This window comes from Dickeya fangzhongdai, from assembly GCF_002812485.1.
GTDB lineage: Bacteria > Pseudomonadota > Gammaproteobacteria > Enterobacterales > Enterobacteriaceae > Dickeya > Dickeya fangzhongdai.
The window spans coordinates 2072856-2995601 of sequence record NZ_CP025003.1 but is presented as its reverse complement, the minus strand read 5'-3'; the positions used below and the strand labels follow the sequence as shown (position 1 = coordinate 2995601).

Below are 922746 nucleotides of genomic sequence, written 5' to 3'. Positions count from 1 at the left end.
TGGCCCGCGCAGATGCGCAGGGTGATTTGCGTCTGGTGGCGTATGTCGTGCTCAGCGCGCAAGCGCAGGCCGACGGCCTGAGCATCTCTGACCAGATCGCGCAGTGGCGCAGCAGCCTGGCGGCGCAGTTGCCGGAATACATGGTGCCTGCGGCATTCGTCAAACTGGATCAACTGCCGCTGACGGCCAATGGCAAGCTGGATCGCAAAGCGTTGCCGCAGCCCGATGATTCGTCGTTCTCTCGTCGTGCCTATGAAGCGCCGCAAGGCGATGTTGAAATCGCGATGGCGGAGCTGTGGCAGGAGTTGCTGGGCGTTGAACGTATCGGACGTCACGACAATTTCTTCGAACTGGGCGGTCATTCGCTGTTGGCGGTGCAATTAATGGAGCACCTGCGCCAGCGCGATTTGAGTACGGAGATCCGCGCCTTATTCGATAGCCCGACGTTGGCCGAGCTGTCCGCTCGCACCATTGAACTCGACGAGATGAGATTATGATCGATTTTGATGACCTTTTGCAGACACTGGATGAGGCCAACATCGCCCTATCGCTTGATGGTGAGGCGCTGGTCATCAAGGCAGCAAAGGGGTCGCTGACCCCTGATATCAAGGCGGCGTTGCGGGAGCACAAACCGGCTCTCGTTGACGCCCTGCGCCAGGGAAGAACGTTGTCCTCGCAAGGCGGGAATCAGGGTTCAAACGCGCCGGTGAATCGGATTACGCCGGCGACCACCCACCTGACGCCAGATATGCTGCCGCTGATTGATCTGACTCAGGCCGATATCGCGCATATTGTCGCCAATGTGCCGGGCGGTGTGGCGAATGTGCAGGATATCTACGCATTGACGCCGTTGCAGGAAGGGATCCTCTTTTTGCACCAGTTAAGCGACAAGGGCGACCCTTACCTGCAGTTTGCTAGGATCTCGCTGGCGAACCGCGAGGTGATGACGCAATACGTGCAGGCGGTTCAGCAAACCGTAAATCGGCACGACATTCTGCGCACGGCGTTTTTTTCGCGCGGGTTGTCGCGCTCGGCACAGGTGGTGCTGCGTCAGGCACGCGTGCAGCTCACTGAAATTGAACTGGATCCGGCCAAGGGTCCGATTATGGCGCAATTGGTCGAACGCTATCATCCATCGCATTACCGTATTGACCTGACTCAGGCGCCGCTGCTGAGTTTGTATACCGCGCAGGACCCGCAAAGCGGGCGCTTTGACATGCTGATGTTGCTGCATCATCTGATCGATGACATCGCGTCATTGCAGATCATGATTCAGGACATTACCGCGTTTCTGCTGGGCCGTGGTCAGCAATTGCCCGCGCCGCAACCCTTCCGCCGCCTGATCGCCAGCGTGCGTAACGGAACGACGGAGGCGGAGCACGAGCAATTTTTCCGTCAGATGCTGGGTGACATTGATGCCCCGACCCTTGCACTCGGCATGTCGACGGGAACGGCAAACAACGCCAGCGTGGTGGAACTGCGCCAGAATGTCGAACCGGCTGTTGTCGCGCGTTTGCGCGCGCATGCGCGTCGCCTCGGCGTCAGTATGGGAAGCCTGTGTCATCTGGTGTGGGGGCAGGTGATGGCGCGCGCCAGCGACAGCGATACGGTGGTGTTCGGCACCATCCTGCTGGGCCGTTTGCAGGCCGGGGAGGGAGCCGATCAGATCATGGGGCCGTTCATTAATACGCTACCGCTCCGCCTTGATCTGGGGAATGTGGGCGTGGAAGCGAGTGTGCGCTTAACGCACAAGCGGCTGGCGGCATTACTGAGTCATGAACACGCTTCACTCAGTCTGGCCCAGCGTTGCAGCGGGATTGCACCGCCAACGGCATTGTTCAATGTGCTGTTCAACTACCGCCACAACCAGCAGGCTGAAGACGAAAGCGTGGATGTGTCCGGTGAACGTGATGACGTTGAATGGCACGGCTTTGAAGAGCGTACCGATTACCCGCTGACCGTGTCGGTGGATGACTTTGGTGAGACGTTGCGTTTGAACGTGCTCGCAGCGGCGCCGTTATCAGCGCAGCGGATTATTGGCTATCTCCAGCAGACCATGACAAGCCTGGCCGAGGCGCTGGACAGCAATCCCGCGACACCGATGCATGAACTGGAGATTCTCCCGGTCAGCGAACGCACCCAACTGCTGGTTGACTGGAACGCGACGGCGGCGTCTTATCCCGCGCAGGAACCCGTCCACCGCGTGTTCGAACAGCAGGTGTTACGTACACCGCAAGCGGTGGCGGTGATTGAGGGTGAAGAGCAGATTAGCTATTGCAGCCTGAATCAGCGTGCCAACCGTCTGGCGCAGACGCTGATTGCCCGTGGCGTTCGGCCGGGGGACGCGGTGGCGCTGCTGCTGCCGCGTAGCGGCGCATTGCTGGCGGCGACGCTGGCGATACTCAAGGCGGGCGCGGCTTACGTGCCGCTGGACCCGCTGGCGCCGCCAGAGCGCTTAACGTGGATTATTGAGGATTGCTCTGCTCGCTTTCTGATAAGCGATGCCCACCAAGAGCCGGCGGCGGCCATCAACCTGCCGGTGATTGATGTCAATAGCCCCGAGGCGGCGCAGGCGAGCGACGGCGCGGTAAGTGACGGCGCGGTAAGTGACGACAAGGTAGAGGTGCGGGTTTCCGCCAGCGCGCCGGCCTATATCATCTACACCTCCGGTTCGACCGGCGTACCGAAAGGCGTCGTGGTGCCGCATTACGCCATTAACCGATTGGTGATAAACAGCGGCGTCGGTGTTTTTGCGCCCGGCGATCGCATGGCGCTGGCGGCCAACACCGCCTTTGACGCCAGCACGTTGGAAATTTGGGCGCCGTTGCTCAATGGCGGCAGCTGCGTGGTGATTGATCAGGAGACCTTGCTCACGCCGGCACGGCTGGTGCGCACTCTGCAGCATCAGCGCGTGAACCAGATGTGGCTGACTGTGGGCTTGTTCAATCAGCTTTATAACGAGCTGACCCCGGTTCTCGCCCAGTTCACGTCGCTGTTTATCGGCGGTGATGCGCTCGATCCGAACATTATTGCTCAGGTGCTGCGCACGGTGCCGTCGGCGAAGCTGGTGAATGGCTACGGCCCCACTGAAACCACCACCTTTGCCACCACCTATCCGATCCATGACGTGGCGACCCATGCCGCCGGCATTCCTATCGGGCGCCCCATCGGTAATACCCAGCTCTACGTGCTGGATAAGCATCGGCATCCGGTGCCATTAGGCGCCATTGGCGAGCTGTATATCGGCGGGGACGGCGTCGCGCTGGGTTATCTGAATCGTGATGACCTGACTGCCGAGCGTTTCGTGACCAATCCGTTTGTGGCCGACTCGCCCGCCCGCCTGTATCGCACCGGCGATCTGGTGCGCTATCAGGACGATGGCAACCTGATCTTTGTGGGGCGTAACGATCAACAGGTCAAGCTGCGCGGTTTTCGTATCGAGCTGGGCGAGATTGAGGCGCGTCTGACCGAACATCCACAGGTCGATAACGCGCTGGTGCTGGCGGTGGATAACGGCAGCGGCAAGCGTCTGGCGGCCTACGTCGTCGGCGCGGACTTGCAGGCTTCTGCGCCGGCATTCGCTGAGGAGATATCCCTTGAGGAAATGCTGCGGGATTACCTCAGCGAGCGCTTGCCTGACTACATGGTGCCCGCGCGTATCGTCGTGCTGGCGCAATTCCCGCTTACCGCTAACGGCAAAGTGGATCGCAAGGCGCTGCCAGCGGTTGAGTTCAGTGATGCCTCCACCTATCGGGCGCCACGCAATGCGCGCGAAGCGGTGCTTTGCGAGCTGTATGCCGAATTACTTCAGCAGCCGCAAGTCGGCATTGACGATGACTTCTTTGCGCTGGGCGGACACTCGATTCTGGCTACCGGATTGATCGGGCGTATTCGCGCCAGGCTGGGTATTGAACTTCCGGTGCGCGTGCTATTTGAAAACCCGACGGTGGCGAGCCTGGCGAAACAGCTTGATGATCACGCCAACGTGCGCCCGCCGTTAAGGAAAGTTGAGCCGCGTCCAGAACCGGTGCCGGTGTCCTACGGCCAGCAGTTGATGTGGGTTGGGCAGAATACGCGTGGTGATAACTCATCGCTCAATACGCCGATTGTCGTCTCGCTTGAAGGCGAGTTGGATCAGGCGGCGTTAACCGCCGCGCTGTACGATCTGGTGGAACGCCATGAGCCACTGCGCACCCGTTTTGCCGTGGTGGACGGGCAACCGGTGCAGGTGATCGAGCCCTTTGCCGCCGTACATTTGGATATCCCGTATACGGAAGTGAGCGCAGAACAGACTCAACAGGCGGTGTTTGCGGCGATTACCTCGGTGTTCGATCTGTCGGTTGATCTGCCGTTTCGCCCTGCAATACTCCGGGTGGGGCCGCAGACGCACATTCTGGTGATGCTATTCCACCATATTGCCTGTGATGCGTTTTCACTGGCGCCGCTGACTCGGGATCTCACGCAGGCTTATCAGGCGCGTCTCGCCGGTCACGCGCCACAGTTCACCCCGCTGCCCGTTCAGTATGCCGACTACGCGGTGTGGCACCGTGAACTGCTCGGTTCTCCTGATGACCCGAACAGCGTATTTGCCGAGCAATTGGCGTACTGGAAGGCAACGCTCGCGGGCTTACCCGCGACGCTGGCGTTGCCGGAAGATTACCCGCGGCCGGAAAAACCCAGCTATCGCGGTGAGATGCTGCCTTTGCAGATCACTGCCCGTTTGCACCAGCGGCTGAGTACCCTGGCGCGTGAGCGCAACATGACGCTGTCGATGGTATTGCAGGCGGCGCTCGGCATCTATTACACCCAGATTGGCGCAGGCGAGGATATCCCGCTGGGGGCCGTTTCAGCAGGGCGCAGCGACGAAGCGTTGAACGATCTGGTGGGATGCTTCCTGACGCAGTGGGTGATGCGTGTTGATACCTCTGGAACGCCCCGGGTTAATGAGGTGCTCGAACGGGTACGCACGCAGGCGTTAAGTTCGTATGGTCATCAGGATATTCCTTACCTGAAACTGGTCGGTGAGTTATTGCCGGTGCGCTCGCCGTCGCATTATCCGCTGTTCCAGACCATGATGATCCTGCAAAACGCCCCATCGGAAACCTTTGCGGTCCCCGGTCTGGCGGCGCAGGTCTACCCCGCCCACAGCGGGAATGCCAAGTGGGATCTCTATGTCATGCTGTATGAAAAATATAGCGAGGAAGGGGAGCCGCTGGGGATGGAGGGCATTCTGGAATATGCCGTCGATCTGTTTCGCCGGGAAACGGCCGAGCGCATGGCGGCCGGCTACCTCGCAACGCTTGAAGCGATGGTCGCCAACCCTGATGCGCCGATAAACCAGCTCAACGCGCTCACTCACTCGATAGACGCCGGTGAGCCGCAACGCCCGGCAGCAGGTCAGACTTTCGCCGCGACGGCTGATTTCAAGCCGCTCATTACGTTGCAAAAAGGTACCGCCGATAGCACACCGCTGTTTTGTGTGCCTGGAGCCGGCGCGAGCGTCACGGACTTCCTGCCGTTCGTGCAGGCGTTGCCCGGCGGGCAGCCGGTTTATGGTCTGCTGCCGAAAGGGATCGACGGGGTTGGCGAACCGGATCCGTCGGTTGAGGCGGCGGCGATACGTAACCTTGCGGCGATGCGTCAGGCGGGTATCGGCGAGAAGACGCCCGTTCACCTGCTTGGTCACTCTTTTGGCGGGCAGGTGGCCTTCGAGATGGCGAGCCGATTGGCGGCTCAAGGCTACCGGGTGGCGTCGTTGACGCTGATCGATTCCGAAGCCCCGTCTGGCGGCAAGGAGGCGGCCGTCACGCCGAGCCTGGCTGAGTGCATGCGCGAGTACGTTGAGAGCATCGGCTTCACCTTAGAGATGGCGCTGGAGATGGATGAATCCCTTTACGCCGGTCACGACATTGAAACGATGCTGTCGGCTGTGCACCGGCATCTTCATCGCGTGGGGAAAATACCGGCCCATTCCTCTTCACGGTTACTGCAAGGTCCGTGGCAAACCTTTTATGCCGCGAGACAAACGCATTATCTACCGGCGGCGCACTACCACGGACAGGTCAACCTGATACAGGTGCGCGATCCGTGGATGAATACCGAAGCGGATCTTCAGCGCCGACATGACGATGCGGCGGCATGGGCCCGCTGGGCCAACGAGCTTGAAACCATCGCGGGGCCAGGGCAGCACTTTACGGTGTTGAAAGCCCCCCATGTGACCGAGCTGGTGCGATGGTGGCGTCAGTATGTTCATGCAGGTGCGGATCAATAAAGGTTTGCGCTTGCGTACCAGGGAAGGTGCCGGGGCAGGGTTCGCCAGGTGGCTCCTTCTGCAGTTACGTGCTGTAGCGCTATCGAGGCACGCTATCGGCAGTGCTATAGCACATTCTCTAGAAACACAATGAGTGGATGAAAATGACGAAACAATTACAGGATGTTGTTGAGGATGTTAATGCTATCCCGTTAGAGAAAATTAACCCTGCGCGTCGGGATCGGTTTGTGAATGCGACTGAATTGCCGGTGTTTGAGCGTCTCAGACGTGAAGACCCGGTGCATTTCACGCCGGAAAGTGAGTTTGGGCCTTACTGGTCAGTAACATTGTGGGACGATATTCGCACGGTTGGCAATAATTACCACGATTTCACCTCCACCCAGAATATCGATCTGAAATCGCTTGAAGAGAAGGAGAAACTCGAAGCGGCGATGCAGGCTCTGGGTCATGAGCGGCGGAAAAATGTGGGTTTCATTACCATGGATCCCCCCGAGCATACTAAACACCGCAAGGCGGCGGCACCGTCGGTGGCTCCCTCCAACCTGGCTCAAATGGCGCCGATAATGCGTGAACGTGCGGGCATTATTCTCGACGGTTTGCCGATTGGCGAACCCTTTGACTGGGTGGATCGAGTCTCCAAGGAGATGACGGCGACGGTGCTGGCAACGCTGCTCGATTTTCCTTTTGAAGAGCGCCGTAAGCTGACGTATTGGTCTGACCTACTGATGTTTGAGCCGGGACATGGTCTGGTGAAAAGCTGGGAGCAAAAGGCGGAAGAAACCGTTAAATGCTATCAAGTTTTTGAGGAAATGTGGGAAAAACGCCGTAATGCGCCGCCAAGCTATGACCTTATCTCAATGTTGGCCCAGCACCCCGACACGCGCGATATGACGTTAGAGCAGTACCGTGGCACCATTGTTCTGCTGATTATCGGTGGGAACGACACGACGCGTAACACGATTTCAGGCAGCCTTTACTTGCTGGATAAATATCCCGCCGAGTTTGCCAAGCTCAAGGCCAATCCTAAGCTGGTGATGCCAATGATATCGGAAACGCTGCGTTTTCACCCGCCAGTCAATTTTATGAGCCGTGTTGCCACCCGCGATGTTGAAATTCGTGGCAAAAACATCCAGAAAGGCGACCGTGTCGTGATGTGGTATGCGTCTGGCAACCGCGATGCCTCGGCGATTGAAGAACCTGATACCTTCAGCATCGACCGTGAGCGCGCCCGTCGGCATCTCTCCTTTGGTGTGGGTATACACGCCTGTATTGGCAGTCGGCTGGCTGAAATGCAACTGACGATTATCTGGGAAGAAATTCTCAAGCGTTTTTCCAGAATAGAGGTATTGGAAGAGCCTGAGCGTAATTACTCTAATTTTTTACATGGTTTTGAAAATCTGAAAGTCATTATTCATAAAGAGTAACTTTCTTCTCCGGAGTCTGGTGACAACACCAGTGGAATATAGTCTGGAGTACAGTTTAAATAACCAGAAATGGGACGGCGATATCCGTACATCCTTATCGGTATCGCCGTAATTGGAATTATTCATTATTTTAAAATTTTCGTATGTGGCGAGAGCGGGATAATACCGACTGGATTGTTTTTGTATAGAGGTTTTATATCTTTAATTCTAACCAATGGTTGCGTATGGAAAACACAGTTGATTGGAATGCTTAACTGTTGGCATCCGGCGGATCTGTTCATGTTGGTAAGGGAGACTCGTGGATATGCGAGATGAAAGTTATTTAAACGGCTATGTGAATAGTGCTAACGAGTACTTTATCGGAAGCGACGTAAGGGATGAAAGACCACCAAAGCTGTATTTTGATGATCTTAAAGTCGGTCAGGTTTTTCATAGTTCCGAGTATTATGTCAGTGCGGAAGAAATAGCTGAGTTTTCGATAAAATATGACCCGCAGCCCTTTCATATAGACGATGACCTGGCAAAGGATTCCATCTTCAGAGGCCTGGCGGCGAGCGGCTGGCACACCGTAAGTATTACCATGAATCTACTGGTTAAAAGCTTGCCTCTGGCACATGGCATCATTGGTAAAGGGGTGGAGAAGATCAACTGGCTTCGCCCTACGCGGCCCGGTGATATATTACGAATAAGGGCAAAAATTACTGAAATAGATATCTCCCCAGCCAAACCGGATAGAGCGTTGATGACGATTCATATTTCTACCATCGGCCAGGATAATAAAATCCGTCAGGAGCTGCTTGGTAAGCTTCTTATATTTCAGGGGAGTGGTACGGCCAAGACGCCTTAACCATGACCCTGTAATGAGGCTGCATGGTGTGAATGAATTTTTCATGCTTGCTGTTTGTTTATAACGGTAAGTTTTCCATAACGATTGACATTAAGGGATTAATTATTGTCTTCTGAACTCATTGATGAAAAACCAAACGCCTTATTGCAAGGTTCAATATTACGCTCACTGATAAAAATAGGCGTCCCTGTTATTTTGGCTAATCTTTTACAGTCAGGATACATCATGATTGATGCGTTCTGGGTAGGGCGTTTGGGTGATAAATCCGTGGCGGCGATATCGGTAAGTCAGCCCATCATTTTTCTTGCTTTTGCTTTGGGTATTGGCTTGAGTGTAGCGGGCACTACGCTGGTCGCACAGTGCATCGGCGCCCGTTTGCATCAGGATGCAAACGATATTGCGGCGCAGGTATTCATGCTGTCGTTGCTGTTTGCAATACCTATCTCGGCGGCAGGGTATTTTCTTGCCCCCTGGATGTTGCATTCGCTCGGCACTCAGGAAGAGGTCTTTCCGTTCGCACTCAGCTTTTTGCGCGTTATCATCAGTGGCTTAATATTTACCTTTGGTTTTGCCATGCTGCAATCCTTGATGAGGGGCTCAGGCGAAGTCCGTATCCCATTATTGATTACGCTGGGTACACTGATTCTTAACGCCATCATGTGCCCGCTATTTATCTTTGGTTATGGGATTATTCCCGCATTTGGCGTAACGGGGGCAGGCATTGCCACTCTCATTAATCAAGGCATTGCGATGACGGCTGGATTGCTGGTGTTACGGTTTGGTCATACTGGCCTTAAGATCTATTTTCGTGCGATGAAACCCAGATGGGATATGGTTAAATCCGTCGTTCGGCTGGGAATGCCATCGTCAATTGAACTGTGTGCTCATGCATTGGGCGCGAGTGGGATGATGTCTCTGGTAACAGGGCTGGGAACGGCGGTTACGGCGGCTTACGGTGTCGTTAATAATATTAATGCACTGGTTATTGTACCCGCCATTGGTATGTCAATTGCTACAGCAACGCTTGTTGGACAAAATGTTGGCGCTGGACAATTTAAGCGTGCGCATGCCATTGGCCGTTTGAGCGCAACGATCTCATTTCTCACCCTGACCACTATTGGCCTGATAGGGTTCGTTTTTGCACCTTACATTATTGGGCAATTCGCCCCCGATCAGATCCAGGTTATTTATTACGGGACGAATTTCTTTCATATTATCGCGCCATGTTATGGATTAATTGGGCTACAGATGGCGCTAAATGGCGCCTTTCGCGCCACCGGGCGCACCATGACGACCATGACACTGGCGTTGGTGTCTCAATGGCTGATTCAGATCCCGCTGGCATGGGGATTATCCCACTATACCTCGCTAGGTATCTCTGGCCTGTGGTGGGCATTTCCGATGACTAACCTATTAATGGCGGCGATGACGATTATTTTGTTTGAACGGATTGATTGGGAACGCTCAAGGCTGAGCCATTCAATGACATCATCTGCTCAGTAACAAGCTGGAATCGAATTCATCCGTATTCAGGATGGACTTGAACCTGTACTTAAAATCATTGGGTACGGAAGAACTGCGATAGGTATTACTGGAAGGGGAGAAGATGAAAACTTTCTTTTTTTCAAGGTACTATAGACATCAGTGCACGTCTATAGAACATGAAATGGTGCGACCGAGTGGACTCGAACCACCGACCCCCACCATGTCAAGGTGGTGCTCTAACCAACTGAGCTACGGTCGCAAATTGAAGCGTTCATTTATCGGTATTTGAGGTAAGTACATGATAAATCATGCTGTTTCCTTTCCCGTTTTGAACGGGCGCTATTATGGCCTTGCACTGATGCAATGACAAGTATTTTGTTGCCATCCCCGTATCGAGTGCTGAATGTTTGGCCGGATTGAAAATCATTGCCGAAAGTGAGCAGGACAATCGCCGGTATGTGCTTGTCCTGCTTGCTTAGGGTGCGTTCAGCGACGGCTTACAACAGCATGTCGTTGCCGTTAATAGAACACAGAGTCATTGTGTGCAGCGGGCACCGCTGCAAGGCTTGAGTCGGCTAGCGGCGGGATAGCCAGGCGCTGGCCGGACGTTCAACAAATCGATAGAGCAACCATCCGCCCAAAATGCTCATTATACCGCCTAACACAATCAGGAGTGTGGCGTGAACGAGGTCGTGGCTGGCTGTTCCCATTGTCCGTTTCAGCAATAGCAGAATCGCATAGTGGATCATGTAAAATCCAAACGAAATAGTGCCAAGCCATTGCATCAAGGCTGAACTCAAGAAATTAGGTTGGTTATTAATATCCCCCACGACCAGTGAACCCAGAAATAATACGAACGGTATCAACGTCACCAGATTAAAACTAAACTGAAAAGGCATGAAGAGATCGACCATATAGGCCAAAATGCTTAGTGCCACGCACGTTGTAATTGAAATTCGAATCCATTTTCCCTCCTGAATAATTCGCGCTGTGACCATGCCGATGAGGAACTCGTAAAGCCGCAATAGCGGAAAGGTATAGGCAAGGCACATCTGAGTATTGCCGATTGGCACGGGCCATCCAGGAACGGGGAGGCCGGATGAGGTGAGTTCATATACCACTACCTGGCTGATAATCATACCCGCGTAACAAATCCAGATGGTCGGCCAAAGAAATGTCACCGGTATGCGTTTTACCAATTTAATTAACCAGGGGAAGGTCAAATAAAAAAATATGATGGCACTCAGGAACCAACTGGGTGTATTTGCACCAAAAAAAATATCAATATCAGGAATCCATGCCTGTATCAGTAACAGATTGGGTAGCCATATATCAGGTCGGTTAAAGCTGACGGCGCCGCATGCCATCAAAATAAGCAAGGTGACGACATGGCTGGGGTATATTTTCGCCAGTCTTTTCTTGTAAAAGCGAATCGGATCGTCAATGGGGCGTGCCGACCAGGTCATGACGAACCCACTGAGTATAAAGAAAAAAGAGACGCCTACCCATCCTGACTTGCTGAAGAAAAAGGCGTAACTATCGCTAATCTCAGCATCGGAGAATGGATTCCACATTCTTGGTATCGATACGTGAAATAAATAAACACCGATGGCAAGAATAAAGCGAATACCATTCAATGAAGGGAGTGTAGACGCAGTGCTTTTAACCTTTCTGTTTTCATGGGTAATAGCGTGCGAAAATGTAGACGAGCTATGACTATAATCAACCATATTATTTACCACCTCCGTGAAGATTTATGAAAATAAAAAACGACCTGCCAGCCTGTTGGCCGGATAGGTTTTTGCTATAAAATCAAAACATTGCTTTTTGCAGGGTTTGGTTCTACTGGGTTCGATATCGTTGTCGATTGACGTGACAATATTTAAATTAAGGCCGTCTTATTGTGTAATGAGTAGGGTGTCTTGTTCTGTTATCAATAAATTCACATCTCATAAACAATAATTTAAACTTCGATGGCAATATAGGCAAGCGGTGAGATGGATTTATTTCATCATCAATGTGGAATGCAATGAATTTATTGGGAAATTAGTGAGAAATTAATTAATGAGGCTATGCGGGCACGAGGCCATTGGATAATATATTTTAGCTTGTTTATTATTTCTCTAATGTCTGGTTTTTATTTATGACGCATGACTATTCGGTATAAATAAATTAGTTAATGAATCGAGGCGTGTTTAATTTTTCTTTACGGATAACATAAGCCATCAAACCATGTCGCATGGCAATATTATCTGGATATGCCACCGTCAAGCCACACAAGCCATATCCATATAAAGCCATATGTGGAATGCCTTATTTTTCCGTAAACTCGGTATCTTCGGCCCGAATGCCACCTCGGAACTCAACCGCTTCGTCGTGTATCTTGCGCTTCCCACACTGCTTTTCGACATTATTGCGCATGCGCGCTGGTCTGATGTAGGGCAGCCCGGTTTCATCATGGCGTTTGGTCTTGGCGCGGTGCTGGTATTCGCGGTTACCCTCATTTTCCAAATTTCCCGTTCGCGACATCTGGCCGATGCCGCGCTGGACGCATTGAATTCAAGCTATGCGAACACGGGGTTTATGGGGTTCCCGCTGGCGCTGGCGTTTCTGGGACCGACGGCGATGGCGCCGACCCTAATCGCGACGATTATCACGGTCTGCGTGCTCTTTGCGTTTGCGATCGTGATTGTTGAAACGGGGATCCAGACCGAGAGGCGGCGTGCGCAACTGGTGGCGAAAGTCGTCGGGGCGTTGGTGCGCAATCCGCTACCATACCGCCGTTCTGTTGGCTGCGCTGCCGACGGGAACTGGGCCTTTCATGTTGGCGGAGTTTTACCGCCGGGAAGCGCGCATTACTTCGCGAACCGTACTGTTTTCCACCATTATCTCGATTCTGACGATAACGCTTTATCTTTCCTGGATTCATCCGGAAGCCTGACTGGCGAAGGTATTTATCAACGGTCGGCATATTAACTTGCTTCATTTTTCAAGACTGGCGAGCATGAAGCGCAGCGATTAGGTTTTTCGACAGTCGGGTTGTTGGGAACGCGCGTCACGATGGCAGCGGATTTTTTCAAAAAACCGTTCCGTGAGGCGGGTATTAACGTGGCCATTCCCGACCGTGAAGCGATAACGTTTATTGCGGAAAAAATCCTGACGGAACTGGAACGGGGGATCGTCAGGCCGCAAACACAGGCGGTGTTTCTGAATATTATGCAGCGCATGAAAGATGAACAGGGCATCGACGCGGTTATTCTGGGCTGTACCGAACTGCCGCTGTTGTTCAATGGGGTGACATTACCTGTGGCAAGCCTGGACACCATGCAAACTCATATCAATGCCTTACTTGACGTGATGCTGGCGGACAGGTCGATAGACTGATGGGGAAACCGTGCTGTGCCGGTTTTGTCGTCACGCCCGCATTTACACGCGGGCGTGCAACCGGCTATTACGGCGTACTAAATTAATAATTAATACGTACTAAATTAATACGTACTGAATTAATGCGTACTGAATTTCAGGCCGATAATTCCCGCTACAATCAGTGTCAAACTGATAATGCGCGGTGGGCTGACGGATTCGCCAAACAGGATAATCCCTGCCAGCGCAGTACCCACGGCGCCGATTCCCGTCCAGATGGCGTAAGCCGTACCGGTCGGTAAATTTTTTAGCGCTAAGGAAAGTAGCCCGATACTGGTGAACAGCGCGACAACGGTAATGACGCTGGGGACCAGACGGCTAAAGCCGTGGGTATATTTCAGGCCGATAGCCCAGACGACTTCTAATAATCCGGCAAGAAAAAGAATTAACCAGGACATGTTCACTCCATTATGAATAATGGGGTCGTCCCCACCGCAAAAAAAAGCGCTTGCAGGTCGTCCAGCAAGGCGGAAAAGCCGAATGGCTTTTCTGACAGGATTAACGCTTACGGTTTATCCGGCGTGGTATTTTATTGCGCTGAGGTTTATTCCCGGCAGTCAGAATCGACAAGGGTCATCTCAATGCTGACCCCAGGCATCATGCGTTGCAGACCATCGCTCAGCCGTTCACCCGCGTCATATAATGCCGTCAACGGCATCACCGGCAAGCTTTCCAGAATAAACCACATTTGGCGGGTTTCTGAATTCAGCCGCGTTCTGACTCCCTGACGCCAGTTCCAGCGACGACAGGTTGCGCCTTCATCATCCCGCCAGATAACTTCTCCCGGTTCGGGGGACTCCTGAGCCGGCAGCCCGTCCTTCATGGTGTCGAACCGCTCGGTGCCATCTGCCATCGTCAGCCTGGGCGCACCGACATAGGCCGCGAGGTTTTCGCCACCCACGGGGATTGCATATTGAAGGCTAACGGCGTTGTAGAGATCCACCACCGGATCAATGCCCGGCATGCTGCCATCGCGCAGCACACGTTTACGCAGCGCCTCGGCTGAGCACGGGGTACGTTGCGGTTTAGCGCCGAACTTCCTGAAAACATCAGCCCAGGCGGCAAGGTGCGCATCAGCCCAGCGTGCTTCTCCCGCAATCACCGATTTGCAGGCAGCGGCCAGCGCTTTATCAGCGATGTCAGGATCAGTGATCGGCGTTGCTGCCGCGGTGATGCTCAGCGCCCGGAAACCCGGTGCCAGTATAGCAACGCTGGCGTCGATTGACGGTAAAACGGAAAGCATTAGATAATCCTAAAATGACTAATTTATTTCACATTATCGACCGATGACCAAAAAAGTCAATATATCGACCGAGTCGGGCGCGGATATCCAGACGGTGAGCGAAGCCGTTTCCCGCAGAATCAAAGCGCACCGGAAAAAGCAGAAACTCTCGCTGGATGAGCTTTCACGACGCGCTGGCGTCAGCAAAGGTATGCTGGTGGAGATAGAGAAATGCACGGCCAATCCCAGCATCGCCATGTTGTGTAAGATCGCGGCGGCGCTTGGTTTGTCCGTTGCCGATATCGTCAACGTGACGGACGCTCCGGCGGTATACCTGATCGAACAGGGAAATATTCCAACGTTATGGAACGGCCCTCACGGCGGTACGGCGCGTCTGCTGGCGGGGACCAGCGGCCCCAACATGATAGAACTGTGGCGCTGGGAGATGTTCCCCGGTGAAGTATTTGAGTCGTCAGGCCACCCCCAGGGGACGCTTGAGCTGTTCCATGTTGAGACCGGGGTGTTGAGCATGAAGGTGGATAACACCGAGCTCATCATTCCTGCCGGGTGTTCAGCAGTGGCAAGAACCGATGTGCCGCATCGTTACGCAAACGTAGACGACGGCAAACTTATTTTTACGATGACGGTGGCTGAACTGCATCAATAGCCGGGGATAGTGGCGTCACCGGGTTTCCCGCTGGCGCTGGTTTGCTGTGATCATCAGGAAGAAAACAAACCGGAAAGCGGTAGCGCCAATGACTTGTGGGAAAGCGTATCGGTAAAAAAGGGGAGTCAGAGCTTTTACGTCGTTATAAACACGGGCTGAATGTTTATATTTGAAGGAATGGTGCGTTCAATTGGACTCGAACCAACGACCCCCACCATGTCAAGGTGGTGCTCTAACCAACTGAGCTATGAACGCATCGTGTTACTGAAACTGTCAGGGCGACAGCGGGGACGAATATTAACGGGCTATAGGGGCGCTGGCAAGGGAAAAAACGCAAAATTCCCGTTAGATCACACTGAGTGACGAGCTTGTAAGCAGAGCGCCGTTTTTTTCGGCGCTCTGCCGCCATCAACGAATCAACGTGCCGCCCGCGCCAGAATACGCGCCGGCGATTGGCGTTGCACCCAACGGATCCGCAGCACCATCATGGTGGCGGAGGAGGTCAGGCCGATGATGAACCCCCACCAGAACCCGGCCGGCCCCATCCGCGGCACCAGTATGTCGGTCAGCGCCAGCGTATAGCCGCTGGGCAGCCCCAGTATCCAGTAGGCGATGAAGGTGATAAAGAAAATGGAGCGGGTATCCTTGTAACCGCGCAGCACGCCGCTGCCAATGGTCTGCACCGCGTCGGAAATCTGATAGACCGCCGCCAGCAGCATCAGATGCGAGGCCATCGCCACCACATCCGGGTTTTTGTTGTAAAGCATGGCGATGGGTTCACGCAGCGTGATGGTGAAGATAGCCGTGCACATCGCCAGCAACACGCCGGTAGCGATACCGGTACGCGCCGCTACCCGGGCAGCCTCCGCCGAACCTTCGCCCAGCCGGTGGCCGACGCGAATGGTGGCGGCGACGCCGACAGACAGCGGCAGCACGAACATCAGCGAACTGAAGTTGAGCGCGATCTGGTGGCCCGCTACATCAACCACCCCGAGCGGCAATACCAGCAGCGCGACAATCGCAAACAACGTCACTTCGAACAGCAACGCCAGCGCGATGGGCAGCCCCATGCCGGACATCCGCTTGAGTACGGCCCAATCCGGCTTCAACTGGGTTTTGAACTGACGAATGTCTTTCAGCCAATAGGCGTGGCGGGAATAGGCCGCTATCATCAACATCATCATCCAGTATACCGAGGCGGTCGCCACCCCGCAGCCGACGCCGCCCAACTCCGGCATGCCCAGCTTACCGTGGATGAAAACGTAGTTGATGGGAATGTTGATCAGCAGGCCGATAAATCCGATCACCATCCCCGGCTTGGTCTTGGACAAACCTTCGCACTGGCTGCGAAATACCTGATAGAACAGGTAACCGGGCGCGCCCCACAACAAGGCATGCAGGTATTTCACCGCTTTGTCGGCCAGTTCCGGCGCGCCGTCATGCATCAGGTTAATGGCGTATTTTCCCTGATAGAGCACGAACATGGTCAGGATGGAGATAGCCGCGGCCAGCAAAAACGCCTGCTGAGTCTGATGAGCGATACGATCCCGGCGTCCGGAGCCGTTAAGGTTGGCCACGACCGGCGTCAGCGCCATCAGCAAACCGTGACCGAACAGGATGACCGGCAGCCAGATGGAGGTGCCCACCGCCACCGCCGCCATATCGGTGGCGCTATAGGAGCCCGCCATGATGGTATCCACCACACCCATTGAGGTTTGCGAGACTTGCGCGATGATGACCGGAATAGCCAACGCCAGCAAATGACGGGCTTCTGATAAGTACTTCTGCACGAAAACACCTTCCTAAAGCAGGATGGAGAGAGATCTCTAATGGGGAGAGAAAGGCAATCATCCTTTATTTATAAAAAAAGATGAAGCATTGTAACGATTTGCCAACAGTAAACCAATGACTGACTGAACGGGAGTGATCCCGTTTGGTTTTCCTGAGGATATGGTGCAAACTGCCAGACATTAGTGAACGTTGTCTCTCCCGAGCGCAGGCTCGCCGCGCCATATCACTGTAGCGTCGCGTTCACGCTTATTACTGACCAGGAGGCAAGACCAGCACCATGTTTACCGGTATTGTTCAGGGCACGGCGACCGTCGTGTCGATTGATGAAAAACCCAATTTCCGCACTCATGTCGTTCAACTGCCCCCCGAACTGCTGCCGGGGCTGGAAACCGGGGCTTCCGTAGCGCACAACGGTTGTTGCCTGACCGTCACCAAAATCGATGGCGATCGGATCAGTTTCGACCTGATCAAAGAGACGCTGCGGCTGACCAACCTGGGCGAAGTCAAAGCCGGCGATCGGGTTAATGTGGAGCGCGCCGCCAAATATGGCGACGAAATCGGCGGGCATGTGATGTCCGGCCATATTATGTGTACGGCGGAGATCGTGAAAATCCTGACGTCGGAAAATAATCACCAGATCTGGTTCCGGTTGGCTGATGAATCGCAGATGAAATATGTGCTGCACAAAGGATTTATCGGCATTGACGGTATCAGCCTGACGGTAGGGGAAGTGACCCGCAGCCGTTTCTGCGTGCATCTGATTCCGGAAACGCTCCAGCGCACGACGCTGGGTCAGAAACGACTGGGCGACCGCATCAATATCGAAATCGACCCGCAAACCCAGGCCATCATCGACACGGTCGAACGCGTCCTGGCTCGTCAGGCGCAGCAGCAACAGGAGCAGGCCGCGGCGCAGGCGGAGCAGGGCGAATAAGCCATTCCTTCCCTGACGCTTTCTCCCCTATGAAAACCGGCAGCCTGGCTGCCGGTTTTTTGCTATTTAGGTACGATTCGCCGGATGGCGGTGATTATCTGGGGACTCGCAAGCCGCCTTCCACGCCGTCCACGCTGAACAACACCTGCCAGAGTTGAATGTTGCGGGCGCGGAATGAACCCGCGAAGCTGTTGAGATAATAGGTGAACATGCGCTGGAAACGTTCGGAGTAACGCTCGGACAATGCTGGCCAGTGCTGCTGGAAGCGGTGATACCAGGCCATCAACGTGCTGTCGTAGTCAGCACCGAAGTTATGCCAGTCTTCCATCACCAGATACGGCTCGCTGGTTACGGCGATTTGCTCTATCGACGGCAGGCTGCCGTTGGGGAAGATGTACTTGCTGGTCCACTTATCTCCCGTTGGCGTGGGGGTGTGAGTGCCGATCGTGTGCAGCAGGAACAGCCCATCAGGTTTAAGATTGCGCTTTACTATCTGGAAGTAGGTATCGTAGTTCTTGGCACCGACATGCTCGAACATGCCGACGGAAACGATACGGTCAAACTGCCGGTTCAGGTCGCGGTAGTCCTGCAGCAGGATGTTCACGTCCAGATCATGGCAGCGCTGTTGCGCCAGTTTCTGTTGCTCGCGGGAGATGGTCACGCCGGTGACGGAAACGCCGTAGTGACGCGCGGCGAATTCTGCCAGCCCGCCCCAGCCGCAGCCGATATCCAGCAGGGTCATGCCGCGGCGCAGCTGCAGTTTTTCGCAGATCAAGCGCAGCTTGTCCTGCTGTGCCTGCTCCAGGGTTTCGGCCTGTTTCCAGTAGCCACAGGAGTACTGCATATAAGGGTCAAGCATCAGGGTGAAAAGATCATTACCGAGGTCGTAATGCTCCTTGCCCACGATCCAGGCCCGACGGCGGGACTGCAGGTTGGTCAGCCGCGCCATCAGGATCCGCAGCGTATCGCGCCAGCGGTGAGGGAGCTGGTTTTCCAACCCGGCGCGCAGCACGCGGTGGAAAAACATGTCCAGCCGCTCACACTCCCACCAGCCATCCATATAACTTTCGCCCAATCCCAACGAGCCTTCGCGCAGCACGCGCTTATACATGTCGGGATTTTTTACCTGAATATCAAACGGGCGTGAACCGTTAATGACGATGTCGGCGGCCGACAGCATTTCATTAACAATCTGGAACCAGGATAGGTTAGGGGTACCCAGTTCCTCCACATAAGATGAACTCATAACTTCTCCCTACCTTGCCGGAAAAATGCCTTTGCAAGGAAAAACATTAGACAAATGTACCCACGGAGGGCATTCGGTGGACCCAATCCATCGTCTACCCCTGAACGTCTCAGAGGAAAATAAGAGAAAAGCCGGTACGAAAGGCGTCTATCCCTGGCCGTAACAAAAAGGTGCAGCGGTCAACAGGCAGGATAGAAAAAGTAAGGCGATGCATGAGGCCAAAAGCATCGTCTGATCATGATTATTGTCGTCAACGACAGTGACAAGTGTATGACTGCTTTAACCCGACGACAAGATTCATTGGGTTAAAGCAGCACGTTAAGTCATGAGCTCAACAGCGATAGCATGCGCCGGCACCATGTGTGGTGCGGCCTGCCGCTTGATTGAATAGCCAGACAGAGATAACGGAATCGTCTGAATTTTAACGACGGTAATCGAGGAACGGGCCGTCGGCGACGGAGCGGCGTTCGATCAGCGTCGGATGCACTTCAATGGTCTGGGCTTCCTCGCGTTTGCTGGTAATGCGGTCGAGCAACATCGAGAAGGCCGCCTGTCCCAGTCGCTCCTTGGGCTGGTGGATGGTGGTCAGCGCCGGGGTAAAATACCGGGAGTGACGAACATTGTCATAACCGATCACCGAAATATCCTGCGGTACGCGCAGCCCCAGTTCGTCGGCGGCGCAAATGGCGCCCATCGCCATGATATCGCCGCCGCAGAACACCGCGGTCGGACGCTGTTTCTGGGCCAGAATCTGGTGCATCGCCTTGTAGCCGGATTCCGGCTCGAAGTCGCCCTGAACCACCCATTCTTCCCGTAGCGGAATGTCGGCCTCTTTCAGCGCTTTCAGGAAACCCAGATAACGCCCACTGCCGGTATTGCGCCCGAGAGAACCGGGAATGGCGCCGATGTCGCGGTGGCCGCGCTCAATCAGGTAACGTCCGGCCATGTAGCCGCCGGCAAACGCGTTATCGATAATGGTATCGGTAAAATCGCTGTGGGCTTCGCCCCAGTCCATCACCACCATCGGGATATGGCGGTAATCCGCCAGCATCGATAGCAGTTCCGGCGGGTACTCGGCGCACATCACCAGCAGGCCGTCGACCCGTTTTTGCGCCAGCATGGACAGGTAGGCGCGCTGTTTGTCCTGATTATTATGGGAGTTGCACAGGATCAGCGTATAGCCTCTGGCGTAGCAGCTGTTTTCCACCGCCTCGATGATTTCGGCGAAATAGGGCGCCTCGCTGGATGTCGCCAGCAGGCCGATGGATTTGGTGTGGTTGACTTTCAGGCTGCGGGCCACCGCACTCGGCGAATAATGCAATTCATCGATGGCCGCACGCACCGCAGCCTTGGTCTCTTCGGCGACGAAACGTGTTTTATTGATCACGTGTGATACGGTTGTGGTCGAAACGCCCGCGCGTTTTGCCACATCTTTGATCGTTGCCATCTAAAGTGACTCCTGAACTCATCTGTTACAGTAGCTTGTCTGTTACAGCAGTAAATATGTTGTTAATCGTTTGCCTGCGTGAATTCTTCTCCTGCCAGACAACAAGGCAACATTTCAGGAGGAGACATGCCGAGGTGTGTAGCTTGAAGGGAGGGCTGACGCTTCGACCAACGCAGTGTATACAGTAAACTGCGGATTTTGGCCGATTTAGAGCAAAAGTGGAAGAGGCAATTCGTTTTATCTCTGTGACGCAGAAACCGGTTTTTTGACGCTCGCCGGGTGATAATAGACCTATGCTTTATAATGTTTCCCCCGTCTGCCGGATAGGGGATTGATTCAGACATGACAGGATGACGGCGATCATCAGTCACATACAGGAGAATACTATGGATACCAACTTGAAAATGTCGCTGTTCACCACTGTGGCTTCACTGGCGATGATCATCATCTTTAGTCTGAGCGCGGTATTGAACTGACGGCGTGGCGCTAGCGGCGCCTGGAACGTCAGCGGCGCATCGTTGCCGTTAAAGACAGGAAAACAAAAAAGGGGCGTGATGCCCCTTTTGTCGTATTGAGAACGGCCATTCCAGCGGAAGTTGTTTAGCGAATGGTTTTCGGCGTGACCACGCGACGGGCGCCGACGTAGTGATCCTGCCAGTAGTCCTCGCTCAGTTTGCTGATTTTAATGTCAGAGCCGGAACGCGGCGACTGAATGAAACGACCATTGCCGAGGTAGACGCCGACATGGTCGGCGGCGCCGCGGTTGGTTATCCGAAAGAACACCAGGTCGCCGCTTTCCAGCTCGCTTTTCTTGATAGGCGCGGCGTCACGTAAGTGGTACATCTCATTGGCGGTTCGCGGAATCGGGATTTTCACCACATCTTTATACGCGTAATACACCAGTCCGCTGCAATCGAAACCGGAGTAGGGGGTCGCGCCGCCCCAGTGGTAGGGCTTGCCGATTTGGCTCATCAGCTTGTTCATGGCGGTCAGTTTGGCATGCTGGTAGCGCTTTTGGTGAGCGGCGCTGATGGTCAGAGCGGCTTTATCCTGCCGGCCTTTTTTACTCTTGCCGTGTGGTGATGCGCTGGCGCTTTCTTCTCCGACGACGGCAGACTTGCTTTTTTTGCTTGCCGTTTTAGCAATCACGGTTTCGTGCGCCTTATGACTGCTTTTCGCCGGTGCCGGGGTGTCTTTTTTCGCGGTTTTGCCGGCGGGCGCTTTAGCCTGAACGCTTTTTTCCCGCTTCTGCGGCTTGCTGGTTGTGTGGGCTGCGGCCGCAGTGGTCACCGGTTTTTTATCATTGTGCGGTTTGACGTTTTTATCGTGAGCGGCGGTCGTTTTGGCAGGCGCGGTTTTGGTGGTTTTTTCCGGTTTTTTGTCATGAGTGGGCGCCGCACCCTTTTTGGTATTTTTGGCAACCTTGCTTTTTTTGGATTCCTCAATAGCTTTATTCGCCGTTTCTACGCCGGTTTTGCGCGGTAATACCGCAGCGCTATGTGGATTAGCCTGTGCCAGGTTTAAAAACAGATTACTGAAAAATAATACGAAAAGCGTAATAAATAAACGCATGATAATTCTGACCGAATGTTGTCCTCAATCGTTCAATCTTTACAGTATTCCCGAAAATGACCTGATAAAAAAGTGGGGAATAAGGCATTGTTACTACAAAATAGTGAGAAAACGTTAACAACGGAGCTCGCTGCTTAATTATCAGTCGATTCGGCGTTGTTTTGTGCTGGCGCGCGACCAGTCAGACAAAACCCTACAAAAGATAGCGTTTTTTTGTGGCCGTCGCTATCGTTAGAATACAAAACAACAGAAGCGGCACGGCACGGTATGCCGCGAGTCACATGAACAGCCGTTGATGGGCTGGTCATCACGCCCTTGAGGAAGCAATAGAATGACGACAACGACACTTGAAAAGATTCAGCGTCAGATCGCTGAAAACCCGATTCTGCTGTATATGAAAGGTTCTCCCAAACTGCCGAGCTGTGGTTTTTCTGCCCAGGCGGTACAGGCGTTGTCGGCGTGCGGCGAGCGTTTTGCCTATGTGGATATTCTGCAGAACCCGGATATCCGCGCTGAATTGCCCAAATACGCTAACTGGCCGACGTTCCCGCAGCTGTGGGTGGATGGTGAATTGGTTGGCGGCTGCGACATCGTGATTGAGATGTATCAGCGCGGCGAATTGCAGCAACTGATTAAGGAAACCGCCGACAAGTACCGATCCCAGCAGGCGGATCAGCAGTAATCCCCTTCTGTATCAGGCAGCCCGGCGCTGCCTGATGTCGTTTTACTCGTTACGATTATGGTGCTTTGATCGCGCAAGGTGTTTGCACGGACACACGCGTCCGCGCAGCCTTACTCTTCACTGCCGACAGCCAACGACGCTTCGGTATCGGTTCCCGATGCTAGCGGCCAGCCGCCCATACGCTTCCAGCGATTGACCAGTTCACAAAACAGTTGCGCTGTCCGTTCGGTGTCATAGAGCGCCGAGTGCGCCTGGCTGGCGTCGAATGGGATCTCCGCCGCAATGCAGGCTTTAGCCAGCACCGTCTGCCCCAGCACCAGCCCGCTGAGCGCGGCGGTGTCAAAGGTGGCGAAAGGGTGGAATGGGTTGCGCTTCAGGCCGCAGCGTTCTGCCGCCGCCATCAGAAAGCTGTGATCGAAGGTCGCGTTATGAGCCACGATGATGCCGCGATTACAGTTCTGATCTTTGATTCCCTTACGCACGGCCTTGAAGATTTCATGCAGCGCTTCATATTCGCTCACCGCGCCACGCAATGGGTTGGCAGGGTCGATGCCGTTGAAGGCCAGCGCTTCGGGCCGCAGGATAGCGCCTTCAAACGGTTCGATGTGAAAATGCAAGGTTTCGTCCGGCTGTAACCAACCGCTTTCATCCATTTTCAGCGTTACGGCTGCAATTTCCAGCAGCGCATCGGTTTTCGCGTTGAACCCGGCGGTTTCCACATCGATAACAACAGGGTAAAAGCCACGAAAACGCGCGTTCAGGGCGTTCAGGTTATTTTTCTCAGCCATTCGTTTCTTATTTCTTCAGTAACATGCAGTGCGCATTATGGCAAATTCCGGCGGGGGATGCAGCAGCCGTGCATGACGGCGAATAACCGTTCCCCCGAAAGACAGGCGCCTGTCGGCACCTGGACAGCAAAGGCGGGATGATCAGTTGCCCAGTCCCTGACCGGCCTGTGAACGTTCGATCAGCTCGATCTTGTAACCGTCGGGGTCTTCAACGAAGGCGATAACAGTGGTGCCGCCTTTGACCGGGCCTGCTTCACGGGTAACTTTGCCGCCGGCCTGACGGATACGTTCGCAGGCGCCTGCTACGTCATCCACGCCCAAGGCAATGTGACCGAAGGCGGTGCCCAGGTCATAGCTTTCCACGCCCCAGTTGTAGGTCAGTTCGATCACTGCGCCTTCGCTTTCCTCGGTATAGCCGACAAATGCCAGAGAATATTTGTATTCCGGATTGTCGCTGGTGCGCAGCAGGCGCATGCCCAGTACCTTGGTGTAAAAATCGATAGCGCGCTGCAGGTCGCCAACGCGTAGCATGGTATGAAGTAAACGCATAATGACCCCTATTTTGATCAGTGGGTTAACCGTCATGGGCGATATCGGTTGTGTTCCGTTACCGCCTGAAATAACAGGGCCTGAGTATAACGTCGTTGCCGGGGGGAGTCCAAACCTGTGGCCGGGCGCCGCTTTTCAGGCGCGGTTGCTGAAAAAAAGACGTGATAAGCGGGAAAATAGTAGTTAATTGCGCGCTAACGTTACGGAAAGCTTGCCAGTGACGGCAATCAAGGTTTCAATAAAGACGTCAGATGAGGAGGTCCTGTGGCTGAGCAGCTCGAACTTTTTCCTGTTCCCAACCCTTGCCGGGGTATCTGCCAGGCGGATGACCGGGGCTTCTGTCGTGGTTGTTTTCGAAGCCGCAGCGAGCGCTTTAATTGGGGAACGATGAGCGATGCGCAAAAACAGGATGTGCTGCGTTTGTGTCGGCAAAGGATGAAACGTTCGCAGCGAAGTGAAAAAAATTCAGCGCCCTCCGAGCCGGATCAGCCAGCCTTGTTTTAACCGGTATGGTGATATTTAATGATATAAATTAAGTTCAAGATCATTTTTAATTAATTATTATTTGCTAGAATAGATTGATAACAATAAGACATTTTTTATTAGACTTTCGTTTTAAATCAGAGTTGATTGCAATCCAGGGAAGTTGCTTAGTATGCTAACTATAAGGAGAAGTGATGGAATTGCCGTTAGGTTCTGATTTAGCCCGGTTGGTTCGTGTATGGCGCGCTTTGATTGATCATCGATTAAAGCCTCTGGAACTCACGCAGACGCACTGGGTCACGCTGCATAATATTCACCAACTGCCTCCGGGGCAGTCCCAAATTCAGCTAGCCAAAGCGATAGGAATAGAACAGCCTTCGCTGGTGCGTACGTTGGATCAGCTTGAAGACAAGGGGTTAATTACCCGGCACATTTGTGCCCACGACCGACGCGCCAAGCGTATTCTGCTAACAGATATGGCGGATCCTATCATTCAGGCTGTTAATGACGTTATTGATCAGACACGCAGCGAAATATTAAATGGTATTACCCCGGAAGAAGTGGATGAGTTGGCCACTATTATCTCCCGGCTGGAAAAAAACATTTTGGCATTACATGAGAGTCAGTCTTAATTAATAGAAAAAGTAAATGTTTTGGCGGGCGAATTCGAATTCCAGGCAACATATACTTTAAATAATTCGCATTGCAGGATAAAACGCTCTCGTTTTGAACAATACAAAGCGTTGGCCCTTCAGGGTAAGGCACATTATGAGCCTTGCAACGCGGCGATCAGTCAAATTCTCAGGAACTTGCATAAGTAAATGACTGGGATGAACGGCAACGTCGCCGGAAGCAGGGTTGAATGTGGCTTGTCGCGGCCCCTAAGGGCGAGGCCCACGGATGGGCTGAGTAATAAAGTCAGCGTACCTGCAACTCGAAATATGACAAGTATATGGCGTGAATGATGGTTATCTGGATATATCGAGCCGAATTGATGACATTAGACAATCACCACCCGGCGGGTGGTGATTGATAATCGAATCTTAGCGCGGAGAGACGGTGATGGAACGGCCGTTGCTGGCCATTGCCACACGTTGTCCAGCGTGGAATTTGGTATCGCCCTGTTTTTGCACCACCATGATGGTGCTGCCGTCGTCTTTACGGATTTCCAGCTCTACACCCTGAACGCGGTTGACCGCGCCTTCAATGCTGTTACCGGCAACGCCACCGGCAACCGCGCCTGCGGCTGTCGCCAGATTACGGCCAGTACCGCGACCGACGGTATTACCGACCAGCCCGCCCAGTACGGCGCCGCCGAGGGTGCCGATGACGTTACTGTCTTCACCGGCCTGAATCTGTACCGGACGAGTGGAGACAACGGTGCCGTAGGTTACAGTCTGAACCTGCTTGGCTTCGGATGCACTGTAAACGTCTCCTGACAGGGTGCTGGTATTGGCGCAGCCAGCCAGTGTGATACCTGCTAAAGTGATCACGAGAAAACGTTTCATCATAGAAAGACTCCTGTTATAGCTGTGTCTGTGTCGGGGGCGCAGCCTAAGCCGACGAATTATCTATTGTCACATCATGGTGTGGTCGAACGCACCATTCTACTGTTTCAATTGATGTTAAGGATAGAATAGCGCGCCTAAATTGATAATAAACGCGCTATAAAGTTCCCTGTGAATCCCGCTTTTTCTGAAAAACCGTGTCAAATGGCGATTTTTTACCTACGCTGGCATCAGTCTGACAAAAAAGACAAAATCTAAAGCCAATATACCGACAACGCGCCTGAATCGCCTGGTCATTTGAGGCCATTTCGTGACAGACGGTCATTTTACAAAACAAAGGTAATCCGATGAGGTCTGGAAGATATATTGGTGTGATGTCCGGCACCAGTCTGGATGGTGTCGACGTGGTGCTGGCCGCCATCGATGAGCACACCGTCGCACAGCAAGCCAGTTATTGCCACCCGATTCCGCCGGCGATTCGCCAGACGATACTGAGCATGAACCAGGGGCAGGCCGTGACGCTCTCCGAATTAGGGCGACTGGATACCCGGCTCGGGGCGTTGTTTGCCGAAGCAGTACAGGCGCTGCTGCGCCAGACCGGGTTGAGCGCGAGCGAGATTACCGCGATTGGCTGTCATGGACAGACGGTCTGGCATGAGCCGGACGGCGACGCGCCTTGCACCATGCAAATTGGCGATTGCAACCGTATCGCCGCGGTGACCGGCATCACTACGGTCGGCGATTTTCGCCGCCGCGACATGGCGTTGGGCGGGCAGGGTGCACCGCTGGTGCCGGTGTTCCATCGCGCGCTGTTGCAGCATCCGGTGGAGCGGCGAATTGTGCTGAATATCGGCGGGATCGCCAATATTTCGGTGCTGGTGCCGGGGCGCCCGGTAAAAGGCTATGACACCGGACCGGGCAATATGCTGCTGGATGCCTGGGTGTGGCGCAACCGGGCGCAGCCGTACGATAAAGACGCCGCCTGGGCGTTAACCGGCCAGGTGGATAACGCGTTGCTGAGCCACATGCTGTCCGATCCCTATTTCGGCTTACCGGCGCCCAAGAGCACCGGACGCGAGTATTTCAATCTGACGTGGCTGGAAAGACAACTGGCGGCTTTTCCTCGTCTGCGGTCGGAAGATGTGCAGGCCACGCTGGTGGCGCTGAGCGCGGAAACCATCGCCGGGCAAGTGTTGCTGACCGGCGGCTGCGAACGTGTGCTGGTATGCGGCGGCGGAGCGCGCAATCCGCTGCTGATGAGTCAGCTGTCGGCGCGTCTGCCGGGCATTGAGGTCAGCGCGACCGACAATTTCGGCATTCGTGGCGATGATATGGAGGCGCTGGCGTTCGCCTGGCTGGCGTTCCGCACCCTGTCGGGGTTGCCGGGCAACTTGCCGTCCGTGACCGGCGCCAGCCGAGAAACCGTACTGGGCGCCATTTATCCGGCGATGATCGTGTAATCGGATTTTGCCGAGAGGTCCGTCAGCGGTCTGTTGATAGACTGCTCCGTTATTGGATTTATCTGGATGGGATGCCGGGATCCGCTAATAACAGGAGAAAAATAGAATGAAACCACTGCTGATTGCCGGTGTAGTGCTGTTAAGCGGCTGCGCTTACTTAATGCCGGCCGCGAAGCCGCAGACCTTGCACTACCAGTGCGGCACCATGCCGCTCACCGTCACCCTGAACCCCGGCCCGCAGAGCGACAGCGTGACTTTCCTGCTGGATGGCGAATCTCACACGCTGCCTCAGGTGCCCGCCGCGTCGGGCACGCGTTACAGCGATGACCGATACGCTTTCTGGAGTAAGGGAAATCAGGCGTTTATCGTGCGGGGCGATAGAATCATCGTCAATGATTGTGTGTTGAAGTAATCCGTGTCCATGCCGTTGCGGGCGTTGAGATTTTGGCGACGCGAGCGCAGAATGAGTCCTCTCTATTTCTCGCCCGGTTAGGCAACGGCAGGACCTCATGACCACAGAACACGATGACGCGCACACCCCTGACACCCGAAACCGCGTTGCGATCGCGCCCGGTGAAAATATTGCTTCCGGTGAAAATATTGCTTCCGGTGAAAACATTACTTCCGGTGAAAACATCGCCGCTATCGATATCGCCGATTTACGGCGCGAGTACACCCGTGGCGGGCTACGTCGCCACGATCTGACCGACAACCCGCTCGACCTGTTTGAACGCTGGCTAAAGCAGGCTTGCGAAGCGCAACTGGCGGATCCTACCGCGATGTGTGTGGCGACGGTCGACGAGCAGGGCCAGCCTTATCAGCGTATCGTGCTGCTGAAACACTATGATGAAAAAGGCATGGTGTTCTATACCAATATGGGCAGCCGCAAGGCGCAGCAACTGGCGGTGAATTCCCGTATCAGCCTGCTGTTTCCCTGGCACATGCTGGAGCGTCAGGTCATCGTGCTGGGCAAGGCGGAAAAACTGCCGATGCTGGACGTGATGAAGTATTTCCACAGCCGGCCGCGCGACAGCCAGATCGGCGCCTGGGTTTCAAAACAGTCAAGCCGCATTTCCGCCCGCAGCATGCTGGAAAGCAAGTTCTTCGAGATGAAGCAAAAGTTCCAGCAGGGCGAGATTCCGCTGCCGAGTTTCTGGGGCGGATTCCGCGTCACTATCGAGTCGATGGAATTCTGGCAGGGCGGCGAGCACCGCCTGCACGATCGTTTTCTGTACCAGCGCGAGAGCGATGGCTGGACAATCGACCGGCTGGCGCCCTAAATCACCGGAATTTGTTGCGCTAAGCGCTGGCACTCCCGGTGTCGGCGCTTTATTCTATGTCACCCTGAATTTTTCTTTCGCCAAAGAGGCGAAAAGTCGTGTACCGGCAAAGGTGCAGTCGTTTATACATGGAGACTTTGATGGCAAGCAATCTGATTCAACAATTGCAAGAGCGGGGCCTGGTGGCCCAGGTAACGGACGAGGGCGCGTTAGCAGAGCGACTGGCGCAGGGGCCAATTGCACTGTATTGCGGCTTTGATCCGACTGCCGACAGCTTGCATTTGGGACATCTGGTGCCACTGCTGTGCCTGAAACGCTTTCAGATGGCCGGTCACAAACCGGTGGCGCTGGTGGGCGGCGCGACGGGGCTTATCGGCGATCCGAGTTTCAAAGCCGCCGAGCGTAAGCTGAATACCGAAGATACGGTGCAGGAGTGGGTGGAAAAGATCCGCCGTCAGGCGGCGCCGTTCCTGGATTTCGACTGCGGCGACAACAGCGCCGTGGCGGCCAACAACTATGACTGGTTCGGCTCCATGAACGTGCTGACGTTTCTGCGCGATATCGGCAAGCACTTCTCCGTCAACCAGATGATCAACAAAGAAGCGGTCAAACAGCGCCTGAACCGGGACGATGTGGGTATTTCGTTCACCGAATTCTCCTACAACCTGCTGCAGGGCTATGACTTCGCCTCGCTGAACGCGCTGCACGGCGTGGAGTTGCAGATTGGCGGTTCCGACCAGTGGGGCAACATCACCTCCGGGATCGACCTGACCCGCCGTCTGCATCAGAAACAGGTATTCGGCCTGACCGTTCCGTTGATCACCAAGTCTGACGGCACCAAGTTCGGCAAAACCGAAAGCGGCGCGGTATGGCTGGATCCGAAGAAAACCAGCCCGTACAAATTCTACCAGTTCTGGATTAACACCGCTGACGCTGACGTATACCGGTTCCTGAAATTCTTCACCTTCCTCGACATTGAAACGATTAATGCGCTGGAAGAGGAAGACAAGAACAGCGGCGTGGCGCCGCGCGCTCAGTATGTGCTGGCGGAAGAAGTGACCCGTCTGGTGCACGGCGAAGAGGGATTGACCGCGGCCAAGCGCATCACCCAGAGTCTGTTTAATGGCAACCTGAGCGACCTGACCGAAGCGGATTTCGCGCAGCTGGCGCAGGACGGCGTGCCGATGGTTGAGCTGGCGACAGGCGCTGACCTGCAGCAGGCGCTGGTGGATTCCGAATTGCAGCCTTCCCGTGGACAGGCGCGCAAGACCATCGCTTCCAACGCCATTACTATCAACGGCGAGAAGCAGTCAGATCCGGAATACGCTTTCACGGGCGCCGACCGTCTGTTCGGCCGTTACACCCTGCTGCGCCGGGGCAAGAAAAACTATTGTCTGGTCTGCTGGAAAGACTGATTGATCCATCAAAGGGAGCGAAATGCTCCCTTTGTTTTTAGGCGCGTTCCCCACCATGATGGGCGACGGGCCGACAACACCGGATAGTGCCGTATCGGTTACGCGCCGAGCGGCGCAACAAAAGCAACACGCGGTTTTATAGCAAGCTGCTTTATAAAAACAAGCACATCGCATTTGAGCAGGCAAGGGTAGTCACTTTCATGAAAAACATACTGTCGATTCAGTCTCACGTGGTTTTCGGTCATGCCGGCAACAGCGCGGCGGAGTTTCCCATGCGCCGGATGGGCGTGAATGTCTGGCCGTTGAATACCGTGCAATTTTCCAACCATACCCAATATGGTCAGTGGACCGGTTGCGTGATGCCGGCCGATCATCTGACCGAGATTGCTCAGGGCATCAGTAATATCGATCATCTGAAGGACTGCGATGCAGTATTGAGCGGGTATATCGGTTCGCCGGAGCAGGGCGGGCATATTCTGGAAGTGGTACGCCGGGTGAAAGCCGCCAATCCGCGCGCCATCTACTTCTGCGACCCGGTAATGGGGACGCCGGAAAAAGGTTGTATCGTACCGGCGGGCGTGACCGATTTTCATTGTAATCAGTCACTGCTGGCGAGCGATATGATTGCCCCCAACCTGCCGGAGCTGGAACTGCTGAGCGGCCGCAGCGTGCATACGGTGGATGAGGCGGTGCAGGCCAGCCGCGAGCTGTGCCGGCGCGGGCCGAAGCTGGTGCTGGTCAAGCATTTGAGCCGCGCTGCCGCCAGCAAGGACAGCTTTGAGATGCTGCTGGTGACGCCGGAAGATGCCTGGCATATCCAGCGTCCGCTGGTGGATTTCGGGCCGCGCCAGCCGGTTGGCGTGGGCGACCTGACCAGCGGTCTGCTGCTGGTGAATCTGCTGAAAGGCGTTGCGCCGGAAAAAGCGCTGGAACATACCACCGCGGCGGTCTATGAAGTGATGCTGGTGACGAAAGAAATGGAGCAGTACGAACTGCAACTGGTGGCGGCACAGGATGGCATTGTGCAGCCACGCCATCATTTCCAGGCCGTTCGTCTCTAAACGACCATCAGCTCAACAACGGGGCGTGGCGTCCCGTTGTGTTCCTCTGTCTTGTACCCTGCTATCAGGGGGCGTCAGTATTTGACGTCAAGCCCTTCCGCCGTCAGCGCTTTTTCCACCGCCGGCCGCCCGGATACTCGTTCCAGATAAGCCGTCAGCGCCGGGAACTGAATCAGGTCGAATTTCAGATCGTGCGCCCAGCGACAGATGGTGAACAAGTAGGCGTCGGCGACGCCAAAGCGGTTGCCTACCAGATAGTCGTGTTCGCTCAATACCTGGTTCAGATAGCGGAAACGTTGCTCCAGATAGCTTTTCAGCAAATCTTTGTACAGCTCCGGCGTGCCGGGGCGGAACAGCGGCGTGAAGGACTTGTGCAGTTCAGTGGAGATGTAGGCCAGCCACTCGATGGCGCGATAATGATGAATCGTGCTGGACGGCGCGATCAGATTGTATTGCGGTGCTTTGTCCGCCAGATACAGGGCGATGGCAATGGTTTCCGTCAGAATGGTGCCGTCATCCAACGCCAGCGCCGGCACCAGGCCTTTCGGGTTGATCAGCAGGTAATCATCTCCCTGCTCGGTTTTTTTGGTGCGCAGGTCGACTTTCACCAGCGTGAACTTGGTCCGGGTCTCGTGCAGAATAATGTGAGGAAACAGTGAGCAACTTCCCGGTTTGTAATAGAGTTTCATTCGCCATTCCTTCAGTAAACGTCTTTGCGGTGAGTCGCAGTGTCAGGTAAAGGTGTTAACAACGGTAAACGTTTTCACACGATCGTGTAAATCATATTGCAATAAATCAGTAGGGCTGGCTGTGCGCGGCATCGCAAGATAAGAGTGCTGTGAAATCAACGTACTGCCGGGCCATCGCTTTCTCCCGACATCCTTGTCCAGGGATAAACTGTCTCCTTTCTGTTGTTATCGGTTGCATCGCGGGAATATTCACTCTCGCGTGTGGCTTATCTTGCTATCCAATATGTTGCAAATGCGTTAATCACAGTTTGTGTTATCTTTAAATAAGCGATACCTATCGCCGTAAGGCGATGCAACACCGATGGTTTTTAGCCATCTGATCATTTTGCAGCCATATCTGTGTGGCGTTCGCTGACGTGTGTCCGCCGTGCAGGTTGCCTGTCGGGGAGAAATCATGTCATCTCAATCTTATCGTGATGCTTGTCTCGCTACCCTTACGGTCCACAAGCAAACTTACCAATACTGGCGTTTACCGCTGGCGGCGCAACGGCTGGGGAACCTTGATCGGCTACCCAAGTCGTTGAAGATTCTGCTGGAGAATCTGCTGCGCCATCTGGACGGCGACACGGTGCAGGAAGCCGATCTGCAGGCGCTGGCGGACTGGCAGCGCGACGGTCATGCGGACCGCGAAATCACCTTTCATCCCGCCAGAGTGCTGATGCAGGATTTTACCGGCGTGCCGGCGGTGGTGGATCTGGCGGCGATGCGCGACGCGGTGCAGCGGCTGGGCGGGCAGGTCAGCCGGGTGAATCCGTTGACGCCGGTGGATCTGGTCATCGACCATTCGGTCACGGTGGATCATTTCGGCGATGAACACGCGCTGGTGGAAAACACTCGTCTGGAGATGACCCGCAACCACGAGCGTTACGCTTTTCTGCGCTGGGGACAAAAAGCCTTTCGGCATTTTCGCGTAGTACCGCCGGGCACCGGTATCTGCCATCAGGTCAATCTGGAGTATCTGGCGAAGGCGGTCTGGAGTCGGCAGCAGGACGATGTGCTGCTGGCTTACCCGGATACGCTGGTCGGCACCGATTCGCACACCACCATGATCAATGGGCTTGGCGTGCTGGGCTGGGGCGTCGGCGGTATCGAGGCGGAAGCGGCGATGCTGGGTCAGCCGGTTTCGATGCTGATCCCCGATGTGGTCGGGGTGCGGTTGAGCGGCAAATTGCGCGAAGGCATCACCGCCACCGATTTAGTGCTGACGGTGACCCAGATGCTGCGCCAGCACGGCGTGGTGGGGAAATTTGTCGAATTTTTCGGTGACGGTCTGGACCATCTGCCGCTGGCGGATCGCGCCACGCTGGCTAACATGGCGCCGGAGTACGGCGCTACCTGCGGTTTTTTTCCGATCGACGACATCACGCTGGATTACCTGCGGCTGACCAACCGCGGCGACGAGCAGGTCGCGCTGGTGGAGGCGTATTGCCGCGAGCAGGGCTTATGGCGTCATCCGGGCGATGAGCCGCGTTTCAGCAGTGTGCTGGAACTGGACATGGCGAGCGTTGAAACCAGCCTGGCCGGCCCCAAACGGCCACAGGACCGGGTGACGCTGGCCGAGGCGCCGGGTGCGTTCAACGCCAGTCGGGAACTGGAGTTAACGACGGAAAACCGGGCGACCGCCGCATCGGCAGCGCAGGAAAAGGACAAGCCAGCGCGGCTGGCGCACGGCGCGGTGGTGATCGCCGCCATCACCTCCTGTACCAATACTTCGAACCCCAGCGTGTTGATTGCGGCGGGATTGCTGGCGCGGAATGCCGTCGCGCGCGGGCTGAAGGTTAAACCCTGGGTGAAAACCTCGCTGGCGCCCGGCTCCCGGGTGGTGTCAGACTATCTGGAACTGGCCAGGTTGACCGAACCGCTGGCGCAATTGGGTTTTCATCTGGTGGGATATGGTTGTACCACCTGCATCGGCAATTCCGGGCCGTTGCCGGAAGCCATCGAAAGCGCCATTCGTGAGGATGACCTGACCGTGGCGGCGGTGTTGTCCGGTAACCGTAACTTTGAAGGGCGCATTCATCCGCTGGTGAAAACTAACTGGCTGGCCTCGCCGCCGTTGGTGGTGGCCTACGCGCTGGCCGGGAACATGTCCCTGGACCTGACCCGCGATCCGCTGGGTGAGGACGCGCAGGGGCAGCCGGTTTATCTGCGCGATATCTGGCCGTCTGCCGATGCGGTGGCGGATACGGTACAGACGGTCAGCGCCGGGCTGTTCAGCAAAGCCTATGCGTCGGTGTTTGATGGCACGCCCGAATGGCAGGCAATTGAGGTGGGCGAGGAGCAGACCTACCACTGGCCGGTGGACTCTACCTACATTCGGCGTACGCCGTTCTTCGACGATATGCAGAAAACACCCGCGCCGGTGCAGGATATTCGCGGCGCGCACATTCTGGCGATGCTGGGCGATTCGGTCACCACCGATCATATCTCGCCCGCAGGCAGCATCCGGCCTGACAGCCCGGCCGGGCGTTATCTGCAAGATCAGGGCGTCGCGCCGCCGGCGTTTAACGCTTACGGCGCGCGGCGCGGCAACCATGAGGTGATGATGCGCGGCACCTTTGCCAATGTGCGCATCCGCAACGATATGGTGCCAGGCAAAGAGGGCGGTTTCACCCGGCATGTGCCGTCGCAGGAGGTGACAACGATCTATGACGCGGCGGTACGCTACCGCGAGCAGCACATACCACTGGCGGTGATCGCCGGGAAGGAGTATGGCTCGGGTTCCAGCCGCGACTGGGCAGCCAAAGGCCCGCGCCTGCTGGGCGTACGGGTGGTGATTGCCGAGTCATTTGAGCGTATTCACCGTTCTAACCTGATTGGGATGGGGATTTTACCGCTGGAGTTTCTGAATGGCGAAAGCCGCAAAACGCTACACCTGACCGGCGACGAGCGGATTGAGGTCCTTGATCTGTCAGACCTGACGCCGGGGGCGACGGTTGCGGTGACGATCACCCGACCGGATGGCGAGTCGCGGATTATTCAGACCCGCTGTCGTATCGATATCGCCACCGAACTAACCTATTTCCGCCATGACGGCATTTTGCACTACGTTATTCGCCGTATGCTTGGTGATTCGCCGCATGCCTGACGCCTGAACGGCCCCCTGTCTTCTGTCTACCATCAGCCTCCATCCGGGGGCTGATTTTTTGCCATTGTGGCGGTGCCACGGGAATTGTGCATTGTGCACTTGTACTGACCGTCCGGATGCAGTATTAGTGTTTCATGGCTTAATGCCATGATTCATAACATAAAATTATCACACCCCAAATAGTTCGAGTTGTAGGATAAAACGCTCGCGTTTTGAGCAGCATATGCGTTGGTCCTTCAGGGCAAGGCGCATTACAAGCTTTGTAACGCGGCGACGCAGCGAATCCCCCGTGAGTTGGCGACAGACGTGAGTGGGGGAAGCAGCGTTGAACGCGGACCTGAGAAGGCGAGTCACCAAGCCAACGCACCTGTAACCTGAAGTATGGCGGGATAGAGGAGCAAGGAATGACGATAGACAAGGGTTGGCTGGCATCAATACTGGGTGTATTGAGCCTTACTGCGGTTTCGGTACAGGCGGCTGTGGTGCCTGCCGGCGTACAACTGGCGGATAAACAGGAACTGGTGCGCGCCAACGGTTCTGAACCCGCGTCGCTGGACCCGCATAAAGTGGAAAGCGACGTAGAAGGTAACCTGATCCACGATTTTTTCGAAAAACTGGTGTCGGTGCGCGATGACGGCTCCGTGATGCCGGGCCTGGCGGATCGCTGGGAAAATAAAGATAACCAGGTCTGGACTTTCCATCTGCGCCCGGGGTTGAAATGGTCGGACGGCAGCCCGATCACCGCCGATGACGTGGTGTTCAGCTGGCAGCGTCTGGTGGATCCCAAAACATTGTCGCCGTACCAAACATATGTCAGCAGTATGCATGTGCTGAACGCCGCCGACATCATCGACGGCAAAAAGAGCCCGCAGGAACTGGGCATCAAGGCGCTGGACAAACAGACCGTACAGGTAACGCTGGATCAGCCGCTGTCCTATTTTCTGCCGATGGTGGATCACTATGTGATGATCACCGTCCCTAAAGCGGCGATTGAGAAATTCGGCGACAAGTGGACCCAGACCGCCAATTTTGTCGGCAGCGGCCCGTTTATTCCCTCCGAGTGGGTGGTTAACGAGCGCATCACCGCCAAGCGTAACCCCAACTATTGGGATAATGCCCACACCGTGCTGAACAAGGTGACGTATCTGGTAATTGTCTCCAACACCGCCGAAGTGAACCGCTATAAAGCCGGGGAAGTGGACGCGACTTACACTATGCCCAATCAGTTGTTTAAATCGCTGAAAGAAGAATTGCCGAATGAAGTGAAAGTCACGCCTTATCTCTCAACTTACCTCTACCGCTTCAATACTCAGAAACCGCCGTTTAATGACGCACGAGTCAGACGCGCGCTGGATCTGGCGCTGGATAAGAGCGTGATTGCCGACAAGGTGCTGGGGCAAGGCCAGGTGCCGGCTTATAACTATGTGCCGCGCGGTATGGCCGGCTATACCAGCAACCAGCCGGAATGGGCCGCTTGGACGCAGCAGCAGCGCAATGCAGAAGCGAAAAAATTGCTGAAGGAAGCGGGCTACGACGACAGCCATCCGCTGAAATTCCAGTTGCTGTACAACACCTCCGAATCGCACCAGAAGATCGCCATCGCCGCCGCGTCAATGTGGAAGCAGAATCTCGGCGCGGAAGCCACCTTGTTGAATCAGGAATGGAAAACGCTGCTGGATACCTCTCGTACCGGCAACTTCGAGGTGGTGAGAAGCTCCTGGGGCGCCGACTATAACGAGCCGACGACCTATTTCGATACCCTGCGCACCAACGACAGCAACAACACCGGCAAATTCAATGATAAAGCCTATGACGAGGTGCTGGATAAAGCGGTGAAAGCGTCGTCGCTGGATGACCGCAGCAAACTCTATCATCAGGCGGAGGCTATCCTGCAACAGCAGATGCCGCTGATCCCGATTTACTACTACGTGCGCAGCCAGATGGTGAAGCCGTATGTGGGCGGGTTCCAACCCGATTTGAAAGGGGATTACTACAGTAAGGATATTTACATTATCAAGCATTGATGATGACACGCCAGGCGGGCGACCGCCTGGCGAGATGGCACGTATTTGGTGATGATACTTATTCGGTGTCCAGCAGGTGGCCCATCTTGGCCGCTTTGGTCGCCAGATAATGCTCGTTTTTCGGGTTGCGGCCGACAATCAGCGGCACGCGTTCCACGATGTTGATGCCCGCTTCGCTCAGGATCGCCACCTTTTTCGGGTTGTTGGTGAGCAGACGTACCGCTTCCACGTTCAACAGTTTGAACATGTCGGCGCACAGCGTGAAGTCACGCTCGTCAGCGGCAAAGCCCAGTTGATGGTTGGCTTCCACCGTGTCGGCGCCCTGATCCTGCAAGGCATAAGCCCGGATCTTGTTCAACAGCCCGATGTTGCGCCCTTCCTGACGGTGATACAGCAGTACGCCGCGTCCTTCTTCGGCAATGTGATTCAGGGCAGCTTCCAGTTGAAAACCGCAATCACAACGCAGGCTAAACAGTGCATCACCGGTCAAACATTCAGAGTGTACTCTGGCCAGTACTGGTTCGGGACTGGAAATATCGCCATAAACCAACGCCAGGTGATCGCGCCCGGTCGCCGTTTCCTCGAATCCTACCATCAGGAAATCGCCCCACGGGGTGGGTAGTTTGGCTTCCGCCACCCGTTTTAGCTGCATGTTAATCTCCAACGCATAAATGATGAATTCCCGTTCCTCACAGGAAGAGAATTACGTATCGACGTCACCGGGCTATAACCCCGGCAGCGGGGTGGTCAGCCGTTCGCTGACCGGTGGCTGAATGATTCGGGATAATCGTGGTGTCGTTGACATAACTGACAAGTATTTTACGTCATACTGACAACTGATGTCCCCTTTTTTGATAAAATTGTGAAAATTTTGTTCTAATATCCTGCTGAATTATAGGGAGAAATAATGCACGACCTGGTCAGCCGCATTCTGATTGGCACAATATCATTGATGGTGTTGCCCGTGTTGGTCTGGACGACGGGATGGCAGTGGCAGCCGACCGTGTCGGGGTGGTGGCTTAAGCCCTTGTTCTGGATGACGGAAACCGTGTCGGCGCCCTGGGGAATACTGACCAGCGTGGTGTTGTCGGCCTGGTTTTTATGGTTGCTGCGGGTGCGTATTCGCCCGGCGTTGGTGTTGGTAGCGATACTGCTCGCCTGCGTGGCGCTGGGGCAGGGCGTTAAATCGGTCATGAAAAACTGGACGCAGGAAGCCCGGCCGTTCGTAGTCTGGCTGGAACAGGCGCACCAGGTGGATGACCGCTATTTTTATTCACTGCCGGCCAGCGCGCGCGCCAGCCTGTTGGAACAGCAACTGCAGCAGGAATCACAACTGCCGCCGTGGCAGCGTCAGCATTGGCAGGAACAGGCTGATTATTCTTTCCCGTCCGGTCATGCCATGTTTGCCGCCACCTGGGCGTTGCTGGCGGTAGGATTGCTGTGGACCCGACGTCATTATGTGACGGTATTGTTAACTATCTTGTGGGCGAACAGTGTTATCGGCAGCCGACTGGCGCTGGGGATGCACTGGCCGCAGGATTTGGCGACCGCCACCCTGATTAGCGCCGGGTTGGCGGTGGTTGCCGTGTGGCTGGCGCAGCGTTGGTGTGGTCCGTTGTTCGCCGCCGCTGTGCCGCAGGCCGCAACCTATCACAAGCCTGCACGCCCGGACGCCTGAGCGGTCACGTTCGTCGAACAGAAGGATGCCGGCGTTGGTCCGACATCCTTCTGCACATCGCTCGCTGTGCGCCGTCATCCGTTTTTCCCTCCGCTATTCCCGTTAGCGTTTCCCCTCCGATGAGGAAATGTTAAGTTAATAGGGTTCACTGCCGAAATTTGGCATAATTCATCCGTTTAAGGCGATATCACAGGAAGCGAACGTGAAATATATGCTGATTTTTTTTCTGGTGCTGGCGGTATTCATCGTATCGATCACGCTGGGAGCGCATAACGATCAGGTTATTACCTTCAACTATCTGCTGGCGCAGGGGGAATACCGGTTGTCGACGTTGCTGGCGACGCTATTTGCCGCCGGTTTTGCGCTCGGCTGGGTGATCTGCGGCCTGTTTTATCTGCGTCTGCGCATTGCGCTGGGGCGCGAACAACGTAAAATCAAACGTCTTGAGCAGCAACTGCCTGCCCCGGAGAACGCCAGCAGCGCCCCCTCCGCTGAGTCAGCTACCCACTAAGGATCGCTTCCATGCTAGAACTGCTGTTTCTGTTGCTGCCGGTTGCCGCCGCCTATGGCTGGTATATGGGGCGCAGGAGTGCACAGCAGGACAAACAGGACGAAACCAACCGCCTGTCGCGCGAATACGTCACCGGGGTTAACTTTCTGTTGTCCAACCAGCAGGATAAGGCCGTCGAGCTGTTCCTCGACATGCTCAAGGATGACAGCAACACCTTCGAAGCTCACCTGACCCTCGGCAATCTGTTCCGCTCGCGCGGCGAGGTGGATCGCGCCATCCGCATTCATCAGGCGCTGACCGAAAGCGCTTCCCTCAGTTTTGAACAGCGACTGCTGGCGGTGCAGCAACTGGGGCGCGATTACATGGTTGCCGGGCTGTACGACCGCGCCGAAGAAATCTTCAAACAACTGGTAGACGAAGAAGACTTTCGCGTCAGTGCGTTACAGCAACTGCTGCAGATTCACCAGTCCACCAGCGACTGGCCGAACGCCATCGATACCGCCGAAAAACTGGTCAAACTGGGCAAAACGCAGTTGCGCAGCGAAATCGCCCATTTCTATTGCGAGCAGTCGCTACAGGCGATGGGCAGCGATGATCTCGACAAGGCGATGGCGATGCTGAAAAAGGCCTCCGCTGCGGATAACCAGTGCGCCCGCGTGTCTATCATGCTGGGGCGTATCTATATGGCGCAGCAAAATTATGCCCAGGCTGTCGCCGTGCTGCAGCAGGTTCTGGAGCAGGATACGGAGTTGGTCAGTGAAACGCTGCCAATGCTGCAGGAGTGCTATCGTCACTTACAGCAGCCGGAAAACTGGGCGGCGTTTCTGCGTCGCTGCGTTGAAGAGAAAAGCGGTTCCACCGCGGACCTGATGATGGCTGATGTGCTCGAACAGTACGAAAGTAGCGAATCGGCCCAGACTTACGTCACCCGCCAGTTGCAGCGTCATCCCACCATGCGGGTGTTCCATCGGTTGATCGATTACCACCAGCGTGAAGCGGAAGATGGCCGCGCTAAGGAAAGCCTGCTGGTGCTGCGCAACATGGTTGGCGAGCAGATTCAGTCCAAACCGCGCTATCGCTGTCACAAATGCGGCTTCACGTCGCAGTCGCTCTACTGGCATTGCCCTTCCTGTCGCACCTGGGCCAGCGTGAAACCTATCCGGGGGCTGGACGGGGAATAGACTCCCCGTCGTGCGTCGTGGTTTGTCGTCCGGCTTGTTAGTTACAACATACTAATGAGCCTGCCGCCCGGCGCGTCGGTCAGGCTATCGCGCGGTTTGGCATTTACCGGCAGGGGCGGGTAGAATGCGCGGCGGAAATGATTTAACTCACTCATGCTTAACGACGGGATCATACCAGTGAACGGCTCAAACACCTCTTCGAATACCACGGTTACAGGTTCTCCGATTATTGTTGCGCTGGATTATGCCGATCAGCGTGCGGCCTATGACTTTGTCGATCGCATCGACCCGAAAGACTGCCGGTTGAAGGTCGGCAAAGAGATGTTCACGCTGTTTGGGCCGCAGTTGGTCAAGGACCTGCAACAACGCGGCTTTGAGGTGTTTCTCGATCTCAAGTTTCACGATATTCCCAATACCACGGCCAGAGCCGTAGCCGCCGCTGCGGAGCTGGGAGTGTGGATGGTCAATGTGCACGCCAGCGGCGGCGCACGTATGATGACGGCGGCGCGTGAAGCGCTGACGCCGTTTGGCAGCGATGCGCCGCTGCTGATTGCGGTGACGGTGCTGACCAGCATGGATGACGCGGATCTGCAGGGGCTGGGGATTACCCTGTCACCCGCGGAGCAGGCGGAGAAACTGGCGCGGCTGACGCAACAATGCGGTCTGGATGGCGTGGTGTGTTCCGCCCATGAGGCCGTGCGGTTGAAGCAGGCCTGCGGCGCGGATTTCCGACTGGTGACGCCGGGGATTCGCCCGGCGGGCAGCGATGCGGGCGATCAGCGCCGCATTATGACGCCGCAGCAGGCGCAGCAGGCCGGGGTGGATTACATGGTGATTGGTCGTCCGATTACGCAGTCTGCCGAGCCAGCCCAGACGCTGAAAACTATTCTGGCTTCGCTGGGAGGCCAATAATGCGTGACGACAACAGCCGTCTGGTGTATTCCACCGCAACCGGGCGTATTGATGAGCCCGCAGCAAAAGCGGCCCGTCCGAAAGGGGACGGTATTGTTCGGATTCAGCGTCAGACCAGCGGACGCAAGGGTAAGGGCGTGTGCCTGATTACCGGTATCGATCTGGATGACGCGGCGCTGGAAACGTTGGCGGCGGAATTGAAAAAGAAGTGTGGCTGCGGCGGCGCGCTGAAGGATGGCGTGATCGAAATCCAGGGCGACAAGCGCGATCAACTCAAACTGCTGCTAGAAGCCAAAGGCATGAAGGTCAAGCTGGCCGGGGGTTAAGTCATGCTGCGCCGCGATATGCTGGCTGAAGAGTGAAAACAGTACAGGCTCCCGCGGGAGCCTGTTTGATTTTGTGGCGCGAGTTATTTGGTGGTCTGGTGACCGATGACGCCGCCCACCGCTGCGCCGCCAACGGTGCCGAGCGCGCTGCCGTTGGTCAGCACCGCGCCGCCGAGTGCGCCGATGCCGGCGCCGATGGCGGTATTACGCTGACGCTTGTTCATGCCCGCGCAGCCCGCCAGCGTGCTGACTATCACCATAGCCAGTACGGCTGCTGTAAATTTTTTATTGATTTGCATGGTTATTCTCCTGTTGTTCTCGTTCCATGATCTGCATAACCGCAGGCATGGAAAATCTTGTCGTAACCCGAAGTCAGCTTATGACATCGCGGTTACCTGCTGTGTGTTACCTGGCTGCCAGTATAATTACCGGCTGGGGCCGTAACAGGTGAAAAACTCTTAATTCACAGTGCCCTGACGGCGTTTGCCCATCTTTTGTCAAAAGCCCGTGTCGGCTCGATCCCTTTCCTGTGGTCCCAGCAGAACGCAGCCTGCTTTTCAGCCATTCAGCCCATACCTGCGCCGGTAGCCGGAAGTGAGAATAAAGCAAATCACACAGGAGGGCGGATGATGTTGGAAGAACTGAAAATTCAGGTGCTTGAAGCCAATCTGGCTTTGCCCCGGCATCAGTTGGTGACCTTCACCTGGGGGAATGTCAGCGCGGTGGACCGCGAGCGTGGTCTGATGGTGATCAAGCCCTCGGGCGTGGAGTACGACGTCATGACTGCGCAGGATATGGTGGTGGTGGAGCTGGAAACCGGCCGGGTGGTGGAAGGCCAGCGCAAACCCTCGTCCGATACCGACACCCACCGCGTGTTGTATCTGGCTTTTGCATCGCTGGGCGGTATTGTCCATACCCATTCCCGGCATGCCACCATCTGGGCGCAGGCCGGGAAAGATTTGCCGCCGTGGGGCACCACCCACGCCGATTATTTTTACGGCCCGATTCCCTGTACCCGGTTGATGACCGAAGCGGAAATCAACGGTCGCTACGAATGGGAAACCGGACAGGTCATTGTAGACACTTTCCGCGAGCGCGGCCTGTCGCCGCAGGATATCCCGGCGGTGCTGGTCAATGCGCACGGTCCGTTCGCCTGGGGAACCGACGCGCATAACGCGGTGCATAACGCGGTGGTGCTGGAAGAGATCGCTTATATGGGCATTTTCTCGCGCCAGTTAACCCCGGCGCTGGAGCCGATGCAGGCGGCGTTGCTGGATAAACACTATCTGCGCAAGCACGGCAAAAACGCGTACTACGGGCAGTGAGAATCTGAGCGTTCGTCGGTGCGTGGCGTGGCTGACGAACGTAACGATATTTTCACCTCGTTTGATGAGGTTTGGTCTATTTCGTCCTCTTCACTGTGACATAAATGAAATAATGATCTGTAAAAATAGAAACGTTGTTTTATTTATTTGCAGGCGATCACTTTTATCCCCTGACTAAACGACTACCTTCAGCAGTGAGAAGTGTATGGGCTGTGTCCCCCAGGAGTCGTTTTCTTCGTCGTCGCGCTGACGATGCATGTGCATGGATGTGGCGCAGCCCGGCCTTCGGGTGGGCTGAACGGGCGGTATCCGTCATGATGAGGATCATGACGGGTGGCGTCTGTATTGCTCATGGTTTCTGTCCCTTTCTCAGGCAATGAATCCTATGCATATCAAGCGTTCTATCGAAAAGATTCCGGGTGGCATGATGCTGGTGCCGTTGTTCCTCGGCGCGCTGTGCCATACCTTTGCGCCGGGGGCCGGCAAGTATTTCGGGTCCTTTACCAACGGGTTGATCAGCGGTACGGTGCCGATTCTGGCGGTGTGGTTCTTCTGTATGGGGGCGTCGATTCGACTGAGCGCCACCGGCACGGTGCTGCGTAAATCCGGCACGCTGGTCGTAACGAAAATTGCCGTGGCCTGGGTCGTCGCGGCGGTAGCTTCGCGCATTCTGCCGGAACACGGGGTGGAAGCGGGATTTTTCGCCGGGTTGTCCACGCTGGCGTTGGTGGCGGCGATGGACATGACCAACGGCGGGTTGTACGCCTCGATCATGCAGCAGTACGGCACCAAAGAGGAGTCGGGCGCGTTCGTGCTGATGTCGCTGGAGTCCGGCCCGCTGATGACGATGGTGATCCTGGGCACCGCCGGCATTGCTTCGTTTGAACCGCATGTGTTTGTCGGCGCGGTGCTGCCGTTTCTGGTGGGGTTTGCGCTGGGGAATCTGGATCCGGAATTACGTGACTTTTTCAGCCGTGCGGTACAGACATTGATCCCGTTCTTTGCCTTCGCGCTCGGTAATACCATCGATCTGAGCGTCATTGCTCAAACCGGGCTGCTGGGGGTATTGCTGGGAATTTCGGTGATTATTATCACCGGCATTCCGCTGATAGTGGCGGACAAAGTGCTGGGCGGCGGTGACGGTACCGCGGGCATTGCCGCATCCAGCTCGGCGGGCGCGGCGGTGGCGACGCCGGTGCTGATTGCAGAAATGGTTCCGGCGTTTAAGCCGGTGGCGCCGGCCGCCACCACGCTGGTGGCGACGTCGGTGATTGTCACCTCCGTTCTGGTGCCGATCATCACCGCGATGTGGTCAAAACGCGTTAAAGGCGGCGATGGCACGGTGCCGCAGGAAGACGCAGCGGAAGAGAAGGCGGAGCAACAGCAGGCGGCGCATCGTTAAATGCCGGTCACGCCTCCTCCGTAAAAGAGGAGGCGTGCTCCGCCAGCGGAAACGCCCGGTGGGCATCAACGTTGGCGGGTACGGCTATCAGCCGTTATGCGCTTCCTCACGCCATGCCGCCGTTGTTTCGTGCGTTGTGGGTTTGTCGCTGCGCAGCGCCCGACGGATGGCGAAGAACGCGGCGACCAGCATGGTGACGGCGACCAGCATGAAGAAACCGCACAGGACGGCGTTAATCTGGTTGCTGAACACAATGGTTGCCATATCCTGCATGTTTTTCGCCGGGGCGATCAGCGTGCCGGATTCGATGCCGGTGGAGAAACGTTTGGCCTGCGCCAGAAAACCGATGCTGGGTTTTTCGTGGAAAATCTTCTGCCAGCCGGCGGTCATCGACGTGATGAACAGCCAGGCGGTAGGCAGCATCGTCACCCAGGCGTAGCGCTGTTTCTTCATTTTAAACAGCACCACGGTGCCGAGGATCAGCGCCATGGAGGCCAGCATCTGGTTACCGATGCCGAACAGCGGCCACAGCGTGTTGATGCCGCCCAGCGGGTCGATCACGCCCTGATAGACGAAGAATCCCCAGCCGGCCACCGCCACGGTGGTCCCGGACATATTGCCCAGCCAGGAGTGGCTCTTGCCCATATTCGGCACCACCAACCCGGCCAAATCCTGCACCATGAACCGGCAGGCGCGGGTACCGGCGTCCACGGCGGTAAGAATAAACAGCGCTTCGAACAGAATGGCAAAGTGGTACCAAAACGCCATCATGGCCCGGCTGTTGAAGATCTCCGTGATGATATGCGCCATGCCGACGGCAAAGGTCGGCGCGCCGCCGGCGCGGGACAGAATCGACGCTTCGCCCACGTCTTTGGCGATGTTGGTCAAATCATTCGGCGTGATGACGAAACCCCACCCGCTGATCACCTGCGCGGCGTTTTCCACGGTGGTGCCAATCAGCGCAGCCGGCGCATTCATGGCGAAGTAGACGCCGGGGTCGATCACTGAGGCGCAAATCAGCGCCATGATCGCCACGAAAGATTCCATCAGCATGGCGCCGTAACCGATAAAACGAATATGGCTTTCACGCTCAACCAGCTTGGGCGTGGTGCCGCTGGAGACCAGCGCATGGAAGCCGGAGATGGCGCCGCAGGCGATGGTGATGAACAGGAACGGGAACAGGCTGCCGGAGAACACCGGTCCGCTGCCGTCGATAAAGCGCGAAACCGCAGGCATTTTCAGCTCCGGCATCGCAAACAGAATGCCAATCGCCAGCCCGACGATCACGCCGATCTTCAGGAATGTGGACAGATAGTCACGCGGCGCCAGCAGCAGCCACACCGGCAGTACCGACGCGACAAACCCGTAAATCACCAGCACCCAGGTCAGCGTCGTGCCTTTGAGGGTGAAGAACGGTCCCCAATAGGGATGCGCGGCGATGTCGCCGCCGTAGACAATCGCCATCATCATCAGCACAAAGCCGATCAGCGACACTTCGGCAATCTTGCCCGGCCGCAGGAATCGCATATAGACGCCCATGAACAGCGCAATCGGGATGGTGGCGGCGATCGTGAACATCCCCCACGGGCTGTTGGCCAACGCTTTGACCACTACCAGCGCCAGCGCCGACAGGATGATGATCATGACGCCCAGCGCGCCCAGCATGGTGACTACCCCAGCGAAGGAGCCCAGTTCCTGACGCGCCATTTCACCCAATGAGCGGCCGTCGCGCCGGGTGGAGATAAACAACACCAGAAAATCCTGCACCGCGCCGGCCAGCATGACGCCAATCAAAATCCACAACGTCCCCGGCAGAAAGCCCATCTGTGCGGCCAGAATCGGCCCCACCAGCGGGCCGGCGCCGGCGATGGCGGCAAAATGGTGGCCGAACAACACCCATTTGTTGGTCGGGACATAATCCAGCCCGTCGTTGCGGCGCTCGGCCGGGGTCAGACGGCGGTCATCCAGTTCAAACACCCGGCGCGCAATAAACAGACTGTAGAAGCGGTAAGCAATGCTGTAACAGGCGACAGCCGCAATCACCAGCCAGACGGCGTTCACATGCTCACCCCGGTTCAAGGCCAGCATGGCGAACGCCACGGCGCCCGCTATGGCTACGGCAATCCAGATCGATATGTTTTTAATGGTTTTCATCTCACTGACTCCTGACTGGTTGTCATTCCCGGCCGCCGGCAATGTCTGACGGCCTGTCAAGGCGTCGCCTTACGGCGAAACGGATAACGCGAGACATCATAAACACCGGGTCATCGCAGACGCCGGGATATCGATAAACACAGTGATATCAATAAATACCGTGTATCAATAAATAACATAGTGCAGCAGTTAGCCGGCGTAGCCAGAACAAGACAAAAATGTGAACAAAGCTATATTTTTGTTATGAAAACGGTTTTTCGCCGGTTTCCACAGCAGGAAGGGCAGTCGGTGCGCGGTGATGAAATGTGATGTCGGTACAGGCTGAATAACCTGCTGTCAGGGCAAAAGCGCGTAAGCGCGTGGGGATGATACGCCCGGCGAGCGCCGGGCGGAGATTTCAGGGCAGTTTGTTGCCGGCGGCACGGTAGATTTCGTACCACTCCTCGCGGCTGATGCGCAGTTCGGAAGCGGTGGCGATATCTTGCAGACGATGCGGGTCCATACTGCCGACAATCACCTGCATGCTGGCCGGATGGCGCAGAATCCAGGCCGCGGCGAGGGCGGTGGTGGACACGCCGTGCTGCCCGGCGATGTGGCTCAGGGCGGCGTTCAGTTGCGGAAACTTATCATTATCTACGAACACGCCGTCAAAAAAGCCGTACTGGAACGGCGACCACGCCTGAATCGTCATCCCCTGCAACCGGCTGTATTCCAGCACCATGCCGTCGTGGTGGAGTGACGGCGCATGGGTCATATTGACGTTGAGGCCGGCGTCGATCATCGGCGTGTGCATAATGCTGAGCTGCAACTGGTTGGCAATCAGCGGCTGGCGCACCGCGGTTTTCAGCAATTCAACCTGCAACGGATGCTGGTTGCTAACGCCAAAATGGCGCACCTTGCCGCTGGCTTCCAGTTCGTCAAACGCGGCGGCGACTTCGTCCGGCTCGCACAGCGTGTCCGGGCGGTGCAGCAGTAAGGCATCAAGGTAATCGGTATTCAGGCGTTTCAGGCTGCCTTCGACGGCGGCGATGATGTGCGCTTTGGAGAAATCAAAAAAGCCGGGGCGGATACCGCATTTGCTTTGTATCAGCAGTTGGTCGCGGGCGATGCCGGCCTGACGCACTGCGGCGGCGAACACCTCTTCGGAACGCCCGCCGCCGTAGATATCGGCATGGTCAAAGAAATTGATCCCGGCGTCGAGCGCCGTCTGCAACAACGTCACCGCGTCCTGCTGCGTCTTGCCCGCCAGCCGCATGCAGCCCAGCGCAATGTTCGGGACCGACAGGGTACTTTTTCCCAGTGTGATGCTTTTCATGTTCACATCTCCGTTATGTCGCTATGTCTTGTAGGGGGAGGGCGGCGGTCGATCCGACGATAAAAAAAACGCCACCCGAATGGATGGCGTAGGACTGGCGCGAATCAGGCCGCCGGTTTGGCGATGATGCTGCGGGTTTCGAGCCGCACCTCGGTCAGCATCACCGTCAGGGTGTCGCTCTGACGGTAGACCGGTTCGCCTTTCACCGTGACGATGCCGGTGTCCTGACTGCACACCAGTTCGTCGCGCACCGCGTGAATGAACGAGGCCGGAATAAAGGCGGTGGCGCCATTGTCCAGCAACCGCACGCGCAGACCGCCGCGATTCACGTCGATAATCTCGGCGCTAAAACGAGCGTCGGTGCCGGCTTTGCCTTTCAGGAAACGGGCGTACAGCCAGTCGCTGACGTCGCGTTCCGCCATCCGGTTGAGACGGCGGCGCTCGGCCAGTTGCAGCGTCACTTCATCCTGCGGTTTTTCCGCCGGAGTATGCGTGATGATCGCTTTCAGCAACCGGTGGTTGACCATATCGCCGTATTTACGGATCGGCGAGGTCCAGGTGGCGTAAGCCTCCAGCCCCAGACCGAAGTGCGGGCCGGGCGCGGTGCTGATTTCCGCAAATGTCTGGAAGCGGCGAATACGGCTGTCGAGGAACTGGGTCGGCTGGGCGTCCAGTTCGCGGCGTAAAATGCAGAAGCCGTCCAGCGTCAGCAGTTGCTGAGCATCGGCCTGAATACCGTTGCTTTCCAGTACCGCTACCGCCTGATCGATGCTGACCGGGTCGAAACCGTTGTGGACGTTGTAGATGCCAAAGCCCAGTTCGTCGCGCAATACCTGTGCCGCGCAGACGTTGGCGGCGATCATCGCTTCTTCCACGATGCGGTTGGCGATACGACGCGGTTCGGTGACGATATCCAGCACCTCGCCGTTTTCACCCAGCAGGAAACGGTAGTCCGGACGGTCGCGGAAAACCAGCGCGTGGGTGGTGCGCCAGGCGCTCCGGGCCTGACACACGCGATGCAGCAGGCGGATCTGGCCGGCAATATTATCGCTTTCCGGCTGCCAGTCGCCCTGTTGCTCCAGCCAGTCGGACACCTCGTCGTACACCAGTTTGGCGCGCGACTCGATCCAGGCGGCAAAGAAGCGAATCTGGCTCAGCGCGCCGTCGGCGGCGATCGTCATACGGCAGGCCAGCACCGGACGACGTTCGTTCGGGCGCAGCGAGCAGATGTCGTCCGACAGGTGACGCGGCAGCATCGGAATATTGAAGCCGGGCAGGTAGTTGGTGAACGCGCGCTGACGGGCGATGGCGTCCAGCTCGCTGTCGGCGCGCACGTAGGCGGTCGGATCGGCGATTGCCACGGTCATGTCCAGCGTGCCGTCGCCGTTGTCCTGCACATACAGCGCGTCATCCATATCTTCGGTACTGGCGCTGTCGATGGTGACGAAGTCCAGCCTGGTCAGGTCTTCACGTTCAAGCTGGCCGTCGTCGAGATCGGCCGCGTCTGCGTCCGGCGCAACGCGTTCCAGATTATGGCGCGACAGCGTCACCCACCAGGGCGCCAGCGGGTCGTCGCCGGTGGTAATGTACTGCGTCAGATCGGCAAAAAATCCACGGTCGCCTTTCAGCGGATGGCGGCGCATTTCCGCTACCGCCCAGTCGCCTTCTTTAAAGTCCTGCTCAACCCCGCGCGCAGGGCGGCAGGGAATGGCGTCTTTCAGCAGCGGATGGTCCGGCACGATGGACAGACGGTCGTCTTTTTTCTGCACCCGACCGACAAAACGGGTCAGGAACGGTTCCACCAGCGTTTCCGGCTCGGCGATTTCACGTTCTTTCTCGGTATGCAGCGTGGCGATGATACGGTCGCCGTGCATCACTTTCTTCATGTGCGGCGGCGGGATGAAATAGCTCTTCTGCGCGTCGGCTTCAAGAAAACCGAATCCTTTGTCGGTGGCTTTGACGATGCCTTCCGCTCGTGGCGTCTGAGAGTGGAGTTGCTGTTTAAGCTGCGCAAGCAGCGGATTGTCTTGAAACATAGCGTCCAGAATTGCGGTTAATAGTGGCTTTAGCGGCAGACAGTTTTACGCGAATCGGCCGCTGGCGGCAAGCGTTGCTGCACATGAATAGCCTGCGCAAGGCAGGTATGGTCGGGCCAAGTCTTGGGGTGTGCTGGTGGGTTACTCGCTGTTATTGGAAGGACGATATCTTCCAATAACAAACACTGAAGCCAGTCCGATTAAATCAAGGGTGATTAACGTCCCGGCAAATACCATTTCGCCCTTCCAGGCAAAAAGAGTTGCGATCACCAAGATAGTCATAGTAATGGCAAACGCCATCCATTGACCACGTTTGTCTCTGCTCATCTCACCGTCAAGACTCTTTTCAGTAATACGATGGCGATGAGCTTGCTCCCGCTCGCTTTTTGCCATGATCCTTTCAGCACCGTCTGGTACGATGTCGTTGTATTCCCTCAACATTTCTGGAGGGGGAAGAGGCCCACGGAAGAATGTGGAAGAAACCATGGCCTTGATCTGCGGCCGATCAAGCAGACGTTCAAGAAATATCGGGTTTTCAATCAGAGTGGACTCGACTTTTTCGGCAAGTGCTCGGGCTTCTTCATTTTCCCTATTATGCGTATCAGCGCTTTGCAATGCCTGATTCGATTCCTTTTTTTCTTCCGTATGCATTCATTGCTACTCTGAGGTCGTCGCCTATGGCCTGAAAATCACTGGCCATTCTTTCAGCATCGTTTTTCTTACCGATGTCTGCCAAATAGTCTGTCGCTGGCATCAGATCTAAAATGCTGCCGGCGGCGCGAAGATACCTGCGGGTTGCCTTCAACATGTTTTATCTCCTTGGGACCACAATTATTAAACCCTTCTTTTTAATCTTACTTGAGTATGGCGTGGTTGCAAATAACGACGAAACAATCCGTTGTCGTTGGTTGCTGGCAACCAGTCATGGATGGGGGATGTATCAGCCGGGTATGAAAGAAACCACCCGGCCCGATGCATCAGGCAATGCGTTGCAGCGCTACGGCCTCACTGGGCGTAATGCGTACCGGCACCGATTTGGAGGTCGGCGTAAAGGTGTCTTCGCCGTAGCTGGACAGCGGCACCAGCGGATTGGTTTCCGGGTAGTAGGCCGCCAGATTACCGCGCGGGATATCGTAGCTGACCAGCCGGAAACCGAGGACTTTGCGTTCGACATGGTCATGCCACAGGGTTTCGATATCCACCCGGTCGCCGTCCTGCAACCCAAGCGCGGCAATATCCTCCGGGTGCATGAACAGCACGTCGCGCTGGCCGTACACGCCGCGGTAACGGTCGTCCAGTCCATAAATGGTGGTGTTGTACTGGTCGTGGGAGCGCAAGGTTTGCAGCGTGAACGGCGCGGGCGCGTCGCCGGAAACGGGCACCACGCTGTCCGGCAGCGGCGCCGCGCCGAAACGGGCGTTGCCGGTGGCGGTGTTGAAACGGTATGCCGCCGCCGCGTTGCCGAGCCAGAAGCCGCCCGGTTCGGCGCAGCGTTGATTGAAGTCGGCGAAACCCGGCAGGGTGGCGGCGATGTGATCGCGGATCAGGTTATAGTCGGCGGCCAGCGCCGGCCAGTCGAGCCGGTCACGCCCCAAAACCGCGTGGGCGATGCCGGCGACGATGGCGGTTTCCGAGCGCTGCTGATCCGACAGCGGCGGGCTGATGCCTTCCGAGGCATGCACCATGCTGAACGAGTCTTCGACGGTAACAAACTGCGGGCCGCTGGCCTGCATGTCCCGTTCGGTGCGGCCCAGCGTCGGCAGAATCAGCGTATCCTGCCGCGCGGTAATCAGGTGGCTGCGGTTGAGCTTGGTGCTGATGTGCACCGTCAGGCCGCAACGGCTTAGCGCCTGTGCGGTGCGGTCGGTATCCGGCGCGGCGGCGGCCAGGTTGCCGCCCAGCGCGATCAGGACCCGAATCTCATCACGCAGCATCGCTTCCAGCGCCTGTACGGTGTTGTGGCCGTGGCCGCGCGGCGGGGTAAAGTTGAAATGACGCGCCAGACTGTCGAGCAGCACATCAGCGGGTTTTTCATCGATCCCCATCGTGCGGTTGCCCTGTACGTTGCTGTGACCACGCACCGGGCACAAGCCGGCGCCCGGCTTGCCGAGCTGGCCGAACAACAGTTGCAGATTGACGATTTCCCGCACCGTCGCTACCGAATGCCGGTGCTGGGTGATGCCCATCGCCCAGGTGCAGATCACCCGTTCAGACTGCTGATAAATGCCGGCGACGTAGCGGATCTGCGCTTCGCTCAACCCGGACTGCTGTACGATTTTGTCCCACGAGGTGGCGTCCACCTGTTGCAGATACGCCGCCACGCCGTCGGTGTGCTGGTCGATAAAGGCCTGATCGAACAGTCCCGCTTCGCCCGCGGCCAGCCGCTGGCGGTGGGTTTCCAGCAGCGCTTTCACCATGCCGCGTACCGCCGCCATGTCGCCGCCCAGATGGGGTTGCAGATAGGTTTCGCTGATGGTGCCGGACAACGGCGTCAGCAGTTCCAGTGGGTTCTGCGGGTTGGCGAAACGTTCCAGACCGCGCTCGCGCAAGGTGTTAAACGCCACGATATGTGCGCCGCGATCGGCGGCGTGACGCAGGCTGTGCAGCATACGCGGGTGGTTGGTGCCGGGGTTCTGGCCGAAGACGAAAATGGCGTCGGCGTGTTCGAAATCCTGTAGTCGCACCGTGCCCTTACCGACGCCGATGCTCTGTTTCAGCCCGGTGCCGCTGGCTTCATGGCACATGTTGGAGCAGTCGGGGAAATTGTTGGTGCCGACCATACGGCCGAACAACTGATACAGATAAGAGGCTTCATTACTGGCGCGGCCGGAGGTATAGAGTTCCATCTGGTCCGGGTGGTCCAGTTCACGGATATGGCGGGCGATCAGCGCGAACGCGTCACCCCAGTCGATCGGCACGTAGTGGTCGTGTTCACGGTCATAGCGCAGCGGATGGGTCAACCGGCCCTGATATTCAAGAAAATAGTCGCTCTGGCGGCGCAACGTGCTGACGCTGTGTTCGGCGAAGAACTCTGGCCCGGCGGCTTTGCGGGTGGCTTCCCAACTGACCGCTTTAGCGCCGTTTTCACAGAAGCTAAAGGTGCTGCTGTTGTCGTCGCCCCAGGCACAGCCGGGACAGTCGAATCCTTTGCTTTTATTGACCCGCATCAAATTGCGGATATTTTTCAGGGCCTGTTTGCTGTCCAGGACAAAACGGGTGGTGGCTTCGAGAGAGCCCCAGCCGCCCGCGGCGGCGCGGTATGGCTTGATGGAGGATTTGAATTTCATGATTCGCTACGCAGGTGATGATGTTTTAAGTATGTAAAAAAATCTTTAAATCTTTGCTTGCTAACCAAGAGTGTAGGCGGCGGTCGGTATGGCGTCTAATCAAAGGGAGTGATAGTGGGATAGAGGCGGTTTATCGCGGCGTCGGCCCCTGACGCAGATGGCGCGGTGGTATACTGACCCGGCCCGCAATGTTGGAGAACCTGATGGACATCAAGCAACTTATCTACTTGTGCAATCTGGAAAAAGAGCGCCATTTTGGTCGTGCGGCCGAAGCCAGCTTCGTCAGCCAGCCGACGCTGTCGATGCGGTTGAAGAATCTGGAACGGGAACTGGGGCTGTCGCTCATCAATCGGGGCAACAATTTCGAGGGGTTTACCGCCGAAGGCGAGCGGGTATTGGCCTGGGCGCGGGAAATGGTGTCGGTGTATCAGGGGCTGCGGCTGGAGGTGGCGTCGCTCACGCGCGGCACCAGCGGGTTGCTGCGTATTGGCGCGGTGCCGCAATGCAGCATGGCGCTGCCCGAATTGCTGGCGGCGGTCAGCCGTGCCTACCCGGAGATGGACTATCAGGTATCGCTGTTCAGCGCCGATCGGTTGCTGGAGGCGCTGACCGCCCACACGGTGGATGTCGGGATCGGTTTTTTCGAATTGACCACGCTGCGCGAGCTGCATTTTCAGGCGTCGTCGCTGGCGGAGCAGGGCGCGTCGCTGCTGTATCATCCGCGCCATTTTCCTGAGCTGCACAGCGACAGTCCGCTGACGCTGTCGGATCTCGCCAATGTTCCGCTGTGTCTGGCTGAACCCAGCCGTTATTTCCGTCGCTATCTGGACAGTCAGTTCCGTGAAGCGGCAATCACGCCGCGGGTACGGGTGGAAAGCGCGTCGGTGCTGCAATTGATTCAAAGCGTGTTTGTCGGGTTGGGGTGCGGCATTGTGCCCAATGGCAGCCTGTTGCCGGCGATGACGCCGGCGCTGGCCTGGCGACCGTTGACGCTGGCGCCGATGCCGCGTCATGGCGCGGTGGTGATCGCCGAAGCCGGGCGCGCCACTATGCTGGCGCAGCATTTCTTTGCGGCAGCGCAGCAATGGCTGCTGGACCGCTAACGTAACGGCGGCGATTGGCGATTTTACTGAGAAAGAAAAGACGAGAAACAGCGGAGAGTACAGCAAACCGACAGAGAGCCGCGGAACTCACCACGCGGCAATCCTGTGCCGGACCGCTGTCCGGCACAGGGCGACGAGATTAATCGTTCAGTTCCAGCTCGTTCATCGCGGCGATGCTGAAGCCGCCGTCAACGTGCAGAACTTCGCCGGAGATACCGGCGGCCAGGTCGGAGCACATGAAAGCCGCGGCGTTGCCCACGTCTTCAATGGTGACCACGCGACGGATCGGGGTGACCGCTTCGCAGTGAGACAGCATTTTCTTGAAGTTCTTGATGCCGGACGCCGCCAGCGTGCGGATCGGACCGGCGGAAACCGCATTGACGCGCACGCCGTCGCGGCCCATGGCGTTGGCCATGTAGCGCACATTGGCTTCCAGCGACGCTTTCGCCAGGCCCATCACGTTGTAGTTCGGAATGGCGCGCTCGGCACCCAGGTAGGACAGGGTCATCAGCGCGGAATTCGGGTTCAGCATGCTGCGGCAGGCTTTCGCCATCGCCACAAAGCTGTAAGCGCTGATGTCGTGAGCGACAGCGAAACCTTCGCGGGTGACGGCGTTCACGTAGTCGCCGTCCAACTGGTCGCCCGGTGCATAGGCGATGGAGTGCACGAAGCCGTCAAATTTCGGCCAGACTTTCGCCAGTTCGGCAAACAGGGCGTCAATGCTGGCATCTTCCGCAACATCACACGGTAAAACGATGCTCGAACCAAACTCTTTGGCAAACTCTTCCACACGCGGTTTCAGCTTGTCGTTCTGGTAGGTGAACGCCAGTTCGGCGCCTTCGCGGTGCATCGCCTGGGCGATACCGTATGCAATGGAGCGGTTGCTGGCAACGCCTGTTACCAGAATGCGCTTACCGTTAAGAAAACCCATGGCAGTATCCTTTGTGATCATTGTTGCTGCGATCATCGTCAATAAAAATAATTATTTACCATGATCGGTGTGAATAAACCGGGCGATTCTAGCATGTGTGTCGGCTAAAGAAGTACTCCAACCACTTATCCTGCTGTCTCCGCCCGGCTAGTCAGACGTGGCTGCTGTCGCGGCGCCAGGCGTCGGCGCTTAGTGCTTCGCCAAAGTGACTGGTGATCAAACGCTTGGTCAGGTCGTGCAGCGGCGAGGCCAGCACATCGGCGGTGCTGCCGCGCTCTACCACTTCGCCGGCCTGCATCACCAGAATCTGGTCGCTGATGTGTTTCATCATGCCCAGATGCTGGGTGACATAAATATAGGAAATGCCGTGTTTTTCCTGCAGCTCCAGCATCAGGTTGATGATCTGGGAACGCACCGACATATCCAGCGACGCCAGCACTTCATCCGCCACGATGACCTTGGGCTGCAGGATCAATGCCCGCGCCAGCCCGATACGTTGTTTCTGACCGGGCGCCAGCGCGTGCGGGTAATAGGTCGCGTGATCGGCGCGCAGGCCGACCTGTCGCAGCGCCAGGTTAATGGCTTTTTCACGCTCCTGCGGCGTCAGGTCGGTATTGAGCCGCAGCGGCAATTCCAGTAACTGGCCGATGCGCTGACGCGGGTTGAGCGAGTTGGCCGAATCCTGAAAGATCATGCGAATACGCTGGCTACGATAGTTATAGTCGCCGTATTGCAGCGGATGATCGTCGATCACCAATTCGCCGGAGGTCGGCGGGATCACGCCGGTCAGCATCTTGGCCAGCGTAGATTTACCCGAGCCGTTTTCGCCGATGATCGCCAGCGTTTGCCGCTCCCGCAGCGTAAAACTCACCGATTTCACCGCTTCGACGTGCTGACGCCGGAACCAGCCGGTACGGTAGCGGAAGGTCTTGGTGAGGTTACGGGCTTCCAGCAGGGTTTCCACCATCAGGATTCCTCCATGTTGAGCGGGAAGTGGCAGGCGTACCAGTGAGTTTTCACCGGGATGAGCGGCGGCGCCGTCATGCACTCTTTTTGTGAATAAGGGCAGCGCGGCCCCAGACGGCAACCCACCGGCAGGTGCGCCAGCGATGGGATCGCCCCCGGCAGCGCGTTAAGGCGGCTTTTGTGCGGCAGCGAGCAGCCGAAGTCCGGCATGGCGCGAATCAGCGCCTGGGTGTAGGGATGATGCGGCGCGCTGATCAGCTCATCGCTGACCGCGCTTTCCACCGTTTGGCCGCAGTACAACACGTTGATGCGGTCCGCCCATTTGCTCATGGTCTGCAAATCGTGACTGATCAGCAAAATGGTGGTGTTGTTGTTCTGATTGAGCCGGGCGAGCAGGCGGAAAATCTGCGCCTGCGTGGTGGCTTCCATCGCGTTGGTCGGTTCGTCGGCGATCAGCAATCTGGGCTGATTGGCGAGCGCGATGGCGATCATCACCTTCTGGCATTCCCCTTCGGTCAGTTCGTAGGGGAAGCTGCGCATGATGTCTTTGTGATCCTTGATGCCGACGCGGTGCAGCAGCTCGATAGCGCGGCGCTTGCGCCAGTTGAAACGCTGCCACCAGCGGCCTTTGTAAGTCCAGCCGGGGATCGATTGAATCAGCTGACGGCCGACGCGGGCGGAAGGATCCAGACAGGACTGCGGCTCCTGAAAGATCATCGACATGTTGTGCCGCACCAGTTTGCGTCGCTGATGGGGCGTGAGTTGCAGCATGTCCACGTCATCGAAACGAAAACGGTCGGCGGTGATACGCCAGTTTTCCTTGTTGATGCCGCAGATAGCCTTGGCGATCAGGCTCTTGCCGGAGCCGGATTCGCCCACCAGTCCGCGAATTTCTCCCTCGTTGAGGCTGATGCTGACGCGATCCACCGCTTTCACCGGGCCGTCCGGCGTGAGGAATTCAATGGTCAGATTACGAATTTCCAGTAATGCCATGGTGTTGTTCCGTCACTATTCGGTTTGAGCAAGCAGGGCGCGGCGAATGCCATCCCCCAGCAGGTTGACGATCAGCACGCTGAGCGTGATGGCCGCGCCGGGCAGCATCACCGTCCAGGGCGCGGCGTAGACCAGTTCCAGCGAATTACCCAGCAAGACGCCCCATTCGGTGGTGGGTAACTGCGCGCCCAGATTGAGAAATCCGAGCGCGGCGATATCCAGAATGGCGATGGAAAGCGCGCGGGTCACTTCGCTGACCAGCAGCGGTAGGATATTGGGCAGCACCGCGTACCAGATAATGTAGCGCGTGGAGGCGCCGTCCAGCCGGGCGGCGGTCACATACTCTTTTTCCAGTTCGTCATGCACCGCGGTATAAATCGTGCGCACCATACGCGGCAGCAGCGCCATCCACACCGCCAGCATGGCGTGCGTTAACTGCGGGCCGATAAAGGCGATCACTATCATCGCCAGCAGCAGCGAAGGAATCGACAACAACGGGTCGAGAATGTGGTTCAGCACCGCGGAACGCAGGCCGTGGGTCACCCCGGCCAGCAGGCCGATCAGAATGCCGGCCAGCATCGCGGCCAGCGTGACCAGCAATGCCGAACCAAAGGTCGGCGCCGTGCCGCTCAACAGTCGGCTCAGCAGGTCGCGCCCCAGATCGTCGGTGCCGAGAAAAAACGACACTTCGCCATAGCGCGACCAGGAGGGCGGCAGCAACTGGTAACCGAGAAACTGCTGATCCAGCGCGTAGGGCGCCAGCGTATCGCCGAACAGGCACAGCCCCAGCAGCAACAGAAACCCGTAGAAACCGACCATCGCCATCCGGTCCTGGCGGAACACAGTCCAGGTGTCGCGCCAGCGGCTGGGAAGCTCTTTCTCGCCGTAGATGTTATCGGAGTGCATACCATTCCTTATGTTTCAGCGGGTTTGTCATGGCGCCCCAGATATCGGACAGCACGTTGATGGTGATCACCAGCGCGCCGACCACCATCACCCCGGCGGCGATCGCCGCAAAGTCCTGCTGGCGGATGGCGTTGACCAGCCAGCGGCCGATGCCCGGCCAGTTAAAGACCACTTCGGTGATCATCTCCAGCGTCAGCATGGTGGAGAATTGCAAACCCAGTTGCGGAATGATCGGCGGCAGCGCGTTGTGCAGCAGGTGGCGGCGAATCACGGTGGAACGCGGCAGCCCGCGGATAACCGCCGCCTTGATGTAATTCTGGGTGCCGACGTCGGTGGTGCTGATGCGCATCAGTCGGATGACTTCGGTGGTGGGGCCGACCGACAGCACCAGCACCGGCAGAATCAGGTGTTGTATGGCGCTGGCGATCATCTCTTCCCGGTAGGGCGAATCGGACAGCCAGGCGTCGATCAGCGCGAAGCCGGTCACCTGCGGCACTGGGTAAAGCAGGTCGAAACGGCCGGATACCGGCAGCCAGCCCAGATGCAGCGAAAAGAACAACGTCATCAGCAGCGCCAGCCAGAACACCGGCAGCGAAAAGCCCAGCAACGCCAGCGCGCTGATAATCCGATCGGCGGCCTTGTGCTGCAGTACGCCGGTGGTGATGCCAAGCGGAATCCCCACCAGCAGCGACAGCGAAAACGCCAGCAGACAGAGCTCGATGGTGGCGGGCAGCACATCGCGCAGCTGTTCGCTAATCGGCTGTCCGTTGGTGCTGGAGACGCCGAAATCCCCCTGTAGCAGGCTGGCGAAATAAAAGCGGTAGGCGTCGAGCAGCGCCGCGCCGTTGAGCGGCGCATGCGGGGTGTAATACATCAGGCTGAAGCCGATCAGCGACAGCAGAAATAGCGTGACCAGCAACAACAACAGGCGACGAAGCGTAAAGATAATCACGGTTGTTCTCCCTGGATCGGCGCGCTGGAGGAGGGATCCACGGCAGAGCTATCCGGTTTTTCCTCATTTTTTCCCTCACTGCCGTCATCGCGATAGACGCCAGCGAAGGAGGCGTTGCCGAACGGGCTGAGCACCAATCCTTTCATGTCGTAACGATAGGCCTGCATCCGCAACGACGACGCCAGCGGCAGCACCGGCAATTGCTCGGCCAAAATGTGGTGCGCCACCCGATAGTACTCCATGCGCCGGGATAGTTGCTGGGAAGAGAGCGCGTCCTGCAGCACCTGATCAAAACCGGGATCGCACCAGTGGGCGTAATTGGTCTGGGAGCGGATGGCGGCGCAGCTCAGCAGCGGCCGGAATACGCTGTCCGGGTCGTTGCTGTCGGTGGCCCAGCCCGCCAGCGTCAGGTCATGGTTCATCTCCATCAGGCGCGCTTCCTGAAAACGCCCTTCCACCGGAATGATGGTCACCCGGATTCCCACCTGCGCCAGATCGGCCTGAATCAGTTCGGCGGTTTTCACCGGACTGGGGTTGTAGGACTGCGAGGCGCTCGGCACCCACAGTTGCAGTTGCAGGTTGGCGATCCCCAGATCTTTCAACTGCTGGCGCGCTTTCTCCGGATTGTATTCGGTGACCTGCGCTTCGTTATCGTAAGCCCAGGAGGCGCGCGGCAGGATCGAGGCGGCGGTTTCCGCGGTGCCGTAGTAGATCGATTGCATCAAACGGTCGTTGTTGATCGCCAGCGCGATGGCGTGGCGCACGCGGGAATCGTCCAGCGGTGGTTTACGCACGTTGAACGCCAGATAAGCGACGTTCATCCCCGGTCGCAGCGACAGCCGCAGGCGCGGGTCGTTGCGCAGAATGGTCAGCTGGCTGGCGGCCGGGTAGGCCAGCACGTCGCACTCGCCGGTCAACAGTTTGGACAGGCGGCCGGTACCGCCGGAGCCGAGGTCGACCAGCACTTGTTCCATACGCGGCAGGCCGCGCCAGTAATCGTCGTTGCGTTTTAGCCGCACGTACTGCCCGTAACGGTACTCATCCAGCCGGTAAGGGCCGGTGCCCACCGGCTGACGGTCAAGCAGTTCGCGCCGGTCCTGCTGGGTTAACTGTTGGGCGTACTCCGCCGACAGGATGGGCGCATAGTGGGTAGCCAGATGCCACAGGAACGAGGCATCGGGGCTGTGCAGACGGATCTCGATGCTGTAATCGCCCAGCTTGCGGATGCTCTGTACGTTGTCCGCCAGTTGCAGACTGTCGAAATAGGGGTAGTCGCCACCGTTGACGTCGTGGAACGGGTGTTTTTTGTCCAGCATGCGCTGGAAGCTAAACAACACGTCATCGGCGTTCATCGTGCGGCTGGGGGTAAACCAACTGGTGCGCTGGAACGGGACATCGCGGCGCAGGGTGAACCGGTAAGTGGAGCCATTGTCGGTGACGTCCCAGTGCTGCGCCAGTTCCGGCATCAGCCGGTAGGTGTACGGATCGACGCCCAGCAGGCGGTCATAGAGCTGGGCGGCCAGCGTATCCACCATCAGCCCGCTGCGGGCCATCTGGGGGTTGAACGTGCTGAGCACGTCATTGACGCAATAAACAAAACCGCTGTGGCGGATGGCTTGCGCCGGCGTCGGAGCGGCGGGCGGCGTTTGTGCCAGAACCGGCAGCGCCAGCCAGGCCAGCGCCAGTGCGAGAGTGTGTTTTCCGGACATACGGTGTTTTTTCAGGCAATCGGCAATATACAGAGTGTACCGCACTCTGCCATTCCGCCCAATTTCTTACGTTTATCTGCCGGTTTTTTCAGCAAACTGATGGGGTTGTCAGCAGGATTGACAACGATTCACTCACGGCACGTATTCGCTCACGGCGCGGTCGGCTTCGTGAATGCTGTAATTGTTATGTTATAACATATCAATTATGATAATGTGCGTGCCCGAGTAGCGGTCATCCCGTTTCGGGCCGTAGATCAATCATTTCTGAGCAGGAGCACGCGTATGCAACCTTTACCCGTCACGGTATTGTCCGGTTTTCTTGGCGCCGGCAAGACCACGGTGCTGAATCATATTCTGAATAATCGCCAGGGGCGTCGGGTGGCGGTGATCGTCAATGACATGAGCGAAGTGAATATCGATGCCGATTTGGTCAGCCAGGAAGTGACGCTCGATCACCGCCAGGAAAAACTGGTGTCGATGAGCAACGGCTGCATTTGCTGTACCCTGCGGGAAGATTTGCTGGTGGCGGTGCGCGAACTGGCCCGCACCGGCCGTTACGATTATCTGCTGATCGAGTCCAGCGGTATTTCCGAACCGTTGCCGGTGGCGGAGACATTTACCTTTGAAGACGAGCAGGGGCAGTGCCTGTCGGATTTCGCCCGGCTGGATACGATGGTGACGGTGGTGGATGGCGCCGGTTTCCTGTCGCAGTATCAGGCGGCGGAAAGTCTGCAATCGGTGGGACAGAGCCTCGGCGAGGATGATATCCGCAGCGTGACCGACCTGCTGATTGAACAGATTGAGTTTTGCGATGTGCTGCTGGTGAGCAAAACCGATGAAATGACCGATAGCCAGCATGATGAAGTGGTGGCGATTCTGCATACCCTGAATCCGTCGGCGCGTATTCTGCCGATCGCGCACGGCCAGGTGCCGCTGGACGAGGTGCTCAATACCGGGCGTTTCGATATGCAAACCGCGGCCACGGCGCCGGGCTGGCTGCAGGAGTTGCGCGGCACCCATACGCCGGAAACCGAACATTACGGCATCGGCAACTTTGTGTATCAGGCGCGGCGGCCGTTTCATCCGCAGCGTTTCCATGACTTCCTGAGCAAGGATGAATGGGGGCCGGGCCGTCTGCTGCGTTCCAAAGGGTTCTTCTGGCTGGCGACCCGCCCGTTTCAGGCCGGTTCCTGGCATCAGGCCGGGGGCATTTTGCGCTACGGGCTGGCGGGCATGTTCTGGAAGGCGATTGCGCCGGAACGCTGGCCGCAGGATGAAGAAACGCGAGCGGCTATCAGGAATAAGTGGCAGGAACCGTTTGGCGATATGCGTCAGGAGATTGTGTTTATCGGTCAGCATCTGGATCAGACATGGATCGCCGCGCAGTTGGATGGCTGTCTGCTAACGGATGATGAATTGCTGGACGGCGTAGACAGCTGGCTGGAATTAGACGATCCGTTTGAGGCGTGGTGACCGCGCGGCGTTGTCCTGCCGAGCGCGATTATCGCAGGCGTCTGACCGTGCGCGCCTGCGATCAGACAGGTTTGGCTTACGGGCTATTTCTGTGGTCGGTTGCCAGGGGCGCCGATAAGCGGAAGCGCCGCCAGCATGTTTTTCATCGCCAGCGCATCCCACGGCAAATGCTCCGTAATGCCAAGCCCGACGATGTCGGCTATTTGCGCCACCTCGCCAAGCAGGCGAACAACCTGTTCGATGGTCATTGCGCCCTGCGAGACGCCGTCAAACGTCCCGGCGGGTGTGTCGGGATTGGCAAACAGCAGGGCGCGAAACACCGCGGGGTCCAGCACGTCAAGGTCCAGGTGGACGGCAAGATGTTTTGCGCCGGTGGCGGCGAACCAGTCCATAACGGGCTGGCTGCTCTCCGCCAGCTGTGCCGGACCGGCATGTTTTAGCCCCAAACGCGCGATAAACGCCGTTTCCACATCCAGCGTTGGCTGAAGACCGGCGAACATGACGTTTTCAGGTTTAAGCGGCCGCTTAACCGCGTGGACAAAATCCTTGTCGCCTTCACCGAGCAGGTTGCCGAGCACCATGGCGTGGGCGTGTTCGAACGCTTTCGGGGTCATGACATCAGGGTGCGCGTCAAGCCACAGCACCGCCAGATTGCCGTCATAGCGTTCGTTGAGATAGGCGAATGGCGCCAGATCCACCAGACAATCGCCGCCCAACACCACGATGCGATCGGGACGGTGTTGGTCGATGGTTTTCCTCGCCCGGCGCAGTTGCTCAAGCAATATGCCGCGCCCGCGGATGCCGTCTTCCAGCGCCAGCGGGGTATCATGCGGTGGCGCGACGTCTACTGTTTCAACCGGTCCCGTAGGATTAGGCGCCAGCCATGACAGCAACTGCGCGCCGAAATAATAAGGTGGATTGTTGCCGCCCTGCCATTGGGGGAAGAGTAAGCGAAGCGTATTTGCATGGTTGATAGGCATGGCGTGGTTGACAGACAGGGTGTAGTTGACAGACAAGGTGTGGTGACTCCGATTAGCACGCCAGTATTGAACGGCGTGGGAGAAGGGAGCGGTGGCATTGACGCATGCCCGCCGCGGTTGATGGCGCTGATTATCGCCATCGATCACGTCCGGCGCTTTGCTGTGCCGGCCAAACGCTGTGCCGGGGGCGTCAGATTGTCCGCATCCGGCGCGGTTTATGTCCGCTTAAGCACGTCCTGCGCGGACACGCCGAAAGCGCGCCGGAAGGCGCGGCTGAAGTGGGACAGATTGCTAAAGCCAAAACTCAGGGCGGCATCGCTGACGGTACGGAATTGACGGTGCCGGAGGGCGTCATGGCAGGCGGCGAGCCGTTGTTGCCACAGCCAGCGCATCACCGTGGTGCCTTCTTTGGCGAAAAGGCGGTTCAGCGTACGCGGCGAGACGTGCACCGCCTGCGCGATAACCTCGGGCGTGAGTGCGCGATTATCGAGATTGGCCAGCAAAAACGTCTGCGCCCGCCTCAACAGCTCGGTTTGATGCGAGTCGTGCGGTTCCCTGCCGCGGCCGTGCGCGGCTTCGAACGCGGTGTCCAGCACATCCAGTATGGAACCGATGAGCCTATCGCCGATCACGCCGGACAAGGGCGCCGCCTGCCAGGCTTCTTTGACCAGCGAACCGGCGAGCTTTCCCAGCGGCGAGTGGCCGTCCAGCGTCATGTTCAGCAGTCGATCCGGGTTCTGAATATGCGATAGCACCAATCCGCGGGGAAGGGAAAAGACGATCTGGTCATCACCCTGAGGATACTGGCAGACATACGGTCTGGCGCCGTCGAACAGCACGATATCTCCGGGGCGCTGCCGTGATTGCCTCGCATGTTGGGTCACGTAGGCTTCAGCACACAATGAAAAGGCGATAAAAAAATCGTCGGTGTTTTCCTTTCCCCGCTTTCCCTCGTACGCAATCGGCTGGGAACAGATTCGGGTGACCGCTGCGCCGCCCAGCGGTTTGACGCCGAGCCGGCCGTCAAAACTCGCGTTGGTCAACTGCTGATTGCAGGTGGGGCCAAACACCGAAGACGTCACTTCCCGCCAATAGGCAAAGCGATCCTTCTCTTGCAGGTGGTGTGTAGAAAATAGCCTTTCCATGTCATTCACTGTCATTGATGGCATGTTTCTTTAACAAGCCGCGAAACTGGTGGTAGGTCACCCCCAATAGTTCGGCCGCTTTGCGCTGGTTAAAGCGAGCCTGCGCCAGCGCCTGCTGCACCAGTTGCCGTTCCTGATCATGCTGCCAGCCGCGCAGGTCCAGCGGCAGCGCGGGGAGCGACGCCGATGCGGCGGTTTCCTTTTCGGGTATGAATGCCGCCAGCGGCTTGAACGGGTTGAGGATGATGCGATCCACCGGATCGCGGCTGTCGCCGTGCCGGTACAGCGAGCGCTCCACCACATTTTTCAGCTCGCGGATGTTGCCCGGCCAGGCGTAATCCAGCAGCGCGCGCTCCGCCTGCGGGCTGAAACCCGGAAACAGCGGCAGCCCCAATTCCCGGCACATCTGTACCGCGAAATGCTGCGCCAGCAGCATGATGTCCTGCTGGCGCTGGCGCAGCGGCGGCAGATGAACCACGTCGAACGCCAGCCGGTCCAGCAGGTCGGCGCGGAATTTCCCCTGTGCGGCCAGCGCGGGCAGGTCTTCGTTGGTGGCGCACACCAGCCGCACGTCCACCTGCAGCGACTGTCCGCCGCCCACGCGCTCCAGCACGCCGTATTCGATCACCCGCAACAGCTTTTCCTGCACCAGCATCGGCGCGGTGGCCAGTTCATCCAGAAACAGCGTGCCGCCGTCGGCGCGCTCAAAACGGCCCAGATGTCGCTTTTGCGCGCCGGTAAAGGCGCCGGCTTCATGGCCGAACAGTTCGGAGTCCAGCAGGTTTTCGTTCAGCGCCGCGCAGTTGAGCGAAATGAACGGCCCCTGCCAGCGGGGCGACAGGTAATGCAGGCGGCTGGCGATCAGTTCCTTACCGGTCCCCCGTTCGCCAATCACCAGCACCGGTTTGCTGAGCTGCGCCAGTTGCGACACCTGCTCCAGCACTTCCAGAAAACTGTTGGCTTCGCCCAGTAACGACTCTTGCTCATGCGCCATGACATTGCCTTGTATTTTTCACCACTTGTTAGTTAATTTGACCATAGCAAAGATAGCGCACGCTGTATACGCCGGTCGTTAATACGTTATTTATCAATGAATTATTTGATAAAGAAAAGTTGGCACGGCATTTGATTATGTCAGTGTGTCATCAGGCAACGGCTGATGGAGATAACGAACCGGGCGTCGCAGACGCCGGAAATCACTGAGGAGTAGAGTATGGGTATTTTTTCCCGTTTTGCCGACATCGTGAACGCCAATATCAATGCCTTGCTGGATAAAGCCGAGGACCCGCAGAAGCTGGTGCGGCTGATGATTCAGGAAATGGAAGATACACTGGTTGAAGTGCGTTCCACCTCCGCCCGGGCGCTGGCGGAAAAGAAACAGCTGGCCCGCCGCATTGAGCAGGCTCGTGGTCAGCAGGACGAGTGGCAGGAAAAAGCGGAACTGGCGCTGCGCCGCGAGCGTGAGGAACTGGCGCGCGCCGCGCTGGTGGAAAAACAGAAATTGACGGAACTGGTAGCGGTACTGGAACAGGAAGCGGCGGCGGTGGACGAAACGCTGGAACGCCTGAAACGGGAAATCGGCGAGCTGGAGAATAAGCTGACCGAAACCCGCGCTCGCCAGCAGGCGCTAACGCTGCGTCATCAGGCCGCCAGTTCATCCCGCGATATCCGCCGCCAGCTCGACAGCGGTAAACTGGATGAAGCGATGGCGCGCTTTGAACAGTTCGAACGCCGTATCGATACGCTGGAAGCCGAAGCGGAAAGCGTGGGTCTGGGCAAACAGAAATCGCTGGATCAGCAGTTTGCCGATTTGAAGGCCAGCGATGAGATCGATGCGCAACTGGCGGCGCTGAAAGCCAAGGTAAAACCGGCGGAGTAATCGCCACCGGCTGCCGCTGCGGCGGCAGCCTTGCCGCATTACCATAATAATTAAGGAGAAAAAATGGGTGCTCTGGTAATGACAATGATTCCGCTGACGGTGTTTCTGCTGTTTGTGGCGCCGCTGTGGCTGTGGCTGCACTACAGCCAGCGCCGCAACCGTGCGCCGCAATGGGATCCGGCTGAACAGCAGCGGCTGACCCGGTTAACGGAAGATGCACAGCGTATGCGCGAGCGGATTGACGCGCTGGAACAGATTCTGGATGCGGAGCATCCCAACTGGAGGCAATCCTGATGAACACCCGTTTTGAGCGAAAACTCTATCGTTTGCCGGAAGAGGGCATGATCAAAGGCGTATGCGCCGGGCTGGCGCGTTATTTTGATGTGCCGGTAAAGCTGGTGCGCCTCATCGCCGTGCTGTCGATTTTCTTCGGTCTGTTTCTGATTACCGTGGTGGCCTACATTATTCTCAGCTTCGTGCTGGACCCGGCGCCGCCGGAGGAATATCAGCCCGCCGACGCCGGCGTTTCGCCGAACGCGCTGCTGGATCAGGCGGATGCGATACTGAGCGCCAGCGAGCAGCGGTTGCGTAGCATTGAACGCTATATCACATCGGACACGTACGGCCTGCGCAGCAAGTTCCGTCAGCTATAATCACCACGCCGGCCGACGGCTGGCCTGATCTCTTCTGCGGGATTCGGCGCCCATCGAATCCCGTACATTATATGTTGTCGTTTTTCATGTTGTCGTTTTTCGTTTTTTTGCGGCGGTCGCACCATAATGCGGTTATCGTCGGGCAGGACAATGAACAGGAGCGTCATGGCTTATTCCCTTCCTTTCAACCGGTTACAGAACGAATTCAACGCGCTGGTCAATCGCAGCGCCGATCGCCATCTGCGGCTGGCGGTCACCGGCCTGAGCCGCAGCGGCAAAACGGCGTTTATTACGTCGTTGGTCAATCAATTGCTCAATGCTCAGCACGGCGCACGGCTGCCGCTGTTTTCGGTAGCGCGCGAAAACCGGCTGCTGGGCGCCAGGCGCATTCCACAGCGGGACCTGGGCATTCCCCGCTTTGCCTATGACGAAGGCATGGCGTCGCTGTACGGCGTGCCGCCCGCCTGGCCGACGCCGACCCGCGGCGTCAGCGAAATCAGGCTGGCGCTGCGTTACCGTTCCCACGACAGCCTGCTGCGCCACTTCCGCGATACCGCCACGCTCTATCTGGAAATCGTCGATTATCCCGGCGAATGGCTGCTGGATCTGCCGCTGCTGGAGCAGAGTTACGCCGACTGGTCGCGCCAGATGTCCACTATGTTGCAGGGCGATCGGCTCAATTGGGCGCAACCCTGGCTGGCGATGTGCGAAGGGCTCGACCCGCTGGCGCCGGCGGATGAGAACCGACTGGCGGCGATCGCCCGGGCATACACCGACTACCTGCTGCGCTGCAAACAGGAAGGTCTGCATTTCATTCAGCCGGGGCGCTTTGTGCTGCCGGGCGATCTGGCCGGCGCGCCGGTATTGCAGTTCTTTCCCTGGCCGTGGCCTGACGACCGGCTGGATGCCGCGCTGACGCAGGCGGGCGATCACACCCTGATCGGCATGCTGCGTCAGCGGTTTGATTACTACTGCCAGCATGTGGTGCGCGAATTCTACCGCCAGCACTTTGTGCGCTTCGACCGGCAAATCGTGCTGGTGGACTGCCTGCAACCGCTCAACCACGGCGTACAGTCGTTTAACGATATGCGGCTGGCGCTGACCCAACTGATGCAGAGCTTTCACTACGGCAAGCGCACGTTATTGCGTCGGCTGTTTTCGCCCTGCATCGACCGGCTGATGTTCGCCGCCAGCCAGTCCGACCATATCACCGCCGATCAGCACGCCAATCTGGTGTCGTTGCTACAGCAACTGGTGCAGGAAGCCTGGCGTAATGCGGCGTTCGAGGGGATTGAGATCGACTGTGCGGGGATTGCTTCGGTGCAGGCGACGCAAAGCGGCGTGGTGTCGCATCAGGGGCAGTCGTTGCCGGCTCTGCGCGGCAACCGGCTGGCGGACGGCGAGCCGGTCACCGTGTATCCCGGCGATGTACCGTCACGGCTGCCGGAACCGTCCTTCTGGCGCGAGCAGGGATTTCACTTTGAACCGTTTCGGCCGCTGGAAATGCAGACGGACGCGCCGTTGCCGCATATCCGCCTGGATACGGTGATGGAATTTTTACTGGGAGACAAATTGCGATGAATGAGCCGTTGAAACCCCGCATCACCTTCGACAATACGCCGGTGGCGCCGGCCGATGGGCCGCTGCGGCCGTCGGTTGCCTTTGCCGACAGCGAGGCGCAACGTTTTATTCCGGCGGCAACGGCCGACGACGACGAACCGGATGACGGCGAGAGCGCCGAGCAGGTGGTCAGCGACGCGTTGCGCCCGCGCCGAAGCCTGTGGCGGAGGATGCTGGGTCTGGGCGTGGCGCTGTTTGGCCTTAGCGCGCTGGCGCAGGGCGGGCGTTCGCTGTATCAGGCCTGGATGAGTCAGGACTGGATTGCGCTCGGCGGCGTGGCGGCGGGCACCCTGATTGTCGGCGCCGGCGTCGGCGCGCTGGCGGTCGAGTGGCGCCGGTTGTATCGGTTGCGCCAGCGGGCGGAAACGCGCGATCGGGCGCGGGAATTGCTCAACAGCCACGGTACGGGCAGCGCCCGCGTCTTTTGTGAGAATCTGGCCCGTCAGGCCGGGTTGGATGTCGGACATCCGGCGCTGCAACGCTGGCAGGCGTCGCTGCACGATACTCACAACGATCGTGAAGTCACCGAGTTGTACGCTCATATGGTGCAACCGGTGCTGGACGCCCGGGCGCGCCGCGAGATCAGCCGCTCCGCCGCCGAGTCGGCGCTGATGATTGCCGTCAGCCCGCTGGCGCTGGTAGACATGGCGTTCATCGCCTGGCGCAATCTGCGGCTGGTCAATCGCATTGCGCGGTTGTACGGCATCGAACTGGGCTATTTCAGCCGTATTCGCCTGTTCCGGCTGGTGCTGCTGAATGTGGCGTTTGCCGGCGCCAGCGAGCTGGTGCGGGAAATCGGTATGGACTGGATGTCTCAGGATTTGGCGGCGCGGCTGTCGGCGCGCGCGGCGCAAGGGCTGGGCGCCGGTCTACTGACCGCGCGGCTGGGGATTCGCGCTATGGAACTGTGTCGCCCGCTGCCGTGGCTGGATGACAAGCCCCGGCTGGGGGATTTCCGGCGTGAGCTGATTGGCCGGATTCGGGTGAAAACGCCGTCATCGTCGTCTGGGGAGTAATGCCCGGCGCTTGGCATAAAAGCACCTCCACAGGTTGTGCGTTATGTAACCAGTCATATCGCCCGTCGATCGCCATCACACTGCGGATGGCGATAACATCTGGATAACATTCGTAAAGCCCCGATGCAGGATATTGCCGCCCGGTTGCACTTTAATATCCTGCAAATAATGTTATCGACAAACAATAACAAATGATAATTATTGCCGCTATGGTTTGCCAGAACGTTTACCAACGACAACCGACCATCAATCAGGGGCAATACCATGGACTCGACTTTCAGTGCGCGCAACGCGCCGACGGTTTACGACGTCAATCATCCTCTTCCTCTTCACTCGCTGGCGACGCGTATTGATGCCTTACCCTCATCGTGGGGATTGTGGCGTTTCATCATCCTGCTGTCGCTGGGCGGCTTCTTTGAACTTTACGACCTGTTTCAGACGGCTTACATCAGCACCGGGCTGATTGGGGAGAAGATTTTCCACACCGGAAAGGAGGGATTGTTCGGCGTGTCGGATCAGGCTACGTTTGCGTCCGCCACCTTTTTCGGCCTGTTTATCGGCGCCAGCCTGCTAGCGCCGCAGGCGGATCGACTCGGGCGTCGCGCCGCTTTCATGTTTGCGCTGGCGTGGTATGGCGCGTTCTCGCTGTTGATGGCGTTCCAGACGCAGGCGGAATGGGTGATCCTCTGCCGCTTTCTGGTGGGGATTGGTTTGGGGGTAGAGCTGGTGACCATCGATACCTATCTATCCGAATGGGCGCCGACCCACCTGCGTAGCCAGGCGTTTGCGCTGGCGTTCTTCATGCAGTTCCTGTCGGTGCCGACGGTGGCGCTGATGTCCTGGTGGCTGGTGCCGCAGACGTTCTGGGGGCTATCCGGCTGGCGTTATGTGGTGATCATCGGCGCGGTGTGCTCGCTGGTGGTGTGGCTGCTGCGCCGTAATCTGGTGGAGTCGGCGCGTTGGCTGGCATCGCGTGGACGCTACCGGGAAGCGGAAAAGGTGATGACCGCGATGGAGCACCGCTGCGGCGTACCGCCGGGTAAGGCGCTGGAGCCGCAGACGAAGATTACGCTGCCGTCGCGCGGTCGATTTCTTGATATCTGGTCAGTGCGCTATCGCCGCCGCACCCTGATGCTGGTGGTCATGAATATCTTTCAGGCTATCGGGTTCTTCGGTTTTGGCAACTGGCTGCCGGCGCTGCTGGCGGGACGGGGCGCGACCGTGACCCACAGCCTGCTGTACGCGTTTTTCATTACGCTGGCCTACCCGCTGGGGTCGCTGCTGTGCAGTTGGTACGCCGGCAAACTCGAAAACAAGTGGCAAATTGTGTTGTCGTCGCTGATGACGGTGGTGTGCGGCACGCTGTTTGCCTTTCAGACGCAACCGCTGTGGTTGATTGTCTGTGGTTTTCTGATCACCTATTCCAACGCCTGGCTGACCATCAGCTATCACGCCTATCAGACCGAGGTTTTCCCCACGGCGATCCGCGCCCGCGGTGTGGGTTTCTGTTACTCCTTCAGCCGCCTGTCCACGGCGCTCAGCAGTATCGTCATCGGTTTGATTCTGCAACATTACGATACCAGCGGTGTGCTGGCGTTCATCATCATCAGCATGTTGACCGTAGTGGTGACGGTCGGCGTGTTCGGTCCGCGGACCCGCGGCGTCCGGCTGGAAAATATCTGATATCGTGGGAAAATGCTGTTCCTGCAGCCATAAAATGAATGGGTTGCGGCTTAAAAACAGCGGGGGTTTTGATATAGCCCGCATTCCGCTGCCACGAAGCATGCTTATCTATAAGTAGGGATAAAACCTAAGCAGGGATAAACCTAAGCAGGGATAAACCTAAGCAGGGATAACCCGGTGGGTGAATCGCGGCCAGATCGCTCAGGCGATGACCGATACTGCCGATAACCAGAAGATGGATGTTCTTTTTTTTCCTCTGGCTGGAAGGATACTTATGATGCTTCGTGGCAACAAACTCCTGTTGGCTGGCGCGCTCGGTGCGCTGGTGACGGCAGGTTCCGCTCAGGCGCAGTGGATCATGACGCCGACTGACGCCCAGCGCTTCGCTCAGGCCAGCTTTCCTGAATACCTCGACGGCTTGACGCTCAGCAACGACACCGACGTGGCGGCGGATATTCAGCGCAACCTCAACTGGCTGGACAAGGCTTTTCAGAAGCGGGGATTTACCACCCAGCAACTGGCCAATGGCGCGCACCCGATGCTGTATGCCGAGCTGGGGCCGATGCAACCCAACCGCCCGACCGTGCTGTTCCTGATGCACTTTGATGGTCAGTCGGCCAGCGCGTCCGAATGGAGTACCGACCCCTGGAAACCGACGCTGAAAATCAAGGATTCACGCGGTATCTGGGTGCCGCAACCCAACGAACGGCTGATGCAGCCGGGGCTGGATCCGGAATGGCGCGTGTTCGGGCGCTCGGCCTCGGACGGCAAAGGGGTCATCTCCCTGTTCCTGACCGCGGTGGATGCGCTGAAAAGCGCCAATACCGCCACCACGGTGAATATCAAGGTGCTGCTCGATTCGGAAGAGGAGCGCGGTTCGCCGCACCTGGCCGCGGTGGTCAATCAGAACGCCGCCCGGCTGAAAAATGACGGCGTGGTGATTTTTAACGGCGCAGTGAACACCAATAATGTGCCGGTGCTCACGTTTGGCTATCGCGGGTCGATACAGGTGGACATGACGGTGTTCGGTCCCGACCCGGCGGCCCACAGCGGCGCGTTCGGCAATGTGATCGTCAATCCGGTGCAACAGCTGGCGAGCCTGCTGGCTGGAATCAAAGACGCCAACGGTCGGGTGACGTTGCCGGGGTTTTATGACCGGGTCAAAATCTCCGATGACGAACGCAAACAGCTGGCTGCGCAGGCGCCGCAGCCGGGCACCATCGAAAGCCGTTATGGGGTGACCCAACTGGAAAAAATGGCGCCCAACCCGGTGGAAGCGGTGCAGTATCCGTCGCTGGACGTCATCGGTCTGAAGGCGGGCGATACCGGCCGCAAAGCCATCTACGCCATTCCGTCGACCGCGACAGCCAGCATCAACATTCGTACGGTGCCGGAAACCTCGCCCGATTACCTGTATGACCTGCTGAAAAGGTATGTAACCGCCAACGGTTTCTATATCGTGCGTTCCGACTCGCCCTCGCTGCAGGAGCGTAATCACAACCCCAAACTGATTTCGATGAGCATGATGACGTCGTCCGGTAGTTCGTTTGCCGTGCGTACGCAACTGGCGTCGCCGTTGGCGAAATGGGCGCAGGCCGGCGTGAAAGCGCCGCTTAAAGGCGATCCGGAGAAGAATCGTATGCTGGGGGTGTCGCCGCCGATCAACGGTGCGCTGGCCGCGCTGAAAAGCGCCTTTGCCGTGGTGTCGCTGGTGAATGCGGATAATAACGCCTACAGCAGCGACGAAAATATGCGCATCGGCAACTACATCGACGGTATCCGCATTATGGTGTCGATGATGACCACGCCGTTCCCGGAAGAGGAAAAAACCAAGTAAATTCGCTTTTCGGTTGCCGGGGTGTCAACTTTTGCTGACACCCCACTTCATCCGGTGGCGGTGAAAGGGTATGATGCAGCTCTCGTCCCTGCCGCACCTGATGAAGAAGGTTTTATTGATGCGTCTGGAAGTATTTTGTGAAGACCGGATTGGTCTGACTCGTGAGCTGCTCGATCTGCTGGTGCTGCGACATATCGACCTGCGCGGTATCGAAATTGATCCGACGGGTCGGATCTACCTCAATTTTACCACCCTCGGTTTTGATGCGTTCCGCGAGCTGATGACGGAGATTCGCCGCATTCCGGGCGTCAGCGATGTACGCACCGTGGCGTTTATGCCGTCCGAGCGGGAGCATCGGGCGCTGAACGCGCTGCTGGAATCGATGCCGGAGCCGGTGTTGTCGTTCGATCTCAAAGGCAAAGTGGAATTGGTCAACGCCGCCGCGCTCAGCCTGTTTGAGCTGACGCAGGAAAAAGCCCGCGCCCTTAACGTCAGCCAGTTGCTGAACGATTACCACTTTTCCCGCTGGCAGGAGCAGGGCGGCCAGCCGGAAACCACCCGTGTGGTGATCCGCGGGCAGGATTTTCTGCAGGAAGTGACGCCGGTTCATCTGGAAGACGATAAAGGCAAATCTACCGTCGCCGGCGCGCTGGTGACATTGAAGTCGGCAGCGCGCATGGGCCGTCAGTTACAGGACACGCCAGTCAACGACGAACGGGAATTCGACCATATTGTGGCGGTCAGTCCGCGTATGCGTCAGGTGGTGGAGCAGGCGCGCAAGCTGGCGATGCTGGACGCGCCGTTGCTGCTGGTGGGGGAAACCGGCACCGGCAAGGACATGCTGGCCCGCGCCTGTCATTTGCGCAGCCGCCGCGGCAAGCAGCCGTTTCTGGCGCTCAACTGCGCCGCACTGCCGGATGACGTGATGGAAAGCGAGCTTTACGGCCACGCGCCGGGCGCCTATCCCAACGCGCTGGAAGGCAAGAAAGGCTTTTTCGAGCAGGCTAACGGCGGTTCGGTGCTGTTGGACGAAGTCGGCGAAATGTCGCCGCAGATGCAAACCAAACTGCTGCGTTTTCTCAATGACGGCACGTTCCGCCGGGTGGGTGAAGAACACGAGGTGCACGTGGATGTGCGCGTGATCTGTGCCACGCAGAAAAACATGCAGGATCTGGTGCAGCGCGGTCTGTTTCGGGAAGATCTCTATTACCGCCTGAACGTGCTGACGTTGCAACTGCCGCCGCTGCGCGAGTGCCCGGCGGATGTCATGCCGCTGGTGGAGCTGTTCGTGGCCCGTTTTGCCGATGAGCAGGGGATCGCGCGTCCCCACATCGCGCAGGAAGTGCGTAACCTGTTGCCCCAATACGGCTGGCCGGGCAACGTGCGTCAGCTGAAAAACACCATCTATCGGGCGCTGGCGCAGCTGGAAGGGGACGAACTACGCCTGCGCGATATCGACCTGCCTGCCTTCCAGCCGGAAATCGTCCACAACGACGATTTGCTGGAAGGGTCGCTGGATGACATCAGCAAACGGTTTGAACGCTCAGTATTGACCCGCCTTTATCAGACCTACCCCAGCACCCGCAAGCTGGCCAAACGGCTCGGCGTGTCTCATACCGCCATCGCCAATAAATTGCGGGAATATGGCCTGAGCAGCCGCAAAGGTGGGGATGAGGACGAGTAATCCTGGTGGCCCGATGAAAGTAAAAAGCGGATGATGGTGCTATCCGCTTTGAAAAAAACGTGTCGTTTTATTCTCTACAGTACTCGCCTATTGCTGACATTCAGCCTGCACAACAGGCTTTATGCCATCATGTGAACGACAGCCAGGACACCAGGATTGCAGAATATAACGACCGTCTCCCATATATCTCATGCCAAAATCTTCACAGCGATAGAAAATATGATGTCCTGCTAATGCTGAACAATGAGGGCAACTTTTTAAATCCCTGGATTCAATAAAAATTGAATCATTAAGTGATCCGTCACAGGATGAACAATTACTCATTATTTATCCTCTGATTGTCAAAAATAGAACTCCTCAATTTTAATCCATGAGGCTCATCTAATATATTTTATAAATACCTAGGTTATATTGTGATTTATTCTAATGGATATCCGTGAATAATATTTCAAAGAATATTAGCCTTGTTCTGGTTATGAGGATAATAATATTCTTGCTATCCTATAATTTGAAATTTAGCGTTGTACATAGATGATGTGCATCATGGGGCGGAATCATCCGACGCTTATTATCTCCGATGCCAATAAAAATAAGCACCTGGGATGCGCTAAAAAACTAGTGAATAAGTTTGTCCCCCGGAATCAGCGAATACAAGGCCGCCGTTACCGGCTGGTCGCGAATAATAATCCGGTTGCGCAGCAATCCTTCGAAATGCGCGCCCACTTTTTCCGCCACCCGGCGGCTGGCGTGGTTTTCTTCCGCCGCGACGATTTCCAGCCGGGTCAGCCCCAGCGTGCCGAAACCGAACGGCACGATTTCCCGCACTGCTTCGGGGATCAATCCTTGTCCCTGCGCCGACTGGCGTACCCAGTAGCCGACATTACCGAGGCGATAGGCTTTGTTGATGCTGTTGATGGCGATGGTGCCGAGCAGGCGCCCGGCGGTGCGGTCTATGATAACCAGATCAAACGCCTCGCCCTCGTGGCGTTGCTGTTCACAACAGGCTATCCAGTCCTGCGCCATCGGCAGATCGTAATCGGACATGCACCAGGGCAGCCAGCGCCCTACGGTTTCCTGCGATTCATGTATGGCGTCAAGCAGCGCGGCGGCATCGGAGGGGACAAACGGGCGCAGGCACAGGCGGGCGGTCAGTAACGGAAACATATCTCCTCCAAAAGCGACAATGGCAGATACAGGATGATACAAATGATAATGCAACAGTTTTCCGCCTCACGCTATTGTCATGATGGCTCGCCTGAATAACGAGGGAGGACAGGGTGGTGCGTTTGAACAACTGGCTACGGATAACGGTTGGCGGGCTGGCGCTGTGCGCCGTACTGGCGGCGGCGATCGCCATCGCCGTGTGGATGCTGTTGCGCCAGAGTTTGCCCCAGTTGGATGGCGAGCTGGGCGTGCCGGGGCTACATACGCCGGTGACGGTGGAGCGAGACGACGCCGGCGTGCCGATCATCCGGGCTGGCGACCGTCTGTCCGCCGCGTTCGCGCTAGGGTTTGTCCATGCGCAGGATCGCTTTTTCCAGATGGATTTGCTCCGGCGCAGCGCGTCAGGGGAACTGGCGGCGTTAGTCGGCGCGGCGGCGTTGCCGATGGACCGCCAGCGCCGGTTGTTTTTGCTGCGCCGACAGGTTTCCGGACGCTGGCAACAACTGCCCGTCGACCAGCAGCAGATCCTGCGTAGCTATGCCGACGGCGTGAATGCCGGGTTGCATAGCCTGAAAACACGGCCGTTCGAATACTGGCTGCTGCGTGTTGAACCGCAAGTCTGGCTGCCGGAAGACACCCTGCTGACGATTGCCGCGATGTATTTTGATCTGCAGGATAATCAGTTCGGCCGCGAATACGCCCGCGGCTGGATTGCCAGCCAGAGCACGCCGGAGCAGGCCGACTTTCTGTTGCCGGACGCCAGCGTGTGGGATGCGCCGTTGGTGGGGCAGTTGCCGCCAGCGCCGGCGTTGCCTGCCGCGCCGCCTGAGTGGTGGGGGCAGCAGAACAGTGCGGCGTTTGCTCCCGGCGGTGCCGACGAACAAGCTAAAGGCAGCAACGGTTGGCTGGTGCGTACGCCGGAGCGAGCGATACTGGCGAACGACATGCATCTTGGGTTGCGTTTGCCAACGGTGTGGTATCGCGCACAGCTTATCTATCCGACGGAAGACGGAACGCTGCGCCTGACCGGGCTCTCTCTGCCCGGCGCGCCCGCCATCGTCAGCGGCAGCAATGAGCATATCGCCTGGGGTTTTACCAATAGTTACGCCGATACCTTCGACTGGGTGAAACTGAATCGCGCCGAGGGCAATCCGCATCTGGTGCAGGAAACGCTGGCGGTCAGTCATGGCGAGTCGCAGTCAATGACGGTGCAAACCAGCGACTGGGGACCGATTGTCGATACCGGGCAAGGGCGCATGGCGATGCACTGGGTGTTGCAGTTGCCGGGCTCGCTGGATCTGTCGCTGATGGCGCTGGCGGAAACCCGCACGGTGCCGGAGGCGCTGACTACCGGACAACGAACCGGCCTGCCGGTGCAAAATCTGCTGGTGGCCGACAGTCACGGGCACATCGGCTGGACGCTGGCCGGAATGCTGCCGGACCGGCTGATGCCCGGCGTACAGAACAGTTTTCCGCTGACGAGCGTGCTGCAGGCGCGCTGGCGTGACACGGCGCTGCCGCCCGCATCCCATCCTCAACTGGTCGACCCGCCGCAAGGGGTGATTGTGACCGCCAACAACCGCTTGCTGTTTGATGAGCAAGGGGACATCGTCGGGGATGGCGGCGCCGACCCTGGCGTACGCGCGTCGGCGATTCATCAGGCGCTGGGCGACGTCAGGCAGCCGGATATCGCCGCGATGCATCGCATCCAGTTGGACAACCGTGCGCTGCTGGCGGCGAGCTGGCGCGACCGGCTGCTCGATTGCCTGAATGCCTCCGGCCCGGACGTTATCGCGGGTCAGTCGACAATCAACCTGTTATTGCAACAATGGAACGGGCAGGCGGCGGCCGACTCAACGGCTTATCTGTTGCTGAGCCGCTGGCGCGAGACGCTGTACCAGCGGTTGTTCGGCACGCTGGATCAGCAACTGGCGCAGGCGTGGCCGGAGGCCAGCTACCGTGCCGCTAATCCACGCTGGGATGTGACGGTGCAACAACTGATGCATGATGAAGCACGCCAGTGGGTGCCCGCGCCCGCTAAAGACTGGTGCCAGTTCTCGTTGCAACAGCTGGCGACGGTATGGCGGGAGAACGGGGAAGGCAGCCGTAAATGGGGGGACGTTAACCAGAGCCGCATCGCTCACCCGCTGGCCTCGTCGCTGCCGTTGCTGGGCCATCTGCTGCGGGTACCGGCGGAACCGCTCTCCGGAGACAATCATGTACCGCATGTTAATCGCCCAACGTTCGGCGCTTCGGAACGGCTGGTGATTTCGCCGGGCGATGAAGCCAACGCGACCCTAAGCCTGCCGGGCGGGCAGAGCGGTAATCCGCTCAGTCGCTGGTGGCTGGATGGGTATCGCCGCTGGATGAGCGAGGCGCTGACGCCGCTGCTGCCGGGCGTCGGCTCCAGCCGGCTGGAACTAAAACCGGCCTCCGCCCAGCCTTAAGGCGGCATCATAAGAGCCTATCCCATACGGCTATTTCACTTGCCATTTTGGCTCTGGGCAGTGCTCGAAATCCTCACGTACTACGTGTACGCTCCGGGTTCTGCGCGCTGCCAGTGTCTAAACTGGCTGCGCCAATAACGCCTACTGGGATAGGCTCTAAATCGCGGGGCGCAATCTGGCTTGTCTGAGGCTGTTCGCCGGGCGGCGGCAACTGCGCGAGTTGCGCCAGCCGCGCATTGTCCTGCTCGCTGGCAGGCATGTAAACCAGCATCCGGTCACCGTTGCGGGATGCGCTCCACCAGTTGATCTGACGCAGGGTGAAAATACCCAGCGTTGGATGACGAAAGCGCTTGATCTTGTCATCCACGCCTTGAATCTCGTAGCGCTGGTACCACAACTGGCGAAACTCTTCAGACGCGCTCAGGTAGCGCTGCAATTGTGCCTCCCACAGCGGTTCGTCCGCGTGTTCCGTCATCTGCGCCCGAAACATCGCCACCAGATTGGGTAACAGCTCGTGCTGATCCACCAGCCGTTCCCGCCAGTTCGGGTGGGTGAGCGCCAGCCAGATACAGTTGCGATCTTCCGGCGCCATCTGATGCAGGTCGATATCCAGCAACCGACACCAGGCGAGGTTAAACCCCAGAACGGTAAAGCGGGCGTTGACGATCACCGCCGGAAACGGGTTGAGCTGATCGAGGATACGCTGGCTATCGGCGCTGATTTTCTCGCAACTGGCCTGTGCGGCCGGGGAGAACGGCAGCCCCGCCAGCATAAACAGATGCCGGGTTTCCGCTTCGTTGAACTGCAGGGCTTTGGCAATGGCGGTCAGCGTTTTGGCGGAGGCGCGGATTTCCCGCCCTTGTTCCAGCCAGGTGTACCAGGTAATGCCCACGTCCGCCAGCAGCGCCACATCTTCGCGGCGTAGCCCCGGCGTACGCCGTTTACGAGGTAGCGACAGGCCCAGACGCAGTGGATCGAGGCTTTCACGTCGTGCGCGCAAAAACGCGCCCAGCCGTTTGCGGTTATCCGGTTGCAACGGTGTAACACGGGTGTCGGCCTGTGGGGTGGGTATCGTCATGACCATAGCGCGAGCCTCCGGATAACGCGGTGAATCGTTACAGACAGGTAGTTTTTATACCAGGATAAACAGGAACTGGTACCCGTTTAAATTATCGATAATGCTAACTGCCTCACAGAATTAGCACAATGGGTACATCGATGAAACAGGTTTCACTTTCACAGGGGCTCACCGGCATCGGCCTGATGGTGTTGCTGACCGGCCAACTGCTGCCGATGATCGATTTTTCGATCGTTAACGTGGCGCTGGAAGCGATCGCCCATTCACTTTCCGCCAGCCCGGCTGAACTGGAACTGGTGGTGTCGGTTTATGGCGTGGCATTTGCCGTATCGCTGGCGATGGGCGGCCGGCTGGGCGATAACCTGGGTCGCCGCCAGGTGTTCATTGCCGGCGTGGCGCTGTTCGGCGTGGCTTCACTGTTGTGCGGCATCGCTCAGGCGGTATGGGTGTTGCTGGCGGCTCGAGCGTTGCAGGGGATTGGCGCCGCGCTGGTGGTGCCGCAGATTCTGGCGACCATTCATGTCTGCCTGCGCGGGCGCGAGCATGCCCGGGCGCTGGGTTTTTATAGCGCCATCGGCGGACTGGCCTTCGTGGTCGGGCAGGTACTGGGCGGCTTTCTGATTCAGTTGGACATCGCTGGTTATGGCTGGCGCAGTGTGTTTCTGGTCAATCTGCCGGTCTGCCTGCTGGTGCTGCTGTTGGCGCCGTCGCGTCTGCCGGACACCCGCGGCGAAAAACCGGTGGCGCTGGATATGCCCGGTACGGTGCTGCTGTCGCTAATGCTGGCTAGCCTGCTGTTCCCGCTGGCCTTGGGTCCAATCTGGCACTGGCCGTGGTTCTGCGTTGCGGTACTGCTGAGCAGTCTGGTGTGGTTTGCGCTGCTGTGGCGGGTGGAGCGTCGTCAGCCGGCGCCGTTGCTGCCGCCTGCGCTGTTTCGGCTGCCGGGGATCCGCTTCGGTTTGTTGCTGGCGCTGCTGTTTTTCTCCAGTTGGAGCGGCTTTATGTTTGCCGTTGCCTACACCCTGCAATCCGGCGCCGGTTTTACCCCGCTGCAGTCGGGCAACAGCTTTATCGGACTGGGGCTGTCCTATTTTGTTGCGTCGCTGTTCAGCGGCCGTCTCACCACCCGCATTGGCAATATAGGGGCGTTGCTGACCGGATGCGCCATCCAGATGAGCGGACTGGCGCTGCTGATGGCGTCGCTGGCGTGGCGCTGGCCGGTGTCGGTGCTGCAATTGCTGCCCGCGACCATGATGATTGGCTTTGGTCAGGCGTTTATCGTCAGCAGCTTTTATCGCATTGGGCTGTCTGATGTGCAGACGCATCAGGCCGGCGCGGGCAGCGCGCTGCTTTCCACCATGCAACAGGCGTCGCTGGGGCTGGGGCCCATTGTGCTGGGTACGGTGCTGGTGCAGATGCTGCATACCAGCGGCGGAAATTTTGCCAGTGCGCTGATTGCTACGCTGATGGCGGAATGGGGACTGATGCTGGTATTGGTGTTGTGCGCGTTACGCAACCGGCTGACGCTGGCGCACCCACGATCAGTAGCCTGAGGGAGATAACGGCGGCAAGGCGGTTTAGATAAAAAAATGCCAGTCGGTCGACTGGCATGGTTAACGCGGATATTGAGGACCGAACTTATTTCAGTACGGCGATAGCTGCGTCGTAGTCCGGTTCGGTGGTGATTTCGTTCACCAGTTCGCTGTGCAGCACGTTGTCGTTTTCGTCCAGCACCACGACGGCGCGTGCAGTCAGGCCTTTCAGCGCGCCTTCGGCAATCGCCACACCGTAGTTTTCCTTGAATTCGGCGCCGCGCAGGGTGGACAGCACCACCACATTGTTCAGGCCTTCAGCGCCGCAGAAGCGGGACTGGGCGAACGGCAGGTCGGCGGAGATGCAAAGTACAACGGTATTATCCAGGCTGGATGCCAGCTGATTGAATTTACGCACGGACGCGGCGCACACGCCGGTATCGATGCTCGGGAAAATGTTCAGGACTTTGCGCTTGCCTGCGTAGTGGCTCAGCGCCACGTCAGAGAGGTCTTTGGCAACCAGTGAAAACGCCGGTGCTTTACCGCCGGCCGCCGGGAAAGATCCTGCTACCGGCACCGGGTTACCCTGGAAATGTACATTTGTTGACATGCTTACGTCCTTCATTACAGGTGATTAACATGTCGATCAGTGTAGGGCAACATGATCAACATTGGTATAAAAAATTATGGGTCAGCAGCCGGGTCAAGGCGGTCAGATAGCGGTGATTGGCGCTGTCGGCGGCAATCACCGGCAACTCGGCGGTGATGCAGTGCAAGTGGCGCTCGGCACACCAACTGCCAAATGAACCCGGCGTTGGGTATCCCACGCTGTCGACCAGCGGCAGCGCGAATTCACGCGCCAGCCAGCCGCCCAGCTCGGAACGTTGGGGATCGTCGATGCAGGCCAGCGGTTCATGAAAGGACACCACCCACGGCGGCGCCAACTGGTCGATCAGGCGGCACAACGCCTGGGTTTCCGGTTCGGAGCCGGGGCTATCGCCGGTGGAGAGCTGTACGTCGCGCACCGGGGTGTCTTCGCTCCAGCGATAGAGGGTGCCGTTCGGCTGCCAGTTGGTCGCCGGGAAATTACGGTTGAGATCAACGCCGCCGGCATTGGCGCGCAGGCCCAACTGACAGCCATCCGGGTTGACCGCCAGCACCACATGATGAGCCCGGCTGCCCGGCGGTAGCGTACGCAACGCGCAGGAGAGCGCCACCACCGATGCAGTTTCGTCGCCGTGCGTGCCGGCGAGGATCAAGCCGCTGTGTTTCCCTTCCACTTCCGCCGGGAACCACAGCAGTGGCGCCCCCAGTCGTGAACGGCCATATTCCCGGCCCGGCGCAGCGAAGAACCCGCGTTCGGTACGGGGGCGATGAAGAAACTCGGCGTCTGTCATGGCGGTATCCTGAACAATAGTCGGCAGTGTTTTGCCTGATGATAACAAAAAATCCATGCTGGCCGCGGGAGCATGCCCGAAATCGCGGGACGCTCCGCAAACCGGTACCGCGCCACTGGCTGGAAGGGCAGGTTTGAGACTATGATAACTTCCAGCCTGATAACGATTTTTTCAGTAGATATGCCCTAAATGCTCTGGGGCGCCGGGCAGCTTGCGCGCCCGCAACCTGAAGTATACCGGGTATAGACGGATTCTTTTTTGGACCGGTGATGATCGCGTACCGCTTTCCGGGCGCAGAGATGACTCCCGGTCGTTCCTGAATCCCTCCCGCAGCGTCGATTTGATGCGGCGGGCTGGCGAAGGCAGGGCCTCTTTGGTTTAAGGACACAACATGCAATTTCGTTATTCCGCAGTTTCCGTGGGCGTGGTTTCCGCCGTGCTGATGATAGCCTTGATAATCCCGGCGGGCGCGGCGCAGGTTCCTCCCGGCGCCGTTCTGGCGGACCGACAGGAGATCGTCCGTCATATCAAGGATGAACCGGCTTCGCTGGACCCGATTAAAGCGGTTGGTTTGCCGGAGATTCAGGTGATTCGCGACCTGTTCGAAGGGCTGGTGAATCAGGACGCGCAGGGTAACCCGATTCCCGGCGTCGCCCAGCGCTGGCAGACTAACGATAACCGCACCTTCATTTTTACTCTGCGCCCTGATGCGCGCTGGTCGAACGGCGATCCGGTCACCGCTAAAGATTTTGTCTACAGCTGGCGGCGACTGGCGACGCCGCAAAATACCTCGCCGTTTAGCTGGTTTATCCGGCTGGCGGGGATCGTCAATGCTGATGATATCCTGGCCGGCAAGCTGCCCGCCGACAAGCTGGGCGTCATTGCGGTTGACGATCACACGTTAAAGGTGCAACTGAGTAAGCCGGTGCCTTATTTCATCAGTCTGATGGCTAATTTCAGCCTTTATCCGGTGCATCAGGCCACGGTGGAAAAATACGGCAATGAGTGGATCAAACCGGGCAATCTGGTGGGTAACGGCGCATTCGTGCTCAAAGATCGGGTGGTCAATGAAAAACTGGTGCTGGTGCCGAATAGCCATTACTGGGATCACGCCAATACCCGGCTGACGCAGGTCACCTTTGTGCCGATCAATCAGGAATCCAACGCCACCAAGCGCTATCAGGCCGGTGATATCGACATCACCGAGTCGTTTCCCAAGAATCAGTACCAGAAACTGCTGAAGGATCTGCCGGGGCAGATCTTTACCCCGGACCAGCTCGGTACTTACTACTATGCGTTCAACACGCAGCGCGCGCCGACCAACGACGTGCGGGTACGCAAGGCGCTGTCTTATGCCATCGACCGTAAGATTATCGCCGGGAAAGTGTTGGGAACCGGCGAGAAACCGGCCTATCGCTTTACGCCGGATGTCACCGCCGGGTTCAAACCGCAGCCGGGGCAACTGCAGCAGTATTCGCAGGCCGAACTGGATATGCAGGCCAAAGCGTTGATGGCGGCGGCCGGGTATGGTCCGTCCAAACCGCTGAAACTGACGCTGCTGTACAATACGCAGGAAGTGCATCAAAAAATCGCCATCGCCGTCGCGTCGATGTGGAAAACCAAGCTCGGCGTAGACGTGAAACTGGTGAATCAGGAATGGAAAACCTACATCGACAGCCGCAATACGGGGAATTTTGATGTCATACGCGCCTCCTGGGTCGGCGATTACAACGAGCCGTCTACCTTCCTGTCGCTGCTGACCGCCAGTCATAGCGGCAATATCGCCCGTTTCAACAACGCCGATTATGATCGACTGATGGCGGATACCGCCGGGCAGACTGACCGAAAGATACTGACCGAGGATTACAACCGCGCCGAGCAGATTTTGGCGGAGCAGGCGCCAATTGCGCCGATTTACCAGTACACCAACGGGCGGTTGATTAAACCCTGGGTGAAAGGGTATCCCATCACTAACCCTGAGGATGTTGCCTACAGCCAGACGCTCTATATTTTGAAACACTGACTGGCGGGCTTTCATACCGTTTGTTGCACACGGTGTTGCGCCTGCCACTCCGCCCAGGCACGGTGCAGCGGAGGATGCATCCCTTTCCGATTGCAGTCATTGATGCAGACAGTAAGATGGACGCCGTGTGCATAGAGGGAGATAACGTGTGGAAGTGACTGAAAATAAAGCTATCCGACACACCGGCGCCGTCTTTACCTGTCAGTTGGACGGCAAGGGAGGCATTCTGCCGCTGGTGGAGAGCGCTCTGGGCGAGGAAGCGGAGCTGCCTGCCTGGCTGCATCTTGACTCGACGCAACCGGCCAGTGTGCGCTGGCTGCATGAAACCACCCTGTTGCCGGATAGCGTACGTAACGCGCTGGCGGGGGAGAGTGCGCGTCCTCGTGTAGTACGGCTTGGCGAAGGCACGCTGGTGACCCTGCGCAGCATCAATTACAACCCTAACGCCCGGCCGGATGAGCTGGTGGCGATTCGGGTGTTTATCTCCGACCGCCTGATTGTCTCCACCCGGCGCCGTAAAGTGGCGGCGATTGATGAGGTGATGAGCGATCTGAAAGAGGGCAACGGCCCTGCCAACAGCGGCGACTGGATAGTGTCTATCGCCGAGGCGTTAACGGATCACACCAGTGAGTTCATTGATGAGCTGCACGAAAAAATCATCGATCTGGAAGATGCGTTGCTGGAACAGCGCATTCCGCCGCGCGGCGAACTGGCGCTGATTCGCAAACAACTGATTGTGTTACGTCGCTATATGACGCCGCAGCGTGATATTTTCTCGCGCTTATCCGGCGAGAAGTTTGGCTGGATGCAGGATGACGACCGCCGCCGCATGCAGGAGATTGCCGAACGTCTCGGCCGCGGTCTGGAAGATCTGGACGCCAGTATCGCCCGTACGACAGTGATTGCCGATGAAATCACCACGCTGATGACCGACGCCATGAACCGGCGCACGTATACCATGTCGTTGCTGGCGATGGTTTTCCTGCCTACTACTTTTTTGACCGGGTTGTTTGGCGTCAATCTGGGCGGGATTCCGGGAGCCAACAGCGGCATCGGATTTGGCGTATTCTGCCTGATGTTGGTGTTGTTGGTCAGCGGCGTTGCCTGGTGGTTAAAACGCAGTAAATGGTTGTGAGTGGCATGGCGAAATTATTGCGTGGGATATCACACAACCGCCGGCGGCGATAAAAACCATTGTTAATATTGCGCAATATCAACATTTTTGGTCTATGTCTGCGGCACTATCCTTCTCGCAGGTGAATGCAACGTCAAGCGATGGGCGTTGCGCTCCATATTGTCTTACTTCCTTTTTTGAATTACTGCATAGCACAATTAATTCACACCATGCCGACGTTTTGTCGGCTTTTTTTTTGCCCGCGATTCCGACACGCGCCATGCTTGAACGAGTGCCTATGCGAGTCTGTGAATGCAAGAGTCTCGTCTGAACAGCCGTTTTTATCAGGAAAGACAGCATGACGGAGAGAGGGGACGTTGGCGGCCGTGAAGCCGCCGGTGAATTAACGAATCTCCAGTACGTTCAGTCGCTCCAGCGGGCGGGCGTTGTCTTCTTCATCCTCATCCGGCTGCCAGCCTACCGGCTGTGATGGCATGTCTTCACGGTCGAACGCCAGATCGCCGCCGTCCACCACCTCGCTGCCCTGACGAATCGATTTGAAATCGAACAGGTTGGTGTCGCACAGATGCGACGGCACCGCATTCTGCATGGCGCTGAACATGGTTTCGATTCGGCCGGGATAGCGTTTGTCCCAGTCACGCAGCATGTCCTTGATCACCTGGCGTTGCAGGTTGGGCTGCGAGCCGCACAGATTACACGGGATGATCGGGAACTGGCGCGCGTCGGCAAAACGTTCAATGTCTTTTTCACGGCAGTACGCCAGCGGGCGGATCACCACATGTTTACCGTCGTCGCTCACCAGTTTCGGCGGCATGCCTTTCAGTTTGCCGCCGTAGAACATATTCAGAAACAGCGTTTGCAGGATATCGTCACGGTGGTGGCCGAGCGCAATCTTGGTGGCGCCCAGTTCGGTGGCGGTGCGGTACAGAATGCCGCGGCGCAGGCGCGAGCAAAGCGAACAGGTGGTCTTGCCTTCCGGAATCTTCTCTTTGACGATGCCGTAGGTATTCTCTTCCACAATCTTGTACTCAACGCCGATGCTGTCCAGATACTGCGGCAGCACATGCTCCGGGAACCCCGGCTGCTTCTGGTCCAGATTCACCGCCACCAGCGAGAAATTCACCGGCGCGCTTTGCTGCAGATTGCGCAGGATCTCCAGCATGGTATAGCTGTCTTTGCCGCCGGACAGGCACACCATGATCCGATCGCCGTCTTCGATCATATTGAAATCGGCGATCGCTTCACCTACGTTGCGACGCAGGCGCTTTTGCAATTTGTTGAGGTTGTACTGCTGCTTGGGTGTAACGGATTGATTTTCTGACATTTAACGGTAACTCGTGTTCATGGGGCCGGTGCTCCAGCATTGCTGGGGGCTAAGTGTACCATTAAGTGCGCGCCAGGGGAGTCTGGCGGCACATAAACACGAGGGTGACAAAAATGGCTTACGGCATTCCAGGTTCGCTGTCTAGCGTTTCTATCCGACGATAGTTTTCTGCCGCCTGACAGGTAGCCAGCCAATCATAGTATACTCTGCTTTCTGGAATGACGTGTAGGCCACGAAAACGGCATCGTGTCGCCCGGTATTTTTCCCATTCTGCCTGTTCTTCTGCCAGCAATGCGAGACGTTTGGTATCTCCTGCGGTTTTCAGGGCGTTATTTAATAGGTCCAGTTGTTGTTTAAGTTTTTGCTCCGAGTCTTCTTGTAACCGGTATGAGCATTGTGTCATTTCAAGATAAATGCCGTGTTCATAAAGGTCTTTGCATAATCCTTGTTCAGCTTGATCGCTTAACGCATTGTAGGGATTCATTTCCTGAGCGTCATTCGCTATGACTGTCAGCGGGAGCAGGAGAAGTAAAAGAAGAGCGCTGTTTCGTTTCATTGTATTTGTCCTTTTGTCGCAAAGTGAATAAGGCGGCAATATTAATTCATCACGAGGTCAGGGCCGGTCAGGTTCATCAATCAGCACTTCTATCCTGCGGTAACTTTCTACGGCCTGACACAAGAATGTTTCAGATATATATTGTGGAGAGTCTTGTTCTAAATTTGCCACCCGCAATTTGCAACGCTTATTGCGGTAACGCTCCCATTGCAACTGATCTTCCTTGAAGGATTTTATAAACTCTTTATCATCATCATCGCTTAACTGACTGAGTTCCTGGTTAATCTCGTTGATACGTGCGGTGAGTTTTGCGTCGGCATCTTTTTTCATTAATGTCGCACACTGATAGATTCCCATCTCGCTGTCTTTGTTGGTGAGATTGTTGCAAACATTGCCTACCATTTTGGCATAATACTGCTGATAGATATCGGAGTGATTTTTATCAATGGCGGCTGTCATTCCCGTCAGTGGGAATAAGAGTAGTAATAGTGAGACTTTTTTCTTCATTAAAGATCCTCCTTGGTTTAAAGAGGATAATAACTTTTTTATTAAGTGGTGTAAATTGTTTCGCAATGGTGGATTGCTTGTTAATTATATGTAGCGTATGAATATGCCCACCAATTAAATGATGGGCATGTCGAATGTTAGTTATTTTGATTTCTGCTGATGCGATTTTTTTCCTTCTGAAGATAGGCGACCCTATGTCGGCCTTTTTCATACTGCTGATATTTTTCGTTATTATTTAGGAAGGTTATGAACTGGTCAATGTTATTCTGTGATGCAGCTGGCATTGCTTGCTTACCTTGAAATCCTTGATAAACAATATCTACTAAAATATCTCGAATGGCGGGGTTAAGGTCTTCCCACTTTGTTACATTCCTCATGCCTTTGGTTTTTTCTTTATAACGCAACTGAGCTCTACTTTCATAAGCGGGATAGATATTATTGAATAGCTTAATTTGTTGTTCTGTAGTAATCTCTCCGATATCTTTATTATTATTAACAAATATTTTTGCGTTTATTCCTTTTTTACCCGCGGCAGCAGATATCCTTGATGCCTGAGAGGCTGGGATTCCTGCCGCTATTAAGTCATTATAAACTTGTGCCTGCGTTCTTTCCCCCATATCATATCCTCGACCGATTGTAACACCGGTCTTTGCTGCAACACTGGGGTCCTTTGATTCAGGATAGTGAATCTGTCGACTAAAATACTGCCCTCTCTCTTCACGTCCTTCAGCATCATATGTCACCTTCCCTTTGAGTACAGTAGGTATCTGGCGACTATTTCCCTGTGCTGAGACACTTTCTGTCGGTTCGGACTGAGAATTGCTCCCACCCGATGCCGTGGGCAGCGATTCGGCGATCGCAGGGCGCGATGCCGGTACAGATGGCCGTACTGCCTGCGGCGCGGGGCGCGATGCCGGTACCGATGGTTGTACTACTTGCGGTGCAGGGCGCGATGCTGGCACAGATGGTTGTACTGCCTGCGGCGCAGGGCGCGATGCTAGCGCAGATGGTCGCACTGCTTGCGGCGCAGGGCGAGATACCGGTACAGATGGCTGGGCCGGGCGCGTTGCCGGTACAGAAGGCATTGCTACCGGTGTTTGGGGTGCCGACTCGCCGCTCTGAGAAGCGTTGATGGCATTAATCTGAGCCTGCGTGGCAACCATTCGGTAAATGGTGTAGCCGGGCAGTGCCTTTCGGTAATCATCGCCGGGATAGAATCCGGGTTGATGGAAGTCGGAAATCCATTTGCTGCCGTCGTACATGGCGGCATGACCATAAGGATGGTCTTTTTTGATCCCTTTACGCTCGTCTTGATTAAAACCTTCTAATACAACTACATCTCCAGGCAAGAGGTTGCTGCGGTCGTATTCGCTGGATGGTCTTGGCATGGAAAATATGTCGGTAAAACCTGCGGCAATTAGTTTTGGACCGAGATCCTTTGCGTTAGCACCTTCGATTCGTGTTCCGCCTGCTCTAATTGCATCTACAACGGCTCTTGCACAATATTTTGTGGATGCATTACCTGCATTGCGCCGTAGTGAACTTATTGTAGTCGCAGGATTCCAGGTTACCGTTGCGATAGGTTTGGGTGACGATGCTGTTGAATTACCGGCTAATGGCATGGCAGCAGGCGTTGATGCAGCAGACGAAGAAGCCGGTGTAACCGCGTTGACTTTAACATCAACCTCGATCGGCTTAACCTCAATGGGCTTGGCTTCCGCGGTGTTAACTGTTGGCGCTGTGGCTTTGGATTCAACCGGAGTCGGCTTGGATGTGGCTACGCTTGGCTTGTCTTTGGCTGCCTGCGCTATGGATTTAGACGCGGAAGAGAGCAATCCTGGAACTGTGCCCGCCAGCCGCGACAACGGCGCTGCCATTCCGGACATCAGCTTGCTCAGCTGATTTCCAACTGCTGCATATTCAGGAGCAAACGGTGGGATGGTCGGTTCCTGTGCAGCCTCAGGTTCCGCGGTAGAAGCGGCGGCAACAGGCGCTGGCGCCGGAGACGGCAGGCTGGGTTGCGGCGCACTGGCGGTTGATGGCTGTGCCGGTGGTGCGGACGGCGCTGCGGCCGCTTCAGCGTGCGGCTTGTTAAATTTGGGCAGCGGCGGAACGGTTGCCGCCGGCGGTGCGGCTGGAGGCGTAGGCTGGCTGGCGGCAGGAACTGGAGCGCCCGACAAGCCGGCTTGCGGTGCGGGCAAGCGAATATTGTCCAATCCGGCTGACGGAGCGTTGGGATAGCTCGATGCCGTGCCGCTGGTCGTAGCGGTATTTTGCCGGGAATGGGTCGTTATTTCTGTTTTCTTCGCAAAAGAGCGCGTTTTTTTTATCACGACGAAGAGTTGTTTCCGGGTGGTGTTATTTTTTTTCATAGGCGTTTAATAACAATATTATTTGACGTCAATCATGAAAATTAACGCCAATTGGATAAATGGGAGGCCGCTTCAGCGTTATTACGATCTGAAGTCGGGTATATTTCAGCGTCATGCAGAAGAACGATGGCGTTATATTATCGTTTGTGAGCGATTAAACTATTCAGGCGTGTTGGCTGGCGGCTCAGCAAACAGGTTGATGGATTTCAGGCGCAGGCTGGTGGTTGTCGATACGGATAAATATCCCCCGACTTGCCCCTTTTTCACTCCATCAACCCGCAGAATCACTGCTATTCTATGGGCGCAACTCGTTGCCTGCGTGTGTGTTGTCTGGCAGGTCATGACAGAAAAACTGGCCCGGCCCCTGTTCGGGGTGAAACTGTTGGCAAAAAGAGAAAAATACCCATGAAGAGACTGTTCCTGGCCGTGGCGGCCACGGTGATGCTGTCAGGATGTTCTATATTCAGTACGAAAACAACGAGCCTGAACAGTACGTTTATCTCGCCGTATTACTTTTCCTACACCACCGCCCATGTGCTGCAGGACAATACCAACTGGGTAGATTCCGTTTACCTGACGGGTAACCCGGCGCGTTGGGATGAGATCCGCGGCACCTATAAGGCGGCGTTGCCGAAAATTACCCTCAACTATCGGGTTGAGTCGTCCGGCGGCGATTATCGGATTACCTATAACGGCATGGTGAATTATCTGCTGTCGGCGCGGCATGGCGTTGAAAACGGCAAGGATATGATTGAGGGTGAGAGTGTACGCCAGTTCATCATTCCGCAGCGTACTGCGGTGGTAAGCCGGGATAAGAAGGCGATGCTGACCCTGACGGATGACATTAAGGTTGACGTGTCGCTGACGGAGAAAGTCGAGACGCATTCGATCGAGGATCGCTAACCGGGCAACCGCGGCAATGGCATAAAGTCCGTGGCGATTTACCAGGCTTCTTGTCAGAAAACCGGCATCCCTGCCGGTTTTTTTACTGCTGATGACAGCGGAAGGTTGTTCAGAAGCTTTCCCAGTCCTGCTGGCTCTGGCGGTTTTTACCGTTGAGGGCTAGCCTGGCCTGGCTCAAGGCGGGAGCAGGGGGGCGACTGGCGGGCAGCGCCGTGTGCCGGGGTAATAACGGTTGATTATCCTGCGCCAACCGGAAATGACTCACCAGCGCCTCCAGTTGTATCGACTGCTCTTCCAGCGAACTGGCGGACGACGCGGACGCCGTCACCAGCGACGCGTTTTGCTGGGTGGTGGAGTCCAGTTCGCCGACTGCGCTGGCGATCTGCTCGATGCCGCGGCGCTGTTCATCGGACGCCGAGGCGATTTCACCGATGATGTCGTTGACGCGGGAGACCGAGAGCAGGATTTTTTGCATGGCGTCGCCGGCTTCCGCCGCCAGCATCGAGCCGGTATCAATGCGGGTCACGGATTCGGCGATCAGACTGGCGATTTCACGGGCGGCCTGAGCGCTGCGCTGCGCCAGATTGCGCACCTCGCCGGCGACCACCGCGAAACCACGCCCTTGTTCGCCGGCGCGGGCCGCTTCCACCGCGGCATTAAGCGCCAGGATGTTGGTCTGAAAGGCGATGCTGTTGATGACGTCAGTGATATCGGAGATTTTTTTCGAACTGACGGCGATGTCATTCATGGTATTGACCACATTTTGCACCACGCCGCCGCCCGTGTGCGCGTCTCTGGATGCCTCCGCCGCGATTTGGCTGGCATGGCGGGCGTTGTCGGCGTTGTTTTTCACCGTTGAGGTTAGCTGTTCCATACTGGCGGCGGTCTGCACGACGGCGGCGGATTGCTGTTCGGTGCGGGACGACAGCTCGTGGTTACCGTGGGCGATTTGCGCCGCGGATGCCGCCACGCTGCCCACGCTGTCGCGGATATTGCCGATCATCTGACGCAACCGTTCGTTCATACCCGCCATCGCTGCGGTTAACTGGCCCAGTTCATCGTGACGGTCGGTTTCGATGTTGGCGGTCAGGTCGCCGCTGGCGATGCGTTCCGCCAACGCCAGATTGTGGGACACCGGCGCTGTAATCTGGCGGGTGATATAGCGCGATATCAGCAGGCCGAACAGCAGCGCCAGCAAGGCGAATGCGGAGGCGCCGGTGATGGCGTCGCTGGTGAGCGTGGTGTTGATCTCGCTCAGGCGGCTGATGACCTCTTTGGCGATATTGCTGACATTATCGCCGTCGGTCTTCACCGCCGCTTCTGCGCCCGACAACGCCTGGTAAGCGTTCAGGTAGCCTTCTGCGCCTGTCTTCAGGTTGACGATGTTGCCCCAGAATTCATCCAGCGCCGTTTTTTGATCGGCCGGGAGCTGCGCGGACAGGTCGCGGTAACTTTTCTCGATATCGCTGAAACGGCTTTGCAGGGTGCTAAGCGCGGCGGGAGTGCGCTCAATCACCACGGCATCGGCTGTCGCTTTATAAGACGCCAGCGCCAGAGCAAGTGCGGTCGCTTTTTCCCGGTCGCTGTCGGATGCAAAAGCGGTGGTCGCCAGGCTGCTGCGAAAGCGGGAGATAGCGCCGTCGACCGGAATGCGGCTGAACCGGGCGCCGGCGTCGGTCAGCGCCTGTTTGGCGCGGGCCATTTCGCTGATGGATTGCTGTAGTGCGGCCTGGTGTTTCTGCATGCGGGCCAGCGGATCCCTGAATTCGCTTTCGGTATATAACTGGCTGCCTTGCGCCAGATTTTTAGCCAGGTCATTGCTGTAGCTGAGCATGGTGTCGTAAGGCTCATTGTCATTGCTGGCGAAATATTTTGTTCTGGCGATTTTGACCTGAAAAATATCCATGATGACGGTGTGCATCAGGTCGGTCTTGCCGTAGTACGCCTTGATGGTCGAAAAACGGTGGATGCTCAGTGCTGAGGAAAGAACCACTAAAAACAAAATCATTGCAAAACCCAGGTACAGCTTGGTTGCGACATGCATGTCAAAAAAACGTTTTCTTGCAGGTGCCATTATCTACTCCCGTTGGCGATGGCGCTGATTGCTTATCAGCCTAACCATTAATCGACCAACGATCTGCTGCCTTTAGTGGCTGAAAAATAAGATCATATAATTTATCCCCCTGAAAATAATTGTATTTGTTACTTACCGTGAGTAAAAACATGAGAGGTGAAAACCGGTGTCGAACCGTTGCTGCTCACACCACAAAAATGTGGTAAAGAAGTGGGGCAAAGAAGTAGGGTAAATAGGATTAGGCCGAGTTCTGCTGCGTGGCGGCAAAATTGGCTGATTACCTTTCATATTTACGACATTTCATATTCACGACACAGGAATCGACAAAACATGACTATGCCGCAATGGCTGGTGGCGGGCGCCACCCTGATGCTGGTGGCTTGCAGTGGCGGACAAACGGAATCGGCGCAGGTGCCGGAATCGGTAGCGCCGCAGCGCGCGATGTGGCAGGGGCAGGGCACGCCGGCGGAGGTGAACTGTACGCTGGCGGGCGGGCGCATGGGGGTTTCGCGTCAACTGAGCGGAGCGAGCATCGGCACCTGTCTGCTGGCTAATGGCAAGCGCTGCGACGAAGCGGCGTTGATGAACGGTAGCTGTCCGGCGGGGTAAACCGCGTTAGCTGATAACCGGCGGCATGGCGCCACCGGTTGAACGATCAGGGATTGACCAGATTCGGGCAGGTTGTGCCTTCGTTAAGCTGCTTGATGTTGTGCAACGTGGTTTCGGAGATGCTGGTCAGCGCCTCTTCCGTCAAAAAGGCCTGATGGCCGGTGAACAACACGTTATGGCAGGCGGAGAGCCGGCGGAACACATCGTCCTGAATCACGTCGTTGGATTTGTCGGCAAAGAACAGATCGCGTTCGTTTTCATAAACGTCCATGCCCAGCGAACCGATTTTCTGCTGTTTCAGCGCGTCGATCGCCGCCTGAGAGTCAATCAGCCCGCCGCGGCTGGTGTTGATGATCATCACCCCGTTTTTCATGCGCGCAAACGCATCGCGGTCGAGCAGGTGGTGATTCTCCGGCGTCAGCGGGCAGTGCAGCGAAATGACGTCCGACCGGGCGTACAGGGTATCGAGATCGACATACTCCGCGCCCAGTTCCAGCGCCTGTGGATTCGGGTAAGGGTCGTGCGCCAGCAGCGTCATGCCGAACCCTTTGAGGATGCGCAGGGTGGCGATGCCGATTTTGCCGGTGCCTATCACCCCGGCGGTACGCTGATACATGTTGAAGCCAATCAGCCCTTCCAGCGAGAAATTGGCGTCGCGGGTGCGCTGATAGGCGCGGTGAATGCGGCGGTTCAGGCTCATCATCATGCCTACCGCGTGTTCCGCCACCGCCTCCGGCGAGTAGGCCGGCACGCGCACTACCTGGATCCCCAGCTCGCGGGCGGCGTCCAGATCGACATTGTTAAAACCGGCGCAGCGCAATGCCAGTATTTTGATGCCGGTGTTCGCCAGTTCCGTCAGCACCTCGCGTCCGGCTTCGTCGTTGACGAAGATGCAGACGGCATCGCAGCCGGCGGCCATTTTGACGGTGCGCGGACTAAGCATGAAATCGAAAAACTCCAGCTCATACCCGAACTGCTGATTCACCTGCTCAAGGTATTTGCGGTCATACCGTTTGGTACTGTAAATCGCCAGCTTCATGATTGTTTCTCCACAGGGTATTGTCAGCCGCGCCGTCATACGTGGTGACGGAGGCAGCCAGAGTAAGCTAGCAGAAAACCATGAACAGACAAACTGTTACCCTTGTCATGATAACAACTTGAAAAGGTTGTGACGGGTGAGCCTGCGGGAGCAATGCGGGAGAAATAAAGGAGGAGGAGTCCCCCTCCTGAATGGATGACGTCGCTTATTTTGACGCGCCGAATACCGAAACCGCCTGCGCCATGCTGGCGATTTGCTGCTGTAGGTGCCCGGTGGCGGAGTTGGACTGGCTGGCCAGCGCCGTATTCTGATGGGTCAGTTCATCGATACGGTTGACCGCGTCGTTGATCTGCTGCAATCCCTGCGACTGTTCCTTGGTGGCCTGGCTGATATCGTTCATCAGATGGGTGACGTCCTGCACTTTGACCAGAATGTTGTTCATCGAGCGGTTGGTATGCGCAACCTGCTGGTCGCCGGCGCGGATGCTGGACAAGGTGTTGTCGATAAGCGCGGCGATGTCTTTGGCGGAAGCGGCGCTGCGCTGCGCCAGCGAGCGTACTTCGCTGGCTACCACCGCGAAGCTCTTGCCCTGTTCTCCGGCATGAGCGGCTTCCACCGCGGCGTTGACCGCCAGAATGTTGGTCTGGAACGCCAGATTGTCCAGCACGCTGATGATATCGGTGATACGTTCGCTGGCGCTGGTGATTGCCTCCATGGTATTGGCGACCTCCGATACCGCCTGTTCGCCCACATTCACCACCTGATTGACGTCTTCCGCGTACTGCGATGCACGCAGCGAGGCGTCGGCATTGCTCTTGATCGTGGCGGTTAACTGCTCCACCGACGCGGCGGTTTGCTGCAGGCTTTCTTCGGTTTTTTCGCAACACTCCGCCAGAATGTGATTGCCCTGCGCGATTTCGCTGCAGGCGATTTTTAGCTCCTGCAGGTTGGCGTTGACGTCATCGACAAAGGTGCGGAAGTTCATGCCGGATTGGTTGACGGCGCGCATCAGCATACCGATTTCATCGGCGCGATTGAGTTGGGCCAGGCTATTGGCCTGGCCGGCCGCGGAGCGCATCGCCTGTTCCAGAATCTGTTCCACCGGCCTGGCGACGTGTTGTACCAGCAGTTCGCAGAACAGGCAGGCGAACGCAATTAATGCCGGAAACAGCCCCCAGACCAGCGCCGTTTTGGGCAGCAGCGCGAACGCGACGGCCAGCGGCAGCAGCCCCAGCAAGCCAAAGTAGCTGCGGATGCGCCAGCGCAGCGGCATGGTTTTGAACAGGCTCAGCCATTTCAGCGGGCCGGTGTAAACCAGCAGGCCGTGATGGAAGGCACGGTTTTTCAACATGCCCTGATTTACCTGGGCGTAGAGCGCTTCGGCCTGGCTGATTTCCTCCGCCGTCGCCGCGGTGCGTACCGACATGTAGCCCATCAGCTTGCCGTCTCGTTTCAGGGGCGTTGTGCTGGAGCGTACCCAGTAGTGGTCACCGTTCTTGCGACGGTTCTTGACCACGCCGGTCCAGATTTTTCCGGCTTTTAGGGTATTCCACATGTCCGCGAAGGCGGAAGGTGGCATATCAGGATGGCGGATAATATTATGCGGCTGATTCATCAGTTCTTCCGGCTCGTAGCCGCTGACTTTGATGAAATCGGCGTTGGCGTAGGTAATGTGGCTATCAGGGGTGGTCACCGACATCAGTTTGATCTTGGCATCCAGCGGATACTGACGTTGACTGACTGGATAATTTTTACGCATGGAGCATCCCTTTTTGCGATATTGAAGGGTAAAGCAGGTCCGTATTGTTTTAATAAGCAACAATATTGATGAATGTATAATCCGGGCAGGATTGACGCTCGCGCCACGGCGTCACAGAGCCTGTAACCGGCGCGTGGTGTAGTCAGATACTGCGCTTATGTAAAAATTTTATCACAATCAGGTAATTGACATGTACGGATTTTGCGGGGGAATGTGAACTGAATGGTGACTTTTAGTTCATAAACCGTAACTATTCGCACTGAATGACAAAGTGATGACGACCGGAATAAACCTGAAACATAACCCATGCTGAAGTTAATGCGCTATGCAGGCTGGCTGGTTGCGCTGGCGTTCGTGCTGGCGCTGGGCGTAGCGACCGCCTGCTGGACCATGCCGCGCTGGCTGCCGGTATTGCTGCGGCCCTATTTGCCCGTCGGGGTCAGCCTCGCGCTGCACGCGTCGCCGGGTTGGCGGCAAGGCGGATTCTGGCTGCCTGAGGTGCAACTGCGTCTGGCGCAGTGCCAGCCGGCCACGCTGTCGGGCCTGCTGGTTCGCTATCGGGAAGGACGCTGGCGGCTGGAGGCGGAGTCGCTGACGTTGGATGCCTCCTGTCTGCAACAATGGCCGATTTCTTCCGGCATGACTACCCCACTGTTGGCCCAGTGGCAACAGCGGCTGCCGGAAGCCGAGCTTATACTACATCGTTTCGCCATTACCCCCTGGCTGGCGCAGGCCGGCAGCCTGCAACTCTCTACTGACGCATTGCGTCAGCAACTCCGCATTCAAAGCGACCAGTTCCAGGTGCAGGCTGAACTGCACGGCACCGAGCTGACGCTGCAACAAGGTCAGATGCGCGCCACGACGGAACACCCGCCGTTGCAGATCAACGGCGCGATGCAACTGGCGCCGGCGCTCAACCGCCTGCCGGAACAGGGCGAAGTACGGGGGCAGCAACTGCCGCTGTGGTTACCGGAACCGGCCAGCGCCACGCTGCGCTGGCATGGCAATCAGGGCGAGCTGACGGTCAGCGTGGCGTCGATGACGGAACCCTTGCTGACGCTGCCGTGGCAGGTGACCGACGGCAACCTTCGCATTCACGACGGTCGTTGGCGCTGGCCGTACGCCAGCCAGCCGCTGACAGGCGGCATCGCGTTGACGTTGTATGACGTGCTGAATTTGCACGATCCGTTACGGCTGGAGGCGCGGCTTAATGTTCTGACGCAAGGGCACAACGGTCGCGCCAACGCGGTGTTGTCGCTGGGGCCCGGCAATCTGGGCCTGACCGACAGCGATATCCGCTTTCAGCTGACCGGGCAGGCTAATCTGCCCGATCTATCGATTTTCGCGTCGTTGCCGGGAACGGTGAAAGGCGCCGTGCTGGATCCAACCGTAGCGCTGTTGCCCGGGTCGTTATTACGGGCCTGGGGTTCGCCGCGCCCGACGGTAACGCTGGAAGAAGCGCGCTGGCCGCTGGCCGGCATCCAGCTCACCCGGCAGGGCGTCAGCGGCCGGTTGCAGGCGATTGTGAAAGTGCGCGATAGCTATTGGGGGCGTTTCCGGCTGCATCTGGATGGCAAGGCGCAACAGTTCTGGCCCGATAGCGGCGACTGGCGCTGGCGTTACTGGGGCGAAGGAGATTTGCCGCCGTTGCAGGGGCGCTGGGACATCGCCGGGCATGGCCGCTGGCAGGATGAACTGATAGAGATAGCGTCCTTATCCAGCGGTCTTAACCAGCTACGTTACGGCGTGGTGACGGTTGACCAGCCGCGGCTGACGCTGACCGAGCCGTTGCGCTGGCGACGCGACCCGGCGGCGGCCTCGCTGCAAGGGGCATTGCGACTGGCGGCGGAACAGGTGACTTTTCAGGGCGCCGGCATGCTGCCCGCCACCGAACTGACCGTTGATATCCGCGGGCGCAATCCGCAAGACTTCCAGTGGCGCGGTCAGTTGCAGGCGGATCCGGTCGGCCCGATCCAACTCAACGGCCGCTGGGACGGAAAACGCCTGCGCGGCAACGGTTGGTGGGCGCCTCAGCCGTTACGGGTGTTCCAGACGTTACTGCCGCCGAGCTGGGAACTGGCGATGCGTACCGGTCAGTTTTACGCGCAGACCGCGTTTTCCGCTGCTCGCGGCCAGGGATTTCGCGCCGGCGGCCATTGGGTGGTGAAAAATGGCGGCGCCTGGCTACAGGATGGCGAGGTTAGCGGCGTCAATTTTGTGCTGCCGTACCGGTTTGAAAACCACCGCTGGCAACTGGGAATTTCCCGGCCGGTGACATTGCGCATCAACCGGTTGGATAGCGTGTTCCCGATACGGAATATCGGCGTGCAGGTGTACGGCGCCTATCCCTACAGCGAACGCCGCCCGCTGACGCTGGCGCAGTTGGATATGGACGTGCTGGACGGTCATCTGTCGTTGTCGCCGCTGCGTCTGCCCGCGCGTGACGTCGCGGTGTTGCGGCTGCAGGGTATCGATCTCGGCGAACTGGTTACCGGGCTGCGGGCGAAAAAATTGTCGATGTCCGGCCGGGTAAGCGGGGTGTTGCCATTGAATTTTAATCATCCTTCGATGCTGGTGCAGGACGGTAAACTCACTAATGACACCCCGCTGACCGTAAAACTGGACCCGCAACTGGCGGACAAGCTGGCGCAAAACAGCGTAGCCAACGCTGCGGCGGTGGCCTGGCTGCGCTATATGGAAATCGGGCGTTCCTGGGTAACGCTGGATCTTAGCCAGCGCGGCGAATTGACGCTGGTGTCGCGTATTAGCGGCCACAGCGTGATGGATGACCAGTCGCGGCGCGACATTGTGCTGAATTACCGCCAGCAGGAGAACATTTTCCAGCTGTGGCACAGCCTGCGCTTTGGCGATAACCTGAAGGCATCGCTGGAACAGCAGGCCGCCGAGTAACTAACGATGCGTCGGAATAACTCACTATGCCGCAAAGTAATTAACGATGAGGAAGGGGGATGAGATGAAAACAGCCTGTGCCGCGATGGCCGCCGTGTTGCTGGCCGGCTGCACCCCGCGCATTGAGGTGGCGGCGCCGAAAGAACCGATCACCATCAACATGAATGTACACATTGAGCACGACATTCGCATCCGCACGGATAAAGAGACGGTGCAACTGCTGGAGAAGTCGGATAACCGACTTGGCGATCAAATAAAGAAAAGCGCGCCGACAGACGCGCAAGACAAAGCCAGAATGCAAGATAAAAAACAGGAAGATTGAAATCCGCCGTGTACCGCGACACGGGGAGTTGCTGTCAAGGCAACACGGCGGCGAGTATGAGGGGAGTTAACGCGTAACTGTTACGCGGACGCCAGCTGGGACAGCTCTTCTTTAGCACCCTGCAGCGCTTTCTGCGCCATATCCGGGCCGTAACCGAAACCTTCCGCAAACACGAATTCCACGTCGCTGATGCCGATGAAGCCCAGGAACAGACGCAGGTACGGGGTCAGCAGATCGCTCGGCGCGTCTTTGTGGATGCCGCCGCGGCTGGTCAGCACCAGTGCGCGTTTACCTTTCACCAGACCTTCCGGACCCTGCTCGGTGTAGCGGAATGTCACGCCGGCGCGGGCGATAAAGTCGAAATAGTTCTTCAACTGGGTCGGGATGTTGAAGTTGTACATTGGAGCGGCCAGCACGATGACATCGTGCGCCTGCAGTTCGGCAATCAGCTCGTCGGACAGGGCCAGCGCGTCCTGCTGACGCGGCGTCAGCGGTTTGTCGGAAGGACGCAGCGCGCCAACCAGTTCGCCATCCAACACCGGTACCGGTTTAGCAGCCAGGTCGCGCACGGTGATGGTGTCGGCGGGGTGGGCTGCCTGCCAGGAGGCGGTAAAGTGATCGGCCAGCTGGTTAGACTGGGAGAAGTCAGCCAGAATACTTGATTTCAGAACGAGTACTTTGCTCATTGCCAATTCCTTGTTATGTGTGCCAGGGCGACAACCGTCGCCGAATGAATGCATCATAGGCGCGTTGCCGGCAGTGGGATAGCGTAATATTTCGAGACCTTTGTTCGATTTTATTGAACGATGCCCCCGAAACCGCGATGCGGTGCGGCGGAATCCCGCCTGATGGCGTATAGCCTGCGCGGTCAATGTGATACCATGCCCGCCGCACTATTTATGCCTGCAATACAATCAGGTTATGCCCGCAGTACCAGCAGGGCGCCGGAGCGTTGAGCGACCTTGTTCAACCGTACCCGGAATCAGACAGTAAGGAATTGCACCGTGACATCACCTCTCCATGCGTTAGAACCTCAGCTTAATGCGCTAATGCTGCGCGACCGGCAACGCCTGCGCCGCCGTTTGCAAGGCGCGATGAAAGTGGGAAATCCGCAGGCACAGGTTTCGATTGCGCAGGACATCAGCCAGGAAATCGATGCCGCGCGGCTGCGGGTGGAGCAGCGCAGGGCGTCGTTGCCGGCGATACGTTACCCGGAAGCCTTGCCGGTTAGCCAGAAGCGCGAGGCGATCCTCAGCGCTATCCGCGACCATCAGGTGGTGATCGTCGCCGGGGAAACCGGTTCCGGCAAAACCACCCAGTTGCCGAAGATGTGTCTGGAGTTGGGACGCGGCGTCACCGGGCTGATCGGTCATACTCAGCCGCGCCGGCTGGCGGCCCGCAGCGTGGCGGACCGCATCGCGGCGGAGCTGGAGACGCCGCTTGGCAGCACGGTGGGCTACAAGGTGCGATTCAACGATCAGGTCGGCGACAACACGCTGGTCAAACTGATGACGGACGGTATCCTGCTGGCGGAGATTCAGCAGGATCGGCTGCTGATGCAGTACGACACGCTGATCATCGATGAAGCGCACGAACGCAGCCTCAACATTGACTTTATTCTCGGTTACCTCAAGCAACTGCTGCCCAGACGGCCGGACCTCAAGGTGATCATCACCTCCGCCACCATCGATCCGCAGCGTTTTTCACGTCACTTCGGCAATGCGCCGATTATTGAGGTGTCCGGAAGGACGTATCCGGTGGATGTCCGCTATCGGCCGGTGGTGGAAGAGGCGCAGGACAGCGATCGCGACCAGTTGCAGGCGATTCTGGATGCAGTGGATGAACTGTGTCGTGAAGGGCCGGGCGATATTCTGGTGTTCATGAGCGGCGAGCGGGAAATCCGCGATACCGCCGACGCGCTGAGCAAGCAGGACCTGCCGCATACCGAGATTTTGCCGCTGTACGCGCGGCTTTCCAATCAGGAACAGAACCGGGTGTTCCAGTCTCACCACGGACGGCGCATTGTGCTGGCGACCAACGTGGCGGAAACCTCGCTGACGGTGCCGGGCATTCGTTACGTGATAGACCCCGGCACCGCACGCATCAGCCGCTACAGCTATCGCACCAAAGTGCAACGGCTGCCGATCGAGCCGGTGTCGCAGGCTTCCGCCAACCAGCGTAAAGGACGTTGCGGCCGTGTGGCGGCGGGCATCTGTATCCGGCTCTATTCCGAGCAGGATTTTCTCTCCCGGCCAGCGTTTACCGACCCGGAGATTTTGCGCACCAACCTGGCGTCGGTCATTTTGCAGATGACGGCGTTGGGGCTGGGCGATATCGCGGCGTTTCCATTTGTCGAAGCGCCGGATAAGCGCAACATTCAGGATGGGGTGCGGCTGCTGGAAGAACTGAGCGCGCTTCAGAGCAGCGACGACGGTCATTACCGCTTGACGCCGCAGGGGCGCCAGCTGGCGCAGTTGCCTATCGACCCGCGACTGGCGCGCATGGTGCTGGAAGCGCGCCAGACCAGCTGCGTGCGCGAGGTGATGATCATCACCGCCGCGTTGTCGATTCAGGACCCGCGCGAGCGTCCGATAGAGAAAAAGCAGGCGGCGGAGGAGAAACACCGTCGTTTCGCCGACAAAGAGTCCGATTTTCTGGCCTTCGTCAAACTGTGGGATTACCTGCAAGAGCAGCAGAAAGCGCTGTCGTCCAGCCAGTTTCGCAAACTGTGCCGCAGCGATTACCTCAACTACCTGCGGGTGCGGGAATGGCAGGATATCTACACCCAATTGCGTCAGGTGGTAAAAGAACTGGGCTTCCCGGTCAACAGCGAACCGGCGGATTACCGTAGCCTGCACGGCGCGTTGCTGACCGGGCTGCTGTCCCACATCGGACAAAAAGACGTTGAAAAGCAGGAGTTCAGCGGCGCGCGCAACACCCGTTTCGCCATTTTCCCCGGTTCCGGTCTGTTCAAAAAGCCGCCGAAGTGGACCATCGTGGCGGAACTGGTGGAAACCAGCCGCCTGTGGGGGCGCATCGCCGCGCGGATCGAACCGGAATGGGTTGAACCGCTGGCGCAGCACCTGATCAAACGCAGCTACAGCGAGCCGCACTGGGAGAAAGCGCAGGGCGCGGTGATGGCGCAGGAAAAGGTCACGCTGTACGGTCTGCCGCTGGTGGCGGCCCGCAAGGTCAATTACGGCGCCATCGACCCGGTGGTGTCGCGCGAGCTGTTCATTCGCCATGCGCTGGTGGAAGGCGACTGGCAGACCCAGCATGCGTTTTTCCGCGCCAATCAGAAACTGCGTTTGGAAGTGGAAGAACTGGAGAACAAGTCCCGCCGCCGCGACATTCTGGTGGATGACGAGACGCTGTTTGCGTTCTACGACCAGCGCCTTCCTCATGACGTGGTGTCGAGCCGTCATTTCGACAACTGGTGGAAGCAGGCGTCGAAAACCGACCCGGATCAGCTGAATTTCGAGAAGGCTATGCTGATCAAAGACGGGGCGGAGCGCGTCAGCGCGCTGGACTACCCTAACCACTGGCAGCAGGGCGAGCTGCGTTTGCGGCTCACCTATCAGTTCGAGCCGGGAGCGGACGCCGACGGCGTCACCGTGCATATCCCGCTGCCGGTACTGAATCAGGTCAAAGAGGACGGATTCGAATGGCAGATCCCGGGGCTGCGCCGTGACGTGGTGGTGGCGCTGATCAAATCGCTGCCAAAACCGATACGGCGTAACTTCGTGCCGGCGCCCAACTATGCCGAAGCATTTCTGGCGCGGGTGACGCCGCTGGAGAAAGGGCTGCTGGAGGCGCTGGAGCGCGAGCTGCGGCTGATGACCGGCGTGACGGTCGATCGTGAGGCCTGGCAGTGGGATCAGGTGGACGAACACCTGAAAATGACCTTCCGGGTGATAGACGAGAAAAGCCGAACGCTGCGGGAAGGCAAGAATCTGCGTGCGCTGAAAGATCAGTTGCAGGAGAAGGTGCAGCAAACGCTGTCGGCGGTGGCGGATGACGGCATCGAACAGCGCGATCTGCATATCTGGAGTTTTGGCGATTTGCCGGAGCGTTACGAGCAGAAACGCGGCGGCTACGCGGTAAAAGCCTATCCGGCGCTGGTGGACGAGAAAGACAGCGTGGCGATTCGTCTGTTTGATTCGCCGCACCAGCAGCAACAGATGATGTGGCGCGGTCAGCGCCGCCTGCTGTTGCTCAACATTCCTTCTCCCATCAAGTATCTGCATGAAAAGCTGCCTAACAAGGCCAAGCTGGGGCTGTATTTCAACCCGTACGGCAAGGTACTGGAGCTGATCGACGACTGCATCGCCTGCGGCGTGGACAAGTTGATGGCGGTAGCGGGCGGCCCGGTGTGGCAGGAAGACGCGTTCCACCAGTTGCATGAGCGGGTACGTGCGGAACTGAATGACACGGTGGTGGATATCGCCCAACAGGTGGAGCAGATTCTGACCACGGTCTTCTCGATCAACAAACGGCTCAAAGGCCGGGTGGATATGGCGCTGGCGCTGGCCTTGAGCGACATCAAGACGCAGATGAGCGGGCTGGTGTTCCGCGGCTTCGTCACTGACAACGGCTGGAAGCGGCTGCCGGATGTGCTGCGGTATCTGCAGGCCATCGAGCGTCGGTTGGATAAACTGGCGCAGGACGTACACCGCGACCGCGCGCAAATGCTAAAAGTGGAGCAGGTGCAGCAGGCCTGGCAGCAGTGGCTGAACAAGCTGCCGCCGGAACGGCGTGAAGATGACGACGTGAAAGCCATTCGCTGGATGATCGAAGAACTGCGCGTCAGCTACTTCGCTCAGCAACTGGGCACGCCTTATCCTGTTTCCGATAAACGCATTTTGCAGGCGATGGGGCAGATTGAGGGGTAAATCGCCAACGGTAGGCGGTGCTTGCGAACGTGGCGGCACCGCCTGTGCTGCGGTGGTTTATCCTGAAGAGAGAGCGTTATCGGTGGATCGTTATCGGTGGATAGTTATTGGTGGATAGTTATTGGTGGATAGTTATCGGCGTCCAATCAAAGGACAAAGGAATCGGTTTGAAACCGGTAGCGCCATGCTTATCTGTCGCTGATGTTAATGGCGGGAAGGATCAGGCGCTGAATAGCCGGTATTTCAGGCAGAAATACCGGCGAAGGCGGATTAACGATCTTTTTTGGACAACGCTTCCAACTGCTGGCGGATGGCGGTGACCGCCACGGCGCGGTTATCGGCAAGTTGGCGGTTGCTGGCGTCCGGCGCGGAGCTTTGAATACCCATCAGCACCCAACTGCCGGCGGTTTTCAGCATCAGCGGCGAGCCGCTGTCGCCCGGTAGCGTATCGCAACGGTGCGCCATCACCGCTTTATGGACCCAACCGGTAATCAGACAGTCCTGATGGCGGTACAGCGTATCCTGATGGTCTTCCGGGTAACCGGCCTGGGTGACCTTCTGTTGCGCGGCTTCCAGCGCCGCTTTCAACTCTTCCTGCGTTCCCTGCCAGATCGGCAACGGGCGGATGCCCGGCGGCGTCTGTTTGAGCCTAATCAGCGCGAAATCCCACGGTGCGGCGGAAGGCGGGACGATCCAGCCGTCGCCGTCTGCTTTCAGCATCCTGGCCAGTTTTTTATTGGTCAGCGCTTCAATTTTATCGGTTTCATAACGCCAGCCGTTTTCTGTTGCCAGAAAACGCAACGCCACCGGTTTGTCCGGCACGCCGGGCGGCGCCACCACGCAGTGGCCGGCGGTCAGCGCCAGATGCGGCGAGATCAGGGTCGCGGTGCAGAGGTTGCCGCTGGCGGTTTCCAGTTGACCAATGGCCTGCCACGGCCATTGGGCGGTATCCGGCACTTTGTCTCGGTCATCATGATTAAAGAACAGAGTCTGTTTTTGTTGTTCCGTCGTGGCTGACGGCTCGTTATCGGCCCACGCAGAAGCGGCGAGCACGCTCAATGAACATAACAACCAGGCTGATATGCGCATGTAATGGATGGCCTTTAAAGATGAAATTCAGCGAATTAACCGTCATCAATCCACTATAAACGTAGCATGCCGGAATCAGGCAGGAAACGACAGATTGGTTGGTCAGGCGAATCGGATGACCCGGTTTGGGCGCTCAGGCGAGGATGAAATCGGGTTATAAGAAGAACACCACGATAACCAGCGCGCAGATAAGCAGGAAGGACAGCACGATTTCAAATGAGTAGCGTCGCAGCATTATCCGGTCCCCATGAAACAAACACCCGGCGAACCGGGTGTTTGATAACGCTATTGTCATGTCGGTAGTGGGGGAGCGTACTCCTGACTACCGGTGCTCATGACCATCAACAGTCACTTTGGTGAATTAAGCAGCCGGAGCGGTTTTTGCTTTTTTCACTTTTTTGTGTTTTTTAGCAGCCTGAGCTTTCTGGGCAGCGGGTTTTTTCTTAGCTACTTTTTTAGCAGCCTGAGCTTTCTGGGCAGCCGGTTTTTTCTTAGCTACTTTTTTAGCAGCCTGAGCTTTCTGGGCAGCCGGTTTTTTCTTAGCTACTTTTTTAGCAGCCTGAGCCTTCTGGGCAGCCGGTTTTTTCTTGGCTACTTTTTTAGCAGCCTGAGCTTTCTGGGCAGCCGGTTTTTTCTTGGCTACTTTTTTAGCAGCCTGAGCCTTCTGGGCAGCCGGTTTTTTCTTAGCTACTTTTTTGGCAGCCTGAGCTTTCTGGGCAGCCGGTTTTTTGGCTTTTTTGTGTTTTTTAGCGGCCTGAGCTTTCTGAGCAGCCGGGGCTTTTTTCTTCGCTACTTTTTTGTGCTTTTTAGCAGCCTGTGCTTTCTGATCGGTTTTTTTCTTCTCAGCTTTTTTCACCGGTTTTTTGGTGGTGTCAGCTTTAGCAGCAGTAGTAGCAGTAGTAGCAGTAGTAGTGGCCGGAGCAGCCGCCGGAGCAGTGGTACCTGCTGCGAAAGCTACAGAGGACAGACCCAGAGCCGCACCTGCGATCATCACTAAAAATTTATTCATCGTAAATTCCTCATTATCCAGTTCACGTTTCGAACCCCAGGGTGGGCCGATGACTGAAGAATAGGGGAACATAAGCTAGCGATCTGTGAGTGTTTGGTTTCCGCGTGTAACGGATTGTACAAGGTTTGCAGACGAAGAATTTGACGAGGATTTGTGCTCGATAATCGGCCAGCGGAACAGGAAGCGCGCGCCGCCCAGCGGGCTGCTGTCTACCTCGATCGTGCCGTTGTAAGCGCGCACGATGGCGTGAACAATCGCCAGCCCCAGACCACAGCCGCCGCTGCTGTTTTCGATACCGGCTTCCAACCGGATGAAGGGTTCGAAGATATGTGCGCGGTCTTCCGGCGCGATGCCCGGCCCGTCATCCTCCACCTGCAGGTAGGCGGTATGCTGGTCCAGCGTTAGCCCGACCCGCAGGCGATGCTGACAGAAACGCAAGCCGTTATTGACCAGATTGTTCAACACCCGTTCCATCAGGCGCAGGTCCACATAGCCGAAGTTGTTATCGCCGGTTACGTCCAGCTCAATCTGTTTATCGTCATGCACCAGCCGGAAATCGTCGATTCGCTTGTGCAGCCATTGCGACAGGTCGATCTCTTCGAGATGCAGCGTCACCTGCGGCCGGTCGAGGCGGGCGTAGGTCAGCAGTTCATCGATTAACGCCTCCAACTGGCCGACATCGCGGTTGATGGCTTCCTGTTCTTCGTCGGTCAGGTTGTCGCTCATCGCCAGTCGGTAGCGCAACCGGACCAGCGGCGTGCGCAGCTCATGAGCGATATTGTCGATCAGCTGTTTTTTACTGGTAATCAACTGGTTGAGGTTGTCGGCCATGCGGTTGAACGCCACGCCGAGGCGGAACAGGCTGGAGGTGTTATCAAAGTGGGTTCGCTCTTCCAGATGACCGTCTCCCAGCCGCTGCGCGGCGCTTTCCAGTTGCAGCATCGCCTTCCAGTGCGGGCGTATCCACAGGAACACCGGCAGCGCCAGCGACAGGCCGATCAGCGCCAGAAACAGCAGGTTGACCAGCCGGATTTCGTGCAGGAAGAACAGATAGGGAATCGGGCCGACCGCCAGCACGTAGTGACTGCGCGGAATACGCTGGATAAACGTGTACTCGTCGTCCAGCGCGACGATTTCCCCCTGAATCAGCCGCTGCTGCGCCTGCGTGCTAAGCCGGTACTTGCTGATCGGCTCAATGTGCAACTTGAACGACAGGTTAAGGTCCATCTGGTTGATGGTCTTGTGCCACTCTCGTGGCGGAATGGAGCGCAGCTCGTTGCGGATCAGATACAGCGAGCTTTTCATCAGGTCATCCATCGACTGGCGTCCGGCCCGTTCCGCCGTGACTTTGTACACCAGCCCCACCAGCAGGGTCATCACCAAAAAGCTGGCGAACAGCAGCAGAAAGAACTGAATAAACAGTTTTTTCATGGCGTGAGGGTCTCCCAGGCATTGGGGGCGAACAGATAGCCTTTGTTGCGGATGGTTTTGATGCGCACCGGTTCCAGCGCGTTGTCGTACAGTTTTTTGCGCAGGCGGGAAATGGCGACGTCGATACTGCGATCCATCCCGTCGTAACTGACGCCGCGCAGCGCCTTAAGCAGCGCTTCGCGGTCCATGATCTGTCCGGCGTGGGTGGCCAGCAGCCACAGCAGGTCGAAATCCGACGTGGAGAGGGCGATATTCTCGTCCGCCAGCGTGACGTCGCGGTTAACCGGATCGATGCACAACAGGCCGAAGTGCAGCGATTTATGCACCTGAACCTGCGTTTTCACCGGCGCGCTTTTTTCCACCGCCGGCTGCGGCGCGGCGGCGTATTGACGGAAATGCAACCGCAAACGCGCCAGCAGCACCGCCGGCGGCGTGGTTTTCAGAATATAGTCATCGGCCCCCATTTCCAGCGACAGAATGTGGTTCATGTCGCTGTCGAGCGAGGTGAGCAATACGATGGGGCCGGTAAAGAGAGGGCGCAGTTCCCGGCAAATCGTCATACCGTCTTTGCCGGGCAGCATGATGTCCAGCAACACCAGGTCGGGCTGTTGTTCTTCGATGAAGGCCAGCGCGTTATCGCCGCGCGGCTCAATGCGTACATCAATATCATGTTTACCCAGATAGGCTGCGATCAGTTTGCCGACTTCCGGATCATCTTCAACAAAAACAACTTTATACATGACATCCCACTCACAACAGAACGCGTGTTATGGCTCATGCCGGCGCCGTCTGACGGCATGAGCGGCTACGACGCAAGCGTAGGGTGCGCTGGATCGCATTGCCAGCAGAAAAGTCCCTGCTTTTGTCTAATAGCTCTACAATTATTAGAGATACTATACCTTATTAATCCTTTTTACGTTGTAATGGTTAACGTGAAATGGCGTGATGCCAACGGTCGGTTGACGGAAAGGAGAAAAAGGATGGAAGAGGCTCATTCCGGGCCTGCGGGCTCCTCTGAAAGTGAACGGATGTGCATTGATTATACCGCGTACCTTGGCGCGCTGTGCCGCAAGCGCTGGCGCTTTATCGACGCGTTGTACGGCGTGATGCCGATTTTCGGCATGGTGACCAAGTCACCCGTGGTAGCCGGGAGCGCCGGCAAGGATAAACTGCTGGAACTGGCGATGCAGGTACTGTCCACTCAGGCCAGCGATGAAACCAATCTTTCCCGTCTGATTACACTGGCGCGCCAGCAAGGGGTAACGGAGCTGGACATCCGGTTGCCTTATGCGCTGTCCGGCGAGCAGTTGCAGGCGATAGGGCAGGCCTGCCGCGATCATGAACTGGCGCTGAGCCAGCATGCGGAGTGCCTGACGGTGCGTTCCGCCACATCGACGGCGCCGTCAGGGCTGCTCTGCTGAATATTTGAGGCGTACTGAATCGGACCCCGCATAAAGCGGGATCCGGTGAACGATCAGGAAGCCGGCTCGTCGGGAACGGGGGTGGTTTCCGCCAGCGCCTGTTCCAGCGTGGCGTAGAAACCCAGCCGGTTGGCGATCGGCGTAACGTTAGCCCGGGCCAGTGTTTTGAGCGGCTGGAACGGGATATCGGTAATGATCAGCTGTTTTTCCGGCGGCAGCAATTCCACAAAGTGGCGGAAAGCGTTAAGGCCGCCGGCATCCAGCACCGACACGGCATCCCACTGCAGAACAATCGTCGGGTAAGGCTGGGCGCGTTCCATCAGTTCATTAAACAGGCGCTCCGCCGCGGCGAAAAACAGCGGTCCGTTAATGCGCAGCACCAGCCGCTGGCCCGCGATGGTGCCCGGCAGTTCGCTCAGCCGCGTCATGCGCGCCACATTGCCCATGAACAGCAACGACGCCAACACAATCCCCACCGTAATGGCAATCACCATATCGAACAGTACGGTTAACGCCATGCACAGCACCAATACCAGAATGTCGTCCCGCGGCGCCCGGCGCAGCAGGTAGACAACTTTGTGCGCCTCGCTCATGTTCCACGCCACCAACAACAGCAGTGAGGCCATCGCCGACAGCGGCAGATAAGAGAGCCAGGGCGCCAGCACCAGCAGGGACAACAGCACCAGACCGGCGTGGATCACCGCCGCGATGGGCGAAGTCGCGCCTGCACGCACGTTGGCGGCGGAGCGGGCGATGGCGGCGGTGGCGGTAATGCCGCCGAAGAACGGCGCCACCATGTTGCCGATGCCCTGGCCGATCAATTCGTTACTGGGATGGTGTTTGCGCCCGGTCATGCCGTCCAGCACCACCGCGCACAGCAGTGACTCAATGGCGCCGAGCATCGCCATGGAAAACGCCGCCGGCAGCAGCTCGGACAGGCTTTTCCAGCTCAGCGTCATGGTGTGACCGTCCGGCGCGGGAATGTTCCACGGCAGTAAAAACTGCGGCAGAATCGCCGGGATCCCCTGACCGTGACTGCCGTCGGCCAGCAGGTAGCTGAAACGCGAGCCGATGGTCGCCACGTCAAGGTGAAACTGCGATAACACGCCCATCACGGCGGTGCCTGCCAACAGCGCGGGGAGGTGACCCGGCAGGCGAATGCCCAGCTTCGGCCAGACGATCAGCACCAGCAGCGTCGTCGAGCCAACCAGCGTATCGCCGATGTTCAGCGTCGGTAGCGCCTGTACCAGTGCCGCCACTTTTTCGGCATAGTGCTCCGGCACCGTGGTCATGGTCAGGCCGAAAAAGTCTTTTACCTGCATGGTGGCGATGGTGATGGCGATACCGGAGGTAAACCCGAGCGTCACCGGCAAAGGAATGTATTCAATCAATCGCCCCAGCCGGCACAGGCCCATCAACAGCAAAAACACGCCGGAGAGTAGGGTGGCGACCAGCAGGCCGGAGATGCCGAACTGCTGGGATACGGGATGAAGAATAACCACAAATGCGGCGGTGGGACCGGAGACGCTGTAGCGGGAGCCGCCGCACAGCGCGATCACCAACCCGGCGATCGCCGACGTATAAAGTCCATACTGCGGGGGCACGCCGCTGGCGATAGCCAGCGCCATCGCCAGCGGGATAGCGATGATCCCGACGGTGATCCCGGCAATAACATCATGAGTAAAACGCGACAGCGTGTAGGTTTCTCGCCAGCAGGCTTCAATCAGCGCGCTGAACGGTCTGATACCGTTAATTCGGTGTGATTTCATGGAAAACAAGAACCAAACAATGAAAAACAGGCGGGTCGACAGCGGCCCGTCACGGCCAGGGCGTGTGCCGCCTGCGGTGGTTGCTGGAGAAGTGGAAACAAAAAGCGCAGCCGCCGCGGTAGGACACAGTCCAAAGCCGATACCATACGCCTGTTTTTTGACGCAGATCCAGCGGTAAATCAATGGAAAGGATTTTTTCGGGCAAGAAGAGAATATTGTCGTATAAATCGCTGCGTTGCCGATACGCGGCAGGAAGTTGCGGGCAGAAAAGCGTAGACCGGGAAGCGTAGGGAAGACGGCAAGATAACCGGGATGAGATAACCGGTAATGAATAGTACGATGCCGGTATCGCTGGGCGGCGATACCGGCGGGGCGCTTACAGCATGATGGTCATCAGATAAGCGGCGAACAGCGCCAGGTGCGCGCTGCCGTTGAGGACGTTGGTGCGGCCGGTGGAAAAGGAAATATGGCACAGCACCAGCACCGACAGCATCACCACAATATGCGGCAGGTCGAGCGAAAACTGCAGGGTGCGGCCGGTGAGAGTGGCGATCAGCGTTACGGCGGGTACCGTCAGCGAAATGGTGGCCAGCACCGACCCGAAGAACAGGTTCATGGCGCGCTGTACCTGATTACGCAGTACGGCGGTGATGGCGCCCAGCCCTTCCGGCGACAGGATCAGCAGCGCTACCAGGAAACCGGTAAATTGGGCTGGCGCGTTCATCGCCTCCAGCAACCCTTCCAACTGCGGCGAGTCCATCTTGGTGACGCCAATCACCGCCACCAGATGCACCAGCAGCCAGATAGCGTGCCAGGCGGAGCTGTGTACCGACGGTTTGCCGTGGTGCGGGTTGTCATCATCGCTTTCATCTTCGTGCTCGTAGACAAACAGGCTCTGATGCGTGCGGGTCTGAATTAGCAGGAATACGCCGTACATCATGGCGGAAATCAGCGCGATGATGATGGATTGCGCCACGGAGAAATTGCCTTCCGGCAACGCGGCGGGAAACACCAGCACCAGTATCGCCAGCGGGAAGATTGCCATCAGATATTGCTTGATGCCGGCCAGATTGACGTACTGGGTGGCGAATTTGCGGCCGCCCAGCAACAGGGCGAAGCCGACCAGACCGCCGCTGACGATCATGATGATAGAATAAAGGGTGTCGCGCATCAGCGTCGGGCCGGCATCGCCGGTCGCCATCAGCGCCGAAATCAGGCTGACTTCCAGAATCACGACCGACAGACTGAGGATCAACGAGCCATAAGGTTCCCCCAGACGATGCGCCAGCACATCGGCGTGGCGCACCACGCTGAACGCGCTGGCGAGGATCCCCACCAGCGCCAGCAGGTTGATGCCGACCATAGCCGGCAGGCTGCGGGCATCGCCCCATAATGTCAGGGCCAGCAGCGCCAGCAACGGAAAAATCAGGGTGTATTCGTGGTGACGGGTTTTCACCGCGTCGGAGGATGTTGGCATGGTCGGGTCTCCTTATACCGTCTAAAGATAAGCGTTTTTTTATTGCATCCGGGCGTTGATTGACGCATTGGGCGATGCTGCGTTTTTGCCCGGATGATTTTTCCCTGCCTCTCCGACACCATCGGAGCCAAAAGTATTGTTACTTAAAACCCGGTGTAACCTGATTTAGCGGGTTTTTACGGGGTGTTTTCATTCTTTATGTTTTATCTGATTAATAGTAAAAGATTTTGTACTTTTTGTTTACTGTTTTTATCAAATGATAACGTATTTTATCTTTTTATAGGTTGTCATTTTTAAGCTAAACGACGCATAAATAAGATGGGATTGTCATTTTCTCATGAATGCGAAGGATGGGCGCGGTCTGACATCATTGTGAAACCGTTCATGAACGTCTGCCGCGCTATTGCATCGGGCGTTTAGCAAAATTCTGGTAAAGGTTAACGATATTTTGCCGTAGAAATAAGCAATACCTGCGTTGATTACAGGGTTGATGATCGGCCAGAATAGACGAGGCGATGCCGCCGCGCAGTAAGAAACGTTTTAGTGAGGGCAGTGGGTAGTGTTGACGCGTGATTTTTTGCAGAAAGCAGATTGTAAAACCTCGTTTGGCAATATTGATGAATCCTTGTTGCTGACCCCTCAGCAGCGTGCGGCGTCTCTGGCGTGTACGCTGGCATCCCGCCCTGACCAAAGCCCGGTCTGGGTGTTCGGTTACGGCTCCCTGATGTGGAATCCGGTATTCGATGCCGAAGAGGTTTGCGTGGCTACGCTCAACGGCTGGCATCGCACCTTTTGTCTGCGCCTCACCGCCGGCCGCGGCACCCATAGCCAGCCCGGCCGTATGCTGGGGCTGAAACCCGGCGGCGAAACCACCGGACTGGCCTACCGGTTGCCTGAAACTACCCTGCGCGAAGAGCTGGAACTGCTGTGGAAGCGTGAAATGCTGACCGGTTGTTACCGGCCGCTATGGTGCGAACTGCGCTGCCAAAGCGGCGAGCCGATCACCGCGCTAGTGTTTGTCACCGACCCCGAACATCCGCTGCTGGAAGCCGATACCTGCATACAGAGTATTGCGCCGCTGATTGCCTGCGCCAGCGGGCCGCTCGGCACCAACGCCCAGTATCTGTTCGCGCTGGAACAGGAACTGAAGCATTACGGCATGGCGGACGAAAGCCTGAGCGCGCTGGCGCAGCGGGTGCGGGAACTGCAGCAGGGTCCTTCCGCCGGTCAGGCGTAGCGTTAACCCTGCGCGGCGCGGGCCTGACGAGGGCGTGAACTGAGACGGAGGTTGTCTATACCAGTCCGGCGGCAGTGATGATACCATGCTGGCAACGTGTCACGACCTGGGGTTGCCTTCCCAGCAACAAGGCCTCCGTCAATGAGTCCATTTTATCAACAGATATGGGGAACTGCGGCGCGTCCCGGTAAAGTGCTGGGTAGTTTCCTTTCATTGTGCCTGACGCTGTTGGGTCTGTTGTTTTTTACCTTCCTGTTAACCCATCTGGCGCCGATCGATCAGGCTTTGCCCGTGACGGGTGAACATGCCAGCGACGCTACCTACAGCCAGGTGCGTCAGCAACTGGGGCTGGACCAGCCGATGTGGCTGCAATTCTGGCACTATCTCTCCGCGCTATTGCAAGGCGATTTCGGCGTATCACGCACCACCGCGCAGCCGGTGCTGCAGGATTTGCTGCGTACCTTTCCGGCGACCTTTGAACTGGCGACCTGCGCGATTGTGATTGGGTTTGGCGGCGGCGTCACGCTGGCGCTGCTGTCGGCGTTGAAGCCCGGCGGGGTGCTGGATTATCTGGTGCGCGGCGTTACGCTGCTGGGCTATTCGGTACCGGTGTTCTGGATCGGTCTGTTGAGTCTGTTGCTGTTTTATGCCGTGCTGCACTGGTCCGCGGGGCCGGGGCGCTTCGATGATATTTATCAGTACTCGGCGGAATTGCCGACCGGGTTTGTACTGCTGGGCGGCTGGAACAGCGATCTGGCGATGTTTCGCAACGCGCTGGCGCATTTGTGGCTGCCTGCCTGCGTGCTGGGCTTTGTGTCGATGGCCAGCATCGCCCGCATGTTGCGCACCGCTATTTTGGAAGAATGCGGCAAAGAGTACGTGACGCTGGCCCGCGCGATGGGCGCCAGTCCGCTGCGCATCCTGTTTTTTCATATCCTGCCGAATATTCAGACGGTGATGGTAACGGTGCTGATGCTGTCTTACGCCAGCCTGCTGGAAGGCGCGATCCTGGTGGAAACCGTATTCTCCTGGCCGGGCGTGGGGCGCTATCTGACCACCGCGCTGTTTGCCGCCGATATCCCGGCGGTGCTGGGGGCGACGCTGCTGATTGGCGTCTGTTTCATTCTGCTCAACGCGCTGGCGGATGCATTGATCTTTTTGCTGGACCCCCGAACACGATGAGGCGGCGACATGCATTCTATACCGACCGCCAGCCGCGCCGGCCAACGCGCCGCACGTCGATGCTGAACAGCCTCAATGTCTGCATTGTGATGTTGAGCCTGCTGACGCTGCTCGCGTTGTTCGCTCCCTGGCTGGCGCCGTTCGACCCCTATAGTCAAAATGTGATGCATCGCCTGCAGCCGCCCGGCCCGGACCACTGGCTGGGGACCGACGGCTTCGGCCGCGACCTGCTCTCAAGGGTGATTTATGGCACTCGCCCGGCGCTGATAATGGTGGCGCTGATTCTGGTGATCACCATTCCCATCGGGCTGCTGATCGGGGTAGGCGCCGGTTATCTCGGCGGCTGGGTCGATCGGCTGCTGATGCGGCTGACCGACATCATGCTGGCATTACCCGGGCTGGTGATTGCGCTGGCGCTGGTGGCGGTGTTGGGCACAGGGTTGCTGCACGGCGCACTGGCGTTGGCGTTGACCGCCTGGCCGCAGTTTGCCCGTCAGGCGCGGGCTGAAACCATGTCGCTACGCAACAGCGAGTTTCTGGCTGCCGCCCGTATGCAAGGTATCGACGGATGGCGGCTGATGTACGGCCATGTGCTGCCGTTGTGCCTGCCCGGCGCGCTGACGCGGGCGGCCATGACGCCGGGCAACATGATTCTGGCGGCGGCCGGGCTCGGGTTTCTCGGCGTGGGCGCGCCGCCGCCGATGGCGGAGTGGGGCGCAATGGTGGCGGAAGGCAGTAGCGTGATGCTTGAGCAGTGGTGGGTCGCCACCATGCCGGGGCTGGCTATTTTCCTCACCAGCCTGACTTTTAATATGCTCGGCAACGCATTGCGCGACAGACTGGATCCCCGTTATGACAAACGCTGAATCCTGGCTGCTTGAGGTCGAAAATCTGTCGATTCGGCGCCATAACGGCGACTCGCAAACGCTGGTGCAACCGCTGTCATTCAGCATGCGGCGCGAACGGGTGGCGCTGGTGGGGGAGTCTGGCGCGGGCAAATCGCTGCTGGCCTGGGCGCTGATGGGGTTGCTGCCGCCCGAATGTCGAATGCAGGCCGAGCGGCTTGAACTGGCCGGGCAGGATTTGCTGAAGCTCAGCCCGCGGCAATGGCGGCAGTGGCGCGGTCGGCGCATGGCGATGGTGATGCAGGGGCCGAAACACGCGCTCAACCCGATGCGCACCATCGGCTGGCAAATGGCGGAGCCGCTGCGGCTGCACACAAGCCTGTCGCGTTCTGAACGGCGCGACCGGGTGCTGGAAAGCCTTAATGCGGTCGGTCTGGCGGAACCCAGCGGGGTACTGACGTGCTATCCCCACCAGATTTCCGGCGGCATGGCGCAGCGGGTCATGCTGGCGATGGCGATGATCACCCAGCCGGATCTATTGATTATCGATGAACGTACTTTTGCGCTGGACCGGGAAACCCGCGTGCAGGTGCTGTCGTTGCTCGATCACCTGCTGGCCGAACATCACATGGGCCTTTTATTGATTAGCCATGATTTGCCGCTGGTAGTGCATCATTGCGCCCGGATACTGGTGATGCGTCAGGGGAAACTGGTGGATGAACTGGCCGCCTCGCGCTTGCCGGATGCGACGCATCCTTACACCCGAACGTTGTGGCAAGCCCGACCGGGCAAGCATACCCACGGGCAGGCGCTACCGACAGCAGCGGACGAGCCGGAGGAGCCGCGTGATGCATGAGCCTATGGCGGTGATGCTGCAGCAGGTCAGCGTGGCCCACTGGCAGGGTTACCAGCGCCATGAGGTGGTGCATGACGCCAGTTTCAACGTGGCGCAAGGGGCGTGTTTTGGGCTGGCAGGGCCGTCCGGCAGCGGGAAATCCTCGTTATTATGGACGCTGGCGGGGCTTAACCCTCACTGGTCTGGCAGCATGACGCTGCTCGATCAGTCGGTACACCCCGGCCGATCGTTCGATGCGGTTCTGCGGCGTCAGGTACAGATGGTGTTTCAGGACCCTTACGCGTCGTTGCACCCGCGACACAGTCTGCGTAAAACCCTGAGCGACCCTTTGCGGTTGATGGGCGTGACGGATATCGATGCGCGGCTCGCGCAGGGCGCCGATCAGGTCGGCCTATCGTGCCGCTTACTGGATAACTATCCCCATCAACTGTCCGGCGGGCAACGTCAGCAAATGGCATTGTTGCGTGCGCTGTTGCTGCGTCCGCAACTGCTGTTGCTGGACGAGGCGACGTCGGCCTTGGACACGGTCGGGCAGGCGCGTATTCTCAATTTGCTCAATCGCTGGCGGGAAACGGAGGAGATGACCATTATTATGGTCAGCCATGACTGCAATGTGATGGAGCATATGTGTGACCGCATGGTGTGGATACAGGAAGGGCGGCTGCATCCCCGCTGAATGGAATTTTTACGCGTTGCCGTCTGGCGGCGCAGACGAATTTCTAGTAAACAGATCCTCGCGCTGATGCAGTGATACCGAGGAATAAAAACGATGAAGGCATGGTTTGCCATTCTGCTGACGCTGACCCTGATGGCCAGCCCGCCGGTGAAGGCATTGACGCCGGATAATACGCTGGTGGTGGCTATCTCTCTGAATGGCATCATCAGTTTTGATCCGGCTGAAAGTTTCGAAACCGTCAGCAACAGCTGCCTTGCCTCGCTTTACCAGGGGCTGGTGGCGAGCGATCGTAATCAACCCACCCAACTGAACCCCGATCTGGCGCTTGCCTGGCGCGAAGGCCACGACGGGCGCAGCCTGATTTTTACCCTTGACCCCAACGCCGTATTCGCCTCCGGTAATCCGGTGCTGGCCGATGACGTCATCTATTCGCTGACCCGGGCGGTAAAACTCAACAAAACCCCGGTGTTCATTCTGAATGAACTGGGGTGGATGTCGGCGAATATTGACGGGCAGTTCCGGAAAATCGACGATCATCAGTTGGAGATCCGCTGGACCAGCGATATCGGCAGCGAACTGGTATTACGCCTGTTATCGGCCAGCGTGGCGTTGATTGTCGACAGCAAGCTGGTAGAGAAACACAGCGACAGCGGTGATTTTGGCAATCAGTGGCTGAGAAGCCGCTCGGCGGGCAGCGGCAGCTATCAGATTCGCCATTATCTGCCGCAGCAGGCATTGTTGCTGGAGAGTAACCCGTATGCGCGCCGCCAGCCCGCGCTGGCGCAGGTGATTCTGAAAGACGTGGCGGACCCGAGCGTGCGCCGTTTGTTGCTGCTGCAGGGCGACGTCGACGTCGCCTTCGATCTGGGCGCGGACCAATTCAGCGCGCTGGAAAATCAGCCGGGCATCAACGTGAATCTGGCGTCGGGGGCGAAAATTTACTATCTGGGTTTCAACACCCGCAGTAGCACGGCGCCGTTTCTGGGGCAGCCCGCTTTCTGGCAGGCGGCGCGCTGGCTGGTCGACTATCAGGGCATCGCCAATCGCTTGCTGAAAAGGCAATTCCGGGTGCATCAGAATTTCCTGCCGCTGGGATTTGACGGCGCGGCAATGGAGAAACCGTTCCGGCTTGATGTGGATAAGGCCCGGAGCATATTGCACGACGGCGGGATCGCGCCGGGCAGCCGGTTTACGCTGCTGGTAGCCAACCAGCCGCCCTATGTCGAGGTGGCGCAGGCGTTGCAGGACAGTTTCGCCCGCGCCGATATCTATATCGACGTGCAGACGGTGGTGGAGAGCGAACTCTGGACGCGCATGCGCCGCGGGCGTTTTCAGGCGGTATTCACCTACTGGGGGCCGGACTATATTGACTCCAGCAGCAATGCCAGCGCGTTCGCCCTCAACCAGCCGGATACCCCAGGTACGCTGGCGGCCCGTTTGGGCTGGGTAATTCCGGAGTTGAGCCGGTTGACCAACGCTGCCGCCGCCCAGCGCGATCCACAAACGCGACGCGACATCTACCTGCAATTGCAGCAGGCGGTCAGGGAAAACTCGCCGTTCGTGGTGATGCTGCAGGGCAACCGGCTGGTGGCGGTGCGCAATACGATATTGAATGTCCGGCAGAGCATCGCCAATTCGATGCTCTATTTTGATGAGATTATCAAGGTGAAGGCTGAGATGCCCGCATCGCCGTGAGGCGCGCCAACCTGCCGCCGGCTTGATGGGAAACGAGCAGCGAATGAGGGCCGTCAGGACGGCGACGTCACTTTTTCAATCAGCATGTTGGTGCTGACCGCACCGGCGATACACAGCGCCATCGGTACGAAGAAGTCGTTGTTGATACGGGTAAATTCCATGATCAACACCAGACTGGTGACCGGCATTCTCATCGAGGTCGCCAGAAACGCCGCCGCGCCAATCACCGCGTAGGCGCCCGGCTGGTTGTGCGGGAAGAACCACGACCAGACGCCGCCCAACGCCACCGCCAGCAGCGCGCCGTTGGCCAGACCGGGCGTCAGCAGGCCGCCCTGCGCGCCGGCGCGCAAACTGCTCCATTGCACCAGTACCTTACAGCCCAACAGCAGCAATGCCAGCAGTATCGGCAACTGGCTGGTGAAGCTCAGTTCCGCCGGGCCTTTGCCGTTGCCCGCCAGTTGCGGCAGGATGATCACCAGCAATCCCAGCAGGGTGAAGTTGAGCAGGTTGGTGATGATAAGGCGGGCGTTCCGCGGCGAATGTTGCCGGGCGTGACGGGTGAGGCGAACAAACAGCCAGGCGGCCACCCCGAATACCGGCCCGGTGAGCAACGCCCAGACGGTTAAATCGCCGGACACGTTGAGCGGCAGATTGAGGTGGTACTGATACTCGTCGCCCAGACCGACGCGCGCCACCAGCGCCGCCAGCGAGCAGGTCAGCAGCGCCGCCAGGCTGGTTTTTACCTGAACGCGCGCCAGCAATACTTCGACCACAAACAGCGCGCCGCCCAGCGGCACGTTATACACCGCCGCCAGGCCGCCGCCGGCGCCGCAGGCGATCAGCAAACGGGTATCATCCGGGGTCATGCGCAGCGCACGGCTGAGATGATTGGCGGCCAGCGCTCCCAGTTCCCGCGGCGCCACTTCCCGCCCCAGCGGCGAACCCAGCGCCACGGTAACAATCTGCAGCAACGCGTGAATGAGGGTTTCTTTTACCGGCATATCGTTTACCGGCATATCCGGTTTTTCCGCCTGCAATGCCGAGGCGATGCTCACCAGCCGACGGCCGTAGCGGTATAGCGCATACCAGCCCAGACCGGCCACCACGCCGCCGATCAGCAAAGCCATAAAGCGCCGGGCGGGCTCCGCCGCCGAAACGCCCTGTAAAAAACTTTCTTCGCTGATGATATGGTCCAGACTGTAACCATAGGCCAGATGCTGAATGGCATGAAGCAGCAGCGCCAGCAGCATGCCGCCGAGGCCGGCCAGCACGCCGGTTAACGTTAGCGCGATGACAAAACGAATACGCAGGGAAATAGTCTCGGACATACAGGCTCACATCAGGTCTGGAAAACAGCATTGCCGCATTATACTGACTGTACCTCAACAGCGGGTCACAGTGCAGCACTGCGGCGACGGAGGGCGGCATCATGACGAGCGAACGACAACCGTCGGCCTATCAACGCATTACCGGCGCCGACTGGCGTCATATCTTTGTGGTGGGCGATGTACACGGTTGTTACCGGCAACTGATGACGACGCTGGAGCAGGCCGGGTTTGATACCGGGCGCGACCTGCTGGTGTCGGTGGGGGACCTGATCGACCGCGGGTCGCAGAGTCTCGCCTGTCTTGATCTGTTGCAGCAGCGCTGGTTTCGCGCGGTGCGCGGCAATCACGAGCAGATGGCGCTGGACGCGCTGGACGATACCGCACGGATTCCGCTGTGGCGAGCCAACGGCGGCGACTGGTTTTTCCGGCTGGATGACGAGCGTCAGACGCTGGCCCGCCGGCTGCTGGCGCTGGCGGCGCAGTTACCGTATGTCATCGAGGTTGAGACCGCCGGCCGGCGCACGGTGGTGGCGCATGCGGATTACCCGGCGGAATGCTATCAATTTGACCAGCCGCTGCCCTGGATACAGGTGTTATGGAACCGGCAGCGGATCAGCCAGGCGCTGGCCGGCGTCGGCGGGCCGATTAGCGGCGCGGACCTTTTCCTGTTCGGGCATACGCCGTTACGACAGGTGCTGACATGCTGGAATCTGCAGTATATCGATACCGGCGCCGTGTTCGGCGGTGAACTGACGTTACGCTGTATTCAGAGCGGCGCTAGCGAATAAGCGCGCAGCGTAAAGACGGACGAAGAATGAAAAACAGGCGTCAGGGAAAATAAACCAACAGGGCTATTTATCCCCGGCTGATTAAATAAAGCGGTCTATTATTAATACTTCGGATTTTCAATTCGAATCGATGCGTGAGCAATAAATAAGAACCGTTGTATACCCGCCATACGTCAGATTGCAGGCGCCCTGACGCGCCCGCTCCAGACAGACTTTGCGCTGAAGGGCCAACGCGGCGTGTTGTCCTGCAACCCGAATTATTGGGGGTATCTGCATTTTCCCAGGCGAGGATAGGGTCGTGAAAAAATATCTTTTCCAATTATTCTGCATGTCATGTTTTTTATTCGCCGCCACGGCGGACGCGAAAAATACCCGTTTGAGCGATAATCAGATCAGACAAATTATTATTGAAGAGTCGATTGCCGATTATTCGGGGAGTTGCGCCTGCCCGTACAGCTCGGCCAGAAACGGCAGCCGTTGCGGCGGACGCAGCGCCTGGAGCCGCAAAGGGGGCGCGGCGCCACTCTGTTATAAAGAAGAGGTCACGAAAGAGAGGGTGGCGCGCTGGCGCGCAGAAAACGGCGAACGCGCGCAGTAACGCATGACAACGCCAATGGTACGCGCCCTGAGGTCATCATCAGGGCGCGTTGCCGGGAACGGTTTATCGGAATACGTGCAATGCCTGTTCCAGCCGGTGTGCCTGTAGATTGAGTTGGTCTGATGCCTGCGCGCAGGCATTCACCCGCGAGGCGTTTTGTTGGGTAATCTGTTCCAGTTCCTCCACCGCCCGGCCGATTTCAGACAGCCCGACCGTTTGCTCTTTGGTTGAATCGGCAATGTGCGAAATCAACTGGCTGACGCTGTTTACTCTTGCCACGATGTTCTGTGTGCTGTCGCCGGCGTCCCTGACATGGGTGGAACCGTAACGAACCTGCGCGACGCTGGATTCGATCAGCTGTTTGATCTCATTGGCGGCGCTGGCGCTGCGTTGCGCCAGATTACGCACTTCACCGGCCACGACGGCAAACCCTTTGCCTTGCTCGCCGGCGCGGGCCGCTTCCACCGCCGCGTTCAGGGCCAGGATGTTGGTCTGAAACGCGATGTTATCAATGATGGAGGTGATACCGGCGATTTTCTCCGAACTGGCGACAATGCTGTCCATGGTCTTTTCCATTTCGCCGATCACCCGACCGCCGCTGATAGCCGCATCGCAGGCGGTTGCGGCCTGCTGACTGGCTTCGCTGGTGGTAGTGGTATTGGTCTGCACGGTGGTGTTGATCTCGTTCATGGCGGCGGCGGTCTGTTGCACGTTAGCGGCGGTGCGTTCGGCATGGCTGTTCATCTCTTCGCTGCCGCTGGCCAGTTCGTCGCTGGCGGAGCGAATATTCAACACCTGCGTGCTGATGTCGTCCACCAGCCAGCGGAACATCAGCCCCAGTTGCCCGATGGCGCGTTGAATCGTACCGATCTCATCGGCGCGGTTTTCATAATCAATGGTGTTGGCGTTGCCGGTAGCGATATTCAGCGCCTGCTGCTTAACCATTTCGATCGGTTTGATCAACTGCCATTCAAGTAAGGCATCCAGCAGCAGCATCATGCCCGTCATAAACGAGCTGGAAATATAAAAGTCAGAGTCAAACTCGCCATGAATCATCCAGAAAGCGACGTAACTGATCAGCGCCGTCAGCATGATCAACCCGCGTAGCCGCCAGCGCATGGAGATCAGCTTCAGGCGCGAAAACAGCCCTGTCAGGCCGGTGCGAAACAGTACCCCTCGGTGCAGCTTCAGGTTGTTACCTTCGGTGCGCATCGTCTGATACAGCTTTTCCGCCGCGTCCACCTCCTGACGAGAAGGTTGGGTGCGTACGGACATATAACCGGTCGTACGACCCTGACGCACAATCGGCACTGCATTGGCCCGCACCCAGTAGTGATCGCCATTTTTGCGCCGGTTCTTGACTAACGCGGTCCAGGGCTCCTGATGTTTCAGTGTTTGCCACATGTCCCGGAAAGCCTCGACCGGCATATCCGGATGGCGTACAAAATTATGCGGCTGACCATCGATTTCGTCGGGTTCGAAGCCACTCACCTGAATAAAGGCATCGTTAGCATAAACAATATGGCTGTTCACGTCGGTGACCGACATGAGTGTGGCATCCTTATCGAAAACGTATTCCCGCTGTGTGACTGGCTGATTGTTGCGCATTTCAGGTCCTCTTGAGGATTATTTTTAATCTGGACTTCAAGGTATGTCGCATTGAAAAGGCATATATCCGTCATACTTCATGTTGCAGGCGCGTTGGCTTTATTACTCAACTTCTCCACGGGACTCGCCGCGGCAAACCACGTTCAGCCTTCCTGCAACTCGCATTATTTGGGGCATAACAATTTATTGGCTGATAACTATTTATTGGCTGATAACTATTTTCTCGACAAAGACGTGAATGAAAGGTAAAGCGTGTTTTTAATGAAAACCGTTTTTATTTACATGGCGGTCAACTCCCTGTTTGTAAAAATGATCATGCAGAACAATGAATTGTGTTTTTTCCCTTCACGCACCGGTAGGTCCCCGCCAAAAGGCCGGCGATATATACCTACTATCCCGCGGTGAAAAGTCGGCAGTCGCGTCAGTTAACGCTTTTGCAACTTAATGATAACGGAGATATACGGGCTATCTGATCCGATATCATTTTAAATTTAGCATTTGTCCGGAGAATTTCATTTTCCGCAGAAAATAATCATGCGCTATCGCATGTGGCGATGAAAATAAAACGAGGTAACGGCTATCGGTGGAGTTTTTGATAGCAAAGAAAGGCAAAACGGAATCATGTTGCTCTGGTCTATGGCTTATTTAAGGCGGCCAATAAGCGCTGGCAGCTGTGGCGCAATGGTATGCCCCCACTGCGTCGTCATGAATTATTAAAGGATATCGCACCAGAATATGCTCTATGATGGCTGGCCGCGCCTGACTGCAAGGTGATGCGAGCGTGCCGTCAAGCCAATCGTCGACGCGCGCCGTGCGCCGCTGGTCTATGGGCGGCTGTTGCGCCGCAGAGCGGGCTAGTCGGGCGGCTTACCCGGCGCAGACTCTATTACTCAGCAAATCAGAAGGATCTCACCATGCTGTTTATCTCCATACGTGTTTTATGGCGTTCACTGTATCGCCGGGGGGATCGGATAAACCGGTCTCTCCGTTGTCTGCTGACGTTGTCGCTGCTGGTCTCGGCCGTTGCGCCGGCACTGCGCTGGAAGCTGAGCGGCAATGTCGCCTATGCCGACAAGGCGGTGGAAATCCTTAATGCCTGGTCGTCCACGTTGAAAGATATTCGCGGCACCAGCGACCGCTATCTGGCCGCCGGAATTTACGGCTATGAACTGGCCAATGCGGCTGAACTGGTGCGTGATTACCGCGGCTGGAAACAGGCTGATTTCAACCGGTTCAGTACCATGATGCTGAAAGTGTTCTATCCGCTCTGCCATGATTTTCTGGTCCGCCATAACAACGCCCGCATCGATCACTACTGGTCGAACTGGGATCTGGCGCAGATGAACACCATTCTGGCTATCGGGGTACTGACCGACAACCGCGATATCTACAACGAAGCCATCGGTTATTTCAAAACCGGCAGCGGCAACGGCGCCATCAACAATCTGGTCTGGAAGCTGTATCCGGAGGCCAATGTGGGGCAGATGCAGGAGAGCGGTCGCGATCAGGGGCACGCCACGCTGGCGGTGGGGTTGGTCGGTTCGCTGGCGCAAATGGCCTGGAGTCAGGGGGATGACCTGTTCGGTTACGCCGACAATCGTATTTTGAAAGGCGCGGAATACGTGGCGGCTTACAACCTCGGCAAAGACGTGCCCTATACGACTTACAGCAATAGCGACGGCATCGTGCAGACGGTAATTTCCCCCACCGGGCGCGGTACTCTGCGCCCGACCTGGGAAATGCTTTACAACCACTACGTGGTACTGAAAAAACTGAATGCGCCGAATATCAAGGCGTTCGCTGAAAAAGTACGGGTGGAAGGCGGCGGCGGTGATTACGGCCCGAATAGCGGCGGATTTGATCACCTTGGCTACGGCACCCTGATGTATACGCTGGTGCAATAACCGTCAGCGTGTATGGCGTGAGGATACGGCCCGCGTACCGGCAAGATAGCCGGTACGCGGGCCGTTTTGCTATGTCGCGTTTGTCGGCGGCCGCGGGTTAGAACGTTTCCCAGTGGCTGGCGGTATTGTAGGCGCCAGCGGCCGCCACGCTGCGGCTGGCGGGCAACTGCGGCGGTGCTAACGGCGTGATGGCGGCCGGTGCGGTTCTGGCGGCGGCGGGCGATGCGGCGGTATGGAGCCGGAACAGCGACACCGCGCGGTTGAGATGGTCGCTTTGCTCTTCCAGCGACATCGCCGCATTGGCGGACTGTTCCACCAGCACCGCGTTCTGCTGTGTCACGCGATCCATCTCGCTGACGGCCTGACTGACCTGATCGATGCCGCGGCTTTGTTCTTCCGACGCGGAGGAGATTTCGCCCATGATGTCGGTGACGCGCGTAACGGCTTTCACCAAATCGCCCATGGTTTCCCCGGCGGAGCCGACCAGGACCGACCCTTCGCGCACCCGGCTGACCGAATCCTCGATCAGTCCCTTGATTTCGCGCGCGGCGTCGGCGCTGCGCTGGGCCAGACTCCGCACCTCGCCGGCCACCACCGCAAAGCCGCGGCCCTGTTCGCCGGCGCGCGCCGCTTCCACCGCGGCGTTCAGCGCCAGAATATTGGTCTGAAAGGCGATGCTGTCGATAAGCCCGGTGATGTCGCTGATTTTCTGCGAACTGCCGCTGATTTGTCCCATCGTGCTGACTACGTCATCGACCACCTGCAGCCCTTTGTGGGCGGTATCCGACGCGTCGCGCGCCAGCTGGGATGCGTGACGGGCGTTGTCGGCGTTCTGTTTTACGGTGGCGGTCAGCTGTTCCATGCTGGCGGCGGTTTGCACCAGCGAGGCGGACTGTTGCTCGGTACGGGAGGACAGATCGCTGTTGCCGCCGGCGATTTCGCTGGCGCTGCGATAAATTTCATGCGCGCTCACCCGCACTTTATCCACGGTATCGGTCAGCGAGTGCTGCATGTGACGAACGCTGTCCGCCAACTGGCCGATTTCGTTTTTCGCCTGAATCTGCAGCGACTGCGTCAGGTCGCCCGTGGAAATATGGTGCAAATGGGTAATGACCCGATTTAACGGTTGCAACAGAACCCGACGAATATATACCCAGGCGCTGGTGGTAGCGAAAAACAGGATCAACACGCACACGGCAATGACGATAATACTGTAATGGTAATTCTGACCGCTGTCGCTGACCGCGCTGTCATTCAGCGCGTCGTTCTGGCGGAAATACGCATCAAAGGATTGCTGAAATGCGTCCTGCATTTTCTGGGTCGGCAGGGCCTGAATCGTTTTGACATCCTGTGTTTTGATCAGATCGACAATGCGTTGCAGCACGCTGCGTAATGCCTGGTAATTCTCGTTAATATTTTTTGCCAGCGCGGCGTCCTGTACCGGCAGGGGCAGAATCTGGCTGTAAGCGGCGAAATGTTTATCCGCCTCTGCCAGCGATTGATTGGCGACATCGATCAGATCGGCGGACTTCCCGGCGCTGGGAATATTGTTGGTTTCCATGATCATCCGAGCGATGGCGCGGTTCATGGTATTGCGCGTCTGGATCAGCGCAATCCAGGAGGCGTTCAGTTCCCCGCTTTGCTTGCGTAGCGTTTGCGCGACGACAAAGTTATTCCTGTCACTTTTCATGGCGCCGAAGAAAAAACCGTAACTGACCAGCTGCAGCAGACTTAAGGCCAGCAGTAATGAAAATAGCCCGGTGACAATTTTTATATTCCTGAACATGGCTCGCTCTCGATAAATGAATAATGACGTCGGTAAAAAAGCCATCGGCAATAAAAAGTGAGAACTTTAAAAAAAACGTGATTTTCATCACAGGAAATACTTATAGGATAATGGTCAGGCGGATTAACGCGTTGAGGAGAAATAAACGGAATGATTCACCGGAAGTAATTCTTTTTATAGTTTTTCATTATTCTCATTCCGGCAAATCGGCTTACTGTTTATGGCAAATTAAAAGTCATTATCCGGTCGAATCAGGATGGGGAAACGTGGCGACGTTTGGCCTGGTACATGGCGGTGTCCGCCTGACGAATCAGCTCGTTGGCGTTAAGCGGCGCCCCCTGAGGCAAAATCGCGCGCCCCACGCTGGCCGATAGCGTGATGGTCTGCTGGCGAATGGTGATCGGTTTTTCAATCTTCGCTTTCAGTTTTTGGGTGATGGCGCGGATTTCGGTGGCCAGATTGCGCTGCTCATGAATCACCATCAGGAATTCGTCGCCCGCCAGACGACCGATAAAGTCGTAGGAACGGGTATTCTGACGCAGTAGGCGGGCGAAGGTTTTGATGACCCGATCGCCAAAATCGTGGCCGAAGCAGTCGTTATAGTATTTGAAGTTGTTGATATCAAAAAACAGCAGCGCCAGCGCGCCGCGCCGCTTTTTCCCCGCCTGCCGGTTCAGGTAGCTGATGACCGCCCGCCGGTTGGGCAGGCCGGTCAGGTGATCGTGATTGGCTTCGAACGCCAGCTGGTCGCGCAATACCGTAAGGTGGGTGATGTCGGTAGAGAGAATGTAGGTGCCGAGCTCCGGCGATTCGGCGGGCACCAGTTCGGTGTGAAACGTGGTGAGTTGCCCATCAGGCATATCCAGCACATGTTCAAATGATAGAGAAAGCTGTTTTTGCCGCGACTCTTCCAGTTTAGGCAGAAACAGTGCCAGTTCCTGGGGGCGGAAGATCTCGCCGATATCACGTTGGTACAGGGTGTCATGCTCATGACCCATCAGTTTGCGCAGGTGGCGATTGGCGAAAACCAGTACGTTGTTCGGGTTAATGCAGGAGATCATCGCCGGAATATGATCGGTGATGTCCTGAATAAACTGGTGACTCTGGCGCAGTTCGGCGGTGCGTTGTTCCACCCGGTGCTCCAGTTCCAGACTCAGGCTGCGCAACGCCTGTTCGGACGCTTTCTGATCGCTAAGATCGGTCAGCGCCAGCAACAGGCCGAATTTTCCGCCATCCGGATTGTAGAGCACCGAAATGGAGACCTGCGCCCACAATTCGCTGCCGTCGGCGCGGATATAGCGGCGTTGCTGGGTGCTCTCCAGCAGATTACTGCCCATCAGCAGATCATGATCGCTGATGAGTTGGGGCATGTCGTCCGGGTGTACTACTTTATCCACCGGCAGCGTCAGCAGCGTTTCCTCGTCGTAGCCAAGCATATCGCAGAACGCGTGATTGAATTTTAGCGGCCGTTTGTCCGGGGCTATCAGCGCCAGGCCGATGGCGGCGCGGGAGAAAATCTGCTGACTGATGTAATCCGACTGATACAGCCTTTCCCGGGCGATCGCTTCGCGCGCCTGCATCTCCACCTTATGCAACACGGTTTCTACGATAAACGCCAGATCGCTGAGTTGCTGCATTTCTTCATCGCTGAAGGCGCGCGGCTGGGGGTGATACAGGCACAGCGCGCCAAGTGGTGTGCCGAGCGAGGAACGCAGCGGGTAGCCGGCGTGAAAACGAATCGGGTCATTGCCAGTGACCATCGGATTGGCCGCGAAGCGCTCGTCCAGCAGGGTATCGGGAATGACCAGCGGCGCGTTGGCGTTCACGGTATGCACGCAGAAGGAAAACTCGATGTCCGGTTCCTTACGGGGAAAATTGGCCTTCGACAGAAACCATTGCCGTTCATTGTTTACCAGTGAGATCACCACGCTTTTTACCTGAAAAAAGGTGCGGGTAATACGCGTCAGGCGAGGGAGCTCTTCGGCGGGCTGTGTGTCAAAGATATTCAGCATGCGCGCGAGGATGTCTTGCTGTTCTTCGCTACAACGATGGCATGGGGAAGTCATGACGAAACCTTATGGTACCTGGTGATGATTGCTGCACGCTCTGCAAGGAGCAGAGCCCAGATGATGTCGCCATCCCGCCGTTGGCCTGAGCGCTTGTCCGATATTATTCAAGGACAGTTATCGGTAAGCGACATATCGCAGCGCGATTTTTTTGGGCGAAATGTGCAATAGATCACTTTCTGGTGAAAACGCTGGTGTGTTTTATCTCCGCCATGCCGGACTGAATGCGATACCGCCGCGGCGTGCGGCCCGTAGCGGTACCCTTAAATCAGTCGGAGGGCGGGAAAGCCGACTCACTTGTCATCTGGCGTTTGACGGGTATAGACGCATTCGCCATGTACATAAGTAGCGCTGATGTTTCGGTCGTCGCCTTGCATCATCAGGGCGAACAGCCGATCGTCCAGCGAGGTAGACTGCTGTTGGCGCAACTGTTGCAGCGGGGTGGCGGCCCAGTCCAGTACCACGAAATCGGCGTCTTTGCCCGGCAGAAAGTTACCCAACCGATCGTCCAGCGACAAGGCGGCGGCGCTGCCCAGCGTGGCCTGGTACAGCCCTTCGCGCGCCGAGAGTTTTTCTCCCTGCAACTGCTGCACTTTATAGCCGTCGCTGAGGGTTTGCAGCAGCGACAGGCTGGTGCCGGCGCCGACGTCGGTGCCCATCCCGATGCGGATCCCCGCCGCTTTTAGCGGGTGCAACCGGAACAGGCCGCTGCCCAGAAACAGATTGGAACAGGGGCAAAACGCCACGGCGGACTGGCTTTGCGCCAGCGTGCGGACTTCGTCAGGCTGCAGATGGATGGCATGGGCAAACACCGAACGGCGTCCGGTCAGACCGTGGTGATGGTAGACATCCAAATAATGCCGATGCTCGGGAAACAGCGATTTGACCCAGGCGATTTCATCCGGGTTTTCGCTGAGGTGGGTATGCAGATACACATCCGGGTATTCCCGCAACAAGCGACCCGCCAGCGCCAGCTGCTCCGGGGTGGAAGTGGGCGCAAAACGCGGCGTGACCGCATAGCGCAACCGTCCGCGGTGGTGCCATTTTTCAATCAGCGCCTTGCTCTCGTCATAGCTTCGCTGCGCGGTATCGCACAGATAGTCCGGCGCATGACGGTCCATCATGACTTTGCCGGCGATGAGGCACATGTTTTTGGCTTCGGCGGCGCTGAACAGCGCGTCAACCGACTGCGGGTGCACGGTGGCGAAGACCAGCGCGCTGGTGGTGCCGTGCCGCAGCAGTTCCTGAATGAAAAACGCGGCCCGTTCCCGGGCGTAATTCTCGTCGGCGAACTTGCGCTCGGTGGGAAAGGTGTAGGTATTGAGCCAGGACAGCAGCTGCTCGCCGTAACAGGCGATCATTTCCGTCTGCGGAAAATGGATGTGGGTATCGATAAATCCCGGCATCAGCAGCCGGCCGCGATAGTCGATCACCGTCATGGACCGGCGTTCGGCCTCGGTGAGGCTGTCATACGGCACGGCATCCTGAATACGCCCATCGCGCACCCGTAGCAGGCCGTCTTCGATAAAGCGAGTGGCCTGCGGGTCATGCAACGGGTCGGCGACAAAGTGCAACAAACTGGCGCGGTAAGCGCGGATGGATTCCGTCATCGGTGTTCTCCCTGCTGAGGACAGGAAAACAGGGGTTATACCCATCATTCTTTTCCTGAACCCGTGTTAATCAAAGCGGTGTCTGCGTCTGATTTTTGATGGTGAAGGGGGGAAGGGCACCATCGTCACGGCAGGATTCATCCCTTGCGGCGTTAACAACCGTAAGACGGGCATCGACGCGGCAATTGACTGAAAATCAGCAAAAGCAGTTTGATACTAAAAGCCGACGGCGGTCAGCGTCAATAATACGTTTTTCCGACACGAGGCGTACGGGAGTGGTTAAAACACGTTTTGTGTATTTATGGCGGGGATAAAAAACCCCGCCGGGCGGCGGGGAAAGACGGTCAGGAAAAGTAAGGAAACACGGAGGGAGAGAAACGTGGCGAATTACTTACGTTCGCCGTCAACCGGCTCGGTTTTGCCCGGCACCATGATGGAGCGGGTGATGGCTTCCATGGTGACGAAGGTGTGACCGCAGTTCACGTTGGTGCACTGGTGGTAACGCTCCTTGGTATTTTCAGACAGGTAGCGGCTGGAACGGGCATGAGCGGAATGACGACAAAGAGGACAATGCATCATTTTGAAATCACCTTATGTGTACGGGTTAGTGAAACATCTTACACACATGGTACTGCAATTAATTCGAATTTGCAAATTTATAATTCGAAAAGTGAGTCATGATGCTGAGGTTGCGTTGCCGATAACGCTGTAGCTGGTGTCGTATTCGACATCCAGCATCGACACTTCCAGTTCGATAGCGGTGATAAAACCACTGCCCGCAATCGTGTGGGTCAGCCGCTTGATGGTCCACTGGCGCTCATCCATCACCTGTTTGAAGCCTTTAAGCCGAACCAGCGCGCCGGGCTTCAGGTTTTCCATGCCTTTTGCCAGCGTGAGCGAGAATGTCACCGTGCCGCGCTGGGTTTCACGCCATTTGCTCAACGCCGCCTGGGTCGCGTCGTCCTGGGTGGAATAGGTGGTCTGTAACGTTTGCTGGCTTTCTTCTTCCCCAGCCAGGTAGTTGTCCGTCGACGGTGTTGATGACTGGGCGGACGATTTGGCGTTAGGGTGGGTTGCTACCGTATCCGGTTGGCTCTGACGCTTGCGGCTGATCTTCACAGTATGTGTTTTTGCGTCGTTGCTGTCGTGCCAGTTGGCGGTGACGGACGTATTGGCGATGCGGTCGGCGATCGTAAAACTGTGCGAGTCGCCGTCGCTGCGTTCGATCAGGTAGGTCGATACGTTTTTGCCGTCTGCAGCGGTGCCGGTACCGGCGACGAAAAGTCGCAGCGTGTCGCTTTTGATCGCCACGGTACCGCTGTATCGTCTGGCCAGGCGGCAAAGAAACGACAAGTCGGATTCTTTGGACTGGTTTTCATGAGCAATCGCGGTACCGGCCAGCGAGTTTTCGATCGACGCCATCAGACTGTAGCGTTCCGCAATCGTCCGGGCGATGTCGCCCAGGGTGGTAGCATCGTATGAGCCATCACGCGGCGTGTTTAAATCGCCACGAAAGTTCACGCTGCGTGCGCTGAGGGTGATCCTGTCCGGTGCGCCGGTATGGCTGACCTGATCGACGATAAAGGTGCCCTTGTCGGCCAGCGCCTTGCCTTTCCAGCCGATCCTGAGGCTAATTTTCTCACCGCGTTTGGGCATTTGCACCTTGCCGTCGCTGTCGTCGATATCCAGCGATAGCTGGTCGGATTCGAAACCCATCACGTCGTGCAGCGACAGTGAAATGAGCCGCTGGCTGAGATTGCGGGTCGTTTTAGCGTCGCCTGACGCTTCCGATAGCGTTATCTGATAATCCGGGGCGAGTTGATCGGCAATGCCGATGCGATTATTCACTATCACGACAGGATTCCCCCGATGGCGGTTCTGGCGGATGAAATGGCCGGCGCGATCTGCTGGCTGTACAGATCGGAAGCCTGCTGGCTGAGGTCGCCGAACATCGCAATCAGCGATTCGTCAACGCGCGTCAGGTTCACAGAGAATTCAATGCGTTTGGCGCTGCCGTCGGAAAAGAACTCGGTGTTGGTGTGCTGCAGGCTTTCAATCACGTACATGCCGTAAATGGTGCCGCTGCCTTCGATCAGCGGCCAGGCGCGCCCCATTCCCGCCATGAGTTCGAGCGCCGACAGCGAGAGCTTGCTGAACTTGCCGTTAACTTCCGGACACAGCACGCCATTAAGGCTGATGGATTCATTTCCCTGTCCCAAAAACTGCTGTGCAGGGCGCAGGCCTATACGGCCGTTGTTGGCCCAGCGGTAATTGACATGGCGGCTGAGGGTGCTGTAAGGCAGCGTTTGCAATTGAAATACAAATAAACCAAGCGCAAGCATCATGGTATTTATCCTCATGAAATGAGATTAGAGGTCATGGAGTTGTAGGAATACGCGCTGCTATTCGGGGTGTATTTTCTCAGTGCCTCGTCGATGTATTGTTTAATCACGTCGAGGTTACTGTTCTCCGGCACGTTGATCGTGATGTTATTCACCACGCGCTGGTCAAAATAACTTTGCTTTGCTGCCGGGGAGAGGGCGCTGTAATTGCCGTTAATCATGTCAGACAGCGGGTTTGACGGGTTTTCCGCGCTGTTCTGACCGGTCAACGCTGACTGACTGAGCAGTTGCATGGCCGGATTGGAAATAGCTTGCAGCGCGTCAATCCCACCGGCCGCGGCGTTGCCGCCGTCGCCGTCATCCAGATCCGCATTGCTTAATGCAGACATCATCAGGCTGGTTTCTTCTACGCCGACAAACGATTCCTGCGCGGTTCCGGCGAGCGTGTTCAGCCCCTCCGCACCCATCTGCGAAGCGACGTCAGGGCCGACGGTCGGCAGCAGGTTCGTCGGCAGGTTGAGGTTTTGCTGCGCCTTCAGCAACGACGCTACGTTGCCCGGCAGCGACGGCGCGGTGATTCCGGAAGACCACTGCGCCGAAGGCACCAGACCGGCGATGCGCTGTTGCGCCTGCATGGCCGCCGTTGCGGATAAATAGATGCTGTTGACGCCGTCGCTGGCCTGAGCGATGAGCGATTGGGTTGCGCCGGCGTCGGGATACTGTCCGTTGCGGGAGAGCGCCGCATTATCCGCAGATGAGCGGTCATGCGCGGTTTTCAGGGCGGAATAGGCCGGCGCCAGGATGGCGGTCAGCGCGTCGAACCGTCTGGCGAGGTTTCCCAGGGTTCCCAGCTGCGCCGCGGCAGCGAGTCTGCCGCCTTTTTTTCCGCCCGTCGCGTTTTTTTTCGGCGACCCGGCGGCGTTGAACGCCGTCGTACCGTGGGTGATTTGGCCGGCCTTAGCCAAAAAATCCTGCAGTACGCTGCTGATTTTATTCAGATAAACATTATCCCCAAGCGGCGAGAAGATGCTGTTATCCCCGGCGCTGCTGCTTCGTCCGTTGGCGCCGGTTGTCGTCGAACCGCCATTCGGGGTGGTTGATTGCTTAGGCATAGTCGTTTGCTTAGGCATAGTCTTTTGCTTAGGCATAGTCCTGTCCACTTCGTTGTAGCGCCTTGGCACGCCAGTTAATCAGCTCGGCCAGGCTCATGGGGAAAAGTGCGGATGGCGGCCAGTGGAACACCACGGCGATATCCGCCATCAGGTCGTCAACCGTGAGGCTCGGCGGCAGCGTCAGCGTACCGAGCCCGGCGATAAAAAACCGATCACCTTGCCGGCGAATTCAAGCAGGTCAGGCAGTTCCAGCCCCATGACGTCGGCTTCGGTCAGGGCAGGGTAAGTGATGCGCGGCAGCAATTTGATCAGCGCTTCCACATCGGCGCTCGCCAGCGCCGCCAGACCGATGCCGCGCAGCGTGCCCGCAGTCGGTGTGAGCAGCGTGATGGCGTCAATCAGGGTTTCGCCGCGTTTGATGGGGGCGTTCAGGATGATGACGCTGTTTTGTGTGGTTGTTTCAACCGTCATGATAAAAACTCCAGTGCTATCAATAAGAATGGCCAGCCGTAGCTGGCCATGAAGCGGTCGTTACAGACCGATATTGCGGCGGTGTTGTTCCAGACGGTCAACGCCGTTCACTTTCTCGATCATGTTGATGGTGTCGATTTCGATCATGTCGACGCCGTCAATGATCAGTTTGTAGTAAGTGCACTGGGTAGAGACGCGTACGTCAGTCTCTTCACCCTGTTTGGATTCGCCACTGTCAATCGACTTGTGGCGGCCGCGCAGCACGATTTCGACGGCGGTGATGTCGCCGGTGTCGTCACGCTGGTAAGAACCGGCGAAACGCAGCGGAACCGCATCGGCGCCCGGCAACGCGTACTGGCTCCAGAAGGCGCTGTCCGGCAGGCCGCCCATGTTCCATTCCATCACCAGCGCGTCGTTGTCCAGCCCAAAATCCACCGGCGCCGCGCCTTGCATACCGCCGCCGCGGTAGTTTTCCAGTTTGCGGGTCAGTTTCGGCAGGGTGACGGAGTGCACCTGGCCCATGTAGCTCATACCGTCGTTGAACAGGTTGAGATATTTAAGTTTACGTGGCAGTGCCATGAGTCTGTCGCTCCTTAGCTGTTAACGGATGCGGCCAGGTTCACCAGATACTTGTCGGTGATACGCTGACGCAGCGTGAGGTTTTCCAGTGGCGGCACCGGGGTGTACTCGTAGTCGATGTACAGCTTGCCTGCCTTCAGCGTTTCCTTATCGTTGGCGCTTTCATCGAACCAGCAGTCGGCGTCGATGATGTAGCCGTTGGATTTCAGCTCGCGGAATTTGGCCTTGATGCCCTCGATGATGTCGCGGATCAGGGTGGCGGTAACCGGTTTGTCGACGGCCCACATGTGCGCTTCAGCCATGGTGTCGGCCAGCACTTGCGCGGTGCGGGTGTAGTTTTCAAACAGGAAAAGCGGATCGTCGGAACAGGTGCGGTTACCCCAGAAGCGGAAACCGTCCTTACGCACCAGCGTGGTCACGCCGGCTTCGTTCAGCAGGTCGGCGTCGCTGCCGATGGTCTGCAGGTCCCAGTACACGCTGGCGGAGATACCGGTCACGCCGTTGACGCCGACGTTGGACAGGGTTTTGTGCCAGCCGGTTTCCTGGTCGATCTTGGCGCGCAGGCCCAGTGCACGCGCGGTAGCGTAGGCGGTGGCGCTGGCGTTGGTAGCGGTGTTCCAGGCGATAAAGTCCGGCCAGATCACCATCAGTTCGCGCTGGCTGAAGTTGCCGCGGTATTTGATGGCGTCGGACAGGGTTTTACAACCATAGGCGCTCACGTAACCGAAGGCGCGCAGCGACTGACAGATGGCGGCCAGCGCGGTGGCGACAGGCTGGGAATCCAGCCCCGGAACGCCGAGGATACGCGGCTTCACGCCAGTGACTGCCTGGGCGTCCAGCAGGGCTTTCATACCGGTGTATTTGCCGTTGGCATCGGCGCCGCCGATGATGTTGGACACCGTTTCAGCCTCGTTGGCGCCTTCAGCCACGCGAACGACTACCGTCACCGGTTTGGTCTGATCGCCGATGGCCTGCAGCGCGGCAGCCAGGGTACCGGTTTTACCGGCCTTGCCCGCGGCGGTCAGCACATCGGTAATCAGCACCGGTGTATTCAGTGGGAAAGTGGCGGCGTCAGCATCCGGTCCGGTACAGACCATACCGACGATCGCGGTTGATACAGTTGAAATGACGCGGGTACCGTCGTTGATTTCGACGACCTGCGTACCGTGATGAAAATCACTCATCAAGAATGTCTCCTGTTGTGGGGTGCGAGTAATAGTGCCTTGCCGGAAAACAGAAGGCATCCGAATAGGGTTTGGTATGGAATGGCACAACAGGGTGAAGCCGATAATGTTTTTATAATGATTAAAAACAATGGGTTAATTGAAATAAAAAACAGATGCCGTTGGGGTGACAACGGCATCTGTGGGGTTTTGGCGCATCAGTTTACGCCACCGGGAAAGGTGAATCAGGCGGGCATGGCCGGCCAGTCGATAGCGGGCGCAGACGAAACGTCCACCCGGCTTAATTGCACCATATAGGTTTTCCAGCTTTTCAGCGCCTGGGTTTCCTGTTCGGTCGCCATCTCCAGTTCCACCGCATACTGCAGCACGGTCAGCCGTTTTTCCGCCTGAGCGAGATAGCTGGCCATCTGCTGTTGCGCCGCGCTGACCTGTGCGGTCTGCTGCGCTTTGGCATCCGTCACCCAGCCGTCGTTTTGCCAGACATCGTAAGCGGTGGCCGGCGGCAACAGCGTCAGGGTGTCGGAAAGGTCGCCAAGCTGGATTATCAGGCTGGATTGTCGCGTCTGCTTATCGTAGGCCGTCTGCCCGCGATAATCGGCAACGCTTCCCCAGGTCGCTCCATCCTGACTGCGCACGATAGCCTGACCGGATTGAGCGGCCGGAGGCGTATCAATAAAACTGTGCGCCGGAATGCCGACGCCTTCCATCAGATATTCACGGGTATTGCCGATATATTCCCGAGTTTGCGGATCAATATGGTAAACCTGAATATATCCACTGCCGGTGCTCAGCCCCTGTTCATTCAGCTGAATCATATTTTCATTTTGTGTAGCCATGATTAACCTGCCTTAACGATGTAGCTGAAGGCGATATTACGCGGGCGAGTGGCACCCCAGAATTTTTCACTGGCTTGTTTTTCCGACTTGCTTGTATCTAACCAGTACAGAGTACGAGCAGTGCCATCTGGTTTATCTGCATTACATTCGGATAAGTTACCAATGCCGTTAAGTGTTGGATAGGTTCCATCGTCTCCAAGAATATGGGTACCTGCTTGAGCTGACATCAGTTTCCTGTCTGTATCCACTCCCCGGCCGTCATCCCAGCCACGGATAAATTCGCCACGCAGATCCGGCAAGGTGCCATCGGGATATAATTTTGCCAGCTGCGGGTATTTGGCGGTATCAAACGTCTGGCCGTTACATTTCAGCCAGCCTTCCGGCGCATCCGCCAGCGGCCAGGGTTGCGGAATACCCACCAGCTCTTTCAAGGCAGCGGTGGATGTATCTTGCTGTTCGCCACAGGCTTTCTGGCAGCATTGAAGAGAAATATTTTCAATATAGACATGATTATTTTTGTACAGGTTTTCTTTACCAAAACCAAAATCAAAGGCATGAGGGTGACAATGTTTTTCCATCTGTTTTATCTCAGCGTGAGTGAATGAATAATGCGTCATGATTTCTACGCGCTGATATTATCGTCGGGAATGACAGGCTATTCATTGTAAGGCTGTTGTATCATTAATGGGTAAGCAGTGAGTTTTTAAAATTAGAAATAAAATAATGCAATGTGATGTATTTTTTTTCGGTTGTTATCTTGTTTTTATTTTCGTCGGTGTTGCCGGGAAGTATTTATAAATGGTTTTTTCCGACACGCCGATAATATTGGCTATTTGCCAGCGGGTTGCCCCATTACCCAACAGTGTTCTGGCATGCTCAATCGCATCAGGCGTCATAATGCGCCGACGGCCGCCAATGCGACCCGCCGCCCGGGCGGCCGCCAGTCCGGCGCGGGTTCGTTCGACGATCAGTTCTCGCTCCATCTCGGCCAGCGCACTCATCACGTGGAAAAAGAAACGGCCGGCCGGCGTTGAGGTATCAATCGCATCGGTCAGGCTGCGAAAGTGAATGCCACGACCCTGCAGGTCCGACACCATGGTAATCAGGTCCCGTACGCTGCGGCCCAGCCGGTCCAGTTTCCAGACGATCAGGGTGTCGCCGCGTTTGAGTTTGCGCAATGCCCGTTTCAACCCCGGTCGCCTGGCGTTTTTGCCGCTGGCCTGATCTTCAAAAATCAGTTCACAATTTGCGCCGACCAGCGCGTTTTTCTGTAATTCGGTATTTTGATCGCTGGTGGATACCCGGGCATAGCCAATAAGCATAACGTAACTTCCTGAAAAGGCTGATTGTATTTATCTTCTCACTTTCTCGCAAACCTGGGTTTAAGCGACGTACTGAAAACCGCCGACCTGGCGGGCATACCGCTGCCCTGGCCGCAGGCGACACCGCCCGCCGGCTGGCTGAAATGCAACGGTCAGGCGTTCGACAAAAACGCCTTTCCCAAACTGGCGCTGGCGTACCCCGGCGGCGTCCTGCCGGATCTGCGCGGCGAATTTATTCGTGGCTGGGATGATGGGCGCGGGGCGGATGCGGGGCGAGGATTGTTATCACGGCAGGCACCATCCCTCATTACTGCTAACATCGGTCCTGATGCAGCACAATTATTAGTTGTTGAAGGCTCCACGGCTAACACAGCGACAATTGCTGAATTTAATCAATCAATGCAAACCGATACGATCGTAGATGCTGATTATGGACCAGCGTTGAAAGGGTATGCTTTTGCTATAAATGAATATGCTTATACAGGAAATAGTAATAAGAGAACCATCGATACGAATGCTAATCGGCCGTTAAACAACAATCCCTATTTTATTGCTGGCGGTACCCGCCCGCGCAACATCGCGTTTAGCTACATCGTGAGGGCCGCCTGAAGACTGGAGAACTTAGTTGGTGAAACTGAGCTGGGTAGGTGTCGCGGCGTCGTAGCCGGATAAACCCGGAGCATAACACCGGTAAACCACTGCGCGGTGAGGGGACTCACCGCGTTTTTACTCTGTGACCGGCAAGGTGATATTTCACCGTACTCTCGTTATAGTAGGCAGGTGGTTTGGATCAACGCGAGTGACATGATGGATACTGATGAAAAAACGCTGTTTCTGAATGCCATGGACGATGTCAAACCGCTAAAGCCGTCCGCCACTGTCGTTCATCTTAAACCCGCCCCGTCGAAAGCTGTGCCTTCTCGCCTGGAAGAGCCGGATCTGGATAATTTTCTGATCACCGGTTTTCTCGACCTGTTTCCATGCGAGGTGCCGCTGGAATTTACAAGAGAAGGTATCCAGCAGGGGGTTGTGGATAAACTGCGTCAGGGAAAGTATCCGCTGGATGCCAGCCTCAACCTGCTGCGTCAGCCGGTCGAAACCTGTCGGCAGAACCTGTTTGCGTTCATGTTGCAGGCGCAACGGGACAATTTGCGTAATTTGCTGATTATTCATGGTAAAGGCCGTCATGAAAAATCACACGCCAATGTCGTGCGCAATTACCTGTTCCGCTGGCTGCAGCAGTTTGATTCCGTGCAAGCCTTCTGTACCGCACAGCCGTTTCACGGCGGTGCCGGCGCCTGTTATGTGTCGCTTAGAAAATCCGATCAGGCCCGTCAGGATAACCGTGAGAGACACGCCAAACGTAGCCGTTGATCTTTCCTTCGAAGCAAAAGAAAACGCCCGGTTAACCGGGTGTTGGCGTATTAGTAACTGAGTTCTGCAACGACGGGCCGGCTATAGCCGAACTGTCCTTTGGCGAGAATCATCAACGACGTCAACAGGGCAGGAATCGCCAAAATAGTAAACATGGTCGTCAGCCCCCATCCCATGCTGACCACCTGTGCGCCGGCAAACGCACTCATGATGGCGCCCATTCGGCCAACGCCATGCATCCAGCCTGAGCCGGTGGCGCGGGCTTCCGTCGGGTAGTAACGGGCGGAAAGCGCATTCATGCCGGTGTTGGCGCCGTTAAGGCAAAATCCGCTGCTGAACGCCACCACCGCCAGAATCACAAAATAAGCGTGGGTGACGCCAATCATCGCGGTAGCTACGCCGCCGGCGGCGTAAATCATGCCAAGCGCCAGATGCGGGTTAACGCGGTCCATCAGCCAGCCGGCAAACAGCGAACCGAACGTGCCGCCGGCCTGATACAAGGCGGTAATCATGGTGGCTTCGGTCACGCTCATGCCGGCTTCCTTGATGACGGTCGGCAGCCAACTGCCCAACAGATACACCATGAACAGGCCGAAGAAATAGCCGCCCCACAGCATGACGCTGCCAAAACGGTAAGAGCGGGACAGCACCAGCTGAACGGCAAACGCCGGCGTTTTTTCCGCCACAGGCATGGCGAAGTGGCTGTCGGCCTGGCAGATGCCGGGAGCGATTTTGTCCACGATTTGATGAATCTGACGCGAGTCCGCCCGCTTGCTGACCAGAAACCGTACCGACTCCGGCAGCTTCATCAGCAGGAACGGCACCAGCAGCAGCGGCAAAATGCCGCCCATCAGCAGCACGGAATGCCAGCCCCACTGCGGGATCATCCAGGAGGCGGCAAACCCGCCGCTGGCGGCGCCGAAACTGAAACCGCAGAAGACCACGGTAATGATGAAGGAGCGTTTTTTCTCCGGCGCAAACTCCGAAACCAGCGTACCGACATTCGGCATCGCCGCCCCCAGACCTAAACCGGTCAGAAAGCGGAAAATCACCATATGCTGCAGCGTCTGAGAAAATGCGGTTAACAAGGTCCACAGGCCGAACAAAAATACGCTGGCGATGATGATCGTTTTACGGCCGCGCCAGTCCGCCAGCGGCCCGGAAACCATCGCTCCCACCGCCAGGCCGATCAGCGCCGCGCTGATAACCACGGCCAGTTCCGCGTTGCCGATTCCCCAGGCTGCTTTCAACGATGGCGCAATAAAGCCCATGATGGCGATGTCCATACCATCAAGCGCAATAATACAAAAGCAAAGAAAAACAATCAGTTTCTGGTAAGCGCCAAGAGGACGCTGATTAATCAGCTGGCGTACGTCAATCGCGGTGGAACCTGTCACGCTTTTTCTCCAACAATACCGCACAAATGTTCACAATGGCTTACACTGTAAACAATTATTTCCGATAGGGAAATATAATGGCGGGAAAAAATTTCAGGGACCGGGTAAATAAAAGCGGCGCACCGTAAACGGAGCGCCGCCGGGTAATAAATGCGAAGCGGACTAGTAAAGCGGCTGGGGCAGATGGATAACCCATAACTGGCTGGTTGCCTTATCCTTCGGCAGCGGTTCCAGCTCCAGTCGGGTATCGACGGGTTTGCCATCCAGCAGCAGCGTGCCATCAGGGCCTGCCTGATATTTACCGATCTTCTTTACATCTTTGGCGGGATTGACCAGCACGGACTGTAAACCAAAATCGTTGTCGTTGGTGACCGCCAGCGTGCGGGCATCGATTAACGCTAGCCCTTCTGCCTTCTCGGGTTTCCAGCCCAACTGGCGCAAGTCGACCAGTTGCTGCTTTTTCGCCAGCACGACGCCGCGTTTCGCCAGCGTTTCGGCATCATTCCACTCAGCCGGCTGTTGCGCATCCAACGCGCTCAGATCGCTGGCCAGGCTCAGGTCAACACGGTAAATCAGGTTATGCATCACCTTGTTTTTATCCGCGCCTTGCTCAATCACCAGCACTTCATGGTCGTTGAGCGCAACCATATCGCCGATTTTGGCGTCGCCGGTTTTTTTCCACTGATCCGCATCCAGCGGATAGCCGTACATGGCGGTTTTGCCCGTAGCCGGATCAAAGCTGACCAGGCGAGTAAATAACGCCTTGTTTTGGGTTTTCCCTTCGATATCCAGCGTACTTTGCACCGCGGCCAGAATGCGGCCGTCCGGCATGCGGGTGATGCCTTCAAAGCCGCGGTTAGGCTGGCGCCATTTAAGAATATTGGGTAAGCCGCTGGCTACGCCTTGTTCGCCGTTGAGCGGCGTCGGGCCGACTTTCTTCAGGATTTTTCCCTGCGCATCCACCTGAATCAGGAACGGACCGTACTCATCCGATAGCCAAAATCCCCCCTGACCATCCGGGGTAATGCCTTCGGTGTCCAGCCCACGGCGGTCATCCGTTAATTTTTGCAGTGCATCGCTGAGCGCCACTTCATTGGTGGCGCCGACCAGCGAGCCGGGTAGTGGCAAGCCGCTGATAGGGCCGGCTTCATCATGCAATTTGCGCAGCGCCGTGGCCTGCGCGCTTTTGGCATCTACGGTAATGGTCATGATGGCGGGGGTAAAATCAGGCGCGGCGAAGATCTTCGCATCTTTACCCTGATATTCCGGCGCATCGGCATTCGGGCCGCGATCGGTAACGGTAACGAACGTCAGTTTGTCGCCATCCCGCCCGATAAATGACAACCCGGAACCGACCCCCATTGGAAAACCGTTGGGGAAACGCGTCTGCCATTTACCGTGGTAACTGACCCGATCGTTATCAGGAAAGGTAATCTGGTACTGTTCGGTTTGAATATCCGCAGCCTGAACTATCTGGGCCAGCAGAAGCAAGGGGAAAAAGGATAAATGAAGGCGCATGGTCGAACCCCGTAAAAGAAATCGGCGACATTACACTAGAACTGTAATACGACGCTTTTATGACAACGCATAGTATAAAACGCAACGCATAAAAACGCGGTGAGTCCCCTCACCGCGCAGTGGTTTACCGGTTATATTCCGTATTGATCCGGGAGGCCGCCGGCGTCGCGGCGACATCCCCGGTTCAGTTGCGCCAGAGATCAGGCGGCCCTCACGATGTAGCTAAACGCGATGTTGCGCGGACGAGTTTCGACTCCCCCCGTGTTCTGCATAAAAATGTATGTATGCGCGCGTGCTCCGGATGAGAGATTGACTTCAATCTTTTCATTATTCTCATCGCTAAACGCAATGATCCCTTCTGTCGGTGTACCATATTCGTTAACGAAACGGTGTTTGTGAGAGCGGAGCTCATCCGTTTGCGCCGACACCAGCGTTCGCCCCGCATCCACCCCCCTTCCATCATCCCAGCCACGAATAAATTCGCCGCGCAGATCCGGCAGGACACCGCCGGGGTACGCCAGCGTCAGTTTGGGAAAGGCGTTTTTGTCGAACGCCTGACCGTTGCATTTCAGCCAGCCGGCGGGCGGTGTCGCCTGCGGCCAGGGCAGCGGTATGCCCGCCAGGTCGGCGGTTTTCAGTACGTCGCTTAAACCCAGGTTTGCGAGAAAAGCTGATTTGTCTGCGATGTCGGCGCCGTTCTGCTCTTTTTGCAGGGCGACGTTTTTGACAAACGCAGTGGTGGCCAACTGTGTGGAGTTTGCGCTTTTCTGCGCCGTTGGCGCGGTGGGCGCGCCGGTCAGCGCCGGACTATTGAGCGGAGCGTACTGCGGGTGAGGGTTGGCGGCGGCAATATGGGCGCCGAGTTGGGTGTCGGCGTAAGCCTTGGCCTTAATGGCGCTATCATCGACGTATTGACGAGTAGCCAGCACCACCGCCGGGTCAATCTTCAGGGTAATGGCTTCGGTCGTGCTGACAATCAGGATCATGCGCACGGTTTGCACCCGGCCTGATCCTTCCTGCAACTGTGGTTTATAGGTTTCGGCGCAGTTTGCGACCGCGATCAGATCGCCGTCGCTGTCGTACAAGCCGATTTCCCGGATCCACCAGCCGCCTTCATTCTCAGGAATAACCTGCTCGGCAATGATCTGGTTGGTGTTTTGCGCGTCGATGCTTAGCGCGTTGAGAGCGGCGCGGCGTTTCTCATTGACCAGTTTGGTTTGAGCGGGCGTCGGCGTCGGCAGGCTGCCGCCGCCATCGCCCACCGCCATTTGCGTGATAGCCAGGTGGCTACCCAGCGCGGTGGCGTTAGCCAGCTTCGCCGCGCCGGTGTTCGTCAGTAAAGCAAAGTATTTTGTACTCATGCAGATTACTCATACGGTTAACAGAATAGGATGCCGCAGGGCGACATCGGAGAAGCCGGGCTGGCCGACAGGTGATGACCACCGGTATGCCCGGCTGTGGGTAGGCGGTGTCCCGGCGCGCGTTGCGGACGCAGACCCCAAAGGCGTTATCGGGTTATAGAACGATGAGCTGGGGTACGCGCGCCCGCTTTGGTCGTGAAGAGCTTTACCCGGGGACACTGCCTGGGTAGAGGTAGTATGCGAAGTCAGCGCCGCCAGCGCATCCAGCGGGCGTTGTTCGCAGAGGGAGACAACATGTGAAGACCACATTCGGCGGCAATGCAGCCATAAAAAAAGCCAGCTCAGGCTGGCTTGGAACGAGTGGGGAAATCAACCGCCGACACGTATGTCATCAATCAGGTGGATAGCCGCGCCATTGATCTCGTCGCCAGAAACGCTGATGGTTTCCGGGAAGTAAGGGTAGATGGTGAGTTCGTCGCCGCTATAGGAACTGGCGCCCATTGACAGCGGACCCGAACTGTCCAGATTGATGTTTAACCCCAGCATCTGGCGGCTCACCGGTTTGGCGTCGGCAATCAGGCGCTCCAGTTCCTGAAAGGACTCTTCCGTGATCCCTGACTCCTGGACACCGATATCCAGCCGGAAGGTGCCGGGGGCGTCGCCGGTTTGCCACCATTCCTTGATGCGAATCAGATATCCCAGCGGTTCAACGACCCGGCGCAGCGCGCCGATCGTGCCCTTGTGGCGGTGGATAAAAAACGCATCTTTGATGACTTTGCGTTTGACGGCTTCCGACCAGCTTTCATCCCAACGATCGACCGATAGCGTCCAGGCCAGATAGGGCAGCAGTTCGACCGGACAGGTATCCGGATTCCAGATCTGACGCAGCGGAATCGGCACCTGCTCCAGCCCGGCGCCGGTGAGGGCAACGGCATGTTCCAGCGGCGATGAACCGGGTGGCAGTAGGGGGCTTTTATTCATCCGTTCCCCCCAGCGTTAGGGTATAGCCGGTACAGTGCGACGCCTGAGTATCGTCCAGCACGATATCCGCCGCTGGGCTGGTCAATTCCACCCGCTGTACCCCTTCCACATGCAATGCGGCGTAGATGGCGGAGCGGCGGATATCGCGGCCCAGCCGGTGCTGGCTGCTGACGTAACTCTGCAGTTTCTTCTCGGCGGCGGCGCGAATCGGCTCGACTTCCGGGCCGGGATACAGGTAAAGCGTGGCATTGATATCGTAAGGAACGATCACCGCCGATTTGACGGTAACCCGGTCAGCCACCGGCCGGACGTCTTCGGCGTTCAGCGCCGCATTGACGGTGGCGAGCAGCGTATCGCTGGCGGTGCCGTCGTTTTCCCGCGACAGAACCGACACCAGCACCTGAGCGGGGCCGGGGCTGATGACCGAAATATCCGCCACCTGGCCGCTGGCGCTGCGCCCGTGGAACTGGTAGGCGCCGATGGAACCTGCCACGCTCAGGCCCTCATAAGCCTGCTGAATGCGCAGACGAAAATCGGTATCGGACTCCATCACGGCGGCGGTCGGGGGAACGGTGGAGGTGTCGGCCGGGGTGATTAGCAGTCGGGAGACGTTGACGTTGGCGCCCAACTGGTCCAGATCGTTGCCCTGAGCAAACGCCAGCATCCCGGCCTGAGCGGCCTCATTGATGCGCTGGCGCAGCAGTAGCTCGCGGTAGGCGTTTTCCTGCAGCAGTTTCACCATCGGCTCCGATTCCAGCGTCAGGGCGCGCGCGATGGCTTCACGCTCGTCGGCGCTGTAGAGCGACAGCAGGGTTTCTTTGCGTGTGGCGTACAGGGTTTCATAATCCAGCGTTTCGACCACGCTGGGGGCGGGTAACTGACTTAAATCGATAAGAGGCATGATCTCAGCTCACGGGAATGGTTAACGAAAGGGATGTGCCGTTGCCGGCCAGGGTGCCGGAAATATCCACAATCAACTGGCCGTCGTAGTGGCTTTCCATTGAGATGGAGGTCAGCGTCAGCCGCGGCTCCCACTTCAGCAACGCGACATAGCAGGCCGCCTGCACCTGTAGTTTCAGCGCGGGCGTTTGCGGTTGGTCGATCAGGGTGGAAAGCAGCGAACCGTAATCGCGCCGCATGACCCGGCTGCCTTGCGGAGTGGTCAGAATATCGCGCACGCTCTGGCGCAGATGTTCCAGATCGCTGAGGCTGCCGCCGGTGCTGCGATTCATGCCGGTGTATGACGTGCTGGTCATAAAGGTCCTCCTGTTGTGCCGCCGCCATTCTGTACGCCGCTGTGCTGATGGGTATGCACCACCACGCCATTGGAGGAGAAACTTCCCCCCGAGTGGGTGACGCTGCCGGTGATGCTGCCGCCTTGCTGAACGTCGATGGTCTGGGTGATTAATTTGTGCGTACAGACGACTTCCGGGGTGTCCAGCGTGATGCGCTGGCTGGCGTTGACGGTGACGTTTTTCGTGGTGACGGTCACCGATTCCGATGCGACGACCGTCGCGCTCTTGATGCCGGTGACGGTCAGCGCGCCGTTGGCCGGTTCGTATTCCATCACCGCGCCATCAGGGAAACGGATGTGGCAGGCATCCGCAGAGGCCGATGGGGCCGGATGGTGTTCGCTGTAAATACCCGGTAAAACAAATGCCGTATTGAGTTCGCCTCCTATTGCAAGCAATAACACCTGTTCACCCACCGACGGCGCCCACCATTCGCGGGAACTCCCCGCACGACGGGACAGCCAGTGGAGCCATCCGGTGACCATGCCACCGGTCTGCACGCGGCAGCGTGCCTGTTGGGTATCGACTTCGGTAATGACGCCGATACGAATCAGGTTACGCAGCGCGCGCTGGATTTCGGAGAGATATTCGTATGTATTCATGGTGGGAAGCATGCGTCTTCCCGCGGAATGAGACAATTTGCCGTGGTTGTGTGGCGGATGACCCCACCGATCTTTGCGCCACGACTTTTACGTTACGACTTTTGCCTCACGGTAAACCACCGTGGCGCGGCCAGACAGGCGTAAGGGATTCAGTGTCGCGCCGGGTCCGGTTTATTGACGAACATGTGCGTCAGATAAGGCGAGTCCTGTCGGAAGAACGGGGTGAATGGCACGCAGGTGTGGGTACTGCGACGGTTGTCGATAATGAGCAGATCGCCCCGCTTCAGATTGAGCCATTGCATGCTGTTTTTCAGCAGCGGGTCGAGCTTCAGCAGCGCATGTCTGGCGGGCGAAGTCAGGGGATACGCCAGGTCAGGCGTACAGGTCAGAAATGGATCGTGGTCGGCGCTGAGGAGACTGAACGGCGTTTTTTCCTGGCTGACGGCGCCGGGGCGCAGCGCATACTGCGGCAGGCATAATTCGGTGCGGGTGTGCTGATCCACATGCCGAATGACATGGCGAAGACTGGCGATGCCGACCAGTATTTTGAAGACGGACGTTTCACACAGGCAATACAGCAGCAGAAAGTCGGGCTGGGTAAACACCGGCGTTGGCGAGCCCGCGGCGGACTTCAGCAATCCGTAGGAAGAAAAAATGCTGGCGAGCTGCGGTGACGCACCGGGAACGGCAGTTTGGCTGCAATACGGGTCGCCTAAATGACAGCCGAACAGATTGAGCAACTTTCTGGATTTTTCACGATTGCCGTTGCAATAGGGGGGCGTGTTTTCAGGAAGGGAAGGACGGATATCTTCCATGATTTTCGGGTAATAAAGAAATCCTTCATTGTTACCGAAATGTTTAAAGTGGAATAATTCCTTTCGTATATTACGTGGCAAACTTCGGCTTTTATCCAATTGTGTTTCCCTTCAGTTATTCAATCCAAAAGAGAGTAGGCGAGGTAATAACATCAGCCGGTTTTCGCTGACGAAACATGGAAGGTAATAGGGTATTACTGATTAATCCCGGGCGATAACAGTAGAAAACGATTTCTGAAATAATTTGCGATGAAGAAAATGAGGGGAAGCGTGTCAGATAGATTGTGGTGATAATCTTTTATTATGAAAATTACGAGCTGGAAATAAATATACCCGTCATACTTCACGTTGCAGGTGCGTTGGCTTTATTACTCGGCCCATCCCTGGGCCTCGCCCCTGCGGGGCCGCGGTAAACCGCGTTCAACGCTGCTCCCGGCAGCGTTGTCGCTCATCCCAGTCACTTACTTACTTATGTAAGCTCCTGGGGATTCACTCGGTTGCCGCGTTACAAGGCTCTTATGAGCCTTGCCCTAAAGGGCCAACGCGTAGCGTTGTTCAACACGCCAGCGTGTTGTCCTGCAACTCGAATTATTTAGGGTATAGGACAAGTATTTTAAATCATAAAATAATCATGATTTATCGTTTCCTGTGAAGAAAACAGGCCGTATTCGCAACGGCCCTCACGGAAGAAATGATATCTGAAGGGATCAGTTCCCTTTCCACTGGCTGACCAGCTCGCCGGCGATATACAGCGCAGTGGGTCGACTCACCGGCTCAGGCGGTGTTGGTTCCGGTTCATAATGCACCTGCAGGCTTTGATTCTGTTCATTGACACGGTTGCGCTCCGTCAGATTGAGCCGAACGGATAGTGTGCTGGTGTTGTCCGCATTGTTGTCGATCGTAAAACTGATGCCTTTATTGCGAATGCCTTCGCGCGTTAACAAATCCGGCTGGTTCTGGCGCACCCAGAGCAGCAGGGTGACAAAAAGGGTGTCGGGATTGTCAGAGAAATTATTCAGCGTCAGCAGCAACTGATAGCGGTATTCAAACGACAGGGACGGCTCCTGCAACGCGGCGATTTCCCCCTCCTGGATCCGAAACTGTAACGCATTACCCAGCGCGGGTAATGCGGTGGTCAGTGCAAGTCTGAGGCTTTGTGGTTTTTGCATGATAAGGTTCCTGGTGTGGCGGCGATCTCCATGTGTTATTTGCCGAAGGCGAGCATGGAGCCGGATAGTCCGGAATTATTCCCAGATATTGACGCTTTCCTGCGAGCCGGAAGCATTCATGTCGGGCAGCGTGACGGCGGTGCCGTGCGGCAGAATCGGACCAAGATCCGCAAGCCCCGGATTGGATTGCATAACCGTCTCCACCACATCTTGCGTGCGGCCGTAATAGCGGTAGCAGAGCGCATCCAGGGTGTCGTCCTGATGGGCGTAAACTTTCATGTGATACCTTTAAGTTCGGATAAAATAAGGTCGAATAAAACAGGTTATTTCTGGTCCTTTATCCTCCAGAGGATCGGTACTGGTCGCAATGCCGGAAAGGTGTCGGACGGATGGCACAACAACGGGCGGGAAATACGGGAAATAATGTTGGGGGTTTATTGATTGTGTCTGCTCCTTATTGTCACTCTACCTATTTTGACCCCTGCCAATCTTTGCTGGCAGGGGGTATTGCGCATTAAAGGTACTGGGAAAGCCGGGGTAATGTCGCTAACAAATTTTCTTACATGGGATTACCCTAATTCCGTACTACGGTGTTAAAGAAAAAACGTCACCAACGAACAGGTTCGCACTGAGTCGAAATTAAAATTAATGCCAAAATGTATATACCGGCTTTGGCCGGTCAGACCGTTTTATGGAATGGTCTGGATACGAAAAAATTTTTGCTGCGTATTAGTCTGGCGTGTTAGCCACAGAGAAAATCCATTAATTTGCACGTGCCTCTGGCGATCGGCCAGGGAATTTCACGTCGGTCATTATTATCCATCGAAATCCCTTACAACATTTGTTGTTCGAACCATGCTTTAAGCTGCTGTCCATCACTGCTGTTCTTCAGAAACTGTTGATAATCACTCTCCGGGAGCTCGCCGTGAGATAAGTCGGCGATCAACGACATGGCGATTTTCATTTCTTCAGGATCGCATTGTGATATCAATGACATATCGGCAATTAATCGAATCCTTGACAAGGTCAGCTCTCTGTTTTCAGTCTGTTCCACGGTACCTCTTCCATTGTGAGACTGTATTTATATACAGTACTTTATTCAGTAGTATTCGTCAACTCATAAGTGCAGGCGCTGTGCGCTCATGATGCACTTTTCATCAACGGCGGATATCGCGTTATTCCTAAATTCATCAATCAGTTGGCCGTCAATTTTCACGCTGGCGCCGCGTACCAGCGCCTCCCGCTCCCAGCGTGAGATTTCGATACCCTGCTGGCTAAGACGGGGGCGCAACGACGCCAGCCGATCGCGCTGAAAATAGGTTAGCCGCGCTGAAGGAACGCGGGGAATATCGCGAAATGGGTAAGGGAGCGCGCCGGGTGAAAACGCGCCCCCACAGTTATTGACAGAACTCCAAGGCAGAGCCGGCCGGCGGCGATCGGCGATATCGACAGCGGCGTGGTTTTTGGCCACGATTTGCCATTCATCCGGGCGGGTGGTGAATACACGTTCACGGCCGCGCTGGGCGGAAAAAATACCGACGGTACGCACGATAGTTTCATCGTAGGCGTTCAGCCGTTCGCTGGCGGCTCTGGCGACACGAACCGACTGATGTTGCCGGGCGACATTCGCGCCGCCCTGCGCCTCGATATAGGCGGCGAAGTCGCCGCGATCCGCCGCGTTCCTCACCGTTTCTGCCTGTTCGCCCAGCGCATCCTGTAATGACCGGCTGCGAATGCGTCGGCATTCGCGGTAGGCGCCAATCGTGGGCAGCCCGATGAAATGGAATTGAGGAATGCGCCAGAGCGAGGCCCAGGCCGAGGCCGAGGCGGCCATGTCTTTCAGCGGCTTGCCGGTTTCGTGGTCGGATTCGCCGTCCAGCGCATAGCCATCGATATTTTTGGCGATGTACTTGGCGACGTACGCCGCCGCGCCGCCCTTGTTGATATGCTTGCAGTCAAACCGGCGGCGGTGCGCCACGGCGCGGTCGCTTTCATTTGACTGGGCGTAACGGCGCAGGATATCGACGATCGCCTGACGCTGCGCGCGCTCGCAATACAGCATCATGTGCCAGTGCGGCGTGCCGTCGTGATGGGGTTCAACGACCCGCAATCCGTAGATTTGCAGTTTACGGTCTTTGAGCGCAGTGCGGATTTTTCCCCATAGCCGGACCAGATAATGCTGGGTCATTTTGGGCGAAGGACAGTCCGGCATCCACCCTGTGTTGACCAATACCCGGTCGTGACCGCGAGTACGGGTGGGATGGTAGTGGCCGGGAGCGGTGAGCGTCACCAGCATGCCGATGTGATGGTGTGCGGTAGCGTAACGCTCAATACCCGCCAGCATGGTCATCAGTTCCATACGGCGAATATCCGGATTGGCGATACTGCCCATGACTTTATCGATCAAATCGACCCGCTCGCCGTTGCGGGTATTTTCCAGCTCGCGACTTTTCAGAAAATCCAGCGTTGCCAGACGGCGGTAGCGGATATCCTGCAGCGCCTGACGGCTGAGAAAGGGGGATGCGGCCCGGCTCACCTCGCCGCTGGCAATCCACAATGCTTCACGCCAGCGGGTTCGCTGAATTTTCAACTGACGTTCCCACCAGCGGGGGGTGACCAGCCGCATAATGCCGGCGCATGCCTGTTCCAGCGTGAGCGTCCCGTTTTGATGACGCTGCCAGTGGGCGGGCGCCACGTTTAGGGCTTGCGCCAGCGTCGCTAACTGACCATAGATGCGCGCTTGTGTTTCATCGCTGAATAAATTCGCCTGACTATCGCCGGGGCATTCCTGCAGGTAGCGTTCGCAGTGAGCATGGTAGGCATCGTTCATGTGGGCGGCGATACGGCTGGCAAACGCCCGCAGAACCTTGTCCGGCATATCCGGCAACTGATGATACTGCTCCGCTTCGCTGATGAAGCGTGAAGAGCAGGCGGTATTCATCCGATAGCGGGCGTTGACGGCGTCGATTCGGGGCCAGAGCCGACGCTGAACCACCGATAACAGGTAGTTGAACGCGGCGCCCAGTCCCTGATGCTGCTTCAAATAATCGAAACGGCGGCGGAAATGGCCGGCCAGAAAACGCGGCAGCAACGCCAGCCGATACAGTACCGCCTGTCCCTGCTGCAGGGTATCCGCGGACAATGCGCTGGATTCGGGCAGAATGGCGGAACGGGGCGCATTCCACGGGTATGCCCAGCGGTTGCCCCGGTTGTCGGCGTTTTTTTTAGCTTCGTCAGACGTCATAACCAGCCAGCGTTTACCTGCTCGATGAGTGTTTGCCGGGTTGTCGGCGGGAATAAATAGCCGCAGATCGACCCTGGCTTGTCTGTCAGTGACCGCACGTTTAGGACGGTGAGCGGTAGTGACGTTGCTTCTGTTCGCGAATTTCCTGACACGCTACGCAGCACGTCACGCCGGGGATCGCCTGACGACGGGCCTCGGGAATCGGCGCATCGCAGTCCTCGCAAACGTGGGCGGTGTGAGCGGCTGGGGCTTTGCGGGCATGGGCGATTTGCGCATCCAGCAGCATGGCCTGCTGCTCCTGGGAAATGTCCATACTGTCTGCCATTAGTGCGCCTCCCAAATCTGGTGACGGATGTTTTCGGCTTCCTGTTGCAGCAAGGCCACCAGTTCCTGAGCGGATAGCTGCTCCTGCCGGGCGTGTTGCGCCAGCTGGTCCAGATGTTCGCTATAGCGATGAGCAAGGTCTGTACGCCAGACGTCATTCGGGATTTGCCGCCTTGCGACAGACTGAGTCTTGTGATTGGTTGGTGTGTTTTTCATACAATTTCCTGATGTTAAGCAGCAACAATGCGGACCTGCCTGAGCGGCGGCCTATGTGCTGGCGGTTGAGTTAACGAGGGTCGTTTTTTCTGGCGAGATCTGTCGTCAGCGAAACTGTCGTCAACGAGAATGGTGTTCGGGTCTGAAATAGTGTTCGGGTCTGATGCTGGTCAGAATGTCGGGTGCTCCGGTAAACATACTGTGCAGCTCGCCGAGGGCGCGGCTAAGCGCTGTCGACCACTGGCAATCCGACTCGTCAATGCGTCGCAAGGGTTGATCGAATTCCCGGGTCGTGAGTCCGGCATGGAAAAACAGCGTGCGGCGCTCGCTGAGGGTGAGGACCCGAACCGCGTGCAGCAACTGATCGTGCTCCTGTTTTTCCGGCAAGCCGAATGCGCTACGCAGTTCATTCAGCGCGCTGACAATTCTTTCGCGCGCCATTTCATCCATCTCTTCCAGTTGATAGACGCACCAGCGGTGATGCAGTGCGGCATGAAAACACAGCGTACGGCGATAGCGTTCGGAGAGACGCCGGTAAAAAACGCACGTCTGCGCCCAGCGCGAATCCGCGAAGTGTTTTCCGATCAGCGCCCGCAAATTGGGCGGCAGGGTCTGCAGATGGTCGGCGGTAAAGGCATAATGGGGCTTCATGATTACGCTCGGTTGCCATCGCTGCCGCCTGTTTTCGGCAGCAGGCGCAGAATATAACCGAAATTCGAATTTCCGAATTCGATGTTAAAATCATTGCCGCCATTCACAACGGTTGAACCGCCATACCGTACTGATAGCGCACAGGCAGCAATGAGGCTGGAAAATAGGGCTGCCGTCATGGCGGTGATGAATGCTGTTTTTGCATTTGCAAAATCATGCTGAAGCGCGGTGCGGGTAAACCGGAACCGCTGCTTCCTTGTATGGCGCGTTGCGCGCCACGCCACGGATATCGGCGCTGCGGCGTAGGCTGCGTTACGCAAGCCGGTGAAAGAAAACAGCGCCCGAACAGGGATAGCATGGGGCTGTCGGCTGACGTCCGAAAAGCCGGTTTCTGTCACCGCGGATGGACTCGCTGTGGTAGGATTTTCCTCAGAAATGTGCGTTAGAATTGAAATCTCGTCCGACATAAAGCAATATCTCCCCCAGGCCAGGGTGTTCTATGGTGTTACATGTGCTGTGTAGACACTATAAAACACGTAACGTGTATATGTAAATACTCGTGAGGTGTTTTTGAATACAAATAGTAATGCCGTGTCTGCGGCCTTCGTGCTTGAACGCATCATGTCAAGTTACGGAGTAAAGACTCAGAAGGAACTGAGCGAGGTCACTGAGATACCTACCAATACAATCAGTAACTGGGTTCAGCGAGGGAATGTGCCGGGTAATATTATTTTGAAGTGTGCGCTTGATACCGGAGCCGATGCCGGATGGCTGGTCACCGGAGAGTTCGCAAATGCGAATGTTTTTACGCATAAATCGCCGCTGAAAGGCAAAGCGCTTTATGAGCAGATCCTGTCATCGGGCGGCAAGGCGGTACTGCGTCGAATGCTTGATGCCTATGGCTTCAGTACGCAAAAAGAGTTGGGCGACTTGCTGGGCATCGCGCCCGGTACGATCAGTACCTGGATTCGCCGTGATTTCTTTCCTGGGGATGTGGTGGTCACCTGCGCGCTGGATACCGGCGTGTCGCTGGCGTGGCTGGCAACCGGTAAAGGCTCGCCGCAGCAGGATGACGCGCCCGTCAGCCGTCAGGATGACAGCGGTATCTGCCTGATCCCGCGCAATCTGCTGAAAACCGGAAAACTGCAGGACGCGGGGGAGTGGAAGGCGGATCCGCAGTTTATTCCGGCAGGGTTGCATGCGCCTTTGCTGGTGGAGGGGAGTTCATCTTCCTGGCTGGTGGATACTGGAATTACCAGTATCAGCAATGGTCGCTGGTTGCTGGATATCGACGGCAAGAGCGATATCTACGATGTGGCGCTGTTGCCGGGGCGTAAAATGCAGGTTGAAGGCGGCGGCTCACAATTCCAGTGCGGGGTGGATGAAGTTACCCCGCGCGGTGTGGTGGTGCTGACGCTAACCCCCAGCTTCTGAGATCCGAATACCCGGTGCGCGCAGGCTGCGCCGGGTATTTCCATCTGCAGAGAAACCGTCGCCGTTGCGAAAGGTCGACCGCGTCAAGAGTTGCGCGCCCCATCGCGCCATCACAGGTTGAGTACGTCATAAAGGTTTAGTTCGTCTAAAGGACGGATTTGTCATAAAGAGAAGGCCACGCCTGAGTATCATCCCGAGGTATATGCTGTTTTCCCGCTGTTGTTAACGAGCTATTTATTTTCACTGAAATATCCAGTCATGATAGATCTGCGGGGGTTCTTATACCCTTGTATTATATGTCTTTCTATTATGGGAAGGATGATATATAGATTATGAGGGATTAAACGGTTAACGGAAATTCTGATAATCAACGTAAATCGTTTTTCTTTCACCATTCTTAACGGCGCCCGGTTAATTCACAATAGCATGATTTATTGGCTATTTTAATCATGCGAGACGGTATGAAACATTCCGGTGTCCATTATTTTTTACTGAATTTGGCTTTATACCAAAAATAATTCGAGTTGCAGGACAACACGCTGGCGTGTTGAACAACGCAACGCGTTGGCCCTTTAGGGCAAGGCTCAGAATGAGCCTTGTAACGCGGCGACGCAGCGAATCCCCACGAGCTTACTCAAGTAAGTGACTGGGGTGATCGACAACGCTGCCGGGAGCAGCGTTGAACGCGGTTTACCGCGGCCCCAAAGGGGCGAGGCCCAGGGATGGGCCGAGTAATAAAGCCAACGCACCTGCAACGTGAAGTATGACGGGTATATACGTATCAATCGATTTTTGACGGCAGGATGGCAGTAAAAAATGGACGTTGATTATCTTCGTAATTATTAAATGACGATATTTAATTTTTCATGGCATGTCATTGATATACATGGAATGACAATCACATCATGAGAGCCATAAATGGTGATTCTATGACTATTTTGGGTGGAAAATACGAAAACCTTAAGCTGGGAACCAAACTGTCATTAGGCTTTGGTTCGGTTTTGTTATTGTCGCTGGTGGTGTTGATCGCCGGCGTTATTGGATTTCGCAGTGTGGCGGATAATAACGATAAGGCGCTGGCGACTAATCAACTTAACGCCACATTGGCGCAGGCCCGCATTCTGCGCACACAATTTCAATTCACGCATGATTACAGCTTTATCGATAAAAATGGCGAGCTGATTAATAAAATGGACGATATTCTCCGGCAGGCGAGGGCGCTGAGTTGGGATAAGGATACGATTGACGATGTAAACCGAATTGAGCAGGACCTGAAAGCGTATCGGGTCGTGCGGGACGCGTTCATCGCCGCCAGCAAAAAGCGGGATACGGCCGGTCTGGCTATCGGTCAGGATGAAAGCGGCAGTGTGCTGGAAGCATTCCATAATAAATGGCAGCAGGTTGCGAGCGTGCCGTCAGACATTCAGGTGCTGTTGTACCAATTGGGCGAGTACATGGCGGACATTCGCGACCTGGCGCATGACCTGCTGCTGACGCCCTCGGATAATACGCTGGGCGCGACCATGAAAAGCATTGATGTCGCCGAAACCGCCATCAGGGAAAAAGCCGGGCGGTTGTCTGCGGAACAACAGGCATGGCTGAACACCGCCTGGGAGTATTTCGCGGGCTACCGCCGTTCTGCGCCGGCTTATCTGGCCGCCTTTCAGGATGAAACCCGCGCCAGTCAGGCGATGAGTGAAGCGGCGGAAAAACTGAATGCGGATGTCGGCGGCCTGTTCAATCAACAACTGGCGAATTCCAACCAAACTACTCAGTCGTCGGAATTCAATATGGTGGTGACCGGCCTGCTGGTGATCCTGCTGGGTATCGTCATGGCGTGGCGTATCTCGGTACAGCTGATTACCCCGCTTAAACTGAGCCTGTCGGTCGCGGAACGGATTGCCAGCGGCGACCTGTCGTCCGTCGTCAGCACAACGCGTCGCGACGAGCTGGGGCAGTTGCTCACCGCGATGGGCAACATGAATGACAAGCTGCGCACCATGATCCGGGATATCCGCGAAGGGGTGGGGCATGTCGAATCCGCATCGGCGGAAATCGCGGCGGGCAATACCGATCTCTCGTCCCGCACCGAACAGCAATCGGCGGCGGTGGTGGAAACGGCCGCCAGCATGGAGCAGTTGACCTCGACGGTGAAACAGAACTCTGAAAACGCCCACCATGCGTCGCAACTGGCGTCTGAAGCGTCGCGGAACGCGGTCAAGGGCGGTGAAATCGTCAATAACGTGGTGAAGACCATGGACGACATTTCCAGCAGCTCCAAACGTATTTCTGATATTACGACGGTGATCAACAGCATCGCCTTTCAGACCAATATCCTGGCGCTGAATGCGGCGGTTGAGGCGGCGAGAGCCGGCGAGCAAGGACGAGGGTTCGCGGTAGTCGCCAGCGAGGTGCGCAATCTGGCGCAGCGCAGCGCCCAGGCTGCAAAGGAAATCGAGGGGTTGATTCATGAATCGGTATCGCGGGTCAATACCGGTTCAGCGCTGGTTGGGGAAGCGGGAAAAACCATGCAGGATATTGTCAGCTCGGTAGCTCATGTATTTGACATCATGGGGGAAATCGCGTCGGCTTCGGATGAGCAAAGCCGGGGAATATCCCAGATCGCGCAGGCGGTATCGGAACTTGACACCACGACCCAGCAAAACGCGGCGCTGGTGGAGGAATCGTCATCGGCGGCCAATTCGCTTGAGGAACAGTCGCGGATGCTGGCGCAGGCGGTATCGGCGTTTCATTTGGGCGACGATGGGCATCCTCACCATGTCAGTTCACCAGCAAGTCATCAGACATTACTGCTGAATAAACCGGGCCAGAACGGCCGAAAACCGGCGCAGAAGAAAGATACTCACCGCAAGGCTACTGAATCGGCGAAACATCATCCCGCCGAAGATGAGTGGGTGAAATTCTGACCGTTATGAAATTCCAATAATAACAGGCAATAACCATCACACCTGTTTGGGCAACGCCGTCACAGCTGCGGCGTTGCTTTTTTTTTGCGGTGCCATCAGCATCAGCGGTCACGATACTCGTGAGCCGGTTTCCAGTACCCGCTGCGAAAATCATCAACCGGAAAACAGCCGCCGTTACGGATTTGCTGTTCCTCCATGGCACCCAGACATTGTGGTTCATTGATATAGGTTCCCGCGACCAGACTCTCGCAGTTACCTCCCAGGTAACAGACAAAGATCACCAGTGCGAACATAGATTCCTCAACAGGTTGCCACGCCCTGCTTGTGAGTGTAGATGAAAAAAACGCACTGGGGACGCCGCGTACGGCGGCCCGGTCAAAGATTATCCGATGGCGGAGACAAGGTTGGCGCCATCGCGAACCAGATCACGAGGCAGGTTGTTTTTCAGGCGTTGGCTGACACGTTTGGTCAATCCCAGCGTGGTCTGCTGCCAGGTCAACAACACCTCGTCGTGGCTGACGGGCGAGGGCGGATAAATGTCTTTGCCGCGGAACCAGTCGACGACCTGCTCCGCGCTGAGCGCGTAGGTGTTTGGGCTGTCGGGGTTGCCCAGCGCCACAACGGCTTCATGCTGCCAGCGATACCCTTTGGCAAAGCGCTCCGCCAGCTTGACGCCCATGCGGGAGAAACGCATTTTGCCCAACATCGGCTGCAATGCCGCCGGAAATAACCAGATCTCATCGTCCCGTTGCCACAGCTGTAATTGCTGTTCTGACCACCGCAGGCCCAACCGTTGCGCGCTTTGGCGAATCAACTGCGCATCCTTGGGGTTGATGGGGGTAAACGGCAGCTTGCCGAGTTTGTAATCCGGCGCCGCCAGCGGCGTTACGCTGGCGGTTTTACGCAAGCGCGCCACAAAAAAGCCTTCGCTGTCGTAAATCTGCGGGAAGACGTGCAAAAAGCCGTCTTCGGTGATAGCACGGTGCGCTTGCGGGAACAACGCCTCCAGCGATTCGATCTCGCAGGCGTCGGGGAACTGCTGCATCAGCCAGCGGCAAACATGCTGGTTTTCTTGATGGTTCAGGGTACAGGTGGAATAAATCAGCACGCCGCCCGGCTTCAGGGCATGGAAGGCGCTTAGGATCAGTTCGCGCTGGGTCGCGGCGATATCGGCGATGCTCTCCAGCGACCAGTGACTCATGGCGGCGGGATCTTTTCTGACTACGCCTTCCCCGGAGCAGGGCGCGTCCAGCAGGATGGCGTCAAACGTCTCCGGTAAGGCGTTGCCGAATACCCGGCCGTCAAAATGCGTCAGGGCGGTATTGCTGACGCCGCAGCGGTGCAGGTTGGCGTGCAATACCTTGACCCGGCTGGCGGAATATTCGTTGGCGACAATCAATCCCTGATTGTTGAGCCGGGCGGCGATCTGGGTGGTTTTGGAGCCGGGGGCGGCCGCCATGTCCAGCACCCGCTCCGGGGCGTCATCCCCCATGAACAGCGCGCTGACCGGCAACATCGAACTGGCTTCCTGAATGTAGAACAGGCCGGCCAGGTGCTCCAGCGCGTTGCCCAGCCGCATGGCTTCCTCATCGGCGTTCAGCAGCCAGAATCCTTCATCGCACCAGGGCACCGCCTCCAACTCCCAGCCGTAGGGCGCGACCAGCGCGAGAAAATCGGGCACGCTGATTTTCAGGGTGTTAACGCGGAGGCTGCGTCGCAGCGGTCGCTGGCAGGCGTCGATGAACGTGTCCATGCTCAGGTGCGCAGGCATGATCGCCTGCATGGCGGTCAGAAAGTCGGGAGTGAGAGACGCGGGAATAGGTTTGGCCACAGAAATGGTTCCGTTACAGCTACAATCAGGACGCGAATCTTACCATATCTCTTCCGCTGGAAGGGATGACGACTCACCGCTATAAGCCGGTGAGTCGCAGACATGACGCCTATCGTTCCGGCAGCGCGGTTCCCCAGTCGCGCCAGCCGCCGGGCTCTTCGCCGTGCAGCAGGAAGTGTTTGCCCGCCTGTGCCGCAGGCGCCAGCGGGGTGGCCGGCGGGGTGGCGAAGGCGATGCCGCCGCGAATAAATTGCTGGAAGGTGCCGCTTTTGATCACGCCGCCGGTCAGGCCAAACTGCAGGTTGTAGCCGGAGGCCAGCCAGAACACCGAATTGTCGCGCACCAGATGTGCATGGCGTTTGCTAATGCGCAGCGCCACCGATACCCGGTCGGACAGCGAACCAAGCGACAGGCCGGTCACCGTGCCGACCTCAATCCCGCGGAACAACACCGGAGTACCGATTTGCAGCGACCCGGCTTCGGCGGTATCAACACTGATGTTCAGCCCGTCCTGATAGCGGGAGTCGGAAATGGTGGCTTTTTGTAGTTCAAAGCTGCGGGTAAACGCGCCGCTGCCCGGCTCGACGTTGATATAGGGCTGGATCAGGGTTTCCAGGTGGTTGACGCCGGCGGCGGAAATCTCCGGCGTCACCACCGAGAAGCGGGTGCCGGCGCGGGCGAAGTTGCGGACATATTCCGGATAGAGCACCGCCTGCACCAATACTTCATCCCGCTGCTCCGCCAGTTTCAGCGACTCCAACTGGCCGATATCGATGCCGAGATAACGAATCGGCATCCCGGCGGAGAGTTTGCTGGCGTCGTAGGTCCGTAACGTAATGCGGCTGCCAATCGCCCGGGCGGCGGTTTCGTTACTGTATAACGGGCGTTTGCCGCCCTGTACGTCGGCGGCGCCGTCCACGTTGTCGAAGCTAATGGCGCCTTTCAGCGCCCGGCTGAGCGGAGACGCCTGCACGGTCAGTCCGGCGCCGCTAAGTTGCACGCGCGCGCCGCCTTCCGCCCAGAAGACACTGTTGTCGGTCAATAGGTTGCGGTATTCCGGCCGGACATAAACATCGATTTCGAAGGTGTCGGCTTTCGGGCGAATGCGGGTGATTTCACCCACCTGAAACTTGCGGTACAGCACGACCGAACCTTCCTGAATATCCGGCAGGCTGTCGGTCAGTAGCGTCAACGTGGTGGGCGGGGTAGCGCCCTGAATCCCGGCGCCGGCTTTTTCCCGATCGCTGTAGAGCGGATAACGCGGCTGGGCGTCGCCGGTGCGTCCCGGCAGCACCGTCACGCCGCCGCTCAACCATTCCTGGGCGCTGGCGCCCAGCACCTGAACGCCATCCAGCCCCATTTTGACGTTGACCCGGCTACTGGCGATGAACTGGCTGTCTTTGTGCAACAAATGACGGTACTGATGGTCGATAACGGCGGTAAAGCTGACGCCGTTATCGGTTAAGGCGCGCTGAACAATCCGGCCGATTTGTACGCCGTGCAGGATAACCGGCTGACCGCTGTCGATGCCGTAACTCTGGCTGGCGGTCAATTCAATGGTGAGCGCGCCGGGCTGCTGTAGCTGCTGTTGGGTGGCGTCGGGCACGGTGAAGCGCTGCTTCGGCTCGCCATCGCCGGGGATCAACGTCAGGGTCGTGCCGCCCAGCAGGCTGGGCAGATTGAGGTCGTTCAGCGACAGACGCGGCGCGGCCAGTTCGATACGGGTGTTTTCCCGCATTAGCGGCACCACGGACGGGTCGACAATCAGCTCCCCGGTGACGCGCTGATCCGCTTCCAGTGCGATGCGTTGCAGCGTGCCTACTTCCAGCCCCTGATACAACAGCGGTGTATGTCCGGCCCGCAGTTTATCGCCGGAGGGCAGATCCAGCGTGATCAGCACGCCGCGCTGGCTGCGCGCCAGATCCGGGTACAGGGTGTAATTCTGGTCTGCGGCCGCCGCTTCCCCTTGCTCGGGGGAGTCGAACGCGATGGCGCCATTGACCAGCGCGGACAGATTCTGCATTTCGACGGTCGCGCCGCTGAGACTGACGTCGGCTTTCAAACCGGACACGTTCCAGAAACGGCTGTCCTTTTTTACCAGCCCGGTAAAACGGCGGTCGATCAACACATCGATCATCACGCCGTTGTGATCGGGGTTGATGCTGTAATCGTAGACTTTCCCTACCGGCATTTTACGAAAATAGACCAGCGAGCCGGCGTTCAGCGAACCCAGATCGTCGGCGCGCAGATGTATCAGCAATTCGCCGCTGTTAACGCGGTATTTGGGCTGAGTGTCCTGGGCGGTGAAGTGACTGACGGGATCGCCGCCGCCGGGCAGCATGCCGATGTAGTTGCCGCCGACCAGCGCATCCAGACCGGACACGCCGGCCAGCGATGCTTTGGGGGTAACCAGCCAGAACTGGGTGCCGCTGCGCAACGCGTCTTTCATGTCGTTGCGAATGCTGGCGATGACCTGGATGGTGCGCAAATCGTCGCTGAGCTTAATGTTGCGCACGGTGCCGATCTCGACGCCCTGATAGCGTACCGGCGTGCGACCGGGGACGATGCCGTCCGCCGACACGAAATCGATGGTCACCGTCGCGCCGCGTTCCTGCTGGTTGGTGTACAGCAGCCAGCCGGCGATCAGCAGGGCGATAAAAGGAAGCAGCCAGAATGGCGACAGGCGGCGCCGGGTTTTGACGTTGGCTTCAGTTGGTGTCATCGGCGTTTGGTTCTGCATTGTTATCCTACGATTATTAATCGTTATCCCACATCAGTCGGCTATCCAGCCACTCGACAGACAATATTGTCAGAATAACGGCGGCGCCAAAATAGAACGCCGCCGGTCCCATGGTAAAAGCAAGCAATTGGTCGCGGTTAACCAGCGACATGGTCAGGGCGATCACGAACAGATCGAGCATCGACCAGCGCCCGATCCAGGTCATCAGGCGCAGCAGCCGCATGCGCGTCATTAGGCTGTGTTTGACCCGAAAATGAATACTCAGCAGCAAAGTTGAGGTAATGAGCACCTTGCTGAACGGCACCAGAATACTGGCGATAAAAACCACCAGCGCCACGGGGACATTCCCGGCGGCCAGCGACATAATTCCTGAAAAAATCGTGTCTTCCCGGCGAACGCCGTTGACGTAAATCACCGATATCGGCAGCAGATTGGCGGGAAACAGCAGGATCACGGAGGTAATCAGCGCGGCCCAGGATTTCTGCAGGCTATAGGGGCGGCGCAGTGTCAGCGGAATATGACAGCGGCGGCAGCGGCCCCGGTGGTCCGGCGCGCCGGTGAAGCGGCAGGACAGGCAGACCAGCGCCTGCGGCGAGGCCGGAGCGGCGCGCTGCGGATAGAAGCGTTGCCAGAGTTGTTCGGGATTAAGATGAATCAGGGTCAGCAGACTGAGCGCCATTAGCGCCAGAAACGCCAGCAGGCCGTTGCCGGGCAGCACCTCGGAAAACTCGCGCACCTTAATCGAGGCGACCGCCAGACCGACCAGATACACATCCAGCATGACCCACTCTTTCAGGCGCTCAAACAGCAACAGCACCGGGCGCAGGTTCATGCCGACCCGCGGGGCGAAAAACAGATACAGCAGGGCGAATACCAGCGTCACCGGCGCGCCGATGATACAAAGCGCCACCATGCTGGCGGTGACCGGGTGGCCCTGACGGGTCATTTGCCAGATGCCTTCCAGCAGGCTGGCGTTAATCGACACCCCCAGCAGCCGGATATTGATCAACGGCTCGGTATAGGCGAAGGGCATTAGCACCAGCATGGCGAGCGCCATCGCCACCAGTCGAACAATCGGCCAGTCGCGGCCGCTGGCGATATGCGCCGCGCAGCGCGGGCAGTGGCCGTGCTGATGGCGTTTGAGCCGGGGCAGCGTGAACAGCAGGTCGCATTGCGGGCAACGTTGAAGCCGCCGCGGCGCGGCAGGCGGGGAATCAGCCGGCCCGGCGGACGGGGCGGCGTTATAAATTTTCATATTTCCTGCGGGCAGGTTAACAGGACAGGTATTATCATAGTGTAACTGAATGATGGACGACACAAAATCACTGCTACCCTTGTCAGTTGACATTGATGGCGTCACCAGGCGGTAGCCCGTACGGCAACGACAGGATGCCAGGCGGAAAGGTATAACCCGCTGTCCTGTGACGGCGCCGTGCGGTGAAGGTTGGGCTAACAAGAGAAATCCTGTAGCATCCTGATCCGAAACTTTATTAATGTGCTGCGGGCGTCAGCCGTCAGGCGGTCCGTAAAGACAATTTCTGCCTATTGCAAGCTATGAAAAAAGAACAATTCTACGATGAGCTGGTGCGTGATCTGACGGCGCTGATTGCCGGTGAAGATCGCTTCATCACGATATTATCAAACAGCAGCGCGTTACTGTTTGAACGACTGGATGGTGTGAATTGGGCCGGCTTTTACCTGCTGGACGGCGATACGTTGTTTCTGGGGCCGTTTCAGGGGCGCCCGGCCTGCGTGCGTATTCCGGCGGGAAAAGGGGTCTGTGGTCGGGCGGTTGCGGAAAACCGCGTGCAGCGGGTCGGCGATGTGCATGAATTTCCCGGTCATATCGCCTGCGATGCCGCCAGCAATGCCGAAATTGTGTTACCGCTGACGGTCGACGGGCAGTTGATTGGCGTACTGGATATCGACAGCACCATTCATCACCGTTTTGATGCCGTGGACGAAGACGGGCTGAATGCTGTGACGGCCGCGCTATGCCGCCAGTTGTCACAGAGCGACGTGCTGGCTTTCATCAATTCTCTTACGTTGCGACAAGGATAACGTAGCAATTGCCGATGGCGTCATTATAATGACGCCTGTTCATGCCTGCGCTGGTTGGCAAACCCGTTGTAATCAGGAAATTTCATGGAAAATCAACCTAAGTTGAACAGTAGTAAAGAAGTGATCGCCTATCTGGCAGAGCGTTTTCCGCTCTGTTTCACACTTGAAGGCGAAGCGCGTCCGTTAAAGATTGGTATTTTTCAGGATCTGGTCGAACGCGTGTCCGAATCTGAACACGTCAGCAAGACGCAGCTGCGTTCCGCACTCCGTCTTTACACGTCAAGCTGGCGCTATCTGTATGGCGTCAAACTGGGCGCCCAGCGCGTCGATCTTGATGGCAATTCGTGCGGCGAGCTTGAGCAGCAGCATGTAGAACATGCGCGCAAGCAGCTGGAAGAGGCCAAAGCCCGCGTTCAGGCCCAGCGGGCGGAGCAGCAGGCGAAGAAACGCGAGTCCGGCGAAGCCGAACCGTCCCGTCCGCGTCCGGCTGGCGGCAGAAATGCCCCGCGTCGTGAGCGTGATGCCGCCGGCGCCGCGCCGCGCAAGCCGCGTTCTTCCTCTTCCCGTTCCGCACAGACTGCTTCTCCGTCATCCGAAAAATCCCAACCCCGTCAGCCTAAAGCGGCCCGAGCGGTGCAACCGGAACGGCAGGCGGTGACGGATATTTCCAGCCTGCAAATCGGCCAGGAAATCAAAGTCAGGGCTGGCAAAAACGCCATGGATGCCACTGTGCTTGAGATCGCCAAAGATGGAGTCAGGGTACAGCTGGCTTCCGGACTGGCGATGATCGTACGCGCAGAACATTTGCAGTTCTGATACGGAGGCCAACCTGGGCATGAACAAATTTGTCAAAGCAGCGGCTTTAATCTGGCTTTTGCTGTCTGGATGCAGTTTTGCCAGTGAGAATATCACCCGCGCGGATCAAATCCCCCAATTGCAGCCGGAAGCGCAGCATTCCACCGTTAGCGAACGCGTCGCGTCGCGTTTCCTGCGTTCCCACTATCGCCAGTTCATGTTGGATGCGCAGTTTTCCGGCAAGATTTTTGATCGTTACCTCAACATGCTGGATTACAGCCATAACGTGCTGCTGGCTTCCGACGTGGCGCAATTTTCCGGTCAGAAAGGCGAGTTGGGCGACGATCTGAAAAGCGGCAAACTCAGCCTGCCGTACGCCATGTACAATCTGGCCCAGAAGCGCCGTTTCGAACGTTACCAGTACGCGCTGATGCTGCTGGAAAAACCGATCAGCCTGAACGGCAACGATGCTATCGATCTCGATCGCGCCAAGGCGCCCTGGCCGCAAAGCGTGGATGAGCTTAACGCGTTGTGGGACGCCAAGGTCAAATATGACTGGCTGAGCCTGAAGTTGACCGGCAAGGCCGATGCGGAAATCAAGGAAACGCTGACCAAACGTTATCAGTTTGCGATTCGCCGTCTGGTGCAGACCAACAGCGAAGACGTGTTTCAGCTGATCATGAACGCCTTCGCGCGGGAAATCGATCCGCACACCAGTTATCTGTCGCCGCGCAATACCGAGCAGTTCAATACCGAGATGAGCCTGTCGCTGGAAGGCATCGGCGCGGTGCTGCAGATGGATGAAGATTACACCGTGATCAACTCCATGGTGCCGGGCGGCCCGGCGGCGAAAAGCAAACGCATCAGCGTTGGCGATCGCATCGTGGGCGTCGGTCAGGCCGGCAAGCCGATGGTAGATGTGATCGGCTGGCGTCTGGATGACGTGGTGGCGTTGATCAAAGGGCCGAAAGGCAGCAAGGTGCGTCTGGAAGTGCTGCCGGCCGGCAAAGGCACCAAAACGCAAACCATTACCCTGACTCGTGAACGTATCCGGCTGGAAGATCGCGCGGTGAAAATGTCGATCAAGGATGCGGGCAAAGACAAGGTTGGCGTACTGGATATTCCCGGTTTCTACGTCGGGTTGACGGATGATGTGAAAGTGCAGCTGCAGAAGCTTGAGAAAGAGCATGTCAGCAGCATCATCATTGACCTGCGCGGCAACGGCGGCGGCGCGCTGACGGAAGCGGTCAGTCTGTCTGGGCTGTTCATTCCCACCGGGCCGGTAGTGCAAGTACGCGACAACAACGGCAAAGTGCGTGAAGATAGCGACACCGACGACACTATCTATTACAAAGGTCCGTTGGTGGTGCTGGTCGATCGCTTTAGCGCCTCGGCGTCGGAAATTTTCGCGGCGGCGATGCAGGACTACGGCCGTGCGCTGATTGTCGGCGAGCCGACCTTCGGTAAGGGTACGGTGCAACAATACCGTTCGCTCAACCGCATTTACGATCAGATGCTGCGCCCGGAATGGCCGGCGCTGGGTTCGGTGCAATACACCATCCAGAAGTTTTATCGTATCAATGGCGGCAGCACCCAGCGTAAAGGGGTCACGCCTGATATCGTGATGCCGACCGGCAACGAGATGGTGGATACCGGCGAGAAGTTTGAAGACAACGCCTTGCCGTGGGACAGCATCAAACCGGCCAGCTATACGGTGATGGGCGACATGAAACCGCTGTTGCCGGGGCTGCTCGATCAGCATAACGCGCGTATCGCCAAGGATCCGGAGTTCCAGTACATCCAGCAGGATGTGGCCCGGTATCAGGAGCTGAAAGAGAAGCGCAACCACGTGTCGTTGAATCTGGCTCAACGCCAGAAAGAAAACAACGAAGACGAGGCTACGCGTCTGCAGCGCATCAACGATAGACTGAAGCGTCAGGGTAAACCGCCGTTGAAAACGCTGGATGATTTGCCGAAGGATTATCAGGATCCGGACGCTTACCTGAATGAAACCGTCCAGATTGCGGAAGACCTGTCTAAACAGGAACCGAAGCCGCAGTAAAGGCGAGCGGTAGCACTAAAGAAAAGCCCGGTGAGAAAACCGGGCTTTTTTATGGGTGATGATCCGTCCTGAATAGCGTTGACACGTTCCTGACTTAAATCTGGAGAACGTGATGATGACTGAGTTCAAACGTACCCAACGTGATTATCCTCTATCCTTTAAATAGCCGTCGTTGAGCAAGTCGAAAAAGGTGAAATGACCTACAAACAGGCTCAGCAACGATACGGTATTCAGGGGCGCTCCACTGTCCTTGTCTGGCTGCGTAAATATGGCCGGCTTGACTGGAGCCCCGGACTTCCGAATTTGGTGAAGAGGAAATTGCTTGTGGCTCAGACAAATACCCCACTCACCCCCGAGCAAAGAATCAAAGAGCTTGAAGAACAGCTTGAGCTGGCGAACCAGAAGGCTGAGTTTTTTGAGTCGGTTATCAATGTCCTGAAAAATGATTACGGGGTGAGTGTCGTAAAAAAGCGGCCCGGCAAGTCCTTGCTCAAGGTCAGACCTCAAAAATAACCGTTACGCGCGCCTGCCAATTTCTGGGTCACAGCAGACAGGCATGGTATCAGTACAATGCCCGCTGCAATCAACGACATGCACACCATAGTAAGGTTCTGGATGTTATTGCCCGGATCCGGTGCCGCCAGCCGAGGATCGGCACACGTAAACTGCACCATCTATTGAACAGTCACCCGGACAAGACACTGAAGGCACGGTTTATCTGAGTCTGGTCACTGATGCCTGCTCAAGAAAAATCATGGGTTATCATGTGGATGAAAACCTGCACACTGAAAATGTAGTAAAAGCGTTCAAACAGGCACTGCGGCAAAGGCAAACAGAAGGCCCTCTGATACATCACTCAGACAGGGGGATACAATACTGTTCAGCACTTTATCAGTCAGTGCATAAAGAATACGGAATAACCTGTTCGATGACAGATGGTTACGACTGCTACCAGAATGCACTGGCGGAACGAATAAACGGGATCCTGAAGAGTGAATTTTTACTCTCACGCCCGGCCGATCCGGCACAGGCAAGGAAAATGGTGAAAGAGTCTGTAGCAATTTATAACCATGAACGGCCACATCTGGCCCTGAAATACAAAACGCCTGATGAAGTTCATCAGGCGTTTTGCGGGCAAACAACTGTCAACCTATATCAGGACTAGTCACAACCCGCGCGGCTGCTTCATGTTTACAGGTCACCCGTCCTGACGCAGGATCTCGATCAACTCCCGCAGGCCCGGCGGAACCTGACGGTGGCCGGGATAGTAGATGTGGAATGCCGGTTCTACCGGTGACCAATCCGGCAGCACCACCTGCAATTCGCCGCGCCGCAAGTGTTCGCGGACACGATCTTCCAGGCAGTACATGATCCCTCCGCTGGCAACCGCAATGTCGATACCCAATGTCGTTTCGTTCACGCAGAGCTGGCCCGGCACGTCAATGGCTCGGTGTTCGCCATCCTTCTCGAAGTCCCATCGGTAGATGACTCCTTGGCCGGTACGGATCTGGATGCAGTTGTGCACCTTCAGGTCTTCGGGGACGAGCAGCGGTGCGCTGCGATGAAGGTAGCGCGGTGACGCTACTGCGACCCACTTGAGCGGCGGGCCGATCCTGACCGCAACGCAGTCTTCCGGCACCGTACCGCCGAAACGGATGCCGGCATCGAAGCCTGCGGCCACGATATCGACCATATGGTCATCTACCGCGACCTCGACTTCGACGTCGGGATAGCTATGCAGGAACTTCGGCAGGTGCGTGACCAGCAAGAGTCGGGCACCGTCTTGCAGCGCGTTCAGCCGCAGCCTGCCTACTGGCCGGTCGCGATGGCGATTCACGTCCGCCAAAGCCCCGCCAATTTCAAGGAAGCCGATTTCCAGCCGTTTCGCCAAGTTGTCGCCCGCCTCGGTTGGCGACACCGTGCGACTGGTGCGGTTGAGTAGGCGCACGCCCAGCCGGGCTTCCAGGTTGCGCATGGCATGGCTCAGTGCCGAGGTGGTGATACCCAGTTCGACAGCGGCCTGGGTGAAGCTGCGCAAGCGGTGGACGACCAGGAAAGAGTTCAGGTCGGCCAGGTCGGCTCTCGACAAGCGCGCGGTGGGGCGAACACTCATGGCAAAACCTATCGATGAATTCAATTTCACAAATCATTGAATATAACTCAATTGTTTATGGATTTTATAGGTTTATTATACAAAAAATCTCAACAATAAGGCGGTTCTTAGCCCGTGTTTCACTTTGTCCTGTTTGTCCTCTACCTCTATGTGGTGTGCCGCTTCGTGTTCCCGCTCCCCTGGTGCACGAGATGCCGTGTGTTGCTGGCCGCCGTGCTGCTGCTGACGTCCAAGTACCATCTGATCCAGCAATGGGTCTTCGGGACGATGTTTTCCCCGGAGATGCCGCGTGCATTGGTGGTGCTGTTTGGTGGGTTGTTCTGCGTCTTCGTACTGTTATTTTCCCTCACGGCAATATTCGACGTGCTGCTGGGAGTGGCCTGGCTGGTGCGGCGCGGTAGGGCTGTTGATGAGCCGTTCCGCACACGGGCCCGCTATACCGTGGGAATCGCGGCTATTGTTCTCTCAGTTATCGGTGTGCATCAGGCCATGCAAGTGTCGGATGTACGACGCGTCGAGCTGACATTGCACGATCTGCCCCCGACCTTGGATGGCTTTCGCCTGGTGCAGCTTACCGACCTGCACATCAGCCGACTGCTGAACGGCCCGTGGGCACGGCAGGTGGTCGAGCGCACCAACGCCCTGAATCCCGATCTGATTGTCGTCACCGGCGACTTGATCGACGGCACAATATCGGCCCGGCGCGACGATGTAAAACCGCTGGGGGATCTACGCGCCAAACATGGCATCGTTACGATCCTGGGCAACCACGAGTACTATTTCAACGCCGACCAGTGGACAGACGTGTTCGAACAATTGGGTATGCGCGTGCTGGTTAATGAGCATCTGCGCATCTCGGTGGATGGCGTCGGGCTTGTCGTGGTGGGTTTGGCTGACCAGGCTGCCCTTGAACACGGGCAGCCTGGCCCCGATGCTGCGCATGCCTTGCAAGACGTGCCTCATGAAGCTGCAACGGTATTGCTGACCCACCGCCCGGTGGACATCGCGATGCATGCGCAGTCCGGCATCGATCTTCAACTGGCGGGACACACCCACGGCGGAATGATTCGGGGCTTCGATGCCCTGGTGGTCGCGCCGCTCAATGATGGCTTCGCCTCTGGCTACTACTCCGTTGGTGACATGCACCTGTATGTCAGCAATGGCACGGGGCTCTGGAATGGATTCCCGATCCGTCTCGGCGTACCCGCCGAGATCTCGGAAATCACACTCAGGTCGCCTGATCGTTAACACTTCATTTTGGGAGAGAACAACGATGCATCCAGCAATTCGTAGAAACGGCGTCGCAGTCATTACAGGCGGTGCAATGGGCATTGGTTACGCCATCGCCCATAGACTCGCCCAGGAAGGTATGCAGCTTGTGCTGCTGGACAGGAATGCAACGGCCCTGATGGCAGCGACTGACCGCCTGCAGGCGGCTTTCCCGACGCTGATCCAACGTGGCGTGGTCGGGGACGTGACCGACCACGCCACCGTCGAGCAGTTGTATCAGGAAGCGGTCGCGCTCGGCGAGATCGCGCTGTTGGTCAACAACGCCGCGATCATCAAAGGCGCTGGTCCCTGGGAGGACGCCGAGCAATGGCACCGGGTCATGGATATCAACTTCTGGGCTATCTTGGCATTACAGCAGCGTTTCGTGCCCACCCTGATCGAGCAGGCTTCGGCCAGTGCCATCGTCAATCTGGGTTCCAAGGAGGGCATCACCACGCCACCGGGCAATGCGGCCTACAGCGTGTCCAAGGCAGCCGTGCGTGTTCTGACGGAACAACTCGCGCATGAGCTGTGTGAGCGTGTGCAAGATCGCGTGACGGCACACCTGCTGATTCCGGGCTGGACGTTCACCCCGATGAACTTCCCCGACGTGTCGGCGGATGCCCCCCAGCCGACGGGGACCTGGAGCGCCGATCAGGTCGTGGATCGGATGTTCGAGAGCCTGAGTGCCGGTGACTTCTACATATTCTGCCAGGACAACGACGTTACCCGTGAAATGGATCAGCGTCGGATGCAGTGGTCGGCTGATGACATGATCCAGAACCGGCCAGCGTTGTCGCGCTGGCATCCCGACTGGCGCGAGAAGTTCGCCGAGTTCATGAAGGGCGCATGACGGCTCGAACTATGAACCTGGATGTGAACGTCGCGCGCCTGACCACCAACGGTAGATACTCCACCTGCGCCGCCGTCAACAAGGATGTTGTCATTCGAATCCCGAAGGACTACGAGGTGGGCTCAGTGATGTGCGATGCGGCCACTGTGTACTCGCTCAAGCGCACCCGTTATCGCTATGTCATGGGCATCAAGTCTATGTAGATACGTTGTGTTCGGATGATGCGTTGCACTCGCGCAGAGGTAAGTGCAACACATCGTCTGGCACATCCTCAATCAATCAGGAATTTCAAGCTGGAGAAAGACAATGACCAAGCCATTTGCACTCGTCACCGGCGGCTCAGCCGGAATTGGGCTGGAGATCGCACGCCTTCTGGCAAAGGACGGTAACGACCTCATCATCACGGGGCGAGAAAAACGCGTCCTCCAGGCGGCAGAGGAGCTGCGCAAGTTTGGCGTCGAGGTGCTCCCGGTTCAATCCGATTTATCCACCGAAGCCGGCAATGCCGCTGTTCTCGACGCTCTGGCATCTACGGGGCGGCCTTTGGGGATCGCAGTCCTCAATGCCGGTATCGCCATTGGCGGAGCGTTCATCGACATCCCCCTGGATCGGCATCTGCAGCTCATCGCCTTGAACGTCATCTCACCAGTGCGGCTGGCCCATGCGGTGATCCCAGGCATGGTGGCAAACGGTGGCGGCAAACTCCTGTTGGTCAGTTCCCTGTCTGCCACCACGCCCACGCCCTACGAGAGCGTATACGGCCCATCCAAGGCATTCCTGTCATCGTTCGGACATAGCATCCGCGAGGAGCTGTCGGGCACTGGTGTACAGGTGACGATCCTTCATCCGGGCGCGACGGCGACCAACTTCCACGCCCGTGCCGGCATGGGCAATACCGGTTTCGGCGACAACAGTTGGAAGAACGATCCGGCCCTGGTGGCGCGGCAAGGTTATGACGCCCTTATGCGCGGAGAAACCAGTTTGATCGGTGGTGATGAAGCCACCCAAGAAGCGGGTCGCGAGCACAAGTGTCTGTCGGAAGAGGAAAAGGCTCGGCGGCACGCTAAGATGGCGCGCCCGAAACGTTGAGCACGTGAGCACGGTTGAACCTGGAGGTTCATGCTGATGGCCGCATCGCCACTGACGAGACAGCGCTACAATCTTCGTAAAACAGCACATCACTACATGGCGGGATATCGGGGATTCAGGAAGGGTGGCACAAGCAAGACCGCGCTCTCAGGGCGGAACACCGGGTGAGTCAGGGAAACGGTTCCTGCGGCAATCGCAGGAACCGGGCCGGAAATTACCAGCCGACGCCCAGACCCAGCGAGTACAGGGTATCGTTGACGTTGCCCTGAACGCTTTCGGTACGGTTGCGGGATACCTTCATGCTGACGGATGACCAGTCGGTAACCTTGAGGCGCAGACCGGCGCCAGCTTTGAAGTAGAGCGGGGTGGTGCTGTCAAACGAGCGACCCACTTCGCCATCGGTGAACAATTCGGTGCGCTTGCTGAACAGGAAACGATCATAGTTCCACTTCAGGCCGCCGGAGTAGAAATTGTCTTCGCTGTTGTTCTGATAAGTAAAGGTCTGGGAGTTCACCAGCGTGGTGACGGAGAAGGAACCCAGATCGTTATCCCAGAACTGGTAACCCGGACCGGTACCGACGGAGCGGTTGATCTTGATGTTTTCCACCCAGTCGCGTTTGTATTCATAACGGCCCTGCCAGAACCAGTGCTCGTCGATGAATTTATCCAGCGCGTATTCGCCAGCGGCGTTTTTGGTGCTCTCCACATTGTCTTCTTTGGTCATGTGGTAGCTGGCATCCAGATTGTGACGCCAGGTGCCGTGACGCAGGCGGGTGTTCAATGTGACATCGCGGTTGTCGGTTTCGGTGGAGCTTTTCTTGTGGGCCAGGCTGACATCAACGTTGCCTTTCCAGGAGAAATCTTCCACCCAGCGGCGCGGCACCACCATTGAGTTGATGTCAGACAGTGGCAGGGTTTCCTGACCGGCGCTGACCTGCTGGCCATCTACGCTTGCCGGCTGGGCAACGATGGCGCGTGAACTGTCGGATGCCTTGATGGACGGGTAGAGCACGCCTTTTTCGTAGCGTTGTCCCTGAATTACCATCCCGTGGTCGGTCTGGAAGGTTTTGACTTTGTCCCAGGTGACCGACACGGTGTCGGCATAGTCGGTTTTGATGAATAATTTACCGCTGTCCAGCAGCGTAATCTGGCCGCTGATCTTGTCACCGTTGGTTAACCAGACGGTGTCCGCATGGCTGGTGGAAATGCCTGCGGCGCTGAGGGCGATAAACAGACTCAGCGACGAAAGTGCGTGTTTGGAATGTGTCATGATGTCAGATAAAACAGTGGGTGACTAAAAGTGAAAGACGCCGTTCAGACGGTCTGCCGATGCATCGATGTACCGGTTTTTTCCGGCGAGGCAAACATTAACAGGAATCGCGCTGCGCCTCTAGGTATAAGTGTCCCATAATTAGAATGGAAATTGTTATAAACCGTGCGATTAATGATTTACGGCTATAACGGTGATGACGATCACATCACCGATATAGCCGTTATCATCAGGCTGCGCTGCGGGAGGGTTGGAAACGGCGGCCCAGGAAACGTTCGGTCAAGGCCTGTTTCATGCGGATGACCACCTGTTCCTGAAACACCACGCACAGTGCGACAGTGGTCAGCAGGAACACGCCATAACCGGTCATGGACAGTTCGACTCGTCCGGCTGCGTCGATACAGGCCGTCCAGTCGGTGAAGCACTGCAACGGGTCGCCGCGCAACAGCTGTTCCAGCGTGCGGAACAGATTGAACAGCGGTACATGCAGGGCGAAGATCGACAGCGATGCCGCACCGAGGCGGGTGGCCCAGATTTTCAGCGTGTCGCTGTCCGGCTCGCGGAAGTGAGCGCACAGGCACACCAGCGCCACCTGCGCCGGTAACAACAGACCGTTGTGCAACAGGAAATACCAGTAGCGGTCGCCATGGGTAAACAGCCAGGTGGCGACGATAAAACTCAGGCTGATAAAGACGCCCAGCGCTTTACGCTGCATACGGCTCAGCGCCGGCAGCGTGCCGTCGCGGTATTGACGGAAAATGGCGTAGCCCAGCACCCCGGCCAGAAATTCCGGCAGACGCAGCAGGGGGCTGCGTTGCAGCAGACCGGTGTAAGGCGCGCCATATAATTGATGCCAGACAACCCATATCGGCGGCAGCAGGTACAGCACAAACATCGCGATCAGCCACAGGCGCGGGTAACGGCTGCCTAAAAGCCGCGGCGCCAGCAGCGGGAACAGTAGATAAAAGAAGAACAGCGTCGAAACCGACCACAACGGCGCGTTGAACGTCAGAAAATAAGGGTTCCACGCCTGCAGCATCAGTAATTGCAGCAAGCCGTTAAAAGCCAGTTGAGCATTGTCCATGTAATGACGCAATGTCTCCGGCGCGACGCTGGGGTCGTTGCTGTCGTAAATGACGAAGCGGGCGCTGGCGACCTGGCCTTCCGGCGGAATCGCCAGCCAGTGCATCAGGCTGACCACCACGATGGATGACACCAGCCCGATGATATGGATCGGGTAAAGGTTAAAGAACCGTTTGGCCAAAAAGTGTCGGGCCGGTTCCCGCAACTGGCCGTCACGCAGATAAACGTGCGTCAGCAGAAAGCCGGATAACACAAAAAAAGTACTGGTGGCGAAGAACCCCATACTGGTCAGTTCGTTCATAAAGAGGATCTTTTCGCGCTGTGGATAGATATGTACGGTGTGGTAGACCATGACATAACATCCAAGTAGAAACCGGAGCCATTCCAGTCCAATAAATCGTTCTCTGACTTTCATTCTCTTTTTCCTCCGGTTAAGCCTGGCGAAAGCGCAATGAAACGCCGAACAAGGTGAGTCTAGGAAAGGAATATGGGGAAATATCTAGGAAAATGGCGATAAAGTACTAAAAACCATGATCAGGTGTTACTTTATCACCCCCAGTGCAAACAAATGTATAGAAGTGTAGGCGAGGGTATTTTACTGTAATTTCTGACATTAAAAGGTAAGGGCGACATCGCTGGCGTTATTTCGGCTGGCGGCGTCCGGCCGCCAGCGGTTAAAAAATCTTCTCCTGTACCACCCAGACAGCGGCTTCTACCCGGGAGCGCAATTTCATTTTTTTCAGCAGATGTTTGACGTGTACTTTCACCGTGCTTTCGGTGATCGTTAGCTTGCGGGCGATGACCTTGTTGGGCAGGCCCTGGGCGATCAGCTTCAGGATATCCTTTTCCCGCGGGGTCAGTTGCTGGATATCCCGCGTGTCGCTGCTGCGCGTTTCCCGCAGGCTGGCCGCCAGAACCGGCGTCAGGGCATCGCTGAGCACCATTTTGCCGGCGGCGGCCTGATGCAGCGCCACCAGCAGGTCTTCCGGCTCCATGTCTTTGAGCAGATAACCGTCGGCGCCGTTTTTAAATGCGCTGATGACATCTTCTTCGTGGTTGGAAACGGTGAACACCACGATACGCCCGGACAGTGGCGTTTCCCGCAACCGGGCCAGCGTTTCCAGCCCATTCATGCCGGGCATGTTCAGGTCCAGCAGAATCAGATCCGGATCCAGCTGTTCCGCCAGCGTAACGCCCTGCTCGCCGTGGCTGGCTTCGCCGACTACGCGCAGGTCGGGCGCCATGCTAAGCAACTGCTTGACGCCGTTGCGCAGCATCGGATGGTCGTCAATTAGCAGCACGGTGGCGGCGTCGTTAGTCATGGTGTTCTCCTGGTAATACGGGGGGCTGGCGGTAGTCTGCCAGAAAGCTGACGCAGACTTCTGTGCCGCCGGACGCAAGACGTTGAATAGTACAGTCGCCGTGCAGGCTTCGGGCGCGGTCGCGCATGATGATCAAACCGTAATGATTCGCGCGGCCGATGTCATCGCTGATGCCGATGCCGTTATCGCGCACGCGCAGCTCAATATACCGCTGCTGCTGACGCAGGGTGATGCCGACGGCTGTAGCCTGAGCATGTTTGTAAATATTGCTCAATGCCTCACGCACGATCTGCAGCAGATGAATGCCCTGATGAGCGGAAACCGCCTGTAGCGGCAGCTGGTAGTCCAGCGCGATATCGTAGCCGAGGCGCTGGCTGAATTCGTCCGCCGTGGCCCGCAACGCCGCCAGCAGACCGGACTCCGACAGTTTGAGCCGGAAGGTGGTCAGCAACTCGCGTAACTGACGGTAGGCGGTATTGGTTTCATCGCGCATCGCGTCCAGTTGCTGTTGTATCTCCGGCGTCAGCGCGGTGTGCTGCATTTGCAGGCAACTGATCTGAATCTTCAGACAGGAGAGCGACTGGGCGATGGAATCATGTAATTCGCGGGCGATGGTGGCGCGTTCTTCCATCAGCATCAGCTGCTGCTGATGGCTGGACTGCCGCTCCAGCGCCAGCGTGCTGGTCAGTTGCTCCAGCAGGGTATTGAACAACTGGTGTTGGTCGGGCGTCAGTTGCTGGTGGTCGGGCAGCCGCGCCAGCACCACGCCGTAATGGCCGAGTTTGTCGTGCAGATCCCAGCTTACCGGTTTGCCTTCGGTCGCCATGCGGGGCGGGGCAAGGCGATCGCAGCGTTGGCAGTGACTGTCCGGGCAGGCGTCGGGGTCGGGAATGTGCGTCAGGCTGGAGGGCGTCACATGCGCCTGATGATTGTCTTCATAGAGCTGTAAGCGGATATCGGACAGCGGCATCAGCGCGCTCAGCTCGTCCAGCACCGGCAGCAGTCGGCTGCAGAGCGGCGCGCTGGTATGCAGCCGGCGGCTGGCGCGATAGAGAAACGCCAGCGTGTCGTTCTTCTGTTGCAGGTCAGCGGTCTTTTCCGCCACCCGCCGTTCCAGATCGCGGTACATCGCCGACAGCTCATCCGACATATTGTTCAGCGCCTGCGCCAGCGTGCTCATTTCATCCTGACCGCGCAGCGTCACCCGCTGATGGAATTCGCCCTGACCGATGGCCTGCGCCATCGACACCAACTTACGCCAGGGGGCCAGCAAGCGGTGGCGCAAATAGAAAAAGGTGATCAGCAATAGCGACAGCATGATGCCGATAAAAACGCGCTGCACCAGCGTCACCAGCCGCAGGTGCGCCTCGGTTTTCTGGTCGATGGCCAGCACCAGCGTATCCAGATGGTGGACAAAATCGGCCACCGCGGCGGCGGCGTCTGTCGGGCGTTCGGCCTGGCGCAGGCGCGGTTTAAGCTGCTCCGCCCAGTAATGGCGCAGGGTGCTGAATTGGTCGCTCAGCCCCTCGCGCACCACCGCCTGACGCAGGTCGTCGTCGTTTTCATCCTGCTCCAGCTCCTGCAAATAGCGCTCGCCGCCGGCGTCGAGCGGCACCATCGACAGCAGCCGGTAGCTCTGCATGCGCAGAGAGCCGGCGGTATTGATGGCGTGCGCATTGCCCTGAATGCTTTGCGACATCCAACTGGAAACCGCCATGCCCGCAATCCCCAACAGACCCTGCAGCAACATCAGCAACGCCACCTGATTGACCAGCGAGAGTGGAAGCCGAAAGCGTCTGAACATCGGGAAACCGCCTGTGACGAAAGTGGAAACGCGTTTGTGTGATAAAACTGTACTGCGGGTATGGTGTTACGCGTTGATGGAGATCGACAAAAAACCGAACCCTGCTGCCTGCCGTGAGAACAGCCTCACGCATCACAAGGTCATTTTTTCTTATTTTCAGGGGTAACCCTATACCCCTAAAGAGGTACCTCCCAATTTCCACAAGGGGGAGGCGGTGAGTACAGTGACAAAATAAATGACTATAACAGTATGAAACTATGACATTAACTTGTCATTATCGCTTACCTATTTGGGAGGGGGCGCAAAAGAGACGCATTTTTTTACCCAACAACCTGTTGATGTATATCAACTTTGCCCCGGTCATACCTTCTAATGTGGCGCGTAGTGTTATAGGCATTTTTACTGACCGAGGCTTTTTATGACGCAGTCAACCATTACGCCAGGCGCTTCACGGCAGACTGTTATCCGGGAATGGCGCCCGGAAGACGTTCAGTTCTGGCAAACACAGGGGCGCGGTATCGCCCAGCGCAACCTGTGGATTTCAATTCCTTGTCTGTTGCTGGCTTTCTGTGTCTGGATGTTGTTCAGCACCGTGGCCGTCAACCTGAACAAGGTTGGGTTCCATTTCACCACCGACCAGCTGTTTATGCTGACCGCCTTGCCGTCGGTATCCGGCGCGCTGCTGCGGGTGCCGTATTCGTTCATTATTCCACTGGCGGGCGGGCGCCGCTGGACCACCTTCAGTACGCTGATTCTTATCATCCCGTGCGTGTGGCTGGGGTTCGTGGTGCAGGATCCGCAGACGCCCTACGGCGTATTCATCATTATCTCGTTGCTGTGCGGGTTCGCCGGCGCCAATTTTGCCTCCAGCATGGCTAACATCAGCTTCTTTTTTCCCAAGGCGCAGCAGGGCAGCGCGCTGGGCCTGAATGGCGGCTTTGGTAATCTGGGCGTTAGCGTGATGCAGTTACTGGTGCCGGTGGTGATTTTTCTGCCGGTGCTGAGTTTTACCGGCAATGGCGTGGCGCAGCCGGACGGCGGTCAGGTCTGGTTGCAGAATGCGCCCTGGGTGTGGGTGCCGCTGCTGCTTATCGCGTCGGCGGCGGCCTGGTTCGGCATGAACGATCTGTCCACCGCCAAAGCGTCGCTCCGCCAGCAGTTGCCGGTGCTCAAACGGGCGCACTTGTGGATCCTCAGCGTACTGTATCTGTCGGCGTTCGGCTCTTTTATCGGTTTTTCCGCCGGTTTCGCCATGCTGTCGAAAACCCAGTTCCCGGATGTGATTATCCTGCATTACGCCTTTTGCGGTCCGTTGTTGGGGGCGCTGGCGCGTCCGGTGGGCGGCATGCTGTCGGACCGCTTCGGCGGCGTGCGGGTGACGCTGATCAATTTCGTGCTGATGGCGATCCTGTCCGTGCTGTTGTTCACCGCGTTGCCGGGTGACAATCATCCCGGTTCCTTCCTGCTGTTCTTCGGTATCTTCATGCTGTTGTTTTTAACGGCCGGGCTGGGAAGCGGGTCGACCTTCCAGATGATCGCGGTGATTTTCCGCGGGCTGACAGTGGCGAGGGTGACCGCAGCAGGCGGCGGCGAAGATGAAGCGCAGCGCAGCGCGGTGACCGATACCGCCGCGGCGCTGGGATTTATTTCCGCCATCGGCGCTATCGGCGGCTTTTTTATCCCGAAAGCGTTCGGCACCTCGCTGGCGTTGACCGGCTCGCCCGCCGGCGCCATGAAGATCTTCGTGGTGTTTTACGTGGCCTGCGTGGTTATCACCTGGCTGTGTTACGGACGTAAAGCCCGCGCCTGATCGCCGAACAATGCTATTTATCGCCGAGCAATGCTATTTATCGGCAAACAATGCTTTTGATCGTTGAATAATTGTTCGATGAACAATCCTACCGCGTTGAGGCCGTGAAACCTCAACGCGGTAGCGTTTCCGCACGCTTTCATCCCATCCACCCATCCACCCATCCACGCCATAATCCTACATGCTCGTTCTTGGGCTGCTTTTGTGCCCGATTACCGATCTTAAATCTTCCTGCCATCTGTAGCGGCGTTTACACCTGCTACGGCCTTACTCTGCCGCAGAATTGACCGGCTTACATTTACCACCCACTTATGGCTGCGCTCATTCAGGCTAAAGCGTCGGGGTGAAAAACCGGTTTTGGTCGCCTGATACGACCTACTACCTCCAAATAGTCACCGGGGGTGAGTATCCTCTCCCCTGATCATTGCAAATCAATAAATTCCATTAATTATCAGTCTATTGGGTTGTTTTTTTCGCGTAATCCTTTGGTGGTATCTCCGCTGTTCCCCGCGTAAACCGGCCCGGGCTGGCTTGATCGCTGTCAATTCTGGCACTTATCCGGCTGGCTACCCTACGCCTCAGTGAGCAAAACCCACGTGTACTTCATAACGACAGGAACCGTCAGGTTCCGCAGCAGGAGAGTCCGGATGAGCAAATTTCTTGACCGGTTACGTTATTTCAAACAGGTGGCCGAGCCGTTTTCCGGCGATCACGGCCAGACGCTGAATACCAATCGTGACTGGGAGGACGGCTATCGCAGCCGCTGGCAACATGACAAGGTGGTGCGTTCGACGCATGGCGTCAACTGTACCGGTTCATGCAGCTGGAAGATTTACGTTAAAAACGGGCTGGTCACCTGGGAGACACAGCAAACCGATTACCCCCGCACCCGGCCGGACCTGCCGAATCATGAGCCGCGCGGCTGCCCGCGCGGCGCCAGCTATTCCTGGTATCTCTACAGCGCTAACCGGCTGAAATACCCGATGGTGCGCAAACGCCTGATGAAGCTGTGGCGTGAGGCGCGTCAGCATCATGCCGACCCGGTGGACGCCTGGGCGTCAATCGTCGGCGACGCGGGCAAAACGCGGGAATATAAGCAGGTGCGCGGGCGCGGCGGTTTTGTGCGCGCCGACTGGCAGGAGGTGAATGAACTGATCGCCGCCGCCAACGTGTATACCGCCAAAACCTTCGGCCCGGACCGGGTGATTGGCTTTTCGCCGATCCCGGCGATGTCGATGGTGTCCTACGCTGCCGGCGCCCGTTACCTGTCGCTGCTGGGCGGGGTATGCCTGAGTTTTTACGACTGGTATTGCGACCTGCCGCCGGCCTCGCCGCAAACCTGGGGCGAACAGACCGACGTGCCGGAATCGGCCGACTGGTATAACGCATCGTACATCATCGCCTGGGGTTCCAACGTACCGCAGACCCGTACCCCCGATGCACACTTTTTTGCGGAAGTTCGCTATAAAGGCACCAAAACCGTTGCCATCACCCCGGATTATGCGGAAATCGCCAAGCTGTGCGATCAGTGGCTGAATCCGAAACAGGGCACCGACAGCGCGCTGGCGCTGGCGATGGGTCACGTGATCCTCAACGAATTTCATCTCAAACAGCCGCGCCAGTACTTCACCGATTACGTGCGCCGCTATACCGACATGCCGATGCTGGTGCTGCTGGAGGCGCGTGCGGATGGTAGCTACGCCGCCGGGCGTTTGCTGCGCGCCGCCGATCTGGTGGGCAACCTGGGGCAGGAGAACAACCCGGAGTGGAAAACCGTCGCCATTGACGAACCCACCGGCGAACTGGTCGCGCCGCAGGGCTCCATCGGTTATCGCTGGGGTGAGCAGGGCAAATGGAATCTGGAACAGCGCGAAGGCAGCGCCCAGCGTGATGTCAATCTGCAACTGAGCCTGTTGGGCAAGCACGACGACGTGGTGTCCGTCGGTTTCCCCTATTTTGGCGGCGCATCCAGTGAAAACTTCGCCAGCGTTGCGCTGGACGAGGTGCTGCTGCATCAACTGCCGGTCAAACGCCTGACGCTGGCTGATGGTCAGCAGGCGCTGGTCACCAGCGTTTATGACCTGACGCTCGCCAACTACGGCGTGGATCGCGGTCTGGACGACGCGCAGTGCGCGACCGGCGATGATCAGGTAACGGATTATGATCAGGTAAAAGCCTACACCCCGGCATGGGCGGAGCAGATCACCGGCGTGTCGCGCCAGAACATTATCCGCATCGCCCGTGAGTTCGCCGATAACGCCGACAAAACCCACGGCCGTTCGATGATTATCGTCGGCGCGGGTATGAACCACTGGTATCACCTCGACATGAACTACCGCGGGCTGATCAATATGCTGATCTTCTGCGGCTGCGTCGGGCAGAGCGGCGGCGGCTGGGCGCATTATGTCGGTCAGGAGAAACTGCGTCCGCAAACCGGCTGGCTGCCGCTGGCATTCGGTCTGGACTGGCAGCGCCCGCCGCGTCATATGAACAGCACCTCGTTCTTCTATAACCACTCCAGCCAGTGGCGTTACGAAACCATCGCGCCGCAGGAGCTGCTGTCGCCGCTGGCGGACCGCTCCCGTTTCAGCGGCAGCCTGATCGATTTCAACGTGCGCGCCGAGCGCATGGGCTGGTTGCCGTCGGCGCCGCAGCTGGGCGCAAACCCGCTGCGTATCGCCGGGCAGGCCGCGGCCGCCGGCATGTCGCCGCAGGATTACACCGTAGCGGAACTGAAAGCCGGCCGCCTGCGTTTTGCCGCCGAGCAGCCGGATAACCCGCAAAACTTCCCGCGCAACCTGTTTATCTGGCGTTCCAACTTGCTGGGTTCATCCGGTAAGGGGCATGAGTACATGCTCAAGTACCTGCTGGGCACCGAACACGGTATTCAGGGGCAGGATTTGGGCCAGCAGGGCGGCGTGACGCCGGAAGAGGTGGAATGGCGCGAGCAGGGCGGCGAAGGCAAGCTGGATCTGGTGGTAACGCTCGATTTCCGCATGTCCAGCACCTGTCTCTATTCCGACATCGTGTTGCCGACCGCCACCTGGTATGAAAAGGACGACATGAACACCTCGGACATGCATCCGTTCATCCACCCGCTGTCGGCGGCGGTTGACCCGGCCTGGGAGTCGAAAACCGACTGGGAAATCTATAAAGGGCTGGCGAAAACCTTCTCTCGCGTCTGTCAGGGGCATCTGGGGGTGGAAACCGATGTAGTGACGCTGCCGATCCAGCATGATTCGGCGGCCGAAATGGCGCAGCCGCTGGGGGTGCAAGACTGGAAAAAAGGCGAATGCGACCTGATTCCGGGCAAAACCGCGCCGCACATCATGACGGTAGAGCGCGACTACCCGAACCTGTATACCCGCTTTACCTCGCTCGGTCCGTTGCTGGATAAGCTGGGCAACGGCGGTAAAGGCATCAGCTGGAATACCCAGAATGAAGTCGATTTCCTCAAGCGTCTGAACCGGGTGCAGGAAGACGGCCCGGCCGCCGGCCGCCCGAGAATCGACACGGCGATAGACGCCGCCGAGGTGATTCTGTCGCTGGCGCCGGAAACCAACGGCCAGGTGGCGGTAAAAGCCTGGGCGGCGCTGAGCAAGGTTACCGGGCGCGATCACACCCATCTGGCGCACCCGAAAGAGGAAGAAAAAATCCGCTTCCGGGATATTCAGGCGCAGCCGCGCAAAATCATTTCCAGCCCGACCTGGTCCGGTCTGGAAGACGAGCATGTGTCTTACAACGCCTGTTACACCAACGTGCATGAACTGATTCCGTGGCGCACGATTTCCGGTCGCCAGCAACTGTATCAGGATCACGAGTGGATGCGCGCCTTCGGCGAAAGCCTGCTGGTGTATCGCCCGCCGGTAGATACCCGCGCGGCGCAGCCGTTGCTGAATAAAAAGCCCAACGGTAACCCGGAAAAGGCGCTCAACTTCCTGACGCCGCATCAGAAGTGGGGGATTCACTCCACCTACAGCGAAAACCTGTTGATGCTGACGCTGGGGCGCGGCGGGCCAATTGTCTGGCTGAGCGAGGATGATGCCCGCGAGCTGACCATCGCCGACAACGACTGGGTGGAAGTGTTTAACGCCAACGGCGCGCTGACCGCCCGTGCGGTGGTGAGTCAGCGTATTCCGTCCGGCATGACCATGATGTACCACGCTCAGGAGCGGCTGGTGAACCTGCCCGGCTCGGAAGTCACCGGCCAGCGCGGCGGCATTCATAACTCGGTCACGCGCGTTTGCCCGAAACCGACCCACATGATCGGCGGCTACGCTCAACTGGCGTATGGCTTTAACTACTATGGCACCGTCGGTTCCAACCGCGATGAATTCGTGGTGGTCCGCAAGATGAACCGTATCGACTGGCTGGATGAGGACAGCCATGACGACCTGTCTTCCCATGTGCAACCTCATCTGCAGGAGAAAGCCTGATGAAAATTCGTTCACAAGTCGGCATGGTGCTGAATCTGGATAAATGCATTGGCTGCCATACCTGTTCGGTGACCTGCAAGAACGTCTGGACCAGCCGCGAAGGGATGGAGTACGCCTGGTTCAATAACGTGGAAACCAAACCCGGCACCGGTTATCCGCACGCCTGGGAAGATCAGGAAAAATGGAAAGGCGGCTGGATTCGTAAAATCAACGGGCGGCTTGAGCCGCGCATGGGCAATCGCGTCGGGGTGCTGTCGAAGATTTTCGCCAACCCGGACGTCCCGACGCTGGACGATTATTACGAGCCGTTCGACTACGACTACGCCCATCTGCAACGCGCCGGTGAAAGCCGGCACCAGCCGGTGGCGCGCCCGCGTTCGCTGGTAACCGGCCAGCGCATGGAGAAGATCGAAAACGGCCCGAACTGGGAAGACGATCTGGGCGGCGAGTTCAGCAAACGTTCGCAGGACAAGAACTTCGACGACATGCAGAAAGCCATGTACGGGCAGTTCGAGAACACTTTCATGATGTACCTGCCGAGACTGTGCGAGCACTGCCTGAACCCGGCCTGTGTCGCTACCTGTCCGAGCGGCGCCATCTACAAACGGGCGGAAGACGGCATTGTGCTGATCGACCAGGATAAATGCCGCGGCTGGCGCATGTGCCTGACCGGCTGCCCGTACAAGAAAATCTATTTCAACTGGAAGAGCGGCAAGTCGGAAAAATGCATTTTCTGCTATCCGCGCATCGAATCCGGCATGCCGACGCTGTGCTCGGAAACCTGCGTCGGGCGTATCCGCTATCTGGGGGTGCTGCTGTACGATGCCGATCGTATCGAGCAGGCGGCATCGGTAGAAAGCGAAACCGATCTGTACGGTCGCCAACTGGATATTTTCCTCGACCCGCATGACCCCGAAGTGATCGCGCAGGCGCAGCGCGACGGCATTCCGCTCAGCGTGATTGACGCGGCGCAGCAGTCGCCGGTGTACAAGCTGGCGGTGGAATGGCAACTGGCGCTACCGCTGCACCCGGAATACCGCACGCTGCCGATGGTGTGGTACGTGCCGCCGTTGTCGCCGATCCAGTCCGCCGCCGATGCGGGCAATCTGGCGCACAGCGGCGTACTGCCGGATGTGGAAAGCCTGCGTATCCCGGTGCAGTATCTGGCGAATCTGCTGACCGCGGGCGATACCCGCCCGGTACTGCGCGCGCTGCGGCGTATGCTGGCGATGCGCCATTACAAGCGGGCGCAGACGGTGGAACAGGTCACCGATGTCAGCGCGCTGGAGCAGGTGGGGCTGACGCAGGCGCAGGCCGAGGAAATGTACCGCTATCTGGCGATCGCCAACTATGAGGATCGCTTTGTGGTGCCGTCCAGCCATCGGGAACTGGCGCGGGACGCGTTTCCGGAAACCCGCGGCTGCGGCTTCAGCTTTGGCGATGGCTGCCACGGCAGCGACTCGTCGTTCAACCTGTTCAACAGCCGACGTATCGACGCTATCGACGTTACCAGCAAAACCCAGACCATGAGCAACCGGCGGATGCAGGAGAACAAGTCATGATCAGTCTTCGCGTTATCGCCCGACTGCTGGAGTATCCGGATGCGGAACTGTGGCAGCAGCGTCAGGCCATGCTGGAGGCGCTGGAACAGGCCGACGAACTGCCGCTGCGCCAAAGCGCGCAACTGCTGCAGTTCATCGCCGACTTTTATCAGGGCGACCTGCTCGACCGGCAGGCGCGCTACAGCGAACTGTTTGACCGCGGTCGCGCGTTGTCGCTGCTGCTGTTCGAACATGTGCATGGCGAGTCGCGCGACCGCGGTCAGGCGATGGTGGATTTGCTGGCGCAGTACCGTGAGGTCGGGCTGGAACTGGATTGCCGCGAACTGCCGGATTTCCTGCCGCTCTATCTGGAGTACCTGACGTTGCGCGATCCGCAGACCGTGCGCGATGGGCTGCGCGATATTGCGCCGATCCTGACGCTGTTGGCGGAGCGGTTACGCCAGCGCGACAGCGAGTATGCCCTGCTGCCGGATCTGCTGTTGGCGCTGGCGGCGATCGAGCCCTCGCGTGAATCCGTAGCGGCGAAAGTGGCGGAAGAGGCGCGCGACGACACGCCGCAGGCGCTGGATGCCGTGTGGGAAGAGGAGCAGGTCCGCTTTCTGGCCGATGCGGGCTGCGCCCCGGCGCAACAGACTGGTCACCAGCGTCGTTTCGTCGACGCGGTGGCGCCGCACTACCTGAACCTTGACGCATCACGCGCCAAAGGAGACTGCTGATGCATTATCTCAATCTGTTTTTGTTTGATATCTACCCCTACATCGCCGGCGCGGTTTTTCTGATCGGCAGTTGGTTGCGCTACGACTACGGTCAGTACAGCTGGCGCGCCGGCTCCAGCCAGATGCTGGATAAGAAAGGCATGCGGCTGGCGTCGAACCTGTTCCATCTCGGCATTCTGGGCGTGTTGGGCGGTCATTTTCTGGGCATGATGACGCCGCACTGGATGTACGAGTCGTTTTTGCCGCTGGAGATAAAACAGAAGATGGCGATGATCGGCGGCGGAACCTGCGGCGTGCTGACGCTGGTGGGCGGCGTGCTGTTGCTGAAGCGTCGGCTGACGAATCCGCGGGTGCGCGCTACCTCAACCACCGGCGATATTTTGATCCTGTCGCTGCTGGTGATTCAGGCGGCGTTGGGGCTGCTGACCATTCCGTTTTCCGCGCAACACATGGACGGCAGCGAGATGATGAAACTGGTGAACTGGGCGCAGGCGGTGGTGACGTTTCGCGGCGGCGCCTCGGCGCATCTGGATGGCGTAGCGCTGATTTTCCGCCTGCATCTGGTGCTGGGAATGACGCTGTTCCTGCTGTTCCCGTTCTGCCGGCTGGTGCATATCTGGAGCGCGCCGGTTGAGTATCTGACCCGTCGTTACCAACTGGTCAGAAACCGGCGCTAACGCCGTCTGTCATTCGGCATGGTGAACGCGATACGCTCCGGCGTATCGCGTTGTCATTTGGGGAAGAGAGAATCAGTGCGTATCGCGCCAGAGCAGGTTCAGGGCGCGCATGACATAGGGCACAACCGGCAGATGCGCGATTTGCTCGCGGGTGAAGAACGCAAACCCGGAACCTTCCTGCAGCACGATATCGCCCGGCGTCAGCGCCGTTGTCAGCGAGAAGATATAAATCCGGGCGTTTTTGCTGTCATCCGACAGCGTGACGATCAGCGGCGTTAACTCCCGGTCGTCAAGGGTGATGCCGATCTCTTCATTTAATTCACGCACCGCCGCCTGGGCGGGCGTCTCTTCAGCTTCAAGTCCGCCGCCGAACAGCGACCAGTAACCGGGGTAGGGTATGTCTTTATCCGAATCCCGCAATTGCAGCAGGATTTTTCCGTACGGATCGACGAGTACAACCAGCGCCGCGCTACAGGCGCTGGCCGTGCTGATATCGCCGATCACCTTAAATGTGATCTCATTCGTCATGGGTATTGTCGACATTAAAAGCCCCGAGTAGTCATGATACGACAGCCTGTCTTTGTGCACTAATACTGATACGGTTTGGTCTGGCGCGATACGCCGATGTAGCACCTTTTCAGGCCGTAATCTATGTAATAACGGCAGATTGACCCGCTTGTTTACGATGAAAATACCACCCGCCCCGTTACGCCGGTTCTATGCGCAACCTGGAAGTAAAATAATTGTTTATTTGTGCGGCGCAGTTTTTTCATTCATACATGATATTCCTCAGAAAAAACGGTTCAGCATTTTAGCGAAGAGTGGATGAAATTTGTTTTTGGTCAATTTTACCGATAAATGTCAATGCTAGGATGGCTGTAAGTTAAGACTCTGTAATAAATGGATGGTGATCTATGAGCAGCGCATTTTATATTCCGGCTTTAAACCTGATGGGTGAGGGTGCGTTAGAGGAAGCGGCCAGGCAGATTCAGTTGCAGGGTTTCAAACATGCCTTGATCGTGACTGACGGCGTGCTGAACAAAATCGGCGTCGCAGCCTCCGTGCAGCAATTGCTGAAAAAATACCAGATCGATAGCGCCATTTATGATGGCGTGCAGCCGAACCCGACCGTTGCCAACGTGGATGCGGGCCTGAAAATTCTTAAAGCAAACCACAGCGATTGCGTGGTGTCGTTGGGCGGCGGTTCTTCCCACGACTGCGCTAAAGGTATCGCTCTGCTGGCGACCAACGGCGGCGAAATCGCCGACTACGAAGGCGTGGATGTTTCCGCCAAACCGCAGTTGCCGCTGATCGGCATCAACACCACGGCGGGCACCGCGTCTGAAATGACCCGCTTCTGCATCATTACCGATGAAGTGCGTCATGTGAAAATGGCGATCGTGGATAAAAACGTGACTCCGGTGATGTCCGTCAACGACCCGGTCCTGATGGTCGGAATGCCGGCATCGCTGACCGCTGCTACCGGGATGGACGCCTTGACCCACGCCATCGAAGCTTATGTGTCGACCGCCGCTAACCCGATTACCGATGCGGTGGCGATCAAAGCGATTGAACTGATCCGCGACCATCTGCGTGATGCGGTCAAAGACGGTAAAAACATGGTGGCGCGTGAACAGATGGCTTACGCCCAGTTTATGGCCGGCATGGCGTTCAACAATGCATCGTTGGGGTATGTGCATGCGATGGCGCACCAGTTGGGCGGCTTCTATAACCTGCCGCACGGGGTGTGCAATGCGGTGCTGCTGCCGCACGTAGAGCGTTACAACGCCACCGTCGCCGCAGGGCGTCTGAAAGACGTTGCGGTCGCGCTGGGCGTCGACGTTGCCGGGCTGAGCGATCAACAGGCTGCTGACGCGGCGATCGCGGCGATCAGCCAGATGGCGCGCGATGTCGGTATCCCGGCCGGATTGAAAGATCTGGGCGTGAAAGAAGAAGACTTCAACATTCTGGCGGACAACGCGCTGAAAGACGCCTGCGGGTTGACCAACCCGAAACAGGCGACCCACGCGGAAATCGTCGAGATTTTTGCCGCCGCGTTCTAACTGTCATCTGAATATTATCGACGAGCCCCCGGACTTTCATGGCCGGGGGCTTTTTTATAACTGTCTCCTGTCTATAGTCAGGATGATGGGCTGTTTTATTAATCGGGTGTATTTTACTGGCTTGTAATTAATTTCAATTTGGCATTATTTTTGGTGTAATTATTTCTGCTGGTCAGTTAAATGCCGGTAGCGGACATTACGCACATCACGGTTTATTAATTAATGGGAACAGACCATAGTGCTATGCACAAACTCCATGCATAAGAGAGGAGGCCGCACAAAAGGTGCGGCCGTCAGTGTCAGGCTGCTAGTTCAGGCATCTGCTCCATCACGAACTTTAAAACTTTCTCCGCGTCGAGTGATGCATAGAGTAGACTTTCAATAATCGCAATTGAACGAGAGTCTCCGACAATCTCTCTAATCTCTGTGAGTTTGTACTGAATGTGCGGCGCAATGAGAAAACCGTCGAAAACGGAAGCTACGCTGGCGAAATTATCCAGACCCACAGCACTAATGATCAGATGGTAGCCCTTCCTTTCTGCCACTAACTGCATCTTTTTGGCGAGAGAGTTTGCTGTATTCCCGAACAAACAACATATCAGAAGCTTTTTCATGGTATTTCCTCCTGAGAGCTATTCACAGAATATGACTCGCTAAGGTAATAAAATGAGCGCTACCTCTTATTTGCATGACAAATCAATAGCTGAGTTGACTGTACCACCCCGGGAAGACGAACCTGCCGTATAGTTGAACCGCCACTGAGCATTCACACCTTTTCGAGTAGCAGCTCTTGTATAAGCAATTCGCTATTTGGGTCTTAAGTCTGCTTCACGCTTATAGCTGCCCAGTGACGTTTCCGCAGACGGCTTCGTGCCAGAAACGGACAATACGAAGCATGACGAGCTTGTGCCGATCATCATGGTGGTAATCGAACCAGCCCGGTCTGACGATGGTGTAGAAATGACCGTATCAATATTCTCGCCACGCCAGCCAATGTCTTAAGCATTGAAACGTCACCGTAGAAAACGTCGACCTCATGGGGAAACTGTTTTACTTTGCGCCGATTTCTGACTAATGCTTTGGGTTGGCGGCCCATTTCCATTGCGGTCTTCACGACATGCAGACCAAAACTTCCCGTCGCCCCGACAACGAGTATTTTCATGAGAAACCGTCTGTTAATTCAGACATATTTTCAATACAGACAGAATATCAATTATCATTATTGCCAGTAGCGGGACTAAAATGATGGCGTCTATGGACACCCTTCATAAGTTCTCTTTGAGGGGGGATAGGAATAAGGAAATGGCCGATGCTTAAAGAAAACTTCAATGAGTTGCAGATCTTTCTTGTTGTGGCAAGAGAGCGAAGTTTTACCAAAGCCGCCGGTAAGCTTGGCGTTTCGCAGTCGGCGCTGAGCCATGCAATGAAAGCGCTGGAAGAGCGCTTAAACATCCGTCTTTTGACCCGAACCACCAGAAGCGTAGCCCCCACAGAGGCTGGCGAGAGAATTATTGCCTGCCTTGAGCCACGAATTGCCGATCTTGAGCAGGAACTGGAGGCGCTGATTCAACGGGATGGTACTGCTTCAGGTAACATCCGCTTATCAGCCGGGGAGCATGCCGCACGTAGCTTGGTGTGGCCGAAGTTGAAACCCTTTCTCAGGGAATATCCAGAAATCAATGTCGAAATGGTGGTTGATAATGGTTTTGTCGATATTGTCGAAGGACGTTTTGATGCCGGGATTCGCCTTGGCGAAAGTGTTGATAAGGATATGATCGCCGTAAGAATTGGGCCGGATATGCGAATGGCCCTGGTCGGCGCGCCGGCATATTTTGCCGCAAACCCTGTTCCTGATTCGCCGCATGAGCTACAAAATCATCGATGTATCAATATGCGCCTGCCTACCGCCGGTGGCCTGTATCATTGGGAGTTTGAAAGGGAGGGGAAACCCCTGCGCGTCAGAGTCGAAGGGCAACTGACGTTTAACCTGTTGTCGGAAAGAATCGATGCGGCGTTATCCGGGTTTGGTATCGCCTGTGTGCCAGAGGATACGGTTCAGGCTTTTATAACATCAGGCGAACTTATCCATATTTTGCAGGATTGGTGTCCCTCTTTCCCTGGATACTATCTTTACTACCCCAGCCGTAAACAGCACCCTCCAGCCTTTGCGTTAATGATAGATGCGCTGCGGTACTCGGAATAACCGGGCCGTAGCCGTGGCTGAGCCCCATGCAACCCAGCCCCAGAGCCGACACTTCAAGCCCGGATGTTCCGAGATAACGTTTTTGCATCAAGAGGTGCTTCTTCTGCCGTGGCTTAAACGTCGAGCTTACGGCCGGTCAGCCATTCCACCATCGCCGGGTCACGATGCGAGAAGAATGCGCTGGTTGCGGTATCGAGAGCGGCAATCTGCAGCATATCGTCAGAGCTTAACTCGAAGTCGAGGATGTTGATATTCTCTTCCATTCGCGCTTTTCGTACAGATTTTGCCAGCGAAACGATGCCACGCTGGAAGATCCAACGCAGGACAACCTGACCCACGCTTTTGCCATACTTCTCACCAATCGCCGTTAATACCGGATGCTGGAACAGACCGTTTTTCCCTTCTGCAAAAGGCGCCCAGGCTTCAGGCTGAATTGCGCGGCTTTTCATCCACGGCACGGCATGCAGTTGCTGGTTAAAGGGGTTTACTTCAATCTGGTTTACGGCAGGGACGACTTTGTTGAAGGCGATAAGATCGGCAAGTCTGTCGGGATGGAAGTTGCTTACGCCAATCGCGCGAATTTTTCCTGCCTGATGCAGTTCTTCCATCGCGCGCCAGGCCCCATGAACATCGCCATAGGGTTGGTGAATCAGGTACAGGTCGACATAATCCAGCTGCAGCCGATTCAGTGAGCGTTCGAACTGTGCTTTAGCACCTGCGTAATTGGTATCCTGCAGCCAAAGTTTAGTGGTAATAAAAAGTTCGTTACGTGCGATGCCGCTTTGTTTCAGCGCGTTCCCGACCTGAGTCTCATTTTGATAGGACGCTGCGGTATCAATCAGACGATATCCTGTTTCGATGGCATCAAGAACGGCGCTCTCACACTCGGCGGCATCCGTCACCTGAAATACACCAAAGCCCAGCAGGGGCATTTTAATACCGTTGTTCAGTGTTACTGTTTGCATGACGTTATCCTTCAGCTTGTTATGTATGAAAAGCATACCGCAAGGTGATTTATTCGATTAGAGGGTGAAATTCGCTAGGGTTAATTAGTAGAGTTCATTAATACTCTTTGAGCCTTGCTTGCGGCTCTTTTACTACGGCAGGTTTTTTCTTGCAGGAACCGGCTAACCAGATCAGCGATCTGAACATTATTCAGATCGGAGAACGGGAAGTGGAATGTCTTTTATCCCCCCCTCCGGCAGGTGCGTAACGGTCACATCACCTCCGGATTTGTTAACCACGTCTCGCCATTCCCGGGCCATTGCCAGGCGTACCCGACAGCTGTCTTGTGCTGCCGGAGCAAGGCCGGCAAGAATACGTCGCTGTCACCTTTGCCGTAACCGCCGTGAGTAATAGGGCCCCTTTATTTTGCGCCAGCCAGTGCCTGTTGCCGCGCATGTTCAGCCCGTATTGCGGCATCATTTTCGCCATGTTCACGCAGTGCCTGTACCAGCTGGCGCAGTTGTCCTGCCGTCAGGCCGACCCGCATGCTTGCACGCGTATGCGATAGCAACTGAGCTTCAACGCCCGGTGTGGCCGCTAATGCGCCGACCGTTGCCAGTTCGCGGCTTTGCCAGTCGAGGTTATCGCGGGCAAAAATGTCACCGAACAGATGTGTTTGCAGGAACTGATTAATGACCGGAGCGAAATCAAACAATGGGCCCTGAACCGGGGCGCCTGAGATTCTGGTCTGGTTTGCGGTGCCAATACGGCGGAGTTCATCGCCGACGGGAACAGGGTTGACAGGTTCTTTACCCTCAACATCGCTGATGCCGCGTTGTTTACGTGCTTCAACGACCTTCATGAGTTCATTTAACGCATTCAGGCTGCGAGGGAAGCCGGTATAGGCATAGAGCTGAACGAGAATTTCTTTGGCTTCGTTTATGGTGAGTCCGGCGTCCAGGCCCTGATTAAGCGCAGCATTAAGCTTTTCCATCTGGCTGCTTGCCATATACGCCGCAATCAAAGGGATAGCCTGCTGGCGTGCGGACAATGTATCTGCAACGGTTTGCTCCTGATTCATTGCGGTGATTCCTTGCGTTACTGTCGCCGCATTTGCCGTGAGGCTGTAACCAACGATCAGCAATGCTGCTACCGTGAATGCCTTAATGGGCGTGGTATTGTTCATCAGTCACTTTCTCCATCCAGTTAACGCTTTTCCCATCCACGATCCCGGTTATCGCCAGGGGCGTCATGGCGCAGCCGGAGGCTGCACCATGCCAGTGTTTGACACCAGGGGGGCATGACACGACATCACCAGAACGAATTATCTGTACCGGCTGGCCTTCCTGCTGCGTCAGCCCTACGCCGGAGGTCACAATAAGCCGCTGACCTGCTGGGTGCGTATGCCAGGCGGAGCGAGCACCTGGCTCAAAAGTGACGTAAGCCCCCGAAACACGCATGTCCTTATCAGGCTTGAACAGCGGATCTACCCAGACGCGTCCGGTAAAATTCTCCGCTGGCCCATATACCGCGTTCTGACTTCCGGCGGGGGTAATATGAACGGGGACATTTTGCTCCACCGCCCAGGATGAAAAAGTGAAGAGGGGTAGTAACAGCCCGAAGTAACGTATTTTTCCGGTCATACAAAGCCTCCTTTTCGTCGATGAAGGGAATAGCCTGCAATGATTCTAATCAGGGTGACATGTCGTCAGGCTGACGACCCCCTGACAATTTTGTCAGTTGGGCCGGAAATTGGCAGGGCCAGGGAGGCCCCTCGGTGGCAAATACCATTGCTATAACTCTGGCTTTTAAAGCAGCCGTTCTAACCATTCAGCAAACACGCGTACTTTGCGTGAGAGGTGACGGTGCGGATAAAGCAGCGACAATTTGCGATCCGGAGCGGGATAGTCTGGTAAAACTTCCACCAGACTGCCACTGTCGAGATAAGGCTGTAAAAAGAAGGTCATCCCCTGCAGAAGCCCCAGCCCGGCAAGACCCGCGGCGGTATAGGCTTCTGTGTTGTCCAGTACCAGCTTGCCGGGCAGTTGTATTTCCTCTGTTCCCGATGCGGTCTGAAATATCCACGGCATAATCCGGCGATTGCTGCTGTTAATCCAGTTTACGGCCTGATGCTGTTTCAGCGATTCCAGCGTGTCGGGCTTACCATAAGCGGCAAGATAAGCCGGGCTTGCGCAGGTCGTCATTTTTATATTGCCCATCGGCCGGGCGATATACTCTCCATCTTCCAGTTCCCCCACGCGCAGCACACAATCCAGGCCATCATGCAGCATATCCCGGCGGAGGTCAGAACAGCTCAGAATGATCTCGATACCGGGGTTTTCGCGGTAAAAATCAGGCAGGTTGGGTACGATCAGTAACGTTGCGAAAGCGATTGGCATATCTACACGCAGTTGCCCGTGCAGTGCGCGTTCTGGGGCGAATGACTCCAGTAGGTCATCCGCCTGCACCAGTAAGGGTTTGCTGCGGCGATAAAATTCTTCGCCATCAGGCGTCAGGTAAATTCGGCGAGTGGTTCGCTGCATTAAACGAACGCCGCTGTGTTGCTCCAACTGCTGCAACGCTTTGGTCACGGCAGGACGGTGGAGCTGCAAGTTTTCTGCCGCTTGGGTAAGGCTGCCGGATTCGATAATTTCGATAAAAATCTTAATTGATTCAAAAAGATTAATTTGCATAGCGGGCTTCTTTTACAGGGGAAGAAAAGCGGCTCAGAAGAAATCGGATAGCTTTATTGTTACTCATTTTATAATAGTGATGAACTATATCTGCTATTTTTCCAAATAATCTTGCGTCCTACACTCTCCGCATTCCGAAGCTGAGCTGCCCCGCAGCATCATTTCGAAACGTAAAAGCACTATGAAACGTAAAAGCAATATTAAGACGGCCATCATCCGATGGTCTGAGTCTCTGTTAAGGAAATTCCGCGATGCAAAATCAAAAGAACCGTATCTGCCAGATTTTGGGCATTGAAAAACCCGTCATCCAGGGGCCATTATCCTGGCTTACCGACGCCCGTTTGGTCGCCGCTGTCAGCAATGCCGGGGGCTTGGGCGTTCTGGGACCAAACGCAGGTCTAACGGCTGAAACCGCCGTATCCACACCGGAAGAAACCGCTGAAAAAATGCGCGAAGAAATTCGTAAAACCAAAGCACTTACCGAAAAACCTTTTGGTGTTAACCTGATCCCAATGCCGGAGAATGACGTATGGACCCTGCCAATATTGCAGGTGATTAAGGAAGAAGGGGTGAGGGTGGTTGTTTATACCGGCTATAGCGAAGGCTCGATAATCCCCGGGCTGTTTGACGAACTGAAAGACGCGGGCATCAGCATCATCTATCGCGACATCAATCCCTCCCCCGAAAACACCCGCCTCGCCGAAGCCGCAGGGGCGGATATTATTGTCGCCACCGGTTTTGACGAAGGCGGAACGTTACCAGGAAAGGCCCTGGGCACGTTTTCCATCGTCCCGCTGATCGCCGATGCTGTTCAACATGTTCCTGTGCTGGCGGCGGGGGGGATCTCCGATAGCCGTACCGCCAGAGCGGCCCATGCCTTAGGGGCAAGCGGGGTCTTCGCAGGTTCCGTATTCATCAGCACGGAAGAAAGCCGCGTACCCCAGTCGGTAAAAGACAAGATCGTCGATTCCGACGGACTGGATATGCTGCTTTTCCGCACGCAGCCCGCCTACTATCGCTCGCTGCCCGGCAAGCTGGCAGAGAAACTGGTGCAGATGGACAAAGCGGGCGCCAGTAACGAAGAGCTTGGCAAAACGATGGGCGGTCTACGCGGTTTGCGGATCGGTATGCTCGAAGGAAATACCGACGAAGGCTATATCTCACTGGGCACCGGCATCGGCGCTATCCGGGGCGTAAAAAGCGTCGCTGACGTGGTTAATGAATTAGCTCCGTGATATCGCAAAGGTCAGCCCAAATGTATTGATACCGTCCTCACTACGCGCAAAGACGTCTCCCCGGTGCATAATGGCGACGGCGCGTACGATCGATAACCCCAGACCATGATGGGTGTCGCTCCTGGCCCGGGAGGAGTCAACCCGATAAAAACGTTCAAAAAGCCGGTTTACATGCTCCAGAGCAATGGGATTGCCTGGGTTCGAAACCTCAACGCAGGCGTGATTATTTTTTTCGCTCAACCGAACGGTAATCGTACTTTGGGGGGGCGAATGCCTTGCACTGTTTTCCAGTAAATTGGCGAGGGAGCGGTGGAATAACCGTCGATCAATATGGGCTGTCACATCGCCTTCAACGTCCAGGGTAAGCTGTTTTTCAGCAAAGGAGGGCTCAACATATTCCGCCGTTTTAAGCGTTTCTTCACGCAGGGAGACCAGCATAAGCTGGGAGGCATATTCACCGGCGTGAGCATGGGACAGGAAAAGCATATCGTTAACGATTGATGTCATCCGCTCAAGCTCTTCGAGGTTTGAACCCAGTAACTCTTCCAGCTCATCGTACGAACGTCGGCGTGATAGCCCCAACTGCGTTTGACCAATCAGGTTGGTGAGAGGAGTGCGAAGTTCGTGGGCTACATCAGCATTAAAGCTTTCGAGCTGCCGCCAGGCGATCTCCTGACGCGTCAGCACACCGTTAAATGATGAAGCGAGCTGCTGTAATTCTTCGGGTAATGCCGTGGTATCAAGGCGTTGTCCATGATCTCCCGGGGCGAGATGTTGCGCCTGTTTACTGAGCGCCACCACCGGACGCAGACCGATTCTTGAGACTAGATATCCCAGCAGCGCTACGATAAACACACCCAGCGCGGCAATAACCAGCAGGGTACGCGTGAACGCATCCAGTGTCCCCATGTACGGCGTGGAGTCGATGGCAACCACATAGCGCACCTCAGGCCTTTCGCCGTTTGCGGGGATCGTTTTCACCAGCAGAAAAAGTGAGCATGCGCCGTCCGATGCGCCGGGCATTTTGTTAAAACCTTCCTGCAAAGAAGACCACTGAACACCCACAGGCGGCGTTCCGCCCACACTGAAACGTGGGTTATCGCTCACTATCCAGTAGCGAACGCGCTCACCTTCAGAATTGGCTAATACGGTAAATTTATTCGCCAGCGTAGACCAGCCCTCAGCCGAGGTTCGCGCTGCAATCCACGAGCTCATTAATGATTCCCGAAATAACAGCTCGTTGTGCATCTGTTTTTGCAGCGAGTCATGCAATGAGCTTCTGAGCAGAATACCGATGACGGAAACAATCAGAAGCGCGGATAACGCAAACATCAGTGCCAGATGGACCGAAATGGCGCGCTTAAGCATGCTTATCCCTTTTATTTATTCGCACCTGACTTCGAGGACGTACCCCATACCGCGTACGGTATGCAGCAATTTAACATCGAACGGAGTATCAACTTTGGCCCGCAGGCGTTTAATGGCGACTTCAACCACGTTGGCGTCGCTGTCGAAATTCATGTCCCATACCTGCTCGGCGATCATCATCTTTGACAGAATTTCCCCCTGATGACGGGCCAGAAGGCTCAGTAGAGAAAACTCTTTCGCCGTCAGTTCCAGTCGCGTTCCGGCACGAAATACCCGACGAGCCAGCAGATCAAGATGGAGATCGTTAATTTGCAGTTGTGTGATATCCGCTCCATCGGTTGAGCGGCGACGCACCAGCGCCTGAATGCGCGCCACCAGCTCAATGAGCGAGAAAGGTTTAGGGAGATAATCATCAGCGCCAAGCCGAAGCCCTTTGACGCGCTCGTCGACCGATCCCCGTGCAGATAACATCAATACAGGGGTCTGTTTACTGGCTCGTACGCCTTCCAGTACCCGATAACCATCCATTCCCGGTAACATTACATCGAGGATTATCGCGTCGTAGTCGAATTCCAGTGCGTAATGAAGACCTTCGGCCCCATCCGCTGAAACATCTACTGTAAACCCGGATTCACCCAGCGCACGGCTGAGATAGGTTGATGTTTTTTCCTCATCCTCGACTAGCAACAGCCGCATAACGTGACATCCTCATTAACTTTTCAACGGAGCGTCTACATCTGAATAAACCTGTACCGCATCCGGCAACCGTTGACCCTGAATAGTGATGGCATCCAGTGAACGGGTGAGTTCGGTCATTTCGCTAGACGTCAGTGAGATCCGTGCGGCGGCCGTGTTTTGCAGCATATGATCTTTGTTTGTGGTGCCCGGGATCGGGACAATCCAGGGTTTGCGAGCCAGTAACCATGCCAGCGCAATCTGGCCCGGTGCGGCATTTTTTCTTACCGCCCAGGTTTTCAGTAATGCCACTAACTGTAAGTTGTGCTGGCGGTTGTCAGGCGAGAAGCGAGTTTCTGTCGCGCGGAAATCACCGGCAGCGAATCGGGTATTCTCATCAATCCAGCCCGTTAAAAACTGCACGCCCAATGGGCTCCATGGCACAAACCCTATCCCCAGCTCTTCGCATGTCGAAAGCACATGCTTTTCCGGACCCCGCCAGAGCATGGAATATTCACTTTGTACGGCTGTGACGGGTAATACCGCATGAGCTCGTCTTAACGTATTAATCCCCATTTCTGACAGACCCCAGTGCAGGACTTTTCCCTGATCCATTAAATCCTTAATCACACCGGCGACATCTTCGATCGGAACCTGAGGATCCACCCGGTGCTGATACAGCAAATCGATGCGATCGGTACGCAGGCGTTTGAGCATATTTTCGACGACCAGTCTGATATGCTCCGGTCGGCTATTGAGGCCCGGCAGGCGCTTACCCGTCTGCTGATCGATGTTCCAGCCAAATTTAGTGGCGATAACTATTTTGTCCCGAAAAGGGGCGACGCCTTCACCCAGGATCTTCTCCACCTCAAAGGGACCATAAGCTTCAGCCGCATCAAAAAACGTCACGCCCTCATCAAATGCCCGACGGATAATGCTCACCATTTCGGGACGCCACGGGACAGACGTGTCGTATTTACGGCTCATGTTCTGGACACCCAGACCCACGGCAGAAACGTCAAGGCTGCCTAGTTTACGTTTACCCGGTGAGGCTGAGCGTTGGCTGCCTTGTCTGGAGGCCTCACCCTGAGAGGATTTCCCCGTTGCTGAAGCATGAGGAATCAGTGATGCTGCGGCGATACCCGCCCCGGCAACTAATAACTTACGTCGCTCGGGCATCGCCGGGTTGTGTTGACTTTTCATGGATCATTCCTTTTCTCAGTAAATTGAACATGAACCTCATTTAATCTGAGCGCATTCTGCCCCTTGATTGCCAACATAAAGCTGACGGTTACCTGACAGCGTTGTCAGAAACCATGGCCTGCCGCACAGTGGCTTCCTGACAAAAATGTTATTCGCCTGTCACGAGGCTGACAGCCCTCACTCCCTAATCTGAGCCTGCATATTCGATATCACGAGCCTGCATGGACAGGCCGTCACTCATCGGGAGAGATCATGAAATTCACGCTGTTAAGTGCAATGTTGCTTACGGCAATGGCCGGAGTTACCTCGGTTAATGCTGCTGACTATAAAAAGAATCCATTTACCCTCGTCTACGACGGTGCCATCACCGAGAACGTCAAAGGCAAGGTCAACATTCATCCGGTGAAATACGATCTGCATGGCATCCAGATTGCCGCGAATGTCTACACGCCAGCCAACTACGACCCCGCGAAAAAATACCCTGCGGTTGTGGTTGCGCATCCGAATGGCGGCGTAAAAGAGCAGGTCGCCGGGTTATATGCCCAGCGTCTGGCCGAGCACGGATATATCACTATTACCGCAGATGCGGCTTATCAGGGGGCCAGTGGCGGCATGCCTCGTAGCGTTGATAAGCCTGCCAATCGCATTGAGGATATTCACGGTATGGCTGACTACATCAGCCAGTACCCAGGGGTTGATACCGCCCGCATCGGCTTGCTGGGCATCTGCGGCGGCGGTGGCTATTCATTAAAAGCCGCCCAGACGGATAAGCGCTTTAAAGCGCTGGCGACGCTGAGCATGTTTGACTCCGGGCTCGTGCGCCGCAATGGTTATCAGGACTCGCAGATTTCCACTATTCAGGAGCGTTTGAAACAGGCAAGTGATGCGCGCGCCAAAGAAGTCACCACCGGTGAGGTCAGCTATTCCGGAGACGCCAACCTGACAGATGAACAAATCGCGAAACTTCCGTACGATTTGTACCGTCAGGGTTACGAGTATTACTGGAAAACGCATGCTCACCCGAACTCAACGTTCCGCTACACCACAAGCAGCCTGCTTGATTTGATGAACTTTGATGCGCAAAGCAATATTGATCTCATCAATCAGCCGCTGCTAATGATGGCCGGTACTAAAGCTGACTCGCTTTACATGACCGAAAGCGCATTCAAAAAGGCCACCGGTACGAAGAATAAACAACTGTTCCTGATTGATGGCGCAACGCATATCGAAACCTACTGGGTACCTCGTTACGTTGATCAGGCGATGAAAAAATTAGATACATTCTTCGATCAAAATATTTAATCCGTTCTACCGATACCCTGGCCAGCCTTGCAAGCTGGCCGTTATATGGTCCCGCCGCGACTATCCACTTACCGGCTTAATATTCGTTGCGCCTGGTAACGTGATGTGCCCAGATTAACGAAGTTGGGGGGAAAGATAATTACGCCCATTAACTAGGCGCTATGAATGAAATTCATAGACCCAGTCCGGAAACTCCGAATAAATTCAGCCTGGGTCATGTCATTTAATAGGTCTGGATTACGGTTATTGTTGCCATATGTCTGCTTCACGCTCATGACAGCCCGGGTTATGCACCTCCCGAAGGCAGCCCTGTGCCATAAAAGCATAAGCTCACGAATGCGACGCAACCATGTCAGTGCTCTGTTGCCAGTAGCAAGAAGATATTAGGTTGGTGTATTGTTTTTAAACGATTAATCACGCGGAAGGACATTCGAAGTATGCTTAAAATACTTGGCAAAACGACGTCAATAAATGTGCGCAAAGTGCTCTGGACCTGCGAGGAAGTGGGGCTGGATTATGTTCAGGAAGATTACGGTAGCGGGTTTGCCTCAACGGAAACCGATGCATTTCGCGCTATGAACCCAAACGCCATGGTGCCCGTGTTGATTGACGATGAATTCGTGCTGTGGGAATCGAATTCGATTTGCCGCTATCTGGCGCGCAAAGCCGGGCGCGATGACTTGCTCCCCAACGAAGCGCAGGCGTGCGCTAACGTCGAGCACTGGATGGACTGGCAGGCGACCGAGTTTAACAACGCCTGGCGTTATGTCTTCCCGGCCCTGGCGCGTAAGAACCCGGCCTATAACGATCAAAACGCGATTGCCGCAGGCATTAAAGAGTGGAATCACTGTATTGGTATTCTTGAACAACAACTCCAGCGCACCGGCGCATGGGCGGCAGGTGAGACGTTTACGCTGGCCGATGTGGTGCTCGGACTGTCGGTGAATCGCTGGAAAATGACACCGTTTCCCCACCCTGAAGTCCCTGCCATTGATGCGTGGTTTACGCGCTTGAATCAGCGACCGGCATTCTTGCGTCATGGGAATAATGGTATGGTCTAAAAGCCGGATTGGCGGCGATGTGTCAGCACGCTATATCACGCTTTACGACAGTCAAAGGGCGGCCCGGTTTACTCCGCCGGCCGCCGGTGGTTTTGTTTCGCTACTGGTTCACGGCATCATATAAGTTAGCCGTTCTTCATCAGTAATTGCGCAATGTTCGGTATTGCTCAGTCCGGTTGGTGGTTCAGGTTATTTGGCGATTGATCAGATCGCCTGACACGGACTGAGTTTTTTAGTGATCGACAATGCCGTGGTGTTATTGAGCAGAGAGCTCTCTGCGGATGATGTCTGCGCCTGCACTTAACGCATTGAGTTTGCCTGTGGCTACCCGACGAGATAAGGGGGCCATACCGCAGTTGGTCGAAGGATAGAGCTTGTCGGCATCGACAAACTGAAGTGCTTTTCGTAGCGTATTGGCGACTTCCTCTGGTGTCTCTATCGTATTGGTTGCCACATCAATGGCCCCTACCATGACTTTTTTACCGCGAATCAGCTCAAGCAGATCCATTGGAACACGCGAGTTATGGCATTCCAGTGAGATGATATCGATAGCCGATGTTTGCAGTTTGGGAAATGCTTCTTCATATTGCCGCCACTCTGACCCCAGCGTCTTTTTCCAATCGGTATTGGCCTTGATGCCATAGCCATAGCAAATATGTACAGCCGTTTCACATTTCAGCCCTTCAATGGCTTTTTCTAACGCGGCGATCCCCCAGTCATTCACTTCATCAAAGAAAACATTAAATGCGGGCTCATCAAACTGGATGATATCGACACCTGCAGCCTCTAATTCTTTCGCTTCCTGATTGAGTATTTTTGCGAATTCCCAGGCGAGCTTTTCGCGGCTTTTATAGTGGTTATCATAGAGCGTATCAATCATCGTCATCGGCCCTGGCAAGGCCCATTTAATGGGTTGCTTGGTGAGTTGACGTAAGAATTTGGCATCTTCAACAAACACGGGTTTTTGACGCGCCACCGCACCGACCACTGTCGGTACGCTCGCGTCATAGCGATTACGAATTTTAACCACTTCACGTTTCTCAAAATCCACGCCGCTAAGGTGTTCAATAAACGTGGTGACAAAGTGTTGGCGTGTTTGTTCGCCATCGCTGACAATATCAATACCTGCACGCAGTTGATCAAACAGCGACAAGCTTAAGGCATCTTTTTTCCCCTCAATCAACTCGTCGTTTTGTAATTTCCAGGGGGACCACAGTTTCTCCGGCTCGGCGAGCCAGGAAGGCTTGGGTAAACTGCCAGCAGTCGAGGTAGGTAGCAATGTTTTCATAGCAGGTGACCTTATATTTTTGGTGAATTAGCGCGCGTAATGAGCCGACCATTGCTCAAGAATATTTTTGTACGGTTTGATGAAGTGCTCTTCAGTAAACTTCCCTTGCTTAATGGCCAACTGGCTGCGCTCTTCCCGATCATAAACAATTTTTGTTAATGAATGATCATGATGATTCAGGTTGGGGCAATAGTATTGCCCGGCAGCGGAGTTCGCATTGTAAATCTCAGGGCGGTAGATTTTTTGGAACGTCTCCATTGTGCTGATGGTACTGATAAGCTCAAGATCTGTGTAATCACTCAGTAAATCACCAAAGAAATAAAAAGCCAAAGGCGCCACACTATTTTGTGGCATAAAGTAGCGAACCTGTAGCCCCATTTTTTCGAAATACTGTTCGGTTAAAGAAGAACCATTTGGCTGGTACTCGATGCCCAATACAGGATGCTGGTTTCTCGTTCTATGATAGGTTTCTTTGCTGGAAACACTTAAGCATATTACCGGCAATTTGCTAAATTTGTCTTTGTATTCCTGCGAATTGACGAAATATTTAAATATATTTCCATGCAAATCGCCAAAGTTATCGGGAATGCTAAATTCGGATTGACTATTATTATGCTCTAACAACAACACACTAAAATCATAATCACGCACGTAAGACGAGAAGTTATTGCCTACAATACCTTCAATCCGTTGGTTTGTTTTTTTATCAATGATGTTTGTTTTCAAAATTTCAATTGCCGGGAAGGTGGCGTTATTGTCGGCAATGTGCATATCAACAGAAATGATTTCAAGTTCGACGGAATAACGGTCACCTTTGGGGTTATCCCAATACGCCAATGTATTGAAGCGATTGTCAATCATCACTAATGTATTGCGTAAGTTCTCCTGGCGGCTCGTTCCTCTGGCCAAATTCGCAAAGTTGGTAGTAATACGCGTATTTTCGGAGGGGTTATAGTTCTCATCGAAGCAACTGTTTTTAATCGTAAATGTAAAATTTTTAGTCATCGCGTTCTTTTTTCCTGATGCTTGATATGAAAACCCGGTTAAAGTGTTGATGTTAAATGACTTTATTTTGTCATTTGGTGGTCTTCATGTTGCTGGCAAGTTAATTTAGCATATTTTATGCCAGAGTTAATGGGCGAGGGAAAGCGACTTAATTTCATTACAACATGAGCCATATTCATGGTCGGGTATACGGTCAGGTCAGGGATGGTTGCAGACGTCGCTCAACGTCTTATCTTGGCACGGTGATAGCGTTGTTTTCTCGCCGCATTGTTTGGTTGATGGGCAGCCGAATAACCAAAGAACGCGTGTTAGATGCACGATTAATCGCCGTGACAAGACTGATCATGAGCCTTGTCATAAAGGGCCAACTCAACATTAACGTGTTGGCCTGCAACTCGAATTATTTTGGGTATACACAGGGTAATGAAAGCCGTTCAGCACCGCTGTCGGTAAGGCAATATCAGCCTGTTGTCACCGACGTGCATGCGGGCGTTGGCGTTACAGCGTATATCCCGGCTTTTTGGTGAGATTAGCCAGTTCCGGCCCGATTTCGATATCGTAAACCGCGTCTTTCCAGCGCTCCGGCACGATTTCCGTCAGGGCAACCGAGATCGACTTGTCTTCCGCGTTCAGGTACTTCTTGAGCAATTCGCTGATTTCGTTTGCCAAATCCTGTTTGACGGTTTCCGGCAGATTGCGGGGGAAATACTTGATGGCAACATGTGGCATAGATAAGGCTCCGTGTATTGCGTCCGGTATATGGCGGACAGCGGTTAAACCTAACGCCGACGGCCATCCGCGCAGTGTCTGCGCCGGCATGGCCTCGGGCGGCAAGCGTTAGTGCTTTATTATTGACGTCGGCTTAACCGGTGGCAACGTTTGTCGCCATCATCAGTGCGTCGTGACTGCATCCAGCGCGCGCAGGTGTTCCGGCTGCCAGGACAGATTGATTTCGCTGCCGATTTGCCAGTCCGGGTTAACGTCGCTGGCCGGCAGTTTCACCATAAACTGCGATTGACCGGCAACCTCGGTCATCATGCGCACATGATCGCCGAGATAGATAAATTGCTGGATACGGGCTCTGACCTGTTGTGCGCCGTCCGGCAGTACGCTGGCGTTGACCCGTACCCGCTCCGGGCGAATACACAAATGGATTTTCCTACCCGGCGAGCTGGGGCGGACTTTCAGCGCGCGTAATTCGGTGCCGTCATCCAACTGAGCCTGATAGTAGTCGCCGTCGCCGCCGGACTGGGTGCCAATCAGCGTGTTGTTTTCGCCGATAAACTGCGCCACGAAGGCATTCTGCGGGCGTTCGTAAATGTCGCTGGGGCTGTCCATCTGCTGAATAATCCCGTCGTTGAAGACCGCGACCCGGTCCGACATGGTCATGGCTTCGCTCTGATCGTGGGTGACGTACACCACGGTGAGTTCCAGCGCCCGGTGTAGCTCCTTGATTTCCAACTGCATGTGCTCGCGCAACTGCTTGTCCAGCGCGCCCAGCGGTTCATCCATCAGTACCAGACGCGGCTCGAACACCAGCGCTCTGGCCAGCGCCACGCGCTGTTGCTGACCGCCGGACATCTGCGCCGGGTAACGATCGGCCAGATTGGTCAGTTTGACGCGGTCCAGCACCCGATCCACTTTGTCTTTGATATCGCTGCGGTTCATGCGACGAATGGAGAGCGGAAACGCCAGGTTTTCCGCCACCGTCATGTGCGGGAACAGCGCATAGTTCTGAAACACCATGCCGATACCGCGCTGGTGCGGCGGCAGGTTGTGCAGCGGCGTGTCACGCAGCAGAATTTCGCCCTGTGTCGGCGTTTCAAACCCGGCCAGCATCATCAGGCTGGTGGTTTTGCCGGAGCCGGACGGGCCCAGCATGGTCAGAAACTCGCCTTCCTGAATATCCAGATTCAGATTTTTGACCACCAGACGATCGCCATCGTAGGTTTTTTGAATATTTTTGAAGCTAACGTAGGTTTTCATTCTTCCCTTCTCTCACGTGTCGTAGCGCGGTGCTGATGACTGATGTATGCATAAGTCATGCCTGATAGTTAATTAAGAAATTATTCTTATAAATTGAGCATGAAAAAAGATCAATTCAGGGGTTTGACTCGGCGGAAAATCACAGCAAAAAATCAGGCTGAAGCTCGGCCGTTAAGATCAGAGTATTGTGCATGTTGCACAATAGTAAAATCGCAAGAGTTAGCAGCAGCAGTGAACAATAAGGTGCACGATAATCCGCCTTTGCCTCAAAATGGTGAGCGCGTGTTAAATAAAGGCACTGATATTGTGCGTGACGGCAAGGCGAAAAACCGGGGCGGATAGGGTGTCTGCCGGGCCGGTTTTTCTGCGGCGAGCGGGGCGCTCAAACCGCGTGTGGGGGATTCAGGCGCGTGCGTTTTCCAGCGTGCGTAAACAGGAAAGAATGACGTCAAACGCCCGCACCATCTCGGCGTCGTCCACGCTGGCGTAACCGAGCAGCAGCCCGCGCTGGTGCGTCGGCCGCAGATAGTAACTGGACAGCGGTTTGACCATCACGCCGTGTTGCAGGATACGGGCGCTCAGCACCACATCGTCGATGCGGTCGGGTAACCGCAAAATCAGGTGCAGACCGGCATTACTGTTGTAGCCAAGGTACGCTTCGCCCAGATGCTGCACGATCAACTCGCTCAGCAGGGCGCGGCGGCGTGCATACAGCAGGCGCATGCGGCGGATGTGGGCGGCGTAGTGGCCTTCGCTGATGAACTGACTCAGCGTCAGTTGCGTCAACAGGTGGCCGCCCCGGTATAGCTCGGCGTGCGCCGTTTTCAGCTCACGCGCCAGATGCGGCGGCAGCACCATGTAACTGACGCGCAATCCCGGATAGAGGGTTTTACTGCAGGTGCCGATGTAAATCACCGGCGGCTGGGTTTGCAGCCCCTGTAATGCCGGGATGGGGCTGCCGGAAAAACGGAACTCGCTGTCGTAATCGTCTTCGATGACCCAACTGCTGTGTTCCTGCGCCAGCGCCAGCAGACGCTGGCGGCGCGCCAGGCTCATCACCGCGCCCAGCGGGTACTGGTGCGACGGGGTGACGCAAATCAGCCGCGGCACCGATTGGGGCGAGACGTCGTCCGGCGGCACCATCCCTTGCTCATCCACCTCGATGGGCGCGACGCGCAACCCGTTGATGGTCAAAACATTGCGCATTCCCCAGTAGCAGGGGTCTTCAATCCACGCCAGATCGCCGGGGTTGCACAGCATTTTGGCCAGCAGGTCCATCGCCTGATGGGTGCCTTCGGTAATCAGGATTTGCTCCGGGGTACAGGTGACCGAGCGCGCCACCCGCAGGTAGTCCACCAGCGCCTGTTGCAGTTCCGGGCAGCCGCCGATCGGCGAGTAGGAGAGTTGTTCCGGTTTCAGGCGGCGAGACAGTCGGGTTTGCAGCCGCCGCCACAGGTCATGCGGAAAGCTGGCGATATCCGGGATGCCCGGCATAAACGCGCCCCACTGGCGCGCCGACGCGCCGGCGTAGCCCAGCAGATGCATGCCGCGCCGGGAAATTTCCTGCACCACCGGGCGCAACGGCGACTGGGTATCGTCGCGGACATCCGGCGGGCGGGTGTCCGGCAACTGCTCGGTGACGTAACTGCCGCTGCCGGTGCGGGTTTCGATATAGCCTTCCGCCAGCAGCTGTTCGAAGGCGGCGATCACCGTATTGCGCGACAGCGACAGCTGCTGCGCCAGGTCGCGGGACGAGGGCAGCCGCCGTCCCGGCGTGATGTCGCCAGTCAGAATCGCCAGCCGGATAGTGTCGTACAGCCGCTTGTTAAGCGTGCCTTCCTGCTGTTGTTCCAGCCCCTGTAGTAGCAAATCGGTCAGTAGCGAGCGCAAAGTGGATCCTTTAAATATTAAAAACTGGCTCTGGATTATAGGGCCATGCAGGGGATAAATAGCAACATCAGAACGTTAATCGTCAGCCCCCGTCGGGCGGTGTGTTCATCGAATCGGAGCAGAATAATGAGTAACAGCGAATTGAATCAACGTCGTTTGGCCGCCACGCCGCGTGGCGTGGGCGTCATGTGCGATTTCTTTGCCGACAAGGCCGAAAACGCCACCCTGTGGGATGTTGAAGGGCGCGAGTATATTGATTTTGCTGCCGGGATTGCGGTGCTGAACACCGGCCACCGTCACCCGAAACTGGTGGCGGCGGTGCGCGAACAACTGGAGAAATTCACCCATACCGCGTATCAAATCGTCCCCTACGGCAGCTATGTGACGCTGGCGGAACGCCTGAACGCGCTGGCGCCGATCGCCGGCCCGGCCAAGACCGCTTTCTTCACCACGGGCGCCGAAGCGGTTGAAAATGCGGTGAAAATCGCCCGCGCTTATACCAAACGTCCGGGCGTGATCGCGTTTGGCGCGGCGTTCCACGGCCGTACGCTGCTGACCCTGACGCTGACCGGTAAAGTGGCGCCGTATTCCACCGGCTTCGGCCCGTTCCCTGGGTCCATTTTCCACGCGCTGTACCCGAATGCCCAGCATGGCATCACCGTGGAACAGGCGCTGGAGAGCATTGACCGCCTGCTGCACACCGATATCGCCGCCGATCAGGTCGCGGCCATTCTGCTGGAGCCGATACAGGGCGAGGGCGGCTTCAACGTCGCGCCGCCGGAATTCATCAGCGGCGTGCGCCAGCTGTGCGACAAGTACGGCATGCTGCTGATTGCCGATGAAGTGCAGACCGGTTTTGCCCGTACCGGCAAAGTGTTCGCTATGGAATATTACGACGATAAAGCGGACCTGATCACCATGGCGAAAAGCCTGGGCGGCGGTTTCCCGATTTCCGGCGTGGTGGGTCGCGCCGAGGTGATGGACGCGCCGGGCCCCGGCGGGCTGGGCGGTACTTATGCCGGTAACCCGCTGGCGGTGGCGTCGGCGCTGGCGGTGCTGGATGTGATTGAAGAAGAACAGTTGTGTCAGCGCGCCCAGCGCCTGGGCGCTACACTGGTAGAAGCGCTGGAGCGGGCGAAAGCCGGCAATGCGGCGATCGTCGATATTCGCGCCCGCGGCTCAATGGTGGCGGTGGAGTTTAACGATCCGCAGACCGGCAAACCGAGCGCGGAGATCACCAAAAAATACCAGCAGGCGGCGCTGGAACAGGGACTGCTGCTGTTGACCTGCGGCACGCACGGCAACGTGATTCGTTTCCTGTATCCACTGACCATTCCGGATACCCAGTTTAGCAAGGCGCTGTCGATTCTGAGCAGCGTTCTGGCGAAGTGAGACGTGAGTGAAAGGGTAGTTATGCAACTGAAAAATAAAACGTTATTCCGTCAACAATGTCTGATCGGCGGCGAATGGCAGGATAGCAGCAACGGGGCGCGTCTGAGCGTGACCAATCCTGCGACCGGCGCCGAGCTGGGCAGCATTCCGCTGGTGACGGCGGAACAGACCCAGCAGGCGATTAGCGCCGCCGAACAGGCGCTGAGCGCGTGGCGCCAGCGCACCGGCAAAGAGCGTGCTGCGCTGATGCAGGCATGGGCGCAGTTGATTCGCGCGAATCAGGACGATCTGGCGGCCATTCTGACCGCCGAGCAGGGCAAATCGCTGGCGGAAGCCAGCGGTGAAATCGCTTACGCCACCTCGTTTATCGACTGGTTTGCCGAAGAAGCCAAGCGGGTGGAAGGCAGCGTGCTGCAGTCGCCGCAGGCCAGCCAGCGCTTGCTGGTGATCAAACAGGGTATCGGCGTGTGCGCCGCGATCACGCCGTGGAACTTCCCGGCGGCGATGATCACCCGCAAAGCCGCACCGGCGCTGGCGGCCGGCTGCGCCATGATCGTCAAACCGGCGGAGCAGACGCCGTTTACCGCATTGGCGCTGGCGGAACTGGCGCAACAGGCCGGTATTCCCGCCGGCGTGTTGCAGGTGGTGACCGGCGAAGCGCCGTCGGTGGGTAAAATCCTGTGCGACAGCCCGGTGGTACGCAAGTTGAGTTTTACCGGCTCTACCGAAGTTGGCCGTATTTTGATGGCGCAATGTGCGCCGACGGTGAAAAAGCTGTCGCTGGAACTGGGCGGCAATGCGCCGTTTATCGTGTTTGACGATGCTGATCTGGAGCAGGCGATAAAAGGCATTCTGGCATCCAAATTCCGCAACAGCGGCCAGACCTGCGTCTGCGCCAACCGCATTTATGTCCAGCGCGGCATCTATCCGGCGCTGGCGGCCCGGCTGGTGGCAGAGGTGGAAAAGCTGAAAGTGGGCGACGGCACCCAACCCGGCGTGATGCAAGGCCCGCTGATCGACCAGGATGCGGTCGACAAAGTCGAGCAACATATTGACGATGCGCTGTCAAAAGGGGCGGAACTGCTGACCGGCGGCTCACGCCACGCGCTCGGCGGCACCTTCTTCACCCCGACGGTGATTGGCGGCGTGACGCGCGAGATGCGTTTTGCCCGCGAAGAAACGTTCGGCCCGGTGGCGCCGCTGTTTCCGTTTGACGATGAAGCGCAGGCGGTGGCGATGGCCAACGATACCGAATTCGGCCTGGCCGCCTACGTCTACACCCGCGACGCCGTCCGTCAGTGGCGGGTGCCGGAAGCGCTCGAATACGGCATGGTGGGGATCAACACCGGCCTCATTTCCAACGAAGTGGCCCCCTTTGGCGGGGTGAAACAATCCGGATTGGGACGCGAAGGCTCACGCTTTGGCATCGAGGAATACCTGGAGATGAAATATCTCTGCGTTGACCTCACCCCCTCAGCCTGACGGCGGATGAACAGGGATGTTCATCCCGCGTACTGGCGAGCCAGAGTGGTGCAATTGTCTTGTTCTATTGCACCACAATAAGGCGAATTCGGCAGGGCTTGCTCATCACGCGCCACGCAATGTATCAGGCAGAAAACAAGTCACCAGGTAAAAAAACAAGCCATCACGCGAAAAACAGCATAGGCACTGTGCACATTGCACAGTGCGGTTTCTCCACGGCGCCGTTCAGCGGTTTTTCAACACAGACAACAGAAACTGGCACGAAAACTGCTTTATAAAATGATGCCTATGCATCAAAAAAATTTAAGGGTTTCGCCCTCGTGGGCATACGTTGACTACTCTCTTCAGGAGCCAGACCATGTTGAAAAAATTTGCATTATCCGCTCTGCTCGTTGCCATGGCTTCCCAGAGCTGGGCCGAGAACCTGACCGTGATTTCCTTTGGCGGCACCAACAAGGACGCGCAGGATAAAGCGTTTTACAAACCGTTCCAGGCGGCAGGCAAGGGCGCGATTGAAGCCGGCGAATACAACGGTGAAATGGCTCGCATCCGCGCTATGGTGCAGACCGGCCAGGTCGGTTGGGACGTGGTGGAAGTGGAAGGTCCGGAACTGCTGCGCGGTTGCAACGAAGGGTTGTTTGAAACGCTGGACTGGAAAAAGCTGGGCGATCAGGCTGATTTCGTAAAAGGTTCGGTGTCCGAGTGCGGCGCCGGGATCTTTGTCTGGTCCACCGTGCTGACCTATAACGCCAACAAACTGCAACAGGCGCCGAAAAGCTGGGCCGATTTCTGGGATGTGAAAAATTTCCCCGGCAAGCGCGCGCTGCGTAAAAGCGCCAAGTTCACGCTGGAAATCGCCTTGCTGGCGGACGGCGTGAAACGTGAAGAGGTCTACAAAGTGCTGGCGACCCCGGCCGGCGTCGATCGCGCGTTTAAGAAACTCGATCAGATCAAATCCAATATCCAGTGGTGGGAATCCGGCGCGCAGCCGTTGCAGTGGCTGGTAGCGGGCGACGTGGTGATGACGTCCGCCTACAACGGCCGCGTGGCGGTGGCGCAGAAAGAGAAACCGGGCATCAATATCGTCTGGAACGACGGCCTGTACGATCTGGATAGCTGGGCCATCGTGAAAGGCACCAAACACAAAGCGTTGGCCGAGCAGTTCATCGCGTTCGCCAACCAGCCGGAAAACCAGAAAGTGTTCGCGGAAAACATCGCCTACGGCCCGACCAACGCGAAAACCACCGCCTTGCTGGACCCGGCCGTCAGTAAAAACCTGCCGACCGCGCCGGATAACCTGGCTCAGTCGGTGCAGGTAGATACCGAGTTCTGGATCGATCACGGCGAAGAGCTGGAGCAGCGTTTCAACGCCTGGGCCGCCCAGAAGTAATCCCGAACCGGTATTGATCACAAGGAGAGAGCGCTTATGTCCCAGAACGAGATGTTGAAGGCAGAGCCGCCTGCCGGCGGCGAGGGAAACCGTACCAGTCTGAAACAGCAGTTACATCAGGCGCAGGCCCGCTATCAGAAACGGTCGCTGCTGCTGATCGCGCCGTTGTTCCTGTTCATTCTGGTCAGTTTTCTGTTCCCGATACTGTCGATTCTGGGCAAAAGCGTGTCCAACCCGGACCTGCGCGTCAGCATGCCGACCACTATCGAGGCGATGCGGCAATGGTCCGGCAAGAATGTGCCGGATGAGAGCGTGTTCCGGGCGCTGGTGAGCGATCTGCGCAATGCCCGCAGCACCGGGCAGGTCGCCACCATCACCAAACGGTTGGGTTATGAAGATGGTCAGTACCGCCAGCTTATCACCCGCACGCTGCGCAAGCTGCCGTCAGATGAGCAGCAAGGGCTGCGCGAACAGTTGATTGCCGACCAACCGATGTGGGGCGAACTGACCACCTGGAAAACCATCGACCGCGCGTCACGGCCTTTCACCAGCTACTATCTGTTGGCGGTATTCGACCACAAGGTGGACCCGCAGACCGACAACGTGGTGGCGCAACCGGCGGATCAGGCGCTGTACGTCGATGTGCTGCTGCGCACGTTGCTGATGGCGGGCGTGGTCACGTTGCTGTGCGTGGCGCTGGGTTACCCGCTGGCTTACTGGCTGGCGAAACAGCCGGATAATCGCGCCAACCTGCTGATGATTCTGGTGTTGCTGCCGTTCTGGACCTCACTGATTGTGCGTACCGCCAGTTGGATCGTGTTGTTGCAATCCGGCGGGTTGATCAACCGCTCGCTGATGGGGCTGGGCATCATTGATGAGCCGCTGGTGCTGGTGTTTAACCGTATCGGCGTCTACATCTCCATGACCCACATTCTGTTGCCGTTCTTCGTGTTGCCGCTGTATGCGGTGATGAAAGGCATTTCGCCCAACTATGTGCGGGCGGCGATTTCGCTGGGCGCGCATCCGTTTCTGGCGTTCTGGCGGGTGTATGTGCCGCAGACCTACGCCGGGGTGACCGCCGGCGCGTTGCTGGTGTTCATGATGGCGATTGGCTACTACATTACGCCGGCGCTGCTGGGCGGGCCGGGCGACCAGATGCTCAGCTATTTTGTGGCGTTTTTCACCAACACCACCATGAACTGGGGGATGGCGGCGGCGCTGGGGACACAACTGCTGGTGATCGTGGTGCTGCTGTATGTGGTGTATATCCGTGTCACCCGCACCGACGCCGACGCGGCGGCGCGTTAACCGAAGGAGCAAGCGATGAAACCGATGAAGGAAATGAGACAACAGGGTTCGCAGCTGCTGCGGGTGTGGAATGGCTTCTTCAATTTTTACGGCGCGGCGATGCTGCTGTTTCTGATCGTGCCGGTGTTGGTGATTGTGCCGCTGTCGTTCAACGCCGGGTCGTTCCTCAGCTACCCGCTGGCGGGCTTTTCCCTGCGCTGGTACCGGGAGTTCTTCCACTCCAGCGAATGGCTTAGCGCGCTCGGTAACAGCCTGTTGATTGCGCCGCTGGCGACGGTGCTGGCAACCGTACTGGGCGTGCTGGCGTCGGTGGGGCTGGTGCGCGGCGAGTTTCGCGGCAAGTCGCTGGTGATGGCGGTGTTGATTTCGCCGATGATTGCGCCGGTGGTGATCGTGGCGGTAGGGATGTTCTTCTTTTTCGCCAAGCTGTCATTGCTGAACAGCTATATTGGTCTGGTGCTGGCCCATGCGGTACTGGGCGTGCCGTTTGTGGTGATCACCGTGACCGCGGTGCTGAAAAATTACGATCAGAACCTGACCCGCGCCGCCGCCAGTCTGGGCGCGCCGCCGTTGCTGGCGTTTCGTAAGGTGACGCTGCCGTTGATCGCCCCCGGCGTATTCTCCGGCGCATTGTTCGCGTTCGCCACCTCGTTTGATGAAGTGATCGTCACGCTGTTTCTCGCCAGCCCGCGCCAGCGCACGCTGCCGTTGCAGATGTTCGCCGGGATCCGCGAAAACCTCGATCCGACCATCGCCGCCGCCGCGACCATGATGGTGGCTGCCGCGCTGGTGTTGCTGGTGGTGATGGAGGTGCTACGTCGTCGTGCGGAGAAACTGCGCGGCGGGCGTTGATTCCGACGGTGGGTTGATGTCAGTAGCAATATCTATGAAGCGCCCTTGCCGGAATTGGCAGGGGCGTTGTTGCTTGTTATAGCGGCGGTGCGATTGCATTAATCTACCGGCGTTGTTTCTGATTCAATGCGGCGTAAATAATCCATCCGGTAATTTTCCCTCTGTTGAATATTTATCCTTTTGGATATTAATCCTGCTGTTATTGAAAATAATAACAATAAAAATCATGCAATTAATGTTTTTAACGCAATTGTGAATGCAGGCAGCTTGCATTGTTGATTTATTACGTCATTCTTAAAGAACTCTCTGTGTTTTCCATAATTTTATAATGCGCCATGGTGGCGATATTTTTTGTGCTTTATTTTTCATTCCTTGAAAAACGGATTTGTTGTTTTTATAAAACCAATCATGTCTGGGCGAGGGGTAATATGAAAAAGTACATTATCGTATCAATGATGGTGCTGTCGGGCTGTGCAGTAAAACCGGAAGTGTCGTATCAAATCATTAAGGGGGACAAGCCTGCAGGCGAAAAACTGCTGGATAAAAAGATATCCGATAGCTTTTATCTGGCATCATCTTCTGTGATTTTTGAGCCTGAATATGAAAAAAAATCCAATGGCGAAAATGGTGCTTTAAAATATAAGATCACTGTATTAAATCATGATTACAAGAAATTCAAAGTGGGTATTTCTCCTAAAGAAAGTCTGTTCACCAAAACAAACATTAGTATGTCCAAAATTGAAAATACAGACAGAGTGAAAGACATTGGAGTTGATACAGAGGATAACAGAGAAAAGGCTGTTAAAGAGTTTGGTGCATTGGCGATTGCAGTGACTAAATTTATACCAACACCTCTCTCTTCTACGAATAATAATAAAACCGTTCAGACTAAAATAGTCGAAACTAAAATAGTCGAAACCAAAACAGTAGACATTGACGACAAGATATTAAATGAGAATGGAAAATCCATTGATTTATCTGATGGTTATAGTGCGGAAATAGCATTGGGGAGTGTGCCCGTCGATGCCATTTCTGCCGACTGGGTTGTGCCATCATTGCCGGAGAATCTGGATAAAATTAAGCACCACTTTATCTATGCTTCCTGCAGAGATGGTGTCATTAAGGTAAAAAAGGCAGGGGCAGTTGAAGAGACTGTTTATGTCAGAGTGAATGACCCAAGATATTTGCAGGCGGTGGCTTTACCGGTGAAAGGGAAAGTGACCACCCATTCTCAGTGTGGCGTGTCGGTTGTTACCGAAAAGAATAGCCAGTCAACGGATACCGCCGTCTTAACCGCGTTGCTGAATGAAATGAAAAACGTTAAAGACGCAGTGGCGAAAAAGTAATGCCATTACCTGCCGGGTTGCTGCCTGATATGACGCATGGTTGAAAGGTATTGGCATAGGATAGTCGCGGCCTGGGCCGCGACTATCACTGAAATGCCGCCTAATCAGAACCGGAACGTGGCGGTCGCGGTAACGCGACGTTCGCTGCCCCAGTAGCAGGCGTAATCGGTATAACAGCTGGCCACGTACTGGCGATTCAGCAGGTTATCGACATTGACGGCCAGGCTGGAGCCGGGCATACCGAACGCCGCCAGATCGTATTTCACCATCGCATCCAGCAATCCGTAAGGCGCCACCTTAAAGGTATTGTTCGCATCGCCGTAGGAACTGCCGACGTAGCGCACACCGGAACCGATGGTCAGCCCGCTGAGCGTGGAATGGTTAAAGGTGTAATCCGCCCACAGCGAGGCCTGATTGTTGGGAATCTGATACGGGCGTTTACCTTGCAGATCGGTGTCGTGGGTATATTTGGCATTAACATGCGAATACGCCGCCGTCACGTTGATGTTCTGCGTCAGCGCGCTCTTGGCTTCCAGCTCCAGCCCGCGCACCGTGATTTCACCGCTCTGGACACTGAAGTTGGTGTTGTCGGGATCGGTAGTCAGGTTGTTGCTCTTGGTCAGCGAATAGACCGCCGCCGTCAGCACCAGCGGGCGATCCTTCGGTACGTATTTCACCCCGGCTTCATACTGCTTGCCGAGCGACGGTTTGAAGGTCTGGCCGCTGGCGCTGGCGCCCGATGTCGGTTCAAAGGATTCGCTGTAACTGAAATACGGCGTGATGCCGTTGTCAAACAGGTAGTTCACCCCGCCTCGCCAGGTAAATTGCCCCTGACTGTTCGAGTCGGTAGTCCCGGCGGTGCGATTCTGCGCCGAGGTTTTCGCCCGGTCGTAACGCCCGCCCAGCGTCACCAGCCACTGATTCCACTGTGCCTGATCCTGCACATAAACCCCGGTCTGCTCCTGACGATTCAGGTAGTTCCAGGGCGACAGCGAATCCGCTGGAATGCTATCGTCGCCGTAAGCCGGATTCAGCAGGTTTAGCGATGATGCCGAGCCAAAGTACTCGTCGATATCGTTACGCATCCGCATGTAATCCACGCCAAACAGCATCGTATGACTGACATCGGCGGTTGAAAACGTCGCCTGCGCCTGATTATCGACAGTAAGGCTGTTCAGACGCTCGTGAGAGATAACGGATGCGCGATCCATGACATACGGCAGCGAGGCGGAAATGCCCGAACCATAGATGCCGCGGTACTGCGTTTCCAACTGCATATAACGCAGGTTCTGCCGCACGGTCCAGGTGTCGTTAAACGCATGTTCGGCGCTGTATCCCACCATCTTTTGGTTACGCGCCATCTTGTTGCTGGCTTCGCCATCGTTAAACGATGTGGAGAGCTTATGCGGATTGCCGTTGCTGTCGAGGAACGGGTTAACCGTGCCCTGACGCGGCAGCCAGCCGTAGAAACCGGCATACGGGTCGTTCTGGAAATGGGTCAGCAGCGTAAAGCGGGTATTTTCATCCGGCTGCCAGCTAAATGATGGAGCGATGGCATAACGTTTCTCTTTAGCGAAATCCTGCTGGGTATCGCTGCTTTTCGCCACGCCGGTCAGGCGGTAGGTATACACGCCTTGATCATCGATCGCGCCGCCGAAATCGAAACCGGTCTGGAACAGGTTATCGGTTCCCATCTTGAACTGGACTTCGCGGATGGTTTCAGCCGTCGGCCGCTTGCTGACCAGCGCCACCAGGCCGCCCGGGCTGCTTTTGCCGTACAACACCGACACCGGTCCGCGCAGTACTTCCACCCGTTCCAGCATGTAAGGATCCAGCGACGCTTCCGAATAGTTGTCGCCCTGCAATTTCAGACCGTCGAGGTACTGGTTGGTGTTGACCGCGGTGAAACCACGCAGGTTAACCACGTCATAGGTGTTTGAGCTGCCGCGGTTGCCGGCAAAAACCCCCGGCGTATAGTTCAGCGCGTCTTTGACGCTGACCACCTGACGCGTTTGCATCTCCTCACTGGTCACGACGGACACCGACTGCGGATTTTTTTCAATCGAGGTGTCGGTTTTGGTGCCGGTGGCGCTGCGTTTGGCGGCAATCGTCGGTGCGGCGCCCCACGCATTTTCCGGCGCGGCCGCCGTTGAGGCGTCAACGTTGATGGTGTCGTCCGCATAGGCCGTTACCGATGCCGTACCCGCCAGAGCGGCGGAAATCAGCAGCGCCAGCGCGCGTTTGTGGGCATGCGAAGGGGAGACCTGGCCGAAGCCTGCGCCTTGTATTGTTATCATTACGATTTCCCTGACTATTTTTAATTAAAAACAAAAGAAAATGACAATGATTATCATAATCAATAACGATAATGCTGTCAGAGAAAGAATTCGTAACCTGATGTGTACGAATGTAGAGATAAGGTAAAGCGAAGAGGCTTACGTGAAACAGACGGTGTCACAGGCTGGGATGGCGAGGTGGTTAACCCCGCGTTACCCGCCCGCGCGCCGGAGCGGGTAACACATGCGGCATAAGGGCTGATTTATTGCGCCTCGGCAAAACGGATCGGCAGTTGCTTGTCGATAAAAGGCGCGAGTTTATCCGCCGGGATCGCCGGTTCCACCACCAGGGTGGTGATATCTTCGCAGGGGATGACATGGTAGCGGGCGATAGCCGGGAGCTTGTCCGACGTCATCGCCACCACGATCTCGTTGCTCTTGCGCGCCGCCGCCTGCTTGAATTCCGCGTCTTCGTAGTCAAACACGGTCAGCCCTTCGGCGGCGTCCAGCGCGCAGCCGCCCAGAAAACAGAGGTCGAAATAGATATTCTCCAGCTGTTTTTGCGGTGTGATGCCAAGCGCGCCGCCGGTGCGCGGTTGTACTCGTCCGCCGAGCATGATCACCTCCGCATGGGATGATTTCATCATTTCCAGCGCGATAGCGGGGGAGTTGGTCACCACGGTCACGGATAACGAGGCCGGAATCGCCCGGGCGATAGCCAGATTGGTGGATCCGGAATCGATAAACACGCACTGACCCGCCTGAACCAGCGCCGCGCAGGACTGACCCAGCCGATCTTTGGCCTCGCTGTCGGCAGCGGCGCGGGTGATGAAATGGCCGTCAGCGGGAGCCAGGCTGACGGCGCCGCCATAGACCCGTTTACACACGCCTTCGCGCGCCAGTTCCTGCAGGTCGCGCCGTATGGTGTGTTCCGATACCCGCAATTCCTGCGACAACAATGTACATACCACCCGACCTTCATTGCGCAGACGATCCCGGATCAGGGATTGTCGTTGCTCAGGAAAAGATGCATAATCGAGCATAATCAATCCTTATGTATAAAAAAATCGATCACAACGAGCAGAATCAAGCATCATGATACGATTTGTCAATCCAATATTGTTGATGCGCATTCTATCGCAAGAGGTGAATACCATGAGTCAGCCACTGCCGGATATGGCGTTTTTTCATACGTTGGCCGACGCGGCCAGCCAGCAAACCCTGCCACGTTTTCGCTCACACCAGAATCTGCATGTCGGCAGCAAACCCAAAGAGGGATTTCGCTTCGATCCGGTGACGGATGCCGATCGGGAAGCGGAACGGGCGATTCGGGCATTGATTACCGAACACTATCCGGAACACGCGATTTTGGGCGAGGAATTCGGCGCGACCGGCAGCGGCGACATTCAGTGGATTCTGGACCCGGTCGACGGCACCCGGCCGTTTTTGTGCGGACTGCCGGTATGGGGCACGCTGATCGGGTTGTTATATCAGGGTCGCGCCGTGATGGGCATGATGAGCCAGCCGTTCACCGGCGAGGCGTTTTGGGCCGATGGGCGGCATGCCTGGTATCGCGGTCCACAGGGGGACGAACGCCGGCTTGCGACACGCAAGAATGTCCCGCTCGGTCAGGCCATTCTGCATACCACCTCGCCGGAACCGATTGAACGTCATCCACAGATTCGCTTCGCCGAACTGACCGGGCGCACGCTGATGACCCGTTACGGCGGCGAATGCTACGCGATGGCGATGCTGGCCGCCGGGCACATCGATATCTGCCTGGAGTATGCGCTGCAACCTTATGACATTGCGGCTTTTATCCCGATTGTGGAGCAGGCGGGCGGCGTGGTGACCACGCTACAGGGCGAACGGCCGGAAGCCGGCGGGCAAATTCTGGCGACGGGGTGCCCGCGGCTGCATGAAGACGTGCTGCAAGTCCTTAATGGATAGTTTACTGAATAGCCTAATGGATAGTTGATATGCGGCGCGCGCCGCGGCGGTTATTGGTCAATACCTTTCTATTGGTCAATACCTTTCACACGAGACAGTATCGTTTATGCCACAGTTAACGGATTCCCTGAAAAATTCCCCTTTGTCGGGCCGCGTCATCGACGAACCCGGACGGCGCGAACAACGGGCGACGCGCGTCATGTTTTTTCTGGCCGGGTTCGCCACCGCCGTTTGGGCGGCGCTGGTGCCCTTTGCCAAGCTGAATACCGCTGTCGATGACGGTACGCTCGGCCTGCTGTTGCTGTGTCTGGGCGGCGGCGCGCTGGTGGCGATGCCGGTCACGGGGATGCTGACCACTCGCTTTGGCTGCCGTAAGGTTATCGCGCTGGCGGTGTTGCTGTTTAGCCTGACGCTGCCGTGGCTGGCGGTGATTCCGGATACTCTGTGGCTGGCGATCGCGCTGCTGGTATTCGGCGTCGGGGTCGGCACCACCGACTGCGCCATGAACGTGCAGGCGATTCTGGTGGAAAAGGCGTCGGGCAAAGCCATGATGTCGGGGTTTCACGGGTTTTACAGCATTGGCGGCATCGTTGGCGCCGGGGCGATGAGCGGCATGATGTCGCTGGGGCTGTCGCCGCTGGCGGCCAGCCTGCTTAGCGTACTGGCGGCGCTCTTGTTATTGCTGACGCATCTGTCCGGCCTGCTGACGTACGCCAATCCGCCGGAAGGCCCGGCGTTCGCCATTCCCCGCGGCGCGGTGCTGGTGCTGGGCCTCATCTGTTTTGCCGTGTTCCTGGCCGAAGGCACGGTGTTGGACTGGAGCGCGGTCTTTCTGACCGAGCATCGCGGGATGCCGGACGCGCAAGGGGCGCTCGGTTTTGCGTGTTTTGCCGCCGCCATGACGCTCGGTCGCCTGACCGGGGACCGGGTGGTGACGAAACTGGGGCCGCAACCCGTGGTGATGCTGGGGGCGTCGATGGCGGTCGCCGGTCTGATGCTGGCGGTGTGGGTGCCGTTCTGGCCGCTGGCGCTGCTGGGGTATGCGCTGATCGGGCTGGGGTGCTCCAATATCGTGCCGATCATGTTCTCCGCCATTGGCCGTCAGACCAGCATGCCGCAGGCGGCCGCGGTGCCGGCGGTGACGACGCTGGGCTATCTCGGGGTATTGGCCGGACCGGCGAGTATCGGGTTTATCGCCCATCACAGCAGCCTGTCGGCCGCGTTTCTGGTGGTGGCGGCGTTGCTGGCGCTGGTTGGGCTGAGCGCCAAAGCAGTGAAGGTCTAATCGAGTAAAGGTCTAATCGAGTGAAGGTCTAATCGTTCGGACACATGACGGAGAAAAGTGATGATTAAGCTGATTATTACCGATCTGGACGGCACGTTTCTCAACCGCCACGGCGAGTTCAATCAGGCGTTGTTTGCCGAGGTCAGGGCGCTAATGCAACGCAAGCAGGTACAGTTTGCGCCCTGTACCGGCAAGCAGTGCGACCGGGTTGAAGAACTGTTCGGCGCGCCGGCGGCGGATTTCTGGATTCTGGGCGACAGCGCCACCCGTATCCGGCACCGGGGCGAGTACGTCTATCAGTCGCTGATCGACAATGCGCTCGGCCGGCAGATGATCGCCACGCTGGACGCGGTGAATCAGGAACATGTGATCATCGCCTGTACCCCCGATGGCGCGGTGCTGAAAGATTCGCTGGCGCCGGCGATGATCGAGAAAGTGAAAAAATCCTACGCTACCGTCCGGCTGGTGGCGGATTTCAACGCTGTGCGGGATGATTTTGTCAAAATCTCCCTGTTCGATGAAAAAGGGCGTTGCCATCAGACCCGCACCCATCTGGCGCCCTATGACGATCGCGCTTATATCGTGGTGTCCGAAGCGGCCTGGATTGATATCGCCGATGTCGGGGTACACAAAGGCAGCACGGTAGCCCGATTGCAGGACATGTTGCAGGTAACGCCGGAAGAAACCGCGGTCTTCGGCGACGGGTTAAACGACATTGAGCTGATGCGTTGCGGCGACTACAGTTTCGCCATGCGCAATGCGTTTGAGGAAACCAAGGCCGCCGCCCGCTTTATTACCGGTTCCAACGACGACGACGCGGTGATGCACACCATCATCCGGCTGCTGAATTTGCAGCCGGACAGAGCATAAATCCGGCGTAGTGGTCGGGACGCAGCGGTCGGGCGGGCGGTGGTGTGCGTTAACAACCCGCGTTGTTAGCTTTCAATAAATTCCCGATACCACTGCCTGAGCCGATCGGTGATTGTGCGATTCGCCGGATCAAATTCCCGTCCATCCAGCTTACGCACCGGGGTGATGCCCGCCAGCGTGCCGGTGACGAAGGCTTCATCGGCGGTCAGCGCCTCCGCCAGCGTGAAATCATCCACCCGTACCGTCAGGCCGTGGGCGCGCGCCAGATCGATCACCGTCTGGCGGGTGATGCCGTTGAAGCAGTAGCGGCCGCTGGAGGTCCAGAGTTCGCCGCGTCGCACGATAAAAAAGTTGGTGGAGTTGCAACTGGCGACGAAACCGTGCGGGTCCAGCATCAGCGCTTCGTCAGCGCCGGCCTCGATCGCCTGCAGCAGCGCCTGAATCAGATTCAGGCGGCTGTGGGAATTGAGCCGCAGGTCGAACACGTCCGGCGTGCTGGTGCGGTAGCTGGAGGTGAACAGCGCCAGTCCGCGTTGTTTGGCCGCTTCATCCACCACTTTGTATTCCGCCACGCACACCACCGTCGCGCCGCCAAGGATAAAGCGCGGATCCTGATTAGGCGTGCTCTTGCGCCCGCGGGTGATCATCAGCCGCAGGTGCGCGCCGTCGGTCATGCCATTGATAGCCAGCGTGCGCAGCAAAATGTCGAACAGTTCAGCACGGCTGTGGCCGATATCCAGCCGGATGGCGGCCGCGCCGGCCAACAGCCTGTCCAGATGGGCGTCGAGGGAAATCAGACGGCCGTTGACCAGCCGCAGGCCTTCCCAGACGCCGTCGCCGCAGACGTAACCCGAATCAAACACCGATACCACCGCCTGTGAGCGATGCACGAATTCACCGTTGACGTACACCTGCACGTCGTCGTTGCGGGGATCCTGCCGGTAAGCCTGGCTGCTGACGGCGGAAGGGGATGAAGCGTTCATGACGACTCCTTAAAACGCGCGTTCGGCGAAGCGGGCCAGAAACGCCTGCGTGCGGGGTTGTTGGGGATGACGCAGCACCTGTTCGGCGCTGCCCATTTCGTGAATAACGCCGTCGGCGATGAAGATCACCCGGTCGGCGAAGTGCCAGGCGAAGCCCAGTTCATGGGTCACCAGCAGCAGGGTGCGCCCGTCGTCCGCCAGCGCGCGAATGGTGTGCAGCACTTCGCCCACCAGTTCCGGGTCAAGCGACGAAGTGGGCTCGTCGAACAGCATGATTTCCGGCTCCATCGCCAGCGCGCGGGCAATCGCCACCCGCTGTTGCTGGCCGCCGGACAGGTTGCCGGGGCGGGCGTGGAGTTTGTCCGCCAGCCCGACTTTCTCCAGTTGCCGGCGGGCAATGACCGCGGCGTCGGCGCGCGGCAGCTTTTTCACCGACAGCAGCGCCTCCTGCACGTTTTGCAGCACCGTCAGGTGCGGAAACAGGTTGAACTGCTGGAACACCATGCCGACGCGCTGACGTACCGCGCACAATTGCTTTTCCGCATAGCGCCGCGCGCCGTCCGGCAACGGTTGACCCAGCACCTCGCCGTCCAGCTCGATGGTGCCGCCGCTCGGCACCTCCATGAAATTCAGGCAGCGCAGCAGGGTGCTCTTGCCGGAACCGCTGCCGCCGATAATGGCGATTTTCTCCCCGCGCCGCACATCAAGGTCGATGCCTTTCAGCACCGGCTGATCGTGAAATGCTTTGGTCAGTCCGCGCAGCCGTAAAACGATATCCTGCGAATCAGTCATAAAGGGTTTCCGGGTTGATAAAAGGTTATCGGGTTGATAAAGGCGAGCGCCAGCGCCGCTCCAGCCGCGCGGCCAGATAGCTGCCGGGCCAGATCAGCACGAAATAGAACAACGCCACCACGGTGAGGATTTCCAGCGGCCGATAGGTATCGCTGCTTAGCAGCCGGCCCTGATACATCAGTTCATTGACCGCCAGCATCGACGCCAGCGAGGTGACTTTGGCCAGTTCGATCAGGCGGTTGGTCAGCGCGGGCAACATGCGTTGCAACACCTGCGGCAGGATCACCCGCCGCAACGCCAGCGGGTAAGACATGCCGAGCGCTTTGGCGCCTTCCCACTGGCCTTGCTCCATCGATTGCAGACCGGCACGGAAGATTTCGGTGCTGTAGGCGGCGGTGTAGAGCGTCAGCGCCAGCGTCGCCGCGCCAAAGGTGCTGAACTGGATGCCCGCCAGCACCGGCAGAGCGTAGTAAAACCAGGTCAGTTGGATCAGTACCGGCGTATTGCGAAACAGCTCGACGAACGCCATCACCGGCAGACGGACGGCGCGGCGACGCGCGGTGCGGGCGATGCCCAGCGCCAGCCCAAGCAGGGTGCCGCCGATACCCGCCAGCAGCCACAGCTCCAGCGTGACGCCCAGCCCGCGCAGCAGGACGGGCAACTGTTGCCAGATAAAGCCAAAGTTCCATTGATAGTGCATCGGCGACCTCACTGTACACGGGCGTAAGACAGCCGCCGCTCGACGTACTGGCTCAGCAGGCTAAGGACAAACAGCAGCGTGAAATAGAGCAGCGCCGCCAGGCTGTAGACTTCCAGCGGACGGAAGCTCTGGCTGTTGATCTGCATCGCCTGATACAACAGCTCGCCGTAGGCCAGCGACGACGCCAGCGAAGTGGATTTAATCAGCTCGAACGAGCGTTCAATCAACGGCGGAATCATGCGTCGCAGCGCCTGCGGCAGGATCACGCGGCGCAACGCCAGCGGGCGCGACATGCCGAGCGCTTTGGCGCCTTCCCACTGCCCATCGGCAATCGACAGGATGCCGCCGCGGTAGACTTCGGCGTAAAACGCGGCCGACTGCGCCGACAGGGCCGTTACTGCGGCCGCGAACGGCGACAGGGTCAGCGGGCTGACGACCGGCAGCGCGTAGTAAATCCAGAAAAAATGCACGATGGCGGGCGTGTTGCGGTAAAAGCCGATGAACAGGTGAGCGGGCAGGCGCAACAGCCGGGTGGACGACAGTTTCATGGCGGCCAGCAGCGCGCCGACCAGCATCCCGATCAGAATGCTGGTAAACCCGATGCGGACCGTTCCCCATAACCCGTCCAGCAGCAACGGCCACCAGTGCGGCAGGGCGGAAAAATCCCATTGATAACGCATGTGTTTTTCCCTGATAACGCCAATGGCGTACGAATTGTTATATCGATAATGTTTTTTATATCCACCGCATCTTAGCAGCCGAAAAATGTGATAAGTAAATGCTAAAAAAGCGGATTGATAGCCGATTTTTGGCTAAGGAAAGCGGGAAATTCGCTGAGTCGCGGGTAGAAAATCGGGCTTTCGCCGCGTCCGTGCGGCTCACCCGGCGAAGTCGCCTGCCTCAGCACAGTTTTTGACGCCGGAAAAACCCCTCACCCTTGTACTTAAGGGGTTTGTCAGTCATCTGGGGCTGTCGACGACAGCCCTGATAAGCGGGATTACGCCGTCTGGCCGGTTAACGCCTGCCGGATATCGGCGATCAAGTCTTCCACGTTTTCGATGCCGACCGACAGACGCAGCAACTGCGGCGTGATGCCGAGGCGCAGGCGCTGTTCCAGCGGCAAGGAAGCGTGGGTCATGTTGAAGGGCTGGCTGATCAGGCTTTCGACTCCGCCCAGACTTTCCGCCAGCGTAAACAGCCGGGTGCGCTTAATCACCGCGCCGGCGTAGTCGGCGTCGCCGTGCAGCCTGACGCTTATCATGCCGCCGAACGCGCTCATTTGCCGACGCGCCAGCGCATGCTGCGGGTGAGACGGCAGGCCGGGATAGTACACCTGCTCCACCTGCGGTTGCTGCTCCAGCCAGCGCGCCAGCGTCAGCGCGTTGTCGCTATGGCGGGCAAGGCGCAGCGCCAGCGTGCGAATACCGCGCAGCGTCAGGAAGCTGCTGAACGGATCGAGTACCCCGCCCACCGCATTCTGCAAAAACGCCAGTTGCGCCGCCAGCTCCTGGCCCCGCCCGACTACCGCCAGCCCGGCGACCACATCCGAGTGGCCGTTCAGATACTTGGTGGCCGAGTGCACCACGATATCGAAGCCCAGATCCAGCGGCCGCTGCAAGGCCGGGGAGGCGAAGGTGTTGTCCGCCACGCTGATCACGCCACGGCGCTGGGCCAGTTCGGCGATGGCGCGCAGGTCGGCCAGTTTCAGCAGCGGATTGGTGGGCGTTTCTACCCAGATCATGCGGGTTTGCGGGGTGATAGCCTGCTCCAGCGTGGTCAGGTCGGCCGGGTCGACGTAGGTGACGCTCAGTCCGGCGGTACGCTTGCGCACCCGGTCCAGCAATCGCCAGGTGCCGCCGTAAATATCATCCACCGCGACGATGTGGCTGCCCTGATCGAGCAGTTCCAGTACCGTGGCGCTGGCCGCCAGCCCGGAGGCGAAGGCAAAGCCCTGAATGCCGCCTTCCAGCGCGGCGATATTGGCTTCCAGCGCGTGGCGGGTCGGGTTGCCGCTGCGTGAGTACTCGTAGCCGGTGTGCTGGCCGGGCGCCGGCTGGGCGAAGGTGGAGGTGGCGTAAATGGCGGGCATCACCGCGCCGGTGCTGTCCGGCGTGTAGCCGGCGTGAACGGTCAGGGTATCGAAATGGCTCATGGTTAATCCTTGTGGTAAACGGTAGAAAGGTCAGCGCACCAGATGCCGCCAGTGATTGAGCACATCGGTGCGGGTGATCAGGCCGAGGAAACGCTGGCCGTCCAGAATCACCGCCACATGCCCGCGATCAAAGGTGGTCAGCAGTTGATCGAACGACGCATCTTTCTGCAAAGTGTTGACCTGATCGGTCATCGCGTCGCGGGCGGTCAGCGAGAAATGGCGCGGGTTAGTCTTGAGATTGTTGAGCAGGTCCCACTCGTCGATCACCCCGACCACCCGGTCGTGTTCCAGCACCGGCAACTGGGAAATGTCGTACAGCCGCATCCGGGCATGAACAATCGCCAGCGAGTCAGCGGGGGAGACCGACACGGTAGCGCCTTCGTTATGGCGATAGGTGATCAGATCGCGCAGGTCGCCCAGCGGCGGGCGTTGGATTAACCCTTGCTCAATCATCCAGTAGACGTTGAACATCTTCGACAGGTACTTGTTGCCGCTGTCGCACACCAGCGTTACCACCCGGCGCGGTTCGGTCTGGGCGCGGCAGTAGCGCAGCGCCGCCGCCAGCAACGTGCCGCTGGAGGAGCCGGCCAGCACGCCTTCTTTGAGCAACAGCGCGCGGGCGGCCTGAAACGATTCCCGATCGCTGATGGCGTAGGCGTGTTTCACCTGGCTGAAATTCGCCAGCGCCGGCAGGAAATCCTCGCCGATGCCCTCCACCAGCCAGCTTCCCGCTTCGCCCGTGGTGCCTTGCCGCACGTAATCGGTCAGGATCGACCCGGCCGGGTCCGCCAGCACCAGCTCGGTTTTCGGCGAGACCTCGGCGAAGTAGCGGCTCAGTCCGCCCAGTGTTCCGCCGGAGCCGACGCCGACCACGATAGCATCGATGTCGTTCTCCATCTGCCGCCACAGTTCCGGCGCGGTGGTAAGGTAGTGGGCCAGCGGGTTGGCCGGGTTATTGAACTGGTCGATGTAGAACGCGCCGGGGATCTCGTCCGCCAGTCGTTGCGCGTAGTCCTGATAGTAGTCCGGGTGGCCTTTAGCCACATCGGAACGGGTCAGGCGCACGTCGACGCCCAGCGCGCGCAGGTGGAAGATTTTCTCCCGGCTCATCTTGTCCGGCACCACCAGAATCAGGCGGTAGCCTTTGAGCGCCGCCACTAATGCCAGCCCAAGCCCGGTATTGCCGGCGGTGGCTTCGATCAGCGTGCCGCCGGGCTGCAGTTTTCCCTGCTGCTCTGCCGCCTCGATCATTGATAGCGCGACGCGATCTTTGATCGAGCCGCCGGGATTCTGGTTTTCCAGCTTGGCGAATAACCGGCAGGGGCCGGTATCGAACTGCGTCAGCTCCAGCAACGGGGTGTTGCCGATCAGGCCGAGTACCGACGTAGGTACGGATGTAGGAATAGGCATAGTCATCACCTCGGTTAATAACGAGGTGGACATGGTAAAACTCAGGCGTAATACCATAAAAATAATATAACTAACCATCTATATGCGATTTTTAGAAATAAAATGCTGTTTGGCGGTAAAGCCATACAGCCTGATAGCCGTGCGGGTAGATAGACATGTGGGATGATAGACATATGGGGTGATAGCCATGCAGCGGTATATCCATCCGCTACCGGAACGACGGGTTATGTCGTTTGGTTGCAACCGGTAGCGAAAATGGCATAAAGCAGCCGGAAAACGGAGTGTTATCATCGATATATTTGATATGCCGTCCCTGACGCCGACAGGAATCTAAACCGATGACTTCCCTGAACCACGCCGCTCCGATAACCCTGACGCTGGCCCGCTTTGCCTGCCGGCTAACCCCGGCGGCGATCCCGGCGGTCTGGCGGCGAAAAATTCTGCTGCATTTGTTGGATACGCTGGGGTGCGGCATCGCCGGGCTGGATAGCGAGGTGTTTCAGCAGGCGCAGCGCATGGCGCGCCATCAGTATGCCGCCGGGACATCGCCGGTGCTGGGACGCCGGGACGGGCTGTCGGCGCTGGGGGCGGCGTTCGTCAATTCGGCGGCGATGAACGCGCTGGATTATGACGACGGCTTTGAGCGGGATGGTCGCGGCATGGGTCACCCCGGCGCCACGCTGGTGGCGGCGGCGCTGGCGGCACTGGGCGAGCGGCAGGTATCCGGCGCGCAATTGCTGTGCGCGCTGGCGGCGGCCTGGGAAATCAACGGGCGCGTGATTCTCGCTCAGCAACCCAGTCCGGAGCGTTTTCGGCAGGTGTACGGCGTGTGCCAGCACCAGTCGCTGGGCGCGGCGGTCGTGTTCGGTTTGCTGAGCGGCTGCGATGCCGCCGGGCTGGAAAACGCCATCGGTCTGGCGGCGTCGCTGACCCCGCTGCCGGGGCTGCACAAGTACAACTGGCGGCAGCGGCCGCTGGTGGCGTTCAAGGATTATAACGCGCCGGCGACGGAGGCCGGGGTGCGCGGGGTGTTGCTGCACAGGGAAGGCATTATCGGGCCGCGCGACGTACTGGACGGAGAGCACGGGTTCTGGCGCATGATCGGTTCCGACCGCTGTGATGCGTCGCTACTGGTCGACGGGCTGGGGGATGCGTGGCGGCTGCGCCATGCCAGTTTCAAACGCTACCCGGTTTGCCGCTGGATGCACACCGCGCTGGCGGCGTTTGAGCAATTGCTGACGCAGCAGGCGCTGACGCCGGATCGGATCGCGCGGATTCAGGTCATCGGCAGCCAGACGCTGGTGCAGCAATTCGCCGATACCCAGCTGTTGAGCGAAACCGATGCCCAGTTCAGCGTGCCGCTGGCGTTGGCCTGCCTGGCCTACGGCCTTCCCCGGCAGGGCTGGAGCAACGCGGCGGCGCGGCAGGATGCGACGCTGCTGGCGTTTGCCCGGCGGGTCGAGTTAGTGGTGGATGACGAGCTGGATCGGTTGATGGCGGTGCAGCGGCGGCCGGTTAATCGGGTGAGGGTGGTCGTTGACGGGCAGTGGCTGAACGCGCCGGCAGTGGATTATCCGCCAGGGTGCGAAGAGAACCCGATGGCGGAAGCGGAGATTGTGCGCAAGTGCCGCGACAATCTGTCGCGGCGGCTGGGCGATAACGAGGTCGATCGCTTTATTGATACGCTGCTTGAACTGGAACGCCAGCCGGATGCGGTGCTGGCGCTGGCGCCGCTGTTCGCGGGCTGACGTTCCTCGCTCGCCGGTTATTTCCACGCTTCGCGGATCACCGGCGGCACCTTGCTGATGTCCACGCCACGGGCTTTCAGCGCCTGCTCGTAGAACTGCTGAATCTGACCGGACTGATAGAGCTTGCCGAATTCGTCGTTGAGGAACTGCTGGAAGGTCTGGTCGCTTTCCTTGCGGATAGCGCCGCTGGTGCTGACCGCCACAATGGGTTTCGGCAGGATCAGGTTGCCTTTGCCGACTTTAGCCTGTTGCAGCGCCAGCGCCGGATGGAAGTAGGACAACGCATCCACCCGCCCGGCATAAAACGCCGCCACGCCTTCATCCATGTTGGGGAAACGCACCAACTGCGCTTTCGGCAGATTTTTGGTCAGCAGCAGGTCCGGGCTGGACCCGAGCGTGACGCCGATTTTGACATCCGGCCGGTTGAGGTCTTCCCAGTTGGTGACGCTGATGCCGTCGCGCACCAGTACGCCCTGGGCATACCAGAAGAACGGTTGTTCAGGAAAATCGACCGCTTTCTTGCGCTCGTCGGTGGGGTCAAGCACCAGCATGGTGTCGATCTGGCCGGTTTGCAGCGCGGCGACCGCGTTGCCCCAGGTGGTTTCCACCGTCACCAGCTTAACCCCAAGGTCTGTCGCCAGCACCTTACCGACCTGATAGCCGATACCGTCCCATTCGCCGGTCGCCGCGTTCTTGAAATACCAGGGTTCGCCCTGCGCCACGCCGATGCGCAGTTCGCCGGTCTGTTTGACGTGTTGCCAGGTGGAGGCGGGCGCTTCGGCCCGAGCCAGCCAGGGCGCGGCGACCAGCGCCAGCGCGGCAATCATGGTACGAAAAGATAAATGCATAATGTCCCCGTGTGTGAATGGTTAAGCGCCTGTCTCCGTGGGGATGTTACATGCCAGTGTGAGCCTGGTTACGCCGGTCATCCCCCGATAAAAATAGGCGTTGAATTAATCAATAAATAAAAGGCGAGCACCACGCGCGGTATCGGCTTATTGCATAAATAATGCTTAAATATCATTAACATGATGACGGCGCGCTCAGGCAGTATTGCAGGAAATCACCGCGACATTAAATGCGAAGAGTGACTGAGCTTATGCGCTGGGTGGTAAAACGAGGAAAGTGATAAAACATGGCGGGCGACGCCCGCCATGATGAGGCTGGATTAACGGGTTAGAACGACTCCCACTCGTCGTTGCCGGAGCGGGTGCCTGCTCCGGCGCTGGCCAGCATCAGCGGTTTTTTAGCGCTGACGGCGCCGGGTTTGTGCGCGGTGCGGGCAAAGCGATGGCTGTCGTCATTATCGAGGCGGAATATCGAGACGGCCTGTTCCAGCGCTTGCGCCTGCTCTTCCAGTGAATTGGCCGCGGCGGAAGACTCTTCCACCAGCGCGGCGTTTTGCTGGGTGGTGGCGTCCATTTCGGCTACCGCGTTGGAGATCTGATTGATGCCGCGGCTCTGCTCGTCGGAAGCTGAGGCGATTTCCCCCATAATGTCATGCACATGGGCGATGGAACGGATAATGTCGTCCATGGTTTTTCCGGCGCTTTCCACCAGTGAGGAGCCGGTATTCACCCGGATGACCGACTCGCCGATCAGGGTTTCAATCTCTTTGGCGGCCTGGGCGCTGCGCTGGGCCAGGCTGCGTACCTCACCGGCCACCACCGCGAAGCCGCGGCCCTGTTCGCCGGCGCGCGCCGCTTCCACCGCAGCATTGAGCGCCAGAATGTTGGTCTGGAAGGCGATACCGTTGATGACGGTGGTGATTTCGGAAATGCGCCGGGAACTGACGGCGATTTCGTTCATGGTGCTCACTACGTTGGTGACGATCTCGCCGCCTTTGGTGGCGTTGCCTGACGCATCGGCCGCCAGTTGCGAGGCGTGATGCGCATTGTCGGCGTTCTGTTTCACCGTTGAGGTCAACTGCTCCATGCTGGCGGCGGTTTCCACTACCGCGGCCGACTGCTGCTCGGTGCGGGAGGAGAGATCGGTGTTGCCGGCGGCGATTTCCGACGCGGCGGACGCTACATTGCTCACCCCCTCGCGAATGGTGCCGATCATCTCGCGCAGTTTGTGGTTCATCGCATTCATCGCCGTCATCAACTGACCCAATTCATCCTTACGGGTGACGGTGATGGAGGCGGTCAGGTCGCCCTGGGCGATCCGCTCAGCCAGCGACAGGCTCTGACGCAACGGGCGGGTAAGTTGCAGGGTGATGCGCCAGGCCATCAGTACGCCGATGGCGATAATCGCCAGCCCGATGATCCACTGCTGGTATTGCGACTGGCGGGTAATGTTATCCACCTTATCCAACTGGGTTTGATAAAGCTGGGTCGCAGACTGGTTAAGAACCAGCGCGATATCCGCCATGCGCTGAGACGCCGCGTTCTCTTCCTGATAGGCCGCCATGTAAAGGGTGATATCCCCACTGTAGGTGGCGAAAGGCAGCCAGGTCTGATTCAGCCAGGCCTGCTGCTCCGTGCTGAATTTCGGCAGCGCCTGCGTGATGGCGCGTTGTGCGGTGTCCAGCGTCTTGCGAAGCGCCGTTTCAGTTTCGGCGGACGGCATCAACGTCAGTTCATGGGCGGTGTCTTTGATATCAGACAGCCCCTCGTTGATATACATAAATTCCAGCCGTAATTCCGCCGGCAGCGTGGCGGCATCAAATTTCCCGCGCAGGGTATCAATGATTTTACCGATGGTATCCTGAGATAGTTTCTGACCGATAGCGTCCCGCTTCTGACTGGCGCTGATCAGGTTTTCCCGCGCGACATTATATTCCTTGCCGGACTGGATAATCCTGTCCAGTATAATACGGGTGTCCGCATCCCATTTCATTGTTTGGGCGACATTCAGCGATTGCGTCATTTTATTTAGCAATTCGCCGTTTTTATTAATCGCCGCATAATCATGGGTATATTGGAAGCGCAGACGCTCCCGCCGGGCCTCTTCCAGATAACTGTTAATATTATTGCTGATAATGGATTTCTGGGAATACGCATCAATATTACGAAAGCCATTGATCCCTGACAGCATGATTATCGCCGCCATTAATAATATCAGTCCGAATCCCATCGCCAGCTTCACACCGACTCTGAAATTGTTATAAGCGCCAAAAACAGTATTCATTGGGCCTTCCTTTTTCTTGATTTACCAGGGTAGTGACGGGGAAAAAACCGAATTGAACATATCAACGTGTTATCGCTTCAGAGGCGTGAACGCTGAAGCTATTTCTTACTGTTATGGTTATAGGATAGTCGACGGTGATGCTGCCGTTTTATAAACAGGCTGTTACTGTCGCGGATATCATAACCTCATCCCAGGAACAGGGAAAGATAATGTAAAAATTATGTTTCATTTTCGTAAAATTCTACAGTGATATTATCAATCAGCTTATTGAAAGAAAGTATAGCCACGGTTAACGCCTCATTTGTTTTTTTTAATTTTTTAAGTGACGGACATAAAAACGTAATAAAGGCTGAGTTCAGGAGTAATTTCGGGCGCGGGTTTGGCTGGAAAGACAAGTGATGAATGGCAGGATAACGCTGCGGGAAAGGGAAGGGAGCGGCCTTGAAATGAATAAAATAAACACAGCATGGCGTTTATCGCCATGCTGTGTTGCCGGTGGTTAAAACCGGTTAGAACGATTCCCAGTCATCTTTGCCGCTGACCGAAGGGCGGCTCACGACAGTGGTTTTGGCGACGGTGGTTGCTTTAGCGGCGGATGTCGTCAGCTTCAGCGGCTTACTGACGCTAAGGCTGGCGCGTTGCGCCGGGCGCGTCGAAACGTCGTCATTACCGAGGCGGAACACCGATACCGCATGTTCCAGCGTTTGCGCCTGCTCTTCCAGCGAATTGGCCGCGGCGGAAGACTCTTCCACCAGCGCGGCGTTCTGCTGGGTGGTGGCGTCCATTTCGGCTACCGCGGTGGAGATCTGGTTGATGCCGCGACTTTGCTCGTCAGAGGCCGAGGCGATCTCGTCCATGATGTCATGCACATGGGAGATGGAGCGGATAATCTCGTCCATGGTTTTGCCGGCGCTTTCCACCAGCGTGGAGCCGGTATTCACCCGGGTGACCGACTCGCCGATCAGGGTTTCGATCTCTTTGGCGGCCTGAGCGCTGCGCTGGGCCAGATTGCGCACCTCGCCCGCCACCACCGCGAAGCCGCGGCCCTGTTCGCCGGCGCGCGCGGCTTCCACCGCGGCGTTAAGCGCCAGAATGTTGGTCTGGAAGGCAATGCCGTTGATGACCGAGGTGATTTCGGAAATGCGCCGGGAACTGACGGCGATTTCGTTCATGGTGCTCACCACGTTGGTGACGATCTCGCCGCCTTTGGTGGCGTTGCCTGACGCATCGGCCGCCAACTGCGAGGCGTGGTGCGCGTTGTCGGCGTTCTGTTTCACCGTTGAGGTCAACTGCTCCATGCTGGCGGCGGTTTCCACGACGGCGGCCGACTGCTGCTCGGTGCGGGAGGAGAGATCGGTGTTGCCGGCGGCGATTTCCGACGCGGCGGACGCCACATTGCTCACCCCTTCACGAATTTCGCCGATCATCTCGCGCAGTTTGTGGTTCATGGACGCCATGGCGGACATCAGCATCCCCAGTTCGTCGCGGCGAACGACGTTGATGGAGGCGGTCAGGTCGCCCTGAGCGATCCGTTCAGCCAGCGACAGGCTCTGATGCAGCGGACGGGTAATCTGCAGGGTGATGCGCCAGGCCATCAGTACCCCGATAGCGATAATCACCAGACCGGTAAACAATAACTGCCATTGCGAACTGGTGGTGGTGGCGCTGACCAGCGACAGCTGGCTTGCATACAAATCGGTGGAGGCGCTATCCAAAATGACTGCTGCGTCCGTCATGGTGGTGGTGGCGGAGCTTTCGGCCGAAAAAGCGCTCATGTAATCATCAAGATAGCCGTTGTAAGCGGAGAAAAATTGCCAGGCCTGATTCAGCCAGCCTTGTTGCTCCGCGCTGAATTTGGGCAGGGTTTGATTGAACGCGGTCAGGGTGTTGCCAAGGGCTTTGCGCAGGCTGGATTCGGCCTGGGTGGACGGCTGCAGTAACAACCCATGCGTCAGGTCGCGGATTTCCGAAAGTTGTTCGAACAGCGTGGTAAATTCCAGCCGTAATTCCGGCGTCAGGGTGCTGCCGTTGAACTGGGCGCGCAGCGTATCGAGCGTTTTGGCGCTGCTGTCCTGATTCAGTTTCTGCGCGATGGCGTCACGCTGCTGGCTGGCTTTGATCAGCGCTTCCCGTCCCGGCAGGTATTTTTTGTAGGCGTCATTGAGTTGAATCAGTAATTTTTGTGCATCAGGGGTCCAGGTTAACTGGTTGGCCTGATTCAGTGACTGGCCCACTTTCACCATCAGGTCGCCGACTTTATTAATGGCGGTGTAGTCATGGGTATACTGAAAACTGAGTCGGGCGCGTCTGGCATCATTCAGGTTGTTATTAATGTCGTTACTGATAATGGATTTATTGACGTAGGTGTCAATATTACGAAAACCATTAACTCCCGACAGCATGATGAAGGCGGACATGATTAAAATCAGGCCAAACCCAATCGCCAGCTTAATACCAACCTTCAGATTGTTATAGGTATGTAGAATTGTATTCATTATGGCTTCCTATGGGGCTAAGTGCGTTGACAATGTAAGATCAACAGAGGCTAACCATCTGTTAACATCCATGTTTTTCTTCAAAATTAAGAGATGGGTTTTTTCAGCACAGAGAAAAAACGTGTGAATGTTATCACATTTTTTAAAAATATAAACGACTGGTAACATAATGAAATAACACGATGTTTACGTTTTTTATTCCAGATTCGTTTTTACGTATTTTTATTCTGTTCATCGTCTGTTAAATGATTTCATGTACTAGTTAATTGGGGCGATAAAATTGCCATTTCGTAGCACTTATTCAAAAAATTATTTTTAGATGCCGGCACTAAGTCATATTTTTTCATTTCACATACCGCCGAAAAAATAATGCTCGGCTTGCTGTATATTCGTCGGAAAGTCGGGGCGTATCCCCAGATAATTCGAGCGACAGGAAAAATGCGCATGACGGTCATAACGAGATCATAGTCTGTCGCATGATGGCGTCGCCGATCGACGGCGTCTGTCTGAATCCGCCGGCGCCGGGATGATGGCGTGATGTTGCAGGGTTCCGCGCTGCCGCTCGGCAGCGCGGAAAGGGGCTCACCTATCAGGCGCCGGAAGTTATATCCGCGGCGTCGCTGGTCATCGGCACGTCCTGAATTACCGACTCGAAACTGCGCAGACGTTTATAAATCGACATCAGTTCCACGATGGTGGTCCAGGAGTTGATCAGGTACTGGAACGAACCGCGTACCTGATCGAACACGTTGGTGATCTGGGTCATCAGGCCGAGCGTCAGGCTGCCCGCCACGATCGACGGCAGCAGCATAATGATGCCGAACACGTTGTCGCTTTGCAGATAGAGCACCCGCGCGATATTGAAATAGGTGTAATGGAAGTAGAGACGGAAATAGTTTTTCCGCACATTGCCGAACAGCTGTTTTACCGTAGGCGGCGTGGCGCGGCTGGCGTCATCCTCGCCATACACCAGTTCTTTACGGTAGGCGGCTTCCACCCGCTGGTTGTTGAATTCCAGCCCCGGCAGTTTGATACCGATTAATGCCAGCACGCCGGTGCCCGCCAGCGACCAGATGATGGCGGCGATCACCAGGCCGTAAGGAATTTCGCCGATCAGCGGCAGCGATTTGACGTGAGACGAGAGGCTGACCAGCACCGGCAAAAAGGCGATCAACGTCATCAGCGATTTCACCAGATCCACCCCCAGGCTTTCCACCGTGGAAGCGAAACGCATGGTGTCTTCCTGAATACGCTGCGCCGCCCCTTCAATGTGACGCAACGCTTGCCAGTGCGAGGTGTAGTAGTCGTTCATGGCGGTACGCCAGCGGAAGACGTAATGGCTGACGAAAAACAGGTTCAGCACGCCGACGGTCACCGCGGTCAGCGCGATACCGAGGAAAATCAGCAACTGCTGGTAAAACGCCTGAATAGTCACCGCGTTCGGCGCGCTCAGCGCTTTCTGGATCAGATCGTAAAACGGGACGTACCAGTCGTTGACCGCCACGCCGACTTCGACCGAAAAGTAGGTCACGAAAATGATCAGCGAGGAGCCGAGAATCGACCAGCGTTGCCAGGGATGCGGGTTTAACAGCGCCCAGGCGCCGGCGAATATGGCTACGCACAGCAGGTAGTAACCGTAGAACCACAGAAAGGCGGGCGACAGGAACCGTATCGCGCCTTGCGGCAGCGGTTGGGTGATGTGCAGCAGGCTATCGCCCAGCGGTCGCCCCCAGCTATACCAGATGATGACGGCTACCAGCGACCAGAGCAGCGCGGAGGAGAAAAACAGTTTGGGGTTGGGAAAAAACGATTTGAACATAAACGCACTTCTATCCGTAAAAGGAGAATAACTGCCGTGATAGCAAATATTTAACGCAGACGCAGGATTATATTGAAACGATTTTTGACTGGATAACGATTTTCTTTACGCAGCAATAAGCAAGGCGACGCAGAAATAAGCAGGACGCAAAAAATACAGAGCGGCGGCGACAGAGGTACAGATATCGCCGCCGTGGTGTTACTGGCAAGGCGAGGGCGCGTCGACCACGATGTCCGGCTGGTGGGTGACGGTAAAATTGACCGAACGGGCGATAAAGCACATCTCGTGAGCCTGATGATGTAACGCGAGAGCGGTCTGCGCGTCGCTGTCGGCGCTGATCACCACGCGCGGACGCAGCGTGACCGACAGAAACTGCCCGGCGCCGCCAGCCTCTTCCACCATTTCCCCTTCCGCCCGATCGTCGTAGGCCAGCACCGTGACGCCGGCTCCCGCGCACAGCCCGAGATACCACAGCTTGTGGCAGGCGGACAGCGACGCGACCAGCAGCTCTTCCGGATTCCAGCGCGTTGGGTCGCCGCGGAAACTCGGGTCGGATGAGCCGGGCAGCGTCGGTTTGCCCGGCGCGCAGATATCATGGTCGCGGCTGTAGCCGCGATAACTCTTGGTGCCGGTGCCCTGGTTGCCGGTCCAGCTAACCTGGACCTGATAGCGATGAATTTTGTCTGCCATGTCGCCCTCGTATTCCGATTAAAAAAATATTCGGCTGTAGTTTAACAGGCAATGGCGTCGATGCCATGACGGCAGCAAACGGCGACGCGACGCGCCCCTTAGCCCATCTCGATCACATCCTGAGGCGGCAGGTCTTTCTCCAGCTGTCGTAACACCCGGTAAACCTGCGCCACCGGTTGCAGGGTATCACGCGGAATGTAGTGACCTTCCGGTATCCGGTACAGGGTGCGCGCCAGCCAGATAAAACGGATTACCGGCACCCCGGCCTGATGGGCGCGGGCGATCAACGCTTTGGCCTGATCGTCTTCACCTTTGAGCAGGATGCGCGGCAGCGGTGTTTTGCCGGGGCGGTAGAACAGCGCCACCGCGTAGTGGGTTGGGTTGACCAGCAGCAGATCGGCGTCCTCCACTTTGGGTTTGGCGCGCGGGCTGGCGGGCTCGTTGAGGATTTCCTGCGCCACCGATTTACGATGGCCTTTCATGTGCGGGTCGCCTTCCGAGTTTTTAAACTCGTTGCGGATATCTTCATGACTCATGCGCTGCTGTTTGAGGAAGTAGTATTTTTGCAGGCCGAAGTCGAGTAACCCCAGCGCCAGCAGTGCGGAAAGGGTGGTGCGCGCCACGCTTTTCAGCACGCCCTCCACCCCTTTCCAGAACGCGGTCAGATCGCCGTAAGCCAGCTCCACCAGCCACTCCAGCTGCGGCATCACCACCAGCCAGAACACCAGCCCGATGGTCACCGCCTTCAGGATGTTGGTCAGCATGTCGGTGAGTTTGCGCATGGTGAACATTTGTTTGATCTGGTTGATCGGGTTGAGGCGGTTGAAGTCAATTTTCAGCGCTTCGACGGCAAACAGTGGACCGTACTGGATCCAGCCGCCCACGACGCGCATCAGCAACGCCACGCTGATGGTCAGCAGGCAGAAGGTCGCCAGCAGCGACAGCGCTTCACTGAAAATTTCATCCGCCGCGTGGCCGAACGGGTCGGTGATGCGGCTCACCGGTAACTGCATCAGCGCCTGTAACTTGCTCATGCCGTTGTCGGTCAGCGCCAGAATCATCTCCAGCAGCGCGAAGCTGATCAGCAGCTTGGGTACGTCCTGACTCTGTCCCACTTCCCCTTTTTTGCGGGCGTCCTGCAATTTTTTGGGGGTGGGTTTTTCGGTTTTTTCACTCATCGCAGTACCTCGTGGTTACTAACCGTATCTCGCGTTTTGCCATTTCAGGGCGACGCCTGAAAAAATAGCGGGAACAGGTGTTTCAGGTCGGTGAGCGCCTTGAGCCGGCCTTCGCCGAGAAACTGCAGCACCGGCATGTAGAGCACGAAAAACGCCATGCCGGCCAGACACTTGGCCGGGGTGGACAGCACGTAAACCTGCAACTGCGGGCTGTAGAGACTGAGAATGGCGATACTGAATTCCAGCAACAGCAACAGCGCCACCAGCGGCCCGGCGTACACCACCATGTGCTGAAAGGTGTCTTTAAGCAGGTCGAGATAGGTGTGAAACCCCTGTTCCGACAACGGCGGCAGGAAGTCTAACGCCGGCCACAGCCGGTAGCTGTCCCACAGTAACTGGGTAAAACCGGGAAAACCGATGGTGATGATCAGCAGCATGATGAACAGCTCTTTCATCATGTGACCGAGCGGGGTAGCGTCGCTGCCCAGCGCCGGGTTGAGCTGGCCGCCAGTGAGCGCGCCGCGCTGGTTATCAAACAGCGCGCCGACCGACTCGAACAGCCAGAACGGCATCGCCAGCACCACTCCGAGCAGCAGCCCGATCACCAGCTCTTTGAGCAGCAGGCCGGGCAACATCGGCCAGGTGAGCGTGGTGGTCAGCATCTGTTGCTGGATGGCGCCGGCCGGCACCAGCGCCAGCGCGATCGCCACCGCATTGCGCAGCATGCCTTTGATGATGGTGAACGAGAACAGCGGCACCAGGAACAGGCACGGATACAGCCGGGCCACGCCGAGCGTCAGCGCGTAAATAAAATCGTAGATATTCTGGATTGTGGCGATGGAGAACATGGCCGCCTCACGCCCGGGTTTGTTCGATCATGTTGAAAGCCATCATCGCCAGTTGGATCAGCTCTACGCCGATCCAACGGCCGGTCATGGCCAACACCAGTCCTACCGCCACCAGCTTGACGGCAAAGGGCAGGGTTTGATCCTGCAACTGCATTACCGCCTGCAACAGCGAAATCAGCACGCCGACCACCACCGCCACCAGCAGCGGCGGCGCCGACAGCATCACCACCAGCACCATCGCCTGTCTAAACAGATTGAGCGTTTCCATGGTCGCCTCACAGGTAGCTGTAGAACAGGCCGTCGAGCAGGCGCGTCCAGCCGTTGACCAGCACGAACAGCAGCAGCTTGAGCGGCAGCGAAAGGGTGGTGGGCGCCACCATTTGCATCCCCAGCGCCAGCAGCACGTTGGAGACGATCAGGTCGATAACGATGAACGGGATATAAATCAGAAAACCGATCTTAAACCCGGCCTGCAGTTCCGACAGCACATAGGCCGGCAGCACCAGCAGGATGCTTTGGGTGGTGATTTTTTCGGCCATCGCCGCCGGCCACATGCGCAGGCTGTTTTCATGCAGGTGGGTAAGAATGTCCGGGTCGGTGTTGCGCGACATGAATTTCTGCAACGGTTCGATACCTCGGGTCACGCTGCTTTCCAGCGCGTCGAGACTGCTGAAATCCACCGGCGCGTCCTGAAAACGCTGTTTGATGTCGCTGAATACCGGCGCCATCACGAACAGCGTGGCGGCGAGGGCGATGCCGTACAACGCCATGTTGGGCGGCACCTGCTGCACCCCGATGGCGTTGCGGGTAATCATCAGCACCATGGAAACCTTGAGAAAGCAGGTGCAGACGATCATCATCAGCGGAATCAACGACAACGTGCCCAGAAACAGGGCAAACATCACCGGGTCGAAGCTGCCCGAGGTCATAACGATGGCTCCGGGGCGATGTCTCCATCCACGCCAAGACGGCGGGTGATTTGCAGCCCCAGCCGGCCTTCCACGTCCACCAATTCGCCCAGCGCCAGCGGTTGCTCGCCGTGGTACAGGGTCGCTTCGCCGGGCGTCGCCTGCTGCAGGGTCAACACCGTGCCGGGGGCGAGCTGCTGCAAATCCTGCAACGTCAGCGTCAGGTAGCCGCAGCGCACGGTCAGCGCCAGCGTCAGCGGCGGCAGCGCGTAGCCCGACGGCGCGCCGGTGTGATTATCGCTATCCGGGGCGTACTGCGACGTCTCGGGGACGGCGTAGGTCTCAAAAGGGGTTGCGTCGTCAAAGGGTGTTGTCACGGGACATTCCTCCAGTTCTGTCACGGTAAACCAGTAAGGGGCGAGCGCATCCATCCTGAGCTGCCCGGTCAGCCGCCGGTCGGCCAGCGTGATGCAGCCGTTGCCCTGCGGTGAAAAGTACTGTTTGAGTGGACAGATCAGGTCGCCCGGTTCCAGCGTCGCCAATTGTTCGTGTGACAATGTCACGTCTGCCAGCGTCAACGGCACGCGCATCGCCAGATGACCGGGCAGCGGGTAGCGGGGCGCGTACCACCCCGGCTGGCTTTGCCACTGCTGCAAGGTCCGGGTCGATGTCCGCAACCGGCTGCGAACCCGGAAATCCCCGCGGATAACCTCCAGCCACAGCGTCAGGTCGCCCTGCGCTTCGCTGTCCGGCTGCGGCGATGACGCCGGCTGAATCTCGCCGAACAGCTCGCGCAGCGCCGGGCTGAGATGGTGGTTATACTGCGTCCAGTACCAGTCGGCGGTTTCCGCGGCGGCGTCGGGGCCGGGCGTGAGCGCCGGGCAGGCGGAAAGCAGCGACAACAACGGCGCGGCGTTGTCGTCCAGCCACAGCGTGCCGGCATGGCAGCGCCAGCGGCTTTCCTGCCCGCCGGGCGGCGCGTCGTCCGCCAGTTGCAGGCGTAATTCGCCGGGCTGACCGTCCAGCATGAAGGCAAAGCGGTGCGCCGACGCCAGCTGGCGGGAGAGCGCGGCTCGCGCCTGGCTGACCGGGCGCAGCGTCCGGGCGAGCAGGATCATTCCTCGTCCTCCCGGCTTTCAAACTGCAGGCGCACCGGCGCGCACAGCGTATCCGCCAGCGAACGGCGGCAGGCGTCGCGCTGGCTTTTCAACTGCTCGTAGGCGGATTTGCCGAAGCGCAGCGAAACGTCCCAGCCGCTGGCGGGCAGCGTCACCATCCGAACATCCACGCTGCCCAACTGCGGCAGTTGCAGACTGAACGACAGCGGTTCCCCGCGGCGCAATAGCGGCATGTCGGTCAGCGACGACTCCAGCGCCGGCCAGTACGCCGGTGTGACCGGTTCCGCCTGCGACGGGGCATCGGCGAAGGCATCCAGATTCAGCGACGGATTCAGCGCCAGCGGCGGACCAAACGGCAGCCAACTGGCGTCGGGAAAGCGCATTTCCGGCTCGGACAGTTCGCCGAACGGTTCCCAGAAGGCACCGTCGTCGTAACCGTAGCCGGGGAAATCCTGTTCCTGACCGTGCGGCAACGGGCGCAGGGCAGGCAGAGAAACATCTTGTGTTGCGGGCAGATGAGGGGTCATATCGCCTCCTGATAGGTGGTTAACAGAAACTCCAGTTTTTCAACGGCTTTCTGGCAGAGCCGGGCCGCTTCCCGGGCCTGGCCGACCTGCTGCTGCCGGTTCAGATACTGTTGCTGCCAGTCGGTACACAGCAGCACCTGCGCCTGAATCTGACGAATATGCTTTTGCTCCTGCTCCAGCTGGTTTTTCAGCGACTCCAGCGTCTGGGTTTTACCCAGCGCCTCGCGCAGGAAGATATCGCGCTGTTGCTGCCAGTCGGCCTGGAGCTGTTCCAGTTGTGCCTGTTGCGTGCGTAGCGCCGCTTCGGTTTGCCTGAGCGCTTGTTCGGACAGACGTAACTGGCGTTCGGCGCGACTGAGGCGCTGCCGGCGGATCGGCAGCAACTGGTTAAACACGGCGCCCAGCTCCTGCGCGCTGCTGTCCGGCTGCTCTTCTTCCATCGCACTGACGGGTTTCATGGCGTTAGAGATTGGCATATTGGCTCACCTCTTCGAGTTGCGACTGAATGTGGTCGAAGCCCTGCGGCTCGCGCATCGCCTGTTGCAGAAAACGGTTGATGTCGTCGTTGGCGCTGACGGCGGCATCGGTAAAGGCGTCGTGTCCCGGCTGGTATTCACCGAGGCGGATCAACATTTCCACCTGCTTGTAGGCGGCCATCAGCCGCCGCACCGCGTTGGCGTGGCGGGTGTGTTCCCGCTCGACCACGTTGCTCATGGTGCGGCTCAGGCTCATCAATACGTCGATCGCCGGGTAGTGGTTGCGTTCGGCCAGCCGGCGCGACAGCACAATGTGGCCGTCGATCAGCGACCGTACTTCGTCGGCCACCGGGTCGTTCATCGAGTCCTGTTCGATCAGCACCGAATAGAGCGCGGTAATCGCGCCCTGACGGGTTTGCCCGGCGCGTTCCACTAGCCGGGGCAACAGGGTGTAGACCGAGGGCGGCAACCCGCCGCGCCCCTGCGGCTCGCCCAGCGCCAGGCCGATTTCACGCTGGGCGCGGGCAAAGCGGGTCAGCGAGTCGATAATCAACAGCACCTGTTTGCCCGCTGCGCGAAAGGCTTCGGCGATGGCGGTGGCGGTAAAGGCGGCGCGGGCGCGTTCCATACTGCTGCGATCGGAGGTGGAGCAGACCAGCACGGTGCGGCTGCGCAGCTGCTCGTCCAGCTCGTGATCGAGGAATTCGCGCAGTTCGCGGCCGCGTTCGCCGATCAGCCCAAACACGATGGCGTCGCACGGCGTGTTGCGCGCCAGTTCCGCCAGCAGGGTGGTTTTGCCGCAGCCGGCGCCGGCGAATATCCCGACGCGCTGGCCGCAGCCGATAGTCAGCAGGCCGTCGATGGCGCGCATACCGGTGGGCAGCGGGTCGGCGATGCGTGGGCGCTCGGTTGGCGGCGGCGCGTCGCCGATCACCGGGATGGGGTTGGCGTTGAGTGAGCCCGGCTCGACAAACGCGCTGTGGCCGCCGTCTTCCAGCGGACGGCCGAAGCCGTCCAGCACGCTGCCGAACAGCGCGTCGGACACCTGCACGCAATGCGGCTGGTACAGCGGCGTGACCACCGCGCCCTGCGCGATGCCGTCCAGCGCGCCCAGCGCCGATAAAAAGGTGTTCTCCGGGCTGAAGCCGACAATTTCCGCCAGCACCTGCGAGCTGTCGTCACGCGCCACCAGACACAGATCGCCGATGCGGGCGTTCGGCAGGCTGGACTCCAGCAGAATGCCGCTGATGCCGATGATCTGCCCCTGTCGCGTCACCGGCGAATACGCCGCCAGCTGGCGTTGTTGCTGTTGCAGCCACTGGCTCAGTCGGGGATAGCGGGTATCGATTGCGTTCTGCGCGTTCATCACCAGTTCACCTTGATCTGTTGTTTGCCGCGAAATTCGATCTGGCTGTCGTTGATGCTGACCAGCCGCAGGTTGTCCACTTCGTCGCCGACGAAGATGCGCCGCCCGTCAGAGGTCACCACGTTGGCTTTCGGGCCGCTGGTGACCTGCACGATCTGAAACGGCAACTGGTCGTCCTTCACGGTGGTGTGGTTTTCAATCTGCAAGGCGGTGACGTAACGCTGGTGGAATTGCGCCAGCATGCGCGCCAGCCGGGTGTGCTGCGCGGGCGGCAGCGCGCCGCTCAGCACGATGCGGTTGTTATCCTGACTGGTCGAAACCAATCGCTCCAGTTCGCGGTCGGTCAGCATGGTTTGCAGGGTGCTGTTCAACTGCGGTAAGGTGCCGATCGGTAAACGGTTATCCTGCGGCGGCGGCGCGGACGGCATCGCCGCCGTTTCCTGCAACATCCAGCTACCGACGATCATGAACAGCAGCACCGCCAGCAGCAGGTAGCTGAATTTGGCCCACAGCGGCAGGCGCGGCTTTTCCCGGCGCGTCACCGTCGGTTCCGGCGTCGGTGCGGGGGGCGTGTGCGAGGCGGCGGCGTCAGGCGGGGCGTCTTGCGTGCCGGTGACGGCGTCGTCGGCGGCCTGGTCGTCATCCGGCGGCGTTTCTTCCGCCTCATCCTGCCAGGGGGTGTCGGCGCTCACCACGCACAGCCAGATGCCGCCGGCGGCGAACGGCGTGCCGGGCGGCAGCCAGAGCGATTGCGCTGCCGCGTGGCCTTCGCTGTTGCTGACCGGGCCGTCCAGTACGGATACCAGCCAGCCGTCGGGTTGTTTTTCCAGCAGGCAATGCTGCTCGCGGATGCCGGGATCGTAGAGCACCATATCCGCCTCATCGGCGGAACCGATACGCCATGAGGTTCCGCTCAGCGGCAGCGCGGCCCCACGGTGCAATCCGGTCAGAACACGGAGTTCAAACATTTTGCGTTATCCTATGCGTTAAAGGGGTCAACCCGGTCCTGCAGGTCGATACGGCCCGCTACGTTGATCGACAGGTGCGATTCCAATTCGGTGAACGACAGCACCGGGACATGATGGAATTCGTCCTGCAACAGAATGCGCAGCGGACTGCGCAGGTCCTGCGCCACCAGAATCAGCGCCGACGGCGGCGTCATCGGCGGGAACGCCCGCCGCAGCTGACCGAGCAGGACGGCGGCGTATTCCTGGGTCAGCGCGAAGAAGGTTTCGTTTTGCGTCTGGCGCAACGCGTCGCGCAGCAACTCTTCGGTTTCCGGCGTCAGCAGCCAGACGGTGAGGCTGTCGTCCTGACTGTACTGGTGGCAAATCTGGGCTTTCAGCTCCAGCCGTACGTAGTCGGTGAGGGCGTTGATGTCACGCTCGTGCTGACCGACTTCGATCAGCGCTTCGGCAATCGGCCGCACCGAGCGCAGCGGCACTCGCTCCGACGCCAGCCGTTGCAGTACGCTGGCGAAGCGCGATAACGGCATGATGCGCTGCAGTTCCTGCGCCAGCTCCGGCTGTTCGGCTTCCAGCCAGGCGAGGATCGATTTGGTTTCCTGCAGGCCGATAAACTGCGCGCCGCTGCGATGAATCGCGTTCTCCATGCGGCTGAGGATCAGCGCGTCCGGGCTCCAGGGGCTCAGTTCCGGCTGCTGCAATAGCGGATGTTCCGGCGTCAGCCACAGCAGGTGGTGTTCGTCGCGGGCGGACAGGCCGGGCATCATGCCGTCGTCCAGCGTCTCTTCCGGCAGTTGTCCGCGCGGCACCGCCAGCAGCGGCACGCCGAAGCTGGCCCGCAACTGCGGGATTTCATACACGCAGAAGCGGAACTCATCTTCCGGCACGTTGGGGTTAAACTCGATGTCGAACGACGGCAGCGTAAAGCCGAAGTGATACACCAGCCGGTTGCGCAGGCGACGGATGTCCTGTACCAGCACCGCGGCGGCGGCGGCGCCTTGCCACACGGTATGGAACTGCAACAGGTAGGCGCGGGTCGGGTTGAAGCGCCGCAAATCCTGATAGCCGTTCTGCTCGGCGGGCATGCTGTCGTCCGCCAGCAGCGCATCCTGCAGGCCGCTCTGTTTGACGCGCCACAGCTGAAATAACCCGCTGCCGAGCGACAGCAGGCTGATGATGAGAAACACCAGCGTCGGCATCCCGGGCAGCAGCGCAAACCCCAGCATGCCCACCGACGAGATGATCCACGCCTTGGGCTGGCTGGTCAGCTGCTCGGCGATCTCGCGGCCGATATTGTTGTCCATTTTCTGGCCGTCGGCGGAGACGCGGGTGATGATCATCCCGGCGGTCAGCGAAATCAGCAGCGCTGGAATCTGGGCAATCAGGCCGTCGCCGATGGTCAGCACCGAGTAAATGTGCATGGCGTCGCCGGCGGCCATGCCGTTTTGCAGCACGCCGATGGCGAAGCCGCCAATCATGTTGATGAACACGATCACCAGACTGGCGATGGCGTCCCCTTTGACGAACTTCATCGCCCCGTCCATAGCGCCGAACAACTGACTCTCCTTGGCCAGGTTTTCCCGTCGCTGGCGAGCCTGCTGGGAATCGATCAACCCGGCGCGCAGGTCGCTGTCGATGGACATCTGTTTGCCGGGCATGGCGTCGAGGGTGAAACGCGCCGCCACTTCCGCCACGCGCTCCGACCCTTTGGTGATCACCAGAAAGTTCACCACCGTCAGAATCATGAAGATCACCAGGCCGACCGCCAGATTGCCGCCTACCACGAAGTTGCCGAATGCCTCCACCACGTGACCCGCATCCTGTTGCAGCAGGATCTGCCGGGTGGTGGAGATGGACAGCGCCAGCCGGAACATGGTGGTCAGCAGCAGCACCGCCGGGAAGGTGGAGAACGCCAGCGGTTTGGGCAGGTACATCGCCAGCACAATCAGCAGTGATGAAATACAGATGTTGAACGCAATCAGCACGTCGATCAGGCCGGTCGGCAGCGGGATGATCATCATGAACACAATCGCCATGACGATCACGGCGCCCACCACCTCGGAGCGCTGCATGGCGCTCATGGCAAAACGGTTAAGCCAGGCGATCAGCACAGCCATCGGTTACCCCTTGTTCCGAGATCGGTCGTTCATCGATTGGGTTTCATCCTGCTGCTGCTTTTCGTATTGGGCGAAATCGCCGATCAGGCTACGAATCAGCTGCAGGGCGGTGAGGCGGTTTTTGGCGTCGCGCCACAGCGGGTGCGGCAGGTCGTTAACCAGCGGCAGCAGGCCGTTGAAAAACAGCAGCTGGCGCTGGGCGTCCTGCCCGGCGACTTCACGGCCCAGGTTGTGCAGGTCGCGGGCGTAGGCGCCGTTGGCGCTCAGGCCGATCAACCGCCGGGTCAGTTCCACCGCGCCCAGCGTGCATTCCGGCATGCGCGACGCCAGTCGGGCGAGCAACGATTGGCTGGCCGACAGCGTATGGCTGAGCTGACGCGAGTCGTTCAGGCTGCTGAGCATTTTGCTGAGCGCATTCTTCGAGATGGACGGCGCCAGCGAGGCGATATCCGCCGCCAGCGCCCGTTGCAGCGTACGCAGCCCGGCGGCGAAGTGCTGGGCGTCAAAACGCTCCAGCAGCGCGTCGAGCAGGGCGCTGGGCGACTGTTGATGGACGATGCGCTGGTAGTAGAGGTCGCGCAGCGCCTGTTTCTGGTTCGGGTCGGTGCTGAACAGGGAAATGGCGGCGGCGGTGTTCAACCCCGCCCGGACTTCCGGCCCTTTTTCCTGATGCAACTGGTCCAGGCTCTGGCTGGTCGACTGCGCGAGTGAGGCGTCCTGCTGCTGTTGCGCCTGGCTCAGCACATGGCGCAGCACGATATCGCTGCGTGCGGCGTCGCCGCCTGCCGCCTGCATGATGGCCTCGACCGATGGCGGCGATGACTGGCGCAGCAGCGCCTGCATCTGCCGGATCTGCTGGTCCAGCGTCGGGTGCTTCGGATTTTCCAGTAGCTGGAACAGTTCGGTCAGTTTTTCGATGCGTTCGATGTTGGCCAGCATGCGGCTTTGCGGCTGGCTGATTTGCCGCCGGTTCAGCGCCTTGCTTTTGCGTTCGACCTGCTCGCCGAAGCTGGCCGCGACTTCTTCCATCGAGTCATGAAGGGTTTTGTCGTGCGACGGTCTGGCTTCGCTGGTTTTGACCGGCGTGCCGACCGGCTCCTGATCGTCAATATCATTGGCGCTGGCCGCGCTGCTGGTATTGAGCACGGAAGAAACGTTGTTGAGTGAAATCATGGTCCGGTCCTGCCTGAAGCAGCCTCTGCTTTAACGGTGTGCTGTTATGTGGCCGGACCGGGAAGCGGGTTCCCATTGAATGATGTAAGTCAACGAAAATAAGTAACCTGCTGTTATTATAATCTTGATTACTATTTGGTTGGTTGGTTCTGCAAAAGCTTGCAATTCAGGCCGGATTTTACCGGCAAAAAATGGCATGAAAAGCCAGTGCGATAAAAAATAAAACAATATATAACAATAAGTTAATTCGTTTTCATTGGCTGGCACGCGCCTTGCTCTCCCAGATGCGCCAATTAGGGCATAACGATGGAGAGTTAATGAAATGGAAACGATTGCACTGAAACAAATGGACGCGTGTCAGCTTCATACCCCTGCCAATACCGTGGACTGGGAGCAGGTTTTTCGCCTGCATGGCAAGCGACTGCAAAACTTCATTCGCAAGCGCGTATCGAACCGTGAAGATGTGGAAGATTTACAGCAGATGACCTATCTGGAAGTGCTGAAAAACCGCGAAAAGTTCGCCGGCGCCTCGCGCCCGGAAACCTGGGTATTCGGCATTGCCCTGAATCTGGTGCGAAACCACTTCAAACAGGCGCGTTATCGTGCCGTCGATATCAGCGACGATGCGTTGGAAGCGATGGAAATTCTGTCGACGGATATCGATCCCAGCCGCATTACGGAGTGCGATCATTCGCTGAACCGCGCGCTGACGGCCAGTGCGCACCTGCCGGAGGAAACGCGTAAGATGTTGATGATGCTGCTGGATGCCGATGTCAGCTATCAGGATATCGCCGAGCAGCTCAACATTCCTATTGGCACTGTACGTTCGCGTCTTTCCCGCGCCAGGGGATATCTCCGCCAGGCCGTTGATGCATAAGTTGAATCCCCCGTGCGGCAGCCTGGCGCGGGGGCTCGCTTATATTGCCATGCCCCGGGAGGGCATCTCCCTTGAGTCAGGGGAGGAGAAGGAACCTGTCAGTATCAGGCTGTGTACCCGCACGTCGTGCGGTGAACAGCCTAACAGGGCCGCAGGCCACCTTCCCCGGGGGCGATTTCTGCGGCTTTCCTTTCTGCTGTCGGCGCCCGGTTTACGGGGGCCGGCAGGCTTAGCGATAGCAAGGAGATGGCAATGTTATATACCCCGACTTCCCCACAACCCCACCATCCGGATGACGTACCGCCGCTTGAACTGGTGGATTTCGCCTTTAGTCGTATCAAAGATGCTATTTATATTGTCAACGACATGGAGCAGTTTTGTTACGCCAATGATGAAGCCTGCCGCATGCTGGGCTACAGTCGCCGCGAGTTTCGTCGCATGCGGATACAGGACATCGACCTTGGCTGGACAAAGGAAGAGACCAACCGCCACTGGAGCGATCCCCGCTGCTGGAAGCGCGGGCTGACGTTTGAAACCCGGCATAAAACCCGCTTTGGCATGGTGCTGCCGGTCGAGGTCAGCGTGAATCATTTTCTACATAAAGGACGAAAGTACAGTATGTGCGTAGTAAGGGATATTCGTGAACGCAAGCATATCGAACAGTTGGCTTACGCCCGTGAGCAGGAGTTCCGGGCGCTGGTGGAGAATACGCCGGATCTGATCACGCGCTTTGATCCGCAGCTCAACTGCCAGTACGCCAATCCCGCCACACTGGCCCACCTGCGTTTTACCGCCGAGCAGCTGCGCGGGCGGCGGCTGACCGATCTGCTGCCGAACGCCCGCTGCGCCCAGCGCATTCTGCAACTGGTGCAGATGGTGGTGGATTCGGAAAGCAGCGTCGAAGGCGAGCTGGAGGAAGACATCGGCGCGACGGAAACGCGCCACCGGGTGATTCACCATATCCGCTGTGTGCCGGAGTTCGATCAAAGCGGTAAGCTGACGTCGATCCTGACCGTCGGGCGCGATATCACCGCCATCCGCTATGCCGAAAAAAAGCTGGAGGATTCCCACATGCAGCTGCGGCTGCTGGCGCGCCAGCGGGAAATCTCCCGCGAAGAAGAACGCAAGCACATCGCCAGGGAGATCCACGATGAGCTGGGGCAGCATCTGACATCAATGCGCATGAGCCTGTCGCTGATGCGTATGCAGTTCGCCCGCGATAACCCGCATATGCTGACGCAGCTACAGAATTTGATGGCGCTATCCGATAAAACCATTCAGGTGGTGCGACATGTCGCGACCCGGTTACGTCCCAACGTGCTGGATATGGGGCTGACCCCCGCGCTGGAGTGGCTGCGTGATGATTTTATCCGCCAGTATCGCTGCCCTTGTCTGTTGCGGGCGCCGGAGCCGGAAGTGGTGCTGAATGACGAATGCGCCACCGCGGCGTTCCGGGTGGTGCAGGAGTCGCTGACCAATATCGCCCGTTACGCCGAGGCGACGCAGGTGGTGATTGCGCTGGAAAACCGCGAAGGATTGATCGTGCTGAGCGTGCGCGACAACGGCAAAGGGTTTGACGCTCAGGCCCGTAAACCTCACGCCTTCGGCCTGATGAGCATGAAAGAGCGCGGCCGGATGCTGGGGGGAGAAGTGGTAATAGAAAGTCAGCCTGGCGTAGGTACGCTGGTTCGGCTGACGTTTCCGCAGGATACCGCGTAGAATAGATTTTCTCTGGAGAGGACGAAACGCGAATGGATAGACTCATAAAGCTGATGATCGCTGACGATCACGTAATTATGCGTGAAGGATTAAAGCAGATCTTTGCATTAGACGAGAATCTGGAAGTGGTGGCGGAAGCGGGGACCGGGTCGCAGGTGCTGGCGCAACTGCGGGAGAGCCAGATCGATTTACTGCTGCTGGACATGAGCATGCCGGGCATTTGCGGCGAAGAACTGATTATCCGCATTGTGGCGCAGTATCCGCGTCTGCCGATTCTGGTGTTGAGCATGTACAGTGAACCGCAGATCGCCCGGCGGGTACTGAAAAGCGGGGCGCTCGGCTATATCACCAAAGACAAAGACCCGGAAGCGCTGCTGTCGGCTATTCGTCGGGTGGCGCAGGGCGCGCGCTATATCGACCACAGTATCGCCGAGCAGATTGTGTTTGCGGATTGCCAGACCCGCGGCGACGGGCGCCATGAACTGCTGACCTCGCGGGAGCATCAGATCATGGTGATGCTGGCTCAGGGACAGGGGGTTAACGCCATCGCCGAAACGCTGGCCATCAGCAACAAAACCGTCAGCACCCATAAATCGCGGTTAATGGAAAAAATGCAGTTCACCACCAACGCGGACATTGTGAAATATGCATTGAGCCAGCGTTTAATCGCCTGACAGTAACCTATTGTCCTCCCTTCGCTGATGACCTTGCTGTAAGACAATGCCATGACGAAGGGGGGAACCACGCCTTCAGTACCCGGAACGCCGCCAGCGTCATTGTCTCCGGGGTCAGATTATTCCTACTTTTCGCTCTGAAATTCCTACCACAACTTCAGCGGTTGGCTGATGGTTTGTTTTGCCGTTGGCGGTAATGCTTACACACACCATGAATAATTTGTTAATACTCGCAGGTTATCGATTGTTAAGTGTTAAGGAATTGTCAGGACGACAATGGGGCTATTGGAACTTAAAACCGTGCCAGCGTTCAGGATTAGGGTGTATCCCGTAATGATGCAATGACAGCTACTGATGGCGATGTTGCGGCGGGAGACAGTCTGGAACGGGATAGATTCGACAGTTTGATAATGGAATACAGAAAAAGGTACAGGAGTTGTCATGACGATAAGGAATAGCAATGAATCCGTGCAGTCACTTCATTGTGTCTCCCATGAGTCCTCGTTAACGCATCCGTCGGAAGATATACATGGATCGCTATCTTCTCTCATCCACACTATTGCGCCCCTTAACGTTGATATCGTACTGGAAGGTGAAACCGGCACCGGCAAAGACACGCTGGCGCGTCGTATTCATCAGCTTTCCGGTTGCGCCGGCCCGTTGGTGGCGGTGAACTGCGCCGCCGTGCCGGAAACGCTGGCGGAAAGCGAGTTGTTCGGGGTGGTGTCCGGGGCTTACACCGGCGCCAGCCGGTCCCGCGCCGGGTACCTTGAAACCGCGGACAAAGGCATTCTGTTTCTGGATGAGATCGACAGTATGCCGCTGACGCTGCAGGCCAAAATGTTACGGGTGCTGGAAAGCCGCGGCATCGAACGGCTGGGCAGCACGCAGTTCAAACCGGTGGATATGCGGGTGATCGTCGCCACGCAGACGCCGCTACAGAAGCTGGTGGACGAAGGGCGTTTTCGGCGCGACCTCTACTTCCGGCTGGATACGGTAAAAATCCAGCTGCCGACGCTGCGTTCGCGCACGGAAGTCATTTTGCCGTTATTCCAGCGCTTTTTGCGCGAAGCGTCGGCGCGGCTGAAACGGCCGGCGCCGGGTCTGTCGGCCATCATTCAGGAACAACTGCTGATGCACGGCTGGCCCGGCAACATTCGTGAACTGAAAGCAGCGGCCGAACGCTGGGTGCTGGGGCTGTCGCCGGTGCCGATAGCCGCTGACGGCGACGGGCAGGGAATGGGGGCGGATACGCCGCTGACCTCGCTGAAAGTGCGCCTGCGCCGTATTGAGCGGTTCCTGATTCAGGAGGCGTTGCAGCGCAACGACCACTGTATCGATACGGTGGTTAATGAGCTGGGCATTCCTAAACGCACGCTCTATCACCGCATCAAGCTGCTGAATGTGGCGGCGCGCGGACTGTAATTTATCGGCTGTATCCTGTTATCACCACCAGGGGAAAAAAAGTGAATATCTTTCGGAACCACCTCTCGCTATCTCCTACTTAACTTATGAACACGATGACTGTGTAAGTCGCAAAGTTCATTAGCGAAATCACTTTATCAATCAACTATTAACTGGAGATATCTATCATGATGGGACTTTCTAACGCAGCAGCATTGGCAGGCATGCAGACTCTGGACAAAACCATGGCTTCTACCACGGCGATGACCACGGCCGCCCAGGCGCAAAAAATGAAAACCGATGCTATCAGCTCAATCACCGACGGTCAGATGGACTCCGCCACCAAAGCCATGAACTCCGGGCAGAAAGCGGCAAAAGCCATCCAGTTCTGATGTTGTGTAGGTAGTCGACTACCGGGGGGAAGTTCCCCCGGTTTTTTGTCACATTAACATCCATCAAAGAGGAACGGATTCATGATGAAAATCACCCGCGTCAATGAGCTTCAGGGACTGATCGGTGACGGTGAGCCGCGCAGCGTTGATATTCCTGCGCAATCGGATGTGACCTGGTTTAGCGCCGCGATGGAACCCGCCGCGCCGGCAACGCCGACAGCGGACAACAAGGCCTGGCTGGGCGCGCTGGCGGAGAAATCCGATAACCTGGAAAACCTGTTGCAGAAAGCAGAACGTCAGGTAGGCAAAAGCATCAACAGCAATAACCCAAAGGATGTGATGGATGCCACCCGGACGCTGTCCTCGTTTTATCTGGAAAGTTTGCTCAATGCCAAAGTGGTGGCTAAAAGCGTCCAGAGCCTGGAAAAACTGACCAACCTGCAATAGCCAGGATCAAACCTGTAATCAACACGATCGTGATGAGTTAACACTGTCGTGATTAGTCAACGCCATCGTGACTAATCCAATCATGATCGAATCATGAACAACTCACAATAATGGCACCATGATGAGTAAATCCGTCCTGCACCGATTCCTGACCCTGCTGCTGGCGTTGCTGATCGCTGGCTGCGGCGATCGCGTGGAACTCCATCGCGGTCTTTCCGAAAACGATGCCAACGAAGTGATCGCCGCGCTGGGGGGATATCACATCGGGGCGGAAAAGCGCACGGAGAAAGCCGGCGTCAGTATTCTGATTGATGTCAAAGACATGGAACGGGCGGTCAATATTCTCAACGCCGCGGGATTGCCCCGTCAGGCCCGCACCAATCTGGGCCAGGTGTTTCAGAAAACCGGTGTGATCTCGACGCCGTTGGAAGAACGCGCCCGTTACATTTATGCCTTGTCTCAGGAAGTGGAATCCACACTCACGCAAATTGACGGCGTGCTGGTGGCTCGGGTTCATGTCGTGCTGCCTGAGCGTATTGCACCGGGGGAACCCATTCAACCGGCGTCCGCCGCGGTATTCATCAAATACCGGCCGGAGCTGGAGCCGGACAGTATCGAACCGCGTATCCGCCGCATGGTGGCCAGCAGTATTCCGGGGCTGGCCGGCAAGAGCGATAAAGATCTGGCCATCGTGTTTGTTCCGGCGGAACCGTACAAAGATCATATTCCAACCGTGTCGCTGGGGCCGTTTCAGTTGACGCCGCAGACCATGACGCAGCTGCAATGGTTGGCCGGGTTGTTGGCGCTGGGGCTGGCCGGCGTGCTGGGCTGGCGTTTCGGCAAGCCCTGGTGGGAACAACAGCAGGCGCGCAGGAAACAGGCGCAACCGGACGCAGGGGCTTAAGCATGATAAGCGTGGCCGATAACAACGACGCCCTGCGCTGGAGCCGATGGTGGTGCTATGACTGCCTGCGGCAGGCGGACCCCAGCTGGCGGGACGCGACGGTTTTCAGCGAGAGCGAGATGGCGCTGGCGCCAGTGCACCATGCCACGATGCGCCGTTGTCTCGGTGTGGTCGAGGCGTTTCCCCCTGCGCCGGAGAGCACGTTGCTGCAACTCGGGCAACTGGAGGTGGGGCGGCGGCGTCAGGTGTTGCAACTGATGGCGGCGGTATGCCGCGAAACGCCGGGCGACCTGCCGGAGACGCTGGCCGTCTGGTGCCGGCGACTGGCGAAAGCGCTACGCCCCGGCCTGTGGCTGCCGCCGTCGCTGGCGTTTGACCAGCACCGGGAGCGTGATGCGCTGATTGTTCTGCGCTGTCGTTTCCCGCCGGCCTGTTGGTCGCGGCTGCAGCTGTTGTACCCGCGCGACTGGCGCGACGGCGCCGGTCGGCCGCTGGGCGAGGCGTTGCCCGCCAGCCGTATCGCCAGCCTGTGCGATGCCATCATCTGGAAAGCGGCGGATGGCAACCCGGCGGCGCATGAGGGCGGTTTAGTGTAAAATAATTTACCAACTAAACTATATTGAAGGTAAATTATCAATCGTAAGCATCATCGACATCAGGGAGGGAGAGTATGTTGACCAGGCGGTGTTTAAAACTGGTGGCCGGCACGGATGTGCAGGAAGCAGAACTGATCCGGGTTGAACAATTGCAGCAGCATCAGCGCGGGCTGGCGGTGATGGCCGAAGCGCGGCAACAGGCGGATGCGCTGCTGGACGAGGCGCGCCAGCAGGCGCACGAGGCGATCGCCATCGCTACCGGTCAGGCGGAACAGCAATTCTGGCAGCAGGCGGATGAGATACTGCGCGGCTGGCAGCAGGAACGCGAGCAGATGGAAAACTGGCTGCTGGCGCGGTGCGGTCAGTTGCTGAGCGACGCGATGACCCAAATTCTCAAAGCGGTGCCCGACGCTGAACGCTACCCGGCGCTGTTGCGTCAACTGCTGCGCACGCAGGGCGGAGAAGGGCGCGGCACGCTGTACTGTCACCCCGACCGTCAGGCCGATGTCGCCGCCTGGCTGAGCGAACACAGCCATCTGGGCTGGAAACTGAGCCATGACGACGCGCTGGCGCAGGATACCCTGAAATTGATCACCGCGCAGGGCGTCATGACCCTGAGCTGGCAACGGGCGGTCGAACAGCTGTTGCCGCAGGCGGAGGTGCTATCGTTAAACTGAGTGCGACGGCGAGAGCTGGAGAGCAGGAGACAAGGCCGCAATACGCCGTTACGAAAACAGAGGGAATACTACGGATAAACTCTGTCAGTGACACTTATGTCAGCGGTGGTCTGTATATTCCCGCCGGTTGCTGCACTATTACTGTCAGAGATGTTGCACGATTCCGGCGGCGTCCGACGACGATGTTCCGGCAACCCTGATCGGGCCGATGATGTTACGGACCTGCTTTTGGCCTGTTTCCATACCCTAAATAATCCAAGTTACGGTATGACGGGTATATCTCTTATGGAATAGTCAAATGGTCAATAACAGAACACAGGCATCAGCAATGATGTCGATGGCAAAGGTGATGGTGTTGCTGATCGGTACCGGGGTGCTGAGTTCATGCGCCCACACCCATTACCCCTCACGTGAATGCCGGGATATTGAGGGCTTGCTGAAATCGCACGGCGTCACTGACACGCCAGCGGGGTTGCCGACGCCAGACGAAAGTTTTGAACAGTGGAAAGCCGTGCTGCGTCAGGAGGTCCTTTCTCAGGGCATTACAGCCGGCACCTTTGATAACGCGTTTGCTGGTTTGACGCCGGACAGCGACGTGGTGGCGGCCACGCAAAAACAGCCTGAGCTGGTCACGCCGGTGTGGACCTATATTGAACAACGGGTGACGCCGGAGAACATTGCGCAGGGGAAAACACTGCTTAAGCAATACGCCGGGGCGGCGGCTCGTATCGAGCATCGTTATCAGGTTGAACCGCCGCTGCTGTTCGCGTTTCTCTCCATTGAAAGCCATTATGGCGCCAATACCGGTGATAAAGCGGTCATTCGCTCGCTGGCTACGCTGGATTACTACAATTATCGTCGGGCGTTTAACCGGCAGAATCTGATTGCGGCGTTACGCATGATTCAAAACGGCGATGCGCGGCCAGAACAGATAAAAGGGTCCTGGGCCGGGGCGATGGGGATGCCGCAGTTTATACCGACTTCTTACCTGCAATACGCCGTGGATTTTGATGGCGACCATCACCCCGATATCTGGACCTCATTCCCGGACACGCTGGCGTCGTTGGCGAACTATATGCAGCAGGCCAAATGGAAAGCGGGCGTCCCCTGGGGATTTGAAGTGACGCTGCCCGCCGGTTTTGACTATTCCCTTTCCGGTCTGGATAACCAGAAAAGCGTTGCCGACTGGCAGGCGCTCGGGGTGAAAACCGCGGTGCCCGGAGATCTGGCCGCGCTGTCTTCGGAGCAAGCCTCGATATTGCTGCCGGTCGGGAAGAATGGCCCGGCGTTTCTGGTGACGGCGAATTTCCGCGCCATTCTTCGTTATAACAATGACATTTCCTATGCGCTGACCGTCGGCTTGCTGGCGGATAACTACCAGCGCGAGACGCCGGTGCTCAAGCCCTGGCCGCGTCAGGAGACGCCGTTAACCCGTAAAGAGCGCGAGGCGCTGCAAATTCTGCTGCAGGAAAAGCAGCTTTATCAGGGTGCTATCGACGGCAACATTGGCCGTGCCACGACGCGGGCGATCCGCGCCTATCAGCAGCAGGAAGGGTTGCCGGCGGATGGGTATCCTGACCATGCGCTGCTTGAGAGACTGCGCTGTCGTTAAACGCCGGCGTTTAGCGCGCCGTCACGATATCGTGCGCCGTCCGCACCAGCAGTTCGGCGCACGATTCCGTCATCGGCCCCAGCAGACCATGCAGGCCGAGGGTATGCCCGACATCCGGCAGCAGGGTGATATCGATATGCGGAAAGCGGTGTTTTACACCCTCGAACCATGCCGCTTCGGCGGCGGCGTTCACCTGGGTATCCATCATGCCGAAATAGCAGACCACCCGGTTTTGACACCGTACCAACTGCTCAATTTCCGGCTGATCATTCTGATACCACTGTTTCCACCAGGCGTAGGATGACTGGGTGAACGGCGCGTCGGCCGGCCAGGGTTCCCGATCGTCGTGGCTTAAAACCATGTTGCGCTGCGTATCGAAACTGGCCTGCAGCCTGGCGGTCATGCTGTCGAAGTCCGCTTCATCCCAGTATCCCTTGTAGGGCAACAGGCTGCTGATGGGTTGTAAAAAAGCCAGCGGACTGCGGCCGAATCCGTTTTTCAGATCCTCCAGCGTGAGCCGGTCGCCGGTGTGTGGGATCGCCTTGAGCCAGGCGATGGTCCGGTGGATGAGCTGCCATTCCAGCACGTGTTTCATGGACGAAAAAACCGGCGACACCAGCATCAGGGCTTTGGCGGCGACCGGATAGCGCGCCACCATGCGCCCGATGTTGATGGCGCCTTCGGAGTGACCGAGCAGGATAAGATTGTGACGGTCAATATGCGGCAGTTCGCTGGCATACCGGTACAACGTATACAGGTCTTCATACTGGCTTTGCGGGGTCACCGTCTGGCGGACGGCGGCGTCGATAAACATCTGCCGGTAAGCCAGTTCGCGGTTGAACAGGTATTCCGGGCTATCCAGCGTGTTGTCGCGCAGGTTGCCTTTGACGCCGCGGCAGTCAAACCGTAGCACCGCCAGCCCGGCGGCCAGAAGATCCTGCGCCAGACAGCTAAAGACAAAATCCGCCTGGGTGCCGCTGTCGCCAATCAGATAGTGACGGTCGTGCATGCCGCTGCCGGGCGCCAGCATCACCAGCGGATACACGCCCGCCGGTGTCTGCGGATAGTTGATCTGACCGGTCAGGGTCGCGTTCCCATCCTGCGATCGCAACGCAAACGGGTACACCGGGTATTTTTCATTCAGTTCGTCATTTCCAAGATAGGTTTTCACGGGGATTGCTCCTGATTGTCCGGCACGCCGTCCGGCAATGTAAGACGGTTGATGCGCCGCCGCATTGCGCTGGCGCAGGTCCGCCCGGTTTTTCTATCGCCGGCATGACCCGGCCTGTGCTGCGTTTTTTCCCTCTCGCGTGACTCACCACTCCTCCTTTTCGGCCGTATTTTCCCGCCGGTCGACCACACAACCTCCGCGCCGTTAACTGACGGGCATCATCCTGTAGTCTGCACGTGTTCAGCGCCGCCGGTCAGCTGAAAGGCTGTGATGGAAGGCTGGCGCTGTAATGAATCGTTATCGCAATGGACGCGGCGTCGCAGGCTCTAATGCCGTCGACAATAGACTTCATTCCGCTTATCCGGGCGCGAGCGTTCCCGGCCTCTCTCTGGTTCTCTGGCGTGTTTGTCCGGGCAGGTTCGCCGTTGTTACGGCCTGAATTCGCGTTGTTCTGACGCAGCATGCCGGCCTGCGCCTCCGCTACATTGCCTGACGAAGACACCACTGATCTTAATCGATTTAAAACCAAGAGGTTACATATGGAAAAGGTACTAATCTGGTTCTGCGGCACCGGCACCACCAAACAGGATTTTCTCGCCAACGTTGAAATCAGCGGCTTTAGCGCCGTGGTCGCCATTGACGGCATCGGCACCGCCGCGATGCTGACTAAAACCCAGGCGCTGGCAAAACGCGCCGGCTGGGGCGGCAGTTTTGTGGATATGAGTGAAAAGATGGGCGTGCTCTACGATCAGGTCAACGGTTATGACGACCGTGCCGGCGTGGTGACGCTGGACAGCCTGTTCCCGCTGGTGGATTACCTGAAAACGCTGAAAGAGTACCAACTGGTGGTCGGCGGGCATAGCCGCGGCGCGGCGGTCGGTTTAACCGAGTTTCTGGCCGAGCTGTACCATCTGGCGGTGCAAAATCAGGCGGCCGGTGTGTGGGCCAATGCGAAAACCATCCGGCTGGTGGTGGTGGACCCGGTGCAGGGGCAGCAGGATTCCGACAAGGACACCAACGCGTTTAATGCGATTCTCAAAGATAAAACTCTTGCTCAGATTCTGGCCGAACTGGAAACCAAATGGTTTGGCGGGCGGGAAGTGTTCGACACGCTGGTGTACAGCGCGCGTTACGATGCCCGCTCCAGCTTTGCCTTCGATTCCCGCTGGTATCGCTTCATCACCGAGCAGATGGGCAAACAGGCCGGCCCGGCTAAACGCGCCAAACTGGTGATGGCCGGTTTCCGCCATTCTGCGCCGGTCAGCAAAGAGGATGAAATCTCCGCGCTGTATCAGGGCAAAGGCGTGGCGCCGATTGCGTTTCTGCAACAGCTGGTGTCGTTCGACCCCAACTGGGAGCAATCGGCCCGCCTGCTGAGCCAGATTGAAAACGGCTATCTCGACCAGCTTGCCGCCGGCGCGAAAACCGATCTGATCAGCCTGCTGGACAAGCAGACCAGCCTGCTGTCCTACGGCATCACCGGCCTGATCGGCGGTAAATCGTTGCAGAAAACGCTGTCGTCGGATAACCCGCAGAAACCGGAATACCGCCGCTTTTACCGCTATCAGTATGGCAAGACCACGTTTTAATCCTCCTTCGGTTTAATCCACAGACCACAGGCCGCTATCGGGGATAGCGGCCTGTTTTTATATTATTTATTTGTACTATGCACACGCATTTCGCTCGCATTGCATTTCCAGACGCCGCCGATTTCCATTCATCTTTCCCTCACCCGATGGAACCGCCGTGACTCCCCGGCCACACAACTGCAGGCCAACCATACCAGCTTAATCAACGGGAGTAGCAACCATGTCTTCATCTTCACCTATTCAGCGCCGGCTGGACGGCGCGTTTGTCGATGCGCAGTCCCGGCTCGACGAGATGGCGATGACCGTCTCGGAGGGGGAGGTCAGCGCGGCGGATACCTATGCCTTTTATGAAGCCAGCATGGACTATTCGAACGCCAACTGGGCCGCCGGGCAGATGCTGAGCGTCAAGCACGGTCTGGCGAAGGCCATCATCAATGACTTCAACTGAGTTGATCGGGGTCATCGAACGCTGGCTCAACAGCGCCGCGGGCCAGTTGATGCTGCACATTGACGGCAGCCCGGTGGTGTTGACCCGTTATCACGATGGGGTGGGCTGTTCCGCCGTCGTCACGCTGTCGGTCAAGGTGGATGACCGGCTGTTGCACAAGGCGCTGCGCTACTCGTCAGCCGCCGTGTTGCGACTGGGCATGGATGCCGCCGCGCTCTGCTGGTCCGCCGCCGACGAGCAATTATGGTTACTGATGCGACGCGAGCCGGATGACCCGATTCGGCTGTGTCGCTCACTGGAAGCGCTGGTTAATCAGCGGGATGTCTGGCAGAGCCTGTTGGCGCCGCTTGCCAGACCGGCATCGCCGCCGCCGCTGAATCTGAAAACACTGGCTTTTTTGCAAGGAGATCAGCATGCGTAACGCGCTGTATGCACTATTGTTCAACCTCTACCGCCTGTTCTGCTGGTCGCTGGTGCTGATGGGGATGTTGCCCATCGCCCATGCGGCGACGCCGTCTGACTGGAGCAAAGGCGCGTATGCCTATTCCGCCGAACAGACGCCGCTGTCGGCGGTATTGCAGGATTTCGCCAACAGCCACGGCGTCGATCTGGTGTTGGGCAACATTCAGGATATCAACGTAGAGGCCAAAATCCGCGCCGACAACGCGGTGGCGTTTTTGGATCGGCTGGCGCTGGAACACCGTTTTCAGTGGTTCGTCTACAACAACGTGTTGTACGTCAGCCCGCAGGATGAACAGACGTCGGTGCGCATTGAGGTGTCGCAGGATGCCGCGCCGGACATGAAGCAGGCGCTGACCGGCATTGGTTTGCTGGATGCGCGTTTCGGCTGGGGGGAACTGCCGGAAGAGGGCGTGGTGCTGGTCACCGGCCCGGCGGAGTACGTCAACCTGATCCGCAACTTCAGCCAGCAGCGTGAAACCAAGGAAGATCGTCGCAAGGTGATGATCTTCCCGCTGCGTTATGCCTCGGTGTCGGATCGTACCATTCAGTATCGCGACCAGCGTCTGGTGATCCCCGGCGTGGCGACCATTCTCAATGAACTGATGGATGGCAGCCGCAACACGCCTGCCGGCGCGTCGGCCGCCGCCAGTGGTATGAGCAACGACGGCGCGATGGCGGCCGCCAGCGGCGGCGGGCAGGATGCCAGTCAGGCGATTGAGGTCAATGCCCGCGCCATGCTGGCTCGGCTGGCTAGCCGCAGCAGCGGTGGCGCCGGCGCAACGGCCCAGCGCAAGGATCAACTTAACGGCAAGGTATCGGCGGATGTGCGTAACAACGCGCTGTTGATCCGCGACGACGAAAAGCGCCGGGACGAATACCAGCAACTGATCGACAAGATCGACGTGCCGCAAAATCTGGTCAACATCGACGCGATCATCCTGGATGTCGATCGCACCGCGCTGTCAAGACTGGAGGCCAACTGGCAGGGCAAACTGGGCGCGGTCACCGGCGGCGCCAGCATGATGTCCGGCTCCAGCACGCTGTTTGTCAGCGATTTCAAACGTTTCTTCGCCGATATTCAGGCGCTGGAAGGCGAAGGCACCGCGTCGATTGTCGCCAATCCGTCGGTGCTGACGCTGGAAAACCAGCCGGCGGTGATCGATTTCAGCCGCACCGCCTTCATCACCGCCACCGGCGAGCGGGTGGCTAACGTACAACCGGTGACGGCCGGCACCAGCCTGCAGGTAACGCCGCGCGTGGTCGGCCACGGCAGCTTGAGCAGCATTCAGCTGGTGATCGATATTGAAGACGGTCAGGTGGAAACCAATACCGAAGGCACCGCCTCCGGCGTGAAGCGCGGCACCGTCAGCACACAGGCGCTGATTGGCGAAAACCGGGCGCTGGTGCTGGGCGGGTTCCATGTGGAAGAGAGCGGCGATCGTGATAAGCGCGTACCGCTGCTGGGCGATATTCCCTGGATCGGTAAACTGTTCACCTCGCGCCAGCACGAAGTATCCCGCCGCGAACGGCTGTTTATTCTTACCCCGCACCTGATTGGCGATCAGAACGATCCCACCCGATTTGTGTCGACGGATAACCGCCGCCAGCTCAACGACGCTATGGGGCGCGTGGCGCAGCGCAACAGCAAAACCGATCTGTTCGGCATGGTTGAGAACGCCATGCGCGATCTGGCCAGCGGCCAGACGCCCGCCGGATTCACCATCGACAGCAGCGGGGCGCGCCTGTCGGAGTTCTGCCGCACGTCGCCGTCGCTGAGTTATCAGAGCACTCGCCATCAGTGGTACAGCAATTTGACCCTCAGTCTGGCGGTGGGCGTGGTGAAAAACACCGGCACTCGCCCCCAGCGTTTTGATGAAGCCAACTGTGCCGGCAGCCGCACGCTGGCGGTAGCCGCCTGGCCGAAAACCACGCTGGCGCCCGGCGAATCCACCGAGGTGTATCTGGCGCTGTTGCCGGCCAAAAACGCGCAGCCATCGCGCGCGTCACTGATTAAACCCTGACGATTTACCACCATAGCCTTTAGGGAGAAAAGCCATGCGTTATCAACTCTTGCTGGTGTTGTGCGGTTCGCTGCTGCTCAGCGCCTGTGCCGCCCGGGCGCCGCTTGGCGCCTGCGATTCGGTCAGTTGCCGTCCCGAACCGGATAACCGGCAGATGGTGATCTGGTGGCAGACGGACATGCGCCCCGGCGCCGTCGATTTTACCCGGGTGAGCGTGCCATGACCGACAACATCACGGTTTTCGAGACCGGTACGGCGTTTATGGCGGCGATGAACCGGCATCAGGCGGCGCGCTGGTCGCCGCAATCCGGCGTCGATCTGGTGTTTCAGTACGGTGATACCGGCCGCGAACTGATGCTGCAGATTCAGCCGGGGCAACAGTATCCCGGCATGTTGCGCAACATGCTCGGCCGTCGTCATCAGCAGGCGGCGGAGTGCGATGGTTGCCACCTGTGCCTGAACGGCAGCGACGTGCTGATTCTTTGGTGGCCGCTGCCGCCGACGCCTGATACCTATCCGCAACTCATTGAACGCCTGTTTGAGCTGGCGGGGCTGACGCTGCCGCCGGTTTCGGCGGAGCGAGCGGTACGCCCGCAAACCGGCGTCGGCATTGCCCGGCCGTTGGGGTGACACGCGGTTTTTTACGGTAAACCGGCGCCAGCGGGGAACCGTTTCGCCGCTGGCGTCACTCAGTAACAAGTATCCATCATGATGCCCGCATCGGGATCGGAGCGGGCATCCGTTGCAGATACTTTTGCGAACACCTGACATGAATGAGGAAACGAAATTATGCAAATTACGATCAAAGCGCACATCGGCGGTGATTTGGGCGTCTCCGGCCTGGGCCTGGGCGCTCAGGGGCTGAAGGGGCTTAACGCCGCGACATCATCCCTGGGTTCCAGCGTAGACAAACTCAGTAGCACCATCGATAAGCTGACTTCCGCGCTGACGTCGATGATGTTTGCCGGCGCGCTGACACAGGGGCTGGGTGCTGGTTCGAAGGGGCTTGGTGCGGGTAATCAACTGGGCCAGTCGTTCGGCAGTGGCGCACAGGGTGCGAGCAACCTGCTGTCGCCGCCGAAATCCGACAGCGATGCCTTGTCAAAAATGTTTGATAAAGCGCTGGACGACTTGCTGGGCCACGACACCGTGACCAAGCTGACTAACCAGAGCAACCAACTAGCTAACTCGCTGCTGAATGGCAGCCAGATGACCCAGGGCAATATGGATGCGTTCGGCAGCGGCGTTGGCAACGCACTGTCGTCGATTCTGGGCAACGGCCTGGGTCAGGCGATGGGCGGTTCTTCGCCGCTGACGCTGGGCGCCGGCGGTTTGCAGGGGCTGAGCGGCGCCGGATCGTTCAATCAGCTGGGCAACGCCATTGGTATGGGTGTGGGTCAGAACGCGGCGCTGAACTCGCTGAGCAATGTCAGCACCCATGTCGACGGCAACAACCGTCATTTCGTGGATAAAGAAGATCGTGGCCTGGCTAAAGAGATCGGTCAGTTTATGGATCAGTATCCGGAAATTTTTGGTAAGCCGCAGTATCAGAAAGATGGCTGGAGTTCAGCGAAAACTGACGACAAGTCCTGGGCCAAAGCGCTGAGCAAACCGGATGATGACGGCATGACCGGCGCCAGCATGGACAAATTCCGTCAGGCGCTGGGCATGATCAAAAGCGCCGTGGCGGGCGATACCGGCAATACCAACCTGAACCTGCGCGGTGCGGGCGGTGCGTCGCTGGGTATCGACGCCGCGGTAGTCGGCGACAAGATCGCCAATCTGGCGCTGGGTAAGCTGGCCCACGCCTGATACGCCTCGGTTGTCCGATAAAGCGGAAAAGAAAACAGAGACGGGGAAGCCTGTCTCTTTTTCTTTGTGGAAACCGGGGCTTGCTGACAAACGGACCGCGCGCCGAAACGCAGGCCGAAACGCAGATAGCCGCCCGGCGGCTATTGTCATGTCGCGTTGCGTGCCTTGACCCGGCCTTATGCGTTGTCATCCACCACCCGGTACAAACGCACGTTTTCCCGTTCATTGGCGTCGTTGCGCGCCACAATCGCGATAGCGTCTTCCTCATCGCTCAGGTTGCGAGGCTGGTGGGGCACGCCGGGCGGAATATAGAGAAACTCGCCGGCCAGATGGAGGCAGGTCTGCGATAAATCAGTGCCGTAACGTGTTTCGACCCGCCCCTTCAGCAGATAGATCGCGGTTTCGTAATCAACGTGGTAGTGCGGTTCCGCTTCCGCACCGGCGGGAATCACCACGATATTCATGGAGATGTGCTTAGCGCCGACGGTATCGCGGGAAATACCGACAAAATAGGGTAAATTCTGCTGTGTTTCCGTGGGATTAACCGGTCTGACAATCTTGAGTTGGTTCGTCATCATTTTTTCTCCGTCTGGTGCTGCGACCCGAAATAATCAGTTCTGCAAATGAGGCGTGGCGGAGAGATCTCACACAATGTATTGCTTAAAAAGCGAACAACTGTTACATCCGATGAAAATTCAGTTTCCGTATGTTTACATTTTCTTCCGCCATACCTCATGACGCCAGCAATTCTTTTTAGGTTTTCTTTTTATAGGAAATTAAATTATTTATTTAAAATCAACGAATTGATTTTGATGTTGCCGTATTTGCTGTCAGCTGAATTGTAAGTATTTGTATTGTTTTTGAAAGGAATGCGCATTATTATTTCGGCAATTTTTACCATCTGTTTCTATTACATGGACGTGCATGATGTTTGTCAGTAGCAGGAAAACTGGCCTGATCGTCTGTTTTTCCCTCATTGGTTACACCGCCTCTGCGTTTTCCGCTCTGTTGGATCCGTCGGAGCGAAACGAAACCCAGCAACGCCAGTCGGAAGTGATTGAGCAATCCCGTCAGCAGCGGGAAGCGTTGCAACAATTGAACAATATCGTGCAGGCGCCGCTGAAAGCGGACAACACGCCGCAAGGCCCCTGTTTTACCCTGCGTGAGATCCGCTTCAATCACAGTACCTTGCTGGGCCCGCGCGACCAGACGGCGCTGACCGCCGGCTACCTTAATCGCTGTAACAACCTTGAGCAGATCAACCAACTGGTGCACGACGTCAGCAACTGGTATATCCAGCGCGGCTACATCACCAGCCGGGCGTTTCTGAGCGAACAGGATCTGTCGGGCGGCGTGCTGCAACTGGAGATCCTGGAAGGGCGGCTGGAAAAGATCACCATCAATAACCAGACGGAACGGATGACCCGCACCGCGTTTCCTGCGCGGGAAGGGGAGATCCTGAACCTGCGCGATATCGAACAGGGCATGGAGCAGATGAACCGCATGCCGTCCCAGCAGGTCACGATCGAGATTCTGCCGGGCAGCCAGCCGGGGTATTCGGTGGTAAACCTGACCCGTGAGGCTCACCTGCCGTTCACCGGCGGGCTCACCTTCGATAACAGCGGCCAAAAAAGCACCGGCGAACAGCAGCTCAACGGCAGCCTGGCGCTGGATAATCTGTTCGGCGTGGCCGATCAGTGGTTTATCAGCGCCGGTCACAGCAGCCGCTTTGCCACCAGCCATGATGCCGAAAGCCTGCAGGCCGGTTTTTCCATGCCGTATGGCTACTGGAACCTGGGTTATAGCTACTCCCAAAGCCGTTATCGCAATACGTTTATCAGCCGCGATTTTCCCTGGCATTCCACCGGCGACAGCGATACCCATCGGCTATCGCTCTCCCGCGTAGTGTTCCGCAACGGCACCATGAAAACCGCCATTGCCGGCACGCTCAGCCAGCGCACCGGCAATAACTATCTTAACGGAACGCTATTGCCGTCCAGCAGCCGTAAGCTGAGCAGCGTGTCGCTGGGCGTCAATCACAGTCAGAAACTGTGGGGCGGGCTGGCGACCTTCAACCCGACTTACAACCGCGGCGTGCGCTGGCTTGGCGCGGAAACCGACACCGATAAAAGCGCGGACGAACCGCGAGCCGAGTTCAATAAGTGGACGCTGTCGGCCAGCTATTACTACCCCGTTACCGATAGCATCACCTACCTCGGCAGCCTGTACGGCCAGTACGCGGCCCGCGCGCTTTACGGCAGCGAACAACTGACGCTGGGCGGGGAATCCTCCGTGCGCGGATTTCGCGAGCAGTACACCTCCGGCAACCGGGGCGCCTACTGGCGTAACGAGCTGAACTGGCAGGCATGGCAACTGCCGGTGCTGGGCAACGTCACCTTCATGGCGGCGGTCGACGGCGGTCATCTCTACAACCATAAACAGGATGATTCGACGGCGGCCTCATTATGGGGCGGCGCAGTCGGCGTGACCGTCGCCAGCCGCTGGCTGAGCCAGCAGGTAACGGTGGGGTGGCCGATCTCCTACCCGGCATGGTTACAACCCGACACTATGGTGGTGGGTTACCGGGTAGGTTTGTCGTTTTAACTCATTTAATAAAGTCGTTTTAACACATTCAATAAATCAACATTTTTTCAATGCTTTCATGGCATTGAATTTTTCATGCAGCAGGAGTTCAGGGATGAAAGCGGTGAAGACGTCGCAGCGGGTGCTGGTGTGGGTGCTGGTGTGGCTGACGGGGCTGCAGCCGGTGCTGCCGGCGCTGGCGGCGGGGGTGACGGTGGCGTCGGGGAGCACGGCGCTGGAGGCGGCGGGCAACGGGGTGCCGGTGGTGAACATCGCCGCGCCGGACGCCGCGGGGCTGTCGCACAACCGCTACCACGACTTCAGCGTTGACAGCCGCGGACTTATCCTCAACAACGGCACGGCCCAGCTCAATCCGAGCCAGCTGGGCGGGCTGATACAGACCAACCCCAACCTGCAGGGCCGGGCGGCCGCGGCCATCCTCAACGAGGTGGTGTCGCCGAACCGCAGCCGGCTGGCGGGCTACCTGGAGGTGGCCGGTCAGGCGGCGAACGTGGTGGTGGCGAACCCGTACGGCATCACCTGCAGCGGCTGCGGCTTTCTCAACACCCCGCGTGTCACCCTGACCACCGGCACCCCGCAGTTCGACGCGGCGGGGCAGCTGAGCGGACTGGACGTGCGCGGCGGTGACATCCTGATAGACGGGGCGGGGCTGGACGCGAGCGGGAGCGACTACTTTGCGCTGATAGCGCGCACGGCGAGCCTGCAGGCGGGGCTGAACGCGCGCGACGCCCGGGTGGTGCTGGGGGCGAACCGGGTGGGCATGGACGGCGGGGTGACGGCGCAGCCCGGGGACGGGCCGTCGCCGGCGCTGGCGCTGGACACCGGGGCGCTGGGGGGCATGTACGCCCACCGCATCAGTCTGGTGTCGACGGAGCAGGGTGTGGGGGTGAACACCGCCGGGCTGAGCGCGCGGCAGGGGGACATCCGGCTGGCGGCGAACGGGCGGCTGCAGGTGGGCAGCGCGATAGCGCAGGGCGACCTGACGGCGCAGGGGGCCACGCTGGCGCTGCAGGACCAACAGCAGGCGCAGGGGGCGATTGCGCTGAGCGGGACGCAGGGCATCACCCTGACGGGCAGTCAGACGCGGGCGGGCCGGGACCTGACGCTGGCGAGCGACGGGCGCATTGCGGCGGACGGCGGGCGGCTGAGCGCCGGGGTGGGCGACGACGGGGCGGTGCAGCCGGGGTACGGGCTGACGCTGAGCGGGTCGGCGCTGGCGCTGGGGCAGGCGCAGCTGGCGGGCGACCGGGTGAGCCTGAGCGCCTCGGGGGCGGTGAGCCAGGCGGCGGGCGGGGCGTGGCAGGCGGGCCGCGTGCTGACGGTGAGCGGCGGGGCGCTGACGCTGGACGGGGACGCCGGGGCGCCGACGGTGACGGTGAGCGGCGGCGACGTACGCGGCGCGGGCCGCTGGCAGGCGACGGGCGAGCTGACGCTGGACGGCGCGGGGGAGATGCAGTGGGACGGGGCGCTGCTGGCGGGGAGCGGGCTGACGGTGAGCGCGGGGTCGCTGAGCAACCGGGGCACGCTGGCGGGCGGGACGGTGAGGCTGACGACGCCGGTGCTGGACAACCGGGGCACGGTGAGCGGGCGGCAGGTGACGGTGCAGACGCCGCAGCTGAGCAACCGCGGGACGCTGTCGGCGGACGAGACGCTGGCGGTGCAGGCGGCGGCGCGGCTGGACAACGGCGGGTCGCTGCTGGCCGGACGCGGGCTGACGATACAGGCGGGCGAGACGGCCAACCGGGGGACGGTGTCGGGCGGCACGGTGACGGTGACGGGGGACGGGCTGACCAACAGCGGCGCGCTGCAGGGGCGGGAGGCGGTGAGCCTCAATACCGTCGGGCGGCTGAGCCAGACGGCGACGGGGTCGCTGGTAAGCGGCGGCGGGATGACGCTCTCAACGGGCGACATGGACACGGCCGGCCAGCTGACGGCGCAGGGGCTGTCGCTGAGCGCCGGGCAGTGGCGCAACAGCGGGGTGGTGAGCCTGGACGGCACGCTGACGGCGACGCTGGACGGGCTGACCAACAGCGGCGGGGTATCGGTGCGCGGGGCGCTGACGGTGGATGGCCGTGCGCTGCACAACGCCGGACAGCTGGCCTCACAGGGGGCGCTGACGCTGAGCGGCAATTACGACGGCGCGGGCAGCCTGAGCAGTGAGGGCGCACTGAGCCTGCGCGGCAACACCCTCACCAACGACGGCGGCAACTGGCAGGGCAAGACGATAGCGGTCACCGGGCAGCAGATTAACAACCGGGGCACGCTGAGCGGCGGTCGCGTCACGCTTGAAGGCGGGCCACTGACCAACAGCGGCACCGTCACCGGGGTGGAGGCACTGACGGTGACCCTGCCCGGCACGCTGAGCAACCGCGGGCGGCTGGAAGGGCAGACGCTGAGCCTGACGGCCGACCAGCTTGACAACAGCGGCACCCTGCTGGGGGTGGACGCGCTGACGCTGGCGATTACCGGCACGGCGCGCAACCGGGCGGACGGCCAGTGGCTGAGCAGCGGGCTCAGCCGGCTGACGGCGACGGCGCTGGACAACCAGGGCCAGTGGCAGTCCGGCGCGATTGACGCCACGGCGGACCGCGTGCGCAACGCCGGCGAGCTGCTCGGCCTGTCGGCGCTGACGCTGACCGCCCGCGACACCCTCGCCAACAGCGCCACCGGCACACTGCTGACGCAGGGGGCGGCGGTGCTGAACGCCGCGGCGGCGGAGAACGACGGCGGGTGGCAGGCCGGCAGCCTGCTGCTGACGGCGGCCAGCCTGCGCAACGGCGGGCAGATACAGAGCGACGGCACGCTGACGGCGACGCTGGACGGGCTGACCAACAGCGGCCGGCTGGCCGCCAACGGCGACACCCGGCTGACGCTGGGCCAGCTGACCAACAGTGGCGGGGTATCGGTGCGCGGGGCGCTGACGGTTGATGGCCGTGCGCTGCACAACGCCGGGCAGCTGGCCTCACAGGGGGCGCTGACGCTGAGCGGCAATTACGACGGCGCGGGCAGCCTGAGCAGTGAGGGCGCACTGAGCCTGCGCGGCAACACCCTCACCAACGACGGCGGCAACTGGCAGGGCGGGACGATAGCGGTCACCGGACAGCAGATTAACAACCGGGGCACGCTGAGCGGCGGTCGCGTCACGCTTGAAGGCGGGCCACTGACCAACAGCGGCACGGTCACCGGGGTGGAGTCACTGACGGTGACCCTGCCCGGCACGCTGAGCAACCGCGGGCGGCTGGAAGGGCAGACGCTGAGCGTGACGGCAGACCAGCTTGACAACAGCGGCACCCTGCTGGGGGTGGACTCGCTGACGCTGGCGATTACCGGCACGGCGCGCAACCGGGCGGACGGCCAGTGGCTGAGCAATGGCGCGGGCCGGCTGACGGCGACGGCGCTGGACAATCAGGGCCAGTGGCAGTCCGGCGCGATTGACGCCACGGCGGATACGGTCCGCAACGCCGGCCAGCTGCTCGGCCTGTCGGCGCTGACGCTGACGACAACCGGCGCGCTGACCAACACCGGCACCGGCACACTGCTGACGCAGGGGGCGGCGGTGCTGAACGCCGCGGCGGCGGAAAACGACGGCGAGTGGCAGGCCGCCAGCCTGACGCTGACGGCGGACAACCTGCGCAACGGCGGGCGTATCGCCGGCGACGGCGGGCTGCATATCACGCTGCCGGTCGGGGACGACGACCCGCGGCGCACCCCGCGGCGGGCGGTGCGGCAGCTGGCGCAGGATGTGCAGGCGGTCAGCCTGCCGGCGGGCAGCCTGAGCAACACCGGCACGCTGGTCAGCGGCGGCGACAGCCGGCTAACCGGCCGTCGGCTGGACAACCAGGGCACACTGTCGAGCGGCGGTACGCTGTGGCTGACGGCCGGCGACACCACCAACGGCGGCCGACTGGAAAGCCGCACCCTGCAACTGGTCGGCAACCAACTGAGCAATGGCGGCACGCTGCTGGCGGAGCAGGGCGGCGAGCTGAACCTGACCGGTGCGCTGACGGTGGGCGAACCGGGCCGGCTGCTGAGCAACGGCGACTGGCAGGTGCAGGCCGGCGCGGTGACCAGCCTGGGGGGCTGGCAGGGGCGTAACCTGCTGCTGACGGCGGACTCGCTCACCAACGGCGGCACGCTGCTGGCGGCGAACGACGCCACGCTGACCCTGACGCAGGGCTACAACGGTGGGGCGGGCAGCCGGGTCGTGGGCAATGGCCGGGTAACCGTCACTGCCGACACGCTGACGCAACTGGGCGAGCTGGGCGGTGACCGGCTGCAACTGACCACCGGCACGCTGGAGAACGGCGGGCGGCTGGTGGGGCTGTCGCAACTGGAGGTGACCAGCCGGGGGCAGCTGACCAATACCGCCGACGGTGCGCTGCTGGGCAACGGTACCGCCACCGTGACGGCGGCGGCGCTGGACAACGCCGGGCAGATACAGGGGGACGCGCTGACGCTGCAGGCGGGGACGGTGGACAACGCCGGCCGGGTGCAGGGCACGTCGGCGCTGACGCTGAGCGGGGTGTCGCGCTATACCGGCGGGGCCGGCAGTCAGCTGCTGAGCGGCGGCACGGCGACGCTGGCCATCGACAACGCCGACAACGCCGGGCTGTGGCAGGCGGATGAACTGCGCGTTACCGGCGCCACGCTGACCAACGGCGGCACGCTGACCGGCCTGAACGGCCTGTCTCTTGACACCGCCAGCCTGACCAATACCGGGCAACTCAGCACCCAGGGGCTGGCGACGCTGCGCGGCCAACAGTTCGACAACGGCGGCACGCTGACCGCACTGGGCGGTTTTGACGCCCGCTACGGTGACCGTGTCACCAATCGCGTCGGCAGCCAGTTACTGAGCGGCGGCAGCGGCCGCCTGACCACCGGCACGCTGCTCAATCAGGGGCTGTGGCAGTCGGACCGGCTGACGCTGGAGGCGGCGACGCTGGACAACCGGGGCACGCTGCTGGGGGTCACCGACGGCGTGATACAGCTCACCGGCGCCTATCAGGGCGGGGCGGACAGCCGGCTGCTGGGCAACGGGGCGTTCAGCCTGACGGCGGCGACGCTGGACAACGCCGGGCAGATGCAGGCGCAGGACGTGACGCTGCGGGCGGCCCGCCTGCGCAATCAGGGCGGCATCAGCGGCGCCGGGCAGCTGAACGTCACGGTGGACAACCCGCTGGAGAACACCGCCGGGGCGACGCTGCTCGGCGGGGCGGTGTCGCTGAGCGGGGCGTCGGTCAGCAATGCCGGGCAGATACAGGGGCGCGGCGGGCTGACGGTACAGAGTGGCGGCGTGCTGGACAACCTGGGCGGCGGGCAGCTGCTGTCGGGCGGGGCGCTGACGCTGACCGCCGCGCAGCTGAACAACGCGGGCTGGGCGCAGGGCGCGGACCTGCTGCTGAGCACCGCGCAGCTGGACAACGGCGGCACGCTGCAGGCGCAGAACGGGCTGACGCTGCACCTGCCGCAGTGGACCAACCGCGGGACGGTGCAGGCGGGGCAGCTGGACATCACCACCGACGGGGCGCTGGAGAACCGGGGCACGCTGCTGGGGCTGACGCGGCTGGCGCTGCAGGCGGCGAGCCTGACCAACGCGGACGGGGCACGGCTGTACAGCGCGGGGGACCTGCAGCTGCGTACCGGGCAGCTGACGCAGAGCGGTCAGCTGGCGGCGCTGGGCGACCTGCGGGCGGACCTCGGCAACCCGTTCACCCTGACGCGCACGCTGGCGGCGGGGGGACAGCTGACGCTGAACGTGACGGGCGACCTGGTGCAGGGGGGGACGCTGCAGGGGAACGGGGTGACGGTGAGCAGCACCGGCACGCTGACGCAGCAGGGCCGCATCGTGGCGGGCAGTGGCAACAGCACGCTGTCGGCGGCGGCCATCAGCCAGACCGAGAGCGGCACTATCCAGGGGGGCGGGCCGCTGAGCCTGCTGGCGAGCGGCGATATCACCAACCGGGGATTTATCGGGACGGCGGGCGACCTGCTGGTGCAGGCGGGGGGGATGATAGAGAACGGGAGTCTGGTGTACGGCGGGGGCAACCTGCAGCTGCTGTCGGCCGCGCTGGTGAACCGGTACGGCAACATCCTGGCGGGGAACAGCCTGTGGATACAGCGAGACGCGGCGGGCAATGCGAGCGACAGCGTGCTGAACAGTTCGGGGACCATCGAGACGCAGCGCGGGGATATCCGCATTAATACCGGGACGCTGACCAACCAGCGGGAAGGGCTGACGGTGACGGAAGGAGAGAGTATTACTGAGGCCGTACCTGACTGGGTAGGAGGAGAGCGTGTTGAGATCCCTATTACCTGGTTTAAAGAGGGCGACTTGGGTATAGCAGAATTCTATACCGGTTGTCTTCGGGGAGGAAAAGCCAGTGGCGCACGCTGTGGTGATTCAGCTGGGTATTTATTGGCCCCCTTTGCCAGGGCTGCTATTCAGAAAGTATCTCTTGCGAGTAAGTCAGTATCTGTATCAGCACAAGGCGGCGAGGCGAGAATTAATTCAGCAAATGATGCATTGATTACTTCAAATGTGTTGTTAAACGATGCCTCAACTATTTATGCACGCAACAATATCGTTTTATATGGAAGCAGCCTTAATAACAGGACTTATCAGGCGGGTGATGTAAAACGATATATGACATATATATATGATAGTGTTGAGTTTGTGTATGGAACATGGAGCTGGATTAATGATTTCGCTAACGATGATCAAAGTGTGTATGTCGGTGGTTATAATTCACCAATAACAAAGCAGCTTGATCTGGCAGAAAAATTCGGAATACAAAACAAACATTATTCTATCAATTATAAACCCCTCGGTGAGCCCACCACCGAACTTATTAACGGCCAGTCCTACACCGCCACCATCCAGGCCGGCGGCGCAATAGCCGCCAACTTCACCCAGAATATCAGCAACACCAATTTACAGCCGGGCAGCGGCGGCTTTATTCCCGCGCTTTCCACGCCGACGCTGGCCGGCGTGGGTGCGCCGACCCCGGTGGGGGCGCAGGCCGACCGCGGGCTGGGCGGGGCGCCGGGTAACGTCACGACGGCCGCCCTGGGCGGCGCCGGCAGCGTGGCGCTGGCCGGGCAGGCGGGCAGCCTGAATGCCGGTTACGGTGCGGTCACCCGCGATACCCCCACGTCCGCCGGCAGTCCGCTGACCCCGGTGGGTATCGGCTCCGGGCTGAGCGCCGCCGCCGGCGTGCCGGTGGCCGGGGCCAGCCTGACGCCGCTGTCGGCCCTGCCGTTCGGCCAACTGCAGGCGGCGCTGACCCAGGGGCTGACGCCGCTGTCCGGCCCGTCGCTGACCGACTACCCGCTGCCCACCAGCCAGAACGGGCTGTTCGTGGCGGATACCGCCAGCGACAGCCGCTACCTGATACGCACCAACCCGACGCTGAGCCGGCTTGGCCAGGTGGACAACGGCCTGTTCGGCGACCTGCGCGGCCTGCTGGGCCAGACGCCGGGCACCACGGTGCCGGTGGAGCGCAGCCCGACGCTGACCGACCCGACGCAGGTGCTGGGGTCGTCCTACCTGCTGGGCAAACTGAATCTGGACGCGGAGCACGACTACCGTTTTCTGGGCGACGCGGCGTTCGACACCCGTTATATCAGCAACGCGGTGCTGAGCCAGACCGGGCAGCGCTACCTGAACGGGGTGGGCTCGGAGCTGGCGCAGATGCAGCAGCTGATGGACAACGCGGCGGCGGAGAAAAGCCGGCTGAACCTGCAGCTGGGGGTGAGCCTGACGCCGGAGCAGGTGGCGGGGCTGAGCCACAGCCTGGTGTGGTGGGAGAACATCACGGTGGGCGGACAGACGGTGCTGGCGCCGAAGCTGTATCTGGCGCAGGCGGATAAAACCAACCTGCAGGGCAGCCGCATCGTGGCCAACAGCGTGAACCTGGGCGCGGGCGGGGATATCGACAACCGGGGCAGCACGGTGACGGCGGTGGAGGCACTCAACATCGCCGGCGGCGGCACCCTGAGCAACCGTGAAGGCGGGCTGCTGAGCACCGGCGGCGCGCTGAACCTGGTGGCGCTGGGGAACCTGACCAACAGCAGCGCGACGATACAGGGCAACCGGGTGACGCTGGCGAGCGTCAACGGCGATATCGTCAACACCACGACAACAGACCAGTGGCAGTTTGAATCCAAAAATGGACGCGAACGATTAAACCACACGGACATTGGTCAGACGGGATTGATTAGTGCACAGGGTGGGCTGACGCTGCAGGCGGGGCACGATATCGCGCTGAACGGGGCGCAGCTGAGCGCGGGCGGGCCGCTGCAACTGGCGGCGGGCAACGACATCCGACTGACGGCGCTGACCACGGTGACGGACACGGTGCGCGAGGGCGACGGGGCTACCACCGAACGTCGTCGTCAGGGGCTGGTGCAGAGTACGCTCGCCAGCGGGGGCGAGCTGAGCCTGAGCGCGGGACGTGACCTGAGCAGCACGGCGGCGCAGCTGAGCGCGGCGGGGACGCTGGCGCTGTCGGCGGGACGGGACCTGAGCCTGCTGTCGGCCAGCGAGGAGCAGTTCAGTTCGAACGCGTGGACGCGGCATCTGGACTGGCAGCAGACGGTGACGCAGCAGGGGACGGTGCTGAATGCGGGCGGGGGGCTGAGCCTGCGGGCGGGTCAGGACCTGACGCTCGAGGGGGCGCAGGCGGAAACGCGTGGCGCGCTGACGGCGCAGGCGGGACGGGACCTGAACCTGCTGTCGGCGACGGAAAGCCGGCATGATTTTTTTGAAGAGACGACGGTGAAGAAGGGGTTCCTGTCGAAGACCACCACGCACACGCTGCGGGAAACGGCGCAGACGACGGAGAAGGGGACGCTGCTGTCGGGGGGCAGCGTGGCGCTGACGGCGGGGCATGACATCGGGGTGCAGGGCTCGGCGGTGGCGGCGGACGGTGACGTGACGCTGACGGCGGGGCATGACATCACGACCGCGGCCAGTGTGGAGCGCTACCGGCAGTATGAGGACGTCAGTCGCAAGAAGAGCGGGGTGTTCAGCGGGGGCGGCATCGGGTTTACTATAGGCAGCACATCGCTGCGCCAGACGCTGGATACCGCCGGGACGACGCAGAGCCAGAGCGTCAGCACGCTGGGCAGCACCGGCGGGTCGGTACGGCTGAATGCCGGGCAGGATGTGGCGCTGACGGGGACGGATGTCATTGCGGCGCGGGACATTGATTTGAGCGGGCGTAATGTGTCCGTGACGCCGGGGCATGATATCCGCCGCACCACACAGACGATGGAGCAGAAACAGAGCGGTCTGACGATTGCGCTGAGCGGTAGCGTGGGCGGCGCGCTGAACAGTATGGTGGAAACCGTGCAGGCGGTGAGCCGGGAGAGCGACAGTCGGCTGAAAACGCTGGCCGGGGTGAAAGCGGCGTTGAGTGCCGGACAGGGCGCGCAGGCCACAAGGTTAGCGCTGGCGCAACGGGAAGGAGCCAGCGCGAAGGCGGCGGCGGGCGGAGGTGAGGACAGCGCCCAGCCGCAGGCGGTCGGGGTGAGCATTTCGTACGGCAGCCAGTCCTCCTCCTCGCAGCAGACCCGGACGCAGGACACGGTATCCGGCAGCAGCGTGACCGCCGGCGGCAACCTGCGAGTTCATGCGACCGATGGCGATATCACGGTGGTGGGCAGCCAGTTAAAAGCGGGTCAGGATCTGACGCTGGCCGCCACGCGGGATATCCTGCTGTTGTCAGGCGCGAATACGCAGCACACCGAAGGCAGCAACCAGAGCAAGGGCGGCAGTATCGGGGTCAGTATCGGCGTCAGCGCCTCGGGGAGTTTCGGGTTGAGCGTGAGCGCCAGCGTCAACGCGGCGAAGGGCAACCTGCGCGGCGATGGGCTGACACACACGGAGTCGCTGCTGGAAGCGGGCCGGACTGCGATATTGAGCAGCGGACGAGACACCACCCTGCAGGGGGCGCAGGTCGATGCCGGGGCGATAACCGCGCGGGTGGGACGTGATCTGTTGGTGCGCAGCGAGCAGGACAGCGACCGTTACGACAGCAAACAGCAGAGTGTCAGCGCCGGGGTGACGATACCGATTTACGGCGGCGGTGGCGGAGCCAGCTTCAGCTTCAGCCGTGACAAGGTGCACAGCAACTTTGACAGCGTGCAGGAGCAGTCAGGACTGTTTGCCGGCAGCAACGGGTTTGATGTCACGGTGGGGAACCACACGCAACTGGATGGCGGGGCGATAGCGTCCACGGCGAGTGCGGAGCGGAACCGGCTGGAAACCGGGACGCTGGGCTTCAGCAATATCGACAACCGGGCCGAGTACAGCGCATCCCACACCGGCGGCGGGTTCAGCACCAGTGCGCCGGTGGGGCTGCAAGTGCTGAGCAACGTGGGCGGCCTGATGCTGGCGGGGGCGAACCAGAGCGGCTCGTCGGCGGGGACGACGTATGCGGCGGTGAGCGACGGCACGCTGGTCATCCGCAACCCGACCGGGCAACAGCAGGACGTGAGCGGTCTGAGCCGGGATACGGCGGGGGCCAACAGCGGTGCGCTGAATCCGATATTCGACAAGGAGAAGGTGGAAAGCAAGCTGCGGCAGGCGCAGCTGCTGTCGGAAATCGGTGCGCAGGTGCTGGATATCGCCTCGGCGGAAGGGACGATAAACGCGACGAAAGACGCCAACGCCGGGCTGGCGGCGACGTCGGCGGAGAAACGAAGGGAGAAGGCGGCGTCGCTGGCGCAGGCGTCGCCGGATAAGGTGATAACGCAGGATGACGTGACGCAGGCGCTGTATCAGGATTACTACCATGCGTCATTGAATGCGTCGCCGTACCGCACGGGCGGGCCGGTCCGTCAGGGGATACAGGCGGTGACGGCGGCGTTGCAGGGCGTGCTGGCGGGAAATGTGGCACAGGCGGTGACGGGTGCGGCGGCGCCGTATCTGGCGGAGCAGATCCACAAGGCAACGACGGATGCGCAGGGCAACACGGATGTGATGGCGAACACCATCGCGCATGCGTTGCTGGGCGCGGTAGTGGCGGAGTCGGGCGGGAACAGCGCGCTGGCGGGTGCGGCGGGCGAGGCGGGGGGAGAGCTGGCGGCACGGGCGTTGCTGGAGGCACTGTACCCGGGCAAGAAGCCGGACGAGCTGAATGAAGACCAGAAGCAGTTGCTGAGTACGCTGTCGACGATAGCGGGTGGTCTGGCGGCGGGCGTGGTGGGCAATAGCGGCACGGACGCGGTACAGGGCGCGCAGTCGGCTCAGGTGGCGGTGGAGAATAACTTCCTGAGTGTCTCTGAGAAATCGGAGCTTGAGATAGCGAAGCAGAAACTCCGCAACAGCACAGACCCGGCAGAGCGTGAACAGGCGGAGAAAGACGTTGCCCGGTTAACGGAACTGGATATCTCAAGGGATAAGAAAGTTATCGCCGCCTGCGGTAACGGAAATGCTGCCAGTGCGGGTTGTGCATCCGCGCGGCTGGAGGCTTATCAGGCCAAAGTGGAGTATGAAAACACAGGTCCCTATAACTCCAGAGCCAGCCAGCAGTATGCCGATGCTTATGGTCAGATAGTGAACCTGCTGAATATCACCAGTGTGGATGCACAGAACAAGCAGCAAGTCAGGGATGCCATGATCAACTTCTTTATGGAGACCAAAGGCGTTGATTATGAGAAGGCGAAAGGGTATGCGGAACTAAAAGAAGGTGCAGATATCATCCTGTCGTCTGTGACTCCGATACTGGGAGAAGCGGCGGCGAAGAAACTTCTTTCAATGAGTTCCAGTCTGGAAGTTGGTAATTTAGAACCAGGTAATCCAAATAGTACAAGTTTGCCAAGAAATGGTGATCGACTGGTTTTGAATCAAGGACAATTACCAACGTGTGGTCCTAATTCATGTGCAATGGTTTTGGATACGGCGGGATTACAATATGACCTGGGTAAGTTAATTACAGATGCTAAAGTTACCCCGAATGGGGCGAGAATGAATAATCTTGTAATAGCCTTGCGAAATCAAGGTATTTCTGATGCTAGATTTGTTTCTAATGTGTCTATTGAAGTTTTATCTTCTGCAACTTCCCAAGGGAATCCTGCGGTTGTTGCCATGAGCTTAGATCGAGGAGGTCATGCTGTTGTGGTTGATGGGGTAACAATTAGGAATGGTCAGCAAGTTGTTGCTATTAGAGACCCTGCATTGGGCAGACAGTATTTTACGCCATTATCAGAGTTCAGAGAGAAGTTTACTGGACAAGCGATTATTACTAGCCCAAAGAAATAGAGTGGTAATATATGGATAAGCTAATTGATGTTTTTTCAACGAAACCTGGATATATTGATTTTATTGAAGGCTATTTAACAGTTTATAATGATGATGGGTTGTCCGGTTACATTACTTTAGATAATGGTGATGATAAAATAAGGATTATTTTGTCAATCAATTTTATAGATAAAATAATGAAAGAAGATGATGTTTTTGGTGTGTTGGTAGGTGGTAGGTTTTTATACTGCAATATGCGTGTATGGTTAAAAAAAGTATCTCTTTTATATGAGAATGATAGTGTTGTCATAGATATGATAGAGGAAATTAAATTATTAGAGGGTGATTTGGAAAAGACGATTATATTTTAACATCCCTCACCATTCTTGAGCCTAAGTGGCGGGAGTTGTCTGAAAGTACTCCATCACCCGGACAGGAAATGTTTTGTGGCCACCGCCAGTTTGCCGTGTCCCCAAAACCACCCGGTCAGGGCCATGCCATAAAACAAAAACCCCCGGCGCGGGCCGGGGGTGGTGTTGGTTACTCGGCGAACGTCAGGCCGCCGGGGTAATGCTTAATCCAGTTGGCCGTCGCGTCCGGGTCAAAGGGTTCGATGCTGAGACCTTCCAGACAGTGCCACAGCTCGCGGGTGTTCTGAGCGGTTCTGAACAGCGGGCGGGACACCACCCCGCAGGGGCGCAGGTAGACGCCGGGGTGACGATACCGATTTACGGCGGCGGGGGCGGAGCCAGCTTCAGCCGTGAAGATGCACAGCAATTTTGTCAGCGTGCAGGAGCAGTCAGGACTGTTTGCCGGCAGTAACGGGTTTGATGTCACGGTGGGGAACCACATGGGGTCGATTATTATATGACTCGGGATCCATATAATGGCCCAGCCGGTGTTCGTGCTGATGTGTTAGAACGAGTTATGAATTACAATGGGATTATATTGAAATGATGACTGTCAGAGAGGTAGTTGCTAATTTTTCTCATCATAGAGATATATTTGTTGATGGATACCTTGTTTATCATTTAGATGGTGAATTAAGTCTGATTGATACAGATTATGGCAGTGATTATTTGAAGTCTCCTTTTTTGAAAATCACAAATGATGGATTGGGAGATAACCTTGAGAATAATGTTAGTTTGTATGGTGGAGGGACATCAAGGTTGTTCCACTATGCCAAAATAAAAGGAGAGTTGTATCTGGATGAAAAAGCAAAGCTCTGTTTGAAAGTAAAAGAGTTATTTGTTGAGGATAATGGGATATGGCATTCGATAGATTTAAACAGACACTATGAGCCAAGAAGTAAAGAAGAAATAAACTGGCATAATATTTTCAAACAGAGTGATCATTAAGAACAATGTTAACGATCCCGACCCCGAGTCGGGATCGTTGTGCTTACCTGTTAGAACCTCAGCTCCGCCCCAATCACCAGCCGCTCGCGCTCAGCGGTGACAACCACCGGCAGAACGGTATTAAAGCCGAATTCCTCCAGCCAGCAGACCTTGAGCGCGAGCTATGTCGTCGGTGTGTTCTCCATTCCATCAGGGGAACCGATGGCATGGTTCTGTAAGTATCCCGCTAAACCGAACCATTCACTTTTAGAGATCTTCCGACATACTGATTATGTCCCGTTGAGGAGATCGCTATGCGCAAAGCCCGATTTACCGAGCACCAGATCATCGCCGTTTTGAAGTCCGTTGAAGCCGGACGTACCGTCAAAGACGTCTGCCGCGAAGCGGGAATATCCGAGGCTTCGTACTACATCTATGGACTACCTCCGTTTTGCAAGCACTGATTCTGGTTTTGGGTTGTTGCTTACATCTATCCGGCATCAGGAAAACCTGTGCCCAAATGGGTAATCCGCACACGATCGCCTCAACAACTGGACGGCCTCTGAGGCCAGTATAAAAATCAGGTTCCGATTGTGCAGGTGCAACCTGTCACCATTTCTCAGTACACTGCAACTTTTCTGGCTGGGAATTAACTTCCGGCTGCCTGATATTCTGTATCATTTCTCAGCATCGACCAGATTATTCTCGCGTTCTTGTTAGCTACCGCCACGGTCGTTTTATTAAACCCTCGCCGTTCCCTCAACTGATTAACCCACTGATGCAGACAGCTATCATTCTTATTCGTGGCAACCCTGACGACAGCGCGGGCACCATGAATAAAAAGAGTCCGCAGATGCTTGTCGCCTTTTTTCGTCATATTCATGAGAACTTGCCTGTCACCACTTGAGTGTTGCCGGGGAACCAGACCAAGCCACGCGGCGAAGTGACGACCATTTTTAAATTCAGTTCCTTTGCCAATAGCGGCAACAACAGCCGTTGCCGTTTTAGGACCAATACCTTTAACTTTGGCAATGCGCTGGCAGGCTTCAGATTGCCTGAACACAGCCTCTATTTCTTTATCAAAAAAGTTTATGCGACGACCAAGATCGTTAAAGAGATCATAGAGTTCTGCAATCGTCCTGCGCATTCTGGTACTGAGACCATTTTCTGCATCTTCAAGGATCAGCGGAACTGCATGACGAACTCTTGAGACCGCTGCACCGATTGTTATTCCCCGGTCAAGCAGCAGTCCTCTGATTTGACAGACGGTTGCAGTACGATGATTGACAATACGTTGTCTTGCACGGTGCAGAGCCTGAATATCCTGCTGTTCGGGACTTTTAGGCGGAACAAACTGCATCGTGGGTTGCATAAGGGCCACAGCTATCGCCTGTGCATCATTACCGTCATTTTTTTGCCCGCGAACAAAAGGTTTTACATACTGTGGGCTGATGACTTTTACTTTATGTCCCAGTTTTTCAAACTCGCGTTGCCAGTAAAATGCCCCTGTTGACGCTTCGATACCAATCAGACAGGCAGGAATATTTGCCACCGTCTGGAGTAATTCTTTTCGGCCGGTACGTTTTGTATAAACCGGTTTGCCAGCCTGGTTTAATCCGCAAAGCTGGAAAACATTTTTAGCCAGATCAATACCCAGAAATACGATATTCATGGTGACTCTCCTGTTGAGCATATTTCGTACAGTTAACCGCAGGGGGAGGAGGTAGTCCATCCCATTAACTGGAAAGCGAAGTTTGGCGGAATGGAAGCCTCTGATATCAAAAAGATGAAAGATCTGGAGGACGAAAACCGGCGACTGAAACAGATGTTTGCCGATCTCAGTCTGGAGTGCCGGGCACTCAAAGATGTTATTGAAAAAAAGCTTTAAAACCAGCGATAAAGCGTGAGCTCGTCAGTTATCTGACCGCGCAGTTTACGATGAGCATCCGCCAGGCATGCAGGACGTTATCGTTGAGCAGGACGGTCTATTTTTATCAGCCTGACACCCGGCGTGATGAGCCGGTCATTCAGGCACTGACCGACATGGCGGAACGCTATCCGCGATACGGCTTCAAGAAGTTGTTCCAGAAGCTACGCAGGCAGGGGCATGCATGGAATCACAAACGCGTTCATCGTATTTATTGCTTACTGAAACTGAATTTTCGTCGTAAAGGAAAGCAACGTTTGCCCGTGCGTGATCCAGCACCATTGGCGACGCCGGAACACCTGAATCAGAGCTGGTCAGTGGATTTTATGCATGATGCGCTGGTATGCGGCAGACGTTTTCGTACGTTTAACGTGGTGGATGATTTTAATCGTGAAGTGCTGGCGATAGAAATTGACCTGAATATACCGGCACAACGCGTTGTTCGGGTGTTGGACAGGATAGTGGCAAACCGAGGGTATCCGCTAAAGATGCGGATGGATAACGGCCCGGAGCTGGTTTCGCTGACGTTGGCACAATGGGCGGAAGAGCATGGTGTAGCACTGGAATTTATTAAACCGGGCAAGCCGACACAGAATGCCTTTATCGAACGTTTTAACCGGACGTACCGGACAGAAATACTGGATTTTTACCTATTCAGGACACTGAATGAAGCGCGGGAAATTACGGAGCGCTGGCTGCATGAATATAACAGCGAGCGTCCCCATGAATCGCTGAATAACCTGACGCCGGAGGAATATCGGCTGATGGCTGAAGACCCGGAAATCTCAAAAAGTGTGTGGAACTAAAACGGGTGCGCTTACAGTTCTCCTCGTAACTGCTTAGCGTATAAACTCCGTACCTTCCCGCCATTCCCCCAATCTTCACCTCCCTTGACGCACGTCAAGGGACGACCCGCAGACAGGAATATGATTGATAATCGTTATTACTTGCTTTGATGCATTGCCGTCTGTGAGTTGGCGGAATGCCGCGTACTGTCAGTGAAGGAATGTTGTATGGCCCTGAGTCTTCAAACGCTGCTTGATCTCCCTCTTAACGTGAATGCCGTGGTGGCGCGTATCCGTTCAACGGGCGAATACCAGCAACGGCTGACCGAGCTTGGCATCCGCGTCGGCGGGCAGGTGCGCGTGATTCAGCGCGATGCCAATCAGCCTCTGATGTTGGCCTCCGGCGATAGCCGGGTGGCGATCAACTGGGAAATGGGCAAGCAGGTGTGGGTGTCGCCACAGCAATAATCAGCCTGACAATCGGTCTATAACCGCAGGTTTTAGAATAACGGTGTTTATAACAACCGTTTTTACAACAACAGGTTTACGACAACGGTCGTTCTTCTGACGCAACAATGGGTATGAGGTCAACACAGCGATGACACTGGAAGCATTGGCGGTGGGCACACAGTGGCGTGTGCTGGGGTTTCAGAAGGGCTCGGCGGATTACCGCAAGCGTCTGCTGGCGCTGGGCGTTACGCCGGGGGTGGAGTTTTCGGTGTCGCGTGTGGCGCCGTTGGGCGACCCGATTGAGCTGCGTCTGCGCGGCGCGGCGATCAGCGTGCGCAAAGGCGAAGCGCAGATTTTGATTCTGGAAAAATGTTAATCCGGGCAGGTAAGGATTTTTTATGAGTACGCAATCCGTAATTTGCGTGGTGGGTAACCCGAACTGTGGCAAAACGACGTTATTCAACGTCCTGACCGGCGGTAAGCAAACTGTCGGCAACTGGCCGGGCGTGACGGTGGAAAAGAAGGTCGGGAGCTACCGTTATCAGCAACAGCAGGTGACGCTGGTGGATCTGCCTGGGGTTTACTCGCTGAACCCGTCTTCCGAGAGTTCGGAAGATGAGCGGGTGGCACGCGATTACATCCTGTCCGGTGAAGCCAACCTGGTGCTGAATATCGTCGATGCTTCCAATCTGGAGCGTAACCTGTATCTCACCGCGCAGTTGCTGGATATGCAGGTGCCGATGGTGGTGGCCGTCAACATGATGGATATCGCCATCGCCCGCAAACTGGACATTGATATCGCCGGTTTGCAGCAGCGATTGGGATGTCCGGTCATCCCGATTACCGCCAGCCAGAAGAAAGGCATCGAGATGCTGCGCGAGGTGTGTCAGGCGGCGCTGGCGCAACCGGTCATTCCACCGGTGTCGATTCCTTACGACGCGCCGCTGAGCCAGGCTGCGCAGGCGATTGCGGAACAGTTGCAGGGGCAGAGTGCCATTCGCAATCCGCATTGGCTGGCGATTCAGTTGCTGGAAGGCGATGTTACCGTGCGTCACCGGGTGCCTGCTGACGCGCTGGCGTTTGCCGATGCGCAGGTGACCCGGCTGGTGGCGGAATATGAAGATGAGCTGGATATCTTTCTGGCGGACGCGCGTTATCAGTTTGTGGGAGCGGTGGCTCGTGAGGTGATCACCCGGCGCGGCGAAGTTTCCGCCACCCTGACCGACAAGATCGACCGCATTGTGCTGCATCGTTTTTTCGGTATTCCGATCTTCCTGCTGGTGATGTACCTGATGTTTGTGTTCACCATCAATGTCGGCAGCGCGTTTATCGACTTCTTCGATAAGCTGTTCGGCACATTGCTGGTGGAGGGGTTCGGCGAACTGCTGCTGGCGCTGCACACCCCTGAATGGCTGAAAACCTTGCTGGCGGATGGCGTGGGCGGCGGTATTCAGACCGTGTCCACCTTTATTCCGGTGATCGGTTGTCTGTATCTGTTCCTGTCCTGGCTGGAAGACTCCGGTTACATGGCGCGGGCGGCGTTCGTGATGGACCGGTTCATGCGCAGCATCGGTTTGCCGGGTAAGGCGTTTGTGCCGTTGATCGTCGGTTTTGGCTGTAACGTGCCCGCGGTGATGGCGACCCGTACTATGGAACGTCACAGCGATCGCGTGGTCACGGTGATGATGGCGCCGTTTATGTCTTGCGGCGCGCGGCTGCCGGTATACGTGTTGTTTGCCTCGGCGCTGTTTGTCGAAGGCGGGCAGAATCTGGTATTCGGATTGTATCTGGTGGGGATTGCCGCCGCCATTGCCACCGGTTTTCTGCTGAAAAACACCGCGCTGAAAGGCGATGCTTCCGCCTTCGTCATGGAGATTCCTCCTTACCATCTGCCCAGTCTGCGCAGCGTGTTGATCCGTACCTGGGAGCGCCTGAAAGGGTTCCTGTTGCGCGCCGGCCGGCTGATTGTGGTGGTGGTGACGGTGTTGGGTTTCCTTAACTCGATGGGGACGGACGGTTCGTTCGGCAACCAGAATACCCAGAAGTCGGTGCTGTCGGCAGTGGGACAAGCCATCGTGCCGGTGTTCAAACCGATGGGGATCCGGGAAGAGAACTGGCCGGCGGCGGTGGGTGTCTTCACCGGGATCTTCGCCAAAGAGGCGGTCGTCGGTACGCTGGATTCGCTGTATGGCGCCATGGCGGCCTCGCAGAGCGGCGGCGCGAAGGAGGAAAAAACCTTCAGCCTGATCGATGGTATTCACGGCGCGCTGGCGACCATTCCGGAAAACCTGGGCAAGCTGGGCGACGCGCTGCTTAACCCGATGGGGATCAACGTCGGGGATTTGACCGATACCGACACCATCGCCAAAGACAACAAGTTTTCCGTCACCTCGCTGACCGTGATTAGCCAGCTGTTTGACGGCCGGTTGGGCGCATTCAGCTACTTGCTGATGGTGCTGCTGTACATCCCGTGCGTGGCGGCGGTGTCGGCTATTTGGCGTGAAGTGGGAACCGCCTGGACGCTATTCTGCGCCGGGTGGACCATTCAGGTCGGGTATAGTACCGCGGTGGTGGTGTATCAGATCGGACGTTTTGCCCAGCATCCGCTGTATTCGTCATGCGCGCTGGTAGGTGTGGCGGCGATGCTGTGCGTCACGGTGATGATGCTGCGCCGTAATGGCTTGCAACGCCAGCGAATAGCGGTGGGTGAAGCGAAGTAACCAGTCGGGCGGGCCTGCCGCCCGCCGGGGAGAACATAATGACGCTACTGGAATTGCGGGATTTTGTCCGCGAAAGAAAAAAGGTGTCGCTGCAGGACATCAGCACCGCTTTTAAGGCGGATCCCGGCGTAGTGGAAGGGATGCTGGCGGTGTGGGTGCAGAAAGGCAAAATTCGCTTTCACAGCGGCGAAGCCGCGCCAAAATGCGGCAGTTGCTGCGGCTGCGATAAAAGTCTGGGCCAATATTACGAGTGGTTGTAACCTACTTAGGCTGGCGGGTGTCAAGCCGCCGGCCCATGCTCCTGCCTTGTGGCGACACGTGATCGCCAGTCTCTATGTGTTAATGGTTTGTTGTTTAATTGCTGAGCCTCATGGCGCGGCCGGTATGCCGGTGTGTTCGCTGCCCCGCGGCGCTGGCGGCCTGAGCGGTGGCGCCGGGGGGAAAACCAATAAAAACTGACCTGACGCAATATCTGACGCTGACACCCTCTACATAATGAAACACGTAATCCATCGGAGGGGGTGGTGATGGAAAAATTACTTGATCGTTTTTTGAATTATGTTGCGTTTGACACCCAGTCCAAACCGGGTGTACGGCAGGTGCCGAGTACCGAAGGGCAATTAAAACTGGCGCAGGCGCTGCAACAGGAATTGACCGAACTGGGATTTGAGCAGGTATCCGTCAGCAAGCACGGCTGCGTGATGGCGACGTTGCCGTCCAATGTGGCCTGGTCGGTGCCGGCGGTGGGGTTTATCGCTCATATGGATACCTCGCCGGATTTCAGCGGCAAGCACGTTAATCCGCAGATTGTGGAGAATTACCGCGGCGGTGATATCGCGTTGGGCGTGGGCGACGAGGTGCTGTCGCCGGTGATGTTCCCGGTGTTGCACCATCTGCTGGGGCAGACGCTGATTACGACCGACGGCAAAACGCTGTTGGGCGCTGATGACAAGGCGGGGATCGCGGAGATCATCACCGCGCTGGTGCGGCTGAAAAAGCGGCAGATCCCACATGGCGATATTCGCGTCGCCTTTACGCCGGATGAGGAAGTGGGCAAGGGCGCGCAGCATTTTGATGTCGAGGCGTTCCGGGCCGAGTGGGCTTATACGGTGGACGGCGGCGGCGTGGGCGAGCTGGAGTATGAAAACTTCAATGCCGCGTCGGCAGTGGTGAAGATTGTCGGCAACAATGTGCATCCTGGCTGGGCCAAAGGGGTGATGGTTAATGCGCTGTCGCTGGCGACGCGTTTCCACCAACTGGTGCCGGCTGATGAGACGCCGGAACAGACCGAAGGCTATCAGGGGTTCTACCACCTGCACAGCGCGAAAGGGACCGTGGAGCGGGCCGAACTGCATTACAGCATCCGGGATTTTGAGCGCGACGGTTTTGAGCGGCGCAAGAAAACCCTGCTGGATATTGCTGAAACGGTGGGTAAAGGGTTGCACCCGGATTGTTATATCGAGGTCACGATTACCGACAGCTACTACAACATGCGCGAGCAGGTAGAGCAGTACCCGCATATTATCGCGCTGGCGCAGCAGGCGATGCGCGATTGCGACATTACGCCGCTGATGCAGCCGATTCGCGGCGGCACCGATGGCGCGCAGCTTTCCTTCCGGGGGCTGCCGTGCCCTAATCTGTTCACCGGTGGCTACAATGCCCACGGTAAGCACGAGTTTGTCACGCTGGAAGGGATGGAAAGCGCGGTGGCGGTGATTATGCGTATCGCCGAGTTGACTGCGCTGCGTGCCAAAACCCGGCAGAGCAGCAGCGAGAGCATGTCGGTTAAAGCCTGATAATGGTTTGGGCTTTGGGCAAAAAAAGAGACGCCGAATGGCGTCTCTTGCGTTTCTGATGACCGGGAAACCGATAATCAGTCGACAAAATACCAGTAGCCGCTGTTGACCAGTGCGGTCAACTGAGCAAGGAACGAGGGATCGTCCAGCGCGTCGCCAAGGCGTTCGGCATTCAGCACGTCATAGTGCGCCAGCGCGGCAATTGCCTGCGACTGGCGGCTGTCCAGATGCTCGCCGTTCACGAAGCAGTCCTCGCCGATACGCACAACCCGCAGCCCGCCAAGACGGCGCAATGCCTCGCCCTGTTGTAGCAGATCGTACATCTCGCCCGGCTGATAAGGCGGCTCTGGCGGCGCCAGGTCCAATTCGTGACGCGACTGAGAGACAAATTCGCCGAACCACTGGCGGAAAGCGTCTTTATGCTGCACCAGATCCAGCATCATGTGCTGCAGTTTATCCAGCTCCTGCGGCAGTATGTCCGCCGGATGCGCGCGCGAAGGGATATCCGGGTCGCTGTAGCGCTGGCCGCCCAGTTCACGAGACAGCACATAGTCGGCGAAACCGCTTACCAGTTCACGGGAACTGGGCGCGCGGAAGCCTACCGAGTAGTTGAGCGAATTTTCCAGCGAGTAGCCTTCATGCGGGAAACTGGGCGGAATATAGAGAATATCGCCAGGCTCCAGTTCCTCATCAATAATGGCGTCGAATGGGGCGACTTGCAGCAGGTCAGGATGCGGGCAGTGCTGCTTCATCGGCACTTTGTCGCCCACGCGCCAGCGACGGCGGCCGGTGCCCTGAATGATAAACACGTCGTACTGGTCAAGATGCGGGCCGACGCCGCCGCCCGGCACCGAGAAAGAAATCATCAGGTCGTCAATGCGCCAGTCAGGCAACTGACGGAAAGGGCGCATCAGCGCGGCGGAAGGTTCATGCCAGTGATCGACCGCCTGCACCAGCAGAGACCAGTTGCTTTCTCCCAGGTGGTCGTAGCTTTCGAACGGACCGTGGCTGACATCCCAGCGGCCGTCCTGATGGCTGACCAGCCGGCTGTCCACCTCGTTTTCCATAGCGAGCCCGGCTAATTCGTCGGGGGTAATTGGATCGATGAAATGGCGGAAACCACCTTTGATGATTACCGGTTTTTTTTGCCAGTGGTGGGTCAGGAAATCCTGCCAGTCGAGATTAAGTTGGTAGTCCATAACGCATTTCCAGTAACAGGGAGCTGTCGGCGATTATAACGAAGTCGCCGTGATGGTGTCCCGTCCTTAATTCACGGGCGAGACGGCGGGGTTAAAAGACCCTGAACCGTGTCGACCGGCAGACGGTGGTTTTCCCTGTATTGTAGACGGTTAACGCCAGACGGTGTCAGCTCTCATTCTGACCAAGGTGCTGACGGCCGAAAATGGCTTCCACCTTGGCGCCGCCGAGCGTGCTGGCGCCGATCAGAATTTCCCCCTGATACTGATCGATGATTTCCGCCGCGACCGCCAGCCCGATGCCTTGGCCGGGGCGCAATGTGTCCGCCCGTTGTCCGCGCTGGAAAATCACTTCCCGTTTGCTGTCGGGAATGCCGGGGCCGTCGTCCTCAATCACCAGATGCAGTTTTTGACCGGAATAGCGGGCGCTGATTTCCACGAACTCCAGACAGTATTTACAGGCGTTGTCGAGAATGTTGCCCATCACCTCCATAAAATCGTTTTTCTCGCCAATGAAGGTTAGTTCCGGGGCGATATCCATCGTCAGCACCACGCCTTTACGCTGGTACACTTTGTTCAGCGCAGAGCAGAGCGCGTCCAGTTGTGCCGGAACGGAGTGCACTTCCCGCGTGATGGCCAGATGTTCCGTTCGCACGCTGGCGCGGTGCAGGTAATAGCCGATTTGCTGCGAGATACGGCTGATTTGCGTCAGCATGATCGGCTCGGCCTGCTCGATGGTCAATTCTTTACCGGTACGCAACGAACGCAGCGTGGTTTGCAGCACGGCCAACGGCGTTTTCAGGCTGTGGGTCAGGTCGGTGAGGGTAGTGCGGTATTTGTGATAGCGCTGGCGCTCATTACTCAACAACGTATTCAGGTTGCGCACCAGACTGTTCAGTTCCCGCGGCGGATTTTCGTCCAGATGCTCGCGGGAGCCGTGCTCCAGCTCGCTGATCTGATGCACCAGGTGTTTGATCGGCCGCAGGCTCCAGTGCGCCGCCAGCCACAGCAGCGGCAATACCAGCACCAGATGGGCGATAAACACGTAGCGGAACCACTCCCAGACTACGTCCGCCTGTTGCAGTTCCTGCGGCACCCGGTCCACCACCACAATCACCATTTTGGGCAGGCGCTCGGACGCCGGGTAAACATTAACGGCGATAGAATGGGTAAACGGCGTTTTGTCTTCTGAACTGTAGGCGTGCAGTTTGTCCAGCATCTGCGGGTTGCTGCCCTGCAATACCGCATTACTGGTGTTGGTGTCGGCGTCCAGCTCGTGATAGTCGGTTTTTTCCAGCCATTCCGATTTGATCTGGGATTCCAGCTCCGGGACGGCGCGCTCCCGCCACAGCAGTTTGCCGTGCTTATCGTAGATAAACACCAGCGTCGGGTAATTGATGTCGATTTCAGGCGGCGTGGCGATAGTCAGTTGATTGTCGTGCCATTGCGCCAGGCTGTAGAACAGGTTGCTTTCGCCGCGCAGCAGGCGGAATGAGGTTTTGTCGAAACTGACGCTGTATCCCACCACGGCGACGATGCCGTAGGAGAGCGTCAGCGCCAGCACCACCGCGGCGGTGGCGATCAGAAAGCGAAAACGCAGCGAAAAAGGAGATTTTTTCAATATGCCATCCAAAATAATATGCCATCCAAAATAAAACATACCGTCCAGAATGATTAGATATCGAAGCGGTAACCCTGCCCGCGAACGGTAGTGATGACATCGTGGGAATTGGCGGACTGCAATTTTTTGCGCAGTCGGCCCATCAGCACGTCAATGGTATGGCTTTCCCGCAATTCGGCGTCCGGGTACAGCTGCAGCATCAGCGACTCCTTGCTGACCACCTTGCCATTATTGCGGATCAGGGTTTCGATGATGGTGTATTCAAACGCCGTCAGCTTCACCGAGTCGCCATTCACCAGTAATTCCCGCCGCGACAGGTCCACCTCAAAAGGCGGCAGGCTGATGATTTGAGAAGCCAGGCCGCTGTTGCGACGCATCAGCGCCTGCATGCGCGCCACCACTTCCTCGATGTGAAACGGCTTCGTGACGTAATCGTCGGCGCCGGCTTCCAGCACCGCCACTTTTTCCTGCCAGCTTTCCCGTGCGGTAAGCACCAGAATCGGCAATTTGATCTGATGCGCGCGCCAGCGGCGGATCAAACTGGTGCCGTCTTCTACCGGCAGGCCCAGGTCGATAATGGCGATGTCCGGCGCATGTTCCTGAAGGAAATAATCCGCTTCTTTCGCGTCCGCCGCCGCGTCAACCTGATGCCCCATTTCATTCAACTGGACATTGAGGTGATGGCGTAACAGAACATTATCTTCAACGACAAGAATGCGCATGACGTTTTCCTCGGTCATTTTCCTGATGGGATTTATCCAAACTTAGTGAACTATCAACGTGTTGTACAGACCTTGCAGCCTGCGCCCGCACGTTTACCGCAATCCGGGATAGTCATAGGTAGAAATACGCCATTGCCGGCGGTACGTCAGCATTATCCACAGTCGTTATCAACTGAGGCTAAACAGTGAGGCAGGAAATAAGCGTCTCTCCCAATAGGGTTGGGATAGACGCTAAGCCGGGCGGCGGGATAATGCCGCCCGGAGCAGGGTCAGAGTTCGTCGACCAGTTTCACGGCGCGGCCGATGTAATTGGCCGGGGTCAGCGCTTTGAGCCGCGTTTTTTCGTCGTCCGGCAGCGCCAGCCCGTCGATAAAGGCTTTCATGCCTTCGGCGTCCACGCGCTTGCCGCGGGTCAGTTCTTTGAGTTTCTCGTAAGGTTTCTCAATGCCGTAACGGCGCATCACCGTCTGGATCGGCTCGGCCAGCACTTCCCAGTTATGATCCAGCTCGTCCAGCAGGCGATCGCGGTTGACTTCCAGCTTGCTGATGCCTTTCAGGGACGCCTGATAGGCGATGACCGCATAACCTACGCCGACGCCGAGGTTACGCAGCACCGTGGAGTCGGTCAGGTCGCGCTGCCAGCGCGATACCGGCAGTTTGCTGGCAAGGTGGCTCATTACCGCATTAGCCAGACCCAGGTTGCCTTCGGAGTTCTCGAAATCGATCGGGTTGACTTTGTGCGGCATGGTTGACGAACCGATTTCACCCGCGATGGTTTTCTGTTTGAAATGATTGAGGGCAATGTAGCCCCACACATCGCGGTCGAAGTCGATCAGAATGGTGTTGAAACGGGCGACGCAGTCGAACAGTTCGGCAATGTAGTCGTGAGGCTCAATCTGCGTGGTGTAGGGGTTCCACTGGATGCCCAGCGAGGTGACGAAACTTTCGCTGAACTGGTGCCAGTCGACTGCCGGGTAGGCCACCATATGGGCGTTATAGTTCCCGACGGCGCCGTTGATTTTGCCCAGGATTTCCACCTGCTGCAGTTGACGGAACTGGCGTTCCATACGGTAGGCGACGTTGGCGAATTCTTTACCGATGGTGGACGGCGTTGCCGGCTGGCCGTGGGTACGGGACAGCAACGGAATGTCGCGATACTGCAGCGCCAGCTGTTTGATGGCGTCAATGATGTTGCGCCAGAACGGCAACAGCACATCGCGACGGGCGGTGTCCAGCATCAGGGCGTGGGACAGGTTGTTGATATCCTCGGAGGTGCAGGCGAAATGGATAAATTCGCTCACGGCGTGCAGCGCCGGAACCGCCGCCACTTTTTCCTTCAGGAAATACTCCACCGCTTTGACGTCGTGGTTAGTGGTACGCTCGATGGTTTTGATGCGCGCGGCGTCTTCTTCGCTGAATTCGGCGACAATTTTGTCAAGGAAAGCGTTTGCGTCAGCGTCAAATGCAGGAACTTCCCTGATTTCTGCACAGGCCGCCAGTTTTTGCAGCCAACGTACTTCAACCTGCACACGGAATTTCAGCAGACCGTATTCGCTGAAAATAGTGCGCAACATGCTGACTTTATCGCCATAGCGTCCATCAATGGGGGAAACGGCGGTCAGTGAGGATAATTCCATCGCAAGCAACTCCTGGGATTGTTTTCAAATAAAGAACATCGTTTGTCGTCATCCTATCGCATGACGAATAGCATTTCATGACGAATGGTATTTCATGGCGGATAGCATTTCATGGTAGACAGTATCTCATGGCGGCGGCTGAACCGGAATAAGCGGCCGCCGTCAATGAGCAGATGCATTGGTTCGGGTCAGTCCTGGCAGCGGGCCAGGATCTCCTGCGCATGGCGCACCAGCTTGCTGCGGGAGAACATCAATTGCAGCCGGCTGCCGCCCACCTGTTGCCAGAGCACGGCGGCGCGGATCCCGGCCAGCAGCGCCGCCCGAACCTTCGCCTGAATCTGTGGGTTCCGCAGCACTTCCTGCGCGCCGGTCACCTGGATGCGCGGGCCGAGTTTGCTGATCACGTCCACGTAAACGCCTGCCAGCACATTAATGAAGGTGTCCGACAGCAGATCGTAGTGCTCCAGTTGTCGGTCCAACTGGCTGATGCGGCTGCCCAGTTCGTCCATCGCTTCGCGGTTATTGTGCAGGCGGCGTTCCAGCACCATCAAACTGAAAGTATAACGCGACAGTTCCGCGCCCAGCCCTTCGCGTGATGAATTGAGAATACCCAGCAGGGTTTCCAGCCCGGTTTTTAGATTACGTTCCGTGTTGCCAAAAACATCCAGCGTGTTGGGCGGGTTAATGTTCATGATGCTTTTCAGCGACGCTTTTAGCGCGTCCATATTACAACTGCCCTGGTGTGCCAATTGCTGCACCAAATGAGCAGACTGGCAGATTCCTGCCATTGCCAGCGTAATGTCATGATAGTTTTTAGCCACAATTGCTCCTGTCAACATCATCTGGCCGGCGTGCGAGTCCGGAATACCTGTACTATCTGTGTTTCCGGCTCGGCTGTGTTTCCGGTTCGATCCAGAGGAAAAGTAAACGCCGGCGAACATGCCCTGGCTTTTTCACTCACACAGCCTAAAAGGGCGGTGATCATGCCATAAAAATCAGCATGAACCCAGCCTGAACCCGGTAAAACCTTGTTCAGGCTGAAAATCGTCAGACTCGATCGTCCGGCAATTCAAGTTTAGTGTCATGAAAACGGAAAAGGTGCCCGAGCCGCGTTTTATTTGACGCAGCGCACTGGTGTGATTGGTTTCTTGTGGGGATGTCAGAAATGCCAGAGGAACCGATGCGGTTCCTCTGACTGATGCGACGACCGATTATTGCGCCGCGCGCAGACGTTCTTCAATGATGCCGCCGCCAAGGCAGACTTCGCCCAGATAAAATACGGCGGACTGACCCGGCGTGACCGCGGCCACCGGCTCGTCAAAACGGACGTCGATGCGGTCCGCGTCGATCGGCGTTAAAAGGCAGGGAATATCGGCCTGACGATAGCGGGTTTTTACCATGCAACGCAGCGGTTGAGTCAGCGGTTCACGATCGACCCAGTGCAGTTGCTGAGCTATCAGGCCGACGGACATCAGGCGCGGGTGTTCATGACCCTGAGCGACATACAGCACGTTGCTGGCGACATCTTTGTCGACCACGTACCACGGATCGTCGCCGCCTTCTTTAACGCCGCCAATGCCAAGACCTTTGCGCTGACCCAGCGTGTGGTACATCAGCCCCTGGTGTTCGCCCATGACCTTACCGTCGTCGACGGACAGAATCGGACCGGGCTGTGCGGGCAGGTAGCGCGCCAGAAAGTCGCGGAATTTGCGCTCGCCGATGAAACAGATGCCGGTGGAGTCTTTTTTCCGGGCGGTGGCCAGATCCAGCTGCTCCGCGATTTTGCGTACCTGCGGTTTTTCCAGCTCGCCGACCGGGAACAGGCTCTGCGCCAGTTGCTGGTGGCTCAGGGTGTAAAGGAAATAACTCTGGTCCTTGTTGCCGTCCAGACCGCGCAGCAGGCGGCTTTTACCATCCACATCCTTACGGCGCACGTAATGACCGGTGGCGATGTAATCCGCCCCCAAATCCTCGGCGGCAAACTCCAGGAAGGCTTTGAACTTGATTTCCTTGTTGCACAAAATATCGGGATTGGGAGTGCGCCCGGCGCGGTATTCCGCCAGAAAGTGCTCAAAAACGTTGTCCCAATATTCGGCGGCGAAATTGACGGTGTGCAGTTCAATGCCCAGTTTGTCGCAGACAGCCTGCGCATCGGCCAAATCAGTGGCGGCGGAGCAATACTCCGTATCGTCATCTTCTTCCCAGTTCTTCATGAACAGGCCTTCTACCCGATACCCCTGCTGTTGCAGCAGGTAGGCGGATACCGATGAGTCAACACCGCCGGACATACCGACAATGACTTTTTTCTGGCTGTTATCTGACATGGCAGTCTCGCGAACTCTTAATAAAGCGTCTTAATTCTTAATGATGTAAAGCGTTAAGGCGAAAAACAGGCGTAATACTATAACACACTCGCCCCGCGGAAGCACGGCCGATGCCTGCGCAGGGATAGGCTGTTCCGGTACGCCGCATGCCGTACCGGACGTGGTTTTTCCAACGTTATGCCGGGTCAGGAAACGGCCAGTTGAAGGCTTCCAGTATACTTAGCGGGTAGCGCTGGCCGCGCTGATAGCATGTCAGGCTGGCGGCCACGAGGGGGGAGCGCAGGCAGTCGGCCTTGAGAATGTCTTCCGGCTTCAGCCAGTGGCAGCAGGCGATATCGCTATCGTGCGGGATGGTGGGCAGCCGTTCGGGCAGGTCGATGGTGAAACTAAAACGCAGAAAGGGTGTTTTGTCCGGCGCGATCCACTGGTGTAGTTGCAGGAAGCTTTGCGGCGTGGCGTGAATGCCGGTTTCCTCAAACAGTTCTCGCTGCGCCGCCTGAATCAGGGTTTCGTCCGCCTCCAGATGGCCGGCAGGCTGGTTCCACAGACGCCGGTGGTTAATTTCTTCCTCAACAACCAGAAAATAGCCTTCCGCTTGTACGACACAGGCCACGGTCACATGCGGTTTAAACATGGTCGATCTCCCTCCATTCGCCGGGGTGTAATCCATCAAGCGTTTGATTCGCCATACTGTAGCGAATCAAACGCAGCGTTGGGTAGCCGATATGCGCCGTCATACGCCTTACCTGGCGGTTACGCCCTTCGTACAACGTGATTTTCAGCCAGCTAACCGGAATATTTTTACGTTCGCGGATCGGCGGCTGGCGCGGCCACAACCAGGCTGGCTCTTCCACCTGTTCAGCACCGGCGGGTAGGGTCGGGCCGTCACTCAGTATCAGGCCGGTGCGAAACGCGTGCAAAGCCTCTTCGTCGGGAACGCCTTCTACCTGGGCGTAATAGATTTTGGGCGTTTTCTTGCCGGGCTGGGTAAGACGCGCCTGCAGTTTGCCGTCGTTGGTCAGTATCATCAGACCTTCGCTATCCCGATCCAGTCGCCCGGCGGAATAAACGTCGCGAAAGGGGACATAGTTCTTCAGCGTGGCGCGGCCGCCCTCGTCGGTAAACTGGGAAAGCACATCGAAAGGCTTATTGAACAACACGATGCGCGTTTTCGTTACGGCGGTGGATTCATTTTTTGCCGGTCGAGAGCTGAATCGTTTAAGTCGGTGATTTTTAACAGGGAATTTATTCATCTTATTACTGGCTGTGGATGGCAAAACCATTATACTCGAAATGGTTTGTGATTGGCTCAGGCTAAATATTCAAGTAGTATTGACACGCATCTTACAAGTCATTAACAAAATGGCGCTCGAAGGAGAGGTTAATGGAAAGTAAAGTAGTTGTACCGGCAGAAGGGCAGAAAATCACGGTTGACGCCCAGGGTAAACTGGTCGTGCCGGCTAATCCGATCATTCCGTTTATCGAAGGCGACGGTATCGGTGTCGATGTTACGCCAGCCATGATTAACGTAGTCGATGCCGCGGTGAACAAAGCTTACCAGGGCAAGCGCAAAATTTCCTGGATGGAAATTTACACCGGTGAGAAATCCACTCAGGTGTATGGTCAAGATGTTTGGTTGCCGGATGAAACGCTGGATCTGATCCGCGAATACCGTGTAGCCATTAAAGGGCCGCTGACCACGCCGGTAGGCGGCGGTATCCGTTCTTTGAATGTGGCGCTGCGCCAGCAACTGGATCTGTACGTTTGTCTGCGTCCGGTTCGTTATTATGAAGGCACGCCAAGCCCGGTTAAACAGCCCGAACTGACCGACATGGTCATTTTCCGCGAAAACGCCGAAGACATTTATGCCGGTATCGAGTGGAAAGCCGGTACGCCGGAAGCGGACAAAGTCATCAAGTTCCTGCAAGACGAAATGGGCGTGAAGAAAATCCGTTTCCCGCAACAGTGCGGTATCGGTGTGAAGCCTTGCTCTGAAGAAGGGACTAAACGTCTGGTTCGTGCCGCGATCGAATACGCCATCACCAATGATCGCGATTCCGTGACGCTGGTGCACAAAGGCAACATCATGAAATTCACCGAAGGCGCGTTCAAAGACTGGGGTTACCAGTTGGCTCGCGAAGAGTTCGGCGGTGAACTGATTGATGGCGGGCCGTGGGTAAAAATCAAGAACCCGAAAACCGGCAAGGACATCATCGTTAAAGATGTGATCGCCGACGCCTTCCTGCAGCAGATTCTGCTGCGTCCGGCAGAGTACGATGTCATCGCCTGTATGAACCTGAACGGCGACTATATTTCCGATGCGCTGGCGGCGCAGGTAGGCGGGATCGGCATCGCGCCGGGCGCCAACATCGGTGATGAATGCGCACTGTTCGAAGCCACTCACGGCACGGCGCCGAAGTACGCCGGCCAGGATAAAGTGAACCCGGGTTCCGTGATCCTGTCTGCTGAAATGATGCTGCGTCACCTGCAGTGGTTTGAAGCGGCTGACCTGATCGTGAAAGGTATGGAAGGCGCGATCAAGAACAAGACCGTCACCTATGACTTTGAGCGACTGATGGAAGGCGCTACGCTGCGTAAATGTAGCGAGTTTGCCCAGGACATCATCAGCAATATGTAATCGACGATTACATCGAACCTCACGGCGGCGCTGGCCTCCGTGAGGTTTTTTTCTGGGTGAGGTTGCTTTCCGGCGATGTTTGCCGTTTTTCTGACGTACTATTCCGCATTAATTGTGAGTCTTTGGGCTTGCCGTTCCGCATTTTTGTACTATTACTTTACTTTCTCTTCTCTTTTTTAGCGCATTTTCTTCGTGCGAACCGTCGATCTCGTCCGGAATAAAGCGAGTGAACCCACAGCAGCCTGTTTTTCCTGTTCATTTCCGCATCGGGTCAGAATGAGATTGGCATCGGATATAACGCCGGTAGGTATAATTGTTATTTCGGTTTTACGCGCCAATTTTCTTAAAGAGAAAGTCTTTTATCGGCATTTAACCGATCAGAGAAAACGTATCCGCTGATCTGCCAGTTATGATAAGCCGTAAATAAGAACATTTTTATAGTGATAAGTTATCAACTTTACGTTGACGATTGGGAATAACGATCTATTAAGATAATTAACCACTTGCGTTGTCCTCTATTTTTTATAGGAACCGAGGAATCTTAGAAAATCTTGACGGCAGGTCTTCCTCCTTGTCTGCATTTTGCTATTCTGTTGACGCTGCCCGCTAATTTGCATGAAAGAGGCGAACCCTGGTGTGGGGAAGAAACCGAGCAAAGAGGGATAGTAGCCAGTTATCGTTTTAAATTTAATCGAAAGAGATCGATGGATTTTATTCATCGATGATTTTTTTTGCGTGAAAAGTTACGGTAAGCACCGTCGCGACAACAGGCTACAATTTTTTCTGAAAGAAAAAACAATGGATAATGTGAGGGGAACCCCCATGAGTCGAGCCCCAGCAAATAAAGATGAAAAAAGCCGACTTGAGGCATTGAGAGAGTACGGCATCAGTAAACCACTGTCTGATCCTGGTTTTGACAATTTGATCAATTTGGCGGCTAACGTTTTCAATGTCCCTATCGTATTGATTTCGCTGATAGAGGAAGAACGACAATTGTTTGCCGCCAGCGTCGGCATGTCGGTGTGCGAAACGTCAAGAGACGAATCATTCTGTGCGCATGCGATTCTCAAAAAACGGATCATGGTGATCCCCGATACGCGCAAGGATCCCCGCTTCCAGGATAATCCATTGGTAACCGGTGAGCCGCACATCCGTTTTTACGCTGGTATCCCATTGCGGACGCCGAGCGGCTTTCCCATCGGCGTGTTATGCATTATTGATAACAAGCCCCGATCTTCTCTCAGCGCCCGCGATGCGCATAATTTGCAGGATTTTGCCGCGCTGGTGATGGACAAATTGGAGATGCGGCGGCTGGATCTGGCGCGTCGCGCTAGTCAGGCTCGTTTTGAGAGCATCGCCGAGTCCTCGCCAGATGCCATTCTCTGCGTCAACGACAGAGGCACGATCACCTTCTGGAACGAGTCGGCAGAAAAAATGCTGGAGTACAGCCGTGAGCAGATTGTCGGCGAACACATCAGCATCATCGTGCCGGATATGTTCGTGGTGCAGTTGCATCATCTGGCGACGGACAAAACCGCGATATTCAAAGGTAGCTCGATCGAGCTGGAAACGCGCGCATTGCCCGGCACCCTGATTCCAACCGAGCTAACGGTGTCAATGTGGCATGACAACCATCAGACGCGTTACGGCATCATTCTGCGCGATATCACTGAAAGGCAACGTTACGAAGAGCGGTTGTTCCTGCAGGCGCACCGCGATCCGCTGACCGGGCTGGCCAACCGCACGTTACTGACATCCACGCTGGAGCAGGTGCTGAAGAACGGTGAGCCAACCGCCATCATGATCATTGATCTGGATGGCTTTAAGGATATCAACGACAGTCTTGGTCATGCCAGCGGCGATGAGATTCTGTCCAGTGTCGCCAAACGATTACAGGATAACGTGCGTTCCGGCGACCTGGTGGCCCGTATGGGGGGCGATGAGTTCGCGATTCTGTTGCCGAAGCAGAATGACGAGGCGCAGGTGGCAACGCTGGCGGAAAAAATCATTTATGATATTTCGCAAGCTGTGCCGGTTGATGACAAACAAATCAACACCAGCGCCAGCATCGGGCTGGTCATGTATCCGGCGCATGGCACAACCGTGCAGGATCTGCTCACCAGCGCCGATCTGGCGTTATACCAGGCGAAGGCGGACGGGCGTAACTGCTACCGCTTCTTTACCCGTGAGCTGAGAGAAGTATTTCAGGCGCGGCATGCTTTCCAACTGGAATTTATCCGGGCGTATGAACAGGAAGAGTTCGAGGTGTTTTATCAGCCGCAGGTCAGCCTGGTTAACAGTAAGGTTGTGGGCGCTGAGGCGTTGCTGCGCTGGCGTCATCCTTATAAAGGGCTGCTGGGGCCGGCGGCGTTTATGTCCGCGCTGGAGCGAGGCCCTTGGGCTGAGCGTATTGGCGACTGGGTCGTGCGGTCCGCCTGCCAGCAGGCATCTGACTGGTGCCGGTCTGGCGCGGGGAATTTCCGTATCAGCATCAACCTGTTCGCGGCCCAGTTCCGTTCCGGCATGCTGGCGCAGAAAATCAAGGAAGTCCTGACGCAAACGGGTCTTAAACCTGGCGCACTGGAGCTGGAAATCACGGAGAACATCATATTGCGGCACGATGAGAATATGATGAAACCTCTCAATGAACTGCGTAATAGCGGCGTCGGCATCGCTTTTGACGACTATGGTACAGGTTATGCGTCACTCAGCATGTTGAAGCATTACCCGGTCACGCGGCTTAAGATCGATCAAACCTTTGTGCGCGCTATGTGTGAGTCGGCGCCGGATGCGGCGATTGTCCGCGCGATTCTCTATCTGGGAAAAAGCTTCGGTCTGGATGTAATCGCTGAAGGTGTGGAAACACAGGAGCAATGTGAAAGATTGCTCAACAAAGGGTGTGAGCAGGCGCAGGGCTACCTGTTTGGCCGGCCGATGCCGGCAGATGAGTTCGAAAAACTGTTGGGTTTAGAGGATGCGCCGTTGGCCCATTGATATTGCAGTGATGTAACTGGCATCTGTTAAGTAGCGAAGATGCGCATGGATGCCACGATATTTTTGAATAATTCGTGTGAAACGCGGTAAAGCAGGTCCGGTTGCATCGCTTTTGAGCATACGGCCTGTGCCATCGGTCAGGCTGCTTAATGTTTTTCGCCGGCTCGGGATAAATATTACGCAAATTATATTTTATTACATCTCAACCTGCGGATATGTCAGGCCCTTTCATGGTATCCAACATAATCACATCAGATTTCCTGCTGTTGACTATCGTTGCAAACAGTCCGCTATGCATGGATGACATTCTTTGTTTTTCCCGAATCTTTCATCAATAAAAATGTAAAGTTATGTTAATTTGGTAACATAAAGGTTATGGATGCTTGAAAATGACGGCGCAACCCATACGATGTGGTTGTTGCAAACACTTTTGTTGCTTTTGCTGAAAGAGGAAATCTGAATCATATGATGCGTATTGCGCTTTTCCTGCTCACCAACCTGGCGGTGATGGTGGTATTCGGACTGGTGCTTAGTCTGACGGGCGTTCAGCACAACAGCATGGCGGGCTTGATTATCATGGCCGGCGTGTTCGGCTTCGGCGGGTCGATTATTTCACTGCTGATGTCTAAGTGGATGGCGTTGCGCTCCGTTGGCGGTGAGGTGATTGAACAACCGCGTGATGAAACCGAGCGCTGGCTGCTGGACACGGTGCGCGCCCAGTCTCAGCAGGTGGGGATCGCCATGCCGCAGGTCGCTATCTACCATGCGCCTGATATTAATGCGTTCGCGACGGGCGCTCGCCGCGACAGTTCGCTGGTTGCGGTCAGCACGGGGTTGTTGCAGAACATGAGCCGTGATGAAGCCGAAGCGGTTATCGCTCACGAAATCAGCCACATCGCTAACGGCGACATGGTCACGATGACGCTGGTGCAGGGGGTGGTGAACACCTTTGTGATCTTTATTTCCCGCATCATTGCGCAAATCGTTACCAGTTTTCTTTCCGGCAATCGTGACGACGGCGAAGAGAGCAGCAACGGCAACCCGTTGGTTTACATGGCGGTTTCCATGGTGCTGGAGCTGGTGTTCGGTATTCTGGCCAGCATCATTACCATGTGGTTCTCTCGTTACCGTGAGTTTCATGCCGATGCCGGTTCAGCGAAACTGGTCGGGCGTGAGAAGATGATTGCTGCATTGCAGCGACTGAAAACCAGTTATGAGCCGCAGGAAGCGGGCAGCATGATGGCATTCTGCATCAATGGCAAATCCAAGTCCCTTAGCGAGCTGTTCATGTCGCACCCGCCGTTGGACAAACGTATCGAAGCGCTGCGTGCAGGCGAGTACCTCAAATAATCGCTGGTTCTATTCGCAAAGGCCCCTCGGGGCCTTTGTTTTTTTCTGGCGTTCGGTCAGGTTCTTCATTGCCGCATCTGGATCAATATCGGGCAAAATAATCTTGCGTCAGCGCAAACAGTCAGTGAAAAGTGAAAGAATGTTTTATAAAATAAAACCACGATCACGGAAAAATGAAACATTGTTTCTACAATATCGGTATAACAAGGCGATTGGCCGGGATGACGGGTAATCTTTCACCTGGCTGCGTCGATTTTTCACGATAAGTGCTAAGGATTTACGGATGGCCAAAGGTAAAAAGCTTTCTTTTTCGTTCCATACCTACCAGGATTCAGTCACCGGCACCGAAGTGGTGCGTCTCACTCCTCCCGATGTTATCTGCCACCGCAACTACTTCTATCAGAAGTGTTTTTCCAATGATGGCAGCAAGCTGCTGTTTGGTGGCGCCTTTGACGGGCCGTGGAACTACTATTTGCTGGATCTGAAAACCCAGCAGGCAACGCAGTTGACCGAAGGCACCGGCGACAATACGTTCGGCGGTTTCCTGTCTCCAGATGATGATGCGCTGTATTATGTGAAGAACGTTCGTAATCTGATGCGCGTTGACCTGAAGACACTGGAAGAAACCAATATTTATCAGGTGCCGGACGATTGGGTCGGCTACGGTACCTGGGTTGCCAATTCCGATTGCACCAAAATGGTCGGCATCGAGATTAAGAAAGAGGATTGGAAACCGCTGACCGACTGGAAAAAATTCCAGGAATTCTACTTTACCAACCCATGCTGCCGTTTGATTCGTATCGATCTGAAAACCGGCGAAGCCACCACCATCCTGCAGGAAAACCAATGGCTGGGTCATCCCATTTATCGTCCGGGCGACGATAATACGGTGGCGTTCTGCCATGAAGGCCCGCATGACCTGGTTGATGCGCGTATGTGGTTCATCAATGAAGACGGCACCAATATGCGTAAGGTGAAAGAACATGCGGCGGGTGAAAGTTGCACCCACGAGTTCTGGGTGCCGAATGGTTCTGCGCTGGCTTATGTTTCCTATCTGAAAGGCAGCACCAACCGCTTCATTTGCAGTGTCGATCCGGTAACGCTGGAAAACCGTCAGTTGACTGAAATGCCGCCGTGTTCTCACCTGATGAGCAACTACGATGGCACGCTGATGGTGGGAGATGGGTGTAATGCGCCGGTGGATGTGAAAGATGACGGTGGCTACAAAATTGAAAACGATCCGTTCTTGTATGTGTTCAATATGAAGACCGGGAAACATTTCCAGGTCGCGCAACACAACACCTCGTGGGAAGTGCTGGAGGGCGACCGTCAGGTAACGCATCCGCACCCGTCCTTCACGCCGGATGACAAACATATTCTGTTTACGTCTGATGTCGATGGCAAGCCGGCGTTATATCTGGCAAAAGTGCCTGATTCGGTCTGGCAATAACAGCACCTGCAACCGTGCCCGCCAAGGGCGCGGTTTTTTTCGCTTTTACAATAAGATTATTAATCCGGCAGCGCCATTGTAATGGACAATATTTAATCATACTGTCAGTTATAGTAATGCCTGATTGCCATATTCAAAGCGTTCCCTTTATACTAAAACAAGTGTTCTATTTTTTTTAAAACAAAAAATACTGAGTAGGGTAACCACAAAAATGGCTATTGCAGATTTAGATAAACAACCCGATTCCGTGTCATCTGTCTTAAAGGTTTTTGGTATTTTGCAGGCGTTGGGCGAAGAGCGTGAGATTGGCATTACTGAACTTTCACAGCGCGTGATGATGTCTAAAAGTACTGTTTATCGTTTCCTGCAGACGATGAAATCTCTGGGATATGTTGCCCAGGAAGGTGAATCAGAGAAATACTCGCTGACGCTGAAATTGTTCGAGCTGGGCGCTAAAGCGCTGCAGAACGTTGATCTGATCCGCAGTGCGGATATTCAGATGCGTGAATTGTCGGCATTAACGCGTGAAACCATCCACCTCGGCGCGTTGGATGAAGACAGCATTGTCTACATCCATAAAATCGATTCCATGTACAACCTGCGCATGTATTCCCGCATCGGCCGTCGGAATCCGCTGCACAGCACGGCGATTGGCAAGGTGTTGCTGGCCTGGCGCGACCGTGAAGAGGTTAAAGAAATTCTGTCTCAGGTGGAATTCAAGCGTAGCACTGTGCGCACCATCGGTAGTACGGAAGAATTGTTGCCTCAGCTTGATCTGGTGCGTCAACAGGGATACGGCGAAGACAACGAAGAGCAGGAAGAAGGGTTGCGTTGTATCGCGGTTCCGGTATTTGATCGCTTTGGCGTGGTAATTGCCGGCCTGAGTATCTCTTTCCCGACTATTCGTTTCTCGGAAGAGAATAAACATGAGTATGTCGCCATGTTGCATACAGCAGCACGCAACATCTCCGATCAAATGGGATATCACGATTATCCGTTCTGACACCGAAAGGTGTGAGGCCAATTTGACCATCAGCCTGTCCCGGTGACAGGCTTTTTTATGGGCGAAAGTCGGTATTCCAGACAATGAATCTCGGCATGACTGTCGAATTGTCTGTCGGCACAGTGCTAGAATGCGCGGCTGAGTCAGGTTACGTAACAGGTTTTAGACATGAGTAGTTTTGCTTCAGACATGCTGGAAGTGGTTTTTGTCGCGCTGATTGTGCTACTGGTGATTTTGGTCTGGTTCTTTATCAACCGGGCCAGTGTGCGGGCCAATGAACAGATCAGGCTGTTGCATGAAATTGTCGAGCAGCAGAAACAGCAAATCGCGCTGTTGCAATCGCTGTCGCCAGTGCCGGCACAGGAGGTAGCGGTAGAGCCTGCTCCCGAGCAGCCGGTTTCCTTACCGGAGATTAAGGAAAGCGAGATTGATCCGCTGTTTAAGGACATGATTCCGGAGCGTTGATTCTCCGCCCTCCGGCATATTGCCGAGGGTATCAACAAGACCCGCTGTAATGACGGGTCTTCGCCCGTATCTCAATGACGTCAATCCGTATTTCTGCCGCCTGTTTTGACCGGATGGGTGGCATCCCTAGGAGCATGGTGCTACTCTACGCCGTCGGGTTAAGGCATTGGCGCGTTATCCCGTTGAAGGCCGTGACCATTGCCATGCCACCTGACGACAGGGCGGAACTGATTTAACAATTGTGGGTTAAATCCTTTTCCACCGACCACCTAAATCAAACGCAAATATCTTTTGCACGTGAGCTTTCGTGTGGCTCACCACTGCAAATAAGGGAATTTACATGCCTGTTATTACGCTTCCTGACGGCAGTCAGCGTCATTATGACCATGCCGTTTCTCCTCTTGATGTCGCACTGGATATCGGCCCGGGTCTGGCGAAAGCCTGCGTTGCCGGCCGGGTCAATGGTGAGCTGGTTGACGCCGTCGATTTGATTGAATCCGACGCACAGCTGTCCATCATCACGGCCAAGGATGAAGAGGGGATGGAAATTATTCGTCATTCCTGCGCGCATCTGCTGGGTCATGCCATCAAGCAGCTGTGGCCGGACACCAAAATGGCGATTGGCCCGGTGATCGACAACGGTTTCTATTATGACGTTGATCTGGACCGCACCCTGACTCAGGAAGATCTGGACCTGCTTGAAAAGCGGATGCATGAACTGGCGGGCAAAGATTACGACGTTATCAAGAAAAAAGTCAGTTGGCAGGAAGCGCGTGATACATTTGTAGCGCGTGGCGAAAGCTACAAAGTGGCGATTCTGGATGAAAACATCAGCCATGATGACCGCCCGGGGTTATACCACCACGAAGAATATATCGATATGTGCCGTGGGCCGCACGTACCGAACATGCGTTTCTGCCATCATTTCAAACTGCAGAAAACGTCCGGCGCTTACTGGCGCGGCGACAGCAAGAATAAAATGCTGCAGCGCATTTATGGCACCGCCTGGGCAGACAAGAGACAGCTGAGCGCTTATCTGCAACGCCTTGAAGAAGCCGCCAAGCGCGACCACCGTAAAATCGGTAAACAGCTGGACCTGTATCACATGCAGGAAGAAGCGCCGGGCATGGTGTTCTGGCATAACGATGGCTGGACGATTTTCCGCGAGCTGGAAGCCTTTGTGCGCATGAAGCTCAAAGAGTACCAATATCAGGAAGTAAAAGGTCCGTTCATGATGGACCGTGTGCTGTGGGAAAAAACCGGCCATTGGGAAAACTACAAAGAGGCCATGTTCACGACGTCGTCTGAAAACCGTGAATACTGCATCAAACCGATGAACTGCCCGGGCCACGTACAGATCTTCAATCAGGGTCTGAAATCCTACCGCGACCTGCCGCTGCGTATGGCGGAGTTCGGCAGTTGCCATCGTAACGAGCCGTCAGGCTCCCTGCATGGCTTGATGCGCGTGCGCGGCTTTACGCAGGATGATGCCCACATCTTCTGTACCGAAGAGCAGGTGCGCGATGAAGTAAACAGCTGCATCAAGATGGTGTACGACATGTACAGCACCTTCGGTTTTGAAAAAATCGTGGTGAAACTGTCAACGCGTCCTGAAAAACGTATCGGCAGCGATGACATGTGGGATCGAGCGGAAGAAGATCTGGCGGCTGCGCTGACTGAAAACGGCATTCCGTTTGACTATCAGCCGGGCGAGGGCGCATTTTACGGTCCGAAAATCGAGTTCACCCTGCATGACTGCCTGGATCGCGCCTGGCAGTGCGGTACGGTGCAGCTTGACTTCTCGCTGCCGGGGCGTCTGAGCGCATCTTATGTCGGCGAAAACAACGAGCGTCAGGTACCGGTGATGATTCACCGTGCGATACTGGGGTCGATGGAGCGCTTTATCGGGATTCTGACCGAAGAATTCGCGGGCTTCTTCCCAACCTGGCTGGCGCCGGTACAGGTCGTGGTGATGAATATCACCGATACACAGTCTGATTATGTCAGCGAATTGACAAGAAAATTGCAAGATGCGGGAATTCGCGTTAAAGCAGACTTGAGAAATGAGAAGATAGGCTTTAAAATCCGCGAGCACACTTTACGGCGTGTTCCCTATATGCTTGTTTGTGGCGACAAAGAGGTGGAGGCAGGCAAAGTGGCTGTCCGTACCCGCCGCGGCAAGGACCTGGGAAGCATGGACGTCAGTGAAGTAATCACGAAGCTGCAGGAAGAGATTCGCAGCCGTAGTCTTCATCAGTTGGAGGAATAAGGTATTAAAGGCGGAAAACGAGTTCAACCGGCGCGTCCTAATCGCATCAACAGAGAAATTCGCGCACAAGAGGTACGTCTGACAGGCGTTGATGGCGAACAGCTCGGTATTGTCAGCCTGAATGAAGCGTTAGAGAAAGCTGAGGAAGCAGGAGTTGATTTAGTTGAAATCAGCCCGAACGCCGAGCCGCCGGTTTGCCGAATCATGGATTACGGCAAGTTCCTCTATGAGAAGAGTAAGGCCACTAAAGAACAGAAGAAGAAGCAAAAAGTTATTCAGGTTAAGGAAATCAAATTCCGGCCTGGTACCGATGATGGCGACTATCAGGTCAAACTACGCAACCTGGTTCGCTTTCTGGAAGATGGTGACAAAGCTAAAATCACGCTGCGTTTCCGCGGCCGTGAAATGGCGCACCAGCAGATCGGCATCGAAATGCTTAACCGCATTCGTGACGACCTGAGTGAATTGTCTGTCGTCGAGTCGTTCCCGAGTAAGATCGAAGGGCGTCAGATGATTATGGTGCTGGCACCGAAGAAGAAACAGTAAGGCACTCAAGTAACACGTTCCGCGCTGCCTTCGTGTGGCGCGGTTTTTGTTCGCCTTATCTGATTCATTGTTTAACAATGCGAAGTGGAAATAACAATGCCAAAGATTAAAACTGTACGTGGCGCCGCTAAACGCTTCAAAAAAACCGCCAGCGGTGGTTTCAAGCGTAAGCATGCTAACCTGCGTCATATTCTGACCAAAAAAGCGACTAAACGTAAACGTCATCTGCGTCCGAAAGCTATGGTCTCCAAAGGAGATCTGGGCCTGGTTGCAGCATGTCTGCCTTACGCATAAGTAACCTTTTTTTAATTCAGAATAAGACTTTAGGAGAGAGCATATGGCTCGCGTAAAACGTGGTGTGGTTGCTCGCGCACGTCACAAAAAGATCCTGAAACAAGCGAAAGGTTACTACGGTGCCCGTTCGCGCGTTTATCGTGTTGCCTTCCAGGCAGTAATCAAAGCTGGTCAGTACGCTTACCGTGACCGTCGTCAGCGTAAGCGTCAATTCCGCCAGCTGTGGATTGCACGTATCAATGCAGCAGCCCGCCAGAATGGCTTGTCTTACAGCAAATTCATCAATGGCCTGAAAAAAGCCTCTGTTGAAATTGACCGTAAGATTCTGGCTGACATCGCCGTATTCGACAAAGTGGCGTTCAGCGCACTGGTTGAAAAAGCGAAATCAGCTCTGGCGTAAGTCAGTGAAAGAGGGAGCTTGTCTCCCTCTTTTCGTCTTTGACGCCGGTTGAAAGCTGACAACCCCTCAATTGCCGACGAAAAACTTTCAGAAAGAGTGAAATTGGTATATTGTCAACGGGTTAGACAATAATTAGCTAAACAACGATAAGGTAACGCAAGTATGAACGCTGCTATTTTCCGTTTCTTTTTTTACTTTAGCGCCTGAACGTCGGGGGCTTTGCGCGTAAGAATAGAAACGAAAAGTAGCGCCTAAGCCTCCTCTGTGGAGGCTTTTTTATTGGACCCGATTCCTGAATCCGTGGGTAGTGTTAACGTCCGGCGCACTGAAAACCGTATCTTTCCAATCATGATTGTCGGCCATACAGGCAGAAGAAGAGGAATGCAATGCAACATCTCGCAGAACTGGTTGCCAAAGCCAGAACAGCCATAGAACAGGCTGGAGACGTCGCCGCACTGGAAAATGTGCGCGTCGAGTTTCTGGGCAAAAAAGGTCACTTAACCCTTCAGATGACCTCGCTGCGCGAGCTGCCTGCTGAAGAACGTCCTGCCGCGGGCGCGGTTATCAATCAGGCGAAGCAGGAAGTGCAGGATGCGCTGAATGCGCGCAAGCAGGCGCTGGAAGGCGCTGAATTGAATGCGCGTCTGGCGGCGGAAACCATTGACGTCTCGCTGCCGGGTCGCACGATTGAAAACGGTGGCCTGCATCCGATCACCCGTACTATCGATCGCATCGAAACCTTCTTTGGCGAACTGGGGTTTGCGGTGGCGTCCGGTCCGGAAATTGAAGACGATTACCACAACTTCGACGCGCTGAATATTCCGGGTCACCACCCGGCACGCGCCGATCACGATACCTTCTGGTTCGACGCCAAGCGCCTGCTGCGTACCCAGACCTCCGGGGTGCAGATCCGCACCATGCAGAAACAACAGCCGCCGATTCGCATCATCGCGCCAGGCCGTGTTTACCGTAACGACTACGATCAGACCCACACTCCGATGTTCCATCAGATGGAAGGGTTGATCGTGGATAAAGACATCAGCTTCACCAACCTGAAGGGAACGCTGCATGATTTCCTGCGCAATTTCTTTGAGGAAGATTTGCAGGTGCGTTTTCGTCCGTCCTATTTCCCGTTCACCGAACCGTCCGCCGAAGTGGATGTGATGGGCAAGAACGGCAAATGGCTTGAAGTGCTGGGATGCGGCATGGTGCACCCGAACGTGTTGCGTAACGTCGGCATCGACCCGGAAGTGTACTCCGGTTTTGCCTTCGGTATGGGGATGGAGCGCCTGACCATGCTGCGTTATGGCGTGACGGACCTGCGCGCCTTCTTCGAAAACGATTTACGCTTCCTCAAACAGTTTAAATAAGGCAGGAATCAACATGAAATTCAGTGAACTCTGGTTACGGGAATGGGTTAACCCAGCCATCAGCAGCGATGCCTTATCTGAACAAATCACCATGGCCGGTCTGGAAGTGGACGGCGTTGAGCCGGTTGCAGGCGCATTCCACGGCGTGGTTGTTGGGGAAGTGGTGGAGTGCGCACAGCATCCGAACGCGGACAAATTGCGGGTGACGAAAGTCAACGTCGGCGGCGATCGTTTGCTGGATATCGTTTGCGGCGCGCCTAATTGCCGTCAGGGCCTCAAAGTCGCGGTGGCTACCGTGGGCGCCGTTCTGCCGGGCGATTTCAAAATCAAGGCGGCCAAGCTGCGCGGCGAACCGTCTGAAGGGATGTTGTGCTCCTTCTCCGAACTGGGGATCTCCGACGATCACAGCGGCATTATCGAATTGCCGGCTGACGCGCCGCTGGGCACTGACATCCGTGAGTATCTGAAACTGGATGACAATACCATCGAAATCAGCGTGACCCCGAACCGTGCCGATTGCCTGGGGATTCTGGGCGTGGCGCGTGACGTCGCGGTGCTGAATGAGCAGGCGCTGGCTGCGCCGGCTATCGAGCCGGTAAGCGCGACCATCGCCGACCGTTTCCCGATTCAGGTGGATGCGACTGAAGCATGTCCGCGCTATCTGGGACGAGTGGTTAAGGGAATCAACGTTAAGGCCGCCACGCCGCTGTGGATGCGCGAAAAATTGCGTCGTTGCGGTATCCGCTCTATCGATCCGGTCGTGGATGTCACCAACTATGTGCTGCTGGAACTGGGGCAGCCGATGCATGCGTTCGATCTTAACCGTCTGGAAGGCGGCATCGTGGTGCGCATGGCGAAAGAAGGGGAAATCCTGCGTCTGCTGGACGGCACTGACGCTACGCTGAGCGCCGACACCCTGGTGATTGCCGATCATCAGAAAGCGCTGGCTATGGGCGGCATCTTCGGCGGCGAGCATTCCGGTGTGAATGGCGACACGCAGGATGTGCTGCTGGAGTGCGCTTACTTTAATCCGCTGTCGATCACGGGGCGTGCGCGCCGTTACGGCCTGCATACTGATGCGTCGCACCGCTATGAGCGCGGCGTGGACCCGGCATTGCAACATCAGGCGATGGAGCGAGCAACCCGTCTGCTGCTGGATATCTGCGGCGGTGAGGCCGGTCCGGTGGTGGAAGTCGTCAGCGAGAAAGACCTGCCGGCACGCGCCACTATCACATTGCGTCGCGACAAGCTGGATCGTCTGATCGGTCATGTGATTTCCGATGAGAAAGTCAGCGATATTCTGAATCGTCTGGGTTGCCAGGTAACCAAAACTGCCGATGGCTGGCAGGCGGCGGCGCCGAGCTGGCGTTTCGACATGGAGATTGAGGAAGATTTGGTGGAAGAAGTAGCGCGTGTTTACGGCTACAACAACATTCCGAATATTCCTACTCAGGCGCCGTTGAAGATGACGCAACATCGCGAGGCGGATCTGGCGCTTAAGCGCGTGAAAACCCTGCTGGTCGATCACGGCTTCCAGGAAGCGATCACGTACAGTTTTGTCGATCCCAAAATTCAGTCGCTGATTCACCCCGGTGAAGAGGCGCTGATTCTGCCGAGCCCGATTTCGGTGGAAATGTCCGCGATGCGCCTGTCGCTGTGGAGCGGTCTGCTGGGAGCGGTGGTGTATAACCAGAACCGCCAGCAAAGCCGGTTGCGCCTGTTTGAGAGCGGCCTGCGCTTTGTTCCTGATCAGAGCGCCGATTTGGGTGTGCGTCAGGAAACCATGCTGGCGGGCGTGATTACCGGCACCCGTTACGAAGAACACTGGGATCTGGCGCGTCAGGCGGTTGACTTCTATGATTTAAAAGGTGATTTGGAAGCCGTATTGGCATTGACCGGGAAACTGTCTGCGCTTGAGTTCCGGTCCGAAAGCCATCCGGCGTTGCATCCGGGACAGACTGCGGCCGTTTATCTGGCTGGCGAGCGCATCGGTTATATCGGTGTGATTCACCCGGAGCTGGAACGCAAGCTGGATCTGAACGGGCGCACCGTGGTGTTTGAAGTCCTGTGGGACAAGCTTGCCGAGCGTGTGGTGCCTGAGGCGGCGGACATTTCCCGTTTCCCGGCGAATCGCCGTGATATTGCTGTGGTGGTGGCTGAAAGCGTGCCGGCGGGCGACGTTTTGGCCGAGTGCAAGAAAGTTGGCGCAAATCAGTTAGTTGGCGTAAACTTATTTGACGTGTACCGGGGCAAGGGCGTAGCGGAAGGGTATAAGAGTCTGGCTATTAGTCTGGTATTGCAGGATACCGCTCGTACACTGGCAGAAGAGGAAATTGCCGCTACCGTTGCGCAATGCGTAGCAGCACTAAAACAGCGATTCCAAGCATCCTTGAGGGATTAACCTATGGCGCTTACTAAAGCTGAAATGTCTGAATACCTGTTTGAAAAGCTTGGGCTCAGCAAACGGGATGCCAAAGAGCTCGTCGAGTTGTTTTTCGAAGAAGTTCGGCGCGCTCTGGAGAATGGTGAGCAGGTTAAGTTGTCGGGGTTTGGCAACTTTGATTTGCGGGACAAGAACCAGCGCCCGGGACGTAACCCAAAAACCGGCGAAGATATTCCGATTACGGCGCGTCGGGTCGTCACGTTCCGTCCAGGGCAGAAATTGAAGAGCAGGGTGGAAAATGCTTCACCCAAAGTGTCTTGATTTGGCAAAAAGTGTCTTGATTTGACAAAAAGGCCGCATTAGCGGCCTTTTTCTTTTGCAGAATCGTCTGAAAGTGAGGCGGGCGATTCAGGTCTTTCCCCTGTGCGCGGACGTTGCGGCGCAGCAGGCGCAGGTTTACGGTCATCCAACAGGTGACGGATAGCCAGTATCGGGTGATACAACAGCATTCTCGGTCCCGCCCAGCGCATAACCACTTTGATGGCTTCCCGTTTTGCCGGCTGATAGCAGTGGATTGGACACTGTTTACAGGCGGGTTTGTTTTCACCGTAATAGCATTTTTGCAGCCGGTTCAGCGCGTAATCGCGCAGTTTGGCATAGTAGTCCGCGTCATCCGCCGGAGCAGGGAACGCGTTTTCATACAGCGTGAGCATCGCCTGAATCGTTTGGATTTCACGCTGGATACGTTTGCCGGAAGAAGAGGACATCGTGGCGCTCTCGTGGTTGTATTAAATTGTATAATACATGCAATTTAACACGGGAACCGTGTTCTTAGGCAGATTAACCGGTTGAGCGCGTGGCCAGCCACGAAAGCAGCGATCCCAGCGTCACCATGATGACGCCTTGCCAGAAAGTGAAGGTAGGTACGGTTTGCAGCCACAATGCCGCCATCAGCGTCGTGAGTATCGGCGTAAAGTAAGACGCGGTTGCCAGTAGCGCCATGTTGCCACGTTGAATACCGACATCCCAGGCGGCATAGGCCAGCGCGGTGGAGCCGCCGATGAACAACAGTTCCAGCAGGGTTTGCGCCGGGAAGGAAAAACCGGGCGCGTCGCTGAGCAAATACTTCCCCCACAGGACGGCGGAAACGGTGATGAAAAACAGCAGGATGCCGCTTTTTCCGTTGCCGAAGCGGCGTGAAACGTTACAGTACAACGCCCAGACCAGCGCCGCGATCAGCGCCATGCCATAGGCCAGCGGATTGGCGCTGATATTCCGCCACATCAGCGCGGGCGACCAGTCGCCATCGCCCTTCAGAATCCACAGGATCCCCATTACCGACAAGGCCAGACCCGGCCACAGCCAAAACCGGCTTTTCTGTTGATTGATAAACAGCGAAAACAGAATCGTCAGGCAGGGCCATAGGTAATTGATCATTCCCAATTCCATCGCCTGCATCCGATTTTGCGCCAGCCCAATCGACAGCGAGAAACAGATTTCGTAGCTGACAAACAGCGCGCCGCCGAGCAGCAGGTAGATTTTGGAGTGGGAACGAAATGTGGGACGATGCCCGAATAACAGCAGGAAGAGGGCACTGGTGGTATAGATCATGGCAGCGCCGCCTAACGCGCCCAGCGCCTCGGTCAGGCTGCGAATCAGGCCAACAGAGGTGCTCCAGAGCATAATCGCCAACAGGCCGGCCAGCGTGGCGCGATAAGGGGTTATGGCTATCATCAAAGGGTTATCGTTATGGCATGGCATAAAAAGGCGGATACCAGGCGGTATCCGCATGAATGTTTTGGCTCTGGGATGAATGTTCCGGGTCTAACGCCGTGCAGTCATCAACGCCAGAAATCATCAAACACGGTAACAGGAGGACGGCGCTTGTGCTCGGTTCTGCGATACCAGGTTTCGATAATCGCGATATCTATTGGGTCAAGTTGCTTGCCTTCCAGATAGTCGTCGATTTTCTCGTAGGTTACGCCCAGCGCTACTTCATCCGGCAGGGATGGACGGTCGTCCTCCAGATCGGCCGTTGGCGCCTTGGTATAAAGGTGTGACGGGCAGCCCAGCAGTTTGAGCAGCGCTTTGCCCTGGCGCTTGTTGAGGCGGAAAATGGGGTTGATGTCGGTGCCGCCATCGCCGTATTTGGTGAAAAAGCCGGTGACCGCTTCCGCCGCGTGATCGGTTCCGACGACCAGACCGGCGTTCATGCCCGCAATACTGTACTGGGCTTTCATGCGTTCGCGCGCCTTTTCGTTACCTTTGACGAAATCAGACAGCTCGATGCCTATGGTGCGCAACGTCGCTTCGCTGGCGTCCACCGCCGGTTTGATATTAACGGTCAACACCCGGTCCGGCTGGATAAATTGGATGGCGTCCTGACAGTCCTGCTCATCGGCCTGCACGCCATACGGTAAGCGTACCGCGATGAACTGATAATCGGTTTTGCCGGTTTCTTCGCGCAATTCGGTGATAGCCGTCTGACATAATTTACCGGTGAGCGTCGAGTCCTGTCCGCCGCTGAGCCCCAGTACCAGGCTTTTGGCGAACGGATGCGCCTTCAGATAATTCTTTAAAAAATCAACGCTCACCCGAACTTCCTGCGCCGGATCGATGGTGCTTTTCACCCCGAGCGCCTGAATGATTTCCTGCTGTAATGACATGTCACCCCCTCCTGAACCTATTGATGCGCCAGAATAATTATTCACATCACCAAAGGGTAACGTTAATTCCGGCGGAACAAAAGAACAAGAGAAAGCCGGAAGTTTTACATCGAACCGGGGGCTTTTTCGCCAACTATCAGCCTGTTGAAAAAACGCGGCCGATTTGAAAAAGCCGCGGTTGCTATCTAGTCTTAGCAACACCGATAGCCAATGAGGTCATGCCATGAAGAAAAATCGTTTACTCATGTGTATCGCGGCAAGTGCGCTGATGCTTTCTGGCTGTGTCGCTTATGATCGTGCGGAAAATTTCCTCACCAAACCGGTAGTGAAGGATGTGAAAAAAGGCATGAGCCGCCAGGAAGTGAACCGGATTGCCGGTCCCGCATCGACGGAGGCCACGATGATTCACGCCCGCGGCACCTGTAATACCTATGTACTCGGCACACGTGACGGCAAGATTCAGTACTACTTCGTCAGCTTTGATGAAACCGGCCATGTGTTGAACAAAGGATTCCAGAGTTGTCAGGAATATGACACCAATCCGAAACTCTGATCGGAGCGTAAAAAAATGCCGGAGGGGGAAACCGCTCCGGCATTTTTTATGCCATGACAGAAAGAACTAACGCTGCGTCAATGCGGCGTCGTCGTCCTGATTGAACACGGTTTTATCGGTTTGCTTCAGCAACTGGCTGGTAATGGTGCCGGCTGTCATCGAGCCGCTGACGTTCAGCGCGGTACGCCCCATGTCGATCAACGGTTCAATGGAAATCAGCAGGGCAACCAGCGTCACCGGCAGGCCCATAGCGGGCAGGACAATCAGCGCGGCGAAAGTCGCGCCGCCGCCGACACCGGCCACGCCTGCCGAGCTGAGCGTCACGATGCCTGCCAGAGTGGCAATCCACATCGGATCCCACGGGTTGATGCCTACCGTCGGCGCGACCATGACCGCCAGCATGGCCGGATAAAGCCCGGCACAGCCGTTCTGGCCGATGGTCGTACCAAAGGAAGCGGCAAAGCTGGCGATAGATTCCGGTACGCCGATACGGCGCGTCTGAGCCTCAATATTCAGCGGAATGGTGGCTGCGCTGGAGCGGCTGGTGAAGGCGAAGCTCAGTACCGGCCAAACCTTACGGTAGAAACGAGCCGGGTTCACGCCTGTCAGCGCCAGCAGCACGGCATGTACGCCAAACATCAGTCCCAGCCCGAGATAGGACGCCACGACAAAGCCGCCCAGTTTGAGGATGTCCTGCAGGTTAGAACTGGCGACCATTTTGGTCATCAGCGCCATAACGCCATAAGGCGTGAGACGCATCACCAGGCGGACCAGCTTCATCACCCAGGATTGCAGCGTATCAATGGCCGTCAGTACGCGTTCGCCTTTCACCGCATCGTCTTTCAGCAGGTGCAGCGCGGCGACGCCGAGAAACGCAGCGAAAATCACCACGCTGATAATCGAGGTCGGGTTGGCGCCGGTCAGGTCGGCAAACGGGTTTTTGGGGATAAACGACAGCAGCAACTGCGGGACGCTCAGGTCCGCGACTTTGCCGGCATAGCTATTCTGGATCGTAGACAGACGAGCGCTTTCCTGCGCGCCTTGTACCAGTCCTGTGGCGGTAAGGCCAAACAGGTTGGTGACGAAGATACCGATCAGTGCGGCAATCAAGGTGGTCAACAGTAACGTGCCCAGCGCCAGCAGGCTGATTTTCCCCAGCGATGAGGCGTTATGCAACCGGGCAACCGAGTTGAGAATTGAAACGAATACCAGCGGCATCACAATCATCTGCAGTAATTGTACGTAGCCGTTGCCGACGATGTTAAACCAGGCGATGGATTGCTTTACGACCGGATTGTCGTCGCCATAGATCAGATGCAACACCAACCCAAATAGGACGCCGGTGATCAGGCCCAGCAGCACCTTTTTGGACAGACTCCAGTTTTTATTACCGCCATACCCTAGTGCGAAGAGCAACACAGCAAAAACCACCACATTTATTATCAGCGGAAAATTCATCCCACTACTCCTTTTTTAATGTTCAAAATGGCTACGGTCAGAGAAACGTAACCAGCGCAGTAGCATAGCAGGTCTTTTATATCGCGGTTATAGAGATAACTAACATGGGGTGATAAGAATGGAATAACGCGCCAGATCAGAGCGTCAGCAACTGACGGAGTTGCTGGCTGAACTGTTGCAGCCATCGCGCCGGTTCGCCGTAATGCCAGGATTCCAGCGGTTGTTGCGGTTGCCATAGCATAAACAGAATCAGTCCTACGCACAGTAATCGCTCCAGCTGATTTCCTTTGTCGCTGTTGAGGATGGGAAAACGAAAGCGCCAGCGACAGGGCCATAACAACGGTACGCCCGCAGTAGTCAGCATATCGGCGACGATATGGCTCAAATACCCAACGATCATGGCGTGGTAAACATCACCCGGCAACGGCCAGTCTGCGGGTAGCCGGGTGCGGATAACATAAACGCCGGCCAGAATCGCCAGCAGGCTGTGCGTAAAACCGCGGTGACCGCATAGCCTGGCGATCGGCACCGAAATCCATTTCAGGCGCTGGCCCAGAATGGATTTCGGGTGATCGATGTCGGGCAGCAGCGCCGTCAGCATGGCGGCGGGAATAATGTGCCACCAGTCGCCGGCTGCCAGAACGGGCGATAATTCTGCTTTTTTGGCGAAGATTGCGCTGGCTACGGCAAACAGGAGGTGGCCTTCCGCGGTCATGAAACATCTCAAAAACTGTCATTTTATACAGTATAGGAGATTGTGATAGACGGCGGAAGGTGTGACGGTGTAACTAGTTATGTTTTATCCGGTTGATTCGCCGTATTTTTCTTTGACGGCAGCGATGTTAGCCAATTATCCAGCAGTTGCGGCCAGATAGCGGCCGGCAATCCGACCGTGCCGCGGATACCAAACCCATGTTTCCCCTGTTCAAACAGATGGATTTCTGCCGGAATCTGGTGCGCGCGTAGCGCCGCCAGCATCACCAGACTGTTGTCTACCGATACGGAAGGATCGTCAATGGCGTGGACCAAAAATGTCGGCGGAGTTTTCGCGCTGACCTGTTTCTCCGCGGAGTAGCGCTGGACTTGCGCGTCGCTGGGGTGAGAGCCGATCAGCGCTTTACGGGAGCCAGCGTGCGCAATGTCCTCCTGCATGGAGATGACCGGGTACATCAGCACCATAAAGTCCGGGCGGGCGCTCAGATGGTCGATCTCATCCTGCGCCGGGTAAACGGTTTGCGCAAAGCGGGTGCCCAGGCTGGCGGCGACATGCCCGCCGGCAGAGAAGCCCATGATGCCAATGCGTTGCGGGTCAATGTGCCATTGCGCGGCATGGGCCCGTAACGTGCGGATAGCGCGCTGGGCATCGGCCAGTGGCGCATCCGCGCCTTCCTGATGACCATCGCCCGGCATACGGTATGTCATGACGAACAGGGTGTAACCCTGCCGGGTGAAAAAGGGCGCCAAATCGCTGCCTTCTTTGTCCAGCACCACGCGCTGATAGGAGCCGCCGGGGGTAATCAACAACGCTGTGCCATTCGGCTTTTCCGGTGCATAAACCGTGATTTCCGGGCTGCGGATACCGGTCACGGCCCGGTCTGGCAAGGTAGGGTCTTTACTGCGTTCAACGACCTGCTGTTGTACTGACGATGTTGCCGCACCAGGCGCTTCACCCTGCGGCCATACCGGGAAGATGGTGTCGGCGAGACTGAGTCCACTGACAGACATCATAAGCGTTCCTGCAATTACCCTTCGTAGTGACATGACAGTTTACCTATTTGATTAATAGAAATTAGTATGACGCTGGTGGGGATAAAAAAACAGGTAAACATTTCATCGAAGAGAGCAAAATGTTTACCCAAATTGGCGAATGGTATTATTTCCCTCGGAGGGAAATAGACGCAGAAATTTAAAAGACGAATTGATGGTTTGGCTAATTCCCGTCAGGTGATTAGCCGGGATGATAAATAACAACCTATTGACATGTTATTTATCATCCATTTTTGGCGCCGATATTCCGGCGCCACGGGCAGCTATCAGAAGCTGTACTGCACGCCTACGCGATAACGAGTCTGGCGCTCATCGGTGGTTTCAGAACCGGAAACGTTGCCGACTTCGACATAAGGTTTCCAGTTTTTATCCCATTTATAAGACAGTTTTACGTTGTGGGTGATGTCATAATTATCGTTGTCAGACAGAATGGTTTTGCCTGATGTGGCCTTTTTGTATTCCAGCTCATAGCCGATGGTGTAATCCTTCAGGAAGGTATAGTCGATATTACCAGTCAGCGTATAACCTTTATCCGTGGTATTGTCTTTGCCAATATTACCGCTATTACGTTTAAAGTAGGGGCGATAACGTAACGCAACGGATAAATCGTCAGTCACATTGGCACGGCCGCGAAGGTATGGGCGATAGTTATTGCTTGAACTGTTTGATTCAAGAGAAAAACCTGGCTCAATGGAAAAGACGTTATTGAATTTATAAACGTAGCTGGCGACGACTTCGGTACCATTACTGACCTGTTCATTAAATGGCTTATTTGGGGTTTTATCCGCACTGGATTGTGCCCATTTTACTTCGGAAGATAACCCGAAACCATTAGCAAAACGGTGAGAAATTAACAGACGATCTTTATGGCCGGCTTTGTCGGTATCCTGCATTTCATGACGATAGTCGATAGATACAGCCAGAGCGTTGACGCTAACCAGAGATGCAACAGCCAAAGTTAATAATTTAATCTTCATTGTATTTTCCCTATAGATATACAGATAAAGAAAAGAATAAAAAAATAAAGTCGATGTGTTCTTATGGAACAAGTTCTATTTTATGGATTATTTAATATCGTTTTGTGATCTCGATCTTTTAGAACCACAATAAATTCAAAATGATTTCAAATTGTGACGATGATCGACAGGATGATTCATTTTGTTTCATTTTTAATAAAAAAGCCCCGGCGGAGAGCACGGGGCTTAAAACAGACAGCCAATTAAAGATTATTCTTTCATGGCGCGTTTCAGAATACGATCGGCCTGACGCTGGAAGTATTTGGCCGTTTCTTCCACGGATTTCTGATCGTAATCGATATATTGAATGGCATCGCCAAACAGGGCGACAATCTGCGGATCATCGAAATAAGGCGATGTCTTGGTTTCATGCGGCAAAGACAAGGCCAGATTCAGGCCGGCTACCGACGGGTCGCTGTCCTTGATGACGCCATCGGCACGCAACTGGGCGACAGCCGCTTTGCTCAACGGCACGCCACGCTCCAGCCCCAGCGCCTGAATGCCTTCCTTGTTGTTCAATAAGTAGTTGATCAGCATGGCCGCTTCTTTCGGGTGCTTGGTGGATTTGCCGATGGACAACATCTGGGCCGGTTTGAAGAACAGACCCGCTTCCTTGGCGCCCGCCAACATCGGGTAGGCGCCCAGTTCCAGTTTGGCCGGCGGCTGCAGGTTGTCGGAGTACTTGTTGATGGTGGAGTTCCACATGTATATGCCGCCCCAGTCACCGGTAATCCACGGTTTCATTTCATACATGTTGCTCTTGCCGAACGATGCGTAATATTTCGCAGACGGCATGACGTGGGCATCGACCATTTTTTTGTACATCTGGAAGAATTCCACCCATTGCGCGTCGGTATAAGAGAATTTCTTGTTCTTCTCGTCTACCGCCGGAATGTTGTATTTCTGCACCATGTAGGAATTCAGCAGCGCCAGCGAGTCCTGATGTTCCAGAACCAGCGGGTAGGACTGGTCGCCCAGTTTTTCCTTGAACACTTTACCGGCGTTCAGCAGCTCATCCCAGTTTTTCGGGGCGGTCAAACCGGATTTCTTCCAGGTTTCGGTGTTGTAATAGAACACGCGCGCCGTCACGGAGATCGGAATCCCGTTCAGTTTGCCGTCTACCGTGGTGGCCTGCAGTTCTTTGGCTTCAAACTGCGACAGATCCAGCACGTCCTTCACCTTGTTCAGGTCGTAGAAACCGTCACCGGTGCGGGAGAAAATGGGCAGCCAGTTCCAGTTGGTCTGCATCACGTCCGGTTCGGTGTTGCCGGCGATCTGGGTGGTCAAACGGGACAGGTGCCCGTCCCAACCCGTGTATTCCGCCTTCACTTTGATGTTCGGGTACTGTTTCTGGAATTCCTCGATGGCTTTCAGCGTGACCTGGTGGCGTCCGTTGCCGCCCCACCATGACATGCGCAGGTCAACCTGGTCAGCGGCGAAAGACTGATGTGCCATCAGCGCCAGAGAAGAGGCAATCAATGTGCGTAGGATTACTTTTTTCATCGGTTATACTCCTTTAAAGAGAGATATTTTGTTCTGTTTTTGCATCAAAGATATGGCATTTATCCATATCAAACTTGAAATACACCTTACTATTCATTCTGTTATTGATAATCAACCGGGCTTCGTCTGAAGGCATACGGCTGGTCAGTTCAAAACCATCGACCTTGATGTACATAAAGAATTCGTGGCCCATGTTTTCGGCGCGCACCAGTTCGCCCTGGAAGTGACCGCCGTCGAAAGGCGCTTCCGATACCGTGACGTATTCCGGGCGAACACCGAAGCAGATGTCCTTGCCGATGTAATCACGAACTTTATCCTGCTTGGTTTGGTTAAGGCCCATGGTGTACTGGCCTACCTGCAGCGTGATCTGGCCGTTTTCTTCCAGCAGCTTGCCCGGTTTGATGTTCATTTCCGGTGCGCCGATAAAACCGGCGACGAACATGTTTTTCGGGAAGTGATAGAGATTATCCGGCGTATCCACCTGCATGATGTGGCCGAGCTTCATGACGCAGATACGATCGCCCATGGTCATGGCTTCGGTCTGGTCGTGGGTAACGTAGACGCTGGTGGCCGGGTGACCGCTCTTTTTCAGCTGCTTATGCAGATCCGAAATACGGATGCGCATTGAGGCGCGCAGTTTGGCGTCCAGGTTGGAAAGCGGTTCGTCGAACAGGAACACATCCGGTTTTTTCACGATGGCGCGACCTACCGCCACACGCTGGGCCTGACCGCCGGACAGCTGGCGCGGCAGGCGATCCATCAGCTCTTCCAGTTCCAGAATCTTGGCCGCTTCGTTAACCTGCGCTTCGATCTTGTCTTTCGGCATCTTGCTCAGTTTCAGGCCGAAGGCCAGGTTTTCGCGAACCGTCATGTGCGGATAGAGCGCATAGTTCTGGAACACCATCGCAATGCCGCGATCCTTCGGCGCCAGGTTGTTGACGATCTTGTCGCCGATGCGAACTTCGCCGCCGCTGATGGTTTCCAGCCCAGCCAGCATGCGCAGGGTAGTGGATTTCGCACAGCCGGACGGCCCTACGATCACCATGAATTCACCGTCTTTGATCGTCAGGTTGATACCGTGAACTGCTTTGAAACCGTTGGAGTAGACTTTTTCCAGTTTGTTGAAAATGACTTCAGCCATGATAAATCCTCAATTAACCTTTAATTCCGCTGCTGGTAACGCCCTGAACGAAGTAGCGCTGAGCCATGAAGAAGATGATGATAGACGGCAGAATGGAGATGCTCGCCATTGCCAGAATTTCGTTCCACGGTGCGCCTTCCGTAACGTCGATAGACATTTTCAGAGCCAACGCAATCGGGTATTTGTCCACGCTGTAAACGTAAATCAGCGGGCCGATAAAGTCGTTCATTGACCACATGAACTGGAACAGGGCGACCGAAATAATGGCCGGTTTCAGAATCGGCACGACTACGTACCACAACACCTGCCAGGAGTTGCAGCCATCGATTTGCGCCGCTTCTTCCATATCGCGCGGTACGCCGCGCAGGAACTGGATCAGCATGAACACGAAGAACCCTTGCGTCGCGAACGCAACCGGCACATACAGCGGCAGGTAGCTGTTCAGCATGCCCATTTCGCGGAACATGATGTACTGAGGAATCAACAGCACGGTGCTCGGCAGCAGCATGGTGGCGATCAGGGTGGCGAACCAGAAGTTCTTCCACGGAATCTCAAACCGGGCGAAGCCGTAAGCCACGATGGTGGAGGAGATCACCGTCAACGCCACCTTCGGAATCACATACTTGAAGGTATTGATCATGTAGTGACCGAAGTTGTATTCGGTGCCGGTTTTCCAGCCGTTGATAAAGCCATCCCAGGTCGCATGTGCAGGCCACAGACTGAGGGTGGTGAAGATCTCATGGTTCGGTTTGAACGACGCCGAGAACATCCACGCCAGCGGGTAGAGCATCAGAATGCCGACAGCCAACAGAATGGTGTAACGGATGCCCGCGCTGATTTTTTCACGGCGCAGGGTACGGCGAACTTCTGCCGCTGCAATAGCCTGCGCAGACAGTGGGGAATGAATATCAGCCATTTTTTCCTCCTTTATCGGCGGAATAGAACACCCAGTATTTAGACGATTTGAAGGAGATAGCGGCGAAGACGGCTACCACCAGGAACAGCACCCATGCCAGAGCTGCGCCGTACCCCATATCGAAATACTTGAAGGCCGTATCATAGATATAGAGCGAGAACAGATAGGTGTAGTGGGTTGGTCCACCACCGGTAATGACGTAGGGCGCGGTAAATTCCTGGAACGCCTGCGTCGTCTGCATGATGAAGTTGAAGAAGATAACCGGTGTAATCAGCGGCACGGTCACTTTCATGAACATCTGCCATTTCGAGGCACCGTCGATCATCGCGGCTTCATACTGGGATTGCGGTACGTTTTGCAGCGCAGCCAGGAAGATCACCATCGCGGAACCAAACTGCCAGACGCGCAGCAGGGTTACCGACATCAACGCCAGTGACGGTTCGCCCAGCCAGTTGACCGGGTCGAGCCCGAAAACGCCGATAAAACTGTTCAGCAACCCGTCGATAGCGAACAGGGCGCGCCACAGTACGGCGATAGCTACGCTACTGCCAAGAATCGACGGCACGTAGTAGGCGGTACGGAAAAAACCGATTCCACGTAACTTGAAATTCAGCACGAACGCGATCAGCAGTGCGAAAATCAGTTTTAACGGGATGGTCAGGAACACATAAGCAAAGGTGACTCCCATGGATTTCCAGAAAAGATCGTCCTCCATAAACATCCGGTGGTAATTTTCCAGACCGGTGAATGTGGGCGGACTCATTAAATCATACTCAGTAAAACTGAGTACAAACGATGAAAGAAAGGGGAAAGCGGTAAAAACTATCAACCCTATTATATAGGGGGAGATATAAGCTAACCCCAGCATTCTGTTTTCATTCATAATGCCTACCTACTTTTAGTAATGGTGAATCTGTAAAAAATAAAATCAGTGGATTAATTTTTCTGGGTAAATAAACTCCGTGTCGTAAATAACCCGGCTTTCCCCATTAATTCGATAATCTCCATGGATGTATCCCCCTTGTGTCAGAACAGCAGGAACTTCCGGCCATTTATTTCTGCAGGCAGCGATCAGCGTTAACAGAATGGCTGGGAAAGGATCATCAAGTCGTACATAGCGATGATGTTCAGAACGCACGAACAAACCGTGATGGAAATAACGCTTAAATAAAATCTCCGCCATTTGCCAGGCATATTCCGCCCATTGCGCCGATTGTTTGGCTTGCGCCAGCTCGGTAATCGCCAGCAGCAGGAAAGGCGAAGCGGATTGATGGATACCCTGTTTTTCCAGCCGGGACAGCATGGTGACGATCAGCGTGTACAGGTCGTTATCGTCGCTCAGGCGCCAGGCGCGTACCAGCGGCAGCAGGTAGTCGCCTTCCAGCGGGAAGGGCTTCAACACAGTACCGGCTTTGCCGTAGTAACCGTCGCGTTTGAAGCAGTAGCCGGTCATGTCCTGACCGTTGTTCCACATCGGACGCAGGCTGTTGCTGTCAACGTCGTAAGCGTACTGATAGTAGTTTTTCAGGCCGGCGATCACCCATGTCAGGATTTCGGCGTCGGGTTGATGGCGCAGAATATCGAGCATAGCCAGCGGGTTATCAATCAGCAGCGGGCGCATGTCGCGGAACAGCACGTTGGCTTCACGGGCAATGGCGCCAAACTCAGGCCCAAACTGCCGCTGGGCGCGGTCGCCGAACCAGGATTGGGTCTGGTTATCGTCTGCCGGCACCGGCTGGCGCTGTAAGGGCGAGCTAAACTGGTAAACCGGCATACCGGTTTCCGGGTTACGCGCCAGCACATATTGGCGGTAGAGGTGTTTACCCCAGGCTGCCGCGTGCGCGTCGCCAGTGTGGCGCGCATAGACGAAGGCGGCATAGATCAGGTCGGTGCCGGCATTGACGAAGGTCAGTCCTTTGGTCAGCGGCAATTCCGGCCATTTGGCTGGGGTGACCACATCATGTCGGGAATGCAGAAACACGTCCGGATCGCGTTGCTTGGCGTAATCACCGTGGCGGCCCAGATCCAGGCAACTCCAGTCTTCTACGTGAGCATTCCAGAATCCCTGAATGAAATGGCGGGTTTTTTCCGGATTCACCTGATGCAGAAATTCGTAATAGGGCAGATGGTGTTTTAATTCATGCACCATCGACTTGGATTCCGGACCTTCGCCGGCCAGCGTATCAAGATTAATAAAACGGTGGCCGCCCCAATAAAAAAGTCCGCTATTTTCATCGACAAAGCGATCCAGAAAATATTCGCTCTGAGAGAACGCCATCTGACGATATTTTTCTGTTTCTGTGACGGCACTCATGGAAATTAATAACCGCAACCAGTTTTGCTGGCTGGCGAAGTTAGAGATCGGTGCATCATGGCCGTCGGGAAACTGCCAGACAACTGGAGACTGTGTTTTTATCTCAAATCCGTCAGCTAATAACGGCGTTGGGTTGACAGCGCTGTGGCCGTATTGCTGAATCTTTTCAATGTGGCTGTTAATCGCCGATAGCCATTGGTCGATTTGCCATTTTCTGCTGGTGTTCAAATCAGTAAAAATACTCATGGAGTACCTTCTTTCAGAACTGTGCGAAACAGTTCCTTATAAATAGAAACATTGTTTTGATTGATTATATTGCCCAACTTCTATTTTCGTCATGCGCTCAATATCGAAAGTGTGATCAAAGTCGGAACGTTGTTTTGAAAATTTTTTATGGAAGATTTGGAAACGGGAGGGAAAGAGTGTTGGAGGATAACTTACTGATAGATAAAAGAAAGGCACAATTCAGTATTGTGCCTTTGATCACAAAAAAATTTTGCGGAAAAACTTAGCGAGCCAGCCAGCCGCCGTCAACGGCAATGGTGTAACCGTTCACATAGTCGGACGCGCTGGAAGCCAGGAACACGGCCGGACCCTGCAGGTCCTGCGGCAGACCCCAGCGACCCGCCGGGATACGGTCCAGGATTTCTTTGCTGCGGTCCTGGTCGGCGCGCAGTTGCTGGGTGTTGTTGGTCGCCATGTAACCGGGGGCAATCGCGTTGACGTTGATGTTATGTTTTGCCCATTCGTTGGCCAGCAGACGGGTGATCCCCATAACCGCGCTCTTGGAAGCGGTGTAAGACGGTACGCGGATACCGCCCTGGAAGGACAGCATGGATGCGATATTGATGATTTTACCGCCATGACCCTGTTTGATGAACTGACGGGCAACCGTCTGCGACATGAAGAATACGCTCTTGATGTTCAGATTCATCACATCGTCCCAGTTCTTTTCGCTGAACTCGATGGCGTCTTCACGACGGATGATGCCGGCGTTGTTGACCAGAATGTCCACTTTACCGAACTCGGCAACGGCTTTTTCCACCAGCGCGGCATGACCGGAGATATCGCTCATGTCAGCGGTCAGGCTGAGGAAACGACGGCCTGTGGCAGTGACTTTTTCGATGGTTTCTTTCGGCTCAACGATGTTGACGCCGACGATGTCACAGCCCGCTTCAGCCAGACCGACAGCCATACCCTGACCCAGGCCGGTATCGCAACCGGTAATCAGCGCCACTTTGCCCTGTAAATTGAATGTATTTAGAATCATAGCCTTGATCTCTCTGTAAACGACATGTTTTGTCGTGAGCTTGTTACTGTAGGGAAATACCGGTTTATACCCGTCATATTTCAGGTTGCCGGCTTGCTGGCTGCTTTCACTCATCCCGGTCATTGACTGGGGATGCGCTCACTTGCCACTTTCCCGCAACGCGAAATTATTGGGTAAGCCGTTAGCGTAGTTCGCTAACTTTGACGTGATCCATGTCTGAGAAAACCTGATTCTCGCCAACCATACCCCAGATAAAGGTGTAGCGTTTGGTGCCTACACCCGAATGAATCGACCAGCTCGGTGAAATCACCGCCTGTTCGTTGTGCACCAGAATGTGGCGGGTTTCCTGTGGTTGTCCCATCATGTGGAACACCGCCGTTTCTTCATCCATATCGAAATAAAAATAGACTTCCATGCGACGCTCATGGGTATGGCACGGCATGGTATTCCAGAGACTACCTTCCGCCAGTTTGGTTAACCCCATAGTGAGCTGGCAGGTGGGCAACACATCCGGAACGATATACTTGTTGATGGTCCGACGATTGCTGGTCGCATCATCACCGATGGTCTGCGGGGATGCTTCTGCAGCGGTAATTTTGCGTGTCGGATAGGAAGTGTGCGCCGGCGCACTGTTATAGTAGAAGCGGGCGGACTTGGCCGGGTCCACGCTGGTAAAACGGATATCCCGCGCGCCTTTGCCGATATAAATGGCTTCTTCATGGCCGATTTCATAGCACTCGCCGTCTACGCTGACTACGCCGGCGCCGCCGATATTAATCGCGCCCAGTTCACGGCGTTCAAGAAAGTAGCTGACGCCCAGCTGTTTTCCCACATCCTCGCCGATAGTGACCGCCTGATGAACGGGCATTACCCCGCCCACGATGATTCGATCGATGTGGCTGTAGGTCATGGTGCAGGCATCTGCATCAAAAATGTGTTCGATCAGAAACTCGCGCCGCAGGCCAGCGGTATCAAGCTGACGGGCGTGGTCGCTGTGGATGCTCTGACGGACTTGCATGGTTGCTCCTCGCTTTCAGATGGAAATCAGGCTGAGGGCCTGACAGGAAAGCGCCGGGCGGAACAGGTCACCTTGCGTGGCAGTGACAACGTCACCTGAACCTTTTTTGCCCGGTTCTTTCGTGTTATGGCGCGATGATAGTGTGGTTGAGATGTGAATTCAATAAAAATGAAATAATGTTTTATTTATTTCTTGAGAGGCGTCATGGTTTTGCTTATTTTATGTTTCATCTGATGCCGATGTTACTAGAATATCGGTATTTACCCTTTGTGTTACCTTGTTCACACAAGGGAGGCACGCTGAATGATCTTTAAGGAGAAACCATGAGAAGGTACTTTATTGACGATGAAACGCCGTGGGAAGAGCTGGGCGGTGGCATTAAACGTAAAATCATCACCTGGAGCGATGATCTAATGATGGTGTGCGTGCATTTCGCCAAGGGCGCCATCGGTACGCCGCACAAACACGATATCCACGATCAGATCGCCTATGTAGCGGCCGGCAGCTTCGAGGTGGTAATCGAAGGCGAAAAACGCATCCTGAAAACCGGCGATGCCTATATGGCGGTGAAGAACGAAATGCACGGCGTGGTATCGCTGGAAGAAGGCAGCGTGTTGATCGACACCTTCTCGCCGAAACGTGCCGACTTCCTCTGATCCTTTCTATTAATAAGGTGCCGGCGATGTTGCCGGCGCCTTGCCGAAATTCCTTCCTTTATAGTCTGCTTTTCATCAGTCTGACGGTGGGCGTAGCCTGCAACGTGCGGTAGGACTGTGCCATCGGGAAAGAAAACGTTGACTCTGCTAAAACCTGAAGTACCCTGCTAACGGGTTTTATGGGTCTACACTTTTCTTGCTCATCGTGGCACTGGGTGTGACGTCACGCACAAGGGGAACACATGACGTATCGACAGGCTGGCCTTTTTGCCGTGATCAAACGTATTGCGGGATGGGTCATCTTTCTCCCGGCTTTGCTCTCGACCATTATCTCGCTGGCCAATCTTATTCATGCCTTTACCGAGAAGAAGCAGGGGATTAATGGCGTGATGCAGGATTTTTTGCATCTGGTGGTGGAAGTGCTGCGCTTCAATACGCCGTTCCTGAACATTTTTTGGTACAACTCGCCGGTGCCTGATTTCGGCCGTCTGTCGGCATCAGCCACCATCATGTTCTGGCTGATCTATCTGTTGATGTTTGTCGGTCTGGCGCTGCAGGTGTCGGGTTCCCGGCTGTCCCGCCAGGTCAAACATATCCGTGAAGGGCTGGAAGATCAGCTGATTCTGGAGAAGGTCAAAGGCGATGAAGGCAAAACCCGTGATGAACTGGAATCCCGGGTGGAATTACCCCGCCATACTATTCTGCTGCAGTTTTTTCCGTTGTATATCCTGCCGGTCGTCGTTGCCGTGATCGGTTATCTCACGCTGAAAACCGTGGGTATCCTGGCCTGACGGCACTGCCGGGGCTATGTAGCCCCGGCATCGGTTTCGTCCTTCGTTATAGCAACTGACTTTCTATCGCCTGTTGGGCGGTAACCACATGTTTGCCGCCGAACAGATTGGCCCGGTTAAGCAGGTAGTAGATCTGATAAATCGGCTGACGCTCGACAAAATCCTTTTCCAGCGACCAGACGCTCTGATAGCCGTCATAAATTTGCGGCGGGAGTTCGGCGTGCAGCGGCAGCATCGCCAAGTCACATTCCCGATCGCCCCAGTAACAGGCCGGATCGAACAGGTAATAACCGTGGTCGGTATTGAGGCAATTGCTGGACCACAGATCGCCGTGCAGTAGTGACGGCTGAGGCTGATGGCCTGAGAGCCGTTTTTCCACCTGTGCTATCAGGGTGTCGATATCACCGAAATGAAGCCCTTTTTCTGCCGCCAGTTGCAGTTGCCAGCCGATACGCTGCTCTGCAAAAAAACTGGACCAGCGGCGCTGCCAGGTGTTGGGTTGCGGCGTAGTGGACAGATCGTTGTCGAAATCAAGGCCAAACTGGGGCTGATCGCTCCACTGGTGCAGTTGTGCCAATTGTTGCCCCAGACGCCAGGCATCGTGGGCAGAAGCGGGTTTGGGTGAGAGGTATTCCAGCAGCAGGAAACTGTAATCGCGGTTACTGCCTACGCCGTACACCGTTGGGACCTGCACCGTTTTACTGCGGGCCAGCAGTTCCAACTGCTCGGCTTCCGCGCGAAATTTGGTCAGCAGTTCACGAGCATCGCATTTGACGAAGACATCATGCTGACCATAACGCAGATGCCAGGCAGGATGCACTTCGCCGCCAGGTAATTCCCGTCGATCCAGAATATCACCGGGGCCGAGATGTTCTTCCAGCAGTTGATCAATCGTCTGCCACATAGGTCACCTCCCGTTGATGTTGCCGATTATCATTACATTAGCGATTTGTGCAGTGTAAAAACGGAATCTGGCGCACAGCTGACAGCGCTATCGGGGCTGCCGAAACGGGGGAAAGCGGGCGGTCGTTACAACAACCGTAATGTCTGGCGGCTTCCCTCAAAAAAGTGTGAGCCCGCCGGGTATGATGTGATTGGAAGATGGCGGCAGGGACACAATAACGCGCTCTGCCGGGGTTGTCACGGTGGATGTCAAAAAACGGAGGCGATATCTGTGCGAATGACCGACGTGATGGCTGATTTGACCCAGACCGGTATTTGGGATCTGGCACAACGATCCTGACGGTTGATTCAGATTAATTTTTTGTTAGGCATAAAATGTGATCGCGATAGATGAATCAACGGCGTGTATTCGGGGAGAAAGAATATAACTCAGTAACATAATTGAAGGGTTGAGAAATAAGCGGGAGGGGCGCGGCATAAAGCACGGCATAAACATTTTTTTAGCGGCTAAAAAACAGAAATAAAACCGGAATAGGGCAAAGGAAAGTCATCGGTAAATCATTTTTTTGCAAAAATAATGTTATCTCTGTTCTAAGTTGCGGAAGAGTATACTTGCTATGTTTCATTATTATTATATGACCAGATAGTCACTATCAGGATTCGATCGATTGCATCTGTTTGTCATAAAAGGATTTTCTTATCATTGATAGCTGAAAAAAGAATGCCTTAATCACATTTTTGATAAACAGTGGCTGGACAATCGATACATCCTGTAACCAGTGGGGTAATATCATTTTGTTATGGCATGACGCGACTGGCAATAAGTCAATCATGCCGACTTGCGTAATTGGAATACCATGCACATAATCAAACGATTGGATGTGCCGCAGAGAATGCTTTAGCGTGTCAATATCCCGGGATATTGTAGAGTGGATATTAATGATACATTAAAGACTCTAATTTGTGCGACGCATCCATCGGTGGCAAAAAATGGCTTGCCAACGATTACAGAGTATGTAATAACGCATCTGGGTAAAACGAGGTACAGTTCTGTATATGAATGGCATTTTCAGTAAAGAAGTCTTGAGTACAAACGTTAGCGTTGAATACCACTTCTCTGCCGATCCTTATTTTAGTGCCTCAAGCAGTAACGACTCTGGTTTTTCTGTATAACGCCTCTGTGCGGTTTAAACTATTAAAGGAAACTTTGAAATGGCAAAGATTAAAGGTCAGGTTAAGTGGTTCAACGAGTCTAAAGGCTTCGGTTTCATCACTCCGGCTGATGGCAGCAAAGACGTGTTCGTACACTTCTCTGCAATTCAGGGCAACGGTTTTAAAACCTTAGCCGAAGGCCAGAATGTTGAGTTTGAAATTCAGGATGGCCAGAAAGGTCCTTCTGCAGTGAACGTTACTGCGCTGTAATTTTCAGCTCATGCCATAAAACCCGCCTTGTGCGGGTTTTTTGCTTTTCTGGTGTTATCCGCGAAATCATCAAGAGTGTTATGCAAAAATCTTCAGTGCCTTATCAATGCCCTCTGTGTCATCAACCCCTGAATGTTGAAGCGGGTCGATGGTCCTGCGGACGTCATCATTTCGATCGTGCGCGGGAAGGGTACGTCAATTTACTGCCGGTGCAGTTTAAACGTTCCAGACAGCCGGGAGACAGCGCCGAAATGATGCAGGCCAGGCGGGCGTTTCTTGATAATGGACACTATCAGCCATTACGGGATCGGGTATCGGAGCAGTTGGCGGCCCGCCTGCAGATGCAACCGGGCGCGCTGCTGGATATTGGATGTGGGGAAGGGTATTACACGGCTGTGTTGGCAGATAAACTGACGCCGCAGGGGATGGCGGTTTATGGGCTGGATGTCTCCAAAGCGGCGATACAGCGCGCGGCGAAACGTTATGCCCAGGTGATGTTCTGCGTGGCGTCCAGTCAGCGGCTGCCTTTTCAGGACCATTCTCTGGCTGCGGTATTGAAAATCTACGCGCCCTGTAACGGTGACGAACTGGCACGAGTCATCCGGCCTGGCGGCGGGCTGATGACGGTTTCTCCGGGGCCAAATCATTTGCTGTCTCTGAAAGCGCGGGTGTATCAGGAAGTCAGGCCGCACCCCGACGTAGAAGAGGTATTTCCGGGGTTTGTATTGGAAACGGTCGAACGGTTGCAGTACCGCATGACCATGACGGGAGCCGATGCCGCCAGTCTGCTACAGATGACGCCGTTCGCCTGGCGAGCCACGCCGGACGTGAGCGAAGGGTTGAAGGCGGAAGCGCAGTTCGAGTGTGAAACCGATTTTTTGATTCGTTTTCATCGCCGCGAGGGGTGAACAAAAGGCGGGCAGCCGGGCTGCCCGCTGTGCGTATCAGGCGAGGTCGAGCAGATGTTCGTAAAGAATGTTACAGCCAATGCCGATCAGTACGATACCACCGAGGATTTCAGCGCGTTTGCCGAGGATCGGGCCGACATAACGGCCAATCATCATGCCGAGAGTCACCATAATCATAGTGGCGCAGCCGATAACCATCGCGGTGTGGAAGATATTTACCTGCAGGAAAGCCAAACCGACGCCAATCGCCATCGCATCCAAACTGGTGGCGACAGCCGTACAGATCAGAACGAATAGGCTGTGTTTGGAGATTTTTTCACAGTTGTGGCTGTCTTCGCCTTTCAGGCCTTCCATAATCATGCGGCCGCCTAAAATCAGCAGCAGACTGAAAGCCACCCAGTGGTCCCAGGCGATAATGAAACGGCTGGCATAAAAACCCAGCGCCCAGCCGATTAGCGGCGTCAACGCCTCAATCAGACCGAAGATCAAGCCGGTTCGAATTGCTTCACGAAAGCGGGGTTTGTGCAGTGCGGCACCTTTACCAATGGACGCAGCAAAAGCGTCCATTGACATGCCAAAAGCAAGAATGAGTGTAGCTGATAAGTTCATGTGTAATAGCCTCGGCTGGGCGGTTCTCCATATCCACGTAACCCACCCCCAACCAGACGACGGATCACGTGTCTATGGTCTCGCCTGCCAACCTGGCCGCCCGTACCACGTTCAGTGAAGAACGAGTATGTTGATACGAGCATTCCTGAATTTAAGGCTTCAGGAACCGGCTACTCCCCAATGACGGCGCAACGATATCATATTATTCCTACATTAAACAACAATAAATAATATATGGATTATCAATGCAATTGATAATTATTTTCATCTTTAATGAATTGGAAACAATTGGTGTTAATTACATCAGTAACCATGTGGTCAAAATAACAGCACGTTTTTTATGGAGAGATGAGTCATTATTTATCCGAAAAAGAAAAATATTTTAACCTACTGATTTTCAATCATAAAATGATATATTTTTTCCAGATCATCCAATTCATTAACCGCGATAAGTAGTCGACTTTTTTCAAGTTCTATCACCAAAATGCCGTCTTCCGATAAATTCATATGTTTAATGCGGTGATAAGCAATATAGGTATTGGCATAAAAGAAACCCTGATCTTTGAAGAGTAATTTCGGGTAACGAATTAGGGTCAGATATATCGCCATCAGTATCAGCGAGAAAAGCAGCAGCGTGGTGAAAGGCGAGCCGTGAGTCGTGACATTTTTATAGATGAGTATTGCCACCAGCAGGCTGAAGATCAGCGCATCCAGACGATGTGCGCGCCGCAGCCGCACCTTGAGTCGGGTCTGGCCTTGCCGCTGGTCCATGATGAATTCATCGTAAATTGCATACAGCAGGGCCAGGGCAATGGATACCATCAGAACGATGTCGGTGAAAGTCATGAGCAACTCCGGTGGTGGCGTGAATACAGGATGTGAGACAACGGGTTAGAGTGATGAAAACAGAATGCATCATGCGGGATGAGAAATGGCCGGGTTGCCCCGGCCGGTAGATTCAGAGCCCCAACAGGCCGATCCAGTAGCCTATGATGCCGATAACGAAAAAGCCGACGATCAGCCAGAGCGCATTAACCTTGCGCCGCAGTAGCCACATACAGCCAAACGTCAGCAGTAACGGCACCAGGCCGGGCATCAGTTGATCAAGGATCGATTGCACCGTGGTGACTGCCGTTTTCCCATCCTGCCCGGTTACGCGCGATACCACCAGCGGGATGTTGACGTGGGTCCACTTGTTGACCAGCGCGCCCATGACGAACAACCCCAGAATCGATGCCCCTTCGGTCATTTTCTGCAGGAGGCCGCCGCCCATGTCGCTTACGATATCCGCACCTTTGCGATAGCCGTAGGCGACGCCGTAATAACGCACCAGCAAACGCACCAGATTAAACAGCACGAAAAACAGGATCGGCCCGAGCAGGCTACCGCTCATGGCGATACCGGCGCCGAGCGCGGCGAAGACCGGGCGCGCGGTTCCCCAGAATATCGGGTCGCCAACGCCGGCCAGCGGCCCCATTAGTCCGACCTTCAGGCCGTTGATGGCCCCGTCGTCAATCGGCGCGCCGTTGGCACGCTGCTCTTCCATTGCCATGGTCACGCCCAAGACCGGCGCGGCGACGAAAGGCTGGGTATTGAAAAACTCCAGATGACGTTTGATCGCTTGTTTACGCTCTTCCGAATTTTCCGGGTAAAGGCGACGGATCACCGGTACCATGGAAAAGCAGAATCCCAGTGCCTGCATGCGTTCGAAATTCCACGACCCCTGGAACAGGTTGGAACGCAGAAATACGGCGCGAATATCGCCGGGAGTCAGTTTCTTTGTCGTATCCACCATTTCTTGCTCTCCTGTTAATCCAGTTCGTTATCAAGATCGTTGTTTGACGATGCGGCCGCCACACCCTGAGCCTTGTTGTATTTGGGGCTAAGCTGAATATACAGCACCGCCATGACGACACCGATGACGCCCAGCGCCACCAGATTGAAGTTGGTGAAGGCTGCGGTAACGAACCCCAGATAGAAGAAAGGCATCAGATAACCGGCCCGCATCATATTGATGACCATGGCATAACCGACGACCACAATCATGCCGCCGGCGATGTTCAGACCGGTGGTGACCACCTCGGGGATGGAAGAGAGCAGGCCGTGTACCGCTTCAGTCCCGACCGAGACGGCGACAATCACCGCCGGAATGGCGATACGCATCGCCTGCAACAACAGGGCGGAAACGTGAATCCAACTGATGGCGGAAAGATTGCCGCGCTCGGCTGCGCTGTCGGCGGCATGCTGGAAGGCGACGGTGATGGTGCGCACAATAATAGTCAGGACCTGGCCTGCGGCCGCCAGCGGAATCGCCAGCGCAATCCCGGCGCCGACGCTTTGCCCGCCGGCGATGACCAGAATGGTGGAAATAATGGAAGCCAGCGCCGCATCAGGCGCAACGGCAGCCCCGATGTTCATCCAGCCCAACGCGATCATTTCCAGCGTACCGCCGATAATGATCCCGGTTTTGATGTCGCCCAGCACCAGCCCGATCAGGGTACAAGCCACCAGCGGCCGGTGGAACTGGAATTCATCGAGAATGGAACCCATACCTGAAATACAGGCTACGATAAATATCAGCACGATTTGAAACGTGGTGATCTCCATGGTACTTCTCCTGTGAGAATAGTGGTCCGAAAAATAACGTCGTTACCCAATCCGTTGCTTCGGAAGTGCTAACGCGCCATCTTGGTGATCAAATCCATCATATTGATTTTGGTATCTGTCGACACTTTGCGGACTTCCAGTTCAATACCGCGCTCATGGAGCTTGTTGAACGCCTCGATATCCTTGTCGTCAATCGAGACGGCGTTATTGACCTGGGTTTTGCCCTGACGATAGGCCATGCCGCCGATGTTGACCGAGGTAATCTTGACGCCATCCTCCACCAGCCGCAGCACATCGGTTGGATTGGTGAACAGCAGCATGACGCGGTCAGCGGCGTATTTCGGGTTGTCGTAGACCCTGACCGCTTTGGCGACATCGACCACGTGGGCCGTGACGCCGGGCGGGGCCACCTGCGTCAGCAGGGTTTTTCGCACGTTGTCCGCCGCCACTTCATCGCTAACCACGATAATCCGGCTGACGTTGGTTTCCTTGGTCCAGCGGGTGGCGACCTGCCCGTGGATCAGACGGTCGTCGATACGCGCCAGTCCGATCTTCATGTGCCCGCCGGCTCCCGGCGCTGCTGCCGGTTTGGCGATGACGGGCGCGGGGCGGGGCGCTTTTTCCGGGTCGGGCGCCTTCAGCGCTTTGACGCCTGCGCGACCGGCCTCCACCGCGATCGCGACCAGTTCGCCAAATTCAGGGTTGTCATCGCGGGCCATAAACGTTTCGGCCAGCATTGGAATATTGACCCCGGCGATCACTTCATGATTTTTCTTGTCGTTCACCAGACGGCTGGCGGCGTTGAACGGGCTGCCTCCCCAGGTGTCCACCAAAAAAAGCACACCTTCCGAGGTGTCCAGTTCGGCCAGCTTCGCCTGATATTTTTCCATCAGGATCTCGGCGTTTTCGCCGGGAACAAAATCAATCCAGCCAACGTTACTCTGTTCACCAAGAATCATTTCAGCTGTATTTAGCAGCGGACCGGCAGTGGCGCCGTGAGTGCATAGCATGATGGCAATACTCACTTGCTCCCTCCTTTCATGAGTCACTGTTTTGTTGAGAGTGAAATCTGTCTGATAATCTGGATAAATTAGTCACGTTTATCCGTGAGCGATATTCAGTATGGCTGTAATACTGTTTCTTGCCCGATAGATGGCACAAAAAGCGTTTACGACACTCATCACGCCGGGTTATGAATCGATTCAGGCCAGTCTGATATCGGCAGGATTTATTTTAGGGGTCGAAGAAATAAATTATGTGATACCGGTCGATAATCGGCGGCGGAATATATTCAGGGAGAACGGTGATGCCAATGAATGCGACCCGCTTCGCGGAGTGGAGGAAAATCGTTGTGGAAAATCGCATTAACTCTGTTAAAGTTGTCTTCCCTTTAATTACAGAGGAGTAACGGGTAAACACCCTTCCTATGGACTGTCACCGACGATTCATTTCTTTTGCCCCGGCTCTGGCCGGTGGTGTTCTTCACCCAGTGGGCCATTCAGGCCGAATTCAGCCTTATACTGACACTTCCCTTTCGTTTTCGTCGCACAATGCTGCTGCATTGATGTCGTTCGCTCGTTCATTTTCCGGAGTCTGACATGGAATTTTTGCTGGATCCCTCAATCTGGGCAGGCTTACTGACGTTGGTGGTACTCGAAATTGTATTGGGTATCGACAACCTGGTGTTCATCGCCATTCTGGCGGATAAACTGCCGGCCAAACAGCGTGACAAGGCGCGTATCATCGGCCTGTCGCTGGCGCTGCTGATGCGGCTTGGTCTGCTATCGCTGATCTCCTGGATGGTGACGCTGACGCGACCGCTGTTTTCTGTCGGGGAGTTCAGTTTTTCCGGCCGTGACCTGATTTTGCTGGCCGGGGGGCTGTTTTTGCTGTTCAAAGCCACGATGGAGCTGCATGAACGGCTGGAAAACCGTCCGCACGACCCGAATGCCAACCGTACGCATGCCAGTTTCTGGGCGGTGGTGGTGCAGATTGTTATTCTGGACGCGGTGTTTTCCCTCGATGCGGTCATTACCGCCGTGGGGATGGTGAACCACCTGGGCGTGATGATGACCGCCGTGGTGATCGCCATGGCCGTGATGCTGCTGGCATCCAAACCGCTGACCCGCTTTGTCAACGCCCATCCGACGGTGGTGGTGCTCTGTCTCAGTTTCCTGCTGATGATCGGTTTGAGTCTGGTGGCGGAAGGGTTTGGTTTCCATATTCCGAAAGGCTACCTGTATGCCGCGATCGGTTTTTCGATCGTCATTGAGATGTTTAACCAGATTGCCCGGCACAACTTCATCAAACATCAGTCGCACCGGCCGATGCGCGAGCGCACCGCCGAAGCGATTCTGCGCCTGATGGGGGCGCGCAAAGCCAGCCATGACGATCAGGAAGAACAGCCGCAGCAGCAACCGGAAGAAACGTTCGCTGAAGAAGAGCGCTATATGATCAGCGGCGTGCTGACGCTGGCCTCCCGTTCCCTGCGCAGCGTGATGACGCCGCGTACCGATATCTCCTGGGTGGACTGCGAACGTTCGGTGGAAGACATTCGCCTGCAACTGCTGGACACGCCGCACAGCCTGTTCCCGGTATGCCGCGGCTCGCTGGATGAACTGGTCGGCGTAGTGCGCGCCAAAGACCTGCTGGTGGCGCTGGATGAACACACCGATGTGGAACAGTTCGCCGCCGCCAACCCGCCGATCGTGGTGCCGGAAACGCTGGATGTCATCAACCTGTTGCCGGTGCTGCGTCGCGCGAAAGGCAGCCTGGTGATGATCACCAACGAATTTGGCGTGGTGCAGGGGCTGGTGACGCCGCTGGATATCCTGGAAGCGATCGCCGGCGAATTCCCGGATGAAGATGAAACGCTGGATATCATCGCAGACGGCGACGGTTGGCTGGTGCGAGGCGGCACCGATCTGCATTCGTTGCAGCAGGTGCTCAACGTGCAGGATTTGGTCGATCCGAAAGAAGACTATACCTCGCTGGCCGGTCTGTTGCTGGCGCACAGCGATGAGTTCCCCAAAGTGGGAGACTGGCTGGAACTGAACCGGTTACGGTTCCTGATCGTGGAAGCGACGGACTATCGTATCGAACTGGTTCGTATTGTCCGTATTCCTGAGACGGCTACGGAAGACGAGGCGTAATGCCAGGCGCGGAGGCCTGTCCTGACCGGCGGCCTCCGCGGTTAAATGATATTGCATTGCGTGGTTAGTCGAACCATGCCGAAGCGAGCCTAAGGCTCGCTTTTTCTTTATCTTTTCGGCCTACCGCTGAAGGAGGGCTGAGGTGATTTCATCATCGTTTGTTCCTCGCTACGGCAAGCCTAATCCATCGGTTCACCATTTATTACAATTCATGGCCGCTCTTTTCAGCCATTAAGTATCTTTTGCGTTCAAGTGCCACTGCCGGCTGTCGATACCATTTAAGTACGAAACAATTTCGTCACATTACAGATCATACCGCAAGGTCATCTGTGTCTACTTCATCAGACCGTTATAATTTGAGAACAACCTATGAACGTATGGACTGTTAAAAAAAAGCTGGCAATGATGATCGCCGTTATCATAATATCCTTTATTGTATTGGCCGCATTTCTGCTTTCCCGCCAGACCGCCACCACCTCAGAATTACAACGTTTGTATGAAAAGGACTACCAGGCTGCGTCGATTATCGGCCAGATTGACGGCCTGCTCACGCGTGTGGATATCAACATCTTGCGTATGATTGCCATTGGCGACCCCACGTCGATTGCCGGCTGGAAAAGTCAGAATACCGAGAACTTCACGAAGGTGGAGGGGCTGTTGAGTAAACTGAAAGCCATTATTGACCCTACGATGGCGCAATCTTTTGACGGACTGGTGTCATCGTACACGCTAATGCGCAAAGGCATGGAGCATCAGGTACAGGCCGTTGAGTCTGGCGATATGAAAAACGCCAGCGAAATTAATAAAAATGAAGTCAAGGGGCCGGCAGACAAGACATTTGGCGAATTGTCCGCGTTAAAAAAATATCAGGATGAACTGGCAAACAAGAAAGTAGTTGAACAGCAAAGCAGCAATGTCACGACACGCATCATTTCGCTGTTTGCCGCAGGCATCGTTGCGCTGGGGTCAATGGTGCTGGGCGCGGTGATTCTACGCAGTCTGCTGCGGCAACTGGGCGGCGAGCCGGTGGTAGCGACACAGGTGGTTAACCTGATGGCGCAGGGCGATCTTTCCAGCCCGATCCCGGTAAAAGACCATGATCAGATAAGCCTGCTCGCCCAACTGAACGAGATGCAGTCGTCCCTGGCGGGGATTGTCACCAGCGTACGCAGCAATGCGGAAAGCCTGGCGACCGCAAGTATTCAGATATCCCAGGGTAATCAGGACCTGAGTCAGCGTACGGAAGAGCAGGCCAGCGCGCTGCAACAGACCTCCGCCACTATGGAACAGTTAGGGTCTACCGTCAGCAACAACGCTGAAAACGCGCGTCAGGCCAACCAACTGGCGCTAGGCGCATCAACGCTGGCGGCGGAAGGCGGGAGCATGGTCGAACGCGTGATCGAAACCATGAAAGGCATCAACGACAGTTCGAAAAAGATTTCGGACATCATCAATGTGATCGACAGCATCGCTTTCCAGACTAATATTCTGGCGCTGAATGCGGCGGTGGAAGCGGCGCGGGCGGGCGAGCAAGGGCGAGGCTTTGCGGTCGTTGCTTCCGAAGTGCGCAGTCTCGCACAGCGAAGCGCGAATGCCGCCAAAGAGATCAGCACGTTGATTACCAACAGCGTCGGACAGGTTGAACAGGGCAGTCAGCTGGTGGATGAAACCGGCGCGACCATGACGCAGATTGTGGCGGCGATCAATCAGGTTACCGATATTGTGTCAGAAATCAGCGCGTCCAGCCTGGAACAGAGTTCGGGAGTGAAACAGGTGGGACAGGCCATCACGCAGATCGATACCGTCACACAGCAGAACGCGGCACTGGTGGAAGAGAGCGCGGCGGCGGCAGAGAATCTGAAAGAACAGGCCCAGCAACTGGTACAGGCGGTAGCGGTGTTCCAGGTGGCCTCAACTGCGGCCCAACCCCGATTGTTTTTGGGGCGGTAATGGCGGTCGCCAGCGCTTTTTTAACGGGTAGCGTCACGCCGGCGGGGGAACTCGCCGGCGTTGTATTTGGTTAGTCGCACTGCACCTTGATGGCCAGACCGCCGCGGGAGGTTTCGCGGTATTTGGCGTTCATGTCTTTACCGGTTTCGTACATGGTTTCAATCACCTTGTCGAGCGATACGCGAGCTTCGGTGGTACGACGCACCGCCATGCGGGTGGCGTTGATGGCTTTGACCGCGGCGATGGCGTTACGCTCGATACAAGGCACCTGCACCTGACCGGCCACCGGATCGCAGGTCAGCCCCAGATTGTGTTCCATGCCGATTTCCGCGGCCACGCACACCTGTTCCGGACTGGCGCCCAGCAGCTCGGCCAGGCCGGCAGCCGCCATCGAACAGGCCACGCCCACTTCGCCCTGACAACCGACTTCCGCCCCGGAAATCGAGGCGTTCATTTTATACAGCGACCCGATCGCGCCAGCCGCCATGAAATAACGCAGATAAATGCCGGGACCGACCGGCTCGATAAAATGATCGTAGTAGGCCAGCACCGCCGGCACGATGCCGCAGGCGCCGTTAGTGGGCGCGGTGACCACGCGCCCGCCGGCGGCGTTTTCCTCATTGACCGCCAGTGCGAACATGTTGACCCAATCCACCACGTTCATCGGGTCGTTGGACAGCTTGTCCGAGGACACCAGCATGCGGCGCAGCGCGGCGGCGCGGCGCGGTACCCGTAGCGGGCCGGGCAGCACGCCCTCGGTGTTCATGCCGCGATCCATACAGGCGCGCATGGTCTGCCAGACGGCGGCGAAATAGTCTTCGATCTCCTGACGGCTATGCAGCGCCAGCTCGTTGCGCATCATCATGCCGGAGATAGACAGACCGCTCTGTTTGCACTGCTCCAGAATTTCCCGCGCGGAGCGGTAAGGATGCGGCACGGTGAAAGTGGATTCCTGAGACTGACCAAAGTGCGCTTCATCGACGATAAAACCGCCGCCGATCGAGTAATAGGTTTGGCGAAACAGCGGAAGGTCGGCGGCAAAGGCGGTCAGCGTCATGCCGTTTTCATGCAGCGGCAGGTTTTCGCCACGGAAAATCATACCGCCTTCACGAGGGAAAGCGACGTCATGCGTGCCTGCCAGCGATAACCGCTCAGTTTGCTCCACGTCCCGGATAAACGCCGGGATGGCGTCGATATCCACGGTATCCGGCTGATTGCCCGCCAGCCCCAGGATAATCGCAATATCGGTGTGGTGGCCTTTGCCGGTCAGGGCGAGGGAGCCGTAAACCTCCACCGTCACCCGATCGGTGCGAGACAACAAATCCCGTTGTTGCAGTTCATCGACAAATTGTTTACCGGCTTTCATCGGTCCGACTGTGTGAGAGCTGGAGGGGCCAATACCGATTTTGAACATGTCGAATACGCTTATCACGCTGAAACTCCTTTAGGGCACTGCTGTTACTATAGGGGAACGAGGGGGGCATCGCTCGCCATACCACCATTTATCTGGCGTTATGGCCGACGACACGACTCGCTCCAGAATAAAACTCGATAGATCGCGCTATTGTAGTGGAGAGTATGCTGCCATATTCGGCTTTTCACATGAAATAAAGTTATGTTATGCCGAAAAATAACTTATGGCAGATTCGACATTTGGCCGGGAGATTACGCCGGTTCCGGCGTCGCCACCTGCAATGCCAACTGGCGGATAATGGCGGTGGTCAGCCCCCAGACGAACTGCTGCCGATACCAGGAAAGGTAGACGCGGTGATGCTGCTGGCGGCGCTCGATATCCAGCGAATAGTAGCGCTGGAGGGCAAAGGCATCCCGCAGCGGCATTTCAAACAGTTCCGCCACTTCGTCGGCGTTGGGATGAAAAGGCGTGTTCTCCGGCAACAGACCGACCACCGGGGTGACCTGATAACCGCTGGTGCTGTCGAACGCCGGCAGCGTTCCCAGTATCTGGACCGATGCCGGGGGAATCGCCACTTCCTCCTGCGCTTCGCGCAGCGCGGTGGCGATCAGCGAATGATCGTCCGGGTCCGCCGCGCCGCCGGGAAAAGCTACCTGTCCGGCGTGTTTGCGCAAACGAAGCGAGCGGCGGGTCAGCAGCAGGCACGGATCGGGGCGACGGATGATCGGCACCAGCACCGCTGCCTGCCGGTGGTGCTGGGTGACCGGCAGATCGGGGGCGCTCTGCAACTGAAAGCGGGTAATAAACGCGTCCAGATCATAAGGATGGTATTCGTCAGTGCGGTCTGAGAGAGGCAACAGCGTGGCGTCGGTCATGTCGGTCAGCCCTGTTTAATCCGTGGTCGATACGGTTAATAACGGCAGAATGCGGCCAATCTTGTCGAATGTTTCCTGATATTCTGCCTGTTCTTCGCTGTCGGCCACAATTCCGCCGCCAGCCCAGCAGGAAAGCGTGCCATTGGCGGCGATCAGCGTACGAATGGTGATGTTGGTGTCCATCGTGCCGCAGACGCTGAGATAGCCGATGCTGCCGCAATAGGCGTTGCGGCGATGCGGTTCCAGCTCTTCGATGATCTCCATGGCCCGCACTTTGGGCGCGCCGGTAATGGAACCGCCGGGAAAGCAGGCGCGCAGCACATCCGTGGCGTGCTGCTGCGCGGGTAATCGCGCTTCGATAGTACTGACCAGATGGTGCACCGCCGGAAACGGCTCCACCACAAACAATTCCGGCACCCGCACGCTGCCCGGCACCGCTACCCGGCCGATATCGTTACGCAGTAGATCGACAATCATCAGGTTCTCGGCGCGATCTTTCTCGGAGGCAGCCAGTCGCTGCGCCTGACGGGCATCGGCATCCGCATCCGGCAGCCGCGGCAGCGTACCTTTGATCGGCCGGGTCTGAATGTGGTTATCGTGCAGCCACAGGAAACGCTCCGGCGAAATGCTGAGCACCGCGCTGTGCGGCAACCGCAGGAACGCGGAAAACGGCGCCCGGTTGCTGGCGGAAAGCGTCAGGAACGCCTGCCATTCGTCGCCCTGATAACCGGCTTGAAAACGCTGGGCCAGATTGACCTGATAGCAGTCTCCGGCACGCAGATAATCCTGAATACGGCGAAATTTTTCGCCGTACTGCTCCCGGCTCATGTTGGCTTGCCAGTCGCTGGTCAGGCGAAATGCGCCCGGTTCGGCAGGCGACAGAGCGTTGAGCCAGGCCAGTCTGGCGTCGATATCGCCGTGGGCGACCAGGGTCAGGCGTTGTTGATGATGGTCGGCAATCAACGCCCAGTCGTACATGCCCACCGCCATGTCGGGCAGGTCGATATCCCGGTCGGCGATGGCCGGCAACTGCTCCACCCGTCGCCCCAGATCGTAACCGAACAGACCGAGAGCGCCGCCCTGAAACGGATAATCCGGATGCGGCGGCACATCCAGCGCCAGCGCATCGAGCTGCTGTTGCAGCAGGTGAAACGGGTCTTCCGCGGAGGTCTGCCGGGCATCGCCGTGTTGGATCGTGGTCAGTTCGCCGACGGTCTGCAGGGTCAGGCGCGGCTCTGCCACCAGAATGTCAAAACGGTTATGAGGATGGTCGGCAAACCCGGAATGAAGCAACATCGCCCAGGGCTGGCGCGACAGGGAACTAAAAAGGCGCAACAGCGCATCCGGCTGATACGGGAGCGCGTGATAGACTATCGGTGTCGGCATAGCGGTATTGGTATAGTTTCTCGGCGTTGGTCATGCCGGCAGCCGTACGCTGAACCGGCAGCATGCATCACAGCGGTGCAAGCGTACCACAAACCGTGGCGGATCGCTGGCGTGGCCGGCATAAAAAGGTTTTCAGGAGAAGAATGATGTTTGCAGGTATCCCGGCGCTGACTCATGAGCAGCAGCAACAGGCGGTGGAAAGAATACAACAGCTGATGGCGGAAGGCATGAGCAGCGGCGAAGCCATCGCGCAGGTGGCGGAAGAACTGCGCCAGAATCATCAGGGGGCGCGGGTGGTGGCGCGTTTTGAGGACGACGAAGCTTCTTCGCAGGAGTAGCAGGAATAATGGCTTTCGGGCGGCGCGTGAACCGCCGCCCGCGCAGGATCAGCCGACTGCGGCGATCGCTTTGATTTCCACTTTGAATTTCGGGTTCATCAGTTTGGCTTCCACGGTGCAACGCACCGGCGCGCTGCCGGCCACTACCCAGGCGTCCCAGGCGGCGTTCATGGCGGCGAAATCAGCTTTATCGGCCAGAAAAATGGTCACGTCCAGCAGGCGGCTTTTATCGCTGCCGGCCTGTTGCAGGATGGCGTCCAGCGACGCCAGCGCGTTTTCGGTCTGGGCGAGGGCGTCGTCGTCCAGATTTTCCGGCACGCTGGTGTAGTACAGCGTGTTGTTGTGGATCACGGCGTCGGACCAGCGTGCGTCGGGATTGATGCGGGTAATCGACATGAAGTCAGGCTCCTCGTTTCAGTCTGCGCGCCTGCCGGGACAAGCGCTAAAACCGCAGAGACTAACACAGTTCTTCCCAACAGGTGATCCCTGAGCTGGACGGCAGACACGACCCGAAGTGGTGTCGTGCGCGCAGGCTTGGCATAATCAGCCACCTTTATCCAGCCGAATCAGGGCGACAGCAGTGTCAGACAAGAGAGGCAGCGTGGCAGCAGACAGCTCAATCGACGATTTTGCAACCGATGGCGTACTGGCGCAGGCGATTCGGGGTTTCCAGCCGCGCGAACCGCAGCGTCAGATGGCGGCCGCCGTGCTGGAGGCGATCGACGCCAAAAAACCACTGGTGGTGGAAGCGGGCACCGGTACCGGCAAGACCTACGCCTACCTGGCGCCCGCGCTGCGTTCCGGCAAAAAGGTGATTGTCTCCACCGGCTCGCGCGCGCTGCAGGATCAGCTGTACAGCCGCGATTTACCGACTGTCGCCAACGCGCTGAATTTTCAAGGTAAGCTGGCGCTGTTGAAAGGGCGCGCCAATTATCTGTGCATCGAACGACTGGAACAGCAATCGCTGGCGGGCGGCGATCTTGGCCGCGACGTGCTGCGCGAACTGGTGAGGCTGCGCGGCTGGAGTTCCGAAACCGAAGACGGCGACATCAGCCAGTGCGGCGATGTGGCTGAAGATAGCGCGGTATGGCCGCTGGTGACTAGTACCAACGATAACTGTCTCGGCAGCGACTGCCCGCACTACAAGGAATGCTTTGTGGTGAAGGCGCGCCGACGGGCGATGGATGCCGATGTGGTGGTGGTGAATCATCATCTTTATCTGGCGGATATGGTGGTCAAGGAGAGCGGATTTGCCGAACTGATCCCCGACAGCGACGTGGTGATATTTGATGAAGCCCACCAGATCCCGGACATCGCCAGCCAGTACTTCGGCCAGCAGCTCTCCAGTCGCCAGTTGCTGGACCTCGCCAAAGATATCGTGATTGCCTACCGCACCGAAGTGCGGGACGCCAGCCAGTTACAGAAAAGCGCCGATCGTCTGAGCCAGAGTACCCAGGATTTTCGTCTGGCGCTGGGCGACCCGGGATTTCGCGGCAATTTACGTGACATTGTCACGGATAATATGTTGCAGCGGTCGCTGACGTTGCTGGATGACGCGCTGGAACTGTGTTGCGATGTCGCCAAGCTGTCGCTGGGCCGCTCCGCGTTGCTGGACGCGGCGTTTGAACGCGCGACCATATACCGTGCCCGGCTGAAGCGGCTGCGGGACGTGCAGCAACCCGGCTACAGCTACTGGTACGAATGCACCTCGCGTCATTTCGTGCTGGCGCTGACGCCACTGTCAGTCGCGGACCGTTTCCGGGACGTAATGAAAGAAAAACCGGCCTGCTGGGTATTTACCTCAGCTACGCTGTCGGTAAACGATCAGCTTACGCATTTCATTGACCGGCTGGGGCTGGAGCAGGCCCGGACGTTGCTGCTGCCGAGCCCGTTTGATTACGCGAGTCAGGCGTTATTGTGCGTGCCGCGTTACCTGCCGGAAACCAACCGACCCGGCGCGGCCAGACAACTGGCGCGCATGTTGCGCCCGCTGATTGAGGCCAATCAGGGGCGTTGCTTCATGCTGTGTACCTCGCACCAGATGATGCGCGACCTGGCCGCCGAGTTTCGGGCGTCGCTGACGTTGCCGGTGCTGGTGCAGGGCGAAACCAGCAAGCCGCAGCTGCTGGCGCAGTTTCTGGCGGCAGGCAACGCGTTGCTGGTGGCGACCGGCAGTTTCTGGGAAGGCGTGGATGTGCGGGGCGATGCGCTGTCGTGCGTGATTATCGACAAGCTGCCTTTTACCTCCCCGGACGATCCGTTGCTCAAGGCGCGCATGGAGGATTGCCGGGTGCGCGGCGGCGACCCGTTCGACGAGGTGCAATTGCCCGATGCGGTGATTACGTTGAAGCAGGGCGTCGGCCGATTGATCCGCGACGTGGAAGACCGCGGCGTGCTGGTGATTTGCGACAACCGGCTGGTGACGAGGCCGTATGGCGAAGTGTTTCTCACCAGCCTGCCGCCGGCGCCAAGAACACGGGATTTGCGGCAAGCCATCGATTTTCTGACGCGCAAACCGTGACGGTCACCGGCGCTGGCTGCTATGATGCGCGCCGTTGAAATATTCTCTCCCTGCCTGAGGTTGGCATGTCTACGCGAATTTTAGCGCTTGATACCGCAACGGAAGCCTGTTCCGTTGCACTCTGGAATGACGGTGAAATCCATTCCCTGTTTGAAGTTTGCCCCCGCGAGCATACCCAGCGGGTATTGCCGATGGTCCGGCAATTGCTGGCCGATCACGGCATGACGCTCGGCCAGTTGGATGCGCTGGCATTCGGGCGCGGGCCGGGCAGCTTCACCGGCGTGCGTATCGGCATCGGCATCGCGCAAGGGCTGGCGCTGGGCGCGGATTTACCGATGCTCGGCGTGTCGACGCTGGCGACGCTGGCGCAAGGGGCGCACCGCCTGACCGGCGCCAGCCGGGTGCTGACCGCCATTGATGCTCGCATGGGCGAGGTCTATTGGGCAAGCTACCAGCGCGACGAACAGGGCGACTGGCGCGGCGAGGCGAGTGAAGCCGTGCTGGCGCCGGTTCAGGTGCAGTCACTGGCGGCATCGCTGAACGGCGACTGGGCCACCGCGGGAACCGGTTGGCAAACCTATCCGGATTTGATCGGCCATCCCGATATCGTCCTGAATCACACCGATATGCTGTTGCCGCAGGCGCAGGACATGCTGCCGCTGGCGTGGCGGTTGTGGACGTCGGATGGTGCGGTGAGCGTGGAACAGGCCGAACCCCGTTATCTGCGCAACGAAGTAGCGTGGAAAAAATTACCCGGCCGCGAATAACAGCAACTTATCGCATCGGCTACAGTCTAAGTCAGGTATCTGTCATAAATTGACGATGGCAAGCGGGATGTATGTGATGACTATCCAATCTTTCGGAAATAGAACGTCGATGCGGCTGCGCCGGACCGGGCTGTGCGGACTGCTGTTGCTAAGTCTGAGCGTGTTGTCTGGCTGCGTTACGTTACCGGATGAAATCCGTGGGACCTCGGCCACGCCGCAGATGGACCTGATTCGGGTGATGAATGCGCCGAATCTGTACGTTGGGCAGGAATCGCGCTTTGGCGGCCGGATTGCCGATATTCGCAACGAGGCCAATCGCACCCGGCTGGAGATTGTCAGCTTGCCGTTGGATGATGCCGGCCGGCCGCGACTGGGCGAGCCGTCTGGCGGTCGTCTGGTCGCCTACGTCAATGGGTTTCTGGAGCCGGTGGATTTCAAAAACCAGCTGATCACCGTGGTAGGGCCAATTAGCGGCACCGAGCAGGGTAAAATCGGTGAACGGCCATATCAGTACGTAGTGATTAACGTGCAGGGCTATAAACGCTGGCGCGTGGTACAGCAGGTGGTGTTGCCGCCGCGAGCCTACGATCCGTGGTGGGATCGCCGCTACCGTCATGTCTGGGGACCCGGTTGGGGCCCGGACTGGAACGACGGGTATGCGCCGGCTCAGGTGGAGTCTGTCGTCACGGAGTAACGATCGTCAGCAATCAGGCGATAGCCTGACAGTGAATAGAGGCGGCCTGGGTCGCCTCGTTTTTTTTCGGCACTGATAACAAGTTGAAATAAGTGATCATCTTCTCAACCTGAACATTGTGAATTTCACAGTTGTTAATATGAGTTAAAATGTTGTTACAGATCACTCGGGTTGGGATTGATTATGCCACTTAAAAAATATCTCGGGAGTGACGTTTTGGAAAAAATCTGGTTAGCGCGTTATCCGGCGGATGTCCCCGCGGAAATTGACCCGGATCGCTACGCTTCGCTAATCGAGTTGTTTGAACACGCGGTGGCGCGTTATGCCGACCAGCCCGCCTTTATCAATATGGGCGAGGTGATGACCTTCCGTCGGCTGGAGGAGCGCAGCCGCGCTTTTGCCGCTTACCTGCAGCATCAGTTGAAACTGAAAAAGGGCGATCGCGTCGCGTTGATGATGCCGAACCTGCTGCAGTATCCGATCGCGCTATTCGGCGTCCTGCGGGCCGGTCTGGTGGTGGTCAACGTCAATCCGCTGTATACGCCGCGCGAGCTGGAGCACCAGTTGAAAGACTGCGGTGCTTCGGCCATCGTTATCGTCTCCAATTTTGCCCATACGCTGGAAAAAGTGGTTTACAACACCCCGGTGAAACATGTGATCCTGACCCGCATGGGCGATCAACTGGCGCCGGCCAAAGGCACGCTGGTCAACTTCGTGGTCAAGTACATCAAGCGTCTGGTGCCGAAATATCACCTGCCGGACGCCATTTCGTTCCGTCAGGTACTGCAGCAGGGCAAACGGATGCCGTATGTGAAGCCGGAGGTGAACAATCAGGATCTGGCGTTCCTGCAATATACCGGCGGCACCACCGGCGTCGCCAAGGGAGCGATGCTGACTCACCGGAATATGCAGGCCAATCTGATGCAGGCCAGAGCGGCTTATGGCCCGGTATTGCAGGAGGGACAGGAGTTGGTGGTGACGGCGCTGCCGCTCTATCACATTTTTGCACTGACGGTGAATTGCCTGTTGTTTGTCGAAATCGGTGGAAAAAACCTGCTGATCACCAACCCGCGCGATATTCCCGGCATGATCAAAGAGCTTACGCACTACCCGTTTACCGCCATTACCGGGGTGAATACGCTGTTCAACGCCTTGCTGAATAACGCCGCGTTTAGCCGGCTGGATTTCTCCACGCTGCGGCTGTCGGTAGGCGGCGGCGCATCGGTGCAACAGGTGGTGGCCGAGCGCTGGGAAAAACTGACCGGCATTCATCTGCTGGAAGGCTATGGATTGACGGAAAGCGCGCCGCTGGTGGCGGGAAATCCGTATGATCTGCAACATTACAGCGGCAGCATCGGCTTGCCGGTGCCGTCCACCGATGTGCGTATCGTCAATGATGACGGTCAGGATGTGGCGCCCGGCGAACCCGGCGAATTGTGGGTGCGCGGCCCTCAGGTGATGTCCGGCTACTGGCAGCAGCCTGCCGCGACTCACGACGTGCTGAAAGAGGGCTGGCTGGCGACCGGTGACATTGTCACGGCGGACGAGCAGGGGTTCCTGAAAATCGTCGACCGTAAAAAAGACATGATTCTGGTGTCCGGCTTCAATGTTTATCCCAATGAAATCGAGGAAGTGGTGGCGCGCCATCCGAAGGTATCCGAAGCGGCGGCGATTGGCGTGCCCAGCGAAACGTCGGGCGAAGCGGTCAAAGTTTTCGTGGTGTGCCGCGATCCCTCGCTGACGGTGGAGGAGCTGATCAGTCACTGCCGTCGTAACCTCACCGGGTATAAGGTGCCGCGGCTATTCGAATTCCGCGCCGAGTTACCGAAGTCCAACGTGGGAAAAATTCTCCGGCGTGAGCTGCGTAATGAGCAGTCAGCCGCCTGAAGGTTGCCTGTGGTAGCCATGACGGGTATGGTGGGGGCCTGCCTGCTGAGCACCACAGGACAACATCGCCTTTCGCGTCAAGCCATTACCTGCCCTGATGGAGCGGTCTGACCCGCGTGATGTTGATTGTCCGCCATGAATATGTTCCATGCCCCGGCCGCGGTTGCCGCACCGGGGCGCAACCAAGAGAATACCGTTTTGAATTATCAGTTGATTACTACCGATGAAGGATTATCAGCGGTGTGCGCGCAGGCGTGCGCAGTGCCTGAGGTGGCGTTGGACACCGAGTTTGTCCGTACCCGCACCTATTATCCGCAACTGGGGCTGATTCAGTTGTATGACGGTGACAATCTGTCGCTGATCGACCCGTTGGCGATCGGTGACTGGGCGCCGTTTCGCGCGCTGTTGCAGAACCCGCAGGTGACCAAGTTTCTGCATGCCGGCAGCGAAGATCTGGAGGTGTTTCTGAATGCGTTCGGCTGCCTGCCGTCGCCGTTCATCGATACCCAGATTCTGGCGGCGTTTCTGGGTAAGCCGTTGTCCTATGGTTTTGCCGCGCTGGTGGCGGATTACCGTCAGGTCACGCTGGATAAAAGCGAATCCCGCACCGACTGGCTGGCGCGTCCGCTCAGCGAAAAACAGTGCCAGTACGCCGCGGCGGACGTGTTCTATCTGCTGCCGGTAGCCAGAACGCTGGTGGAGGAAACCCGTACCGCGGGCCGGTTGGAAGCGGCGCTGGACGAGTGCCTGTTACTGTGCCAGCGCCGTCAGGAGGTGCTGGCGCCGGAATTGGCGTATCGGGAGATTGGCAATGCCTGGCAACTGCGCGGCCGTCATCTGGCCTGTTTGCAGAAACTGGCGGCGTGGCGTCTTAGTAAGGCGCGGGAGCGCGACAGTGCGGTCAATTTCATTGTTCGGGAAGAGAACCTGTGGCAAGTGGCCCGTTGTCTGCCCGGTTCGCTTGGCGAGCTGGATTCGCTGGGGTTGAGCGGGCCGGAAATTCGTTATCACGGCAAGACGCTACTGGCGCTGGTGGCGGAAACCGCAGCGCTGAGCGAGGCGGATTATCCGCCGCCGGTGGTCAATCTGATCGACTATCCCGGTTATAAGAAAGCGTTTCGCGACATCAAGGCGCTGGTGCAGCAGTGTGCGGAGCAAAGCGGATTGTCGGCCGAATTGCTGGCATCCCGGCGGCAGATTAACCGATTGCTGAACTGGCACTGGAAACTGACATTGCCGGAGAATGAACCTGAAATGGTAACCGGCTGGCGTGGCCGCCTGTTTGGACCAGGTCTGAAAGATATTCTGGCGCATTACTGATATCGACATGCCGCCCTTGCAGACAAGGGCGGCGGCCGCAACCGTTTCCTGCTGGAGCAGGGGAAACGGTGATTACTTATCGGCGGGCGTCGTGGGCTCGTCGGCTTCCGGCAAGGTGACGTTCAGTTCCAGCACGGAAATGTCGTCGCCTTTCTGTTCCAACTGCACCGTCACCATTTCCGGGTCAATCTGCACGTATTTGCAGATGACTTCCAGAATATCGCGCTTCAACTGCGGCAGGTAATGCGGTTCACTGTCCCCACGGCGTCGCTCCGCGACAATAATCTGTAGCCGTTCCTTGGCGATATTGGCTGTCGTTTTTTTGCGGGACAAAAAGAAATCGAGTAACGCCATGATTTACCCCCCAAAGAGTCGTTTCAGGAAGCTTTTCTTCTCTTCCTCGATAAAACGGTAAGGCCGTTCTTCTCCCAACAGACGATCCACGGTGTCCTCATAGGCTTTGCCCGCATCGGCGTCTTTGTCCAGAATGACCGGCTCGCCCTGGTTGGACGCACGCAGCACCGACTGATCTTCCGGGATCACGCCGACCAGAGGAATGCGCAGAATTTCCAGCACGTCCTCCATGCTCAGCATGTCGCCGCGGCTGACGCGGCCCGGGTTGTAACGGGTGAGCAGTAAATGCTCTTTGATCGGCTCCTGGCCCTGTTCGGCACGGCGCGACTTGGAGGACAAAATCCCCAGGATTCGGTCGGAGTCGCGTACTGACGACACTTCCGGGTTGGTGGTGATGATGGCTTCATCCGCGAAGTAAAGCGCCATCAACGCACCGGTTTCAATACCGGCGGGGGAATCGCAGATAATGAAGTCGAACTCCATGTCAGCCAGATCCTTGAGTACCTTGTCCACGCCTTCACGGGTCAGGGCTTCTTTATCGCGGGTCTGCGACGCCGGCAGGATATACAGATTTTCGGTACGCTTATCTTTTATCAGCGCCTGATTCAGGGTGGCGTCGTTCTGGATGACATTCACAAAGTCATACACGACCCGGCGCTCACATCCCATGATCAGGTCGAGGTTACGCAGACCGATGTCAAAATCGATGACAACCGTCTTCTTACCTTTTTGGGCTAAACCGGTAGCAATGGCCGCGCTTGAAGTGGTCTTGCCAACGCCCCCTTTACCTGAAGTAACAACAATGATGCGTGCCATAAATAATTCCTTTCAAGGGCCTAGTCTAGAGGTTGTATGGTCAGAACATGGTCGGGCGGACTGAGTTTCAGGCGCGCCGCCTTCCCGAAATAGTTTTCCGGTATCTGATCGCTGAGCCAGTAACGCCCGGCGATCGACACCAACTCGGCGGCCAGATGGGTGCAGAAGATCTGGCTGCTGACATCGCCAGAAACCCCCGCCAGCGCACGGCCGCGCATCATGCCGTAAATATGGATATTGCCATCGGCAATGACCTCGGCACCGGCGCTAACATGGCTGGTAACGATAAGGTCACAGTCGCGGGCGTAAATTTGCTGTCCGGAACGAACGGGGGTATTGACCACCCGGGTTTTAACCGGCACGGCGACCGGCGCCGGCGGTTGAGTCGCCCGGCGTTCCTTGCCTTCGCGCAACAGCGGGAGCCCCGCTTTGGCGATAGATAGCCTGAGTTGCTCATCATCGCACCCGCTTACCCCCACGACCCGCAGACCGGCGGCGGTAATCGCCTGCTGGAGCTTAATCCAGTCAGCGTCAACGGGCAGCGCCGAGACATTGACGACTACCGGCGCGTTTTTAAGAAACGCCGGCGCCTGTTCGATTTTTTCCTGCAGGGCCTGGTGAATAATATCGGGCTGCGCATCATGCAGATGAACAACGGATAAGGTAAAGTTGCTGCCTTTCAACTCAATTGGCGTTTGTGACATCTGTCCTGACTCAGTTTCAGCATCTTTAAATCCCCAGAGTAGCATTTAAGGCATGATATTCCAGAGCGCTTCAAGCATGTTATAGTCACATGAAAATACAGGCAAGACACCATTCCCCTAGTTCAGAGTAAAAAACATGTATTGTGTGATCTACAGAAGTTCCAAACGCGATCAAACATATCTCTATGTCGAAAAAAAAGACGATTTTTCCCGCGTGCCTGACGAACTGATGAAAAGTTTCGGCCTGCCGCATCTGGTGATGTTATTACCGCTTGATGGCAGGAAAAAACTGGCGTCAGCGGATATTGATAAAGTAAAACAGATGCTTATTGAACAGGGTTTTTATCTGCAACTGCCGCCGCCGCCGGAAAATCTATTGGATGAACTGCAGGCAAGTGTAAAAAAATAATACCCGAATTATTTTTCAGATAATGTTCGCTGCCGCGACGGGAATTGGCCGCTGTTTTTTAATACAGGGGTGTCAGAAATAAACCGGGCAATGGTTTAATCCTGTTCATGCTATTTTCCCAATACTGATTTATATACAGGTATATTCGTCGCAGCGATTAAATAAACGAATTTTCATCCACCCCGCGTAATTCCTTTCTTCGGCCGGCGTATTGATAGCGGTCGCAAAAGGTAGCACGGGGGTTATGATAAATTTCGGATACCGTTGTTCATCAATCGCGCTTACTTTTTTGATAGCGATGCCGGTATGATGGGCAAGCCGAGTCTGTCATGACAGGCTGGCGCCATCCGCTAACAGAAGGTCAGGAGAGGGTACATGTATCAACACAGAGACTGGCAGGGCGCATTACTGGATTTTCCGGTTAACAAAGTGGTATGCGTCGGCAGCAACTATTCCGAGCACATTCGTGAAATGGGCAGCGCCAAATCGGCGGAACCGGTTCTGTTCATCAAGCCAGAAACCGCGTTGTGCGATTTGCGTCAGCCGGTGGCGATTCCTAAAGAGCTGGGTTCGGTACACCACGAGGTTGAACTGGCGGTGTTGATCGGCACGCCGCTCAAACAGGCTAATGAAGAACGGGTTGCCAGAGCGATTGCCGGTTACGGCGTGGCGCTGGATCTGACGCTGCGTGATTTGCAGGCCGGGTTCAAGAAAGCCGGGCAACCGTGGGAAAAAGCCAAAGGGTTCGATGGTTCCTGTCCGGTATCCGGGTTTATCCCGGTGGCGGAATTTGGCGATCCGCAGCAGGCGGAACTGGGCATTAGCATCAATGGCGAAGTGCGTCAGCAGGGGAATACGCGTGACATGATCACGCCGATTCTGCCGCTGATCGCTTACATGAGCCGCTTTTTCACCCTGCGCGCCGGCGACATCATCCTGACCGGTACGCCGCAAGGGGTGGGGCCGCTGCAGCCGGGCGATGCATTAACCATCACGCTCAACGAGCGCACGCTGACAACCCACGTTATCTGAGTATTCTGTCACCGCTCGCGGCGTTGCCGCGGGTGGTATCCCGCCGCATCCCCCTTTACAATACACAGTCAGATACAATACACAGTCAGATACAATACACAGTCAGACGCCCTGTTTATCATCATCGGAATTGCAGTTATGACTCAAAAACCCTTTTGGGAAACCCAAACCCTGGAGCAAATGTCGGACGACGAGTGGGAAGCGCTTTGTGACGGCTGCGGGCGTTGCTGTTTGCACAAGCTGATCGATGAGGACACGGACGAACTCTATTTCACCAATGTGGCCTGTAATCAGCTGAATATTAAAAGCTGTCAATGCCGTAACTATGCGCGCCGGTTTGAATACGAGCCGGATTGCATCAAGCTGACGCGGGAAAACCTGTTGTCGTTCGACTGGTTGCCCGAAACCTGCGCTTACCGGTTGATACACGAAGGGAAAGGCCTGCAACCGTGGCATCCGTTGCTGTCTGGCTCGAAAGCGGCGATGCATCAGCAAAGGATCTCGGTGCGCAACATCGCTGTGCGTGAAAGTGATGTGATGGATTGGCAGGACCACATCCTGAACAAGCCGGAGTGGGCCAGATAATTCGTTGTTTATCGCCGCTCTGGCGACGGCTGATTTGCTCGACTCTGCTGCTTTTGACGGGGGAGGATAACAGCTAAAACCGGGCCGGCGATAGCCTGACCCGGTTCAGGACGCTTTTACCGACCGAACAGGTCGCGGCGTTTGGGGCGGAAAGGTTGGGCGATCAGCACCAGTACGGCGACCAGCAGGTAGGCGCCGAAAATCACGATCATCCACTGCGGCATTTCCAGACTCAGGAAACTCCACTGGCGCTCGGCGCAGTCGCCGGTGGCGGTGAAAATCGCCGGCAGCCATTTGTCCAGCGGCAGCCAGGACGGGAAACTGACAAAAAAGTCGCAGGTGACGAACGGCGACGGGTGCAACTGAATATTGGTGTGTTTGATGGCCAGCGACAGTCCTTCCCAGGCACTGTAAATCCATAACCCGATTGCCGGATAGCGCAGCAGCGTACCGGGGGCAACGGCGCCCACCAGACCGGCGGCCATCACGCCGTAGAGCGCGGCGCGCTGATAGATGCACAGTACGCAGGGCTTAAGCATCATCACGTACTGGAAGTAGAGGGCAATCAGTTCAAAAGCCAGTGCCGTGAACGCCATCAAAAGCCAGGCGCCCCGACCGCGGGAGCAACGGTTCAAAAATCGCAACATAAAAAATATTCCATGCTAAAAACGATAGTATGGGCAGTGATAACCGTGCTCGCTGCCCTCATTGAATCTCTGATCCGGATGAACTGACGTTTCTTGCGGCGGCGCCAGTGACGCCTGTACCGCTCGGAATCTGCATCAGTGCCTGAGGAGATTCTGCTGTGCCAACAAATACTCTGCTGTTTTTAACGCTTTCTATGAGGGATCGCCAGTTTCATGGCGAAATCCGCCCCTTACTATACACGATTTATGCTGGTGCATGACGGTATTGATCAATGAAGTGTCCGCATCATCTTATGAGAGCACAACACGATGATAAATAGCGGAAAAGCTAAATAGGGCATGGAGAAATGATCGATACGGCGGCAGGGCATCGGAAAAAGTGAAAATAAAACCCCGCGCGCCCAAAAATCGGCACCCGCTTGGGGTGGTGCGGATATCCAGCAGCCTGCGGTAAGTACAAGCAGCAATAGCTGTTTGATAAACGCAATTCCCGTTATCATTGGAAACCGGCAATGACAAAACTTTTATATTATTGGCAACGTCATGCCATACTTGATCTGGATTGATCAAGCCAGTGAAAATAGCCTCCGGCGCCAGCAGATCCGCCGGGTTACGACAGGCCGTATTTCAGGGCATGCCCAGAATGAAAATAAACCCGACGACCGGCCGACGGCAAATGCGTTAACCGAAAGAACAGCAGGTGATTGATAATTAGAAATAATAGAATGGCTGGCTTGTACCCGTTCGGAATGTTGCCAGGAACGTTTTTCAGAAGAATGCGGTTGAAGTGGCGGATCCCGCACCGTTGGCTTTCTTCTTTAACGTTAATTTAATTTAACAATCGATGTGTGTTTAAAGAAAATTACCGTAAAGCGGGGCATATTCGCGTTTGTCTGGCAGGAATTGTCTTTAGTCACAGTTTTTATATCGAATTAAGATTTTCAGGTCCTGCTATGCTATGTGATGTAGGGTTCGTTTGGTATGATGATGTTGACTTTCACTAGTAAACATCGCTACGGAATATAAACTTATGGTTATAAAGGCGCAAAGTCCGGCGGGATTCGCGGAAGAGTACATTATTGAAAGTATATGGAATAATCGTTTTCCCCCGGGATCCATTCTGCCTGCGGAACGGGAGTTGTCCGAGTTGATCGGGGTCACGCGCACTACGTTGCGCGAGGTGCTACAGCGCCTGTCCCGTGATGGGTGGCTAACGATTCAGCACGGTAAACCGACCAAAATCAACAACTTTTGGGAAACTTCAGGGCTGAATATTCTTGAAACGCTGGCCCGGCTGGATCACGACAGCGTTCCTCAATTGATTGACAACCTACTGGCGGTGCGCACCAATATCGCCGGGATTTTCATTCGCACCGCGATTCGTCTGCACCCGGCTAAATCGGTCGAAATACTTAAGCTGACTGAATCAGTTAAGGACACATCGGATGCTTACGCCGAACTGGATTACAACGTGTTCCGCGGATTGGCGTTCGCCTCCGGCAACCCGATTTACGGCCTGATTATCAACGGGTTGAAAGGGCTGTATATCCGCGTTGGACGCTACTATTTCTCCAATACGGAAGCTCGCAAAACCGCACTGGCGTTCTATCGCCGTCTGGAGTCGTTGAGCCGTGACGGGCTGTATGAGCAGGTTCCTGACGTGATCCGCCAATACGGCAAAGAGAGCGGGGCGCTGTGGCACAGCATGCAGAACACCATCCCACGTGATCTGGCCGAAGGCCGCGGTTAGCTGATAAAAAGCCCGGTTTATGAAAAACCGGGTTATAAAAAACGGGTAGCCATCTCAGCTACCCGTTTTTGTTGCTGGCGATCCGCCAGGGCGTCACAGGGCGGCGTTGCGTGGCGGGCAGCGATCAATCAGTTCGACACTGCCGTCCTCATTCATTTGCTCCAGCGTTACCTCAAATCCCCATAAACGGTACACATGTTTCATCACCTCATGGCTGCTTTTGTCCAGCGGTGCGCGATTCTGCGGCACATAACGCAAGGTCAGCGAGCGATTGCCGCGTAAATCCACGTTCCAGACCTGAATATTGGGTTCGATGTTGCTCAGGTTGTACTGGGAAGACAGTTCCTGACGGATCTTCCGGTAGCCTTTTTCATCGTGGATGGCGGCGATCTCCAGATAATTATTGCGGTCGTCATCCAGTACGGTAAACAGACGGAAGTCGCGCATCACTTTGGGCGAGAGGAACTGGCTGATGAAACTCTCATCCTTAAAGTTCTGCATCGCGAAGTGCAGGGTATCCAGCCAGTCTTTGCCCGCGATGTCCGGGAACCAGTAACGGTCTTCTTCCGTCGGCTCCTGACAGATACGCTTGATGTCCTGAAACATGGCGAAGCCGAGCGCATACGGGTTGATGCCACTATAGTAAGGGCTGTTGTACGGCGGCTGGTAGACCACGTTGGTGTGGCTGTGGAGAAACTCCAGCATAAAGCGGTCGGACAGTTTGCCCTCGTCATACAGATGATTGAGGATGCTGTAGTGCCAGAACGTGGCCCAGCCTTCATTCATCACCTGCGTCTGTTTTTGCGGGTAAAAATACTGGCTGATCTTACGCACGATACGCAGGATTTCGCGCTGCCAGGGTTCCAGCAACGGGGCATTTTTCTCCATGAAATAGAGCAGGTTTTCCTGCGGCTCATTCGGGAAACGACGGGCTTTTTCCGGCGATGTTTCTTGCTCGCGGCGGGGAAGCGTACGCCAGAGTTCGTTTACCTGGCTTTGCAGATAGGCTTCGCGGCTTTTTTGACGCAGTTTTTCCTCTTCCAGCGAGATTTTCTGCGGTCGTTTGTAGCGATCCACGCCGTAATTCATCAAGGCATGGCAGGAGTCGAGCAACTTCTCCACCTCGTCAACGCCGTGGCGCTCTTCGCATTGGGCGATGTACTGACGGGCAAACAGCAGATAATCGACGATTGAGCTGGCGTCAGTCCAACTGCGAAACAGGTAGTTGCCCTTGAAAAACGAGTTGTGGCCGTAACAGGCATGAGCCATCACCAGCGCCTGCATCGGCATGGTGTTCTCTTCCATCAGGTAGGCGATGCAGGGATTGGAGTTGATGACGATTTCGTAGGCCAGCCCCTGCTGACCGTGCTTGTAACGTTGCTCGGTTTCGATGAATTTCTTGCCGAACGACCAGTGGGCATAGTTGATGGGCATCCCGATGCTGGAATAGGCGTCCATCATCTGCTCGGAGGTGATCACCTCGATTTGGTGGGGATAGGTATCCAGACGGTATAGTTTGGCTACCCGGTCAATTTCATGCAGATAGACCTGCAGCAAATCGAATGTCCAGTCAGGTCCGTCACTCAGACGTTGTGGGCTCGTTACCCGCTCATCAGTCGATATAACCATCAGCGCACCCCTCACTATAACTGCCGCCACCTCATTGCGCCGGCATATTTAATCGTAGCTTACTTTGGGAAAAGTGATGTGAAATCGGTAGCTTGGATGAAGCCTTCGGGTGAAAAAACGGATGGCATGCTGCCAGCGCTACGCCTGATTGGCTGCACGTCGCCAATGTTTATCCTACGTTGCCGTGTTCACTCTCTCATAATAAATAAAAGCTATATCTGCAACAGATGACAATTAACGGCCAAATGTTAAAGTAGACTTTTATTTTGGTGTTTACGGCGTTAAGCAGCATATTCCGCGGGATTAGCGGAGGCAGTGGGGAGAACGGTAATAATGAAGGTGGTTGTTTTAGGGAGTGGTGTTATCGGCGTCAGCACAGCCTGGTATCTGGCGCAATCAGGACATGACGTCACCGTTATTGACCGGCAGGCTGAACCCGCGCTGGAAACCAGCGCCGCCAACGCCGGTCAGATTTCCCCGGGCTATTCTGCGCCCTGGGCCGCGCCGGGTATTCCGCTCAAGGCGGTTAAGTGGTTGTTTCAGCGGCATGCGCCACTGGCGATTCGCCCGGACTTTACCGCCACGCAACTGCGCTGGATGTGGCAGATGCTGCTGAATTGCGACAGCGCGCATTATCGCGTCAATAAAGCCCGCATGGTCAGACTGGCTGAATACAGCCGCGATTGCCTGCAGGCGCTGCGCGCCAAAACCGGTATTGCCTATGAAGGGCGTCAGGGCGGCACGTTACAACTGTTTCGTACCCCGCAGCAGTATGAAAACGCTTACCGTGATATCGCGGTGCTGAAAGAAGCCGGCGTACCTTATGAACTGCTGGAGGCCGATCAACTGGCCACGGTCGAACCGGCGCTGGCTGGCGTGCGTCATAAACTGTCCGGCGGGTTGCGCCTGCCGCACGATGAAACCGGTGATTGCCAGCTGTTTACCCGGCAACTGGCGACGATGGCGGCGGCGGCGGGCGTCACGTTCCGTTTCGACAGCGTGGTGCAGCATCTCGACGTAGACGGTCAGCGGGTCAGCGCGGTGTATTGCAACGGCGAAAAGATCACGGCTGACGCGTATGTCATGGCGTGCGGCTCTTATTCCCGCGGTCTGCTGGAAAAATGGTTCGACATCCCGGTCTATCCGTTGAAGGGCTATTCGCTGACCATCCCGCTGTCCAGCGAGGCGGGGGCGCCGGTTTCCACCGTACTGGATGAAACCTATAAGATCGCTATTACCCGCTTTGACCAGCGCATCCGTGTCGGCGGGATGGCGGAAATCGCCGGATTTGATCTTTCGTTGAATCAGAAACGCCGTGAAACGCTGGAGATGGTGGTGCGCGATCTGTACCCGGACTGCGGACCGGTGGAGCAGGCGACGTTCTGGACCGGATTACGGCCAATGACGCCGGATGGCACGCCGCTGGTCGGGCGCTCGCCGTTACACAATCTTTATCTGAACACCGGGCACGGTACATTGGGCTGGACCATGGGATGCGGTTCCGGTCAATTGCTGGCCGATATCATTTCCGGCAACACGCCGGCAATTGAATACGACGATCTCTCCTTCTCCCGTTATGCCTAGTCTGTAATTCCGATCGTTAGCTAACCGCCCCATTGGGGCGGTTAGGCTTATCAGTAAACCCTGTTAAAAAACCGTGAAACATAATGGGTGGAAACAACACGCCCCCGTTATCCGGTTGTCATTCAAACTTCCGTCTGGTTCTCACTCGCTTACTTTTTCATGAATAAATAATCCATCAGTTTATTCCCGGAGATGGAAAAAAGAAGCGGAATTGAAAAAATATGATTAATATCAGTTTGTTGGGTTATTCCTTTTCGGCATATTAATTGAAATTTTTTTGTAAATTTTTGTATTGTTTTTGAAAAGATGACGAATTAATATGTCGCCGATTATTACTGCATGGATGTGGTCTGCGTAACAGGACGTTGGCGGTTCCCGCTGTCATTCTTCTTTGCCTCTCCCTTCCAGCTTTTTCCTCGCCGTCGACCCCGACGGAAATACACAGCAGCCGATATCGCGGCAGCGTTTTGGCGCAAAAAATAAAAAACGGTACAGGTCTGTTCAACCGCGTTCGTTCCACACGATCTGAATGGGTTATGCAGGTGTGCCGTTAGGTTACTGGTTTGCCTTGTGCATTATTATTCAGGAGTTCAGGGATGAAAGCGGTGAAGACGTCGCAGCGGGTGCTGGTGTGGGTACTGGTGTGGCTGACGGGGCTGCAGCCGGTGCTGCCGGCGCTGGCGGCGGGGGTGACGGTGGCGTCGGGGAGCACGGCGCTGGAGGCGGCGGGCAACGGGGTGCCGGTGGTGAACATCGCCGCGCCGGACGCCGCGGGGCTGTCGCACAACCGCTACCACGACTTCAGCGTTGACAGCCGCGGACTTATCCTCAACAACGGCACGGCCCAGCTCAATCCGAGCCAGCTGGGCGGGCTGATACAGACCAACCCCAACCTGCAGGGCCGGGCGGCCGCGGCCATCCTCAACGAGGTGGTGTCGCCGAACCGCAGCCGGCTGGCGGGCTACCTGGAGGTGGCCGGTCAGGCGGCGAACGTGGTGGTGGCGAACCCGTACGGCATCACCTGCAGCGGCTGCGGCTTTCTCAACACCCCGCGTGTCACCCTGACCACCGGCACCCCGCAGTTCGACGCGGCGGGGCAGCTGAGCGGACTGGACGTGCGCGGCGGTGACATCCTGATAGACGGGGCGGGGCTGGACGCGAGCGGGAGCGACTACTTTGCGCTGATAGCGCGCACGGCGAGCCTGCAGGCGGGGCTGAACGCGCGCGACGCCCGGGTGGTGCTGGGGGCGAACCGGGTGGGCATGGACGGCGGGGTGACGGCGCAGCCCGGGGACGGGCCGTCGCCGGCGCTGGCGCTGGACACCGGGGCGCTGGGGGGCATGTACGCCCACCGCATCAGTCTGGTGTCGACGGAGCAGGGTGTGGGGGTGAACACCGCCGGGCTGAGCGCGCGGCAGGGGGACATCCGGCTGGCGGCGAACGGGCGGCTGCAGGTGGGCAGCGCGATAGCGCAGGGCGACCTGACGGCGCAGGGGGCCACGCTGGCGCTGCAGGACCAACAGCAGGCGCAGGGGGCGATTGCGCTGAGCGGGACGCAGGGCATCACCCTGACGGGCAGTCAGACGCGGGCGGGCCGGGACCTGACGCTGGCGAGCGACGGGCGCATTGCGGCGGACGGCGGGCGGCTGAGCGCCGGGGTGGGCGACGACGGGGCGGTGCAGCCGGGGTACGGGCTGACGCTGAGCGGGTCGGCGCTGGCGCTGGGGCAGGCGCAGCTGGCGGGCGACCGGGTGAGCCTGAGCGCCTCGGGGGCGGTGAGCCAGGCGGCGGGCGGGGCGTGGCAGGCGGGCCGCGTGCTGACGGTGAGCGGCGGGGCGCTGACGCTGGACGGGGACGCCGGGGCGCCGACGGTGACGGTGAGCGGCGGCGACGTACGCGGCGCGGGCCGCTGGCAGGCGACGGGCGAGCTGACGCTGGACGGCGCGGGGGAGATGCAGTGGGACGGGGCGCTGCTGGCGGGGAGCGGGCTGACGGTGAGCGCGGGGTCGCTGAGCAACCGGGGCACGCTGGCGGGCGGGACGGTGAGGCTGACGACGCCGGTGCTGGACAACCGGGGCACGGTGAGCGGGCGGCAGGTGACGGTGCAGACGCCGCAGCTGAGCAACCGCGGGACGCTGTCGGCGGACGAGACGCTGGCGGTGCAGGCGGCGGCGCGGCTGGACAACGGCGGGTCGCTGCTGGCCGGACGCGGGCTGACGATACAGGCGGGCGAGACGGCCAACCGGGGGACGGTGTCGGGCGGCACGGTGACGGTGACGGGGGACGGGCTGACCAACAGCGGCGCGCTGCAGGGGCGGGAGGCGGTGAGCCTCAATACCGTCGGGCGGCTGAGCCAGACGGCGACGGGGTCGCTGGTAAGCGGCGGCGGGATGACGCTCTCAACGGGCGACATGGACACGGCCGGCCAGCTGACGGCGCAGGGGCTGTCGCTGAGCGCCGGGCAGTGGCGCAACAGCGGGGTGGTGAGCCTGGACGGCACGCTGACGGCGACGCTGGACGGGCTGACCAACAGCGGCCAGCTGGCCGCCAACGGCGACACCCGGCTGACGCTGGGTACGCTGGATAACCGGGGCGTGCTGTCGGTGCGCGGCGCGCTGACGGTCAGCGGGGCCGACCTGTACAACGCCGGACAGTTGTCCTCACAGGGGGCGCTGACGCTGAGCGGCAATTACGACGGCGCGGGCAGCCTGAGCAGTGAGGGCGCACTGAGCCTGCGTGGCAACACCCTCACCAACGACGGCGGCAACTGGCAGGGCAAGACGATAGCGGTCACCGGGCAGCAGATGGACAACCGGGGCACGCTGAGCGGCGGTCGCGTCACGCTTGAAGGCGGGCCACTGACCAACAGCGGCACGGTCACCGGGGTGGAGGCACTGACGGTGACCCTGCCCGGCACGCTGAGCAACCGCGGGCGGCTGGAAGGGCAGACGCTGAGCGTGACGGCAGACCAGCTTGACAACAGCGGCACCCTGCTGGGGGTGGACGCGCTGACGCTGGCGATTACCGGCACGGCGCGCAACCGGGCGGACGGCCAGTGGCTGAGCAGCGGGCTCAGCCGGCTGACGGCGGGCGCGCTGGACAACCAGGGCCGCTGGCAGTCCGGCGCGATTGACGCCACGGCGGATACGGTCCGCAACGCCGGGCAACTGCTGGGGCTGTCGGCGCTGACGCTGACGACAACCGGCGCGCTGACCAACAGCGGCACCGGTCAACTGCTGACGCAGGGGGCGGCGGTGCTGAACGCCGCGGCGGCGGAGAACGACGGCGGGTGGCAGAGCGGCAGCCTGCTGCTGACGGCGGCCAGCCTGCGTAACGGCGGGCAGATACAGAGCGACGGCACGCTGACGGCGACGCTGGACGGGCTGACCAACAGCGGCCAGCTTGCCGCCAACGGCGACACCCGGCTGACGCTGGGCCAGCTGACCAACAGCGGCGGGGTATCGGTGCGCGGGGCGCTGACGGTGGATGGCCGTGCGCTGTACAACGGCGGGCAACTGGCCTCACAGGGGGCGCTGACGCTGAGCGGCAATTACGACGGCGCGGGCAGCCTGAGCAGTGAGGGCGCACTGAGCCTGCGTGGCAACACCCTCACCAACGACGACGGCAACTGGCAGGGCAGGACGATAGCGGTCACCGGACAGCAGATGGACAACCGGGGCACGCTGAGCGGCGGTCGCGTCACCCTTGAAGGCGGGCCACTGACCAACAGCGGTACCGTCACCGGCGTAGAGTCACTGACGGTGACCCTGCCCGGGGCGCTGACCAACCGCGGGCGGCTGGAAGGGCAGACGCTGAGCGTGACGGCAGACCAGCTTGACAACAGCGGCACCCTGCTGGGGGTGGACGCGCTGACGCTGGCGATTACCGGCACGGCACGCAACCGGGCGGACGGCCAGTGGCTGAGCAACGGCGCGGGCCGGCTGACGGCGACGGCGCTGGACAATCAGGGCCAGTGGCAGTCCGGCGCGATTGACGCCACGGCGGATACGGTCCGCAACGCCGGGCAACTGCTCGGCCTGTCGGCGCTGACGCTGACCGCCCGCGACACCCTCGCCAACAGCGCCACCGGCACACTGCTGACGCAGGGGGCGGCGGTGCTGAACGCTGCGGCGGCGGAGAACGACGGCGAGTGGCAGGCCGGCAGCCTGACGCTGACGGCGGACAGCCTGCGCAATGGCGGGCAGATACAGAGCGACGCTGACCTGACGGTCACCCTGCCTGACAACGTTCCACCGCGCACCCCGCTGAGGGCGGTGCGGCAGCTGGCGCAGGATGTGCAGGCGGTCAGCCTGCCGGCGGGCAGCCTGAGCAACACCGGCACGCTGGTCAGCGGCGGCGACAGCCGGCTAACCGGCCGTCGGCTGGACAACCAGGGCACACTGTCGAGCGGCGGTACGCTGTGGCTGACGGCCGGCGACACCACCAACGGCGGCCGACTGGAAAGCCGCACCCTGCAACTGGTCGGCAACCAACTGAGCAATGGCGGCACGCTGCTGGCGGAGCAGGGCGGCGAGCTGAACCTGACCGGTGCGCTGACGGTGGGCGAACCGGGCCGGCTGCTGAGCAACGGCGACTGGCAGGTGCAGGCCGGCGCGGTGACCAGCCTGGGGGGCTGGCAGGGGCGTAACCTGCTGCTGACGGCGGACTCGCTCACCAACGGCGGCACGCTGCTGGCGGCGAACGACGCCACGCTGACCCTGACGCAGGGCTACAACGGTGGGGCGGGCAGCCGGGTCGTGGGCAATGGCCGGGTAACCGTCACTGCCGACACGCTGACGCAACTGGGCGAGCTGGGCGGTGACCGGCTGCAACTGACCACCGGCACGCTGGAGAACGGCGGGCGGCTGGTGGGGCTGTCGCAACTGGAGGTGACCAGCCGGGGGCAGCTGACCAATACCGCCGACGGTGCGCTGCTGGGCAACGGTACCGCCACCGTGACGGCGGCGGCGCTGGACAACGCCGGGCAGATACAGGGGGACGCGCTGACGCTGCAGGCGGGGACGGTGGACAACGCCGGCCGGGTGCAGGGCACGTCGGCGCTGACGCTGAGCGGGGTGTCGCGCTATACCGGCGGGGCCGGCAGTCAGCTGCTGAGCGGCGGCACGGCGACGCTGGCCATCGACAACGCCGACAACGCCGGGCTGTGGCAGGCGGATGAACTGCGCGTTACCGGCGCCACGCTGACCAACGGCGGCACGCTGACCGGCCTGAACGGCCTGTCTCTTGACACCGCCAGCCTGACCAATACCGGGCAACTCAGCACCCAGGGGCTGGCGACGCTGCGCGGCCAACAGTTCGACAACGGCGGCACGCTGACCGCACTGGGCGGTTTTGACGCCCGCTACGGTGACCGTGTCACCAATCGCGTCGGCAGCCAGTTACTGAGCGGCGGCAGCGGCCGCCTGACCACCGGCACGCTGCTCAATCAGGGGCTGTGGCAGTCGGACCGGCTGACGCTGGAGGCGGCGACGCTGGACAACCGGGGCACGCTGCTGGGGGTCACCGACGGCGTGATACAGCTCACCGGCGCCTATCAGGGCGGGGCGGACAGCCGGCTGCTGGGCAACGGGGCGTTCAGCCTGACGGCGGCGACGCTGGACAACGCCGGGCAGATGCAGGCGCAGGACGTGACGCTGCGGGCGGCCCGCCTGCGCAATCAGGGCGGCATCAGCGGCGCCGGGCAGCTGAACGTCACGGTGGACAACCCGCTGGAGAACACCGCCGGGGCGACGCTGCTCGGCGGGGCGGTGTCGCTGAGCGGGGCGTCGGTCAGCAATGCCGGGCAGATACAGGGGCGCGGCGGGCTGACGGTACAGAGTGGCGGCGTGCTGGACAACCTGGGCGGCGGGCAACTGCTGTCGGGCGGGGCGCTGACGCTGACCGCCGCGCAACTGAACAACGCGGGCTGGGCGCAGGGCGCGGAGCTGCTGCTGAGCACCGCGCAGCTGGACAACGGCGGCACGCTGCAGGCGCAGAACGGGCTGACGCTGCACCTGCCGCAGTGGACCAACCGCGGGACGGTGCAGGCGGGGCAGCTGGACATCACCACCGACGGGGCGCTGGAGAACCGGGGCACGCTGCTGGGGCTGACGCGGCTGGCGCTGCAGGCGGCGAGCCTGACCAACGCGGACGGGGCACGGCTGTACAGCGCGGGGGACCTGCAGCTGCGTACCGGGCAGCTGACGCAGAGCGGTCAGCTGGCGGCGCTGGGCGACCTGCGGGCGGACCTCGGCAACCCGTTCACCCTGACGCGCACGCTGGCGGCGGGGGGACAGCTGACGCTGAACGTGACGGGCGACCTGGTGCAGGGGGGGACGCTGCAGGGCAACGGGGTGACGGTGAGCAGCACCGGCACGCTGACACAGCAGGGCCGCATCGTGGCGGGCAGTGGCAACAGCACGCTGTCGGCGGCGGCCATCAGCCAGACCGAGAGCGGGAGTATCCAGAGCGGCGGGCCGCTGAGCCTGCTGGCGAGCGGCGATATCACCAACCGGGGATTTATCGGCACGGCGGGCGACCTGCTGGTGCAGGCGGGGGGGCTGATAGACAACAGCAGCCTGCTGTACGGCGGGGGCAACCTGCAGCTGCTGTCGGCCGCGCTGGTGAACCGGTACGGCAACATCCTGGCGGGGAACAGCCTGTGGATACAGCGAGACGCGGCGGGCAATGCGAGCGACAGCGTGCTGAACAGTTCGGGGACCATCGAGACGCAGCGGGGGGATATCCGCATCAATACCGGGACGCTGACCAACCAGCGGGAAGGGCTGACGGTGACGGAAGGAGAGAGTATTACTGAGGCCGTACCTGACTGGGTAGGAGGAGAGCGTGTTGAGATCCCTATTACCTGGTTTAAAGAGGGCGACTTGGGTATAGCAGAATTCTATACCGGTTGTCTTCGGGGAGGAAAAGCCAGTGGCGCACGCTGTGGTGATTCAGCTGGGTATTTATTGGCCCCCTTTGCCAGGGCTGCTATTCAGAAAGTATCTCTTGCGAGTAAGTCAGTATCTGTATCAGCACAAGGCGGCGAGGCGAGAATTAATTCAGCAAATGATGCATTGATTACTTCAAATGTGTTGTTAAACGATGCCTCAACTATTTATGCACGCAACAATATCGTTTTATATGGAAGCAGCCTTAATAACAGGACTTATCAGGCGGGTGATGTAAAACGATATATGACATATATATATGATAGTGTTGAGTTTGTGTATGGAACATGGAGCTGGATTAATGATTTCGCTAACGATGATCAAAGTGTGTATGTCGGTGGTTATAATTCACCAATAACAAAGCAGCTTGATCTGGCAGAAAAATTCGGAATACAAAACAAACATTATTCTATCAATTATAAACCCCTCGGTGAGCCCACCACCGAACTTATTAACGGCCAGTCCTACACCGCCACCATCCAGGCCGGCGGCGCAATAGCCGCCAACTTCACCCAGAATATCAGCAACACCAATTTACAGCCGGGCAGCGGCGGCTTTATTCCCGCGCTTTCCACGCCGACGCTGGCCGGCGTGGGTGCGCCGACCCCGGTGGGGGCGCAGGCCGACCGCGGGCTGGGCGGGGCGCCGGGTAACGTCACGACGGCCGCCCTGGGCGGCGCCGGCAGCGTGGCGCTGGCCGGGCAGGCGGGCAGCCTGAATGCCGGTTACGGTGCGGTCACCCGCGATACCCCCACGTCCGCCGGCAGTCCGCTGACCCCGGTGGGTATCGGCTCCGGGCTGAGCGCCGCCGCCGGCGTGCCGGTGGCCGGGGCCAGCCTGACGCCGCTGTCGGCCCTGCCGTTCGGCCAACTGCAGGCGGCGCTGACCCAGGGGCTGACGCCGCTGTCCGGCCCGTCGCTGACCGACTACCCGCTGCCCACCAGCCAGAACGGGCTGTTCGTGGCGGATACCGCCAGCGACAGCCGCTACCTGATACGCACCAACCCGACGCTGAGCCGGCTTGGCCAGGTGGACAACGGCCTGTTCGGCGACCTGCGCGGCCTGCTGGGCCAGACGCCGGGCACCACGGTGCCGGTGGAGCGCAGCCCGACGCTGACCGACCCGACGCAGGTGCTGGGGTCGTCCTACCTGCTGGGCAAACTGAATCTGGACGCGGAGCACGACTACCGTTTTCTGGGCGACGCGGCGTTCGACACCCGTTATATCAGCAACGCGGTGCTGAGCCAGACCGGGCAGCGCTACCTGAACGGGGTGGGCTCGGAGCTGGCGCAGATGCAGCAGCTGATGGACAACGCGGCGGCGGAGAAAAGCCGGCTGAACCTGCAGCTGGGGGTGAGCCTGACGCCGGAGCAGGTGGCGGGGCTGAGCCACAGCCTGGTGTGGTGGGAGAACATCACGGTGGGCGGACAGACGGTGCTGGCGCCGAAGCTGTATCTGGCGCAGGCGGATAAAACCAACCTGCAGGGCAGCCGCATCGTGGCCAACAGCGTGAACCTGGGCGCGGGCGGGGATATCGACAACCGGGGCAGCACGGTGACGGCGGTGGAGGCACTCAACATCGCCGGCGGCGGCACCCTGAGCAACCGTGAAGGCGGGCTGCTGAGCACCGGCGGCGCGCTGAACCTGGTGGCGCTGGGGAACCTGACCAACAGCAGCGCGACGATACAGGGCAACCGGGTGACGCTGGCGAGCGTCAACGGCGATATCGTCAACACCACGACAACAGACCAGTGGCAGTTTGAATCCAAAAATGGACGCGAACGATTAAACCACACGGACATTGGTCAGACGGGATTGATTAGTGCACAGGGTGGGCTGACGCTGCAGGCGGGGCACGATATCGCGCTGAACGGGGCGCAGCTGAGCGCGGGCGGGCCGCTGCAACTGGCGGCGGGCAACGACATCCGACTGACGGCGCTGACCACGGTGACGGACACGGTGCGCGAGGGCGACGGGGCTACCACCGAACGTCGTCGTCAGGGGCTGGTGCAGAGTACGCTCGCCAGCGGGGGCGAGCTGAGCCTGAGCGCGGGACGTGACCTGAGCAGCACGGCGGCGCAGCTGAGCGCGGCGGGGACGCTGGCGCTGTCGGCGGGACGGGACCTGAGCCTGCTGTCGGCCAGCGAGGAGCAGTTCAGTTCGAACGCGTGGACGCGGCATCTGGACTGGCAGCAGACGGTGACGCAGCAGGGGACGGTGCTGAATGCGGGCGGGGGGCTGAGCCTGCGGGCGGGTCAGGACCTGACGCTCGAGGGGGCGCAGGCGGAAACGCGTGGCGCGCTGACGGCGCAGGCGGGACGGGACCTGAACCTGCTGTCGGCGACGGAAAGCCGGCATGATTTTTTTGAAGAGACGACGGTGAAGAAGGGGTTCCTGTCGAAGACCACCACGCACACGCTGCGGGAAACGGCGCAGACGACGGAGAAGGGGACGCTGCTGTCGGGGGGCAGCGTGGCGCTGACGGCGGGGCATGACATCGGGGTGCAGGGCTCGGCGGTGGCGGCGGACGGTGACGTGACGCTGACGGCGGGGCATGACATCACGACCGCGGCCAGTGTGGAGCGCTACCGGCAGTATGAGGACGTCAGTCGCAAGAAGAGCGGGGTGTTCAGCGGGGGCGGCATCGGGTTTACTATAGGCAGCACATCGCTGCGCCAGACGCTGGATACCGCCGGGACGACGCAGAGCCAGAGCGTCAGCACGCTGGGCAGCACCGGCGGGTCGGTACGGCTGAATGCCGGGCAGGATGTGGCGCTGACGGGGACGGATGTCATTGCGGCGCGGGACATTGATTTGAGCGGGCGTAATGTGTCCGTGACGCCGGGGCATGATATCCGCCGCACCACACAGACGATGGAGCAGAAACAGAGCGGTCTGACGATTGCGCTGAGCGGTAGCGTGGGCGGCGCGCTGAACAGTATGGTGGAAACCGTGCAGGCGGTGAGCCGGGAGAGCGACAGTCGGCTGAAAACGCTGGCCGGGGTGAAAGCGGCGTTGAGTGCCGGACAGGGCGCGCAGGCCACAAGGTTAGCGCTGGCGCAACGGGAAGGAGCCAGCGCGAAGGCGGCGGCGGGCGGAGGTGAGGACAGCGCCCAGCCGCAGGCGGTCGGGGTGAGCATTTCGTACGGCAGCCAGTCCTCCTCCTCGCAGCAGACCCGGACGCAGGACACGGTATCCGGCAGCAGCGTGACCGCCGGCGGCAACCTGCGAGTTCATGCGACCGATGGCGATATCACGGTGGTGGGCAGCCAGTTAAAAGCGGGTCAGGATCTGACGCTGGCCGCCACGCGGGATATCCTGCTGTTGTCAGGCGCGAATACGCAGCACACCGAAGGCAGCAACCAGAGCAAGGGCGGCAGTATCGGGGTCAGTATCGGCGTCAGCGCCTCGGGGAGTTTCGGGTTGAGCGTGAGCGCCAGCGTCAACGCGGCGAAGGGCAACCTGCGCGGCGATGGGCTGACACACACGGAGTCGCTGCTGGAAGCGGGCCGGACTGCGATATTGAGCAGCGGACGAGACACCACCCTGCAGGGGGCGCAGGTCGATGCCGGGGCGATAACCGCGCGGGTGGGACGTGATCTGCTGGTGCGCAGCGAGCAGGACAGCGACCGTTACGACAGCAAACAGCAGAGTGTCAGCGCCGGGGTGACGATACCGATTTACGGCGGCGGTGGCGGAGCCAGCTTCAGCTTCAGCCGTGACAAGGTGCACAGCAACTTTGACAGCGTGCAGGAGCAGTCAGGACTGTTTGCCGGCAGTAACGGGTTTGATGTCACGGTGGGGAACCACACGCAACTGGATGGCGGGGCGATAGCGTCCACGGCGAGTGCGGAGCGGAACCGGCTGGAAACCGGGACGCTGGGCTTCAGCAATATCGACAACCGGGCCGAGTACAGCGCATCCCACACCGGCGGCGGGTTCAGCACCAGTGCGCCGGTGGGGCTGCAAGTGCTGAGCAACGTGGGCGGCCTGATGCTGGCGGGGGCGAACCAGAGCGGCTCGTCGGCGGGGACGACGTATGCGGCGGTGAGCGACGGCACGCTGGTCATCCGCAACCCGACCGGGCAACAGCAGGACGTGAGCGGTCTGAGCCGGGATACGGCGGGGGCCAACAGCGGTGCGCTGAATCCGATATTCGACAAGGAGAAGGTGGAAAGCAAGCTGCGGCAGGCGCAGCTGCTGTCGGAAATCGGTGCGCAGGTGCTGGATATCGCCTCGGCGGAAGGGACGATAAACGCGACGAAAGACGCCAACGCCGGGCTGGCGGCGACGTCGGCGGAGAAACGAAGGGAGAAGGCGGCGTCGCTGGCGCAGGCGTCGCCGGATAAGGTGATAACGCAGGATGACGTGACGCAGGCGCTGTATCAGGATTACTACCATGCGTCATTGAATGCGTCGCCGTACCGCACGGGCGGGCCGGTCCGTCAGGGGATACAGGCGGTGACGGCGGCGTTGCAGGGCGTGCTGGCGGGAAATGTGGCGCAGGCGGTGACGGGTGCGGCGGCGCCGTATCTGGCGGAGCAGATCCACAAGGCAACGACGGATGCGAAGGGCAACACGGATGTGATGGCGAACACCATCGCGCACGCGTTGCTGGGCGCGGTAGTGGCGGAGTCGGGCGGGAACAGCGCGCTGGCGGGTGCGGCGGGCGAGGCGGGGGGAGAGCTGGCGGCACGGGCGTTGCTGGAGGCACTGTACCCGGGCAAGAAGCCGGACGAGCTGAATGAAGACCAGAAGCAGTTGCTGAGTACGCTGTCGACGATAGCGGGTGGTCTGGCGGCGGGCGTGGCAGGCAATAGCGGCACGGACGCGGTACAGGGCGCGCAGTCGGCTCAGGTGGCGGTGGAGAATAACCTTTTGTCTGCCAAACGCAGTCAGGAGCGTTACGAGAAACTGGCTGCCTGTAATGGCGACAAAGCTTGTGTTGCGGAGGTTCGTCGGGAGTTTGGGCCGGAATCGGATGAACAGCGGCAGCGGGTAGAAACCTGTTCCAGCGCGGCGGACTGTTACACAGTTGAGCAGGGGCTGAAGTCCATGCGTGCAGAGTACAGCCAGCAGGAAGCGGCACTGGCAGAAAAAGCACGTACACAAGGGGTTGGCTCGTTAAGCGAGGCGGAGCAAAAAGAGTGGATTGCAGCCCGTAGCGCTTTGACGGAATTGGATTCACAGATAAACCTGTCGTTGCATCGTGCGCAGACAATGGGTGGTTCGGCGGAGGTCTCGGCGGAAATCACCAATGTGATGGGCCACGCAGCGATCGCATCGGCTGCGGGAGTTGCCGGAGGGATTTCCAAAGCAACATCTAAAGAGTCAGTTACTACTGGGCAAAATAGCCCTATTGTACCGGGTGGGGGTTTAGCTGCTCATGAAGCAGCGGGCGGTCATTTAATTGCTAGACATGTTGGACAAAGTGATGAGCAACTTGCTACCCGATTGGCTAATGATCCTAAGGTTCGGGTTGCGTCAACTTTCAGTGATAGAGCAGTTGCAGAGTCAGCGATATCTAACGCGATTGGTGCTAACCAAAGTGCAATAGGTTCGTTCATGAAAAGTAATAATAATCAGGTTGTTATTAAATATTCGTCACCGACTGTCATTGGTTCTAGTATGACTAGAGGTAGTACCTCATCTCAACCAGTGTCCAATGTCACAGTCGTTATTAGAAAAGATCCGACAATGCCTGATGGCTACAGGATACATACGGGATACCCAACTCCATGATGTTAGATTTTTCAGAGCTAGAACAACTGCTAGGTGCTTACTTTAATCAGGATTGGGATTTAGACCATCCAGATGCAGATGGTGTAATTAGGTTTTACAAGCAAGATGTAGGTAGCGAAAGCATTCCTGCTTTAAAGCAACAAATATTGTACCTGATGAACTCTGATAGTACTGACGATGAGCTTCAGACACTTTTATTTGAAAAAATGGGATGTTGTTATTATTACCCTAGCGAATGGGAGTCATCTAAAAAATGGTTACAGCATATTGTTACTATTTTGGATGAGAAGTAATTGTTATTACAGAACTGGTAATGGGGGAATGGCTTACTAATCCCGCCCTTGTGAAGTTAACCCTGAAGGTTGGTCACCCAACAAGTAGGGTTTTACGCTTCAATCCCCCCGCCGCCCTTTAGTCTGAGCCGCGGGGTTGCCTGAAAATGCTTAAGCACCCGAACAGGAAATGTTTTGTGGCCACCGCCAGTTGGCCGTGTCCCCAAAACCACCCGGTCAGGGCCATGCCCCGACACCCCAGCCATAAAACAAAAAACCCCGGCGCGGGCCGGGGGTGGTGTTGGTTACTCGGCAAACGTCAGACCGCCGGAGTAATGCTTGATCCAGTTGGCTGCGGCGTCCGGGTCAAAGGGTTCGATGCTCAGCCCTTCGAGACAGTGCCACAGCTCGCGGGTGTTCTGCGCGGTGATGACCATGCAGCCGGGCATGACACGTATTTTTAACGGCATCCCGTCGGTAAAGCCGGCTTCGGTGAGCCAGGCACCTTGCAGGGACACCGCCTGAAAGCGGGCGCGTGCATAGCGTTCGGCTTGGGAAACCCCAACCCCAAAAAGCAAGTCGGCCCGTCGGGCCTTCGCTGAAGGGTATTACCTCGCCCCCGCCCCAACCACGCTGCACTGGCTGCGCCCGGCTCGCAGTCGCAAAGCGCCTTGTTCGTTCCCGTGCTAGCCATCTTCGCCCCGTGTGGCCCCCGCCGGGGGCCTCCCCGATGGCCGCCTGGCTGGTTGCTGGCCGGCGTGGTCATGCAGGTGCGTCTTCTCGTTAACCGTTGGAGCCACAGAGCGCCGCAGGGCGTCTCTGTGCCGTCCGCACCGTCACGGGTTGCGATGAAACCCCAACCCGAACCCCAGACAGCGGATGGCAGCGGCTGCCGCCGCTGCTATGATGCGAGGGTTGCAGGCGAAAGCCCCGGCAGGGCGGTAGCGTGTCGGGGTGAAAAAGTGCGTATCGGGCTTGGGTGTCCGGGTATCGAAACGCATCAGGAAAAACCGGCTGTAACCGGCTGACTGCACAGGGAAAAGTGGTGTTCGCTGGCTGACTTCGCAACGGAAGAAGTTGTTGTGGAGAATAACTATCTGAGTGCTGATCAGATAGAAGATTTTGCAGCTAAAGCAAAAGGTTGTGAAGCTCTCGGTGACTGCAAACAGATCGTGAAGGAAATGGAAGATCTGAGTCTGGAACAGCAGAAGGAAATTATTGCTGTATGTTCGACCAGCCCAGAGGCCTGTAAAGAAAAGTACGGCGATATCCCAGCAAACGGTATGTTGGTTCGTGAAGCGATAGATCGTGTGTTGGGTGATGATGTGCCATCGAAAATGAAGAATGACATGTCTTCGTTATTGGCACAGCAGATAGAAGCCGAAGGTGTTGTATCTAGTACGGAGTTTGCAAATAGACTCCAAAGTATTTACGGCATTGATAAACAACAGGCAGAAATTTTAGCAGGAGCTGCATTAGGTGCTATTACCGGTGGGTGCCTGGAACAAAACAATGAATAAACCAGAACCCAACACTGTCTATGAAGTTGACGGGAATAAGACTTATCACACGGATGAGTTGAGTCGAACTACCAATGTTAGTGCATCACTGAGTCTATCTAAAAATGATAGGAATACTTACCAGCAATGTAAGGCTGGTAAGTGTGGTAATACTGGTGATGAAGGCGGTCATCTTATTGCTAGTATTTTCAATGGACCGGGTGAGAAACTAAACCTTGTTCCTATGGATGGGAATCTGAATAAAGGTGCCTGGAAACAGATGGAGAATACGTGGGCCAATGCATTGAAAGATGGTAAGGCAGTGGATGTTAATATTCAGCCGATGTATTCAGGAAATAATACAAGGCCAGATAGGGTGATTGTTCAATATTCAATTGACGGAGGCAGACCCGTTAATGTTGACTTTAAAAACTCTCCCGGAGGTAAATAATGCGGGATCAGGATTTTGAGCAGAGAATAGGCCAAATTCTGTATGATTGTGGGCCTAAGAATGCCCACAAGATTATAGTAAGAGCAGAGGTTTTTCCTGAAAATGATGGTGGGAAGTATGAGTTTGATTATCTTGATGAAAATGGTGAGCTAGACTGGTTCTCCCCAGATGGACGAGCTGTTGCTGATTTAACGGATGCATTAGTTGCCTATAAAACATTTTTTTTGGATAACAACTTAACTAGCGGGAAACCTATCTGGTCAAGATGTGAAATAACAGTGGATATACCAGAAGAAAAAATAAATATAAGCCTTCAGTACGACGACTAACAGCGATCCCGGCCCGCGCCGGGATCGCTTTTTTGTCTATAGAAAACCCCCAGCTAGGCTGGGGGTTCCGTAAAGCTTCCAGCTTTGAGCCAGTTATCAAAACCCCTTTTGATTTGTTAAAACACCTTGCGGTCTGGCAACTGCAAAAGTTCAACAAGAAATCAAAAGGGGGTCCCAATGGGGGACGAAAAGAGCTTAGCGCACACCCGATGGAACTGTAAATATCACATAGTTTTTGCGCCAAAATACCGAAGACAGGCGTTCTACGGAGAGAAACGCCTGGCGATAGGCAGCATTTTAAGAAAGCTGTGTGAGTGGAAAAACGTACGTATTCTGGAAGCGGAATGCTGCGCAGATCATATCCATATGCTTGTGGAAATCCCGCCCAAAATGAGCGTATCCGGCTTTATGGGATATCTGAAAGGGAAAAGCAGTCTGATGCTTTATGAGCAGTTTGGAGATCTGAAATTCAAATACAGGAACAGGGAGTTCTGGTGCCGGGGATATTACGTAGATACGGTAGGGAAGAACACGGCGAAGATACAGGAATACATAAAGCACCAGCTTGAAGAGGATAAAATGGGAGAGCAGTTGTCGATCCCTTATCCGGGTAGCCCGTTTACGGGCCGTAAGTAACGAAGTTTGATGCAAATGTCAGATCGTATGCGCCTGTTAGGGCGCGGCTGGTAACAGAGCCTTATAGGCGCATCTGAAAAACCTCCGGCTATGCCGGAGGATATTTATTTACCAGTTAGATCCTAAGCTCCGCCTCAATCACCAGCCCCCACGCTCAACGGTGACAATCACGGGCTGTCCGGTGCTAAAGCCGAGGTCTTCCAGCCAGCGGCCCTTGAGGGTGAGCTGTGGCGGCGGGTTGCCCGAAAGAGCTTCAACACCCGGACAGGAAATGTTTTGTCATTACCGTCATGCCGATGGTATGACAAAACCACCTGGTCAGGGCTATGCCCCGATACCCCCGCGCGAAAACAAAATCCCCGGTGCTGGCCGGGGGGGGTGTTGGTTACTCGGCAAACGTCAGCCCGCCGGGGTAATGCTTGATCCAGTTGGCCGCCGCGTCCAGGTCAAAGGGTTCGATGCTGAGGCCTTCGAGACAGTGCCACAGCTCGCGGGTGGGACGTGATCTGTTGGTGCGCAGCGAGCAGGACAGCGACCGTTACGACAGCAAACAGCAGAGTGTCAGCGCCGGGGTGACGATACCGATTTACGGCGGCGGAGGCGGAGCCAGCTTCAGCTTCAGCCGTGACAAGGTGCACAGCAACTTTGACAGCGTGCAGGAGCAGTCAGGACTGTTTGCCGGCAGTAACGGGTTTGATGTCACGGTGGGGAACCACACGCAACTGGATGGCGGGGCGATAGCGTCCACGGCGAGTGCGGAGCGGAACCGGCTGGAAACCGGGACGCTGGGCTTCAGCAATATCGACAACCGGGCCGAGTACAGCGCATCCCACACCGGCGGCGGGTTCAGCACCAGTGCGCCGGTGGGGCTGCAAGTGCTGAGCAACGTGGGCGGCCTGATGCTGGCGGGGGCGAACCAGAGCGGCTCGTCGGCGGGGACGACGTATGCGGCGGTGAGCGACGGCACGCTGGTCATCCGCAACCCGACCGGGCAACAGCAGGACGTGAGCGGTCTGAGCCGGGATACGGCGGGGGCCAACAGCGGTGCGCTGAATCCGATATTCGACAAGGAGAAGGTGGAAAGCAAGCTGCGGCAGGCGCAGCTGCTGTCGGAAATCGGTGCGCAGGTGCTGGATATCGCCTCGGCGGAAGGGACGATAAACGCGACGAAAGACGCCAACGCCGGGCTGGCGGCGACGTCGGCGGAGAAACGAAGGGAGAAGGCGGCGTCGCTGGCGCAGGCGTCGCCGGATAAGGTGATAACGCAGGATGACGTGACGCAGGCGCTGTATCAGGATTACTACCATGCGTCATTGAATGCGTCGCCGTACCGCACGGGCGGGCCGGTACGACAGGGGATACAGGCGGTGACGGCGGCGTTGCAGGGCGTGCTGGCGGGAAATGTGGCGCAGGCGGTGACGGGTGCGGCGGCGCCGTATCTGGCGGAGCAGATCCACAAGGCAACGACGGATGCGCAGGGCAACACGGATGTGATGGCGAACACCATCGCGCACGCGTTGCTGGGCGCGGTAGTGGCGGAGTCGGGCGGGAACAGCGCGCTGGCGGGGGCGGCGGGCGAGGCGGGGGGAGAGCTGGCGGCACGGGCGCTGCTGGAGACACTGTACCCGGGCAAGAAGCCGGAGGAGCTGAATGAAGACCAGAAGCAGTTACTGAGTACGCTGTCGACGATAGCGGGTGGTCTGGCGGCGGGCGTGGCAGGCAATAGCGGCACGGACGCGGTACAGGGCGCGCAGTCGGCGCAGGTGGCGACCGAGAATAACTATCTGAGCAACCAGCAGAAGGCTCAGAAGAAGAAGGAACTTGAAGAGTGTCAGACTCAAGCCTGCAAAGTGCAGGCTGAGGCGAAGTGGACGGCGATAGATTTAGGGCAGGATGGGAGCTTTGCGGCCGGGATGGTTGCCGGGGTTCCGGCAGGTCTGTATGACACGATCGACGGTATCGTGAAAACGGCAAGCAGCCCGATGGAGACATATGAGGCGCTGAAATCGCTGTTCAATAGTGGTGATGTGCTGGGTAATGTGTCGGATGCGGTGAAGCAGTCGTATATAGACCGCATCAACAACATGGAAGCGGAATATCAGAAGGCCGGAGCCAGTGGCTCGTTCAATGCCGGTGTTGAAGGCGGAAAACTGGTCACGGATATAGCGGGTCTGCTTGCCGGTGGTACGGGTGTAGTAAAAGTGACCGCAGGTGTAACGGAGAAGATCGTTGCCAAAGTCGCGGGTAAAGCAGTAGGTGCCGAAGCGACTAACACGGCGGTGTCGATGGCTGATCGTATCAAGGCCAATATCGCGGAAAGTCAGCAGGCTCGCGAGTCATCTAATTTTGGGCAGTATAGTAAAGCCGAAGGCGGAGTTCAGGAAACGGAGAAAATCTGGCCGCCGAACCGTGGGGCGTATGGACCGGTTGAGAAAGTTACTTTGCCTATTGGCGAAACCGTTGATAGATACGGCTATCCCGGTGGAAGTTTTGTATCGCCTGTTGGTGTGCCTTTTACTGAGAGAGCTTTGCCTTCATCCTATGAAACTACAAGGCTTTATTTTCAATATGAGATTATTAAGCCTATTCCTGATGTTCCTAAATCTAAGATTTTGCCGTGGTTCGGGCAAAAAGGGACGGGAACTCAGTATGAATTACCGAAACCAGTTCAATGGTACTTAGACAATGACTATATGAAAAAGGTAGATAAATGACTCGTGATGAACTGATTACTCAATTATCTCTATTAGGGGTTAATGATAATAGCTACTCATTAGATGGGTTACGGAATAGTGATTGTACTTGTATCGTGCAAAGGGGCGAACAATGGGATGTGTGCTATGTAGAAAGAGACTCTCCCTATACGATTGCTACATTATCTTCTAAAGAAGAGGCCTATCAGCTTGTTTTTGAACAATTTAAAAAATGGTTGTCGTGACATGAAATTAATCCCGGCCCTAAAAAGGCCGGGATTTTTACCTTTACCGGTCAGACCTTGAGTTCCAGCTTCATCCTGCCGCCCTTGAGTCTGATTGGCAGGGTGGCCTGAAAATGCGTAAGCCCCCGGACAGGAAATGTTTTGTGGCCACCGCCAGTTGGCCGTGTCCCCAAAACCACCCGGTCAGGGCCATGCCCCGACACCCCAGCCATAAAACAAAAACCCCCGGCGCGGGCCGGGGGTTAGGGTGTTATTACCCGGCAAATGTCAGCCCACCGGGGTAATGCCTGATCCAGTTGGCGGCGGCGTCCGGGTCAAAGGGTTCGATGCTGAGTCCTTCCAGACAGTGCCACAGTTTGCGGGTGTTCTGGGCGGTGATCACCATGCAGCCGGGCATGATGCGTATTTTTAACGGCATCCCGTCGGTAAGTCCGGCCTCGGTGAGCCATGCTCCTTGCAGGGAAACCGCCTGAAAGCGGGCGCGTTCATAGCGTCGGCTTGGGAAATACGTTGTATTGCCAGCAGCACTGATATAAGACCGTAATTGGATGCGCTGCGGGCGGCGGTAGAGCTGGGCGTGAACAGCGGCCCGGGAAAGGAGGCGCAGGCGGTGTTCAGTCGGCTGTCGGAGAAATACCGTCGAATGGCGGAAGGTGAGCAGGCGGAATGAAAGTGAGCATATCGCCGCCGGCCGAGCAGGATATCGAGGCGATAGGTGACTATATTTTGTTCGCCTTCCGGCACAAAAAAGGGACCCCACCGGATCCCCACAATACAGTAAATCTTAGTTTGCCAGCGGCACTTCCGGATGCAGGCCGAGCCAGCCTGGGGTCGGGTCGCCTTTGGCTTCGCCCACGTACAGACTCAGCTGCGCGCGGAAACGCTCGACCGCGCCGCGGTCAGACATGAAATCGGCGAAAGCCTGCGGGCGAGTGTTGCGGTATTCCCAGATGTGCTTGTAACCGGCCGGCGGGGCGACATCGGTGCGTACCGACCACATGCGCGCGACCTGGGTTTGCGTTTGCGGGTCCAGCAGCCAGCTCAGGTACAGTTTGGCGCTTTCCGGATGCTTGGCCTGTTTGAAGATGGCGGCGCGTTGCGCCCAGGAAACAAACGGGTCGGTCTTCGGCAACACAAAGCGGGTTACTGAACCTGCCGCCGGGACCAGCGCGCCGGAGCTGGTGAAGGTGGCGCTGTATTTGCCGGTGGTAATCTGAGCGCCCGGTACGTTGGTGCCGCGCACGTAGACCGGATCCTGTTCCTGCAGTTTTTCGACAAACTCCCAGCCGTATTTATCCACTACCTGCTTGTACCAGAACAATACCGCGTCGTCGTCGTTAGGGTAGGCCAGAATCAGGTTGCCTTTCAGATCGGGGCGCAGATAGTCATTGGCTTCCCGCGGCCAGGATTTTTCATCCAGCAGTTGGGTGTTGACCAGGTTGCTGAAAGCGATGACATACGCACCGATCCAGGCGCCGTCCGCATCACGAAACTCCGGGTAGATTTTGTCCCAACCCACCGGTTTGTAGTTCAGCAGTACCCCCTGTTTTTTCCAGCGCGGGAAATCCTGCACCGTTTGCAACTGCACCACATCCGGAATCAGGGTGTCGGTCGCCAGCTGGTTATCGATACGCGCGTCATGGTATTTGCTGTAATCGACGATCACGTTCAGTTTGATGCCGGGAAACCGGTTCTCAAAAGCCTGCTTGAAGCCTGTTTGCTGTGACTGTACATCGCCGCCGGCATAAACGGTGACCGTGCCGCCTTCCTTCAATGCGCTCTGATAGATTTCATCCAGCGAACGGGTGTCCGGCGCGACCGCGGCCTGACTTTGCCAGGCGCTGAGACCGGCCATCATGGTCAGCATCAATGCGGTTTTCTTCAGGTACTTCCCAGTGTATTGCATAGTGGTTTCCTTTACTTAGGATAAAAATCCGGGCCGACGTACGCGGTGTAAACCGGTGCTAAACGACGGACACGGCGCGACCGGCGAATCACCAACGAATGACGCGCCGGGCTGGTCCGGCGATGCGGGATCGCCAGAGCCAGAATCAGGGGAAAATTACGGCGGAGAGCTGATAACGAATGAAAAGATCTGTCTGGCGAAGCGGGAGATTACGGGGAAAGCAACAGCATGGGCTGGCGCATGGCGGTGCCATAAAGCAAGCCGCGCCGACTTGCCGGTTACTGATATAGAACGCGCATGGACCTTCATGGTGAACTCTCCCGTCTGAGGCTAATTTCCCCTTTTTCCGTCAGGGAATTGAAATCGAGTGTATCGGATTGCATAAAAACGAACAGGAAGAAAAAGTGAATAATATAGTTAAAAACCTTGAATGATTAATAAGGATAGCTTGTTCTGAGTAAGGCGGATTTACTGGTGTTAAATGACGTATCGGCGGGGCTGGAATAATAGAATGGTTTATTTTTTCTAATAATTTGCTGTTGGGTAATGTAATGGTCTGATTATGGCAAAAGCAGAGGCGGATCACAGACAACCGGCTGTGATATGAAAACGCCCTGCCAGGCAGGGCGGAGTAGCGCTATCAGGCGGCGGTATTAACCAGATTGCCCTGTGACGAGAACGAGGCCAGCGAAGACGAGAAGCTTTGCAGGAAAGACGACAGCGAAGCGTTGCTGCTGTCGCCGCCCAGTGCGCTGACCATTGAACTGAAGGCGCTCTGCAATTCGCTCAATTGGCTGCTGGAAACCGAACTGCTGCTGGAGGACGAGTCGGAAGAGAGCGCGCTGATCAGCGAAGACAGGTCGTTCTTCATCGGGTTGTCGGACAAGGACGACGAGTTGGACGACGCGCCGATGCTGTGCAGCGTATCCATCAGCGTATGCAGGAAGGTCGCCACGGCTTCTTTCGCGCTGGAAGACGAGGTGTCCGACGTGCTGTCCGTCGAGGATGTTGTGGAACTGGTCGCGCTGGTTTCTGAGGTGCTGCTGGTGCCCAGCGTGATACCGATGGAGGACAAGGCGCTGGTCAGCGCTGCAAATAATCCCCCCTCCTGGTCATCGTCCGATTTACGGTAAGGGATCGCCGTAACGGCAGAGGATGTGGAGGATGACGCGGAACCGACGCCAGACACCTGCCAGACGGAATTGTATAATCCCGAATAGTTGGAGGAAATGGACATCACCATGGTATTTCTCCTTGTAATATTCGCCAGAAAATTAACTGCTGTCTTACGTGTTAACGTCGAAGATATAAAAAACACGACGCTGCATAGGTATATATACCCGTCATACTTCAAGTTGCAGATGCGTTGGCTGCCCTCGCTCACCCCAGTCACTTACTTATGTAAGCTCCTGGGGATTCACTCGGTTGCCGCCTTCCTGCAACTCGAATTATCTGTGTATAGAATAATTGAAATTGTTTTTCTATCAGGGGTGATTTTGCGCTGGAGTTAGCCAATAAAACCCAAAAAATCAATCGAATGAAAAGACGATGAATTATTTGTCATTTAGGAGGATAAACAAAAATTGAACGTAATTTGCGTAAGGAACAAGAAAGAAAAATAGCGGGCTGTTCATAGATTGAAATAAATAACGCGAAGAGTAAGGAAAGCGTAAATTTATTATCAGCCAATCATAATAAATGAAAAAATGAATCACAGAACCTGCGGCAAATACGCATGAAATGATGTGCGGGGAGGAAAGGCCCGTACCGCAGGCCAGCGCTGGCGCACATCTTCATTGGTTTTAGCATGGGGACGCCAGACGGCGGGGCGCGGTACCGAGCAGCACCGAAAAGAAGACGCGTCCGGCAGGGCGTTTAGAGTTCAAAGCCGGGCGCCACTTCTTTCACCGGTTTTCGGCAGGCTTCCGGTAATTCAGATTTGGCTACCTGAGCGGAGCAGTCCGGTTTAAACGGATTGAGCGACTCGCGATTAGCGTAGATCAGCAGCAGAAGCAGAATGATCAGAACGGTGCGCAGGCGTTTTCTCTTTTTCATATTTATGTGTCGGATTGTGTCAAAAAAGGGGAGTCAGGTTACTGAAGTGATTCGCCGCTGTCTCGCTTTGCAAACTTTTGTCATCACTGTTATTGCTCCAGACCGTTCAGGGAACCGGACGGGTTTGTGATCCACTCAGAGAGGGGACGTTATTGACCAAATTCTGAGGGGGATCGACACCATGAGTCGTATTGATAACCGCGTCGGCCTTTGGCCCGGCGCCGGACCGGCTGCACAGCCATTGACCACACCTGACCATCGCCCGCCGTTGTTGCCTGCTACCAGCGGGCAAGCGGTGGAGTTCGGCGGCCCGGCGCCGTCTTTCGCAACCGTGTCTGCCGCACCGGTTACGGCGGCGGGCCGAACCCGCGTCGCGCCGCCGGCAACAACGCTGGCTGCGGAACAGGCAACAGCCATGCTGGATCGATCGAGTTACAGCGATGCAAAGGCGCTGGAGAAATGGATGCCGTTGTTGGGTTCGTTGCCGGAGCAGGAGCGGGCGTCGGCGGCGAAAGCGCTGAACCGACCGATTGCCGCCGCCAATATGCTAAAAGCGGGCGGGGCGGAAGCGGAGGTAGCGATGATCTACCTGAAGGCAAATCCGGCGTTGATGACGGCGCTGGATACGGGCAAAGACGGTGGTAAAGCCGATGGCTACATTTCCCGGCGGGATAGTGGCGCGTTCATAAAAAACATGACACGCAGCGCCCAGAGCGCGCAGCGCAGCCTTGATGACTATCGGCAGGCGCATCCGCAGGCGGACGCGCGCTCGTTACGGCTGGTGGAAACTTCGGCGCTGTTGCTGGCTAATGAGCCTTTGCTGCGCGCGGCCGACCCAAGCCGCTCGGCGGCAAATGCCGCACCGCAGAGCGTCTCGTCACTCTCCCGTCAGACCGATGTGGCCGCGCTGGCCAACGGCAATCCGCTGCTGTCGCCGGAATTGCAAAATGCGGCCCGGCTCTGGTCGCATCCGGGGTTATTTAGCCTGCTGGAGCATGCGGATGTGAAAGGGGAAAAGCTGGCGCGGGTGCCCCATGACGGTAAGCTGTCGGCAGGCGATATCAGAAGCTGGATAGCGGATCAGGCGCCAGCGGATGATGGGCAGGCGACGGCGCTGTTTCACGACGCCGCCGCGCTGGGGCTGGCGGGCAGAACCGATATCAGCCGTCTGAATGATGACGTGTTTGCGCATCCCGACCGCTATAGCGGTGCGCAGAAATCGGCCACGCTGGTCAAACTGCAACAGACGCTGGAACAGGTGGTGGCTGGCCGACAGTATCGCAAGACCGACGAAACCGAGCGGGCGTTGAATGAACGAATCGGCCAATTGCAGCAGGACGCCGATGTGGTGCGGCATTTCGAACAGGCGGTGCCCGCCGATGCGTTACGGTTACAGATGTCCGATCCTCAACTGGCGCGGTTAGCGCGCCCTGGGGATAGCGGCCTGTTGACGCCGACCACCACCGGGCTTGGGGCAAATTCCGTCGCTCAAAACGCGGCCGATCGTCGCGCGCCCGGCGATGCGCAACTGACCGGGCAGATGGGGCGCCACCTGATGGATGTCGCCAAATCGTCGTTGCATATCACCGATCTGAGCAAGACGGCCGGCAGCAAAACCGCGATCGGCCTGGCGGGACGAGTCGGCGCGGCGGTAGCCGGCAAGGTGGTTGGCGCGGTGGCGGGCGAAGCCGCGGGGGCGGCGGCGGCTTCGGCGGTGGGCGCCGCGGCCGGGCCGGTGGGCTGGGCGGTCAGCGGCGCGCTGAGTATCGGGATGGGGATTGCCGAACTGGTCAACTTCTTCAAGGCGAAAAGCAAGCTTAAACATCGCCGGGCGGATTTTGCCAACACCGTCAACCCAACCCTGACGCAGTTCAACATTCCCAAACCGCGCTGAGCGTTTTTATCCCCTCCGTTGATTTTACGGCGCGCCGGCCCCGGTTATCGGACGCTGGCGCGCGGTATCACCATGCCAGCCGGTTGCCGGCATAGTCGACAAAATGGTGGCCGCCTTTGCCCTGATAACGCGCTATCTGTTGCAACAGGCCGCTGACGCTGCTCTCCACCGTTAGCGGCGCACCGCTGCCGCCAAGGTCGGTTTGTACCCAGCCGGGGTGTAATGACAGCAGCGTAACCTGACGGTCGGACACGGCGTCGCTCAGCCCGCGCGTCAGCATGTTCAGCGCCGCCTTGCTGGCGGCATAGAAGGGCAGTTCCGCGCTGGCGTTTTCCGTCAGGCTGCCCAGCCGTGACGTCATGAACGCCAGCGTGGCGTGCTCCGCCAGATGCGGCAACAGCGCCGACGCCAGCGCGATCGGCGCCAGCGTGTTGGTCAGAAATAAGGGAATCAACTGCTCGGGATCGAGAGCGGCCAGATCCTGTCGCTCCGGGCCATAGACGCCTGCATTAATCAGCACCAGATCAAAACTGTCCTGCGCCAGCGTCTGGCAACATGCGGCGCGCTGCGAGGCGTCATTGATATCCAGCGCCAGCCAGCGCACCGGCAGGTTGTCGGTGGCGGCGGAAGGCGAGCGTCGGGTAGCGGTGACGGCCCAACCCTGCTGATGCAAGGCGGTGGCGATGCCTAATCCCAGCCCGCGGGAAGCGCCGATAATCAGTGCGCGTTGTCCTGAACTCATAACCTGTCATCTCCTGAGTGGTCATATCGGGCGATTTTGCCAAAAAACGTCCTTCTCCAAAAGATAGGTTTTTTTGCTTTCAGTACGGTGGACTCTCCATCGACGCTGCATTCGATGACTCATTACCCGCCGGGGTGGAATTGTCATAGGTATCCCGTTTAGCCCATATATTCCCATTTTCAACATAAGTCCATATCCTGTTCAGGCCGGTTCTGAATGGAACATGCACATGCAGCCTACTGACCAGGTCGCAGCCATGACATTTACTAAGGATATTCAAATGATTGTATTTAGGAGTTTTTTCGCCCTCTTTTGTTTTTTCCTGGCGCTGTTCATCCCTCATACCGTTGGAGCAGCTCTTAAAACGGACCTGTCCTATGTCGCCAACCAACTGACGTTGAACTTTGACGCTGGTGCGTCGAGCGGCGGTGAAGGCATCATCAGCTATAGCTGGAGTTTCGGCGATGGCGATACCGGTAGCGGCGCTCGCGTCAGCCACACTTACGCATCATCCGGCAAGTACACCATCACGCTGACCGCCACCGACAGCACCGGCAACAGCGCAACGCAAAGCGCCGCAGTATCGGTCGGCGAGGTCCGTACCGGCTTCGAGGAGGGGGTCATGTCGCCGATGTCCGTCTGCACGACCCAGGGGCCCAATTTCGTCGTGCCGGCCCAGGTGGCCGATGAGGGGCTTAATACTGCCGGCGCCGGTGGCGAAACGGCCATCAAGGTGAAATGGTTTCAGTCCTCCTACAACGGAACCCGCATGACCAAAGGGGCTGAAATGTGCTCGCCGATCAATGTCTACAAGGAAGCCTGGATCGGTTTCATGTTCTATCTGCCCGCCAACGGCTACCCTACGGATAAGGAAGCCGGCATGTTCCAGATCTTTGAGGCGGGCGGTTGCAGCTCCTGGGCTGGAATGCTGAGTATCGTAAACAATAGCTTGCGCATTGCGCATCGGGGTTCCTGCGGCGGCGCCACGCAAAAAACCATCGTTTCCGATCTGGCGCGCGACGCCTGGATTCCGGTCGTGGTTCATCTGGTGGCATCGCACCAGTCGGACGGGCAAATTCAGATATGGGTGGGTAACGCCGCACAGAGTTCGCCCACTTACAGCGCCACCGGCATCAATTTGGGCTTTGGCGACTGGAACGGCGACGAGCTCGCCAGTGGCAGTCAGCTTTATTTCAAATTTGGTCAGTACGATTATGACACCGGGAACTACACCGCCGGAGAGACACGCACCTCGTACTACGACAACGTGCACATCATCGGTACGGCCGCCGGCAACGGCTGGAGCGCCGTTCATCCCACCGTCAGCAGTTTCGCCTATTCCGGCATTGCCTATGCGGCCAGCACCCAGCCGGTGGTCACCCGTACCGCAGAGTACGCCTTCGACGGTTCCGCCGACACCAAATGGCAGGGCAGCGGCCAGAACGGCTGGCTGCAATACCGCTATGCTGCTCGCGCCGCCACCGCCATCACCAGCTATACGCTGACCAGTGCCAGCTCCGCCGCCGCGCGCGATCCGCTCGACTGGGCGTTGTTGGGCTCCAAAGACGGCAAAAGCTGGACCACGCTGGATACACGCAGCGGCCAGACCTTTGCCAGTCGCGCAATGGCGCGTCGTTTCACCATTACCTCGCCCGGCAGTTACGCTTACTACCGCCTGCGGATCGACGCCAACAATGGCGATACGGCGGCCACCCACCTCGGCGAACTGACCCTCGCACCCTGATTGACCAACGTGCGAGCCCCAAACGCAAAGCGAGCCTGCTGTTCGCAGGCTCGCCGATTTTCCAGGATAACGCACCCAACACTGCCGACAATCAGGTGGGTTAAATCAGTGTGATTGCAGGGGATTAGCCTTCATCCATTCCGGCACCTGGATAGCGGTAATTAAAAAAGGGTCCATGATGAACATGAACCCTTTTTACACCAGCCACTGGATCGTTCAACCGATCCTTAACCGTTCGGCATTACAACGCCTGCCGCTGCTGTTGCAGGGCGATCAGGTGGTCCGCTATCTGGCGAATCACCCAGAACGCCGTCTGCCCCACGTCGCTGTTCATTTCCGGATCCAGCGAGGTATCCACGCTTTTCAGGAAATCCGCTTCCAGTGAATCGACAAAGGCGTCGAAGTCGAACTGACCGCTGCGCGGCAGCTCTTTCTGGCTCAACACCAGATTGAGACGCCGGGTCACCATCTGGATGGCCTGCTCGAACGCCTGACGCTGCGCTGGCGTGATATACCCGCCCCGGTCGACCAGTTCGGTCCAGCGGGCAGGGGTGTCGGTATCATGCTCGGTCATGTTTGGCTCCCTGTCAGCTTACCTGCAGATTAGTGGATTTGGGGACTTTGTAGTGATTGTTGACGTTGTCCAGGTTGGCGTTGTTGACCTTCACGTTCAGCCCTTCACTGTCGCTTTTCACAAACGAGAACTTGCCGTTCTGCGCATCGATGTTGCTCAGGTTGAGGTTCCAGTTACCCTGCTGGCCGCCGTTGGTGCGAACGAAGGTACCGAAATCTTTCACCTTGAAGTTATCGACGTTGAAGTTGGCGTCGGCATTCAGCTGGAACACCTTATCAGAGGCGCCCTGTGCGCTGCTGTTGGTGATGTTGACGTTAGCCGGTTTACCGGTGTTGCTCTTCACCGTCAGCGCGTCTTCACCGACGTTGGTCCAGTGCACGTTGTCGATTTTGGCGTCGCCGTGCAGGTGGATGCCGTCAGCCGCGTTGTTGCCGAAAATCACGTTCTTGACGGAGCCGCCGTCAGCCACTTCAAACAGCGGTTTCTGCCCCTCTTTCTGGCCGCCATCGCCTAATGCCGGGCCGGCTACGTAGGTTTTACCCTTACCGTCAAACACTTCGCCCGGGCCAACCTTGATCGGCTCATTGACTACGATGGCGTTGGCGTTATCGGCGGTGGGGAACGACACGGGGCCAGCCTTGCCTGCGCTGCCAGTGGATGCCGTACTGTTAGCGTCGCCGGTGGCGCCGGTAGCGTTACCCCCGCCTACGGTTGGCGTTGCGCCACCGCCAGTGCCACCACCGACTGACGGAGTTGCGCCACCGCCAGTGCCGCCACCAACTGATGGAGTTGCGCCACCGCCGGCGCCGCCACCGACTGACGGAGTTGCGCCACCGCCGGCGCCGCCACCGACTGACGGAGTTGCGCCACCACCGGCGCCGCCACCGACTGACGGCGCTGCGCCGCCGCCGGCGCCGCCACCGACTGACGGAGCTGCGCCGCCACCAGTACCACCACCTGATGTCGGGGCTGCGCCGCCGCTATTGCCGCCTGAGCCGTCCTGCGGCTGACCAAACTGATTTTTCTGGTTTTCCATCAGCATGGCGATCAGCGCCAGCAGAATTTTCAGCAACGGATTGTCGCTGATCTGGCCGCCGCCATCCTGGGTAGGGGAGATGCCATTGCTGAGCGCGCTTTCGCCGGTGTCCTGCAGCAGCGATTTGCCAAGACCCTCAAGGCCGGATGAACCGCCCGTACCCTGTGCTCCACCGGTTCCCTGTGCGCCGCCCGCACCTTGTGCACCGGAAAGCCCGCCGTTGCCGCCCGCGCCGCCGGTCAGACCGTTGCCTTGCTGCCCCTGACCGCCCTGTGTGCCGTTTTTCGGCATTAATATATCCAGCAACTTGGTCAGCAGGTCACCCAGGCCGTTCTGACCCTGTTGCCCGCCGCCCAGCCCCTGGCTGTTGCCCAGACCGCCGTTCTGCGCGCCGCCTGCGCCATTGTTACTACCAAGTGTATTGTTACTACCGAGTGTATTGTTGCCGCCGAGCGCGTCGTTGCTGCGTTCCAGCGGATTATTGCCGCTTCCCTGCGCACCGCCGTTGTTGCTCAGCAGCGCAGCCAGAACGATCGCCAGCGCTTCCAGTAACTTGGTTTCCTGCGAAGAGGATTTATTGCCGGAAAGCCCGTTATTGCCCAGCCCGCTGTTGCTGGTGCGGTCCGCGCCGCCCAAACCGCCCAGCCCGCCTTGCAGACCTGAGTTGGGGATACTGAGTGTGATACTGATGTCAGCCATAATGTGCCTCTTTACCCAAAGATGAGATGCCGTTCCCGAAACAGGCAGACCTCTGCCTGCCACCAGATAAGTGAAAAAAGCGCCCGATGAGTTCCACGGTGTGGGTAACGATCAGGCGCATAAGACGATTAAACCGTGGTTTTCCCGCTATCGACGCCGATGGCATCCGGTGCGGGCGTCAGGCCGGGTTGCCCTTTGCCGTCAGCCAGTTCGCCGGCGTTATTGCCGGCGCCAGCGGCGGCGATACCACCGGTTTCAGGGGCGGCGCCACTGAGGATGGGAGCAGCACCGCCGCCAACGGCGGGCGCAGCGCCGGTCGCGTTGCCAACGCCGGGGGCGGAACTGCCACCGGAAACCGGCGCCGCGCCGCCGGAACCATTGCCGCCGCCCGAACCGCCTTGCGGCTGGCCGAACTGGTTTTTCTGGCTTTCCATCAGCAGCGCCACCAGCGCCAGCAGGATCTTCAACAGCGGGTTGTCGCTGATCTGGCCGCCGCCGTCCTGGGTCGGGGAAATGCCATTGCCGAGGCTGCTTTCGCCGGTATCCTGCAACAGCGATTTACTCAGATCTTCCAGCCCGCCCGTGCCGGATGCACCCCCAGCACCCCCAGCACCCCCAGCGCCTTGCGCGCCGGAAGCTCCGCCGCTGCTGCCTGCGCCGCCCAGCCCGCCGCCCTGCAATCCCTGACCGCCTTGCGCCCCGTCTTTCGGCATCAGCAGGTCCAGTAATTTGGTCAAAATATCGGTCAGGCCGTTCTGACCCTGACCGCCGCTCGCGCCGAGCCCATCGGCCAGCCCGCCCGAACCGCTTCCCAGCCCCTTGTCCAGCCCGCCGCCCAACCCATTGCCCTGACCACCGCCGAGCGCGTTGCCCGCGCCGCCGCCGCCAAGCGCATCGCTGGTGCGGCCGAGCGGACTGTCACCGCCGCCCTGACCGCCGTTATTGTTCAACAAACTGGGCAGCAGGGCGGTCAGGACCACCGCCAGCGCCTCCAGCAGTTGGTTTTCCTGCGCGGTCGATTTCTTGCCGGAAAGCCCGTTATTGCCCAGACCGCTATTCAGATTGTCTGCGCCGCCAACGCCCCCCAGCCCGCCGTTCAGGCCGGCACTGGGAATACTGAGCGTGATGTTGATATCAGCCATAGTTCGCCTCTTTTCATCAGGATGTGGACGCCCGTTATGGAAAACGTGCGTGTGTCAGCACGGCAAATGCCCGCTGTTTGCTGAGTAAGAAAAGTGCGGCGGCGGTTCCGCGCCGTTAGCGACGACGCCGGAAAGAAATTCCGCGACGGACGGGAACCGACGGCGGCGGCATACCACTCAGCAGTCATCACCCCTATTTATCCAGCACACGGGAGAAGGCCAATGTTGGGCAATATCAATCATATTCAGCGTCAGCAGTCGGTGACGGACACACAGCCCGCCGCCGCTAACGCAAGCCATGCTTTGACGCAAGGCAGCGCGTCGGTACCTGGGCAGTCCGCCTCGGCATCATTGCAGCGGGAAGGCATGCATGCCGGTATGGCGCAGGTCAGTCAGCAACCGTCGTTGCCAAAAAACGAAGGCGCGCAGATTGGCCGCTCTCCCAATCTGAAGGACATGCAGCCGGCTATCGACCGCGCGCTGTCGCCCGCCTCGGCGAAAGACCTGGTGTCGCTGGATAAAAAGGGCCAGCTTACGTTGGGCGATGGGGTGTCCGATCACCTGAAAACGCTGCTGTCGCAGACAATAGGCAAAAACAGCCAGCCGTTTGTGGCGCATCAGGCCGCGGAGGACGGCAGCCAGCATCTGCTGATGGACAAAAGCGGCCGTCTGTTCAGCCTGCAACAATCCGGCGACAGCTTTGTGGCGCTGCACACCAGCACGCCGACGCAGGCCGGCAAAGCCGGCGAGGCGCTGTCGGGTAAGAATAAGGCCAGCTACACGCTGGGGATGGATGACACCCACGTGCGCGCGTCTGTCGTCAATCACAGCGGCGTCAACACCATCAACCTGCCGCAGCCCGGTCAGGCCGCGCAGGCGCAGTTGACCGGGGTGCATACCGATCCGGCGCACGGCAATGAAAAACTGCAAATACATGACAAGGCGCTTTACAGCCTGAACGCCGATCAGGTGTGGGAGAAGAAAAGCGATACGCCGCACGGCCAGCTTGCCGGGCAGGCGGATGGCAAGCTGTATGCCGTCAAAGATGACAAGACGCTGGCTAACCTGTCGGCGGGGCACGATTCAGCGCCGTTTGCCGACAAAATCAAGTCGTTCTCAGCCAATGCGCAGGGCAATGTGGCGGTGCTGACGGAAAAAGACAACAGCACCACGCAGATTCATCTGCTGCCGAAAGCGGATGCGCCCGCCGCGGACCACAAAACGCTCGACCTGAAACTGGACGGTCAGGTGGCGCTGGCGCGCGGCAGCGAGCAGGTGAACGCCAAAGCGGTTGGGCTGGAAGGCAATCGGCTGTTTGTCGCCGATGACGAAGGTAAGGTTTTCGCCGGCAAACTGCCGCAGGATGGCGGCAACACCGTCAAACTGGAACCGTACCATAGCCCGGCGCTGGAAGCGGCGTTTGGCGATAACCACAAGGTGCAGGGATTTGTGGCCGGCGAGCACGGCACGATGCATGCGCTGGTCAACGACGCAGCCGGTCAGAAGCATCTGGCACCGCTGGCTGACGGTAGTAAACCGGGGGAAACCGAAGGATTCAAACCCGGCTGGAACCTGAGCGACGCGCTGGTGGTGGATAACAAGACCGGGTTGAATCCGGCGCGGCCGCAGCCCCACGATGTGATGGACATGGGGCGGCTCGGCACCATGGCGTTGCATGAAGGCAAAGTCCACTACCTTGACGGCACCACCCAGAACTGGACCAAAACCGACGTCGGTGCCAGCCAGTTAAAACGCGGTTTGGATAATCAGGCGTATGTGCTGGATGACGGGCAGGTGAAGAAGCTGTCCATCAACCAGAAGGCGGACAGCGTTACCCACGGCGATAACAACGTGTTTGCCGTGACACAGGGGCGCAATTCGCCATCGGCGGGCGACCCGCTGCCGGGGTTAGAGAAAAAAAGTGGTGCCACTGCACTGGCGGTGGTGGACGGCAATAAATTTGTCACCGCCAATGATCAGGGTGAGTTGCAGTTGCACCTCAACAAACCCGGCCTGCAGCGCGCGGCGGTACCGCCGCAGCCACTGCCGACCGCCGGTTTGAGCGGCGAGGTGAAGGATCTGGCGCTGGATAAGGATCAGAATCTGTTTGCCCTGAATAAGGACGGCCAGTTATTCAAACTGGATAAACAGGCGTTACAGGGTAACGCCGAAGCGCGCGCCAATGCCCAGTGGCAACCGGTGACGTTGCCTGACAATGTCAAAGCCGAACACCTGTCCACCACCAAAAATCATGAACCGGCGATCTCCGAAGATGGTCATCAGCAGCACCAACTGACTCAGGGCGGCTGGAAAACCACGGTGCCAGAGGCGCACACCGCCGGCAGTCAGCCGCGTGCGGCTGAAACCACCTATGACCGTCTGGCTGGCGGCACCCACGCGGCCCGCATTCCGTTGACGAATCTCACCGGGAAAGTGGAGGCGCAGGTTCTGGGGCGATCCGGTATGGAAAACCATAAGCTCAACAGCAATTTTGGCGACTTCCTGGGCGCTTATGTCAAAGAAACCGCCAAAGAGATGGCGAGAAAGCCGATTGACGCCGCCCAGCATCAGATAAAGGGGCGCGACGGGTTGTCATCGGTCTATGACGCGCAGGCGAATATGTTCAAAAAGCTGGAACAGGCGGTGTCATCCCATACCTGGAGCCCCAAACGCGATGACCTGCAAAGCCGAATGGAGAAACTCGATCTGGGCGAGGCGGGCAAGCCGCTGATGGCGGAGCTGAAATCGTTCCAGAACGATCTGGAAATGAGCGCCGCCAAGTCCGCGACCCTGCTGGGTAAACATCAGGGCGTGCTAAAAAACAGCGGCGAGGTGAACGAAAAATTCAAGCCGTCGGCCTTCAAAGCGGTCGTGCAATCCATGAACGACAAGCGTTCCGGCAAGGACCTGAGCGTGGCATTGTCGACGGTGATGAACGCGGCGCCTTTGTCCAAAGACAGCAAGGTGGGGGAATTGCTGAACGCCTTTGTGGATAAGAAAGTCGACATGAGTTACCAAAGCGACAAGGTGGCGACCGGGCCGCGCCGCGATCTGGGGGATGCGATGGCGCTGACCAAGTCCCGTCTGGCGCTGGATGTGATGACCGCGAGCGATCTGCACCGCGTCGTCGACAAGCTGGAAACGTTGTCCGGCAAACAGCCGACCGCGGCTGACCTGAAACCGATTCAGGCGGCGCTCGGCGAGCTGCGCGACCAGCAGTACGGCGGCAACGAGGTGAAAAAGATCACCGATATGGGCTTTACCCGTTTTGGCGCGCTGGAAGCCGATTACGATGCGGTGAAAACCTTTACCCAGGCGTTTGGCAATGACAAGAGCGCGGTGAACCTGACTGCCCGTACCACGCTGGAAGCGAGCGATAAAGCGGGGCTGGCGAGCAAGCTGAAGGACACCATTCTGTCGCTGGATAACGGTGAAAGTCTGGCGGTGAACCGTAACTATAACGCCGGGGCCAGCACGGCCTATGTGCCGGCCAAAGCCAAAGTGATGCTCAACGCCACCGCGTTCCCGATTATCCCCAGCGGCGGCGTCACCGGCGACCGCGCCTACAGCCTCAGTTTCAGCCGCGGCGAAAACGGCATTGACGTCAACTTCGGGCGCAACGGCGGGCTGAACGCCAAAGTGGGGGTGGCGACCGGTCAGTCGCCGAATGACGCCAAGAAAGGCTTTGATTTTGATGATAAAAAACACACGCTGGCGCTGGATGTCCGCTTTGGCGGCAGCGTCAACGCCGGGGTGGGGACCGTACAGCAAAACGGCCTGAAGTTTACGCTGAGCGAAAAAGAGCTGCCCGGTTTTATCGACAATCTGATAGAGGGCAAGGTGAACCCGCTGGATCTGGTCGCCAAGGGCAATGACCACCGGGTGAAAGAGGGGTTCTCGATTAAATTCGATCTGGATGCCGCGCTGACAGCCGATGCGCGCGCCGAGGTCAATCTGGCGGATAAACCCAGCGCGGCGCAAAAAGGCAAAGTGCCGACTTCGGCAGGCCGACTTTCCGTCGGGGTGGGCGCCGGGGCGAACCTGATGTCGGCAAGTCATGAGCACAGTACCGTGCGCGGTGAGTTCACCGAGCAGAACGCCACCACCAATAACCGGGCCCGCTTTATGAACCAGGTCAACGTGGGTGCCAATGCCACGGCGTTCGCCGGCATCACCAATCCTACGCCGAGCGGCTCGTGGACCGCGCCGATAACGAACAACGCCTCCATCACGATGACGGTGGATACCAAAACCAACCACAGCATCAGTATGCAGATGAAACCGGCCCAGCCGCTGCAGGGCAAGGACATGGACAGCCTGATTTCATCGCTGGAGAAAAACTTCGCCGATCCGGAAACGCAACAGGTGCTGAAAGGGGTGAAAGACCTGACGGACACCGGAGAAAAACTGGCGATCCTCAATAAACATTTTGAGGCCAAAACCCCGGCGGGCGATGCGCAGTACGGCGCCATTCAGGGATTGCAGTCCAAAACCCGGCAACATGAGGCGGCGGAAAAACAGGGGGCGACGCTGGACAGCGCCAGCTACAGCACGACTTACGCCAACCTGTCGAAACTTGACAGCAACGGTATTTTCCATGCGCTGCGTAAGCTGGTCAGCGATAACCTGCCGCCGACCAACGCCGAGCGTATTCACGGCTTCATGGAGGAAAACCCGGCGCTGAAAGCCGTGGTGCAGAAGATGCAGTCGCTGACCAACGCCACCGCCGGCGTCAGCCTGGAGCTGAAAGACGAGGTGAAAACCAAAGTCGAAAAAGGCATTCAGAACAATACGCTGGGCAAGGATGACATCGCGGCGATTTTCCGCGACAGCAACAATCTGCGCATCAAATCCATCGATTTCACCCAGACGGTGAAAAACAAGGAAGGGCTGGCGTTCCCGCTGCCGATTGTCAGTGCCGGCAGTAGCGCTGACGTCAGCATGACCAAGCTGCTGGGCAAGATCAATTTCAGCTACGGTCAAAACCAGAACAGCCCGAGCAGCTTCAGTCTGGAAGGGGCGATCGCCAAAGCCAACCCGGAAGTCTCTCAGGCGGTCAATCATATGCACCAGCAGGGCATCACGCTGGCGAAACAGTAATACGGCAACGGAACGAAAAACCACAGGAGCAAAGCGATGACATCAGCACGACAAACCTCAGCACAACAACTGGCGGCGCGGCTGCTGCAACATTTCAGCCAGTTCAATAAAACCCGTCTGACGCTGAATAACGGCATCTGTGTACTGAACGGCGCGGACGGTCGGGAAGCGGCGGTGATTGAGGTGCCGGGGCAAAGCGACAGCCTGTTGCTGCACTGCCAGTTGATTAGCCTGAAAGGCGAAGACCGACCGGCTATCTACCGCCTGATGCTGCTGCTCAATTTCGAGATGGCGGCGATGCGCGGTTGCTGGCTGGCGCTGGATGAGTACGACAATTTACGCCTGTGCAGTCAGTATCCGCTCGACAAGCTGGATGACGCCGGTTTCAGCGCGCTGCTGAACGGCTATATCCGGCAGGTTGAAGAAACCCGTACCTTTATCGAACAGACGCTGGCGCAGGCTAACGCCGCCTGACCTCACTGCCGACAACGCACGCCCCTGATACCGCCGTATCAGGAACATCACGCCGGTCAGGCGTCCTGAGCCTGACCGGTTTCTCCCTGACTCGCTTCACAGTACCCCAGCCAATCTCATGAATGCTAAGATATTTACTGATTGTACCGTTATTCGGTACACCGGTGTGGCAACGAGCAGAGAGAGCGATGAGCAAAAACAGGCTACAACCCGGTTTGATGGCGATCCACAGCAACCATCCTGAAGCCCTGCGCGACGTGTTGGTGTCGTGGATGGCGGCCAATCCGCTGGCCGGGCTGGAAAACGAGCTGATTCTGGTTCAGAGCAACGGCATCGGACAGTGGCTGAAACTGGCGCTGGCGCGCGATGCCCGCGACGGCGGATGCGGCGTCGCGGCGGCGCTGGATGTGCAGTTGCCGTCGCGCTTTTTCTGGCAGGTTTACCGTGCGGTGCTGGGTCAGGAACAGGTGCCGGAAACTTCGCCGTTCGATAAATCCCTGCTGGTGTGGCGGCTGCTGCGGCTGCTGCCGGGTCTGCTCGCCCAGCCTGAATTTGCCGCGCTGGCGCGCTTTCTGCAGCAGGACGCCGACTTGCGCAAGCGCTACCAACTGGCTGAGCGGCTGGCCGATCTGTTTGACCAGTATCAGGTGTATCGCGCCGACTGGCTGGCGGAGTGGGCCGCCGGGCATGATGTGCTGGCGACCAGCCGGCGCGGCGTGGAGCCATTGCCGGACGATCAGCGCTGGCAGCCCCTGCTGTGGCGGGCGCTGTTGCAGGATACCGGCGAGGCGCTGTCCGGCACCAGCCGTGCGGCGTTGCACCGGCGTTTTCTGGATGAAGTACAGCGACGGGGCGACGCCGACCGACCGGCGGGATTGCCGTCCCGGGTGATGGTATTCGGTATTTCATCACTGCCGCAGCAGGCGCTGGAACTGCTGGCGGCCATCGGCCGCTGGACCCAGATATTCATGTGCGTGCATAACCCGTGCGAGCACTATTGGGGCAACATCATTGCCGACAAGGATCTGCTGCGCGCCGAACGCGCCCGCCAGCAACGCAAACCCGGTATGCCGGAGGTCATCGCGCTGGAAGAATTGCATCAGCATGCCCACCCGCTGCTGGCGGCCTGGGGTAAACAAGGGCGCGATTACATCGGCCTGCTGGATGAATACGACCAGCGCGAGCAGTACGAACCGCTGTTGCAGCCGTTGATTTCACGCATTGATCTGTTCGACAGCAACGGCGAAGGCTGCCTGCTCAATCAACTGCAGGAAGACATTCGGGATTTGCGTCCGCTGGCGGAAAGCCGGGCGCGCTGGCCGGCAATCGATCCGCATCAGGACTGTTCGATCCGTTTTCATGTCGCGCATAGCGCGCAGCGCGAAGTGGAAGTGCTGCACGATCAACTGCTGGCGGCGTTTGCCGCCGACCCGACGCTGCGCCCGCGCGATGTGATTGTGATGGTGCCGGACATCAACGGCTACGCGCCGCATATTCAGGCGGTGTTTGGGCTGATCGACCGGCAGGACTCGCGCTATATCCCGTTCAGCGTGGCGGACCGCGGACCGCGTCAGAACAACCTGCTGCTGGCGGCGCTGGAGCGGTTGCTGAACCTGCCGCAGTCGCGCGTGGCGGTGAGCGATGTGCTGGATTTGCTGGAGGTGCCGGCGGTGCGCCAGCGTTTTGCCATCACCGAAGAGCAGTTGCCGCTGCTGCAACGCTGGATTCGGGCCGCCAACGTGCGCTGGGGGCTGCATGCCCGCCAGCGTCAGAGCCTCGACCTGCCGGATGCGCCGGAACAGAACAGCTGGTTTTTCGGCCTGCGCCGGATGCTGCTGGGGTACGCGGTGGGCGCCGGCGACGCCTGGCGGGATATTGAGCCGCTGGATGAAATCGGCGGGCTGGATGCGGTGCTGGCCGGTCAACTGGCGTTGCTGCTCGACCGGCTGGATTACAGCTGGCAGCAGCTCTGTCAGCCCGCGACGCCGGTGCAATGGGGCGAGCGGTTACGCGCGCTGCTGAACACGTTTTTTGCTGCGGATGAGGGCGAAGACGGCTTCATGCTGCTGCAACTGGATGAAGGGTTGCAGAATTGGCTGGAGGCCTGCGAGTCGGTGGCGTTGGAACAGGCATTGCCGCTGTCGGTGGTGCGGGAGCACTGGCTGGGGCTGTTTGAGCAGTCGAGCCTGACCCAGCCTTTTTTTGCCGGCGCCGTCACCTTCGCCACGCTGATGCCGATGCGCGCCATCCCGTTTCGCCACGTCTGCCTGCTGGGCATGAACGATGGCGATTATCCCCGCAACCGGGTGCCGCTGGATTTCGACCTGATGGGGCAGGATTACCGCCCCGGCGACCGTTCCCGACGCGAAGACGACCGCTATCTGTTTCTGGAGGCGCTGTTGTCGGCGCGCGAGCAACTGTATATCAGTTGGGTCGGGCGCAGTATCCACGATAACAGTGAGCGGCCGCCCTCGGTGCTGGTGGCGCAGTTGCGCGACCATCTGAGCAACGGCTGGCAGACTGCCGACGGGCAGGCGGTGCTGTCGGCGCTGACGGTGGAACACCGGTTACAGCCATTCAGCCCGGATTATTTTACCGCCGGTAGCCCGTTGTTCAGCTATGCCCGCGAATGGCGCGCCGGTCTGTTGCCGCAGGAGGTGTCGATGGCGGATGCCGCGTTGGACGAGTATCTGCAGGATGGCGTGCTGACGCTGCGTCAGCTGGCGGATTTTGTGCGCGACCCGGTGCGCAGTTTCTTCCGTCTGCGCCTTAACGTCTGGTTCGAGCAGGAAGACGCCACCAGTCAGGATCAGGAGCCGTTTGCCATTGATGCGCTGGAAAACTGGCGCCTGCAACATGAGCTGATTCAGGTGCAGCAAGCGGCGTTGCGCCAGCATATTCCCCGTGAACAGGCGCTGACGGAACAACTGGCGCGCATCGCCCGGCGCGGCGAACTGGCGCCGGGCGGCTTTACCGCGGTGCTGGAGCAGGATTTGGCGGAGCCGATGGCGGATCTGTTCACCCGTTATGAGCAGGAACGGGAAAAATGGCCGGAGTCGTCGCCTGACGAACCGCTATCGCTACCCGATATCCCGCTGGAAGACTGGCTGAACGAGCTGCGCGTCGACGAGCAGGGCAACCGGTGCCGGCTGGTGCTGGAAAGCGGCGGGTTGCTGCATGCCACGCGTCGCAGCTATCGGCTCGACAAGCTGGTGCCGTTCTGGGTGGCGCATCTGGCCGGGCACCTTGGCGGACAACCGTTGCACAGCACGCTGGTCAGCAAGAACGGCACCGTTCACCTGCCGGCGCTGGAGCCTGAGCAGGCGAAAGCCTACTGGCAGACGCTGGTGGAGGCCTGGCGGGAGGGGATGCGTTACCCGCTGCCGCTGGCGGTGAAGACCGGATTTCGCTGGCTGGAGGCGGGCGGAGAGCCGGATCAACCGCCGGACGGCGAGGCGGGCAAGGCGGCGCGCCAGTGCTACGACGAGCATGATCCCGCCAACCGCAAGTTTGCCGAGTCGGCGTCTAACGCCTATCTGGCGCGGGCTTTCCCGAGTTTCGACCAACTGTGGGCCAATGGCGAGTTCGCCCGCTGGACACAGCTATTGCTGGCGCCGCTGTACCAGACGCTGAAAGCGGCGTCGGCGAAAAATAAAAAACCAGGAGGCCAGTCATGACGGCGCGTGCGTTACCTTCTGTGCTGGATGTGCTGCGCTTTCCGCTTTCCGGCAGCCGCCTGATCGAAGCCAGCGCCGGTACCGGCAAAACCTTCACCATCGCCATGCTGTATGTGCGGCTGGTGCTGGGGCACGGCGGCGAGCAGGCGTTCTCGCGCCCGCTCAACCCGCCGGACATACTGGTGGTGACCTTTACCGATGCCGCCACCCGCGAGCTGCGCGATCGTATTCGCGCCCGGCTGGCGCAGGCGGCCGCTTACTTTCAGCCGGATGGCAAGGATGAGGCGGTCGATCCGCTGCTGCAGGAACTGCGCGCCGACTACCCGCCGGAACAATGGCCGGACTGCGCGCGCAAATTGCAACTGGCCGCCGAATGGATGGATGAGGCGGCGGTGTCCACCATCCACAGTTGGTGTAACCGGATGCTGGGCGAACACGCCTTTGACAGCGGCAGCCTGTTTAACCAGACGCTGGAAACCGATCAGAGCGACTTGCTGCTGGAGGTGGTGCGCGATTACTGGCGGACGTTCTTTTTCCCGCTCGATGCCCGCGATGTGCTGGAACTGCGCGATAGTTGGCCGTCGCCGGAAAGCTTTTATCGCAGCGTGACGCCGCTGCTGGAGTACGCCGACGACATCGGCATCGATGACCTGCCCGCGCAGATTTTCAGCGCGGTCCGCGAAGAGAAAACGCGCCGGCTGGCGGCGCTAAAAGCGCCCTGGCCGCAGTGGTGTGGCGAGTTGCGCGACCTGCTGAACGAAGCGGTGGCACAGAAGCAGGCCAACGGACACAAGCTGCAGGCCCGTTATTTCGAGCCGTGGCTGGACAAACTGCAACACTGGGCCGCCAGCGACGAGACGACGCTGGATATCGGCACCGGCTGGACGCGGCTCACCCCGCAAGGGCTGCGGGACGCCTGGAAAATCCCCGACGAGGCGCCGCAACATCCGGCATTGACCGCGATGGAGACGCTGCAACAGCAGTTAGACGCGCTGCCGGAACCGCGTAGTCAGTTACTGAGACACGCCTGTCGCTGGATAAGTCAGCGATTCCAGCACGAGCAGGAGAGCCGGGCGCAAATGGGGTTTCAGGACCTGCTGACCCGGCTGGATGCCGCATTGCGCGGCGACAACGGCGAGCGGCTGGCGCAGCGTATTCGCCGTCAGTTCCCGGTGGCGATGATCGACGAATTTCAGGACACCGACCCGCTGCAATACCGTATTTTCGATACCTTGTACCGGGTGGCGGACAACGACCCGCAGCAGGGACTGATCCTGATCGGCGACCCAAAACAGGCGATTTACGCGTTTCGCGGCGCCGATATCTACACCTATTTGCGCGCTCGCCGCGATACCGACGGGCGGCATTACACGCTGGGCACGAATTTCCGCTCTACTCAGGCGATGGTCGGCGCCGTCAATCAGGTGTTTATGCAGGCGGAAAACCGTGCCGACGGCGCGGGCGCGTTTCTGTTTCGGCAAAGCGACGGCGGCAATCCGGTGCCGTTTTTGCCGGTGCAGGCTAACGGGCGCGACGAGGCGTGGGTACTGGAGGGCGCTGACGCCGCGGCGCTGACCTGCTGGACGCCGGCGACGGACCAGCCGCTGTCGTCGGCGGAATACCGCCAGCGCATGGCCGCCGGTTGCGCCCGCGAAATGGTGCGGCTGCTGCAGCTCGGCGGGCAAGGTCGGGCCGGTTTTGCCGTACCGGGGCAGCCGCTGCGCCCGGTCAGACCGGGGGACATGGCGGTGCTGGTCAATACCGGGCGCGAAGCGATGGCGGTGCGCGCGCAACTGTCCGCTCGCGGCGTGCGCAGCGTGTATCTGTCGGACCGGGAGTCGGTCTTCGACAGCCCGCAGGCCGGCGAACTGCACTGCTGGCTGGCGGCCTGCGCCGATCCGGAGAACGATCGGCTGCTGCGCGCCGCGCTGGCGACTCCCTCGCTGGGGCTAAGCTGGCAGGCGCTTGACCGCCTTAACCACGACGAGCAGGAGTGGGAGCGCCGGGTAATGCAGTTTGTCCGCTACCAGAGCTGCTGGCGACAGCAGGGCGTATTGCCGATGCTGCGGCGGCTAATGTGGGAATTTGATGTGCCGCGCCGGTTGCTGGCCGCCGATAACGCCCGCGCGCTGACCGATGTGCTGCACCTGTCGGAATTGCTGCAACAGGCCAGCGTGCATCTGGACGGCGAGCACGCGCTGATCCGCTATCTGGCGGAGCAGTGCCAGGCGGATAATCCCGGCGGCGACACCCTGAAACTGCGGCTGGAAAGCGATGCCGATCTGGTGAAGGTGGTTACCGTCCACAAGTCCAAAGGGCTGGAGTATCCGCTGGTGTTTCTGCCGTTTGCCTGCGCGTTTCGCGCCGTCAGCCAGCGGGATGTGCCGCTGAAATTTCATGATGATGACGGGCAGCCGCGCCTTGAACTGACAGCCAGCGACGAGGCGGTGCGACGCGCCGACCATGAGCGGCTGGGCGAGGACCTGCGTAAATTTTATGTGGCGCTGACCCGCGCCCGCTACGCCATGTGGCTTGGCATGGCGCCGTTGAAAGAGCTGGAAAAAAGCGCGCCCGGTTACCTGCTCGGCGCCGGTGAACCGTTAGACCCGGCGCAGCTGGCGCAACAGTTGTCGGCCTGGTGCGGCGCGGACAGCCAGATTACGCCGTTGCCGGAAACGGACGAGGACATTTACCGCGCCGAACAGGATACGTCGGCGCTGGGGCAGGAGCCGCCGTTGCCGAATATGCGCAGCCACCGCTGGCGCATTACCAGCTATTCCGGGTTGCAACTGGCGCCGGAAGGGCATTACCGCGAATATCGTGAGCCTGCTGCGGGCGATGTGCCCGAAGTGCAGAGCGCGAAGCAGGAAACCTTTAGCGAACCGCAGGCAACAGCGGAGCGTCTGCCGCCGTTGCCGACCGGCCACGATATGTACAGTTTTCCACGCGGGGCGGCGCCGGGCAGCTTTCTGCACGGCTTGCTGGAGTGGGCCGGAAAAGAGGGCTTTGCCGCGCTGGCGGCGGATCGATCCCGGGTGGAGGATCAGGTCGCGCGGCGCTGTAACCGGCAAGGCTGGACACAGTGGATACCGATGCTTACCGATTGGCTGATGGCGCTGCTCAATCAGCCGCTGGCGCTGCCGACGCAGCCCGGCAGCGCGGTCTCACTGGCCGGGTTGACGCAGTATCAGGTGGAAATGGAGTTCTGGTTTGCGCTCAGTCAGGTCGACACGCAAGTCTTGGATCAACAGGTCAGGGCCGCCACGCTGGCGGGCGAACCGCGAGCGATGCTGATGCGTGAACAGCTTAACGGCATGCTGAAAGGGTTTATCGATTTGGTGTTTGAACATCAGGGGCGCTACTACGTGCTGGACTACAAATCCAACTGGCTGGGGGCGGATGCCGCCGACTATGACCCACCGCGTATGGCGCGCGCCATGCTGGATCACCGTTACGATCTGCAACTGGCATTGTATCTGTTTGCGTTGCACCGCTTGCTGAAGTCCCGCCTGCCGGATTACGACTACGACCGCCACGTCGGCGGCGCGTTATACCTGTTTTTGCGCGGCAGTCAGGCGCCGGGCGGCGGCGTCTGCGCCCAACGGCCGGACAAGGCGCTGATTGACGCGCTGGAGAGCCTGTTTAGCGGCGAAACGGAGGCGACGGCATGAACATGACCAGTCATGACGAATTAACCCTGTTGCTGGACCAGTGGGTGGGCTGCGGCTGGTTGCGGGAGCTGGACCGGGCGCTGGTGCGCTTCCTGCATCAGGAATGCCCTGATGCGTCGCCTTTGCTGCTGCTGGGGGCGGCGCTGGTCAGCTATCAGCTTGGGCGCGGGCATGTGTGCCTCGATCTGGACGCCACGCTTGCCGACAGCGGGTTTTCGCTGGCGTTGCCGCCGGAAGGCGATCGTAGCGAAAACCGTAAGATCGCGCGTCCGGCGGAGGTGCTGGCGGGCGTTACCCTGTCGGCCTGGCAGGCGGCGTTGCAACAGCCGCAGTTGGTATCGTCGGGGGAAGGCTGCACGCCGCTGGTGCTGGTCGGCGCGCGTCTTTATCTGCGTCGCTACTGGCGGTACGAGCAGGATGTGCGGCACGCCATCACGCAGCAACTGAAACAAAACGACGCGCTGCGGGCGGCGATAGCGCCTGCGGCGCTGCGTCAGCGGCTGGATGCGCTGTTTCCTGGCGACGCGGCCGACGCTGCCAACTGGCAGAAACTGGCCTGTGCGTTGGCGGCGGGCAGCGCCTTTAGCATTATCACCGGCGGGCCGGGCACCGGAAAAACCACCACCGTGGTGAAACTGCTGGCGCTGTTGCAATCGCTGGCGCTGGAACAGCACGGCAAACCGTTGCGTATCCGGCTGGCGGCGCCCACCGGCAAGGCGGCGGCCCGCCTGAACGAGTCGATTGCCGGGGCCATTGCCGGCCTGACGCTGGAGGGGCTGGCGCAGGGCGAGGCTATCCGGGAACAGATCAACAGCGAAGTGGTGACCTTGCACCGTTTGCTGGGCAGTCGGCCGGATACCCGGCATTTCCGGCACCATGCCGATAACCCGCTGATGCTGGATGTGCTGGTGGTGGACGAAGCGTCGATGGTGGATCTGGAGATGATGGCGGCGCTGCTGGCGGCGATGCCGGCCCGTTCCCGCCTGATTCTGCTGGGCGACAAGGATCAATTGGCGTCGGTAGAAGCCGGCGCGTTGATGGGCGAACTGTGTCAGCGCGCCGCACAGGGGCATTACCTGCCACAGACCCGCGACTGGCTACGGCAGGTCGCGGGAGAGGCGCCGGACGATTCGCTGCTCGACCCGCAAGGCAGCGCGTTGGATCAATCCATCGCCATGCTGCGCCACAGCTATCGCTTTGGCGCCCACAGCGGCATCGGCCAACTGGCGGAGGCGGTGAATGCCGGCGACGTGGCGGCGCTGGCGTCGATCTGGCAGCAGGGGTATGCCGACCTGGCGCACCTGACGTTGACGGCGAATGATAACCGCACGCTGCGTGAATGGGTTATCGACGGCGCCGCCGATCGATTCGGCGCGCAGCCCTCTGCGGCTACGCCGGTGGGCTACGGCGGCTACCTGCGACGGATGGCCTCGACGCGGCCGGAACTGACGGCGCCGCAAAGCGAGTTCGACCTCTGGGCGGCGCAGATTCTGGACGCTTTCGGTCAGTTCCAACTGCTGTGCGCATTGCGTAACGGACCGTGGGGCGTCGACAGTATGAATGAGCGCATCGCCCATCTGCTGTATCGGGACGGCTTGCTGGCGGCCTGGCAAGGCTGGTATCCGGGGCGGCCGGTGATGGTGACCCGCAACGATTATAGTCAGCGGCTGATGAACGGCGATATCGGCATCACCCTACAGGTGCCGCTGCTCCAGCCGGACGGCTCACGGGGATGGGCTACCCGGGTGGCGTTTCCCGCCGGCGATGGCTCATCGGGCATCCGCTGGGTGCTGCCGGGGCGATTATCGGCGGTGGAAACGGTGTTCGCCATGACGGTGCACAAATCGCAAGGGTCGGAATTCGCCCACACCGCTTTACTGCTGCCGGAGTCCTTAAGCCCGATCCTGACCCGCGAACTGGTGTACACCGGCATTACCCGCGCCAAATACGCGTTCAGCCTCGGCTGCGTGGGGGAGCACAGTACGGTGCTGGCGGAAGCGGTCGGTCGGCGGGTATTACGGGTAAGCGGACTGGTGGAATAAACGGCGGTTATTCTTAAGGCGGCATGATGGATTATGCGATGATGCCGCCTGTCTGGAACAATTGGTGCCGTAATATAGCGATTCTTTAACGAATTATTATCTAAATAAGTAGTTTTGATAATGCATTGACACTGAAATACATTTGGGAATTTGAGGTAAGTTGGGTACACTCCGTGGCGTCAACAGGGGCCACGAGTTTGTCAGTCGACGTCGTAGGACATAATGAAAACAACTTACTGTTAATTTAATAATGCATACTGAACAAAGAGATAATAGTGAATTGCTGCTCACTGAGTGGCAAGAGCTTGTTAATTTGACTCCTTCTGGCGCTCACCAATTATTGAGCGATTTATGCGAAGAAGAATTGCGTCAGCTGGTCAGCGTGTTTTACGACTATATGCTTCAGGATAAACAGGCCAGTATTTATCTCAATACCCAAAAAGTAGCCGATAAACTCAGTGAAAGTATGTATCACTGGCTACGTTCAGTATTGGGCAGCGCCAAAGGGTCATTATCTGTATTGCTGGAACGGCAGCAGCAGGTTGGCGTTATTCATGCGCGCATCGGCATTCCGACCGATCTGGTGGCCCGAGGGGCGCGTAAACTGAAAAATGAACTGTTCAAGCTGCTGGCCAGAAAACGAAACCTGGATGCCGCACTGATTAATCAGGCGGTCTGTTTTAGCAGTCTGGTTATGGATACCGCGATTGAGGCCATGACAACCGCGTATTCTCCCGGTTACAAAAGTGCGATGCGCGATCAGGAACGCTATCGCATTTTGTCGATTTATGATGATGTGAATGTTGAAAGGGAGCGGCAGCTTGGCGCATTAATGAATTGGGAGAATCAGTTCATTTATAACGTGGCGACCGGGCTGCCGTCTGAAGAGATTATCCTGCTGGAAAAATCGGAATTTGGTCTGTGGTTTTTTCATAAAGGCCGGCATTTGTTCAATGGTCCTGATTTATTGCAAAAGCTGGAGGGATTGATCCGGCAGGTGGATAGCCGGGTGAGAGAGACATTTCCCCATCACGTTGAAAATACGGCAATACGCACGCAATTATTACGCGACATCCGTCAGTTAATTGGGCAGGTTAATGCAATTCTGTGCTCAATGTTTGATGAATTGATCCGATTCGAAAATGGCAAGGACCCACTGACGAATCTGCTCAATCGCCGCTTCATCCCGACTATTATGCGGCGGGAAATCGCACTGGCTATCAGTTCGGGAAAACCCTTTATTCTGGCTATGATTGATATCGATCATTTTAAAAAGATCAATGATAGTTACGGGCATGAAACCGGCAATCTGACACTTAAAACGATCGCGACGAAAATATACGAAAGCGTGCGAAGCAGCGATTATGTTTTTCGTTATGGCGGCGAAGAGTTTATGGTGTTGCTGGTCGAAACCCAGGCGCAGCAAGCTTCCATGATCTTTGATTCGATTCGTCAAATGGTCGCCGGGTTGTCTATTCCGGCAATGGCGGAACAGGGGGTATCGGTGACCATCAGCGTTGGGATTGCCGAGTTCGATAACCACCCCGATTATCAGCAGCTTATCAAAAAGGCTGACAGTGCGTTGTATCAGGCCAAAGCTAACGGCCGCAATCGAATCGAGATATTTAATTAACGCAAAATGCCGGTCCCGCCAACCGGGATCGTTACGTTTGCCGTGGTGAAGACGATTAGCGCATGGTTTAACGTTACGGCGAATGCCTGGCTTTGATGCGGTCGGTTTTGTTTGTTTGGCTGGGGAATGAATAGATCAGCTTCTTGAAGCGTTTACGCGTTGTCTGCTTTGAGGAGATTCCCGTTATGATGCGCATCATTTCCGTCGTGACCGCCGGGCTGCTGATAAGTCCAACGCTTCACGCAACGCCGCTCAACTATACTATTTCAACCAATAAAACCGTCATTAAGCTTTCATGGCGCGCATTTGGCGGTACGTCACAGGCGTATCTGGATGGCGTAACCGGGGACGTTATGCTGGATTCCGCCAAAGAAATCGATGACCGTATTGAAGTGAAAATCCCCGTTGCGACGCTCGAAGCGTCCAACAGCCTGCTGACCTATCAGCTGAAAAGCGGCCTGTTTTTTGATGCAACACACTACCCCTGGATTGTTTTCACCAGCAGCAGAGTGGTGGCGCAAGGGTATGGTCACTTTCGTGTGTTTGGTTCGCTGTCCGTCAAAAACGTTCAGCGTCCGGTCATTCTGGAGGCGACGCTGGAGGAATATGGCGGCGCATCGCCGGCGGGGGGGACGTTGTTTCTCCATGCGACAACCGCTATTTCACGTTCGGTCTTTAATATGGATCGGTTTACGGCGCTGGTGGATGACAAGGTCGCGATTAATATTGACCTTCAGGCGCAAGTCCGACGCGCATTATAACCGTCCTCCCTTATAACAGTCCGTCCTTATAACAGCCCTCCCTTCGCGCTTTGGCTGTTGCAGCGTGGAGGGAAGGGCCGCGTTATGTCAGTGACGTCTGCAATCTGAGCGCGCTATCGGCCAGTTGTGAAACCGGATTGCGGCCGATCAATACGAACTGATAGCCTCCGGTATGCCACCAGGCAAGGTGCATTCCATGCCGTTGTTCATTGTTGATCGCCGTTGCGCTTCGCTGCTGCTCCGGGGAGATGCACAATGCCATCGGCCCGTAATCGGCATGCATCCAGGCAATCTGGGCGATTGAGGTGCTGTCGTAGCGCAGCATACGTACCATTTTCAGCTCGGCGCCTTGAATAGCGAGCTGCTGTTCGTTCAGATGAATGCCGATGTCCTGCGCGGTACGCGCCAGCCCCCGAGCCAAAGCGGACGATGAACTGTCCATGTCGAGCAGTGTTTCCGCGCTGTACAGTGACATGTATTGGGCCTCAAGATCGCGAATTTTCTCGCTATCGTTACGAACAGCCGAGGCGGGGCGCGCCAGATAGCCCAACCCTGAGCCAATCACCAGAAAACTGAGCGAGGCGGCAATCAGCGAACGGCGGCTAACCCCGATGCGAGGCGGCGTTTCTCCCACGACGGGAGTCGCCGCCAGCAGTTGCTCAAGTCGATTCTGCATCCGGGCCTGGGGCGCGTCATCAAGTAAAGGTGCGAAGGCTTCTTTAAACGCCAGATCGCTTTTTTGCAGCCTGGCGATGCGTTCGGCAAGCTGATCGTCATTCCTGAGCCACTGCTCGAACTGCTGCGCGTCGGTGTCATTCATCTCGCCGTCAAGCCAGGCGACGATAGCTTCGTCACTGTAGGGGGGCGTAAAATTTATTGTTCTCATGAACGTTTTTCCTTCGCGGGCGTCTGGGCGTCAACCGATTTGGCCAGAATTGTTCGTGCCGCCGCCAGCCGGCTCATAATCGTGCCGATCGGTACCGATAACGTGTCTGCCGCCTCCTGATAGGTAAACCCTTCGACATAAACTAAAAATATGGCGTTGCGCTGCGCTTCAGGAAGCGCGTTTACCCGTTGCATGATTTTCTGGTAATGCCGGCGATCGTCATTCAGCGCGTGGGTGTCCGGCGCCGGCAACTCATCGCTTTCGACAAATCCTTGCCCCATACGCACACGGCTGGCGCGCAGATCGGAAATCCAGATGGAGTGAAGAATGGAGAACAACCATCTATCGATGCGGGTTCCCGGCGTAAATTGCGCGCTCTTCTCAAGCGCGCGAACGCAGGTGGACTGCACTAATTCTTCAGCAACATCGTGACTGCGCGAGAGCACCAGACCATAACGCCACAGGCGTGTCAGATGCGCGGCAAGCTGCTGGCGAACGTCACTGGTAGTGATTTTTTTGTCCTCGCGGTGATACTCAGGATTCAGGATGCCCGTTAATAGCAGCCTGTAAGTCACGATACTCTTCGCAGCTTTGGCCGCACAGGCTGGCGATCGTTTTCAGTTGCTCCCGCGCCAGATCGGGGCGGCCTTTCACCAGCCACGCTTCACCAAGATATTCGCGTACTTTGGCATAATTCGGGTTGAGCGCCAGCGAGCGTTGATAATAGCCGATGCCTTCGTCGGTACGCCCGAGTTTTCGCGTGGCGTAACCCCGGTAGTTCCAGGCTTCGGCGGTATTGCCATTTTTCAGGGTATCGAGCAGGTTCAGCGCCGCCTGATACTCGCCTTTTTTAGCCAGGTGATAAGCGTAGTTGGTCTTATCCTGGTCGCTCAGACGGCTGGTTTTTTCAGGGACACACTGTTTCGTCGCGCTGTTATAAACCTGTCCGGCCGGGCAATCCGGCGTTTTACTGTTGGTATCGTCGTCGCCCGCAGCCAAGACCTGCGGGATATGCAAAGAAAATAGCAGTACCGGGATGGTTAGACGGCGAGCGATAGAAAGTTGGAAAGAAGAAACAGGGTTCATTTTATTTACTCCTGGGTGAATGCGTGGTGTAAGTGATGGGTAAACGCATCAGCGGTCATTTCTATTCACCGATTATTTTTATTTCACCGATTATTTTTATTCGGAAAAAATCGAACCGGACTCAACCCGATGACGTGAGGTGAAAACTCCTCACGGCGCGGCAGGAAAGGGGTGGTATCATATCGGCCTCTTTCATCTGGAATTTTCACTGTGACCTTATTGACCTCATTTGCTGAACTGAACGCGCTTCCTGCGGAGCAACTCACCACCCTTAACGAGCTGGGCTACCAGACCATGACGCCGATTCAGGCGGCGGCGTTACCGGCGATTCTGGCAGGAAAAGACGTCCGCGCGCAGGCAAAAACCGGCAGCGGCAAAACCGCTGCTTTCGGCCTGGGCCTGTTACAGCATCTTGATGCCGGGCAGTTCAATACCCAGTCGCTGGTGCTGTGCCCGACCCGTGAACTCGCCGATCAGGTAGCAAACGAGCTGCGTCGTCTGGCTCGCTACATGCCGAACATCAAGGTGCTGACCCTCTGCGGCGGCGTACCGTTCAGCATCCAGCGCGACTCGCTGACCCATGCCCCCCACATCATTGTCGCCACGCCGGGCCGACTGCTGGATCACCTGAAAAAGGAGACGGTAAGCCTTGATGCCCTGCAGACGCTGGTGCTGGATGAAGCTGACCGGATGCTCGATATGGGCTTTGCCGACGCCATCAACGAGGTTATCGCCCACGTACCCGTCCAGCGTCAGACGCTGCTGTTTTCCGCCACCTGGCCGGATGCCATTGCCGCCATCAGTCATCGTATTCAGCGCGATCCGCTGATCATTGAAATCGGTACGGTGGATGAACTCCCGGCGGTTGAGCAGCAGTTCTATGAAGTCTCCCGCAACGGCAAACTCGATCTGCTGCAGAAACTGCTGAGCCGCGAACAACCTGCTTCCTGCGTGGTATTCTGTAACACCAAAAAAGACTGTCAGGCGGTATACGACGCCCTGACCGCCAGTAACCAGAGCGTACTGGCGCTGCATGGAGATATGGAACAGCGTGACCGCGATCAGACGCTGGTGCGCTTCGCTAACGGTAGCAGCCGTGTGCTGGTGGCAACCGACGTTGCCGCGCGTGGGCTGGATATCAAAGCGCTGGAGATGGTGGTTAACTACGAGCTGTCGTGGGATCCCGAAGTGCATATCCACCGCATCGGCCGTACCGCCCGCGCCGGTGAAAGCGGGCTGGCCATCAGCCTCTGCGCGCCGGAAGAGGCCCAGCGTGCGAATGCGCTCGAAGAAATGCTGAATATGAAACTCAACTGGCACCCGCTGCCGACCGGGCTGCGCATCACCCCGCTGGAAGCCACTATGGCGACGCTGTGCATTGACGGCGGCAAGAAAGCCAAAATGCGTCCCGGCGATATTCTGGGAGCGTTAACCGGTGACATGGGGTTGGATGGTGCCGATATCGGTAAGATTATGATTCACCCGACGCATGCCTACGTGGCGGTGAAGCAGTCGGTAGCCCGCCATGCGTGGAAGCAGTTGCAGCAGGGGAAAATTAAAGGCAAGGCGGTGAAAGTCCGGTTGCTGAAGTGATGTGAGAAAAAAATCACGTATGCGCTGTGGTCCTCGATTAACTGATAACGCATAAGGTTTTCTGGCCGCTCGGCGGTCAGAACCTGCTTCGTCTTTCCTATTTTAGATTTCAGAGAAAAGAGGGGAAATAGACGGTAAGCTAATTATTAGATCAGAGTAAACTATCCACTCAAGATGAAAAACAGGAGCCACGCACTTTACACTAGCGCTTCGTATAAGAATGACCTATAAATAAGTCACCGTCACCACGTTAATTCAGACGGTTTATACGTTATCTCTATGCTTTTTGGGAATAAATAGTTCGCTTTTTCTAATTGTTTCCCAATATTCATATTATTAAGGATGAATGCTATGAATGGAAATATAGTTTGCTGGGTTCGTCATTGTTTCAGTGCGGCTGTTTTTGTATCAGCCACGGCAGGTTCGTTCTCTGCCGCTGCTGATACAGTAAAAATTGACGCAAAAATCAATTACCAGACAATTCAAGGCTTTGGTGGAATGAGTGGGGTTGGGTGGATCAATGATCTGACAACAGAGCAAATTAATACTGCATTCGGTAGTGATGTCGACCAGATAGGGCTATCAATTATGCGAATCAGAATTGACCCAGACTCCAGTAAATGGAATATACAGCTTCCGAGTGCACGTCAGGCCGTCTCGCTAGGGGCTAAATTAATGGCAACCCCCTGGACACCTCCCGCGTATATGAAAAGCAACAACAGCCTGATAAACGGCGGGCGTTTGCTGCCGGCATATTATTCCGCCTATACCTCGCACCTGCTGGATTTTTCCAAATACATGCAGACTAATGGTGCTTCTCTTTATGCCATTTCTATACAAAATGAACCTGACTGGAAACCCGACTATGAATCTTGTGAGTGGAGTGGTGATGAATTTAAAAACTATCTTAAATCGCAAGGCTCTAAATTTGGTTCTCTTAAAGTAATTGTCGGAGAGTCATTAGGATTTAATCCTAAATTAACTGACCCGGTATTGAATGATAGTGATGCATCAAAATACGTTGCAATCGTAGGGGGACACTTATATGGCACAACGCCTAAAGCGTATCCCTTAGCTCAAAACGCGGGTAAACAGATTTGGATGACCGAGCACTATGTTGACTCAAAGCAATCGGCTAATAACTGGACGTCAGCCCTTGAAGTGGGAACTGAGCTGAATGCCAGCATGGTGGCAAACTATAATGCTTATGTATGGTGGTATATCCGCCGCTCCTATGGATTGCTTACTGAGGACGGCAAAGTCAGTAAGCGTGGTTATGTGATGTCTCAATATGCCCGGTTCGTTCGCCCAGGGTTCCAGCGTATTCAGGCTACGGAAAACCCCCAGTCAAATGTTCATCTGACAGCCTACAAGAACGCAGATGGAAAAATGGTCATTGTTGCGGTAAACACGAATGATTCAGATCAAATGCTGTCGTTGAATATCAGTAATGCCAACGTCGGTAAATTTGAAAAATACAGCACATCCGCGGTGATGAATGTTGAATATGGCGGAACATATCAGGTCGATAATAGCGGCAAAGCGACGGTATGGCTAAATCCGTTAAGTGTGACGACCTTTGTCAGTAAGTAACCAGCCCTGTTAGCCCGATTGGTTCTGATAAATCAGACTGAAAGCATGAGAGTTACCGATGGTGGCGCCCTGATGCAAACACCTGATGCAAACAAAGGTAACTCTCATTTTTTATGAAAAACAAATTATGCTCATAACTGAATATCTGCGAGCATCATGGTTTCTTATACATTTCTTATAATGCTGTTGTACCCGACTACCATAAAGATGGAAACTGTTTATACGCGTTTTTCAACGTGCCTCCACAAGACCTGGTAAGACAGCATAAAAAGAAAAATCCACGCAACTGCGTGGATTTTATGGGTTTGTCGGCCTTCATGAGATTCAGTGAATCCTCATGAAGACAACAGAAGAAAATTTAGACGTTGAACTGTGATTTTAAGTTTAAAATTTTGATAAATAGTTTATTTATTTTTATACTCATTCATGTACTCACTTTGATTTGTGTCTTCCTCTAAGGCTAGCTACCACAACACCTGTTTATCCATTTTGGACTAATGTCTTCGAGATGACTGTGTCGCCGGGGGCCGTTTATCTGAATATGTACCGCTACACATTCAAACGCAACCAGCCCGTAGAGTTACCTAGGGAAAACACAGACACTCAATACGTACTGTGACGGTACGTCAGCGCAAACCCCCAGCGGGGAGTTACTGCGTCTTACAGTTAAATAGAACAGCTAATAGTGATTGAACTCTATCCTTTATAGAGTCGACAATGCGAAGTATCTGAGCGGCGCAATGAGCGATGAGCGGAAGTTTGCGATTCTTTAAAAGCAGTTTTTAAGCGTCACTAACGTAGCCGAGTATTAATCAATGAGGAGCTGGTCACGGCCTCACGAATCCCTGAATAACCTGACACCGGAAGAGTACCGGCAGGGCTGGTTAAATCCACTTCTCCGAGTGCTAGGCAATTAACACGTATATCGGAAGTCGCCAGCTGTTCCACTGTTTTTCGAATATCCATCGCATTACGACCAAGGCGGTCAAATTTGCGCAGGTGGGAAAAAAAACAAGGGACTGAAGAATTGAATGATGGCTATTCCTGTCGATAACCCAGGAATAGCCTGTCTGACTTAGAGTAATGACTCCAGTTTTTGTCTTGCTTGGCTTGTTAGCCGCTTAATGCCCAATGATCGGGTGATATCTGCAATTTTGTACTCGCCTTTTGTATTCAGCACCAATGCGCGTAACTCTTCTGCAGGGATAGCATCAATCTGGCGAATATCATTTTCTGTCGCAGGCAAACGGAATGTATTCCAGTCTGCCTGCTGAGTTGTGGACTGCCAGACAAAATTTTCACCAAAATGATCTGTCGCAACATGATAATGCTGATCCACCAACTCCATCACCCTTTCACGAATTAGCCTGCCAGCACGATTGAAACCGTGGACGCGTGCAATGCGCTGCACCAACGTTGTTTCCAGCAGTGGAGATTCAGCTTTCACCACTGAGTCGATGAGCCCTCTCAGCGTTTCGTCATACCCACCAATGTAGAAGCGTTCGGCATCAACTCTGCTATTCCATTCTTGCAGGTCATTAACGATGTATTTAGCCCCCTGAGCGGGTAAGGTAATTTCCGGGGTCGGTGATGAGGCATATTTTAGCTCTGGCACAGCGGTCTCTGCGCTATCGTCGTCTTCAGACTTTTTACTGGGTTGCTTTATCACTTCGACAGGTGCTGAGATTTCTTCATCGTTGGCTCCCTGCGCAATGGCGGTAGTTACGAGGAGATCATCCGACCCTGCAATCGCGGTTGTTTCACCGCTAATATCAGCAGGTTCCTCTGCCTCCGCCGTATGCATTGCATCAGTGGTTCTGGATTCTTCAAGCAGATCTCGAATGGCCGAATCAAGTCGCTCAAGCGCACCTTCTTTATCAATCCACCACTCCGTTGACCAGAGGCGTAATAATTTCCAGCCGAGGCCTTGCAGGATAGCGCTGCGAACTTTATCACGATCGCGGGCTGTGGCTGCGCTATGGTAGGTGGCGCCATCACACTCAATGCCGACCAGGTAATCGCCCGGTTTATCCGGATGAACGATCCCCAGATCAATACGGAAACGGGAGACACCTATTTGCGGAACAACATGCCAGCCTTTTCTTCTCAGACCACTAGCAACCGCTTCTTCAAAAGGTGAGTCATAGCCGCCAACCGAACCACGAACAGCCTGTGCCAATGCTACCGGGCCCCGTTGAGCAAATTCGATGAAATGCTTAAGGTCGGCGACAGCACGTGCGCTGGTTCGATTGAGGTCGATCATTGAAGAGTCGAATGAGGTAAATACCATCATCTCCTGACGCGCACGCGTGACGGCAACATTCAGGCGTCGCCAGCCTCCTTCACGATTGAGTGGGCCAAAGCTCATGGACATCGTATTGGCACCGGGTTCTGTAGGGCCGAACCCAATACCGAGCATAATCAGATCGCGCTCATCGCCCTGAACTGTCTCAAGGTTTTTAACCACCACGGGTTCTTCAAGCTCTTGCTGAAAGAAGGGCTCAATTGCAGGATGTTGCTGACGGGCTCTATCCAACAAGTCATTGATCAGTTTTTGTTGTTCGGTATTCAGGGTAATAATGCCAATCGACTTACCTGAAGCGACAAATTTTTTATCCGTCAGACGTTTTACGGTCTCTGCGACGATGGCTTCGGCTTCGGCCTGATTGTGACGACCTTTACCTTTCGAATAAACGCCAGCAACTTTGCACCACTGAACAGCACTTTGTCGCGTTTCCGACGCAGGGAAGGTGATCAGGTTCCCGTCATAATAGCGGTGGTTAGAGAAGGTGATCAAACTTTCATGGCGACTACGGTAGTGCCAGCTCAGGCTATAGTTGTATAACCCGGCGGCAAGGCATTCATCCAAAATGCTTTCCATATCCTCTTCAACATCATCGTCCACATCACTTGCCCCACGATTGAAGAAACTGGTTGGCGGCATCTGACGTGGGTCGCCAGCCACGACAACTTGTTTACCACGAGCCATTGCGCCAATGGCGTCCCAGGGGGATATCTGTGATGCTTCATCAAAGATCACCAAATCAAACAAAGCCTGGCTGGAAGGCAAAAATTGCGCTACTGAAAGAGGGCTCATAAGCATACAAGGTGCAAGTTTCGACATTGCATCGCCCATCTCTGCGGCCATTTGCCGAACAGGCTTATGACGACGAGATTTCTGTAGTTCATGCTTCAGTAAGGCAAAGCCACCCTGTTTGTCTATTTCGTTTTTTGCGGGGATCACGCCACACAGGCGGGCACGAATGTAACGAACCGTTAACTTTGCTAGGCGATCGGTATGCTGGCGATATGCCTCAATGTCACTCATATGTTCGGCCGGAACAAAATTATGCAGTAGCGGTTCCGAATCAATGACCCATGAGGCGAACCAGCGACAATAGGCAGTTTCGAAAATCTCTGAGGCACTCGTTTCTGAGGTATCAAGATGAGCCAGCGCATCCAGCATGGGCATCAGCCCCTGAGAAATGGCTTCTTCCCGCACGCGACTCCAGTCACTCCATGCTTTCAGTGCTGATGAATTCTGCATTATGTTTAACGCACAGTTCCGCAATGTGGGGATAGACGGATTTTCTTCTTGCGTTTTTATCAGGCCACAGAAGGTTGTTTTGGCTTCGCTAAACCCGGTAAGTGCAGTACGAAGGTTCTGGCATAAATTCGCAACCACACCGGCCGCACCCAGCAAATCATTGGCATCAATGACTAGGGTTTTAACGGCAGTGCGAATCCCTGCAAGTTGTTGTGGTGAAGACGCTAACGTACCGAGTTTGTTGCGGATCTCTTCCGCGAGTGCCACCGTCGCTGCTAATTTTGTGTAATCTGTTGCCAGACTGCTCCAGCCCGGTAGCGTTGCCGTCTCGCTACTTATTGCCGTCAGACGTTGTGACAACGGCTGCAGTAGATCAATAACAGGTAAATCGGCAGCCAAATCCGGTGCTGAACTGAGCGCATGTTGCTGCATTACACCCTGGATAACTTTTTTGCGTGCGCTGGTGGCGAAGAACCAGAACTTTTTACCCGCTTGCGTTAGTGCTTGTTGGATTTGCGGCACGTTGACGTGTTGCCAGCTATCCGCAGGATAGTTGACTGACAACCGTTCTTTAGTGGTGGTTATCTCCTGCAGCAGGGCGATTGCTGTATGGGCAGCCTGAATGCGGGCTGTCGCATCGGGAGTGAACATAAAACTGAGATCGATGTCGCCTGCTTTGGTCAGGAGTTCGCAAAAAGCGAGCAGCTGTGCCAGTTTTGCTGGCTCTTTGACGTCCAGTTCAAGTCCACTTGCCTGCAGTAGCGCATCAGCCGCTTGTTCTAGGTTTTCTATTTTTCCGGGCAGAGCTTTCGCACTGACAATCAGTGATGACTGCCATCCGTTCGTCCAGTCCGTTTGTGCAATGGCGGCAAAATGTTCGCCGTGTTGTTGAAAAGCAGCACGGTTAAGCTCCAGGCGTCTGGCTATCTGCCTGAAATATTCCATCTGTTCTGCGGTATGCAGCGTATCAGCCGGCCATGTAAATAGCGGTGTTGCTGCACTGACATCTTTTATAACTCGACCCATTGCATGATGTAGCGTTAAACCGTTAGGCCAACGTTTATGAAGCAAACGGACAACTTCGTTAAGCTTGTCACGAAGAGTTTGCAACTTGCTTGCTTCCTCTTCCCATTCCTGGGTGGTCAGCACGTCGCGTACGTCCCACGCGCGTTCGAGTTGCTTGAGGAAATCCATCTTCGAGGTTTTACTGGAGTGTAATTCTAGGCAAAACTCACCTAATCCTTGCGCCTCCAACCTGCGGTAAACGACATCCAGAGCGGCTTTTTTTTCAGCCACAAACAGCACGCGTCTACCCAGCGCAAGGTTGTGCGCAATCATATTGGCTATTGTTTGCGACTTGCCTGTTCCAGGCGGTCCGTCCAGCACAAAATCGCGACCTTTTGCCGATGCCACTACAGCTGCAACTTGCGACGAGTCTGCAGGTAATGGCAAAAAAAGTTCCTGTGTTCCTATTTCGTCATCTAGTTTATCGACATCTATGATTTCACCGCTCTTTTGCAACGTGGCATTTTCCTGTCCACGCTCAATCAGGTATTTGACCAACGGGCTTTCCATCAGTTGCGGCGTGCGGTCGACGAGATCCTTCCACATTAGATATTTGGCGAACGAAAAGGTACCAATCACGACATCGCGAGTGACCTCGAAGCCCGGGATATCACGGACTGCGCGGCGTATAACATTCCATATACCATCAACATCAATACCGCTTTCATCGGTTGGTAATTCGCCATCCAGCCCGTTGATGGTCAGCGCGAAATCGTTACGCAGTAGCTCGAGTAGCGTCAGATTGAAGCGAGGTTCTTCTTCCAGCAAGCGCATTGTCACACCAGAGAGCGCACTTTTCCGATCCAACTGAATGGGCAGAAGAATGAGTGGCGCGAAATAACTCTTAGGGTCATCGGCAGCCTTTTTCCATTTAAGGAAACCGACAGCCAGAAAAAGTGTATTGGCACCGCCTTCTTCGAGGTCACTTTTGGATTTGCGATAGAGATCAATTAGTGAAGATTCAAGGCGTTCTTGTTCAAGAGGGGAGACGACTTCGCCACGTTCCAGCGCGTTTTGTGCATACTCATCACGTAAGTTTTCATGCGTCTGTTGCTGGTATAATTCTGCATCCCGACCGCCCATTTCGAGATTTGGCAAAGAGACAATACGCAGACGCTTGCCTTCCGCAAGTTTATCTTCAAGCATCCCAGGGTTAGAACATACCAATCGGATGCCTTTCGCACTTTCCGGCAGATGCAATAGGCGGTTCCGGGTTGTTAAATCCAACAATTTTCGTTGCCATTGGACCAGCCGGCTGGTTGCACCTTTTTCATCAGTGATGTCGATCTCAATATCAAATGAAGGCAGCTGCGGCGCATCTTCAAATCCATGAGAAATGATCTGTTCCGTGTCGGCAGTCTGCCCTGTCGTACACAATGCTCCCAGCGCCAACGGGCGGATTTTTTGCATTCGAGCACGCCGTACATCAATGGCGGCGTAGAATTTTTTTTCTGTCAGATGCTGGAGAGCCTCTACGGAAGCCTGAGTAAACGATGCCGGGTACGCTTGTGTTGCCAGCGTCGTTTCAAATACGACCATCTCTTTTAAATCGATTCGCTTACGTACGGCGGAGACATCTTCGGTGACGAGTTGCGCAAACTCTTGCGGTTGCAACCACAGGCCGACAAAAGCATGACCTTCCGTTAAAAAGACCAGCGGATTTAGACCGAGTTGTTCTAGCGTGGATGCAAATAAGAGTGTGGTATCCAGACATGTGGCGACCCTTGCCTCCACGATGGCTCCGGGTGTACGAATCTTCTGACCGTTGTGTTCAAAGCTGGCAGGGGGAAGAGCGTAACTGATATTCATGTTGCAGATGGCAGTCCATAGGGCGGAGGCTATCTCCCAGACCCGAGTTCTGGATTTGCTTTCGTAGCCATCCAGGGCTTCTCTTTTCCCTGCACTACGAAGAACATCCGATGTGGCTTTAAGCAGGCGATCAATCGCAGGGTCGTTAGGCGTAATGAAAGACGGCAACAATTCAACCATCGCATCGCCGCCCCATTCATTTTTTGCCAGGGCTTCAAGCGGATAATTAACGGTAAAAAGTTCATCCTCTCCCTGACGTAAACACAGCGTAATTTCGCACACCACGCTTTCAGTCAGTTCAGCCAGCCATTTTGCGTCGAGCTTAACATCGCGATCGCGAATATCTAGTGAGGAATGAGGAAGCAAGCGATCAATTTTCCACTGTTTTGCTTCCAGCACCGCAGGTGTTGTCTGCAAATGCAGCGTTAAATCCTGGTACGTTTGGTCAGATTCGTTATGTAATACCAGTTCACGTAACAGGGGAACCGCATTTTGGTGCGAAGTGAATCCCAGCTTATGGGCGACACTGACATATGCCTTAATGCTCATAAAATTCCGTCTCCAATGAGAATATATCACTCAGGCCATGTTTATTGATGGAGGAGCCCGGTGAACACAAATCCTGCTGAATAGGGCTACCAGGCCAACTTATCGTCGACATGATATATAGCCTTAAGAATTGTCTTAATGCTTTATACGATAAAGGATAAAAGCCACCTAAGCCACATGAAACTTGGGATTTACCAGCAGTTCACAACGATCTATTAGCGCTATTTATTGCAGCAATAAGGTGGTGGATTGTTCCAGCTTCGATAAGCCAGTTATTGGCAGGATAATGCGACTAATATTTCCCGCGAAGAATATATTCATTAAAAAAAACAAACGGTTAAATATTATCGGGCTATTTTCTCTGCGACCTATTTTGTCAGTGTGTGATGGTGTAAGCACACCCGTTTTGGTTCCACGTACTTTTTGATATATCCGGTTTTTCAGCCATCATGCCGGTATTCTGCTGGCGTCAGATTATTCAGGGATTCATGGGGCTGTTTGCGGTTGTGGGGTCAGTCCAGGGCCAGCCCAAGATCGTCTACCGGGGAGGGGTTCAGTCCATTACATGAGACATTACGAAAAGAAAAATCCACGCAACTGCGTGGATTTTATGGGTTTGTCGGCCTTCATGAGATTCAGTGAATCCTCATGAAGACAACAGAAGAAAATTTAGACGTTGAACAAGAAGTTCATAATATCGCCATCTTTAACGATATATTCTTTCCCTTCTGAACGCATTTTGCCGGCTTCTTTGGCGCCTTGTTCACCTTTGTACGTGATGAAATCGTCAAAGGCGATGGTCTGGGCGCGGATAAAACCTTTTTCGAAGTCGGTGTGGATTTTACCGGCCGCCTGCGGGGCAGTGGCGCCGACCGGGATGGTCCAGGCGCGGACTTCTTTCACCCCGGCGGTGAAGTAGGTTTGCAGGTTAAGCAACTCATAACCGGCGCGGATCACGCGGTTCAGCCCCGGCTCTTCCAGACCTAACTCGGCCATAAACTCTTCGCGATCGGCGTCGTCCAGCTCGGCGATGTCCGATTCCACGGCAGCACAGACGGGAACAACCACAGAACCTTCTTTGGCGGCGATTTCACGCACCTGATCCAGATACGGGTTGTTCTCGAAGCCGTCTTCGTTGACGTTGGCGATGTACATGGTTGGCTTCAACGTCAGGAAGCTCAGGTAACGAATGGCTGCTTTCTCTTCCGCACTCAGGTCCAGTGCGCGCAGCATGCCGGCTTTTTCCAGCTGCGGCAGGCATTTTTCCAGCGCCGCTTGTTCAATTTTGGCGTCTTTATCGCCGCCTTTAGCTTTCTTTTGTACACGGTGCAGCGCACGCTCACAGGTGTCCAGATCCGACAGCGCCAGCTCGGTGTTGATGGTATCGATATCGTCAGCCGGATTGACCTTGCCCGAAACGTGGATGATGTTGTCGTTTTCAAAACAGCGCACCACGTGGCCGATGGCTTCGGTTTCACGGATGTTGGTCAGGAACTGGTTGCCCAAACCTTCGCCTTTGGACGCGCCTTTTACCAGACCGGCGATATCCACAAATTCCATGGTGGTGGGGACGGTACGCTGTGGTTTGACAATCTCGGCCAACTGGTCGAGGCGCAGGTCCGGCATCGGCACTACGCCGGTGTTAGGCTCGATAGTACAAAACGGAAAGTTGGCCGCTTCGATGCCGGCTTTGGTCAGCGCGTTGAACAGAGTGGATTTACCCACGTTAGGCAGCCCAACGATACCGCATTTGAATCCCATGTTTATGTCACCTTAAAAATCACTAATCATCAGACTTTCGTTGCAAAAAGCCTGTCAGAATGGAAAAAGTCAGTCTTGACGCCAATTATACACATAATGCGGCATGAACTCGATCCGCCCGATCGCCCATTACGACGCTTTGAACGCGTGCAGACGGTTCATGGCTTTGATCATGTCTTCCTTCATCAGGATATCGGTGCAGCGCAATGATTCGTCAATCGCCTGATCGATCAGCGCCTGTTCGCTGGTGGGCGGCTTACCCAGCACAAATCCCACCACCTTGTTTTTATCGCCCGGATGGCCGATGCCGATGCGCAACCGATGAAAATTGGGGTTGTTGCCGAGTTTGCTGACGATATCCTTCAGCCCATTGTGGCCGCCGTGACCGCCGCCGAGCTTCAGTTTGGCGACGCCGGGCGGCAGATCCAGTTCATCATGCGCCACCAGAATTTCATCCGGCGCGATACGGTAAAAGGTCGCCATCGCCGCCACCGCTTTGCCGCTCAGGTTCATGAACGTGGTGGGCACCAGCAGGCGCACATCCTTGCCTGCCAGCGTCAGGCGCGCGGTATAGCCGAAAAACTTGCTCTCTTCTTTCAGCGACTGCCGGTAGGCTTCCGCCAGACGGTCAACGTACCAGGCGCCGGCGTTATGGCGGGTGGCGGCGTATTCGGCGCCGGGGTTGGCCAGACCTACAATCAATTTGATGCCACTCACAGTTTAATACCACTCATAATTCGATACGACTCACGCGATACGTTTCCGGATTGGGTGCCGCCGGAGGCAACGCAACTCACCGGGATAATTGGCAAAGTCGTTAGTTTAACTCAGGGGAAGTTGATCACCAACATGTGATCCTTCACGCAACCCCATTGTGAAGTGCTGTTTATACTGTGAACAGATCAGAAAGACACGCAGCAATATTCTGATTATTTCCACTGGATATTTCTGGAGGTGAAATATGAAACGTAGAAATGCTGTGATGGTAGGCAACGCATTTATGGGATTAGGTATGTTGCTTATGATTGCCGGAATAGCCTATTCGATTGCCAATCAGCTGCCTGAATTGAATTTGCCGGGTTCGCTCTATTATATAGAACTGCTGGCTATTTTTGCCGGTGCTATTCTGTGGCTGGCCGGCGCGCGTATTGGTGGGCGGGAAAACGTGACGGATCGTTATTGGTGGCTGAAGCACTTTGATAAGCGCTGCCGCCGCGAACGGCATCTATAAATAGTTCTGCATATTAATGGGTTATCTTTTTCCATTCTGGCGCATAACGTTGACCGGATAAAGCGGAACGGCAGATAAGAACAAGGATAATATTATGTGCTCACATGGCTATTTAGGCGCGATAGACAACTTCCTTATTTGGCAAAAAGTTGATTTTAACCTGGTAGTGGCTGAATGCGGTGGCGGACACCCGCAACGTTAATGCTTAAAAATCAGCATATAACCCCATGATGTTAATGGGGCGAATTATATTTACTCAAATATTCATTGTACGTGAGCATATATCGATAAAGGCACGCAGCTTGGGTTGATTTCTGCCCGCTTTGGAAAAGTAGAGAAAAAGACCATCATTGCCTGGAGAACTGTCAAGCAGCGCAGGCTCCAGCGTTCCCATTGCCAGTTCGCGCGAAGTATGAAACGTAGAAGAATAAATGAGTCCAACCCCTTTAACGGCAAGGCTACGCATAAGCTCGCCATCGTTGACAGTAATAGGGCCAGCCGGATCAATTCGTACTGTTTCATTGTTCTCAATAAACTCCCAACGGTAAATATCGCCTTTTTCCGGGCGACGAAACCGGATGCATTCATGATGAACAAGATCGCTGGTAATGTTGGGCTTCCCCTTTGCTTTGAAATAGGCGGGTGATCCAAAAACGGCCCATTGGAAAGGTTTGGAAAGCCTAATTGCAATCATATCCTGCTCAATGTATGAACCGATCAAAATACCGGCATCATAACCTTCAGAAATAAAATTGTTGTGACGATTACTGACGGTAATGTCCAGGTTTACATTTGGCCACGCCTGACGAAATGCGGGCAGTAGAGGCTCGATGACATGCGGTAAGGCCAGGCGTTCCACAATCAACCGCAATGTGCCGGCAGGCGCTCTGGACGACTGAATGGTATCTTCAAGGCTGGTTGCAATTGCACGCGCGGCAGGTTCAATCTTCAAAAGCAGGTTTTTTCCTGCTTCTGTCAGTGCCATTTTGCGGGTTGTTCTATGAAAGAGCAGTACGCCGAGACGGTGTTCCAGTTTCTGTAGCGCCAGGCTGATGGCCCCCGGTGTTTTGCCAAGATCAAGAGCCGCTTTCCGGATACTGAGCCTTTTCGAGATGGCTAGAAATTCCTGCAATCCATCAAAGTTATTGTCCTGGCTCATCTCGCATTCTCATCTGTTTTAGCTCGTCCGCATATTGACATTCTGCGGTAATAATCCTCATCAATACAAGATTATTAGCCTGTTTTTTTAAACAATCTGTCCCGTTTTAGCTGTCTACTTCTGGTTATTGAACTTGGATACAGTGAGGACAACTCCAACAACCTGAAGGAAATCATATGTCACTTGCAAAGTATTTCGTTCGTCTCATCGTCGCAATTACCGCATTCACGGCTTCTACCGTTGCGGAGGCAGCTCAGGACACTCAAAAGCAAGAAAAAATACTCATCGTCGTTTCCAGTCTGGATAAGAAAACCGAGAATCTCGTCGGCGGGTTTTGGTTTCCAGAACTGACTCATCCGGTTAAGGTGTTTGATAAAGCGGGCCTTGATTTTGATATCGCCAGTCCCAAAGGCGGTTTGGCGCCTTTCGATGGTTTTGATTTGAAAGATCAGGCCAGTCTGGATTTCTGGACCAATCCTCGTCACCGAAACAAGCTGGGGCAAACGATTAAACTATCGGATATCGACCCATCAAAATATTCTGCGATTCTGCTTGTCGGCGGTCATGGCCCGATGTGGGATTTTGTAAATAACGCCGAACTTAGTCGCATTGTGCGGGCTATGTATGAAAATAACGACATTATTAGTGCCGTTTGTCATGGTCCCGCAGGGCTCATAAACGTGAAACTCAGCAACGGTGAAAACTTAATTAAAGGCCGTCGTCTCACGGGATTCACCGCTGAGGAAGAGGTTTCGCGTCAGTACGACAAGATCGTTCCATTTGAACTGGAAAGCGCTTTGGAAAAGGGCGGCGCCAGGTTTGAACAGGCCCCCATATTTGAGAACAAAGTCGTGGTGGATGGCCGCCTGATCACCGGACAAAATCCAGCTTCGGCAACGGCGCTGGGAGAAGCAGTGGTCAAGGCGTTACAAGCCAGGACACGGTAAAAAACGACTGCATAGCCGATAGTTCCACGCGGCTAAGAATCGGCTGCTGGTTCGGTGTCTCGGTCAAAACCCGGAAATATTTTTCGCTGCCAGTAAAAACGCCATCGGATGATGATTATCCGATGGCGTAGTTATTTGCAGCGAAAATATCGATTAGTGCTCAAACATCGCAGAAATGGATTCTTCGTTGCTGATACGGCGGATGGCTTCCGCCAGCATGCCTGACAAGGTCAGCGTGCGTACGTTAGGCAGCGATTTGATATTTTCTGACAGCGGAATGGTATCGCAGACAATCACTTCATCAATAACAGAGTTCTTGATGTTCTCGTAAGCGTTGCCAGAGAAAATCGGATGGGTGGCGTAAGCGAAGACGCGTTTGGCGCCACGCTCTTTCAGGGCTTCCGCCGCTTTGCACAAGGTGCCGCCGGTGTCGATCATGTCGTCGACCAGCACGCAGTCGCGGCCGGCTACGTCACCGATGATGTGCATCACCTGAGAGACGTTGGCGCGCGGGCGGCGCTTGTCGATGATCGCCATATCGGTATCGTTCAGCAGTTTGGCGATAGCGCGGGCGCGAACCACGCCGCCGATATCCGGAGAAACGACGATCGGGTTGTCCAGATTCTGTTGCAACATGTCTTCCAACAGGATCGGGCTGCCGAACACGTTGTCCACCGGCACGTCGAAGAACCCCTGAATCTGCTCGGCGTGGAGATCCACCGTCAGGACACGGTCAACGCCGACGCTGGAGAGGAAGTCAGCCACAACTTTGGCGGTAATCGGCACACGGGCGGAACGCACACGGCGATCCTGACGGGCATAGCCGAAGTAGGGGATAACAGCGGTAATACGTCCTGCGGAAGCGCGGCGCAGGGCATCAACCATAACGACCAGCTCCATCAGATTGTCATTGGTGGGAGCACAGGTCGACTGGATGATGAAAATATCACCACCGCGTACATTTTCGTTGATTTGTACGCTGACTTCGCCGTCGCTAAAACGACCAACAGCAGCGTCGCCCAGACTGGTGTACAAACGGTTGGCAATACGTTGTGCTAGTTCCGGTGTGGCGTTACCAGCAAAAAGCTTCATATCAGGCACGAGAAGAACCTCAAGCTTGCGTCCAGAGAAATATCCGCCTGCGGAAGGCCGTGTGTCGTACCGCAAGCAGGATATACATACGGGTGTATGGAAAAGATCGCTAGAACATCACGGTCGGCGGTGGTGTTTTAGCAATCCTTAGATTGCCCGGAAAGCCGCCGTTGCAGCGGGGAAACGTTAACACCACGCGCAACAAAGCCATGCAATAATCCTTCCGGGGCCCGGTTTAGCACCTGACGAGCGGCGGACTCGGTGTCGAATTCGGCAAACACGCAAGCGCCGGTGCCGGTCAGGCGCGACGGTGCGTATTCTAACAGCCATAAAAGTCGCTCTTCAACCTCACGAAAACGTTTTCTTGCGACGGCTTCACAATCGTTGCTGAAAGTTTGTGTCAGTAATTGTGACAGCGGGCGTACCGGCGTATCTCGCGTCAAATCCGGATCGGCAAAGATGAGCGGGGTCGGAATGCTGACGCCGGGATGAACCACCAGATACCATTTTTCCGGCGGCGACACGGGGGTCAGCTGTTCTCCCACGCCTTCGGCGAACGCGGCGTGCCCATGCACGAATACCGGGACATCCGCTCCCAGCTTCAGGCCCAGTGCGGCCAGCGTGTCGACCGGTATCTGGCAGCGCCACAACTGGTTCAGCGCCACTAATACGGTAGCGGCGTTTGACGAACCGCCGCCCAGACCGCCGCCCATCGGCAGACGTTTGTCGACGGCGATGTCGGCGCCGGCAAACGGTAACCCCGCCTGTTGACAATAGGTCTGCAACTGGCGAGCGGCGCGAACCACCAGATTTTGTTCATCGGGGACGCCGGGCAACGGCGTCGACAACACAATGTGCTGATCCTGACGTGGGGTGATGGTCAGGGTGTCGCCGTAATCCAGAAACTGAAACAGCGTCTGCAGATTATGGTATCCGTCCGGGCGGCGGCCGGTGATGTACAAAAACAGATTCAGCTTGGCCGGGGAAGGCCAGCGATTGCATGCGGTCGCCATGATTTATTGCGTCGTCCAGTTGTCCATTTTCAGTTTGATGCGCTGCTCGCCCTGCGTCAGTTCCAGGCTTTGCGGCAACGGCAGCGGACTATCGGTATAGGACTGATAGGACACGCTCCAGTGCTGGTCGCCCTGCTGATAGTTTACGCTGCGCAGCAGGGCGCGCTCATCCAGTGCGAAATCCTGCGCGTCGCCCGGCAGGCCGAGCATCCACTGGCGCAAATTATCGAGCGGAATAGCCATGCCGGTTAGCTGCTGAACCATGTATTGCGCGTCTTTACCCACATAGCGCTTGCCCTGACCGTCGGTAATTTGAACGCTGTTCGCGCCGGCCTGCAGTTCCAGTTCGGTACTGCCCAGCGGGCTGGTCAGCAGCAGACGGTAACGCTGCGGCGAAAATTGCTGCCAGAAGAAACGGGCATACAGCTTTTTCCTATCGGAAATATAGGCGAATGAGCCGCGGGTCTGATAGTTGGTCAGATTCTGCACTTTTTGCTCATGCTCGCGCCACTCGGGAGAGGTCGGTTTTTTACCCGGCAAGGTGGGCTGCGTCAGGGTACAGGCAGTCAGTAACACACTCGCCAAAGGCAGTAACCGTAAGGCGCGAACGGGATTATTGGGCATGTCGAAAAGGTCCTGTTACAAGCATCATGGGTTCACAACAAGGCGTCACGCTAGCGGGGTTGGCTGGCAGCGTCAATGCCTGTGATGCTGCCCGGCGCGCTGGCGACAACGTGAACGCGGTTGCCCTGGGTCACTTTTCTTGCCCGCAGGCTTCAAGTAGAATGCCCCTCAGATGAAACCCATACTAACACCGGGATTACTCTGTAAACCATGACCCTGCTTGCGCTTGGCATCAATCATAAAACAGCACCAGTCTCTCTGCGGGAGCGCGTAGCGTTCTCTCCGGACAGACAGGGGCAGGCGCTGCACAGTCTGTTACAGCAACCGTTAGTTCAGGGCGGCGTGTTGCTTTCCACCTGCAACCGTACCGAACTCTATCTCAGCGTGGACGAGCAGGAAAACCGGCACGAGCAACTGATTGCCTGGCTGTGTGATTATCACCGGCTCAATCCTGAGGAAATCCGCAAAAATCTCTACTGGCATGAAGGCAACGCTGCTGTCAGTCATCTGATGCGCGTCGCCAGCGGGCTGGATTCGCTGGTGCTGGGTGAACCCCAGATTCTGGGGCAGGTCAAGAAAGCGTTTGCCGATTCTCAGCGCGAACGTTCGCTGTCCGGCGATCTGGAGCGCATGTTCCAGAAATCGTTTACCGTCGCCAAACGGGTGCGTACCGAAACCGATATCGGCGCCAGCGCGGTGTCGGTAGCGTTTGCCGCCTGTACGCTGGCGCGGCAGATCTTCGAATCTTTGGCCGACGTCAATGTGCTGCTGGTGGGCGCAGGCGAAACCATCGAGCTGGTGTCCCGCCATCTGCGCGAACACCGCGTGAAGCGGATGGTGATTGCCAACCGGACGCGCGAGCGCGCTCAGGCGCTGGCGGAAGAAGTGGGCGCCGACGTGATTACGCTGGCGGAACTGGATGCGTATTTGCCGCAGGCGGACATTGTCATCAGTTCCACCGCCAGTACGCTGCCCATCATCGGCAAAGGGATGATGGAGCGTACGATGAAAACCCGCCGTAATCAGCCGATGCTGATGGTGGATATCGCCGTTCCGCGCGACATCGAACCTGAAGTAGGGCGGCTGCCGAACATTTATCTGTATAGCGTCGACGACCTGCAGGCCATCATTCAGCACAATCTGGCGCAGCGCAAAGCGGCGGCCATTCAGGCTGAGTCCATCGTGCAGCAGGAGTGCTCGGAGTTCATGGCCTGGCTGCGCGCGCAGGCGGCGGTGGACACCATCCGCGATTATCGCTCTCAGGCGGATCGCCTGCGCGAGGACATGACCGCCAAAGCGCTGGCGGCGATACAGAATGGCGGCGATGTAGATGCCATCGTACAGGAACTGGCGCACCGGCTGACCAACCGCCTGATTCATGCTCCCACCCGGTCATTGCAACAGGCCGCCCGCGACGGCGATCTGGAGCGTTTGCAGATTTTGCGTGACAGCCTCGGTCTGAACTAGCATTCTTCTTCCCCCATAATGATTCAACACAGGATTGAACCGCCCGCATGAAGTCTTCTATTGTTGCCAAACTGGAAGCGTTACAAGAGCGCCATGAAGAAGTGCAGGCGCTGCTGGGAGAACCCAGCGTGATTGCCGATATGGACCGTTTCCGGGCGTTGTCCCGCGAGTACGCGCAACTTACCGACATTACCCGTTGCTTTCAGCGCTGGCAGCAGACGCAGGACGATCTTGCCACGGCCGAACTGATGCTGGATGACCCCGAAATGCGCGATTTGGCGCAGGACGAACTGAAAGCGGCCAAAGCGGCCAGCGAAGAACTGGAACAGCAACTGCAGGTGTTGCTGCTGCCGAAGGATCCGGATGATGAACGCGGTTGTTTCCTCGAAATCCGCGCCGGCACCGGTGGCGATGAAGCCGCGCTGTTTGCCGGCGATCTGTTCCGTATGTACAGCCGTTATGCCGAATCCCGTCGCTGGAAGATTGAAATCATGAGCGCAAACGACGGCGAACACGGCGGCTATAAAGAGATGATTGCCAAGGTGGTGGGCGACGGCGCCTACGGCCAGTTGAAATTCGAGTCCGGCGGTCACCGGGTGCAACGCGTGCCGGCCACCGAGTCGCAGGGGCGTATCCATACCTCCGCCTGTACCGTCGCGGTCATGCCGGAAGTGCCGGAAGCGGAACTGCCGGATATCAACCCTTCCGATCTGAAAATCGATACCTTCCGCTCCTCCGGCGCGGGTGGGCAGCACGTCAACACTACCGATTCCGCTATCCGTATCACCCATCTGCCGACCGGCATTGTGGTGGAGTGTCAGGATGAGCGTTCACAGCACAAGAACAAAGCCAAAGCGTTGTCGGTGCTGGCGGCCCGCATTCGCGCCGCGGAAATGAAAAAACGTCAGCAGGAAGAAGCCTCAACCCGGCGTAACTTGTTGGGCAGCGGCGACCGTTCCGACCGTATCCGCACCTATAACTTTCCGCAGGGAAGGGTGACCGATCACCGCATCAACCTGACGCTCTACCGGCTGGACGAAGCGATGGAAGGCAAACTGGATATGTTGATTCAGCCTATCGTGCAGGAATATCAGGCGGATCAACTGGCGGCGCTGGCCGAGCAGGATCAATGAATTATCAGCACTGGCTGAAACAGGCGGCGGCCCGGCTGCAGGGCAGTGACAGCCCGAAACGAGACGCCGAGATCCTACTGGAACATGTGACCGGTAAACGCCGTACGTTTCTGCTGGCTTTTGGTGAAACCGCTTTAACCGACGAAGAGATCCCGGTGCTTGAAGCCTTGCTGGCGCGTCGCGCCACCGGCGAGCCGATTGCCTATCTGGTCGGGCAGCGGGAGTTTTGGTCGCTGCCGCTGGCCGTATCGCCCGCGACGCTGATCCCGCGGCCGGATACCGAGTGTCTGGTCGAGCAGGCGCTGGCGCATTTACCCACCGGTGCCTCATCTGTGCTGGATTTGGGCACCGGCACCGGGGCGATTGCGCTGGCGATTGCGCATGAGCGACCGGATTGTCAGGTGGTGGGGATTGATCGCCAGCCCGACGCGGTAGCGTTGGCCAGTCATAATGCCAGCCAGTTGGGGATCGCCAACGCCCGGTTTTTGCCGGGAGACTGGTTTTCGCCGCTGGATGGACAACGTTTCGCTCTGATTGTCAGCAATCCACCGTACATCGACGAGCATGACCCGCATTTGTCGCGCGGCGATGTGCGCTTCGAGCCTGCCAGCGCGCTGGTGGCGGGAGAGGCGGGGCTGGCCGATTTACGGCAGATTATCCGGCAGGCGGGGGCATTTTTGCTGGATAACGGCTGGTTGCTGCTGGAACATGGCTGGCAGCAGGGCGAGGCGGTACGGTCATTACTGACGCAGTACGGTTTTGTGCAGGTGAAAACCTGCCGCGATTATGGCGATAATGAGCGGGTGACGCTGGGGCAATGGCCCGCTGGGGCGACCTGCGTGTGTTGAGTGCGACCTCAGCCTGTGTCATCGGGGCTTGAGCAGGATCACATTGGTAATGATTAGCCATGATTATCGCTTGTCGTTCCGGACAGACCTGCTGACGAGCGCCAGGTTTGGCATTATTATCTGATCCGCTGGCTTCCGCACCCGCAAGGCATGCATGGGCCGATAGAGAAGTTTGCTTTTTCAGACGTGCAGCTGACGTTATCTTTGCTTGATGGAATAACTATGAGTTCTATTGCTGATTTTGAATTTAACCAGTCACCCTTAAGTGAAGGCGTGATTCTGGTTTCCCAGTCAATACGCCGTGATTTTTCCGCGCAGGAAGTGAGACAAAATCTGCAGCAACTCGTTGAAGAAGCGCGGGCGGCCATCTCCGCCGATCTGGATCAGGATCAACAGCTGGAGCAGCTCATTGAGCTCTTTTTCCATACCTGGGGCTTTGGCGGCGCCAGCGGCGTTTACCATTTGTCCGACGTCCTGTGGCTGGACAACGTGCTGGCGACCCGACAGGGGATGCCGGTGTCGTTGGGAATCATCTTCCTGCATATTGCCAATCAGCTGGGGCTGCCGCTGATGCCGGTAATTTTCCCTACCCAACTGATTTTACGCGCCGACTGGCTCGACGATGAAATGTGGCTGATTAATCCGCTGAACGGCGACACGCTGAGTGAACACGTGCTGGAAGTGTGGCTAAAAGGCAACATTGGTCTTTCCGCCAGGCTGATGGATAGCGATCTGGATGAGGCGGAAAACGTGATGATTGTCCGCAAGCTGCTGGATACGCTCAAGGTCGCGTTGATGGAAGAGAAACAGATGGAGCTGGCGTTGCGCGCCAGTGAAGCCGTGTTGCAGTTCGATCCGGAAGATCCGTATGAAATCCGTGACCGCGGCCTGATTTACGCACAGCTGGAGTGCGACCATATCGCCTTGTCAGACCTGAGCTATTTCGTGGAACAATGCCCGGAAGATCCGGTTAGCGAAATGATCAAGGTGCAGATCCACTCCATCGAGCAGAAGCAGATTGTGCTGCACTAGTTCGGGAAAGCGCCTGAACCCCGATCATCTGATTTATCCGACAATAAGGTAAGTTTATGAACAATAAAGTGGTTAACATCGGAGATATCCCGGTTGCCAACTCTCTGCCGTTTGTACTGTTTGGTGGCATGAATGTGCTCGAATCCCGCGATCTGGCGATGCGGATTTGCGAACACTATGTCGCGGTAACGCAGAAACTGGGCATCCCCTATGTCTTCAAGGCGTCTTTTGATAAGGCGAACCGCTCCTCCATCCACTCTTACCGTGGTCCGGGTCTGGAAGAAGGGATGAAGATTTTCCAGGAACTGAAGCAAACTTTTGGCGTGAAAATCATTACCGACGTGCATGAACCGCAGCAGGCACAACCGGTATCCGAGGTGGTGGATGTGATTCAGTTGCCGGCGTTCCTCGCTCGCCAGACCGATCTGGTGGAAGCGATGGCGAAAACCGGCGCGGTCATCAACATCAAAAAACCGCAGTTCATCAGCCCGGGGCAGGTAGGCAATATCGTGGATAAATTCCGCGAGGGCGGCAACGAGCAGGTAATTCTGTGCGATCGCGGCAGCAACTTTGGTTACGACAACCTGGTGGTGGATATGCTGGGCTTTAATGTCATGAAGCAGGTTTCCCACGGCGCGCCGGTGATTTTCGATGTGACCCACGCGCTGCAATGTCGCGATCCGTTCGGCGCCGCGTCTGGCGGACGCCGTGCCCAGGTGGCTGAACTGGCGCGTGCCGGTATGGCGGTCGGGATTGCGGGGCTGTTTATTGAAGCCCATCCGGAGCCGAATAGCGCCATGTGTGACGGTCCTTCCGCTTTGCCGCTGGATAAACTGGAACCGTTCCTGCAGCAGATGAAAGCGATCGATGATCTGGTCAAAAGCTTCCCGGAACTGGATACCAGCAACTGAGCCGTCTGCAAGATACAAAAAAACCGCCAACTGGCGGTTTTTTTATCATCGCGTAATCGCTATGTGCACAAATGGTTATTTGTACAAATCGGCGCCGATGGTGTAGTGGTCGCCTTTTTCCTGCCACTCTTTGGTGATGTGGTAGAACTTGGCGCCTTTTTTCGCTGCCTGTTTGGCAACCTCTTCGGAGATATCGGTCGGGCTATTGAAACTACCGCGCAGAGTAATGGAATCAAACGGCGCCATCTGTGCAGCAGTCGCGTTATTCAGTTCCTGAATTTTTGTGCCATCGGGCATGGTGACGGTATAACGTGAGCCACCTGATGACGACTGGGTCTGGAAGAAATTGCCGACCTTGTTACTCAGGCTGGAAGACGTCGCCACGCCGGGGATTTCCACTTTGGAAGCCGCTACGCCGCCAGCGGCAATCGCGGCTTTACCGGCTTCAGAGTCTGCCGGAATGGCATCCGGGCTTTGCACCTGACGTTTCGGCGCATCTTTCTTGTAGACGAAAGCGGTGATGGACTGGGTTGCGCCGCTGGAGTTGATATCGACCTGACGCACGATATAGAAGGAATAAGCGTTTTTCTGTTTGGCTGCTTTGCCGATGGATTCATTGACTTCCGGCTGGTTGCCGAAATAGCCGGTGACCGTGACGGTGTCATAGGGTTCCAGACGTACCGCTTCATCTTTCGGCAGTTCTTTCACGCCGCTGAATTCACGGTAACTCGTGTCTTTGGTCGCTTCCGGCGCGTCCTTGTGGTACAGATCCACAGTGACAGCCCAACGTCCGCCGTTCACTTCCGAGGTGCTTTGAATATAAAAAGCCGCCGCGCCGCGCTCATCCGCCTTTTTAGAGGCATCGGCCGCCGCTTCGTAAATGGCATCGTAACGACCTAGAAAGGTAATACGCTCAAAGGGTTTTAGTGATTCTGCTTTCTCTGGCGTAAGTTCCTGCGCAGCCTGCGCCGAAAACGCTACTATTGATAAAAGAGTGGATGCAACAACGCTAGTTTTCAGCTTCATAAAAAATCCTTTCGCCTGACGCATACGGTAAATACGTACCAAGCCATCTTCTGTGGTAGCCGCTGATTATGGCACGGAACCTGACGTTATGCCTCTGCATTTTAAGCCAAATCCCGCAAAACCACCGAGTGATAATGGAAGAAGAGAAAAATGGAAATAATCACTATTAATAACCGAATTCCTTTTATAAACGATATTTATCGGAATTAATGCGCTTAACAAAGCGTTAACAGGGTCTTTTTGTGAGATGGCTCGAAACATTGACGTGGTAATAATGGTAGAAAAATCTGTTTTAGCTGTGATTTTTGACCACAAATAAGCATCGTAACCTGCCAAAATTCTGCTTTTAGAACCAAATGGTTTTAGCGGTGGATCATTAATTCCATTTTAAGTAGGTTATAAAGGGACTTATCGCTATCGCCGAGGGTGCTGGCAACGGCGACAAGTTAGTTTTTAGGTGATTGACACAACCATATAAAACCTTCGTGACAACGAAAAGGGATTCACAATGCGTATTGGTGTACCAAAAGAGAGGTTGGCCAATGAAGCCCGTGTCGCAGCCACGCCAAAAACGGTGGAGCAACTGCTGAAACTGGGCTTTGAGGTCGCCATTGAGCGTGGGGCTGGAAAACTCGCCAGTTTTGAGGATGAGGCTTACGAGCAAGCCGGCGCGACGATTCTGGATACAGCGGCTGTCTGGCAGAGCGATATCCTGCTCAAGGTTAATGCCCCGCTGGATGAGGAAGTGGAATTGACCCGTGCCGGCAGCACGATTATCAGCTTCATCTGGCCGGCACAGAACCCGGCATTGCTGGAAACGCTGGCGGCGCGCCAGGTGACGGTGCTGGCGATGGATTCCGTGCCCCGTATTTCGCGCGCCCAGTCCATGGATGCGCTGAGTTCGATGGCGAATATTGCCGGCTATCGCGCTATTGTTGAAGCCGCGCATGAATTCGGCCGTTTCTTCACCGGTCAGATCACGGCCGCAGGTAAAGTGCCGCCGGCTAAGGTGCTGATTATCGGCGCCGGTGTGGCTGGCCTGGCTGCAATTGGCGCGGCAGGCAGCCTGGGCGCCATTGTGCGTGCGTTCGATACCCGCCCCGAAGTGAAAGAGCAGGTTAAAAGCATGGGCGCCGAGTTCCTGGAACTGGAATTCGAAGAAGAAGCCGGCAGCGGCGACGGCTACGCCAAGGTGATGTCCGAAGCCTTTATCAAAGCTGAAATGGCGTTGTTCGCGGCGCAGGCGCAAGAGGTGGATATTATTGTCACCACCGCGCTGATTCCAGGCAAACCGGCCCCACGCCTGATCACCAAAGAAATGGTGCAGGGTATGAAGCCCGGCAGCGTGATTGTCGACCTGGCGGCCCAGACCGGCGGCAACTGCGAACTGACCGTCGCGGATCGGGTCACGGTAACGGAAAATGGTGTGAAAATCATCGGTTATACCGATTTGCCGAGCCGTTTGTCGACGCAATCTTCACAGCTGTACGGCACCAATCTGGTGAATCTGCTGAAGCTTCTGTGCAAAGAGAAAAACGGCGAGATCGATATCGATTTCGACGACAACGTCATCCGTGGCGTGACGGTCATCAAGTCTGGCGAAATCACTTGGCCGGCACCGCCGATTCAGGTTTCCGCTCAGCCGCAGCAGGCCAAACCGGCCGCCGCCGCCGTCGCGCAGCAGGACGCTAAGCCCGCGTCGCCCTGGAAAAAATTCATTTTCATCGCAATCGCTATTGTGCTGTTTGGCTGGCTGGCGAATGTGGCGCCGAAAGAGTTCCTGTCGCACTTCACCGTATTTGCGCTGTCCTGCGTGGTGGGGTACTACGTGGTCTGGAACGTCAGCCACGCGTTGCATACGCCGTTGATGTCGGTCACCAATGCTATTTCCGGCATCATTGTGGTGGGCGCGTTGTTGCAGATCGGGCATGGTGGATGGGTGTCCTTTTTCTCCTTCATCGCCGTGCTGATCGCCAGCATCAATATTTTCGGCGGGTTTACCGTCACTCAGCGCATGCTGAAAATGTTCCGCAAGAATTAAGGGGTAACGGATGTCTGGAGGACTAGTGACGGCAGCGTATATCGTTGCTGCAATTTTGTTTATTTTCAGCCTGGCTGGCTTATCCAAACACGAGACGTCCCGTCAGGGGAACATTTTCGGCATCAGCGGGATGACCATTGCGCTGCTGGCGACCATTCTGGGGCCGAACGCCGGCAACGTGGGATGGATTATCGCGGCGATGGTGATTGGTGGCGCTATCGGCGTGCATCTGGCTCGCAAGGTGGAAATGACCGAAATGCCGGAACTGGTGGCGATTCTGCACAGTTTTGTCGGTTTTGCGGCGGTGCTGGTCGGTTTTAACAGCTTTATCGGCGAAGGCGATATTGCTGACCCGATCATGGAAAATATCCACCTGACCGAAGTGTTTCTGGGGATTTTCATCGGTGCGGTGACCTTTACCGGCTCGATCGTCGCGTTTGGCAAACTACGCGGTCTGATCTCATCCAAACCGCTGATGCTGCCTAATCGTCATAAGCTGAATCTGCTGGCGCTGGTATTGTCATTCTTACTGTTGCTGGTGTTTGTTAAAACCGGAAGCGTAGCCATGCAGGTGTTTGCGCTGTTGCTGATGACGCTGATTGCGCTGGCGTTTGGCTGGCATCTGGTGGCGTCTATCGGCGGCGCGGACATGCCGGTGGTGGTTTCCATGCTGAACTCCTATTCCGGTTGGGCCGCGGCGGCAGCGGGCTTCATGCTGAGCAACGATCTGCTGATCGTTACCGGCGCGCTGGTGGGTTCTTCCGGCGCCATCCTGTCCTACATCATGTGCAAGGCGATGAACCGATCGTTCATTAGCGTGATTGCCGGCGGTTTCGGTACCGACGGTTCTTCTACTGGCAGTGATGAAGCGGTTGGCGAGCATCGTGAAACCACGGCGGAAGAGGTGGCGGAACTGCTGAAAAACTCCACTTCGGTGATCATTACGCCGGGATACGGCATGGCGGTGGCGCAGGCGCAGTATCCGGTGCATGACATTACCGCCAAACTGCGGGCACGCGGCGTTAATGTGCGCTTCGGTATTCACCCGGTCGCCGGGCGTTTGCCAGGACATATGAACGTTCTGCTGGCGGAAGCCAAGGTGCCTTACGACATCGTGCTGGAAATGGATGAAATCAATGATGATTTCGCCGAGACCGACACCGTGCTGGTGATTGGCGCCAACGACACCGTCAATCCGGCGGCGCAGGAAGATCCGCATAGCCCGATTGCCGGTATGCCGGTGCTGGAAGTGTGGAAGGCGCAAAACGTGATTGTGTTCAAGCGTTCGATGAATACCGGCTATGCCGGTGTGCAGAACCCGCTGTTCTTTAAAGAAAATACCCAGATGCTGTTTGGCGATGCCAAGGAAAGCGTCGAGGCGATTCTGAAAGCGCTGTAAGCCCGATCCCGCCAGAAGGCGGTCGGTTGCAGGAACACAACGGGGGCCGTCTGGCCCCCGTTGTCATTTGGTGGTATACGCGACGGACGTCAGGCGTTTTCATCCGGATTGTCGGCTTCTCCCTGCTGGGTTACCGGCGAGACGAAATCGTCCGGTTTGATAGCCAGCAGATCGCACTTCAGGTGGTCAATGACATGTTCCACCGTGTTGCCGATAAACGCAGCGGACAAACCGGTGCGCCCCAGCGAGCCCAGTACCACCACGCCAGCCTGCAAATGTTCTGCCAGGTCGGGAATGACCTCTTCCGGCAGTCCCTTCTCCACATGGGTTACACGTTCGTCCAGGTTGAATTTCTGTCGCAGCGATTTCATCGCCAGCAGGTGCTGACCACGAATGGCGCCGTTGTAAACACCGGGGTCGAAATCCGGCAATTCGATGGCGATATTGATGGGCGTGACCGGGTAGGCGCCCACCAGATGAACTTCGGTCTGATTGACCTGACGAGCCAGATCCAACGCTTCCGACACCAGTTTGATATTGAGCGGATCGTGATACGGGTCTTCGCTGGCCAGATTGACCGCCACCAGCGCACGGCCGTCTTCCGGCCACGGCTGATCTTTCACCATCCACACCGGGCAGGGGCATTTACGCAACAGCTGCCAGTCGGTTGGGGTGAAAATCACCGCTTCCAGCCGGTCGTGCTGATGAGCCATTTTGAGCAATAAGTCGTGTTTCCCGGCAATCACCTCCTGAATAATGGCTTCATAAGGTTTGTTATGCCAGACCACCTTGATATCAATAGCGATTCCCGCATCAAGATAGTATTTACACTGTTCCGCAATCCATTCGGTTCGTTGGGCGATAACCCCTTGTCTCATCTCGGTTCTTTCATCCGGAGAGAGCAGGGTGGTCATTTCGTAGGAAAAGTCGTAGATAGGCAAAAACGCCTTGATACGGCCACCAAGTCGCTGGACCAGATAAACGGCCCGTCGCAACGCGGGCTGGTCATCCTGATTGGGGTCAATAGCTACCAGTAAGTTCTGATACTTCGCCATAGCTCCTCCTGTTGGCTGTCACTCTGCAGCCTGCCCGTTAAGAGTAACGCAAGGAAATCGCTTTGAACAACTGGTGATGAAGACCGGATCGACAATTCAGAGCAATCATTGATCCGGTCAGGGGAAGGCGGTGTTACGCTTTGCTACGTGAAGTACCGGCCAGCTCGGCCAGCGTTTCGATATTTTCGATAGTGATGTATTTGCCTTTTACCGCCAGCATGCCGCTTTTCTGGAAACGGCCGAGCAGGCGACTGATGGTTTCCACCGTCAGGCCAAGATAGTTGCCGATATCGCCACGGGTCATGGTCAGGCGAAATTCGCGGGGCGAGAAGCCGCGCTGAGCGAAACGGCGGGACAGGTTGTAGATGAACGCCGCCAGACGCTCTTCGGCGTTTTTCTTTGACAACAGCAGGATCATGTCCTGATCGCCACGGATTTCGCCGCTCATCAGCCGCATCATCTGCTGACGCAGATTGGGCATCTTACCGGACAGATCGTCCAGCGTTTCAAACGGGATCTCGCACACCATGGAGGTTTCCAGCGCCTGAGCGAAGCTGGGATGCTGGGCGTTGCCGATGGCGTCAAACCCGACCAGATCGCCCGCCAGATGGAAACCGGTGATCTGTTCATCACCCTGCTCGGTGATGGTGTAGCTTTTGATGGTGCCTGAGCGGATGGCGTACAGCGATTTCAGTTCATCACCGGCCTTGAACAACGCTTGCCCTTTCTGGATGGGTTTCTTCCTTTCGATGATGTTGTCGAGCTGGTCAAGTTCATGCTCGTTCAGCGTGAAAGGAATACACAGTTGGCTGATGCTGCAGTCCTGACAATGGATTGCACAACCGCCAGACTGAATGCGTCGGATTATTCGCTTTTCAGGAATCATAGACTTTACTCAGGCGATAATTGATATCGGTCAATTTTAACAGCTTTTATTGGGTCTGATAAGATCCGCTATCTCTGGAACTGACCAATAAATAGTGAGCTTATTAATATTTTTACCATCACATTCGGATTTTTTACCCTGGCGACACGCCATCCACGGTAAGTTAATGGTCGGTATTGAATAAATTTTGCTGCGGCAAATACCCTTCGTGAGTTAATAACCATTGTTTGCGATGAATGCCGCCGGCATAACCGGTGAGCGCGCCTTGCGCACCGATAACCCGATGGCAGGGAACCACGATGCTGATCGGGTTGGCGCCATTAGCCAGACCGACGGCGCGGGCGGCGCCCGGTTGGCCGAGTCTGGCGGCCAGCTCGCCGTAAGTGGTTGTACTACCGCAGGATATAGTGCGAAGCGCCTGCCATACCTGGCGCTGAAAATCCGTCCCGGCGGCGGCTACCGGCAGCGTTTCAATGCTATGCAGGTCGCCGGCGAAATAGGCGCGCAGAGTATCGGTTAATCCACCAGGATTATTACAGGCTTTTAACACGAACGGATCGTGGCGATAACGCTTATTCAGAGATTGATATAATTTTTCTTCATATTCACGCCATTCCACTGCCCTAAGGTGATAATTTTCATCGGCAATCAATAATAATTCCCCGATGGGCGTAGATAGCGTGTCAAATAAAAATGTCTGCATGGATATCGTGTTGTGAAACGTCGGTCAATTAAGATGACGCTATAACCTGATTTAAGCGTGGTCAGCATTGTCGCTTTAATAGCGCCGTCTGTCACATAAAAACTGCATGATTTTTTCAGGAAAACGCGGCGGCGGTGGGGGGAAAACGGCCGCCGCCTCCGGCTGTCGGCTGGTTTAGGAAGAGGCGAGTTTTTGCAGAGTAGTCAACTGGTTGACGGCATCCTGCATGGCATCCATGCCCCTGGCGAGATCCTTCAGATTGCTCAGGTTGGCGGTCATATTGGCCCGGTCCTTGTCTGTTTCAGCGCTCATGTCGGCGATTTGATTCGCCGCCGAGATGCTTTTATCCGCCATCTGTGCTGTCGTCGTTACCGTCTGTTGTGCAATGGCGCGGATATGCGCGATGGTTTCGACGGCTTCGTTGATGCTGTGAGTGGTGGCGTCCACCTGCTCTTTGGATGAGCTGGCCAGTTTGCGCACTTCGTCGGCGACCACGGCGAATCCCCGGCCCGCCTCGCCGGCGCGCGCGGCTTCCACCGCCGCATTCAGCGCCAGCAGATTGGTTTTATCCGCAATGGCGTTAATGCCGCTGGTGATATGACTGATGCCTTTTGAAATACGCTCCAGATCGTTGAGGCCGGTTTCAAGCCGGGACTGTGCTTCCTGTGTCTTCGAAGCGGAGTCGCTAATCGCGCGAATACTGGTTTGGGCCACATCCAGCGTCTCGCTTTGCCGTAACGTCGCCTGCTCCAGTTGCGGCATGGCCGTTAACAATGGCGCCAGCGCCTGCTCGTAATCGACTACTTGCTTGACCACGGTAGACTGAATGTCGTGCAGGGCTTCCCAGCGTCGCAACGCGCGCTGAGCGTAGTGGCCGGCGTACGCGGCGTATTCGACCGGGAAATGCGTCATCGCTTTAACGTCACGACTGAAAAATGCCAGCGCCGATAGCGTCTGGTTAATCGGCACGCCCAGAATTTCACCAAAACTGGAAAAACCCGCCGCGGGGATCTGATCAAAAAAATGGGCCTGTTCCAGATTGGTGTTGCCGGCCCGGCGTAATACGCAGTCGTTGAGCAGGACAAGATCCGGCTTGCCGTATTGCGACATGAACTGTTGCCAGTCCCGCTCTGTCGTGGCGATAAAATCCGTTGACTGCATAAGATACAGACGGTCGCCAAACTCCAGATCGCAGAAAAACGCAATGCGGTCTTCTTTAATCGATGCGACAGAGCGGACGAAGTATTCGTCATTAACTTTAACCGCAAAAGTTTTTCCTGTCAGATGCTGGCCGACCTGGTCGGGCGGACAACGTAAACATGAGGCGATCGCCTCAATGATTGGCTGCTCATGACCGTTGGCGTCAAAGACGGATTTAACCGTGCGGGCGACGGGGTCGGCCTCCGCCACCAGCCAGCTTTGTTTCGTCGGGGTAAAGTTCTGGCTCTTGAACGGCGCAAAGGACTTACCGGGCGCCATCTGGCAGAACACGATCACCGCTTTTCCCTGCAACACCGCGTTATCCGCACCGATGTAGGTTCCGCTGAAATCCAGCCGCCCGCCCGCCGCGCCGCCAATAGTCAGACAGGGGAAACGGCGACAGGCATACCAGGCTTGCATCAGAAACCCTTCCGACGCGGCCAGGCCATCGCAATAAATCAGCGCAAACGTGTTATCCGAGGAGAGCGGCATACTGACGTCCAGGCGCTCCAGTTCCCGCCTGATGGCATCGATCCTGACGCGGGCATTGGGTTTGTCATGCATGTGCAGATCCACCAGATGCACCTCATGTTTGGCGATCAGCGACTGGGGCATCCACAGCCAACTGCCATACGGACCATCCATGTCACAGTAAGTGGAGTGATGTCGCTGACTGCATAATGCGCCGGTGGACGAGAGGGTGATGACGGTGCGATGAGGGGCGGAAAAACGTTGCCAGGCGCGATTAACCTCCGAGAAATTGGCTTCAGGCGGCACAAATACCAGCAGTAACCCCGGTTTTGACGGTAACCCGAGGGCCGACAGCGAAGTGGGTAAAGCATCACAGCGATAGGCCCCGCGTGCAGGGCGGTTCCTTTTTAAACCCGGAATTGTGATATGGCTCAGGAAAGATGACATGATATTCCCACTCCCTATATTTAAATTAATTTAATGGGAAGCCCAAGTCATCCTACGAGATGCCGTCAGGTCAGTGGGTGATCCCGATCACCCACTACCACCAGAACAAGCAAGAAACTCATTTCCGTGTACGGGATCACATCGACCAGTCGTGGCTTGTTATCGGCCGATATATCGGCGGCAGAACATTCATAACTTATCGGAACAGTTTATATATTCTAATGATTTTCGTGTTCTCCACGCTTCAGTGCAAACATCAGGCGTCAGGAAATGGTGTGGAAGTCAGCGATGCAGCCGTCTGTCTTCGGCCGCATCAACTGACAAAATGTTAGTGGATAACGCCGCAGGCGATACGCATACCGCCGCCGCCCAGCTCTTTCGGCGTATCCGCGTAGTTATCGCCGCCGGTGTGAATCATCAGTGCGTGTTCTTTCACCTCCGACAGCGACTTCAACCGCGGCGCCAGTAATTCATAACTGGCGGTGCCGTCGGCATTAACCACCAGCCCTGGCAGGTCGCCAAGATGTCCTTTGTCGTTGTAAGGGCCAAGGTGTCGACCGGTTTTTTGTGGATCCAGATGGCCGCCGGCCGCCAATGCCGGCACCTTGTTGCCGTTCTGCTCGCCCGGCGCACAGCTGGCGTTGGCATGCACGTGGAAGCCGTGGATGCCAGGCGGCAATCCTTTCAGATTGGGGCTGAACAGCAGACCGTATTCTGTTTCGGTGATGGTGATATCGCCAAGCGTGTTGCCGTCTCCGGTTGGCAACGCTTCTTTTAGCGTTACCGTGGTGCTGGCGGCGCCGGCTATCGCGCTGACGAACAGGCTGGACAGAATCAATGCTTTCAGTTTCATGATGTTCCCTTCTTTGCCATTGTCATGGGTTTTCAGCGTGTTGGTTCACTGCGCCGCGCAACCGGCGGCCATGCAGAGGACTGAGTGGTGTCGGGTCACCCAACAAAACTATAGTTGCCGTGGTACGGCGCGCCAGTCTTTGTGGTGACGTTGTCACTTTTTGCATCGCGATTTGCCCGCAGCGGCGCGGAAAAAGGCGTGTATAGCCTGCTCTGGGTTTCGGTTTCGTCGCTGACGTGCGTGTCGGGTTGAACAGGCTAAGAAAGGGAGAGCGTCGGGAAAAAGCCGAACGGCGGATTACCGATCGTCGCGCCGAATCGGCGATAGCGTTTCGGAACAACCGAATTGCGGTAAAAATTGACGCTATCACACTGATAAAAAAACAATTCGATATATAGTGTTATCAGGGGATGGTTCATATCAAAAAATCAGGCGTATAAGGAGAGAAGAAAATGAGTAAGGGCGTGATAACGAAAGGACTGTGCGGTTTGTTACTGGCTATGCCGCTCTATGGTTTTGCCGACAACAGCAATCCGGATCTGATCGCCGGCTATACCTCGCAGCAACTGGCCGATGCACTGCCGACGGTTGTCGATGGTTTGAAACGGCAGAGGGTGGAGGTGGATGCGAAAGAGCATTCGGTACAGGCGGAATATGTGGATACCGCAACCAAGCGTAAGGCGCTGGTCACCATTTATACGCCGCCGTTGGCAAACGGGCAGGCGGTGGCTGGCGACAGTGAACTGGATGCCGTGGTCGCCAGTTCCGAAAAAGAGATGCTGCGCCAACGCATCCGGCCGGAAAAAAAGGATCTGGTTGCTGATGGCTCACCCAAATTCCGTTGCCTGTTGACCATTCTGAATGACCAGGTGGTGCATTCGCTGTGCTCTGCCGTGGTTAAAGGCCGTATCGTTGAAATCCAGCCGGTGACGCTGGTGGACAACAAATTGTTTGAGCCGGCGCAGCAGCGTCAGGCCAGCGTGGCGCTGGCGATTGGGAAAAATCTGCTGGCGGCAAAATAACCACATTTTTGCCCGACTGCTCAGCCCTTGCCTTCCGGCAGGGGCTTGTTTTGTTGAGAATCACGGTGCTGATGATGACAATCAATCATTTTTGATTGAAATAAAGCATTGTTTTGCACGAAATGTGATTTATGTCACCCAATTTTGCTAAAAAAACACCATTTTATTCCGATAAGTAAAAATATCTGTCGCCTTTATCACGGCGCCTTCCACCCAGTCGGAGAAGCAAGGATGAGTGTGTTTGGGAATTATGTGCGAAATCTAAAGATCTCTCACAAGATGTATGGCGGATTTGGCCTTGTGCTGCTGCTGGTTATTTTGGCGTCGGCCTTCAGCTCGGTCCGTTTTTTCATGATTCAGGATTTGTATGTCAAAAGTTCGATCATGAATGAAATGGGAAACTTTATTGATCTTACCCGAATTGCCCGTATTAAATTCACGTATTCGCTCAATAATGACAACCTCAACAACCTGAATAAATACCTTGAACAAGCTCGTCAGCTAAATGAAAAAGCCAACGCGCTGCGTTGGGATGCGACGTATCAGAGCGATTTTAGCAATGTGGCGCAGGACTTTACGGAATACGCCAAAAATATCGATCGTGTCAAAAACAGTGTTGACGGCATGAACGATGTCACCAAAGAGATCGCCGCGCTTGACCAGAAAGAAGCCCTGAGCGATGCGCTTTACACCAGTTTAAGCGATACCACTCTGTTGCGTCAGTACCATCAAACCACCGTGCTCTACGCACAGCTGGTGGATAAAGTGCATCTGTTGCAAAAGGAAGGCAGCGAAGCGGCGTTTAAATCGATGCAGGGGGGGTATGATCAGGCGAAAAAATCCTTCGACACCCTGAATGGATTGCTCCCTGCGGAGGCTAAAAATAGCGTCGGCGAACTCGGTAACCGAATTGAGCGCTATAACCAGAGCGGAGTGAAATACAACGACAAGGTTAATCAGTTGAGAACGACTGATTCCGCGCTCAGGGCGACCGGTGACAAACTGATTAGCGATATCGATGGCATTCTCAAAAAAATCGGCGTTCGTAACAACGATATTATCAATAACTCGGTGTTCCAGACGGTCATTTCCGGCATCGCCGCTGTAGTGCTGGGGCTATTCATTGCCTGGTCGGTTACCCGCCAGATTACCCGACCGGTGATCGCCAACCTGAAACTGGCGGAGAAGATCGCCGGCGGCGATCTGTCGGCCAGTGTGGTGGTGGAACGCCATGATGAGCTGGGGCAACTGACGCTGGCGATGATGTCGATGACTGAAAAATTGCGTCAGCTGATCGCCGATATCCGGCACAGCGTCTACAGCGTGGCGAAAGCCTCTTCGGATATCGCCGCCGGTAACAATGATCTGTCGTCGCGTACTGAACAGCAGTCGTCGGCGATCGTGGAAACCGCCGCCAGCATGGAGCAGTTGACCGCCACGGTGAAAAACAACGCCGACAATGCCCGGCATGCCAGCCAGATTTCCGAGCAGGCTTCCGGTAACGCCAATCGGGGCGGCGAGATCATCCACAAGGTGATCCAGACTATGGATGATATTTCCGGTAGTTCGAAAAAGATTTCCGATATTACCACCGTCATCAACAGCATTGCGTTCCAGACCAATATCCTGGCGCTGAACGCCGCGGTGGAAGCGGCGCGCGCAGGGGAACAGGGGCGCGGTTTTGCGGTGGTGGCCGGCGAGGTACGTAATCTGGCGCAGCGCAGTTCCCAGGCGGCCAAAGAGATTGAAGGGCTGATTTCAGAATCGGTGACCCGGGTGAATACCGGGACGGTGCTGGTGTCGGACGCAGGGAGCGCGATGGATGACATTATGGCATCCGTCAAACGGGTACACGACATCATGGGCGAAATCGCCTCGGCGTCGGATGAACAGAGCCGCGGCATCGCGCAAATAGGCGCGGCGGTATCGGAAATGGATACCACCATTCAGCAGAACGCCTCAATGGTGCATGAATCGTCTGCGGCGTCGAATTCGTTGGAAGATGAGGCGGCGAAGTTGTCGCGGCTGGTGTCGGTATTCCGCCTGTCGCCACAGGATGAGCCGGCGCTTGCCGCTCGCCCGCGCATGGCGGACAGCAGAGCGCAGATAGCGGATCGCAGCGCTCGTCCCGCCGCGTTGCCCGCCGGTCGTTCAGACAGTTCGTCAGCGGATAACTGGACGACTTTCTGAGCCGACGTATTCGGTATGACAGAGAAAAACGGCAGGCCCTGGTGGCCTGCCGTTGTGTTTTGGGATGGGCTGAACAATACGTCAGTTAAACCAGCGCAGCAGACGATCCAGAATCAGCGCCGGCAGCGTGAAATCCGGGTCGGCGAACGTGACGCCCTGCGCGCCAAGATGCGAAAACAACGGCAATGTCAGCGCCGGCAGCACGCACAGCAGCAGACCATTCAGGCTGCTGGCGATCACCGCGCCGCGCACGCCGCCGGTGGCGTTGCCGAAAATGGCGGCGGCGCCGCCGGTGATAAAACTGGCCATGATGCCGGGCACGATAATCGGCAGCCCAATCAGCGGGAACAGCAGAATGCACACCAGCTCCACCGAGAAACTGATCAGAAAGCCGATCAGTGTGGCGTTGGGCGCTTTGGTAAACAGCACCATCACATCGACCGCCGGAATGGCGCCGGGAGCGAACACATTGGCGAAGCCCTTGAACGCCGGCACGATTTCAGCCGTGAACAGGTTCACGCCGGCCTTGGCCAGATAAAGACCGCAGGCGAAGGTGGCGGACTGTTCCAGAATGAAAATCACCACGTTTTTATCCGCAGCGCCCGCGCCGTACACCATCACCATCGCGTCCCTGATTTGCGGCCGGGTGGCGAACAGGCAGGAAAGCAGCAACAGCACCAGCATGGTCAACAGCGTGGCCACATTCGGTTCGCGGAGAAAGTCGAAGCGTTGACTGAGCGTCAGATGTTCGGTGTCGCTGTTTTTGTTGCCGAACCATTTTCCCATATACGACCCCAACACATAGGACGAGATGGCGGCATGGGAAATGGCGTATTCGTTGGAGCCGATGATGGTGCGGCTGAATCGGCTGAGAATATAGGGCGACGCGGCCATGTAAAGGCCGATCAGCATTGAGGACACCACAATGATGGTGGTATTGCTGTAATTGAGCTGAATCAGTACCGCGGTAAAGGCAAAGGCCATGAACAGCACCAGATGTAGCGACAGGTAGATGTATTTCAACCGGGTAAATCGGGCCAACAGAATATTCAACACCATGGCGAACAACAGGATCAGCGCGGCGGTCGCGCCAATCTTGTCAATGGTCGCCGCCATGATGGCCTCATTGCTGGGCACCACGCCGACAATATCGAAGGCATGAGAAAACAGCGAACTGAAGGCGGTCAGCACTTTCATCAGAATGCTGCCGCCAATTTTTATCATGGTAAAACCGATAAAAGACAGAAAGGTGCCGGTAATCAGGCGGGAAAGCGGGGCGCGCTGAAACAGCAACCCGAGAAACGCCACGATGGCGATAATCACCGCCGGGGTTTTGACCAGACTAAGCAAAATATCCATATTTCTTCATCCATAAAGTTAACGGTTATTCTGTAAAGCGTGAAAACGGGCCGTATTCACGCGGAACGGGTGATTTTTGCATTTTTCAAAACGGCGTTCCACTTCAATTTGATGATGTCTGATTTTGCCCGGCGCAGGCGTATAGCGGTGGTATGAATGCGGTACGGCTGGGGAAAAGAGACGGCGAACCGGGCGGCCCGCCGCAGGGTGACTTAACGCAGATTCTGCGGGAAATTGTCCGGCAGGTCGCTGGCCGGGCAATTGATAACGTTGTTATCGTCTTCGCCGCAGTCGCGCACAAAGGTAATGGTGGCGAATTCGTCAATCACTTCAGTCGGGTAGGCCGGTCCTGCCGCACGATAAGACTCCATCAGCGGAATGTGATCGTTCTGGAAGCAGACGGTTTTTTCCGGGTTATTGATGACCCAACGGGGGAAGAAAATGGTGCCGTGGAAAATCCGATCGCCCAGATTGATGATCAGGCTCACGTCGGTGCCGGTCGGTTCCGTCCAGGACACTTTGTAAACGTCGCGGGCGACGCGGGCGATAAACACCAGCTGGTCCTTCACCCAGCGATTGCCCACGATGCCGCTGTGAATGCGGTAATCCAGCGTGTGATCGTTTTTCACGTAGATCTCGTAATTCCAGCCGTTGTCGTAGGTGTAGACCAGATGTTTTCCCACAAAACCGCTGAGATCCTGTTTGTCGAAGCTACTCATACTGTTTTCCTTTTGTTGACTTAGAGCCTGTCCCAATAGGCTATTTTACTTGCCATTTGGGCCCTGGGCAGTGCTCGAACTCCTCACGTACTACGTCTACGCTCCGGGTTCTCCGCGGCTTCCCATGTCCAAACTGGCTACGCCAATTACGCCTATTGGGATAGGCTCTTAACGGGAGTATAAAAGCGGATTAAGTTGATGAATAACGCTGTTTTTAGCGCTAATTAATTTGATAATTAGATGAATTGAGGCGATGGCTGAACGATACACTCGGTACACAAAGGCGGGCTGAAGCATGATGTTGACGAAAACCACACTGGAACAATGGACGCTGCTGCAGGCGGTGGTGGAGCTGGGCGGTTTTGCCCCGGCGGCGCAGGCGTTCAACCGCAGTCAATCTTCGGTCAGTTACCAATTGTCGTTGATGCAGGAGCGGCTGGGTGTGTCGCTGCTGGCGCCATCCGGGCGCAGAACGGTGCTGACGGCGCAGGGGCAGCAATTGCTGGCGCAGGTGATTCCGTTGCTAAACGCTTTTCAGGCGCTGGAGTCGCGGGCGGAAGTGCTACGGCGTGGCGGGCGAGCCAGAATCGATCTGGTGGTGGACAGTATTTTTCCTAAATCCATGCTGTTTAGCGCGCTGCGCACCTTTCAGTCTCGCCACCCGCATACGCAGGTGCATCTGATGGAGGTGCTGCGTAGTGAAAGCCGGGCGCAACTGGCGGATTATCAGGCGGATATCTGGCTGATTTCCCGACCGTGGGAGGGCATCAACCGGGGGCGGCTACTGATGGAAATGGCGTTTGTGGCCGTCGCCCGGGGTGAACATCCGTTGCACCGGCTAGCCGCGCCGTTATCGTTTCAGGATCTCGCAGCGTATCCGCTGATTGAAATCATCGACCGGCAACAGCAAAAAGACAGTTTGCGTAAGCCGGCCAGCGCCGAAAACTGGACGTTCACCACGGTCGAAGCCGCGATAGAAGCCGTCATGCATGGCGTCGGTTATGGCTGGATGCCGGAGGCGCGCATCGCGCCCTGGCTGGCTTCCGGCGATCTGAAACCGCTGCCGCTGCCGCAGGGCGGTCGGCGTTTCACACCGTTGTATCTGGTGGTGGAGGAAGAAAAACAGCCCTGCGACGCAGAGGTCGCCACTCTGGTGACATTGCTGACAGCCGCGGCAACGCCAGCCTGAAAAGTGACGTTGTCACCCAGGCTTGCCGGCGGTTTACACCAAACGGCCGTCAGGCGAAATAACGTGCTTTGAACGGCATCAACGCCGCGCCAATCACCGACGGGTCGTGCTGGATCCGGCTTAGCAACAGCTGGGGATAGTGGGCGGCGAGGCCGTAACGCGGCGGCTGTTGGATCGGCGGTACGTCGAGCAGCATCTCGCCCAGCGCCGTCGGCAATTCGCCGCCAAACACGATAGCGGCCGGGTCAATCACCGCCCGCAACGCGTCAATCGCCCGGTTCAGGTACGGCCTGACTTCCGCCACCCACTCGTCCACGCCCGGCCATTGCGGGTCGAACTGCTGGCGCAGGGCGCTGACCCGCTGGATATCGATCCCGCGCGCATTGAGCCGCTTGAGCAGTTCGCCCAGCGCCGGGCGGGAGGTGAATTCCTGTTCGGTATAAATACGGCTGATTTCCCCGGCATTGCCGAACGCGCCGGAAAAAGGCTGCCCATTGAGGATGAGGCCGGCGCCAAACCCGTAATTGAACGACAGGTAGCCGAAGGTGGGGTATTGCAGCCCCGCGCCCAGCACGGATTCGCCGATGGCGCCGGTGGTGGCGTTGTTCTCCGTCCAGACATCCAGATCGAACAGGGTTTCCAGCTCGCTTTTAAGATCCACCAGTGACCAGTCGCGTAGCGGTTCCGGTGCATTGAACAGCCGTTTCTCTTCCATCAGATAACCGGCGATGGCGAACCCGATGCCGACGACGGCCGACGCCGGAATGGCATAGCGTTGCAGCGCCTTGCGCACCCGGTCTTTCAGCGCAAACATCGCCCGCGTGCGGTCATCCAGCGCGATATCCAGCGTTTCTTCATGCACGACCTGGCAACTGAAATCGCACAGGCAGAACGCCAGCATATCGGTATTTACCGAAATGCCGATGCTGTAGCGCGCGGCGGGCGTCAGCTCCAGCGACGGGCTGGGTTTGCCGCGTCCGTGTACGACGCTTTCGCCCAGCCTCAGCAGTCCGCGTTCCAGCAGGCTGTCGATGATGCGGTGTACCGACGGTTGGGTGAGGTTGGTCTGTGGGGACACCGCCGAACGCATGATGTGCCGATGGCGGCGGACAATGTCCAGCACCATACGTTCGTTCACGGTAATGCTTTCGTCAGCGTGAAGTATTGACCGCATCAGACGCCAGTTCCAGAGCGAGTATTCATGGTGTGCCGATCCTTTTTATATCGCTAAATCGTGCGGTTAAATCAGCGCCAACGAGGCGTCGCCGCTAATGCATATCGTGTGAATTATTAAACATAACGAATGATAATTTCACCATGCATGATATACAACCCCAAAATAAGCGTGTCGAAAACGAATCTGTAGGATGTTTTTATATATTTATCTTGATATCAATAAATTAAGCCTTCTTCTTTTGACTACATCTTTGCAACATATCTGTCATTATTATTATGCATACTGCATTATAAGTTGAATTAACGACGTTTTCACCTTGCTGAACATGATGCCTTGCGACTCACGGGAGACTATGTAATGAGTAGACTGGAAGTGGAGCGCGCCAGTGTGGCCTACGGTGATGTTGCTGTCCTCAAAGGGGTGTCGTTTGACGTTAACGAAGGAGAGTTCGTCACGCTGCTGGGGCCGTCCGGATGCGGCAAAACCACGCTGCTGCGCGCCATTGCCGGTTTTGTCCCGCTGGACGGCGGGCATATCCGCATTGGCGGCCGGGAAATGAACGGCCTGGAGCCGGAAAAACGCAATACGGCGATGTGCTTTCAGTCTTATGCGCTGTTTCCCCACCTGACGGTATCGGAAAACATCGCCTTTGGATTACAGCAGCGCAAAATACCGCGGGAAGCGTTGAGCCACCGGGTCGTTGAAACTGCGCTGACCGTGGCGATGGCCGGGCATCTGGATAAATTGCCCACCCAGCTATCAGGCGGTCAGCAGCAGCGAGTGGCGCTGGCGCGTTCAATGGCGGTGCGCCCGGATGTGATGTTGTTCGACGAGCCTTTGTCCAATCTGGATGCCCGGCTGCGCGAGCAACTGCGGTTGCAGATCCGCGCCTTGCAGCGTAAGCACGGTTTTACCGCGGTTTATGTGACTCACGACCAGGCGGAGGCGCTGGCGATGTCCGACAAGGTTGTCGTGATGCACGGCGGCAGCGTGATTCAGTCTGGAACCCCGCAGGAGATTTATCACCGGCCGGTCAACCGCTTTGTGGCCGATTTTATCGGCACCGCCAACATTATGGTGGGGACAGTCACCGCGCGGGATGGGGACGCCGGGCAGTATCGGGTCGCCACCGCGCTGGGCGAATTCACAGTGGCGTCGGACGAGCCGCCGGCTCAGCAGCGGGTCTATCTCTGCTGGCGGCCGGAAAACGCCTGCCTGCTGTCGTTGCCCGCGCTGGGGCAGAATATCTTTTCGCTGCGGGTTAAACGCCAGACCTTTCTCGGCAATCTGACGGATGTTGAAGGCTATCATCAGGATACCGACAACGTTCATTACCGTATCCAACTGTTGGGTTATCAGCCGCTGCTGGAGGGCGAAACCTACTATTTTTCGCTGGCGCCCGGCGCGTTGCGGTTTTTACGCGAGGCGGTGGCGGCATGAGATCGTCGTTGATGGCTTACCTGATGCTGCTGCCGGGGCTGGGGATCATCATGCTGGCGATGGGCGCGGTGCTGGGGATGGCGTTTTCCCAGTCGCTGGGGTTCTTCAATTTTGCCGGTGACAGCGGGTTATCGCTGCGTTTCTGGCAAACCATGCTGACCGACGAACAACTGTGGCGCTCTTTTTTCTATTCGGCGCGCATTGCGCTGCTCAGCGCGCTGCTGTCGGTGGCGCTGGCCTACCCGCTGGCGATTTGGCTGCGCAAGCCGTTTCCGGGGGCCGTCACCCTGCGTGCGTTGCTGAAAGCGCCGCTGCTGGTGCCAGGGCTGACCGCGGCGTTTCTGTTCGTCAATTTCATCTCTTATCAGGGGTTTCTCAATGTCGCCATGCTGCGGCTGGGGCTGACGGAGCGGCCGATTCGGATGCAAAACGACGCCAGCGGCATCGGTGTGGTTCTGTTGCAGATCTGGAAACAGATGCCGTTTGCGTTGCTGCTGCTGAGCGGTTCGGTACAGGCCATCGGCGACGCGGTGCTGGACGCCGCCCGTAATCTCGGCGCCGGCGCCTGGGTCCGTTTTCGCCGCATTGTGCTGCCGCTGACGCTGCGGGCGTTGCAGACGGCGATGATGCTGATCTTTATCGGCGCCGCCGGCGATTTTTCCTTTCAGTCGGTGGCGGGGCCGGTCAATCTCAATTCCATGTCGCAACTGATGCTGCGCGTGCAGCAGTCGGGCGCTGAGGGTTGGAATCAGGCGGCGGTGGTGGCGGTGATGCTGATGCTGTTGTCGCTGGCGGGCGCCGGGTTGTTGGCGGTGGCGGCGCGCGTGGTTGTGAACGGGATGAGGAGATAGCCGATGCAACAGGCTGTGATTGACCGACTCAACCGCCTGCTGGTAGCGGTGATCCTGCTGCTGGGGACCGTCTGGCTGATTCTGCCGTTTGCTATGGCGGTGCTGTGGTCATTGGTGGATCCGTCGCACCCGTGGGCGTACCCGGATGTCTTCCCGCCGGTATTGTCGCTGCTGCGCTGGCGTGAATTATGGCACAACACATCGCTGCCCGACGCGCTGTTGCACAGCTATCTGCTGGCGCCGATGGTGACGCTGACCTGCCTGCTGTTGGCGATGCCGACCGCCTACGCGTTTGGTCGGCTGTCGTTTCCCGGCAAAGGGCTGGCGCAGGCGCTGACGCTGCTGCCGATTGTGTTGCCGGGGTTCGTGGTGGCGATCTTCTTCTCCTCATTGCTGACGCGGCTGGGCGTGTACTCGCGCTTCATGGGGATCTTTCTCGGTCACACGGTGCTGTTTCTGCCGTACGCCATCCGCATTCTGAGCGTCTCTTTCAGTCAGGTCCGGCAGGATCTGGTGGATGCGGCGCGCAACCTGGGGGCCTCCCGACGGGAAATCTTCCGGGTGGCTTACTGGCCGGCGCTTCAGTCCGGGACGATGGCGGCGATGATCATGGTGTTCATTCTGTCCATCGAAGAGTTTTCCGTTTCCTACATTGTGGGCGCGCCCGACTTTATCACCGTGCCGACCATTCTGTATTCGTACCTGGGTTATAACTTCATTCGGCCCAACGCGGCGGTGGTGTCGCTGATTCTGGTGGTACCCAACGTGGTGTTGATGCTGCTGATGGAGCGCTGTCTCAAAAATGTTCCGGCGTCTGCGTTCGTCAACAAAGGATAGCGACGATGCCGCTTAACCATTCAGGGGAATCTTGCATGCTTACTCGACTCAAGCTGTCAAACCTACGAAAGCTGATGGCGCTGCCGGCACTGCTGTTGCCGTTGTATCCGGCGCAGGCGGCGGAGCTGAACGCGATGTCCTGGCAGGATGTGGAGGCGCAGGCGCGTCAGGAAGGTCAGCTTACCTGGTTCAACTGGTACTATCAGGACCGGTTGCGCGAAGAGGTGAAAGCGTTCGAGAAACAGTATGGCATTCGGGTCACCATTCCGGATGGCGAGGCGATGGCCAGCATCAATAAACTGCTGGCGGAACAGCACCGTGAGCAAGGCGATATCGACGTAATCTCGGTGGGCGGCAGCCAGTTCGGGTTGTTAAACGGACCCAAACTGTTCTGGGGGCCGCTCAGATCCCGGTTGCCGGCCGGCGACAAGCTGACCTACCAGATCGAAGGGGTCGATACCCAGGGCTACGCGGTGGCGTTCTGGGGCAATCAGACCGTTATCGCCTACAATTCGGCCCGCATCGACGCGGCCGCGCTGCCGCACTCACTGCCTCAGTTCGAACAGTTTCTGGTGAAAAACCCCGGTGAGTTCGCCTTTAACGTGGAAAATGGCGGCTCCGGTCCGGCGTTTATCGAATCCGTCACCCGGGCGTTGGTCACCGACGTGAACTACCGCGACGGCAATGCCGCGCCGGAGGTGTTGCAACGGCTTGCGCCGTCCTGGCGCTGGTTCAACCGTTACAAAAGCAGCATGGTGATCAGCGCGTCCAATGCCGACAGCATTACCCGACTGAATGCCGGCGAATTTAAACTCGCCGCGTCATGGGAGGATTTGGTGCTTTCGCTACAGCGCAAAGGCGAAGTGTCGCCGGACATCAAGTTCTACCTGCCTGATTTTGGCATGCCGGGCGGCGGCAATGTGGTGGGGATTCCGGCCAACGCCAAACACAAGGCGGCGGCGTTACTGTTTATCCACTGGCTGACGCAGCCGGACACGCAACAGCGCTTTCATACGCAGTTCGGCACTGCGTTGTTGACGCCGACAGGCGACGGCGCTCAGGCGGCGGATGCGCTGGATCGGTCGCGCAGTTTTGCCTGGGCGGCCAAGCCGTTGGGCGATGAAATCAAAAAGCAGTTTATCCAAAACGTGATGCTGAAATGACATCGCGCGGCCTTGTTATGACGTTTGAACCGTTGACGTTTAGCCAACTGATGTTTAACCAACTGAGGCTTGAACAACGATGTTTGGACAACTGACGTTTGAAAACCGTTTTCTGTATCCGACGCGGGCAAGGCCGAACGTATTTTTAATTCAACATATTTGCTTACTCAACACCGATGCATTGAAACACCAGGGAAACCATTATGTCTGATGCGATAACTGATCACCTCCGTCGTCACCGCGTGGTAAATGACGCGCTAATCGCCCACCGCGGCGCCTCGGCGCTGGCGCCGGAAAATACGCTGGCAGCCATGCGTAAGGCGGCGCAGCTGGGAGCGACGTGGCTGGAGGTGGATGTCAAACTGACGCGGGATAACCAGCCGGTGATCATCCATGATGATCGGGTGGATCGTACCACCAACGGGCGCGGCTGGGTCGCCGGCCTGACGCTGGAGGAAATTCGCCGGCTGGATGCGCGAGCGCAATTCGGCGAAGCGTTCGCCGGGGTGACCATCCCGACGCTGCAGGAGCTGATCGCGTGCGTGCTGGAGCTGGATATGGGATTACAGCTGGAGCTGAAACCGACGGCGGGTGACGACGTGGAAACGGCGGAGGTGGCGCTGGGCGTGCTGAAATCGATGTGGCCCGCCAACCGCGACCGCCTGTTTCTGTCGAGTTTTTCCGTTCGTTCCATCCAGGCGGCGGCGCGACTGATGCCGGATGTGCCGCGAGCGTTTGCCGTGGTGGTGCCGCCCAAACGGCCGGTGGCGTTGTTGCAGGAAACCCACTGCCAGATTTTGCACTGCCTGTCGGCACTGCTGGATGACGAAGCCCAGCACATTCTGGCGGACAGCGGCATCGAATACGCGGTGGCGATCGTCAATGACGCCGCACAGGCCCGGCGCTTCCTCGCTAATGGCGCGCAGACGATCCTGTCTGATATTCCTGATTTGCTGGGTTGATAACTGGAGTGGGTTGATAACCGGAGGATGTCATGTCTGATCTGCAGTTACGCTTTGAGACCGCCAACACGGTCATGGAGGAAGCCGCGTTGCTGGCGAGGCAGTTGTTTGCCCGGCGTGACAGCGTGGTGGTGGAACAGAAATCCGCCAATGATTTTGTGTCGGATGCGGACCGGCAGGTCGAGCAGTTAATCCGCGACCGCCTGCGGGAGGCGTTCCCACAGGACGCTATTTTGGGCGAGGAAATGGGCGGCGAGGCCGGCGATAGCTTTTGGGCCGTCGACCCGATAGACGGCACCACCAACTTTTTGCGCGGTTTGCCGTTGTGGGGCATTTCCATCGGATACGTCGAAAACGGGCTGGCGATGGTCGGCACCATTGCGTTGCCGATGCTGAACCTGACGCTGTCGGCGGCGATCGGCTGCGGCGTATGGCGTAACGGGATGCCGTATCGCCGTCAGGTGCCGTTCAGCGAAGTCCGTCTGGTGGCGCTGGGGGAAAGCAATAAATGGGCGGCGGCGGAAGTGGCGATGCTGGACGGCTACCTGCGCGACGAAGGCTGGGCGGTGGCGCGCTATCGCTGCGCTACCGTCGGGCTGGGGTTTGCCGCATTGGGGTTTACTGACGGTTATGTGGAGAAAAACACCAGCATCTGGGATATTGCCGCCGGGGTGGTGATCTGTACGGAAGCCGGGCTGGTGGTGAAATATCGGGGAAACTATGAGGTGGGCGGTATGCATGTGGCGACGGCCACCCCCGATGTGCAACAGATTGTGGAGCCGTTTTTCAGCCTGTGACGCGCCCAAAAAAAGCACCGCCAGACTGGCGGTGCGGGAAAGGGAAGAATTAAAGCGCGTTACTCATTCCGGGCGTACGACTTATTTTCGGGCGTACAACTTATTCCGGACGCATTACTTGTTGATGAACGAGCGCGGTTTCGGCGGCGTAGCGGCCAGCGCAGCCTGAATACGCATTGGGTTGAAGTAGTTGCGCATCAGCCGGATACGGTGGTCGTCGGTGAATTCATACCGTATCGCCCAGTCGTAGCTGTAAGGCACGCGGGTCGATTTGGTGATCCCCTGCTGGCTGCCGTAAGCCATCGCCTGATTGTCGCTGAAGAAGACTTTTTCCACTACTTCGCTACTGAATTCTACCGTCTGGCTCATCAGCGACCAGAAACGGGAGAAGCCTTCGTGACCGTAGAACACGCCGGTATAAGGCACATCCACCGGGCCGGTCATGTCCCATACCAACTGTTCGCTCAGGCAGGTCAGCGCCATCGGCAGATCGCCAGCGGCATAGGCCTGACCGAGTTTCTCCAGCGTCGCCTGATTGTTGGAGAACGTCACCGCCTGACTCTTGGCCTGGAAACGCGGCGGCGGCGGCGGGGTATATTCGAACGTCGGCGCCGCGCGGTAGGCGTTGTCGCCGGGGAATGGATGGGAGACGATCGCCCGGAAATCCTCACGCAGCGCGCCCATCGCCATCACCGCCGGGGTGAGTTTTAACGGGCGGCCGGACAGCGCCAGTTGCAGGTTTTCCAGCAGTTCGCAGTAGCGACGGTTGAAACGCATAATCGCCTTGTGCAACTCGCCTTCCGGATAGTCGCTGACTTTGGCTGCGCTGTGGGTTCTGACCGCTTTGTCCCATTCGATCGTCAACGGGTCACCGGTCGGGCCGCTGGCGATGGTGTCGCCGCGCGCATACAGACGCTCGCAGTAGATTTCGTTGAAGCGATAGTAGTGCGGGACGTCATTGTCGTCGCCCTGCCAGATATTGTGCGGCGAACCCTCGCCCTGATCGCAAATCTGACGCAGGCTGGTGATCGCACTGTCCAGATCGGTCACCGGAACGACAGTGCCGTAGGAGCCGTGGCAGAACTGCTCCGGCTCAATCTGGCGCGTAGGGTCGCCGCAGAACACGGCTTTTTCGCCGAAAGACTCTACCGCCGCTCGCAGGCGCGACTCGATATAGACGTAGTATTCACCGATCGACATGTCGCTGCAGACATGGCTGGCTACCACTTCCGGGCGCACATATTTCGGGTGTTCGATTTGCATCGCCTGATGTATGGCGTGCTGAGAAAACGGGTGCAGCTGAATTTCCAGGTCTTCGATGCCGAACGGCAGCGTGGCCGGGTAATCGGGTAAAAAGTCGGGGCCGCTGATATTCGGCGTGCCGCCCACGGCATTCAGCAGGTTGCCAACCATGACGAAATGCAGCATTTCTTCAATCACGACGGAATGGATCACATCAGGGACACGCGGATCGATGTCGTCATCCATCGTATAGAGCATGGTCAGATAGGGGGGGATCACCGCGTGTTCCAGCACCATCGCTTTTTGCAACAAGTCCCGAATATCGTCTAATTCGTGAGCCAGATCCTTATGGCTGGTTAGTTTGACATAACCTTTTTCCCTGAACATAGTGTCCAAATCTTGGTGTGCGGCGTGTTCGTTTAAGTTCATGATGTTATTCCGTCTTAGTCAGTTGCGGCAGTGACGAAGTGTGTAGTTAGTCTTATCTATTTATTCGTAGCATGAAACCCGAATATCATCATCTTTTGTAGCGCTTTTTTCGCGTTTAACGTGTGCTGGCACACATTCTGTCCAGTTCGGAAAGAATTGTGTGCGCGGCCCATAGCGTCAGCGCCGCCAGCGTCAGGGTGGGCGGCGCCGTTCCCATGCTGACCATGTTTCCAGCCCCCACCAGATAGAGATTCTTATGAATCCAGCTGCGCTGTTGACGATCAACCACCGAATGATGAGGCGAGCTGCCCATACAATGAGTGCCGGCGATATGCCCGGCGCCGACGAACGCCAGCGGCTGCCCCTGACAGGTAAAGTAGCCGGGGTCGGCGGGCGAATAATGGCTGTGATCGCGAATGCCGGCGTGGCGGAAAATCTGCCGCATGACGGTGCCGGCGCGCGCGACGCCGGTGCGGGTGTACAGCGACAGGTCATAGTGGATTACCGGACGGTAATTGCCCAGCGCATCGCGGTAGTCAGGATGAATGGTTACCCGGTTGTTGTATTCCGGCAACTGTTCCACCAGGCAGCGCGCGCTGAATTGCCGTGACAGCCGTTCGCGCATTTGACTGCGTAAGCGGGGACCGCACAACGGCTCCGCCAGCAACTGTTCGACATCGTGATATAAGGCGTCGACCGGCCAGCGCCAGCCGTCGTTGCTCAGCTCGATGCGATAGGCCGCCCGATGGGCGCGGGCCGCGCCGCCCCGCATGGCTTCGATCCCCGAGGTGGTAAGCGGACCTCGCATCGGCCACAACGGCGCATCGGCCCGACCCCAGACCGGCAGCACCGGGTGATCCATCAGATGTCGTCCCACCAGATCATTACCTTTGCAGGCGTCGGACGCCAGCAACAGCACCGCATTGGCAATGGCGTTGCCGGCCAGCACATAACGTCTGGCGCTGACGGTATGCAGGTGATGCAACGCCGTTTCCTGATGCACATAATGGCGAAACTGAACGCCGGTGACGGCATCGGTCGACGGGTCGATCAGCAACTTGTGCGCCACGCTACAGGTGACGACGTCCAGCAAGGCCGGATCGGCGTCTTCCAGCGTTTTCAGTGCGTTGTAGCGAGCCTGCGTTGGGCAGAGCGGCGTGCAGTAGCTATTGCCGGAGCAGCGCAGGCCAAGGTGCGGGCTGCCTGCCGCACCGCGAGGATGATAGCCGCGGCCGTGGTCATAACCGGGGTGCGGCACGCCGTTGCGCGCGGACGGCGTGCCGCGCAGGGTCAGCGGCGTAGCCTGTCCGTCTTCCATGACCGTCATGCCGTTGAGGCGGCGCGCCAGTTGTCGATCGCCCCAGGCGGGGGGAAGACCTTGCATCGGATAAACATAATCCGGCGGAAACCGGATCCCCAGATAAGCCTGCTCCTCCACATTGGCCGAGACGCCCAGTTCGTACTCCGCCGCCCGATACCAGGGTTCAAGGTCGTTATAGCGCAACGGCCAGTCCAGCCCGATGCCGTAGCGGCTTTGCAGCTCAAAATCTTCCGGCAGCATGCGCATGGCGCTGCCGAGCCATTGTAGCGAGGTGCCGCCGAGCTGGCGGCAATAGGTGGAACTGAATGGCAACGGGCCGCGTTGCACCAGATAGCCGCGGTCGTCATAACCGTCGGGCATCAGGGGCTGGAGGGCGGTATCGTGCGGCGCCGGCGCGTTGACGTTACGCGGCCCGGATACCTGATGGCTTTTACCCGGGTGTTGCCGATAACGCTGCAGCGTCTGCCGGTATCCGGCGTAATGCAGGTTCTCGCCGTCGCCCGCCTCCAGTATCAGGCAGCGTTTTCCCCCGCGTGTCAGGGTTTTGGCCATCAGCGCACCGGCAATGCCGCCGCCGACGATCACCACGTCGTAATCGGTCTGCTCAGCCTGATGAGGGGTAATGACATTCATCCGCGCGTTCTCCACTCAGCAATGGGCGGCTCGGCCCAGGCGCCGAACTCCTGCTGGCGGATCGCCTGTGGGTGGGCGTGGATGGCCTGCCAGATCAGCGCTTCGCGCCAGGCGGCGTCGCTGAGAAAATAGGTGGCGGCGTCCGGCTCTGGACTGATGGGGACCCACTGACCGGTGTACCACAGACGCAGCAGACTGCGGGCGATTGGGCCGAGCGTCAGTGATGTCAGCACCGTGGCTTCCAGCCAGTTGAGCCGTAATGCGTCATCATTCGGTTGCGCCGCAAAGTCGTGCAGCAGTTGTTTGAACGGACCGGCGGCGTTGTGCTGCAGCCAGGTGAAATAGTCGCGGGCCAGCCCGGTTCCGGTCAGTTCAAACTGACTGAAACCGGTAAGCAGGGCGGATAAGGTCATGAAATCGTCAAAGGCGGTGTCGGGTTCACTACTGTTACTCATGATGCGTTACCTGTGCCATGTCGTGAACAGCTGAGAGAAAACCGCGCGTCTGAGTCGGGCGTCAGGCGTCGTGGAGCGGGGATATCAATCGTTTTCCGGCGACGTTGCCGATCAGGCGACATCACCGCAGTCTGGTATGTCAATACGGGTGTTAGTGCGTTTTAGAACACACCCAATGGATAGCTGTAACCCGATATCCCTGGAAGGAAGGGCCAATCCGTTTTCCTTTACAGGAATAACCGAGTGGTCGTCATGATGGTGGAAAAAAGAGCGGGGTAGCCTGCGTTCCTTTTTTTAGCGTCACAGTGTTGTTTTAAACCGGGCGAATCAAAGAAAAAAACATGGCAATAAAAGTATTCGTTACACATTCGGTACCACAGTGCATACCCCGTGTAAAACTATGACGTGAGAGCCGCGTTTTTGCAAGACCAGCCTGATTTCTAACGTGATTTTATCGAAATAGGGGATAAGGAAAGCAGCATAATTATTTGATTGTGTAAACTTTTATGCTGAAAGGGCGGAGCATAACGCTCCGCCGCAGGGGTTAGCTTTCGGCCGGTTTGATCAGACCCAGAATCGCTCCCAGACGTTCGCGCTGTTTGGGTTTGATATCACGCCCGGCCGCATAGCCGGCGTTCTGGATAATCATCTCGTTCAGGCCGATCAGCCAGTCATAAATGTAATAGGCGGTATTGTTGACCGGCGTCGCCGACAGTCTGGTCAACCGGCGGGAGGTGCCGAAGTTGGCGGTCTGCTTTTCCGGTTTGGCAAAGATCTTGTTGCCTTTGTTGACGCGGCTGTCCGGTCGACTGGCTTCGGGCACCTGCTGGAAACCCAACCAGGCGACGAAATCGCCGAGGACGTTGAGCGCGCGCGATACCTGGCGATCCGCCTTGCTTTCCCGGTTAATGCCCAGTTGCCCGGAATCCACCAGCATGGTTTGCAACTCATCTTCAATCTTCAGCCGCACGCTGGCCGTAATCAGTTCCTCCACCAGCATTTCGATGGTAGGGCGGTTAATCCCCAGCAATTCAATGATGGCGATGTTTTCCGGCAGGTTACGCAGGTGGTTGATCCAATACCGGTACAGATTACGGGCGAACTCCGCTTCATAGCTGTGGTTTTCGGTTTGTTCTTCCTCGGTCGGCGCCGGGGCGATGACCGTTTCGTCTTCTTCGCTCGGGTCGGCGTCGTCGCTGAACAGGTCGATATCCATCCCGACGCCAAACGGTTCGTAGCTGGCCAGCGGCACCGCCGTATCCTGCGTTTCCTGATAGGATGCGAAGTTGCGTTGCGTCTGTTCCTGCTGTTGCAGATACAGTCGGCGCAGTTCATCGCGGGAGGGCAATAACCGCTCCAGCAGCTCGCCGTGCACGCCGGTTCGGGTTTGCAACGCCTTGAGCATCGACTCGGCGATATGCTGTTTGTGCGCCGGATCATCAGCGCCGGCCGGCTGATACCAACTGCCGAGCAGGTTATCGGACAGCTCGCGCTGCAATTCGCTCAGCTGTTCGTTGATTCGCCCCAGCTTGACTTCACGGCGGACTTCCGCGTCCAGCCAGGCCGCCATCCGGTTGATGCCGCGCTTGTCCATCGCCAGCATGGTGCCCCAGGCATCGCCGGGGTTACCCACGTAACGCTGCACCGCTTCATCGTTATTGTAACCGTGGGTGAAACGCCGGTCATGACGGGTCACCGCCCAGATCAGGCCGGGTTTACGGCGGCTGCGGACCTGCGGGTTTTCGCCCTGGGTATGACGCACCCAAAAATCCAGCGCCCGGCCGACGTGGCGCACGTCCGCTTTGCAGGCGGCGGCGGTACAGACCATCAGCAGATTCATTTCCTGATCGTCGGTATAACGCTCCAGCAGATAGGCGCGTTTGGCGCGTAGCAACGCGCGGGACAACGGGTGAGGCTTGAGGCGCAACAGCCGCTCCGGGTTGTCCTCGTCCGGCTCGAATTCCGGCTCGTCCTGCAGGCTGAATCCCGGAAAATCGAGCAGGTCCACCTGTTCGAACAACGTTTCCTTTGGCGGCGACAGCAGCGGAATTTGCACTTCGGCCGCCAGCATAAGCAGTTCCGCCAGCGACAGCTCCACATTTCTGGCCGCGCGGCCGTTGACGATGGGGCGCACCTGTGCGCTGAGATCGGAAGGGCTATTGAGCCGGTCGAACAGGCTGGCGTTGAAAATACCGCTGTCGGGCTGCAACGATTCATCCACCAGCAGGCTGATCGGCGCCAGTACCTTACGGGCGCCGGACAATTGCTCCAGCGTGTGGGCGAAATGACGGTAGAGCGAGGTGTATTCCGACTGTTCGCCCCACAGAACTGAGAACAGGCTGGCGCGGTCGTCGATGCTGAGATGCGGCGCCAGTTCCACCGCCAGCGGCCAGAATTTGCGTTCCAGCGGCTTTTGACGTCGGGCGTCGTGGCGCACCAGATAATCCCACAGCGCGACCACGTCATCGCCGTTCAGCCCCGGTACCGCTTCCTGCTGACGGTGCAACGACAGGGTTTTCAGGTGCTCGGCGATATGCTGCTCGTCGAGCTCCGGCGCAGGGTTTTGGCTGTCTTCCAGTACGAAGGCATAGGCCATAATACGGGCGATATCGGCCTCGTTGAGCAACTGGACCTGCACCGGATTCGGGGTGTTTTTACCTTCAGCCTGCCGGGTAAAGCGGGTGACAAAAGCCGGCTGCTGGTTGTCCGGATTGATGTTTTTCTGGTAATCCAGCGTGACGCCGCCGACGGAGGTTTCAATGCGTCCGTTTTCGCCGCCGGCCAGCGAGGTCAGCAGATAGGTTTTGCCGCCCTGAGCCAACCCGAACATGCCCATGGCGATCTCTTTAAGCGACGAATCGGACAGCCCGCGGGCCTTGTTGCGGCAACGCCGCAGCTTAACGATGAGTCGATCGGCTTCCATATCCAGGCGCGGAACGTTGCGCCGGGTTTCATCCACCCAGGCAATCGCCTGATCTACGCCTTGCGAAACGGACTGTAACTGACGGCTGAGACGGCTCGACAGCTGTTTGGGCGTTAATGGTTTCATTTCTTGAAGACGCTCCCGCTATCGATCCAGTAATGTGCCATGCCGGAAACCGTGCTGGACAAGGTATTGAGTTTCAGCCTTAGCTGATGCGGCGAAATAGCGAGCCCGGAGCCCAGCACCGCGTCGGCGATCTCGACGCGTTCCGGCGTGAGATTATCATCGCCCGGCACCACTTTCAGGCGAACGTGCAGTACGCTGTCGCCGGCCACCTTGCGGGCCAGTTCCGGATCGACGATCGACAACGAATAGAGCGGCGACGCGGGCCAGCGTTCGTTGTCCAACTGGCGGAAGCCGAGACACAGTGAGCCGCGCACTTCGAAACCGGACTGATCGTCCAGCGTGAAATCGGCGTCATCCAGATCGATATCGTTATAGTAGACGTTATCGGCGGTGAGGGTGTGGCTGCTGTCCAGCATCCCGAGATAGCGCACGGTGGAATAGGGTTCGAAATCGCCGGCCTTGAAGTAGAAACCGGGCAGGCGCAGATCCAACGCCAGCAGGCACAGCATCGCCCCCACCGCGGCGGTGGATTTCGGGTTTTCGATACGTCCGCGCTTGTTAAACGGATACCAGTCGCTGGTGTGATAGCCATCCAGCGACATCATGCGGTTAATCGGCAGCGGCTGCAGGTGGCGGAATAGCGCCTGAATGCCCGGAAAACGGGACGGCCGGCCGGTCAGCAACAGCACGTCGCAGGCATACAGCGACACCACTTCCGACATCAGCCGCAGATGCTGGGTAATGCTCATGCGGTTGGCCAGAAATTCGCTGTGCAGCTTGGCAAGACGCAGGATCAACGGCACCTGCAGGATGTCGAACGGGGTTTCCTCGTCCGGCAGTTCACGCTGGATCTCGTTGTTGACGTATTCCAGCACTTTGCGCGTCGGCGTCTGCGGCAGCATTTCACCAAACGTGGTGTCGATTTCCGCGTTCAGATCGAGCGGATCGAACTGTTCATAGGCTTCCAGAATCGCCTGGCCGATAGGAATGAACATCTGCAACGTGACCTGCTGGCGCAGCGTCAGCTGGCCGTCCATGCGGCCTTCGCTGCCGAACAGGCGGGTCATCAGGCTGTCCGGGCTGGTGACGCCGGCTTTTTTCAGCGCGACCTGCAACGCGGGCAGGACATACAGTTGGATCACGTCCAGCAGGATGTCGTCGCCGGCGACTTTAAACCCTTCACGAAACAGCAGGCGGGGGATGATTTTGACGTTGCTGCCGACGCCGTCGTCCAGCCAGTATTGGGTAATCGCCAGATCGGTAGTACCGCCGCCGATATCGATAGACGCGATACGCAGGGTTTTCCCCGGCTGCTCGTCGTCCGCCAGTTCTTTGTCCGGGCGCGCCATGCTGGCGAAGAACGCTTCCGCCCGGCCGCCGAAATTCACCTGCGCTTCGTTATAGAGGTACACCATCTGTCCGCAGGTGGCTTCATCCCACTCCATCTGAACGTCCGGCACCGGCACGCTGCTGCGGCGCTTGTCATCCTCTGTCAGGAAATCCTCATCGGCCGGGTGCCAGCCCATCGCTTTCCACACCAGCCCGATCGCTTCGATCATGCGGCGGCGGAAGATCTCGCGTTCCGGCTTAGGCATGGCCGAGGGCAGGGTCAGAATAATGTTGCGCAGCTGGCGCGGCGCGTTGGCGTGAATCATCTTCAGGCGTTGGGCGGCGCTGTTCATTTGCATCAGCGCCTGCGCCAGCAGCTCGGAAAGCATGAACGTCATTACCGAACTGCGGCTGTAGTGCGGGTCGAACACCGGCAGGCGCTCGTCCAGCGGCAGGCTGAACAGCGGCTGGCCTTCATCGTTGACCAGCATGGTCAGCGGCATGGCGGTCGCCAGCGGCTCCTGCTGACGCGGGCTGTTGGTCTGGCTGAAACGCCAGCCCGGCACATATGGCTCTTCGTCCCACAGATAGCGGCGCGGGCTGGAAATACCGCTGGAGCCTTCGGTTCCCTGACGCTGCAGCGCCAGACGGCTGGCCTCGCGGCCGACACGGGTAATGGACGGCCAGACAAACGCATCGTCGCGGCCGCTTTCGAAGGAAAAATTCTGCTTGCCGAAACGCGCCTGGGCGAATTCCACCCGGCTGTCGAACAGCTCGTTGTACAAATAATGGGGCTGGCCCAAATCGCGGATCTGTAGCTCGTAGGTCTGCTTGAGGCCGTTGCTCTCGTCGGCGTGATCCTCCACCAGAATCCCGGCGGTGTGGGAATTGCCGACATCCAGAATCAGATCCACATTGATGGCCGGTTCTTTCAGCGTACTGCTGGTGATGCGGATTTCCGGCACATCCAGCAGCGTCGCCATAATATCCAGCAGGTTCAGGTAATGCGCCTGATATTCGAATTCACGCAGATTCTGGCGGATATCGCGGGGTTTGCGGCTTTCCACCTGCAGCGCCTGCTGGGAAAACGCTTCGCGCAGCCAGCCGTCCACCCAGGTCTGGTCGAGAAAATCGTCCAGTTCTTCACTGCGATAGGCCAGCGTGAATAACCGCCCGGCGTTGATGTCGTTTTCGCTGGGCGCCAGCGCTTCCAGATCGTGGCTTTCAGGATAAACGCGGGTATCGAAGGCCAGACAGAGGCGGTGGGTGTTGCCGTCATCGTCCGGTTCGCCCAGCTCCAGCACCTGCACCCGCGCCCAGTTGTTCGGGCCGCCCATGAAGGTACGCGGCGGGTTAAAGCGGAAGAACGGCAGCGGCAGCCATACGTTGCTCAGCAGACGCAGCGACTGTTCCAGCGTGTAACTGGATTCCGGGTTGACCGCTTCCGGCAGCACCTGCATATCGCTCGGCAACGCGTATTTGCCGCTGTGTTCGTTGTACGTCAGCCGCAACAGCGGCCCGTTGGCGCTCTTGCGGACAAAGCGATTGGCGAAGCTTGACCGGGCTGGCGGGAGCTTTAACGCAAAATCGAGAAACTGAATACCGCTATTCTGAATCAGCGTAATGTGTTGTTTGTAATCTGTCAGTGTTGCCAGCATGGTTATTTGCTCTCACGCTTAATCGTCATCGGTAGCACAGTGTCGGCATCGTAGCGGCCTTTACATTCTGCGGCCTCGCTCGATTCCTGTCGGGTACAGACGATTTCCGGCATCGGATAACGGGAACCATCGCTGCAGCGCGCCCGATAGCGGCTGTTGATCACCAGATTGCCGGACTGGTGCAACCCGGCTTCCACCTCGGCCTGACAGGTGACTTTTTCGCCGTAGGTAAAGCGCACCCGGCCTTTGCCGTCTTTGATCTGGTAGCGGAGAACCGGCGGTTTGCCGGTCAGCGGATTTTTCGCCATGAGCGTCGCCTGCCAGTTGCCGTCCAGAAAACGGATGGAGCCGATTTTTACGGCGTCGGCAGGCATCACCAGCGCGCCTTTCGGGGCGGCGCTTACCTCGACATGCGCGGGGGCTTCCGGCGCTTTTTCTTCGGGTTTTTTCTGCTCAACCACTGCCGGCGGCGGCAACAACGTAGCCACTTCCAGCGGCAGATTCGGCTGTGGAAGCGTATCCGCCGGTGTGGCGCTCAGCGCGCGTTTTTCCGGTTTGATGGTGGTCACCGCCGGCGGGGTGTTGTTTTCGGGGTGAGAAACGCAGCCGCGGATCTGGAACGCCAGCGTCGCCAACAGCGCGGCGCCCGGCGCCAGCAACCAGATGCTGGTCCAGACCCGGCGCGGCGACGGGGCGGTTTGCGGCGGCGCGGTCGGTTCGGCAATCACCACGGGTTCCGGTTCGACCGGCAGCGCCGGTTGTTCCGGTTCGGGGTCGGCGACCTGCGTGGTCACTTCCGGCAGCGGTTCAGGAACCGGCTCGGGAATCTCGACCGGTTCAACCGGGCGCAGGCACTCCAGCACGTCAACGCGGGATTTTTTGCCCAGGCTGACAAATCCCCAGAAGGTGATGACCGGTTTATCGTCCACCAGATAGACATGATTGGAACCCGGAAACTGAAAAGCTTTCGCCAACAATACGCCGAAGAGTTTCTGGGCCGGTTTGTTGGATTGACGCGCCCGCTCGCTAATGGCGTCAACGGTGCCGAGATACTGTTCGAGCAAGAGCAACGCCTGCTCGCGCTGCTCGTCGCTGGCTGCCATCCAGGAAGTGATTTTACCGGCGAAGGGCGCATACCAGTCGATGCGATCGCCATCCTCGTTAGGTTGGGGGATGGCCAGACAGTCAGCGATGTGCTGTTGTTTGCGAAGACGCAGTGTCTCCCGTAATTGCAGCGCTGAAGCATAAACGGGCTGGCCGTTCTCTCCCAACGCAAGAAAATCGTCTAAATTTCCACTGCGTAAAAATAATTTTGCCACGCCAAAGAGACCCTTTGTGATAAACCGTCAAGGCAGAAAATCGTGTTCAATATCTGCGATTATAATTCTGATGATCACGAATCAAATACGTAAAGAAGTGACAAATATGACAAATATTTGCGTCATCAGCTCTCTGAAAAAGCAATATCGCATAAGTGCGATGTGACTGAAACTAAAAAACCGGCAGGTCGATTATCTTACAGGTTACCCGGCAGCATACCAGCGGGAAGCCGATGGCGAGCATTCTGTGATGATGTCGGCATTTTTATTTCACACTAACATTTATGTAAGTACTTACTAAAAGTGAGTTTGAGTCATATGCTGCTGGCACGAGCTTCAACCTGTCTGGCGTTGAGCGTATTCGGGTTGAAGCATGGCACAGGGTTTTCTCATTAACAGGAGTTCGTTATGTTTGCGATTACAGGAGCAACCGGCCAATTGGGCCGTCTGGTGATTGATTCGCTGGTGAAATCGGTACCGGCAGAACAGATCGTTGCGGTAGTACGCGACCCGGCCAAGGCCAGCGCTCTGGCCGCGCAGGGGATTCATGTACGACATGGCGATTATGACCGGCCGGATACGCTGGTCAGCGCGCTGAGCGGAGTAGACAAGTTGCTGTTGATTTCATCAAGTGAAGTCGGCAAGCGCGAAACCCAGCACAAAGCGGTGATCGACGCGGCGAAAAAAGCCGGTATCGGGCTGATTGTCTACACCAGTCTGCTGCACGCGGATACCTCGTCGCTGGGCTTGGCGGTCGAGCATCTGGCGACCGAAGGCGCGCTGCGCGATTCAGGCATTCCTCATGTTATTTTGCGTAACGGCTGGTATACCGAAAACTATGCCGCCAGCATCGCGCCGGCTTTGGCGCACGGCGCGTTTATCGGCGCCGCCGGCGAAGGCCGCATTGCTTCGGCGGCGCGCAGCGACTATGCGCAAGCGGCTGCAATCGTGCTGCAATTGAATGGTCAGGAAGGGAAAGTTTATGAGCTGGCCGGCGATAACAGTTACACGCTGGCGGAATTTACCGCGGAAATTGCGAAGCAGAGCAGCAAACCGGTGCAATATGTCAACCTGTCCCAGGCGGATTTCGCCAACGCGCTGAAAGGCGCGGGATTGCCGGATTTCCTGGCTGATATGTTGGCGGATTCCGACGCCGGCGCGGAAAAAGGCGGGCTGTTTGATGACAAGAACGCGCTGGCGGCATTGCTGGGTCGCCCGACGACGCCTTATGCCGAGGTCATCCGCGGTACGCTGGCGTCGCTGTAATTTGTTTTCACGTTATTAAACGCGATGGCGCGTCTGGCGACAGATGCGCCACTTTTTATTCTGCCAATTTTCCCTTCCGCAATGTTCTATGTGGTTTTTTTTCGTAGCCTGAACGCATGGTAATGAAACGTCGATTTTCCTGACAGAATCTTGTCATTTTATTTCTGTTTTACTAACCTGTCTGTGTTGTCAGCCTATGCTGCATTTCAATCTGATTAACGCGCCACAGGGAGCATTCACTTTCAATAGGACAAAAAGTGAAGAAGTTGGTGTTTAGCTGCGGCTTTATAAACAAGCGGTTCTATAAACAGATGTCATACCCGTAAGGGATGGTATACCCAGTGCAACTTGCAGTATGTCGGGTATAAAGGCGAATTTCATGGAGGAAATGTTATGGCTTTATATGGAAAGAAAACCGATCTTTCTTCCGCATCGTCCGGCGGCTATACCGGCGTGGCGGATGTCTATCAATTATGGAATTACCACGCCCGTGGAAATGGCAACATCGGCGATAAACCATCCTATTCGCTGGAGCAAGCCCGCGATCAAATAACCCGTGGCAATATTACCTGGAATGGTGAAAAGGTTTTCGGTAAATCCGTTGCGCTGACTTACTCTTTTCTTCAGTCGGTTTCTGATGCCGACATGCCTGATAATTTCAAAGGCTTTGTCAAATTTAATGCCGCGCAGATTCAGCAGGCCAAACTGGCATTGCAATCCTGGGCTGATGTGGCGAACGTCACTTTTAGCGAAATTAAAGACGATCAACACGCCACCATCCGGTTTGGCAACTATACATTGAGCCCGGATGGTAATACCGATAACAACAGTCAGGCGTTCGGTTTCTATCCCGGCAGCTGGAAGTGGGCCGGTTCAGCCTGGTTTAATTATAATCAGGCTGACAATCAACGGCCGGATATCAATGAATTTGGCCGTAATACATTAGCGCATGAAATCGGCCATACGCTGGGGTTATATCATCCGGGCGATTATGACGCTTCCGACGGCAACCCGGGTTATAAAGACGTGACCTACGCGGAGGATACCCGCCAGTTCAGCATTATGAGCTACTGGAATGAAGGGTACACCGGCGGCGATTTTCATGGCTATCATGCCGCCGCGCCGCTAATGGATGATATTGCGGCCATTCAAAAATTGTATGGCGCCAATATGTCGACCCGCACGGGCGATACCGTATACGGGTTTCACTCCAATAGCGGTCGTGATTTTTATACGGCGACAGACAGCAAAACACCGCTGATATTCTCCGTTTGGGATGCCGGCGGCAACGATACGTTTGATTTTTCCGGTTATAGCGCGAATCAGCGCATCAGCCTGATTAGCGGCACTTTCTCGGATGTCGGCGGATTGAAAGGCAACGTTTCCATTGCCGCGGACGCGGTGATTGAAAATGCGATTGGCGGTTCAGGCCATGATGTGATTGTGGGGAATCTGTCTGATAATCGTATTGACGGCGGCGCGGGTAATGATGTGCTTTATGGCGACGGCGGCGCTGATATTTTAACCGGCGGCGCCGGGAAAGACATTTTTGTTTATGCCTGGGAAAAGGATTCGCTATTGTCGTCGCCGGATACCATTACCGATTTCCAGCGTGGAGAAGACAGGATCGATTTATCCGCGTTTAATAAAAATCATGATCTCCGCTTTGTTGATAATTTCTCGGGAAAAGGAAACGAAGTGTTGTTGAATTGGGATAGTCAGTCTCATCAAACCAATATGTGGTTGCAGTTAAGCGGGCACGACACGGCTGATTTTCTGGTCAACATTGTCGGTGCGGCATTACAGCCGTCGGATTTTATTGTTTAACGATAATGGGCGCGTTCCCGTTATTTTTTGATTGATTGAATAACGGCAGGTATTTTCTCGCGTGGGAGACATGCCTGCCGTTATCCACGTATTTAACACGATGGTTTCAATTATTAAACGCGTTCACTGATGACCGAATGATGGGAATATCATGAAACAGCTGATTATTGCGACATTATTGAGTGCACTGAGTGGAGGATGTATGGCGAGCAGTCTGAGATTGCCGTCCGCGGCGGAACTGAGCGGGCAGTGGGTATTGAGCGGAGCGGAGCAACACTGTGATATCCGCTTGAACACGGATGTGCTTGACGGCACGACCTGGCGGCTGGCTGGCGACAGCGCGTGCCTGCAAAAATTGCTGCCGGAAGCGCCGGTCGGCTGGCGGCCTACGCCAGACGGTCTGACGCTGACGCAGCAAGACGGCTCGGCAGTGGCGTTTTTCAGCCGCAACCGCGATCACTACGAACATAAGCTGGCTGACGGCAGCGTTCGCACCCTGAAAAAGAAAGCCTGAGGGAGAGTGCCCAGCCGTGAATGCTTCCTCTGAGCGAGATCGTTCGTTGTTCGGCGTGCTGCGCCAGTTCCGCCGCAGTTTCTGGAGCGTCGGGATTTTCAGCGCCGTCATCAATATACTGATGCTGGCGCCTTCGGTATATATGCTGCAGGTGTATGACCGGGTGCTGGCGTCCGGCAACGGTATAACCCTGCTGATGCTGACGTTGCTGATGGCGGGACTGTGTGCCTTTATGGGCGCGCTGGAGTGGGTTCGTAGTCTGTTGGTGGTGAGGCTGGGCACCCGTATCGATCTGGCGCTCAATCAGGATGTCTTCAATGCGGCGTTTGCCCGTAATCTGGAGGCCGGCGACGGCCGCGCCGGGCTGGCGCTGACCGATTTGACGCTGCTGCGCCAGTTCATCACCGGCAATGCGCTGTTTGCCTTCTTCGACGTGCCCTGGTTTCCGCTGTTTTTGTTGGTGTTGTTTTTGCTGCATCCCTGGTTGGGGATGCTGGCGCTGGGCGGCACCATAGTGCTGGTGGCGCTGGCCTGGCTGAACCAGCGTTTGACCAACCAACCGCTGGCGGAAGCCAATCAGCAATCGCAACAGGCGACCCATCTGGCTGACGCCCAGTTGCGCAATGCCGACGTCATTGAAGCGATGGGAATGCTGGGCAACCTGCGTCGGCGCTGGCTGACGCGCCACTACCGTTTTATTTCCCTGCAGAATCTGGCCAGCGAGCGTGCCGCCGCGGTGGGCGGCGCGTCCAAGTACAGCCGCATTGCATTGCAGTCGCTGATGCTGGGGCTGGGGGCGTTGCTGGCGATCGACGGCAAGATCACGCCGGGGATGATGATCGCCGGTTCGATTCTGGTTGGTCGGGTGCTGAGCCCGATCGATCAGTTAATCGCGGTATGGAAACAATGGAGCAGCGCGCGCATTGCCTGGCAGCGCCTGACCCGGCTGATTGTCGCCTATCCGCCGCGCCCGGCGGCAATGGCGCTGCCTGCGCCGGAAGGACATCTCAGCGTGGAACAGGTTTCGCTGCGTCCGGCACAGGGCAACGCCCGGCTGCAGAACATTCATTTCTCGTTGCAGGCTGGCGAAACGCTGGTGATTCTGGGCGCATCCGGATCCGGCAAATCCTCGCTGGCGCGTTTGCTGGTCGGCGCGCAGGCGCCGACGCAAGGCAAAGTGCGTTTGGATGGCGCTGATCTGAATCAGGTGGACAAAAACACGTTTGGGCCGACCATCGGTTATTTGCCGCAGGATGTACAGCTGTTCAAGGGCACGTTGGCGGAGAACATCGCCCGTTTTGGCGAGGCCGATCCGGAAAAAGTCGTGGCGGCCGCAAAGCTGGCCGGGGTGCATGAACTGATTTTGTCGTTGCCCAATGGCTATGACACCGAATTGGGCGATGGCGGCAGCGGTTTGTCCGGCGGTCAGCGGCAGCGTATCGGCCTGGCGCGCGCCATGTACGGCGACCCTTGTCTGCTGATTCTGGATGAACCGAACGCCAGCCTCGACAGTGAAGGCGATCAGGCCTTGATGCAGGCGATTGTCGCGTTGCAGAAACGGGGCGCGACCGTGGTGTTGATTACCCATCGCCCGGCGTTGACGACGCTGGCGCAAAAAATTCTGATCCTCCATGAGGGCCAGCAGCAGCGTATGGGACTGGCGCGGGATGTGTTGACGGAACTGCAACAGCGCAGCGCCGCCAATCAGGCCCGGATGAACCCCACGGCCGCAATGCCGCAATGACAGGGATCTCGTGATGACAGGTATGGATATAACCACTCAGGATGAATTGAACGAAGCGGCAATGCGCGATCGCGCCAGCCGGGATGAAGAGCGGGCGTTACGGTTGGGCTGGTGGCTGGTGCTGGCCGGTTTTGGCGGTTTTCTGCTGTGGGCGTTGCTGGCGCCGCTGGATAAAGGGGTGGCGGTGCAAGGCAATGTCGTGGTGTCCGGCAATCGCAAGGTGATCCAGCACATGCAGGGCGGCATTGTCGACCGGATCCAGGTGAAAGAGGGGGACCGCGTTGCCGCCGGTCAGGTGCTGCTGACGCTGAATGCGGTAGACGCCCGTACCACCAGCGAAGGGCTTGGCTCCCAATATGATCAACTGATCGCCCGCGAAGCCCGCCTGCTGGCGGAACAGCGTAATCAGTCGTCGCTGGTGGCGACGCCCCGGCTGACGCAGGCGCGCCAGCGGCCGGAAATGGCCGTCATCATCGCGTTGCAGGAAGACCTGCTGCATAGCCGTCAGCAGGCGCTAAAGCTGGAAACCGACGGCGTGCGCGCCAGTATTGATGGGCTGGAAACGTCGCTCGGCGCGTTGCAAAAGGTGATGAGCAGCAAGCAGTCCGAGCAGGCGGCGTTGAACCAGCAGTTGCAGGGGCTGCGGCCGTTGGCGGCGGATAACTATGTCCCGCGCAATAAAATGCTGGAAACGGAACGGTTGTTTGCGCAGGTCAGCGGTGAAATTGCCCAGACCAGCGGCGAAGTGGGGCGAACCCGGCGTGATATTCAGCAACAGAAATTGCGCATCGCCCAACGCCAGCAGGAATACGACAAAGAGGTCAACAGCGAATTGTCCGACGTGCAGGCCAAACTGAATGAAGTGATCAGCCAGCGCGAGAAGGCGGATTTCAATCTGGCCAATGTGCAGGTGCGTGCGCCGGTTGCCGGCACCGTAGTGGACATGAAGATCTTCACCGAAGGCGGAGTGATCGCTCCCGGGCAGGTCATGATGGAAATCGTTCCCGAAGATCAGCCGCTGCTGGTGGATGGCCGTATTCCGGTAGAAATGGTGGACAAGGTGTGGTCCGGGCTACCGGTGGAGTTGCAGTTCACTGCATTTAGCCAAAGCACCACACCGCGAGTGCCGGGAACGGTGACCTTGCTGTCCGCTGACCGGCTGGTGGACGAAAAAGACGGCACGCCGTACTACAGCCTGCGCATTCAGGTGAGCGAAGAAGGCAAGCGTTCGTTGCATGGGCTGGAAATTAAACCCGGTATGCCGGTGCAGGGGTTTGTCCGCACCGGGGAGCGTTCGTTTATCAATTATCTGTTTAAACCCCTGATGGATCGCATGCATCTGGCGTTGACGGAAGAGTAACGGAAGGAAGCAATGCGAAGGAAAGCGGTATTACTGACGGTGGTGTTATCCCTGTCGGGCGGCAGCGCCCAGGCGATGGGGTTGCTGGATGCGTGGGAGCTGGCGCTGCGCAATGACGCGCAGCTGCGGGCGGCCGGCTTCGAACGGGACGCCGGGCAGGAGGAAGTGGCGATCGGCCGCGCCGGATTGCTGCCCTCGCTGCAATATAACTATGGCGCCAATTACAGTCATTCCAAAGTGACGCAACGGGACCGGACGGTGAATAACACGACGAAACGTGATTACGATAACTACGTCTCGACGTTGACGCTGCGCCAGCCGCTGCTGGACTATGCCGCCTGGGCGCGTTACCAGCAGGGCGTCACCCGCAAACTGATGGCCGATCAGCGATTTCGCGATCGCAGTCAGGACCTGATGGTGCGTCTGTATCAGTCCTGGAGCGAAGCATTGCTGGCACAGGAAAAGCTGATGCTGCTGGATGCGCAGCGCCGCGCCTATCAGGAACAACTGGCGCTGAACCGTCGCTTATTGGCGGCGGGGGAAGGAACGCAAACCGACCTGCGGGAAACGGAGGCACGTTACACCGTCACTGAAGCGCAGCGTATCGAGCAGGAAGATACGCTGGATGCCGCGATGACCGATCTGGAAAACATGATTGGTTCGCCGCTGCAAATTCAGGACCTGTCGCCGCTGGCGCTGGACGCGTTGCCGGATAACGTCACCGAAAATCGTTCGCTGTCGCAATGGCGTGAGCTGGCGGTGCGACACAACGCCAAGCTGGCGGTGCAGCGTGAAAACGTCGATTACAGCCGCTATGAAATTGAGCGTAACCGCGCCGGTCATCTGCCGACATTGGATCTGGTGGCATCCACCCGCAACAGCCTGTCGGAGTCCGAATACAACTACAACCAGAAATACGACACCCAGACCGTTGGTCTGCAGGTGCGTGTGCCGCTGTATTCCGGCGGCGCCGTTTCGGCATCGATGCGTCAGGCCGCGGCGGAATACCAGCAAAGTCAGGCGGAACTGGATAACCAGACCCGGCAGACCTTTGCGGAATTGCGTCGTCAGTTCAACCTGTGCACCAACGGAGCCGCCAAAATCCGGGCCTGGCAGATGAGCGTGGCTGCCGCCGCGGAAGCGATCCGCGCTACGCGGCAAAGCGTCGCCGGCGGCGAACGTATCAATCTGGACGTGCTGATGGCGGAACAGGAGTGGTACAACGCCCGCCGCGAGCTGACGGAAGTCAAATATCGCTGGTTACAGGCATGGCTGAATTTGCGCTATACCGCCGGTACGCTAAATGAGCAGGATATGATGCAACTGGCGGCCTGGTTTCAGGCTGCGCATCCAATAAATAAAAACGGAATGAATACGGCTACCGGCAATAAAGCGAATTAACGGTAACCTTTTGCGTTAATTGCTTAATGTTTCTACGAAAATTGATGGTTGTTTCCACAAAAAATTGATCGTCGTTTCCACGAAATTTCTTTCGCAGCCTGCTGCGAGGGATTGGTATGTCATTAAATTAGCCGTCGTGATAATGGTCGGCGACGTAATGGCGAAAAAAGGCATTCTGACAGTAATACGTCAGACTTTATGGAAGAAGTTATATGCAACAAAACGAAAAAGCTTCGTTAAATACCTCTGCCGCCGCTGCCAAGGCAGGCAGTTATACCGGCTATGCCGATGTGTATGATTTTTGGTTTTACCATCAGCGTGGCGACGGTCTGACTGTCAATGGCAAACCGTCTTATACCACCGACAAGGCGGTGAGTGAGGGATTAACGCGGCCGCATACCACCTGGAACGGTGATAACGTATTCGGCAAAGCGGCAAATCTGACTTATTCATTCCTTAACTCGTTTAGCTCGACGCCTAACGGTCATACCGGCCCGGTAAAATTTACGCCGGTGCAGATGCAGCAGGCGAAACTGTCATTGCAGTCCTGGGCGGATGCGGCAAACCTGACGTTTACCGAAGTCAGCCCCAATCAAAAGGCCAACATCACATTCGCTAACTATACGCGCAATGCCGACGGCAGCCTGAATACGGATACGCAGGCTTATGCCGCTTATCCGGGCACGCATCCGGTGTCCGGCAGCGCCTGGTTCAACTACAACCAATCGAGTATTCGCAACCCGGATACCGATGAGTATGGACGGCATTCGTTCACGCATGAAATCGGCCATGCGCTGGGGCTGAGCCACCCGGCGGAATACAACGCCGGCGAAGGGGATATCAGTTACAAAAACAGCGCTGCCTATGCGGAAGATTCCCGTCAGTTCAGCATCATGAGCTACTGGGAGGTGGAAAACACCGGCGGCGACTTCAAAGGGCACTACTCGGCGGGTCCGCTGATGGATGATATCGCCGCGATCCAGAAACTGTATGGCGCCAACATGACCACCCGTACCGGCGATACCGTTTATGGCTTTAACTCCAACACCGATCGTGATTTCTATACCGCGACCAGCAGCAGCAAGGCGCTGGTTTTCTCGGTATGGGATGCGGGCGGCAACGATACTTTCGACTTCTCCGGCTACAGCAACAACCAACGCATCAACCTGAATGAAGGGTCGTTCTCGGATGTCGGCGGGCTGAAAGGCAACGTGTCGATCGCGCACGGCGTGACCATTGAGAACGCGATTGGCGGTTCCGGCAACGATATTCTGGTGGGCAACAGCGCCGACAACGTGCTGCAGGGCGGTGCAGGCGATGACGTGCTGTACGGCAGCCTCGGCGCGGATACGCTGACCGGCGGCGCCGGGCGCGACATCTTCGTATACGGCAGCGGTCAGGATTCCACCGTGTCGGCATACGACTGGATTACCGATTTCCAGACCGGTGTGGACAAGATCGATCTGTCGGCGTTCCGCAATCAGGGTCAGTTGAACTTTGTGCAGGATCAGTTCACCGGCAAAGGACAGGAAGTGATGCTGCAGTGGGATGCGGCCAACAGCATCACCAACCTGTGGCTGCATGAAGCGGGTCACAGCTCGGTGGATTTTCTGGTGCGTATCGTCGGCCAGACTGCACAATCCGATATTATTGTGTAATCAACCACTGAAAATATTAAACAGGGTGGTTTAACTACCCTGTTTAATAAGATTTCCAAGGGAATCTTATTATCATGTCATTCCGGCAGGGCGTTGTTCGCCCTGAATAAAGAGTGACAGTATTTCTTTATGCTATTTCCAGAGGATTTTATGGGAAAAAATCTGTCTTTACGTCAAGATGACGCTCAACACGCATTATCGGCCAATACCAGCAGTGCGTATAATTCTGTTTATGATTTCCTGCATTACCACGACAGGGGTAATGGCCTGACCGTCAATGGCAAAACATCCTATTCCGTCGACCAGGCGGCGGCGCAAATTACCCGGGAAAATGTCAGCTGGAATGGAACCAATGTATTTGGCAAATCAGCCAATCTGACGTTTAAGTTTCTGCAATCAGTCAGCTCCATTCCATCCGGCGATACCGGGTTTGTGAAATTTAATGCCGAACAGATTGAGCAGGCGAAATTGTCGCTGCAATCCTGGTCGGACGTGGCAAATCTGACGTTCACCGAAGTGACGGGAAATAAGTCTGCCAATATCACCTTTGGTAACTATACGCGTGATGCGAATGGCAACCTGGATTATGGCACTCAGGCTTATGCCTATTATCCGGGCAATTATCAGGGCGCAGGCAGCAGCTGGTACAACTATAACCAGTCTAATATCCGTAATCCGGGGTCGGAAGAGTACGGCCGTCAGACATTTACCCACGAGATTGGCCACGCGCTCGGCCTGGCGCATCCGGGTGAATACAACGCCGGCGAAGGGGATCCGTCTTATCACGATGCCGTGTATGCCGAGGATAGCTACCAGTTCAGTATTATGAGTTACTGGGGCGAGAATGAAACCGGCGCTGACTACAATGGTCACTATGGCGGCGCGCCGATGATTGATGATATCGCGGCGATTCAGCGGCTGTATGGCGCCAACATGACCACCCGGACCGGTGACAGCGTGTATGGCTTCAACTCCAATACCGATCGTGATTTCTACACCGCGACCAGCAGCAGTAAGGCGCTGATTTTCTCGGTATGGGATGCGGGCGGCAACGATACTTTCGACTTCTCCGGCTACAGCAACAACCAGCGTATCAACCTGAATGAAGGGTCGTTCTCGGATGTCGGCGGCCTGAAAGGCAACGTGTCGATCGCGCACGGTGTGACCATTGAGAACGCGATTGGCGGCTCCGGCAACGATATTCTGGTGGGCAACAGCGCCGACAACGTACTGCAGGGCGGCGCGGGCAACGACGTGCTGTACGGCGGTGCCGGTGCGGATACGCTGTACGGCGGCGCCGGGCGTGATACGTTCGTTTACGGCAGCGGTCAGGACTCCACCGTAGCGGCGTATGACTGGATTGCCGATTTCCAGAAAGGTATTGATAAAATCGACCTGTCGGCGTTCCGCAGCGAAGGCCAACTGAGCTTTGTACAGGATCAGTTCACCGGCAAAGGACAGGAAGTGATGCTGCAGTGGGATGCGGCCAACAGCATCACCAACCTGTGGCTGCATGAAGCCGGACACAGCTCGGTAGACTTCCTGGTACGAATCGTCGGTCAGGCGACACAGTCCGATATTATTGTGTAATGATATTCTGAAAATATTGCTCAGGGCAGTTTATCTGCCCTGTTTCATTAATAATATATTGCGAATTGCCAAAGGTTTATTTGTGAAATGATTTCGCCTTGCGTTTAATTTCAGCTTTAAAAAAGCAATCGTTTCCTTTTCTTTCTATTTCCCGCCATTCAAATAACTTATTTCATTTTAATCAATTAGCACCATATTGAAGCTGTGGGCTAAATCGCCAATAAATAGAAAATTAACCAATGAACCTTTACAAAAACATTACAGTGGCTTATATAAATATTAGCGCCAGTGATGGCGCTGTTTGTTTGCGTTAAATATCATCAAGATTATATGCCGAAAATATGCCATTAAATTGGCAGAGATGTTCTTTATCTAAAATTTAATGGCTATGGAATTTTCTGATTATTTATACCAATGAGGGTTTTATGGAAAAAAATCTGTCTTCACGTGATGATGACGCGTTGCATTCATTATCTGCCAGCAGCAGCTATGACTCTGTTTATGATCTGTTGCATTATCACGGGCGAGGAAATGGATTGACGATTAACGGCAAACCATCCTATTCGATTGAGGATGCGGGCGAACAAATTACCCGTGACAATGTCAGCTGGAATGGTTCGAATGTATTTGGTAAATCCGCCAACCTGACCTTCAAGTTTCTTCAGTCCGCGCGCTCCACACCGGATGGCGATACCGGGTTTGTCAAATTCAATGCCGCACAGGTTGCTCAGGCCAAACTGGCATTACAGTCCTGGTCTGATCTGGCCAACATCACCTTCACGGAAGTGACAGGGAATCAGTCGGCCAACGTCACTTTTGGCAACTATACTCGTGACTCCAGCGGCCGTCTGGATTACGGCACGCAGGCGTATGCCTATCTGCCGGGCAGCGGCAGCGCATCCGGCACCACCTGGTACAACTACAATGTGGACAACATTCGCAGCCCGGACAAAATGGAGTACGGCCGTCAGACGCTGACGCATGAAATCGGCCACGCGCTGGGGCTGAATCATCCGGGCGACTATAACGCCGGCGAAGGGAACCCCAGCTACAGCGATGTGACCTATGCCGAAGATACCCGTCAGTTCAGCATCATGAGCTACTGGAGTGAGAAGAATACCGGTGGGGATTTCAAAGGCCATTATGCCGCCGGCCCGATGCTGGATGATATCGCAGCCATTCAGCGCCTGTACGGCGCCAACATGACCACCCGCACCGGCGATACCGTCTATGGCTTCAACTCCAACACCGATCGTGATTTCTACACCGCGACCAGCAGCAGCAAAGCGCTGATTTTCTCGGTATGGGACGCGGGTGGCAACGACACCTTCGATTTCTCTGGTTACAGCAACAACCAGCGTATCAATCTGAACGAAGGGTCACTGTCTGATGTCGGCGGGCTGAAAGGCAACGTGTCGATCGCGCACGGCGTGACCATTGAGAATGCCATCGGCGGCTCCGGCAACGATGTGCTGATCGGCAACAGCGCTGACAACATTCTGAAGGGCGGCGCCGGTGACGATATTCTGTACGGCGGGGGCGGGGCAGACCGTCTGTATGGCGGCAGCGGTCGTGATACCTTTGTGTATACCGCGGTATCCGACTCCAAAGTGGCGGCGCCGGACTGGATTCTCGATTTCCAGACCGGTGTCGATAAAATCGACCTTTCTGCACTGAACACCGGTAATAACCTGCATTTTGTTAATCAGTTCAGCGGCGGCGGTGGTGAGATCCTGCTCAACTGGGATTCATCAGCCAATGTCAGCAACCTTTATCTGAACCTTGATAACAATACCTCGCCGGAATTCCTGGTGAAAATTGTAGGTCAGGTATCACAGACAGCCGATTTCGTTGTGTAACCGACTGATAACCAAAGGGCGGGTTCTCCGCCCTTTATTTCTCGCTGAGCCTTTCCCCATGTAGTTTTACCTTTTCGATACCAATTTAGTTACAACATACTTATATCTTCAATACTCCCCACTCAACCTGAAATAGTGGTGTGCTTATCGCCAAGCAGGAGAGGAAAGGCGGATTCTACCCATGATGCGAACGTCTTACAGTCTTCTCTTTATCAAACAGGAAGACGTCGGGCGAAACGCGGGGGACAGGCTGGGAATATGCCTGCCCCGCATTGTAAATGACTAGATGGCGATGCGTCGACCGATCTCGATCACCTGATTACCCGGCAGTTGGTAGTATTCCGTGACATGCAGGCAGTTTCGCATCATCCAGGCGAACAGGTAGGATTGCCAGCGCGGCAGGGCGTCCGCACTGTCTTTGGCGACGATCGATTCATGGCCGATATAATAGGTCACGGATTCGTGATCGGCACACGCTTTCAGCGGCGGCGTTTGCTTGAGCAGCTCGGGAATATTGGGCTTCTCCATAAATCCGTAGTAGGCCACGCCTTGCCAGAAACCGGGAAGTTTTTCGGTCAGTACCAGTTTGTCTTCCTCCCTGACGCGCGGCACATCCAGCACCTGAATGGTCAGGGCGATGATCTTGTCATGCAAGGCCTGGTTACGTTTGACATGCCAGCGCATCACCGGCGGTGCAACATTCTGCACTCGGGTTAAAAATACGGCGACGCCCGGTACGCGTGAAATGCCATCAGCCTGCAGCGATGAAAGAAACTCGTCTACCGGCAGCGTTTTTTCCGCCACGGTTTGCGATACGCGCGTCACACCCTGACGCCAGATAAACATCACGCAGAAAATCAGCATCGCCAGCAGCAGCGGAACATAGCCGCCGTCGAACACTTTCAGCATGTTGGCGACGCAGAATCCCACGTCGATCAGGATAAAAATGGCGGTGATGCCGAGACTCAGCATCTTGTTCCAGTGCCAAATCTTACGCATTGCCATATACAGCAACAACGTCGTCATCAGCATCGTAATGGAAACGGCAATGCCATAAGCGGCGGCCAGCCGCTCCGAAGACTGGAAGAAAATCACCAGACTGAGCGTGACCACCATTAATAGCCAGTTGACGGTGCCCAGATAGATTTGCCCATAGCTTTGCTCCGCCGTCTGGGTGATTTTCATTCTGGGCAGCCAGCCAAGTTGAATCGCCTGTCGCGTCATGGAGAACGCGCCGGAGATAATCGCCTGACTGGCAATAATGGTGGCCAGCGTGGCGAGAATAACCATTGGTATTTGCAGTGCGGGGGGACACAGGCGGTAAAGAATATTATTGTTAGCATCGGTGCCGGATAAGATAAATGCCGCCTGACCGGCATAATTGAGCAGCAGGCAGGGGAGCGCTATCGCATACCAGGCAATCCAGATGGGCTTACGGCCAAAATGCCCCATATCGGCATACAGCGCTTCCGCCCCGGTGACGCACAGAAACACGCCGCCCAAAATCAGCAGGCCGATATGCCCGTGGGTGGCGAAAAATGTCAGCGCGTGGACGGGGTTCAGCGCCCAGAGTACGGCCGGATAATCAATGATGCTCTTGATGCCCAATAGAGCCAGCGTAGCAAACCACAGCAACATCACCGGTGCGAAAAACCGACTGATTTTGTCCGTGCCCAGCGGCTGAATGGCGAAGATGAGAACCAGCAGGACCATCGTCAGCGGCAGGATGTAATTGGCGGTTTCCGGAAACACCAGTTCCAGCCCTTCCAACGCCGACAACACCGAGATTGCCGGCGTGATCGCGCCGTCGCCATAGATAAAGGCCGCGCCCAGTAGCCCGGCGGCAATAATCCATTTCTGACGTTTGGCCTGGTTATTCTGCAACAGCGACATCAACGCCAGTACGCCGCCTTCGCCTTTGTTGTCGATCCGCATGGCGAACAACGCGTACTTGATGGAAGTAACAATGATCAACGTCCAGAACAATGTGGAAAGCAGGCCCAGTATGGTTTCCGGTCGGGCGGCGTCGCCGGCCAGTTGTATCACGGTATTGAAGGTATAAAGCGGGCTGGTACCGATATCGCCGAATACAATGCCCAGTGCGGAAATAGCCAGCAAACCTGGTGCTTTTTCTTGCTGCGTATGTGTCATATGCACATCCCGGTGAATGGTTAGAATCAGGAAAAATGCCGTGTAATCATAGTGTAGACTGTTATGTTCATCCGGACGTGACGGCGCCGAAATTCTGGATAACATCAGAAAACATAAAGTGACATGAGTGACGCGAGGCGTGATGAAGCCTGGCTTAGGGGCGGGAATGGGTTTTCAGCAACGATAAAAAAGGGATTCCAAGACACATCGGAATCCCTGGCAAATGAGCGGTATGTCATACGCTCACGAGTTACGTGGCGGATAACTTAATGCGGCAACGCCTGTTCCGGGTGAAGGCCGAGCCAGCCCGGCGACGGTTCGCCTTTGACTTCGCCCAGATACAGACCGATCTGCGCTCTGAAGCGTTCGACTGCCGCCCGGTCGCTCATGAAACGCTCAAACGCTTCCGGACTGGCATTCTTGTATTCCCAAATGTGCTTATAACCGGCCGGCGGCGCTATATCGGTGCGAACCGACCACATATACCAGACGTCGGTCTGCGTTTTCGGGTCCAGCAGCCAGCTCAGATACAGCCTGGCGGATTCCGGGTGTTTGGCCTGTTTGAAGATCGCCGCGCGCTGTGCCCAGGCGACAAACGGATCTTGCGCCGGCAGCACAAAGCGGGAATTGGCTTTGGCGTCAGGAACCAGCGCGCCGTCAGTGGAGAAGGTTACCGCAGACTTGCCGCTTTCCACATCGTCCGCCGGTGCCTGGGTGCCACGCACGTAAACCGGCTCTTGCTCGCTGAACTTCGCCACATAATCCCAGCCGTATTTATCCACCACCTGTTTGAACCAGAACAGCACGGCATCATCGTCGTTCGGGTAGGTGACGACGATTTTCCCTCTCAGGTCCGGGCGCAGGTAATCATTGGCTTCACGCGGCCAGGCTTTCTGATCGACCAGTTTGGTGTTGACCACATTACTGAACGCATCGACGAAAACGCCGGTCCAGGCGCCGTCCTGATCCCGGAATGCCGGCCAGATCTTGTCCCAACCCGCGGGTTTATAGTTCAGCAACGCGCCTTCTTTTTTCCAGCGCGGATAATCCTGCAGCGTCTGTAACTGTACAACGTCCGGAATCAGGCTGTCGGTAGCCAGTTGGTTGTCGATGCGGGCGTCATGAAACTTGCTGTAATCCACGATGACATTCAGCGTCATGCCTGGAAAGCGTTTCTCGAACGCCTGCTTGATGCCATCCTGCTGACCCGCGGTATCACCGCCGGCATAGACCGTAACCACGCCGCCTTCTCTCAGCGCGCTCTGGTAAATCTGGTCCAGCGATCGCTGTTCCGGCGTGGTGGCGGCATACCCTGAAAAGGCGGCCGTGCCTCCCGCGAGAGCCAGCATCAGCCCGGCTGCCTTCATCGCGTTATTCACATTCTTCATACGATAGTCCTTGGTTACGTGTAGGTACTTTTCCCATGCAGGTACTTTTTTCATGCAGGTACTTTGCCCGTGTAGGTACTGCTCCAATTTCGCCGGTTGGTTATTACCGGCAAAGCCATGCCTGCCGGGGCAGTTGGCCGCCCCGGAGGAACATGTTTCGTTTCAATAGTGGCGGGTGACCGTGACCCGCACAGGTGTGCCTTAAGGGCCGATGGCGGACCGGTTGGTGACGATGGCGTGAAAAGCCGCCCGAATCACCGCCGCATCCGGCAAATCATCGATGCCGCTCAGAACACCGCGCATCAACCAGGCATCGGTGAACGATACCGCCGCCTGTGACACCGGGCGGCTGAAACCGAAATGCTCGCCCAATATCGTTTCGTGAGCTTGTAGCCACTCGGCAGCGTGTGGACGCAGAAGAGGGCGGGAAACCGCAGCGACGAACAGTTCATATTCACGAGTCAGCCTTGAGCGCTCGCCGATAGTCCAGAAGACGAAATCGGTCAGGATCCCGGCGGGATCGTCGGCTCCGTGCAGAGAAAGCCAATGCCGGGTGCTGACCGCAAAGTCTTCAATCGCCTGATGCATCACCGCGGCCAGCAGGTCATCCAGCGTTTTAAAGTGGTAGGTGGTGGCGCCCAGCGACATCTGTGCTTCTTCAGCGACTGCCCGGTGTGTACAGGCGTGCAGGCCATCACGCCGAATGATGGTCGCTGCGCTGCGTATCAGCTGTTCTGCTGTGATTTCGCTTTTCGATCTCATGGTTCCTCTCCGGGCGTCAGCGGGAACGCCAGCCCACGATGAAAGCGGGCAATATCGGCGTTCCGTAATCTGGCCTGCATCGTATCCTTGCCGGCAGTAAGAAGAGAATAGCGTGGATTTGACAGTCTTGCTCAAAAAAACAGAATGAACTTTTGGATCAAAAAACCATTTGTTATCTTATAAAAAGAATTTAATTCTGATTTATTTTTATAAGATTTAACTTTTCGAACTTAAATATCTATTTTAATACAAATGTACAATTTTAAGTGCTGAATGCGCTGTTATCGACATTCGTCTTGCGAATAAGGGGGATGGCCGACGCCGTGCGGTTTCTTGAACTGCTGAAATATGGCATACTGCGACATAATTAAACTGTACTGTCCGGTTACCTAAAAATAACGCTGACTGAACCATCCGGACAGGTGCCAGAGGAGGAGTAATGCGAACACTGACCGAGGAAAAACGGCAGGCGATTATTGATGCCGCCACTCAGCTTTTTCAGGAAACCGGATACGAGCGGGCATCCATGAATGAAGTGGCTAAGCGTGTGGGGGGATCGAAAGCAACGCTCTATAACTACTTCACCTCAAAGGAAGAGTTGTTTGAGACGATCGTACGCACCTACAGTACGCGCTTTTTGACGGAGGCGGCGGCAGAACTCAGTACGCCGGAAGCGGAGCTGCTTTCCCTGGAGAATAAGCTGACGCGGTTTGGTGAGAAAATGATGCATGTGCTGACCGGCGGGAATCCGGCGCTGCAAATCTATCGTATTGTGGTTGGCGAGGCCGGCCATTCTGACATTGGCGAGTTATTTCAGGGCTCGGGGACGAAAGAAAGTATGGCCAGGCTGGCTGATCTCATGGCCGATGCCATGCAAAAAGGTGAGCTGACTCAGGCAGATCCCGCGCTAAGGGCCAAACAGTTTACGGCGTTGGTCAAAGCGGAAGCGGATGCGATGCTACTGCAGCGTGAACCGCCCGACTGTTCGCCGGCGCGGATCGGGGAAATGGTGAGAAACGGCGTCGAGCTTTTCCTGCATGGCGCTTCTTTCCGGAAAGACCAATAAGCCACTCGCAGGCCGGCGACTTATTTAGAAAATGAATCCCCGCCGGCTACTGATGTTCCCATCGACCATCGTCGGTTCTCCGACATCTCCGGTGCCACACCATGACGCGCTGAGCGCGCTTTTATCCGCTTCTTTTCAGACAATCAGCGGCTTGACAGTGTTTTTTCTTTATATAAACTAAACCGTACAGTTTAATTATTGAGGAATAGAGCATGAGAATTCTGGCTTTGGCAGGATTTACTGCGGCTGTCTGTATGCTGACCGGCTGTGTCTCCCTGTTCTAGGGAGATGCCATCTTATTCGGTTGTGAGTGAGGGAAGAACATGAGAATTGTTGGTCTGGTTTGCATCATCATGGCTGCTATGATCCTGAACGGTTGCCTGTCCATCGGCAGTCATATTTAGCGCGACGCCTCTGTGTATGAAACAGGAGCCAGACCGGGTAACCGAACTGGCTCCTGTTTCAGGAAACGCCTGCCATCACTGCACTGACGCCTCACTCGGTTGGTTCCTTCTGTTTATTTACATACCGCTTTTCTGTTTCACGATTGGCAGGCTATGTTGCCCTCATGTTGTTGCCACCGCCGGGCGGTTTCCGTCATCTGCGTCGCGACCTGTGCAATAATCTTTTGCCAGGCAGAAAACAGGTGCGCGTTATCGCCGACGGCGCTTTCCGTTAACTGGCTGCGGCAAGACAGTTTCAGGCGTTTATCTCCGTTTTTGACGCTAAGACTCCAGTCGGCGTCTAGCGAGACGAACTGACCGGGCCAGCTGTCAAAGCGTCGAATCTGCATTCGGATCCGCAGCACCGGGATATCGCGCGGCAGGGGCTGCCCCGATGCATTTTGGGCGCCCGACCGCTGGACCAGCAGTGATGACAGTGCCGTGTGAATCTCATCGCTCAGCGGGCTCAACCAGCGATCGTCGTCAAGAATCATGGCGCCATCCTGACCATCGCGAATTACCACCTGCTGCCTGTCCACCTGCGCCGGTACCTCGATCGGTAATAAATCAATCTCGAATAACGCCGGGTGCGGGTATACCACACCGGCGGCAGGGGGAACCAACGTATGGTAGCGAACCTGTGGGGAACGGCAGGCCGGTAGCGTCAGAACCGTGATGACAGCGAGCAGCGGCAGCATCAATCTCATGGATGTTTTCCTTTGGGCGAAGTAGCGCGGTCATCCGCTGCGTCAGGGGTCGGAGCCGGTGTACGCCCACGCAGCAGCGACTCCGGGTTGCGCTCCAGCTGTTCGGTAAATTCCCTCAGGGTGCGTAGCGTCCGGCTCGCTTCCTGCAACGTCTGGGTAAAATGAATCAGCAATGGCGAGTCTTCCGCTATCAGTTCCTGGGCGTTTTCCGTCGTCAGCTGCGTTTGTTTCATCAGGCTGTTCGCCGTCGGTAATGTCTGGCTATTGACCAGCCGCAGCGTTTTGTTCAGTTCAACCAGGGTGTTGTTCAGGTTGTTGCCGATGGACTCCAGCGGCATTTTGTTAACTTTGGCGACGATACTGCCCAATTGCGCCTGCAATTTATCCAGCCCGCCGCTGACGGTCGGTAATTCGATAGGGCGAGCGTTTGAATTAAAGGGAACGTTGGGGGCATCAGGCACAAAATCGAATGAAATATACAGCTGCCCGGTTAACAGGTTACCGGGAACCGCCTGGGCCCGCAGCCCGTGAGCGACCAGGTCGCGGGTGAATTGGGCGGCTCTGTTGACGGTTTCTGCCGGCGAAGAGGGTGCCGATGACGATGAACCAGAGAGTTTATTCAGCAAACTCCCCAGACGTGCGGGGTACACTTCAACATCCACTACCGTCGGGAAACGATAGCCGGTGGGATTATAATCCAGCGTGACGGCCACGACCCGGCCGATGGTAACACTGGAAAATTCTACCGGCGCGCCGACATCCAGACCATGCAAAGCACGTTCAAACCGAAGCCGGAATGGAATTGCCGGTCCGTCCGGCGCCGACAGGGCGGATTCCTGATCCTGCGCCAGTCGATAGCTAACAGAGGGGTTAATCGCCGGCGTTTTATTGCCATCCGGTGTGGCAAACGCGATGCCGCCGGCCAGCACCGCCGCCACGGTCTGTGTTTTCAGGCGAAAGCCGTTGGTGCCGACGGATAAGTCGACGCCGCTGACATTCCAGAAACGGGTGTCAGGCTGCACCAGTCGGTCATAAGGCGTGTCAATGAAAACCTGCAAACTGACGCCACGGCCGTCTTCTTTCAGATGGTAAGAGGCAAGGCGCCCAACCTGTACCCGGCGGTAATAAACCGGTGAGCCGATATCCAGCGATCCCAAATCGTCGGCGTCAATGGCAAAGTGGCTGCCGGGCATGTCATTAATAATGGCAGGAGGGGTTTCCAGACCGGTAAATTCGCGCCGGGTTTCCGAGGAATAGCCTTTGTCCACACCGATATAGGCGCCGGACAACAGGGTATCAATACCGCTGACGCCGCTCATCCCCACGCGTGGCCTGACTACCCAAAACCGTGAGCCGGTACGCGCCAGATTCTCTGCGTTTTTGTTTAGTTGAACCCTGACCAGTACACGGGAACCGTCATCGTTAAGAACGATATCTTTTACTATTCCGACCGTAACGTCTTTGTATTTGACCGTGGTTTTACCGGCTTCAAGCCCTGTCGCACCGCGAAAGGAAAGGGTGATGTCAGGACCGGTGGCCAGCCGAGACTGAACCAGCATGGCGAGGCTGATCGCCAGCGCGATAACCGGGACGAACCAGATCGCGGCATGACGCCAGTTGCGACGAATGGCGGTGATCTCGCCCGGTAACATCTGATTCATTGCTCATCCTCCCAGATCGAACGCGGGTCGAAACTCATGGCGGAGAGCATGGTCAGGATAACCACCAGTCCAAAAAACAGAATGCCGGGGCGGGGTTCCGCTTCCCCCAGCGTATGAAAACGAACCAGGCTGCACACCACCGCAACGACAATCACATCCAGCATGGACCAACGGCCTATCCATTCCGTTATGCGATAGAGCCGGGTGCGCTCGCGTCTTGCCCATACGCTTTTTCGACGCGCGGTGACCAGCAGGATCATCAGGGACAGGAATTTCATGCAAGGAATCACGACGCTGGCAATGAATATTATCAGGGCGATGCCATACGAGCCGTGCTGCCAGAAGTCGATAACGCCAGTCATAATCGTACTTTCGCCGGCGCTGGCGAGCAGACTGGTGTACATCACCGGCAAGGTATTGGCCGGAATATAAAGAATCAGGGCGGCAAGCAGCAAAGCCCACGACAAGGCGGTGCTTCCCGGGGAATGTGCATCAAGCCGGGTGTGACAACGTGGGCAACGGGCTGCGCTGTCATTCGGCGCCGGCGCGTCGCAAACCAGACCGCAAACCGGGCAATCGCAGACATTCATCTGACGAGCTGAAGGCGCTTTATGCATGATGCGTCCTTCCGCGATGAACGGCTGAGTCAAGCGACCAAAGCCAATGATTATCCTGACGGGTAATCATCAGAACCAGCATCAATGAGGCAACCAGAAACCACCCTCCGGGCTCGACAGCAACATCCAGCAGGCCGGACAGTTTCACCGCTGCGATCAGAAAACCGGGCAGGCCCACTTCCATCATGTTCCAGGGGCGTAGCCACCGCAGCGTTTTCATGAGAGCAATAAAGCCCGGCGCTCGTCGACCGGCGCTTGCGAACAACAAAATCCAGGTTAACAGCATGATTTGTAATGAAGGGGCAAGAATAAGGAACAACACCGCACACCACGCCAGCAGGAAGGTATCGCCCTGAGCAAGCGACCACATGGATTGCCAGAGCGTCACGTCATGCGTTAGCCCATGAAAACTCACCGTCATGACCGGCCAGGCATTGGCCATCAAAAAGGTGACGGCGCAAGCAAAGGCCAGAGGGAGTAAACGTGCCGGATCCATCGGGGGTGAGCGATAAAGAATGGTCAGACAACGCCCACATTGCGCCACATCTTTGCCGACCAGAGGGCGGAGGCGATACACGCAGCCGCAGTGTGGGCAGGCGATCAAATACGGGTAGCTTTTCATCGCGGCGGACAGACTCAGCAAGATTTAAGAGGTGAAACAGATAACCGGCTTTCGGTTATCTGTGGTCTTTAACATTCACCGGTATAACCGCGAGGAGCCCACGGGAACGCGTCGCGGGCGATTCTGCCGGTCAACGGGAATCGCTTATTTCAGGATGCCGGCCAGCTCTTCCGCGCCTTTATCGAGCCCGACTTCTGCCGCACTCAACGAGCCAATGCTGGCAGAGACATTCATAGCGTTCGGGTATTGTTTGGCGACATAGGCATGGAGCAAGCGATTGGAAGTAGAGTCGTAGATCTCGACAGCGTAACTCACCGATCCGCTGAACATGCCTTCTTTCCCACGGATAGATTGCACGATGTTGTAAGGCCCGCCGGCCAAGTCGAATTTGGTGAATGTCCCGACAACCTGCGTGGTGGTTTCCGCGCCGGTAAGCGTCAATTTCAAACGTAAAACATCTGGCGCAGATGCTGTCGCTGCTCTGAAACGCGGGCGCAGCGCCTCTTCGAACTTTGTTTGCATATAGGCAGCAAGTTGTTGCCTGTCAGCGGTGGACAGGTCGCCAAACTGATTGTCGCTGCCTGAATAAACCACGACAGGCTCAATGATAATGCGGTTGTACTTTTTCCAGTCCACCGGCGCGGCGTACCTGAAGGGGATTCGGTCGGATGCATCACCACTGTTAGGGGTCAGCTGGGCTGATGACCCAATACCGGTGTAGCGTAAGGGTTGCTGGCTACCAGAACAACCGGCCAAAAAGATGGCGAGAGTCACGATGGCTGGCTGGGCGGCCCGGGCGAATGCTTTCATTTGACGTATCCTGTAATAAAGAACTTGTTGTTGATGACGTAACACTTCCCTGATGAAGGCGGAAACCTTCTCTACACGGTGTTAGCTCCCCGGTTAGCGATAAGATCGTGCCGAGTCTTTAACTAAACTGTACGGTATAGTTTTGCATTGGCATTCTTGAACTGTCAAGGGAATGTTGCGGGCATGCCGCATGGTGTTGGTTGTCAGAGCGGCAGGTGAGGGTGTCGGTGGGCAGCACGCTGTGCGGTTAGAAACACACGGCGTGGATAGCCGGCTTGCGGACAAAAACACGAATGTCGCGATTGCGATTTAATGAAAAAAGCGAAGGGGACTAAAAAGAGAGTTACCGGTGTAACCGGCAACTCTCATTACTCAAGGGCATCTTGTCATCATGGAGATTAGGGCAGTTGGACTTTTCCGGTGATCAAATAGGCGGATGACGTGCTGTCTGACATCGGCGGAAGCGTATCGCTTAATATATTGCCTTTGATATCGGTAAATTCGATCGGAATATCATTTTTGCCAACGAATTCCAGAATAAAGTGATTGTAATCTGTTTTTGGCGCACTAACCCACTGACTGCCTCGCAGATACTTCATCCCAATAATTGGATATTTGACGTTTCTGAATTGTACTGCTGCCCAATAAGGATTAGAACCTTCTTTAACTCTGTACACCACATTGCCGCTTACCGGCGCTTTTACCAGCTCCCACTGGATATTAATTTTCCCATCCTGCAAATTGCCAATTTTCTCGAACGCATTGAATGACAGATCCAGTGCACAATCACCGCCTTCAGGATATAAATCAGTAACATATACAATAGTGCTTCCCTTCGGCCCGGTGACTTTGAGATAAGCGCCGGCGAGTGCGGCTTTAACACCTTTATAGTCCAGTTGCGTCCGGTTTAACGCGGTTATCTCCATATTGGCAGGGATCGGATCCAACAATAAAGCGCCGCCGGAATAACCCGAACCCGTGGCGGTCGCATAGCCATAGCAGATATCGCCAAGTTCCCAGGCAGCCTGAGAACTGTGGGACAGAGGTAATAACACTGAAGATATTAATAAAGCCGTTTTGAATTTCATCATATTCACGTCCATATATTATTTGATGTAAAATAGAAGCACGTCCTGCTTCACATTAACATTGTTAAATATTTATATTTCAGTGAATGAGATAAGTCTCAAAATTAATTAATAGAGTAACCATTCATCATGAAAAATTATTTGTCATGGCGTTGATTAAATATAACGTCAGGAGGAATAAGTAGGGAAATCACATGATGTAATGCAATGATACTCATCATCTTCAATCAAGAACTGATTGGAAATTAGTGACAGCGGTCGGGAGTGTTCATGCCAGCCTGGCCGGTGAGCCTTAGCATCAGGGCATCATCACCAGTAATGCCCGTACTCATCTTGCGCATGCACCCGGCACTGCTCTGAACCCGTGTTTTCTCATGAGTCTTCCCCTGTTGTGATGAGTGGTACATAATTGATTGCTTTTCAAACACCAGACACTGCCTTCATATCATCTGTTTTAAACCTGAGAGGGAATTCTTGATGGGTGTCCCACAAACAAAGTCTGAGCTGCTCTCCGCTATTGATAAAAATTTCAATAAATTAATCGGTTACCTTAACGCGATTCCGCCTGAACTCACTTCGGATAAATCGATGGATGGTCATGCAAAAGGCACGGAGATGAGCGTGTGTGATCTTGTTGCGTATTTGCTGGGATGGAACACGCTGGTGGTAAAGTGGATTACCGATGATGCAAGAGGTCAGCCTGTCGACTTCCCGGAAACCGGTTATAAGTGGAATCAACTTGGGCTACTGGCACAGAAATTTTACATGGATTACAAAGAATTAAATTACCCGTCATTAATAAACGATCTCCAGTCGGCAAAAGATGAAACAGTGAAGCTTATTGATGAGCGCACTAATGAAGAACTGTATGGAAAGTCATGGTATGGCAAATGGACAATGGGACGCATGATCTCATTTAACACGTCGTCGCCTTATGCCAATGCTAATGGCAGATTAAGGCAGTGGGCGAAAAATAATCACATTCGCTTAAAGTAAGACCGTGCTGACATGTCGTCAGCCGGAAGGTGGTGTGGAACGATGACACCACGCTCACAAACCAATTAGGAAAAAATTCCTTTTATAATGCCAGTAATCGTGTTTTATGCGTGGAATGCTATTTTTACTGTGATATGATTGAGCCATTATCCCATTAGGATCATTTTAATTGCCATTTTTTAATCTGGGTAGCCTCGATATCTTTACGTATTTCGGGGTGTTCGTTACGCCTGGCTATTGATCCGGACGATTCCCCTGTCCGTTAAAAATGCGCTATCCGGGGATACGTTCCGGTCACACCAATCAACAGTTATTGGTTAGGGTAAGTTCTAATTATTATCTATAAAATATAATGCATTATTGATTATTTATCATAAGTATAACAAAGAGAACATAATAAAATGGAATGGCTTTATATAGCGAGGATTGTGTCAACTTTTGCTGTTATTGTTTTGCATATCTCTGCTTATACGGTAACCCAGGCCGAGCTTGGGACTTTTTCCTGGTGGGCGGGTAATTTATATGATTCATCAGTTCGTTGGTGTGTTCCTGTTTTTATTATGATTAGCGGGGCGCTACTGCTTTCTCCTGGAAGGATCGAAAATCTATCTGATTTTTACAAAAAAAGGATAGGTAAGATATTGGTTCCATTATTATTTTGGTCTTTTTTCTTTATTTCATGGAGTTTATTTAAAGCCAAATTAAATGGTGAGGGGGAGGGCGACATACTAAAAAGCGTCATGAATGGAAGGCCTTATTATCATATGTGGTTTTTGTACATGATAATAGGGCTCTATATGTTCACTCCGCTGATTAGGGTGTTAGTGGCTAATATGAGTGAAGAACGGCTGTTGTTTTTCGTTTTCCTGATGTTTGTTTTTTGCTCTCTAAGTGACATGTATAACTTTTTAATCGGGAATAGTGATTTCTTGTTTGTTGGTGAATTCATTTATTATGTTCCATATTACATCTGTGGTCATCTGATCGCAAAAAAACATACCAGCAAACATCTTTCATTTTATATCTTTCTGTTTTTAATTTCATTGTCTTTAACTTGTATTGGTTACTATTTACTATCGTCTTTTTCAGGAAAAGAAATAGGTCTTTATTTTTATAGCTATTTAAGTTTTAACGTTATAGCTATGTCTATTTCTGTTATGTGGATTTTGAAATTTACCCGCCTGCGTAAGTCTCATAGCAATAAATTGAGGTTTTTATCTGATGTTAGTCTGGGTATTTATCTAATTCATCCTGTTTTTATTGAGGTTTTTTATTATCTGGCCGCAAGACGATGGATCGATTATTCCATCGTCTCCATACCGTTGATGTCCATGATTGTTTTCGCATGTTGCGTGGTTTCGGTTTTTTTTATAAAAAAAGTCCCTTACTTAAGACGAATTGTGTGATTTTCGGCGCTTCACCGCGAACCGGATCGCAGCAGTGTCAGGGATGCAATCAGGCGGCGGCGAGGAGCCGATAAGGCAAAGTGTTACCTGCAAAGGACAACCACGTGCTGGAATGCATCATTTTGCGCCCCTAAGGTACATGCAACTGTAAAAGTGACAGTGGAGGACTGATGGATGGCACCTGAGCGCTGAATCCGTGTGGCCACACAGAAATACTGGAACGGGATGACTCATCACAATCCGGAAAGAGATATTCTGTTGGAAGGGAGGATGACAGTAGTCAAAGTAGTGAACTAATGGTTCTTAAGCATCTATCCGATCGGGCTGGGTTAATGTCAACGGTGTGAGCCTTGACTTCGGCTACAACGCAACGGCGTGGAAAGGGTAAGTGTATGATTGATTGTGACTTGAATGAGCTAGTTTCCTGCTAAATACAATTTAACATAATATACATTATGCGAACCAAGGTGAGATCCGGCGGGTTCTGGCGTTCCTGGCTGGTCAATCATCGTCAATCCCATTCAATATAATAAATCTTTCGCGTAGCTCTGACGTACTGACCTGCCTGCAGCGGCCTGACATTAACTTTCGTACTTCGATGGTTTTTCTTCCGGATGCGGCTTCCTTGTCACCTTAATGCTTTTTCCAGCCTGAGGATCTCCGTCGATTCACTGACTGGCCTGAACCCATGACGCTGATAAAGGACTTTGGCCGGATTATCCCGAAAGACACAAATGCGAAGGCTTTTTAGCCCCTGTTGCTGTGCTTGCCCTTCGATTTGTTCTAATACCCATGTCCCAATGCCTTTCTTTTGCCATTGTGGGTAAAGCTGCAAATCGTTTATCAGGCAAAATGAATCCTGGCTATTAATCTGCTGGCTGACAAACCCGGCGCTCTGCTGGTGAGAACAGATAACCAATACATCGAGTGAATGCAGTAAGGTACTGTAACGTTCTCCATTCCAGATCAGGCCATAACGCCGATAGTAATCCATCATATTTGCTCTGCTTAACTCTTCTATCCATCGGTAATCGGCTTTACTGGCTGTGGACAGCCGCAGATCTTGCATCCTGGTCGTCATGAACATTCTCTTTCGATTGAGATCATCAATAGCTTTTACCTTATGCTCAGCCCTGATTTTTCGCCAGCAGTTTGCTTCAGCGGTCATTTGGGCGCTGAATTTGCGAAAACGGTGATCTGTGCATAGGCTTAATAGAGCACTCAAATCATTTTCATCAAAATAATCAGTCTAATAGCGTTTCCCGCCCGATCCGCATGTCAGTTTGTCTTGTGCCGTACTCTGGATAAATCAATACCTGTCGAGCGCCTATAGGAGACGAAATGCCTGAATTGACTAAAAACTGGGTTATTTTTACCGATCTTGATGGGTCGCTACTGGACCATGACACCTATCGTTGGGATGAGGCTCTCCCGTGGCTGAGGCAACTGCGGTCCCACCGTGTGCCGGTGGTTATCACGACCAGTAAAACCGCGGCAGAAATTATGTCGATTCAGCAGGAACTGGAATTGCACGACATGCCGGCCATCGCGGAAAACGGCGCGCATATCCTGCTGCCGGCATCCTGGCAAACACGGTTGCAGACATCACGACCGCCCACTTCACGTACTTATCCCGATATTTGCCGACAGTTACAGGCTTTACGCGCGCAGTATGGTTTTCTGTTCCGAGGTTTTAGCGACATGGACGATGCCACTGTGGCGGCTGTCACCGGCCTAACGCTGTCGCAAGCTGCTCTGGCTCGCCAACGCACCGCCTCAGAACCCGTGCTGTGGCAAGGGGATGAGGTATCACTGGAAATGTTTAGGGCGTGTCTGGCTCAAAAACACTTGTCGCTGACCGAAGGCGGCCGTTTTTTTCACGTGATGCATGAAGGCATCGGTAAAGGCGTAGCAGTGAACTGGCTGAGGCAACATATTGAATCGACAGCCCATTCGTCGTTGGTCACCCTCGGTTTAGGTGACGGACCGAATGATATTTCGCTGCTGGAGGCAACCGATTATGCCGTCATCATTAAAGGGCGCGCTAGCGAAAAGGTGACGTTGTCACCCAATTTTTGTGGTCAATCCTATCGCACACAGGCAGTCGGGCCGGCTGGCTGGAGTGAAGGATTAACCTATTTTATCAGCCGTTATGGGGCTGAACTGCTTGATTGATTAGGGAGGAGCACAACATGAGTGAGTTTTATCAGGATGGTATTATCACCAATTTTCATAACCTTACCCGACGCAGCGTAGAGGAACTGGAATACGAGCTGCAGGTGTTTTCTGGTCAAAGCAGCATGGGGCTGATCCTCCCTTCCCTGTTTTCAGAACTGGAAGGTCCGGCGCTGGACAAGATTGTCGATATGCTGGCTCAGGTACCCTATCTGTCTGAAATTGTTATCGGGCTTGATCGGGCGGACCGCGATCAGTTTCTGTTTGCCCGGCAATTCTTTTCCCGACTCCCACAGCGGCACCGCATTTTGTGGAATGACGGCCCCCGTCTGACCCGGCTCAGCCAGGAGCTGGCCGATAAGGAACTGGCGCCGATGGAACAGGGAAAAGGCCGTAATGTCTGGTTTTGCGTCGGTTATACCCTGGCGTCGCGTCGTACTGCGTGCATCGCGCTGCATGATTGTGACATTGTCACCTATGATCGCGCCATGCTGGCCCGCCTGCTCTATCCGATCGCCAATCCCTATTTTCACTACGACTTTTGTAAAGGCTACTACGCTCGGGTAGCCGAAGGAAAATTAAACGGGCGCGTCGGGCGGCTACTGGTATTCCCGCTATTAAAATCACTGCAAAGCGTTTACGGTAATTCTGATTACCTCGAATATATGCGCAGTTTCCGCTACCCGTTATCCGGTGAGTTCGCCATGCGCAGCCATGTACTGCGTAATCTACGCATCCCAAGCGACTGGGGGCTGGAGATCGGCATGTTGTCGGAAATCCATCGGGGAACGGCGACCAGCCGTATCTGCCAGGTGGATATTGCCGACAACTATGACCACAAACATCAGCCGATATCGGAAAACGACCCCAGCTCCGGGTTGCAGCGTATGGCAATGGACATCACTAAAGCGCTGTACCGCAAACTGGCGATTCAGGGCGTCAACATCACGACCGATTCATTCCGGGTGCTGCGCGCCACTTACTACCGCACCGCGCTGGATATGATCGATTCGTTTGAACACGATGCGCGCATGAACGGCCTGCATTTTGACCGGCATACCGAGGAGTCGGCAGTGGAGCTGTTTGCCGATGTCATTACCCTATCCGGCCAGGCATACAGCGAAAGTCCGGGGGATAAACCGTTTGTACCCAGCTGGAACCGGGTTCAGTCGGCATTCCCTGATATTCTGGAGCGGCTGTACGACGCCGTTGAAGCAGATAATCAGGAAATGCACGGCGCATGACTCGTCGTATCGCCCCCAACGGGGCGATACCCTTAGCCCTGGCTGACGACGATAAACGCAATATCGGTGGTGAAAGAGCCATCCTGTCGAATGTCGTAATGGTGTGTGACCTCAGCTGACATCTGTTGCTGCAGAGCACGAATGGCGGTGACAAAATGTTCAGGGGTTCGCATGCGCGTCACCCAGCTCTGGAATTCCAGATGCAGGCGTGAAGTTTGCAGCGAACGTACTGTCAGCCCGGCTTCACTCAGCATCGTCAGCCATTCACCCGGCGTGTAATCGCGCACGTGAGAGGTGTCGCGCAGCATTTCTACGGTTTGTAAATACACATCCAGCACCGGGTGTCCTGGTGAAACCACATCCATGAGGATGGCTTCGCCTCCCGGTTTCAGCACCCTTCTTACTTCCCGCAAGGCTTGACCGACATCCTGCCAGTGATGGGCCGAATAACGGCTGATCACCACGTCAAAGCTGCCGTCGGCAAACGGCAATGATTCCGCCACCGCCTGTTGAGTCCTGATATTGGTCAGGCCTTTTTCCTGTGCGGCGCTGGCTACGACATCCAGCATGCGCGGCGATAAATCGCATGCCACCACGTTGCCGACCAGGCTGGCAACGGTAAAACTGACATGACCGGCGCCGCAGCCCAAGTCCAGCACGCTGGCATGGTTTTTACCCTGCAGACGGCGAGCCAATTCGGCCAAATCTTCTCCCTGAGCATGAACGGCACTGTTCAGATAGGCGCTGGCCTGCTCGCCAAATTGTTGTTCGACGGACTGCTGGTGACTTTTACTGCTTTCCATGTGTGTTCCTACCCGTGTTATCAATACCCAAACCAATAATTGCCTCGACAAAGCAATATAGTGTGAAAAAACCGCGTGTGACAAACCTGTTTTAGCTAAGCTGGAATCCTGCCCGAGGTTATGTTTGCAACATACTGCAAGTGTGAATCCTGCCTGCGAGGCTTCCCGAAAAGATCAATACTGACATAGAGATAGCTTCAGGGTTAAGGTATGCTCATTGTTATGATGGTGTCACAGCGGACGATGAGGCTGGCTCTTTGCGACAACGCATCACAGAGTCAGTGATCACTGCAGTCAGGAATGAAAGAGGAAAAATGCATGATTATTTTTGTTACCGGTGCAACGGCGGGATTTGGTGAAGCGATTACCCGGCGGTTTATCAAGGAAGGTCATCAGGTTATCGCCACGGGCCGCCGTCAGGATCGTCTTGATGCGCTGAAAGCCGAGTTTGGCGCGGCGCTTCTCACGCTGCGTCTCGATGTTCGCGATCGACAGGCTATCGAGCAGGCCATCGCCTCTCTGCCTGCTGAATGGCGCAATATTGATGTGCTGGTCAACAATGCCGGTTTGGCATTAGGGCTGGAGCCGGCTCACAAAGCCAACGTCAGCGACTGGGAAACCATGATCGATACCAACAATAAGGGGCTGGTGTTCATGACCCATGCGTTGTTGCCGGAAATGGTGAAACGCAATGCCGGCCATGTCATTAATATCGGCTCTACTGCAGGCAACTGGCCTTATCTGGGCGGGAACGTCTACGGTGCCAGCAAGGCGTTCGTACGCCAGTTCAGCCTGGGGTTGCGCGCCGACCTGTCCGGCACCCGGGTGCGGGTAACCAATATTGAGCCGGGTCTGGTGGGCGGAACCGAGTTCTCTGCCGTGCGTTTCAAAGGGGATGAGGCCAAGGTCAGCCAGACTTATGATAAATCCAACCCGCTGACGCCGGAAGATGTGACGGAAGCGGTATTCTGGGTAGCGACACTGCCGGCGCACGTCAACATCAACACGCTGGAAATGATGCCGGTGAGCCAAACCTACGGCGGTCTTAAGGTTAATCGCGACGAGTAAATCCCCCGTTCTGGCTTTTCGGCGCGGTAGCGGTTACCGCTTGCCACGCGTACGCCAACAGCGCGGGGCGATTCAGGGATCTATCTTTGCTGTTGAGCACGTGCCAATGTTCAGGATTATGGCCTCGCTGCTACCCTGAGGGCGTTAAGGCGTTTTCCTGAATATTTCGGGTTGGTTATAGTTTGGCTATGGCGGCGGATGCTATAGTCACCGTAATGATTCTTGGTTATGACAACGATCGTATTTACAGAAATTCCTGTCTGGGTGAAACATGCAGAAAAAAACACGTAATCTACTCCTTCTTCTTACTTCATCGCTGTTGAGTCTGAGTCTCTTGCAGTCTGCACAGGCAGCGCAACATATCATTATTGATAACGGCAACAGTGCGTTATCCAAAGAGGCGGCGCGTCAGAGCAGCGAGGATTGGAACGAAACGCGCACCTTGCGTAATAAAGTCAACAAGCATCTCGAAAAACGGGTCGACAAGGCGGACAGAGATTTCGACAAGGCCGATATGGCCGAAGCGCTTGAAGAGAAATGCAAAGCCAGTTCCAACTTCAATGCTTACTGGGAACCCAATTCATTACGTTGCCTTGACCGTCGCTCTGGCCGCCCGGTAACACCCTGATTTTTCACCTATACTGCCAGCGGATTTATCGGCTCATCGCTGGGCTTAGCAATCCATTGACTCGACAGGAGGATGTGATGAAGAAAGCAATGCTGGCCGGTACGTTGTTACTGCTGCTTACACCGCTAATGGCGCAAGCGTCCTGCGAACGCGTTCGTGACGATATCGCCCGCAAGATTATCGCGAACGGTGTCCCTGAATCGGGTTTCGAACTGGATATTGTGCCTAATGATCAGGTCAGTCAGCACGGCGGACAGGTTGTTGGCCATTGCGAACAGGATACGCAAAAAATCGTCTATATTCGCCTGTCGGATGACACCGATGTTCTGGCCCAACCTATGGCGCCGACCGGCAAATCTCGCTGACCGGTTTCGGAAAACACGTCGTTACTGGCAGCACTGGCAGAAATAGTCAACCGATACAACACGTTGATACTTAATGCTTAATGCTTAAACAGGCTAACCGATCTCCGGGGGACAACGCTCCCCCTTTTTTGCCCTTCATTTAGACAAGTGAAAAGCGGGCGGATACGGATACTCAGGCACAGCTATAAAGAATGCCCTGCTCTTTGGGATAACGAACAGGGAATGTGTCTGCCAGATTAGTAAAACGACTGGTTAAATTAGAACGACTGGTTAATAGCAGAAAGGTCAATATAAGCGGACAGGTCCCGCTGTTCGGCACGAGGCAGATACGGTAATTCGCCTAGTTGAGGCGCGGGGATTTTTTCGCGCAGAGCGTGAATGATTTCGGCATAGTTGGCCAGACCTGGGTTGATGCGGTTCGCCACCCAGCCCACCAGCGGTAGCCCATCATTAATAACGGCTTGCGCCGTCAGCAGCGCATGGTTAATACAACCGAGCTTGATCCCAACCACCAGCACGACCGGCAGTTGCTCCTGAACCACCCACTCCGAATAGGTTCGCATGTCGTTCATCAATGTACGCCAGCCGCCGCTGCCCTCGACGACAACCATATCCGACAACTCGCTGAGCTGGTTCAAGCCCTCGGTCATCGCACAGTAATTGATCTCCAGCTCACTGGCGCTGATTTCATCTTCCTGCAACGACACCGGATTAACCTGCTGGTAAGTCAATGGGATCGACGACGCTTCCTGCAACACCAGCGCATCTTTGTTACGCAATCCCTCTTCCGTTTCCGTACAGCTCTTGGCGACAGGTTTATAACCCACTACGGTTTTGCCCGTTTTCGTCAGCGCCTGTAATAACGCCTTCGATACCACCGTTTTCCCCACGGCAGTATCCGTTCCTGTAACAAACATACGCTTTAACATGAAAACACCACTCCGGCAGGCCCCACCTGAAAAATAAACCTCAAAAAAACTTACTGATGAAGTCCAAAGTCTAGGGGATGGGCCGCCGGAGCGGCTTGCGTTAGCGCAATGTTTTGTCGGTCAACGGGAAACCGCGCCTTGATTGCGCCGTTGATTAGCCCTGCATCAGTTTAATCAGCAAAGAGCCGTTATAGAGCGCATCCTTGATTAGCGCCGCGCCGGGTACGGTCCCCTGATTATAGAAATGGGTGGACGTCACTTGCAGGTGGTGACTATAGGCCGGCAGCGCCTGACGGCGAATGCAGTCGATGATGGCGGGATACAGGATATCGGCGGCCTGATTCAGCGGCGAACCGATCAGAATTTTTTCCGGATTGAACAGGTTAACCATGATGGCGGTAATCCGCCCCACATTATTGCCGACATCAACAATAATATCTTTCGCCAATTGATCGCCCTTTAGCGCGGCGTCGCATAAAGACTCCACCGTTAACGGCGAGCCGTGCAGCAGCGAACTCATTGACCCTTTCAGACGCTGTTGGGCCAGTTCCAGCATGCTTTCTATGCTGGCGACGGTTTCCAGACAACCGTGATTGCCGCAATAGCAACGTTTGCCGTAAGGATCGACCTGGGTATGGCCGATTTCCACCAGCGTCCGGCTGCCGGCATGCAGGATGCGGCCACCGGTAATGACGCCGGCGCCCACGTTATGGTCGATGACAATCTGGATGACGTTTTGGCAACCGCGTGACGCGCCAAACAGCGCCTCCGCCATAGTCCAGGCGCAGATATCGTGCTGTAAATAAACCGGCACGCCGGTGCGCTTTTCCAGCGCCGGGCCGATCGCCATCTCTTCCACATCGTAAAACGGCATACGATGAATGATGCCGGTGGACGAATCCACCATCCCCGGCGACGTGATGGCGATAGCCGTCAGGCGCTCCAGTTTGCGCTGATGGCGAATAAAAAACTGATCGATTTCAATCAGGATGCGATCAAGCAACGATTGCGGATGTTCTGTAGGTAAATCAACCAGTTCCTCCACGACCAAGTGCCCGCTGAGATCGCGCAGAGCCAGCGTCATGATCTGGTTGCTGATCCGTACCGACAGGTAGTGCCAGGCTTCGGTATCCAAAACCAGACCGATAGCCGGGCGCCCACGGCTGCCCATTTCCTGATACTCCGTTTCCCGTACCAGATGGGCTTCCATCAGTTCGCGCACAATCTTGGTAATGCTGGCAGGAGCTAGCTGGGCCTGTTTTGACAACTCGATGCGGGAGATGGGGCCATTTTCATCGATCAGCCGATAAACGCCACCTGCATTAATCTGTTTAATCTGATCGATGTGTCCCGGCTGACCACTGACAATCACTCTGAAACGGCTCCTGCGATTAGGCGTAATTGGTATTTTTTACGCTGTAAAATAAAAAACTGAGGCTATGGTGGAGCTTTTGTAAATAGCCGTCAAATATTTGATTCGATATGTGATTAACCGCACATATTTTTGACGGTGCTGCCCAGCATAAGTGTGATCAGCGTTTGAGCGGCGGTGTTCAGCGGCCGGTGTTGATGAGTGACCAACCACATTTCGCTAATAGCATCTTTTTCCTGCAAAGACAGGTACTTGACGCCATCTACCCGGATACGACGGAATGACGCCGGCAGCAGGGACACCCCCAGACCGGAAGATACCAGCCCGATAATGGTCATCGCCTCGCCAACTTCCTGGGTAATGTAAGGGGTAATGCCGTATTTCTTGAGCAATGTCAGCACTTCGTCGTACAGCGCGGTTCCCACTTCCCGGGCGAAAAAAACAAACGGTTCGTTGGCCAACTGCTGAATACTGATGTGACCACCGGGGGCGGCGGCCAGCGGATGTTCTTCATGCACCACCGCGACCATCGGCTCGTGTAGCAACAGCTGATGGCGCAGTGTTTCCGGCAGCGGATTATTACGCATCACGCCCAGATCCAGCTTGCCGTCAAGCAGCGGCTCAATCTGCTGTTTGGTGTTGATCTCCAGCATCTGGATATGTACTTCGGGGTAACTCTGGCGAAACTGCAACAAACTGCGCGAAACCTGTTTGACAAAAGGCGCCGACGAGGTGAAACCGATATTGAGCTCCCCGATTTCCCCGCGCTGGATACGGGCGGCGCGCTCCGCCGCCTGATTAACCTGATTGATGATGGCCCAGGCTTCTTTCAGGAACAGCTCGCCCGCCTGGGTCAGGCGCACGTTGCGATTGTTACGTTCCAGCAGTTGGGCGCCGATTTGCTCTTCCAGCGCCTGTATCTGCTGACTGAGCGGTGGCTGGGAGATATGCAGCTTTTCAGCGGCGCGCCCGAAATGAAGTTCTTCCGCTACGGCAATAAAGTAGCGTAAATGTCTGAGTTCGATATTCATATTTATAAAGTATCATTATTAATGATTAATATATTATACAAAACAATCGAGCCAATTCTATGATGCGCTCACTGATGTTTCTGCCGTATTTTTTCCGGATAAGGATTGATTTTGAGTACCCCGCTGTCTGCACAAGGAATGTCCGTTTCTGTCACCGACGACATTCAACCTCAACGCAACACTCACGCGCCCGTTTATAAAAATCCGTTTATCACCCGAGGTACGCCGACGTTCATTCGCGTCACGTTGGCGCTGTTTTCCGCCGGCCTGGCGACGTTCGCTTTACTGTACTGCGTGCAACCGATACTGCCGGTGCTGTCGCAGGCGTTTGGCGTGTCGCCGGCAACCAGCAGCCTGTCGCTCTCTGTCTCCACCATTACCATGGCGGTCGGGTTATTGTTTACCGGCCCGCTGTCGGACACCATCGGTCGTAAAAATGTGATGGTGGTGTCCCTGTTGCTGGCCTCGGTCTGTACCCTGATTGGTTCGATGATGACGAACTGGACGGGACTACTGGCCATGCGGGCGCTGGTTGGCTTATCGCTCAGCGGTGTGGCGGCGGTGGCGATGACGTACCTGAGCGAAGAAATTCACCCCAGCGTGGTGGCGTTCTCAATGGGGTTATACATCAGCGGCAACTCTATTGGCGGCATGAGCGGGCGCCTGCTGACCGGGGTTATTACCGATTTTTTCAACTGGCGTGTCTCTATCGCCTGCATCGGCGTGGTCGCCCTGCTGGCCTCGCTGACGTTCTGGCGGATCTTGCCTGATTCCCGCCATTTTCGCGCGGGTTCGCTGCGGCCCAAAACACTGTGGATCAATGTCCGCCTGCACTGGCGTGACGCGGGTTTGCCGTTGTTGTTCGCCGAGGGTTTCCTGCTGATGGGGACCTTTGTCACCCTGTTCAACTACATTGGCTATCGGTTGCTGGGCGCACCCTATAACCTGAGTCAGACTGTCGTAGGATTGTTGTCGGTGGTCTACCTGACCGGTAGCTACGCTTCCCCGCGCGCCGGGGCGATGATCGCCCGTTTTGGCCGGGGACCGGTGCTGGTCGGCAGTGTGGCCCTGATGCTGTCCGGTCTGCTGCTGACCCTGTTCAGCTCGCTGCTGATAATGTTCGCCGGGATGATGCTGTTCGCGGCGGGGTTCTTTGCCGCCCACTCGGTCGCCAGCAGTTGGATTGGCGTGCGGGCGCTGCGCGCCAGAGGCCAGGCATCATCCCAGTATCTGTTCTGCTATTATCTGGGGTCGAGCCTGGCTGGTACCTCCGGCGGTTTCTTCTGGTACCACTACGGCTGGACCGGTCTGGTACTGTTTCTGTCATGCCTGCTGGTACTGGCGCTGTGGATCGGGTTGAAACTGAATTCCCTGAAAAACACGGTGTAATTCACCAGTAATGGTATCATTTGCGACTCACCGAGCCAGAACGCGCCGGCCGGTGAGTCTCCCCACCGTCTCTCTCCGCTTTTTTCGCTGCTAAAACGATAGTAATGCTAGTTGCTAAACTGAGCGTTTAGATTAGAATGCATAAGTATGTTGTAACTAAATGGATGTTGTATGGCAGCCTATGATCTGATCGAGCGTATGAATCATTGCTTCACTACCCTTGAAGCGCAATTGTCCGACATGCATCAGTTGTTTCGGACCTTTCGCTTTGCCGGCGGGCACATTTTTACCCTTCCGCCGGTAGAGAAAGGCACCGAGCACGACCCGGTCACGCAGATTCACGTCACACCAGTAACAGGCGATGACGCATGCGACGCCGGCTTACAGCATTTTCGCCATCTATTTATTCACCACCACGCGGAAACCGTCAGCAGCAAAGCGGCGATTCGCCTGCCCGGCGTGCTGTGTTTTCGGGTTGATCAGCCGGAATACCTGCAGGCGTATCAGTTAATTACCGATATCAACGCGCGGAAAAAAGAACTCGAACAGATCATTACGGTGGAATCCGGGCTGGAACCGGAGCAACGTTTCGATTTTGTTCATACCCACTTAAAAGGGCTGATCACGCTCAGCGCCTACCGCACTATTACCCTGCTGGTCGACCCGACGTCGGTGCGATTTGGCTGGGCCAATAAGAACATCATCAAAAATATCACCCGCGATGAGTTGCTGGAAAAACTGGAGAAAAGCCTGCGCGCCGGGCGCAGCCAGGCGCCGTACAGCAAGGAACAGTGGGCGTCCCTGCTGGAGCAGGAAATCCGTGATGTAAAACGCCTGCCGGAGCAGGCGTCGCTGAAAATAAAACGACCGGTGAAAGTGCAGCCTATCGCCAGAGTCTGGTATCAGGAGCAGCAGAAGCAGGTGCAGTATCCCTGCCCTTCGCCGTTGCTGGTGTTATGCCGCCAGGACGCGGTACCCGTGATGGGCGAACTGAACGACTACGACGCTGACAACATTCAGCACCGGCACCGTCCCAAAGCCAAGCCATTACGGCTATTGATCCCCCGGCTGCATCTGTACACCGATGACGGCATGTGAGCGTTAAGACTTCATACTGCCAACCATATCTTCCGGACGTACCCACTGGGTGAACTGTTCTTCGGTCAGGTAGCCCAGCTTCAACGCCGACGCTTTCAGCGTCAGCCCTTCTTTATGGGCTTTTTTGGCGATTTCCGCCGCTTTGTCATAACCGATGTGCGGATTGAGCGCCGTCACCAGCATCAGCGACTCATTCAACAGATGGTTGATGCGCTCGCGATTAGGCTCAATCCCGACGGCGCAATGCTCGTTGAAACTTTTCATGCCGTCAGCCAGCAGCCGTACCGACTGCAGGAAGTTGTGGATCACCATCGGACGGAACACGTTCAATTCGAAATTACCGGACGCGCCGCCCATGTTTACCGCCACATCGTTTCCCATCACCTGGCAACACAGCATGGTCATGGCTTCACACTGCGTAGGATTGACCTTGCCCGGCATGATGGAACTGCCCGGTTCGTTTTCCGGAATGGCGATTTCGCCGATACCGCAACGCGGCCCGGACGCCAGCCAGCGAACATCGTTGGCAATTTTCATCAACGATGCCGCCAGCCCTTTCAAGGCGCCGTGCCCGTGAACCAGTGCGTCGCAGGTGGCTAACGCTTCAAACTTGTTCGGCGCGGTGACAAACGGGTGACCGGTCAGCGACGCCAGTTCCGCCGCCACCCGCACCGCGTATTCCGGGTGCGTATTTAATCCGGTACCGACCGCGGTGCCGCCCAACGCCAGTTCGCACAGGTGCGGAATACTGTTTTCGATGTGACGCAAATTATGCGCCAGCATCGCCACCCAGCCGGAAATCTCCTGCCCCAGCGTCAGCGGCGTCGCGTCCTGCAAATGGGTTCGGCCGATTTTGACGATATCGACAAATTGCGCGGCTTTATCCGCCAGCGTTTGCTGCAACACGTTCAGCTCAGGGATCAGGTGTTCCCGCACCACGGTGACCGCCGCCACATGCATCGCGGTGGGGAAAACATCGTTAGAACTCTGGCTCTTATTGACATCGTCATTCGGATGCACCAGTCGTTCGTTGCCCCGCACACCGCCCAACACTTCGCTGGCCCGATTCGCCAGCACTTCGTTCATATTCATATTGGTCTGGGTACCGGAGCCGGTCTGCCAGATAGCCAGCGGGAATTCGCCGGCGTGCAGCCCGTTCAGTACCTCGTCCGCGGCCTGAAGAATGGCGTCGCCCTTATCGGCAGGCAACAGCCCCAGATCCATATTAACGCGGGCGGCCGCCCGCTTGGTTTGCGCCAGCGCCACGATCAGCGCTCTCGGCATTTTCTCTTCCGAAATACGGAAATGCTCCAGCGAGCGCTGGGTCTGAGCTCCCCAAAGGTGCGCTGCCGGTACGGCAATCGGCCCCATGGAGTCTTTTTCGATTCGAGTGTCTGACATGGTTTTCTCCTTTGCAAAACAAGTCACTTTCAGATGAGTGCGAATTTTTACCCTTCTGGAATCATGGCATATAAAGCATTAACATGGCGTGCATTAAGACGGTGCAGTCCTTTCCAGCGGAGTTTCCACCGTCGCCGTTATGGAAATTAACAATCTGTTTAATGACAGGAAAATATTATGCAAAAAATGCGCAACAGTGTGCAGAATTACGCTTGGGGCAGTAAACACGCGTTAACTGAACTGTATGGGATTGAAAACCCGGGTAACCTTCCAATGGCGGAACTGTGGATGGGCGCACATCCGAAAAGCAGTTCTCTGCTGCTTGACGAGCAAGGGCAAACGCACAATCTGCGGGAGTTGATCAATAGCGATCAGCCCGGTTTTCTGGGTGATGCGGTAGCCCAGCGCTTTGGCGAATTGCCGTTCCTGTTCAAGGTATTGTGCGCCGAACAGCCGCTGTCGATTCAGGTACACCCGAATAAATCCGCCGCCGAGGCGGGATTCACCCGGGAAAATGCCGCCGGCATCGCGCTGGATTCTCCCCAACGCAATTACAAGGACGCCAACCACAAACCGGAACTGGTCTTCGCCCTTACCTCCTACCTGGCGATGAACGGCTTTCGCGAACTGACCGAGATTGCCGGTCTTTTGCAGCCGCTGGCCGACGCCCATCCGGCGATCGCCGCGTTTTTACAGCGCCCGGACAGCCAGACGCTGACAACGCTGTTCTCCAGCCTGTTAAGCATGAACGGCGAACAGAAAGCGTCGGCTATCGCAGAACTGAAACGCGTGCTGGATAGTCAACACGGCGAACCCTGGGATACCATCCGATTTATTGCGCAGTTTTACCCTGATGACGGCGGTCTGTTCTCTCCGCTATTGCTGAATGTCGTCACGCTGAAACCCGGCGAAGCCATGTTCCTGTATGCCGAAACCCCGCATGCCTACCTGCAGGGCGTGGCGCTGGAAGTGATGGCCAATTCGGACAACGTCCTGCGCGCCGGCCTGACGCCCAAATATATTGATATTCCCGAGCTGCTCGCCAACGTCCGTTTCGAATCGAAACCTGCCGCTTCTCTGCTCACCTCGCCGATAAAAACGGCCAATGAACTGAGTTTCCCCATTCCGGTCGATGACTTTGCCTTTTCACTGCATTATCTTACGGATGCGCCGCAAACGCTCAGCCAACAGAGCGCGGCGATAATTTTTTGCGTCGAAGGCCAGGCGGTGCTGGAAAAAGGGGCTCAACAGGTCAAGCTGCTGCCAGGCGAATCCTGCTTTATCTCCGCCAGCGAATCACCGGTTCAGGTTCAGGGCCAGGGTCAGATTGCCCGCGTCTATAACCGGCCTTTAATGGTATAAAGCTATGTACTCCCGATGAGGGATACGACACCGTGAATCAACAAGGAAATATATAGCGTGGCCAAAAAAACAGTGGTAGCGGCGGGAATCGTTATTGCACTCGCAGCGGCCTGGGGGGGCGCCTCCTGGTTTACCGGTAAACAGATTGAGCAACACATCGGCGAAGTTACCGACAACCTGAACAACGGGCTGAAAAACGCCTACCCGCAGGCGGGCATCAAGGTGACATTCCGCGACTATCAGCGCGGCATATTCACAAGCCAGGTTGCCCTGGTGGTACAGTCAGACGGTTCCGACGCCCGTCAGCATCTGTTGGCCGCGAACGAAGAAGTGGTGTTTAACACCACCGTCTTCCACGGCCCTTTCCCGCTCACCGCCAGCCAGTTTAGCCTGAAGCCGGCAATGGCGGCCGTGCACGGCGAACTGGCCAATACCGACTCGGTAAAAGCGCTGTTTGAACTGACCAAAAACAAACCGTTCATCACTGCCGATAGCCGTATCGATTACAGCGGCGACACGCACTCCGCCGTCACGCTGGAAGCGCTGGACGTTCAGAGCCCGGAAATGAAGGCCAATTTCAGCGGCACCACGCTGCTGGTGGATCTGGCCGGCGATCTGCGGGCGGGCAAAGTGATGGGGAATGTCGCTAATCTAACGATGGAAAAACCCAATCTGCAGGGACAGAACGAAAAACTGACGCTGCAGGATCTGGCGCTTAACAGCGATACCCGCAAAGGCAAATTCGATCTCGAAGTCGGCGACGTCAAGCTAACGCTGAAAAAACTGGCGCTGGACGTTCAGGGCGGCGATAGCCTGGCGCTGAACGATTTCGCGCTGGTCAACCATACCACGGAAGATGACGCCAACCTGGCGGGACAGATGACGCTGACCCTGGGCTCGGCACTGTTCCGCGATCAAAATCTGGGATCGCTGAACATGAACGTCAACTTCTCCGGGCTGGATGGCAAAGGCACTCGCCAGTTCATGACCGAATACCAGAAAAACCTGCAGTCGCTGTTGCAGAATATCGACCAGGTCACGCCGGAAATCTACGACCAGCAACTGGCCGCGCTGGTTCTGCACAACCTGCCGCAGTTGCTGAAAGGCAATCCAAGCGTCAAGGTCGCGCCGTTCAGTTGGAAGAGCGCCAAAGGCGAAAGTACCTTCACGCTGGCGCTGGACCTGACCGATCCGTTGCAGAAAAGCGCAGCGCCGACCGCTAATCTGTCCGATGAAGAAGCGATTATTCGCCAGTCGGTGAAAAATCTGGATGCTCGTCTCAACGTGCCGCTGGATATGATCACCGAGCTGATGGTGCAAACCGCGCCGAAAGCCTCTTCTGACGACGAGAGAAAGCAACTGGAACAGATGGCGCGTCAGCAGACGCAACTGATGGCGAACATCGGCCAGATGAGTCAGGTCACCGTAACCAAAGACAACGCCATTACCAGTTCGCTGCAATACAGCGACGGTACCGTGACCTTCAACGGCCGCAAGATTCCGCTGGCGGAGTTCATCGCCCCGTTCATCACGCTGCCGTCGGAGAACGTGCCTGAAGAAGGCGATGATTCCCAGGCCGCGCCGGAAGAACAGCAGCCGGACGCGTCAGTCAGCCCGTAACCCTTCACAGGCGCCCGGCAACAGGGCGCCTGTTTCTCACCCGCCTGCCTTTTCTCGCGCGTCGACGTTTAGACAAATTTAACTCCCATAACGGTACATGTGCGCCTGCCATGCACAGGCGAGAATGGCGCGTTTATGCTAAACCTGTGTTATGCCTGTTGTGATATACAAATTTCTTTTTATCAATCAATAGCAAAGTGCGTGACTTTATTCTTATACTGCACAGCGAGTTATCAGACCGTGTCCCTCACGGCGCAGTGGCGATAAAACCAGCGTCATGAGGAATGCCGCCTGACTGATGGATTTTTTTAATAAAAAAAGAGTAGAACATGATTAATCCGCACATTCCGCTGACGGATATCCATCGCCATCTCGATGGTAATATCCGTCCTCAGACCATCCTTGAATTGGGCCGCCAGTTTACTATCGAGCTGCCGGGTAACGACCTGGCTTCACTGCGCCCTCATGTCCAGATCGTCGACAACGAACCTGACCTGCTCCGTTTTCTGCAAAAACTGGACTGGGGCGTGGCCGTGCTGGGGTCGCTGGATGCCTGTCGACGGGTGGCTTACGAAAACGTTGAAGACGCCATACGTGCCGGACTGGATTATGCCGAACTGCGCTTTTCCCCCTACTACATGGCCCGCAGCCATCAACTGCCGCTGGAAGGCGTAGTGGAAGCGGTGATTGACGGCATTGCCGCAGGTTGCCGCGACCATAACCACGACGTCATGATACGTCTGATCGGTATCATGAGCCGCACCTTTGGTACTCAGGCCTGCGAACAGGAACTGGATGCGTTGCTGGCGCACAAGGACAATATCGTCGCTATCGACCTGGCGGGTGATGAACTCGGTTTCCCCGGCGAACTGTTCACCACCCACTTTACCCGCGCTCGAGATGCGGGCTGGCATCTTACCACCCATGCTGGCGAGGCCGCCGGCCCGGAAAGCATCTGGCAGGCGATTAAGCAACTGGGTGCCGAGCGCATCGGTCATGGCGTGACCGCCATCGTCGATCGCGCATTAATGGAGTACATGGCTGAACACCAGATTGGCATCGAGTCCTGCCTGACCTCCAATCTGCAAACCAGTACGGTAAAAGCAATGAATGAACACCCGCTGGTGCATTTTCTGCACCACGGTATTCCGGCCACCATCAACACCGATGATCCGGCGGTTCAGGGGATCGAAATCCGTCATGAGTATGAGATAGCGGCTCCGCAGGCCGGTCTGTCGCCGGATGACATTCGCCAGGCTCAGGAAAACGGGCTGCGTGTCGCGTTTATCTCCGAACAGGAAAAGCAGCTGTTGCGCCAGCGAGCACAGCAACGGCAACCGTCCTGACGCAATACGCAAAAAGCGGATACCGAGGTATCCGCTTTTTGCATTTCGACCTGCTTACTGCATCGTCGTCATAGCGACAATATCAGATCAGTCTTGCGGCTGGACAGACGAGTGGTGACTGGTGATAAGCCACTGCCCGTTCTTGAAGGCATAAGTGTAGGTATAGCGCGCCTTGGCCTGCGACTTGTCGCCGAAGGTAAAGGTGTAGTTTCCGGTATCCAGCGCTTCATTACAGCCGATTTTGATGACTCGCTTATCGATGCTGCCAGACGGTTTTTTCGGTAAGAAATGTTCAAAATAATCAATACGTTCTGCGTCGTTCGTCCGCATTTTTGAAGACAGCGTCGGCAACAGTACGGCGTCAGACGCATAATTGGCGTTCACTTTCTTTGCATCGCCGGTCTGCAGCGACTGATTCCAGCGATCGAACAAACTGGCGATAGTTTTTTCGTCAGTCTTAACACAGGTTTCGGTGTTGGCGGCATAAGCCTGAGAAGTGATGGCAGCGCTAAGCAAACTCAACGATAACAGAACTTTTTTATACATTGTGTCCCTCACTATAGTGACTAATCAGATACTGCGTGTGTCTGTGAGCCCACAATATGGGGCAGCACAGATAGTCACTATAATAAAAGATTAACGTTATGAACTGTAACCAATTGAAACTATATTAGTGATAGCCGCTGCCGATGAAAAACCGCATCTAACCACTTGTCTTAGCGATTATTTTTCTGTCGCCTCGCCGCCGGCAGACGCTGCCGCTCTCTTGGCATAACGTTGCGCCAGCGTCGCACACACCATCAGTTGGATCTGGTGGAAAATCATCAACGGCAGCACCATCGCCCCCACTGCCGCCGCGGGAAACAACACATTCGCCATTGGAATACCGTTGGCCAGGCTCTTTTTCGAACCACAGAACACGATGGTGATTTCATCTTCCGTACTGAATCCCAGTTTGCGAGCCGCCAGCGTGGTGCATACCAGTACAATGCCCAGCAGCACCAGCGAACAGACGACGACCGCCAGCAGCGACCAGCCATTAATCTGATGCCAAATCCCCTGGACCACCGCCTCGCTGAACGCCACATACACCACCAGCAGAATGGATGAACGGTCAGTGATATTGATCAGTTTGCGATGACGATCAACCCACTTGGCAATCAGCGGACGGGACAGATGACCGATGACGAACGGCACCATCAGTTGCATGATAATCGCGCCAATCGCGTGCAGCGTATCCGTCTGTCCGCCCTGCGTATGCATCAGCAAGCCGACCAGTACCGGCGACAGAAAAACCCCGAGAATACTTGATGCCGAGGCGCTGCAGATCGCAGCCGCCACGTTGCCGCGCGCCATAGAAGTAAACGCGATGGCGGACTGCACGGTCGCCGGCAGCGCGCACAAATACAGGAAACCGAGATACAACCCCGGCGTTAATATCTGCGGCGACAGAAACGCCATGCCAATCCCCAACAGCGGGAACAGGATGAAGGTGCTGGCAAACACCACCAGATGCAAACGCCAATGGCCCATACCGGCGGTGATGGCGTCACGGGACAGCTTGGCGCCATGCATGAAAAACAGCAGTGCGATTGCCGCATTGGTCAGGTTCTCAAAGAAAACCTTGGCCGCGCCTTCACACGGGAAAATAGACGCGGTAATCACCACCGCAATCAAAACCAGCAAAAATTTGTCAATTTTTAAGCGTTGTAACCATGCCATAACGTGTTTGCATCCTCAGACATAAAAAATACAGGCGATCCTAAGATCGCCTGCATTAAACAATGCCCTACTATCAGCAATAAACACCCATAATGCAAGGCTGAAGCCCGCCTCACAGTCAAGGTTTTCCGTCACAAATCGTGACGAATCCCGGTTAGCTGCTTTTCAGGGTCATCGCCTTTTTCTGTTCATGAGAAGTCAGCCCCAGCTCAATCAGCTCCATCACCTTGATGGCCTGCTCAACCGGCACCGGGTTGTCGCCACGTCCCAGCAGCGCATCGCGGATCTCGGCGTAATAGGATTGATAATGTCCGGGGATGGTGGGCACCGTCTGCTCCGCCAGCACACCGTCACGATGCAGCGTCAGAATGCCGTCGCGGCTGTCCTGCCCCCAATCGCTATGGGCTTGCGGCTTCTCGCCGTCTTTCAGCCGTGCTTCCTGCGGGTCGAGGCCAAATTTCACATAACTGCCCTGGGTGCCGTGGACGATATAACGGGCGCTTTCCGCCGCCGCCAGCAGGCTACCGTGCACCACCACCCGACGCTGGGGATAGATCAATGTCGCGTGGAAGTAATCCGTGGACTTACTGCCCGGCCGCAGCTGCGCCAGATCGGCCTGAATCGCCACCGGCAGACCGAATAACTGCAACACCTGATCAATCAGATGCGGGGCCAAATCGAACCAGATGCCGCTGCCTTCGCCGCCGTCTTCACGCCAGCGCTGGCGCACTTCCGGGCGATAGCGGTCAAAATGCGACTCCATGTACACCACATCGCCCAGCACGCCGGTTTTCAGCAATTGCTTCAGCGTCAGAAAGTCGCTGTCCCACCGCCGGTTATGAAAGACGGAAAGCAGCTTACCCACATGCTCCGCTTGCTGATGCAGTTCCCGTGCTTGTGACAACGTCACGGTGAACGGTTTGTCGACGACCACATGCTTGCCGGCGATCAGCGCCTGGCGGGCCAGCGGGAAATGGGTGTCATTCGGGGTGGGTATCACGATCAGATCGATATCCGGATCGTTGAACAGTTCCTGGGGCTCGCGCACGACTCGCATTGAGGGCCAGTCAGCCTGAACCTTCCCAGCATCACTGCTGGATATCGCCGCCAGTTTCATTCCTGACGTAGCGGCAATCAACGGCGCATGAAACGTCTTACTGGCATAACCATAGCCCAGCAGACCAACACGGATGGTATCCGTCATATATTTCCCCTCATTGGCGGATCTGAGGTTCAGACCCGTTGTCCTCATGAAATACGGCCGTGCATCGCAATCACGTTTTATGCTGTATCGCAATGCACAGCCTAGTATAGCACCGGGGAAACAGATGGTTATCGGACGGTTCCGTTATCCAAACCGGCCTGACCACCATCGGCGGCCAGGCCTGATTACACAATAGCGTCAGACAGTTACGGCGTGACCACCCACGGATGCGGCGCGGTTGATTCCCCTCGCCAGATGGCCGTTTCCGCGGGTCTTTCCAACGCCGGGTGATGGATTTCGCTGTTGCGGCGGCGAAAATCGCTGGGGCTGACCCCCACCCGTTTGCGGAAGACACGGGAAAAATAGAGCTGGTCGTCATAGCCGACCACCCGCCCGACGGCGGCGATTGACTCCTGCGTGGTTTGCAGCAGCAGCTTGGCACGAATCACCCGTTGGTCTTCCCGCCAGCGCAGAATATTCACCCCCACCTGCTCGCGGAACAGGTGCGCCAGCCGCGACGGCGACAGGCAAACGTGGCGCGCCACCTCATCGATACGCAGTTCTCCGGCCAGATTGCCGGTAATGAACTGACACGCTTCGATCACCCGTGGATCCATAATACGCTGTGGGCTCTGCGGATCTTCTTCCATCGCGCGCAGCAGCAGGCGCTCCAGCAGATTCATCGCCAGCTCTTCGGCAAAACGTCGGCCGGAACGGTGGGTCTGCTCAATATTGGCGAACAGCTTATCGAACTCCTGCAGCAAACCGGTGCTGGACAGCGTCAGCCGCCCGACGTCGCACCCTTTGCTGTGCCATTCCAGCCAATCGGCCCAGTAAGCGCGCGGCCGGAAATAGACCCAGCGGTGATACCAGTTGTCGCTGCCGGGCGCGCGGCCGTAATAGTGGCGCGACCGGGGCGGAAACAGCAGCAGGTCGCCGGGATTGCAAAAAAAGGTGTCGTCGCCATCCAGTACCTTGCCCTGTCCTTTAATGGTCAGGTTAATGATGTAACCCTTCATACCATCCGGCCTGTCGATAAAGAAATCCAGCGGCCCGCCCGCCAGAATCGGCGTCAGCCCGGCCACCAGATAGGCGTTAAACGCATAACCGGGCAGCAACGGGTTGGGCTGTGACTCATGCGCCATGCGGTGATACATGCGGCCTCCTGAAAAAAGAGTCTTGTCTGTTATGGATAGCGCCGGCTCATGCCGGCGCATCCGTCCATCAAACCGTTTTCTTCGCCAGCTGTTTGTAGCGGTCAAAAATCACCGCCGCCAGCAGAATCAACCCGCGCACCACATACTGAGCAAAAGGCGAGATATTCAGCAGGTTCATGGCGTTTTCCACCGTCCCCAAAATCAGCACCCCGGCCACCACATAGGATATCTTGCCGATGCCGCCTTTCAGTGACACGCCGCCCAGTACGCAGGCTGAAATCACGATCAGCTCATAACCAATCGACGTCATCGGCTGGCCGCTGGTCATGCGTGACGCCAGGATGATGCCCGCCGCGGCGGAAACCAGCCCGGACAGGCCGAAAATAATGATTTTGGTCCGCACCACCGGCACCCCGGCCAGCCGCGCGGCTTCCTCATTGCCGCCAATCGCCAGCGTGTTGCGGCCAAAGGTGGTCTTGTTCAACAGCAAACCGAACAGCACCATGCAGAAAACCGTCAGCCAGATCGGCGCCGGTAATCCCAGCCAGCTAGCGTATCCCAGCGTGAAAAAGCGCTCGTCTTCAATACCGACCGCTTTACCGTCAGAGATGATGTACGCCAGACCGCGCACAATCTGCATGGTGGCCAGCGTGGTGATCAGGGCGTTGATTTTTAGTTGGGCGATAACAAACCCGTTGAGCAGGCCGAACGCCACTCCCAGCAACAGCCCGGCGCCAACGCCCAACCACAGGCTTTCGCTGACGTTGATCACCACCGCGGTGGTCACGCCGGCGCAGGCGATCACCGAAGCGACCGACAGGTCGAAATCGCCGGAAGCCAGACAAAACAGCATGCCGCAGGCCACCATGCCCGACATGGAAATCGCCAGCCCCAGCCCTTTCATGTTGATGAAGGTGGCGAAATTCGGCACGAATAACATACAGGCCAGGAACAGCACAGCAAACACCACCAACATGCCGTAGTTATCCCAGATGCGGGACAGACTGAGGCCTTGAGATTTGCTGGCGTGGGAAGGAGAACTCACCGTAGACATTTATCGACTCCTTGGCGGTCAGGCAACCGCGGGTTCAGTGGCGGTCGTTTTTAACATCGCCAGACTCAGGACCTTCTGTTCGCTGGCCTCATCGTGCGGCACCTCGCCGGAGATGGCGCCCTCGCGCATTACCACGATGCGGTCCGCCAGCCCCAGCACTTCGGGCAGGTCGCTGGACGCAAACAGCACGGCAATCCCCTGACGGGCCAGTTCATAAATCACGTGGTAAATCTCGTGCTTGGCGCCGACGTCAATGCCGCGGGTCGGTTCATCCAGCATGATCACTTTCATCTCCTCCGACAGCCAGCGGCCGAGAATCGCCTTCTGCTGGTTGCCGCCGGACAGGTTCATGATCAACTGCGTCGGCGACGGCGTTTTGATATTCAGCGCCTGAATATGGTGGTCGGCGTTCTCCTCCTCCCAGGCTTCATTGATGATGAAACCGTTTTTGATATGTTTACGGCGGGCGCTGATATTGATGTTATCCCGCACCGAGTGCACCGGAATAATGCCGTCGGCTTTACGATCTTCCGGGCACAGCATCAGCCCGCGGCGGATCGCATCGCCGGGCGAACGGGCGTGCATCGGCTGCCCATCCAGCCGCACCTCGCCGCTGGTAATGCCGGTGGCGCCGAACAATGCCTTCATCAGTTCGCTGCGTCCGGCGCCCACCAGCCCGAACAGGCCGACAATTTCGCCGCTGCGCACCGACAACGAAATCGGCGACTTCACCCCGACCGCTTTCACCTCATGCAGTTCCAGCCGCGGCTCGCCATGCGGGCGCGGCTGATAACCATAGATATCCCCCAGATTGCGGCCCACCATCGCCTGCACCAGTTGTTCATGGTCAACCTGCTGCATGTCGGCGAAGGTTTTGACATAACGCCCGTCTTTGAACACGGTGATGGCATCGCTGAGAGCAAAGATTTCCTCCATACGGTGCGACACATACAGAATCACCCGCCCTTCACTGCGCAACTCGCGGATCACCCGGAACAGTTGTTCGATTTCCCGCGCCGACAGCGAGCTGGTTGGCTCGTCAAACGCGATAATCTTGGCGTTGCGCGCCAGCGCTTTGGCGATTTCCACCATCTGCCACTGGCCGATGGACAGGTATTTCAGCGGCGTATCCGGGTCGATATCCAACCCCAGATGTTCCAGTTGCAGACGCGATTCATAACGCAGCAACGTACGGTTCACCACCCCGCCCTTGTGCGGCAACTGCCCCAGATAGATGTTCTCCGCCACCGTCATTTCAGGCACCAGATGCAGTTCCTGATAGATGATCGCCACACCGGCGTTCAGCGCGTCCATCGTATTGGCGAAGCGCACCGGCTGCCCTTTAATATGAATTTCTCCCTGTGACGGCGTGTAATTGCCGCTCAAAATTTTCAGCAATGTGGATTTTCCCGCGCCGTTTTCCCCCATCAGTGCATGGATTTGCCCGGCATGGCAGTCGAAACTGATGTCATCCAGCGCCTTGACGCCGGGAAACACTTTGCCAATCCCGCGAAAGGATAAATAAGGTGACTGTACGGTCATTTCAGCATCCTCAATGGTCTGCGCCGTCATTTATGAGGTATGACGGCGCGGCCAGTGTCCGCTCACGCCGGCTAAGGCGGGAGCGGACAAGGGTCATTACATCAGGCCTTTCTTCTGCAGTTCAGTTTTGAAGTTATCGCGGGTGATCAGCACCACATCGGTCACTTCGGTGAATTTCTGCGGCTCGACGCCTTTGGTCACCCAGTCATGCAGCATCTGGATGCTCTTGTAGCCGTGCACGTCCGGGCTTGGCAGCAACGAACCGTAGAAACCGGTCGGCTGCGATTTGGACAGTTCGCTGACCGCGTCCACCCCGTTGATGCCGATACCGATCACGTTGCCCGCCTTGAATCCCTGTCCTTCAGTCGCACGCACGCCGCCCAGCACGGTGTTGTCGTTCATGCCGACCACCAGCCAGTTTTTCACGTTCGGATGCTGCACCAGCAGCGAGTTGGCGGCGTCAAACGCGCCGGGGATATCGTTGGATTTGGTGGGGACCTGATAAATCTGTTTTTCCGGGAATCCGGCCGCCTTCAGCGCATCCATCGACCCGGAAGTACGGCGACGGGCGGTATCCAGCTCGTTGGCGGTGATCGCCATAACGGCCGTTTCCTGCAGTTTCCAGCCGCGTTTCTGCATCTCTTTCCACAACTCCTGCCCCTGACGTTCGCCAATCTTGGTGGCGGCCATCATTACCAGCGGTACCGTGTCCATCGGCTGCCCTTTGGCGTTGACGAACTGGTCGTCGACGGCGATCACTTTCAGGTTATAGCTGCGCGCTTTGGCGACGATGGCCGCGCCCAGTTTCGGGTCAGGGGTACAGATGACAAACCCTTTGGCGCCGCTGGCCGCCAGGCTGTCGATAGCATTGAGGGTTTTTTCGCCATCCGGTACGGCGATCTTGATAACGTCAAATCCCAGGTCTTTACCGGCCTTGTCAGCAAACCGCCATTCGGTCTGGAACCAGGGTTCTTCCGGCTGTTTGACCAGAAAGCCCAGTTTCATGTTTTCCGCGATAGCCGATTGTGACATAACCGCGGCCAGGCCAATTGCTGCCAGAACCTTAGTGAATTTATGCATGGTCTTCTCCGCTCGTTGTTATCTTTAACACGCAGGCAACCGGGGATGCCCTCACGGGTGTAAACGCTCCCGGCAAGATGTTCCTTTTGGGCGCGATGAAAAAACAAAGAGTTATTGTGATTTCATCCTCCGGTTTCCTTCAGACGCGTAAGTTGTAGCTGTTATTTTCATCACGAAGAGAGAGCATTATCACATTCAGAAACTACAGCTGATTCGTACATGGATTCAGCGAATTTAACCAGCCATTAACTTATGACCGCCATCACAAAACCCCTGTCCGTGACAGAAAAATGCATACTTCCAGCCAACCGCTCCTCACGGCGCCAGAACGGCCTGTCTATCGTAAACAGCGTGATCCCTACGATTAACAGGAGCAGCAACGATGAGTGCGGGTGCCATTACTCTTGGTCTTGATTTTGGCAGCGATTCTGTCCGTGCGCTGGCGGTGGATTGCCGCAGCGGGCAGGAGCTGGAAACAGAAGTGGTCTACTATCCGCGCTGGCGCCAGGGACAATATTGTCATCCCGCCAGCAATCAGTTCCGCCACCATCCGCTGGATTACATCGAATCGCTGGAGTTGGCGATCCGCGCGGTAGTGGCGCGGCTCACTCCTGAACAGCGTCGGCAGATAATCGGCATTGGCGTCGACTCCACCGGCTCCACCCCGGCGCCGATTGACGAACAGGGCGACGTGCTGGCATTGCGTCCGGAATTCGCGGACAACCCCAACGCCATGTTTGTGCTGTGGAAAGACCATACCGCGATTGACGAAGCGGAAGCCATCAACCAGCTGTGCCGCAGCGGCCAGTTCCCGGATTACACCCGCTACATCGGCGGGGTGTACTCATCGGAATGGTTCTGGGCCAAAATTCTCCATATCACCCGTGAAGATCCGTCGGTACGTCAGGCAGCGGTGTCCTGGATCGAATTGTGCGACTGGGTGCCCGCCCTGCTCTCCGGCACCACGGCGCCTGACGCCATCCGCCGCGGTCGTTGCAGCGCCGGACACAAATCGCTGTGGCATCCCGACTGGGGCGGCCTGCCGCCAAAAGACTTTTTGCAGGCGCTGGATCCCTGCCTGACGGAAAAACTGCAGTATCCGTTGTTCACCGATACCTGGACTGCCGATCGTCCGGTCGGCGCATTGACGCCGGAATGGGCTCGCCGGTTGGGGTTGTCAGAAAACGTCGTGATATCCGGCGGCGCTTTCGATTGTCATATGGGCGCCGTCGGCGCCGGGGCGCAACCCTATACGCTGGTCAAGGTGATCGGCACTTCAACCTGCGACATCCTGATCGCCGATGCAGATCGGGTGGGCAGCAATACGATCGCCGGGATCTGCGGTCAGGTGGACGGCAGCGTGGTGCCCGGTTTCATCGGGCTGGAAGCCGGTCAATCCGCCTTTGGCGACATGTACGCCTGGTTTGGCCGCGTGCTGGGCTGGCCGCTGCAACTGGCCGCCCGCGAACATCCAGACTGGCAACCGCAACTGGAACAGCTGCAATCCAGCCTGCTGGCGCAGCTGACGCAAGCCTGGGCCGATTCCCCATCGCTCGATCACCTGCCGGTCGTGCTCGACTGGTTTAATGGCCGCCGCACGCCGTTCGCCAACCAACGGCTCAAAGGGGTGATCACCGACCTGAATCTCGGCACCGACGCGCCGGCACTGTTCGGCGGGCTGATCGCCGCCACCGCGTTTGGCGCCCGCGCTATCATGGCCTGCTTCGAGTCTCAGCAGATCCCGGTGGAAAACCTGCTGGCGCTGGGCGGCATCGCCCGGAAATCCACCACCATCATGCAAGTCTGTACCGACGTCATGAACCGCCCGATGCAGATCGTCGCCTCGGATCAATGCTGCGCGCTGGGCGCCGCTATTTTCGCCGCCGTGGCTGCCGGCGTTCACCCGGATATCCCCATCGCCCAGCAGCATATGGCCTGCGGCATCGAACGCACCCTGACGCCTGACCCGAACCGGGTCGCCCGTTATCAACAGCTTTATGAACGCTATCAGCAGTGGTGCCGGCTGGCGGAGCCCGCCTACAGCCCCCGGACCGGGGCAGACCATTGAGAGTTTGCCGAACATCACTTTTACATCCCTTTGGGAACCCAAACAGGAGTCATCATGGAACAATTTAAGCCGCTCGAAGTCTGGTTTGTGATTGGCAGTCAGCATCTGTATGGCCCGGAAGCGCTGCGTCAGGTGAAAGAGAACGCCGAAAAAGTGGTGAATGGCCTTAACCGCGACGCCAACCTGCCGGTGCGGCTGGTACTCAAACCGCTGGTCAAAACCCCGGATGAAATCACCGCGCTGTGCCGCGACGCCAATTATCAGGATAACTGCATCGGGCTGCTGGCCTGGCTGCATACCTTCTCGCCCGCCAAAATGTGGATTGGCGGTCTGAGCATCCTCAACAAACCGCTGCTGCAGTTCCATACCCAGTTCAACGCCGATATCCCCTGGGACACCATGGACATGGATTTCATGAACCTGAACCAGACCGCTCACGGCGGGCGCGAATTCGGTTTTATCGGCGCGCGCATGCGTCAGCCTCATCAGGTGGTGGTCGGCCACTGGCAGGATCGTCACGCCCATGAACGCATCGCCAAATGGATGCGGGTCGCGGCGGCGCTTCAGGAAAGCCGTCAGCTCAAGGTAGCCCGTTTTGGCGATAACATGCGGGAAGTGGCGGTCACCGAAGGCGATAAAGTCGGGGCGCAAATCCAGTTTGGCTACGCGGTCAGCGCCTGGGGGCTGGGAGACCTGGTCGGCGTGGTGGACGATGTCAGCCAGGGCGATGTGAATACGCTGATTGAAGAGTATGAAGCCAGCTACACCCTCAGCGAAGCGCTCAGGCTGCATGGTCCGAAACGGCAAAATCTGCTGGATGCGGCCCGTATCGAGCTCGGCCTGAAACGCTTTCTCGATCAGGGCGGCTTTAAGGCTTTCACCACCAATTTCGAAAACCTCTACGGCCTCAAGCAGCTTCCCGGCGTGGCGGTACAACGTCTGATGCAGCAGGGATACGGTTTCGGCGCCGAAGGCGACTGGAAAACCGCCGCGCTGTTGCGCGTGATGAAGGTCATGGCGCAGGGATTACCCGGCGGCACCTCCTTCATGGAGGATTACACCTACCACTTCGCTCCCGGCAACAATCTGGTGCTCGGCGCCCATATGCTGGAAGTGTGCCCCAGCATCGCCAGCGAGGAAAAACCGCTGCTGGATGCGCAATACCTCGGGATCGGCGGCAAAGCGGATCCGGTGCGATTGATCTTCTCCGCGCCGGCCGGATCGGCGCTGAACGTCAGCGTGATCGATCTGGGCGATCGTTTCCGCCTGCTGGTTAATCAGGTGGATACCGTCGCCCAGCCGCATCCCTTGCCGAAACTGCCGGTCGCCCGCGCGCTCTGGCAGGCGCAGCCATCGCTGGAAACGGCGGCCGAAGCCTGGATTCTGGCGGGCGGCGCTCATCATACCGTGTTTACCCAATCGCTCGATCTCGATTATCTGCGGCTGTACGCCGACCTGCACAACATCGAGTTGACGGTGATTGATCAGGACACCACCCTGCCGGCCCTCAGGGACGGGCTGCGCTGGAACGAGTTGTACTACAAACTGTGCGGACACCGGGCGTAATACCGGCTATCCGTTAACTTGCCTATCGTGACAACGCCTGCCGGCGCCCTGATGCCGGCAGGCGGCGATTTCGGTTATTGCATTCATGTCTGTTCAGCATCCGTCGCTGTACAATCTGTCTCTGTACAATCCGTCGCTGTACATCCAACCTGACAATACGTGATATTCCGAATAATAAAATAAAAATTGTCATTATTACGCGTGAATATCACCGTATTTAAATGAAACAAAAGGTTTCCATAAACACGTAAAATAATAATAACGAAGCCCAAAAATGTGACATAGATCGAGTGGGTTGCGCAAAAAACATCATAAGATGAATAAAATGTTAACCGCCATATTCCAGCCTTTTCCGCTGCTGTATTTTTCAGCGCCCTGTAATTAGTAGGATACGTTAATTAAATCAATGATAAAGCCACGATGTTCGGCATCGGTAAGAAATGAAGTAGATTTATGCTTTTTTATTACGACTGCCTATCATAAGCTGCGTTTTTGAATTCAGTACTGGACAGAATCCCCGAGGCGAATATACTGAATTCCCTTTAAACTCTATTTGATTATTTTACGCAAATGAGTGTTTACGAATATTTATTGAAATTCAGAAAAGTGAGTACATTGGAAAGTCTTGAGAAGTTGTTTGATCATTTGAATTATTCTCTGACTGACAATCACGACATTATCAATATGTATCGGGCTGCCGATCATCGCCGGGCCGAATTAGCCGCTGGCGGAAAACTGTTTGACATCGGGCAAGTACCGAAATCCGTCTGGCACTTTGTGATTTAATGGGGCAGGTGATTGATGGCATAGGTGGTCTGAGGGGTTAGCATGGATGCGCGTGCCGCCGCCGCACGCTATTCCCACCCGCATTTTCCCGCACGTATTTTCTTACCTTTTTTCTTACCTTTATCGCGCCCGATGAGTGCGATTGCCTAATATCCCCACAGAGGGTAAGTTGCCGAATGCCGGACAATGCCCGATAATACGCCGGTTTTATTTTGTAGGCACTGTAATGAGCGAATATGTCTTGCTGTTTGTTGGCACGCTTCTGGTCAACAATTTCGTACTGGTGAAATTCCTGGGCTTATGCCCGTTCATGGGCGTGTCCAAAAAGCTGGAAGCCGCCATCGGCATGGGGTTTGCCACGACATTTGTGATGACGATAGGGTCGGTGTTCTCCTGGCTGGTCAACACCTATGTGCTGCTGCCGTTAAACCTGCTCTACCTACGCACGCTGGCCTTTATCCTGGTTTTTGCCGTTGTGGTGCAATTCACCGAACTGGCGGTGCGGAAAACCAGCCCGGCGCTCTACCGTTTACTGGGCATCTTTCTGCCGCTGATCACCACCAACTGCGCCGTTCTCGGCGTCGCGTTGCTTAGCGTGAATCAATCGCACAACTTTCTGCAATCAACCATCTATGGTTTCAGCGCCGCCGCCGGCTTTTCGCTGGTATTAGTGCTGTTTGCCGCGCTGCGCGAACGCCTTGCCGTAGCCGATGTGCCCGCGCCGTTCCGCGGATCGTCTATCGCCCTGGTAACGGCCGGCCTGATGTCGCTGGCCTTTATGGGCTTTACCGGGCTGGTGAAACTTTGATGATCACAATCTGGATAGCCATAGCAGCGCTCAGCGCGCTGGCGCTGGTGTTCGGGTTAGTCCTGGGCTTTGCCTCGCGCCGCTTTCAGGTGGAAGAAGACCCGGTGGTTGAGCAACTGGACGCCATGCTGCCGCAAAGCCAGTGCGGCCAGTGCGGTTATCCCGGCTGCCGCCCCTACGCCGAGGCGATCGCCCTCAACAACGAACAAATCAACAAATGCGTGCCGGGCGGCGAACCGCTGATGCTGAAGCTGGCGGAGCGGCTGAATGTCGATCCGCAGCCGCTTGACGCCGAGGCGCCGCAAAAACCGGAACCGCTGGTCGCCTGGGTCGACGAAAACAACTGTATCGGCTGCACCAAATGCATCCAGGCCTGCCCGGTGGACGCGATTGTCGGCACCACCCGCGCCGTCCATACCGTCATCCGCGATCTGTGTACCGGCTGCAACCTGTGCGTGCCGCCCTGCCCAACGGATTGTATCGAATTAAGACCTTTAGCCCCGACAACCGCCAGTTGGAAATGGAATCTCGACGCCATTCCGGTGCGCGTTATCCAGGCGGAAAACCGTGTGATCGAAAATCATGTTTAAGCTGTTCGCCGCCTTCAGAAAAGACAGAATCTGGGATTTTTCAGGCGGAATTCATCCCCCGGAAATGAAAACCCAATCCAGTCAGGTACCGCTGCGGCAGGTTCCTATGCCTGACTATTTGATTATCCCGCTCAAGCAGCACCTCGGGCCGGAAGGCGACCTGTGCGTCAAAGCCGGCGATCCGGTGCTGCGGGGACAGCCGCTGACACGCGGTACCGGCCGGATGCTGCCGGTGCACGCGCCGACCTCCGGGACGGTGCACGCCATCCGCCAGCATATGAGCAATCACCCTTCCGGGCTGACCGAGCTCAGCATCATTATCATTCCCGACGGTCAGGACCGCTGGTGCGAACGCCGCTCCTTCGCCGATTACCGTCAGGCAACGCCGTCCGAACTGGTTGAGCATCTGCATCAGGCCGGTATCGCCGGGCTGGGCGGCGCCGGCTTTCCCACCGCCGCTAAACTGCAGGGCGGTCTGCGCGGCATCGACACCCTGATTATCAACGCTGCCGAGTGCGAACCCTATATTACCGCCGACGATCGTCTGATGCAGGAGTGTGCGCAGGAGATCGCGCAAGGGATCGACATCCTCGACCATCTGCTGCAACCGCAACGTATCCTGCTGGGCATTGAAGACAACAAGCCGGAAGCCATCGCGGCGCTGCGTTACGCGTTGGTGGATTACCCTCGTATCCAGATGCGGGTCATCCCCACGAAATACCCATCCGGCGGCGCCAAGCAGTTAACCAAGATCCTGACCGGCAAAGAAGTGCCCTTCGGCAAGCATTCAGCGTCTATCGGCGTATTGATGCAAAACGTCGGCACCGCGTACGCCATCAAACGTTCGGTCATTAACGGCGAGCCGCTGACCGAGCGGGTCGTCACCCTGACCGGCGATGCCTTGCGCCAGCCGGGCAACGTCTGGGCGCGGTTGGGCACGCCAGTGCGTCATCTGCTGCGCCACGCCGGCTACCATGTCACCACCACTCAGCCGATGGTGGTCATGGGCGGGCCGCTGATGGGGTTCACCCTGCCTGCGCTGGACGTACCGATCATCAAGACCAGTAACTGCATTCTGGCCCCCGCCCGCGATGAGATTCAGGCGCAGGAAGAGGAACAGGCCTGCATCCGTTGCGGCAAATGCGCCGATGCCTGCCCGGCCGGGCTGCTACCGCAGCAGCTTTACTGGTTTAGCCGGGGACAAGAGCACGAGAAGGCGCGCCAGCATCATCTGTTTGACTGTATCGAATGCGGCGCCTGCGCGTACGTTTGTCCGAGCAATATCCCGCTGGTGCAGTATTACCGTCAGGAAAAAGCCGAGATTCAGGCGCTGGATCAAGAATCCCGCAAGGCAATAGAAGCCAAAGCGCGCTTTGATGCGCGTCAGGTCCGTCTGGAGCGGGAAAAACAGGCGCGCGAGCTACGCCATAAACAGGCCGCCGCCAGCGTGGCAGCCGCCGACAAAGATGCGGTGATGGCGGCGCTGGAAAGAGTGCGTACCAAACAGGCGACGGCCGTTCAGGCCGAAATCCGCATTGAACCGGGCCAGCAGCCGGATAACAGTGCCGTGATTGCCGCCCGCGAAGCCCGCAAGGCGCAGGCGCGCGAACATCAGGCGGAAAAAACGCTGAACACAGCGGAAGACGACGCGCCGAAAGCCGCCATCGCGGCGGCGATCGCCCGCGTCAAAGCCAGACAGGCCGAGGCGCACGCGCCATCGTCTGTTACCGAAGTCGATTCGGTTGCCGGAACCGAAGAGCTTGCGGCGTTAGACCCACGCAAAGCGGCGGTTGAAGCGGCGATTGCCCGGGTTAAAGCCCGTAAGGCTGTGCAGTCTGGTACCGCAGAAGACGTGACATTGTCACCCCATGCGCCGGCATCAACCACAGTGGAAGCGCTGGAAAGCGCGCTCCCGGCCACACCGGCTGATGCCGCCCCAACCGAGATTATCGACCCGCGTAAAGCCGCCGTCGCCGCTGCCATCGCCCGGGTTAAAGCCCGTAAGGCTGTGCAGTCTGGTACCGCAGAAGACGTGACATTGTCACCCCATGCATCGGTATCAACCACAGTGGAAGCACTGGAGAGCGCGTTCCCGGCCACACCGGCTGACGCCGCCCCAACCGAGATTATCGACCCGCGTAAAGCCGCCGTCGCCGCTGCCATCGCCCGGGTTAGAGCACGCAAGGCCGCCGCATCGCAGGCGTCGCAAGAGGACTAAATGGCTTTCAGAATCGCACCCTCACCGTTTACCCATAACCGCCAGTCCACCCGCAATATGATGCGCTGGGTTCTGGCCGCCTGTGTGCCCGGCATCGCGGCGCAAGCCTGGTTTTTCGGTTACGGCAACCTGATCCAGCTGGCGCTGGCCAGCATCATCGCGCTCTTTACCGAAGCGGCGATATTGTCATTGCGAAAACGACCGGTGCTGGAAACGCTGCAGGACAGTTCCGCGCTGTTGACGGCAGTTCTGCTGGCCATCAGCCTGCCGCCGTTTACGCCCTGGTGGATGGTGGTGTTGGCCACCCTCTTCGCCATTATTATCGCCAAGCAGCTGTACGGCGGACTGGGGCAAAACCCGTTCAATCCGGCAATGATCGGCTACGTGGTGCTGCTGATTTCCTTCCCGGTGCAGATGACCAGTTGGTTGCCGCCGGACGGGCTGCAGGCATCGCCGGTCGGGTTCATGGATGCGCTGACGGCGATCTTCACCGGTCACGGAACGGCGGGTCAGACTATCCAGCAGCTGATTCAGGGGGTGGATGGCGTCAGTCAGGCCACGCCGCTGGACGCATTCAAAACCGGCTTGCGCAGCGGTCATCAACCCGAAGCGTTGCTGCATCAGCCGTTATTTGGCGGCGTGCTGGCCGGGCTGGGCTGGCAATGGATTAATCTGGCTTTTCTGGCCGGCGGCCTGTTTATGCTGTTGCTGCGGGTCATTCACTGGCAGATTCCGTTCAGTTTCCTGCTCGCGTTGTCCGTATGCGCGCTGGCGGGTTGGTACCTGCATCCGGACGTCAGCGCCCCGCCGCTGCTGCACCTGTTTTCCGGCGCGACCATGCTGGGCGCGTTCTTTATCGCCACCGACCCGGTTACCGCCTCCACCACGCCCAGAGGTCGCCTGATTTTCGGCGCGTTGATCGGCGTACTGGTATGGACCATCCGCACCTACGGCGGTTACCCTGATGGCGTGGCTTTCGCCGTGCTGTTGGCCAACATTACCGTGCCGTTGATCGACTATTTCACTAAACCACGCGCTTATGGCCATCGCTAAGGACGGATTATGCTGCTGACCACTATGCGCCGCCATGCCACCACGCTGGCTCTGTTTGCCGCCTTTACCACCGGGTTGACCGCACTGGTTAACTCCCTGACCGAAAAAACCATTTCGCAGCAGGTTATCGCACAGCAGCGCGCGCTGCTGGACCAGGTGATCCCTGTCGATCGCTATAACAACGATCTGCTCAGCGAGTGCTATCTGGTGAGCGACCCGGCGCTGGGCTCCGCTTCGCCACACCGTGTCTACATTGCTCGCCATGACGGCGCACCGGTCGCCGCCGCGCTGGAAAGTACCGCGCCTGACGGTTATTCCGGCGCGATCCATCTGCTGATTGGCGCAGACTTTCATGGTACCGTGCTGGGCACACGGGTCACCGAGCATCATGAGACACCGGGGCTGGGCGACAAGATAGATATCCGTATTTCCGACTGGATAACGCGTTTTACCGGCCAGGCCGTTACAGATTCACAAGATAGCCGCTGGGCGGTGAAAAAAGACGGCGGCCAGTTTGATCAGTTTACCGGCGCCACCATTACCCCGCGCGCGGTGGTCAATGCGGTGAAACGCGGCGCCCTGTTTTTACAAACCTTGCCGCCGCGACTGTCCACCCTGACGCCATGTGGAGATAAACCATGAACCAGACCAAAGAACTGGCCCTGCAGGGACTGTGGAAAAACAACTCGGCACTGGTGCAACTGCTGGGGCTGTGCCCGCTGCTGGCGGTGACCTCCACCGCCACCAACGCGCTCGGACTGGGGCTCGCCACCACGCTGGTGCTGACATGCACCAATATTGCCGTTTCCGCGCTGCGCCGTTGGGTGCCGGACGAAATTCGTATTCCGATTTACGTCTTGCTGATTGCCTCGGTGGTCACCATCGTGCAGATGCTGATCAACGCTTACGCCTACGGTCTGTATCAGTCGCTGGGGATTTTTATCCCGCTGATCGTCACCAACTGTATCGTGATTGGGCGCGCGGAAGCCTTCGCGTCGAAAAATACGGTGATGCTGTCGGCATTGGACGGCCTGTTCATGGGGCTGGGCGCCACCAGCGCGCTGTTTGTGCTGGGCGCGATAAGAGAGATCCTCGGCAATGGCACCCTGTTTGACGGCGCCGACCTACTGCTGGGCAGTTGGGCTCGGGTGTTACGGGTCGAGGTCGTGCATATGGACTCGCCGTTCCTGCTGATGATTTTGCCGCCCGGCGCCTTTATCGGACTGGGAATGATGCTGGCCGCCAAATATATTATCGATGAAAAACGCAAACAGCGCCGTGCCCGTACGGTGCGGCTGTCGCCTCTTAGCTCATCTACGCTGACGGAATAATATGAACAAAGAGAAACGGATTGCCATTCTTAGCCGCCTGCGAGAAAACAACCCGCATCCAACCACCGAACTGAAATTCAACTCGCCGTTTGAACTGCTCATTTCGGTGCTGCTGTCCGCGCAGGCCACCGACGTCAGCGTTAACAAAGCCACGGAAAAGCTCTATCCGGTGGCGAATACGCCGCAGGCGATGCTGGATTTAGGCGTGGACGGCGTGAAGTCGTATATCAAGACCATCGGGCTGTTCAACAGCAAGGCTGAAAACATCATTAAAACCTGCCGCATTTTGCTGGATAAACATCAGGGCCAGGTGCCGGAAGATCGCGCCGCGCTGGAAGCCCTGCCCGGCGTCGGGCGTAAAACCGCCAACGTGGTGCTGAACACCGCCTTTGGCTGGCCAACCATCGCGGTGGATACCCATATCTTCCGCGTTTGCAATCGTACCCGCTTTGCACCGGGCAAAACCGTCGAGCAGGTGGAAGAAAAATTGCTGAAATACGTCCCGGCGGAATTCAAGGTCGACTGTCACCACTGGCTGATCCTGCACGGCCGTTATACCTGCGTCGCCCGCAAGCCGCGCTGCGGCGCCTGCCTGATAGAGGACTTGTGCGAATATAAGGAAAAGGTCGATATCTGACCGACGACGCTGTTATTCCGTAATGACAAGGGCAGGTTTTCACCTGCCCTTGTTGCATCATGTCGCACAGTGAAATGGATTGATTATTTCACCGGCAGCGTAACGTCCTTGAACATGGCTTCGATCTCTTCATTCGAGCGCAGCGAAATCGCCGTATCCACCACATCACGTGTCAGGTGCGGCGCAAAACGATGAATAAAATCGTACATGTAGCTACGCAGGAACGTACTGCGACGAAAACCGATTTTGGTGGTGCTATAACTGAACAGGTTATCGGCGTTGATAGCCACCAGATCCGGATCGCTGGCCGGGTCCACCGCCATATTGGCGATGACGCCGACGCCCAGTCCCAGGCGGACATAGGTTTTGATCACATCGGCATCGGTCGCGGTAAACACGATGCGCGGCGTCAGTCCGGCCCGGTTGAATGCGGTATCCAGTTCGGAACGGCCGGTAAAACCGAAGGTATAGGTGACGATCGGGTAGGCTGCCAGTTCTTCAATGCTGATATCGGTTTTACCCGCCAGCGGATGGTCCGGCTTCACTACCACAGCGCGGTTCCAGTGGTAGCACGGCAGCATGATCAGGTCTTCATACAAATGCAGCGCTTCGGTGGCGATGGCGAAATCCGCTGAGCCTTTGGCCACGGCTTCGGCAATCTGCATCGGCGAGCCTTGATGCATATGCAGCGAAACGCGCGGATAACGCTCGATAAACCCTTTGATCACGTCAGGCAACGCGTAACGCGCCTGAGTGTGCGTGGTGGCGACGTACAGCGAGCCTTTGTCTGGATAAGTGTGCTCGCCTGCCACCGCCTTGATGGCATCGACCTTGGACAGCACCTCACGGGCGATACGAATGATTTCCTGCCCGGCAGGCGTCACCTGGGTCAAATGTTTTCCGCTGCGTGCAAAGATCTGAATACCCAGTTCATCTTCAAGCATCCGAACCTGTTTACTGATCCCCGGCTGGGAGGTGTACAACCCCTCGGCGGTCGAAGAAACGTTCAGATTGTGATTAACAACTTCAACGATATAACGAAGCTGTTGCAGTTTCATAAGTTATCCCATTCCGTAATATGTCATGCGCGGCGGCATCTGTATTGTTGACGTTATCTGCGTTGACAAGGGGGCGACAGCTCAATGCAACGGTATAGATTCTCGCCACTTAAATGCCATTTAATCATAAAAAAATATTTTATATAACCACTTTCTGTATTACTTAGACAGTACTGGTACTGGAAAACGGGTTTTTATTTCCTTTTTTGTTATCGGCTGCCGGCGGATGATATTCATGGTTGATGGATCAAAAAAGCCAGCCTATGCAGGCTGGCTTAACGTAATGTAACCGCAAACAGATGGAAAAAATGCGGTTTTAGTCAATTATCGGCGTAATTAGCGGCTGCTTTCCACCCATTTGCCGTCCACATAAAATGCCGACCATCCGGTAGCTTTGCCCTCTTTTTCAGAGGAAACATACTGCTGTTTGGTTTTGCGGCTGAACCGCACCAGCGTTTTGTTGCCTTCCGGATCGACCACCGGCGCCTCGGCCAGATAGCGTAATTTCTCTGGCAGGCGATCGCGGAAACGCACCAGTTCTTCCACCAGCGGCGCGCGGGTTTCCCGCGATTTCGGGAAGGTATTGGCCGCCAGGAACACGCCCGCTGCGCCATCGCGCAGCACAAAATAGGCGTCGGATTTCTCGCACGGCAGCTCCGGCAACGGCACCGGATCTTCTTTCGGCGGCGCCACTTCCCCGTTACGCAGAATTTTGCGGGTATTGCCGCAGCTTTCGTTGGTACAGGCCATATATTTGCCGAAACGCCCCATTTTCAGGTGCATTTCCGAACCGCACTTCTCGCATTCCACTACCGGGCCGTCATAGCCTTTGAGGCGGAACTCGCCTTGTTCGATCTCATAGCCATCGCAGGACGGGTTGTTGCCGCACACATGCAGTTTGCGCTGATTGTCGATCAGGTAGCTGTCCATCGCCGTGCCGCATTTCGGGCAGCGGCGACGGGCGCGCAGCGCATTGGTTTCCGCCTCGTCGCCTTCCAGCACATTCAACACTTCCGCTTCCGGAATCAGGTTGATGGTGGTTTTGCAGCGTTCTTTGGGCGGCAACGCGTAACCGGAACAGCCGAGGAACACCCCGGTGCTGGCGGTACGGATCCCCATTTTGCGGCCGCAGGTCGGGCAATCAATGCTGGTCAGCACCATCTGGTTCGGCTTCATGCCGCCTTCGTCCGGCTCCAGCTCGGCGGTTTCCAGCTGTTTGCTGAATTCGGCGAAGAATTCATCCAGCACCGCTTTCCACTCGGCCTGGCTGTTCGCCACCAGGTCGAGGCTATTTTCCATACGGGCGGTAAAATCGTAATTCATCAGCTCGCGGAAGTTATCTTCCAGCCGATCGGTCACGATCTCCCCCATCTTCTCGGCGTAGAAACGGCGGTTTTCCACCCGCACATAACCACGATCCTGAATGGTGGAGATGATGGCGGCATACGTGGAAGGACGGCCGATACCGCGCTTTTCCAGCTCCTTGACCAGCGATGCTTCGCTGTAACGCGCTGGCGGTTTGGTAAAGTGCTGACTTGGCAACAGTTTTTCCAGCGACAGGGATTGCCCCACGTCGACGGCCGGCAACGTGCGGTCTTCATCGCCCTTACGCAACGCCGGCATCACCTTGGTCCAGCCGTCGAAGCGCAGAGTGCGCCCTTTGGCACGCAGCTGATAGTCGCCGGCGCTGACCACCAGCGTGGTGGAATCGTATTGGGCCGGCATCATCTGACAGGCCACAAACTGCCGCCAAATCAGTTGATACAGCTTTTGCGCATCCGCTTCCATGTCTTTGAGCTGGTCGGCCAGCACCTTCACATCGGAAGGACGAATGGCTTCGTGCGCTTCCTGCGAGTTTTCCTTGCTGGTGTAAAGGTTGGGCGCTTCCGGCAGATAGCGTTTGCCAAATTCGTCATGGATATAATCACGCGCCATCGCCAGCGCATCCTGACTCAGGTTGGTGGAGTCGGTACGCATGTAAGTGATATGGCCGGCTTCATACAACCGTTGCGCCATCATCATGGTCTTTTTCACGCCGAAGCCCAGACGGGTACTGGCGGCCTGCTGCAGAGTAGAAGTAATAAACGGCGCGCCCGGTTTGCTGCTGGTCGGTTTGTCTTCCCGCTCGGCCACTACATAGCTGGCTTTTTCCAGCAGGCTGACCGCCGCTTGCGTCTGAGCCTGATTCACCGGCCGGAACGGTTTGCCGTTGTGGTGTGTTACCTGCATCTGCAGCGCGATTTCCGGGTTCGCCAGCAAATCGGCGTGCAATTCCCAGTATTCTTCCGGCACAAACGCTTTGATTTCGCGCTCGCGCTCCACCACCAGACGTACCGCCACTGACTGTACGCGACCGGCGGACAGCCCACGGGCAATTTTTTTCCACAGCAGCGGCGATACCATGTAACCCACCACGCGGTCCATGAAACGGCGGGCCTGCTGGGCATTGACACGGTTGATATTCAGTTCGCCCGGATTGTCGAACGCCTGGCGAATAGCGTTTTTGGTGATCTCGTTGAACACCACGCGGCTGAAACGCGTATCGTCGCCACCGATGATTTCCCGCAGGTGCCAGGCAATGGCTTCCCCTTCGCGGTCAAGGTCGGTTGCGAGATAGACGTGCTCGGCGTTCTGCGCCAGCGTTTTCAGTTCCGATACGACTTTTTCCTTGCCGGGCAGAATCTCATACTGAGCCTGCCAGCCGCGATAGGGATCCACCCCCATGCGGTTGACCAGCGCGGTTTTTTCATCTTTCTTGACTGCTTTTTTGGCTTTTTCCCCGTTGGCCTCAGCGCTTTTCTTGCTCGCCGAACCGGAGCCGCTGGTCGGCAAGTCGCGTACATGCCCCACGCTGGATTTCACCACGTAATCATTGCCAAGGTACTTATTAATCGTTTTGGCTTTTGCCGGGGACTCGACGATAACGAGAGCTTTACCCATAATATATTGTTACCTACTGAATTCTTTGAAAAAAGAAGAAATTTTCTCAGTTATTCGCTCTGGCTTTCCAGCCGGCGTAGCCTGAACCATCATGGTTGCGGGAAAATCGTTCTGTTGGTGCGTCGACGGCGCGCCGCACGCACTCACCGCGTCGCAACCCTATGATCATTCAGGATTATTCATTTACTGCACCGCCCTTTGCGGTAACCGGTTCCGTCCCGGCGCAAAGCAATTATTCCGCTTGACGATGCAAAATCCCACACTCTACCTGATAAATAACACCACGCAACCTAATTAGCATGTAAAACCCGTTTTCGCCAATCGTTACTCTCGTGTTTATCGGCAAACAGGCGACTAAAAATCAGTCAGTTTGCGATAAATTCCGTTCAGGCGGTACAATAGCGCCAGCAAAACAAGGGTTATTTGCAGGAGAACAATCCCATGTCTGGTTTTACACACATAAATGAAGAAAAAACGCCAATTGGTCGCGAGGCTCTGCTGCTGGAAGCCAACACACTGATTAAAAACCACGAAGACTACCTGCACGGCATGGTAGCCAATGCGGTAGAACAAAAGAGTGGCGTGCTGGTGTTTCGTGGCGAATACTTTCTCGACAGCGATGGATTGCCGACGCACAAGACCACGGCGGTGTTCAATATGTTCAAACACCTGGCGCACGTTTTGTCGGAAAAATACCAGTTAATCGATTAACACCGGAATCCCGCCGGGCGCTACCTGCTGATGCGGGCCGCTCCCGGCGTACCCTCTGATGCAGAGCAAGGATCACAGCGTGACTCCGCTATTGTGCACTTCGATCATTCTGATTGTCTGAACGCCCTATCCGCCACGCATGCTTCTATTTTATCTCCTCCCAACGATTAGGTTGATATCAGGCCGCCCGCATGATGTTTGGATGGAAAACGCCGTCAGCATGGGCTCATGCATGACTTAAAATAATCAACGAAACTATTTTTTAATAAATATATCCCCCTTGATTTTAAAAAATATCATTTCAAATAGATTAATTTCACAAAACAAAATCAAAACAATTAAAAACAAATTTTTCAATTTATTTACAAACCAAATATCGTTATTTATACTCGCCACCGATGCCACCCAGGCATTAATTAAAAAACATTTACGGAGAGTGTTATGAAAAAGCAATTTGGATTGCCTTTGCTATTGTCACTCGCAGCAATTTTTAGCCACGCTGGCTATTCGCAAACCATCAATACTACCGATGAAGCAGGCCCGCCGGTCGAATTAGGTATGTCGGCGTTTGATTCACTGGAAAACAACAGCCCGCTGTCTGCGGCCAAAGACACATCCCGCGCCTCCACCTCTGGCGCCTTGCGGGCCCCCGCTCCGGCGTTGTCACGGGTCGCCGTGTATGCGGTCGGTTCATCAACCTGCGGCTGGGAATACATGACGTCTGTTGGTCAGTTCTCAACTACCTGTGACCACGGCGGCGCCCAGCTCAGAGTCGTGGTGCAGGAAATTGGTTACGGCAGCAACCCCGTTGCCTGGATGAATGGCGGCGCATTGCCTCGTTCGGCTAATTATCAAAGTGACGCCATTTGTATTGTCGGGAATCAATATACCTTCCCTTGCCCGGCCGGATATACCGTTGTTGGCTGGATGCGTTATTACAATCTGGATGGGACTGATAACGGTCAGTTTAAATTCCAGGACACATCCACCAACGCGCCGAGAAATACATTATTCACACAGATCTATATTAATTAATTCGCCATCTGAACGGCCCGATTCGGGCCGTTCACTCTGAATAAAACACACATTATTAGTGTGTATATTCTGATTTGGAAATAGAAATCGCCCGCACATTGATATAAATGGAATGCGCTATTTCAAGAAACCCCAAAAAATAAAAATCCATAGTCCGCAGCATGCATGGCTATGGATAGGAGTGACGGTAAAAATAGCGTCTTAATGACGGAAGGGTGGGAAATAATCGTGATGGATGGGAACCTGGCGTTCAACAATCAGGTTTAGAGCCTGAGAGATGGAGAGTGGCGATTACATTACAGGAACCGGTTTACCCACCTATCCGGCCGCTAATATGCGTATGGCATTGCTCAGCGCGGACAGGCGGGGGTTTAAACACTAAGGTGAATTACAACTGAGGGTTACTGCCCCGCTGCCACCAGCGCAGCATCAGGCGCTCCAGAGCATCGCCGGTGCTGCCGGTAAGGCGGTCCAATAGACGTTTGCGGCGGGTATAGCGCACGGCCAGCACTTCGTGGTTTTCCATTTCCGCGATCAGCAGATCGTCGCTGGTGCCGATAGCATCCACCAGCCCCATCGCTCTGGCCTGCGTGCCGAACCAGTGCTCGCCGGTAGCAACCGACTCAATATCCAGCGACGGGCGCATCTCGCTGACAAACTGTTTGAACAGCAGGTGCGTTTCATTCAATTCCTCGCGAAACTTCTCCCGGCCTTCTTCGGTATTTTCGCCGAACAACGTCAGGGTACGTTTGTACTGACCCGCAGTATGCAGTTCCACATCGATATCTTTGCTTTTCAGCAGCCGGTTGAAGTTGGGGATTTGCGCCACCACGCCAATCGACCCGACAATGGCGAACGGCGCCGCCACAATGCGATCCGCTACGCACGCCATCATATAGCCGCCGCTGGCCGCCACCTTGTCTACCGCCACCGTCAGGCGGATGCCGCGCTGACGAAACCGCTGCAGTTGCGAAGCCGCCAGCCCGTAGCCGTGCACCACACCGCCGGGGCTTTCCAGACGCAACAACACTTCATCCTCCGGCCGGGCCACCGCCAGCACTGCGGACACTTCTTCACGCAGCGAACTCACCTCACCGGCATCCATGCTGCCGTTAAAATCGAGCACATACAAACACGAACGAGCGGATTTCTCTTCCCCCCGTTTGGCGCGTTTCTTCTCTTGTTTGGCGGTTTCCTTTTCTTCTTTCTTCTGCTTTTTCTCCAGCAGGCTGCGCGCGGTATCGCTCATGGCGGCGGACTGCATCTCCTGCCGCATTTCGCGGTATTGTTCGCCCAGATTAATCACCTGCAGTTCGCCCTTTCGATGGCGTTTACGCTGCGTCATACCGACTGTCAGCACCACCAATGCGCCGATGGCGACGACAAGGGTGACGACTTTTGCCAGGAATAAACCATACTGAGAAAGTAATTCCACAAATACCGCCTTCATTGACCAATGTGATATATGACGTTGATTCTTCAACAACCATTACGGTTCCAGCGCGGCGCGCCGAACTTCTAACCTAACGTATGACGGACGCAATGGCGATGATCTTCATACATAAATCGTACTTTCCGCTGCTTTTTACCGCACAAACTGTGAGAAAACCGGACCTTCTGATTGAAAACACCTATTGTTTCAGGCATAAAACACCCATTATGGCTTTTTCGGAAACACCTCATCATCCCCGGATGATGACAGCCAGAGGACACCGTTTTGCATTACCAACCCAAGCATGACCTGCTGCAACACCGTATCATTCTGGTCACCGGCGCCGGTGACGGCATTGGCCGCGAAGCGGCGCTGACCTACGCGCGCCACGGTGCGAAACTGGTGTTGCTGGGGCGCACAGAGAGCAAACTGCAGGAGGTGGAACAACAGATCCTGCAGGAATGCGGCGTCCACAGTTATCTGATTCCCTGCGATATGCTGACCGCCAGCCATCATGATTTCATACAGATCGCCGGGCAGCTCGGCCAGGCGCTGCCGCGGCTGGACGGCGTATTGCATAATGCCGGTCTGCTGGGTGACGTCGTGCCGATGGAAGAACAATCCGCCACCGTCTGGCATCAGGTGATGCAAGTCAACGTTAACGCGACCTTTATGCTGACGCAGGCGCTGTTGCCGTTGTTGCTGAAATCAGCCAGTCCGTCGCTGATTTTCACCAGCTCCAGCGTCGGCCGTCAGGGGCGCGCCAACTGGGGCGCCTACTCGGTATCCAAATTCGCCACCGAAGGCATGATGCAGGTACTGGCCGAGGAATACCGCAACCGCAACCTAAGGGTCAACTGCATCAATCCGGGCGGTACCCGCACGTCAATGCGTGCCGCCGCGTTTCCCGATGAAGATCCGAATAAACTCAAAACCCCGGCCGACATCATGCCGCTTTACCTGTATTTAATGGGGGATGACAGCCGTCGCAAAACCGGCATGAGTTTCGATGCCCAACCCGGCCGCAAGCCCGGCCTGGCCGAGTGATTAAGCAAAGGATACCGACGCATGAGCGACGATCGCCATCAGCAACGACAGCAACGGCTGAAGGAAAAAGTAGACGCCCGCATCGCCGCCGCCACTGACGTGCGCGGCATAGTGATGGTGTTTACCGGCAACGGCAAAGGCAAGACCACCGCAGCCTTCGGCACCGTAACCCGGGCGGTGGGCCACGGTCTGAAAGCCGGCGTGATCCAGTTCATCAAAGGCGAATGGCCAAACGGCGAGAAAAATCTGCTGCAACAGCACGGGGTGGAATTTCAGGTGATGGCGACCGGTTTTACCTGGGAAACCCAAAATCGTCAGACCGACACCGATGCGGCCAGAGGTGTCTGGCAGCATGGATTACGTATGCTGGCGGATGACTCGCTCGATCTGGTGGTGCTCGACGAGTTGACCTACATGATCAGCTACGACTATTTACCGCTGGATGACGTGATTACCGCCCTGCAACAGCGCCCGGCGCACCAGAGCGTTATCATTACCGGCCGCGGCTGCCATCGTGATGTACTGGAACTGGCGGATACGGTGACGGAAATGCGCCCTGTGAAGCACGCCTTTGATGCCGGCATTCAGGCTCAGCAAGGTATTGACTGGTAGGATAAAACAGGACGACGCTGCACCAGCGGCGCAGCGTTAAACAGACGGGTTAACCGTTACGCTTCGGCGCGCTACGGCGGCCGGCGGCCGGGCGGTTACTGACGCCCACCTGGCTGTGACGTTTCACCGCACGGCGGATCTGATTGGCTTTCACCCGGCGCCGCTCACGCTCCACCGGCAATTTGCTGACCGTTTCCGGCGTCAGTTGCACCAGTTCACGCAGGTAGTTGACGTCGGTCAGGCCCATCTCCATCCAGCCGCCGCGCGGCAATCCTTTCGGCAACTGAATGTCGCCGTAGCGCACGCGAATCAGCCGGCTAACCTGCACGTCGACCGCTTCCCACAAACGACGCACTTCGCGGTTGCGGCCTTCGGTCAGGGTCACGTTGTACCACTGGTTCAACCCTTCGCCCCCCTGATAGCGGATCGAGCGGAACGCCGCCGGACCGTCTTCCAGTTGTACGCCTTTACTCAGTTGACGAATTTTGTCATCGCCCACTTCGCCGAACACGCGCACGGCATACTCACGTTCCACTTCACGGCTGGGGTGCATCAGGCGATTCGCCAGCTCGCCGTCAGTCGTGAACAGCAACAGGCCGGAGGTATTCACATCCAGACGCCCTACCGCTACCCAGCGGTATCCCTGAATTCGCGGCAGACGGTCAAATACCGTTGGCCGCCCTTCCGGGTCGCTGCGGGTACAGAGTTCCCCTTCCGGCTTGTAATACATCAGCACACGGCACACGGCTTCTTCGGTTTCGCGCACCGACACCACATGCCCGTCAATACGAATTTTGGTCGCCCGGGTAACCTCAACGCGGTCCCCCAGCGTGGCAATCTTGCCGTCAACGCTAATGCGCCCGGCTTCAATCATACTTTCAATTTCGCGGCGTGAACCGTGCCCTGCACGCGCCAGCACTTTCTGTAGCTTTTCGCTCATTGAGCAACCTCTGTGTCGCCTTCACAGGCGTCGGGGGGAATGTCATGATGACCAGAAATCGCGTTAACTCATGAAAAATAAAGAGTTAACGCATATTTTCGCGATTATACCCTGATTTGTGCCGTTTGTATGCCAAATGTTAGCGGCCATGAATACGCGTTGGGAAACGCCATTACGGCGTTTCTGCGTTACAGAAATGGCGTCACATCGCCGGTGCCTTCGCGCACCACCACCGGCACGGATTCGGTCAGATCGATAACCGTAGTGGGCTGTTGCCCCAGAAAACCGCCGTGAATGACCAAATCCACCCGTTTGCCCAGTTGTTCCTGAATTTCTTCCGGATCGGACTCGGCGAAATCGTTGCCCGGCAACATCAGCGTGGTCGACATCAGCGGCTCATTCAACGCCGCCAGCAATTCCAGCGCAATCGGATTGGACGGCACGCGCATGCCGATGGTTTTGCGTTTCTCATTCATCAGGCGACGCGGCACTTCCTTAGTCGCTTTGAGAATGAAGGTGTAATTGCCGGGGGTATTATTCTTGATCAACCGGAACGCGGCGTTATCCACATAGGCGTAAGAAGATAACTCCGACAGATCGCGGCACATCAGGGTGAAGTTATGGTTCTGATCCAGATCACGAATGCGGCAGATGCGCTCCATCGCCGCTTTATCCTCCAGCATGCACCCTAGCGCGTACCCTGAATCGGTGGGGTACACAATTACCCCGCTTTTGTGCAGGATTTCCACCGTCTGGTTGATCAGCCGCGGTTGCGGGTTCTGCGGGTGAATATAGAAAAACTGACTCATGCTACGTCCTCTGCCTTCTGAAAACGTACACCCCGTCAGGCGACACCGCCATAACGGGTTGAACGAATGCTGTCGTGATATCTGGGGTTTAATCGGCCAACGCCGGATGTTGCCAGACCGGATCCACGCCGGCGGGCAGCCACAATTTTCGTCCCAGTTCTATCCAGGCGCAGGGCTGATGAAAATCCGAACCCTGCGACCCCAGCAAATGGTAATCCTGCGCATAACGCGCCAAATGCGAACGCTCGTCCGGCGCCTGTTGACACTGGGCTATTTCCATCGCTTCTCCGCCGCACCCGGCAAAATGCCCGATCAACCGTTTCAGCCACTTGGCGGTCAGGTCATAACGGCCGGGATGCGCCAGCACCGCGACCCCGCCCGACTGGCGGATAGCGTCCACGGCTTGCTGTATTGTACACCACTGCGGCGGCACATAACCGGTTTTCCCTTTAGCCAGGTACTTTTTGAACACCTGCGCCACCGTGGCGGCTTTCCCTAATTCCACCAGATAACGCGCGAAATGCCCGCGCGTTATCATGCCGCCTTCCGCCAGCCGGGACGCCCCCGCCAGCGCATCCGGAATCAGCGCCTTTTCCAGCCGCTGCGCAATCTGCACGGCCCGCTGCTCGCGGTACTGCACCTGCTGTTGCAGTAATGACGTCAGCGCCGGATGTCGGCAATCCAGCCCCAGCCCGACGATATGGATCTCATGGTTTTCCCACACGGTGGAAATCTCGACGCCGGAAATCAACCGCAACGGCAGCGCCTGCTGCTGAATAGCGGTCTGCGCCTCATCCAGCGCCGCGGTAGTGTCGTGATCGGTGATCGCCAGCACGCTGACGCGCATGCTCACCGCGCGCTGCACCAGCTCGGTTGGCGTCAGCAAACCGTCGGAAGCCGTGGTGTGGCTGTGCAGATCATACAGGGGAAACGTCGGTGATACCGGCAACTCGTCTGGCACGTCAGGTGTCTCTCTGTTCAGGGAATTTCAGGCGGCATGATGCCACCAACCTCGCTAAAAAGGAAAAAAGATCGGTGGGCCCGATGTGGGTTGTCGGCCAGCCATCTACAGCCGGACATCTCCCCGAAAAAATCGTGTGAAATGTTATTGACTTCCCTTTTCCGTTCCAGTTAACTAGTACACAAGTTCAAACGTAGCGATAAATGAGGACAATGGCGATGACGGTAATGACCCTAACCCTGAAAAATCATGCTGGTTGGTGGCGCTTCTCCCTGTTGCGGGCGAAGTGATGACGCATAGCCATTATCTGACATGCATATCCTGAAGCCCGCTGATTAGCGGGTTTTTTTATGGACAAAATACGAGTAGACATCATGCAAATACCACAACCTGAACTTGAGCTGCTGCGCGTCGGTGCCGAATACCGCAACGACCCCAGCGCGATGTTCCACCAGCTGTGCGGCGCCCGCCCGGCAACCCTGCTGCTGGAGTCGGCGGAAATCGACAGCAAACAGAATCTGCAAAGCCTGCTTATCGTCGACAGCGCCCTGCGTATTACCGCCCTCGGACCACAGGTGTCGATTCAGGCGCTGACCGCCAACGGCGCGTCGCTGTTGCCGCTGTTGGATAACGCACTGCCTGCTGATGTCATCGTCGATGCGCGCCCGAACAGCCGCGAACTGACCTTCCCGACCATCGATATCATGCAGGACGAAGACGCGCGTCTGCGCTCCCTGTCGGTATTTGACGCGCTGCGCCAACTGCTGGCGCTGGTGGCATGCCCGGAGCATGAACGCGAGGCCATGTTCTTCGGCGGGCTGTTCGCCTACGATCTGGTGGCGGGTTTCGAAAGTCTGCCGCCGCTCAGCCAACAACAACGTTGCCCGGATTACTGCTTCTACCTGGCCGAAACCCTGCTGGTGGTGGACCATCAACAACGCGCTACCCATCTGCAGGCCAGCCTGTTTACCCCTAACGCCGCGGAACGTCAGCGCCTGCAACAGCGTCTGGAACAGTTGCAGCATCAGTTGCGCCAGCCGGCCCCGGCGTTGCCGTGCCAGACGGTGGACACCATGACGCTGGCCTGTAACCAGAGCGATGAAGATTACGGCGCCGTGGTCAGCCAGATGCAGCAGGCGATCCGCATCGGCGAAATTTTCCAGGTGGTGCCGTCCCGCCGCTTCTCGCTGCCGTGCCCGTCGCCGCTGGCCGCCTACCAGACCCTGAAAGACAACAACCCCAGTCCTTACATGTTCTACATGCAGGATCAGGATTTCACCCTGTTCGGCGCGTCGCCGGAAAGTTCGCTCAAATACGACGCCGCCAGCCGCCAGATCGAAATCTATCCCATCGCCGGCACTCGCCCGCGCGGCCGCCACGCCGACGGCTCGCTGGACCGGGATCTGGACAGCCGTATCGAGCTGGAAATGCGTACCGATCATAAAGAACTGGCCGAACACCTGATGCTGGTGGACCTGGCCCGCAACGATCTGGCGCGAATCTGCGAACCCGGCAGCCGCTATGTGGCGGACCTGACCAAAGTAGACCGCTATTCGTTCGTGATGCATCTGGTGTCCCGCGTGGTCGGCACCCTGCGCGCGGATCTGGACGTGCTGCACGCCTACCGCGCCTGCATGAACATGGGCACGTTGAGCGGCGCCCCCAAAGTACGCGCCATGCAGCTGATCGCGGAAAGCGAGAAAACCCGCCGCGGCAGTTACGGCGGCGCAGTGGGCTACTTCACCGCCCGCGGCGACCTCGACACCTGCATCGTGATCCGCTCCGCTTACGTGGAAGACGGCATCGCCACCGTGCAGGCCGGCGCCGGCGTAGTGCTGGATTCCCACCCGCAGGCTGAGGCCGATGAAACCCGTAACAAAGCCCGCGCGGTTCTGCGCGCGATTGCCAGTGCGCATCATGCCCGGGAGGTGTTCTGATGGCCGATATCCTGTTGCTCGATAATATCGACTCTTTTACCTATAACCTGGTCGACCAGTTGCGCGCCAGCGACCATAACGTAGTGGTGTACCGCAATCAACTGCCTGCCGATGTCATTATCGACCGACTGCAGCAGATGGAAAAACCGGTGCTGATGCTCTCGCCCGGCCCCGGAACGCCGTCTGAAGCCGGCTGCATGCCGGCACTGCTGCAACGCCTGCGCGGTCAGTTGCCGATCATCGGCATCTGTCTGGGCCATCAGGCTATCGTTGAAGCCTACGGCGGTCATGTCGGTCAGGCCGGTGAAATTCTGCATGGCAAAGCCTCCAGCATTGAGCACGACGGTCAGGCGATGTTCAACGGCCTACCCAACCCGCTGCCGGTGGCGCGTTACCACTCGCTGGTTGGCAGCGACATCCCGGCCGAACTGGTGATTAACGCCAGTTTTAACGGCATGGTGATGGCGGTGCGCCATGACGAGCATCGCGTTTGCGGTTTCCAGTTCCACCCGGAATCCATCCTCACCACTCACGGTGCTCGTCTGCTGAACCAGACGCTGGACTGGGCACTGGCCTGATTTGACGGAGACACCACTGATGCAACCGATTCTTGAAAAACTGTACCGCGCCGACATCCTGAGTCAGGCAGAAAGCCGGCAGCTGTTTGCCGCCATCATTCAGGGTGAACTTGATCCGACGCAACTGGCTGCGGCGCTGATCAGCATGAAGGTACGCGGCGAGCACCCGGATGAAATCGCCGGGGCCGCCACCGCGCTGCTGGCCGACGCCAAGCCGTTCCCGCGCCCGGACTACCTGTTCGCGGACATCGTCGGCACCGGCGGCGACGGCACCAACAGCATCAACATCTCCACCGCCAGCGCGTTTGTGGCCGCCGCCTGTGGGCTAAAGGTCGCCAAGCACGGCAACCGCAGCGTCTCCAGCCGTTCCGGCTCGTCGGATTTGCTGTCGGCGTTCGGCATCAAGCTCGATATGTCGGCTGAGGTATCGCGTCAGGCGCTGGACGATCTGGGGGTATGCTTTCTCTTTGCGCCGCAATACCACACCGGTTTCCGTCACGCGATGCCGGTGCGCCAGCAGTTGAAAACCCGTACCGTGTTCAACGTGCTGGGGCCGCTGATCAACCCGGCCCGCCCGCCGTTGGCGCTGATCGGCGTCTACCGGCCGGAACTGGTACGGCCAATCGCCGAAACTCTGAAAGTGCTGGGATACCAGCGCGCGGCCGTGGTGCACGGCGGCGGTATGGATGAAGTCGCCATTCATGCGCCGACACAGGTTGCCGAACTGCGTGACGGTCAGGTGGAAACCTACCAGCTGACGCCTCATGATTTCGGGCTGGACTCCTTCGCACTGGATGATTTGCTGGGCGGCACGCCGGAAGAAAACCGTGATATTCTGGCTCGATTGCTTCAGGGTAAGGGCCAACCGGCGCACGACGCGGCTGTCGCGGCCAATGTGGCGCTGTTGCTGAAATTGTTCGGACAGGAAGATCTGCGGCAGAATGCCCGACAGGCGCTGGACGTGATTCACAGCGGTCAGGCTTACCAGCGCGTGCTGGAACTGGCAGCCAGAGGATGATGAAGAAAATGCAGGAAACCGTATTAACCAAAATTGTGCGCGACAAAGCGCAGTGGATCGCCGAACGGCAGCAACGACAGCCGCTCGACAGCTTTCAGTCACAGGTAACGCCCAGTTCGCGCCACTTCTATCAGTCGCTGAAACAGGCCAATCCGGCGTTTATTCTGGAGTGCAAAAAAGCCTCGCCCTCCAAGGGGTTGATTCGCGCCGATTTCGACCCGGTCGCAATTGCGCGAGTTTATCAGGATTACGCGTCCGCCATTTCGGTACTGACCGACGAGAAGTATTTCCAGGGCGATTTTGCTTTTCTGACCCAGGTCAGCGCGGCGGTTGCTCAGCCGGTGCTGTGCAAGGACTTCATTATCGACCCGTACCAGATCTATCTGGCCCGTTACTATCAGGCCGACGCGATTCTGCTGATGCTGTCGGTACTGGATGATGAACAGTATCGCCGGCTGGCGCAGGTAGCGCACAGCCTGAATATGGGCATCCTGACGGAAGTCAGCAATGAAGCCGAACTGGAACGCGCTATTGCGCTGGAAGCGCGCGTGGTCGGCATCAACAACCGCGACCTGCGCGACCTCTCTATCGACCTTAACCGTACCCGCACGCTGGCGCCGCGTCTGCCTGCCGGCGTGACGGTAATCAGCGAATCCGGCATCAGCCGTCATGCCCATATTCAGGAACTGAGCCAGTACGCCAATGGTTTTCTGATCGGCAGTTCGCTAATGGAAGAAGACGACCTGACGCTGGCGGTACGCCGGGTCATCCTCGGGGAAAACAAAGTGTGCGGGTTGACCCGGCCCGACGATGCCGCCGCGGCCTTTCAGGCGGGCGCGGTGTACGGCGGGTTGATTTTTGTCGCCAGCTCCCCGCGCTGCGTGACAACGTCACAGGCTCGTGCCGTGATGGCGGGCGCTCCCTTGCGTTATGTCGGGGTATTCCGTGATGCGCCGCTGGCCGACATCGTGGCAACCGCATCGTCGCTCCAACTGACGGCCGTACAGTTGCACGGCAGCGAAGACGAAACCGCCATCGCCGCCTTACGTGAACAACTGCCCGCTACCTGCCAGATCTGGAAAGCGCAAAGCGTCGGCGACGTACTGCCCCCGCTGGCGCTGGCGCAGGTTGACCGGGTGCTGCTCGACAACGGTCAGGGCGGCAGCGGTCAGTCGTTCGACTGGTCATTGCTGCAGGGTCAATCGCTGCAGCAGGTGCTGCTGGCCGGCGGACTCGGCCCGGACAACGTGGCGCAGGCCGCGACACTCGGCGCCGCCGGGCTGGATTTCAACTCTGGCGTAGAGTCGCAACCCGGCATCAAAGATCCGCAGAAAATCGCGGCGGTATTCCGGACGCTGCGTACGGCGCAACCCCGCCGTACCTCTCATGAATAACAAGATACAGGCTGATTATGACGTTACTTAATCCTTATTTTGGTGAATTTGGTGGTCAGTACGTACCACAGATCCTGATGCCGGCTCTGCGCCAGTTGGAAGAGGCATTTGTCAGCGCGCAGCGTGACCCGGCGTTCCAGGCTGAGTTCAGCGACCTGCTGAAGAACTACGCCGGGCGGCCGACAGCGCTGACCCTGTGTAAAAACCTGACCGCAGGCACCCGAACCAAACTCTATCTGAAACGCGAAGACCTGCTGCACGGCGGCGCGCACAAGACCAATCAGGTACTGGGGCAAGCGCTGCTGGCGAAGCGTATGGGTAAAACCGAAATCATCGCCGAAACCGGCGCCGGCCAACATGGCGTCGCCACCGCGCTAGCCTGCGCCCTGCTGGGGTTGAAATGCCGCGTCTACATGGGCGCCAAGGACGTAGAGCGCCAGTCGCCGAACGTGTTCCGTATGCGATTGATGGGCGCAGAAGTCATTCCGGTGCACAGCGGCTCCGCCACCCTGAAAGACGCCTGCAACGAAGCGCTACGCGACTGGTCCGGCAGCTATGAGACCGCTCATTACCTGCTGGGGACTGCCGCCGGTCCACACCCTTACCCCACCATCGTGCGGGAATTTCAGCGCATGATCGGGGAAGAAACCAAAGCCCAGGTGAAAGAAAAAGAAGGTCGTCTGCCGGATGCGGTGCTGGCCTGCGTCGGCGGCGGTTCCAACGCCATCGGCATGTTTGCTGATTTCATTGACGAGCCGTCCGTGCGTTTGATCGGCGTGGAGCCGGCAGGTCTGGGTATCGAAACCGGGCAGCACGGCGCACCGCTGAAACATGGCCGCGTCGGTATCTACTTCGGTATGAAATCACCGATGATGCAGACCGAAGACGGTCAAATCGAAGAGTCGTACTCTATTTCGGCCGGTCTGGACTTCCCCTCCGTCGGGCCGCAGCACGCGCACCTGAACAGCATCGGGCGGGCGGATTATGTGTCGATCACCGACGATGAAGCGTTGAACGCATTCCGGGAATTGTCGCGTCACGAAGGGATTATCCCGGCGCTGGAATCCTCCCATGCGCTGGCCCACGCGCTGAAAATGATCAAAGCGGAACCGGAAAAAGAGCAAATTCTGGTGGTCAACCTGTCCGGCCGTGGCGATAAAGACATTTTTACGGTTCACGACATTCTGAAATCCCGGGGAGAGATTTGATGGAACGCTACCACGCTTTGTTTAAACGACTGTCGGAAAAACAGGAAGGGGCGTTTGTGCCGTTTGTTACGCTGGGCGACCCTTCCCCCGAGCTTTCGCTGCGCATTATCGATACGCTGGTGGCCGCGGGTGCAGACGCGCTGGAATTGGGGATCCCGTTCTCCGATCCGCTGGCGGATGGCCCGACCATTCAGAACGCCACGCTGCGCGCGTTCGCCGCCGGCGTGACCCCGGCCCACTGTTTTGAAATGCTGGCGACCATCCGCCAGAAATACCCTGACCTGCCGATCGGCTTGTTGATGTACGCCAACCTGGTGTTCAGCAATGGTATCGACGCTTTTTATCAGCGTTGCGCCGAAACCGGCGTTGACTCGGTGTTGGTAGCCGACGTACCGCTGGAAGAATCCGCGCCGTTTCGCACTGCGGCGATGAAGCATGGCGTCGCGCCAATCTTCATCTGCCCGCCGAATGCGAATGACGACCTGCTGCGTGAAGTGTCATCCTTCGGCCGCGGCTATACTTACCTGCTCTCCCGGGCCGGCGTAACTGGCGCAGAAACCCGCGCCCAACTGCCGCTGCACCATCTGCTGGAAAAACTGCAGGAATACCATGCGGCTCCGCCGCTGCTGGGTTTTGGCATTTCCGAACCGGCTCAGGTGCAAAAAGCGCTGGAATCCGGTGCCGCCGGCGCCATCTCTGGTTCCGCGATTGTCAAAATCATCGAGCAATACCATTCCCAGCCGGATGAGATGCTCGCAAAACTGACCGATTTTGTCCGCGGCATGAAAGCCGCCACCCGCGCACGTTAATCCCGCCAGACCTTCCCGCCATAGCCTGTTTTCCCGGCTATGGCGTTTTATTGTTCTTATCCTTATCAAATGTTCCTGCCAACCACCGCTGAGGCTCGTGGATAGCCCCGGCACGTTTACGCTATGCGCGTGGCTCAGCGTACAACATGACAATCTGGCGTCACGTCACAAAATGACAAACATACTCATAATTATGAATTTATTAAGAAGAAGTAAAAAAAGTTAAAAGTGCCAAAAATCAGAAACCAAAGACACAGAGTCAACAAGTTAAACGGTTTCCAAATATTAATTTTGTAAAAATAGATATCAAATAAATTCAAAAAATGAAATATTGTATTTGGTTTTATTGAAACGCCTTTTTATTTCTGTAGACATAGATTCATTGCTATGTAAATAGACGCCCATCACACAAGTAAAATGGCTTTTCATTTTTTTGAGTTTGCCGTTCTGGATCACACATTTGTAAGCAGAGATAAATAAAAATCGGTTCCGTGCTGCGCTATGTCCGCAGCACAACACTAATAAGAATGATCTCTGAGAGGGTTATAGCGATGAAATTTAAAATTCTGACAGTGATGGTTGCATCTTTGGTAAGCATGAGTTCAATGGCGGTCACATTCGATTATCGCCATGAAATGAAAGATACCCAAAATGCAAATCACCAGGATCGTCTGCTGATTTCGCACCGTTTTGAGAATGGCTTCGGTTTGTCTTCCGAAGTGAAATGGAAACAATCCGGCAATGACTCCACGCCAAACAAACCTTATAACGAACAGGTTAGCAACGGCACTGAAGTCACTGCCAGCTATCTTTATAAATTCAATAAGATGTTTAATGCAGAAGCTGGTTTCAATCTGGTTTCCGACAATACGGGTAACAAATACCGTCCTTATATCAAAGGTGGCGTAAACTTTACCGATAGCCTTTACTATACCCTGCGTTACCGCCCTTTCTACCAGCGTTATAGCAGCACCATTAATGCTTATGACCGAAATGGTAACCCTGCTGAAGCCACTAATATGAAAGGCTATACCATTACCAGCGTGCTGGGTTATAAGTTTCTGGACAACTTCACCGTTGAATACGAGCTGGAATACAACAAAAATACCAAAGCAGGTAGCTTTGGTTACATTTACGACAATGATAACGACAACCTCACTCATGATGTGAAGCTGGCTTACAAGATTGACAAAAACTGGACCCCGTATATTCAGGTTGCCAATGTTGAAGGCCCATCCAAGACGACTGACGAACGTCAGACCCGTTACCGCGTCGGTGTTCAGTACAACTTCTAATACCGTCCCGGTTATCACCTGACGTAAAAAAGGCGGAACTCCGGTTCCGCCTTCTCTTTTTGTTTTCTACTTCGCTTATCAGAATTTATAACCGAAGCCAAACATAAATACCCAGGGATCCAGACGAGTTTTGATACTCTGATCCTGGCCGGCTGCCTTGAATTTCACGGTGGTGTCGATATCCATCCACCATACCGACATATTCAACAGCCAGTTTTTATTCAGGTTGTAATCCAGACCGGCCTGCGCGGCAACGCCCCAGGAGTTTTTCAGGCTCAGGTCGCTCAACCCGGCGTATTTACCCGTCTGGTTAAATTTCTCGTCAAAGAACATGGTGTAGTTCAGACCGACACCCAGATAAGGGCGCAGCTTGTCCGTACTCTGCCCAAAATAATACTGCGCCATCAGCGTCGGCGGCAGGTGTTTAACTTCGGCGATCGGCCCAACATTGCCTACGCCGACCTTGTGCTGGAACGGCGTCGCAGCCAGCAGTTCCACGCCGATATTATCCGTCACCATGTAGCCAAGGGTCAGTCCCAGTTGGGTATTGTTATCCACGTTGAATGAACCCAACCCCAACACATTGTCCGAGCTTTCAACCGGGCGTACCGTTGCCGTTCCAGTACGAACAATCACATCGCCAGCCTGATGAGCTTGCGCCAATGCCGGCATCAACGCGGCAGCCATCATCAATAAAGAAACCTTCTTCATTATCCACTCCATTTGTAAGGTTAATATCCGGGCGAACTATACCCACTAAGGGGTATTTTTGTTTGAAGCCAGATCACATCCTGGCAGGATTTTTGCGACATTATGTCATCAATCAAAACACCCCAAGTCTCTAAAAAACAAAGAATTGATCCAAATCAAAAAGCACAGAAAAGACCAATTTTGCATCAGTACAAAAAAGGAGCTGCGCGACCCGGTATTCGGGCGTAAATTCTTCTGTTCACCTGAGATTCAACACGATTGAGGCCGGTGGATAATCAACCATGAGCGATAACGTCAACCCTTGTATGGAATGCGGTGCTTGCTGCGGTTACTTTCGAGTGTCTTTTTATTGGTCGGAAGCTGATGACGGCGGCGGAAGCGTTCCCGCCTCGCTGACGGAACCGGTAACGCCATTTCTGCGCTGTATGGCCGGCACCAACAGCAAACCGATTCGCTGTTGCGCACTGGAAGGCGAAATCGGTGAGTCGGTCAGTTGCCGTATCTATGCCCAACGGCCCACGCCTTGCCATGAATTTGCGCCATCGGGAGAAAATGGTCAGCGCAATGACGCCTGCGATCGGGCTCGCGCGGCCTATGGCCTGCCGCCGCTGGTTCCAGCCAGATTGCCGCTGCCGTGTGCATGAATCAGAATAAAAAGCAGAACGTCACGCCGGGGTGCCACGAAACAGCTGAACGGGTTACAATAGCCGGATAATATTTTTTGCTAAAAGCCCTATTGCTAACCTTTGCCAAGGAGTTTTCATGCCTATCACGGCCAGCAGATTATACCGTGACACCTTGAATTTTACGCGTAACCAGTTTTTCAGCATCCTGATGCTGGCGCTGCTGACGTCCTTGATCACCGTCCTCCTCGGGCACGTCTTTACGCCCGGCAACGATCAGCTGCAACTACTCAGCAACAGTAATGTAGATCTGTCCTCCATCGAGCAGCCTGGTATCAGCGATATCATCCAACAGCTTTCCCCCGAGCAACAAATGGTGCTGCTGAAAGCCTCTGCCGCCGGCACGTTTGCCACGCTGGTAGGCAACGCGCTGCTGACCGGCGGCATCCTGATGCTGATCCAACTGGTGTCGGCGGGTCATAAAATCAGCGCCCTGCGCGCCATTGGTGCCTCGGCGCCGCTGTTACCCCGCCTGTTTTTGCTGATACTGGTTTGCACCCTGTTGATTCAGTTAGGCATGTTATTGGTCGTGGTTCCGGGGATTTTGTTATCCATCGCCTTTAGCCTGTCACCCGTGATCGCCGTTACCGAAAAGCGCGGGATCTTTGCCTCCATGCGTGCCAGCAGCAAGCTGGCGTTCGCCCATTTCCGCCAGACTGCGCCGGCCGTAATACTGTGGCTGCTGGCCAAAGTCGCGCTGTTGTTGTTGCTGACCCGGTTACCGATGGTATCGCCTACCGCCATGGCCGTGATTCTGAACGGCATCAGCAACGTGCTTTCCGCCATGCTGCTGGTCTATGTATTTCGCCTTTACATGCTGGTGCGCGGCTAAATTCACACCGCTTATTCCGGAGCAGCGACGGCGCTGCTCCGCTATCGTCGCCCGCCATAACGTAATTTTCTGCAAATTGTTACGATAAATCGGGAATCGAGCTGCGCAAACGGCGATAATAATTCAGAAATAGATTGGCCCTTTTGATACATGCGGACCACCACCCCACACGGGTAAGTGACGGATTAACATAATGAAGCAACTGATTGATTTTATTCCTCTTATTGTTTTCTTTGTTTGTTATAAACTGTATGACATCTATGTCGCCTCCGGAGCATTGATTGCTGCAACGGCGGCGACGTTACTGTTGAGTTGGTTTATTTACCGCAAAATCGAAAAGATGATGCTGCTGACGTTCCTGATGGTTGCCGTATTCGGCACCCTGACGCTGGTATTCCACAATGACCAATTCATCAAATGGAAAGTAACCATTATTTATACGCTGTTCGCCATTGCCTTGCTGTTCAGCCAGTTTGTGATGAAGAAAACCCTGATTCAGCGCATGCTGGGTAAAGAACTGGCGTTACCGGAAATGGTATGGGCAAAACTGAATATTTCATGGGCGGTATTTTTCCTGCTGTGCGGCCTGGCTAATATTTATATTGCATTCTGGCTGCCGCAAAGCGTTTGGGTTGACTTTAAAGTATTTGGCCTCACCGGCCTGACTCTGGTATTTACATTGCTGTGCGGCGTTTACATTTATCGTCATCTGCCGGCTGAGCCGGAAAAGACGGAAAACGAAAGCGACAAATGATCGCCCGACACAGACTGACATTGACTACTCACAAGCGGATTCGTTGACCCTATGAGCAAACAAGACGCATTACCTCACGGCGAACTGGTGCTGCGCACGCTGGCCATGCCGGCGGACACCAATGCCAACGGCGATATTTTTGGCGGCTGGCTGATGTCGCAGATGGATATCGGCGGCGCTATCCAGGCAAAAGAGATTGCAGAAGGTCGCGTCGTCACCGTTCGGGTTGACGGCATGACGTTCCTAAAACCTGTCGCCGTCGGCGATGTGGTGTGCTGCTATGCCCGCTGCGTCCGTACCGGTCGCAGCTCGATGACTATTAATGTGGAAGTGTGGGTGAAAAAGGTTTCGACCGACCCTATCGGCCAACGCTACCGCGCCACCGAAGCGCTGTTTACCTACGTTGCCGTGGACGAAGACGGTCGACCGCGCGAATTGCCGGAAGGGAAAAGCCATTTCGAGCCTGAGCAATAATGACAAATGATTAAGGCACCGCTAGCGGTGCCTTAATTTTTTCAACGTCAATCTGGCTGCGACTTACTCCATCGCGGCGCCGCCATTGATTCTAAAGATGATCGTCACCACCAGGTCTTTCCCCGGTTTGCTCTCTTCATAACGCCATTTACGCATCGCCTGCTTGATATCTCGCTCAAACATGTTCTTAGGCTCCGCCGACAGTACACGGACGTTATCCACCCGTCCCGATTCATCGACGTCAAACTGCACCTTAACCCGGCCTTCGATACGCAAGGCGAACGCCCGAGCCGGATATTCCGGCTGAGCCCGGCTCAACGGTCTTGGCCCCGAGGGCTGAGCGCTGGCGACCGGAGCCTGGCTGACCGGCGCCGTATTACGGCTGACTGTCTGGCTGGCCGACGGCGTCGCCGTCGGCTGCGGCGCGGTTTCACGCGGCGTTTCCTTCGGCTGTTCCACTTTTTTTACCGGTTTAGGTTTCGGCTCCGGCTCCGGTTTCGGCTTAGGTTTGGGCTGGGGCTTCGGCTCCGGCAACGGAACTGGAACCGGTTTTGGCAGCGGCGGCGGTTCTGGCTGAACTTCCGGCTCCGGCGTCGGTTCCGGCACCTTTTCCGGTTCTGGCTGAGGCGCAGCCGATGGGGCTGGCGCAGCTTCCTCCGGCGCGGTATTGACCATCACGACCTGGATCGGCTGCGGCGTCGACGGCAGCTTGACTGATGTATTAAATGAAGCAAACAGCAACCCGGCAATCAGTGAACCATGAAAACCCACGGAAATCAGCATCGGCCATGAATATCGGCGGGTCAGGAAAAATGTTTTCTGCGGCATAGTTATATGATGTCCTCTCACTGCGCAAGTTTAAATGCAAATGACAATCATATTCAATAGAAGCCGATCAATTCCCGCATGGGACGGCTCAATCCGCATCGGTTTTCATGCCGCAAAACCGGACGGACGGTAACAGGGATTGTCCTACCGGTATCATCGCGTATGATGGCGGTTCCGTCCCACAATGGTCTGACAGACCGAGGTTTACCATGCTGTATGTGATTTATGCCACCGATGTGCCCGGCTCGCTGGAAAAACGTCTGGCCGCTCGCCCCGCTCATATCGCCCGCCTGCAAACACTGCGGGATCAGGGGCGTTTGTTGACCGCGGGCGCACTGCCGGCTATCGACAGTGAAGACCCAGGCACCGCCGGATTTACCGGTTCAACGGTGATTGCCGAATTCCCGTCGCTGGAAGACGCCCGCCATTGGGCAGACGAAGATCCCTATGTCGCCGCCGGCGTCTACGAGTCTGTCAGCGTCAAGCCCTTCAGAAAAGCATTTTAATCCAAATTTGACGGAGGTCATGGTATTTTCACCAAATAATGCCTCCGTTTTCCTCTTAAATATCTGAAATATTTTAGTCATTTAATGATGTTATGTTGGCGGCAATTTATCTTTAGAGAGTAGATTGTCATGTCAACATCCGCCCCGTCACGCTCCGGTTTTCTGGGCAGAGTGCGTCAATACCGCCTGAGTTTTCTTTCCGGTTTGCTGCTAATCATTGGGTTATTTTCCTTACTACAGCTGTTGTCCGTAGGGATGATATCGAAAACCATGACTGAAGTGCGTCAGGACAGCGCCGCCAACGAAGCCCTGCGCCAACAACAGGCACTGATGGATCAGGCTCGCATGGAAGTGATGAACGCCAGCGACAAGCTCAATCGTGCCGGCATTTACCTGATGTTTGACAAAGAAACCGGCTCGGTCGGCAGTTGGAACAGCCTGATGACCGAAGCGGAAGAGTCGTTAACCCACGCGCAGGCGTATTATCAAAAGCTAGAGCGCTTTTCTGGCGCCCCCCGCAATGACGCCGCCTTCACCGAGCTAAAAAGCAGTTATCAGCAGCTCTATAACGGTCTGCTCGAACTGGCGCAAGGCATCAAAAAAACCAACGAAATCGATATTTTCTTTGCCGTCCCCATCCAGGCTTACCAGACCCTGTTTACCCAAAAATACGCCCGGTACCTGCAGGAAAACGATGCCCGTCAAAAGCAACATGCTCAGCAGCTGTTGGATAATCTTGATGCCGCCCACACCCTGTTTATCGTCATTCTGGGATTGTTGCTGACGATTTCGCTGGTCGTCTGGATTGGCGTGAACAAAGTGATCGTTCATCCGCTTAAGCGCATCACCGACCACCTGCGGCTGATCGCAGCCGGCGATCTATCGCATGACATCGGCATAGAAAAACGTGCAACCCGTGAAATCGCGCTGCTAAACAGCAGCGTGGTGCAGATGCAGAGCGGTCTGGTGGACCTGATAAGTCAAGTTCGTCAGGGGATGGAAACCATGATGCAACAGGTCAGTCATGTCACTACCGACAACCGTTTGCTGTCTGAACAGGCTAATCGACAGTCCGCAGAGTTGAAAGTCACCACCGAGCACATTATCCAGATCAGTCAGCACCTGGAGCAGAACGCCCAGTACACCGAGCAAGCCAGTCATCACGCACAAGAAACCAGTCACATCGCCGAACAGGGCGAAACCATGATGAGCGATGTCAGAGACGCGATGCAGGACATTTCCGGCCGCAGCAAGGAAATGACGGAAGTCATCTCGTTGATAGAAAACGTGGCGTTTCAGACGCATATCCTGTCGCTCAATGCCGCAATTGAAGCGGCCCGGGCCGGCGAGATGGGTAAAGGTTTCTCGGTTGTCGCCCGCGAGGTGGGCGCGCTGGCTTCACAAAGCAGTCAGTCGGCCCAAAACATCAATGCGTTGATTCATGAATCGGACAGCAGCGTCGCTACCGGCGCCAGACTGGTCGGTCACCTCAACGATAGCCTGCAGGAAATCATTCAGGCGGCCAAAGGCACCAGCACATTCCTGAGTGAAATCACCGATATTTCGCAACAACAGAATCAAAGCATCCATGAAGTGACCAACCGCATCAGTTCACTCAACGATACGGTGAAACAGAATGCCCTGCAGGTGGACGCCTCTGCCCGCACCTGCCTTCAGTTGCTTGAGCAGACCGAGCAGCTCAATCTGTCGGTATCCCTGTTCCAGTTGCCCGGCACGGCGGCAGCGGCCGAATCTGACGCGCCTCGCGCTACGCCGGCTCCGGTCGCTAATGGCTATGTTGCCCTACCGCAACACTCGCCAGCCCTGTAATCCTCTCTTTCAGATAATAAAAAAGCCCAACGCTCTGGCGAGCGTTGGGCCTGACACGGACTACCTGATGGTTACCACTCGTAAGCCACCGCATACAATAACGCGCGACGTTGCTGCTTCTGGAGCAGGTAGCGCACGTGGTGGATATGCCGGTAACCGCGTGACTGGGCCTCAAGCCAGCGGCTGCGACGGCGCTGCACCTGACGTTGCATACGCCAACGGCTGACTTCATTCCGGCTGCGTTTCATGGCTCGACTCTTGTTTCATGGCACAACTCTGTAATAAGCGTGATGGGACCGGGTTATTATATCCCTCTGATATCCTCCGCCAAGCGATACGACAGGATTTTCCCGAATCCGCACGCTTGCCCTTCATGCGCTATAGTATTCAGAGTAAAGGACTTTCCCCTTTGGGGAACTATGCATACACTTGAACTCGTAAACATTTCGCAGCAGGGAACCGTGCATTGTTACTATGACAGCATTTTATACTGTACTGAGCGGATTACTGGTTTTTAGCTATTGGCTGCTCGTTGCCAGCATTACGCTGCGTATTCTGATGAAAAGACGCGCGGTTCCTTCCGCTATGGCCTGGCTGTTGGTGATTTATATTCTGCCGCTGGTCGGGATCGTCGCTTATCTGTTATTCGGCGAATTGCATCTGGGGAAACGCCGTGCGGAACGCGCTCGGCAAATGTGGCCGGTTACCGCGCAGTGGCTTCGTGAACTAAAAGAATATCGCCGCATTTTCGCCACTGAAAATAGTGAAGTGGCGCGATCGTTGTTTCAGCTCTGCGAGCGTCGTCAGGGCATTGGCGGCATCAAGGGTAATCAGTTGCAGTTGTTGACCTCATTCGACGACACCATCAGGACGTTGATTCGCGACATTGAACTGGCCCGCAATAACATCGAGATGGTGTTCTATATCTGGCAGGCCGGCGGATTGGTGGATCAGGTGATGACCGCTCTGCTGACGGCGTCGCGACGCGGGGTCAAATGCCGCATCCTGCTGGATTCGGCAGGCAGCGTGCAGTTTTTTCACAGCACCTACCCGGAGGTCATGCGCGCCGCCGGCATCACGGTGGTGGATGCGCTACAGGTCAACCTGCTGCGCGCATTCCTGCGCCGGATGGACTTACGCCAGCACCGTAAGGTGATCCTGATTGATAACCGCATCGCCTACACCGGCAGCATGAACATGGTGGATCCGCGTTATTTCAAGCAGGACTCCGGCGTCGGCCAGTGGGTGGACCTGATGGTGCGCATCGAAGGTCCGGTGACCACCACGATGGGCGTTATCTATAGCCTCGACTGGGAAATGGAAACCGGTCAGCGCCTGCCGCCGCCGCCGCCCGACGTGAATATCATGCCGTTTGAGCAAGAGCGCGGCCATACGGTGCAGGTCATCGCCTCCGGTCCCGGCTACCCCGAGGATATGATCCATCAGGCGCTGCTGACCGCCGTTTACTCTGCTCGTCATCAGTTGATCATGACCACGCCTTATTTTGTGCCCAGCGACGACCTGCAACACGCCATCTGCACCGCCGCACAGCGCGGCGTAGAGGTCAGCGTCATCGTACCTTACAAAAACGATTCCGTGATGGTTGGCTGGGCCTGCAAAGCTTTTTTCACCGAACTACTGGCGGCGGGCGTTAAAATTTATCAGTTCGAAGGCGGGTTGCTGCACACCAAAAGCGTGCTGGTAGACGGCCAGCTCAGTCTGGTGGGGACGGTCAATCTGGATATGCGCAGCCTGTGGCTGAACTTCGAAATCACCCTGGTGATTGACGACGACGGGTTTGGCAGCGATCTGGCCTGCGTGCAGGAGGATTACATGTCCCGCTCTCGCCTGCTGAACACTAAAGAATGGCTAAAACGCCCCTACTGGCAGCGTATCGTCGAGCGGCTGTTTTACTTTTTCAGTCCACTGCTGTAATCACACCGCCCTTCATGCTCTAATACCCCCATCACGTTTTAACAGGAATGTTGTATGGATTTAAATAACCGCCTGACAGAAGATGAAACGCTGGAACAGGCCTACGATATCTTTCTGGAACTGGCGCCGGATAACCTGGACCCGGCAGATATCCTGCTGTTCAACCTGCAGTTCGAAGAGCGTGGCGGTGCGGAGCTGTTTGATCCGGCGGAAGACTGGCAGGAACACGTGGATTTCGACCTGAATCCGGACTTTTTCGCCGAAGTGGTTATTGGTCTGGCCGAGCAGGAAGGTGAGGAAATCAATGATATTTTCGCCCGCATTCTGATCTGCCGCGAAAAGGACCACAAACTGTGCCACATTCTGTGGAAAGAGTAACCGCCGCGATCGCAGCCTAATCGGCCATCATCAGCGATCAGCGACGAACAGCAAAACGCCCCTGACGGGGCGTTTTGTTTATTACCGGGTATTGCTTACACGAGCAGCGCCGGATTACGACAGCGGATCCACCTTCAGGCAGGATACCGCATGGCGGAAGCTGCCTTCGAGCACCGGCCGGGTTTTGGTGCATTCCGGTCCGACAACCGGGCAACGGGTGCAGAACACACAGCCGGTAGGCGGATTAATCGGTGACGGCAGGTCGCCTTCCAGCAGTTGAATCTGCTTGTTGCGCTCCTTGTCCGGGTCAGGAATCGGCACCGCCGACATCAGGGCGCGGGTATAAGGATGCTGCGGATTGTGGTACAGCTCGTCGTAGGTTCCCAGTTCCACCGCATGACCCAGATACATCACCAGCACGCGGTCGGAGATGTGTTTGACCACCGACAAATCGTGGGCGATAAAGATCAGCGACAGCCCCATTTCCCGCTGTAACTGTTGCAGCAGGTTTACCACCTGAGCCTGAATCGACACGTCCAGCGCGGAAACCGGTTCATCACAGATGATCAGTTTCGGTTCCAGAATCAGCGCGCGGGCAATACCGATACGCTGACACTGACCACCGGAAAACTCGTGCGGGTAGCGGTTGATCAGGTTCGGCAGCAGGCCAACCTTCATCATCATCGCTTTGACGCGGTCTTTCACTTCCTGACGCGGCATCTCCGGGTGGTAGGTGCGCAGCGGTTCGGCGATAATTTCGCCGATGGTCATACGCGGGTTCAGCGACGCCAACGGATCCTGGAAAATCATCTGGATATCGCTGCGCACATTGCGCCATTCGGTATCACGCATCCCCAGCAGGTCTTTACCCAGCCAGCTAATGCGCCCGCTGGTGGCCTTCACCAGACCGATGATCGCGCGGGCCAGCGTGGATTTGCCGCAACCGGACTCCCCAACAACCCCCAGCGTTTCCCCTTCGTACAGCCGCAGGGTAACGCCATCAACCGCTTTCAGCTTCTTGGCGGGTTGCCAGAACCACTGTTTATCATCGCGGATATCAAAGTGGACTTTCAGTTCATCCACTTCAAGCAAGACTTTTTTGTTTTCCAGCTCGTTCATACTAATTCCCCCACACTCCGGAAACAGGCACGCAGACGGCCCTCGCCAAACGGCGTCAATTCAGGCGCCTGCTGGCACCGGTCCTGTGCATAGGGGCAACGCGGCTGGAAAGGACACCCTTTCGGCAAGCGCAACAGGTTAGGCGGATTGCCCGGAATAGTGGCCAGCGCTTCGTTCTCTTCGTCAAGACGGGGAACGGCTTTCAGCAAGCCGATTGAATACGGATGCGTCGGCTCGTAGAAAATTTCGCGCGCGCTGCCGTACTCCATGGTACGGCCGGCGTACATCACCAGCACCTTGTCGCAAATACCCGCTACCACGCCCAGATCGTGGGTAATCATGATAATGGCGGTATTGAACTCGCGCTTCAGGTCGTTGAGCAATGTCATGATCTGCGCCTGTACCGTCACGTCGAGCGCGGTGGTCGGTTCGTCGGCGATCAGCAATTTAGGACGGCACAGCAGCGCCATCGCGATCATAACGCGCTGACGCATCCCGCCGGAAAACTCGTGCGGGTACATGCGCATACGTTTTCTGGCTTCCGGCATTTTCACCGCGTCCAGCATACGCACCGACTCGTCAAACGCTTCGCTTTTACCGAGTTTCTTGTGCTGCATCAGCACTTCCATCAGCTGGTCGCCGACACGCATGTACGGATTCAGCGACGTCATCGGGTCCTGGAAAATCATAGCGATCTCTTCCGCGCGCAGGCGATTGAGCTCACGTTCCGGCAGATTGAGAATCTCGCGACCGTTGAAACGGGCGGAACCGCCGATACGGCCGTTCGCGGCCAGCAGGCCCATCAGCGCAAACGCTGTCTGGGATTTACCAGAGCCGGACTCCCCGACAATCCCCAGCGTCTCACCGGCGCTGAGAGAGAAATTAAGGTCGTTTACCGCGGTGACATCACCGTCAGGCGTACTGAAAGTCACGCGCAAATCTTTAACGTCAAGCAGCGCTTCACGGGGTTGTGACGTATTCATCATGGTATGAAGCGTCTCCTTAGCGGTCTTTCGGGTCGAGGGCATCACGCAGGCCATCGCCGATAAAGTTGAAACAGAACAGGGTCACCACCAGGAAACCGGCGGGATACAGCAGCAGCCACGGCGCCACTTCCATTGAATTGGCGCCATCGTTCAGCAGCGCGCCCCAGCTGCTCAGCGGTTCCTGGGTACCCAGGCCAAGGAAACTCAGAAAAGATTCGAACAGGATCATGCTCGGCACCAGCAGCGACGCGTAGACCACGACCACGCCCAGCACATTCGGCACGACATGGCGCAGCACGATACTGCGGGTGGATACACCGCACACCAACGCGGCTTCAATGAACTCTTTACGTTTCAGGCTCAGGGTCTGGCCGCGAACGATACGGGCCATGTCCAGCCAGGACACCATGCCGATAGCCACAAAAATCAGCAGGATATTTTGCCCGAACAGCGTCACCAGCAGGATAACGAAGAACATGAACGGGAAGGAGTTAAGGATCTCCAGCAGACGCATCATGACCGAGTCCACTTTCCCACCCAGATAGCCGGATGCAGCGCCATACAGCGTTCCCACGACTACCGCCACCAACGCGGCGGCAACGCCGACCATCAGAGAAATACGTCCGCCGATCGCCACACGCACCAGCAGGTCGCGGCCGGACGAATCGGTGCCGAAATAGTGTTTGGACACCATGTCAGGCGCGCTGGACATCATATTCCAGTCGGTATCGGCATAGTTGAACGGCGCCACCATCGGGCCAATGACGACAAACAGCGTGATGAGCGTCAGTACGAACAGGCTGGCCAGCGCCGCCCGGTTGTGCATGAAGCGACGGCGCGCATCCTGCCACAGGCTGCGCCCTTCCACTTCCAGTTTTTCGCTGAAATTATCCAGCGCTTCGCGGTTACGTTTATTCCAAAACATCAGTGATTTACCTTAGTAACGGATCTTCGGATCGATGACCGCGTACAGCACATCGATGACCGCATTAAACAGAATGGTCAGCGCGCCCACCAAAACCGTCAGACTGAGCACCAGCGAATAGTCACGGTTAAGCGCACCGTTAACAAACAACTGACCAATACCAGGTAAACCGAAAATGGTTTCAATCACCATGGAGCCAGTGATGATCCCCACGAACGCCGGCCCCATGTAGGAAAGCACCGGCAACAGCGCCGGCTTCAGGGCATGGCGCAGAATAATCCGGTGCAGCGGCAGCCCTTTGGCGCGCGCGGTGCGGATAAAGTTCGAATGCAGCACTTCAATCATGGAGCCGCGGGTAATACGGGCGATACTGGCGATATAGGACAGGGACAGCGCAACCATCGGCAAAATGATGTATTTCGGCGCGCCGCCGTTCCAGCCGCCCCCGGGCAGCCAGCGCAGGGTTATCGCAAAGACCAGCACCAGCAGCGGCGCCACCACAAAGCTCGGGATTACCACCCCGGTCATGGCAAACCCCATTACCGTGTAGTCCCATTTACTGTTTTGATTCAATGCGGCAATCACGCCGGAGGTCACCCCCAGCACCACAGCCAGCAGAAAAGCGGCGGCACCCAATTTAGCCGACACCGGAAAAGCCCGGACGACCAAATCATTTACCGAATAATCTTTGTACTTGAAAGACGGCCCGAAGTCGCCTTGCAGCAACTGCACCAGATAATTACCGTACTGTTTGATCATCGGATCGTTCAGATGGTATTTGGCTTCGATATTCGCCATCACTTCAGGGGGAAGGTTGCGTTCTCCAGTAAACGGACTTCCCGGGGCCAGTCGCATCATGAAAAACGAGATGGTAATCAGGATGAACAACGTCGGGATTGCTTCCAGGCAACGACGGAAAATAAATTTTAACATTGACCTTACCTATAAAACCGGTCTGAGATTTTCTCTTCTATCTATCAAACCGAATAAGGACTGCGTGCCAGCACGCAGTCCCATCATCATTAATGCTTGATAATATAAAGATTTTTAACGTTGAGGTTATCCAGCGGATCTTTACCGGTCAGGCCGCCTACATACGGCTTAACCAGACGGGTATTGGCGTAGTAGTAAACCGGAACGATAACCGCGTCTTTTTCCAGCAGCGCTTCCGCTTCTCGGTAAACACCGGCGCGTTCATCCTCTGTTTTGGCCGCCAGCGCTTGCGCCATCAGCTTGTCGAAATCCGCGCTCTTGTAATGCGAGGTGTTGCTGCTGCTGTTGGCGATCATGATGTTCAGGAACGTAGTCGGTTCGTTATAGTCCGCACACCAGCCGGCACGAGCTACGTCAAAGGTCCCCTGATGACGGCTATCCAGGAAGGTTTTCCACTCCTGGTTTTCCAGCTTCGCATCTACGCCGATATTGCTTTTCCAGATGGAAGAAGCAGCGATCGCCAGTTTCTTGTGCAGATCGGAAGTATTGTACAGCAGGTTAAAGGTCAGCGGTTTTTCAGCAGTGAAGCCCGCTTCGGCCAGCAGTTTCTTCGCTTCGGCATTACGTTTTTCACGTGACCAGCTCACCCACTCCGGCGGAGTCAGTTTGCCGTCCAGGCCGTCGATGTACGGCGGGGTGAAACCAAACGCCGGGGTATCGCCCTGACCTTTCACCTTGTTAACCAGAATGTCCTGATCCAAACCCAGCACCAGCGCCTGACGCACGCGGGCGTCGGTAAACGGCGCTTTCTGGTTGTTGATTTCATAGTAGTAGGTGCACAGATACGGATCCGCCTTCACTTCATTGGGGATCTCTTTCTTCAGCTTCTGGAACAGTTCGATCGGCAGGTTGTTATAAGTCATGTCGATCTCGCCGCTGCGGTAGCGGTTCACGTCCGTTACTTCGGAGGAGATCGGCAGATAAGTCACTTTATTGATGATGGTGTTGGCGTTATCCCAGTAGTTCGGGTTGCGCTCCAGAACGATTTTTTCGTTCACGATCCATTCTTTCAGCTTGTAAGCGCCGTTGCCGACCCAGTTGGCCGGTTGGGTCCACTTGTCGCCGAACTGCTCAACCACTTTTTGGTTCACCGGGAAAGTGGACGGATGCACCAGCAGTTTATAGAAGTACGGAACCGGTTCGCTGAGGGTCACTTCCAGCGTGTGGTCGTCGATCGCTTTCACGCCCAGCGTGTCAGGTGATTTTTTGCCCGCGACGACATCATCGATGTTAACGATATGGCCGAACTGCAGGTAACTGGCATAAGGAGAGGCGGTTTTCGGGTTAGAAATACGCTGCCAGCTGTAAACGAAATCCTGAGCGGTGACCGGATCGCCGTTGGACCATTTGGCGTTTTTACGCAGATGGAAGGTCCATACTTTGAAATCTTTATTGTCCCAGCTTTCTGCCACGCCCGGCGCAGGATGACCATCTGGGGACGTTACCAGCAGCCCTTCCAGCAGATCGCGCGCAATGTTGGATTCCGGCACGCCTTCAATTTTATGCGGGTCCAGCGAGGCAACCTCGGAACCATTATTGCGCACCAGCTCCTGTTTCTCAGCCAGTTGAACGCCGGCCGGCACCGTGGCGGCCCAGGCGGAAACGCCAGCAGAGGCAGTAATAGCAGCAAGAATGCTGACCGCCAGTCTTTTTTTAATAGTGTTGTTTACCATTATTTACCTTGCTCCTGTTCTACTGTTATCGCCCAATCAGGCACATAACTTTTTTTACGTATTAAGCGGACAGACATCATCGCCACCAGAGGAACGAATCTGGCAACACGGCCGCTCAATCACATCTAAATTGTTTTATCCACGCAACACGGCCAGATACGTCATAACGCCGCGCCAACGTGTTGGAAAAATCAACAGAGATAAAAACAGCACATTTCGGCAACCCAAAAACCGCCGCAGCCCTTTCCCAGACCCGGCAGCTCACAGCCATTTCCACTCTTCCCTGATGGTACGCCCCCCACAAAAAAGCAGCCACTGATAAGGCTCTAATAAAATTAACTTATCCATAACAGCCAAGGGGAATAGCGTGATGCCGAACGTATCAGAAGAATCCGTCTTCGCCAATAGATTTTGCAGCCTGTTACTTAAATTTCTTTTCCATCTCGGAAAGTCACAAAATGGCTCGAGCGCGTAAATGGATATAAAAACATCCATGACGAGCGTCACGGCGGTAAAGTTTCGCCCGGCAGCAGATTGTCCAATAACTTGTAAGTATGAAAGAATTAACAATAGATCAGGATAAAAAATGCACGATAAAACACTTCCGCACACAATAACACCATTCCTGGCGCCCCGCCCTCCGCGTGTGAATAAATTAACAGCGAAAGCGCATATGCGACTCGTCATAATGCCTGTCGCCTTTTACACCATATGCATTAGCTTATCTAAGGCATGCGATAAAGAATGAAAATGAGCCAGACCATCTGAAGTGATAAATGAGTGATAAATAATAATGGGCGGCATGCTTTCCCCGGCCCAATTATTGCCGGGAAATAAACATAAGAAAAAAGTATCAATAAAAATAAAGTAGCAGCCCTTGCGGCTATAGCAAACCGGGAAACAAGGTGCGAATTCCGGTGACGATAAATTCGATGCCGAGCGACATCAACAGCAACCCCATGATGCGCGTTACCACGTTAATGCCGGTCTGCCCCAGCAGTCGCACCAGCGCCGGCGCGGCTCTGAACAACAGCCAGCAGCAGAATGCGAAAACGGCAATCGCCACCGACAGCCCCAGCAGATTCTGCCAACCGTGATAACGGGAACTCCAGACAATGGTGGAACTGATTGCCCCCGGCCCTGCCATCAGTGGTAATGCCAGCGGCACCACGCCAATACTTTCCCGATTGGCGGTTTCCGTTTTCTCCTGCTTATTCTGTTTATCCTCACCCAGCTTGCCGCTGATCATCGACATGGCGATGGTGACAATCAGAATGCCGCCCGCAATCCGAAACGAATCAATGGAAATGCCGAACAACCGCAAAATTATGTCGCCGAAAAACAACGCGCCCCAGAGAATGATCACCACGGAGACATTCGCCGTGAGGTTGGTCTTCGACCGACCTTCCGCGCCCTGATAATTGGTCATGCTAATGAAGATCGGCAGAATGCCTACCGGGTTAATCAACGCAAACAACCCGATAAAGAATTTGATGTAACCGGAGAAGTCCAGGACAGGCTGAATCACATTCCACCTCTGAAGATTATTGTCAACGCCGGGAATCCCTGATAAGACACAGCCGATGCCGTGATGCCTCCTACAATAATGTAAAGCATCGCGCGCCTCCATCCTCCGCCCTGATAATTATTCTCTGCGTCCATTCAGATTTTCGACACAAATCCATATAAACCCACTCATATTATGGTCATTTATTTTTAACAAATCGCCGTTATAAATGATATCGATTCTCAAACGTATCGTGCTGAATGGTGTCAGCATTGAAATTTAGCGAGCATGATCACAAAAAACCGACTAACAACGGGGTATTCTGCCTTCATCGTAACAAGAAGGATTAAAGGCAGCAGATTCTACCGTCAGACCGCCGACGACTTTAGGAATAGGATTGAGAAACCTGAGTTTCTGTTACTAAACAAGGCGATCGCATTCATCGGGAGCGCTTTGAGTCAATGGATAATCACCGCCGCCAAAATCAGGTGCGTCAACCATTATCTATACTGCTTATTTACCGGGCTGACCATTGACTGAAAGAGCTTAACATTACAGGAGTGCATTATGGCCGTAACAAACGTTGCTGAACTTAACGCTTTGGTCGAACGCGTCAAAAAAGCGCAGCAGGAGTTCGCAAATTTCTCGCAGGAGCAGGTCGATCAGATCTTCCGCGCCGCCGCGCTGGCTGCTGCGGATGCCCGTATACCACTGGCGAAAATGGCGGTCGCCGAATCCGGCATGGGTATCATTGAAGACAAAGTGATCAAAAACCACTTCGCTTCCGAATACATCTATAACGCTTACAAGGATGAACAGACCTGCGGCGTGCTGTCCGTCGATGATACGTTCGGCACCATCACGATTGCCGAACCTATCGGCCTTATCTGCGGCATCGTCCCGACCACCAACCCGACCTCCACGGCTATCTTCAAGGCATTGATCAGCCTGAAAACCCGCAACGGCATTATCTTCTCCCCGCATCCGCGCGCCAAAAACGCCACCAACAAAGCGGCGGACATCGTACTGCAGGCTGCTATCGCCGCGGGCGCGCCCCAGGACATCATCGGCTGGATTGATGAACCGTCGGTGGAGCTGTCCAATCAGCTGATGCATCACCCGGATATCAATCTGATCCTGGCAACGGGCGGCCCGGGCATGGTGAAAGCGGCCTACAGCTCCGGTAAGCCGGCCATCGGCGTAGGCGCGGGCAACACCCCGGTAGTGATCGATGAAACGGCCGACATCAAACGCGCCGTAGCATCGATTCTGATGTCAAAAACCTTCGACAACGGCGTGATCTGCGCTTCCGAGCAGTCGGTGATCGTGGTCGATGAAATCTATGATGCCGTACGCGAACGCTTCTCGACCCACGGCGGCTACCTGCTTCAGGGCAAAGAACTCAGCGCGGTACAAGGCATTCTGCTGAAAAACGGCGCGCTCAACGCCGCCATCGTCGGCCAGCCGGCTATCAAGATTGCAGAAATGGCCGGTATTACCGTGCCTGCCAGCACCAAAGTGCTGATCGGTGAAGTGACGAACGCAGACGAGTCCGAACCGTTCGCTCACGAGAAACTTTCCCCGACGCTGGCCATGTACCGGGCGAAAGATTTTGAAGACGCGGTCGACAAAGCAGAAAAACTGGTCGCGATGGGCGGCATCGGCCACACCTCCTGCCTGTACACCGATCAGGACAATCAGGTTCGTCGCGTCAACCATTTTGGCGACAAGATGAAAACCGCGCGTATCCTGATCAACACCCCGGCCTCTCAGGGCGGGATCGGCGATCTGTACAACTTTAAACTGGCGCCGTCGCTGACGCTGGGTTGCGGTTCATGGGGCGGTAACTCCATCTCCGAGAACGTCGGGCCGAAACACCTGATCAACCGTAAAACCGTGGCTAAGCGAGCAGAGAATATGCTGTGGCACAAACTTCCCAAATCTATCTACTTCCGCCGCGGCTCTCTGCCGATCGCGCTGGAAGAAGTTGCGAGCGACGGTGCTAAACGCGCGTTCATCGTTACCGACCGTTTCCTGTTTAATAACGGCTATGTCGACCAGATTACGTCGGTACTGAAACAACAGGGTCTGGATACCGATGTCTTCTTTGAAGTGGAAGCCGACCCGACGCTCAGCGTCGTTCGTAAAGGCGCCGAACAGATGAACGCCTTCAAACCCGACGTCATCATCGCGCTGGGCGGCGGTTCGCCGATGGATGCCGCCAAGATCATGTGGGTCATGTACGAACACCCGGATACCCATTTTGAAGAACTGGCGCTGCGTTTCATGGATATCCGCAAACGTATCTACAAGTTCCCGAAAATGGGCGTGAAAGCCAAGCTGATCGCCGTCACCACCACCTCCGGCACCGGTTCGGAAGTAACGCCGTTCGCCGTGGTGACCGATGACGCCACCGGCCAGAAATATCCGCTGGCGGACTACGCGCTGACCCCGGATATGGCGATTGTGGACGCCAATCTGGTGATGAACATGCCGAAATCGCTGTGCGCGTTCGGCGGCCTGGATGCGGTGACCCACTCGCTGGAAGCCTATGTATCCGTGCTGGCGAACGAATACTCCGACGGACAGGCGCTGCAGGCACTGAAGCTGCTGAAAGAAAACCTGCCGACCAGCTACCATGAAGGCGCAAAAAATCCGGTTGCCCGCGAGCGCGTCCATAACGCGGCGACAATCGCCGGTATCGCCTTCGCTAACGCCTTCCTGGGCGTCTGCCACTCTATGGCGCACAAACTGGGTTCCGAGTTCCATATCCCGCACGGTCTGGCCAATGCCCTGCTGATTAGCAACGTGATCCGCTATAACGCCAACGATAACCCGACCAAACAGACGGCGTTCAGCCAGTACGACCGTCCTCAGGCTCGCCGTCGCTATGCGGAAGTGGCCGACCATCTGGGTCTGAGCGCCGCTGGCGACCGTACGGCGCAGAAAATTGAAAAACTGCTGGCCTGGCTGGAAAGCATGAAGAAAGAGCTGGGGATTCCCACCTCTATTCGTGAAGCCGGCGTACAGGAAGCCGATTTCCTGGCCAAGGTGGATAAACTCTCTGAAGATGCGTTTGACGATCAGTGTACCGGCGCCAACCCGCGTTATCCGCTGATTGCCGAGTTGAAACAAATCCTGCTGGATTCGTTCTACGGCCGTCCGTTTGTCGAACATGCGGTCACCGAGAGCAAAGCGACCCCGGCGGCGGCCAGCGTGCCCGTCAAGGCGGAAAAAGCCGAGAAGAAAGAGAAAAAAGCCGTTAACTGATATCGCTGACGGCAGCATACTCAAAGCCCTGTGCGCACGCGCAGGGCTTTTTTTTGGGGGGGGGGGATTTACCACATCGCGGACAAGAAATAACTCCCCCCGCCGCCATCTCCCGCAGAGATATCATCTACTGAGGTACCATCCGCCGTGAACGCACCGCCATTCCCTGTAATCTGGAATCTGGCGATAAGTACCAGAATGCTCTCTGATAACGGTCCTGACAGCCACGGAGAGCCTTAGGCAGGTAAAGCAAGGTTCGTGCATCAAGCATGCGTATCAGCGCTCAAACGCCCTGCTATCGCGTATACCGTCCGTGTCGCCGATAACCCCGGTAGCAGGTTAATCTATCCTGGCTGTGACAAACGCGGTGGCAGCACCGCTATATCAGTAGAGGGCGGTGAGGGATTATTCGGCTCATAAAGCGAACGGCGCCCCGGAAATCGCATCAATAACACCGGGGAGGAGCGGCTGTGAAAACAACGACAAAAGCGGCAAATACGCATCTGGTAACGAATATTTAATTTATATTATCAATTTTTACCAGAAGCGATAACCGGATAATCGCCGCCACTACCCGGTTATTAATAAGCCCGGCTAAATGCTTAGCCTATATAGATATGGATTATTTCGTTTCAGGTCGGGTCAATCCCAACGCGATTTTATAATGCTTTCGACACACCGATACGTAACTCTCATTTCCGCCGATAACGACTTGCTCGCCTTCAATGACGGGCTTGCCATGCGAATCCACCCGCAATACGTGATTCGCTTTACGCCCGCAATGGCAGACGGTTTTAAGTTCGATCAGTTTGTCTGCCCAGGCCAATAAATAATGACTTCCGCTGAACAATTCCCCGCGGAAATCGGTACGCAGGCCATAACAGAGAACCGGAATGTCTAATTGATCGACAACATCACACAGCGCATTCACTTGTTCACGTGTCAAAAACTGACTTTCATCAATTAACACACAGTGAATAGTTTGCTGACGATGCTCCAGCTCAAGCGTCTGGAATAAGTCTGTCTGTTCGTTAAACAATAACGCCGGTGAAGAGAGACCGATACGGGAACTAACGATGCCGCTTCGCCCGGAACGGTCATCTATTTCAGCCGTAAACACCAGGGTTCGCATTCCCCTTTCCTGGTAGTTATATGAAGACTGTAACAGTGCGGTGGATTTCCCTGCATTCATCGCGGAATAATAAAAATAAAGCTGCGCCATGGCTCCTCGTTCAACGGCATTCACCGGTCAGTAATCGTTAAAATTTATTGTAACATAGGTATTGCCGCTGACGAGGGTTTAGTCGCGCCGCCTCTCGCTCCGCACGCGCCCTGAATCATTCTGTGGTTTAGTAATATAGATAGTTCCATCGTGAGGGTTCAAAGAAACTATCGAGACGCTCCACATGGCTATTTCCGCTGCAGATCGCGCTAACAGAATGTATTAGCTGGCTTGTCCGAAATTTATATTGGTCAGTCAACACGTGATTTCCGTTTTAAATTTGCTAAATTTTAACAACCTGACAATTTTACCTATTGCAGAAAATAAAACGGCACTCTATTATCTCTGTACTGTCACCAATAATATTTATTTTGAGATTAATCCAATGAGCGAAGCACTTAAGATTCTAAACAACATCCGCACCCTGCGCGCCCAGGCAAGAGAATGCAGCCTCGAAACGCTGGAAGAAATGCTGGAAAAGCTGGAAGTCGTGGTGAACGAGCGCCGCGAAGAAGAAAACCAGGCTCAGGCAGAAATTGAAGAACGCACACGCAAATTACAGCAGTATCGTGAAATGCTTATTGCCGATGGCATTGACCCGAACGAATTACTGCAATCTTTGGGTTCAAACAAAGTTGCCGGTAAAGCCAAACGTGCAGCACGCCCGGCTAAATATCAGTACACCGACGAAAACGGCGAGCTGAAAACCTGGACCGGTCAGGGCCGCACCCCGGCAGTCATCAAGAAAGCAATCGAAGAACAAGGCAAGTCTCTGGATGACTTCCTGCTGTAATTTACAGCCCGAGAATAAAAACAAAAACACCCCTCTCAAAGGGGTGTTTTTTTATGCCCTGATTCAGGCACTCCCCCGTACTAACTAAAAGTACAGGGGGGAGAAGATTAATTGGCGTCTTCCTCTATCGCCTCTTTCAGCCACTGGGTAAAGTCTTCACCCAGAGCGTCATGGCGAATACCATATTCCACAAAAGCGGCCATGTATCCCAGCTTATTACCGCAGTCATGGCTTACCCCTTTCAGGTGATAAGCTTCAACGGTTTCTTTTTCCATCAGCATGGCGATAGCGTCGGTCAACTGAATTTCATTACCGGCACCCGGTTCTGTTTTCTTCAATAGATCCCAGATCTGTGCAGACAGCACATAACGCCCGACCACCGCCAAATTAGACGGCGCTTCCGACGCCTTGGGTTTTTCCACCACGCCGACCATCGGTGCGCTGTCGCCCGGTTTTAATTCCACGCCTTTGCAATCCACCACACCGTAACTGCTGACGTTTTCCACCGGCTCAACCATAATCTGGCTATGACCTGTACTATAAAAACGTTGCAGCATTTCGCTCAGGTTGTCTTTTTTCAGATCGGATTCATATTCGTCGATGATCACGTCCGGCAAAATAACCGCCACCGGCTCGTCGCCAACCAGCGGGTGGGCACAAAGTACCGCGTGCCCCAATCCTTTCGCCAGCCCCTGACGGACCTGCATAATAGTGACATGCTCCGGACAAATAGCCTGAACTTCTTTCAGCAACTGGCGCTGAACGCGTTTTTCCAGCATGGCTTCCAGTTCAAAACTGGTATCAAAATGGTTTTCTATTGAATTCTTAGAAGAATGTGTAACTAAAATTATTTCATTGATACCGGCAGCAATACATTCATTAACCACATACTGGATTAACGGCTTATCGACCAGCGGCAGCATTTCTTTGGGAATGGCCTTGGTAGCAGGCAACATACGCGTCCCCAACCCAGCCACTGGAATGACCGCTTTTTTTACTTTTTTATTAACAGTTGACATAAACAACCTCGTATATATCGTTCAAATAATGAGCTTTATTTGTCCGGTGCATAAAACCGCGAAAGTATATCAGGTTCAATGCGCGATGCTCGACCAATCTGGATTCGTGATTAAAAATCATAGGCCACATACTAGGGAATAAAAAATAATAACGATAGATACACCTGGTCTGAAGTGCGGGGAAATTCGCAGCTATCGGATTAGTCTGTAGAAAGCATCAGTCGCAAGCGACCGCCGCTGCCCCACATCTGGCATTGCCATGACTCGCACTGATAACTGAGTTGATTAAGATAAGCGGCTTCCAGCGTGCCTAACGGCACCCCGTTATTTAGCCCGATGTGTTGTTCTTCCACACTCAGGGTGGCATGCAACCCCGCCGAAATCAGGATCAGCCGTTTCAGCTCCCGATGATAGTAACCGACCAGCAAGGGAAACTGCCCTTGCAGATTGGCCTGACGCAATAATTGGTTAACCTGATTGAGTAATACCGGTAATTCGGGCAACCGGCGCTGCTGATGCACCAGATGCTCCTGCAAAAGGCTGTTGAACAGCGCCCGTAACAGCAACGCCGCCAGCACGCCGTGATTATTAGCCGCCTGCGTCACATCAAGACAATAAAACGCCAGGTCGTCCCCGGACAACGCCGCAATATCAAGCACCAGCCCAGGGCGGTCCGCCGCCATTAGTTGCCGATAATTGACCCGGCAGCGCGCCAGCGTCTGCTGAACCGGCGGCTGCAACTGCTCAAGCAGCTTCAACGCCGCACCGGGCGACTGGTTCAGCGTATCCAAGTCATGCATCAGTTGTTCGACTTCATTGGCCTGCGAAGTAAACATCGTCGGGTACAGGCAAGCCATCACCGATTCGCGCAAGCGGGTGTAGTCATGGATAGGTTTGAGCAACACATCCTGAACGCCAAGACGTAATATTCTGGCGATGTCCGCCAGGTGACTGGTGGCGGACACCACCAGCACCGGCGTAGTGATATCGTGCAGCCGCAGCCGCTCGACGAATTCGAAACCGCCCATCATGGGCATGTTGAGATCGCAGATAATCAGATCGGGCGGCTGATGAGCCATTTTCTCCAGCGCATCCTTGCCGTTATCCGCTTCATGCACGTCTGCGCCCAGGGATGTCAGATAACCGGCCAGCACGGAACGGAAAACAGCCTCATCCTCAACAACCAAAATGTGTTTTCCCGTCAGTGGTTGTGCCATCAATGACCCCTTGCACCGCTCATCATCATTCGTTGCCGAATCCTAAATCGGAAATAACCCTATACGCCCCGGTTTACCAGCGGCAACAGCAGCTCCCGCTGTTTTTCCACCGCCAGCCTGCCGGACTCAATAGCTTCTTCCGCCCGATGAAAATCCAGCGTGGCGATTTGCGGACAATAGGGTTGAATCAATACATCCGGAGGATCGCCCGCCATGCGATTCATTTTCAGGCGATTCTCCAATACCTGTATGGAGGTACTCATGATCTCCATCGCGGTAGGCGTCGCTTCCGTCTGTCGACGAAAACGATGAGACAGACGATACCGAAGACGCTGACGCCAGCCGTGCGGCGCGGCAATCGCTTCCGCCTGAGCCGCCGGTCTGGCAGACAGCAAATTATGCTGCTGCAAGCTGGCGTCGTGCTGCAAATCCACCGCAATCACCACATCCGCGCCCATCGCGCGAGTCAATGAAACCGGAACCGGATTAACGACAGCCCCATCCACCAGCCAGTAACCATTGAATTGTACGGGGGACAATAACCCCGGCATACTGCAGGAAGCGCGAACAGCCAAATGTAAGTCCCCTTGCGTTAGCCAAAGTTCCCTTCCCGTACTCAAATTAGTTGCCACTGCTCCATATTTGATAGCACACTCCTCAATATGTTGCGTACGTAGCAAATGCTTTACATGGTTGAAAACGCGATCCCCCCGCAATAATCCGCCGCGCCCCCAGGAGAAGTCCATCAGACGGATGACATCCCAGTAGCGAAAGCCGCACACCCAGTGCTCCATGCTGTCCAGCCGGTGCGTGGCGTAAGCGGCGCCGACCAGCGCCCCCACCGAACACCCCGCCACCACGTCAGGCACAATCCCCAGATCCTCCAGCGCTTTCAGCACGCCGATATGCGCCCATCCCTTAGCCGCGCCGGATCCCAATGCCAGACCGATTGTTACCTTCCGCATGGTATTTCTCCTGTATCTTATTCTAGGCGCTGCCCTGCTGTTATGTATCCGCCAGGCAGGATTATTGCGATACGCGAACCCTATTGGGTAACATAGCTCACGCCTTATCAGTGGCGTCTCAATTATTTAACCTTATTGCAGAGTTTTGCAGGAGATATTGTGTCCGAATGTTGCCCGTGCGGCAGTGATCAGCCTTACGAACACTGCTGCCAGCCCTATCTGCGCGGTGATACCCAGGCTTCGCGCCCTGATCTGTTGATGCGTTCACGGTACAGTGCCTATGTCAAACAGGATGTCGATTATCTGGTCGCCACCTGGCATCCGGATTGCCACGCGGAAAACTGGCGAGCCGACATCGCCGCCAGTTGCGCCGATACACACTGGCTCGGTCTGCGGATACTGGACGTCGCGCCGGGAAAAACGGCGGATGAAGGCTATGTCGAGTTCGCGGCCAGCTACAGCACAACCGAACATCCGGCGCGTCGGGTACTGATGAGAGAACGTTCTCGCTTCCTTCGTTATCGCGATCGCTGGTACTATGTCGACGGCGTTCACCTGCAAACCGGCAGGAACGACGCCTGTCCGTGCGGCTCCGGCAAAAAATACAAAAAGTGCTGTGGACAATAATACTCTCGATTACCGCGATGATTCCGGCATCGCGTAACGGCAACATCTGATTTATGTTTTGGACAGGATCCCAATTCCATGCAATCCCAGAATATCCAAAGAAAAATTTTACGGACAATCTGCCCTGACGCAAAAGGGCTTATCGCCAAGATCACCAACATCTGTTACAAGCACGAGCTGAATATCGTGCAGAACTCGGAATACGTTGATCACCGCACCGGTCGTTTCTTCATGCGTACGGAATTGGAAGGTATCTTCAACGACACTACGCTGCAGGCCGATCTGGACAGCGCCTTACCGGAAGGCTCCGTGCGTGAACTGAGCAGCGCCGGGCGTCGCCGTATCGTGATTCTGGTTACCAAGGAAGCTCACTGTCTCGGCGATCTGCTGATGAAAAGCGCCTATGGCGGTCTGGATGTCGAGATCGCGGCGATAATCGGCAACCACGAAACGCTGCGTACGCTGGTAGAGCGCTTTGATATTCCGTTCCATCTGGTCAGCCACGAGGGCCTGACGCGCGAAGAGCACGATCTGAAAATGATCGCGCAGATCGACCAATACAAACCTGACTATGTGGTGCTGGCGAAATACATGCGCGTGCTGACGCCCGCCTTTGTTCAGCACTACCCCAACCGGGTCATCAACATCCATCATTCGTTCCTGCCGGCGTTTATCGGGGCGCGCCCGTACCATCAGGCTTACGAGCGCGGCGTGAAGATCATCGGCGCCACCGCCCATTATGTAAACGACAGTCTGGATGAAGGCCCGATCATCATGCAGGACGTGATTCACGTCGATCACACTTACACCGCGGACGACATGATGCGCGCCGGTCGCGACGTGGAAAAAAACGTACTCAGCCGGGCGTTGTACCATGTGCTGGCTCAGCGGGTGTTCGTTTACGGCAACCGCACGATTATTCTGCGTTGATTAGCACTTCGCCGCCCTTCGCCTACAATTGCAGCGGGCGGCATAAAAAACCGGCAAACGAACTTGTTTTTGTTTTTTCGGTCTTTACAGGGGCGCGGCATTTGGTATGATGCGCCCCGCTCGACACGAAAGAGCAATCAGGCCAGTGGTGGGGTTCCCGAGCGGCCAAAGGGAGCAGACTGTAAATCTGCCGTCACAGACTTCGAAGGTTCGAATCCTTCCCCCACCACCATCTCTCAAGTCGCTACGACATCCTCACTCCATAGCTTCCCCCTCAAACAAAAAATCACCCGAAAGCGCAGCAAGAAAAACACATCGCGACGTCGCCTCGACCGATTTATCGCACCATGAAGAATCGCCGCGATGACTCTGCGATATTCACATACCGATTTCGCGGTGACAGCACAGCAGAATAACGTGATTACTCTTTCCAGCGTTCCGGCATATAACTGAATACCGGCAACTGCCAGGACCAGAAAATAGCCGCCAGACGCAGCGATAACCCGACAGAGAAAGAGATCAGCTGATTTAGATCGTGGTTGATGCCGATTTCGCGCAGGCCAAGGTAAACCAGCGCCACCAGCAATGAAACGCAGGCGTACAGCTCTTTGCGCAGCACCATCGGCGTCCGGTTGCAGAAAATATCCCGCAAGATCCCACCGAAAATACCGGTGGTAATCCCCGCCATCACCACCACGGTCGGCGAATAACCCAGCTCAATCGCCACATTGCAACCGATAATGGTGAATGCCACCAGCCCCATGGCGTCCAGCACCAGAAACAGCCGGTGCAGATGGTGCATCACGCGCGCAGCCAGCACCGCCAGCAGTCCGGCGCCAATCGTGAGGTAGATATAGACAGGATGCTGAGTCCAGACGATGGGATAGTTACCCAGCAGAATATCGCGCACCGTACCGCCGCCCAGCGCGGTAATAAAAGCGATCATTGAAACACCGAAGATGTCCATGTTGCGGCGGCCCGCAGCCAGCGCGCCGGACATACCCTCAGCGGTAATAGCGATCAGATAGATATAGGTCAGCACACACGTACCCTTGTGAAATGTGCCCCTCCCTCTGTCCTTTTACCTGAGAGTTTACGCGGTAAAACCGCTTGCCCCTTCGGTGGGTTGTCTGGCAACCGCTCTCCAGTTGGCGTCATAGAAATGTGCAGTAAGGTAGCCTGAGCGATTATGGGAGTTTGCGCCTTCGGCGGGAAGGCGTGTCGTGACATTCGTGACATATAGTGCCTTCCGCTCTCCTGCAAGCCGCGGAGTATACGGGCTATCGCCGCCCGGTTCAACCAGCCATCACCGATAGTTATGACTGCTGATACAGCAGCGTAGCCGCCGTGACTCGACTCCCGCCTTTCTGCTAACATCGGGGCACGTTTTTTTAACAACGGCAGCGAACATGAAGTTTGTTTCTTTCAATATCAACGGGCTGCGCGCCCGACCACACCAGTTGGCCGCAATCATCAAACAACATCAGCCTGATGTGATCGGTCTGCAGGAAACCAAAGTCCACGACGATATGTTTCCGCTCGAAGAGGTGAAACAGTTTGGTTATCACGTCTTCTACCACGGGCAGAAAGGCCACTACGGCGTTGCGCTGCTGATCAAAGCCGAGCCGCTGGCGGTCCGTCGCGGATTCCCCACGGACGAAGAAGACGCCCAGCGCCGTATCATCATGGCGGACCTGGCGACGCCGCTCGGCACGCTGACCGTGGTCAACGGCTACTTTCCACAAGGCGAAAGCCGCGACCACCCGGTGAAATTCCCGGCCAAGACCCGTTTCTATCAGGATTTGCAGCATTATCTTGACCAGCACCATCAGGCGGACCAGCCGGTGCTGATTATGGGTGACATGAACATCAGTCCGACCGATCTGGATATCGGTATTGGCGAGGACAATCGTAAACGCTGGCTGCGCACCGGCAAGTGCTCATTCCTGCCGGAAGAGCGCGAATGGATGGAACGGCTGAAAAACTGGGGATTGGTCGATACCTTCCGCGCCGCCAATCCCGAGTGTCAGGACCGGTTTTCGTGGTTTGATTACCGCTCGGCCGGGTTTGACGACAACCGCGGCCTGCGCATCGACCTGATTATGGCCACGGCACCGCTGGCCAGCCGCTGCGCGGCCACCGGTATCGATTATGCGATTCGGGGAATGGAAAAACCTTCCGACCACGCGCCGGTGTGGGCGGAATTCACGCTCTGATGACGCGATCGGGGCTGCAAGCAGCCCCGCTATCACCACGTACGTTTACTGCTGTTCTTTGATGATACGCCACACCAGATTGTTGGTGCCGAGATTACCCTTGTCGCGCTGACATTGCAGCAACACGCCTTCCGCCCTCACCACCGAGCCTTCAGAGTAGTTTCTGTTCTGATAAATGCAGCAGCTCATGCAATTAACCTGAGCTTCACGCTGCACGTTGCCGCCATTGCCGTTCCCCCAGATCACCTGAGGAGGAACCGGCACCACCACCTCGGTGTTGGTGCTGCCCTGCGTTGTGGATACCGTGCCGTGGGTACTGCTGCCATTACCCGGCAGCACCACAGGATTCCCCTGCGTAATCACCGTGGTTTGCGTCGCCGCCTGCGCAGCGGAAGATAACAACAGGCCTGTTGCCATCAGGAAGGTGCCCCATGCTTTCATCTGCGTTACTCCTTTGTGCTGGCTGAACGTGACTGGCGACGTTTCCGCCCCGCGGGCGGAGAACGTTTAACCGGCGGTAATCCTCTGAATGCCGTGATATTACCACTTTGCCGGGCCTGCTGAATAAGTTCATACAGCGACTGGGTCAGAGGCTGCATGAAATCCTGATAGCGGCAGCGCTTTTCGCTGATCTGCGTCAGCGTGGCCTCCCAGTGCGCCGTCATGTCCGGGTGCGCCGCCATCGGCGGCAAAGCGTGAATCAACGCTTTGCCCGCATCAGTGGAATGAATATAACGCCCTTTTTTGATCAGAAACGCGCGTTTAAACAGAAGCTCGATAATGCCTGCGCGCGTGGCTTCGGTGCCCAACCCGTCGGTTTCGCGCAGGATTTTCTTCAACGCCTTATCCTGCACAAAGCGGGCGATACCGGTCATGGCGGACAACAAGGTTGCATCGGTGAAGTGTCGGGGCGGCTGAGTCTGCCGTTCCACTACCTCGCCCCGCTCGCACAAAAGTTCATCATCTTTTGCCACTACCGGCAACGGCATCCCCTCGTTTTCCTCATCCCGCTCTTTGTTGCCAAGCAGCGTTCGCCAGCCTGCCTCAGCCAGAAATCGCGCCTTGGCGACAAACTTGCCGCCGGCGATATCCAGATCGATAACGCATTTACGAAACACCGCATCCGCGCAAAACTGCATCAGGTACTGCCGGGCAATCAGCCCATAGACCTGGCTTTCATGTTCCGTCAACGAGGTGCGGGCGCTGCGCGCCGTGGGAATAATGGCGTGGTGGGCATCGACCTTGCCGTCATCCCAGCAGCGGTTGCGGCGCTCGGGATCAACGGCAGGCTGCGGCAACAAATCCGGCTGATGCGCTGCAATCGCGTTCAGCACCGCCTGTCGCCCGGCAAAATGCTCTTCCGGCAGATAACGGCAATCCGAACGCGGATAGGTGATCAACTTGTGCGTTTCATACAGCCGCTGGCAAACATCCAGCACCTGCTGGGCGCTAAGGCCAAAGCGTTTGGCGGCTTCAATCTGCAGAGCGGAAAGAGAATACGGCAGCGGCGCGGTTTCCGATTCCCGTTTATCATTATAGGCGGTAACCCTCGCCGGTTGCCCTTCGATGCGTTTGACGACGTGCTCGGCCAGCGGGCGATGCAGTAACCGCCCTTCTTCGTCCTGATACGGTTCGCAGGATTCACTGGGCTGCCACAAGGCGACAAACCGCTCGTCGGCCGGGGTGACGATATGCGCCTTAACCTCGAAATAGTCGCGGGCCACAAAATTGTCGATCTCTTCGTCACGCCGCACCACCAGCCCCAGCACCGGCGTCTGCACCCGACCGACCGATAGCACGCCTTCGTAACCGGCGTTTCGTCCCAGCAGGGTATAAGCACGGGTCATGTTGATGCCGTACAGCCAGTCGGCGCGCGAGCGGGCCAGCGCGGAGACGCACAGCGGAACGAATTCCCGGTTTTCACGCAGGCGCGACACCGCCCGCTCCACCGCCTGCGGATTCAGGTCGTTGATCAGGCAGCGGCTCACATGCTGACGCTTTTCTTCCGGCAGCGCCAGATACTCCAGCACTTCGTCCACCAGTAACTGTCCTTCGCGATCCGGGTCGCCGGCATGAATGATTTCATCGGCCTGAGTCAGTAATTTTTTTATAACATTCAGCTGTTTGCTGACAGACGGTCGCGGCTGCAACAGCCATTTCTGCGGCACAATCGGCAGATCCGCCAGCGACCAGCGCGCATAACGGGCGTCGTACACATCCGGTTGCGCCTGTTCCAGCAGGTGCCCCACGCACCAGGTCACGACATCCTGTTCGCCACAGGCAATAAAGCCATCGCTGCGTCGCTGCGGTTTGGGCAGCACATCGGCAATGGCTCTGGCAAGACTGGGTTTTTCCGCAATAAACAGTCGCATGTCACACCGCAAGGCAGAACGGATATTTCCTGACGCGCGCACCGTCAGGAGCGCGAATCAGGGGAAACATCGTCAATACAGAAATTAGAAATAGCTGACAAACTTCGCGCTATCAACGGGCGTGATCGCGGCGGAGGCTTTAAGCTGAGGCGTCCCTAAATAAAGGAAACCGACAATTTCATCCTGCGCACGGCAGCCAAAGGCGTCGCGCACCAGCGGATGATGAGTCCAGGCGCCGCTGCGCCAGATACCGTTGAACCCCTGCGCCAGCGCCGCCATTTGCATTGCCTGCACCGCGCAGCCGGCGGATACGACCTGTTCCCAGTGCGGAACTTTAGGATTTTCCTCACAGTGCGCGACAACGGTAATGATCATCGGGGCGCGGAATGGCGCCTGACGCGCTTTTTCAACCGCGGCCTCGTCCAGATTATCCTGCAATGCCGCGCTGACCAGCAGATCGCTGAAGCGGGATAACCCCTCATCCTGAATAAGGGAGAAACGCCACGGCTGCAGCGCGCCATGGTCCGGCGCCCGCAGGCCCGCGCGCAGAATATTCTCCAGCGCGTCGCCCGCCGGCGCAGGTGCCGCCAGACGGGACGCCGAACGACGATTCAGTAGCAATTCCAGAGCATCCATCACATCTCTCCTGTCATGAAAATCTGCTGTCGGTGAATAAAATCCGGTTGCGCGCCACGGTAGCACAGGTAGAAGATTTGTTACAAGTTAGCGCCCCGCCGCCAACCTTGCGGCAAGATAAATAGCTGACTTTTATCCTGTCGCTCATTAGGATACCGCCAGTGCCCCGCGTGCGGGCGTGATCGCGCTGATACTTTTTTTGGCAGCGCATCGCCCGGCAAACACGGGGCGCCGCTTAAACCCAGTTTTCTTTTGACGGAGTGGACATGCGCACAATGTGGCGAATTTTCAGTGGAATATTCAGATGGGGATGGCGCCTGCTGAATTTTATCCGCGAATTTATCCTCAACCTCTTTCTGGTGTTTTTGATCCTGGTCGGTATCGGGGTCTATAGCCAGCTAAAAACCACGCAGGCTGAGCCGGCGCGAGGAGCGTTGATGCTGGATCTGACGGGCGTGGTGGTGGATAAACCGTCCGTCAACAACAAACTACGCCAGTTCGGACGGGAGTTTTTCGGCGTGTCCGCCAGCCGTCATCAGGAAAATGCGTTGTTTGATATTGTCGACAGTATCCGTCAGGCCAAAGACGACAGCAACATTACCGGTATGGTGATGGACCTGTCCGACTTCGTCAGCGCGGATCAGCCTTCGCTGCAATACATCGGCAAAGCGCTGCGTGAATTCCGCGATGCCGGCAAACCGATTTTCGCCGTCGGCGACAACTTCAACCAGACGCAATACTATCTGGCCAGTTTTGCCAACAAAATCTACCTGACCCCGCAGGGAAATATCGACCTGCACGGCTTCGCCACCAATAACCTTTACTATAAGACGCTGCTGGACAAGCTGAAGGTCACCACGCATATCTTCCGCGTCGGCACTTACAAATCGGCCGTCGAACCGTTCATCCGCGACGACATGTCGCCGGCCGCCCGTGAGGCCGATAATCGCTGGATTTCCACCCTGTGGCAGCATTATCTGGATACGGTAGCGGCCAACCGCCAGATCACGCCGCAACAGCTGTTCCCGGGCGCCGAAAACCTGCTCGCCGGTTTGCAAACGCTGAACGGCGACACCGCCCGTTATGCGCTGGAAAACAAGCTGGTGGACGAAGTCGCATCCCGTTCGGTGATTGAGCAGTCATTAATCAAAGCCTTTGGATGGGACGCCAAAAACAAAAACTTCAACTTCACCAGCATCTATGATTACGCGCCGACCCCGCCGGTAACCAATGCCAACGAAATCGCCGTGGTGTTTGCCAACGGCACCATCGTCGACGGCAAGGAAACCCCGGGGTATGTCGGCGGCGATACCACGGCGGCGCAGATCCGCGACGCCCGTCTGGACCCGAAAGTCAAAGCCATCATCCTGCGGGTGAACAGCCCCGGCGGCAGCGTCACCGCCTCTGAGCTGATTCGTTCGGAACTGGCGGCGGCGCGACAGGCGGGCAAACCGGTGGTGGTTTCCATGGGCGGCATGGCGGCCTCCGGCGGCTACTGGATTTCCACGCCGGCCAACGCCATCATCGCCAGCCCCAGCACCCTGACCGGCTCAATCGGGATTTTCGGCGTCGTCACCACCTTCGAAAATTCGCTGGACAGCATCGGCGTACACACCGACGGCGTCGCCACCTCTCCGCTGGCCGCGCTGTCCCAGACCAGAGCCTTGCCGGCAGAAGCCAGCCAACTGATGCAACTCAATATTGAGCGTGGTTATCAGAACTTTATTTCACTGGTGGCGGAGTCACGCAAGAAAACCCCGCAGGAAGTGGATGCCATCGCGCAGGGGCATGTTTGGGTCGGCAGCGATGCCAAAACCAACGGGCTGGTGGATCAACTGGGCGACTTTGACGACGCCGTGAAGAAAGCGGCGGAACTGGCCAAACTGGAACATTATCAATTGAGCTGGTATTCCGGCGAGCCGGACCTGCTTGATACGATGTTCAGCCAGGTCAGAAGTTCGGTCTACGCCATGCTGCCTTCCGCGTTGCAGGCGGTGGTGCCGGCGCCGGTGGCTCAGTTGGCGCAGACGGTTCGCGCGCAAACGTCGGTGCTGGACGCCTTGAACGATCCGCAAAACCGTTACGCGCTGTGCCTGAATTGCGGCGACGTGCGTTAATGCTTCCCTGAACAGCCCGGTACTGCCGGGCTGTTTTTACCGCCGAAGCCTTTTTATTTACTACTGAACCTTTTTATAATCCTGGCCTTTGACGGCTAACCGTTTCTCTAACCAACAGTGTCCCGACCCAGACTATCCATGCAAAAGAAATCCATTTATGTCGCCTATACCGGCGGCACCATCGGTATGCAGCGCTCCGCCAACGGTTACATCCCGGTTTCCGGCCACCTGCAACAACAACTGGCGCAGATGCCGGAATTTCATCGTCCGGAAATGCCTTCGTTCACTATTCACGAATATACACCGCTGATCGACTCATCCGATATGACGCCGTCTGACTGGCAATCGATTGCGAATGACATCCAGCAGCACTATGACCAGTACGACGGTTTCGTGATTCTGCATGGCACCGACACCATGGCATTCACCGCCTCTGCCCTGTCTTTCATGCTGGAGAATCTGTCTAAACCGGTCATTGTGACGGGGTCACAAATTCCGCTGGCGGAACTACGCTCCGATGGGCAAACCAACCTGCTCAATGCGTTGTACGTGGCGGCCAATCACCCGGTCAACGAAGTCAGCTTGTTCTTCAATAACAAACTGCTGCGCGGCAACCGTACCACCAAAGCGCACGCCGACGGTTTTGACGCCTTTGCCTCCCCGAACTTTCCGCCGCTGCTGGAAGCCGGTATTCACATCCGCCGTCTGACGCCGGCCAACCCCGACCCGATTAGCGGGCCGCTGATCGTGCATGCCATCACGCCGCAGCCGATCGGTGTGGTGACGATCTACCCCGGCATCTCCGCCGATGTGGTAAGCAATTTCCTGCTTCAGCCGGTAAAAGCGCTGATTCTGCGCTCGTATGGCGTCGGCAACGCGCCCCAAAGCTCAGGCCTGCTTGATGAACTGCGCCGCGCATCCGAACGCGGCATCGTGGTGGTTAACCTGACGCAATGCATTTCAGGACGGGTCAACATGGACGGTTACGCCACCGGCAATGCGCTGGCGCAGGCTGGCGTCATCAGCGGGTTTGATATGACGGTTGAAGCGGCTCTGACGAAACTGCATTATCTGTTAAGCAGGAACGATCTTTCCCCTGACCAGATTCGCCAGCTAATGCAGCAAAACCTGCGCGGAGAACTGAGCGACAAAGATTAAATCGCCTGCAACCAACACAGCATCCAGAACATAAAAATTTTAATAAGAAGAACACCATATGAACAGAGCACTCTTGCTGGTGGATATCCAGAATGACTTCTGTGCAGGCGGGGCGCTGGCCGTCTCGGACGGCGATAGCGTGGTCGCGGTGGCGAATCAGGCTATCGCCGCCTGCCAGCAGGCCGGGGTAATAGTCGTTGCCTGTCAGGACTGGCATCCGGCGGATCACCGCAGTTTTGCCGTCAATTCCGGCACCCGCGTAGGCGACCAGGGCGAATTGGACGGCTTACCGCAGATCTGGTGGCCGGTGCATTGCGTTCAGGGTTCGCCCGGCGCCGATTTCCATCCCCGGCTGAATCAGCAGGCAATAAACTGGGTAGTACGCAAAGGAACGCATCCCTTTATCGACAGCTACAGCGCATTTTTCGACAACGGCCGCCGCACCCGTACCGAACTTTATGACTGGTTGAAAGCCAGAGACATTACCCAACTGACCATCATGGGGCTGGCAACCGATTACTGCGTCAAATATACCGTGCTGGATGCGCTGGCGCTGGGTTATCAGACCGAGGTGCTGACGGATGGCTGTCGCGGCGTAAATCTGCATCCGAAAGATAGCCAGCAGGCGCTGGACGTGATGGCGAAACACGGCGCCACGCTAATGGATCTGCCCGCGTTTACCGCGTCACTCAGCCGGTAATTCATGCTCGCATCACGCCAGTTGTCGATGCTGGCGCGATCGGGTTTAGTCTTGCGGTTTCAGGGTGGTGATAGGTTTCAGGGTAGCGGCAGGCGCTGAGGTCGTAGCAGACGTTGGGGTAGTAATAGCATCGCCGGCAAAACGCTGCTTGAGCTCCTGCTTGCTTTTCATTTCGATTTCACCACGGGTGTTGATCGTCATATGGTCCGCCTCGGCGTTATTGCGCGCCTGCCACAGCATGACCATCTGCAACGCATTTTCCTTTTGTTCCGCCGTCAGGGTTACCCCGTCCGGCCATTTTCCCAGCTCCACCGCCGTCACCAGACGTTGATAGATTTCCGGGGTCATGCTGTTTATTAAATCATCCAGTTGCATGTTTTTTCTGCCTGCAGTCAGATTTTAGCTGAAACGTTTCAAGTCAAAGTATTGTATTAGCGACGTTAACCATCCGTCTGTTGACCGTTTTCCGTATCGATAAAGCTGAGCGACGCGGAATTCACGCAATAACGTTCGCCGGTGGTGTCCTGCGGACCATCGGGGAACACGTGCCCCAGATGCGCATCGCAATGGCCACAGCGGATTTCGATCCGTTGCATATGGTGGGAGTTGTCTTCCAGATAGCGGATGGCGTCCTCCGCTACCGGGCGATCGAAGCTCGGCCAGCCGCAACCGGAGTCATATTTGTGGTCGGAATAAAACAGCGGCTGATGACAGCACAGGCAGTGGTAAACCCCGGTACGCTTGTTGTGCAACAGTTTGCCGGTGTAGGGGCTTTCCGTCCCCCGCTGCTGCGTGACATGCCGCTGCAGATCGGTTAACTCGTTCAGATTACGTGGTGAAGCGGTTATCTTGGTCATCAGGTTCTCACTGAAACACGGTTTTTTCGCCAGCGCGATGAAGCATAATTCTAACAAAAAGTTAACACCGTCACAGCCTATTTTGGCCTACACTTAGCCCTACGCGGCAAAGGCACTTTTAATTGTGATCTCAATCACAATTACACCTATGGCAGGTGTTTTCATGCCTGTGTATTCCTCATATGATTAGGTTATGCACTTTAATTAGGCTGATAGCTGTTTATCGCGCAACTGTTGAACGGACTTTTGACTTACCGCAACGATTGACACGATTCCGCTTGACGCTCAGTAAGGTTTTTGTAATTTTACAACCAACCTTTTATTCACAAACCAATAGCTGGTGGAATATATGACTATCAAAGTAGGTATCAACGGGTTTGGCCGCATTGGCCGTATCGTTTTCCGCGCTGCCCAGGAGCGTTCTGACATCGAAATCGTTGCCATCAACGATTTGCTGGATGCGGATTACATGGCGTACATGCTGAAGTATGACTCCACCCACGGTCGTTTCAACGGCACCGTTGAAGTGAAAGACGGTCACCTGGTTGTCAACGGCAAAACCATCCGTGTTACCGCTGAGAAAGATCCGGCTAACCTGAAGTGGAACGAAATCGGTGTTGACGTTGTTGCTGAAGCAACAGGTATCTTCCTGACCGACGAAACTGCACGTAAACACATTCAGGCTGGCGCCAAGAAAGTGGTTCTGACCGGTCCGTCCAAAGACGACACCCCGATGTTCGTTATGGGTGTTAACCACGCCGCTTACGCTGGTCAGGACATCGTTTCCAACGCGTCCTGTACCACCAACTGCCTGGCGCCGCTGGCTAAAGTCATCAACGACAAATTCGGTATCGTTGAAGCACTGATGACCACCGTTCACGCTACTACCGCTACGCAGAAAACCGTTGACGGCCCGTCTCACAAAGACTGGCGCGGCGGCCGCGGCGCTTCTCAGAACATCATCCCGTCCTCTACCGGCGCAGCTAAAGCGGTAGGTAAAGTGATTCCGGCTCTGAACGGCAAACTGACTGGTATGGCGTTCCGCGTACCGACCCCGAACGTATCCGTGGTTGACCTGACTGCTCGTCTGGAAAAACCGGCTACTTACAAAGAAATTTGTGCCGCCATCAAAGCCGCTTCTGAAGGCGAGCTGAAAGGCGTTCTGGGTTACACCGAAGATGACGTGGTATCCACCGATTTCAACGGCGAAAAACTGACCTCCGTGTTCGATGCCAAAGCCGGTATCGCACTGAGCGACACCTTCGTGAAACTGGTTTCCTGGTATGACAACGAAACCGGCTACTCCAACAAGGTTCTGGATCTGATCGCCCACATCTCCAAATAATGTGGCGATGAACAGATGATGAAAGGGCGACATGAGTCGCCCTTTTTTATTGGGTATATACCCGTCATACTTCAAGTTGCAGGTGCGTTGGCTGCCCTCGCTCCCCCCAATCACTTACTGATGTAAGCTCCTGGGGACTCGCTCGATTGCCGCCTTCCTGTAACCCGAATTATTTGGGGTATACAACAAGAACATAAAGGCAAAACCAATACCATGAGCGATAAAATTTATTCACTTCCCATCAATAACGCGATCACCGCGCACCTTAGCCAACGTCAACTGGACCAACTGCCGATTATCGTGGTGGATCATCCGCAGGTTCGTGCCGCCGTCGCGCTGCAGGGCGCGCATCTGATTAGCTGGCAGCCCAAAGGTGAACAACCGGTACTGTGGCTGAGCGACAACACGCCATTCGAGCACGGCGTGGCGATTCGCGGCGGCGTGCCCATCTGTTTCCCCTGGTTTGGTCCGGCTGCACAGCCCAACCACGGTTTCGGCCGCCTGCTGGCGTGGGAGTTCACCTCTCACAGTGAAGATGCGAACGGCGTTACCCTCAGCTTCACGCTGCGCGATTCCGAGCAAACACGCGCCGCCTGGCCGCACGCGTTTACCGTTCTGGCTCGTTTCCATTTAAGCGCGCAGGAATGCCGCATGGAACTCGAATGCCACGGCGACTACAGCATCACCAGCGCGCTGCACACCTATTTCCAGATTGGGGATATCAGCAAAATCAGCATCGGCGGCCTGGGCAACACCTTTATCGACAAGGTTAACGACGGCAAAACCGATACTCAGCAGGGCGACCTGACGTTTGCTACCCGTACCGACCGCATTTATACCCAGCCAGCGTCACTCAGCCTGATTGAAGACCCGGTGTTGCAACGCACTATTGAAGTGCATCATGCTCACCACAGCGACGTGGTGGCCTGGAACCCGGGCGCAGAACTGTCTCGCACCATCAGCGATATGACCGATGACGGCTACCAGACTTTTGTTTGCGTTGAAACCGCGCACGTGACCCAACCGCTCGTGGCGACCACTCAGGCGCCGGCACGTCTTACCACCACCATTCGCCTGCGTAAATAATCTACTTTTGCTTCCTGCTCATGGCTGGCTTTCGCCAGCCATGCTTCGATTACACCACATCCAGCGGCTGTTTGCGGCGTGGGGCGGGATAAGCCTCATCCAGTATGGCGAGATCTTCAGGTGACAACGTCACTTGAAGCGCGGCGGCATTCTCTTTGACATGCGCCAGCGTACCGGCTTTGGGAATGGCGATGACGCCAGGCTGGCGCGTCACCCAGGCCAGCAGCACCTGTGCGGGCGTCAGCGCATGTCGCTGTGCCACGCGCACGACCGCCGGGTGAGCAAACAGGTCATGGCGCAACTCCCCGGCCTGCGCCAGCGGGCAATAGGCCATGACGGGAAGCCGACGTTGCTGACACCAGGGCAGCAGGTCATACTCAATGCCCCGCGACGCCAGATGATACAGCACCTGATTGGTCTGACACTGCTCGCCACCCCGGCAGGACCACAGTTCTTCCATGTCGTCGGTATCCAGATTAGAGACGCCCCAGCGCCCAATCTTGCCCGCCTGTTGCAACGATTCCATCGCGGCGATGGTATCCACCAGCGGAATGCCGCCGCGCCAGTGCAGCAAATACAGATCGATATAATCGGTTTGCAGGCGTTTCAGGCTACGTTCACAGGCGGCGATCGCCCGCTCTCCGCCCGCATTATGCGGATACACCTTGGATACCAGATAGACACGGTCGCGACGGCCACGTATCGCCTCGCCCACCACCTCTTCCGCCCCGCCGTCAGCGTACATTTCCGCCGTATCGATCAACGTCATTCCCGCGTCGATGCCGGCCTGTAACGCGCTGACTTCACTGCTCCGCCGTTGGGCGCTTTCTCCCATGAACCAGGTTCCCTGACCAATAGCGGGAACGGTGTTTCCACCCGGAAATGTTACCTGTTTCGTCATGTTATTCCTCCCTTGTAACCCTCCCTTGTAGCAGAGTAGCAAACCCCGCTCGCTCCATTAATGTGCAAATGGGGTGAATCCACCCCATTTTTGTGCAGCCAATGCACAATGACCGTGCGGGTCGCTTTAGAAGGTATAACTGACGCCGCCTCCCAGCATCAGGTTATAGTTTTTATCGACCATCGGGCTGTTTTTGGTCTCATCCGACAGCCGGACATAACGCCCGCTTACCCAGGTATTCCAACTGGAATTAATCTTGTAGCCGGCGTTCAACTCGACATACGGCGACCAGCCGTCATCCGGCTGATAATTGCGTAGTCCGGAGCGGGCCGATTCGTCGCCAGTGACGCCATAGTAGTAGCGATTCTGGTTTTCGCTCGACCAGGTAATCCCCACGCCCGGCGTCAGGCTCCAGTCGCCGTCGTTGAAGCGGTAAAGATAGGCGGAGTCCCACACCAGACCATTGCTGTAATTCAGCGTGTCGCCGGCCAGCAAGGTGCGCAAGGTGCCCCATTGCGCATCGTAGCGATAGGATAACCCCGCCATCAGCGTACCGCGGCGACGTTCAAGCTGCTTCATCTGGTTATCGTCGCTATCGCCCGGTTTGAAACCAAACGGGTTGTAATACGCCGTCAGTGACAATTTGTTCTGCGCGTCATTCCACAGGTAATACCCACCCAGCAGACCGCGCAGGTAAAAACTCTCGCTTTCATAAGTCACCATCGGAAAAGGATAAACGTGACCGCTATCGCCACGGTATACCGGAGTCTCGCCGACCGCGCCCAGCCCGAGCGCGAACTCGTCCGCAAAGGCCGCCGGGGCCGCTAACGTTGCGGCCAACGCCGCCGTTAAGAAAGTTAATACGCAATTTTTCACGATTGTCGGTTCCCATTCAGTGTTACGTATTTGATCACTTCCAGCAGAATAGCAGCGCCGGAGTCCTACATACATCACATTAATGTGAAAGATACATAAGTTATAACGATTTCGTCTGCCCGCCAGCATCCCGCATCAGGGCTGCGTTAGCGGATAAAAAAGCCGGTTGCAGGCCGCCGCGCCGAAGTGAGTCATTGAAATATCTTAAAAATGCGACGCAAGAATAGAGGAAATTTTATGGATGCAAACTACGCTTTAAACAAGGATGAGGATTTCCGCTGAGTGTAGCCGGGCGCCAGTTGCCCACCCCTTCCCGCCAACCAAAGTTGGCATAAGGGTTGCTGTATCTCAGCAGCGGTCTTCTTCCGGGAGAGCCATCCATTAAACAGGCTGTATACATACCATTCGCTCTCTTACTCTGTGTTAATCGACGAAGGACGGGCAACGCTATGAACATATTTGATCATTATCGCCAGCGTTACGACGCTGCCAAAGACGAAGAGTTCACTCTGCAAGAGTTCCTTACCATCTGCCAGCAGGATCGCAGTGCGTATGTGAACGCCGCTGAGCGATTGTTAATGGCTATCGGTGAACCGGTTATGGTCGACACCGCTCAGGAACCGCGTCTGTCTCGTTTATTTTCCAACCGGGTAATTGCCCGCTACCCTGCGTTCGAAGAGTTCTATGGTATGGAAGAAGCCATCGAACAAATCGTTTCCTACCTGAAACATGCCGCGCAAGGGCTCGAAGAGAAGAAGCAAATCCTCTATCTGCTGGGTCCGGTGGGCGGCGGTAAATCTTCGCTGGCTGAACGGCTGAAATCGCTGATGCAGCGCGTTCCCATCTACATTCTGAGCGCCAACGGCGAGCACAGCCCGGTCAACGACCATCCGCTCAGCCTGTTTAACCCGCAGGAGGATGCCTCGATTCTGGAGAAAGAATACGGTATCCCGCGCCGCTATCTGGGCACCATCATGTCGCCCTGGGCGGCCAAACGGCTGCAGGAATTCGGCGGCGACATCACCAAATTCCGCGTCGTCAAGGTGTGGCCGTCCATTCTGGCCCAGCTGGCGATCGCCAAAACCGAACCGGGCGATGAAAACAACCAGGACATTTCAGCGCTGGTCGGGAAAGTGGACATCCGTAAGCTGGAGCATTTCGCCCAGAATGACCCGGACGCCTATGGCTACTCTGGCGCGCTGTGCCGGGCCAACCAGGGCGTGATGGAATTTGTGGAAATGTTCAAGGCGCCGATCAAAGTGCTCCACCCGTTGCTGACCGCGACTCAGGAAGGCAACTACAACGGCACCGAAGGCATCGCCGCCCTGCCGTTCAACGGCATCATTCTGGCTCACTCCAACGAATCGGAATGGGTGCAGTTCCGCAACAACAAAAATAACGAGGCGTTCCTTGACCGTGTCTATATCGTCAAAGTGCCTTACTGCCTGCGGGTTTCCGAAGAGGTCAGAATTTACGACAAGTTGTTGATAAATAGTGAGCTGAGCCGCGCCCCCTGCGCGCCCGGCACGCTGGAAACACTGGCGCGCTTTTCCATTCTGTCGCGGCTGAAAGATCCGGAAAATTCCAGTATCTACTCCAAAATGCGGGTATACGATGGCGAAAGCCTGAAGGATACCGACCCGAAGGCCAAGTCGTATCAGGAATACCGCGATTACGCCGGCGTCGACGAAGGCATGAAAGGGCTTTCCACCCGTTTCGCCTTCAAGATCCTCTCCCGCGTGTTCAACTTTGATCACAGCGAAGTGGCGGCCAACCCGGTCCACCTGTTTTACGTGCTGGAACAGCAGATTGAACGGGAACAGTTCCCGCAGGATGTGTCGGAAAAATACCTGGAGCACCTGAAAGGCTACCTGATTCCGAAATACGCCGAGTTTATCGGCAAGGAAATTCAGACCGCCTACCTTGAGTCTTACTCGGAATACGGTCAGAACATTTTTGATCGCTACGTGACCTATGCCGACTTCTGGATTCAGGATCAGGAATACCGTGATCCGGACACCGGCCAGCTGTTTGACCGTGAGTCTCTGAACGCCGAACTGGAGAAAATCGAAAAACCGGCGGGTATCAGCAACCCGAAAGACTTCCGCAACGAGATCGTCAACTTCGTGTTGCGCGCCCGCGCCAGCAACAGCGGCCGCAATCCGAACTGGACCAGCTATGAAAAACTGCGTACGGTCATTGAGAAGAAGATGTTCTCCAATACCGAAGAGCTGCTGCCGGTGATTTCGTTCAACACCAAAACGTCGACGGAAGAGCAGAAAAAACACGACGACTTTGTCGATCGCATGATGGAAAAAGGCTACACCCGCAAACAGGTGCGTTTGCTGTGCGAATGGTACCTGCGTGTGAGGAAGTCATCCTGATGCCGTACATCGACAGGCATGTCGTTTGGGGGAAACATGGCCTATTTCATTGATCGGCGTTTGAACGGCAAAAACAAAAGCGCGGTTAACCGCCAGCGCTTTTTGCGCCGCTACAAGTCGCAAATAAAACAGTCGATTGCCGGGGCCATCAACAAGCGTTCGGTTACCGACGTGGAAAACGGAGAGTCTATTTCGATCTCCAATTCGGATATCAGTGAACCGATGTTCCATCAGGGCCGTGGTGGGATTCGTCACCGGGTGCACCCCGGTAACGACCACTTCGTGCAGAACGACAAGATCGAACGGCCTCAGGGTGGTGGCGGAGGCGGCGGATCGGGTCAGGGCGACGCCGGTCAGGATGGCGAAGGTCAGGATGACTTCGTGTTCCAGATATCCAAAGACGAGTATCTTGACCTGTTGTTCGAAGATCTGGCGCTGCCCAACCTGAAAAAAACCGAACACCGGCAACTCAACGAGTACAAAACCCACCGTGCGGGGTACACCGCCAACGGCGTCCCCGCCAATATCAGCGTGGTGCGTTCGCTGCAGAACTCGCTGGCGCGCCGCATGGCGATGACCGCGGGTAAACGCCGCGAGCTTCACCAGCGGGAAGAAGATCTGGCGTTGCTGGAAAATACCGAGCCGGTCCAGTTGCTGGAGGAGGAGCGACTGCGGCAGGAAATCGCCGAGCTGCGCCAGCGCATCGCCAGCGTGCCGTTTATCGATACCTTCGACCTGCGTTACAAGAACTACGAACGCCGGCCAGAACCGTCAAGCCAGGCGGTGATGTTCTGTTTGATGGATGTTTCCGGTTCTATGGATCAGGCCACCAAGGACATCGCCAAACGTTTTTACATCCTGTTGTATCTGTTCCTGAGCCGCACCTATAAAAACGTGGAAGTGGTGTATATCCGCCACCATACGCAGGCCAAGGAAGTGGATGAGCAGGAGTTCTTCTACTCTCAGGAAACCGGCGGCACCATCGTCTCCAGCGCCCTGAAACTGATGGAGGATGTGGTCAAAGAACGCTACGACCCTGCGCAATGGAACATTTACGCCGCGCAGGCTTCCGACGGCGACAACTGGGCGGACGATTCGCCGCTGTGCCGTGAATTACTCGCCACCCGCCTGCTGCCGGTGGTGCGTTACTACAGCTACATCGAAATTACCCGTCGTTCGCACCAGACGCTGTGGCGGGAATATGAGATGTTGCAGGACAGCTTTGACAATTTCGCCATGCAGCATATTCGCGATCAGGACGATATCTATCCTGTCTTTCGGGAAATCTTCCACAAACAAACCGTCAACAACTAACCAACCTGCCCCAGCCAGCCGTTCACGCGCTGGCTGTTTTCCCTTCCATATGTCATGTCTTGCCTGTTGTTGAGAGCAGCCATAAATCCGTCGTTGAATAATCCAGGCCCGAATACCGGTACGAGCCGCACGCAACGCGAAGATCACCCGGTTTATCCCCCCATCGTCTCTGCCTGACCGCACCGGATGCCCCCTGCCGCCAGTCACAGCAGGCATCCGAAATCCGTTTTCCCATTGTTTCCCCCTTTTTAATAATGGTTTTTATTTGAAATGTTATGTTATAACATAAATGTTATTGCAATAAATTTTCACATTTTCGGAGTGCTGTGTGCTGGATGTCAGGCAGTTAACACTTTGTATCGATGGGGACCACAAGATTCATGACCTCAGTTTCTCCCTCGCGCCCGGTGAGCGTGTCTGTCTGCTGGGCGGATCCGGTTCCGGCAAATCGCTGACGGCGCGTTGCCTGCTGGGCGCACTGCCCATCGGCAGTCAACTCAGCGGCAGCATCCGTCTTCAGAACCACGACGTAACGGGGTTGCCGTTGTCACAGCGCCCGCCTGCCGAACGTCCGGCGGCCATTTTTCAGGATTCAGCCACGTCGCTAAACCCGTTATTCACGATTGAAACGCAACTGCGCATGGCGTTAAAACACCAGCCGACTCATCGGGCGCTGCCGGATTTGCTGCGTGCGGTCGGTTTTTCCGATCCGCAAGCCGTGCTCACGCGCTACCCCGGCGAACTCTCCGGCGGCCAGCGTCAGCGCCTTTGCATCGCGCTGGCGTTACTGTGCGAGCGTCCGTTATTGATCGCCGATGAACCCACCACGGCGCTGGACGTGGTCACCCAGGCGCAGGTACTGCAAACCCTACAGGATCGGCTGCAACAATCTCCACGCACCAGCCTGCTGTTCATCACCCACGACATCACGGTAGCAGCCATGGTCTGCCGGCGCGCGCTGGTAATGGAAAACGGCCGGCTGGTCGAGCAAGGCGAAATGCGTCAGTTGCTGACGCATCCCCGCCATCCTTATACCCGTGCGCTGGTGTCGGCGGCGCGTCAGGCATCCGCCGGCGCCGTTTTTTCCCGCCGGAACCGCGCGCCGTCCGTATCATGGTCACAGGCCAGTTAATGCTATGCACCAAACCTCTTGCATGCTGAGTGAAGCTCCCTTTTTGCAACTTCATCAGGTCAGCCACCATTATCGAACGGCGGGTGTGTTTAGGCGCCGGGCAACGGCCACCTCGTCGCTGCAGCACGTCAGCCTCGAACTTCATGCGGGAGAACGCGTGGCGCTGGTGGGCGCATCCGGCTGCGGCAAATCCACCTTGCTGAAAATTCTGCTGGCGCTGGAGTCACCGATTCAGGGCACTGTGCATTGCCAGGGGCGCGAGGTACGCCCGAATAGCGTATCCCGGTTGCGCTGGTATCGGCAATTGGTGCAATACATCCCGCAGGATCCGGCGGGATCGCTGGCGCCGCACGCCTCGGTATTCGCGCTGATCGCCGAACCGCTGCGCCAGCTAGGGATGACGGAAAACCTGAAACAGACGGTCTGTGAGGTGCTGGAGCAGGTTGATTTGCCGTTAACTCTGTTGCATCAGCGGGCCGAATCGCTATCCGGCGGTCAGGCCCAGCGGGTTGCCATTGCCAGAGCCATTGCGCTGCGCCCGGCGTTTCTGCTGGCGGATGAGCCGGTCAGCGGGCTTGACCTGCCTCTGCGTCAACAGATCACTACGTTGCTCGATACGCTGTCACGCCGTCATGGCATGGGACTATTGCTGGTTTCCCATGACCTGTCGGTCGTGGCCGCGCTCTGCCAGCGGGTACTGGTCATGTACAACGGCAGTCTGGTGGAAGACCGTCCGCTGCCCGATTTACTCGCCGAACCGCGCCATTTTCATACCCAGGCCTTGTTGGCGGCTGTGCCGACGCTGCCTGCTTTTGACTGATTTTTCCAATACCACAAGGAATGCGTATGTTTCGTTTCCCTTCTCTGACGATGGCCGCCACGCTGGCATCCACCCTGTTGCTCGCCGGTTGTTTTGACAAACCGGCGCCCGCCGCCACCACCGGCGCGGACAATCCGCGCATTCATCTGGCGATGTTGTTGCCGCCGCGTTCAGCGCTGTCGCCTTTCAGTGACGATGCCTTCAAGCTGTCGCGCTGGCGCGCCGGTGAAACGCTGGTGGTGCTTGATGCCAACGGCGATGCGCAACCCGCGCTGGCGACCCACTGGCAACAGGTAGATGAGTTAACCTGGCGTTTCACCCTGCGCGACGGCGTAAAATTTCACGACGGCAGCGATTTCAACGCCAGCGCCGTGGTCAACGCCCTGACCGCCGCCACGCGCGCCACTCCCAAGCCACGCATTCTTGACGGCGTGACACTGAGCGTGACGGCGGAAGACGCGCGCACCGTGCAGATTAAAACCGCCACCCGCGACCCGTTGCTACCGCAACGCTTGTCCAGCCCTCAGTTAACCCTACTCTCGCCCGCCGCTTACGGCGCCAACGGCGTGGTCAGCCCGATCAGAACCGGCACCGGCCCGTTCGTGCTGACGCAGGTTAACGGCACCAGCAGCGCCCGGCTGGATCGTTTTGACAGTTACTGGGGCAGCAAAGCCACGGCGCCGGGCATTGATGTCGATTTCGTCCCGGACAGCGCCGCCCGCACCGCCGCGCTGCGTACCGGCACGGCCGACCTGGTAGAAGCGATACCGGTGTCACAGGCGCCGCTGCTGGACCAAAACCTGGTGCATGAAGTGCCGATGCCCCGCACCAACACGCTGTACCTCAACACCCGGCGCGGCGTTTTCAGCGATCCTGGCCTGCGGGCCGCGGCGCGTGATGCAATCCAGCGGGACATTCTGGTCAAAAACGTGTATGAAAACCGGGCCGACGTGGCGGCCGGGCTGCTTGGCCCGGCGGTGCAATGGGCCGCGGCGTTGCGTCAACCGGTAGCGGCACCCACCGCAGCCCGTTCCCCTAACGGCGCGACGATCACGCTGGCGACCTTCAGCGACCGGGCGGAACTGCCGGAAGTGGCGGTTTATCTGGCTCAACAGTTAACCGCCGCCGGCTTCACGGTAAAACAGGAGGTCCGCGAATATTCGCAGATAGAAGCGGATGCGCTGGCCGGCCATTTCGATGCCTTTATTTTATCTCGCGCCACCGTGCTGGATTCCGGCGATCCGGTGGCTTACCTGTATAGCGATTTTTCCTGCAAAGGCTCATTCAATATTTCGCAACTGTGTAATCCTGCGGTAGACGACGCGCTGAAACAGGCTGCCGCCACCCCGGCTGGAGAGGCGCGTCGCCAGGCGATCATGGCCGCTGAGAACCTGATTCTGGCGACTAACGCCGCCATTCCATTGCTGCACGAGCGGGTGATTCAGGGCGAGTCCGCTCGTTTGCGTCAGGCTATTCGGGACCCGCGTGAACGCACCCTGATCGACGTACAGACGCACATCGATGGAGCGCATGCCAAGCCATGAGCGATACGCGGTTTCGGTTACCGGCAGAACTGCAACCATTGCTGCTGGTCATGACCTCGCGCCTGTTGACCGCCCTGACCATCATCGTATTGATCGGGCTGCTGCCCTGGCTGTCTGACACCGATCCGGCGCTCAGCCTGCTGCGCGCCCGCTCCAGCGAACAGGAAGCCACGGCGGAAGCGCTGGATGCCATTCGTCAGCATCTGGGGCTGGCGCAGGGGCCGTGGGCGTTGCTGAAGCACTGGTTAGCCGGTTTATTGCACGGCGATGCCGGCCTATCCTGGGTATCCGGCAAGCCGGTGTTGCCCGGTATGCTGGATGCCGCAGGCGTGTCGCTCACACTGATGCTGGCGGCACTGGCGGTGGCGCTCCTGTTGGCCCTGCTGCTGAGCTGGCCAACCCTGCAGCGCGGGCTGGCCGGCGATAACCGGCGCAGCAACGGGGCGCTAGCCACCGCCTTCACCGCCATGCCGGAGTTTCTGCTGGCGTCGTTCCTGCTGATCGTCGGCGCGGTCTGGCTGAAGCTGTTGCCGCCTTATGGCTGGCAATCATGGCAACACCTGATTCTCCCCGCGCTGGCGTTGGGTATTCCGGCGGGCGGCTTGCTGGGTAAACTGTTCAGCGATGCGTTGACCAGCACATTCAGCGAGCCCTGGTTGCTGACCTGGCAGATGGCTGGTTTTTCCCGCCGAGACTGCCTGCTGGGCGTAGTTCGTCGCGCCCTGCCCGCTATTCTGCCGCAGGTCAGTCTGGTACTGGTCGGGCTGACCGGCGGCGCGGTCGCGGTGGAAAAGGTGTTTGCCATTCCCGGGCTGGGGCGGGCAACGCTGGGTGCGGCGGCGGCTCAGGATCTGCCGGCGTTGCAATGCGGCGTGCTGATTCTACTGGTTATCGCGGTGATCGCCGGGATGGGGTCGACGCTGCTGCGCCGCTGTCTGCTTGGTCATGCGCTGGAAAACGGCTCCCTTTCTACGCCCGCCAGCGCCATTAAAGTGACGCGTCGTCATTATCGTCTGCCGCTGTTCATCGCGTTGCTGCTGGCGGCGATCGTGATTACCGGCCTGCCGCGTGATCCCTTCGGTTCCGACTTTGCCCGTCTGCAGTCGCCTGACTGGTCGTTACCGTTCGGCGCTGACGCCACCGGCCGCGACATGCTGGCGCGGGTTGCGCACGGTGCGCTATCCACCCTGTTTACCGCGCTGGCGGTGACACTCTGCTGCCTGCTACTCGGCCTGCTTTTCGGGCTGTTTCCACGGCTGTTCAGCGGCCCGGCCGAAGTAGCCAACGCCATGCCGCCGGTGATCGCCGGCATGGTGGTCGCCGCGTTGTACGGCCCTTCCACATCAGGCGCGGCGCTTGCCGTGGCGCTGGTTGCCTGGGCGCCGCTGGCGGCACACACCGCGTCGCTGGTGACCGAAATCACCGCCCAACCGTATATTCGCATCACGCCGCTGTTTGGCATCAGTCGTCTCCGGTGCCTGATACGCTATGTGATTCCCGCGCTGATCGGGCCGGTCACCCGCCATGCCATGCTACGTCTACCCGGCATCGCACTGGCGCTGGCATCGCTGGGTTTTCTGGGATTAGGCGAACAACCGCCGACGCCGGAATGGGGACGCGTGCTGGCGGAAGGCATGCCCTATGTCGAACGCGCTGTCTGGACAGTATTACCGCCCGTTTCCGCATTGATTCTGCTATCGGTACTGGCTGTTTCGCTCAGCCAATGGTCACGACGATAAAAGGCGACATCAGGTTGTGCAATATTGCACAACCTGATGCTATCGAATGATATCTGGTTGGTTATGGCAGACAAAAAACGCGGCTATCTGGCGGAATACTGTCGGTTCCCCGCATCAGTTACGTACTTTACGGTAAACCCATAACACCACAATGGCGCCGATTACCGCCACCGCAAAACTGCCGAAATTAAAGCCATCGACTTTACCAAAACCAAAGAGCGTGCTGATCCAACCGCCGACCACCGCACCGACCACGCCCAGCAACACGGTCATGATAAAACCACCGCCATCTCTACCCGGCATGATCCACTTTGCCAGAATGCCGGCAATAAGACCGAAAATAACCCATGAAATGATTCCCATCGTATCCTCTCTATCAGTCGCACATTAGGCGGTGTCCCGCAATAATAATGTGTACCCGTGGTTAGTGGTTATGCCTATAAAAGCGTAGCATAAGATGCATCGCTTACTTTACCGCAGCGTTTTACGCCGCTTCTGGCGGTTATGGCTCAATACCGCAGCCTAACAAGATAGACAATGTCACGAGGGAGTGACAGCAAATTGACAATCACGCCAAACAAAAAATAACCACAATCTTTTACCGGAAATAAAAAAGCGCCCGAACAATCATTCCGAGCGCTCTCAATACCCGTATCAACATGAATACGCTAACTGTGCTATCAGCCTGCGGCAGGCCAGAGACGATTATTTGTCGGCCACAAAATAATCATTATTATCGGTCATCGGAATATAAATCCTGACCCATTCGTCACCGTCTATCAGTTCCCAACTGTGCCCTTCGCCATTAGTATCCTCAGCCAGCAGAACCGTTCCCGGCGACAGAATAAACGTAGAACCGTCGCTGACTTTGAATTTCAGCTTACCTTTCAGTGTAATAACATACTGTTTTCTCGGCGCCGGATGCGTGTTTTTTTCCCACTCTTCAACCGAGTTATTAATCCAGAAATTTTGCGCGGGTATTTTGTCCAGCGCAGGAATGCTGCCTTTCAGATAAGCAGAATGGTTATCCGGTGTGGTGATGAGTTTAATTGCCGGGATACGCGAAGGCTGGGTTGACGTTTCTGCTATGCCTTTCAACGGCATTAACGATGCTATAACCATAAATAAGAATATTTTAAATTTACTCATTACCACCTCGACTCCCTGTTTAATTTAACGCCATCGATGACCGATAATCATCGCTCTAAAAACTTCGCCGTGAATTATACGAGAATAATCCGCCAGGTAAACAAACACGCATTCTGAATATAATTATTCATTCAATAGGCAATAACGATGAAGATATAGCGCATCATTCAGCTGTACTGGTGGGAAACCGGAACGTAAAATCAGATAACTGATCACCTTGCAAACAGGTATTGCATGGTCACTCACCTGTTGTTACACCGCGCCTCTGGCAAGAAAATCACCGCTACGTTTCCATCGCCCCGCAGATAACGCCGCCTTCTTCCTCTTCTTCGGCAACTTGCCTGCTCATGGATAAGATCAATGCCGGTCTGGCCGACTCGACTTCATCAAACCCGGCCGTTATGATCGCCTTTCCGGGCCTGCGACTCGCCGTCTCTCAGTGGTGTGTCTCGTTTCGCCCGGCGGTAGACCTGAGGTCATCTCCCGTCTGGGGAGCTTTACATGGAATATCACAATGAAAAAAGTAGTACTGTCGCTTATTGTCTCTGTGCTGTCTGCGCAGGCGTTGGCCGCGCCGCAACTGGCTAACCTGAGCAAGCTGGAATATGGTCCGCGCTGGGCGTTCAACCGTGAAGAAGTTCAGTTGATCTGCCGCCCCGGCCATGCCATGTACGTGATCAATCCCAGTACGCTGGTGCAATATCCGCTCAATGACGTGGCGCGTGAGCAGGTCAACACCGGCAAGGTGAATGCTCGCCCGCTGGAAACCATTCTTCTGGACGACCCGCAGAATCCGGGGCAAAAAATGAGTCTGCAACCCTTTATCGACCGGGCCAAAGACCTCTGTCAGTAGCGCATATAGCACTCCTGAAGCGAGTGTGGATCGCAAATACGCGGGTTTGCGCTGGTTGTCACAAAGTGTACAGATTGTTTCAGAATTGGCCGTCAAAAACCGGGCCAGACTGGAAAACAAAAGTGAGTCGTCTACGCTTAAAGTGCGGGCTGTGATGCAACCCGCAACAAATGCCAACTTTTAGCGCACGGCTCTCTCCCAAGAGCCATTTCCCTAGACCGGGCACAGGAATCGTGTTCGGTCTTTTTTTATAGCATTGATTTTTAACGATTTATTTTTCAATATCCGAAAATGTCCGAAATTTGTCCGAAAACCCGTACCCGGTGTAAATCGCAGCGGGCTGGATAATCATCATTATCTATCGCAAGATAGGCCTTTCAATAACAAGGATGTAACAAAAAATGAGAACTATCGACGATTACGGAACGACATTAACCATCAGCGCGCGGTAGGAAATAAAAAAGCCGCAGGGTGAACCATACGGCTTGAGGACTGCCCAATAAAAAACCGGAGCGAATTTTGAGCACGTACCGGTATCTTTAGGGATTTACCGCGTATCAGAGAGTTAGGTCAAAGTCTTTGCGCATCACGCACCGCTTTTAGCCCATGCTTTCCTTCATTTGGGATGTGCAGTAGATAACCCCCGGGACATCATCAATCACATTTTTATCTGCCTACTCAATCAATGCAATTTGTTCTTACAGTTCGGTCTAGTGGTAGACTTTCCATACCTTACCGTTACGGGTTTCAAGTTTGGCTTTGGTGCCAACACTGACTAGGGCGTTGATTGAGTTAAAATGCATAAAAAACCTATTATTTTACCTTATCAACCAAATTAGCAATTGCCTCAACACCATCAAACATTGATGGTATGTTATTCTCATTAACTTGAATTGGGCTAAATATCATGGAATCAAAAAGTTTAAAAAGATCAGGCTCTTTCATTTCAACTTTTTTACGATAATCAACATAGCCTTCAATAAAGGCACACAAACTCAGTCTTAACTCTATTTGTACCAGTTGAGTTCTTATTGACTTAGCCTCCAAATATGACAATCTAAAAAAATAAATCAATGCCAACTCAACAGTTAAAAGAGGAAAAAAAAGAAACAATGCAGAATAATCAGTAGGATAAAAGTCAGATTTAATAAAATGTAAAATAAACACAATAACAGGAGCGATAAATATACAACCAAACAGGTTTTGGTAATAAACCTCTACCTTCCTTAACTCCTCTTCTTTTTTTTCTTTTATTTTATTAAAACCAGAGCTTAACCCAACAAAGTTATACTCTGTTCTAAGGCGGCTAACTTTATCATCAAGTGCATTTATTTCTCTAACCTTGGTCTTTATATCATCGACCATGTGAACTATAGTTTCTTTATCTTGCTTTATAGTCTGCTGAGCATTGGTATACATATTTGAAACATCGGATGAGAAGGAGGTAGCTTTCTCCTTTACAACGTCATCGAGCTTTCTTATTTCATTATCCACATCCATTACTAGTGATTTAGCTTTAATAAAATCATCGCTTTTCAACATCCACTGAACTAAAGAAACTGATAAATTATCCCTAATCCATTTAAACTGTAAACCTATAGAATCACCTTCGTAAAATGAATTATGCAATTCTGTTAGCGTATCGTAATCAAGGAATGTATGCCCTATTTCCTTACCCGTCCAGAAAAAATATTCATACATAACCCTTAGTAAATTTGATAAAAAAACAACCTTTTGATCATTATAATCTTTGCGAGAAAACCTTATTTGCTCTGACATGTATTCTTGATTAAAAAGAGTGTTTTTATCAAAAGAATAGTTATCTAAAGTTAAAAAATGATAGAATTTACTCCATGCCGCCCACAACACAAAATCCAAAAATCTTTCTTTTTCTCCTTCATCAATTAAATTATTAATATCATGTTTTTTGTTTTTAGATATCTTACTGGAGATAAGAATATTTGTTTTCTCAATTTCTGCTATTACTGCATTATCAATGTAAATCCCCACGATTTAATTACCCCTCTCTAAAATGAGCTTAAAAGTAAAATGTAGCGTATGAAGAATAACCGCTTCCCGTTCCCCACACGCCAATCGCAAGGCACTCCCCCCATGATAAGACGAGCAACCATACATCGCGTAGGACTCGGAAGGAGTCTCAATACCGTTATTTCAGGATTACCATTGCAGATGCCTGGGTTCAGCACCGTGCAAGCCGCCTTCGGGCAAACGCATTGATGATTTACCTCAAAACTATGTATATTTTCTTATGATAATCAAAACCCCATCAGTTGGCTAACGCCTTATTCTATTTCGTACTTGTTATCAAAATGATAGCTTAACCGCCTACACATATGACACCAGCACATCACGATACACTGTATTGAAATTCCCCCAGCCCCAGACTGGTAGAGGAGATACTCCAGCACGACTTCAGTTTCCTGCCGCAGGGGTTAGGTGCCTGATCGTAAAACTCCGCTTTAACATGAGGCGGTTTAGGCAAATATTTCCAGTCCCCACTTCTTTAGTGACTTGCTTCTCGTCTTTGGAAAATCAGAATGCGATAGGAAAAGCTAGCGCTTTATCTATCCTTCATTTTCTTCAATGATATTGCGGAGCTACCGCTTAACGGATTGGATGTCCCGTTTATGCGCCGTCACTCATTGGTGGAAACGCAATAACATCATGTTCATGGAGGATTGGTATATGTCACACAAACTCACTCGCCTGTCGCTCATTAGTTTGAGCCTGCTGGCCGGTTTATCCGCCAACATTCAGGCCCATGCAGCATCAGTGGGGTGTAATCAGAACTGTATCGACTATCTGCGCGAGAATGTGCAAGCCAGTCCGCTCACCGCGGCAAGCATCGCCACGTTGGGTAACGCCACCTTGCAATCGCAGTTTATGTCTTATCTCAACACCTCAATCAGCGCTCGTAATTCAGATAAAGCAGCGCTCGCCGCCGAGCGAAATAACCTAGCCAACATACCGGCGCCACGCTCGTCAGACGAAGGGCACGACCTTGATACCATGCCACTGAATAAACCGGCATCGTATTATCAGTCGGCGCAAGCGCTCAATATCGCCAGAGACATATTGAGTTTCCAAATCCCCTCTGGCGGCTGGGGCAAGAATATGCCGCATACCGGCGTCGAGCGCGCCAAAGGGCAATCGTACACCATCGACAACCTTGATCCGTCAGAGTCCGGGCGCTGGCGCTACGTCGGCACTATTGATAATGGGTCAACCACCACTGAACTGCGTTATCTCGCCAAAGTACAGGCTACTCGTGCAGAGGGTGCCGATACAACCCGCATACGGGCCGGTATCGTCCGTGGTCTAAAATACCTTCTCGCCGCACAGTACCCTAACGGCGGCTGGCCGCGGGTCTATCCGCTGGCGGGCGGATACAATGACGCCATTACGATCAATGACGATGCCATGTTAAGGGTGGTTATGCTGTTAAATGAGATTGGCAACGGCAGTAACAGCGATTTTGCTTTCCTCGACAGCCGTACCCGCAACAGCATTGCCCAGAGCGCGGCGAAAGGCGTCACCTGGCTGCTCGACAATCAGGTGTCGATCGGCGGTACGCTGACGGTCTGGGGGCAGCAACATGATGTGCTGACACAGGAGCCAACCGCCGCGCGGGCCTTCGAAATGGCATCGCTGACGTCGGGAGAAAGCGCAAAAATCGTGGAATTTTTGATGACGTTGCCGAATCCCAACGCGGCGGTACGCCGGTCGGTTTACGCCGCAGCGGATTTTTTTACCGCCACCCGCATAACCGGTCAGTCCTGGTCTAACGGCAAACTGTCCAGTTCGCCAAACGGCGTGCTGTGGGCGCGTTATTACGACCTGGCCTCCTACACGCCGGCAGCAAGCCGTGTGGAAAAACGTGCGCAAACCTTATTCGGCGACTTCCCGAAAACACACGACAGCAGTGCTTACGGCCTTGTCTTCGGCTCTATTGCCTCGGTGTCGACCGAGCGACTGACCGGTTACGCCCAGTACGTTTCCAGTCCGCAAAGAGTGCTGACGACATTCGCCGTCTGGAGCAAAAGTAACGCCCGCCCCTGACGTCCAACGCTTGCGGGAAAATTCACTGCGCAATCCGCTCTGAGGACGGATTGCGTTTTCACCGTTCACGCGCCAGCCAGCGAGGCTGGCCGCCCTGCGGATATGCATAGATAAGATAAAATTCTACATATTTGCTATTTGTAACACCACCACCTAACCTCTCTGAAGAGGGATAGATTACAGAGGGATACTGACTGAGGATAACGGGATAATGCAGGAGCGCGGGCGAAGGTTTCTGCTTAGCATCGGGAGAACTCGTCATGAATTTCCAACCCAAATATGCCAGTAGCGAATCACCGAACCCGGTCCAGGCTGTTGCCGAATTTGCCAGCCAGATTGGTCATGACGGCATCGATACCGTCATTTTCTTCTGTTCTCCAGACTACGACCTGGACGTCCTGGGTCGGGAGTTGAAGAACACCTTCTCCTGCCCCTGTATAGGTTGCACCTCTTCTGGTCAGATTGGCACAGAAGGCTTCCAGCACTCCGGACTGTTGGGGCTGGGATTGGGCAAAGACTTCCGCACTCGCTTTTTCATGATTCAGCCGTTGGTAAACTACACCGCGGTCGTGGCCGACATCGCCGAAGCCATTCGCCGCGACAGCGAGACCAGGCCGAACCTGCATCGCTTCGGCCTGCTGCTGGTAGATGGGCTTTCTATGGTTGAAGAGCGCCTGGTGGCGAACCTCTACCAGCAGATCGGCAACGTTCCCATCATCGGCGGTTCCGCTGGCGATGACCTGCGTTTCGAAAAAACCCATGTCTATGATGGAAATGGACGCTTCATTTCCGATGCGGCTGTATTCGCCGTTATCGAAACCAATTCGCCCGTCACCACCTTCAAAGTGCAACACTTCGAGCCCAGCGAGGTGGAGCTAGTCATCACCGAGGCCGATCCGGAGAAGCGACTCATTCTGGAGATAAACGGCGAACCCGCTGCTCAGGTTTATGCAGAAGCCCTTGGCCTCACGGTGCACGAATTGACGCCGACGGTATTTTCCCGCAATCCGCTGATGCTCTCCTTCGGCGATGAACCCTACGTCCGTTCCATACAGAAATGGAACGAAGACCTCTCTCTCACCTGCTACTGCGCCATTGAAGAAGGGTTGATCGTCGCCATCGGCAAGGCGGAGGACCCAGTCCAAACCCTCAGACAGGCTTTTGACAAGGTCCGCGAGACAATTCCGGAGCCCGCGGTAATCATTGGCTGCGATTGCATCCTGCGCCGCCTCCAGTTCGAACAGGAAGGACTTGAGCAACAGATCGGCGATGTAATGATGCAGAATCGGGTAGTGGGTTTTTCCACCTACGGCGAGCAGTACAACGGATTGCACGTGAACCAAACTTTCACGGGCATCGCTATTGGAGGACAACACGTTGACTGAAGGAACATTTTCCGAAGCGTCCGCCATTGTCTTGTCCGCCGCCGAATACCAGCGCAAGCTCACCGCCCGGGACAAGACCATTGAGGTACTCAAGCGCCGCATCGCACAAGAAGCCAGACACAGCCACGCCACGCCTTTTGCCATTCTGGAGCAAAACGTGGGTCTGGAGAAGGTGGTCGCCCGCAAGACCCTGGAGTTAGAGAATGAACGCCAGGAGCTAGAAAAAGCCCTCACCGAATTGCGCTTCACCCAGGCACAGCTGCTGCAGGCTCAGAAGATGGAGTCCATCGGCCAACTCGCCGCCGGCATCGCCCACGAAATCAACACGCCAACCCAGTACGTCTCCGACAATGTGGGTTTCGTTAAAACCGCCACCGTTTCTCTGCTAAGCCTATTGGACGCCGCCCTCACGCTGGCCGAAGCCACGCGGGGGAAAATGGCCGAAGACCCCATCGTGGCGGAGTTCGACGCTGTCCTCAAACGCACTAAAGTGGAGTTCCTGCGCCGGCAGATCCCAAGCGCCCTAGACGAATCGCTGGAGGGCCTTAGTCATATCGCCAAGATCGTGGCCGCCATGAAGGAATTCTCCCACCCCTCCCACAACGAGAAAGCGTTGGTGGATGTGCGCGAGGTCATCAACACAACGGTGACCGTCGCCCGCAACGAATGGAAATACGTGGCAGAACTTGAGACGCACTTCGAAGACGACTTACCGCAACTGCCGTGTCTGCGCGACATGATCGGCCAGGCCATTATCAATCTGGTGGTAAACGCCGCCCACGCCATCGCCGACACCATCCAGCAAGGCATCAAAGAGAAGGGCCGCATCATCATCTCCGCGGCGCGGGACGGCGAACATATGGAAATCCGGGTCAAAGACGACGGAGGCGGTATCCCTGCGGCGATCCGCGACCGCATCTTCGATCCCTTCTTTACGACCAAAGCCGTAGGCAAAGGCACCGGCCAGGGGCTCGCCATTGTCTATTCAACCGTGGTAGACAAACATGATGGGCTGATCCGTTGCGAGTCGGAAGAAGGCGTGGGCACGACGTTCATACTGCAATTGCCCCTCCACTGCCACAAAGAGGAAGGCCCCGCATGCAAGTGATGTTCGTCGATGACGAAAGTCGGGTGCTCTCTGGTATTGAGCGGGCCCTCATGATGCAAGACAGCGAATGGGAATGCCGTTTCGCCAACAGCGGTCAGGAAGCACTTGCGATGCTGGAGGAACAGCCGGCCGACGTGGTGGTGTCCGACATGCGAATGCCCTTCATGGATGGCGCTGAATTGCTTACTCAGGTACGCAACCGCTGGCCTGGCACAATACGAATTATCCTGTCCGGCTACTCCGAACCTGACGCCACCCTGCGTATGTTAGACGTGGCTCACCGGTTCGTGTCCAAACCCTGTGACAGCACGGTGCTACTGGATATGGTAGGAAGCGCTCTGGCCCTGCGCGACATGTTCCAGGACCCCACCGTAGTCGAGATAGTGGGCAGAACCAGCCGGCTGCCGGCTGCCCCCAAAGTGTTCAGCGAAATATGCAGTCTCATTGCCACCCCCGGCAGCGATACCCGACACATCGCCGAGCTTCTGGGCAGAGACCCTGCGCTGAGCGCCAAGATTATGCAGCTTGCTAATTCAGCCTATTTCGCCAGAGGCGGACACATTAATGACATCGGAAACGCCATCACCCACTTAGGGCTGGATCAGGTGAAGTTGCTGATTCTGGCTTCTCAGGTCTTTGCCGGCGCGAAGACGGACCCTTATGTGGACCGGCTGCAACAACGCGCCCTGCTCGCCTCCACACTAGCCGCCCGCATTTCCGGCCATCAGGGAGTGGAAGCCACCGCCGCCCTGCTCGCCAACATTGCGCGACTTATCCCCGAACTGAGGGAGCCTGACGGAGAGGCTGCCACCACGCGCAGCGACATGCCCACGCACGCCGCGGTAGGTGCCTATCTGCTGGCCTTGTGGGGGTTGCCCATGGACATCGTGGAAGCCGTGGCCTGTCATATACAGCCTTCCCGTTCTACGGAAAAAGTCTTCGGCGCGATCGGTACCGTGCATGTCGCGGTCACCCTCGCCAACAACGGTGTCCTCGATCTGGACTATCTCGAACAGACTGGCGTGCTAAACAAACTGCCGCAGTGGCAGGCGATGCTCGCCCACACGCAGGAAACTCTCAATGACTGAAACCGCCTTGCCCCGGGTTCTGTGCGTAGACGATGAACCCAATGTGCTCGCTGCGATGGAACGAAACCTGTTTGGCGAATTCGACGTCGTGGTCGCTCCCAGTGGTGAAGCCGGTCTGGACGCGGTTCGCTGGGGCCAGCGTTTTGCCGTGATCATGTCCGATATGCGCATGCCCGGCATGGACGGCGCTGCTTTCCTCGCCAAAGCACGGGAAATCTCCCCCGACAGCGTGCGTATCCTCCTCACCGGGCAGGCCGACGTGGAATCCTCCATCGCCGCCATCAACAAAGGGGCTATTTTTCGCTACCTCTGCAAACCGTGCCCCAAAGAGGAACTGGTTTCGGCGCTTAATGACGCAGTCGGTCAGTACCGTCTCGTTTGTGCGGAAAAGGAATTGCTGGAAACCACCCTCACCGCCTCGGTCAAGACACTGACTGAAGTGCTCGCCATGGTCGCGCCGTGGGCTTTTCAGCGGGCGGCGTTCGCCCAGTCCTGTGTCCGCCACGCGCTGCCCAAGCTGGAATGGCCTGATGGATGGATATACACCATCGCCGCTTCATTGAGCCAAATCGGCTGTGTGGGTATCCCCGCCGATATCGTCCAGGCCGACGCGGCCCAGCGCGATATCACGGAGGAGGAGAAAAAACTCCTTCAGGAACACCCGGATGTCGCCGGTCGCCTGGTAGAACACATCCCCCGCCTCGAACTGGTGGCCGAGATCATCCGCCACCAGGCCAGAGTTGCCCCGCACAGCGCCCCTACTGAGGTTATCCGCGGCGCTCACCTTCTGCGCGCCGCCCTCGAACTGGAACGCTATTCAGCCCGGGGGCCGGCATTGGAACACCCTGGGGAAATCCTGCGCGCGGTACGGCCGGCGATCCCTGAGTACATCATCAAAACCCTGGCTGATTTTCGCGCCAATGTGGCAGGCGTTCGTTCTGTGCGCATTTGCGAATTGAAGTCCGGCTGGGTGATAGATGAAGACATCCGCACCACCAACGACTTGATGGTGCTCACCAAAGGTCATGAACTCACCGACACCGCCATCTCCGCCCTTCAACATCTCCTCGCCGCCAACGCCGTTAAGGAGCCGATTCGGGTGCGTGGAGTTCCAGACACCGCAGCGTCTTAGCGACGTCATGGACGGAATTCGCCAAACCCGAATAGCGCAGACGTGGGGCATCGTTGAATGTCAGGCTGGCGGCCATTCTGCTGCGGAGGATTAGCGTCTTTTACGCTCGCATTGGGGCAATGATTGGTGCAGTGAATATGGTGGAAGTGAGAATGTTGTGGCAGTGAGAATGTTGTGGCAGTGAGAATATTGTGGCAATGAATAGTGCAATGCTCAGTGAGCAGGCGCCAAAGGCCGAGCACGGATAAAACCGCTTAGTCCGGCACCACAATAAATGCGTAATAATAATATTGGCCGTTCGATAATCGCCGACCGTGGTATTCGCTAAAAACCCACTGATTGCTCAGTGGGCCGTTTCCCTGGCGTTCAAATTAGCGTTTAGCATTGACATCATGTCATTAGAAGCGGTTATTTTATAGACGTTTTTACAGATCAATTTTTTGAAATTGATCGCTGCCACCGATCGGTTTAACCCGCACCGCCGTACAAATTATTAGCAGCGTTCACCGGTGTTCCCGCCATCGGCATTCAGGGCTGTTTAAGAGCCGGAAAGGGGTCGATGGAATACCGGGCGGAAAAGTCGCTGACTGACAGACGGGTGACAACACCGGTAGTGTTATCGCCCACAAAAACCTGTTGGGCAGACTGACTGCTGATGGCTTTATAAATCAGGGTCGGCACCGATACGCCGTTGCCGATTCTCCTGTTGCCGAATACGGCTCCCGTCACTACCCATACCTCGCCATCCTGCAACGCCAGTTTACGCACCGACGCTTCGATTTTACGCCAGGATACCCGGTTCAGTTTCGGCAACTGCGGCGTCATATTCGACATGGAAAAAGACTCATGCTGCGCCAGAGGATTTGGCATATCCCCCGCTGGCGTCATATGCCCCTGATCGTACCCTGAATACTCATAATCTTCAGTTGCTGATCGCATGGCCTGAGGTATTAATGGCTCAACATGAAATGAGTCGTGCCGGGAAATGCCGTCCGCCGCCTTGACTCGCTCGGCGGTTAAACGTTGTGCGGAAATTAATGGCGCTTTATTCGCATAACTATAAAGCACGACAAATTCAGTGAAACAAATCTCTTCGTCATAATGAATATTGGGTGTTTCATCATTGATAAATTTACCGGGACATAACGACTGACCCGCTATTACCGGTAAATACGCCATCATCAGCATCAATGACAATAATAAATAACGCATCGTTTGTTTTAATGCCATCAGCTCGCTCTCTTACGGAAGTACGGTGAATTCGATTAATCCTGCTGGGCATCAACTTATCGAGCCCATCGCTAACCGACGGCGGCCCAGACTGAGTCCGCCGGGAAGCCCCGTTATTATTCCGTTGGCCGTCGAAATAATCGTGTGTGTCCGGTACGCTCCGCGTTCACCAAACCGCAATGTCCACCAACGATGTATGCGATGGCGCATCAGCATCCGGGCAACAGACATCTCACCGCCCATATAATATTCAGACGGCGGATAGAATGTTCACAATCGGAAAGAAAGCAATGTTCATGCATAAAGTAATCATGCCTGATTACAAAACAAGAATTGGCGTGTCGTTACAAAATGACGTTTAAACCGAGGAAAGAGTATGGCTGAGGGAAATACCGAAAATATACCGCATGCGGTGCGATAGCTATAATCGCCGATGCCCCAGAAAAATAGGTGGGAAATACCAGTAAACCGGGCAGCCGGATAACCTGCTGCCCGGCCATCATCAGGCTGACGGCGTGACGGATGCCGCCATTTTCTTCAGATCCTGATCAATAAAGAACAGACCGCCTTCCTGAGCATTCACCATGCCCATCTTGTCGAGGATAGACTTGAACAGTTTTTCTTCTTCATGCTGTTCCGCTACGTACCATTGCAGGAAGTTGAAGGTGGAGTAATCCTGCAACGTCATGGCTGCATGAGCCAGCTCATTGATTTTACTGGTGATCAATTGCTCATGTTCATAGGTCAGTTTGAACACATCCTGCAGTGAGTTGAAATCGACCGGCGGTGCGGCGATTGCACCCAGCACGGGCAGGCTGCCGGTATCGTCCAGATAATCGAACAAGCGCTGCATGTGTTCCATTTCTTCACGGGAATGCGATTTCAGGAAAGTCGACGCCCCTTCGAAACCTTTGTCGCCACACCAGGCGCTCATCTGCAGGTATAAATTGGCGGAGTAAAATTCAAGATTAAGCTGCTCATTCAGCTTTTGAATCATTTCTTTTTTTAACATGGCCGTTCCTTATTTTTACTGGCAGGTGACTGATGGATTGGCATTATGCCTGCAAATAATAAAATTTAAAACATTCCATTAACCAATAAGTGAATAATTTCGCTATAAATTCAAAGCATTATCATTTAGCCATGATAATGCTTTTCATTATGGTAAAAATGATCGCAGATTATGATTTGATAATTATTTTCATTATCAACACTTGCTGTTAGAAAATAGGCCTGCGGTATTTATCTCACGCGTGCAATACGGCACAGGATATATTTCTCACCCTTGCACGATTCAAACCGGTGATAACGTAGCAAAAAAGCTGACCAGTGCGATGATCAGCACGGATAACGCCAGCTCCACCGTGGTTAGCCGCAGAAAATAGCCATACGCGGCGGTATTTGCCCGCCGAAAACGCGGCACCACCCAATACCGATTGAATAACGCCAGCAGCGCCATAACGGCCACCAGCAGAATTTTCACTGCCAGCAACGCGCCATACAGCCCGGCGGCCGATAATGGCCAGCCGAGAATCAGCCTGGTATTCACCAGCCCGGTCAGGATCGCCAGTGCAACAGCCAGGTGACCATAGCGGGAAAAACGCATCATCGTCAGGATAGCGTCCGTTCGTGTCTGCAACAGCCGCGCATCCTGCAACACAAACAGCAGTGGAAACAGCCCTCCGACCCAAAACGTCACGGACAGCAAATGCACGATCTGATTGATGCAATGCAATACGCCGGGCCATCCTTCCAGCATTGCCGCATGCCCCACCCACCCCATGCCGCATAATTGCAGTATGCCAAGCACCAGCACGCCCGCTTGCCGGCTATGGCTACGGCTACGGCTACGGCTACGGCTACGCCAGAAAAACACCACGCAGGCCATCAGCGCCAGCACGGGCTGCCAGAACCATATTTTCCCGAAGCGGGTGCCCAATACGGCGCGCCAGATGCCGGCATCGCCGATATTACGCCAGTCGCCGCTCATCAAGCCGGTTTGCGCCGCCAGTATGGCTACGGCGGTCAATAACGCCGCCACACAGCTGATCGCCATCAGACCGTGCAACTGCGACGCCAGCCGAACCCGATACGTTCGGGGAGCAAGCAGCGTGCCGTAACATGCCGAACCGACCAACAGCATCAGGCTGGAGAAATGTCCGAAGCACGACAACGTGTAGAGCCATTCCAGCGTCATCGCTTACTTAACGCCGAAGCGATAGCTTCCTTCCGTCTTGTGACCGTCAACCGACAGCACATGCCAGCGAACCTGATAACTGCCGCTGACCAGCGGCTTCTCAAGCGGCACCACCAGAACATTGCGATGGTCGCTTTCCACCGTCGCTTTGCCCACCGGCACGGTCTGTCCCGCCGACATCAATTCAACACCACTGAAAGCCGGTTCGATCTCTTCGGAAAAAAGCAGCGACAGAGAAGAAGGCGCTTTTTGCACCGGGGTATCTTTATCCGCTGCCGGCGTCTGGCTTTTGAGGTGCGCATGCGCCAGTGCCGAGTGGGAAATAACCAGACTCCCCATCAACATCGCTACACGCAGGGCCGGAAAAACTTTACGTTTCAACATGATTTCATCCTTTCTGACGATCCCCATTGCGCTCGGGAACCAAGAGTCAGCGGCAAGGATACGAGCACCCCGTCGCCTTGTCGAGGGACAGGACGGTAACAGAATTTGCCAATTCCACACTTCTGCTTTAATTTTGTGGCGCAACAGAGAGGAGGCAATCATGGGATACAATCTGGCCGAACTTCCTTATGAAGAAATGGAAAAGGTCAATGTGGATCTGGCGGCATCCGGCGTGGCGTTTCGCGAACGCTACAACATGCCGGTGATCCTGGATGAAATCGAGCAGCATCAGCCCGCGCACCTGCGCACCTATTTCCGGGAAAGGGTCAGCTATTACCGGGAGATGTCGCATCAGTTCTCCACCCTGCCTTACGACCCCAACAGTAAATAACGATCCCGTTTTCCAACATGGTTTCGAAGCGGCGCTACCCGGTACGGCCGGGTAGCGCCTGTTTGCCGTCTGATTCCAGTTTCTGCCGTCTTGCCTGAACCGGTCGCCTGACGTGGCGCCGTCCGTCAAAAAAACGCTTTTTTCCCCTTGCATCTCTGCGCAAACAGGAGGTTAATAAACAGGCAAACCAACCTTTTACCAAGCGAGGCACAACATGAGTAAAGGAATGGACAGCAAGAAAAACGCCAAGAAAAAACCGCTGAAAACCGCCGCGCAGAAACGGGCGGAAAAGCGGGCTAAACGGGCTCAACCACAGCCTGAAACCAACTGAGTTGCCGCCGTTCTTCCGGTCAATTGAACAGCATCATCGCCAAGGCAACATTTCTGCGATCACCCTCTGCCTCCTGACACCCGGTGATCGCAGTTTCAAACGCTGCTCAGTCGCTGTTATTCCCCCGTTTCCCCTGCTCCACCGCCTTGAGAATACCTGGGAAGTTACCTGCCTGACGTACAGACGCTATTCAACGCCGACTAGCGCTCCAGCACCATCAGCAAGAAGGTGAACTCCTGGGCGATATCTTCAAACTGAGCCAGACGGCCGGATTTGCCGCCATGCCCTGACCCCATATCGGTATGCAACAGCAGCAGGTGGTCATCCGTTTTCAGTTCACGCAGTTTCGCGACCCATTTGGCCGGTTCCCAGTACTGAACCTGAGAATCATGCAGACCGGTGGTCACCAGCAGGTGCGGATACCCCTGCGCCGAGACGCTGTCATAAGGGCTGTATTGTTTGATGTACTGGTAATCCTGCGCATTGTTTGGGTTACCCCACTCGTCGTATTCACCGGTGGTGAGCGGGATGGACTCATCCAGCATGGTAGTAAGCACGTCGACAAACGGCACCTGCGCCACCACGCCACTGAACAACGACGGCGCCAGATTAATCACCGCCCCCATCAGCAACCCGCCCGCGCTGCCGCCCATCGCGAAGGTTTTCGCCGGATCGCCGTAACCGCGCGCCAGCAACGCCTGCGTGACATCAATGAAATCCGTAAAGGTATTCATCTTGTTGAACAGACGCCCCTGGTCGTGCCATTGCTGCCCCAACTCGCCGCCGCCGCGAATATGCGCCAGCGCATACACGAAGCCGCGATCCAGCAAGCTAAGACGACTGCTGCTGAATTCCGGATCCATACTGCTGCCATAAGCGCCGTAGCCATAGACCAGCAGCGGACTTTGGCTCAGTTCGCAATCTTTGTGATACACCAGCGATACCGGCACCGACTCGCCATCGCGGGCCGTCACCCACAATCGCTCGCTCCGATAATTTCCGGCGTCAAAGTTTTTCACCTCTGATTGCTTGAGCACCACCTGAACGCCGGTCGTCATATCCAGCTCATAGATAGTCATCGGCGTGGTCATGGAGGAATAGCCGTAACGCAGCTGCGTGCTCTCCGGCGTCGGGTTATAGCTCAGCCAGGTCACATAGGCCGGGTCGTTAAAGGCAATCTGCCGAGATTCTTGCGTCTGCCAGTGAATATAGCGGATGTGAGTCAGCCCGTGCTCGCGCTCTTCGACCACGTACCAGTCGTCAAACAGCGAAAATCCTTCCAGCACCCGCTCCGGACGCGGGGCAATCAAGGCATCCCATGCCGACTCGCTGGCATCGTGGGCGCGGTAGAAACCAAAGGTTTTGCCGTCTTTGTTGGAGCGAACATAAAATGCGTCGCGGAAATGATCGACCACATATTCGTGATCCGGTCGCCGCGGCACAAACACGCGCGGCGTTGCCTGTGGGTCGGCGGCGTCCAGCAACAGAATTTCCGTGCTGGTGGTGCTGTCGAGATAAATCAGGATATAACGCTCGGACGTGGTTTTATCCAGACTAAGATAGAACGCGTCATCCGTTTCTTCGTACACCAGTTCGTCCTGCTGCGGATCCTCGCCCAGACGATGGCGATAAACCTGATAAGGCAGCAAGGTCTGCGGATTTTTACGCACGTAATAGAGAGTGCGGGAGTCCGCCGCCCACTCACTGCCGGCCGAGACATTTTCCAGCCGATCCGTCAGCCACTCGCCGGTGTCGAGGTCGCGAAACGTCACCACATACTGCCGACGGGACAGCAAATCTTCCGCCACGCTCATCAAACGGTTGTCAGGGCTGACGCCCAGCGCGCCCAGACTGTAGAACTCGCTGCCTGCCGCCCGCTGATTACCATCCAGCAATACCTGCCAGGAGTCGCTTCCCGTCTCCTGCTCCGGCTGACGCTGATAGATAGCGTAATCCTTACCGGGTTCATAGCGGCTCTGGTAGCGATAGCCGCGTTTCACGTAAGGCACGGAGACGTCTTCACCGGGGATCCGCGCCACCATTTCCTCGTACAAGGTCTGACGCAGCGCGGCATGGGGCGCCATGATCTGATCGCAATAGCGATTCTCCTCCTGCAGCCAGGCCAGCACATCCGGGTTGTTGCGTTCATCATCTCGCAGCCAGTAGTAATTATCGATGCGGGTATCGCCATGCATCGTCATCACATGCGGGCGTTTTTCGGCTTGCGGCGCTTTCATCCACGTCACTCCTTTCCATTCATTGATCAGGCTCTGCCTTACATCCCGCCTCGCGCTGGCGAGCCAACGGTGGTGAGACGGCAAATGCCCAAAGCCTGTCATGAATCATCGGGGGAATCCAGCTTGTGCCGAGATCTGCATGAATTTTCACTCGCTTTTGCGTACCGGTACGCGAGTAATGCCAAACGCAAACGTTTTCGTTTATACTGCGGCCACGTTCGGGCCCCGGTCTGCCCGGTTTTTACTGCAAGCTCTTTTTTACAACACCATCAGGTATCAGGTTATGTTAACAATGGGAACTGCCCTGCGTCCCGGAGCCACCCGCGTTATGCTGTTAGGCTCCGGCGAGCTGGGAAAAGAAGTGGCGATTGAGTGTCAGCGTCTGGGTATTGAGGTCATCGCGGTCGATCGCTACGCCGATGCCCCGGCCATGCAAGTCGCCCACCGCAGCCACGTCATCAACATGCTGGATGGCGACGCGCTGAAACAACTGGTGGCGCAGGAACGTCCGGATTACATCGTGCCTGAAATCGAAGCTATCGCCACGGATATGCTGGTCGCGCTGGAACAGCAGGGTCAGCGCGTGGTGCCGTGCGCCGAAGCCACCCGTCTGACCATGAACCGCGAAGGCATCCGCCGGCTGGCGGCGGAAACGCTGGGCCTGCCGACGTCCAGTTACCGTTTTGCCGCTGACGAAACCGCGTTCCGCCAGGCTGCCCATGAGCTGGGTTTTCCCTGTATCGTCAAACCGGTGATGAGCTCATCGGGGAAAGGCCAGAGCCTGATCCGGTCGCCGGAACAGCTTGACCACGCCTGGCGCTATGCGCAGGAAGGCGGCCGGGCCGGCGGCGGAAAAGTGATTGTGGAAGGGCTGGTGAAATTCGATTTTGAAATCACGCTGCTGACCATCCATGCGGTTGACGGCCTGCACTTCTGCGAGCCGATCGGCCATCGTCAGGAAGACGGTGATTACCGCGAATCCTGGCAGCCGCAGCAGATGAGCGAGCTGGCGCTGACGCGAGCCAAAGAGATTGCCGGTAACGTGGTGAAAGCGCTGGGCGGTTTCGGCCTGTTTGGCGTGGAACTGTTTATTTGCGGCGACGAAGTCATCTTCAGCGAAGTGTCGCCACGCCCGCACGATACCGGCATGGTGACGCTCATTTCGCAGGATCTGTCCGAGTTTGCGCTGCATGTTCGCGCGTTCCTCGGCCTGCCGATCGGCGCGATTCGCCAGTACGGCCCGTCGGCCTCCGCGGTTATCCTGCCGGAACTGACCAGCAGCGATGTACGCTATCAGGGGCTGGAGCAGGCATTGCGGCCGTATACCCAGATTCGCCTGTTCGGCAAGCCGGACATCAGCGGTCGCCGTCGTATGGGCGTTGCGCTGGCGACCGCCGACAGCACGGATGCCGCCGTGCAACTGGCGAAGTCCACCGCGTCAGCCGTTAAGGTAAGCGGCTGACATTACATCAGGATCATGTCTTCACATCAGGCTCATGACTTCGCGTGGGCCTGAATCCTCTCCTCCAGTAATACCAGAGCCAGACGGCAGACTTGTTGTAACGACCGCTGTCGCCAGAACAGGCGCAAGACGGTTTGCCGGCCCGCCGAGTAAGCACAAAAAAGCCCGCTGACGCGGGCTTGCAAGCATTAAGTAGGGAAAACGTCGGTCAGGCTGTCGCGCCGGCAACGGCTTCACGCGCCAACGCCGTGATGCGATCGTAATCGCCGCTTTCCAGCGCATCGGCCGGCACCAGCCAGGAGCCGCCAACGCACAGCACGCTTTTCAGCGCCAGATAGTCGCGGTAATTCTTCAGCGAGATCCCGCCGGTCGGGCAGAAACGGATCTTACCGAACGGACCGGCAATCGCCTGCAGCGCTTTCACCCCGCCGTTAGCTTCCGCCGGGAAGAATTTAAACTCACGCAAACCGTAATCCATCCCCAGCATCAGCTCGGATACGGTGCTGATCCCTGGGATCAACGGAATTGTGCCTTCCGTTGCGGCTTTCAGCAGCGGCTCAGTCAGGCCGGGGCTGATGGCAAACTGCGCACCGGCTGCGGTCACTTCCGCCAGCTGTTGCGGGTTGGTGACCGTACCGGCGCCGACGATCGCGTCCGGCACTTCCTGCGCGATCAGGCGAATCGCCTCTACCGCACAATCGGTACGCAGCGTCAGCTCCAGTACACGCACGCCACCCGCTACCAGGGCTTTCGCCATCGGCACCGCGTGTTCCAGTTTGTTAATCACAATCACAGGAACAACCGGACCGGCTGTCAGAATCTGTTCCGCACTGGTTTTCCAGTTTTTCATCGAGGGTAATCTCCAGTCATGCCCAACGGGCATCGATTAATGATCTGGCGCGCCCCTGCCACAGGGATCCGCAGTTACCCACGGACGTCCGACCGCACCGTCAGCCAAAAAACGCTAACGGCTTCGCCCCGCCTTCCGACGGGGCAAAACCGCTTATTCCACTTCGTTCCAGGAACGTCCATCGCGGGTAATCATGGCGACGGACGCTACCGGCCCCCAGGTCCCTGCCTGATAAGGCTTGGGCGAATCATTGTCCATTGCCCAGGCATCCATAATGGAGTCCACCCATTTCCAGGCTTCTTCTACTTCGTCGCGGCGCACGAACAGTGCCTGAATACCGCGCATGGTTTCCAGCAGCAGGCGCTCATAGGCGTCCGCCAGATGCTGCTGGTTAAAGGTTTCCGAGAAGCTCAGGTCAAGCTTGGTGGTCTGCAACCGATGTTTGTGGTCCAGCCCCGGAATCTTGTTCAGAATCTGAATTTCCACCCCTTCGTCCGGCTGCAAACGGATGATCAGCTTGTTCTGCGGCAACTGCTGATAGGAATCGTGGAACAAATTGAGCGCCGGGTTTTTAAAGTAGACCACCACTTCCGAGCATTTTGACGGCAGACGCTTACCGGTACGCAGATAAAACGGCACGCCGGACCAGCGCCAGTCGTCGATATCGACGCGAATGGCCACAAAGGTTTCGGTATTGCTGGTCTTATTGGCCCCGTCTTCTTCCAGGTAGCCCGGCACTTTCTTGCCCTGCACGAACCCGCTGGTGTACTGGCCGCGTACCGTCACTTCATGCACATTGGAACGATCGATACGGCGCAGCGAACGCAGCACTTTGACCTTTTCATCACGAATGCGATCGGTGCTCAGATCCGCCGGCGGCGACATGGCGATCATGGTCAGAATCTGCAACAGGTGATTCTGGATCATGTCGCGCATTTGCCCGGCCTGATCGAAATATCCCCAGCGCCCTTCAATACCCACCTCTTCCGCCACGGTAATCTGCACGTGATCGATAGTGCGGTTATCCCAGTTGTTGGCAAACAGGGAATTGGCGAAACGCAGCGCCAGCAGATTCAGCACGGTTTCCTTGCCGAGATAGTGGTCGATGCGGTAGACCTGACATTCGTTGAAAAACTCCGCCACCTGATTGTTGATCACCCGTGACGACGCCAGGTCAGTGCCCAGCGGTTTTTCCATCACCACGCGCGCCGGCTCCTTGTTCAGGCCGGCCTGCCCCAGACCGCGGCAGATTGCGCCGAAGGTGCTCGGCGGCATGGCGAAATAATTGATGGTGGTGCGATTTTGCTGATCGAGCATCGTTCCCAATCGCTTGAACCCTTCGGTGTCTTCCACATCAAGGTTGCAGAAGTCGAGCCGGTTGCTCAGGGTTGTCCACAATGCCGGGTCGAGCGGCTCCTTGAGAAAGGTTTCCAGCGCTTCGCGCACCACTTTGATATAGGCGTCTCGGTCCCACTCCGCCCGTCCCACGCCGATAATGCGGGTTTCCGGATGAATATGGCCTGCTTTTTCCAGTTGATACAGTGAAGGCAGCAATTTACGGCGCGCAAGGTCGCCCTTTGCACCGAAAATAACCAGGTCACACGCCTGGGCTGTTGACGTTACCGCCATTTTCAATCTCCTCATTGCAGGACGCTGTAATTTTATTACATTAATAATGTACTCTTTTTGACACAAACCAGTAAACCCGTAATAAAACCACATTATCGGCTGATTCTGATACTGCAAGGCCTCAGAACCTATTGTGCCGATGGAGAAAACGAGTCTGGCATCTGCCTAAAAGAGAAATTTTCCATCGTTTCTGACAGCCAGTTACTGTTCTGAAAGTTAGACACAGGTCATATTCTGACAAAAAAAGCCGATGACTTGTTGTGTCGACCTCTGCCAACCGTTACGGGCTCGTAGTATATTTCACAAAATCCGCATCGGTTTCACCTTTGGCTGAAATCCAAAATACCATAGATGGTCGTTGTCATATGAATATGCTGGAAAAAATCCAGGGTCATCTGGAGCTGTTGAGCAAATCGGAACGAAAAGTGGCGGAGGTCATTCTCGCGTCGCCTCAGACAGCCATCCACTCCAGTATCGCCACCCTCGCCGGCATGGCCGAGGTCAGCGAACCCACGGTCAACCGCTTCTGCCGCCGGCTGGATACCAAAGGCTTTCCCGATTTTAAACTGCATCTGGCGCAGAGTCTGGCCAACGGCACGCCTTATGTGAACCGCAACGTGGAAGAAGACGATTCGGTGGAGTCTTACACCAGCAAAATCTTCGAGTCCACCATGGCCGGGCTGGAACATGTGAAATCCTGCCTGGACATTCAGGCTATCAACCGGGCGGTGGATTTGCTCACCCAGGCGCGCAAGATTTCCTTCTTCGGCTTCGGCGCCTCGGCGGCGGTGGCCCACGATGCGATGAACAAATTTTTCCGCTTCAATATTCCGGTGGTTTACTTTGATGATCTGGTCATGCAGCGCATGAGCTGCATGAATTCCGGCGAAGGCGACGTGGTGGTGCTGATTTCGCACACCGGGCGTACCAAAAGTCTGGTGGATATGGCGCGGCTGGCGCGGGAAAACGACGCCACCGTTATCGCCATTACGTCGGACGGCTCCCCTCTTTCGCGGGAAGCTTCGCTTACATTGCGGGTCGAGGTGCCGGAAGACACCGATGTTTACATGCCGATGGTATCGCGCATCGCCCAGCTAACGCTGATTGATGTGTTAGCCACCGGTTTTACCCTGCGGCGCGGCGCAAAATTCCGCGATAACTTGAAGCGGGTCAAGGAAGCGTTACGCGAATCGAGATTTGATAAGGAAGAACGATTCAGCAACCCGTTTAACTAATTATGTTATAACATCGGGTGACAAGGGGTGATGCCCAACGGGAAGAAATCCTGTCACTCAATCATAATTACAGGCACGGCATCCGGACAGTGCAGAGCGGCAGAGACGGCACCCATGTTATGTCCTCTCCTGACGGCGTTACCACATTACAACAAGCTTCACCAGTCAACGGAGTTATACATGTCCAGACGGCTCAGAAGAACCAAAATCGTTACCACGCTGGGGCCGGCTACAGACCGCGACAATAATCTGGAAAAGATCATTGCCGCAGGCGCAAACGTAGTCCGCCTGAACTTTTCTCACGGCTCGCCGGAAGATCATCTTCTGCGCGCCAATAAAGTTCGCGAAATTGCGGCTAAACTTGGCCGTCATGTTGCTATTCTGGGCGACCTCCAGGGCCCCAAAATCCGTGTATCCACCTTCAAGGAAGGGAAAATTTTCCTCAACGTGGGTGACAAGTTCCTGCTGGACGCCAACCTTGGCAAAGGCGAAGGCGATAAAGAAAGAGTCGGTATCGACTACAAAGGACTGCCCAGCGATGTGGTTCCCGGCGACATCCTGCTGCTGGATGATGGCCGTGTGCAGTTGAAAGTTCTGGCCGTGAACGACATGAAAGTGTTCACCGAAGTCACCGTCGGCGGCCCGTTGTCCAACAACAAAGGCATCAACAAACTGGGTGGCGGTCTGTCCGCCGAAGCGCTGACTGAAAAAGACAAGGCCGACATCATTACCGCGGCCAAAATCGGCGTGGATTTTCTGGCGGTGTCATTCCCACGTACCGGTGAAGACCTGCACTATGCCCGCCGTCTGGCGCGCGAAGCCGGCAGCAACGCCAAAATCGTCTCCAAAGTGGAACGTGCAGAAGCGGTGTCAACCGACGAAGCGATGGACGACATCATTCTTGCCTCCGATATCGTGATGGTCGCTCGTGGCGATCTGGGCGTGGAAATCGGCGACCCGGAACTGGTTGGTATCCAGAAAAAACTGATTCGCCGCGCTCGTCAGTTGAACCGTGCGGTGATTACCGCTACGCAGATGATGGAGTCGATGATCACCAACCCGATGCCGACCCGCGCCGAAGTGATGGACGTCGCCAACGCCGTGCTGGACGGTACCGATGCAGTGATGCTCTCGGCGGAAACCGCTGCCGGTCAATACCCGGCGGAAACCGTCGCGGCCATGGCGAAAGTGTGTTTGGGTGCGGAAAAGATCCCCAGCATCAACGTATCCAAACACCGCCTTGATGTGCAGTTCGACAACGTGGAAGAGTCGATCGCCATGTCCGCCATGTACGCGGCCAACCACCTCAACGGCGTTACCGCGATTATCGCTATGACCGAATCCGGCCGCACCGCGCTGATGATGTCCCGTATCAGTTCCGGCCTGCCGATTTTCGCCATGTCTCGTCACGAGCATACGCTGAACCTGACCGCGCTTTATCGTGGCGTCACTCCGGTGCAGTTCACCAGCTACACTGACGGCGTAGCTGCGGCTAACGATGCCGTGCTCCTGCTGCGCGACAAAGGTTTCCTGATGTCCGGCGACCTGGTTATCGTGACCCAGGGGGACGTGATGGGAACGGTCGGCACCACCAATACGGTGCGTGTACTGCGGGTGGAATAATCGCGTAGCAATCGCGATACCACAACGTTCGACAAACGTTTATTCAGCTAAAAAGCGGGGCGCAATTATCGCCCCGCTTTGTTTTTGTTATCACATATATTGTTATCACGCACCGTGTTCCGGCGGCTGAATCCCCGACCTGCCGCGAATCATCCGCCTATTGGCTATCCAGCCCACCAGACAGATTAGCCCTGCTGGAACTGGACTTGCCGTCGCTATAAGAAACGTCATAACCACCGGAGAGATTGGCACGGCTGGAACTGGCGTTACCATCGCTGTAACGGGTATCCAGCCCGCCCGACAGATTCGCGCGGCTGGTGCTGTGGGTGCCGTCACTAAAGTGGGTGTCATAACCGCCAGACAGGTTGGCCCGGCTGGTGCTGGTGCGCCCATCGCTGTAACGGGTATCGAATCCGCCCGATAAATTGGCGCGGCTGGTGGATGTCGAACCATCGTTATAACGGCAGTCCTGACCACCGGACAGATTGGCTCGGCAGCTGTCAGCCTGGGAAAAAGGAATGTGTGCAGTCAGTAACGCAAGACATAAAAGTGATTTATTCATAAAACTCAACCTTTCTCCAAAAGGAATAAGTCATATTTCCCGGTCAGGAATAACGCTTTGGTTATTTTGCAATAACTCATGTTGTTATTTCCTGACCAGGTCAATTATTACCATCTGCGCGAATGCTACTATTCCTTTTATTATCGCGCGATGTTCATCTTATTGTACGTTGACTGGCGGACGGTTTTCCTGGGTATCGCTACTATTGCTTTTCGTGTCGTCCGTTTTTTCCCCGGTGCTGGCTTTGGTTTTTCCCTTGGTGTTGGCGCTGTCGGCGTGGTGCTTTTTCACCGCCTTCTTCGCTGCTTTCTCTTCACCTTTCACGTGAGTTTCAGCGGCGACTTTTTCAGTCTTCGCCACGTTATCTCCGTCGACATTCGCTTTCACCGCTGAAACGTCACGTTCAGCCTTGGTTGCAGCGTCAGTGTTGGCTTTATCCACCGCCTTGCCCAGCGCAGATTCGGCGGATGCCGGTACTGTGCTGGTTGCCGTGGCGTCAGTTGCGCTTTTTCCCACCGTGGTGGTCGCTGCGTTGGCAGTTGCATAAGTTGTTGCCAGTAAAACGCCTAAAAACAGTGGTTTCAGATTCATGATATAAATCCTTTAGCAGAGATTCTTTTATTAGCCTGGATTAAATAGGCGGATAAATTATCCCGCAATATTTACAGTGGCTAACGGTTGAAGTCATGCATGCAGTGACCTCGGGGGTTATTAAATCAAAAACAATAACAAAAAGAATATGGAATACTCCGAGAAAAGATCAGGGGTAAACAACGCTATTTTTAAAGTTTTTTATAAGTTCCGGTGCGGATAAAATGAAATAAGATTTAACTGTTACAGATTATGTATTTCCGACAATGAATTCATCGTGTTTAAATAAATAACGGATTGATTATTCAATACATAAATTCTGCGACAGGCTGGGCAGGCCATGAATAACGCTTATGTCTATACCGCAGCGGACACAGATAAAAAAAGCGGAGCCCCAGCTCCGCCTTTGTCGTTGTACTGTTGTGACCGCCTACGGTTTACTACTTTTTGCGCGGGTACAGATCCTTACGCAAATAGGGCTCGGTTTCCCCCGGTTTACGGGTTTTCAACAGCTTCAAAATCCAGGTGTACTGTTCCGGGTTAGGCGTGACCAGATGCTCAACCTCTTCATTCATGCGGCGGGCAATCGTGTGATCGTCAGCGCCATTAATATCGCTCATCGGCAGGCGAATATAGACATTTAGCTGAGAGGTTTTGCCATCATACACCGGAAACAGCGGCACGATTTCAGCACGGCATACCTTCATCAGCCGGCCGACAGCGGGCAAGGTGGCTTTATACGTCGCAAAAAAATCGACGAACTCGCTGTGCTCGGCGCCATGATCCTGATCCGGCAGATAGTAGCCCCAATAGCCTTCACGCACTGAGCTGATAAAAGGTTTAATGCCATCGTTACGGGTATGCAGACGGCCACCAAAACGGCGACGCAGGGTATTCCAAAGATAATCCTGCAACGGGTTTTTCTGATTGTGCATCATGGCGGCCATTTTCTGGCCGCGCAGGCTCATCAGCATGGCGGGAACATCCACCGCCCAGCCGTGGGGCACCATGAAAATAATGTTGCGCTGCTGCTCCCGCAACGCATCGACAATCTCCATGCCATGCCAGCGAACACGACGTTCAGCCCGGCTGGCTGGCAATATCGCCAGTTCCACCATCATCAGCATCGCCTGCGGCGCAGTCGCAAACATCTGATCGATGATATGCTCGCGTTCGGCTTCCGACAGTTGCGGCATACACAACAGCAAATTAATGCGGGCACGCCGTCTCGCGCCTGTGGAAAACCGCCCTACCAGTCGCCCTAACGCGCCCAGTACCGGGTCACGCAAGCGGGCTGGAATGCAGACGAGCAACGCTGTCACCCCCACAACCAGCCAGAGCGCCCAGTAGCGCGGATGAAAGAAGGCAGACGTAAACTGCGGGATAAACTCGGCGTTGGTTTTCTTCTCTTTTTTCTCTTGTTCCATGCAACCACTCTTCATCACAAAATCGGGTTAATGATAATCGCTGCCCGACGTTTTGCAATTGAACACGCACTGGTCTGATATTGCCCGTGCGACATAAAAAAACAGCCGGCAGCGCAAACTGCCGGCTGTCACTTATCCGCAACGGCTATTAGTCCAGTTGCAGTTGAGGTAATACTTCGCGCACGTGCGCCAGATAATCGCGACGCTCTTTGCCCATCAGCCCTTCGGAGCGCGGCAGTTTCGCCGTGAGCGGATTGACGGCTTGCTGGTTAACCCACAGTTCATAATGCAGGTGCGGGCCGGTGGAGCGCCCGGTATTGCCGGACAGACCAATACGATCGCCACGTTTGATCTTCTGTCCCGGTTTAACCAGCAAACGGTTCATGTGCATGTAACGGGTGGTGTATTGCCGCCCGTGGCGCACAGCCACAAAGTTGCCGGCTTCACTGTCCCGTTCAGCCACCACGACCTCGCCATCACCGACGGCCAGTACCGGCGTCCCCACCGGCATGGAGAAATCAACGCCACGGTGCGGCGCGATACGACCGGTTACCGGATTAAGACGGCGCGGGTTGAAGTTGGAGGATACCTTGAATTGCTTCATGGTTGGGAAACGCAGGAAGCCGCGGGTCAGGCCGGAAGCTTCGCGGTCATAAAATTTGCCGTCTTCAGCGCGGAACGCGTAGTAGTTTTTCCCGCCGGTACGCAACCGTACGCCCTGCAGCTCGCTCTGCTCGCTACGGCCATCCAGTATTTCACGGGAAATCAGCACGGCAAAACTGTCATCTTTACGCAGTTTGCGGAAATCCAGCTGCCATTGCAGCGCACGAATCACTTCCCGCACTTCGCTGCTGGTCAACCCGGCAGCCTGCGCGCTACTGGCGAAACTGCCGTCCAGACGACCGACCAGCACTTTGTTCTGCCAGTCCCCTTCCACGTTCTCGATTTCTTCACGGAACGCATCGCCGCTGCGGGTGTAAGTACGAGTTTCCCGGCGAGATACCTGCCAGGTCAGGGTTTGCAGCGCGCCGTCGCTATCCAGCGTCCAGGTCAGTTGCTGGCCGATCTTCAGATTCCGCAACGCTGCATTACGATCCGCCAGCGCAGCGATATCCGACATATCAATACCGTATTGCGTCAGAATACTGCTCAGCGTATCGCCGGTAGACACCACATACTCATGGGTGTCGTCGGCGTCTTTATCGTCGAGTTCGTCTTTGATAATGCCGTTGGTGGTGGATGGCTGATCCAACGGTTCGCTGTTGGCTTCGGTAACATCCGCCGTCGGCGCCGAACCGGCGATCTGCGAAGTCGCTACCGGCGGCAACGGATTGCTGTCCAGGGGTTCACTGGCGGGAGGATTCAGAGCCTGGCTCTGAGTCTGGGTTTGATTTCTTTCGCTTTCCGCGTCTTTTACGATAACAGGTGCGTCATTGACCGGGGGATATGTCATCGGCCGCCAGACCGCGGCGGCCAGTGTGACGACAGTCAGTGACCCCAGCATCACGCGGTGAGGCCGGGGCAGGCTGTTATACGCCAGAGCGATAGTTCGGACTATCTGCTGCACTTGTTCCTATCCTCATTATTTTTCCTTCAGGCAGCTCAAATACTGTTCGGACAGTTGCAACAGGAACCGCGCATAGCTGTCCTTATCCAGTGCAATGTCACTTCCCAACGGGTCCAGCACGCCGATGCGCACGTCAGTTCCCTTGGCGACAACATGTATGACCGCTGGCCTGAATTGTGGTTCAGCAAAAACGCAAACCGCTTTATGCTCAACCAACTGTGTTCGTATCTGGTTTAAGCGCTGTGCGCCGGGCGCAATAGCCGGGTTGATGGTGAAATGCCCCAACGGGGTCAACCCATAATGCTGTTCAAAGTAGCCGTAGGCATCGTGAAACACGAAGTAACCCTTGCTACGCACAGGCGTCAGCATATTAACAACATTTTTATCTGTCTGCGCAAGTTTCTCAGTGAATTTACGCAGATTTGCATCCAGTTTGTCTTTATTCTGCGGCATGAGTTCCAACAATTTTGCATGAATTGCGACGGCAGATGCCTGCGCCATCTCCGGCGACAGCCAGATATGCATATTGAACTCACCGTGATGATGCCCGTCATCATCGCTATCCTGATGATTTTCAGGCTCATTGCCGTGATCATGCCGGTTGTCGGCATGGCTGTCATGATCGGAGTCATGATGCGCACCGTTTTCCGCCGCTGCATGCTCAGGATGTGACTCCTGTAACAATAGCGATTTGACGGCCGGCTGCAGCCCCAATGCGATTTGGCGCTCCGCCGGCAGAGGTTGCAACGCCTTGGGCAGAAACGCTTCCATTTCCGGCCCCACCCAAATCACCAGTTCTGCCGATTTAAGACGCTGTACATCGGACGGGCGTAGTGCATAATCATGCGGCGATGCGCCATCCGGCAACAGCACTTCCGTGGGCGTAACGCCATCAGCGATCGCCGCAGCAATAAACGCCAGCGGGCGAATCGAGGTAACCACGGCGGCAGAGGCAACCGGCGTGGCAGACAAGGAAGCCAGTAATGTACCGGCCGCAAGTACGGTGTTTAGCCATTTATAGTGAGTAACTCGCAACATACCCAATCATCCGTCGATTTATCAATAAAAACGCGTTATATTATAACGTCACACACCCTCTGCAAACAGAATTCTATGTCAACGCTGGTTTCACTGGAAAATATTGGCGTGCAGTTTGGCAACAAACCTGTACTCAATGATATTTCTCTCACATTGCAGGCTGGTCGTATTCTGACGCTGCTCGGGCCTAATGGCGCGGGGAAATCCACGCTGGTCCGGGTGGTGCTGGGATTACAGGCTCCAACCCGCGGCACCCTGACCCGGGCAGCGAATCTCCGCATCGGCTACGTACCGCAAAAGCTGCATCTGGACCCAACCCTGCCCCTGACCGTCAAACGCTTTATGCAGTTGCGCCCCGGAGTCAATAAGCAGGACATCATGCCGGCCTTGAAGCGCGTGCAGGCGGGTCATCTGCTTGAACAACCGATGCAAAAGCTCTCCGGCGGCGAAACCCAGCGCGTTCTGCTGGCGCGTGCTATTCTCGCCCGCCCACAGTTGCTGGTGCTGGATGAGCCCACCCAGGGGGTGGACGTCAACGGTCAGTTGGCGCTGTACGAGTTGATCAACCAGCTACGACAGGAATATCAATGCGGTGTGCTGATGGTTTCCCACGACCTGCATCTGGTGATGGCAAAAACCGATGAGGTTCTGTGTCTCAATCAGCATATTTGCTGTTCCGGTACCCCCGAGGTGGTGTCGCTGCACCCGGAATTTCTGGCTATGTTCGGTCACCGCGGCGCCGGACAACTGGCGATTTACCGCCACCATCACAATCACCGTCACGATCTGAACGGAAAAATCATTTTAAAGCGACAGGATGGTAATCACGCATGATTGAGTTGTTGTTGCCCGGCTGGCTGGCAGGGGTGTGTCTGGCGGTGGCGGCAGGGCCGCTCGGTTCCTTCGTGGTGTGGCGCCGCATGTCCTATTTTGGCGATACCCTCGCCCATGCCTCATTGCTTGGCGTTGCGCTGGGTCTGTTGCTGGACATCAACCTGTTCTATGCGGTGATTGCGATCACTCTGCTGCTGGCCGTGGGGCTGGTCTGGCTGGAACGCCGTCCCGGACTGGCGATCGATACCCTGCTCGGCATCATGGCGCACAGCGCGCTGTCGTTGGGTCTGGTGGTGGTCAGCCTGATGAACAATGTCCGTGTCGATTTGATGGCTTACCTGTTTGGCGACCTGCTTGCGGTCACCAGCGAAGACTTATGGCTGATCGGCCCCGGCGTGTTGCTGGTGCTCGGCGTGCTGGGGTGGCAATGGCGCGCCCTACTCTCCATGACCGTCAGCCCGGAACTGGCGCACGTCGACGGCGTTGCCATCGCACGTACCAAGCTGGTGTTAATGCTAGTCACCGCCCTGACCATCGGTCTGGCGATGAAGTTTGTCGGCGCGCTGATCATCACCTCGCTGCTGATTATTCCAGCCGCTACCGCACGCCGATTTGCCCGCACACCGGAGCAAATGGCCGTTTGCGCGATGGGCGTCGGCATTCTGGCCGTCACCGGCGGACTGGCTTTCTCGGCCGGCGCCAATACGCCTGCCGGTCCTTCCGTGGTGCTATGCGCTTCGCTGCTGTTTATGTTTAGCCTGCTGAAAAAACAGGCCGCCTGACGCCGCCCGTACTGCCCTTTATAGTGAAGAGGCAAGTCAGTCTGTCGATGTGTTTTAACGTTGTCGGACTTATCGCCAGCCGACTGGCTGGCGATAACAATGAAAGGCGGCCTGCTACTTATTCTTACTTCTTCCTACTTTTTCCTACTCTTCTTTTTTCCTACTCTTCGCGGGTCAGGCCGAAATGGCGATAGGCGTGCTGTGTAGCGATGCGGCCTCGCGGGGTGCGTTGCAGAAATCCCTGCTGAATCAGGTAGGGTTCCAGCACATCTTCAATGGTTTCACGTTCTTCGCCGATCGCCGCCGCCAGGTTGTCCAGCCCCACCGGGCCGCCCATAAACTTGTCGATCACCGCCAGCAGTAACTTGCGGTCCATGTAATCGAACCCTTCGGAGTCAACCGCCAGCATATCCAGTGCCTGAATTGCCACCTCGGCCGAAATGACCCCGTCCGATTTCACTTCAGAGAAATCTCGTACCCGGCGTAACAGCCGGTTGGCGATGCGCGGCGTACCGCGCGAACGGCGGGCCACTTCCAGCGCGCCTTCCTCGGTCATATCCAGCCCCAGACACTGGGCGCTGCGCCGCACGATATGTTGTAAATCAGCGACCTGGTAGAATTCGAGCCGCTGCACGATGCCGAAACGGTCGCGCAGCGGCGAGGTCAGCGAGCCGGCGCGCGTTGTCGCCCCGATCAGGGTAAACGGCGGCAAGTCCAGCTTGATGGAACGCGCCGCCGGCCCTTCGCCGATCATGATATCCAGTTGGTAATCTTCCATCGCCGGGTAGAGCACTTCTTCCACCACCGGCGAAAGACGATGAATTTCGTCGATGAACAACACGTCGTGCGGTTCAAGGTTGGTGAGCAACGCCGCCAGATCGCCCGCTTTCTCCAGCACCGGACCGGAGGTCGTGCGCAAATTCACGCCCATTTCGTTGGCAACGATATTAGCCAGCGTGGTTTTGCCCAACCCCGGAGGACCAAAAATCAGCAGATGATCGAGCGCATCGCCGCGCTTGCGGGCCGCCTCGATAAAAATCTCCATCTGCTCGCGGACCACCGGCTGCCCGACGTACTCTGACAGCAGTTTCGGCCGGATCGCGCGATCCTGCAGTTCTTCGTCGGCAACCACGCCGGGTGAAATCAGACGATCGGCTTCAATCATACATACCTCACAGCGCAGCGCGCAGCGCTTCCCTGATCAGGGTTTCGCAGTCGGCGCCCGGCCGCGCCACTTTGCTCACCATCCGGCCGGCCTCCTGCGGTTTATAACCGAGGGCGACCAATGCCGCTTCGGCCTCCGCCTGCGGGTCGGCTTCCGGCTCTGTGTTGCCCGCCGCGGCCGGCAAGGCGATATCGCTGGCGGCGTTGAACAGATCGCCGTTCAACCCTTTAAAGCGGTCTTTCATTTCCACCACCAGACGCTCCGCCGTTTTCTTGCCCACGCCCGGCAATTTCACCAGCGCGTTGATTTCCTGGCGCTCCACCGCGCTGACGAACTGCTGCGCCGACATGCCGGACAAAATCGCCAGCGCCAGTTTCGGCCCCACGCCATTCACTTTGATCAGTTCGCGGAACAGAGAACGTTCTTGCTTATTGTTGAAGCCAAACAATAATTGTGCGTCTTCACGTACCACAAAGTGGGTAAAAATCACCGCTTCCTGGCCGAGATCCGGCAACTCGTAAAAGCAGGTCATCGGCATATGAACTTCATATCCGACGCCGTTGGCTTCAATCAGCACCAGCGGCGGCTGTTTTTCTAATACGATGCCTCTCAAACGACCTATCACGTGATGTTTTCCTTAATCTGGCTGACGTAAACGTGGCGTATAGCTTATAACACAAAAAAAGAGGCGGATACAGAAAAGCTGGATGCATATCCAGATATCAGACAGGGTGGCGAGGTATCTCCGACGCCGGTATGAAAACCGTGAAACGCCGGAGAAGACGTGCTAACCGTTTCCCGTCCAACCGGAGAAACCGGCCGGGAAATGCGGTTACGCTATCGGGCTATTCAGCGCATCGTAATTCTTCCAGCGGTAGTTACACAGAGAAATCACCCAGCAGGCGACAAACAGCGCGATAACGTAAAAACCGGCGTTGCCCAGTTGGTCGTTCAAAGCGTCCACCAGACTCCACGCGCCGGAATGCAGATCGAGCTTGTCCGCCAGCAGGCCGAGCGCCTCCAGCCCGCCGATAAACACCGCCACCACCACCGACGTAGCGGTAATGGTCATGTTGTAGTAGAGCTTGCGCTGCGGCTTGCTAAACGCCCAGCCGTAGGCGCCCACCATCAGTACGTTATCGAGCGTATCCACCAGCGCCATGCCGCAGGTAAACAGGGCGGGAAACAGCATGATCGACCAGATCGACATGCCCTGCGAGGCGCCCGCCGCCGAGATGCCCAGCACGCCGATTTCCGTCGCGGTATCAAACCCCAGCCCGAACAGGAACCCCACCAGATACATGTGCCAGCTTTTGCGCACCAGCCGGAACGTGGCGCGAAACAGCCAGCCCAGCGCGCCGGAGGCCGGCACCGCGTCTATCACCTCCGGCGTCAGGCGGTGCCCCTGTTTGAAGCGCTGAAAATTCCGCCAGACGCTGCGCAAAATCACCAGATTCACCAACGCCATCAGTAGCAGAAAAGCGGCGGACACCGAGGTGCCGATAACGCCGCCCACCTCGTGGAACCAGGTCATATCGTCCTGAAACGCCGCGGCGGTCGCCGCCAGCGCCAGCGACGCCAGCACCACGATGGTGGAGTGGCCGAGCGAAAACCAGGTGCCGACGCCCAGCGGGCGCTTCCCCTCCTGCATCATTTTGCGGGTCACATTGTCGATGGCGGCGATATGGTCCGCATCCACCGCATGACGCAACCCGAAACACCAGGCCAGCAGGCAGGTCGCCATCAGCGCGGCGTCATCGTGAAACATCGCCACAGCCAGCAGCCATACCGCAATATTGACAACGACCAGAGTTCCTAAGATAACCACAGCACGCGGGTTTTCCCGCAGTAGCGAAGACAACATGAAAGCCCTTCCAATCGATCCGGCGGCAAACGTCGTCGGGGGAAATACGAGTATGAAAGTCTATTAATTTTTCATACATCGCCATGTTGTCGCAGATCAAAGGCGGGCGGAATTTTCAGGCTGCACATCTGAACCTGAACATGTGATACAAAAACCGGGCGCCCGCCGCATGACGGAAGCCCGGTATACGCCAACAGGGGGGACGCTAGCGCGTCAGCAACGCTTCCGCCTGCCGCAACAGGTTATCGACGGTGAAGCCATAGCGCTCAAACAGTTGCCCAGCCGGGGCCGATTCGCCGAAGTCGCTCATCCCCACCACCGCGCCGTGCAGCCCGACGTACTTGTACCAGTAATCGGCAACGCTCGCCTCGACCGCTACGCGCGCGCTCACGGCCGCCGGTAGTACCGCTTCGCGGTAACCGGCATCCTGCTGGTCGAACACGTCGCAAGACGGCATCGATACCACGCGAACCGCCACCCCGCGCGCCGACAGCACTTCCCACGCGGCCACCGCCAGCGCAACTTCAGAACCGGTGGCGATCAAAATCAGCTTTGGCGGCAGCGCACTGTCTTTCGGTACCCTGTCTTTAAGTACATAGCCGCCCCGTGCGATCGCCGCCAGCTGTTCGTCGTTGCGCGGCTGCTGCGCCAGATTCTGACGCGACAGGATCAGCGCCGTCGGGCCGTCATGCCGCTGTACCGCCTGTTGCCAGGCCACCGCGGTTTCCACCTGATCGCACGGGCGCCAGACGCTGAGATTCGGCGTCACCCGCAGCATCGCCAGCTGTTCCACCGGCTGGTGAGTCGGGCCATCCTCCCCCAGCCCGATAGAGTCGTGGGTGTAGACCAGCACCTGGCGCTGCTTCATCAGCGCCGCCATACGCACCGCGTTACGGGCATATTCGACGAACATCAGGAAGGTGGCGGTATACGGCAGGAAGCCGCCGTGCAACGCCATCCCGTTGGCGAGGGCGGTCATGCCGAACTCCCGCACACCGTAGTGCACGTAGTTGCCCGCCGGATCCTCATTCAACGGCCGGGAGCCGGACCACAGGGTCAGGTTGCTCGGCGCCAGATCGGCGGAGCCGCCCAACAGCTCCGGCAGCAACGGGCCAAAGGCATTCAGGGCGAGCTGCGACGCCTTACGGCTGGCGATCTCCGCCGGGTTAGCCTGCAACCCGGCGATGAACGCCTGCGCCGCATCCGCGAACGTTGACGGCAACTCGCCGCGCATGCGGCGGGTGAACGCCGCCGCCAGCTCGGGAAACGCGCGCGCATAGTCCGCCAACCGCGCCGCCCAGGCGCTTTCTCGCGCCTGACCGACCTCACGCGCATCCCATTGCGCGCGGATTTCCGGCGGAATCACGAACGGCGGGTATGGCCAGCCCAGCGCTTCGCGGGCCGCCGCCACTTCCGCCTCCCCCAGCGGCGCGCCGTGCGACTCATGGCTGCCAGCCTTGGCGGGCGAACCGAAGCCAATCACGGTTTTACACATCAGCAGCGACGGCTTATCGCCGACCGCGCGCGCTGCATTGATCGCCGAGCGGATCGCCTGCTCATCGTGCCCGTCAATGCCGCGCACTACATGCCAACCGTAAGCCTCAAACCGGGCGGCGGTGTCATCGGTAAACCACCCCTCGACATGCCCATCGATGGAGATGCCGTTGTCGTCGTAAAACGCCACCAGCTTGCCTAACTTCAGCGTCCCCGCCAGCGAGCAAACCTCGTGGGAAATGCCCTCCATCATGCAGCCGTCGCCCAGGAACACATAGGTGTAATGGTCAACGATAGTATGCCCCGGCCGGTTGAACTGCGCCGCCAGAGTACGCTCGGCCAGCGCCATCCCTACGGCGTTGGCGATCCCCTGCCCCAACGGCCCGGTGGTGGTTTCCACGCCGGGCGTGACGTCCACCTCCGGGTGTCCCGGTGTTTTGCTGTGCAACTGCCGGAAATTTTTCAGCTCCTCCAGCGGTAGCGCATAGCCGGTCAGATGCAGCAGGCTGTAAAGCAGCATCGAGGCATGGCCGTTGGAGAGCACAAACCGGTCGCGATTAGCCCAATCGGGGTTGGCGGGGTTATGTTGCAGAAACTCGCGCCACAGCACGGTGGCCATATCCGCCATGCCCATCGGCGCGCCCGGGTGGCCGGAATTGGCTCGTTGTACCGCGTCCATACTCAGCGCGCGGACAGCATTGGCCAATGGCCGCGCGGTGTAATCAGAGTGCTTCATCGTTAGTCTCCCGCCACGTTACATCAGGCTGTGCAGCATATTTTCCAGCCGGACCTGATCGGCAGCGAACAGCCGGATGCCTTCCGCCAGTTTTTCCACCGCCATCGGGTCGTTGTGGTGCTGCCACAGGAATTCCGCCTGCGTCATCAGGCTGGGACGCGTTTCGCTTACCGCCTCGGCGGGTAGTTGGCGCGGTAGCGGCTCATCGCACGCCTTCAGCTCGTTGAGCAATGCCGGGGAGATGGTCAGCCGGTCACAGCCGGCCAGCGCCGTCACCTGCGATTTTTTGCGGAAACTGGCCCCCATCACCACGGTGTCGTAGCCGTGCGTTTTGTAGTACTGGTAAATACGCCGCACCGAGGCCACCCCCGGATCGTCGCCGGGTTCCGTCTGCGGCTGATGCGCCTGATACCAGTCATAGATGCGCCCGACAAACGGCGAGATCAGGTAGACGCCCGCTTCCGCGCAGGCACGCGCCTGCGCAAAGGAGAACAGCAGCGTCAGGTTGCATTGGATCCCCTCCTGCTCCAGCTCCTCGGCCGCGCGGATCCCTTCCCAGGTCGCCGCCAGTTTGATCAGAATACGCGAACGGTCGATGCCCTGTTCCTGATACAGCGCGATCAGCCGCCGTGCTCTGGCGACGCACAGGCCGCGATCCCAGGACAACCGGGCGTCCACCTCGGTCGATACCCGTCCCGGCACCTGCCGCAGCACTTCCGCGCCGATGTTGACCGCCACCTGATCGCACGCGTTGAGCAACCGGGTAGCCTCACTGCCGCCCTGCCGCTGCGCCTGTCCGACCGCATCGCGGATCAGGCCCTGATACAGCGGCAATTGCGCCGCCTTCAGGATCAAAGAGGGATTGGTGGTGGCGTCCTGCGGCGCGAACTGCCGGATGGCGTCGATATCGCCGGTATCCGCCACCACTACCGTGTACTGTTTTAAGGCTTCCAGTTGGTTCATGGTTATTCCCCTGCGTTAGGTCTTCCGACGGGTTATTCGGCAATGTGTTGATTTTGATAGTAATCAATACGCTCTACCTTCGGCGCCGAGCCGCCGCCTTCATACTCGGCGTTCAGCCAGGCATGAATAATCTGCTTGCCCAGTTCGGCGCCGATCACCCGCGCGCCCAGCGTGACGATCTGCGCGTTATTGCTTTTACGCGCCCGCTCCGCCGAAAACGTATCGTGACACTGGGCGGCGCGAATACCGGGCACCTTATTCGCCACAATGCTCATCCCGATGCCGGTGCCGCACATCAAAATGCCGCGATCCTGCTGGCCTGCTTTAATCGACATGGCGACGGCGTGCGCCACGTCCGGGTAATAACGGTTATCCACATTGTTATCGCTGCTGAAATCCACCCAGGGAATATTTAACGAATCGAGATAACGGGTAATAATACTGCGTAATTCATACGCAGCGTCATCCGCACCAATGGCGATTGGTTTCATGATTAACATCCTTACTTCAGATTAATGAAAATTTAATTCGATCGATTTTTAACTCAGTTAAAAAATCGTGATATTTCCTAAACCCGGTAATTTATCCGGTATATTCCCCCTGACATGTACCGTCCCGGGTAATTCCGCCTCAGCACCGCCGTCAAATAACAGCGTGATATGTCCTAATTCGCGTAAATTATGGTTGGCGATATCGCCGACGGCGGTAATCACATAACTCTTGCCGTCTAATTCCAGTTGCTGATTCACCGCCAGCGGCCGATGCCATTCGCCATCCTGATGCAGCAGGCAATACGCGCCCAACTCCGGCGGCACGCGATCGCTGAACAGGATCAGGCGATTTTCCTGCCGCATCGCCTCCGCCTCATGGCCGATAGCGCGGATCGTCGCTTGCCACGCCACATGTCTCATCCCCGCGCCCTCACTTCGCCTTATCCGCGGGCGAGCTGAACGACTGTGCCGTCGGTTGCGGCGCCGTCGCATCGGCATCGTTTTTGCGCAATCGCTTGTCAAACCAGGCCACCAGCACCGGCGCGGTAAGCATGGTGATGATGCTGGCGGTCGCCAACTGGGCGGTGGCGGCATCGACAAACGCCTGCAGCGTCGGATCCGCCTGGGCCACCATCGCCGGCGTCAATGCCGAGCTGGCCGCCGTGGTGCCGAGCGCCGCGCCAAGCGCGGTTTTCTTCTTCAGAAACAGGTTGTACAGGAAGTAGAAGACAATCGCGGTCAAGGCGGAAATACCGCCCAGCAGGATGCCGGACAGCCCGGCGCTGAACACCGTACTCATGCTGGAGTTGGCACCGATCGCAAACGACATGATGATAATGATCAGCGGCTGGGAAGCAGCACATAACTGCTTGAATTTTTCGTCAATATTGCCCCACATCATCCCGACCAGCAGCGGCACCAGCATCGACAACAGCGCCTCAAACGGAATATTGGCCAAACCGCTGACTCCCAGCACCACCATGGTAACGAACGGCCCGTCCTTGATGCAGAACACGGAAATAGCCCCGGCGTCGCTGGCGTCGCCATAGTTGCTGCACAGCGCGATATACAATGAGCTGTTCGAACTGGTAATACAGGCCACCAGCGCCAGCGTGGAGATGCCGAAAAAGCCCGCCGGCCCGAACAGCGCCCCCATGATCCACACCGCCAGCGCGCCGGCGGCAAATTTCAGCATCAGCAGCACCGCGCCCTTATATAACGGCAACCCGGCCTGGCGAATATTGATCGACGCGCCGCAAATTAACAGGAATATCCCCATCATCGCGCTTGACCCGGCTTTAAATAAGGCGGTGGTCGGGCCGCCGATTTTTAGCACTGACGGAAAAAAGGTATTAATTAATATGGCGAGAATCAATGGAATAATAATCAACCCACCGGGGAACTTATTCATCTTGTCAAACAGATTTATATTTTTCATGGCGTTTCTCTTTTGTAGGGTAGAGTCACTTCAGGCCTATTGTTATTGAATAGGTTCGGCCCATATCCTGAATAATACCAATAGCAAAAATAAGTGAAGAACACCGCACGCAGAATCAGTAAGAAATAACCCATCTGCGGATACGTTATTTTCCGGTTATGTTACTTTCCAGTTATATTACTGCGTCGCTTCGCGATAAATATGTTCGACGATGGTATGAATCACCTCATCCGAACCGGTCAAGCCGCCCTTGCCCACACACACCAGCCCGTTGTAATCGCCGCCGATAATCCTGACCAGATCGGTTTGCGGTATCACGTAATCCACCATTTCGATACCGCTGGCGCCAAGCCGCCTGAGCACGTTCACCATGGTGTCGCCTCCGGTCATATACAACCCGCGGATGTCGCCGCCGCCCGCATCCAGCACCGCCTGGACGATATCCCCCAGCCCGCGATTGATGTTGTCGGCCGCTTGTCCGTGCGCCAGCCCAAAACGCTGCTCCTCCTGCGCCAAATCCAGCAACCGACCGGTCAGCGCCGATTCGAACACGAAAATGGCGTTATGATGCGTACGCACGCACTCCTGCGCCTGACGCACCACCCGCTGCACTTCAATCGCGGCGGAATGCTCCCGGTCGATCAGCAGTTCCGCATCCACCGGGATATGGCACACGCGCGAATCCTGTTCGATCAGTCGGGTCAGTTGTCGTTTGGTCACCGGCGTGGCGCTGCCCGCCACTACCACGATCGACCCTTGCTGTTGGCTCACCGGTACCGCGATCGGTTCCGGACGCGGTTCATCGCGGATCATCTCCCGCGCCCAGGCCAGCCGTTCGGTAAACGGCCCCGGATCCACCGCCAGTACGTTCCAGTTCAGCAGCGTCACCGCCCGGGCGATGGTTTCAACATCCGCCAGCGAGATAGCGTCCACCACCATGATACGCGCGCCGTCCTGTTGCAGCCGGCTCAGCGCCTGGCTGACCGCATCGTACCCCTTGAGCACGCACGACAAAGCGATATGACCGACGTGATGGTGCGTCTGCGCGGCCAGCAACTCCGGCACAAAGGTTTCCGTCACCGGCGTGCGGACGTCTTTAGCCACATCGGTGCACGACAGCGCCACCGAATCGATGACCGAGTAGCCCCCCACCAGAATCCGGCGCGACTGCGGCATCGCCGGCACGACGACCGCCACGGTTTCCTGCGGCAGCACCTCCAGCATGGCATCGATTTCATACCCGATGCCGCCGCGCAGCGTGGTATCGACGCGCTTGGTGAAGTAGCGCGCGCCCCGCGCCTGCAATGACAGCGTGGCCTGACGCACCAGCTGTTGCGCTTCCGCTTTCGGCAGCGGTCGGCTATTGCTGCTGATCACCATCGCCTGCCACTCCGAATCGCAGGCGTCAAAGGAGTCGGTGTCAAAAAATGCCGCAGTCCGGATCCCGCTGCGCGCCAGCAGCACCCCGACGGTGGTCGCGCCGGTCAGGTCATCCGCCACAATGCCCAGCCGGTCGCCCTGCCCGCCTTCACTGCGCAACTGAACCCCGGCCGGCGTCACGCCGGACACGTAAATATCTTCACGAATAAACGCCGCCAGCGGCCCGGTTTTACCGGTCGGATGCAGGTTAACGGTGGGAATGCCGCGCTTGGGGTACAGGCCGCAGCGCAACGTGCCGCCGCAATCGATCACCACCAGCCCGATGTCCTGCTCCGCCGGCTCGCCATGTTTGAACACATCCACGCCTTCCCAGCCGGTCAGCTCCATCAGTCGATCCACCACCGCGGGCCGGATCCCCCCGGTGATATAAGCAATCTTTTTCCCCGCCGCCACTTCGATGGTCAGCGGCCCGCCCCAGCCTTTGCTGCCGCGGGTAATTTCCAGATAACGTTTCATGCGGTTCTCCTTTCTCCGGAAAGACACGTACCCGGCTCGCGGGTACGTACCTGCGGTTATCGGTGTTTCATCTTCCAGTAGCGGGCCGCCACCAGGGTGGACTCCAGCATGCTGACGGTGCCGGCCTTGCCGGTCCCGGCAATATCAAACGCCGTGCCGTGGTCTACGGAACTGCGCATAAACGGCAGGCCGAAGGTGATGGTGACCGAGCGCTCGAAGTCCAGCGTTTTGCAGGCGATATGCCCCTGATCGTGGTAGAGAGAAAGGATCGCGTCGTAATGCCCCAGTTTGCCCAGGTGGAAAACCGAGTCGGCCGGAACCGGCCCGATAGCGTTGATCCCCAGCGCCTGCGCCGCCTGTACCGCCGGAATGAGGTTGTCTTTCTCCTCGCGTCCGAACAGCCCGTTGTCGGAGGCGTGGGGATTGAGCGCCGCGACCGCAATGCGCGGCTGCTTGATATTCAGCGCGGTGAATTCGTGGTGAATCTGTTGTACGCAGGCCAGCACCCGTTCCTTATTGGCGTAGTCGCACGCGTCTTTCAACGCCATGTGGCGGCTGACGAAGAACACCCGCAGCTTCTGCACGTGGAACATGGTCAGGCCGTAATCGGAGCCGGTTTCCACCTGATAGATTTCGGTGTGGCCGGGCAGCTTGCAGCCCGCCAGCTTGATGGCTTCCTTATGGATAGGCGCGGTAGATACCACGTCAATCTCGCCGGCCATCCCCAGCGCAATGGATTTCATCACGTAATCCAGCGACATCTGGCCGGCCTGCTTCTGCACTTTCCCCCAGACAATGCCGTCGCAGTCGTAGTCGCCGGTTTCCAGCACGTCCAGCGTTCCCCAGGTGAAGCGGGCTTCGGCCAGCGAGTGAATCACGTTGATGGCGAAGTCGCAGTTCCAGATTGCCATCGCCCGCCGGATGATGGGCACTGAACCAATCAGGAACGGCCGGCACTCCTCATACACCGTTTGATTCATCATGGTGGCGACGGAGATTTCCGGGCCGATGCCCGCCGGGTCACCGACGGTAAGGGCTACAACAGGCTTTCTATCAACCACAGGTTTTTTCTCAACCGACATATTTTTCACCTTTTTCACATGGCCAGAACAACCAAATGTTCATATGTTCACTTAAATAACTTTTGTTAGGTGGCAGTTTACGGTAAGGAAAACAAATAACCTTGAATAAGGTCACGTTTTATACAGAAATATCCTTGACTGGGGAAATTTGTGATCGAACATTTGTTTTAGTCATGATTATAAGTAACAGCGTGGAGACTTTTGTTACCCTCACCTCAGGAGAATAGTGATAACGGGAGTGATTAATGAGAAACCTGATGCTGGGCACCAGTTGGAAAATGAACAAAACCCTGGACGACGCCAAAGCCTATTGCGATGTGCTGGCCGCCCGGCTCAATGCCGCCGCCGGCCCCCGCATCCAGCCGTTCGTCATCCCCCCTTTTACGCTGATCCGGGAGGTGACCGAACGGTTGCGCCAGCACGGCGTCAACTGCCTGACCGGCGCCCAGAACATGCACTATGCCGACGCGGGCGCCTGGACCGGGGAAATCTCACCGGTCATGGTGCGCGACTGCGGCGCCGCGCTGGTAGAGCTGGGCCATTCGGAGCGACGCCGCGACTTTGCTGAAAGTGACGCGAATATTCGGAAAAAAGTGCAGGCCGCGCTACGCTATCAGCTACGGCCGCTGGTGTGTGTCGGCGACAGCGCGCAGGAAAAAGGCTGGGGAGTCTCTACCGAAACCGTCGTGCGCCAGATGAAAATTGCCCTGGCCGGGCTGGAGCGCGCGCAGGTTGAACAGGTGATCATCGCGTATGAACCCGTGTGGGCGATCGGCGACGGCGGTACCCCGGCGACGGCCGCCGAAGCGCAGGCTATCCATCGCGCCCTACGGCAGGCGCTGGCGGACGCTTACGGCGCCGCCACCGCGGAAAACGTGACGTTGCTGTACGGTGGCAGCGTAAATCAGCATAATAGCCCCGAGCTGATCCAATGCCCTGATATCGATGGATTATTCATCGGTCGGTCGGCATGGGACGCAGAGGATTTTTGTCGGTTGGTGCACGGCGTCGCGACGTTACTGGATCGCTAAGAACACCGCCGAGCCGCAGTTGGCGCTGCACAGGCGTCATTTTCAATTTTCGTCGCCCGCGGGGGGCCGGTAGCCCACATTCAGCCAGCAGGCTCCCGCACGCCGGCCCATTTCGCAGCCGGCCGGCGACGGAATAATGACGAGACATGGCCAGGAGCCTCTTTGCAACCACACAATGGCGAGTTAATCCATGAGTGAATTCGATTCAGACAGCGAACTACTGACGGAAATTGCCGTCGCCTATTACGAAAACGAACAGACGCAAGAGGAAATCGCCAGCCGTTTCGGCATCTCCCGCATCAAGGTGGGGCGCCTGCTGAAACGCGCGCGCGCGGAAGGTATCGTCGAAATCAATGTGCGCTACCATCCGGTTTTCAGTTCGCAGATCGAACAGCAGTTCATCCGGAGTTTCGGCATCAAACGCGCGCTGATCGCCCTCGACCATCATGATGAAGAGGAACAGCGTCAGCAGGTGGCGTCGCTGGTTTCCACCTATCTGTCCAGCATTATCAAAAACGGCATGACCATCGCGGTGGGACAAGGCCGCAACGTCGCCGCCGTCGCCAGCCATGTCGGCGTTTTTCCCGAACGGCAGTGCAAATTCATTTGCGGCATCGGCGGCACCAAACGCGACGGCGAACTGATCGACGCCGACCACATCAGCCGTCATCTGGCGCGCAAGTTCAACGCCAGCAGCGAAACCCTGTACGCCCCGGCCTACGTGGAAAACCCGGCGATGAAAGCCGCCTTCATGCAGAACCGGTTGATTAGCGAAACGCTGGAACGCGCAAGCAAAGCGGACATCGCGCTGGTGGGGTTGGGGGATATGAATGAAAACAGTTTCATGGTGCAACTGGGCTGGTTTACCTCGCAGGAGATCATCACCGCGCGTCAGGAACAGGGGGTGGTGGGCGACATTGCCGGTTACTCCTTCCTCGATATGCAGGGTACGCCGGTGGACACCGTGATGAACGACCGGGTGATTGGGCTCAGCCCGGAGCAACTGCGTAAAATTCCCTGCGTCATCGCCATCGCCGCCGAGAATACCAAGGCTACGGCGATACTGGCGGCCTTACGCTCCGGGATTATCGATGTGATTGCCACCAGCGCCAGCAATGCCCGCACGGTGCTGAATCTGGAACAGGCGAAATAGCGCCCGGATGGAAAAGCGGCCGCGCATGGCGGCCGATGGGAAACCGATTATCGGGCCTCGCCCCTCACTTGACGAGCGGTGCCCACGGTGCAGAGTGAATAGCGAGGGAAACTGGCCGTCAACGCAGCCGACCACGCGCCAGCGTCAGTTTGTCATGGCTGATGCGCGACAAATTCTGGCTGAAATGACAATGCGTAATGGCAATCGCCAGTGCATCGGCGGCGTCGGCCTGCGGGCTGGCGGGCAATTTGAGCAGCGTTTTCACCATGTGTTGCACCTGGCTTTTTTCTGCCGCACCGGTGCCGACCACCGTTTGTTTCACCTGTCGTGCGGCGTATTCAAACACCGGCAACGACTGGTTCACCGCCGCGACGATCGCCGCGCCGCGCGCCTGCCCCAGCTTCAACGCCGAGTCAGCATTGCGAGCCATAAAAACCTGCTCGATAGCGAAATAATCGGGCTGAAACTGGGTGATGATTTCACTGACGCCGGCATAAATCAGCTTGAGGCGAGTGGGCAGATCATCCACCGCGGTGCGGATGCAACCGCTACCCAGATAGCTGATCTGCCGGCCTTGCTGGCGGACAATGCCATAACCGGTGACGCGGGAACCGGGGTCGATGCCGAGAATAATACTCATCGTTCTCCCCCGGTCGCCTGTTTAGCAAGGAAAACTGCCATTACAGCAGTGCCGCTACCTCGTCGGAGATCTCACCGTTGTGGTAAACCTCCTGCACGTCGTCGCAGTCTTCCAGCATGTCGATAAGACGCATCAGTTTCGGTGCGGTGTCAGCGTCCATGTCCGCTTTGGTGGACGGAATCATCGACACTTCGGCCGACTCGGCCACCAGACCGGCCGCGTCCAGCGCGTCTTTTACCTGACCGAAAATTTCCCACGGCGTAAACACGTCGATCGCGCCATCGTCATAGGACACCACGTCGTCAGCGCCGGCTTCCAGCGCCGCATCCATCACCGTATCTTCATCCAGACCCGGCGCATAGGAAATCACGCCTTTTTTGGTGAACAGGTAGGACACGGAACCGTCGGTTCCCAGGTTGCCGCCGCATTTAGTGAAAGCATGACGAACTTCGGACACGGTACGATTACGGTTGTCGCTCAGACACTCTACCATCACCGCGGTGCCGCCCGGGCCGTAGCCTTCATAAATGATGGTTTCCATGTTGGCGTCGTCATCGCCGCCCACGCCGCGCGCAATCGCCCGGTTCAGGGTGTCGCGCGTCATGTTGTTGGACAGCGCTTTATCGATGGCAGCACGCAGGCGGGGGTTGGAGCCGGGATCGCCGCCGCCCAGACGGGCCGCGGTAACCAGTTCGCGGATAATCTTGGTAAAAATCTTGCCGCGTTTGGCGTCCTGTGCTGCTTTGCGATGCTTAGTGTTGGCCCACTTACTATGACCTGCCATAAAAATCTCCGAAAAAAGCCTGTTGTTCCCTTTATCTTTCGCGCCGCCGCGGCGTTAGCACCCTCGTTCCCCCGGACACTTACGCGGGTAAGCGCCGGGATTCGCTCGGTCGCCGTTTTGCCGCAACGCGAAATCTATCAGGCTAGGCTGGACAAATAACAAATTCTTCAATCGCCTGCCGGTTGCTCCAGGATTTGGTCAACCGCGCCGCATCGGGCGCACCCAGCCACTGATAAGCCAGATGTTCACTGATCTCCACCGGGCGTTCATCAGGTAACGCCAGGCAAAACCAGTGTTCCAGGTTATGCGTGACGCCAGGGGCATAGCGACGTCTCAAATGAGCAAAAAGCTCGAATTCCACACTGCGTTGACAGTCAACCAGCGTCAGCGCCTCGGCAGCGATGTCGATGTTAACTTCTTCTTTCACTTCACGCTGTGCGGCACATCGCGCGCTTTCATCCTCCTCCAGGCTGCCGGTGACCGACTGCCAGAAATCCGGATCATCGCGCCGCTGAAGCATGAGCACCCGTCCGGTATTCCGGGCATAAATCACCACCAGCACCGAAACGGGTCGCTTATAGTTCATCTTACTGGTTCTCTGCATCCTGCGCGGCTTTGCCCTTACCCACCACCGCGATGGAGAGTTCATCCAGTGCCGACGGGTTGGCGAAGCTCGGCGCTTCGGTCATCAGGCAGGCGGCTGCGGTGGTTTTCGGGAACGCTATCACGTCGCGAATATTGTCGGTGCCGGTCAGCAGCATCACCAGACGGTCGAGGCCGAAAGCCAGACCGGCGTGCGGCGGGGTGCCGAACTTCAGCGCATCCAGCAGGAAGCCGAATTTTTCGCGCTGCTGCCGCTCGTCAATGCCGAGAATGCGGAATACCGTCTGTTGCATTTCGCTACGGTGGATACGCACCGAACCGCCGCCGACTTCGTAACCGTTCAACACCATGTCGTAAGCGTTGGCGATAGCGGCCGTCGGGTTGGCTTCCAGCTCTGTCGGCGACATATCGCGCGGCGCGGTGAACGGGTGGTGCATCGCGGCCAGGCCGCCTTCGCCGTCATCCTCGAACATCGGGAAGTCGATGACCCACAGCGGCTGCCAGCTGTTTTCGTTGGTGATTTTCAGGTCGCGACCCAGTTTCAGGCGCAGTGCGCCCAGCGCGTCCGTCACCACTTTGGCGCTGTCGGCGCCGAAGAACAGGATGTCGCCGTCTTCCGCCGCGGTACGCTCCAGCAACGCTGTCAGAATACCGTCGTTCAGGAACTTGGCGACCGGGCTCTGAATACCTTCCAGGCCGTTGGCTTTCTCGTTAACCTTGATGTAAGCCAACCCTTTGGCGCCGTAGATTTCGATAAATTTGGCGTATTCGTCAATCTGTTTGCGGCTCAGCTGTGCGCCGCCCGGTACGCGAATAGCGGCAACGCGGCCTTTCGGATCGTTGGCCGGACCGGAGAAGACTTTGAAGTCCACGTCTTTGAGCAGATCGGCCACATCCACCAGTTCCAGCGGGTTGCGCAGGTCCGGTTTGTCGGAGCCGAAGCGACGCATGGCTTCAGCAAACGTCATGATCGGGAAGTCGCCCAGATCCACACCGTGGATTTCCAGCCACAGCTCGCGCACCAGTTTTTCCATCACTTGACGCACCTGCGGCGCGGTCATGAAGGAGGTTTCCACGTCGATCTGGGTAAATTCCGGCTGACGGTCGGCACGCAGGTCTTCGTCGCGGAAGCATTTGACGATCTGATAGTAACGGTCAAAGCCGGACATCATCAGCAACTGCTTGAACAACTGCGGCGACTGCGGCAGCGCGTAGAATTTGCCTTTATGCACACGGCTCGGCACCAGATAGTCACGGGCGCCTTCCGGCGTGGCTTTGGTCAGCATCGGGGTTTCGATATCAAGGAAGCCGTGGCTGTCCATGAAGCGGCGCACAAAGCTGGTGATGCGGGCGCGGGTTTTCAGGCGCTGAGCCATTTCCGGACGACGCAGGTCAAGGTAACGGTACTTCAGGCGCGCTTCTTCGCTGTTGGTTTGGTTGGCATCCAGCGGCAGCGGTTCGGCCCGGTTGATGATGGTCAGCGCGGTCGCCAGCACTTCCACTTCGCCGGTCGCCATCTCTTTGTTGACCTGATTGTCCGGACGGGCGCGCACCACACCGGTCAGTTGGATGCAGAACTCGTTGCGCAATTCGGAAGCCAGAGTGAAGGCCTCCTGACGATCCGGGTCGAAGAACACCTGCACCAGACCTTCGCGGTCACGCATATCAATAAAAATCAGCCCACCCAGATCGCGGCGGCGATTGACCCAGCCGCACAACGTTACTTCCTGGCCCACATGGGACGAATTCAACAGCCCGCAATATTCAGTACGCATTACGATGTCCTTTTACACCGCCGCCGGCGCCCTGTTTCATACGCCAATTGGCGGCGACACAGGGTCTGTGAACCGGTCGGCATGGTTTTTCTGGATTACAGTCCAATGAAAAAAGGGGAGCATTATAAAGGAATTTCCCCACAACGATAAGTACGATGGTAGCGGTCTGCGGGCCGCCCCGCATACTCTTTTTTGCTTTTTGCCGTGCTTTTGCCTGTCGGTTACACAATTGCGGGGTATTATGCTAAAACCCTGTTACATCAGCCGTCATGGCGACCGGCTGTTTCAGGACGTTCACTCGCAGAGAGACCTATCGGGACAAGGATTTATGTATATCGGCTTACCGCAGTGGCAGCACCCCGGCTGGAACCGGCTGGGCCTGCGCGATCTGGCGGATTATGCCCGCCACTTCAACTGCGTGGAGGGAAACACCACCTTTTATGCGCTGCCGTCGGCGGAGTCCGTGTTGCGCTGGCGCGATATGACGCATGACGATTTCCGATTCTGCTTCAAGTTTCCTTCCGCCATCAGTCATCAGGCCGGATTGCGCCATTGCCAGCAACAGGTGGCGGAGTTTTTCCGTTGTCTGGAACCCATTCACCACCGGCTGGGACAGTTGTGGCTACAGTTGCCGTCTGCCTTTGGGCCAGACCAGACAGACACGCTGTGGCAGTTTATAGACGCCTTGCCGGCAGGAGGATTCCGTTATGGCGTGGAAGTCCGCCATCCGCTGTTTTTCGCCAAAGGCGATGAAGAACGCCAGCTTAATCAGGGGTTGCACCAGCGCGGACTCAACCGGGTGATCATGGATAGCCGGCCGGTGCATCATGCCGCCCCCACCAGCGACGCGCTGCGGGACGCCCAGCGCAAAAAGCCGAAGGTGCCGTTGCATGTGGTGCGCACCGCCGAAGAACCGCTGATCCGGTTTATCGGCAATGAAGATCCGGATGATAACCTGCGCTGGTTCATGCCCTGGCTCGCCAAACTGGCGGAGTGGCAAACGCATTCCCCCTACCTGTTCATCCACACGGCCGGTACGGCCAGCGCGCCGGAACTGGCGCAACGGCTATGGCCGCATCTGAGTGCGGTAATTTCCGGCATGCCGCCCTGCCCGGACTGGCCGCAGCAGTCGTCGCTGTTTTAGGGCGTTATGTTGAAAAACGCCGGGCAAACATCGCCGTCGGCTTTTATCACAGTTTCTTATTAATAGCGTTTGATATCCGCCAATTTCACCTACAATATCTTCGCGTTATGCAGGCGACAGGTCGGCGACAGACACGTTATGATAGCGTCTGCCGCTTCTGGTCAGGCAATGGAGTAAAAAATGGTAAGCGCGCTTTATGTGGTGCTCAGCGCATTGTTGTTAGTTAAATTGTCGGTTGATGTGGTGAAACTGCGAATGCAGTACCGGGTGGCCTACGGCGACGGCGGTTTTTACGAGTTGCAAACCGCCATTCGCGTCCACGGCAACGCGGTGGAATACATCCCTATCGGCGGCCTGCTGTTGGTGCTGATGGAGATGAATGGGGCGATGAACGCGATGATTCATCTGTGCGGAATTATGTTGTTGCTCGGGCGGTTATGTCACTACTACGGCCTGCGTCACCGTGAGTTGAACTGGCGGCGCTCCGGTATGGCGGCCACCTATGTTTCATTGCTGCTGATGATTCTGTTCAACCTCTACTACCTGCCCTGGGATCTGGTATTTACCCTGCGTTAATCCCGCCGGGTATCCACGGTAAGGCCTGCTGACGGCGCCTTACCGTCTTTCTCTCATACATCTTTGTCCCATCTTTCTGCTAGAATGCGCCCCTGTTCTTCCCTAGTATGCATTTTCCCTGCTATGTCAAACCGCGATATGCTTTTTTCCGCGCCCATCGCCAACCTGGGCGACTGGACGTTTGATGAACGCGTTGCTGAAGTGTTTCCGGACATGATTCAGCGCTCCGTTCCTGGCTATTCGAATATTATTTCCATGATCGGCATGCTGGCGGAGCGCTTTGTGCAGGCGGACACCCAGGTCTACGATCTCGGTTGTTCGCTGGGCGCCGCCACCTTGTCGATGCGCCGCAATATCCGCGTGCCCGGTTGCCGAATCATCGCCGTCGATAACTCGTCGGCAATGGTGGCCCGCTGCCGCCGCCATATCGAGGCTTTTCGCGCCGATACGCCCGTCGACGTTCGTGAAGCGGACATTCTGGACACCGATATTGAAAACGCCTCGCTGGTGGTGCTCAATTTCACGCTGCAGTTTATTCCGCCAGCTAGCCGGCTGACCTTGCTAAAACGAATCTGGCAGGGGTTGCGCCCCGGCGGCGCGCTGGTGCTGTCGGAAAAATTCAGTTTTGCCGATGCGCCGATAGGCGAATTGCTGTTCAACATGCATCTGGATTTCAAACGCGCCAACGGGTACAGCGAACTGGAAATCAGCCAGAAACGCAGCATGCTGGAAAACGTCATGCTCACCGACTCGGTGGAAACACACAAAGCGCGGTTGCGCGAAGCCGGCTTCAGCCACAGCGACGTGTGGTTCCAGTGTTTTAACTTCGGTTCCCTGCTGGCGTTGAAAGCGGAGCAAGGTTCATGATCGATTTCGGCAATTTCTATCAGTTGATCGCTAAAGGTCCGCTCAGCCACTGGCTTAATACGCTTCCGGCTCAGATCAGCCAATGGCAGCAGGAATCGCTGCACGGCGAATTCAAACACTGGGTTAATACCGTGGAACACCTGCCGACGCTGACGCCAGAGCAGCTCGATCTGGTCCACGGCGTCACTGCCCAGATGAATACGCCGCTGTCAGCCGGCCAGCAGTCGGGCATTGAGAGTCTGCTGCGTAACCTGATGCCCTGGCGCAAAGGGCCGTTTTCACTCTATGGCGTCGACATCGACACCGAATGGCGTTCCGACTGGAAATGGGATCGGGTGTTCCCGCATCTCAGCCCGTTGCAGGATCGGCTGATTCTGGATGTCGGCTGCGGCAGCGGTTACCACCTATGGCGCATGATCGGCGCCGGCGCTCGTCTGGCGGTCGGCATCGACCCGATGCAACTGTTCCTGTGCCAGTTCGAATCGGTGCGCAAGCTGCTGGGCAACGACCAGCGCGCCCACCTGCTGCCGCTGGGCATTGAACAACTTCCGGCGCTGGCCGCGTTTGATACCGTGTTCTCAATGGGCGTGCTGTATCACCGGCGCTCTCCGCTCGACCATCTGTGGCAACTCAAGAATCAACTGGTTTCCGGCGGGGAACTGGTGCTGGAAACACTGGTGGTGGAAGGCGATGAGCACTGCGTTCTGCTACCGGGCGAGCGTTATGCCCAGATGCGTAACGTCTATTTTCTGCCCTCGTCCGCCGCGCTCGCGCGCTGGCTGGAGAAATGCGGTTTTGTCGATGTTCGCGTGGTAGACCAGTGCGTCACGACGCTGGAAGAACAACGTCGCACTAGCTGGATGCGCACGGCTTCGCTGGCGGATTTTCTCGACCCGGACGATCGCAGCAAAACCCTTGAAGGCTATCCGGCGCCGTTACGGGCGGTGCTGGTAGCGCGCAAACCCTAAGCGGGAACGACTCATCGCCAATATCAGGGCGGCGCGGCGCATCCGTCGATCGCAGACCAGCGCCGACCGCCGCCCCAATCATCCTTAATACGAACCATCAGTTGCGGTTTTTAACGATCAGCTCGATGGCCGCATCCTCGGTCATATCGGTATTTTGGATCTCGACGTTGATATCCTGATTGTTGGTTTCATTAAAAAGCGTCGTATTGCCGACGGTCTGGAAATCGCCGGTTATCGCATCTCCCCTTTCCACTTCATAAATGTCCAGCAACTTAGCGACGATAAATCCGTCTTCCGGATCGCGGATAACGATGAAACCAATGCGATGCTCATGATGCACAACGATTCCACGCATAACAGGATTCCTTTTGGCTGTTGGGATAACAGGCAGCATATCACCGGCTCAGGGCGATAAAAGATAAACGTATAACAATTCAACACATTTTCTGGGCGTGATCACATTCAGTCCGGTAATAACCGCGACGTACAGCAACTGACGTATAACAACTATAGCGTACAGTGAGTGATGAAGCGGTCGTTCGACCGCCGTTACCATGGCAGAAAAAAAGCCCCGACAAGGCGTCGGGGCCTGGTACTCGCAAGCAGACCGATAAGGGGAATGCTGCGCGGCAAAGGGCATCGGGATATGCCAGACGGTGCCAACGCCTCATGCAGGCACAGTCTAGGAGGCGGATGTCGCAGAGGGAGCCGGTTCCGGGCTCAAGGCGTTTTTCATGGCCGCCACAACATCGCCATCAACACAGTAGTGCTGGAATTCATCCATTTCAGTTTCGGAACAGAGCGTGACACCCAATTTGCGATAACGCATCGGCGATGGCAACCATTGGCCTGCCGAGGTGTGCAATTCCTGAATACCACAGGCGCGGAATTTATGCAGATTGGTCAGCCTGACGCCCGCGCCCGCCATAATAATAGGACCGCAGTTGGCCGCATTAAGTTCCCGTAACAACGTTAACCCATTTTCGGCGCTTTGCTGCTGGCCGGAAGTCAGAACGCGGGCAACGCCCAAATCCGCCAGTTGATTCAGCGCCAGACGCGGATTCAGGCACATGTCGAACGCCCGATGGAACGTGACCGCCAGCCCTTCGCACCGCGCCATAACCTGCCGCATACGCGCCATATCAATATGGCCTTCTTCATCCAGAATCCCCACTACCAATCCTGGAAACCCCATCGACCTGATCTGATCGATGTCATACAGCATCGCCGTAAACTCCTGATGACTGTAACAAAAATCCCCCCCACGCGGCCGCACCATCGGGTGCACCGGAATGGCAAGCGTTTCCCGCGCCTGTCGCAATACGCCATACCCGGGCGTCAGGCCGCCCTCACGTTGCGCGGCGCAGAGTTCTATCCGATCCGCCCCCGCCTGCTGTGCCGTCAGTGCGCAATCAAGGCTATAACAGCAGACCTCCAGCATTGGCATATCCGCCTCCCTTGCAAAAAATAACGAAACCGGAAACACAACGCATTTCCGAAAGAATTGCCCGCTTATCACCCTATGCCGGCATGATACATGCCTAATACTGGCATCCCCTTGCCAGCGGCGGAGAGAGGCGTGTCACACTGGCGACAGGATTTGCGCGTGGAATATGACACGCCACACAATTTAAATGACCGCGAGCTAACCTACTGACCGGCCGACTGTTCGCTGGCTACGATCTCCTGAATACGGTAGGGATGAAATTTCAGCGTGACCCGCCCGTTAGTCACCGCCAGCGTCGGATTGGGCAGGCGTTCATGTTCACCCTGAGGATGGCTGAATTTCAGTTTAATGCCGGGAGTGGTCAGAGCCGCGTCCGGCAGGCAGGCCAGCGCACGGGGATGTAAGGTAGCCGGGTCGCCGGGCAATACCAGCTCCACGTGCTCCCACCCTTCGTGCGGATAATGCTGATTCCCCGGCCACGGCAGTTCCACGCAATCAATCTGCCACGGCCCCACCGTTAACGGTTGATGAAGGATAAACAGACAGATAGGCCGGCCGTTGATCATGTTTTCCGACAGCAACGACCCACAGGCCAGCAACGCCGTACGCCATTGCTCCGCCGTACTGTTCTGATGACAGCGCAGAGAAATGTGGTCGGCGTCAAACGCGGCAAGGTCAAGTTCGAGCTGCTGTGCGAGTTGCTGAAGTTCAGTTTCAAAACGGGAAAGGTCATTCAATAAGGAGGGGGGAAGCGTCGACGGTAACAAAGCGGTCATTATTTCCTCATTAACCTAAATAAATAGTTTATCCAGTCTAATTTAACATAGACAGAAATAACCTCCATCTTTTTGCGACTTTGGTATCATACCGTGCTGGCATTAGCCCGACTTTCTTGTCTTTTCATGCCATTATTTGCAACGGTGGACAAACTTCATTTCAATCAAAGAATAATAACAACAAATACTGTTAACAAAATGACAGAAATATAATAAAAATTACAATGTATTGATTTTTAATGAATTTAAAAACCCGATGAGAGTATTCTTAAATATTCTCTGTAACATTGAGAAATAAACAAAAAACGGATAACTTCGAAACTACCCAACCTCCACTAAATGACCAAAGGGCATTTACCATGTTGCTAATAACCTTCTCTATGCTAGTTGTCATTGCCGGTTATTCACTGTTCCGTCATTTTAAAACGATGCAGAGCACGCGACTGAGCACGGACCGTCGACACAAACGACGTTAAATTTTTTATTAATACTCCCCTTCCGCTATTCAGGCTTGCCGGAAAGCCGCGCCTTTCACCTTAAATTTTATTATCGATAATGGCAGCAGACATCTCGCCGCATTATCGGATGCTTTGTTTTATTTTTATTGACGCCCCGCCAGGGGCGCTTGTCATGGTGCTCTGCTGACTACACAACCCAAATATGGTATAAAGAAAGGCTTGATTCGTCATTTAGGGTAAACCGGTGAATATTCAGGCTCTTCTTTCAGAAAAAGTCCATCAGGCAATGATTGCGGCGGGCGCGCCCGCTGACAGCGAAGCAATGGTTCGCCAGTCAGCAAAAGCGCAATTTGGTGATTATCAGGCAAATGGCATCATGGCGGCCGCCAAGAAACTGGGCATGCCCCCGCGCCAGCTTGCCGAGAAAGTAGTACAAACGCTGCAGCTGGATGGCATTGCAGCCAAAACGGAAATTGCCGGTCCCGGTTTCATCAATATATTCCTCGATCCCCAGTGGCTATCCGGCCAGCTGGAACACGCGCTGACCGCCCCGAAACTGGGCGTCGCTGCGGTTGAGCCGCAAACTATCGTCGTTGACTACTCGGCTCCCAACGTAGCCAAAGAGATGCACGTCGGCAACCTGCGCTCGACCATCATTGGCGATGCCGCCGTACGTACCCTGGAATTCCTCGGTCATAACGTTATTCGCGCCAACCACGTCGGTGACTGGGGTACCCAGTTCGGTATGCTGATTGCTCATCTGGAAGATGTGCAAAACGACAACACCAGCGATCTGGAACTGGCGGATCTGGAAGCGTTCTACCGTGAAGCGAAAAAACACTACGATGACGATGCCGTCTTCGCCGAGCGCGCCCGCGGTTACGTAGTAAAATTGCAAAGCGGCGACGAATATTGCCGTTCGATGTGGCGCAAGCTGGTGGACATCACCATGGTCCAGAACCAGCATAGCTATGATCGTCTGAACGTGTCGCTGACCCCAAATGACGTCATGGGCGAAAGCCTCTATAACGCCATGCTGCCGGAAATCGTCGCCGACCTGAAAGCCAAAGGGCTGGCGGTGGAAAGCGAAGGCGCCATCGTGGTCTATCTGGACGAGTACAAAAACAAAGAAGGCGAAGCGATGGGCGTCATCATCCAGAAAAAGGATGGCGGCTACCTTTATACCACCACCGATATCGCCTGCGCCAAATACCGTTATGAAAAACTGGGCGCCAACCGTGTGCTGTACTATATCGACTCCCGCCAGCATCAACACCTGATGCAAGCCTGGAGCATCGTGCGTAAAGCCGGTTACGTGCCGGAATCCGTCAGCCTGGAACACCACATGTTCGGCATGATGCTGGGTAAAGACGGCAAGCCGTTTAAAACCCGCGCCGGCGGCACCATCAAGCTGTCCGAACTGTTGGACGAAGCCTACGAACGCGCGCTGACGCTGATTGCCGGCAAAAACCCGGAGATGGAGCGCGGCGAACTGGAGCAACTGGCGCAGGTGGTATCGGTAGGCGCGGTCAAATACGCCGACCTGTCGAAAAACCGCACCACTGACTATATCTTCGACTGGGATAACATGCTGGCGTTTGAAGGCAACACCGCGCCCTATATGCAGTATGCCTACACCCGCGTTGCGTCGATCTTCAAACGCGCCGGGGTGGAAGAAGCCAGTCTGACCCAGCCGATTGCGCTGACCGCCGAGCATGAACAAGCGCTGGCGACCCGCCTGCTGCAGTTCGAAGAAACCGTTACCACGGTGGCCCGCGACGGTACGCCGCATGTGATGTGCGCTTACCTGTACGATCTGGCCGGGCTGTTCTCCGGTTTTTACGAAAACTGCCCGATCCTCAACGCCGACAGCGACAGCGCACGCCAAAGCCGCCTCAAACTGGCGCTGCTGACCGCCAAAACGCTGAAAACCGGCCTGGATACGCTCGGCATCCAGACCGTCGAGAAGATGTAATTTCTGTCGCGCCTCCCCTTCCCGTCATGGGAAGGGGCCTTTCGATATCATCACGCATGCCTTCCAACCTGCGCGCAGTCCGGCTCATTGCACACTGGCTGATTTGAAACTCTCCAGCGCCGCTTTTGCCTGATTTTGCAATAGCATGACTATCGGCGTGCGTTTGCTGCGGCTGTTGTTCGTCAGATAAGTACCGATCGCACGCAGCAACGCTTCCACACTCGCCTGGGATTTTTGCTGATGAAAACTCGCCAGCGCCGTATCAACCGGAACGATGTTCTTGCGGGTCGTGACCATTAACAGCTCATGGGTGGTGGATTGTTGAATAAATTCGTTATACGGCATCACGCGATTGATACCGGCCATCACCACCGCATCTTTGTCTATCGCGGCCGTCAGCCCGTCGCTGGCCTCGGCAAGTGATTTACCGAACGCCTGGGAATCGGGAAGATGCAGTTGTTTGATGTGATTCTTGCTGTCTTCAACCGCCTCAAGCGATGACGTCAATCCCTGTTTTTCCAACACAGCGCCATCAAAATGCGACAACGACCGCAACTTCTCTATGTTGGCTTCAATGCCTTGCATCAGCTTATGTTCTTCATCAACCAGTTCGGCATACTGGTTTTGCAACTTCTCGATGCCATATTTTTTGTTGAATTCAGCAAGCTGGCGATTGGCCTGTTCATCATTAAATTTTCCCACCAACGCCCGGTGGTACTGACTTTTACGCTGCAGCAGCTCCACATATTTCGTTTCCAGCGTTTTCCTTTTATTTCCTGCGCTCAGGCTGCGCTGTTTCAGTTTTTGCAGGTATTTTTCTATGGTCTTACGTTCATCACGCAAAATACGCATGCGCTCGTCGCCGCTGCCAGCAATCGGCTGATTCCCTTGCAGCAGGGTCTTCGCTTCCGTTCCTTTAATAGCGCGGTATTCCGGCGGGTTGGCTTTTTTCCCTATTCCCAGTGTTTCCGGTTTTTCCGGCGCCATCGCGTCTTTCGTGCTGCCGATTTTGCCCACCAGCTCGTAATTCCCCATGCGCCACTCGGCGGCGGTATATTCAAAGATAGTCTTATTAAAGAAATACAATGCTTTGGCCTTTACCACCACCCCAATGGACGCCACCGCTTCCGGCTTGAAGCGATAATCAATCATCAGCGGTTCGATCGTCTTGAACTGGCGCGCATCACGATCGAATCGGGCCTGCCCCCCCAGGTTCACCTGACTGTGCAGCATGGCCTTGCCTTCGGCGAAAGCCCCGGCGCTGAGCGCCAGCAGCAGTTGAGAACCCGCATTCACCCCCAGTTCAGCGCGCAGGCCGATCGCGCCGCTAAAATTGGCATGTTTGCCGACGGCCCATATACCGTCCTTGCCCTTCGCGTTCAGTAAAATATTGATATCCAGATTGGCTTTCGCCTCCAGCGAACCATAGACCTCCAGCCCTGGGAAAATCGGAAATATTATCTCAACCTTGAGCGGCAATCCGGCGGCCAGGCTCTCCAGCGACAGCTGTTTCTCGTAACCGACCTCGCCGAACAACTCCGATGGATTCAGCCGCGCCGACGCGCCAAACGCCGAAAAATGCAGTTCATCCAGTTTCGGCCGGAAGGTTTTCACCGTCAGCCCGCTCTGCTTCAGGTCTACGCCGGAAACCAGAAACGTCACCGGACCTATCGGCAGAAAATCCATGAGCCCGGAGTTAAAACCGGGAATAAACTCCGTCATGTTGTTATCGTCGCTGGCCGGCCGGTTCGGCAACAGCGTCAGGTCCGCGTTATCGACGTGTAAACCGTCGCGGTTGATCAGCGCGTCGTTGATCCCCAACGAAAACAGCGACGTTTCTACACTGGCGGAAGCCACAGACCCCTGGAAGCCATCTGCGCCCCTGCTGAGGCGCAGCTGTTTCGCGCTGCCGGTGACTTTAGCCAGCTTGAGCGCCGCATCGCTGGTCAACGTCATCGATTTGCCATTCTCTCCGATCAGGAATTGCAGTTGCTCCAGCGTAAACCCGGAAAACAGCGCCAGCTTCTGCGGACCGTGCACAATGGCGGAAGAGAAATTCACGCCGTTGCTATCAATGCTGACATCATTCACCTCGCCTTCAACATCGATGGCTTTGATACGCAATGCCGCCTGTTTCATGGTGAAGCGTCGCTGGTCATGGTCGTAACCCAGCTCGCTGGCTTTCAGGTGAAAGGCGTGATAATCCGCCTCGAAGTGCCCGTTACTGAGCACGATGTGCGTTTTCTTCTCGCGGCTGTTGTAGCGAATACTCGCCGTACCGCCGGCCTTCACTTCGGAAAACAGTATGTTGAGGGTGGCGCTGGCCGCCGCCTCCCATTCGTCAGTACCGGCGCGCAACTCACCCTGCACTTTTTCCAGCATGACCCGATCGCCGAGCAACGGGATCCGCTGCCCGACGATCGAACCTTCACCGGTTACCGCTTTATTCTTCACCGTCAAGCTTGCAATCATCCCCCGGATATCCAGTCCGGTCAGCGGTTGTAGATTCAGTTCGGCGTCGGTGAGGCTTAGCCCGTTCGTTTTGCTGATGGCCGCCTGCTTGATGGTGACGACGCCTTTGCTTTCATGAAAGTCATCCATACTGCCCGACTTAAAATGCCCTGCTTCATCAAGCTCCAACATCAAATGCGCGCCCGCATTCCAGCCATACAGACCAATGCCGGCGTAGGCGGAAAAGGTCATCCCGGTATTTTTCTGGTACTTAGCCCGTATGTCCTCCGCCAGCACCGTGCGATTGCCGATGGAAAACTCCTTCAGGAAAAAGCCCAGCTGTTGCAGCCCTTCATTGCTGACCGACAGCGACGTCATATCCAACTGGCGCACTACAAACAAATCGCTGCCGAACACGATTTCCTTGATCAGGTTGATGCTTTCCTGCGATTCCAGAATCGCCCCGCCCTCCCACGGCAGGATCAGCGTCAACTTGCCGTTCTGCCCCAGCGATCCTTCATGATCAAACAGCCGGTAGCCGAGCGAAAACCCAGCGTGCAGCCCGCCCTGCGTCGTTTTTCCATCGCTCTCCTGCTGGGTATTTTTCAGTTTTACGGAGCCGACCTTCAGCCAGATGATGTGCAAATCCAGGCTGGCGATCGCTTTTTTCTGTTCATCCGGCGATGTTGTTTTTCCTTGCTTGCCTGTCGTTGATGTCGGTGCGCTTTCAGCGCCCGGCCCCTGCCACCAGTTGGCGTAGAGGTACTGACCGAATTTGACCGCGCTGCTGATCGGATGGCTGGCCGCGTTAATGGCGATCTTGAGGATATCCACCACCTGCAACAGCACATGGGTAGACGCCCCTTCATCGGCAACCACCAGCAAGCTGTGGCTAAAGCTGACCGCCCGTTGACTCGGCAGGTAGCTCGCCACCTTGCCGGCCAGAAACAAGATACCGGTTCTCACCGGCGCCGGCAGCGCTTCCCAGATGCCGATGGCGGTACTGAGCGCGTTGCTGAACGAGGTCGCCTTATCGATGATTTTTCCAAACGACTCGTAATGCGACAGCATCTTCAGCGCCTGAGCATCGGCAAACAGCAATATGTTGTTCAGGCCCAGCGGCAGCAGATGGGTTTTCAGCAGAGAAAAAGTGAAATCGGACACGATGCTGCGCTGTATCGCCTGATGGGAATCCGGCCAGGCATAACGCTGCATCGGCACGGCGGGCGACGTTGCTAAACCGGGTTCCCCGGTCAGCGGCGCCGCGGTCGACATCTGCTGCGCCTGTTGCCCCATGCGGGTCGCCTCGGCCTCCAGCGCCGGATCATCATTGATGCCTGCGCCATGCAGTTGCGTCGTGGCGCGCACCCGCCCCTGTGCCTGTTGCACCACATGACCCAGTTCATGCGGCAGATGGTGCGATTGCCCTGGCGCGAGATGAATATCGGCGCCCTGCGCATAGGCATGCGCGCCGTAGCGCGCCGGTTTATCCGAGTTATAGTGCACCCGAACGTGATCCAGCGATTGCCCGGATAGCTGCTCCATCCCTGACTTCAACGATGACGGCAGACCGGTTTGTCCCGCTGACGGCGCCAACTGACGATTATCCGGCAACGCCGCGCCTCCCCGACGCGGCTTACGCTGCGCGACGGACTGGGTGTGGTGGCGTTGCTGCCGCGATGCGGAATTAAAGTCAGCCATGTCGTTGCACTCTGGTCATTTGAATTTGGATGACGAATTTCCCTGACTGAACACCCCGCCGGGATACGCGCTTTTATTGGCCGCCCACCACTGGTTAGCCGCGGCATGGCTCTTGAACGAGCCAACGTAAGTCCAGTTCCCGCCCGCGGGTCTGACCCAGTAATAGCGATCGCCTTTGAGTTGCAAGGTAGCCGACGGCGATGCCCGATTATCCTGCAACGGCTGACGCGGCTGGCGTTGCGCCTGGCGCTGGGTCGTTGCGGTGTGATGCTGCAGACCGGCATGCTTCATGATGCACCCCGCGGTGAATGGGTTAAGCGAATGGTTTTGTTGTCTTTCTGGAATTCCTGACGGATACCGTTCAGCAGATCGTCACGATGCACAACGCGTTCGTTGCGACGGATGGCTTGCAGCGCGCACTGTCGCAGTACGTTGACGATTTGCCCGCCGGACAGCTCGAAATCTTCGGCGATGCGCGATAAGTCGATATCATCGCCCAGTTCGCACACCCCCCGAAAGGCGTTCTGCCACAGCAGCAGCCGCTCTTGCGGGCCGGGAAGAGCGAACTCCACCATGCTCTGGAAGCGGCGGGTGAAGGCATCATCCATATTGGCCTTCAGGTTGGTGGCCAGAATCACGGTGCCGGGAAAATCCTCAATGCGCTGCAACAAATAACCGGTGAGCTGGTTGGCATGGCGATCGTTGGAGGACTGGGTGACCGTACGCTTGCCGAACAAGGCGTCCGCTTCGTCAAAAAACAGGATCCAGTCTTTGTAACTGGCGGCATCAAATACCCGCGACAGGTTTTTCTCGGTTTCGCCGATGTATTTAGAAACCACCATCGACACGTCCACGCGATACACATCCCGGTCGGTGGCTTTGGCCAGCAACGCGGCGGTAAGGGTTTTTCCCGTCCCCGGCGGGCCGAAAAACAGCGCGCGATAACCGGGTTTGACTTTCTGATCGAGCCGCCACTCCTGCATCAGGGTATCGCCGTAAGACAGCCAGGCGCGGATCTCATTCACCCGGTTCATCACCCGATAGTCCAGAATCAGATCCTCCCAGCATAGCGGCGTCTCCAGCGGATGGGCTGGAAAGCTCATGCTCAGTTCGGGACGCGGATGCTCGCCGGTAATCAGATACGTCAGCCAGCGGTCGCTGAGCCGATAGACGCCGGCCCAGGCAGGCAACGCGGGGTCGGCCGGCAACAGTTCGGTGACCTGCTCCGCCATAAAGCGGTGCCGGGGCGATAGAATATGCATCACCTCCAGCCGCCAGGCCGGATCATTGCCGGCAATCAGGAAATTAAGGGTTTGTCCGGTGGGAATGAACCCGCTGAACGCTTTATCGCTCACCCCGCCGAACTCGCTGAACCCCCGCTCGGTACTCAGGTTCAGCCCGAACAATTTATCCAGCACGTTGGGGCTCAAAGCGGGAGCGATAGTCAGCGCCAGCGCCAGCCGCTCAAACGTATTCAGTTCCCAATTCAGGACCAGATCGGCATACACGCTGCCGTGGTGTTCCAGCCGCGGCGGGGTAATTTCCAGCCAGTGGTTTTCATGCCCTTCATGCTTCAGATAACAGCCAATCACCTGACTAACCACCTGCGACAGCCAGTGCATTTCCCGGTAAAGCGCGGCAATATTGTGCTCGGGTGAAATCATGACCATGACTCCTTATTAACATCCTGCGGCAGCAAACCGAGCTGCATTCATGGCCGGGGCGCGCTCGTGAAAGAACGGCCCGGCATGAACCAACGCCAACGTTACGTCACCTTTGCGGCTTATGCCGCGTAGGCCGCGGCTTTTGCAGCCCCCAATCCAGCCGTCAGTGAATTCAGCAGCACGGTGGCGCTCGCCAGGTCGGCCTGCGCCGTTTCCAACTGCATGTTCGCCATGTTCACGGCCGCCAGCGCGGACTGATAGCTTTCCACCGCCCGTTGGTAGCCTTTCTGGATCAGGGTGAACAGCGCATTATCCTGCTGACTCTGGATAACCTGATTCAGTTGGGCGATATAGATATCTACCTGAATCGTGATATCCACCAGCGCGTCGCTGGATTGCTGATACGCCTGGCGGGCCTGTTCCATTGACTGGTGCGCCTGGATCACCTGCTGTTGCTGTTGGCTCTGCGCATTGCTGCTGTCCGCCGTTGCCGTTTCGGCCGGCGCACTCATCAAATTGAACTGTTTTTCATACGCTGCCGTTTGGGCGAACTGCGACGCCTGCAGCTTCTGGTTGTCCTGCTGCGCCTGCGTCAACGCCTGCAACGCCCCCTCGACATTGCCGATCGCCTCCAGCACACGGCCGTACAGCGCGCCCGCCTGTGGCGAATCGTCTTGTTCGCCCACCAGCAGTCGCCGCAATTGCGAAGCCTGCCGAAATTCGAGCGAGGAAATGCTACCCGCCTCATCCGCCGACGCCGCGGTGGCATAGCTGCTTTGTAGCGCGGTCAGCGTCAATGCTACGGCGCTGTTGGCATCGGTCGTCGCCTGATTCAGCACCGTGACCAAATCATCGGGGATGACATTATTGGCTGCTTTCTGACGGTTAACGAACCCGGACAACTTCTCGATCACGTCCACCGAAAAAATAAGCTGTTCGATCAACACCGCAATATCGTCGGTGGTGTCTTTCACCTTATTACGGCTCTTTTCGGTCTGCTGTTGTACCTGTTGAGAATAGCGCCGCAGCTCTTCCACATTAGCCACCAGCGACTTGGCCTGATTAAGATGAGCGAGAGCGGTATCTTTTTTCGTGTCGGCGTCGCTGAGCAACGACGCAAAATAAGCCTGTTTGGCCGTCAATGCCGTTACCACGGACGTCAATTCGTTGACCCGGTATTGCGCGCTATTAACCTGATTCGTCAGCGCCTCAATCTCGGCATTTTTCTTTTCAGCGATGCCAATTTTCATATTTTTCACGGTATGCGCTCCTCACGGATTAGCTTTCGGTCTGTTGTTCGTTGTTTTCGTCCCCGCCGGCCGGCGCCGCCGTACTGTCGCCGGATGCGCTCACCGCAGGGGGCGTGCTGACGGAAGTCACGTCTTCACTGCCGGCCAGCGCCACCAGCACCGCGGGCGTTGTCGCCCACAGCGACGACATGGCGCTGGCGTAAGCGTTCTGCGCGACGTTGTCAGAGGGGACGGTGAGCACCACCGGCAGATAGTACATACCGGCGATCAACGGGGAGCCGAAGTTGTCGGTCATGTCATCCGGGATGGGCGCCTCCATAGTGCGAACCACCGCGCCATTGTCGATGTGCGTCGCTTTACAGTAAGCCAGTTGATAGTTGGCGCTGGATACCTGCGCCGCTATGGTCTTGTTGAAGTAGAAATTAATGAAGTTGCCGTTCGCGCTTTTTTCTTCAAACGAATCATCGGTCAGCAGGCCGCCGGTCAACGGCTGCCAGGCCGGCAGCAACATGACGCGAAACGCCTGCGCGCCAATATTGTCGGACTGAATGGTAAACAGGACGGATTTGTTATCCGTACTGAAACCAACGTCTTCCGCTACCGACAACGGTGTCTGCACGTTTACGCTCTGGGACGCGCTGGAAAGAATATTGCTGAAAGAATTGATGTATTTCTGGTAAGGCAGGCTCAGTACCATGTACAGATAGACCACGTAGTCCATGCCCGTGGTGAGCGGGTCGCCGTCAATATCGGTGATAGTCTTCCCATGATCCGGCAGCAGAATGGTGGTTTCATACGGCGCCGCCACCTGAACAAAACGCGATGTAGCATACGCGTTAAACAGCGCTTCTACCTGTTCCAGCTTCACCCCGGCGGATTTGTCCGCCCTGACGACAAACACATGGCAGACGGGGGCGGCATCCGGAATCGCGCCATCGTTTCCCTGATGCACGCCGGAGCCTGCCGGATAGGTTGGGAACGGTTGCGAATACGGGGTGAAACTGACCGTAATACCATCCGCCTTATCCGTGACCGTCGCGGTCAGGCCAAAATTGAGCGCCTGATTACTGTCGGTCACGGTTTTCCGGATGGCGTGCATTTCCCGTTTAGCGTCCTCCAGCACGCCCTCAGCCTGCTTTTCAGCCTTACTGGCGCCGGCCACCGCTTTCTGGCCGGTCACCGCCTGCGCCGACAAGGCATCAAACTGGGCATTGGTGGCCGTCAGCAGCGTTTTTAAGACAGACTGGGACTTGGTCGCCTGATTCAGCAGGTCGGTGGCGATAATCTCCGAGCTGGCCGCCGCCGCATCCATCGCCTGTTTCGAAACATACTCCGCATAATTCGCGGTGGTGCGGATGAAACTGTTGGCTTCCAGCGTCTTCTTGTAAATATCGGTGCCATAGCACGCCGCGGCGGCGATATTCAGCGCGCTGCCCAACTCCGCCGCCAGTTTCGAAATCGCTTTGGCGGCCGTCTGGATATTGACGGCGGCCGTGGCGCTATTGGTCACGGTGGTCGCCGTCGCGGTCTGAATCTGCGTGGATGACGACAGCAGATTCGTCAGTAGATTATCGTTTTTGACCCCTTGCTCGCTGATAACCTGGCTGGCGAGAAGTTGCGCGCCGGTGGCCGTCAGGTTCTCGATGGCGTTCAACTGCGCGCCCTGCGCGTAATACAGGCTGTACTGCGCGCTGTACAACTGTGATTGCAGTTGCTGCTGTTGCGTATACAGGGCCGAGAGGGAGTTTCCCACCGTGTCCTGCAAGTTTTCTCTATACGAATTCATAGTCTCACCTTCCCCTTCATTCGTTGATTAACGATTTACGGCACACCGATTCACGGCACATCGACTCACGGCACATCTAAGCAACCCGGCGGTCAGACTGGCCAGGTGACATAAATCGGTTTGTTCATCCACGGTAACCGTACAATGGTGTACGACAGCGATGAGCGGCTGATCAGGATGTCGTACGATCGTCGCGTCACCACCAGTTCCCAGTACTCGCTTTTTTCCGTCAGCGCGCCCTCCCTGACCAGCCAGTTTCCGCGAAAACCCGCCACGGACGTCTTGCCTATCGCCGGCCAATACTGTGCAACGGCCTCAATCAGGCTATGAATGGTGGCGATCTCATCACTACTGATATCGACACCCGCTTCGAGCGGATGCGACAGCGGCAAGCCGCACAACAGTTTGTTCAACGCCAGCTCATGCTCTTCACTATGGCTCTGACCGGTTATCAGATATTGCAGGTAATGCACGGCGGCGCGCTGCGCATCGGCGCTGACAAACGCGTTGTCGCTCACCAGCCGTAACCGCTCGAACAGCGGCCTGATATAGCTCTGCAACAGCACCACGCCGGCATTTCCGACCACCAGCGGCATCGTTTGCGGAGCATCGTCATGGCGTGCGGGTTCTGCCGCCCGTGGTCGGGGCAGAGTGCGTGCCGGCGCATCGCCCCGCGCCAGCTCGTCGATCACCGCATCGAGCGCATGGCGCAGGCCGTGCCCGGCGGGCAGCCCCGGTGCACGCAATGCCCGACGCAACTGGGCACGGCTGCACCCGCCATCGCGCAACAATCGCCAGAACAGTTGCCTGACCAGCGCGTCGGTATCCATGCGCCCGTTGCCGGGCAGCAACCAGACATCCAGCAGGCACGCCAGCAAACACTGTTGCCGCACCGCCTGACTGACCATCGACAACGCCAGCCGCGGCAGTAATGCGCGCAATGCCTGTACGGTCTGTATTGATATAGGTATGTCAGAATGGGCGAGCGCCTCCGCCACCGCGCTCAATGACAGATGATTCAGCAGCCGGGTCTTTACCGCGGATTGCGGATAAAGCGGCCGGACGCATTGTGCGAAATGACGGGGCGCGCGCAGCAATAGCGCCATCAGCCAGGTCTGCGCATTGAATGGGATACCGCCCGTCGCCGATGCCGATGCCGGCAACGTTCCATGTGTCAGCCAGCGCGCCAGCACATTTGCCGTATCGGGCCACAGCCAGCAGGACTCGCCGGGAGCCGTCGCGTCCGAACGCGCCCTTTCCTCCGGCGCGGCCGATAGCGGCGTCCCGGACGAGTCGACCGCGTCGCCACTGTTTTTTGGTGACGGTGTCACTAATCGATTGTCGTATTGGTCGTCACGCACTGCCGCCGGCGCGTCAACCACACTCAGCCAGCGGCGCCACAGCGCATCGGCTTTCGCGCCATCTGATGCCGGCGACGCACCGGTCAGCCGCTGCTGCAACACCGTTGTGATCTCGTGTGGATAAACCGGCTGTTGCCGGCACCAGCGCAACAGCAGCCGCGCCACAAACTCGTCGACATCCGTCAGGCTGCCCGTCAGCGTGCGGTGCGCCAGCCAGTACCTCCGCCATGTTTGGCTTAATTGCAGCCAGAACAGCTGGCGAAGACGAAACAGCAAAAAAGCGTCGGAAACCGGTTCGACACCCACCGAGCGGGACAACGCCTGACGCGTCACGCTGACCAGGTCACGCCACAGCCGCTCCCGCTGCGCCACGGTACGCCAGGCTGCCGGCAACCCCTCCGCCAGCCACTGCTGGCCTTGCGGCGTCCGGCTCAGCGCCTCCAGCAGCCGGTCGGCCTGCGGATGACTCAGCAGGCTATCCGGTCGAATCGCCGGCATAGCGACCGGACGCGGGCGCGCCAATTCCCCGCCGCCGGCCGCCAACGTATTCATGCTACTTTGGGCCGGCGCCGAAGCGCGCAGTAAACCCGGCGTTGCCGATGCCCGGCGCCGGCGGACGGAGTAGTTCAGCAACAGCGGCGCCAGCGCGGCGTCCAGTTGGCCGAAGGTTCTGTCGGCACGGGCATTGTCACGCCACTCGGCGACGATTCTCGCCGCTGGCGCGGCGGTGTGCCGGGACAAGATCGACAGCAGGCGGTGCATCCATCGTCTGGCATTCTGCGGCCCGTCAAGATCGCTCAGCATCGCCTCGACCATCGCCTCCGCCAGTTCCCGCGTCACGCCGACCAGCCACCGCTCCTGCCGTTGCCAAACCTGAAGCGCCGCCAATAACGCCATCGCCGGGGCACACAGCGTCGCGGACAACGCCGTCATCAACCGCTGCAGGTCGGACAACGTCACGCCGCCATCCCCCGCCAGCGCGGCAACCAGCCGCTGACTCAGTTGACGATTATCGGCGTGAGTCTGTCGTACCTGCCGCAATACGCTCCGCAGGCGGTCTGACGAGGACGGCATCAACAACACCGCGCGCAGCCCGGCTCGCCCGAACGCGGCGTGAGACGCCCAATCCTGACGGCGCGCGCCGTGCGCCACAGTGCCGTCCCGCAGATAACGACCCAGCGGCTGCCAGAGGCTATCGTCACGCTGCTGCGCGTTCAGCTGTTGCTTTTGCAGTTCATGCAGAATCGCCAGCAGCTCAAAGTGGCCCGGATGCAGTTGCTGTACCGACGCCTGCGTTAGCATCGTCAGCAACAGCGAATAGGCGATACGCGTCCGCTGGCTCAAGGCGAGCAGCGTCTCCTGCACAAACTGACGACGGCTGAAATGGCTGCCGGGGTTCACGAGCAGCCAGGCCAGCGACACGTCCCAGATGAGCCGGGAAGGACGGTGTTGCTGGCGGAGCGACATCTGCGTCCGGGTGACATGCAGCATGATGAAGCGGTGATCCTGAGGCGCCAGCACCTCCACCACCTGCGCCAGTTGCGCCTGATTCAGATGCCGCAGCAGGTGGTCGCGTACCTCGGCGGCGCGCCCTTCCTGCCGCAACAACGCCGCGGCGCGCGCCCGGTCCTGCCCGGCCAGCCGCATCAGCAACTCCGACAGGTGGATGCCTTCGCGCTGTTGCTGCAATATCGCTTCGCGGCGATGCAGCAGGCGCTGCAAATCACCCCATAACCCGCTGTCGTCCGGCGTTTCCGGCCGGGACACATGCGCCCCCGCCTCGTCTTGCTGTAACCGCACCAGCGCCCGCAGGAACGACGGCGCGACCGCCCCGTCGCGCTGCAACCGGCTGACCGCCCGGCTTAGCTCGGCAATCAGCGTCTGAAAATCCAGTTGATAATGCTGCGCCATCTGCCACAGCGTCGAATGCACGAACTGCTGCGTATTGAACAGCGTGCCGCGATCCACCAACAGGTGCGTCAGGATCCAGTACCAGAGATGGGCGCCAAACCCGCTGTCCTGCCGGCGCACAATGGCATAGCGTTGCTGACTGTCGCGCACCTGATCGGCGTAGCGGCAGATAAAGCGCGCATGCCAGGGCTCCAGCAGCGTGACGGTACGGCGCAGGCGGTTATCGCCCCACTGCCACGCGATACGCCGCCGCGCCGCCGCTTCCTGACCGGCGTGCCGTACCAGCGACGCCAGCTGGTGCGGCTGTTCGTCCAGCAATTGATCCACCAGTGACAGCAGCGATGCGCGCTCGTGGTTCCACCAGGGCGATGTTCCGTGCCGCAGGAACCAGCGCAGCGTTTCCCGTGCCGTCGTATCGGCGTCGGTTGCCGGACCGGCGGGGACGCGCGCAGGCAGACAGCGCACCTGTTGTTGCAAAAACGCCCTGCCCAGCGCCTCTTCCAGCGCGGCCACCAGCCGCTGCGTCAGGGTTTCGTCCAGCGACAGCAGCGGCACGCTCCCCAGATCGACCTCCAGACGCTCGATACGCCAGCGATCTGTCGCCGGGCAATGCGCATCGAAAAACCGGCACAGAATCTCCGGCATGACCTGATGGCTCCACTGGCTCAACGCATTTTGCAGCGCCACCGCGTGCGCTTCCTGATCAAAGCGGGTTTGCCATTCGCAACGCGCAATCACATGGTCGGACCCCGTCATGCATCCTCCCGGCCCAAGGCCTGCAACGCGGCCATCAATGCCGATTGCGCCGATGACGTCGCCGCCGGCTCCGCGTTCGCCGACTGAGCCTGACTGAGCTGACGCTGTTGATTGAACCAGACGCGGTAAGCGTCGATCAGCGCCGCCATTTGCGGGTGGTTTCCACGCGCGACGCGCAGGCCGATATGCGCTGGCCAGTGCAACTGCTGCATGAGCGCCAGCCCATTCAGCAACGCGGGCTGGCCGGTCAGCGCTACGTAATCCGGCAGCGCCAGCGTCGCGCCAAGCCAGCCGCCCGGCGGCGTTAGCGCCGTATCGTCGGTTCCCGCCGGCGCGCCCGCCTCCGGCCGCAGCAGGGTATGCTCCACCAACAGCGCCCCCTGCCGGGACTGGCTCAGCCAGACCAGTTGATCCACATACTGCTGCACCCCTTCGGCGCGCATCCCCTCCGCCTCACTCGGTAAGTTCAGCACCGGTTGTGCGCCGATCAAGACCGCCAGACCCGACGAACTTTTCCGCACCGAAACATCGCCGGTGATGTGATCGTCGTCGGCCGATGGTACGTAGGTCCCCGGCGCCGGCGACGGTAGCCAGGCAAGAAACAGGCGGTCCTGCAACAGTCGCGCCAGCGTAGCGGCCAGCATCCGCAAATGACGGGGCAGCCCCAGCAACAGAGCGCATTTCAGCTCAAATACGCTGACGTCGGCGTACGCCTGCGACGGCAACCTGGCCTGACGCTCCAGCGCCGGCAAATCCCACTGCCCGTCATGGCGCAATAGCCGTTCGTCATCCCGGGAGGCGGCAATCACGCGCTGATTGCCGTCCTGCCGCAGCACCCCATCGAGGAGGCGCTGACGCCAGATTGCGCCTGACGCCGGGTCGCTATCGTCCGGCGACGCGGGCACCGAATCCAGGTAATGGATCAGCGCGTCACGGTGGTCAAAGCTTCTCTGGTATACCGACGTCAACAGAACGCTCACGCTGGCCGGGCACTGATTCAGCCACTGGCGATAGTCTTCGTCGCCCAGTCGATAGCGCCCCGGCGACGGCAGCGATTGGGCGCGGGTAAAGTCGCACGCCTGCGCCCGGCGGTAGGAAAGCGCCTGTAGATTTTGCAGCCAAATGCTTTTGACGAAGATGCGGCTCTTCAACCTGCCGCCGAACCACTGCAACCCATCGATGATGTCGTTGTAGGCATCGGCGGGCTCGCCATGCCGGGCCAGCAGGTGGCTGAGCATCGCGTCCCGGCGTTGTTCCGCGTCCTCCGTGTTTTCCATCGCCTGCACCAGCCCGTAGTGGTAAGCGTTGAACGGGTCGCGCTGAAAACGTTGCCAGACCAATTCCGCCCGCAGGCGCGGGTCGTCGGGGTCCCCCGGATAGAAATACTGATAGCGCGATTCGCCCTGTAGCAGCGCCTGAACATCCGGCACGTCATACAGCGGCTGGCAGAAAAAAGTACGGATGGCCGGCTCGGCGGGCAGCCCCGCCAGCGGATCCGGTTTTGCCGGTGGCGGCAAGGCGTTATCCGGCCGCAGCGTCGGGGTGCGGGTAAAGCTGAACGAAAACAGGTTGCCGAGGTTTGCCAGTTGCGAGAACTGGTTGGCAATCACCTGATCGAACATCAGCAGGTAGCCCTTCAGTTGTCGCGCCTGCGCCACCCGATAGTCCGGCGTATCCGCCTGCAACGAATTCGGCCCGACGGCATAAATGTCTGGAAACGTGTTCTGGATCGAATAGTAGCGCTCGATATCGCGATAGCGCCCGGACGGCAGCGGCGGCGCCAGATCAACGCTTGCGTCCACGCTGCTGGCCTGATGCCGCGCATGGAGCTGCGCCAGCGCGTTGAGCGCCGTGATGTTGTCCGGCGGCGCGGCGGCGTTCCCTTGCGGGTTCGCTATCTGTGGGACGAAACGCAGACGGGCGATGCAATCAGCGGCGATCGTCAGGCTGGTCACCCCCGGTTGATGGCTGAATTGCCCTTGCTCGACGGCCAACACCCCCGGAATACCGCCGATCAGCACCACGATATCGATCAACTGGATGGTATTCCGTTTACCCGCCGACGCACTGTTGCCGGCCATCCAGCCGTTTTCCATCATCGGGCCGTTGAAGATTGCATCAGGCTCAATGCCCTGCTCCCGCAGTTGTCCATACCCCGACTGCTGTGCCAGCGGGCTGACGTAATCGGCCAGCGCCCGATCGATACGGGCATAAATCTGCTGTGCGTCCGCCTCCGGAGACAGTAATAATCGCCCGTTAATCACCACCGGCTGTTCCTTCAGCAGCGTCGGCGGTAAAAAGTATTCCCCGATATTACGCTGGCTGTTCAGCAGGTCATGCACCCGCGTCGCCAGTTGCCGGGCCGCCGGGTCGCCGCCGCCCGGATCGCTATTGGCGATAATCGCCACCTGATACAACCCGGTAGGCTGCTGCTGTTGCATCACCGCGCTGAGATAGAGGTTGTCGACGTCAGGGATGCGATCAAGCACCAGACGCCGATAGTCCTCTTCGGTGATCGGTCCGGTGGTCAGAATCTGTTCCGCGGGGAAGAACTGCCGCGCGTAATCAATCTGGTGATTAGCCTGCGTCAGTACATCCTCAATCGGGAAACTGTTGACGTAACCCAATTCCGTCAAGGCATAGCAGAGCTGTTCCAGAATCGTGACGCCGGGATCGCTGTCGTTGTAGTTGCTCCAGCCATGACCGGCGATGGCCTTGATATGTTTAATCCCTTCCTGTTTGAGGAAGGTGAAGTTCTGCTCCGCCGGCAGCGGCCCGGCATTGATGCTGTTTGCCTCTACCTGTTGGTCTAACGGCAACGGCGCGGCCATATCGCTCATGCATACACCTCCGTCAGCGTGTTTTGCGGCATCGTCACGGCGTCCTGAGTCATTGACGACGCCGACAGCCCGGAACCGCCGGCGCGAATAAAGGTCAGTTGGTGGTCCAGTGCGGACACCAGCACCTGATCTTCGTCGGTTGGCTGCAACAGCGCGTCCTGCGCCGTTGTCCCACCAGACGGCGCCGCCGGAGCCGCGGTTTCAGGATGCGCCGGCGCCAGTTTGCGCAATTGCAGTTGCTGGATCGCCGCCACATCGTCAAAGCGGGTCAGGACGCTCGCCATCGCGGCGCTGCTGACGCCGGTAGCGATCGGGTATTGCGGCTGATCGGCCCGAATCCAGGGCGACAGGAACAGGTTGATGCTCTGCGTCAGCGCCTGCGCCAGATCGTTGGCGTTGGCCGTCGCGCTGATCACCAGCGTGGCGACGACCTGGACCGGTTCCGGGCGCAAATTGCACACGGACGCCTGCGCCATCGCCGACTGCCGGGACGACAGATACGCCAGTATCTGATTCAGCCCCTCACGCGGCACCGCCGGACGGAAAGCGCCCGCCGCACTGGCGTCGTCATATCCCTGCACCACCCCGAGGCGGACCTCGCCCGGGCGCGTCGCACTCAGGTTCTTCACGAAAAACAGGCCGGAATAGGCTTGTCGGGCCAGCAGAGCGCCGTCCCACTGGTTATGCATTCGGTCTTTGGTTTTCAGGCGCTGGCTGACGCGCTGGCGAAACAGCGTGTCGTCTTCCGCCGGGAATCCCCCCGTCGAGTCAAACGGCTGCACGATAGCGGCAATCGCCGGGTTTGCCGTCGCCAGCGCGGTGATGCTGCCGGCCGCCAGCCGCGGCTGCACGCCGGCGGGCAACGTCGTCAGCGTTTGCCGCTGCACCCGCATCCCCTGCGTATTGCAATAGACCACTCGTACCCGCCGCGGCGTAGATTGGGTCAGCAGCAGCCAGCCGCGCTGTGGCACTGCGCCGGGAGCGTCGGCCTCGCTAGCCAGCACCGGCGTATCCAGCGCCATATCCGACGGCAGATCCAGCACGATCACCCCCGACGCGCTCAGGCCGCCGGTCTGATCGCTCAGTACGCCGAGCGGCTTCCAGCCCGTCTGGCTCCAGTAATACATCGGTATCGCCGCAGGCGACGATACCGTTGCAACCTCTTGCGCCAGTTCGATAAACAGGCTGAGACGACAGGGCGGCGCCACCGCCGTCAATGGCATGAAGACCGCGCAAGCCGCCTGACAGACCCCCTGATACAGCGCCAGCCCCGGCGTTGCTGTCGCCGCGTCCGGCTGTAACGCGACATCGGCGAGATTGACCTGCGGCGCCGTTGCGTCTGCCGACTGGCTGAAATAGCGATAACTCGTCAGCGTACCGAGATGCACCAGCGTAAATGCCTGCGTCAGCGTCTGTGGCTGAGTAAAATCCAGCGTCTGCCGGGCCCGATAGCTGGCAAGCACCTGGGTGACCTTCGGCGCCCACGGTGGATTCGGCATCGCCGTGGTGTCGCCTTTACCCCAAAACGACATCAGCGCTTTGGCGTTTTCCAGGCTAATGTCGGCTACCAGTTGCGGGTACATGCCAAATCCAAAAGCGGGCGACGGCGCGCTGATCGTCATGCGCATCTGGGGCGACGGTATCGCCGCCGTGGCGTCGTCCGCAGGCGTGCGCCACGCTATCCCCGTCGGGAAACGAAAGCTGAAGGTGCTGGTGGGCGCGTTGGCGTTTACCTTGCCAGTCTGCGTCTGGGCAAACAGGCCGCCGGTCGTCTGAACCGCATCATCCGAAAAACGCCGGGTCGGGTGCCAGAACCACTGCAGAATCCGCTGGAGCCATGAACGGCGTTTGGGCGGCAGCGGCAGCGGAACGTCATCGGCAGGCGGCGCTATCGTCAGGATGGCCGGTTGCGTTTGCCATCCCGTCGCCGTGTCGGCCTGCCAGTCGACCTGAAACGCGGTATTGCTGAATGTGGTGGCGCTGCCGCCGTGTTTATCGAGCCAGCGGTTATACGCGGCGTAGTACTGGCTTAAATCGGTCGGCGGGTGGTCCCAGAAAAATTGCAGGCTCAGCTGCGTCAGCGGCTGGCTGAACACGTCGGGCGCGCTCAGGCAGCAACGGTCGCCGAGCGCGGGCGTCGGCCCGAACACGGCCATCGGTTTACCGGCCGGCAGCGGCGCGCCGTCGTTGAGCAAGGTCACCGCCGGGCTTTGATTCACCGCTACCGCGATCTGCAACGTCAGCAACCGCGGCGCGTGTTGCAAATCGACCGTCGGCGGCAGCCATAACCGGCAATAAGGCAACGCGGTATCAAAGGCTGAAGATGGCGCCACGGCAAACGCCGCCAACGCCGGGAATGCTTCGTCCAACGTCACGACCACGCTTATCTGCGCGGGCGTGTCCCCCTGCCGCCAGCGGCAATGCGCGGTGACATCCAGCCAGTGTTGCGCGCTGCTGAGCGCGACGGTCGTCTGCTGATACGCGGCCACGTCGACGGGCTGGTCCAGCGTGAGCGTGAGCGTCAGTACGCGCTCGCCGGCGCTGAGGCAAAACATCGGGCTGGCGAATGCCAGTCCTTGCGTTCGCGCCTGAACGCCGTTGCCCCCAAACCAGTCGCTGGCAAGGATGTGGCGATGCGAATCGCGCCGGACCTGCGTGCTGTCGGGGAGCGTATCGACATAAAGTTGTTTGTCGCCGCTCTCGCCCGGCGCGTAATAACTGTTGATCACCGCGCCCAGACGTATCCCGTTAATCTCGGTGTCTTGCGTACTGGCAAAGGTTATCGGGTGCTGGTCGGCGTCGGTCCCGGCGAGAAACGCGGTGCCGGCCGCTATCGTCACCGGCGCCTGCCCGGCGACGAGCGTCAGGCAGAGGAAGGTCTGATCCGGCTCCGCCGGGCGCGGCTGCTGCTGTAACAGCGTCCGGTAATAAAAATCGAGATGGCGGCGACTGAAACTGTTCAGCCCGGACTGAGAGAACTGCAGGAGCCGGTTGAAGGCGATGACCAACGCCGTATCAGGAAAATCGTTCTGCTGGTCGCACAGGGCATAAAAGGCGTCTTTGGCGCTGGTGATGACCTGCATAAAGAACGAAAACACCTGATGATAGAGCGTTTCGAGCAGCGATAGCGCCGCCAGCATTGACGCCGGACGCGCGATTTGCGGGCCGCGGTTCTGCCATAATTCGCCGAATTGACCGACATCCGGCGTCGTCAGCGTCCAGCCCGGCCGCGCCTCCGCCAGATAACGCTGCGCGCTGATGCGCTGCCACAGGCATTCTGACAGCGATTGCGGGATAGCCTCCAGCACAAACTGGCGCAGCGGGTAGGCCGCCGCGCTCTGCGATAAATACACGCCCCAGGTGTTGATGTGCCCGAACATCGTATCCAGCAGCAGCAACAGCTGGTGAACGGCCTCGGCGCGGTTGTCGGGCGTGTCTTCCGGCCCGGCCTGGCGGTTTAGCAGGCTGAGTTTGTACTGCGACAGCGGGCGCTGTAACTGACTGAAGCGAAAATGCAGCGGCTGATACGGCGTTTTACTGATCACCGCCAGCAGGATGGCCGGGTCTTTCAGCATCAGGGCGCGCCAGTTTCCCGCCGCCTGATTCCGGGCATCATAGAACACGACCAGATCGGCGATAGCCGCGGCAAACGCCAGGCGATCGCGCATATCACGATCGTCTATCGCGAGGCTGTCCGGATCCAGGCGGCGATTGATCTCGCCAAGCAACGTGTCGCTGTCAACGCTGGTGCGCACCCTGCTGCTCCACTGTCAGATTGGTCCCTTCAAGCAGAGAAAACGGGAACACATGATTGTGCCGCGTATTGGTCTGCCTGATGATGTAATCGATATGAATCGCCACCATCGAGGCTGGCTCGGGCAGGAACGTGACCTCCACAGACGCGACGCTGATGCGCGGCTCATCGTTCAGCAACGTGGTCCGCACCGACTGCGCGATTTCATTTTGTAGCGTCGCGTCCGGATGGCGAAACAGGAAGCTGCGCAGTTCGCTGCCGAAATAGGGCAGCAGGCTGCGCTCCCCGCGCTGCGTCTGCAAAATCAGGTCGATAGACTGGTTGATGTTGGCTTCGGCGCTATTCATCGCCACCTGCCGGACCGCCCCGGAAAATACCGGGGGAAACTGCCAGCCACGGCCGAGAAAGTGACTGTCGTCCATCCGCTATCCTCCGATAATCACCGTGAAATCCCCCAGCATGAGACTGCCGCCGTGCGCGGTGCTGTCGCCTATCCGCGCCGCGGGCATCCCGCCGATCAGCACGGTGGCTGACCCTTTGATAATGCTGTCCGGCGGCCCGACGCACACCAGCATGTCGCCCACTCTGGCGGCGGGCAGCTTGCCGATCAGCACGGTTGGGCATCCCGGCCCGACAACCGGCCCGCCCACATGGGGTATCGGCGGCAATCCCGGCGTAACCATTGGGCACTGGTGAAAGTCAGTCAGTCTTGCTGCTGGCGGCATCGCATCCTCTCCTTTATCAGTTGATCATCACCACGGCGCCTTTGAGGGTCAGCTCGGCGCCGCCCTGAACTTCGGCGGTGGCGCTGCCTTTGGCGTTAAACGACATATCGGCGCTGGCGTTAACGTTCAGACCGGAGACTTTCACATCCCCTGACGACGCCTGAACCGTCACCCCCAGATTGCCTTTGATATTGACCTTCTGGTCGGCCTGAATATTGATGGTGGACGGGCTTTTGATATCGATGCCGGACGACGACATCGTGATGGCATTGTTGTGCTGGTCGGTGATGCTGATTTGCTGTTTTTTATCATCCAGCACAATGACGTTGTTGCCCTTCGTGGTGATCGTCATGATGCTGTCCTTGTCATCGAAAACGATGCGCAGCTCGCTCTTCGTCACGATCGCTTTCTTGCTGTTTTCCGCGTTCGGGGTCAGTTCGCTGTAGGGTTTGCGGTTAGCGCTGTACACACTCCCGAGGATGATCGGGAAACGCGGGTCCTGATTAAGGAAACCGACAATCACTTCATCCCCGACTTCGGGCAGAAAAAAAGCCCCCACGCCGCTGCTGGAATAAAAATTCGCCAGCCGCGCCCACAGGCCCTTTCCGCCGTCATTGAACAGCGGCAGTTCGACCAGAATGCGGTAAGCGTTGTCAGGATCCTGATCAGTCTTCTTCACGGTGGCGTTGTACAGCCCTTCAACGCCGGGCAGCAGCCCCGCCGCCGACGGCGCCATGACATCGTGCTCCTGCACGAACCACAGCGGCGATAACCCCAGATCCGCGCAGGTAAACCAGTTACCGTCGGCGTAATCGTGTTCGATGCCGGAAACGAAATAATCGCCGTCAAACCGGTTACCCATGCCGCTGATGGTCAGGTAGTTCCCGGCGGTCACGGCGGCATCGCCCTGAAAGCGAACCTCGCCGGTGATCTTGGCCAGCTCGCTCTTGAGCATTTGCGCTTTGGACCACTGCGTCAGGGCGTCGTTATCCAGCGCGGCCGTGGTCTGCAAGGCGAAATCAGACAACCCCACCACGCCGGACAGCGTTTTGCTGCTGAGATTGCCCGGCCCGGCCAGGGAATTGGCGGCGGTGGCGGAAATGCATTGCTGGCTCTTGTCGTCCCACGCGCTGGCCTTGACCTGCGCCAGCTGGGTCACGGCGTTAAGCCCGGCGCTGAAATGGTAAAGCCCGGCGCCGTAGGTCACCGTCAACACCGACTGGGTGTTTGCCGTGGGCGAGAAAACCGACACCGTCCCGTTCAGGGTGCTCACCACCAGCCCGTTCACCTCGGCGCGGCTCAGCATGAAGTCCCAGTCGCTGCAGTAGTACTGCACCAGTTCCGGCAGCGTCGCCGTCGTGCTGGTGATTTTTTTGCTCAGACCATACTGACCAATCAGCGTACTCATCACATCGCTGTCGGTTTTATTCTGATAAGCGGCGCTTTTGCGCCCCACGCTCATCTTGATCGCGCTATCGCGGCACTCAACCACCAGCAGCGGACCGACGCCGGGATTCACCTGCAAGGATTGCCGGGTGACGATGCCGGAGAACACCTTTTTATTGGTGCTGTCATACCCCAGGTTGATCACGATTTCCGCCCCCGGCACAAACGTTGACGAGGCGCTCACGGTGAAATTTTCCTGCGAGGCGCTGCCGTCCAGAATTTCCAGCGTGGCGCGGCTAATGTGATTGATTCGCTGCTGTATCTGAATGCGGCGGACCTGATAGTCCCCCGGAATCGCCGTACCGTTGGCGGTAATCTCGTGCGTCGCGACTCCGCCTGACGTCGCTCCGCCGCTCATGCGTCACCTCCACGCTTGAGCGGCGGCACGCGCAGCTGTAGCCCGGCGGGCAGCGAGCGGATCTTGTCGAGTTGATTGAACGCCGCCAACTGGACATAGCATTCCGGATCGCGATAAATCATCTGGCTGATTTGCGGCAGGCTGTCGCCATCGACCACATCGACCCGGTGGGTCAGATCCGGCGATTTTTTGTCCTCCTGCTTCGCGGCGGTGGCCGGGTCAAGATAGGAAGTGAACTGCAGCGACACCCTGGCGCGCAGCGCCGTGCCGTCAGGTCGGAAAAAGGTATAGGTGGTGTCGAACCCCTGTAGCACGCCTTTGAACGACAGCCCCTGTCCCCAATAGATGACCACGTAGTTGGGGCGGTGAATATTGCCGTTGTAGTCGTACACCACCTTCTTCAACTGGGTCATTTCTTTGGTTAAATCCGTGCGCGTACTGTCGACCACGCCGGTACAGTCGAGCACCATCTCAAAGCTCAGCTGTTCCCCGAGCGTGGCGCGATATTTGGACGACAGTTTGCCGCTGCCCGGGGCTTGTTCTTCGTTATAACTGACGCTGCGGTTGATTCGGACTTGTTCAGGGTTGAGCATCACCACGAACTCGCCGCCGGCGACCTTGCTGGTGAACTTTTCATCACTGTAGGCCACCATCCGCATTTTCTTTAATCCGCCCATCGCACCCTTCCTGCCTCAGTTACTTTTCCATTCCGCGTGTTTTTTACGCGTGTTTTCATCGGCGCTGGTTGGCTCACGCACGGTGACTGGCGTTACACGCCGGTCACCGCTCCAGCGGGTGATGCCGCTCCCGCTTTTCCAACTGCCGCAGGCACTCCTGGACAATGCGCTGCTTAAGCGCCTGCAACTGCGCCGGATCCAGTTCGGCGGCCGCCGTCGTGTTCTGGCTCTGGATGTCGGTTTTAATCACCAACTCGCGGATTTCCACAGGCATGGTCAGTCATCTCCCAGTGAAAGGGTTTCAAAATTGGGCATTTCGAAGTACTGGTAGGCGAACTCCAGCGTTTCAATAAATATTTCACTTTCCTGCGACTTCAGGCTGCTGCCGGACCACTTCACCGGATAGGCGGCGATAAAATTCCAGTCCATGCTGACGTTGCCGTTTTCATTCAGCAGCCAGACCTTGATATCGCGGGTTTTGATCGGTGCGGACACGCCGTTGTCCAGCGTGTCCTTCACCCAACTAATCAACGCCGATTCCGCATTGAGCACGCCGCGCCGCAGGACCAGATTCTGAAACGTCGTGTGGGCGGGCAGCCGATACTTAAACCGGTTCTCCCCGCCGCACACCACCTCTTCAATCCCCATTTCTTTGCTCAGCCCGCTGACTTCCTGAAAGGCAGCATCGTTGCTGCCCATGCCGGAAATCGAAACACTGAAGTAAAAGCTGGTTTGCAGGTTAAGAGCCATTGGTCACAAGCAATTGTTCATGGGCGATTTCCAGGGTATCCACCGCCACTTCATTGGCGTCGGACTTCAGATCGGTGCCGGTGATTTTGGTCGGCCAGGCATTGTTCAATTGCCATTGCATGGTGACCGCGCCATTTTCATCCAGCAGTTTGATCAGCACCGTCCGCCGTTTGACGGTGTTCATCTCGATTTCGTCCATCCATTTCCAGAAGTTGTTGTCGTTGACAAACACGCCGCGCTTCATCGTGATGTTGCCGAACTTCGCAATCCCCGGCATTTTGATGGTCGAGAACAAGGTACTGTTGCTGTGACGGTACTCAATCACCTGAACCTCTTTGTCCATACCGGACACTTCCTGAAACGCCACCCCTTTCAATTCCGAGCCGAGATCGACCTCAAACCGAAATTTGGGCATCGGCCATGTGCTGCCTTCTTTGCTGCCGTCATCTGCCATGAGCATGCTCCTTAACAGTTGCTAATCAATGTGTTGAATAGAGTGAACCCCACAACCGGACTTAGCCCGACTTCGCCATTTCCTGCTCAAAGGTGATCACGAGGAATTCCGCCGGCCGGACGATCGCCACCTTGACCGTCACATTCAGGAAGCCGTTCAGCAGGTCATCGCCGGTCATGGTCGAGCCCAGCCCGCAGAGCACCTGAAACGCATCGGCCGCCGACGCCCCCTGCAAACCGCCCTCTTTCCAGATAGACGTCAGGAAGCTGATGATCTCGCTGCGGACCGCCGCCCAGGTATTGGCGTTATTGGGTTCAAACACATAGGCGCGCGCCGCGAGTTTGACCGACTGCTCCAGAAAGGTCATGGTTCGGCGCACCGACACATAGCGCCAGTCCTGACTGTTGCCATCGAGCGTTCGGGCGCCCCAGATCAAAATGCCTTGCCCGTTGAAAAAGCGGATCGCGTTGATCGATTTGCCCGACACCGCATTCACATTGAGATCCGCCTGCTGGGCATCCGTCAGGCGGATCGGCAGGTGCGCGGCCCCGACGATGCTGGTGTTCGCTGGGGCGTGCCAGACGCCGTTCAGGTTATCGTTAACGGTGTAGACGCCGGCCACCGCGCCGCTGGGCGGCAGTATGTTCGCGCTGGTCAACACGTGATTGATGATTTGCGAGTAGGTCTGCGACGCGTTGAGCAGCGCCGCGTTCAGCTGCGAGTTGGTCATCGGATTGGTGGCGGGCGGGGTTTCAATCATGCCGATGATCTTGGCGACGACGGCATTCGGCGCCGACGGCGGATTCAGGATCGGCGCCAGTTGCTTGATATCGCCGCCAAACAGGTTGGTGAAGTTGATATCGCTGCTCTGCATGATCGTGGTGCCCACGAACGGGTAATAGGCGGCCCCGTAATTCAGCCCGTTCGATCCGGTGTTATTGCGGAACGTTTCAATATCGTTGGTGTACATGATGGGGTCTGGCGCATTGCCGCCAATGATATCGAACAGGCAAACCGCGGTTTGCAGCTCCGCCGCCTGCAGCAACATGCTCTGCATCAGCGTGGCGTTGTCGTCCACCGACAGCAGCGTCGCTTCCGGGCAGATATAGATGGTCGGCTCTTGCTCGTTTTGCAACAACGCCAGCCCCCGTTGCAGATCCGCCAGCGTCACGTTCGGGTTAACGAACGGCGCGTCGACATCGCCCGCTTTGCCGCTGGAGGCGCCATAGGTGCCGACGGACACGATATACGCATCGCCCCCGCCGTTCTGGTAAAACAGCCGGATGCTGTTATAGAGGTAATAGAGCGTATTCGGGTCTGGCACAATAGAATAGTAACTGCCGTTCAGCAGCAGATACTCTCCCTGAGCAGGCTGGCTCTTCTGCTCTACCAGATAGTATTCCGGGTTGTATTGTGACGCGGGATCCGCCGGCGGCGCCGGATTCGGATTCATGTAGATGGCCTGAAACTCGGCAAAGGACGTGATCTTCTGCGCCTTGTTATAGTATGACTTGCCCTGATATTCCGCATTGGGTGTGTAGCCGATGAAGGCCGGAACCGCTGTGGCGACAGGGACCACAGAGTTCGGAAACGCATTCAGCTCATTGATGTACACACCCGGAGTTTTGATGTTGGATGCTAGCATGTCGTGGTTTTCCTTTGGTTCACTGAGTGAAATTCCTGTACTTCATTGATTGGCTGCCCGATAGCGTCTGGCTGTCGCCCTTCAACCGCGGTTTGCCGCCGACCGGCCGCGTCGGTCAGACGTACACATACATGACCGATACCGGCAAGTTATCGTCGGCGCGGTGTGTAAACGGCTGAGTGCCCGTCGGGGTCGGTAGCGCCGACAAGATGCGCCGCTGCCGGGCGCCGCCATCGGGCGTATCGGCAAGCTGGCTGTCCATCAGCGACAGGCGCTGCGCCGGTACCTGCTGAAAGGCGATCGCCGACATACTGCGGGTAACCCACCCGTCCGATTCACCGGATTCCGCTGTCAACGCGGCAGGCGACGAGAACGCCACCTGACCGGAGGTATCCACCACCGTCGGGCCTTGTAGCCGGATCTGGCCGCGCGGAATCACGCGGTATTCCCAGGTGGTGGCACGCGGTTGCAAACTGACGGCGTAGGACTGTCGGGTCGCCAGGTCATCCGGATGACAACAGATCTCCGCCACCGCGCCATCCGGCGCATCGTCGCTCGCCGGCGCGCCGGCGATCAGTTGAGCGGTATCCTGCGCGGCGCCCTCGCTCATCACGCGCTGGCTGCTAAACCCCAGCACGCCTTGCCAGTCGAGCGGCATATCGGTGATGAGCACAAAATACGGACGGGGCTGAACCACCCAAAAGCGGAATGGCTGTGCATCCGCCAGCGTGGCGTAATACTGCAGGAATGCCGCCCGCCCGGTTATCGCGCCCCCATAGAAGCGCCACGTATTGCCGAACGCCACCAGTTGCAAACCAAAGCGCCGCATCTGACGCCGGGTGTATTCATCCGGCACCAGCGAGGCTTCCCGCCAGTCCCCTTGCGGAAAATAGTGGTGCTGCAAGATGAGTTCCGCGATCGCAAACATCAGGGCGATACCTTATTGGTGACGTGCTGCAATACCGGTGTTTCACCCGCAATCTGATTCGACTGAATAGCGATGTGACGAATTTTGTAAATAATCGATGGTTGATACCGCGCGCCTAATGCGCTCCAGAGATTTTGCGTTTTTTCATAGGATGAATTCTCTATTTCGAATTGCAGCTGCGTTAAATCATCCGGCATATCGGGAAATTTCTGTCTGACCAGCGTGGGGCTTGCCTGGAAAAAGGCGATGGTGGCGGATAGAAATTTCAAGGCTTCATGGTAATCGTCAAAGTGCGCGGTAAATAAAACGTCAAGATTAAACCTTACCGCAGGCATTATTTGCCTGACGCTGGTATTTTCCGGGCTGCTCGCTGAACGGCCGCCATAAAATGGCTTTATAGTTTCATGTTCGAGATTGATCAGCGTCAGCACCATCTTATTCTGATTTTTCAATGGATAGCTGCCATTCAGCTCCACCAGATTATTCACCACGACCAGTTCGCCGTCACTGTCAAATTGATGACATAATTGTTGGCTCAATATGTTTTTAACGTAGCCTAGCGCGTCATCAATCATCAGAGATCCCTTATATACCCGCCATACTTCAGGTTGCAGGATTGCAGTTTTCCTGTAATTCGAATTATTTCGGGTATGTCGCGAAAATTAATCCGCAAAAAATTCACACAAAACCAGTCTGCGCAAAAATAAAATCATTTTTGCGTAAAGAAAACGATAATAATTCATCTGTCTTTTATATAGAGAGGAATATAAAAAAGACAACACAACACGCGTCAGAAAAAATCTGATGACAAACGGTTATTTTATGATGAATAAGGTGGCGTCGTATGCAATTTGAATACGTTGTGTATTGCCTCCGGCTGTAATCTGCTTTCCGTTAATATTATTGAAAAATGAATAGGATCAGGCTGTTTCGCAACATCCCTTTTATCATCCACAGTTGTTTTTCAGTATAAGCAGAAAATCCAAAAAAACCACAGATGCGCCAGAGTATAAATAAAAAATTCATAATTCATTGAATTTGCTTTTATTTATACGCCAGACTTTTTCGCTAAAAAATAACGGCGGTTCAATAGACAACAAAATGATTTTAGTCTACAGCCTGTCATGATGCGTGCGCACCAAACGAATAAAAAAGGCCATTCAGTCACGACTGAATGGCCTGCTATATGGAATAAAACAGACTGCCCCACGGCTGTGGGGCAGTGACGCATCAAATGCTACGGCGGGAAAAATCTTTCGGGCGGAACCCCAGTGCCGCCAGCGAGGCAAAATAGCTAACGACGCCAGCTGCCACGACCACCAGCAGACGCAACATCCGCTCCGTCATATTGCCCTGCTCCCAGGGTGGCATCCATAGATTCAGCGCGAGCAGTACCGCAGACATCACCACAACGGCCGTCACCAGCTTCATCAAAAATACCTTCCAGCCCTGCAGAGGTTCAAAGATACGCTGACGACGCAACTGCCAGAACAACAACCCGGCGTTGAGACAGGACGCCAGACCAATCGACAGCGACAGCCCGGCATGTTGCAGCGGGCCGATGAATACCAGATTCATCAGTTGGGTCATCACCAGCGTCACCATGCCAATTTTTACCGGCGTTTTAATATCCTGTCGTGCGTAAAAACCCGGCACCAGCACTTTTACCAGAATCAACCCCATCAGCCCGATGGAGTAAGCGACCAGCGCACGCTGGGTCATCAGCGCGTCGAAGGCGCTGAACTTACCGTACTGGAACAATGCCACGGTCAGCGGCTTGGCCAGCACCCCCAGAGCGACCGTGGCCGGCAGCGCCAGCAGGAAACAGAGCCGCAGCCCCCAGTCCAGCAGCCGTGAATACTCCTGCTGATTGCCGCTGGCGACGCTTTTCGACAGCGACGGCAACAGAATCGTCCCCAGCGCCACGCCCAGCACGCCGGATGGAAACTCCATCAGCCGGTCGGCGTAGTACATCCAGGACACCGCCCCCTGGCTGAGGAACGACGCAAAAATAGTATTGATGATCAGTGAAATCTGGCTGACCGACACGCCGAGGATCGCCGGCGCCATCAGCTTCATCACCCGGCTGACGCTGGGGTCGCGGAACTTGATGCGCGGCAGCACCAGCATGCCGATTTTCTTCAGATACGGCAGTTGGTAGCCCAGTTGCAACACCCCGCCCACTATGACCGCCCAGCCCAGCGCCATCACCGGCGGATTAAACCAGCGGGCGCCCAGCAACGCAAAACCAATCATGCTGATGTTCAGTAGCGTCGGCGCAAACGCCGGCACCGAAAAACGGTTCCAGGTATTCAGCACCGACCCCGCCATCGAGGTAAGCGAAATCAGTAAAATATAGGGAAAGGTAACCCGCAGCAGCGCCGAGGTCAGTTCAAAGCGCTCCGGCGTCGAGGCAAACCCCGGCGCAGTCACCATGATCACCCAGGGCGCGACCAGCATCCCGGCCACCGTCACCAACGCCAGTATTAGCGTCAGCATCCCGGATACGTAGGCCAGAAAGGTACGCGCCGCCTCCTCGCCCTGCTGACTCTTGTATTCCGCCAGGATGGGCACAAACGCCTGGGAAAACGCGCCTTCGGCAAAAACGCGCCGCAGCAGATTCGGCAGTTTGAACGCCACAAAAAACGCGTCGGTCGCCATACCGGCGCCGAACACGCGGGCGACGATCGCGTCACGCACGAACCCCAGCACACGGGAAAGCATGGTCATGGAACTGACCGCAGCCAGTGATTTCAGTAGATTCATTCAGTTGTTCTGAGTATGGGAAAGAGAGGATGGCGGGTAAAACCGGCTCGTCCGCCATGTCCATGACGGTCAAACCGCCCGCGACGGTCAGTGCCGGCAACAGAAGTACTGACTCTGACCTGTAACGCCGCAGCGGCTATCGCGGCACACAGCCTAGTCGATTGCACCGCCAATAGCCACACGGATGCCCGATGGCCGCTGTTTTTTTCAGCGTTTTCTCAACAACATCTCGATCACCCGTTGCGCATGCAACGCCTGATCGCCGGAGGTTAACGGCGGCGTGTGCGAAACCACCGCGTCGATAAAATGCCGGACCGCGCCCGCAAAACCACGCTGTTCCAGCGTGCTCTGCCAGGACGGCGCCGGATGCAGCGACACCGTGCCGCCGCGCTCTTCACGCCACTCCCGCAGGTTATCCACCTGATACCAGCCGCCATCATTGACCAGTTGCACGCTTTCACGCTGGCTGCCGGCCTGACGGTGCATACTGGTGGTGATCACCCCATGAGCGCTCTGGAACTGGTGTTCGGCGTAAATCAACTGCCCCTGCGGATTGCAGCGTAGCAGGCCGCCGCACAGCGTGGCCGGCGCGTCCGCCAGCCACAAGGCGGTGTCCACCACGTGCAGATAGTCATCCAGCAGAGTAAACGCCAGCGGATGCGGCCCGATATTATCGATGCGGTGTTTTTCCATGCGCAGGCTGTCCGGAAAAGGCCGCAGTTGCCGGAGCCGTTGATAAAGCGGCGCAAAGCGACGGTTGAACCCCACCATCAGCAACAGATTACGGCTGGCCGCCAGCACCACCAGCTCTTCCGCCTGCGCCAGCGTTTCCGCCAGCGGCTTGTCCACATAGACGTGTTTGCCTGCCAGCAGCAACGTTTTGACGACGTCGTAATGGCTGGCGGTGCTGCTGTGTACAAACACCGCGTCGCACTGGCTGCTCAACGCGTCCAGAGAGGAAAAGCAAGGAATACGGTACTGCTGGCACAGCTGCCGGGCCCGCTCCTGCCCCGGCGACCAGGCGCCCGTCAGTTGCCAGTGATCGGCGTGCGACAAGATCGGCAAATAGGCCTTGCGGGCGATATCGCCCAATCCGGCCACCCCGATACGTAATGATTTCATGCTCTCGCTCCCGGTAACGTGCTGCATTCAGGCTGTTGTCAGGCAAGGCGCGCCTGTAAATCGGCTAACTGCGCCCGTAACTCGGCGACCTCGTTTTCCAGTGCGGAAACTCGCGCGGCCAGCCCGCCTTCGGCAGGTTCGTCGACGGGTTCAGAGGGCGCGACATCCGCCACCTCGCCGCTGAACAGGTGCATAAAGCGGCTTTCGCGCTTGCCAGGCTCCCGCGACAGTCTCGCCACAAACGGCCCGTCCTCGCGCTGCTGCAACTGCTGCAGCACGTTTTCCACCTCGTCCATATCGGCAAATTCGTATAAACGGGCAGCCCGGGTACGAAGCTCGCCCGGCGTCTGCGCGCCGCGCAGCAGCAAGGTGGTCACCAGCGCCACTTCGGCCGTCGAAAATTTCAGGTCGCCGAACTCGGAGTTGCAGAAACGGTGTTCGTATTTCATCACCCGGTTGCCAAAACCGCTGACGGTGCGCAGAAAATGCCGTTTAACCAGCAGGTCCAACGTTTGCTGCACCTCGCTTTCCGTCAGGTCCATCACCGGCTCGCGGTTGGTTTTCTGATTACAGGCGGCGGTCAGGCCATTCAGGGACATCGGGTACTGTTCCGGGGTAGTTACCTGTTTTTCCAGCAGGCACCCGATTACCCGCGCTTCGCGGGGCGTCAGTTGGTATTTCATGGCTCATCCTCATTCACCCGCATGCTCAGCGCATCGGCGTCCATTCATTATTGGTCAGGGCGGTCAGCACGTGGTCCTGCCACTTGCCGTCAATCAACAGGTAGTTTTTGGCGTAGCCTTCCTTTTCGAACCCAAGCCGGGCCAGCAGGTTGCCGCTGCGCTGATTGTGCGGCATATAGTTAGCCATGATGCGGTGCATATGTTGCTGACGCTGCATGTAGCGCAGCGCCGACTGCAACGCCTCGTACATCATCCCTTGCCCCTGCCACTTTTCACCCAGCGAATAGCCGAGGTAGCAGGCGTGGAAAGAGCCGCGCAGCACGTTGCTGAAGTTGGCGACGCCCCGCACCTCGTTTTCATCCGGGTCCAGCAGCAAAAAGTAGTAGGCGCTGCCCTGTTTGTGCATATCGCAGATCACGCTCAGCCGCGCCTGCCAGCCGGAAGGGTAACAGTGGCTGGCATCGCGTACCGGCTCCCAGGGTTTCAAAAAATCACGGTTTTCCGCGTAATACTCAGCCAGACGCCAGGCATCGCGTTCGTGCGCCAGACGGACCACCAGCCGATCCGTGGTCAGACGGACCCTGGGTGTCGTTGAGCGATAGCCAAACATGCCTTCCCCCCTCAGGTGACGGATTGTCGATGAATAAATTTTATTGATGCGGTCAACGCCGACGCGGCGGACGCCATAACAGGATAAATCACCAATAGCGCTTACTATAAACACATAAATTCCATAGCGTAAAATCATGACCGCCGAGTTATTGCACAATCGACACGCCGTACTGACTTTTTTTCTTAAACTGCGCGTCAGATAACTGTTGAACGATAAAAAAATTTATTAGCCGGGTACTCTATCGCAACGGCGCAATCGGCGAGAGAATAGACAGGCTGCATTCCTTTCTTCTTTCCTCGTGGTGAAACATGTCATTGATGACGCAGGCCCGCAGCCTGGGTAAATATTTTCTGCTGCTGGATAACATGCTGGTGGTATTGGGTTTCTTCGTGGTATTTCCGTTGATTTCCATTCGCTTTGTCGATCAGATGGGCTGGGCGGCGCTAACGGTCGGGGTAGCACTTGGTCTGCGTCAATTCACCCAGCAGGGGCTCGGCATTTTCGGCGGCGCCATCGCCGACCGGTTCGGCGCCAAACCGATGATCGTCACCGGCATGCTGCTGCGTGCCTCCGGTTTTGTGTTCATGGCGCTGGCCACTACGCCGCTGATGCTGATGCTCTCCTGCGTGCTATCGGCGCTGGGCGGCACGTTGTTCGAACCGCCGCGCAACGCGATGGTCATCAAGCTGACCCGGCCGCACGAACGCAGCCGCTTTTTCTCGCTGTTAATGATGCAGGACAACGCCGGCGCAGTGATTGGCGCCCTGATCGGTAGCTGGTTGATGCAATACAACTTTTCGGTAGTGTGCTGGGCCGGCGCGGCGGTGTTCGTGCTGGCGGCAGCGCTGAATGCCCTGCTGCTGCCCGCCTATCGCATTTCCACCATTCGTACCCCGATTCGCGAAGGAATGATGCGGGTAATGCGCGACCGTCGCTTCGTCGTCTATGTGCTGACGCTGACCGGTTACTTCATGCTGGGCGTACAGGTGCTGTTGATGATGCCGATCATGGTTAACGAACTGGCCGGCACGCCGTCCGCGGTGAAATGGATGTACGCCATTGAAGCCGCGCTATCGCTGACGCTGCTTTACCCGGTCGCCCGCTGGAGTGAAAAACGCTACCGTCTGGAACAGCGGCTAATGTTCGGGCTGTTCATCATGACCCTGAGCCTGATTCCGATGGGTATGGTCACCAGCCTGCAATGGCTGTTGGGTCTGATCGGGCTGTTTTACATTGGCTCCATCATCGCCGAGCCGGCGCGGGAAACGCTGGGCGCATCGCTGGCCGACGCCCGAGCCCGCGGCAGCTATATGGGGTTCAGCCGTATGGGGCTGGCGCTGGGCGGCGCGCTCGGCTACAGCGGCGGCGGCTGGCTGTTCGATACCGGAAAGGCGCTCGGCCAACCGGCCTTGCCCTGGTGCATGCTGGGCATCATCGGCATGCTGACCCTGGCCGCCCTGTACTGGCAGTTCCATCTGAAACGCATCGAACCCGCCATGCTGAGCGAGCACTGATCCACCGCACCAAACCCTGCCATCGCACGGGGCGCTCTCGTCGCCCCGCTTTTATCTTCAATTTCCACCGGTTACAGCGCACATTGGCTACGACGAACATTTTTTCAACGTACATTTTTTGCGACGTACATTTTTTTGCGACGTACATTGCACATGGACGAGCCGGCGCTGACGATAGATAATCCCGCACGACATCATGATCGCGGTAGCGTCCGATACGACGCCGCTCAACCCAAGGAGTTCCGGTATGAAACTGTTTGTCTATGAACATTGTCCTTTCTGCGTGAAGGCACGCATGATTTTCGGCCTGAAGCAGTTGCCGGTGGAATTGCGCGTGTTGTCCAACGAGGATGAAGCCACGCCGATTTCGATGGTTGGTCAGAAAATGGTGCCGATTCTGCAAAAAGAGGACGGCAGCTACATGCCGGAAAGTCTGGATATCGTGAAATACGTCGACGCGCTGGACGGCAAACCGGTACTGACCGGCCCCGTCAATCCGGCCATCGATGCCTGGATCCGCAAGGTGTATGAATACGCGCCGCGCCTGCTGATTCCGCGTTTCTCCCGCGCCGACTTCGAAGAGTTCGCTACCGACGCCGGCCGCAACTACTTTATCCACAAGAAAGAGGGGCAAATCGGCAGCTTCGATACCCATTTCAGCCAGACGGCCGCGTTGATCAGCCAACTGGAAGGCGACCTGCAAGCGCTGGCGCCGCTGATTGTTTCGCCGCAGGCGTGCAACGGCACGCTGTCGCTGGATGACATCAATCTGTTTGCCCTGCTGCGCTCACTGACCATCGTCGCCGACGTCAATGTCCCGCCGGCCGTCGCCGCCTACTGCAACACGCTGTCCCAGAATGCCGACATCGATCTGCTGATCGAACAGGCGCAATAACCCCTTGTTGCCGCCGTCACTACCGGCTGACGGCGGCGTTTAGGTCTATTCCTATTGGCGATATCACCGGAATAACGCACCCTGCCGGCATTCCTCGCTCGGCGAGGGAGTCATGGAAAACAAGAGGTTATAACAATGAAAAAATCGGGACTGGCCGCTCTGGCGCTGCTGGGGACACTGCTGATAAGCGGGTGCAACCAGCTGGCGCAATACAGCCTGAGCGAGCAGGAAATCAATCAGTATTTACAACAGCATAATGACTACCAGAAGCAACTGGGCGTTCCCGGCGTGGTGGATGCGCAAATTACGCTGACCGAGCTGACCAGCCAGATCGGTCGCGCGGAACCCGGCAAAGTGACGCTGAGCGGCAACGCCAAGGTCGATATCAGTTCGCTGCTGGGTAAACAGCAGGCAGACATGAAACTGACGCTGAAAGCGCAGCCGGTGTTCAACAAGGACGAAGGCGCCATCTATCTGAAAGACATGGAATTGGTGGATTACAGCGTTCAGCCGGAGAAATTACAAACGGTGCTGCAAACGCTGACGCCCTACCTGAATCAGTCGTTGAAAAGCTACTTTGACCAAAAACCCGCCTACGTGCTGAACCCGGAGCGCAACAACAAAGAAGCGCTGGCGAAGAAACTGGCCAAAGGCATCGAAGTGAAGCCCGGCCAGTTGGTTATCATGTTGACCGACTAATGTTGACCGATAAGAAACAAACGGGTGGCGTTCGCCACCTACTTTTTACTGTTCAGACGCCTCGTCATCCGACTCTTCGTCGTCTTCCGCCAGCTCATCCCGCATCGCTTCCAGCGCTTCACGGCAAATGATCGCCAGCGTACGATAAAACGCGGTGGTGGCATGGCTTTCCACCTTGCCCAGAAAGCGATCGCTCCATGTCAGCAGGTAGCGGTCAAAAAATGCCGACTGCGCGGCGGTTTCATCCTCCTTCGCCTGATCTTCCAGCCAGGAAGCGGCCAACAGCAAGGCGCCGAAATGGTCCACCGGCCCGTCGCCCAGCGGCATGCCACGCTGTTGCAAAAACGCGCGCACCTCAGCTTCCTGCTCTGCCGGATCCCAACTGGAACGTCGCGGCGGCACCGACGGCTGCGCGCCGAATAATGCGTCATAATCAGCGCTCATCGCCGGCAAATCAACGCTGCGCTGCCAGCGCGCCATCAGCTCATCCTGCGCCAGCGGCCATTGTTGCGCCAGCTTGCCTTGCGCAATCAGATTAAACAACGGCGCCAGCAGCGGATCCTGCGGCGGGCGGTTAAACAGCGTGCCGAGAATACGGCACACTACGGAAAATTCATTCATCTCATCAACCTGTAAAAAGACATGACGGCACGTCTAGGTGACAACGTCACAAATCCGCAAACTCCGGAATCGCGGGCTTACCGCGCTGCTCCAGAAAATCCAGCACCCGACGCGGGCTGACATTCAACACGCGATCCTGCGGAAAATCAACGTCCCGCATAATGCGTTCACAATGCGGAAACTCGCCCAGCGACCAGGCGATATGCGAATCCGACCCCAGCGCCAGATAACCGCCGGCATCGCGCACCGCTTCGGCCACCGCTCGGCAATTCGGCTCGCTGCCCTTACGGGAATGGGTAAACGACGAGTTATTCAGTTCCAGCGCTACGTTATATTTGGCGGCGGCTTGCGCAACCGCGCGGATATCAATCGGGAATTTGGGGTTGCCGGGATGACTAATGATATGCACCGAGCCCTGCGCCATCGCGGCAATCATCGCTTCGGTATGGGTATCGCGGTCCTGCGGAGGAAACACCGGTTCGTGGAAACCGGCGATAATCAGGTCCATGCAATCCAGCATCGGCCCGGTGCAATCAATATCGCCCGCCAGATTCTTGATGTTGGCTTCAATGCCGCGCAGGATGCCGATACCGTCCACGACGCGCGGCCAGACGCGCATATTGATGAAATGCCAGTAATGCGGCGCATCCGCCATATCCGGTCCGTGATCGGTAATCGCAAACAGGCGGATCTGTTTGGCTTTGGCTTCAGCCACGTAGTCATGCAGGGTGCTGTAGGCGTGGGTGCTGGCGACGGTGTGCATGTGTAAATCGACGGGATACATGGTTTCTCCTGACTCGGCATTGATAAGCCAGCATAGCATTTATCCCGCACCGGCACAGCCGAGGCGTCGGCGCGATAACCACAAATTAACAGAAGTGAAACATATGCCACCTCGTTGCACGCCCGAACCACCGGTCAACAAGACGAACTGGTGAGTAAAGCAGCACATTGCGCTAAGTTTGGCTAAACGCACGTTTTTATGAAAGAAGTCTGTTGACGCTGCAGCGGATTTTCCCTAGAGTAGCGCCCCGTTGCCCCTGATGGCAACGACCCGGTGAGGTGTCCGAGTGGCTGAAGGAGCACGCCTGGAAAGTGTGTATACGTGAAAACGTATCGAGGGTTCGAATCCCTCCCTCACCGCCAGATTAAAAACAAAAACCCCAGACGAAAGTCTGGGGTTTTTGTTTTTAAACCGATGATAGGCCTGACGAGAATCCTCGACAGGGTTCGGTAAAACGGCTCGTTGTTTTGGGGCCATCATAGGTCAGTATCCACCGCCTGCAAGTACTGCCACAATCTGATTCACGTCTCTTAAACCACAAAACGTAAAACCTGAATAAGTGGCAAGCCATAAGCACAATTGATAAATTTCACATTTCTAATAGTGAATAGTGGTTGGTTTCTGCCAAAGACAAGTTTTTGATATGGTTTATGTGTGTTATAGGTGGTTATATCTGTCCGTACCGATTGGCTACGGGATATAGCGAACCTGCATGCAAGTAGTTAAAGAGGTTTGTAGCAAGTTAGATATTCCAAGGAGTGGGAAATGAAATATCTGTTCTGCAATACAGGCTGGATGGAGTCATACCAAGGAAATACTAAAGCGGATCAAATACGCGGCGGCGGCTCATTCGTTAAAGAAGAAGGTATGGGCCATGAGGTTTGTAATTTCCATAGCCACAAAGGAACTGTTTATGGCTATGTACAGCCTGCTCGTGGGCAGCGATCTGCCAGCGCAGGAAGCATAAAACTAGAAAATATTGTTAATGGAAACGCATCCAAAGATGATGATGTCGTTGAAGACGTCCTAGTCATTTGGACGGCCAAACGCCCAGAAGGCGGAACAGTAGTGGTTGGTTGGTACAAAGATGCAACGGTGTTTCGTGAGTACCAGAGATTTAAATCGGTGTCAGCACTGCATTCGAAGAACGGACTCTATGGGTACCGAATTCGTGTGCGATCGGAGGATGCCAAACTACTTCCTGTTGATGAACGCACGTATCAAATTCAGAGAAAAACACAAGGCAGCATTGGCCAGTCAAACGTATGGTACGGGGATTCTAAAATTGGTCGTAAAATCGCGGCTGATATAGATGCATTATCAAAAGGAAACCGGCCAACGCACAAATCGAGAAGTATACGCACTACAGATCCTGAGCATAACGCTAAGGTTGAAAAGACTGCCATTAACTTGGTTTGGAAGTACTACGAAGAACTTGGCTACGAGCTAATCAGCGTGGAAAAGGATAATGTTGGCTGGGATCTGGAGGCATCTCAACATAAAACAAAATTGCGAATTGAGGTGAAAGGTTTATCGGGCTCAAATCCCCATGTTGAGCTATCCCCAAATGAATTTAAGGCTTGGTCTGAAGCTCACCCACTTTATCGAATGGCCGTAGTGACTGAGGCTCTAACCTCACCTAAGTTGCATATCTGTCTTTACAGCAGAGAGCATGAATCGTGGCTGGTTTCTAGCCATGACAATGCTTCCGTGGATATCGTTGAAAAAGTTGCCGCACAGATTAAGCTGCACATCTAATCCTTTAGCCAAGAAGCCTCCTCACATCAAACGTTATATTCAAATAGGAAATTGAGTAAATTGGAAAAAATAGCAACTAACTACGTACGGTACTCGCGAAAACAATTTCAAGACTATTTCCTTGTGGAATATTTCATAACATGTGTTGCACTAGGGTTTGATACAAATTGACTAGCAGGCTACTTCTCCTTTCATTACATAGGGCTGAGTTCCCCCCAACGAGATTTACTATTTGATACAGCTAGTTAGGTGTCATATGCATCCAGATGTCGAAGCATTATCCCAAGACCTTCAGGTATTTATAGACTTTCTACTATCCGTAGGTGAGAAACATTGGGCACATTGGTTTGAAAAAGATGCTGAGTTAATCCGCGGATCCGACTTCAGGGGTATTGAAGGTATTTTATCAGCATTTGGTGGTATGGGTAGCATCAATGATCTGGTTATTCACCCAATGAATGGCCACAAAATAACAGAAGAGCAGATTCAAACAGCTAACGTTAAGCTCGAATCACTACTGAGTGCGGTGGCGGAAAAAGCCAAAAAGTTATATGCCGAAGAAATCGATGCCCGCCGTCGCACATAACAACATAACAAACGGTTCAACTTGTTCGCTTCTTTACTGGGGCGGGCTAAAGCCCACCCTAATTAAGAGGGGCATCACCACTCATCGATGTAAAATGGATAAGTAATCACTCCCAAGAATTTAAAATACGCCCTAATCGCCAGATTCAATAACAGCCTGTAAAGCCTAATCCCCCCAATACCTCACCGCCTTCCGCTCCCGCTCATCCACCGTCAGCGAGAACACGTCCGGCCGGGCGTAGTGGCCGACCACGTCCAGGTCATAACGGGCGCCGACCAGCAGGTCGGTGTCGATTTCCGCCGTCAGCAAGCCGGCCTGACCGGTCAGCGGCCCGGCCAGTACGTTGCCCAGCGGATCGACGATCAGGCTGCCGCCGTTGATCAGCGGCCGTTGCGGATCCCAGCCGGGCACCTCAATGCCCAACGCGGCAGGCGACGGCTGCACCTGACAGGCGGTAATCACGAAGCAGCGCCCTTCGTGGGCGATATGCCGCATCGAGGCTTGCCAGATATCGCGTTCGTCCACCGTCGGCGCGCACCAGATCTGTACCCCTTTGCCGTACATCGCCATACGCAGCAATGGCATGTGGTTTTCCCAACAGATCGCCGCGCCGACTTTACCCACCGGTGAATCCAGCACCGTCAAGGTGGAACCGTCGCCCTGCCCCCAGATCAGCCGCTCGGCGCCAGTGGGCATCAGTTTGCGGTGCTTGCCCGCCAGCCCGGCCTCCGGCGTGAAAAACAACGCCGTGCAATATAGCGTGTTGCCGTCACGTTCAATGGCGCCCACCACCAGCGTGGCGCCGGTACGAGCCGACAACGTCGCCAGCGCCGCACACTCTTCGCCATCCAGATCGACGGCGTGGTGGTAATACTGTGCAAACGCTTCGCGCCCTTGCGGCAGGCGATAGCCCAGATAGGTGCCGAACGTCTCGCCCTTCGGGTATCCCCCCAATAGCGCTTCCGGCATGACCACCAGCTTCGCGCCGCTGCGGGCAATGTCCCCTTCCCATGCCAGAATCGCCTCCAGCGTCGCTGCTTTGCCGGCGGGTGAACTCCCGATTTGCAATGCTGCCACCACCGATGTCGCCATAGTTTGTTCTCCGGTTAGTTGCGATGGCCCGACGGGCCAGCGATAGTGATATGCTGCCTATCCCGCTGAGTTGAATGAAGCCCATTTCGTTGTTGATTGATATGAATGAAATAAATATCAGCAGTCTGGATTTGAACCTGCTCAAAACCTTTGAAGCGTTATACGAGGAAGGCAGCGCCAGCCGGGCCGGCTTACGCCTTGGCATCACCCAGTCCGCCGTCAGCGCGGCGCTAAAACGGCTGAAGCAGTGGTACGGCGACCCGCTGTTCGTGCGTACCGGGCGGGGTTTGATGCCGACGCCGCGGGCACATGAGCTGCAACCGCTGGTCAGCGATGCGCTCAACAAGTGCCGTGAAACGCTGACGTTGCTTCAACCCAATCCGCAGGCGTATGCCGGCCGCACCGTAACCCTGGGGCTGTCGGATGATTTTGAACTGGCGCTGGGGCAGGCGCTGATCGCCCGCCTGCAACAGCGGGCGCCGGGATTACGGCTGGTGTTTCGTCAGGCCCACAGTCAGATCGCGGCGGACCTGCTGCTGCGCCACGAACTGGATCTGGCGCTGACGGCTGGCGGCTTCAGCTACCGCTCACTCTCGAAGGTACAGGTCGCCAGCGGCGGCTATGCCTGTCTGGTGATCCGTGACGTGACCGCACTATCGCTGGAGCGGTTTATTCAGACGCCGCACCTGCTGATCTCGCACGGCGGGCACATCGGGCTGGTGGATGAACAGCTGGCGGAACAGGGGCTCAGTCGGCGTATTGCCGCCTCCACCACCCATTTTGCCGCGATCCCCTGGCTGTTGCAGGATGACACCCTGTTGGCGACGCTGCCCGCCCACGCCGCTCAGGCCATCGCCGCCCGTACGCCACATCTGCGCTGCCTGCCTTGTCCGTTGTCCATGCCGGATTATGCCATCGAGCTGGGATTCCGGCCGACCGTCATCCGTGACAGCGCGGTTCGTCTGGTGCGTGAAACGCTCAGCCAGTTGGCGGGCGAGTTTCAGTGGTTCGCGCCGGCTCGCCCGTTATCTGAGCAGTGATAGTCGACGTTTGCACTGGCGTATAGGCCGCGTCATGCACGTTTCTGCACGTTCTCCCATTACGATAGCGCTCACGTCGTATTACCGAGCCTAAGCCCGAACCAGACTTAACCCAGCCTGCGCAAAAGGCGCAATAACCTCATCCGGGACGGTGGATTCCACAATCAGCGTGCCGGCCATGGTTAATTCGCCAATCGCATAGCGGGAGGCCACGTTCAGCTTATCCTGCGTCGCCATGACCACCGTTTCCGCCGCGCGCGCCGCCAGCGCCCGCTTGATATACGCCTCTTCCAGATCGCCGGTACTGAACCCCGCCTGCGGATGCACGCCGGTCACCCCCATAAAAAACACGTCGGCCCGAATCGGAGCCAGCGCTTCCACCGCAGCGGCACCCACCGCCACCAGAGAGTGTTTGTAGAGACGCCCGCCAATCAATACCACCTCAATGCCCGGATGGTTTACCAGCGCCACCGCCACGCTCGGGCTGTGGGTCACCACCGTGGCGGTCAGCGTAAGCGGCAGAGATTTCACCAGTTCGCCGCTGGTGGTGCCGCCGTCAATCATCACCACCTGCCCCGGCAGGATCATGGCGGCCGCGGCCCGCGCCAGCTGATGTTTGGCGCCTGTCGCCATCCGGCTGCGCGCTTCAAAACTGACCACCGTGCCGGACGCGGGCAACGCGCCGCCGTGCACTCGTTGCAATCGGCCCTCGCTGGCCAGCTCCCGCAAATCACGCCGGATGGTATCTTCCGATACGCCAAATGCCTCGCTCAATTGTTTCGCCAGCACCTGCCCTTCGGCCGCCAGTTGTTCCAGAATCCGCTGTTTGCGCTGCGTAGTCAGCATGGTGTTCCCCGAATGAGTCAGTCACACCCCCCTATTTACCTGATACCGCCTGATTTTGCACGTTTATGGTTATTATCGGTCTTTTTCGGGCACAACAAAGCGCACGAAATTGCATGATAATAATTGATAGTGCACGAAAGGTTACGTTAGGATAACCGCTCACTACTTGTTCAGGAGAGTCATGATGCTTGCCACACGAGACCGGATACGCATTATCGACAGCGTTGTATTGGCTAACGACTGGTATCTGCTGAAAAAAACCACCTTCGACTTTCTGCGCCGCGATGGCACCTGGCAGCGACAGAGCCGGGAAACCTATGATCGCGGCAACGGCGCCGTTATCCTGCTGTATCATCGCCAGAAACAGACGCTGCTGCTGACCCGCCAGTTTCGCTTCCCCGTGTTCGTCAACGGGCACGACGGGATGCTGATTGAAGCCGCCGCCGGCCTGCTCGACCACGCGGAACCCGAGGTGCGTATTCGCGCCGAGGCGGAGGAAGAAACCGGCTACCGGGTATTTAATGTCCGCAAGGTGATGGAGTCGTACATGAGCCCCGGTTCGGTGACGGAAAAACTCTACTTCTTTCTGGGCGAATACGACGACCATTCCCGTATCGGCGCGGGCGGCGGCGTGGAGGACGAAGGCGAAGACGTGGAAACGCTGGAAATGACCCTGCCGCAGGCACTGGCGGCGATTGACGACGGCACGATTATGGACGCCAAAACCATCATGCTGGTGCAATACGTCGCACTGCATCGCAGCCTGCCGTTCGACGGCACGAAGCGTTAATGCCAATTCACTGAATTTTGATAAGTTTTTCGGCGAGTGTAATAACTCGCCGTTCCCCTGAACATAATCCTGAACGTAATAATGGATGACTGAATCATCATGATGAAACTGTATTATTCTCCCGGCGCCTGCTCAATGGCATCCCATATCATTCTGCGCGAATCCGGGCTGCCTTTTACCGCAGTCCCCGTGAACCTTGCCACGCATACGCTGGAAGACGGCTCCGATTACTACCACATCCATGCCGCCGGGCAAGTGCCGTTGCTGGAGCTGGAAAATGGCGCGCGCCTGAGCGAAGGCGTCGCCATCCTGCAATATCTGGCCGATCAGGCTCCTGCCAAAGCGCTGGCGCCGGAAAACGGTACGCTGGGCCGCTACCAGTTGCAGGAAGCCCTGAACTTCATCAGTTCCGAACTGCACAAATCCTTCTCGCCGCTCTTTCGCCCGAATACGCACGAAAGTACGCAGGCCACGGCGCGTGAACGTCTGCGCACCCTGTTCAACCGAATTAACCAACGCCTGAGCACGCAGCCCTGGTTTTGCGGCGACACCTTCAGTGTGGCGGACGCCTACCTGTTCACCGTAACGCGCTGGGCTGGTTACGTCGGTATTGAGCTTGCCGACCTGAACGCGCTTAACGCCTATATGACGCGCGTCGCCGAACGACCGGCGGTAAAAGCAACGCTGGCGGCGGAACACCGCGACTGATGGTTATTCATGTGCGCGTACCGCGCACATGTTCTTTTCCCCACCCGGTGGGGAAAAATAATAATTAGCCAAAGAATTACTTGTCATCTTTATTTATTTCACTTCGATTATTATGCGTCTTTCTTTTTTTAGGATGACAACCAACGATAAATCGCCCCTTAGATTCACAGCTCGCCAACCCGTTTATTCAACAGACGTTTTTAATAAAACCCTCCCTGAAAATTGACATTTCGCGTTTTTATCTTCATACACTATTACACCTGTCTGCGATCATCGCACAGGTTTTACGGTTATTTATTCCCCGTTTTCGATCTTAAAAAATAAGGTCAATGGCAAAGGTTCATGGGTTATTTATCCGTGTTCAGGGGTGTGCTCATCGCATCCGAATGCGTTTATCAACACAAATTGGGCACGAGAATGCGTGCCTGAAACACAGAAATACACGACAGGAGAGGGTTATGAAGAAAATATGTTCGTTACTGGCCGGATTGATGCTGGCTGCCGGCATCATGTCCAGTCCCGCCGTTCAGGCCAAAGGTCAGGCGGGCGTTTTTGATTACTACCTGCTGACCTTATCCTGGTCGCCTACTTTCTGCCTGACCCACGCCAATAATGAACAATGCACCAAAGGGTATGGCTTTGTGTTGCACGGTTTATGGCCGCAATATGCCAACGGCGGCTGGCCGCAGGACTGCCCGCCGATTACCGCGCTTACCGCGCAGGAGCGCAAATACGGCAATACCCTGTTCCCCACCGATACCTTGCTCACCCACGAATGGACCAAGCACGGTACCTGCAGCGGACTGGGAGCGAACGGTTACCTTCAGGCGGCAGATAACGCGCTGACCAAGGTGAAAATTCCGGCCAGTTTCCAGGCGCCGGTCAAGCCGTTGCAACTGACGGCGCAGCAGATTCTGACCGCGTTTCACCAGAGTAATCCCGCGCTGCCGCAAGAGAGTATCGTCGCAGTTTGCAGCGGCGCGGAACTGTCTGAAATCCGCGTCTGTATGGACAAAGACCTGAACTTCCAGTCCTGCGGCAAAGCGGTAAAAACCCAGTGTCGCGACGGTAACATCCGCGTTCCTAACGTGCGTTGATCCGTCCTCTCGTGCCTGGCGCACGGTAGAGTGCTCCTTTTAGCCCGCCTGGCGGCGGGCTTACTGTCAGTGAATGTAGATACATTGAATAACAATATTTACTTTTGTAAAGATTTCTATTGTATTTATTCTGCATGTGAAATATCACTGTCATCCGGGATCGTTAGCATGCCCGGTTGGACATACCCCATTCACCCCAGTGCAGGTATACAGCATGTTTTTGTTTTCACCTCAGGACAGCACCTACACCAGGATGTTGTGCCAGTTTGAATTTCAGGCGCAACAGGAAGGGATTACCCGTCAGACAATGGCTGCCGCGGTAGTATTCCGGGGCGGAATTCTGCTGGTGCGCCGTAGCGCCAACGATCCGGTGCTGCCCGGCCACTGGGAGATCCCCGGCGGCAGCCGCGAGCCCGGCGATCACAACCTGCTTGCCACCCTGATGCGGGAATTACAGCAAGAGACCGGCCTGCGGTTGCGTTATATCCGTCATTATCTGGGCTTTTTCGATTATCTGACGCCGGTTAACGAGAAAGTTCGTCAGTGGAATTTTCTGGTCGACGTCATGCAGGAAGAGGTGTGTCTGAATGGACAAGAGCACGATGCCTGGCAGATCGTGCGTCAGCCTGCGGATATTCCGGAAGACTGCCCCATCAGCGAAGAGAGTCGCTTTGTCGTCAACGCCGCGATTCGGATGCTATAACCGCCGTAAATGCGATAAACGGAAGCAATAGCCCCGGCGCGCCGGGGCCTGATAACGTTTACACCAGTTGGCCGAGGGAAGCCGGTTCGAACCCTTTGAGGGTTTCCAGCTCCTGCTGACGGACTTTTGCGGCCCAGTTTGGATCGGTCAGCAGCGCACGCCCCACCGCGATCAAATCAAACTCATCACGCGCCATGCGGTCCAGCAGCTTATCGAGGCTAGCCGGGTTGGAGCCTTTGCCGGCAAAGGCGCTGAAGAATTCATCCGACAGCCCGACGGAACCCACGCTGATCGTGGCCGCACCGGTCACTTTTTTGGTCCAGCCGGCGAAGTTCAGGCCGTTTTCGCCATCCACATCCGGGAATTCCGGTTCCCAGAAACGACGCTGGGAGCAGTGCAGAATATCCACACCGGCGGACACCAGCGGCGCCAGCCAGTCTTCCAGCGCCAGCGGCGTCGGCGCCAGACGGGCGCTGTAATCCTGCTGTTTCCACTGGCTAACGCGCAGAATCAACGGGAAGTCCGGTCCTACCGCTTCGCGGACGCTTTTCACTACCTCGGCGGCAAACCGGGCGCGTTGTTTGATCGTCGCGCCGCCGAATGCATCGGTGCGCTGGTTGGTTCCGCCCCAGAAGAACTGGTCGATCAGGTAGCCGTGCGCGCCGTGCAGTTCCAGCGTATCAAAACCCAGACGTTTCGCGTCGGCAGCCGCGCGGCCAAATGCGGAAATGGTATCGGCGATGTCTTCATCGGTCATGGCATGGCCGCGCTCCACCTCCGGCGAGAACAAACCAGACGGGCTTTCGATGTAATCCGGCTCCCAATCCACGCCGTTAAGCGGCGCCGAACCGACATGCCACAGCTGCGGCCCCATTTTGCCGCCCGCGGCGTGAACCTCGTTAATCACCTTCTGCCAGCCATTCAGCGCGCGTTCGCCGTGGAAGAACGGAATGCCGGGGTGGTTGCGCGAACCGGGACGATCCACCACGGTGCCTTCCGACAGAATCAGGCCTACCTCGCCTTGCGCCCGACGGCGATAATAGGCGGCAATATCATCGCCCGGAATGCCTTCAGGCGCGAAGGTGCGGCTCATCGGCGCCATCACGATACGGTTTTTTAATTCCAGCGTTTTTAGCGTAAACGGACGGAACAGAACTTCAGTATTAGCCATGTAATTCATCTCCTTGGGCATGAATCCGTGATGGTATACAATGTAAACCTGGTGTCAATCAGGCACATGAATGCTACCAGGTAGCCTAAAGGAAACCACTATATGCTGAAACCCTGCGTATCCCCGTTCTCGCATGCCAACTGCCCCAGCCGCTTTCTGCTGGAACAGATCGCCGATAAATGGTCGGTGCTGGTGCTGGGCGCGCTGTGTGAAAAACCACTACGCTTTAACGAAATCAAACGCAGCCTGGAAGGCATTACGCAAAAAGCGCTGACGCAGTGTCTGCGCAAACTGGAGCGCAACGGTATCGTGGAGCGGCGGGTGCTGACTTTCTCGCCGATTGCGGTGGAATACCACATCACCCCGCTCGGACACACCCTGAAAGAACCGTTTCAGGCGCTTTACCGCTGGACGGTGGAATACCTGCCGCAAGTGGCGCTGGCGCGGGAAACCTTTGACCAACGGCTGGAAGAACAAACCAGAGCGATGTCCGACAGCAACGCCTGAATAAAGGCCGTCGGTGCGCGGACATCGCCTATCAGGCGAGCGGTATCAGGACACGGTAAACGACATCATCATGCCGGTGTCTTCATGCTCCAGCAGATGGCAATGCGCCATAAACGCCCGCTCTTTCGGCGCCGGGTGATTGAACTGCACCAGCACCTCGCTGCGAGCGCCTTCCACATGCACAATGTCTTTCCAGCCACGCCGGTGTGCGGCGGGCGGTTTGCCATTTTCGGACAGGATGCGAAAACGGGTGCCGTGAATATGGAAGGGATGCAGCATCATGTCGCCTTGCCCGGATATGCTCCACACCTCGACGTCGCCGCGCCGGACGTCAAACAGGGGCTGCCCCATCTGGAACGCCGCGCCATTGATGCGGTTGCCGGACAGGATATCCAACGGCGCCGACGCCTGCCCCGTCTGATGGTTCATACCGCCGTGGTTCATTCCTCCGTGGTTCATCCCACCCTGCTCCATGCCGCCATGATTCATGCTCATACCGCCATGCCGCATTCCGGACGACGAGGATGACGACATGTCCATACCACCATGCGACATCCCCTGCATAGCGCCGAGTCCCGCCATATCCATGCCCGCCATCGCGTTCATGCCATAGCGCTGCATCAGCGCCTGCATGCCCAGCATATCGAGCTGCGGGTCCATGGTTAGCTGCAACTGGCGCGTTTTCAGCCCCGACGTTGACGGCAGCGCCGGTAGTGTCGCCAGCGTTTCCGGCAGCGTACCGGTGCCGGGTTTCAGGGTTGGCTGAATGCGTAATACCGGCAAGGGCTGATCAAACGGCGGCACGCTCATCCCCATCTGCGTAACCGGCAGCGTCACCACATCGAACGCCTTACCGTCACGTGCATCCACCAGCACCTCAAAGCGTTCACCCATCAGCACGTTCAATGCGCTCACTGCCACCGGCTCCGCCAGCAGGCCGCCATCGCTGCCAATCACATACAGCGGTCGCCCGTCGCTGGCCGCCAGCGTCAGCGAACGCGCGTTACAGCCGTTCAGGACCCGCAGTCGCAGCCACCCGCGTGGCGCAGCGTGTTGCGGATAGCGCGCGCCGTTGGTCAGCATCAGATCGCCAAACCAGCCGACCGCCGCCGACATAACATCCAGCTGATAGTCAATTTGCCCTTTCGTATCCAGACGCTTGTCTTGCAGGATCAGCGGGATATCATCCACGCCCCACTGCGATGGCAGCGGCAATGCCCGGCTGGCGGCATCCTGAATCAGAATCAGGCCGCCCAGCCCCATCGCCACCTGACGGCCGGTCACACCGTGGGTATGCGGATGAAACCACGCTGTCGCCGCCGGCTGCTCTACCCGGAACGCGGCGGTCCAGGTTTTGCCCGGCGCGATCTCCGCCTGCGGACCGCCATCCGCATTACCCGGAATTTCCATCCCATGCCAGTGCAGCGTGGTGGTTTCAGGCAGGGTGTTGGTGACGTTGAGGGTCACCGCTTGCCCCTGTTCCAGTTGCAGCGCCGGCCCCAGAAATCCGCCGTTGACGCCCCAGGTGGCGGTTTCCAGCCCTGTCAGCCAGCGCATGCTGCCGGTCTGCAACTTCAGGGCGATATTGCCGCCCGCATCCGGCGCCAGCAGCGGCGGCACCGGCAAGGTCGGGCGCTCCTCGGCCCAGACGGAACGGCTCCACCAGGGCAAAGCGCTAGCCGCCCCCAGCATGGCGCTCAATTTGATAAACTCGCGGCGACGCATACGTCTCTCCTCCATGCGGATATCATTCAGGAAAATGATTGGTAGTCGCTGGCAGACTGCACCTTCCAGTAACAGGAAGGTCAAGCGTTTTTATTCCATTCCACTACGTATTTCCGTACTGTGAATATAAGGCTCGACAGAATCCAAGCCCGTCTCAGGAACAACAAAAAGACATTTTTATTAAACAGTAGATATATTTTTATTTTTCATCATTCAGCCGCTATAACCGCTGAATGCTTTACTCGGACCACTCTGATTTTACTCCAGCGCATTTCAGCTCCCGCACCTCGCTTTGCAATAATAACGCCGAAGACAATGTCATTATCGGTAATACACCGTATAGCGAGATGAAAAATGAATTATCCCTTTGTTTCCGCTTTGCTATCAGAAATAGCACCCACATTAGGCATCCAAATCGAATTTGAGCCGGAATTCAGTTTTGTCGGTGAAATAATATTCCCTGACGGAAAGAAACATTTATTCAAAAACACCAATCTCAACCTTAATCCTTCCGCATCCTCCGCTATCGCTCAGGACAAGTCCTACACGAAATATTTCTTGCGCAAAAATGGGTTTAACGTGCCGCTGGGAAAAACCTTCTTTTCGGAAACGCTGAATAACCGACTGGCGCCGGAAAGCAGAAGAGGCATTGCTGCCGCCGGACGGTTTGCCGGCTCGCTCGGGTTGCCGGTATTTGTAAAACCCAACAATCTGAGTCAGGGAGCCTGGGTCACCAAAGTTTATGATATGCCGTCGATGGCGGCGATCTGCAACCATATTTTTTCCCGCACGGATGTGTTATTGGTGGAACAAGTGTGTCAGGGGCGGGACTACCGGGTGGTGGTGCTGGGTGGAACCGTGATCTCGGCATACGAGCGATTTCCGCTGGCCGTTTATGGCGATGGCATGCGGACAATCCAGCAACTGCTGGTCGCGGCGCAACAGAGTCTGACTCATCGCGGGCGCCCCGGCAGCCAGATTAACCCGCACGACCCGCGTATCGATATCAAGCTGGCCGATATGGGCCTGAGCCGCAAGACCATTCTGCCTGCGGGGCAGAAAACCTTTCTTCTTGATAACGCCAATCTCTCCACTGGCGGAACCTCGGTGGATTTTACCGATACCATCCATCAAAGCTTCGCCGAGTTGGCAATAACGGCCACGGCGTCATTGGGGCTGCGTATCGCCGGCGTGGATATTATCTGTCGTGATTTATGTACGGATGCCGCTACACAGCCCTGGAATATTATCGAAATCAATTCTGCGCCGGGATTAAACAATTACGCAGCGCTAGGACCGGAGCAACGAGAGCGCGTGAAAGCCCTTTACCGGCAAATCCTGCTGCTGATTCAACAGGAAAGCACCATCACACAGCATTAATTGAGCGGATAAAAACGCCGCAACACGGCAACCGGAAAAAGCCCGTCATCCATGACGCGGCCCGATTGAAAAGGTGTTCAGTTTACAGGGTGTTCTGCTTAAATGGCGCTTCGCAATTATTCGGAGCACGTCAGACCTGAATAATTGCAGAGCGTGCCTAATATTCCTTTCGTCCCAGCCAGCACTCTTTCAAAATACTGCCGCGTACGCCCATATCCAGCAACGGACGTGGCGGGATATAACTGGGCCGACCCAACGCCTGCATATCAGCGATCAGCGGGTTATCGACACCGGTCGCCAGATCCGCCAGCGTGCTGCCTGCGACGGTCTGCTTAGAGATACCGGCGCCGTTGCACCCCACGGCGGCATACAAATTATCGCTATATTTTCCCCAGCCCGGCGCCCCGTTACGGGTGACGCTGATCATGCCGGACCAGGTATGGGCAACCGATACCTCGGCCAGTTGCGGGAAGCGGGACAGAAAAATCGCCTGATGCTGCCGCGTAATCTCCGCAGTGTGGCGCGCCGTGACAGTGTAACTCGGAACATAAGCCACATGCTGGCGAATCAGGAAACGACGATCGCGGGTGTAACGCAGCGTAGCGCCCGCGATGGCATTAGCCGGCGTCATACCCCACTCGCCAATCTGGCCGATCCGCTGTTGCTGTTCCGCCGTCAGCGGTTCAGTGAGCGTGGCAAACGTCGATAACCCCACCACCTGACGGGAGAACATCGGCAGTTGCCGGGCGCAGCCGTTGGTCGCCACCATCAGATGCCGGGCTCGCACCTCGCCGTAAGGCGTGCGCACCCGCACCGTTTTGCCGGGTTGGATCTCCAGCGCCGGCGAGCGCTCATACAGCGTCACGTTGTCGGGCAGGCTATCCGCCAGCCCACGCACCAGCGCCGCCGGGTTGAGCAACACGCAATTCGGCGTATGGATCGCCGCATGGTAATAGGACGTACCCAGCTTGCGAGCCAGCGCATCGCCCTGCACTAACTGGTACGGCTCCGACAGCGCCTGCAATTCGTGGGCGTACTGCTCCAGCAATCCATTCAGTTCAGGTCGAACAATGCAATGATACTTGCCGTGGCGGTTCCAGTCGCAATCAATGCCATAACGGGCGATCAGCGTTTCCAGTTGCGCCAGCCCGGCGTGCAGCAGGCGACGATAGTTGGCGGCTTTTTCCAGCTCCGCGGTGGAGCTGCCGATATTGTGCGGCAGGTCGATGGCGAAGCCGGAATTCCGCGCGGACGCGCTGTCGTCAATGTCGACGGCATCCAGCACCACCACCTGCTCATGCGGGCGGTTCTCCGCTATCCGGCGGGCAAACGCCAGCCCGGCGTAACCCGCGCCAATCACCAGCCAGTCGGCGGTGATCGAGCGGCGCAACGCCGGTCGGCTTTCTCGCGGCGACAACATCGCCGACCAGCCATTGGTGTTGGCATCCAGTGGTAATGCATTGATGTTCAAATTATTCTCCTATTTAAAACCGTTCTCTGTACAGCATACCGCCCACAGCCAATTGCGGCGTGCAATTGGCTCTTTCACCGGCACATTTCATCATCGTTATTGATGAGTCGCAGTAACACATTACAGCGGCATTCACATTATGTTTAACGTTAGTGCTTGATTTTATATGTCAATGAATCAATCATTAATCCGCTTTTTTTAAAAGGATATTTAAATATGAACAAGACAGTAAAAAAACTAATCATTGCTTCCTCATTGGCAGCCACTTCACTGTTAATGTCTCATTCTGCACTGGCCGATTGGCAATCGTATAAGACCGTTACGTTGGACGGGTATGGAAACCTTATTCCGGGCGGCTCCGCCTATGTCGAAAAAGATGTTCAGGCCGGCGTCTATCGATTCAGAATTGATCCAACCTCAGCAGGTGTTGACTATGCCAGCGGACAGGCCGGCAACACGCAATCCAAATCCGCTGCGCTGCGGGTCTACAACCGGACCAGCACAGCCGATCATACGGCTTCCGTCAATTACTATGGGTTAAATAATGATGGTATCCAGGCCGCGGGAATTATCCATGCATTTCCGCAGGGTGGCGGCTTCGATTTATTTCTTGAAGACTGGCAAAGATCGGATGACTCCGGATCGGTAAAAGTCATTATTGAAAAATGGCAGCAATAATTTTTCCGCCGCGGGCCGATATCTATCGGCCCGATCTATTTTCCGACAGCGTATCTCCCGACATTGACCAATTATTCTTTATCACGCCAGATGCCCCCTTCTCTTCGCCATCCACCGCCAGGATTTAGTTCGCTGCCGCAACCGTAGCTGCATTTATTCGCCGATCCACCCGCCGAAATCACGCTTAACATAGCGATTTCCCAGACTGGGCCGGTAACAACGACGATATTGCGGATGCTGCCGTGCGGTACAAAAGAAAAAGCCTGCTGTAGCAGGCTTTTTCCATTTTCAAACCAACGCAACTACGACGCCAGCGGCGCAGCATCGCCACCAAACCCGCGCAGCCCGACCACGTGCACATGTTCGTGGTTCTGGAACACTTTTCGCACCAGTTTGTAAGTGGTGCCTTTTTCCGGGCTGATGTTCTCCGGCGCCGCGATAATCAGCTGCATTTCCAGCCGTTCGCACAGTTCGAACAAGGTGGCGATGGACTTGGCGTCCAAACGCGCCGCTTCGTCGAGGAACAGCAGACGGCACGGCGAAATATCCTTGCCGCGCAGGCGACGGGACTCTTCTTCCCAGCTCTGCACCACCATCACCAGAATCGACATCCCGGTACCGATAGCTTCACCGGTGGACAGCGCCCCGCTCTCGGCCCGCAGCCAGCCGTCGGCGCCGCGGTTGACTTCCACTTCCATCTCCAGATAGTTGCGGTAATCCAGCAGTTCTTCGCCGATGGTCTGCGGCGTGCGCTGCCCCATATCGATTTCCGGGTTCAGGCGCTGATACAGCTTCGCCAACGCTTCGGAGAAGGTCAGGCGGGTGCTGTTGAACAGGTCCTGATGCAGTTCCTGCTGCTCGGACAGCACATTAAGCAGCGTGGTGTGAGTTTCGCGTACGTTGACATTCAGCCGCACGCTCTTCACCTGACCGAACGCTACCGCCTGTAGCCCCTGATTAAGCATACGGATACGGTTCTGCTCGCGCTGAATAGTCTTGCGGATAATGTTCGCCACGCTGCGTGAACTGATCGCCAGCGTCTTCTCGCGGGCAGTCAGTTCTTCGGTCAGCCGGTTCAGCTCAATCTCCATCTGTTCGATGGCTTCCACCGGGTCATCGGTACGGATGATATCCTGACGGATACGCTCGCGCAGATGCTGGTACACCGCAATGTAGAACTGCACTTTGCGTTCCGGCCGTTTCGGATCTTCCGACATACGCAGCACATCGCGCAGATGCTCGTTGTCCGCCACCGCCTGACGCAACGCCCCCAGCGCCTTATCCGACATAGAACGCAGTTCGTCGCCGCTCATGTACGCCAATTCACGGCGATGCAGACGGCGCTCGACGCCATTGTCTTTCACCAGCCGCATCACCGCGCACCAGCCCGCCTTGGCGGTCACCACCTGCTCGCGCATGACGTGGTAATCGCGCTCCAGCTTGCGCAGTTTCTTCTGCAGGCCGTCCATTTCCGCTTCACAGAAGGTGATCTGTTTCTCCAGTTGATTACGGCGGGAACGGTTGGCGCTCAGGGCGGCGTGCAGTTCATCGCGACGCGTACGAGCGCGTGCTTCGGCGTCCGCATCGGCGCGCACGCCGATGTCCGACAGTTCCTGCGTCAGTTCCTTCAGCATGTCGCGTTTGGCGTCGGAAGAGCTCTTCAGCGACGCCTGCAACTGGCTGTACTGCGTCAGTTGCGCCTGCTGCTGGCGCAGTTGTTCGCGGGCGCGGGTACGTTCCTGCTCCGCCTGCTCCAGCCGCTGACGCAGTTTATCGTTGAGATCGGCGTTGGCGTTGAGCATGCCCGCCGAATCGGTGTAACTGAAATGGGCGCGACGTTGTACCACCTCAGTCAGGGCGAACGCCTGCTGTTTGGCGGCACGCTGCGCCGCCTGCGCCTGCGCGTAATCTTCGCGCATCTGTTCATGTTGCTGCGGGTCGTTCTGCAACACCGCCGCCAGCGGCTCCAGTTTCACCAACGAAGCACCATGCTGCTGCATAAAGCGCGCGGCGTCTTCGGCTTCGTCCAACTCTTCACGCAGTTCTTCCACCCGATCGGCCAGCGCATCATCACACAGCAGGCTGATGCGCGGGATCAGGCGGTTTAACATACCGACCTGCTCTTTCGCTTGTTCATACTGCTGACGCTGCTGCTGGTTTTCGCTATCGAAATTGCTGATGGCGCGCTCCAGCTCGCCGCGTCGGGTGCTGATCTGGCGAATTTCCGCTTCCGGATCCGATTCGAATACCACCGCCAGGTGGCTGCCGATAAAGCGGCTGAACGCCTGATGCAGACGCTGAATCTTCTGCACGTCAAACGACAGCGTGGCGTACTGCTCGGCCAGTTGCTCGCGCTCTTCACGCAAGCTCTCCAGCCGCTGCTCGCGGGCGGCGCGGCCGAAAAGCGGCACTTCCGGGAAGCGCGAGTAGCGCCACTGGCGCTCGGCGATTTTCACCACCACCGCTTTTTCCAGCTCTTCCACCTCGAACACGCTGTCGTCGAACGACTGCGGATCCCCCTCGATCAGGTAGAGATCTTCCGGGCAATCGTCCAGACCGGCCAGTTGCTCGCGCACCAGCGACAGATCCGCCACCACGATGGCGTGGCGCGACGGACCGTATAACGCGGAGAAATACGGCGCGTCATCCAACGTGACGTCGTCATAGATTTCGGATAGCAGCACCCCGCCAAACCGTTCCGCCAGCGCGTTAAGGCGCGGATCTTCGGAACCGCCTGGCTGGCTCAGGCGCTCAATCTGCGCATCCACCTGCTGCTTGCGTACCGCGACGCGGTCGCGTTCCACCGTGGTTTCACGTTCGCGCTCCAGCAGTTGCTGCATGAATTCGGTGACCTGCTGACTGTCGGCAAAGTTTTCGCCGCTCTGTTCGCCAAGCTGGGTCAGGGCTTCCTGCGCCGCCAGCCATACCGGCGCGCGGGCGGTCAGTTGCGCGATACGCTGCTGGATCTGCTCCAGTTCCTGACGCAGCGCCAGACGATGCTCGCCGGCTTCCGACACGCGGACAGACAGGTCTTCGATACGGGCTTCCAGCTCCTGCTGCAGGCTGTCGAGATCTTCCGGCTGGTAATCCTGACCGCTGCGCTTGACGAACTCCTGCAACAGACGCTCGGCGTCCTGCTGCTCGCGCCGGCGTTGTTCCAGTTCCGACAACCGCATACGCAGCGGCTGCACCTGCTCGGCCAGATAGCGCTGAGAAGAGCTGTCGCGCAGCACATCGCGGGCCACGTCCCAGGCTTCGCTGCGGCTGATGGCGCCGGCGATGCGGCACACCAGTTGGTACGCGTGTTCGAACTGGCTGTTGGCGGCGTCCGCCACGCTCAGTTTCTGCTCCAGCATCAACAGCAGTTCGGTGGCTTCCTGCTCTTTAGCCTGGAAACTGTCGAGCCATTCATCGGCATTGTCCGGCGTCAGTTCCGGCACTTGACACAATCTGCGGGCGCGCTCCAGCGCCTGCTGCGCCTGATTGTACTGAATGGCGCGCGTCTGCTGCACATCCAGCGCCTGCTGGTAGTCGGCCAGTTGGCTTTTCAGTTCGTCCACTTCCTGCTCGGCGGCGTCGGCGCGGGCTTCGCTCTCTTCCAACTGATCGCGCGCCTCTTCCACCACCTCGTTTTGCTCTTCCAGCCGGTAGCTCAGTTCTTCCAGATCGGCGTTGTAACGTTCGATCTTCTCCTGCTGACGCATCGCGGTCTGCACCAGATTGAGGTGATCGCTGGCGGCCTGATAATCGGTTTCCAGATCGCTTTCAGCGCCGCTCTGCTCTTGCAGTTCCCGCGCCATTTCCACATGACGGGTCTGCTCGGTGATCAACTGCTTGCGGCTGGCGAACAATTCGCGACGCAGCGCCAGCGAGCCGTCCAGATGGATGCGCCGTTCATTGGCGTGGCGCATGTAATCCGCCGCCACGTAAGAGGTGGCTTCGGAAATCAGGTGCTTGAACAGGTCACGGTCCGACTGGGTGACGCGAATCGCCTCCAGCGTCATGCGGTTTTCGCGCAGCGCGGCTTCCATGTCCTGGAAAGCTTTACGCACCCCGCTGTTTTCCGGCAGCAGGTAGTCGCGCAGCGACCGGGTGATGGCGCTGGAAATCCCGCCGTACAGCGAGGCTTCGATCAGGCGATAGAACTTGCTGCGGTCCGATGCCGAACGCAGGCGCCGCGGCACGACGCCGAGATCGAACATCAGCGAATGGTAATCGGTGATGGAGTTGAACTGCTTGAACTGGACGCTTTCGTACTCGTCGAGCCGGTCTTTCACTTCCTGCAGCGACAACACCCGCGCCTGACGATCGCCCACCGTCTGGGTGAGGATCTGCGTCGGCGAGACGGCGACCGGCAGCCCCTGAATGGTGAAGGGTTTGATGTCGACCTTGCGGTCGCGCCCGGCGACCTGCTGCAGCCGGACCCCGACCAGCACGCGCTGATGGCGCGAATTGACCACATCCAGCACCGAGTAACACACGCCGGCGCGCAGCTTGCCGTGCAGCCCCTTGTCGCGGGAGCCGCTGGTGGCGCCCGCTTCCGTGGTATTACGGAAGTGCAGCAGCGTCAGGTCCGGGATCAGCGCGGTGATAAACGCCGCCATGGTAGTGGATTTCCCGGCGCCGTTGCCCCCGGACAGGGTGGTCACCAGTTCGTCCAGATCAAAGGTGCGGGCAAAGAAACCGTTCCAGTTAACCAGCGTCAGTGAGCGAAATTTACCGCGTTCAATCATTCCTGTTCATCCTCAGCACGTTGGTCATCACTGGAAGCGTTATCGCCGGCGCCGTCGCCATCATCGCTATCGTCCAGCGACAGGCTGCCATCAACCGGCATGGCTTCGCCGTCGCGAATCATCCGCAGTTGTGCTTCGCGCGGATCGTCGCCGCTGCGCACATCGGCGCCGAAGCGGAACACCGCCTCGGTAATGCGGAATTTGCTGCTGTCGGTCCCCATGAAATAAATCATGCCGAGACGGCGTAGACGGTTGAGCGAGGTGCGGACTTTCTCCTGCAGTTTCTGCCGGTCGAGGTCCGACCCAGTGGAACGCTGGTTCACCAGCTTCAGCAGTTTGTTTTCGTCCGCCAGGCTCAGCAGTTCCTCGTACAGTTCCTGCTGGCTGAAAATCCCCTCGTGCGCCAGACGTTCCGGGCTGAGGTAGAGGTAGCAAAGGATCTTGCCCACCATCATGTCCAGCTCGGACAGCACCGAGCGCGGGATCAGCGTGGTGGAGCGCGGCCGCAGGTAGAAAAAGCCTTCCGGCGCGCGAATCAGCTCCACGTTGTAACGGCCGTAGAATTGTTCCAGCTCATCCTGAAAATCCATCAGGAAAACGTGATTCTCCAGCTCCTCCACGCCAATGTGGCGCCCGGCGCGCAACTGGCTGTCCAGCGCCGGAAACAATGTGTTGGAGAGCGCGGTCATCAGCCGCGCACAAACGTGTTGATCAATATTTATCGATGACATGGGCCTGCACCTTGGCTCCGTAATCATTGATTGCCTGCCACAGCGCAGGCAATCCAGTGAAATCAGCTTCGGCCACGCCCAGGCGAACCGCCTGGTCGACCACGATTCGGGCAACGTCGAAATGCTGCGAGCGCGGATACTGCGTCAGGTACTCCCGCACTACGTCGCCCAGATTAAGCGGTATTTGTTGCTGTTTGTATTTTTGCAGCGCCTGCTCGATCATCGCGGCGATCTGCTCACGGATTTCGCTAAAGGCTTCATACTCCAAATCCGGCGGCAATTCGCCGGTGACTTCCTCGGAACGCAGCGCCAGCTCTTCATCGCGCATATCCAGCAGACGATCGGCATTGGCGTAGGTCAGCGCCCACGGCGCCTCGAAATAGCTCTGTACCGACTGGCGCAAACGCTGGGAAAACACGCGATTTTTATCCATATCGATGGCGGTACGGATGAATTTATGTACGTGACGGTCATAGCCGATCCACAGGTCGATGCTCTGCTGACCCCAGCTAATGATGCGATCGAGTTTGCCCTGCAGGTCGAAGACCAGATTGTCGACAAACGACAGCGCCGCCTGACCGAGCGTGGCGTCCTGAATACGCAGCAGGCTGGTCTGTAGCTTGTCGCCCGCCGCTTCCAGCGTGTCCTGCAATTCCCGCAGGGTATCGGAAGTCTCGGTCAACAGCTTTTCACAGCTGGAAATCGCAGCGCGCCAGTCCTGATTGAGCAGCCCGGCGATATTCTCTTTCACCCCTTGTTGCTGCTCATCCATCACCCGCTGCGACAGGTCGATGCTGTCGAAAATCTCCGCCACCGAATACTTGAGCGGCGCGAAAACATTGCGATGCCAATGGAACTCGTCGCCGCCCTCTTCCGCCGCTTCCGCCGCTCGTCCCAGCTCCTGTGCCACGATCGACAACTGCATCGACAGGCGCAGTGCGGAAAACTCGCGCTGACGAATGTAATAGTCGGTGATGCCGATACCCAGCGGCGTCAGGCGATAAATAGCGTTGCCGTCCGCCAGTTCGCTGGTAAAACGGTTGATCAACCGCTGACGCACCAGATCGTTGATCGCATTATTGGCGCGCACCGGAATGGTTTCATTGGTCTGCTCAAAACCCTTGCTGACGTGACGGAAGGCGTCCACCAGTTCCCCTTCGCTCATTTCGCCGTCCATGCGCTCGCCGTTCAGGGTGGCGATAGCCAGCAAAAACGCCAGACGCTCGGTGGGCAGCGTAATGGCGAAGTCATTTTTTCTCGCCCAGGCAACCAGTTCGGGTACGGTCTGGGAAAAATCACTCATAATGCATCCTTCATAGGGGGCTTGTGCGCCATGACATGCTTGTGTGCCATAACATGCTTGTGTGCCATAACATGGATGTAGCGCCCCAGGCTGACAAAGGGTTCCTGCCGGCAGTAACGCTGTTCCAGCGCCAGCAGCAGATCAAAATCGTCAATCTGTTGTTGCTTGTTCTGTAGGTAGTCATGAAACACCCGTATGCCGGTCTTACCGTTCAGCTGTAGCCCCAGTTCGGCGAGCCACTGATAGACCTGCGGCGGGTCAAGCGGGTGATCCGGCGACAGCGAACGGCGTTTGCGCTTGGGCATGCCGGCGTCCACATAGCCGAAATTGCCCAGCACCATGTTACGCATCACCAACGCCTGATGGTTGTAAAACATCAGCGACAGCGCGCCGCCCGGCGCCAGACAGTCGGTCAACGCACGCAGCGCCTGCTGCGGCTCCGCCACCCACTCCAGCACGGCGTGAAACAGCACCAGATCCACCGGCTGTGACAAATGCGCGCCGACATCCTGCGCGGCGCACCGCACGAAGCGCATATTATCAGCCACCCCCGCTTCCTGCGCCGCCTCACGGGCGCGCGCAATCATCTCATCGGACAGGTCGCACAACAACACCTGATGCCCCAACGCGGCCAGACGACGGGACATCGGCCCTTCGCCGCCGCCTGCATCCAGAATACGCAGCGGTTGCGACGGCAGGCGCGTCAACAAGATTTCCAGATCCTGCCACAATACCGCCTGACGCAGCCGCCCTTTGGTGGTGCCATAAATGTTTCGGGCAAATTTGTCAGCGATATCGTTAAAATTACGATCCTGCATTCCACGGTTCCGCATGATGGGTGACTGCACTACCTAAACAACTGGTTTTTCTCTGAACCTGACATTCTGTCACAGGCTGGCCTAGAATAAATGGTCTGAACGCCTATTTTCGCCCGTATGGCGTTTTTTCATTCAAAAGGGACGCTATTTTATGCTGTTTGCCGTCAAAAAATACATCGGTAGTCTGTTGCTTCCGCTACCGCTGCTGATGCTGGTGATGGGGCTTGCCCTCGCCCTGCTGTGGTTTTCCCGTTGGCAGAAAACCGCCCGGATCCTGCTGACCGGCGGCTGGCTGGCGTTGCTGTTGCTGAGTCTGCAGCCGGTGGCCGATCGGCTGCTGTTGCCGCTGGAGTCCCGCTATCCGACCTGGACGCCGGATTTCCCCATGGCGAATTACATCGTGGTGCTGGGCGGCGGTTACACCTTCAACCCGGACTGGCCCCCCAGCGCCAACCTGATCAACAACAGTCTGGCGCGCGTCACCGAAGGCATCAGGCTATGGCGCGCCAACCCTGGCTCCAAGCTGATCTTCACCGGCGCAGCCGCGCAGGGCAATCCGGTTACCAGCGCCAGCACCTCCGCCCGCGTCGCCGAAAGCCTGGGCGTCCCAGCACAGGATATCCTGTTGGTGGATCAGGCGCGCGACACCGAAGAAGAGGCGGCCGGAACCGAAGCGCTGGTCGGCAAACAGCCGTTCCTGTTGGTGACGTCCGCCAATCATCTGCCTCGCGCCATCTACTTTTTCCAGGCGCGCGGGCTGCACCCGATCCCGGCGCCGGCCAACCAGTTAGCCATCACTTCGCCGCTTAATCCATGGGAACGGGTATTTCCGTCCGCACTTTATCTGTCGCACAGCGAGCGCGCCTGGTATGAAGGATTGGGTCTGATCTGGCAACAAATGAAAGGCGTTACTCCGCCGCCGGAATCCTGATACCTGTACGCGGGTGATCAAGGATCGCCCGCGTCGCCGATTATTCCAGCCAGGGCAGTAATTCGCGGGTCGCGGTATCGAACAACGGGCGGTCCAACTGGCCGGTGTGGATGTAGCGGGAAACCGCGGCCCACAGGATGTACAGCCAGCGGCGGCAGACGAAGGATTCGGCCAGCGGCGCCTGCTTCAGGTAGTGGTAAAACAGTTGTTCCGGCATGCCCGACTCTTCACATAAACGGAACAGGTCGTACTCACGCGGCGCCCACAGCATCATGCCGGGATTGATCATCGCCAGCAGTTGATCGCTGCGCGGATCTTTCAGCATGCTGCGCAGGGTCAGGTTGCCGTGCACCAGCACGCAATTGTCATCGAAATCCGCAAACAGCGCGGGCAGGCTCTGCCGGGATCGGTACAGTACGGCGCGATCCTGCTGCGTCAGCTGCGCGGCGTTGACGTTCATCAGCGTAGCCCACAGCACTTCCAGCCGCTGGCGATACCAGTTCGGCCAGCTGTTGTCCTGCGTGCTGTCCACCGTGCCGACGCAGCCGTGGCTATCGATACGATGCCACGCCAGCATGCTTTCGACGATCTGGTCCATCAGCAGCGTCCAACGCTGAGGCGAACGGGACGGCGCTTCCACCGACACGCCGCGCAAACGCTCGATAAGCAGCAGCTCTTTGTAAGGGGACTGATGGGTCATCACCATCCCGTAGACCGTCGGCAGCCTGACTTCGCCTTCCCGGGCCAGCATGGTCAGCTTGTAGGCTTCCTGTCCGGCAATCCCCTGACAGATATAACTTTTCGCCAGCAACGGCATGGCATTGCCCGCGCGGTCATACAAAGCATACAGATGCGCATAGGGTTGTTCACTGATGCGTTCAAGACGGCTGAGCGACTCGCCCAGCACCGTACTCAACTCGGCTTTTAACAGTTCCATAGGCGATAAGATCTCGCTGTTACAGGCACGCTCTTGCACTTATCATGCGAGCAGCACACAACAATTTCCCCAATACAGATCAAAGAAAACAGGATATGTAGCGACGCATGTCGGTTAACGAAAGGCGGAATTAAGCATAGACAGCGCGCCCACGCTGCAATTGCCGTCGTCATCGGCAAAAAAATGCCCGCCGAAGCGGGCATCTGTTACGTCATCGAGCGGCTTCTCCGATGAACACCGCGGATAGCAGCATTTTCGCCGCTTATTTCAGCTCAAACGCGCCCAGATCCGGTGCAGCGCCTTTATAGGCGATCTTGACATCGCCGCCTTTGTCGATCATCCAGCTGTCTGACGCCAGACGCAGGTGCTTCAGCACCGGCAGACTACCGTCAGCCTGACGCGCCGCATCCCAGCCGGTGGTGGACACGCTCTGGAATTCAGAATCGGAAATCACGTTGCTGAAGTTCCAGGAGTTGTAACGCATGTTGGCGCCATCGGTATAAGCCAGCGATTGCGAACGTGCGGCATAAGAGATGTTGTTACGCAGCGTGCCCAACGCGATGGCGTTACCGCTCGCATCGATGCCCCGCATGCTGTAATTGACGGTATTTTTGAACGACGTATTGTTGAAGAAATCATTCGCCACCGGGTGATGGTTAGCATAGAAACCCGCGGCTTTATTCAGGAACGCCACCGAGTTCCGCACGATGTGTTTCGGCGCATTGCTCACGTACTGCGCGCCGTAACCCCCGGCTTTGAAACCGTTGCCGTTACCAGCGGGCAGCGACGTGGTAGTACCCGGCAGGTAGCCGTGCGACCAGGCCCAGGAGTTCTCAATCGTTACCGATGAGTAGGCGTTGATCAGGTCAAAGCCGTCATCCGAGTTGGCCCAGGCGCGGCAGCCGCTGAAAATGTTGCCCGGCATATTGGCGGCAATGTGCGCGCCGAAACCATCGCCACTCTGGCCGGCGCCATTGGAGGTCAGCGGGTCATAGTTGTGATGAGAATCGGTGTTGAGTACGGTATTGTTGGCTCCATTCTTTAAAAACAGCCCGGTCCCCATGATGTGGTGAATATTGAGTTGTTCGAAACGGTTGTTGCTGCCGTTAATCCACACCCCCCAGGATTCGTGGTTCTTGTTGTTATTTTGCGGCACCCCTTTGATTTCCAACCCTTTGAGGGTAACCCAGCTGGCTACTACGTTAAATCCTTTAACGCGGCAATCATCTTTCATCTGGCTGAAATCAAACACCGGCGTTTCGCCGGTATAAGCCACATATTCGATACGGCTACCCGAAGTACCACTCTTATTCAGGGTAATGGCGTTCACGATATCCGTCTGGCTGGCGCAGCTGTTAATTCCGGCGGTGAAGGTGTAGGTTCCGCCGCGGACCCACAGGCGGTCGCCGGGAGAGAGGGTCTGCTGCGCGCGGGCAAAAGACTTCCAGGGTGCGCTTTTGCTGCCGCTGGCTGAATCACTGCCATTCGGCGCCAGATAATATTCGGCGGCCAGACTTTGTGCTGCCGTCCCGGCTAATACGCATCCAATTATTGCGGGTAAAAATTTTTTATTCACTTTCATTGTGTCACTCCATCCTTAAGTAAAACAAAACCCAGAGCATTTACCGCCATCGGATAAATGCCGACCAATAATAAGTCATGATTAACAATTGTGCACCTGCGGCACAGGTTTTTATTATTCCTGCTAATAAATTTATTAATTAAGCTATACCATTTGTGGCATAACAATAGCGGCGAGTGATTAGCGTATTTCCCGGCTTTAGTGATAGCCGATAATCTGCGGGATAAAAAAAAGCGTATACGCCAACAACGCATACGCTTATCGAAAAGATTCGCGGAGAGCCGGAATCAGGCTGCCGACATCACCGCTCTGACACGCGCCAGATCTTCAGGCGTGTCCACCCCGACGCTCGGCACTTCTTTGGCGACGGCCACATGGATTTTCTCGCCGTACCAGAGCACGCGCAGTTGCTCCAGCATTTCGATTTTCTCCAACTGGCTGGGCGCCCAGCCGACATAGCGGCGAATAAATCCGGCACGGTAGGCATAAATACCAATATGGCGCAGGAAATGATCGCCAATAGCATCACGGGATTCGGCAAAACGGTCCCGCTCCCACGGAATGGTGGCGCGCGAGAAGTAAAGCGCATACCCTTCGGCATCCGTCACCACTTTTACCGCGTTCGGATTGAACGCTTCTTCACACGTGGTAATCGGCACCGCCAGCGTAGCCATACCTGCACGACTGCCGGCCAGATTGTCCGCTACCTGGCGGATGATCACCGGTGGAATCAGCGGCTCATCGCCCTGCACGTTGACGATAATTTCATCATCGGCAAAACCGTAACGGTCGATAACCTCGGCCAGTCGTTCGGTGCCGGAGTTATGATCCGGGCTGGTCAGGCAAACTTCACCTCCCGCCAGTTCAATGGCGCGGGCGACATCCGCGTGATCGGTTGCCACCACTACACGGCTGGCGCCAGACTCGCGGGCGCGTTCCATCACGTGTACCACCATCGGCTTGCCATGAATATCCGCCAGCGGCTTGCCCGGCAACCGGGTGGAGGCATAGCGGGCGGGAATAATTGCAGTAAACGTCATTGTGCGATCTCATCCGGCGCCAGCGTACGGGCTTCATTTTCCAGCAGGACAGGAATGCCGTCCCGCACCGGGTAAGCCAGCCCTTCGATTTTGCAAATCAGTTCCTGCTTTTCTTTGTCAAAAATCAGCCGCCCGTTACACACTGGACAAGCCACGATTTCAAGCAAACGATGATCCATGCTTCCTCCATCAAGAAGCGATTATCAAAAATATAGCCGGTCACCCGGTTTCCGTCTGGCGCGACACGCAATGCGTATCAATCAGGCGCGTCAGACGCTGTAACAGTAATGCCGATTCTGGCGCTGACAATACAGCGTCAACCGGCAGATACCACCAGTTGGCGCGAGCAAAGACGCGACATTTCACCGCATCCTTTTCCGTCATGATCAGGGGCTGCCGGTCATTGTCGGTCAGCGCCTGTAATTCTTCCGGTTGCCAGTGCTGATGGTCGACAAACGCCACTTCACGCACCAGCGTACTTCCCAGCGCTTTCAGCGTAGCAAAGAAGCGCGGTGGATGACCGATCCCCGCCATGGCGACCAGCGAAGGCAATGTTGATACCGGGCGGCGTTCTCCGGTCAGCAGATTAACCGCGTCCCCTGCCGTGAGCTGCATGGCGATTTCACCGCTTTTCGCCTCGCCGCCATTCACAATGACAGCGTCAACCGAACTCAGGCGCGAGGCTCGTTCCCGCATCGGCCCGGCTGGCAGCCACCAGCCATTGCCAAAGCGGCGCACGCCATCCACCACCACCAGTTCCATATCCCGCGCCAGCGCGTAATGCTGCAGGCCATCATCGGTCACGATTACGTCCAGCGGCTGATGAGCCAGCAATGCCGCTACCGCGTCACACCGTTTGGGCGCCACGGCGACCGGCGCGCCGGTGCGCTGATAAATCAGCACCGGCTCATCGCCGGCCTGAGCGGAGGTCACCTCATCGGTGACCCGCAGCGGATAGCGCTCCGTCTTACCACCATAACCACGCGATACCACCCCAACGCGATATCCCTGCTGTTGCAACTGCTCTACCAGCCAAATCACCACCGGTGTTTTGCCGTTGCCGCCGGCGGTCAGGTTACCCACCACGACCACCGGCACTGGTGCTCGCCACACCCTGCGCCAGCCGTAACGGTAACTCAGCCGGATAAGATGACTGATCAGGCCATAGAGCAACGACAGCGGCAGCAACAGCCGGTACAGCGGGGAGCGCCCCGACCAGATGCGATCAATCATGCGCCAAACTGCAGTTTATGCAGTTGGGCATACGCCCCGTTTCGGGCCAGCAACTCACCGTGCTGACCGCGTTCGATGATCTGCCCATCTTCCACCACCAGAATTTCGTCCGCCTTCTCAATGGTGGACAACCGGTGGGCGATCACCAATGCGGTACGGTTTTTCTGCAATTCGTCCAGCGCCGCCTGAATGGCGCGCTCCGACTCGGTATCCAGCGCCGAGGTGGCCTCATCCAGCACCAGAATCGGGCAATCGCGCAACAGGGCGCGGGCAATCGCGATACGCTGACGCTGGCCGCCGGACAGCAGCACGCCGTTTTCGCCGATCACCGTATCCAGGCCCTGCTCCAGCTTGCCGATGAAATCCATCGCATGCGCCATTTTGGCGGCGCGCTCAATATCCTCACGGCTATAGCGGTCACCGCAGGCATAAGCGATATTGTTGGCAATCGTATCATTGAACAGGTGGACATTCTGGGACACCAACGCAACCTGGCTACGCAATGACGGCAATGTGTAATCGCGCAGGTCGTGCCCATCCAGCAAAATCTCACCGGACTGAATATCGTAAAACCGGGTGATGAGGTTGGCGATAGTCGATTTACCTGAACCGGAACGCCCTACCAGCGCCACCGTTTTTCCCGGCGGAATATGCAGGCTGATATTTTTCAGCGCCAGCGTTTCTTTGCCCGGATAAGCGAAGTTGACGCCACGGAACTCGATGTCGCCCTTAGCATGTTCCAGTACACGTGTGCCGGTATCTTTTTCCTGCTCCATATCCAGAATGGTGAACAGGGTCTGGCAGGCCGCCATACCGCGCTGGAACTGGGCGTTGACGTTGGTGAGCGACTTAAGCGGGCGCATCAGGGTAAACATGGAAGAGAACACCACCGTGATTGTGCCGGCGGTCAGGGTTGCCATTACCGCCGGGAAACTGGCGGCGTACAGTACAAATGCCAGCGCCAGCGAGGCAATCAGCTGGACTACCGGATCAGAAATGGAGGATGCCGATACCATCTTCATGCCTTGTTGGCGCATGCGATTGCTGACCGCGTCGAAACGCTCCACTTCCACGGTTTGTCCGCCGAAAATCAGCACTTCTTTGTGCCCTTTCAACATTTGCTCGGCGCTGGTCGTCACCTGCCCCATGGTGTTCTGCATGTTTTTGCTGATGCTGCGAAAACGTTTGGACACCACGCGCATACTGTAGGAAACAATCGGCGCGATCAGCACCAGAATCAGCGACAACTGCCAGCTGTACCAGAACATCAGCACGAACAGGCCAATGATGGAGGCCCCTTCCCGCACCACGGTCACCAGCGCGTTTGACGAAGAGGCAGCCACCTGCTCGGAATCATAGGTAATACGTGACAACAACGTACCGGTAGACTGCTGATCGAAGAAGGAAACCGGCATCCCCATGATGTGGCTGAACAGACGACGACGCATGTTCATCACCACTTTGCCCGATACCCAGGCCACACAATAACTGGAAATATAGCTGGAGATACCGCGCATAATCATCAGTCCGATGATAGCCAGCGGCATCCACACCAGCACGCTGCGGTCGGCCTTACCGAATCCGTCATCCAGCAGCGGCTTAAGCAGGGACAGCATCAGCGTATCGCCGGCGGCGTTAACCACCAGCGCCACCGCCGCGACCGCAAGCCCGGCCTTATAAGGGGTGATCATCGGCCATAGGCGACGAAACGTCTGCCACGTGGAGAGATCTTTATCATTAATCATGCAATAAACCTGAGCCTTTGATAAATAGCCGTCTATTATTACTCATTATCCCGGTAAGCGCCAAACCACTGATGGTACCAGCGAGGGGATATTTCACCCCGGTAGCGCAACATTTCGATGCCTTCGTCGAAAAAACGCACACTCAGCTGTCCGTCGCTGGCGGTATCGCGCCAGCGATCTCCCCCCTGACGGTAACGACGCACCACGCCGACAGCCGGTAAACGCCACGGATTGTATCGGGAGTTGGACGACAACGCCTGCCCCGCCCCCACCGCCCGTAAAAATGGCGGCGATGATGACGTGGTACTGCCATGATGCGGCACCTGCAGAATATCCGCCGCCAGCATTTCGCGTTGCGTACGCAGCAGTATGGCTTCATCTTCACGCTCCAGATCGCCCGTCAGCAGAACCCGATAGCGTCCATCGTCCACCCGCACCACGCAGGAGTCGTGATTACCGGCTTCGCGCACCCGCAACGGCGGCCAGATGACGCTGAACGTCAACCCTTGCCAGCGCCATCGTTCGCCTTGTATGCAAGGTCGGTGCCCCGACTCAAGCAACGGGCTGTATACCGGGACATGCGGAAACGCGCGCTGTAATGCCTCCAGTCCGCCGCGGTGATCCAGATGGCTGTGACTGAGAATGATGCCCTCCAGCAGCAATCCCCGCCATTTAAGATAAGGCAGGATTTCACGATCGGCCATGTTGCCGCCGTCCCAGCCGGGACCGGTATCATACAGCCAGGCTTTGCCCTGTCGTTCAATCACCACCGCCAATCCGTGACCGACATCCAGCATGTCAACCCGCCACGACGGCGCGGGCGATTTGGGGCGCAGCAGCATCACCAGTACCAGCGCCAGCAGGCTGAAGGGATAAGTTCGCCACCAGGCGAAACGCCAGACGATCACCGCCAGCCATCCCGCCATACTGTAAGGCACCGCACTTTCGCCCAGCGACAACCAGCCCGGCGGCATAGCCTGCAACGGCAGGAAAACCAGCGCCAGTGAACGATCGGCCAGCCACCACAGGCCTTGCGCCGCCACCGGGATGACCATCATCGGCAACGCCAGCAGAATCAATGGCGTTGTAATAAACGATACCAACGGCACCGCCCACAGATTGGCCGGCAACGAACTCAGGCTGACGCCGTGAAACAGCAACACTTGCAGCGGCATCAGCAACAGTGTGATTCCCGTCTGCAAATGCAATCCGCGTAGCCATACCCAACGTTTGGGCCGTTGCAGATGCGGCGGTAGCGGCGCCCACTGGTACCAGAAAATCAGCGCTGCGACCGCCAGCGCGGAGAGCCAGAAACTGTCCGACAACACGCTCAGTGGGTCACTAACCAGAATCAACGCCACACACCATAGCCATACTTGCCACGATGAAACCGATACGCCGCGTATCCTTAGCCACGTCCAGCATGATAACGCCAGCGCAGCTCTTACCGCCGGCGGGTTTCCTCCGGCCAGCCAGACGTATCCCCAGGCGCAGCACAACCCACACCACAACGGCGCGCGATGTTCTACCCAATGAACCGGCAACAGATATTGCACCGCACGCACCACGCCCCAGCCAGACAATGCCGCCAGCACGATATGTAGCCCCGATATCGCCATCAGGTGCATGATTCCGGTTTGCCGAAGCACGTCGAGGATGTCATCCTCCACCAGTGTCATCTCACCGATCGCCAACGCCAGTATGATCGATCGCCACGGCAATGACCGCGTTTGCCGTTCCGCCTGTTCAACCAGACGCTGGCGCAAACCGCATTCTGGCGTCAGCACCGAGGCAGAGAGTATCCGCCCGGTCAATGGCTGCGCCTTAGCCAGCGCCCAACGCTGACGGTCAAAACCGCCCTCGTTCAACCGGCTGTGCACCGGACGTAACCGCAACCGGACTTCCCACTGCTGCCCGCCGCACCAGTCCGCCATCTGCGGCTGTGCATCCAGCCGCGCATAGAGCGGCGGGAACACCCAACGCCCGTTGATCTCCCACAACCGCACCACGACCTGCCCGGCATCCGCCTGCGCAAATCGGACGCTACTGACGCCAACCCTTGCCGTCACCGGTCGCAGGGTAAACTGATCCACCTGATTCAGTATCGCCCGGCCACTGTAGAGGCTCCAAATCACCCCAAGCACCACCAGGCCGACCGGATAAAAGCGCGTCTTAAGCAGCCACAGCGCAGGCAGCCCCCACATCAGAGAACGTCTATCCGGCAAATCCGGCAATATCAGCAACAGCAACGGGCCCGCTATCAACGTCGCCGCCAGTTGGTTCAATGAAATTCTGATGGTTTGTCCCTTACCATTTATCGCCGAATTTCCGGCGGTCATCCTGCTGGGACGCAGTGTGCCAACCCATGAACGTTAGCGAAAGCAACGCATGACAACCCCGGAATCGGCTACGCAAACAACCGCAACGGTTGCAATCCATTGCAACAACAATGCGAAGCGGCATGAGCGCGACAACAGCCCGCCGACTCTCGCCTTGACAAGCAGAAGTGGCTCATTGAATGGTATGCCTCAGGCCACGTCTGACGGTTTATGGTTAATCGTGGCGTAAGCAGGGATATGCCACGGATTATTAGTGAAAAACGAAAATTGGCGAAAAACGAAAGGAAACATTGGCACATGACGGCTAAAAACAGGATTTTCATCATCAGCGTATTGGCGTTGTCAGCCTGCGCGATGACGCCGCGCAACGAACCGGCCGATACCGCCTTCCAGCATGTGGCGCGCGCCGCCAACGAGTGCACCACTGATTTACTGGCGCAGGTAAGGCACCTCGACGGGAAATACCGGGTAATGACGCGGTATTACATCAAAAACCAGACTATCGACACCACCGGCGGCAAGGTCATCGACACACAAGTGCGGGAGATCCCCGCCATCAACGCAGACGCGCTGGATAAAGGCGAGACAGGCAGCGCATGGCGCGACTGCATGATGCAGAGAAACGCGCTGGCGCCGGAAATCGTGATGAGTCAGTCATAGTCGGGCTGCCTGAATAGTCACACCGCCCCAAAAAGCATCAGGGCCGGAAACCGGCCCTGAACGTCAGTGAAATTATTTCGCCTCCACCGGCGGTTTGATTTCACCCATTTCCTTGATTTTACGGGACAGCTCGCGGCGCTCTTTCGACAGTTCCGCGTTTTTGATGATGTATTCATCCACGCGGTCCTCATAGTCGCTACGCATGTTGGCGATAATGTTCTGGATATCTTCAATCGACATACCCGGTTTGATGTACTCGCTCAGGTTATCCAGCAGCAGCACACGTTTCTGGTTATCGCGGATTTTCTTTTCATTATCCGCAATTTCACGCTGCAGCTTGTTCTTGCGACGGAACATACGCACGAATTCCAGTACATCCTGGAAACATGGCTTAGTGTTACCCTTCTCCATTTTTCTACCCTTACTTAACGATCAAAATTCGTTATGCGGAGACCGCGTTACTCCAGGCTGTATCCCGCAATAATGCGCATCCTCCTCCACCCTGATAACAATCGTTGCTTTGATAACACTGTGTGAGCGATACCAGCGACGCGCATCATTGCGGAACATAGACTAACCATACAGGTTAGCCACTATCGTCGACAAGGTGGTTTTCCCATATCGCCGATGCAATCGTTGTCTTTATGTGCACCCTATCACTCCCGCGTTCTGATTGCACCTGACTCGATTCAACACCGCAGGGCGGCACACATGTCGGCTTCTGTCAAACAGCAGGATGGTTTACCATGACGGCTTTGTGTTGTCCGTCACCGTTTTTACTGAAAGAACGATGATTTGCCCTTAAACTGGCGGGCCGTTCCGCATGGCGCTTGCGCTGGGCAAAACCGACGGTGACAAACACGCTTCGCGGCGGTATGACTGGTTTACCAGCGTTTGCCGTCGCCAGGCTGAACAGAGAGAAACCGTGCAAAATCAACACACCGAACCCACTTTTTTCATTCATGACTATGAGACCTTTGGTAAACATCCGGCCAAAGATCGCCCGGCTCAGTTCGCCGGCATCCGTACCGATTTGAATTTTAACGTGATTGGCGAGCCGGTAGTGATCTACTGCCAGCCAACCGACGATTATCTGCCCGACCCGGAAGCGGTGATGATTACCGGCATCACGCCACAGGTGGCGCAAAGCCGTGGGATACGCGAAGCGGAGTTCGCCCGCCATATCCATGAGGCGTTCAGCGAGCCGGGCACCTGCATCATGGGATACAACAACATTCGGTTTGATGACGAAGTCAGCCGGAATCTGTTTTATCGCAACTTCTACGACCCGTATGCCTACAGTTGGCAAAACGGCAACTCTCGCTGGGATTTACTGGACATGCTGCGGGCGTGCTATGCCTTGCGTCCGGATGGCATTATCTGGCCGGAAAACGACGACGGTTTTCCCAGCTTCAGGCTGGAACACCTGACGCACGCCAATGGCGTCGAACACACTCAGGCGCACGACGCCATGTCGGATGTGTATGCCACCATTGCCATGGCGCGCCTGCTCAAACAGTCGCAGCCGAAACTGTTCGACTATCTCTACGCGTTGCGTAACAAAAACAAGGTCAGCGCGTTAATCGATATTCCGCAAATGAAACCGCTGGTACACGTTTCCGGCATGTTTGGCGCCGCGCGCGGTAATACTAGCTGGATTGTGCCGCTGGCCTGGCATCCGGATAACCGCAATGCAGTCATCGTCTGCGATCTGGCGGGCGATATTCAGCCGTTGCTGGAGCTGAATGCGGATGAACTGCGCACCCGGCTTTATACCCGTCGTGCGCTGCTGGCGGAAGATGAATCGCCGGTGCCGATCAAACTGGTGCATATCAATAAATGCCCGGTTCTGGCGCCGGCCAGCACGTTGCGTCCGGAAGACGCAGAGCGGCTGGGCATTGACCGTCAGCACTGCCTGAACAATCTGCAACTGCTGCGTCAGCATGGCAGCGTACGGGAGAAAGTGGTGGCGCTATTTGCCGATGCCCCGCCGTTTGAAGCGTCGACGGATGTGGACCTGCAACTGTACGATGGCTTTTTCAGCGACGCCGATCGGGCTGCGATGGACATCATTCGTAAAACCGATTCCCAGCACCTTCCGGCCCTGAACCTTCAGTTTGCCGATCGCCGGGTGGAGGAATTGCTGTTCCGCTACCGGGCGCGCAATTTCCCCGGCACGCTTGATGAGCAGGAGCAGCAGCGCTGGCTGGCGCATCGTCGCGAGGTCTTTACCCCGGAGCGGTTACAGTCTTATTCGGATGTGCTGGAGAGTTTGTATCAGCAGTACGCGGATGACGAGAAAAAAACCGCGCTACTAAAAGCACTGGTTGCCTATGCCCAACGGCTGGTCGCCTGAAATGTGGCAACATCACACCGGGACAAGCATCATGCGCTTACTGCCGCGGTTACACCGGATTGCCCGTTGTTGCAGCTCTGGCATCGTCTTTTTTGCTGCTTTGTCGGCCATCATGTTACCGACGGCCAGTGCCGCGCCGTTTATTCAGCCCGCGTCCGCTCAGGTCCAGTTAGTCTCACCGTCCCAGCAGGTTGCAGAAAAGTCTTTTGCTATCACGCCCAGGGAATTGGTCACACGCATTAATGACAACCTGTTCCGCCTGCACTGCACTTTCAGGTTCACGATGGGCAACGATCCGCTTAGTAGCGAAGCCTCTTCCGGCACTTACTCACACATCAAACTCACCAGTGAAGTTTCTCAAGCCACCGGGAGAATCACTGTGCTGAAACTGATAGTGGCTGGCGATGGGACGCAGCAGTCTGGCATCGATAATCTTGCCGCGGTTGTCGCTGCCTATGGCGCATTGCTGGACGAAAAAGATGAAATCACGACCGTATCGCCGACCGTCAAGCAACTTCTGAACGCGAAAACGTCGCCCGCTATGCTGGTGCTAGACCATATCCGTTTTATTCGCGTATGGCAGGGTGGCACCAATTTGTTCGCCGCCGCTCCGCTATAAGCGCAGCATACAGATAAACGACACACATCCGGCGTATAAAGAAACAGGCTCCCGCGGGAGCCTGTCATCGTCAGTCAGCACATTACGCCAGATCTTCGTTGTACTGCGGTACCGGCTGTCTGAAACTGCGCGTCACGAACGTCAGATAGAGCAGACCAATCGCTGCCCATACCAGCCCCAGCGTCATTGAGGTGCTTTCCAGATTCAGCCACAGCGCGCCGACGGTCAACGCGCCCATGACCGGCAGAATCAGGTAGTTCACGGTGTCTTTCAGCGTCTTGTTGCGGCGTTCACGGATATAGAACTGAGAAATCACCGACAGGTTGACGAAGGTGAAAGCCACCAGCGCCCCGAAGTTGATCAACGCCGTCGCGGTAACCAGATCGAACGAGATGGCAGACAGCGCGATAACGCCGACCAGCAGTACGTTCAACGCCGGCGTCCGCCAGCGCGGATGTACATAACCGAAGAAGCGTTCCGGGAATACGCCGTCACGCCCCATCACATACATCAGACGGGACACGCCGGCATGCGCCGCCATACCGGACGCCAGTACGGTGACGCAGGAGAAAATCAGAATGCCGAACTGGAAGGCCTTACCCGCCACGTACAGCATGATTTCAGGCTGAGAGGCATCCGGATGTTGAAAACGTGAAATATCCGGGAAGTACAGTTGCAGGAAGTAGGACACCACCACGAAAATTACGCCGCCGAGCAACGCCGTCAGAAAAATGGCTTTCGGAATCACACGGCCTGCATCTTTGGTCTCTTCAGACAGCGAACTGATGCCGTCAAAACCAAGGAACGAAAAGCACAGGATCGTCGCGCCTGTGATCATCGGCACCACATGGGCGTTATCGGACCAGAACGGACGGCTGCTGGTCAGCGTACCCGCGCCCTCGCCATGCGCCACACCATAAATCACCATACCGGTGATGGCCACCATCACGGCGACCTGCAGCACGACGATCAGGCTATTGAAGTTGGCGACGGTTTTGATGCCGCGCAGGTTGGACAGCGTCATGAAGCCTACCAGCAACACCACAAAAATCCACGACGGAATACTGGGGATCAGGGTTTCAAAATAGATTTTCGCCAGCAGGATGTTGATCATCGGCATGAACAGATAATCCAGCAACGACGACCATCCCACCATGAAGCCGACAGTCGGACTAATCGCTTTCTGGGCATAGGTATAGGCCGACCCGGCGGACGGGAAACGACGAACCAGTTTGCCGTAGCTGAGTGCGGTAAACAGAATGGCAATCAGCGCAAACGCGTATGCGGTGGCGACGTGACCATCGGTCAGACCGGAAACGATACCGAAGGTATCAAACAGCGTCATCGGCTGCATGTAGGCCAGGCCCATCATCACGACAGGAACCAGGGTCAGAGTTTTACGCAGTTGTACGCGCGGCGTGGAAACAGTGGAATCAGTCATGACGCAGACCTCCTTTACCGACAGCGGCCTTATCGGCGCCACTCACCATCCATGATCCCGATATGAATGACGAAGACGCCGTGCGGCGGTGTTTCAGGTATCCAGAACGTCTGGAAGCGAACGGACGAGCGGTGTCGCCGTAGCCGAGGTGAGCAGCCGATACGCCGCCCGATGTCAGGCACGCCAGCATGGCGCCCTTGTCGCTGCGCTTGCAGCACCAGCCGGCGGGCACCGGCTCCAAAACAACTGATTGCCCCATTATGTCTCTCTATTAACTCTACGCAGCCCGTAGCATGCGTTTTACCGATATCTGTCCGGTGCCATCAACAGCGCCGGCCTCTTAATGAAATACAAAAAAATAACCGACGCGATAGGTATGCGTCGGTTTTTCAGGGCGCGTATTTTGCCCCAGTCGGCAATCAGAGACAAGACCTGTGAAGCCAATCGTGTACGACTTGCGCGGTCAATTCTGTCGCCGGCACGAATCAAACGGCTCAGCGAAGCCGTTTGCGTTTTTCGTTTTGATCCAGTTCAAGTTCGGTTATCACCTGCTGTAATCCCCGTTCTTGCGCGGCATTTAGCGTCGAAAACTTGAAGCTCAGACGCTCGATCTGCTTCACCTCGCCTTTACTGTCAACGACTTTGGTGGTGGCATGGTTGACAAAATGCAAGTCCAGACAGAATTGCCCGTAGCTGGCGAGATCCACATCAATGTTTTTCAGGAGCATGCCCGGTTCAAACAATTCAGCCATCGCTTTGTCGTCGGTGTACATAGACAGACCGCCCAGCGACAAATCCTTCAGGCTAAATTCGAAATGGGTGTTATCCGGCAGCTCTCCCCGACAGCTCATGGGCGGCCAGGCAGGTGAATTGATGCGGAAAAAATTACGGCGCTGGATATAGTACAGCACGTCGGGAACCGCCGCGCAGAAGGCGGGAAAACCGTCATGTTCGACCGTTCTGATGATCGTGGAACGAAATTCAACCTTGGCGCCAGCCGTTTCTGCCGCAAACTCCAGTTCACCCGCAAACAACGCCCGACTGTTTTCACGCTCTAGCGCGCCGAGGTCAAACAGAAACTCCTCTTCGTCTGAATCAACCTCAAGGATCTTGCTGATGAACTGACCGTGCGTGTGATACACCATTACTGTGGCGTCTTGCTTTTGCAGTCCGCGTAATGTGGCGCAAATAGCCATTTTATTGCGCCTGGCGTACTGCTCTTTCATATTGTTATCCACTACATCCATCCCCACCGTCAATTGAATGGTTAATGCGTCATTCAGTGTCCCAGAACCCCCAGGATACAGCATGGCACTAGTATCGACATTCATGCCATCAACTTTAGGGTTTTATCTGTTCATTCGCTTATGCACTGTACGCATGGAACATGCCGGCACACAGTAACGCCCCGCAGCGCGAGGCGAAAACTCATGAAAAGAATGGGGGGACTGCTTGCCAATAATAGACGAGGTTCAGACGCGGGGATAGTGAGAAAGCAGCCAGGTTAGCGCCAGCAGATCGGCGCTGCCGCCAGGGCTGATGTTACGTTCGACCAGCGCCTGATTCATCTCCTGCAGACCCCGTCGGGTCACACCGCCGGACAGCAATGCCCGCGCATGCGACTGTACGAACGCCAGCCCTTCCATTCCGCCACGGGAGACTACGTTGGTATCCGGATTGTGGGCCATTAATACCACCAGCGTCTGCAGCAAGGCCGATTCGTCGTCCTGCCCCTGGGCGCGAGCGCGCAGATAAGCGGGCAGCGCATGCTGACGAACGGTAGCAAAACCGCTGGCGGCTTCTCCCCGCGCACCGGTCAAGCCGTGACGCCGGAACAGATGTTCTCCAGCCGTCGCGGTGTGCTGGCTGTTCTCCAGCTCATTACGCACCAAATCGGCGCTCATCCGCGCGGCGCACTGGCACAGGCTGTCCTGCGTCAGTTGTAGCCGACGGCCCGCCAGCCAACCGGCTGCGCTGCACAGTAATCCAAAGGCGAAAATGCCGCCTTTGTGCGTATTCACGCCGCCCGTCGCAGCCAGCATCGCCTGTTCGGCGGCGATGCCGATAGGCCGCGCCTGCGGCAGGAGCTGGGTTATCGGCAACGCGCTATGCGCCATGCCTGCTTCGGTAAAACGTGAAAACCAGGGAGCCAGCGCGGCGATACTGGCCTGAAACAGCGGCACATCCATATCGCGATGAGCGCCGTTGTTATCCCGATCCACCAGACCGGGTTTTGGCGTCAGCATCACCTCAATGGTCAGGGCGTCAGCCACCTGCTGGTGAATCGTAGGTAGTGCCACCAGCGCGCCGGTGGCATCAGGAAATAGCGTTGTCAGTAACGGAGAGGAAACACTCGACTCAGTGTGCGTTAAACCAGGCATGGAGGATACCCTCGATTTTTTCAATCACGTCCGGTAACGCATGGCGGCGCGAACGCGCGCAGGCATGCGCCGATTCATCACAGAGTATACATCGACGACGATCATGCGCCAGTAACGTTCGGCTGATCGACCCTTCCTGCGGACAAAATACGTCAAAATCCCACAGCCGCCCCAACGGGTGCTGATCTTCCAGTGCAATGGCCGCCGCCTTAACGCTCAATGCATCCTTGGTGATGACCCAGAATGCCTCTGCGCCGGTATCCAGCCAGTGCAACTGTTGCTCCAGCGCTTCCCAGCCGCGCGCCAGGCACAAGTCATTGAACGCCGCGACCGCTTCCGTCATCGCCCGGCGATATAGCGGCGAATCTTTAACCGGACCCGGCGTCACCAGCGTCAGCGACACCAGCGTAGACTGGTGCCGCGCCAGCAATTGCTGCTGGCGGGCACAGCGGCGTTCCTTCGCCGCTAGCAGGCTTTCCAGTGAGACGGCGATCGTTGAGTCTATCGCAGCATCGCTCACTCGTTGTCCTCTTTAACCTGACGTACCACGTCAATCACGCTGCCGTCACGGTAGCGAATCACCCCGACGATGCGATCGTGGAATTCAATGGCTTTAGGTTCGCCCACCAGTTGAATCGCACGCTGGTACAGTTCTTCAATCGACATCACGCTCAGACCGGCGTTGATCAGGCGTTCCGCTACATCCGGACGCGCCGGGTTAACGGCGATGCCGTGGTCAGTCACCAACACGTCGATGGCGCTGCCCGGCGTCACGCAGGTCGTTACCTGACGGACTACCGTCGGAATACGGCTGCGAATCAACGGCGCGACCACGATAGTCAGGTTAGCCGCCGTCGCCACGTCGCAATGGCCGCCGGACGCGCCGCGCATGACACCGTCGGAACCGGTGATCACGTTGACGTTAAACTGGGTATCGATTTCCAGCGCGCTCAGAATCACCACGTCCAACTGGTCGCAGCAGGCGGCCTTGGAGCTGGGGTTGGCGTAGACATTGGTGGAGATTTCCACATGGTTGGGGTTCTTCGCCAGCGATGCCGCGGCGTTGGCGTCAAAGCACTGGGTGTCCAGCAGCTTTTCAATCAGTCCTTTTTCATGCAAGTCGACAATGCTGCCGGTGATGCCGCCGAGTGCGAAACTCGCCACCACGCCCTGCTTCTGCATGCGATCTTCCAGAAAACGGGTACAGGCGGTAGACGCTGCGCCGGAACCGGTCTGGATCGAAAAGCCCGGTTTGAAATAGCCGGAGTGTTCGATCACGTCTGCCGCGCTGCGGGCAATCAGCAGTTCACGCGGGTTGCTGGTGACGCGCGCCGCGCCTACGCTGATTTTCGCCGGGTCGCCGACTTCTTCCACCGGCACCACAAAGTCCACCTGATCCTGCACCAGACTGGCCGGCATGTTAGGGAACGGCACCAGACTTTCGGTCAGCAGCACTACTTTACCGGCGTACTGCGCATCGACCATCGCGTAGCCGAGCGAGCCGCAGCGGGATTTACCCGACGTGCCGTTGGCGTTGCCGAATTCGTCGCTGCTCGGCACCCCGAGGAATGCGACGTCAATCTTCAGCTCGCCGCTCTGCAGCAGATGCACGCGGCCGCCGTGAGAGTGAATCTGTACCGGCTCTTTCATCAGGCCGTGAGAGATGGCGTCCGCCAGCTTGCCGCGCATGCCGGAGGTGTAAATACGGGTAATCACGCCATTGCGGATATGCTCGATCAGCGGCGCGTTGCAGGTCATCAACGAACTGGAAGCCAGCGTCAGGTTTTTAAAACCCAGACGGGCCAGGGTGTCCACCACGTGGTTAATCACCTTGTCCCCTTCACGGAACGCGTGGTGGAACGAAATCGTCATGCCGTCCTGCAGCCCGCTTTTGCGAATGGCTTCTTCCAGATCGGCGCACAGCTTGCGCTGGTGTTTTTCGGTGACGTCATTCAGCCAGGGGGTACTGTGGTTGGCATTGACGAACGGTTGCAGATGGCTTTTTTCTGGATATTGCTTCTGCAGTGCTTCAATAAAGTTACTCATGATCCAATCCTGTCATTGCGAGGCCCGCTAGCGCGCTATCACGCCGCCAGCTGGCCAGTGCGGAAACTATTACAAACCAGACTCCATCCGGTTACCCGGCCTGCGTTTATTTGCGCACGCCGGAGGCCAGCGCACGCTCCACCACCCGGCGGGCGTGGTCGATAATCGGGCCGTCGATCATTTTTCCGTTCAGCGAAATTACCCCCAAACCAGCGCGTTCGCCGTCTTCCGCCGCCTTGATGACCAGATGAGCGTAGTCCACCTCATCCTGAGTCGGCGCGTAGGCGTTGTGCAGCAGTTCAATCTGGCGCGGGTTGATCAGCGATTTGCCGTTGAAGCCCAGTTTGCGGATCAGTTCCACTTCTTTCAGGAACCCTTCTTCGTCGTTGACGTTGGAGTACACCACGTCAAAGGCGTCGATACCGGCAGCGCGAGCGGCATGCAGCACCGCGCAGCGGGCATAGAACAACTCGGTGCCGTCGCCGCGTTCGGTTTGCATATCCATCACATAGTCGAACGCCGCCAGCGCGATGCCGATCATGCGCTCGGAGGAGCGGGCGATAGACACGGCATTGATCACCCCGACCGCGGACTCGATCGCCGCCATGATGCGGGTCGAACCGACTTCACGACCGCACTCTTTTTCGATGCGCGCCAGATGGTGTTCCAGCTCGGCGACATCGTCGGTAGAGTCGGTTTTCGGCAAACGGATGACATCCGCGCCGCCTCGCACAGACGCTTCCAGATCCTTAAGACCGAACGGAGTATTGAGCTGATTGATACGCACCACGGTTTCGATGCCCTGATACATCGGGTGCTGCAACGCATGGTGAACCAGCAGGCGCGCGGTATCTTTCTCACGCAGGGAAACGGCGTCCTCCAGGTCAAACATGATGGAGTCCGGTTTGTAGATGAAAGCGTTGGACAACATGGCGGCATTCGCGCCCGGCAGGAACAGCATACTACGGCGCAGTTTTTTCGGCTGAGTGGTGCTCATCACAGTTTCTCCCAGTCAATCTGATCAACATCGGCGGCACGCAGCACGGCGCTCTGCACCCGGGCACGAATTACGCAATCCAGCGCGCCCTTGTCTTCAACCACGATGGTGCCGGACTCTACGCCCAGCGTGCTCAGGGTGTCGTTCACCACCTGCTTGATCTGTGCGCCAAACTGTTTGATGACTTCACTGTTTATCACCACGGTCAACTGGCCTTCCGCCGGCGCCACCTTGACCAGCAAGTCGCTGGATTCAAAGGTGCCCGCCAGGGCCTCCTTGATAATTTTCATGTTGTTTACCTGCTTAATACATTAAAAACACGTTACGCACAGGCGAGTTCGCCATAGCGTTGTAAATGCGCAAACGTAGTCGCCGGGACGATCTCGCGGATATGTTCAAACTGACGCAGCTTCAGTAACCGGCGCACTTCAGAGGCGGAAATCGCCAGGCCGGAGTGTTCGCGAGTGCGTTCAATTTCCACCACTTCCAGCGCCGGCGCGGCAACCTGCCCGGCCTGCTCCAGCCAGTGGTGCATATCCTGGTTATAACGGTGCGTTACCGGGCAGAAGGGTTCTGTGCCGACAAAGCGCCGGGTAATACCGAGCGCCGGTGCGATGTACTGGCGAAAGATGATCAGATCCAGCGCCGCATGGGCCTGAGTAATCAGTTGCTCTTCTTTCAGGAAATAGCCCGGAAACGTGGCTTTGGAGATCATGTATTCCGACCCGGCGTGAACCGTCAGATTCGGGATGTGCGCCACCCCCTGACGTACCATGTCCAGCCGTTCGGTGAACGGGAAAAAGGACACATCTTCCCGCACCACGAAAATATGCAGCCAGTCACAGGCGCGGGCGGCTTGCTCCGCCAGATAACAATGCCCCAGCGTGAACGGGTTGGCGTTCATCACGATGGTGCCGATATCCCGACCCGGTTTGACCTGTGTCGCCAGGGACTGGCAATACTGTTTGATGCCGATAGGCGTATTTTCCATCAACACGGCCTTGTCTTCATAACAGGCCAGCGGGTAGAAACCGCAACCGCGGAAAACCGTGATATTGCAGGGGCGGGTGTAGAGAAACAGATGGAACTGGCCACGTTCGGCAGCGAACTGCACCACCTCGTTCACCACTTTCACCCCCAGGTTGAGGTCACGATAGCCGGGATCCACCGCCACACACTTGATGGTATTCGCGCACAACCCGGCACAGGCAACCAGTTGGCCGTTATGCCTGCCCACCACAAAAAACTCGATATCCTTGTCCATGCCCAACTGGCACATCCCGAGAAACTGACTGACTTCAGCCACTTCACGGGGTTGGACGCGAACATCCAGCGTGGAAAAAGTAAAACTCTCATCGGCGTACATAACGGTTATCCTGCTTTTTGCTGTACCACATAACTCGTGGGGTCGACGCCTCCGGCGAACCGGAGGCGATGCCTGTCAGTGCCCCACAGCGGCGGGTGCCGCTCGCGGGGTTTTCACCGGCTGAGCGACTTCACCAATGGTGTTGCGCAGGTGACCCACGTTTTCAATTTCCACTTCAATGCTGTCGCCCGGTTTCATGAACAGCGGCGGAGTACGTTTCTTACCGACGCCGCCAGGCGAACCGGTAATAATCACGTCACCGGCGCTCAGCGCGGTGAAGGTACTGATGTACTCAATCAGATCCGCCACTTTGTGAATCATGCTGGCGGTATTGTCGTCCTGTACCATGCGGCCGTTCAGGTAGGTACGGATGGCCAGCGCGTGCGGATCCGGAATTTCGTCACGGGTAGTGAGGTAAGGCCCGAACGCACCGGTTTTCTGCCAGTTCTTACCGGCGGTAAACCAGCTGTGCTGCCAGTCGCGGGCGGAACCGTCCATATAGCAGCTGTAACCGGCGACAAACGACAGCGCTTCGTCGCGGCTGATGTTCTGACCATCTTTACCGATGATGACCGCCAGCTCGCCTTCATAGTCGAACTCGCTGGAGTAGTGCGGCTTGAGCACCTGGGTGCCGTGGCCGGTCTGCGAGTCGGCGAAACGCACAAACAGCGTCGGCGCCGGGTTCTGTTCGTTGAACTCTTTACGTTTGTCGGCGTAGTTCATGCCGACGCACAGGATTTTGGACGGCGCCACAATCACCGGCAGGAAGGTCACGTCTGCCACGGCGACGTCCGGAGTCTCGCTCTGGAAAGCCGCAGCTTCCTGGAGCGCATCGCCAGCCAGCAACGCTTTCAGGTCCGAATAACGGTCGCCGAGCCGGCTTCCCAAATCAATCAGGCCCGCAGGCGTGTGGATCCCGTAGCTGTTTTTGCCGTGATGGCGGTAACTTGCAAGTTTCATAATCTTTCCTGTTTAAATAAGGCCGCTTGCTATCGCGGCGTTATTTGTTTTTGTCATACAACCGTCACACCAGGAACTTGCCAAGAACCAGCAAGGCCACGGAGACGTTGATTGCCCCACCAATACGGGTAGCAATCTGAGCGAATGGCATCAGCACCATACGGTTGCCGGCGGTGAGAATAGCCACGTCGCCGGTACCGCCCTGCCCGCTCTGGCAGCAGGAGATGATGGCAACATCAATCGGATGCATACCGATTTTCTTGCCGACGAAGAAACCGGTGGTAACCAGCGCTACCACGGTGGAAACAATCACCAGCAGGTTGGTAATGGTGAACGCGTGCACCAGTTCTTCCCACGGCGTGATCGCCACACCAACGGCGAACAGAATCGGATAGGTCACAGACGTCTGGAAGAATTTGTAAACCACCTGGGAGCCTTCCAGCAGACGCGGAGACGCACCATTGAGCAGTTTCACGATCACCGCGGCGAACAGCATGCCTACCGGGGCCGGCAGACCAATCAGCTTGTAGCCCAGCATACCGATCATGTACAGCAAGATAGCCAGCAGAGCGCCCGCAGCCAGATTGGCCGGGTCCATTTTGCCGCTCAGCGTGCTGGTGAGTGTGGCCGGAGCCTGTTCGGTGCCGTTTGCCTTGTTCGGCATCAGGTCGCCTTCACCGGTCAGGTGCGGATAACGTTTACCCAGTTGATTCAGTACACCGGCAAGAACGATAGCGGTCAGGCTGCCCAGCATGACGATTGGCAGGATACGGCCCAGCGCGACGCCCTGTTCCATGTGCAGCAGCGTGGCGTAACCGATAGAAAGCGGAATCGCCCCTTCACCCACGCCGCCAGCCATGATCGGCAGCACCAGGAAGAAGAAGATCTGGAACGGGTCCATCCCCAGCATAATGCCGACGCCCATACCGACAATCATGCCCACTATTTCACCGCACAGCATGGGGAAAAAAATACGCAGGAAGCCCTGAATCAGCGTCTGCCGGTTCATGCTCATGATGCTGCCGACGATAATGCAGCAGATATACAGATACAGAATGTTGGTGGATTTATAGAATTTGGTGGTGGAGTCTACAACTACCTGCGGCAGCAGGCCGTAATACACCAGCGCAGACGGAATAAAGGTGGCGCAGATAGCCGCCGCACCCATTTTGCCGATAAGCGGCAAACGCTTACCGAACTCACCACAGGCAAAACCGAAGAACGCCAGCGTGGCGACCATCACCACGATATCGCTGGGCAGTTTCCCTTCAAGGCAGTCCAGTGCAATCAATAGCCCGGCAAGGATAAACAGCGGCACTGGAATAACACCAATTTTATAGTTATCCAGAACATGCCACCATTTTTCTTTTAATGAAACCTTCCCAGAGGCCTCATCTTTTACAACGATATAAGAATCATCAGTGGTACTCATAACTTTCTCCCCTTGTTATTTTCCCGGGCATAGTAAGAGCTCAACACCAATTATTATGTGACAATCCTCAAATTAAAAAATGAGTTTTAATGGTGCTTATGGTTTTTATGGTTTTTATTAATTTTCGATTATAAATCAATAAAATAAAAGATCATCAAGCGAGGATTATTTTCGTGGTTTTTATGGTTTTTATGAAGCGAATGGCACCTATTCCGTCGATGGAATTATATGTTGAAAAAAAGTAATTAAAATGTCCTCTGTCCGTGACGCTTAATTTACGCTTTATTTAAAAATGCAGAAATAAGAATACTATTTTCACAATTTACGCGGAGCGCTTCACAAGACTATTTTTTATACCCTTTCTTGTACGCCTTTCATGATAAATTAGCCATCTTCGTTTCCGCGCTTTACCGGTGATTAGCACATTATGACTGTCAGGCTACCGTTCCATCTCAAGCTGTTCATCTACCTGATGATCTTTTTTTCTCTGCTGCTTATCACCGCGGGGCTTTACTATTACCGGGCGGTAGACCAGCAACTTTATGATGAACTGGGCAGCCGGGCGCAGATTCAGGCGCGTGAAATCGCGATTATTCCCTCACTGGTTGAGGCGGTAAAACACGGCGACACCGCCACCATCGACGACCTGGTCGACCAAATCAAAGCACGCAGCGACGCCAGCTTTATCGTTATCGGCGATCGCAACGCCACCCACCTTTATCACTCGGAAGAACCCTCGCTGCTCGGCACCGAAATGATCGGCGGCGATAACAAAGAGGTGCTGGAAGGGCAAAGCACCATCACGCTGCGCCGTGGCGCCATCGGTATTTCGCTGCGCAGTAAAGCGCCGATCATGGAAGGCGATCAGGTTATCGGCATTGTCTCGGTGGGGTATCTGAAAAAGCGCATCGACAACCTGACATTCAGTAAAGTCGCCCATGTCGGCCTGGCGATCGTCGCCATGCTGGTCGCCTTGTTCTTTTTCTCCTGGTGGTTTTCCCGTAACCTGAAAAAGCAGATGTTCGGGCTGGAGCCGCTGGAAATCCGGTTGCTGGTCAGGCAGCAAAAGGCGTTGCTGGAGTCCATTTATGAAGGCGTGATCGCCATCGACAAGCAGCGTAACATCGCGGTGATCAACCATGCGGCAAAAGATTTGCTTGGTCTGACCATGCCCTCATATCAGTTACGCGGTAAACCGATCGATGATGTCATCGCGCCGGTGCCGTTTTTCTCCAATAAAGACATCTGGGTCAACGATACCCATGATGAGATCTGCCGCTTCAACCAGATTACGGTTATCGCCAGCCGCGTACGCATTATGCTGGAGGACGAACTGCAAGGTTGGGTCATCAGTTTTCGCGACAAGAACGACCTCCACACCCTGAGCATGCAGCTCAGCCAGGTGAAACGCTACGCCAACAGCTTGCGCATTCTGCGGCACGAACAACTGAACTGGACCGCCACGCTGGCCGGGCTGTTGCATTTACGCCGTTATGATGAAGCCGTGCGTTACATTGAGGCGCAGTCCGAAGGGGCGCAGGTAGTGCTGGATTTTATCTCCAGCCGCTTTTGTTCCCCGGCGCTTTGCGGCCTGCTGCTGGGTAAATACGCCAGCGCCCGAGAAAAAGGCATCGAACTGCGTTTTGATCCGCGCTGCCAGCTCAGCGGCATCCCTGCGTCCCTCAGTGAAACAGAGTTGATGTCAATTATTGGGAATTTAATCGATAATGCAGTAGAAGCCACACTGGCCAGTACCCCGGCTTACCATCCTGTCGAAGTGTATATCCACGATGGTGAGCAGGAACTGGTCATTGAAGTCGCCGATCAAGGTACAGGGATTGACCCCGCCATTGCGGATCGGGTATTTGAAATGGGCGTCACCAGCAAACAGGAAGGCGATCACGGGCTGGGCCTGCATCTGGTTTCCAGCTATGTCAGCCAGGCACAGGGTGTGATCGAGGTTTCTGACAATTCGCCTCACGGCGCTATTTTTTCTATTTTCATTCCAAAAACCACCATATAACCAAAAACAGGGAATACGAGCACCATGCCGATTGCGAGCACCATGCCGACTGAACGAACCATTGAAAACTTCGACGTACTGATCGTTGAAGATGAAAGAAAGCTGGCAAATATCCACGCGGAATTTATCGAAAAGAATTTCGCGCTGCGGGTGGTGGGCACTGCGTCAACCCTGAACGAAGCCAAACGCATGCTGCAACAGTACAAACCCCGTCTGATGCTGCTGGATAACTACCTGCCGGACGGCGAAGGCGTTCAGCTGATCGAAAGCGACCTGATGCGCAGCATCAACTGTTCGGTGATTTTCATCACCGCCGCCAGCGACATGAACACCTGCGCGCAAGCCATTCGGTGCGGCGCCTTTGATTACATCATCAAGCCGGTGTCCTATCCGCGGCTGCGCTCATCGCTGGAGCGCTTTATCCAGTTCGTCAAAACCCAGCATACCTACAAGGTCGTCGATCAGCAGAACGTGGACGTGCTTTATCAGTTGCAGGCGTCTACCATACCTAACGGGCCGGGCAGCAAAGGCATCGAAGAAAACACCCTTAGTCTGATCAAACAGATCTTTCAGGACGATCCACAAGCCCTGTTCTCCGTGGATGAAGTGGTGGAAAAAACCGGATTAAGCAAAACCACCGCCCGGCGTTATCTGGAGTTCGGGCTTGAAAACCATTTTCTGGATGTAGAAATGCGCTACGGCAAGATTGGCCACCCCCGGCGCCTCTACCGCAAAAAACACCTGGACTGACACGCGCGTTCGAGCGCCCTTTCCTGCCCGCCATACCGACCGCCTCTTGTCGGTATGGCGTTCCCCCTCACCAGCCGCCTCTTCACGGTATGTGTTCACGGTATGAAAGCCCCTGTGATACCAGCATGCCAGGGGTGTGCGGTGGCTCGGTAAGCGGCAGAATGGCGCGTTTCCAGCCGGCCGTCGATTTCAGTCAACAGACCTAACGTACTTAGGCATTTCGCCAGATAAACAGCCTCACGTCACAAAAAACTATCAAGCAGCGCAAGTACAACTAAATCTCTATACTGCAGGCACCGATAACACACTGACCGGACGTCGCAAAAACGTGGCTTATGCACCACCGACGTTCACAGCACCAGACCAATAACAACACTCAGGTAATTTATTTCAAGGAGTACGGCAATGGGGTTCAGCAGCACGATAAAAAATACCAAAATTTCTCACAAACTCTACCTGGGATTCGGCGTAGTGTTATTGCTGGTGGTAATGGCTTCCTCACTCAGCGCGATACGCTTTCGCGACATTCGCGATATCTACGAAAAAACCAATCTGATTTACAACATCAACATTGAAGTCTTCCAGGCCAAAATCAACCGCCTGAAATATTTCTATACTCCGGACGACAGCACGCAAACCGTTCTGACCGGCTTCGTCAAACACGCCGCCGACCTGACCCAAAGCGCCCACACGCTCTCCTGGCACAGCGACGAACTCGGTTACATCAATGATCTGGATAAGATCATGGTGGATTTCCAGAAATCGGTCGCAGATATGTCAGCCGCCACGCAACAGGTGGTCGCGCTGAGAAAGCAGATCGCCACGCTGAATGCGCAGGATGCCGTCAAAAGTTTTCGCGACGGCCTGCAAAATCAGCAACTGGACACCGCGTTGTACCAGCGCGTGGATGAATTGGCTTACGCCACCGCGTCGCTGAAGAACCTCTCGTATGAATTGCAGCTTACCGGCACTGACGATGCCGCCAAGGCGTTTAGCAGCCGCTATGTCGAGGTGCAGAAGGCTTATCAGGCTCTGCTGCCGACGCTCTCCGGCGAAACGCAGAAACTGGTGGAAGATCTCTGGAAATACACCGGGCAATACGCCTCGCAGAATCAGGACTATTCCCGTGCCTGGAGCGATCTGAAAAAAGCGGAAAATGCCGTGAAAACCGGCGGGGATAAAAGCAGCGCGGTGATCAAATCTCTGATCACGACGGTGAAAAACCAGAACGATGCGCTGGCGTACGGTTCAGCCAACATTACACTGCTGATCGGGTTGATCGCGGTGATCATCGGTATCCTGATTGCCGTCTATATCATTCGCCAGATCACCCGCCCGGTAATGCATAACCTGATGCTGGCGGAACGCATCGCCAGCGGCGACCTGACCGCCACTATCAACGTCGATCGCCACGATGAACTGGGCAAGCTGACCGCCGCGATGGCCGCCATGAACGACCGTCTGCGTCAGATGATTTCCGATGTCCGCGACAGCGTTGGTCATGTCACCCATTCTGCCGCCGACATTGCCGCCGGCAATAGCGATCTCGCCTCCCGAACCGAACAGCAATCCGCCGCCGTGGTGCAAACCGCCGCCAGCATGGAAGAACTGACGTCAACGGTGAAGAACAACACGGAAAACGCCCGTCATGCCAGCCAGATTGCTTCCGACGCATCCCAAAATGCGCATAAAGGCGGCGAAGTGGTGCAAAACGTGGTGAAAACTATGGATGATATCGCCGCCAGCTCGAGGAAAATCGCCGATATCACCGCGGTCATCAATAGCATCGCTTTCCAGACCAACATTCTGGCGCTGAACGCCGCCGTGGAAGCCGCTCGCGCCGGCGAACAAGGACGTGGTTTTGCCGTGGTGGCCGGCGAGGTGCGCAGCCTTTCCCAGCGTAGCTCTCAGGCCGCCAAAGATATCGCCGCCCTGATTGCCGAATCCGTGGAAAGAACCAATGCCGGCAGTACGCTGGTAGCGGAAGCGGGACAAACCATGGAGAGCATCGTCAACTCGGTATCCCGCGTTAACGATATTATGGGCGAGATTTCCTCCGCCTCGGAAGAGCAAAGCCGCGGTATCGAACAGATCTCCCGCGCCATAACCGAACTGGACAGCACCACGCAGCAAAACGCCGCGCTGGTTTCGCAGTCATCCTCTGCCGCCAATGCGCTGGAAGAACAGGCGATGCTGTTGGAAAAACTGGTCGCCACGTTCCGGTTGTCCGAATCCCCGGCGACGTCACCGCGCCCTGCTGCGCTAAATAACCCGCGCCGCCCGCTGCAGGCTCTGCCCGCCGCCGGTAAGGCATCGGCGAAACCGGCCGCTAAAAATCATCAGGACGACTGGGCTTCCTTTTGAGCGCGCTGACTTGTGGTCGCGTTGACTTGATAGTTCAGACGTTATCCTGACAAACGGCCCGCTTCTGGCGGGCCGTTTCTTTTTGATACACACGAAAACCAGAGATGGCGGACGGATGTTAATGAGGAAACCGCCGCCACCCGGCCTAAAACACCATCGTCATCGGGTCCGGGTGCTGATACTCAAACCCCAGTTCGCTGCAGATCCGTTGCCCGTCAATCAATCGGGCCTGCGCGGGGTCGCCCGGCAGAAACTGTGGCGGCTCCATCCCCATCTGGCGCGCCTGCGCCGGATAGAAATCCTGTTTAGCCGGATGCGCCGGCGCGCACAGGTTGTAGAGATGCCCGCCATGCGGACGCTGCAGCAACAGCGTAATCGCGCCGATCACGTCCTCCAGATGGACCAGATTCACGCCGTGACTGCCATCCGGTAGATCGCGCCGTCCGGCAAGAAAGCGCCCCGGATGGCGATTGCTCCCCACCAGCCCGGCCAGCCGCAAAATATCCACCTCGGTATGAGGCAACGCGTGCAGCCACTGCTCCAGCGCCAGTAAGACCTTGCCCGTACCGGTTTCCGGCTGCAACGGACTGTTTTCTTTCACCCGGCCGCTGAGCGGTCCGTAGACCGAAATGGAACTGGTGTACATAATGCGCGGCACCCCCAGCGCCAGCGCGCTGTTTACCACCTGCTGCACCGCCTGCAGATAAGCGCCGCCAGCCCGCTCAAGGCGCCCCGGCGGCAGAGTGATAATCAGCGTGTCCACGTTCAGCAGTATGTCCAGTTCGTCCGGTTCGCACTCCAGCTCCGGCGTCAGGCACAGGCGATAGCACTCCACACCGGACAGCCGCGCCGCCGTCACGCCATCATCGGTGCTCTTGCTGCCCACCACCCGATACCCCCGGCTCTGTAAGGCCAACGCCAGCGGCATACCCAGCCAGCCCAGTCCGATTATCGCTACCTTTTTCATCGTCGTTCTCCTGCCCTTCCGGCGTTTCTGTTTCCGGATGCCTATTCCGCGCTTTTCATTATGTACCCTTATCGCCCATCTGGCGGCAATGTGATTTGCACGCACGATAATTTGTACACAATATGATTTGTACACTGTGGGGTAAAAAAATGTTGCGCTACCACATCAACATGGTTTAGGTTAACCAACAGACAACATCACTCTACTTTGACGACAAAGAGACGAATTCATGTTACGCGTTAAATTCAACCACCATCATCACCATCACCCTGACTAGTCTTTCAGGCGATAGGTGCTGGAAGACACTCAGATCTTCCAGTGGCGGTAAACGCGTAAGAAAAGCCCCCGGAAGATCGATTCCGGGGGCTTTTTTTTTTGGGCCGGAATTTTTTAAAAAAGCCTGCTTAACAGGCATCACAGACAGGATAAATTGAGGTTCACATGCTGGATAAAACACGTTTACGTATCGCGATGCAGAAATCAGGCCGCCTGAGCGACGACTCCCGGGAACTGCTGGCCCGCTGCGGCATTAAAATCAATCTGCACCAGCAGCGCCTGATCGCGTTTGCCGAAAACATGCCTATCGATATTCTGCGCGTACGCGATGACGATATTCCGGGGCTGGTCATGGATGGCGTGGTGGATTTGGGCATCATCGGCGAAAACGTGCTGGAAGAAGAGTTGCTCAACCGTCGCGCACAGGGCGAAGACCCGCGCTACTTCACGCTGCGCCGTCTGGATTTCGGCGGTTGCCGCCTGTCGCTGGCGATGCCGCTCGACGAGGAATACACCGGTCCGCAATGTCTGCACAACAAACGTATCGCTACCTCCTACCCGCACCTGCTCAAACAGTACCTCGATAAGCAAGGCGTCAATTTCAAATCCTGTCTGCTCAATGGCTCGGTAGAAGTGGCGCCGCGCGCCGGCCTGGCTGACGCCATCTGCGATTTGGTTTCCACCGGCGCGACGCTGGAAGCCAACGGCCTGCGGGAAGTCGAGGTGATTTACCGCTCCAAAGCCTGCCTGATTCAGCGCGACGGCGAGATGCCGGCCGAGAAACAACAGCTTATCGACAAACTGTTGACCCGTATGCAGGGCGTGATTCAGGCGCGTGAATCCAAGTACATTATGCTGCACGCGCCCAGCGAGCGTCTGGACGAAGTCATCGCGCTGTTGCCGGGCGCCGAACGCCCCACCATTCTGCCGCTGGCCGGCGATCAGAATCGCGTCGCCATGCACATGGTCAGCAGCGAAACCCTGTTTTGGGAAACCATGGAAAAACTGAAAGTGCTGGGCGCCAGCTCTATTCTGGTGTTGCCGATTGAGAAGATGATGGAGTAACGCCATGAGCAACCGCTTCAACACCCTGATTGACTGGCAGACCTGCACCGAAGAGGAGCAGCGCCGGTTGCTGACCCGCCCGGCCATCTCCGCTTCCGATCGCATCAGCGCGATTGTCGGCGAGATTCTGGCCAAGGTGCGTGATGACGGCGATGCCGCGCTGCGTGAGTACAGCGCCCGCTTTGACAAGGTGCAGGTCGACAGCCTGCGCGTATCCGCCGAAGCGATTGACGCCGCCGTTGCACGACTGGGCGACGACATCAAACAGGCGATGGCGACCGCCGTTCGTAACATCGAAACCTTCCACAACGCGCAGAAACTGCCGTCGATCAATGTGGAAACCCAACCGGGCGTGCGGTGCCAGCAGGTAACCCGGCCGATCGCCAGCGTCGGTCTGTATATTCCGGGCGGCTCCGCTCCGCTGCTGTCCACGGTATTGATGTTGGCGACTCCGGCGCGCATCGCCGGCTGCCGGCGCGTGATTCTGTGTTCGCCGCCGCCGATCGCCGACGAGATCCTGTATGCGGCAAAACTGTGCGGCGTACAGGAAGTATTCCAACTGGGCGGCGCGCAGGCGATTGCCGCGATGGCGTTCGGCACCGACAGCGTGCCGAAGGTGGACAAGATTTTCGGCCCCGGCAATGCCTATGTGACGGAAGCCAAGCGTCAGATTAGCCAGTTGCTTGACGGTGCAGCCATCGACATGCCGGCCGGTCCGTCCGAAGTGCTGGTGATTGCCGACAGCGGCGCCACGCCGGATTTTGTCGCCTCCGACCTGCTGTCGCAGGCGGAGCACGGCCCGGATTCGCAGGTCATCCTGCTGACGCCGGATGCCGGCATGGCGCAGGCGGTAATCGACGCGGTGGAACGCCAGTTGGCAACGCTGTCCCGCGCGGACATCGCCCGTCAGGCGCTGGCCAGCAGCCGGGTGATCGTGGCGCGCGATCTGGACCAGTGCATCGACATCAGCAATCAATACGGCCCGGAGCACCTGATTATCCAGACCCGTAATGCCGAAACGCTTGTCGAGCGCATCACCAGCGCCGGGTCGGTATTTTTGGGTGACTGGTCACCGGAATCTGCCGGCGACTATGCCTCCGGCACCAACCACGTGCTGCCGACCTACGGCTACACCGCCACCTACTCCAGTCTGGGACTGGCGGATTTCCAGAAACGCATGACGGTACAACAGCTGTCGCCGCAAGGTTTGCTGGGGCTGGCGTCAACCATTGAAATCATGGCGCAAGCCGAACAGCTGACCGCCCACAAAAACGCCGTTACCCTGCGCGTCAACGCCCTCAAGGAGCAAGCATGAGTATTGAGAATCTGGCTCGCGACAACGTCCGCCGCCTGACCCCGTATCAATCCGCGCGCCGTCTGGGCGGTAATGGCGATGTCTGGTTGAACGCCAACGAATACCCGCAAGCGCCGCAGTACCAACTGACCTTGCAGACGCTGAACCGTTACCCGGAATGCCAGCCCGTGCAGGTGATTGAACGCTATGCCGCCTATGCCGGGGTGAAACCGGAGCAGGTGCTGGCGAGCCGCGGCGCGGACGAAGGCATCGAACTGCTGATCCGCGCGTTCTGCGAACCGGGCAAAGACGCCATTCTGTTCTGCCCGCCGACCTACGGCATGTACGCCGTCAGCGCCGAAACCTTCGGCGTGGAGCGCCGTGTCGTGCCGTCGACCGTCGACTGGCAACTGGACCTGGCCGCTATCGAAGGCGCGCTGGATAACGTCAAAGTAATTTATGTCTGTTCGCCCAACAACCCGACCGGCAACCTGATCAACCCGGAGGATCTGCGTCGCCTGCTGGAATTGGCGCGCGGTCGGGCCATCGTCGCCATCGACGAAGCCTATATCGAGTTTTGCCCGCAGGCGAGCACGGTCGGCTGGCTGGCGGAATACCCGCATCAGGTGGTGTTGCGCACGATGTCCAAAGCGTTCGCCCTTGCCGGCCTGCGTTGCGGTTTCACCCTCGCCAGCGCCGAGGTGATTCAACTGCTGCTCAAAGTGATCGCCCCCTACCCGCTGGCGCTGCCGGTAGCGGATATCGCCGCGCAGGCGCTGAGCGAGGCCGGGCTGGCTGACATGCGCCGCAATGTGGCCGAGGTGAGCGAAAACCGCCGCTGGCTGAGTGAATCGCTGAAAACCCTGCCGAACGTAGAAACGGTATACGCCAGCGAAAGCAACTACCTGCTGGTGCGCTTCGCCGATTCGCCAACCGTCTTCAAAACTTTGTGGGATCAGGGCATTATTTTACGCGATCAGAACAAACAGCCGGGGCTGGCGGGTTGTCTGCGCATTACCATCGGCAACCGCTACGAGTGCGAGCGCGTCATCAGCGCATTGCAGGCGTTGTCCGGCAAAACGGCATAATTTGAGGAATCACCGTGGGATTAAAGTATCTTTTCATCGACCGTGACGGCACGCTGATTGCCGAGCCGCCCGAGGACTTTCAGGTAGACCGACTGGATAAGCTGGCGCTGGAGCCGGATGTCATTCCGTCGCTGCTTTCCCTGCAAAAGGCCGGTTTCAAACTGGTGATGATCACCAATCAGGACGGCCTGGGCACCAGCAGTTTCCCGCAGGAGGATTTCGATCCGCCGCACAATCTGATGATACAGATTTTCACCTCGCAGGGCGTGCGTTTCGAGCGAGTGCTGATTTGCCCGCACTTCCCCGGCGACAACTGCGACTGCCGCAAACCGAAAACCGCGCTGGTGGACGCTTTCCTGAAAGACAACGTGATGGACAGCGCCAACAGCTACGTGATTGGCGACCGCGAAACCGACGTCCAGCTGGCGCAGAACATGGGCATCACCGGCCTGCGTTACCAGCGCGACGGCCTTAACTGGCAGGCAATTACCACCCAGTTGACCAAACGCGACCGTCATGCCCACGTCAACCGCGTCACCCGAGAAACCGCCATTGACGTTAACGTCTGGCTGGACCGCGAAGGCGGCAGCAAGATCCATACCGGCGTCGGTTTTTTCGACCACATGCTGGATCAGATTGCCACCCACGGCGGTTTTCGCATGAATATCGACGTAAAAGGCGATCTGTACATCGACGACCACCACACGGTGGAAGACACCGGTCTGGCGCTGGGCGAAGCGCTGAATAGCGCGCTGGGCGACAAACGCGGCATCGGCCGTTTCGGCTTTGTGCTGCCGATGGATGAATGTCTGGCGCGCTGCGCGCTCGATATCTCCGGCCGCCCGCATCTGGAATACAAGGCGGAGTTCAGCTATCAGCGTGTCGGCGATCTCAGTACCGAAATGGTGGAACACTTCTTCCGTTCCCTCTCCTACGCGATGGGTTGCACGCTGCACCTGAAAACCAAGGGCCGCAACGATCATCACCGTGTCGAAAGCCTGTTCAAGGTCTTTGGCCGCGCGCTGCGTCAGGCCATCCGGGTGGAAGGCGACACCTTGCCCAGCTCCAAAGGAGTGCTGTGATGAATGTGGTGATTCTGGATACCGGGTGCGCCAACCTGTCTTCCGTGATGTACGCGGTCAAGCGGCTGGGGTATGACCCGCAGGTCAGCCGCGAACCGGAGGTGGTGCTGCGCGCCGATAAACTGTTTCTGCCGGGCGTCGGTACCGCGCAGGCGGCGATGGAGCAACTGGCCGAACGTCAGTTGATCGGCCTGGTTAAAGCCTGTACCCAGCCGGTGCTGGGCATTTGTCTCGGCATGCAGTTGCTGGGCAGCCGTAGCGACGAGAATAACGGCGTGGATACGCTGGGTCTCATCGATACGCCGGTGGTGCCGATGGTCGATCGCGGCCTGCCCTTGCCGCACATGGGCTGGAATCAGGTGACGCCGCAGGCCGGTCACCGCCTGTTCCGCGATATTCCGGACGGCTCGTACTTCTACTTTGTGCATAGCTACGCCATGCCGGTTTGCGCCAGTACCATTGCCCAGTCCCACTATGGCGATGCCTTTACCGCCGCGGTGCAGAAGGATAACTTCTATGGCGTCCAGTTCCATCCGGAACGCTCCGGCGCGGCGGGTGCCCAGCTACTGAAGAATTTTCTGGAGATGTAAACGGACATGATTATTCCCGCATTAGACCTGATTGATGGACAGGTAGTCCGTTTGCATCAGGGCGATTATGGTCAACAGCGCCAGTACGGCAGCGACCCGCTGCCCCGCTTGCAGGATTACCAGCAACAAGGGGCGCAGGTACTGCATCTGGTGGATTTGACCGGCGCCAAAGATCCGGCGGCGCGCCAGATTCCGTTGCTGAAAACCTTGCTGGCCGGCGTTTCCGTGCCGGTACAGGTTGGCGGCGGCATCCGCACCGAGCAGGATGTGGATGCATTGCTGGCTGCCGGCGCCAGCCGGGTGGTGATCGGCTCCACCGCGGTAAAACAGCCGGAACAGGTGCAGCAATGGTTCACCCGCTATGGCGCGGACGCGCTGGTGCTGGCGCTGGATGTCCGTATTGACGCCGACGGCGTGAAGAACATCGCCATCAGCGGCTGGCAGGAAAATTCCGGCATCACGCTGGAGCAAACGGTAGAACGTTATCTGCCCTTCGGTCTGAAGCACGTGCTGTGTACCGATATCTCCCGCGACGGTACGCTGCAGGGCTCCAACGTCGAGCTATACCGTGAAATCAGCGCCCGCTATCCGCAGGTGGCGTTTCAGGCATCCGGCGGCATCGGCTCGCTGGCGGATATCGCCGCGCTACGCGGCAGCGGCGTACAAGGCGTGATTGTCGGTCGGGCCTTGCTGGAAGGTAAATTCAACGTGACGGAGGCGATTTCATGCTGGCAAAACGGATAATCCCTTGTCTGGACGTGCGTGACGGCCAGGTGGTGAAAGGCGTACAGTTCCGTAATCACGAAATCATCGGCGATATCGTACCGCTGGCTCAACGTTACGCGCAGGAAGGCGCCGACGAACTGGTATTCTACGATATCACCGCGTCATCCGACGGCCGGGTGGTGGATAAAAGCTGGGTGTCCCGCGTGGCGGAAGTGATCGATATTCCGTTCTGCGTCGCTGGCGGCATCAAAAGCGTGGAAGACGCCGGGCAAATCCTCTCTTTCGGCGCGGATAAAATCTCCATTAACTCGCCGGCGCTGGCGGATCCGGATCTGATCTCGCGTCTGGCGGATCGCTACGGCGTACAATGCATCGTCGTCGGCATCGATACCTGGCATGACGCCGAAACCGGCCGCTATCATGTCAATCAGTATACCGGCGATGAAAAGCGCACCCGCGTTACGCAGTGGGAAACGCTCGACTGGGTGCAGGAAGTACAGAAACGCGGCGCCGGTGAAATCGTACTGAACATGATGAATCAGGACGGCGTGCGTAATGGCTATGACCTGACGCAACTCAAGCAGGTGCGCGACGTCTGCCGCGTTCCGCTGATCGCTTCCGGCGGCGCCGGCACCATGCAGCACTTCCTTGAGGCGTTTCAGGACGCCGGGGTGGACGGCGCGCTGGCCGCGTCGGTATTCCATAAGCAAATCATCAATATTGGCGAACTCAAACAGTTCCTTAAGCAACAAGGTGTGGAGATCCGGGTGTGTTAACCGAACAACAGCGAAACCAGCTCGACTGGCAAAAAACCGATGGCATGATACCCGCCATCGTACAACATGCGGTTTCCGGCGAAGTGCTGATGCTGGGCTACATGAATCAGGACGCGTTACGGGTTACGGAAGAGACGGGTAACGTCACGTTCTATTCCCGCACCAAGCAGCGGTTATGGACCAAAGGCGAATCCTCCGGCCACTTTCTCAACGTTGTATCGATCACGCCGGATTGTGACAACGACACGCTGCTGATTCTGGTCAACCCGATTGGCCCGACCTGCCATCTGGGCAACAACAGCTGTTTCCACCCGGCAGAAACGCAGTGGCAGTTTTTGTACCAGCTGGAGCAACTCCTGGCGGAGCGTAAGCACGCCGATCCGGCCAGTTCCTATACCGCCCAGCTGTACGCCAGCGGTACCAAGCGCATCGCCCAGAAGGTCGGTGAAGAGGGCCTGGAAACCGCGCTGGCGGCCACGGTGCATGACCGTGAAGAATTGACCAATGAAGCCTCCGATCTGGTCTATCACCTGCTGGTGCTGTTGCAGGATCAGGGGTTGGATCTGGGTACGATCATTCAGCGCCTGAAAGTGCGTCATAACCGCTAATGCGTCATCCGCTTCACCAGCCATCCCCCGCCGGTGAAGCGTTTCCCCCTTTCCCCGTTCTTTCCCATCCTTGGCAAAATATTCGGCCGGTTTAACCGCGTCTGCGTGTGTCGCGTTGATTAAACTTTATTCGCTTACAGCAGCTGCGGACGCAGCAGAATTTCGCTATCGCAGTCAACCTGGCCCACTCCTGTGAGACGGAAATGCATCGCAGGATGCGGCCATTTCACCCAGCAAGGAAAACGATATGCAACAAAAAATACGAGGCTACAAACTCACGATGTTAGGTGCTGTGCTGGCGTCCCTGATTAGCCAGGGTGCATCAGCGGCGGACGCAAAAGTGGAAAGCCTGATCAAAAAGAACGGACTGGATAATACGCGGGTACTGAGCATGTACCAGAATGGCGGCCTACAGATTCAAACTGAAACGCCGAACAAACTTATCCTTGTTAATCCCAAAGTCCGCGCTACCGATGAGAATGCGGCCAAAGCGATGTACTGGTATCGAGGTATGCAATTTGCCGAATACAAAACTTTCGACGCCAATAAATATACAACCCTACCCTGCGTGCAACAGGACAGCTTTTGCGGCATTACACCGGAATATACTTACGCAGCTCAATATCTGACCATCGAAAAACCCGGTGTCATAATTCAATTCAGTACGATAGAACCAGGCTGGCTTTACAGTGATTTCAACAGTAAGCATCACTGCCAAATCAAAGCGGAAGGCGGCGGCACCTTTGGGCTCGGGGTAAAAGGAACATCGGGCAGTTGCGATGCCGAATATAAGCAAAAGGGCCTAGGTAACGTTTTCAACACTTGGCTGCGCTCTCCTCAAAAAATAGAGCCCATTCTCGCCTACGTGCTTCTGGCGAAATAATCCCGAACCAGTGTGTCGTCGATTCACTGCCAAAGAAACGCTGCGGTATTTATCCTCAGAGCGTAAACGGCATCAATAATTACGTATTCAGCTACAGGAATGACCTGTAGCTGATGTGCAACGGTCTGGATTTATGACGCTGATTTTGGATACGTCTGCCAGCCGCCTTTCCAGGTTTCCAGGACGGGAATATCGCGCATACCCGCCACAGGGTTATTTTTATCGGCGCTATGATAAGTGATGGGAGAATCGGCCAGAATGACAAAATCAGCGCATTTTCCGGCGGTCAGTGACCCAACCCATTGCTCAGCATGACATTGCCAGGCGGCATCATAGGTCATGGCTTTTAACGCGTCGAACCGGGAAATGGATTCCTGCTCATTCAGCACAGGCGAGTCACCATTAGCCGGCGCGCCTTCCATCACACGGGAAATCGCCTGCTCCATCATGCGCAGAGGCCCCAGCGGCGTCACGCTGTTATCGCTATGCAGGGTAATTCTCATGCCTTGTTTTAACGCGGACTGGCAGCGGTCAAGCAAACTGGCGCGCTGTTCGCCAAGAATAGTCTGCTGAAATACCCATCCCCAATACCCTACATGACCGATTAAAAAGCTGGGGGAAATACCTAGCGCTTTCATATCATCAAGATTCTGATCGGAAAGCAGGGAGGCATGTTCCATGCGATCTCGCCGCTCGTTATATGTGCTCTGTGTCACTCCGGCCTGCCTGAAGGCCAGCAGGGTACGATCAATCGCCTGCCCGCCATTGGCATGGATCATCAACGGCCAGTTATATTGAACCGCTTCACTCACCAGATGATTAAATACCGTTGGGTAATCAAAATTGAAGACCCCAATATTCTGCTCTGATGCATTTTTTTCATAATTATTATCACAGCAATACGGCTGTAGTTGATATCCCGTCAATCCCTGATTCGACCCATCGGAAACAACCTTGATGCATGGCAGGTTAAAGCGACTATCACCTGTATTTGGGAGGTATCGATTATTTATTTTGTTTTTAAAATCATCAGGGCTTGTCACTACCAGCGCCCCGCCAATTCTGGTGGGACAACGGCTGGCGCGTGCTTTTAACTTCAACAACAAGGGCTGGTTGAGCAGAGATTTTCCATCCCAGGGCTCAATCCCCGCATCAAATAAATAAGTCACGCCCCGCTGACTGGCTTGCACAAATATATTGTCAATGGATTGGTTTAACTGGAACGGGAAGGTTAACGGATTCTGGCTGCTGGTAATCACAGCGATAACAGGGGCAATGCCTTCTATTTCAGCCAGAATACCATCCGGACTGATGGTGATCGGCTGGCCTTTGTCTTTATAGTACTGCTGAACGACAGTGATCGCATGGTTGTTAATATAGGCAAGATGCATCGACGCATTCATGATAAAAACCGGCTTATCCGTCCCTATTTCCTGATCGAGAATAGTGGCATTGAACGCCTTGTCATCGCCAAGGAAAAGGGAGGGGTCGACATTATGACCAATCACCCATCCTCCCATATACGGACCGCTTTTCATGACATGCTTTAACTGTGATGTCACCCATTGCCTGGTGTATTGATCTTCCGGCTTCTGCGCCACCTGAGAGCGCAAATTCTGTCCAATAAATGGGCCAACGTCCGTTGCCAGATTTAGAACCGCAGTAGGAATGATATGTACGTGGGGTTCAATCAAACCGGGAATGAGGGTTTGGCTGCCCGACAGTACACGTTCCTGCGTACCGGGCGGCATCTGCGTTTTGACATAATTATATGACCCGGTAGCGACAATGATGCCGTCCTGAATCCCCATCGCCTCGACTGATGCGCTCTGACCATTCTCCAGTGTCAGAATGGTTCCCCCGGCGGCGCCATCCGCGCCCGTCGCAATGCGGAAGATAAGGGTTTCTGCATTCACCTTATTGATATCATTGGAGATATTGATAGTAATATCCGGAATGAAAGACTTCCATAACGGGCTACAACAGGAACAGGTAATACTGTCAGAATGATTGCATGCTTGCGTCATAAAATTTCCTTCCAACAATGAATTATTTAGAAAAACCAATATAAAGCTGGTCCACAATGCAGAATTCTTCAAGTTGGGGAAATCAACCCATGACTTTTATCAAAAAACATTATTGATATTTAAAAGTTTTTTGTGAAATCTTCGTTACATGAAACATGTCGCGCCTATATCGGCTTAATAGTTAAATTATCATTTTTTATGTATCACCATCGTCATGGTGTTTTCAGGTAATTAACAATGAATCTAAGGTCGGGCAGTATGTCTGCATCGGGAAAACATGTGGACAGGCAGAAAAAACGCATCAATAAACAGCGTTTCAGGCAGGGAACGGTGAGGAAAATGATCGACAATACGTTGTTGTGACAAAAAAAATAGCACCCAACTGGGTGCTATCCATGAAACAGGCGTTACAGCTGGTTAATCAGCCATAAATATTGGCGCGATCGCGTAATTCTTTACCCGGTTTGAAATGAGGAACGTATTTGCCTTCCAGTTCCACCTTCTCGCCAGTTTTCGGATTACGACCCACACGCGGTGCACGGTAGTGGAGTGAAAAACTGCCAAACCCGCGGATTTCGATGCGATCACCGGTGGCCAATGTTGTGGCCATCTGTTCCAGCATCTCTTTTACCGCATCCTCAACCACCTTGGCCGGGATATGAGATTGCTGTCCAGCAAGTCTTTCGATAAGTTCAGACTTGGTCATGATTCCTCCAAGCATGTGGTTAGTTACTGCCACGTTAACTTACTACCGTTTGAGGCCGGGCGGCAAGTATCGCCGCCCAACCCACCGTCATTACTCGCCTTTTGCAGCTTTGAAAGCTTCCGCCATGGCGTTAGAGAAATTGCCTTCTTCCTGTTTGTTGTTAACAGAAGCGATAGCATCTTTCTCGTCAGCTTCATCCTTGGCACGGATGGACAGGCTGACAACGCGGTTTTTGCGATCAACGCCAGTGTATTTGGCTTCGATCTCATCACCCACGCTCAGAACCAGGGTTGCGTCTTCGATGCGGTCACGAGAGGCTTCAGAAGCGCGCAGGTAACCTTCAACACCGTCGGCTAATTCAACTGTAGCACCTTTAGCGTCAACTGCGGTGACTTTACCTGTAACAATTGCACCTTTCTTGTTAACAGACAGGTAGTTGTTGAACGGGTCTTCAGCCAGTTGTTTCACGCCCAGGGAGATACGCTCACGCTCGGCATCAACCTGCAGAACCACAGCAGCGATTTCGTCGCCTTTCTTGTATTCGCGAACGGCTTCTTCGCCAGCTACGTTCCAGGAGATGTCAGACAGGTGCACCAGACCATCGATACCGCCATCCAGACCGATGAAGATACCAAAGTCAGTGATGGACTTGATCTTGCCTTCTACGCGGTCACCCTTGTTGTGGGTTTCAGCGAACTGCTGCCACGGGTTGGCTTTGCACTGTTTCAGGCCCAGGGAGATACGACGACGTTCTTCGTCGATGTCCAGAACCATAACTTCCACCACGTCGCCCACGTTAACCACTTTGGACGGATGGATGTTTTTGTTGGTCCAGTCCATTTCAGATACGTGTACCAGACCTTCAACGCCTTCTTCGATTTCTACGAAGCAGCCGTAATCAGTCAGGTTGGTTACGCGGCCAGTCAGCTTGGTGCCTTCCGGATAGCGTTTAGCGATAGCGACCCACGGATCTTCGCCCAGCTGTTTCAGGCCCAGGGAGACACGGGTACGTTCGCGGTCGAACTTCAGCACTTTAACAGTGATTTCGTCGCCCACATTGACGATTTCGCTCGGATGCTTAACGCGTTTCCAGGCCATGTCGGTGATGTGCAGCAGGCCGTCAACGCCGCCCAGATCAACGAATGCACCGTAGTCAGTGAGGTTCTTGACGATACCTTTGACTTCCATGCCTTCCTGCAGGTTTTCCAGCAGCTGATCGCGCTCGGCGCTGTTTTCGGATTCGATAACGGCACGACGGGAAACAACAACGTTGTTGCGTTTCTGGTCCAGCTTGATCACTTTGAACTCAAGCTCTTTGCCTTCCAGATGCAGGGTGTCGCGTACCGGACGGACATCAACCAGAGAACCCGGCAGGAACGCACGGATACCGTTCAGCTCAACGGTGAAACCGCCTTTCACTTTACCGTTGATAACACCGGTAACAGTGGCAGATTCTTCGTAAGCTTTTTCCAGCATCAGCCATGCTTCGTGACGTTTAGCTTTTTCACGGGACAGCAGAGTTTCGCCGAAGCCGTCTTCTACCGCGTCCAGAGCTACGTCTACTTCATCACCAATCTGGATTTCAATTTCACCCTGAGCGTTTTTGAACTGCTCTACCGGAATGGCAGATTCAGATTTCAGGCCGGCATCAACCAGGACAACGTCCTTGTCAATAGCAACCACAACGCCGCGAACGATGGAACCCGGGCGGGTTTCAATTTCTTTCAGGGATTCTTCAAAGAGTTGAGCAAAAGATTCAGTCATGTTGATAATCTTTGGGTTTTTAAATTTAACGTCCATCTGGCTTCCTGCTCGATGGGGTTGTTTCACATCCCCGCCACATCCTTGCGGCGAGGTAAAAAATAATATCAGGCCAATTGAGGCAATATCTGGCGCACATACGCCAATGCCTGCCCGACTACTTCATCCAGCGTCATATGCGTGGAATCCAACACCAGTGCATCCGTTGCCGGCACCAACGGCGCAACCGGTCGATTACGGTCGCGCTCGTCACGCTCTTTAATCTCGGACAAAAGACGTTCAAAGTTAACATTAAAGCCCTTCGCCTGCAACTGGAGCATGCGACGTTTGGCGCGTTCTTCCGCACTGGCATCCAGGAAAATCTTCACTGGCGCATCAGGGAATACCACCGTACCCATGTCGCGACCGTCGGCAATCAGCCCCGGCATTTCGCGAAACGCGCGCTGACGACGCAACAACGCTTCGCGTACCCGAGGAAATACGGCGGCCTGAGACGCTGTATTGCTCACTTCCTGGCTGCGAATCTCATTGCTGACATCTTCGCCTTCCAGGATAACTTTCAGTTGCCCGTTTTCCGGCACAAACCGCACATCCAGATGCGACGCTATCGGCACCAGCGCCTCTTCGGAGGCAATGTCCACCTGATGATGCAGGGCTGCCAACGCCAGCACACGATAAATCGCGCCGGAATCCAGCAGATTCCACTGCAGCGCGTTAGCCAGCGCCTTGCACAGGGTTCCCTTGCCCGCACCACTTGGCCCGTCAACCGTAATTACCGGTGCAGTCACCGCCATCTCTTACTCCTTACAAAACAGGGAAATCGCATGTCATTGTAGACAATACAATAAGTCATTATACCCTGCTGTGGCAGCAAGCGTGAAATTAAAGACTTATTACTGCAGAAGATCGGGCAAATATTGTGATACCCAGAGTATAACGCTAAATGTTGACGCACAGGACCCTATCGCAGACCTGTGCGTCAGAACATCAGCCGTGCTGGCTCAGACGTTCCAGTTGCTGGAAGTAATCCGGGAACGTTTTGGCGGTACATTTAGGGTCGAGAATGGTCACCGGCGTGTCAGACAACGCCACCAGCGAGAAGCACATCGCCATGCGGTGGTCATTGTAAGTGCCGATTTCAGCTGCTTTCAGCTGCGTTGGCGGGGTAATGCGGATGTAGTCATGTCCTTCTTCTACCTCAGCGCCGACCTTGCGCAACTCCGTCGCCATAGCTGTCAGACGATCGGTTTCTTTCACGCGCCAGTTGTAGATATTGCGCAGCGTCGTCGTCCCGCCCTCGGCAAACAACGCGGTAGTGGCAATGGTCATTGCCGCATCGGGAATATGGTTCATATCCATATCGATAGCGTGGAGATTACCGCGCTGACATTCGATATAGTCATCACCCCAACGGATCTCCGCGCCCATTTTCTCCAGCACATCGGCAAAACGGATATCGCCCTGCACGCTATGACGGCCGACGCCGGTCACACGTACCGTTCCCCCGCGAATTGCCGCTGCCGCCAGGAAATAAGAGGCGGACGATGCATCGCCTTCCACCAGATAGTGCCCTGGCGACTGGTAATGCTGATTACCGGCGACCACGAAGGTCTGGTAGTCGTTATTGATCACCGTGATGCCGAAGGTCTCCATCATGTGCAGGGTGATATCGATATAAGGTTTGGAGACCAGGTCGCCTTTAATGCTGATGCGCGTATCCTGCACAGCCAATGGCGCCGTCATTAACAGCGCAGTGAGAAACTGGCTGGATACCGAACCGTCGACACTGATGTCGCCGCCTTTGAAGCCCCCTTGCAGGCGCAACGGCGGATAATTTTCCTGCTCCAGATAGTCGATACGCGCGCCCCCCTGCCGCAACGCATCTACCAGATGACCAATCGGACGCTCTTTCATGCGAGGTTCACCGGTCAGCACGATATCGCCATCAGTCAGGCACAGTGCGGCGGCCAGCGGACGCATCGCCGTCCCGGCATTTCCTAAAAACAGCTCCAGCGGCGCAGACGCCGTTAATGCGCCCCCCACCCCGACGATTTCGCACTCTGTGCGGCTGCCCGACAGATGGTATTCAACGCCCAATGCGCTCAGCGCATTAAGCATATGACGGACATCGTCGCTGTCCAGCAGGTTGGTCAGGCGAGTCGTGCCTTTGGCCAATGCCGCCAACAGCAACGCACGGTTAGAAACGCTTTTGGAACCCGGCAGATTGATCGTGCCGTTAATCAATGAAATCGGTTGTAGGGTCAGGGATTCCTGCATGTGAAACATGTTCTCCAAGAGTTAACACAAAAACCCCGGCCAGATACCGGGGTTTAAAATCAGAAGCAGCACGTTATCGCGCTATACCCGTCATACTTCAGGTTGCAGGTGCGTTGGATGCGTTACTCGGCCCATTTCATGGGCCTCGCCCCTTCGGGGCCGCTGCCAGCAGCGTTCAAATCGGCTTACGCCAATTTGTCACTCCCCCCAGTCACTTACTTGTGTAAACTCCTGGGGGTTCACTCACTTGCCGCATTACAAGGCTCATAATGAGCCTTGTCCTAAAGGGCCAACGCGGTGCGTTGTTCAACACGCCAGCGTGTTGTCCTGCAACTCGAATTATTTAGGGTATATATTTATCAGCCGTGGCGACGCTCAAAATCGACCATGAATTCCGTCAGCGCTTTTACGCCCTCCAGCGGCATGGCGTTATAGATCGACGCACGCATGCCGCCTACGACACGGTGGCCTTTCAGCGCATGCAGACCGGCCGCCTGAGCTTCCTGCAGGAACACTGGATCCAATGCAGCATCTGCCAGTTGGAACGGCACATTCATGCGGGAACGGCTGGCCAGCACAACGTCGTTACGATAGAAATCGCTGCCGTCAATCGCGGCATACAGCAGTTCGGCCTTGGCTTGATTACGTTTTTCCATTTCCAGCAGGCCGCCTTGCTCTTTCAGCCACTTGAACACCATACCGGACAGATACCAGGCAAACGTCGGCGGCGTGTTGAACATGGAATCGTTATCAGCCAGGGTTTTGTAATCCAGAATCGACGGCAGTTCACGGCGTGCCTTGCCGAGCAGGTCTTCACGCACAATCACCAGCGTCAGGCCGGCAGGCCCTACGTTTTTCTGCGCGCCAGCGTAAATCACGCCATAGCGACTGACATCCAGCGGGCGGGAAAGAATGCTGGAGGAGTAATCCGCCACCACGATTTTGTCGCCGAAATCCGGCGTTTCTTCAATCGCCAGACCGTCAATGGTTTCATTCGGGCAATAATGAACATAGGCGGCGTCATCCGACAGCGCCCATTCACTCATCGGTTTCACGCCGCGCAGACCGTCAACGCGGGTTTTCACGTCAATGACATTCGGGGTGAGGTACTTTTCAGCTTCCTTGACCGCACTATGCGCCCAGTAGCCGCCATCGATATAGTCGGCTTTGGTATTATCGCCCAGCAGGTTGAGCGGAACCGCCGCAAATTGCGCACGTGCGCCGCCATGACAGAACAACACTTTGTAATTCGAGGGGATTTTCAGCAAATCACGCAAATCCTGCTCAGACTCGCTGGCCACTTGCATGAACTCTTTACTGCGGTGGCTGATTTCCATCACCGATGTACCCAGCCCATGCCAGTTGCACAGTTCCTGTTCTGCACGACGCAACACTTCTACCGGTAACATGGCCGGACCGGCACTAAAATTAAAAACCTGAGTCATTTCCCCTCACCACCTATCACTATAAATAGCGACCTGTCTAAGTCGCATCAGTTTACCCTGCTATCGGTTTTATCACTCGTTTTTCCTGCCTGCAATGCTTATTGCCCCTGATGTCGGAAAACTTGCGCGCGCGTTCGCCTGTTATCGTCCCCGGCGATACATCTGTTACATCATCGCCGGAACACGCCGCGCAATACGCAACATGCAGGATAGAGTCAGCACACAAAACCACGTATGATGCAGCCTCCTCATAACACATTCAGGTTCGAACCATGACCCAAACGTTTATCCCAGGCAAAGACGCCGCCCTGGAAGATTCCATCGCCCGTTTTCAACAGCAGCTCCTCAACCTGGGGTTCAACATCGAAGAAGCCTCCTGGCTGAATCCGGTGCCCAACGTCTGGTCGGTACATATTCGTGATCGCGACTGTGCGCTGTGCTTCACCAACGGCAAGGGCGCAACCCGGAAAGCCGCACTAGCTTCCGCACTGGGCGAGTACTTCGAACGTCTGTCCACCAACTACTTTTTTGCCGATTTCTATCTGGGCCAGCAGATCGCCGAAGGTGACTTCGTGCATTACCCTGACGAGAAGTGGTTCCCGCTGCCCGGAGACGACAGCCTGCCGGAAGGCATTCTGGACGCGCGCCTGCACGCCTTTTACGACCCGGAACAACAGTTGATCGCCAGCGACCTGGTGGACCTGCAATCAGGCAACCACAATCGCGGCATCTGCGCCCTGCCGTTTACCCGTCAGTCCGACCAGCAGACGGTGTATATCCCGATGAATATCGTCGGCAACCTGTATGTGTCGAACGGCATGTCCGCAGGCAATACCCGTAATGAAGCACGGGTGCAGGGGCTATCTGAAGTATTCGAACGCTATGTGAAGAATCGTATTATCGCCGAAGCCATCAGCCTGCCGGCGATTCCGGCCGACGTGCTGTCGCGTTATCCGGGCGTGGTGGAAGCCATTGCCACGCTTGAGCAGGAAGGCTTCCCGATTTTCGCCTATGACGCCTCTCTCGGCGGTCAGTACCCGGTGATCTGCGTGGTGCTGTTTAACCCGGCCAACGGCACCTGCTTTGCCTCGTTTGGCGCACATCCGGATTTCGGCGTGGCGCTGGAGCGTACCGTCACCGAATTGCTGCAAGGCCGCGGGCTGAAAGATCTGGACGTATTTACGCCGCCAACGTTCGATGATGAAGAAGTTGCAGAGCATACCAACCTGGAAACTCACTTTATCGATTCCAGCGGCCTGATTTCCTGGGATCTGTTTAAAACTCAGGCGGACTACGCGTTCGCCGACTGGAACTTCAGCGGCACCACCGAGCAGGAATTCGCAACGCTGATGGCGATCTTCAATAAAGAAGACAAAGAAGTGTATATCGCCGATTACGAACACCTGTCGGTGTACGCCTGCCGCATTCTGGTACCGGGCATGTCGGACATCTATCCGGCGGAAGACCTGTTGCTGGCGAACAACAGCATGGGCGCGCATCTGCGCGAAACCCTGCTGTCCTTGCCGGACAGCCAATGGGAAAAAGCGGATTATCTGACGCTGTTGCAGCAACTGGACGATGAAGGGCTGGATGATTTTACCCGCGTACGCGAGCTGTTAGGGATAGCAACCGGCAAAGACAACGGCTGGTTCACACTGCGCATTGGCGAACTGAAATCCATGCTGGCTCTGGCCGGCGGTGACCTGGAGCAGGCCCTGAGCTGGACGGAATGGTCACTGGATTTCAACCAATCCGTCTTTGCCCCAGCGCGCAGTAATTACTACCGTTGCCTGCAAACGCTGCTGCAACTAGCGCTGGAGCCTGAACGCGACCCCGCCCAGTATTACGATGCATTCGTGCGCATGTACGGGCAGGACGCCGTTGACGCTGCAAGCGCCGCCATTGCCGGCGAACAGTGCTTCTACGGTCTGTTCACCGTCGATGCTGACCTGAAAGCGCTGCCGGCTCACCAGTCGTTGCTGGCTGCTTACGAAAAATTGCAGCGCGCTAAGCGCCAGCACTGGCAGGTAAAATAAGCCGGACCTGTAGCTGACCGGATGGCCTTCCGTCATCCGGTCAGGTCTTCACCACAGGCTACGGCTGCATTTCCGTATATATCTTTTTTACAGTATTACCACCGGGCAACACGATTGATGTTATTTTAAGCCTCGCCTATTCCCTTATTTTTATATGGGTATATGAGCCTCGTTGCGAGATATTTATTTTTAATAAAAGCACTATTGTTATCGAATGGTAAATAACAAATTAAATAATATAAAACTCAAGTGTAGAATCACTACAAAAACTTATTTTATTTAACGCCAAATAGGTAAACAGAACCCTTAATTCAACTGTTTTTATAATTTTTAAAAAATATTTTTTAAATTAAAATCAATGCATTAAGTGAAAAACACCCCATAAAGCCGCTCCTGATCAGCCTAATAAATTCCAGCGGTATGATCCACGTCAAATTATGACGAATAACCCTTTGTTAGTATCTCACCGTAGATAAACTTTAAGAGAGAGTTAGTGTGAAAGCTGACAACCCCTTCACCCTGTTATTACCGCCGGCGATGGCGAAAGTCGCTGAAGATGCCGGTGTCTATAAAGCAACAAAACAACCGCTTACTGCGTTTTTTCTGGCGATTACCGCCGGTGTGTTCATCTCAATAGCGTTCGTTTTTTACATCACCGCCACTACCGGTTCTTCATCCATGCCGTATGGTATGGCTAAACTGGTAGGAGGCATCTGCTTCTCTATGGGGTTGATGCTGGTGGTGGTCTGCGGCGCAGATCTGTTTACCTCTACTGTGCTTACCGTGATTGCCAAGGCCAGCGGCCGCATCACCTGGAAACAGTTGGGGATGAACTGGCTCAACGTTTATATCGGCAACCTGGTTGGCGCTTTGTTCTTCGTAGCGTTGATCTGGTTTTCCGGCGAGTTCATGGTAGCGAATGGCGCCTGGGGGCTGAATGTCTTGCAAACCGCCAGCCATAAGCTGGAGCATTCATTCGTTGAAGCGCTGTGCCTTGGGATTCTGGCGAACCTGATGGTTTGTCTGGCGGTGTGGATGAGCTACTCTGGTCATACCCTGACCGACAAGATGCTGGCCATGATCCTGCCGGTCGCCATGTTCGTCGCCAGCGGCTTTGAACATAGCATCGCCAACATGTTCATGATCCCGATGGGGATTGTGATTAAGAACTTCGCTCCAGATGCATTCTGGCACGCCATCAGCATGACGCCGGGCCAGTTTGAGCACTTGACCGTCAGCAACTTTATTGTCGATAACCTGATTCCTGTCACGATCGGCAACATCATTGGCGGTGGATTGCTGGTAGGGTTGACTTACTGGGTCATCTATTTGCGCGGTGGAGATCAGCACTAAGCTGCTGTCGGCCGCAACGTCGGGTTATAAAAATCCAAATCAAAGGTAGGTGTAATATGACCGAACTTAATCAGAAACTCGCCCAGGCTTGGGAAGGTTTTAGCAAAGGCGAATGGCAGAATGGCGTCAACGTACGTGACTTCATTCAGAAAAACTACGCGCCGTATGAAGGTGATGAATCATTCCTGGCTGGCGCTACCCCGGCAACCACTAAACTGTGGGATGCCGTTATGGAAGGCATCAAACAGGAAAACCGCACTCACGCGCCGGTTGACTTCGATACCAATGTAGCTGCCACCATTACCTCTCATGATGCCGGTTATATCGACCAGAAACTGGAACAAATCGTCGGTCTGCAAACTGATGCGCCATTGAAACGTGCGCTGATTCCGTTCGGCGGTATCAAAATGGTTGAAGGCTCCTGTAAGGTTTATGGCCGTGAACTGGATCCGCAACTGAAAAAAATCTTCACCGAATACCGTAAAACCCACAACCAGGGTGTATTCGATGTTTATACCCCGGATATCCTGCGCTGCCGTAAATCTGGCGTACTGACCGGTCTGCCGGACGCTTACGGCCGTGGCCGTATCATCGGCGACTATCGTCGTGTTGCTCTGTACGGTATCGACTACCTGATGGCGGACAAATTCGCCCAGTTCACGTCCCTGCAGACCAAACTGGAAAACGGAGAAGATCTGGAAGCAACTATCCGCCTGCGTGAAGAAATCGCTGACCAGCACCATGCGCTGTCACAGATCAAAGAGATGGCAGCGAAGTATGGCTGCGATATCTCCGGCCCGGCAACCAATGCCAAAGAAGCGGTTCAGTGGACTTACTTCGGCTATCTGGCTGCGGTGAAATCTCAGAACGGCGCCGCCATGTCCTTCGGTCGTGTCTCCACCTTCCTGGATATCTTCATCGAACGTGACCTGAAAGCGGGCAAAATCACCGAACAGGACGCTCAGGAACTGATCGACCACCTGGTGATGAAACTGCGTATGGTGCGCTTCCTGCGTACCCCGGAATACGATGAACTGTTCTCCGGCGACCCGATCTGGGCAACTGAGTCTCTGGCCGGTATGGGTCTGGATGGCCGCACGCTGGTTACTAAAAACAGCTTCCGTTTCCTGAACACCCTGTACACCATGGGGCCGTCTCCGGAACCGAACATGACCATCCTGTGGTCTGAAAAACTGCCGCTGAACTTCAAGAAATTCGCCGCTAAAGTGTCTATCGATACCTCTTCTCTGCAGTACGAGAACGATGACCTGATGCGTCCGGACTTCAACAACGACGATTACGCGATCGCCTGTTGTGTAAGCCCGATGGTAGTGGGTAAACAAATGCAGTTCTTCGGCGCCCGCGCTAACCTGGCGAAAACCATGCTGTACGCTATCAACGGCGGCGTGGACGAAAAACTGAAAATGCAGGTAGGTCCGAAATCCGAACCGATCAAAGGCGATGTGCTGAACTTTGACGAAGTAATGGATCGTATGGATCACTTCATGGATTGGCTGGCTAAACAGTACGTCACCGCACTGAACATCATTCACTACATGCACGACAAGTACAGCTATGAAGCATCGCTGATGGCTCTGCATGACCGTGATGTGTTCCGTACCATGGCTTGCGGTATCGCAGGTCTGTCCGTAGCGGCTGACTCCCTGTCTGCTATCAAGTACGCGAAAGTTAAACCGATTCGTGACGAAAGCGGTCTGGCCGTCGACTTCGACATCGAAGGCGAATACCCGCAGTTCGGTAACAACGACCCGCGTGTTGACGACCTGGCTTGTGACCTGGTTGAACGTTTCATGAAGAAAATTCAGAAACTGAATACCTACCGTGGCGCTACCCCGACTCAGTCCGTACTGACCATCACCTCCAACGTGGTATACGGTAAGAAAACAGGTAACACTCCGGATGGTCGTCGCGCTGGCGCGCCGTTCGGACCGGGTGCCAACCCGATGCACGGCCGTGACCAGAAAGGTGCTGTCGCCTCTCTGACCTCCGTGGCTAAACTGCCGTTCGCCTACGCGAAAGACGGTATCTCCTATACCTTCTCTATCGTGCCGAACGCGCTGGGTAAAGACGACGACGTGCGTAAAACCAACCTGGCAGGCCTGATGGACGGTTACTTCCACCACGAAGCCAGCATCGAAGGCGGTCAGCACCTGAACGTCAACGTGATGAACCGTGAAATGCTGCTGGACGCAATGGAAAACCCGGAAAAATATCCGCAGTTGACCATCCGTGTATCTGGTTATGCCGTTCGCTTCAACTCGCTGACTAAAGAACAGCAGCAGGACGTCATTACCCGTACTTTCACTCAGTCCATGTAATTACATGTCTGTCTGAAAAGGCGTAAACTAAAGGCTCCACATCGGTGGGGCCTTTTTATAGCGGGTGTCTTGTCCGTTCTCCCTGTGGATTGCCGCACGCGGCGTTAAAATTTCTTCCGGAAATTTTTCACCACTCCCACCGAAAGACCCAGAACCTGTTTTGTCAGCCAGCTACTTTTCCGGCTGGCGGGCTGACAAAACAGATTCGACACAGAGCGAATGCTGTGGCCGTCCGTGCCGCAGCCTCGTTACTGTGCTCATCGAAGGCCGCTATTTCTCGGCCCAACCTGGAGAAACCTTGCATGTCAGTTATTGGTCGCATTCACTCTTTCGAATCCTGCGGCACCGTAGACGGTCCCGGTATTCGCTTCATCACTTTTTTTCAGGGTTGCCTGATGCGTTGCCTCTACTGCCACAACCGCGATACCTGGGATACTCACGGCGGCAAGGAAGTTACCGTGGAAGAGTTGATGAAGGAAGTGGTGACTTATCGCCATTTTATGAATGCGTCCGGCGGCGGCGTGACGGCATCCGGCGGCGAGGCCATTCTGCAGGCAGAATTTGTCCGTGACTGGTTCCGGGCCTGCCACGAGCAAGGCATCAATACCTGTCTGGACACCAACGGCTTTGTCCGCCGTTACGACCCGGTTATTGACGAACTGCTGGACGTGACGGATTTGGTAATGCTCGACCTCAAGCAACTCAACGATGAGGTGCATCAAAATCTGGTGGGGGTATCCAATCACCGTACGCTGGATTTTGCCCGTTATCTCGCCAAACGTAACCAGCGCACCTGGATTCGCTATGTGGTGGTCCCCGGCTGGAGCGATGACGACGCTTCCGCTCATCAGTTGGGTGAGTTCACCAAAGACATGCGCAACATTGAGAAGATCGAACTGTTGCCTTACCACGAGCTGGGCAAACACAAGTGGACGGCCATGGGCGAGGAATACAAGCTGGATGGCGTCAAACCGCCCAAAGCAGACACCATGGACCGCATCAAGTCCATTCTGACCAGTTACGGCCACAAAGTGGTGTACTAGCCCTCCGTCCCTGGTGGAGAATAGCGCCGGTGGATCAACACCGAATGCGCCTCTCCACCAAAGCCATCCCATTCAGCCAGTGTTAACGTCAGCGTAGACCAAAATCGGCTGACGTTGATAATTAACGCCCTGCCACCCGCCAGCCAAATATCGGCCGATAACACGTGACCGAGCCGCCCTTCTGGGCTATCCATACTTACCATGCGCCACAATCAGCGAGATAGTCTATTCGAGGTTCCTCGCCGTTTGAGAGGCAGCGTTTTATGCTCATTGTCCGCGTGAAATGAATAACCTTGTTTTGCTGTGTTTTTTCTCCCTGCAACAATCAGAAGCAAACTCACGGCAAGAAAATAGATAATCATGGATATTATATGGCAGGTAATGGTATGCCCGCCCTAATGCGACATACTGAAAAAGAACCCTGGTGTCGTGCATAAACCACATTATTGCGGTGTGGAGACCGCCCAAACAGAGCGACTTGCGCGTACCATAAAGGGAAAATACATTGAATAAAACCGATTTATTTCAATGCTAACATTTAAAATGGCTATGTGTTCAGGGGCACATTTATGCGGCTCGACAAACTGGAAATTCGCTGGCTAAAACTATTCTGCAAAATTGTTGAGAAAAAAGGCATCACCAACGCTCAGGACGCTACCGGGCTGAGTCAGCCGGTACTAAGCCACTACCTTTCCCGGCTGGAAGACACGCTGGGGCTGATTCTGTGTGAACGCGGTCGCGGCGGTTTCTCGCTGACTACCGAAGGGGAAGTAGTCTATCAGGAAGCGCGCTCGGTGATCGCCACGCTGGATGACTTTGCCAACCGTCTGGCCCGCATCAAACATGAACTGATCGGCGAAGTACGAATTGGTTGTCTGGATAATATCGTATCTCATCCGGATCAAGCCGTTTCACTGGCGATTCATCGTCTGTTCGAGCTAAGTCCGGATGCATCGATGAACCTGAGCATCAGCGACCATCACACGCTGATGGAGCGACTGCGCAGCAGCGAGCTGGATGTGGTATTAACGGTTCTGCCGGCCGATGTGCCGCCGGACATCTTCTTCCAACCCGCATTCATTGAGCACAGTTCATTTTACGTCGCGACCGAACACGCCGAGCGCATCGAACAAGAGTGGCGCAACGGTACCCTGAACCCAAAACGGCTGCTGATTGGCGGCTACCCTATGAATGAAATCTGCAAACAGCTGGGACCGGTAGCCAAACAAGGGCAACAGAACATAGCCTGTAGCGAGGAGAGTTGCATGCTGCTGATTCTGGCCGGCACCCATATGGGGTTCCTGCCGGTCCACTACGCTTCGCGTTGGGTACAGGAAGGAAAACTGACCGCAGTCGCACCGGAAAGTCTGCAACTCAGCAGTATTTTTTATCTGGTCCGCAACGCCAAACAGCGGCTGAGCCCGGTCGCCGAAGTCCTGTGGAACAATATCATCGAAGCCGGGCAGCCTTCCCTGGGCGGCCGTCGTCGCCAGTCATGACCATGACCCAGGTGTTGCCGAAATCGCTCACACAGCCAGCGGCCGGGGATGATGATCGGCTTTTTTCAGCAATATGATCAGATACCCCAGCGATACCGCCGCAATCAGTACAAACAGTAACTGGTCGGAATACGTCTGCATCAGCATTGCCGCCAGGCTCGGGCCGCACAGGCTACCGATAGTATAACTGAGCAGCAACGCCTGATTCATGGCTACCAGCTCGCTGGGCGCCACCTTTTCACAAGCCCACGACATCGCCACCGGATATAACGTAAACCCGGCAGCGCCAAGCAGAAACAGCGACGGAGCCATGCCGTATCGCCCCGGAACCAGCATCGCCAGCGAACCGAGAATGACGGTGAAGACCAGAACCCGCAGCACCAGCAATCGCCCATAACGATCCGCCATCCGCCCGACCGGCCATTGCCCGAGGATACCGGCGCTGATCAATAACGCCATCCAATAGCCGACATTGGCGTCGCTCATGCCCTGATGGGCCAGATACAACGGCATCAGTCCATACAGCGAGCCAAGAATGATCCCGGAAATCACGCATCCCTGAATGCCCAACCGGGCGGTGCGATAACGCAACATGCGCCAGACGTTGACACGCTGGGTCACGGGCTGCGGCGGCGGAATGCGGGCAAACAACAGCGGCAGCACCGCCAGCAGCGCCAACGCCACCAGCCAGGGCAGAATGCTGAATAGTGCGGTTGGCACCATCCCCAACAGCAACTGCCCCACGACGCTGCCCAGATAGTAGGCCATCATGTAAGCGGCCAGCAGTTGACCCCGATTGAGCGCATTACCACTACACAGCAGCGCGCTCTCCACTACCACCCAAATCAACGCGCAAGCGACCCCGGCGACAAAGCGCCACAGAATCCAGCTCCCGATATCCGGCGACAGCGCCAGCGCCGCGGTCGCCAGCCCAAACATCAGGGTCGCCAGATAATAACTGCGGTTAAAGCCATAGATCCGAATCAACCCGCCGGCCACCAACGTTCCCAACAGGTTGCCGCTAAAATAGGCCGAGCCTACCACGCCAACCTGCCAGACCGGCAATTGGCGATCATTGAGCCATAACGGCACCAGCGTATTCAAAACGGCCAGACAAACAGTAAGCAGCAACAGCCCGCAGAGCAGCAGTAAAACCGGGCGCGTATAGGTGGTTGACATGGGAAGACGAACCGGAAAGAGAGGATATTTTGCGCGCATCATGCCACTGGCAATGGCAAAGTCAATCGCCTCGTTATCCGCCGCCGCACAATTTGCTCATCCGTCGATATTTCGACAGCACAGGCTTGTTTCAACGGCGAGAAACCCGCTTCCACTCCAGGTTGCTATCGAACCATTCCGCCAAAAAATCCACCAATGCTCGCAGTGCGGGCGGCATACGCTCACGGGAGTGATAAACCGCATAAATGTCCAGTTCTTGCGGTTGCGCTTCGGGAAACAGGGCGATAAGCCGCTTGCTGGCGATCAGGTCTGTGACGGAATAGACCGGTTGCAGACTTACGCCTGCGCCATTCAATGCCGCCTCCAGCAGCATCAGCGAGTCATTGGCGCTGAAACTGCCGCTGACCGGTATCGCTACGGCTTCGCCTTTGCAGGTAAAACGCCACAGGCTTTTGCCAAAAAAGGAATAGGTCAGGCAGTTATGCACCGCCAGATCCTCCACACGTTGCGGTGTGCCATGCACGGCCAGATAGGATGGCGCCGCGCACACTACCGACGGACATCCCCCCAGCCGACGCGCAATCAACCCCGAATCCAGTTGACTGGTAATGCGAATCGCCAGATCGATACGCTCCTCGATCAGATTCAGGGTATGACTCGCTACCTGCAGGTCAATAGCGGTCTTTGGATAACGCCGCAGATAGGCGGTGATCGCCGCCACCAGCGTCGTTTGCGCCAGAGACGGGGAGCAAGTCAATCGCAACAATCCGGATGGCTCCTTCCTGCCGCGGGACGGCATCTCCAGTTTTTGCGACACCGCCAACAATTCGCGACAGTGCCGCAATGCCGTCTCGCCTTCACCGGTCAGACTCAGTTGTCGGGTGCTACGATGTAATAACCGGGCTTCAGCCCAGCGCTCCATCTCGGCCAGATAGCGCGTCACCATAGCACGCGACATCTCCAGCGCCTGTGCCGCCCCGGTCAGGCTGCCCTGTTCGGTTATGGCGACAAAGACCCGGGCCGCGGTAATTCTATCCATCATTCGTCCGTTTTATGCAACAAAGCTGTTCGACAGGCAGAGTTTTTCTTTACGAAAATGAAACTTACCATGACGCCATCTTATTCAGGAAGGAGTATTACCGTGTTAAAACAAACCCTGCTCGCCACCCTCTTCGCCTCCCTGGCGTTTTCCGCCTCTGCCGCGCTGAAGATGGAGGTTTACAACCCCGGAGAAAAATCAGTCTTCCCGGTATCGTCTGAAATCATTACCGGCGAACACGATGCCTTGCTGGTCGATGCCCAGTTCCAGCGTAACGATGCCGAAAAGCTGGTGGAAAAAATCCGCGCCACCGGCAAAAACCTGAAAACCATCTATATCAGCCATCACGATCCGGATTTTTATTTTGGGCTGGATGTACTGAAAGCCGCCTTCCCTAACGCGCAGATCGTCGCTACGCCGCAGACCATCGCCGCCATCAACGCCACCAAAGACAAAAAAGTGGCTTACTGGGGGCCGATTCTGAAAGAAAACGCGCCGAAACAGGTCGTGGTGCCGCAGGCGCTGAATGCGGATCATCTGACACTCGAAGGCAACACTATTGATATCGTGGGTCTGAAAGGCACGACGCCGGACCGTACCTTCGTCTGGATTCCCTCGCTGAAAGCCGTCGTCGGTGGTGTGCATACCTCGGCGAATATCCATGTGTGGGTGGCGGACACCCAGACGGTTGCTTCGCGTCAGCACTGGCTGGCGGACCTGGATGCTATCGATAAGCTCAACCCGACCACCGTGGTGCCAAGCCACTATCTGCTGAACAAAGACGGTTCCGCGCCTTGGTCACCGAAAAATGTGGACTTTACCCGCCAGTATCTGAAGACCTTCGAGCAAAACGTCCCGTCGTCGGCCAACAGTACGGCGCTGATCGACGCGATGAAGCGCGCCTACCCGGACCTCGGCGAACCCGCATCGCTGGAACTGGGCGCCAAGGTCATCAAAGGCGAGATGCAGTGGCCCTGATAACCGACCGATAAAAGCCAGAGGCGACCGCCCGCGGATCGCCTCTGGCGTCAGGATGGGTCACTTTTCTTTCAGGTTTGCGATCCCTGATCGCAGAACGGGTACAGAAAATTATGTCATCGCCTGCTAACTCTCAGGAAATAGATAATAATTAAAGCAGAGCGCCACACAGGCGATAATAACGGGCTGCCATTCCCACACTCTCTCGGAAAGGCGCGTGGCGCGATAACCCAGTCTCTTTCCCTTTTCTGATGTGCCCGGTGCACCGGGTAACATACGGAGCGTATGAATGAACAGGCTACACTACATCTTCGACCCTCTGTGCGGTTGGTGTTACGCCGCAGCGCCGTTAATCCATGCAGCCCGTAAAATCGAAGGGTTGCCTGTTGTGCTGCACGCCGGTGGCATGATGACCGGCCCGAACCGACGTCGCATTACCCCAGAGTGGCGGGATTATGTTCAACCACATGACCGCCGCATTGCTCAGATGAGCGGTCAGCCGTTCGGCGATGGCTATTTCAATGGCCTGTTGTGGGACGTGACGGCAACGCTCGACTCTGAACCGCCAACGACGGCTATTCTGGCGGCGGAAGAGCTGGGCGGCCGGGGGCTCGACCTGCTTGAACGTCTGCAACGCGCGCACTATGTCGAGGGGCTGCGCATCTCCGATCCCCCGGTACTGATGAAAATGGCGGTAGAAATCGGCCTGTCGCTGGACGACTTTGAGAACGCCTGCACGCACTGGCGCGGTTTGCCGACCCGCAAGCATATCGAAGAGAGCCGTCAGTGGCTTACCCAGTCGGGCGGCGCGGGTTTTCCGACGCTGGTCTTCGCGGTAGACGATATCTTCACCACACTGAATATTGCCCCCTGGCTGGGTCGCCCTGACGACTGGCATGACTATCTGGCAAAACTGGTGGCGGAAAATCAGTAAACTTCGCCCAACCCGCTTTTCCGCAACAACCGCACGATAGGAAACAGCGGGTTGTCGGCGTAGTCGGCATGAAAATACAAAAACACGGCAGCGACAAGATGTCGGCACCGTGCGCAGAGCGTTAGACTGACGCCACCCGGCAAAGGTGGTCTTTCATTGCCGCCCTTTCATCCTTATGTCCTATGACTTTTTCGTCGTGACCTGCGGTGTGAAATCGCAGCATTTCCCCCATAGACAGGACGCCCCATGATTCGTGTTCATCATCTGAATACCTCCCGTTCACAGCGGGTTTTATGGCTACTGGAAGAACTTGATGTCCCTTATGAGGTGATTAACTATCAGCGCAATAAAGCCACCATGCGCGCCCCGAAAGCCTTGCGTGACATTCATCCGCTGGGAAAAGCGCCGGTGGTTGAGCACGACGGTCAGGTGCTGGCGGAAACCGGTTTAATCCTGGAATATCTGGTCGCCACATTTGGCCCGCATTTGGCTCCATCGAGCGACAATCCGAACATTTGGCGCTACCGCTACTGGATGCACTACGCTGAAGGTTCACTGATGTCGGCCATGCTGCTGAAACTGGTCGCTCACAAAATGGGACCATTTGGCTGGCCGATTCGCAGCATGACCACTACCCAGCTCAATCTGCATTATGATTTTCTGGAACAGGAGGCCGGGAAATTTCGCTGGCTGGCAGGCGATGCATTTTCAGCAGCGGACATCATGATGGGATTCCCGCTGGATATTGCCGCCCAGCGCGGCTGGCTCACCCCGGCGCGCGCCAGTCTCTGGCGTCTACTGGAAGCCATGCGGGCGCGACCTGCCTGGCAGCGCGCCGCCCGCTACGGTTAACAGCAGCGCATACCATGACAGTCCCTATTCATCATGGTATGCGCGGCGAGCAATATCGCTCAACAACCCGCCGCCAGGATTTCCGCCCGACGACATTACAGCCAGGTGCGAAAACAACCGCCAATCAGGCACTGTGCAATAAAGCGCTATTCACTAAAAACGCCATTCAATAGAACAGTGCCTTTTCCATCTGGATCAACTGAAATCGTGCCTGCCAGTCCTGCAGCGTGATGCGGGTTAACCGCGCCACGCCCTGATAAAACGGGTGGCGACAGTGGCACTCCAGCAAATCCAGATAGCGCGTCGCCCAGGGTAGCAAATGCTCGGTCAGCAATTCCGCCAGGCTGTCCGGCTGATTTTCCGCACACCATGCCGCCAGCATCAGCATCAGGCCGATGTGATCCTCCGGCTCATGCCGATCGCAGCGCGGCTCAATCCCCAGTTCTCGCAACCAGCGCCGCAATGCCAGTGTCGAATCACCAAACAATACATTTTGCCGGTCAAGATATACCGACCCCCAGGGCGGCGCAGGCACTTCCTCGCCACTGTTGAATAATCGCCGCCAGGCGACCGACAACGTTTCATCGTAGCCCGGCTGCAAGCCAAGCTGAATTTGCCGGGCGGCAATGGCGATGTCTGCCCGGTCGCCACATGGCCATGTCTGCTGCCACGCCTGATGTCTCAGGCGCTCAATCCACGCCGCGTTATGTTCATCATCCGGTGCATAATAGAGTAAAGCGCCTAGCAACCGTCCGGTCAGGCTGACGATATGTTTTGGCATAAATCACCTCGTTGACTCTGTCTTCAGGAGGATTCCCTCCTTGCTGTTATCGGGCGTTGTTATCCTGCGTTTTCATCCTGCCACTGCCGGTTCTTTCCTCAGCTGAGTCAGTACCGGCCAGTGCAACGACAAAAAACTTAGAACCCCGCGAGCCAGCTCTCCATAAGAGGATGCCTGAATCCTCTCATCCATACCGATATCCGGCCGGAATCAGACAATTCCGCGCGCCATGACCACAGCGAGACGTGATTTCAGCCATAAAAAAAGCGCCCCGAAGGACGCTTTAGTAAGAGAGTGAATGCCGTCATGATTGACGGTATTAACCGATAAATTGCAGACCATTCATGTACGGACGCAACACTTCCGGCACTTCAATCCGACCGTCAGCCTGCTGGTAGTTTTCCAGCACCGCGACCAGCGCGCGCCCTACCGCCAGACCAGAACCGTTCAGGGTGTGTACCAGACGGGTTTTCTTATCGCCCTTGCTGCGGCAACGCGCCTGCATGCGACGCGCCTGGAAATCCCACATGTTGGAACAGGAAGAGATTTCACGATAGGTATTCTGCGCCGGCAGCCAGACTTCCAGATCGTAGGTTTTGCATGCGCCGAAGCCCATATCGCCGCTGCACAGCAGCACTTTGCGATACGGCAGTTTCAGCAGTTGCAGTACTTTTTCCGCATGCCCGGTCAGTTCTTCCAGCGCTTGCATGGAGTCTTCAGGACGGACGATCTGCACCATTTCGACTTTATCGAACTGGTGTACACGGATAAGACCGCGCATATCCCGACCATAAGAGCCGGCCTCAGAGCGGAAGCATGGCGTATGTGCGGTTAGTTTGATCGGCAGCGACTCTTCATCCAGAATTTCATCACGTACCAGATTGGTTAACGGCACTTCCGCGGTTGGAATCAACGCATAGTTGCTGGTTTCAGCTTCTTCTTCCAGCGGGCGGGTGTGAAACAAATCCTCTTTAAACTTAGGCAACTGCCCCGTGCCATACAATGTGGCATGGTTGACCAGATAAGGGACATACGCTTCCTCATAGCCATGCTCAGCGGTATGCAGGTTGAGCATGAACTGCGCCAGCGCACGGTGTAACCGGGCTACCTGACCTTTCATCACCGAGAAGCGGGAACCAGTCAACTTCACGCCCAGCGCCATACTCAAACCGCCCGTAATGTCGCCCAGGTCCACATGGTCGCGTACAGGGAAATCAAACTGACGGGGCTCTCCCCAGCGAAAGACTTCCTGATTTTCAGAATCATCTTTACCCAGCGGTACACAGTCGTCAGGAAGGTTGGGAATAGTCAGCGCAATGTTCTGAATCTCGCTCTGAATCTCTTCCAGCTCAGCTTTAGCAACGTCCAGCCTTTCACCCAGCGTGTTCACTTCTCGACGCAGCGGCTCAATATCTTCCCCACGCGATTTAGCCGCCCCGATCTCTTTCGATCGGGAGTTACGTTCTGCCTGCAAATTTTCCGTTTCGACCTGAAGCACTTTACGGCGTTCTTCCAGCGTACGCAGCGCTTCCACATCCAGTTTAAAATTTCGGCGAGCCAGTAATTTTTCGGCAACTGCGTCTAGCTCATTACGCAGTAAATTGGGATCGAGCATGCTAGTCCTGTGCTTGTATTATTAAGGGGATATCGATAATTACAGGGCGCCGACAGCGGCGCCGTGCAGCAGAAAATCTCGGAATAACCTTACCGCAACGTTAATGCTAGCGGTAGCGTTTTGTCGGGCTATTTTGATCCTGAGCAGCGAGCCAGGCCAGCTTTTCGCCAATCTTGGCTTCCAAACCCCGCGAAGTCGGCTGATAGTAGTGCGTTTCTGCCATTTCAGGCGGGAAATACACTTCACCGGCGGCGTAAGCGTTATCTTCATCGTGCGCGTAACGATATTCGGCGCCCAGCCCCATCTCTTTCATCAGGCGGGTTGGCGCATTACGCAAGTGCTCCGGCACGTCGTAATCCGGCTTATCACGGGCGTCGTGCATCGCGGCTTTAAACGCGGTGTACACCGCATTACTCTTCGGCGCGCACGCCAGATAAACTATCGCCTGAGCGATGGCGCGCTCCCCTTCCGCCGGGCCGACACGAGTGAAACAATCCCAGGCGGCGATCGCTACCTGCATCGCCCGCGGATCGGCGTTGCCCACATCTTCAGACGCGATAGCCAGCAAGCGCCGCGCAACATACAAAGGATCGCCACCGGCGGTGATGATACGGGCATACCAGTACAATGCGGCATCCGGCGCCGAACCGCGCACCGATTTATGCAACGCGGAAATCAGGTCGTAATAGCGATCGCCTTTGTTGTCAAAACGGGCGCTGCGTTCGCCGGAAACTTCCTTCAACAATGCCGATGTCAACAGACGCTGACCGCTGGCGTCCACTTCCGCCATATCGGCCATCATTTCGAGCAGATTCAGTGAACGCCGGGCATCGCCGTTTACCAGCTCAGCCAGCAGGCGGCGAGTCTCATCCGGCAAGACAATCTGCTGTCCGCCCAGCCCCCGTTCCTTATCCTGCAGCGCCTGCTCCAGCACCTGTTCGATATCGTCGGCGCTCAGCGCTTTAAGCAGATAGACGCGAGCGCGGGACAGCAGCGCCGAGTTCAGCTCAAAAGACGGGTTCTCGGTGGTGGCGCCAATAAACGTGATGGTGCCGTCTTCAATGTGCGGCAGAAAGGCGTCCTGCTGGCTTTTATTGAAGCGATGCACTTCATCCACAAACAGGATGGTACGACGCCCGGCATCACGGTTCTGGCGCGCGCGCTCAATTGCCTCGCGAATCTCCTTGATGCCGGAGGTTACCGCGGAAATCCGCTCCACATCGGCATGTCCATAGCGCCCAATCAACTCGGCCAGTGTCGTTTTCCCGGTCCCCGGCGGCCCCCACAGAATCATCGAGTGGAGCTGCCCCGCTTCAATCGCGCGCGGCAGCGGTTTGCCAGGCCCCAGCAGATGCTGTTGACCAATATATTGCGCCAGCTTGACCGGCCGCATCCTCGCGGCCAGCGGCTGGAACTGATTGCTGGAAAAATCGAGTGACAGGTTGCTCACACACGCCTCACTGACGCTGATCGTCCACCGCTACGCCTTTCGGCGGCGTAAAGCGAAACTTCGCGGCATCCACCTCGCCATTTTGCTGATTCTTCAGCGTATAGGCGCTGCGCTGCCCATCTTGCTCGGTGGCGGTAAAACCGTGGATAGTGCCGTCACTGGTCACGTTGATGGAAAACTGTTTCAGATTGCCATTAGCCGCACGGGGAGTCAGGTCGAAGTCATCCCCTTTCTGACTCACGTTGTACTTACCCCAGTCTTTCGGATCGTTACGGGTGATCAGAATAAACGGCGTATTACCGGTCGCATCCTTCACCCAGGTTGCCGTCACCTGTTCGACGAACGGGTTATAAAACCACAGTGTTTTACCATCGGACACCAGCGTACTTTCATCCGGCGACGTGGTTTTCCAGTTGAACAGATTCGGGCGTTTTACCCACAGTTCACCGGCGCCTTCCTGCACCGCGGCACCGTCATTGGTGGTGACTTTTTGCGTGAAGCTGGCGTGAAAGCTGTTCACTTTACTCAAACGGCTCTGTAAATCACCGGCCGCATCGGCATAGACTGCGCCGGAAACCAGACTGGTCAGTAAACAACCAGCCATCAACCCTGTTCTTATCATACAAAAATCCTTTGCGTGTTCTTACCGCGTCGCGGCTCCCGACGGGAGCCGATTTCAGTTGAACGCAACTTCAGTTGAGCGCTGATTCAATTGAACGCTGCTTCAGTTGAACGCTAATGTAGCCCAGCCGGGCATGGCATGACAGGCGAATTGTCTGTTACCCAATACTTTTACGCTTCTTTGCAGGGACATACACCGCACCGAAAATTACTCCATCGGCGGCGGCGCCAGCACCTCGCGGTTGCCGTTATGGCCGGGGGCGCTGACAATGCCCTGCATCTCCATCTGCTCGACGATGCGGGCCGCACGGTTATAGCCGATGCGGAACTGGCGTTGCACCCCGGAAATCGAGGCGCGGCGTTTTTCCACCACAAAGGCCACCGCCTGATCAAACAGCGGATCCAGCTCTTCGTCTCCGTCAAAGCCAAGGCTACCGCCCTCGCCGTCGTCATCGCCGCTGATAATACTGTCGATATACTCTGGACGACCACGCGCCTTCCAGTCCTGCACCACGGCATGCACTTCCTGATCACGCACGAACGCGCCATGAACGCGAACCGGAATCGAGGAGTTGGGCGCCATGTACAGCATATCCCCCATGCCGAGCAGCGATTCCGCACCACCCTGATCGAGGATGGTACGGGAGTCGATCTTACTCGACACGGTAAAAGCGATACGGGTAGGGATGTTGGCTTTGATAAGGCCGGTAATCACATCCACCGACGGGCGCTGCGTCGCCAGCACCAGATGAATCCCGGCGGCACGCGCCTTCTGGGCCAGTCGAGCGATCAACTCTTCCACTTTCTTGCCCACCGCCATCATCAGGTCGGCGAACTCGTCCACCATCACCACGATATACGGCAGCTTTTCCAGTACCGGCGGTTGGATATCCATACTGTCACCCGGTTTCCAGAACGGATCCGGCACCGGTCGACCCATCGCTTCCGCCTGCATCACGCGTTCGTTATAACCGCTGAGGTTACGCACGCCGAGCGCCGACATCAGCTTGTAGCGGCGCTCCATCTCACCCACGCACCAGCGCAAGGCATTGGCGGCGTCTTTCATGTCCGTCACGACTTCGGTAAGCAGATGCGGAATCCCCTCATACACCGACAATTCCAGCATTTTCGGGTCGATCATAATGAAACGCACGTCTGCCGGCGTCGCTTTATACAACATACTGATAATCATGGCGTTAACGCCGACCGATTTACCGGAACCGGTGGTACCGGCCACCAGTAAGTGCGGCATTTTCGCCAGGTCAGCCACAACCGGCTGTCCGGAAATATCCTTGCCCAGCACCACCGCCAGCGGCGAGGCGTTGTCACGGAATCGATCGCAATCCAGCACTTCCCGCAGGAATACCGTCTGGCGATGGCGGTTCGGCACCTCAAGCCCGACGTAGGGTTTGCCGGGGATAACCTCGACAATACGCACCGCCACGACCGACAATGAACGCGCCAGGTCTCTGGCCAGATTGGAGATGCGGGCCGCCTTGACGCCCGGCGCCAGATCCAGCTCAAACCGGGTGATCACCGGGCCCGGATGGTAATCCACCACCGTCGCTTTAACGCGATAATCCGCCAGCCGGGTTTCGATCAGGCGCGCCATGTCATCCAGCGCGTCACGATCCACCGGCGCGTCATTCATGGAAGGCGGCGTCAGCAGGTCCAGCGATGGCAATGGCGTCGTCGGCCTCTGCAGCGGTTGGTCGTTACGCATCAGGAACGGATGAATCAGGCTGTCCATAATTGACGGCGATTCGGCTTCCGCTTCAGGTTCGTTCGGCGCAGCGGTCTGCAACGCATGTACTGGCGCCAGCGGTTGCGCCTGCTGCTCATCAGGGAAACTCTCCTGCGGCGGCAGCGTGAACAGCGGCTCTAGCGGACCATCATCCACCAGGTCGGCAAAGGGTGAAATAGCGAAGGCGCTGTCCAGCGGAGCCTCGGTCTTCGGCGTCATGTCCGGCTGTCTGGTTTCGGCCGCAGCAGGCACCGCCTCGGACGGTTCAGCCGCAAAAATCGCCGGCGCAGCCTGCACCGTATCCGGCTCATGCGCTTCTCCATAACGGGAACGCTGCATGACGGCGAAGTCACGCGCCAGTTGCGCTTGCAACAGCGTTTCTTCGTCCTCTTCATGATCGGGATAGGTTTCGCCGTAGCGTTCGCGTTGCTGATCAGCAAAAGCCTGTCGTAACGCCGCGTCTTGTATCAACTCCTGCTCGTCGTCAGGCAACGCTGTCTGCGCTGTCACGTTGTCCGGCAAAGGCGCTGGCGCGGCAAACGACGCCGACGTGCTGGTTTGCTCAACGTGGGCGGCCTGCGCCTGTTGCTCCGCTTCGCGGGCCTGCTGTTCAGCCAGCCGCTGCGAGGGCAGTTTGATGCCATACGATGCCAGTTCACGGCGAGTAGGAATACGCACCGGATTTGGCCGCGGCAATTCCGGCCCCATACCGCGCTTGACCTGCGGATTGTTATCTTCATCGGTGGTAAACGCCGGCATGAACGGCGCCGCATTTTGCAGTTCCGGTTTCGGCTCAGGGGCAACCCCGGCGCTTCCAGAAACGACCGTCGCCGCCGTGACTGCCGCCGCGGCCGTGCGGGCAATGCGATCGTCAGCTTGCAAGATCAGCGGTTGCCAGTCAGGCAACGGTTCAGACAGTGATGACGCAAAGCCAGCCGGTACAGGCGCTGTCTCCGCAGGCGCTGGCGCCCATGTCGATGCCGGCGAGACATCAACCTTCGGCCTGAATTCAGGCGCAGGCGTTGCAACCGGCGGGACATAGGATTCAGACCCGGCTAACGGCGTAACGGCTATTGGTTCAGGGTGCGGCTTCAGCACCGGCTCCGCATCAGGCGTTGCCGCAACGGCAAATGCAGGCTCGTTCGCTTCGTCTGCCGCCGGCATGCCGGCGGCGGCCGATGCAACGGCGGCCACACCGGAAGTCGCCGTCACCGCCGGGGCGGAAAACAGCACGTCATCTTCCTCTACGTCATCGTCCTCTGCCGAGGACGACATCGCGGTGGATTCTTCTTCGTGAGGCCCGGCTGTACGGCGAGCGTCTTTCCGCGTTTCGACTGGCGACTCATCGACCTTTTCGTCATCATCATAAAGGTAGTCATCTTCACGTCGACGCCCGGAAAACAGCGTCAGGCACCCCATCACCCCGGCGCCGAGCTTTTCGGCGATCGTCAGCCAGGACCAGCCGGTGAACAGCGTCAGCCCGGCGGCCCAGACGCACAGCAGAATCATGGTGCCGCCGATATTATTGAAACGCGGAATCATCGAGCTGCTAAGCAAACTGCCCAACACCCCGCCGGAGGCAAAATAGTAGATGTCATCCACATTGAGCGCCGCCAGCCCGCACGAGGTCAGAATCAGGGCCAGCGTGCCGATCAGACGCAGCGAAAGGGTAAAGTAATCCAGCGTGGCGCGTTGGCCGCGCTGGCGATGGATCACCCAGCACAACGACACCATTACCACGGGGATGGCATACGCCAGTACGCCGAAAATGAAAAACAGGGTATCCGCCAGCCAGGCGCCTACCCCGCCCCCCAGATTGTGAATCGGTTCATGCCAGGCGGTCTGCGACCAACTGGGATCCGAGGGACTGAAACTCAGCAGCGCCACCGCCAGATAAATGGCAAAAAGCACCACAACGATTAACATCGCTTCCAGTAAACGTCGACCCGCGCTGAGTTTTTTCAGCGTGACGTCTTTATCTTCTGTATATTCCTGGCTCAAGCGTCTCTCCAGGTTCCCTGTAAATGTTTCATGATAAAGCGCCGAGTCTTCCCCGGCGCCATACTGTACAAATTCACAGGAGTGTAGCTGAATTTATCGGGTTATGCACCCTTGCCGTCAGCGGGTCTTGATGACCAGCCGGTTGCTTTGCTTCACTTCTTCCATCACCACATAGGTGCGGGTATCGTTTACGCCCGGCAGACGCAACAGCGTTTCTCCCAGCAACTTACGGTATGCCGACATATCCGGCACGCGGGTTTTGAGCAAATAGTCAAAATCCCCGGAAACCAGATGACACTCCTGAATTTCCTCAAGCTTCTGCACGGCTGCATTGAACTGCTCAAACACATCCGGCGCGCCGCGATTGAGAGTAATCTCAACGAACACCAGCAATGACGCATCCAGATAATGTGGGTTCAGCAGCGCGGTATAGCCATTGATAAAACCCTGTCGTTCCAGACGACGAACGCGCTCCAGACACGGGGTTGGCGAAAGACCGACCCGCTTGGAAAGTTCCACGTTGGAGATACGTCCATCTTTTTGCAATTCGTTCAGGATATTGCGATCGATACGATCAAGATCTTTTCCCGGACGTTTTTTCGTGTCTACCATTCTTATTGTCTCTCTTCATCCTTCCCTGTTTAACCGCTGTCTCTGACCAACCTCAATGTACCAGAGCCACCCCTAAAGAAGACCCCTGCCTTTTGTAATGTGTTCATTCTCTGTTCCGACCGCGTTTCCCGGAAACGTGGTAAAACGCCGGTTATCCATCGGCAGACAAACGCCGCCGCTAGAGACCCCAAACGCATAAAAGCCGGAGCATTTAACTATTCACATACAAAAAATTTCCTCTTCCAAGGATGTTTTCGCAAAAGCGCAGCCGATTGTCAAAGTAAAACAATTAAAATCAGAAGAAAGTGCCAGATTCGCTCCCGGCAGTCCATTAGGGCAGCGTTTTCACACGTTCCGCACCCGCCGTCAGGCTATTCGCCGTTCCCTGCCAATATTCCGTAACGATTGAACCGATAGCCAACAACATTCCTCCACACTTTTTTTACGCAGGTAATTTCCTTACAATCGGTCATATCGTCCGTTCGAGTGAATGAGGAACTCATGAGCACTGCCAAACACCGTAAATTATTGATTCTGGGTTCAGGCCCGGCAGGTTATACCGCCGCGGTCTATGCTGCGCGGGCAAACCTAAATCCGTTGTTGATTACCGGCATGGAAAAAGGCGGTCAGTTGACCACCACCACCGAAGTGGAAAACTGGCCCGGCGACCCAGACGAGTTGACCGGTCCGCTGCTGATGGAGCGTATGCACGCTCATGCCGCCAAATTCAATACCGAAATCGTCTTTGACCACATCACGCGCGTCGACCTGCAAACCCGCCCGTTCCGCCTGTTCGGCGACAGCGATGAGTACACCTGCGACGCCTTGATCATCGCCACCGGCGCATCCGCCCGCTATCTGGGTCTGCCGTCTGAAGACGCGTTCAAAGGGAAAGGCGTCTCCGCCTGCGCAACCTGCGACGGTTTCTTCTATCGCAACCAGAAGGTCGCGGTAGTCGGTGGCGGCAATACCGCAGTGGAAGAGGCGCTGTATCTGTCCAACATCGCCGCCGAAGTGCATCTGATCCATCGTCGCGACAGCTTCCGCGCGGAGAAAATCCTGATCGACCGTCTGATGGCGAAGGTCAGCAGCGGCAATATCGTGCTGCATACCAATCGCACGCTGGACGAAGTGCTGGGCGACGATATGGGCGTGACCGGCGTGCGCCTGCGCGACGCAACTGAAGCAACCGAGCAGTTGGATGTAGCGGGCGTGTTTATCGCCATCGGTCACAGCCCGAATACCGCCATATTCGGCGATCAACTGGAACTGGAAAACGGCTACATCAAGGTGCAATCCGGCATCCACGGCAACGCGACTCAGACCAGCATTCCCGGTGTATTCGCCGCCGGCGACGTCATGGACCACATTTATCGCCAGGCTATCACTTCCGCCGGCACCGGTTGTATGGCGGCGCTGGATGCCGAACGCTATCTGGACGCCCTCGTCAAGTAAGCCTTGATGACCAACAATGCCAACCCGGGCGTGATCGCGTCCGGGTTTTTTATTGCAGTTCATCACTGCAAAAATTGATCGACACCCCGTTCCGCCATCTGCTTTTCGTTTGCACAACCCCGCCACCGCGGTAACATGGCGCATCGCGACCGTTACGCTCACAATTGTGTTAAGTAACGGTTATGTAAGCGTTATTTTCATGTACCAACTGGAAGCGATCGGCACCTGATGAAAGACACCCGACAACGAGAACTGACCCGCTGGCTGAAACAGCAAAGCCGTCTGGCGCACCGCTGGCTACGACTATCGCTGATGCTCGGTCTGGCAAGCGGCCTGCTGATTATGGCGCAGGCCTGGTTACTGGCCTCACTGCTCCACGCCCTGATTATCACCCACACCCCGCGCAACGAACTGACCACGATGTTTCTGTCACTGGCAACGACATTCGTATTACGGGCGTTGATCAACTGGATACGGGAACGCGTCGGTTTTCGCTGTGGTCAGACGATTCGCCAGCATATCCGCCAGCAGGTTCTGGATCGACTACAACAGCTGGGACCGGCCTGGATTCAGGGAAAACCGGCCGGCAGTTGGGCCACGCTGATACTGGAGCAGGTGGACGATATGCACGATTACTACGCCCGCTATCTGCCCCAGATGTATCTGGCCGTACTGATTCCGGTGCTGATCCTGATTATCGTGTTTCCGGTGAACTGGGCCGCGGGGGTCATTCTGTTAGCCACCGCCCCATTGATCCCGTTGTTCATGGCGATGGTCGGTATGGGCGCCGCCGACGCCAACCGCCGCAACTTTCAGGCGCTGGCCAGACTGAGCGGCAATTTTCTTGATCGACTGCGTGGTCTGGATACCCTGCGCCTGTTCTATCGCGGCGAGTCGGAAACCGCACAGATTCGCCAGGCGTCGGAACAGTTTCGCAGTCGCACGATGGAAGTGCTGCGTATGGCCTTTCTGTCTTCCGGCGTGCTGGAATTCTTCGCGTCGATTTCGATCGCGGTGGTAGCGGTTTATTTCGGCTTTTCATACCTCGGCGAGTTGCATTTTGGCAGCTACGGCGTCGGCGTAACGCTGTTTGCCGGTTTTCTGGTGCTGATTCTGGCGCCGGAGTTCTTCCAGCCGCTGCGCGATCTCGGCACGTTTTACCACGCCAAGGCGCAGGCGGTCGGAGCGGCGGAAGCCCTGCACCGTTTCATGACGGCCGAAAGCGAGGAAACCGGAGCCGGCACGCACCTATTTCAAAGCGATACGCCCGTCACACTGGTCGCCCACGAGCTGATTATTCTGTCGCCCTCAGGCAAAACGCTGGCCGGGCCGCTCACCTTTAAACTGAACGCCGGGCAACGGGTCGCGCTGGTCGGTCCCAGCGGCGCCGGGAAAAGCTCGCTGCTGAACCTGCTGTTGGGTTTTCTGCCCTACCGCGGTTCACTGACGGTCAATGGCGAGGAACTGCGTACCCTGTCGTCCACATCATGGCGGCAGCACCTGAGTTGGGTGGGGCAAAATCCTCACCTGCCGGAACCCACGCTGCGGCAGAACGTACTGCTGGGTCGCCCGAAGGCCAGCGACCATATGCTGCAACAAGCGCTTGAGCGCGCGTATGTGCACGAATTTCTGCCTCAGTTGCCGCAAGGCCTGGACACGCAGTTGGGCGACGGCGCCGCACGTCTGTCAGTCGGCCAGGCCCAGCGGGTCGCCGTGGCGCGCGCATTGCTGCACCCATGTCGATTACTGCTGCTGGACGAACCCTCCGCCAGCCTTGATGCGCACAGCGAACAGCGGGTCATGAGCGCGCTGAGCGAGGCGTCGCACACTCAGACCACATTGCTGGTGACCCACCAACTGAGCGAAATTCGGAACTATGACGAAATCTGGGTCATGGTCAACGGCCAGTTGGTCCAGCAGGGTGACTACCTTACCCTGAGTCAGGTCGCCGGGCCGTTTGCCGACTTACTGGCGCAACGCCGGGGAGAACTGTGAGATGGAAAAGATTCGGGCAATGCAGGTACTCAAACCCTTTCTGGCGCTGTACCGCCGTCACCTGTTCCGGCTTGGGTTGGGCGTTTTGCTGGCGATACTGACTCTGTTAGCCAGTATTGGTCTGTTGACGCTGTCAGGCTGGTTTCTGGCGGCCTCGTCCATCGCCGGTCTGGCCGGGCTGACTACGTTCAACTATATGCTGCCGGCGGCCGGGGTGCGCGGCGCAGCGATTCTGCGTACCGCCAGCCGTTACTTTGAGCGACTGGTAAGCCACGACGGCACCTTTCGCGTCCTGCTGCATCTGCGTGTGTTCACCTTTAGCCGTATCCTGCCGCTGGCGCCGGGCGGGCTGATTCGTTTTCGTCAGGCCGAACTGCTCAACCGGCTGGTAGCGGATGTGGATACGCTGGACCATCTCTACCTGCGGGTAATTTCTCCGCTGGTGAGCGCGCTGGCCGTGATTCTGGCGCTGGCTTATGGCTTGAGCTGGCTGGATGCGTCGCTGGCGCTAACGCTGGCCGCCATCATGCTGGCGCTGCTGCTGGTGTTGCCTCTGGCGTTTTACCGTGCGGGACAACCGGTCGGCGCCGACCTGACCGCGCTGCGCGCCCACTATCGGGTACAACTGACCACCTGGATCCAGGGGCAGGCCGAACTGGCGGTATTCGGCGCCCTGGCGCCCTTTCGCCAGCAGTTGGAAATACTGGAGCAGCGCTGGTTTGAACGGCAACGTCAACAGGCCGGGCTAAGCGCGTTGTCGCAGGCCATCCTGATTGCCGCCAGCGGCCTGACCGCCACCTTACTGCTGTGGCTGGCCGCCGGCGGCGTCGGCGGCGACCATCAGCCGGGCGCGCTCATCGCGCTGTTTGTGTTTGCCGCCCTCGCCGCTTTCGAAGCGCTGGCGCCGGTCGCAGGCGCCTTCCAGCATATCGGGCAAGTCGTCGCGTCGGCGGCCCGAGTCGATCAACTACTGAAACTGCGCCCGCCGGTTGCCTTTCCGTCTCAGGGCCCTACGCCGTTGGAACAGGTTCAACTCACACTGGATAAAGTGAGCTTTACCTACCCGGAACAAAACCAACCGGCGCTGAGCGGAATTACGCTGACGTTTACGCCGGGCGAGCATGTCGCGTTATTGGGGCGTACCGGCTGCGGCAAGTCGACGCTGTTGCAATTGCTGACCCGCGCCTGGGATTGCAGCGCCGGCGAAATTCGTCTTAATGACACGCCGATCGCGGCATTCCCGGAGTCTACGCTGCGCGATGCCATGAGCGTGGTGCCGCAGCGGGTGCATATTTTCAGCGCCACGCTGCGGGAAAACCTGCGGCTGGCGGCCCCAGCGGCCAGCGACGAGCGTTTGCAGGCGGTGCTAACGCAAGTCGGCCTGGAGAAACTGCTGGAGGATCAGGGGCTCAACGCCTGGCTGGGTGAAGGGGGACGCCAGTTGTCCGGCGGCGAACAACGCCGTATCGGCGTGGCGCGCGCCCTGCTCCACCCGGCGCCGCTGGTGTTGCTGGATGAACCGACCGAAGGGCTGGACGCCGATACCGAACAGCGCATACTGCAGTTATTACGTCAGCATTGCCTGGGTAAGACCCTGATCGTCATTACCCATCGCCTGAATGGACTGGAGAGTATGGACCGGCTGTGCGTGATGGATGGCGGACAACTGGTGGAACAGGGTTCGCATCATAGCCTGATGGCGTTGCAAGGGCGCTACTGGCAATTTCATCAACACCTGTAGGCCGAGGTGCGCATGCTGTTGTATGAACTGTCTCCGTTTTCGCTGCAGTTTCCTAACCCGGAAACCGCGCTGCGGGATCCCAATGGTCTGCTGGCCTACGGCGGCGATCTGTCGCCCGAACGCTTGCTAAGCGCCTACCGTCAGGGTATTTTCCCGTGGTTTTCACCGGGAGAGCCGATCCTGTGGTGGAGCCCGGACCCACGAGCGGTGCTGTTCCCGGCACAGTTTCACCTTAGCCGCAGCATGAAAAAGTTCATTCGCCGCACCGATTATCGGGTCACACTGAATCAGGCGTTTGAAGCGGTGATTTCCGCCTGCGCCAGCGAGCGCGAGGAAGGCACCTGGATTGGCAGGGACATCGTGCGCTCCTATGTTCAGTTACACCTGTCCGGCCTGGCGCACTCGGTCGAGGTCTGGCGTGGCGCCCAGTTGGTGGGCGGCCTGTACGGTATCGCTCAGGGCGCGCTATTTTGCGGCGAGTCGATGTTCAGCCGGGCGGATAACGCGTCCAAATACGCGCTGGCGGCGTTTCTGCAGCATTTCGTGCGCCACGGCGGCCAGTTGATTGATTGCCAGGTGCTCAACGACCATACTGCCTCGCTGGGCGCCTGTGATATTCCCCGGCGCGAGTTTCTGTACGAGCTGAACCGGCTGCAACAGGCCGCATTAATCGATGGTTGCTGGCATCCGCAACCCCTGAATACACCCACTGCCGACACCCCTGGTGAAGGGGATAAATGAGCGGCAGCGACTTACGCGCCTTTACATAATGAGGGTTTTTCGGCATTATCTTGCCGGTTAAAAACTAAGGTACTTAAACCTAGAGGATTCGATGGCCAAAGAAGACAATATTGAAATGCAAGGCACCGTGCTGGATACGCTGCCCAACACCATGTTCCGCGTTGAGCTGGAAAACGGGCACGTGGTTACCGCTCATATCTCCGGTAAAATGCGTAAAAACTATATCCGCATCCTGACGGGTGACAAAGTGACTGTGGAACTGACCCCGTACGACCTGAGCAAAGGCCGCATTGTCTTCCGTAGCCGTTAACAACCGCGCTATCGCCTGAGGCGATGCGCCAGGGTGTTTACCTCTCTGCCCTCACCGTTCGGTGAGGGCGTTTGCATTTTAAGCCGGTCAATAACTTACCCGCCTATTAATTCGGATATCGCAGTAAGCTGCAGTCAGGCAAACCGTGTGGTAACGTGAATGCGACCGACATGAAAAAGGGCATCTGACGATGCCCTTTTGTGTTTTTAGCGTGACGACGTAATCAATTCACTCAGTGAACCGCACCTTCGGCTTTAGTCTTTTGCGCGCTCAGGAAGCGATAAGTCAGCTGTTGGGCGGCCTTATCCAATTCCACTTTCACGGAGCCACCGTCTACCAGCGAGCCGAACAACAGCTCATTGGCCAGCGGTTTCTTGAGGTTTTCCTGAATGACTCGCGCCATCGGTCGCGCGCCCATCGCTTTGTCATAGCCTTTTTCCGCCAGCCAGTTGCGTGCTTCTTCGCTAACTTCCAGCGACACGCCTTTGGCGTCCAGTTGCGCCTGCAGTTCGACAATGAACTTGTCCACCACCTGCTGAATCACTTCAGCCGACAGGTGGTTGAACCAGATGATGCCATCCAGACGATTGCGGAATTCCGGCGTGAAGACTTTTTTGATCTCTTCCATCGCATCGCTGCTGTTGTCCTGCTGGATAAGACCAATGGACTTACGCTGGGTTTCCCGCACCCCGGCATTGGTGGTCATCACCACGATCACATTGCGGAAATCCGCCTTGCGGCCGTTGTTATCGGTCAGCGTGCCGTTGTCCATCACCTGCAACAGCAGGTTGAACACATCCGGGTGCGCCTTCTCGATCTCATCAAGCAGCAGCACCGAATGCGGATGCTTGATCACCGCATCGGTGAGCAAACCGCCCTGATCGTAGCCCACGTAGCCCGGAGGCGCGCCGATCAAACGGCTGACCGTATGGCGCTCCATGTATTCAGACATATCGAAGCGCAGCAGCTCGATATCCAGCGCTTTCGCCAACTGTACCGTTACTTCCGTTTTCCCGACCCCGGTCGGACCAGCAAACAGGAACGACCCGACCGGCTTGCGCTCATGCCCCAGACCGGCACGGCTCATCTTGATGGCTTCGGTCAGCGCCTCAATGGCTTTATCCTGCCCGAATACCAGCATCTTCAGACGATCGCCCAGATTGCGCAGCACATCACGGTCACTGGCGGAAACGGTTTTCTCCGGAATACGGGCGATGCGGGCGACCACCGCTTCAATATCCGCCACATTGACGGTTTTCTTGCGTTTGCTCGCCGGCAACAGGCGGCAGCGGGCGCCGGCCTCATCGATCACGTCGATCGCTTTATCCGGCAGGTGACGGTCATTAATGTATTTCACCGCCAGTTCCACCGCCGCGCGGATCGCCTTGGCGGTATAACGCACGTCGTGGTGCGCTTCGTATTTCGGCTTCAGACCATTAATGATCTGCACCGTCTCTTCCACGCTCGGCTCGGTGATGTCGATTTTCTGGAAGCGGCGCGCCAGCGCGCGATCTTTTTCGAAGATATTGCTGAATTCCTGATACGTGGTGGAGCCAATCACGCGAATCTTGCCGCTGGACAGCAACGGCTTGATCAGGTTGGCGGCGTCCACCTGACCGCCGGAAGCTGCGCCAGCACCGATAATGGTGTGGATCTCGTCGATAAACAGGATGCTGCTCTGATCCTGCTCCAACTGCTTGAGCAGCGATTTAAAGCGTTTTTCGAAGTCGCCGCGGTATTTGGTGCCGGCCAGCAACGAGCCGATATCCAGCGAGTAGAGCGTGCAGTCGGCCATCACCTCCGGCACGTCGCCCTGCACGATGCGCCAGGCCAACCCTTCGGCGATAGCGGTTTTCCCCACGCCGGATTCGCCCACCAGCAGCGGATTGTTTTTACGGCGACGGCACAGCACCTGAATCGTGCGCTCCAGCTCGCTGTCGCGGCCGATCAGCGGGTCGATGCCTCCCACCCGGGCAAGCTGGTTGAGATTTGTGGTGAAGTTTTCCATACGCTCCTCCCCGCCAGCCTGTTCTTCGTTAACCGGATTTTCCGGGTTTGCCGCCGGACCGGTTTCTTCTTTGCGCGTACCGTGGGAAATGAAATTCACCACATCCAACCGGCTGACGTCATGTTTGCGCAGCAGGTAGGCAGCCTGAGATTCCTGCTCGCTGAAGATGGCGACCAGCACGTTGGCGCCGGACACTTCGCTGCGCCCGGACGATTGCACGTGGAACACGGCGCGCTGCAGCACCCGCTGAAAGCTCAGCGTCGGCTGGGTATCCCGTTCTTCATCATTTTGCGGCAGCGTGGGCGTGGTCTGTTCGATAAAGGTTTCCAGTTCCTGACGCAGAACCGCCAAATCGACCGTACAGGCTTCCAGTGCCTCTCGTGCGGAGGGGTTGCTGAGCAGCGCCAGCAACAAATGTTCCACGGTCATAAACTCATGCCGGTGCTCGCGCGCTCTGGCGAAAGCCATGTTGAGACTGAGTTCCAGTTCTTGATTGAGCATAGGCACCTCCCCCAATAAATTGCCCTATTCAGGCTTTTTCCAGCGTACAAAGCAATGGATGCTCGTTCTCCCGGGCATAACGGTTCACCTGCGCCACCTTGGTCTCGGCTACCTCGGCGCTGTAGACGCCGCAGATGGCCTTGCCCTGATAGTGAACCGTAAGCATCAGTTGCGTTGCACGTTCAATATCATAAGAAAAGAACTTTTGCAGAACGTCAATAACAAATTCCATCGGCGTGTAATCATCGTTGTTAAGTATCACTTTATACATCGATGGAGGCTGCAAGGCTTCAGTATAATGCTCTTTGGTCAGGTCGTCGGTCTGCGCCCCGGTGCTATGATTTCCCATCTTCTACCCAAATCAGTTCTGATACTTATCCGCTGGCTGTCTTCACAGCAGCATGCCTGATTTTTATTGTATCACCGCCCGGTCAAAATCGCTCAGACCCCAAAAACGCATCCCTCTTGATATTAACGGCAATAAAACCCGACGATAGCGTTATCTGTATCAAATTTTCACAAACCTGCGGCAAAGTGTCGGATTCGGGTGCTTGACGGCAAGGGCGATTTCACTAGAGTGTAGAGTTGAATTGATGTCGTTTTAATCAATTTGGTTTTGCCTTAACCCAATAACCTCACCTTAGAGAACACTCTAGCGAAGGATGAAGATTCATGGAGACAGGTACTGTTAAATGGTTCAATAACGCCAAAGGCTTTGGCTTTATTTGTCCCGAGAGCGGCGGTGAAGATATCTTCGCCCACTATTCAACCATTCAGATGGACGGCTACAGGACGCTGAAAGCAGGTCAGGTGGTGCAATTCACTGTACACCAGGGACCCAAAGGAAATCACGCCAGTCTGATCGTGCCGGTAGTCGGCGAAACGGTCGCCTGAATGTTCACCCCACGCTTTCCGGTCTTTCTCCTTTAATTCCTGTGACCAGGTCAAACGAGTCCAATGCCGGTCGCAAAGCGGCCGGCATTCTTTATGCTCTCTTCACATGCGCTCTACACGCGACAGGCTCGTTCAGCCGGATAACACGCCTAATCCGCCCGCCCGCGCGCCAGCCACAAGACCCGTGAAAACATGCTGCGGATCAGCGGCGGGATGGCCGATTCCCCCTGAGACGCCGCTTCCAGCGCCACTTCAATCGCCAGATCCGGTTTTGAGGTACGGTGAATCGCCTTGGTGATGACTTTCGCCGCCGACAGCGGCACCGGTTCCGGCAACTGCGCAACCCGGTGATAGACCTGACTAAAGCCGTTGCGATACATGAAATGCTCCATATCCAGCGCCGGCAGCACGGTCAAATGGTCGCGTTCGGACTCACTCTGCGATTGCAGCAGGCTACGAACCGTGGCGGCGTATTTTTTCCCGGCGTCATCGCCATCCACCAGCACATGCCATTCGATACCCATCCGATAGGCGAACTTCAGCAGCGGTTTTAACCCCACCTGCGCAAACTCGATCACCCTCACGCCTTCCGCCTCGAAGTGATGACCGCACTGACGCGCCAGTTCACTGAGCATCCAGACTTCGGTTTCGCCCTCCACCAGCAGCCAGCAGCGCGCGAATAACGACGCCGGGCGATTAAACCGAATGTGAAAGGTAATGCGGCGGCTATCTTCCTGCGTCATGCCCTGACGGCCGATACGGTAGGTCGCGACCTTCGCCGATTCTCGCACCAGACGGCAAACCTGTTCTACCGGCACCAGCGACAGCAGTTCACCGGAATTGGTGGTGGTGATTTTTTGCAGCGGCAACTGCGTCAGCAGCCCCCATGCCACCGACAGCATAATCGGATGCAGCCGGGTTTCCGGGTCTTCAATCAGCAGCAGCGGCCGGGCGTGCGGATCAAGCGCCGTGGACCCTTTGGCCTGCAGCAGGGTGGAAAACAGCTCCAGCAGAATAATACGACGGCTGCGACTATTGGGGCCGGAAATCATGCGATTGATGTTATCCAGCGAGCGCCATGCCCGGCCATTGCCCGCACGGGCATGGCGATGGTGACGCCGATCGTTCGGGTCCGCGCCCTGCTCGGAAAAATAGTGCTCGACCAGTTGGCGCATCGCCACCAGACCTTGTCGCAGTTCCTGATTAGTCAACCGGTTGGGATTTTGCGCCAGTTCGCGCACCAGCGTCTCAAACTGGCGCGATAGCCGATCGTTATCATCGATTTGCGGCATCAACGAGCCGGTGCGAAAACGGCGAATAAAGCGGGCGTCACGCAGCCGCAACACCGGATGCAGACGAATCACTTCGCTGGCCAGCCAGTCGATATTGTCCAGCGGCAATGCCTGACCATTGGCATCAAGAAAACTGCGCCAGGTAAAGATCGCCTGGCTTTCATCCATTTCCCCTTCCAGCCGATAGAAAATGCGATGCAATCGCCCTTCGCCCTTGATCCATACCGGCGACAATGAACGATAGCGAGGGGCCAGATGGTGACCGGGCGCAGATTCGCAAAACGTGAAGATCACCTGCAGATGACGCTCGCGGCTGGTTTCGTTGCCCGGCGTAAAATGAAAGTCCTGCAGGTCAAAGTGATAAAGCGGTGGTGACGGCGTCAGCAGCAGCGACAGCGCATCCAACAAGCTGGACTTGCCCCAGGCGTTTTCGCCGATCAGCACGGTATTATCATCCAGCATCAGCGACAGTCGGTTAATACCACGGAATCCAAGAATCTCGACTCTTTCCAGATACATCCGTGCCTCCTGTTCTGTGGTCTTCTAACGAGAATGACGATAAAAGCGCGGCAGGGTCAAGCCCTATGCCTCGGATCTGCCTCGCGACGCATAAAAATGCCCGGCAGATGCGAGTGATTGTCATCCACAAGTAAAAATTGCGCTAAATCAACTTCACCTTAAATTGCCTATAAAAGATCTTTTTAGACACCGGCAAACCGTTCTATGCTTTTAAACAAGCATTATAAATGCAACTTTAAAAAGGAAGTCATTATGTATTGTGTGCAATGTGAACAGACCATCCGAACCCCGGCCGGCAATGGCTGCGCTTACGCGCAAGGCATGTGCGGCAAGACCGCCGAAACCTCTGACCTGCAAGACCTGCTGGTCGCCGTTCTTCAGGGGCTGTCCGCCTGGGCGCTGCAGGCGCGCGCATTGGGCATCATTGACCATGAGATCGACAATTTTACGCCCCGCGCTTTCTTCGCCACCCTGACCAACGTGAATTTTGATTCGCCGCGTATCATCGGCTACGCCCGCGAAGCAATTAGCCTGCGTCAGGGGCTGGCCGCCCGTTGCCGGCTGCTGGACGCCGCCATCGCGGTCGATCATCCGATGGCGGAACTGCAACTGGCGGGCGACGATATCCCGACGCTGCTGCAACAGGCGGCGATGTTCGCGCTGAACAAAGATAAAGCCGCTGTCGGCGAGGATATTCACGGGTTGCGCATGCTGTGCCTGTATGGCCTGAAAGGCGCGGCCGCCTATATGGAACATGCCCACGTGCTGGGTCAGTACGATGACGCGCTGTACGCCGATTTCCATGCGTTTATGGCCTGGCTCGGCACCGCGCCCACCGATGTCGACACCCTGCTCGGCAACGCGCTGGCTATCGGCAAAATGAATTTCGGCGTAATGGCGATACTGGATCAGGGAGAAACCTCCGCCTACGGTCATCCGCAGCCGACTCAGGTTAACGTACGCCCGGTGGCGGGCAAGGCGATTCTGATTTCCGGCCATGACCTGAAAGACCTGCGTATGTTGCTGGAACAGACCGAAGGCACCGGCATCAATATCTATACCCACGGCGAAATGCTGCCGGCGCACGGCTATCCGGAACTGAAGAAATTTTCCCACCTGGTCGGCAACTACGGCAGCGGCTGGCAGAATCAGCAAAGCGAATTCGCTAAATTCCCCGGCCCGATCCTGATGACCTCCAACTGCATCATCGACCCCAACGTAGGCCAGTATACCGACCGTATCTGGACCCGCAGCATCGTCGGCTGGCCGGGCGCGCAGCACCTCGAAGGCGATGATTTCAGCGCGGTGATCGCTCAGGCGCAGCAACTGCCGGGGTTCCCGTACAGCGAAATCGAGCACCTGATTACCGTCGGTTTTGGTCGCCAGACCCTGTTGAGCGCCGCCGATACCGTGATTGATCTGGTCGCCAGCAAGAAACTGCGCCACGTATTTCTGGTCGGCGGTTGCGACGGCAGCCGCACCGAACGCAGCTACTACACCGATTTCGCGCTCAACGTCCCGCAAGACTGCCTGATCATGACGCTGGCGTGCGGTAAATATCGTTTCAATAAACTGGATTTCGGCACGCTGGAAGGCTTGCCGCGTCTGCTGGATGTCGGCCAGTGCAACGATGCGTACGCCGCCATCATGCTGGCGGTCAATCTGGCTGAAAAACTGGGCTGCGGCGTCAACGACCTGCCGCTGAGTCTGGTACTGTCCTGGTTTGAACAGAAAGCCATCGTCATTCTGCTGACGCTGCTGGCGCTGGGTGTGAAAAATATTTATACCGGCCCGACCGCCCCTGGCTTCCTGACCCCGTCGCTGCTGGCGATCCTGAACGAGAAGTTCGGCATGCGCGCCATCACCACCGTGGAGCAGGACCTCAAAGACATCCTCGCCGCCTGATTTTTCGTTGACCTTCGCCTTCCGCCGACGCATGGCGGAAGGCTGTTATGGAGACCGCCATGACCATGCCTACTCCGCAGTGCCCCAACCGCATGCAGGTGCACTCTCTTCATCAGGAAACGCCGGATGTGTGGACGCTTTCCCTGATCAGCCATGACTTTTACCCCTGGCAACCCGGCCAGTATGCGCTGGTCAGCATCGCCAACAGCAGTGAAACGCTGCGCGCTTATACCCTGTCCTCCTCGCCCGGACTGAGCCCGTTTATCACCTTCACGGTACGCCGACTGGAAAACGGCGTCGGCTCGCGCTGGCTGACCGAACAGGTGAAGCCCGGCGATTATTTGTGGATCTCCGATGCGCAGGGCGAATTCAGCTGCACCCGTGCCGTCAGCGATCGTTACCTGATGCTGGCGGCGGGCTGCGGCGTTACGCCGATCATGTCGATGACGCGCTGGCTGCTGGCCAATCGCCCGCACACGGATATTCAGGTCATCTTCAATGTGCGCTCGCCGCAGCACGTGATTTTTGCCGACGAATGGCAAACACTCCGCCAGCGCTACCCACAGCAACTGCAACTGACCCTGATGGCGGAACAGCAGGCTGAAACCGGTTTTCTCAGCGGTCGCCTCACTGAGTCGGTCCTGTCGCAACAGGTGCCGGATATCGCCGATCGCACCGTGATGACCTGCGGCCCGCAACCCTATATGCAGCAGGTGGAAACCTTCTGTCTACAGGCCGGCGTCCCACGCGAGCGCATCTTCAAAGAGCAGTTCGGCGCGCCGGAAGCCGCCGTGGATGATGATGGCGAACAACTCACCATGACCATCCGCCATTCGTTGCAACAGCTGAAAGCTCCGATCGGCATCAGCCTGCTGGCAGCGTTGGAAAGCCACCAGTTACCGGTAAACGCCGCCTGTCGCGCCGGGGTATGCGGTAGCTGCAAGACCCGGATTCTCAGTGGCAGCTACACTACCACCAGCACCATGACGCTGACGCCTGACGAAATTGAAAACGGCTATGTGCTGGCCTGTAGTTGCCAGTTACAAGGCGATGTCGAACTGGTCTGATTTTTCCGCTCGCTCTTGCCATACGGCTGACATCACGCTCTGGATCCACCCCGCACTTTCGTTAAGAAACCGTTAAGGCGGGGTTTTTCCCCTTTCTGCTTCCGGCTATATTAGGTTGTATTGATATCGTATTGCGGGTGTGAACATCGACAGGGACACCGCTGCAGTTTCAATCGCGCTGTTGTGGCAGGAGCAAACACTATCATGACCATCAGACCCGCCCCGATTCTGATCCTTGGCGCCAGTGGCTACATTGGCCGTCACCTCCTCACGCGTCTCAGCCAGCAAGGTCAATCGGTGATTGCCGCTTCGCGTCACATCGACTCGCTGGCGGCACTAAACCTTCCCGGCATACGCTGTGAATACGTTGATCTGATGAAGCCATACACGCTGCCGGAAGGGTTATGGCAGGCAGACACCCTTTACTATCTGGCGCACAGCATGGGTGATGGCGCCGATTTTCTGGAGCGGGAATATCAATCGGCGCAAAATCTGCGTCAGGTGCTGCGCACCAGCCGGATTCGACAGATAATCTATCTCGGTTCAGCGCAGGCTGAGTGCCATCCCTCCATTCATATGCAGGCGCGCAAACTGACCGGCGACATTCTGCGCAGCAGCGGCATTCCGGTCACCGAGTTGCGCGCCGGCATTATCGTCGGCCCCGGTTCCGCTGCATTCGAAATCCTGCGCGATATGGTGAACAATTTACCGGTGTTGACGCCGCCGCGCTGGGTGCGCTCGAAATCCGCGCCGATTGCGCTGGAAAATCTGCTCACCTACCTGACGGAACTGCGACACTACCCTGCGGAACGTCATCGGGTTTTCGATGCCGCCGGGCCGGAATACCTTAGCTATCAGACCCTGTTCGAACGGTTTATTCGTATTACCGGCAAACGTCGCCTGTTGTTGCCGATTCCGGTGCCGACCGGGTTGATATCGGCCTGGTTTCTGAACATGGTGACCTCAGTTCCCGGCTCTACCGCCCGGGCGCTGGTACAGGGGTTGCGACACGATCTGCCGATGGACGACGGCGAACTGCGTCGCCTGATTCCCCAGCGGCTGATCGGGTTTGATGAAGCGGTGCGGGCTACGCTGGCCGATGAAAAAGCGGCGGCGCAACATCCGGACTGGGGATATGACCCCGATGTTTTAGCTCGCTGGCAACCCAATTACGCGTTCTACCCCAAACAGGCGGGTTACAGCCACAAAACCGGTGCCAGCAGCCAGGCATTGTGGCAGGTGATCCAGCAAGTCGGAGGCCGGGAAGGCTACTTTTACGCCAACCTGCTGTGGGCTATCCGCGCTCGAATAGATGATTTATGCGGTAATCAGGTGATTTACCGCCGACCGGAGCGGGCGGAATTAAGGGAAGGCGACTTCGTCAACGGCTGGAAGGTCATCCGGGTCAGGCCTCATCAGCAGTTGGTGCTGCTGTTTGGCATGAAAGCGCCCGGACTGGGGCGTCTGGTCTTCTCCATTGACGATCGTGGCGCGTATCGGGTACTGGATGTTCGTGCCTGGTGGCACCCCGCCGGCAGCAGCGGGCTGGGTTACTGGTTCCTGATGATGCCTGCGCATCTGTTTGTGTTTCGCGGCATGGCGCGCCGTATCGCCGTACTGGCGCAGGAGGCCGAACAGCGGGACATCGTTCGCCTCCCCCACAGCGATTAAGCCGCCGACCTTCCTACCGCGACCAACGGAGGGGAGGCGCAGGTTATCGCCCAGACCCCGCGCCGCTGCGGGGCGCGGCGCCGTACTTCTCCAGCAGCGCATCGGCGATCGCTTCGGTTTCCGCATCCGCCTCACCGTCATAGCGCTGCTGCCGGAAGTGCATCTGGAATGCCGCCACCACCTGTTGCTGCTGGCGTGCGCTCATGTTCGGGTTGACCTCATAACCATAACGCGCCAGTTTCTCCAGCAGCGCCTGTCTGTCCACCGGCGTATATTGCTGTCGTCCTCTCAGATAGAAATGCACCCGTTGCGGCTCCGGCCAGGCGCCGATACCCGCCATCGCCAGTTGATGCCAGGGAAACAGCGGCCCCGGGTCGACTTTGCGCTGGGGAGCAATATCGCTGTGCCCCACCACATCCTGCGGCGCAATATGGTGACGGGCGATGATGTCCCGGGCAAGATGGGTCACCAGCGTGATCTGTTGCGGGGTATAAGGCTGCCACCAGCGGGTACCGGACGCAGTTTGCCGCCAGCCGGGATTTTCCTGTTCGATGCCGATCGACGTGGCGTTCAACTGACTGTAACCGCGCCAGTAACTGGCGCCTGCATGCCAGGCCGCCTGCGACTCCGGCACCAGCTTCCACGCCACCGGCTTGCCCTTAACCTGCGGCGGATAAGCCGGCACCAGATAATGTGCGCTAACATGCTCGGCGGTGAGTTTTTCCAGCGAACTGCCTAAATCTTCGGCCGTATAGTGAAATACCAGAAAGCGGACCCGCTCCCCCCGGCTGACAGCCGGAGACGACTGATCCAACTGGTAATCGCCCTCATCGACATAGCGTTCGCGGCTCTGACAGCCTGCCAGCAACGTTAGCGCCACCAACGCCACACTCCGCCATGACAACCCAATGCACCTGCAGGTCATGATCGGCGAACCACCACCGCAGTACCGCTGACGGACACCATCAGCATGCTGGCGTCCTTACCCACGGTTTCATAATCGATGTCGATGCCAACCACGGCATTCGCGCCCAGCTCCTGCGCCTGCTGCTGCATTTCGCGAAATGCTATCTGCCGGGCGTTGCGTAACTCTTTTTCATAGGCGCCGGAACGGCCGCCGACGATATCGCGGATACCGGCGAAGAAATCCCGAAAGATATTGGCGCCAAGGATGGCTTCGCCCGTCACCACGCCGCAGTAGTTTTCAATGACGTGCCCTTCCAGGGTTGGTGTGGTGGATAATTGCATCATGCCTCCTCGTCTCAGATATTCGGCCGTTGGATCGACTGCACATTCTCACAGCCTTCTTACGCTTTTATAGCAATTTCTGCCACTAAAAGACTTTTTCACAACACAGAAGTCATCAATCGCGCTTTTTAGCAACGTAGCTCGCTACAGCCGGGGTTGGTTATGGCTGAGGATTGTCCGCTACAAGTCGGCTATCGCCCTGACAAATCCGCCTGCCGCCGCGGCAAAGCACGATTTTGTGCTAAAATATCGACAATAAGTCGTGTATTTGCAAATTTTAACCCACGACGATTGCATAACTATTCTGCCGAGGCTACCATTTGCGGCATCAATGTCTATTCAATTCTTGCGCATGAGTATTCAACTAAACAGCATTAACTGTTTCTATGGCGCACACCAGGCGCTGTTCGATGTCACCCTTGATTGTCCATCCGGAGAAACGCTGGTGTTGCTGGGTCCCAGCGGGGCCGGTAAAAGTTCGTTATTGCGGGTGCTGAACCTGCTGGAAACGCCCCGTTCCGGTACGCTCAACATCGGCGGCAATACCTTCGATTTCAGCCAGACGCCCGGCGAAAACGCCATTCGCGAACTGCGCCGCAATGTCGGCATGGTGTTCCAGCAGTACAATTTGTGGCCGCACCTCACCGTGCAGCAGAATCTGGTCGAAGCGCCCTGCCGCGTGCTGGGGCTGGGTCGTCAGGAAGCGCGGGAGCGAGCGGACAAACTGTTGAGCCGTCTGCGACTGAACGACTTCGCCGATCGCTACCCGTTACATCTCTCCGGCGGCCAGCAGCAGCGTGTCGCCATCGCCCGCGCGCTGATGATGGAGCCGCAGGTGCTGCTGTTTGACGAGCCGACCGCGGCTCTCGATCCGGAGATCACCGCTCAGGTCGTCAGCATTATTCAGGAACTGAGCGAAACCGGCATCACCCAGGTGATCGTCACCCACGAAGTCGATTTCGCACGTAAAACCGCCAGCCGCGTGGTGTACATGGAAAACGGCCGCATCATGGAACAAGGCGACGCCTCGCATTTTACCCAACCCCAAACACCGGAATTTGCTGGCTATTTATCTCACTGATAGATAAGGATAATAAGATGAAAAAATTGCTCGTTGCCGCCCTGCTCGGCGGGTTAAGCCTTTCCGCTGGCGCAGCCGAAACTATCCGTTTTGCCACTGAAGCGTCCTATCCTCCGTTTGAGTCGGTGGACGCCAGCAACCAGATCGTCGGGTTCGATATCGACCTGGCCAACGCGCTGTGCAAACAGATTCAGGCCACCTGTACTTTCAGCAATCAGGCATTCGACAGTCTGATCCCCGGTCTGAAATTCCGCCGTTACGATGCGGTGATCGCCGGTATGGATATCACGCCGGAACGCCAGCAGCAGGTGACCTTCACCCAGCCGTACTATGAAAACTCGGCGCTGTTCATCGCCCAGAAAGGCAAACTGGCCGATATCGCCGCGCTGAACGGCAAGCGTGTCGGGGTACAGAACGGCACCACCCACCAGAAATTCCTGCTGGACAAGCATAAAGACATCACCGTGGTACCGTACGACAGCTACCAGAACGCGGTGCTGGACCTGAAAAACGGTCGTCTGGACGCCGTCTTCGGCGACACCGCCGTCGTGAACGAGTGGCTGAAACAGAACGAGAATCTGGCGTCGGTGGGCGACAAGGTTACCGATAAAGACTACTTTGGCATCGGCCTGGGGATTGCCGTTCGTCAGAACAACGACGAGCTGGTGAAGAAATTCAACGATGCTCTGAACAAGATCAAGCAGGATGGCACCTACCAGACCATCTACAAGAAATGGTTCCAGCAGTAAGCCGACTAAGACTCAATGACTGAATTCCAACCTCTTGCAAGCGCCGCCGGGATGACCGTCGGCCTTGCCGTTTGCGCCCTGGTGCTGGGGCTGCTGTTGGCGATGCTGTTTGCCCTGTGGGAAACGGCGCGCTGGAAAGCCGTCAGCACCTGCGGCACCGCTGTCGTCACCCTGCTGCGCGGCCTGCCGGAAATTCTGGTGGTGCTGTTTATCTATTTTGGTTCGTCGCAGTTGCTGCTGATGCTGTCCGATGGCTTCACGCTTAATCTCGGTCTGGCGCAGGTGCCGGTCAAACTGAATATCGATAACTTCGAAGTCAGCCCGTTTCTGTGCGGCGTCATTGCGCTGTCGCTGCTGTATGCCGCCTATGCGTCTCAGACGCTGCGTGGCGCGCTGAAAGCGGTGCCGCGCGGCCAATGGGAGTCCGGGCAGGCGCTGGGAATGAGCAAAAGCGTGATTTTCCGCCGGCTGATCATGCCGCAAATGTGGCGTCACGCGCTGCCGGGGCTCGGCAACCAGTGGCTGGTGCTGCTGAAAGATACCGCGCTGGTATCGCTGATCAGCGTCAACGACCTGATGCTGCAAACCAAAAGCATCGCCACCCGTACTCAGGAACCCTTTACCTGGTACATGATTGCGGCGGCGATCTATCTGGTGATAACCCTGTTGAGTCAGGCGATCCTGAACAGGATTGAAGCACGCGCCACGCGCTTTGAACGGAGGCCGTCCTGATGCTGGGCTACATTCCTGAACTGCTGAAAGGGTTGCACACCAGCCTCTGGTTGACGCTGGCCGCGCTGCTGCTGGCGTTGCTGCTGTCGCTATTGCTGACGGTGATCCTGACGCTGAAAACCCCGGTAGCGTCGCAGATAGCCAAAGGCTACATCACATTGTTCACCGGTACTCCGCTGCTGGTGCAGATTTTCCTGATTTACTACGGTCCCGGTCAGTTCGCTTCGATCCGCCAGACCGACTGGTTGTGGAATCTGCTGTCTCAGCCGTGGTTGTGTGCGGTCAGCGCGCTGGCGCTTAACAGCGCGGCTTATACCACTCAGCTGTTCTACGGCGCGGTGCGAGCTATTCCGTCCGGACAGTGGCAATCCTGCGCCGCGCTGGGCATGAATCAACGCCAGACGCTGCGCATCCTGCTGCCGTTTGCGTTCAAGCGCGCGCTCTCTTCGTACTCCAACGAAGTGGTGCTGGTGTTCAAAGGCACCTCGCTGGCGTACACCATTACGCTGATGGAAGTGATGGGCTACGGCCAGCTGCTGTACGGCCGCACCTATGATGTGCTGGTGTTTGGCGCGGCGGGTATCGTCTACCTGTGCGTCAATGGCTTGCTGACGTTGCTGATGCGTCTGGTCGAACGGCGCGCCTTGCGTTTCGAACAGCGCAATACCTGAACCATCAGTGAACGTAACCTAATGACTGATTACGCCGGCTTTCATGCCGGCGTTTTTTATGCATATCATCCAGCCTTCCATCGATTTAAATCTGCTTTATTTTTATTCAATTACCACAGGTACGCTTTATCACCATTGCCACACCGCAAATTAAAATGAATTTATAATCATATTATTTGCATATAAATACATTTAATGGCATGGTGTCGTCATCCTTTTCAACGACCATCACGTTGATAAACATAAGTTAAGCTGGAGTACTCCATGAAGAAGCTCGTCCTTGCCGCACTGCTGGCCAGCACCGCCTTTAGCACCATGATCTTTAACGCCACGGCGGCTGATACCATCCGCTTCGCCGCGTCGGCGACGTATCCGCCGTTCGAATCGTTGGATGCCGGCAACCAGATCGTCGGGTTTGATATCGATCTCGCCAACGCGCTGTGCAAACAATTGCAGGCTACCTGCACCTTCACCAATCAGGCGTTCGACAGCCTGATTCCGGCGTTGAAATTCCGCCGTTATGACGCCGTTATTTCCGGTATGGACATCACGCCGGAGCGCAGCAAACAAGTGGCGTTTACCCAGCCTTACTACGCCAATTCGGCGATCGTCATCGCTCAGAAAGGCAAATTCCATACGCTGGCGGATCTGAAGGGCAAACGTATCGGCATGGAAAACGGCACCACACACCAGAAATTCCTGCAGGACAAACATCCTGAAGTGAAAACCGTCCCGTACGACAGTTACCAGAATGCGCTGATCGACCTGAAAAACGGTCGCCTGGACGGCGTGTTCGGCGATACCGCGGTGGTGAACGAATGGCTGAAAACCAACCCGGACCTCGCCACCGTGGGCGAGAAAGTCACCGATCCCGCCTATTTCGGCATCGGGCTGGGTATTGCGGTGCGCCCGGACAATCAGGCGCTGCTGGAAAAATTGAACAGCGCGCTGAACGCCATCAAAGCCGACGGCACCTACAAGGCCATCAACGATAAGTGGTTCCCGCAGCAGTAATCCCGCTCTTGTTTTTATAATGCTGTTTTTATAACGTTGCTTTCACGCTGCCGGTTGCCGCCGGTAGCGTGCCGCGCCAGCCATCGATTCGCACCCGCCTTGCATTTTGTACTTATCAAATCCCCTGCGGATTGATTTAATAGCGTTTTCTCTTTACCGGGTCATCACCTCCAGGCAGGAAATCGATGTCGCTGGATTTTTCAACATTGAAACGCATCCCGAAAGGGGTATGGGTATTGGGCGGCGTCAGTCTGTTGATGGACATTTCGTCGGAAATGATCCACAGCCTGCTGCCGTTATTCATGACGACGGTCCTCGGCGCCAGCGTGGTCTTGATCGGTTTGATTGAAGGGCTGGCGGAAGCGACCGCGCTGATCATCAAAGTGTTCTCCGGCGCGCTCAGCGATTACCTCGGCAAACGCAAAGGGCTGGCGCTGCTAGGATATGGTCTGGGTGCCGTCAGCAAGCCGTTGTTTGCGCTTGCGACCTCATCCGGTCTGGTGCTGGGCGCCCGCCTGCTCGACCGGGTAGGCAAAGGCATTCGCGGCGCGCCGCGCGATGCGCTGGTCGCGGACGTCACGCCGCCCGATATTCGAGGCGCGGCGTTTGGCCTGCGTCAGTCGCTGGACACCATCGGCGCCTTCGCCGGTCCGCTGCTGGCGGTCGTGCTGATGTTGCTGTGGCAGGACGATTTTCGCGCTATCTTCTGGGTGGCGTTCATCCCCGGCGCCCTGGCGATCACGCTGTTGTTTTTCGGCTTGCGCGAGCCGGAACGGAGCAATGCTGCCAAACGCACCAACCCGATCCGGCGCGATAACCTGAAACGGCTATCCGCCCGGTATTGGTGGGTGGTCGGTCTGGGGGCGGTATTTACGCTGGCGCGTTTCAGCGAAGCCTTCTTGGTGCTGCGCGCACAGCAGGTAGAGATTCCCGTAGCGCTGATTCCGCTGGTGATGGTGGCGATGAATCTGGTTTATGCCTGTTCCGCCTATCCCTTCGGCAAACTTTCCGACCGGATGGATCATCATCGTCTGCTGAAAATGGGCCTGCTGGTGCTGATTGCCGCCGATGTGGCGCTCGCCATCAGCCAGCACTGGCTCGGCGTGATCATCGGCGTCGCGTTATGGGGCGTACACATGGGAATGACGCAGGGGTTGCTGGCTGCGATGGTGGCTGATACCGCACCGGCGGACCTGCGCGGGACCGCCTACGGCGTCTTCAACCTGATAAGCGGCGTAGCACTGCTGCTGGCCAGTCTGAGCGCCGGGATTCTGTGGGACGTCTGGGGCGCGGCGTCCACCTTTTACGCTGGCGCGCTGATCTGCCTGGTCACGCTGGCCGGCATGGCGCTGATGCCGCGCTCGCTGTTATCACGTTAAACCGTTATCACGTTAAACCGTCATCGCGTTAAACGCGTCGTTGCAGCAGCGCCAGCACCTCGTAATGCGCGGTGTGCGGGAACATATCGAACAGTTGCGCCTGCTGTATCTGGTACGCCGGCAGGCGCGCAATGTCTCTCGCCATGCTCTCGGCATTGCAGCTGGAGTACAACAGATACGGCGGCGCCATGCGGCTTAGGTAATCGCACAATTCAGCGCCGATACCGCGCCGGGGCGGGTTGACGATCACCAGATCCGGCGTCTGGGTCTCGCCAACGGCAAAGCGGGTGGAATCAAGCGCGGCAAAACTGACCTCTGTCAGCCCCAGCTGCTCCGCCGAACGACGGGCGCAGGCGATGGCTTCCTGGCTGATCTCAATGCCGGTAAGCGGCGTGTCAGGGCTGGCGCAATGCAGGCCGAATCCGCCCACGCCACAAAACAGATCCCACAGGCTGCGCACCGGCAACGCCGATACCCACTGCCGGGCGGTGTCATACAACGCCGCCGCCACCTGCGGGTTGGTCTGGAAGAAACTTTGCGGTCGGATATACAGCGGCACCTGATTAAAACGCTCTTCCAGCGCCTGCGCTTCTGTCAGCGGAATCTCCTGCTCTCCTTCCAGTATCGCCTGATGAACCGGCTGAATATTCGCCGATATCACCGCCAACTGCGGCAACTGCTGTTGCAGCCAGGGCAACGCGGCGCGCAATTGCGCCAGCTTGGTTTCGGATCGCAGCACAAAGCGCAGCATGAAGCGGCCGCTCAGGGTGCTCTGCGTCAACAACAGGTATTTCAGTTCTCCCCGACGCCGGGCGACGTTATAAGGAGTTAAGCCGGCACGGGCGATGAGCACTTTCAGTATGGCGAACACCGGCGTAAAGCTGTCGGGATACAGCGGACAGTCGCAGAGATCCACCGCCGAACCGTCACGGTGCAGCATCCCCAACAGCGGGCGTTCCACACTGCCGCTGACCACCATCTTGGCTTTATTGCGAAAAGCGACTTCCGCCGAGGTCACCGGCGTCAGCCATTGTTGAACCGGATGGGCGGACAGCAATCCGATCAGGTGTTGCTGCTTATCGCTCATCTGCTGCGGATAGGCGATTTCCAGCCATTGGCAGGAACGGCACGAACCGTCGTTATAGCGGGCACATTGCATGGAAAATCTGAAATCTGTCGTCAACATCAAAAGGGGGCTGATTGTATCACCCCCGTGCGGGAAAGTTAGGGATGACGCGTAAAAAAACGCTGGCTGCGTCGAGGCAGGAACAGGAGCAAAATCAGCAGAAAATCCGGCAACCGCTGCATCAGCAGATGGTTAAGGATTTCACCGACGCCGTCGCCATTGACATGAAAGATCGGCGGCAGAAACTCCACCAGCGATGCGGTCAGCATGTAAACCGTCACCAGGCACTGGGTCAACAGGAAGCACCAGCGCCCCCAGTTCAACCCGCTGAGCACCGCAAACCCGCAGCGGATTTCAAGGCAAACCACCAACAGCGCAGCCAGCAGCACCAGCGTGCTGTCCCACTGTTTAGCGCTGCTGCTGAGCCAGCCGCCAAAACCGCTCAGACCCAGCTCGCTGATGGTCAGGACGATACCCAGACAGCGGGTGGCGATAATCGCCGACCCCGCCACCATGATGGCGACCGGAGCGAATATCCCCCGCCGCAGCAGCTCCCGCTTACCGTACAGTATGATTGCGTTCCCCCTGAAATCACCGCGCCACCAGAAAGTATGGCGGCGCGGCGAGAATTGGCAAATACAGGGCGGAAACGACGTGGCCGTCAGCCGCGTCTCGCTTTTTGCAAATCGCGCTGGCGCTGTTTTTCCGCCCGAGCCATAAACCACCAGGCAATCAAACCGATAATGCCTACCACCAACAATATCAGGGATGCCAGTGCGTTAATCTGCGGGTTAACGCCCATTCTTACGCTGGAAAAGACCAGCATTGGCAAGGTGGTGGCGCCGGGACCGGAGACAAAGCTGGCAATCACCAGATCATCCAGCGACAGCGTAAAGGCCAGCAGCCAGCCGGAAACCAGCGCGGGTGCTATCATCGGCACGGTAATGATGAAGAACACTTTCAGCGGCGTCGCGCCCAGATCCATCGCGGCTTCTTCAATCGAGTGATCCAGTTCGCGCAGGCGGGCGCTGATGACCACGGTGACATACGCCGAGCAGAAGGTGACGTGCGCCAGCCAGATGGTCAGCATGCCGCGCTCGGCCGGCCAACCGATGGCCTGCGCCAGCGACACAAACAGCAGCAGCAGCGACAGCCCGGTAATCACGTCCGGCATCACCAGCGGCGCGGTCAGCATAAATGCGAAGCCGTTGGAGCCGCGGAAATTGCCGAAACGCACCATCACCACCGCCGCCAGCGTTCCCAGCACCACCGCCATCGTGGCCGACGCCGCCGCGATGGTCAGACTGAGCGCCACCGCGCTGATCATGGCTGAATCCTCGAACAGCGCGCTGTACCACTGCGTGGACCAGCCGGCCCACACCGTCACCAGACGGGAACTGTTGAAGGAATAAACCACCAGCATCAGCATCGGCGCATACAGGAAGCTATATCCCAGCACCAGAATCAGTGTCCGCCACGGCGAACGCACGACCGGTAAATTGTTCATGCCTGATCCTCCGCGGCTTTATTCTGATGTTTATGGAACCAGATGATCGGAACAATCAGCAGGAACAGCATTACCATCGCCACCGCCGACGCCACCGGCCAGTCGCGGTTATTGAAGAATTCCTGCCACAGGATACGACCGATCATGATGCTATCCGGCCCACCCAGCAGCTCAGGAATCACGTACTCGCCGACGGTGGGAATAAACACCAGCATCGACCCGGCGATGATGCCGCCTTTAGTGAGCGGCACAATAACGCTGAAGAAGGTTCTTACCGGGCGCGCGCCCAAATCCAGCGACGCTTCCACCAGCGAATAATCGAGGCGGGTCAGCGCGGTATAAATCGGCAGCACCATGAACGGCAAATAGGAATAGACCACGCCGATATACACCGCCAGATTGGTATGCAGAATCACCAGCGGCTGATCGATAACGCCCAGCCAGAGCAGGAAATTATTCAGGATACCGTTATCTTTCAGAATGCCCATCCAGGCGTACACGCGGATCAGGAACGACGTCCATGACGGCAGGATCACCAGCAGCAACAGAATGTTGCGGGTAGACGACTTGCTGTGCGCCACCGCCCAGGCCATCGGATACCCCACCACCAGACAGCACAAGGTGGAAATCGCCGCCACTTTCAGCGACTGCAGGTAAGCGTCGATATACAACGGGTCGGACAGCAGTTGCAGGTAGTTGCCGATATTCAGGCTGATTTGCAGCCGGTTCTCCGCCCACTCCAGCAGATCGGTATAAGGCGGTACGGTACGCGCCATTTCCGCGAAGCTGATCTTGAATACGATCAGGAACGGCAGCATAAACAGGCACAATAACCACAGATACGGCAGCGCGATCACCAGCTTGCGGCCATGCGCCATACGCAGCCGCGCCAGCGTGGCGCGCAACGGGCTCATCGGCTGGCCCGGCGGTTCATGTTGTTCAGATAACATCGCCATTGCGTCTTCCCCCGTTATACCGTCAACACCACACAGCTGTCCGCATCCCAACACAGGCGGACTTCATCCCCCCAGGTCGGCGAGCCTTTGCGGAACCGGTCGGCGTTTTGTAACTGGGCGCTGATGATCTGACCGCTGTTCAGCCGGACATGGTAAATAGAGAGATCGCCCAGATAAGCGATGTGCACCACTTCGCCCACGGCGAAGTTGCAGCCGTCGGCCGGCACCTCGTCGCACAGCATGATTTTTTCCGGACGCAGCGCGATGTACACCGGCACGCCATCCACCACCGAGACATCGGAGTTGACCTTCAGCGGATGCACCAGCCCCGGACTCTGCACAATCAGCGCATCGTCCTGGCGCTCTTTCAGCAATCCTTCGAACATATTGACCGACCCGATGAACTCGGCGCTAAACCGGCTGTTCGGGTTTTCGTAGATCTCTTCCGGCTCGCCAATCTGCACGAATTTACCGCGGTTCATGATGGCGATACGGCCCGCCATGGTCATGGCTTCTTCCTGATCGTGCGTCACCATCACGCAGGTCACCCCTACCCGCTCCAGAATGTCGACCACTTCCAGTTGCATACGGTCACGCAGTTTTTTATCCAGCGCGCCCATCGGTTCGTCCAGCAGCAGCAGTTTGGGACGCTTGGCCAGACTGCGCGCCAGCGCCACGCGTTGACGCTGCCCGCCGGAAAGCTGATGCGGTTTGCGTCCGGCAAATTCCTGCATGTGCACCAGCGTCAGCATCTCTTCCACGCGATCTTTGATTTCGCCGCGCGACAGCTTGTCCTGTTTCAGGCCAAAGGCGATATTCTTCTCCACCGTCATGTGCGGGAACAGCGCGTAAGACTGAAACATCATATTGATCGGGCGCTGGTAAGGCGGCACCAGAGACAGGTCCTGCCCGTCCAGCACAATCTGCCCCTGGGTAGGCTGTTCAAAACCCGCCAGCATACGCAGCAGCGTGGATTTACCACACCCCGAGGCGCCCAGCAGGGCAAAAATCTCGCCTTTATAGATGGTCAGGCTGACATCATCAACCGCGAACTGGCCGTCATAGGATTTCGTCAGGTTGCGCACTTCCAGCAACGGCGTGGCCGCTTTCTGAGGTTTGGGCTGGGGGCGGGGAATCGCTTCGTTCACTTAATATTGCTCTCCGGCAGAAGCAGAACAAAGTCGCAGCCACATGACTGCGACACAAATACAAATAGCACAAACAGGCGGGGTTGAGCCGCCTGTTGCATGAAGTGGAATCAAGGGTGGCGGTTATTTCCCGCTTTTCACCTTGGTCCACGAACGCGTAATCACGCGATCGATTTTCGGTGACTGTACCTTGAGCGTAAACAGCTTGGCACGAATATCCGCAGGCGGATAAATGTTCGGGTTGTTACGCACGTCGTCTTTCACCAGCGCGGTCGCTTCCTTGTTAGGGTTGGCGTAATACACATGGTTACTGACGTTGGCAATCACTTCCGGTTTCAGCAGATAGTTGAGGAACTGATAGGCTGAATCCAGGTTTTTGGCGTCTTTCGGAATCGCGAACACGTCAAAGAACGCCAGCGCCCCTTCCTTCGGAATGCTGTAGCTGATGTTCACGCCGTTTTTCGCTTCTTTCGCCCGGTTGGCCGCCTGCATGACGTCGCCGGCCCAGCCGATAGCCACGCAAATATCGCCATTCGCCAGATCGTTGATGTACTGGGACGAGTGGAAATAACGCACGCTCGGACGCAGTTTCAACAGCAGGTCGGTCGCGTCTTTGGTGTAATCGGACTCATTGGTGCTGTTCGGGTTTTTACCCTGGTAGTTGAGCACCGTGGCATAAATTTCAGCCGGCGCGTCGAGGAAGGAAACGCCGCAGCTCTTCAGCTTTTCCAGGTTTTCCGGTTTCAGCACCAGATCCCAGCTGTTGACCGGCGCATCTTTGCCCAGTACCGCTTTTACCTTATCCACGTTGTAGCCAATACCGGTGGTGGCCCACAGATACGGCACCGCATATTTATGGCCCGGATCGTGTTCCTCGATCAGCTTCATCAGCTCGGGATCAAGATTTTTGTAGTTCGGCAGCTTGCTCTTATCCAGCGGCTGGAAGACACCGGCACTGATCTGGCGCCCCAGGAAGCTGGCGGAAGGCACCACCAGGTCGAACCCCGTGCTGCCGGCCATCAGTTTGCCTTCCAGCACTTCGTTGGAGTCAAACACGTCATACACTACTTTAATACCGCTCTCTTTCTGGAAATTCTCCAGCGTGTCCGGCGCGATATAATCAGACCAGTTATAGACGTGCAGCGTTTTCTCTTCCGCAGATGCGGTGACGGACGCGGCCATCATTAAGCCGGCTAAAACACCCGAAAGCCATTTTTTACGTTGGGTGAACATCCGTTCCTTCCTCCATACCAGGGGGTAAATATAGGGGGGTGAATGTACGGTGCCCGGAAACAACACCGCTCTTTGTTTCTCCGGGCTCAGAATGACGGCGCGATGAATGGCTATGCACCCGCTTTTTTCATCGTTAACACACAACCAACCGCGACGTTATTACCTGAACCATACAGAAATAAAGCATAACCGCACTGTTACGCCCGTACCATACCGGAACACAAAAAACAGGTTTTATCGATTATTTATTCACAATTTATCTATGTGCTGCGTCCTGAAACGATAAACGCAGAAAAACATCTGGCTTAGACAGTAAAAAACCGCATTAAATGCGGTTCGCAAAAATAAGAAAAGCTGATGGTCGGCTATTGATACATAACGCGATCAGTGCAGGCTTGAGGTATTAAAACGCTCAGCAGGGCTCTCTTCCTCATCTCCCAAAAACAGCAGATTATTGGCGCTGGCTTCCATGATCACCATGGAGATCTGCTCCTCAGCCTGCTGCATGAAATGGCGGAACTGTTCCAGCGTGATGCCGGCGCCGGCGCTGAATGTCTGGCAGACGATCAATTTAGGCAGGTTGTCGTCCTGAATATCGAGAAACGCCTTGGCGGTTAATGAACTGGCGTTGATCTGGCTTAGATTGCCCACCAGCGGAATCAAGGCGGTCGGTTTCACTTCCGCCAGCGCGGAGAACAGGATGACGCTGTCGGCCATATCGACCTTGGCGTCGAACACGCCGTCAAAATTCTGCATGTGCGGCAGATGCAAGGCCTGACAGGAGTCGCACTCGAAGTAAATGATGCCCAGTTGATCCAGCCACCGCCGAAGCAAATTCAAATCAGGGACGATGATTGAATCCATCTGACCGCCTCATATTTCATGGATGATAAAAAACCCTGACCTACGCAATGCCTAACCCAGGAATAGAGGGCCAATCCTCGCTGACTGACCACGACGGCGCGCCCAAAAGACTGCGTCCGCGCCGGGCATTCACCCTGCCCTGACTGAACGGGATGTCGCACGGTGGTGGTGTTCAATGTATTCGATCATCATCCCTGCGATATCCAGCCCGGTGGCGGTTTCAATCCCTTCCAGTCCGGGCGAAGCGTTGACCTCCATGACCAGAGGCCCGCGCGCCGACCGCAGTATATCAACACCCGCCACATTGAGTCCTAATGTTTTTGCGGCCTTGACCGCAATTGCGCGCTCCTGCGGCGTGATCCGCACCCGGCTGGCTGACCCGCCCCGATGCAGGTTGGAGCGAAAATCACCCGGTTTGGCCTGTCGTTCGATCGCCGCCACTACCCGTTCGCCGACCACCAGACAGCGAATATCCTTGCCATGAGCTTCACGGACATATTCCTGTACCAGAATGTGGGCGTTGAGGCCACGAAAGGCATCAATGACGCTTTCCGCCGCCTGATGGGTTTCCGCCAGCACCACCCCGATTCCCTGCGTGCCCTCCACCAGTTTCACCACCAGCGGCGCGCCGCCGACCATCTTGATCAGGTCAGCGGTATCGTCCGGCGAGTGCGCAAAGCCGGTAATCGGCAAATCGATGCCCTGACGGGCCAGCAATTGCAGCGAATGCAGTTTGTCGCGGGCGCGAATCACCGACATGGCGTTATTCAGCACGACGCTGCCCAGCATCTCAAACTGGCGCAACACGGCCGTACCGTAAAAGGTAATCGCTGCGCCGATACGCGGAATCACCGCGTCATAATGGTCCAGTTGGCGCCCCCGATAATGAACGGACGGCGCGGCCGAGTTAATGTTCATATAGCACGACAGCGGATTGATCACCTCAATGCTGTGCTGCCGCTCCTCCGCCGCTTCGCATAGCCGCTTGCAGGAATAGAGAGAACCGTCCTGCGACAGAATGGCGATTTTCATAGCGCTCCGGTGCTATCGGGTGGCCCAGCCCTGCTGTCGCAGGTAGTCCAGCATGAACGGACGACGTTCCTTGCTCAGGGTGCGTCGGATTTGGTCGCTCCAGCTTTCCATACGCTGATTGCTGTCGCGGTGGCGATAATACTCGACGATATGCTGGTCATATTCCGCCAGCACGGCGTGATCCAGCGGCTGATAGCGGTTCTCATGCACCACCAGCGCCGCCGGCAGACGCGGCTTGAGATCAGGCTGCGCGGCCGGATACCCCAGACACAGCCCAAACAGCGGCAATACCTGTTGCGGCAACGCCAGCAACCGGGTTACTTCGGCGATCTGGTTGCGCACGCCGCCAATGAAGACGCCGCCCAATCCCAGCGATTCGGCCGCCACCAGCGCATTCTGCCCCATCAGCGCGGTATCGACGCAGCCGAGCAACAACTGTTCCGCCAGCCCCAATTCAGCTTGCGGATAAATCTGCTGATGACGATGAAAATCGGCGCAGAACACCCAGAACTCCGCCGCCTGTCCGACCCAAGGCTGTTCGCCGGTCAGATGCACCAGATGCGAGCGTAATGTGGGATCGGTAATGCGAATAATCGAACTGCATTGCAGGAAACTGGAGGTGGACGCACTCTGTGCAGCGGCGATGATGGCATTGCGCTGCTCATCGCTGAGCGGCTGGTCGGTAAACGATCGGATGGAGCGGTGCTGGCGTAACAGTGAAATGGTTGGCGTCACGTTGAATATCCCTGAAACACAATGTTGAGATGACACAACGCCGGCTGCGCTTTCCGGCGCGAAACACAGGCAGACAAGCGCGGTACCCGGCGTGCTGCCATCCGGCGTCGCCGTTCTGTTGATAAAACGACCATTCCGCGGCGTCCTGCACTGATTTCGCGCCGACAAGCTGGGGCTGGTTCGCCGCAGCCGTCACGCCTCATGAACAGGAGCAACCTGGATGCAACCTACCTTTCGGTATTAAGTGGCAAGTATATGTCAGACCGTCAGACAGACCAATGCCACCGGCGATTTTAGGCTATATCTGGCGTCGCACACGGTTGCAATAGATGACGCTAATCGTTATGACAGGCAATGACTACTTCAGATCGACCCTGATTGCAGGCATAGTAACGCAGTTGGCTACACTAAATAGTAACGCGGTTGACTAGAAACCGTTTACAACCTGGGTATCTCCCTGATTACAGGGAAACCCAGACAAAATTAGAACGTAAGGAGTTCACATGTACGCTGTTATTTTCGGTCGCCCCGGCTGTCCTTATTGTGTTCGCGCCAAAGAGTTGGCTGAGAAACTGACCGAAGAGCGTGACGATTTCAATTACCGTTACGTCGACATTCACGCGGAAGGCATCACCAAGGCCGACTTGTCCAAAACGGTAGGTAAACCGGTGGAAACCGTTCCGCAGATTTTCCTGGATGAAAAACACATTGGCGGCTGCACCGACTTCGAAGCCTACGCCAGAGAAAACCTGTTCCAGTAATCCCGGTTACCGGCAAAAAAAGGCGCCAGCGGCGCCTTTTTGTTTTTCTGCCATACGAGATGAGCACGTCGCCTCACGGCTATCTATGGCGTTGGGCAACGAACCACTAACGAAAACCTCTCCGACTGAAACAGCTTTAGTGGAAATAGTGTCGGCTGACCGCTCGCAAAAACAGGAACACCAGCCCTCCCATCAGGCACCAGAATACCGCACTGCTGACATAAGCCAGCTCCTGCCAGAACGACAGGCTGGAAAACTGCCACAGTTGCAGCACCAGCAGGCAGATCGGCATCGCCACCAACGCCCCCATCAGGGGATAATGTAATCGCCGGTTGCGCGACAGATAGCTCGATACCATCCCCGGCAGCAAAAACAGCAACATTCCGGGGTCGCCCCGGAAACCGTCTTCCAGCGACGTGCCGACAATTCGCATTTTCTGACTTAGAAACACCAGCGTAAACAAGACAAAACAACTGACCACGCCCAACCAACCTCTGTTGTTGCCTGTCATGTGAGCCTCCCCGAAATAGACTAAAGCCGCGCATGACGAGCGACGATCGTCGCCCACAGCAATCATGCCGCGGCAGGTATCCCTGATGGGACGAAAAGCCAGCGATGAGATGATTTATCAGCATCATCAGCTGGTTGTCCGCTGGAGAAATCACTAAAATGGCGTTGCCATACCAGACGGTGCCGCCGCTGTTTCGGGGCATTGCCGGATAATGAATAACGGAGCCAAGCCTTCCTTATCATCATGTTGTCGTCCAGACATGGCCGGAACCCCTGCAATGGGGTAAATTTAGTCTAAATTATTTTTTATATCAATAATTTACCAGTAAACAACAAGTTACATTCCATGAATATAAACGTCGCTGATTTGTTAAACGGGAATTACATTCTGCTGCTGTTCGTGGTTCTCTGTTTAGGTCTTTGTCTGGGAAAATTGCGGCTCGGTTCGGTTCAACTCGGTAATTCCATTGGCGTTCTGGTGGTTTCGCTGTTGCTCGGGCAGCAGCATTTCGCCATCAACACCGACGCGCTCAACCTCGGTTTTATGCTGTTTATTTTCTGCGTCGGCGTGGAAGCCGGCCCCAACTTCTTCTCGATTTTTTTTCGCGACGGCAAAAATTACCTGATGCTGGCACTGGTCATGGTCAGCAGCGCATTGCTGATCGCTCTGGTGCTGGGCAAGGTATTCGGCTGGGGAATCGGCCTGACCGCCGGCATGCTGGCGGGGGCGATGACATCGACGCCGGTGCTGGTGGGTGCCGGGGATACGCTGCGCAACACCATCAGCCTCGGGCCGCAGTTAGCGATGACGCAGGAGCAACTGAGTCTGGGCTACGCGCTGACCTACCTGATCGGTCTGGTCAGCCTGATTTTCGGCGCCCGTTACCTGCCCAAACTGCAACATCAGGACCTGCCGACCAGCGCCCAGCAGATTGCCCGCGAACGTGGGCTGGACGCCGACAGTCAGCGCAAGATCTACCTGCCGATCATTCGCGCCTACCGGGTCGGGCCGGAGCTGGTGGCCTGGGCTGACGGCAAAAACCTGCGCGAACTGGGCATTTATCGTCAGACCGGTTGCTACATTGAGCGCATCCGTCGCAATGGCATTCTGGCGACGCCGGATGGCGACGCCGTACTGCAATTAGGCGATGAAATCGCGCTGGTGGGGTATCCGGACGCTCACGCCCGCCTCAACCCCAATTTCCGCGACGGCAAGGAAGTGTTTGAGCGCGACCTGCTGGATATGCGGATCGTGACCGAGGAAATCGTGGTGAAAAACCACAACGCCGTGGGCAAGCGCCTGAGCCAGTTGAAACTCACCGACCACGGTTGTTTCCTCAACCGCATCGTCCGCAGCCAGATTGAAATGCCGATCGACGACGCCGTGGTGCTGAACAAAGGGGACGTTTTGCAGGTCAGCGGCGATGCCCGTCGGGTGAAAAGCATCGCTGACCGCATCGGGTTTATTTCCATTCACAGCCAGGTCACCGACTTGCTGGCCTTCTGCGCCTTTTTCATCATCGGCATCATGGTGGGGCTAATCACCTTCCAGTTCCGCAATTTCTCCTTCGGCATCGGCAACGCGGCAGGCTTGCTGTTTTCCGGCATCATGCTCGGTTTTCTGCGCGCCAACCACCCGACGTTCGGTTACATCCCGCAGGGCGCGCTGAATATGGTAAAAGAGTTCGGCCTGATGGTCTTCATGGCCGGCGTCGGACTCAGCGCCGGCAGCACCATCAACCACAGCTTCGGCGACATCGGCATCCAGATGGTGCTATCCGGGCTGATCGTCAGCCTGTTGCCGGTGGTGATCTGTTTTCTGTTTGGCGCCTATGTGCTGCGCATGAACCGGGCGCTGCTGTTCGGCGCCATTATGGGCGCGCGCACCTGCGCCCCGGCGATGGAGATCATCAGTGACGCCGCCCGCAGCAATATCCCGGCGTTGGGCTACGCCGGTACCTATGCCATCGCCAACGTATTGCTGACGCTGGCCGGGTCGTTGATTGTGATTATCTGGCCGCAACTGCCCGGCTGAGTCACTTTGTAAATCAACGTCAATTTTTTTTCGAATTACGCAGAACTTTTTTCCAGAGGTAAAGTCTGAATAAATGCCACTGCTTTTCTTTGATATCCCTGAATTGAGGAGCCCGTCGTTCACGCCGGTTAGGTTCAAGAGCGACGGGCATTTTCTTTTTTATGGTTTAGCCCCCGATGTTATCTGCCGGCGTCACGCGAATTACCCATTGGTTTATTTACGTTAATTAGCCGATCTAATAAGGTCCGGTGCGTTATAACATTTTCATGATGGATTTGCGCCCCACCTTTCATGAAGGTTATATTAATGCCCCATCTGCTGAGCAGTCAGCGCACATTGCCAGCGGTTAACCATCCCCGGTGCATTTCACTTTCATCCTTAATCACGTATCCCGATTCAGGCATTTGTCATGAAGGATGGCGTAGTGCATGGTGAAGATTCTGCATCGGAGCACGTCTGACCGGCATTATCGAGGAAAAACATGGAAACGCGTCGCGCAGCACGGCTCAACAAACTGGCTCAGGCTTTAAAAAAGGCCGATAAACTGCACCTGAAGGATGCGGCGCAACTGCTCGGCGTCTCTGAGATGACAGTTCGACGCGACCTGAACGCCCAGCCGGAGGCGTCGGTAGTGCTGCTGGGCGGCTACGTGGTTTGTGATCTGAAAGCCAACGGCGCCACCAGCTATTTTGTCTCCGATCAGCAGACCAAGCATGTGGTGGAAAAAAGCATCGTGGGCGAGCTGGCCGCCGCCTGCATCGAACCAAACGATACCGTGTTTTTTGACTGCGGCACCACCATCCCTTTCATCATTGCCGCCATTCCGGATGACCTGCCGTTTACCGGCATTTGCTATTCGCTCAATACGTTTCTGGTGCTGCAAGGCAAACCGAACGGCCGGGTGATCCTGTGCGGTGGAGAGTTCCATCCTGACAACGCCATTTTTACTCCGCTGGGGCGTCAGCATGAACTGGATCAGATCTGCCCGACCAAAGCGTTCATCTCAGCGGGGGGAATCGATCAGGAGGCCGGCGCCACCTGTTTTAACTTCGCCGAACTGGCGATGAAACACCGCGCCATGGCGTTATCCCAGCGCGTGATTCTGGTGGCGGACGGCAGCAAATTCGGCAAACGCAAGCCCGCGCGCATCGGCGCGCTGACCTTATTTGACACGGTCATTACCAACCACACGCCGGACGCTGACTGCATACACTATCTCAAAGCCAACAACATTCGATTGCTGACGCCCTGAGACTGACGACCTTACTCACGGCAGATGACCCGGCTGGGCCATCTGCTCGCAATTTCAGGCCGGTTAACCGAATACCCCGCCAAACCAGCCGGACAGCGTCATCAGCACCCTATCCCACAGGCGGCTGAAGAAGCCGGCTTCCGGTATATCCTCCATCACCACCAATGGACGCTGGCCGACACTGTTGCCATCCAGCTGAAAATCAATGGTTCCGACCACCTGACCTTTCTTCAACGGCGCCTGCAACTGCGGCTGCGCCAGCGTGAAACTGGCCTTCAGGTTTTTCATTTGCCCTTTCGGCACGGTCAGCGCGGCATCCTGCGCGACGCTCAGTCTGGCCTGTTTTTCGGTGCCGAACCACACCCGCGACGTGGTAAATGGCGTATCGCTGCGCACCGGCGTCACGGTTTCAAAGAAGCGGAACCCCCAGGTCAGCAGTTTTTCACTCTCCCGAAAGCGCACCGCGTCCGACGGCGCGCCCAGCACGACCGAAATCAGCCGCATGTCGCCATCGACGGCGGACGCCACCAGACTGTGACCCGCCCCGCCGGTATAGCCGGTTTTCACGCCATCCACGCGCAGATTGCTGTTCCACAGCAGGCGGTTGCGGTTTGGCTGGCGGATATTATTGAACGTAAATTCTTTTTCGCTGTGTAGCGCGTATTCGCCCGGTACATCGCGGATCAACGCCTGAGTCAGGCGCGCCATGTCGCGGGCGGTGCTGTACTGCCCAGACGTATCCAGACCATGTACCGTGAGAAAATGGGTATTCGCCAGCCCAAGTGTGGCGGCGTACTGGTTCATCAGGCTGACGAAGGCATCCTGGCTGCCGGCGACATAATCCGCCAGCGCGATACTGGCATCGTTGCCGGACTGAATCACCATGCCTTTATTAAGATCGGACACCGGAATCTGGTCACCCGGCTTAAGGAACATCAACGACGACCCACGCAGCACCGGATTACCGGTAGCCCAGGCATCTTTCCCAACGGTGACTTTATCTTCCGGCGTGATCTTCCCCACCTTGATGGCCTGACCAATCACATAGCTGGACATGATTTTAGTCAGGCTGGCGGGATCCAACCTGACATCGGCATTCGACTCCGCCAGCACCCGCCCGCTGGCGTAATCGATCAGAATAAAGGCTTTGGCCTCAATTTGCGGCGGAGGCGGCATCTGCTCAGCCCGAAGTACCGGCGAAACCGTCATCAGCACCGTGGCGGCCACCACGACTACGCGTCCCCAGGAAATGAGAGGTGTCACTATCTTCATGCGCGCTGCCCATAAATTGTTAAAAGTGAAGAGGATCAATCGGTTTACCCAGTCTAACCCGTACTAAGGTAGCCCGGCATACCTGAGAATAAAATCGTTCACTCTGTAAAGTTCGTCAAAGAAAATAAAAAATCAGCAGAATCCGCCCGAGCACACAGTCAGATTCACTACCAACAGGCGATAATCCCCTTGTTTACGCCACCACAGCACGTCCTCGCCCACACATCTGTCGAAATCATTAAAATTTTTTATCAAATCATCTTTGCATACCGCTTAGGTCGACATTTTTAATATGTTATTTCTTTTTAGAAAGCTTAATGCTGCGAATAAATTAAGTGGCATTTATCTCATCCCAAATAATGTGATAAATTAACGATGTCAATATATTAACAACAAGGATAGAAACGGTTTTCCTTCGGTCTTTTTTCAGAGGGAGAATTATTAATTCGGTTAAATCTCACAAATAAAAATGTTCTAACGATAGCGCCATGCCTTGGCCGGGCAAACAAAAGGGAATTTATCATGTCCATAGAAAAATGCATTGTCACATATGACTCATGGAAAATATATGTTGAAAAGCATATTTCCGATCCTGCACATGAAACCATTATTATGGTTAACGGAGCACTATCGACAACCGCAGCATTCAAAAATACCGTAAAAAACCTGTCCAGCAGGTTTAATATAATTCTTTTTGATTTGCCGTTTATTGGTGAATCCCTGCCTCACAACACGCTGGATAGAGTCATAACCAAAAGCGATGAAGTCAATATCCTGCTTCATCTCATCGACACGCTTGAACCGGACCATATCCTGTCGATTTCCTGGGGCGGCCTGTCTTCAATGCTTGCCTTGTCAAACAAGCCCAAGCAGATCAAGAAAGCCGTGATCGCGTCATTTTCAGCGCATCTTAACGATAAAATGCGAGATTATATCCAACGCGCCAGGCAATATATTCACTCGAAGGAATTCGAAAACGCGGCAGAACTGCTCAATAATGAAGTAGGTAAATTCCTGCCGCCTTTATTGAAACATATTAATCTGAAACATATCTCCTCCATGAGCGAATTTGCATTCCAGCAGGTCAATTTCCATATCGACCAGGTTCTCACGCTCAAGGAAGAGCATTATATAGAAATGTTCAAAGATATTAACGCTGAGGTACTTTTTCTGAATGGTGAAAATGACGAGTACACCACCGCCGACGATATCAAGAAAATGGAAAAATATATCAGGATCTGCGAATTCAGTACGATTCCTGAGGCAGGTCACTTCCTTGACCTCGAAAACAGGAAAGCCGCAAAACAGGTAGCGGAAAGAATAATATCGTTTTTCGCATAACAAGACACTTATTCGCCAGGCCGCTGAACCAATATCAGCGGCCTGGTCACTAAGTAGATTATCAAATAATATTTAATTATCGGCGACGTTCGCGCTTGTCAGCGCGTTTTGCCAACCAGTCACCCAACGTTTGCACGATCTGTACCAGAATAACCAGTGCAATCACGGTAATCACCATCACCTGGGTTTCGTAGCGGTAATAGCCGAAGCGAATCGCCAGGTCGCCCACACCGCCGCCGCCGACAATCCCGGCCATCGCGGAGTAACCGATCAGACTGACCAGCGTAATGGTCAACCCTCGCAGCAACCCGGCGCGCGCCTCGGGCAGCAGTACCGTGCAGATGATGCGCAACGGACTGGCGCCAAACGCTTCCGCCGCTTCCACAATCCCCGGATCCACGTCACGCAGAGCGCTGTCGACCAGACGCGCATAGAACGCGATCGCCGCCACCGACATCGGCACCGCCGCCGCTACCGGGCCGATGGTGTTCCCCAGCAGGAACTGGGTCAACGGCAGCAACAATACCAGCAAAATGACGAACGGAATCGAACGGATGATATTCACCAGCACAGTACCGAACAGATAGAGAAACCGATTTTCCCAGAACAGATGACGGTCGGTTACATAGATTAGGAACCCAAGCGGCAACCCGCCCAGCAACGCAAACAGCGTCGAAATGCCTACCATCTGGAAGGTTTCGCCAAAGGCATTGAACAGATCGGCCAGCAACTCAGCCATGCAGCACCTCCACCTGAGCCGTGCGTTGTTGAATGTGTTTCACCGCGTCCGCCACAACCCGATCGTCACTGGGATGGGTCAGTAGCGCGACCAGAATGCCTAACGCCCGATGACCGATATACTCGATTTTGCCGTGCAGGATATTGACCGATACGCCATAGCGGGTCGCCACATCCGACAACACCGGTTGCTCTGCCGACTCGCCGATGAACAGGATTTTCAGCAACGTGCCGCGCAACTCTTCCTTCAGGCGCGCCGGCAGTTCCAGATTGAGGGTGTGCGACACCAGTTGCCGGGTAAAGGCATGTCGCGGCGTGGCGAAAATATCGAACACATCGCCCTCTTCCACCACACGACCGCCGGTCATCACCGCCACTCGATCGCAAATCGCCTTGATCACACTCATTTCGTGGGAGATCAACACAATGGTGATGCCCAGCTTCTGATTGATCTCTTTTAGCAAATCCAGAATCGCCGCTGACGTTTCCAGATCCAGTGCCGACGTCGGCTCATCGCACAGCAGCACTTCCGGGTGATTGGCGATGGCGCGGGCGATGCCCACACGCTGTTTTTGACCGCCGCTCAACTGCGACGGATAGGCGTCGGCTTTATCCGCCAGCCCAACCAGCGCCAGAATTTCCGGAACCCGCTGATCGATAATCGGTGTCGGTTTACCGGCGGCGCGCAGGCTGAATGCCACGTTCTGCGCTACGGTGCGCGTCTGCATCAAATTGAAATGCTGAAAAATCATGCCAATTTTCTGACGTTCGGTCCGCAGCGCCTGACCGCTCAGGTCGCTGACCTGCACGCTATTGACCCGTACCTGACCCGAAACCGGGCGTTGCAGCAGATTAATGGTGCGCAGCAGCGTACTCTTTCCCGCCCCGCTGGCCCCGACAATCCCGTAGACCTCTCCCTGACGAATGTGCAGGCTGACGTCATCCACCGCCCGCGCGCCCGCGCCTTTTCCCTGAGGAAATTCTACGCAGATATTTTCTAACTGAATCATTATCCGCATGACTCCTGATAACCAATGGAAGAAAAACAGAAAGCCGGTCGAAGACCGGCTCATGCTGATACTACGCGATCCTTGTTCTGAATCGGCGTACTGCCGATGGCGTCATACCTCAAACGCCATCGGCTTCAGGTGATTATTATTTGGCCGGCGCCGGCGTTTGCGCCGTCATCCAGTCAGGACGCTGGAACTGGCTGAACATCGTGGCCGGATCGTTAATCACCGCGGCATACGCCGGGGATTCCACCACCGCTTTAATCTCTTTCACAAACGGCTTGTCCAGATCATCGGTGCGCACCGCAATCACGTTTTTCAGGTTTTCATCCAGCGTTTCCAGCTTCAACGCGGAAGAGAGTTTCAGCCCGGCGGCGATGGCAAAGTTGCCGTTCACCAGCGACGCGGTCACGCTATCCAGCGTACGCGGCAGTTGCGCAGCCTCCAGCGGCTTGAACACCAGTTCGCGCGGGTTGTTCTGAATATCTTTTTCCGACGCTTTGGTCGGATCAATATTCGGTTTAATGGTGATCAACCCCAACGATTGCAGAAAACGCAGACCGCGCGCCAGATTGGTCGGGTCGTTGGACAAGGTGATCACATCGCCTTTCTTCAATTGATCCAGCGAGGTAATTTTACGGGAGTAGAACCCCATACTGGCGGTCGGCACCGTGATCAGGCGAGTGAGTTTCAGCCCTTTATCGGCGGAAAATTTTTCCAGATACAGCGTATGCTGGAACAGGTTGGCGTCGATGCTGCCGTTAGACAACGCCAGATTGGGCTGCACATAGTCGCTGAATTCACGCACCACCACGTTGTAGCCTTTTTTGGTCAGCTCCGGCTTGATGGCCTGATTCACCATATCCCCGTATGGCCCTGGCGCTACGCCGAATACGATCGTGTGCGGGTCGCTCTGCGCTAACGCCAGCGAGGTTCCAGAAGCCAAAAGCGCAACCGTCAGCGCGGCGCGAATCGAATGGGTTAATGCCATGTAATAGTTATCCTGTCTGCTAATAAATAGCGGTCATTATTGGAAATATCAGCCTGATTGGTAAATAGAAAAAAGCTATATCAATATTTCCTGTCTGTCTGTTGTACCGAATGACGAATAAATCGCCACCTAAGAAGCGGTTACATCCCACCGCGGCTATGAGTATAGTGACAATAGCGTTATTTAAAGCACTGACATTAGCATGAGCGTCAGGCGGCACGATAACCGCCGGCGTCATTGCGTAAAAAACCAACGGGAAGGAGTGATGTGATGCTGATAATCTGGGGTCGTGAAAATTCGACCAATGTGAAGAAGGCGCGCTGGTGTGCGGCAGAACTCGGGTTGGCGTATGAACTGGTGCCGGCGGGCGGGCAATTCGGCCGCAACCGCGATCCGGACTATCTGTCCATGAACCCCAACGGGCTGGTGCCCTGCCTGCAGGATGACGACCTGGTGCTGTGGGAATCGCATGCCATCGTGCGTTATCTGGCCGCGCAATATGGTCAGGGCCGCTTCTGGCATGCCGACCCGAAAACACAGGCCGGCATCGATAAATGGCTGGATTGGGCCGCGGGGTTCACCGAACCTTACAAACAGGTCTTTATCAACCTGGTGCGTACCGCGCCGGAAAAACGCAATATGCAGGATGTCGAAACCGGCATCGCCGGTTGCGAAAAATTATTTGCTATCGCCGATGCGGTGCTGGCGAAGCAGCGCTGGCTTTCCGGCGATGAATTCGGCATTGGCGACATTCCGTTAGGGTGCATCGCTTATAGCTGGTTCAATCTGCCGATTAGCCGCCAGCCTCGTCCGCATCTGGAGCGCTGGTATCAGCAATTGACCGAACGGGACGCATTCCGTCAGACCGTGATGTTGCCGCTGACTTAATCTTGCTGGAGCGCCCGGCGCGGGCGCTCCGTTACGCTAGATGTCGTCACTCCGCCAGCCCGACTTTCAGCAATTTGCCGTTATCCTGATCGGTCAGCACATAAAGATAGCCATCCGGCCCCACCCGCACATCGCGGATACGCTCTCCCCGATCGGCCAGCAGCCGCTCTTCCGCAACGACCCGATCCCCTTCCAGCGACAGCCGGATCAGGCTGGTACTCGCCAGCGCGCCGATGAATAACGAATGACGCCAGGCCGGGAAACGGCCGCTGTTGTAAAACGCCATCCCGCTGATGGCCGGCGAAACTTTCCAGTAATAAACCGGGTTGGCGGTGCCGGCCACTTCCGTTCCCTGAAATTCCGGAATCTTTTGCCCCGAATAATCGATGCCGTACGTCGCCAGCGGCCAGCCGTAATTTTCGCCCGGACGGGGAATATTCACCTCATCGCCACCGCGCGGTCCGTGTTCGCTTTCCCAGATATCGCCGGACCACGGATTCAGAGCCAGCCCCTGCGGGTTGCGCAATCCGTAGGACCAGATTTCCGGTCTGGCGCCCGAGTGGTTAACAAACGGATTATCGGCCGGCACCTCGCCTTCCGGGGTGAGACGCACCAGTTTGCCCTGCAAACTGCCCAGATCCTGAGCCAGCATGCGCTGCTGATTTTCGCCCAGCGCGATAAACAGATGCCCCTGCCGGTCAAACGCCATACGTCCACCAAAATGGGCGCCGGTCGAGCGCTTCGGCAACTGCCGGAAAATCACGGTGAAGTTGTTCAGTTTGCGCATATCATCCGACAGAACGCCAAATCCCACCGTTGTTCCCGCCAGCCCTTCCGGTCCCGATTCGGCATAACTCAGGTATACGCGGCGATCCTGCCGGAAATTCGGCGACAGCACCACATCGAGCAAACCGCCCTGCGAACGGGCAAACACCGCCGGAACGCCGTCGAGCGGCGCCGACAACCCTTTTCCAGCCTGCCAGTACCGCAACTGGCCGGAGCGTTCCGTCAGCAACAATCCCTGATCGTCCGGCAAGAACGCCAGCGACCACGGATGATCAAGATTATCCTGCAACACCGTGACTGTCGGCGCAGCAAACAGACTCATGGAAAACAGCCAGCCTGCCGCCAGCAGCGGCAAGGTAATAAAATGAACGCGGGGAAAAAACATGCAGGTTCTCCCTGTTATGGGACATGGCGATGAAACCACCACATGTAAAACGACACAGAATGTAAAACTAATAGCATGTTGAACCAAACCGCCAGGTAAAATTTACTCAAATTTGCATCCTGTTCCACCAAACCGCGCCAGTCGCCGGCGGTCGGTTCTCGCTGATTATTTTATAATCACACGGGACTGTTTCCTGACGATGATTCAGGTATAATCCGCCGCATTTTTCCGCCCCAACCCGATGTATGAGACGCTATGACTGTTAACACCTTCGATCCATCCCAGACCACTACGCTGTCGGCACCGCAAAAAGCCCTGAGCGATCAATCCGGTGGCGCCGGCAAAGACCTGTCACGCAAGATCGGCTTTGTCAGCCTCGGTTGCCCGAAAAACCTGGTGGATTCGGAGCGCATCCTGACCGAACTGCGTACCGAAGGGTATCAGGTAGTGCCAAGCTACAACGACGCCGATCTGGTGATCGTCAATACCTGCGGTTTCATCGACAGCGCGGTGCAGGAATCGCTGGAAGCGATTGGCGAAGCGCTCAACGAAAACGGCAAGGTGATTGTGACCGGCTGTCTGGGTGCGAAAGAGAATCAGATCCGCGAAGTGCATCCCAAAGTGCTGGAAATTACCGGCCCGCACAGCTACGAGCAGGTGCTTAATCATGTGCATCACTACGTTCCCAAACCGGAACACGACCCGTTCACCAGCCTGATCCCGGCGCAGGGCGTGAAACTGACGCCGCGCCACTACGCCTATCTGAAAATTTCCGAAGGCTGCGATCACCGTTGCACTTTCTGCATCATTCCGTCGATGCGCGGCGATTTGGACAGCCGTCCGATCGGTTCAGTACTGGATGAAGCCAAACGGCTGGCGGATGCAGGCGTGAAGGAACTGCTGGTCATCTCCCAGGATACGTCCGCCTATGGCGCCGACGTCAAACACCGCACCGGGTTCTGGAACGGACAGCCGGTGAAAACCAGCATGGTCAGCCTGTGCGAGCAACTGGCGACGCTGGGGCTGTGGGTGCGCCTGCACTATGTTTATCCCTACCCGCACGTGGACGACATCATTCCGCTGATGGCGGCCGGTAAGGTGCTGCCGTATCTGGATATTCCGCTGCAACATGCCAGCCCGAAAATCCTCAAGCTGATGAAGCGCCCCGGCGCGGTGGAGCGAACGCTGGAACGTATCAAGCGCTGGCGTGAGATTTGCCCGGAGTTGACGCTGCGTTCAACCTTTATTGTCGGCTTCCCCGGCGAAACCGAGGAAGATTTCCAGATGCTACTGGATTTCCTGCAGGAAGCGCAGTTGGATCGCGTGGGCTGTTTCCGTTACAGCCCGGTGGAAGGCGCAGCGGCAAACGACCTGCCGGATCAGGTGTCGGAAGCGGTGAAAGAAGAGCGTTACCACCGTTTCATGCAGATACAACAGCAGATTTCCAGCCAACGCCTGCAGGCCAAAGTGGGCCGCGAACTGAAAGTGCTGATCGATGAAGTCGACGAGGAAGGCGCTATCGGCCGCAGCATGGCGGATGCGCCGGAGATCGACGGCGCGGTCTATCTGAACGGCGAAAGCCGGGTCAAAGTGGGCGATCTGGTTACCGTGAAAATCGAACACGCCGACGAATACGACCTGTGGGGCAGCCGGGTCTGATTCCGTCCAAACCAGTCGGGTTGATAACCCGGCTGGTGTTTCCCCACCCCGTCATTCTGACCAAAAAACCAGCAACGTTTATCGCTTCCGGACAGTTCGCCTTGCGTCGTTCCGACGCCTCAAGTAGCCTTGCCTCATGACTATCTACTCCATGCGGACGAAGGCAGCAGCATGTGGAAACGCCTGATATTTGGTCTTTTCACCGCCATTCTGGTGATGGCCTGCGGCGCTTTTCTGCTTGACCGCTGTATCAGCTGGCGCACCGCGCCCTACATTTACGAGGATGTGCAGGATCTGCCGCCGCGCCAGGTCGGGGTAGTCTTGGGCACCGCCAAGTATTATCGCGCCGGCGTCATCAACCAGTATTATCTGTTCCGGATTCAGGGCGCGCTCAACGCCTACAACAGCGGCAAGGTCAGCTACCTGCTGCTGAGCGGCGACAATGCCCAGCAAAGTTATAACGAACCCATGACCATGCGACGCGATCTGATCGCCGCCGGGGTTCCGCCCACCAATATTGTGCTGGACTATGCCGGATTCCGCACGCTGGACTCCATCGTGCGCACCCGCAAAGTGTTCGATACCAACGATTTCACCATTATTACCCAGCGATTCCACTGCGAGCGTGCGCTATTTATCGCGCTGCACAAAGGTATTCAGGCGCAGTGCTTCGCGGTGCCGTCGCCCAAGGATATCTGGCAGGTACGTATGCGGGAGTTCGGCGCCCGGTTGGGTACGCTGTTCGATCTCTACATTCTCAAGCGCGAACCCCGCTTTCTGGGGCCGCAGGTGCCGATTCCATCCGAGTACAAGATTTCGGATGACGAGCCCAGTTACCCGGCGGTGCCGCCTGAATTCATGAACGACCTGGATTCGCGCGTGGAGCCGCCGCTGCGGCAGAAACCGTCGCCGCCGGCATCCCGCTGATCAGGGTTCATGCGCGGATTGCGCAGAAACCGGCCCGGCAACCCGAGCCGTCAGCCAGCGCCATACGCCCTCTAGCGGCCCTTGCCGGAAAGCGCCCAGCCAGATACGCGCCGCCAGCAGATTGCATAGCCATACCGGCGGTACCACCAGCAATAGCTGCCAGCGATCCAATTGCATAAACCAGCCGAGGCGGTTGAACAGCGCGGTGCAAATCAGGGTTTGCAACAGATAGCTGCTTAACGCCATACGCCCGACATCGACAATCCAGCGAGTTAGCCGCCAGTTCGCCAGCGTCGGCCAGAAGCCGTAACACAACGCCAGATACGCAATCGCCTGCAGCGGCGCGCCCACTTCCCGCGGGATTTGCAACAGCAAACCGCACCAGCGGTAGTCCCATTGCAGTTGCCACTGTGCAGCGACGCCCACCCCGTCAATCAGCAACGCCAACGGCAGCAGCCATAGCGCGACGCGGCGATAATGCCGCTGGCTAAACTGCCCACGCAGCCAGCCGCTGCGCATCAGCGCCGCGCCCATCACCATCGACCCGGCCAGCAGCCAGCCATACTGGATGCCCAGCGACAACAGGCTTTCATTCAGCAACGACAGTCGATTACGCCAGGCTTCCGGCCCGCCTTGCACCAGCCACCAGGCTTCATAGGTGACCTCGGCCGGCCCCGGCTGCCAGAAACTGCCGCCGTCCGGACTTAGCACCTGACTCAACACCACTAGCATCGCCAGCCCCATCAGATACAGCACCACACCGGTACGCAGCAACATGCGGGTGCTGTCGGCGTGCCGCAACAGGCCGTAGCACACCAGGCCGATCAGGCCATAGTCCAGCAGGATATCGCCGTCCCACATAAAAATGCTGTGAAACAGACCGAACACCATCAGCCAGAACAATCGCGCATGAATCCAACGCTTGCCGCGTTTTAGCAGCAGTTGCAGCCCGGCGCCAAACAGCAGGGCAAACAGGGTGAGAAATTTCCCCTGCGCCACCATATCCATCAGCGCCCACGTCCAGGCATCCGCGGCGGAAGGCGGCCCCTGCCACGCCGGGTTGAGGTAGGCCGCGTGCGGCAGACCGAACGAGACAATATTCATTAACAGAATGCCGAGCATCGCCAGGCCACGGGCGAAGTCCAGCATAGGAATACGGGATGAAGAATGAGGCGGTGGCGACATGGCTTTTAGCAAATACAGGGAAGTATCAGCGAATTGTAGTGACTGGCACGGCAAATGCCCATGATTTTATGGCGGCCGACACCGGCCGCCGGAAGACAACCAACCGGGACGATCAGTTGTGGTGATGACGCACGGCGCGCAGGAACTCCTGCCGGGTATTCTGACTGGATTTGAACAGGCCGCCCAGCGACGTGGTGGTGGTGGCGCTGGTGGCGTCGCGAATACCGCGCGCCTTGACGCAATAGTGCACCGCGTCAATCGACACCGCCACGTTGTTGGTGCCGAGCAGCGTCTGCAACGCCACCAGAATCTGCTGGGTCAGACGCTCCTGCACCTGCGGGCGCTGGGAGAAGAACTGCACGATACGGTTGATTTTGGACAGCCCAATCACGCCCTCTTTCGGGATGTAGGCCACCGTGGCTTTACCGTCGATAGTCACAAAGTGGTGTTCGCAGGTACTGGTCAGGGTGATGTCGCGCACCGTCACCATTTCGTCCACTTTCATCTTGTTTTCGATAATGGTGATTTTCGGGAAATTGGCGTAATCCAGACCGGAAAAGATCTCTTCCACATACATTTTGGCGATGCGGTGAGGGGTTTCCGCCAGACTATCGTCTTCCAGATCGAGATTCAGCAGGTTCATGATTTCCGTCATGTGCTCAGCGATGAGGCGCTTACGGGTTTCACTCTCCAGCATCTTGCCGCGCAGTGGGGTTTCCAGGCCACGCGCCAGCAGCGCCTCGTGAACCAGGGCCGCTTCTTTTGTTAATACAGCCGACATGTTTTTCTCCAGCAGGTGTCTCTCAGTCTGACGTTGCCCAGGGCCAACGCCGGCCACAACTCTAATGGAGTGTCTGAAGATTATCCAGTGATTGTGTGTCATGGCTGATGAAAAGACTTCAACTTGCCACGGCGCTTACCACGACAACACCGCGCCCGCCGTATCCGTTGCAACGGACGCGGCGGGCGGTCGGACAGGATCAGAATTTTTCCCAGTTATCCTGCTCGTTGGCCTTACGGGCAGGCGGCAAAGCCGGGGTTGTTCCCCTGAGCGCCGGGCGCTTCAGCGCCATGTTGCCCGCCGGGTTTGCGCGCCCGGCGGCCGTCTGGTGTTCAGTGCCGAGGTGGAACACTTCTACTGCCTGCGTCAGTTGTCGCGCCTGATCTTCCAGCGACGTGGCGGCCGTCATCGCCTGTTGCACCAACGCGGCATTCTGTTGCGTCACGCCGTCCATTTCATTGACGGCCTGTCCGATTTGCGCAATCCCCCGGCTCTGTTCATCCGATGCCGAGGCTATCTCGCCAATCAGGTCGCTGACATGCGATACGGCGGTGATAATTGTACCCATCGCCTCCCCCGCCTGTTTAACCTGCGATGAGCCGATATCCACCCGGGATACCGATTCCGCGATCAGCCCCTCGATCTCTTTGGCCGCCTGCGCGCTGCGCTGCGCCAGACTGCGCACTTCTCCCGCCACCACCGCGAATCCCCGTCCCTGTTCGCCGGCCCGAGCGGCTTCCACCGCGGCATTCAGCGCCAGAATATTGGTCTGAAAGGCAATGCCATTGATGACCGAGGTAATATCGGCAATCTTGCGGGAGCTGGCGGTAATACTGTCCATGGTTTCCACCACATTGTTGGTAATTTTCCCGCCCTGTTTTGCCGCGTCGGTGGCTTCTCCCGCCAGCTTACTGGCCTGATGCACGTTTTCAGCATTATGCAGCACGGTAGAGCTGAGTTGTTCCATGCTGGCGGCGGTTTCCTGCAGCGCGGAGGCCTGCTGTTCGGTACGGCTGGACAGGTCATTATTACCGTGACGGATTTCCGTCGCGCCCTGATAAATGGTTTCCGCGCTATTACGAATTAACGACACGGTATTTATCAGGCTATTCTGCAATTGTTTAATATCGGGAATAATACGCCCGGCGCAATTACGCCCAAATTCCGCCAAATGTTGATCCAGTCGCCCGGCGGTCAGCTTTGACATGTGCGCCTTAATACTGCCGATGGGGCTAACCAGATAGTTAGCCAGATAACGTTCGCTGATCACAAACACCAGCAGGCTCATCAGCAAAGCGAAAACCAAGACATTCCGGTTCCAACCATTATAGGCATTCACCGACTGGATATAATCGGAACTGGTTATCGCGCTGGAGTACTTCTGGGCTACCTCGCCAAAAGCGACGCTGGCGGCGGGATAGACCGTTCGAAAAATACGCCGGAACTCATCCAGATTATTGCTTCTCAGCGCGCTATACATGGGTTCAATTCCGGTGCTGATTAAATTCGACCAGGTTGTGACCATGTTATCCGCCAACGCCTTATCAATTCCCACGTGCTCCGCTGTTTTAAATTTTTCCAGCGCATCTTTGGTGTTGTTAATCGCATTTTGCGCTGAATCCAGCGTCTTTTTGGCATTGTCGGCATCATTGAATTGCAGATAATCCATTACTCGCGCCATGCGGGTAACCGAGCGAAAATATTGATCGTTGCCATAGACCAGGGAGGAATAGCTGTTTTTCTGAGAGACGCTTTTATTCAAAAGTACAGTCACATGCTGAAGCGAATAAAGACTGAAACCGGACGCACCGCACCATAACACCACAAAAAAACCCATGATGATTAACATCATAATTTTTATGCTGATATTTCTTAGAAAAGTCATAGTTAACTCCAGATCGTTATTTGACGTTTTTCCACGATTCACTGATTAGCAGAGCATCCTTCACCCCTTAATACGGCAAGACATAAATATCGGAACGCTAACGTTGCCACACACCACCGGCAAACACGTCATGCATAGAAAAAGCAAAAGTAACGCCAACCGGCGGTTATGAGCAGGAGAATCAATATCTGGTCAAGTGCGTTCTGATTACCAGCAAGTATAGGCAGGGATAGAAAAAATGGGATGACGCATCCGGCTATTCGCCTAAAAACCGTACCGGGAAAAAGCCAACACAGCGTTTACCTCGCCGGCGTTATGATCAAAAAATGCACCGGCAAGCCGGTGCATTCGGAGATAAAACGGGAAGCCCGAAACCCGTCAGAACGTTTCCCAATCGCCGTGGGACGAACTGGTCGCGGCTGGCAGGGAAGCTTTCAGCGCCGGTCGTTTCAGCGCCGGCACGGCGGCGCGAGGTGAAATAAACACACTCTGCCTGTCGCCAAGATCAAACGCCGCTACCGCCGCCGACAGACTTTGCGCCTGCTCTTCCAGCGACGCCGCCGCCGTGGTGGCTTCCTGCACCAACGCCGCGTTCTGCTGCGTCACGCCGTCCATTTCCGTCACCGCCTGACCGATTTGCGCAATGCCCCGGCTCTGCTCGTCGGACGCCGCCGAAATCTCGCCCATCAGGTCATGCACCCGCGATACCGAGGAGATAATCACTTCCATAGCGCTGCCCGCTTCGCGCACCAGTTCAGAACCGGTATTCACCCGGCCGACCGATTCGCTGATCAGCGTCTCAATCTCTTTGGCCGCCTGCGCGCTACGCTGCGCCAGACTGCGCACTTCCCCGGCCACCACCGCGAAACCACGCCCCTGCTCGCCGGCCCGCGCCGCTTCCACCGCCGCGTTCAGCGCCAGGATATTGGTCTGGAAGGCAATGCCGTTAATTACGCTGGTAATATCGGCAATCTTGCGGGAACTGTCGGAAATGCTCTGCATGGTGGTCACCACGCTGTCGGTGATGTCACCGCCCTGCCGGGCCATTTGCTGCGCTTCTTCGGAAATCTGCCGCGCCTGACGTACGTTGTCGGCGTTGTTTTTCACCGTCGAGGTCAGTTCTTCCATGCTGGCGGCGGTTTCCTGCAGCGCCGAAGCCTGCTGGTCGGTACGGCGCGACAGCTCGTCATTGCCCTGGCGGATTTCGCTGGTGCCGGTATGGATTACCGACGAACTGGTGTGGATGGTTTGTACGGTATCGCTCAGGCTATGCTGCATCGCCCGAATGTAAGGGATCAGTTGTCCGGCGCAGTTGCGGCCGAATTCATTCAGTTCCACGCCGAGTTTACCGCTGGTCAGCAATTCCAGGTGACGTTTAATCTGACCAATCGGCGTCACCAGATAGGTGACCAGATAACGGTCGCTCAGGAACAGCACGATGACGCCAATAATCAGCGCGACCAGCAACACGTTTTTATTGAAGGCGATGTGTTCCTTCAACGCCGTGATGGTATTGTCCGCCTGGATGGCGTTGACGTATTTGTTCGCCACATCGCCAAATTCCACGCTCAGCGCCATATATTGTTGGCGGTAAAGCTGCTGGAAATCATCGTTCCGGCCTTCGCTAACCGCCGCCAACAGCGGCGCCATTCCGTTTTGCAGCAGCCGACTCCAGACATCGACCATCTGCTTCGCCAGCGCCTCATCCACGCCGACGTGCTCGCTGCTTCTAAACTGCGCCAGCGCCTCTTCGCTATTTTTCAGTGCGGTGGTAGCCGAGAGCAGGGTCTTTTGCGCATTGTCGGTATCGCCGGCCTGCCGGTAATCCACCACCCGCATCATCCGCGTTACCGAGCGGAAATACTGATCATTGCCTTTGACCAGATTCGAATAACTTTTCTTTTGGTCTATCGTGTCATCCAGCAGGTTGTTCATGCTGCTGAAGGAGTTCAATGTATAAATAGAGGCGATACCCCAGATAACGGTAAACAGTGCCAGAATCACCAGCATCATTCTTCTGACGGTAATATTTCTTAAAAAAGTCATAACAGGCTCCGGACAATTAATCGCGCGTTAAGCACATGTTTGATAGTAGCCACCTGCGTTTGGTTGACCCCGACTGTAGCCAGACGCATCCCTCACCACAGCCACTCGCTTCGTACCATGACAAGGAAACGCCTGGCTCAACAACAATCATCGGGAAGACGTCAGTAATAACATTTATGTTTCTGGTACGAATGATTACTGAGAAAATCAAAGCAACACGCCAGCGTTGACGACGTTCTATTTAGTCAGCCATGACCGATAACGCCCTCAATGGTTTTCACGTCGCTAAACTATACGATAAAAAACAAAACAATACGGTAAAAACCAGGAGCATCCTGATCTAAAATAAATAAAACCAATCAGGATCACGCCTTCTCAATTCGATTGCTTACATTTTAATTTCTCCCGTTACTGAGTTTAAGGTAATCATCCCAGATGGCAACTGTTCAGTTTTACACCACTTTATTCCCATCCCATCACGCATTATCGCCCCCAAATGATGCGTCAGCCCTATGCTAAAACGCGTGGCCCTGCTGGCTCGACACCGTAGCGACAACGATGCCACAGCCCGTTGATATCACTGACGACCGCCATTCGGTTTCCAGATGTTTCAGGCTGTTTCAATCGAGTATAGAAGCGATAAGAAATTATTAAAGTGCGCAGACGGCCGATTGACGGTCAATATCCGTTCCAGCCAGATGTCGGGTGTAGCGTGAGGTCTATACGGCGTGAAAAAGCGAATGCACCGGCTGGCCGGTGCATTCGAAGAAGATAACGCAGATGTCCCTAATACGTCAGAACGTTTCCCAGTCGCCGTTGGACGAACTGGCCGGCAGGGAGGCTTTCAGCACCGGCCGTTTCAGCACCGGAGCGGCAACACGCGGAGCGTTCAGCGCGGTCTGTCTGTCGCCAAGATCAAACGCTGCTACCGCTGCCGCCAGACTCTGCGCCTGATCTTCCAGCGACGCCGCCGCCGTGGTGGCTTCCTGCACCAGCGCCGCGTTCTGCTGCGTCACGCCGTCCATCTCCGTCACCGCCTGACCGATTTGCGCAATGCCCCGGCTTTGTTCGTCGGACGCCGCCGAAATTTCGCCCATCAGGTCATGTACCCGCGATACCGAGGAGATAATCTCCTCCATGGCGTTGCCCGCTTCCCGCACCAGTCCAGAGCCGGTATTCACCCGGCTGACCGATTCGCCGATCAGCGTCTCTATCTCTTTGGCGGCCTGCGCGCTGCGCTGCGCCAGATTTCTCACTTCTCCGGCCACCACCGCGAAACCACGCCCCTGCTCGCCGGCCCGCGCCGCTTCCACCGCCGCGTTCAGCGCCAGGATATTGGTCTGGAACGCGATGCCGTTAATCACGCTGGTAATATCGGCAATCTTGCGGGAACTGTCGGAAATGCTCTGCATGGTGGTCACCACGCTGTCGGTGATATCCCCCCCCTGCCGGGCCATTTGCTGCGCTTCTTCCGAAATCTGCCGCGCCTGACGTACGTTGTCGGCGTTGTTTTTCACCGTCGAGGTCAGCTCTTCCATACTGGCGGCGGTTTCCTGCAAGGCGGCCGCCTGCTGGTCGGTACGGCGCGACAGTTCATCATTGCCCTGGCGGATTTCGCTGGTACCGGTGTAAATCACCGACGAACTGGCATGGATGGTCTGCACCGTATTGCGCAGGCTGTGCTGCATCGCCCGGATGTAGGGGATCAACTGGCCGGCGCAGTTGCGGCCAAACTCATCCAGCTCCACGCCGAGTTTACCGCTGGTCAGCAATTCCAGATGACGTTTAATCTGACCAATCGGCGTCACCAGATAATTGACCAGATAGCGGTCGCTCAGGAACAGCACGATAACCCCAATAATCAGCGCGACCAGCAGTACATTCTTGTTGATGGCAATGTGTTGCGATGCCGAAATGATAGCGTCGTCGGATTGAATTGCCGCCGCGTATTTATCCGCCACGCCGCCGAATTCCACGCTCAGCGGCGGATACTGTTTGCGAAACAGCTGACGAAAATCGTCCATCCGACCGTCTTTAACCGCCGCCAGCATCGGCTCTACTCCGCTTTGCAGCAATCGGCCCCAGACATCGGTCATCTGCTGCACGACGTCTTTGTCCACACCGATATGCTCGCTGCTTTTGAACTGCGCCAGCGCTTCTTCGCTATTTTTCAGCGCGCTGGCGGCTGAACTCAGGGTTTTCTGCGCATTATCGGCATCGCCGGTCTGCAGGAAATCCACCGCACGCAGCATCCGGGTTACCGCACGAAAATATTGATCGTTGCCTTTGACCAGCATCGAGTAACTCTTCTTTTGCGCCATGTTGTCATTCAGCAAATTGCTCATGCTGCTAAATGAGTTCAGAGTAAAAATGGAGGCGATTCCCCAGAGGACGGTAAACAGTGCCAGGATAATTAACATCATCCTTCTGACAGTGATGTGTCTTAAAATATTCATAACAGGCTCCGGATAATTAGTCGCGCATTCAGCGCTTGCTTAGTCATAGCCACCTGCGATTGGTATTCCCCAGTGTAAATAGATGCATCGCTCACCACTGTGCTGCGCATTGTGACAAGAAAAACCCTGGCTCAATAAATTATTTTCAACAATGTAATAACAATTTTTATTCCGGCATGAATAACGGTTAAATAAAACTGCATTCCTTTTTAGCAACTCGTATTCACTTTCATGACCGGTAACACGCTCACTGTGTCTTCATCTCTAAGACTACAGATTAAAAATTAAGTGAGCCTTAAAATAAAAAAGTAAAATGGACCAGGATCACGTTATTTCATTTTCGACCTTGTTTATTTTTTAATTCCCTCCGTTATTGAGTCCAGGGTAATCATCCCGACGTCAACCACCCGTATACGAATTTAATCCATTGCCATAAAGCAGAATGCACCGGCAAGTCGGTGCATTCTGAGATAGCGTGAGAGAACCAGAAGCGTATCAGAACGTTTCCCAGTCCCCCTGAGAGGAAGCCGCAACCGGCCGCGCGTTCACCGAAGAAGCCAGTACAGGCCGTTTCAGCGCCGGAGCGGCCACACGCGAAGCGCTCAGCGAAATCTGTCGTTCTCCCAGGTCAAACGCCGCTACCGCCGCCGCCAGACTCTGCGCCTGATCTTCCAGCGACGCCGCCGCCGTGGTGGCTTCCTGCACCAACGCCGCGTTCTGCTGCGTCACGCCGTCCATTTCCGTTACCGCCTGACCGATTTGCGCAATGCCCCGGCTCTGCTCGTCGGACGCCGCCGAAATCTCGCCCATCAGGTCATGCACCCGCGATACCGAGGAGATAATCACTTCCATAGCGCTGCCCGCTTCGCGCACCAGTTCAGAGCCGGTATTCACCCGGCTGACCGATTCGCCGATCAGCGTTTCAATCTCTTTGGCCGCCTGCGCGCTGCGTTGCGCCAGATTTCTCACTTCTCCGGCCACCACCGCAAAGCCTCGCCCCTGCTCGCCGGCCCGCGCCGCTTCCACCGCCGCGTTCAGCGCCAGGATATTGGTCTGGAACGCAATACCGTTAATCACATTGGTAATATCGGCAATCCTGCGGGAACTGTCGGAAATGCTCTGCATGGTGGTCACCACGTTGTCGGTAATCTCGCCGCCCTGCCGGGCCATCTGCTGCGCTTCTTCCGAAATCTGCCGCGCCTGACGCACGTTGTCGGCATTGTTTTTCACCGTCGAGGTCAGCTCTTCCATACTGGCGGCGGTTTCCTGCAAGGCGGCCGCCTGCTGGTCGGTACGGCGCGACAGCTCGTCATTGCCCTGACGGATTTCGCTGGTACCGGTGTAAATCACCGACGAGCTGGCATGGATGGTCTGCACCGTATTGCGCAGGCTGTGCTGCATCGTCCGGATGTAGGGGATCAACTGGCCGGCGCAGTTGCGGCCGAATTCATTCAGTTCCACGCCGAGTTTACCGCTGGTCAGCAATTCCAGATGACGTTTAATCTGACCAATCGGCGTCACCAGATAACTCACCAGATAGCGGTCGCTCAGGAACAATATGGTAATACCGATAATCAGCGCGGCCAGTAATACGTTTCTGCTAATCTCGATGTAATATCCCACGTTCATAATGGTGCTGTCGGACTGGATAGCGGCAGCGTATTTTTCTGTCAACTCACCGAACTCCACGCTCATCGGCGGATATTGTTTCAGGAAAATTCGTTTAAATTCATCCATTCGCCCGTCTTTCAGCGCGCTCATCATTGGCTCGACCGCATTGCTGAGGATCTGTTCCCACGATGCAGTCAGTTGCTGAACCTGTTCATTGCTAACGCCGACCTGCCGGCTGCGCTTAAACTGCGCCAACGCCTCTTTGGCATTGTTCAGCGCATCCGTCGCAGAGCTCAACGTTTTCTGGGCATTATCCATATCGCCTTGCTGTATAAATTCCGGTATGCGCGACATACGCATTACCGCACGGGAATATTGGTCGTTGCCGCGAACCAGAATGGAATAACTTTTCTTCTGATCCTGATTGTCACTTAATAAACCATTGACATTGCCAAGTGAATACAGGGTAAACGAGGACGCCATTCCCCACACAACCGTAAACAGCGCCAGGATAATTAACATCATTCGTCTGACGGTAATATTCTTTAAGAAATTCATAACAGGCTCCGAATCATTTTCTGCGTGCATGGCACGTATATTAGTCATAGTCACCTGCGTTGGTTGCTACCCATGTAATCAGACGTATTCTTTACCGCTGCTTACCTATCTTCGCATCGTGACAAGAAAAACCCTGGTCAAACCGGCAAAGCCAGCGCTGAAAATCAGTCACAGCACTAATCTTTCCGGTGTAAACTATTGCCAATTAAACAAGTGAAATAGCACTTCAGTTTATCGTTTTCGTTGCTCAGAAAAATAATCCGAGAACCCGACAATCTTCACCTCAAAGATTATCTATTAAAAATTAAGCGAGCCTTAAATTAAAAAAGACAATTTCTTACGCGGTCACATTATAAAATATCTTTGTACCTTCCCTTTAATATTACTGACTATTTTCCTTTTGATTAAGGATACCTATTGTTGTCATCGTTATATCCTAACTTATTCCGGCGACAGGAAAGCCTTAGGCGAACGGGCCGTCATGCCGAAAAGACAAGGCAGAGAAACGGGATACAGAGCAGCCGACGCGGGCAACCTGCCAAGTGATGGGGCATGATTTAGGCGATTTTAGCGATAAAAAAACCACCGGTATTGAACCGGTGGTTTTTATTACGCGATCGGAGCAAGAGAAGCCGCGATGTTCACGACACGGCGTTTAATATTACCGGGACGGCGATACGCTCAATGCCAGTGGTGAAGAAGGCAGCATTCCGTTGGCGGAATAGCGGTGCTCCTCCTCCGACAGGCTGAATACGGTGACGGCGTCCGCCAGTTGCCGGGCCTGGGATTCCAGCGATGCCGCCGATGATGCCGCTTCCTCGACCAACGCCGCATTCTGCTGGGTCACGCTGTCCATTTCCGTCACCGCCTGACCCACCTGCATGATGCCATTCTTCTGCTCTTCAGACGCCGACGCGATATCGCGGATCAACGCATCCACGCTCATGATGCTGTTAATAATATCGCTCATTGCCGCACCAGCCTGCGTCAATTGGATGGATCCCGCTTCGACGCGCTGAACGGAATCGCCGATCAACGCACCGATATCCTTAGCCGCCTGGCCGCTACGCTGAGCCAGATTACGCACTTCGCCCGCCACCACGGCGAAACCGCGCCCGGCCTCGCCCGCGCGCGCCGCTTCCACCGCGGCGTTCAGCGCCAGAATATTGGTCTGGAAAGCAATGCCGTTGATCAGAGTGATAATGTCATTGATTTGACGTGAACTGTCAGAAATCCCCTTCATCATCGATTCCAGCGATTTGCCGGCTTCGCCGCCGCTGAGCGCGCGTTCGGTGGCTTCCTGCGCCAGCTTGCTCGCCTGCTTAAGGTTATCCGCGTTCTGGATAACCGTGGCGCTCAACTGTTCCATGCTGGCGGCCGTCTGTTGCAGCGCCGCGGCTTGTTCTTCCGTCCGGCTGGCCAGCTCGTCGTTGCCGCTTTTAATCTCGCTCGCGCCGACATGCAGCGCCGCCGAACTATCGCGGATCACGCTCACGGTATCGCGCAGATTGCTCTGCATTTGCCGGATGTAGGGAATCAGTTGCCCGACGCAGTTACGGCCAAACTCCTGCAAATCCGCGCCAAGACGCCCCTCCGTCAGGGCGGTCAGATGACGCTTGATATCCCCTACCGGTTTAACCAGATAGTTGACCAGATAGCGATCGCACAGAAGCAACGCCAGCAGCCCGAAAATCAGAGCGGCGCTCAGCACATCCCGGCTGATGGAAGCCAGACGATTCGCTTTGCTCAACGAATCGTCGACCTGTATCGCCTCGCCGTACTGCGCCACGTTGTTGCCAAACGCCTGCGCCAGCGCGGGGTAAACGTCCAGATAATAATGCTGGTATTCATCGAAGCGGCCGGCGCGGCTGGCGTTCAGCATCGGCATCAGCGCCTGGGAAATGGCGTTATCCCACGAGTCGGCGATTTGTCCCGCCAGCGTGGTGTTGATGCCGTCATGGCTGGCGGCGCGAAAGGTGGTCAGCAGCGTTCGGGTGCTGTCGAGGTTGCCCTGCACTTTTTGCAGCAGCGCCTGAGCCTGAGCGCTATCCCCCCGTTGCTGGAACAGCGTACTGCGGTTAATCAGCGCGATAGACTGGGTAAAGGCCTCGCGGCCGTTGGACAGAATAGTGTAATTTTTTTTCTCGGTCTGATTGGTGTCCAATAAGGACTCGATTTTATTTAATGACACGATAGTGGTAATCGCGCTGCCTCCCCAGATTAAAGTGAATCCGACGAGTATGATTAACAACATGGCCCTGATGGTGATATTTTTTAAAATGCGCATCATGATATCCAGATAGTGTGTGTCTGATTTGAATAATGTCTCATCCGCAGCGCAGCAAACGCGATGGCGCAAGGATGCATGGAGCTATTTACCCTAAATAATTCAAGTCGCGCGCAGGCAGCAACCCAGCGGCTCCCCGGTCGCCTACACGGGTAAGAGACGGGAGTCAGGGAACGCGACCAACACATCCGCAATTGAAATATGGCGGGTATAACGGGTAGGAGATCAGTCAGTTCTGACCGTCTGTGTCGTCCATAGGATGTCACAAAGAAAAAAGAGGAATAAACAGGCTCCGTGCCAAAACCCGAATCCCATCTTATCCTTACTCTGCGATAAAAAAAAAGCCGCGCTATTACCCGACGGCGGATTTAAATGTCACAAAAAATAAAAAAAACGGCGGCGAACGTCCGGTGTTTATAGATATCTCCCCTAAAATAATTCGAGTTGCAGACCGACGGCGACCAGGCGAATCCCCGGTCGCCGACTCTGGTTAGTATTGGGATGAGCTCGGCCAACCGGCGCCACGGCAATTTGCCGTCCGGCGGGGATAAACGGATAGTCAACGCTCGCCAATTACATGTTCGCCTAATCGGGGTTTTCCATATAACCATGACCACCGGTCTTTCATCACCGGTAGCACACATTGGGCCGTATCCGACACGGTGATGACGCCAAATGCATTTCCACACCGTTTCTGGCGGTCAGCAACCGGATCAACAACCGGGTTGCCAGTGGCAAACACAACCGTTACACTCAATATAAATAAACAACTCAACAAAAGTTATTCACGTAAAGAGAATAATATGGACCTAACCCAACTGCGTATGTTCTGTCTGGTGGCGGAAACCGGCTCGCTGGTGCGCGCGGCCGCACAGCTCGGCCGCGTGCCTTCCAACCTCACCACCCGGCTGCGCCAGTTGGAACAGGAACTGGGTACCGATCTGTTTATTCGTGAGCGCCAGCGCGTTCGCCTTTCACCGGCAGGCCATAATTTCCTGTGCTACGCCCAGCGTATTCTGGCGTTGAGCGATGAAGCGCTGGCGATGGCACACACCAGCGAACCCGCCGGCCTGTTCGCGCTGGGCGCAGTGGAAAGTCTGCTGATCACCGCGCTGCCCGAATTGCTGGCGCTGTACCACCGCCGCTATCCGCAGGTTCAGTTAGCGTTGCGCAGCGACACCTGCGGCGCGTTGCTGGATGCCGTGAACGCCGGCGAACTGGCTACGGCGCTGGTAACCGGGCCGATTAATCATGACGCCGTCAACAGTTGCCGGGTGTTTTCACAACAGCTGGCGCTGATTACCGCCGCCGGCATACCGCCGGTTTCTCAGGCGGCGCAGGTGCGTAATCTGCCGTTGCTGGCCTTCGCGTCCGGCTGCGGCTACCGCCAGCGGCTGGAAGGCTGGTTTCGCGGGCAGGGCATCTCGCCCGCCGCCGTGCTGGAAATGCCGTCGTATAGCGCCCTGCTGGCGGGCGTGGCCGGCGGCAGCGGCGTGGCGATGGTGCCGCTCAGCGTACTGGAAGCCCTGCCTGCCGGTCAGCAGGTTCAGGTCCATCACCTGCCTACCGACATTGCGTCGGTCAGCACCTGGCTTATCTGGCGGCGGGACGCCTTCGGTCCCAATGTCGAGGCGCTGAAAAAACTGATGATTGAAATCGGCGCCTGATGCATTCCCTGTCGGCATTCGATGTCAATGCCGCATTATCCCTGGCAGCCGCTGCGTCATTCCGGCGGCTGCGCCACTCTGAATAAGGAGCTTCACCATGCAAATGATCAAAACCCGCGCCGCCATCGCCTGGGGCCCCAACCAGCCGCTGTCCATTGAAGAAGTGGACCTGATGCCGCCGCAGAAAGGCGAAGTGCTGGTGCGCATCCTCGCCAGCGGCGTCTGCCATACCGATGCCTACACCCTGTCCGGTAAGGATCCGGAGGGCGTGTTCCCGGCGATCCTCGGCCATGAAGGCGCCGGCATCGTGGAAGCGGTAGGCGAAGGCGTGACCAGCGTGGCGGTCGGCGACCACGTCATTCCGCTGTACACCCCGGAGTGCGGCGAGTGCAAATTCTGCCGTTCTGGCAAAACCAACCTGTGTCAGGCCATCCGCGCCACCCAGGGCAAAGGTCTGATGCCGGACGGCACCACCCGTTTCTTCAAAGACGGCAAGCCGATTTTCCACTACATGGGCACCTCCACCTTTGCAGAACGCACCGTCGTGGCGGAAATCTCTCTGGCGAAAATCAATAAGGAAGCGCCGCTGGAAGAAGTGTGCCTGCTGGGTTGCGGCGTGACCACCGGCATGGGCGCCGTGACCAACACCGCCAAGGTGAAACCGGGCGACACCGTGGCGATCTTCGGTCTGGGCGGCATCGGTCTGTCCGCCATCATCGGCGCGAAAATGGCGGGCGCCGGTCGCATCATCGGTATTGACCTTAACACCAGCAAGTTCGATCTGGCCCGCAAACTGGGCGCGACCGATCTGGTCAATCCGAAAGATTACGACAAGCCGATCCAGGAAGTGATCGTCGACATGACCGACGGCGGCGTGGATTTCTCCTTCGAGTGTATCGGTAATGTCAACGTGATGCGTTCCGCGCTGGAGTGTTGCCATAAAGGTTGGGGCGAGTCGGTCATCATCGGCGTGGCTGGCGCAGGCGAAGAGATCGCCACCCGTCCGTTCCAGTTGGTGACCGGGCGCGTATGGCGCGGTTCCGCCTTCGGCGGCGTCAAAGGCCGTAGTCAGTTGCCGGGAATCGTTCAGCGCTATCTGGACGGTGAATTCCAGCTCAACGACTTCATCACCCACACCATGCCGCTTGAGCAGATCAACGAGGCATTCGATCTGATGCACGAAGGGAAATCCATTCGCTCCGTGGTTCATTTCAACTGATGACAGGAAACTCGCACACCATGACTGCGTCACTGGAATTGCTGGAAGAACACCGGTTGTTCGGCGGCTGGCAGCGGCGTTACCGCCATGCCTCCGCCACGTTGAACTGCGACATGACCTTCAGCGTGTTTTATCCTCCCCTCGCCGGGGAGGCTCCGCCGCCGGTGCTGTACTGGCTGTCGGGGCTGACCTGCAACGACGAGAATTTCACCTTCAAGTCCGGCGCCCAGCGGGTGGCGGCGGAACTGGGGCTGGCGCTGGTGATGCCGGACACCAGTCCGCGCGGCGATGAGGTTGCGGACGACGCCCAGTACGATCTGGGTAAAGGCGCCGGTTTTTATGTCAACGCCACGCAATCCCCCTGGGACCGGCATTTCCGCATGTTCGACTATATCAGCGACGAACTGCCGGCGCTGGTGCGCCAGCACGTCAGCGCCAGCGATCGGGTCGCCATCAGCGGTCATTCGATGGGCGGGCACGGCGCGCTGATGCTGGCGCTGCGCCATCCGGGGCGTTTTCGTTCGGTGTCGGCCTTTGCGCCAATCGTCAACCCGACGCAGGTGCCCTGGGGGCAGAAAGCCTTCAGCGCCTATCTGGGCGACGACCGCCAGCAGTGGCTGCAGTACGACAGTTGTCATCTGCTCGCTCACAGCGACGCGCCGCTGCCGACGTTGATCGATCAGGGCGACGGCGACAGCTTCCTGCCCGTCCAGCTTCAGCCGGAGCAGTTGGAAGCCGTCGCCAGCGCACGGCAATGGCCGCTGACGCTGCGTATTCAGCCGGGTTATGACCACAGCTACTACTTCATCGCCAGCTTTATCGAAGATCATCTGCGTTTTCATGCAAAGCACTTGCAGTCGAACTGATCAGAGTTGTTTAATAATGCGATAAAACCGGCACAACAGACGGTTCAGATTGAACCACCGCTGATGTGCCGGTATGACATTAAAAACGTGATCGCCACCAAAACAGGAATTCATCCTGACAGCCAATCGTTGACTGACGGATAGATTCCTGCAAACGTGGCATCATCTGCCGATGTGCAGGTGAAATAGGGAAATAATAAGCTGTTCTTGTATTCTTTCGTCTGTTTTGCTGACGATTTTTTCGACCCTCTGGCGTCGACGTTGACCAAAAAAAACACAGCAAGTAACATTACCGTTACATCGCAACCATCAACAGGGAGCAATTTGTTTTGCAACGCAAACGTGTATCTTCCACCGAGCTGTTTGCCGTAGGTTACGATTCGGAAACCAGCACATTAGAAGTAGAATTACTGAACGGCAGTCTGTTTCAGTACAAAAACGTAGCACGAATGATTTATGAGGAGTTAATGGCCTCTAACGCCAAAGCGCGTTATTACGCACGTTACATCAGGAATTCCTTTCCGTATGACAAACTGCAATAACCCAGCCCTCAATGACGGGGCGGTTTAAAAAACCGCCCCGTTGCTTTATTAGCCGTTCGCCAGTTCCACTGCCCGGAACGCGGTCAGTAGCGTGTCAGCGTCCAGCGGACCGGGCAGATAATGAATGGATTCGCCACTCTGCAAAGTACGGGCGATGACCGCCTGCAATGCCGCTTCATCGCTAATATCCACATCCAGTTCGGCCAGCGACACCGGCAGCCCGAAGACCCGGAACGCCGCTTTCAGCTGACGCAGCGTATCGGTTTGCCCCAGCAGCGCGCACTGTACCAGAATGCCGTAGGCTACTTTGGTGCCATGCAGAAAATGCGCCGTCTGCGGCAGTACCGTCAAACCGTTGTGCACCGCGTGCGCCGCCGCCACCCGGGTGTAACGCTCGCCCAACCCGCCCACCATGCCGCCGCCGGCGATAATCGCGTCGACAACATCCAGAAAATCCTGGTTCAGCGTGGCATTATGCGCCGCCTTCAACGCAGATTCGCTCTGGTTCAGCAGCACATCGCGGATATCCTGCGCGGTCTGCAAACCCAGACGCACCGTCAGCGACAGGGTTTCCGGCTGCGGGCTTAACACCACCGCCTCATACCATTTCGCCAGCGTATCGCCGATCCCCGCCAGCAAGTACTCCACCGGCGCCGCCAGCAGAATACGCGGTTCCACCAGCACCAGATGGTTGGCATCGTTGAAAATCTCGAATCGCAGCGCCTGCCCGGCCTCGTTGTACCAGACCGAGAGCGGCGTCCAGGCGGCGCAGGTCGCGGCAATGGTCGGAATCGCCACCAGCGGCAGGCCAAGACGACGCGCCACCACCTTGGCGGTGTCCAGCACCGCGCCGCCGCCCACGCCAATCACCACGGTGCGGTCATCGCCCGCCGCCGCCGTCAACCGCGCAATTTCATTTTCACTGCAGTGTGCCGAAAAACCGGCCAACCGGGCCGTCGGCGCAGAAAACGCCGCCGGCAGATAAGCGTGCGTCGCCGCCAGCGCGCGTTCGCCGTGTATCCAGAACGCGCGGGCCAGCACCTCGTCCGGATAAAATTCGTTCAGCTTGTCGATCGCCCCTGGGAAAGAAAAATAGTTGGCCGGTCCCACCTGGACCCGAATATCAGTGCTACTCATTACGGATACATTCCTGTCTGAATAAATTCTTGTCGTCACACAAAATAATTCGAGTTGCGGTCAGACGGCAACCGTGTAAATGCCCAGGCGCTTACATGGATCAGTGACCGAAGCGAACGAGGGCGGCCGACGCACCGGCAACGTAAAGCATGACGGGTAGAGATAATGCGCTGTTTAATCTGGAATCCTGCGCGGAAAAGCCCTCTTTAGGGATAGCCGGCGCGGGTCTTAATAACGTTTTTGCTTAAGTTATGCTTTTTCATTTCTTCTCTGGGGCGTCCGCAAGCCCATTCAGGCATTCCATTCTGCGGTTAATATGATATTTTTCAACGTCGACCTCCCGTCATTATCGCTGTTAAGAACCCGTTGTTGTCAATTATGTCCATAAACCCGCGTTCGCGTCTGGAAATGCGCTACATTTCCATCTCTTTTGCCGGATTCCCGGCGCTCAGACAGGTGAATTTCACGCTGGAAGGCGGATCTATCCACGCGCTGACCGGCGCCAACGGCGCGGGAAAATCCACGCTGATGGCGATTCTTTCTGGATCTTATGACCATTACAGCGGAGATATCCTGCTGGATGGCGAAAAAGTCGCAATTCATTCTCCCCGCGACGCCAAACGCCACGGTATTCATCTGGTTCAGCAGGAAGTGGACGCCGCGCTGGTCCCTACGCTGTCGGTGGCGGAAAATATCATGCTGGACCAGTTGGCACAGAGCGGTCACGTGCTCAACTGGTCAACGCTTTACCAGCAGGCGCAGGCCTTGCTGACGCAACTGGGGGTCAGCATCAATGTCCGCCAGCGGCTGGAACAGTGTACGCTGGCGGAAAAACAGCAAATCCTGCTGGCGCGCGCCCTCTCCCACCGCTGCCGGTTTCTGATTCTTGACGAACCTACCGCCCCGCTCGACCAGGAAGAAAGCGCCCGGCTGTTCGCCGTCGTGCGCCGTCTGCAGCAGGACGGTATCGGCATCGTCTTCATTTCGCACCGTATCCACGAACTGAAAGCCATCTGCGATACGTTGACCGTGTTGCGCGATGGGCAGTTTGTCAGCAGCGGCCCAATGCAGGGGCTAAGCGGCGGGGAAATTGTCGAGCGGATGCTGGGTCATCGGTTGGATGATATTTTCCCGCCGCGCCGCACGCTCACGGACGCAGAGCCGCTGTTGCAGGTAGACGGTCTGCATGACGACACCCTGCTGCACAACATTTCGCTCCGGCTGCGCAAAGGCGAGATTCTCGGCATCGCCGGTCTTGCCGGCGCCGGTAAGACCGAGCTGTGCAAGGCGCTGTTCGGCGCCGCCCGCAGCCGCATCGACTCCGGACGCTATCAGGGAAAGCCCTGGCGCCCTACCTCGCCGGCCGACGCGGTCCAGCAGGGTATCGCACTGGTGCCGGAAGAGCGGCGCAAAGAAGGCATATTTATTGACGAATCCGTCACCATGAATCTCAGCATCAGCGCCAGCGACAGCTTTTCCCGCTACGGCGTTTTCGGTCACGGTCAGGCGCTGACCTGGGCCCGCGATTTGATCCAGCAGCTGACCATCCGCACCAGCGGGCCGCAACAGCGGTTGCGCCGTCTGTCCGGCGGCAATCAACAAAAAGTGGCGATCGGCAAATGGCTGCGCAGCGACGTGCAGGTGTTGATTCTGGATGAACCCACCAAAGGCGTGGACATCAAAGCCAAACAGGATTTATTTACCCTGATCGATTCGCTGGCGCAGCAGGGCAAAGGCGTGATTTACGCCTCCGGCGAGTTCTCCGAACTGGTGGGCCTGTGCGACCGAATCTGCGTGCTGTGGGACGGGCGTATCGTCGCCGAACTGGACGGCGCCGACGCCGACGAAGAGACGTTGTTACTTTATTCAACCGGAGGAACTCCCGCGTGAGTCAGCCACTTGCATCCAACGGCGCGCCCAACGAAGCGCTCCCCTTTCACCACCGCCTGTTTGACCTGTTCTACAAATGGGGGATGCTGATTACCGTCGTCGCGCTGATCGCCCTGTTCGGGCTGGCGTCGGACAATTTTCTGGATCCGAACAACATCATCAATATCCTGCGTTCCATCGCCATCGTCACGGTGATCGCGATAGCCGTTTCCATCTCGCTGTCGGTCGGCGGTTTCGACCTGTCGGTCGGGTCGACCGCCTCGCTGGCGAACGCGCTGGTTGTCTCGCTGTTCGTCTGGCACGGTTTTGGCACCACCGGCGCGATTGTATTGACGCTGACGCTGTGTCTGCTGGTGGGGCTGTTCAACGCGTTTTTGATTGTGATATTGCGGATTCCCGACATGCTGGCGACGCTGGCCAGCCTGTTCGTGATTCAGGGCGTCGCCATGACCTACAGCTACGGCGGCTCCATCACCCAAAATATGCTGCTGCCGAGCGGCGAGATGGCGGAAGGCGTAATCCCCGAGGTGTTCGCCACGCTGGGACAGGTGCCGGTGATTGTGGTGATCATGCTGGTGGTGACGGTGCTGGTGCAACTGTATATGTCGCTGACCAAGCACGGCCGCCGCATGTACGCGATTGGCGGTAATCCGGAAGCCGCGCGGCTGGCCGGTATTCGCACTGCCCGTTACCGCGTGCTGGCCTATCTGCTTTCGTCGCTGCTGGCCGCGCTGGGCGGCATCCTGCTGGCGTCCCGCATCGGCTCTTCGCAGGTCAACGCCGGCGGCGGGTACCTGATGGACGCGGTGGCCGCCGCCTATATCGGTTTTTCGCTGGCCGGTTCCGGCAAACCCAATGCGTTGGGAACGCTGGTCGGCGCGGTGATCCTCGGCGTGCTGCAAAACGGGCTGGTGATGCTGTCCGTGCCTTACTACGCCATGGATATCATCAAAGGTCTGGTGCTGGCGCTGGCGCTGGCGCTGACCTATTTCCAGAAACGCTGACCGACGAGACGGCGCGGCACATAAAAAATGGGGCCGGTATTACCGCCCCAACGCGCCGCGCCCGGCATTGCCGGCTCCGTGTACCGACCCGCTTCTACGCGGTGCTCTGTGCGTCGATTGCCGCGTTTAGGATCCGCGTCGGCACACGAATCCTGACGAGACACCGCCTATCGCTTCAGACGCCGCAGGATGCGAAACCCCAGCCTGGCGACGCCGGCCAGAACCCGCGACAGGCGCAGCGAATCCAGCAACGACCACAGCAAATAAACCCGCACGGTTTTGCCGTACCCGGGCGACCCATGCACGTCATCCAGCGACAGAATATGGTGCTGCCGGGACAACCGGCGGATCGTGTCCGCTTCGACGTTCGGGATCACTTCGTCGCGCAGGCTCTGAACGTAATACAGTCTGACGCCATGGTTGATATCCTCCTGGCGCATCACAAACGTGGTATCGAGGTAACGAAATACCTTGTCGTCGTCATCCAGTTCCGGATGCGTTTTCCCCACGTTATGCCCGATGACCAACCGTGTAACGTAAGGTAGCCGCCGATAGACATCCCGATCGTGGTACAGCGAATCCAGCGGCGTGCCCGCCATAGTGATGCCCACGATGCGGCTGTCGGTCAGGCTGTTCTTGTACGCGATAAACCCGCTGAAACTCAGGCCGAAAATATGGCACCGGATGTCGGATCGATCCTGGGCGAGGTAATCCAGCACGTCGCTGTACATGCGGAAGGATTGTTCGTTGTAGGGCAACTGGTTTTCCCCCACCCCCGGCATTTCCGTCAACACCACGGTAACGTCGAAACGTTCGAACAGACCCACCAGATGCACCCACTGCTCTTTCAGCGAGATAATGCCCCCATTAATAATGACGACGTTGCCGGTGTTCTTTTTTCTGACGTAGCACACCTGCCGCCCCTGCGACAGACTGACCCTCGTCACCGTGCCGCTCTCGATATACTGCCGGCGGAACAACCGTTGACAATGCCGGTTGCTCTCATGCTGGAGCGGTGTTTCCGGATAGGGAAAACGCGCCAGGTTGTAAAGCGAACACGCCTTGAGCAATTCACCTTGATTTTCATAATTTTGCGCCTGACGGTAAAACACCTGGCTCCAGCTATGCGGCAAATCGTCGCCCAGATGATGAATATCCGGCAGGATGGCGCGGGTTTCCGCGCCGACATTCAGCACATTGCTGTGCAGCAGCACAAAATTCTTGAGTTCATCAAGCATCATGATGATGACTCCAGTGCAAAACCTTCCATGTTGCTTTTTATCTGCGCCAGAAACTCTGACGCCAGCCGGCCGTCCAGCACGCGATGGTCGAAAATCATCGACAGATTCGCCACGTGCGACACCGCCACGTCATGCGAGTTTCGCGACAACTTTTCGTTAATCAACCCCAGCGTAAACGTGAACGTGGAACCGGATATGGGGATACAGGCGTCGGGGCTGTTTTTCCCCAGCGATGTCACGGTGAAGCTGCCCCAGGTTTCCGCCTGCCGCGTCGGCGACAGCATCGCCAGCCGCAGCAACAGGCCGGCCAGTAACGGCGGCAATCGCTGAATAAGGCGAATTTTCTCGTAATGCTCGCTGGTAGCCGCGTCCTCCTGCTTGAACTGCTGCAGCGCCCGTTCGATATCGGCAACAGACAGCCGATCCGTATTGCTGATCACCCGCGAATACACCCCGGACACGCCGTTCAGCACCTTTTCCAGCGTCACCCGGGTACTGATGTTGTCCGGGCAAATCAGCGTGCTGTCGCTGCCGAATCGGACCATCGCGTTCAGTTGCGGAAACTGACGCAGCGCCTCGCTGATCGCCTTGATGGTAATCGCCGTCATGCTGCGCTGCAGCCCGCCCGCCACAATGCGCGAGACATCTATCTCGCGCATGACGGTAATGGCCGGAATGCCCCTGGATATCGCCAGAAAAGAGAGCGTCTGGCGCCTTTCCCTAGAAACTTTCAGTAACTTCATGGCTCACAACCCTGTAAATGTCATTCAGCGTGGTGCACTGCAATACCTTCTCGACATCGATTTTGACGCTCTGCTGTTTTTCGATTTCCATCAACAGATAGACGAAGGTCAACGAGTCCCACTCCGGAAGGTTGGTCAAATCTTCCTGCGCCTGCTCGGTCGCCAGCGCCATGCCGGTTTTGGTGTTGATAAAGCCGATAAAATCGTCCAGTTTCATGGTCATTCCCCTTCTTTGACAGTGACGGTATTACTGTTCTCGGTCAGCAACGCGGGCGCCGGGTCGATAACGGTGAACACATTGCTTGCGGTTTCGCCGAACCCGCAATCCGGATAAAAACGCTGGAATTTTTTATTTTTTTCGGTCGGACCGTACGCGGCGGTAATCCGGTCGACACCTCGCGCCCGGCACAAGCCGAACAGCCAGCGCATCGCCGCGAACTCGATCTGACGCCCGAAGATACGGCAGCTCATGATGAAGTTATCGATGTGGCAGCCATCGCCGTCGAAACGCAGAAATATCGCGCCGATGGTGCCGTAGTCGCCGATTCGGTCGCGGCATGCCAGCGTAACCGCCAGATGCCCTTCCCGTGCGAGGTAGCCGGCCACGTCCTGCGTGGTCATCCGTTGCGTCGTCATATTGAACTGGTTGGTGCGCAGCGTCAGTTGCGATACGCGATCCAGCGTGGACGTTTCCACCGGCAGGATAGTCAGCGTCATGCCCAGGCTGGACAGAAAGGCGTGGTCATCCGCAAATTCTTTTTGCAGCTCCGTGCGGAGTTTATTCTGCGCATAGCTCAGATTGCGCATGCGGTCATCGCTGCTGATGGTCGGACGCAGGAAATAGTCGGCGGCGATCAATGCGGCGACGTTCTCCGCCACGTCGCCGGAAAATTCCAGCACGGTGATGGCTGGAATACGGGCCTTGACTTCCGCGCATTCGAACGCCGAGTCGTCAATAAAAAGCATGTGTTCCGGGGAGATATTCAACTCGTTGGCGATGTTCAGGATGTTGCCGCTTTTCCCCTGCCAGTTGGCGCTGACCACGGAAAATTTGTCCAGCGAAATGCGCATCTCGTCGGCGCGGCGTTTAAACGCCTCTTCCACATTCTCCAGATTGTTTTTGCTGCAAATGGCCAGAATGACGCCCTGATCGTACAGATGGCGCAGATACTCCTGATAGCGCAGGTGCCCCGTGCCGATATGTTTATCCGCCATCAGAATGCCGTCGGCGCCGTCGTCCGCCAAAATGCCCTTCCACAGCGTGTTATCCAGATCGCTGACCACGCATTTCAGCGTTTTCCCCAGCGCGTGCCGGATAGCGGCGACGCCGGCGCGCGCAATAACGTCCAGCGCATCCAGACCCACGCCCAGACCGAGTAACTGCGCCGCTCGGCGGGTGGCCGCATCCTCCACTGTCCCGCCGGTCTCCTGCAGATCGACCACCGTCACGCGATCTTCCGTCTGCCCCAGCGCCAAAAGATACGCGTTGAACTCGCCGATCAGTTGCTTCAACGCCGCCCGCTGATCCTGCGCGATAATCTGTTTGAGCTGCGATTCAGCGATATGGACGGTGTTCAGCACAATGCGGGCATCGCAGCCGACAGCGGAAAAATTCAGCAGATACGCCAGCCGACTTTTGTGCTCCCGGATATTGTCGCGGATATCGTCCACCGGCAGCAGCGAACCAATGTCGTTTTCGATAAAGGAAGAATCAAGGACATAAAAATGAAATTGCGCCCCGAACGTCTTGATATCGGCGGCATTACCCAAAACGTGGGGAAAATAGTCGCTGTAAATACCGTCATAAAAGGATGGATAACAGCCCAGGTCATTCAGGTTGAACGTAATCAGATCATTCAATGCTTTATGATTAAAATTGCTGAAAGTGGCTATGTTAACGATGCGCTTTCCTTCCGATGCAATTTTTTTCGAGGCGGCGATCCGACTTAATGCATTGTCCTGTTTCATAAATGTCCTTATTCTCTTTATCCTTACGCGCTTGTCGGTTGCCCTGCAACTCGAATTATTTCGGATAGATACCCGAAATAATTCGAATTGCGGGAAGGCGGCGACGCAGCGAATCCCCAGGAGCTTACTGAAGTCAAGTGACTGGGGTAAGCGACAACGCTGCCGGAAGCAGCGTTGAACGCGGTTTACCTCAGCCCCGCAGGGGCGAGGCCCAAGGATGGGCCGAGTAATAAAGCCAACGCGCCTGCAACTTGAAGTATGACGGGTATAGATAAAAGGTCTTTTTACATGATGCTATAAAAGGCCTTTCCTGTTTCGCAGAATCAGACCACCCGCCAGCCAACGCGATGACTCAACAGAAATACCGATGGCGCATTCATTGGCAAGAGAGATATCGCTGAATTCTTTTATCTGAAAAAATAACGCAGCATTAGCGGTATTACCGATTTCATCCACCAGGCTGAATACTTCATCTGCCGTATAACCGATATCGGACAAAATTTTCTCCAGCATCGAACCGGAAAGTTGCGGCGGCAGCAGCCAGTCCGGACGCCCGCCTAATTTATCCGTTAATGCATTGATCGTATCCTGGGTAATACCCGGCACCAGTTTCTCAATCAATTTATATTCTTCATTCAGCAAAGCGCCATAATCAATATCATTACGGGTGCCACGCCAATTTGCCAATTGCCCAACCACTTCATCAACACCCAGATATTTAAAAGAAATATGTTCAATCTCAATACTGGATGCGGATGACTGATTGGAGAGCAGGCATCCACCGACACCGTCGCCAAACAGCGTATAATTCACCAGTTCTTTCGTTTCTTTCTTACCGGCATGTTCATCAAAGATATCCAGGAATTTATAAGCTGTCTCAACCCCGATGACCAGGCCGTTGTCCAGGCCATTGTCCGGCGCCGCCACCAGCTCACGAGCCAGCTTGAGCGCCTGTACCGCGCCGGAACACCCCGAAACAATCTGGTAGGTTTCTATCTGCCGAAACCCCATGGCATGACACGCCTGATTTACACTACTTGGCAACAGCGTATCAGGCGTAGCGGACGCTACGATAATAAAATCGATGCGTTCTTTACTTATGCCGGAACTGGAAAGGAGTTTCTTGATTACGATGGTAATTAATTCCGCTGACGACGCGATAGGTTTACCGGTATTCATATTAACGGCAAAATGCCGACCGGTATTCCCGAAAAGCTTTTTAATTAACTCAGGTTTAAATCCGATTTTATTTCCCAACTCCTGATTACTAATAATCGGGCCAGGCAAATAGGTTTCCACCGCATTAATATATACGCTCATTGCTGTTCCCTCATCGAAGCTTGTGATAAAGTTCTCACACCTGTTTTTCTTTTGCAACCGCAATTTCATGCATCATTATAAAAAGCTATTCCACCTTATGCATGTTACCACTCTGTAAAATAAAACAATTACCAGGGTAATTCTTAGGCATACCAGTTTATTTTTCTATGGTTAGGCATAACAAATAGTAAAAACCCCACAAAAAAAATAACAAGACGGCTATTCAGAAGTTATAAACCCCTGCCAAAAGCAAAATCCCCGGCATTCATTTGGAAAATGTAAAGCGTAATAAAATCGTCATATATTCGCATACAAAGAATATTCATAATTAATATTTTCGTTGCGTCACAATAGCCAAACACCAAAGAAAACAAATAATATTTCTTTATGTAGCTTATTTAAAATAAGCAAATACAACAAAATAATAATATTCATTATGTCGCATAATTTTGAACGTCAATTATTGGCGGCATAATTCTATCTACAATAATATTAGGCGGTCTTCGCAACGATGCCTGCTATCGGCACGGACGCCAAACGGCCGTCGAAAGCAGCGCGCCGAGCCACGATTCAGGCGCGGCGTCCCCTGATTGAAATGTGATCGTAATCGCATTTTAACCCACGATTGACTACAATAGGCCGTTCGCAATTTGTAATACCCGACTGGAACCTGACTATGACATCCGCTTCCCCCTCACGCTCCACCGCCTGGTTACGCGTGGTGACGCTGGCTGTGGCCGCGTTCATCTTCAACACCACGGAATTTATTCCAGTGGGGCTGCTGAGCGACATCGCCAACACCTTTGCCATGAAAACCGAAGATGTCGGTCTGATGATTACTATTTATGCCTGGATTGTGGCGGTGGCTTCGCTGATCTGCATGTTGCTGACCAGCGGTATTGAGCGTCGTAAATTGCTGATCGGCCTGTTTAGCCTGTTTATCGTCAGCCACCTGTTGTCTGCCGTGGCCTGGAACTTTACCGTGCTGGTCATTTCCCGCGCCGGTGTGGCGCTGGCGCACTCGGTATTCTGGTCGATTACCGCCTCGCTGGCGATTCGCATGGCGCCTCCCGGCAAACGCGCGCAGGCACTGGGGCTGATCGCCACCGGGTCGTCGCTGGCGATGGTGCTGGGGCTACCGCTAGGAAGGGTGATTGGTCAGTATCTCGGCTGGCGTGTGACCTTCCTGACCATTGCCGCCGGCGCCACGGTCGCCATGATCATGCTGGCGCGCTTGCTGCCGCTGCTGCCAAGCGAACATTCCGGCTCGCTGTCCAGCGTGCCGAAGCTGTTCCGCCGCCCGGCGCTGGTCGGCATCTACCTGCTGACCGTGGTGGTGGTGACCGCGCATTTCACCGCCTACAGCTATATCGAACCGTTTATCCAGACGGTGGCCGGTCTGCCGGAAAACTTCACTACCCTGATTTTGCTGTTGTTCGGCTGCGCCGGGATCGTGGGCAGTATGCTCTATAGCCGTTACAGCGAGCGCTTCCCGATTGGCTTTCTGGTGACCGCCATGTTGCTGCTGCTGGCCTGTCTGACGCTGCTGATGCCGCTGTCCGGTTATCCGTTCGGCCTGACGCTGCTGTGTCTGGTGTGGGGGCTGGCGATGATGTCCATCGGGCTGGCAATGCAGGCCAAAGTACTGTCGCTCGCGCCTGACGCCAGCGATGTCGCCATGTCGATTTTCTCCGGGCTGTTCAACCTCGGCATCGGCGGCGGCGCGCTGCTGGGCAGTCAGGTCAGCCTGCATCTGGGGATGGACAAAATCGGTTATGTCGGCGCGCCGCTGGTGCTGGCGGCGTTGTTCGCCACCCTGCTCAGCGTTTACCGCAACGTGCGGCTGGTGCATTCCCGCATTTGAGTTCCATCTTTTTCGTTCATAAAAGGCGTTCATAACAAGCGCTCATAAAAAAAGCCAGTCGCTAATCCGACTGGCTTTTTTGTTTACGAAACAGTTAGTTAATTTTCCTCGGAACGATGCTCAGGAAACGTCATCTCGCTGTATTTCACCACCCGCGAACCTTTTACCAACCGGTAGCCGAACCAGATAACCAGAAACAGCGGAATACCGATGTAAGTCGCCGTCACCGCGGACCAGTCGATCTTGTCGGCCAGAAACGCCTGATAGTTCTGGCCCAGCGTAATAATCAGGCACAGTACGAAGGCAAAGATCGGGCCCAGCGGGAAGAAACCGGAACGGTACGGCAGCGCGTTCAGATCGCGCCCCTGCATAACGTAGCCGCGACGGAAACGATAGTGGCTGATGGCAATCCCCAGCCAGGCGATGAACCCGGTCATGCCGGAGGTATTCAGCAGCCACAGGTATACCGTCTGGTTGCCGAACATGGAAGACAGGAAGCACAGGCCCGCCACCACCGTGGTGGCGTACAGCGCGTTGCGCGGCACCCCGCCTTTGGACAGTTTGCCGAAGCAGGCCGGCGCCTTGCCTTCCTGCGCCAGCGTAAACAGCATGCGGGTGGACGCGTACATGCCGGAATTACCCGCCGACAGCACCGCGGTCAGGATCACCGCATTCATCACCGCCGCCGCCGACAGCAGGCCAGCGTTCTCGAACACCAGCGTGAATGGACTGACGCTGATGTCTTTCACATCATTGCGCAGCAGGTTCGGGTCGGTGTAAGGAACCAGCAGACTGATGATCAGAATGGCGAAAATATAGAACAGCAGAATACGCCAGAACACCTGACGAACCGCTCGCGGAATGTTGGTCTGCGGATCTTTTGATTCCCCCGCCGCCACGCCAATCAGCTCCGTGCCCTGGAACGAGAAGCCGACAATCATCGCCACGCCGATCATGGCGGAAAAACCGCCGGCGAACGGCGCATCGCCAATCTGCCAGTTATGCCAGCCCGCGTGCTCGCCTCCGCGCAGAATGCCGATCATCATCATCAGCCCGACCGCGATAAACAGGATTACCGTGGTGACCTTAATCAGCGAGAACCAGTATTCCGCTTCGCCAAACCCTTTGACGGAGATGTAGTTCAGCAAAAACATCAGCGACAGGAACAGCGCGCTCCACACCCAGCCGGGCACCGACGGAAACCAGTATCCCATCACCAGTTGCGCCGCCACCAGGTCGACCGCGATGGTCACCGCCCAGTTGTACCAGTAGTTCCAGCCCAGCGCGAAGCCAAACCCTTCTTCCACATAGCGCGCGCCATAGGTGGAGAACGAGCCGGAAACCGGCATGAATGCCGCCAGCTCGCCAAGACTGGTCATCAGGAAATAGACCATCAGGCCGATCAGCGCATAGGACAGCAGCGCGCCGCCGGGGCCGGCCTGCGACACCGTCGCGCCGGAGGCGACAAACAATCCGGTGCCGATCGAACCGCCAATGGCGATCATCGTCAAATGCCGCGCTTTCAGCTCACGGCGCAGTGTGGTTCCCCGCTGTTCGGCGGAGTGAGTGTCATGTTGAGCCATTACAATCCATGCCCTTGAAAATTTGAGGGCGGATTGTAGGCAATCCGCTACCCGCTGAATAGCGCACAGCGCGGATTATAAGAGACCTTCATAACTCACCCGGCATCATAAGAAATCCCTCTGACTTGAGGCCCGGTTCGTTACACCGGTGTTGCCAGTCTGTTTAGATACCGTCATCGCCCTGGCAGTACCCCAGAAAACATTGCAGCACGCCGGATAAATGTTTCTGACGGTGGTGCACCAGATACAGCGTGCGGTTTAGCGGCGGCAAAGGAACCGGCAGTTCCACCAGCGTGCCGGCATCAAGCTGATCGGCGATCACATGGCGCGACAGGCAGCTGATGCCGATACCGTGCCGCACCGCGTGCTTGATCGCCTCCGAGTTGCCCAGCTCCATCACCAGCCGGAAATGCGGCAGGCGCGCCAGCAGCAGGTGGTCCAGCACTTCGCGCGTTCCCGAACCATGCTCACGCAGGATCCAGGGAGCGTCCGCCAGCATCTGCAACGTAAACTCACGATCAATCAGGGGATTACCCGGAGCACAAAACACCACCAGTTCATCTTCCCGCCAGGGCTGGGTGATCAGATCGGGATGATGGCACGGCCCTTCTATCAGCCCCAGATCGACCCGGAATTCGGAAACGGCATTGACCACATCCAGCGTATTGCCCACGTACAGCTCCAGCGGAATGGCCGGAAAATCCTGACGGTAGCGGGCGATCATCGCCGGCATCAGATAATTGCCGATGGTACTGCTGGCATAAATGCGCAGCGCGCCGTTATCGCTTCGGAACAGTTGCTCGATTTCAGCCGACTGTTCCAGCAGCGCCAGCGCTTTGGGATACAACAGGCGACCGTGCTCATTGACCACCAGCCGTTTACCGACGCGGTCAAACAGTTGCACCCCCAACTGACTTTCAAGATCAGCCAGCGCCGCGCTGACGGCCGACTGTGACAGCGACAACACCACCGACGCCTGCGTTGTTGAACCGCTTTTCAGGACTTCGGTAAACACTTCCAGTTGACGTAACGTAATATGCATAGGGGCTCTTATCGTAAATATCTATAGGTTATAAATATATAATCAATTTCTATTTTAAGTGTGCTGATCATAGGCTGTGCCCTCAACCTCTATCATCCAGAGTGGGTATGACTATGTTTTCATTTTCTTCCAGGGTACAACGCTTTTCCCCGTTGTCCGCCGCCGGTCATCTGCTGACCGGCGTCATCCTGACCGGCCTGCTGACGCGGGGCGTGTTATGGTTATCCGGTCAGCCAACGATAGCCGGATTGGGACTAGGTTCCCTGACGCTGGCGATACTGGTTGGCATGGTGCTGGGCAATACCGTCTACGCGCATCTGCAACCCTGGTGCGACGCCGGCGTTCAGTGGTCCCGGCATCATCTGCTGCGCTGGGGCATCATCCTGTACGGCTTCAAACTCAGCTTTCAGCAAATCACCGCCATCGGCGCCGCCGGTCTGGTGATCGACCTGTTGACGCTCACCTCTACCCTGCTGCTCGCCTGCTGGCTGGGACAGCGCTGGTTCCGGCTGGATCGTCATACCGTATTGCTGATCGGCGCAGGCAGCAGCATTTGCGGCGCCGCCGCCGTACTGGCTACCGCGCCGGTGCTGAAAAGCAGCGCCGACAAGGTGGCGGTGGCGGTATCGACCGTGGTGCTGTTCGGCACCACCGCCATGTTTTTTTACCCGTGGCTGTACCAACATTTTATCCAGTATAGCGGCTGGTTATTTACCCCGCAGACTTTCGGACTCTACCTCGGCTCAACGGTGCATGAAGTCGCGCAGGTGGTGGCCGCCGGTCATGCCATTGGCCCGGAAACCGAGAATACGGCGGTCATCGGCAAGATGCTGCGTGTGATGATGCTGGCGCCGTTCCTGTTTATCCTCGGCCTGTGGCTGAAACAGCGCCAACCCGCACATCAGGCCGCCGCGCCCGCTACCGCGGGTTATCCGTGGTTCGCCCTGGGTTTTGTGTTGATGTGCGGGGTTAATTCGCTGAACTGGCTACCGGCGGGCTGGGTCGCCATGCTGACGCAACTGGATAATGCGCTGTTGACTATGGCGATGGTGGCGCTGGGGCTGGCTACGCGCCTGAGCACGCTACGACAGGCCGGCATCAAACCGCTGCTGCTGGCGGCGGTCCTGTTTATCTGGCTGGTGGCGGGCGGCGCGGCCATCAATCTGGCGGTACAGCATCTCTTCGCCTGAGCGAAACGACATGGATGAAACAAGGCTACAGCCAGCTAAGCAGTAATGTCATAATGCGCGGGCATGAAAAGGAGAAAAACATGAAATATGTCGGAGCCCACGTCAGCGCCTCGGGCGGCGTGGATCAGGCGGTTGCCCGCGCCCATGACATCGGCGCCACCGCGTTTGCGCTGTTTACCAAAAATCAGCGCCAGTGGCAGGCCCCGGCGTTGACGGCGGACGTCATCGAGCGTTTCCAGGCCGCCTGCGCGCAGTATCAGTTCGCCCCGGCCCAAATTCTGCCGCACGACAGTTACCTGATCAATCTGGGGCACCCGGACGACGACGCTTTGCAGAAGTCCCAGACGGCGTTTATCGACGAAATGTCGCGTTGTCAGCAACTGGGGCTGACGCTGCTGAATTTCCATCCCGGCAGCCACCTGCGTCAGATCGACGAAAGCACCTGCCTGAGCCGCATCGCCCAGTCTATTAATCTGGCGCTGGACGCCACCGCCGGCGTGACCGCGGTGATCGAGAACACCGCCGGTCAGGGCAGCAACCTGGGGTTTCGGTTTGAACATCTGGCGGAAATCATCGATCAGGTGGAAGACAAAAGCCGGGTCGGCGTCTGCATCGATACCTGCCACGCCTTTGCCGGCGGCTATGATCTGCGCACCGAGGCCGACTGCGAGCACACGTTTGCCGAGCTGGAACGCGTAGTCGGTTTCCGCTATTTGCGCGGCATGCACCTGAATGACGCCAAAAGCGAATTCAACAGCCGGGTTGACCGTCATCACAGCCTGGGGGAAGGCAACATCGGTAAAACCGTGTTCAGCTATATTATGCGCGACCCGCGCTTTGACGGCATTCCGCTGATTCTGGAAACCATCAACCCGGATATCTGGGCGCAGGAAATCGCCTGGCTGAAGTCACAGCAGTCGTCTGTCGGCATCGCCTGAACACTCACGTCGCGGCCTGTTTTTAGGCCGCCCAACGGCTCGAATTCCACCTATTCGACTTCCTGCCGCCGCAGTTGCCCCGCCCGCTGGAATATCTTGTCCGATACCGTGCGCGGCTTATGCCCCTGTCCGCTGGGTTGCACCACACACTGAAAGGCATCGCGCAGCGGCATCGGCTTGCCGTGCGTATCCCGCCCAATCGCGTACTTATCGTGGAAGGGCGAAATCGCCAGCGCCAGATTCTCGACGATAGTATCGCGATCGGCGAATGCACTCTTTTTTAGCGACAGCATCTGATTGATGATGGCGCAGTCAATCAGCGTGCCGGTAAGCCATTCGGTTTCTGAGGCATATCCGGCGCACCAGCGCAGATAGTTGCCGCTGGTAAATGTTTCCATCAAATCGGTATGGGCGCCAACGAAACAGGCGCCGAGTAGCAGCCCGGTAATATTGAAATGATGGGACAATTCACCGACCGGTACGAGAACATCCCGGATATGCGTACCGCCAAGCTTTTTTCCCTGACCGTGCGCGGCGACATAAATAATGATGTTTTTGAACGGGATCTTGCACAGGCAATGCAATGCGGTGCGAAAACTCTTCTTATCGTAGAAGTTCGCGTAATACACCTCGGTATCACCGGCGACTTTAGCAATGCCTTCAATAAACGGCACCACGGATGAACGATTGGCATCGTGCTCATCCAGCTCCCAGGGCGATTCCAACACCAAAATTCCACGACTGGCATGGTGACGCGGCATACGGTTCTCCTTCTCTTGCCTCACAGCAATACAAAATCATAGCGCTATTACCCGACTCGGCGGAAAAAACATAAAAAAAACGCCAGTCGCAAGACTGGCGTTTGTCATCAAGTCAGCAACTATCAGGCTTTGACCAGTTGCTCTTCCGGACGTTTCAGCACGGCGTACAGCACGCCAGCCACTACCGTACCGGCAATGATGGAGAACAGGTAACCCAGTACCGGTGTAATCGCACCCGGAATCAGCAGCACGAACAGACCGCCGTGCGGCGCCATCAGTTTAGCGCCAATCGCCATGGAGATCGCGCCGGTCAGCGCGCCGCCCAGGATACAGCACGGCAGCACACGCATCGGGTCGCGGGCAGCGTAAGGAATGGCCCCTTCGGAGATGAAGCACAGCCCCAGCACCACCGCCGCCTTGCCGCCTTCACGTTCGCTGGCGGTGAATTTCTTGCCGGCAATGAAGGTCGCCAGACCCATCGCCAGCGGCGGCACCATACCGGCAGCCATGACGGCGGCCATCGGCGCATACACCTGGCTACTCAGCAGCGTCGTGCCGAACACGTAGGCCACTTTGTTCACCGGGCCGCCCATGTCGGTACACATCATGCCGCCCAGAATCGCGCCCAGGATAACCGCGTTGGCGGTGCCCATAGACTGCAGCCAGCCGGTCAGACCGGTCAGGATTTTCGCTACCGGCGTACCCACCACGTAGATCATGATCAAACCGGTGATCAGCGTAGCGACCAGCGGAATAATCAGGATCGGTTTCAGCGCCGACATACTCTGCGGCAGCGTCACATGGTTACTGATGGCGCGCGCCAGATAACCGGCCAGGAAGCCGGCGATGATGCCGCCGAGGAAACCCGCGCCGGTGCTAACGGCCAGCATACCGCCAACCAGACCCGGCGTCAGACCCGGACGGTCAGCAATCGAGAACGCGATATAACCGGCCAGTACCGGCACCATCAGGGCAAAAGCCGAACCGCCGCCGATCTTCATCAGCGCGGCAGCCAGCGTCCCCTCTTCCTTGAACGCCGTAATACCGAACACGAACGACAGGGCGATACACAGACCGCCGGCCACCACCATCGGCAGCATGTAGGACACGCCGGTCAGCAGGTGACGGTACGGACCTGCGCCGCCTTTCTTGGCGGACTCGCCGCCAGCCGCCGCACTGTTTTGGGCGGACGGCTGGAACACCGTCGCTTCGGACAGCGCCTTGTCAAACTCCTGCGCCGTCTTCTTCAGCGCCAGACCGGTGGAGGTGCGATACATCTTTTTGCCAGCGAATTTGCTGAGGTCAACTTCGATGTCCGCCGCCACGATCACCAGATCCGCCTGCTCCACTTCTTCCGGACTGATCGGGTTGCCGGCGCCCACGGAACCGCGGGTTTCCACTTTCACCCACCAGCCGCGTTTTTTCGCTTCGCTTTCAATCGCTTCCGCCGCCATAAAGGTGTGCGCCACCCCGGTCGGGCAGGCGGTCACCGCCACGATGCGCTTAGCGGTAGCCGGAGCAGTTGCAACAGCGGCAGCAGGCGCCTGATACGTCTGCGCTTGCGCTTTGGCTTGTTCCAGAAACGCCGCCGGTTGACTCAACGCCAGTTCACTATCCCCGGCAAACACTTTTTTGCCATTCAGACCACTGTCTGCCTGTACGGGAGCGCCCAACACGATGGCCAGCTCCGCGTCGGCAAACTGCTCAGTGAGGGTAAGTCCTGCGTTAGCGGCAGCAGCACCGAGCAAATTTTTCACCAGACGGCTTTTCGCCAGCCCCAGTGATTTATCAAGTATCAGCAGCGTTTTCATTGTTTATCTCCTGCTGTCAGTTAAATGGTTTGAGATCGACACGCGCCATCATCGCAGCCAGCTGCGGACGATCGCTAATGCCTACGTTGCTCTGGCTGACGGCCAATGCTGCCACCGCGGTTGCCAGGCGCAACGTGTGTTCACTGGACTCACGCATCAATAAGCCATAAATCAATCCCCCCACCATGGAGTCACCCGCACCTACCGTACTGATCACTTCACAGGCCGGCGGCAACGCCCGCCAGGCACCAGACGCATTGACCCACAGCGCGCCTTCCGCTCCCAGCGAAATCACGACATGGGCAATACCCTGTTCACGCAGCGCATGCGCCGCATCCACCACATCCGCCAGCGTGGGCAACTTACGTCCGGCCCAGATTTCCAGCTCCCGGCGATTGGGTTTCACCAGCCACGGCGAGGCTTTCAGACCTGCCACCAGCGCTTCGCGGCTGCTGTCGAAAATAATGCACGGACACTGGCTGCGCAGGCGCGACATCCAGTCGGTAAACGCATCCGGGTCAACGCCGCTCGGCAGACTGCCGCTAACGGCGACCATGTCAAACTGTCCCAGCCAGCTCAGCGAATCGTTGACGAAACGCTGCCAGTCCTGCTGGGTTACCTCGAAACCGGAGAAATTCAGGTCGGTTACATCGCCATTCTGCTCGGTGAGTTTGACATTAATGCGAGTCCGCCCCGATACCACCTGGAAACGGTTGGCGATGCCCAGTTCGCTGAACAGCTGCTGAAAACCGTCCTGATTGTCTTTGCCCAGAAAGCCGCCCACGGTGACGTCAATCCCAAGATCTTTCAGTACCTTGGCGACGTTGATGCCTTTTCCCGCGGCATGCAGGCCGGTGGTCTGAACCAGGTTGACTTCGCCACGTTCGATTTCCGGGCAGTAGCCTACTAAATCATAGGCGGGATTCAGGGTGATGGTGGCAACGCGCCTGCTCATGCTGCGCCCTCCCCAAGACCGGACTGAATAGCTTCGCCGATGGCTTTCAGCGCCGCTTCAGCATCGCTGCCGTTGGCGGTAAAGCGCAGGCGGTGACCGCTCTTAACGCCCAGCGCCACCACTTTCATCAGGCTGCGGCCGTTGGCCGGTTTGCCGGTGCCGTCGAGGTTCGTCACGGTGATCTCGCTGGAGAACTGCTTGATGACGTTAACCAGCATCGCGCCCGGACGGGCATGCAGACCGTGCTCGTTGCGGACGGTAAATTCCGCCGCCAGCGCGTTGCTCTCTTCTTCTTCCTCTTCTTCGCTGGTCAGCAGCGCCAGCAGCGTGGCTTCGTCAGCGGACAGCAGACGATCGGCCTTGCCGGCGATCAGCAGCTTGCTGAGATAATCCAGCGACGCGAACACCTGCTCATCAGCCGCCGAGACCGTCAGCAGCAGCGCCACGTTTTCGCCATCCACCGCGAAAGGCTCCGCCGGGCGGCTCACCGCCAGCGCGCTCACCAGATTGCCGTTCAGGCTGTCGCTCAACCAGACGCCCTGCCCCAGATGTACCGGCTTGTTGCCGACCACATGGCTGACAAAGCTGGCGTCGACCGCGCCAATCTGTTGCAGACGGCCGGCGTTCAGCGCCTGCAGCGTCATCAGGTTGTCGGTCGCCACATTCAGGCTAATCAGCGAGGTATCAAAACGGAACGCGCCCGCCAGTTGTTCGCCCATCAGCAACCCGCGCAGTTCGTCGGCTGACGTGGTGCTGGCCAGACGGGCCGCGACGCGATCATCGCTCAGCACATGGGTCAGCTGACGCAGCAGCGCCAGATGTTCATCGGAACGGGCGGCGATCCCCAGCACCACATACGCGGTCTGGTCTTCGCCCCACGCGATCCCCTGCGGGAACTGGAACACCTGAACACCGGTTTTCTGCACCAGATCGCGCGTATCGGTGGTGCCATGCGGAATGGCAATACCGCTGCCGAGATAGGTAGAGGTCTGCTGCTCGCGCTGAAGCATCCCCGCGACATAGCCCTCGCTCACGCAACCAGCTTCGGTCAGTGCGGCAGCCACCTGACGGATGGCCTCCTCTTTACTGCCGGCGGAAGCACCTAAATGAATGTCGTGCTGTGACAACTGAAACATAACGCTCCTCTCTCGCTGAACTTGAATCGTTTCAGCCTTTATGAGAAATAATTTGCTGACTCTCTCAGGGTAGTTTCAGCAAAACCTCGCTGAAACGTTTCAAAAATTCTGCGTTTTTCACTATATGTATGCAAGCATTCTGCATAGATAAAATGACAGATCTTAGAGGTCACGCACATTTTCACCACGAAACACCAAAATTTGTAACACTTTGACACACCGGTGCTGAATTGGTGCTGAAGAAAAAAAACTGAAACGGACTTTCGTTTCTATTCCATCAGCGTAAGATAGCGCGTTCAGTTTCCTCCCTGCTTCTTTTTTAACCTGAATTCAGCATGACAATTTCTTCTGCCCGCGCGGCCCGACGCCTGCCCGACCTGACGTCTTCGGCGTTTCTGGTAATTGCTTTTCTGACCGGGATTGCCGGTGCGCTGCAGCTCCCCACGCTCAGCCTGTTTTTGTCAACGGAAGTACAGGCGCGTCCGTTCATGGTCGGGCTGTTTTATACCGGCAGCGCGGTGATCGGCATCGTCGTCAGCCAGATTCTGGCGACCTATTCCGATCGTCAGGGCGACCGCAAGACGCTGATATTGCAGTGCTGCCTGTTGGGCGCGCTGTCTTGCCTGCTGTATGCCTGGAACCGCAACTATTTTGTTCTGCTGTTTATCGGCGTACTGCTGTCGAGTTTCGGTTCCACCGCCAACCCGCAACTGTTTGCGCTGGCGCGGGAACACGCCGACCGCACCGGTCGCGGCGCCGCCATGTTCAGTTCGGTGATGCGGGCGCAGATTTCGCTATCCTGGGTGATCGGGCCGCCGGTCGCCTTCGCGCTGGCGCTGGGCTTCGGCTTCCCGGCGATGTATCTGACGGCTGCGGTGGTATTCGTACTGTGCGGGCTGCTGGTGTGGCTGCTGTTACCGTCAATGCCCAAAACCCGGGTTAAATCCGCCGCGACGCTGGAGTCGCCCCGCCAGAACCGACGCGACACGCTGTTGCTGTTTACCGCCTGTACGCTGATGTGGACCTGCAACGGCATCTATCTGATCAATATGCCGTTGTATCTGGTCAATGAATTGCAGTTACCCGAAAAGCTGGCCGGGGTCATGATGGGCACCGCCGCCGGGCTGGAAATTCCGGTGATGCTACTGGCCGGCTACCTGACCAGCCGGTTAGGCAAGCGCCTGCTGATGCGGCTGGCGGTGATCGCCGGGCTGATTTTTTATGTCGGGCTGACGCTGCTGAACGGGTCGTGGGCCTTGCTGGCGCTGCAACTGCTGAACGCGATTTTCATCGGCATTCTGGCCGGGATGGGGATGCTGTATTTTCAGGATCTGATGCCGGGTCAGGCGGGCGCCGCCACGACGCTGTTCACCAACACCACCCGGGTAGGCTGGATCATCTCCGGTTCGCTGGCGGGCATCGTGGCCGAAGTCTGGAGTTACCATGCGGGCTTTGTCATCGCCATCGTCATGCTGGCCGGCGCCGCCGTCTGCATGTGGCGCATCCGCGACGCCTGATCCCGTCAGGGCGCGGTGGCCTCTTCCAGTTGAATCAGGTACAGCATCGCTTCATCGCGGTGGTTTCGGCACATGTCGCGGCTCGGTTGCAGGCCGCGGCACACCGCCGGGCGCAACGCTGAATGGAACAGGCCGCAACGCATGCGTTCATCCAGATGGATGCAGGGCGTATTGGCCGGTTTTCCCTGCGGCATGCCGGGAATCGGGCTGGAGATAGAAGGCGCGGTACAGCAGGCGCCGCAATCAGGACGACATTCCATCAGCATAACCTCCGGGGATTCCCGTTACTCTTTCAGGCCGCAGAGCCTAACAGGCTGCCAGTCGCAAGGCCAATATTTCCCGCCGGTTTGTTTGGCATCCGGCTGCCGCAAATCCCGCTTGCCTGAACCCATCCTGACGGGTAACGTGTCGCCACAAAAATTTCTCTTCTTTATTTAAGGTATGTTTCATGGCAAGAGCGAATGAAATCAAACGCGGCATGGCCGTTAATTACAACGGTAAGCTGCTGCTGGTAAAAGATATCGATATTCAGAGCCCTAGCGCCCGCGGCGCCAGTACGCTGTACAAAATGCGTTTCTCCGATGTCCGCACCGGTCTGAAAGTGGAAGAACGCTTCAAGGGCGATGACATCCTGGACACCATCACCCTGACCCGCCGTTCCGTTACCTTCTCTTATATTGATGGCGATGAATACATCTTTATGGACGAGGAAGACTATACCCCGTATACCTTCAAGAAAGAGCAGATCGAAGATGAACTGCTGTTTATTCCTGAAGGCGGCATGCCGGGTATTCAGGTATTAACCATGGACGGTCAACTGCTGGCGCTGGAACTGCCGCAGACGGTCGATCTGGAAATCGTGGAAACCGCACCGGGCATCAAAGGCGCGTCCGCCAGCGCCCGTAACAAACCGGCCACGCTGACCACCGGTCTGGTGATTCAGGTGCCGGAATACCTGAGCGCCGGCGAAAAAATCCGTATTCATATCGCCGAGCGTCGCTACATGGGTCGCGCGGACTAACCGCCGCTGATGAATACCCGCGTCTGGCGGGCCACGCCAGACGTTTCCCTGCAGACTCAAGGAGGCTCCTGTGTTGACGAAAGTAAACCTGATCACCGGTTTTCTCGGCAGCGGCAAAACCACCACCATCAGGCACCTGCTGTCCCGCAAACCCGAAGACGAAGTCTGGGCGGTGCTGGTCAATGAGTTCGGCGAAATCGGTATCGACGGCGCATTGCTGAGCGATACCGGCGCTCTGCTCAAAGAGGTCCCCGGCGGTTGCATGTGCTGTGTGAATGGCTTGCCGATGCAGGTGGGGCTCAATATGTTGCTGCAGAAAAAGCCTCATCGCTTGCTGATCGAACCCACCGGTCTCGGTCATCCAAAACAGATTCTGAACTTGCTGACCACAGAAGCCTACCAACCGTGGCTCCAGTTGCAGGCTACGCTGTGTCTGCTGGATGCGCGTCAACTCGGCGACAGCCGTTGCCTGGAAAATGAAAACTTCCGCGACCAGTTGGCCGCCGCGGACGTAATTGTCGCTAATAAGGAAGACACCTGGCAGGACAGCGACCGTGACGCGCTGATGGCGTGGTATCAGCAACAGGGGCAGGATCGTCGCCTGATCACGGTAGCCCAGGGGCAGTTGGATACCGCAGTGCTGGACCTGCCGCGGGAAAACCACAATGCGCTGCCGGATGCCCGCCACCATCATCACGCCGCCGCCAAAACCGGGTTGGCCGCACTGAAACTGACCGGCCGGGAAAGCTGGCGTCGAGCCTTGAATCAGGGCCAAGGCTATTATGCCTGCGGCTGGATTTTCGATGGCGACACCCAGTTCAACACCGCCAGTCTGCTTGACTGGGTGCGTCTGGCACCGGTAAGCCGCGTTAAAGGTGTGATGCGTATCCCGGAGGGCACGCTGGTGGTTAACCGGCAGGGATTCGACCTGCGCATTGAAACACAATCAGCTGCGCCGCCGGACAGCCGCATCGAAATCATTAATGAATCTGAAGCGGAATGGAACACGTTGCAAAAGCAGTTGTTAAATTCCCGTTTAATGTAAGCGGTGTAAGTTACACGCCTGGACAAATTTGACAGTGAGTCAGGATGTATGTCAAAGCGTAATACACTACTTATTTTATTCTTCAATCTTCTGGGTTTTGCTCTGTTCTTCTCCTGGTATTTACCAGCACAGCACGGGTTCTGGTTCGAGATAGACACATCGCTGTTTTTCTATTTCAACCAGCGCCTGGCCACATCCAGCGCGTTTCTCCATTTAGTGGCGATTACCAACAATCGCGCCTTTGATGCCTGCGCGCTGCTGGCGATGGGACTGCTTTATCTGTTCTATTATCTGCGTCGCTCCCATGACGCGCGCCGTCAGATGCTGCTTATCGGCCTGGCCATGCTGGTGACCGCGGTGGTGCTCAATCAACTGGGGCATCTGATACCGGTGCAGCACAGTAGCCCGACGCTCTTTTTCAGCGGCATCAACCGGGTGGGCGAGCTGACCGGCATTCCCACCAAAGATGCGTCCAGCGACAGTTTCCCCGGCGATCACGGTATGATGCTGATGATCTTCGCCGTATTTATGCTGCGCTACTTTGGCCGTGCCGCCTTTGCCGTCAGCATGCTGATTCTGCTGGTGTTCGCCACGCCGCGTATCATGATCGGCGCACATTGGTTTACCGATGTCGCCGTCGGGTCGCTGTCGGTGGTGCTGGTGGGACTAAGCTGGTGGTTGCTGACCCCAGCCTGCGACGCCTTGATTAGCCGTATTGACCGCCTACTACCCGGCAAAAAATCGCTCAGTCAGCCAGCCTGACTGGTGGTGACCGCAGCAAACGATCGCTCTCCTCGCTGCGGTCACCCCTGCCCGTCCATTCAATTTTTTTGGTTATTTTGCGCACGTTTTCTCGTTCCGCTCTCCCGCCGCAGTTTTTTATAGGGCTGGCGTAAAAGATTTCATCACGAAATCGTATAAACAAAAGAAACAAAAAAACTCGCAATCTAATATTCGTTAAGGTATGGTCACCGAGGTCCGTGATTTATGGGCAGACATCCGGCCAGTTAAACAACTGTTGCCACACCAATAATAATGTGCGGCATTGCACAATTTGATTGACGGATAATTGTCCCATTAAAAGTAGTGCTTTAGTCTGACACTCGTTTTGTTTGGCATAGATACATCGTTCATAAACACAGCGATAGCGATTGAATCGTTAAGGACATCAAGGGAACATAACAACAATGGTCAAATCTCAACCGACTCTGAGATATATCTGGCGGGCGCTGCCTGCCGTGGCGGTAGCGGTGATGCTTTCCGCCTGTACCAACAATACTGCCAGCATTAATAATCAAACTGATAGGCGTGTGGTTAACGGTGGTGACCCTTCACTACAAGCCTCTCAGGATGAATTCGAAGCGATGGTTCGCAACGTGGAAGTCAAATCCAAGTTGCTTGAACAATACGCCAGTTGGAAAGGCGTGCGCTATCGCCTCGGCGGCGACAGCCGGAAAGGCATTGATTGCTCCGGTTTCGTTCAGCGAACCTTCCGTGAACAGTTCGGTATGGATTTGCCGCGTTCCAGCTATGAACAGCAGGACATTGGTGTTCAAATCCAGCGCAATAAGCTGCGCCCGGGTGACTTGGTTGTGTTCCATGCCGGCTCTACCGGCCGCCACATGGGCATCTACATCGGCAACCAGCAGTTCGTCCACGCGTCCACCAGCATTGGCGTGACCATTTCCAGTATGGATGATAACTACTGGAAACCCCGTTACCGCGAAGCGCGGCGGGTGCTGAAGCAGGATTCGCACAGCTGATTTTCTTTTCCTTTGATGTCGTCCAAACAAATTCAAAACGCCGCTCGTCAGACAGCGGCGTTTTTTATTGCGTCACTCGCCTTCCCGGTAACAACTTGGATCGATTAACAGTAGGTTTGACGCCTTATTTCATGATAAAACAGAACACCATAGCGTCCGGCATCGTGATTGCCAGGAATTTCAGGCACTTTCTCCGGTAAACCGGCTTTTCGTACGGAGAAACATGAGGTTATCAGGAGTCCGCCATTTCGATGTTTACACGTGCACTTATCGCCGTTTTGCTGTCTGCCTGCACCTGGCTGGCCTATGCGGAACCGACCACACAACAGGCTTATGCGTTCGCCACGCTGGGCGAACCAAAATACCGGCAGGGCTTTACCCACTACGATTACACCAATCCATCGGCCCCCAAAGGCGGCAAAGCCACACTCAGCGCGCTGGGCACCTTCGATAACTTTAACCGCTTCGCCTTGCGCGGTCTGGCCGCCGCCCGCACCGAAAGCCTGTACGACGCCCTTTACGTCAGTTCGGAAGACGAACCCGCCAGTTACTACCCGTTGATTGCGCTTACCGCCCGTTACGCCAGCGATTACAGCTGGATTGAAGTGGAGATGAATCCCGCCGCGCGTTTTCACGACGGCTCACCGATTACCGCCGCCGACGTGGCGTTCACCTTCAATATGTTCATGACGCAGGGCGTGCCGCAGTTCCGTCTGTACTACAAAGGCGCCGAAGTCAAAGCAGTCACCCCGCACACGGTCCGCTTTACTTTCCCTGAACCAGACAAGGAAAAGATGCTGGGGATGCTGACCTTGCCGGTCATGCCGGAGAAATTCTGGCGCGACCACAAACTAAGCGACCCGCTGAACACCCCGCCGCTGGCCAGCGGCCCCTATCGCATTACCGATTACCGCATGGGCCAGTACGTGATTTATTCGCGCGTGACCGACTACTGGGCTGCCGACCTGCCGGTCAATCGCGGCCGCTACAACTTCGACCAACTGCGTTATGACTACTATCTGGACGACAGCGTAGCGTTGGAAGCCTTCAAGGCCGGCGCGTTTGATCTGCGCATAGAGGGTTCACCCAAGCACTGGGCGACCCAGTACGAAGGCGGCAATTTCGCCCGCGGCTACATTCGCAAGAAAGATGAAACCAATCGGGCGGCGCAGGATACCCGCTGGCTGGTGTTTAACATCCAGCGGCCGCAGTTTAGCGATCGTCGGGTGCGTCAGGCGCTGGCGCTGGCCTTTGACTTCAACTGGATGAACAAGGCGCTGTTTTTTAATAGCTATCAGCGCCCCAACAGCTTTTTCCAGAACACCGAGTACGCGGCGCAGGGAACGCCATCGGCGGACGAACTGGCCTGGCTAACGCCGCTGAAAGACAAGATCCCCGCCGACGTCTTCGGCCCGGCATACCGGCCGGAAGGCTCCGACGGTAGCGGTTACGACCGCGCCGGCCTGCTTAAGGCGCTGCAACTGCTGCAACAGGCGGGTTGGGAACTGAAAAATCAGGTGCTGGTGAATAAACAAACCGGTCAGCCTTTCCGTTTCGAACTGCTGCTGCCGAGCGCCGCCAACTCCATCTATGTGCTGCCGCTCCAGCATAGTCTGGCGCGACTGGGTATCCGCATGGAAGTACGCAGCGTCGATAGCCCGCAGTTCAACAACCGATTTCGCAAGCGCGATTTCGACATGATCCCGAAGCTGTACCCGGCGATGCCCTACCCCAGCTCGGACCTCGCCATCAGTTGGAGTTCCGGCTATATCAATTCCTCCTATAACTCGCCGGGGGTACAGGACGCCGCCATCGACCAGCTGATCGACAACATCATTCGCCATCAGGGCGACAAACCGGCGCTATTGTCGCTGGGACCGGCGCTGGACAGAGTGCTGACCTGGAACCAGTTCGCCATACCGATGTGGTATTCCAATCACGACCGTTTCGCTTACTGGAACAAATTTGCCATGCCTGCAACCCGCCCGGCCTATACGCTGGGTATCGACAGCTGGTGGTATGACGCTGATAAAGCGGCCACCCTGCCGGCAGCGCGTCGATAAGGAGCCGATGTGGGAACTTACCTGTTACGTCGACTATTGCTGGTGATCCCCACGCTGTGGGCAATCATCACCATCAACTTTTTTATTGTGCAGGTCGCGCCGGGCGGCCCGGTCGATCAGGCCATCGCCTCGATTGAAATGGGCCAGGGCAGCGGTTTTAGCGCCGGCGGGGACGGCGGCGGGCTGGCGCGCGGGCCGGGCGGCGGCAAGCCGTCGGTGGAAAACACCTATCGCGGCGCTCGCGGGCTGGATCCGGAAATCATCGCGGAAATCACCAAACGTTACGGCTTCGATAAACCACTGCACGAACGCTATTTCAAATTGATCTGGGATTACGTGCGGTTTGACTTCGGCAACAGCCTGTTTCGCGGCTCGTCGGTCATTGCCCTGATTAAAGAGAGTATGCCGGTATCGATATCCCTCGGGCTGTGGAGCACGCTGATCATTTATCTGGTCTCCATTCCGCTCGGCATCAAAAAAGCGGTGCGCAACGGCTCAGCCTTTGACGTCTGGAGCAGCACGCTGATTATCGTCGGCTACGCTATCCCGGCGTTCCTGTTCGCGATTCTGCTGATCGTGCTGTTCGCCGGCGGCGGTTATCTCGACTGGTTCCCGCTGCGCGGGCTGGTGTCGCCGCATTTTGACAGTCTGTCCTGGTTTGACAAGGTTATCGACTATCTGTGGCACATTGCGCTACCGGTGCTGGCGATGGTGATTGGCGGTTTCGCCACGCTGACCATGCTGACCAAAAACTCGTTTCTGGATGAAATCCGCAAGCAGTACGTGGTCACCGCCCGCGCCAAAGGGCTGGATGAAAAACGAATTCTCTATCGCCACGTATTTCGCAACGCCATGCTGTTGGTGATCGCCGGTTTCCCCGCCACGTTCATCAGCATGTTTTTTACCGGCTCGCTGCTGATCGAGGTGATGTTCTCCCTCAACGGTCTTGGACTGCTGGGATACGACGCCACCCTGCAGCGCGATTACCCGGTGATGTTCGGCACCCTGTACATTTTCACCCTCATCGGCCTGCTGCTGAACATTCTCAGCGACATGACCTATACGCTGGTTGACCCGCGTATCGATTTCGAGGAGCGCCAATGAGCCGTCTAAGCCCCATTAATCAGGCGCGTTGGGCGCGCTTTCGCGCTAATCGTCGCGGCTACTGGTCGCTGTGGATTTTTCTGGTGTTATTTGTCGTTACCCTGTGTTCGGAGCTGGTCGCCAACGACAGACCGCTGCTGGTGCGCTACCAGGGGCAGTGGTACGCGCCGTTTATGGTGGATTACAGTGAAACCACCTTCGGCGGCCAGTTGGCGACGCCGGCGGATTATCGCGATCCCTGGCTGGAACAGCGGCTGGAGCAAAGCGGCTGGACGCTGTGGCCGCTGATTCACTACCGCTACGACACCATCAACTACGCCACCCAACGCGCGTTTCCGTCGCCGCCGTCGCGCCAGAATCTGCTCGGCACCGACAGTCAGGGGCGCGACGTGCTGGCGCAGGTGTTGTATGGCTTTCGCATTTCCATTCTATTCGGGCTGGCGCTGACGTTGCTGTCCAGCCTGATCGGCATCGTAGTGGGCGCATCTCAGGGGTATTACGGCGGGCGTGTGGACCTGTGGGGACAGCGCCTTATCGAAGTCTGGTCCGGGATGCCGACGCTGTTCTTGATTATCCTGCTCTCCAGCGTGATCCAACCGAATTTCTGGTGGTTGCTGGGCATTACCGTGCTGTTTGGCTGGATGGCGCTGGTCGGCGTAGTGCGGGCGGAATTCCTGCGTACCCGCAATTTCGACTATATCCGCGCGGCGCAGGCGATGGGCGTCAGCGATCGCGCCATCATGTTTCGCTGCATGCTGCCCAACGCCATGGTCGCCACCCTCACCTACCTGCCGTTCATTCTCTGCGGCTCCATCACTACCCTGACCTCGCTCGACTTTCTGGGCTTTGGTCTGCCGATGGGGTCCGCTTCGCTCGGCGGGTTGTTGCTGGAAGGGAAAAACAACCTGCAGGCGCCGTGGCTTGGCATCACGGTCTTCATGGTGCTGGCGGTAGTACTGTCACTGCTTATCTTTATCGGCGAAGCGGTTCGCGACGCTTTTGACCCTAGCAAGGCGCATTGATATGTCCGCACAACCTTTACTTGAAATCCGGGACCTGAGCATTGCGTTTCGCAACGGCGGCCAGCAGCGACAGGTGGTCGATCAGGTCTCGCTGAGCATTGAGGCCGGAGAAACGCTGGCGCTGGTCGGCGAGTCCGGCTCAGGCAAAAGCGTGACCGCGCTGTCGGTGCTGCGTTTGTTGCCCTCGCCGCCGGTGGTCTACCCGCACGGTGACATTCTGTTTGCCGGCGAATCATTGCTGAACGCCAGCGAGCAGCGGCTGCGCCAGATTCGCGGCGACCGGATTGCCATGATCTTTCAGGAACCGATGGTGTCCCTCAACCCGCTGCACACCATCGAAAAGCAATTGGCGGAAGTTCTCTCGCTGCACCGGGGCATGCGCCACGACGCCGCGCGGGGCGAAATCGTCGGCTGTCTTGAACGCGTCGGTATTCGTCAGGCGGCGCGGCGACTGGCGGACTTTCCCCACCAGCTTTCCGGCGGCGAACGCCAGCGGGTGATGATCGCAATGGCATTGCTGACGCAACCCGCCCTGCTGATTGCCGACGAGCCAACCACCGCGCTGGACGTCACCGTACAGGCGCAAATTCTGGATCTGCTCAACGAGCTGAAACAGGAGCTGAACATGGGGCTGCTGTTCATTACCCACAACCTGAACATTGTGCGTCGGCTGGCGGACCGGGTGGCGGTGATGCAGGCCGGACGTTGCGTGGAGCAGAACCAAACCCGCGAGCTGTTCAGTGCGCCGCAGCATCCGTATACCCGGCAGTTGCTGGATGCCGAGCCGGCAGGGGAAGCCTTGCCGCTGGAACAGACCGCCGCGACGCTGCTGGATGTTCGGGATCTGGGCGTCAGCTTCCCCATCCGACGTGGCCTGTTACGTCGTACCGTGGGAGAAAAATCGGTGCTGCAAGTGCTCAGCTTTAGCCTGCGCCGCGGAGAAAGCATCGGGCTGGTGGGCGAATCCGGTTCCGGCAAGAGCACCACCGGGCTGGCGTTGCTGCGGCTGCTGCGCAGCCGTGGCGAGATCTGGTTCGACGGCCAGCCGCTGCACCATTTTAACCGTAAGCAGATGCTGCCGGTACGTCGTCGCATTCAGGTGGTGTTTCAGGATCCAAACGGTTCGCTGAATCCCCGCCTGAATGTAGAACAGATTATCGCGGAAGGGCTGCGGGTGCATCACCAGTTAAGCCCGGCGGAACAGACGCAGCGGGTGATCCAGGCCATGCAGGAAGTCGGGCTGGACCCGGACAGCCGCCATCGCTATCCGTCAGAGTTTTCCGGCGGTCAGCGCCAGCGTATCGCCATCGCCCGGGCGTTGATCCTGCAACCGGAACTCCTGATTCTTGATGAACCGACCTCATCGCTCGATCGCACGGTACAGGCGCAGATTCTGACGCTGTTGAAAACCCTGCAGCAGACCCACCAGTTGGCCTACCTGTTCATCAGCCACGATCTGCACGTGGTGCGTGCATTGTGTCATCAGGTTATTGTGCTGCGGCATGGCGAAGTGGTGGAGCAAGGCGAGTGTCGGCAACTGTTTGAGCATCCACAGCAGGATTATACCCGGCAGTTGCTGCAACTCTCGGCCTGACTATTGGCCCGTTCGGGAAAGCATGGGGAAAGGCGTTACAGCAGCATCGTTACCGATGCTGCCGCTTCAGAAAGGATATTGAGCGCAGACGGATTCGGCGATCGCCACGCCGACGTCTTTCAGGCGGCACATGGCGGCGCTCTCGTCCTGGCGATGCAGGAACAGGCATGGCTCGCCCTCCCACTCCACTATTGCGCACTGCAGCTGGATATCATCCAGTGATTGGTTGAGGTGGCGCATAATCTGGCGGGCCTCTTCGCCGTCGTGGCTGAGCAGTTTAAAACCAATCAGATAACTGTCGTCATCCATGCTGCAAAGCGGAATCGGTTCAACTTTGATGCCAGTAAAACCGGATAACCAGCGGTAACTTTGCGGCAAGCGATGAACTACCGAAAGTTGGAGAGTATTCACAGCGGTCTTCCTCAGCTAAGCTGCTTTAAAATTCACAAAATTATAACATAACCCAGCAAAATTTTTTGCTATGCACCCTTCTTTTCTCACCATCAGGATACAAAAAAGCAACATATTTTCATGATGAGCCCGTCCCAGAAGCATGGCGCTCAGATTGGTAACCGTTCAAAACGTTAACGAGATCACGATTTTGACTGGTTTTGCGCTATATGTAACCTTTTATTCCCGATATCTCAATCATTTTCTTCAAATCGTTCACTTTCGATTCAATATTTTCACATTTTAGGAACAATAAGCGGGGCGCTGCCGGCGGGTTGCCGGCAGCAGAAGCAGGAAAGAGGAGAACAGAAGAGACGTCTTAACGCCGACCCGCGTACAGAAATAAGCCGAATGCGCCTGCCGAGCAGAACGCCATCGCGCCCACCATCGGCCATACGCTCTGGAACGTCGCCAGCGACAATAACGTTCCTACCAGCGAGCCCAACCCAAAGCGCATGGTGCCGGCCAGCGAAGACGCCGTTCCGGCCATATGGGGGAAATCGTCGAGAATCACCGCCATCGCGTTGGACGCCACCGTGGCGACACAGCCCACGAATGCCGCGACGCCGATCACCAGCGGGATAAACCCTAAATCGAAGCAGCTGACCACCACCAGCCATATCCCCATCACAAACTGGATAATCAGCCCCAGCCGGAACATAAACATCGCCCCCATACGCGACACGATACGGCTGTTGAGCAATGTCATCAGGAACAGGAACACGATGTTCAGCGCAAAATAGTAGCCAAAATGCTGGGGCGACACGCCATTAAGGTCGATATACACAAACGGCCCGGCGCTCAGAAAGGCAAACATGCCGGAAAACGACAGTCCGCTGGCAAACATATAGCTGAAGACGCGACGATGGCGAACCAACAGCAAAAAGTTCCCCAGCGTGGTACGCAAATGGAAACGCTGCCGTCGCTCCGCCGGTAGGGTTTCTCGGATAAACAGCCACACCAGCACTGTCGCCACCAGCGACGCGGCGGCGATAGTCCAAAAGATCGCGTGCCAGCTGAGCCAGAACAGCAATGCGCCGCCGATGATCGGCGCCAGCAGCGGCGCCACCGTCATCACCAGGATCACGAACGACATCATGCGCGAGAATTCATCCTTCGAAAACATGTCCCGCATCAGCGCGTTGATCACCACGTTGGCCGACGCGGCCGACAAGCCGTGCAGGAAACGCATATGAATCAACTGGTCGACCGTTTGCGACAGCGCGCAGGCGGCAGCGGCCAGAGTAAAAATCAGCACGCCGCCCAGAATAACCGGCTTACGGCCGATGCTGTCCGACATCGGGCCGTAAAAAACCTGACCGATGGCAAAACCGAGCACATAGGAGCTGAGGGTCATCTGCACCCGACCCGGATCGACCGAAAACTCTTTTGCGATCACCGGCAGCGCCGGTAAATACATATCGATGGCGATTGGCATCAGCATCGATATCAACCCCAGAATAAAAATCAGACCGACGCGCGAGGATGATTGTGGTTGCACGAAAAGCGGTTCTCCAGGTAGACGACGGTTTCCCGCCACCTGACGGCGGCGGACAAAAGGACTTAACAAAGAACAAAGCGATAGCCGACGGTCTTGCGACTATTGCCCGATGCTGGCCACCTCTTCCGGCGTCAGCGGCCGATATTCGCCGGGCTCCAGCGCGTCATCCAGCGCAATCGCGCCGATGCGTTCACGATGCAATGCCACGACATGGTTGCCAACCGCGGCAAACATGCGTTTTACCTGATGGTAGCGACCTTCGCTGATGGTCAACCGCACCTGGTGCTCAGAAATCGGCTCCAGCGTCGCCGGGCGGGTAAGGTCCTTCTCGCCGTGTAATTGCACGCCGGCCTGAAAATGCTCCGCGGTGTCTGGCGCCAGCGGCTGTTCCAGCGTCACCAGATAGGTTTTTTCGCAATGGTGCTTCGGCGAAGTAATGCGATGCGACCACTGGCCGTCGTCGGTCAGCAGCACCAGACCGCTGGTATCGATATCCAGCCGGCCGGCGGCGTGCAGCTTGTGCGCCACCGGTTCATCGATAAAATATAAAATCGTCGGATGGTCGGGGTCGTCGGTTGAACACACATACCCCTGCGGCTTATTGAGCATGAAATAACGCGGCCCGTTCTGCTGTTCAAGCACATTGTCGTCAAACGCCACTTCATGGTCCGGCAACAGTTTGAACGCGCCGTTTTTCACCACCTCGCCATTTACCGTTACACGCTGCGCACGCAGTTCGCGCGCTATCAGCGAACGGCTGATCCCCAACTGTTGGGAAAGAAATTTATCCAATCGCATTAATGAATACTGCCTATGGTCGTCACGAATTGCCGGTCAGTCATGGCGCTGACCGCCACCTGATAGGAAAAGGCGTCGGCTTTCACATCGGATATTGATGTAAACCGCCCTTCTGCGCCGTTTAAAAAAGCATAATAAAAGCAACTTTACTGTTCTTCCACCCTGCTCGTCACCGGGCAGGAAAGGGAGAGTATACCGCGACGTTTCGCCGTATTGGCGGCATTTCATCGCCCGATAATTATCAGGAGCCCTATTATGTCATCGATTCACGGCCATGAAGTATTACATATGATGGTGGCCGCCAACAGATCCTTTACCACTGATGAACTGATCGCCGCCATTGAGGCGCGTTTTGGCCGCGACGCCCGTTTTCATACCTGCTCCGCCGCCGACATGACCGCCGCCGGGCTGGTGCAATTTCTGGCTGACAAAGGCAAATTCATTCCGCAAGATAACGGGTTTACCACCCATGAAAGTAAAATCTGCCGCCACTGATGTCATTTACACTGCGCCCGTACCAGCAAGAAGCGGTTGACGCTACCCTTGCCTATTTTCGTCAGCATACCGCCCCGGCGGTCATCGTTTTACCCACCGGCGCCGGCAAAAGCCTGGTGATCGCCGAGCTGGCGCGGCTGGCGCGCGGCCGGGTATTGGTGCTGGCGCATGTCAGGGAACTGGTGGAGCAGAATCACGCCAAATATTGCGCGCTGGGGCTGCAGGCGGACATTTTCGCCGCCGGGCTCAACCAGCGCGACAGCGAAGGCAAGGTGGTGTTTGGCAGCGTGCAATCGGTGGCGCGCCACCCCGACAAATTTGATGACGCCTTCTCGCTGCTGATCGTCGATGAATGTCACCGGATTAGCGACGATGAAAACAGCCAGTACCAGCAAATCATCCAGCATTTGCAGCAGGCCAATCCCCAGTTGCGGCTACTGGGATTAACCGCTACCCCTTATCGCCTCGGCCGGGGCTGGATCTATCAGTACCACTATCACGGCATGATCCGCGGCGACGACAGCTGCCTGTTCCGCGACTGCATCTACGAGTTGCCGCTGCGCTACATGATCCGACATGGTTTTCTGGTGCCGCCGGAGCGTCTGGACATGCCGGTGGTGCAGTACGATTTCAGCCAACTGGCGGCGCGCAGCAACGGGCTGTTCAATAACGGATCGTTCAATAATGGATCGTTCAGCGATGTGGAGCTGAACCGGGAACTGAAGCGTCAGCAACGGGTCACACCACACATCGTCCGCCAGATTACGGAGTACGCCGCTAACCGACGGGGCGTGATGATTTTCGCCGCCACGGTTGAACACGCACGGGAAGTCGAAGGGCTGCTGCCGGTCGGCGAAGCGGCGTTGATCAGCGGCGAAACGCCCGCACCGCAGCGGGATGCGTTGATCACCGCCTTCAAACAGCAACAGCTGCGCTATCTGGTCAACGTGTCGGTGCTGACTACCGGCTTTGATGCGCCGCACGTCGATGTGATCGCCATTTTGCGCCCGACGGAATCCGTCAGCCTCTATCAGCAGATAGTCGGCCGCGGTTTGCGCCTGTTTCCCGGCAAAACCGACTGCCTGATTCTGGACTACGCCGGCAACCCATTCGACCTCTACACGCCCGAAGTCGGCCACAGCAAACCGCACAGCGACAGCCAGCCGGTACAGGTGTTCTGCCCACAGTGCGGCTTCGCCAACCTGTTCTGGGGAAAATGCACCGATGACGGCACCGTGATTGAGCATTATGGCCGCCGTTGTCAGGGCTGGCAGGCGGACGAACAAGGGCGGAGGCAACAATGCGATTACCGCTTCCGTTTCAAAAGCTGCCCGCATTGCGGTGCGGAAAACGATATCGCCGCCCGACGCTGTCAGACGTGCGAAGCGGTGCTGGTCGATCCGGACGACATGCTGAAAGCCGCGCTAAAACTGAAAGACGCGTTGGTGCTGCGTTGCAGCGGCATGAACCTGCAACACGGCGCCGACGCCAAAGGCGAATGGCTGCGCATCACCTACTACGATGAAGACGGCGCCGACGTCAGCGAACGTTTTCGGCTGCACACCGCCGCCCAGCGCAACGCCTTTACGCATGTTTTTCTGCGAGCGCACCAGCGCGCGCCCGGCGTTCCCTTCCACTGGCAGCGTGCTGACGATGTCGTCGCGCAGCAGGCGCTATTGCGTGCGCCGGATTTTGTGGTGGCCCGTATGCAGGGCAAATTCTGGCAGGTGCGGGAAAAAATCTTCGATTATCAGGGCCGTTATCGCCGCGCCCATGAGCTACGCGGCTAATTTGCGGCGGTTTTATTTGCCCGCGCCGCCATATTCCGCTAGAATCTCGCCCGCTTTTATTTCGAATAACAGCATCGTTATTTGAATGACAAGCATGATTATCCCGCCTGTTGCTGGGTCGCCTGTAACAGGTTCATTTTATCAAGTAGAGAAAGCAATGATTACTATCAACGCAGAAGTACGTAAAGAGCAGGGTAAGGGTGCGAGCCGCCGCCTGCGCACTACCGGTAAATTCCCCGCCATCGTTTACGGCGGCAGCGAAGCACCGGTTTCCATCGAACTGGACCACGATATCGTCAAAAACCTGGAAGATCGTAACAGCGAAGGCCTGTACGGTGAAATCGTCCTGGTTGTCGATGGCAAAGAAACCAAAGTAAAAATCCAGGCTGTTCAGCGTCACCCGTTCAAGCCGAAACTGACTCACATCGACTTCGTTCGCGTTTAATCACGCATAACGTCTTCGACGAGCCAGCAAAAACGCCGCACATGTTGCGGCGTTTTTGTTTTTCTCTCTTCCTTAGATTTTCTGTCGTCTCATCCAATCGTTACCATTGCTATCTCTCCCGCAAAAAAAAAGCCACCGCATGATGGCAGTGGCGTTTGGCTACACGAAGAGTGCGAGGTTTATCAGGCGTGGCTGCCCTGTGCGACCAAGGGCGCATCCTGCTCGTGCGGCGCTTTCGGCGGCTGGATGAACAGGGTAATCACCAGCGACACCACCGACAACAGCGCAATGGCGATAAAGGTACTGTGGAATCCGCCCAACGCAGCGGCGATAAAGGAGCCAGCCAACGGGCCCAGACCAAATCCCTGATAAATCAGCCCGTAGTTTTTACTGTGATGCTTCAGGCCAAAGAAATCCGCCACAATCGCTGGATACACGGTGATATTGCCGCCGAAACAGAAGGCCACCGCACCGGTACACAGGAAGAACGTCATGCCGTTAAGCGGCAGGAGCGCCATTACCGTCACCGCCAGCGCGGTCACCAGCAGCGTAAAGTTCAGCACCCGCAGGCGGCCCACTTTGTCGGACAGATAACCGAGGATAAGACGCCCGGCGGTGTTGCAGATAGCAATCGCCGATACCACGCTGGCAGCGGTCACCGCATCCAGCCCAGCCATTTTCACGCCGATATCCTTCGCGATGCCAATCAGGTACAAACCGCTCATGCAGGAGGTGAAGAACACCACAAACAGCAGCCAGGCTTCTTTACGACGCAGCATTTCACTAACGGTAAAGTTGACGTTGCCGCCGTTAACGGCCGTCTGAGCCGGCTGCACCGGCGCATCCTTCAGCAGCATGGCGCCGCCGGTGATCATCAGCAGCGCCATCGCGCCCCACCAGAAGAAGGTCTGAGACACGCCGACCTGCGCCAGCAACGCGCTGTTGATGTATTTGAACACCAGGCTGCCGGTACCGTACGCGCCGACTGAAATCCCGGCGATAACGCCCTTGCGATTCGGGAACCATTTAATCAGATTGGACAAGGTGGTGATGTACGCCGCGCCGTCGGCAAACCCGACCACCACGCCCACCAGCAGCCACAGCATCGACAACGATGACACCATAGAGGCAGCCATCAGCGCCGTACCCAGCACCAGACCGGCGATCAGCGTCAGTTTACGGATACCGATGCGCTCCTGAATGCGCCCGGCAAACAGCGTGGCGAACGCCAGGAAAAAGCTGGTTAGAGAAAAGGTGGTAGCCACCGAACTGAGCGGCCAGTCGAATTTGTCGACCAGCGGTTGGTTGTAAAGACTCCAGGTGTAAATGGTCCCCAGCCCCATTTGGGCGAGGATAGTCCCTGCAATAATAACGCCGCGATTTGCCGGTTTACTGTTCATGCCGGTCCCCTTAATTTTTCTGATGTGAAGATAAAGCAGGCCGGAGCCTGCCGAATGGCACCAGTATAAAGAGGGGCTAAATCCACGGGGTTAATAAGGGCATGAACGGCATGAATCAGGGAATGAAATGCATCCAGGACGGTATCAATGACATTGAAGACATTTCATGCCTGGCCTATTTGTTGTTACAGCCGCATCAGTTGGCGAAACTCCCGCACTTTGCTGCGGCTGACCGGTACCTGAAAATCCAGGTCGCTCAGTTTGAGAATATAGGTGTTGTTGAACCAGGGTTCGATCTCGCGGATCTTGCTCAGGTTGACGCAGTACGAACGATGACACCGGAAAAAATAGGCTTCCGGCAACCGGCTACAAAACTCGGTGATGTTCATCGACATCACGAACTCGTCACGCCGGGTATAGACAAAGGTCAGTTTTTCGTGGGATTCGGCGTAATAGATATCGTGAATATTGGTGACGATAATCCGTTTATCTTTGACCAGATTGATGGTCATCGGCGCCGGGCGGTTATCGCCGCCGGCATGGGTAGGCAACTGCTGTTGCTGCCAGGCCGCCTCAAGTTTTTGCAGCATGCCGACAATGCGGGTTTCATGGTAGGGCTTGAGGATATAGTCGAACGCTTCCAGTTCAAACGCCTCCACCGCATGATTTTTATACGCGGTGATGAAGACGATCAATGGCTTATGGGCAAACTGGCTGATGTTTTTCGCCAGCATCACCCCATCCAGCGATGGAATGTTGATATCAAGGAAGATCACATCCACCCGGTTATCCTGCAGGTATTTCAGCACATCGAGGCCATCGTCAAACACGGCGTCGACCTCGATCTGACTGTGTTGTTTAATCAGCCAGCTCAGCTCCTGCTGCGCCAGAAATTCATCTTCGACAATGATCGCTTTCACGCTTTTCTCCTACCGCCAGCCCCGTTCACGAGGGAAACGCCACCATACTGTCCGAACGGTTGACGTTGTCCCGGGTGATAAAAAATTCAATTTCCGTGCCGGGGTTGAGCCGGCGAATCCGCAGCCCCTCACCATACAGCAGTTTAATCCGGTGATGCACATTGAGCAGGCCAATCTTGTTGCCCGGCAGTTCATTGCGCTCGACGCGGGCGATCACCTCATCACTGATGCCGCTGCCGGTATCCCGAACCGCCACCCGAATGCGTTCCCCTTGCTCCTGAATACTCAGCGTCACCACGCCTTTGCCTTTACAAGGCCGGATGCCGTGCACAATCGCGTTTTCAATCAGCGGCTGAATCAACAGGCTGGGAATATGGCAACTGACTTCTTCATCAATGTCGTAAATCACCGTCAGCTTGTCGCCGAAACGGGCCTGCTCAATGGCGATGTAATCCTTGACCTGATAAAGCTCGCTTTTGATATCAATCAGTTCCTCGTCATTGCGCTCCAGGTTATAGCGCAGATAACGCGACAAATTGATAATCAGCTGACGCGCCGTATCCGGGTTCAGCCGGATAGAGGTGGAAATGGCATTAAGCGCATTAAACAGGAAATGCGGGTTGATTTTACTTTGCAGCGCCCGCAATTCGGCCCGGTTGGCCATATCGCGCAATTGTTCGGCCCGCGAGACTTCAAGCTGGGTGGAAATGATCTGCGACAGCCCGATCGCCATCTCTTTCAGCGACCAGGTGATACGATGCGCCCGCCGGTAATAGATCTTGAGCGTGCCGGTCACTTCGCCCTTTTCCCGCAGCGGAATCACGATCATCGAATGAATTTCCGGGGTACGGTAGGCCTCATCGTTATTTTTGATGATGATCTTCCCGCTCTTTAACGCCAGTTGGGTGGTCGGGCTGAGATCGCGATCGCCGCTGTGGTAATTCTCCTCCCCTACCCCAACGTAGGCCAGTACCTGCGAAGTATTGGTGATCGCCACCGCGTCGGCATCGATGTCACGGCGGATAATATCGCATACCGTACTCAATGACTGGCTATTGATATGGCGGAATAGAGGTAGCGTTTTGTTGGCGATATCCAGCGCCAGTTTGGCCTGTTGGGCGGCAATCGCCTCCTTTTCCCCTTCCACGCTGCGCACCAGCAGCACAATCAGGCCAATGCTGACCGCCCCCAGAATCATCGGAATAGCGATGTGGGCGACGATATCCAGCCCCAGCGAGAACGGCCGCGCCCACAGCACCACCAGCAACATGGTCAGCGACTCGCACAGCATGCCGCCGGCAATGCCCACGCTCCAGTGGCGATCGCGCGGAATACGCCGGTGAATCCAGGCGGACATAAACCCGGCCACAATACTGGTGATCAGACAAGGTATCGAGGTAATGCCATGAATATCGATCAGATAGCGGTGCACACCGGCGATGACCCCGGTGGTGATGCCGACCCACGGCCCAAACAGGATACCGCCGGACATCACCGCCACCACCCTTACGTTGACCAGCGAACCTTCCACATTGATACCGGACCAGGTGCTAAACAGCGCGAACAGAGAAAAAATAGCGGTGACCACGGCCAGGTCAAAGCGGGAATGCTCGTCCTGCTGAAGCAACTGGCGGAAATGACGGGTTCGCGTCAGGAAAAACAGGCAAATAAGCATCAATGCCGCACGGTCGTACACCGCCAGCAACATGTCAAAGGTCGAACGCACGGGAATCTCACAACACAAGCAGTCGAATGCCCATCATAAAACAGCGGGCAAGCGCTGCCAAACCGGTTTACAGGCAGGGATAGCCCCTGCCTGAACGCGCCGCTCGCCGCACACGGCGGAAAACGGGCCGAAGAAAAAAAATCAGCGCTCGCCGCCGCCAAGCCGGCGCTGTAATTGATCGCGAAGATTAGGCGGCGTGCCTTTGATGGTCAGGGTATCGGTAGCCGCATCCCAGAAAATGCGTTCGCCCAGCAACAGCGCGTCAAAATTGATGCTAAGCCCGCCGCCGCTGCCGGCGAACTTGGTCAACTGGCGCAGCGTGCCGCGATCCGCCGGAAAACTCTCTTCCAGCTCATAGCCCTGCTCGGCCGTGAACGCCTGAAACGTCTTGTCGCCCAGCGGCGGCAACTCGTTCGACAGCGCTTCCAGTTCAATCTCTTCGCCCGCCTGCAACTGCTCGTTGCAGTAACTGTACACTTGCTGACGGTATTGCTGACGCTCGTTCTTGTCCAGTTCGGCGTCGGCGCAATAGTCATCCACCGCCTTTAGCAGCCCCTTGTTCTGCGCTTTGGTATCCAGCCCTTCCGCCGCAGCCAGAAAATCCATGAAAAAATCAGATACTTTGCGGCCGACACGGCCTTTGAGGAAGGTCAGGTAGCGGGTCGACTCCGGGCTGGTTTCCCATTCGGTCAGGTCGATGCGCGCCACGATATCCGCATGGTGGATGTCCAGATAATGGGTACTGCTGATATCCAGCTGTTCGTTGACCCGCAGGCTGTTGCAGCTGTTCAGCACCGCAATCAGCAGGTACTCCACCGCCAGGTAGCGATACTGACAGAACAGCACCACGCCGCCTTCGGCGAACGGGTATTTGGCCAGTTCATCACGTAACCGGCCGGTGGCGGCGCGGGAGAATGCCAGAAAGTCATCATCGCCCTTGCGACAGGAACGCAATGCCGTCGCCAGTTCGCTCTCTTCATTAAACAGGCCGTACGCCTTGCTTTTGGCGCTGTAAACGCGGTGCAGTTCCGCCATCATATCGCTGACCGCACCGTTCACGGTCAACAGCGAATCCCGCAGCACCATATCCAGTGACTGCTCGTCGCGCTTGATCAACTGGTGCAGGGCAATCTGGTCGATATCCAGACTCATGGTAAACTCTCCTTCTAGTAAGGCGCGTATTCAAGCACCTGACGTTTCGGCATGCAACTCAAAGCATCCCGGTTCTGACGATCATCATTGATAAAAGTGCGGAAAACCACGCCCCTATACGGTAATATATTTGCCTTTCATCACCTGAGATACACGATTTTATGCCACAATCATCCCGTTACAGTGACGAGCAAATCGAACAGCTGCTGTCTGATCTGGTCAATGTGCTGGAAAAGCACCACACCCCGACCGATCTCGCACTGATGGTGCTCGGCAACATGGTCACCAATCTGCTCAATACCAGCATCGCTAATCCGAAACAACGCGAAGCGCTGGCTGGCTCGTTTGCCGACGCGTTGCAGGCGTCCATAAAAACCAACGACATCCACTGATACCGGCCCGTTTATGGTAACCAACCGTCCGCGCTACCGTGAAAAAGTCTCCCAGATGATCAGCTGGGGGCACTGGTTCGCCCTGTTCAACATTCTGCTCGCGCTGGGGCTGGGTAGCCGCTATCTGTTCGTTGCCGACTGGCCGTCGTCGCTGGCCGGGCGAGTCTATTCGCTGGTAAGTTGGCTGGGACATTTCAGCTTTATCGGTTTTTCAGCCTACCTGCTGATCATTTTCCCGCTGACATTTATTGTGATGTCGCAGCGCTTGCTGCGCTTCCTGTCCGCCGCGCTCGCCACCACCGGGCAGACGCTGCTGATTGTCGATGCCGCGGTGTTCGGCCGCTTCCATTTGCATCTGAACATGACCGTCTGGGATCTGGTGACCAACCCGGATCAAAGCGAGATGGTGCGCGACTGGCAGTTGCTGTTTATCAGCGTGCCGGTGATCTTCATGGTAGAGATGCTGTTCGGCACCTGGTGCTGGCAGAAGTTACGCAGTCTGGGTCGCCGCCATTTCGCCAAGCCGCTGGCGGCGGTATTCATCGTCGCGTTTTGCCTGTCTCACCTGATGTACATCTGGGCGGACGCCAACTTCTACCGGCCGATTACCATGCAGCGCGCCAATCTGCCGCTCTCCTACCCGATGACGGCGCGTCGTTTCCTGGAAAAACACGGCCTGCTCAACGCGCAGGAGTATGAACGTCGTCTGGCGTTGCAGGGCAACCCCGACGCGGTATCGGTGGAATACCCGCTCAGCGACATCAGCTTCCGCGACGCCGGCAGCGGCTACAACCTGCTGCTGGTGGTGATGGACAGCGTACCGGATCAGGATACGCCCCGCTCCATGCCTAATCTGGCGCGCTTCGCCGAAGCAAACGTACGCTTCAGCAACCATTTCAGCGCCGGAACCCAGCAGGATGGCGGTCTGTTCAACCTGTTTTATGGCATCTCCACCACCTACATGGATGGCGTGCTGGGCAGCAGCAAACCGTCGGCGCTGATCAACGCACTGAGCCAGCAGGGCTACCAGTTCGGCCTGTTCTCGGCCAGCGGATTCAGCAGCCCGCTTTACCGTCAGGCGTTGTTGTCCGACTTTTCGCTGCCGCCGGCACAGCCGCAGAGCGATGAGGCCATTACCACCCAGTGGACCAAATGGCTGGATAACAATACCGATGCACGCTCTCCGTGGTTCTCGTTTATCGAATTCAACCACAGTGAGCTTAGCAGCAACGGCCGCCCGGTTTCGGCCAACGACCAACAGCGCCGTTATCGTCAGGGCACCGCCAGCATTGATGAACAGATCGATCGCATCATCACTACGCTGCGCGAGAAGAACCTGCTCGACAAAACGGTGGTGGTGATTACTGCCGAGCAAAGCAGCGCCGAGCGTCTCAAAGACGACGACCCGTCGCCGATGAACCGCGAACATCGTCAGGTGCCGCTGGTCGTGCACTGGCCGGATACCCCGGCGCAGACCATCAGCAAAATGACCGACCCGAAAGACGTGATGACCACGCTGATGCAGCGTCTGCTGCATGTGAAAACCGCAACCGAGGATTACTCTCAGGGTGAGGACCTGTTCAGCGCCGAGCGCCGCACCAACTGGCTGCTCAACGGGGACAACAATGCGCTGACCATCATCACGCCACAGCAGGTTATTGTGTTGGGACGCAACGGCAACTACCGTGCTTACGACGCCAGCGGTCGGCTATTGCCAAACGAAAAACCCCAGCTGGGGCTGCTCTTGCAGGTGCTGACGACCGAACGGCGATTTATTGCCAACTAACTGCCTAAATCTAAAGCAGTCGTTCGGGGCGGCTATTGCAATCGGGTCAGGAAACGGTAGTATAGCGGCCCATAGCATCGGCACGTAGCGCAGCCTGGTAGCGCACCGTCATGGGGTGTCGGGGGTCGGAGGTTCAAATCCTCTCGTGCCGACCAAATACTACTTCCGTAAGTACCGGTTACTGACGGAAACCCCACAGAAACCCGCATCCTCTCTGAGTTTGCGGGTTTTTTGTTGCCTGTTATCTGCCGGGATACCCCGTTTACAGCCGGAAACTTTGGGACTACATTTGGGACTAAATCGGCATAGTCCCATAAAACCGCAGTCCCAAAGGTAACGATCATGGCAATTCAGGCAAAGCCCCTCACCAACACGGAAGTCAAAGCCGCCAAAGCGACGGATAAAGAATTGTCATTGCATGACGGCGGCGGGTTGCTGCTGTTCGTCAAACCATCTGGTACAAAAACCTGGCGCTTTCGCTATTACCATCCACAGACCAAAAAGCGGACTACGCTCACCTTTGGCAGTTATCCAGCGCTCTCTTTGGCCGACGCCCGCCAAATGCGCGAAGCAGCCAAAGCACTTTTAGAAAAAGGCATCGATCCGCAATTCCACCAGCAACAGCAGCGCGAACAAGAACAGGCCATCAACCAGAACACGTTCGCCAAAGTCGCCGCCGACTGGTATGAAGTGAAAAAATCTCAACCTCTGGCCGAGAACACCATCAAAGATATCTGGCGCTCATTGGAAAAATACGTGTTCCCGTTCATCGAAAACCAGCCCATTAGCCAGCTTACCGCCCGCCATTTCATCACCGCGCTGGAACCGATACAGGCCAGCGGCAAACTGGAAACCGTTAAACGGGTTAGCCAGCGTATTAACGAAGTGATGGACTATGCCGTTAACTCCGGCCTGATACCGGCTAACCCGGCGGCGAAGATCCGCAAAGCGTTTCAGACGCCGGTGAAAACCCATATGCCGACCATCCGACCAGAGGCATTACCTGGCCTGATGAAAACGCTATCGGTCGCCAGCATTGAGCTACAAACCCGGTTATTGATTGAATGGCAATTGCTGACCGTCGCCCGCCCGGCTGAAGCCGCAGAAACCCGCTGGAGCGAGATAGACCTTACGAATAGCACCTGGACAATCCCGGCTGGCCGCATGAAGATGCGCCGTGAGCACGTCATTCCCCTGCCCCCACAAGCGTTAGCCATTCTGGACGCAATGAAGCCAATCAGCGGCCACCGGGAATATCTGTTCCCTTCCGCTAAAGACCCGAAACAGCCGATGAACAGCCAAACCGCTAACGCCGCATTGCGTCGCATGGGCTACAAAGGCGTGCTGGTGTCCCACGGTTTGCGCGCTATCTTCAGTACCGCCGCCAACGAAGCAGGCTTCCCGCCGGACGTCATCGAAGCCGCGCTAGCTCACGTTGACACCAATGAAGTGCGCCGCGCTTACAACCGTTCCACCTATCTGGAGCAACGCAAGGTACTGATGTGCTGGTGGGGTGAGTTTGTTGAAACCGCCGCCACCGGTAAGGCGATGGCCGCAGACGGCGCAAAAGGGCTACGAGTGATTAACGCCTAGTACTGTTTATTTATACAGACATTTGTTGATTCCTGTTACAGCACTTCCTAAAATGGCGCTATCCGGTGAAAACCGATAGAAACCAGTACATTGCATTGGCCCTATCACCACGGGGCTTTGCATTCGACACTCTAGCCGAGGGAATATGCTGAAAATACCCAGACACATGCGGGGACTGATCGAGGTCACAGCACAACAGGTTGCTAGCGTTATGGCATCGCAAGGTAACGAAGATGCGCCTGTCTCTTACTGCGTTGATGACTTCCTGCCTGACTCCGTTCCCTATTACCACCATGAAGCTGAAACCGAAAACTATCTACAAACCATTTTTCAGGCGGTCAGATTTGGCGTAATAAAACCGATCCGCGCCTCAGCGACGCACGCATGGGGCGACACCACCAACATTTGGACAACCAAGATTGACGTAGACACTATCAATCAAAACACGGAAATTCACGATGCCACCTTCCTGGCTACCGAGATTTGGCCGTGGGCTAACCAATTACTTGCTGATGATTCACCCTGGTATGGCTTTTCCGATCCCAAAAAAGACACGCCATTACCAGAAAATTGGGGTGAATTCGCCAATCGTGATACCGCATTACTTCTTATCGCGGGTTTGGCAAAGGCGCTTGAAGGTAAAAGCGGTGGTGTTTATAAGTGGGGCAACAAGCTGAACCAGAAAAAACTGGCGGAAGATGCAGCGCTTGCGGTGAGTTGCGCACTTGGCACCGGTGAACCCGATGTAAGTATCCCGCTAAACCGAACCATTCACTTTTAGAGATCTTCCGACATACTGAGTATGTTCCCTGAGGAGATCGTCATGCGTAAAGCCCGATTCACTGAACACCAGATCATTGCCGTTTTGAAGTCCGTTGAAGCCGGACGTACCGTCAAGGATGTCTGCCGCGAAGCCGGCATTTCCGAAGCCAGCTATTACAACTGGAAAGCGAAGTTTGGCGGTATGGAAGCCTCTGATATCAAAAAGATGAAAGATCTGGAGGACGAAAATCGTCGTCTCAAACAGATGTTTGCCGATCTGAGTCTTGAGTGTCGTGCTCTGAAAGATGTCATCGAAAAAAAGCTTTAAAACCAGCGATAAAGCGTGAGCTCGTCAGTTACCTGACCGCGCAGTTTACGATGAGCATACGCCAGGCATGCAGGACATTATCGCTGAGCAGGACGGTGTATTTTTATCAGCCGGACACCTGTCGTGATGAACCGGTGATCCAGGCTCTGTCGGAGGTGGCTGAACGCTATCCCCGTTACGGCTTCAAGAAGCTGTTTCAGGTGCTGCGCAGGCAAGGCAATGCCTGGAATCATAAACGCGTTCACAGGATTTACTGCCTGCTTAAACTGAATTTTCGCCGAAAGGGAAAGCAACGTCTGCCGGTGCGCAATCCGACTCCGTTGGCGACGCCGGAAGCACTTAACCAGAGCTGGTCGATAGATTTTATGCATGATGCGCTGGTCTGCGGCAGACGCTTTCGGACCTTCAATGTAGTGGATGATTTTAACCGCGAGGCTCTCGCAATAGAAATCGATCTGAATATCCCGGCGCAGCGGGTGGTCAGAGTACTGGACAGGATCGTGGCAAACCGTGGTTATCCGCTGAACCTGCGGATGGACAATGGCCCGGAGCTAATCTCGCTGACTTTGGCGCAGTGGGCTGAAGAGCATGGCGTGATGCTGGAATTTATTAAACCGGGAAAACCAACGCAGAATGCCTTCATCGAACGTTTTAACCGAACGTACCGGACAGAAATACTGGATTTTTACCTGTTCAGAACACTGAATGAAGCGAGGGAAATCACAGAGCGCTGGCTGACGGAATACAACAGCGAGCGGCCTCATGAATCCCTGAATAACCTGACGCCGGAAGAATACCGGCTGATGGCCGAGGAACCGGAAATCTCAAAAAGTGTGTGGAACTAAAACGGGTGCGCTTACACCGACAAAACAGAATCTTTTCGTAAGTTAATTGGCGAAGCGCTGGCAGCCATGTCGTTTAGCCCAGACGCATAATTGACAATCACAGACAGAATAACGGCCAGATCAGATTCTGGCCGTTACCAAACCAACACCAATCATTGAGGTGCACAGCGGTTCGCACTGGGCTGGCGGGTGCGAACCAATGGAAACTGAGTGACATACACACAACAAACCATGAATTTAGTCGCAATCAAATTTCTATAATTGATTTTTTTATAAACAAAAAGGCACATAGATACAGGTAACATTATTTAAATGAAAATAATATGAATGATAAATAAATATGAAACTTGATCTATATTTCAAAGTGTATTATATAATTATGACGAATGACTATTAATTACTTAGTTTCCACACCAAGTTGTCAATATTAATTATTTAGTATTTTCTCCATATATTAACAAGGATAATTATGAGCGAAAAGACCACACCTGGCTTCCATCGTATGTTTAAAGACAATCATTTTACAGATGATGAAAAGAAAGCCATTAGAAGCTTATCCAGGGAGTTCTACATCACAAATGGAGGGGAGGAAATAAAATTAGGTTACAATAGTGTTTATAGATATATAATAATGAAACCAACGGAAATTTACAATGATATGTTTAACCTAGACAGGGAGATAATTGTTGTTTTCAGTGCATATGAAAACATTCAGGCACGAACACTAGATGTCTTTGACAACATATCAAGAAGGCACTCATCTCTTAGAATAGAGAAGATATGTAACGTTCTTGTAAGTGGAGATATTAATGTTGAGTCATCCATTGAATCATTAATAAAAAGCGAACCTGAGACTCAAGTAATAATACCATTTTCATATAGTGAATTAGAAAAAATTCACGATTCATTCTTTTTTAGAAATAGGTTTAGAAAATACTTTTACACTAGAGATTTATTCGCTTTTGAGGCTCCATTAAAAAAAGACATTTACTTTTTCGGAAGAACGGATTTAATCCAAGAGTTAATAAACAGGTTAAAAAGCGGAGAGAACTCCGGCTTATTTGGCTTAAGAAAAACAGGTAAAACATCTTTAATCAATGGAATTGAAAGAAACTTAATAAAAGAAGGAGTTAAAACAGTAATAATAGATTGTCAAGAAACATCTTTTAATCAAAGACGATGGTTCGAGGCATTGTACTTTCTATGTTTAAAAACAAAAGAATCGTTAGATGATGAAAGTATATCACTTCCATCTGAGATGAATTTTACAGAAAAAAATGCGGCCCGTATAACTGAGTTATTTTTAAAAGAAAACAAGGAAAAATCAGGCGGAACTATTTTCTTAATATTTGACGAAATTGAAAATATATCGCCAAGAACAGCACCAGCAGAACATTGGAGAAATGGAATAGATTTTGCCTTATTTTGGCAATCACTACGCTCAATTTTTCAACGAAACAACAAATTAATTTCATATCTAATTGTTGGTACAAACCCTACCTGTATAGAGGCTCCTAAGATAGAGAATATAGACAATCCCATATTCAACCATTTTACACCTATGTATATCCCTGGTTTTGGGTTAAAAGAAACCAGAGATATGATTCGAAAACTTGGAAAGAGAATGGGGTTACAGTTTGATGAGGGGATATATTTAAAACTAACAGAAGATTTTGGCGGTCATCCATTCATAATGAGACATGTGTGCAGTTTAATCTCGAAGTCATTTAGAGAGATTGAGCGACCAGTGGAAATAGGAAGACACTCTTACAAGAATGCAAAAGAGGAGTTTTCCCTTGGTCACTCCAATTACTTAGAAATGATTGTGAGTGTATTAAAAGATTACTATCCTGACGAATACGAAATGCTTTCATTATTAGCTAACGATGATCATTCAACATTTCAAGAATTTGCTGAATTGCACCCTTCTTATACATCACACCTCTTAGGATACGGTCTAATAAAAAAAGAGAGGGATTATTTTGACTTCAATATTGATTCTATAAGGGATTATTTATTGGACAAGTCAAAATACAAGAAGATAAAGCTATCAAATGATGAAATGTGGGCTGAAATATCGAAGAGAAGAAATAAGTCAGAAGTAAATCTTAGAAAACTAGTGAAGGTACTTTTAAGGGCAAACTTAGGGGTTACTGAAGCAAAAGAAAGATTACTTAATACATTAGGCGGAAGAAGAAAGACTGATTTAACACACTTATCTTATGATGATCTATTTTTACCTACAAAAGGCAATATATATTTCATTGATTTAGCAAAAATAATATCAACAAACTGGGACATATTCAAAAATTCATTTTCAAGAACAAAACAGGAAACATTTATGCAACTAGATTTCATCAATAAATCAAGAGCAGATGCACATGCAATGGATATCAGTGAGGATAAATTTTTATATTTTAGAGTTTGCATGAATAATTTAGAGGAAGATTTACTAGAGGCTATCTAAATAGCTACGCATAATCTTGCTACACTTTAGCCAGTCCATTCTTACTTCCAGAAAATGGGCTGGCTGGTGTGATTGATCTCTTCCCTTTGTTCAGTACCGGCATAAAGTAGAGTTTCCGGCCTGTCTTCTCCTGAAAAAAGAGATCATCCGTCATGAAAAAGTCACGATTTACCGAAGAGCAGATCGCGTTTGCCCTGAAACAGGCCGAAACCGGCATGTGAGGCACTACCTACACGTTACATCAGGCGCCGCAAGGTTAAACTTGTCCTTTCTGGCCCGTTGTTGCGATATTCAAATCACTCAAGGGATACGTTGTAGTCATCGATAACCCACATTAAAACTACTCTTGGTGTATCTTTTGTACTAATTCTGAAGCTGCGCTTCAGCCGCTGCACGATCATCACCGTAGAGAGTTCGTTACCCAAATATGAGATAGTCAATTTTTTCCCCATGTTCTTATCGGTAATATCCTCCAATTGCTCGCCACATCTATCCATAAGATAAATGCCTAAGCTATCCGCCCCCGTTTCATCCTGCCTCACGTAATGAATGGACTTTATGCACGACGAATCGAAGATATGATTTTGGGTTCCAACCGAAAATTTAAACTCCCCTTTTTCTGCATACGACGCAAATGGTATGAGTAAAGACAAACATAATAAGCCGATCTTACTAGACATTTTATCCTCTATTATGGGAGAAAAACCGCGATGGACCGCCCCAGGACATGGCGAAACCTCAGAAAGAAATTTGCGAACATAATAATACGCTTTGGTTGCATACCAACGTCCTGGATAGATGTGCCGGGCGATAATACCAGACGTTGAATTAAGCTTCGCACATTCATCTGTAAGTCACAGGGAAAACTGGCTTATGAAATGTGGTAAATGCTTAGCGTCTTTATCAGCAGCGCGTAAACGATGCTGCACAAACGAGTTTTCTCACGCACTTCCTGCACATTCCAGGTTTTCAATTCCATTCTATTCCACTCGCTTCCCGAATTGATCGACGACTATCTCGCCATCCTCTTTGGTAAATTCCCCTTGCTGCGCATCGGGTAAAATATCCAACACCACTTCTGACGGGCGGCACAAGCGGGTGCCAAGCGGCGTCACGACAATCGGGCGGTTGATAAGAATCGGGTGCGTCAGCATGAAGGAGATCAATTGCTCATCGCTGAACCTATCTTCGGCCAGCCCCAGTTGTGCATAAGGCTCTACATTTTGACGTAATAGCGCCCGGGGGCTGATCCCCATTGCGGAGATTAATCTGACCAGTTCGTCTCTCGACGGGGGTGTTTCAAGATAGTGAATGATGGTGGGTTCGACACCGCAATTACGAATCAGCGCCAGTGTATTACGGGAGGTTCCGCACGCGGGATTATGGTAGATGGTAATGTCTGTCATCGCTTTTCTCTTCAAACGGGTCTGCGGTGTACCACCGCGCAAGTCAGATGGAAAGATGCAGCGCCAGGGCGGTCAGCGTCACAAACAGTACAGGAAATGTCATCACCGCACCAACGCGAAAGTCATCTCCCCATTTGATACGGTTCTCTTTCTGCGCCAGTACGTGTAGCCACAGCAACGTAGCAAGGCTACCGATGGGTGTCAGCTTTGGTCCTAAATCACAGCCGATGATGTTGGCGCAAATCATCGCGTCACGGCTCACCAGTCAAAGCAGCCCGGCAAAGACAGCAGCAACCAGACTGACAGGCACGCCCAGCGGTTCTGGTACGAAAAAGTCAGTCAGCAACAAAACACCCCCGTTGTAAATCGTTCTCGTGCCGGCATGTATCAGCGCCGTCAGAATAATGAACAAGAGAGACAGTTCGCCGCGTTAACGAGAGTACGGGTCATCGGGAGCGGTTGACCGCAAGATTTACCCCTCAAATTTCCACAAAAAACGTCTATTCTGGTCGCCAATGTTGGTTACCATGGATGTCCGTTGCTACATGCACATAGACCCGCGGCTGCGATTAAACCGCATCAAAGCACAGTCGGAGAAAGTGTGATGTAGTGGATAACACGGACTCACAATCATAACAAAGAGAACCTGTGTCGCCGGTTGTTAAACATTAGCGTGTATCCGATGTGGTACGGTTGAGAACTTAAGGAACGGGGAGATTTGATTTCATGGCGGATAATCTGATTAAGCGCATTTCAGCCTCGCTGGAAACGGAAAAGACGTTGAAAGGGCTGGTCAGACAGTTACTGCAGACGCTTGAACTGGTGACGAATATGGAATCGACCTATCTTACGCGCATCGAGTCGGAGCGTAATCTGCAGCACGTTGTCTTCTCGCATAACAGCAAAAAGATGCAGATTCCTGAAGGGCTGTCGGTTCCCTGGGGAGATTCGTTGTGCAAACGGGCGCTGGATGAAGGACGACGCTATATGTGCAACGTGCCAGAACACTGGGGAGACTCGCAAGCCGCGCGAGAACTCGATATCGCAGCCTATGTCAGTACGCCCGTGCTGTTAGACGACGGTTCGCTATACGGTACGCTCTGTGCCGCCAGTACGCAAAATCAACCGATTAACGAACGCAGCCAGCAAATCCTGCAGCTTTTTGCCGAACTGATCGCGCAGTACATTCAGAAAGAACAGCTGTTGCAGCAACTGCAGGAAGCGAATGAAGCGCTGACCACCGTTTCTTATACCGATGAGTTGACCCGGCTGCCAAACCGTCGTTCCATTTTTAATCAGCTACATCAGCTTTTTTCGCGGGCGCACTATACCGGGCGATACGTCATTATTGCGTTTGTTGATCTGGATGGTTTCAAGCACATTAATGATCATTACGGGCATAAGGTTGGCGATACCTTCCTGTTTGAAGTCGGTCAACGTCTGCAACAGGGGATACGCGCCGGCGACGTGCTTGGGCGTCTGGGCGGCGATGAATTTATCGTGGCGGGCTTTGGCGCGGCAACCCTTGCGGAATCGCTGACCATCTCACAGTCTCTCAAGACGCGGCTGACGGCGCGGTTGATAGGGTGCTTTGAGCTTAACACCTGCCGCATCGATTACGCCGGAGCCAGTATCGGGGCGATTGCGGTTAATCCGGTAACGGTCACCCCAGATGATGCGATGCGAGAAGCGGATGCAGTCATGTACGAAGAGAAGAAACGCCGGAAAAGCGTACAACTGTGCATGTAAACGCAAAGAGAGAAACGCCCGTCAGCAACTGGGCGTTTATTATAACAGACCAATGAACTCATCTCTCTTTCAGCCGAATAACCGGAAAAAAATAAACGGATGGTATCGAATTTTTCATCTGCCGATTGAATTTTTCGTCTGCTGATTGAAAGCGCATTGAAGGAATAATTAAAGCGCAGCCCATTATACTAAGCACGTCCCTGCCGGCAGAAATCAGGCACCCCAGCGTGTACTGAAAAATCAATATAATGCGCCATACAATAAAGTGTGTTTTCATCAGCGAACGCCGCAGGCGGAGTAAGTGATAGAGTCAGATAAACGCCCCGGCAGCGCCAATATACTACTCATTACGCGGATCATTATTTACCGCACCAACAGCACATTGGTTTATTAATAAAATTTAAATAATTCTATCTCTGCCGTTTTTATTCTTTATATAGTCATCACGGAAAATAACCCTGCACGACGAATAATGTCGTCACAATACAATTCACGCGCCACGCTAAGATATTTAGGTGATATTAATTTGCCATTTTCACATCTTGTGCCATCTTTTATAAAACATAAAATAACCTTATTTGTGAGGTAACCCTATGTCGCTACACATTTATTATCCTTCTGTGGTTTTCCCGCCATCTTCGTTGCCTGAACACAGAGTGTCCTCTTCTTATATCGCTGATTATCATGGCGAGTATTACTACCTGCCCATGCAAAAACATGGGCCATAATCACCAATATGCAGGCCGTATTTTACTGTATTCACGATTATCTCTGGAGAACTTCATGAAAAGATTCGCTTTTGCAGTTGGTTTGATGTTCCCGCTGAGCGTCATGGCAGCCACGGCTGTCGATAATCAGCATAAAGAAACCAAAGTCGGCGAGCAGTTTGAAGTGACGCTGCCGGCCAACCCCAGCACCGGTTATACCTGGGCGATTAAAAAATTGCCGGATATCGTCGTGCTGACCGGCAAAACCTACAAACCCGGCGCCGACTGCCACGACAAAGTCGGATGCGGCGGCCATGAGATGTTTCACTTCAAGGCGGTGAAAGCAGGTACAGGCGAAATCGACCTGTCCTATGCCCGCCCGTGGGAAAAACAACCTCAGCCTGATGATAAAGAAGCGGTTATTAAGGTGACCGTCAAGTAACGCTCGCTTGTCGTTGGGCGACGTTTGGTACACTCGGCGTCCAACGCCCTCGCCTGACGGCATCCGTTAGCGTCGTATTACTCCTCCGCGCCAGACATCGTTTGCTGGCGCGTATCCCATTGCGCCTGCGCGGCCAGCACCGCATCAATGTTCTTTTCGGCCCAGTGCGCCAGCGTAGCGACTGTTTCCGTCAGCGTATCGCCCAGCGGGGTCAACGCATACTCGACCGTGACCGGCACCGTATTGAACACCTGACGCGAAATCAGCCCATCCCGCTCCAGCTTACGCAACGTCTGGGTCAACATCTTTTGCGTAATCCCTTTGATGCCGCGCTTCAGCGCATTAAACCGAACAGGTGTGTGCGTTTGTTCCAGCCGTGCCAGCACCAGCAATGCCCATTTGTCCGCCAATCGCTCCAGCACCATACGGGTAGGACAACGATCCTCATAAATATCATAGACATATTTCACTTCTTCCTGCTCTGTCGCCGCCATATAGGTACCCCCGAGTAAACTAAGTCTCACGCGGGTGCGTTCTTCCGCCCCACCTGAATAAGGTTTATAAACATACTTAGTCTATCTCAGAAACCTGATTAACGGCGAGAGCACGGGCAAACGCCCTTCTGCACCGATTCAAGCATCGTCGTGATTTTTCACCTGTAAAATGAAGGATATGTAATGACATTCAACGCATTATCGAAAAAATTCGCCGGCAATATGCTGCTGCTGGCAGCCCTGACTGGCGTCAGCCTGACCACGATGGCCGCGTCTCAAGATCCGCATGCCGTTGCGGTGGCTAGCGATGCAGAATTTGTCGCGGTAGGTAAATCCTACAATGTCGATTTTGGCGACCAGAAGTTCCGTCTGGATTTCACCTCAGCCAAAGAGATGGTTTTCACCTCTCCGGATGGTAAGAATACGGCAAAAGTGGATATTACCGTCACGCCGATCGGCCATGACGTCTATATGATTTACTGGTCGCGCCGGGCCGGGCAACATGTTGTCCATGTAGATGATTTCCGCAACGGCATCGCCTATACCAATATCTTCCTGCCAGACGGTTCGGCTTCCCGCCGCAAAGGCACGCTGGTCGAAATTAAATAATCCAGACAGATAACGGCCGGGCGACGCATGTTCTGCCGTGCCCGGCATACCGCAATCTCTTTGCCTGATGCCGCCGCGAGTTTATCACTACCTTTAACCGGTTATTTTAAGTCACCATTACCGATGGCTTGCCCCTCCGGTTCCGGCACGCCATGCCAGCATGCCACCCGGTGTCCAGCGGCAATGTCGCGTAACGGCGGCGCAGCGGCGCGGCACTGTTCGCTCGCCTGAAGGCAACGGGCATAAAACGGGCAACCGGCCGCCGCCGACCCGCCTGACTCGGCGACAATCGGCTCATCCGGCGTAACCGCGCGCGGATCCGGTATCGGGATTGATGCCAGCAGCATACGGGTGTAGGGATGTGTCGGATGCAGATACAACTGTTCTGCGGGCGCTTCCTCGACCAGCCGCCCTTGATACATCACCCCAATCCGGTCCGAAATATGGCGCACCATCGACAGGTCATGGGCAATAAACAGATACGTCAGCCCCCGCTCCTGCTGTAAGTCCTGCAACAGATTAACCACCTGCGCCTGCACCGACACATCCAGCGCCGACAGCGGTTCATCGCACACCACGAATTGCGGATTCACCGACAACGCCCGGGCAATACAAATACGTTGTCGCTGACCGCCGCTGAACTCGTGGGGAAAACGATGCAGGTGTTCCGCCTTCAACCCCACCCGATTCAGCAATTCCAGCGTGCGCACCTGTCGCTCACCCCGCGCATAGCCGTGAATTCGCATCGGTTCGGCGATCAGTTGCGCCACCGTCATCCCCGGATTGAGTGAGGAATACGGGTCCTGAAAAATGGCCTGCACGCGCCGGCGAAACGGCTTTAACGCCGATTCCGGCAACGCGCTGATAAGCTCGCCGTCAAAATGGATCTCCCCGGCGGTAATCTCGACCAGCCGCAGCAGGCTACGTCCGAGGGTCGATTTGCCGCAGCCCGACTCGCCCACCAGCCCGTAGGTTTCGCCCGGCCAAATGTCAAAACTGACGCCATCCAGCACCCGCACCGGTTGACCTTGTTTGCGCCGGCCCCGCCGCACGGCGTAGTGCTTTTTGAGTTCACGGATACGCAGCAGCGGTTGTCGGTTACTCTGCATGTCGCGCCTCCGTGGAATCCGCCAGCCAGCACTGCACCCAGTGATGATCGCCACACTGTCGCCGGTCCGGCTGCTGCTGGTCGCACACCGCCATACGCTGCGGACAACGCGCGGCAAACGGGCAACCGGTCGGCGGATGCAACAACCCCGGTGGAGCGCCCTCAATCGGCGACAGCCGCCGGCGCACGTCGTCATGCCGCGGCAACGACGCCAGCAATCCCCGGGTGTAAGGGTGTGCCGGTCGGTAGAAAATATCTTCCACGTCCCCCTCTTCCATCACCAGACCGCCATACATCACCACCACCCGAGAACAAAGCTGCGCGACCACGCCTAAATCGTGGGTAATCAGCATGATGGCGGCGCCGGTTTGCCGTTGCAGCTGTTTAAGCAAGCGAAGAATCTGCGCCTGAATAGTGACATCCAGCGCGGTGGTGGGTTCATCGGCAATCAGCAGCGCCGGGTGGCAGGACAGCGCGATGGCGATCATCACCCGCTGGCGCATACCGCCGCTGAATTCGTGCGGATACTGATCGTAGCGCTGCTCGGCATCAGCAATGCCCACCTGTTGCAGCATGGCGATCGCCCGCAGCCTGGCGGTTTTCTTATCGAGCCGCTGATTGCGCATCAGGATGTCGCGCATCTGCCGTCCAACCGTCAGCACCGGGTTAAGCGCCGTCATGGAATCCTGAAAAATCATGGCGATATCGTTGCCCCGCAGTCGCCGTAGCGCCCCGGGGCTATAACCGGCCAGGTCGTCGCCGCGAAAGCGGATCTGCCCGCCGACGATACGGCCGTTGCCGCCCAGCAGTTGAATCACCGATTTGCAGGTGACGCTTTTTCCGCAGCCGGATTCGCCGACGATACCGACGATTTCACCCGCTTTGACGCTGAAACTGACGCCGCGCACCGCCTGCACTTCCCCATCGCGGGTGAAAAAGGAGGTATGCAGATTGTCAATCGACAACAGATCTTCACTCGACGGCTCTTTATTCGACAAGAATGCGTTACCCATTAATGCCTCACTCATCGCGTTGCGCCCCCGGCTCAAAAGCAGTGCGGAACACATCGCCCAGCACGTTGAAACTGAGCACCGTCAGTAGGATCAGCATGCCGGGGAACAGCGCCAGCCAGGTGGCGTCGCCAATATAGGCCTGCGCATTGTTGAGCATGCTGCCCCAGGAGGCGTTGGGCTGTTGCACGCCCAGCCCGAGAAAGCTGAGCGTGGATTCCATCAGGATCGCCGAGGCGATATTCAGCGTCGCCGCCACCATAATGGTCGGCAGAATATTGGGGATAATATGACGCAGGATGATACGCCACGCCCGTTCGCCGGATGCGCGCGCGTACAGCACATATTCCCGCTCTTTCAGCGACAGGGTTTCCGCCCGCACCAGCCGCGACAGGTTCATCCAGGTCAGCGCGCTGATGATCAAAATGATGTTGGCGACCCCCGGCTTAAGATAGGCATTCAGCACCAGCAGCAAAAAGAAGGCAGGGATCGACATCAGCATATCCACCGCCCGCATCAGCAACGTATCCAGACGACCGCCGACGTAGCCGCTGACGGTCCCCACCAGCGTGCCGATCAGGGTGGAGAACGTCATCGCCAGCACGCCGACCATCAGTGAAATCTGCCCGCCATAGAGCGCACGGGTAAAATAATCCCGACCGTATTCGTCGGTGCCGAACCAGTGCGCGCTATCCGGCGGCAGCATCCGCGCCTGAATCGCCATGGCGTTCGGGTCCCACGGGCTGAGCCACGCCAGCGCCGACGTGACGCCAAACACCGCCAGAATCGCCAGCGCCAGCTGTGCCGGTCGGTTGCGGCGCAACTGTTGTTTTGCCTGTTGCCATCGTCTTCCCATCGGCCCTACCTCATCGCCTTGATGCGCGGATCGGCCACGCGGTACAGCACGTCCGCCAGCAGATTGCCGATCACCAGCATCAATGCCGACAGCATCACTATCGCCATGATTAACGGGTAATCCAATGACGTGATGGACTGAATACCCAGCAATCCCATACCCGGCCAGGAAAACACGCTCTCCGTCACGTAGGCGCCCACCACCAGCTCGGAAAACGACAGGCCGAACAGGGTGATAACCGGCAACATCACGTTTTTCAGCACGTGCCGAAACAGGATGTGAGCACGCGTCGCGCCGTACGCCAGCTGCGTTTGCACGTAGTCGGCGGAGAGCTGGGTGATGGTGTGAGAGCGGATGTAACGCACATAGTGCGACAGGTTGTAAAAGGTCAACGCGATGCACGGCAGCACGCCGTGTCGCGCCACATCGAGCCAGGAATCCGCCGCTCCGATGGTGCGCATTCCCATGCTCGGCAGCCAGTTAAGCTGGACCGAAAAAATGATGATCAACAGGATGCCGAACCAGAAAATCGGCACCGAAATACCGATATAGGCAAACAGATTGAGCAGATGATCCAGCCAGCGGTGGCGAAACGCGCCCGCCAGCAGCCCCAGCGGTATGGCGATCGCCACCGCCAACAGCAGCGACGCGCCCATCAGGCCCAGCGTCGCCGGCAGCCGCTCGACGATCAGGGTCAGCACCGGGCGGTGGGAAATCAGCGAATAGCCCAGATCGCCCTGCACCACGTTTTTCAGCCACAGCAGGTACTGTATCGCCAGCGGCCGGTCTAATCCGAGACTATGACGCACCCGCTCGATATCGTCCTGGCTCATACGCGGCGTGATATACGCCTGCACCGGGTCGCCCGGCGCCAGCTTCACCAGCAGAAACGACACCAGTGAAATAAAAAATAGCATCGGCAGCAGTTGCACAAGCCGACGCGCCACTATGTTATCCATGAACTGTGTTATCCATGAGCCTTCCGCACGGGTTGCCGACGGCCGCCCGCCACGCTGCGAGCGGCCGGGGGAGATTATTGCTGATAGATTTTCGACAAATCCTGGAACAGGTAGACCGGTTTCGGTTCCGCCTCCTGCGTGCCGCCAAAGCGTTTGTCTACCGCCACCACCGCGTTGGTGTAGGCGATGGGGTACCAGACCATCTCGCTCGCCACCGTCTGCTGGATATTCTGGTAGATTGCCGCACGCCGCGCCGTATCGGTTTCAATCGCGCCTTTGTCCCACAGCGCGTCAAACGCCGGGTTCTTGTAGTGAGCGTAGTTGTAATCCTCGTTGCTCATAAACAGCGACTTGTAGCCGTCCGGCTCGGCGCCCATGATGTAACCGCCCAGACTCAGCTCATAAGCGGTGTTGTTCTTGTCGCGCCCTTTTTGCGACATGGCGTTGGCGTCCAGCGGCAGCAACTCCACAACAATGCCGATATCTTTGAGTTTCTGCTGGATATACAGCCCCATGCTCTCCTGAGTCTTATTGGCGTTGATATACGCCAGACGCAGCTTCAACCCTTGTGGCTGACCTGACTCGCTGAACAAGGCTTTGGCCTTATCGAGGTTGTAGGGATATGCTTCGACATCCCCGGTCTGATAGAGCGTATCCGGCGTCAGGATCGAATTGGCGGGTTTGGCGTAATCCAGCGAGGTAAAGGCGGTCTGCACCAGTTCATCCTTGTTGATGGCATAGGCGATCGCCTGACGCAGCGCCTTGTTCTTCATACTGTCGACGTTCTGATTGAACACCATGTAAGCCAGACGGCCTTCCGGATAAATAATGAAGTCAAAGCGACCGGTGGCCTTGAGCTGCCTGACATCCTGCGGGTCGATCAGCTTAAGATTGATTTCGCCGTTCTGCATCGCCAGCCTGGCGGCGTTGGCATCTCTGGCGAAGCGATACGTCACCGCCTCCAGCTTCGGCTTGCCGTTCCAGTAATCATCAAAGCGGCTCAGCGCATAGTACTGACCGGAGCGGTATTCACCGAATTTGAACGGGCCGGAACCGACCGGCGCATCGTTTTTGGCGCTCTTCGACAAATCCGCTTCTGTGGCAAAAATATGCTGAGGGATGGGGTAAATCTGCACCAGCGAACCGACAAAAGCGGCGCTGACCTGCGGCAACGTGAATTTCACCGTCAGATCGTCCACCTTGCTGACCGCCACCGGCTGATTGTTATACACAAACATACTGCGGAAAAAGCTATGTTGCTGCTCATCCAGCAGCTTATTGAAAGTGAACACCACATCATCGGCCGTGATCGGCTGCCCATCCTGCCACTTAAGGCCGGGTTTTAGTTTTAGCGTATAGGACAGGTTGTCGGCTGATGGCGTCAGGCTTTGCGCCAACCCCCACTCCACCTTGCCGTCGTTATAACTGTACAGCGGCGAATACAGCGCCTGCATAATAGTCAGTGTGGTTCGGTCGCTGGCATACAGCGGATTCATCACCAGCGGGTCGCCGCTGGTGATGCCGATGATCAGATTGCCGCCCGCGCTGGCTGTCGTCTCCGCCGCGGCCTGGCCGCCGACGCCCAGCGACAGCATGATAGCCGCCGCCCATGCTGAAAATGCCGATTTACGCATTGTGTTTTACTTCCCCTGGAATGATAAAAATCCGAATATTGCACCGGGGGCAGGCTTACCAAAGCGCGTAAATCGCATAAGGTTAGCGAAAAAAAAGCTAATCAAACCTCGTCATCGCCATCCGATTTACGCCGAATCCGCTAATGCGCGGTTCAGGGGTTATCACCGCCATTGCGCTGGCGGTCGTATCCGCCGGGAAAACCCGCTAGAGTAAGTGGATAAACCGGATATAACGCGGGAAAAAGAATGCGGTTCGATGACTGGTTATGGCGTAAAAAGCTGATTGTCCTACTGATTATAGTGATTGTGATTGAACTGGTACTGCTGCTGGTTCCCTGGGATCGTTTCTAAGCTTCCGAGCGGCATTTAGCCATAGCAAATAAATCGTTCTGAGAATCCGACAGTCGACGTAAGATAGACAAATTATTACCGCCAAGCCCATACGGTTCCTGTCCCCCGTCAGGCGCAAGGCCCACTCCCATAGCAACATACAATCACGAGGGATCTCATGAACAGGCCACATACCCCCTTGCTGGCGCTTGCCCTGTCGCTGCTGTCGCTGACGGTATCCGCCGCCGATGGCTACAAAAACCTGAAATTCGGCGCCTCCGCCGCCGCCATTCGGCAGCAGGCCAACTGTTCACTGCGCGGCCCGGAAATGATTATGGGGCAGACGGTGTATATCTGCCCGGACTTTAGCTTCGCCGACAAAAAAACGCAGGCGATCTTCAGTTTCAACAATGACAAGTTCAACCGTCTGGCTATTTCGATAACGCTGGCCGACGTGCCCAGCGTAGTGGAAGGGCTGAAGAGCAAATACGGCATGACGGTGCCGTTATCCGCCAGCGACGTCAATACCTTCATGAACACGCCTAACTCGCGGGTAACCGCCAGATTCGACAAAAACAACATCACGCTGGTGTTCGACAACGGTATCGACAGCCAGAAGAACATCTACCTGGTATACAACGCCGAAAACAGCGTCAGCGCCGGCCCGACCGCCGCACCGGCTACCAAGGGCATCACCAAGGACGACTTGTAACATCGCACGCCCGGCGCTCGCTGCGCCGGGCGTTTTTCCCGCCAGCGACGCGCCGTTAACGCCTATCCGATGCTATCCGGCTTAGTAACGCCGATCCTGCGTAGTAAGACCTATCCGGCGTAATAACTGCTCCAGACTTTCACCAGTACCGCCGCCGACAGGCTCCAGCACGCTACCGCCAACGCCAGCGCCGGCGGCAGACGCATCACGCCGGTAAAGTAATAGAGCGAAATCAGGTACACCAGATAAGGGATCACCGCCCAGATGCCAAACAGAATAGTGGCGCGCAGCGCTTCCATGCCGCGCTCCGCCCCCACGATGTAATGCGCTATCAGCGCAAACGTTGGGAACAGCGGCACCAGCCCGGCAATATAATAATTACGGGTTTTGGCCAGCAGGCCGATCAGTACGACTACGATAGCGCCCAGCGCCGCTTTTATCAGTAATGCCATGTTTTATGATGTTCAGTTATCGGTTTGCCATCCGGCGCGTCTGTCACGTCCGCCCTTTCCGTCGTCAATCTCCGACGGAACGCTCCTATATCTAACAGAAACGCCGCTAAAAATCAGAATTGCGCCCTATTTCGTCGCGGCTGTCCGCAGACAAAAATGAAACGCAGGTTTATTTTTCAGAAATTATGATCCCGCTTCGCGTTTTTTCGTACCGGGTTGAGTAGGCTGCCACAGCCTAACGTTCATGAATACAACAACATGACCTCAACCTGAAAGGAGTATGCTGTGAGTCTGACACACTATTCCGGGCTGGCTGCCGCGGTGTCCATGTCACTGATCCTGGCCGCCTGCGCCAGCCAGACGCCGAATCCGGCGCGTTTCCAGCCGGTGTTTCCCGGTACCGCCAGCCGTCCGGTGCTGTCGGCGCAGGAAGCCGGGCGTTTTACCCCGCAACACTATTTCGCCCACGGCGGCGAATACGCCAGACCGGTGGCGGATGGCTGGACGCCAACGCCGATTGACACCTCTCGCATCACTGCCGCCTATGTGGTCGGCCCCCGCGCCGGCGTGGCGGGCGCCACCCATACCAGCATCCAGCAAGCGGTGAACGCGGCGCTACGCCAGCATCCGGGTAAAGAACGTGTGTACATCAAACTGCTGCCGGGCACCTACACCGGCACGGTATACATCCCGGAAGGCGCGCCGCCGTTAACGCTGTTCGGCGCCGGCAATCAACCGGATCAGGTCGTGGTTTCGCTGGCGCTGGATTCAATGATGTCGCCGGCCGATTATCGCGCCCGCGTCAATCCGCACAACCAGTATCAGCCGACGGACCCGGCCTGGTATATGTACGACGCCTGCGCCTCGAAGGCGGGCGCGACCATCAACACCACCTGCTCGGCGGTAATGTGGTCGCAGAGCGACGGTTTTCAGTTGAAAAACCTGACGGTGGTCAACGCGCTGCTGGACACGGTTGACAACGGCACCCATCAGGCCGTCGCGCTGCGTACCGACGGCGATCGGGTGCAGTTGGAAAATGTCCGCCTGCTCAGCCGTCAGGACACCTTTTTCGTCAATACCAGCGACCGCAAAAACAGCTACGTCACCGACCATTACAGCCGCGCCTACATCAAGGACAGCTACATCGAAGGGGATGTCGATTACGTGTTCGGCCGCGCCACCGCCGTGTTTGACGGAGTGCGTTTCCATACCGTGTCCAGCCGCGGTTCGAAAGAAGCCTATGTGTTCGCGCCGGACAGTATCCCGTCGGTGAAATACGGCTTTTTAGTGATCAACAGCCAGTTGACCGGGGATAGCGGCTATCGCGGCGCGTTGAAAGCCAAACTGGGCCGCGCCTGGGATCAGGGGGCGAAACAAACCGGTTACCTGCCGGGCAAAACCGCCAACGGCCAGTTGGTGATCCGCGACAGCACCATTGATAGCAGCTACGACCTCGCCAACCCGTGGGGCGCAGCGGCCACCACCGACCGGCCGTTCAAGGGCAATATCAGCCCGCAGCGGGATCTGGACGACATCCATTTCAACCGGCTGTGGGAATACAACACCCAGGTGCTGCTGCACGAGTAATGCCGGTATACCGTCTTGTGACGCTGTTGGCAAACAACCATGTTTTCCTGAGTGCACCCCATTAGTTGGATAATCGTCCAACAACGAGGTGCACTTATATTTATTGGCAAAAATCACACCAGAAATCAGGCTGGCAGCGTACCGGAATATCTTCGCGCTTTCGCCAGTAAAAAGGATCTTGGTAAAGTCTATGGCGTTGGGGAAACGGCTATTGCACGATGACTCAGATTCTGGCGTCATCTGGCCTATTTTCTCAGAGCAGAAAAAGTATCGGCATCATTATCAACGCGCGGGCTGAACGGCTCCACGCCATCAGGGGGTAAGAATGATGACTATCGCCACCCTGTTGGGAGAAACAGCATGTTAATCAACCAGGAATTTTTCGAAATACAGCTGCATTTCGCAGCTTACGTGGCATCAGCGAAAGGTATACCACTCAGTAACGCCATCATGGATTACACAAATATTTATATCCGGCTGGGATTGGGGCGGGATTTTGATACGGATAATCCGGACTGGATGAAATATGTCAGCGGCTTGCAAACCGATACGATCAGGAATGCAGAGCATACCCTAACAGTCTGGCAGTCAAGGCCTGAAATGTTGCCCCCGGATATAGCCGCGAATTCAGGTTGTTTCTCATACGCATATGAGCCTGGAAATACGGTCAGAATTCACTTTGAAAATCGTCAGAACGAAAGTGAATCACCGCTGGACGATAGCCAGTACCAAATAAGACACGAAGAGTTGCGTAAACTTTTCCGTCTGGTACGTGATACTCACCCTGAAGCTGAAAATGTCTGTGGGCTGTCATGGTTATACAATATCAATGCTTACAGGCGGTTATTCCCTCCGCAATATATCTCATCATCCAAACCCGTTACTGACCGCTACCGGAATATGCCGCTTTGGGGACAGTTTCTGAATCGCCACGGAAAACTCAGAACTGAACAGGTGGCGTTATTTTATGAAAAACTCAACCACCGCCCCCCAGTGAGTGAGCTTTCATCATGTTTTCCCCTGCTGCCTCTTGCCGTTAAATTCCATATTTCAGCGTTTTACAGGTTCTACGGTATACCGTGTTAAATCCTCATGGTGACTACGCTTTCCTGCCGTTTAGTCAGCCTCGGCCCATTAATATGGTCGGGCCGATACACTCAGTTCGCGGCGGGGTGGCAACAGTCCCACTTTCTGACCTCGCCGGGCTCCAGCCCTGTTACCAGAATGCCTTGCGGCAACGGCCCGACGACGTCAATTTGCCGTACTTCTTCGGGCGTCTGGGGCGTGCGGCGATAATAGACCGCGGTCTTCCCCTGTTCATTCTGGCCGACCTCATCCGGCAACAGAACCATGCCATTAGGGTCGGAAAAGGTGGTGATTTTCAGCAGCGCGGACATGCCGAACCGCGGCACAGCCTGCCCGGCGCGGCAGCAGTCGAGATCGAAGACAACATCATAGGTGGCGCCCGGCTGCCCTTCGATATAGTTGGCCTGTGGGCTGACCGCCCGTAACCTGCCGGCCAGCAACTGGCCCGACAGCGCTTCGCTGGTGAGGACCGCCGGCATGCCCGGCCGCAGGTGTTCGATGTCGGCTTCGTCCGCTTTGGTCCGTGCTTCAAAGCGCGTTACGCCCGCCAGAATGAATAGCGCTTCCCCCGCGCTGACCCGCTGCCCTAAGCGGGGAAAAGCAACCTTCTCCTTGTCGCCGTTTTGTATGCGCACCGCATAGCCGTCGCTGGGGGCATACACCTCGCTGCGGGCCTGCTGATCGCGGATTTGCTGTAATTTCTGTTCGGCGTTATTCAGTTCCAGTTCGGCCATCGCCTGATTCTCCTCGTTTCCCGGCACCTGAGCGGCCGTCAGCGCCTGACGCGCCGCCTGCAACTCCAGCCGCCGGCTGGCCACCTGCTGAAGCAGGCTGTCGCGCTCCGAACGTGCGATGATCCCCTGCTGATACAGCGGCTCCGCCGCACTCAACTGGCTGGACGCGTCTCGTTCGCTCATTTCCGCCATGAGTAATGCCCGCCGGGCCGACATGACTTCACTGCTGTTTTCCCAATAGCGTAGATTCCGCAGCGACTGGCGTGCCTTGAGAAACTGCGCCTGCGCATCGCGATACGCGAGTTGCAACGGCGTGGTATCCAGCGTCAGCAAGGCATCGCCTTTATGCACCTGCTGCCCTTCCTGAACGTTCAACTGGCTGATGTCACTCTCAAAAGGGGCGTTTATCAGATACTGCTGCGCCGCCTGCACGTGCGCCAGCAGCGTAATGTGGTTCTCCACCGGCGACGGCACGACGGCGCGCCAGTTGGTTTCGGCCGCCGCCTCCTTTGCAGGCGGCCGGAATAAAAGCACCGTCGCCGCCAGCGTTACCGTCACCCCGCCGAACAACACCAGCCGCCGCCAGCGAACACCACCGTTCAGAACATTACCGATCATGCTGTTGTATTCCCCAGTGATCAAGGGTGGCGCCCAGCACGCGATCCAGCTCAGCACGTGTGTTGAGATAGGCGATCTGCGCGGACACGCGCGCGTTTTGCGCCGCACGCAGACTGCCCTGATAACTCAGCACCTGAAAGTTTGATGAACGTCCTGCCAGCAGTTTGGCCTGCTCTGCCTGCAGCGTTTTTTCCGACAGCCGCGTCAGGCGGTCGGCAATCAGAAACTGCTGCCAGTTGCTGTTAAGCGCGTTGACCTGCTGCGTGACCGTTTCCTCCAGTTGCTGACGCACGTCCGCCATCTGTAATAGCTGAATTTTCCCCGCCACCCAGGCGCGCTGTTCTTCCTGACGGGCTTGCAGGTCGTTCAACGGGATAGAGACGTTCAGGCCGACATAGCGCTGCCAGCGGCTATCATTCTGAATATCCGCCGCCCGGGTGTTGACCCGCCCGGCCCCGGCGACCAGATCCACCCCCCACAGGCGCTGGTTTTTCGCCTGCATCAGGTAGATTTGCTGTTTATCCGCCGTGAGCTGCTGAATCAGATAGTCAGGTTGATTTTTCATCGCCATCGCTATCGCCTGCGGCGTTTTCAGGGCGATCGGGCGTATTTCGATGCGATCGCTGGCGCTCAGTTGGGTGCGGGTATCGATGCCCAATAAGCCGCACAGCGCCAGACGGCGCTCGGTCAGGGCATTTTCTTGCTGTTCCAGACTTAACTGCTGCGAGGAGATATCGGTATCGCTCTGCAGTCTGTCGAGCGCGGCCTGTCTGCCGCTGGCGATCAACGCCAGCATCACGTCGCGCTGCGCGCCGGCACGTTGCAGAGATTCCTGCGCCAGCCTCACCCCTTGCTGCGCTTCCAGCAATCCGTAGTAAGCCTGGATAATCCGGGTAATGGTATCGGCGATCTGCTTTTGCTGATTCAGGTGACCAATGCGCTCATCAAGCCGGGCCAGACGCACCGGCGCGGTATTAAATTCGACGCCGGCGCCTTTTAGCAACGGCTGCACGACAGTGATCGTGTTGCCCCGGCTTCGGGTGCTTCCGGACGAGGTCAAGCCGGAATAGTCCTCGTTCCAGTCCGCCTCAAGCTGCGTCCCCAATGGCGTCAGCAGGCTGGTGGACAGGCCGGAATGGCTTTCCTGTCCGGGCAATTGCTCGCCCATATTGCGGCGATATTCACTGTTCAACACCAGATGCGGCCGGAAACCGTCTTCGGCAACCACCAGATCAAACTTATCCATCAGCCGGGTTAGCGCGACGCTTTTTAGCGTGTTGCTGTTGCGTACGCCCAGCGCGACCGCATCGGCCAGCGTGAGCGGCACCGTTTCGCGCGCTAACGGCGATTCGGCCATCGGGACATTCGCCGCCGACAGCCAGGGCGACATCAGTAACGATAAAAAAGCGACGGCATGTGACGATTTAATGTTCACGCAACGCCTCCGCAGGGGATAAACGGGCAGCCGTGAGAGAAGGCTTCAGACCAAAAAATACCGCCAGCATCAACGCACTGCCGATAGCCAGCGGAAACACCCACGGGTCGGCCATCAGCGGCCAGTCGACGTAACGGGTATAACCCCAGGCAAGCAGCGCACCCGCCACGCTGCCCAGCACTGCGCCGGGCAGCGAAAGCAGCGCCGCTTCCAGCAAAAACAAGACGCCGATATCCAGCGAACGAGCGCCGATGGCCTGGCGCAGGCCGATTTCATGCCGCCGCGTCGACACGCTCATCACCATGACATTCATTACGCCAATGCCTCCCATCAGCAGCGCGACGGCGGCCAGCGCAGCCAGCAGGTAGCGGAAGGTCGCATTCTGCTTCGCCATGCTGTCGATAAGCTGCTGTTGAATCTGAATCTGGATCGTCCGCGTCGGCAGCATCTGCTCAAGCCAGGGGCGGATCGCATTGACAACCGGCGTCAGGAGCGCGGTCGACGTTACCTGGATGTACAGCAGGTCCGTACTCGCAAAAGGAGAAATCCGCGTGATCGTCTCTATCGGCACCAGCGCCACATGGTCGATAGTCTGACCGCCAATCGACACCGTCGCCGGTTTCAGGATACCGATAACATCGAAGGCGTAACGGCC

770 protein-coding genes, 5 tRNA genes, 13 pseudogenes, 2 riboswitches and 3 other annotated features (2 of these 793 running past the window's edge) are annotated in these 922746 nt (G+C 56.6%); of the genes and pseudogenes, 370 read left to right on the top strand and 418 right to left on the bottom strand.

Annotated features, from left to right (window positions below):
* The 5 genes from solG to solL all read left to right on the top strand — a co-directional run.
* Positions 1-497, top strand: partial view of a solanimycin non-ribosomal peptide synthetase SolG gene (solG, locus tag CVE23_RS13370; RefSeq protein WP_100849724.1) — the 3' portion only. It extends 2995 nt beyond the left edge of the window; 497 of the gene's 3492 nt are visible here — the last part of the coding sequence; the start codon falls outside the window, past its left edge; the stop codon is at positions 495-497.
* Entirely contained in the window at positions 494-6271 is a 5778-nt protein-coding gene (locus CVE23_RS13365; RefSeq protein WP_100849723.1) for a non-ribosomal peptide synthetase, read from the top strand. The genes solG and CVE23_RS13365 overlap by 4 nt, the downstream gene beginning before the upstream one ends.
* A 143-nt stretch (positions 6272-6414) precedes the next feature.
* On the top strand, positions 6415-7695 hold the full coding sequence (gene solI / locus CVE23_RS13360) for a solanimycin biosynthesis cytochrome P450 SolI (protein ID WP_038921024.1): 1281 nt from the start codon (positions 6415-6417) through the stop codon (positions 7693-7695).
* Between the two features lie 304 nt (positions 7696-7999).
* Positions 8000-8542 (top strand): MaoC family dehydratase, encoded by a 543-nt coding sequence (locus CVE23_RS13355; protein WP_100849721.1) that lies wholly within the window; start codon positions 8000-8002, stop codon positions 8540-8542.
* 105 nt (positions 8543-8647) lie between these two features.
* Entirely contained in the window at positions 8648-10045 is a 1398-nt protein-coding gene (solL, locus tag CVE23_RS13350; RefSeq protein WP_049855120.1) for a solanimycin export family MATE transporter SolL, read from the top strand.
* A gap of 164 nt (positions 10046-10209) precedes the next feature.
* Here the strand turns inward: solL and CVE23_RS13345 are convergent.
* Together CVE23_RS13345 and CVE23_RS13340 are read right to left on the bottom strand one after the other, a co-directional pair.
* Positions 10210-10286: transfer RNA gene (locus CVE23_RS13345), tRNA-Val, on the bottom strand.
* A 316-nt stretch (positions 10287-10602) separates the two neighbouring features.
* Positions 10603-11757, bottom strand: a complete 1155-nt coding sequence (locus tag CVE23_RS13340; RefSeq protein ID WP_100849720.1) for an acyltransferase family protein — start codon at positions 11755-11757, stop codon at positions 10603-10605.
* Between the two features lie 571 nt (positions 11758-12328).
* Between CVE23_RS13340 and CVE23_RS13335 the strand changes: the two genes are divergently transcribed.
* Together CVE23_RS13335 and CVE23_RS13330 are read left to right on the top strand one after the other, a co-directional pair.
* Positions 12329-13003 carry an AEC family transporter gene (locus CVE23_RS13335; protein ID WP_208622080.1) on the top strand — a complete coding sequence of 225 codons (675 nt, stop codon included), beginning with the start codon at positions 12329-12331 and terminating at the stop codon, positions 13001-13003.
* Between the two features lie 39 nt (positions 13004-13042).
* Positions 13043-13411, top strand: a pseudogene (locus tag CVE23_RS13330) (aspartate/glutamate racemase family protein); the annotation flags it as partial.
* Positions 13412-13530: 119 nt separating this feature from the next.
* On the opposite strand, the gene sugE reads toward CVE23_RS13330, so the two are convergent.
* Together sugE and CVE23_RS13320 are read right to left on the bottom strand one after the other, a co-directional pair.
* Entirely contained in the window at positions 13531-13848 is a 318-nt protein-coding gene (gene sugE / locus CVE23_RS13325; RefSeq protein WP_038668235.1) for a quaternary ammonium compound efflux SMR transporter SugE, read from the bottom strand.
* Between the two features lie 146 nt (positions 13849-13994).
* Positions 13995-14693, bottom strand: coding sequence for a B3/B4 domain-containing protein (locus CVE23_RS13320; RefSeq protein WP_100849718.1), 699 nt, complete (start codon positions 14691-14693; stop codon positions 13995-13997).
* 43 nt (positions 14694-14736) lie between these two features.
* On the opposite strand from CVE23_RS13320, the gene CVE23_RS13315 reads away from it, so the two are divergent.
* Positions 14737-15339, top strand: a complete 603-nt coding sequence (locus tag CVE23_RS13315; RefSeq protein ID WP_049855125.1) for a helix-turn-helix domain-containing protein — start codon at positions 14737-14739, stop codon at positions 15337-15339.
* 178 nt (positions 15340-15517) lie between these two features.
* On the opposite strand, the gene CVE23_RS13310 is transcribed toward CVE23_RS13315, so the two are convergent.
* Positions 15518-15594, bottom strand: a tRNA-Val gene (locus CVE23_RS13310).
* A 161-nt stretch (positions 15595-15755) separates the two neighbouring features.
* A complete protein-coding gene (locus CVE23_RS13305) occupies positions 15756-17129 on the bottom strand; it encodes an MATE family efflux transporter (protein WP_100849717.1) in 1374 nt (457 codons plus the stop codon).
* Between the two features lie 278 nt (positions 17130-17407).
* Between CVE23_RS13305 and CVE23_RS13300 the strand changes: the two genes are divergently transcribed.
* Complete coding sequence (locus tag CVE23_RS13300; RefSeq protein WP_049855126.1) at positions 17408-18064, top strand: riboflavin synthase; 657 nt, start codon at positions 17408-17410, stop codon at positions 18062-18064.
* Positions 18065-18158: 94 nt separating this feature from the next.
* On the opposite strand, the gene cfa is transcribed toward CVE23_RS13300, so the two are convergent.
* Complete coding sequence (cfa, locus tag CVE23_RS13295; RefSeq protein WP_038919417.1) at positions 18159-19310, bottom strand: cyclopropane fatty acyl phospholipid synthase; 1152 nt, start codon at positions 19308-19310, stop codon at positions 18159-18161.
* A 421-nt stretch (positions 19311-19731) separates the two neighbouring features.
* A complete protein-coding gene (purR, locus tag CVE23_RS13290; protein ID WP_038668247.1) occupies positions 19732-20757 on the bottom strand; it encodes an HTH-type transcriptional repressor PurR in 1026 nt (341 codons plus the stop codon).
* Between the two features lie 386 nt (positions 20758-21143).
* Here purR and cydH point away from each other — a divergent pair, with 386 nt between their 5' ends.
* Entirely contained in the window at positions 21144-21233 is a 90-nt protein-coding gene (gene cydH / locus CVE23_RS13285; RefSeq protein ID WP_157987323.1) for a cytochrome bd-I oxidase subunit CydH, read from the top strand.
* 124 nt (positions 21234-21357) lie between these two features.
* On the opposite strand, the gene CVE23_RS13280 is transcribed toward cydH, so the two are convergent.
* Positions 21358-22329: a C40 family peptidase gene (locus tag CVE23_RS13280; protein ID WP_100849715.1), complete on the bottom strand. Its 972-nt coding sequence runs from the start codon at positions 22327-22329 to the stop codon at positions 21358-21360.
* A gap of 331 nt (positions 22330-22660) precedes the next feature.
* Between CVE23_RS13280 and CVE23_RS13275 the strand changes: the two genes are divergently transcribed.
* A complete protein-coding gene (locus CVE23_RS13275) occupies positions 22661-23011 on the top strand; it encodes a Grx4 family monothiol glutaredoxin (RefSeq protein WP_038668251.1) in 351 nt (116 codons plus the stop codon).
* 110 nt (positions 23012-23121) lie between these two features.
* Here the strand turns inward: CVE23_RS13275 and rnt are convergent, their stop codons facing one another.
* Positions 23122-23799, bottom strand: a complete 678-nt coding sequence (gene rnt, locus CVE23_RS13270; RefSeq protein ID WP_038919415.1) for a ribonuclease T — start codon at positions 23797-23799, stop codon at positions 23122-23124.
* Positions 23800-23940: 141 nt separating this feature from the next.
* A complete protein-coding gene (gloA, locus tag CVE23_RS13265; protein WP_038921020.1) occupies positions 23941-24348 on the bottom strand; it encodes a lactoylglutathione lyase in 408 nt (135 codons plus the stop codon).
* A gap of 264 nt (positions 24349-24612) precedes the next feature.
* On the opposite strand from gloA, the gene CVE23_RS13260 reads away from it, so the two are divergent.
* Together CVE23_RS13260 and slyA are read left to right on the top strand one after the other, a co-directional pair.
* On the top strand, positions 24613-24852 hold the full coding sequence (locus tag CVE23_RS13260; protein ID WP_071605209.1) for a DUF1289 domain-containing protein: 240 nt from the start codon (positions 24613-24615) through the stop codon (positions 24850-24852).
* A 173-nt stretch (positions 24853-25025) separates the two neighbouring features.
* Entirely contained in the window at positions 25026-25463 is a 438-nt protein-coding gene (gene slyA, locus CVE23_RS13255) for a transcriptional regulator SlyA (RefSeq protein WP_038919414.1), read from the top strand.
* Between the two features lie 411 nt (positions 25464-25874).
* On the opposite strand, the gene CVE23_RS13250 is transcribed toward slyA, so the two are convergent.
* Positions 25875-26342: an outer membrane lipoprotein gene (locus CVE23_RS13250; RefSeq protein WP_013318322.1), complete on the bottom strand. Its 468-nt coding sequence runs from the start codon at positions 26340-26342 to the stop codon at positions 25875-25877.
* Positions 26343-26686: 344 nt separating this feature from the next.
* On the opposite strand from CVE23_RS13250, the gene anmK reads away from it, so the two are divergent.
* From anmK to pdxY, 5 genes are all read left to right on the top strand, one after another.
* On the top strand, positions 26687-27799 hold the full coding sequence (anmK, locus tag CVE23_RS13245; RefSeq protein WP_100849714.1) for an anhydro-N-acetylmuramic acid kinase: 1113 nt from the start codon (positions 26687-26689) through the stop codon (positions 27797-27799).
* 106 nt (positions 27800-27905) lie between these two features.
* The gene (locus tag CVE23_RS13240) at positions 27906-28211 is read left to right on the top strand and encodes an MliC family protein (protein ID WP_049855130.1); all 306 of its coding nucleotides are present in this window, start codon (positions 27906-27908) and stop codon (positions 28209-28211) included.
* Between the two features lie 97 nt (positions 28212-28308).
* The gene (pdxH, locus tag CVE23_RS13235) at positions 28309-29079 is read left to right on the top strand and encodes a pyridoxamine 5'-phosphate oxidase (protein ID WP_225622592.1); all 771 of its coding nucleotides are present in this window, start codon (positions 28309-28311) and stop codon (positions 29077-29079) included.
* A 137-nt stretch (positions 29080-29216) separates the two neighbouring features.
* On the top strand, positions 29217-30494 hold the full coding sequence (gene tyrS / locus CVE23_RS13230; protein WP_038669566.1) for a tyrosine--tRNA ligase: 1278 nt from the start codon (positions 29217-29219) through the stop codon (positions 30492-30494).
* 200 nt (positions 30495-30694) lie between these two features.
* On the top strand, positions 30695-31555 hold the full coding sequence (pdxY, locus tag CVE23_RS13225) for a pyridoxal kinase PdxY (RefSeq protein WP_038921018.1): 861 nt from the start codon (positions 30695-30697) through the stop codon (positions 31553-31555).
* Positions 31556-31629: 74 nt separating this feature from the next.
* On the opposite strand, the gene gstA (CVE23_RS13220) is transcribed toward pdxY, so the two are convergent.
* Positions 31630-32244 (bottom strand): glutathione transferase GstA, encoded by a 615-nt coding sequence (gene gstA, locus CVE23_RS13220; protein ID WP_038919410.1) that lies wholly within the window; start codon positions 32242-32244, stop codon positions 31630-31632.
* Between the two features lie 454 nt (positions 32245-32698).
* Here gstA (CVE23_RS13220) and acnA point away from each other — a divergent pair, with 454 nt between their 5' ends.
* Entirely contained in the window at positions 32699-35392 is a 2694-nt protein-coding gene (gene acnA / locus CVE23_RS13215; RefSeq protein WP_100849713.1) for an aconitate hydratase AcnA, read from the top strand.
* Between the two features lie 404 nt (positions 35393-35796).
* Complete coding sequence (locus CVE23_RS13210) at positions 35797-37416, top strand: ABC transporter substrate-binding protein (protein ID WP_100849712.1); 1620 nt, start codon at positions 35797-35799, stop codon at positions 37414-37416.
* A 58-nt stretch (positions 37417-37474) separates the two neighbouring features.
* Here CVE23_RS13210 and ribA read toward each other — a convergent pair whose 3' ends face one another.
* On the bottom strand, positions 37475-38068 hold the full coding sequence (gene ribA / locus CVE23_RS13205) for a GTP cyclohydrolase II (RefSeq protein ID WP_038668276.1): 594 nt from the start codon (positions 38066-38068) through the stop codon (positions 37475-37477).
* Between the two features lie 255 nt (positions 38069-38323).
* On the opposite strand from ribA, the gene pgpB reads away from it, so the two are divergent.
* From pgpB to yciH, 5 genes are all read left to right on the top strand, one after another.
* Positions 38324-39094, top strand: a complete 771-nt coding sequence (pgpB, locus tag CVE23_RS13200; protein ID WP_100849711.1) for a phosphatidylglycerophosphatase B — start codon at positions 38324-38326, stop codon at positions 39092-39094.
* Between the two features lie 202 nt (positions 39095-39296).
* The gene (locus CVE23_RS13195; protein ID WP_038919404.1) at positions 39297-39605 is read left to right on the top strand and encodes a LapA family protein; all 309 of its coding nucleotides are present in this window, start codon (positions 39297-39299) and stop codon (positions 39603-39605) included.
* Positions 39606-39616: 11 nt separating this feature from the next.
* Entirely contained in the window at positions 39617-40786 is a 1170-nt protein-coding gene (gene lapB, locus CVE23_RS13190; RefSeq protein WP_038919401.1) for a lipopolysaccharide assembly protein LapB, read from the top strand.
* Positions 40787-40939: 153 nt separating this feature from the next.
* Complete coding sequence (gene pyrF, locus CVE23_RS13185) at positions 40940-41698, top strand: orotidine-5'-phosphate decarboxylase (RefSeq protein ID WP_049842399.1); 759 nt, start codon at positions 40940-40942, stop codon at positions 41696-41698.
* On the top strand, positions 41698-42024 hold the full coding sequence (gene yciH / locus CVE23_RS13180; protein WP_100849710.1) for a stress response translation initiation inhibitor YciH: 327 nt from the start codon (positions 41698-41700) through the stop codon (positions 42022-42024). Before pyrF ends, yciH begins: the two co-directional genes overlap by 1 nt.
* Before the next feature lie 83 nt (positions 42025-42107).
* Here yciH and osmB read toward each other — a convergent pair whose 3' ends face one another.
* Positions 42108-42323: an osmotically-inducible lipoprotein OsmB gene (osmB, locus tag CVE23_RS13175; RefSeq protein WP_038668285.1), complete on the bottom strand. Its 216-nt coding sequence runs from the start codon at positions 42321-42323 to the stop codon at positions 42108-42110.
* A 330-nt stretch (positions 42324-42653) separates the two neighbouring features.
* On the opposite strand from osmB, the gene araD reads away from it, so the two are divergent.
* Together araD and kdgT are read left to right on the top strand one after the other, a co-directional pair.
* A complete protein-coding gene (araD, locus tag CVE23_RS13170; RefSeq protein WP_038921017.1) occupies positions 42654-43349 on the top strand; it encodes an L-ribulose-5-phosphate 4-epimerase in 696 nt (231 codons plus the stop codon).
* A gap of 385 nt (positions 43350-43734) precedes the next feature.
* Positions 43735-44751: a 2-keto-3-deoxygluconate transporter gene (kdgT, locus tag CVE23_RS13165; protein WP_038919397.1), complete on the top strand. Its 1017-nt coding sequence runs from the start codon at positions 43735-43737 to the stop codon at positions 44749-44751.
* An 87-nt stretch (positions 44752-44838) separates the two neighbouring features.
* On the opposite strand, the gene CVE23_RS13160 is transcribed toward kdgT, so the two are convergent.
* From CVE23_RS13160 to CVE23_RS13135, 6 genes are all read right to left on the bottom strand, one after another.
* Positions 44839-46905, bottom strand: coding sequence for a carbon starvation CstA family protein (locus CVE23_RS13160; RefSeq protein WP_100849709.1), 2067 nt, complete (start codon positions 46903-46905; stop codon positions 44839-44841).
* A gap of 397 nt (positions 46906-47302) precedes the next feature.
* Positions 47303-48220 (bottom strand): aldo/keto reductase, encoded by a 918-nt coding sequence (locus CVE23_RS13155; protein ID WP_100849708.1) that lies wholly within the window; start codon positions 48218-48220, stop codon positions 47303-47305.
* Between the two features lie 104 nt (positions 48221-48324).
* Positions 48325-50256 (bottom strand): exoribonuclease II, encoded by a 1932-nt coding sequence (locus CVE23_RS13150; protein ID WP_100849707.1) that lies wholly within the window; start codon positions 50254-50256, stop codon positions 48325-48327.
* Between the two features lie 141 nt (positions 50257-50397).
* Complete coding sequence (locus tag CVE23_RS13145; protein ID WP_100849706.1) at positions 50398-50871, bottom strand: DUF2335 domain-containing protein; 474 nt, start codon at positions 50869-50871, stop codon at positions 50398-50400.
* A complete protein-coding gene (locus CVE23_RS13140; protein ID WP_038919390.1) occupies positions 50858-51064 on the bottom strand; it encodes a hypothetical protein in 207 nt (68 codons plus the stop codon). The genes CVE23_RS13145 and CVE23_RS13140 overlap by 14 nt, the downstream gene beginning before the upstream one ends.
* A 169-nt stretch (positions 51065-51233) precedes the next feature.
* Positions 51234-53543 carry an FdhF/YdeP family oxidoreductase gene (locus CVE23_RS13135; RefSeq protein WP_100849705.1) on the bottom strand — a complete coding sequence of 770 codons (2310 nt, stop codon included), beginning with the start codon at positions 53541-53543 and terminating at the stop codon, positions 51234-51236.
* A 203-nt stretch (positions 53544-53746) separates the two neighbouring features.
* On the opposite strand from CVE23_RS13135, the gene CVE23_RS13130 reads away from it, so the two are divergent.
* A complete protein-coding gene (locus CVE23_RS13130) occupies positions 53747-54646 on the top strand; it encodes a LysR family transcriptional regulator (protein WP_100850470.1) in 900 nt (299 codons plus the stop codon).
* A gap of 139 nt (positions 54647-54785) precedes the next feature.
* Here the strand turns inward: CVE23_RS13130 and fabI are convergent, their stop codons facing one another.
* The 6 genes from fabI to sapA all read right to left on the bottom strand — a co-directional run bounded on the left by fabI (position 54786) and on the right by sapA (position 61103).
* The gene (fabI, locus tag CVE23_RS13125; RefSeq protein ID WP_038668297.1) at positions 54786-55577 is read right to left on the bottom strand and encodes an enoyl-ACP reductase FabI; all 792 of its coding nucleotides are present in this window, start codon (positions 55575-55577) and stop codon (positions 54786-54788) included.
* Positions 55578-55728: 151 nt separating this feature from the next.
* Positions 55729-56544: a putrescine export ABC transporter ATP-binding protein SapF gene (gene sapF / locus CVE23_RS13120; RefSeq protein WP_038668299.1), complete on the bottom strand. Its 816-nt coding sequence runs from the start codon at positions 56542-56544 to the stop codon at positions 55729-55731.
* The gene (gene sapD, locus CVE23_RS13115; RefSeq protein WP_038668301.1) at positions 56544-57536 is read right to left on the bottom strand and encodes a putrescine export ABC transporter ATP-binding protein SapD; all 993 of its coding nucleotides are present in this window, start codon (positions 57534-57536) and stop codon (positions 56544-56546) included. The genes sapF and sapD overlap by 1 nt, the downstream gene beginning before the upstream one ends.
* Positions 57537-57551: 15 nt before the next feature.
* A complete protein-coding gene (gene sapC / locus CVE23_RS13110; protein ID WP_100849704.1) occupies positions 57552-58442 on the bottom strand; it encodes a putrescine export ABC transporter permease SapC in 891 nt (296 codons plus the stop codon).
* The gene (gene sapB / locus CVE23_RS13105) at positions 58429-59394 is read right to left on the bottom strand and encodes a putrescine export ABC transporter permease SapB (protein ID WP_100849703.1); all 966 of its coding nucleotides are present in this window, start codon (positions 59392-59394) and stop codon (positions 58429-58431) included. Before sapB ends, sapC begins: the two co-directional genes overlap by 14 nt.
* A complete protein-coding gene (gene sapA / locus CVE23_RS13100; protein ID WP_100850469.1) occupies positions 59391-61103 on the bottom strand; it encodes an ABC transporter substrate-binding protein SapA in 1713 nt (570 codons plus the stop codon). Before sapA ends, sapB begins: the two co-directional genes overlap by 4 nt.
* 282 nt (positions 61104-61385) lie before the next feature.
* On the opposite strand from sapA, the gene zigA reads away from it, so the two are divergent.
* Positions 61386-62576 (top strand): zinc metallochaperone GTPase ZigA, encoded by a 1191-nt coding sequence (gene zigA, locus CVE23_RS13095; protein WP_100849702.1) that lies wholly within the window; start codon positions 61386-61388, stop codon positions 62574-62576.
* Positions 62577-62659: 83 nt separating this feature from the next.
* Here the strand turns inward: zigA and CVE23_RS13090 are convergent, their stop codons facing one another.
* The 3 genes from CVE23_RS13090 to pspF all read right to left on the bottom strand — a co-directional run bounded on the left by CVE23_RS13090 (position 62660) and on the right by pspF (position 65695).
* A complete protein-coding gene (locus CVE23_RS13090) occupies positions 62660-63703 on the bottom strand; it encodes an arginase family protein (RefSeq protein WP_225623138.1) in 1044 nt (347 codons plus the stop codon).
* Between the two features lie 68 nt (positions 63704-63771).
* Positions 63772-64701, bottom strand: a complete 930-nt coding sequence (locus CVE23_RS13085) for a helix-turn-helix domain-containing protein (protein ID WP_038919384.1) — start codon at positions 64699-64701, stop codon at positions 63772-63774.
* A gap of 1 nt (position 64702) precedes the next feature.
* On the bottom strand, positions 64703-65695 hold the full coding sequence (gene pspF, locus CVE23_RS13080) for a phage shock protein operon transcriptional activator (RefSeq protein WP_100849701.1): 993 nt from the start codon (positions 65693-65695) through the stop codon (positions 64703-64705).
* Between the two features lie 219 nt (positions 65696-65914).
* Between pspF and pspA the strand changes: the two genes are divergently transcribed.
* The 8 genes from pspA (at position 65915) to tyrR (ending at position 75073) form a co-directional block, all read left to right on the top strand.
* Positions 65915-66580: a phage shock protein PspA gene (gene pspA / locus CVE23_RS13075; RefSeq protein ID WP_038668314.1), complete on the top strand. Its 666-nt coding sequence runs from the start codon at positions 65915-65917 to the stop codon at positions 66578-66580.
* A 63-nt stretch (positions 66581-66643) separates the two neighbouring features.
* A complete protein-coding gene (gene pspB / locus CVE23_RS13070) occupies positions 66644-66874 on the top strand; it encodes an envelope stress response membrane protein PspB (protein ID WP_038668316.1) in 231 nt (76 codons plus the stop codon).
* Positions 66874-67233, top strand: coding sequence for an envelope stress response membrane protein PspC (gene pspC / locus CVE23_RS13065; RefSeq protein ID WP_038668318.1), 360 nt, complete (start codon positions 66874-66876; stop codon positions 67231-67233). The genes pspB and pspC overlap by 1 nt, the downstream gene beginning before the upstream one ends.
* Positions 67234-67398: 165 nt before the next feature.
* Entirely contained in the window at positions 67399-68814 is a 1416-nt protein-coding gene (locus tag CVE23_RS13060; protein WP_100849700.1) for a YcjX family GTP-binding protein, read from the top strand.
* The gene (locus CVE23_RS13055) at positions 68811-69869 is read left to right on the top strand and encodes a YcjF family protein (RefSeq protein WP_100849699.1); all 1059 of its coding nucleotides are present in this window, start codon (positions 68811-68813) and stop codon (positions 69867-69869) included. The genes CVE23_RS13060 and CVE23_RS13055 overlap by 4 nt, the downstream gene beginning before the upstream one ends.
* A gap of 264 nt (positions 69870-70133) precedes the next feature.
* On the top strand, positions 70134-71552 hold the full coding sequence (locus CVE23_RS13050) for an MFS transporter (protein WP_038919375.1): 1419 nt from the start codon (positions 70134-70136) through the stop codon (positions 71550-71552).
* A 277-nt stretch (positions 71553-71829) separates the two neighbouring features.
* Positions 71830-73389, top strand: a complete 1560-nt coding sequence (locus tag CVE23_RS13045; RefSeq protein WP_100850466.1) for a M20/M25/M40 family metallo-hydrolase — start codon at positions 71830-71832, stop codon at positions 73387-73389.
* 118 nt (positions 73390-73507) lie between these two features.
* Positions 73508-75073 carry a transcriptional regulator TyrR gene (tyrR, locus tag CVE23_RS13040; protein WP_038669589.1) on the top strand — a complete coding sequence of 522 codons (1566 nt, stop codon included), beginning with the start codon at positions 73508-73510 and terminating at the stop codon, positions 75071-75073.
* Between the two features lie 615 nt (positions 75074-75688).
* Here the strand turns inward: tyrR and CVE23_RS13030 are convergent.
* Positions 75689-76237: a GNAT family N-acetyltransferase gene (locus CVE23_RS13030; protein ID WP_100849697.1), complete on the bottom strand. Its 549-nt coding sequence runs from the start codon at positions 76235-76237 to the stop codon at positions 75689-75691.
* A gap of 116 nt (positions 76238-76353) precedes the next feature.
* Here CVE23_RS13030 and CVE23_RS13025 point away from each other — a divergent pair, with 116 nt between their 5' ends.
* Positions 76354-78684 (top strand): penicillin acylase family protein, encoded by a 2331-nt coding sequence (locus tag CVE23_RS13025; protein ID WP_100850465.1) that lies wholly within the window; start codon positions 76354-76356, stop codon positions 78682-78684.
* Positions 78685-78757: 73 nt separating this feature from the next.
* Here the strand turns inward: CVE23_RS13025 and CVE23_RS13015 are convergent, their stop codons facing one another.
* Positions 78758-79768, bottom strand: a complete 1011-nt coding sequence (locus tag CVE23_RS13015; protein ID WP_225622590.1) for a helix-turn-helix transcriptional regulator — start codon at positions 79766-79768, stop codon at positions 78758-78760.
* Between the two features lie 134 nt (positions 79769-79902).
* On the opposite strand from CVE23_RS13015, the gene CVE23_RS13010 reads away from it, so the two are divergent.
* Positions 79903-81315, top strand: a complete 1413-nt coding sequence (locus tag CVE23_RS13010; protein WP_100849696.1) for an MFS transporter — start codon at positions 79903-79905, stop codon at positions 81313-81315.
* An 85-nt stretch (positions 81316-81400) separates the two neighbouring features.
* Here CVE23_RS13010 and tpx read toward each other — a convergent pair whose 3' ends face one another.
* Both tpx and mpaA read right to left on the bottom strand, forming a co-directional pair.
* Entirely contained in the window at positions 81401-81904 is a 504-nt protein-coding gene (gene tpx / locus CVE23_RS13005; protein WP_038668336.1) for a thiol peroxidase, read from the bottom strand.
* A 55-nt stretch (positions 81905-81959) separates the two neighbouring features.
* A complete protein-coding gene (mpaA, locus tag CVE23_RS13000; RefSeq protein WP_100849695.1) occupies positions 81960-82691 on the bottom strand; it encodes a murein tripeptide amidase MpaA in 732 nt (243 codons plus the stop codon).
* Positions 82692-83082: 391 nt separating this feature from the next.
* On the opposite strand from mpaA, the gene CVE23_RS12995 reads away from it, so the two are divergent.
* Positions 83083-84714 (top strand): peptide ABC transporter substrate-binding protein, encoded by a 1632-nt coding sequence (locus CVE23_RS12995; protein WP_100849694.1) that lies wholly within the window; start codon positions 83083-83085, stop codon positions 84712-84714.
* A gap of 148 nt (positions 84715-84862) precedes the next feature.
* Complete coding sequence (gene zntB / locus CVE23_RS12990) at positions 84863-85849, top strand: zinc transporter ZntB (RefSeq protein ID WP_038919364.1); 987 nt, start codon at positions 84863-84865, stop codon at positions 85847-85849.
* Between the two features lie 382 nt (positions 85850-86231).
* Here zntB and ttcA read toward each other — a convergent pair whose 3' ends face one another.
* The 4 genes from ttcA to CVE23_RS22775 all read right to left on the bottom strand — a co-directional run bounded on the left by ttcA (position 86232) and on the right by CVE23_RS22775 (position 90608).
* A complete protein-coding gene (gene ttcA, locus CVE23_RS12980; RefSeq protein ID WP_038919363.1) occupies positions 86232-87173 on the bottom strand; it encodes a tRNA 2-thiocytidine(32) synthetase TtcA in 942 nt (313 codons plus the stop codon).
* Between the two features lie 118 nt (positions 87174-87291).
* Positions 87292-87729 (bottom strand): lysozyme inhibitor LprI family protein, encoded by a 438-nt coding sequence (locus tag CVE23_RS12975; RefSeq protein WP_100849692.1) that lies wholly within the window; start codon positions 87727-87729, stop codon positions 87292-87294.
* Positions 87730-87786: 57 nt separating this feature from the next.
* A complete protein-coding gene (locus CVE23_RS12970; protein WP_100849691.1) occupies positions 87787-88236 on the bottom strand; it encodes a lysozyme inhibitor LprI family protein in 450 nt (149 codons plus the stop codon).
* 137 nt (positions 88237-88373) lie between these two features.
* On the bottom strand, positions 88374-90608 hold the full coding sequence (locus CVE23_RS22775; protein WP_145958425.1) for a pesticin C-terminus-like muramidase: 2235 nt from the start codon (positions 90606-90608) through the stop codon (positions 88374-88376).
* 34 nt (positions 90609-90642) lie between these two features.
* Between CVE23_RS22775 and CVE23_RS22770 the strand changes: the two genes are divergently transcribed.
* Positions 90643-91017 carry a hypothetical protein gene (locus CVE23_RS22770; protein ID WP_145958424.1) on the top strand — a complete coding sequence of 125 codons (375 nt, stop codon included), beginning with the start codon at positions 90643-90645 and terminating at the stop codon, positions 91015-91017.
* On the top strand, positions 91014-91511 hold the full coding sequence (locus CVE23_RS12945) for a hypothetical protein (RefSeq protein WP_038919357.1): 498 nt from the start codon (positions 91014-91016) through the stop codon (positions 91509-91511). The genes CVE23_RS22770 and CVE23_RS12945 overlap by 4 nt, the downstream gene beginning before the upstream one ends.
* 109 nt (positions 91512-91620) lie before the next feature.
* Here the strand turns inward: CVE23_RS12945 and CVE23_RS12940 are convergent, their stop codons facing one another.
* Positions 91621-93585, bottom strand: coding sequence for a methyl-accepting chemotaxis protein (locus CVE23_RS12940; protein ID WP_100849687.1), 1965 nt, complete (start codon positions 93583-93585; stop codon positions 91621-91623).
* Positions 93586-93915: 330 nt separating this feature from the next.
* On the opposite strand from CVE23_RS12940, the gene CVE23_RS12935 reads away from it, so the two are divergent.
* Complete coding sequence (locus CVE23_RS12935) at positions 93916-94194, top strand: putative hemolysin (protein ID WP_038919355.1); 279 nt, start codon at positions 93916-93918, stop codon at positions 94192-94194.
* A 46-nt stretch (positions 94195-94240) separates the two neighbouring features.
* On the opposite strand, the gene CVE23_RS12930 is transcribed toward CVE23_RS12935, so the two are convergent.
* Both CVE23_RS12930 and CVE23_RS12925 read right to left on the bottom strand, forming a co-directional pair.
* Positions 94241-95233 (bottom strand): 2-hydroxyacid dehydrogenase, encoded by a 993-nt coding sequence (locus tag CVE23_RS12930; protein WP_100849686.1) that lies wholly within the window; start codon positions 95231-95233, stop codon positions 94241-94243.
* Positions 95234-95438: 205 nt separating this feature from the next.
* Positions 95439-96992, bottom strand: coding sequence for a methyl-accepting chemotaxis protein (locus CVE23_RS12925; RefSeq protein WP_038919353.1), 1554 nt, complete (start codon positions 96990-96992; stop codon positions 95439-95441).
* Positions 96993-97298: 306 nt separating this feature from the next.
* Here CVE23_RS12925 and CVE23_RS12920 point away from each other — a divergent pair, with 306 nt between their 5' ends.
* The gene (locus CVE23_RS12920) at positions 97299-99902 is read left to right on the top strand and encodes a YdbH family protein (protein WP_100849685.1); all 2604 of its coding nucleotides are present in this window, start codon (positions 97299-97301) and stop codon (positions 99900-99902) included.
* 64 nt (positions 99903-99966) lie between these two features.
* A complete protein-coding gene (locus CVE23_RS12915; RefSeq protein ID WP_100849684.1) occupies positions 99967-100224 on the top strand; it encodes a YnbE family lipoprotein in 258 nt (85 codons plus the stop codon).
* Between the two features lie 80 nt (positions 100225-100304).
* Here the strand turns inward: CVE23_RS12915 and CVE23_RS12910 are convergent, their stop codons facing one another.
* Positions 100305-100910, bottom strand: coding sequence for an FMN-dependent NADH-azoreductase (locus CVE23_RS12910; RefSeq protein WP_038668371.1), 606 nt, complete (start codon positions 100908-100910; stop codon positions 100305-100307).
* A 318-nt stretch (positions 100911-101228) separates the two neighbouring features.
* Here CVE23_RS12910 and hrpA point away from each other — a divergent pair, with 318 nt between their 5' ends.
* Positions 101229-105116 (top strand): ATP-dependent RNA helicase HrpA, encoded by a 3888-nt coding sequence (gene hrpA, locus CVE23_RS12905; RefSeq protein WP_100849683.1) that lies wholly within the window; start codon positions 101229-101231, stop codon positions 105114-105116.
* 270 nt (positions 105117-105386) lie between these two features.
* Here the strand turns inward: hrpA and CVE23_RS12900 are convergent, their stop codons facing one another.
* From CVE23_RS12900 to rstA, 4 genes are all read right to left on the bottom strand, one after another.
* Positions 105387-106205, bottom strand: coding sequence for a trypsin-like serine peptidase (locus CVE23_RS12900; protein WP_039694909.1), 819 nt, complete (start codon positions 106203-106205; stop codon positions 105387-105389).
* A 361-nt stretch (positions 106206-106566) separates the two neighbouring features.
* Positions 106567-107214, bottom strand: a complete 648-nt coding sequence (gene asr, locus CVE23_RS12895; protein ID WP_100849682.1) for an acid resistance repetitive basic protein Asr — start codon at positions 107212-107214, stop codon at positions 106567-106569.
* 75 nt (positions 107215-107289) lie between these two features.
* Complete coding sequence (gene rstB / locus CVE23_RS12890; RefSeq protein ID WP_049854509.1) at positions 107290-108645, bottom strand: two-component system sensor histidine kinase RstB; 1356 nt, start codon at positions 108643-108645, stop codon at positions 107290-107292.
* On the bottom strand, positions 108642-109385 hold the full coding sequence (gene rstA, locus CVE23_RS12885; RefSeq protein WP_038668381.1) for a two-component system response regulator RstA: 744 nt from the start codon (positions 109383-109385) through the stop codon (positions 108642-108644). The genes rstB and rstA overlap by 4 nt, the downstream gene beginning before the upstream one ends.
* Positions 109386-109625: 240 nt before the next feature.
* Here rstA and CVE23_RS12880 point away from each other — a divergent pair, with 240 nt between their 5' ends.
* The gene (locus CVE23_RS12880; protein ID WP_038919346.1) at positions 109626-110066 is read left to right on the top strand and encodes a hypothetical protein; all 441 of its coding nucleotides are present in this window, start codon (positions 109626-109628) and stop codon (positions 110064-110066) included.
* Between the two features lie 53 nt (positions 110067-110119).
* Here the strand turns inward: CVE23_RS12880 and dauA are convergent, their stop codons facing one another.
* Together dauA and chaA are read right to left on the bottom strand one after the other, a co-directional pair.
* Positions 110120-111835 (bottom strand): C4-dicarboxylic acid transporter DauA, encoded by a 1716-nt coding sequence (gene dauA / locus CVE23_RS12875; protein ID WP_100850464.1) that lies wholly within the window; start codon positions 111833-111835, stop codon positions 110120-110122.
* Between the two features lie 376 nt (positions 111836-112211).
* A complete protein-coding gene (chaA, locus tag CVE23_RS12870) occupies positions 112212-113312 on the bottom strand; it encodes a sodium-potassium/proton antiporter ChaA (protein WP_038919345.1) in 1101 nt (366 codons plus the stop codon).
* 559 nt (positions 113313-113871) lie between these two features.
* On the opposite strand from chaA, the gene CVE23_RS12865 reads away from it, so the two are divergent.
* The 6 genes from CVE23_RS12865 (at position 113872) to CVE23_RS12840 (ending at position 119803) form a co-directional block, all read left to right on the top strand.
* Positions 113872-114549, top strand: a complete 678-nt coding sequence (locus tag CVE23_RS12865) for a gamma-glutamylcyclotransferase (protein WP_038919344.1) — start codon at positions 113872-113874, stop codon at positions 114547-114549.
* Positions 114550-114690: 141 nt separating this feature from the next.
* Positions 114691-115731: an ABC transporter permease gene (locus tag CVE23_RS12860; protein ID WP_049842424.1), complete on the top strand. Its 1041-nt coding sequence runs from the start codon at positions 114691-114693 to the stop codon at positions 115729-115731.
* Positions 115732-115790: 59 nt separating this feature from the next.
* The gene (locus tag CVE23_RS12855) at positions 115791-116597 is read left to right on the top strand and encodes an ABC transporter permease (protein ID WP_225622688.1); all 807 of its coding nucleotides are present in this window, start codon (positions 115791-115793) and stop codon (positions 116595-116597) included.
* On the top strand, positions 116584-117432 hold the full coding sequence (locus CVE23_RS12850; protein WP_038919341.1) for an ATP-binding cassette domain-containing protein: 849 nt from the start codon (positions 116584-116586) through the stop codon (positions 117430-117432). Before CVE23_RS12855 ends, CVE23_RS12850 begins: the two co-directional genes overlap by 14 nt.
* Complete coding sequence (locus CVE23_RS12845; RefSeq protein WP_049842425.1) at positions 117425-118108, top strand: ABC transporter ATP-binding protein; 684 nt, start codon at positions 117425-117427, stop codon at positions 118106-118108. Before CVE23_RS12850 ends, CVE23_RS12845 begins: the two co-directional genes overlap by 8 nt.
* A 93-nt stretch (positions 118109-118201) precedes the next feature.
* Positions 118202-119803, top strand: coding sequence for an ABC transporter substrate-binding protein (locus CVE23_RS12840; RefSeq protein WP_038919339.1), 1602 nt, complete (start codon positions 118202-118204; stop codon positions 119801-119803).
* Between the two features lie 53 nt (positions 119804-119856).
* Here CVE23_RS12840 and CVE23_RS12835 read toward each other — a convergent pair whose 3' ends face one another.
* Positions 119857-121131, bottom strand: coding sequence for a chloride channel protein (locus CVE23_RS12835; RefSeq protein ID WP_038919337.1), 1275 nt, complete (start codon positions 121129-121131; stop codon positions 119857-119859).
* 101 nt (positions 121132-121232) lie between these two features.
* Between CVE23_RS12835 and CVE23_RS12830 the strand changes: the two genes are divergently transcribed.
* Both CVE23_RS12830 and CVE23_RS12825 read left to right on the top strand, forming a co-directional pair.
* Positions 121233-121919: a metallophosphoesterase gene (locus CVE23_RS12830; RefSeq protein ID WP_038919336.1), complete on the top strand. Its 687-nt coding sequence runs from the start codon at positions 121233-121235 to the stop codon at positions 121917-121919.
* A gap of 328 nt (positions 121920-122247) precedes the next feature.
* Entirely contained in the window at positions 122248-122517 is a 270-nt protein-coding gene (locus CVE23_RS12825) for a hypothetical protein (protein ID WP_049854518.1), read from the top strand.
* 63 nt (positions 122518-122580) lie between these two features.
* Here CVE23_RS12825 and CVE23_RS12820 read toward each other — a convergent pair whose 3' ends face one another.
* Complete coding sequence (locus CVE23_RS12820) at positions 122581-124125, bottom strand: methyl-accepting chemotaxis protein (RefSeq protein ID WP_038919334.1); 1545 nt, start codon at positions 124123-124125, stop codon at positions 122581-122583.
* A gap of 914 nt (positions 124126-125039) precedes the next feature.
* Here CVE23_RS12820 and CVE23_RS12815 point away from each other — a divergent pair.
* Complete coding sequence (locus CVE23_RS12815) at positions 125040-126029, top strand: alginate lyase family protein (RefSeq protein WP_225622588.1); 990 nt, start codon at positions 125040-125042, stop codon at positions 126027-126029.
* Between the two features lie 97 nt (positions 126030-126126).
* On the opposite strand, the gene CVE23_RS12810 is transcribed toward CVE23_RS12815, so the two are convergent.
* From CVE23_RS12810 to CVE23_RS12745, 14 genes are all read right to left on the bottom strand, one after another.
* The gene (locus CVE23_RS12810) at positions 126127-127815 is read right to left on the bottom strand and encodes a methyl-accepting chemotaxis protein (RefSeq protein WP_100849680.1); all 1689 of its coding nucleotides are present in this window, start codon (positions 127813-127815) and stop codon (positions 126127-126129) included.
* A 251-nt stretch (positions 127816-128066) separates the two neighbouring features.
* The gene (locus CVE23_RS12805) at positions 128067-129881 is read right to left on the bottom strand and encodes a bifunctional diguanylate cyclase/phosphodiesterase (RefSeq protein WP_100849679.1); all 1815 of its coding nucleotides are present in this window, start codon (positions 129879-129881) and stop codon (positions 128067-128069) included.
* A gap of 293 nt (positions 129882-130174) precedes the next feature.
* On the bottom strand, positions 130175-131491 hold the full coding sequence (gene guaD / locus CVE23_RS12800; RefSeq protein WP_100849678.1) for a guanine deaminase: 1317 nt from the start codon (positions 131489-131491) through the stop codon (positions 130175-130177).
* Between the two features lie 387 nt (positions 131492-131878).
* Complete coding sequence (locus tag CVE23_RS12795; protein ID WP_012769529.1) at positions 131879-132070, bottom strand: ogr/Delta-like zinc finger family protein; 192 nt, start codon at positions 132068-132070, stop codon at positions 131879-131881.
* Positions 132071-132166: 96 nt separating this feature from the next.
* Positions 132167-133345: a contractile injection system protein, VgrG/Pvc8 family gene (locus tag CVE23_RS12790; protein ID WP_038919329.1), complete on the bottom strand. Its 1179-nt coding sequence runs from the start codon at positions 133343-133345 to the stop codon at positions 132167-132169.
* A complete protein-coding gene (locus CVE23_RS12785) occupies positions 133342-133836 on the bottom strand; it encodes a phage tail protein (RefSeq protein ID WP_038919328.1) in 495 nt (164 codons plus the stop codon). The genes CVE23_RS12790 and CVE23_RS12785 overlap by 4 nt, the downstream gene beginning before the upstream one ends.
* Positions 133837-133847: 11 nt before the next feature.
* Positions 133848-134945: a hypothetical protein gene (locus tag CVE23_RS12780; RefSeq protein ID WP_225622587.1), complete on the bottom strand. Its 1098-nt coding sequence runs from the start codon at positions 134943-134945 to the stop codon at positions 133848-133850.
* A 28-nt stretch (positions 134946-134973) separates the two neighbouring features.
* The gene (locus CVE23_RS12775) at positions 134974-135093 is read right to left on the bottom strand and encodes a GpE family phage tail protein (protein WP_013318226.1); all 120 of its coding nucleotides are present in this window, start codon (positions 135091-135093) and stop codon (positions 134974-134976) included.
* 32 nt (positions 135094-135125) lie between these two features.
* A complete protein-coding gene (locus CVE23_RS12770) occupies positions 135126-135416 on the bottom strand; it encodes a phage tail assembly protein (protein WP_038919327.1) in 291 nt (96 codons plus the stop codon).
* 60 nt (positions 135417-135476) lie between these two features.
* Positions 135477-135995: a phage major tail tube protein gene (locus tag CVE23_RS12765; RefSeq protein ID WP_012769535.1), complete on the bottom strand. Its 519-nt coding sequence runs from the start codon at positions 135993-135995 to the stop codon at positions 135477-135479.
* A gap of 14 nt (positions 135996-136009) precedes the next feature.
* Entirely contained in the window at positions 136010-137179 is a 1170-nt protein-coding gene (locus tag CVE23_RS12760) for a phage tail sheath protein (protein ID WP_038668429.1), read from the bottom strand.
* A gap of 224 nt (positions 137180-137403) precedes the next feature.
* Positions 137404-138015 carry a tail fiber assembly protein gene (locus CVE23_RS12755; RefSeq protein ID WP_038919324.1) on the bottom strand — a complete coding sequence of 204 codons (612 nt, stop codon included), beginning with the start codon at positions 138013-138015 and terminating at the stop codon, positions 137404-137406.
* Between the two features lie 2 nt (positions 138016-138017).
* Positions 138018-138632 carry a phage tail protein gene (locus CVE23_RS12750; RefSeq protein WP_225622586.1) on the bottom strand — a complete coding sequence of 205 codons (615 nt, stop codon included), beginning with the start codon at positions 138630-138632 and terminating at the stop codon, positions 138018-138020.
* 135 nt (positions 138633-138767) lie between these two features.
* Positions 138768-139337 carry a recombinase family protein gene (locus CVE23_RS12745; RefSeq protein WP_038919322.1) on the bottom strand — a complete coding sequence of 190 codons (570 nt, stop codon included), beginning with the start codon at positions 139335-139337 and terminating at the stop codon, positions 138768-138770.
* An 81-nt stretch (positions 139338-139418) separates the two neighbouring features.
* Here CVE23_RS12745 and CVE23_RS23085 point away from each other — a divergent pair.
* Both CVE23_RS23085 and smrA read left to right on the top strand, forming a co-directional pair.
* Positions 139419-139946 (top strand): annotated as a pseudogene (locus CVE23_RS23085) (phage tail protein); the annotation flags it as partial.
* Positions 139947-140144: 198 nt separating this feature from the next.
* Positions 140145-140711, top strand: coding sequence for a DNA endonuclease SmrA (gene smrA / locus CVE23_RS12735; protein WP_038921001.1), 567 nt, complete (start codon positions 140145-140147; stop codon positions 140709-140711).
* Between the two features lie 50 nt (positions 140712-140761).
* Here the strand turns inward: smrA and CVE23_RS12730 are convergent, their stop codons facing one another.
* The 16 genes from CVE23_RS12730 to CVE23_RS12655 form a co-directional block, all read right to left on the bottom strand.
* Positions 140762-142108, bottom strand: coding sequence for an MFS transporter (locus tag CVE23_RS12730; RefSeq protein WP_038919321.1), 1347 nt, complete (start codon positions 142106-142108; stop codon positions 140762-140764).
* 162 nt (positions 142109-142270) lie between these two features.
* Positions 142271-143626 carry an esterase-like activity of phytase family protein gene (locus CVE23_RS12725; RefSeq protein ID WP_100849675.1) on the bottom strand — a complete coding sequence of 452 codons (1356 nt, stop codon included), beginning with the start codon at positions 143624-143626 and terminating at the stop codon, positions 142271-142273.
* 200 nt (positions 143627-143826) lie between these two features.
* Positions 143827-144987: a phage tail-collar fiber domain-containing protein gene (locus CVE23_RS12720; protein ID WP_100849674.1), complete on the bottom strand. Its 1161-nt coding sequence runs from the start codon at positions 144985-144987 to the stop codon at positions 143827-143829.
* Between the two features lie 369 nt (positions 144988-145356).
* Positions 145357-145968 carry a phage tail protein I gene (locus CVE23_RS12715; RefSeq protein WP_038919319.1) on the bottom strand — a complete coding sequence of 204 codons (612 nt, stop codon included), beginning with the start codon at positions 145966-145968 and terminating at the stop codon, positions 145357-145359.
* Positions 145961-146869: a baseplate assembly protein gene (locus tag CVE23_RS12710; protein WP_038919318.1), complete on the bottom strand. Its 909-nt coding sequence runs from the start codon at positions 146867-146869 to the stop codon at positions 145961-145963. The genes CVE23_RS12715 and CVE23_RS12710 overlap by 8 nt, the downstream gene beginning before the upstream one ends.
* 4 nt (positions 146870-146873) lie before the next feature.
* On the bottom strand, positions 146874-147224 hold the full coding sequence (locus CVE23_RS12705; protein ID WP_038919316.1) for a GPW/gp25 family protein: 351 nt from the start codon (positions 147222-147224) through the stop codon (positions 146874-146876).
* Complete coding sequence (locus tag CVE23_RS12700) at positions 147221-147862, bottom strand: phage baseplate assembly protein V (protein ID WP_033111903.1); 642 nt, start codon at positions 147860-147862, stop codon at positions 147221-147223. Before CVE23_RS12700 ends, CVE23_RS12705 begins: the two co-directional genes overlap by 4 nt.
* Positions 147863-148011: 149 nt before the next feature.
* Complete coding sequence (locus CVE23_RS12695) at positions 148012-148677, bottom strand: hypothetical protein (RefSeq protein ID WP_100849673.1); 666 nt, start codon at positions 148675-148677, stop codon at positions 148012-148014.
* 707 nt (positions 148678-149384) lie between these two features.
* Positions 149385-149846 carry a phage tail protein gene (locus CVE23_RS12690; RefSeq protein ID WP_038919313.1) on the bottom strand — a complete coding sequence of 154 codons (462 nt, stop codon included), beginning with the start codon at positions 149844-149846 and terminating at the stop codon, positions 149385-149387.
* 75 nt (positions 149847-149921) lie between these two features.
* Positions 149922-150125, bottom strand: coding sequence for a tail protein X (locus CVE23_RS12685; RefSeq protein WP_038919311.1), 204 nt, complete (start codon positions 150123-150125; stop codon positions 149922-149924).
* Between the two features lie 553 nt (positions 150126-150678).
* Positions 150679-150900, bottom strand: a complete 222-nt coding sequence (locus CVE23_RS12680) for a hypothetical protein (RefSeq protein WP_038658013.1) — start codon at positions 150898-150900, stop codon at positions 150679-150681.
* A gap of 63 nt (positions 150901-150963) precedes the next feature.
* Positions 150964-153090 carry a replication endonuclease gene (locus CVE23_RS12675; protein WP_100849672.1) on the bottom strand — a complete coding sequence of 709 codons (2127 nt, stop codon included), beginning with the start codon at positions 153088-153090 and terminating at the stop codon, positions 150964-150966.
* A gap of 100 nt (positions 153091-153190) precedes the next feature.
* On the bottom strand, positions 153191-153415 hold the full coding sequence (locus CVE23_RS12670; protein ID WP_038919309.1) for a TraR/DksA family transcriptional regulator: 225 nt from the start codon (positions 153413-153415) through the stop codon (positions 153191-153193).
* Positions 153415-153630: a DUF2732 family protein gene (locus tag CVE23_RS12665; protein WP_038919308.1), complete on the bottom strand. Its 216-nt coding sequence runs from the start codon at positions 153628-153630 to the stop codon at positions 153415-153417. Before CVE23_RS12665 ends, CVE23_RS12670 begins: the two co-directional genes overlap by 1 nt.
* A gap of 120 nt (positions 153631-153750) precedes the next feature.
* A complete protein-coding gene (locus tag CVE23_RS12660) occupies positions 153751-154281 on the bottom strand; it encodes a hypothetical protein (protein WP_049842492.1) in 531 nt (176 codons plus the stop codon).
* Between the two features lie 2 nt (positions 154282-154283).
* Positions 154284-154748 carry a hypothetical protein gene (locus tag CVE23_RS12655; RefSeq protein ID WP_145958423.1) on the bottom strand — a complete coding sequence of 155 codons (465 nt, stop codon included), beginning with the start codon at positions 154746-154748 and terminating at the stop codon, positions 154284-154286.
* A 124-nt stretch (positions 154749-154872) separates the two neighbouring features.
* Between CVE23_RS12655 and CVE23_RS12650 the strand changes: the two genes are divergently transcribed.
* Together CVE23_RS12650 and CVE23_RS12645 are read left to right on the top strand one after the other, a co-directional pair.
* Positions 154873-155715 (top strand): phage repressor protein CI, encoded by an 843-nt coding sequence (locus CVE23_RS12650; protein ID WP_038919306.1) that lies wholly within the window; start codon positions 154873-154875, stop codon positions 155713-155715.
* 929 nt (positions 155716-156644) lie between these two features.
* Positions 156645-158642, top strand: coding sequence for a methyl-accepting chemotaxis protein (locus CVE23_RS12645; RefSeq protein ID WP_100849670.1), 1998 nt, complete (start codon positions 156645-156647; stop codon positions 158640-158642).
* Positions 158643-158743: 101 nt separating this feature from the next.
* Here the strand turns inward: CVE23_RS12645 and CVE23_RS12640 are convergent, their stop codons facing one another.
* The 4 genes from CVE23_RS12640 to yebS all read right to left on the bottom strand — a co-directional run bounded on the left by CVE23_RS12640 (position 158744) and on the right by yebS (position 164468).
* Entirely contained in the window at positions 158744-158935 is a 192-nt protein-coding gene (locus CVE23_RS12640; RefSeq protein ID WP_038658027.1) for a YdfD/YebW family protein, read from the bottom strand.
* An 89-nt stretch (positions 158936-159024) separates the two neighbouring features.
* A complete protein-coding gene (gene rsmF / locus CVE23_RS12635; protein WP_049854107.1) occupies positions 159025-160473 on the bottom strand; it encodes a 16S rRNA (cytosine(1407)-C(5))-methyltransferase RsmF in 1449 nt (482 codons plus the stop codon).
* 109 nt (positions 160474-160582) lie between these two features.
* The gene (locus tag CVE23_RS12630; protein WP_100849669.1) at positions 160583-163213 is read right to left on the bottom strand and encodes a PqiB family protein; all 2631 of its coding nucleotides are present in this window, start codon (positions 163211-163213) and stop codon (positions 160583-160585) included.
* A 16-nt stretch (positions 163214-163229) separates the two neighbouring features.
* Complete coding sequence (yebS, locus tag CVE23_RS12625) at positions 163230-164468, bottom strand: membrane integrity lipid transport subunit YebS (RefSeq protein ID WP_145958422.1); 1239 nt, start codon at positions 164466-164468, stop codon at positions 163230-163232.
* Between the two features lie 299 nt (positions 164469-164767).
* Between yebS and CVE23_RS12620 the strand changes: the two genes are divergently transcribed.
* From CVE23_RS12620 to CVE23_RS12605, 4 genes and pseudogenes are all read left to right on the top strand, one after another.
* Positions 164768-165274 carry a GAF domain-containing protein gene (locus CVE23_RS12620; RefSeq protein ID WP_038919300.1) on the top strand — a complete coding sequence of 169 codons (507 nt, stop codon included), beginning with the start codon at positions 164768-164770 and terminating at the stop codon, positions 165272-165274.
* An 84-nt stretch (positions 165275-165358) separates the two neighbouring features.
* Positions 165359-166090: an RNA chaperone ProQ gene (proQ, locus tag CVE23_RS12615; RefSeq protein WP_038658037.1), complete on the top strand. Its 732-nt coding sequence runs from the start codon at positions 165359-165361 to the stop codon at positions 166088-166090.
* Between the two features lie 19 nt (positions 166091-166109).
* Positions 166110-168131, top strand: a complete 2022-nt coding sequence (prc, locus tag CVE23_RS12610; protein ID WP_049854105.1) for a carboxy terminal-processing peptidase — start codon at positions 166110-166112, stop codon at positions 168129-168131.
* A 112-nt stretch (positions 168132-168243) separates the two neighbouring features.
* A pseudogene (locus CVE23_RS12605) lies at positions 168244-169296 on the top strand (IS3 family transposase).
* Positions 169297-169329: 33 nt separating this feature from the next.
* On the opposite strand, the gene CVE23_RS12600 reads toward CVE23_RS12605, so the two are convergent.
* Complete coding sequence (locus CVE23_RS12600; RefSeq protein WP_100849667.1) at positions 169330-170244, bottom strand: LysR family transcriptional regulator; 915 nt, start codon at positions 170242-170244, stop codon at positions 169330-169332.
* A gap of 114 nt (positions 170245-170358) precedes the next feature.
* Between CVE23_RS12600 and CVE23_RS12595 the strand changes: the two genes are divergently transcribed.
* From CVE23_RS12595 to CVE23_RS12580, 4 genes are all read left to right on the top strand, one after another.
* Positions 170359-171492 (top strand): metallophosphoesterase, encoded by a 1134-nt coding sequence (locus tag CVE23_RS12595; protein ID WP_100849666.1) that lies wholly within the window; start codon positions 170359-170361, stop codon positions 171490-171492.
* A 25-nt stretch (positions 171493-171517) separates the two neighbouring features.
* On the top strand, positions 171518-172366 hold the full coding sequence (locus tag CVE23_RS12590; protein ID WP_100849665.1) for an SDR family NAD(P)-dependent oxidoreductase: 849 nt from the start codon (positions 171518-171520) through the stop codon (positions 172364-172366).
* An 11-nt stretch (positions 172367-172377) separates the two neighbouring features.
* The gene (locus tag CVE23_RS12585; protein WP_167389551.1) at positions 172378-172569 is read left to right on the top strand and encodes a hypothetical protein; all 192 of its coding nucleotides are present in this window, start codon (positions 172378-172380) and stop codon (positions 172567-172569) included.
* Between the two features lie 103 nt (positions 172570-172672).
* The gene (locus tag CVE23_RS12580) at positions 172673-173455 is read left to right on the top strand and encodes an SDR family NAD(P)-dependent oxidoreductase (RefSeq protein ID WP_049854100.1); all 783 of its coding nucleotides are present in this window, start codon (positions 172673-172675) and stop codon (positions 173453-173455) included.
* A 214-nt stretch (positions 173456-173669) separates the two neighbouring features.
* Here CVE23_RS12580 and CVE23_RS12575 read toward each other — a convergent pair whose 3' ends face one another.
* From CVE23_RS12575 to narX, 4 genes are all read right to left on the bottom strand, one after another.
* Positions 173670-174725 (bottom strand): DUF481 domain-containing protein, encoded by a 1056-nt coding sequence (locus tag CVE23_RS12575; RefSeq protein WP_038919297.1) that lies wholly within the window; start codon positions 174723-174725, stop codon positions 173670-173672.
* A gap of 229 nt (positions 174726-174954) precedes the next feature.
* On the bottom strand, positions 174955-176223 hold the full coding sequence (locus CVE23_RS12570) for an acyltransferase family protein (RefSeq protein WP_049854099.1): 1269 nt from the start codon (positions 176221-176223) through the stop codon (positions 174955-174957).
* A 259-nt stretch (positions 176224-176482) separates the two neighbouring features.
* Complete coding sequence (gene narL / locus CVE23_RS12565) at positions 176483-177130, bottom strand: two-component system response regulator NarL (protein WP_038658044.1); 648 nt, start codon at positions 177128-177130, stop codon at positions 176483-176485.
* Entirely contained in the window at positions 177123-178934 is a 1812-nt protein-coding gene (narX, locus tag CVE23_RS12560) for a nitrate/nitrite two-component system sensor histidine kinase NarX (protein WP_049854098.1), read from the bottom strand. Before narX ends, narL begins: the two co-directional genes overlap by 8 nt.
* A gap of 418 nt (positions 178935-179352) precedes the next feature.
* Here narX and CVE23_RS12555 point away from each other — a divergent pair, with 418 nt between their 5' ends.
* From CVE23_RS12555 to narI, 5 genes are all read left to right on the top strand, one after another.
* Positions 179353-180744: a NarK family nitrate/nitrite MFS transporter gene (locus CVE23_RS12555; protein ID WP_100849663.1), complete on the top strand. Its 1392-nt coding sequence runs from the start codon at positions 179353-179355 to the stop codon at positions 180742-180744.
* Between the two features lie 647 nt (positions 180745-181391).
* Positions 181392-185180, top strand: a complete 3789-nt coding sequence (locus tag CVE23_RS12550; RefSeq protein WP_100849662.1) for a nitrate reductase subunit alpha — start codon at positions 181392-181394, stop codon at positions 185178-185180.
* A complete protein-coding gene (narH, locus tag CVE23_RS12545) occupies positions 185180-186742 on the top strand; it encodes a nitrate reductase subunit beta (protein WP_038658052.1) in 1563 nt (520 codons plus the stop codon). The genes CVE23_RS12550 and narH overlap by 1 nt, the downstream gene beginning before the upstream one ends.
* Positions 186739-187458, top strand: a complete 720-nt coding sequence (narJ, locus tag CVE23_RS12540) for a nitrate reductase molybdenum cofactor assembly chaperone (RefSeq protein WP_038919292.1) — start codon at positions 186739-186741, stop codon at positions 187456-187458. Before narH ends, narJ begins: the two co-directional genes overlap by 4 nt.
* Positions 187458-188135 (top strand): respiratory nitrate reductase subunit gamma, encoded by a 678-nt coding sequence (narI, locus tag CVE23_RS12535; protein ID WP_038658056.1) that lies wholly within the window; start codon positions 187458-187460, stop codon positions 188133-188135. The genes narJ and narI overlap by 1 nt, the downstream gene beginning before the upstream one ends.
* A 72-nt stretch (positions 188136-188207) precedes the next feature.
* Here the strand turns inward: narI and CVE23_RS12530 are convergent, their stop codons facing one another.
* Positions 188208-188663, bottom strand: coding sequence for an NUDIX hydrolase (locus tag CVE23_RS12530; RefSeq protein ID WP_225622584.1), 456 nt, complete (start codon positions 188661-188663; stop codon positions 188208-188210).
* Between the two features lie 386 nt (positions 188664-189049).
* Here CVE23_RS12530 and yiaY point away from each other — a divergent pair, with 386 nt between their 5' ends.
* A complete protein-coding gene (gene yiaY / locus CVE23_RS12525) occupies positions 189050-190198 on the top strand; it encodes an L-threonine dehydrogenase (RefSeq protein WP_038919291.1) in 1149 nt (382 codons plus the stop codon).
* A gap of 299 nt (positions 190199-190497) precedes the next feature.
* On the opposite strand, the gene CVE23_RS12520 is transcribed toward yiaY, so the two are convergent.
* On the bottom strand, positions 190498-190812 hold the full coding sequence (locus CVE23_RS12520) for a PTS sugar transporter subunit IIB (protein WP_038919290.1): 315 nt from the start codon (positions 190810-190812) through the stop codon (positions 190498-190500).
* A 274-nt stretch (positions 190813-191086) separates the two neighbouring features.
* Positions 191087-191360: pseudogene (locus tag CVE23_RS12515) on the bottom strand (NAD(P)H-binding protein); the annotation flags it as partial.
* A 147-nt stretch (positions 191361-191507) separates the two neighbouring features.
* Between CVE23_RS12515 and CVE23_RS12510 the strand changes: the two are divergent.
* Entirely contained in the window at positions 191508-192401 is an 894-nt protein-coding gene (locus CVE23_RS12510) for a LysR family transcriptional regulator (RefSeq protein ID WP_100849660.1), read from the top strand.
* Here the strand turns inward: CVE23_RS12510 and CVE23_RS23260 are convergent.
* The 6 genes and pseudogenes from CVE23_RS23260 to CVE23_RS12485 all read right to left on the bottom strand — a co-directional run.
* A pseudogene (locus CVE23_RS23260) lies at positions 192382-192489 on the bottom strand (aldo/keto reductase); the annotation flags it as partial. The gene CVE23_RS12510 and the pseudogene CVE23_RS23260 overlap by 20 nt on opposite strands.
* A gap of 25 nt (positions 192490-192514) precedes the next feature.
* Entirely contained in the window at positions 192515-193366 is an 852-nt protein-coding gene (locus CVE23_RS12505) for an aldo/keto reductase (protein WP_049854094.1), read from the bottom strand.
* A gap of 80 nt (positions 193367-193446) precedes the next feature.
* Positions 193447-193708: pseudogene (locus tag CVE23_RS12500) on the bottom strand (hypothetical protein); the annotation flags it as partial.
* Between the two features lie 59 nt (positions 193709-193767).
* A complete protein-coding gene (locus CVE23_RS12495) occupies positions 193768-194532 on the bottom strand; it encodes a carboxymuconolactone decarboxylase family protein (protein WP_100849659.1) in 765 nt (254 codons plus the stop codon).
* A complete protein-coding gene (locus CVE23_RS12490) occupies positions 194510-194989 on the bottom strand; it encodes a (R)-mandelonitrile lyase (protein WP_100849658.1) in 480 nt (159 codons plus the stop codon). Before CVE23_RS12490 ends, CVE23_RS12495 begins: the two co-directional genes overlap by 23 nt.
* Before the next feature lie 165 nt (positions 194990-195154).
* Complete coding sequence (locus CVE23_RS12485; protein ID WP_161130305.1) at positions 195155-196033, bottom strand: LysR family transcriptional regulator; 879 nt, start codon at positions 196031-196033, stop codon at positions 195155-195157.
* Between the two features lie 257 nt (positions 196034-196290).
* On the opposite strand from CVE23_RS12485, the gene CVE23_RS12480 reads away from it, so the two are divergent.
* A complete protein-coding gene (locus CVE23_RS12480; RefSeq protein WP_100849656.1) occupies positions 196291-197274 on the top strand; it encodes an NAD(P)H-dependent flavin oxidoreductase in 984 nt (327 codons plus the stop codon).
* Here CVE23_RS12480 and CVE23_RS12475 read toward each other — a convergent pair.
* The 3 genes from CVE23_RS12475 to CVE23_RS12465 are packed head-to-tail and all read right to left on the bottom strand — an operon-like array spanning position 197263 to position 200520.
* Positions 197263-198642, bottom strand: a complete 1380-nt coding sequence (locus tag CVE23_RS12475) for a heavy metal sensor histidine kinase (protein WP_225622583.1) — start codon at positions 198640-198642, stop codon at positions 197263-197265. The two genes, CVE23_RS12480 and CVE23_RS12475, sit on opposite strands and share 12 nt — an antisense overlap.
* 15 nt (positions 198643-198657) lie before the next feature.
* Complete coding sequence (locus tag CVE23_RS12470) at positions 198658-199338, bottom strand: heavy metal response regulator transcription factor (protein WP_038919281.1); 681 nt, start codon at positions 199336-199338, stop codon at positions 198658-198660.
* Between the two features lie 15 nt (positions 199339-199353).
* Positions 199354-200520, bottom strand: a complete 1167-nt coding sequence (locus CVE23_RS12465; RefSeq protein WP_188726073.1) for an aldo/keto reductase — start codon at positions 200518-200520, stop codon at positions 199354-199356.
* 252 nt (positions 200521-200772) lie between these two features.
* Here CVE23_RS12465 and CVE23_RS12460 point away from each other — a divergent pair, with 252 nt between their 5' ends.
* On the top strand, positions 200773-201822 hold the full coding sequence (locus CVE23_RS12460; protein WP_161130289.1) for an alpha/beta hydrolase: 1050 nt from the start codon (positions 200773-200775) through the stop codon (positions 201820-201822).
* Positions 201823-202259: 437 nt separating this feature from the next.
* Positions 202260-202883 carry a glutathione S-transferase family protein gene (locus tag CVE23_RS12455; RefSeq protein ID WP_038919278.1) on the top strand — a complete coding sequence of 208 codons (624 nt, stop codon included), beginning with the start codon at positions 202260-202262 and terminating at the stop codon, positions 202881-202883.
* Positions 202884-203139: 256 nt separating this feature from the next.
* Here the strand turns inward: CVE23_RS12455 and CVE23_RS12450 are convergent, their stop codons facing one another.
* The 5 genes from CVE23_RS12450 to pdxR all read right to left on the bottom strand — a co-directional run bounded on the left by CVE23_RS12450 (position 203140) and on the right by pdxR (position 209052).
* Positions 203140-204171 carry a methionine synthase gene (locus CVE23_RS12450; RefSeq protein WP_100849654.1) on the bottom strand — a complete coding sequence of 344 codons (1032 nt, stop codon included), beginning with the start codon at positions 204169-204171 and terminating at the stop codon, positions 203140-203142.
* Between the two features lie 27 nt (positions 204172-204198).
* Positions 204199-205176 (bottom strand): DUF1852 domain-containing protein, encoded by a 978-nt coding sequence (locus tag CVE23_RS12445; protein WP_100849653.1) that lies wholly within the window; start codon positions 205174-205176, stop codon positions 204199-204201.
* A gap of 498 nt (positions 205177-205674) precedes the next feature.
* Positions 205675-205905: a tautomerase PptA gene (gene pptA / locus CVE23_RS12435; protein ID WP_100849651.1), complete on the bottom strand. Its 231-nt coding sequence runs from the start codon at positions 205903-205905 to the stop codon at positions 205675-205677.
* A 162-nt stretch (positions 205906-206067) separates the two neighbouring features.
* Positions 206068-207162: an ABC transporter ATP-binding protein gene (locus CVE23_RS12430; protein ID WP_100849650.1), complete on the bottom strand. Its 1095-nt coding sequence runs from the start codon at positions 207160-207162 to the stop codon at positions 206068-206070.
* 402 nt (positions 207163-207564) lie between these two features.
* The gene (gene pdxR, locus CVE23_RS12425) at positions 207565-209052 is read right to left on the bottom strand and encodes a MocR-like pyridoxine biosynthesis transcription factor PdxR (RefSeq protein ID WP_100849649.1); all 1488 of its coding nucleotides are present in this window, start codon (positions 209050-209052) and stop codon (positions 207565-207567) included.
* A gap of 126 nt (positions 209053-209178) precedes the next feature.
* Between pdxR and CVE23_RS12420 the strand changes: the two genes are divergently transcribed.
* The 6 genes from CVE23_RS12420 (at position 209179) to CVE23_RS12395 (ending at position 216822) form a co-directional block, all read left to right on the top strand.
* Complete coding sequence (locus CVE23_RS12420) at positions 209179-210444, top strand: 4-aminobutyrate--2-oxoglutarate transaminase (protein ID WP_100849648.1); 1266 nt, start codon at positions 209179-209181, stop codon at positions 210442-210444.
* Between the two features lie 21 nt (positions 210445-210465).
* A complete protein-coding gene (locus tag CVE23_RS12415) occupies positions 210466-211926 on the top strand; it encodes an NAD-dependent succinate-semialdehyde dehydrogenase (RefSeq protein WP_100849647.1) in 1461 nt (486 codons plus the stop codon).
* A 358-nt stretch (positions 211927-212284) separates the two neighbouring features.
* Positions 212285-213316 carry an ABC transporter substrate-binding protein gene (locus CVE23_RS12410; protein ID WP_049842489.1) on the top strand — a complete coding sequence of 344 codons (1032 nt, stop codon included), beginning with the start codon at positions 212285-212287 and terminating at the stop codon, positions 213314-213316.
* Positions 213317-213352: 36 nt separating this feature from the next.
* Positions 213353-214624, top strand: coding sequence for an ABC transporter permease (locus CVE23_RS12405; RefSeq protein ID WP_038919267.1), 1272 nt, complete (start codon positions 213353-213355; stop codon positions 214622-214624).
* Positions 214625-214657: 33 nt separating this feature from the next.
* A complete protein-coding gene (locus CVE23_RS12400; RefSeq protein WP_038920993.1) occupies positions 214658-215476 on the top strand; it encodes an ABC transporter permease in 819 nt (272 codons plus the stop codon).
* Between the two features lie 428 nt (positions 215477-215904).
* Entirely contained in the window at positions 215905-216822 is a 918-nt protein-coding gene (locus tag CVE23_RS12395; RefSeq protein ID WP_100849646.1) for a hypothetical protein, read from the top strand.
* Positions 216823-216926: 104 nt separating this feature from the next.
* On the opposite strand, the gene fhuA is transcribed toward CVE23_RS12395, so the two are convergent.
* Positions 216927-219119 (bottom strand): ferrichrome porin FhuA, encoded by a 2193-nt coding sequence (fhuA, locus tag CVE23_RS12390; RefSeq protein ID WP_039695786.1) that lies wholly within the window; start codon positions 219117-219119, stop codon positions 216927-216929.
* A 242-nt stretch (positions 219120-219361) separates the two neighbouring features.
* On the bottom strand, positions 219362-220141 hold the full coding sequence (locus CVE23_RS12385; protein WP_100849645.1) for a DeoR/GlpR family DNA-binding transcription regulator: 780 nt from the start codon (positions 220139-220141) through the stop codon (positions 219362-219364).
* A gap of 112 nt (positions 220142-220253) precedes the next feature.
* On the opposite strand from CVE23_RS12385, the gene hisN reads away from it, so the two are divergent.
* The 3 genes from hisN (at position 220254) to CVE23_RS12370 (ending at position 223203) form a co-directional block, all read left to right on the top strand.
* A complete protein-coding gene (hisN, locus tag CVE23_RS12380) occupies positions 220254-221048 on the top strand; it encodes a histidinol-phosphatase (protein ID WP_100850462.1) in 795 nt (264 codons plus the stop codon).
* Positions 221049-221154: 106 nt separating this feature from the next.
* Complete coding sequence (locus tag CVE23_RS12375; protein WP_100849644.1) at positions 221155-222333, top strand: MFS transporter; 1179 nt, start codon at positions 221155-221157, stop codon at positions 222331-222333.
* A gap of 60 nt (positions 222334-222393) precedes the next feature.
* Positions 222394-223203, top strand: coding sequence for an HAD family hydrolase (locus CVE23_RS12370; protein ID WP_100849643.1), 810 nt, complete (start codon positions 222394-222396; stop codon positions 223201-223203).
* A 65-nt stretch (positions 223204-223268) separates the two neighbouring features.
* On the opposite strand, the gene CVE23_RS12365 is transcribed toward CVE23_RS12370, so the two are convergent.
* From CVE23_RS12365 to CVE23_RS12340, 6 genes are all read right to left on the bottom strand, one after another.
* Positions 223269-224186 (bottom strand): aminotransferase class IV, encoded by a 918-nt coding sequence (locus CVE23_RS12365; protein WP_100849642.1) that lies wholly within the window; start codon positions 224184-224186, stop codon positions 223269-223271.
* A gap of 9 nt (positions 224187-224195) precedes the next feature.
* Positions 224196-224978 (bottom strand): amino acid ABC transporter ATP-binding protein, encoded by a 783-nt coding sequence (locus CVE23_RS12360; protein ID WP_100849641.1) that lies wholly within the window; start codon positions 224976-224978, stop codon positions 224196-224198.
* A 25-nt stretch (positions 224979-225003) separates the two neighbouring features.
* Positions 225004-225678 (bottom strand): amino acid ABC transporter permease, encoded by a 675-nt coding sequence (locus CVE23_RS12355; protein ID WP_100849640.1) that lies wholly within the window; start codon positions 225676-225678, stop codon positions 225004-225006.
* A gap of 8 nt (positions 225679-225686) precedes the next feature.
* Positions 225687-226358, bottom strand: coding sequence for an amino acid ABC transporter permease (locus CVE23_RS12350; RefSeq protein WP_100849639.1), 672 nt, complete (start codon positions 226356-226358; stop codon positions 225687-225689).
* 317 nt (positions 226359-226675) lie between these two features.
* Complete coding sequence (locus CVE23_RS12345; RefSeq protein WP_100849638.1) at positions 226676-227830, bottom strand: trans-sulfuration enzyme family protein; 1155 nt, start codon at positions 227828-227830, stop codon at positions 226676-226678.
* Positions 227831-227860: 30 nt separating this feature from the next.
* Complete coding sequence (locus CVE23_RS12340; protein ID WP_100850461.1) at positions 227861-229240, bottom strand: pyridoxal-phosphate dependent enzyme; 1380 nt, start codon at positions 229238-229240, stop codon at positions 227861-227863.
* A gap of 338 nt (positions 229241-229578) precedes the next feature.
* Here CVE23_RS12340 and CVE23_RS12335 point away from each other — a divergent pair, with 338 nt between their 5' ends.
* A complete protein-coding gene (locus CVE23_RS12335) occupies positions 229579-230988 on the top strand; it encodes an MmgE/PrpD family protein (protein WP_100849637.1) in 1410 nt (469 codons plus the stop codon).
* A 17-nt stretch (positions 230989-231005) separates the two neighbouring features.
* On the opposite strand, the gene CVE23_RS12330 is transcribed toward CVE23_RS12335, so the two are convergent.
* The 16 genes from CVE23_RS12330 to sctW form a co-directional block, all read right to left on the bottom strand.
* Positions 231006-231815 (bottom strand): transporter substrate-binding domain-containing protein, encoded by an 810-nt coding sequence (locus CVE23_RS12330; protein WP_373287780.1) that lies wholly within the window; start codon positions 231813-231815, stop codon positions 231006-231008.
* A 349-nt stretch (positions 231816-232164) separates the two neighbouring features.
* The gene (locus CVE23_RS12325) at positions 232165-234120 is read right to left on the bottom strand and encodes a methyl-accepting chemotaxis protein (protein ID WP_100849635.1); all 1956 of its coding nucleotides are present in this window, start codon (positions 234118-234120) and stop codon (positions 232165-232167) included.
* A gap of 509 nt (positions 234121-234629) precedes the next feature.
* Positions 234630-236615, bottom strand: coding sequence for a methyl-accepting chemotaxis protein (locus CVE23_RS12320; RefSeq protein ID WP_100849634.1), 1986 nt, complete (start codon positions 236613-236615; stop codon positions 234630-234632).
* Between the two features lie 589 nt (positions 236616-237204).
* Positions 237205-238434, bottom strand: coding sequence for a peptide antibiotic transporter SbmA (gene sbmA / locus CVE23_RS12315; protein ID WP_100849633.1), 1230 nt, complete (start codon positions 238432-238434; stop codon positions 237205-237207).
* 198 nt (positions 238435-238632) lie between these two features.
* On the bottom strand, positions 238633-239124 hold the full coding sequence (locus CVE23_RS12310) for an OsmC family protein (protein ID WP_038919225.1): 492 nt from the start codon (positions 239122-239124) through the stop codon (positions 238633-238635).
* Between the two features lie 98 nt (positions 239125-239222).
* The gene (gene sctU / locus CVE23_RS12305) at positions 239223-240302 is read right to left on the bottom strand and encodes a type III secretion system export apparatus subunit SctU (protein WP_100849632.1); all 1080 of its coding nucleotides are present in this window, start codon (positions 240300-240302) and stop codon (positions 239223-239225) included.
* A 44-nt stretch (positions 240303-240346) separates the two neighbouring features.
* Positions 240347-241150, bottom strand: a complete 804-nt coding sequence (gene sctT, locus CVE23_RS12300) for a type III secretion system export apparatus subunit SctT (RefSeq protein ID WP_038658155.1) — start codon at positions 241148-241150, stop codon at positions 240347-240349.
* A 7-nt stretch (positions 241151-241157) separates the two neighbouring features.
* Entirely contained in the window at positions 241158-241418 is a 261-nt protein-coding gene (gene sctS, locus CVE23_RS12295; protein WP_033568601.1) for a type III secretion system export apparatus subunit SctS, read from the bottom strand.
* Positions 241419-241425: 7 nt separating this feature from the next.
* Positions 241426-242079, bottom strand: a complete 654-nt coding sequence (gene sctR / locus CVE23_RS12290; protein WP_038919224.1) for a type III secretion system export apparatus subunit SctR — start codon at positions 242077-242079, stop codon at positions 241426-241428.
* Positions 242076-243176 carry a FliM/FliN family flagellar motor switch protein gene (locus CVE23_RS12285; RefSeq protein WP_100849631.1) on the bottom strand — a complete coding sequence of 367 codons (1101 nt, stop codon included), beginning with the start codon at positions 243174-243176 and terminating at the stop codon, positions 242076-242078. The genes sctR and CVE23_RS12285 overlap by 4 nt, the downstream gene beginning before the upstream one ends.
* Entirely contained in the window at positions 243173-243703 is a 531-nt protein-coding gene (locus CVE23_RS12280; RefSeq protein WP_100849630.1) for a type III secretion system HrpP C-terminal domain-containing protein, read from the bottom strand. The genes CVE23_RS12285 and CVE23_RS12280 overlap by 4 nt, the downstream gene beginning before the upstream one ends.
* Positions 243700-244179: a type III secretion protein gene (locus tag CVE23_RS12275; protein ID WP_100849629.1), complete on the bottom strand. Its 480-nt coding sequence runs from the start codon at positions 244177-244179 to the stop codon at positions 243700-243702. The genes CVE23_RS12280 and CVE23_RS12275 overlap by 4 nt, the downstream gene beginning before the upstream one ends.
* Positions 244166-245545, bottom strand: a complete 1380-nt coding sequence (sctN, locus tag CVE23_RS12270) for a type III secretion system ATPase SctN (RefSeq protein WP_049854059.1) — start codon at positions 245543-245545, stop codon at positions 244166-244168. Before sctN ends, CVE23_RS12275 begins: the two co-directional genes overlap by 14 nt.
* Positions 245545-246513, bottom strand: coding sequence for a type III secretion system inner membrane ring subunit SctD (gene sctD / locus CVE23_RS12265; protein WP_100849628.1), 969 nt, complete (start codon positions 246511-246513; stop codon positions 245545-245547). Before sctD ends, sctN begins: the two co-directional genes overlap by 1 nt.
* An 11-nt stretch (positions 246514-246524) precedes the next feature.
* On the bottom strand, positions 246525-248627 hold the full coding sequence (gene sctV, locus CVE23_RS12260; protein ID WP_038919218.1) for a type III secretion system export apparatus subunit SctV: 2103 nt from the start codon (positions 248625-248627) through the stop codon (positions 246525-246527).
* Positions 248628-248630: 3 nt separating this feature from the next.
* Positions 248631-249800: a type III secretion system gatekeeper subunit SctW gene (gene sctW, locus CVE23_RS12255; protein ID WP_100849627.1), complete on the bottom strand. Its 1170-nt coding sequence runs from the start codon at positions 249798-249800 to the stop codon at positions 248631-248633.
* 322 nt (positions 249801-250122) lie between these two features.
* Here sctW and CVE23_RS12250 point away from each other — a divergent pair, with 322 nt between their 5' ends.
* The 10 genes from CVE23_RS12250 (at position 250123) to CVE23_RS12205 (ending at position 259102) form a co-directional block, all read left to right on the top strand.
* On the top strand, positions 250123-250677 hold the full coding sequence (locus CVE23_RS12250; RefSeq protein ID WP_038919216.1) for an RNA polymerase sigma factor: 555 nt from the start codon (positions 250123-250125) through the stop codon (positions 250675-250677).
* Positions 250678-250929: 252 nt separating this feature from the next.
* Entirely contained in the window at positions 250930-252396 is a 1467-nt protein-coding gene (locus tag CVE23_RS12245) for a PAS domain-containing sensor histidine kinase (RefSeq protein ID WP_038919215.1), read from the top strand.
* 32 nt (positions 252397-252428) lie between these two features.
* Positions 252429-253070 (top strand): response regulator, encoded by a 642-nt coding sequence (locus tag CVE23_RS12240; RefSeq protein ID WP_038919214.1) that lies wholly within the window; start codon positions 252429-252431, stop codon positions 253068-253070.
* Positions 253071-253511: 441 nt separating this feature from the next.
* Positions 253512-254495: a sigma 54-interacting transcriptional regulator gene (locus CVE23_RS12235; RefSeq protein WP_049854056.1), complete on the top strand. Its 984-nt coding sequence runs from the start codon at positions 253512-253514 to the stop codon at positions 254493-254495.
* Between the two features lie 164 nt (positions 254496-254659).
* Complete coding sequence (locus CVE23_RS12230; RefSeq protein ID WP_033575736.1) at positions 254660-254866, top strand: type III secretion system major pilin HrpA; 207 nt, start codon at positions 254660-254662, stop codon at positions 254864-254866.
* Positions 254867-254947: 81 nt separating this feature from the next.
* Positions 254948-255313, top strand: a complete 366-nt coding sequence (locus tag CVE23_RS12225) for an EscI/YscI/HrpB family type III secretion system inner rod protein (protein ID WP_038658200.1) — start codon at positions 254948-254950, stop codon at positions 255311-255313.
* A 121-nt stretch (positions 255314-255434) separates the two neighbouring features.
* The gene (gene sctJ, locus CVE23_RS12220; protein ID WP_042859968.1) at positions 255435-256217 is read left to right on the top strand and encodes a type III secretion system inner membrane ring lipoprotein SctJ; all 783 of its coding nucleotides are present in this window, start codon (positions 255435-255437) and stop codon (positions 256215-256217) included.
* A 2-nt stretch (positions 256218-256219) separates the two neighbouring features.
* The gene (locus CVE23_RS12215; protein WP_100849626.1) at positions 256220-256813 is read left to right on the top strand and encodes a serine kinase; all 594 of its coding nucleotides are present in this window, start codon (positions 256220-256222) and stop codon (positions 256811-256813) included.
* Between the two features lie 74 nt (positions 256814-256887).
* Positions 256888-257490, top strand: a complete 603-nt coding sequence (sctL, locus tag CVE23_RS12210; protein WP_038919210.1) for a type III secretion system stator protein SctL — start codon at positions 256888-256890, stop codon at positions 257488-257490.
* Positions 257491-257788: 298 nt separating this feature from the next.
* The gene (locus CVE23_RS12205) at positions 257789-259102 is read left to right on the top strand and encodes a lytic murein transglycosylase (protein ID WP_100849625.1); all 1314 of its coding nucleotides are present in this window, start codon (positions 257789-257791) and stop codon (positions 259100-259102) included.
* A 10-nt stretch (positions 259103-259112) separates the two neighbouring features.
* On the opposite strand, the gene CVE23_RS12200 is transcribed toward CVE23_RS12205, so the two are convergent.
* On the bottom strand, positions 259113-260273 hold the full coding sequence (locus CVE23_RS12200; protein ID WP_100849624.1) for an alpha/beta hydrolase: 1161 nt from the start codon (positions 260271-260273) through the stop codon (positions 259113-259115).
* Positions 260274-260812: 539 nt separating this feature from the next.
* On the opposite strand from CVE23_RS12200, the gene CVE23_RS12195 reads away from it, so the two are divergent.
* From CVE23_RS12195 to hrpN, 7 genes are all read left to right on the top strand, one after another.
* Positions 260813-261862 carry a phospholipase gene (locus tag CVE23_RS12195; RefSeq protein ID WP_100849623.1) on the top strand — a complete coding sequence of 350 codons (1050 nt, stop codon included), beginning with the start codon at positions 260813-260815 and terminating at the stop codon, positions 261860-261862.
* A gap of 220 nt (positions 261863-262082) precedes the next feature.
* Positions 262083-262310, top strand: coding sequence for a type III secretion protein HrpF (locus CVE23_RS12190; protein WP_038919203.1), 228 nt, complete (start codon positions 262083-262085; stop codon positions 262308-262310).
* Positions 262297-262731, top strand: a complete 435-nt coding sequence (locus tag CVE23_RS12185; RefSeq protein WP_049854052.1) for a type III secretion system chaperone — start codon at positions 262297-262299, stop codon at positions 262729-262731. Before CVE23_RS12190 ends, CVE23_RS12185 begins: the two co-directional genes overlap by 14 nt.
* Positions 262724-264793 (top strand): type III secretion system outer membrane ring subunit SctC, encoded by a 2070-nt coding sequence (gene sctC / locus CVE23_RS12180; protein WP_100849622.1) that lies wholly within the window; start codon positions 262724-262726, stop codon positions 264791-264793. The genes CVE23_RS12185 and sctC overlap by 8 nt, the downstream gene beginning before the upstream one ends.
* Positions 264794-264827: 34 nt before the next feature.
* The gene (hrpT, locus tag CVE23_RS12175) at positions 264828-265016 is read left to right on the top strand and encodes an HrpT family type III secretion system protein (RefSeq protein ID WP_038919200.1); all 189 of its coding nucleotides are present in this window, start codon (positions 264828-264830) and stop codon (positions 265014-265016) included.
* On the top strand, positions 265013-265423 hold the full coding sequence (gene hrpV, locus CVE23_RS12170) for an HrpV family type III secretion system protein (protein WP_100849621.1): 411 nt from the start codon (positions 265013-265015) through the stop codon (positions 265421-265423). Before hrpT ends, hrpV begins: the two co-directional genes overlap by 4 nt.
* Positions 265424-265582: 159 nt before the next feature.
* Positions 265583-266605 carry a harpin HrpN gene (hrpN, locus tag CVE23_RS12165; RefSeq protein WP_038919198.1) on the top strand — a complete coding sequence of 341 codons (1023 nt, stop codon included), beginning with the start codon at positions 265583-265585 and terminating at the stop codon, positions 266603-266605.
* A 176-nt stretch (positions 266606-266781) separates the two neighbouring features.
* On the opposite strand, the gene CVE23_RS12160 is transcribed toward hrpN, so the two are convergent.
* Complete coding sequence (locus tag CVE23_RS12160; RefSeq protein ID WP_082202657.1) at positions 266782-267183, bottom strand: cupin domain-containing protein; 402 nt, start codon at positions 267181-267183, stop codon at positions 266782-266784.
* Positions 267184-267532: 349 nt separating this feature from the next.
* On the opposite strand from CVE23_RS12160, the gene CVE23_RS12155 reads away from it, so the two are divergent.
* From CVE23_RS12155 to CVE23_RS12145, 3 genes are all read left to right on the top strand, one after another.
* Positions 267533-269209 (top strand): ShlB/FhaC/HecB family hemolysin secretion/activation protein, encoded by a 1677-nt coding sequence (locus tag CVE23_RS12155; RefSeq protein ID WP_049854112.1) that lies wholly within the window; start codon positions 267533-267535, stop codon positions 269207-269209.
* Between the two features lie 94 nt (positions 269210-269303).
* A complete protein-coding gene (locus CVE23_RS12150; RefSeq protein WP_100849620.1) occupies positions 269304-281474 on the top strand; it encodes a hemagglutinin repeat-containing protein in 12171 nt (4056 codons plus the stop codon).
* 11 nt (positions 281475-281485) lie between these two features.
* Positions 281486-281824 carry a hypothetical protein gene (locus CVE23_RS12145; RefSeq protein ID WP_100849619.1) on the top strand — a complete coding sequence of 113 codons (339 nt, stop codon included), beginning with the start codon at positions 281486-281488 and terminating at the stop codon, positions 281822-281824.
* A gap of 169 nt (positions 281825-281993) precedes the next feature.
* On the opposite strand, the gene CVE23_RS12140 is transcribed toward CVE23_RS12145, so the two are convergent.
* Positions 281994-282230 (bottom strand): hypothetical protein, encoded by a 237-nt coding sequence (locus CVE23_RS12140; protein ID WP_100849618.1) that lies wholly within the window; start codon positions 282228-282230, stop codon positions 281994-281996.
* 176 nt (positions 282231-282406) lie between these two features.
* Here CVE23_RS12140 and CVE23_RS12135 point away from each other — a divergent pair, with 176 nt between their 5' ends.
* Positions 282407-282811: a hypothetical protein gene (locus CVE23_RS12135; protein WP_100849617.1), complete on the top strand. Its 405-nt coding sequence runs from the start codon at positions 282407-282409 to the stop codon at positions 282809-282811.
* A 293-nt stretch (positions 282812-283104) separates the two neighbouring features.
* A pseudogene (locus CVE23_RS12130) lies at positions 283105-283221 on the top strand (transposase); the annotation flags it as partial.
* A 218-nt stretch (positions 283222-283439) separates the two neighbouring features.
* Here the strand turns inward: CVE23_RS12130 and CVE23_RS12125 are convergent.
* Positions 283440-284462 (bottom strand): IS110 family RNA-guided transposase, encoded by a 1023-nt coding sequence (locus CVE23_RS12125; protein ID WP_100848778.1) that lies wholly within the window; start codon positions 284460-284462, stop codon positions 283440-283442.
* A 66-nt stretch (positions 284463-284528) separates the two neighbouring features.
* On the opposite strand from CVE23_RS12125, the pseudogene CVE23_RS12120 reads away from it, so the two are divergent.
* The 6 genes and pseudogenes from CVE23_RS12120 to pepT all read left to right on the top strand — a co-directional run.
* Positions 284529-285523 (top strand): annotated as a pseudogene (locus CVE23_RS12120) (IS3 family transposase); the annotation flags it as partial.
* Positions 285524-285730: 207 nt separating this feature from the next.
* Positions 285731-285970 carry a FeoA family protein gene (locus CVE23_RS12115; RefSeq protein ID WP_013318104.1) on the top strand — a complete coding sequence of 80 codons (240 nt, stop codon included), beginning with the start codon at positions 285731-285733 and terminating at the stop codon, positions 285968-285970.
* Positions 285971-286100: 130 nt separating this feature from the next.
* Complete coding sequence (locus CVE23_RS12110) at positions 286101-286328, top strand: FeoA family protein (RefSeq protein ID WP_012769649.1); 228 nt, start codon at positions 286101-286103, stop codon at positions 286326-286328.
* Between the two features lie 22 nt (positions 286329-286350).
* Entirely contained in the window at positions 286351-288672 is a 2322-nt protein-coding gene (gene feoB / locus CVE23_RS12105) for a Fe(2+) transporter permease subunit FeoB (protein WP_100849616.1), read from the top strand.
* 38 nt (positions 288673-288710) lie between these two features.
* Positions 288711-288932, top strand: coding sequence for a FeoC-like transcriptional regulator (locus tag CVE23_RS12100; RefSeq protein WP_033112326.1), 222 nt, complete (start codon positions 288711-288713; stop codon positions 288930-288932).
* A 267-nt stretch (positions 288933-289199) separates the two neighbouring features.
* Complete coding sequence (pepT, locus tag CVE23_RS12095; protein WP_038919194.1) at positions 289200-290468, top strand: peptidase T; 1269 nt, start codon at positions 289200-289202, stop codon at positions 290466-290468.
* Between the two features lie 77 nt (positions 290469-290545).
* Here the strand turns inward: pepT and CVE23_RS12090 are convergent, their stop codons facing one another.
* From CVE23_RS12090 to rluE, 8 genes are all read right to left on the bottom strand, one after another.
* Entirely contained in the window at positions 290546-291667 is a 1122-nt protein-coding gene (locus tag CVE23_RS12090) for a ribosomal protein uL16 3-hydroxylase (protein ID WP_038658268.1), read from the bottom strand.
* A gap of 166 nt (positions 291668-291833) precedes the next feature.
* A complete protein-coding gene (gene phoQ / locus CVE23_RS12085; RefSeq protein ID WP_052210216.1) occupies positions 291834-293324 on the bottom strand; it encodes a two-component system sensor histidine kinase PhoQ in 1491 nt (496 codons plus the stop codon).
* 14 nt (positions 293325-293338) lie between these two features.
* Positions 293339-294007, bottom strand: a complete 669-nt coding sequence (gene phoP, locus CVE23_RS12080; RefSeq protein ID WP_038920986.1) for a two-component system response regulator PhoP — start codon at positions 294005-294007, stop codon at positions 293339-293341.
* A gap of 269 nt (positions 294008-294276) precedes the next feature.
* A complete protein-coding gene (gene purB / locus CVE23_RS12075) occupies positions 294277-295644 on the bottom strand; it encodes an adenylosuccinate lyase (protein ID WP_038919191.1) in 1368 nt (455 codons plus the stop codon).
* Between the two features lie 188 nt (positions 295645-295832).
* Positions 295833-296465: a high frequency lysogenization protein HflD gene (gene hflD / locus CVE23_RS12070; protein ID WP_038919190.1), complete on the bottom strand. Its 633-nt coding sequence runs from the start codon at positions 296463-296465 to the stop codon at positions 295833-295835.
* A 390-nt stretch (positions 296466-296855) separates the two neighbouring features.
* Entirely contained in the window at positions 296856-297968 is a 1113-nt protein-coding gene (mnmA, locus tag CVE23_RS12065; RefSeq protein WP_038919189.1) for a tRNA 2-thiouridine(34) synthase MnmA, read from the bottom strand.
* Positions 297969-298143: 175 nt separating this feature from the next.
* Entirely contained in the window at positions 298144-298602 is a 459-nt protein-coding gene (locus CVE23_RS12060; RefSeq protein WP_100849615.1) for an NUDIX domain-containing protein, read from the bottom strand.
* Entirely contained in the window at positions 298595-299221 is a 627-nt protein-coding gene (gene rluE, locus CVE23_RS12055) for a 23S rRNA pseudouridine(2457) synthase RluE (protein WP_167389550.1), read from the bottom strand. The genes CVE23_RS12060 and rluE overlap by 8 nt, the downstream gene beginning before the upstream one ends.
* A 131-nt stretch (positions 299222-299352) precedes the next feature.
* On the opposite strand from rluE, the gene icd reads away from it, so the two are divergent.
* The 14 genes from icd to ihfA all read left to right on the top strand — a co-directional run bounded on the left by icd (position 299353) and on the right by ihfA (position 315451).
* Positions 299353-300606 carry an NADP-dependent isocitrate dehydrogenase gene (gene icd, locus CVE23_RS12050; protein ID WP_038919185.1) on the top strand — a complete coding sequence of 418 codons (1254 nt, stop codon included), beginning with the start codon at positions 299353-299355 and terminating at the stop codon, positions 300604-300606.
* Between the two features lie 822 nt (positions 300607-301428).
* Positions 301429-303600, top strand: a complete 2172-nt coding sequence (locus CVE23_RS12045; protein ID WP_038919184.1) for a sensor domain-containing phosphodiesterase — start codon at positions 301429-301431, stop codon at positions 303598-303600.
* Positions 303601-304065: 465 nt separating this feature from the next.
* The gene (htpX, locus tag CVE23_RS12040) at positions 304066-304950 is read left to right on the top strand and encodes a protease HtpX (protein WP_049853732.1); all 885 of its coding nucleotides are present in this window, start codon (positions 304066-304068) and stop codon (positions 304948-304950) included.
* Between the two features lie 283 nt (positions 304951-305233).
* On the top strand, positions 305234-306400 hold the full coding sequence (ogl, locus tag CVE23_RS12035) for an oligogalacturonate lyase (RefSeq protein ID WP_038919182.1): 1167 nt from the start codon (positions 305234-305236) through the stop codon (positions 306398-306400).
* Between the two features lie 211 nt (positions 306401-306611).
* Positions 306612-307403, top strand: coding sequence for a DNA-binding transcriptional regulator KdgR (kdgR, locus tag CVE23_RS12030; protein WP_038658296.1), 792 nt, complete (start codon positions 306612-306614; stop codon positions 307401-307403).
* Between the two features lie 168 nt (positions 307404-307571).
* On the top strand, positions 307572-307868 hold the full coding sequence (locus CVE23_RS12025; protein WP_038919181.1) for a YebO family protein: 297 nt from the start codon (positions 307572-307574) through the stop codon (positions 307866-307868).
* Between the two features lie 340 nt (positions 307869-308208).
* On the top strand, positions 308209-310137 hold the full coding sequence (gene thrS / locus CVE23_RS12020) for a threonine--tRNA ligase (RefSeq protein WP_100849613.1): 1929 nt from the start codon (positions 308209-308211) through the stop codon (positions 310135-310137).
* A gap of 3 nt (positions 310138-310140) precedes the next feature.
* Entirely contained in the window at positions 310141-310683 is a 543-nt protein-coding gene (gene infC, locus CVE23_RS12015) for a translation initiation factor IF-3 (protein WP_071605205.1), read from the top strand.
* A 96-nt stretch (positions 310684-310779) separates the two neighbouring features.
* Entirely contained in the window at positions 310780-310977 is a 198-nt protein-coding gene (gene rpmI, locus CVE23_RS12010; protein ID WP_012769670.1) for a 50S ribosomal protein L35, read from the top strand.
* A gap of 43 nt (positions 310978-311020) precedes the next feature.
* Positions 311021-311377 carry a 50S ribosomal protein L20 gene (gene rplT / locus CVE23_RS12005; protein WP_012769671.1) on the top strand — a complete coding sequence of 119 codons (357 nt, stop codon included), beginning with the start codon at positions 311021-311023 and terminating at the stop codon, positions 311375-311377.
* A 157-nt stretch (positions 311378-311534) separates the two neighbouring features.
* Positions 311535-311658 (top strand) — a sequence feature (Phe leader region).
* The gene (gene pheM, locus CVE23_RS22760) at positions 311540-311584 is read left to right on the top strand and encodes a pheST operon leader peptide PheM (protein ID WP_106120997.1); all 45 of its coding nucleotides are present in this window, start codon (positions 311540-311542) and stop codon (positions 311582-311584) included. (Overlaps the previous feature by 45 nt.)
* Before the next feature lie 105 nt (positions 311659-311763).
* On the top strand, positions 311764-312747 hold the full coding sequence (gene pheS / locus CVE23_RS12000) for a phenylalanine--tRNA ligase subunit alpha (RefSeq protein ID WP_033570774.1): 984 nt from the start codon (positions 311764-311766) through the stop codon (positions 312745-312747).
* Between the two features lie 13 nt (positions 312748-312760).
* Complete coding sequence (pheT, locus tag CVE23_RS11995) at positions 312761-315148, top strand: phenylalanine--tRNA ligase subunit beta (RefSeq protein ID WP_100849612.1); 2388 nt, start codon at positions 312761-312763, stop codon at positions 315146-315148.
* 3 nt (positions 315149-315151) lie between these two features.
* Positions 315152-315451 (top strand): integration host factor subunit alpha, encoded by a 300-nt coding sequence (gene ihfA / locus CVE23_RS11990; protein WP_035341598.1) that lies wholly within the window; start codon positions 315152-315154, stop codon positions 315449-315451.
* Positions 315452-315489: 38 nt separating this feature from the next.
* On the opposite strand, the gene CVE23_RS11985 is transcribed toward ihfA, so the two are convergent.
* The 3 genes from CVE23_RS11985 to nadE form a co-directional block, all read right to left on the bottom strand.
* Complete coding sequence (locus tag CVE23_RS11985) at positions 315490-315897, bottom strand: nitrous oxide-stimulated promoter family protein (protein ID WP_049853735.1); 408 nt, start codon at positions 315895-315897, stop codon at positions 315490-315492.
* A gap of 73 nt (positions 315898-315970) precedes the next feature.
* Entirely contained in the window at positions 315971-316864 is an 894-nt protein-coding gene (gene yddG, locus CVE23_RS11980) for an aromatic amino acid DMT transporter YddG (protein ID WP_100850460.1), read from the bottom strand.
* Positions 316865-316971: 107 nt separating this feature from the next.
* A complete protein-coding gene (gene nadE, locus CVE23_RS11975) occupies positions 316972-317796 on the bottom strand; it encodes an ammonia-dependent NAD(+) synthetase (RefSeq protein WP_100849611.1) in 825 nt (274 codons plus the stop codon).
* A 223-nt stretch (positions 317797-318019) separates the two neighbouring features.
* Between nadE and osmE the strand changes: the two genes are divergently transcribed.
* Entirely contained in the window at positions 318020-318349 is a 330-nt protein-coding gene (gene osmE / locus CVE23_RS11970; protein ID WP_038658322.1) for an osmotically-inducible lipoprotein OsmE, read from the top strand.
* A gap of 66 nt (positions 318350-318415) precedes the next feature.
* Here the strand turns inward: osmE and CVE23_RS11965 are convergent, their stop codons facing one another.
* The 11 genes from CVE23_RS11965 to kduI all read right to left on the bottom strand — a co-directional run bounded on the left by CVE23_RS11965 (position 318416) and on the right by kduI (position 330752).
* On the bottom strand, positions 318416-319807 hold the full coding sequence (locus CVE23_RS11965) for an L-cystine transporter (protein WP_038919175.1): 1392 nt from the start codon (positions 319805-319807) through the stop codon (positions 318416-318418).
* Between the two features lie 136 nt (positions 319808-319943).
* Positions 319944-320522, bottom strand: a complete 579-nt coding sequence (locus CVE23_RS11960) for a metal-dependent hydrolase (RefSeq protein ID WP_038658328.1) — start codon at positions 320520-320522, stop codon at positions 319944-319946.
* Between the two features lie 77 nt (positions 320523-320599).
* On the bottom strand, positions 320600-321568 hold the full coding sequence (gene paeX, locus CVE23_RS11955; protein WP_038919174.1) for a pectin acetylesterase PaeX: 969 nt from the start codon (positions 321566-321568) through the stop codon (positions 320600-320602).
* Positions 321569-321840: 272 nt separating this feature from the next.
* Positions 321841-322551: an oligogalacturonate-specific porin KdgM gene (gene kdgM / locus CVE23_RS11950; RefSeq protein ID WP_100849610.1), complete on the bottom strand. Its 711-nt coding sequence runs from the start codon at positions 322549-322551 to the stop codon at positions 321841-321843.
* Between the two features lie 249 nt (positions 322552-322800).
* Positions 322801-324093 (bottom strand): ABC transporter substrate-binding protein, encoded by a 1293-nt coding sequence (locus CVE23_RS11945; protein ID WP_038919173.1) that lies wholly within the window; start codon positions 324091-324093, stop codon positions 322801-322803.
* A gap of 13 nt (positions 324094-324106) precedes the next feature.
* Entirely contained in the window at positions 324107-325234 is a 1128-nt protein-coding gene (locus CVE23_RS11940; protein ID WP_038658340.1) for an ABC transporter ATP-binding protein, read from the bottom strand.
* A gap of 13 nt (positions 325235-325247) precedes the next feature.
* Complete coding sequence (locus CVE23_RS11935; RefSeq protein WP_038658343.1) at positions 325248-326150, bottom strand: carbohydrate ABC transporter permease; 903 nt, start codon at positions 326148-326150, stop codon at positions 325248-325250.
* Entirely contained in the window at positions 326143-327033 is an 891-nt protein-coding gene (locus CVE23_RS11930; protein WP_038919172.1) for a carbohydrate ABC transporter permease, read from the bottom strand. Before CVE23_RS11930 ends, CVE23_RS11935 begins: the two co-directional genes overlap by 8 nt.
* Before the next feature lie 45 nt (positions 327034-327078).
* The gene (gene pelW, locus CVE23_RS11925; protein ID WP_049853737.1) at positions 327079-328710 is read right to left on the bottom strand and encodes a pectate disaccharide-lyase PelW; all 1632 of its coding nucleotides are present in this window, start codon (positions 328708-328710) and stop codon (positions 327079-327081) included.
* A 262-nt stretch (positions 328711-328972) separates the two neighbouring features.
* A complete protein-coding gene (kduD, locus tag CVE23_RS11920) occupies positions 328973-329734 on the bottom strand; it encodes a 2-dehydro-3-deoxy-D-gluconate 5-dehydrogenase KduD (protein ID WP_038668473.1) in 762 nt (253 codons plus the stop codon).
* Between the two features lie 181 nt (positions 329735-329915).
* Positions 329916-330752 (bottom strand): 5-dehydro-4-deoxy-D-glucuronate isomerase, encoded by an 837-nt coding sequence (gene kduI / locus CVE23_RS11915; RefSeq protein WP_100849609.1) that lies wholly within the window; start codon positions 330750-330752, stop codon positions 329916-329918.
* Positions 330753-331075: 323 nt separating this feature from the next.
* Between kduI and CVE23_RS11910 the strand changes: the two genes are divergently transcribed.
* Complete coding sequence (locus CVE23_RS11910; protein WP_022633697.1) at positions 331076-331408, top strand: cupin domain-containing protein; 333 nt, start codon at positions 331076-331078, stop codon at positions 331406-331408.
* Between the two features lie 242 nt (positions 331409-331650).
* A complete protein-coding gene (locus CVE23_RS11905) occupies positions 331651-332199 on the top strand; it encodes a YniB family protein (protein ID WP_049853739.1) in 549 nt (182 codons plus the stop codon).
* A 46-nt stretch (positions 332200-332245) separates the two neighbouring features.
* Here CVE23_RS11905 and CVE23_RS11900 read toward each other — a convergent pair whose 3' ends face one another.
* Positions 332246-333103: a fructosamine kinase family protein gene (locus CVE23_RS11900; protein WP_049853740.1), complete on the bottom strand. Its 858-nt coding sequence runs from the start codon at positions 333101-333103 to the stop codon at positions 332246-332248.
* A 1055-nt stretch (positions 333104-334158) separates the two neighbouring features.
* Between CVE23_RS11900 and CVE23_RS11895 the strand changes: the two genes are divergently transcribed.
* From CVE23_RS11895 to rlmA, 3 genes are all read left to right on the top strand, one after another.
* A complete protein-coding gene (locus CVE23_RS11895) occupies positions 334159-334275 on the top strand; it encodes a DUF2627 domain-containing protein (protein ID WP_071526204.1) in 117 nt (38 codons plus the stop codon).
* Positions 334276-334314: 39 nt separating this feature from the next.
* Complete coding sequence (cspE, locus tag CVE23_RS11890) at positions 334315-334524, top strand: transcription antiterminator/RNA stability regulator CspE (RefSeq protein ID WP_005968829.1); 210 nt, start codon at positions 334315-334317, stop codon at positions 334522-334524.
* 80 nt (positions 334525-334604) lie between these two features.
* Entirely contained in the window at positions 334605-335432 is an 828-nt protein-coding gene (rlmA, locus tag CVE23_RS11885) for a 23S rRNA (guanine(745)-N(1))-methyltransferase (protein ID WP_225622581.1), read from the top strand.
* A gap of 36 nt (positions 335433-335468) precedes the next feature.
* Here the strand turns inward: rlmA and mntP are convergent, their stop codons facing one another.
* The 5 genes from mntP to manX form a co-directional block, all read right to left on the bottom strand.
* Entirely contained in the window at positions 335469-336041 is a 573-nt protein-coding gene (mntP, locus tag CVE23_RS11880; protein WP_038658363.1) for a manganese efflux pump MntP, read from the bottom strand.
* A 7-nt stretch (positions 336042-336048) separates the two neighbouring features.
* Positions 336049-336232: riboswitch (yybP-ykoY riboswitch) on the bottom strand.
* A gap of 196 nt (positions 336233-336428) precedes the next feature.
* Complete coding sequence (locus tag CVE23_RS11875) at positions 336429-336887, bottom strand: DUF986 family protein (RefSeq protein WP_100849608.1); 459 nt, start codon at positions 336885-336887, stop codon at positions 336429-336431.
* A 112-nt stretch (positions 336888-336999) separates the two neighbouring features.
* On the bottom strand, positions 337000-337836 hold the full coding sequence (locus CVE23_RS11870; protein ID WP_038919164.1) for a PTS mannose transporter subunit IID: 837 nt from the start codon (positions 337834-337836) through the stop codon (positions 337000-337002).
* Positions 337837-337850: 14 nt separating this feature from the next.
* A complete protein-coding gene (locus CVE23_RS11865) occupies positions 337851-338648 on the bottom strand; it encodes a PTS mannose/fructose/sorbose transporter subunit IIC (RefSeq protein WP_038919163.1) in 798 nt (265 codons plus the stop codon).
* A 68-nt stretch (positions 338649-338716) separates the two neighbouring features.
* The gene (manX, locus tag CVE23_RS11860) at positions 338717-339673 is read right to left on the bottom strand and encodes a PTS mannose transporter subunit IIAB (RefSeq protein ID WP_038919162.1); all 957 of its coding nucleotides are present in this window, start codon (positions 339671-339673) and stop codon (positions 338717-338719) included.
* 573 nt (positions 339674-340246) lie between these two features.
* Between manX and CVE23_RS11855 the strand changes: the two genes are divergently transcribed.
* Together CVE23_RS11855 and CVE23_RS11850 are read left to right on the top strand one after the other, a co-directional pair.
* Entirely contained in the window at positions 340247-341800 is a 1554-nt protein-coding gene (locus tag CVE23_RS11855; RefSeq protein WP_038919161.1) for a TerC family protein, read from the top strand.
* A gap of 369 nt (positions 341801-342169) precedes the next feature.
* Complete coding sequence (locus CVE23_RS11850; RefSeq protein ID WP_100849607.1) at positions 342170-343750, top strand: methyl-accepting chemotaxis protein; 1581 nt, start codon at positions 342170-342172, stop codon at positions 343748-343750.
* A 70-nt stretch (positions 343751-343820) separates the two neighbouring features.
* On the opposite strand, the gene CVE23_RS11845 is transcribed toward CVE23_RS11850, so the two are convergent.
* From CVE23_RS11845 to pabB, 3 genes are all read right to left on the bottom strand, one after another.
* Positions 343821-345182, bottom strand: a complete 1362-nt coding sequence (locus CVE23_RS11845; protein ID WP_038919159.1) for an L-serine ammonia-lyase — start codon at positions 345180-345182, stop codon at positions 343821-343823.
* Positions 345183-345415: 233 nt separating this feature from the next.
* Positions 345416-346039: a CoA pyrophosphatase gene (locus tag CVE23_RS11840; RefSeq protein WP_100849606.1), complete on the bottom strand. Its 624-nt coding sequence runs from the start codon at positions 346037-346039 to the stop codon at positions 345416-345418.
* A 15-nt stretch (positions 346040-346054) separates the two neighbouring features.
* On the bottom strand, positions 346055-347425 hold the full coding sequence (pabB, locus tag CVE23_RS11835; protein ID WP_100849605.1) for an aminodeoxychorismate synthase component 1: 1371 nt from the start codon (positions 347423-347425) through the stop codon (positions 346055-346057).
* Between the two features lie 146 nt (positions 347426-347571).
* Between pabB and CVE23_RS11830 the strand changes: the two genes are divergently transcribed.
* A complete protein-coding gene (locus tag CVE23_RS11830) occupies positions 347572-347763 on the top strand; it encodes a YoaH family protein (RefSeq protein ID WP_038658394.1) in 192 nt (63 codons plus the stop codon).
* A 48-nt stretch (positions 347764-347811) separates the two neighbouring features.
* Here CVE23_RS11830 and CVE23_RS11825 read toward each other — a convergent pair whose 3' ends face one another.
* The gene (locus tag CVE23_RS11825) at positions 347812-348159 is read right to left on the bottom strand and encodes a RidA family protein (RefSeq protein ID WP_038658397.1); all 348 of its coding nucleotides are present in this window, start codon (positions 348157-348159) and stop codon (positions 347812-347814) included.
* 205 nt (positions 348160-348364) lie between these two features.
* Here CVE23_RS11825 and yoaA point away from each other — a divergent pair, with 205 nt between their 5' ends.
* The 5 genes from yoaA to rnd all read left to right on the top strand — a co-directional run bounded on the left by yoaA (position 348365) and on the right by rnd (position 354952).
* A complete protein-coding gene (gene yoaA / locus CVE23_RS11820; protein ID WP_100849604.1) occupies positions 348365-350284 on the top strand; it encodes a DNA repair helicase YoaA in 1920 nt (639 codons plus the stop codon).
* 65 nt (positions 350285-350349) lie between these two features.
* Complete coding sequence (gene tsaB / locus CVE23_RS11815) at positions 350350-351051, top strand: tRNA (adenosine(37)-N6)-threonylcarbamoyltransferase complex dimerization subunit type 1 TsaB (RefSeq protein ID WP_038919155.1); 702 nt, start codon at positions 350350-350352, stop codon at positions 351049-351051.
* 76 nt (positions 351052-351127) lie between these two features.
* Complete coding sequence (locus tag CVE23_RS11810; protein WP_038919154.1) at positions 351128-351745, top strand: Slp family lipoprotein; 618 nt, start codon at positions 351128-351130, stop codon at positions 351743-351745.
* Between the two features lie 216 nt (positions 351746-351961).
* Complete coding sequence (gene fadD, locus CVE23_RS11805) at positions 351962-353632, top strand: long-chain-fatty-acid--CoA ligase FadD (RefSeq protein WP_038919152.1); 1671 nt, start codon at positions 351962-351964, stop codon at positions 353630-353632.
* A gap of 198 nt (positions 353633-353830) precedes the next feature.
* On the top strand, positions 353831-354952 hold the full coding sequence (rnd, locus tag CVE23_RS11800) for a ribonuclease D (protein WP_100850458.1): 1122 nt from the start codon (positions 353831-353833) through the stop codon (positions 354950-354952).
* Positions 354953-355024: 72 nt separating this feature from the next.
* Here the strand turns inward: rnd and minE are convergent, their stop codons facing one another.
* The 3 genes from minE to minC are packed head-to-tail and all read right to left on the bottom strand — an operon-like array spanning position 355025 to position 356826.
* On the bottom strand, positions 355025-355306 hold the full coding sequence (gene minE / locus CVE23_RS11795) for a cell division topological specificity factor MinE (protein WP_033570808.1): 282 nt from the start codon (positions 355304-355306) through the stop codon (positions 355025-355027).
* A gap of 3 nt (positions 355307-355309) precedes the next feature.
* Positions 355310-356122: a septum site-determining protein MinD gene (gene minD / locus CVE23_RS11790; protein WP_038658412.1), complete on the bottom strand. Its 813-nt coding sequence runs from the start codon at positions 356120-356122 to the stop codon at positions 355310-355312.
* Between the two features lie 20 nt (positions 356123-356142).
* Positions 356143-356826, bottom strand: a complete 684-nt coding sequence (gene minC, locus CVE23_RS11785) for a septum site-determining protein MinC (RefSeq protein ID WP_100849603.1) — start codon at positions 356824-356826, stop codon at positions 356143-356145.
* Between the two features lie 136 nt (positions 356827-356962).
* Between minC and CVE23_RS11780 the strand changes: the two genes are divergently transcribed.
* From CVE23_RS11780 to CVE23_RS11770, 3 genes are all read left to right on the top strand, one after another.
* Complete coding sequence (locus CVE23_RS11780; protein ID WP_013318040.1) at positions 356963-357235, top strand: YcgL domain-containing protein; 273 nt, start codon at positions 356963-356965, stop codon at positions 357233-357235.
* A gap of 375 nt (positions 357236-357610) precedes the next feature.
* The gene (locus CVE23_RS11775) at positions 357611-358267 is read left to right on the top strand and encodes a fumarylacetoacetate hydrolase family protein (protein WP_038658419.1); all 657 of its coding nucleotides are present in this window, start codon (positions 357611-357613) and stop codon (positions 358265-358267) included.
* A 138-nt stretch (positions 358268-358405) separates the two neighbouring features.
* Entirely contained in the window at positions 358406-358852 is a 447-nt protein-coding gene (locus tag CVE23_RS11770; RefSeq protein WP_022633724.1) for a YcgN family cysteine cluster protein, read from the top strand.
* Between the two features lie 116 nt (positions 358853-358968).
* Here CVE23_RS11770 and dsbB read toward each other — a convergent pair whose 3' ends face one another.
* On the bottom strand, positions 358969-359499 hold the full coding sequence (dsbB, locus tag CVE23_RS11765) for a disulfide bond formation protein DsbB (protein WP_100849602.1): 531 nt from the start codon (positions 359497-359499) through the stop codon (positions 358969-358971).
* Between the two features lie 1030 nt (positions 359500-360529).
* Between dsbB and fadR the strand changes: the two genes are divergently transcribed.
* The gene (fadR, locus tag CVE23_RS11760) at positions 360530-361249 is read left to right on the top strand and encodes a fatty acid metabolism transcriptional regulator FadR (RefSeq protein WP_038919150.1); all 720 of its coding nucleotides are present in this window, start codon (positions 360530-360532) and stop codon (positions 361247-361249) included.
* A gap of 93 nt (positions 361250-361342) precedes the next feature.
* Here fadR and CVE23_RS11755 read toward each other — a convergent pair whose 3' ends face one another.
* The gene (locus CVE23_RS11755; protein ID WP_100849601.1) at positions 361343-362878 is read right to left on the bottom strand and encodes a SpoVR family protein; all 1536 of its coding nucleotides are present in this window, start codon (positions 362876-362878) and stop codon (positions 361343-361345) included.
* Between the two features lie 333 nt (positions 362879-363211).
* Here CVE23_RS11755 and CVE23_RS11750 point away from each other — a divergent pair, with 333 nt between their 5' ends.
* The 3 genes from CVE23_RS11750 (at position 363212) to CVE23_RS11740 (ending at position 377447) form a co-directional block, all read left to right on the top strand.
* On the top strand, positions 363212-364462 hold the full coding sequence (locus CVE23_RS11750) for a D-amino acid dehydrogenase (protein ID WP_038919147.1): 1251 nt from the start codon (positions 363212-363214) through the stop codon (positions 364460-364462).
* A gap of 596 nt (positions 364463-365058) precedes the next feature.
* Positions 365059-377154: a hemagglutinin repeat-containing protein gene (locus CVE23_RS11745; RefSeq protein ID WP_100849600.1), complete on the top strand. Its 12096-nt coding sequence runs from the start codon at positions 365059-365061 to the stop codon at positions 377152-377154.
* Positions 377151-377447 carry a contact-dependent growth inhibition system immunity protein gene (locus CVE23_RS11740; RefSeq protein WP_100849599.1) on the top strand — a complete coding sequence of 99 codons (297 nt, stop codon included), beginning with the start codon at positions 377151-377153 and terminating at the stop codon, positions 377445-377447. Before CVE23_RS11745 ends, CVE23_RS11740 begins: the two co-directional genes overlap by 4 nt.
* A gap of 284 nt (positions 377448-377731) precedes the next feature.
* Here CVE23_RS11740 and CVE23_RS11735 read toward each other — a convergent pair whose 3' ends face one another.
* Positions 377732-378004, bottom strand: coding sequence for a SymE family type I addiction module toxin (locus tag CVE23_RS11735; protein WP_100849598.1), 273 nt, complete (start codon positions 378002-378004; stop codon positions 377732-377734).
* Positions 378005-378508: 504 nt separating this feature from the next.
* Here CVE23_RS11735 and CVE23_RS23080 point away from each other — a divergent pair.
* The 4 genes from CVE23_RS23080 (at position 378509) to tnpA (ending at position 380341) form a co-directional block, all read left to right on the top strand.
* Complete coding sequence (locus tag CVE23_RS23080) at positions 378509-378946, top strand: hypothetical protein (RefSeq protein ID WP_225622580.1); 438 nt, start codon at positions 378509-378511, stop codon at positions 378944-378946.
* Positions 378939-379376: a DNA/RNA non-specific endonuclease gene (locus CVE23_RS11725; protein ID WP_225622579.1), complete on the top strand. Its 438-nt coding sequence runs from the start codon at positions 378939-378941 to the stop codon at positions 379374-379376. Before CVE23_RS23080 ends, CVE23_RS11725 begins: the two co-directional genes overlap by 8 nt.
* Complete coding sequence (locus CVE23_RS11720) at positions 379376-379705, top strand: hypothetical protein (RefSeq protein ID WP_100849597.1); 330 nt, start codon at positions 379376-379378, stop codon at positions 379703-379705. Before CVE23_RS11725 ends, CVE23_RS11720 begins: the two co-directional genes overlap by 1 nt.
* 177 nt (positions 379706-379882) lie before the next feature.
* Entirely contained in the window at positions 379883-380341 is a 459-nt protein-coding gene (gene tnpA, locus CVE23_RS11710) for an IS200/IS605 family transposase (RefSeq protein WP_038918153.1), read from the top strand.
* Positions 380342-380479: 138 nt separating this feature from the next.
* Here the strand turns inward: tnpA and CVE23_RS11700 are convergent, their stop codons facing one another.
* A complete protein-coding gene (locus CVE23_RS11700) occupies positions 380480-380614 on the bottom strand; it encodes a SymE family type I addiction module toxin (protein WP_162942974.1) in 135 nt (44 codons plus the stop codon).
* Between the two features lie 185 nt (positions 380615-380799).
* Between CVE23_RS11700 and CVE23_RS11695 the strand changes: the two genes are divergently transcribed.
* Both CVE23_RS11695 and CVE23_RS22745 read left to right on the top strand, forming a co-directional pair.
* A complete protein-coding gene (locus tag CVE23_RS11695; RefSeq protein ID WP_100849595.1) occupies positions 380800-383055 on the top strand; it encodes a glycohydrolase toxin TNT-related protein in 2256 nt (751 codons plus the stop codon).
* Entirely contained in the window at positions 383052-383279 is a 228-nt protein-coding gene (locus CVE23_RS22745; protein ID WP_145958420.1) for a hypothetical protein, read from the top strand. The genes CVE23_RS11695 and CVE23_RS22745 overlap by 4 nt, the downstream gene beginning before the upstream one ends.
* 253 nt (positions 383280-383532) lie before the next feature.
* Here CVE23_RS22745 and CVE23_RS23075 read toward each other — a convergent pair whose 3' ends face one another.
* On the bottom strand, positions 383533-383697 hold the full coding sequence (locus tag CVE23_RS23075; RefSeq protein WP_229705540.1) for a type I toxin-antitoxin system SymE family toxin: 165 nt from the start codon (positions 383695-383697) through the stop codon (positions 383533-383535).
* Positions 383698-383823: 126 nt separating this feature from the next.
* Between CVE23_RS23075 and CVE23_RS23165 the strand changes: the two genes are divergently transcribed.
* Positions 383824-383949: a hypothetical protein gene (locus tag CVE23_RS23165; RefSeq protein ID WP_263864496.1), complete on the top strand. Its 126-nt coding sequence runs from the start codon at positions 383824-383826 to the stop codon at positions 383947-383949.
* A 114-nt stretch (positions 383950-384063) separates the two neighbouring features.
* Here CVE23_RS23165 and CVE23_RS11680 read toward each other — a convergent pair whose 3' ends face one another.
* From CVE23_RS11680 to CVE23_RS11665, 3 genes are all read right to left on the bottom strand, one after another.
* Positions 384064-385185 (bottom strand): ABC transporter substrate-binding protein, encoded by a 1122-nt coding sequence (locus tag CVE23_RS11680; protein ID WP_049853692.1) that lies wholly within the window; start codon positions 385183-385185, stop codon positions 384064-384066.
* 640 nt (positions 385186-385825) lie between these two features.
* Entirely contained in the window at positions 385826-386428 is a 603-nt protein-coding gene (locus CVE23_RS11675; protein ID WP_038658445.1) for a hypothetical protein, read from the bottom strand.
* Between the two features lie 632 nt (positions 386429-387060).
* On the bottom strand, positions 387061-387240 hold the full coding sequence (locus CVE23_RS11665; RefSeq protein ID WP_038919145.1) for a hypothetical protein: 180 nt from the start codon (positions 387238-387240) through the stop codon (positions 387061-387063).
* Positions 387241-387421: 181 nt separating this feature from the next.
* Between CVE23_RS11665 and CVE23_RS11660 the strand changes: the two genes are divergently transcribed.
* On the top strand, positions 387422-389134 hold the full coding sequence (locus CVE23_RS11660; protein ID WP_100849594.1) for a type III effector HrpK domain-containing protein: 1713 nt from the start codon (positions 387422-387424) through the stop codon (positions 389132-389134).
* 67 nt (positions 389135-389201) lie between these two features.
* Here CVE23_RS11660 and CVE23_RS11655 read toward each other — a convergent pair whose 3' ends face one another.
* Positions 389202-389876 (bottom strand): SDR family oxidoreductase, encoded by a 675-nt coding sequence (locus tag CVE23_RS11655; protein WP_100849593.1) that lies wholly within the window; start codon positions 389874-389876, stop codon positions 389202-389204.
* A gap of 280 nt (positions 389877-390156) precedes the next feature.
* Between CVE23_RS11655 and CVE23_RS11650 the strand changes: the two genes are divergently transcribed.
* Complete coding sequence (locus CVE23_RS11650) at positions 390157-391620, top strand: PKD domain-containing protein (protein WP_188726064.1); 1464 nt, start codon at positions 390157-390159, stop codon at positions 391618-391620.
* A gap of 241 nt (positions 391621-391861) precedes the next feature.
* Here the strand turns inward: CVE23_RS11650 and CVE23_RS11645 are convergent, their stop codons facing one another.
* The 3 genes from CVE23_RS11645 to CVE23_RS11635 all read right to left on the bottom strand — a co-directional run bounded on the left by CVE23_RS11645 (position 391862) and on the right by CVE23_RS11635 (position 395071).
* Entirely contained in the window at positions 391862-392194 is a 333-nt protein-coding gene (locus CVE23_RS11645; protein WP_038919140.1) for a hypothetical protein, read from the bottom strand.
* Between the two features lie 13 nt (positions 392195-392207).
* On the bottom strand, positions 392208-393929 hold the full coding sequence (locus CVE23_RS11640) for a pectate lyase (protein ID WP_100849591.1): 1722 nt from the start codon (positions 393927-393929) through the stop codon (positions 392208-392210).
* 128 nt (positions 393930-394057) lie between these two features.
* Positions 394058-395071: a type III effector protein gene (locus tag CVE23_RS11635; RefSeq protein ID WP_100849590.1), complete on the bottom strand. Its 1014-nt coding sequence runs from the start codon at positions 395069-395071 to the stop codon at positions 394058-394060.
* A gap of 222 nt (positions 395072-395293) precedes the next feature.
* Between CVE23_RS11635 and CVE23_RS11630 the strand changes: the two genes are divergently transcribed.
* From CVE23_RS11630 to CVE23_RS11600, 7 genes are all read left to right on the top strand, one after another.
* A complete protein-coding gene (locus CVE23_RS11630; RefSeq protein ID WP_100849589.1) occupies positions 395294-400171 on the top strand; it encodes an AvrE-family type 3 secretion system effector in 4878 nt (1625 codons plus the stop codon).
* 36 nt (positions 400172-400207) lie between these two features.
* Positions 400208-400645, top strand: a complete 438-nt coding sequence (locus CVE23_RS11625; protein ID WP_038919136.1) for a type III secretion system chaperone — start codon at positions 400208-400210, stop codon at positions 400643-400645.
* Positions 400646-400833: 188 nt separating this feature from the next.
* Entirely contained in the window at positions 400834-404322 is a 3489-nt protein-coding gene (gene recC, locus CVE23_RS11620) for an exodeoxyribonuclease V subunit gamma (protein ID WP_100849588.1), read from the top strand.
* Positions 404319-407993, top strand: a complete 3675-nt coding sequence (gene recB, locus CVE23_RS11615) for an exodeoxyribonuclease V subunit beta (RefSeq protein ID WP_100849587.1) — start codon at positions 404319-404321, stop codon at positions 407991-407993. The genes recC and recB overlap by 4 nt, the downstream gene beginning before the upstream one ends.
* On the top strand, positions 407990-410035 hold the full coding sequence (recD, locus tag CVE23_RS11610) for an exodeoxyribonuclease V subunit alpha (RefSeq protein ID WP_100849586.1): 2046 nt from the start codon (positions 407990-407992) through the stop codon (positions 410033-410035). The genes recB and recD overlap by 4 nt, the downstream gene beginning before the upstream one ends.
* A gap of 250 nt (positions 410036-410285) precedes the next feature.
* The gene (locus CVE23_RS11605; RefSeq protein ID WP_100849585.1) at positions 410286-411668 is read left to right on the top strand and encodes a diguanylate cyclase; all 1383 of its coding nucleotides are present in this window, start codon (positions 410286-410288) and stop codon (positions 411666-411668) included.
* Positions 411669-411853: 185 nt separating this feature from the next.
* The gene (locus CVE23_RS11600) at positions 411854-412429 is read left to right on the top strand and encodes a YceI family protein (protein WP_100849584.1); all 576 of its coding nucleotides are present in this window, start codon (positions 411854-411856) and stop codon (positions 412427-412429) included.
* An 82-nt stretch (positions 412430-412511) separates the two neighbouring features.
* Here the strand turns inward: CVE23_RS11600 and CVE23_RS11595 are convergent, their stop codons facing one another.
* Genes CVE23_RS11595 through CVE23_RS11585 form a run of 3 tightly spaced genes read right to left on the bottom strand, consistent with a single transcriptional unit; the run spans position 412512 to position 414401 of the window.
* On the bottom strand, positions 412512-413315 hold the full coding sequence (locus tag CVE23_RS11595) for an anti-sigma factor family protein (protein WP_038919129.1): 804 nt from the start codon (positions 413313-413315) through the stop codon (positions 412512-412514).
* The gene (locus tag CVE23_RS11590; protein WP_371205617.1) at positions 413312-413890 is read right to left on the bottom strand and encodes a sigma-70 family RNA polymerase sigma factor; all 579 of its coding nucleotides are present in this window, start codon (positions 413888-413890) and stop codon (positions 413312-413314) included. The genes CVE23_RS11595 and CVE23_RS11590 overlap by 4 nt, the downstream gene beginning before the upstream one ends.
* Complete coding sequence (locus CVE23_RS11585) at positions 413850-414401, bottom strand: tetratricopeptide repeat protein (RefSeq protein ID WP_049855415.1); 552 nt, start codon at positions 414399-414401, stop codon at positions 413850-413852. Before CVE23_RS11585 ends, CVE23_RS11590 begins: the two co-directional genes overlap by 41 nt.
* Before the next feature lie 219 nt (positions 414402-414620).
* Here CVE23_RS11585 and dbpA point away from each other — a divergent pair, with 219 nt between their 5' ends.
* Together dbpA and CVE23_RS11575 are read left to right on the top strand one after the other, a co-directional pair.
* On the top strand, positions 414621-415994 hold the full coding sequence (gene dbpA / locus CVE23_RS11580) for an ATP-dependent RNA helicase DbpA (protein WP_100850457.1): 1374 nt from the start codon (positions 414621-414623) through the stop codon (positions 415992-415994).
* 351 nt (positions 415995-416345) lie between these two features.
* A complete protein-coding gene (locus CVE23_RS11575; RefSeq protein ID WP_049855416.1) occupies positions 416346-417587 on the top strand; it encodes a glycoside hydrolase family 30 protein in 1242 nt (413 codons plus the stop codon).
* Between the two features lie 834 nt (positions 417588-418421).
* On the opposite strand, the pseudogene CVE23_RS23065 reads toward CVE23_RS11575, so the two are convergent.
* The 4 genes and pseudogenes from CVE23_RS23065 to pth form a co-directional block, all read right to left on the bottom strand.
* A pseudogene (locus CVE23_RS23065) lies at positions 418422-418580 on the bottom strand (recombinase family protein); the annotation flags it as partial.
* An 82-nt stretch (positions 418581-418662) separates the two neighbouring features.
* Positions 418663-424557 carry a DUF3320 domain-containing protein gene (locus CVE23_RS11565; RefSeq protein ID WP_100849583.1) on the bottom strand — a complete coding sequence of 1965 codons (5895 nt, stop codon included), beginning with the start codon at positions 424555-424557 and terminating at the stop codon, positions 418663-418665.
* 669 nt (positions 424558-425226) lie between these two features.
* Positions 425227-426318 carry a redox-regulated ATPase YchF gene (gene ychF, locus CVE23_RS11560; RefSeq protein WP_100849582.1) on the bottom strand — a complete coding sequence of 364 codons (1092 nt, stop codon included), beginning with the start codon at positions 426316-426318 and terminating at the stop codon, positions 425227-425229.
* 129 nt (positions 426319-426447) lie between these two features.
* Complete coding sequence (gene pth, locus CVE23_RS11555) at positions 426448-427035, bottom strand: aminoacyl-tRNA hydrolase (RefSeq protein WP_038658503.1); 588 nt, start codon at positions 427033-427035, stop codon at positions 426448-426450.
* A 244-nt stretch (positions 427036-427279) separates the two neighbouring features.
* Here pth and ychH point away from each other — a divergent pair, with 244 nt between their 5' ends.
* Positions 427280-427549 carry a stress-induced protein YchH gene (ychH, locus tag CVE23_RS11550; RefSeq protein WP_038919116.1) on the top strand — a complete coding sequence of 90 codons (270 nt, stop codon included), beginning with the start codon at positions 427280-427282 and terminating at the stop codon, positions 427547-427549.
* A 256-nt stretch (positions 427550-427805) separates the two neighbouring features.
* On the opposite strand, the gene CVE23_RS11545 is transcribed toward ychH, so the two are convergent.
* Positions 427806-428708, bottom strand: a complete 903-nt coding sequence (locus CVE23_RS11545) for a LysR family transcriptional regulator (protein ID WP_100849581.1) — start codon at positions 428706-428708, stop codon at positions 427806-427808.
* A 176-nt stretch (positions 428709-428884) separates the two neighbouring features.
* Here CVE23_RS11545 and CVE23_RS11540 point away from each other — a divergent pair, with 176 nt between their 5' ends.
* On the top strand, positions 428885-429655 hold the full coding sequence (locus CVE23_RS11540) for a type 1 glutamine amidotransferase domain-containing protein (RefSeq protein ID WP_100849580.1): 771 nt from the start codon (positions 428885-428887) through the stop codon (positions 429653-429655).
* 153 nt (positions 429656-429808) lie between these two features.
* On the opposite strand, the gene prs is transcribed toward CVE23_RS11540, so the two are convergent.
* The 3 genes from prs to lolB all read right to left on the bottom strand — a co-directional run bounded on the left by prs (position 429809) and on the right by lolB (position 432384).
* Positions 429809-430756: a ribose-phosphate diphosphokinase gene (prs, locus tag CVE23_RS11535; RefSeq protein ID WP_012769780.1), complete on the bottom strand. Its 948-nt coding sequence runs from the start codon at positions 430754-430756 to the stop codon at positions 429809-429811.
* 128 nt (positions 430757-430884) lie between these two features.
* Positions 430885-431760 carry a 4-(cytidine 5'-diphospho)-2-C-methyl-D-erythritol kinase gene (ispE, locus tag CVE23_RS11530; RefSeq protein WP_038919112.1) on the bottom strand — a complete coding sequence of 292 codons (876 nt, stop codon included), beginning with the start codon at positions 431758-431760 and terminating at the stop codon, positions 430885-430887.
* A gap of 3 nt (positions 431761-431763) precedes the next feature.
* Positions 431764-432384, bottom strand: coding sequence for a lipoprotein insertase outer membrane protein LolB (gene lolB, locus CVE23_RS11525; RefSeq protein ID WP_038658525.1), 621 nt, complete (start codon positions 432382-432384; stop codon positions 431764-431766).
* Positions 432385-432594: 210 nt separating this feature from the next.
* Between lolB and hemA the strand changes: the two genes are divergently transcribed.
* From hemA to kdsA, 5 genes are all read left to right on the top strand, one after another.
* Positions 432595-433851: a glutamyl-tRNA reductase gene (gene hemA / locus CVE23_RS11520; protein WP_038919111.1), complete on the top strand. Its 1257-nt coding sequence runs from the start codon at positions 432595-432597 to the stop codon at positions 433849-433851.
* Between the two features lie 47 nt (positions 433852-433898).
* Entirely contained in the window at positions 433899-434984 is a 1086-nt protein-coding gene (prfA, locus tag CVE23_RS11515) for a peptide chain release factor 1 (protein ID WP_038919110.1), read from the top strand.
* Positions 434981-435832: a peptide chain release factor N(5)-glutamine methyltransferase gene (prmC, locus tag CVE23_RS11510; RefSeq protein WP_100849579.1), complete on the top strand. Its 852-nt coding sequence runs from the start codon at positions 434981-434983 to the stop codon at positions 435830-435832. Before prfA ends, prmC begins: the two co-directional genes overlap by 4 nt.
* Before the next feature lie 222 nt (positions 435833-436054).
* The gene (gene sirB1, locus CVE23_RS11505; RefSeq protein WP_038919108.1) at positions 436055-436864 is read left to right on the top strand and encodes an invasion regulator SirB1; all 810 of its coding nucleotides are present in this window, start codon (positions 436055-436057) and stop codon (positions 436862-436864) included.
* Between the two features lie 56 nt (positions 436865-436920).
* On the top strand, positions 436921-437775 hold the full coding sequence (gene kdsA, locus CVE23_RS11500; RefSeq protein ID WP_038919107.1) for a 3-deoxy-8-phosphooctulonate synthase: 855 nt from the start codon (positions 436921-436923) through the stop codon (positions 437773-437775).
* 75 nt (positions 437776-437850) lie between these two features.
* Here kdsA and ydgH read toward each other — a convergent pair whose 3' ends face one another.
* A complete protein-coding gene (gene ydgH / locus CVE23_RS11495; protein ID WP_038920972.1) occupies positions 437851-438801 on the bottom strand; it encodes a DUF1471 family protein YdgH in 951 nt (316 codons plus the stop codon).
* A 508-nt stretch (positions 438802-439309) separates the two neighbouring features.
* On the opposite strand from ydgH, the gene pntA reads away from it, so the two are divergent.
* Together pntA and pntB are read left to right on the top strand one after the other, a co-directional pair.
* Positions 439310-440842 (top strand): Re/Si-specific NAD(P)(+) transhydrogenase subunit alpha, encoded by a 1533-nt coding sequence (gene pntA / locus CVE23_RS11490; RefSeq protein ID WP_038919105.1) that lies wholly within the window; start codon positions 439310-439312, stop codon positions 440840-440842.
* Between the two features lie 10 nt (positions 440843-440852).
* Entirely contained in the window at positions 440853-442241 is a 1389-nt protein-coding gene (gene pntB / locus CVE23_RS11485) for a Re/Si-specific NAD(P)(+) transhydrogenase subunit beta (RefSeq protein WP_038919104.1), read from the top strand.
* Positions 442242-442330: 89 nt separating this feature from the next.
* Here pntB and uspE read toward each other — a convergent pair whose 3' ends face one another.
* From uspE to sodC, 5 genes are all read right to left on the bottom strand, one after another.
* Entirely contained in the window at positions 442331-443296 is a 966-nt protein-coding gene (gene uspE, locus CVE23_RS11480) for a universal stress protein UspE (protein WP_038919103.1), read from the bottom strand.
* A 133-nt stretch (positions 443297-443429) separates the two neighbouring features.
* Positions 443430-444182, bottom strand: a complete 753-nt coding sequence (gene fnr / locus CVE23_RS11475) for a fumarate/nitrate reduction transcriptional regulator Fnr (protein WP_022633602.1) — start codon at positions 444180-444182, stop codon at positions 443430-443432.
* 163 nt (positions 444183-444345) lie between these two features.
* The gene (gene ogt, locus CVE23_RS11470) at positions 444346-444885 is read right to left on the bottom strand and encodes a methylated-DNA--[protein]-cysteine S-methyltransferase (RefSeq protein ID WP_038919102.1); all 540 of its coding nucleotides are present in this window, start codon (positions 444883-444885) and stop codon (positions 444346-444348) included.
* Between the two features lie 174 nt (positions 444886-445059).
* Positions 445060-447003: a methyl-accepting chemotaxis protein gene (locus tag CVE23_RS11465; RefSeq protein WP_100849578.1), complete on the bottom strand. Its 1944-nt coding sequence runs from the start codon at positions 447001-447003 to the stop codon at positions 445060-445062.
* A 328-nt stretch (positions 447004-447331) separates the two neighbouring features.
* The gene (gene sodC / locus CVE23_RS11460; RefSeq protein ID WP_049855429.1) at positions 447332-447856 is read right to left on the bottom strand and encodes a superoxide dismutase family protein; all 525 of its coding nucleotides are present in this window, start codon (positions 447854-447856) and stop codon (positions 447332-447334) included.
* Between the two features lie 452 nt (positions 447857-448308).
* Between sodC and CVE23_RS11455 the strand changes: the two genes are divergently transcribed.
* Complete coding sequence (locus tag CVE23_RS11455; RefSeq protein WP_038919097.1) at positions 448309-448878, top strand: hypothetical protein; 570 nt, start codon at positions 448309-448311, stop codon at positions 448876-448878.
* 231 nt (positions 448879-449109) lie between these two features.
* Positions 449110-451068, top strand: coding sequence for a methyl-accepting chemotaxis protein (locus CVE23_RS11450; protein ID WP_100849577.1), 1959 nt, complete (start codon positions 449110-449112; stop codon positions 451066-451068).
* An 81-nt stretch (positions 451069-451149) separates the two neighbouring features.
* Here the strand turns inward: CVE23_RS11450 and CVE23_RS11445 are convergent, their stop codons facing one another.
* Both CVE23_RS11445 and CVE23_RS11440 read right to left on the bottom strand, forming a co-directional pair.
* On the bottom strand, positions 451150-452427 hold the full coding sequence (locus CVE23_RS11445) for a PTS ascorbate transporter subunit IIC (protein WP_100849576.1): 1278 nt from the start codon (positions 452425-452427) through the stop codon (positions 451150-451152).
* Positions 452428-452639: 212 nt separating this feature from the next.
* Positions 452640-453146, bottom strand: a complete 507-nt coding sequence (locus tag CVE23_RS11440; RefSeq protein WP_038919094.1) for a phenolic acid decarboxylase — start codon at positions 453144-453146, stop codon at positions 452640-452642.
* Between the two features lie 298 nt (positions 453147-453444).
* Here CVE23_RS11440 and CVE23_RS11430 point away from each other — a divergent pair, with 298 nt between their 5' ends.
* Complete coding sequence (locus CVE23_RS11430) at positions 453445-454335, top strand: LysR family transcriptional regulator (protein ID WP_100850456.1); 891 nt, start codon at positions 453445-453447, stop codon at positions 454333-454335.
* A 49-nt stretch (positions 454336-454384) separates the two neighbouring features.
* Here CVE23_RS11430 and CVE23_RS11425 read toward each other — a convergent pair whose 3' ends face one another.
* Complete coding sequence (locus tag CVE23_RS11425) at positions 454385-455509, bottom strand: ROK family protein (protein WP_038919093.1); 1125 nt, start codon at positions 455507-455509, stop codon at positions 454385-454387.
* A gap of 360 nt (positions 455510-455869) precedes the next feature.
* Between CVE23_RS11425 and CVE23_RS11420 the strand changes: the two genes are divergently transcribed.
* From CVE23_RS11420 to CVE23_RS11395, 6 genes are all read left to right on the top strand, one after another.
* Positions 455870-456952 (top strand): ABC transporter ATP-binding protein, encoded by a 1083-nt coding sequence (locus CVE23_RS11420; RefSeq protein ID WP_100849575.1) that lies wholly within the window; start codon positions 455870-455872, stop codon positions 456950-456952.
* Positions 456949-457803, top strand: coding sequence for an ABC transporter permease (locus CVE23_RS11415; protein WP_100849574.1), 855 nt, complete (start codon positions 456949-456951; stop codon positions 457801-457803). The genes CVE23_RS11420 and CVE23_RS11415 overlap by 4 nt, the downstream gene beginning before the upstream one ends.
* A gap of 3 nt (positions 457804-457806) precedes the next feature.
* Entirely contained in the window at positions 457807-458640 is an 834-nt protein-coding gene (locus CVE23_RS11410) for an ABC transporter permease (RefSeq protein WP_038919090.1), read from the top strand.
* 35 nt (positions 458641-458675) lie between these two features.
* Positions 458676-459803, top strand: coding sequence for an extracellular solute-binding protein (locus CVE23_RS11405; RefSeq protein ID WP_100849573.1), 1128 nt, complete (start codon positions 458676-458678; stop codon positions 459801-459803).
* Positions 459804-460006: 203 nt separating this feature from the next.
* Positions 460007-460765: a glycerophosphodiester phosphodiesterase family protein gene (locus tag CVE23_RS11400; protein ID WP_038919089.1), complete on the top strand. Its 759-nt coding sequence runs from the start codon at positions 460007-460009 to the stop codon at positions 460763-460765.
* 32 nt (positions 460766-460797) lie between these two features.
* Complete coding sequence (locus CVE23_RS11395; RefSeq protein ID WP_038919088.1) at positions 460798-461562, top strand: inositol monophosphatase family protein; 765 nt, start codon at positions 460798-460800, stop codon at positions 461560-461562.
* 114 nt (positions 461563-461676) lie between these two features.
* Here the strand turns inward: CVE23_RS11395 and CVE23_RS11390 are convergent, their stop codons facing one another.
* From CVE23_RS11390 to CVE23_RS11365, 6 genes are all read right to left on the bottom strand, one after another.
* Positions 461677-463233 carry a ferritin-like domain-containing protein gene (locus tag CVE23_RS11390; RefSeq protein ID WP_100849572.1) on the bottom strand — a complete coding sequence of 519 codons (1557 nt, stop codon included), beginning with the start codon at positions 463231-463233 and terminating at the stop codon, positions 461677-461679.
* Between the two features lie 115 nt (positions 463234-463348).
* Positions 463349-465187, bottom strand: coding sequence for a GMC family oxidoreductase (locus CVE23_RS11385; protein WP_100849571.1), 1839 nt, complete (start codon positions 465185-465187; stop codon positions 463349-463351).
* Positions 465184-465642: a hypothetical protein gene (locus CVE23_RS11380; RefSeq protein WP_100849570.1), complete on the bottom strand. Its 459-nt coding sequence runs from the start codon at positions 465640-465642 to the stop codon at positions 465184-465186. The genes CVE23_RS11385 and CVE23_RS11380 overlap by 4 nt, the downstream gene beginning before the upstream one ends.
* Positions 465643-466186: 544 nt before the next feature.
* Positions 466187-468691 carry a putative virulence factor gene (locus CVE23_RS11375; protein ID WP_100849569.1) on the bottom strand — a complete coding sequence of 835 codons (2505 nt, stop codon included), beginning with the start codon at positions 468689-468691 and terminating at the stop codon, positions 466187-466189.
* Entirely contained in the window at positions 468688-471678 is a 2991-nt protein-coding gene (locus CVE23_RS11370) for a virulence factor SrfB (RefSeq protein WP_100849568.1), read from the bottom strand. The genes CVE23_RS11375 and CVE23_RS11370 overlap by 4 nt, the downstream gene beginning before the upstream one ends.
* Positions 471679-471680: 2 nt before the next feature.
* Positions 471681-472997: an SrfA family protein gene (locus CVE23_RS11365; RefSeq protein ID WP_100849567.1), complete on the bottom strand. Its 1317-nt coding sequence runs from the start codon at positions 472995-472997 to the stop codon at positions 471681-471683.
* A 408-nt stretch (positions 472998-473405) separates the two neighbouring features.
* Here CVE23_RS11365 and CVE23_RS11360 point away from each other — a divergent pair, with 408 nt between their 5' ends.
* The 9 genes from CVE23_RS11360 (at position 473406) to CVE23_RS11320 (ending at position 486216) form a co-directional block, all read left to right on the top strand.
* On the top strand, positions 473406-474263 hold the full coding sequence (locus CVE23_RS11360; protein ID WP_100849566.1) for an SDR family oxidoreductase: 858 nt from the start codon (positions 473406-473408) through the stop codon (positions 474261-474263).
* 393 nt (positions 474264-474656) lie between these two features.
* On the top strand, positions 474657-476090 hold the full coding sequence (locus CVE23_RS11355; protein WP_038919080.1) for a serralysin family metalloprotease: 1434 nt from the start codon (positions 474657-474659) through the stop codon (positions 476088-476090).
* A gap of 151 nt (positions 476091-476241) precedes the next feature.
* Positions 476242-476604 carry a protease inhibitor Inh/omp19 family protein gene (locus CVE23_RS11350; RefSeq protein ID WP_082170938.1) on the top strand — a complete coding sequence of 121 codons (363 nt, stop codon included), beginning with the start codon at positions 476242-476244 and terminating at the stop codon, positions 476602-476604.
* Between the two features lie 16 nt (positions 476605-476620).
* Entirely contained in the window at positions 476621-478348 is a 1728-nt protein-coding gene (locus CVE23_RS11345) for a type I secretion system permease/ATPase (protein ID WP_100849565.1), read from the top strand.
* Positions 478349-478361: 13 nt separating this feature from the next.
* A complete protein-coding gene (locus CVE23_RS11340; protein WP_038919077.1) occupies positions 478362-479708 on the top strand; it encodes an HlyD family type I secretion periplasmic adaptor subunit in 1347 nt (448 codons plus the stop codon).
* A 12-nt stretch (positions 479709-479720) separates the two neighbouring features.
* Positions 479721-481109, top strand: a complete 1389-nt coding sequence (locus CVE23_RS11335; RefSeq protein ID WP_100849564.1) for a TolC family outer membrane protein — start codon at positions 479721-479723, stop codon at positions 481107-481109.
* A 212-nt stretch (positions 481110-481321) separates the two neighbouring features.
* Positions 481322-482767: a serralysin family metalloprotease gene (locus CVE23_RS11330; protein ID WP_049854005.1), complete on the top strand. Its 1446-nt coding sequence runs from the start codon at positions 481322-481324 to the stop codon at positions 482765-482767.
* 150 nt (positions 482768-482917) lie between these two features.
* Positions 482918-484357, top strand: a complete 1440-nt coding sequence (locus CVE23_RS11325) for a serralysin family metalloprotease (RefSeq protein WP_038919074.1) — start codon at positions 482918-482920, stop codon at positions 484355-484357.
* 425 nt (positions 484358-484782) lie between these two features.
* Positions 484783-486216 (top strand): serralysin family metalloprotease, encoded by a 1434-nt coding sequence (locus tag CVE23_RS11320; RefSeq protein ID WP_082170937.1) that lies wholly within the window; start codon positions 484783-484785, stop codon positions 486214-486216.
* 282 nt (positions 486217-486498) lie between these two features.
* On the opposite strand, the gene CVE23_RS11315 is transcribed toward CVE23_RS11320, so the two are convergent.
* From CVE23_RS11315 to CVE23_RS11305, 3 genes are all read right to left on the bottom strand, one after another.
* The gene (locus tag CVE23_RS11315) at positions 486499-488367 is read right to left on the bottom strand and encodes a potassium transporter Kup (RefSeq protein ID WP_100849563.1); all 1869 of its coding nucleotides are present in this window, start codon (positions 488365-488367) and stop codon (positions 486499-486501) included.
* Between the two features lie 266 nt (positions 488368-488633).
* Positions 488634-489734 carry an ABC transporter substrate-binding protein gene (locus CVE23_RS11310; RefSeq protein ID WP_100850455.1) on the bottom strand — a complete coding sequence of 367 codons (1101 nt, stop codon included), beginning with the start codon at positions 489732-489734 and terminating at the stop codon, positions 488634-488636.
* Positions 489735-489956: 222 nt separating this feature from the next.
* Positions 489957-490517, bottom strand: a complete 561-nt coding sequence (locus CVE23_RS11305; RefSeq protein ID WP_100849562.1) for a TetR/AcrR family transcriptional regulator — start codon at positions 490515-490517, stop codon at positions 489957-489959.
* Between the two features lie 439 nt (positions 490518-490956).
* Between CVE23_RS11305 and CVE23_RS11300 the strand changes: the two genes are divergently transcribed.
* The gene (locus CVE23_RS11300) at positions 490957-491583 is read left to right on the top strand and encodes a TetR/AcrR family transcriptional regulator (protein ID WP_100849561.1); all 627 of its coding nucleotides are present in this window, start codon (positions 490957-490959) and stop codon (positions 491581-491583) included.
* A 541-nt stretch (positions 491584-492124) separates the two neighbouring features.
* Here CVE23_RS11300 and CVE23_RS11295 read toward each other — a convergent pair.
* The 6 genes from CVE23_RS11295 to CVE23_RS11270 all read right to left on the bottom strand — a co-directional run bounded on the left by CVE23_RS11295 (position 492125) and on the right by CVE23_RS11270 (position 497534).
* A complete protein-coding gene (locus CVE23_RS11295; RefSeq protein WP_100849560.1) occupies positions 492125-492733 on the bottom strand; it encodes a PqiC family protein in 609 nt (202 codons plus the stop codon).
* On the bottom strand, positions 492730-494394 hold the full coding sequence (locus CVE23_RS11290; protein ID WP_100849559.1) for a PqiB family protein: 1665 nt from the start codon (positions 494392-494394) through the stop codon (positions 492730-492732). The genes CVE23_RS11295 and CVE23_RS11290 overlap by 4 nt, the downstream gene beginning before the upstream one ends.
* The gene (locus CVE23_RS11285) at positions 494391-495011 is read right to left on the bottom strand and encodes a paraquat-inducible protein A (protein ID WP_038919065.1); all 621 of its coding nucleotides are present in this window, start codon (positions 495009-495011) and stop codon (positions 494391-494393) included. The genes CVE23_RS11290 and CVE23_RS11285 overlap by 4 nt, the downstream gene beginning before the upstream one ends.
* Positions 495004-495633 (bottom strand): paraquat-inducible protein A, encoded by a 630-nt coding sequence (locus CVE23_RS11280; protein WP_038920968.1) that lies wholly within the window; start codon positions 495631-495633, stop codon positions 495004-495006. The genes CVE23_RS11285 and CVE23_RS11280 overlap by 8 nt, the downstream gene beginning before the upstream one ends.
* A gap of 144 nt (positions 495634-495777) precedes the next feature.
* The gene (locus CVE23_RS11275; protein ID WP_038919064.1) at positions 495778-496443 is read right to left on the bottom strand and encodes a DUF3313 domain-containing protein; all 666 of its coding nucleotides are present in this window, start codon (positions 496441-496443) and stop codon (positions 495778-495780) included.
* 398 nt (positions 496444-496841) lie between these two features.
* Complete coding sequence (locus tag CVE23_RS11270; RefSeq protein ID WP_038668498.1) at positions 496842-497534, bottom strand: expansin EXLX1 family cellulose-binding protein; 693 nt, start codon at positions 497532-497534, stop codon at positions 496842-496844.
* A 474-nt stretch (positions 497535-498008) separates the two neighbouring features.
* Here CVE23_RS11270 and CVE23_RS11260 point away from each other — a divergent pair, with 474 nt between their 5' ends.
* Positions 498009-498527, top strand: a complete 519-nt coding sequence (locus CVE23_RS11260) for a ClbS/DfsB family four-helix bundle protein (protein WP_100849557.1) — start codon at positions 498009-498011, stop codon at positions 498525-498527.
* Positions 498528-498928: 401 nt separating this feature from the next.
* Positions 498929-499933 (top strand): acyltransferase, encoded by a 1005-nt coding sequence (locus CVE23_RS11255; RefSeq protein ID WP_100849556.1) that lies wholly within the window; start codon positions 498929-498931, stop codon positions 499931-499933.
* Between the two features lie 628 nt (positions 499934-500561).
* On the opposite strand, the gene CVE23_RS11250 is transcribed toward CVE23_RS11255, so the two are convergent.
* Positions 500562-501158: a GNAT family N-acetyltransferase gene (locus CVE23_RS11250; RefSeq protein WP_100849555.1), complete on the bottom strand. Its 597-nt coding sequence runs from the start codon at positions 501156-501158 to the stop codon at positions 500562-500564.
* 116 nt (positions 501159-501274) lie between these two features.
* Here CVE23_RS11250 and CVE23_RS11245 point away from each other — a divergent pair, with 116 nt between their 5' ends.
* Positions 501275-502108 (top strand): mannosyl-3-phosphoglycerate phosphatase-related protein, encoded by an 834-nt coding sequence (locus CVE23_RS11245; RefSeq protein ID WP_100849554.1) that lies wholly within the window; start codon positions 501275-501277, stop codon positions 502106-502108.
* Between the two features lie 17 nt (positions 502109-502125).
* Positions 502126-503352, top strand: a complete 1227-nt coding sequence (locus CVE23_RS11240; RefSeq protein ID WP_038919058.1) for a glycosyltransferase family protein — start codon at positions 502126-502128, stop codon at positions 503350-503352.
* A gap of 32 nt (positions 503353-503384) precedes the next feature.
* Here the strand turns inward: CVE23_RS11240 and CVE23_RS11235 are convergent, their stop codons facing one another.
* A complete protein-coding gene (locus CVE23_RS11235; protein WP_100849553.1) occupies positions 503385-504155 on the bottom strand; it encodes a class I SAM-dependent methyltransferase in 771 nt (256 codons plus the stop codon).
* Positions 504156-504473: 318 nt separating this feature from the next.
* On the opposite strand from CVE23_RS11235, the gene ydfG reads away from it, so the two are divergent.
* From ydfG to CVE23_RS11220, 3 genes are all read left to right on the top strand, one after another.
* Complete coding sequence (gene ydfG / locus CVE23_RS11230) at positions 504474-505223, top strand: bifunctional NADP-dependent 3-hydroxy acid dehydrogenase/3-hydroxypropionate dehydrogenase YdfG (protein ID WP_038919056.1); 750 nt, start codon at positions 504474-504476, stop codon at positions 505221-505223.
* A gap of 271 nt (positions 505224-505494) precedes the next feature.
* Positions 505495-505851 (top strand): DUF1283 family protein, encoded by a 357-nt coding sequence (locus CVE23_RS11225; RefSeq protein ID WP_049853992.1) that lies wholly within the window; start codon positions 505495-505497, stop codon positions 505849-505851.
* 77 nt (positions 505852-505928) lie between these two features.
* Positions 505929-506216: a DUF1161 domain-containing protein gene (locus CVE23_RS11220; protein ID WP_100849552.1), complete on the top strand. Its 288-nt coding sequence runs from the start codon at positions 505929-505931 to the stop codon at positions 506214-506216.
* A gap of 257 nt (positions 506217-506473) precedes the next feature.
* Here CVE23_RS11220 and bioD read toward each other — a convergent pair whose 3' ends face one another.
* From bioD to CVE23_RS11205, 3 genes are all read right to left on the bottom strand, one after another.
* A complete protein-coding gene (bioD, locus tag CVE23_RS11215; RefSeq protein ID WP_038658704.1) occupies positions 506474-507145 on the bottom strand; it encodes a dethiobiotin synthase in 672 nt (223 codons plus the stop codon).
* A 154-nt stretch (positions 507146-507299) separates the two neighbouring features.
* Positions 507300-508517: a sugar metabolism global transcriptional regulator Mlc gene (gene mlc / locus CVE23_RS11210; RefSeq protein ID WP_049853990.1), complete on the bottom strand. Its 1218-nt coding sequence runs from the start codon at positions 508515-508517 to the stop codon at positions 507300-507302.
* A 116-nt stretch (positions 508518-508633) separates the two neighbouring features.
* Complete coding sequence (locus CVE23_RS11205) at positions 508634-509548, bottom strand: LysR family transcriptional regulator (RefSeq protein WP_049853989.1); 915 nt, start codon at positions 509546-509548, stop codon at positions 508634-508636.
* Between the two features lie 138 nt (positions 509549-509686).
* On the opposite strand from CVE23_RS11205, the gene CVE23_RS11200 reads away from it, so the two are divergent.
* Both CVE23_RS11200 and tus read left to right on the top strand, forming a co-directional pair.
* Complete coding sequence (locus CVE23_RS11200; RefSeq protein ID WP_100849551.1) at positions 509687-510937, top strand: MFS transporter; 1251 nt, start codon at positions 509687-509689, stop codon at positions 510935-510937.
* Between the two features lie 171 nt (positions 510938-511108).
* Complete coding sequence (gene tus, locus CVE23_RS11195; RefSeq protein WP_100849550.1) at positions 511109-512035, top strand: DNA replication terminus site-binding protein; 927 nt, start codon at positions 511109-511111, stop codon at positions 512033-512035.
* Positions 512036-512038: 3 nt separating this feature from the next.
* Here the strand turns inward: tus and fumC are convergent, their stop codons facing one another.
* Entirely contained in the window at positions 512039-513436 is a 1398-nt protein-coding gene (gene fumC, locus CVE23_RS11190) for a class II fumarate hydratase (RefSeq protein WP_100849549.1), read from the bottom strand.
* Between the two features lie 177 nt (positions 513437-513613).
* Between fumC and manA the strand changes: the two genes are divergently transcribed.
* From manA to add, 3 genes are all read left to right on the top strand, one after another.
* Positions 513614-514798: a mannose-6-phosphate isomerase gene (gene manA, locus CVE23_RS11185; RefSeq protein WP_100849548.1), complete on the top strand. Its 1185-nt coding sequence runs from the start codon at positions 513614-513616 to the stop codon at positions 514796-514798.
* Positions 514799-514855: 57 nt separating this feature from the next.
* On the top strand, positions 514856-516418 hold the full coding sequence (locus tag CVE23_RS11180; protein WP_049853984.1) for a YdgA family protein: 1563 nt from the start codon (positions 514856-514858) through the stop codon (positions 516416-516418).
* Between the two features lie 329 nt (positions 516419-516747).
* Entirely contained in the window at positions 516748-517764 is a 1017-nt protein-coding gene (gene add, locus CVE23_RS11175; protein WP_038919044.1) for an adenosine deaminase, read from the top strand.
* An 87-nt stretch (positions 517765-517851) separates the two neighbouring features.
* Here add and CVE23_RS11170 read toward each other — a convergent pair whose 3' ends face one another.
* The 7 genes from CVE23_RS11170 to CVE23_RS11140 all read right to left on the bottom strand — a co-directional run bounded on the left by CVE23_RS11170 (position 517852) and on the right by CVE23_RS11140 (position 525523).
* A complete protein-coding gene (locus CVE23_RS11170; RefSeq protein ID WP_038658728.1) occupies positions 517852-518310 on the bottom strand; it encodes an SgcJ/EcaC family oxidoreductase in 459 nt (152 codons plus the stop codon).
* Positions 518311-518487: 177 nt separating this feature from the next.
* The gene (locus CVE23_RS11165; protein ID WP_049853982.1) at positions 518488-519486 is read right to left on the bottom strand and encodes a bile acid:sodium symporter family protein; all 999 of its coding nucleotides are present in this window, start codon (positions 519484-519486) and stop codon (positions 518488-518490) included.
* A gap of 154 nt (positions 519487-519640) precedes the next feature.
* Positions 519641-520690, bottom strand: coding sequence for an oxidoreductase (locus CVE23_RS11160; RefSeq protein WP_100849547.1), 1050 nt, complete (start codon positions 520688-520690; stop codon positions 519641-519643).
* A gap of 206 nt (positions 520691-520896) precedes the next feature.
* Positions 520897-521847, bottom strand: a complete 951-nt coding sequence (araC, locus tag CVE23_RS11155) for an arabinose operon transcriptional regulator AraC (RefSeq protein ID WP_038919040.1) — start codon at positions 521845-521847, stop codon at positions 520897-520899.
* Between the two features lie 67 nt (positions 521848-521914).
* Positions 521915-522901 (bottom strand): L-arabinose ABC transporter permease AraH, encoded by a 987-nt coding sequence (gene araH / locus CVE23_RS11150; protein ID WP_100849546.1) that lies wholly within the window; start codon positions 522899-522901, stop codon positions 521915-521917.
* A gap of 18 nt (positions 522902-522919) precedes the next feature.
* Positions 522920-524443, bottom strand: coding sequence for an L-arabinose ABC transporter ATP-binding protein AraG (araG, locus tag CVE23_RS11145; protein ID WP_038668506.1), 1524 nt, complete (start codon positions 524441-524443; stop codon positions 522920-522922).
* Positions 524444-524539: 96 nt separating this feature from the next.
* Positions 524540-525523, bottom strand: a complete 984-nt coding sequence (locus CVE23_RS11140) for an arabinose ABC transporter substrate-binding protein (RefSeq protein ID WP_038919036.1) — start codon at positions 525521-525523, stop codon at positions 524540-524542.
* A gap of 382 nt (positions 525524-525905) precedes the next feature.
* On the opposite strand from CVE23_RS11140, the gene CVE23_RS11135 reads away from it, so the two are divergent.
* From CVE23_RS11135 to nth, 10 genes are all read left to right on the top strand, one after another.
* Entirely contained in the window at positions 525906-527591 is a 1686-nt protein-coding gene (locus tag CVE23_RS11135; protein ID WP_100849545.1) for a ribulokinase, read from the top strand.
* Between the two features lie 54 nt (positions 527592-527645).
* Positions 527646-529157, top strand: coding sequence for an L-arabinose isomerase (gene araA, locus CVE23_RS11130; protein ID WP_049853978.1), 1512 nt, complete (start codon positions 527646-527648; stop codon positions 529155-529157).
* A 570-nt stretch (positions 529158-529727) separates the two neighbouring features.
* Positions 529728-529943 (top strand): transcription modulator YdgT, encoded by a 216-nt coding sequence (ydgT, locus tag CVE23_RS11125; RefSeq protein ID WP_038658750.1) that lies wholly within the window; start codon positions 529728-529730, stop codon positions 529941-529943.
* A 226-nt stretch (positions 529944-530169) separates the two neighbouring features.
* Positions 530170-530751, top strand: coding sequence for an electron transport complex subunit RsxA (gene rsxA, locus CVE23_RS11120; protein ID WP_038919033.1), 582 nt, complete (start codon positions 530170-530172; stop codon positions 530749-530751).
* Complete coding sequence (rsxB, locus tag CVE23_RS11115) at positions 530751-531341, top strand: electron transport complex subunit RsxB (RefSeq protein WP_038919032.1); 591 nt, start codon at positions 530751-530753, stop codon at positions 531339-531341. Before rsxA ends, rsxB begins: the two co-directional genes overlap by 1 nt.
* Positions 531334-533559, top strand: coding sequence for an electron transport complex subunit RsxC (gene rsxC, locus CVE23_RS11110; protein ID WP_100849544.1), 2226 nt, complete (start codon positions 531334-531336; stop codon positions 533557-533559). Before rsxB ends, rsxC begins: the two co-directional genes overlap by 8 nt.
* Positions 533560-534612 carry an electron transport complex subunit RsxD gene (rsxD, locus tag CVE23_RS11105; protein ID WP_100849543.1) on the top strand — a complete coding sequence of 351 codons (1053 nt, stop codon included), beginning with the start codon at positions 533560-533562 and terminating at the stop codon, positions 534610-534612. It begins immediately after the preceding gene.
* A gap of 12 nt (positions 534613-534624) precedes the next feature.
* Positions 534625-535254, top strand: coding sequence for an electron transport complex subunit RsxG (gene rsxG, locus CVE23_RS11100; protein ID WP_038920966.1), 630 nt, complete (start codon positions 534625-534627; stop codon positions 535252-535254).
* Positions 535251-535943, top strand: coding sequence for an electron transport complex subunit E (locus CVE23_RS11095; protein ID WP_038919027.1), 693 nt, complete (start codon positions 535251-535253; stop codon positions 535941-535943). Before rsxG ends, CVE23_RS11095 begins: the two co-directional genes overlap by 4 nt.
* A 1-nt stretch (position 535944) precedes the next feature.
* A complete protein-coding gene (nth, locus tag CVE23_RS11090) occupies positions 535945-536580 on the top strand; it encodes an endonuclease III (RefSeq protein WP_100849542.1) in 636 nt (211 codons plus the stop codon).
* Between the two features lie 83 nt (positions 536581-536663).
* On the opposite strand, the gene cysB is transcribed toward nth, so the two are convergent.
* Together cysB and topA are read right to left on the bottom strand one after the other, a co-directional pair.
* Positions 536664-537638, bottom strand: coding sequence for an HTH-type transcriptional regulator CysB (cysB, locus tag CVE23_RS11085; protein ID WP_013317898.1), 975 nt, complete (start codon positions 537636-537638; stop codon positions 536664-536666).
* A gap of 336 nt (positions 537639-537974) precedes the next feature.
* On the bottom strand, positions 537975-540578 hold the full coding sequence (gene topA / locus CVE23_RS11080; protein ID WP_038919025.1) for a type I DNA topoisomerase: 2604 nt from the start codon (positions 540576-540578) through the stop codon (positions 537975-537977).
* A gap of 441 nt (positions 540579-541019) precedes the next feature.
* On the opposite strand from topA, the gene CVE23_RS11075 reads away from it, so the two are divergent.
* Together CVE23_RS11075 and CVE23_RS11065 are read left to right on the top strand one after the other, a co-directional pair.
* Positions 541020-541289 carry a YciN family protein gene (locus tag CVE23_RS11075; RefSeq protein ID WP_033568757.1) on the top strand — a complete coding sequence of 90 codons (270 nt, stop codon included), beginning with the start codon at positions 541020-541022 and terminating at the stop codon, positions 541287-541289.
* Between the two features lie 441 nt (positions 541290-541730).
* Positions 541731-542324 (top strand): YolA family protein, encoded by a 594-nt coding sequence (locus tag CVE23_RS11065; protein WP_038919024.1) that lies wholly within the window; start codon positions 541731-541733, stop codon positions 542322-542324.
* Between the two features lie 388 nt (positions 542325-542712).
* Here CVE23_RS11065 and sohB read toward each other — a convergent pair whose 3' ends face one another.
* Positions 542713-543759, bottom strand: coding sequence for a protease SohB (gene sohB, locus CVE23_RS11060; protein ID WP_038920965.1), 1047 nt, complete (start codon positions 543757-543759; stop codon positions 542713-542715).
* A gap of 282 nt (positions 543760-544041) precedes the next feature.
* On the opposite strand from sohB, the gene CVE23_RS11055 reads away from it, so the two are divergent.
* Positions 544042-544803: a YciK family oxidoreductase gene (locus tag CVE23_RS11055; protein WP_038919023.1), complete on the top strand. Its 762-nt coding sequence runs from the start codon at positions 544042-544044 to the stop codon at positions 544801-544803.
* 21 nt (positions 544804-544824) lie between these two features.
* Positions 544825-545415, top strand: coding sequence for a cob(I)yrinic acid a,c-diamide adenosyltransferase (gene cobO / locus CVE23_RS11050; RefSeq protein ID WP_038658783.1), 591 nt, complete (start codon positions 544825-544827; stop codon positions 545413-545415).
* Positions 545416-545464: 49 nt separating this feature from the next.
* Here the strand turns inward: cobO and rluB are convergent, their stop codons facing one another.
* From rluB to rnm, 3 genes are all read right to left on the bottom strand, one after another.
* The gene (gene rluB, locus CVE23_RS11045; RefSeq protein WP_038658786.1) at positions 545465-546355 is read right to left on the bottom strand and encodes a 23S rRNA pseudouridine(2605) synthase RluB; all 891 of its coding nucleotides are present in this window, start codon (positions 546353-546355) and stop codon (positions 545465-545467) included.
* A gap of 188 nt (positions 546356-546543) precedes the next feature.
* Positions 546544-547164, bottom strand: coding sequence for an L-threonylcarbamoyladenylate synthase (locus CVE23_RS11040; protein WP_038919022.1), 621 nt, complete (start codon positions 547162-547164; stop codon positions 546544-546546).
* Between the two features lie 88 nt (positions 547165-547252).
* Positions 547253-548125 (bottom strand): RNase RNM, encoded by an 873-nt coding sequence (gene rnm / locus CVE23_RS11035; protein WP_049853970.1) that lies wholly within the window; start codon positions 548123-548125, stop codon positions 547253-547255.
* Positions 548126-548376: 251 nt separating this feature from the next.
* Positions 548377-548477: a sequence feature (Trp leader region), on the top strand.
* Positions 548478-548499: 22 nt separating this feature from the next.
* Between rnm and CVE23_RS11030 the strand changes: the two genes are divergently transcribed.
* The 6 genes and pseudogenes from CVE23_RS11030 (at position 548500) to CVE23_RS11000 (ending at position 556364) form a co-directional block, all read left to right on the top strand.
* Positions 548500-550062: an anthranilate synthase component 1 gene (locus tag CVE23_RS11030; protein ID WP_038919020.1), complete on the top strand. Its 1563-nt coding sequence runs from the start codon at positions 548500-548502 to the stop codon at positions 550060-550062.
* Positions 550062-551658, top strand: a pseudogene (gene trpD, locus CVE23_RS23060) (bifunctional anthranilate synthase glutamate amidotransferase component TrpG/anthranilate phosphoribosyltransferase TrpD). The gene CVE23_RS11030 and the pseudogene trpD overlap by 1 nt, the downstream one beginning before the upstream one ends.
* A gap of 8 nt (positions 551659-551666) precedes the next feature.
* Entirely contained in the window at positions 551667-553052 is a 1386-nt protein-coding gene (trpCF, locus tag CVE23_RS11015; RefSeq protein WP_100850454.1) for a bifunctional indole-3-glycerol-phosphate synthase TrpC/phosphoribosylanthranilate isomerase TrpF, read from the top strand.
* A 17-nt stretch (positions 553053-553069) separates the two neighbouring features.
* A complete protein-coding gene (trpB, locus tag CVE23_RS11010) occupies positions 553070-554260 on the top strand; it encodes a tryptophan synthase subunit beta (RefSeq protein WP_100849539.1) in 1191 nt (396 codons plus the stop codon).
* On the top strand, positions 554260-555069 hold the full coding sequence (gene trpA / locus CVE23_RS11005) for a tryptophan synthase subunit alpha (RefSeq protein WP_100849538.1): 810 nt from the start codon (positions 554260-554262) through the stop codon (positions 555067-555069). The genes trpB and trpA overlap by 1 nt, the downstream gene beginning before the upstream one ends.
* Positions 555070-555620: 551 nt before the next feature.
* Entirely contained in the window at positions 555621-556364 is a 744-nt protein-coding gene (locus CVE23_RS11000) for an oligogalacturonate-specific porin KdgM family protein (protein ID WP_100849537.1), read from the top strand.
* A gap of 78 nt (positions 556365-556442) precedes the next feature.
* Here the strand turns inward: CVE23_RS11000 and ompW are convergent, their stop codons facing one another.
* On the bottom strand, positions 556443-557075 hold the full coding sequence (ompW, locus tag CVE23_RS10995; protein ID WP_100849536.1) for an outer membrane protein OmpW: 633 nt from the start codon (positions 557073-557075) through the stop codon (positions 556443-556445).
* Positions 557076-557413: 338 nt separating this feature from the next.
* Here ompW and CVE23_RS10990 point away from each other — a divergent pair, with 338 nt between their 5' ends.
* From CVE23_RS10990 to yciA, 4 genes are all read left to right on the top strand, one after another.
* Entirely contained in the window at positions 557414-557719 is a 306-nt protein-coding gene (locus CVE23_RS10990; protein WP_229705541.1) for a YkgJ family cysteine cluster protein, read from the top strand.
* A 118-nt stretch (positions 557720-557837) separates the two neighbouring features.
* On the top strand, positions 557838-558590 hold the full coding sequence (locus CVE23_RS10985) for a YciC family protein (RefSeq protein WP_100849535.1): 753 nt from the start codon (positions 557838-557840) through the stop codon (positions 558588-558590).
* A gap of 193 nt (positions 558591-558783) precedes the next feature.
* A complete protein-coding gene (locus CVE23_RS10980) occupies positions 558784-559344 on the top strand; it encodes a septation protein A (protein ID WP_100849534.1) in 561 nt (186 codons plus the stop codon).
* A gap of 51 nt (positions 559345-559395) precedes the next feature.
* Complete coding sequence (gene yciA, locus CVE23_RS10975; protein ID WP_013317876.1) at positions 559396-559818, top strand: acyl-CoA thioester hydrolase YciA; 423 nt, start codon at positions 559396-559398, stop codon at positions 559816-559818.
* 63 nt (positions 559819-559881) lie between these two features.
* Here yciA and tonB read toward each other — a convergent pair whose 3' ends face one another.
* Positions 559882-560646 carry a TonB system transport protein TonB gene (gene tonB / locus CVE23_RS10970; protein WP_100849533.1) on the bottom strand — a complete coding sequence of 255 codons (765 nt, stop codon included), beginning with the start codon at positions 560644-560646 and terminating at the stop codon, positions 559882-559884.
* A 209-nt stretch (positions 560647-560855) separates the two neighbouring features.
* Between tonB and CVE23_RS10965 the strand changes: the two genes are divergently transcribed.
* Positions 560856-561152, top strand: a complete 297-nt coding sequence (locus CVE23_RS10965; protein WP_038658828.1) for a YciI family protein — start codon at positions 560856-560858, stop codon at positions 561150-561152.
* A 129-nt stretch (positions 561153-561281) separates the two neighbouring features.
* On the top strand, positions 561282-562982 hold the full coding sequence (locus CVE23_RS10960) for a methyl-accepting chemotaxis protein (protein ID WP_100849532.1): 1701 nt from the start codon (positions 561282-561284) through the stop codon (positions 562980-562982).
* A 71-nt stretch (positions 562983-563053) separates the two neighbouring features.
* Here CVE23_RS10960 and CVE23_RS22740 read toward each other — a convergent pair whose 3' ends face one another.
* Positions 563054-563230: a YciY family protein gene (locus tag CVE23_RS22740; RefSeq protein WP_087881238.1), complete on the bottom strand. Its 177-nt coding sequence runs from the start codon at positions 563228-563230 to the stop codon at positions 563054-563056.
* 226 nt (positions 563231-563456) lie between these two features.
* Between CVE23_RS22740 and cls the strand changes: the two genes are divergently transcribed.
* Together cls and CVE23_RS10950 are read left to right on the top strand one after the other, a co-directional pair.
* On the top strand, positions 563457-564917 hold the full coding sequence (gene cls, locus CVE23_RS10955; RefSeq protein WP_100849531.1) for a cardiolipin synthase: 1461 nt from the start codon (positions 563457-563459) through the stop codon (positions 564915-564917).
* A 54-nt stretch (positions 564918-564971) separates the two neighbouring features.
* Complete coding sequence (locus CVE23_RS10950) at positions 564972-565295, top strand: HI1450 family dsDNA-mimic protein (RefSeq protein WP_013317870.1); 324 nt, start codon at positions 564972-564974, stop codon at positions 565293-565295.
* A 114-nt stretch (positions 565296-565409) separates the two neighbouring features.
* Here CVE23_RS10950 and oppF read toward each other — a convergent pair whose 3' ends face one another.
* The 7 genes from oppF to CVE23_RS10915 all read right to left on the bottom strand — a co-directional run bounded on the left by oppF (position 565410) and on the right by CVE23_RS10915 (position 572519).
* A complete protein-coding gene (oppF, locus tag CVE23_RS10945) occupies positions 565410-566414 on the bottom strand; it encodes a murein tripeptide/oligopeptide ABC transporter ATP binding protein OppF (RefSeq protein WP_049853961.1) in 1005 nt (334 codons plus the stop codon).
* Positions 566411-567400 carry an ABC transporter ATP-binding protein gene (oppD, locus tag CVE23_RS10940; protein ID WP_038919003.1) on the bottom strand — a complete coding sequence of 330 codons (990 nt, stop codon included), beginning with the start codon at positions 567398-567400 and terminating at the stop codon, positions 566411-566413. The genes oppF and oppD overlap by 4 nt, the downstream gene beginning before the upstream one ends.
* Positions 567401-567416: 16 nt before the next feature.
* Positions 567417-568325 carry an oligopeptide ABC transporter permease OppC gene (gene oppC / locus CVE23_RS10935; protein ID WP_038658842.1) on the bottom strand — a complete coding sequence of 303 codons (909 nt, stop codon included), beginning with the start codon at positions 568323-568325 and terminating at the stop codon, positions 567417-567419.
* Between the two features lie 12 nt (positions 568326-568337).
* Positions 568338-569258, bottom strand: coding sequence for an oligopeptide ABC transporter permease OppB (oppB, locus tag CVE23_RS10930; RefSeq protein ID WP_038658845.1), 921 nt, complete (start codon positions 569256-569258; stop codon positions 568338-568340).
* A gap of 89 nt (positions 569259-569347) precedes the next feature.
* Positions 569348-570991, bottom strand: coding sequence for an oligopeptide ABC transporter substrate-binding protein OppA (oppA, locus tag CVE23_RS10925; protein ID WP_038919001.1), 1644 nt, complete (start codon positions 570989-570991; stop codon positions 569348-569350).
* A gap of 261 nt (positions 570992-571252) precedes the next feature.
* On the bottom strand, positions 571253-571678 hold the full coding sequence (locus CVE23_RS10920) for a hypothetical protein (RefSeq protein ID WP_039693953.1): 426 nt from the start codon (positions 571676-571678) through the stop codon (positions 571253-571255).
* Between the two features lie 196 nt (positions 571679-571874).
* Positions 571875-572519, bottom strand: a complete 645-nt coding sequence (locus tag CVE23_RS10915; RefSeq protein WP_038658852.1) for a YchE family NAAT transporter — start codon at positions 572517-572519, stop codon at positions 571875-571877.
* Between the two features lie 546 nt (positions 572520-573065).
* Between CVE23_RS10915 and adhE the strand changes: the two genes are divergently transcribed.
* Positions 573066-575768 carry a bifunctional acetaldehyde-CoA/alcohol dehydrogenase gene (gene adhE, locus CVE23_RS10905; RefSeq protein WP_100849529.1) on the top strand — a complete coding sequence of 901 codons (2703 nt, stop codon included), beginning with the start codon at positions 573066-573068 and terminating at the stop codon, positions 575766-575768.
* A gap of 622 nt (positions 575769-576390) precedes the next feature.
* Here adhE and CVE23_RS10900 read toward each other — a convergent pair.
* The gene (locus tag CVE23_RS10900; RefSeq protein WP_038918996.1) at positions 576391-576990 is read right to left on the bottom strand and encodes a thymidine kinase; all 600 of its coding nucleotides are present in this window, start codon (positions 576988-576990) and stop codon (positions 576391-576393) included.
* Positions 576991-577375: 385 nt separating this feature from the next.
* Here CVE23_RS10900 and hns point away from each other — a divergent pair, with 385 nt between their 5' ends.
* Positions 577376-577783 carry a histone-like nucleoid-structuring protein H-NS gene (gene hns, locus CVE23_RS10895; RefSeq protein WP_038668517.1) on the top strand — a complete coding sequence of 136 codons (408 nt, stop codon included), beginning with the start codon at positions 577376-577378 and terminating at the stop codon, positions 577781-577783.
* Positions 577784-577890: 107 nt separating this feature from the next.
* Here hns and galU read toward each other — a convergent pair whose 3' ends face one another.
* From galU to rssA, 3 genes are all read right to left on the bottom strand, one after another.
* Complete coding sequence (galU, locus tag CVE23_RS10890; RefSeq protein ID WP_038918995.1) at positions 577891-578802, bottom strand: UTP--glucose-1-phosphate uridylyltransferase GalU; 912 nt, start codon at positions 578800-578802, stop codon at positions 577891-577893.
* Positions 578803-579002: 200 nt separating this feature from the next.
* A complete protein-coding gene (gene rssB / locus CVE23_RS10885) occupies positions 579003-580019 on the bottom strand; it encodes a two-component system response regulator RssB (protein WP_038658867.1) in 1017 nt (338 codons plus the stop codon).
* Positions 580020-580078: 59 nt separating this feature from the next.
* Positions 580079-580984: a patatin-like phospholipase RssA gene (gene rssA / locus CVE23_RS10880; RefSeq protein ID WP_038918994.1), complete on the bottom strand. Its 906-nt coding sequence runs from the start codon at positions 580982-580984 to the stop codon at positions 580079-580081.
* Between the two features lie 159 nt (positions 580985-581143).
* Between rssA and CVE23_RS10875 the strand changes: the two genes are divergently transcribed.
* The 3 genes from CVE23_RS10875 to CVE23_RS10865 all read left to right on the top strand — a co-directional run bounded on the left by CVE23_RS10875 (position 581144) and on the right by CVE23_RS10865 (position 582773).
* Positions 581144-581611 carry a YchJ family protein gene (locus tag CVE23_RS10875; protein ID WP_038918992.1) on the top strand — a complete coding sequence of 156 codons (468 nt, stop codon included), beginning with the start codon at positions 581144-581146 and terminating at the stop codon, positions 581609-581611.
* Positions 581612-581689: 78 nt separating this feature from the next.
* Positions 581690-582541, top strand: a complete 852-nt coding sequence (purU, locus tag CVE23_RS10870) for a formyltetrahydrofolate deformylase (protein ID WP_038918991.1) — start codon at positions 581690-581692, stop codon at positions 582539-582541.
* Between the two features lie 147 nt (positions 582542-582688).
* Positions 582689-582773 (top strand) — tRNA-Tyr (locus tag CVE23_RS10865).
* A gap of 189 nt (positions 582774-582962) precedes the next feature.
* Here the strand turns inward: CVE23_RS10865 and CVE23_RS10860 are convergent.
* Positions 582963-583583, bottom strand: coding sequence for a trimeric intracellular cation channel family protein (locus CVE23_RS10860; RefSeq protein ID WP_038658878.1), 621 nt, complete (start codon positions 583581-583583; stop codon positions 582963-582965).
* A 21-nt stretch (positions 583584-583604) separates the two neighbouring features.
* A riboswitch (glycine riboswitch) is annotated at positions 583605-583699 on the bottom strand.
* A gap of 251 nt (positions 583700-583950) precedes the next feature.
* Between CVE23_RS10860 and xthA the strand changes: the two genes are divergently transcribed.
* Positions 583951-584757, top strand: a complete 807-nt coding sequence (gene xthA, locus CVE23_RS10855) for an exodeoxyribonuclease III (protein ID WP_100849528.1) — start codon at positions 583951-583953, stop codon at positions 584755-584757.
* Between the two features lie 45 nt (positions 584758-584802).
* On the opposite strand, the gene CVE23_RS10850 is transcribed toward xthA, so the two are convergent.
* The 3 genes from CVE23_RS10850 to CVE23_RS10840 form a co-directional block, all read right to left on the bottom strand.
* Positions 584803-585198 carry a DUF1496 domain-containing protein gene (locus CVE23_RS10850; RefSeq protein ID WP_049853958.1) on the bottom strand — a complete coding sequence of 132 codons (396 nt, stop codon included), beginning with the start codon at positions 585196-585198 and terminating at the stop codon, positions 584803-584805.
* A gap of 5 nt (positions 585199-585203) precedes the next feature.
* Positions 585204-587129: a DNA topoisomerase III gene (locus tag CVE23_RS10845; protein WP_038918989.1), complete on the bottom strand. Its 1926-nt coding sequence runs from the start codon at positions 587127-587129 to the stop codon at positions 585204-585206.
* An 84-nt stretch (positions 587130-587213) separates the two neighbouring features.
* The gene (locus CVE23_RS10840) at positions 587214-587765 is read right to left on the bottom strand and encodes an NAD(P)H nitroreductase (protein ID WP_038918988.1); all 552 of its coding nucleotides are present in this window, start codon (positions 587763-587765) and stop codon (positions 587214-587216) included.
* Positions 587766-588031: 266 nt separating this feature from the next.
* Between CVE23_RS10840 and sppA the strand changes: the two genes are divergently transcribed.
* The 3 genes from sppA (at position 588032) to pncA (ending at position 591740) form a co-directional block, all read left to right on the top strand.
* Positions 588032-589882, top strand: coding sequence for a signal peptide peptidase SppA (gene sppA / locus CVE23_RS10830; RefSeq protein WP_100849527.1), 1851 nt, complete (start codon positions 588032-588034; stop codon positions 589880-589882).
* A 138-nt stretch (positions 589883-590020) separates the two neighbouring features.
* Positions 590021-591040, top strand: coding sequence for an asparaginase (gene ansA / locus CVE23_RS10825; protein ID WP_038918986.1), 1020 nt, complete (start codon positions 590021-590023; stop codon positions 591038-591040).
* 58 nt (positions 591041-591098) lie between these two features.
* On the top strand, positions 591099-591740 hold the full coding sequence (pncA, locus tag CVE23_RS10820) for a bifunctional nicotinamidase/pyrazinamidase (protein ID WP_038918985.1): 642 nt from the start codon (positions 591099-591101) through the stop codon (positions 591738-591740).
* A gap of 45 nt (positions 591741-591785) precedes the next feature.
* Here the strand turns inward: pncA and CVE23_RS10815 are convergent, their stop codons facing one another.
* Positions 591786-592115 carry a YeaC family protein gene (locus CVE23_RS10815; protein WP_038918984.1) on the bottom strand — a complete coding sequence of 110 codons (330 nt, stop codon included), beginning with the start codon at positions 592113-592115 and terminating at the stop codon, positions 591786-591788.
* Between the two features lie 65 nt (positions 592116-592180).
* Positions 592181-592597, bottom strand: coding sequence for a peptide-methionine (R)-S-oxide reductase MsrB (gene msrB / locus CVE23_RS10810; RefSeq protein ID WP_038920962.1), 417 nt, complete (start codon positions 592595-592597; stop codon positions 592181-592183).
* A 349-nt stretch (positions 592598-592946) separates the two neighbouring features.
* Here msrB and gapA point away from each other — a divergent pair, with 349 nt between their 5' ends.
* Both gapA and CVE23_RS10800 read left to right on the top strand, forming a co-directional pair.
* Positions 592947-593942, top strand: a complete 996-nt coding sequence (gapA, locus tag CVE23_RS10805) for a glyceraldehyde-3-phosphate dehydrogenase (protein ID WP_013317844.1) — start codon at positions 592947-592949, stop codon at positions 593940-593942.
* Positions 593943-594155: 213 nt separating this feature from the next.
* Positions 594156-595028, top strand: coding sequence for a D-hexose-6-phosphate mutarotase (locus CVE23_RS10800; RefSeq protein ID WP_100849526.1), 873 nt, complete (start codon positions 594156-594158; stop codon positions 595026-595028).
* A gap of 49 nt (positions 595029-595077) precedes the next feature.
* Here CVE23_RS10800 and CVE23_RS10795 read toward each other — a convergent pair whose 3' ends face one another.
* Both CVE23_RS10795 and CVE23_RS10790 read right to left on the bottom strand, forming a co-directional pair.
* A complete protein-coding gene (locus tag CVE23_RS10795) occupies positions 595078-595929 on the bottom strand; it encodes an aldo/keto reductase (RefSeq protein ID WP_100849525.1) in 852 nt (283 codons plus the stop codon).
* A 126-nt stretch (positions 595930-596055) separates the two neighbouring features.
* On the bottom strand, positions 596056-596805 hold the full coding sequence (locus tag CVE23_RS10790) for a MipA/OmpV family protein (RefSeq protein ID WP_100849524.1): 750 nt from the start codon (positions 596803-596805) through the stop codon (positions 596056-596058).
* A gap of 449 nt (positions 596806-597254) precedes the next feature.
* Here CVE23_RS10790 and yeaG point away from each other — a divergent pair, with 449 nt between their 5' ends.
* The 6 genes from yeaG to CVE23_RS10760 all read left to right on the top strand — a co-directional run bounded on the left by yeaG (position 597255) and on the right by CVE23_RS10760 (position 605738).
* On the top strand, positions 597255-599189 hold the full coding sequence (gene yeaG, locus CVE23_RS10785; protein ID WP_038918979.1) for a protein kinase YeaG: 1935 nt from the start codon (positions 597255-597257) through the stop codon (positions 599187-599189).
* Positions 599190-599207: 18 nt separating this feature from the next.
* Positions 599208-600503, top strand: a complete 1296-nt coding sequence (locus tag CVE23_RS10780) for a YeaH/YhbH family protein (protein ID WP_071603941.1) — start codon at positions 599208-599210, stop codon at positions 600501-600503.
* Between the two features lie 328 nt (positions 600504-600831).
* Positions 600832-601635 carry an ATP-binding cassette domain-containing protein gene (locus tag CVE23_RS10775; protein ID WP_100849523.1) on the top strand — a complete coding sequence of 268 codons (804 nt, stop codon included), beginning with the start codon at positions 600832-600834 and terminating at the stop codon, positions 601633-601635.
* A gap of 4 nt (positions 601636-601639) precedes the next feature.
* Entirely contained in the window at positions 601640-602455 is an 816-nt protein-coding gene (locus tag CVE23_RS10770; protein WP_100849522.1) for an ABC transporter ATP-binding protein, read from the top strand.
* Between the two features lie 26 nt (positions 602456-602481).
* Positions 602482-603999, top strand: coding sequence for an ABC transporter substrate-binding protein (locus CVE23_RS10765; RefSeq protein WP_100849521.1), 1518 nt, complete (start codon positions 602482-602484; stop codon positions 603997-603999).
* Positions 603996-605738, top strand: a complete 1743-nt coding sequence (locus CVE23_RS10760) for an ABC transporter permease subunit (protein ID WP_100849520.1) — start codon at positions 603996-603998, stop codon at positions 605736-605738. Before CVE23_RS10765 ends, CVE23_RS10760 begins: the two co-directional genes overlap by 4 nt.
* Positions 605739-605852: 114 nt before the next feature.
* Here CVE23_RS10760 and CVE23_RS10755 read toward each other — a convergent pair whose 3' ends face one another.
* Complete coding sequence (locus CVE23_RS10755) at positions 605853-606101, bottom strand: GlsB/YeaQ/YmgE family stress response membrane protein (RefSeq protein WP_100849519.1); 249 nt, start codon at positions 606099-606101, stop codon at positions 605853-605855.
* A 342-nt stretch (positions 606102-606443) separates the two neighbouring features.
* Positions 606444-606860 (bottom strand): cupin domain-containing protein, encoded by a 417-nt coding sequence (locus CVE23_RS10750; protein WP_225622681.1) that lies wholly within the window; start codon positions 606858-606860, stop codon positions 606444-606446.
* Between the two features lie 541 nt (positions 606861-607401).
* Between CVE23_RS10750 and CVE23_RS10745 the strand changes: the two genes are divergently transcribed.
* Positions 607402-607740 carry a YebY family protein gene (locus CVE23_RS10745; protein ID WP_038918972.1) on the top strand — a complete coding sequence of 113 codons (339 nt, stop codon included), beginning with the start codon at positions 607402-607404 and terminating at the stop codon, positions 607738-607740.
* A gap of 813 nt (positions 607741-608553) precedes the next feature.
* Here CVE23_RS10745 and CVE23_RS10740 read toward each other — a convergent pair.
* A complete protein-coding gene (locus tag CVE23_RS10740) occupies positions 608554-609750 on the bottom strand; it encodes a hypothetical protein (protein WP_100849517.1) in 1197 nt (398 codons plus the stop codon).
* A 696-nt stretch (positions 609751-610446) separates the two neighbouring features.
* Between CVE23_RS10740 and pelA the strand changes: the two genes are divergently transcribed.
* The 5 genes from pelA (at position 610447) to CVE23_RS10715 (ending at position 616533) form a co-directional block, all read left to right on the top strand.
* Positions 610447-611820, top strand: coding sequence for a pectate lyase (pelA, locus tag CVE23_RS10735; RefSeq protein WP_167389549.1), 1374 nt, complete (start codon positions 610447-610449; stop codon positions 611818-611820).
* Positions 611821-612080: 260 nt separating this feature from the next.
* A complete protein-coding gene (locus tag CVE23_RS10730) occupies positions 612081-613205 on the top strand; it encodes an FIST N-terminal domain-containing protein (protein ID WP_100849515.1) in 1125 nt (374 codons plus the stop codon).
* Positions 613198-614313, top strand: coding sequence for a sensor histidine kinase (locus CVE23_RS10725; protein ID WP_100850453.1), 1116 nt, complete (start codon positions 613198-613200; stop codon positions 614311-614313). Before CVE23_RS10730 ends, CVE23_RS10725 begins: the two co-directional genes overlap by 8 nt.
* Positions 614304-615401: an HDOD domain-containing protein gene (locus tag CVE23_RS10720; RefSeq protein ID WP_100849514.1), complete on the top strand. Its 1098-nt coding sequence runs from the start codon at positions 614304-614306 to the stop codon at positions 615399-615401. The genes CVE23_RS10725 and CVE23_RS10720 overlap by 10 nt, the downstream gene beginning before the upstream one ends.
* Positions 615394-616533: a response regulator gene (locus CVE23_RS10715; RefSeq protein WP_038918967.1), complete on the top strand. Its 1140-nt coding sequence runs from the start codon at positions 615394-615396 to the stop codon at positions 616531-616533. Before CVE23_RS10720 ends, CVE23_RS10715 begins: the two co-directional genes overlap by 8 nt.
* Positions 616534-617061: 528 nt before the next feature.
* On the opposite strand, the gene CVE23_RS10710 is transcribed toward CVE23_RS10715, so the two are convergent.
* From CVE23_RS10710 to copC, 4 genes are all read right to left on the bottom strand, one after another.
* Entirely contained in the window at positions 617062-617721 is a 660-nt protein-coding gene (locus CVE23_RS10710; protein WP_225623147.1) for a DNA/RNA non-specific endonuclease, read from the bottom strand.
* 544 nt (positions 617722-618265) lie between these two features.
* A complete protein-coding gene (gene ftnA / locus CVE23_RS10705; protein ID WP_038658962.1) occupies positions 618266-618775 on the bottom strand; it encodes a non-heme ferritin in 510 nt (169 codons plus the stop codon).
* A 282-nt stretch (positions 618776-619057) separates the two neighbouring features.
* Positions 619058-619960, bottom strand: coding sequence for a copper homeostasis membrane protein CopD (copD, locus tag CVE23_RS10700; RefSeq protein ID WP_100849512.1), 903 nt, complete (start codon positions 619958-619960; stop codon positions 619058-619060).
* 3 nt (positions 619961-619963) lie between these two features.
* On the bottom strand, positions 619964-620344 hold the full coding sequence (gene copC, locus CVE23_RS10695) for a copper homeostasis periplasmic binding protein CopC (protein WP_100849511.1): 381 nt from the start codon (positions 620342-620344) through the stop codon (positions 619964-619966).
* Between the two features lie 160 nt (positions 620345-620504).
* Here copC and CVE23_RS10690 point away from each other — a divergent pair, with 160 nt between their 5' ends.
* Positions 620505-620735, top strand: a complete 231-nt coding sequence (locus CVE23_RS10690) for a DNA polymerase III subunit theta (RefSeq protein WP_038658972.1) — start codon at positions 620505-620507, stop codon at positions 620733-620735.
* Positions 620736-621266: 531 nt separating this feature from the next.
* Here the strand turns inward: CVE23_RS10690 and CVE23_RS10685 are convergent.
* Positions 621267-623303, bottom strand: coding sequence for a S9 family peptidase (locus tag CVE23_RS10685; protein ID WP_100849510.1), 2037 nt, complete (start codon positions 623301-623303; stop codon positions 621267-621269).
* A 283-nt stretch (positions 623304-623586) separates the two neighbouring features.
* Here CVE23_RS10685 and purT point away from each other — a divergent pair, with 283 nt between their 5' ends.
* Positions 623587-624765, top strand: a complete 1179-nt coding sequence (gene purT, locus CVE23_RS10680; RefSeq protein WP_100849509.1) for a formate-dependent phosphoribosylglycinamide formyltransferase — start codon at positions 623587-623589, stop codon at positions 624763-624765.
* Positions 624766-624973: 208 nt separating this feature from the next.
* Here the strand turns inward: purT and CVE23_RS10675 are convergent, their stop codons facing one another.
* Both CVE23_RS10675 and zwf read right to left on the bottom strand, forming a co-directional pair.
* A complete protein-coding gene (locus tag CVE23_RS10675) occupies positions 624974-625615 on the bottom strand; it encodes a bifunctional 4-hydroxy-2-oxoglutarate aldolase/2-dehydro-3-deoxy-phosphogluconate aldolase (protein ID WP_012884856.1) in 642 nt (213 codons plus the stop codon).
* Positions 625616-625768: 153 nt separating this feature from the next.
* Positions 625769-627244 (bottom strand): glucose-6-phosphate dehydrogenase, encoded by a 1476-nt coding sequence (zwf, locus tag CVE23_RS10670; protein WP_038918959.1) that lies wholly within the window; start codon positions 627242-627244, stop codon positions 625769-625771.
* Between the two features lie 365 nt (positions 627245-627609).
* On the opposite strand from zwf, the gene CVE23_RS10665 reads away from it, so the two are divergent.
* Together CVE23_RS10665 and pyk are read left to right on the top strand one after the other, a co-directional pair.
* On the top strand, positions 627610-628479 hold the full coding sequence (locus tag CVE23_RS10665) for a MurR/RpiR family transcriptional regulator (protein WP_013317811.1): 870 nt from the start codon (positions 627610-627612) through the stop codon (positions 628477-628479).
* A 180-nt stretch (positions 628480-628659) separates the two neighbouring features.
* Positions 628660-630102 (top strand): pyruvate kinase, encoded by a 1443-nt coding sequence (pyk, locus tag CVE23_RS10660; RefSeq protein WP_049853945.1) that lies wholly within the window; start codon positions 628660-628662, stop codon positions 630100-630102.
* 157 nt (positions 630103-630259) lie between these two features.
* Here pyk and CVE23_RS10655 read toward each other — a convergent pair whose 3' ends face one another.
* The 5 genes from CVE23_RS10655 to znuA all read right to left on the bottom strand — a co-directional run bounded on the left by CVE23_RS10655 (position 630260) and on the right by znuA (position 635287).
* On the bottom strand, positions 630260-630664 hold the full coding sequence (locus CVE23_RS10655) for a hypothetical protein (protein WP_049853944.1): 405 nt from the start codon (positions 630662-630664) through the stop codon (positions 630260-630262).
* Between the two features lie 159 nt (positions 630665-630823).
* Positions 630824-631255: a hypothetical protein gene (locus tag CVE23_RS10650; protein WP_038918956.1), complete on the bottom strand. Its 432-nt coding sequence runs from the start codon at positions 631253-631255 to the stop codon at positions 630824-630826.
* 440 nt (positions 631256-631695) lie between these two features.
* Complete coding sequence (lpxM, locus tag CVE23_RS10645; RefSeq protein WP_100849508.1) at positions 631696-632682, bottom strand: lauroyl-Kdo(2)-lipid IV(A) myristoyltransferase; 987 nt, start codon at positions 632680-632682, stop codon at positions 631696-631698.
* A gap of 148 nt (positions 632683-632830) precedes the next feature.
* On the bottom strand, positions 632831-634249 hold the full coding sequence (gene mepM / locus CVE23_RS10640; protein WP_038918954.1) for a murein DD-endopeptidase MepM: 1419 nt from the start codon (positions 634247-634249) through the stop codon (positions 632831-632833).
* Between the two features lie 15 nt (positions 634250-634264).
* Entirely contained in the window at positions 634265-635287 is a 1023-nt protein-coding gene (gene znuA, locus CVE23_RS10635; protein ID WP_100849507.1) for a zinc ABC transporter substrate-binding protein ZnuA, read from the bottom strand.
* Positions 635288-635362: 75 nt separating this feature from the next.
* Between znuA and znuC the strand changes: the two genes are divergently transcribed.
* Together znuC and znuB are read left to right on the top strand one after the other, a co-directional pair.
* Positions 635363-636121 (top strand): zinc ABC transporter ATP-binding protein ZnuC, encoded by a 759-nt coding sequence (gene znuC, locus CVE23_RS10630; RefSeq protein WP_100849506.1) that lies wholly within the window; start codon positions 635363-635365, stop codon positions 636119-636121.
* On the top strand, positions 636118-636903 hold the full coding sequence (znuB, locus tag CVE23_RS10625; protein WP_038918950.1) for a zinc ABC transporter permease subunit ZnuB: 786 nt from the start codon (positions 636118-636120) through the stop codon (positions 636901-636903). The genes znuC and znuB overlap by 4 nt, the downstream gene beginning before the upstream one ends.
* A 160-nt stretch (positions 636904-637063) precedes the next feature.
* Here the strand turns inward: znuB and ruvB are convergent, their stop codons facing one another.
* The 10 genes from ruvB to pdxA form a co-directional block, all read right to left on the bottom strand.
* Complete coding sequence (gene ruvB, locus CVE23_RS10620) at positions 637064-638068, bottom strand: Holliday junction branch migration DNA helicase RuvB (protein ID WP_038918949.1); 1005 nt, start codon at positions 638066-638068, stop codon at positions 637064-637066.
* 7 nt (positions 638069-638075) lie between these two features.
* Positions 638076-638693, bottom strand: coding sequence for a Holliday junction branch migration protein RuvA (gene ruvA, locus CVE23_RS10615; RefSeq protein ID WP_038918948.1), 618 nt, complete (start codon positions 638691-638693; stop codon positions 638076-638078).
* Between the two features lie 207 nt (positions 638694-638900).
* Positions 638901-639932, bottom strand: a complete 1032-nt coding sequence (locus CVE23_RS10610; protein WP_100849505.1) for a HoxN/HupN/NixA family nickel/cobalt transporter — start codon at positions 639930-639932, stop codon at positions 638901-638903.
* A gap of 205 nt (positions 639933-640137) precedes the next feature.
* Positions 640138-642162 carry a transketolase gene (tkt, locus tag CVE23_RS10605; RefSeq protein ID WP_100849504.1) on the bottom strand — a complete coding sequence of 675 codons (2025 nt, stop codon included), beginning with the start codon at positions 642160-642162 and terminating at the stop codon, positions 640138-640140.
* An 18-nt stretch (positions 642163-642180) separates the two neighbouring features.
* Positions 642181-643125 carry a transaldolase gene (gene tal, locus CVE23_RS10600; protein ID WP_100849503.1) on the bottom strand — a complete coding sequence of 315 codons (945 nt, stop codon included), beginning with the start codon at positions 643123-643125 and terminating at the stop codon, positions 642181-642183.
* A 32-nt stretch (positions 643126-643157) separates the two neighbouring features.
* Positions 643158-643616, bottom strand: coding sequence for an RpiB/LacA/LacB family sugar-phosphate isomerase (locus CVE23_RS10595; RefSeq protein WP_038918944.1), 459 nt, complete (start codon positions 643614-643616; stop codon positions 643158-643160).
* Between the two features lie 57 nt (positions 643617-643673).
* The gene (locus tag CVE23_RS10590) at positions 643674-644036 is read right to left on the bottom strand and encodes a PTS glucitol/sorbitol transporter subunit IIA (protein WP_100849502.1); all 363 of its coding nucleotides are present in this window, start codon (positions 644034-644036) and stop codon (positions 643674-643676) included.
* Positions 644037-644046: 10 nt separating this feature from the next.
* Positions 644047-645054, bottom strand: coding sequence for a 2-keto-3-deoxygluconate permease (locus CVE23_RS10585; protein ID WP_100849501.1), 1008 nt, complete (start codon positions 645052-645054; stop codon positions 644047-644049).
* A gap of 177 nt (positions 645055-645231) precedes the next feature.
* Positions 645232-646950: a four-carbon acid sugar kinase family protein gene (locus CVE23_RS10580; RefSeq protein ID WP_100849500.1), complete on the bottom strand. Its 1719-nt coding sequence runs from the start codon at positions 646948-646950 to the stop codon at positions 645232-645234.
* A 56-nt stretch (positions 646951-647006) separates the two neighbouring features.
* Positions 647007-648032: a 4-hydroxythreonine-4-phosphate dehydrogenase PdxA gene (gene pdxA, locus CVE23_RS10575; protein ID WP_100849499.1), complete on the bottom strand. Its 1026-nt coding sequence runs from the start codon at positions 648030-648032 to the stop codon at positions 647007-647009.
* Between the two features lie 245 nt (positions 648033-648277).
* On the opposite strand from pdxA, the gene CVE23_RS10570 reads away from it, so the two are divergent.
* Together CVE23_RS10570 and CVE23_RS10565 are read left to right on the top strand one after the other, a co-directional pair.
* A complete protein-coding gene (locus CVE23_RS10570; RefSeq protein ID WP_049853935.1) occupies positions 648278-649063 on the top strand; it encodes a triose-phosphate isomerase in 786 nt (261 codons plus the stop codon).
* A gap of 190 nt (positions 649064-649253) precedes the next feature.
* Positions 649254-650216, top strand: a complete 963-nt coding sequence (locus CVE23_RS10565; RefSeq protein ID WP_038918937.1) for a sugar-binding transcriptional regulator — start codon at positions 649254-649256, stop codon at positions 650214-650216.
* Between the two features lie 118 nt (positions 650217-650334).
* Here the strand turns inward: CVE23_RS10565 and ruvC are convergent, their stop codons facing one another.
* From ruvC to aspS, 4 genes are all read right to left on the bottom strand, one after another.
* The gene (ruvC, locus tag CVE23_RS10560; protein WP_038659051.1) at positions 650335-650856 is read right to left on the bottom strand and encodes a crossover junction endodeoxyribonuclease RuvC; all 522 of its coding nucleotides are present in this window, start codon (positions 650854-650856) and stop codon (positions 650335-650337) included.
* A gap of 40 nt (positions 650857-650896) precedes the next feature.
* Positions 650897-651640, bottom strand: coding sequence for a YebC/PmpR family DNA-binding transcriptional regulator (locus tag CVE23_RS10555; protein ID WP_038918936.1), 744 nt, complete (start codon positions 651638-651640; stop codon positions 650897-650899).
* A gap of 142 nt (positions 651641-651782) precedes the next feature.
* Positions 651783-652226: a dihydroneopterin triphosphate diphosphatase gene (nudB, locus tag CVE23_RS10550; RefSeq protein ID WP_038659057.1), complete on the bottom strand. Its 444-nt coding sequence runs from the start codon at positions 652224-652226 to the stop codon at positions 651783-651785.
* Between the two features lies 1 nt (position 652227).
* Entirely contained in the window at positions 652228-654018 is a 1791-nt protein-coding gene (aspS, locus tag CVE23_RS10545; protein WP_038918934.1) for an aspartate--tRNA ligase, read from the bottom strand.
* 328 nt (positions 654019-654346) lie between these two features.
* Between aspS and CVE23_RS10540 the strand changes: the two genes are divergently transcribed.
* The 4 genes from CVE23_RS10540 (at position 654347) to cmoB (ending at position 657573) form a co-directional block, all read left to right on the top strand.
* Positions 654347-655162, top strand: a complete 816-nt coding sequence (locus CVE23_RS10540) for a DUF72 domain-containing protein (RefSeq protein WP_038918933.1) — start codon at positions 654347-654349, stop codon at positions 655160-655162.
* Between the two features lie 180 nt (positions 655163-655342).
* On the top strand, positions 655343-655738 hold the full coding sequence (locus CVE23_RS10535) for an MAPEG family protein (RefSeq protein WP_038659066.1): 396 nt from the start codon (positions 655343-655345) through the stop codon (positions 655736-655738).
* Positions 655739-655861: 123 nt separating this feature from the next.
* The gene (cmoA, locus tag CVE23_RS10530; RefSeq protein ID WP_038918932.1) at positions 655862-656605 is read left to right on the top strand and encodes a carboxy-S-adenosyl-L-methionine synthase CmoA; all 744 of its coding nucleotides are present in this window, start codon (positions 655862-655864) and stop codon (positions 656603-656605) included.
* Positions 656602-657573 carry a tRNA 5-methoxyuridine(34)/uridine 5-oxyacetic acid(34) synthase CmoB gene (gene cmoB / locus CVE23_RS10525; RefSeq protein ID WP_100849498.1) on the top strand — a complete coding sequence of 324 codons (972 nt, stop codon included), beginning with the start codon at positions 656602-656604 and terminating at the stop codon, positions 657571-657573. Before cmoA ends, cmoB begins: the two co-directional genes overlap by 4 nt.
* A gap of 97 nt (positions 657574-657670) precedes the next feature.
* Here the strand turns inward: cmoB and CVE23_RS10520 are convergent, their stop codons facing one another.
* From CVE23_RS10520 to CVE23_RS10510, 3 genes are all read right to left on the bottom strand, one after another.
* Positions 657671-657967 carry a hypothetical protein gene (locus tag CVE23_RS10520; protein ID WP_038918930.1) on the bottom strand — a complete coding sequence of 99 codons (297 nt, stop codon included), beginning with the start codon at positions 657965-657967 and terminating at the stop codon, positions 657671-657673.
* A 288-nt stretch (positions 657968-658255) separates the two neighbouring features.
* On the bottom strand, positions 658256-659020 hold the full coding sequence (gene cutC / locus CVE23_RS10515; RefSeq protein WP_100849497.1) for a copper homeostasis protein CutC: 765 nt from the start codon (positions 659018-659020) through the stop codon (positions 658256-658258).
* A 203-nt stretch (positions 659021-659223) separates the two neighbouring features.
* On the bottom strand, positions 659224-659796 hold the full coding sequence (locus tag CVE23_RS10510; RefSeq protein WP_038918928.1) for a VOC family protein: 573 nt from the start codon (positions 659794-659796) through the stop codon (positions 659224-659226).
* A 702-nt stretch (positions 659797-660498) separates the two neighbouring features.
* Here CVE23_RS10510 and argS point away from each other — a divergent pair.
* Positions 660499-662229 carry an arginine--tRNA ligase gene (argS, locus tag CVE23_RS10505; RefSeq protein ID WP_100849496.1) on the top strand — a complete coding sequence of 577 codons (1731 nt, stop codon included), beginning with the start codon at positions 660499-660501 and terminating at the stop codon, positions 662227-662229.
* 84 nt (positions 662230-662313) lie between these two features.
* Here the strand turns inward: argS and CVE23_RS10500 are convergent, their stop codons facing one another.
* From CVE23_RS10500 to rimJ, 22 genes are all read right to left on the bottom strand, one after another.
* Positions 662314-666381 carry an eCIS core domain-containing protein gene (locus CVE23_RS10500; protein ID WP_100849495.1) on the bottom strand — a complete coding sequence of 1356 codons (4068 nt, stop codon included), beginning with the start codon at positions 666379-666381 and terminating at the stop codon, positions 662314-662316.
* Between the two features lie 15 nt (positions 666382-666396).
* Positions 666397-666672, bottom strand: a complete 276-nt coding sequence (locus CVE23_RS10495) for a hypothetical protein (protein ID WP_038918926.1) — start codon at positions 666670-666672, stop codon at positions 666397-666399.
* Entirely contained in the window at positions 666669-668045 is a 1377-nt protein-coding gene (locus tag CVE23_RS10490; RefSeq protein WP_049853930.1) for an ATP-binding protein, read from the bottom strand. The genes CVE23_RS10495 and CVE23_RS10490 overlap by 4 nt, the downstream gene beginning before the upstream one ends.
* 119 nt (positions 668046-668164) lie before the next feature.
* Positions 668165-669304, bottom strand: a complete 1140-nt coding sequence (locus tag CVE23_RS10485) for a hypothetical protein (protein ID WP_038918924.1) — start codon at positions 669302-669304, stop codon at positions 668165-668167.
* 19 nt (positions 669305-669323) lie between these two features.
* The gene (locus tag CVE23_RS10480) at positions 669324-671081 is read right to left on the bottom strand and encodes a hypothetical protein (protein ID WP_100849494.1); all 1758 of its coding nucleotides are present in this window, start codon (positions 671079-671081) and stop codon (positions 669324-669326) included.
* A gap of 92 nt (positions 671082-671173) precedes the next feature.
* Positions 671174-675109 (bottom strand): contractile injection system tape measure protein, encoded by a 3936-nt coding sequence (locus CVE23_RS10475; protein ID WP_100849493.1) that lies wholly within the window; start codon positions 675107-675109, stop codon positions 671174-671176.
* Positions 675106-677949, bottom strand: coding sequence for a hypothetical protein (locus CVE23_RS10470; RefSeq protein ID WP_100849492.1), 2844 nt, complete (start codon positions 677947-677949; stop codon positions 675106-675108). Before CVE23_RS10470 ends, CVE23_RS10475 begins: the two co-directional genes overlap by 4 nt.
* Positions 677946-681704: a baseplate J/gp47 family protein gene (locus tag CVE23_RS10465; RefSeq protein ID WP_100849491.1), complete on the bottom strand. Its 3759-nt coding sequence runs from the start codon at positions 681702-681704 to the stop codon at positions 677946-677948. Before CVE23_RS10465 ends, CVE23_RS10470 begins: the two co-directional genes overlap by 4 nt.
* Positions 681688-682125 carry a GPW/gp25 family protein gene (locus tag CVE23_RS10460; RefSeq protein WP_038659103.1) on the bottom strand — a complete coding sequence of 146 codons (438 nt, stop codon included), beginning with the start codon at positions 682123-682125 and terminating at the stop codon, positions 681688-681690. The genes CVE23_RS10465 and CVE23_RS10460 overlap by 17 nt, the downstream gene beginning before the upstream one ends.
* A 3-nt stretch (positions 682126-682128) precedes the next feature.
* A complete protein-coding gene (locus CVE23_RS10455; protein WP_038659106.1) occupies positions 682129-682428 on the bottom strand; it encodes a PAAR domain-containing protein in 300 nt (99 codons plus the stop codon).
* 16 nt (positions 682429-682444) lie between these two features.
* Positions 682445-684232, bottom strand: a complete 1788-nt coding sequence (vgrG, locus tag CVE23_RS10450; protein ID WP_100849490.1) for a type VI secretion system tip protein VgrG — start codon at positions 684230-684232, stop codon at positions 682445-682447.
* Positions 684229-684909, bottom strand: coding sequence for a CIS tube protein (locus CVE23_RS10445; protein WP_082170931.1), 681 nt, complete (start codon positions 684907-684909; stop codon positions 684229-684231). Before CVE23_RS10445 ends, vgrG begins: the two co-directional genes overlap by 4 nt.
* Positions 684910-685012: 103 nt before the next feature.
* Positions 685013-685183 carry a DUF5908 family protein gene (locus tag CVE23_RS22890; protein ID WP_157987320.1) on the bottom strand — a complete coding sequence of 57 codons (171 nt, stop codon included), beginning with the start codon at positions 685181-685183 and terminating at the stop codon, positions 685013-685015.
* A 2-nt stretch (positions 685184-685185) separates the two neighbouring features.
* Positions 685186-685659, bottom strand: coding sequence for a phage tail protein (locus CVE23_RS10440; protein ID WP_038918917.1), 474 nt, complete (start codon positions 685657-685659; stop codon positions 685186-685188).
* The gene (locus CVE23_RS10435; protein WP_038659115.1) at positions 685649-686113 is read right to left on the bottom strand and encodes a phage tail protein; all 465 of its coding nucleotides are present in this window, start codon (positions 686111-686113) and stop codon (positions 685649-685651) included. Before CVE23_RS10435 ends, CVE23_RS10440 begins: the two co-directional genes overlap by 11 nt.
* Before the next feature lie 61 nt (positions 686114-686174).
* Entirely contained in the window at positions 686175-687758 is a 1584-nt protein-coding gene (locus tag CVE23_RS10430; RefSeq protein ID WP_100849489.1) for a phage tail sheath family protein, read from the bottom strand.
* Positions 687759-687873: 115 nt separating this feature from the next.
* Positions 687874-688686, bottom strand: coding sequence for a hypothetical protein (locus CVE23_RS10425; protein WP_100849488.1), 813 nt, complete (start codon positions 688684-688686; stop codon positions 687874-687876).
* Positions 688686-689261 (bottom strand): Pvc16 family protein, encoded by a 576-nt coding sequence (locus CVE23_RS10420; protein WP_100849487.1) that lies wholly within the window; start codon positions 689259-689261, stop codon positions 688686-688688. The genes CVE23_RS10425 and CVE23_RS10420 overlap by 1 nt, the downstream gene beginning before the upstream one ends.
* A 655-nt stretch (positions 689262-689916) precedes the next feature.
* The gene (gene murJ, locus CVE23_RS10415; RefSeq protein ID WP_049853920.1) at positions 689917-691452 is read right to left on the bottom strand and encodes a murein biosynthesis integral membrane protein MurJ; all 1536 of its coding nucleotides are present in this window, start codon (positions 691450-691452) and stop codon (positions 689917-689919) included.
* 207 nt (positions 691453-691659) lie between these two features.
* Positions 691660-692574, bottom strand: a complete 915-nt coding sequence (locus CVE23_RS10410) for a Gfo/Idh/MocA family protein (RefSeq protein WP_100849486.1) — start codon at positions 692572-692574, stop codon at positions 691660-691662.
* A gap of 38 nt (positions 692575-692612) precedes the next feature.
* Positions 692613-693257 (bottom strand): YceH family protein, encoded by a 645-nt coding sequence (locus CVE23_RS10405; RefSeq protein WP_100849485.1) that lies wholly within the window; start codon positions 693255-693257, stop codon positions 692613-692615.
* Positions 693258-693282: 25 nt separating this feature from the next.
* The gene (gene rimJ, locus CVE23_RS10400; protein WP_033568451.1) at positions 693283-693867 is read right to left on the bottom strand and encodes a ribosomal protein S5-alanine N-acetyltransferase; all 585 of its coding nucleotides are present in this window, start codon (positions 693865-693867) and stop codon (positions 693283-693285) included.
* 311 nt (positions 693868-694178) lie between these two features.
* On the opposite strand from rimJ, the gene mdtH reads away from it, so the two are divergent.
* From mdtH to CVE23_RS10385, 3 genes are all read left to right on the top strand, one after another.
* Positions 694179-695384, top strand: coding sequence for a multidrug efflux MFS transporter MdtH (mdtH, locus tag CVE23_RS10395; protein ID WP_038918911.1), 1206 nt, complete (start codon positions 694179-694181; stop codon positions 695382-695384).
* Positions 695385-695631: 247 nt separating this feature from the next.
* Entirely contained in the window at positions 695632-696279 is a 648-nt protein-coding gene (grxB, locus tag CVE23_RS10390) for a glutaredoxin 2 (protein WP_038918910.1), read from the top strand.
* A 135-nt stretch (positions 696280-696414) separates the two neighbouring features.
* On the top strand, positions 696415-696978 hold the full coding sequence (locus tag CVE23_RS10385) for a lipoprotein (RefSeq protein WP_038918909.1): 564 nt from the start codon (positions 696415-696417) through the stop codon (positions 696976-696978).
* 45 nt (positions 696979-697023) lie between these two features.
* Here the strand turns inward: CVE23_RS10385 and CVE23_RS10380 are convergent, their stop codons facing one another.
* Together CVE23_RS10380 and CVE23_RS10375 are read right to left on the bottom strand one after the other, a co-directional pair.
* Positions 697024-697599, bottom strand: coding sequence for a TorD/DmsD family molecular chaperone (locus CVE23_RS10380; protein ID WP_100849484.1), 576 nt, complete (start codon positions 697597-697599; stop codon positions 697024-697026).
* A 46-nt stretch (positions 697600-697645) separates the two neighbouring features.
* Positions 697646-698383 carry a phosphatase gene (locus CVE23_RS10375; protein WP_038918906.1) on the bottom strand — a complete coding sequence of 246 codons (738 nt, stop codon included), beginning with the start codon at positions 698381-698383 and terminating at the stop codon, positions 697646-697648.
* A gap of 272 nt (positions 698384-698655) precedes the next feature.
* Here CVE23_RS10375 and CVE23_RS10370 point away from each other — a divergent pair.
* The 3 genes from CVE23_RS10370 (at position 698656) to CVE23_RS10360 (ending at position 700727) form a co-directional block, all read left to right on the top strand.
* Positions 698656-698745 (top strand) — tRNA-Ser (locus CVE23_RS10370).
* Between the two features lie 403 nt (positions 698746-699148).
* The gene (locus CVE23_RS10365) at positions 699149-700141 is read left to right on the top strand and encodes a protein NO VEIN domain-containing protein (RefSeq protein WP_100849483.1); all 993 of its coding nucleotides are present in this window, start codon (positions 699149-699151) and stop codon (positions 700139-700141) included.
* A 256-nt stretch (positions 700142-700397) separates the two neighbouring features.
* The gene (locus tag CVE23_RS10360) at positions 700398-700727 is read left to right on the top strand and encodes a DUF6966 domain-containing protein (protein ID WP_100849482.1); all 330 of its coding nucleotides are present in this window, start codon (positions 700398-700400) and stop codon (positions 700725-700727) included.
* A gap of 165 nt (positions 700728-700892) precedes the next feature.
* On the opposite strand, the gene CVE23_RS10355 is transcribed toward CVE23_RS10360, so the two are convergent.
* Positions 700893-701819 (bottom strand): carbon-nitrogen hydrolase family protein, encoded by a 927-nt coding sequence (locus CVE23_RS10355; protein ID WP_100849481.1) that lies wholly within the window; start codon positions 701817-701819, stop codon positions 700893-700895.
* A gap of 101 nt (positions 701820-701920) precedes the next feature.
* Here CVE23_RS10355 and CVE23_RS10350 point away from each other — a divergent pair, with 101 nt between their 5' ends.
* A complete protein-coding gene (locus CVE23_RS10350) occupies positions 701921-702859 on the top strand; it encodes a LysR family transcriptional regulator (protein ID WP_100850452.1) in 939 nt (312 codons plus the stop codon).
* A gap of 90 nt (positions 702860-702949) precedes the next feature.
* Here the strand turns inward: CVE23_RS10350 and CVE23_RS10345 are convergent, their stop codons facing one another.
* Positions 702950-703705: a DeoR/GlpR family DNA-binding transcription regulator gene (locus CVE23_RS10345; protein WP_100849480.1), complete on the bottom strand. Its 756-nt coding sequence runs from the start codon at positions 703703-703705 to the stop codon at positions 702950-702952.
* 184 nt (positions 703706-703889) lie between these two features.
* Between CVE23_RS10345 and CVE23_RS10340 the strand changes: the two genes are divergently transcribed.
* The 4 genes from CVE23_RS10340 to CVE23_RS10325 all read left to right on the top strand — a co-directional run bounded on the left by CVE23_RS10340 (position 703890) and on the right by CVE23_RS10325 (position 707003).
* Positions 703890-704495 carry an NUDIX hydrolase gene (locus CVE23_RS10340; RefSeq protein WP_100849479.1) on the top strand — a complete coding sequence of 202 codons (606 nt, stop codon included), beginning with the start codon at positions 703890-703892 and terminating at the stop codon, positions 704493-704495.
* 102 nt (positions 704496-704597) lie between these two features.
* Positions 704598-705203, top strand: a complete 606-nt coding sequence (gene gstA / locus CVE23_RS10335; protein ID WP_038920952.1) for a glutathione transferase GstA — start codon at positions 704598-704600, stop codon at positions 705201-705203.
* 458 nt (positions 705204-705661) lie between these two features.
* Positions 705662-706300 (top strand): ribonuclease T2 family protein, encoded by a 639-nt coding sequence (locus CVE23_RS10330; protein ID WP_038918900.1) that lies wholly within the window; start codon positions 705662-705664, stop codon positions 706298-706300.
* Between the two features lie 214 nt (positions 706301-706514).
* A complete protein-coding gene (locus CVE23_RS10325) occupies positions 706515-707003 on the top strand; it encodes an NUDIX hydrolase (RefSeq protein ID WP_038659168.1) in 489 nt (162 codons plus the stop codon).
* A 58-nt stretch (positions 707004-707061) separates the two neighbouring features.
* Here CVE23_RS10325 and CVE23_RS10320 read toward each other — a convergent pair whose 3' ends face one another.
* Positions 707062-708174 (bottom strand): NADH:flavin oxidoreductase, encoded by a 1113-nt coding sequence (locus CVE23_RS10320; protein WP_100850451.1) that lies wholly within the window; start codon positions 708172-708174, stop codon positions 707062-707064.
* Between the two features lie 102 nt (positions 708175-708276).
* On the opposite strand from CVE23_RS10320, the gene CVE23_RS10315 reads away from it, so the two are divergent.
* On the top strand, positions 708277-708681 hold the full coding sequence (locus CVE23_RS10315) for a winged helix-turn-helix transcriptional regulator (protein ID WP_100849478.1): 405 nt from the start codon (positions 708277-708279) through the stop codon (positions 708679-708681).
* A 45-nt stretch (positions 708682-708726) separates the two neighbouring features.
* On the opposite strand, the gene cueO is transcribed toward CVE23_RS10315, so the two are convergent.
* A complete protein-coding gene (gene cueO, locus CVE23_RS10310; RefSeq protein WP_100849477.1) occupies positions 708727-710406 on the bottom strand; it encodes a multicopper oxidase CueO in 1680 nt (559 codons plus the stop codon).
* Between the two features lie 579 nt (positions 710407-710985).
* Between cueO and CVE23_RS10305 the strand changes: the two genes are divergently transcribed.
* A complete protein-coding gene (locus tag CVE23_RS10305) occupies positions 710986-711786 on the top strand; it encodes a cyanophycin synthetase (RefSeq protein WP_229705542.1) in 801 nt (266 codons plus the stop codon).
* Between the two features lie 157 nt (positions 711787-711943).
* Here the strand turns inward: CVE23_RS10305 and CVE23_RS10300 are convergent, their stop codons facing one another.
* Positions 711944-713257, bottom strand: a complete 1314-nt coding sequence (locus tag CVE23_RS10300; protein WP_100849475.1) for an NAD(P)/FAD-dependent oxidoreductase — start codon at positions 713255-713257, stop codon at positions 711944-711946.
* 216 nt (positions 713258-713473) lie between these two features.
* On the opposite strand from CVE23_RS10300, the gene CVE23_RS10295 reads away from it, so the two are divergent.
* Positions 713474-713935 (top strand): hypothetical protein, encoded by a 462-nt coding sequence (locus CVE23_RS10295; RefSeq protein WP_038659192.1) that lies wholly within the window; start codon positions 713474-713476, stop codon positions 713933-713935.
* Positions 713936-714006: 71 nt separating this feature from the next.
* Here the strand turns inward: CVE23_RS10295 and CVE23_RS22735 are convergent, their stop codons facing one another.
* From CVE23_RS22735 to cmoM, 5 genes are read right to left on the bottom strand one after another with little or no spacing between them, the layout of a single operon-like run.
* Entirely contained in the window at positions 714007-714237 is a 231-nt protein-coding gene (locus tag CVE23_RS22735) for a hypothetical protein (RefSeq protein ID WP_145958419.1), read from the bottom strand.
* Positions 714238-718668, bottom strand: coding sequence for a chromosome partition protein MukB (gene mukB / locus CVE23_RS10290; protein ID WP_100849474.1), 4431 nt, complete (start codon positions 718666-718668; stop codon positions 714238-714240).
* Positions 718665-719399 carry a chromosome partition protein MukE gene (mukE, locus tag CVE23_RS10285; RefSeq protein ID WP_038918894.1) on the bottom strand — a complete coding sequence of 245 codons (735 nt, stop codon included), beginning with the start codon at positions 719397-719399 and terminating at the stop codon, positions 718665-718667. The genes mukB and mukE overlap by 4 nt, the downstream gene beginning before the upstream one ends.
* Positions 719380-720702: a chromosome partition protein MukF gene (gene mukF / locus CVE23_RS10280; RefSeq protein WP_038659203.1), complete on the bottom strand. Its 1323-nt coding sequence runs from the start codon at positions 720700-720702 to the stop codon at positions 719380-719382. The genes mukE and mukF overlap by 20 nt, the downstream gene beginning before the upstream one ends.
* Positions 720699-721520 (bottom strand): tRNA uridine 5-oxyacetic acid(34) methyltransferase CmoM, encoded by an 822-nt coding sequence (gene cmoM / locus CVE23_RS10275; protein ID WP_038659206.1) that lies wholly within the window; start codon positions 721518-721520, stop codon positions 720699-720701. Before cmoM ends, mukF begins: the two co-directional genes overlap by 4 nt.
* A gap of 151 nt (positions 721521-721671) precedes the next feature.
* Here cmoM and elyC point away from each other — a divergent pair, with 151 nt between their 5' ends.
* A complete protein-coding gene (elyC, locus tag CVE23_RS10270) occupies positions 721672-722451 on the top strand; it encodes an envelope biogenesis factor ElyC (protein ID WP_100849473.1) in 780 nt (259 codons plus the stop codon).
* 40 nt (positions 722452-722491) lie between these two features.
* Here the strand turns inward: elyC and CVE23_RS10265 are convergent, their stop codons facing one another.
* The 7 genes from CVE23_RS10265 to CVE23_RS10235 form a co-directional block, all read right to left on the bottom strand.
* Entirely contained in the window at positions 722492-723388 is an 897-nt protein-coding gene (locus CVE23_RS10265) for a YcbJ family phosphotransferase (protein ID WP_100849472.1), read from the bottom strand.
* 262 nt (positions 723389-723650) lie between these two features.
* Positions 723651-724970, bottom strand: a complete 1320-nt coding sequence (gene pelN, locus CVE23_RS10260; protein WP_100849471.1) for a pectate lyase PelN — start codon at positions 724968-724970, stop codon at positions 723651-723653.
* A gap of 287 nt (positions 724971-725257) precedes the next feature.
* Positions 725258-726010, bottom strand: coding sequence for a 3-deoxy-manno-octulosonate cytidylyltransferase (gene kdsB / locus CVE23_RS10255; protein WP_038659216.1), 753 nt, complete (start codon positions 726008-726010; stop codon positions 725258-725260).
* Positions 726007-726189 carry a Trm112 family protein gene (locus CVE23_RS10250; RefSeq protein ID WP_013317752.1) on the bottom strand — a complete coding sequence of 61 codons (183 nt, stop codon included), beginning with the start codon at positions 726187-726189 and terminating at the stop codon, positions 726007-726009. The genes kdsB and CVE23_RS10250 overlap by 4 nt, the downstream gene beginning before the upstream one ends.
* A 40-nt stretch (positions 726190-726229) precedes the next feature.
* Complete coding sequence (lpxK, locus tag CVE23_RS10245; protein WP_100849470.1) at positions 726230-727243, bottom strand: tetraacyldisaccharide 4'-kinase; 1014 nt, start codon at positions 727241-727243, stop codon at positions 726230-726232.
* Positions 727240-728988 (bottom strand): lipid A ABC transporter ATP-binding protein/permease MsbA, encoded by a 1749-nt coding sequence (gene msbA, locus CVE23_RS10240; RefSeq protein WP_038659221.1) that lies wholly within the window; start codon positions 728986-728988, stop codon positions 727240-727242. Before msbA ends, lpxK begins: the two co-directional genes overlap by 4 nt.
* Positions 728989-729026: 38 nt before the next feature.
* On the bottom strand, positions 729027-731327 hold the full coding sequence (locus CVE23_RS10235; RefSeq protein ID WP_100849469.1) for a ComEC family protein: 2301 nt from the start codon (positions 731325-731327) through the stop codon (positions 729027-729029).
* A gap of 297 nt (positions 731328-731624) precedes the next feature.
* On the opposite strand from CVE23_RS10235, the gene CVE23_RS10230 reads away from it, so the two are divergent.
* Complete coding sequence (locus CVE23_RS10230; protein ID WP_100849468.1) at positions 731625-731987, top strand: hypothetical protein; 363 nt, start codon at positions 731625-731627, stop codon at positions 731985-731987.
* Between the two features lie 72 nt (positions 731988-732059).
* Here the strand turns inward: CVE23_RS10230 and CVE23_RS10225 are convergent, their stop codons facing one another.
* A complete protein-coding gene (locus CVE23_RS10225; protein ID WP_013317748.1) occupies positions 732060-732398 on the bottom strand; it encodes a DUF496 family protein in 339 nt (112 codons plus the stop codon).
* A 514-nt stretch (positions 732399-732912) separates the two neighbouring features.
* Here CVE23_RS10225 and sbcB point away from each other — a divergent pair.
* Both sbcB and CVE23_RS10215 read left to right on the top strand, forming a co-directional pair.
* Positions 732913-734343 carry an exodeoxyribonuclease I gene (sbcB, locus tag CVE23_RS10220; protein ID WP_038920949.1) on the top strand — a complete coding sequence of 477 codons (1431 nt, stop codon included), beginning with the start codon at positions 732913-732915 and terminating at the stop codon, positions 734341-734343.
* Positions 734344-734374: 31 nt separating this feature from the next.
* Positions 734375-734962: a hypothetical protein gene (locus CVE23_RS10215; RefSeq protein ID WP_145958418.1), complete on the top strand. Its 588-nt coding sequence runs from the start codon at positions 734375-734377 to the stop codon at positions 734960-734962.
* Between the two features lie 82 nt (positions 734963-735044).
* Here CVE23_RS10215 and CVE23_RS10210 read toward each other — a convergent pair whose 3' ends face one another.
* From CVE23_RS10210 to CVE23_RS10160, 11 genes are all read right to left on the bottom strand, one after another.
* Complete coding sequence (locus CVE23_RS10210) at positions 735045-736403, bottom strand: APC family permease (protein ID WP_038659232.1); 1359 nt, start codon at positions 736401-736403, stop codon at positions 735045-735047.
* Positions 736396-736662 (bottom strand): hypothetical protein, encoded by a 267-nt coding sequence (locus tag CVE23_RS10205; RefSeq protein WP_100849466.1) that lies wholly within the window; start codon positions 736660-736662, stop codon positions 736396-736398. Before CVE23_RS10205 ends, CVE23_RS10210 begins: the two co-directional genes overlap by 8 nt.
* Positions 736663-736897: 235 nt before the next feature.
* Positions 736898-737650 carry a flagellar brake protein gene (locus CVE23_RS10200; RefSeq protein WP_038918885.1) on the bottom strand — a complete coding sequence of 251 codons (753 nt, stop codon included), beginning with the start codon at positions 737648-737650 and terminating at the stop codon, positions 736898-736900.
* Between the two features lie 225 nt (positions 737651-737875).
* The gene (citG, locus tag CVE23_RS10195; protein ID WP_100849465.1) at positions 737876-738784 is read right to left on the bottom strand and encodes a triphosphoribosyl-dephospho-CoA synthase CitG; all 909 of its coding nucleotides are present in this window, start codon (positions 738782-738784) and stop codon (positions 737876-737878) included.
* The gene (citX, locus tag CVE23_RS10190) at positions 738762-739304 is read right to left on the bottom strand and encodes a citrate lyase holo-[acyl-carrier protein] synthase (protein WP_174213742.1); all 543 of its coding nucleotides are present in this window, start codon (positions 739302-739304) and stop codon (positions 738762-738764) included. Before citX ends, citG begins: the two co-directional genes overlap by 23 nt.
* Positions 739301-740830 carry a citrate lyase subunit alpha gene (gene citF / locus CVE23_RS10185; protein WP_038659240.1) on the bottom strand — a complete coding sequence of 510 codons (1530 nt, stop codon included), beginning with the start codon at positions 740828-740830 and terminating at the stop codon, positions 739301-739303. Before citF ends, citX begins: the two co-directional genes overlap by 4 nt.
* Before the next feature lie 106 nt (positions 740831-740936).
* Positions 740937-741827 (bottom strand): citrate (pro-3S)-lyase subunit beta, encoded by an 891-nt coding sequence (gene citE / locus CVE23_RS10180; protein ID WP_038918883.1) that lies wholly within the window; start codon positions 741825-741827, stop codon positions 740937-740939.
* Positions 741827-742117, bottom strand: a complete 291-nt coding sequence (gene citD / locus CVE23_RS10175) for a citrate lyase acyl carrier protein (protein WP_033568418.1) — start codon at positions 742115-742117, stop codon at positions 741827-741829. Before citD ends, citE begins: the two co-directional genes overlap by 1 nt.
* A gap of 32 nt (positions 742118-742149) precedes the next feature.
* Positions 742150-743193, bottom strand: a complete 1044-nt coding sequence (citC, locus tag CVE23_RS10170) for a [citrate (pro-3S)-lyase] ligase (RefSeq protein WP_100849464.1) — start codon at positions 743191-743193, stop codon at positions 742150-742152.
* A gap of 75 nt (positions 743194-743268) precedes the next feature.
* On the bottom strand, positions 743269-744153 hold the full coding sequence (locus CVE23_RS10165; RefSeq protein ID WP_100849463.1) for a fumarylacetoacetate hydrolase family protein: 885 nt from the start codon (positions 744151-744153) through the stop codon (positions 743269-743271).
* A gap of 64 nt (positions 744154-744217) precedes the next feature.
* Positions 744218-745585: a 2-hydroxycarboxylate transporter family protein gene (locus tag CVE23_RS10160; protein ID WP_038659253.1), complete on the bottom strand. Its 1368-nt coding sequence runs from the start codon at positions 745583-745585 to the stop codon at positions 744218-744220.
* Positions 745586-746012: 427 nt separating this feature from the next.
* Between CVE23_RS10160 and CVE23_RS10155 the strand changes: the two genes are divergently transcribed.
* The 3 genes from CVE23_RS10155 to CVE23_RS10145 all read left to right on the top strand — a co-directional run bounded on the left by CVE23_RS10155 (position 746013) and on the right by CVE23_RS10145 (position 750722).
* Positions 746013-747608: an ATP-binding protein gene (locus tag CVE23_RS10155; RefSeq protein WP_038918882.1), complete on the top strand. Its 1596-nt coding sequence runs from the start codon at positions 746013-746015 to the stop codon at positions 747606-747608.
* Between the two features lie 24 nt (positions 747609-747632).
* Positions 747633-748358: a response regulator gene (locus CVE23_RS10150; protein ID WP_100849462.1), complete on the top strand. Its 726-nt coding sequence runs from the start codon at positions 747633-747635 to the stop codon at positions 748356-748358.
* 405 nt (positions 748359-748763) lie between these two features.
* The gene (locus tag CVE23_RS10145) at positions 748764-750722 is read left to right on the top strand and encodes a methyl-accepting chemotaxis protein (protein WP_100849461.1); all 1959 of its coding nucleotides are present in this window, start codon (positions 748764-748766) and stop codon (positions 750720-750722) included.
* 145 nt (positions 750723-750867) lie between these two features.
* On the opposite strand, the gene CVE23_RS10140 is transcribed toward CVE23_RS10145, so the two are convergent.
* Complete coding sequence (locus CVE23_RS10140; protein WP_038659265.1) at positions 750868-751689, bottom strand: SDR family oxidoreductase; 822 nt, start codon at positions 751687-751689, stop codon at positions 750868-750870.
* Between the two features lie 229 nt (positions 751690-751918).
* Here CVE23_RS10140 and hisL point away from each other — a divergent pair, with 229 nt between their 5' ends.
* The 10 genes from hisL to CVE23_RS10095 all read left to right on the top strand — a co-directional run bounded on the left by hisL (position 751919) and on the right by CVE23_RS10095 (position 760077).
* The gene (hisL, locus tag CVE23_RS22730) at positions 751919-751966 is read left to right on the top strand and encodes a his operon leader peptide (protein ID WP_107760798.1); all 48 of its coding nucleotides are present in this window, start codon (positions 751919-751921) and stop codon (positions 751964-751966) included.
* Positions 751942-752064 (top strand) — a sequence feature (His leader region). It overlaps the preceding gene by 25 nt.
* A 66-nt stretch (positions 752065-752130) precedes the next feature.
* Entirely contained in the window at positions 752131-753030 is a 900-nt protein-coding gene (hisG, locus tag CVE23_RS10135; RefSeq protein ID WP_038659269.1) for an ATP phosphoribosyltransferase, read from the top strand.
* Positions 753031-753034: 4 nt separating this feature from the next.
* Positions 753035-754345 carry a histidinol dehydrogenase gene (hisD, locus tag CVE23_RS10130; RefSeq protein WP_100849460.1) on the top strand — a complete coding sequence of 437 codons (1311 nt, stop codon included), beginning with the start codon at positions 753035-753037 and terminating at the stop codon, positions 754343-754345.
* Positions 754342-755412 (top strand): histidinol-phosphate transaminase, encoded by a 1071-nt coding sequence (hisC, locus tag CVE23_RS10125; RefSeq protein ID WP_100849459.1) that lies wholly within the window; start codon positions 754342-754344, stop codon positions 755410-755412. Before hisD ends, hisC begins: the two co-directional genes overlap by 4 nt.
* 14 nt (positions 755413-755426) lie before the next feature.
* A complete protein-coding gene (gene hisB, locus CVE23_RS10120; RefSeq protein WP_100849458.1) occupies positions 755427-756494 on the top strand; it encodes a bifunctional histidinol-phosphatase/imidazoleglycerol-phosphate dehydratase HisB in 1068 nt (355 codons plus the stop codon).
* Positions 756494-757084, top strand: coding sequence for an imidazole glycerol phosphate synthase subunit HisH (hisH, locus tag CVE23_RS10115; protein ID WP_100849457.1), 591 nt, complete (start codon positions 756494-756496; stop codon positions 757082-757084). Before hisB ends, hisH begins: the two co-directional genes overlap by 1 nt.
* 6 nt (positions 757085-757090) lie before the next feature.
* A complete protein-coding gene (gene hisA, locus CVE23_RS10110) occupies positions 757091-757828 on the top strand; it encodes a 1-(5-phosphoribosyl)-5-[(5-phosphoribosylamino)methylideneamino]imidazole-4-carboxamide isomerase (RefSeq protein ID WP_038659286.1) in 738 nt (245 codons plus the stop codon).
* Positions 757810-758586: an imidazole glycerol phosphate synthase subunit HisF gene (hisF, locus tag CVE23_RS10105; RefSeq protein ID WP_038659291.1), complete on the top strand. Its 777-nt coding sequence runs from the start codon at positions 757810-757812 to the stop codon at positions 758584-758586. The genes hisA and hisF overlap by 19 nt, the downstream gene beginning before the upstream one ends.
* Positions 758580-759194, top strand: coding sequence for a bifunctional phosphoribosyl-AMP cyclohydrolase/phosphoribosyl-ATP diphosphatase HisIE (hisIE, locus tag CVE23_RS10100; protein ID WP_100849456.1), 615 nt, complete (start codon positions 758580-758582; stop codon positions 759192-759194). Before hisF ends, hisIE begins: the two co-directional genes overlap by 7 nt.
* Positions 759195-759441: 247 nt before the next feature.
* On the top strand, positions 759442-760077 hold the full coding sequence (locus tag CVE23_RS10095) for a hypothetical protein (RefSeq protein WP_174213741.1): 636 nt from the start codon (positions 759442-759444) through the stop codon (positions 760075-760077).
* A gap of 131 nt (positions 760078-760208) precedes the next feature.
* Here the strand turns inward: CVE23_RS10095 and CVE23_RS10090 are convergent, their stop codons facing one another.
* The 6 genes from CVE23_RS10090 to serC all read right to left on the bottom strand — a co-directional run bounded on the left by CVE23_RS10090 (position 760209) and on the right by serC (position 768293).
* A complete protein-coding gene (locus CVE23_RS10090) occupies positions 760209-762104 on the bottom strand; it encodes an amidohydrolase (RefSeq protein WP_038918873.1) in 1896 nt (631 codons plus the stop codon).
* A gap of 421 nt (positions 762105-762525) precedes the next feature.
* Complete coding sequence (ihfB, locus tag CVE23_RS10085) at positions 762526-762810, bottom strand: integration host factor subunit beta (protein WP_038918872.1); 285 nt, start codon at positions 762808-762810, stop codon at positions 762526-762528.
* Positions 762811-762900: 90 nt separating this feature from the next.
* A complete protein-coding gene (rpsA, locus tag CVE23_RS10080) occupies positions 762901-764610 on the bottom strand; it encodes a 30S ribosomal protein S1 (RefSeq protein WP_071603939.1) in 1710 nt (569 codons plus the stop codon).
* 68 nt (positions 764611-764678) lie between these two features.
* Positions 764679-765365 carry a (d)CMP kinase gene (gene cmk / locus CVE23_RS10075; protein ID WP_100849455.1) on the bottom strand — a complete coding sequence of 229 codons (687 nt, stop codon included), beginning with the start codon at positions 765363-765365 and terminating at the stop codon, positions 764679-764681.
* 193 nt (positions 765366-765558) lie between these two features.
* Entirely contained in the window at positions 765559-766848 is a 1290-nt protein-coding gene (gene aroA, locus CVE23_RS10070; RefSeq protein ID WP_049854012.1) for a 3-phosphoshikimate 1-carboxyvinyltransferase, read from the bottom strand.
* 359 nt (positions 766849-767207) lie between these two features.
* Positions 767208-768293: a 3-phosphoserine/phosphohydroxythreonine transaminase gene (gene serC, locus CVE23_RS10065; protein ID WP_049853903.1), complete on the bottom strand. Its 1086-nt coding sequence runs from the start codon at positions 768291-768293 to the stop codon at positions 767208-767210.
* A 272-nt stretch (positions 768294-768565) separates the two neighbouring features.
* Here serC and ycaO point away from each other — a divergent pair, with 272 nt between their 5' ends.
* The 5 genes from ycaO to CVE23_RS10040 all read left to right on the top strand — a co-directional run bounded on the left by ycaO (position 768566) and on the right by CVE23_RS10040 (position 776563).
* Positions 768566-770329 (top strand): 30S ribosomal protein S12 methylthiotransferase accessory factor YcaO, encoded by a 1764-nt coding sequence (gene ycaO / locus CVE23_RS10060; RefSeq protein WP_100849454.1) that lies wholly within the window; start codon positions 768566-768568, stop codon positions 770327-770329.
* 495 nt (positions 770330-770824) lie between these two features.
* Complete coding sequence (focA, locus tag CVE23_RS10055) at positions 770825-771682, top strand: formate transporter FocA (RefSeq protein ID WP_038659314.1); 858 nt, start codon at positions 770825-770827, stop codon at positions 771680-771682.
* A 56-nt stretch (positions 771683-771738) separates the two neighbouring features.
* On the top strand, positions 771739-774021 hold the full coding sequence (gene pflB / locus CVE23_RS10050) for a formate C-acetyltransferase (RefSeq protein WP_038659317.1): 2283 nt from the start codon (positions 771739-771741) through the stop codon (positions 774019-774021).
* A 302-nt stretch (positions 774022-774323) separates the two neighbouring features.
* Positions 774324-775064: a pyruvate formate lyase 1-activating protein gene (gene pflA, locus CVE23_RS10045; protein WP_038918868.1), complete on the top strand. Its 741-nt coding sequence runs from the start codon at positions 774324-774326 to the stop codon at positions 775062-775064.
* 569 nt (positions 775065-775633) lie between these two features.
* A complete protein-coding gene (locus CVE23_RS10040; RefSeq protein WP_100849453.1) occupies positions 775634-776563 on the top strand; it encodes a LysR family transcriptional regulator in 930 nt (309 codons plus the stop codon).
* A 27-nt stretch (positions 776564-776590) separates the two neighbouring features.
* Here the strand turns inward: CVE23_RS10040 and CVE23_RS10035 are convergent, their stop codons facing one another.
* The gene (locus tag CVE23_RS10035; RefSeq protein WP_100849452.1) at positions 776591-777742 is read right to left on the bottom strand and encodes an MFS transporter; all 1152 of its coding nucleotides are present in this window, start codon (positions 777740-777742) and stop codon (positions 776591-776593) included.
* Positions 777743-777872: 130 nt separating this feature from the next.
* A complete protein-coding gene (locus CVE23_RS10030; RefSeq protein ID WP_038920945.1) occupies positions 777873-778781 on the bottom strand; it encodes a LysR family transcriptional regulator in 909 nt (302 codons plus the stop codon).
* 102 nt (positions 778782-778883) lie between these two features.
* On the opposite strand from CVE23_RS10030, the gene CVE23_RS10025 reads away from it, so the two are divergent.
* The 3 genes from CVE23_RS10025 (at position 778884) to CVE23_RS10015 (ending at position 781545) form a co-directional block, all read left to right on the top strand.
* The gene (locus CVE23_RS10025; protein WP_100849451.1) at positions 778884-779759 is read left to right on the top strand and encodes an MBL fold metallo-hydrolase; all 876 of its coding nucleotides are present in this window, start codon (positions 778884-778886) and stop codon (positions 779757-779759) included.
* Between the two features lie 289 nt (positions 779760-780048).
* Complete coding sequence (locus CVE23_RS10020; RefSeq protein WP_038918863.1) at positions 780049-780693, top strand: DsbA family protein; 645 nt, start codon at positions 780049-780051, stop codon at positions 780691-780693.
* 246 nt (positions 780694-780939) lie between these two features.
* Positions 780940-781545: a glutathione S-transferase family protein gene (locus CVE23_RS10015; RefSeq protein ID WP_100849450.1), complete on the top strand. Its 606-nt coding sequence runs from the start codon at positions 780940-780942 to the stop codon at positions 781543-781545.
* 166 nt (positions 781546-781711) lie between these two features.
* On the opposite strand, the gene dmsD is transcribed toward CVE23_RS10015, so the two are convergent.
* The 7 genes and pseudogenes from dmsD to lrp all read right to left on the bottom strand — a co-directional run bounded on the left by dmsD (position 781712) and on the right by lrp (position 790369).
* Positions 781712-782326 (bottom strand): Tat proofreading chaperone DmsD, encoded by a 615-nt coding sequence (gene dmsD / locus CVE23_RS10010; RefSeq protein WP_038918861.1) that lies wholly within the window; start codon positions 782324-782326, stop codon positions 781712-781714.
* A gap of 319 nt (positions 782327-782645) precedes the next feature.
* Positions 782646-783941: a serine--tRNA ligase gene (gene serS, locus CVE23_RS10005; protein ID WP_049853895.1), complete on the bottom strand. Its 1296-nt coding sequence runs from the start codon at positions 783939-783941 to the stop codon at positions 782646-782648.
* Positions 783942-784047: 106 nt separating this feature from the next.
* Positions 784048-785391, bottom strand: a complete 1344-nt coding sequence (locus tag CVE23_RS10000; protein WP_038918859.1) for a replication-associated recombination protein A — start codon at positions 785389-785391, stop codon at positions 784048-784050.
* A gap of 7 nt (positions 785392-785398) precedes the next feature.
* Entirely contained in the window at positions 785399-786013 is a 615-nt protein-coding gene (gene lolA / locus CVE23_RS09995) for an outer membrane lipoprotein periplasmic chaperone LolA (RefSeq protein WP_100849449.1), read from the bottom strand.
* 207 nt (positions 786014-786220) lie between these two features.
* Positions 786221-788674: pseudogene (locus CVE23_RS09990) on the bottom strand (DNA translocase FtsK); the annotation flags it as partial.
* A gap of 570 nt (positions 788675-789244) precedes the next feature.
* A pseudogene (locus CVE23_RS23255) lies at positions 789245-789682 on the bottom strand (DNA translocase FtsK 4TM domain-containing protein); the annotation flags it as partial.
* Positions 789683-789874: 192 nt separating this feature from the next.
* The gene (lrp, locus tag CVE23_RS09985; protein ID WP_010277211.1) at positions 789875-790369 is read right to left on the bottom strand and encodes a leucine-responsive transcriptional regulator Lrp; all 495 of its coding nucleotides are present in this window, start codon (positions 790367-790369) and stop codon (positions 789875-789877) included.
* A 501-nt stretch (positions 790370-790870) separates the two neighbouring features.
* On the opposite strand from lrp, the gene trxB reads away from it, so the two are divergent.
* The 5 genes from trxB to infA all read left to right on the top strand — a co-directional run bounded on the left by trxB (position 790871) and on the right by infA (position 796611).
* Entirely contained in the window at positions 790871-791824 is a 954-nt protein-coding gene (trxB, locus tag CVE23_RS09980; RefSeq protein WP_100849447.1) for a thioredoxin-disulfide reductase, read from the top strand.
* Between the two features lie 228 nt (positions 791825-792052).
* Positions 792053-793819, top strand: coding sequence for a heme ABC transporter permease/ATP-binding protein CydD (gene cydD / locus CVE23_RS09975; RefSeq protein WP_100849446.1), 1767 nt, complete (start codon positions 792053-792055; stop codon positions 793817-793819).
* A 19-nt stretch (positions 793820-793838) separates the two neighbouring features.
* On the top strand, positions 793839-795560 hold the full coding sequence (cydC, locus tag CVE23_RS09970) for a heme ABC transporter ATP-binding protein/permease CydC (RefSeq protein WP_167389570.1): 1722 nt from the start codon (positions 793839-793841) through the stop codon (positions 795558-795560).
* A 12-nt stretch (positions 795561-795572) separates the two neighbouring features.
* A complete protein-coding gene (gene aat, locus CVE23_RS09965; RefSeq protein ID WP_049853893.1) occupies positions 795573-796301 on the top strand; it encodes a leucyl/phenylalanyl-tRNA--protein transferase in 729 nt (242 codons plus the stop codon).
* A gap of 91 nt (positions 796302-796392) precedes the next feature.
* Positions 796393-796611 (top strand): translation initiation factor IF-1, encoded by a 219-nt coding sequence (infA, locus tag CVE23_RS09960; RefSeq protein WP_002211347.1) that lies wholly within the window; start codon positions 796393-796395, stop codon positions 796609-796611.
* 232 nt (positions 796612-796843) lie between these two features.
* Here infA and clpA read toward each other — a convergent pair whose 3' ends face one another.
* Complete coding sequence (clpA, locus tag CVE23_RS09955) at positions 796844-799120, bottom strand: ATP-dependent Clp protease ATP-binding subunit ClpA (RefSeq protein ID WP_038918854.1); 2277 nt, start codon at positions 799118-799120, stop codon at positions 796844-796846.
* A 28-nt stretch (positions 799121-799148) separates the two neighbouring features.
* Positions 799149-799469 carry an ATP-dependent Clp protease adapter ClpS gene (gene clpS / locus CVE23_RS09950; protein WP_033568380.1) on the bottom strand — a complete coding sequence of 107 codons (321 nt, stop codon included), beginning with the start codon at positions 799467-799469 and terminating at the stop codon, positions 799149-799151.
* Between the two features lie 323 nt (positions 799470-799792).
* On the opposite strand from clpS, the gene cspD reads away from it, so the two are divergent.
* A complete protein-coding gene (gene cspD / locus CVE23_RS09945; protein WP_022633331.1) occupies positions 799793-800014 on the top strand; it encodes a cold shock-like protein CspD in 222 nt (73 codons plus the stop codon).
* A gap of 149 nt (positions 800015-800163) precedes the next feature.
* Here cspD and CVE23_RS09940 read toward each other — a convergent pair whose 3' ends face one another.
* On the bottom strand, positions 800164-801825 hold the full coding sequence (locus tag CVE23_RS09940) for an ATP-dependent endonuclease (RefSeq protein WP_049853892.1): 1662 nt from the start codon (positions 801823-801825) through the stop codon (positions 800164-800166).
* Between the two features lie 252 nt (positions 801826-802077).
* Between CVE23_RS09940 and hcp the strand changes: the two genes are divergently transcribed.
* The 3 genes from hcp (at position 802078) to CVE23_RS09925 (ending at position 806468) form a co-directional block, all read left to right on the top strand.
* Positions 802078-803730 carry a hydroxylamine reductase gene (gene hcp / locus CVE23_RS09935; RefSeq protein ID WP_100849444.1) on the top strand — a complete coding sequence of 551 codons (1653 nt, stop codon included), beginning with the start codon at positions 802078-802080 and terminating at the stop codon, positions 803728-803730.
* Positions 803731-803789: 59 nt separating this feature from the next.
* Positions 803790-804797: an NADH oxidoreductase gene (gene hcr / locus CVE23_RS09930; protein ID WP_100850448.1), complete on the top strand. Its 1008-nt coding sequence runs from the start codon at positions 803790-803792 to the stop codon at positions 804795-804797.
* Positions 804798-805001: 204 nt separating this feature from the next.
* On the top strand, positions 805002-806468 hold the full coding sequence (locus CVE23_RS09925; RefSeq protein ID WP_038918851.1) for a DUF2867 domain-containing protein: 1467 nt from the start codon (positions 805002-805004) through the stop codon (positions 806466-806468).
* Positions 806469-806511: 43 nt separating this feature from the next.
* Here the strand turns inward: CVE23_RS09925 and CVE23_RS09920 are convergent, their stop codons facing one another.
* The gene (locus CVE23_RS09920; protein ID WP_100849443.1) at positions 806512-807393 is read right to left on the bottom strand and encodes an N-acetylmuramoyl-L-alanine amidase; all 882 of its coding nucleotides are present in this window, start codon (positions 807391-807393) and stop codon (positions 806512-806514) included.
* A complete protein-coding gene (locus tag CVE23_RS09915; protein ID WP_038918849.1) occupies positions 807390-807716 on the bottom strand; it encodes a heavy metal-binding domain-containing protein in 327 nt (108 codons plus the stop codon). Before CVE23_RS09915 ends, CVE23_RS09920 begins: the two co-directional genes overlap by 4 nt.
* Positions 807717-808068: 352 nt before the next feature.
* On the opposite strand from CVE23_RS09915, the gene artP reads away from it, so the two are divergent.
* The 6 genes from artP to CVE23_RS09885 all read left to right on the top strand — a co-directional run bounded on the left by artP (position 808069) and on the right by CVE23_RS09885 (position 813342).
* Positions 808069-808797, top strand: a complete 729-nt coding sequence (gene artP / locus CVE23_RS09910; protein WP_167389548.1) for an arginine ABC transporter ATP-binding protein ArtP — start codon at positions 808069-808071, stop codon at positions 808795-808797.
* Between the two features lie 17 nt (positions 808798-808814).
* Entirely contained in the window at positions 808815-809546 is a 732-nt protein-coding gene (artJ, locus tag CVE23_RS09905) for an arginine ABC transporter substrate-binding protein (RefSeq protein ID WP_038918848.1), read from the top strand.
* A gap of 15 nt (positions 809547-809561) precedes the next feature.
* Positions 809562-810278 (top strand): arginine ABC transporter permease ArtQ, encoded by a 717-nt coding sequence (gene artQ, locus CVE23_RS09900; RefSeq protein WP_100849441.1) that lies wholly within the window; start codon positions 809562-809564, stop codon positions 810276-810278.
* Positions 810278-810949, top strand: coding sequence for an arginine ABC transporter permease ArtM (gene artM, locus CVE23_RS09895; RefSeq protein WP_038659391.1), 672 nt, complete (start codon positions 810278-810280; stop codon positions 810947-810949). The genes artQ and artM overlap by 1 nt, the downstream gene beginning before the upstream one ends.
* A gap of 264 nt (positions 810950-811213) precedes the next feature.
* Entirely contained in the window at positions 811214-811963 is a 750-nt protein-coding gene (locus CVE23_RS09890; protein WP_100849440.1) for an arginine ABC transporter substrate-binding protein, read from the top strand.
* A gap of 185 nt (positions 811964-812148) precedes the next feature.
* Positions 812149-813342 carry an MFS transporter gene (locus CVE23_RS09885; protein WP_038918845.1) on the top strand — a complete coding sequence of 398 codons (1194 nt, stop codon included), beginning with the start codon at positions 812149-812151 and terminating at the stop codon, positions 813340-813342.
* A 28-nt stretch (positions 813343-813370) separates the two neighbouring features.
* Here the strand turns inward: CVE23_RS09885 and rlmC are convergent, their stop codons facing one another.
* The 9 genes from rlmC to nfsA form a co-directional block, all read right to left on the bottom strand.
* Complete coding sequence (rlmC, locus tag CVE23_RS09880; RefSeq protein ID WP_100850447.1) at positions 813371-814501, bottom strand: 23S rRNA (uracil(747)-C(5))-methyltransferase RlmC; 1131 nt, start codon at positions 814499-814501, stop codon at positions 813371-813373.
* A 65-nt stretch (positions 814502-814566) separates the two neighbouring features.
* On the bottom strand, positions 814567-814983 hold the full coding sequence (locus CVE23_RS09875; RefSeq protein ID WP_202438276.1) for a YbjO family protein: 417 nt from the start codon (positions 814981-814983) through the stop codon (positions 814567-814569).
* Positions 814984-815129: 146 nt separating this feature from the next.
* On the bottom strand, positions 815130-815975 hold the full coding sequence (gene potI, locus CVE23_RS09870; RefSeq protein ID WP_038918842.1) for a putrescine ABC transporter permease PotI: 846 nt from the start codon (positions 815973-815975) through the stop codon (positions 815130-815132).
* Positions 815972-816931 (bottom strand): putrescine ABC transporter permease PotH, encoded by a 960-nt coding sequence (gene potH / locus CVE23_RS09865; protein WP_100849439.1) that lies wholly within the window; start codon positions 816929-816931, stop codon positions 815972-815974. Before potH ends, potI begins: the two co-directional genes overlap by 4 nt.
* Positions 816932-816945: 14 nt before the next feature.
* Positions 816946-818079, bottom strand: a complete 1134-nt coding sequence (potG, locus tag CVE23_RS09860) for a putrescine ABC transporter ATP-binding subunit PotG (protein ID WP_039693334.1) — start codon at positions 818077-818079, stop codon at positions 816946-816948.
* Positions 818080-818202: 123 nt separating this feature from the next.
* Positions 818203-819312 carry a spermidine/putrescine ABC transporter substrate-binding protein PotF gene (potF, locus tag CVE23_RS09855; protein ID WP_038918839.1) on the bottom strand — a complete coding sequence of 370 codons (1110 nt, stop codon included), beginning with the start codon at positions 819310-819312 and terminating at the stop codon, positions 818203-818205.
* A 384-nt stretch (positions 819313-819696) separates the two neighbouring features.
* Entirely contained in the window at positions 819697-820176 is a 480-nt protein-coding gene (locus CVE23_RS09850) for a YbjN domain-containing protein (protein WP_033568365.1), read from the bottom strand.
* Between the two features lie 129 nt (positions 820177-820305).
* Entirely contained in the window at positions 820306-821208 is a 903-nt protein-coding gene (rimK, locus tag CVE23_RS09845) for a 30S ribosomal protein S6--L-glutamate ligase (RefSeq protein ID WP_038918838.1), read from the bottom strand.
* Between the two features lie 12 nt (positions 821209-821220).
* Entirely contained in the window at positions 821221-821943 is a 723-nt protein-coding gene (gene nfsA, locus CVE23_RS09840; protein ID WP_100849438.1) for an oxygen-insensitive NADPH nitroreductase, read from the bottom strand.
* A gap of 503 nt (positions 821944-822446) precedes the next feature.
* On the opposite strand from nfsA, the gene CVE23_RS09835 reads away from it, so the two are divergent.
* A complete protein-coding gene (locus CVE23_RS09835) occupies positions 822447-822704 on the top strand; it encodes a GrxA family glutaredoxin (protein ID WP_012770093.1) in 258 nt (85 codons plus the stop codon).
* Between the two features lie 136 nt (positions 822705-822840).
* On the opposite strand, the gene CVE23_RS09830 is transcribed toward CVE23_RS09835, so the two are convergent.
* The gene (locus CVE23_RS09830) at positions 822841-823215 is read right to left on the bottom strand and encodes an inner membrane protein YbjM (RefSeq protein WP_038920938.1); all 375 of its coding nucleotides are present in this window, start codon (positions 823213-823215) and stop codon (positions 822841-822843) included.
* 345 nt (positions 823216-823560) lie between these two features.
* Between CVE23_RS09830 and CVE23_RS09820 the strand changes: the two genes are divergently transcribed.
* Entirely contained in the window at positions 823561-825249 is a 1689-nt protein-coding gene (locus CVE23_RS09820; RefSeq protein ID WP_100849437.1) for an aspartate:alanine antiporter, read from the top strand.
* 481 nt (positions 825250-825730) lie between these two features.
* Entirely contained in the window at positions 825731-826501 is a 771-nt protein-coding gene (gene deoR, locus CVE23_RS09815; RefSeq protein WP_100849436.1) for a DNA-binding transcriptional repressor DeoR, read from the top strand.
* 63 nt (positions 826502-826564) lie between these two features.
* On the opposite strand, the gene CVE23_RS09810 is transcribed toward deoR, so the two are convergent.
* Positions 826565-827773 carry a serine hydrolase gene (locus tag CVE23_RS09810; RefSeq protein ID WP_038918834.1) on the bottom strand — a complete coding sequence of 403 codons (1209 nt, stop codon included), beginning with the start codon at positions 827771-827773 and terminating at the stop codon, positions 826565-826567.
* A gap of 522 nt (positions 827774-828295) precedes the next feature.
* On the opposite strand from CVE23_RS09810, the gene CVE23_RS09805 reads away from it, so the two are divergent.
* Entirely contained in the window at positions 828296-829114 is an 819-nt protein-coding gene (locus CVE23_RS09805) for an alpha/beta fold hydrolase (protein WP_038918833.1), read from the top strand.
* Between the two features lie 76 nt (positions 829115-829190).
* Here the strand turns inward: CVE23_RS09805 and CVE23_RS09800 are convergent, their stop codons facing one another.
* The 3 genes from CVE23_RS09800 to CVE23_RS09790 form a co-directional block, all read right to left on the bottom strand.
* On the bottom strand, positions 829191-829853 hold the full coding sequence (locus tag CVE23_RS09800; RefSeq protein WP_038659430.1) for a methionine ABC transporter permease: 663 nt from the start codon (positions 829851-829853) through the stop codon (positions 829191-829193).
* On the bottom strand, positions 829846-830862 hold the full coding sequence (locus CVE23_RS09795) for a methionine ABC transporter ATP-binding protein (RefSeq protein WP_100849435.1): 1017 nt from the start codon (positions 830860-830862) through the stop codon (positions 829846-829848). The genes CVE23_RS09800 and CVE23_RS09795 overlap by 8 nt, the downstream gene beginning before the upstream one ends.
* Positions 830863-831007: 145 nt before the next feature.
* Entirely contained in the window at positions 831008-831853 is an 846-nt protein-coding gene (locus tag CVE23_RS09790) for a MetQ/NlpA family ABC transporter substrate-binding protein (protein WP_100849434.1), read from the bottom strand.
* 270 nt (positions 831854-832123) lie between these two features.
* Between CVE23_RS09790 and CVE23_RS09785 the strand changes: the two genes are divergently transcribed.
* Positions 832124-832741, top strand: a complete 618-nt coding sequence (locus CVE23_RS09785; protein ID WP_038659438.1) for a glutathione S-transferase family protein — start codon at positions 832124-832126, stop codon at positions 832739-832741.
* A gap of 46 nt (positions 832742-832787) precedes the next feature.
* On the opposite strand, the gene CVE23_RS09780 is transcribed toward CVE23_RS09785, so the two are convergent.
* Positions 832788-833912, bottom strand: coding sequence for a PQQ-dependent sugar dehydrogenase (locus CVE23_RS09780; RefSeq protein ID WP_038918830.1), 1125 nt, complete (start codon positions 833910-833912; stop codon positions 832788-832790).
* A 255-nt stretch (positions 833913-834167) separates the two neighbouring features.
* Between CVE23_RS09780 and rimO the strand changes: the two genes are divergently transcribed.
* Positions 834168-835571, top strand: coding sequence for a 30S ribosomal protein S12 methylthiotransferase RimO (gene rimO, locus CVE23_RS09775; protein ID WP_167389547.1), 1404 nt, complete (start codon positions 834168-834170; stop codon positions 835569-835571).
* Positions 835572-835742: 171 nt separating this feature from the next.
* Entirely contained in the window at positions 835743-836498 is a 756-nt protein-coding gene (gene sanA, locus CVE23_RS09770; protein WP_038918829.1) for an outer membrane permeability protein SanA, read from the top strand.
* On the opposite strand, the gene yeiB is transcribed toward sanA, so the two are convergent.
* Positions 836499-837647, bottom strand: a complete 1149-nt coding sequence (yeiB, locus tag CVE23_RS09765) for a DUF418 domain-containing protein YeiB (RefSeq protein WP_188726066.1) — start codon at positions 837645-837647, stop codon at positions 836499-836501.
* 11 nt (positions 837648-837658) lie between these two features.
* Between yeiB and CVE23_RS22885 the strand changes: the two genes are divergently transcribed.
* Complete coding sequence (locus CVE23_RS22885) at positions 837659-837808, top strand: hypothetical protein (RefSeq protein ID WP_162942894.1); 150 nt, start codon at positions 837659-837661, stop codon at positions 837806-837808.
* Here the strand turns inward: CVE23_RS22885 and folE are convergent.
* The 6 genes from folE to CVE23_RS09735 form a co-directional block, all read right to left on the bottom strand.
* A complete protein-coding gene (folE, locus tag CVE23_RS09760) occupies positions 837796-838464 on the bottom strand; it encodes a GTP cyclohydrolase I FolE (protein WP_038659451.1) in 669 nt (222 codons plus the stop codon). The genes CVE23_RS22885 and folE overlap by 13 nt on opposite strands.
* 199 nt (positions 838465-838663) lie before the next feature.
* Positions 838664-840349, bottom strand: a complete 1686-nt coding sequence (locus tag CVE23_RS09755) for a methyl-accepting chemotaxis protein (RefSeq protein WP_049853878.1) — start codon at positions 840347-840349, stop codon at positions 838664-838666.
* A gap of 378 nt (positions 840350-840727) precedes the next feature.
* Entirely contained in the window at positions 840728-842395 is a 1668-nt protein-coding gene (locus CVE23_RS09750) for a methyl-accepting chemotaxis protein (RefSeq protein WP_100849432.1), read from the bottom strand.
* 794 nt (positions 842396-843189) lie between these two features.
* Complete coding sequence (locus tag CVE23_RS09745) at positions 843190-844851, bottom strand: methyl-accepting chemotaxis protein (protein ID WP_100849431.1); 1662 nt, start codon at positions 844849-844851, stop codon at positions 843190-843192.
* Positions 844852-845346: 495 nt separating this feature from the next.
* Positions 845347-847020, bottom strand: a complete 1674-nt coding sequence (locus tag CVE23_RS09740; protein WP_100849430.1) for a methyl-accepting chemotaxis protein — start codon at positions 847018-847020, stop codon at positions 845347-845349.
* 661 nt (positions 847021-847681) lie between these two features.
* Positions 847682-849274: a methyl-accepting chemotaxis protein gene (locus CVE23_RS09735; protein ID WP_241043414.1), complete on the bottom strand. Its 1593-nt coding sequence runs from the start codon at positions 849272-849274 to the stop codon at positions 847682-847684.
* A gap of 836 nt (positions 849275-850110) precedes the next feature.
* Between CVE23_RS09735 and CVE23_RS09725 the strand changes: the two genes are divergently transcribed.
* The 4 genes from CVE23_RS09725 to CVE23_RS09710 all read left to right on the top strand — a co-directional run bounded on the left by CVE23_RS09725 (position 850111) and on the right by CVE23_RS09710 (position 853601).
* Positions 850111-850974 (top strand): LysR family transcriptional regulator, encoded by an 864-nt coding sequence (locus tag CVE23_RS09725; protein WP_038659472.1) that lies wholly within the window; start codon positions 850111-850113, stop codon positions 850972-850974.
* A gap of 97 nt (positions 850975-851071) precedes the next feature.
* Complete coding sequence (locus tag CVE23_RS09720) at positions 851072-852193, top strand: S-(hydroxymethyl)glutathione dehydrogenase/class III alcohol dehydrogenase (RefSeq protein WP_049855402.1); 1122 nt, start codon at positions 851072-851074, stop codon at positions 852191-852193.
* Between the two features lie 20 nt (positions 852194-852213).
* On the top strand, positions 852214-853059 hold the full coding sequence (gene fghA, locus CVE23_RS09715) for an S-formylglutathione hydrolase (protein ID WP_049855403.1): 846 nt from the start codon (positions 852214-852216) through the stop codon (positions 853057-853059).
* A gap of 329 nt (positions 853060-853388) precedes the next feature.
* The gene (locus tag CVE23_RS09710; RefSeq protein ID WP_038918819.1) at positions 853389-853601 is read left to right on the top strand and encodes a KTSC domain-containing protein; all 213 of its coding nucleotides are present in this window, start codon (positions 853389-853391) and stop codon (positions 853599-853601) included.
* Between the two features lie 48 nt (positions 853602-853649).
* On the opposite strand, the gene CVE23_RS09705 is transcribed toward CVE23_RS09710, so the two are convergent.
* Entirely contained in the window at positions 853650-854738 is a 1089-nt protein-coding gene (locus CVE23_RS09705) for an oxidoreductase (RefSeq protein WP_100849427.1), read from the bottom strand.
* Positions 854739-855116: 378 nt separating this feature from the next.
* On the opposite strand from CVE23_RS09705, the gene CVE23_RS09700 reads away from it, so the two are divergent.
* Entirely contained in the window at positions 855117-856628 is a 1512-nt protein-coding gene (locus CVE23_RS09700) for a sugar ABC transporter ATP-binding protein (protein WP_100849426.1), read from the top strand.
* Positions 856629-856711: 83 nt separating this feature from the next.
* Entirely contained in the window at positions 856712-857632 is a 921-nt protein-coding gene (locus CVE23_RS09695) for an ABC transporter permease (RefSeq protein ID WP_225622680.1), read from the top strand.
* A gap of 167 nt (positions 857633-857799) precedes the next feature.
* Here the strand turns inward: CVE23_RS09695 and CVE23_RS09690 are convergent, their stop codons facing one another.
* The 5 genes from CVE23_RS09690 to CVE23_RS09670 form a co-directional block, all read right to left on the bottom strand.
* On the bottom strand, positions 857800-858873 hold the full coding sequence (locus CVE23_RS09690; protein WP_100849424.1) for an alpha/beta hydrolase: 1074 nt from the start codon (positions 858871-858873) through the stop codon (positions 857800-857802).
* Complete coding sequence (locus tag CVE23_RS09685) at positions 858870-859616, bottom strand: 2-oxo acid dehydrogenase subunit E2 (RefSeq protein ID WP_100849423.1); 747 nt, start codon at positions 859614-859616, stop codon at positions 858870-858872. The genes CVE23_RS09690 and CVE23_RS09685 overlap by 4 nt, the downstream gene beginning before the upstream one ends.
* Entirely contained in the window at positions 859594-859833 is a 240-nt protein-coding gene (locus tag CVE23_RS09680; protein ID WP_038659498.1) for a phosphopantetheine-binding protein, read from the bottom strand. The genes CVE23_RS09685 and CVE23_RS09680 overlap by 23 nt, the downstream gene beginning before the upstream one ends.
* A gap of 2 nt (positions 859834-859835) precedes the next feature.
* Entirely contained in the window at positions 859836-861584 is a 1749-nt protein-coding gene (locus CVE23_RS09675) for an HAD-IIIC family phosphatase (RefSeq protein ID WP_100849422.1), read from the bottom strand.
* 294 nt (positions 861585-861878) lie between these two features.
* A complete protein-coding gene (locus CVE23_RS09670) occupies positions 861879-862904 on the bottom strand; it encodes a beta-ketoacyl-[acyl-carrier-protein] synthase family protein (protein WP_100849421.1) in 1026 nt (341 codons plus the stop codon).
* 676 nt (positions 862905-863580) lie between these two features.
* On the opposite strand from CVE23_RS09670, the gene CVE23_RS09665 reads away from it, so the two are divergent.
* Positions 863581-864768: a sugar transporter gene (locus CVE23_RS09665; RefSeq protein WP_038918812.1), complete on the top strand. Its 1188-nt coding sequence runs from the start codon at positions 863581-863583 to the stop codon at positions 864766-864768.
* 98 nt (positions 864769-864866) lie between these two features.
* Here CVE23_RS09665 and CVE23_RS09660 read toward each other — a convergent pair whose 3' ends face one another.
* Positions 864867-866351, bottom strand: a complete 1485-nt coding sequence (locus tag CVE23_RS09660) for an amino acid permease (protein ID WP_038918810.1) — start codon at positions 866349-866351, stop codon at positions 864867-864869.
* 163 nt (positions 866352-866514) lie between these two features.
* Positions 866515-867393, bottom strand: coding sequence for a DNA-binding transcriptional regulator YeiE (yieE, locus tag CVE23_RS09655; RefSeq protein ID WP_038918809.1), 879 nt, complete (start codon positions 867391-867393; stop codon positions 866515-866517).
* A 107-nt stretch (positions 867394-867500) separates the two neighbouring features.
* Between yieE and CVE23_RS09650 the strand changes: the two genes are divergently transcribed.
* Positions 867501-868583, top strand: coding sequence for a YeiH family protein (locus CVE23_RS09650; protein ID WP_100849420.1), 1083 nt, complete (start codon positions 867501-867503; stop codon positions 868581-868583).
* An 80-nt stretch (positions 868584-868663) separates the two neighbouring features.
* Positions 868664-869521 carry a deoxyribonuclease IV gene (gene nfo, locus CVE23_RS09645; protein ID WP_100849419.1) on the top strand — a complete coding sequence of 286 codons (858 nt, stop codon included), beginning with the start codon at positions 868664-868666 and terminating at the stop codon, positions 869519-869521.
* A gap of 50 nt (positions 869522-869571) precedes the next feature.
* On the opposite strand, the gene CVE23_RS09640 is transcribed toward nfo, so the two are convergent.
* The 4 genes from CVE23_RS09640 to fruB all read right to left on the bottom strand — a co-directional run bounded on the left by CVE23_RS09640 (position 869572) and on the right by fruB (position 874184).
* The gene (locus CVE23_RS09640) at positions 869572-870282 is read right to left on the bottom strand and encodes a hypothetical protein (RefSeq protein WP_038918805.1); all 711 of its coding nucleotides are present in this window, start codon (positions 870280-870282) and stop codon (positions 869572-869574) included.
* Positions 870283-870404: 122 nt separating this feature from the next.
* Positions 870405-872093, bottom strand: a complete 1689-nt coding sequence (gene fruA, locus CVE23_RS09635; RefSeq protein WP_038918804.1) for a PTS fructose transporter subunit IIBC — start codon at positions 872091-872093, stop codon at positions 870405-870407.
* 16 nt (positions 872094-872109) lie between these two features.
* Positions 872110-873048 carry a 1-phosphofructokinase gene (gene fruK / locus CVE23_RS09630; RefSeq protein WP_038918802.1) on the bottom strand — a complete coding sequence of 313 codons (939 nt, stop codon included), beginning with the start codon at positions 873046-873048 and terminating at the stop codon, positions 872110-872112.
* Positions 873045-874184, bottom strand: coding sequence for a fused PTS fructose transporter subunit IIA/HPr protein (gene fruB, locus CVE23_RS09625; RefSeq protein WP_038918801.1), 1140 nt, complete (start codon positions 874182-874184; stop codon positions 873045-873047). The genes fruK and fruB overlap by 4 nt, the downstream gene beginning before the upstream one ends.
* Positions 874185-874519: 335 nt before the next feature.
* On the opposite strand from fruB, the gene CVE23_RS09620 reads away from it, so the two are divergent.
* The gene (locus CVE23_RS09620; RefSeq protein WP_038659534.1) at positions 874520-875701 is read left to right on the top strand and encodes a sugar efflux transporter; all 1182 of its coding nucleotides are present in this window, start codon (positions 874520-874522) and stop codon (positions 875699-875701) included.
* A 5-nt stretch (positions 875702-875706) separates the two neighbouring features.
* On the opposite strand, the gene CVE23_RS09615 is transcribed toward CVE23_RS09620, so the two are convergent.
* Positions 875707-875961, bottom strand: coding sequence for a YkgJ family cysteine cluster protein (locus tag CVE23_RS09615; RefSeq protein WP_038920936.1), 255 nt, complete (start codon positions 875959-875961; stop codon positions 875707-875709).
* Positions 875962-876149: 188 nt separating this feature from the next.
* Here CVE23_RS09615 and yeiP point away from each other — a divergent pair, with 188 nt between their 5' ends.
* The 8 genes from yeiP to yejF all read left to right on the top strand — a co-directional run bounded on the left by yeiP (position 876150) and on the right by yejF (position 885313).
* A complete protein-coding gene (gene yeiP / locus CVE23_RS09610) occupies positions 876150-876722 on the top strand; it encodes an elongation factor P-like protein YeiP (RefSeq protein WP_038659537.1) in 573 nt (190 codons plus the stop codon).
* Positions 876723-876792: 70 nt separating this feature from the next.
* Entirely contained in the window at positions 876793-877767 is a 975-nt protein-coding gene (locus tag CVE23_RS09605) for a CobW family GTP-binding protein (RefSeq protein ID WP_100849418.1), read from the top strand.
* A 48-nt stretch (positions 877768-877815) separates the two neighbouring features.
* The gene (locus tag CVE23_RS09600) at positions 877816-878529 is read left to right on the top strand and encodes a phosphatase PAP2 family protein (protein WP_100849417.1); all 714 of its coding nucleotides are present in this window, start codon (positions 877816-877818) and stop codon (positions 878527-878529) included.
* Positions 878530-878954: 425 nt separating this feature from the next.
* Entirely contained in the window at positions 878955-879530 is a 576-nt protein-coding gene (mepS, locus tag CVE23_RS09595; RefSeq protein ID WP_038918798.1) for a bifunctional murein DD-endopeptidase/murein LD-carboxypeptidase, read from the top strand.
* Positions 879531-879781: 251 nt separating this feature from the next.
* Positions 879782-881593 (top strand): extracellular solute-binding protein, encoded by a 1812-nt coding sequence (locus CVE23_RS09590; protein WP_100849416.1) that lies wholly within the window; start codon positions 879782-879784, stop codon positions 881591-881593.
* 9 nt (positions 881594-881602) lie between these two features.
* Positions 881603-882697: a microcin C ABC transporter permease YejB gene (locus tag CVE23_RS09585; RefSeq protein ID WP_038918796.1), complete on the top strand. Its 1095-nt coding sequence runs from the start codon at positions 881603-881605 to the stop codon at positions 882695-882697.
* Positions 882694-883719: an ABC transporter permease gene (locus tag CVE23_RS09580; RefSeq protein WP_038918795.1), complete on the top strand. Its 1026-nt coding sequence runs from the start codon at positions 882694-882696 to the stop codon at positions 883717-883719. Before CVE23_RS09585 ends, CVE23_RS09580 begins: the two co-directional genes overlap by 4 nt.
* 1 nt (position 883720) lies before the next feature.
* The gene (gene yejF / locus CVE23_RS09575) at positions 883721-885313 is read left to right on the top strand and encodes a microcin C ABC transporter ATP-binding protein YejF (RefSeq protein ID WP_100849415.1); all 1593 of its coding nucleotides are present in this window, start codon (positions 883721-883723) and stop codon (positions 885311-885313) included.
* Positions 885314-885379: 66 nt separating this feature from the next.
* Here the strand turns inward: yejF and CVE23_RS09570 are convergent, their stop codons facing one another.
* From CVE23_RS09570 to rsuA, 3 genes are all read right to left on the bottom strand, one after another.
* Positions 885380-885724, bottom strand: a complete 345-nt coding sequence (locus CVE23_RS09570) for a YejG family protein (RefSeq protein ID WP_038918792.1) — start codon at positions 885722-885724, stop codon at positions 885380-885382.
* A gap of 358 nt (positions 885725-886082) precedes the next feature.
* The gene (locus tag CVE23_RS09560) at positions 886083-887207 is read right to left on the bottom strand and encodes a Bcr/CflA family multidrug efflux MFS transporter (RefSeq protein WP_237431766.1); all 1125 of its coding nucleotides are present in this window, start codon (positions 887205-887207) and stop codon (positions 886083-886085) included.
* A gap of 156 nt (positions 887208-887363) precedes the next feature.
* Positions 887364-888062 carry a 16S rRNA pseudouridine(516) synthase RsuA gene (gene rsuA / locus CVE23_RS09555; RefSeq protein ID WP_042859590.1) on the bottom strand — a complete coding sequence of 233 codons (699 nt, stop codon included), beginning with the start codon at positions 888060-888062 and terminating at the stop codon, positions 887364-887366.
* 255 nt (positions 888063-888317) lie between these two features.
* On the opposite strand from rsuA, the gene CVE23_RS09550 reads away from it, so the two are divergent.
* From CVE23_RS09550 to rplY, 3 genes are all read left to right on the top strand, one after another.
* Positions 888318-888557 (top strand): YecH family metal-binding protein, encoded by a 240-nt coding sequence (locus CVE23_RS09550; protein WP_013317604.1) that lies wholly within the window; start codon positions 888318-888320, stop codon positions 888555-888557.
* Complete coding sequence (radD, locus tag CVE23_RS09545) at positions 888557-890347, top strand: DNA repair helicase RadD (protein WP_100849414.1); 1791 nt, start codon at positions 888557-888559, stop codon at positions 890345-890347. The genes CVE23_RS09550 and radD overlap by 1 nt, the downstream gene beginning before the upstream one ends.
* A 157-nt stretch (positions 890348-890504) precedes the next feature.
* Positions 890505-890792, top strand: coding sequence for a 50S ribosomal protein L25 (gene rplY, locus CVE23_RS09540; RefSeq protein WP_038918788.1), 288 nt, complete (start codon positions 890505-890507; stop codon positions 890790-890792).
* Between the two features lie 182 nt (positions 890793-890974).
* On the opposite strand, the gene CVE23_RS09535 is transcribed toward rplY, so the two are convergent.
* The 4 genes from CVE23_RS09535 to yejK form a co-directional block, all read right to left on the bottom strand.
* Positions 890975-892192, bottom strand: coding sequence for an L-lactate MFS transporter (locus CVE23_RS09535; RefSeq protein WP_100849413.1), 1218 nt, complete (start codon positions 892190-892192; stop codon positions 890975-890977).
* A 185-nt stretch (positions 892193-892377) separates the two neighbouring features.
* Positions 892378-893112 carry a LytR/AlgR family response regulator transcription factor gene (locus CVE23_RS09530; protein ID WP_038659577.1) on the bottom strand — a complete coding sequence of 245 codons (735 nt, stop codon included), beginning with the start codon at positions 893110-893112 and terminating at the stop codon, positions 892378-892380.
* Between the two features lie 25 nt (positions 893113-893137).
* Positions 893138-894838, bottom strand: a complete 1701-nt coding sequence (locus CVE23_RS09525) for a sensor histidine kinase (RefSeq protein WP_038918786.1) — start codon at positions 894836-894838, stop codon at positions 893138-893140.
* Between the two features lie 141 nt (positions 894839-894979).
* Positions 894980-895990, bottom strand: coding sequence for a nucleoid-associated protein YejK (yejK, locus tag CVE23_RS09520; RefSeq protein WP_100849412.1), 1011 nt, complete (start codon positions 895988-895990; stop codon positions 894980-894982).
* A 161-nt stretch (positions 895991-896151) separates the two neighbouring features.
* Between yejK and CVE23_RS09515 the strand changes: the two genes are divergently transcribed.
* From CVE23_RS09515 to CVE23_RS09485, 7 genes are all read left to right on the top strand, one after another.
* Positions 896152-896382 (top strand): YejL family protein, encoded by a 231-nt coding sequence (locus tag CVE23_RS09515; RefSeq protein ID WP_013317597.1) that lies wholly within the window; start codon positions 896152-896154, stop codon positions 896380-896382.
* A gap of 13 nt (positions 896383-896395) precedes the next feature.
* A complete protein-coding gene (gene yejM, locus CVE23_RS09510) occupies positions 896396-898168 on the top strand; it encodes an LPS biosynthesis-modulating metalloenzyme YejM (RefSeq protein ID WP_100849411.1) in 1773 nt (590 codons plus the stop codon).
* A 78-nt stretch (positions 898169-898246) separates the two neighbouring features.
* A tRNA-Pro gene (locus CVE23_RS09505) sits at positions 898247-898323 on the top strand.
* Positions 898324-898510: 187 nt separating this feature from the next.
* Positions 898511-899761 carry an integrase domain-containing protein gene (locus tag CVE23_RS09500; RefSeq protein ID WP_100849410.1) on the top strand — a complete coding sequence of 417 codons (1251 nt, stop codon included), beginning with the start codon at positions 898511-898513 and terminating at the stop codon, positions 899759-899761.
* Positions 899762-899972: 211 nt separating this feature from the next.
* A complete protein-coding gene (locus CVE23_RS09495; RefSeq protein WP_225623146.1) occupies positions 899973-900542 on the top strand; it encodes a hypothetical protein in 570 nt (189 codons plus the stop codon).
* A 42-nt stretch (positions 900543-900584) separates the two neighbouring features.
* Positions 900585-901696, top strand: a protein-coding gene (locus CVE23_RS09490) for an IS3 family transposase (protein ID WP_100849408.1) whose coding sequence is annotated in 2 segments (ribosomal slippage) — positions 900585-900846 and positions 900846-901696 — 1113 coding nt in all. Because the reading frame shifts where the segments join, the coding sequence is not laid out codon by codon here.
* 469 nt (positions 901697-902165) lie between these two features.
* Entirely contained in the window at positions 902166-904163 is a 1998-nt protein-coding gene (locus CVE23_RS09485) for an nSTAND1 domain-containing NTPase (protein ID WP_100849407.1), read from the top strand.
* Between the two features lie 296 nt (positions 904164-904459).
* On the opposite strand, the gene CVE23_RS09480 is transcribed toward CVE23_RS09485, so the two are convergent.
* The 3 genes and pseudogenes from CVE23_RS09480 to CVE23_RS09470 form a co-directional block, all read right to left on the bottom strand.
* Complete coding sequence (locus CVE23_RS09480) at positions 904460-904843, bottom strand: Insecticidal toxin complex protein tccz (protein ID WP_100849406.1); 384 nt, start codon at positions 904841-904843, stop codon at positions 904460-904462.
* Positions 904844-905143: 300 nt separating this feature from the next.
* Entirely contained in the window at positions 905144-905569 is a 426-nt protein-coding gene (gene arsC, locus CVE23_RS09475; protein WP_038918777.1) for a glutaredoxin-dependent arsenate reductase, read from the bottom strand.
* Positions 905570-905612: 43 nt separating this feature from the next.
* Positions 905613-905831 (bottom strand): annotated as a pseudogene (locus tag CVE23_RS09470) (ArsB/NhaD family transporter); the annotation flags it as partial.
* A gap of 464 nt (positions 905832-906295) precedes the next feature.
* Here CVE23_RS09470 and CVE23_RS09465 point away from each other — a divergent pair.
* Both CVE23_RS09465 and CVE23_RS09460 read left to right on the top strand, forming a co-directional pair.
* On the top strand, positions 906296-907318 hold the full coding sequence (locus CVE23_RS09465) for a sensor domain-containing diguanylate cyclase (protein WP_100849405.1): 1023 nt from the start codon (positions 906296-906298) through the stop codon (positions 907316-907318).
* Between the two features lie 684 nt (positions 907319-908002).
* The gene (locus tag CVE23_RS09460; protein ID WP_225623145.1) at positions 908003-908467 is read left to right on the top strand and encodes a protease inhibitor I42 family protein; all 465 of its coding nucleotides are present in this window, start codon (positions 908003-908005) and stop codon (positions 908465-908467) included.
* Positions 908468-908544: 77 nt separating this feature from the next.
* Here CVE23_RS09460 and CVE23_RS09455 read toward each other — a convergent pair whose 3' ends face one another.
* Entirely contained in the window at positions 908545-908961 is a 417-nt protein-coding gene (locus tag CVE23_RS09455) for a winged helix-turn-helix transcriptional regulator (RefSeq protein WP_197724543.1), read from the bottom strand.
* Between the two features lie 183 nt (positions 908962-909144).
* On the opposite strand from CVE23_RS09455, the gene CVE23_RS09450 reads away from it, so the two are divergent.
* Positions 909145-909570: a MoaF-related domain-containing protein gene (locus CVE23_RS09450; protein WP_100849404.1), complete on the top strand. Its 426-nt coding sequence runs from the start codon at positions 909145-909147 to the stop codon at positions 909568-909570.
* Positions 909571-909671: 101 nt separating this feature from the next.
* Here the strand turns inward: CVE23_RS09450 and CVE23_RS09445 are convergent, their stop codons facing one another.
* From CVE23_RS09445 to CVE23_RS09425, 5 genes are all read right to left on the bottom strand, one after another.
* Positions 909672-910679 carry an ABC transporter ATP-binding protein gene (locus CVE23_RS09445; protein ID WP_100849403.1) on the bottom strand — a complete coding sequence of 336 codons (1008 nt, stop codon included), beginning with the start codon at positions 910677-910679 and terminating at the stop codon, positions 909672-909674.
* Positions 910669-911691, bottom strand: coding sequence for an ABC transporter ATP-binding protein (locus CVE23_RS09440; RefSeq protein WP_225622663.1), 1023 nt, complete (start codon positions 911689-911691; stop codon positions 910669-910671). The genes CVE23_RS09445 and CVE23_RS09440 overlap by 11 nt, the downstream gene beginning before the upstream one ends.
* 7 nt (positions 911692-911698) lie before the next feature.
* Positions 911699-912544, bottom strand: a complete 846-nt coding sequence (locus CVE23_RS09435) for an ABC transporter permease (protein ID WP_100849402.1) — start codon at positions 912542-912544, stop codon at positions 911699-911701.
* A 5-nt stretch (positions 912545-912549) separates the two neighbouring features.
* Positions 912550-913491, bottom strand: coding sequence for an ABC transporter permease (locus CVE23_RS09430; protein WP_229705543.1), 942 nt, complete (start codon positions 913489-913491; stop codon positions 912550-912552).
* 86 nt (positions 913492-913577) lie between these two features.
* Positions 913578-915137 (bottom strand): ABC transporter substrate-binding protein, encoded by a 1560-nt coding sequence (locus CVE23_RS09425; protein ID WP_100849401.1) that lies wholly within the window; start codon positions 915135-915137, stop codon positions 913578-913580.
* Positions 915138-915645: 508 nt separating this feature from the next.
* Between CVE23_RS09425 and CVE23_RS09420 the strand changes: the two genes are divergently transcribed.
* Entirely contained in the window at positions 915646-916179 is a 534-nt protein-coding gene (locus CVE23_RS09420) for a hypothetical protein (protein WP_100849400.1), read from the top strand.
* Between the two features lie 110 nt (positions 916180-916289).
* Here the strand turns inward: CVE23_RS09420 and CVE23_RS09415 are convergent, their stop codons facing one another.
* A complete protein-coding gene (locus CVE23_RS09415; protein WP_038659628.1) occupies positions 916290-916631 on the bottom strand; it encodes a GlpM family protein in 342 nt (113 codons plus the stop codon).
* Between the two features lie 285 nt (positions 916632-916916).
* On the opposite strand from CVE23_RS09415, the gene pemB reads away from it, so the two are divergent.
* Positions 916917-918218, top strand: coding sequence for a pectinesterase PemB (gene pemB / locus CVE23_RS09410; protein ID WP_100849399.1), 1302 nt, complete (start codon positions 916917-916919; stop codon positions 918216-918218).
* 360 nt (positions 918219-918578) lie between these two features.
* Positions 918579-919304: a hypothetical protein gene (locus tag CVE23_RS09405; protein ID WP_100849398.1), complete on the top strand. Its 726-nt coding sequence runs from the start codon at positions 918579-918581 to the stop codon at positions 919302-919304.
* 71 nt (positions 919305-919375) lie between these two features.
* On the opposite strand, the gene CVE23_RS09400 is transcribed toward CVE23_RS09405, so the two are convergent.
* The 3 genes in view from CVE23_RS09400 to CVE23_RS09390 are tightly spaced (each overlapping or abutting the next) and all read right to left on the bottom strand, a layout consistent with a single transcriptional unit that may run on beyond the window.
* Positions 919376-920656, bottom strand: a complete 1281-nt coding sequence (locus tag CVE23_RS09400) for an HlyD family secretion protein (protein ID WP_100849397.1) — start codon at positions 920654-920656, stop codon at positions 919376-919378.
* A complete protein-coding gene (locus CVE23_RS09395; protein ID WP_049854354.1) occupies positions 920646-922091 on the bottom strand; it encodes a TolC family protein in 1446 nt (481 codons plus the stop codon). The genes CVE23_RS09400 and CVE23_RS09395 overlap by 11 nt, the downstream gene beginning before the upstream one ends.
* Positions 922081-922746, bottom strand: the 3' portion of a protein-coding gene (locus CVE23_RS09390) for an ABC transporter permease (protein WP_100849396.1). It continues 522 nt past the right edge of the window; only the last 666 of its 1188 coding nucleotides appear in the window; its start codon lies beyond the right edge, outside the window; it ends in the stop codon at positions 922081-922083. Before CVE23_RS09390 ends, CVE23_RS09395 begins: the two co-directional genes overlap by 11 nt.

Excerpts from the sequence above, each read along its gene's own strand:
- hcp (WP_100849444.1), top strand. The coding sequence starts at position 802,078 with ATGTATTGTGTGCAATGTGAACAGACCATCCGAACCCCGGCCGGCAAT.
- CVE23_RS11900 (WP_049853740.1), bottom strand. The coding sequence starts at position 333,103 with ATGTGGCAGACGATTGATCAACTGCTGGAAGAACATCTCGGCCCCGGT.
- CVE23_RS11545 (WP_100849581.1), bottom strand. The coding sequence starts at position 428,708 with ATGAGCCAGGACAATAACTTTGATGGATTGCAGGAATTTCTAGCCATC.
- ychH (WP_038919116.1), top strand. The coding sequence starts at position 427,280 with ATGAAACGTAGAAATGCTGTGATGGTAGGCAACGCATTTATGGGATTA.
- pncA (WP_038918985.1), top strand. The coding sequence starts at position 591,099 with ATGAACAGAGCACTCTTGCTGGTGGATATCCAGAATGACTTCTGTGCA.
- CVE23_RS11895 (WP_071526204.1), top strand. The coding sequence starts at position 334,159 with ATGAATGGCATTTTCAGTAAAGAAGTCTTGAGTACAAACGTTAGCGTT.
- hns (WP_038668517.1), top strand. The coding sequence starts at position 577,376 with ATGAGCGAAGCACTTAAGATTCTAAACAACATCCGCACCCTGCGCGCC.
- CVE23_RS10495 (WP_038918926.1), bottom strand. The coding sequence starts at position 666,672 with ATGAAGCATGCCGGTCTGCAGCATCACACCGCAACGACCCAGCGCCAG.
- CVE23_RS12090 (WP_038658268.1), bottom strand. The coding sequence starts at position 291,667 with ATGGACTACCAACTTAATCTCGACTGGCAGGATTTCCTGACCCACCAC.
- CVE23_RS10345 (WP_100849480.1), bottom strand. The coding sequence starts at position 703,705 with ATGCTGACTACGCAGCGCAAACAGCGGATTCTGGAACAACTGGCGGCC.
- CVE23_RS12585 (WP_167389551.1), top strand. The coding sequence starts at position 172,378 with ATGAACCTGGATGTGAACGTCGCGCGCCTGACCACCAACGGTAGATAC.
- CVE23_RS10795 (WP_100849525.1), bottom strand. The coding sequence starts at position 595,929 with ATGACGAAACAGGTAACATTTCCGGGTGGAAACACCGTTCCCGCTATT.
- nadE (WP_100849611.1), bottom strand. The coding sequence starts at position 317,796 with ATGTCATTACAGCAGGAAATCATTCAGGCGCTCGGGGTGAAAAGCACC.
- tnpA (WP_038918153.1), top strand. The coding sequence starts at position 379,883 with ATGGGGGACGAAAAGAGCTTAGCGCACACCCGATGGAACTGTAAATAT.
- kduI (WP_100849609.1), bottom strand. The coding sequence starts at position 330,752 with ATGCAAGTCCGTCAGAGCATCCACAGCGACCACGCCCGTCAGCTTGAT.
- mukF (WP_038659203.1), bottom strand. The coding sequence starts at position 720,702 with ATGAGTGATTTTTCCCAGACCGTACCCGAACTGGTTGCCTGGGCGAGA.
- hrpN (WP_038919198.1), top strand. The coding sequence starts at position 265,583 with ATGCAAATTACGATCAAAGCGCACATCGGCGGTGATTTGGGCGTCTCC.
- CVE23_RS12880 (WP_038919346.1), top strand. The coding sequence starts at position 109,626 with ATGGAAGAGGCTCATTCCGGGCCTGCGGGCTCCTCTGAAAGTGAACGG.
- hisA (WP_038659286.1), top strand. The coding sequence starts at position 757,091 with ATGATTATTCCCGCATTAGACCTGATTGATGGACAGGTAGTCCGTTTG.
- nth (WP_100849542.1), top strand. The coding sequence starts at position 535,945 with ATGAACAAAGAGAAACGGATTGCCATTCTTAGCCGCCTGCGAGAAAAC.
- CVE23_RS12385 (WP_100849645.1), bottom strand. The coding sequence starts at position 220,141 with ATGCTCGATTATGCATCTTTTCCTGAGCAACGACAATCCCTGATCCGG.
- CVE23_RS09835 (WP_012770093.1), top strand. The coding sequence starts at position 822,447 with ATGTACGCTGTTATTTTCGGTCGCCCCGGCTGTCCTTATTGTGTTCGC.
- lpxM (WP_100849508.1), bottom strand. The coding sequence starts at position 632,682 with ATGGAACAAGAGAAAAAAGAGAAGAAAACCAACGCCGAGTTTATCCCG.
- CVE23_RS09450 (WP_100849404.1), top strand. The coding sequence starts at position 909,145 with ATGACATTCAACGCATTATCGAAAAAATTCGCCGGCAATATGCTGCTG.
- galU (WP_038918995.1), bottom strand. The coding sequence starts at position 578,802 with ATGTCAACTGTTAATAAAAAAGTAAAAAAAGCGGTCATTCCAGTGGCT.
- CVE23_RS11755 (WP_100849601.1), bottom strand. The coding sequence starts at position 362,878 with ATGGTTATATCGACTGATGAGCGGGTAACGAGCCCACAACGTCTGAGT.
- CVE23_RS12420 (WP_100849648.1), top strand. The coding sequence starts at position 209,179 with ATGAGTAACAGCGAATTGAATCAACGTCGTTTGGCCGCCACGCCGCGT.
- bioD (WP_038658704.1), bottom strand. The coding sequence starts at position 507,145 with ATGTTAAAGCGTATGTTTGTTACAGGAACGGATACTGCCGTGGGGAAA.
- yejK (WP_100849412.1), bottom strand. The coding sequence starts at position 895,990 with ATGAGTCTGGATATCGACCAGATTGCCCTGCACCAGTTGATCAAGCGC.
- CVE23_RS09420 (WP_100849400.1), top strand. The coding sequence starts at position 915,646 with ATGAACAGGCCACATACCCCCTTGCTGGCGCTTGCCCTGTCGCTGCTG.
- artM (WP_038659391.1), top strand. The coding sequence starts at position 810,278 with ATGCTGGGCTACATTCCTGAACTGCTGAAAGGGTTGCACACCAGCCTC.
- CVE23_RS11840 (WP_100849606.1), bottom strand. The coding sequence starts at position 346,039 with ATGACCGACGCCACGCTGTTGCCTCTCTCAGACCGCACTGACGAATAC.
- mntP (WP_038658363.1), bottom strand. The coding sequence starts at position 336,041 with ATGAACTTATCAGCTACACTCATTCTTGCTTTTGGCATGTCAATGGAC.
- CVE23_RS11770 (WP_022633724.1), top strand. The coding sequence starts at position 358,406 with ATGACTCAAAAACCCTTTTGGGAAACCCAAACCCTGGAGCAAATGTCG.
- pheT (WP_100849612.1), top strand. The coding sequence starts at position 312,761 with ATGAAATTCAGTGAACTCTGGTTACGGGAATGGGTTAACCCAGCCATC.
- CVE23_RS09600 (WP_100849417.1), top strand. The coding sequence starts at position 877,816 with ATGTCAAAGCGTAATACACTACTTATTTTATTCTTCAATCTTCTGGGT.
- CVE23_RS10095 (WP_174213741.1), top strand. The coding sequence starts at position 759,442 with ATGCAACAAAAAATACGAGGCTACAAACTCACGATGTTAGGTGCTGTG.
- CVE23_RS10475 (WP_100849493.1), bottom strand. The coding sequence starts at position 675,109 with ATGACGGGGTCCGACCATGTGATTGCGCGTTGCGAATGGCAAACCCGC.
- CVE23_RS09810 (WP_038918834.1), bottom strand. The coding sequence starts at position 827,773 with ATGAAGATAGTGACACCTCTCATTTCCTGGGGACGCGTAGTCGTGGTG.
- CVE23_RS12510 (WP_100849660.1), top strand. The coding sequence starts at position 191,508 with ATGCTTAAAGAAAACTTCAATGAGTTGCAGATCTTTCTTGTTGTGGCA.
- pgpB (WP_100849711.1), top strand. The coding sequence starts at position 38,324 with ATGCACGACCTGGTCAGCCGCATTCTGATTGGCACAATATCATTGATG.
- CVE23_RS22770 (WP_145958424.1), top strand. The coding sequence starts at position 90,643 with ATGAAAATTAACGCCAATTGGATAAATGGGAGGCCGCTTCAGCGTTAT.
- pelA (WP_167389549.1), top strand. The coding sequence starts at position 610,447 with ATGTCACACAAACTCACTCGCCTGTCGCTCATTAGTTTGAGCCTGCTG.
- CVE23_RS09790 (WP_100849434.1), bottom strand. The coding sequence starts at position 831,853 with ATGGCATTAACCCATTCGATTCGCGCCGCGCTGACGGTTGCGCTTTTG.
- CVE23_RS09455 (WP_197724543.1), bottom strand. The coding sequence starts at position 908,961 with ATGGCGGCGACAGAGCAGGAAGAAGTGAAATATGTCTATGATATTTAT.
- CVE23_RS12770 (WP_038919327.1), bottom strand. The coding sequence starts at position 135,416 with ATGACGGTTGAAACAACCACACAAAACAGCGTCATCATCCTGAACGCC.
- guaD (WP_100849678.1), bottom strand. The coding sequence starts at position 131,491 with ATGACGGAATCCATCCGCGCTTACCGCGCCAGTTTGTTGCACTTTGTC.
- fruB (WP_038918801.1), bottom strand. The coding sequence starts at position 874,184 with ATGTTTCAGTTGTCACAGCACGACATTCATTTAGGTGCTTCCGCCGGC.
- CVE23_RS10845 (WP_038918989.1), bottom strand. The coding sequence starts at position 587,129 with ATGCGACTGTTTATTGCGGAAAAACCCAGTCTTGCCAGAGCCATTGCC.
- CVE23_RS12415 (WP_100849647.1), top strand. The coding sequence starts at position 210,466 with ATGCAACTGAAAAATAAAACGTTATTCCGTCAACAATGTCTGATCGGC.
- CVE23_RS10590 (WP_100849502.1), bottom strand. The coding sequence starts at position 644,036 with ATGAGACATGTGGCGTGGCAAGCGACGATCCGCGCTATCGGCCATGAG.
- solI (WP_038921024.1), top strand. The coding sequence starts at position 6,415 with ATGACGAAACAATTACAGGATGTTGTTGAGGATGTTAATGCTATCCCG.
- narX (WP_049854098.1), bottom strand. The coding sequence starts at position 178,934 with ATGTTCAGACGCTTTCGGCTTCCACTCTCGCTGGTCAATCAGGTGGCG.
- CVE23_RS12125 (WP_100848778.1), bottom strand. The coding sequence starts at position 284,462 with ATGAATATCGTATTTCTGGGTATTGATCTGGCTAAAAATGTTTTCCAG.
- CVE23_RS22885 (WP_162942894.1), top strand. The coding sequence starts at position 837,659 with ATGAAGAATGAGGCGGTGGCGACATGGCTTTTAGCAAATACAGGGAAG.
- sanA (WP_038918829.1), top strand. The coding sequence starts at position 835,743 with ATGTGGAAACGCCTGATATTTGGTCTTTTCACCGCCATTCTGGTGATG.
- CVE23_RS11385 (WP_100849571.1), bottom strand. The coding sequence starts at position 465,187 with ATGAATGTCATTACCCCTCATCAGGCTGAGCAGACCGATTACGACGTG.
- yciA (WP_013317876.1), top strand. The coding sequence starts at position 559,396 with ATGAGCAAACAAGACGCATTACCTCACGGCGAACTGGTGCTGCGCACG.
- asr (WP_100849682.1), bottom strand. The coding sequence starts at position 107,214 with ATGAATAAATTTTTAGTGATGATCGCAGGTGCGGCTCTGGGTCTGTCC.
- citG (WP_100849465.1), bottom strand. The coding sequence starts at position 738,784 with ATGCCTGGTTTAACGCACACTGAGTCGAGTGTTTCCTCTCCGTTACTG.
- CVE23_RS11075 (WP_033568757.1), top strand. The coding sequence starts at position 541,020 with ATGTCTGGTTTTACACACATAAATGAAGAAAAAACGCCAATTGGTCGC.
- CVE23_RS12340 (WP_100850461.1), bottom strand. The coding sequence starts at position 229,240 with ATGCCTATTCCTACATCCGTACCTACGTCGGTACTCGGCCTGATCGGC.
- CVE23_RS12360 (WP_100849641.1), bottom strand. The coding sequence starts at position 224,978 with ATGACTGATTCGCAGGATATCGTTTTACGGCTGCGCGGACTGACCAAA.
- CVE23_RS10650 (WP_038918956.1), bottom strand. The coding sequence starts at position 631,255 with ATGAATCTGAAACCACTGTTTTTAGGCGTTTTACTGGCAACAACTTAT.
- CVE23_RS13055 (WP_100849699.1), top strand. The coding sequence starts at position 68,811 with ATGAATGAGCCGTTGAAACCCCGCATCACCTTCGACAATACGCCGGTG.
- vgrG (WP_100849490.1), bottom strand. The coding sequence starts at position 684,232 with ATGAGCGGCGGAGCGACGTCAGGCGGAGTCGCGACGCACGAGATTACC.
- CVE23_RS12110 (WP_012769649.1), top strand. The coding sequence starts at position 286,101 with ATGACACTGGAAGCATTGGCGGTGGGCACACAGTGGCGTGTGCTGGGG.
- CVE23_RS12330 (WP_373287780.1), bottom strand. The coding sequence starts at position 231,815 with ATGATTGCCGCGCTGGCGCTGGTCGCCGCGCCCTGGCTGGCTCGGGCC.
- CVE23_RS09425 (WP_100849401.1), bottom strand. The coding sequence starts at position 915,137 with ATGCGTAAATCGGCATTTTCAGCATGGGCGGCGGCTATCATGCTGTCG.
- sctR (WP_038919224.1), bottom strand. The coding sequence starts at position 242,079 with ATGACCTCGGGCAGCTTCGACCCGGTGATGTTTGCCCTGTTTCTGGGC.
- CVE23_RS13340 (WP_100849720.1), bottom strand. The coding sequence starts at position 11,757 with ATGGTTGATTATAGTCATAGCTCGTCTACATTTTCGCACGCTATTACC.
- pepT (WP_038919194.1), top strand. The coding sequence starts at position 289,200 with ATGGAAAAATTACTTGATCGTTTTTTGAATTATGTTGCGTTTGACACC.
- CVE23_RS13365 (WP_100849723.1), top strand. The coding sequence starts at position 494 with ATGATCGATTTTGATGACCTTTTGCAGACACTGGATGAGGCCAACATC.
- ydgH (WP_038920972.1), bottom strand. The coding sequence starts at position 438,801 with ATGAAGCTGAAAACTAGCGTTGTTGCATCCACTCTTTTATCAATAGTA.
- CVE23_RS10035 (WP_100849452.1), bottom strand. The coding sequence starts at position 777,742 with ATGTCAACCACCTATACGCGCCCGGTTTTACTGCTGCTCTGCGGGCTG.
- CVE23_RS09465 (WP_100849405.1), top strand. The coding sequence starts at position 906,296 with ATGGCGGATAATCTGATTAAGCGCATTTCAGCCTCGCTGGAAACGGAA.
- CVE23_RS11285 (WP_038919065.1), bottom strand. The coding sequence starts at position 495,011 with ATGCATAAAGCGCCTTCAGCTCGTCAGATGAATGTCTGCGATTGCCCG.
- CVE23_RS09485 (WP_100849407.1), top strand. The coding sequence starts at position 902,166 with ATGAGCGAAAAGACCACACCTGGCTTCCATCGTATGTTTAAAGACAAT.
- CVE23_RS12320 (WP_100849634.1), bottom strand. The coding sequence starts at position 236,615 with ATGAATACAATTCTACATACCTATAACAATCTGAAGGTTGGTATTAAG.
- gloA (WP_038921020.1), bottom strand. The coding sequence starts at position 24,348 with ATGCGTTTACTTCATACCATGCTACGCGTTGGCGACCTGCAGCGCGCT.
- CVE23_RS13250 (WP_013318322.1), bottom strand. The coding sequence starts at position 26,342 with ATGATGAAACGTTTTCTCGTGATCACTTTAGCAGGTATCACACTGGCT.
- rlmC (WP_100850447.1), bottom strand. The coding sequence starts at position 814,501 with ATGCAATGTGCCCGCTATAACGACGGTTCGTGCCGTTCCTGCCAATGG.
- kdgM (WP_100849610.1), bottom strand. The coding sequence starts at position 322,551 with ATGAAGATTAAATTATTAACTTTGGCTGTTGCATCTCTGGTTAGCGTC.
- CVE23_RS13210 (WP_100849712.1), top strand. The coding sequence starts at position 35,797 with ATGACGATAGACAAGGGTTGGCTGGCATCAATACTGGGTGTATTGAGC.
- CVE23_RS09695 (WP_225622680.1), top strand. The coding sequence starts at position 856,712 with ATGCTGATTACCGTCGTCGCGCTGATCGCCCTGTTCGGGCTGGCGTCG.
- CVE23_RS12860 (WP_049842424.1), top strand. The coding sequence starts at position 114,691 with ATGAGTCCATTTTATCAACAGATATGGGGAACTGCGGCGCGTCCCGGT.
- CVE23_RS10365 (WP_100849483.1), top strand. The coding sequence starts at position 699,149 with ATGAAATATCTGTTCTGCAATACAGGCTGGATGGAGTCATACCAAGGA.
- CVE23_RS12160 (WP_082202657.1), bottom strand. The coding sequence starts at position 267,183 with ATGATGACGAACCAACTCAAGATTGTCAGACCGGTTAATCCCACGGAA.
- CVE23_RS12660 (WP_049842492.1), bottom strand. The coding sequence starts at position 154,281 with ATGAAGCCCCATTATGCCTTTACCGCCGACCATCTGCAGACCCTGCCG.
- prc (WP_049854105.1), top strand. The coding sequence starts at position 166,110 with ATGAACAAATTTGTCAAAGCAGCGGCTTTAATCTGGCTTTTGCTGTCT.
- CVE23_RS12445 (WP_100849653.1), bottom strand. The coding sequence starts at position 205,176 with ATGACTAAAAATTTTACATTTACGATTAAAAACAGTTGCTTCGATGAG.
- CVE23_RS13240 (WP_049855130.1), top strand. The coding sequence starts at position 27,906 with ATGAAACCACTGCTGATTGCCGGTGTAGTGCTGTTAAGCGGCTGCGCT.
- CVE23_RS11450 (WP_100849577.1), top strand. The coding sequence starts at position 449,110 with ATGAGTGTGTTTGGGAATTATGTGCGAAATCTAAAGATCTCTCACAAG.
- CVE23_RS12530 (WP_225622584.1), bottom strand. The coding sequence starts at position 188,663 with ATGACGAATGAGATCACATTTAAGGTGATCGGCGATATCAGCACGGCC.
- rsuA (WP_042859590.1), bottom strand. The coding sequence starts at position 888,062 with ATGCGATTGGATAAATTTCTTTCCCAACAGTTGGGGATCAGCCGTTCG.
- adhE (WP_100849529.1), top strand. The coding sequence starts at position 573,066 with ATGGCCGTAACAAACGTTGCTGAACTTAACGCTTTGGTCGAACGCGTC.
- CVE23_RS12690 (WP_038919313.1), bottom strand. The coding sequence starts at position 149,846 with ATGCAAAAACCACAAAGCCTCAGACTTGCACTGACCACCGCATTACCC.
- dsbB (WP_100849602.1), bottom strand. The coding sequence starts at position 359,499 with ATGTTGCGATTTTTGAACCGTTGCTCCCGCGGTCGGGGCGCCTGGCTT.
- CVE23_RS11540 (WP_100849580.1), top strand. The coding sequence starts at position 428,885 with ATGTCACTTGCAAAGTATTTCGTTCGTCTCATCGTCGCAATTACCGCA.
- hcr (WP_100850448.1), top strand. The coding sequence starts at position 803,790 with ATGACCATGCCTACTCCGCAGTGCCCCAACCGCATGCAGGTGCACTCT.
- dauA (WP_100850464.1), bottom strand. The coding sequence starts at position 111,835 with ATGAAATCACACCGAATTAACGGTATCAGACCGTTCAGCGCGCTGATT.
- CVE23_RS10565 (WP_038918937.1), top strand. The coding sequence starts at position 649,254 with ATGAGTGAATTCGATTCAGACAGCGAACTACTGACGGAAATTGCCGTC.
- CVE23_RS13355 (WP_100849721.1), top strand. The coding sequence starts at position 8,000 with ATGCGAGATGAAAGTTATTTAAACGGCTATGTGAATAGTGCTAACGAG.
- yciH (WP_100849710.1), top strand. The coding sequence starts at position 41,698 with ATGCGTGACGACAACAGCCGTCTGGTGTATTCCACCGCAACCGGGCGT.
- CVE23_RS10265 (WP_100849472.1), bottom strand. The coding sequence starts at position 723,388 with ATGGAACTGTTAAAAGCCGAGTTGAGTACGGTGCTGGGCGAGTCGCTC.
- CVE23_RS11910 (WP_022633697.1), top strand. The coding sequence starts at position 331,076 with ATGAGAAGGTACTTTATTGACGATGAAACGCCGTGGGAAGAGCTGGGC.
- CVE23_RS11350 (WP_082170938.1), top strand. The coding sequence starts at position 476,242 with ATGAAACAGCTGATTATTGCGACATTATTGAGTGCACTGAGTGGAGGA.
- CVE23_RS10230 (WP_100849468.1), top strand. The coding sequence starts at position 731,625 with ATGACGGCTAAAAACAGGATTTTCATCATCAGCGTATTGGCGTTGTCA.
- hisH (WP_100849457.1), top strand. The coding sequence starts at position 756,494 with ATGAATGTGGTGATTCTGGATACCGGGTGCGCCAACCTGTCTTCCGTG.
- CVE23_RS10325 (WP_038659168.1), top strand. The coding sequence starts at position 706,515 with ATGTTTTTGTTTTCACCTCAGGACAGCACCTACACCAGGATGTTGTGC.
- citD (WP_033568418.1), bottom strand. The coding sequence starts at position 742,117 with ATGAAAATTATCAAGGAGGCCCTGGCGGGCACCTTTGAATCCAGCGAC.
- cydD (WP_100849446.1), top strand. The coding sequence starts at position 792,053 with ATGAAAGACACCCGACAACGAGAACTGACCCGCTGGCTGAAACAGCAA.
- cydH (WP_157987323.1), top strand. The coding sequence starts at position 21,144 with ATGGATACCAACTTGAAAATGTCGCTGTTCACCACTGTGGCTTCACTG.
- pdxA (WP_100849499.1), bottom strand. The coding sequence starts at position 648,032 with ATGTCGGTTGAGAAAAAACCTGTGGTTGATAGAAAGCCTGTTGTAGCC.
- ansA (WP_038918986.1), top strand. The coding sequence starts at position 590,021 with ATGCAAAAGAAATCCATTTATGTCGCCTATACCGGCGGCACCATCGGT.
- CVE23_RS10430 (WP_100849489.1), bottom strand. The coding sequence starts at position 687,758 with ATGCTAGCATCCAACATCAAAACTCCGGGTGTGTACATCAATGAGCTG.
- hemA (WP_038919111.1), top strand. The coding sequence starts at position 432,595 with ATGACCCTGCTTGCGCTTGGCATCAATCATAAAACAGCACCAGTCTCT.
- CVE23_RS10950 (WP_013317870.1), top strand. The coding sequence starts at position 564,972 with ATGGATTTAAATAACCGCCTGACAGAAGATGAAACGCTGGAACAGGCC.
- CVE23_RS10165 (WP_100849463.1), bottom strand. The coding sequence starts at position 744,153 with ATGAAACTTGCAAGTTACCGCCATCACGGCAAAAACAGCTACGGGATC.
- CVE23_RS10535 (WP_038659066.1), top strand. The coding sequence starts at position 655,343 with ATGGTAAGCGCGCTTTATGTGGTGCTCAGCGCATTGTTGTTAGTTAAA.
- sctC (WP_100849622.1), top strand. The coding sequence starts at position 262,724 with ATGCGTAACGCGCTGTATGCACTATTGTTCAACCTCTACCGCCTGTTC.
- pyk (WP_049853945.1), top strand. The coding sequence starts at position 628,660 with ATGTCCAGACGGCTCAGAAGAACCAAAATCGTTACCACGCTGGGGCCG.
- CVE23_RS10690 (WP_038658972.1), top strand. The coding sequence starts at position 620,505 with ATGGGATACAATCTGGCCGAACTTCCTTATGAAGAAATGGAAAAGGTC.
- pdxY (WP_038921018.1), top strand. The coding sequence starts at position 30,695 with ATGAAAAACATACTGTCGATTCAGTCTCACGTGGTTTTCGGTCATGCC.
- CVE23_RS10205 (WP_100849466.1), bottom strand. The coding sequence starts at position 736,662 with ATGGGGCAATCAGTTGTTTTGGAGCCGGTGCCCGCCGGCTGGTGCTGC.
- CVE23_RS09400 (WP_100849397.1), bottom strand. The coding sequence starts at position 920,656 with ATGATCGGTAATGTTCTGAACGGTGGTGTTCGCTGGCGGCGGCTGGTG.
- proQ (WP_038658037.1), top strand. The coding sequence starts at position 165,359 with ATGGAAAATCAACCTAAGTTGAACAGTAGTAAAGAAGTGATCGCCTAT.
- prmC (WP_100849579.1), top strand. The coding sequence starts at position 434,981 with ATGAATTATCAGCACTGGCTGAAACAGGCGGCGGCCCGGCTGCAGGGC.
- fadR (WP_038919150.1), top strand. The coding sequence starts at position 360,530 with ATGGTTATAAAGGCGCAAAGTCCGGCGGGATTCGCGGAAGAGTACATT.
- mnmA (WP_038919189.1), bottom strand. The coding sequence starts at position 297,968 with ATGTCAGATAACAGCCAGAAAAAAGTCATTGTCGGTATGTCCGGCGGT.
- CVE23_RS12505 (WP_049854094.1), bottom strand. The coding sequence starts at position 193,366 with ATGCAAACAGTAACACTGAACAACGGTATTAAAATGCCCCTGCTGGGC.
- cueO (WP_100849477.1), bottom strand. The coding sequence starts at position 710,406 with ATGCGTCGCCGCGAGTTTATCAAATTGAGCGCCATGCTGGGGGCGGCT.
- fabI (WP_038668297.1), bottom strand. The coding sequence starts at position 55,577 with ATGGGTTTTCTTAACGGTAAGCGCATTCTGGTAACAGGCGTTGCCAGC.
- hisC (WP_100849459.1), top strand. The coding sequence starts at position 754,342 with ATGAGTATTGAGAATCTGGCTCGCGACAACGTCCGCCGCCTGACCCCG.
- CVE23_RS11655 (WP_100849593.1), bottom strand. The coding sequence starts at position 389,876 with ATGAGTTCAGGACAACGCGCACTGATTATCGGCGCTTCCCGCGGGCTG.
- araA (WP_049853978.1), top strand. The coding sequence starts at position 527,646 with ATGGAACAATTTAAGCCGCTCGAAGTCTGGTTTGTGATTGGCAGTCAG.
- tpx (WP_038668336.1), bottom strand. The coding sequence starts at position 81,904 with ATGTCAACAAATGTACATTTCCAGGGTAACCCGGTGCCGGTAGCAGGA.
- CVE23_RS11330 (WP_049854005.1), top strand. The coding sequence starts at position 481,322 with ATGCAACAAAACGAAAAAGCTTCGTTAAATACCTCTGCCGCCGCTGCC.
- CVE23_RS12705 (WP_038919316.1), bottom strand. The coding sequence starts at position 147,224 with ATGACCAGCACGTCATACACCGGCATGAATCGCAGCACCGGCGGCAGC.
- rsxC (WP_100849544.1), top strand. The coding sequence starts at position 531,334 with ATGTTTAAGCTGTTCGCCGCCTTCAGAAAAGACAGAATCTGGGATTTT.
- CVE23_RS11650 (WP_188726064.1), top strand. The coding sequence starts at position 390,157 with ATGATTGTATTTAGGAGTTTTTTCGCCCTCTTTTGTTTTTTCCTGGCG.
- CVE23_RS10380 (WP_100849484.1), bottom strand. The coding sequence starts at position 697,599 with ATGAATGAATTTTCCGTAGTGTGCCGTATTCTCGGCACGCTGTTTAAC.
- kdgT (WP_038919397.1), top strand. The coding sequence starts at position 43,735 with ATGCATATCAAGCGTTCTATCGAAAAGATTCCGGGTGGCATGATGCTG.
- CVE23_RS13130 (WP_100850470.1), top strand. The coding sequence starts at position 53,747 with ATGGACATCAAGCAACTTATCTACTTGTGCAATCTGGAAAAAGAGCGC.
- CVE23_RS13320 (WP_100849718.1), bottom strand. The coding sequence starts at position 14,693 with ATGCTTTCCGTTTTACCGTCAATCGACGCCAGCGTTGCTATACTGGCA.
- radD (WP_100849414.1), top strand. The coding sequence starts at position 888,557 with ATGTCATTTACACTGCGCCCGTACCAGCAAGAAGCGGTTGACGCTACC.
- ttcA (WP_038919363.1), bottom strand. The coding sequence starts at position 87,173 with ATGTCAGAAAATCAATCCGTTACACCCAAGCAGCAGTACAACCTCAAC.
- CVE23_RS09685 (WP_100849423.1), bottom strand. The coding sequence starts at position 859,616 with ATGAAGTTACTGAAAGTTTCTAGGGAAAGGCGCCAGACGCTCTCTTTT.
- potF (WP_038918839.1), bottom strand. The coding sequence starts at position 819,312 with ATGTTCACCCAACGTAAAAAATGGCTTTCGGGTGTTTTAGCCGGCTTA.
- CVE23_RS09850 (WP_033568365.1), bottom strand. The coding sequence starts at position 820,176 with ATGGATTCAATCATCGTCCCTGATTTGAATTTGCTTCGGCGGTGGCTG.
- CVE23_RS09660 (WP_038918810.1), bottom strand. The coding sequence starts at position 866,351 with ATGGCTCAACATGACACTCACTCCGCCGAACAGCGGGGAACCACACTG.
- sppA (WP_100849527.1), top strand. The coding sequence starts at position 588,032 with ATGCGCACAATGTGGCGAATTTTCAGTGGAATATTCAGATGGGGATGG.
- CVE23_RS10540 (WP_038918933.1), top strand. The coding sequence starts at position 654,347 with ATGTATATCGGCTTACCGCAGTGGCAGCACCCCGGCTGGAACCGGCTG.
- CVE23_RS10745 (WP_038918972.1), top strand. The coding sequence starts at position 607,402 with ATGAAAAAAGTAGTACTGTCGCTTATTGTCTCTGTGCTGTCTGCGCAG.
- hisG (WP_038659269.1), top strand. The coding sequence starts at position 752,131 with ATGCTGGATAAAACACGTTTACGTATCGCGATGCAGAAATCAGGCCGC.
- lpxK (WP_100849470.1), bottom strand. The coding sequence starts at position 727,243 with ATGATTGATCGCATCTGGTCGGGGCGCTCCCCGCTGTACCGGCTGTTG.
- CVE23_RS09755 (WP_049853878.1), bottom strand. The coding sequence starts at position 840,349 with ATGACTTTTCTAAGAAATATCAGCATAAAAATTATGATGTTAATCATC.
- sctW (WP_100849627.1), bottom strand. The coding sequence starts at position 249,800 with ATGATTTCACTCAACAACGTTTCTTCCGTGCTCAATACCAGCAGCGCG.
- CVE23_RS11940 (WP_038658340.1), bottom strand. The coding sequence starts at position 325,234 with ATGGCTGAAGTCATTTTCAACAAACTGGAAAAAGTCTACTCCAACGGT.
- artP (WP_167389548.1), top strand. The coding sequence starts at position 808,069 with ATGAGTATTCAACTAAACAGCATTAACTGTTTCTATGGCGCACACCAG.
- oppF (WP_049853961.1), bottom strand. The coding sequence starts at position 566,414 with ATGAACGAGCTGGAAAACAAAAAAGTCTTGCTTGAAGTGGATGAACTG.
- sapF (WP_038668299.1), bottom strand. The coding sequence starts at position 56,544 with ATGGTGGAAACCCTGCTGGAAGCCCGTAACCTCACCAAGACCTTCCGC.
- CVE23_RS10580 (WP_100849500.1), bottom strand. The coding sequence starts at position 646,950 with ATGAAACGTTATCTGGAAATTACCCGCGGCAGCAAAGGCTGGGGCGGG.
- CVE23_RS12755 (WP_038919324.1), bottom strand. The coding sequence starts at position 138,015 with ATGGCTACACAAAATGAAAATATGATTCAGCTGAATGAACAGGGGCTG.
- CVE23_RS12450 (WP_100849654.1), bottom strand. The coding sequence starts at position 204,171 with ATGAAAACATTGCTACCTACCTCGACTGCTGGCAGTTTACCCAAGCCT.
- cmk (WP_100849455.1), bottom strand. The coding sequence starts at position 765,365 with ATGGCGGTGACTGCACCGGTAATTACGGTTGACGGGCCAAGTGGTGCG.
- CVE23_RS10520 (WP_038918930.1), bottom strand. The coding sequence starts at position 657,967 with ATGCTGCCTGTTATCCCAACAGCCAAAAGGAATCCTGTTATGCGTGGA.
- osmE (WP_038658322.1), top strand. The coding sequence starts at position 318,020 with ATGAAGAAAAATCGTTTACTCATGTGTATCGCGGCAAGTGCGCTGATG.
- araH (WP_100849546.1), bottom strand. The coding sequence starts at position 522,901 with ATGTCTACGGTGAGTTCTCCTTCCCACGCCAGCAAATCTCAAGGCCTC.
- CVE23_RS11585 (WP_049855415.1), bottom strand. The coding sequence starts at position 414,401 with ATGAACCCTGTTTCTTCTTTCCAACTTTCTATCGCTCGCCGTCTAACC.
- phoP (WP_038920986.1), bottom strand. The coding sequence starts at position 294,007 with ATGCGCATTCTTGTCGTTGAAGATAATGTTCTGTTACGCCATCACCTC.
- narJ (WP_038919292.1), top strand. The coding sequence starts at position 186,739 with ATGATCAGTCTTCGCGTTATCGCCCGACTGCTGGAGTATCCGGATGCG.
- CVE23_RS11575 (WP_049855416.1), top strand. The coding sequence starts at position 416,346 with ATGAATGGAAATATAGTTTGCTGGGTTCGTCATTGTTTCAGTGCGGCT.
- kdsB (WP_038659216.1), bottom strand. The coding sequence starts at position 726,010 with ATGACGTTTACTGCAATTATTCCCGCCCGCTATGCCTCCACCCGGTTG.
- CVE23_RS12975 (WP_100849692.1), bottom strand. The coding sequence starts at position 87,729 with ATGAAACGAAACAGCGCTCTTCTTTTACTTCTCCTGCTCCCGCTGACA.
- CVE23_RS11465 (WP_100849578.1), bottom strand. The coding sequence starts at position 447,003 with ATGTCATCTTTCCTGAGCCATATCACAATTCCGGGTTTAAAAAGGAAC.
- mdtH (WP_038918911.1), top strand. The coding sequence starts at position 694,179 with ATGTCATTGATGACGCAGGCCCGCAGCCTGGGTAAATATTTTCTGCTG.
- CVE23_RS12060 (WP_100849615.1), bottom strand. The coding sequence starts at position 298,602 with ATGTTTAAACCGCATGTGACCGTGGCCTGTGTCGTACAAGCGGAAGGC.
- CVE23_RS11850 (WP_100849607.1), top strand. The coding sequence starts at position 342,170 with ATGAACGTATGGACTGTTAAAAAAAAGCTGGCAATGATGATCGCCGTT.
- CVE23_RS13135 (WP_100849705.1), bottom strand. The coding sequence starts at position 53,543 with ATGAAATTCAAATCCTCCATCAAGCCATACCGCGCCGCCGCGGGCGGC.
- CVE23_RS10160 (WP_038659253.1), bottom strand. The coding sequence starts at position 745,585 with ATGAGTACCACTGATGATTCTTATATCGTTGTAAAAGATGAGGCCTCT.
- CVE23_RS10760 (WP_100849520.1), top strand. The coding sequence starts at position 603,996 with ATGAGCGATACGCGGTTTCGGTTACCGGCAGAACTGCAACCATTGCTG.
- CVE23_RS12685 (WP_038919311.1), bottom strand. The coding sequence starts at position 150,125 with ATGAAAGTTTACGCCCATCAGGACGACACCCTGGATGCGCTCTGCTAC.
- CVE23_RS12780 (WP_225622587.1), bottom strand. The coding sequence starts at position 134,945 with ATGCCTAAGCAATCAACCACCCCGAATGGCGGTTCGACGACAACCGGC.
- CVE23_RS11455 (WP_038919097.1), top strand. The coding sequence starts at position 448,309 with ATGAGTAAGGGCGTGATAACGAAAGGACTGTGCGGTTTGTTACTGGCT.
- rplT (WP_012769671.1), top strand. The coding sequence starts at position 311,021 with ATGGCTCGCGTAAAACGTGGTGTGGTTGCTCGCGCACGTCACAAAAAG.
- CVE23_RS11775 (WP_038658419.1), top strand. The coding sequence starts at position 357,611 with ATGTATCAACACAGAGACTGGCAGGGCGCATTACTGGATTTTCCGGTT.
- CVE23_RS11295 (WP_100849560.1), bottom strand. The coding sequence starts at position 492,733 with ATGAGATTGATGCTGCCGCTGCTCGCTGTCATCACGGTTCTGACGCTA.
- araD (WP_038921017.1), top strand. The coding sequence starts at position 42,654 with ATGTTGGAAGAACTGAAAATTCAGGTGCTTGAAGCCAATCTGGCTTTG.
- CVE23_RS10490 (WP_049853930.1), bottom strand. The coding sequence starts at position 668,045 with ATGATTTCACCCGAGCACAATATTGCCGCGCTTTACCGGGAAATGCAC.
- CVE23_RS11600 (WP_100849584.1), top strand. The coding sequence starts at position 411,854 with ATGATGCGCATCATTTCCGTCGTGACCGCCGGGCTGCTGATAAGTCCA.
- CVE23_RS12940 (WP_100849687.1), bottom strand. The coding sequence starts at position 93,585 with ATGGCACCTGCAAGAAAACGTTTTTTTGACATGCATGTCGCAACCAAG.
- CVE23_RS12855 (WP_225622688.1), top strand. The coding sequence starts at position 115,791 with ATGCTGAACAGCCTCAATGTCTGCATTGTGATGTTGAGCCTGCTGACG.
- CVE23_RS11135 (WP_100849545.1), top strand. The coding sequence starts at position 525,906 with ATGAGTGCGGGTGCCATTACTCTTGGTCTTGATTTTGGCAGCGATTCT.
- CVE23_RS10320 (WP_100850451.1), bottom strand. The coding sequence starts at position 708,174 with ATGGCTAATACTGAAGTTCTGTTCCGTCCGTTTACGCTAAAAACGCTG.
- CVE23_RS09515 (WP_013317597.1), top strand. The coding sequence starts at position 896,152 with ATGCCACAATCATCCCGTTACAGTGACGAGCAAATCGAACAGCTGCTG.
- CVE23_RS10770 (WP_100849522.1), top strand. The coding sequence starts at position 601,640 with ATGCACCAAACCTCTTGCATGCTGAGTGAAGCTCCCTTTTTGCAACTT.
- CVE23_RS10330 (WP_038918900.1), top strand. The coding sequence starts at position 705,662 with ATGAAGAAAATATGTTCGTTACTGGCCGGATTGATGCTGGCTGCCGGC.
- CVE23_RS12670 (WP_038919309.1), bottom strand. The coding sequence starts at position 153,415 with ATGGCAGACAGTATGGACATTTCCCAGGAGCAGCAGGCCATGCTGCTG.
- znuC (WP_100849506.1), top strand. The coding sequence starts at position 635,363 with ATGTCAACGCTGGTTTCACTGGAAAATATTGGCGTGCAGTTTGGCAAC.
- CVE23_RS12115 (WP_013318104.1), top strand. The coding sequence starts at position 285,731 with ATGGCCCTGAGTCTTCAAACGCTGCTTGATCTCCCTCTTAACGTGAAT.
- CVE23_RS11870 (WP_038919164.1), bottom strand. The coding sequence starts at position 337,836 with ATGGTGGATACGACAAAGAAACTGACTCCCGGCGATATTCGCGCCGTA.
- CVE23_RS11945 (WP_038919173.1), bottom strand. The coding sequence starts at position 324,093 with ATGAAAAAAGTAATCCTACGCACATTGATTGCCTCTTCTCTGGCGCTG.
- ruvC (WP_038659051.1), bottom strand. The coding sequence starts at position 650,856 with ATGAGTATTATTCTCGGCATCGACCCCGGTTCCCGCGTCACCGGTTAT.
- znuB (WP_038918950.1), top strand. The coding sequence starts at position 636,118 with ATGATTGAGTTGTTGTTGCCCGGCTGGCTGGCAGGGGTGTGTCTGGCG.
- CVE23_RS12470 (WP_038919281.1), bottom strand. The coding sequence starts at position 199,338 with ATGCGGCTGTTGCTAGTCGAGGATGAGGAAAAAACATCAACCTATCTC.
- aroA (WP_049854012.1), bottom strand. The coding sequence starts at position 766,848 with ATGCAGGAATCCCTGACCCTACAACCGATTTCATTGATTAACGGCACG.
- CVE23_RS12830 (WP_038919336.1), top strand. The coding sequence starts at position 121,233 with ATGACGAGCGAACGACAACCGTCGGCCTATCAACGCATTACCGGCGCC.
- CVE23_RS11275 (WP_038919064.1), bottom strand. The coding sequence starts at position 496,443 with ATGAAAGCATTCGCCCGGGCCGCCCAGCCAGCCATCGTGACTCTCGCC.
- narI (WP_038658056.1), top strand. The coding sequence starts at position 187,458 with ATGCATTATCTCAATCTGTTTTTGTTTGATATCTACCCCTACATCGCC.
- narL (WP_038658044.1), bottom strand. The coding sequence starts at position 177,130 with ATGACTAACGACGCCGCCACCGTGCTGCTAATTGACGACCATCCGATG.
- CVE23_RS11160 (WP_100849547.1), bottom strand. The coding sequence starts at position 520,690 with ATGACGGATACCATCCGTGTTGGTCTGCTGGGCTATGGTTATGCCAGT.
- CVE23_RS13050 (WP_038919375.1), top strand. The coding sequence starts at position 70,134 with ATGGACTCGACTTTCAGTGCGCGCAACGCGCCGACGGTTTACGACGTC.
- clpS (WP_033568380.1), bottom strand. The coding sequence starts at position 799,469 with ATGGGAAATCATAGCACCGGGGCGCAGACCGACGACCTGACCAAAGAG.
- CVE23_RS12700 (WP_033111903.1), bottom strand. The coding sequence starts at position 147,862 with ATGAATACATACGAATATCTCTCCGAAATCCAGCGCGCGCTGCGTAAC.
- CVE23_RS12835 (WP_038919337.1), bottom strand. The coding sequence starts at position 121,131 with ATGTCCGAGACTATTTCCCTGCGTATTCGTTTTGTCATCGCGCTAACG.
- CVE23_RS12310 (WP_038919225.1), bottom strand. The coding sequence starts at position 239,124 with ATGGCAGACAAAATTCATCGCTATCAGGTCCAGGTTAGCTGGACCGGC.
- slyA (WP_038919414.1), top strand. The coding sequence starts at position 25,026 with ATGGAATTGCCGTTAGGTTCTGATTTAGCCCGGTTGGTTCGTGTATGG.
- pspC (WP_038668318.1), top strand. The coding sequence starts at position 66,874 with ATGAACACCCGTTTTGAGCGAAAACTCTATCGTTTGCCGGAAGAGGGC.
- CVE23_RS09885 (WP_038918845.1), top strand. The coding sequence starts at position 812,149 with ATGTCGCTGGATTTTTCAACATTGAAACGCATCCCGAAAGGGGTATGG.
- tonB (WP_100849533.1), bottom strand. The coding sequence starts at position 560,646 with ATGCCGCAGAAAACATTTTTCCTGACCCGCCGATATTCATGGCCGATG.
- ogl (WP_038919182.1), top strand. The coding sequence starts at position 305,234 with ATGGCCAAAGGTAAAAAGCTTTCTTTTTCGTTCCATACCTACCAGGAT.
- citC (WP_100849464.1), bottom strand. The coding sequence starts at position 743,193 with ATGTACGCCGATGAGAGTTTTACTTTTTCCACGCTGGATGTTCGCGTC.
- add (WP_038919044.1), top strand. The coding sequence starts at position 516,748 with ATGATTAATCCGCACATTCCGCTGACGGATATCCATCGCCATCTCGAT.
- CVE23_RS12275 (WP_100849629.1), bottom strand. The coding sequence starts at position 244,179 with ATGCCAATCTCTAACGCCATGAAACCCGTCAGTGCGATGGAAGAAGAG.
- CVE23_RS10980 (WP_100849534.1), top strand. The coding sequence starts at position 558,784 with ATGAAGCAACTGATTGATTTTATTCCTCTTATTGTTTTCTTTGTTTGT.
- gapA (WP_013317844.1), top strand. The coding sequence starts at position 592,947 with ATGACTATCAAAGTAGGTATCAACGGGTTTGGCCGCATTGGCCGTATC.
- CVE23_RS12570 (WP_049854099.1), bottom strand. The coding sequence starts at position 176,223 with ATGAAAGTCAGAGAACGATTTATTGGACTGGAATGGCTCCGGTTTCTA.
- purU (WP_038918991.1), top strand. The coding sequence starts at position 581,690 with ATGCAATCCCAGAATATCCAAAGAAAAATTTTACGGACAATCTGCCCT.
- CVE23_RS12900 (WP_039694909.1), bottom strand. The coding sequence starts at position 106,205 with ATGCGCATATCAGCCTGGTTGTTATGTTCATTGAGCGTGCTCGCCGCT.
- smrA (WP_038921001.1), top strand. The coding sequence starts at position 140,145 with ATGGATACTGATGAAAAAACGCTGTTTCTGAATGCCATGGACGATGTC.
- CVE23_RS10800 (WP_100849526.1), top strand. The coding sequence starts at position 594,156 with ATGAGCGATAAAATTTATTCACTTCCCATCAATAACGCGATCACCGCG.
- CVE23_RS11315 (WP_100849563.1), bottom strand. The coding sequence starts at position 488,367 with ATGACACATACGCAGCAAGAAAAAGCACCAGGTTTGCTGGCTATTTCC.
- CVE23_RS12630 (WP_100849669.1), bottom strand. The coding sequence starts at position 163,213 with ATGCAGAACCAAACGCCGATGACACCAACTGAAGCCAACGTCAAAACC.
- CVE23_RS13280 (WP_100849715.1), bottom strand. The coding sequence starts at position 22,329 with ATGCGTTTATTTATTACGCTTTTCGTATTATTTTTCAGTAATCTGTTT.
- CVE23_RS12720 (WP_100849674.1), bottom strand. The coding sequence starts at position 144,987 with ATGAGTACAAAATACTTTGCTTTACTGACGAACACCGGCGCGGCGAAG.
- yeiP (WP_038659537.1), top strand. The coding sequence starts at position 876,150 with ATGGCAAGAGCGAATGAAATCAAACGCGGCATGGCCGTTAATTACAAC.
- CVE23_RS13335 (WP_208622080.1), top strand. The coding sequence starts at position 12,329 with ATGTGGAATGCCTTATTTTTCCGTAAACTCGGTATCTTCGGCCCGAAT.
- CVE23_RS10030 (WP_038920945.1), bottom strand. The coding sequence starts at position 778,781 with ATGGATAGAATTACCGCGGCCCGGGTCTTTGTCGCCATAACCGAACAG.
- CVE23_RS11745 (WP_100849600.1), top strand. The coding sequence starts at position 365,059 with ATGAAAGCGGTGAAGACGTCGCAGCGGGTGCTGGTGTGGGTACTGGTG.
- CVE23_RS09405 (WP_100849398.1), top strand. The coding sequence starts at position 918,579 with ATGTTAATCAACCAGGAATTTTTCGAAATACAGCTGCATTTCGCAGCT.
- znuA (WP_100849507.1), bottom strand. The coding sequence starts at position 635,287 with ATGTTGCGAGTTACTCACTATAAATGGCTAAACACCGTACTTGCGGCC.
- CVE23_RS12455 (WP_038919278.1), top strand. The coding sequence starts at position 202,260 with ATGCTTAAAATACTTGGCAAAACGACGTCAATAAATGTGCGCAAAGTG.
- CVE23_RS12910 (WP_038668371.1), bottom strand. The coding sequence starts at position 100,910 with ATGAGCAAAGTACTCGTTCTGAAATCAAGTATTCTGGCTGACTTCTCC.
- CVE23_RS10460 (WP_038659103.1), bottom strand. The coding sequence starts at position 682,125 with ATGGACGACAGTCACTTTCTCGGCCGTGGCTGGCAGTTTCCCCCGGTA.
- ydfG (WP_038919056.1), top strand. The coding sequence starts at position 504,474 with ATGATTATTTTTGTTACCGGTGCAACGGCGGGATTTGGTGAAGCGATT.
- cydC (WP_167389570.1), top strand. The coding sequence starts at position 793,839 with ATGCAGGTACTCAAACCCTTTCTGGCGCTGTACCGCCGTCACCTGTTC.
- sctT (WP_038658155.1), bottom strand. The coding sequence starts at position 241,150 with ATGTTCTCCATCGCCACAATCCAGAATATCTACGATTTTATTTACGCG.
- sctU (WP_100849632.1), bottom strand. The coding sequence starts at position 240,302 with ATGAGTGAAAAAACCGAAAAACCCACCCCCAAAAAATTGCAGGACGCC.
- CVE23_RS10755 (WP_100849519.1), bottom strand. The coding sequence starts at position 606,101 with ATGGGAATCATTTCATGGGTTATTTTCGGTCTTATTGCCGGCATTCTG.
- sapC (WP_100849704.1), bottom strand. The coding sequence starts at position 58,442 with ATGCACTCCGATAACATCTACGGCGAGAAAGAGCTTCCCAGCCGCTGG.
- CVE23_RS12725 (WP_100849675.1), bottom strand. The coding sequence starts at position 143,626 with ATGCGCCTTCATTTATCCTTTTTCCCCTTGCTTCTGCTGGCCCAGATA.
- CVE23_RS12760 (WP_038668429.1), bottom strand. The coding sequence starts at position 137,179 with ATGAGTGATTTTCATCACGGTACGCAGGTCGTCGAAATCAACGACGGT.
- oppC (WP_038658842.1), bottom strand. The coding sequence starts at position 568,325 with ATGTTTTGGAATAAACGTAACCGCGAAGCGCTGGATAATTTCAGCGAA.
- CVE23_RS10710 (WP_225623147.1), bottom strand. The coding sequence starts at position 617,721 with ATGCTGATGATGGCGTATTTACCGGTAATAGCGGGTCAGTCGTTATGT.
- CVE23_RS12025 (WP_038919181.1), top strand. The coding sequence starts at position 307,572 with ATGAGTAGTTTTGCTTCAGACATGCTGGAAGTGGTTTTTGTCGCGCTG.
- CVE23_RS12430 (WP_100849650.1), bottom strand. The coding sequence starts at position 207,162 with ATGAAAACCTACGTTAGCTTCAAAAATATTCAAAAAACCTACGATGGC.
- sctN (WP_049854059.1), bottom strand. The coding sequence starts at position 245,545 with ATGAACGCGCAGAACGCAATCGATACCCGCTATCCCCGACTGAGCCAG.
- CVE23_RS12375 (WP_100849644.1), top strand. The coding sequence starts at position 221,155 with ATGCCACAGTTAACGGATTCCCTGAAAAATTCCCCTTTGTCGGGCCGC.
- CVE23_RS11930 (WP_038919172.1), bottom strand. The coding sequence starts at position 327,033 with ATGAATGAAAACAGAATGCTGGGGTTAGCTTATATCTCCCCCTATATA.
- anmK (WP_100849714.1), top strand. The coding sequence starts at position 26,687 with ATGAGGTCTGGAAGATATATTGGTGTGATGTCCGGCACCAGTCTGGAT.
- CVE23_RS10435 (WP_038659115.1), bottom strand. The coding sequence starts at position 686,113 with ATGGCAGATGACGGCAGCAAAGAAGGCAGCACATGGCCGATGCCCAAA.
- rimK (WP_038918838.1), bottom strand. The coding sequence starts at position 821,208 with ATGAAAATCGCCATTCTGTCGCAGGACGGTTCTCTCTATTCCTGCAAG.
- CVE23_RS10440 (WP_038918917.1), bottom strand. The coding sequence starts at position 685,659 with ATGGCTCTTAACCTGCAAACCAGCTTTTACTTCAGTGTTTCGATTTCC.
- htpX (WP_049853732.1), top strand. The coding sequence starts at position 304,066 with ATGATGCGTATTGCGCTTTTCCTGCTCACCAACCTGGCGGTGATGGTG.
- CVE23_RS11605 (WP_100849585.1), top strand. The coding sequence starts at position 410,286 with ATGCATACTGAACAAAGAGATAATAGTGAATTGCTGCTCACTGAGTGG.
- CVE23_RS11420 (WP_100849575.1), top strand. The coding sequence starts at position 455,870 with ATGAGTAGACTGGAAGTGGAGCGCGCCAGTGTGGCCTACGGTGATGTT.
- CVE23_RS10840 (WP_038918988.1), bottom strand. The coding sequence starts at position 587,765 with ATGGATGCTCTGGAATTGCTACTGAATCGTCGTTCGGCGTCCCGTCTG.
- cmoA (WP_038918932.1), top strand. The coding sequence starts at position 655,862 with ATGTCAAACCGCGATATGCTTTTTTCCGCGCCCATCGCCAACCTGGGC.
- CVE23_RS11935 (WP_038658343.1), bottom strand. The coding sequence starts at position 326,150 with ATGGCTGATATTCATTCCCCACTGTCTGCGCAGGCTATTGCAGCGGCA.
- CVE23_RS12395 (WP_100849646.1), top strand. The coding sequence starts at position 215,905 with ATGAAAAAGTACATTATCGTATCAATGATGGTGCTGTCGGGCTGTGCA.
- CVE23_RS22890 (WP_157987320.1), bottom strand. The coding sequence starts at position 685,183 with ATGCCTGTGGAAATCCGCGAGTTGGTGATTAAAACCGACATCCAGAGC.
- rssA (WP_038918994.1), bottom strand. The coding sequence starts at position 580,984 with ATGCGGAAGGTAACAATCGGTCTGGCATTGGGATCCGGCGCGGCTAAG.
- tyrR (WP_038669589.1), top strand. The coding sequence starts at position 73,508 with ATGCGTCTGGAAGTATTTTGTGAAGACCGGATTGGTCTGACTCGTGAG.
- CVE23_RS12675 (WP_100849672.1), bottom strand. The coding sequence starts at position 153,090 with ATGACGTCTGACGAAGCTAAAAAAAACGCCGACAACCGGGGCAACCGC.
- CVE23_RS10295 (WP_038659192.1), top strand. The coding sequence starts at position 713,474 with ATGAACAAGACAGTAAAAAAACTAATCATTGCTTCCTCATTGGCAGCC.
- ompW (WP_100849536.1), bottom strand. The coding sequence starts at position 557,075 with ATGAAGAAGGTTTCTTTATTGATGATGGCTGCCGCGTTGATGCCGGCA.
- ihfA (WP_035341598.1), top strand. The coding sequence starts at position 315,152 with ATGGCGCTTACTAAAGCTGAAATGTCTGAATACCTGTTTGAAAAGCTT.
- CVE23_RS13275 (WP_038668251.1), top strand. The coding sequence starts at position 22,661 with ATGACGACAACGACACTTGAAAAGATTCAGCGTCAGATCGCTGAAAAC.
- CVE23_RS11305 (WP_100849562.1), bottom strand. The coding sequence starts at position 490,517 with ATGAGATCGAAAAGCGAAATCACAGCAGAACAGCTGATACGCAGCGCA.
- aspS (WP_038918934.1), bottom strand. The coding sequence starts at position 654,018 with ATGCGTACTGAATATTGCGGGCTGTTGAATTCGTCCCATGTGGGCCAG.
- CVE23_RS10585 (WP_100849501.1), bottom strand. The coding sequence starts at position 645,054 with ATGAAAAATATAAATCTGTTTGACAAGATGAATAAGTTCCCCGGTGGG.
- CVE23_RS12995 (WP_100849694.1), top strand. The coding sequence starts at position 83,083 with ATGCAATTTCGTTATTCCGCAGTTTCCGTGGGCGTGGTTTCCGCCGTG.
- CVE23_RS11750 (WP_038919147.1), top strand. The coding sequence starts at position 363,212 with ATGAAGGTGGTTGTTTTAGGGAGTGGTGTTATCGGCGTCAGCACAGCC.
- yejM (WP_100849411.1), top strand. The coding sequence starts at position 896,396 with ATGGTAACCAACCGTCCGCGCTACCGTGAAAAAGTCTCCCAGATGATC.
- CVE23_RS11725 (WP_225622579.1), top strand. The coding sequence starts at position 378,939 with ATGAATAAACCAGAACCCAACACTGTCTATGAAGTTGACGGGAATAAG.
- sctJ (WP_042859968.1), top strand. The coding sequence starts at position 255,435 with ATGAGTAAATCCGTCCTGCACCGATTCCTGACCCTGCTGCTGGCGTTG.
- tsaB (WP_038919155.1), top strand. The coding sequence starts at position 350,350 with ATGTCTACGCGAATTTTAGCGCTTGATACCGCAACGGAAGCCTGTTCC.
- CVE23_RS11290 (WP_100849559.1), bottom strand. The coding sequence starts at position 494,394 with ATGAATCAGATGTTACCGGGCGAGATCACCGCCATTCGTCGCAACTGG.
- recC (WP_100849588.1), top strand. The coding sequence starts at position 400,834 with ATGAGCAAAAACAGGCTACAACCCGGTTTGATGGCGATCCACAGCAAC.
- CVE23_RS11565 (WP_100849583.1), bottom strand. The coding sequence starts at position 424,557 with ATGAGCATTAAGGCATATGTCAGTGTCGCCCATAAGCTGGGATTCACT.
- CVE23_RS09640 (WP_038918805.1), bottom strand. The coding sequence starts at position 870,282 with ATGCCGCGTCACCATGCCAGTCGTGGAATTTTGGTGTTGGAATCGCCC.
- CVE23_RS11205 (WP_049853989.1), bottom strand. The coding sequence starts at position 509,548 with ATGAATATCGAACTCAGACATTTACGCTACTTTATTGCCGTAGCGGAA.
- trxB (WP_100849447.1), top strand. The coding sequence starts at position 790,871 with ATGAGCACTGCCAAACACCGTAAATTATTGATTCTGGGTTCAGGCCCG.
- rnt (WP_038919415.1), bottom strand. The coding sequence starts at position 23,799 with ATGGCTGAGAAAAATAACCTGAACGCCCTGAACGCGCGTTTTCGTGGC.
- CVE23_RS11360 (WP_100849566.1), top strand. The coding sequence starts at position 473,406 with ATGTTTGCGATTACAGGAGCAACCGGCCAATTGGGCCGTCTGGTGATT.
- CVE23_RS09415 (WP_038659628.1), bottom strand. The coding sequence starts at position 916,631 with ATGGCATTACTGATAAAAGCGGCGCTGGGCGCTATCGTAGTCGTACTG.
- recB (WP_100849587.1), top strand. The coding sequence starts at position 404,319 with ATGACGGCGCGTGCGTTACCTTCTGTGCTGGATGTGCTGCGCTTTCCG.
- CVE23_RS22745 (WP_145958420.1), top strand. The coding sequence starts at position 383,052 with ATGACTCGTGATGAACTGATTACTCAATTATCTCTATTAGGGGTTAAT.
- murJ (WP_049853920.1), bottom strand. The coding sequence starts at position 691,452 with ATGAATCTACTGAAATCACTGGCTGCGGTCAGTTCCATGACCATGCTT.
- CVE23_RS12350 (WP_100849639.1), bottom strand. The coding sequence starts at position 226,358 with ATGCGTTATCAATGGGATTTTTCCGCCCTGCCGCACTGGTGGCCGTTG.
- CVE23_RS12355 (WP_100849640.1), bottom strand. The coding sequence starts at position 225,678 with ATGCACTATCAATGGAACTTTGGCTTTATCTGGCAACAGTTGCCCGTC.
- rpmI (WP_012769670.1), top strand. The coding sequence starts at position 310,780 with ATGCCAAAGATTAAAACTGTACGTGGCGCCGCTAAACGCTTCAAAAAA.
- xthA (WP_100849528.1), top strand. The coding sequence starts at position 583,951 with ATGAAGTTTGTTTCTTTCAATATCAACGGGCTGCGCGCCCGACCACAC.
- CVE23_RS09740 (WP_100849430.1), bottom strand. The coding sequence starts at position 847,020 with ATGAATTTCTTAAAGAATATTACCGTCAGACGAATGATGTTAATTATC.
- zwf (WP_038918959.1), bottom strand. The coding sequence starts at position 627,244 with ATGGCGGTAACGTCAACAGCCCAGGCGTGTGACCTGGTTATTTTCGGT.
- cobO (WP_038658783.1), top strand. The coding sequence starts at position 544,825 with ATGAGCGACGATCGCCATCAGCAACGACAGCAACGGCTGAAGGAAAAA.
- rimJ (WP_033568451.1), bottom strand. The coding sequence starts at position 693,867 with ATGTTTGGCTATCGCTCAACGACACCCAGGGTCCGTCTGACCACGGAT.
- CVE23_RS10235 (WP_100849469.1), bottom strand. The coding sequence starts at position 731,327 with ATGACCGCCGGAAATTCGGCGATAAATGGTAAGGGACAAACCATCAGA.
- manA (WP_100849548.1), top strand. The coding sequence starts at position 513,614 with ATGCAAAAAATGCGCAACAGTGTGCAGAATTACGCTTGGGGCAGTAAA.
- copD (WP_100849512.1), bottom strand. The coding sequence starts at position 619,960 with ATGACGCTGGAATGGCTCTACACGTTGTCGTGCTTCGGACATTTCTCC.
- CVE23_RS09820 (WP_100849437.1), top strand. The coding sequence starts at position 823,561 with ATGAATATAAACGTCGCTGATTTGTTAAACGGGAATTACATTCTGCTG.
- sctS (WP_033568601.1), bottom strand. The coding sequence starts at position 241,418 with ATGGAAACGCTCAATCTGTTTAGACAGGCGATGGTGCTGGTGGTGATG.
- CVE23_RS12410 (WP_049842489.1), top strand. The coding sequence starts at position 212,285 with ATGTTGAAAAAATTTGCATTATCCGCTCTGCTCGTTGCCATGGCTTCC.
- CVE23_RS23075 (WP_229705540.1), bottom strand. The coding sequence starts at position 383,697 with ATGCCGTTAAAAATACGCATCATGCCCGGCTGCATGGTGATCACCGCC.
- lolB (WP_038658525.1), bottom strand. The coding sequence starts at position 432,384 with ATGCCCAATAATCCCGTTCGCGCCTTACGGTTACTGCCTTTGGCGAGT.
- rsxA (WP_038919033.1), top strand. The coding sequence starts at position 530,170 with ATGAGCGAATATGTCTTGCTGTTTGTTGGCACGCTTCTGGTCAACAAT.
- sirB1 (WP_038919108.1), top strand. The coding sequence starts at position 436,055 with ATGAGTTCTATTGCTGATTTTGAATTTAACCAGTCACCCTTAAGTGAA.
- CVE23_RS12325 (WP_100849635.1), bottom strand. The coding sequence starts at position 234,120 with ATGAATACTGTTTTTGGCGCTTATAACAATTTCAGAGTCGGTGTGAAG.
- CVE23_RS09550 (WP_013317604.1), top strand. The coding sequence starts at position 888,318 with ATGTCATCGATTCACGGCCATGAAGTATTACATATGATGGTGGCCGCC.
- CVE23_RS12235 (WP_049854056.1), top strand. The coding sequence starts at position 253,512 with ATGACGATAAGGAATAGCAATGAATCCGTGCAGTCACTTCATTGTGTC.
- CVE23_RS10610 (WP_100849505.1), bottom strand. The coding sequence starts at position 639,932 with ATGTTGTCTTCGCTACTGCGGGAAAACCCGCGTGCTGTGGTTATCTTA.
- CVE23_RS11830 (WP_038658394.1), top strand. The coding sequence starts at position 347,572 with ATGTTTGCAGGTATCCCGGCGCTGACTCATGAGCAGCAGCAACAGGCG.
- CVE23_RS10155 (WP_038918882.1), top strand. The coding sequence starts at position 746,013 with ATGACTGTCAGGCTACCGTTCCATCTCAAGCTGTTCATCTACCTGATG.
- zigA (WP_100849702.1), top strand. The coding sequence starts at position 61,386 with ATGCAACCTTTACCCGTCACGGTATTGTCCGGTTTTCTTGGCGCCGGC.
- ispE (WP_038919112.1), bottom strand. The coding sequence starts at position 431,760 with ATGGCGACCGCATGCAATCGCTGGCCTTCCCCGGCCAAGCTGAATCTG.
- rssB (WP_038658867.1), bottom strand. The coding sequence starts at position 580,019 with ATGGCACAACCACTGACGGGAAAACACATTTTGGTTGTTGAGGATGAG.
- fruK (WP_038918802.1), bottom strand. The coding sequence starts at position 873,048 with ATGAGCAGGCGCGTTGCCACCATCACCCTGAATCCCGCCTATGATTTA.
- fhuA (WP_039695786.1), bottom strand. The coding sequence starts at position 219,119 with ATGATAACAATACAAGGCGCAGGCTTCGGCCAGGTCTCCCCTTCGCAT.
- CVE23_RS10090 (WP_038918873.1), bottom strand. The coding sequence starts at position 762,104 with ATGACGCAAGCATGCAATCATTCTGACAGTATTACCTGTTCCTGTTGT.
- CVE23_RS12460 (WP_161130289.1), top strand. The coding sequence starts at position 200,773 with ATGAAATTCACGCTGTTAAGTGCAATGTTGCTTACGGCAATGGCCGGA.
- CVE23_RS11335 (WP_100849564.1), top strand. The coding sequence starts at position 479,721 with ATGCGAAGGAAAGCGGTATTACTGACGGTGGTGTTATCCCTGTCGGGC.
- trpA (WP_100849538.1), top strand. The coding sequence starts at position 554,260 with ATGGAACGCTACCACGCTTTGTTTAAACGACTGTCGGAAAAACAGGAA.
- trpCF (WP_100850454.1), top strand. The coding sequence starts at position 551,667 with ATGCAGGAAACCGTATTAACCAAAATTGTGCGCGACAAAGCGCAGTGG.
- CVE23_RS12225 (WP_038658200.1), top strand. The coding sequence starts at position 254,948 with ATGATGAAAATCACCCGCGTCAATGAGCTTCAGGGACTGATCGGTGAC.
- araG (WP_038668506.1), bottom strand. The coding sequence starts at position 524,443 with ATGACCGTACAGTCACCTTATTTATCCTTTCGCGGGATTGGCAAAGTG.
- kdgR (WP_038658296.1), top strand. The coding sequence starts at position 306,612 with ATGGCTATTGCAGATTTAGATAAACAACCCGATTCCGTGTCATCTGTC.
- cutC (WP_100849497.1), bottom strand. The coding sequence starts at position 659,020 with ATGCCAATGCTGGAGGTCTGCTGTTATAGCCTTGATTGCGCACTGACG.
- CVE23_RS09915 (WP_038918849.1), bottom strand. The coding sequence starts at position 807,716 with ATGCAATTATCCACCACACCAACCCTGGAAGGGCACGTCATTGAAAAC.
- rsxB (WP_038919032.1), top strand. The coding sequence starts at position 530,751 with ATGATCACAATCTGGATAGCCATAGCAGCGCTCAGCGCGCTGGCGCTG.
- msbA (WP_038659221.1), bottom strand. The coding sequence starts at position 728,988 with ATGATTAATGATAAAGATCTCTCCACGTGGCAGACGTTTCGTCGCCTA.
- CVE23_RS10150 (WP_100849462.1), top strand. The coding sequence starts at position 747,633 with ATGCCGATTGCGAGCACCATGCCGACTGAACGAACCATTGAAAACTTC.
- CVE23_RS10675 (WP_012884856.1), bottom strand. The coding sequence starts at position 625,615 with ATGAAAAACTGGAAAACCAGTGCGGAACAGATTCTGACAGCCGGTCCG.
- potH (WP_100849439.1), bottom strand. The coding sequence starts at position 816,931 with ATGGCGATGTTATCTGAACAACATGAACCGCCGGGCCAGCCGATGAGC.
- narH (WP_038658052.1), top strand. The coding sequence starts at position 185,180 with ATGAAAATTCGTTCACAAGTCGGCATGGTGCTGAATCTGGATAAATGC.
- CVE23_RS12480 (WP_100849656.1), top strand. The coding sequence starts at position 196,291 with ATGCAAAATCAAAAGAACCGTATCTGCCAGATTTTGGGCATTGAAAAA.
- CVE23_RS13150 (WP_100849707.1), bottom strand. The coding sequence starts at position 50,256 with ATGTTTCAAGACAATCCGCTGCTTGCGCAGCTTAAACAGCAACTCCAC.
- CVE23_RS10965 (WP_038658828.1), top strand. The coding sequence starts at position 560,856 with ATGCTGTATGTGATTTATGCCACCGATGTGCCCGGCTCGCTGGAAAAA.
- CVE23_RS09590 (WP_100849416.1), top strand. The coding sequence starts at position 879,782 with ATGTTTACACGTGCACTTATCGCCGTTTTGCTGTCTGCCTGCACCTGG.
- CVE23_RS11825 (WP_038658397.1), bottom strand. The coding sequence starts at position 348,159 with ATGTCGATTACCCGCATCAATCCCGACGCACGCTGGTCCGACGCCGTG.
- CVE23_RS12555 (WP_100849663.1), top strand. The coding sequence starts at position 179,353 with ATGACGCAGTCAACCATTACGCCAGGCGCTTCACGGCAGACTGTTATC.
- CVE23_RS10470 (WP_100849492.1), bottom strand. The coding sequence starts at position 677,949 with ATGAGCGATATGGCCGCGCCGTTGCCGTTAGACCAACAGGTAGAGGCA.
- serS (WP_049853895.1), bottom strand. The coding sequence starts at position 783,941 with ATGCTCGATCCCAATTTACTGCGTAATGAGCTAGACGCAGTTGCCGAA.
- rstB (WP_049854509.1), bottom strand. The coding sequence starts at position 108,645 with ATGAAAAAACTGTTTATTCAGTTCTTTCTGCTGCTGTTCGCCAGCTTT.
- purR (WP_038668247.1), bottom strand. The coding sequence starts at position 20,757 with ATGGCAACGATCAAAGATGTGGCAAAACGCGCGGGCGTTTCGACCACA.
- CVE23_RS12925 (WP_038919353.1), bottom strand. The coding sequence starts at position 96,992 with ATGCGTAAAAATTATCCAGTCAGTCAACGTCAGTATCCGCTGGATGCC.
- CVE23_RS11985 (WP_049853735.1), bottom strand. The coding sequence starts at position 315,897 with ATGTCCTCTTCTTCCGGCAAACGTATCCAGCGTGAAATCCAAACGATT.
- CVE23_RS09680 (WP_038659498.1), bottom strand. The coding sequence starts at position 859,833 with ATGAAACTGGACGATTTTATCGGCTTTATCAACACCAAAACCGGCATG.
- CVE23_RS09650 (WP_100849420.1), top strand. The coding sequence starts at position 867,501 with ATGACTATGTTTTCATTTTCTTCCAGGGTACAACGCTTTTCCCCGTTG.
- CVE23_RS11270 (WP_038668498.1), bottom strand. The coding sequence starts at position 497,534 with ATGATGAAATTCAAAACGGCTTTATTAATATCTTCAGTGTTATTACCT.
- infA (WP_002211347.1), top strand. The coding sequence starts at position 796,393 with ATGGCCAAAGAAGACAATATTGAAATGCAAGGCACCGTGCTGGATACG.
- minE (WP_033570808.1), bottom strand. The coding sequence starts at position 355,306 with ATGGCGTTACTCGATTTCTTTTTGTCCCGCAAAAAAACGACAGCCAAT.
- recD (WP_100849586.1), top strand. The coding sequence starts at position 407,990 with ATGAACATGACCAGTCATGACGAATTAACCCTGTTGCTGGACCAGTGG.
- nudB (WP_038659057.1), bottom strand. The coding sequence starts at position 652,226 with ATGAACTATAAGCGACCCGTTTCGGTGCTGGTGGTGATTTATGCCCGG.
- CVE23_RS13315 (WP_049855125.1), top strand. The coding sequence starts at position 14,737 with ATGACCAAAAAAGTCAATATATCGACCGAGTCGGGCGCGGATATCCAG.
- CVE23_RS09925 (WP_038918851.1), top strand. The coding sequence starts at position 805,002 with ATGACCATCAGACCCGCCCCGATTCTGATCCTTGGCGCCAGTGGCTAC.
- CVE23_RS09725 (WP_038659472.1), top strand. The coding sequence starts at position 850,111 with ATGGACCTAACCCAACTGCGTATGTTCTGTCTGGTGGCGGAAACCGGC.
- CVE23_RS10360 (WP_100849482.1), top strand. The coding sequence starts at position 700,398 with ATGCATCCAGATGTCGAAGCATTATCCCAAGACCTTCAGGTATTTATA.
- CVE23_RS09920 (WP_100849443.1), bottom strand. The coding sequence starts at position 807,393 with ATGACCTGCAGGTGCATTGGGTTGTCATGGCGGAGTGTGGCGTTGGTG.
- serC (WP_049853903.1), bottom strand. The coding sequence starts at position 768,293 with ATGACTCAGGTTTTTAATTTTAGTGCCGGTCCGGCCATGTTACCGGTA.
- osmB (WP_038668285.1), bottom strand. The coding sequence starts at position 42,323 with ATGCAAATCAATAAAAAATTTACAGCAGCCGTACTGGCTATGGTGATA.
- araC (WP_038919040.1), bottom strand. The coding sequence starts at position 521,847 with ATGTATCACCGCATGGCGCATGAGTCACAGCCCAACCCGTTGCTGCCC.
- msrB (WP_038920962.1), bottom strand. The coding sequence starts at position 592,597 with ATGACCAAGATAACCGCTTCACCACGTAATCTGAACGAGTTAACCGAT.
- CVE23_RS11665 (WP_038919145.1), bottom strand. The coding sequence starts at position 387,240 with ATGAAAAAGAGAAAACGCCTGCGCACCGTTCTGATCATTCTGCTTCTG.
- rstA (WP_038668381.1), bottom strand. The coding sequence starts at position 109,385 with ATGTATAAAGTTGTTTTTGTTGAAGATGATCCGGAAGTCGGCAAACTG.
- CVE23_RS12915 (WP_100849684.1), top strand. The coding sequence starts at position 99,967 with ATGAAAACAGCCTGTGCCGCGATGGCCGCCGTGTTGCTGGCCGGCTGC.
- CVE23_RS13010 (WP_100849696.1), top strand. The coding sequence starts at position 79,903 with ATGAAACAGGTTTCACTTTCACAGGGGCTCACCGGCATCGGCCTGATG.
- cspE (WP_005968829.1), top strand. The coding sequence starts at position 334,315 with ATGGCAAAGATTAAAGGTCAGGTTAAGTGGTTCAACGAGTCTAAAGGC.
- CVE23_RS11165 (WP_049853982.1), bottom strand. The coding sequence starts at position 519,486 with ATGGCATGGTTACAACGCTTAAAAATTGACAAATTTTTGCTGGTTTTG.
- CVE23_RS11410 (WP_038919090.1), top strand. The coding sequence starts at position 457,807 with ATGCAACAGGCTGTGATTGACCGACTCAACCGCCTGCTGGTAGCGGTG.
- CVE23_RS11905 (WP_049853739.1), top strand. The coding sequence starts at position 331,651 with ATGACGTATCGACAGGCTGGCCTTTTTGCCGTGATCAAACGTATTGCG.
- CVE23_RS09480 (WP_100849406.1), bottom strand. The coding sequence starts at position 904,843 with ATGTCTAGTAAGATCGGCTTATTATGTTTGTCTTTACTCATACCATTT.
- CVE23_RS11875 (WP_100849608.1), bottom strand. The coding sequence starts at position 336,887 with ATGACTTTCACCGACATCGTTCTGATGGTATCCATTGCCCTGGCCCTG.
- CVE23_RS12745 (WP_038919322.1), bottom strand. The coding sequence starts at position 139,337 with ATGCTTATTGGCTATGCCCGGGTATCCACCAGCGATCAAAATACCGAA.
- cmoM (WP_038659206.1), bottom strand. The coding sequence starts at position 721,520 with ATGCAGGATCGTAATTTTAACGATATCGCTGACAAATTTGCCCGAAAC.
- nfo (WP_100849419.1), top strand. The coding sequence starts at position 868,664 with ATGAAATATGTCGGAGCCCACGTCAGCGCCTCGGGCGGCGTGGATCAG.
- copC (WP_100849511.1), bottom strand. The coding sequence starts at position 620,344 with ATGTTGAAACGTAAAGTTTTTCCGGCCCTGCGTGTAGCGATGTTGATG.
- CVE23_RS09670 (WP_100849421.1), bottom strand. The coding sequence starts at position 862,904 with ATGAGCGTATATATTAATGCGGTGGAAACCTATTTGCCTGGCCCGATT.
- CVE23_RS12250 (WP_038919216.1), top strand. The coding sequence starts at position 250,123 with ATGGAAACGATTGCACTGAAACAAATGGACGCGTGTCAGCTTCATACC.
- CVE23_RS10225 (WP_013317748.1), bottom strand. The coding sequence starts at position 732,398 with ATGGAGAAGGGTAACACTAAGCCATGTTTCCAGGATGTACTGGAATTC.
- CVE23_RS10140 (WP_038659265.1), bottom strand. The coding sequence starts at position 751,689 with ATGAAAAAGGTAGCGATAATCGGACTGGGCTGGCTGGGTATGCCGCTG.
- CVE23_RS11640 (WP_100849591.1), bottom strand. The coding sequence starts at position 393,929 with ATGGCTGACATCAGTATCACACTCAGTATCCCCAACTCAGGTCTGCAA.
- sodC (WP_049855429.1), bottom strand. The coding sequence starts at position 447,856 with ATGAAACTGAAAGCATTGATTCTGTCCAGCCTGTTCGTCAGCGCGATA.
- mukB (WP_100849474.1), bottom strand. The coding sequence starts at position 718,668 with ATGATTGAACGCGGTAAATTTCGCTCACTGACGCTGGTTAACTGGAAC.
- fruA (WP_038918804.1), bottom strand. The coding sequence starts at position 872,093 with ATGAAAACGCTGCTGATACTTGATAAATCACTGGGGCTGGCGAAAAGC.
- CVE23_RS12205 (WP_100849625.1), top strand. The coding sequence starts at position 257,789 with ATGGTCAATAACAGAACACAGGCATCAGCAATGATGTCGATGGCAAAG.
- CVE23_RS10355 (WP_100849481.1), bottom strand. The coding sequence starts at position 701,819 with ATGGCGACATCGGTGGTGGCAGCATTGCAAATCGGGAGTTCACCCGCC.
- mukE (WP_038918894.1), bottom strand. The coding sequence starts at position 719,399 with ATGTCATCGATAAATATTGATCAACACGTTTGTGCGCGGCTGATGACC.
- CVE23_RS12520 (WP_038919290.1), bottom strand. The coding sequence starts at position 190,812 with ATGAAAAAGCTTCTGATATGTTGTTTGTTCGGGAATACAGCAAACTCT.
- CVE23_RS12920 (WP_100849685.1), top strand. The coding sequence starts at position 97,299 with ATGCTGAAGTTAATGCGCTATGCAGGCTGGCTGGTTGCGCTGGCGTTC.
- CVE23_RS11140 (WP_038919036.1), bottom strand. The coding sequence starts at position 525,523 with ATGCATAAATTCACTAAGGTTCTGGCAGCAATTGGCCTGGCCGCGGTT.
- ribA (WP_038668276.1), bottom strand. The coding sequence starts at position 38,068 with ATGCAGCTAAAACGGGTGGCGGAAGCCAAACTACCCACCCCGTGGGGC.
- CVE23_RS12655 (WP_145958423.1), bottom strand. The coding sequence starts at position 154,748 with ATGTCGGACGAGATTTCAATTCTAACGCACATTTCTGAGGAAAATCCT.
- folE (WP_038659451.1), bottom strand. The coding sequence starts at position 838,464 with ATGTCGGCTGTATTAACAAAAGAAGCGGCCCTGGTTCACGAGGCGCTG.
- CVE23_RS11170 (WP_038658728.1), bottom strand. The coding sequence starts at position 518,310 with ATGTATAAAAAAGTTCTGTTATCGTTGAGTTTGCTTAGCGCTGCCATC.
- pspF (WP_100849701.1), bottom strand. The coding sequence starts at position 65,695 with ATGGCGCATGAGCAAGAGTCGTTACTGGGCGAAGCCAACAGTTTTCTG.
- CVE23_RS10340 (WP_100849479.1), top strand. The coding sequence starts at position 703,890 with ATGCTTGCCACACGAGACCGGATACGCATTATCGACAGCGTTGTATTG.
- oppB (WP_038658845.1), bottom strand. The coding sequence starts at position 569,258 with ATGTTAAAATTTATTTTCCGTCGTTGCCTGGAAGCAATCCCGACGTTG.
- CVE23_RS11065 (WP_038919024.1), top strand. The coding sequence starts at position 541,731 with ATGAAAAAGCAATTTGGATTGCCTTTGCTATTGTCACTCGCAGCAATT.
- CVE23_RS09560 (WP_237431766.1), bottom strand. The coding sequence starts at position 887,207 with ATGCTGATGCCAATCGCCATCGATATGTATTTACCGGCGCTGCCGGTG.
- yddG (WP_100850460.1), bottom strand. The coding sequence starts at position 316,864 with ATGATAGCCATAACCCCTTATCGCGCCACGCTGGCCGGCCTGTTGGCG.
- CVE23_RS10685 (WP_100849510.1), bottom strand. The coding sequence starts at position 623,303 with ATGAAAGCGCCGCAAGCCGAAAAACGCCCGCATGTGATGACGATGCAT.
- CVE23_RS12590 (WP_100849665.1), top strand. The coding sequence starts at position 171,518 with ATGCATCCAGCAATTCGTAGAAACGGCGTCGCAGTCATTACAGGCGGT.
- CVE23_RS10655 (WP_049853944.1), bottom strand. The coding sequence starts at position 630,664 with ATGAATAAATCACTTTTATGTCTTGCGTTACTGACTGCACACATTCCT.
- CVE23_RS11675 (WP_038658445.1), bottom strand. The coding sequence starts at position 386,428 with ATGGTGATGTCCATTTCCTCCAACTATTCGGGATTATACAATTCCGTC.
- kdsA (WP_038919107.1), top strand. The coding sequence starts at position 436,921 with ATGAACAATAAAGTGGTTAACATCGGAGATATCCCGGTTGCCAACTCT.
- hisF (WP_038659291.1), top strand. The coding sequence starts at position 757,810 with ATGCTGGCAAAACGGATAATCCCTTGTCTGGACGTGCGTGACGGCCAG.
- CVE23_RS12805 (WP_100849679.1), bottom strand. The coding sequence starts at position 129,881 with ATGACTTCCCCATGCCATCGTTGTAGCGAAGAACAGCAAGACATCCTC.
- yieE (WP_038918809.1), bottom strand. The coding sequence starts at position 867,393 with ATGCATATTACGTTACGTCAACTGGAAGTGTTTACCGAAGTCCTGAAA.
- CVE23_RS10455 (WP_038659106.1), bottom strand. The coding sequence starts at position 682,428 with ATGCCGCCAGCAGCAAGACTGACTGACTTTCACCAGTGCCCAATGGTT.
- CVE23_RS11415 (WP_100849574.1), top strand. The coding sequence starts at position 456,949 with ATGAGATCGTCGTTGATGGCTTACCTGATGCTGCTGCCGGGGCTGGGG.
- CVE23_RS10715 (WP_038918967.1), top strand. The coding sequence starts at position 615,394 with ATGACTGAAACCGCCTTGCCCCGGGTTCTGTGCGTAGACGATGAACCC.
- CVE23_RS10405 (WP_100849485.1), bottom strand. The coding sequence starts at position 693,257 with ATGAAATACCAACTGACGCCCCGCGAAGCGCGGGTAATCGGGTGCCTG.
- CVE23_RS09580 (WP_038918795.1), top strand. The coding sequence starts at position 882,694 with ATGAGCCGTCTAAGCCCCATTAATCAGGCGCGTTGGGCGCGCTTTCGC.
- CVE23_RS12795 (WP_012769529.1), bottom strand. The coding sequence starts at position 132,070 with ATGATGCATTGTCCTCTTTGTCGTCATTCCGCTCATGCCCGTTCCAGC.
- tus (WP_100849550.1), top strand. The coding sequence starts at position 511,109 with ATGGCAGCCTATGATCTGATCGAGCGTATGAATCATTGCTTCACTACC.
- CVE23_RS11380 (WP_100849570.1), bottom strand. The coding sequence starts at position 465,642 with ATGAGTAACAGTAGTGAACCCGACACCGCCTTTGACGATTTCATGACC.
- CVE23_RS10200 (WP_038918885.1), bottom strand. The coding sequence starts at position 737,650 with ATGGATGTAGTGGATAACAATATGAAAGAGCAGTACGCCAGGCGCAAT.
- fnr (WP_022633602.1), bottom strand. The coding sequence starts at position 444,182 with ATGATTCCTGAAAAGCGAATAATCCGACGCATTCAGTCTGGCGGTTGT.
- cspD (WP_022633331.1), top strand. The coding sequence starts at position 799,793 with ATGGAGACAGGTACTGTTAAATGGTTCAATAACGCCAAAGGCTTTGGC.
- CVE23_RS12370 (WP_100849643.1), top strand. The coding sequence starts at position 222,394 with ATGATTAAGCTGATTATTACCGATCTGGACGGCACGTTTCTCAACCGC.
- CVE23_RS11220 (WP_100849552.1), top strand. The coding sequence starts at position 505,929 with ATGAAGAAAGCAATGCTGGCCGGTACGTTGTTACTGCTGCTTACACCG.
- rimO (WP_167389547.1), top strand. The coding sequence starts at position 834,168 with ATGACTGTTAACACCTTCGATCCATCCCAGACCACTACGCTGTCGGCA.
- pabB (WP_100849605.1), bottom strand. The coding sequence starts at position 347,425 with ATGCCGACACCGATAGTCTATCACGCGCTCCCGTATCAGCCGGATGCG.
- citF (WP_038659240.1), bottom strand. The coding sequence starts at position 740,830 with ATGAGTAACTTTATTGAAGCACTGCAGAAGCAATATCCAGAAAAAAGC.
- CVE23_RS10920 (WP_039693953.1), bottom strand. The coding sequence starts at position 571,678 with ATGACGAGTCGCATATGCGCTTTCGCTGTTAATTTATTCACACGCGGA.
- CVE23_RS12145 (WP_100849619.1), top strand. The coding sequence starts at position 281,486 with ATGGATAAGCTAATTGATGTTTTTTCAACGAAACCTGGATATATTGAT.
- CVE23_RS12845 (WP_049842425.1), top strand. The coding sequence starts at position 117,425 with ATGCATGAGCCTATGGCGGTGATGCTGCAGCAGGTCAGCGTGGCCCAC.
- CVE23_RS09445 (WP_100849403.1), bottom strand. The coding sequence starts at position 910,679 with ATGCAGAGTAACCGACAACCGCTGCTGCGTATCCGTGAACTCAAAAAG.
- CVE23_RS11040 (WP_038919022.1), bottom strand. The coding sequence starts at position 547,164 with ATGAGTCAGTTTTTCTATATTCACCCGCAGAACCCGCAACCGCGGCTG.
- CVE23_RS11865 (WP_038919163.1), bottom strand. The coding sequence starts at position 338,648 with ATGGAGATCACCACGTTTCAAATCGTGCTGATATTTATCGTAGCCTGT.
- CVE23_RS10040 (WP_100849453.1), top strand. The coding sequence starts at position 775,634 with ATGCGGCTCGACAAACTGGAAATTCGCTGGCTAAAACTATTCTGCAAA.
- CVE23_RS12850 (WP_038919341.1), top strand. The coding sequence starts at position 116,584 with ATGACAAACGCTGAATCCTGGCTGCTTGAGGTCGAAAATCTGTCGATT.
- CVE23_RS11810 (WP_038919154.1), top strand. The coding sequence starts at position 351,128 with ATGACTATCCAATCTTTCGGAAATAGAACGTCGATGCGGCTGCGCCGG.
- paeX (WP_038919174.1), bottom strand. The coding sequence starts at position 321,568 with ATGTCACTACGAAGGGTAATTGCAGGAACGCTTATGATGTCTGTCAGT.
- CVE23_RS12150 (WP_100849620.1), top strand. The coding sequence starts at position 269,304 with ATGAAAGCGGTGAAGACGTCGCAGCGGGTGCTGGTGTGGGTGCTGGTG.
- CVE23_RS09875 (WP_202438276.1), bottom strand. The coding sequence starts at position 814,983 with ATGGTGGCGGGGTCGGCGATTATCGCCACCCGCTGTCTGGGTATCGTC.
- CVE23_RS11445 (WP_100849576.1), bottom strand. The coding sequence starts at position 452,427 with ATGGATATTTTGCTTAGTCTGGTCAAAACCCCGGCGGTGATTATCGCC.
- CVE23_RS13140 (WP_038919390.1), bottom strand. The coding sequence starts at position 51,064 with ATGTTGAAGGCAACCCGCAGGTATCTTCGCGCCGCCGGCAGCATTTTA.
- CVE23_RS13160 (WP_100849709.1), bottom strand. The coding sequence starts at position 46,905 with ATGAAAACCATTAAAAACATATCGATCTGGATTGCCGTAGCCATAGCG.
- CVE23_RS11635 (WP_100849590.1), bottom strand. The coding sequence starts at position 395,071 with ATGGCTGATATCAACATCACGCTCAGTATTCCCAGTGCCGGCCTGAAC.
- CVE23_RS11855 (WP_038919161.1), top strand. The coding sequence starts at position 340,247 with ATGGAATTTTTGCTGGATCCCTCAATCTGGGCAGGCTTACTGACGTTG.
- CVE23_RS12825 (WP_049854518.1), top strand. The coding sequence starts at position 122,248 with ATGTCATGTTTTTTATTCGCCGCCACGGCGGACGCGAAAAATACCCGT.
- CVE23_RS11960 (WP_038658328.1), bottom strand. The coding sequence starts at position 320,522 with ATGACCGCGGAAGGCCACCTCCTGTTTGCCGTAGCCAGCGCAATCTTC.
- sctV (WP_038919218.1), bottom strand. The coding sequence starts at position 248,627 with ATGGCTGTGCTGATCGCCTGGCTTAACCGTTTTGCCATGAGCGCCATG.
- CVE23_RS12490 (WP_100849658.1), bottom strand. The coding sequence starts at position 194,989 with ATGACCGGAAAAATACGTTACTTCGGGCTGTTACTACCCCTCTTCACT.
- deoR (WP_100849436.1), top strand. The coding sequence starts at position 825,731 with ATGGAAACGCGTCGCGCAGCACGGCTCAACAAACTGGCTCAGGCTTTA.
- cfa (WP_038919417.1), bottom strand. The coding sequence starts at position 19,310 with ATGAGTTCATCTTATGTGGAGGAACTGGGTACCCCTAACCTATCCTGG.
- CVE23_RS10015 (WP_100849450.1), top strand. The coding sequence starts at position 780,940 with ATGATTCGTGTTCATCATCTGAATACCTCCCGTTCACAGCGGGTTTTA.
- CVE23_RS11245 (WP_100849554.1), top strand. The coding sequence starts at position 501,275 with ATGCCTGAATTGACTAAAAACTGGGTTATTTTTACCGATCTTGATGGG.
- CVE23_RS09535 (WP_100849413.1), bottom strand. The coding sequence starts at position 892,192 with ATGAACAGTAAACCGGCAAATCGCGGCGTTATTATTGCAGGGACTATC.
- CVE23_RS10315 (WP_100849478.1), top strand. The coding sequence starts at position 708,277 with ATGCTGAAACCCTGCGTATCCCCGTTCTCGCATGCCAACTGCCCCAGC.
- CVE23_RS12045 (WP_038919184.1), top strand. The coding sequence starts at position 301,429 with ATGAGTCGAGCCCCAGCAAATAAAGATGAAAAAAGCCGACTTGAGGCA.
- CVE23_RS10765 (WP_100849521.1), top strand. The coding sequence starts at position 602,482 with ATGTTTCGTTTCCCTTCTCTGACGATGGCCGCCACGCTGGCATCCACC.
- feoB (WP_100849616.1), top strand. The coding sequence starts at position 286,351 with ATGAGTACGCAATCCGTAATTTGCGTGGTGGGTAACCCGAACTGTGGC.
- yiaY (WP_038919291.1), top strand. The coding sequence starts at position 189,050 with ATGAGCAGCGCATTTTATATTCCGGCTTTAAACCTGATGGGTGAGGGT.
- hisN (WP_100850462.1), top strand. The coding sequence starts at position 220,254 with ATGAGTCAGCCACTGCCGGATATGGCGTTTTTTCATACGTTGGCCGAC.
- CVE23_RS12815 (WP_225622588.1), top strand. The coding sequence starts at position 125,040 with ATGCTGTTTATCTCCATACGTGTTTTATGGCGTTCACTGTATCGCCGG.
- uspE (WP_038919103.1), bottom strand. The coding sequence starts at position 443,296 with ATGGCGAAGTATCAGAACTTACTGGTAGCTATTGACCCCAATCAGGAT.
- CVE23_RS09805 (WP_038918833.1), top strand. The coding sequence starts at position 828,296 with ATGTCCATAGAAAAATGCATTGTCACATATGACTCATGGAAAATATAT.
- rpsA (WP_071603939.1), bottom strand. The coding sequence starts at position 764,610 with ATGGACGTTAAATTTAAAAACCCAAAGATTATCAACATGACTGAATCT.
- CVE23_RS12810 (WP_100849680.1), bottom strand. The coding sequence starts at position 127,815 with ATGTTCAGGAATATAAAAATTGTCACCGGGCTATTTTCATTACTGCTG.
- potI (WP_038918842.1), bottom strand. The coding sequence starts at position 815,975 with ATGAACAATTTACCGGTCGTGCGTTCGCCGTGGCGGACACTGATTCTG.
- pheS (WP_033570774.1), top strand. The coding sequence starts at position 311,764 with ATGCAACATCTCGCAGAACTGGTTGCCAAAGCCAGAACAGCCATAGAA.
- CVE23_RS11200 (WP_100849551.1), top strand. The coding sequence starts at position 509,687 with ATGTCCGTTTCTGTCACCGACGACATTCAACCTCAACGCAACACTCAC.
- kduD (WP_038668473.1), bottom strand. The coding sequence starts at position 329,734 with ATGATTCTAAATACATTCAATTTACAGGGCAAAGTGGCGCTGATTACC.
- CVE23_RS09785 (WP_038659438.1), top strand. The coding sequence starts at position 832,124 with ATGCTGATAATCTGGGGTCGTGAAAATTCGACCAATGTGAAGAAGGCG.
- CVE23_RS09665 (WP_038918812.1), top strand. The coding sequence starts at position 863,581 with ATGACATCCGCTTCCCCCTCACGCTCCACCGCCTGGTTACGCGTGGTG.
- CVE23_RS11095 (WP_038919027.1), top strand. The coding sequence starts at position 535,251 with ATGAACCAGACCAAAGAACTGGCCCTGCAGGGACTGTGGAAAAACAAC.
- CVE23_RS11630 (WP_100849589.1), top strand. The coding sequence starts at position 395,294 with ATGTTGGGCAATATCAATCATATTCAGCGTCAGCAGTCGGTGACGGAC.
- CVE23_RS09750 (WP_100849432.1), bottom strand. The coding sequence starts at position 842,395 with ATGACTTTTTTAAGAAATATTACCGTCAGAAGAATGATGCTGGTGATT.
- CVE23_RS11405 (WP_100849573.1), top strand. The coding sequence starts at position 458,676 with ATGCTTACTCGACTCAAGCTGTCAAACCTACGAAAGCTGATGGCGCTG.
- CVE23_RS11240 (WP_038919058.1), top strand. The coding sequence starts at position 502,126 with ATGAGTGAGTTTTATCAGGATGGTATTATCACCAATTTTCATAACCTT.
- fumC (WP_100849549.1), bottom strand. The coding sequence starts at position 513,436 with ATGTCAGACACTCGAATCGAAAAAGACTCCATGGGGCCGATTGCCGTA.
- CVE23_RS09700 (WP_100849426.1), top strand. The coding sequence starts at position 855,117 with ATGTCCATAAACCCGCGTTCGCGTCTGGAAATGCGCTACATTTCCATC.
- pflB (WP_038659317.1), top strand. The coding sequence starts at position 771,739 with ATGACCGAACTTAATCAGAAACTCGCCCAGGCTTGGGAAGGTTTTAGC.
- minC (WP_100849603.1), bottom strand. The coding sequence starts at position 356,826 with ATGTCACAAACGCCAATTGAGTTGAAAGGCAGCAACTTTACCTTATCC.
- CVE23_RS12405 (WP_038919267.1), top strand. The coding sequence starts at position 213,353 with ATGTCCCAGAACGAGATGTTGAAGGCAGAGCCGCCTGCCGGCGGCGAG.
- hrpV (WP_100849621.1), top strand. The coding sequence starts at position 265,013 with ATGACCGACAACATCACGGTTTTCGAGACCGGTACGGCGTTTATGGCG.
- topA (WP_038919025.1), bottom strand. The coding sequence starts at position 540,578 with ATGGGTAAAGCTCTCGTTATCGTCGAGTCCCCGGCAAAAGCCAAAACG.
- CVE23_RS11430 (WP_100850456.1), top strand. The coding sequence starts at position 453,445 with ATGTTGACGAAAACCACACTGGAACAATGGACGCTGCTGCAGGCGGTG.
- CVE23_RS10555 (WP_038918936.1), bottom strand. The coding sequence starts at position 651,640 with ATGGCAGGTCATAGTAAGTGGGCCAACACTAAGCATCGCAAAGCAGCA.
- CVE23_RS12335 (WP_100849637.1), top strand. The coding sequence starts at position 229,579 with ATGACTTCCCTGAACCACGCCGCTCCGATAACCCTGACGCTGGCCCGC.
- CVE23_RS11720 (WP_100849597.1), top strand. The coding sequence starts at position 379,376 with ATGCGGGATCAGGATTTTGAGCAGAGAATAGGCCAAATTCTGTATGAT.
- CVE23_RS10510 (WP_038918928.1), bottom strand. The coding sequence starts at position 659,796 with ATGACCGCTTTGTTACCGTCGACGCTTCCCCCCTCCTTATTGAATGAC.
- sbmA (WP_100849633.1), bottom strand. The coding sequence starts at position 238,434 with ATGTTCAAATCGTTTTTTCCCAACCCCAAACTGTTTTTCTCCTCCGCG.
- CVE23_RS11340 (WP_038919077.1), top strand. The coding sequence starts at position 478,362 with ATGACAGGTATGGATATAACCACTCAGGATGAATTGAACGAAGCGGCA.
- fghA (WP_049855403.1), top strand. The coding sequence starts at position 852,214 with ATGACTGCGTCACTGGAATTGCTGGAAGAACACCGGTTGTTCGGCGGC.
- CVE23_RS09780 (WP_038918830.1), bottom strand. The coding sequence starts at position 833,912 with ATGTTTTTTCCCCGCGTTCATTTTATTACCTTGCCGCTGCTGGCGGCA.
- lrp (WP_010277211.1), bottom strand. The coding sequence starts at position 790,369 with ATGGTAGACACGAAAAAACGTCCGGGAAAAGATCTTGATCGTATCGAT.
- hisD (WP_100849460.1), top strand. The coding sequence starts at position 753,035 with ATGAGCAACCGCTTCAACACCCTGATTGACTGGCAGACCTGCACCGAA.
- rplY (WP_038918788.1), top strand. The coding sequence starts at position 890,505 with ATGATTACTATCAACGCAGAAGTACGTAAAGAGCAGGGTAAGGGTGCG.
- acnA (WP_100849713.1), top strand. The coding sequence starts at position 32,699 with ATGTCATCTCAATCTTATCGTGATGCTTGTCTCGCTACCCTTACGGTC.
- CVE23_RS12280 (WP_100849630.1), bottom strand. The coding sequence starts at position 243,703 with ATGACCCCTCATCTGCCCGCAACACAAGATGTTTCTCTGCCTGCCCTG.
- yeiB (WP_188726066.1), bottom strand. The coding sequence starts at position 837,647 with ATGCTGGACTTCGCCCGTGGCCTGGCGATGCTCGGCATTCTGTTAATG.
- CVE23_RS11680 (WP_049853692.1), bottom strand. The coding sequence starts at position 385,185 with ATGCAATACACTGGGAAGTACCTGAAGAAAACCGCATTGATGCTGACC.
- CVE23_RS13060 (WP_100849700.1), top strand. The coding sequence starts at position 67,399 with ATGGCTTATTCCCTTCCTTTCAACCGGTTACAGAACGAATTCAACGCG.
- CVE23_RS10425 (WP_100849488.1), bottom strand. The coding sequence starts at position 688,686 with ATGTTTGCGATCGCGGAACTCATCTTGCAGCACCACTATTTTCCGCAA.
- CVE23_RS12945 (WP_038919357.1), top strand. The coding sequence starts at position 91,014 with ATGAAGAGACTGTTCCTGGCCGTGGCGGCCACGGTGATGCTGTCAGGA.
- CVE23_RS12365 (WP_100849642.1), bottom strand. The coding sequence starts at position 224,186 with ATGAACGCTTCATCCCCTTCCGCCGTCAGCAGCCAGGCTTACCGGCAG.
- CVE23_RS12785 (WP_038919328.1), bottom strand. The coding sequence starts at position 133,836 with ATGATGCTTGCGCTTGGTTTATTTGTATTTCAATTGCAAACGCTGCCT.
- CVE23_RS13300 (WP_049855126.1), top strand. The coding sequence starts at position 17,408 with ATGTTTACCGGTATTGTTCAGGGCACGGCGACCGTCGTGTCGATTGAT.
- CVE23_RS12240 (WP_038919214.1), top strand. The coding sequence starts at position 252,429 with ATGGATAGACTCATAAAGCTGATGATCGCTGACGATCACGTAATTATG.
- purT (WP_100849509.1), top strand. The coding sequence starts at position 623,587 with ATGTTAACAATGGGAACTGCCCTGCGTCCCGGAGCCACCCGCGTTATG.
- sctD (WP_100849628.1), bottom strand. The coding sequence starts at position 246,513 with ATGTTTGAACTCCGTGTTCTGACCGGATTGCACCGTGGGGCCGCGCTG.
- CVE23_RS12710 (WP_038919318.1), bottom strand. The coding sequence starts at position 146,869 with ATGCCTCTTATCGATTTAAGTCAGTTACCCGCCCCCAGCGTGGTCGAA.
- CVE23_RS10570 (WP_049853935.1), top strand. The coding sequence starts at position 648,278 with ATGAGAAACCTGATGCTGGGCACCAGTTGGAAAATGAACAAAACCCTG.
- thrS (WP_100849613.1), top strand. The coding sequence starts at position 308,209 with ATGCCTGTTATTACGCTTCCTGACGGCAGTCAGCGTCATTATGACCAT.
- CVE23_RS09830 (WP_038920938.1), bottom strand. The coding sequence starts at position 823,215 with ATGACAGGCAACAACAGAGGTTGGTTGGGCGTGGTCAGTTGTTTTGTC.
- CVE23_RS11325 (WP_038919074.1), top strand. The coding sequence starts at position 482,918 with ATGGGAAAAAATCTGTCTTTACGTCAAGATGACGCTCAACACGCATTA.
- CVE23_RS11965 (WP_038919175.1), bottom strand. The coding sequence starts at position 319,807 with ATGAATTTTCCGCTGATAATAAATGTGGTGGTTTTTGCTGTGTTGCTC.
- CVE23_RS12765 (WP_012769535.1), bottom strand. The coding sequence starts at position 135,995 with ATGGCACTGCCACGTAAACTTAAATATCTCAACCTGTTCAACGACGGT.
- CVE23_RS11260 (WP_100849557.1), top strand. The coding sequence starts at position 498,009 with ATGGGTGTCCCACAAACAAAGTCTGAGCTGCTCTCCGCTATTGATAAA.
- gstA (WP_038919410.1), bottom strand. The coding sequence starts at position 32,244 with ATGAAACTCTATTACAAACCGGGAAGTTGCTCACTGTTTCCTCACATT.
- lolA (WP_100849449.1), bottom strand. The coding sequence starts at position 786,013 with ATGATAAGAACAGGGTTGATGGCTGGTTGTTTACTGACCAGTCTGGTT.
- CVE23_RS12580 (WP_049854100.1), top strand. The coding sequence starts at position 172,673 with ATGACCAAGCCATTTGCACTCGTCACCGGCGGCTCAGCCGGAATTGGG.
- CVE23_RS11310 (WP_100850455.1), bottom strand. The coding sequence starts at position 489,734 with ATGAAGGCAGCCGGGCTGATGCTGGCTCTCGCGGGAGGCACGGCCGCC.
- CVE23_RS12100 (WP_033112326.1), top strand. The coding sequence starts at position 288,711 with ATGACGCTACTGGAATTGCGGGATTTTGTCCGCGAAAGAAAAAAGGTG.
- CVE23_RS10480 (WP_100849494.1), bottom strand. The coding sequence starts at position 671,081 with ATGAATTCGTATAGAGAAAACTTGCAGGACACGGTGGGAAACTCCCTC.
- CVE23_RS12185 (WP_049854052.1), top strand. The coding sequence starts at position 262,297 with ATGACTTCAACTGAGTTGATCGGGGTCATCGAACGCTGGCTCAACAGC.
- citE (WP_038918883.1), bottom strand. The coding sequence starts at position 741,827 with ATGAGCACCACTCAGCCGAAAAAACTGCGCCGTAGTATGCTGTTCCTG.
- CVE23_RS13045 (WP_100850466.1), top strand. The coding sequence starts at position 71,830 with ATGCTTCGTGGCAACAAACTCCTGTTGGCTGGCGCGCTCGGTGCGCTG.
- CVE23_RS11355 (WP_038919080.1), top strand. The coding sequence starts at position 474,657 with ATGGCTTTATATGGAAAGAAAACCGATCTTTCTTCCGCATCGTCCGGC.
- CVE23_RS13085 (WP_038919384.1), bottom strand. The coding sequence starts at position 64,701 with ATGGAAAGGCTATTTTCTACACACCACCTGCAAGAGAAGGATCGCTTT.
- CVE23_RS10730 (WP_100849515.1), top strand. The coding sequence starts at position 612,081 with ATGAATTTCCAACCCAAATATGCCAGTAGCGAATCACCGAACCCGGTC.
- CVE23_RS10020 (WP_038918863.1), top strand. The coding sequence starts at position 780,049 with ATGAACAGGCTACACTACATCTTCGACCCTCTGTGCGGTTGGTGTTAC.
- CVE23_RS09675 (WP_100849422.1), bottom strand. The coding sequence starts at position 861,584 with ATGAAACAGGACAATGCATTAAGTCGGATCGCCGCCTCGAAAAAAATT.
- pspA (WP_038668314.1), top strand. The coding sequence starts at position 65,915 with ATGGGTATTTTTTCCCGTTTTGCCGACATCGTGAACGCCAATATCAAT.
- CVE23_RS12695 (WP_100849673.1), bottom strand. The coding sequence starts at position 148,677 with ATGGAAGATATCCGTCCTTCCCTTCCTGAAAACACGCCCCCCTATTGC.
- CVE23_RS12600 (WP_100849667.1), bottom strand. The coding sequence starts at position 170,244 with ATGAGTGTTCGCCCCACCGCGCGCTTGTCGAGAGCCGACCTGGCCGAC.
- cls (WP_100849531.1), top strand. The coding sequence starts at position 563,457 with ATGACAGCATTTTATACTGTACTGAGCGGATTACTGGTTTTTAGCTAT.
- CVE23_RS10215 (WP_145958418.1), top strand. The coding sequence starts at position 734,375 with ATGCGCTTACTGCCGCGGTTACACCGGATTGCCCGTTGTTGCAGCTCT.
- CVE23_RS11440 (WP_038919094.1), bottom strand. The coding sequence starts at position 453,146 with ATGAGTAGCTTCGACAAACAGGATCTCAGCGGTTTTGTGGGAAAACAT.
- CVE23_RS13155 (WP_100849708.1), bottom strand. The coding sequence starts at position 48,220 with ATGAAAAGCATCACACTGGGAAAAAGTACCCTGTCGGTCCCGAACATT.
- icd (WP_038919185.1), top strand. The coding sequence starts at position 299,353 with ATGGAAAGTAAAGTAGTTGTACCGGCAGAAGGGCAGAAAATCACGGTT.
- pntB (WP_038919104.1), top strand. The coding sequence starts at position 440,853 with ATGTCTGGAGGACTAGTGACGGCAGCGTATATCGTTGCTGCAATTTTG.
- mpaA (WP_100849695.1), bottom strand. The coding sequence starts at position 82,691 with ATGACAGACGCCGAGTTTCTTCATCGCCCCCGTACCGAACGCGGGTTC.
- CVE23_RS12620 (WP_038919300.1), top strand. The coding sequence starts at position 164,768 with ATGAAAAAAGAACAATTCTACGATGAGCTGGTGCGTGATCTGACGGCG.
- CVE23_RS12345 (WP_100849638.1), bottom strand. The coding sequence starts at position 227,830 with ATGAGCCATTTCGATACCCTGACCGTTCACGCCGGCTACACGCCGGAC.
- CVE23_RS11645 (WP_038919140.1), bottom strand. The coding sequence starts at position 392,194 with ATGACCGAGCATGATACCGACACCCCTGCCCGCTGGACCGAACTGGTC.
- pflA (WP_038918868.1), top strand. The coding sequence starts at position 774,324 with ATGTCAGTTATTGGTCGCATTCACTCTTTCGAATCCTGCGGCACCGTA.
- sapA (WP_100850469.1), bottom strand. The coding sequence starts at position 61,103 with ATGTCCGGAAAACACACTCTCGCACTGGCGCTGGCCTGGCTGGCGCTG.
- CVE23_RS12935 (WP_038919355.1), top strand. The coding sequence starts at position 93,916 with ATGACTATGCCGCAATGGCTGGTGGCGGGCGCCACCCTGATGCTGGTG.
- CVE23_RS11375 (WP_100849569.1), bottom strand. The coding sequence starts at position 468,691 with ATGAAACCATTAACGCCCAAACAGCTGTCGAGCCGTCTCAGCCGTCAG.
- pntA (WP_038919105.1), top strand. The coding sequence starts at position 439,310 with ATGCGTATTGGTGTACCAAAAGAGAGGTTGGCCAATGAAGCCCGTGTC.
- rluB (WP_038658786.1), bottom strand. The coding sequence starts at position 546,355 with ATGAGCGAAAAGCTACAGAAAGTGCTGGCGCGTGCAGGGCACGGTTCA.
- rluE (WP_167389550.1), bottom strand. The coding sequence starts at position 299,221 with ATGAATAAATTCCCTGTTAAAAATCACCGACTTAAACGATTCAGCTCT.
- CVE23_RS12840 (WP_038919339.1), top strand. The coding sequence starts at position 118,202 with ATGAAGGCATGGTTTGCCATTCTGCTGACGCTGACCCTGATGGCCAGC.
- CVE23_RS22740 (WP_087881238.1), bottom strand. The coding sequence starts at position 563,230 with ATGAAACGCAGCCGGAATGAAGTCAGCCGTTGGCGTATGCAACGTCAG.
- CVE23_RS12495 (WP_100849659.1), bottom strand. The coding sequence starts at position 194,532 with ATGAACAATACCACGCCCATTAAGGCATTCACGGTAGCAGCATTGCTG.
- rlmA (WP_225622581.1), top strand. The coding sequence starts at position 334,605 with ATGCAAAAATCTTCAGTGCCTTATCAATGCCCTCTGTGTCATCAACCC.
- CVE23_RS10665 (WP_013317811.1), top strand. The coding sequence starts at position 627,610 with ATGAATATGCTGGAAAAAATCCAGGGTCATCTGGAGCTGTTGAGCAAA.
- pelN (WP_100849471.1), bottom strand. The coding sequence starts at position 724,970 with ATGAAAGTGAATAAAAAATTTTTACCCGCAATAATTGGATGCGTATTA.
- CVE23_RS12285 (WP_100849631.1), bottom strand. The coding sequence starts at position 243,176 with ATGATCCTGCTCGCCCGGACGCTGCGCCCGGTCAGCCAGGCGCGAGCC.
- oppA (WP_038919001.1), bottom strand. The coding sequence starts at position 570,991 with ATGGTAAACAACACTATTAAAAAAAGACTGGCGGTCAGCATTCTTGCT.
- CVE23_RS10815 (WP_038918984.1), bottom strand. The coding sequence starts at position 592,115 with ATGCAACTGGATGATTTAATAAACAGCATGACCCCGGAAATCTATCAA.
- pyrF (WP_049842399.1), top strand. The coding sequence starts at position 40,940 with ATGCTTAACGACGGGATCATACCAGTGAACGGCTCAAACACCTCTTCG.
- gstA (WP_038920952.1), top strand. The coding sequence starts at position 704,598 with ATGAAACTGTATTATTCTCCCGGCGCCTGCTCAATGGCATCCCATATC.
- CVE23_RS09940 (WP_049853892.1), bottom strand. The coding sequence starts at position 801,825 with ATGTATCTGGAAAGAGTCGAGATTCTTGGATTCCGTGGTATTAACCGA.
- CVE23_RS12820 (WP_038919334.1), bottom strand. The coding sequence starts at position 124,125 with ATGCGCAACAATCAGCCAGTCACACAGCGGGAATACGTTTTCGATAAG.
- CVE23_RS11000 (WP_100849537.1), top strand. The coding sequence starts at position 555,621 with ATGAAATTTAAAATTCTGACAGTGATGGTTGCATCTTTGGTAAGCATG.
- CVE23_RS10420 (WP_100849487.1), bottom strand. The coding sequence starts at position 689,261 with ATGATTGATGACGCGCTAGGCTACGTTAAAAACATATTGAGCCAACAA.
- CVE23_RS11390 (WP_100849572.1), bottom strand. The coding sequence starts at position 463,233 with ATGAACTTAAACGAACACGCCGCACACCAAGATTTGGACACTATGTTC.
- CVE23_RS09435 (WP_100849402.1), bottom strand. The coding sequence starts at position 912,544 with ATGGGAAGACGATGGCAACAGGCAAAACAACAGTTGCGCCGCAACCGA.
- mepS (WP_038918798.1), top strand. The coding sequence starts at position 878,955 with ATGGTCAAATCTCAACCGACTCTGAGATATATCTGGCGGGCGCTGCCT.
- phoQ (WP_052210216.1), bottom strand. The coding sequence starts at position 293,324 with ATGTTTTATTTTGGATGGCATATTATTTTGGATGGCATATTGAAAAAA.
- CVE23_RS10780 (WP_071603941.1), top strand. The coding sequence starts at position 599,208 with ATGTCGTTTGGGGGAAACATGGCCTATTTCATTGATCGGCGTTTGAAC.
- CVE23_RS11300 (WP_100849561.1), top strand. The coding sequence starts at position 490,957 with ATGCGAACACTGACCGAGGAAAAACGGCAGGCGATTATTGATGCCGCC.
- CVE23_RS13030 (WP_100849697.1), bottom strand. The coding sequence starts at position 76,237 with ATGTTTCCGTTACTGACCGCCCGCCTGTGCCTGCGCCCGTTTGTCCCC.
- CVE23_RS10595 (WP_038918944.1), bottom strand. The coding sequence starts at position 643,616 with ATGAAACCAATCGCCATTGGTGCGGATGACGCTGCGTATGAATTACGC.
- CVE23_RS09620 (WP_038659534.1), top strand. The coding sequence starts at position 874,520 with ATGACAATTTCTTCTGCCCGCGCGGCCCGACGCCTGCCCGACCTGACG.
- CVE23_RS11400 (WP_038919089.1), top strand. The coding sequence starts at position 460,007 with ATGTCTGATGCGATAACTGATCACCTCCGTCGTCACCGCGTGGTAAAT.
- CVE23_RS12550 (WP_100849662.1), top strand. The coding sequence starts at position 181,392 with ATGAGCAAATTTCTTGACCGGTTACGTTATTTCAAACAGGTGGCCGAG.
- dmsD (WP_038918861.1), bottom strand. The coding sequence starts at position 782,326 with ATGCCAAAACATATCGTCAGCCTGACCGGACGGTTGCTAGGCGCTTTA.
- CVE23_RS10410 (WP_100849486.1), bottom strand. The coding sequence starts at position 692,574 with ATGAAATCATTACGTATCGGGGTGGCCGGATTGGGCGATATCGCCCGC.
- CVE23_RS11280 (WP_038920968.1), bottom strand. The coding sequence starts at position 495,633 with ATGAAAAGCTACCCGTATTTGATCGCCTGCCCACACTGCGGCTGCGTG.
- CVE23_RS09460 (WP_225623145.1), top strand. The coding sequence starts at position 908,003 with ATGGCGAGTATTACTACCTGCCCATGCAAAAACATGGGCCATAATCAC.
- grxB (WP_038918910.1), top strand. The coding sequence starts at position 695,632 with ATGAAACTGTTTGTCTATGAACATTGTCCTTTCTGCGTGAAGGCACGC.
- CVE23_RS11695 (WP_100849595.1), top strand. The coding sequence starts at position 380,800 with ATGCTGAGGCCTTCGAGACAGTGCCACAGCTCGCGGGTGGGACGTGAT.
- CVE23_RS09440 (WP_225622663.1), bottom strand. The coding sequence starts at position 911,691 with ATGGGTAACGCATTCTTGTCGAATAAAGAGCCGTCGAGTGAAGATCTG.
- sugE (WP_038668235.1), bottom strand. The coding sequence starts at position 13,848 with ATGTCCTGGTTAATTCTTTTTCTTGCCGGATTATTAGAAGTCGTCTGG.
- CVE23_RS12475 (WP_225622583.1), bottom strand. The coding sequence starts at position 198,642 with ATGCTTAAGCGCGCCATTTCGGTCCATCTGGCACTGATGTTTGCGTTA.
- CVE23_RS11320 (WP_082170937.1), top strand. The coding sequence starts at position 484,783 with ATGGAAAAAAATCTGTCTTCACGTGATGATGACGCGTTGCATTCATTA.
- artJ (WP_038918848.1), top strand. The coding sequence starts at position 808,815 with ATGAAAAAATTGCTCGTTGCCGCCCTGCTCGGCGGGTTAAGCCTTTCC.
- CVE23_RS12645 (WP_100849670.1), top strand. The coding sequence starts at position 156,645 with ATGACTATTTTGGGTGGAAAATACGAAAACCTTAAGCTGGGAACCAAA.
- minD (WP_038658412.1), bottom strand. The coding sequence starts at position 356,122 with ATGGCACGCATCATTGTTGTTACTTCAGGTAAAGGGGGCGTTGGCAAG.
- ychF (WP_100849582.1), bottom strand. The coding sequence starts at position 426,318 with ATGGGATTCAAATGCGGTATCGTTGGGCTGCCTAACGTGGGTAAATCC.
- yeaG (WP_038918979.1), top strand. The coding sequence starts at position 597,255 with ATGAACATATTTGATCATTATCGCCAGCGTTACGACGCTGCCAAAGAC.
- CVE23_RS12970 (WP_100849691.1), bottom strand. The coding sequence starts at position 88,236 with ATGAAGAAAAAAGTCTCACTATTACTACTCTTATTCCCACTGACGGGA.
- CVE23_RS11255 (WP_100849556.1), top strand. The coding sequence starts at position 498,929 with ATGGAATGGCTTTATATAGCGAGGATTGTGTCAACTTTTGCTGTTATT.
- CVE23_RS12930 (WP_100849686.1), bottom strand. The coding sequence starts at position 95,233 with ATGAAGCTGGCGATTTACAGTACCAAACGGTATGACCGCAAATACCTT.
- CVE23_RS10445 (WP_082170931.1), bottom strand. The coding sequence starts at position 684,909 with ATGGGCGGATTAAAGAAAATGCGGATGGTGGCCTACAGTGATGAAAAG.
- elyC (WP_100849473.1), top strand. The coding sequence starts at position 721,672 with ATGCTGTTTGCCGTCAAAAAATACATCGGTAGTCTGTTGCTTCCGCTA.
- CVE23_RS12465 (WP_188726073.1), bottom strand. The coding sequence starts at position 200,520 with ATGAAAAGTCAACACAACCCGGCGATGCCCGAGCGACGTAAGTTATTA.
- prfA (WP_038919110.1), top strand. The coding sequence starts at position 433,899 with ATGAAGTCTTCTATTGTTGCCAAACTGGAAGCGTTACAAGAGCGCCAT.
- CVE23_RS09690 (WP_100849424.1), bottom strand. The coding sequence starts at position 858,873 with ATGATGCTTGATGAACTCAAGAATTTTGTGCTGCTGCACAGCAATGTG.
- CVE23_RS11235 (WP_100849553.1), bottom strand. The coding sequence starts at position 504,155 with ATGGAAAGCAGTAAAAGTCACCAGCAGTCCGTCGAACAACAATTTGGC.
- CVE23_RS10900 (WP_038918996.1), bottom strand. The coding sequence starts at position 576,990 with ATGGCGCAGCTTTATTTTTATTATTCCGCGATGAATGCAGGGAAATCC.
- CVE23_RS10720 (WP_100849514.1), top strand. The coding sequence starts at position 614,304 with ATGCAAGTGATGTTCGTCGATGACGAAAGTCGGGTGCTCTCTGGTATT.
- pelW (WP_049853737.1), bottom strand. The coding sequence starts at position 328,710 with ATGAGTATTTTTACTGATTTGAACACCAGCAGAAAATGGCAAATCGAC.
- CVE23_RS09720 (WP_049855402.1), top strand. The coding sequence starts at position 851,072 with ATGCAAATGATCAAAACCCGCGCCGCCATCGCCTGGGGCCCCAACCAG.
- CVE23_RS09615 (WP_038920936.1), bottom strand. The coding sequence starts at position 875,961 with ATGGAATGTCGTCCTGATTGCGGCGCCTGCTGTACCGCGCCTTCTATC.
- CVE23_RS11030 (WP_038919020.1), top strand. The coding sequence starts at position 548,500 with ATGCAAATACCACAACCTGAACTTGAGCTGCTGCGCGTCGGTGCCGAA.
- CVE23_RS09735 (WP_241043414.1), bottom strand. The coding sequence starts at position 849,274 with ATGTTGTTAATCATACTCGTCGGATTCACTTTAATCTGGGGAGGCAGC.
- CVE23_RS12190 (WP_038919203.1), top strand. The coding sequence starts at position 262,083 with ATGTCTTCATCTTCACCTATTCAGCGCCGGCTGGACGGCGCGTTTGTC.
- CVE23_RS09705 (WP_100849427.1), bottom strand. The coding sequence starts at position 854,738 with ATGAGTAGCACTGATATTCGGGTCCAGGTGGGACCGGCCAACTATTTT.
- CVE23_RS09500 (WP_100849410.1), top strand. The coding sequence starts at position 898,511 with ATGGCAATTCAGGCAAAGCCCCTCACCAACACGGAAGTCAAAGCCGCC.
- CVE23_RS10750 (WP_225622681.1), bottom strand. The coding sequence starts at position 606,860 with ATGGTTATAGCATCGTTAATGCCGTTGAAAGGCATAGCAGAAACGTCA.
- CVE23_RS09800 (WP_038659430.1), bottom strand. The coding sequence starts at position 829,853 with ATGGCTGAGTTGCTGGCCGATCTGTTCAATGCCTTTGGCGAAACCTTC.
- CVE23_RS09890 (WP_100849440.1), top strand. The coding sequence starts at position 811,214 with ATGAAGAAGCTCGTCCTTGCCGCACTGCTGGCCAGCACCGCCTTTAGC.
- CVE23_RS13015 (WP_225622590.1), bottom strand. The coding sequence starts at position 79,768 with ATGGTCATGACGATACCCACCCCACAGGCCGACACCCGTGTTACACCG.
- CVE23_RS12665 (WP_038919308.1), bottom strand. The coding sequence starts at position 153,630 with ATGAAAAACACACCAACCAATCACAAGACTCAGTCTGTCGCAAGGCGG.
- ihfB (WP_038918872.1), bottom strand. The coding sequence starts at position 762,810 with ATGACCAAGTCTGAACTTATCGAAAGACTTGCTGGACAGCAATCTCAT.
- CVE23_RS10250 (WP_013317752.1), bottom strand. The coding sequence starts at position 726,189 with ATGGATCATCGTTTGCTTGAAATCGTGGCTTGTCCAGTGTGTAACGGG.
- ogt (WP_038919102.1), bottom strand. The coding sequence starts at position 444,885 with ATGCAGACATTTTTATTTGACACGCTATCTACGCCCATCGGGGAATTA.
- tal (WP_100849503.1), bottom strand. The coding sequence starts at position 643,125 with ATGAACCAACTGGAAGCCTTAAAACAGTACACGGTAGTGGTGGCGGAT.
- CVE23_RS11660 (WP_100849594.1), top strand. The coding sequence starts at position 387,422 with ATGAGTCGTATTGATAACCGCGTCGGCCTTTGGCCCGGCGCCGGACCG.
- CVE23_RS11740 (WP_100849599.1), top strand. The coding sequence starts at position 377,151 with ATGATGTTAGATTTTTCAGAGCTAGAACAACTGCTAGGTGCTTACTTT.
- ydgT (WP_038658750.1), top strand. The coding sequence starts at position 529,728 with ATGAGTGTTTACGAATATTTATTGAAATTCAGAAAAGTGAGTACATTG.
- CVE23_RS22775 (WP_145958425.1), bottom strand. The coding sequence starts at position 90,608 with ATGAAAAAAAATAACACCACCCGGAAACAACTCTTCGTCGTGATAAAA.
- CVE23_RS12575 (WP_038919297.1), bottom strand. The coding sequence starts at position 174,725 with ATGACACATTCCAAACACGCACTTTCGTCGCTGAGTCTGTTTATCGCC.
- CVE23_RS10385 (WP_038918909.1), top strand. The coding sequence starts at position 696,415 with ATGAAAAAATCGGGACTGGCCGCTCTGGCGCTGCTGGGGACACTGCTG.
- CVE23_RS10375 (WP_038918906.1), bottom strand. The coding sequence starts at position 698,383 with ATGTATCCCGTCGATTTACACATGCACACCGTCGCCAGCACCCACGCC.
- oppD (WP_038919003.1), bottom strand. The coding sequence starts at position 567,400 with ATGATGAATACGTCACAACCCCGTGAAGCGCTGCTTGACGTTAAAGAT.
- arsC (WP_038918777.1), bottom strand. The coding sequence starts at position 905,569 with ATGACAGACATTACCATCTACCATAATCCCGCGTGCGGAACCTCCCGT.
- CVE23_RS12715 (WP_038919319.1), bottom strand. The coding sequence starts at position 145,968 with ATGAATAAAAGCCCCCTACTGCCACCCGGTTCATCGCCGCTGGAACAT.
- CVE23_RS12195 (WP_100849623.1), top strand. The coding sequence starts at position 260,813 with ATGGAAAAGGTACTAATCTGGTTCTGCGGCACCGGCACCACCAAACAG.
- CVE23_RS10145 (WP_100849461.1), top strand. The coding sequence starts at position 748,764 with ATGGGGTTCAGCAGCACGATAAAAAATACCAAAATTTCTCACAAACTC.
- CVE23_RS10210 (WP_038659232.1), bottom strand. The coding sequence starts at position 736,403 with ATGACTGATTCCACTGTTTCCACGCCGCGCGTACAACTGCGTAAAACT.
- CVE23_RS12640 (WP_038658027.1), bottom strand. The coding sequence starts at position 158,935 with ATGTTCGCACTGGTGATCTTTGTCTGTTACCTGGGAGGTAACTGCGAG.
- chaA (WP_038919345.1), bottom strand. The coding sequence starts at position 113,312 with ATGCCAACATCCTCCGACGCGGTGAAAACCCGTCACCACGAATACACC.
- artQ (WP_100849441.1), top strand. The coding sequence starts at position 809,562 with ATGACTGAATTCCAACCTCTTGCAAGCGCCGCCGGGATGACCGTCGGC.
- trpB (WP_100849539.1), top strand. The coding sequence starts at position 553,070 with ATGACGTTACTTAATCCTTATTTTGGTGAATTTGGTGGTCAGTACGTA.
- CVE23_RS12135 (WP_100849617.1), top strand. The coding sequence starts at position 282,407 with ATGATGACTGTCAGAGAGGTAGTTGCTAATTTTTCTCATCATAGAGAT.
- sctL (WP_038919210.1), top strand. The coding sequence starts at position 256,888 with ATGTTGACCAGGCGGTGTTTAAAACTGGTGGCCGGCACGGATGTGCAG.
- CVE23_RS12750 (WP_225622586.1), bottom strand. The coding sequence starts at position 138,632 with ATGACGCATTATTCATTCACTCACGCTGAGATAAAACAGATGGAAAAA.
- tkt (WP_100849504.1), bottom strand. The coding sequence starts at position 642,162 with ATGAAGCACTCTGATTACACCGCGCGGCCATTGGCCAATGCTGTCCGC.
- cysB (WP_013317898.1), bottom strand. The coding sequence starts at position 537,638 with ATGAAACTGCAACAGCTTCGTTATATCGTTGAAGTTGTTAATCACAAT.
- ycaO (WP_100849454.1), top strand. The coding sequence starts at position 768,566 with ATGACCCAAACGTTTATCCCAGGCAAAGACGCCGCCCTGGAAGATTCC.
- rsxD (WP_100849543.1), top strand. The coding sequence starts at position 533,560 with ATGGCTTTCAGAATCGCACCCTCACCGTTTACCCATAACCGCCAGTCC.
- CVE23_RS12155 (WP_049854112.1), top strand. The coding sequence starts at position 267,533 with ATGTTTGTCAGTAGCAGGAAAACTGGCCTGATCGTCTGTTTTTCCCTC.
- aat (WP_049853893.1), top strand. The coding sequence starts at position 795,573 with ATGCTGTTGTATGAACTGTCTCCGTTTTCGCTGCAGTTTCCTAACCCG.
- sapD (WP_038668301.1), bottom strand. The coding sequence starts at position 57,536 with ATGGCATTACTGGAAATTCGTAATCTGACCATTGAATTCCTCACGCCG.
- CVE23_RS11425 (WP_038919093.1), bottom strand. The coding sequence starts at position 455,509 with ATGCGGTCAATACTTCACGCTGACGAAAGCATTACCGTGAACGAACGT.
- CVE23_RS10850 (WP_049853958.1), bottom strand. The coding sequence starts at position 585,198 with ATGAAAGCATGGGGCACCTTCCTGATGGCAACAGGCCTGTTGTTATCT.
- pspB (WP_038668316.1), top strand. The coding sequence starts at position 66,644 with ATGGGTGCTCTGGTAATGACAATGATTCCGCTGACGGTGTTTCTGCTG.
- CVE23_RS11395 (WP_038919088.1), top strand. The coding sequence starts at position 460,798 with ATGTCTGATCTGCAGTTACGCTTTGAGACCGCCAACACGGTCATGGAG.
- clpA (WP_038918854.1), bottom strand. The coding sequence starts at position 799,120 with ATGCTCAATCAAGAACTGGAACTCAGTCTCAACATGGCTTTCGCCAGA.
- pptA (WP_100849651.1), bottom strand. The coding sequence starts at position 205,905 with ATGCCACATGTTGCCATCAAGTATTTCCCCCGCAATCTGCCGGAAACC.
- ruvB (WP_038918949.1), bottom strand. The coding sequence starts at position 638,068 with ATGATTGAAGCCGATCGTCTGATTTCACCCGGCGTGGTTGCCGACGAA.
- CVE23_RS09495 (WP_225623146.1), top strand. The coding sequence starts at position 899,973 with ATGGCATCGCAAGGTAACGAAGATGCGCCTGTCTCTTACTGCGTTGAT.
- CVE23_RS11595 (WP_038919129.1), bottom strand. The coding sequence starts at position 413,315 with ATGAGAACAATAAATTTTACGCCCCCCTACAGTGACGAAGCTATCGTC.
- CVE23_RS09745 (WP_100849431.1), bottom strand. The coding sequence starts at position 844,851 with ATGAATATTTTAAGACACATCACTGTCAGAAGGATGATGTTAATTATC.
- yebS (WP_145958422.1), bottom strand. The coding sequence starts at position 164,468 with ATGAAAATTTATAACGCCGCCCCGTCCGCCGGGCCGGCTGATTCCCCG.
- CVE23_RS10350 (WP_100850452.1), top strand. The coding sequence starts at position 701,921 with ATGAATGAAATAAATATCAGCAGTCTGGATTTGAACCTGCTCAAAACC.
- hrpT (WP_038919200.1), top strand. The coding sequence starts at position 264,828 with ATGCGTTATCAACTCTTGCTGGTGTTGTGCGGTTCGCTGCTGCTCAGC.
- CVE23_RS11625 (WP_038919136.1), top strand. The coding sequence starts at position 400,208 with ATGACATCAGCACGACAAACCTCAGCACAACAACTGGCGGCGCGGCTG.
- CVE23_RS12400 (WP_038920993.1), top strand. The coding sequence starts at position 214,658 with ATGAGACAACAGGGTTCGCAGCTGCTGCGGGTGTGGAATGGCTTCTTC.
- lapB (WP_038919401.1), top strand. The coding sequence starts at position 39,617 with ATGCTAGAACTGCTGTTTCTGTTGCTGCCGGTTGCCGCCGCCTATGGC.
- pdxH (WP_225622592.1), top strand. The coding sequence starts at position 28,309 with ATGACCACAGAACACGATGACGCGCACACCCCTGACACCCGAAACCGC.
- ftnA (WP_038658962.1), bottom strand. The coding sequence starts at position 618,775 with ATGTTAAAAAAAGAAATGATTCAAAAGCTGAATGAGCAGCTTAATCTT.
- CVE23_RS10985 (WP_100849535.1), top strand. The coding sequence starts at position 557,838 with ATGCCTATCACGGCCAGCAGATTATACCGTGACACCTTGAATTTTACG.
- CVE23_RS09795 (WP_100849435.1), bottom strand. The coding sequence starts at position 830,862 with ATGATTCAGTTAGAAAATATCTGCGTAGAATTTCCTCAGGGAAAAGGC.
- CVE23_RS10500 (WP_100849495.1), bottom strand. The coding sequence starts at position 666,381 with ATGGCTGACTTTAATTCCGCATCGCGGCAGCAACGCCACCACACCCAG.
- cmoB (WP_100849498.1), top strand. The coding sequence starts at position 656,602 with ATGATCGATTTCGGCAATTTCTATCAGTTGATCGCTAAAGGTCCGCTC.
- CVE23_RS11225 (WP_049853992.1), top strand. The coding sequence starts at position 505,495 with ATGCAGAAAAAAACACGTAATCTACTCCTTCTTCTTACTTCATCGCTG.
- CVE23_RS10960 (WP_100849532.1), top strand. The coding sequence starts at position 561,282 with ATGTCAACATCCGCCCCGTCACGCTCCGGTTTTCTGGGCAGAGTGCGT.
- CVE23_RS12245 (WP_038919215.1), top strand. The coding sequence starts at position 250,930 with ATGTTATATACCCCGACTTCCCCACAACCCCACCATCCGGATGACGTA.
- CVE23_RS12215 (WP_100849626.1), top strand. The coding sequence starts at position 256,220 with ATGATAAGCGTGGCCGATAACAACGACGCCCTGCGCTGGAGCCGATGG.
- CVE23_RS11780 (WP_013318040.1), top strand. The coding sequence starts at position 356,963 with ATGTATTGTGTGATCTACAGAAGTTCCAAACGCGATCAAACATATCTC.
- CVE23_RS11370 (WP_100849568.1), bottom strand. The coding sequence starts at position 471,678 with ATGCTGGCAACACTGACAGATTACAAACAACACATTACGCTGATTCAG.
- yejF (WP_100849415.1), top strand. The coding sequence starts at position 883,721 with ATGTCCGCACAACCTTTACTTGAAATCCGGGACCTGAGCATTGCGTTT.
- purB (WP_038919191.1), bottom strand. The coding sequence starts at position 295,644 with ATGGAATTATCCTCACTGACCGCCGTTTCCCCCATTGATGGACGCTAT.
- CVE23_RS12775 (WP_013318226.1), bottom strand. The coding sequence starts at position 135,093 with ATGGCGGATATCGCCGTGGTGTTCCACTGGCCGCCATCCGCACTTTTC.